The organism is Streptomyces coelicoflavus, from assembly GCF_003112555.1.
Classification (GTDB): Bacteria; Actinomycetota; Actinomycetes; order Streptomycetales; family Streptomycetaceae; genus Streptomyces; species Streptomyces coelicoflavus.
Genome location: NZ_BEWB01000003.1, coordinates 1 through 776,323 on the forward strand (window position 1 = coordinate 1; position 776,323 = coordinate 776,323).

Annotated in this window: 664 protein-coding genes, 21 tRNA genes, 1 other RNA gene, 7 pseudogenes and 1 riboswitch; of the genes and pseudogenes, 384 read left to right on the top strand and 309 right to left on the bottom strand. The window is 72.4% G+C overall.

The features are described from left to right. Positions 1 to 260: 260 nt before the first annotated feature. Positions 261 to 809, bottom strand: coding sequence for a MarR family winged helix-turn-helix transcriptional regulator (locus tag Sco07f_RS05050; RefSeq protein WP_007388835.1), 549 nt, complete (start codon positions 807 to 809; stop codon positions 261 to 263). Positions 810 to 962: 153 nt separating this feature from the next. On the opposite strand from Sco07f_RS05050, the gene Sco07f_RS05055 reads away from it, so the two are divergent. Further along, complete coding sequence (locus Sco07f_RS05055) at positions 963 to 2,240, top strand: MDR family MFS transporter (RefSeq protein WP_108987093.1); 1,278 nt, start codon at positions 963 to 965, stop codon at positions 2,238 to 2,240. 54 nt (positions 2,241 to 2,294) lie between these two features. Here the strand turns inward: Sco07f_RS05055 and Sco07f_RS05060 are convergent, their stop codons facing one another. Further along, the gene (locus tag Sco07f_RS05060) at positions 2,295 to 3,953 is read right to left on the bottom strand and encodes an ATP-binding SpoIIE family protein phosphatase (protein ID WP_007388836.1); all 1,659 of its coding nucleotides are present in this window, start codon (positions 3,951 to 3,953) and stop codon (positions 2,295 to 2,297) included. Between the two features lie 182 nt (positions 3,954 to 4,135). Continuing rightward, complete coding sequence (locus Sco07f_RS05065) at positions 4,136 to 5,515, bottom strand: NAD(P)/FAD-dependent oxidoreductase (protein WP_108987094.1); 1,380 nt, start codon at positions 5,513 to 5,515, stop codon at positions 4,136 to 4,138. 374 nt (positions 5,516 to 5,889) lie between these two features. On the opposite strand from Sco07f_RS05065, the gene Sco07f_RS05070 reads away from it, so the two are divergent. After that, the gene (locus tag Sco07f_RS05070) at positions 5,890 to 6,741 is read left to right on the top strand and encodes a TetR/AcrR family transcriptional regulator (RefSeq protein WP_108987095.1); all 852 of its coding nucleotides are present in this window, start codon (positions 5,890 to 5,892) and stop codon (positions 6,739 to 6,741) included. Between the two features lie 269 nt (positions 6,742 to 7,010). Next, on the top strand, positions 7,011 to 8,999 hold the full coding sequence (locus Sco07f_RS05075) for a sigma-70 family RNA polymerase sigma factor (RefSeq protein WP_108987096.1): 1,989 nt from the start codon (positions 7,011 to 7,013) through the stop codon (positions 8,997 to 8,999). On the opposite strand, the gene Sco07f_RS05080 is transcribed toward Sco07f_RS05075, so the two are convergent. Continuing rightward, complete coding sequence (locus Sco07f_RS05080; RefSeq protein WP_167468026.1) at positions 8,986 to 12,321, bottom strand: ATP-binding protein; 3,336 nt, start codon at positions 12,319 to 12,321, stop codon at positions 8,986 to 8,988. The genes Sco07f_RS05075 and Sco07f_RS05080 overlap by 14 nt on opposite strands. Positions 12,322 to 12,736: 415 nt before the next feature. Next, on the bottom strand, positions 12,737 to 14,878 hold the full coding sequence (locus Sco07f_RS05090; RefSeq protein ID WP_054102881.1) for an asparagine synthase-related protein: 2,142 nt from the start codon (positions 14,876 to 14,878) through the stop codon (positions 12,737 to 12,739). Between the two features lie 712 nt (positions 14,879 to 15,590). On the opposite strand from Sco07f_RS05090, the gene Sco07f_RS05095 reads away from it, so the two are divergent. Next, entirely contained in the window at positions 15,591 to 17,012 is a 1,422-nt protein-coding gene (locus tag Sco07f_RS05095) for an NsdA family TPR-like regulatory protein (RefSeq protein ID WP_007451250.1), read from the top strand. Between the two features lie 76 nt (positions 17,013 to 17,088). Beyond that, positions 17,089 to 18,297, top strand: a complete 1,209-nt coding sequence (lhgD, locus tag Sco07f_RS05100) for an L-2-hydroxyglutarate dehydrogenase (RefSeq protein WP_054102882.1) — start codon at positions 17,089 to 17,091, stop codon at positions 18,295 to 18,297. On the opposite strand, the gene Sco07f_RS05105 is transcribed toward lhgD, so the two are convergent. Beyond that, positions 18,294 to 18,710, bottom strand: a complete 417-nt coding sequence (locus Sco07f_RS05105; protein WP_108987098.1) for a Dabb family protein — start codon at positions 18,708 to 18,710, stop codon at positions 18,294 to 18,296. The genes lhgD and Sco07f_RS05105 overlap by 4 nt on opposite strands. A 127-nt stretch (positions 18,711 to 18,837) precedes the next feature. On the opposite strand from Sco07f_RS05105, the gene trmB reads away from it, so the two are divergent. Together trmB and Sco07f_RS05115 are read left to right on the top strand one after the other, a co-directional pair. Then, on the top strand, positions 18,838 to 19,674 hold the full coding sequence (gene trmB / locus Sco07f_RS05110) for a tRNA (guanosine(46)-N7)-methyltransferase TrmB (RefSeq protein WP_087790405.1): 837 nt from the start codon (positions 18,838 to 18,840) through the stop codon (positions 19,672 to 19,674). A gap of 10 nt (positions 19,675 to 19,684) precedes the next feature. Beyond that, on the top strand, positions 19,685 to 21,112 hold the full coding sequence (locus tag Sco07f_RS05115; RefSeq protein WP_108987099.1) for a PrsW family intramembrane metalloprotease: 1,428 nt from the start codon (positions 19,685 to 19,687) through the stop codon (positions 21,110 to 21,112). Between the two features lie 22 nt (positions 21,113 to 21,134). Here the strand turns inward: Sco07f_RS05115 and Sco07f_RS05120 are convergent, their stop codons facing one another. The 5 genes from Sco07f_RS05120 to Sco07f_RS05140 form a co-directional block, all read right to left on the bottom strand. Next, positions 21,135 to 22,079, bottom strand: coding sequence for an aldo/keto reductase (locus tag Sco07f_RS05120; protein WP_007451220.1), 945 nt, complete (start codon positions 22,077 to 22,079; stop codon positions 21,135 to 21,137). 136 nt (positions 22,080 to 22,215) lie between these two features. Continuing rightward, positions 22,216 to 23,265 carry a M23 family metallopeptidase gene (locus tag Sco07f_RS05125; RefSeq protein ID WP_087790402.1) on the bottom strand — a complete coding sequence of 350 codons (1,050 nt, stop codon included), beginning with the start codon at positions 23,263 to 23,265 and terminating at the stop codon, positions 22,216 to 22,218. Between the two features lie 10 nt (positions 23,266 to 23,275). After that, a riboswitch (cyclic di-AMP (ydaO/yuaA leader) is annotated at positions 23,276 to 23,433 on the bottom strand. Positions 23,434 to 23,657: 224 nt separating this feature from the next. Next, on the bottom strand, positions 23,658 to 24,887 hold the full coding sequence (locus tag Sco07f_RS05130; protein WP_439959683.1) for a PP2C family protein-serine/threonine phosphatase: 1,230 nt from the start codon (positions 24,885 to 24,887) through the stop codon (positions 23,658 to 23,660). Positions 24,888 to 25,058: 171 nt separating this feature from the next. Then, positions 25,059 to 25,132: transfer RNA gene (locus Sco07f_RS05135), tRNA-Met, on the bottom strand. 67 nt (positions 25,133 to 25,199) lie between these two features. Next, entirely contained in the window at positions 25,200 to 26,330 is a 1,131-nt protein-coding gene (locus tag Sco07f_RS05140) for a dihydrofolate reductase family protein (protein WP_108987100.1), read from the bottom strand. Between the two features lie 107 nt (positions 26,331 to 26,437). Between Sco07f_RS05140 and Sco07f_RS05145 the strand changes: the two genes are divergently transcribed. The 4 genes from Sco07f_RS05145 (at position 26,438) to Sco07f_RS05155 (ending at position 29,180) form a co-directional block, all read left to right on the top strand. Next, positions 26,438 to 26,632, top strand: coding sequence for a hypothetical protein (locus Sco07f_RS05145; protein WP_108987101.1), 195 nt, complete (start codon positions 26,438 to 26,440; stop codon positions 26,630 to 26,632). After that, positions 26,629 to 26,781 carry a hypothetical protein gene (locus Sco07f_RS39715; protein ID WP_159106925.1) on the top strand — a complete coding sequence of 51 codons (153 nt, stop codon included), beginning with the start codon at positions 26,629 to 26,631 and terminating at the stop codon, positions 26,779 to 26,781. The genes Sco07f_RS05145 and Sco07f_RS39715 overlap by 4 nt, the downstream gene beginning before the upstream one ends. A 140-nt stretch (positions 26,782 to 26,921) precedes the next feature. Then, positions 26,922 to 27,365 carry a hypothetical protein gene (locus Sco07f_RS05150; protein WP_108987102.1) on the top strand — a complete coding sequence of 148 codons (444 nt, stop codon included), beginning with the start codon at positions 26,922 to 26,924 and terminating at the stop codon, positions 27,363 to 27,365. A 9-nt stretch (positions 27,366 to 27,374) separates the two neighbouring features. Further along, the gene (locus Sco07f_RS05155) at positions 27,375 to 29,180 is read left to right on the top strand and encodes an alpha/beta hydrolase (RefSeq protein ID WP_108987103.1); all 1,806 of its coding nucleotides are present in this window, start codon (positions 27,375 to 27,377) and stop codon (positions 29,178 to 29,180) included. A gap of 518 nt (positions 29,181 to 29,698) precedes the next feature. Here Sco07f_RS05155 and Sco07f_RS05165 read toward each other — a convergent pair. Beyond that, positions 29,699 to 30,004: pseudogene (locus Sco07f_RS05165) on the bottom strand (dihydrofolate reductase family protein); the annotation flags it as partial. 573 nt (positions 30,005 to 30,577) lie between these two features. Here Sco07f_RS05165 and Sco07f_RS05180 point away from each other — a divergent pair. The 4 genes from Sco07f_RS05180 to Sco07f_RS05195 are packed head-to-tail and all read left to right on the top strand — an operon-like array spanning position 30,578 to position 33,824. Further along, positions 30,578 to 30,829, top strand: a complete 252-nt coding sequence (locus tag Sco07f_RS05180) for a winged helix-turn-helix domain-containing protein (RefSeq protein ID WP_387920736.1) — start codon at positions 30,578 to 30,580, stop codon at positions 30,827 to 30,829. Between the two features lie 30 nt (positions 30,830 to 30,859). Then, a complete protein-coding gene (locus Sco07f_RS05185) occupies positions 30,860 to 31,516 on the top strand; it encodes a trimeric intracellular cation channel family protein (RefSeq protein ID WP_108987104.1) in 657 nt (218 codons plus the stop codon). 24 nt (positions 31,517 to 31,540) lie between these two features. Further along, positions 31,541 to 32,809 carry a M20 family metallopeptidase gene (locus tag Sco07f_RS05190; RefSeq protein ID WP_108987105.1) on the top strand — a complete coding sequence of 423 codons (1,269 nt, stop codon included), beginning with the start codon at positions 31,541 to 31,543 and terminating at the stop codon, positions 32,807 to 32,809. A 55-nt stretch (positions 32,810 to 32,864) separates the two neighbouring features. Beyond that, a complete protein-coding gene (locus tag Sco07f_RS05195) occupies positions 32,865 to 33,824 on the top strand; it encodes a MerR family transcriptional regulator (protein ID WP_108987106.1) in 960 nt (319 codons plus the stop codon). Here Sco07f_RS05195 and Sco07f_RS05200 read toward each other — a convergent pair. The 5 genes from Sco07f_RS05200 to Sco07f_RS05220 all read right to left on the bottom strand — a co-directional run bounded on the left by Sco07f_RS05200 (position 33,805) and on the right by Sco07f_RS05220 (position 36,848). After that, complete coding sequence (locus Sco07f_RS05200; protein ID WP_108987107.1) at positions 33,805 to 34,197, bottom strand: hypothetical protein; 393 nt, start codon at positions 34,195 to 34,197, stop codon at positions 33,805 to 33,807. The two genes, Sco07f_RS05195 and Sco07f_RS05200, sit on opposite strands and share 20 nt — an antisense overlap. 6 nt (positions 34,198 to 34,203) lie before the next feature. Further along, a complete protein-coding gene (locus tag Sco07f_RS05205) occupies positions 34,204 to 34,581 on the bottom strand; it encodes a hypothetical protein (RefSeq protein ID WP_108987108.1) in 378 nt (125 codons plus the stop codon). A gap of 75 nt (positions 34,582 to 34,656) precedes the next feature. Further along, positions 34,657 to 35,511: an SCO2400 family protein gene (locus Sco07f_RS05210; protein ID WP_108987109.1), complete on the bottom strand. Its 855-nt coding sequence runs from the start codon at positions 35,509 to 35,511 to the stop codon at positions 34,657 to 34,659. A gap of 241 nt (positions 35,512 to 35,752) precedes the next feature. After that, on the bottom strand, positions 35,753 to 36,106 hold the full coding sequence (locus tag Sco07f_RS05215) for a hypothetical protein (protein ID WP_108987110.1): 354 nt from the start codon (positions 36,104 to 36,106) through the stop codon (positions 35,753 to 35,755). Between the two features lie 406 nt (positions 36,107 to 36,512). Then, positions 36,513 to 36,848 carry an EthD domain-containing protein gene (locus Sco07f_RS05220; RefSeq protein ID WP_108987111.1) on the bottom strand — a complete coding sequence of 112 codons (336 nt, stop codon included), beginning with the start codon at positions 36,846 to 36,848 and terminating at the stop codon, positions 36,513 to 36,515. Between the two features lie 67 nt (positions 36,849 to 36,915). On the opposite strand from Sco07f_RS05220, the gene Sco07f_RS05225 reads away from it, so the two are divergent. Next, positions 36,916 to 37,290: a MerR family transcriptional regulator gene (locus Sco07f_RS05225; RefSeq protein WP_007451284.1), complete on the top strand. Its 375-nt coding sequence runs from the start codon at positions 36,916 to 36,918 to the stop codon at positions 37,288 to 37,290. Positions 37,291 to 37,393: 103 nt separating this feature from the next. On the opposite strand, the gene Sco07f_RS05230 is transcribed toward Sco07f_RS05225, so the two are convergent. From Sco07f_RS05230 to Sco07f_RS05250, 5 genes are all read right to left on the bottom strand, one after another. Beyond that, positions 37,394 to 37,466: transfer RNA gene (locus tag Sco07f_RS05230), tRNA-Lys, on the bottom strand. A gap of 121 nt (positions 37,467 to 37,587) precedes the next feature. Continuing rightward, entirely contained in the window at positions 37,588 to 39,123 is a 1,536-nt protein-coding gene (locus Sco07f_RS05235) for an amino acid permease (RefSeq protein WP_087790392.1), read from the bottom strand. 141 nt (positions 39,124 to 39,264) lie between these two features. Continuing rightward, complete coding sequence (locus Sco07f_RS05240; RefSeq protein ID WP_167468027.1) at positions 39,265 to 41,469, bottom strand: DEAD/DEAH box helicase; 2,205 nt, start codon at positions 41,467 to 41,469, stop codon at positions 39,265 to 39,267. A 253-nt stretch (positions 41,470 to 41,722) separates the two neighbouring features. Then, the gene (locus Sco07f_RS05245) at positions 41,723 to 42,292 is read right to left on the bottom strand and encodes a hypothetical protein (RefSeq protein WP_108987113.1); all 570 of its coding nucleotides are present in this window, start codon (positions 42,290 to 42,292) and stop codon (positions 41,723 to 41,725) included. 161 nt (positions 42,293 to 42,453) lie between these two features. Continuing rightward, positions 42,454 to 42,804, bottom strand: a complete 351-nt coding sequence (locus tag Sco07f_RS05250; protein WP_030404836.1) for a metallopeptidase family protein — start codon at positions 42,802 to 42,804, stop codon at positions 42,454 to 42,456. Between the two features lie 71 nt (positions 42,805 to 42,875). Between Sco07f_RS05250 and Sco07f_RS05255 the strand changes: the two genes are divergently transcribed. The 7 genes from Sco07f_RS05255 to Sco07f_RS40480 all read left to right on the top strand — a co-directional run bounded on the left by Sco07f_RS05255 (position 42,876) and on the right by Sco07f_RS40480 (position 49,621). Beyond that, positions 42,876 to 44,549: a metallophosphoesterase family protein gene (locus Sco07f_RS05255; RefSeq protein ID WP_167468028.1), complete on the top strand. Its 1,674-nt coding sequence runs from the start codon at positions 42,876 to 42,878 to the stop codon at positions 44,547 to 44,549. Between the two features lie 80 nt (positions 44,550 to 44,629). Next, positions 44,630 to 44,702 (top strand) — tRNA-Glu (locus Sco07f_RS05260). Between the two features lie 34 nt (positions 44,703 to 44,736). Next, positions 44,737 to 44,811: transfer RNA gene (locus Sco07f_RS05265), tRNA-Asp, on the top strand. Between the two features lie 24 nt (positions 44,812 to 44,835). Continuing rightward, positions 44,836 to 44,909, top strand: a tRNA-Phe gene (locus Sco07f_RS05270). A 118-nt stretch (positions 44,910 to 45,027) separates the two neighbouring features. Beyond that, the gene (gene hrpA, locus Sco07f_RS05275; protein ID WP_108987114.1) at positions 45,028 to 49,011 is read left to right on the top strand and encodes an ATP-dependent RNA helicase HrpA; all 3,984 of its coding nucleotides are present in this window, start codon (positions 45,028 to 45,030) and stop codon (positions 49,009 to 49,011) included. A 115-nt stretch (positions 49,012 to 49,126) separates the two neighbouring features. Beyond that, positions 49,127 to 49,201, top strand: a tRNA-Asp gene (locus Sco07f_RS05280). A 225-nt stretch (positions 49,202 to 49,426) separates the two neighbouring features. Then, on the top strand, positions 49,427 to 49,621 hold the full coding sequence (locus Sco07f_RS40480; RefSeq protein ID WP_042826498.1) for a DUF6274 family protein: 195 nt from the start codon (positions 49,427 to 49,429) through the stop codon (positions 49,619 to 49,621). A gap of 478 nt (positions 49,622 to 50,099) precedes the next feature. On the opposite strand, the gene bldC is transcribed toward Sco07f_RS40480, so the two are convergent. Both bldC and Sco07f_RS05295 read right to left on the bottom strand, forming a co-directional pair. Beyond that, positions 50,100 to 50,306, bottom strand: coding sequence for a developmental transcriptional regulator BldC (gene bldC / locus Sco07f_RS05290; RefSeq protein ID WP_003949541.1), 207 nt, complete (start codon positions 50,304 to 50,306; stop codon positions 50,100 to 50,102). A 569-nt stretch (positions 50,307 to 50,875) separates the two neighbouring features. Beyond that, positions 50,876 to 51,727, bottom strand: coding sequence for a DUF8083 family protein (locus tag Sco07f_RS05295; RefSeq protein WP_108987115.1), 852 nt, complete (start codon positions 51,725 to 51,727; stop codon positions 50,876 to 50,878). 229 nt (positions 51,728 to 51,956) lie between these two features. On the opposite strand from Sco07f_RS05295, the gene Sco07f_RS05300 reads away from it, so the two are divergent. After that, positions 51,957 to 53,051, top strand: coding sequence for a Leu/Phe/Val dehydrogenase (locus Sco07f_RS05300; RefSeq protein ID WP_007451330.1), 1,095 nt, complete (start codon positions 51,957 to 51,959; stop codon positions 53,049 to 53,051). 332 nt (positions 53,052 to 53,383) lie between these two features. Next, positions 53,384 to 53,638 (top strand): DUF3073 domain-containing protein, encoded by a 255-nt coding sequence (locus Sco07f_RS05305; RefSeq protein WP_007451332.1) that lies wholly within the window; start codon positions 53,384 to 53,386, stop codon positions 53,636 to 53,638. Positions 53,639 to 53,725: 87 nt separating this feature from the next. On the opposite strand, the gene purM is transcribed toward Sco07f_RS05305, so the two are convergent. The 6 genes from purM to Sco07f_RS05335 form a co-directional block, all read right to left on the bottom strand. Then, positions 53,726 to 54,793 carry a phosphoribosylformylglycinamidine cyclo-ligase gene (purM, locus tag Sco07f_RS05310; protein WP_108987116.1) on the bottom strand — a complete coding sequence of 356 codons (1,068 nt, stop codon included), beginning with the start codon at positions 54,791 to 54,793 and terminating at the stop codon, positions 53,726 to 53,728. 76 nt (positions 54,794 to 54,869) lie between these two features. After that, positions 54,870 to 56,396 (bottom strand): amidophosphoribosyltransferase, encoded by a 1,527-nt coding sequence (gene purF, locus Sco07f_RS05315; protein WP_007451306.1) that lies wholly within the window; start codon positions 56,394 to 56,396, stop codon positions 54,870 to 54,872. A 62-nt stretch (positions 56,397 to 56,458) separates the two neighbouring features. After that, entirely contained in the window at positions 56,459 to 57,277 is an 819-nt protein-coding gene (locus tag Sco07f_RS05320; protein ID WP_054102902.1) for an META domain-containing protein, read from the bottom strand. Between the two features lie 84 nt (positions 57,278 to 57,361). Then, entirely contained in the window at positions 57,362 to 58,159 is a 798-nt protein-coding gene (locus tag Sco07f_RS05325; protein WP_108987117.1) for a sterol carrier family protein, read from the bottom strand. Between the two features lie 10 nt (positions 58,160 to 58,169). Next, positions 58,170 to 59,015: a M23 family metallopeptidase gene (locus Sco07f_RS05330; RefSeq protein WP_108987118.1), complete on the bottom strand. Its 846-nt coding sequence runs from the start codon at positions 59,013 to 59,015 to the stop codon at positions 58,170 to 58,172. A 28-nt stretch (positions 59,016 to 59,043) separates the two neighbouring features. Beyond that, positions 59,044 to 59,526 (bottom strand): ArsR/SmtB family transcription factor, encoded by a 483-nt coding sequence (locus Sco07f_RS05335; protein WP_108987119.1) that lies wholly within the window; start codon positions 59,524 to 59,526, stop codon positions 59,044 to 59,046. A 152-nt stretch (positions 59,527 to 59,678) separates the two neighbouring features. Here Sco07f_RS05335 and Sco07f_RS05340 point away from each other — a divergent pair, with 152 nt between their 5' ends. Further along, the gene (locus tag Sco07f_RS05340) at positions 59,679 to 60,263 is read left to right on the top strand and encodes a Uma2 family endonuclease (protein ID WP_108987120.1); all 585 of its coding nucleotides are present in this window, start codon (positions 59,679 to 59,681) and stop codon (positions 60,261 to 60,263) included. A gap of 61 nt (positions 60,264 to 60,324) precedes the next feature. Here Sco07f_RS05340 and purL read toward each other — a convergent pair whose 3' ends face one another. The 3 genes from purL to purS are packed head-to-tail and all read right to left on the bottom strand — an operon-like array spanning position 60,325 to position 63,529. Next, complete coding sequence (gene purL / locus Sco07f_RS05345; RefSeq protein WP_108987121.1) at positions 60,325 to 62,583, bottom strand: phosphoribosylformylglycinamidine synthase subunit PurL; 2,259 nt, start codon at positions 62,581 to 62,583, stop codon at positions 60,325 to 60,327. Beyond that, positions 62,580 to 63,260, bottom strand: coding sequence for a phosphoribosylformylglycinamidine synthase subunit PurQ (purQ, locus tag Sco07f_RS05350; protein ID WP_108987122.1), 681 nt, complete (start codon positions 63,258 to 63,260; stop codon positions 62,580 to 62,582). Before purQ ends, purL begins: the two co-directional genes overlap by 4 nt. Next, a complete protein-coding gene (gene purS / locus Sco07f_RS05355; RefSeq protein WP_003974895.1) occupies positions 63,257 to 63,529 on the bottom strand; it encodes a phosphoribosylformylglycinamidine synthase subunit PurS in 273 nt (90 codons plus the stop codon). The genes purQ and purS overlap by 4 nt, the downstream gene beginning before the upstream one ends. 350 nt (positions 63,530 to 63,879) lie before the next feature. Here purS and Sco07f_RS05360 point away from each other — a divergent pair, with 350 nt between their 5' ends. The 8 genes from Sco07f_RS05360 (at position 63,880) to Sco07f_RS05395 (ending at position 68,534) form a co-directional block, all read left to right on the top strand. Then, positions 63,880 to 64,197, top strand: a complete 318-nt coding sequence (locus Sco07f_RS05360) for a histone-like nucleoid-structuring protein Lsr2 (RefSeq protein WP_003974896.1) — start codon at positions 63,880 to 63,882, stop codon at positions 64,195 to 64,197. A gap of 152 nt (positions 64,198 to 64,349) precedes the next feature. Further along, positions 64,350 to 64,421, top strand: a tRNA-Gly gene (locus Sco07f_RS05365). A gap of 80 nt (positions 64,422 to 64,501) precedes the next feature. Further along, positions 64,502 to 64,574 (top strand) — tRNA-Gly (locus tag Sco07f_RS05370). Between the two features lie 140 nt (positions 64,575 to 64,714). Next, on the top strand, positions 64,715 to 65,686 hold the full coding sequence (locus Sco07f_RS05375; RefSeq protein ID WP_007451337.1) for an ABC transporter ATP-binding protein: 972 nt from the start codon (positions 64,715 to 64,717) through the stop codon (positions 65,684 to 65,686). Then, on the top strand, positions 65,683 to 66,498 hold the full coding sequence (locus Sco07f_RS05380) for an ABC transporter permease (protein ID WP_054102904.1): 816 nt from the start codon (positions 65,683 to 65,685) through the stop codon (positions 66,496 to 66,498). Before Sco07f_RS05375 ends, Sco07f_RS05380 begins: the two co-directional genes overlap by 4 nt. A gap of 47 nt (positions 66,499 to 66,545) precedes the next feature. After that, positions 66,546 to 67,790: a sensor histidine kinase gene (locus Sco07f_RS05385; protein ID WP_087790379.1), complete on the top strand. Its 1,245-nt coding sequence runs from the start codon at positions 66,546 to 66,548 to the stop codon at positions 67,788 to 67,790. Continuing rightward, positions 67,787 to 68,401: a response regulator transcription factor gene (locus Sco07f_RS05390; RefSeq protein WP_007451343.1), complete on the top strand. Its 615-nt coding sequence runs from the start codon at positions 67,787 to 67,789 to the stop codon at positions 68,399 to 68,401. Before Sco07f_RS05385 ends, Sco07f_RS05390 begins: the two co-directional genes overlap by 4 nt. A 57-nt stretch (positions 68,402 to 68,458) precedes the next feature. After that, positions 68,459 to 68,534, top strand: a tRNA-Gly gene (locus Sco07f_RS05395). A gap of 55 nt (positions 68,535 to 68,589) precedes the next feature. Here the strand turns inward: Sco07f_RS05395 and Sco07f_RS05400 are convergent. From Sco07f_RS05400 to ffs, 6 genes are all read right to left on the bottom strand, one after another. After that, entirely contained in the window at positions 68,590 to 69,489 is a 900-nt protein-coding gene (locus Sco07f_RS05400) for a phosphoribosylaminoimidazolesuccinocarboxamide synthase (protein ID WP_007451318.1), read from the bottom strand. A gap of 119 nt (positions 69,490 to 69,608) precedes the next feature. After that, positions 69,609 to 71,096 (bottom strand): N,N-dimethylformamidase beta subunit family domain-containing protein, encoded by a 1,488-nt coding sequence (locus Sco07f_RS05405; RefSeq protein WP_087790377.1) that lies wholly within the window; start codon positions 71,094 to 71,096, stop codon positions 69,609 to 69,611. Positions 71,097 to 71,347: 251 nt separating this feature from the next. Then, positions 71,348 to 73,303 (bottom strand): M48 family metalloprotease, encoded by a 1,956-nt coding sequence (locus Sco07f_RS05410; RefSeq protein ID WP_108987123.1) that lies wholly within the window; start codon positions 73,301 to 73,303, stop codon positions 71,348 to 71,350. A 336-nt stretch (positions 73,304 to 73,639) separates the two neighbouring features. Next, on the bottom strand, positions 73,640 to 74,890 hold the full coding sequence (gene purD, locus Sco07f_RS05415; RefSeq protein ID WP_108987124.1) for a phosphoribosylamine--glycine ligase: 1,251 nt from the start codon (positions 74,888 to 74,890) through the stop codon (positions 73,640 to 73,642). A 166-nt stretch (positions 74,891 to 75,056) separates the two neighbouring features. Continuing rightward, positions 75,057 to 77,483 (bottom strand): DNA polymerase III subunit gamma and tau, encoded by a 2,427-nt coding sequence (locus Sco07f_RS05420; protein WP_108987125.1) that lies wholly within the window; start codon positions 77,481 to 77,483, stop codon positions 75,057 to 75,059. Between the two features lie 46 nt (positions 77,484 to 77,529). Beyond that, positions 77,530 to 77,624: signal recognition particle sRNA small type (gene ffs / locus Sco07f_RS05425), an RNA gene on the bottom strand. A 74-nt stretch (positions 77,625 to 77,698) separates the two neighbouring features. Here ffs and Sco07f_RS05430 point away from each other — a divergent pair. After that, positions 77,699 to 77,786 (top strand) — tRNA-Ser (locus Sco07f_RS05430). A gap of 62 nt (positions 77,787 to 77,848) precedes the next feature. On the opposite strand, the gene Sco07f_RS05435 is transcribed toward Sco07f_RS05430, so the two are convergent. The 12 genes and pseudogenes from Sco07f_RS05435 to Sco07f_RS05480 all read right to left on the bottom strand — a co-directional run bounded on the left by Sco07f_RS05435 (position 77,849) and on the right by Sco07f_RS05480 (position 87,836). Continuing rightward, positions 77,849 to 79,129: a tyrosine-type recombinase/integrase gene (locus Sco07f_RS05435; protein WP_108987126.1), complete on the bottom strand. Its 1,281-nt coding sequence runs from the start codon at positions 79,127 to 79,129 to the stop codon at positions 77,849 to 77,851. A gap of 79 nt (positions 79,130 to 79,208) precedes the next feature. Next, positions 79,209 to 79,442: a helix-turn-helix domain-containing protein gene (locus Sco07f_RS05440; protein ID WP_108987127.1), complete on the bottom strand. Its 234-nt coding sequence runs from the start codon at positions 79,440 to 79,442 to the stop codon at positions 79,209 to 79,211. Positions 79,443 to 79,883: 441 nt separating this feature from the next. Further along, a complete protein-coding gene (locus Sco07f_RS05445; RefSeq protein ID WP_108987128.1) occupies positions 79,884 to 81,356 on the bottom strand; it encodes an AICE element replication initiation protein in 1,473 nt (490 codons plus the stop codon). 1 nt (position 81,357) lies between these two features. Continuing rightward, complete coding sequence (locus Sco07f_RS05450) at positions 81,358 to 82,209, bottom strand: bifunctional DNA primase/polymerase (protein ID WP_108987129.1); 852 nt, start codon at positions 82,207 to 82,209, stop codon at positions 81,358 to 81,360. Between the two features lie 86 nt (positions 82,210 to 82,295). After that, positions 82,296 to 82,763 (bottom strand): hypothetical protein, encoded by a 468-nt coding sequence (locus Sco07f_RS05455; protein ID WP_108987130.1) that lies wholly within the window; start codon positions 82,761 to 82,763, stop codon positions 82,296 to 82,298. Positions 82,764 to 82,970: 207 nt separating this feature from the next. Further along, a complete protein-coding gene (locus Sco07f_RS05460; RefSeq protein ID WP_108987131.1) occupies positions 82,971 to 85,091 on the bottom strand; it encodes an FtsK/SpoIIIE domain-containing protein in 2,121 nt (706 codons plus the stop codon). A 105-nt stretch (positions 85,092 to 85,196) separates the two neighbouring features. Next, positions 85,197 to 85,514: a hypothetical protein gene (locus Sco07f_RS05465; RefSeq protein WP_108987132.1), complete on the bottom strand. Its 318-nt coding sequence runs from the start codon at positions 85,512 to 85,514 to the stop codon at positions 85,197 to 85,199. A gap of 29 nt (positions 85,515 to 85,543) precedes the next feature. Further along, the gene (locus Sco07f_RS40485) at positions 85,544 to 85,732 is read right to left on the bottom strand and encodes a hypothetical protein (RefSeq protein ID WP_237546503.1); all 189 of its coding nucleotides are present in this window, start codon (positions 85,730 to 85,732) and stop codon (positions 85,544 to 85,546) included. After that, positions 85,720 to 86,286 carry a hypothetical protein gene (locus Sco07f_RS40490; protein WP_244942009.1) on the bottom strand — a complete coding sequence of 189 codons (567 nt, stop codon included), beginning with the start codon at positions 86,284 to 86,286 and terminating at the stop codon, positions 85,720 to 85,722. The genes Sco07f_RS40485 and Sco07f_RS40490 overlap by 13 nt, the downstream gene beginning before the upstream one ends. Then, positions 86,261 to 86,689 (bottom strand): annotated as a pseudogene (locus Sco07f_RS40495) (DNA cytosine methyltransferase); the annotation flags it as partial. The pseudogene Sco07f_RS40495 and the gene Sco07f_RS40490, both read right to left, overlap by 26 nt. After that, positions 86,686 to 87,570 (bottom strand): DUF2637 domain-containing protein, encoded by an 885-nt coding sequence (locus tag Sco07f_RS05475; protein WP_108987134.1) that lies wholly within the window; start codon positions 87,568 to 87,570, stop codon positions 86,686 to 86,688. The pseudogene Sco07f_RS40495 and the gene Sco07f_RS05475, both read right to left, overlap by 4 nt. Next, the gene (locus Sco07f_RS05480) at positions 87,567 to 87,836 is read right to left on the bottom strand and encodes a DUF6284 family protein (protein ID WP_108987135.1); all 270 of its coding nucleotides are present in this window, start codon (positions 87,834 to 87,836) and stop codon (positions 87,567 to 87,569) included. The genes Sco07f_RS05475 and Sco07f_RS05480 overlap by 4 nt, the downstream gene beginning before the upstream one ends. Before the next feature lie 571 nt (positions 87,837 to 88,407). Here Sco07f_RS05480 and Sco07f_RS05485 point away from each other — a divergent pair. Then, positions 88,408 to 89,181: a GntR family transcriptional regulator gene (locus tag Sco07f_RS05485; protein WP_108987136.1), complete on the top strand. Its 774-nt coding sequence runs from the start codon at positions 88,408 to 88,410 to the stop codon at positions 89,179 to 89,181. Next, positions 89,178 to 89,747: a GNAT family N-acetyltransferase gene (locus tag Sco07f_RS05490; protein WP_108987137.1), complete on the top strand. Its 570-nt coding sequence runs from the start codon at positions 89,178 to 89,180 to the stop codon at positions 89,745 to 89,747. The genes Sco07f_RS05485 and Sco07f_RS05490 overlap by 4 nt, the downstream gene beginning before the upstream one ends. Before the next feature lie 859 nt (positions 89,748 to 90,606). On the opposite strand, the gene Sco07f_RS05495 is transcribed toward Sco07f_RS05490, so the two are convergent. After that, positions 90,607 to 91,953 (bottom strand): AAA family ATPase, encoded by a 1,347-nt coding sequence (locus Sco07f_RS05495; RefSeq protein ID WP_108987138.1) that lies wholly within the window; start codon positions 91,951 to 91,953, stop codon positions 90,607 to 90,609. Between the two features lie 780 nt (positions 91,954 to 92,733). Here Sco07f_RS05495 and Sco07f_RS05500 point away from each other — a divergent pair. The 4 genes from Sco07f_RS05500 (at position 92,734) to Sco07f_RS05515 (ending at position 96,233) form a co-directional block, all read left to right on the top strand. Next, positions 92,734 to 93,474, top strand: a complete 741-nt coding sequence (locus Sco07f_RS05500; protein ID WP_244941990.1) for a hypothetical protein — start codon at positions 92,734 to 92,736, stop codon at positions 93,472 to 93,474. A 19-nt stretch (positions 93,475 to 93,493) separates the two neighbouring features. Then, positions 93,494 to 93,892 carry a hypothetical protein gene (locus Sco07f_RS05505; RefSeq protein WP_108987140.1) on the top strand — a complete coding sequence of 133 codons (399 nt, stop codon included), beginning with the start codon at positions 93,494 to 93,496 and terminating at the stop codon, positions 93,890 to 93,892. A gap of 287 nt (positions 93,893 to 94,179) precedes the next feature. Beyond that, positions 94,180 to 95,013 carry an MIP/aquaporin family protein gene (locus Sco07f_RS05510; RefSeq protein ID WP_174855323.1) on the top strand — a complete coding sequence of 278 codons (834 nt, stop codon included), beginning with the start codon at positions 94,180 to 94,182 and terminating at the stop codon, positions 95,011 to 95,013. A gap of 86 nt (positions 95,014 to 95,099) precedes the next feature. Next, positions 95,100 to 96,233: a glutathione-independent formaldehyde dehydrogenase gene (locus Sco07f_RS05515; RefSeq protein ID WP_087790352.1), complete on the top strand. Its 1,134-nt coding sequence runs from the start codon at positions 95,100 to 95,102 to the stop codon at positions 96,231 to 96,233. Here Sco07f_RS05515 and Sco07f_RS05520 read toward each other — a convergent pair. From Sco07f_RS05520 to Sco07f_RS05550, 6 genes are all read right to left on the bottom strand, one after another. Then, complete coding sequence (locus tag Sco07f_RS05520; protein ID WP_167468029.1) at positions 96,224 to 97,036, bottom strand: hypothetical protein; 813 nt, start codon at positions 97,034 to 97,036, stop codon at positions 96,224 to 96,226. The genes Sco07f_RS05515 and Sco07f_RS05520 overlap by 10 nt on opposite strands. Before the next feature lie 137 nt (positions 97,037 to 97,173). Next, positions 97,174 to 98,985, bottom strand: a complete 1,812-nt coding sequence (locus Sco07f_RS05525; protein ID WP_108987141.1) for a copper resistance CopC/CopD family protein — start codon at positions 98,983 to 98,985, stop codon at positions 97,174 to 97,176. A gap of 216 nt (positions 98,986 to 99,201) precedes the next feature. Continuing rightward, complete coding sequence (locus Sco07f_RS05535; protein WP_108987142.1) at positions 99,202 to 100,002, bottom strand: SDR family NAD(P)-dependent oxidoreductase; 801 nt, start codon at positions 100,000 to 100,002, stop codon at positions 99,202 to 99,204. Continuing rightward, complete coding sequence (locus Sco07f_RS05540) at positions 99,999 to 100,490, bottom strand: cupin domain-containing protein (RefSeq protein ID WP_108987143.1); 492 nt, start codon at positions 100,488 to 100,490, stop codon at positions 99,999 to 100,001. Before Sco07f_RS05540 ends, Sco07f_RS05535 begins: the two co-directional genes overlap by 4 nt. After that, positions 100,487 to 101,095 carry a GNAT family N-acetyltransferase gene (locus tag Sco07f_RS05545; RefSeq protein ID WP_108987144.1) on the bottom strand — a complete coding sequence of 203 codons (609 nt, stop codon included), beginning with the start codon at positions 101,093 to 101,095 and terminating at the stop codon, positions 100,487 to 100,489. Before Sco07f_RS05545 ends, Sco07f_RS05540 begins: the two co-directional genes overlap by 4 nt. Beyond that, positions 101,088 to 103,211 carry a penicillin acylase family protein gene (locus Sco07f_RS05550; RefSeq protein ID WP_108987145.1) on the bottom strand — a complete coding sequence of 708 codons (2,124 nt, stop codon included), beginning with the start codon at positions 103,209 to 103,211 and terminating at the stop codon, positions 101,088 to 101,090. The genes Sco07f_RS05545 and Sco07f_RS05550 overlap by 8 nt, the downstream gene beginning before the upstream one ends. A 92-nt stretch (positions 103,212 to 103,303) precedes the next feature. On the opposite strand from Sco07f_RS05550, the gene Sco07f_RS05555 reads away from it, so the two are divergent. The 7 genes from Sco07f_RS05555 to Sco07f_RS05580 all read left to right on the top strand — a co-directional run bounded on the left by Sco07f_RS05555 (position 103,304) and on the right by Sco07f_RS05580 (position 107,473). Continuing rightward, positions 103,304 to 104,029, top strand: a complete 726-nt coding sequence (locus Sco07f_RS05555) for a siderophore-interacting protein (protein ID WP_007451116.1) — start codon at positions 103,304 to 103,306, stop codon at positions 104,027 to 104,029. A gap of 25 nt (positions 104,030 to 104,054) precedes the next feature. Further along, positions 104,055 to 104,639 carry an HhH-GPD-type base excision DNA repair protein gene (locus tag Sco07f_RS05560; protein WP_007451117.1) on the top strand — a complete coding sequence of 195 codons (585 nt, stop codon included), beginning with the start codon at positions 104,055 to 104,057 and terminating at the stop codon, positions 104,637 to 104,639. A 222-nt stretch (positions 104,640 to 104,861) separates the two neighbouring features. Beyond that, positions 104,862 to 105,554, top strand: coding sequence for an HdeD family acid-resistance protein (locus Sco07f_RS05565; RefSeq protein ID WP_108987146.1), 693 nt, complete (start codon positions 104,862 to 104,864; stop codon positions 105,552 to 105,554). Between the two features lie 99 nt (positions 105,555 to 105,653). Beyond that, positions 105,654 to 106,013: a hypothetical protein gene (locus tag Sco07f_RS05570; protein ID WP_108987147.1), complete on the top strand. Its 360-nt coding sequence runs from the start codon at positions 105,654 to 105,656 to the stop codon at positions 106,011 to 106,013. 77 nt (positions 106,014 to 106,090) lie between these two features. Then, a complete protein-coding gene (locus Sco07f_RS41070) occupies positions 106,091 to 106,225 on the top strand; it encodes a hypothetical protein (RefSeq protein WP_007451182.1) in 135 nt (44 codons plus the stop codon). A gap of 189 nt (positions 106,226 to 106,414) precedes the next feature. Next, complete coding sequence (locus Sco07f_RS05575; RefSeq protein ID WP_003955420.1) at positions 106,415 to 106,711, top strand: type II toxin-antitoxin system VapB family antitoxin; 297 nt, start codon at positions 106,415 to 106,417, stop codon at positions 106,709 to 106,711. Between the two features lie 147 nt (positions 106,712 to 106,858). Then, positions 106,859 to 107,473, top strand: coding sequence for a LytR C-terminal domain-containing protein (locus Sco07f_RS05580; RefSeq protein ID WP_087790344.1), 615 nt, complete (start codon positions 106,859 to 106,861; stop codon positions 107,471 to 107,473). A gap of 16 nt (positions 107,474 to 107,489) precedes the next feature. Here the strand turns inward: Sco07f_RS05580 and upp are convergent, their stop codons facing one another. Then, the gene (gene upp, locus Sco07f_RS05585) at positions 107,490 to 108,125 is read right to left on the bottom strand and encodes a uracil phosphoribosyltransferase (RefSeq protein ID WP_007451175.1); all 636 of its coding nucleotides are present in this window, start codon (positions 108,123 to 108,125) and stop codon (positions 107,490 to 107,492) included. Positions 108,126 to 108,264: 139 nt separating this feature from the next. Between upp and Sco07f_RS40045 the strand changes: the two genes are divergently transcribed. The 4 genes from Sco07f_RS40045 (at position 108,265) to Sco07f_RS05605 (ending at position 110,145) form a co-directional block, all read left to right on the top strand. Next, positions 108,265 to 108,537, top strand: coding sequence for a hypothetical protein (locus Sco07f_RS40045; RefSeq protein ID WP_161337081.1), 273 nt, complete (start codon positions 108,265 to 108,267; stop codon positions 108,535 to 108,537). Positions 108,538 to 108,891: 354 nt separating this feature from the next. Beyond that, entirely contained in the window at positions 108,892 to 109,437 is a 546-nt protein-coding gene (locus tag Sco07f_RS05595; RefSeq protein WP_007451186.1) for a tRNA adenosine deaminase-associated protein, read from the top strand. A gap of 68 nt (positions 109,438 to 109,505) precedes the next feature. Next, positions 109,506 to 109,937, top strand: coding sequence for a tRNA adenosine(34) deaminase TadA (gene tadA, locus Sco07f_RS05600; RefSeq protein ID WP_063789706.1), 432 nt, complete (start codon positions 109,506 to 109,508; stop codon positions 109,935 to 109,937). Positions 109,938 to 110,060: 123 nt separating this feature from the next. Beyond that, a tRNA-Ser gene (locus Sco07f_RS05605) sits at positions 110,061 to 110,145 on the top strand. 40 nt (positions 110,146 to 110,185) lie between these two features. Here the strand turns inward: Sco07f_RS05605 and Sco07f_RS05610 are convergent. Continuing rightward, positions 110,186 to 110,650 carry a hypothetical protein gene (locus Sco07f_RS05610; protein WP_007451178.1) on the bottom strand — a complete coding sequence of 155 codons (465 nt, stop codon included), beginning with the start codon at positions 110,648 to 110,650 and terminating at the stop codon, positions 110,186 to 110,188. Positions 110,651 to 110,989: 339 nt separating this feature from the next. Between Sco07f_RS05610 and Sco07f_RS05615 the strand changes: the two genes are divergently transcribed. From Sco07f_RS05615 to Sco07f_RS05640, 6 genes are all read left to right on the top strand, one after another. Continuing rightward, positions 110,990 to 111,787: a peptidoglycan-binding protein gene (locus Sco07f_RS05615; RefSeq protein ID WP_167468030.1), complete on the top strand. Its 798-nt coding sequence runs from the start codon at positions 110,990 to 110,992 to the stop codon at positions 111,785 to 111,787. Next, positions 111,784 to 112,683, top strand: a complete 900-nt coding sequence (locus tag Sco07f_RS05620; protein ID WP_108987149.1) for a helix-turn-helix domain-containing protein — start codon at positions 111,784 to 111,786, stop codon at positions 112,681 to 112,683. The genes Sco07f_RS05615 and Sco07f_RS05620 overlap by 4 nt, the downstream gene beginning before the upstream one ends. Positions 112,684 to 112,876: 193 nt before the next feature. Continuing rightward, positions 112,877 to 113,098, top strand: coding sequence for a hypothetical protein (locus tag Sco07f_RS05625; protein ID WP_164142732.1), 222 nt, complete (start codon positions 112,877 to 112,879; stop codon positions 113,096 to 113,098). Then, a complete protein-coding gene (locus Sco07f_RS05630; protein WP_007451196.1) occupies positions 113,098 to 113,391 on the top strand; it encodes a Dabb family protein in 294 nt (97 codons plus the stop codon). The genes Sco07f_RS05625 and Sco07f_RS05630 overlap by 1 nt, the downstream gene beginning before the upstream one ends. Before the next feature lie 193 nt (positions 113,392 to 113,584). Beyond that, positions 113,585 to 114,424 carry an RNA polymerase sigma factor SigF gene (locus tag Sco07f_RS05635; RefSeq protein WP_007451197.1) on the top strand — a complete coding sequence of 280 codons (840 nt, stop codon included), beginning with the start codon at positions 113,585 to 113,587 and terminating at the stop codon, positions 114,422 to 114,424. Between the two features lie 292 nt (positions 114,425 to 114,716). Further along, positions 114,717 to 115,691, top strand: coding sequence for an RNA polymerase sigma factor SigF (locus Sco07f_RS05640; protein ID WP_054102921.1), 975 nt, complete (start codon positions 114,717 to 114,719; stop codon positions 115,689 to 115,691). 131 nt (positions 115,692 to 115,822) lie between these two features. On the opposite strand, the gene Sco07f_RS05645 is transcribed toward Sco07f_RS05640, so the two are convergent. Beyond that, positions 115,823 to 116,023: a hypothetical protein gene (locus Sco07f_RS05645; RefSeq protein ID WP_007451180.1), complete on the bottom strand. Its 201-nt coding sequence runs from the start codon at positions 116,021 to 116,023 to the stop codon at positions 115,823 to 115,825. A 205-nt stretch (positions 116,024 to 116,228) separates the two neighbouring features. Between Sco07f_RS05645 and Sco07f_RS05650 the strand changes: the two genes are divergently transcribed. The 3 genes from Sco07f_RS05650 to Sco07f_RS05660 all read left to right on the top strand — a co-directional run bounded on the left by Sco07f_RS05650 (position 116,229) and on the right by Sco07f_RS05660 (position 120,273). Next, on the top strand, positions 116,229 to 116,732 hold the full coding sequence (locus Sco07f_RS05650; protein ID WP_007451201.1) for a MarR family winged helix-turn-helix transcriptional regulator: 504 nt from the start codon (positions 116,229 to 116,231) through the stop codon (positions 116,730 to 116,732). A gap of 81 nt (positions 116,733 to 116,813) precedes the next feature. Continuing rightward, positions 116,814 to 119,342 carry an MFS transporter gene (locus tag Sco07f_RS05655; protein ID WP_501207501.1) on the top strand — a complete coding sequence of 843 codons (2,529 nt, stop codon included), beginning with the start codon at positions 116,814 to 116,816 and terminating at the stop codon, positions 119,340 to 119,342. Between the two features lie 109 nt (positions 119,343 to 119,451). Next, the gene (locus Sco07f_RS05660) at positions 119,452 to 120,273 is read left to right on the top strand and encodes a YceI family protein (RefSeq protein WP_108987151.1); all 822 of its coding nucleotides are present in this window, start codon (positions 119,452 to 119,454) and stop codon (positions 120,271 to 120,273) included. Here Sco07f_RS05660 and Sco07f_RS05665 read toward each other — a convergent pair. Both Sco07f_RS05665 and Sco07f_RS05670 read right to left on the bottom strand, forming a co-directional pair. Continuing rightward, positions 120,256 to 121,017, bottom strand: a complete 762-nt coding sequence (locus Sco07f_RS05665) for a GAF and ANTAR domain-containing protein (protein ID WP_108987152.1) — start codon at positions 121,015 to 121,017, stop codon at positions 120,256 to 120,258. The two genes, Sco07f_RS05660 and Sco07f_RS05665, sit on opposite strands and share 18 nt — an antisense overlap. A gap of 18 nt (positions 121,018 to 121,035) precedes the next feature. Next, a complete protein-coding gene (locus Sco07f_RS05670; protein WP_167468031.1) occupies positions 121,036 to 121,821 on the bottom strand; it encodes an ANTAR domain-containing protein in 786 nt (261 codons plus the stop codon). Positions 121,822 to 122,049: 228 nt separating this feature from the next. Here Sco07f_RS05670 and Sco07f_RS05675 point away from each other — a divergent pair, with 228 nt between their 5' ends. Next, positions 122,050 to 122,427: an STAS domain-containing protein gene (locus Sco07f_RS05675; protein ID WP_108987154.1), complete on the top strand. Its 378-nt coding sequence runs from the start codon at positions 122,050 to 122,052 to the stop codon at positions 122,425 to 122,427. A gap of 124 nt (positions 122,428 to 122,551) precedes the next feature. Next, on the top strand, positions 122,552 to 123,022 hold the full coding sequence (locus Sco07f_RS05680; RefSeq protein WP_007451368.1) for a PPOX class F420-dependent oxidoreductase: 471 nt from the start codon (positions 122,552 to 122,554) through the stop codon (positions 123,020 to 123,022). A gap of 60 nt (positions 123,023 to 123,082) precedes the next feature. Here Sco07f_RS05680 and Sco07f_RS05685 read toward each other — a convergent pair whose 3' ends face one another. From Sco07f_RS05685 to Sco07f_RS05715, 7 genes and pseudogenes are all read right to left on the bottom strand, one after another. After that, positions 123,083 to 123,841, bottom strand: a complete 759-nt coding sequence (locus tag Sco07f_RS05685) for a TetR/AcrR family transcriptional regulator (RefSeq protein WP_007451354.1) — start codon at positions 123,839 to 123,841, stop codon at positions 123,083 to 123,085. Between the two features lie 144 nt (positions 123,842 to 123,985). After that, a pseudogene (locus tag Sco07f_RS05690) lies at positions 123,986 to 125,525 on the bottom strand (MFS transporter). A gap of 61 nt (positions 125,526 to 125,586) precedes the next feature. Beyond that, complete coding sequence (locus tag Sco07f_RS05695; RefSeq protein ID WP_108987155.1) at positions 125,587 to 127,827, bottom strand: ArnT family glycosyltransferase; 2,241 nt, start codon at positions 127,825 to 127,827, stop codon at positions 125,587 to 125,589. Next, positions 127,824 to 129,218 carry a bifunctional glycosyltransferase family 2/GtrA family protein gene (locus tag Sco07f_RS05700; protein WP_108987156.1) on the bottom strand — a complete coding sequence of 465 codons (1,395 nt, stop codon included), beginning with the start codon at positions 129,216 to 129,218 and terminating at the stop codon, positions 127,824 to 127,826. The genes Sco07f_RS05695 and Sco07f_RS05700 overlap by 4 nt, the downstream gene beginning before the upstream one ends. Before the next feature lie 14 nt (positions 129,219 to 129,232). Beyond that, positions 129,233 to 130,783, bottom strand: coding sequence for a sensor histidine kinase (locus Sco07f_RS05705; RefSeq protein WP_108987157.1), 1,551 nt, complete (start codon positions 130,781 to 130,783; stop codon positions 129,233 to 129,235). Then, the gene (locus tag Sco07f_RS05710) at positions 130,780 to 131,517 is read right to left on the bottom strand and encodes a response regulator transcription factor (protein WP_167468032.1); all 738 of its coding nucleotides are present in this window, start codon (positions 131,515 to 131,517) and stop codon (positions 130,780 to 130,782) included. Before Sco07f_RS05710 ends, Sco07f_RS05705 begins: the two co-directional genes overlap by 4 nt. A 145-nt stretch (positions 131,518 to 131,662) precedes the next feature. Further along, complete coding sequence (locus Sco07f_RS05715) at positions 131,663 to 132,346, bottom strand: GntR family transcriptional regulator (RefSeq protein ID WP_007451392.1); 684 nt, start codon at positions 132,344 to 132,346, stop codon at positions 131,663 to 131,665. 134 nt (positions 132,347 to 132,480) lie between these two features. On the opposite strand from Sco07f_RS05715, the gene Sco07f_RS05720 reads away from it, so the two are divergent. Together Sco07f_RS05720 and Sco07f_RS05725 are read left to right on the top strand one after the other, a co-directional pair. Continuing rightward, complete coding sequence (locus Sco07f_RS05720) at positions 132,481 to 133,014, top strand: YbhB/YbcL family Raf kinase inhibitor-like protein (protein WP_108987159.1); 534 nt, start codon at positions 132,481 to 132,483, stop codon at positions 133,012 to 133,014. Positions 133,015 to 133,022: 8 nt separating this feature from the next. Further along, positions 133,023 to 133,721, top strand: a complete 699-nt coding sequence (locus tag Sco07f_RS05725; protein WP_108987160.1) for an iron-dependent transcriptional repressor DtxR — start codon at positions 133,023 to 133,025, stop codon at positions 133,719 to 133,721. Positions 133,722 to 133,788: 67 nt separating this feature from the next. Here Sco07f_RS05725 and Sco07f_RS05730 read toward each other — a convergent pair whose 3' ends face one another. After that, a complete protein-coding gene (locus Sco07f_RS05730) occupies positions 133,789 to 134,688 on the bottom strand; it encodes an amidohydrolase family protein (RefSeq protein ID WP_108987161.1) in 900 nt (299 codons plus the stop codon). A gap of 82 nt (positions 134,689 to 134,770) precedes the next feature. Continuing rightward, positions 134,771 to 135,670, bottom strand: coding sequence for a DUF2797 domain-containing protein (locus tag Sco07f_RS05735; protein WP_108987162.1), 900 nt, complete (start codon positions 135,668 to 135,670; stop codon positions 134,771 to 134,773). Between the two features lie 103 nt (positions 135,671 to 135,773). Between Sco07f_RS05735 and Sco07f_RS05740 the strand changes: the two genes are divergently transcribed. Then, positions 135,774 to 136,133: a winged helix-turn-helix transcriptional regulator gene (locus tag Sco07f_RS05740; RefSeq protein WP_007451378.1), complete on the top strand. Its 360-nt coding sequence runs from the start codon at positions 135,774 to 135,776 to the stop codon at positions 136,131 to 136,133. 52 nt (positions 136,134 to 136,185) lie between these two features. Here the strand turns inward: Sco07f_RS05740 and Sco07f_RS05745 are convergent, their stop codons facing one another. Continuing rightward, on the bottom strand, positions 136,186 to 137,673 hold the full coding sequence (locus Sco07f_RS05745) for a peptidoglycan D,D-transpeptidase FtsI family protein (protein ID WP_108987163.1): 1,488 nt from the start codon (positions 137,671 to 137,673) through the stop codon (positions 136,186 to 136,188). A 226-nt stretch (positions 137,674 to 137,899) separates the two neighbouring features. Here Sco07f_RS05745 and Sco07f_RS05750 point away from each other — a divergent pair, with 226 nt between their 5' ends. Next, entirely contained in the window at positions 137,900 to 138,322 is a 423-nt protein-coding gene (locus Sco07f_RS05750) for a DUF6010 family protein (RefSeq protein ID WP_108987164.1), read from the top strand. A 76-nt stretch (positions 138,323 to 138,398) separates the two neighbouring features. On the opposite strand, the gene Sco07f_RS05755 is transcribed toward Sco07f_RS05750, so the two are convergent. After that, positions 138,399 to 138,471: transfer RNA gene (locus Sco07f_RS05755), tRNA-Arg, on the bottom strand. A gap of 191 nt (positions 138,472 to 138,662) precedes the next feature. Continuing rightward, positions 138,663 to 138,753 (bottom strand) — tRNA-Ser (locus tag Sco07f_RS05760). 211 nt (positions 138,754 to 138,964) lie between these two features. Between Sco07f_RS05760 and Sco07f_RS05765 the strand changes: the two genes are divergently transcribed. Both Sco07f_RS05765 and Sco07f_RS05770 read left to right on the top strand, forming a co-directional pair. Continuing rightward, a complete protein-coding gene (locus Sco07f_RS05765; RefSeq protein WP_087790326.1) occupies positions 138,965 to 139,426 on the top strand; it encodes an SSI family serine proteinase inhibitor in 462 nt (153 codons plus the stop codon). Positions 139,427 to 139,609: 183 nt separating this feature from the next. Then, entirely contained in the window at positions 139,610 to 143,983 is a 4,374-nt protein-coding gene (locus Sco07f_RS05770) for a hybrid sensor histidine kinase/response regulator (RefSeq protein WP_108987165.1), read from the top strand. Positions 143,984 to 143,999: 16 nt separating this feature from the next. Here Sco07f_RS05770 and Sco07f_RS05775 read toward each other — a convergent pair whose 3' ends face one another. Then, positions 144,000 to 144,578 (bottom strand): TetR/AcrR family transcriptional regulator, encoded by a 579-nt coding sequence (locus Sco07f_RS05775; RefSeq protein WP_087790324.1) that lies wholly within the window; start codon positions 144,576 to 144,578, stop codon positions 144,000 to 144,002. Positions 144,579 to 144,713: 135 nt separating this feature from the next. Here Sco07f_RS05775 and Sco07f_RS05780 point away from each other — a divergent pair, with 135 nt between their 5' ends. Then, the gene (locus tag Sco07f_RS05780) at positions 144,714 to 145,952 is read left to right on the top strand and encodes an MFS transporter (RefSeq protein WP_108987166.1); all 1,239 of its coding nucleotides are present in this window, start codon (positions 144,714 to 144,716) and stop codon (positions 145,950 to 145,952) included. A 75-nt stretch (positions 145,953 to 146,027) separates the two neighbouring features. On the opposite strand, the gene Sco07f_RS05785 is transcribed toward Sco07f_RS05780, so the two are convergent. The 3 genes from Sco07f_RS05785 to Sco07f_RS05800 all read right to left on the bottom strand — a co-directional run bounded on the left by Sco07f_RS05785 (position 146,028) and on the right by Sco07f_RS05800 (position 149,061). Beyond that, on the bottom strand, positions 146,028 to 147,704 hold the full coding sequence (locus tag Sco07f_RS05785) for a long-chain fatty acid--CoA ligase (protein ID WP_108987167.1): 1,677 nt from the start codon (positions 147,702 to 147,704) through the stop codon (positions 146,028 to 146,030). A 125-nt stretch (positions 147,705 to 147,829) separates the two neighbouring features. Beyond that, on the bottom strand, positions 147,830 to 148,450 hold the full coding sequence (locus tag Sco07f_RS05790) for a SigE family RNA polymerase sigma factor (protein ID WP_007451408.1): 621 nt from the start codon (positions 148,448 to 148,450) through the stop codon (positions 147,830 to 147,832). Between the two features lie 284 nt (positions 148,451 to 148,734). Beyond that, positions 148,735 to 149,061: a hypothetical protein gene (locus Sco07f_RS05800; protein ID WP_007451409.1), complete on the bottom strand. Its 327-nt coding sequence runs from the start codon at positions 149,059 to 149,061 to the stop codon at positions 148,735 to 148,737. A gap of 361 nt (positions 149,062 to 149,422) precedes the next feature. On the opposite strand from Sco07f_RS05800, the gene Sco07f_RS05805 reads away from it, so the two are divergent. Both Sco07f_RS05805 and Sco07f_RS05810 read left to right on the top strand, forming a co-directional pair. After that, entirely contained in the window at positions 149,423 to 150,301 is an 879-nt protein-coding gene (locus tag Sco07f_RS05805; protein WP_108987168.1) for a bifunctional DNA primase/polymerase, read from the top strand. Between the two features lie 115 nt (positions 150,302 to 150,416). Continuing rightward, positions 150,417 to 150,896, top strand: coding sequence for a hypothetical protein (locus tag Sco07f_RS05810; RefSeq protein WP_007387697.1), 480 nt, complete (start codon positions 150,417 to 150,419; stop codon positions 150,894 to 150,896). Here Sco07f_RS05810 and Sco07f_RS05815 read toward each other — a convergent pair. From Sco07f_RS05815 to Sco07f_RS05825, 3 genes are all read right to left on the bottom strand, one after another. Then, positions 150,863 to 151,606: a DUF4232 domain-containing protein gene (locus tag Sco07f_RS05815; RefSeq protein ID WP_369695754.1), complete on the bottom strand. Its 744-nt coding sequence runs from the start codon at positions 151,604 to 151,606 to the stop codon at positions 150,863 to 150,865. The genes Sco07f_RS05810 and Sco07f_RS05815 overlap by 34 nt on opposite strands. Positions 151,607 to 152,115: 509 nt before the next feature. Beyond that, positions 152,116 to 152,200, bottom strand: a tRNA-Ser gene (locus Sco07f_RS05820). A gap of 63 nt (positions 152,201 to 152,263) precedes the next feature. Next, positions 152,264 to 152,854, bottom strand: coding sequence for a TetR/AcrR family transcriptional regulator (locus Sco07f_RS05825; RefSeq protein WP_054102958.1), 591 nt, complete (start codon positions 152,852 to 152,854; stop codon positions 152,264 to 152,266). A gap of 70 nt (positions 152,855 to 152,924) precedes the next feature. On the opposite strand from Sco07f_RS05825, the gene Sco07f_RS05830 reads away from it, so the two are divergent. Further along, positions 152,925 to 153,818, top strand: coding sequence for an NADP-dependent oxidoreductase (locus Sco07f_RS05830; RefSeq protein WP_108987169.1), 894 nt, complete (start codon positions 152,925 to 152,927; stop codon positions 153,816 to 153,818). Between the two features lie 105 nt (positions 153,819 to 153,923). On the opposite strand, the gene Sco07f_RS05835 is transcribed toward Sco07f_RS05830, so the two are convergent. Continuing rightward, positions 153,924 to 155,480: a S1C family serine protease gene (locus Sco07f_RS05835; RefSeq protein WP_108987170.1), complete on the bottom strand. Its 1,557-nt coding sequence runs from the start codon at positions 155,478 to 155,480 to the stop codon at positions 153,924 to 153,926. A gap of 262 nt (positions 155,481 to 155,742) precedes the next feature. Here Sco07f_RS05835 and Sco07f_RS05840 point away from each other — a divergent pair, with 262 nt between their 5' ends. From Sco07f_RS05840 to Sco07f_RS05850, 3 genes are all read left to right on the top strand, one after another. Beyond that, positions 155,743 to 156,570 carry a glycerophosphodiester phosphodiesterase gene (locus Sco07f_RS05840; protein WP_087790303.1) on the top strand — a complete coding sequence of 276 codons (828 nt, stop codon included), beginning with the start codon at positions 155,743 to 155,745 and terminating at the stop codon, positions 156,568 to 156,570. 267 nt (positions 156,571 to 156,837) lie between these two features. Further along, the gene (locus Sco07f_RS05845) at positions 156,838 to 157,476 is read left to right on the top strand and encodes an ATP-binding protein (protein WP_042826522.1); all 639 of its coding nucleotides are present in this window, start codon (positions 156,838 to 156,840) and stop codon (positions 157,474 to 157,476) included. 452 nt (positions 157,477 to 157,928) lie between these two features. After that, the gene (locus tag Sco07f_RS05850) at positions 157,929 to 158,894 is read left to right on the top strand and encodes a DUF5926 family protein (RefSeq protein ID WP_108987171.1); all 966 of its coding nucleotides are present in this window, start codon (positions 157,929 to 157,931) and stop codon (positions 158,892 to 158,894) included. Between the two features lie 243 nt (positions 158,895 to 159,137). Here the strand turns inward: Sco07f_RS05850 and Sco07f_RS05855 are convergent, their stop codons facing one another. Further along, positions 159,138 to 159,959, bottom strand: a complete 822-nt coding sequence (locus Sco07f_RS05855) for a hypothetical protein (RefSeq protein ID WP_108987172.1) — start codon at positions 159,957 to 159,959, stop codon at positions 159,138 to 159,140. A 55-nt stretch (positions 159,960 to 160,014) separates the two neighbouring features. Continuing rightward, the gene (locus tag Sco07f_RS05860) at positions 160,015 to 160,680 is read right to left on the bottom strand and encodes a bifunctional DNA primase/polymerase (protein ID WP_054102961.1); all 666 of its coding nucleotides are present in this window, start codon (positions 160,678 to 160,680) and stop codon (positions 160,015 to 160,017) included. 659 nt (positions 160,681 to 161,339) lie between these two features. Between Sco07f_RS05860 and Sco07f_RS05865 the strand changes: the two genes are divergently transcribed. After that, a complete protein-coding gene (locus Sco07f_RS05865; protein WP_108987173.1) occupies positions 161,340 to 162,773 on the top strand; it encodes a PP2C family protein-serine/threonine phosphatase in 1,434 nt (477 codons plus the stop codon). Positions 162,774 to 162,916: 143 nt separating this feature from the next. Next, the gene (locus Sco07f_RS05870) at positions 162,917 to 164,383 is read left to right on the top strand and encodes an aminopeptidase P family protein (protein WP_108987414.1); all 1,467 of its coding nucleotides are present in this window, start codon (positions 162,917 to 162,919) and stop codon (positions 164,381 to 164,383) included. Between the two features lie 67 nt (positions 164,384 to 164,450). Here Sco07f_RS05870 and Sco07f_RS05875 read toward each other — a convergent pair whose 3' ends face one another. Further along, a complete protein-coding gene (locus tag Sco07f_RS05875) occupies positions 164,451 to 164,915 on the bottom strand; it encodes an ATP-binding protein (RefSeq protein ID WP_108987174.1) in 465 nt (154 codons plus the stop codon). 242 nt (positions 164,916 to 165,157) lie between these two features. Between Sco07f_RS05875 and Sco07f_RS05885 the strand changes: the two genes are divergently transcribed. The 9 genes from Sco07f_RS05885 (at position 165,158) to Sco07f_RS05925 (ending at position 175,352) form a co-directional block, all read left to right on the top strand. Beyond that, a complete protein-coding gene (locus Sco07f_RS05885; protein WP_108987175.1) occupies positions 165,158 to 165,997 on the top strand; it encodes a hypothetical protein in 840 nt (279 codons plus the stop codon). Between the two features lie 131 nt (positions 165,998 to 166,128). Then, positions 166,129 to 166,887: a YcnI family copper-binding membrane protein gene (locus Sco07f_RS05890; RefSeq protein WP_007388878.1), complete on the top strand. Its 759-nt coding sequence runs from the start codon at positions 166,129 to 166,131 to the stop codon at positions 166,885 to 166,887. Between the two features lie 133 nt (positions 166,888 to 167,020). Then, positions 167,021 to 167,671, top strand: a complete 651-nt coding sequence (locus Sco07f_RS05895) for an SCO family protein (RefSeq protein WP_087790297.1) — start codon at positions 167,021 to 167,023, stop codon at positions 167,669 to 167,671. Further along, the gene (locus Sco07f_RS05900) at positions 167,668 to 168,183 is read left to right on the top strand and encodes a copper chaperone PCu(A)C (protein WP_054102963.1); all 516 of its coding nucleotides are present in this window, start codon (positions 167,668 to 167,670) and stop codon (positions 168,181 to 168,183) included. Before Sco07f_RS05895 ends, Sco07f_RS05900 begins: the two co-directional genes overlap by 4 nt. A gap of 13 nt (positions 168,184 to 168,196) precedes the next feature. Beyond that, positions 168,197 to 170,413: a copper resistance CopC/CopD family protein gene (locus Sco07f_RS05905; RefSeq protein WP_108987176.1), complete on the top strand. Its 2,217-nt coding sequence runs from the start codon at positions 168,197 to 168,199 to the stop codon at positions 170,411 to 170,413. 8 nt (positions 170,414 to 170,421) lie between these two features. Further along, positions 170,422 to 171,714 carry an iron uptake transporter deferrochelatase/peroxidase subunit gene (efeB, locus tag Sco07f_RS05910; protein WP_108987177.1) on the top strand — a complete coding sequence of 431 codons (1,293 nt, stop codon included), beginning with the start codon at positions 170,422 to 170,424 and terminating at the stop codon, positions 171,712 to 171,714. 79 nt (positions 171,715 to 171,793) lie between these two features. Next, on the top strand, positions 171,794 to 172,726 hold the full coding sequence (gene pheA, locus Sco07f_RS05915; RefSeq protein WP_054102966.1) for a prephenate dehydratase: 933 nt from the start codon (positions 171,794 to 171,796) through the stop codon (positions 172,724 to 172,726). Between the two features lie 509 nt (positions 172,727 to 173,235). Next, on the top strand, positions 173,236 to 174,513 hold the full coding sequence (serS, locus tag Sco07f_RS05920; RefSeq protein WP_042822506.1) for a serine--tRNA ligase: 1,278 nt from the start codon (positions 173,236 to 173,238) through the stop codon (positions 174,511 to 174,513). Beyond that, positions 174,510 to 175,352, top strand: a complete 843-nt coding sequence (locus tag Sco07f_RS05925) for an HAD family hydrolase (RefSeq protein ID WP_054102967.1) — start codon at positions 174,510 to 174,512, stop codon at positions 175,350 to 175,352. Before serS ends, Sco07f_RS05925 begins: the two co-directional genes overlap by 4 nt. Positions 175,353 to 175,672: 320 nt before the next feature. Here the strand turns inward: Sco07f_RS05925 and Sco07f_RS05930 are convergent, their stop codons facing one another. From Sco07f_RS05930 to Sco07f_RS05945, 4 genes are read right to left on the bottom strand one after another with little or no spacing between them, the layout of a single operon-like run. After that, positions 175,673 to 176,392, bottom strand: coding sequence for an ABC transporter permease subunit (locus Sco07f_RS05930; RefSeq protein ID WP_007388893.1), 720 nt, complete (start codon positions 176,390 to 176,392; stop codon positions 175,673 to 175,675). A gap of 11 nt (positions 176,393 to 176,403) precedes the next feature. Beyond that, a complete protein-coding gene (locus Sco07f_RS05935) occupies positions 176,404 to 177,315 on the bottom strand; it encodes an ABC transporter ATP-binding protein (RefSeq protein WP_007388892.1) in 912 nt (303 codons plus the stop codon). Continuing rightward, a complete protein-coding gene (locus Sco07f_RS05940; protein ID WP_108987178.1) occupies positions 177,312 to 178,223 on the bottom strand; it encodes an ABC transporter permease in 912 nt (303 codons plus the stop codon). The genes Sco07f_RS05935 and Sco07f_RS05940 overlap by 4 nt, the downstream gene beginning before the upstream one ends. Beyond that, on the bottom strand, positions 178,213 to 179,175 hold the full coding sequence (locus tag Sco07f_RS05945) for an ABC transporter ATP-binding protein (RefSeq protein WP_007388890.1): 963 nt from the start codon (positions 179,173 to 179,175) through the stop codon (positions 178,213 to 178,215). The genes Sco07f_RS05940 and Sco07f_RS05945 overlap by 11 nt, the downstream gene beginning before the upstream one ends. A gap of 274 nt (positions 179,176 to 179,449) precedes the next feature. Between Sco07f_RS05945 and Sco07f_RS05950 the strand changes: the two genes are divergently transcribed. From Sco07f_RS05950 to Sco07f_RS05970, 5 genes are all read left to right on the top strand, one after another. Continuing rightward, positions 179,450 to 181,207 (top strand): SDR family oxidoreductase, encoded by a 1,758-nt coding sequence (locus Sco07f_RS05950; protein ID WP_108987179.1) that lies wholly within the window; start codon positions 179,450 to 179,452, stop codon positions 181,205 to 181,207. Between the two features lie 110 nt (positions 181,208 to 181,317). After that, positions 181,318 to 181,905 (top strand): RNA 2'-phosphotransferase, encoded by a 588-nt coding sequence (locus Sco07f_RS05955; RefSeq protein WP_087790292.1) that lies wholly within the window; start codon positions 181,318 to 181,320, stop codon positions 181,903 to 181,905. Positions 181,906 to 181,911: 6 nt separating this feature from the next. After that, complete coding sequence (locus Sco07f_RS05960) at positions 181,912 to 182,370, top strand: hypothetical protein (protein ID WP_007388868.1); 459 nt, start codon at positions 181,912 to 181,914, stop codon at positions 182,368 to 182,370. A gap of 52 nt (positions 182,371 to 182,422) precedes the next feature. Beyond that, entirely contained in the window at positions 182,423 to 183,328 is a 906-nt protein-coding gene (locus Sco07f_RS05965) for an LLM class flavin-dependent oxidoreductase (protein WP_007388867.1), read from the top strand. Between the two features lie 75 nt (positions 183,329 to 183,403). Next, the gene (locus Sco07f_RS05970) at positions 183,404 to 184,291 is read left to right on the top strand and encodes an HAD family hydrolase (RefSeq protein ID WP_007388866.1); all 888 of its coding nucleotides are present in this window, start codon (positions 183,404 to 183,406) and stop codon (positions 184,289 to 184,291) included. Between the two features lie 29 nt (positions 184,292 to 184,320). Here Sco07f_RS05970 and Sco07f_RS05975 read toward each other — a convergent pair whose 3' ends face one another. The 6 genes from Sco07f_RS05975 to hisC form a co-directional block, all read right to left on the bottom strand. After that, complete coding sequence (locus Sco07f_RS05975; RefSeq protein WP_108987181.1) at positions 184,321 to 185,373, bottom strand: M23 family metallopeptidase; 1,053 nt, start codon at positions 185,371 to 185,373, stop codon at positions 184,321 to 184,323. Between the two features lie 121 nt (positions 185,374 to 185,494). After that, the gene (locus Sco07f_RS05980) at positions 185,495 to 187,183 is read right to left on the bottom strand and encodes a sensor histidine kinase (protein ID WP_108987182.1); all 1,689 of its coding nucleotides are present in this window, start codon (positions 187,181 to 187,183) and stop codon (positions 185,495 to 185,497) included. A gap of 78 nt (positions 187,184 to 187,261) precedes the next feature. Continuing rightward, complete coding sequence (cydD, locus tag Sco07f_RS05985) at positions 187,262 to 190,780, bottom strand: thiol reductant ABC exporter subunit CydD (protein WP_108987183.1); 3,519 nt, start codon at positions 190,778 to 190,780, stop codon at positions 187,262 to 187,264. A gap of 89 nt (positions 190,781 to 190,869) precedes the next feature. Further along, positions 190,870 to 191,874 carry a cytochrome d ubiquinol oxidase subunit II gene (gene cydB, locus Sco07f_RS05990; RefSeq protein WP_108987184.1) on the bottom strand — a complete coding sequence of 335 codons (1,005 nt, stop codon included), beginning with the start codon at positions 191,872 to 191,874 and terminating at the stop codon, positions 190,870 to 190,872. A gap of 20 nt (positions 191,875 to 191,894) precedes the next feature. Continuing rightward, positions 191,895 to 193,400 carry a cytochrome ubiquinol oxidase subunit I gene (locus Sco07f_RS05995; RefSeq protein ID WP_007388885.1) on the bottom strand — a complete coding sequence of 502 codons (1,506 nt, stop codon included), beginning with the start codon at positions 193,398 to 193,400 and terminating at the stop codon, positions 191,895 to 191,897. 303 nt (positions 193,401 to 193,703) lie between these two features. Continuing rightward, the gene (gene hisC, locus Sco07f_RS06000; protein WP_054102973.1) at positions 193,704 to 194,783 is read right to left on the bottom strand and encodes a histidinol-phosphate transaminase; all 1,080 of its coding nucleotides are present in this window, start codon (positions 194,781 to 194,783) and stop codon (positions 193,704 to 193,706) included. Between the two features lie 421 nt (positions 194,784 to 195,204). On the opposite strand from hisC, the gene Sco07f_RS06005 reads away from it, so the two are divergent. From Sco07f_RS06005 to Sco07f_RS06015, 3 genes are all read left to right on the top strand, one after another. Further along, on the top strand, positions 195,205 to 196,317 hold the full coding sequence (locus Sco07f_RS06005; RefSeq protein WP_003975000.1) for a LacI family DNA-binding transcriptional regulator: 1,113 nt from the start codon (positions 195,205 to 195,207) through the stop codon (positions 196,315 to 196,317). A gap of 476 nt (positions 196,318 to 196,793) precedes the next feature. Beyond that, positions 196,794 to 197,900: a Ser/Thr/Tyr protein phosphatase SppA gene (gene sppA, locus Sco07f_RS06010; RefSeq protein WP_087790285.1), complete on the top strand. Its 1,107-nt coding sequence runs from the start codon at positions 196,794 to 196,796 to the stop codon at positions 197,898 to 197,900. A gap of 182 nt (positions 197,901 to 198,082) precedes the next feature. Beyond that, on the top strand, positions 198,083 to 198,955 hold the full coding sequence (locus tag Sco07f_RS06015; protein ID WP_108987185.1) for a hypothetical protein: 873 nt from the start codon (positions 198,083 to 198,085) through the stop codon (positions 198,953 to 198,955). A 24-nt stretch (positions 198,956 to 198,979) separates the two neighbouring features. On the opposite strand, the gene Sco07f_RS06020 is transcribed toward Sco07f_RS06015, so the two are convergent. Continuing rightward, a complete protein-coding gene (locus tag Sco07f_RS06020) occupies positions 198,980 to 200,464 on the bottom strand; it encodes a VWA domain-containing protein (protein WP_108987186.1) in 1,485 nt (494 codons plus the stop codon). A gap of 161 nt (positions 200,465 to 200,625) precedes the next feature. Between Sco07f_RS06020 and Sco07f_RS06025 the strand changes: the two genes are divergently transcribed. Beyond that, the gene (locus tag Sco07f_RS06025) at positions 200,626 to 201,363 is read left to right on the top strand and encodes a hypothetical protein (RefSeq protein WP_108987187.1); all 738 of its coding nucleotides are present in this window, start codon (positions 200,626 to 200,628) and stop codon (positions 201,361 to 201,363) included. Positions 201,364 to 201,422: 59 nt separating this feature from the next. Here the strand turns inward: Sco07f_RS06025 and thiC are convergent, their stop codons facing one another. Beyond that, positions 201,423 to 203,246, bottom strand: a complete 1,824-nt coding sequence (gene thiC / locus Sco07f_RS06030) for a phosphomethylpyrimidine synthase ThiC (RefSeq protein WP_108987188.1) — start codon at positions 203,244 to 203,246, stop codon at positions 201,423 to 201,425. Between the two features lie 253 nt (positions 203,247 to 203,499). On the opposite strand from thiC, the gene Sco07f_RS06035 reads away from it, so the two are divergent. Further along, on the top strand, positions 203,500 to 205,029 hold the full coding sequence (locus Sco07f_RS06035) for a YibE/F family protein (protein WP_108987189.1): 1,530 nt from the start codon (positions 203,500 to 203,502) through the stop codon (positions 205,027 to 205,029). A gap of 48 nt (positions 205,030 to 205,077) precedes the next feature. On the opposite strand, the gene Sco07f_RS06040 is transcribed toward Sco07f_RS06035, so the two are convergent. The 4 genes from Sco07f_RS06040 to Sco07f_RS06055 form a co-directional block, all read right to left on the bottom strand. Continuing rightward, positions 205,078 to 205,515, bottom strand: coding sequence for an SsgA family sporulation/cell division regulator (locus tag Sco07f_RS06040; protein ID WP_007388906.1), 438 nt, complete (start codon positions 205,513 to 205,515; stop codon positions 205,078 to 205,080). A 100-nt stretch (positions 205,516 to 205,615) separates the two neighbouring features. After that, a complete protein-coding gene (locus Sco07f_RS06045; RefSeq protein ID WP_087790280.1) occupies positions 205,616 to 206,341 on the bottom strand; it encodes an IclR family transcriptional regulator in 726 nt (241 codons plus the stop codon). Positions 206,342 to 206,659: 318 nt separating this feature from the next. Beyond that, entirely contained in the window at positions 206,660 to 206,872 is a 213-nt protein-coding gene (locus Sco07f_RS06050) for a DUF5326 family protein (RefSeq protein WP_007388908.1), read from the bottom strand. A gap of 151 nt (positions 206,873 to 207,023) precedes the next feature. Beyond that, on the bottom strand, positions 207,024 to 207,341 hold the full coding sequence (locus Sco07f_RS06055; protein ID WP_003975009.1) for a cupin domain-containing protein: 318 nt from the start codon (positions 207,339 to 207,341) through the stop codon (positions 207,024 to 207,026). 59 nt (positions 207,342 to 207,400) lie between these two features. On the opposite strand from Sco07f_RS06055, the gene Sco07f_RS06060 reads away from it, so the two are divergent. From Sco07f_RS06060 to Sco07f_RS06085, 6 genes are all read left to right on the top strand, one after another. Beyond that, on the top strand, positions 207,401 to 207,778 hold the full coding sequence (locus Sco07f_RS06060) for a phage holin family protein (RefSeq protein ID WP_007388925.1): 378 nt from the start codon (positions 207,401 to 207,403) through the stop codon (positions 207,776 to 207,778). 5 nt (positions 207,779 to 207,783) lie between these two features. Then, positions 207,784 to 208,278, top strand: a complete 495-nt coding sequence (locus Sco07f_RS06065) for a low molecular weight protein-tyrosine-phosphatase (RefSeq protein WP_007388926.1) — start codon at positions 207,784 to 207,786, stop codon at positions 208,276 to 208,278. Beyond that, positions 208,275 to 209,453 carry a cystathionine gamma-lyase gene (locus tag Sco07f_RS06070; protein WP_108987190.1) on the top strand — a complete coding sequence of 393 codons (1,179 nt, stop codon included), beginning with the start codon at positions 208,275 to 208,277 and terminating at the stop codon, positions 209,451 to 209,453. Before Sco07f_RS06065 ends, Sco07f_RS06070 begins: the two co-directional genes overlap by 4 nt. A 229-nt stretch (positions 209,454 to 209,682) precedes the next feature. Continuing rightward, positions 209,683 to 210,588 carry a LysR family transcriptional regulator gene (locus Sco07f_RS06075; RefSeq protein ID WP_108987415.1) on the top strand — a complete coding sequence of 302 codons (906 nt, stop codon included), beginning with the start codon at positions 209,683 to 209,685 and terminating at the stop codon, positions 210,586 to 210,588. Positions 210,589 to 210,658: 70 nt separating this feature from the next. Further along, on the top strand, positions 210,659 to 211,141 hold the full coding sequence (locus Sco07f_RS06080; protein ID WP_007388929.1) for an NUDIX hydrolase: 483 nt from the start codon (positions 210,659 to 210,661) through the stop codon (positions 211,139 to 211,141). 77 nt (positions 211,142 to 211,218) lie between these two features. Next, the gene (locus Sco07f_RS06085; protein WP_108987191.1) at positions 211,219 to 212,085 is read left to right on the top strand and encodes a GNAT family N-acetyltransferase; all 867 of its coding nucleotides are present in this window, start codon (positions 211,219 to 211,221) and stop codon (positions 212,083 to 212,085) included. A 94-nt stretch (positions 212,086 to 212,179) separates the two neighbouring features. On the opposite strand, the gene Sco07f_RS06090 is transcribed toward Sco07f_RS06085, so the two are convergent. Both Sco07f_RS06090 and Sco07f_RS06095 read right to left on the bottom strand, forming a co-directional pair. Continuing rightward, on the bottom strand, positions 212,180 to 212,599 hold the full coding sequence (locus Sco07f_RS06090) for a GlcG/HbpS family heme-binding protein (RefSeq protein ID WP_087790276.1): 420 nt from the start codon (positions 212,597 to 212,599) through the stop codon (positions 212,180 to 212,182). 123 nt (positions 212,600 to 212,722) lie between these two features. Continuing rightward, positions 212,723 to 213,934, bottom strand: a complete 1,212-nt coding sequence (locus tag Sco07f_RS06095; RefSeq protein WP_087790275.1) for an MFS transporter — start codon at positions 213,932 to 213,934, stop codon at positions 212,723 to 212,725. A gap of 140 nt (positions 213,935 to 214,074) precedes the next feature. On the opposite strand from Sco07f_RS06095, the gene Sco07f_RS06100 reads away from it, so the two are divergent. Together Sco07f_RS06100 and Sco07f_RS06105 are read left to right on the top strand one after the other, a co-directional pair. Further along, entirely contained in the window at positions 214,075 to 214,539 is a 465-nt protein-coding gene (locus Sco07f_RS06100) for a MarR family winged helix-turn-helix transcriptional regulator (protein ID WP_108987192.1), read from the top strand. A gap of 21 nt (positions 214,540 to 214,560) precedes the next feature. Beyond that, the gene (locus Sco07f_RS06105; RefSeq protein WP_087790273.1) at positions 214,561 to 215,013 is read left to right on the top strand and encodes a GNAT family N-acetyltransferase; all 453 of its coding nucleotides are present in this window, start codon (positions 214,561 to 214,563) and stop codon (positions 215,011 to 215,013) included. Positions 215,014 to 215,093: 80 nt separating this feature from the next. On the opposite strand, the gene Sco07f_RS06110 is transcribed toward Sco07f_RS06105, so the two are convergent. Next, complete coding sequence (locus tag Sco07f_RS06110) at positions 215,094 to 216,485, bottom strand: serine hydrolase domain-containing protein (protein WP_108987193.1); 1,392 nt, start codon at positions 216,483 to 216,485, stop codon at positions 215,094 to 215,096. Positions 216,486 to 216,579: 94 nt separating this feature from the next. Beyond that, positions 216,580 to 218,058, bottom strand: a complete 1,479-nt coding sequence (gene dnaB, locus Sco07f_RS06115; RefSeq protein WP_087790271.1) for a replicative DNA helicase — start codon at positions 218,056 to 218,058, stop codon at positions 216,580 to 216,582. Positions 218,059 to 218,517: 459 nt separating this feature from the next. On the opposite strand from dnaB, the gene Sco07f_RS06120 reads away from it, so the two are divergent. Further along, complete coding sequence (locus Sco07f_RS06120) at positions 218,518 to 219,855, top strand: MATE family efflux transporter (RefSeq protein ID WP_108987194.1); 1,338 nt, start codon at positions 218,518 to 218,520, stop codon at positions 219,853 to 219,855. A 101-nt stretch (positions 219,856 to 219,956) separates the two neighbouring features. On the opposite strand, the gene rplI is transcribed toward Sco07f_RS06120, so the two are convergent. The 4 genes from rplI to rpsF form a co-directional block, all read right to left on the bottom strand. Continuing rightward, positions 219,957 to 220,403: a 50S ribosomal protein L9 gene (gene rplI / locus Sco07f_RS06125; protein WP_007388913.1), complete on the bottom strand. Its 447-nt coding sequence runs from the start codon at positions 220,401 to 220,403 to the stop codon at positions 219,957 to 219,959. An 18-nt stretch (positions 220,404 to 220,421) separates the two neighbouring features. Further along, a complete protein-coding gene (gene rpsR / locus Sco07f_RS06130; RefSeq protein ID WP_003949403.1) occupies positions 220,422 to 220,658 on the bottom strand; it encodes a 30S ribosomal protein S18 in 237 nt (78 codons plus the stop codon). A gap of 46 nt (positions 220,659 to 220,704) precedes the next feature. Then, complete coding sequence (locus Sco07f_RS06135) at positions 220,705 to 221,295, bottom strand: single-stranded DNA-binding protein (RefSeq protein WP_108987195.1); 591 nt, start codon at positions 221,293 to 221,295, stop codon at positions 220,705 to 220,707. 79 nt (positions 221,296 to 221,374) lie between these two features. Then, positions 221,375 to 221,665: a 30S ribosomal protein S6 gene (gene rpsF, locus Sco07f_RS06140; protein ID WP_003975025.1), complete on the bottom strand. Its 291-nt coding sequence runs from the start codon at positions 221,663 to 221,665 to the stop codon at positions 221,375 to 221,377. Positions 221,666 to 221,939: 274 nt separating this feature from the next. Here rpsF and Sco07f_RS06145 point away from each other — a divergent pair, with 274 nt between their 5' ends. The 3 genes from Sco07f_RS06145 (at position 221,940) to Sco07f_RS06155 (ending at position 224,598) form a co-directional block, all read left to right on the top strand. Next, complete coding sequence (locus Sco07f_RS06145; protein ID WP_007388934.1) at positions 221,940 to 222,245, top strand: hypothetical protein; 306 nt, start codon at positions 221,940 to 221,942, stop codon at positions 222,243 to 222,245. A gap of 138 nt (positions 222,246 to 222,383) precedes the next feature. Continuing rightward, positions 222,384 to 223,505, top strand: a complete 1,122-nt coding sequence (femX, locus tag Sco07f_RS06150; RefSeq protein ID WP_007388935.1) for a peptidoglycan bridge formation glycyltransferase FemX — start codon at positions 222,384 to 222,386, stop codon at positions 223,503 to 223,505. Between the two features lie 61 nt (positions 223,506 to 223,566). Further along, positions 223,567 to 224,598, top strand: a complete 1,032-nt coding sequence (locus tag Sco07f_RS06155) for an alanine racemase (protein ID WP_007388936.1) — start codon at positions 223,567 to 223,569, stop codon at positions 224,596 to 224,598. An 85-nt stretch (positions 224,599 to 224,683) separates the two neighbouring features. Here the strand turns inward: Sco07f_RS06155 and Sco07f_RS06160 are convergent, their stop codons facing one another. Further along, the gene (locus tag Sco07f_RS06160; RefSeq protein WP_108987196.1) at positions 224,684 to 226,192 is read right to left on the bottom strand and encodes a glycosyltransferase family 87 protein; all 1,509 of its coding nucleotides are present in this window, start codon (positions 226,190 to 226,192) and stop codon (positions 224,684 to 224,686) included. A gap of 120 nt (positions 226,193 to 226,312) precedes the next feature. Continuing rightward, complete coding sequence (locus Sco07f_RS06165) at positions 226,313 to 228,703, bottom strand: transglycosylase domain-containing protein (RefSeq protein WP_108987197.1); 2,391 nt, start codon at positions 228,701 to 228,703, stop codon at positions 226,313 to 226,315. 664 nt (positions 228,704 to 229,367) lie between these two features. Between Sco07f_RS06165 and Sco07f_RS06175 the strand changes: the two genes are divergently transcribed. The 4 genes from Sco07f_RS06175 to Sco07f_RS06190 all read left to right on the top strand — a co-directional run bounded on the left by Sco07f_RS06175 (position 229,368) and on the right by Sco07f_RS06190 (position 233,124). Next, the gene (locus Sco07f_RS06175) at positions 229,368 to 230,045 is read left to right on the top strand and encodes a PadR family transcriptional regulator (RefSeq protein ID WP_007388937.1); all 678 of its coding nucleotides are present in this window, start codon (positions 229,368 to 229,370) and stop codon (positions 230,043 to 230,045) included. Between the two features lie 44 nt (positions 230,046 to 230,089). Then, a complete protein-coding gene (locus tag Sco07f_RS06180) occupies positions 230,090 to 231,172 on the top strand; it encodes an inositol-3-phosphate synthase (protein WP_007388938.1) in 1,083 nt (360 codons plus the stop codon). Positions 231,173 to 231,251: 79 nt separating this feature from the next. Beyond that, complete coding sequence (locus Sco07f_RS06185; RefSeq protein ID WP_108987199.1) at positions 231,252 to 232,514, top strand: MFS transporter; 1,263 nt, start codon at positions 231,252 to 231,254, stop codon at positions 232,512 to 232,514. 121 nt (positions 232,515 to 232,635) lie between these two features. Then, positions 232,636 to 233,124 carry an LppU/SCO3897 family protein gene (locus tag Sco07f_RS06190; RefSeq protein ID WP_007388940.1) on the top strand — a complete coding sequence of 163 codons (489 nt, stop codon included), beginning with the start codon at positions 232,636 to 232,638 and terminating at the stop codon, positions 233,122 to 233,124. A 92-nt stretch (positions 233,125 to 233,216) separates the two neighbouring features. Here Sco07f_RS06190 and Sco07f_RS06195 read toward each other — a convergent pair whose 3' ends face one another. Next, positions 233,217 to 234,668, bottom strand: a complete 1,452-nt coding sequence (locus Sco07f_RS06195; RefSeq protein ID WP_108987200.1) for a CCA tRNA nucleotidyltransferase — start codon at positions 234,666 to 234,668, stop codon at positions 233,217 to 233,219. A 225-nt stretch (positions 234,669 to 234,893) separates the two neighbouring features. On the opposite strand from Sco07f_RS06195, the gene Sco07f_RS06200 reads away from it, so the two are divergent. The 7 genes from Sco07f_RS06200 (at position 234,894) to trxA (ending at position 244,752) form a co-directional block, all read left to right on the top strand. Then, positions 234,894 to 237,326: a DUF6049 family protein gene (locus tag Sco07f_RS06200; protein WP_108987201.1), complete on the top strand. Its 2,433-nt coding sequence runs from the start codon at positions 234,894 to 234,896 to the stop codon at positions 237,324 to 237,326. Positions 237,327 to 237,370: 44 nt separating this feature from the next. Further along, a complete protein-coding gene (gene murJ, locus Sco07f_RS06205) occupies positions 237,371 to 239,773 on the top strand; it encodes a murein biosynthesis integral membrane protein MurJ (protein WP_108987202.1) in 2,403 nt (800 codons plus the stop codon). Positions 239,774 to 239,912: 139 nt separating this feature from the next. Beyond that, positions 239,913 to 241,631, top strand: a complete 1,719-nt coding sequence (locus Sco07f_RS06210; RefSeq protein WP_108987203.1) for a protein kinase family protein — start codon at positions 239,913 to 239,915, stop codon at positions 241,629 to 241,631. A 29-nt stretch (positions 241,632 to 241,660) separates the two neighbouring features. Then, positions 241,661 to 242,386, top strand: coding sequence for an RNA polymerase sigma factor SigM (sigM, locus tag Sco07f_RS06215; RefSeq protein ID WP_087790263.1), 726 nt, complete (start codon positions 241,661 to 241,663; stop codon positions 242,384 to 242,386). Then, positions 242,383 to 243,252, top strand: coding sequence for an RsmA family anti-sigma factor (locus Sco07f_RS06220; protein ID WP_167468035.1), 870 nt, complete (start codon positions 242,383 to 242,385; stop codon positions 243,250 to 243,252). The genes sigM and Sco07f_RS06220 overlap by 4 nt, the downstream gene beginning before the upstream one ends. A gap of 159 nt (positions 243,253 to 243,411) precedes the next feature. After that, positions 243,412 to 244,380 carry a thioredoxin-disulfide reductase gene (trxB, locus tag Sco07f_RS06225; protein WP_087790261.1) on the top strand — a complete coding sequence of 323 codons (969 nt, stop codon included), beginning with the start codon at positions 243,412 to 243,414 and terminating at the stop codon, positions 244,378 to 244,380. 39 nt (positions 244,381 to 244,419) lie between these two features. After that, a complete protein-coding gene (trxA, locus tag Sco07f_RS06230; RefSeq protein ID WP_007388947.1) occupies positions 244,420 to 244,752 on the top strand; it encodes a thioredoxin in 333 nt (110 codons plus the stop codon). An 89-nt stretch (positions 244,753 to 244,841) separates the two neighbouring features. On the opposite strand, the gene Sco07f_RS06235 is transcribed toward trxA, so the two are convergent. From Sco07f_RS06235 to rpmH, 9 genes are all read right to left on the bottom strand, one after another. Next, positions 244,842 to 245,459: a GNAT family N-acetyltransferase gene (locus Sco07f_RS06235; RefSeq protein ID WP_087790260.1), complete on the bottom strand. Its 618-nt coding sequence runs from the start codon at positions 245,457 to 245,459 to the stop codon at positions 244,842 to 244,844. A gap of 328 nt (positions 245,460 to 245,787) precedes the next feature. Continuing rightward, on the bottom strand, positions 245,788 to 246,888 hold the full coding sequence (locus Sco07f_RS06240) for a ParB/RepB/Spo0J family partition protein (RefSeq protein ID WP_007388919.1): 1,101 nt from the start codon (positions 246,886 to 246,888) through the stop codon (positions 245,788 to 245,790). Continuing rightward, the gene (locus tag Sco07f_RS06245) at positions 246,885 to 247,958 is read right to left on the bottom strand and encodes a ParA family protein (protein WP_161337117.1); all 1,074 of its coding nucleotides are present in this window, start codon (positions 247,956 to 247,958) and stop codon (positions 246,885 to 246,887) included. The genes Sco07f_RS06240 and Sco07f_RS06245 overlap by 4 nt, the downstream gene beginning before the upstream one ends. 269 nt (positions 247,959 to 248,227) lie before the next feature. After that, positions 248,228 to 248,947 carry a 16S rRNA (guanine(527)-N(7))-methyltransferase RsmG gene (gene rsmG, locus Sco07f_RS06250; RefSeq protein ID WP_007388921.1) on the bottom strand — a complete coding sequence of 240 codons (720 nt, stop codon included), beginning with the start codon at positions 248,945 to 248,947 and terminating at the stop codon, positions 248,228 to 248,230. 127 nt (positions 248,948 to 249,074) lie between these two features. Beyond that, a complete protein-coding gene (locus Sco07f_RS06255) occupies positions 249,075 to 249,587 on the bottom strand; it encodes a Jag family protein (protein WP_007388922.1) in 513 nt (170 codons plus the stop codon). Between the two features lie 15 nt (positions 249,588 to 249,602). Further along, entirely contained in the window at positions 249,603 to 250,898 is a 1,296-nt protein-coding gene (yidC, locus tag Sco07f_RS06260; RefSeq protein ID WP_007388923.1) for a membrane protein insertase YidC, read from the bottom strand. Between the two features lie 3 nt (positions 250,899 to 250,901). Next, on the bottom strand, positions 250,902 to 251,276 hold the full coding sequence (gene yidD, locus Sco07f_RS06265) for a membrane protein insertion efficiency factor YidD (protein ID WP_007388924.1): 375 nt from the start codon (positions 251,274 to 251,276) through the stop codon (positions 250,902 to 250,904). Further along, positions 251,273 to 251,644, bottom strand: a complete 372-nt coding sequence (rnpA, locus tag Sco07f_RS06270; RefSeq protein ID WP_042822545.1) for a ribonuclease P protein component — start codon at positions 251,642 to 251,644, stop codon at positions 251,273 to 251,275. The genes yidD and rnpA overlap by 4 nt, the downstream gene beginning before the upstream one ends. A 21-nt stretch (positions 251,645 to 251,665) precedes the next feature. Beyond that, a complete protein-coding gene (rpmH, locus tag Sco07f_RS06275; protein ID WP_003975051.1) occupies positions 251,666 to 251,803 on the bottom strand; it encodes a 50S ribosomal protein L34 in 138 nt (45 codons plus the stop codon). A 377-nt stretch (positions 251,804 to 252,180) separates the two neighbouring features. Between rpmH and dnaA the strand changes: the two genes are divergently transcribed. The 9 genes from dnaA to Sco07f_RS06325 all read left to right on the top strand — a co-directional run bounded on the left by dnaA (position 252,181) and on the right by Sco07f_RS06325 (position 265,167). After that, complete coding sequence (dnaA, locus tag Sco07f_RS06280; RefSeq protein ID WP_087790259.1) at positions 252,181 to 254,190, top strand: chromosomal replication initiator protein DnaA; 2,010 nt, start codon at positions 252,181 to 252,183, stop codon at positions 254,188 to 254,190. A gap of 943 nt (positions 254,191 to 255,133) precedes the next feature. After that, the gene (gene dnaN / locus Sco07f_RS06290; RefSeq protein ID WP_007388949.1) at positions 255,134 to 256,264 is read left to right on the top strand and encodes a DNA polymerase III subunit beta; all 1,131 of its coding nucleotides are present in this window, start codon (positions 255,134 to 255,136) and stop codon (positions 256,262 to 256,264) included. A 208-nt stretch (positions 256,265 to 256,472) separates the two neighbouring features. Beyond that, a complete protein-coding gene (gene gnd, locus Sco07f_RS06295; RefSeq protein ID WP_108987205.1) occupies positions 256,473 to 257,348 on the top strand; it encodes a phosphogluconate dehydrogenase (NAD(+)-dependent, decarboxylating) in 876 nt (291 codons plus the stop codon). A 64-nt stretch (positions 257,349 to 257,412) separates the two neighbouring features. Then, the gene (recF, locus tag Sco07f_RS06300; protein ID WP_007388951.1) at positions 257,413 to 258,534 is read left to right on the top strand and encodes a DNA replication/repair protein RecF; all 1,122 of its coding nucleotides are present in this window, start codon (positions 257,413 to 257,415) and stop codon (positions 258,532 to 258,534) included. Beyond that, a complete protein-coding gene (locus Sco07f_RS06305) occupies positions 258,531 to 259,103 on the top strand; it encodes a DciA family protein (RefSeq protein WP_054102981.1) in 573 nt (190 codons plus the stop codon). Before recF ends, Sco07f_RS06305 begins: the two co-directional genes overlap by 4 nt. Positions 259,104 to 259,537: 434 nt before the next feature. Beyond that, complete coding sequence (gyrB, locus tag Sco07f_RS06310; protein WP_174855311.1) at positions 259,538 to 261,598, top strand: DNA topoisomerase (ATP-hydrolyzing) subunit B; 2,061 nt, start codon at positions 259,538 to 259,540, stop codon at positions 261,596 to 261,598. Between the two features lie 42 nt (positions 261,599 to 261,640). Then, positions 261,641 to 264,235 (top strand): DNA gyrase subunit A, encoded by a 2,595-nt coding sequence (gyrA, locus tag Sco07f_RS06315; protein WP_007453397.1) that lies wholly within the window; start codon positions 261,641 to 261,643, stop codon positions 264,233 to 264,235. An 18-nt stretch (positions 264,236 to 264,253) separates the two neighbouring features. Then, positions 264,254 to 264,979 (top strand): DUF3566 domain-containing protein, encoded by a 726-nt coding sequence (locus Sco07f_RS06320; RefSeq protein ID WP_007453395.1) that lies wholly within the window; start codon positions 264,254 to 264,256, stop codon positions 264,977 to 264,979. 111 nt (positions 264,980 to 265,090) lie between these two features. Continuing rightward, positions 265,091 to 265,167: transfer RNA gene (locus tag Sco07f_RS06325), tRNA-Ile, on the top strand. Between the two features lie 282 nt (positions 265,168 to 265,449). Here Sco07f_RS06325 and Sco07f_RS06330 read toward each other — a convergent pair. The 12 genes from Sco07f_RS06330 to Sco07f_RS06385 all read right to left on the bottom strand — a co-directional run bounded on the left by Sco07f_RS06330 (position 265,450) and on the right by Sco07f_RS06385 (position 272,810). Continuing rightward, positions 265,450 to 266,607, bottom strand: a complete 1,158-nt coding sequence (locus tag Sco07f_RS06330; protein ID WP_108987206.1) for a tyrosine-type recombinase/integrase — start codon at positions 266,605 to 266,607, stop codon at positions 265,450 to 265,452. Further along, on the bottom strand, positions 266,607 to 266,795 hold the full coding sequence (locus Sco07f_RS06335) for a helix-turn-helix domain-containing protein (RefSeq protein ID WP_007453452.1): 189 nt from the start codon (positions 266,793 to 266,795) through the stop codon (positions 266,607 to 266,609). The genes Sco07f_RS06330 and Sco07f_RS06335 overlap by 1 nt, the downstream gene beginning before the upstream one ends. Further along, positions 266,792 to 268,183: a replication initiator protein RepSA gene (gene repSA, locus Sco07f_RS06340; protein ID WP_108987207.1), complete on the bottom strand. Its 1,392-nt coding sequence runs from the start codon at positions 268,181 to 268,183 to the stop codon at positions 266,792 to 266,794. The genes Sco07f_RS06335 and repSA overlap by 4 nt, the downstream gene beginning before the upstream one ends. Continuing rightward, positions 268,180 to 269,274: a DNA cytosine methyltransferase gene (locus Sco07f_RS06345; protein ID WP_108987208.1), complete on the bottom strand. Its 1,095-nt coding sequence runs from the start codon at positions 269,272 to 269,274 to the stop codon at positions 268,180 to 268,182. Before Sco07f_RS06345 ends, repSA begins: the two co-directional genes overlap by 4 nt. Continuing rightward, positions 269,271 to 269,441 carry a hypothetical protein gene (locus tag Sco07f_RS40055; RefSeq protein WP_167468036.1) on the bottom strand — a complete coding sequence of 57 codons (171 nt, stop codon included), beginning with the start codon at positions 269,439 to 269,441 and terminating at the stop codon, positions 269,271 to 269,273. Before Sco07f_RS40055 ends, Sco07f_RS06345 begins: the two co-directional genes overlap by 4 nt. A gap of 5 nt (positions 269,442 to 269,446) precedes the next feature. Further along, positions 269,447 to 269,626: a hypothetical protein gene (locus Sco07f_RS06355; protein ID WP_108987210.1), complete on the bottom strand. Its 180-nt coding sequence runs from the start codon at positions 269,624 to 269,626 to the stop codon at positions 269,447 to 269,449. A gap of 91 nt (positions 269,627 to 269,717) precedes the next feature. After that, positions 269,718 to 269,954 carry a hypothetical protein gene (locus tag Sco07f_RS06360; protein WP_108987211.1) on the bottom strand — a complete coding sequence of 79 codons (237 nt, stop codon included), beginning with the start codon at positions 269,952 to 269,954 and terminating at the stop codon, positions 269,718 to 269,720. Position 269,955: 1 nt separating this feature from the next. Beyond that, positions 269,956 to 270,246 (bottom strand): hypothetical protein, encoded by a 291-nt coding sequence (locus tag Sco07f_RS06365; RefSeq protein ID WP_108987212.1) that lies wholly within the window; start codon positions 270,244 to 270,246, stop codon positions 269,956 to 269,958. A 13-nt stretch (positions 270,247 to 270,259) separates the two neighbouring features. Further along, positions 270,260 to 270,442 carry a mobile element transfer protein gene (locus Sco07f_RS06370; protein WP_108987213.1) on the bottom strand — a complete coding sequence of 61 codons (183 nt, stop codon included), beginning with the start codon at positions 270,440 to 270,442 and terminating at the stop codon, positions 270,260 to 270,262. Between the two features lie 15 nt (positions 270,443 to 270,457). Next, positions 270,458 to 271,123 carry a DUF2637 domain-containing protein gene (locus Sco07f_RS06375; RefSeq protein ID WP_108987214.1) on the bottom strand — a complete coding sequence of 222 codons (666 nt, stop codon included), beginning with the start codon at positions 271,121 to 271,123 and terminating at the stop codon, positions 270,458 to 270,460. Positions 271,124 to 271,143: 20 nt separating this feature from the next. Continuing rightward, entirely contained in the window at positions 271,144 to 272,478 is a 1,335-nt protein-coding gene (locus Sco07f_RS06380; protein ID WP_108987215.1) for an FtsK/SpoIIIE domain-containing protein, read from the bottom strand. Positions 272,479 to 272,480: 2 nt separating this feature from the next. Next, positions 272,481 to 272,810 (bottom strand): SCO3933 family regulatory protein, encoded by a 330-nt coding sequence (locus Sco07f_RS06385; RefSeq protein WP_108987216.1) that lies wholly within the window; start codon positions 272,808 to 272,810, stop codon positions 272,481 to 272,483. A gap of 159 nt (positions 272,811 to 272,969) precedes the next feature. On the opposite strand from Sco07f_RS06385, the gene Sco07f_RS06390 reads away from it, so the two are divergent. The 4 genes from Sco07f_RS06390 (at position 272,970) to Sco07f_RS06405 (ending at position 275,937) form a co-directional block, all read left to right on the top strand. Next, positions 272,970 to 273,764 (top strand): GntR family transcriptional regulator, encoded by a 795-nt coding sequence (locus tag Sco07f_RS06390; protein WP_108987416.1) that lies wholly within the window; start codon positions 272,970 to 272,972, stop codon positions 273,762 to 273,764. Continuing rightward, positions 273,761 to 274,426: a YdcF family protein gene (locus Sco07f_RS06395; RefSeq protein ID WP_108987217.1), complete on the top strand. Its 666-nt coding sequence runs from the start codon at positions 273,761 to 273,763 to the stop codon at positions 274,424 to 274,426. Before Sco07f_RS06390 ends, Sco07f_RS06395 begins: the two co-directional genes overlap by 4 nt. 516 nt (positions 274,427 to 274,942) lie before the next feature. Next, positions 274,943 to 275,611: a hypothetical protein gene (locus Sco07f_RS06400; protein WP_108987218.1), complete on the top strand. Its 669-nt coding sequence runs from the start codon at positions 274,943 to 274,945 to the stop codon at positions 275,609 to 275,611. A gap of 251 nt (positions 275,612 to 275,862) precedes the next feature. Next, positions 275,863 to 275,937: transfer RNA gene (locus tag Sco07f_RS06405), tRNA-Trp, on the top strand. A 207-nt stretch (positions 275,938 to 276,144) separates the two neighbouring features. Here Sco07f_RS06405 and Sco07f_RS06410 read toward each other — a convergent pair. Continuing rightward, positions 276,145 to 280,452: a WD40 repeat domain-containing protein gene (locus Sco07f_RS06410; protein WP_108987219.1), complete on the bottom strand. Its 4,308-nt coding sequence runs from the start codon at positions 280,450 to 280,452 to the stop codon at positions 276,145 to 276,147. A gap of 414 nt (positions 280,453 to 280,866) precedes the next feature. Between Sco07f_RS06410 and Sco07f_RS06415 the strand changes: the two genes are divergently transcribed. Together Sco07f_RS06415 and Sco07f_RS06420 are read left to right on the top strand one after the other, a co-directional pair. Further along, positions 280,867 to 281,079, top strand: coding sequence for a ferredoxin (locus Sco07f_RS06415; protein ID WP_087790255.1), 213 nt, complete (start codon positions 280,867 to 280,869; stop codon positions 281,077 to 281,079). Positions 281,080 to 281,138: 59 nt separating this feature from the next. Next, on the top strand, positions 281,139 to 282,038 hold the full coding sequence (locus Sco07f_RS06420; protein ID WP_244941991.1) for an FkbM family methyltransferase: 900 nt from the start codon (positions 281,139 to 281,141) through the stop codon (positions 282,036 to 282,038). Between the two features lie 10 nt (positions 282,039 to 282,048). Here Sco07f_RS06420 and Sco07f_RS06425 read toward each other — a convergent pair whose 3' ends face one another. Next, positions 282,049 to 282,822 (bottom strand): glycosyltransferase family 2 protein, encoded by a 774-nt coding sequence (locus tag Sco07f_RS06425; protein WP_087792911.1) that lies wholly within the window; start codon positions 282,820 to 282,822, stop codon positions 282,049 to 282,051. Positions 282,823 to 283,051: 229 nt separating this feature from the next. Next, positions 283,052 to 283,435, bottom strand: coding sequence for a DUF6344 domain-containing protein (locus tag Sco07f_RS06430; protein ID WP_087790254.1), 384 nt, complete (start codon positions 283,433 to 283,435; stop codon positions 283,052 to 283,054). Between the two features lie 339 nt (positions 283,436 to 283,774). Between Sco07f_RS06430 and Sco07f_RS40350 the strand changes: the two genes are divergently transcribed. Continuing rightward, the gene (locus Sco07f_RS40350; protein WP_003999697.1) at positions 283,775 to 283,903 is read left to right on the top strand and encodes a DLW-39 family protein; all 129 of its coding nucleotides are present in this window, start codon (positions 283,775 to 283,777) and stop codon (positions 283,901 to 283,903) included. 136 nt (positions 283,904 to 284,039) lie between these two features. Further along, a complete protein-coding gene (locus Sco07f_RS06440; protein ID WP_439959684.1) occupies positions 284,040 to 285,440 on the top strand; it encodes a hypothetical protein in 1,401 nt (466 codons plus the stop codon). 23 nt (positions 285,441 to 285,463) lie between these two features. Here the strand turns inward: Sco07f_RS06440 and Sco07f_RS06445 are convergent, their stop codons facing one another. Then, positions 285,464 to 287,047, bottom strand: coding sequence for a serine/threonine-protein kinase (locus Sco07f_RS06445; RefSeq protein WP_108987220.1), 1,584 nt, complete (start codon positions 287,045 to 287,047; stop codon positions 285,464 to 285,466). A gap of 84 nt (positions 287,048 to 287,131) precedes the next feature. After that, the gene (locus tag Sco07f_RS06450; protein WP_007453419.1) at positions 287,132 to 287,680 is read right to left on the bottom strand and encodes a helix-turn-helix domain-containing protein; all 549 of its coding nucleotides are present in this window, start codon (positions 287,678 to 287,680) and stop codon (positions 287,132 to 287,134) included. A gap of 180 nt (positions 287,681 to 287,860) precedes the next feature. Between Sco07f_RS06450 and Sco07f_RS06455 the strand changes: the two genes are divergently transcribed. Both Sco07f_RS06455 and Sco07f_RS06460 read left to right on the top strand, forming a co-directional pair. Next, a tRNA-Ala gene (locus Sco07f_RS06455) sits at positions 287,861 to 287,933 on the top strand. A gap of 407 nt (positions 287,934 to 288,340) precedes the next feature. Next, positions 288,341 to 289,117, top strand: coding sequence for an isoprenyl transferase (locus Sco07f_RS06460; protein WP_007453386.1), 777 nt, complete (start codon positions 288,341 to 288,343; stop codon positions 289,115 to 289,117). Positions 289,118 to 289,235: 118 nt separating this feature from the next. Here the strand turns inward: Sco07f_RS06460 and Sco07f_RS06465 are convergent, their stop codons facing one another. Next, positions 289,236 to 289,937, bottom strand: a complete 702-nt coding sequence (locus Sco07f_RS06465; RefSeq protein WP_007453417.1) for a DUF5324 family protein — start codon at positions 289,935 to 289,937, stop codon at positions 289,236 to 289,238. 320 nt (positions 289,938 to 290,257) lie between these two features. Between Sco07f_RS06465 and Sco07f_RS06470 the strand changes: the two genes are divergently transcribed. Beyond that, the gene (locus Sco07f_RS06470; RefSeq protein WP_087790250.1) at positions 290,258 to 290,791 is read left to right on the top strand and encodes a peptidylprolyl isomerase; all 534 of its coding nucleotides are present in this window, start codon (positions 290,258 to 290,260) and stop codon (positions 290,789 to 290,791) included. Positions 290,792 to 290,894: 103 nt separating this feature from the next. Then, on the top strand, positions 290,895 to 291,788 hold the full coding sequence (locus tag Sco07f_RS06475; protein WP_108987221.1) for a rhomboid family intramembrane serine protease: 894 nt from the start codon (positions 290,895 to 290,897) through the stop codon (positions 291,786 to 291,788). Positions 291,789 to 292,054: 266 nt separating this feature from the next. Here Sco07f_RS06475 and crgA read toward each other — a convergent pair whose 3' ends face one another. Further along, entirely contained in the window at positions 292,055 to 292,309 is a 255-nt protein-coding gene (crgA, locus tag Sco07f_RS06480) for a cell division protein CrgA (RefSeq protein WP_007453415.1), read from the bottom strand. A gap of 153 nt (positions 292,310 to 292,462) precedes the next feature. Between crgA and Sco07f_RS06485 the strand changes: the two genes are divergently transcribed. From Sco07f_RS06485 to Sco07f_RS06505, 5 genes are read left to right on the top strand one after another with little or no spacing between them, the layout of a single operon-like run. Beyond that, positions 292,463 to 293,242 (top strand): DUF881 domain-containing protein, encoded by a 780-nt coding sequence (locus tag Sco07f_RS06485; RefSeq protein WP_167468038.1) that lies wholly within the window; start codon positions 292,463 to 292,465, stop codon positions 293,240 to 293,242. Positions 293,243 to 293,287: 45 nt separating this feature from the next. After that, entirely contained in the window at positions 293,288 to 293,485 is a 198-nt protein-coding gene (locus tag Sco07f_RS06490) for a hypothetical protein (protein ID WP_167468025.1), read from the top strand. Further along, a complete protein-coding gene (locus Sco07f_RS06495) occupies positions 293,482 to 294,120 on the top strand; it encodes an aminodeoxychorismate/anthranilate synthase component II (protein ID WP_087790246.1) in 639 nt (212 codons plus the stop codon). The genes Sco07f_RS06490 and Sco07f_RS06495 overlap by 4 nt, the downstream gene beginning before the upstream one ends. After that, a complete protein-coding gene (locus Sco07f_RS06500; protein WP_108987223.1) occupies positions 294,117 to 295,202 on the top strand; it encodes a class E sortase in 1,086 nt (361 codons plus the stop codon). The genes Sco07f_RS06495 and Sco07f_RS06500 overlap by 4 nt, the downstream gene beginning before the upstream one ends. A gap of 13 nt (positions 295,203 to 295,215) precedes the next feature. Further along, the gene (locus tag Sco07f_RS06505) at positions 295,216 to 295,974 is read left to right on the top strand and encodes a class E sortase (protein WP_108987224.1); all 759 of its coding nucleotides are present in this window, start codon (positions 295,216 to 295,218) and stop codon (positions 295,972 to 295,974) included. Positions 295,975 to 296,063: 89 nt separating this feature from the next. Here Sco07f_RS06505 and Sco07f_RS06510 read toward each other — a convergent pair whose 3' ends face one another. From Sco07f_RS06510 to fhaA, 7 genes are all read right to left on the bottom strand, one after another. Then, positions 296,064 to 297,113: a restriction endonuclease gene (locus Sco07f_RS06510; RefSeq protein ID WP_087790243.1), complete on the bottom strand. Its 1,050-nt coding sequence runs from the start codon at positions 297,111 to 297,113 to the stop codon at positions 296,064 to 296,066. A 150-nt stretch (positions 297,114 to 297,263) separates the two neighbouring features. Then, positions 297,264 to 299,285, bottom strand: coding sequence for a Stk1 family PASTA domain-containing Ser/Thr kinase (gene pknB, locus Sco07f_RS06515; protein ID WP_087790242.1), 2,022 nt, complete (start codon positions 299,283 to 299,285; stop codon positions 297,264 to 297,266). 190 nt (positions 299,286 to 299,475) lie between these two features. Beyond that, a complete protein-coding gene (locus Sco07f_RS06525; protein WP_007453409.1) occupies positions 299,476 to 300,948 on the bottom strand; it encodes a peptidoglycan D,D-transpeptidase FtsI family protein in 1,473 nt (490 codons plus the stop codon). Then, entirely contained in the window at positions 300,945 to 302,381 is a 1,437-nt protein-coding gene (locus Sco07f_RS06530; protein WP_108987225.1) for an FtsW/RodA/SpoVE family cell cycle protein, read from the bottom strand. The genes Sco07f_RS06525 and Sco07f_RS06530 overlap by 4 nt, the downstream gene beginning before the upstream one ends. Positions 302,382 to 302,408: 27 nt before the next feature. Next, the gene (locus Sco07f_RS06535; protein ID WP_007453405.1) at positions 302,409 to 303,947 is read right to left on the bottom strand and encodes a Stp1/IreP family PP2C-type Ser/Thr phosphatase; all 1,539 of its coding nucleotides are present in this window, start codon (positions 303,945 to 303,947) and stop codon (positions 302,409 to 302,411) included. Positions 303,948 to 304,088: 141 nt separating this feature from the next. Next, positions 304,089 to 304,607 carry an antibiotic biosynthesis regulator FhaB gene (gene fhaB, locus Sco07f_RS06540; RefSeq protein ID WP_007453402.1) on the bottom strand — a complete coding sequence of 173 codons (519 nt, stop codon included), beginning with the start codon at positions 304,605 to 304,607 and terminating at the stop codon, positions 304,089 to 304,091. 10 nt (positions 304,608 to 304,617) lie between these two features. After that, positions 304,618 to 305,490, bottom strand: a complete 873-nt coding sequence (gene fhaA, locus Sco07f_RS06545) for an antibiotic biosynthesis regulator FhaA (protein ID WP_087790239.1) — start codon at positions 305,488 to 305,490, stop codon at positions 304,618 to 304,620. 562 nt (positions 305,491 to 306,052) lie between these two features. Between fhaA and Sco07f_RS06550 the strand changes: the two genes are divergently transcribed. After that, a tRNA-Leu gene (locus tag Sco07f_RS06550) sits at positions 306,053 to 306,139 on the top strand. A 98-nt stretch (positions 306,140 to 306,237) separates the two neighbouring features. Here Sco07f_RS06550 and Sco07f_RS06555 read toward each other — a convergent pair. Continuing rightward, positions 306,238 to 307,134 carry a carbohydrate-binding protein gene (locus Sco07f_RS06555; RefSeq protein ID WP_108987226.1) on the bottom strand — a complete coding sequence of 299 codons (897 nt, stop codon included), beginning with the start codon at positions 307,132 to 307,134 and terminating at the stop codon, positions 306,238 to 306,240. A 427-nt stretch (positions 307,135 to 307,561) separates the two neighbouring features. Between Sco07f_RS06555 and Sco07f_RS06560 the strand changes: the two genes are divergently transcribed. The 6 genes from Sco07f_RS06560 (at position 307,562) to Sco07f_RS06585 (ending at position 313,682) form a co-directional block, all read left to right on the top strand. Then, entirely contained in the window at positions 307,562 to 309,064 is a 1,503-nt protein-coding gene (locus Sco07f_RS06560) for a DUF2252 domain-containing protein (RefSeq protein WP_108987227.1), read from the top strand. A gap of 59 nt (positions 309,065 to 309,123) precedes the next feature. Continuing rightward, positions 309,124 to 309,936: a hypothetical protein gene (locus Sco07f_RS06565; RefSeq protein ID WP_007451457.1), complete on the top strand. Its 813-nt coding sequence runs from the start codon at positions 309,124 to 309,126 to the stop codon at positions 309,934 to 309,936. 49 nt (positions 309,937 to 309,985) lie between these two features. Then, the gene (locus Sco07f_RS06570; protein ID WP_007451459.1) at positions 309,986 to 310,315 is read left to right on the top strand and encodes a rhodanese-like domain-containing protein; all 330 of its coding nucleotides are present in this window, start codon (positions 309,986 to 309,988) and stop codon (positions 310,313 to 310,315) included. A gap of 195 nt (positions 310,316 to 310,510) precedes the next feature. Further along, positions 310,511 to 311,581, top strand: a complete 1,071-nt coding sequence (locus Sco07f_RS06575) for a DUF5819 family protein (protein ID WP_108987228.1) — start codon at positions 310,511 to 310,513, stop codon at positions 311,579 to 311,581. Continuing rightward, the gene (locus tag Sco07f_RS06580; RefSeq protein WP_108987229.1) at positions 311,578 to 312,915 is read left to right on the top strand and encodes an HTTM domain-containing protein; all 1,338 of its coding nucleotides are present in this window, start codon (positions 311,578 to 311,580) and stop codon (positions 312,913 to 312,915) included. Before Sco07f_RS06575 ends, Sco07f_RS06580 begins: the two co-directional genes overlap by 4 nt. Next, on the top strand, positions 312,912 to 313,682 hold the full coding sequence (locus Sco07f_RS06585) for a TrmH family RNA methyltransferase (RefSeq protein WP_108987230.1): 771 nt from the start codon (positions 312,912 to 312,914) through the stop codon (positions 313,680 to 313,682). The genes Sco07f_RS06580 and Sco07f_RS06585 overlap by 4 nt, the downstream gene beginning before the upstream one ends. Before the next feature lie 11 nt (positions 313,683 to 313,693). Here the strand turns inward: Sco07f_RS06585 and paaN are convergent, their stop codons facing one another. Continuing rightward, entirely contained in the window at positions 313,694 to 315,385 is a 1,692-nt protein-coding gene (gene paaN, locus Sco07f_RS06590; RefSeq protein ID WP_108987231.1) for a phenylacetic acid degradation protein PaaN, read from the bottom strand. A gap of 192 nt (positions 315,386 to 315,577) precedes the next feature. Here paaN and Sco07f_RS06595 point away from each other — a divergent pair, with 192 nt between their 5' ends. Then, on the top strand, positions 315,578 to 317,095 hold the full coding sequence (locus Sco07f_RS06595) for a 3-hydroxyacyl-CoA dehydrogenase (RefSeq protein ID WP_108987232.1): 1,518 nt from the start codon (positions 315,578 to 315,580) through the stop codon (positions 317,093 to 317,095). Continuing rightward, the gene (locus tag Sco07f_RS06600) at positions 317,092 to 317,694 is read left to right on the top strand and encodes a TetR/AcrR family transcriptional regulator (RefSeq protein ID WP_007451469.1); all 603 of its coding nucleotides are present in this window, start codon (positions 317,092 to 317,094) and stop codon (positions 317,692 to 317,694) included. The genes Sco07f_RS06595 and Sco07f_RS06600 overlap by 4 nt, the downstream gene beginning before the upstream one ends. 36 nt (positions 317,695 to 317,730) lie before the next feature. Here the strand turns inward: Sco07f_RS06600 and Sco07f_RS06605 are convergent, their stop codons facing one another. Continuing rightward, a complete protein-coding gene (locus Sco07f_RS06605; protein ID WP_108987233.1) occupies positions 317,731 to 318,234 on the bottom strand; it encodes an Lrp/AsnC family transcriptional regulator in 504 nt (167 codons plus the stop codon). Between the two features lie 190 nt (positions 318,235 to 318,424). On the opposite strand from Sco07f_RS06605, the gene pdhA (Sco07f_RS06610) reads away from it, so the two are divergent. From pdhA (Sco07f_RS06610) to Sco07f_RS06635, 6 genes are all read left to right on the top strand, one after another. Beyond that, entirely contained in the window at positions 318,425 to 319,570 is a 1,146-nt protein-coding gene (pdhA, locus tag Sco07f_RS06610; RefSeq protein ID WP_108987234.1) for a pyruvate dehydrogenase (acetyl-transferring) E1 component subunit alpha, read from the top strand. Next, on the top strand, positions 319,567 to 320,571 hold the full coding sequence (locus tag Sco07f_RS06615) for an alpha-ketoacid dehydrogenase subunit beta (RefSeq protein WP_108987235.1): 1,005 nt from the start codon (positions 319,567 to 319,569) through the stop codon (positions 320,569 to 320,571). The genes pdhA (Sco07f_RS06610) and Sco07f_RS06615 overlap by 4 nt, the downstream gene beginning before the upstream one ends. Next, positions 320,571 to 322,025 carry a dihydrolipoamide acetyltransferase family protein gene (locus Sco07f_RS06620; protein WP_108987236.1) on the top strand — a complete coding sequence of 485 codons (1,455 nt, stop codon included), beginning with the start codon at positions 320,571 to 320,573 and terminating at the stop codon, positions 322,023 to 322,025. The genes Sco07f_RS06615 and Sco07f_RS06620 overlap by 1 nt, the downstream gene beginning before the upstream one ends. A gap of 116 nt (positions 322,026 to 322,141) precedes the next feature. Beyond that, complete coding sequence (locus tag Sco07f_RS06625; RefSeq protein ID WP_174855312.1) at positions 322,142 to 323,173, top strand: NTP transferase domain-containing protein; 1,032 nt, start codon at positions 322,142 to 322,144, stop codon at positions 323,171 to 323,173. Beyond that, entirely contained in the window at positions 323,173 to 324,543 is a 1,371-nt protein-coding gene (locus Sco07f_RS06630; protein WP_087790226.1) for a molybdopterin molybdotransferase MoeA, read from the top strand. Before Sco07f_RS06625 ends, Sco07f_RS06630 begins: the two co-directional genes overlap by 1 nt. Next, on the top strand, positions 324,540 to 325,637 hold the full coding sequence (locus tag Sco07f_RS06635) for a potassium channel family protein (RefSeq protein WP_108987237.1): 1,098 nt from the start codon (positions 324,540 to 324,542) through the stop codon (positions 325,635 to 325,637). Before Sco07f_RS06630 ends, Sco07f_RS06635 begins: the two co-directional genes overlap by 4 nt. A gap of 46 nt (positions 325,638 to 325,683) precedes the next feature. Here the strand turns inward: Sco07f_RS06635 and Sco07f_RS06640 are convergent, their stop codons facing one another. Both Sco07f_RS06640 and Sco07f_RS06645 read right to left on the bottom strand, forming a co-directional pair. Further along, the gene (locus tag Sco07f_RS06640; protein ID WP_087790225.1) at positions 325,684 to 326,532 is read right to left on the bottom strand and encodes an ABC transporter permease; all 849 of its coding nucleotides are present in this window, start codon (positions 326,530 to 326,532) and stop codon (positions 325,684 to 325,686) included. Next, positions 326,529 to 327,551, bottom strand: a complete 1,023-nt coding sequence (locus Sco07f_RS06645; RefSeq protein WP_087790224.1) for an ATP-binding cassette domain-containing protein — start codon at positions 327,549 to 327,551, stop codon at positions 326,529 to 326,531. The genes Sco07f_RS06640 and Sco07f_RS06645 overlap by 4 nt, the downstream gene beginning before the upstream one ends. A 141-nt stretch (positions 327,552 to 327,692) precedes the next feature. On the opposite strand from Sco07f_RS06645, the gene Sco07f_RS06650 reads away from it, so the two are divergent. Continuing rightward, a complete protein-coding gene (locus Sco07f_RS06650) occupies positions 327,693 to 328,673 on the top strand; it encodes an NAD(P)H-quinone oxidoreductase (RefSeq protein WP_108987238.1) in 981 nt (326 codons plus the stop codon). 86 nt (positions 328,674 to 328,759) lie between these two features. On the opposite strand, the gene Sco07f_RS06655 is transcribed toward Sco07f_RS06650, so the two are convergent. Further along, positions 328,760 to 329,518: a hypothetical protein gene (locus Sco07f_RS06655; protein WP_159106926.1), complete on the bottom strand. Its 759-nt coding sequence runs from the start codon at positions 329,516 to 329,518 to the stop codon at positions 328,760 to 328,762. Positions 329,519 to 329,700: 182 nt separating this feature from the next. Here Sco07f_RS06655 and Sco07f_RS06660 point away from each other — a divergent pair, with 182 nt between their 5' ends. Next, a complete protein-coding gene (locus tag Sco07f_RS06660) occupies positions 329,701 to 330,240 on the top strand; it encodes a bacterial proteasome activator family protein (RefSeq protein WP_007451667.1) in 540 nt (179 codons plus the stop codon). 77 nt (positions 330,241 to 330,317) lie between these two features. Here the strand turns inward: Sco07f_RS06660 and Sco07f_RS06665 are convergent, their stop codons facing one another. After that, the gene (locus tag Sco07f_RS06665; RefSeq protein ID WP_108987240.1) at positions 330,318 to 331,973 is read right to left on the bottom strand and encodes a protein kinase domain-containing protein; all 1,656 of its coding nucleotides are present in this window, start codon (positions 331,971 to 331,973) and stop codon (positions 330,318 to 330,320) included. A 346-nt stretch (positions 331,974 to 332,319) separates the two neighbouring features. Here Sco07f_RS06665 and Sco07f_RS06670 point away from each other — a divergent pair, with 346 nt between their 5' ends. Further along, on the top strand, positions 332,320 to 333,963 hold the full coding sequence (locus tag Sco07f_RS06670) for a protein kinase domain-containing protein (protein WP_167468039.1): 1,644 nt from the start codon (positions 332,320 to 332,322) through the stop codon (positions 333,961 to 333,963). Positions 333,964 to 334,033: 70 nt separating this feature from the next. On the opposite strand, the gene Sco07f_RS06675 is transcribed toward Sco07f_RS06670, so the two are convergent. Both Sco07f_RS06675 and Sco07f_RS06680 read right to left on the bottom strand, forming a co-directional pair. After that, complete coding sequence (locus Sco07f_RS06675; protein ID WP_054103005.1) at positions 334,034 to 334,441, bottom strand: hypothetical protein; 408 nt, start codon at positions 334,439 to 334,441, stop codon at positions 334,034 to 334,036. A 106-nt stretch (positions 334,442 to 334,547) separates the two neighbouring features. After that, positions 334,548 to 335,204 (bottom strand): response regulator, encoded by a 657-nt coding sequence (locus tag Sco07f_RS06680; RefSeq protein ID WP_042826572.1) that lies wholly within the window; start codon positions 335,202 to 335,204, stop codon positions 334,548 to 334,550. A gap of 323 nt (positions 335,205 to 335,527) precedes the next feature. On the opposite strand from Sco07f_RS06680, the gene pdhA (Sco07f_RS06685) reads away from it, so the two are divergent. The 3 genes from pdhA (Sco07f_RS06685) to Sco07f_RS06695 are packed head-to-tail and all read left to right on the top strand — an operon-like array spanning position 335,528 to position 339,210. Next, a complete protein-coding gene (gene pdhA, locus Sco07f_RS06685; protein WP_007451671.1) occupies positions 335,528 to 336,781 on the top strand; it encodes a pyruvate dehydrogenase (acetyl-transferring) E1 component subunit alpha in 1,254 nt (417 codons plus the stop codon). 1 nt (position 336,782) lies between these two features. Then, entirely contained in the window at positions 336,783 to 337,763 is a 981-nt protein-coding gene (locus Sco07f_RS06690; protein WP_007451673.1) for an alpha-ketoacid dehydrogenase subunit beta, read from the top strand. A gap of 10 nt (positions 337,764 to 337,773) precedes the next feature. Beyond that, positions 337,774 to 339,210 (top strand): dihydrolipoamide acetyltransferase family protein, encoded by a 1,437-nt coding sequence (locus Sco07f_RS06695; RefSeq protein WP_167468040.1) that lies wholly within the window; start codon positions 337,774 to 337,776, stop codon positions 339,208 to 339,210. Positions 339,211 to 339,293: 83 nt separating this feature from the next. Here Sco07f_RS06695 and Sco07f_RS06700 read toward each other — a convergent pair whose 3' ends face one another. The 4 genes from Sco07f_RS06700 to Sco07f_RS06715 all read right to left on the bottom strand — a co-directional run bounded on the left by Sco07f_RS06700 (position 339,294) and on the right by Sco07f_RS06715 (position 342,896). Beyond that, positions 339,294 to 340,271, bottom strand: coding sequence for a BRO-N domain-containing protein (locus tag Sco07f_RS06700; protein ID WP_108987242.1), 978 nt, complete (start codon positions 340,269 to 340,271; stop codon positions 339,294 to 339,296). A 167-nt stretch (positions 340,272 to 340,438) separates the two neighbouring features. Then, positions 340,439 to 341,428 (bottom strand): DUF1648 domain-containing protein, encoded by a 990-nt coding sequence (locus tag Sco07f_RS06705; RefSeq protein WP_108987243.1) that lies wholly within the window; start codon positions 341,426 to 341,428, stop codon positions 340,439 to 340,441. After that, entirely contained in the window at positions 341,425 to 341,772 is a 348-nt protein-coding gene (locus Sco07f_RS06710; protein WP_007451644.1) for a GntR family transcriptional regulator, read from the bottom strand. Before Sco07f_RS06710 ends, Sco07f_RS06705 begins: the two co-directional genes overlap by 4 nt. Before the next feature lie 188 nt (positions 341,773 to 341,960). Beyond that, positions 341,961 to 342,896: a D-alanyl-D-alanine carboxypeptidase family protein gene (locus Sco07f_RS06715; protein ID WP_108987244.1), complete on the bottom strand. Its 936-nt coding sequence runs from the start codon at positions 342,894 to 342,896 to the stop codon at positions 341,961 to 341,963. Between the two features lie 289 nt (positions 342,897 to 343,185). Between Sco07f_RS06715 and Sco07f_RS06720 the strand changes: the two genes are divergently transcribed. Beyond that, a complete protein-coding gene (locus Sco07f_RS06720; protein WP_007451677.1) occupies positions 343,186 to 343,836 on the top strand; it encodes a GntR family transcriptional regulator in 651 nt (216 codons plus the stop codon). Next, the gene (locus tag Sco07f_RS06725; protein ID WP_087790216.1) at positions 343,833 to 345,143 is read left to right on the top strand and encodes an MFS transporter; all 1,311 of its coding nucleotides are present in this window, start codon (positions 343,833 to 343,835) and stop codon (positions 345,141 to 345,143) included. Before Sco07f_RS06720 ends, Sco07f_RS06725 begins: the two co-directional genes overlap by 4 nt. Before the next feature lie 102 nt (positions 345,144 to 345,245). Here the strand turns inward: Sco07f_RS06725 and Sco07f_RS06730 are convergent, their stop codons facing one another. After that, positions 345,246 to 346,070 carry a maleylpyruvate isomerase family mycothiol-dependent enzyme gene (locus Sco07f_RS06730; protein ID WP_007451648.1) on the bottom strand — a complete coding sequence of 275 codons (825 nt, stop codon included), beginning with the start codon at positions 346,068 to 346,070 and terminating at the stop codon, positions 345,246 to 345,248. Positions 346,071 to 346,251: 181 nt separating this feature from the next. Between Sco07f_RS06730 and Sco07f_RS06735 the strand changes: the two genes are divergently transcribed. Continuing rightward, on the top strand, positions 346,252 to 347,061 hold the full coding sequence (locus tag Sco07f_RS06735; protein ID WP_108987245.1) for a carbon-nitrogen family hydrolase: 810 nt from the start codon (positions 346,252 to 346,254) through the stop codon (positions 347,059 to 347,061). 79 nt (positions 347,062 to 347,140) lie between these two features. Continuing rightward, positions 347,141 to 347,599, top strand: a complete 459-nt coding sequence (locus Sco07f_RS06740) for a DUF2867 domain-containing protein (protein ID WP_108987246.1) — start codon at positions 347,141 to 347,143, stop codon at positions 347,597 to 347,599. A 34-nt stretch (positions 347,600 to 347,633) separates the two neighbouring features. Here Sco07f_RS06740 and Sco07f_RS06745 read toward each other — a convergent pair whose 3' ends face one another. From Sco07f_RS06745 to Sco07f_RS06760, 4 genes are all read right to left on the bottom strand, one after another. Next, a complete protein-coding gene (locus Sco07f_RS06745; RefSeq protein WP_007451650.1) occupies positions 347,634 to 348,128 on the bottom strand; it encodes an LURP-one-related/scramblase family protein in 495 nt (164 codons plus the stop codon). Between the two features lie 85 nt (positions 348,129 to 348,213). Continuing rightward, positions 348,214 to 348,465 carry a DUF6458 family protein gene (locus tag Sco07f_RS06750; protein WP_007451652.1) on the bottom strand — a complete coding sequence of 84 codons (252 nt, stop codon included), beginning with the start codon at positions 348,463 to 348,465 and terminating at the stop codon, positions 348,214 to 348,216. A gap of 114 nt (positions 348,466 to 348,579) precedes the next feature. Continuing rightward, on the bottom strand, positions 348,580 to 349,878 hold the full coding sequence (locus Sco07f_RS06755) for a M18 family aminopeptidase (protein WP_087790214.1): 1,299 nt from the start codon (positions 349,876 to 349,878) through the stop codon (positions 348,580 to 348,582). A 96-nt stretch (positions 349,879 to 349,974) separates the two neighbouring features. Further along, positions 349,975 to 351,801, bottom strand: a complete 1,827-nt coding sequence (locus Sco07f_RS06760; protein WP_007451657.1) for an acyl-CoA dehydrogenase — start codon at positions 351,799 to 351,801, stop codon at positions 349,975 to 349,977. Positions 351,802 to 351,950: 149 nt separating this feature from the next. On the opposite strand from Sco07f_RS06760, the gene Sco07f_RS06765 reads away from it, so the two are divergent. The 3 genes from Sco07f_RS06765 (at position 351,951) to Sco07f_RS06775 (ending at position 354,665) form a co-directional block, all read left to right on the top strand. Continuing rightward, positions 351,951 to 352,421, top strand: a complete 471-nt coding sequence (locus Sco07f_RS06765) for an SseB family protein (protein ID WP_003975142.1) — start codon at positions 351,951 to 351,953, stop codon at positions 352,419 to 352,421. A 115-nt stretch (positions 352,422 to 352,536) separates the two neighbouring features. Further along, a complete protein-coding gene (locus Sco07f_RS06770; RefSeq protein ID WP_007451687.1) occupies positions 352,537 to 353,514 on the top strand; it encodes a pirin family protein in 978 nt (325 codons plus the stop codon). A 65-nt stretch (positions 353,515 to 353,579) separates the two neighbouring features. Next, positions 353,580 to 354,665 carry an AI-2E family transporter gene (locus tag Sco07f_RS06775; protein ID WP_108987247.1) on the top strand — a complete coding sequence of 362 codons (1,086 nt, stop codon included), beginning with the start codon at positions 353,580 to 353,582 and terminating at the stop codon, positions 354,663 to 354,665. Here Sco07f_RS06775 and Sco07f_RS06780 read toward each other — a convergent pair. Beyond that, positions 354,596 to 356,761, bottom strand: coding sequence for a SpoIIE family protein phosphatase (locus Sco07f_RS06780; RefSeq protein ID WP_087790210.1), 2,166 nt, complete (start codon positions 356,759 to 356,761; stop codon positions 354,596 to 354,598). The genes Sco07f_RS06775 and Sco07f_RS06780 overlap by 70 nt on opposite strands. Positions 356,762 to 356,989: 228 nt before the next feature. Here Sco07f_RS06780 and aspS point away from each other — a divergent pair, with 228 nt between their 5' ends. Continuing rightward, positions 356,990 to 358,753, top strand: a complete 1,764-nt coding sequence (gene aspS / locus Sco07f_RS06785; RefSeq protein WP_054103017.1) for an aspartate--tRNA ligase — start codon at positions 356,990 to 356,992, stop codon at positions 358,751 to 358,753. Positions 358,754 to 358,880: 127 nt separating this feature from the next. On the opposite strand, the gene Sco07f_RS06790 is transcribed toward aspS, so the two are convergent. The 3 genes from Sco07f_RS06790 to Sco07f_RS06800 form a co-directional block, all read right to left on the bottom strand. Beyond that, complete coding sequence (locus tag Sco07f_RS06790; protein ID WP_007451662.1) at positions 358,881 to 359,246, bottom strand: PH domain-containing protein; 366 nt, start codon at positions 359,244 to 359,246, stop codon at positions 358,881 to 358,883. Positions 359,247 to 359,348: 102 nt separating this feature from the next. Beyond that, a complete protein-coding gene (metG, locus tag Sco07f_RS06795) occupies positions 359,349 to 360,965 on the bottom strand; it encodes a methionine--tRNA ligase (protein WP_087790208.1) in 1,617 nt (538 codons plus the stop codon). Positions 360,966 to 361,079: 114 nt separating this feature from the next. Beyond that, positions 361,080 to 362,549, bottom strand: coding sequence for a VWA domain-containing protein (locus tag Sco07f_RS06800; RefSeq protein WP_108987248.1), 1,470 nt, complete (start codon positions 362,547 to 362,549; stop codon positions 361,080 to 361,082). A gap of 263 nt (positions 362,550 to 362,812) precedes the next feature. On the opposite strand from Sco07f_RS06800, the gene Sco07f_RS06805 reads away from it, so the two are divergent. Beyond that, entirely contained in the window at positions 362,813 to 364,894 is a 2,082-nt protein-coding gene (locus Sco07f_RS06805; RefSeq protein ID WP_108987249.1) for a PhoX family protein, read from the top strand. A gap of 41 nt (positions 364,895 to 364,935) precedes the next feature. On the opposite strand, the gene Sco07f_RS06810 is transcribed toward Sco07f_RS06805, so the two are convergent. The 3 genes from Sco07f_RS06810 to Sco07f_RS06820 form a co-directional block, all read right to left on the bottom strand. Continuing rightward, on the bottom strand, positions 364,936 to 365,337 hold the full coding sequence (locus Sco07f_RS06810) for an ADP-ribosylation/crystallin J1 (RefSeq protein ID WP_108987250.1): 402 nt from the start codon (positions 365,335 to 365,337) through the stop codon (positions 364,936 to 364,938). A 44-nt stretch (positions 365,338 to 365,381) separates the two neighbouring features. Continuing rightward, positions 365,382 to 366,299, bottom strand: a complete 918-nt coding sequence (locus Sco07f_RS06815) for a hypothetical protein (RefSeq protein ID WP_108987251.1) — start codon at positions 366,297 to 366,299, stop codon at positions 365,382 to 365,384. Positions 366,300 to 366,371: 72 nt separating this feature from the next. Continuing rightward, positions 366,372 to 366,878: a hypothetical protein gene (locus tag Sco07f_RS06820; protein WP_108987252.1), complete on the bottom strand. Its 507-nt coding sequence runs from the start codon at positions 366,876 to 366,878 to the stop codon at positions 366,372 to 366,374. 111 nt (positions 366,879 to 366,989) lie between these two features. Between Sco07f_RS06820 and Sco07f_RS06825 the strand changes: the two genes are divergently transcribed. Both Sco07f_RS06825 and Sco07f_RS06830 read left to right on the top strand, forming a co-directional pair. Further along, the gene (locus Sco07f_RS06825) at positions 366,990 to 368,246 is read left to right on the top strand and encodes a PP2C family protein-serine/threonine phosphatase (protein ID WP_108987253.1); all 1,257 of its coding nucleotides are present in this window, start codon (positions 366,990 to 366,992) and stop codon (positions 368,244 to 368,246) included. Positions 368,247 to 368,369: 123 nt separating this feature from the next. Then, complete coding sequence (locus Sco07f_RS06830; protein WP_108987254.1) at positions 368,370 to 369,449, top strand: hypothetical protein; 1,080 nt, start codon at positions 368,370 to 368,372, stop codon at positions 369,447 to 369,449. A 107-nt stretch (positions 369,450 to 369,556) separates the two neighbouring features. On the opposite strand, the gene Sco07f_RS06835 is transcribed toward Sco07f_RS06830, so the two are convergent. Next, positions 369,557 to 369,748, bottom strand: a complete 192-nt coding sequence (locus Sco07f_RS06835; protein WP_108987255.1) for a hypothetical protein — start codon at positions 369,746 to 369,748, stop codon at positions 369,557 to 369,559. Positions 369,749 to 369,860: 112 nt separating this feature from the next. Here Sco07f_RS06835 and Sco07f_RS06840 point away from each other — a divergent pair, with 112 nt between their 5' ends. After that, positions 369,861 to 371,210 (top strand): helix-turn-helix domain-containing protein, encoded by a 1,350-nt coding sequence (locus Sco07f_RS06840; protein ID WP_007445674.1) that lies wholly within the window; start codon positions 369,861 to 369,863, stop codon positions 371,208 to 371,210. 27 nt (positions 371,211 to 371,237) lie between these two features. On the opposite strand, the gene Sco07f_RS06845 is transcribed toward Sco07f_RS06840, so the two are convergent. From Sco07f_RS06845 to Sco07f_RS06875, 7 genes are all read right to left on the bottom strand, one after another. Next, the gene (locus Sco07f_RS06845) at positions 371,238 to 372,059 is read right to left on the bottom strand and encodes a hypothetical protein (RefSeq protein ID WP_108987256.1); all 822 of its coding nucleotides are present in this window, start codon (positions 372,057 to 372,059) and stop codon (positions 371,238 to 371,240) included. A 176-nt stretch (positions 372,060 to 372,235) separates the two neighbouring features. Further along, positions 372,236 to 373,915 carry a glycoside hydrolase family 13 protein gene (locus Sco07f_RS06850; protein ID WP_108987257.1) on the bottom strand — a complete coding sequence of 560 codons (1,680 nt, stop codon included), beginning with the start codon at positions 373,913 to 373,915 and terminating at the stop codon, positions 372,236 to 372,238. Positions 373,916 to 374,026: 111 nt separating this feature from the next. Continuing rightward, a complete protein-coding gene (locus Sco07f_RS06855) occupies positions 374,027 to 375,007 on the bottom strand; it encodes a nucleoside hydrolase (protein WP_007451480.1) in 981 nt (326 codons plus the stop codon). A gap of 99 nt (positions 375,008 to 375,106) precedes the next feature. Continuing rightward, entirely contained in the window at positions 375,107 to 376,183 is a 1,077-nt protein-coding gene (locus Sco07f_RS06860) for an aminopeptidase P family protein (protein WP_108987420.1), read from the bottom strand. Positions 376,184 to 376,506: 323 nt separating this feature from the next. Beyond that, positions 376,507 to 376,878, bottom strand: coding sequence for a DUF6479 family protein (locus Sco07f_RS06865; protein WP_007451484.1), 372 nt, complete (start codon positions 376,876 to 376,878; stop codon positions 376,507 to 376,509). 94 nt (positions 376,879 to 376,972) lie between these two features. After that, positions 376,973 to 377,851 carry a serine hydrolase gene (locus Sco07f_RS06870; protein WP_108987258.1) on the bottom strand — a complete coding sequence of 293 codons (879 nt, stop codon included), beginning with the start codon at positions 377,849 to 377,851 and terminating at the stop codon, positions 376,973 to 376,975. Between the two features lie 259 nt (positions 377,852 to 378,110). Beyond that, positions 378,111 to 379,043 carry a LysR family transcriptional regulator gene (locus Sco07f_RS06875; protein ID WP_280524558.1) on the bottom strand — a complete coding sequence of 311 codons (933 nt, stop codon included), beginning with the start codon at positions 379,041 to 379,043 and terminating at the stop codon, positions 378,111 to 378,113. 115 nt (positions 379,044 to 379,158) lie between these two features. Here Sco07f_RS06875 and Sco07f_RS06880 point away from each other — a divergent pair, with 115 nt between their 5' ends. Together Sco07f_RS06880 and Sco07f_RS06885 are read left to right on the top strand one after the other, a co-directional pair. After that, positions 379,159 to 380,229, top strand: coding sequence for a CE1 family esterase (locus Sco07f_RS06880; RefSeq protein ID WP_108987260.1), 1,071 nt, complete (start codon positions 379,159 to 379,161; stop codon positions 380,227 to 380,229). Positions 380,230 to 380,247: 18 nt separating this feature from the next. Beyond that, positions 380,248 to 381,891, top strand: coding sequence for a penicillin-binding transpeptidase domain-containing protein (locus Sco07f_RS06885; RefSeq protein WP_108987261.1), 1,644 nt, complete (start codon positions 380,248 to 380,250; stop codon positions 381,889 to 381,891). A gap of 20 nt (positions 381,892 to 381,911) precedes the next feature. On the opposite strand, the gene Sco07f_RS06890 is transcribed toward Sco07f_RS06885, so the two are convergent. From Sco07f_RS06890 to Sco07f_RS06900, 3 genes are all read right to left on the bottom strand, one after another. Beyond that, on the bottom strand, positions 381,912 to 382,166 hold the full coding sequence (locus Sco07f_RS06890; RefSeq protein ID WP_087790192.1) for a twin-arginine translocase TatA/TatE family subunit: 255 nt from the start codon (positions 382,164 to 382,166) through the stop codon (positions 381,912 to 381,914). A gap of 187 nt (positions 382,167 to 382,353) precedes the next feature. Beyond that, a complete protein-coding gene (locus Sco07f_RS06895) occupies positions 382,354 to 382,809 on the bottom strand; it encodes a tellurite resistance TerB family protein (RefSeq protein ID WP_007451613.1) in 456 nt (151 codons plus the stop codon). A gap of 108 nt (positions 382,810 to 382,917) precedes the next feature. Next, on the bottom strand, positions 382,918 to 383,871 hold the full coding sequence (locus Sco07f_RS06900) for a sporulation protein (protein WP_007451615.1): 954 nt from the start codon (positions 383,869 to 383,871) through the stop codon (positions 382,918 to 382,920). A 293-nt stretch (positions 383,872 to 384,164) separates the two neighbouring features. Here Sco07f_RS06900 and Sco07f_RS06905 point away from each other — a divergent pair, with 293 nt between their 5' ends. From Sco07f_RS06905 to Sco07f_RS06935, 7 genes are all read left to right on the top strand, one after another. Continuing rightward, a complete protein-coding gene (locus Sco07f_RS06905; protein WP_087790191.1) occupies positions 384,165 to 385,544 on the top strand; it encodes a hemolysin family protein in 1,380 nt (459 codons plus the stop codon). Then, positions 385,541 to 386,563 carry a hemolysin family protein gene (locus Sco07f_RS06910; RefSeq protein WP_087790190.1) on the top strand — a complete coding sequence of 341 codons (1,023 nt, stop codon included), beginning with the start codon at positions 385,541 to 385,543 and terminating at the stop codon, positions 386,561 to 386,563. The genes Sco07f_RS06905 and Sco07f_RS06910 overlap by 4 nt, the downstream gene beginning before the upstream one ends. Before the next feature lie 74 nt (positions 386,564 to 386,637). Then, the gene (locus tag Sco07f_RS06915; protein WP_108987262.1) at positions 386,638 to 387,153 is read left to right on the top strand and encodes a hypothetical protein; all 516 of its coding nucleotides are present in this window, start codon (positions 386,638 to 386,640) and stop codon (positions 387,151 to 387,153) included. 110 nt (positions 387,154 to 387,263) lie between these two features. Further along, entirely contained in the window at positions 387,264 to 388,535 is a 1,272-nt protein-coding gene (locus tag Sco07f_RS06920) for a sensor histidine kinase (RefSeq protein ID WP_174855313.1), read from the top strand. Next, positions 388,532 to 389,239 (top strand): response regulator, encoded by a 708-nt coding sequence (locus tag Sco07f_RS06925; RefSeq protein ID WP_087790187.1) that lies wholly within the window; start codon positions 388,532 to 388,534, stop codon positions 389,237 to 389,239. The genes Sco07f_RS06920 and Sco07f_RS06925 overlap by 4 nt, the downstream gene beginning before the upstream one ends. Before the next feature lie 178 nt (positions 389,240 to 389,417). Further along, complete coding sequence (locus Sco07f_RS06930) at positions 389,418 to 390,278, top strand: ABC transporter ATP-binding protein (protein WP_054103034.1); 861 nt, start codon at positions 389,418 to 389,420, stop codon at positions 390,276 to 390,278. Further along, positions 390,275 to 392,791 carry an ABC transporter permease gene (locus Sco07f_RS06935; RefSeq protein ID WP_108987263.1) on the top strand — a complete coding sequence of 839 codons (2,517 nt, stop codon included), beginning with the start codon at positions 390,275 to 390,277 and terminating at the stop codon, positions 392,789 to 392,791. The genes Sco07f_RS06930 and Sco07f_RS06935 overlap by 4 nt, the downstream gene beginning before the upstream one ends. A 44-nt stretch (positions 392,792 to 392,835) precedes the next feature. Here Sco07f_RS06935 and Sco07f_RS06940 read toward each other — a convergent pair whose 3' ends face one another. From Sco07f_RS06940 to Sco07f_RS06950, 3 genes are read right to left on the bottom strand one after another with little or no spacing between them, the layout of a single operon-like run. Further along, complete coding sequence (locus tag Sco07f_RS06940) at positions 392,836 to 395,370, bottom strand: FtsX-like permease family protein (RefSeq protein WP_108987264.1); 2,535 nt, start codon at positions 395,368 to 395,370, stop codon at positions 392,836 to 392,838. A 2-nt stretch (positions 395,371 to 395,372) separates the two neighbouring features. Further along, entirely contained in the window at positions 395,373 to 396,131 is a 759-nt protein-coding gene (locus Sco07f_RS06945; RefSeq protein ID WP_108987265.1) for an ABC transporter ATP-binding protein, read from the bottom strand. Continuing rightward, a complete protein-coding gene (locus Sco07f_RS06950; protein WP_007452475.1) occupies positions 396,128 to 396,427 on the bottom strand; it encodes a hypothetical protein in 300 nt (99 codons plus the stop codon). The genes Sco07f_RS06945 and Sco07f_RS06950 overlap by 4 nt, the downstream gene beginning before the upstream one ends. A 205-nt stretch (positions 396,428 to 396,632) precedes the next feature. On the opposite strand from Sco07f_RS06950, the gene Sco07f_RS06955 reads away from it, so the two are divergent. Further along, positions 396,633 to 397,883 carry a sensor histidine kinase gene (locus tag Sco07f_RS06955; protein ID WP_054103038.1) on the top strand — a complete coding sequence of 417 codons (1,251 nt, stop codon included), beginning with the start codon at positions 396,633 to 396,635 and terminating at the stop codon, positions 397,881 to 397,883. Positions 397,884 to 397,912: 29 nt separating this feature from the next. Here Sco07f_RS06955 and Sco07f_RS06960 read toward each other — a convergent pair whose 3' ends face one another. Then, entirely contained in the window at positions 397,913 to 399,304 is a 1,392-nt protein-coding gene (locus Sco07f_RS06960; RefSeq protein ID WP_167468041.1) for a hypothetical protein, read from the bottom strand. Positions 399,305 to 399,417: 113 nt separating this feature from the next. On the opposite strand from Sco07f_RS06960, the gene Sco07f_RS06965 reads away from it, so the two are divergent. Then, positions 399,418 to 400,656, top strand: a complete 1,239-nt coding sequence (locus Sco07f_RS06965) for a molybdopterin-dependent oxidoreductase (RefSeq protein WP_167468042.1) — start codon at positions 399,418 to 399,420, stop codon at positions 400,654 to 400,656. Between the two features lie 334 nt (positions 400,657 to 400,990). Here Sco07f_RS06965 and Sco07f_RS06975 read toward each other — a convergent pair whose 3' ends face one another. Genes Sco07f_RS06975 through Sco07f_RS06985 form a run of 3 tightly spaced genes read right to left on the bottom strand, consistent with a single transcriptional unit; the run spans position 400,991 to position 403,133 of the window. Further along, the gene (locus tag Sco07f_RS06975) at positions 400,991 to 401,785 is read right to left on the bottom strand and encodes a class I SAM-dependent methyltransferase (RefSeq protein ID WP_054103041.1); all 795 of its coding nucleotides are present in this window, start codon (positions 401,783 to 401,785) and stop codon (positions 400,991 to 400,993) included. After that, positions 401,782 to 402,420, bottom strand: a complete 639-nt coding sequence (locus Sco07f_RS06980; RefSeq protein WP_108987267.1) for a TIGR04282 family arsenosugar biosynthesis glycosyltransferase — start codon at positions 402,418 to 402,420, stop codon at positions 401,782 to 401,784. Before Sco07f_RS06980 ends, Sco07f_RS06975 begins: the two co-directional genes overlap by 4 nt. Next, positions 402,417 to 403,133, bottom strand: coding sequence for a glycosyltransferase family 2 protein (locus Sco07f_RS06985; RefSeq protein ID WP_108987268.1), 717 nt, complete (start codon positions 403,131 to 403,133; stop codon positions 402,417 to 402,419). Before Sco07f_RS06985 ends, Sco07f_RS06980 begins: the two co-directional genes overlap by 4 nt. 114 nt (positions 403,134 to 403,247) lie before the next feature. Here Sco07f_RS06985 and Sco07f_RS06990 point away from each other — a divergent pair, with 114 nt between their 5' ends. Next, entirely contained in the window at positions 403,248 to 404,051 is an 804-nt protein-coding gene (locus tag Sco07f_RS06990; protein ID WP_108987269.1) for a response regulator transcription factor, read from the top strand. A 1-nt stretch (position 404,052) separates the two neighbouring features. Next, positions 404,053 to 405,165 (top strand): sensor histidine kinase, encoded by a 1,113-nt coding sequence (locus tag Sco07f_RS06995; protein WP_007451600.1) that lies wholly within the window; start codon positions 404,053 to 404,055, stop codon positions 405,163 to 405,165. A 31-nt stretch (positions 405,166 to 405,196) separates the two neighbouring features. Here Sco07f_RS06995 and Sco07f_RS07000 read toward each other — a convergent pair whose 3' ends face one another. Further along, positions 405,197 to 406,201, bottom strand: coding sequence for an NAD-dependent epimerase/dehydratase family protein (locus tag Sco07f_RS07000; RefSeq protein ID WP_108987270.1), 1,005 nt, complete (start codon positions 406,199 to 406,201; stop codon positions 405,197 to 405,199). 239 nt (positions 406,202 to 406,440) lie between these two features. Here Sco07f_RS07000 and Sco07f_RS07005 point away from each other — a divergent pair, with 239 nt between their 5' ends. From Sco07f_RS07005 to Sco07f_RS07025, 5 genes are read left to right on the top strand one after another with little or no spacing between them, the layout of a single operon-like run. Continuing rightward, positions 406,441 to 406,836, top strand: coding sequence for a Tat pathway signal sequence domain protein (locus Sco07f_RS07005; protein WP_167468043.1), 396 nt, complete (start codon positions 406,441 to 406,443; stop codon positions 406,834 to 406,836). Continuing rightward, entirely contained in the window at positions 406,833 to 407,465 is a 633-nt protein-coding gene (locus tag Sco07f_RS07010; RefSeq protein WP_108987272.1) for a class F sortase, read from the top strand. The genes Sco07f_RS07005 and Sco07f_RS07010 overlap by 4 nt, the downstream gene beginning before the upstream one ends. A 40-nt stretch (positions 407,466 to 407,505) precedes the next feature. Next, complete coding sequence (locus Sco07f_RS07015; RefSeq protein ID WP_003975205.1) at positions 407,506 to 407,997, top strand: RNA polymerase sigma factor; 492 nt, start codon at positions 407,506 to 407,508, stop codon at positions 407,995 to 407,997. Continuing rightward, entirely contained in the window at positions 407,981 to 408,580 is a 600-nt protein-coding gene (locus tag Sco07f_RS07020) for a hypothetical protein (RefSeq protein WP_174855314.1), read from the top strand. The genes Sco07f_RS07015 and Sco07f_RS07020 overlap by 17 nt, the downstream gene beginning before the upstream one ends. Next, positions 408,577 to 408,930: a DUF952 domain-containing protein gene (locus Sco07f_RS07025; RefSeq protein ID WP_108987273.1), complete on the top strand. Its 354-nt coding sequence runs from the start codon at positions 408,577 to 408,579 to the stop codon at positions 408,928 to 408,930. Before Sco07f_RS07020 ends, Sco07f_RS07025 begins: the two co-directional genes overlap by 4 nt. Positions 408,931 to 408,952: 22 nt before the next feature. Here Sco07f_RS07025 and Sco07f_RS07030 read toward each other — a convergent pair whose 3' ends face one another. From Sco07f_RS07030 to Sco07f_RS07040, 3 genes are all read right to left on the bottom strand, one after another. Then, positions 408,953 to 409,282, bottom strand: a complete 330-nt coding sequence (locus Sco07f_RS07030; RefSeq protein ID WP_108987274.1) for an SCO5918 family protein — start codon at positions 409,280 to 409,282, stop codon at positions 408,953 to 408,955. 33 nt (positions 409,283 to 409,315) lie between these two features. Continuing rightward, on the bottom strand, positions 409,316 to 410,917 hold the full coding sequence (locus tag Sco07f_RS07035) for a DEAD/DEAH box helicase (protein WP_108987275.1): 1,602 nt from the start codon (positions 410,915 to 410,917) through the stop codon (positions 409,316 to 409,318). Positions 410,918 to 411,151: 234 nt separating this feature from the next. Next, positions 411,152 to 411,355, bottom strand: a complete 204-nt coding sequence (locus Sco07f_RS07040; protein WP_003975209.1) for a cold-shock protein — start codon at positions 411,353 to 411,355, stop codon at positions 411,152 to 411,154. 418 nt (positions 411,356 to 411,773) lie between these two features. Between Sco07f_RS07040 and Sco07f_RS07045 the strand changes: the two genes are divergently transcribed. Both Sco07f_RS07045 and Sco07f_RS07050 read left to right on the top strand, forming a co-directional pair. Continuing rightward, positions 411,774 to 412,511 (top strand): hypothetical protein, encoded by a 738-nt coding sequence (locus tag Sco07f_RS07045; protein WP_054103051.1) that lies wholly within the window; start codon positions 411,774 to 411,776, stop codon positions 412,509 to 412,511. Between the two features lie 226 nt (positions 412,512 to 412,737). After that, positions 412,738 to 415,008, top strand: a complete 2,271-nt coding sequence (locus Sco07f_RS07050; protein WP_108987276.1) for an FG-GAP-like repeat-containing protein — start codon at positions 412,738 to 412,740, stop codon at positions 415,006 to 415,008. A 76-nt stretch (positions 415,009 to 415,084) separates the two neighbouring features. On the opposite strand, the gene Sco07f_RS07055 is transcribed toward Sco07f_RS07050, so the two are convergent. Beyond that, complete coding sequence (locus Sco07f_RS07055; protein ID WP_007451743.1) at positions 415,085 to 415,669, bottom strand: TerD family protein; 585 nt, start codon at positions 415,667 to 415,669, stop codon at positions 415,085 to 415,087. Positions 415,670 to 415,799: 130 nt separating this feature from the next. Between Sco07f_RS07055 and Sco07f_RS07060 the strand changes: the two genes are divergently transcribed. The 3 genes from Sco07f_RS07060 (at position 415,800) to Sco07f_RS07070 (ending at position 418,369) form a co-directional block, all read left to right on the top strand. Then, complete coding sequence (locus tag Sco07f_RS07060; protein ID WP_087790171.1) at positions 415,800 to 416,420, top strand: VOC family protein; 621 nt, start codon at positions 415,800 to 415,802, stop codon at positions 416,418 to 416,420. 78 nt (positions 416,421 to 416,498) lie between these two features. Beyond that, positions 416,499 to 417,788 (top strand): phosphatase PAP2 family protein, encoded by a 1,290-nt coding sequence (locus Sco07f_RS07065; protein WP_108987277.1) that lies wholly within the window; start codon positions 416,499 to 416,501, stop codon positions 417,786 to 417,788. A 152-nt stretch (positions 417,789 to 417,940) separates the two neighbouring features. After that, complete coding sequence (locus tag Sco07f_RS07070; RefSeq protein WP_054103054.1) at positions 417,941 to 418,369, top strand: ATP-binding protein; 429 nt, start codon at positions 417,941 to 417,943, stop codon at positions 418,367 to 418,369. Positions 418,370 to 418,398: 29 nt separating this feature from the next. Here the strand turns inward: Sco07f_RS07070 and Sco07f_RS07075 are convergent, their stop codons facing one another. Further along, complete coding sequence (locus Sco07f_RS07075) at positions 418,399 to 419,859, bottom strand: GAF domain-containing SpoIIE family protein phosphatase (protein ID WP_174855315.1); 1,461 nt, start codon at positions 419,857 to 419,859, stop codon at positions 418,399 to 418,401. 258 nt (positions 419,860 to 420,117) lie between these two features. Between Sco07f_RS07075 and Sco07f_RS07080 the strand changes: the two genes are divergently transcribed. Continuing rightward, entirely contained in the window at positions 420,118 to 420,471 is a 354-nt protein-coding gene (locus tag Sco07f_RS07080) for an ArsR/SmtB family transcription factor (protein ID WP_007451762.1), read from the top strand. Between the two features lie 19 nt (positions 420,472 to 420,490). On the opposite strand, the gene Sco07f_RS07085 is transcribed toward Sco07f_RS07080, so the two are convergent. Next, complete coding sequence (locus Sco07f_RS07085) at positions 420,491 to 420,679, bottom strand: DUF6126 family protein (protein WP_087790168.1); 189 nt, start codon at positions 420,677 to 420,679, stop codon at positions 420,491 to 420,493. A 125-nt stretch (positions 420,680 to 420,804) separates the two neighbouring features. Here Sco07f_RS07085 and Sco07f_RS07090 point away from each other — a divergent pair, with 125 nt between their 5' ends. The 7 genes from Sco07f_RS07090 (at position 420,805) to Sco07f_RS07120 (ending at position 428,538) form a co-directional block, all read left to right on the top strand. Continuing rightward, positions 420,805 to 421,428: a carbonic anhydrase gene (locus Sco07f_RS07090; RefSeq protein WP_007451763.1), complete on the top strand. Its 624-nt coding sequence runs from the start codon at positions 420,805 to 420,807 to the stop codon at positions 421,426 to 421,428. A gap of 255 nt (positions 421,429 to 421,683) precedes the next feature. After that, positions 421,684 to 421,773, top strand: a complete 90-nt coding sequence (kdpF, locus tag Sco07f_RS07095; protein ID WP_007451765.1) for a K(+)-transporting ATPase subunit F — start codon at positions 421,684 to 421,686, stop codon at positions 421,771 to 421,773. Positions 421,774 to 421,780: 7 nt separating this feature from the next. Continuing rightward, positions 421,781 to 423,445 (top strand): potassium-transporting ATPase subunit KdpA, encoded by a 1,665-nt coding sequence (gene kdpA / locus Sco07f_RS07100; RefSeq protein ID WP_108987278.1) that lies wholly within the window; start codon positions 421,781 to 421,783, stop codon positions 423,443 to 423,445. After that, positions 423,442 to 425,580 (top strand): potassium-transporting ATPase subunit KdpB, encoded by a 2,139-nt coding sequence (gene kdpB / locus Sco07f_RS07105; RefSeq protein WP_108987279.1) that lies wholly within the window; start codon positions 423,442 to 423,444, stop codon positions 425,578 to 425,580. Before kdpA ends, kdpB begins: the two co-directional genes overlap by 4 nt. A gap of 5 nt (positions 425,581 to 425,585) precedes the next feature. Continuing rightward, positions 425,586 to 426,263, top strand: a complete 678-nt coding sequence (locus Sco07f_RS07110; RefSeq protein ID WP_108987280.1) for a potassium-transporting ATPase subunit C — start codon at positions 425,586 to 425,588, stop codon at positions 426,261 to 426,263. A gap of 21 nt (positions 426,264 to 426,284) precedes the next feature. Continuing rightward, the gene (gene sigJ, locus Sco07f_RS07115; protein WP_108987281.1) at positions 426,285 to 427,229 is read left to right on the top strand and encodes an RNA polymerase sigma factor SigJ; all 945 of its coding nucleotides are present in this window, start codon (positions 426,285 to 426,287) and stop codon (positions 427,227 to 427,229) included. A gap of 112 nt (positions 427,230 to 427,341) precedes the next feature. Continuing rightward, positions 427,342 to 428,538: an NAD(P)/FAD-dependent oxidoreductase gene (locus Sco07f_RS07120; RefSeq protein WP_108987282.1), complete on the top strand. Its 1,197-nt coding sequence runs from the start codon at positions 427,342 to 427,344 to the stop codon at positions 428,536 to 428,538. A 13-nt stretch (positions 428,539 to 428,551) separates the two neighbouring features. Here the strand turns inward: Sco07f_RS07120 and Sco07f_RS07125 are convergent, their stop codons facing one another. Both Sco07f_RS07125 and Sco07f_RS07130 read right to left on the bottom strand, forming a co-directional pair. Beyond that, positions 428,552 to 429,328 carry a polysaccharide deacetylase family protein gene (locus Sco07f_RS07125; protein WP_007451749.1) on the bottom strand — a complete coding sequence of 259 codons (777 nt, stop codon included), beginning with the start codon at positions 429,326 to 429,328 and terminating at the stop codon, positions 428,552 to 428,554. A gap of 146 nt (positions 429,329 to 429,474) precedes the next feature. Next, positions 429,475 to 431,028, bottom strand: coding sequence for a PH domain-containing protein (locus Sco07f_RS07130; RefSeq protein WP_108987284.1), 1,554 nt, complete (start codon positions 431,026 to 431,028; stop codon positions 429,475 to 429,477). Between the two features lie 167 nt (positions 431,029 to 431,195). Between Sco07f_RS07130 and Sco07f_RS07135 the strand changes: the two genes are divergently transcribed. The 4 genes from Sco07f_RS07135 to Sco07f_RS07150 all read left to right on the top strand — a co-directional run bounded on the left by Sco07f_RS07135 (position 431,196) and on the right by Sco07f_RS07150 (position 435,262). After that, positions 431,196 to 431,750, top strand: a complete 555-nt coding sequence (locus Sco07f_RS07135) for a SigE family RNA polymerase sigma factor (RefSeq protein ID WP_108987285.1) — start codon at positions 431,196 to 431,198, stop codon at positions 431,748 to 431,750. Further along, on the top strand, positions 431,743 to 432,321 hold the full coding sequence (locus Sco07f_RS07140; RefSeq protein ID WP_054103060.1) for a hypothetical protein: 579 nt from the start codon (positions 431,743 to 431,745) through the stop codon (positions 432,319 to 432,321). Before Sco07f_RS07135 ends, Sco07f_RS07140 begins: the two co-directional genes overlap by 8 nt. A 152-nt stretch (positions 432,322 to 432,473) precedes the next feature. Next, entirely contained in the window at positions 432,474 to 433,040 is a 567-nt protein-coding gene (locus Sco07f_RS07145; RefSeq protein ID WP_108987286.1) for a hypothetical protein, read from the top strand. 161 nt (positions 433,041 to 433,201) lie between these two features. Continuing rightward, positions 433,202 to 435,262, top strand: a complete 2,061-nt coding sequence (locus Sco07f_RS07150) for a flavin monoamine oxidase family protein (protein WP_108987287.1) — start codon at positions 433,202 to 433,204, stop codon at positions 435,260 to 435,262. 48 nt (positions 435,263 to 435,310) lie between these two features. On the opposite strand, the gene Sco07f_RS07155 is transcribed toward Sco07f_RS07150, so the two are convergent. Continuing rightward, on the bottom strand, positions 435,311 to 435,958 hold the full coding sequence (locus Sco07f_RS07155) for a dihydrofolate reductase family protein (protein WP_007451701.1): 648 nt from the start codon (positions 435,956 to 435,958) through the stop codon (positions 435,311 to 435,313). A gap of 455 nt (positions 435,959 to 436,413) precedes the next feature. Here Sco07f_RS07155 and Sco07f_RS07160 point away from each other — a divergent pair. Continuing rightward, a pseudogene (locus Sco07f_RS07160) lies at positions 436,414 to 437,175 on the top strand (MFS transporter); the annotation flags it as partial. Positions 437,176 to 437,323: 148 nt separating this feature from the next. Here the strand turns inward: Sco07f_RS07160 and Sco07f_RS07165 are convergent. Then, positions 437,324 to 438,295: an SDR family NAD(P)-dependent oxidoreductase gene (locus Sco07f_RS07165; RefSeq protein ID WP_108987288.1), complete on the bottom strand. Its 972-nt coding sequence runs from the start codon at positions 438,293 to 438,295 to the stop codon at positions 437,324 to 437,326. Between the two features lie 55 nt (positions 438,296 to 438,350). Between Sco07f_RS07165 and Sco07f_RS07170 the strand changes: the two genes are divergently transcribed. From Sco07f_RS07170 to Sco07f_RS41435, 3 genes and pseudogenes are all read left to right on the top strand, one after another. Beyond that, a complete protein-coding gene (locus Sco07f_RS07170; protein WP_007453342.1) occupies positions 438,351 to 438,773 on the top strand; it encodes a MerR family transcriptional regulator in 423 nt (140 codons plus the stop codon). Between the two features lie 77 nt (positions 438,774 to 438,850). Continuing rightward, positions 438,851 to 439,201, top strand: coding sequence for a putative quinol monooxygenase (locus Sco07f_RS07175; protein ID WP_108987424.1), 351 nt, complete (start codon positions 438,851 to 438,853; stop codon positions 439,199 to 439,201). 72 nt (positions 439,202 to 439,273) lie between these two features. After that, a pseudogene (locus Sco07f_RS41435) lies at positions 439,274 to 439,447 on the top strand (tyrosine-type recombinase/integrase); the annotation flags it as partial. Between the two features lie 107 nt (positions 439,448 to 439,554). On the opposite strand, the gene Sco07f_RS07185 reads toward Sco07f_RS41435, so the two are convergent. The 3 genes from Sco07f_RS07185 to Sco07f_RS07195 all read right to left on the bottom strand — a co-directional run bounded on the left by Sco07f_RS07185 (position 439,555) and on the right by Sco07f_RS07195 (position 441,097). Continuing rightward, complete coding sequence (locus Sco07f_RS07185; protein ID WP_108987289.1) at positions 439,555 to 440,247, bottom strand: maleylpyruvate isomerase family mycothiol-dependent enzyme; 693 nt, start codon at positions 440,245 to 440,247, stop codon at positions 439,555 to 439,557. A 110-nt stretch (positions 440,248 to 440,357) separates the two neighbouring features. Continuing rightward, complete coding sequence (locus tag Sco07f_RS07190; RefSeq protein ID WP_108987290.1) at positions 440,358 to 440,900, bottom strand: DUF1707 SHOCT-like domain-containing protein; 543 nt, start codon at positions 440,898 to 440,900, stop codon at positions 440,358 to 440,360. 123 nt (positions 440,901 to 441,023) lie between these two features. Further along, a tRNA-Gly gene (locus Sco07f_RS07195) sits at positions 441,024 to 441,097 on the bottom strand. Positions 441,098 to 441,659: 562 nt separating this feature from the next. Between Sco07f_RS07195 and dcd the strand changes: the two genes are divergently transcribed. Continuing rightward, positions 441,660 to 442,235 carry a dCTP deaminase gene (gene dcd, locus Sco07f_RS07200; RefSeq protein WP_007453365.1) on the top strand — a complete coding sequence of 192 codons (576 nt, stop codon included), beginning with the start codon at positions 441,660 to 441,662 and terminating at the stop codon, positions 442,233 to 442,235. A gap of 40 nt (positions 442,236 to 442,275) precedes the next feature. Beyond that, on the top strand, positions 442,276 to 442,773 hold the full coding sequence (locus tag Sco07f_RS07205; protein ID WP_007453367.1) for a phosphoribosyltransferase: 498 nt from the start codon (positions 442,276 to 442,278) through the stop codon (positions 442,771 to 442,773). Between the two features lie 85 nt (positions 442,774 to 442,858). On the opposite strand, the gene Sco07f_RS41075 is transcribed toward Sco07f_RS07205, so the two are convergent. The 3 genes from Sco07f_RS41075 to Sco07f_RS07220 all read right to left on the bottom strand — a co-directional run bounded on the left by Sco07f_RS41075 (position 442,859) and on the right by Sco07f_RS07220 (position 447,715). Further along, positions 442,859 to 443,818, bottom strand: a complete 960-nt coding sequence (locus tag Sco07f_RS41075; RefSeq protein ID WP_108987291.1) for a Yip1 family protein — start codon at positions 443,816 to 443,818, stop codon at positions 442,859 to 442,861. Between the two features lie 150 nt (positions 443,819 to 443,968). After that, complete coding sequence (locus Sco07f_RS07215) at positions 443,969 to 445,273, bottom strand: FG-GAP repeat domain-containing protein (protein WP_244941994.1); 1,305 nt, start codon at positions 445,271 to 445,273, stop codon at positions 443,969 to 443,971. A 159-nt stretch (positions 445,274 to 445,432) separates the two neighbouring features. Beyond that, complete coding sequence (locus Sco07f_RS07220; RefSeq protein ID WP_054103074.1) at positions 445,433 to 447,715, bottom strand: heterodisulfide reductase-related iron-sulfur binding cluster; 2,283 nt, start codon at positions 447,713 to 447,715, stop codon at positions 445,433 to 445,435. 409 nt (positions 447,716 to 448,124) lie between these two features. On the opposite strand from Sco07f_RS07220, the gene dnaK reads away from it, so the two are divergent. From dnaK to Sco07f_RS07260, 8 genes are all read left to right on the top strand, one after another. Next, positions 448,125 to 449,984, top strand: a complete 1,860-nt coding sequence (dnaK, locus tag Sco07f_RS07225; protein WP_007451798.1) for a molecular chaperone DnaK — start codon at positions 448,125 to 448,127, stop codon at positions 449,982 to 449,984. Beyond that, positions 449,981 to 450,658, top strand: a complete 678-nt coding sequence (gene grpE, locus Sco07f_RS07230; RefSeq protein WP_007451800.1) for a nucleotide exchange factor GrpE — start codon at positions 449,981 to 449,983, stop codon at positions 450,656 to 450,658. The genes dnaK and grpE overlap by 4 nt, the downstream gene beginning before the upstream one ends. 42 nt (positions 450,659 to 450,700) lie before the next feature. Beyond that, positions 450,701 to 451,897 carry a molecular chaperone DnaJ gene (gene dnaJ / locus Sco07f_RS07235; protein ID WP_007451802.1) on the top strand — a complete coding sequence of 399 codons (1,197 nt, stop codon included), beginning with the start codon at positions 450,701 to 450,703 and terminating at the stop codon, positions 451,895 to 451,897. Between the two features lie 5 nt (positions 451,898 to 451,902). Further along, positions 451,903 to 452,358 (top strand): heat shock protein transcriptional repressor HspR, encoded by a 456-nt coding sequence (locus Sco07f_RS07240; RefSeq protein WP_007451804.1) that lies wholly within the window; start codon positions 451,903 to 451,905, stop codon positions 452,356 to 452,358. A gap of 242 nt (positions 452,359 to 452,600) precedes the next feature. Then, positions 452,601 to 453,719, top strand: coding sequence for a sugar ABC transporter substrate-binding protein (locus tag Sco07f_RS07245; RefSeq protein ID WP_108987293.1), 1,119 nt, complete (start codon positions 452,601 to 452,603; stop codon positions 453,717 to 453,719). A 180-nt stretch (positions 453,720 to 453,899) separates the two neighbouring features. Next, positions 453,900 to 454,280 (top strand): hypothetical protein, encoded by a 381-nt coding sequence (locus tag Sco07f_RS07250; protein ID WP_007451809.1) that lies wholly within the window; start codon positions 453,900 to 453,902, stop codon positions 454,278 to 454,280. A 120-nt stretch (positions 454,281 to 454,400) separates the two neighbouring features. Next, positions 454,401 to 455,087 carry an ABC transporter ATP-binding protein gene (locus Sco07f_RS07255; protein ID WP_108987294.1) on the top strand — a complete coding sequence of 229 codons (687 nt, stop codon included), beginning with the start codon at positions 454,401 to 454,403 and terminating at the stop codon, positions 455,085 to 455,087. Beyond that, positions 455,084 to 457,249 (top strand): hypothetical protein, encoded by a 2,166-nt coding sequence (locus Sco07f_RS07260; protein WP_108987295.1) that lies wholly within the window; start codon positions 455,084 to 455,086, stop codon positions 457,247 to 457,249. Before Sco07f_RS07255 ends, Sco07f_RS07260 begins: the two co-directional genes overlap by 4 nt. Positions 457,250 to 457,272: 23 nt before the next feature. Here Sco07f_RS07260 and Sco07f_RS07265 read toward each other — a convergent pair whose 3' ends face one another. After that, positions 457,273 to 458,007 carry a response regulator transcription factor gene (locus tag Sco07f_RS07265; RefSeq protein ID WP_108987296.1) on the bottom strand — a complete coding sequence of 245 codons (735 nt, stop codon included), beginning with the start codon at positions 458,005 to 458,007 and terminating at the stop codon, positions 457,273 to 457,275. Between the two features lie 259 nt (positions 458,008 to 458,266). Between Sco07f_RS07265 and Sco07f_RS07270 the strand changes: the two genes are divergently transcribed. Next, positions 458,267 to 459,304 carry a helix-turn-helix transcriptional regulator gene (locus Sco07f_RS07270; RefSeq protein ID WP_108987297.1) on the top strand — a complete coding sequence of 346 codons (1,038 nt, stop codon included), beginning with the start codon at positions 458,267 to 458,269 and terminating at the stop codon, positions 459,302 to 459,304. Here the strand turns inward: Sco07f_RS07270 and Sco07f_RS07275 are convergent. Both Sco07f_RS07275 and Sco07f_RS07280 read right to left on the bottom strand, forming a co-directional pair. Further along, positions 459,267 to 460,250 carry a helix-turn-helix transcriptional regulator gene (locus Sco07f_RS07275; RefSeq protein WP_108987298.1) on the bottom strand — a complete coding sequence of 328 codons (984 nt, stop codon included), beginning with the start codon at positions 460,248 to 460,250 and terminating at the stop codon, positions 459,267 to 459,269. The two genes, Sco07f_RS07270 and Sco07f_RS07275, sit on opposite strands and share 38 nt — an antisense overlap. Positions 460,251 to 460,275: 25 nt before the next feature. Continuing rightward, positions 460,276 to 461,259, bottom strand: a complete 984-nt coding sequence (locus Sco07f_RS07280) for a helix-turn-helix transcriptional regulator (RefSeq protein ID WP_108987299.1) — start codon at positions 461,257 to 461,259, stop codon at positions 460,276 to 460,278. A gap of 304 nt (positions 461,260 to 461,563) precedes the next feature. Between Sco07f_RS07280 and Sco07f_RS07290 the strand changes: the two genes are divergently transcribed. The 3 genes from Sco07f_RS07290 to Sco07f_RS07300 all read left to right on the top strand — a co-directional run bounded on the left by Sco07f_RS07290 (position 461,564) and on the right by Sco07f_RS07300 (position 465,488). Next, on the top strand, positions 461,564 to 461,899 hold the full coding sequence (locus tag Sco07f_RS07290) for a Rieske (2Fe-2S) protein (protein ID WP_007451819.1): 336 nt from the start codon (positions 461,564 to 461,566) through the stop codon (positions 461,897 to 461,899). A 281-nt stretch (positions 461,900 to 462,180) separates the two neighbouring features. Then, on the top strand, positions 462,181 to 464,778 hold the full coding sequence (gene clpB, locus Sco07f_RS07295; protein WP_007451820.1) for an ATP-dependent chaperone ClpB: 2,598 nt from the start codon (positions 462,181 to 462,183) through the stop codon (positions 464,776 to 464,778). A gap of 173 nt (positions 464,779 to 464,951) precedes the next feature. Beyond that, the gene (locus tag Sco07f_RS07300; protein WP_007451821.1) at positions 464,952 to 465,488 is read left to right on the top strand and encodes a YbjN domain-containing protein; all 537 of its coding nucleotides are present in this window, start codon (positions 464,952 to 464,954) and stop codon (positions 465,486 to 465,488) included. Between the two features lie 81 nt (positions 465,489 to 465,569). Here Sco07f_RS07300 and Sco07f_RS07305 read toward each other — a convergent pair whose 3' ends face one another. Further along, a complete protein-coding gene (locus tag Sco07f_RS07305) occupies positions 465,570 to 466,760 on the bottom strand; it encodes a pyridoxal phosphate-dependent aminotransferase (RefSeq protein WP_108987425.1) in 1,191 nt (396 codons plus the stop codon). Between the two features lie 930 nt (positions 466,761 to 467,690). Between Sco07f_RS07305 and Sco07f_RS07315 the strand changes: the two genes are divergently transcribed. Continuing rightward, positions 467,691 to 468,101, top strand: a complete 411-nt coding sequence (locus Sco07f_RS07315) for a carboxymuconolactone decarboxylase family protein (RefSeq protein ID WP_003975062.1) — start codon at positions 467,691 to 467,693, stop codon at positions 468,099 to 468,101. 42 nt (positions 468,102 to 468,143) lie between these two features. Here Sco07f_RS07315 and Sco07f_RS40510 read toward each other — a convergent pair. Continuing rightward, positions 468,144 to 468,341, bottom strand: a pseudogene (locus Sco07f_RS40510) (GNAT family N-acetyltransferase); the annotation flags it as partial. Positions 468,342 to 468,365: 24 nt separating this feature from the next. Here Sco07f_RS40510 and Sco07f_RS07325 point away from each other — a divergent pair. The 21 genes and pseudogenes from Sco07f_RS07325 to Sco07f_RS07430 form a co-directional block, all read left to right on the top strand. Further along, positions 468,366 to 468,587: pseudogene (locus Sco07f_RS07325) on the top strand (tyrosine-type recombinase/integrase); the annotation flags it as partial. Between the two features lie 323 nt (positions 468,588 to 468,910). Next, entirely contained in the window at positions 468,911 to 469,204 is a 294-nt protein-coding gene (locus Sco07f_RS41080) for a hypothetical protein (RefSeq protein WP_054103078.1), read from the top strand. A 400-nt stretch (positions 469,205 to 469,604) separates the two neighbouring features. Beyond that, a complete protein-coding gene (locus tag Sco07f_RS07335) occupies positions 469,605 to 470,141 on the top strand; it encodes a DUF2617 family protein (RefSeq protein WP_164140546.1) in 537 nt (178 codons plus the stop codon). Between the two features lie 98 nt (positions 470,142 to 470,239). After that, positions 470,240 to 472,021, top strand: coding sequence for a polyamine aminopropyltransferase (locus tag Sco07f_RS07340; protein ID WP_108987302.1), 1,782 nt, complete (start codon positions 470,240 to 470,242; stop codon positions 472,019 to 472,021). Between the two features lie 371 nt (positions 472,022 to 472,392). Next, the gene (locus Sco07f_RS07350) at positions 472,393 to 473,553 is read left to right on the top strand and encodes a sensor histidine kinase (RefSeq protein ID WP_167468044.1); all 1,161 of its coding nucleotides are present in this window, start codon (positions 472,393 to 472,395) and stop codon (positions 473,551 to 473,553) included. Then, positions 473,550 to 474,293 carry a response regulator gene (locus Sco07f_RS07355; RefSeq protein WP_007453209.1) on the top strand — a complete coding sequence of 248 codons (744 nt, stop codon included), beginning with the start codon at positions 473,550 to 473,552 and terminating at the stop codon, positions 474,291 to 474,293. Before Sco07f_RS07350 ends, Sco07f_RS07355 begins: the two co-directional genes overlap by 4 nt. Positions 474,294 to 474,345: 52 nt before the next feature. Continuing rightward, a complete protein-coding gene (locus tag Sco07f_RS07360; RefSeq protein WP_167468045.1) occupies positions 474,346 to 475,248 on the top strand; it encodes an SRPBCC domain-containing protein in 903 nt (300 codons plus the stop codon). A gap of 124 nt (positions 475,249 to 475,372) precedes the next feature. Continuing rightward, the gene (locus tag Sco07f_RS07365; protein ID WP_108987306.1) at positions 475,373 to 476,179 is read left to right on the top strand and encodes an aldose epimerase family protein; all 807 of its coding nucleotides are present in this window, start codon (positions 475,373 to 475,375) and stop codon (positions 476,177 to 476,179) included. 10 nt (positions 476,180 to 476,189) lie between these two features. Further along, positions 476,190 to 476,738 carry an orotate phosphoribosyltransferase gene (pyrE, locus tag Sco07f_RS07370; RefSeq protein ID WP_007451719.1) on the top strand — a complete coding sequence of 183 codons (549 nt, stop codon included), beginning with the start codon at positions 476,190 to 476,192 and terminating at the stop codon, positions 476,736 to 476,738. Between the two features lie 154 nt (positions 476,739 to 476,892). After that, positions 476,893 to 477,924: a class II fructose-bisphosphate aldolase gene (gene fbaA, locus Sco07f_RS07375; protein WP_007451722.1), complete on the top strand. Its 1,032-nt coding sequence runs from the start codon at positions 476,893 to 476,895 to the stop codon at positions 477,922 to 477,924. 90 nt (positions 477,925 to 478,014) lie between these two features. After that, positions 478,015 to 479,484 carry an MFS transporter gene (locus Sco07f_RS07380; RefSeq protein WP_108987307.1) on the top strand — a complete coding sequence of 490 codons (1,470 nt, stop codon included), beginning with the start codon at positions 478,015 to 478,017 and terminating at the stop codon, positions 479,482 to 479,484. A 226-nt stretch (positions 479,485 to 479,710) separates the two neighbouring features. Next, positions 479,711 to 480,124, top strand: coding sequence for a DUF3151 domain-containing protein (locus Sco07f_RS07385; protein WP_054103084.1), 414 nt, complete (start codon positions 479,711 to 479,713; stop codon positions 480,122 to 480,124). A gap of 146 nt (positions 480,125 to 480,270) precedes the next feature. Continuing rightward, entirely contained in the window at positions 480,271 to 481,086 is an 816-nt protein-coding gene (locus tag Sco07f_RS07390) for a tryptophan 2,3-dioxygenase (RefSeq protein ID WP_007451728.1), read from the top strand. Continuing rightward, positions 481,079 to 482,290, top strand: a complete 1,212-nt coding sequence (gene kynU, locus Sco07f_RS07395; RefSeq protein ID WP_108987308.1) for a kynureninase — start codon at positions 481,079 to 481,081, stop codon at positions 482,288 to 482,290. Before Sco07f_RS07390 ends, kynU begins: the two co-directional genes overlap by 8 nt. 238 nt (positions 482,291 to 482,528) lie before the next feature. Beyond that, positions 482,529 to 483,431, top strand: coding sequence for an alpha/beta hydrolase (locus Sco07f_RS07400; RefSeq protein ID WP_108987309.1), 903 nt, complete (start codon positions 482,529 to 482,531; stop codon positions 483,429 to 483,431). 142 nt (positions 483,432 to 483,573) lie between these two features. After that, positions 483,574 to 484,563, top strand: coding sequence for an alpha/beta hydrolase (locus Sco07f_RS07405; RefSeq protein WP_108987310.1), 990 nt, complete (start codon positions 483,574 to 483,576; stop codon positions 484,561 to 484,563). Further along, positions 484,556 to 485,782: an acyltransferase family protein gene (locus tag Sco07f_RS07410; RefSeq protein ID WP_244941995.1), complete on the top strand. Its 1,227-nt coding sequence runs from the start codon at positions 484,556 to 484,558 to the stop codon at positions 485,780 to 485,782. Before Sco07f_RS07405 ends, Sco07f_RS07410 begins: the two co-directional genes overlap by 8 nt. Continuing rightward, on the top strand, positions 485,775 to 487,160 hold the full coding sequence (locus tag Sco07f_RS07415; RefSeq protein WP_108987311.1) for a sensor histidine kinase: 1,386 nt from the start codon (positions 485,775 to 485,777) through the stop codon (positions 487,158 to 487,160). Before Sco07f_RS07410 ends, Sco07f_RS07415 begins: the two co-directional genes overlap by 8 nt. Then, a complete protein-coding gene (locus Sco07f_RS07420; RefSeq protein ID WP_108987312.1) occupies positions 487,157 to 487,843 on the top strand; it encodes a response regulator in 687 nt (228 codons plus the stop codon). Before Sco07f_RS07415 ends, Sco07f_RS07420 begins: the two co-directional genes overlap by 4 nt. A 13-nt stretch (positions 487,844 to 487,856) precedes the next feature. Continuing rightward, complete coding sequence (locus Sco07f_RS07425; RefSeq protein WP_108987313.1) at positions 487,857 to 489,281, top strand: sensor histidine kinase; 1,425 nt, start codon at positions 487,857 to 487,859, stop codon at positions 489,279 to 489,281. Further along, positions 489,278 to 489,943, top strand: coding sequence for a response regulator (locus Sco07f_RS07430; RefSeq protein WP_108987314.1), 666 nt, complete (start codon positions 489,278 to 489,280; stop codon positions 489,941 to 489,943). Before Sco07f_RS07425 ends, Sco07f_RS07430 begins: the two co-directional genes overlap by 4 nt. Before the next feature lie 22 nt (positions 489,944 to 489,965). On the opposite strand, the gene Sco07f_RS07435 is transcribed toward Sco07f_RS07430, so the two are convergent. Continuing rightward, positions 489,966 to 490,472 carry a hypothetical protein gene (locus Sco07f_RS07435; RefSeq protein ID WP_244941996.1) on the bottom strand — a complete coding sequence of 169 codons (507 nt, stop codon included), beginning with the start codon at positions 490,470 to 490,472 and terminating at the stop codon, positions 489,966 to 489,968. Positions 490,473 to 490,518: 46 nt separating this feature from the next. Here Sco07f_RS07435 and Sco07f_RS07440 point away from each other — a divergent pair, with 46 nt between their 5' ends. Beyond that, positions 490,519 to 491,757, top strand: coding sequence for a cytochrome P450 (locus Sco07f_RS07440; protein WP_108987315.1), 1,239 nt, complete (start codon positions 490,519 to 490,521; stop codon positions 491,755 to 491,757). On the opposite strand, the gene Sco07f_RS07445 is transcribed toward Sco07f_RS07440, so the two are convergent. The 4 genes from Sco07f_RS07445 to Sco07f_RS07460 all read right to left on the bottom strand — a co-directional run bounded on the left by Sco07f_RS07445 (position 491,740) and on the right by Sco07f_RS07460 (position 495,352). Beyond that, the gene (locus Sco07f_RS07445) at positions 491,740 to 492,069 is read right to left on the bottom strand and encodes a hypothetical protein (RefSeq protein ID WP_108987428.1); all 330 of its coding nucleotides are present in this window, start codon (positions 492,067 to 492,069) and stop codon (positions 491,740 to 491,742) included. The genes Sco07f_RS07440 and Sco07f_RS07445 overlap by 18 nt on opposite strands. A gap of 34 nt (positions 492,070 to 492,103) precedes the next feature. Next, positions 492,104 to 492,592 (bottom strand): cupin domain-containing protein, encoded by a 489-nt coding sequence (locus tag Sco07f_RS07450; protein ID WP_108987316.1) that lies wholly within the window; start codon positions 492,590 to 492,592, stop codon positions 492,104 to 492,106. Between the two features lie 190 nt (positions 492,593 to 492,782). After that, on the bottom strand, positions 492,783 to 494,402 hold the full coding sequence (locus Sco07f_RS07455) for an ABC transporter permease (RefSeq protein WP_108987317.1): 1,620 nt from the start codon (positions 494,400 to 494,402) through the stop codon (positions 492,783 to 492,785). Next, positions 494,399 to 495,352, bottom strand: a complete 954-nt coding sequence (locus Sco07f_RS07460; protein ID WP_108987318.1) for an ABC transporter ATP-binding protein — start codon at positions 495,350 to 495,352, stop codon at positions 494,399 to 494,401. The genes Sco07f_RS07455 and Sco07f_RS07460 overlap by 4 nt, the downstream gene beginning before the upstream one ends. 74 nt (positions 495,353 to 495,426) lie before the next feature. On the opposite strand from Sco07f_RS07460, the gene Sco07f_RS07465 reads away from it, so the two are divergent. Next, the gene (locus Sco07f_RS07465; protein WP_174855316.1) at positions 495,427 to 495,942 is read left to right on the top strand and encodes a GbsR/MarR family transcriptional regulator; all 516 of its coding nucleotides are present in this window, start codon (positions 495,427 to 495,429) and stop codon (positions 495,940 to 495,942) included. 82 nt (positions 495,943 to 496,024) lie between these two features. Here the strand turns inward: Sco07f_RS07465 and Sco07f_RS07470 are convergent, their stop codons facing one another. Next, positions 496,025 to 496,921 carry a diacylglycerol kinase family protein gene (locus tag Sco07f_RS07470; protein WP_054102625.1) on the bottom strand — a complete coding sequence of 299 codons (897 nt, stop codon included), beginning with the start codon at positions 496,919 to 496,921 and terminating at the stop codon, positions 496,025 to 496,027. A gap of 185 nt (positions 496,922 to 497,106) precedes the next feature. On the opposite strand from Sco07f_RS07470, the gene Sco07f_RS07475 reads away from it, so the two are divergent. The 4 genes from Sco07f_RS07475 to Sco07f_RS07490 all read left to right on the top strand — a co-directional run bounded on the left by Sco07f_RS07475 (position 497,107) and on the right by Sco07f_RS07490 (position 500,549). Further along, positions 497,107 to 498,390 (top strand): adenylosuccinate synthase, encoded by a 1,284-nt coding sequence (locus tag Sco07f_RS07475; protein WP_003975310.1) that lies wholly within the window; start codon positions 497,107 to 497,109, stop codon positions 498,388 to 498,390. Between the two features lie 152 nt (positions 498,391 to 498,542). Continuing rightward, a complete protein-coding gene (locus Sco07f_RS07480) occupies positions 498,543 to 499,034 on the top strand; it encodes a DUF3515 family protein (RefSeq protein WP_108987319.1) in 492 nt (163 codons plus the stop codon). Between the two features lie 307 nt (positions 499,035 to 499,341). Further along, positions 499,342 to 500,220, top strand: a complete 879-nt coding sequence (locus tag Sco07f_RS07485; protein ID WP_108987320.1) for a sigma-70 family RNA polymerase sigma factor — start codon at positions 499,342 to 499,344, stop codon at positions 500,218 to 500,220. Between the two features lie 38 nt (positions 500,221 to 500,258). Continuing rightward, positions 500,259 to 500,549, top strand: a complete 291-nt coding sequence (locus tag Sco07f_RS07490) for a hypothetical protein (RefSeq protein ID WP_007451870.1) — start codon at positions 500,259 to 500,261, stop codon at positions 500,547 to 500,549. Positions 500,550 to 500,570: 21 nt separating this feature from the next. Here Sco07f_RS07490 and Sco07f_RS07495 read toward each other — a convergent pair whose 3' ends face one another. From Sco07f_RS07495 to Sco07f_RS07505, 3 genes are all read right to left on the bottom strand, one after another. Then, positions 500,571 to 501,221 carry a putative DNA-mimic protein gene (locus tag Sco07f_RS07495; protein WP_007451864.1) on the bottom strand — a complete coding sequence of 217 codons (651 nt, stop codon included), beginning with the start codon at positions 501,219 to 501,221 and terminating at the stop codon, positions 500,571 to 500,573. 128 nt (positions 501,222 to 501,349) lie between these two features. Then, a complete protein-coding gene (locus Sco07f_RS07500) occupies positions 501,350 to 502,066 on the bottom strand; it encodes a GntR family transcriptional regulator (protein ID WP_007451866.1) in 717 nt (238 codons plus the stop codon). A gap of 125 nt (positions 502,067 to 502,191) precedes the next feature. Continuing rightward, positions 502,192 to 503,547, bottom strand: a complete 1,356-nt coding sequence (locus Sco07f_RS07505) for an aspartate aminotransferase family protein (RefSeq protein WP_108987321.1) — start codon at positions 503,545 to 503,547, stop codon at positions 502,192 to 502,194. Between the two features lie 226 nt (positions 503,548 to 503,773). On the opposite strand from Sco07f_RS07505, the gene Sco07f_RS07510 reads away from it, so the two are divergent. Beyond that, positions 503,774 to 505,972, top strand: coding sequence for a serine/threonine-protein kinase (locus Sco07f_RS07510; RefSeq protein ID WP_108987322.1), 2,199 nt, complete (start codon positions 503,774 to 503,776; stop codon positions 505,970 to 505,972). Positions 505,973 to 505,997: 25 nt separating this feature from the next. On the opposite strand, the gene Sco07f_RS07515 is transcribed toward Sco07f_RS07510, so the two are convergent. Then, positions 505,998 to 506,765, bottom strand: a complete 768-nt coding sequence (locus tag Sco07f_RS07515) for an SLATT domain-containing protein (RefSeq protein WP_087790127.1) — start codon at positions 506,763 to 506,765, stop codon at positions 505,998 to 506,000. 283 nt (positions 506,766 to 507,048) lie between these two features. On the opposite strand from Sco07f_RS07515, the gene Sco07f_RS07520 reads away from it, so the two are divergent. The 3 genes from Sco07f_RS07520 (at position 507,049) to Sco07f_RS07530 (ending at position 508,733) form a co-directional block, all read left to right on the top strand. Then, positions 507,049 to 507,396 (top strand): YbaB/EbfC family nucleoid-associated protein, encoded by a 348-nt coding sequence (locus Sco07f_RS07520; protein ID WP_007451876.1) that lies wholly within the window; start codon positions 507,049 to 507,051, stop codon positions 507,394 to 507,396. Positions 507,397 to 507,481: 85 nt separating this feature from the next. Then, complete coding sequence (gene recR / locus Sco07f_RS07525) at positions 507,482 to 508,081, top strand: recombination mediator RecR (RefSeq protein ID WP_007451877.1); 600 nt, start codon at positions 507,482 to 507,484, stop codon at positions 508,079 to 508,081. Beyond that, positions 508,074 to 508,733: a DUF5063 domain-containing protein gene (locus tag Sco07f_RS07530; protein WP_007451878.1), complete on the top strand. Its 660-nt coding sequence runs from the start codon at positions 508,074 to 508,076 to the stop codon at positions 508,731 to 508,733. The genes recR and Sco07f_RS07530 overlap by 8 nt, the downstream gene beginning before the upstream one ends. Positions 508,734 to 508,748: 15 nt before the next feature. On the opposite strand, the gene Sco07f_RS07535 is transcribed toward Sco07f_RS07530, so the two are convergent. Then, a complete protein-coding gene (locus Sco07f_RS07535; protein WP_108987323.1) occupies positions 508,749 to 509,636 on the bottom strand; it encodes a LysR family transcriptional regulator in 888 nt (295 codons plus the stop codon). A gap of 82 nt (positions 509,637 to 509,718) precedes the next feature. Here Sco07f_RS07535 and Sco07f_RS07540 point away from each other — a divergent pair, with 82 nt between their 5' ends. Together Sco07f_RS07540 and Sco07f_RS07545 are read left to right on the top strand one after the other, a co-directional pair. Continuing rightward, complete coding sequence (locus Sco07f_RS07540) at positions 509,719 to 510,945, top strand: MFS transporter (RefSeq protein ID WP_108987324.1); 1,227 nt, start codon at positions 509,719 to 509,721, stop codon at positions 510,943 to 510,945. A 35-nt stretch (positions 510,946 to 510,980) separates the two neighbouring features. Further along, positions 510,981 to 511,424 (top strand): GNAT family N-acetyltransferase, encoded by a 444-nt coding sequence (locus Sco07f_RS07545; RefSeq protein WP_087790125.1) that lies wholly within the window; start codon positions 510,981 to 510,983, stop codon positions 511,422 to 511,424. 104 nt (positions 511,425 to 511,528) lie between these two features. Here Sco07f_RS07545 and Sco07f_RS07555 read toward each other — a convergent pair whose 3' ends face one another. Further along, positions 511,529 to 513,712, bottom strand: coding sequence for an FG-GAP-like repeat-containing protein (locus tag Sco07f_RS07555; RefSeq protein WP_159106927.1), 2,184 nt, complete (start codon positions 513,710 to 513,712; stop codon positions 511,529 to 511,531). Positions 513,713 to 513,987: 275 nt separating this feature from the next. Here Sco07f_RS07555 and Sco07f_RS07560 point away from each other — a divergent pair, with 275 nt between their 5' ends. The 4 genes from Sco07f_RS07560 to Sco07f_RS07575 all read left to right on the top strand — a co-directional run bounded on the left by Sco07f_RS07560 (position 513,988) and on the right by Sco07f_RS07575 (position 518,691). Continuing rightward, entirely contained in the window at positions 513,988 to 515,265 is a 1,278-nt protein-coding gene (locus Sco07f_RS07560; RefSeq protein WP_007451879.1) for an aspartate kinase, read from the top strand. Then, entirely contained in the window at positions 515,265 to 516,350 is a 1,086-nt protein-coding gene (locus tag Sco07f_RS07565) for an aspartate-semialdehyde dehydrogenase (protein ID WP_007451880.1), read from the top strand. Before Sco07f_RS07560 ends, Sco07f_RS07565 begins: the two co-directional genes overlap by 1 nt. 554 nt (positions 516,351 to 516,904) lie before the next feature. Beyond that, on the top strand, positions 516,905 to 517,477 hold the full coding sequence (locus Sco07f_RS07570; protein WP_007451881.1) for a SigE family RNA polymerase sigma factor: 573 nt from the start codon (positions 516,905 to 516,907) through the stop codon (positions 517,475 to 517,477). Next, positions 517,474 to 518,691 (top strand): hypothetical protein, encoded by a 1,218-nt coding sequence (locus tag Sco07f_RS07575; protein WP_244941997.1) that lies wholly within the window; start codon positions 517,474 to 517,476, stop codon positions 518,689 to 518,691. The genes Sco07f_RS07570 and Sco07f_RS07575 overlap by 4 nt, the downstream gene beginning before the upstream one ends. 14 nt (positions 518,692 to 518,705) lie before the next feature. On the opposite strand, the gene Sco07f_RS07580 is transcribed toward Sco07f_RS07575, so the two are convergent. Beyond that, entirely contained in the window at positions 518,706 to 519,578 is an 873-nt protein-coding gene (locus Sco07f_RS07580; protein WP_174855317.1) for an SURF1 family protein, read from the bottom strand. 144 nt (positions 519,579 to 519,722) lie between these two features. On the opposite strand from Sco07f_RS07580, the gene Sco07f_RS07585 reads away from it, so the two are divergent. Then, positions 519,723 to 521,600: a S9 family peptidase gene (locus tag Sco07f_RS07585; RefSeq protein WP_244941998.1), complete on the top strand. Its 1,878-nt coding sequence runs from the start codon at positions 519,723 to 519,725 to the stop codon at positions 521,598 to 521,600. 369 nt (positions 521,601 to 521,969) lie between these two features. On the opposite strand, the gene Sco07f_RS07590 is transcribed toward Sco07f_RS07585, so the two are convergent. The 3 genes from Sco07f_RS07590 to Sco07f_RS07600 all read right to left on the bottom strand — a co-directional run bounded on the left by Sco07f_RS07590 (position 521,970) and on the right by Sco07f_RS07600 (position 525,756). Continuing rightward, on the bottom strand, positions 521,970 to 523,841 hold the full coding sequence (locus Sco07f_RS07590; RefSeq protein ID WP_007452058.1) for an NAD-binding protein: 1,872 nt from the start codon (positions 523,839 to 523,841) through the stop codon (positions 521,970 to 521,972). A gap of 348 nt (positions 523,842 to 524,189) precedes the next feature. After that, positions 524,190 to 525,272, bottom strand: coding sequence for a PucR family transcriptional regulator (locus tag Sco07f_RS07595; protein ID WP_087790122.1), 1,083 nt, complete (start codon positions 525,270 to 525,272; stop codon positions 524,190 to 524,192). A gap of 172 nt (positions 525,273 to 525,444) precedes the next feature. After that, positions 525,445 to 525,756, bottom strand: a complete 312-nt coding sequence (locus Sco07f_RS07600; protein ID WP_108987327.1) for a zinc-ribbon domain-containing protein — start codon at positions 525,754 to 525,756, stop codon at positions 525,445 to 525,447. A 309-nt stretch (positions 525,757 to 526,065) separates the two neighbouring features. Here Sco07f_RS07600 and Sco07f_RS07605 point away from each other — a divergent pair, with 309 nt between their 5' ends. From Sco07f_RS07605 to Sco07f_RS07620, 3 genes are all read left to right on the top strand, one after another. After that, on the top strand, positions 526,066 to 526,356 hold the full coding sequence (locus Sco07f_RS07605) for a DUF3040 domain-containing protein (RefSeq protein WP_007452099.1): 291 nt from the start codon (positions 526,066 to 526,068) through the stop codon (positions 526,354 to 526,356). Positions 526,357 to 526,386: 30 nt separating this feature from the next. After that, positions 526,387 to 527,931 (top strand): potassium/proton antiporter, encoded by a 1,545-nt coding sequence (locus Sco07f_RS07610; protein ID WP_108987328.1) that lies wholly within the window; start codon positions 526,387 to 526,389, stop codon positions 527,929 to 527,931. 448 nt (positions 527,932 to 528,379) lie between these two features. Then, positions 528,380 to 529,618: a cation:proton antiporter gene (locus Sco07f_RS07620; protein WP_007452103.1), complete on the top strand. Its 1,239-nt coding sequence runs from the start codon at positions 528,380 to 528,382 to the stop codon at positions 529,616 to 529,618. Between the two features lie 46 nt (positions 529,619 to 529,664). Here the strand turns inward: Sco07f_RS07620 and Sco07f_RS07625 are convergent, their stop codons facing one another. Next, positions 529,665 to 530,153: a cation:proton antiporter regulatory subunit gene (locus Sco07f_RS07625; RefSeq protein ID WP_108987330.1), complete on the bottom strand. Its 489-nt coding sequence runs from the start codon at positions 530,151 to 530,153 to the stop codon at positions 529,665 to 529,667. Between the two features lie 119 nt (positions 530,154 to 530,272). Between Sco07f_RS07625 and Sco07f_RS07630 the strand changes: the two genes are divergently transcribed. After that, positions 530,273 to 531,052 (top strand): MBL fold metallo-hydrolase, encoded by a 780-nt coding sequence (locus tag Sco07f_RS07630; RefSeq protein WP_087790120.1) that lies wholly within the window; start codon positions 530,273 to 530,275, stop codon positions 531,050 to 531,052. 60 nt (positions 531,053 to 531,112) lie between these two features. Here the strand turns inward: Sco07f_RS07630 and Sco07f_RS07635 are convergent, their stop codons facing one another. Continuing rightward, positions 531,113 to 532,210, bottom strand: coding sequence for an endonuclease/exonuclease/phosphatase family protein (locus Sco07f_RS07635; protein WP_244941999.1), 1,098 nt, complete (start codon positions 532,208 to 532,210; stop codon positions 531,113 to 531,115). 87 nt (positions 532,211 to 532,297) lie between these two features. Between Sco07f_RS07635 and Sco07f_RS07640 the strand changes: the two genes are divergently transcribed. Together Sco07f_RS07640 and Sco07f_RS07645 are read left to right on the top strand one after the other, a co-directional pair. Further along, complete coding sequence (locus tag Sco07f_RS07640; RefSeq protein ID WP_244942000.1) at positions 532,298 to 533,053, top strand: response regulator transcription factor; 756 nt, start codon at positions 532,298 to 532,300, stop codon at positions 533,051 to 533,053. Next, positions 533,046 to 534,119, top strand: a complete 1,074-nt coding sequence (locus Sco07f_RS07645; RefSeq protein ID WP_108987431.1) for a sensor histidine kinase — start codon at positions 533,046 to 533,048, stop codon at positions 534,117 to 534,119. Before Sco07f_RS07640 ends, Sco07f_RS07645 begins: the two co-directional genes overlap by 8 nt. Positions 534,120 to 534,139: 20 nt before the next feature. On the opposite strand, the gene Sco07f_RS07650 is transcribed toward Sco07f_RS07645, so the two are convergent. The 3 genes from Sco07f_RS07650 to Sco07f_RS07660 form a co-directional block, all read right to left on the bottom strand. Further along, positions 534,140 to 534,715, bottom strand: a complete 576-nt coding sequence (locus tag Sco07f_RS07650; protein WP_054102391.1) for an SLATT domain-containing protein — start codon at positions 534,713 to 534,715, stop codon at positions 534,140 to 534,142. A gap of 153 nt (positions 534,716 to 534,868) precedes the next feature. Next, complete coding sequence (locus Sco07f_RS07655; RefSeq protein WP_218030729.1) at positions 534,869 to 535,648, bottom strand: SDR family oxidoreductase; 780 nt, start codon at positions 535,646 to 535,648, stop codon at positions 534,869 to 534,871. A 78-nt stretch (positions 535,649 to 535,726) separates the two neighbouring features. Next, the gene (locus Sco07f_RS07660) at positions 535,727 to 536,305 is read right to left on the bottom strand and encodes a TetR/AcrR family transcriptional regulator (RefSeq protein WP_108987333.1); all 579 of its coding nucleotides are present in this window, start codon (positions 536,303 to 536,305) and stop codon (positions 535,727 to 535,729) included. Between the two features lie 88 nt (positions 536,306 to 536,393). On the opposite strand from Sco07f_RS07660, the gene Sco07f_RS07665 reads away from it, so the two are divergent. Continuing rightward, positions 536,394 to 536,627 (top strand): type I restriction enzyme endonuclease domain-containing protein, encoded by a 234-nt coding sequence (locus tag Sco07f_RS07665; RefSeq protein ID WP_239110024.1) that lies wholly within the window; start codon positions 536,394 to 536,396, stop codon positions 536,625 to 536,627. Here the strand turns inward: Sco07f_RS07665 and Sco07f_RS07670 are convergent. From Sco07f_RS07670 to Sco07f_RS07680, 3 genes are all read right to left on the bottom strand, one after another. After that, positions 536,582 to 536,971, bottom strand: coding sequence for a PIN-like domain-containing protein (locus Sco07f_RS07670; RefSeq protein WP_108987334.1), 390 nt, complete (start codon positions 536,969 to 536,971; stop codon positions 536,582 to 536,584). The two genes, Sco07f_RS07665 and Sco07f_RS07670, sit on opposite strands and share 46 nt — an antisense overlap. Continuing rightward, complete coding sequence (locus Sco07f_RS07675; protein ID WP_007452070.1) at positions 536,961 to 537,617, bottom strand: DUF433 domain-containing protein; 657 nt, start codon at positions 537,615 to 537,617, stop codon at positions 536,961 to 536,963. The genes Sco07f_RS07670 and Sco07f_RS07675 overlap by 11 nt, the downstream gene beginning before the upstream one ends. A gap of 94 nt (positions 537,618 to 537,711) precedes the next feature. Further along, positions 537,712 to 538,653 carry a hypothetical protein gene (locus tag Sco07f_RS07680; RefSeq protein WP_108987335.1) on the bottom strand — a complete coding sequence of 314 codons (942 nt, stop codon included), beginning with the start codon at positions 538,651 to 538,653 and terminating at the stop codon, positions 537,712 to 537,714. Positions 538,654 to 539,088: 435 nt separating this feature from the next. Here Sco07f_RS07680 and Sco07f_RS07685 point away from each other — a divergent pair, with 435 nt between their 5' ends. Beyond that, the gene (locus Sco07f_RS07685; protein ID WP_174855318.1) at positions 539,089 to 539,910 is read left to right on the top strand and encodes a hypothetical protein; all 822 of its coding nucleotides are present in this window, start codon (positions 539,089 to 539,091) and stop codon (positions 539,908 to 539,910) included. A 32-nt stretch (positions 539,911 to 539,942) separates the two neighbouring features. Here Sco07f_RS07685 and Sco07f_RS40070 read toward each other — a convergent pair whose 3' ends face one another. From Sco07f_RS40070 to Sco07f_RS07710, 5 genes are all read right to left on the bottom strand, one after another. After that, the gene (locus Sco07f_RS40070) at positions 539,943 to 540,647 is read right to left on the bottom strand and encodes a nucleotidyltransferase domain-containing protein (protein WP_167468046.1); all 705 of its coding nucleotides are present in this window, start codon (positions 540,645 to 540,647) and stop codon (positions 539,943 to 539,945) included. A 55-nt stretch (positions 540,648 to 540,702) separates the two neighbouring features. Further along, positions 540,703 to 541,068 (bottom strand): hypothetical protein, encoded by a 366-nt coding sequence (locus tag Sco07f_RS40075; protein WP_164143013.1) that lies wholly within the window; start codon positions 541,066 to 541,068, stop codon positions 540,703 to 540,705. 117 nt (positions 541,069 to 541,185) lie between these two features. After that, positions 541,186 to 541,259: transfer RNA gene (locus tag Sco07f_RS07700), tRNA-Pro, on the bottom strand. 67 nt (positions 541,260 to 541,326) lie between these two features. Beyond that, positions 541,327 to 542,073 (bottom strand): Pr6Pr family membrane protein, encoded by a 747-nt coding sequence (locus tag Sco07f_RS07705; protein WP_108987336.1) that lies wholly within the window; start codon positions 542,071 to 542,073, stop codon positions 541,327 to 541,329. A gap of 213 nt (positions 542,074 to 542,286) precedes the next feature. Continuing rightward, on the bottom strand, positions 542,287 to 543,216 hold the full coding sequence (locus tag Sco07f_RS07710) for a metallophosphoesterase (protein WP_007452085.1): 930 nt from the start codon (positions 543,214 to 543,216) through the stop codon (positions 542,287 to 542,289). A gap of 119 nt (positions 543,217 to 543,335) precedes the next feature. Here Sco07f_RS07710 and Sco07f_RS07715 point away from each other — a divergent pair, with 119 nt between their 5' ends. Continuing rightward, entirely contained in the window at positions 543,336 to 543,800 is a 465-nt protein-coding gene (locus tag Sco07f_RS07715; protein WP_007452125.1) for a GatB/YqeY domain-containing protein, read from the top strand. 171 nt (positions 543,801 to 543,971) lie between these two features. On the opposite strand, the gene Sco07f_RS07720 is transcribed toward Sco07f_RS07715, so the two are convergent. The 3 genes from Sco07f_RS07720 to Sco07f_RS07730 form a co-directional block, all read right to left on the bottom strand. Further along, positions 543,972 to 544,262, bottom strand: a complete 291-nt coding sequence (locus tag Sco07f_RS07720; RefSeq protein ID WP_256975056.1) for a response regulator transcription factor — start codon at positions 544,260 to 544,262, stop codon at positions 543,972 to 543,974. A 169-nt stretch (positions 544,263 to 544,431) separates the two neighbouring features. Beyond that, positions 544,432 to 544,938, bottom strand: a complete 507-nt coding sequence (locus Sco07f_RS07725; RefSeq protein ID WP_054102401.1) for a hypothetical protein — start codon at positions 544,936 to 544,938, stop codon at positions 544,432 to 544,434. A 206-nt stretch (positions 544,939 to 545,144) separates the two neighbouring features. Then, complete coding sequence (locus tag Sco07f_RS07730; protein WP_108987337.1) at positions 545,145 to 547,421, bottom strand: transglycosylase domain-containing protein; 2,277 nt, start codon at positions 547,419 to 547,421, stop codon at positions 545,145 to 545,147. 459 nt (positions 547,422 to 547,880) lie between these two features. On the opposite strand from Sco07f_RS07730, the gene wblA reads away from it, so the two are divergent. Further along, positions 547,881 to 548,219, top strand: a complete 339-nt coding sequence (gene wblA, locus Sco07f_RS07740; RefSeq protein ID WP_042826659.1) for a transcriptional regulator WblA — start codon at positions 547,881 to 547,883, stop codon at positions 548,217 to 548,219. Between the two features lie 30 nt (positions 548,220 to 548,249). Here wblA and bagB read toward each other — a convergent pair whose 3' ends face one another. Together bagB and bagA are read right to left on the bottom strand one after the other, a co-directional pair. After that, positions 548,250 to 549,680 carry an ATPase BagB gene (gene bagB, locus Sco07f_RS07745; protein WP_054102403.1) on the bottom strand — a complete coding sequence of 477 codons (1,431 nt, stop codon included), beginning with the start codon at positions 549,678 to 549,680 and terminating at the stop codon, positions 548,250 to 548,252. Next, positions 549,677 to 550,654 (bottom strand): ATPase BagA, encoded by a 978-nt coding sequence (gene bagA / locus Sco07f_RS07750; protein ID WP_042826662.1) that lies wholly within the window; start codon positions 550,652 to 550,654, stop codon positions 549,677 to 549,679. The genes bagB and bagA overlap by 4 nt, the downstream gene beginning before the upstream one ends. 153 nt (positions 550,655 to 550,807) lie before the next feature. Between bagA and sp36 the strand changes: the two genes are divergently transcribed. The 5 genes from sp36 to Sco07f_RS07775 all read left to right on the top strand — a co-directional run bounded on the left by sp36 (position 550,808) and on the right by Sco07f_RS07775 (position 554,496). Continuing rightward, the gene (sp36, locus tag Sco07f_RS07755) at positions 550,808 to 550,969 is read left to right on the top strand and encodes a Sp36 family protein (RefSeq protein WP_003975360.1); all 162 of its coding nucleotides are present in this window, start codon (positions 550,808 to 550,810) and stop codon (positions 550,967 to 550,969) included. Continuing rightward, a complete protein-coding gene (locus Sco07f_RS07760; RefSeq protein WP_007452132.1) occupies positions 550,966 to 551,433 on the top strand; it encodes a RidA family protein in 468 nt (155 codons plus the stop codon). The genes sp36 and Sco07f_RS07760 overlap by 4 nt, the downstream gene beginning before the upstream one ends. A 185-nt stretch (positions 551,434 to 551,618) precedes the next feature. Continuing rightward, positions 551,619 to 552,659 (top strand): alpha/beta fold hydrolase, encoded by a 1,041-nt coding sequence (locus Sco07f_RS07765; RefSeq protein ID WP_108987338.1) that lies wholly within the window; start codon positions 551,619 to 551,621, stop codon positions 552,657 to 552,659. Between the two features lie 59 nt (positions 552,660 to 552,718). Then, positions 552,719 to 553,657, top strand: a complete 939-nt coding sequence (locus Sco07f_RS07770) for an NUDIX hydrolase (RefSeq protein WP_087790084.1) — start codon at positions 552,719 to 552,721, stop codon at positions 553,655 to 553,657. After that, entirely contained in the window at positions 553,654 to 554,496 is an 843-nt protein-coding gene (locus Sco07f_RS07775) for an MBL fold metallo-hydrolase (protein WP_108987339.1), read from the top strand. The genes Sco07f_RS07770 and Sco07f_RS07775 overlap by 4 nt, the downstream gene beginning before the upstream one ends. Before the next feature lie 49 nt (positions 554,497 to 554,545). Here the strand turns inward: Sco07f_RS07775 and Sco07f_RS07780 are convergent, their stop codons facing one another. After that, positions 554,546 to 555,220, bottom strand: coding sequence for a Crp/Fnr family transcriptional regulator (locus Sco07f_RS07780; protein ID WP_003975365.1), 675 nt, complete (start codon positions 555,218 to 555,220; stop codon positions 554,546 to 554,548). 369 nt (positions 555,221 to 555,589) lie between these two features. On the opposite strand from Sco07f_RS07780, the gene nth reads away from it, so the two are divergent. The 3 genes from nth to Sco07f_RS07800 are packed head-to-tail and all read left to right on the top strand — an operon-like array spanning position 555,590 to position 558,677. After that, entirely contained in the window at positions 555,590 to 556,618 is a 1,029-nt protein-coding gene (gene nth / locus Sco07f_RS07790; protein WP_167468047.1) for an endonuclease III, read from the top strand. Between the two features lie 52 nt (positions 556,619 to 556,670). After that, the gene (locus tag Sco07f_RS07795; protein ID WP_007452138.1) at positions 556,671 to 557,426 is read left to right on the top strand and encodes an NUDIX hydrolase; all 756 of its coding nucleotides are present in this window, start codon (positions 556,671 to 556,673) and stop codon (positions 557,424 to 557,426) included. A gap of 45 nt (positions 557,427 to 557,471) precedes the next feature. After that, on the top strand, positions 557,472 to 558,677 hold the full coding sequence (locus Sco07f_RS07800; protein WP_007452139.1) for a MarP family serine protease: 1,206 nt from the start codon (positions 557,472 to 557,474) through the stop codon (positions 558,675 to 558,677). Between the two features lie 33 nt (positions 558,678 to 558,710). Here Sco07f_RS07800 and Sco07f_RS40520 read toward each other — a convergent pair whose 3' ends face one another. From Sco07f_RS40520 to Sco07f_RS07830, 6 genes are all read right to left on the bottom strand, one after another. Next, the gene (locus tag Sco07f_RS40520; protein WP_108987340.1) at positions 558,711 to 558,896 is read right to left on the bottom strand and encodes a hypothetical protein; all 186 of its coding nucleotides are present in this window, start codon (positions 558,894 to 558,896) and stop codon (positions 558,711 to 558,713) included. A gap of 149 nt (positions 558,897 to 559,045) precedes the next feature. Continuing rightward, a complete protein-coding gene (locus tag Sco07f_RS07810; RefSeq protein ID WP_108987341.1) occupies positions 559,046 to 560,020 on the bottom strand; it encodes an alpha/beta fold hydrolase in 975 nt (324 codons plus the stop codon). Further along, positions 560,017 to 560,505, bottom strand: a complete 489-nt coding sequence (locus tag Sco07f_RS07815) for a phage holin family protein (RefSeq protein ID WP_007452089.1) — start codon at positions 560,503 to 560,505, stop codon at positions 560,017 to 560,019. The genes Sco07f_RS07810 and Sco07f_RS07815 overlap by 4 nt, the downstream gene beginning before the upstream one ends. A gap of 64 nt (positions 560,506 to 560,569) precedes the next feature. Continuing rightward, positions 560,570 to 561,994, bottom strand: coding sequence for a Na+/H+ antiporter NhaA (gene nhaA / locus Sco07f_RS07820; protein ID WP_087792893.1), 1,425 nt, complete (start codon positions 561,992 to 561,994; stop codon positions 560,570 to 560,572). Between the two features lie 189 nt (positions 561,995 to 562,183). After that, positions 562,184 to 564,139 carry an acetate--CoA ligase gene (acs, locus tag Sco07f_RS07825; protein ID WP_108987342.1) on the bottom strand — a complete coding sequence of 652 codons (1,956 nt, stop codon included), beginning with the start codon at positions 564,137 to 564,139 and terminating at the stop codon, positions 562,184 to 562,186. A gap of 309 nt (positions 564,140 to 564,448) precedes the next feature. Further along, positions 564,449 to 566,959, bottom strand: a complete 2,511-nt coding sequence (locus Sco07f_RS07830; protein WP_108987343.1) for a SulP family inorganic anion transporter — start codon at positions 566,957 to 566,959, stop codon at positions 564,449 to 564,451. A 259-nt stretch (positions 566,960 to 567,218) separates the two neighbouring features. Here Sco07f_RS07830 and Sco07f_RS07835 point away from each other — a divergent pair, with 259 nt between their 5' ends. Beyond that, positions 567,219 to 568,514, top strand: coding sequence for a polysaccharide deacetylase family protein (locus Sco07f_RS07835; protein WP_108987344.1), 1,296 nt, complete (start codon positions 567,219 to 567,221; stop codon positions 568,512 to 568,514). A gap of 32 nt (positions 568,515 to 568,546) precedes the next feature. Here Sco07f_RS07835 and Sco07f_RS07840 read toward each other — a convergent pair whose 3' ends face one another. Further along, the gene (locus tag Sco07f_RS07840) at positions 568,547 to 569,527 is read right to left on the bottom strand and encodes an ATP-binding protein (protein WP_167468048.1); all 981 of its coding nucleotides are present in this window, start codon (positions 569,525 to 569,527) and stop codon (positions 568,547 to 568,549) included. A 111-nt stretch (positions 569,528 to 569,638) separates the two neighbouring features. Here Sco07f_RS07840 and Sco07f_RS07845 point away from each other — a divergent pair, with 111 nt between their 5' ends. After that, positions 569,639 to 570,463, top strand: a complete 825-nt coding sequence (locus tag Sco07f_RS07845; RefSeq protein WP_108987346.1) for a Fic family protein — start codon at positions 569,639 to 569,641, stop codon at positions 570,461 to 570,463. A gap of 410 nt (positions 570,464 to 570,873) precedes the next feature. Here the strand turns inward: Sco07f_RS07845 and Sco07f_RS07850 are convergent, their stop codons facing one another. Continuing rightward, positions 570,874 to 571,731: an HAD family hydrolase gene (locus Sco07f_RS07850; RefSeq protein WP_007452098.1), complete on the bottom strand. Its 858-nt coding sequence runs from the start codon at positions 571,729 to 571,731 to the stop codon at positions 570,874 to 570,876. 781 nt (positions 571,732 to 572,512) lie between these two features. Here Sco07f_RS07850 and ssd point away from each other — a divergent pair. The 7 genes from ssd to Sco07f_RS41335 all read left to right on the top strand — a co-directional run bounded on the left by ssd (position 572,513) and on the right by Sco07f_RS41335 (position 578,641). After that, positions 572,513 to 573,742, top strand: coding sequence for a septum site-determining protein Ssd (gene ssd, locus Sco07f_RS07855; protein WP_108987347.1), 1,230 nt, complete (start codon positions 572,513 to 572,515; stop codon positions 573,740 to 573,742). Positions 573,743 to 574,158: 416 nt separating this feature from the next. Then, positions 574,159 to 575,382 carry a TadA family conjugal transfer-associated ATPase gene (locus tag Sco07f_RS07860; protein ID WP_244942001.1) on the top strand — a complete coding sequence of 408 codons (1,224 nt, stop codon included), beginning with the start codon at positions 574,159 to 574,161 and terminating at the stop codon, positions 575,380 to 575,382. Between the two features lie 44 nt (positions 575,383 to 575,426). Further along, the gene (locus tag Sco07f_RS07865) at positions 575,427 to 576,398 is read left to right on the top strand and encodes a type II secretion system F family protein (protein WP_244942002.1); all 972 of its coding nucleotides are present in this window, start codon (positions 575,427 to 575,429) and stop codon (positions 576,396 to 576,398) included. Then, a complete protein-coding gene (locus Sco07f_RS07870) occupies positions 576,395 to 577,192 on the top strand; it encodes a type II secretion system F family protein (protein WP_108987349.1) in 798 nt (265 codons plus the stop codon). The genes Sco07f_RS07865 and Sco07f_RS07870 overlap by 4 nt, the downstream gene beginning before the upstream one ends. A 120-nt stretch (positions 577,193 to 577,312) precedes the next feature. Beyond that, the gene (locus Sco07f_RS07875) at positions 577,313 to 577,552 is read left to right on the top strand and encodes a DUF4244 domain-containing protein (RefSeq protein ID WP_087792891.1); all 240 of its coding nucleotides are present in this window, start codon (positions 577,313 to 577,315) and stop codon (positions 577,550 to 577,552) included. A gap of 181 nt (positions 577,553 to 577,733) precedes the next feature. Continuing rightward, positions 577,734 to 578,078: a TadE family type IV pilus minor pilin gene (locus Sco07f_RS07880; protein ID WP_108987438.1), complete on the top strand. Its 345-nt coding sequence runs from the start codon at positions 577,734 to 577,736 to the stop codon at positions 578,076 to 578,078. A gap of 23 nt (positions 578,079 to 578,101) precedes the next feature. Beyond that, the gene (locus Sco07f_RS41335; RefSeq protein WP_439959685.1) at positions 578,102 to 578,641 is read left to right on the top strand and encodes an Rv3654c family TadE-like protein; all 540 of its coding nucleotides are present in this window, start codon (positions 578,102 to 578,104) and stop codon (positions 578,639 to 578,641) included. Here Sco07f_RS41335 and Sco07f_RS07890 read toward each other — a convergent pair. After that, positions 578,601 to 581,060 carry a DEAD/DEAH box helicase gene (locus tag Sco07f_RS07890; RefSeq protein ID WP_042826607.1) on the bottom strand — a complete coding sequence of 820 codons (2,460 nt, stop codon included), beginning with the start codon at positions 581,058 to 581,060 and terminating at the stop codon, positions 578,601 to 578,603. The genes Sco07f_RS41335 and Sco07f_RS07890 overlap by 41 nt on opposite strands. Positions 581,061 to 581,142: 82 nt before the next feature. Here Sco07f_RS07890 and bldG point away from each other — a divergent pair, with 82 nt between their 5' ends. The 18 genes from bldG (at position 581,143) to Sco07f_RS07980 (ending at position 647,155) form a co-directional block, all read left to right on the top strand. Next, on the top strand, positions 581,143 to 581,484 hold the full coding sequence (gene bldG / locus Sco07f_RS07895; protein WP_003975386.1) for an anti-sigma factor antagonist BldG: 342 nt from the start codon (positions 581,143 to 581,145) through the stop codon (positions 581,482 to 581,484). 106 nt (positions 581,485 to 581,590) lie between these two features. Further along, positions 581,591 to 582,022, top strand: coding sequence for an ATP-binding protein (locus Sco07f_RS07900; RefSeq protein WP_007451896.1), 432 nt, complete (start codon positions 581,591 to 581,593; stop codon positions 582,020 to 582,022). Between the two features lie 346 nt (positions 582,023 to 582,368). Further along, the gene (locus Sco07f_RS07905; protein WP_007451897.1) at positions 582,369 to 584,753 is read left to right on the top strand and encodes a sodium-translocating pyrophosphatase; all 2,385 of its coding nucleotides are present in this window, start codon (positions 582,369 to 582,371) and stop codon (positions 584,751 to 584,753) included. A 229-nt stretch (positions 584,754 to 584,982) separates the two neighbouring features. Then, positions 584,983 to 585,573: a hypothetical protein gene (locus tag Sco07f_RS07910; RefSeq protein ID WP_007451898.1), complete on the top strand. Its 591-nt coding sequence runs from the start codon at positions 584,983 to 584,985 to the stop codon at positions 585,571 to 585,573. Positions 585,574 to 585,682: 109 nt separating this feature from the next. Then, positions 585,683 to 587,200: a DUF7059 domain-containing protein gene (locus Sco07f_RS07915; RefSeq protein WP_108987350.1), complete on the top strand. Its 1,518-nt coding sequence runs from the start codon at positions 585,683 to 585,685 to the stop codon at positions 587,198 to 587,200. 234 nt (positions 587,201 to 587,434) lie between these two features. Beyond that, positions 587,435 to 587,632, top strand: coding sequence for a hypothetical protein (locus Sco07f_RS40080; protein ID WP_167468049.1), 198 nt, complete (start codon positions 587,435 to 587,437; stop codon positions 587,630 to 587,632). A 268-nt stretch (positions 587,633 to 587,900) separates the two neighbouring features. Next, positions 587,901 to 590,759 (top strand): type I DNA topoisomerase, encoded by a 2,859-nt coding sequence (gene topA, locus Sco07f_RS07925; RefSeq protein ID WP_108987352.1) that lies wholly within the window; start codon positions 587,901 to 587,903, stop codon positions 590,757 to 590,759. Between the two features lie 106 nt (positions 590,760 to 590,865). Then, entirely contained in the window at positions 590,866 to 594,183 is a 3,318-nt protein-coding gene (gene tmk / locus Sco07f_RS07930) for a dTMP kinase (protein ID WP_108987353.1), read from the top strand. Positions 594,184 to 594,311: 128 nt separating this feature from the next. Further along, a complete protein-coding gene (locus tag Sco07f_RS07935; protein ID WP_007451890.1) occupies positions 594,312 to 595,517 on the top strand; it encodes a DNA polymerase III subunit delta' in 1,206 nt (401 codons plus the stop codon). A gap of 127 nt (positions 595,518 to 595,644) precedes the next feature. Continuing rightward, positions 595,645 to 597,264: an alpha/beta hydrolase gene (locus Sco07f_RS07940; RefSeq protein ID WP_054102418.1), complete on the top strand. Its 1,620-nt coding sequence runs from the start codon at positions 595,645 to 595,647 to the stop codon at positions 597,262 to 597,264. A 117-nt stretch (positions 597,265 to 597,381) separates the two neighbouring features. Beyond that, positions 597,382 to 597,455, top strand: a tRNA-Thr gene (locus Sco07f_RS07945). Between the two features lie 230 nt (positions 597,456 to 597,685). Further along, a complete protein-coding gene (locus Sco07f_RS07950) occupies positions 597,686 to 598,429 on the top strand; it encodes an SDR family oxidoreductase (protein WP_108987354.1) in 744 nt (247 codons plus the stop codon). Positions 598,430 to 598,674: 245 nt separating this feature from the next. After that, a complete protein-coding gene (locus Sco07f_RS07955; RefSeq protein ID WP_108987355.1) occupies positions 598,675 to 619,542 on the top strand; it encodes a non-ribosomal peptide synthetase in 20,868 nt (6,955 codons plus the stop codon). A 1-nt stretch (position 619,543) separates the two neighbouring features. Then, a complete protein-coding gene (locus Sco07f_RS07960; protein ID WP_159106929.1) occupies positions 619,544 to 632,185 on the top strand; it encodes a non-ribosomal peptide synthetase in 12,642 nt (4,213 codons plus the stop codon). After that, positions 632,182 to 643,779 (top strand): non-ribosomal peptide synthetase, encoded by an 11,598-nt coding sequence (locus Sco07f_RS07965; protein WP_108987357.1) that lies wholly within the window; start codon positions 632,182 to 632,184, stop codon positions 643,777 to 643,779. The genes Sco07f_RS07960 and Sco07f_RS07965 overlap by 4 nt, the downstream gene beginning before the upstream one ends. Continuing rightward, entirely contained in the window at positions 643,776 to 645,059 is a 1,284-nt protein-coding gene (locus tag Sco07f_RS07970) for an MFS transporter (RefSeq protein ID WP_108987358.1), read from the top strand. Before Sco07f_RS07965 ends, Sco07f_RS07970 begins: the two co-directional genes overlap by 4 nt. A gap of 96 nt (positions 645,060 to 645,155) precedes the next feature. Next, positions 645,156 to 646,196: a MupA/Atu3671 family FMN-dependent luciferase-like monooxygenase gene (locus Sco07f_RS07975; protein WP_007451947.1), complete on the top strand. Its 1,041-nt coding sequence runs from the start codon at positions 645,156 to 645,158 to the stop codon at positions 646,194 to 646,196. A gap of 14 nt (positions 646,197 to 646,210) precedes the next feature. Further along, positions 646,211 to 647,155, top strand: coding sequence for a TauD/TfdA family dioxygenase (locus Sco07f_RS07980; RefSeq protein WP_087790061.1), 945 nt, complete (start codon positions 646,211 to 646,213; stop codon positions 647,153 to 647,155). A 56-nt stretch (positions 647,156 to 647,211) separates the two neighbouring features. Here Sco07f_RS07980 and Sco07f_RS07985 read toward each other — a convergent pair whose 3' ends face one another. Both Sco07f_RS07985 and Sco07f_RS07990 read right to left on the bottom strand, forming a co-directional pair. Beyond that, a complete protein-coding gene (locus Sco07f_RS07985; protein ID WP_007451941.1) occupies positions 647,212 to 647,859 on the bottom strand; it encodes a response regulator in 648 nt (215 codons plus the stop codon). Further along, positions 647,844 to 649,061 (bottom strand): sensor histidine kinase, encoded by a 1,218-nt coding sequence (locus tag Sco07f_RS07990; protein ID WP_042826613.1) that lies wholly within the window; start codon positions 649,059 to 649,061, stop codon positions 647,844 to 647,846. The genes Sco07f_RS07985 and Sco07f_RS07990 overlap by 16 nt, the downstream gene beginning before the upstream one ends. Before the next feature lie 126 nt (positions 649,062 to 649,187). On the opposite strand from Sco07f_RS07990, the gene Sco07f_RS07995 reads away from it, so the two are divergent. From Sco07f_RS07995 to Sco07f_RS08025, 7 genes are all read left to right on the top strand, one after another. Beyond that, complete coding sequence (locus Sco07f_RS07995; protein ID WP_007451950.1) at positions 649,188 to 649,958, top strand: ABC transporter ATP-binding protein; 771 nt, start codon at positions 649,188 to 649,190, stop codon at positions 649,956 to 649,958. Positions 649,959 to 649,963: 5 nt separating this feature from the next. After that, positions 649,964 to 652,366, top strand: a complete 2,403-nt coding sequence (locus Sco07f_RS08000) for an ABC transporter permease (protein ID WP_108987359.1) — start codon at positions 649,964 to 649,966, stop codon at positions 652,364 to 652,366. A 253-nt stretch (positions 652,367 to 652,619) separates the two neighbouring features. Next, positions 652,620 to 653,303: a thioesterase II family protein gene (locus tag Sco07f_RS08005; protein ID WP_244942003.1), complete on the top strand. Its 684-nt coding sequence runs from the start codon at positions 652,620 to 652,622 to the stop codon at positions 653,301 to 653,303. Between the two features lie 60 nt (positions 653,304 to 653,363). After that, positions 653,364 to 655,145 (top strand): fatty acyl-AMP ligase, encoded by a 1,782-nt coding sequence (locus Sco07f_RS08010; protein WP_108987360.1) that lies wholly within the window; start codon positions 653,364 to 653,366, stop codon positions 655,143 to 655,145. Further along, on the top strand, positions 655,142 to 657,010 hold the full coding sequence (locus tag Sco07f_RS08015) for an acyl-CoA dehydrogenase family protein (RefSeq protein WP_159106930.1): 1,869 nt from the start codon (positions 655,142 to 655,144) through the stop codon (positions 657,008 to 657,010). The genes Sco07f_RS08010 and Sco07f_RS08015 overlap by 4 nt, the downstream gene beginning before the upstream one ends. Further along, complete coding sequence (locus Sco07f_RS08020) at positions 657,007 to 658,689, top strand: acyl-CoA dehydrogenase family protein (RefSeq protein WP_108987362.1); 1,683 nt, start codon at positions 657,007 to 657,009, stop codon at positions 658,687 to 658,689. Before Sco07f_RS08015 ends, Sco07f_RS08020 begins: the two co-directional genes overlap by 4 nt. A 58-nt stretch (positions 658,690 to 658,747) precedes the next feature. Continuing rightward, positions 658,748 to 659,029, top strand: coding sequence for an acyl carrier protein (locus Sco07f_RS08025; protein WP_108987363.1), 282 nt, complete (start codon positions 658,748 to 658,750; stop codon positions 659,027 to 659,029). Positions 659,030 to 659,114: 85 nt separating this feature from the next. Here Sco07f_RS08025 and Sco07f_RS08030 read toward each other — a convergent pair whose 3' ends face one another. After that, positions 659,115 to 659,333 (bottom strand): MbtH family protein, encoded by a 219-nt coding sequence (locus Sco07f_RS08030; RefSeq protein ID WP_007389846.1) that lies wholly within the window; start codon positions 659,331 to 659,333, stop codon positions 659,115 to 659,117. A 419-nt stretch (positions 659,334 to 659,752) separates the two neighbouring features. Here Sco07f_RS08030 and Sco07f_RS08035 point away from each other — a divergent pair, with 419 nt between their 5' ends. Further along, the gene (locus Sco07f_RS08035; RefSeq protein WP_007389844.1) at positions 659,753 to 659,977 is read left to right on the top strand and encodes a hypothetical protein; all 225 of its coding nucleotides are present in this window, start codon (positions 659,753 to 659,755) and stop codon (positions 659,975 to 659,977) included. 170 nt (positions 659,978 to 660,147) lie between these two features. Continuing rightward, a complete protein-coding gene (locus Sco07f_RS08040; protein ID WP_244942004.1) occupies positions 660,148 to 661,233 on the top strand; it encodes a LuxR C-terminal-related transcriptional regulator in 1,086 nt (361 codons plus the stop codon). Between the two features lie 73 nt (positions 661,234 to 661,306). Here the strand turns inward: Sco07f_RS08040 and Sco07f_RS08045 are convergent, their stop codons facing one another. Beyond that, entirely contained in the window at positions 661,307 to 661,762 is a 456-nt protein-coding gene (locus Sco07f_RS08045; RefSeq protein ID WP_244942005.1) for a flavin reductase family protein, read from the bottom strand. A gap of 422 nt (positions 661,763 to 662,184) precedes the next feature. Here Sco07f_RS08045 and Sco07f_RS08050 point away from each other — a divergent pair, with 422 nt between their 5' ends. Both Sco07f_RS08050 and Sco07f_RS08055 read left to right on the top strand, forming a co-directional pair. Beyond that, entirely contained in the window at positions 662,185 to 663,111 is a 927-nt protein-coding gene (locus Sco07f_RS08050; RefSeq protein WP_108987364.1) for a TauD/TfdA family dioxygenase, read from the top strand. 47 nt (positions 663,112 to 663,158) lie between these two features. Further along, positions 663,159 to 663,947: a 4'-phosphopantetheinyl transferase family protein gene (locus Sco07f_RS08055; RefSeq protein ID WP_108987365.1), complete on the top strand. Its 789-nt coding sequence runs from the start codon at positions 663,159 to 663,161 to the stop codon at positions 663,945 to 663,947. 27 nt (positions 663,948 to 663,974) lie between these two features. Here Sco07f_RS08055 and Sco07f_RS08060 read toward each other — a convergent pair whose 3' ends face one another. The 8 genes from Sco07f_RS08060 to Sco07f_RS08095 form a co-directional block, all read right to left on the bottom strand. Beyond that, complete coding sequence (locus Sco07f_RS08060; protein ID WP_108987366.1) at positions 663,975 to 665,768, bottom strand: AfsR/SARP family transcriptional regulator; 1,794 nt, start codon at positions 665,766 to 665,768, stop codon at positions 663,975 to 663,977. 244 nt (positions 665,769 to 666,012) lie between these two features. After that, positions 666,013 to 666,231 (bottom strand): MbtH family protein, encoded by a 219-nt coding sequence (locus tag Sco07f_RS08065; protein WP_007451931.1) that lies wholly within the window; start codon positions 666,229 to 666,231, stop codon positions 666,013 to 666,015. Between the two features lie 179 nt (positions 666,232 to 666,410). Then, positions 666,411 to 667,385: a dTDP-glucose 4,6-dehydratase gene (rfbB, locus tag Sco07f_RS08070; RefSeq protein WP_007451933.1), complete on the bottom strand. Its 975-nt coding sequence runs from the start codon at positions 667,383 to 667,385 to the stop codon at positions 666,411 to 666,413. Then, positions 667,382 to 668,449, bottom strand: coding sequence for a glucose-1-phosphate thymidylyltransferase (locus Sco07f_RS08075; protein ID WP_007451935.1), 1,068 nt, complete (start codon positions 668,447 to 668,449; stop codon positions 667,382 to 667,384). The genes rfbB and Sco07f_RS08075 overlap by 4 nt, the downstream gene beginning before the upstream one ends. A gap of 70 nt (positions 668,450 to 668,519) precedes the next feature. After that, positions 668,520 to 669,557 (bottom strand): glycosyltransferase family 2 protein, encoded by a 1,038-nt coding sequence (locus Sco07f_RS08080; protein WP_108987367.1) that lies wholly within the window; start codon positions 669,555 to 669,557, stop codon positions 668,520 to 668,522. Between the two features lie 114 nt (positions 669,558 to 669,671). Continuing rightward, positions 669,672 to 670,526, bottom strand: a complete 855-nt coding sequence (gene purU / locus Sco07f_RS08085) for a formyltetrahydrofolate deformylase (RefSeq protein WP_007451937.1) — start codon at positions 670,524 to 670,526, stop codon at positions 669,672 to 669,674. 117 nt (positions 670,527 to 670,643) lie between these two features. Further along, positions 670,644 to 672,335: a bifunctional 3'-5' exonuclease/DNA polymerase gene (locus Sco07f_RS08090; RefSeq protein ID WP_108987368.1), complete on the bottom strand. Its 1,692-nt coding sequence runs from the start codon at positions 672,333 to 672,335 to the stop codon at positions 670,644 to 670,646. 238 nt (positions 672,336 to 672,573) lie between these two features. Next, a complete protein-coding gene (locus Sco07f_RS08095; protein ID WP_087790052.1) occupies positions 672,574 to 673,335 on the bottom strand; it encodes a Clp protease N-terminal domain-containing protein in 762 nt (253 codons plus the stop codon). 91 nt (positions 673,336 to 673,426) lie between these two features. Between Sco07f_RS08095 and Sco07f_RS08100 the strand changes: the two genes are divergently transcribed. Further along, a complete protein-coding gene (locus Sco07f_RS08100) occupies positions 673,427 to 674,590 on the top strand; it encodes a DUF2786 domain-containing protein (protein ID WP_108987369.1) in 1,164 nt (387 codons plus the stop codon). Positions 674,591 to 674,634: 44 nt separating this feature from the next. On the opposite strand, the gene Sco07f_RS08105 is transcribed toward Sco07f_RS08100, so the two are convergent. From Sco07f_RS08105 to rpmB, 3 genes are all read right to left on the bottom strand, one after another. Continuing rightward, complete coding sequence (locus tag Sco07f_RS08105) at positions 674,635 to 675,132, bottom strand: hypothetical protein (protein WP_108987370.1); 498 nt, start codon at positions 675,130 to 675,132, stop codon at positions 674,635 to 674,637. A gap of 176 nt (positions 675,133 to 675,308) precedes the next feature. Continuing rightward, positions 675,309 to 675,614, bottom strand: coding sequence for a 30S ribosomal protein S14 (rpsN, locus tag Sco07f_RS08110; protein ID WP_054100947.1), 306 nt, complete (start codon positions 675,612 to 675,614; stop codon positions 675,309 to 675,311). After that, positions 675,614 to 675,850, bottom strand: a complete 237-nt coding sequence (rpmB, locus tag Sco07f_RS08115) for a 50S ribosomal protein L28 (RefSeq protein ID WP_108987439.1) — start codon at positions 675,848 to 675,850, stop codon at positions 675,614 to 675,616. The genes rpsN and rpmB overlap by 1 nt, the downstream gene beginning before the upstream one ends. Before the next feature lie 71 nt (positions 675,851 to 675,921). On the opposite strand from rpmB, the gene rpmG reads away from it, so the two are divergent. The 5 genes from rpmG (at position 675,922) to Sco07f_RS08140 (ending at position 678,353) form a co-directional block, all read left to right on the top strand. Further along, on the top strand, positions 675,922 to 676,086 hold the full coding sequence (rpmG, locus tag Sco07f_RS08120; protein ID WP_108987371.1) for a 50S ribosomal protein L33: 165 nt from the start codon (positions 675,922 to 675,924) through the stop codon (positions 676,084 to 676,086). A 6-nt stretch (positions 676,087 to 676,092) separates the two neighbouring features. After that, positions 676,093 to 676,347 (top strand): type B 50S ribosomal protein L31, encoded by a 255-nt coding sequence (locus tag Sco07f_RS08125; protein WP_054100946.1) that lies wholly within the window; start codon positions 676,093 to 676,095, stop codon positions 676,345 to 676,347. After that, positions 676,344 to 677,552, top strand: coding sequence for a CobW family GTP-binding protein (locus Sco07f_RS08130; protein ID WP_108987372.1), 1,209 nt, complete (start codon positions 676,344 to 676,346; stop codon positions 677,550 to 677,552). Before Sco07f_RS08125 ends, Sco07f_RS08130 begins: the two co-directional genes overlap by 4 nt. Positions 677,553 to 677,556: 4 nt before the next feature. Beyond that, on the top strand, positions 677,557 to 677,796 hold the full coding sequence (rpsR, locus tag Sco07f_RS08135) for a 30S ribosomal protein S18 (RefSeq protein WP_054100944.1): 240 nt from the start codon (positions 677,557 to 677,559) through the stop codon (positions 677,794 to 677,796). Between the two features lie 338 nt (positions 677,797 to 678,134). Beyond that, positions 678,135 to 678,353: a DUF397 domain-containing protein gene (locus Sco07f_RS08140; RefSeq protein WP_174855328.1), complete on the top strand. Its 219-nt coding sequence runs from the start codon at positions 678,135 to 678,137 to the stop codon at positions 678,351 to 678,353. Between the two features lie 41 nt (positions 678,354 to 678,394). Here the strand turns inward: Sco07f_RS08140 and Sco07f_RS08145 are convergent, their stop codons facing one another. Further along, the gene (locus Sco07f_RS08145; RefSeq protein WP_007452012.1) at positions 678,395 to 678,880 is read right to left on the bottom strand and encodes an ATP-binding protein; all 486 of its coding nucleotides are present in this window, start codon (positions 678,878 to 678,880) and stop codon (positions 678,395 to 678,397) included. 345 nt (positions 678,881 to 679,225) lie between these two features. Here Sco07f_RS08145 and Sco07f_RS08155 point away from each other — a divergent pair, with 345 nt between their 5' ends. From Sco07f_RS08155 to Sco07f_RS08175, 5 genes are all read left to right on the top strand, one after another. Beyond that, the gene (locus Sco07f_RS08155; protein ID WP_042826638.1) at positions 679,226 to 680,062 is read left to right on the top strand and encodes a Sco1979 family transcriptional regulator; all 837 of its coding nucleotides are present in this window, start codon (positions 679,226 to 679,228) and stop codon (positions 680,060 to 680,062) included. Positions 680,063 to 680,137: 75 nt separating this feature from the next. After that, positions 680,138 to 681,598, top strand: a complete 1,461-nt coding sequence (locus tag Sco07f_RS08160) for an aldehyde dehydrogenase family protein (RefSeq protein WP_108987373.1) — start codon at positions 680,138 to 680,140, stop codon at positions 681,596 to 681,598. A gap of 45 nt (positions 681,599 to 681,643) precedes the next feature. Next, positions 681,644 to 682,285, top strand: coding sequence for a PadR family transcriptional regulator (locus Sco07f_RS08165; protein ID WP_007452033.1), 642 nt, complete (start codon positions 681,644 to 681,646; stop codon positions 682,283 to 682,285). A 108-nt stretch (positions 682,286 to 682,393) separates the two neighbouring features. Beyond that, positions 682,394 to 683,335, top strand: coding sequence for an ATP-binding cassette domain-containing protein (locus Sco07f_RS08170; protein WP_087790045.1), 942 nt, complete (start codon positions 682,394 to 682,396; stop codon positions 683,333 to 683,335). Between the two features lie 26 nt (positions 683,336 to 683,361). After that, the gene (locus Sco07f_RS08175) at positions 683,362 to 684,120 is read left to right on the top strand and encodes an ABC transporter permease (protein WP_042826639.1); all 759 of its coding nucleotides are present in this window, start codon (positions 683,362 to 683,364) and stop codon (positions 684,118 to 684,120) included. 218 nt (positions 684,121 to 684,338) lie between these two features. On the opposite strand, the gene gad is transcribed toward Sco07f_RS08175, so the two are convergent. Together gad and Sco07f_RS08185 are read right to left on the bottom strand one after the other, a co-directional pair. After that, entirely contained in the window at positions 684,339 to 685,766 is a 1,428-nt protein-coding gene (gad, locus tag Sco07f_RS08180) for a glutamate decarboxylase (RefSeq protein ID WP_108987375.1), read from the bottom strand. 60 nt (positions 685,767 to 685,826) lie between these two features. Then, positions 685,827 to 686,756: an alpha/beta hydrolase gene (locus tag Sco07f_RS08185; protein ID WP_054100970.1), complete on the bottom strand. Its 930-nt coding sequence runs from the start codon at positions 686,754 to 686,756 to the stop codon at positions 685,827 to 685,829. 106 nt (positions 686,757 to 686,862) lie between these two features. Here Sco07f_RS08185 and Sco07f_RS08190 point away from each other — a divergent pair, with 106 nt between their 5' ends. Both Sco07f_RS08190 and Sco07f_RS08195 read left to right on the top strand, forming a co-directional pair. Continuing rightward, the gene (locus Sco07f_RS08190; protein WP_108987376.1) at positions 686,863 to 687,309 is read left to right on the top strand and encodes a MarR family winged helix-turn-helix transcriptional regulator; all 447 of its coding nucleotides are present in this window, start codon (positions 686,863 to 686,865) and stop codon (positions 687,307 to 687,309) included. Between the two features lie 109 nt (positions 687,310 to 687,418). Continuing rightward, complete coding sequence (locus Sco07f_RS08195; RefSeq protein ID WP_108987377.1) at positions 687,419 to 688,180, top strand: MerR family transcriptional regulator; 762 nt, start codon at positions 687,419 to 687,421, stop codon at positions 688,178 to 688,180. 46 nt (positions 688,181 to 688,226) lie between these two features. Here Sco07f_RS08195 and Sco07f_RS08200 read toward each other — a convergent pair whose 3' ends face one another. Next, positions 688,227 to 688,592, bottom strand: a complete 366-nt coding sequence (locus Sco07f_RS08200; protein ID WP_007452019.1) for a YbjQ family protein — start codon at positions 688,590 to 688,592, stop codon at positions 688,227 to 688,229. Positions 688,593 to 688,727: 135 nt separating this feature from the next. On the opposite strand from Sco07f_RS08200, the gene Sco07f_RS08205 reads away from it, so the two are divergent. Then, a complete protein-coding gene (locus tag Sco07f_RS08205; protein ID WP_007452043.1) occupies positions 688,728 to 689,612 on the top strand; it encodes a DedA family protein in 885 nt (294 codons plus the stop codon). An 8-nt stretch (positions 689,613 to 689,620) separates the two neighbouring features. Here Sco07f_RS08205 and Sco07f_RS08210 read toward each other — a convergent pair whose 3' ends face one another. Both Sco07f_RS08210 and Sco07f_RS08215 read right to left on the bottom strand, forming a co-directional pair. After that, positions 689,621 to 691,330, bottom strand: a complete 1,710-nt coding sequence (locus Sco07f_RS08210) for a threonine/serine exporter family protein (RefSeq protein WP_167468050.1) — start codon at positions 691,328 to 691,330, stop codon at positions 689,621 to 689,623. 113 nt (positions 691,331 to 691,443) lie between these two features. Continuing rightward, entirely contained in the window at positions 691,444 to 691,935 is a 492-nt protein-coding gene (locus Sco07f_RS08215) for an inorganic diphosphatase (protein WP_007452023.1), read from the bottom strand. Positions 691,936 to 692,059: 124 nt separating this feature from the next. Here Sco07f_RS08215 and dacB point away from each other — a divergent pair, with 124 nt between their 5' ends. The 6 genes from dacB to folE all read left to right on the top strand — a co-directional run bounded on the left by dacB (position 692,060) and on the right by folE (position 699,864). Further along, positions 692,060 to 693,682 carry a D-alanyl-D-alanine carboxypeptidase/D-alanyl-D-alanine endopeptidase gene (gene dacB, locus Sco07f_RS08220; protein ID WP_174855319.1) on the top strand — a complete coding sequence of 541 codons (1,623 nt, stop codon included), beginning with the start codon at positions 692,060 to 692,062 and terminating at the stop codon, positions 693,680 to 693,682. Between the two features lie 207 nt (positions 693,683 to 693,889). Then, complete coding sequence (locus Sco07f_RS08225; RefSeq protein WP_007452047.1) at positions 693,890 to 695,017, top strand: zinc-dependent metalloprotease; 1,128 nt, start codon at positions 693,890 to 693,892, stop codon at positions 695,015 to 695,017. A gap of 192 nt (positions 695,018 to 695,209) precedes the next feature. Continuing rightward, the gene (tilS, locus tag Sco07f_RS08230) at positions 695,210 to 696,268 is read left to right on the top strand and encodes a tRNA lysidine(34) synthetase TilS (protein WP_054100939.1); all 1,059 of its coding nucleotides are present in this window, start codon (positions 695,210 to 695,212) and stop codon (positions 696,266 to 696,268) included. Between the two features lie 94 nt (positions 696,269 to 696,362). Beyond that, positions 696,363 to 696,902, top strand: coding sequence for a hypoxanthine phosphoribosyltransferase (gene hpt, locus Sco07f_RS08235; RefSeq protein ID WP_226027733.1), 540 nt, complete (start codon positions 696,363 to 696,365; stop codon positions 696,900 to 696,902). A gap of 195 nt (positions 696,903 to 697,097) precedes the next feature. Next, a complete protein-coding gene (ftsH, locus tag Sco07f_RS08240) occupies positions 697,098 to 699,137 on the top strand; it encodes an ATP-dependent zinc metalloprotease FtsH (protein ID WP_108987379.1) in 2,040 nt (679 codons plus the stop codon). A 121-nt stretch (positions 699,138 to 699,258) separates the two neighbouring features. Then, positions 699,259 to 699,864 carry a GTP cyclohydrolase I FolE gene (gene folE / locus Sco07f_RS08245; RefSeq protein ID WP_087790042.1) on the top strand — a complete coding sequence of 202 codons (606 nt, stop codon included), beginning with the start codon at positions 699,259 to 699,261 and terminating at the stop codon, positions 699,862 to 699,864. 33 nt (positions 699,865 to 699,897) lie between these two features. On the opposite strand, the gene Sco07f_RS08250 is transcribed toward folE, so the two are convergent. From Sco07f_RS08250 to Sco07f_RS08275, 6 genes are all read right to left on the bottom strand, one after another. Continuing rightward, positions 699,898 to 700,386 carry a DUF3180 domain-containing protein gene (locus Sco07f_RS08250; RefSeq protein WP_007451996.1) on the bottom strand — a complete coding sequence of 163 codons (489 nt, stop codon included), beginning with the start codon at positions 700,384 to 700,386 and terminating at the stop codon, positions 699,898 to 699,900. Between the two features lie 70 nt (positions 700,387 to 700,456). Beyond that, on the bottom strand, positions 700,457 to 701,068 hold the full coding sequence (folK, locus tag Sco07f_RS08255) for a 2-amino-4-hydroxy-6-hydroxymethyldihydropteridine diphosphokinase (protein ID WP_007451998.1): 612 nt from the start codon (positions 701,066 to 701,068) through the stop codon (positions 700,457 to 700,459). Then, positions 701,065 to 701,424 (bottom strand): dihydroneopterin aldolase, encoded by a 360-nt coding sequence (folB, locus tag Sco07f_RS08260; protein ID WP_087790041.1) that lies wholly within the window; start codon positions 701,422 to 701,424, stop codon positions 701,065 to 701,067. Before folB ends, folK begins: the two co-directional genes overlap by 4 nt. A 244-nt stretch (positions 701,425 to 701,668) precedes the next feature. Next, a complete protein-coding gene (locus tag Sco07f_RS08265) occupies positions 701,669 to 702,172 on the bottom strand; it encodes a nuclear transport factor 2 family protein (protein WP_007452002.1) in 504 nt (167 codons plus the stop codon). Beyond that, positions 702,169 to 703,032, bottom strand: coding sequence for a dihydropteroate synthase (gene folP, locus Sco07f_RS08270; protein ID WP_108987380.1), 864 nt, complete (start codon positions 703,030 to 703,032; stop codon positions 702,169 to 702,171). Before folP ends, Sco07f_RS08265 begins: the two co-directional genes overlap by 4 nt. 152 nt (positions 703,033 to 703,184) lie before the next feature. Beyond that, on the bottom strand, positions 703,185 to 704,981 hold the full coding sequence (locus Sco07f_RS08275) for a phosphatidylglycerol lysyltransferase domain-containing protein (protein WP_087790038.1): 1,797 nt from the start codon (positions 704,979 to 704,981) through the stop codon (positions 703,185 to 703,187). A 229-nt stretch (positions 704,982 to 705,210) separates the two neighbouring features. Between Sco07f_RS08275 and Sco07f_RS08280 the strand changes: the two genes are divergently transcribed. Both Sco07f_RS08280 and Sco07f_RS08285 read left to right on the top strand, forming a co-directional pair. Continuing rightward, on the top strand, positions 705,211 to 706,344 hold the full coding sequence (locus tag Sco07f_RS08280; RefSeq protein WP_108987381.1) for an alpha/beta hydrolase: 1,134 nt from the start codon (positions 705,211 to 705,213) through the stop codon (positions 706,342 to 706,344). 136 nt (positions 706,345 to 706,480) lie between these two features. Next, the gene (locus tag Sco07f_RS08285) at positions 706,481 to 707,815 is read left to right on the top strand and encodes a hypothetical protein (RefSeq protein ID WP_167468051.1); all 1,335 of its coding nucleotides are present in this window, start codon (positions 706,481 to 706,483) and stop codon (positions 707,813 to 707,815) included. Between the two features lie 34 nt (positions 707,816 to 707,849). Here the strand turns inward: Sco07f_RS08285 and Sco07f_RS08290 are convergent, their stop codons facing one another. Both Sco07f_RS08290 and Sco07f_RS08295 read right to left on the bottom strand, forming a co-directional pair. After that, complete coding sequence (locus Sco07f_RS08290) at positions 707,850 to 709,124, bottom strand: PH domain-containing protein (RefSeq protein ID WP_108987442.1); 1,275 nt, start codon at positions 709,122 to 709,124, stop codon at positions 707,850 to 707,852. 623 nt (positions 709,125 to 709,747) lie between these two features. After that, positions 709,748 to 710,305, bottom strand: a complete 558-nt coding sequence (locus Sco07f_RS08295; RefSeq protein WP_042825550.1) for a PH domain-containing protein — start codon at positions 710,303 to 710,305, stop codon at positions 709,748 to 709,750. A gap of 31 nt (positions 710,306 to 710,336) precedes the next feature. On the opposite strand from Sco07f_RS08295, the gene Sco07f_RS08300 reads away from it, so the two are divergent. After that, the gene (locus Sco07f_RS08300; protein ID WP_108987382.1) at positions 710,337 to 711,488 is read left to right on the top strand and encodes an NADH-quinone oxidoreductase subunit D; all 1,152 of its coding nucleotides are present in this window, start codon (positions 710,337 to 710,339) and stop codon (positions 711,486 to 711,488) included. On the opposite strand, the gene Sco07f_RS08305 is transcribed toward Sco07f_RS08300, so the two are convergent. Further along, a complete protein-coding gene (locus tag Sco07f_RS08305) occupies positions 711,453 to 712,550 on the bottom strand; it encodes an SAM-dependent methyltransferase (protein WP_108987383.1) in 1,098 nt (365 codons plus the stop codon). The genes Sco07f_RS08300 and Sco07f_RS08305 overlap by 36 nt on opposite strands. Before the next feature lie 128 nt (positions 712,551 to 712,678). Here Sco07f_RS08305 and Sco07f_RS08310 point away from each other — a divergent pair, with 128 nt between their 5' ends. From Sco07f_RS08310 to Sco07f_RS08320, 3 genes are all read left to right on the top strand, one after another. After that, positions 712,679 to 713,884, top strand: a complete 1,206-nt coding sequence (locus tag Sco07f_RS08310; protein ID WP_054100933.1) for a sensor histidine kinase — start codon at positions 712,679 to 712,681, stop codon at positions 713,882 to 713,884. Between the two features lie 91 nt (positions 713,885 to 713,975). Continuing rightward, a complete protein-coding gene (locus tag Sco07f_RS08315) occupies positions 713,976 to 714,650 on the top strand; it encodes a response regulator (RefSeq protein ID WP_007452161.1) in 675 nt (224 codons plus the stop codon). A 39-nt stretch (positions 714,651 to 714,689) separates the two neighbouring features. Then, complete coding sequence (locus tag Sco07f_RS08320) at positions 714,690 to 715,349, top strand: AAA family ATPase (RefSeq protein WP_007452163.1); 660 nt, start codon at positions 714,690 to 714,692, stop codon at positions 715,347 to 715,349. Positions 715,350 to 715,370: 21 nt separating this feature from the next. On the opposite strand, the gene Sco07f_RS08325 is transcribed toward Sco07f_RS08320, so the two are convergent. Both Sco07f_RS08325 and Sco07f_RS08330 read right to left on the bottom strand, forming a co-directional pair. Beyond that, positions 715,371 to 716,477 (bottom strand): DUF5937 family protein, encoded by a 1,107-nt coding sequence (locus Sco07f_RS08325; RefSeq protein WP_087790034.1) that lies wholly within the window; start codon positions 716,475 to 716,477, stop codon positions 715,371 to 715,373. 224 nt (positions 716,478 to 716,701) lie between these two features. After that, positions 716,702 to 717,880 (bottom strand): threonine aldolase family protein, encoded by a 1,179-nt coding sequence (locus Sco07f_RS08330; protein ID WP_054100930.1) that lies wholly within the window; start codon positions 717,878 to 717,880, stop codon positions 716,702 to 716,704. A 201-nt stretch (positions 717,881 to 718,081) separates the two neighbouring features. On the opposite strand from Sco07f_RS08330, the gene Sco07f_RS08335 reads away from it, so the two are divergent. From Sco07f_RS08335 to Sco07f_RS08380, 10 genes are all read left to right on the top strand, one after another. Then, positions 718,082 to 719,185 (top strand): Rossmann-like and DUF2520 domain-containing protein, encoded by a 1,104-nt coding sequence (locus Sco07f_RS08335; protein ID WP_108987384.1) that lies wholly within the window; start codon positions 718,082 to 718,084, stop codon positions 719,183 to 719,185. Beyond that, positions 719,182 to 720,192 carry a pantoate--beta-alanine ligase gene (gene panC, locus Sco07f_RS08340; protein ID WP_108987385.1) on the top strand — a complete coding sequence of 337 codons (1,011 nt, stop codon included), beginning with the start codon at positions 719,182 to 719,184 and terminating at the stop codon, positions 720,190 to 720,192. Before Sco07f_RS08335 ends, panC begins: the two co-directional genes overlap by 4 nt. Then, complete coding sequence (locus Sco07f_RS08345) at positions 720,189 to 721,922, top strand: L-aspartate oxidase (RefSeq protein ID WP_108987386.1); 1,734 nt, start codon at positions 720,189 to 720,191, stop codon at positions 721,920 to 721,922. Before panC ends, Sco07f_RS08345 begins: the two co-directional genes overlap by 4 nt. 5 nt (positions 721,923 to 721,927) lie before the next feature. After that, positions 721,928 to 722,917, top strand: coding sequence for a carboxylating nicotinate-nucleotide diphosphorylase (nadC, locus tag Sco07f_RS08350; protein WP_108987387.1), 990 nt, complete (start codon positions 721,928 to 721,930; stop codon positions 722,915 to 722,917). Between the two features lie 5 nt (positions 722,918 to 722,922). Then, positions 722,923 to 723,720 carry a type III pantothenate kinase gene (locus tag Sco07f_RS08355; protein WP_007452180.1) on the top strand — a complete coding sequence of 266 codons (798 nt, stop codon included), beginning with the start codon at positions 722,923 to 722,925 and terminating at the stop codon, positions 723,718 to 723,720. 248 nt (positions 723,721 to 723,968) lie between these two features. After that, positions 723,969 to 724,634: a hypothetical protein gene (locus Sco07f_RS08360; RefSeq protein ID WP_108987388.1), complete on the top strand. Its 666-nt coding sequence runs from the start codon at positions 723,969 to 723,971 to the stop codon at positions 724,632 to 724,634. 23 nt (positions 724,635 to 724,657) lie between these two features. Then, on the top strand, positions 724,658 to 724,837 hold the full coding sequence (locus tag Sco07f_RS08365) for a hypothetical protein (protein ID WP_042826696.1): 180 nt from the start codon (positions 724,658 to 724,660) through the stop codon (positions 724,835 to 724,837). 149 nt (positions 724,838 to 724,986) lie between these two features. After that, positions 724,987 to 725,385: a BlaI/MecI/CopY family transcriptional regulator gene (locus tag Sco07f_RS08370; protein ID WP_078582032.1), complete on the top strand. Its 399-nt coding sequence runs from the start codon at positions 724,987 to 724,989 to the stop codon at positions 725,383 to 725,385. Positions 725,386 to 725,394: 9 nt separating this feature from the next. After that, positions 725,395 to 725,904 (top strand): amino-acid N-acetyltransferase, encoded by a 510-nt coding sequence (locus Sco07f_RS08375; protein WP_087790029.1) that lies wholly within the window; start codon positions 725,395 to 725,397, stop codon positions 725,902 to 725,904. A gap of 254 nt (positions 725,905 to 726,158) precedes the next feature. Further along, positions 726,159 to 726,494, top strand: a complete 336-nt coding sequence (locus Sco07f_RS08380; RefSeq protein WP_003975458.1) for a histone-like nucleoid-structuring protein Lsr2 — start codon at positions 726,159 to 726,161, stop codon at positions 726,492 to 726,494. On the opposite strand, the gene Sco07f_RS08385 is transcribed toward Sco07f_RS08380, so the two are convergent. Then, positions 726,495 to 727,262, bottom strand: a complete 768-nt coding sequence (locus Sco07f_RS08385) for an SCO3374 family protein (protein WP_108987389.1) — start codon at positions 727,260 to 727,262, stop codon at positions 726,495 to 726,497. Positions 727,263 to 727,703: 441 nt separating this feature from the next. On the opposite strand from Sco07f_RS08385, the gene Sco07f_RS08395 reads away from it, so the two are divergent. Next, positions 727,704 to 730,229: an ATP-dependent Clp protease ATP-binding subunit gene (locus Sco07f_RS08395; protein ID WP_007452285.1), complete on the top strand. Its 2,526-nt coding sequence runs from the start codon at positions 727,704 to 727,706 to the stop codon at positions 730,227 to 730,229. A gap of 73 nt (positions 730,230 to 730,302) precedes the next feature. Here the strand turns inward: Sco07f_RS08395 and Sco07f_RS08400 are convergent, their stop codons facing one another. The 4 genes from Sco07f_RS08400 to Sco07f_RS08415 form a co-directional block, all read right to left on the bottom strand. Beyond that, entirely contained in the window at positions 730,303 to 733,353 is a 3,051-nt protein-coding gene (locus Sco07f_RS08400) for an NACHT domain-containing protein (protein WP_108987390.1), read from the bottom strand. A gap of 43 nt (positions 733,354 to 733,396) precedes the next feature. Then, entirely contained in the window at positions 733,397 to 734,059 is a 663-nt protein-coding gene (locus tag Sco07f_RS08405) for an HAD family acid phosphatase (protein ID WP_108987391.1), read from the bottom strand. Between the two features lie 131 nt (positions 734,060 to 734,190). After that, entirely contained in the window at positions 734,191 to 736,782 is a 2,592-nt protein-coding gene (locus Sco07f_RS08410) for an NACHT domain-containing protein (protein WP_108987392.1), read from the bottom strand. Positions 736,783 to 736,790: 8 nt separating this feature from the next. Further along, a complete protein-coding gene (locus Sco07f_RS08415; protein ID WP_108987393.1) occupies positions 736,791 to 739,376 on the bottom strand; it encodes an NACHT domain-containing protein in 2,586 nt (861 codons plus the stop codon). A 398-nt stretch (positions 739,377 to 739,774) separates the two neighbouring features. Between Sco07f_RS08415 and Sco07f_RS08420 the strand changes: the two genes are divergently transcribed. Continuing rightward, a complete protein-coding gene (locus tag Sco07f_RS08420) occupies positions 739,775 to 740,443 on the top strand; it encodes a M23 family metallopeptidase (RefSeq protein WP_087790023.1) in 669 nt (222 codons plus the stop codon). Positions 740,444 to 740,452: 9 nt separating this feature from the next. Here Sco07f_RS08420 and Sco07f_RS08425 read toward each other — a convergent pair whose 3' ends face one another. Beyond that, positions 740,453 to 741,052: a TetR/AcrR family transcriptional regulator gene (locus Sco07f_RS08425; protein WP_007452260.1), complete on the bottom strand. Its 600-nt coding sequence runs from the start codon at positions 741,050 to 741,052 to the stop codon at positions 740,453 to 740,455. 146 nt (positions 741,053 to 741,198) lie between these two features. Here Sco07f_RS08425 and Sco07f_RS08430 point away from each other — a divergent pair, with 146 nt between their 5' ends. Continuing rightward, on the top strand, positions 741,199 to 742,791 hold the full coding sequence (locus tag Sco07f_RS08430; RefSeq protein WP_108987394.1) for an MDR family MFS transporter: 1,593 nt from the start codon (positions 741,199 to 741,201) through the stop codon (positions 742,789 to 742,791). Positions 742,792 to 742,952: 161 nt separating this feature from the next. After that, complete coding sequence (locus Sco07f_RS08435; RefSeq protein WP_174855320.1) at positions 742,953 to 743,471, top strand: hypothetical protein; 519 nt, start codon at positions 742,953 to 742,955, stop codon at positions 743,469 to 743,471. An 80-nt stretch (positions 743,472 to 743,551) separates the two neighbouring features. Here Sco07f_RS08435 and Sco07f_RS08440 read toward each other — a convergent pair whose 3' ends face one another. Continuing rightward, positions 743,552 to 744,004, bottom strand: a complete 453-nt coding sequence (locus tag Sco07f_RS08440; RefSeq protein WP_007452269.1) for a hypothetical protein — start codon at positions 744,002 to 744,004, stop codon at positions 743,552 to 743,554. Positions 744,005 to 744,073: 69 nt separating this feature from the next. Between Sco07f_RS08440 and Sco07f_RS08445 the strand changes: the two genes are divergently transcribed. Then, the gene (locus tag Sco07f_RS08445; protein ID WP_108987395.1) at positions 744,074 to 744,640 is read left to right on the top strand and encodes a YrhB domain-containing protein; all 567 of its coding nucleotides are present in this window, start codon (positions 744,074 to 744,076) and stop codon (positions 744,638 to 744,640) included. Here the strand turns inward: Sco07f_RS08445 and Sco07f_RS08450 are convergent. The 6 genes from Sco07f_RS08450 to Sco07f_RS08475 form a co-directional block, all read right to left on the bottom strand. Beyond that, positions 744,594 to 745,442, bottom strand: a complete 849-nt coding sequence (locus Sco07f_RS08450) for an aminoglycoside phosphotransferase/kinase family protein (RefSeq protein WP_108987396.1) — start codon at positions 745,440 to 745,442, stop codon at positions 744,594 to 744,596. The genes Sco07f_RS08445 and Sco07f_RS08450 overlap by 47 nt on opposite strands. 117 nt (positions 745,443 to 745,559) lie before the next feature. Further along, positions 745,560 to 747,173 (bottom strand): two-component system sensor histidine kinase CseC, encoded by a 1,614-nt coding sequence (cseC, locus tag Sco07f_RS08455; protein ID WP_108987397.1) that lies wholly within the window; start codon positions 747,171 to 747,173, stop codon positions 745,560 to 745,562. A gap of 16 nt (positions 747,174 to 747,189) precedes the next feature. Beyond that, complete coding sequence (gene cseB, locus Sco07f_RS08460) at positions 747,190 to 747,894, bottom strand: two-component system response regulator CseB (RefSeq protein ID WP_007452276.1); 705 nt, start codon at positions 747,892 to 747,894, stop codon at positions 747,190 to 747,192. A 127-nt stretch (positions 747,895 to 748,021) separates the two neighbouring features. After that, complete coding sequence (locus Sco07f_RS08465; RefSeq protein ID WP_203604382.1) at positions 748,022 to 748,720, bottom strand: hypothetical protein; 699 nt, start codon at positions 748,718 to 748,720, stop codon at positions 748,022 to 748,024. Then, the gene (locus Sco07f_RS08470) at positions 748,708 to 749,241 is read right to left on the bottom strand and encodes a SigE family RNA polymerase sigma factor (protein ID WP_007452279.1); all 534 of its coding nucleotides are present in this window, start codon (positions 749,239 to 749,241) and stop codon (positions 748,708 to 748,710) included. Before Sco07f_RS08470 ends, Sco07f_RS08465 begins: the two co-directional genes overlap by 13 nt. Before the next feature lie 282 nt (positions 749,242 to 749,523). Then, positions 749,524 to 750,450 (bottom strand): HhH-GPD family protein, encoded by a 927-nt coding sequence (locus Sco07f_RS08475; protein WP_108987398.1) that lies wholly within the window; start codon positions 750,448 to 750,450, stop codon positions 749,524 to 749,526. 119 nt (positions 750,451 to 750,569) lie between these two features. Between Sco07f_RS08475 and Sco07f_RS08480 the strand changes: the two genes are divergently transcribed. Further along, positions 750,570 to 752,477 carry a sensor histidine kinase gene (locus Sco07f_RS08480; RefSeq protein WP_280524560.1) on the top strand — a complete coding sequence of 636 codons (1,908 nt, stop codon included), beginning with the start codon at positions 750,570 to 750,572 and terminating at the stop codon, positions 752,475 to 752,477. Further along, on the top strand, positions 752,474 to 753,145 hold the full coding sequence (locus tag Sco07f_RS08485) for a response regulator transcription factor (RefSeq protein ID WP_007442373.1): 672 nt from the start codon (positions 752,474 to 752,476) through the stop codon (positions 753,143 to 753,145). The genes Sco07f_RS08480 and Sco07f_RS08485 overlap by 4 nt, the downstream gene beginning before the upstream one ends. A gap of 18 nt (positions 753,146 to 753,163) precedes the next feature. Here the strand turns inward: Sco07f_RS08485 and Sco07f_RS08490 are convergent, their stop codons facing one another. Next, positions 753,164 to 753,817, bottom strand: a complete 654-nt coding sequence (locus tag Sco07f_RS08490; RefSeq protein WP_174855321.1) for a phosphatase PAP2 family protein — start codon at positions 753,815 to 753,817, stop codon at positions 753,164 to 753,166. Positions 753,818 to 753,991: 174 nt separating this feature from the next. Here Sco07f_RS08490 and Sco07f_RS40085 point away from each other — a divergent pair, with 174 nt between their 5' ends. After that, positions 753,992 to 754,843 (top strand): hypothetical protein, encoded by an 852-nt coding sequence (locus Sco07f_RS40085; RefSeq protein WP_167468052.1) that lies wholly within the window; start codon positions 753,992 to 753,994, stop codon positions 754,841 to 754,843. A 95-nt stretch (positions 754,844 to 754,938) separates the two neighbouring features. Here the strand turns inward: Sco07f_RS40085 and disA are convergent, their stop codons facing one another. Next, positions 754,939 to 756,063, bottom strand: coding sequence for a DNA integrity scanning diadenylate cyclase DisA (disA, locus tag Sco07f_RS08505; protein ID WP_007452217.1), 1,125 nt, complete (start codon positions 756,061 to 756,063; stop codon positions 754,939 to 754,941). Positions 756,064 to 756,144: 81 nt separating this feature from the next. Next, positions 756,145 to 757,554: a DNA repair protein RadA gene (radA, locus tag Sco07f_RS08510; protein WP_054100914.1), complete on the bottom strand. Its 1,410-nt coding sequence runs from the start codon at positions 757,552 to 757,554 to the stop codon at positions 756,145 to 756,147. A 300-nt stretch (positions 757,555 to 757,854) separates the two neighbouring features. Here radA and Sco07f_RS08515 point away from each other — a divergent pair, with 300 nt between their 5' ends. Continuing rightward, positions 757,855 to 759,645 (top strand): BACON domain-containing protein, encoded by a 1,791-nt coding sequence (locus Sco07f_RS08515; protein WP_054100913.1) that lies wholly within the window; start codon positions 757,855 to 757,857, stop codon positions 759,643 to 759,645. Positions 759,646 to 759,665: 20 nt separating this feature from the next. On the opposite strand, the gene Sco07f_RS08520 is transcribed toward Sco07f_RS08515, so the two are convergent. Further along, on the bottom strand, positions 759,666 to 760,478 hold the full coding sequence (locus Sco07f_RS08520; RefSeq protein ID WP_007453317.1) for a DUF3109 family protein: 813 nt from the start codon (positions 760,476 to 760,478) through the stop codon (positions 759,666 to 759,668). A gap of 71 nt (positions 760,479 to 760,549) precedes the next feature. Here Sco07f_RS08520 and Sco07f_RS08525 point away from each other — a divergent pair, with 71 nt between their 5' ends. The 4 genes from Sco07f_RS08525 (at position 760,550) to ilvD (ending at position 765,074) form a co-directional block, all read left to right on the top strand. After that, on the top strand, positions 760,550 to 761,482 hold the full coding sequence (locus Sco07f_RS08525; RefSeq protein WP_007453310.1) for a Ppx/GppA family phosphatase: 933 nt from the start codon (positions 760,550 to 760,552) through the stop codon (positions 761,480 to 761,482). Between the two features lie 131 nt (positions 761,483 to 761,613). Beyond that, entirely contained in the window at positions 761,614 to 762,471 is an 858-nt protein-coding gene (locus tag Sco07f_RS08530; protein ID WP_174855322.1) for a sugar phosphate isomerase/epimerase family protein, read from the top strand. Next, a complete protein-coding gene (locus Sco07f_RS08535) occupies positions 762,468 to 763,079 on the top strand; it encodes a TetR/AcrR family transcriptional regulator (protein WP_054100910.1) in 612 nt (203 codons plus the stop codon). The genes Sco07f_RS08530 and Sco07f_RS08535 overlap by 4 nt, the downstream gene beginning before the upstream one ends. Before the next feature lie 141 nt (positions 763,080 to 763,220). Continuing rightward, entirely contained in the window at positions 763,221 to 765,074 is a 1,854-nt protein-coding gene (gene ilvD, locus Sco07f_RS08540) for a dihydroxy-acid dehydratase (RefSeq protein WP_007453305.1), read from the top strand. Positions 765,075 to 765,102: 28 nt separating this feature from the next. Here ilvD and Sco07f_RS08545 read toward each other — a convergent pair whose 3' ends face one another. Next, positions 765,103 to 767,280, bottom strand: coding sequence for a serine/threonine-protein kinase (locus tag Sco07f_RS08545; RefSeq protein WP_108987401.1), 2,178 nt, complete (start codon positions 767,278 to 767,280; stop codon positions 765,103 to 765,105). Positions 767,281 to 767,462: 182 nt separating this feature from the next. On the opposite strand from Sco07f_RS08545, the gene Sco07f_RS08550 reads away from it, so the two are divergent. The 7 genes from Sco07f_RS08550 (at position 767,463) to proC (ending at position 773,198) form a co-directional block, all read left to right on the top strand. After that, positions 767,463 to 767,795, top strand: coding sequence for an SH3 domain-containing protein (locus Sco07f_RS08550; protein ID WP_108987402.1), 333 nt, complete (start codon positions 767,463 to 767,465; stop codon positions 767,793 to 767,795). Positions 767,796 to 767,961: 166 nt separating this feature from the next. After that, the gene (locus tag Sco07f_RS08555; protein WP_108987403.1) at positions 767,962 to 768,627 is read left to right on the top strand and encodes a DUF4232 domain-containing protein; all 666 of its coding nucleotides are present in this window, start codon (positions 767,962 to 767,964) and stop codon (positions 768,625 to 768,627) included. A gap of 41 nt (positions 768,628 to 768,668) precedes the next feature. Further along, a complete protein-coding gene (locus tag Sco07f_RS08560; RefSeq protein ID WP_007453298.1) occupies positions 768,669 to 769,172 on the top strand; it encodes a DMT family transporter in 504 nt (167 codons plus the stop codon). A gap of 304 nt (positions 769,173 to 769,476) precedes the next feature. Continuing rightward, entirely contained in the window at positions 769,477 to 770,361 is an 885-nt protein-coding gene (locus tag Sco07f_RS08565) for a class I SAM-dependent methyltransferase (protein ID WP_244942006.1), read from the top strand. Positions 770,362 to 770,528: 167 nt separating this feature from the next. Then, the gene (locus tag Sco07f_RS08570; RefSeq protein WP_108987405.1) at positions 770,529 to 771,356 is read left to right on the top strand and encodes an ABC transporter ATP-binding protein; all 828 of its coding nucleotides are present in this window, start codon (positions 770,529 to 770,531) and stop codon (positions 771,354 to 771,356) included. Then, the gene (locus Sco07f_RS08575) at positions 771,353 to 772,153 is read left to right on the top strand and encodes an ABC transporter permease (RefSeq protein ID WP_054100905.1); all 801 of its coding nucleotides are present in this window, start codon (positions 771,353 to 771,355) and stop codon (positions 772,151 to 772,153) included. The genes Sco07f_RS08570 and Sco07f_RS08575 overlap by 4 nt, the downstream gene beginning before the upstream one ends. Before the next feature lie 232 nt (positions 772,154 to 772,385). Further along, positions 772,386 to 773,198 (top strand): pyrroline-5-carboxylate reductase, encoded by an 813-nt coding sequence (gene proC, locus Sco07f_RS08580; RefSeq protein ID WP_108987406.1) that lies wholly within the window; start codon positions 772,386 to 772,388, stop codon positions 773,196 to 773,198. 55 nt (positions 773,199 to 773,253) lie between these two features. Here the strand turns inward: proC and Sco07f_RS08585 are convergent, their stop codons facing one another. Beyond that, on the bottom strand, positions 773,254 to 773,838 hold the full coding sequence (locus Sco07f_RS08585; RefSeq protein WP_108987444.1) for a cysteine hydrolase family protein: 585 nt from the start codon (positions 773,836 to 773,838) through the stop codon (positions 773,254 to 773,256). Positions 773,839 to 773,913: 75 nt separating this feature from the next. Between Sco07f_RS08585 and Sco07f_RS08590 the strand changes: the two genes are divergently transcribed. Next, positions 773,914 to 774,903 (top strand): GlxA family transcriptional regulator, encoded by a 990-nt coding sequence (locus Sco07f_RS08590; protein WP_108987407.1) that lies wholly within the window; start codon positions 773,914 to 773,916, stop codon positions 774,901 to 774,903. On the opposite strand, the gene trpS is transcribed toward Sco07f_RS08590, so the two are convergent. After that, positions 774,858 to 775,868, bottom strand: coding sequence for a tryptophan--tRNA ligase (trpS, locus tag Sco07f_RS08595; protein ID WP_007453312.1), 1,011 nt, complete (start codon positions 775,866 to 775,868; stop codon positions 774,858 to 774,860). The two genes, Sco07f_RS08590 and trpS, sit on opposite strands and share 46 nt — an antisense overlap. Between the last annotated feature and the right edge of the window lie 455 nt (positions 775,869 to 776,323).

The following is a 776,323-nucleotide window of genomic DNA, read 5'->3' on the forward strand; positions in this document are numbered from 1 at the left end:
TTGCGGCTGTTGGGCCGTTCCGACGTTTCAAACCTTAGCGGACTCTCCCGGTGTTTCCCAATCGGGGTCGATCGGGCCGGCGAGTACCCCTCGGAATTGAATTCGGGCGTGCCGAAGTCATTCCCGCTGGGGATCGTGCTGGTGGTTTGAGTGCCGCTGCTGCGGCGGGAGGTGCTACCGCAGAACCGTTACGGTCCCGTGGCAACCCGGAGAACACTACGGATCCCACAGGGGGCTGTCAAGCACGCCTGTCAAGATCTTTAATCGAGGTCGCTGAGCCGGCCGCCGGCGTCGGGCTGCGCGTGCTCCACCCGGCGCAGGAGGCGGGTGAGCACCTCGCCGAGCGCGGTGCGCTCGTCGGCGGAGAGGTCCTGGAGGAGGTCCTCCTCGAAGACCGTGGCCAGGCGCATGGCCGCCAGCCACTTCTCGCGCCCCTCCGCGGTGATGGCCACGATGACGCGGACCCGGTTGGTCTCGTCGCGTTCCCGGGTGACGAGGCCCTCCGTGACCATGCGGTCGATCCGGTGGGTCATCGCGGCCGGGGTCAGGCCGAGGCGCTTGGCGAGGTCACCGGGGCCGAGGCAGTAGGGGGCGCCGGAGAGCACGAGTGCCTTCAGCACCTCCCAGTCCGTGTTGCCGATGCCCAGCTCGGCGGTCTGCCGGCCGTACGCGACGTTCATACGGCGGTTGAGGCGGGAGAGCGCGGAGACGATCTTCTCGACCTGGGGGTCGAGGTCCTGGAACTCGCGCTGGTAGGCGGCGATCTGCTCTTCGAGTGTCGGCTCGCCGGCGCCGGAGGTGTCGCCCATGGCCGCAGTATGGCACGGGCCTCCTTTGCTTTGAAGTCCTTCGCTATGTACTCTTTACCTTCGAACTTTAGCTTCTAAGTCTTCAGTCCTCAGCTCTGACGGCTTCAGCGATCGATCCCGAGAGATCAAGAGAGGGTGAACGTGACCAGGGCAATGGGCGCAGCGATGCGCCGGATCCACGTGGGCAACGCACTCAGCGCGTTCGGACTCGGCTTCACAGTCCCCTACCTGTACGTCTATGTGGCGCAGGTACGGGGACTGGGTTCTGTCACGGCGGGCCTCGTGCTCGCCGTCTTCGCCGTGGCCGCGCTGATCGTGCTGCCGTTCGCCGGACGGGCCATCGTCCGGCGCGGTCCGCTGCCGGTACTGCTGGTCGCCCTGGTCACCGCCGCCCTGGGGGCCATGAGCCTCGGGCTGTCCGCGTCGGCGGGCGCGGTGCTGGTCTCCGCCGCCGCGCTCGGTGCCGGGCAGGCCGTGATGCAGCCGACGCTCGCGACGATGATCGTGGACTGCTCCACGACGGAGACCCGGTCACGGGCGTTCGCCATGCAGTTCTTCCTGCAGAACCTGGGGCTCGGCGTCGGCGGGCTCATCGGTGGCCATCTGGTCGACACCTCGAGCGCCGCGTCCTTCACGCTGCTGTTCGCCATCGAGGCGGCGATGTTCCTGGTGCTGGTCGCCGTCATGGCGACGGTGCGGGCGCCGCGCGCGCCGCGGATCGAGGGGGCGCCGGGGCAGGGCGCCGGCGGAAGCTGGAAGCAGCTGCTCGGCAACCGGGCCATGGTGCAGCTGTGCGTGCTGGGCTTCGTGCTGTTCTTCGCCTGCTACGGGCAGTTCGAGTCGGGGCTGAGCGCGTACGGCGTCGAGGCGGCCGGGATCTCCACGTCCGCGCTGGGGACCGCGCTGGCGGCGAACACGCTGATGATCGTGGTCGCGCAGTTCGCGGTGCTGAAGTTCGTGGAGCGGCGCAAGCGGTCCCGCGTGATCGCCTCCGTGGGGCTGATCTGGGCCGTGGCGTGGGCCGTGGCCGGGTATGCCGGGCTCGGGCACGGCAGCCAGGCGATGGCGACGGCCGCGTTCATCTCGACGTACGCGCTGTTCGGGCTGGGTGAGGCGTTGCTGTCGCCGACGCTGGCTCCGCTGGTGGCGGATCTGGCGCCGACCGGTCTGGCCGGGCAGTACAACTCCGCCTTCGCCCTGGTGAAGCAGCTCGCGCTGGCGATCGGCCCCGCGGTGGGCGGACCGCTGGGGGCCTCGATGCACGGGCCGTACATCGTGGCGTTCCTGTTGATCTCGCTGGGCATCACGGTGCTGGCGGTGCGGCTGGGGCGGCAGCTCACGGACGTACAGAACCAGCCGTCGCTCGCGCGGAGCCGGGTGGTCACGCAGGGCCGGGCGCCGGCCGACGCGGTGGTCGTCGCGGAGGCGTGAGGCGGGCCGGGTTGTGGGCCGGGGTGTGGGCGGGTTGGTGCCGCCCGCCCCGGCTCACTGCTTCTGGAGGACGAACTCGCACCAGACCGCCTTGCCGCCGCCCGGCGTCCGTCGGGATCCCCAGTTGGAGGCGATCGTCGCGACGATGGCGATGCCCCGGCCGGACTCGTCGCCGGGCTCCGCGCGGCGGCGTCTGGGCAGGTGGTCGTCGCCGTCGGTCACCTCGATGATCAGGCGGCGGTCGGTGCGGCGCAGCCTCAGCCGCATCGGCGGGGTGCCGTGCTGGAGGGAGTTGGCGACGAGTTCGCTGGTCGCCAGGACGCCGAGGTCGTGCAGGTCGGCGGGGAAGCGCCAGCTGGTGAGGACGCCGGAGGCGAAGGCACGCGCGCGTGGGGCCGCTTCGACGCCGCCGAGCAGTTCCAGGGCGGCGTTGCGGAACAGCTCGGCCTCGGCGCCCTTGCGGGCGGGGTGCTGGAGGACGAGGACGGCGACGTCGTCGTCGTGGTCCGGGGTGACGCCCGCCGAGCGGATCAGCCGGTCGCAGACCACCTGGGGCGTGCCGGTGGCGCCGGACAGGGCGTGCTCCAGGGCGGCGATGCCCTCGTCGAGGTCCTCGTCCCGGCGTTCCACCAGGCCGTCGGTGTAGAGGACGGCGGTGGAGCCGGGGGGCAGGGCGATCGAGCCGGAGGCGTGGATCCAGCCGCCGGTGCCGAGCGGGGGGCCGGTGGGTTCGTCGGCGCGCTGCACGGTGCCGTCCTCGTCGCGGACCAGGATGGGCAGGTGGCCGGCGGACGCGTAGACGAGGCGGCCCTCGTTCGGGTCGTGGATGGCGTAGACGCAGGTGGCGATCTGGTTGGCGTCGATCTCGGCGGCGAGGCCGTCGAGGAGCTGGAGCACCTCGTGCGGGGGCAGGTCCAGGCGGGCGTAGGCCCGGACCGCCGTACGGAGCTGGCCCATGACGGCGGCCGCGCGGACGCCCCGGCCCATGACGTCGCCGATGACGAGGGCGGTACGGCCGCCGCCGAGGGTGATCACGTCGTACCAGTCGCCGCCGACCGCGGCCTCGGTGCCGCCGGGGTGGTAGGTGGCGGCGACGCGCAGGTCGTCGGGCTCCTCCAGTTCCTGCGGGAGGAGGGAGCGCTGGAGGGTGACGGCGGTTTCGCGCTGGCTGCGTTCGCTCGCGCGCAGGCGGCCCGCGGCCTCGGCGTGGTCGGTGACGTCGGTGGCGAAGACGAGGACGCCCCGGCCGCCGTCGTCGTGGCCCTCGGCGACCGGGGTGCAGGTGAAGGTGTAGGAGCGGCCGTCGGGGGCCTTGCGGGACTTGAGGGTGCGGGTCCTGCCGCTGCGCTGGACCTGGTCCAGGAGCGGGAAGAGGCCGGGCTCGTCCAGCTCGGGGAGCGCCTCGCGGGCGCGGGCGCCGAGGTCGCGGGTGCCGAAGGCGGCGACGTAGGCGTCGTTGACGTAGGCGAGGCGGTGTTCGGGGCCGTGGACGAGGGCGACGAGGGCCGGGACGCGGTCGAGGACGTCACGGACGGGCAGTTCGTCGACGCTGGGAGCGTCGGGGGCGGGTGGGGCTTCGTCGGTCAGCTGTTCGGCACGGGCGGCGGGTACGGAGCCGTCTCCCCGCCGGTCCGGGGGGACCGGCGTGTCCGGGCGCGACGCGGCGCGGCGCTGTGTCAGGGGGAGTCGGGCGCTCCAGCGCGTGAAGTTCACGAATCCTTGCCTCGTGTAGTGGTCGGCGGCCGGGGACCGGGACGGGCCGGGTCGACCCGGGCCCCGGGGGCCGCGCTGGGGCGAGCGGCGGCGCGCCCGCGGTGGTGGACCAGTCTGGCAGGGCGCCCGCCCGGCCGACATCCGTCAGACGCCCCAGTGGCCGGGGGAGTTCCTGAGTCCGGTCAGGACGACCCCTTCGGGTTGTGCGGGGGCTCCTGAGAAGGCTTTCCACCGGCCGCGAGTTCGAACTCCGCCCGCGGATGTTCGAGTGAGCCGAGGGAGACGATCTCCCGTTTGAAGAGGCCGGCGATCACCCATTCGGCGAGTACGCGCGCCTTGCGGTTGACGGTGGGGACCCGGCTGAGGTGGTAGGCGCGGTGCATGAACCACGCGGGGTAGCCCTTGAGTTTACGGCCGTAGACCTGGGCGACGCCCTGGTGGAAGCCGAGGGAGGCGACGGAGCCGGCGTACTTGTGCGCGTAGGTGTCGAGGGGCTCGCCGCGCAGGGCGTGGGCGACGTTGTCACCGAGGACCTTGGCCTGGCGGACGGCGTGCTGGGCGTTGGGGGCGCATTCCCGGCCGGGTTCGGGCGCGGTGACGTCGGGGACGGCGGCGGCGTCCCCGGCCGCCCACGCGTGCGGGGCGCCGTCGACCGACAGGTGGGCGGTGCAGGTGAGCCGGCCCCGGTCGTCGAGGGGCAGGTCGGTGGCGGTGAGGACCGGGTGCGGTTTGACGCCGGCGGTCCAGACGACCGTGCGGGTGGGGAAGCGGGAGCCGTCGCCGAGGACGGCGACGCGGTCGGCGCAGGACTCGAGGCGGGTGTCCAGGCGTACGTCGATGTTGCGGCGGCGCAGTTCGGTGACCGTGTAGCGGCCCAGCTCCTCGCCGACCTCGGGCAGGATGCGGCCCGACGCCTCGACGAGCATCCACTTCATGTCCTCGGGGGTGACGTTGTGGTAGTACCGCGCGGCGTAGCGGGCCATGTCCTCCAGCTCGCCGAGGGCCTCCACGCCCGCGTAGCCGCCGCCGACGAAGACGAAGGTGAGGGCGGCGTCGCGGAGGGCGGGGTCGCGGGTGGAGGAGGCGATGTCCAGCTGTTCGAGGACGTGGTTGCGCAGGCCGATGGCCTCCTCGACGGTCTTGAAGCCGACGCCGTGGTCGGCGAGGCCGGGGACGGGCAGGGTGCGCGAGACGGACCCTGGCGCGAGGACCAGTTCGTCGTACGTCACCCGGCGGGCGCCGGTCCTCTCCTCGTCGGTGGCGAGGGTGGTGAGGGTGGCGGTGCGGGTCGTGTGGTCGATGCACTGCACCTCGCCGATGACGACGTCGCACTGGCCGAGGACGCGGCGCAGGGGCACGACGACGTGCCGCGGGGAGATGGAACCGGCCGCCGCTTCGGGGAGGAACGGCTGGTACGTCATGTAGGGGTCCGGGGTGACGAGCATGATCTCGGCATCGCCCCGCCGCAGTTCGGCCTTGAGATTCCGTTGCAACCGCAGGGCCGTGTACATCCCGACGTAGCCACCGCCGACAACGAGAATGCGCGCACGTTCCTTCACCACCCCATGACGCACCCGGCGCTTGCGTTTGTCCACAGGCTCGTCAAATTGTGTGACCGGAGATCGCGAGCGCGCACAGGGGTGCGCGGCACCGTGTCGGGAAGTGATCGCGCAGGTCAGCGGCAGTGGGAGTGGGGGTCGGGGACGGCACATTCGGGGCGTATGAGATCGGTGCTCCGATCGGGGGGCGCTCCGTGCGGAACGTGCCCCTTCTGAATTGACCCTCGCTCAACTATGTTCTTTCCGACGGTGTGCAGGGCGATGTGCTCATGGGGTCCGCGACGGGCGGACCACGGAACCGGGCCCGTTCCACGCACTCCGGCTTTCGATGGCGGGGAGAGTCTCCGGGGGGAGACGTCATTACCGGGGGATTGTCTATGCATGTTCAGGATTCTCATTGGTCGTCCGCGTCGGCCGTCGCGCCCGGAGGCGCGATGAGTACGAGTGCGGCGGCGGGCGGCACTCGCGGTGACGCGGCACGCAGTGCGCCCTTGCGCGTGGACGCCCAGCGCAATCTGGAGCACGTGCTGCGCGCGGCGCGCGAGGTGTTCGGTGAGCTGGGGTACGGCGCGCCCATGGAGGACGTGGCACGGCGCGCACGGGTCGGCGTCGGCACGGTGTACCGGCGCTTTCCCAGCAAGGACGTGCTGGTACGGCGAATAGCCGAGGAGGAGACGGCACGGCTGACCGACCAGGCACGCGCGGCGCTCGGGCAGGAGGACGAGCCGTGGTCGGCACTGTCCCGCTTTCTGCGGACGTCGGTTGCCTCGGGCGCCGGACGGCTGCTGCCGCCGCAGGTGCTGCGGGTCGGGGTGGCGGAGGACGGTGATGACGGTGCCGGGGCGGCCGGAGTCGCGGCGGCCGGTGATCCGCGGGTGCCGCAGCAGCGGATACAGCCGGGCACCGGCGAGTTGCGGCTGGTGTCCGAAGGGGCCCCCGAGGCCGGAGCGCCCGCCGGCCCGGTGGGTTCCGCCGCCGACTCCGGCACCGGCTCCGTCACGGGTTCCGTGGCCGTCGGCGACGGTGCCGCGGCACTGCTGGAGGTCGTGGGCCGGCTCGTGGAGCGGGCCCGGACGGCGGGTGAGCTGCGGCCGGACGTGTCGGTGTCGGACGTACTGCTGGTGATAGCCACGGCGGCGCCCTCGCTGCCGGACCCGGCCCAGCAGGCGGCGGCCTCCGCCCGGCTGCTGGACATCCTGCTCGAGGGGCTGCGGTCGCGGCCGGTGTGAGGGGACCGACGGGGACCGACGGGAGACGGGCCGGTGTCTGACGCCGCACGACGCACGCCGGACGACGGACGGGGAGCGGGGGACCGCGACACCGTCGGACGACGGACGGCCCGTTACTCCTTCCCCGAACGGCTGAGCGTTGACACTGCGGCGCGGCAAGTTCCCGCAGACGAGTGATGGTCGGCACAAGGGGGTCCTGAACAAAAGCCAATATGGCACGCTGACCCGGTGTTCGGACTGGCTGGGCAGGTTGGCGGGGGCTTTCCGCGATGAGTGTTGACGGGCGGGACGGATCGGTCGGTGACGGCGGCAGCGGTCCGGACGATGTCGGGACCGGCGACGACGGCGCGCCGCAGGTGCCGGGTCAGGGCGGGCCGGCCCACGTCCGGCGGAACGATTCCGTGGCGGACGGCGGCCGCGAGGCTCCCGCACCGGGCGAAGACCGGGCGGGGACCGGGGTCCCGGCGCAGCGTGAGCTGCACGAGGACAGCGTTCTGCCGCCGCCCCGGGAGCCGGACGACGGTGGCGTCCTGCCGCCGCCGCGCGAGCTCCCGGCGTCCGACGCGGAGTTGATCGAGCGGATGCGCTCGGGCGACGACACCGCCTACGAGGAGCTGTACCTGCGCCACGCCGACGCGGTCCGCAGGTACGCGCGCACCTGCTGCCGTGACGCCCACACCGCGGACGACCTCACCGCCGAGGTGTTCGCCCGCATGCTCCAGGCGGTGCGCGGCGGTTCGGGTCCCGAGTACGCCGTGCGCGCCTACCTGCTCACCGCGGTCCGGCGCGTCGCCGCCGGCTGGACCCGGTCGGCGGGGCGGGAACAACTCGTGGAGGACTTCGCGGTGTTCGCCGCGCAGGCCGCGCACACCGCAAAGGCGGCGGACGACGACACCCTGGAGCTGGGCGCCGACGTCCGCGCCATGCACGAGGCCGAGCAGTCGATGGCCATGCGGGCCTTCCGGTCGCTGCCGGAGCGGTGGCAGGCCGTGCTGTGGCACACCGAGGTCGAGGACGAGTCGCCGAGCGAGGTGGCCACGCTCTTCGGGCTGGACGCCAACGGCACCCGCGTCCTCGCCAGCCGGGCCCGCGAAGGGCTGAAGCAGGCCTATCTCCAGGCCCATGTCAGCGACGCCCTCGCCACCGACGAGGAGTGCGCCCGTTACGCCGACCAGCTCGGCACGTACGCGCGCGGCAGGCTGCGCATCCGGGCCGAACGCGGGCTGCGCAAGCACCTGGAGGAGTGCGCCAGGTGCCGGCTGGCGGCGACCCAGATCGAGGAGGTCGCGAGCGGCATCCCCGCCGTGGTGCCCGTCGCGGTCATCGGCTGGTTCGGTGTCGCCGGGTACGCGAAGGCGGCGGGGCTCGTCGCCGGGGGCGCGGGCGCCGGTGCGGCGGGAGTCGCGGGCGCGGCGGCCGCGGCGGGCGGCGGTACGTCCGGCGGAGCGGGCGCCGGGGGCGGGGCGGCAGCCGCGGAAGGGCTCGGCGCGCCGGTGAAGGCCGGTATCGCGGCCGGTGTGGTCGCGGTGGCCGCAGCGGCGGCGCTGGCCCTGGCCCTGACCGGCGACGAGACCCCGGACAAGGAACCGCCGAAGGCCGCCCCGCCCGCGTCCTCACCGGTGGCGCAGCCCGCCCCGGACACGCCCACCCCCTCGACGCGCCCGCCCCGCCCACCGGCACCGGTGGCCGCCCCCGAGCCGACTCCGACCCCCACCCCGGAGCCGACCCCGCCCCCGAAACCCACGCCCACCCCCACACCCACACCCACCCCGAAGCCGACCCCGACGCCCACCCCGACCCCGACGCCTCCCCCGCCGCCCGCGCCCACCGTCTACCGGTGGAGCGAGCTGGCGTACGACGTGAGCGGTGACGGCACCGGTCCCGAGATGCGGCTGGCCGACAGCAGCTGGGTGTGGCAGCGCTCGTCCCTGTCCGTCGCCGACGTGCGGTATGCGCACGGCGTCACCGTCCACGGACGTTCCTCGGTCACCATCGACCTGAACCGCGACTGCTCGTCCTACGACGCCCTGGCCGGCGTCGACGACCTGACGATGAAGCTGGGCAAGGTCCACTTCTCGGTGTACGCCGACGACGTGCGGCTGTGGAACTCGGGGATGGTCAAGGGCGGGGACCCGGCGCTGCCCGTCCATGTGGACATCACGGGGCGCGAGACGATGCGGCTGGTGACCGAGCCGCACAGCCCCGTCGACACGGTGGCGCTCGCGGACTGGGCCCAGTCCCGCTTCACCTGCGCGTAGGAGTCCGCCCGGCCGGCTGCTCCACCGCCACCGCCACCGTCAGCTCGGCGACGACGTCCCGCGGGGTGAGGGCGGCACCCCGGGCCAGTTCGGCGGCGTACCGCTCGCCGCCGAGGGCACTGCGGGCGGCGGCCTCGGCCCGTTCGGCGTGCGCGCGGTCCGGCATGGGGCGCGGACGGTCGCCGCGCCAGTGCCCGGCCGCCCCGAGCAGCCGCACCGCGCGCGCCTGGTCGCCGCAGTCGCTCAGCAGGCCGGCCGCGCTGTCCACGAGGGTCGCCAGCACCAGGTCGGCGCACTGCTCCTCGACGGCCGACCGGAGGGTGCCCGCCAGCAGCCGCAGGGCCGCCCGCGGGCCCGACTCGCCCGCCGTCACGAGCGCGTCCACCAGTCCCAGCATCGCCAGGAACTGCGGCGGCGGCGTGCCGCGCAGGCACTCCTCGCGGGCCGCCTCCCACAGCACGCGGGCCCGCGCGAAGTCCTCGTCCACCACCGCGAGCCCGGCCCGCAGCATCAGGACGAAGGCCTTGGAGTCCACGACGCCGTGCCGGTCCGCCGCGGCGCCGGCTTCGTCGAGTACGCCGAGTGCCGTGCTGCGGTCCCCCTCGCGGTAGGCGATCTCGGCGAGCCGGGCGATGAGGAACGGCGCCTCCGCGAAGGCGCCCACCTCCTCGGCGAGCCGCAGGGCCTCCGCGTACTCGGCCCTGGCCTCCTCGTAGTCGCCGCGCACCATGGCGGCCTCGCCGAAGGCGCTGCACACCTGGGCCTGCACCAGGCGGTCGCCGACGCGGCGGCTGAGCACGCGCATTTCCGCCAGGTCGTCGTCGATGCCGGCCGGGGTGCCCGAGAGGTCGACCACGGCGTGGGTGCGGAACATGAGGCTGGCGGCGATCTCCCACTCGCCGCCGTGGGCACGGCAGTTGGCGACGGAGGCGTCCATGGAGCCGCGGACGTCGCCCGAGTCGTCGACGAAGAACTCCGTCAGCGGCCAGATGAGGCCGGGAACCCGGGCCGCCTCGGGGCCGCCGGCGGCGAAGTGGTCCCGCACCCGCCGGACGTAGCGCCGCATGCGGTCGTCCAGCAGCCCTTCCCTCGGCGCGGTCTCGAAGGTGAGGAGGATGTGCATCATCCGCACCCGCATGCGCAGGGAGTGCAGCGGCTGCGGCGGGTCGCCGTCCCGTACCGCGAGCAGCGCGTCGATGTGGTCGGCGGCGGACGGACGAAGGTCAGGACCGGACGTACGACGGTCGGGCACGGACGCACCACGGTCGTCGACGCCCGTCGCCGCGGCACCGCCGGCGTCCAGGGCGGCGCCGAGGCGCAGCACCCGGTCCAGCCAGCCGACGCCCTCGTAGCGGTAGTTGCGCAGCCACCAGAACCAGCCCATGGCGAGGGCGAGGGCGGCGGCCTCCGGCTCGTCGCCCGCGGCGAGGGAACGGCCGAGGGCCGCGCGGATGTTGTCGTGCTCGGTCTCCAGACGGGCTATGTACGGCAGTTGCCCGGCCGAGCGCAGCTGCGGATCGGCCTCCTCGGCGAGGAGGCGGGCCCATGCGCGGTGGGCCCGCTCGGCGGCGGCGCGCAGCCCGGGGACCTCGGCGGCGCGTTCCTCGGCGTACTCGTGGATGGTCTCCAGCATGCGGTAGCGCATGTCGGCGCCGTCGGTACCGAGATCGGCGACGACGAGGGACTTGTCGACGAGCGCCCCGACGAGGTCCGCGGCAGGCCCGGAACACACGGCCTCCGCCGCCGCCAGGTCCCAGCCGCCCGCGAAGACGGACAGCTCGCGCAGCATCGTGCGTTCCGCCTCGTCGAGGAGGTCCCAGGACCAGTCGACGACCGCGCGCAGCGTCTGCTGGCGGGGCAGGACGGTGCGGCTGCCGGAGGTGAGCAGGCGGAAGCGGTCGTCGAGCCGGTCGGCGATCTCCCGTGGGGTGAGCAGCCGCAGCCGGGCGGCGGCCAGTTCGATGGCGAGCGGCAGTCCGTCGAGGCGCCGGCAGATCTCGGCGACCGCCCCCTCGTCGCGCAGCACGGCGTCGGCGTCGGGACGGACGGCGCTCGCGCGCGCGGCGAAGAGGCGACGTGCCTGTCCGGGGGTGAGCGGCTCGACCGGGCGTACCGACTCGCCGGGTACGCCCAGCGGTTCACGGCTGGTGGCGAGGACGGTCAGGCCGGGGCAGCGGGTCAGCAGGGTCTCGGCGAGCCGGGCCACCGCGCCGATGACGTGTTCGCAGTTGTCGAGGACCAGGAGCCGGCTGCGCGGGGCGCAGTACTCGACGAGCAGGGCGACGGGGTCGTCCTGGACGGCCGGCCGGTCGCCGGTCAGCAGCACGGTCTCGCGCAGTCCGAGGGCGTTGACGACCGCGCCCGGTACCGCCTCGGGCCGGTCCAGCGGGGCGAGTTCGACCAGCCAGGCCTGGTCGAGCCCGGCGGCGGCCTCCTCGGCGAGGCGGGTCTTCCCGGATCCGCCCGGTCCGGTGAGGGTGACGAGGCGGGACGCGTGCAGTTCGGAACGGATGGCGTCGAGTTCCGGTTCCCGTCCCACGAAGGTGGTCAGCCGGGGCCGGATGTTGCCCCGGCGCTCCTCGGCCGCCGGAACGGCGGTCCGTTCCGCGCCCCCGGCGCCGAGCAGTTCGGCGTGCAGGGCGCGCAGCCGGGGTCCGGGTTCGGTGCCGAGTCCTTCGGCGAGGGTGCGGCGGGCGCTCTCGTAGGCGGCCAGCGCGTCGGCGTCGCGGCCGGTGGCGCGCAGGGCGCCGATGAGGAGGGCGTGCAGCGGTTCGTCGTACGGGTGGGCGGCGGTCAGTTCGCGCAGCCGCGGTACGGCGTCGGGGGCGTCGCCGAGGCGCAGACCGGCCTCGATACGGGCCCGGGTGGCCTCCAGGCGCAGCGCCTCGGGGCCGGCCGCGTGGCCGGGCAGGTCGGCCAGTGCCGGGCCCCGCCAGAGGGCCAGTGCCTCGTCCAGGTGCCGGGCGGCCGACGCGGCGTCGCCGTGCCCGAGGGCGGTGGTGCCCTGCCGTACGAGGTGTTCGAAGACGTACAGGTCCACGTCGTCGCGGGTCGCGGCGAGCCGGTAGCCGCCGGGGGCCGAGACGACGGTTTCCCTGCCGACGGTACGGCGGAGGCGGCCGACCAGGGCCTGGAGGGCGGCGGGGGCGTCCTGGGGCGGATCGTCCTCCGCCCAGACCTCGTCGATCAGGGTGGCGGGCGTGACGACGTCGCCGGGACGCAGGGCGAGGGCGGCGAGCAGCGCGCGCAGGCGGGGACCGCCGGGGCTCGCGACGGTGCCGTGGTCCTCCGTCTGGGTGACGCCCAGGATTCTGTACCGCACGGGGTCATTGTCGCCGAGTGGGTGAGCACGGGCACCCGGCATGGCGTTGGCACGCGGCGCGGAGGTGGGGAGCGCGGCCCGGCGCTGCGGGGTGCGGCTGCGCCCACCCGTGCCGCTGTTCGCGGCGACGGCGGGCAGCCGCGAGCGGCGAGGAGGGGCAGCGGGGCGTAGGCGGCCGGCAGCCGCGTACGGCGGGAAGGGGTCGGGTCGGGGGGTGTCCGCCCGCAGCGGTTGGCGCGTCAACGGAGTTCGCTTCTGTGGCCGACCGATTCCGCGCCGTTCCGAGGACGGACACCCCCCGGCGCGGCCCCGACCCACAACGCACCCCAACGCGCTACGCGCACCCCCACACCCCGCACAGGCGCCGCAGGCACCCGCACCCGCACCCGCACCGCCTCAGCCCCGCCGCACCACCTCAGCCCCGCCGCACCACCGCCCCCGCACCGCCCAGCGCGCCCCGTTGCGGTGCGATGCCGGCCGGTACCGCGCGTTGGCGGGCCGGGGTGCCGGTCCAGCAGGTGCCGCGGCGGGCGAGGAGGCGGCCGAGCCACAGCTCCAGGGAGACGAGGTCGGCCAGGCCGTCCAGCGGCAGCGGCTCGCCCGCGGCCGCCGCCCGCACCGCCTTGCGCACGACCCGCGCCTCCACGAGCCCCGCCTCCGCGAGCAGCGGCCGGTCGAAGAGTCCGAGCAGGGAGTCCGCGGAGACCCGCAGCCCCGTGCGCGCGGCGGAGGCCGCCAGTGCCTGGGTGGGCGCCCCCCACCCGGGCGGCAGCTCGCTCACCCCCGCCCCCTCCAGCACCGTCCGCAGGATCGCCGCCCGCGCCCCCGGCCGCACCCGCAGCGCCTCCGGCAGGGCCCGGCACGCCCGGACGACCTGGTTGTCGAGGAACGGCGTGTGCAGCCGCTGGAAGCGGATCTCGGCGGCCTGCTCGAGCACCCGCACCTCCGCCGCCTGCCGCGCCAGCGCCGACCGCGCCCGGAAGTCCCCGGGACGCTGCCCCGGACCCACTCCCGACCGCTGCGAGGACGTCTGGAGGCGAACCGATACTTCAGCCAGCGCCTCTCCGGTCAGCCACCGCGCCGCCGGCCCCGCCCCGGCCCAGGTCAGCGCGGCCAGGGACGCGTCCATCGCCCCGTCGCCCGGCGTGTCGAAGCGTCTGCGCAGCAACCGCTCGGCGAGCACCTCGAGGCCGCTCCGGTACGGCGTGCGGGCCAGCCGTCGCGCCGCCGCGTACACGCGCCCGGGGACGAGTACCGACCCGTCGGCCTTGGCGAGTGCGGCGACCGGCCGGACCAGATGGCGCCGTTTGCGGTCCATGAGCAGGTCGGCCAGGCGCGCCGGATGGGCGTCGAGGACCTGTCGCGCCCCGTACCCGGTGAAGTGGTCCGCGCTGCCCGCGGCCAGCCGGGCCCGGTGCCGTGCGGCGGCGACCAGGGAGGAGCCCGGCTCGTCGGTCAGCGGCCCGTCGAGGGCGGCGTACGGCAGCATCTCCTCGCCGCCGGTGACCACCACGTGGTGCAGCCGCGGGTTGGCCGCGAGCGCGCCCGCCCGCGCCAGCTCGGGTTCCTGCCCGCCGACGGCGAGGTCGTTGAAGGTGACGGCCAGCAGCCGCTCCCCCGCTCCCGTGCCGTGTCCCAGCACGGTCCCCGGCATCCCCGGCAGCCCGGCCGCCAGCAGCGCCAGCGTGCCCGAGGCGGGGCCGCCGGACAGGTCGGCCCCGATCCCGGGCACCGGCATCCCGCGCGCGGCCCGGCGTTCGGCGGGCCCCATGCCCGGGACGGGGCCGGGGTCGATGCCGTCCCCGGGGACGTGCCGGGGCGCGGCGAGCCGGGTGCGCACCGCTTCGAGCAGGGCGTCCCGCACGCCGTCCACGGCACGGTCCGGGTCGGCCGAGGGCGCCGCGACGGCGAGCGAGGCCACCGGTTCGTACCCGGCGATCTCGCGCGCCCCGGCGCGCAGGATCAGCGCGTGCCCCGGCGGAACACGCTTCACGCCGTCGTACGGGGTGGAGTCGTCCAGCGCGGCCGGCACGTCGGGCGTGGCGAGCAGCGCGGCGAGGTGGCCGAAGTCCAGGTTGGCCTCGACGAGGTCGGCCAGTGGCAGCGCGGCGGTCGCGTAGGCGGTGCCGCCCGCCCAGGGGGTGTGGAAGACCGGCCGGGCGCCCGCGAGGTCGCCGCAGACGGTGATCCGCCGGCCCACCTGGACGACGGCCGTGTAACTGCCGGGCCAGGCCGTCAGATGCCGGAGTGCGCCCCCGCGCGCGGCGAACAGCGCGACCCGCAGTTGCTCGTCGCTCGCGCCGCAGATGCCGAGGACGGCGATCCGGGTCTGGGGGTCGGCCGTGACGACACGCACCTCGTCGGGGCGCCAGTCGCCGACCGCCCACAGGGGGTCGGGGTCGCCCCACAACGCCTGGGCCCCCACGGGCTGGACGGTCTCGCCGTCGTAACCGGTGACTCCGGCGGATCCGTTGGCGCCCGCGGAGCCGGCCGCCCCGGCGATCCCCGCTGCTCCTGCTCCCACGGCGGCGCTGCTCCACCCCACCAACCACCGCATCGACGCCTCCACAGGCTGGGGACAACCAGTGCACCGTACGAACTGGTTCCCCATGCTGCCATGAAGGGCGCGCCACAGAGCGTCGGCGGAGCCGCGTGTGCTCCCTGAGTGCGCCCTCGCGGAGACTCACGCGAGACCGCCGACTCCCTCTCCGCCGCCCCGGACACCGTTCCGGAGGGAGCGAAGACGACGCGAATGCGCCCCCTGAACGCGCCCTTTGGCTACCCAACGCGCCCTCAACTCCCGTGGTGAGGGCGGTAGTGCTCGAAAATCACCAACGGTGATTTTCAGCCAAATCGACGCGACGCGGCCACATTCGAACACGCTCCGTACAAACTCTGCGCACCGCCCGGCCACTCGCCGGCGGCGCGCAGCCCGGGAGGCGGGACTCGCCCCCCGGGCCGGTCCGCCGCCCGCGGGGATGTAGGCGGCGGCGTCCCCCAGCCCACTGGATCCAGTACAGCGGGCCGACCCACGCACCGACCATGGAATCGCTCCCGCCGTGGCCGGAGAAGAGCGCACGGGCGGGCGCACGGCCACACATCGGGAGCACGCGGCAACAGACCGTACATGCACCGCACTTGAGTACGGACCACAATCCCGCCATCCGGAAGAATGCCTCTTAACGCATGGGATGCGGCGAACTACGCTGGGTTTACGAATGCCGCGTGGTTATGCCAGCGCGGCAGCCGTCTGTGTCGAGGGGTGACGCATGTCCAGGGAGCAACGCGGGCCGAACGAGAAACTCGGCGCCGTTCTCGCCCTCGCGGGAATCAGCAACGCAGGTCTCGCCCGGCGCGTCAACGACCTCGGCGCCCAGCGCGGGTTGACCCTCCGCTACGACAAGACGTCGGTGGCGCGCTGGGTTTCGAAGGGCATGGTGCCGCAGGGTGCGGCGCCGCACCTCATCGCCGCCGCCATCGGCCAGAAGCTGGGCCGCCCGGTGCCGCTCCACGAGATCGGCCTGGCGGACGCGGACCCCGCCCCGGAGGTGGGCCTCGCCTTCCCGAGGGACGTGGGACAGGCGGTCAGGTCCGCCACCGAGCTGTACCGTCTCGACCTCGCCGGCCGCCGGGCCGGCGGCGGCATCTGGCAGTCGCTCGCCGGATCGTTCGCGGTGAGCGCATATGCAACGCCCGCCTCGCGATGGCTGATAACCCCGGCCGACAGCTCGGTGGCGCGCGAGGCGAGCCCGGCCGAGGGCTCCGGCGCACCGCTCAAAGTCGGCCACAGTGATGTGCAGAAGCTCCGCGAGGCCGCCGAGGACGCCCGCCGCTGGGACTCCAAGTACGGCGGCGGCGACTGGCGTTCGTCGATGGTCCCCGAGTGCTTACGGGTCGAGGCGGCACCGCTCCTGCTCGGCTCCTACTCCGACGAGGTCGGCCGCGCCCTGTTCGGCGCCTCGGCCGAGCTGACCCGCCTGGCCGGCTGGATGGCCTTCGACACCGGCCAGCAGGAGGCCGCCCAGCGGTACTACATCCAGGCCCTGCGCCTGGCCCGCGCGGCGGCCGACGTGCCGCTCGGCGGCTACGTCCTGGCCTCGATGTCGCTCCAGGCCACCTACCGCGGCTTCGGCGACGAGGGCGTCGACCTCGCCCAGGCCGCCCTGGAGCGCAACCGCGGCCTGGCCACGGCCCGCACCATGAGCTTCTTCCGCCTGGTCGAGGCCCGTGCCCACGCGCGCGCGAACGACGCGGTGGCGGCCGGGGCCGCCCTGAAGGCCGCCGAGAGCTGGCTGGAGCGCGCCCGGCCCGGCGACAGCGACCCCTCGTGGCTGGGTTTCTACTCCTACGACCGGTTCGCCGCCGACGCGGCCGAGTGCTATCGCGACCTGAAGGCACCGCGCCAGGTCCGCCGCTTCACCGAGCAGGCACTGTCGAAACCGACGGAGGAGTTCGTACGCTCGCACGGGCTCAGACTGGTCGTCTCGGCGGTGGCCGAGCTGGAGTCGGGCAATCTGGACGCGGCCTGCGAGCAGGGCGTGCGGGCGGTCGAGGTGGCCGGCCGCATCTCCTCGGCCCGCACCACCGAGTACGTGAAGGACCTCCTGCACCGCCTGGAACCCTACGGCGACGAGCCGCGCGTGGTGGAGCTGCGCGAGCGCGCCCGCCCGCTGCTGGTGACTCCGGCCTGACGGACCGCCCTCTTCCGGGTTTGAAGGCATTGTCAGTGGCGCAGTGCACTATCGAAGCCGGGAGGTGAACCGGGAGATGGAACGAGTGTTCGACTGTGATGTGCTGGTGATCGGCGGCGGCATCGTCGGCCTGTCCACGGCGTACGCGATCACGCGCGCCGCACCGGGCACCCGGGTCACGGTCCTGGAGAAGGAGCCCGGCCCCGCCCGCCACCAGACGGGCCGCAACAGCGGCGTCATCCACAGCGGTGTCTACTACCGCCCGGGCTCGCTGAAGGCGCGGTACGCGGTCCGGGGCGCCGCCGAGATGGTCAAGTTCTGCGCCGAGTACGGCATCGACCACGCCGTCACCGGCAAGCTGATCGTCGCGACCGACCGCGCCGAGCTGCCCCGCCTGCACGCCCTGGTGCAGCGCGGCCGGGAGAACGGCATACCGGTGCGCGAGCTGGGCGGCGGCCAGATACAGGAGTACGAGCCCGAGGTGCGCGGCCTGGCCGCCATCCACGTCGGCACCACCGGCATCTGCGACTACGGCGCCGTGGCCCGCAGGCTCGCCCAGGCGTCGGGAGCGGAGGTCCGCTACGGCGCCGAGGTGCACCGCGTCGACCGGCGCCCCGGCCTCGGCGTCGCCGTCCGCACCCGCGCAGGGGACGTGCTCCGCGCCCGGGTCATGGTCAACTGCGGCGGGCTGCACTGCGACGGGATCGCCCGCCTGACCGGCGACGACCCCGGCATGCGGATCGTGCCCTTCCGGGGCGAGTACTACGAGCTGGCGCGGCCCGAGCTGGTGCGGGGACTGGTGTATCCGGTGCCGGACCCGGCGTTCCCGTTCCTCGGGGTGCACCTGACCCGCGGCATCGACGGCGGCGTGCACGTCGGACCGAACGCGGTGCCGGCGCTGGCCCGCGAGGGGTACGGCTGGGGCGTGGTGCGCCCCCGCGAGCTGGGCGCCACCCTGGCCTGGCCGGGGTCGTGGCACATGGCCCGGCGGCACTGGAGATACGGGGCGGGCGAGCTGCGCCGGTCCCTGTCCAGGAGCGCCTTCACGACGGCGGTCCGCAGACTGCTGCCGGCGGTGACGGAGGACGACCTGGTCGCCGCCCCGGCCGGGGTGCGGGCGCAGGCGGTGCTGGCGGACGGCACCCTGGTGGACGACTTCCTGATCAAGGAGGGCGCCCACGCGGTGCACGTCCTGAACGCGCCGTCGCCCGCGGCGACCGCGTCCCTGCCCATCGGCCGCGAGGTGGGCCGCAGGGCGCTGGCGATGCTGGCCGCCGCGGACTAGGACCCGTCCCGCCCCGGCGCGCTGCTGCCGTCGTACGAGCCGAGGCCCTCGATCAGCGCCACCAGGGCCGGGTCGCCCGCGAAGCGTTCGGCGTGGATCTGCCGGATGAGGTCGCCCGTGGCCGGGTCCTCGTCGTCGGTCAGGTCGTGCGAGACCATGTGCCGCACCAGCGGCAGACCGATCTCGTCCACCTGCCGGTGCAGCGGAGCGTGCATGTACGCCCGGTAGGCCTCGATGTCCTCGACCGCGAACATCGCCCCGTAGTCGAAGTCACCGCCCACGTCCCGCCCGACCGCCCAGTACGCGACGGCGTCGATCTCGCGCCCCATCCTGCGGAGCATCTCGAGCGCCTCGTCGACCTTCTCCCGGGGCGCGTCGGGGCGCATGGCGAGGCGGATCTGGTGATGGATCACGGCGTCTCTCCTCCACGTGGCGACGGGAACTTCTACCTATCGCTTGAGTTATAGACTGTAACTATCTCGACAGGGCATCGCAACCGCGTGCGCGGACCAACCGTGCGCGGACTAAAATCGACGCATTGTGTCTGACTCCCACCACGCCCCCGAAGCCGAAGCCGCTCCCCCGTCCACGGCCGGGTCCTCCCTGCGGCACGCCCGCGCCAAGGGCGAGCCCCGGTTCCCCGACGGGCCGAAGGCCGATCCCGCCGGGTCGCACTTCGAGCGGCGGATCCGCAGTTTCCAGCCGCGACGCAGCCGGGTGACCGCCGGGCAGGCGGACGCGTTGCAGCGGCTGTGGTCCCGGTGGGGGCTGGACATCGACGGACAGCGCGTCGTCGACCTCGCCGAGCTGTTCGGCAACGCCCGCCCCGTCGTCCTGGAGATCGGCTTCGGCATGGGCGAGGCCACCGCCCGGATGGCCGCCGCCGACCCGGACACCAACATCCTCGCCGTCGACGTCCACACCCCGGGCCAGGGCAACCTCCTCGCGCGCGCGGAGCGCGAGGAACTGCCCAACATCCGGGTGGGCAACGGCGACGCGATCATCCTGCTGCGCGAGATGCTCGCCCCCGGCTCCCTCGCCGGGCTGCGCGTCTACTTCCCCGACCCGTGGCCGAAGAAGCGCCACCACAAGCGCCGACTGATCCAGCCGGAGTTCCTGACGCTGGCCGCGACCCGGCTCGCACCGGGGGCCGTCGTGCACTGCGCCACCGACTGGGAGCCGTACGCCGAGCAGATGCTCGAGGTGCTCACCGCGCACCCCGACTTCGAGAACACCGTGCCCGGCGGCGGGTTCGCGCCACGCCCCGAACACCGGCCGCTGACCCGTTTCGAGGGCCAGGGACTGGACAAGGGACATGTGGTGAACGACCTGCTGTTTCGTCGCGTACAGCACAAGGAGCTGCCCCCCACCGGTTAGGGTCCATGCCGTGGCCACCTGTCCCCCGTACCCGACCCATGTGCACCGGCATACGCACTGGTGGCAGCGCACCTGGGTCCGTTACGGCGCGCTGATCACCCTGCTCGCGCTCTCCGGCCTGGTGATCCTCGCCCTGGTGCGCGAACAGACCGGCACACAGGGCTTCCTGGTGGGGCTCGGGCTCGCCGTCCTGCCCGTACCGCTGCTCGTGGCGGCGTTCCGCTGGCTGGACCGGGTCGATCCCGGACCCTGGCGGAACCTGCTGTTCTGCTTCGCGTGGGGCGCCTGCGCGGCGGCGCTGATAGCGATCGTCGCCAACAGCTTCGCCACCCGGTGGATAGCCACCGCGACCGCCGACCCGGCCGGCGCGGACACCTGGGGCGCCACGGTGATAGCCCCGGTCGTCGAGGAGTCCGCCAAGGCCGCCGCCGTCCTGCTGGTCTTCCTGTTCCGCAGACGGGACTTCACCGGCATCGTCGACGGCGTGGTCGTCGCCGGGGTCACCGCCACCGGCTTCGCCTTCACCGAGAACATCCTCTACCTGGGCACCGCCTTCGGCACCGACCAGCTGACCGGCGACAGCGGCATCGCCTCCGTCACCGCGGCGACCTTCTTCGTCCGCGTCGTGATGTCGCCCTTCGCGCACCCGCTGTTCACGGTCCTCACCGGCATCGGCTTCGGTATCGCCGCGCTCTCCGCGGGCCGGCACCGCCTGCGCCGGGCCCTGCTCCCGCTGGCCGGACTGCTCCTCGCGATGGGCATGCACGCCCTGTGGAACGGCTCGGCCGCGTTCGGCGAGTACGGCTTCTTCGCCGTGTACGCGGCGTTCATGGTGCCGTCGTTCGGCCTGCTGACCTGGCTGGTGATCTGGACCCGGCAGCGTGAACTGGGCACCGTCCGGGCCGAGCTGCCCGCCTACGTGGCCGCCGGCTGGCTGACGCCCGCGGAGCCGTACGCGCTCGGCTCGATGCGGGCCCGCCGCGTCGCCCGGCAGTACGCCCGCAAGCACGCCGGGAAGGAGGGTGCGCGGGCGGTGGCGCGGTACGAGGCCTGTGCGACCTCGGTGGCGTTCCTGCGGCAGCGCGGGCGCCGGGGCAGGGCGGGCGCCGACTTCACCGTACGGGAGCGCCAACTCCTTGACGCCCTGTGGCACCTGCGGGGCGTGGCCCGTCCGGCACTGGACTACGCCGCCCGAACCACCGCACCCCCGGCGCCCGTGCCGCGGCCGGTGCCCCCGTGGGCGTACGGCTACGGCTACGGGGCGCAGGGCGCGTACGGGCACGCGACGGCGCACCCCCCGTACGGCCCGAACCCGCCGCACCACCCGCAGGCGTCCCACGCGCCGTACCCGCAGGCGCCGCACGCCCCGTACCCGCAGTACGCGCCGCCCTCTCCGCAGCACGCGCCGTACACGCCGCCCGGCCCCTACCGGCCGTAGGTCCGCGTCGTCCGGCCGGCCCTCAGGCGGACGCCCGTGTGAGCCGCTCGGCCTCGTCCTCCGTCAGGTGCAGCTCGGCCACGCCCAGCAGTGCCGGCAGTTGCTCCACCGTGCGCGCGGAGGCGATCGGGGCCGCCACCGTCGGCCGGCCGGCCAGCCAGGCGAGGGCGACCGTGGCGACGGGAGCGTCGTGGGCCTCGGCGATCTCGTCCAGGGCGGCGAGCACCCGGCGACCGCGCTCGGTCTCCAGGTGCTTGGCCGCACCGCCGGCCCGCGGGCTGTCCACGGCCGTGCCGGGCCGGTACTTGCCGGTGAGGAAGCCGGCCGCGAGGGCGTAGTACGGGACGGCGGCGAGACCGGACCGCTCGGCGAGGTCGCCGAGTCCGCCCTCGTAGGTGTCGCGGGAGACCAGGTTGTAGTGCGGCTGGAGGGCGACGTACCGGGCCAGGCCCTCGCGGTCGGAGAACTCCAGGGACTCCGCGAGCCGCTCGGCGGAGATGTTGGAGGCGGCGATGTGCCGCACCTTGCCGGCCTTCACCAGTTCGTCGAGGGCGCCGATGATCTCCTCGACCGGCACCTCGGGCTTGTCGAAGTGGGTGTAGTAGAGGTCGATGTGGTCGGTGCCCAGGCGGCGCAGCGAGGCGTCGGCGGCGGCCCTGATGTTCGCGGCGGACAGGCCGGGGTACTCGGGGTGCTGGCTGACCTTGGTGGCGAGGACGACGTCGTCTCGGTTGCCGCGGGCCGCGAGCCACTTGCCGAGGACGGTCTCGGACTCGCCGCCGCTGTTGCCGTCGACCCAGGCGGAGTAGGAGTCGGCGGTGTCGACGAAGTTGCCGCCCGCCGCCGTGTAGGCGTCGAGGACGGCGAAGGACGTGTCCTGGTCGGCGGTCCAGCCGAAGACGTTGCCGCCGAGGGCGAGGGGGAAGACCTCGAGGTCGGAGGAGCCGAGCTTGCGCAGAGAAGTCATGTAGAGATCAACGACCGCGGCGGAGCAGAGCATTCCGGAACCCGCGCAAAAACGCCGCAAACCGGCAGCCCTGACGTCGGGGGGTTGCCGTCAGGACCGCCGGGGTTCGGCGGGGCGGGTCAAGGGGCGAGGTGCCTCAGGGGGTGAGGCCCTTGCTCTGCAGCCAGGCCATCGGGTCGATGCCCGAGCCGTCGCCGGTGTGGACCTCGAGGTGCAGGTGGGCGCCGGTGACGTTGCCGGTGGCGCCGACGCGGCCGATGACGTCTCCGGTGGTGACCTTCTGACCGACGCTGACGTTGATGGACGACTGGTGCGCGTACCAGAGTTCGGTGCCGTCGTCGAGGGTGAGCACGGTCTTGTAGCCGTACGAACCGTCCCAGCCGGCCGACGTGATCGTGCCGCTGTGCACCGCCTTGAGCAGGGTGCCCGTGGGGGCGGCGAAGTCGAGGCCGGTGTGGTGGCCGGAGGCCCACAGGGAGCCGGCCTGGTTGAAGGTCGAGGAGATCGTGTACGAGGAGGTCGGCAGCGTGAACTGCTTGGCCAGCTTCGCGAGCCGCTCGGCCTCGGCCTTCTTCGCGGCCTCCTCCTCCGCCTTCTTCTTGGCGGCGGCGGCCTTGGCCTCGGCCTCCTTCGCGGCCTTGGCGGCGGCTTCCTGGGCCTTCTTCTCGGCCGCGGCCTGCGCCTCGGCGGCGGCCTTGGTCTCGACCTGGGCCTGCTGCTGCTCGGCCTGCGCCATGATCCGGGCCCGCAGCGACTCACCGGCGCCGGCGCCGGTGGAGTCCGCGCCCTGGGCGGTGTCCGCGACGACGGCCTGGGTGATGCCGCTGAGCGGGGTGGCGGAACCCTCGGGCTCCGGCTCCTCGTCGCCGCCGGGCACGAGCGAGCCCACGTTCGGCAGGTCCGGCATGGAGATGGACACCGGCGGCTTGCCGGTCTGCGCGCTGGCCATGCCGCCCGCGCCGACGGCGGCTATGACACCTACGCCGAGGACGGTGGAGCTGCGGGCGAGTCCGCCGCGCTGCTTGGCGACGCGGTGCCGGCCGCGCACGGGGCGGATGGACTCCGCGGTGGGGTTCCACTCCTCCCAGGGGCCCTCTTCGGCGCGGGGGGCGTCGTAGCCGAAGGTGTCGGTGCCGTGCCCGGTGGGCACGTACGGGGCCTCGGGGGCAGGCCGGTTGGACGCCACGTGGGCGTACTCCTTTCCTTCCTTTCGCCTACCGGGTTAGCTGACGGGTTCGGAGCAGGAAGGTCTCCTACGGGTGCCTGCCGACCGTGTTTCCACGACGTCATACGCCCGATTCACCCCAATGTGGTGGTTCCCCGGTTCCCTCGCGGGATTCGGCGCGTGCGCACGGAGCCGCCTTCTGTGACGGCTGGGACGACCGCGCTGCGTTATCGAACGTTAATAGACGCGAGGCTCGGATTCCAAGCCGTTCCGCTTGATCATTAACGAAAACGGCCGGGACGCACCCCTCACGACCGGTGAAAACCGGACGAGTTGACCCACCCTCAGTATTCCTCTTCACGCCACTTTCTTCTGACGGTGTATCAGTTGTTATGCGGAGGGAGGTCGGACTGTCACGTCTCGTAACAATGATCATGGTCACCGCGCCGGGGCCGCCGTACGGCGAGCAGCGCCATGTCGTCCGCCATGCCGCCTCCGGAGTGCCGGCGCACGTCCTCGGCGAGGGTGTTGAGCAGCATCACCGGATGCCGGAAGACATGGCCGGCCAGCCGCGTCTGCGGATCGTAGAACTCGCCCCTGGCGTCCCGGGCTTCGGTCAGGCCGTCGGTGTAGAGCAGCAGTGTGGCCCCACCGGGGAAGTCGGCCTCCTCCGCCCGGTCGGGCCACACTCCCAGGTCGCCCATGCCGAGCGGCAGCGCCGACTCGCGGGCGGGCAGCGTGTCCAGGGTCCCGTCGGGGTACAGCAGCAGGGGTGGCGGATGGCCGCGGTTGACGATGCGTACGGTCCCGTCGCCGTGCGGGAGTTCGGCGAGGAGGGCGGTGGTGAAGCCCTCGAAGGCGTCCAGTCCGTCGCGCCGGGTGCCCTCGCGTGCCAGCGCCCGCTCCAGGCGCTGCGCCACCGCCTCCAGCGTCGCCTCCTGCTCGGCGGCCTCCCGGAAGGCGCCGATCACCACGGCGACGGCGGCGACCGCGCCCATGCCCTTGCCGCGCACGTCGCCGACGATGAGCCGGACGCCGCGGGCGCTGTCCTGCACGGCGTACAGGTCACCGCCGATGAAGGCGTCGGCCTGCGCGGCCTCGTAGCAGACGGCGATCTCGAAACCCCCGATGCGCTCGGCGGGTTCGGGCAGCACGGCGCGCTGGGCGGCCTCGGCGATCTCGCGGACGGAGACGAGGCGCTCGCTGCTGCGCCGGACCATGCCGTTCACGATGACGGCGAGCACGGCGACCGTCGCGATGGTGATCAGCTCGGTGAGGGAGTCGACGTAGTGGATGACGCCCTTGCCGAGTTGCAGCCCGATGACCGACACGACCACGGCGACGCCGGTGAGCGCGGTGCCGCGCCTCGAGTAGAGCGGGGCGGCGACCAGGGGCGCGGCCGTGTAGAGGGGGCCGGCGGTGAAGTACCTCGGCGTGAAGATGTCGTACAGGATGGCGACGGCGATCAGCAGCACGGGGAGCGCGTGCACGAAGGCGCGCCCGTAGCCGGTCCGGCGGCGCGGCGGCGGGCCGGAGGGCGGCTCCTCGTCTCCGAGGCCCGGGTCGGGCACGGGATCACCGGGGAGCCGGCCGCCGGCTCTGGCGGCCACTCCCTCGTCGCCCACGTCACCTGGCCGCACCACTCGTCTCCCGCCACCCCGCACGTCCGCGCGCCGCTTGCCGTCCAGGACTCCAGGTTTCCGGGGACGGGGGCGGGCGGCGAGCGGTGAGGGGCCGACCGGATGACGGGCAGGTGCGGGACGGGAAAACGCCGAGGGCCGGAACCCTTTCGGATTCCGGCCCTCGACCTTCAGTAGCGGGGACAGGATTTGAACCTGCGACCTCTGGGTTATGAGCCCAGCGAGCTACCGAGCTGCTCCACCCCGCGCCGTTGTGTTCACCACTGTACGTCATCCCGGGGGTGGAATGCACATCGGTGCCTCCCCGACGGTGCCCTACCCCTCCAGATGGCGGTTCGGCGCCTTGGCCCGCTCCTCGTACCCGGCCGGTACGACGACGACGGCACCGTGCGCTGTGAGCACCCCGCTCCCGTCCGCACCCGCCACGAAGGTGTCCGGCTCCCGCCAGGCCGTGACGACGCGGCGCACCCCGGCGTCGAGGATCAGCCGGGCGCAGGGCGCGGGCCGGGAGGCGCGGCGGGCGCAGGGCTCGAGACTGCTGTACACGGTGGCGCGGGCGAGCCGGGGGTCCTCCGGGTCGACCTTCGCGAGCGCGGCCTCCTCGGCGTGCACGACGGGATCACCGCCCTCCCGCGAGAACCCGCGCGCCAGCTCGCTCCCGTCGGCGGCGACCACGACCGCCCCCACGCTGAACGCGGTGTCCGACGGCGGACACAGCTCGGCCAGCTCGCAGGCGAGCCCGAGCCAGTGCCGGTCGGCGGCGGCGACGCGCTCACCGGCGCCGGGTGCGGTCGGCAGGTACCGCATCAGCACCACGTCCTCGATCCGCCGCGTCTCGATCAACCGCAGCCGCCCGCCCTGGTAGGCACCGGGCCCGAACAGCCGGGGCGCGGCCGGGTCCCCGACGAGGAGGGGCGCGAGGACGAGCTGCAGCTCGTCGGCGAGCTCCCGCTGAAGCAGCTGGCTGTGGACGGTCCCGCCCCCTTCCACCATCAGCCGCCGCACGCCCCGCCGGTCGTGGAGGTACTCCAGCACGGTCCGCCAGTCGAGCACCTCCCCCAGGGACACCACATCGGCCGCGATCCCCAGCCCGCGGGCCCGCCGGGCACCGTCGTCCGTGGTCAGCAGCACCTTCTCCCCGCCCGTGTGCCAGAACCGCGCCGCCGGATCCAGCTCGCCGCTGCCGCTGACGGTGACCTTGAGCGGGTACTCCGCCTCCCCGGCCGCGACCCGCGCCGCCCGCCGCTCGGCCGAGTTCACCAGCAGCCGCGGATTGTCGGCCCGGATCGTCCCGGCCCCGACCAGGATCGCGTCCACGGAGGCCCGCACCTCGTCGACCCGGTCGAAGTCGGCGGGGCCGGACAGCAGCAGGCGCTCGGGGCCGGTGTCGTCCAGGTAGCCGTCGAGGGAGACGGCTGCGGAGAGGAGGACGTGCGGGAGGGGCATGGGCGGCACTCCGGTGGGTCGGGCGGTCGGGCTAGGGGGGCGGCCGGGGCCTTCTACGTTCCCGTGAGACGGACGAACCGCACCGGCTCCGCCAAGACCTCGCCGGCATGGGGAACGTCCGCGGTACGGGCGGCGAGCGTCGCCATCGCGATCAAAAGTTGCGCATGGTCGCCTCCATGGTGCCGGACTCCGTGCACTACCCGATGGACGACTACCTGAAGGAATTCCGCAAGCGGGCGTTTGAGTGCTTCGAGGTGCTGTACGACACCGTCGAGCCGATCGATGTGACGGGGGCGACATGATCGCCGCAGTGACGGCGCAGCAGCAGGCTTTTCAGCACGCACTCCACCGCGAAGCCGAAGTGGTAGTCCGCGTTTGGCAGTCGGCCGTCCCTCTGGAGGCACACCGCATCGTCGAAGTGCCGCTCGGCAGCGCAGGCATAGCGGCCTGAGTACGCGTACTCAGACGGGATGGTGGGCGACACGGATGATGCGCGTGGTGACAGGACGCTACCGTCCGTATCGATCACCGCGGCGTGGCGGTCGTACATTCCGACCTGCTTGGCGGCGCGGGACAGGGGAGGGGGCAATCATGGCGTGGGACGAATGGGAACAGCTCAAGGCCGCGGCGGCCGAGCGGCACGGCACACACATGCAGCTGAACCAGTTACCAGGAGACCGCGGAGCCAGTGAGGGCGACCTCATCTCCAACAAACCGGCTTGGACGAGGGCCGGTACGGACATCGGCTCGCTGCGTGAGGACATCAGCAAGGCAACCGCGAAGCTCCAGAACGGCCAGACGGGCCTCGGCAGCGACTCCGACTGCCTGACCGCTGCTGCCCAGAAGGACGTCCACGATTCCTGGGCGACCTACGTGGAACGCCTCAGCGGTCGCTGCGGAAAGCTCTCCGGCCTTCTGGTGAAGGCCGGCACCGACCAGGTGAGGACTGACGAGTCGGTCGAGGCGGAGGTCACCAAACTGAACGTGGCGTACGCGGATACGCCGGCTGTCGGCGGTCAGGGCCAGGGGCGGTAACCGGACGTCATGGATCTCGCGACTCTCAAGGCTCTCAAGCCCACCGAGTACTCCGAAGCGGCCGACGGTTACCGCAGCACCTCCGACATGGCGAGCGCGGCCAAGGACCGCATCGACAACCAGATAGCAGTGGCATTGAGGAACCAGCTGAAGGGAAAGGCCGCCACAGCGGCAGGCGAGCAGCTGAGAGAACTGAGCCAGAACTTCCACTACGTCCAAGTGCAGTGCGGCCTCGTCAGCACCGCCCTTGAGGCGTTCTCGTACGAGACGGAAGCGGCCAAGCGGAAACTCGACACGGCCCTCGAGAACGCCAAGGCGGCGAACCTCACCGTGAACTCCGACGGGTCGGTCACCTACCCGCCCGGCGGCAAGAAGGGCGGGGACGGCAAGACCCCCGACGGTGGCACGGTGGGCGGCCTGACGGACGGTACGGCCTCGGCCATCGGCAGGCAGGCCGCCAACTTCGACCCCAACCCGCACCACCGCCTCGCCCAGGACTGCGCCGACCTGATCGCCACTGCCCTCAAGGAGGCGACAGAGGCCGACGAGAAATGGGCACCGAAGCTGCGGGCCCTGAAGGCGGACGACGACCTCACCGTCTCCAGCGGAGACTGGGTCGATGTGAAGGAAGACACCGCTGGCGTCCTCAAGGGAGCAGACGACTACCTGGAGTCGTTCAGGGAGCCGCCCAAGCAGGGAACACCCGAGGAGAATGCCGAGTGGTGGCACGGACTTACCGAAGAGCAGCGAGCTGCCTATATCTCGGTGCATCCCGACTCGATCGGGTGGATGGACGGGCTCCCTGCCACTGTGCGCGACGAGGCCAATCGGACCGTGTTGGCCGAGGCCCGTGGCGTTGCGCAGACCAAGATGGACTCCTGGATGGCGAAAGAGCCCGTACCGTCCTACGTCGAACGCGAGATCATCAACGCCCAGACTGGCGAGCGATGGACGGCAAAGGTTCCCACCGAGGAATGGCGTGAGTGGGAGAAGAAGCGGAAGGAACTGCAGAGCCCTCTCGACGGCATGGACGCGATCCAGGACCGCTTCGACGCGACCGGTACGAGAGGCTTGCCTGACGCGTATCTCCTGGGATTCAGCGCCAAGGACGACGGCCGCGCGATCATCGCTAACGGAGACCCGGACACGGCGGATCACACAGCGGTCTACGTTCCCGGCACGGAGGCTGACTTGAAGAGTATTGGGGGGAACGTCGACCGTATGGTGAACGTCTGGCACGCCGCTCATAAGGAAGCCGACGGAGGGTCCGTTTCCACGATCACCTGGCTTGGTTACGACGCACCGGACAGCGTCTACCGTGATGCACCATTTGAGCACTACGCGTACGACGGAGCGCCCGCGCTCCGTGGCTTCATGGATGGCCTCGACGCATCGCGTTCCGTCGATTCACCGTCCCACACCACCGTGATCGCCCACTCATACGGAACGACTCTTGTCGGAGCGGCGGCCGAGACTGGGCGTCTCAACGCCGATGAGGTCATCTTGGCGGGGAGCCCCGGCGTCAAGGTGTCCAACGCCCGTGACATGGACGTCCCCGAGGGACATGTGTGGAACCAGGAAGCAGACGGAGACGTGGTTCCGGACATCGGCCGCTGGGGTCACGGCGGAGACGGCTTCGTCATCCCTAGCGACCCGGAGTTCGGCGCAAACCAGATGACCACGGACACCGAAGGACACAGCGACTACTGGGACGCTGATACCGAGAGTCTGCACAATCAAGCCCTGGTGGTCGTCGGAGCGGGCGACAACGTGGCTCTGCAGCCACCGCCCGACCCGTGGGCACACGTCAAGTAGGAGCTGGTGTGAAATCCCGAGTAAGCGTCCTTGCGCTCGCCGTATCCGTTACCCTCACTGCCCTAACTGGATGCAGCATGACCAAAAACGACTCCCACGACGTCCCAACCGCCGGTACTAGCACCTCGAGCGATGCGGCCGATGCACTGGAGAGGGTTTCCAGTGGAATCTACGATCTGATCGGCGTGCGAGGGAAGGCCTCTAACGATCAGTCAACGGTCATGAGCTGCTCGGACGAAAGCAGGGAGACGCATTTCAGGATTCTTCATCCCTGGAATTTTTATCCTGCGACGGCAAGCGACCTCCATGTGGCAATGGAGCAACTGAAGACAGAACTACCGAAAAACGGCTGGAAAATTGTCGATTATGGACCCGACACCAGCAAGAACAAGAACATCAGAATGACTGCCGACAACGACGACAACAAGGCCAGTATCAGAGTGATCGAGATGGCAAAGAATGATCCGCCAAAATTGAGTATGGACGTAGTGTCCGGCTGTTTCCGGATCCCAGACGGCCAGGAGATCGAACGTTTCTAAGCCACGCCCTCGAACCAGGAGTCGATCACTTCGGTCGTGCAGGTACTCCAGCGCGGCGCGCCAGTCCAGCACCGGTCCCAGGGACACCACATCGGCGCCGATCCCGAGCCCGCGGGCCCGCCGGGCACCGTCGTCCGTGGTCAGCAGCACCTTCTCCCCGCCCGTGTGCCAGAACCGCGCCGCCGGATCCAGCTCGCCGCTGCCGCTGACGGTGACCTTGAGCGGGTACTCCGCCTGCCCGGCCGCGACCCGCGCCGCCCGCCGCTCGGCCGAGTTCACCAGCAGCAGGCGCTCGAACTCTCCGTCCGCCTCCGGCAGGCGCCGCCCCCTCGACTCCGCGACCCTCAGTACGTCCGCGAGGCACTCGGTCAGACGGATCGCCGTGTACCGGACCTCGGCGTTCGGGGACACCGGGTCGCTCAGGACTCCGTGCGCCGAGCGGAGGACGTCCAGCCCCTCGGCGAGCTGCCGGGCCTCCGTCTCGTCGGCGAGCCGGGACACCAACCCGGTGCCGTCGCCGGGGGCGAGGAAGCAGGGCTTCCCCTCCGCCGACAGCCAGGGCAGTAGCCGCAGCGCGGTAGGCGGTGTCATCACGCGGCCACCTTCCGCGCGCCGACGACGTGCTGGTCCAGCTCGATACCGAAGTCGGCGGCGAGCACGAGGGCGAGGCGGCGGTGCCGCTGGCGGTCCCGTTCCTGGTCGTGGGCGGCGAGGTAGGGGCGGACCAGACGGCTCTCGGCGCCGTCCAGGGGGAGGTGACGGCAGTACGGGGAGTGGTGGAGGGGAAGGCGGGCGGGGGCCGTGGGGCCAGGCGTGCTCCGGGCCCGGTGACGCGGGGCGCCCGCGCGGTGCAGTCACGTGTACGTGTACCTGCAGGTCGTCCACCGCCTCACTGAACAGATCCGGGCGGGGCGGCTCCCGGTCGGCGCACGCCTCCCGGGCGAGCGTGACCTCGCGGACGAGTACGGCGTGGCCGTCAACACCGTCCGCCGTGCCATCCGAGAACTCCGCGACCAAGGGCTGCTCATCACCGTCCCCGTAAAGGGAACCTTCGTGTGCGCGAAGGAGCCCTCCTCGAACTCCGGGGACGACGACAAGCCCACCGGCTGACGAACCCGGCGGCGGGGTACCCGGCGCCCCATGAGCACCGAACCCGCCCCGCTGGTCGCCCTGGACCTGACCGGCACGTTCGCGTTCGGGCTGAACGGGGCGCTGACGGCGGTGCGGGCCGCGCGGCTCGACGTGGTCGGGGTGGTGGTGCTCGGGATGATCACCGCGTTGGGCGGCGGGGTCATCCGGGACGTGCTCATCGACTCGCTGCCGTCCGCCACGTTCCTGGACTGGCGCTACTACACGCTCGCCGCGGCCGGCGGGCTGATCGCCTTCGCCGTCAGCAGGCACCTGCGCCGGCTGGAGCCCGCGATCACCGTGCTCGACGCGGTCGGGCTGTCCACCTTCGCGGTGATCGGCGCGAGCAAGGCGCTGGACGCCGGGCTGGCCGTCGTACCGGCGATGCTGCTGGGCGTGATCACGGCGGTGGGCGGAGGGACGATCCGCGACACCCTGGTCGGCCAGATCCCGACGGTGCTGCGCACCGGCCTGTACGCCATCCCCGCCCTGGTGGGCGCGGCGGTGACGGTCGCGACCACCGAGACGGGGCTGTACGGCCTGCCGGCGACGCTCGGAGCGGCGGCGGTCTGCTTCCTGATCCGCATGCTCGGACTGCACTTCGGCCTCAACGCCCCGGAACCGCCCGAGACGCGTCCGCCCGGTGGCGGAACACGGCGCCGCAAGTAGCCTCGAAGGAATGGAGCACCCCGGATGAGTGACACCGCCCGGACCGTCCTGGCCGGCCTCGGCTCCGTCCGCTCCGACCTCGAGGACCTCTACCGGGACCTGCACCGGCATCCCGAACTCGGCCTGCGGGAGCACCGTACGGCGAAGAGGGCGGCGGACGCCTTGCGGCAGAGCGGCTACGACGTCACCGAGGGCGTCGGCGGCACCGGCGTGGTCGGGGTCCTCGCCAACGGGGACGGCCCGGTCGTCATGGCCCGCGCCGACATGGACGCCCTCCCGGTGCGCGAGCGGACCGGCCTGCCGTACGCCTCCACCGCGACGGTGACCGACGAGGACGGCCGGGAGCAGCCGGTGATGCACGCCTGCGGCCACGACGTGCACGTGACCTGCCTGACCGGATGCGCGCGCCTGCTGGCCGAGCACCGGGACGCCTGGCGCGGCACCTTCGTCGCGCTGTTCCAGCCCTCGGAGGAGAACGGGGACGGCGCCGACGCCATGATCGAGGACGGTCTGACCGACAGGTCGCCCCGCCCCGACGTCGTCCTCGCCCAGCACGTCCTGCCGTACCCGGCCGGTTACGTCGGCACCCGGGCGGGCTCCTTCCTGTCCGCCGCCGACAGCCTCCGGGTCACCGTGCACGGCCGGGGCGCGCACGGTTCGGCACCCCAGGCGTCGGTCGACCCGGTGGTGATCGCCGCATCGGTCGTCGTACGGCTTCAGACCGTCGTCTCCCGCGAGCTGGCCGCCACCACGCCCGCCGTGGTGACCGTGGGCAGCGTCCACGCCGGCAGCGGCCCCAACGTCATCCCCGACCGGGCCGTCCTGGAGCTCAACGTCCGCACGTACGACGACGCCACCCGCACCCAGGTCCTGGACGCGATCAAGCGCATCGTCCGCGCCGAGTGCGAGGCGTCCCGCTCCCCCCGGGAACCGGAGTTCGAGCGGCTCTCGTCCTTCCCGCCCACCGTCAACGACGAGGAGCCCACCCGGCGCGTCGCGGAGGCGTTCGGCGCGTACTTCGGCGACGACGCGCACACCGTCGAGCTGCAGACCGCCAGCGAGGACATGAGCGAGATCCCGGGGGCCTTCGGGGTGCCGTTCACGTACTGGGCGATCGGCGGCATCGACCCGGACCGCTACGCCGAGGCCGCCCGCAAAGGGACCGTCGCCCAGGACATCCCGGTCAACCACAGTGCCGCCTTCGCGCCCGTCGTCCAGCCCACCCTGGACACGGGCGTGAGCGCGCTGACGGTGGCCGCACTGGCCTGGATCGGCGACGACCGCTCCGCGTAGCACCCCGCGCGGTCGGCTTGACTCTCCAGTGACTGGAGACCGGAGAGTGGGCTCCATGAACGGCGCGACGCCCCCGCACTCGATCGGTGAACTGTCGGCCCGTACCGGAGTGCCCGTACGGACGATCCGGTTCTACTCGGACACCGGACTGCTGCCGCCCACGGACCGCACCCCTGCCGGATACCGCCGCTACGACGACGCGGCCCTCGACCGGCTCCGCCTCATCGGCGTCCTGCGGGAGCTGGACGTCGACCTGGCCACGGTCCGCCGCGTCCTGGACGGCGACCTCTCCGTCGCCGAGGTCGCCGCCGCGCACGCCGACGCCACCGCCCTCCAGATCCGCGCCCTGCGGCTGCGCCACAGCATGCTGCGGCTCGTCGCCCGGCGCGGCCCCAGTCCCGAGGAGACCGTTCTCATGCACCGGCTGACCCGCCTCACCGCCGACGAACGACGGCGCATGGTCGCCGACTTCATCGCCGGCCTCGGCGCCGGCACGCCACAGGCCCGCAGCGCTGCCGCCGTCCTGCGCACGGCCCTGCCCGACCTCCCCGACGAACCGTCCGACGCCCAACTCGCCGCGTGGGTGGAGCTGGCCGAACTCATCGCCGACGACGACTTCCGCACGCGCATGGCGGACGCGGCGTTCCCGCCCGCCGACGAGGACGCGCTGCCGGGCGTGGCCTCCGAGCAGGCGGCCGAGCTCGTCCCGTTCGTCAGGGGGGCCGTCGCCGACGCGAGGGCGGCGGGCATCGCGCCGGACGGTTCCGGTGCCGATCCGGTGGTCGAGGCCGTCGCGGAGCGCTTCGCCGCCGTACTCGGCCGTCCCGACGGGCCCGAGTTGCGGGAGTGGATGGCGTCGCGGTTCGAAGCGGGGCACGATCCGCTCGTCGAGCGGTACTGGCGTCTGGTGTGGACCGTCAACGACTGGCAGGTGATCCCCGGGCATCTGCCCTTCCAGCCCTGGATGGCCCGGGCACTTCGCCGGTCCGGCCGGGTCAGTCCCAGTCGCCGTTGACCCAGGCGAGCAGGCGGGCACGCTTCGTGTAGGAGCAGAAGCCGTGGTCCGGGCCGGACGTGGCGTACGTGCCGTCCCCGTACCGCAGCTCGTAGCCGTGGTCGCCGGGACCGTACTCGCCGTCGCGGCGGCCGTCCATGTCGTCGGCCCAGTCGAGGAGACCGAAGTCCGGGAACCCGAGACCGAGGTTGTCCAGGTAGCGGCCGGGGTCGGCCGGTTCCACCGGTACGGCGCGGCCGTCGCCCCCGGCCGCGTGCCGGTCCTCGTGGCAGCCGTCGGAGCGCACGGGCTGGCCCAGCCACCACCCGGCCAGGAACACGGCGTACAGCGTGGTGACGACCCCGAGGCGGCGCAGGGTGATCCAGGCGGGCATCCTGTGCTACCCCCGGACGCCGTCGAACCAGGCCGCGAGCCTGGGGAGTTCGCCCGTGTCGTTGCCGCAGGGGACGGCGTAGACAGTGGCCGTGAGGATGTGGACGGTGTCGGTGGCCTCGACCGGGTCGTGCCGAGCGATCGCCGACGGTTCCCCGGCCGGACCGGCCACGGGGGTGGGCGTGGAGACCGGTACGTGCCCGTACTTTTCGGTGGCCCGGTCGAGAGCGGCCCGGTCGGGGCGGCACTCGGGGGTCACCGGCTGCCCCAGGTACCAGCCCGCGACGAACACGCCGTAGACCACGGCGGCGGCGCCGAGGCGGTGCGGGGTGACCCGGCGGGGACGCAGGTCAACTCGGCCCGGGCCGCGGGGTGTTGCGCTCATGGCGACAGACCCTACCCGGCGCCGTCACAGCGGGGCCGCCTGCGCGTGCGACCCCTTCGCCCGGCGTCCTTTCGGTCAGCCGAGGCACAGCCCCAACAGGCAGACCTCCGTCGGCGAGGTCGAGATCAGCGCGGGGGACGTCGGGGACGTGTCCGACGCCCCGCCGTCGGCGGTCGAGGGGGCCGGCGTCCGCCCGGCCGTCGAGTCGGAACGGCCGGAGCCCGAATCGGCGGAGCCCGAACCGGCGGTGGACGTGTCGGCGGGGGGCGTGTCGGCGGGGGACGTGTCGGTGCTCGGCGGCTGCGGGAGCGTCGGTGTCGCGGGTGGCGGGGAGGACGCGGTGGTCCGCGGCGGGGTGGCGGGCGCCGTGCGGGACGCTTCTGCGACGGACTGATGGCGCGGGGCGCCGACCGCCGACGACTGCGACTGCGACTGCTCGTGCCGCTGCTCGTACGGCTGGGCAGGGGTGCGGGACGACCTGTGGGTGTCCTCGGGGGTGGTCGGCGCGGGCACCGGGCGGTCCCGCTCGGTTATCTCCTCGTCCGCGACGCCCATGCTCCGGTGGTCCGGAGCCGTGGTCGCCTGCGCCCGGTCGCCGGACTGCCGGTCCATCGTGGCGAGGGACAGCCCGCCACCGACGAGCGCCACGGCACTCGCGACCACCGCCCGGCGCTTGTTCTTCTTCCAGCGGGTCAACTGGCGCCGGCGCGCCGCCCGCCCCTGCTGCCGCGCGGGCGGCAGCTCCGCGACATCGGCTGCCGGGGTGTCCGTCGGCACCGGGGCCGGGCCCGGTGCCGGGAGTGCCGGGACGGTGTCCGCGTCACGGTCACCGACGGTGACGTGCGGGGCGATGTCCGGGGCGTAGGCGCCGCACCCGGGGCACACCAGGGCACCGTTGAGATGCCGACGGCACGAGGAGCAGTAATCCATCTGCTGGCTTCCGGTCTTCCTGGTTCGACTGTGCCGTTGGCCCGCCCGGGCCGCGGCCTGATCACATCCGCGCAGGGGATCGAACGGCCAGTCAGGCTAACGGGGCCCAGGACAGGCAGTGCGCAGCCCGTGTGACGTTCCTGCGTGGATTTCATGGGCAGGGCGGGACGGGCGAAAACCGCGCACCGAACCCGCCCACAACGACACGCCGCGCTCGCCGGTGAAAAGGGGAGATCCGCTGTCAGGCCCGGTTGAGCCGGGCGGATATCCCGTGACCGATCACCAAATATATGACCGCCGGGAGGCCGTAATTGAGGAGGACGCGAAGACCCTCCGTGTCCATCGTGAAAATGTCCTGCGACCACCAGGCCAGCCAGTCCGCCGTTCCCCGCACGAACTCGACGAACACGTTCGCCCGGTTCGCGTCCAGCAGGAACAGAAGGATCCACAGGCCCAGCAGGCCCGCCGCGATGTCGGCGACCGTGCAGACGGCGAGGGCCGTGCGCCGGGTGGCGGCCTGCCGTCGCACGGCCGGGCCGGGGCCCGTCGGCCGGTCGTACGTCTGATGTCCGGGAGCGGGGTCGAAGTTGCTCACAGGGAATCCGATCTGACGTGATGCCGTGTCGGAGCGCCGAATCCAGGTCAGGAATGGAAACCCGGGCCGCCGCCCACCTCTTCCTACGTACGCCTGCTTCAGCGCCCTGCGGACCCTTTCGCGTTACACCACCGCCGGATCGGCACAAAAAATGGCAGTTGTTACGGACGCTTTCCCACCTGGACCGGCTCGCCCCGGCCGCCGGAATTTTTTGTGCGCGACGTGTAAGCGATTCGAGAAGACGGCGAGCAGGCACCGCCATGACCACTGACCCGCGGGATCCGCGCCCGCCGGCGACGTCAGTGGGGGTGGGCCGGCTCCAGGACCCGGTGCTGCCGGACAGCCCCTTCCCGCTGGTCACGGTCAGTAGCGACGGCGCCCTTCGACAACCCGCATGCCGGTCCGGTCAGATGACCTCCTTCTCCTCGGTGACCATCACGGCCACTGAGCCCATGTCGATGAAGCGTGCTTCGTCGGGGTTGACCAGCGTCCGGTAGTTGTCGGAGGCGAAGAAGGCGTCGTGGCCCTCCCAGTCCTCGAACCAGATCTCCGTCAGGCCGTCATAGGCCCGGGGCGGGTAGTTCTCGGCGGGGACCGGGTGCGACACGACGTATTTGCGCACGTGGCGCTCCGCCTCCGGGATGGAGGTGAACAGCGGCGCGTGCCGATTCCGGTGGTGGTCGACGAAACGCTCGTACGACATTCCCTCGGCGCGGTTGATCATGAAGATGAGCTTCAGCATGGCGTTAACCTAAACGCTCACATCGATGTCAGGGTCAAGCGAAGCAGGAGCACGGGAGGGGTTCGGCATGCGGATCGGCGAATTGTCCGCCCGGACGGGAGCCAGCCGCCGGTCGCTGCGCTACTACGAGGAGCAGGGCCTGCTCGTCAGCTCCCGCTCGCCCGGCGGACAGCGTCACTACGAAGACGAGCACGTCCAACGGGTGCGCCTGGTCCAGGCGTTCCTGGCGGCGGGCGTGCCCAGCGGCACCCTCGTCGAGATGGTGCCCTGCATGGCCGAGCCGAGCGAGGGCAGGGCGCGGCAGGCACTGGAGATCATGGACCGCGAGCGAGCCCGGCTGTCCGAGGACATCGACGGCCTCGTCGCCGCCAGGGACGCGCTGGACCGGCTCATCGAGGACAACCGCGCATACCTGACACGGTCGGCGGACCGCGAGGTGTGAACTGGTCTGAACGCCGCACGAAAAGCGACAGCGCCCGACTCGACCGAAGCCGAATCAGGCGCTGCACGGCAGATCAGAGGGATCGTCCTCCGTCTGCGACGGGTAGGCCCTGTGGGACTCGAACCCACAACCAATGGATTAAAAGTCCACTGCTCTGCCAATTGAGCTAAGGGCCCAGGCGGTGTGTCGCGCGGTGCTGCGTGATGTTGCCACACCGAGCATAGCCCGCCGCGGCCGGGACGCCGATCGGGTATCGGGGTCACGGCCGCGTCGGAGGGCGGCGGGAACAGGACCGGACTACGGGTCCACCGGCTCGGGCGCGTTCGCCCGGGAGGCCGCGCGGGCGCGGGTGCGTTCATGGTCGGGGTTGAGGAACCAGTGCCGGGCCGAGGCGAGCCACCAGGTGGCGGCGAAGCCCAGGACGACCAGGACGGCGATCGGCGCGTAGTTGAAGGTCTCCCAGGTGACCGGGGAGACCTGGGGCAGCATGAACAGGACCGTGATGACGCCGACCCACGTCACCGCGATCACGCCGATCACCTGCGACCAGCGGCCCAGGTGCCACGGCCCGCGTTCGAAGGCGGCGCCCTTGCGGACACGGAGGAGGGTCGGGATGACGTACGCGATGTAGAGGCCGATGACCGCGATGGACGTCACGGCGGCGTACGCGGTGACGTTGATGAGGTACGGGAGGCCGAGGACCAGCGCGGCCAGTGCCGCCAGCCAGACCGCCGCCACCGGCGTGCGGGTGCGCGGGTTCACCGAGTGCCAGATGTGGGAGTACGGGAGGGCGCCGTCCCGTGAGAAGGCGTAGATCATGCGGCTGTTGGCCGTCACCGACGCCATGCCGCAGAAGAGCTGGGCCCCGATGACGACGAGGAGCAGCAGCTTGCCCGCCGTCGCGCCGAGGGCGTCGAGGAGGATCTGCGCGGGCGGCGCACCGGTCGGGGACGTCAGGGCGCCTTCGTAGGACTGGATGGCGAAGGTGAAGCCGAGCAGGAGGACGAAGCCGGCGATCCAGGAGGTCCAGATGGAACGGACGATGCCCTTCGGGCCGGCCGTGGACGCGTCGTGGGTCTCCTCCGTCATGTGGGCGGAGGCGTCGTAGCCGGTGAAGGTGTACTGGGCCATCAGGAGACCGATGAGGACGACGTACACCCCGCTGCCCCAGCCCGTGTTGTTCACGAACTCGCCGAAGACGAAGGACGCCGACTGGTGCCGGTCCGGCGCGAAGGTCAGCGCGCCGACGATCACCGCGACGCCCAGGACGTGCCACCACACGCTCACGCTGTTCAGCAGGCCGACGATGCGGACGCCGAAGGTGTTGAGGAGGCCGTGGAGGATCAGGATCGCGGCGAAGAGGAGGATCGTGCGGCCCGGGGTCACCTCGAAGTCGAACTGGAGGTTCAGGTAGGCGCCCAGGAAGGACGCGGCGCCGAAGTCGATGCCGGCGGTGACCGCGACCTGGCCCAGCACGTTGAACCAGCCCGTGAACCAGGCCCAGGCCGCCGCCGTGCGCGGGGGAGCCAGGCGGTGCGCCCAGAAGTAGAGGCCCGCCGAGGTCGGGTACGCCGAGCAGATCTCGGCCATCGCCAGGCCGACGAAGAGCGTCATCAGGCCGACGGCGACCCAGCCCCAGGTGATGACGGCGGGGCCGCCCGTGTTCATGCCGAAGAGGTAGAGCGTCAGGCAGCCCGACAGGACCGAGATGATCGTGAAGGAGACCGCGTAGTTGGAGAACGCCGACATGCGGCGGGCCAGAACCTGGGTGTAGCCGAGCTGGGCCAGCCGTTCCTCGTCCGACAGCCCACTCGCCTTGGCGTCATCTGTCATGCCCCCAGCAATTCCCTTGCGGTGAGCGTGACATGCGTCACTCCGTGGACTTCGTGGCCGAAACCGGACCGCAACGCGAAGCGCCGTGGCCTCCACCCGGTCGTCGGGTGGAGGCCACGGCGCTTCTCAGACGTTCAGGCGTCAGCCGTTGCGCTTCCAGCGCGGCTTGTCGTCACGGCGGCCGAAGGACGAACCTCGGTGGTCGCCCCGGTGGTCGTCGCGGCGGCCGTACGGGCGGTCGTGGCCGCCGGAGCGGAAGCCGGGACGGTCGCCCTGGCGGTCGCGGTTGAACGGACGGTCGCTGCCACGGTGTCCACCGCGGTCGTCACGGCGGTCGAACGAGCGGCCACCCCGGTCGTCACGGCGCTCGAAGGAACGGCCACCGCGGTCACCGCGGTCGTCGCGACGCTCGAAGGAACGGCCGCCACGGTCGTCACGGCGGTCGTCGCGGCGGAAGCCACCGCGGTCACCCCGGTCGTCACGGCGCTCGAAGGAACGCCCACCGCGGTCACCCCGGTCGTCACGGCGGAAGCCACCGCGGTCACCCCGGTCGTCACGGCGCTCGAAGGAACGGCCACCGCGGTCACCGCGGTCGTCGCGACGCTCGAAGGAACGGCCGCCACGGTCGTCACGGCGGAAGCCACCGCGGTCACCCCGGTCGTCACGACGCTCGAAGGAACGCCCACCACGGTCACCCCGGTCGCCGCGGTCGTACGAGCGCTCGCCCCGGTCACCCCGGTCGGCGAAGCGGTCGCGGCCGTGGCCGCCGGTGCGCTCCGCGCGCTCCGTCTTCTCGACGTCCCGGGCGCCGGACTGCTGGGGCAGCGAGACCTCGGCCTCGGTCGCGGCGGCGGCCACCTCGGCCAGGACCGTCTCCGGGTCCTCGCCGCGCTCCCGCGCGACCCTGGCGACCAGGCGGTCGGCCTCCTCGCGCAGCTCGGTGGCACGGCGCTGGGCCCGCTCCAGCTCCTTGGTGAGCTGGCCGACCTCGCGCTCGGCCTGCTGCGCCGCGTTGCCCGCGGACTCGGCCTGGACCTCGGTCATCGACCGGGCGCCGGTGATCTCGGCGACCTCCGGGTCGAAGGCGGCGCCGCCCTGGATGATGTGGCGCGTGGCGTCGACGCCCGCGTCCTCCATCAGCCGGAAGATCTGGCGGCGCTGGTGCGGCAGGGAGAGGGAGACGACGGTGCCGGTGCGGCCCGCGCGCGCCGTACGGCCGGCGCGGTGCAGGTAGTCCTTGTGGTCGCCGGCCGGGTCCACGTTCAGGACCAGGTCGATGCCGTCGACGTGGATGCCGCGGGCGGCGACGTCGGTGGCGACCAGGACGTTGACGTAGCCGTCCTTGAAGTCGGCCAGCGTGCGGGTGCGCGCGCCCTGGGTCATGCCGCCGTGCAGCGCGTCCGCCTTGGCACCGGCGTCGCGCAGCTGCTCGGCGACGCGGTCGGCGCCCAGCTGGGTGCGGACGAAGATGATGGTGCGGCCCTTGCGGGAGGCGATGGCCGCGGTGACCGGCGCCTTGTCCTTGGGCTTCACGACCAGGATGTGGTGCGACATGGTCGTCACCGCGCCCTGGGCCGCGTCCACCTCGTGCAGGGCCGGGTCCTTGAGGTACCGGTCGACGAGGGTCTTGATCTCGTTCTCCATCGTGGCGGAGAAGAGCATCCGCTGGCCGCCGGCCGGGACCTGGTCGAGCAGCTCGGTGACCTCGGGCAGGAAGCCCAGGTCGGACATCTGGTCGGCCTCGTCGAGGACCGCGATCTGCACGTTCTCCAGGGAGCAGGCGCCGCGGTTGATGATGTCGCGCAGCCGGCCCGGGGTGGCGACCAGGATGTCGACGCCGCGCTCCAGGGCGTAGATCTGGTTGCCCATCGAGGTACCGCCGCAGACGACCTTCATCTTCAGGCCCATGACGTCGCCGTACGGCTGGAGCGCGTCGGCCACCTGCATGGCCAGCTCGCGGGTCGGGGTGAGGATGACGGCGCGGGGCTTGTGCTTCTCGGTGCGGCCGCCGGCCAGCGTGGCCAGGGTCGGCAGACCGAAGGAGAGGGTCTTGCCGGAGCCGGTGCGGCCCCGGCCGAGGATGTCCTTGCCCGCCAGCGCGTCCGGGATGGTCGCGGCCTGGATCGGGAAGGGGGTGGTCACGCCGTTCTGCGCGAGCTTGCGCACGACGCCCTCGGGCAGACCGAGGTCGGCGAACGTGGGCTCGGGAGCCGCCTCGGGAGCCTCGACGGCCTCCGGGGACTCGGCGGTCGCGGAGGCGTCTACGGCCTCGACGGCCTCCGGCGCGCCCTCGGCGCCCTCGGCGTTTCCGGGCACGACGACGTGGTCAGTACTGGTCATGGACATGCGAATGCGAAACCTTCCGGAGTCTCTCGTCGGCACGCGCCCGTCAACTCCGTGAATCGCGATTCGCAATACGACCGCCTCGATGCGGTCCACCACGGCAAGGGGAGAGTACGCGCCACACGGCGCGCTCTGCGGTGGCGCCGGGCAAATGGGATCAAACGATCTACCACCATACGCACCCCCCACCCCCGAAGGCAAACCGGCAGCACATGCCCAGGTCAGCGGCCTGTCACCGCCCGGCTCGCCTCCCGTCCTACACCGGAGCGCCCGCCGCCGGCGCCGGTTCCCGTTGCTCGAGCTGGGTTCCCGGCGGCTCGTGCGCCGACGAGGACGGCTCGGCCACCGTCGGTTCCGGCGTCGGCGAGGCGGGCGGCTCCTCGGGAGGCGTCGGCTCCGGCTCGGCCGGCCGGGTGGGCTCCGCCGGGGGCGTCCGGGTCGGCCCGGGGTCCTGGTCCCCGCCGTTCGGCGGCTGGTCCCCGGTCGGGCGTGCGGCCGGTGGCTCCGGGGCGGACGTGTCCTTCCCCTCGCCCTCCTCGCCGTCCTTCCCGTCGCCGTCCCCCTCGTCCGCGCCCTTCTCCTTGCCCCTGTCCTTGGCCTTCTTGCCCTTGCCGTGCTTCCCGTCGGCGGCCGCCGCGTCGTACCCGGCGTTCCCGCCGGAGACCTCGGGGCCGCCGTCCGGCACCTCGCCGCCCCGCTCCCCGGCGGAGTGCGACGGCCCGACGCTCCCGCCGGGCTCGTCGTCGCCGACGCTCATGCAGCCGGCGGCGGCGACGACGGCCATGGCCGTGGCGGCCAGACGGACGGGTACGAACAAGGGGCGCACGGGCGGCCACCTCCGGGGGTCAAGGAGTCGCCGTGCCCAACTCCCGTCACCCACAAGAGGACACGCGTCCGGCGAGGCGTACTTGACCCGAGCGCGTCACCCGTACCCGAGGACGGGTCCCATCCCGCGTCAGCCGCCCGCGAGGACGGGCACCGCCCGCGTCACCCGTACCCGAGGGAGTGCAGCCGCGCGTCGTCGATCCCGAAGTGGTGGGCGATCTCGTGAACGACCGTCACCTCCGTCTCCGCGACGACGTCTTCACGGGTCTCGCAGTACCGCAGGGTCGGACCCCGGTAGATCGTGATCCGGTCCGGCAGCACGCCCGCGTACCACTCCCCGCGTTCCGTCAGCGGTGTCCCCTCGTACAGCCCGAGCAGCTCCGGGTCGTCCGCCGGTGGTTCGTCCTCGACGAACACCGCGACGTTGTCCATCAGCCGCGTCAGCTCCGGCGGGATCCGGTCCAGGGCCTCGGCGACCAGTTCCTCGAACTCCTCGCGCGTCATCTCCAGCACAGGCCCATTGTCGGGTACGACCGTGGGGTACGACCCGCATATCCGCGACGGGCCACGGGCATACGGGACCAATGGTCCGCGTCCCCGTCGCAGCCCTGCACGCCCTGGCCGAGGTGATGAACCCCATCCGCACCGTCCCGCGCGCCCTCACCCGCCGCTACCGCGACCACCGCGATCGCCGCGACCACCCCGGCCGCCGCATGTCCGCGACCCCGGAACTGGCCGCCCGCCCCCGCCCCTGGGCCCGCGCCGCCGGCCTCGTCGCCGTCGTCCTGCTCGGCGCCTGGCTGGGACTGCTGGTCGTCGGCAACGTCCGGGTCCCGGTCGGGCCCATGGACACGACGATGACCCTGCGCCCGTCGCTCGCCGGCGGCACGAAGATCAACGTCTCGCCGCTGGGCGCCCTCCAGCTCGACAGCCACGTCGCCCCCGTCCGCCTCGACGTCAACGTCGACCAGCTCGACCCCGCCCGCGCCCAGGCCCTCGTCGACCACCCCGAACGCCTCTCCGGCCTCCAGGACGAGGTCGCCCAGGACGTCGAGCACGGCACCCTCGACCTCGCCGTCCGCTCCTGCGTCGCCGTCGTCACCGGCGCCACCGCCCTCGGCCTCGCGGTCTACCGCCGCCCCCGGCGCGCGCTCACCGCGGGCGGGCTGGCACTCACCCTCCTGGTCGCCTCCGGCGGCACCGCGTACGCGACCTGGAACCCGGACTCGGTCCTGGAGCCGAAGTTCTCCGGCCTGCTCTCCTCCGCGCCCTCCCTGGTCGGCAACGCGCGCAGCATCGTCACCGAGTTCGACGTCTACCAGAAGGAACTGGCCCGCCTGGTCACCAACGTGACCAAGCTCTACGACGTCACCTCGACGCTCCCCGCCTACCAGCCCGACCCGACCACGATCCGGGTCCTGCACGTGTCGGACATCCACCTGAACCCGGCGAGCTGGAAGATCATCGGCTCGCTGGTGGAGCAGTACAAGGTGAACGTGATCGTCGACTCCGGCGACACGATGGATCACGGCACCGCCGCGGAGAACGGCTTCCTGGACCCGATCGAGGACCTCGGCGCGCCCTACGTCTGGGTCCGCGGCAACCACGACTCGCGCGGCACCCAGGAGTACCTGAAGCACCTGAAGAACGTGCACGTCCTGGACGACGGCCACGCCCGGACCGTCGCGGGCCTGCGCTTCGCCGGGATGGGCGACCCGCAGTACACCCCCGACCGCTCCAAGGCGGACGGTGCCGAGGCCTCCCAGGAACTGGCCGGCGCCCGGCTCGCCTCCGCCCTGCGCGACCAGAGCGCGGCCGGCACCCCGGTGGACGTCGCCATCGCCCACGAGCCGTCGGCCGCCCGCGAGGTCGACGGCGACGTGCCGCTGGTGCTCGCCGGGCACCTCCACCACGAGGACATGGAGGTCATGAAGTACGGCACCCGGCTGCGCATCGAGGGCTCCACCGGCGGCAGCGGCCTGCGCGCGGTCGAGGGGAAGTACCCCGACCCGATCCAGGCGTCGATCCTCTACTTCGACCGGGACTCCCGGCGCCTCCAGGCGTGGGACGAGATCAAGCTCGGCGGTCTGGGCCTGACGACGGCCGAGGTCAGCCGTCACCTGCCGAAGGAGAACCAGCCGGGCGCGACCCCGTCGCCCTCCCCCACCGGCCCGTCCCCCTCCACCCCTGGCTCCTCCCCCTCTGCCGGCGGCCGCTCTCCCGCCACCCCGGGCAGCCCCGCCCCCAGCACTCCGTAAACCGTTTTGGCGATACCTCCCGCCATCCCATATGCTTCTCACGTCCCCGACGCGCTGAGAAGCGCCCAGGCGGGCCGATAGCCCTCATCGTCTAGCGGCCTAGGACGCCGCCCTTTCAAGGCGGTAGCACGGGTTCGAATCCCGTTGGGGGCACGCGGTACATGTGCGACACTGTCGTACGAAGCTTGGTCCTGTGGAGCAGTTTGGAGTGCTCGCCACCCTGTCAAGGTGGAGGCCGCGGGTTCAAATCCCGTCAGGACCGCTGAGGTTTCACGTGAAACCTCGCGGCTGGGTAGCTCAGTTGGTACGAGCGATCGCCTGAAAAGCGATAGGTCGCCGGTTCGACCCCGGCCCCAGCCACAGCAAAGGCCCCGATCCTCGGATCGGGGCCTTGTTGTAGTTGCCTGCGTTGCCCGTGCGGACGCCGCGGCAAAAGCGTTCGCCAGGTTTTTCCCGAGGATGAGATCCTGGAACCCGTATGTCTACGCATCCTGCCCCCGCCCTCGGCACCCTCGCCCCCCGGCTGACCGAGCTGTCGCTGCGCGACGCGCACCGGCTCGGCCGCAGGCTGGAGGGTGCGCGGAAGATCCGTAAACCGGAGGCCCGCGCCGCCGTTCTCGCCGAGATCGAGACGGAGGTGGCCAAGGCCGAGCAGCGCATCGGTGAACGCCGGGCGCGGGTGCCGGCCGTCAGCTACCCCGAGCAGCTCCCGGTCAGCCAGAAGAAGGACGAGATCGCGGCGGCCATCCGTGATCACCAGGTCGTGATCGTCGCGGGTGAGACGGGGTCCGGGAAGACCACGCAGATCCCGAAGATCTGCGTCGAGCTGGGCCGCGGTGTCCGCGGCATGATCGGGCACACCCAGCCCCGCCGGATCGCCGCGCGCACCGTCGCGGAGCGGGTCGCGGACGAGCTGGACACCCCGCTCGGGGAGACGGTCGGCTGGAAGGTGCGGTTCACCGACCAGGTGAACCCGGAGTCCACCTTCATCAAGCTGATGACGGACGGCATCCTGCTCGCCGAGATCCAGACCGACCGCGAGCTGCGCGCCTACGACACGATCATCATCGACGAGGCGCACGAGCGGTCCCTCAACATCGACTTCCTGCTGGGCTACCTCGCCCAGCTGCTGCCGAAGCGCCCCGACCTCAAGGTCGTCATCACCTCGGCGACCATCGACCCCGAGCGCTTCTCCCGGCACTTCGGGGACGCCCCGATCGTCGAGGTCAGCGGGCGGACGTATCCGGTGGAGGTGCGCTACCGGCCACTCCTCGAGGAGGACGGCGACGACGCCGACCGGGACCAGATCACGGCGATCACCGACGCCGTCGAGGAGCTGATGGGCGAGGGCAAGGGCGACATCCTCGTCTTCCTCTCCGGCGAGCGGGAGATCCGGGACACGGCGGACGCGCTGGAGAAGAAGAAGTACAGATTCACGGAGGTGCTGCCGCTGTACGCGCGGCTGTCGCACGCCGAGCAGCACCGCGTCTTCCAGCAGCACACCGGGCGCCGGATCGTGCTGGCGACCAACGTCGCCGAGACCTCCCTCACCGTGCCGGGCATCAAGTACGTCATCGACCCCGGCTTCGCCCGCATCTCCCGCTACAGCCACCGCACCAAGGTCCAGCGGCTGCCGATCGAAGCGATCTCGCAGGCCAGCGCCAACCAGCGCAAGGGCCGCTGCGGCCGTACGTCCGACGGCATCTGCATCCGGCTGTACTCCGAGGACGACTTCGAGGCCCGCCCGGAGTTCACGGACGCGGAGATCCTGCGGACCAACCTCGCCTCCGTCATCCTTCAGATGACCGCGGCCGGCCTCGGCGACATCGAGAAGTTCCCCTTCATCGACCCGCCGGACCACCGCAACATCCGCGACGGTGTGCAGCTCCTCCAGGAGCTGGGCGCGCTCGACCCGGCGCAGAAGGACGTGCGCAAGCGGCTGACCGACACCGGCCGCAAGCTCGCCCAGCTGCCCGTCGACCCGCGGCTGGCCCGGATGGTGCTGGAGGCGGACAAGAACGGCTGTGTCCGCGAGGTCATGGTCATAGCGGCGGCGCTGTCCATCCAGGACCCGCGTGAGCGGCCCGCGGAGAAGCAGGCCCAGGCCGACCAGCAGCACGCCCGGTTCAAGGACGAGACCAGTGACTTCCTCGCGTTCCTGAACCTCTGGCGCTATGTGCGCGAGCAGCAGAAGGAGCGCGGCTCGTCGTCCTTCCGCCGGATGTGCAAGCAGGAGTACCTGAACTTCCTGCGCATCCGCGAGTGGCAGGACATCTACACGCAGTTGCGCACGGTCGCCAAGCAGATGGGCATCCACCTCAACGACGCCGACGACGCCGCGCCCGACGACCGGGTGCACGTGTCCCTGCTGGCCGGGCTGCTCTCCCACGTCGGCATGAAGGACGTCAAGGAGGCCGGAGGGGACGGCGGGAGGAGCACGGCGAAGAACGAGTACGTGGGCGCGCGCAACGCCAAGTTCGCGATCTTCCCCGGCTCGGCGCTGTTCAAGAAGCCACCGCGGTTCGTGATGTCGGCGGAGCTGGTGGAGACCTCCCGGCTCTGGGCCCGCGTCAACGCGAAGATCGAGCCCGAGTGGGTGGAGCCGCTCGCCGGGCACCTCCTCAAGCGCACCTACAGCGAACCGCACTGGGAGAAGGACCAGGCGGCCGTGATGGCGTACGAGAAGGTCACGCTGTACGGCGTGCCGATCGTGGCGCAGCGGAAGGTGAACTACGGGCGGATCGATCCGGAGATCAGCCGCGAGCTGTTCATCCGCAACGCCCTGGTGGAGGGCGACTGGCGCACCCACCACAAGTTCTTCGCCGACAACCGCAGGCTCCTGACCGAGGTCGAGGAGCTGGAGCACCGGGCGCGGCGCCGGGACATCCTGGTCGACGACGAGACGCTGTACGACTTCTACGACCAGCGGGTGCCCGAACACGTCGTCTCCGGTGCGCACTTCGACTCGTGGTGGAAGCACAAGCGGCACGAGCAGCCCGACTTCCTCGACTTCGAGCGCGAGATGCTCATCAACGAGCGGGCCGGGGCGGTCACCAAGGACGACTACCCGGACTCCTGGCGGCAGGGGCCGCTGAAGTTCCGGGTGACGTACCAGTTCGAGCCGGGCGCGGACGCCGACGGCGTCACCGTGCACGTGCCGCTCCAGGTGCTCAACCAGGTCACGGACGAGGGCTTCGACTGGCAGATCCCGGGCCTGCGCGAGCAGGTCGTCACGGAGCTGATCCGCTCCCTGCCCAAGCCGGTCCGCCGCAACTACGTGCCCGCGCCGAACTACGCCCAGGCGTTCCTCGACCGTGCCGTGCCTCTCCAGGAGCCGCTGACGGTGACCATGGCGCGCGAGCTGAAGCGCATGGTGGGGGTGCCGTTCGACGCGGAGGACTTCGACTGGGCGAAGGTCCCCGACCACCTGAAGATCACCTTCCGGATCGTCGACGAGCGCCGCCGCAAACTCGCCGAGGACAAGGACCTGGAGGCGCTGAAGCTCCGGCTGCGCCCGAAGGCGCGCAAGGCGCTGTCGCAGGCCGCGGCGGCCACCGCGGAACGCAGCGGCGGCGAGTCCCTGGAGCGCTCCGGGCTGACGGACTGGACGATCGGCACGCTGACCCGGGTCTTCGAGACCCGCCGGGCCGGCCAGCCGGTGAAGGCGTATCCGGCGCTGGTGGACGACGGTCCGAAGGCCGGCACCGTCTCCGTCCGTCTCTTCGACACCGAGGCCGAGCAGGCGCAGGCGATGTGGAAGGGCACGCGGCGGCTGATCCTGCGCAACATCCCGGTCAACCCGGCGAAGTTCGCGTCCGAAAAGCTGACCAACCAGCAGAAGCTGGGCCTGTCCGCGAACCCGCACGGTTCGATCCAGGCGCTGTTCGACGACTGCGCCATGGCGGCGGCGGACAAGCTGATCGCGGACTTCGGCGGTCCGGCGTGGGACGAGGAGTCGTACCGCAAGCTCTACGACAAGGTGCGCGCGGAGATCGTCGACACGACCGTCCGCACGGTGGGACAGGTGCAGCAGGTGCTGGCGGCCTGGCAGGCGTGCGAGCGCCGCCTGAAGGCGGTGCGCAGCCCGGCGCTGCTGGCGAACCTCCAGGACGTCCGGACACAGCTGGACGCGCTGGTGAAGCCGGGCTTCGTCACGGCGGCGGGGATCGGGCGGCTGCCGGACCTGATGCGCTACCTGGTCGCGGCGGACCGGCGGCTCCAGCAGATGCCGACCGGGGTCCAGCGCGACACCTCCCGCATGGAGAAGGTCCACGAGATGCGGGACGAGTACGCGTGGCTGCTCGAGCAGATGCCGCAGGGCCGGCCGGTGCCGCAGCAGGTCCTCGACGTCCGCTGGATGATCGAGGAGCTGCGGGTCAGCTACTTCGCGCACGCGCTGGGCACGGCGTACCCCGTCTCCGACAAGCGGATCGTGAAGGCCATCGACGCCCTGGCGCCCTGACGAAGCCCTCACGAAGCCGTGTCGGAGCCTGCACGGAGGGTGAGTTCGACCCCGGGCCCACCCTCCTGTACAGTCTCTTCTCGCAGCGCAACGCAGAAGAAGCGCCGCGAAACCTGGTCCTGTGGAGCAGTTTGGAGTGCTCGCCACCCTGTCAAGGTGGAGGCCGCGGGTTCAAATCCCGTCAGGACCGCAGTTGAGCCCCGCACCGAGCAATCGGTGCGGGGCTTCTTCGTGTTGCCCGGCAGGAGTCGTCGGTGCGGGTCTTCCACGTTGCTCTCCGGTTGCCCGGTGCCAACCGGAACCGCCGAACCCGCTCAGCGGCTCTCAGAGCCCCTCTCGCGGCCTTGACGGCGTCACATTCGCTCGGTACTCCAAAGACAGGGCACATCCCCCGTGCAGCCCCTGGAGGTGGCGTATGACGGCAGCGGTCAGGCACGAGACGCGGGCCCTGCTCCGCGCGCATCTGTCGGCCGCGTCGTCCTACGGTCACGTGACACGCCACTGCCCGATCTGCCACCGGCTGTTGCGGCTGGCGCTGGACTCGCCGGCGCCACAGTCTCCTACGGGCCGTCAAGAGGGCGTCGACGACGGGAGCGCGCCCACCGCCTGATGCGCGCGGGCCCCAACACCCTTGCGTCGCAGACCTCCTGGAGGCCGGACCTCCATTAGCGCACGGGTGCCGCACCCAACAACCGCCGCGCCGTGTGACGGGTGTCACCGTACGAGTTTTTGAAACGGTGGCACTTACGACTCCCCTACAACTGGTCAATTTAATATGTGCAATTGCACCACCTCCGCAGTGCCCGCACAGCCGATCCGACACCCCTCCCCAGACTCCGACAAGCCCGCTCACGGAACCGGCCCCCGGCCCGCCGTCCGGCACAGGACCGGACACGGACGCGGACACGGACGGCGACCCGGACACAGGCACGGGCACGCGGGCACAAAAAAATCGCGCTGGACCCGGCGGAGTCCAGCGCGATCAACGACGCACCTCTGTTGGGGCAGGGACGGCGTCGCTTGGAGCTGTGGTTCCAGGCGCCTCGACAGGTTGGGGGACCTGCCGTTCTGCCCGGTTATTCGGTTGTTCAGGCCTCGCTGCGCTGCTGCGGAATGCCCGCGAGCAGGGCGCGGACCTCGGCTTCGCGGTAGCGGCGATGCCCGCCGAGCGTGCGGATCGACGTGAGCTTGCCGGCCTTCGCCCAGCGCGTGACCGTCTTCGGGTCGACGCGGAACATGGTGGCGACCTCAGCCGGGGTCAGCAGCGGCTCGGCATCAGGGGTGCGAGCGGTCATGAGCGGCCTCCTCGGGAGAACCGAACCTTCTCGGTTCATTCCTCTAAATTCTGCACCTTGACCCGCGTTGCCCGAAATGGCGGACGCGAGTCGAGTCGGTTATAGGACGAACGGCTTGTCCTCGGCACTACAACTACACCATCTGTCCAGCCGCGTCGGCCAAACCGATGGAATTGCCCTCCCAGGTGTTCATCAGCGACGGAAGCCGATGGACCATGCCATAGCGGACAGTCACGCCTCTGTGACGATCAGTCACAGGACGTTCAGGGGTCACCAGACCTGACATCAGACCCCCCAAAGCGTGCAATGCTGAGATTCCGCCCACAGTGCATCACAGCAGGACGGAAGGAGCCCTCCCCGGGCTCCTTGTCCTATTTTGGCATGAGGAGGGGGAAGCGGCGCAAGAGTGATGTACGTGCGGTCCGTCACGCTTGACGCATACGCCCGGATCGGGACCTACGTCCTTTGTCGGCAAGGGATCAGTCCACACCGAACGGGTGTCGGAGCGGAAGACGAAACCCCACATCGGGCGGTACGTCAAACGTCAGTTCGCGGACCGGCCCGCCCCGTCAGTTCGCCGACCGCCGGTCCCGGACCGCCCGCCAGCGCTGCACCAGCCGCCCGTACGCGGCGCCCGCGGCGGCCCCGTCGCCGTGCCGCAGCGCCTCGATCCCCTCGGCCACGTCCGCCGCGGAGCGGTCCGCCGCCAACTCGCCCGCCGGCAGGGCGTGCACGAGCCCGCCGTAGTCCAGCTCGACCAGGGAACGCGGGTGGAACTCCTCCAGCCAGCGCCCCACGTCCACCAGGCCGTCGATGAGCGGCCCCTCGTCCACGGCCTCCCGCAGGGCCCGCAGCCCCCGGGCCACCCGCCGCCGGGCCTGCACCATCGGCGTGCGGTAGCGCAGCACCGGTGCGGCGGCGCCCTCCGCTCCGCCGCCCTCCTCGTACTCCCGCTCCGCGTCGGAGACCAGCACGAACCAGTTGATCGGCACCTGCCAGGTGGCGGTGCGGATCCAGGGCCGGGCGTCCGGGTTGCGCTCCAGCCAGCGCTCGTAGTCCTGCGCGCTCTGACGGCGTACGACCGGGGGGATCAGGGCGTCCAGGACCGGCTCCGGGAAGTCCTCGTCGAGGTCGCCCAGCGCCTGCCAGCCGCGCAGCCGGGTCCGCCAGGGGCAGACGCAGACCACGCCGTCCACCTCGGTCACGAAGGCGTCGGCGCTCTCGTGCACCGGCACCGCCACGGGCGGGGTGGGCAGCAGGTCGGCCAGGGAGCGGCGCAGCTCGTCCTGGTAGGAGGGCCGCTCGGCGCGGCGGGCGTAGCGGGTCCAGTGCGCGCGTTCCTCGTCGGGGAAGGCCGCCAGCGGCTCGTACACGCGCAGGTACGCCGCGTAGGGCACGATCACCGAGGACACCTTGGGCACGCCTGCTCCCTCCCCCGCGCACCGGCGCGAAAACCTGCGGAAAGCCGTGGAAACGGATCACAAACGCGCGAGAATCTCTGCAAATCGTCGCACGCCCGTACTCCGTGCGGAGGTGATCCTGAGCACTGTGCGGCGGGCGGGGACCGCCAGGCTCTAATCTCGTGCCACAGTCCCCGCCACCTTCACGGGGCCTGCCGCCCATCGCCGCACCTACACAGGAGTCACCACCGTGACCGACGTAACCGGCGCACCTGCTGATGTACTGCACACCCTGTTCCACTCGGACCAGGGGGGTCATGAGCAAGTCGTGCTCTGCCAGGACCGGGCCAGCGGTCTCAAGGCCGTCATCGCCCTCCACTCCACCGACCTGGGCCCCGCGCTCGGCGGCACCCGCTTCTACCCCTACGCGAGCGAGGCGGAGGCCGTCGCCGACGCCCTGAACCTCGCGCGCGGGATGTCGTACAAGAACGCCATGGCCGGTCTCGACCACGGCGGCGGCAAGGCCGTGATCATCGGCGACCCGGAGCAGATCAAGAGCGAGGAACTGCTCCTCGCCTACGGCCGGTTCGTCGCCTCGCTCGGCGGCCGTTACGTCACCGCCTGCGACGTCGGCACCTACGTCGCCGACATGGACGTCGTGGCCCGCGAGTGCCGCTGGACCACCGGGCGCTCCCCCGAGAACGGCGGCGCGGGCGACTCCTCGGTCCTCACCTCCTACGGCGTCTACCAGGGCATGCGGGCCGCCGCCCAGCACCTGTGGGGCGACCCGACGCTGCGCGACCGCACCGTCGGCATCGCGGGCGTCGGCAAGGTCGGCCACCACCTGGTCGAGCACCTGCTCGCCGAGGGTGCGCACGTGGTCGTCACGGACGTGCGCAAGGACGTGGTGCGGGCCCTCACCGAGCGGCACCCGTCGGTGGTCGCCGTCGCCGACACCGACGCGCTGATCCGGGTGGAGAACCTGGACATCTACGCGCCCTGCGCGCTCGGCGGCGCGCTGAACGACGAGACCGTGCCGGTGCTGACCGCCAAGGTGGTGTGCGGCGCGGCCAACAACCAGCTCGCCCACCCGGGCGTCGAGAAGGACCTCGCCGACCGCGGGATCCTCTACGCCCCGGACTACGTGGTGAACGCCGGCGGTGTCATCCAGGTCGCCGACGAGCTGCACGGGTTCGACTTCGACCGGTGCAAGGCGAAGGCCTCGAAGATCTACGACACCACGCTGGCCATATTCGCACGTGCGAAGGAAGACGGTATTCCGCCGGCCGCCGCGGCCGACCGGATCGCCGAGCAGCGGATGGCGGAGGCGCGCACCCGGCGGTGATCCGGGGGTGAGCAGGCCGTCGTACGGCGGTGACCCGGCAGGGCCACCGCAGGTTTGACGGGTACCCGTCGGGGGGCAGTTGGAGAGAACTCTCACTTATCCCGGCGGGTCGACCGCCGAAAGGTGGTTAAAATCGCGGTTGACCAGCGAGGACGGGGCGCCTCGACGGTCCTGGGCAGGGCCACGTGCTGCGGGCGACGTACCGTATGGGCGTGGGCTCAGGTACCGTGGAAGCCCTACGGACCGGTCTCTCTGCGGAGAGCCCGTTCCGGACCATGAACGCGTGTCAAGACTCTGGGGCCGTCGAGCCCCGTCGTTGAGGGGGTCGAGCCATGGGGCGCGGCCGGGCCAAGGCCAAGCAGACGAAGGTCGCCCGCCAGCTGAAGTACAACAGCGGTGGGACTGATCTCTCCCGCCTGGCCGAGGAGCTGGGCGCATCGCCGTCGAATGCACAACCGCCGAATGGCGAGCATTTCGACGACGATGAGCAGGACGATGACGTGTACGCGAAGTACGCCGACCTCTATGAGGACGACGACGAGGACGAGGACGGCCAGTCCCCGTCCCAACAGCGACGCGGCGCTTGACCTTGCACTGAACACCTTCCCGGTCGGTGACCTCTGTCACCGACCGGGTTCTGTGCTACCCACGTCATCCGCCGCATCCGCGGTGCCTCAGGCGGCGTAGTCGCCGACGAGCTCGGCGCCCGTCGTGTGCTCGCCGCGGTCGGTGATCTCGCCGGCCACCCAGGCGTCCACGCCGCGGTCGGCGAGGGTCGTCAGGGCCACGTCCGCCGACTCCTCGGGCACGATCGCGATCATGCCCACGCCCATGTTCAGGGTCTTCTCCAGCTCCAGGCGCTCGACGTCGCCGGTCCGGCCGACGAGGTCGAAGACCGCGCCCGGGGTCCAGGTGGACCGGTCGACCACGGCGTGCAGACCGTCGGGGATCACGCGGGCCAGGTTGGCCGCGAGCCCGCCGCCGGTGATGTGGCTGAAGGCGTGGACCTCGGCGGTGCGCATGAGGGCCAGGCAGTCCAGGGAGTAGATCTTGGTCGGCTCGAGCAGCTCCTCGCCGAGGGTGCGGCCGAGACCGTCCAGGTGGGCGTCGAGCGCCAGGCCGCCCTCGTTCAGCAGGACGTGGCGGACCAGCGAGTACCCGTTCGAGTGAAGCCCGGAGGACGCCATGGCGATCACCGCGTCACCCGTACGGATGCGATCCGGGCCGAGCAGCCGGTCGGCCTCCACGACGCCCGTACCGGCGCCGGCGACGTCGAAGTCGTCCTCGCCCAGCAGGCCGGGGTGTTCGGCCGTCTCGCCGCCCACCAGGGCGCACCCGGCCAGCACGCAGCCTTCGGCGATGCCCTTGACGATGGCGGCGACCCGCTCGGGGTGGACCTTGCCGACGCAGATGTAGTCGGTCATGAAGAGCGGCTCGGCGCCGCACACCACGATGTCGTCCATGACCATCGCGACCAGGTCGTGGCCGATGCTGTCGTACACGCCGAGCCGGCGGGCGATGTCGACCTTGGTGCCGACGCCGTCGGTGGCGGAGGCGAGCAGCGGGCGCTCGTAGTTCTTGAGGGCGGAGGCGTCGAAGAGGCCGGCGAAGCCGCCGAGGCCGCCGAGAACCTCGGGGCGCCGCGTCTTCTTGACCCATTCCTTCATGAGCTCGACGGCGCGGTCGCCCGCCTCGATGTCGACGCCGGCGGCTGCGTAGCTGGCACCAGTTGTGTCAGGCATGACGATGAGAACCTTCGTGTCGTTCGGCGGGGAGGCCAGGGAAACCGGGAGGCCGGGGAACCGGGGACTCGGACGGCTACGGGCGACGGATGGCGTCGGCGGCGGCCGTACCGGCAGGCCCGGCGGCCAGCTCGGTCTCCAGGAGCTGCTTGCCGAGCAGCTCGGGGTCGGGGAGCTCCATCGGGTACTCGCCGTCGAAGCAGGCGCGGCACAGGTTCGGCTTGGCGATGGTGGTCGCCTCGATCATGCCGTCGATGGAGATGTACGCCAGGGAGTCGGCTCCCATCGAGGTGCCGATCTCCTCGACGCTCATGCCGTTGGCGATGAGCTCGGCGCGGGTGGCGAAGTCGATGCCGAAGAAGCAGGGCCACTTCACGGGCGGGGACGAGATCCGGATGTGGATCTCGGCGGCGCCGGCCTCGCGGAGCATGCGGACCAGGGCCCGCTGCGTGTTGCCGCGGACGATGGAGTCGTCGACGACGACCAGCCGCTTGCCCTTGATGACTTCCTTCAAGGGGTTCAGCTTGAGGCGGATGCCCAGCTGTCGGATGGTCTGCGAGGGCTGGATGAAGGTCCGGCCGACGTAGGCGTTCTTCACCAGACCGTTGCCGAAGGGGATACCGGAGGCCTCGGCGTACCCGATCGCGGCGGGGGTGCCGGATTCCGGGGTCGCTATGACGAGGTCGGCCTCGGCGGGGGCCTCCTTCGCCAGCCTGCGGCCCATCTCGACGCGCGAGAGGTAGACGTTCCGGCCGGCGATGTCGGTGTCCGGGCGGGCCAGGTAGACGTACTCGAAGACACAGCCCTTGGGCTTCGCTTCCGCGAATCGCGACGTTCGCAGGCCGTTCTCGTCGATGGCGACGAACTCGCCCGGCTCGATCTCCCGGACGTAGGAGGCGCCGCAGATGTCCAGGGCGGCGGACTCGGAGGCGACCACCCAGCCGCGCTCCAGGCGGCCGAGGACCAGCGGGCGGATGCCCTGCGGGTCACGGGCGGCGTACAGGGTGTGCTCGTCCATGAAGACGAGGGAGAAGGCGCCGCGCACCTGGGGCAGCACCTGGCCGGCCGCCTCCTCGACGGTCAGCGGCTTGCCGTCCTCGTCGACCTGACCCGCGAGCAGGGCCGTGATCAGGTCGGTGTCGTTGGTCGCCGCGACGCGGGTGGAGCGGCCGTCCTGCTTGGGCAGGCCGGCGACCAGCTCCGCGAGCTGGGCGGTGTTGACCAGGTTGCCGTTGTGCCCGAGCGCGAGGGAACCCTGCGCGGTGGCACGGAACGTCGGCTGGGCGTTCTCCCACACGGAGGCACCGGTGGTCGAGTAGCGGGCGTGACCGACCGCGATGTGACCCTGGAGCGAACCGAGCGAGGTCTCGTCGAAGACCTGGGACACCAGGCCCATGTCCTTGAAGACGAGGATCTGGGAGCCGTTGCTGACCGCGATTCCCGCGGATTCCTGGCCCCGATGCTGGAGGGCGTACAGCCCGAAGTACGTGAGCTTTGCGACCTCTTCGCCCGGAGCCCAGACACCGAAGACGCCGCAAGCGTCCTGGGGGCCCTTCTCGCCGGGAAGCAGATCGTGATTGAGTCGACCGTCACCACGTGGCACGCCTCCGAGTGTAGGCGAGGTCGACCACTGGTCCGAATTGGGGACGAGGGCTCACCCATGGATCACTGCTCGGCGACGGCCCGGACCGTGACGCCGTCTTCGCTGGTCAGCGTGAGGGTTTGCTGATCGATCCGATAGGTGACCTTGCTGTCGAAGAGGGCGAGGAGCCGCTTCTCGGCGTCCATGAGTGAGCCTTCGCACATCATTCGGGTGGTGGACGGGGCGCCGAGAGTGATACGTCCGTCGCTGACGGTGGCCGCCGCGTTGACCCGGTTGCAGGGGAGCCGCCCGGATACGGTCTCGGCGTCCCGGTCGAAGGTGAGGACGGCGCGGCCCTTCTCGCCCTTCTGTCCCGGGGCGTCCACGGCCCACCTCGTCCCGTGGAGGGAGGCGTCCTCGGCCCTGCTGAGCCGCACGGTGTCGCCGTCGGCGGTGGTGAGGGTGAGGCGTTCCCCCTCGCCCTTCGTGGTGAGCGGGCCGGCGGTGAGGGCTCGGCCGAGGGACTTCTCGAAGCCGGCGGGGGTCTTGGCGCAGGCCTTCTCGGTGAACATGGCGTCGCTGAGCCGTACGCGTCGGCCGTCGCCCTCGTCCTCGACGTCGGCGCGGGCGCTGAAGCTGTTGCAGCCGGTGCTGCCCGCGGCCCGGCCGCCGTCGTCGTCGATGCGTACGTGTGCCGTGTCCGGCGCCCGGTGGGTGGTGCCGTCGACGGTGACGCTGTCGATGCTCCACCGGACGCCGGCGACGCGCTGTCCGCCCGCGCCCACACGGTCGCTGCCGGCGTCGTCGGCCTGCTCACTGCCGCAGGCCGCGGCGAGCGGAACAAGCGCGGCGACGGCCGCCACGGTCAGGGTCATGCTGCGCTGCTTCGTCTGCCTGTACATGCCGATTCGACGGGGACGGGGAAAATCCGGTTCCGTCCGGTCCCCACTCGGCTCGGCTTCGCCTCCGCGGCTCGGCCCTCGCCCTCAGCGCAGCAGCGGCAGCAGGGCGTCGAGGTCGGCCCGCTCCCCGCTCGCGCTCACCTTCGCCCCGTCCAGGGCGTCCTTCCAGGCCAGCCGTCCGGTGGCCAGCCGGACCCAGGTCAGCGGGTCGGTCTCGACGACGTTGGGCGGGGTGCCGCGCGTGTGCCTGGGCCCCTCCACGCACTGCACGACGGCGTACGGCGGAATCCGCACCTCCGTCGAACCGCCCGGCGCCTTCACGGCGAGCGCGTCGGCCAGCAGCCGGGTCGCGGCGGCCAGCGCCTGCCGGTCGTACGGCACGTCGAGGCCGGGGACGGCGGCGTTCAGGTCGTCGGTGTGCACCACCAGCTCGACGGTGCGGGTGACGACGTAGTCGGCCAGCGGCAGGGCGCCCGCGCTGGTGGGGAGCAGCCTGGCGCCGGGCCGGGTGTCGAGCCGCTCGGTGAAGCGCCGCTCGGCCTCGGCGAGGTGGGCGTCGAGGTCGGGGTGCTCGGCGGCGAGCCGGCGGGCCGTCCCGGCGATGGCGTCCGCGTCGGCGCCGATGGCGAACGGCCAGTCGAGCAGCCGCCCGTCCTGCCGCGCCGGTTCGGGCTCGCCGAGCAGCCGGTCCACGGCGGTGAGCGCCGTCCCGACGTGCGCGACCAGCTCCCGCACGGTCCAGTCCCCGAGCCGCGTGGGCAGCGCCAGCTGCTCGGGCGTGAGGGTGCGGACGGCCGCCCGTACGTTGCCGAACTGGGCGAGGACGGCGGTGCGGGTGCGGGCGGGGTCGTAGGCGCGGGGGCGTTTCCTGGCGGGCGGCATGGCGGTGAGCCTATGCGGGCGAGGTGGTCGGCGAGGGCGTCTCGAAGATCTCGCCGTTGCGCGGTACGCCGATGCCTCGCCAGGTGAAGGGGACGCCCCGCGCGGTGTCCGGGTCGGGCCCGTCCATCAGCTGGAAGTGGACGTGCGGCTCGGTGGAGTTGCCGGAGTTGCCGCACCGGGCGAGGACCTCGCCGGCGCGGACACGGTCGCCCTCGCGGACGGTGAAGGAGCCTCGCCGCACGTGGGCGTACAGGGCGTGGGTGCCGTCACCGAGGTCGAGGATCAGGTGGTTGCCGACGATGCGCCGGACGCCGGCCATCTCGCGCACCGAGCCCTCGACGACCATCAGGTACAGCAACGCGGGCAGCGAGGTGCGGCTCAGGTGGTCGCGCTGGCCGTCGTCGGCCCGTACGACCGTGCCGTCGGCCACCGCGAGGAGCGGGGCGCCGAACGCGGGGAAGTCGCGTGGGCGCCGGGCGACCGGCCACAGGGCGCGGAAGCCGGGGCGGGCGCCGGGCTCCGGTTCGGCGACGAGGTCGATGGCGAAGGTCTGCCCGTAGGCGTGGAGGCCGTGGCTCGGGGTGCGGTCGGCCGGGCTGTTCAGCGCGGACCAGCGGCCGGTGACGGGCGGGGCGACCTCGACGGGCTCGCGGGACCTGCCGGGCGCGTCCGGGGCGCCGCCGTTCCAGCGGTTGACCACGGTGATCAGGGCGTAGGCGAGGACCAGCGGCAGGAAGACGCACCACCACGGAACGCCCGGGTCGAAGAGGACGCCGACGGCCACCAGGGCCAGGAAGGCGAGTTGCAGCACCCGGAAGGCGATCATGGCGAGCTTGCGTGCGGACGGTACGGACATGGTTCCCCCTTGCTCGTGACGGCCCCGGTCAGTTCCGCGCGGTCGACAGCGCCACCAGCAGCGGTACGACCCGCCCCGGCGGCACCTCGTGGCGGCCCCGACCGGTGGTGTGCAGCCAGCCGGCGCCGGTGAGCTGGCGCAGGTGGTGGTAGATCTGCCCGGTCGTGCCCATCCCGTCCAGCTCGGCCAGCTCGGCGGCGGTGCGCCGCCCGCCCAGCACCTCCCGCAGCAGCCGCAGCCGCACGGGATGCCCGAGGGCCGCGAACACCTCGGCGGACTCGGCCCAGTCGGCGTCCAGCAGCCCTTCGGTCAGCGCGCCGTGCTGCCAGGCGTACTGCTCCCCGGTCGGCAGGCGTACGGAGCCGGTGAACAGGACGCCGCCGACATCCGCTCCCAGCTCGGCGAGCTGCGTCTTCAGCCCTTCCAGGGCCCAGAGGTCGCCCTCCTGGACGCGAGGTACGGGGCGGTCGGCGGCTTCCAGCGCGGTGAGACGCCGTTCGAGGTCGGCCACGCGTTGTTCCAGTTGCTCCACGCTTACGAGATTACGTAACTATGTAATCTCGCGCAAGAGTCACTCGTACGTGTGTCTGACCGCGAAAGGCGGCCCCGGGGGGGGGGCCGCAGCCCCGGAAACGCTGGTCCGCGCCTGGAAGGAGGTGCAACATGACGGTTATGGCCGAGCACACGTCTCAGATGTCGGGGGACGAGTTCGAAACGATCGCTTCCGCCGCTCCCGAGACCGTCACGTTGGAGTTCATTGACGGACGGATCGGGGTCAAACAAGTGACCGACGGGGATCACGACACCATCGTGTCCTGGCTGGCCAAGCGCTGTATTCAGGCCCGACCGGACCTGGACGTGTACCACGCGCGAGGCCTCCGCGTCGACGGGTATCGCCAGAGCAGGGCCAGGCCGGACGCCGTGCTCGTACCCGAGGCCCACTTCGCGGGATACGGCGAATGGGCCGACCCGGCCGGAGCGCTCATGGTCGTCGAAGTCACCTCGTACGACTCGGACACGGACCGGCGGGACCGGCACGAGAAGCCGGCCGTGTACGGGCAGGCCGGAATCCCGCTGTACCTGCTGATCGACCGGGACATCTGCACCATCACGGTGCACAGCGGACCGGACCGGCAGGTCGGCGGCTACCGGGACGCCCGCGTCACGAAGTTCGGCGAGACGCTGGTCCTGCCGGACCCCGTCGGCATCGAACTCGACACGGAGATCCTCAAGAACTACGTGCGCTGAGACGACGAGGTCCCGTCCGGACGTGTCCGGACGGGACCTCTGCCGCGCAGCGAGCGTGCGACTACGCCAGCAGCCCCGGGATCGTCTCCTCGTGGGCCTCGCGCAGGTCGGTCAGGGGGAGGGTGAACTCGCCCTGGACCTCGACCGCGTCGCCGTCGACCACGCCGATGCGGGTGACCGGCAGGCCGCGGGCGCCGCACATGTCGTTGAAGCGGACCTCCTCCGAGCGCGGGACGGCGACGACCGCACGGCCCGCCGACTCCGAGAACAGGAAGGTGAAGGCGTCCAGCCCGTCCGGCACGACCAGCCGCGCGCCCTTGCCGCCCAGCAGCGCCGACTCGACGACCGCCTGGACCAGACCGCCGTCGGACAGGTCGTGCGCGGAGTCGATCATGCCGTCGCGGGAGGCGGAGATCAGGATCTCGCCCAGCAGGCGCTCGCGCTCCAGGTCGACCTTCGGGGGCAGGCCGCCGAGGTGGTCGTGGATCACCTGGGACCAGGCCGAGCCGCCGAACTCCTCACGCGTGTCGCCCAGCAGGTACAGCAGCTGGCCGTCCTCCTGGAAGGCGACCGGCGTGCGGCGGGCCACGTCGTCGATGACGCCGAGGACCGCGACCACCGGGGTGGGGTGGATGGCGGCCTCGCCGGTCTGGTTGTAGAGCGAGACGTTTCCGCCGGTCACCGGGGTGCCGAGCTGGAGGCAGCCGTCGGCCAGGCCGCGCACGGCCTCCGCGAACTGCCACATGACCGCCGGGTCCTCCGGCGAGCCGAAGTTCAGGCAGTCGGAGACGGCGAGCGGCTTCGCGCCGGTCGTGGCCACGTTGCGGTAAGCCTCCGCCAGCGCCAGCTGCGCGCCCGTGTACGGGTCGAGCTTGGCGTACCGGCCGTTGCCGTCCGTGGCGATGGCGACGCCGAGGCCGCTCTCCTCGTCCACGCGGATCATGCCCGAGTCCTCGGGCTGGGCGAGGACGGTGTTGCCCTGCACGAAGTGGTCGTACTGCTGGGTGATCCACTGCTTGGACGCCTGGTTGGGCGAGCCGACCAGCTTGAGGACCTGGTCCTTCAGCTCGTCGGATGTGCCCGGCCGGGGCAGCTTGTTCGCGTCGTCGGCCTGGAGGGCGTCCTGCCAGTCCGGGCGGGCGTAGGGGCGCTCGTAGACCGGGCCGTCGTGGGCGACGGTGCGCGGGTCGACGTCGACGATCTTGCCGCCGTGCCAGAAGATCTCGAGGCGGTCGCCGTCGGTGACCTCACCGATCACCGTGGCGATGACGTCCCACTTGTCGCAGATCTCCAGGAAGCGGTCGACCTTCTCGGGCTCGACCACCGCGCACATGCGTTCCTGCGACTCGCTCATGAGGATTTCCTCGGGCGAGAGGGTCGAGTCGCGCAGCGGGACGTCGTCCAGGGTGACGCGCATGCCGCCGGAGCCGTTCGACGCCAGCTCGGACGTGGCGCAGGACAGGCCCGCCGCACCGAGGTCCTGGATGCCGACGACCAGCTTCTCGGCGAACGCCTCCAGGGTGCACTCGATGAGGAGCTTCTCCTGGAAGGGGTCGCCGACCTGGACGGCGGGACGCTTGGACGGCTTGGCGTCGTCGAAGGTCTCGGAGGCCAGGATCGACGCGCCGCCGATGCCGTCGCCGCCGGTGCGGGCGCCGTACAGGATGACCTTGTTGCCCGCGCCGGACGCCTTCGCGAGGTGGATGTCCTCGTGCCGCATGACGCCGATGGCACCGGCGTTGACCAGCGGGTTGCCCTGGTAGCAGGCGTCGAAGACGACCTCGCCGCCGATGTTGGGCAGGCCCAGGCAGTTGCCGTAGCCGCCGATGCCGGCGACGACGCCCGGGAGGACGCGCTTGGTGTCCGGGTGGTCCGCCGCACCGAAACGGAGCGGGTCCACGACAGCCACCGGCCGCGCGCCCATCGCGATGATGTCGCGGACGATGCCGCCGACGCCCGTGGCCGCGCCCTGGTAGGGCTCGACGTAGGACGGGTGGTTGTGCGACTCGACCTTGAAGGTGACCGCGTAGCCCTGGCCGACGTCGACCACACCGGCGTTCTCGCCGATGCCGACGAGCATCGCGTCGGACTGGGGGGCCTTCTCGCCGAACTGGCGCAGGTGGACCTTGCTGCTCTTGTACGAGCAGTGCTCGGACCACATGACGGAGTACATGGCCAGCTCCGCCCCGGTGGGGCGGCGGCCGAGGATCTCGACGACCCTCTCGTACTCGTCCTTCTTCAGGCCCAGCTCGGCCCAGGGCAGCTCGACGTCGGGGGTCGCGGTCGCGTGCTCGACCGTGTCCAGAGGCGTCCGGCTCATGCGTTGACCAGCTTCTTGAGGATCGAGGTGAAGAACGGCAGGCCGTCGGTACGGCCCGTACCGATCAGCGACTCGACGGCGTGCTCGGGGTGCGGCATGAGGCCGACGACGTTCCCGGCGGCGTTGGTGATGCCGGCGATGTCGTTGAGCGAGCCGTTGGGGTTCACGTCCAGGTAGCGGAAGGCGACGCGGCCCTCGGCCTCCAGCTCGTCCAGCGTGCGCCGGTCGGCGACGTAGCGGCCGTCCATGTTCTTCAGCGGGATGTGGATCTCCTGGCCGGCGGTGTAGTCGCTGGTCCAGGAGGTGTCCGCGTTCTCCACCCGCAGCTTCTGGTCGCGGCAGATGAAGTGCAGGTGGTCGTTGCCCAGCATGCCGCCGGGCAGCAGGTGCGCCTCGGTGAGGATCTGGAAGCCGTTGCAGATGCCCAGCACCGGCAGGCCGGCCTTCGCCTGCTCGATGACGGTGTCCATCACCGGCGAGAAGCGGGCGATGGCACCGGCGCGCAGATAATCGCCGTACGAGAAACCGCCGCACAGCACCACGGCGTCGACCTGCTTGAGGTCCTTGTCCTTGTGCCAGAGAGCGACGGGCTCGGCGCCGGCCACGCGGATGGCGCGCTGCGTGTCCCGGTCGTCGAGGCTGCCGGGGAAAGTGACGACGCCAATACGAGCGGTCACTTCGCGGCCCCCGCGACTACGTCTTCGGACTCGACCTTGACGGTGAAGTCCTCGATCACGGTGTTGGCGAGGAAGGATTCCGCAAGATCATGGATGCGGGCGAGGGCGGCGTCGTCGACCGGCCCGTCCACTTCCAGTTCGAATCGCTTTCCCTGACGGACGTCCGAGATCCCTTCGAAACCCAGTCGCGGCAGTGCGCGCTGCACCGCCTGGCCCTGGGGGTCGAGGATCTCCGGCTTGAGCATGACGTCGACTACGACGCGTGCCACTGGCACTCCCGGTGTGTGGTGCTGAGCAGGTTCCTTCAGACTACCCGTACAAAATTTCTACGCGCGTAGCCTTGGAGGAAACTACGTGACCCCAGTCACGATTCGGCATCGGGAGGGGGCGGTCACGAAAAGCTTCGGGAAAGATCCCGGATCGGGCGCGGACACCTATTGCGCGAGGGACACGCGGGCAGATTTAGTCGGTCTTCCCATTGCAATGCCGGGCACTGTACAAATGAAATGTCATTAGCCGATACTTTGCCCAATTACAGGCGAACAGTCGGCATCATCGCGGCGTCTTGGCACGTTCGGGCACGTCATCGCGGAGATGCCGCACGAAGGGACCGATATTCGTGGCGCAGCGTGTCGTGGTCACTCTCTTTGACGACATCGACGGCTCGGAAGCGGCGGAGACGATCGCCTTCGGAGTCGACGGCCGGATGTACGAGATCGACCTGAACGAAGCCAATGCCCGGAAACTGCGCAAGGCACTCGAGCCGTACGTCTCGGCCGGCCGCAAGCGCTCCCGGTCCGGCAAGGCCTACCGGCAGACGGAGGTCGCCCCCGACCCGGCGGCGGTCCGCGCCTGGGCCCAGGCGAACAAGATGGACGTCCCCGCGCGGGGCCGGATCCCGAAGAAGGTGTACGAGGCGTTCGCCGAGGCGCGGTGAGCCGCGCGTCCCGTGAGCCGGCGTCCGGCGGGAGCGGCCGACGGCCGCTCAGCCGCCCCTCGCGGCAACCGACTTGCGCGGCACCCCGGGTGATCAGCTAAAGTCTGGAGCACGCCGAGGGGCGAGGCCGAAAGGCCCAGCTCACGGAACATGCGGGTGTAGTTCAGTAGTAGAACATCCCCCTTCCAGGGGGAAGGCGCAGTGTGCAATTCCTGTCACCCGCTCTGCATCGTCGTACCGGCCACTCGATTGGATCAGGTAGGCTGGTGCTCGCACCGATCGGTGAAGGCCGGTCGGGGGCAATGCGGACGTAGCTCAGTTGGTAGAGCGCAACCTTGCCAAGGTTGAGGTCGCGAGTTCGAGCCTCGTCGTCCGCTCGGGAATCAGACCCCGGTCCTCCAGGACCGGGGTCTTTTCGTGCGCCCGGAGCCGGTGCCGGCCCGCCCCTGACATTTGTCATGCCGGGCGATGACGGGCCGCACTGTCGTCGGGCCCCGCGCGCCGGAATGCTCGAAGCATGCAAACCAACGGACACGAACACGTGATTGAGGTCACCGGCCTCCGGCGTGTGTACGGGGGCGGGTTCGAGGCCGTGCGCGGGATCGACTTCTCCGTGCGCCGCGGTGAGGTCTTCGCCCTGCTCGGCACCAACGGCGCCGGCAAGACGTCGACGGTCGAGCTGCTCGAAGGGCTCGCCGCCCCGGCCGGCGGACGCGTCCGCGTCCTCGGGCACGACCCGTACACCGAGCGGGCCGCCGTACGCCCCCGCACCGGAGTCATGCTCCAGGAGGGCGGTTTCCCCTCCGAGCTGACCGTCGCCGAGACGGCGCGGATGTGGGCGGGATGCGTGAGCGGCGCCCGGCCGCCCGCCGAGGTGCTGGCACTGGTCGGGCTCGGGGCCAAGACGGGCACCCGCGTCAAGCAGCTGTCCGGGGGCCAGCGGCGCCGCCTGGACCTGGCGCTCGCGCTGCTCGGCGACCCCGAGGTGCTCTTCCTCGACGAGCCCAGCACCGGACTGGACGCCGAAGGCCGCCGGGACACCTGGGAGTTGGTCGGCGCCCTGCGCGACCAGGGCACGACCGTGCTGCTGACCACGCACTACCTGGAGGAGGCCGAGCACCTCGCCGACCGGCTCGCGATCATGCACGAGGGCCGGATCGCCGCCACCGGCACCCCGGCCGAGGTGACCGCCGCACAGCCGTCCCGCATCTCCTTCGAACTGCCCGACGGCTACTTCGTGGGCGACCTGCCGCCGCTGGCCGGACTGGGCGTGGACGACCACGAGACCGACGGCCGGATCGTGAAGCTGCGCACCCGGGAGCTCCAACGGGCGGCCACCGGCCTGCTGGTGTGGGCCGGACAGGCCGGGGTGGAACTGCGCCGCCTCGACGTGCGCTCGGCGTCCCTGGAGGAGGCCTTCCTGAGCATCGCCAAGGAGGTGTCCGCGCAGGCGGCCGGCACCACGACCGAGAAGGAGTACGCGGCATGAGCGCCACGGACACACCGGCCCGCGCCAAGCGCACCGCCGGGACCGCGACCACCACGCCGATGAGCCGCATGACCGCGCTCGCCCGCGCCGAGATGACCCTGCTGGGGCGGAACAAGGGCACCGTCTTCGCCTCGCTGTTCGTCCCGTTCGTGCTGCCGTTCAGCGTGCGGGCGGGGGCCGAGGAGATGGACCTCGCCGGGGCCGGACTGACCGTCGGCACCCTCGTGCTGCCCGCCGCGATCGGCTTCTCGCTGCTGTTCGCCGTCTACTCGGCCCTCGTCGGCGTCTTCGTCGTCCGGCGCGAGGAACTGGTCCTCAAGCGGCTGCGCACCGGCGAACTGCGGGACGTGGAGATCCTCGGCGGCTCCGCCCTGCCGGCCGTACTCAGCGGGCTCGTGCAGTCCCTGCTGCTCGCGGTGGGCTGCGCCGTCCTGCTCGACCTGTCCGCGCCGTCGGCGCCCCACCTGGCCGTCGTCGGCCTGCTGCTGGGCCTGGTGCTGTGCGCCGCGCTCGCGGCGGTCACCGCGAGCTTCACCAGGACCGGTGAGAGCGCGCAGGTCACGCCGCTGCCGATCATGTTCGTCTCGATGGCCGGCTCCGGCCTGTTCTTCCCGCTGGACCTGCTGCCCGACCGGCTGGCCTCCGTGTGCGAATTGCTTCCGCTGACGCCCGTGATCACCCTGGTGCGCGGCGGCTGGACCGGCGACCTGTCGGCGGCCGAGGCGCTGGGCGCGGTGGCGACGGCGGTGGCCTGGACCGTGCTCGCGGTGTTTGCTGTACGGCGATGGTTCCGCTGGGAGCCACGGCACTGACGTACGAGACGCAAGAGGCGTACGAGGCGAGCGGGAGTGGCGGACGGATGCGCAGGCCGGGCGGATGGTGGCGGGTCAAGAGCACGCCGGAGAAGGTCGAGACGTACACGCGGTGGTCGTTCCACTTGTTCGGGGTCATCGAGGTCTTCGCGCTGGGAGTGACCGCCTACGGCCGGACCGGCGCCGGACTCGCGACCGCGCTGTTCCTGCTGGTCACCGCGCACGCCGCCGTCTCCATGCTGGTCTCGTCCCGGGCGCTGGACTGGACGCTCGGCCGGCGCCCGCAGCCGGTGCGGCTGATGTGGACGCTCGTCGTCGTCAGCGCCGTGGTCTCGGCCACCGCGGTCGTGATCGCGGAGCGCGGTCCGGCCGGCGAGGTGGAGACGGCGGCGGGCTCGGTCTACGGCGGCGTCCTGTGCTTCGCCGCCGGTGTGATCACGCTCGGGGTGAGCGGCAGGCGGCGGATGGTCGCCGTCGTCGGCGGCTTCGCGGTGGGCGCGGGGCTGCTGACGTTCCCGCTGGAGATGCCTCTGCTCGCGTCGTTCGTGCTGGCCGGCCTGGTGATGGTGACCGGCGGGTTCCTCGCCATCACCTCGATCTTCTCCCTCTGGCTGCTCAACGCGGTCTACGCGCTCGACGAGGCCAGGGAGACCCGGGCCAGGCTCGCGGTCGCCGAGGAGCGGCTGCGGTTCGGCCGGGACCTGCACGACGTGATGGGGCGGAACCTCGCGGTGATCGCGCTCAAGAGCGAGCTGGCCGTCCAGCTCTCCCGGCGCGGCAGGCCCGAGGCGGTGGAGCAGATGATCGAGGTGCAGCGCATCGCCCAGGAGTCGCAGCGCGAGGTCCGGGACGTCGTGCGCGGCTACCGGGAGGCCGCCCTGGAGGTGGAACTGGCCGGCGCCCGGGGTGTGCTCTCGGCGGCGGGCATCGTCGCGGAGATCGACGGCGAGACGGCCGGGCTGCCCCCCGAGGTGCAGTCGGCGCTCGGCTGGGTGGTGCGGGAGGCGACCACGAACGTGCTGCGGCACGGGGACGCGAAGAAGGTCGCGGTGACGGTGCGGATGTCGGAAGGGCGTGTAGTGCTGACGGTGGAGAACGACGGCGTGGCGGAGACGACGGGGGACGGCCCCCCGACGGGTTCGGGCGGCTCCGGGCTCTCGGGGCTGCGCGAGCGGCTCTCCGCGGTGGCCGGGACCCTGGAGGCGGGGCCCGTCGGCAGGGGTGTCTTCCGGCTGACGGCCGAGGTGCCGCTGCCGGCCGCCGCCGGGTCCGCGCTGGAGGCCGCGTCGTGACGACCACCGTCCGCGTCCTGCTCGCCGACGACGAGCACCTCATCCGCGGGGCCCTGGCGGCCCTGCTGGCCCTCGAGGACGACCTGGTCGTCGTCGCCGAGGCGGCCACCGGACCGGAGGCGCTGGCGATGGCGCGGGCGCACGCCCCGGACGTCGCCGTGCTGGACCTCCAGATGCCCGGCGCCGACGGTGTGAAGGTCGCCACATCGCTGCGGGCCGAGCTGCCCGGCTGCAAGGTGCTGATCGTGACCAGTCACGGGCGGCCCGGACATCTGAAGCGGGCACTCGCGGCGGGGGTGCGGGGGTTCGTCCCCAAGACGGTCAGCGCCCAGCGGCTCGCCGAGCTGATCCGCACGGTGCACGCCGGAAACCGTTACGTCGACCCCGAGTTGGCCGCCGACGCGATCTCCGCCGGGGACTCACCGCTGACCGTGCGCGAGGCCGAGGTCCTGGAGCACGCCGCCGACGGGGCGCCGGTCGCGGAGATCGCCGAGCGCGCCGCGCTCGCCGAGGGAACCGTGCGGAACTACCTGTCGTCGGCCGCGAGCAAGCTCGGGGCGGAGAACCGGCACGCGGCGGTGCGTCTCGCGAGGGAGCGCGGTTGGGTATAGTGGCTCTCGCGCCACGGCGAAGTCCGCGACGAAAGTCCACGACGAAGCCCGCACAGTGCGAACGTAGCTCAGTTGGTAGAGCGCAACCTTGCCAAGGTTGAGGTCGCGAGTTCGAACCTCGTCGTTCGCTCCAGACGAGAAGCCCCCGGTTTTCGGCCGGGGGCTTCTTCGTGTGCGGCCTTCCGCCGCTACGACCAGCTCTGGCCGGTCAGCAGCTCGTACGCCTCCACGTACTTGGCGCGGGTGGCGTCCACGACCTGCCGCGGCAGCGGCGGCGGGGGCTGCTCGCTCTTGCGGTCCCAGCCGGACTCGGCCGAGGTCAGCCAGTCCCGCACGAACTGCTTGTCGTACGACGGCTGCGCGCGGCCCGGCTGCCAACGGTCGGCCGGCCAGAAGCGGGAGGAGTCCGGGGTGAGGACCTCGTCGGCGAGGACCAGGTCGTCCCCGTCGAAGCCGAACTCGAACTTGGTGTCCGCGAGGACGATGCCGCGCTCGCGGGCGATGTCCCGGGCGCGGGAGTAGACGGCGAGGGTGGCCTGGCGCAGGGCGGCGGCGGTGTCGGCGCCGACCTGGCGGGCGACCTCCTCGTAGGAGACGTTCTCGTCGTGCTCGCCGACCTCGGCCTTGGTGGCCGGGGTGAAGATCGGGGCGGGCAGCTCCGAGCCGTCGACCAGGCCCTCGGGGAGGGCGAGGCCGCAGACGGTGCGGGTCTGGTCGTACTCCACCAGGCCGGAGCCGGTGAGGTAGCCGCGGGCCACGCACTCCACGGGGACCATTCGCAGCGACTTGCAGACCAGGGCGCGGCCCTCCCAGTCGGCGGGGGCGCCGGGGGGCAGCTCGGTGCTCAGGACGTGGTTGGGGGCCAGGTCGGCGAGCTGCTCGAACCACCACAGGGAGAGCTGGGTGAGGACCCGGCCCTTGTCGGGGATCTCGGTCGGCAGCACCCAGTCGTAGGCGGAGATGCGGTCACTGGCGACCATCACGAGGTCGCCCGCCTCGTTCCGGTACAGCTCGCGCACCTTGCCGGTGTGCAGATGCACCAGGCCCGGAACCTGGATCGGCTCGGGCTTTTCAACGAATCCGGACACGGTTCCTCCCCGTGGTTCTGAACAATACGTCGATTGTCCCGTACGTCGCGGGGAGGGCGAGCGGCGGGGCGGTGGGGGCGCGCGGAGGGGCGGTGAGGGCGCGGGGCGGCCTGCGGGGCTCAGTCCCGTTTGCAGATGCGGTCCAGGAGGTTGGCGGTGGCGCGCTGGACGCGCGGGTCGACGTGGCCGGGGCGGTCCAGGGCCGGGGACCAGGCGAAGGTGCCGGACGCGAAGACCCAGGCGCCCGACGGAGCCCGGTACAGCGAGGTCTCCTGATGGCGCCGGACGCCGTCCACGTCGGCGTACGGGGAGTGGGCGAGCAGGACCCGTTCGTCGTGCTCGGGGAGGGCCGTGCGCGGGAAGTAGCGGTCGGCCTCGCCCGCCACCAGGTCCTCGATCTCGTCGCCCTCGTGCGCCCCGGTGGCCTCCCAGAGCCAGTGCCCGGCGTTGCGGACGATCATCGGGTGGGGTTCGGGGACGCGGCCGGCGTACTGGATGCCGAGCAGCTGCTGCTCGGGGCGGTCGATCTCCCGCCACAGCGCGGGCCGGCCGGGACCCTTGCGTTTACGGCAGGTCAGCAGGCGGTCGGGGGCACCGGAGGGGGAGGGGGCCAGCTCCACCTGCCAGTACATGGTGTTGGCGGACAGGAAGACCAGGGACGTGCCCTGCTCCCGGGCGAGTTCGGTGGTGCGGCGCATGGCGCTGGACCAGTACTCGTCGTGGCCCGGGAAGACCAGGCCCCGGTAGCGGGCCGGGTCGACGCGGCCGGAGTGCAGATCACGGGCGCCGGCGTAGGCGACGTCGTAGCCGTAGCGCTCGGCGAAGCGGATGAAGTCGTAGGCGTGGCCCACGTGGAGGGGGAGGCCGGCCCCGGCGAACGGGCGGTCGAAGGAGACGGTCGTCGCGGCGTCCGCCTCGCCGAGGAGCCGGCCCTCCTCGTCCCAGGCGTGGTAGAGGCTGGCGCCGGTGCGGCCGTCCTCGGGGTAGAGGTTGTACGCCTGCCAGGTGACGTCCGGCAGGAGGAGCAGCAGGTCGGCCGGGTGGTTGTCGCGGACCGTGAAGGGCACGTGGGAGCGGTAGCCGTCGGCGGTGGTGAGGACGGCCACGTACGCGCCGATGTTCCAGTACGAGGGGATCTGCAACCGCCAGGACAGCCACCAGTGGTGGCAGGAGACCGTGCGGTCGGCGGTGAGCGGCGGGGGCTGGACGATGCCGGACAGGCGGGGGCTGGTGGTGATCTTGGCGGCGCCGTCACCGCCGTAGTGGCCGATGCGGTAGACGTCGACGCCGAACTCCTGCGGCGGGTCGACGGTGATGTGGAAGTCGATGGCCTCGCCGGGCGCAGCCGCTCCCGTCGCCGTGAAGCCCTTGATCTGGCGGCGGACGTCGTCGGCGGCGCGGGGGCCGCCACCGGTGCCGGCTCCGGTGCGGGTACCGGTGCCGGAGCCGGTGCGTTCCTGGTCCGCGTACCAGGCGACCACCTGGCCGGTGTCGCCGAAGTACGTCTCACCACCGCGCAGCCAGGGGACGGGTCCCTGTCCGAAAGGGTCCGTCACGGCGTGCGCGAGTGCTCCCGACTCCCAGCGGCGGATCTGCTCGGGCCCCATGGGACAGCCCCCCTCCCGTCGTGCCCCCGCGGTCGTGCGTATGACGAACGCCTTTGCCATGTGCGCGATCGGTCCCAGCACATCACATTTCGCACGCGGGCTGTCACTGTTCGTCGCGAAGTGGCCGAAAGTGGAATGGAAGAGTCCGATTCCTCCGGGCCTGCGGCTTGCGGTCAGTGGTCTGCGGTCAGCGGTCAGCGGTCCGTGGCCTGCGGTCTGCGGTGTGCGGGGCCAGGGGGACGGTGCGGGCGTCAGACCAGACGCACTGGCTTCTCCGGGCGTATCCCGAGGTCGGCCATCCAGGCGCGCAGCGGGCCCGGGTCGCCCGTCTCGACGAGGCTGAGCACGCTGGGCGCCAGGTCCGCGGTGCGGGCACCGTCGACCAGGAGCGACGGCCCGTCGAGCCAGTCGAGGCCGGGGGCCGCACCGGCGGTGTCCATCGCCGCGCAGCACACCATCGCGGTGATGTGCGCGGTGAGGATCTCGCGCCCGGTGCGCGGGGGCTGCAACGGCAGGAGGGGAAGCGCGCGGCCGTCCCAGAGCGCGGCGTCCGGACCGGCTCCGGCCCCCGGGCCCGGGGACGAGGACGGGACCCCGGCTCCGCCGGGCCGGGCCTGCGCCTCCTCGCGGGCCAGCTGCGCACTGAGTCCGGCGGCGAGAGCGGCACCCCGGGCCGTGGTCCCGGCCAGGTCGTCCTCGTCCTCGTGGTCGGGGGCGTCGTGGTCGGGGGCGTCGTGGTCGGGGGCGTCGTGGTCGGGGGCCTCGTGGTCGGGGGCCTCGTGGTCGCCGTACCGGGGAGGCGGGGCGCCCCGGTCGTCGTACCCCGCCTGCGCGCCGGCGCCGGGGTCCGGGGCGCCCGGGTCGCCGTATCCGGTGTGCGGGTCGGTGGGAGAGGGGACGGGGGTCTCGGCGTCCGGGGTCGTGAGGTGGTCCAGGACGCGGGCCAGGGTCGGGCCGTCCGTGCCCGGCGCGGTGCCCCCGGCGGCGCGGCGGACGCCCAGGGTGTCGAGCACCCGGTGCAGGCGGGCCGCGTCCGTGCGCCAGGTCCGGTCGACGACCTCCTCGGGATACTCGCCCCACCCGACCGGCGACCAGTCGGGCCCGGTCTCGGCGGGCCCTCCGTGGAAGAGGCGCGCGGCGAGGAGCGAGACCGCCTCGTCCATCGTGCCGGGCTCCTCCAGCAGGTCGCAGGCGGGACGCTCACCCAGGCGGGAGGCGAAGCCCTCGGCCAGGCGGTCGCGCCGGGACAGCTCCGTGAGGGCGGCGACGACGCCCACGTCCAGCCGGGAGGGCCAGCGGCCCATCCGCCAGGCGGGCAGCGCCACCCTGGTCAGCAGCCGGTCCCAGCCCGCGTAGGCGAGCCCCACCTGCTCCTGCGCGACGATCCGCAGACCGTAGTCCACAGCCTGTGCACGCTCGGCGGCCGCGGCCGCGACCCCGCGCTCCATCCCGGTCGCGTGCTCCCGGCAACCGCGCAGCAGCAGCCGCGACACCCAGCCGAGGCCCGCGCACGCCACGCGGGACAGCGGGTCGCGCCGGTCCGCCGAGGCCACCGCCACGGCGGCGTCCAGGCCCCGTATGAAGCGCCGGGCCGCGGCTATGTCGGGGTGCGCCGACGGGCCCGTACCGGCGACGACCGGGGCGAGGACGGCGCGCAGCTCGCCCACGCGCATCCACCACAGGAACGGTGAGCCGATGACCAGGACGGGCGCCGCGGCGGCACCCCGGCGGCGGGCGGGCTCGCCCAGGCCGGACAGGTCGTCGTCGTGCCGGTCCACGGGCGGCGGGCCGGGGTGGGGATGGGCGCGCTCCTCCAGCCAGCTGTCGCAGTCCGGGGTGAGCGCTATCGCCGAGGGGGCGGGGACGTCGAGCCGGTCGGCCAGGTCACGCACCATGCGGTAGAGGTCGGGCGCCGACTCCTCGGCGACCGTGACCGTGGGGGTCACGGCGGGCCTGGAGCGGGCCACGACCAGGGCGACTCCGGCAGCCGCCAGCAGGACGCACAGCGCGAGGACGGACACGACCCGGCGCAGGACGTCCCAGCCGCCGCCCACGAGGTGCCCGGTGGATCCGCCGACGAGCAGGATCACGGCCGCGGCGGCGGGCAGCAGGGCCACGGCCACCGCGCGGCTGCGGACCCGCAGCACCGCCAGCGCCCGGGTCCGCGCGGCCAGCGCGCCCATCTCCACACCACCGATACCGGTCACGGCCGGACCTCACCCCCTCATCGCTGTCCTGTCTGCCCTGTCTGTACTGGACCGTCCTGCTGCACTACCGCTCTTCCCGCTCTTCCGGCTTTGCTCACTCCACCCACTGTGGCACCCGGCACTGACATCGCAATGCCGGTGGGCCAAGTGCCGGAACGCTTGCGCGGCACCATAGTTGGGGCCCTCGCGCCCGTCAGCCGTATGGCCCATCGGTCACTCGATGGAATGGCTTTGGGGAAAGGTGGAGACGGACGGCAAAGGTCAGGCCCCGGTTCCTGGGAGGGAGCCGGGGCCTGTCGGGTTCGGTGCGGAACGGATGCTCCGGTCGGTCGGGAGCTACGCGCCCGCCGCCTTCAACGCGATGTCGGTGCGGTGCTGCGAGCCGTCGAGGCCGATGCGGGCGACGGCCCGGTAGGCACGGTCGCGGGCCTCCGTGAGGTCGGTGCCGGTGGCGGTGACGGACAGGACGCGGCCACCGGCGCTGACGACGGCGTCGCCCTCGGCACGGGTGCCGGCGTGCAGGACGTAGGCGTGCGGGGCGTCCTGGGCGGCCACCGCGTCGAGGCCGGTGATCGGGTCGCCGGTGCGCGGGGTGCCGGGGTAGTTGTGGGAGGCGACGACCACGGTGACGGCCGCCTCGTCGCTCCAGCGCAGGGGCTCGAGGTCGGCGAGGTTGCCGGTGGCGGCGGCCATCAGCAGACCGGCGAGCGGGGTCTTCAGGCGGGCCAGCACGACCTGGGTCTCCGGGTCGCCGAATCGGGCGTTGAACTCGATCACGCGCACGCCGCGCGAGGTGATCGCGAGCCCGGCGTAGAGGAGCCCGGAGAACGGGGTGCCGCGCCGGCGCATCTCGTCGACGGTCGGCTGGAGGACGCTCTCCACGACCTCGTCGACCAGCTTCGGGTCGGCCCAGGGCAGCGGCGAGTAGGCGCCCATGCCGCCGGTGTTCGGGCCCTCGTCGCCGTCGAGGGCACGCTTGAAGTCCTGGGCGGGCTGGAGGGGGCGGACGTTCTCGCCGTCGGTGACGGCGAAGAGGGAGACCTCGGGGCCGTCCAGGAACTCCTCGACGACCACGCGGTCGCAGGCGTTCGCGTGGGCGCGGGCCGCCTCGACGTCGTCCGTGACGACGACGCCCTTGCCCGCGGCCAGCCCGTCGTCCTTGACGACGTAGGGGGCGCCGAAGGCGGCGAGGGCCGCGTCGACCTCGTCGGGGTTCGTGCACACGTAGGAGCGGGCCGTGGGCACGCCGGCGCCGGCCATCACGTCCTTGGCGAAGGCCTTGGAGCCCTCCAGCCGGGCCGCCTCCCCCGAGGGCCCGAAGACCGGGATGCCCGCCTCGCGCACGGCGTCGGCGACCCCGGCGACGAGCGGCGCCTCGGGCCCTACGACGACCAGCCCGGCGCCGAGCCGGGTGGCGAGCGCGGTGACGGCCGCGCCGTCGAGGGCGTCGACCTGGTGCAGTTCGGCGACCTCGGCGATACCGGCGTTGCCGGGTGCGCAGTGCAGCGCGGTGACGTCGGGGTCGAGGGACAGGGAACGGCACAGGGCGTGTTCGCGGGCGCCGCCGCCGATGACAAGGACCTTCACGGGGTGAAGCCTAATGGGCACGGGCCGGTGCGGTTTGTGCGGGCTTCCGAAGGCGCGGGGCGGGGACCCTTGTGGCTTCCTCCAGGAACGCCGCCGTCCCGCTCGTCCCCCTGGACCTCACGCGCGAACCGCGCACGCCCGGCCCGTCCTGCCCGTCCTGCCCGTCCTACTCGTTGGCGATCTCCTCGACCACGGTGGCGCCCAGTTCACGCACCAGCAGCTCCTTGCCGGACAGCGCGGACTCGTCGAGGTCCGGGTCGTCGTCCTCGGGGATGTCGTCCTCGGGCGAGACCGGGGGCGGCTCGGGCGCCGGGGGCCGAGACGCGGGTGCGGGAGCGGACGCCGCTTCCGGAGCCGGGGCCGCGGGGGGCGTGGCCGCGGGCGCCGACGGCCGCTGCGCGGGCGCACCCCCACCGAAGCCGCCCCCACCGGAGCCGCCTCCGCCACCGGCACCGAAGCCGCCGCCACCGCCGTACCCACCGGAGGAACCCGAGGGACCGGACGGGCCGGACGGACCGGCGGGCGGGGGCGCCGAGCCGCCGGACGGGTCGACGACCGCGTCGATCTTCCACTGCACGTTGAACTGCTCGGCGAGGGCCTGCCGCAGCACGTCCTCACTGCCGCTGCTGACGAAGTTGTCCCGGGCGCCGGCGTTGACGAAGCCGAGCTGGAGTGAGGTGCCGTCGAAGCCGGTGACCTGGGCGTTCTGGCTGAGCAGGATCCAGGTGAACCGGCGGCGGTTCTTGACCGCTTCCAGGATGTTGGGCCAGAGCGAACGGGGGTCGACCCCCGGAGCACCCGACGGCGCGGCGACGGGCGCGGGGGCGGCCGCAGCGGGAGCCGAGGCACCGGAGGCCGGGGTCGCGGCGGGAGCCGAGCCGGAACCGGGACCGGGAGCGGCCGGTGTCCGGGACTGTCCGCCGCCCGCCGGAGCCGCCGTGGGCCACCCGCCGGGGCGGCGCCCACCACCCGCGGGAGCCGCGGTCGGCCAGGCACCGGGCGCCGAAGCGGGAGCAGGGGCGGGATCTTCGGCGGGCGCGGGTGCGGGTGCGGGTGCGGGAGGAGTCGCAGGGCCGTCGGCGGCGGAAGAGGGCGCGGCCTGCGGACGCCCGCCCCCACCGGCGGGACCACTCGCGTCGAAGGAGGACCCGGCACCGGCACCCGCACCCGCACCCGCACCCGCACCCGCACCGGAATCCGAGCCGGCGGACGGACCACCCGCCGAACCACCCCCTGGCGCACCGACGGGCGCACCGGTCGGCGCGCCGGCCCCCTGCCCCCGTACCGCCGCACGGGCCGCGGCGGGGCCGCCGCCCGGCGGAACCGGAGCCGCAGCCGGAGCCGCGGCAGGAGCCGCGCTCCCCGCACCGCCGGCGTGCGCCTCGGGTCCGGGCACGTACCCCATGGCGGGCGCGCCCGCACCGGCCGAGAACTGCACCCCGCGCTCGATCCGGTCCAGGCGGGCCATCACCGAACGCTCGTCGCCGTACGCGGCGGGCAGCATCACGCGCGCGCAGATCAGCTCCAGCTGGAGGCGGGGCGAGTGGGCCCCGCGCATCTCGGTGAGCCCCTCGTTGACGATGTCGGCCGCACGGCTCAGCTCGGCGGCGCCGAAGGACCGGGCCTGGGCCTGCATCCGCTCGACGACGTCGGCGGGGGCGTCGATGAGCCCCTTCTCCGCGGCGTCGGGCACGGCGGCGAGGATCACCAGGTCCCGCAGACGCTCCAGCAGGTCGGTGACGAAGCGCCGCGGGTCGTTGCCCCCCTCGATCACCCGGTCGACGACCCCGAAGGCGGCGGAGCCGTCCCCGGAGACGAACGCCTCGACGACCGAGTCGAGCAGCGAACCGTCCGTGTAGCCGAGCAGGGCGGTGGTCATGTCGTACGTCACACCGTCGGCACCGGCGCCCGCAAGCAGCTGGTCCATGACGGACATGGAGTCACGCACGGACCCCGCGCCGGCCCGCACGACGAGCGGGAGCACGCCCTCGTCGATCGCGATGCCCTCCCGGCCGCACACCTCGGCGAGGTAGTCGCGCAGGGTGCCGGGCGGCACGAGCCGGAACGGGTAGTGGTGGGTCCGCGACCGGATGGTCCCGATGACCTTCTCGGGCTCGGTGGTGGCGAAGATGAACTTGAGGTGCTCCGGGGGCTCCTCGACGACCTTCAGCAGGGCGTTGAAGCCCTGCGGGGAGACCATGTGGGCCTCGTCGATGATGTAGATCTTGTACCGGCTGGAGGCGGGCCCGAAGAAGGCCTTCTCCCGCAGGTCACGGGCGTCGTCCACACCACCGTGGGAGGCGGCGTCGATCTCGATGACGTCGATCGAACCCGGCCCGTTCCTGGCCAGGTCGCGGCAGGACTGGCACTCGCCGCACGGCGTCGGCGTCGGGCCCTGCTCGCAGTTCAGGCAGCGCGCCAGGATCCGGGCGCTGGTCGTCTTGCCGCAGCCGCGCGGACCGCTGAACAGGTACGCGTGGTTGACCCGGTTGTTCCGCAGCGCCTGCTGCAACGGGTCGGTGACATGCCCCTGCCCGATGACCTCGGCGAAGGACTCCGGGCGGTAACGGCGGTAGAGCGCGAGAGACGACACGCATACGAGGTTATAGGCGCCCACCGACAACCGGACCGCCCGCAAAGGAGACGCCCCCCACGCACCCGCCAGAGCCGACCTACCCTTGCTGCCTTCCGGCCCTGGGGGAGTTCAGTCAGATAGCGCCGCGTGAGGGGCTGGGCCACACGTTACCCGATGTCGGGCCCCCAGAACGAGTTCGCAAGCACTCCTCCGAGTCATGTAATGTTCTCCGCGGAGGATTCGCCTAGTGGCCTAGGGCGCACGCTTGGAAAGCGTGTTGGGGGCAACCCCTCACGAGTTCGAATCTCGTATCCTCCGCCAGTGCCTCACCGGGCACGATGTCGAAGGGCCCCCTGGAAACAGGGGGCCCTTCGTCGTTATCCTTACGCCTCGTTGTCCTGGTCTTTGTCCACAGCGAGGTTTTCCGGTGCTCCCCAGATGGCGTGCGAGATCTTCCGCGCCGCTTCCTTGAGCATGGGATCGGTCACGTGCAGGTACCGCGCTCGCATCCGAGCGGCGCCGCCCGGCTCCCAACCCATGATCTGGTCAATGACCCGGTCCGGGACCCCGAGCAGCATCAGCACGGTCCCCGCGGTGTGCCGTGCGTCGTGCAGACGCCCGTCCCGGACGCCGGCGTCTTCGAGCAGCCGCTTCCAGTCGTGGTAGTCCGTGTTCGGGCTGAGGGGACCGCCCAACGGCTTGGTGAACACGTACTCGGACTCGGTCCACAGGTTCCTGGCCGTCGCCCGCTCCTGGGCCTGTGCCTCCCGGTGGGAGCGGAGCATCACGACCAGCGGGCCCGGGAGGGGCACGGCGCGTCGGCCCGCGCGTGACTTCGTGTTCTTCGTCTCGCGCCGCACCTGCACCCGCGCCGGGCAGTAGCCAGCCTTCCGGCCGCACGGTGCCGCCTCGCCACATCCGTGCTCGTACTTGGGCCGCAACCGGTTCCGGCGAAGCTTCAGGTACTCGTTGTCCAGGTCTACGTCGGACCACCGCAGGCCGAGCGTCTCCCCCTGCCGCAACCCCAGCGCGAGTGCCAGCATCCAGCGGGCACTGTTCCGGCGCTTGTTCACTTCGAGTAGGAGACTCTGCACCTCATCGACCGAGTAGGGCTCTACCTCGTTCTCGTCCTCTTCCATCCGGGGAGGCTTCGCGAGCGCGGCCGCGTTCTTCGCCGCGTGACCGCGCCGCACGGCTTCCCCCAGAGCCGTACGGGCGGTCCGGTGAGCCTGGTGCGCGGTGCCCGCCTTGCTGCCGGCGCTCTGCATCCGGCGGTACAGGCTCTCCAGGTGTTCAGGCTCCAGGCGGTCGATGCGGTGCCGACCGATGCCCGGTACGAGGTGCACTCGTACTGCGACCTCATATCCGGCGTAGGTGTTCTCGCTCACGACCGGTTTGGCGATGTTCTCGACCCAGTGCTCAAGCCATTTCGCGACCGTCCACGGCTTGCCGGGCTGGCGCGCGGATCCTTCGTCGCGCTGCTTCTCAAGGCGCCGGACCTCGTCGACCAGTTCCTTGCGCGTGGGGCGCGTCAGGTGCCGGCGGTAAGGCGTTCCGTCGTCCTTGTAGCCCATGGGCACACGGGCGTGCCAGCGTTCGTCTTTGCCCAGGTAGATGGCCGATTCGCCGTTGGCGCGGCGAGTGCGCTTCTTCTCCTCTGCCACTGGCAGTTCCTCCGGTCGGTACGAGGCAGACAGACTGGAGCGCCGCCCGCATGTGGGGCGGCGCTCCGGGATGGTCAGATCATGCGGCGCGCTGTTCCGCGCGGCGCCGGGCGAGGTAGGCGGCCGGGGCGTCGGCGGGGACGCGTCGGAGTCCGCCGATGGTCAGGGACTCCAGCTCTCCGGCGCGGATCAGGGCGTAGCAGGTGGTGCGACCGACGCGGAGGCAACGGGCAGCCTCTTCGACGGTCAGCAGCACGGGTGCCGGTTCGCCAGCCTCAGCGAGAGGTGCGATGCCCACGGTGGCGAGGCTCATGGAACGGTCTCCTCTAGGCGGAAGTCTGTGTCGGGAGGGCGCGTGTGTCCTAAGCGCGGGTTTCTGCGTCACCGCGTCACGTGCGTCACCCATGCCGTCTGAGCTGTGGGTATCGGGTGACGCAGTGAGCCGGATGTGCGTCACCTGTGACGCAGGCTGTTCGTCCCGCGTGACGCAGGTGACGCGGTGTGACGCAGAGAGAGGCCGTCTGCGTCACGCCCGTCTGTGCAGCTCACCGGGCGGTTTTCTTGATCGTGTGACGCTGTGACGCAGCGTCCCCCTACTTAGGAAAAAGGAGGGGGGTGTCTGTTGTGCGGCTCAGGGCTTGAAGAGGGAGCCGCTTCGCGGCACGTCCAGTGCAGGGCGGCGGCGCCGCCGAACAGCAAGAGGAGCACGCTCCGGCGGTGGTGCTCCTCTTGCTTGTGCGGTCGTGCAGTGCGGTCAGAGCGCCTGCTGTTCGTGCGGGGGCGTGTCCGGGGAGTGGGTCATTTCGATGTAGCGGCCCTCTCGGGTGCGGCCGGAGTCGATGAGGACGCCCCGGGCGGCCAGGGTGGGCTGGAGGCGCTTGAGGCGGTCGGAGAGGACTTTGCCGGTGGTCGGCCACCCCTTGGGCAGGGGGCGGAAGTCCTCGCCGGTGTAGAGCTGGCTGAGGCAGTGCAGCCACTCGGTGGAGGTCATCCGCTGCTGTGCGCCCGGTTCGAGGTCGGCGGCGTGCCTCAGGACGGTCTGTGCCAACAGGTCGCCCTCGATCACGTCGTCGTTGAGGTCGTCGAGGCTGGCCCGGTAGGCGGCCAGGGCCCCGAGGCCGGTGGCGGCGTCGAGCTGTGCGCACAGGTGCGCGAAGTCCGCCATGCGCAGGTCGGTCGGGGTGTCTGCCTCAGCGGCCCGCACCTTCACGGTCAGGTCCAGGAGCGAGCCGAGGACCACGGGCAGTACTTCGGCGTATTCGGTCCACAGCTCATCCTCGGTGCGCCGGACCTTCGGCCGTTCCAGGCGGAGCGGCAGGAGGCGTTCGGCGAGGTCGGGCCGGATGACGCCGACGTCGATACCGGTCAGGAGCAGGGGGCGGCGGTAGCGGGCGCGGAACACGTCCCCGTCGGTGAACAGAGCGCGCTTGACGCTTTCCGCGCCGGTGACGATGCAGCACATGGCGTCGGACAGGTCCGGGGTCATGTGGGAGAGGTTGTCCAGTGCGGTGACCCATCCTGCGGCCACGGCCGCGATCAGGTTCTCCTCGTCCTTCGGTGCCCGGCGCAGGTCCCCGGTCATGCCCTCGACGATCCGTACGAGCATTCGGCCGCCGGTGGACTTGCCGGCGCCCTGCGGACCGGTGAGGAACGGGGCCGGGACGGGCACGGACGGCCCGAGACAGCCGACCAGCCACGCGATGGCCAGGCACTCGGTCTCGGCGTTGGCGAAGTTGCACAGCCTGAGCAGGAGATCGATGCCCTTGCCGTCGGTGTCCTTGACCGGCAACGGCAGCTCCCCCGTGAGCTGCGTGCGCCGCCAGCACACCTCCCGCGGGTCCGGGATCGCGGTGTCCCACCCGGTGGGGTGGATACGGACCGACCGGCCATCGGCCCGCCCCAGGTCCAACCACGTCGCCCCGTCGAACCCGGGCGCGACGCGGATGTGCACGGGCTGTACGTCCTCGGTCAGCGCCAGGGCCTCGATCAGGTCCAGCGCTTCCTTGAGCGCGGTGCCGTTGAACACGCCCTGCCCGTCGCGGAAGAGACCGACCATGAGTTCCTGGCGGTGGCTTCCGGTGGTGCCCTGGGAGCGGATCGGGCGGGCCACGGGGTGGCCGTTACGCTGCGCGTAGACGGTGCCGTCGGCGGTGCGGAAATACCGGAAGTGCGCTTGCGCGTAGTCGGTGATGATCTCGCGTGCGGGAGTCTTCTCGTCCTCGGACATGTCACAGTCCCAACGTGGTGCGGGCGTTGGTCCACGCGTCCGTGCAGTGCCGGGCCGTCTCGCCCTTGGCCTGCGCGGCGGTGAACAGCCGGGCGACGTGGGTGTCGGTGAGGCAGCCGCACCGGCCGTGCCGGGACAGCACCGCGAGGAACGTGCGGTACACGGTCGCGTGGACCGCGCTGGACGCCTCGGTGATGCGCTGCTCTGCCATGGCGACGCCCCGTTCCAGGAACACGGGCGTGCGGTGCGGGCACTCCCCCTGCCCGCCCCTCAGAAGCCCTGAGAGCGCCTGTGGCGCCCTGGGGGCGGGGGACGGCTCCTTTACCGCCAGGGCGCGGACAGCGTCCGGCAGAACAGCCGTGGTGCCGGTGCCGGGTCCGAGCCAACGGGCGTAGGCCATGGTCGACTTGATGTCCACGCCGGGCCGGACCGCGTTCACGGAGCGCATAGCGCCCCGGTAGATCCAGTGTTCGCCGCGCGTCGTCGATACGGTGCGGGTGGCGGGCAGGGCGGTGCGGGCCCAGGCGATGGCGTCCGCGTCGTCGAGGTCGAGGACGGTCAGTCCGGCGCCCCCGGGGTGGTAGGCGACGCACACCGCCTGCCGCCATGCCGCCGCCCACGACCGGGAGACGATGACGGCGGGGTCGGTGGTGGCGGCGGCCCATCCGTGGCAGACGCCGGGGCACCGGCACGGACCGGGCACCTTCATGTTCGGCCGGCCGCCGCACGCGTTGTCCGCGCACGCCGTGCAGTTGCCGAACGGGACCTTGCCCCGGCGCAGGGGCAGCACGGGGACGCCGCACGTCGCGAGACTCAGCGCCGCGTGCTGCGGGTAGGGCGTGGGTTGCGTCATGCTGGGTATCTCCAGTTCCTTGACGGGTTCTGGCGAGCAAGGGCGGCCCCGGTTCTTGGCGGAATGGGGGGCCGCCCTTGGCGTCGCTAGCCGTGGAAGTGGTTGCGCTTGATCACGGCCTTGCGGATGTTCACCGTGGTCCCGCCGCCCTGGTGGCCGCGCGTGCTGAAGAGCTGTACGGCGATCCATCCGCCGAAGACGACGGCGGCCAGGATGATGAGCTGGGTGATGAACGCGGTGAGTGCGGCGATGAACGAGGTGAGCAGGACCAGCCCGCCGCACACCGCGAGGAATCCGGCGCCGCCGAGGGCGACGTTCACGGCTGTGCGGGACACGGCCGGTTTGGCGGCGACCGGCTCGGGGCGGGTCGGTTCGATGGCGTAGCCGGTGACGACGCGGCCGTCCGGCAGGACGATGCTCGCCACCGCCGGAACGGCGTTCGGCTGCACCGGCACGACCGGCGCCGCGACGGGCACGGCGGGCGGGTACGGGGTGGGCTGGTGGACCTCTACGGCCCGCTGTGCGGGCACGTGCGGGGTGCGCTCGGGCTGCATGCGGAATCCCTTCCGGCTGACGGCCAGGGAGGCAGAGACACCCCCTTCGGGGTGCCCTGTGGAGGGGTGTTCGGGGGGTGTGACCTGCGCGCCTCCCTGACTCCCTGCACGATCATTAGCGCAGGTCAGAGCCAGGGAGGCGGGTCAGGGAGGCGGTCAGGGAGTTCTCCCTGCCTCCCTGCCCCGCCGGGAGTCGGCTCCCTGCCGTCAGTCGGCGGAAGCGGAACCCTCGTCGTCGCGGTTGGCGAGGGCGCGCGCCACCCGGTCGCGGGAGACGACCATCACGCCGTCGGACTTGTACGGACTGGCGTCGGCGTCGTCGAGGACGCGCTTGAGGTCGAGGAACGACCAGTCGCCGTAGGCGTCGCCGTTGCGCGCGGCGAGCCGTGCGAGCACGTCCTTGGTGCGCACCCGCGGGGCGTCGCCGATGACGGCGGCGATGTCGGCGAGCGGGTCGTGCTCCGCGCTGTGGTCGATGGCGTGCAGAGTGGTGACGCCGTCGCGCAGGGCCTTGGCCCGGTCGGTGATCGCGGTGGCGGCGTCGTCGTCGATGTAGTGCGTGCGCACCGTGATGGACGACTGTCCCGCCGGGATGCTGATCCCATCGGAGGCGACGACCAGGGTTCCCCGGTCCAGCCCCGGACGCAGCAGGTTCGGCGCCGCGCCGCCGTCGACCGCCTTGTCTCCGAGGGCCATGCGGGCCTGGGATTCGGTGCCCAGGGCGAGGGAGGCGCGGGTGTGGGCACCCTCGCGGACCAGCTTGGGCAGGTTCTCGTTCGTCGGGTCCTGCGTGCCCTGCCACATCAACACGTTGACCGCACGTCCCTGGTTGTGAATCTTCCGCACGGCCATGAAGTACCGGGAATCGGCCTTCGCGCCGCCGTAGGGCCGCTTGTCCTTGCCGGTGCCCTTGGCGGGGCACATGAACGCGACCTGCGCTTCGTCGACCAGCACGATCAGCGGCGGGAACACCGTGCCGGGCGGCGCCTGGAGACGCCGGTTCATCTCGCTCACGGCGCCCTCGACCATCTCGGTCACCTGGATGACGTGCTCATCCGTCGGCCCCTGGATCAGCGTGGTGGCGAGGCCGTCGAACATGTTCCAGTCGCCCGCGCCCTTGAGGTCGCCCATGAGGAACTGCACGGACTTGTCCAGGGACAGCCACAACGCGAGGGAGCGCAGGGCCACGGTCTTGCCCTGGTTCGACAGGCCCGTGATGAGCAGGTGGCGCTGATACAGGCTCAGGGCGGCGGCGTCGCCGCGCAGGTCCTGACCCCAGGGCGCCTTGCCCTTGGTGTAGTCGGCGGTCATCGTGTCGTCGGTGACCAGCGGCGACGGGCCGATCGGCTCATCGAGGGCGCCGGAGTCGGCGACCCACAGCCGCACCGTCCGCGCGGCCTGGGGGATGGTGATGAACACCTCGTGTTCGTGCCGGGTCAGGTTCTCCGCGAGCTTGCGCCGCTTGGCCTGCACCTCGTTCGTGGCCACCCCGGACGGAAGCGTCACGTCGACCTCGACACCGCATCCAGCGATCCGGATCGGGCCGAGCATCGAGGCGCCGGCGTCGCCCATCTCCTTGATGGCCCGCGCCAGGGCGGGCACGCCGAGGTCGCGCAGGGCCTTGACCACGATCGACGGGGTGATCGGCTCCCCCTCAGTGTTACGGACGTTGGCGGGCAGCGCCCAGGCGGGAGCGGCGTGCTGCTTGCGGCCCACCGACCACAGCGCGAGCAGGGCGAGGAACGGGCCAATCGACAGGGCCGGACCCCACACCACCTGCACGATGCGGATCAGCAGGGCGATGAAGTCGACCGTTGCCGACAGCGGCGTGACCACGTCGCCGACGTGGCCCGTGCTGATGGCCATGACGACTCCGAGTGCGACCAGGACACCGATGCTCATCCCCGCGCCGACGGCGACACCCTTGGCGGCGTCGACCGGAGAGTGGAGCAGGTCCATGCGGCGGTGGTGGCGGGCGGCACGGAAGCGCTGCAACCGCTCCTCCCACTCCTCCGCCGCTTCCAGGTTCCCCGCGGCTTCCGCCGCACGGATCATCCGCTCGTACCGGGAGCCGGTACGGCCGTCCCACGCCCGGCGAGCGACGATCCGGCCGCCGTTGAAGGTGTAGAGGCCGTGCCGGACCGCCGCCCGGACCGTGGCCCGGGTCGTTTCGTGCGTGGCCACGGTCTTCATGACGCGGCCGGAGCGGACCCACAGCGGCACCGGGCGGGCCGGGGGCGCGTCGGGCACGACCGTGAGCACCGTCGGTGCGGTGTCGGCGGTCGGCGGGTCGGTGGCCTTGTGGAGGTGAACGACGTTCTCAGACATGCTGGAACTGCTCCTGACTGCCCCTTCGGGGCGGGAGTAAGGGAGAGCGCCGGGGTGGCCGGGCCCGTGGAAGGAGCGGCCACCCCGGCGCGGGAAACGGGCTGGTCAGAACCAGCCGGACGACTTCTTGGCGGCCTTGGCGCGGGCGGCCTCGGTGAGGAGGCGCTGACGCTCGCCGTGCAGGGCGGTCAGTTCCGCGTTCAGCCGCACCTCCGCCGAACTGGCGGTGGAGTCCATGCGCTGTTCCTCGCGGCCCGCGCTGCGGCCCCGGGCGACCTTGTAGCCGCCGGCGGCCAGCGAGCGGGCCATGGCCCGGCGCTCACTGCCGTTCAGCGGCCACCACTCGCCCCGGCGGACCGCGTCGAGCTTCTTCTGTGTCGCCTGGATCGCGCGTTCCAGGCGGCGGATGTCGGCGTTGCGCATGCTCGGCTACTCCTCTGGGTTCGGAAGGTTCATGCAGCCGTGCGGGAGGGGAGGGCGGCGGGGGCGAGGAAGTGCAGCGCGGCCGTGGCCTGTTGCGGGACCACGCCGTTGCCCAGCGCCTTGAGCTGGGCGGAGCGGGACAGGCCGGGGACGGCGGTGACGTGCCCGGCGGGCAGGCCCATGAGCCATTCGACGAAGGCGGGGCTCAGCCGTCCCACAGCGTCAACTGGCCCGGGGGCGGGGCGCTGGAGGACCGCCTCCCACCGCGCGACCGCTTCGGCGTACTCACCCCACCCGGCGGGACCGTCGGGAACGCGCTCACCGCCACCTCGGGCAGGTTCGCCGTTCCGGACTGCACCCGCCGGTCCGTCGCTTCCGTGCGGGAGACCGCGCCGTTCGATCCGTCCGTGGCCCGCGGGGTCGGCAGGAGCGATCCCATCTCGGCGGCCAGGCTCTTGCCGTGCGTGCCCGCTTCCTGTGAGGGGCTGCGCCGGGTCTGCCGGTTCTCGTTCTCCGACGCGCGCGGGGTGGGCAGCAGTGAGACGACGTGGCGCAGGTTCATTCCGCCCTGGGCCGCGTGTCCGGCTCCGGTGTTCTCCGAGGTCGACGGGGTCGGCAGGAGCGAGGTGACGGCGGTCGGAAGCTGCCCGCGCTGGCCGCCGCCCTTCCAGTCCCGTGCTGCCGGAGTCGGCAGGCCAGGCGAGGACGAAGAGGCGTTTGCGCTGGTGAGCCGCTCCCACGTCAGATGCGCGAAGAGTGCACCACCGCGCATCGAACCCGAGGGCGGCAAGGTCACAGAGGACGGTGTCGAATCCGAGAGAAAGGTGCCCTGCGACGTTCTCAAACACCGCGAGTCGGGGTCGTAGAACCCCAAGGGCACGGGCGATGTCGGGCCAGATGTGCCGCTCATCAGCGGTTCCCTTCCTCTTGCCGGCGGAGCTGAACGGCTGGCACGGGTAGCCGCCCGTGACGATGTCGACCGGTTCCACCTCGGCCCAGGGGGCGGTGGTGATGTCGCCGAGGTTCGGTACGTGCGGGTGGTGGTGGGCGAGGATGCGACAGGCTCCGGCGTCGTTGTCCGCCACCCAGGCCAGCGAGCCGCCGAAGACTGCCTGGGCGGCCATGTCCAGGCCGCCGTAACCCGAGCAGAGCGAACCGATGCGCAGCCCGGTCATGCCGCCGCCCGCTCGGCGAGGATCGTGTCCCGCAGCGACCGGGCGTTCGCGGGCGAGGTGCGGATGGCGCGGCGGATGCCCTCACCGGTCACCTTCGCGTCCGGCCAATCGGCCGTCGCCTCCCGCGCCTCGGCGAGCAACTGGTCCGGTGTCCGCTTGGGCCGACTCGACTTCGCCACCGCCGGGACACGGCCCGTGGCACGGCGCGGGCGGGTCGACTCCGCCGCCACCGCACGCCGCTCGATCGGGGCGACCGGGGCCGGGGCGATTGAGGGGGGCGGCTTGGCCGGCAGGGTCGACTTGAGGAAGCCGACGGCCACCGGACGGGGCAGCACCGCCGCGTTCGGGGTGATCGGCGCGGGGCTCGATACCGGCAGGTCAGCCGTAGACCGTTTCATCTCGGTCTCGGTAGATTCCTCCGCATTCGTGCTCGCGGTCGGAATCGGGGCGGGGCGGTGGTGAAGCACCTTGGCCACGAGGTCGGAACCGAAGTAGATCGACCCGACCGGCAACGAGGTAGCGAGCAGGACCAGGGCCCAGTTCGCCGGGTCCCAGTCCGCGAGTCGACCCCAGTCGACGGTGCGGCCGTGCAGCTCGGGCACGAGACCGTGCACGTAGTTGAGGACCAGCGACGCGACCGTGTACGCCCCCAGCACCCGCAGCGCGAACGTGCGGTCGCGGTCGGCCAGTACCAGGGTGGCGATCAGGGCGAGCGCCATGAGGCCGTCGACCACGAACGGGTACAGCGTCGCGGCGGTGGCGTCCGCGCCGACCGCGCCGGCGATGTCCCGCAGCGCGTTCCACGACACCCGGAACGCCATACCGACCACGGCGACCAGGGCGAGCACGAGGGCGGCGCGGCCCTTGCGGTGAAGGTTCATGCCGCACCGCCCGGCACGCTCGCACCGGTCGTGCGGTTGACCAGCGCGACGCGGGCGGCGAGCGCGCGCCGGCGGGCCCGGCGGATGCGCCGCTCGTCCACCTCGGTCGGCGTGCGGTCGAGGGTGACGATGTGCGCGTCCAGCAGGTCAACGTCCGCGAGGATGACGGGCATCTCCTGCTCGATCGCGTCCAGCTCCGCCTTCGTGGGTTCCATGAAGTCGGCGAACGCGGTAACAGCGTCCTGAACAGTGACGATGTGGTTCATGGGTCGCGGTTCCTTTCAGGGAGGAACGGCCCGAACGCGGCTCCCGGGTGGCACCCCGGGGGCCGCTCGCCGTTGAAGTCGATTCCGACTCCCCGCGCCCTCGCCCGTACGTCCCACCAGCGGTGCGCGGAGCGGACGGGCGAGAGAGGCAGTCGACGCAGCAACCGGGCTGCGAGCCGTGATGGACCGAGCTGTTCAGGCGCCGCCGACCGGTCCGTAACGGGCGGCGTTCAGGGTCTTCGTCGTCGCACTGGGAGTCCTTTCGGTGAGGTCAATAGGAGGTTGGAGCACTGCAAGGGGGACCGCGTCCCCACTCTCCGGCCGTTGCTCGCGGTCGCCGGGCCACCTCGCCAGTACGGGCAGAAACCCTGTTTCACCTGGCCTTTAGCGGGATTGCAGCGTCCCCGCCCTGTGCACCAGTGCAGGCGCGAGCAACTCAAGGGAATTGCTCCGCTTGCTCAACTTGTTGGTACAAGCTGATGCAGTGATGCTGCACCCACGGACAGTGAGTCGTCAAGGGATTGGGGCCCACATGTACCAACAAGTTGAGCGAGTGAGTCATGATGGGGGCATGAGCAAGCAGCCGAAATACCGGCAGGTGGCCGATGCCCTGCGCCGAGAGATCGACAGCGGCAAGTACGCGTCGGACCCTCGGCTGCCGTCGGAGAGCGAACTGATGAAGCGCTTTGACGCTTCGAGGAACACCGTGCGGAACGGACTAAGTCTCCTGGTCAGCCAGGGTCTTGTGTCCTCCAGCCAAGGGTTGGGCTACGAGGTCCGATCACACGAGGTGTTCAAGCTCAACGCGTCTCGGTTCGAGAACCTGGACTTCCCGCAGAACGGCGACGCGTACCGCACGGACGTGACGAACGCAGGCCGCCGACCGCACCAGACGTTCCGAGTCGAGATGACCCCGGCATCTGCAGATGTCGCGGAACGGTTGAAGGTCGATGCGGGCTCCACCACGGTTCTGCGGTTCTGCCACCGGTTCGTCGATGACGTGCCGTGGTCGACACAAGCCACGTGGTACCCGGGGTGGCTCGCAGAGCGGTCACCACGGCTCGCAGAGCCGGGCGACATCGAAGAGGGGACTACGCGGTATCTCGCGTCGCACGGCATCGAGCAAGTGGGCTACTTCGACGAGATCGCGGCCCGCATGCCGACCCCCGAAGAGGCGCGCCTCTTGGAGATCGGCGCTGGGGTGCCCGTGCTGCTCTGGACGCGAACCGGCTACTCGGAGGATAGGCCGATCCGCTGCACGGTCACCACCTTCCGGGGCGACCTCAACCAGATGAACTACGAGATCGGCACCCTGTCCGGCCGGAAAGAGAACGAGCCTCGGTGAGAATCTGCCCAGCGCAACCGCACGACCTGGCCAAGCTGCTCGCCTTCCGGCAGGAGGCAGCAGCTTGGCTGTCTCGTCTCGGTACCGACCAGTGGCAGCGCCCCTACCCTGCTGACAAGCTGCTCGCCACCATCAAGGCGGGGGAAGTTTTCATGGTGCGCGACGAAGACGCCACGGCGGCCACGATCACGTTGACCTCGGAAGCAGAAGAGGGCCTGTGGACCGCTGACGAGCTGAGGGAACCTTCCCTGTTCATCAACAAGCTGACCGTGGGGCGAACGCACGCCGGCCAGAACCTTGGTGGTCGACTGCTCGATTGGGCCGTGGACCGTGGTCATCGTGCGGGTGCCGAGTGGCTGCGTCTGGACGCTTGGACGACAAACACCGGCTTGCAGGCTTACTACCTGCGCCACGGTTTCCGGCATGTCCGAACGGTTCACGAAGGGACCGCTGTAAACGGTGGACCAAGGGTGTCAGGGTGGCTTGCACAGCGGGCGACGGGCCTCGCTGCGCACGGCTTTACAGACGAAACCCCCGCTCCGGCGCGAGTGATCTGCCGTAGATGAAACGATCACCAAACCCCACTAAACCCCGAGTACATACCTTCTATTGGCGACTTGCCAAGCCCTAATTCGTCGAATCACATCCCACGTCTCCAGCGTTTCCGACGTTAGTGCGGACCGCATCATTCTAGCGAGGGACTCGGTAGTTACTTCTACTCGATAGTTTGCCCTTAGCAGGAAGGAAAGTGCGCGCACTAGGTCTTTCCCGTGACACATCCCCGAATCTCCTGGCGTTTGCTCCACCAGCTTCACCCAATCTGATACGCCAATCACATCCGCGACCTTGGTATGCATGGCACGTATCAGCTTTTCAAGGTCCATGGTCCTAGTGTTGGTGTTCCAGTAGCGAGCAAGCCTTAGGTCTTCAAGATGAAGTGGAACGCCTAGAGGTTGTGCGGCCATACGCACACGCCCCAGAGGAAGCGCTACCGTCTCGGCGTCACTGCGCAACCTGCTGACGATCTGCCGACAGGCTGCTCGCGATTCCAGCGCTCGGGGGACCAAATCGAGCACAAGCGCTTCAAGTAGTCCGAGTGTAAGTAGATCGCTTTCCATATCCGTTAGCGTTGTGATAATTAGGTCAGGTGCGCCTGCGAGTGCCCCCCTGCGGACCTCATAGTCGCAGTCAGTAACGAAAACAATTTTCCCTCGCTGCTCCGCATTCGCCTTCTGATGAGCACTGATAAGGAGCTTACGTCCGCCTGCTGGCAAGATCTGTGCGTGATCACACACATGGCGAGCGAATATTCGTTTATCGTCGGGACCTTCAACTACTAGAATACCCCTGGATTCGCCCAGCCCGTCCGCGCGGAGTTCAGCATCCATAAGCAACTCGAAGGCGTTTGTGTACTCAGGCACGAAGTCACCCGTCCAGCGATCGTCGCAAATCGGTCCGCCCAGCGATCAAAGTAGGAGAATGGGTAGCCAACAGAAAATATGTGCCCGACGCGGTAGAGATTTCCGTCAAGTCATCCACGAATGTTGATTGCCAAAGAACATGCAACGAGAGCTCCGGCTCGTCGATCATCACCAAAGTTCCCGGCGGCGCCTCAAAGAGAAGCTTATGAGCCAGGATGAACATTTGCTGCTCACCGCTTGATAGATGGACAGGACTGATATCTTCCCCTGTACGGGTCGATGCGATCTTAAATCCGTCTTTGTCATCGATACGGATTTCCTTGTCCCTGTAGTGCCTGCGCAGAAATTCGATAAAAGGCTCCAATCTCTGGCGTAGCGGCTCAAAAGTGGAAAGCTTTTCCTTCGTGTCGGATAGATAGGTGGCAATCAGTGCAACCGAGTCGGGGTTATTGAGAGGAAGATCTGCGATGGAGTCTTCGATCTCAGTGGGGCTAATAAGCCCCGTCGTCGCTAGTGAAGATCGAATAGACTGAACCTTTTGAAACTCTCGCAACACATCCTTGCTGCCACCAAACTCTCTCTGCGAGCTAATCGCCGAGAAAACCCTGCGCGGGAAATTTTGATCCAGATTCTGCGACGCTGTGCCGTATAGCGATTTGTACCTTTGCACTTCGTCATTGATATGCAGTACGGCGGCTTCAATGGCCGCAACTACGCCGATCGTTTCGCCATCCCCTCGCTTCTTCGGGCGACGCCTACGCTCAGGAGCCAAACGCTGATCTGTAACGAAAAGAGCTGGGAAAGATTGCGGAATGTTCTCGACCCATCCCGGCTTATCCGATTGCGGATTGACAGCATAGCGGTGAATTAGCCGATTGCGCGCCTCAGGTGTCAGGTCATCCCACTCCTCCACTCCAAATGCATCTCGAAGATTAAAAAGGCTCCTCTCCATACTTGGAGTTAGCCTAGACTCCGAATCCAATGTATAGCGCCAGTGCTTTGGCCTTCCTGTCCTGCGCCTCAATTGAAGCTCCAGACGGTCGTTGGAGATTTTTTGAATACGAAGCATCGCGTCTTCAAAGACGAGAGCCATGGCATCGAAATCAGTCCGAATGAGAGCACTAAAGTGACCACGACTGATCCAGTTAATGGAGCGAAGGACTGTAGACTTCCCCGTCCCGTTCGCCCCCGTCAGGATGGTCGGCTCGTCGACGTCAAGAGCGAACTCGTGATCGTAGTAGCCAAATAGCCCGGATACCGAGTAGTGCACGAGCCGCCCGAAGTGGGCGAACTTGACGTCTTCGTTGTTAGGCCCTTCGTTGCCGGGCTGTTCAAGGAAAGTGTCATCCATGGCTGTCCTCGAAGTCGTTCAGACGGGGCTCGACAGTACCCCAGACATGCCGCAATAGGAGTCTCGTTGACGCATATTGGACCTGGTGCTCAGGGCCGTCGAAGAAGCCCTCGCAATGGTCCGCAGCGGACAGCCCGGCGGCGCCCTGTGGACCCAACCTCGGACGCCATCGACCAGGAACGCATGCGTCATCACCGGTAAGGCTGGCGCAGTGGCCCACGACGGCTGACGTCCGTACTCCCTCCCATCGCTCCCGAGGACGCCGTTCGTTGTCCTCATCCTTGTCCAGTTCACTGACGGCTGTTGTCGTCCACCGCCGTACGCCCGCCCCACCTGACCTGCACCGTGATCCTTTGTGAACGACGCCGGACGGCCACGCGGACAGTTGGAAAGCGTGTTGGGGGCAACCCCTCACGAGTTCGAATCTCGTATCCTCCGCCAGTGCCTCACCGGGCACGATGTCGAAGGGCCCCACCGTTCGCGGTGGGGCCCTTCGACGTGTCTCAGCCACAGGCTCACGGATCGGCCAGTGACCTCCCTGCCCGTGGACGCCGGGCGCCGGATGCCGGGTGCCGTCGTGGGCTCTCGCGACGTTTTTGGGCACATGCGCCCTTGAGGAAGACATGAGGCGGATTCGTGTCTTTCGTCATAGTCGTGATGATCTTGATGTGGTGGGGTGATCGCCGACCACCCGGGTACGCGCATCCCTTCCCGCTCATACGAGAACCGGGCGTGCTGCGCCGTACCCGAAATCAGCCCAGAATGGGGAACTTCGGGCACATGTCCAACAGAACGATCAACCGCACCATGTTCACGCGCGCCGCCGTACTCGTCTCCGCGCTCACGGCCGGCGCGGTCTTCGCCACCAGCACCGGAGCGCAGGCGGCCGGGGTCACTCCCGGCACTTCCGCCGCTCCCGGCACTTTCGCCACTGCTGGCACCACCACCGTCGTCGGCGACTTCACCGCCGATGAACTGGAGCAGGGCAGGATCCTGGCCGAGGGCATAGCCGAACTCGGCATCAGCGAGAGCCAGTTTGCCGACGCGTTGGAGATCTCGCTCACCCGCACCATCGACTTCCAGGGCCTGCGCGACCGGCTCGCGGCGCTGCCCGCGTCGCCCACCGCTCAGCAGACGGCCGAGGCCGCCCACTCCGGCGACGCCGACGCCCAAGCCGCCTTGCTGCCCGTCCTGGCGAACGAGAAGGTCCGCCACGCCACTCTCGAGAGCCTTGCCGCCGAGAGCGGCGAAAAGGCCCCCGTCGTTGCTTTCGGCTGGTGGGACCAGACCAAGTTCGTTGTCGGCTGCTCCGCGGCCGTGGCGGGGGTGCTGATCTCCTTCGTCCCCGCCGGCTCGGGCGTCCGGGTGGCCCGCGCCGTCAAACTGTTCAAGAGTTACGGCGCCAAGAAGACGGCCACGATCCTCTGGCGCTTCATGAAGGGCAAGCACGTGGGTTCGAAGGAGCGGGAAGCCGTCAAGGCGTTCATCGGCATCAGCGCCATTCAGAAGGCCTGCACGTGACCCTGGCGGAGGTGAACAAGTGACTCTGGAGCATGTCTCCGTTGCCGTTCTGGCTGCGGAAATCGTCCTCATGCTGCTTGCCCGTCTGGGCACCGAGCGGCGGCACTGGCGCCACCGCAGGAAGGGAGGAGTGGCACCCCGGAAGCGTGACGACATCAGGCTCGGACCCGGCCTGGTGTACTCCGTCGCGGCGCTGGCTCTGGTAGCGGTAGCCGTGTTCAGCGGTAGTGACTTCGAGTGGAGTATCGGCACGCTGAGCCTGCTCGGCGTGCTCGGCGTGCTGGTTCCGGGCTACGCCGCCCATTCCGTCATGCTGCTCGGCACACACGGCGACCACAAGCCGCTCAAGGGGCGGCACGAGACGCTGGCATACGTGCTGGCCGCGCTCGGTGGGGCCGCCGCGGTCGCGTTCGTCTGACCACCCGTACCACCCGTACCACCCGCACCACCGGTGCTGGGCGCACGCATGCCGGGTGTGCCCAGCACCGTCTTCGTCCGGGTCATTTCATTCCTTCTTCCCGGGCCCGGCACTGCTCCGTCGAGGGGAATTCTCGCGCGCCAACCGGTGCATTCTCCCGGTCGAGCGACCGGGCGGCGTTTTCTGCGGGTATGGAGCGGACTGGTCTGTTCCGTTCCAGTGAAGGAGGGCCGGTGGCCGAACGGGTGGTTCATCGACGCGGTTATCGAAAGGGTCTCGGCGGAGAGATGTGCGCCGAGTTCCTGGGGACGTTCGTCCTGATTCTGTTCGGCGTCGGTTCGGTGGCCGTCGCCGTCGCCGGGCTGCCGGGGTCCGGTCGGCAGACCGCGGACTTCGGCCCCGCCAACTGGCTCATCATCTCGTGGGGCTGGGGTCTCGCCGTCGTGTTCGGCGTCTACGTGGCCGGCGGCATCAGCGGGGCGCACCTCAATCCCGCGGTGACCCTCGGGTTCGCGGTGCGGCGGGACTTCCCGTGGCGGAAGGTCCTGCCCTACTGGCTCGCGCAGGTCGTGGGCGCCTTCGTCGCCGCCGCTCTCGTGTACGCCTGCTACCGGTGGGCGATCGACGCGGCCATCGCCAAGGCCGGCGAGACCCGGGAGACGTCGCTGACGACGTACTCGATCTTCGCCACGTTCCCCGCCGAGTACTTCGGCGACTCCTGGTGGGGCCCCCTGCTCGACCAGATCGTGGGGACGGGCATGCTGCTGCTGCTGATCTGCGCGCTGATCGACACCCGCAACACGGCGCCGAAGGCCAATCTCCACCCGTACCTCATCGGACTCGTCGTCGTCGCGATCGGCCTCACCTTCGGCACCAACGCGGGGTACGCGATCAATCCGGCCCGCGACTTCGGCCCCCGCCTGTTCACCTTCTTCGAGGGCTGGGGCGACATCGCGCTGCCCGGCACCTTCGAGTGGTTCAGCGGCTACTGGTGGATCCCCATCGTCGGCCCGCTCATCGGCGGGGTCGTCGGGGTCCTGGTGTACGACCTGCTCATCAGCCCGGTGATCAAGGCCAGGTTGAGCGAGCGCGAGGAAGGGCCGGCCACCGAGGAGCCCTGACGCGACCGATTTGCCCCCTCTCGTCCACCGGAGAACCATGAGAAGTGGGTCACGGGGGAATCGACGGGCGTACGGAGGTCGCGATCATGAAGGCTGTCGTCTACAAGGGGCCGTTCTCTGTCGCGGTCGAAGAGGTGGACAGGCCGGACATCCAGCACCCGAACGACGTGGTCGTGCGCGTCACCTCGACCGCCATCTGCGGGTCCGACCTGCACATGTACGAGGGGCGCACCGCCGCCGAGCCGGGCATCGTCTTCGGGCACGAGAACATGGGGATCGTCGACCGGGTCGGTGAGGGCGTCACCGGGCTGAAGGAGGGCGACCGCGTGGTCATGCCCTTCAACGTCGCGTGCGGCTTCTGCACCAACTGCGCCGCCGGTTACACGGGTTACTGCACGACCGTCAATCCCGGCTTCGCGGGCGGCGCGTACGGCTATGTGTCCATGGGCCCCTGGCAGGGCGGCCAGGCCGAGTACCTCCGGGTTCCGTACGCCGACTTCAACTGCCTGAAGCTGCCCGAGGGCGACGCGCACGAGACCGACTTCATCCTGCTCGCCGACATCTTCCCGACCGGCTACCACGGTTGCGAACTCGCCGACGTCCGTCCCGGCGAGAGCGTCGCGGTGTACGGGGCCGGTCCGGTCGGGCTCATGGCCGCCTACTCGGCGCTGCTGCGCGGCGCGAAGAAGGTGTTCGTGGTCGACCGCGTCCCGGAGCGGCTGCACAAGGCCGAGGAGATCGGCGCGGTGCCGGTCGACTTCTCCGCGGGCGACCCGGTCGAGCAGATCAAGGAGCAGACCGGAGGCGCCGGCACCGACAAGGGTGTGGACGCCGTCGGCTACCAGGCGACGGCCGGCGGGACGGACAAGGAGGAACCGGCGACCGTCCTGAACTCGCTGGTCAACACGGTCCGGCCGACCGGGGCCCTGGGCGTTCCCGGGCTCTACGTCCCGGCCGACCCGGGCGGTCCGGACGAGCAGGCCAAGCAGGGCATGCTCCTCGTCGCGATCGGCAGGCTCTTCGAGAAGGGGCTGCGGGTGGGGACGGGGCAGTGCAACGTCAAGCGGTACAACCGCCAGCTGCGCGACATGATCGTCGAGGGCCGGGCCCGGCCGAGCTTCGTCGTCTCCCACGAGCTGCCGCTGGACCAGGCGCCGTCCGGCTACGACAAGTTCGACAAGCGGATCGAGGGCTACACGAAGGTGGTCCTTCACCCCTGACGGCGCGGGTGCCGGCGGAGCCGGAGGCAAAACCACAGCGCCGCGCACCCTGCCAGGGGCACGGCGGCCAGGGGCACCGTCCACCACGGGACACGGGTCCACACCGCCGCGAAGCCCACCGCGAAACACACGCCGAACAGGCTGAAGAGCACCCACCTGCCGTACGGCTCCCAGGTCAGGGGCCCGTGGTCCCGGGGCCCGGCCAGGCGTACGGCGCCGAACACGAGGCACTGGACCGCGACGAGGCCGGCGAGCGTGCCGACGGCGGCGTTCATCTGGAGCTCGTCGCGGGGCGCCTCCAGGGTGTCCTGCCGTACGCCGTCCCCGGCGAGCACCATGATCTCGCCGCGCCAGGCGGTGGCGGTGACCCGGTCGCCGGGTTCGAGCCGTTCCAGGAGCGGTCCCGAACCGTTGAAGTGCACGGTCCCCCGCCAGGAGTCCCGGTACGTCAGGGTGGCGTCGTGGACGGACTCCTTGCCGGCGGTCCGGTTCACCGTCTTCTCCACGGTGAGGCGCCAGGTGCTCAGGCAGTCCGTGTCCCCCATGGTCAACGCGCTCGAGGGGCACGGTTCGGCCGCGCGGTAGTCCTGGTAGCGCTCGCCGTCGGCGGGGAGCCACCAGGTGAACACGAGACAGCAGGCCACCGCCGAGGCCAGGGACAGCAGGACCAGCAGCAGGCCCGTGCGCCGCGCCCGGCCCGGCGGCCCGTCCCCGTCCGCCCGCCGTGCCGTGGCCCGGGCCCGTGCTGCCGTCGCTGCCCGTGGTGCCGTCGTCTCCTGTGGTGTCGTCGCCCTCGGTCTCATCGCCCGCCCCCTCTCCCGGTAGCTTCCGTCGGCCGGAGACCGGAAAACAATGAGGCGGGACGGCAGTCGGGCAGGGGCTGCAGCTTCCGTACCCCGGCAAACCCGGCCGGAGCTCGCCGGAGCTCGCCGGTCGAGATCTACCGTTCCACCGGTATCCGCCGGGTCTCGCTCACCTGGTCGATCTCCGACACCCGGACCGTCGCCTTCATCGTCCAGGTGCCCGGGAGGGGCAGGGTGACGGTGTTGGCGCTCCAGTACCCGCCCCGGTCGCGCAGGTCCGCCTCGATGGGGCCGACCTGCTTGTCGGGGAGGGTGAAGGAGAGGCGCAGTTCGGGTACGGCGGCCAGGCTGCCGTCGGGGCCGAAGACGACGGCCTGCACCGCGTTGTCACCGGTGCGGCCCGGATCCAGGGTGATCTGGACCGTGCCGCTGCCCGAGTCGCCGATCTCGAACGGAATCGTGGTGACGGACGCGGGCAGCACCCCGCCCGCCGGTACGGCCGCCCGCGCCGCCTCCTCCGCGGAGCGGCCGGGCGGGGTGGCGGTGAGCACGGTGGTGACCCCCAGGACCACGGCGGCGACGACGGCCTCGACGAGGACGGACCGGTACAGGCCGCGCCGGAGAACGGACCCGGTCCCCGTCCCGGTGCCGGCCCGCGACGGGTGCGTCGGACGCGGTGCCTCCGGACGCGGTGCCTCCGGCGGTGGGCCGACCGCCGGCTGCGGCACCCGCTCGGGGAGGCGGGCGGGCTCGCGTACGGCGGCCGGCTCCGTCACCAGTGCCGCGGTCCACCGCCGGGACACCGCCGCCGCGGCCAGCAGGACGGCCACCAGGATCACCTTCGCGAGCAGCAGCCTGCCGTACGCCGTCCCGGTGAGCGCCTGCCAGGAGCCGAGGCCGCGCCAGGACTGGTAGACGCCGGTGACGACCAGGACGGTCACGGCGGTGAAGGCGGTCCGGGAGAAGCGGGCGACCGTGGTCGCGTCCGGGGCGGGACGCGCGGAGCGCAGGGTGGTGAGCAGGGCCGCGAGGCCGCCCAGCCAGACCGCGGTTGCCAGCAGATGCAGCACCGAGGACGTCATCGCGACCGGCACCTGTGTGCCCGCCGAGGCGTGCTCGGCGGCGGCCCAGGTCAGGGCGAGGCCGACGGCCAGGACGACGCCCACCGCGCCGGTCAGCGCGGTGCGGCGCCCCCCACGCCGGTCCGCCCGCGCCGTGCGGGCCGCGTGGACGAGGTACAGCGCGGCCGGCACCAGCAGGCCCAGCCTGACCAGGAGCAGGACGCCGGGGCGGGTCGTGAGGGTGTCGCCCAGCGCGGCCGGGTCCAGGGCCGCCGACGGGCCCGTACCCGCCTCGTACGGGGCGCGCAGCGCCAGCAGGGCGACGGTGGCCGCCAGCAGGGTCCACCAGGCCGCCACCAGGGTGCGGCGCAGCGGGGCCGGGTCCGGCGGGCGGCACAGGGCGACGAAGGCGGCGGTGCCGACGAGCAGGGCCACGGCGAGGTAGGAGAGGTAGCGGGCGGTCTTGTGGAGGCCCGCGGTCAGCGGATCCTCGGTGGGGCCGGTGTCCACGGGCGCAGTCGCCTGAGAGGGCCTGCCGACCGAGAAGGTGAAGGCGCCGGAGACGGGGTGGCTGTCGGCGGACACCACCCGCCAGGCCACGGTGTACGTCCCCTCCCCCAGCTCGCCCGGCAGCGCGACCCGGGCCGTGTCGGCACGCCCGCCCGCGCGTCCAGCCTCCCCCGTGTGCACCCGGTGCCCGCCCGGGTCCAGGACGCGGAAGGAGTCGTCGCGCAGGCCGACGGACTCGCTGAAGGTCAGGGTGACGTGGGCGGGGGCCCGGCGGAGGACGGTTCCGTCCGCGGGATCGGTGGAGGCGAGGGCGGCGTGGGCGGACGCCGGTCCCGCACCGCCGAGGAGGAGCAGGACCAGCACGGGGCCCAGCAGCACCAGCCGCCGAAGTCCCCGAGGCCCCCGAGGCCCCCGTGGCCCCCGAAGCCCCCGAAGCCCCCGAAGCCCCCGAAGCCCCCCAGGGGCGCGTCCCCGGTCACCAGCGCACGCACCGCCGCCACACCTCACGTCGCATCTCCGTCGTCGGGGCCCACTGCCTCGCCGATACGTACGGACGCGGAGGCCGCCCCGCTCACCGGTCGGCCCGGCGGCTCCTCACCAGGACGGGCGTGCCGTCACCCCGCCGTCCACCACGAGGTCGTGGCCGCTCACCCAGGACGCCAGGCGCGAGGCGAGGAAGACGCACGCGTCCCCCACGTCCTCCGGGCGCCCGAGCCGGCCCGTCGGCGTGGCCCGCCGCCACCGCCGTACGCCCTCCGGCCAGGCCTCGGCCAGTCCCTCGCGGTCGACGAGGCCGGGTGACACGGAGTTGACCCTGATCCCCCAGGGGCCGTACTCCAGGGCCGCCGAACGGGCGTGCATCACGACCGCCGCCTTGGAGGCGCTGTAGTGCGCGTGGGCGGGAGCGGGGGCGCCCGCCTCGATGGAGGCGATGTGCGTGACCGTGCCGCCGTCCTCCTGGTCCCGCATGATCCGGGCCGCGGCCTGCGTGCAGGCGAAGACGCCGGTGAGGTTGGTGTCCACCACCTCCCGCCACTCGGCCGCCGTCATGCCGGGCAGCTCCCGCAGCGGCTGCACGCCCGCGTTGTTGACCAGCGCGTCGAGCCGTCCGCCGCCCCAGTCGGCGGCCTCCTCGGCCAGGCGCCGGCAGTCGTCCTCGTCGGTGAGGTCGGCGCGCAGGACGGTGGCGCGTCCGCCCCGGTCCCGAACGCGTGCCGCCACGTCCCGCGCCGCCGCCACCGACGTACGGCAGTGCACCGCCACCGCCGCGCCCTCCTCGGCGAAGCGCAGCGCGATCCCCCGGCCGATGCCGCCGCCCGCGCCGGTGACCAGGGCGACCCGACCGGCGAGGAGCTGTGCGGAGGGCGTCGTGGGCGGAGTTGTGGGCGGCGTCATGGGCGGCACAGTGCCACGATCCGCCCGGCCTCGGCCGGGTAGCGCGCCGTGAGACGGGCGGCGTCGCCGTGCTCGTAGTCCCCGTAGGTGAAGCCGGGGGCCATCGTGCAGCCGAAGAGCGACCACGCGCCGCCGTCGGCCACCCGGCCGCCCATCCACGTACCGGCGGGGACCGTGAACTGCACGTGCTGCCCGCCCAGGATGTCCGGTCCCAGCACGGCCGTGCGCGCGCCGCCGTCGGGGGCGAGGAGCAGCAGCTCCAGCGGGTCGCCCAGGTAGAAGTGCCAGACCTCGTCGGAGGGCAGGCGGTGCAGGGCGGAGAAGTCACCCGGACGGGCGGTGAGCAGGGCGACGACGGCGGACCCGGCCGGTCGTCCGTCCGGGCGCTCCGGTCCCGCCCAGGTGCGTCTGAACAGGCCGCCCTCGCGGGGGATGGGCTCCAGTGCGTAGTGCGCGATCAGGTCCTCGGCGGTCGGCGCGTCAGTCACCCGGCGAACGCTACCTCCCGGCGGAGGAAGGCCAGTTGCGCCTTCTTCTCGGGCAGGTACACGTCCGGCAGGTCGACCTCGGGCAGGACGACCGCGGGACCTGCGGTGAAGCCCTGCTTGAGGAAGCGGGCGATCGCCTTCTCGTTGGCCACGTCCGGGTCGACCACGATCCGCGTCCGGTCCAGACCCAGCAGGACGTACGCCATGAGGACGGCCGACAGGGCGGCGGTCCAGCCGGGGCGCGCGCCGTCGCTTCCGGCGGGCGCGAGGAGCAGGTGGACGCCGATGTCGCCCGGCTCGGCGTCGTAGCACTCGCCGACCCGGTCGGCGGCGGGGTCGTAGGTCTGGAGCAGGGCGGCCGGCTCGCCGTCCTTGACGACCAGGAAGGCGTGATGGGTGCCGAGGGTGTCCATGTGCGCGTAGACGGCGGCGACCTGGTCGGCCGTCAGGCCGTTCATCCCCCAGAAGGCGGCCCGTTCCCCGCTCACCCAGCCGTGGATCACCGGGGCGTCCGCGGCGGGGTCCAGGGGAAGGACACGGACGGTGCCGAAGCCGTCCAGGTGCTGTTCGTGGACGGGGGTGCGGGAGGCGTACGGGTCAGTCATCGGATTCCTTCGTGAGCCGGGTGAAATCGGTGATCACCGGGGTGAGTCCACCGTCGAGCCAGAGGGGCTGCTGGTCGCGGTGGTGGGGCGTGCCGGGTACGCCCGAGGCTCCGTGAGGTACCACCCAGCGGCTGTTGTCACGGTCGGCCAGGTCCCAGACGTACCGGGCGGCCGGGCCGCGTGCGGCGCGGTCGGTGAGGCCGGGCACGGCGGAGGTGCACAGCACGCAGTCGTGGTCGCCGGAGAGGCCGGGCTCGCCCGGTCCGGCGGCGGTGTCCGGCAGGGCCCGCCAGGGCGCCAGGCGGTGGGTGTCGCCCCAGGTGCCGGACGGCGGCGCCGCGGCGACCTCCTCCAGCGCGGCGCGGACGGCCCCGGCGCGGTCGATGCCGTACAGGTCCTCCGCCCGCAGCAGGTGCTCCAGGGCGTGGCCGACGCGCGGCACGAGCGCGAGCCACGGCAGGAGCACCTCGGGGTACGCGGGCGGCGCGGACGCCGGGGCGAGCGCCGGGTGCGCCGCCAGTCGCCGTACGACCGCCGTGCGCAGGGCCGCGTACGCCGCCGCGTCGGTGCTGTCGGCGTCCATGCGGCGGTCCCAGGCGAGGAAGCGGGCGCGGAGGGCGGCGGCCTCGGGGGTGAGGGCGACGGGGGCCGGCGGGGCGGTCAGGGCGGCGAGGTGGTCCAGGAGGGGGCCGGCCGACGCCAGGTGGGTGTCCGTGTGGATCGCGGGGAGGTCCGCCGCCGACCAGCGTTCCCTGCCCGCGAGCAGGGCGGCGATGCGGTCGGCCCGGTGCGGCGGGGCGAACTCGACGCCGAGGGGGGTGGAGAGGCCGCGCTGGTTGGCCATCACGGCGACGCCGTCGGTGAGCCCGGCGCGGGGCGGGGTGTGCCAGCCGGTCCACTCGTGGCCGGGTTCCCAGGCCGGTACGGGGCGCAGACGGTTCGCCTCCGGCCGCAGCGGCACCCGGCCCGCGACCCGGTGCAGCAGGCCGCCCTCCGTGTCGGCGGCCTGCACCACGTTGACCGGCTCAGTCCACGCGTCCAGGGCGCGGTCCACGTCGGCGACCGTGCGGGCCCGCAGCAGCGGCAGCAGGGCGCCGAAGCCGAGGTCGGCGGTGACGCGGGGCGGGTGGCGCAGGCTGAGGGCGGCCGGGGTGCCGTCGTCCAGGCCCTCGGGGCCGCCGGCGATCACCGGGCCCCGGTCGGTCTCGATGACCTCGACCTCCACGACCTCCGCGGAATCCCGCTCGCCGGGCTCCCCGGCGACCTCGACCGTCTCCGTGTGGCGGGCGGCGCGGTGCCAGGTGCCGTCCGGGCCGAGCGCCTCGACGCCGGCGCCGGTGCGGCGCAGGCGCTCGCGGTACAGGTCCTGGTAGTCGGCCATGGCGTTGGTGATGGCCCAGGCGACCGTGCCGGTGTGGCCGAAGTGGGCGATGCCGGGGACGCCGGGCACGGCGAGGCCGACGACGTCGAACTCCGGGCAGGACAGGTGGATCTGCTGGTAGACGCCGGGGTCCTCGATGTAGCGGTGCGGGTCGCCCGCGATCAGCGCGTGCCCGGTGGTGGTCCGCTCGCCGCCGACCAGCCAGCCGTTGCTGCCCGCGGTGCCGGGGCCGTCGGCGGCGAACAGGGCGACGGCTTCCGGGCCGAGGTGCGCGGTGATGTGCTCGCGCCAGAGCTTGGCGGGGAAGCCCGCGAAGAGGAGGTGCGTGGCGAGCCACACGCCGAGCGGGGTCCAGGGCTCCCAGCGGCCGGGGACCAGACCGGTGCGGGCGAACTCGGGGGCGGGACCGTCCTCCGGGGTTTCGGCCAGCCCCTCGTTCACTCCGTCGACGTACGCCCGCACCCAGGCGGCCGTCTCCGGGTCCTTCGCCTCCAGGGCGGTGAAGCAGCGGCGTGCGGTGTCCGCGAGCCGGGCGCGGCGGGCGAGGCGGTCCCAGGACAGGGCCCCGGGGCCGAGGAAGGACGCGGAGGTGCCCTGGGCGCGGTGCCGCTCGACCTCCAGCTGCCAGGCGCGGTCACGGGCGGTCACCCGGCCCTGGGCGCGGGCGAGTCCGGCCGCGGTGTCCGCGCGCAGGTGCGGAATTCCCCAGGCGTCGCGGTAGGTCTCGGCGCTCACCCCTGTGCCTCTACTTTCCCTCGGACCTTTAGGTTAGGCTCACCTAAGTTTTTGACGTCGTGGCCGAATAGTACGTGAAGGGTGAAGGATCCATGGGGCAGGGGCGGGGTTGGGAGGGCGCGGTCCTCAAGCTGATGCGCGCGAAGGACTTCGAGTTCACCGTGACGGACGCCGAGGACGTGACCCCGCACTACCGGCGGCTGCGCCTGAGCGACGGCGGCATGCTGGCGGCGACCGGGGTCCACCCGACGATGTGGGTGCGGCTGTGGTTCGACAACGCGGGCCGGCCGCACCAGCGCGGGTACACGCTGGTCGACCCGGATCCGGCGGCCGGCACCTTCGCCATGGAGTTCGCCCTGCACGAGGGGTGCGCGAGCGACTGGGCGCGGGCGGCGAAGCCGGGTGACACGATCGAGGCGACGGTCCAGGGCACCGGCTTCGAGGTGCCGCGGCCCCTCCCCTCGCGTGTCTTCGCGGTCGCGGACCCGGCCTCCCTGCCCGCCCTCAACTCCCTGCTCGACGCGCTGGGCCCGGTGCCGGCGACCGTCTGGTTCGAGGGCGGCACCGACGACGGCCTGCCCTTCCGCACCGACCCGGAACGGCACGAGGTCCGCGCGGTCCCGCGCCGTGACGCGGGTGCGGGTCTGGTGGCCCGGGTGAAGGAGGAGCTGCCGGAACTGCTGGCGGCGGCCCCGGAGCCGTACGTCTGGATCGCCTGCGACACGGCGACCACGCGGGCGCTGGCCTCGTACGCGCGCAAGGAGCTGGGCGTGCCCAAGCAGCGGGTGAACGCGCTGGGGTACTGGCGCGCGACCTGAGCCCGTACGCGCGATCATCGTGACCATGGACGTCACACTTCACCTCGCCCAGGACCCCGAGGCCGACGAACTCCTCGGGCGCAGTCCGCTCGCCGCGCTGGTCGGCATGCTGCTGGACCAGCAGGTGCCGATGGAGTGGGCGTTCAAGGGCCCGTCGACCATCGCCCGGCGCATGGGGGCGGAGGACCTGGACGCGCACGACATCGCCGCGTACGACCCCGAGGCGTTCGCCGCGCTGCTCTCCGACAAGCCCGCCGTGCACCGCTACCCCGGTTCGATGGCGGGGCGGGTGCAGCAGCTGTGCCGGTACCTCGTCGAGACGTACGACGGTGACGCCGAGGGCGTCTGGCGCGGCGTGTCCACCGGCGGGGAGCTGCTGAGGCGGCTCCAGGAACTGCCGGGCTTCGGCAAGCAGAAGGCCCAGATCTTCCTCGCGCTGCTCGGCAAGCAGCTCGGCGTCCGTCCCGAGGGCTGGCGCGAGGCCGCGGGCGCGTACGGGGAGCCCGACTCCTTCCGCTCCGTCGCGGACATCAGGGGCCCGGAGTCCCTGACCAAGGTCCGCGCCCACAAACAGGAGATGAAGGCAGCGGCAAAGGCGGCGAAGCAGTAGCTGCGGGCACTCGTGCCTCCCCCAGTGCCCGAACGCCCTGGGAGGTACCCCCGGGGCGAAGGGGGTCCCCCCGCTCGGGCGAAGCCGAGAGCGGGGGAGGGTGGGCGCAGGCGGCACCCCGCAACGCCGGGCCACGCTCCCTGCCTGCACGCGCGCCGGTGGTCGTCAGCCCCGTGGCCTTCCCCGGTGGCGAAAACGCCCCCCGCGTCCCCAGCATGGGTCATGACCGAACCACCGACCGGCGCGCCCGGAGGGACCCCGTACGACGACCGCGGCGTACACGCCCGGCACGGGTCCGGAACCCACACCGCCCCCGGCTCCGCACGGCAGGAGCACGAGCCCGAACCGCCGTTCGAGGGCCCCCTGCACCTGCTCTCCCGCGCCGCCTGGCAGACCGTGCTGTTCACCGGCATCGCCTCGCTCGTCCTGGGCGTACTGGTCCTGGTCTGGCCCGGCGCCTCGCTGCTCGCCGCCGGCGTGCTCTTCGGCCTCTACCTCGTCATCAGCGGCATCCTGCAACTGGCCGCCGCCTTCGGCACCCACCGCAGGACGTCGCTGCGGGTGCTGGCCTTCATCAGCGGCGCGGTGTCGATCCTGCTGGGCCTGTTCTGCTTCCGCGGCCCGTTGCAGTCGGTGCTGCTGCTCGCGCTGTGGATCGGCATCGGCTGGCTGTTCCGCGGGGTCACACAGATCGTGGCCGCCGTGCACGACCCGGCGATGCCCGCGCGCGGCTGGCACGTCTTCCTCGGCGTCGTCACCGTCGTGGCCGGCATCGTCCTGATCGACTCGCCGGTCGAGTCGGCCACGGTCCTCATGCTGGTCGGCGGCTGGTGGCTGGTCGTCGTCGGCGTCGTCGAGATCGTCACGTCGGTGCGGCTGCGCGGCCGGGCCGGACAGGTTCCCCACAGCGTATGAGGCCCGTGAACGACGCCCGTCCGCCCGTGCCTACGCCGAGCGAGCGGTTCTCGCCCCCGGTGCGATGACCTGCGCACACCGGACGGGAACACCGGTGGGGTGAGACCCGCCCCGCACGCCGCCGCCCCCGTCCGTTCCGGACGCCCCGGCGCCCTGCTGCGGATCCTGGTCCTGCTGCTCGTCCTCGTCGTGCCCTGCACCCACCTGACGGTCCGGGCGGCGCCGGTCACGCCGGTGGCCGGTGCGGCCGGGGGAGCGGGCGGCACCGCGGGGGAGTACGACCACCTCGACACCGCGCTGCGCGGCCCCGGCCGCAGCGGCCGGCGTGCGGCCGCGGCCCGGCCCGCGCCGCCGTCCTTCACGCAGGGCCGCCACCGGGTGCCCCGGCGATTCGACGCCCGTACCGAGCGGGCCGCCGACCTCCCCCGCGGCCCGCGTTCCGTGGTCCTGCGCTGCTGACCGTGCCGGGCCGGCCCGACCGCCGGCCCTCCGCGAACACGGACCCGCACGCGAAGCACCAGGAACGAGGAACCGTCATGCCCCACGACCCCTACGCCGTCCTGCGCGCCCTCCTGCGCGCCGAGGCCGCCCGCCGCACCCCCAGGCCCGGCACCGCGCCGCAGGCACCCGGCGAACAGCGGCTCCCCGCGCGGGACCGGAGGCGCGGCTGACACACCGCACCCGGGGAGGGGAGGGGTGGCGCGGACGGGTCGCGTACGTCCGCGCCACCCCGGACCGGGATCCCACCGGCGTCGATCTCGCGAGGCTCCGGCGATTGGTCCCGTTTACGGCGTCTTTTCCAGCGCCGTACTCCGGCGCCATGGCTGCGCCCGCGACGCCCGGGCCGGTAGGCTTTCCGTGTGATCTTCAAGCGCATCGGAAACGGCCGGCCGTACCCCGACCACGGCCGGGAAAGCACCCGGCAGTGGGCGGACGTCGCTCCGCGCCCGGTCCGCCTCGATCAGCTCGTGACGACCAAGGGCCAGCTCGACCTGGAAACGCTCCTGGCCGAGGACTCCACCTTCTACGGCGACCTCTTCGCACACGTCGTGAAGTGGCAGGGCGACCTCTACCTGGAGGACGGACTGCACCGGGCGGTGCGGGCCGCGCTGCAACAGCGCCAGGTGCTGCACGCCCGCGTTCTCGAACTCGGCTGAGCGGGCCCCGGCCGCCTGCCGGTGAGGCCCGCTTGACCCTTTCGGGTTGCCTTTCCACCCGACTGCGGAACGTCGACTGATCATCTAATAGGCATCGCCGCTCCGGCGCACTACGCTGCGCCCATGAGCATGCTGACTCCTCCCGGCATGGGTGGCCAGTACAAGATCACGGGGGACAAGTACCCGCGGATGCGCCCGGCGCGGCGACGCGGCCGTGTGGTGGTCGCCGCCGTCGCCTCCGTCACCGTTCTCGGGGTGCTCGGCTGGGGCACGCTTCAGCTCATCGACGTCTTCACCGGCGGCGACAAGGCCTCGGCCGCCGGTGCCGCCGGCTGTGCCACCACCGCGAGGGCGAGCGCCTCGCCCGCCGCCGCGGTGCTGCCGAAGCCCGGCCGGGTCACCGTCAACGTGCTCAACGCGACCACCCGCAGCGGCCTCGCGCAGAAGACCGCCGACGAGCTGAAGAAACGCGGCTTCCGCGTGGGCGACGTGAGCAACGCACCCAAGGAGTACGACAAGAAGGTCGCCGGCGCGGGTGTCCTGCTCGGCCCGGCCGCCTCCGCGAAGACGTCGCTCACCGTGCTCGGGACCCAGCTCCCCGGCGCCGAGCACCGCACCGACCCGGCCCGCAAGGGCGCCGCCGTCGACCTGATCATCGGCAACGGCTTCAAGGGCCTGGCGAAGCCCGCGGACGCCGACGCGGCGCTGGCCAGGCTGACCGCGCCGCGGCCGACGCCCGCCGAGGAGAAGAAGAGCTGCTGAGCGGCGCGCCGGGGTCCTACTCGGCCGCCCCGTACATGCGGTCGCCCGCGTCGCCGAGGCCCGGGACGATGTAGCCCTGCTCGTTCAGCCGCTCGTCGACCGAGGCCGTCACGACCGTCACCGGGGTACCGGCCAGCTCGCGCTCCATGAGCTCCACGCCCTCGGGCGCGGCGAGCAGCACCACCGCCGTCACGTCGTCGGCGCCGCGCTTGATCAGCTCCCGGATGGACGCGACCAGGGTGCCGCCGGTGGCCAGCATGGGGTCCAGGACGTACACCTGGCGGCCGGACAGGTCGTCCGGCATGCGGGTGGCGTAGGTGGACGCCTCGAGCGTCTCCTCGTTGCGCACCATGCCGAGGAAGCCCACCTCGGCGGTCGGCAGCAGCCGGACCATGCCGTCGAGCATGCCGAGACCGGCCCGCAGGATCGGCACCACCAGCGGGCGCGGGTGGGAGAGCTTGACGCCGGTGGTCTGCGTGACCGGTGTCTGGATGTCGACCTGTTCGGTGCGCACGTCGCGCGTGGCCTCGTAGGCGAGGAGGGTGACCAGCTCGTCGGCGAGGCGGCGGAAGGTCGCGGAGTCGGTGCGCTGGTCGCGCAACGTGGTGAGCTTGTGGGCGACCAGGGGGTGGTCGACGACGTGGAGACGCATGCCCACCACAGTAACCGGGCCCCGTGGGCGCGGCGTCCCCGCGGCGGGGGCACGTCCCGCGACGGGCCTCCACCCGTTCGCGGGCGTCAAACCGCCCGACCGGGGGAAGGTGGGAGGGACGACACTGGGTGGTGAGGCTGTGCGCGACCGGGACTTCCACGACACGCCGTCCCCCGGCGCGGGCCGGGGAACCGGACGCGGGGCGAAGCCGGGCGCGGTGCCGGAGCGGCGGCCGGACGGCGTCGCACCGCGGGATCCCGAGGCGGAGCGCGAGGCCGAACGGCGGCGGCGCCGGGCCCAGTTCCTGCGCGACCTGGCGGAGGCCCGCCAGTTGCGGGACCGCGTGCAGCCGCGCCGCGCCAAGACCGCCCGGCTGCGGCACGCGATGCGCATGCGCACCTTCCGCTGGTAGCCCCGCCCCGGGGCCGGGAGCCCGCGCCCGGCAGACGGAGAACTTTCTGCGCCGGCCGGGGAAGATCGTGCGCCGCGCCGGGGTTGGTGGTGACGGACGTACCCGGGGACCGCGAGAATCCGCGTACGATCCGCACGTGGCGGCGACGAGAACGCTGCTGGGCGGCGGCCCGGAACACGAACCATCCGGGACGCCGGCCGGAACAGCCGGACACAGGGCGCCGAAGACGTCCCCTGAGTGCCTTGTTTCTGCCACGATTCCGAGTGGGTGGGGCTCGGAGCACCGCTCCCCCGCCCGTAACCTCCGCCGGGGGGATCCCCAACCGGCACCCCTAGGACCAGTGGGAGAGTCACGGTGTACTTCGCCGCACTGCTCGCGCGCACCGAAGACGGGTGGGAAGCGAGCGACACAGAGCTCGACGATGTGGAAACCCTGTCGGATCTCGCCGACCTGGCCCGGGAGGCCTCTCCCGACGAGGACACGGTGCTCGTGCTCATCGAGCAGGAGGACGCGTGGTTCGGAGTCGTCCGGGTGGACGGCGAGGAGGACCCCCGTATCTACGTCTCGGACGCGGCCGCGGCCGCCCGCAGCAGCTACGGCGAGATCCTCCTCACCGACGAACTGCTCGGCCGGGACCCCGGTGACGACGGCGACGACCTCGACGCCCTCGACCTCGACGGAACGGAGGACGGCGAGTCCGACGACGACGAGGACGGCGGCGACGGCTCCGACGCGTCCGCCGGCTCGGGCGAGGCCGTGCCGCACGGACCGGTCGGCGACGCCGAGGTCCTCGACGACCTCGGCGTGAGCGAGAAGGAGCTGCGCTCGATGTCCGGGGACGCGGTCGGGGAGATCGCCGAGGCCCTGGGCGCCCTCGATGTGCTGGAGACCGTCCGCTGACCGCGCCGGCCGAGGAGAATCCCGAGGACGCGCCGCCCGACCCGGTGCGCGACCGGTGGCGGGACGCGATGCGGCTCGCCCTGGCCGAGGCCGGGCGGGCCGCGGACGGCGGGGACGTGCCCGTCGGCGCCGTCGTGCTGGCGCCGGACGGCCGCACCGTGCTGTCCACGGGGCACAACGAACGCGAGGCCACCGGGGATCCGACGGCCCACGCCGAGGTCCTGGCCGTGCGGCGGGCCGCCGTGGAACTCGGCGAGTGGCGGCTGGCCGGCTGCACGCTCGTCGTCACCCTGGAGCCGTGCACGATGTGCGCGGGCGCGCTCGTGCAGTCCCGCGTGGACCGCGTGGTCTACGGCGCCCGCGACGACAAGGCGGGCGCGGCCGGGTCCCTGTGGGACCTGGTGCGCGACCGGCGGCTCAACCACCGTCCCGAGGTGATCGAGGGCGTGCTCGCGGACGACTGCGCCCGGCTGCTCACGGACTTCTTCCGCGACCGCTGACCCGCCCCGGGCGAAGACCCGGGCGACCGTCCGGACGGCTGCCCCGTCGGCCGTCCGGACGGCTGTTCGTCGGCCGCGATACCGATTTCTGAGCAGGCCGCCCCGTGCTGTAAGGTCTGTCTCGGTAGCGTGTCCGAGCGGCCGAAGGAGCTCGCCTCGAAAGCGAGTGTGGCGCAAGTCACCGAGGGTTCAAATCCCTCCGCTACCGCTTGGGAAGGGCCCCGTCGAAAGACGGGGCCCTTCGTGCGTCAGGGACGCCAGCCGTCCTTGACCCGCCCCTGCCTGACCTGGAAGGTGCCGCTGCACTTCCCGTCGTCGGGGTCGCCCCAGATCTTGATGGTGTCGACGTCGTTCGCCCAGGTGCCGCCGTTCGGGTGCGCGTAGTTGCCGAGGTTCACGGCGGTGTTCCGCGGGATGCAGATGTACGCGTCCGGAGAGGCGCCGGTGTCGAGCAGCCAGACGGAGTCGTCGTTGCGGGTGTTGACGACCGAGTCCGCCCGGTTCTGTCCGCCGCTCGGGATGTTCTGGTAGTAGGTGTCCTGGAAATAGCCGAACAGGTTGCGGGCGGAGTAGGCGCCGTCGTACAGACACACGCGGGGGTACGAGCAGTCGTACATGCTGCTGGCGGAGGCGGACGGGGCCGTCAGCAGGCCCGAGGTCGCGGCCAGTCCGGCGGTGAGCAGGGTCGCCGCCAGCTTTCTCTTCAGCGTCATGGGAACACTCCTGTGAGGTGGCACGAGCGGAGCCGGCCGCGGCGGCCGGCTCCGCAACGAGACTGCGGGACCGGCGGGACGGGCGGCCACAGCTGAGGCGGAAGTGACCTCGTCCCGGGACGTCCCACGTGCTGACCTATACAGATGTCACCCGCCGAGTCCGTGCGGCGGGACCGTGACGAGAGGGACGGCCGGTTCCTCGCCGGGGCGGAGCCCGCCGGTGCGCGGTCGCCTCAGGGCGGTCGCATGCTCTGGGCCACTCCTTGACGGCTGATGCAGAATGAGGCCGATCGATGCACGGGGGCCGGGCCGGCGGTCCGGAACGCGGTGGGGGGAAGCGTGTCGCGCTGGAAGGAACTGCCCGCGGGATTACCCGCACCGGTCCACCAACTGATCGTGCGACTGCGCGGGCTGAAGGACCGCAGCGAACTCGGCACGCGGCAGCTGTCGGCGAGGACCGGGTACAGCGCGAAGTCGTGGCAGAGATATCTGAACGGCAGGACCCTGCCGCCGCGGGAGGCCGTCGAGGCGCTGTGCCGCGTCGGCGGTGACGACCCGACCCGGCTGCTGGCCCTGCACGAGATCGCGGCGCAACACTGGGCGGAGGGGCGGCCGGACGCCACCGAGCCGCCCGGGAGCCCGACCGCCGCACCGGAGCCCACTCGGGGGGAGCGGCAGCCGCACGGGCGGCTCCTGCGCACCGCGGTCATCGCGGGGGCCGTCGTGACGGTGCTGTCCGTCTCCGTGGCGCTCCTGCTCGCCGTGCGGCTCACCGAGGCCCGTGCCCAGCTCGCCCGCGAGCGCGGCGACACCGTCACGACCGCCCCGGCCACCGTGACGGAGTCCCTGGTGCCGGTCATCTACACCTGCCGGCTGGAGAGGACCGACGGCCGCTGGTACGCGGGGCTGAGCCGGACGACGGACGTCCTCCTGTCCAACACCCAGGTGGGACTCGAAGTGGCCGAGGCACAGTGCCTGCTGCGCCGGGCGGGCACCGCGCCGGGGGACATCGACGGCGTCTTCGGCCCGAAGACGCGGCGGGCGGTCGAGCGCATGCAGAAGCGGAGCGGGCTGATCGTGAACGGCGTCATCGACCCGCCCACCTGGAAGGCGCTGCGGAAGGCGGATCCGAAGTGACCCCGGAACACACCCGCCTGGTCGCGGCACTGCGGGAACTGCGGGCCGGTGCGGGGCTGAGCCTGGCAGCACTGGCGGAGCGGACGGCGTACAGCAAGTCCTCGTGGGAGCGCTACCTCAACGGGAAGAGCCTGCCCCCACGCCACGCCGTACGGGAACTGTGCCGGCTCGCGGACGAACCGGAGGGGCGGCCCCTGGCGCTGTGGGAGCTCGCCGAGTCGCACTGGGGCGGGCGCGCGACGACCGCCTCCGCACCCGTGTCCGCCCCCCACTCTCCGGCGGACGGGCCGCCGCCTCCGCGTCCGGAGGCACCACCGCCCGCGGGGACCGGGCGGCACCTGCGCAGGAGCAGGCTTCTGCTGCTGCTGGCATCGGCGTACACCGTGGTCGTCGGTGGGGTCGCGGCCCTGCTGTTCCTCCTGCTGCCGGACTCGGAGGCACCGGAGGACGAACCGCTGCCGGCCTCCGTCCCCTTCTCCCTCGCTCCCCTGTGCCACGGGGCAGCCTGCGAGGGCCGGGACCCGATGCGCCTGATCTGTGGCATCGGCCCCGACACCCTCGCGGCGTACCGCACGGCCACCGGCGCCCACGTCGAGCTGCGGCACAGCGAGAAGTGCGGTGCGAGCTGGGCCCGGACCTGGCGGACCGAGATCGGCGACCGGCTGGAGGTCACGGCAGGTGGCCCGACCCACAGCCTGCGCATCGGGAACGCGGACGAGGCGGCGACCTTCATGTACACCGAGATGACCGAGGCCACCCCCGGCGGCACCGTGCGGGCCTGCTTCCGGCCGGCGTCGGCCGACGGCGAACGGGAGTGCTTCGAGGCCCGTGTGGGCCCGGCCGCCGCCGCGAGCAGGACCCCTTCACCTGCCGCGTCGCCGGACTCCCACGGGTAACGCCCGAACCTCGCGGGTGTCGGCACCGGCGTCGGGGGTTTCGCGGGGTGACGACCTGCGCTTCGACGGCGGGGCGGGCCGCCGGGGCGCCGTGGCCGTACGCCCTGACCGCGCGGGCCGGGACCTCGTCGCCGCGGTGGGAGGTTCCGTTCCGGCGAACGGACCGTCGAAAGACGGGGCCCTTCGTGCGATCATGAGCGACCGAAAGACGTGGGTCGAAGGGACAGGGGAGGCCGCGGTGGCGGTGAACTCGAAGAAGATCGCCGTCTATGTGGTCGTGGTCTTCGTGCTGTACGTGATCATCACTGATCCGGCCAAGGCAGCCGACTACGTGCAGATAGGTTTCCAGGGCATATCCGACGCGGCGGGCGCCGTGGGCGACTTCATGACCTGGGCCGCCAACGGAGGAGAGTGATGATCCGCCATCTCGTGCTGTTCAGGCTGAACGACGGCGTCGAGCGCGACGACCCGCGCGTCGTGGAGGGCGTCGAGGCCTTCCGGGCGCTCGGCGGCCAGATCGAGGACCTCCGCTTCTGGGAGTGCGCCTGGAACATCAGCGACCGCCCCATCGCCTACGACTTCGCCATCAACTCGGCCGTGGACGACGCCGACGCCCTCAAGCGCTACCTCGAACACCCGGCGCACCAGGCGGGCGTCGCCCTGTGGCGGGAGTTCGCCACCTGGGTGATCGCCGACTACGAGTTCTAGTACGACCACAGGCCCGCAGGGCGCTCCGCCCCGTGCCCCCGGCCCCGCACCAGCCCGGTGCGGGGCCTTTCCGCGTTCACTCAACACGACGTTATGCGGTGCTTGCACACAGTGGACATGTCTTGTGATGCTATGACCGCTTTTGACGGATGAGTTGACGGAAGAGTTGACAGATCACGAGGTGGAGTTGACCGTGCCGGCCAGTACTGCGCCTCAAGCACCGCCCGCGCCGCCCGCCCAGGCCCAGGAGGCACCGGCGCCGCAGCGCAGCCGGGGCGCCGACACCCGGGCCCTGACCCAGGTGCTCTTCGGCCAGCTGAAGGACCTGACCCCGGGTACGCCGGAGCACGACCGGGTGCGCGCGGCGCTCATCGAGGCCAACCTCCCGCTGGTGCGCTACGCCGCCGCGCGCTTCCGCTCCCGCAACGAACCGATGGAGGACGTCGTCCAGGTCGGCACCATCGGGCTCATCAACGCCATCGACCGCTTCGACCCGGAACGGGGCGTGCAGTTCCCGACGTTCGCCATGCCGACCGTCGTCGGCGAGATCAAGCGGTACTTCCGCGACAACGTCCGCACGGTGCACGTGCCGCGCCGGCTGCACGAGCTGTGGGTGCAGGTCAACAGCGCCACCGAGGACCTGACCACCGCCTTCGGCCGTTCCCCGACCACCGCCGAGATCGCCGAGCGGCTGCGGATCACCGAGGAGGAGGTGCTGTCCTGCATCGAGGCGGGACGGTCGTACCACGCCACCTCGCTGGAGGCCGCCCAGGAGGGCGACGGGCTGCCCGGACTGCTCGACCGGCTCGGCTACGAGGACCCGGCGCTCGACGGGGTCGAGCACCGCGACCTGGTGCGCCACCTGCTCGTCCAGCTCCCCGAGCGGGAGCAGCGGATCCTGCTGCTGCGCTACTACAGCAACCTGACCCAGTCCCAGATCAGTGCGGAACTCGGCGTCTCCCAGATGCACGTCTCGCGGCTACTGGCGCGTAGTTTCCAGCGGTTGAGGTCCGCGAACCGGATCGACGCGTAAGCTCGGCGGGGACTCCGAGAGGGGTCGAAAGCGCGAGCGAGACGTCACCGGGGAGAGCGAATCGCTCACCAGGGCCGTTGCGGACGGAATCGGGCTGAAAGCCCATCAGACCCCCTGTTTCCAGGGGGTATTCGCATCTCGGATGTCGACATGTCACTACAGCGCGTTGCCGACATGTGACATTCTGCCGGAGACGCGTTTGCCGGGGCTTCGGCTCCGGTATTCAGGTGAAGGCTGCGTTCCCGGCGTGGGAGCGTGTGCCGCGACCGTCCCGCGACCCAAAGGGGGTGGCATGTCCGCAGAACAGGGCAGCTCGAAGGTGCTCGCGCTCGCGGAGAGCGAGACCGCGCCCGACTCGATCGAGGCGCTCGGCGCCGTCGAGCCCGTCGGCCCCGTCGGCTCCATCGACTCCGTCGGCACCGTCGACGGCGCTCAGGCCGGCGATGCCGTGCCGGACCTCGACGCCGTGCCGGCCCAGACCCTTCCGGCCACAGAGGCCACGGGGGCCATCGACACCCGCACCCTGTCCCGCTCCCTGTTCCTGCGGCTCGCCGCCCTCGACGCGGACAGCCCCGAGCGCGCCTACGTCCGGGACACCCTGATCGAGCTCAACCTCCCGCTGGTGCGCTACGCCGCCGCGCGCTTCCGCTCCCGCAACGAGCCGATGGAGGACATCGTCCAGGTCGGCACCATCGGCCTGATCAAGGCGATCGACCGCTTCGACTGCGAACGGGGCGTCGAGTTCCCCACGTTCGCCATGCCGACCGTCGTCGGCGAGATCAAGCGGTTCTTCCGCGACACCTCGTGGTCGGTGCGCGTCCCGCGCCGCCTCCAGGAGCTGCGCCTGGCCCTGACGAAGGCCAGCGACGAGCTCTCCCAGAAGCTGGACCGCTCCCCGACCGTCGGCGAGCTGGCCGCCGTGCTCGGCGTGTCCGAGGAGGACGTCGTCGACGGCCTCGCGGTGGGCAACGCCTACACCGCCTCCTCGCTGGACTCCCCGGCCCCGGAGGACGACGGCGGCGAGGGCTCGCTGGCGGACCGTCTGGGCTACGAGGACACCGCGCTGGAGGGCGTGGAGTACCGGGAGTCCCTCAAGCCGCTGCTGGCCAAGCTGCCGCCCCGGGAGCGGCGGATCATCATGCTGCGGTTCTTCGCCAACATGACCCAGTCGCAGATCGGCGAGGAGGTCGGCATCTCGCAGATGCACGTCTCCCGGCTGCTCACCCGGACCCTGTCCCAGCTGCGCGAGGGCCTCATCTCCGACTGAGCCCGCGCCGCGGGAGAGCCCGTACGACAGCACGGCGACCGCCGTGGCACCTCGGGGGTGCCGCGGCGGCCGCCTTCGTATGCGCCGGTACCGGCCGGAGGGCCCGGTGCCGGTTCTGTCCGCTGCCGGTTCTAGCCGAGCGCCAGCCAGGCCACGGCCGCGACGACGATCACGGCGGCCACGATGCCGACGATCAGGCCGACGCGGGGACCGGAGGAGGCGGCGGGGGCCGCCGCCTGCCGGCTCTGCGGGGCGTCGTCGACGAACGCGCGGAACATCTGGGTGCTGCCTGCGGGGTCGTTGGTGCCCTGGGGGCCCTGGGTGTTAGCCATGGGCCGAGACACTAGCGAATCCGCGGGTGCGGCCCAAGTGCGGGGCCGCCGAGTGCTCTTGACCCCGCTCACCCCCTATCACCTGCGCATTTACTTTCGCAATACTTGCCTTTGCCAACTTTTTATTCCGCACCGGCCGCTTTTGTTTGCCTGTAGCAACTAACGGAACTTATGGTTGCCCTAAGCAACGAATCGGGAGGTGCGTATGGCCGGGAAGGCGCAGTACGAGGAGCTGATCCGTCAGTTCAGCGCCTTCGGCGCCGTGAAGCGGGAGATGGGACGGATGCTGCCGTCCGACTGTCCCGGGGGAGCCGTCGCCGTACTGACCCTGCTCGGCCGGCACGGGGACATGCGCATGAGCAAGCTCGCGGAGCTGCTCGCGGTGGACATGTCCGTGACCAGCCGCCACGTCGCCCACGTCGCCGAGCGGGGCTGGATCGACCGCTCTCCCGACCCCGCGGACAAGCGCTCGCGCATCCTGCGCCTGACGCCCGCGGGGCAGGAGCAGCTCGACGAGATCGCCGAGCGGACCACTCAGCTGCTCGCCCACCGCCTGAGCGACTGGACCGACGACGAGGTCGGCCAGCTCTCCCGGCTCATGGCCCGCCTCAGGGCCAGCTTCGACGACTGCCGGGCCCCCGCGGCCCGGCCTCCCGCACTGTCCGGGGACGAACAGTCCACCCGTACACCCGCGATCACCATTCAGTAAAGGAAGTTCATGGCAACGACCACACCAGCCGGTGTGCGGGCTCATGCCAAGCACGGGGGAGGCTCCTCCGGAGACGCTCCGATGACGCACCGGCAGATCATGGAGGCACTGTCCGGGCTGCTGCTCGGCATGTTCTGCGCGATCCTGTCCTCGACCATCGTCACCAACGCGCTGCCCGAGATCATCGGGGACCTCGGCGGCGGCCAGAGCGCCTACACCTGGGTCGTCACGGCCTCGCTGCTCACGATGACCGCCTCGACCCCGCTGTGGGGCAAGCTCGCGGACCAGTTCAGCAAGAAGGCCCTGGTCCAGATAGCCCTGGTCGTCTTCGTCATCGGCTCCGTCGTGGCCGGTCTGGCGCAGAACCCCGCGATGCTGATCACCGCTCGGGCCATCCAGGGCCTGGGCGCCGGCGGTCTGTCCGCCCTGGCCCAGATCATCATGGCCGCGATGATCGCCCCGCGTGAGCGCGGACGCTACTCCGGCTACCTGGGCGCCACCTTCGCCGTCGCCACCGTCGGCGGCCCGCTGCTCGGCGGCGTCATCACCGACACCAGCTGGCTCGGCTGGCGCTGGTGCCTCTACGTCGGCGTGCCCTTCGCGATCCTCGCGCTGATCGTGCTCCAGAAGACGCTGCACCTGCCCGTGGTCAAGCGGAAGGTCAAGGTCGACTGGGCCGGCGCCTTCTTCGTCACCGCGGCCGTCTGCCTGCTGCTCGTCTGGGTCACCTTCGCCGACGACAAGTACTCCTGGATGTCCTGGCAGACCGGCGTCATGGTCGGCGGCGCGATCGTGCTGACGCTGATCTTCCTGCTCGTCGAGAGCAAGGCCAGCGAGCCGATCATCCCCCTGCGGCTGTTCAGGAACCGCACCATCACCCTGGCCTCGCTGGCCTCGCTGTTCGTCGGTATCGCGATGTTCGCGGGCACCGTCTACTTCAGCCAGTACTTCCAGCTGGCCCGGGACAAGTCCCCGACCATGTCGGGCGTCATGACCATCCCGATGATCGGCGGCCTGTTCGTCTCGTCCACGGTCTCCGGCATCGTCATCACCAAGACCGGCAAGTGGAAGCGCTGGCTGCTGGCCGGCGGCGTGCTGCTGACGGCGGGCCTGGGCCTGCTCAGCACCATGCGCTACGACACCCCGTACTGGCACATCGGCATCTTCATGGCGCTGATGGGTCTCGGCGTCGGCATGATGATGCAGAACCTGGTGCTCTGCACGCAGAACCAGGTGGACCCGGGCGACCTGGGCTCCGCGTCCTCCACGGTCACCTTCTTCCGGTCCCTCGGCGGCGCGGTGGGCGTCTCGGTGCTCGGCTCCATCATGTCGTCCCGGATCAGCCACTACGCCGCGGACACCATCGGGCAGCTCAGCCCGCAGGAGCAGGCGGCGGCCGCCAAGACCGCCGGCAGTGGCGCCATCCCCGACATGGACCTGCTGCCCCCCGGCATCCGCGAGTGGCTGGAGAGCGCCTACGGGCACGGCATCGCCGACATCTTCCTGTACGTCGCGCCGATCGCCCTGCTCGGCTTCCTGGTGACGCTGTTCATCAAGGAGGTCCCGCTGCGCACCAAGGGCGCCCTCGCCCAGGCGGCGGAGTCCTCGGCCGAGGCCGCCCCGCCGGTGGCGGGCACCCCCGCGGAGGCCGTCCGCGTCGCCGACGAGCCGGTTCCGGCCGGTGCGACGGCGGCCGTTTTGGCCACGCCGTCCGGCGACCCGCTCACCCCGGTCACCTCGGCCGTCTCGGACACCGCGGCCTCCCCGGCCGCCGGACCGGCCACCACCCAGCGGCTCGCCGCCGTCGCCACGGCGACCGGCTCCGGCGAACCGCAGGCGCCCGTCTCCGGCGGCATCGCGGTCCGCGGCTTCGTCCGCGGCGCCGAGTCCGCCCCGGTCCCGCAGGCGGCGGTCACGCTGATCTCGCTGGCCGGCCGCCAGCTCGGCCGGTCCGTCGCCCAGGCCGACGGCTCCTACGGCATCGACGCGCCGAGCGCCGGGTCGTACGTGCTGATCGCCTCCGCCGACGGCTTCCAGCCGCAGGCCTCCACCATCGTCGTCAACGACGAGCCGGTCGCCTACGACATCCTGCTCAGCGGCACCAGCGGGCTCACCGGCCTGGTGAAGGCCGTGGAGAGCGGGCTGCCGGTCAAGGACGCCATGGTGATCGTGACCGACGTGCGCGGCGACCTGCTGGCCAGCGCCACCACCGGTGAGGCGGGCGAGTTCGCCTTCACCGAGCTGGTGCCGGGCACGGTGACCGTCGCGGTCAACGCCGCCGGCTACCGGCCCCGCGCCCTGCCCCTGGAGGTCGGTGGCACCGGCGTCACCCGCGTCGAGGTCGACCTGCAGGCCGGGGCCCGGGTCCAGGGCGTCGTGCGGGCCCCGCACGGTCCGCTGGCCGACGCCCGGGTCACCCTGGTCGACGCGGCGGGCAACGTGGTCGGCACGGCCACCACCGGCTCGGACGGGGCGTACGCCTTCACCGACCTGGACGCCGGTGAGTACACCGTCATCGCGACCGGCTACCCGCCGGTGGCGACGGCCCTGACGGTCGCCGGCCCGGGTGCCGACGGCCACGACATCGAGCTCGCCCACCCCGGCGAGTAGCAGAACCCCGGCCCGTGGTGGCGTGCGCGCTCTGAGCGGAGGTGCGCCCGCCCACCACGGGCCGGTTTCTTTACGACCACTTTCTGAGCCTTTGCAGGGAGAAAACGGGATGGGACTGACCGCGAGGATCCGAACGCGGGACGGATGGGCCGTGTCGCACGCGGTCGTCACGGTGACCGACATGACCGGCGTCCAGGTACTGCGCGCCGAGGCGGACACCGAGGGGGCCGTGCGGGACACCACCCCGTTGACGCCGGGGGCGTACACCGTGATCGTCACCGCGGTCGGTTACGCGCCGGCCGCCTCCAGCGCGATCGTCACCGCGAGCGGCCGGGCCGAGGTCGGCACCGTGACGCTGGCCCGCCAGGGCGGCACGGAGCTGCCGCCGCCGGGGCCGTGGACGGTCGACCCGGCACACTCCAGCGTGGCCGCCGTCGCCCAGCACCTCGGCATCTCCAGCGTGCGCGGCCGGTTCACCGACTTCGCCGCCACCGTCGAGATCGCGCCGGACGACGTCACCAAGTCCCGGGTGGAGGCGGTGATCAAGGCGGCCTCCATCGACACGGGCAACGGCATGCGCGACACCCACCTGCGCTCGCCGGACTTCCTGGACGTCGAGCGGTTCCCGGAGATCACCTACCGCTCCACCGGCGTGAGCGAGGCCGGCCCGGACCGCTGGACCGTCCGCGGCGAGCTGGCTCTGCACGGGGTCGTCCGCGAGGTCGGCCTGGACCTGGCCTACCTCGGCACCGGCGCCGACCCCTGGGGCGGCACCCGGGCGGCCTTCCGCGCGACGACGGAGCTGCACCGCGAGGACTTCGCCATGAACTACAACCAGATCGTCCAGGCAGGCATCGCCGCCATCGGCACCACCCTCAGGGTCGAGCTGGACGTCCAGGCGGTCCAGGGGGAGTCACTTCCGGCCGTGTGAGGCACCGCCGGACGCCCGGGCCACCACCTGGGCGCACAGGTCCCGGAGCTTGACGTTCCGGTCCTGTGAGACGCGGCGCAGCCGCTCCATGGCCCGGTGGGCGTCGATGCGCTCCCGGGCCATGAGCATGCCGACCGCCTGGTCTATGACGCTGCGGGAGAGCAGGGCGGTGCGCACGTCGGCCGCGGAGGCCCGCTTCCGCTCGACGCGCAGGGCCTCGTTCACCGCGTCGGCGGCCCGCTCCGCGAAGGCGCGGGCCGCGTCCAGCCCATGGGCCAGCGAATCGGGCTCGAGGCCGTAGAGGTTGAGCGCGGCGCCCGTCTCCCCCTCGACGGCCAGCGGCAGCGCCAGCACGCAGCGCACGCCGGTGGCCAGCGCGTACTCGGTGTACGGGGGCCAGCGGTCCTCGGCGGCCAGGTCCGCGGAGTACTGCGCGTCGCCCGACTCGGCGGCGTCCACGCAGGGCCCCGAGCCGTTCTCGTACTGGCGCAGGTCCAGGCCGCGGGGCAGGCCGGTACTGCCCGCCAGCGTCATCAGCCGGTCGGCCCGGCGCACGGTGACCGAGCAGGCGTCGGCGCCCGGCACCTGCTGGACCGCCCGGTCGGTCAGGTCGCGCAGCAGGGTGTCCAGGCCCTGGGCGCGCGCGATGGCGTGATCAAGGGTCTTCGCGGCCGCGTCCGTGGCCGGGGCCGTGTCCGCGGCTGTGTCGACGGCCGTGGCCGTGTCGGGGGTCCGAGGGGTCATGACCGTACGGATGTCCCGTCAGCGCTCGGTCACGCCTCGGCCGCCCGGGGCGGAATGGGCGTCGACGATGCGGCGGGCCAGGTCGCGCAGTTTCACGTTCTCCCGCTGGGAGGCCTTCACCAGCGACTCGAAGGCCCCGGCCGCGTCGATGTCCAGACGCTCCATCAGGATGCCGGTGGCCTGGCCGATCAGGTCCCGGGTCCGCATCGCCTCGGTGAGCTGCTCGCGCACGGTCGCCGAGTCCAGGGCGAGGGAGACGTGCGCGGTGAACAGCCGCCCGATGCGGGCGGCGTCCTCGTCGAAGGCCTGCGGCTTGCGGGCGTACGCCGTCAGTACGGTCAGCCGGCGCCGGTCGGCGCGCAGCCGCAGGGACAGCGCCGAGCGCAGGCCGATCCCGGACAGGGCGTTGCCGCCGCCGTCGGCCTCGCTGTCGTCCGTGTGCACCACGGGCGTCGTCCACAGGCGCTCCCAGTCCGGGTGCGGGGTGTGGCCGCCCTGAACGCCCTGAACGCCCTGGCCGCCCTGGCCGCCCTGCCGGGGCTCGGCGGCGAACCGTACGGTCTCGTCGGTCCAGGCGAGGGTGCGCAGCCGGCCGCCCCGCTGGATCTCCGCGATGCCCGCGTGCTCGGCGTCGGGCAGCAGGCGTACGGCCAGGTGGACGGCGGTGTGCAGGGTGTCGCCGGGGCTGTTCGTCCCGTGCAGGTCCCGGGCCGCCGCCGTCAGGGCGTCGGCCAGCTCGAAGCCCACCGGAAAACGCGGCAAATCAGTAAATTCGGACGCAGCCACCACGAACCTCTTCGGCATGCGCGGCCTCACGGCCGTGCGCAGGAGAGCTCCGCAGCACATTCCCGACTGCGAGCACAGGACGAACAGCACTTTAGCTGCTTGGTTGCGTGCCGGTGACGCTCGGCCGACGGACCGGGCCGGCGGGCGACCGGGAACCTTTCGCGCCGCGGCCCGGCGTGGTGGAATGGGACCGGGTCAGGAAGCGGCCCGGCCGGAAGCCCGACGGACGTCTGTCAGGTGAGTGCTGTGACCTTCCATCCTCAGTCCCGTGAGCCGTACGAGCCCTGTGAGCCACCGGGCTGTGCCGTGCTCGCGATGCCCAGCGAGATCGACTTCTGCAACGCCTCGGGACTGCTGCCCCTGATCATGACCGCCGTGGAGCAGCGCTCCGACGCACTGCGCCTGCTCGTCCTGGACCTGTCCGGCACCCGTTTCATGGACTCCCAGGGCGTCCGCCTGATCGCCGCCGTACGCTGCCGCCTGCCCGACCGCACCCTGCTGCGCGTGGTGGCCGCCCCGGGCGTGGCGAGCCGCGTCCTGGAACTCTCCGGCCTGCGCCGCGACGTGCCGGTGCACGACAACCTCGCGGAGGCACTGCACGCGGAGAGCGGGACGGCGGCCTAGGGGGTGCCGTCCCGATCGGGCCGGCTCCAGGCAACGGCGCCTTGCGGCTGAGCCGAGCGGGGGCGACGGCGTGCCAGGCCCCGCGACCGCGGCAGGATCCAGACGGCAGCCCTAGGCTGGCGGCATGGCACCGAGCATCGCGACGAACACCCGCGTTTCCCTGGACGAGTTGCTGGACTTCGTACGCCCCCGGCACCGGGCGATCCTGCTGACCCGGCGGGCCGACGGCAGCCCCCAGGGGTCACCGCTGACCTGCGGGGTCGACGACTCCGGCCGGATCGTCGTCTCGACGTACCCCGAACGGGCCAAGACCCGCAACGCGCGCCGCGACGCCCGGGTCAGCCTCATCGTGCTCAGCGACGAGTGGAACGGCCCGTGGGTCCAGATCGACGGCACCGCCGAGGTCGTCGACTCCCCGGAGTCCGTGGAGCCGCTCGTGGAGTACTTCCGCAACATCTCCGGCGAGCACCCCGACTGGGACGAGTACCGGCAGGCCATGGTCAAGCAGGGCAAGTCCATCATCCGGGTGACCCCGCAGAAGTGGGGACCGGTGGCGACGGGCGGCTTCCCGGCCCGGCTGGCGGCGGACGACTGAGGGCGGCCCCGGCCCGGGGGTGGCCGGGAATCGCCGGCCCCGTGGGCGGCCGGCTCCGGGTCAGCCCCGTTCCACCATCGCGTCGATGCCCGCGACGAGCAGGTCGAGGGCAAACTCGAAGTCCCGGTCCAGCATCTCCGCGACGGTGTCGCCGCCCCGGGCCGCCATGATGTCCCGGGCGTCCTCGATGACGCCCCCGGTGTCCGGCATCTCGGTCACCGCGCTCATGGAGTCCTGGAAGTACTCGTCCGGGCTCAGCCCGGTGTCCGCCACCCGCGCGAGGAAGCGGCCCTCGATGGTGCCGTAGCCGTAGACGAACTGGAAGACGGCGGCGATGGCGCCGGTCAGGCGGTACGCGGGCAGTCCGCTGCGGCGCACGACGTTCTGCACCGACCGGGAGAAGGCCAGCGAGTGCGGCCCGATGTTGAGGTAGGTGCCGACCAGCGGGGACGACCAGGGGTGGCGCCCCAGCAGCGCCCGGTTCTCCCGGGCCAGGGCGCGCAGCTCCTCGCGCCAGTCGAGACCGGCGTCCGGGTCGGGGTGGCGCAGCTCGCCGAACACGGCGTCCAGGGCGAGTTCGAGCAGCTCGTCCTTGGTGTCGACGTACCAGTAGACGGACATCGCGGTGACGTTCAGCTCGGCGGCCAGGCGGCGCATGGAGAACCCCGCCAGTCCCTCGGCGTCCAGCAGCCGGACGGTGACCCGGATGATCCGGTCCCGGTCGAGCCCGGAGGGCTGTGCCGCGCGCCGCCCGCTGCGCCGTCCCTCCCCGTTCAGCCACACACTGGCCCGTGGCCCCTGCCGCCCTGCCTTCGCCATGCGCACCTACCTCGCTCTCACCCTCACGGGTCATGCTAGGCGCCCGCTCAGGGGCACGGGGCGTGACCGCAAGCGGCTCCGCCGCGCGGGCGCGACCAGCCACAACGGCGCCGCAGCCGCACGTCTTCGCCGCCGTCCGGGCTCTCAGGCGCCGACTCGCTCCGCCCTCCGCAGCAACACCGCCGCCACCGCACCGCCCAGCAACACCGCCACCGCCCCCACCAACTGGCTGCTCTCCACGCCGGAGGAGAACGCGTCGAGGACCCGCCCCCGCTCCCCCTCCCCCCGTGCCGAGGCCAGCGCCGCAGGGAGCGACGCCGCCGCGACGGGCGTCAGCGCCGCGAACCGAGAGGTCAGCACCGCGCCCAGCACGGCCACGCCCAGGCCGTTGCCGAACTCCGCCAGCGTGCCGTTGACCCCGGCGCCGACCCCTGCTTTGGCCGGCGGGATCGCGCTCATCAGCGCGTGGGCCATCGCCGGGTTGCCGAGCGCGCACCCCACACCGATCAGCAGCAGCCCCAGCAGGGTGCCCGCGTATCCCTGCCCGGTCAGCGTCGCGACGGCCACCAGGCCCGCCGACATCAGCACCATGCTGAGCAGCACCGCCACCGGCGTGCCGAGCCTGGCCAGCCACTTCGCCGCCACGCCGGAGAAGTTCAGCAGCACCACCGTCAGCGCCAGCGGCGCGGTCCGCAGCCCGGCCTCCAGCGGGCCGTACCCGAGGACGAACTGGAGGTGCTGGGTGAGCAGGAACAGCGCCCCGCCCATCCCGAAGGTGATCAGCACGAGACCGGCCACCGCGCCGGTGAACCGCTGGTCGCGGAAGAAGGTGAGGTCGAGCATCGGGTACGGGACGCGGCTCTCCCAGTGGGCGAAGAGGGCGAGTACTCCGACGGCTACGGCGGCCGTGGCCAGGACCCGGCCCGACGTCCAGCCGTACTCGGGGCCGGAGATGATCGCGTAGACCAGTGCGGCCATGCCGATCGTGGACAGGACGGCGCCGAGCAGGTCGGGGCGGTCGCCCTGCCGGTTCTTCGACTCCGGGACCAGGGTCACGACGGCGACCAGCCCGAGGGCCACCACCGGCAGGTTGATCAGGAAGATCGCTCCCCACCAGAAGTGGTCGAGGACGAAGTCGCCGATCAGCGGCCCGCAGGCGAAGCCGAGCGCGCTGACCGCGCTCCAGACACCGATCGCCTTCGCGTGCTCGGCGGGCGCGAAGATCTGCATGACCACGGCGAGCGTGGTGGTCAGCAGCAGGGCACCGCCGACGCCCATGCCGGCCCGCGCCGCGATCAACTGGCCGGTGGTGTCCGCGAGTCCGGCCGCCAGTGAGCCGACGCCGAACAGGGCGAGGCCGGTGGCCAGCATCTTCCTGCGGCCGATGGGGGTCCCCCCGCGCCCTTAAGGCGTGGGGGAGGTCGGCCGCGCTGCCGGCGGTGAGCAGCAGGCCGGACTGGACGAGCGAGTAGGCGTTGATCATCCACTGGATGTCCGAGGTGGCCGCGCCCAGCTCGTCGGTGAGCGAGGGGATGGCCACGTTCAGCACGGTGTTGTCCAGGACCACCGTCAGCTGGGCGAGGCTGATGACACCGAGGATCAGCCAGCGCTGCGGGTGGCCCTGGACCGGGGGCGCGGGTTCCCGTTCCCGGTCCTTGGCGGATTCCTGGGGCGACGTCGTCATGCTGTACAGCGTATAGGAGACTCCTATACGCTGTACAACGGTTTCGCGTCCGGGACGGCGGTCAGGCCGTCGGCGACGTCAGGTCGTAGAAGGTGGCCGAGCCGACCGTCACCTCCTTGAAATTGGCCTCGACCCACGAGGTGATCCGGGACGCGGTACCGGAGTCGCCGCCCATGCCACCCCCCGCGCCGCCACCGATGAAGTAGTGGATCCGGCCGTCAGCCACGTACTTCTTGAACTGGGCCGGCGTCGGCGACGGGTCGGTGCCGTTGAAGCCGCCGATCGCCATCACCGGGTCGCCGGTGCCGAGCTGGTAGCTCGCGGCGTTCTGGGAGCCGACCGAGGCGGCAACCCAGGTGTAGGCGTCGGCGTCGGTCTCCAGCAGCTTCTTCGCCTCGTCGCCGACCTCGGCGCCGTTGAGCAGGCCGCCCATGCCGCCGCCGCCCGCGCCCATGCGGCCGCCTTCGCCGGACGGGCCGCCGGCCGGACCGCCGTTCTGGCGGTTCTGGCCGTTGGGCGTCTGACCGTTGGGCGTCTGGCCGTTCTGGCCGGTGCCTCCGGCGCCCGGGGCGGTGCCGCCACCGGGGAAGCCGCCGGGGCCGCCCTGCCCCTGGTTCTGCCCCTGGCCCTGACCGGGCGCGTTCCCGCCGCCCGGGAAGCCGCCGCCCCCGGGGCCGCCGTCCCCACCGCCGCCGCCGGGACCGCCGCCCCGCATGCTCGCGCCGGACGGGCCGGCCGTGACGATGGAGCCGCTGTGCCCCTCCCGCAGGGTGCTCAGCGTGTACGCGGTGGGCGCGGCCAGCGACGCCACGAGGCCGAGGCCCGCCGCCGCGAGGGCGGTCCGCCGGCCCAGCCGGCCGGCGAAGACCAGCCCGAGCGCGGCGACCAGGCCGCCGGCCAGGACCGGCACCTTCAGCCAGGGCAGGTAGTCGGGCGTGCGGTCGAGCAGGACGTAGCCCCAGGCCGCGCTCGCCGTGACGGCGGCGGCGAGGGCGAGCGACGCCCAGATACGTTCCCGCCGCTCCCACAGCGTCGCCGCGCCCATGCCGACGACCGCCGCCAGGTACGGCGCGAGGGCCACCGTGTAGTACTGGTGGAAGATGCCGGCCATGTAGCTGAAGACGGCCGCGGTCATCAGCAGCGACCCGCCCCAGACCAGGAAGGACCCGCGCACCGTGTCCGTGCGGCCGGCGAGGCGCGTGGCGACCAGGCCCGCGACGAGGAGGATCAGGGCGGCCGGGAGCAGCCAGGAGATCTGGCCGCCGATCTCGGAGTTGAACATCCGGTCCCAGCCGGTCTCGCCCCACTGCCCGCCGCTCCCGCCGCCGGGACCGCCCCCGCCGCCGACGCTGCCGGTCTCCTCGCCGTTGAGGCGGCCGAGGCCGTTGTAGCCGAAGGTCAGCTCCAGGAAGCTGTTGTGCTGCGAGCCGCCGATGTACGGCCGGGACGACGCCGGCCACAGCTCCACGACCGCGACCCACCAGCCACCGGAGACGACGATCGCGGCGGTCGCCAGCGCGAGCTGCCCGAGGCGTTTTCCGAGCCGGACCGGGGCGCAGACGCCGTAGACGAGGGCGAGCGCGGGCAGGATCAGGAAGGCCTGGAGGGTCTTCGCCAGGAACGCGAGGCCGATCGCGGCGCCCGCCCACACCAGCCACCTGGTCCGGCCGTCCTCCAGCGCCCGTACGACGAGGTAGCAGGCGACGGACATCAGCAGGGCGAGGAGCGCGTCCGGGTTGTTGAAGCGGAACATCAGCGCGGCGACGGGCGTGAGCGCGAGGACGGCACCCGCGATCAGCCCGGCCGCGGGGCCGAACCGGCGGCGCACGGCCGCGTACACGACGGCGACGGTGGCCACCCCCATCAGCACCTCGGGGACGAGGACCGACCAGGAGGAGAGGCCGAACATCCGCACCGCCATCGCCATCGGCCACAGCGCGGCCGGGGGTTTGTCGACGGTGATGGCGTTGCCCGCGTCCAGCGAGCCGAAGAAGAACGCCTTCCAGGACTGGCTGCCCGCCTGCACGGCCGCCGAGTAGAAGGAGTTGGCGTAGCCGGAGGCGCTCAGGTTGTAGAGGTAGAGGACGGCGGTGGCCAGCAGGAGGCCGAGGAAGGCGGGGCGCACCCAGCGAGGGTCCTCGGGGCGGCCGCGCCACAGCCGGCCGAACCCGGGCCGCCGGCTCCGGCGGTGGGCGGACGGCACCCCGGACGGCGGCCCGGACGGCGGCCCTCCGTCCTCGTCGGCGGGCGTGGGCGTGCGGTCGGTGCGCATGCGCGCGAGCGGGTCGTGGTGCGTCGTCATCGGGCGTTCCTCGGGTCGGTGCCGGCGGGGCGTACGGGCACGGGGGCCGTGGAGTCTGTAGGAGCCGTGGCGGCCGTAGGAGCCGTGGAGTCCGTAGGAGCCGCAGGGGCCGTAGGAGCCGCGGGGGCCGTAGGAACCGCGGGGGCCGTAGGGGCCGTGTCCGGGAAGACCCAGGCGCGGAAGAGCAGGAAGCGCAGCACGGTGGCGGCGAGGTTGGCGGCGATCAGCACCGCCAGCTCGGTGGAGTGGTCCGGGTCGGCCGTCGCCGCGCTCAGGGCGGCGAGCGAACCGCTGGTCAGCGCGAGGCCGATGCCGAAGACCACCAGGCCCTGCGCCTGGTGCCGCACGGCGCCGCCCCGGCCCCGTACCCCGAAGGTGAGCCTCCGGTTGGCGGCGGTGTTGGCGACCGCCGAGACCAGCAGGGCGAGCGCGTTGGCGGACTGGGAGCCGGCGAAGTGGCGGAAGCCGCTGTAGAGGACGAGGTAGAACAGGGTGGACAGGGCGCCGACGACGCAGAAGCCGACGAGCTGCCGGGCCAGCCCCTGCGGCACGCCGGTCAGGTCGCGGTCGCGCGGGTCGTCGCCGAAGGGGCGGACCAGCCGGTCCAGCGGCAGCGAACCGGTGGCGAGTGCCCTGCCGACCCGCCACACGCCCTTGAGGTCGTCGGTCGCCGTCCGCACGAGTTGCACGGTCGAGTCCGGGTCGTCGACCCAGTCGACCGGCACCTCGTGGATCCGGCACCCGGCGCGCTCGGCGAGCACCAGCATCTCGGTGTCGAAGAACCAGCCGGTGTCCTCCACCAGCGGCAGCAGCACCCGGGCCACGTCCCTGCGGATCGCCTTGAAACCGCACTGGGCGTCGGAGAAGCGGGCCTGGAGGGAGCCGCGCAGGATGAGGTTGTAGCCGCGGGAGATGAACTCCCGCTTGGCGCCGCGCACCACCCGCGAACTGCGGGCGAGCCGGGAGCCGATCGCGAGGTCCGAGTGGCCCGAGATCAGCGGCGCCACCAGCGGCAGCAGCGCGTTCAGGTCGGTGGAGAGGTCGACGTCCATGTAGGCCAGGACCGGGGCGTCCGAGGCCGACCAGACGGCCCCGAGGGCCCGGCCGCGCCCCTTCTGCTCCAGCCGGACCGACCGGACCGCCGCGAGGTCGGCCGCCAGCCGGGCCGCGGCCTGCGGGGTGCCGTCCGTGGAGGCGTTGTCGGCGACCGTGATGCGGAAGGCGTAGGGGAACGTACGGGAGAGGTGCTCGTGCAGTCTCAGGACGCACGGTCCCAGGTCCTTCTCCTCGTTGTAGACGGGGATCACCACGTCCAGGACAGGCGTCCCGGCTGCCGCGGCCGGGAGGTGCTCCCGCGCCGGCAGGGAGCCGGGAGAAGAGTCGGTTCGCATGGGACCGACACTTCTCAACTCCCCTGTCGTACCCGTGTGCTGGGACTGTGCCGTGCCTGTGAGTGCACCGGCGCGTCCGGCCGGTCGTGAACCGCGGGCAGGTACACGGTGAAGACCGTCCGCCCCGGGGCGCTGTCGACGGTCACGCCGCCGCCGTGCGCGGCCGTCACGGCCTGCACGATGGCGAGCCCCAGGCCCGTCGAACCGGTCGCGCGGGAGCGCGCGGAGTCGCCGCGGGCGAACCGTTCGAAGACGTGCGGCAGCAACCCGGCCGGGATGCCGGGCCCGTCGTCCTCGACGTCCACGCACAGCCACTCCCCGCCGCGCCGCACGCGTGCGGTGACGGTGGTGCCCGGCGGGGTGTGGTTGCGGGCGTTGCCGAGCAGGTTGACCAGCACCTGCTGGAGCCGGGCGGGGTCCGCCGCCACCGGGGCCGGCTCGTCGGGCAGGTCGAGCCGCCAGGTGTGGTCGAGGCCGGCCGCGCGGGCGTCGCTGACGCTGTCCACGACGAGCGGTACGAGGTCGGTCCGGCCGAACTCCAGCGGCCGCCCGGCGTCCAGGCGGGCGAGCAGCAGCAGGTCCTCGACCAGCAGGGTCATGCGGCCGGCCTCGGACTCGATGCGGCCCAGCGCGTGCCGGGTGTCGGGGCCGACCCGTTCGCCTCCCCGGCGGGTGAGTTCGGCGTAGCCGCGGATGGAGGCGAGGGGGGTGCGCAGTTCGTGGCTGGCGTCGGCGACGAACTGCCGGACCCGCGTCTCGCTCCGCTGGCGGGCGTGCAGTGCCCCGTGGACGTGGTCCAGCATGCGGTTGAGCGCGGAGCCGACCCGGCCGACCTCGGTGTGCGGGTCGCACTCGGACTCCGGGACCCGTTCGTCGAGGTTCACCTCGCCCGCGTGCAGGGGCAGTTCGGAGACCCGGCCGGCGGTGGCGGCGACCCGGCGCAGGGGGCGGGTGGCGACGCCGACGATGACGGTCCCGGCGAGGGAGGCGGCGACCAGACCGGCGGCGGTGACGCTGGCCTCCACGAGGACCAGGGTGCCGATGGTGTCGTCGACGTCGGAGGTGGGCAGGGCGGCGTAGTAGCCGTCGTGGTACTCGACGCGGTAGTCACCGAGGTTGGGGATCTCGACGGTGTGCGGTTCGCCGTCCCGGGGGACGGAGGCGAGCGCGGTGCGCTGGGTCCCGTCGAGGGAGACCGGCGTCGTCCTGCTCGGGTACGTGCTCTCGTCGTCCTTCAGGCCGTACTTGGCCTCGACGACCTCGCCGCCCTGTGTCTCGGCGACGATCGTGTCGCGCGGCTGGGGGCCGCCGTGCGTGACGAACCCGTCGAGGTCCGTTCGCTGCGGGCCCACGCCGCCGGGCCCCGGATCGCCGGGCGGCCCGATTCCGGACACCCGCCGCGCGACCTCGCCCACCTGCCGGTCCAGCTGCTCGTACAGGTGGGAGCGCAGCGCCAGGGTCGTCACCGTGCCGATCACCGCGCACACCACCGCGATCAGCGCCACGGAGGCGACGACGAGCCGCGTCCGCAGGGTCCGCGGCCGCGGTCGTCGCCACCGGGTCATGCCGCGGGCTTGATGAGGTACCCGGCGCCGCGCCGGGTGTGGATCATCGGTTCGCGCCCGGCGTCGATCTTCCGCCGCAGGTAGGAGATGTACAGCTCCACGACGTTGGCCTGCCCGCCGAAGTCGTACGACCACACGCGGTCCAGGATCTGCGCCTTGCTCAGCACCCGCCGCGGATTGCGCATCAGGAAGCGCAGCAGTTCGAACTCGGTGGCGGTGAGGTGGATGCCGTCGCCGCCCCGGGTGACCTCGTGGCTGTCCTCGTCGAGGGTGAGGTCGCCGACGACCAGGACGGAGTCGGAGCGCCGGTCGGCGGCGCCGGAACGCCGGATCAGTCCGCGCAGCCGGGCGACGACCTCCTCCAGGCTGAACGGCTTGGTGACGTAGTCGTCCCCGCCCGCGGTCAGTCCGGCGATCCGGTCCTCGACCGCGTCCTTGGCGGTCAGGAACAGCACCGGCACGTCCGGCAGGTCGCGGCGCAGCCGCCCCAGCACGCTCAGGCCGTCCATGTCGGGCAGCATCATGTCCAGTACGACGGCGTCGGGCCGGAAGTCGCGCGCGGTCCGCACGGCGCCGAGGCCGTCGCCCGCGCTGCGGATCTGCCAGCCCTCGTAGCGCAGGGCCATGGACAGCAGCTCGGTGATGGACTGCTCGTCGTCCACTACAAGCACCCGGACGGGGCTCCCGTCCGGCCTGAGCAGTTCGGTGTGCCCCTGGGGCGAGGTCGTGGTCATGGCGGACAGCCTGTCGGGGCGCTCTGAGAGGGTCCTTTCCCCAACCTGTGATTTCTCTGAGAAACCCTCGGGGCCGCCCCTCAGGTGCCGCGCCCTCCGGTGCCGCCCCCCAGTGCCCCCGGTGCCGCGCCTCCGGTGCCGCCCCTCAGGCGTCCGCGGTCAGCCCCTCCGCCGTGAGGGTGAGGTGCCGGACCAGTACCTCGGCCGCGGTGTCGGCGTCGCGGGCCAGCGCCGCCTCCTCCAGCCTGCGGTGCTCCTCGACGCCGTCCCGGCCGGGATTGCGGTGCGTCGACCAGCGGCGGGCCAGTTCGCTCGCCGTCCACAGCCGGTCGAAGGTCTCCAGCAGCACGGGGTTGCCGCAGCCCTCCATCAGGGCGCGGTGGAAGAGCCGGTGCGCCTCGGACCACGCCTCGCTGTAGTACTCGCCCTCCTCGGGCACGTACACGGGCGTGCGGGACAGCCGGTGGTGGGCGGCGCGCACCCGGGCCTCCCAGTCGACGTCGCCCCGCTCGACGGACATGCGCAGCAGCACCGGTTCGACGGTGCGGCGGGCCTCCGCGATCTCCTGCCAGCGGCGGTCCGAGTGGGCGGGGACGGCGAAGCCGCGGTTGGGCAGCCGTTCGGCGAGCCCGTCGCCGACCACCCGTACGAGCGCCTCGCGCACCACGGCCAGGCTCACGCCCCGCTCCTTGGCGAGGTCCTGCGGCTTGAGGGCGGCGCCGGGGGCGTGCTCGCCGCGCATGATCGCGTCCCGCAGCTGGGCGTAGACCTGCTCGGAGAGCATCCGCTTTCCCGGCGGCGGGGACGGGGTGGGGCCGGTCTGAGTCATGGAGGCAGCATAGACGATCCCTTGAATAATCGATTATCGGTGTTATGGTCGATTGCAGCGGCCGGTAGCGAACGGCCGCCCACGACACGGCACGGCCCGCCCCCAGGGCCGTCCCGCTCGAAAGGAACGACGCGATGAGCGCCAACGACCCGTTCGCCCGCCTCCCCGAGGTGCCCTCCTTCACCCTCACCAGCACCACCGTCACCGACGGCGCCGCCTGGGCACCCGAGCAGTGCTCGTCCGGCGTCCCCGGCGGCAAGGACCTCTCCCCCCAGCTGTCGTGGAGCGGCGCGCCGGAGGGCACCCGGAGCTACGCCGTCACCGTCTACGACCCCGACGCCCCCACCGGGTCCGGGTTCTGGCACTGGGCGGTCGCCGACATCCCCGCCGCCGTCACGGAGCTGCCCGAGGGCGCCGGCGACGACACCGGAGCGGGTCTGCCCGAGGGCGCCTTCCAGCTCCCCAACGACGCCCGAGTAGCCCGCTACATCGGCGCCGCCCCGCCGGCCGGGCACGGCCCGCACCGCTACTTCGTGGTGGTGCACGCCCTGGACGTCGAATCCATCGGCGTCCCGGCCGACGCCACCCCGGCCGTCCTCGGCTTCACCATGGCCGGGCACGTCCTCGGCCGCGCGGTCCTGACCGCCACCGCCGAGACCCCCGCCTGACGCACCGCGTGTCCAGACTCATCGACACCACGGAGATGTACCTCCGCACCGTCCTGGAGCTCGAGGAGGCGGGCGTGGTCCCGCTGCGCGCCCGCCTCGCCGAGCACCTGGACCAGAGCGGCCCCACCGTGAGCCAGACCGTCGCCCGCATGGAACGCGACGGACTGCTGCGCCTCGCCGCCGACCGGCACCTGGAACTGACCGACGCGGGCAGGCGGCTCGCGACACGCGTGATGCGCAAGCACCGGCTCGCGGAGTGCCTGCTCGTCGACGTGATCGGCCTGGAGTGGGAGCAGGTCCACGCGGAGGCGTGCCGCTGGGAGCACGTGATGAGCGAGGCCGTCGAACGCCGCCTGCTGCGCCTGCTGCGGCACCCGACCGAGTCCCCCTACGGCAACCCGATCCCGGGCCTGGAGGAGCTGGACGAAAGGCGCGCCGCGGTCCCCGGCCCGGCCCCCGCCGGGAGCACGGTCCGCCTCCTGGACCTGGCCCCCGGGCCGGACGGCGCGAGCGCGGTCGTGCGGCGCATCGGGGAGCCGGTCCAGGCCGACCGGGCACTGCTGTCCGGCCTGCGGCGGGCCGGGGTGCGGCCCGGCGCCGTCGTGAGCGTCACACCGTGGCCGGGCGGCGTGACGGTCGGCAGCGACGGGCGGACCGTCCGGCTCCCCGCCCGGACCGCCGCGCACGTCTTCGTCGCCCCGCGCTGAACCCGGCGGCCGGACACCGGTGGGCGCCGGCCCCTCCCCCCCTGCCGGTGCCCGCCGGTCCCGCACCTCAGCTCCCGGCACCTCCCGGCAGCCCGAACAGCCGGACGGCGTTGTCGTGGCACACCCCGCGCAGCCACGCGTCCCCCAGCTCCAGGCGCTCCAGGGCCTGCAGTTGGTGCAGATAGGGATACGGGATGTTGGGGAAGTCGGTGCCGAGCAGGACGCGGTCGCCGAGGTCCGCCAGCCGGGGCAGCGCCCGGCGCGGGAAGGGCGCGAGCCGCTCACTGAAGTCGGTGAACGCCATGGTCGTGTCCAGCCGCACCTCCCCGTACCGCTCGGCGAGGTCCAGGAAGTCCTCGTACTCGGGCATGCCCATGTGCGCGACGACCAGCCGCAGCCGGGGGTGGCGGGCCAGGACGCGGGCGATCGGCTCGGGCCCGGTGTGCTTGCCGGGCGCCGGTCCCGAACCGCAGTGCACGACGACCGGAACCCCCGCCTCGGCGAACACGCCCCACGCCGGGTCGAGCAGCTCGTCGGCCGGGTCGTACGCGCCCACCTGCACGTGCGCCTTGAAGACCCGCGCCCCCTCCTCGACGGCCCGGCGGACGTACGTCTCGACGCCCGGCTCGGGGAAGAGGGTGGAGGTGTGCAGGCAGTCGGGGGTGCGGCGGGCGAAGTCCACCGCCCAGTCGTTCAGCCACCGGGCCATGCCCGCCTTGTGCGGGTAGAGCATGGCGGTGAAGGCCCGCACCCCGAACGCGCGCAGCAGGTCCGCGCGTTCGTCCTCCTCGTGCCGGTAGGTGATCGGCCACTCGACGCCGCCGGTCAGCGGTCCGAGCGCGTCGAAGTAGGTCCAGACCTTGCGCAGCACCCGCTCGGGCATGAAGTGCGTGTGCACGTCGACCAGCCCGGGCAGTCCGAGCCCCTCCCAGAACCGGCGGACCTGCCCGGCCTCGTGATCATTCATGCGGCCACGATCGCCCTCCGCGCTCCCCCGGACAAGGGGCGGCGGGAGAGGAGGACGGAGTGGAAGGGGACGGAGAGGGAGGTCAGAACAGCCCGTCCTGCACTCCGGCCGCCCGTTTGAGCTCCCGCAGGGGCACGGTGCACGGCGCACCCTCGGCGGCCACCAGCTCCCACCCCGGCATCAGCCGGGTGTCCAGCACTACGACCCCGCGCTCCGTCGCCAGATGCAGATCCGGCCCGGCGGCCGCCACCAGCTCGCCCCCGATCGCGCCGCCCGCCACCAGCTCGGCCACCTCCGCCACGGCGGCCGGCCCGCGCTCCGCCCCCTCGAGCCCGAAGACACCCGCGTGGTCGACCGCGTCGAACGGCGCCGGCGTCAGCGACTGCGGCCAGCCGCCGAGCGCAACCGCCCGCGCGTGCAGACCGGCGATCTCGGCCGCCCGCTCCGCCGCCGACCCGGGCAACGCGTCCCGCACCGCGCGCTTGTGGGCGTACGGGACGCGGTCGGGCACGCCCAGCGCGGCCCGCAGCAGCTCCTCGGTCCGGCGCGCGGCCATCAGCGGCCCGCAGCCCAGCCAGCTGAAGCACACCGCCCCCTGCTCGAGGAGCCGGGCGGCCCCCCGCTCGTACGCGGTGATCCCCACCTTGACCAGGCCCGGCCCGAACCACGCCAGATAGACGCGGTACGGCCGCGGGTCGTCCGCCATGGTGTCGGCGGCCACGGAGTGCGCCCGGTCGAGGCGCGCGCACTCCTCGCACCGCGCCCCCGTGCTCCGCCCCGGCACACCGGCCCGCACGGGACACGCGTGGCCCCGTGCTCCCACACAGATCCGCACACCCCCCTCGGGCCCCTCGGCCCCCTCGGCGACCCCGAAGGCCACCCGCTTCCCCCGGACCAGCGCACTGCGCCGGCCCCCGACCCACGACAGCACGGGACCGTCCGCCGCCCACCGCAGCCCCGCGCACTTCCACGCCTGTGCCATCCCCACCGACAGTAGAGGGCACCACTGACAACGGCCGGTGCCCCGGACCGACGACGACCGGGCGGGCACTCACCCATGGTGAGCGCCCGCCCGGTCGTACCGTATGGCCATGGCAGAAAGTGAAGCGATGTGCCCCGAGCGCCTGGTCATGGAGCACGTCACCAGCCGCTGGGGCACCCTGGCCCTGATCGCCCTGCTGGACCGCCCCCACCGCTTCAGCGAACTGCGCCGGGAGATCGGCCGGGTCAGCGAGAAGATGCTGGCCCAGACCCTGCGGACCCTGGAGCGCGACGGCCTGGTGCACCGGGACGCCCGGCCCGTGATCCCGCCCCGCGTGGACTACTCCCTCACCGACCTCGGCCGCGAGGCCGCCGAGCAGGTCCGGGACCTCGCGCGCTGGACGGAGCGGCGGCTGGCGGCGGTCGAGCGGGCCCGCGAGGCCTACGACGCGACGAGGCCCTGACCCGCCGCCACCCGCCACGCCACCCGCACCGCCCGCGCCACCCGCACCGGCGTCAGCGCTTCAGCACGGCCTCCATGACGCGCTTGGCGATGGGCGCGCCGAGCCCGCCACCGGAGATGTCCTGGCGGGAGATGTCCATGTCGGTCGGGTCGATGAACACGGCCACCGCGACGGAGGACCCGTCGTCCTTCTTGCCGTAGGACACGAACCAGCCGTACGGCACCTTCTCGTTGACGTCGACACCGCGCTGCGCGGTACCGGTCTTGCCGCCGACCGTGATGCCGTCGATCTGGGCGCGCCGGGCGCTGCCCTCCTTGGCGGTGAACTCCATCATCTCCTGGACCTTCTGCGCGGTCTCGGCGGAGACCGCCTCGCTCATCACCGCGGGCTCGGTCTTCTCCAGGGTGTCCAGGTCCGGTCCCTTGACCTCGTCGACGACGTAGGGCTGCATCACCTTGCCGTCGTTGGCGATGCCGGCGGTGACCATGGCCATCTGCATCGGCGTACTGGTGAGGCTGCCCTGGCCCATGCCGGTGAGGGCGGTGCCGGGCTTGTCGAGGTTCTCGGGGTAGAGGCTCTTGGTGGCGAGCAGGTCGCCGAACTCGTCGGAGTACACGTCCTCGTTGAAGCCGAACTTCTCGGCCGTCTCGCGCATCTGGTCCTGCCCCAGCTTGGAGGCGGCGTCGAGGAAGACGTTGTTGCAGGAGTACTGCATGGCGGTCTTCATCGAGGCCTTGTTGCAGACCGCGTCACCGGCCTCGCTGCCGATTTTGTTGGTGGACTGCGGCAGCGGGTACGGGGAGACGGCGTCCGTGCGGGCGTCGACATCGGTGACGATGCCGTGCTCCAGCGCGGCGGCCGCGGTGAGGATCTTGAAGGTGGAGCCCGGCGGGTAGGTCTCCCGCAGCGCGCGGTTGGCCAGCGGCTTGTTCTTCTTCTTGTCCAGCGCGACGAAGCGGTCCGACTCCTTGAAGGTGTTGCCCGCGAACACTGACGGGTCGTAGGAGGGCGCCGAGACCATCGCCAGCACCTTCCCCGTCTGCGGGTCGAGGGCGACCACGGCGCCCCGTGCGCCCTTGAGGTCGGTCAGCCCGTCCCAGGCGGCCTTCTGCGCCTTCGGGTCGATGGTGGTGACCACCGAACCGGGCCGCCGGCCCTCACCGCTGACCACGTCGGCGAACCGCTGGAAGGCCAGCCGGTCGTCCTTCCCGGTGAGGATGGAGTCGTAGGTCTTCTCCAGCAGCGTCATGCCCTGGGCCTGCGACGCGTAGCCGGTCACCGGCGCGTACATCGGCCCGTCGACGTAGGTGCGCTTGTACTTGAGGTCGGTGCTCTCGGTCTCCTTGGAGCCGGTGATCGCCCGGCCCCCGACGACGATGTCGCCGCGCGGGGTGGCGAACTGCTCGATCTGCACCCGCCGGTTCTTGGTGTCGGAGGCCAGCTCGGGGGCCCGGACGTACTGAAGCCAGTTCGCGCGGATCAGCAGGCCGAGCACCAGCAGCCCGCAGAAGATCGCCACGGCCCTCAGCGGCTTGTTCACCGTCGGCCTCCGTCGGGGCTCGGCCGGTCGGCGGATATGAAGACGGGTCCTCTCAACATGGGCACACCCTAGACACAGTTGAGTGCGGTACTCACGCCGGTCCGCCGTCGTCGCCGTGCCGTCCGGCCCCGGACCGGCGGCACCGGAACGCCCGTCGGCGACAATCCGTCGGAACCTGTCACTCACGCCACTGGGGCACGCCCCGGGCCCTGCATAGCGTGCCCGCATGAACCCCGCCGGTCTCCTCCCCTACGTCATGCCGATCGCCATCGGCCTCCTCGTCGTCCTGCTGCTGTCCCTCGTTCCCGCACGGCACCGCCGCCCCCTGAACGCCCTCGGGATCGCCGGCGCCGGGGGCGTCTACTTCTCGGGCGGCGGTTTCGGCGTCTGGGAGCTCCCGTTCGGCGCGCTCATGCTGTACGTCGCCTACCGGGGCCTCACGTCCTGGACGTACATCGGCATCGGCTGGCTGCTGCACACCGCCTGGGACATCGCGCACCACTTGAAGGGCAACCCGATCCTCCCCTTCGCCCACGACTCGTCCCTGGGCTGCGCGATCTGCGACCCGGTCATCGCCCTGTGGTGCCTGAGCGGCGGCCGGCCCCTGCGGGAACTCGTCCCGGCCCTCGCGCCCAGGGCGAAGGCATAGAGGCATAGGCACGGCACAACAGGCCCAGGTACGGCGAAAGCCCCGTGGAGAGATCCACGGGGCTTTCGCCTCACTGTGCACTCGGCAGGATTCGAACCTGCAACCTTCTGATCCGTAGTCAGATGCTCTATCCGTTAAGCTACGAGTGCTTGTGTTTTTCAGTTTTACCGCCGCTCCCGGCCCTTCCGGCCCGCTCGCGGCGACAGGAAGAACATTACATGACTGCCGCCGCCATGTGAAATCCATTGGCCACACCCCTTGCGACCTGCGCAAACGCCCATTCGAGGCCGACCGGCAACACAGAAGCCCCGGCCGTCGGGCCGGGGCTTCGGTGATCGTGCGGAGGCGGAGGGATTTGAACCCTCGATGGGGTGTAAGCCCCAAACCGCATTAGCAGTGCGGCGCCATAGACCGGACTAGGCGACGCCTCCAGACAACATCACCACTTCGCGTGCGAGCGCGAGTGGCGCGTGCCGATGATGACACAGTTGAGCGCGCTGTCACCAATCGGCCCCCACGGTACTAGGCGGGCAGGCCACAGGGCAAAGCCTTACGGCCCGGCCGCCCGCACGGCGTGCCTCCGCCCGGCCCACCCCACGTCCGGACGCGCAACGTCCCGGCCTCCGGCGCGTTGGTCAGGTCATGTTCCAGGTCTCCCGCACCCCCGCCGCCCGCCTCCTCGGCGCCGCCGCCCTGTCCGCCGCCGCCCTCGCCTCCGTCTGCGCCGCGCACCCGGCCGCGGCCGCCGGCCCCGGCACTCCGGACGGCGACCACCTGACGGTCACCGTCCGCGACGCCGGCCCCGGCATGGACGGCACGTACGAGCTGTCCTGCCACCCCGCCGCCGGCGACCACCCCGACCCCGAGGGCGCCTGCGCCGTCGTCGAGGGCGACACCCGGTGGGGCCGGGACACCTTCGCGCCGGTGCCCGAGGGCAGCGTCTGCACCATGCAGTACGGCGGCCCGGCCACAGCGCACGTCACCGGCGTCTGGGCCGGCCGCCCCGTCGACGCGACGTACGACCGCCGCGACGGCTGCGAGATCTCCCGCTGGGACCGCATGGTGCCGCTGCTGCCCGACCTCGGGGGCGCGGCCCGGTCCTAGGGACGGAGGGCGGCCGACGGGCATCGGTCACACGTTCTGCGTCACTTCCTCGTGCGACCTACGTCCCGTCCCACGCCGCCCGCCGGGCCCCAACCCTTAGACTCCCTCGCGTGACACGCTGCGGGCCGATTGGCAAGATGGACCGGGCGGTCGGCAAGTGCGGTAACAGGAGGGAAGCGTCTCGTGAGCAGCAGGCCATCCCGAGGCGCTGCTCGCCTCGCAGCCATACTGGACGCGCTGCCTGACGCGTTGGTCCTGGTCAACGCGAACGGCACCGTGGTCAACGCGAACACCATCGCGCTGGAGGCGTTCGAGACGCCGGGCACCGCGCTGGTCGGGCGGGGGCTGCTGGATCTGCTGCCGCAGTTCGACTCCCGGCTCATCCCCGGTTCCATGCGGCGGCCGGACCACATCGACCCCAGGGCACGCACCAAGCCGACCCGGATGGTCGCGCGGCGCACCGACGGCTCCGAGTTCCCGGTCGAGGTCACCAGCGCCAACCTGGAGACCGGCCAGCAGGCCTACGACACCTACGGCTACACCGGCGACGAGCTGCTGATGCTCGTCGTCCGCGACCTCTCGGGCACCGTCGACACCGAGGCCGAGCTGGCCCGTTCGCAGCGGCAGACCGAGATGATCCTGCGGGCCGCCTCCGAGGGCGTCGTGGGCACCGACACCGACGGGCGGATCGTCCTCGTCAACCCGGCCGCCGCCCAGATCCTGGGCTACCGCGCCGGTGAACTCGGCGGCCGCGAGCTGCACACCCTCGTCCTGCACTCGCGCGCCGACGGCTCGCCCTTCCCGTACGACGAGTCGCCGCTCGCCGACACCCTGCGCTCAGGGCGCAAGCACCGGGTGCGCGGGCAGGTGGTGTTCGCCAAGAGCGGCGACCAGCTGCCGGTCGACCTGACGACCGCGCCCGTGCGCGACGGCGACCAGCTCGTCGGCGCCGTGATGACCTTCACCGACCGGCGCCCCTACGACGCCCTCGTCAAGGAGCACGAGGAGGCGGAGCAGCGGCACGCCGAGGAACTGGAGCGGCTCGCCGAGGAGCACGCCGCCGAGCTGACCGAGCTGCGGCAGCGGCACGAGGCCGAGCTGGAGGAGCTCAGGGAGCAGCACGCGGAGGAGATCGCCGCGGACGCCGACCGCTACGCCGCCCTCGGCGAGCGGGAGAAGGACCGGTACGAGGCGATCGCCGGCCGGCACGAGCAGCTGCTCACCCTCCTCGGCGACTCGCTGCGCGGGCCGCTGGACGAACTGCGCCGGGAGCTGGCCGCGCTGGCGTCGGACGACGCCGGGCAGTTGTGGCCCGAGGCCAACCAGGTGCTGCACCACCTGTCGGCGGGCTACTCCCGCATCACCACCCTCATCGACAACGTCCTCGGCTACCAGCGCCTCGACATCGGCAACGAACAGGTCGCCCGTACGAAGGTGATGCTCGACGCCGTCGTCGCCGCGGGTGTCGACGGGGCCGTGGAGCTGATCGGGCCGGGGCGGGTCCAGTTCGCCGTGCACGCGCCGCCCATCGAGGCGGAGGTCGACGCCCGGCTGCTGGCCACCGCGCTCGCCCATCTCGTCGCGGACGTCGCGGGCGTCGACGCGACCGGCAACTCGCCCGTGTCGGCGACGGGCGGGTACCTGGACAACACCGTCGTGGTCGCGGCGGCGCAGCGCGGTGAGGTCGTGCGCATCGAGGTGCGCGGGCCGTACGCCGGGGGAGACCCGGTGCACGAGCCGATCGTCCGCGGGATCGTGCGGGCGCACGGCGGCGTGCTCCAGACCCACGAGGTGCCGGGCATGAGCGGCAGCGCGTACGTGCTGGAGGTGCCGATCGGGGGCGGGGCCGGTGCCGTCGCGGGCACCGAGGCCGCCGAGGTGGCTCCTGTCGTGCCCGACGCCCGGGCCGACGCGGCCGGTGCCGCGGGCGCCGGGAACGCCGTGGCCGTCCGGGAGCCGGCTCCCGGAGGCGGGCGGCGTCGGGCGCGCCGGGCCTCCGTCGACGCGTTCCTGGAGAGCGAGGTCGCGGGGGCGCCGGGCGAGGCGGGGCCCGGGGCGGAGAACGCCGCACCGACCGGACGGCGCAGGCGGCGCGCGGCCCAGGCGGAGGCCGAACCCCAGGCCGCCCCGGCTCAGGGGCCGGGCCAGGGTCAGGGTCAGGTCCAGGCTCAGGGACAGACGCAGGGACAGGCGGCCGGCGCATCGGCTCCGCTTCCCGTGCCCGCGCAGGCGGTGCCCGGTGAGGGAGCCGGAACCGGTGGTACCGGGCGCCGGCGCGGGCGGCCCGCGGAGGCCCCGGGTACCGAGGCCGCCGGAGTGCCGCAGGGAGCACCGGCCGGGGTGTCCGAGGGCGCCGTCGTCATGGCCGGCGAGCACGGCGGCGGGTCCGCGGCGTCCAACACCGGGCTCGGCGGGACCGTACCGCCGCAGGGCGTGCCCGCGCCCACCGGGCGACGGGGCGGGCAGGACGGCGGTGAGCAGCACGCGCTGCCCCCGGCCCTGCCCGCGCAGGCCGGTGAGTCGGACCCGGCGAACACAGCACACACAGCGGACGCGGACCGGCCGACGGGGCGCCGACGGCGTGCCCTCGCCTCCGCGAACGAGCGCGCCGCGGCGCAGGAGGCCGCCCCGCGCCAGGTGTTCGCCCTGCCGCCCGCCGACGCGGACCGTCCGTCCGACGGGACGGCGGAGGCGGAGGCCCGGTCCCGGACTCAGACGCAGGCGCACGTACCGGGACAGGCGCAGGTACCGGGACAGGCACACGCACCCGGACAGGCGCAGGTACCGGGACAGGGGCAGGCCGGCCGGGTTCCGGTGCCCGGGCCCGCCGTTCCGGGTGACGCCCTGCCCGACGACGGCCGTCACGACGCCGTACCGCACGGCCAGGACGACGACCACACGCCGCCGCAGCCGCACCCCGCCGAGGCGCCCACGGGACGCCGCCGCCGGGCCGGGGCCGCACGGCCGGCCGAAGAACCGGCGCCGGTCCCGGCGCAGAACTCCCCCGCGCGAGGCGTGCCGGTGCAAGGGGCGTCGACGCCGGTGCACGGAGCCCCCCTGCCCGCCCCCGCCGAGGGACAGGTGCCCCAGCCGGCCGAGACCGGCGCCGGCACCGTGCCGCCCGCTGCCCCGGCCCGGCCGGCCCCCGCGCCGCAGCCGTGGCCCGCGGCCGGGGACACCCAGGGCGCCGGCCTCCCCGTACCGCCCGGCGCGGCCGCCGGACCCGCGAGCCCGGCACCCCCCGCCGCGCCCACCGCCCCCGCGGCCCCTCAGGGCGTCCCCGCCACCACGCCGAGCCGGGGCACCCCGCTGCCGCCCGAGACCCCGCCCGCCCCGCGCGTGGCGCAGCCGTTGCCCGCCGAGGCGTCCGCGCCCGTCGACCCGGACTCGACGCAGGGACGCGCGATCAGCGTGCGCACCCTGGGCCAGGGCGTGCCGTTCAACCGGCAGGCGCTCCAGGTGCAGCAGCCGTCGGCCACACCCGCCCCGCACCAGCCGGGCGGTGGCGGTCGGCGCCGCAAGCTGGGCACGCCGCCCGACCCGGCAGCCACCGGGGCGGCGCAGTCGGCCCGGCCGCACCCGTCCGCCGAGCAGCCGCCGGGTGCGCAGCAGAAGAAGCAGTCCCCGTCCCAGCCGCAGCCCCAGGAGCAGCCGTCCCTGGCCGGCGGTCAGGGACGGCCGGCGCCGGTCACCGAGGGCGCCGGACGGTCGTACGCCATAGGGGCGCCGGACCGGGACGCGGCCGAGGGGCCCGAGCCGCTGGACGGTCCCGGCGGGGCCGTCGAGGTGGCCGATCCGCCGCGTCCGCAGCCGATGGACGACGAGCTGCCGCCGGAGCCGCTGGACAACCCGCGCCGGCTGCTGGTGTGGCCCGCGCCGGACGTCTCCACGCAGCAGGCGCTCAGTGACCGCGGCTACCGGCCGGTGATCGTGAACTCGCGCGAGGAGGTGGACGCGCAGATCGCGGCGTTCCCGGCCGCGCTGTTCGTGGACCCGCTGACCGGGCCGATCACGCGTACGGCGCTCCAGTCGCTGCGGCAGGCGGCGGTGGCGGCCGAGGTGCCGGTGCTGGTCACGGCGGGGCTCGGACAGGCCTCGCGGGACGCGGCCTACGGTGCCGATCCGGCCGTGCTGCTGAAGGCGCTCGCGCCGCGGGACAGCGAGCAGCACCCGCCGCGCGTGCTGCTGATCGAGGAGCACGCGGAGATCGCGCTGGCGCTGACCGCGACGCTGGAGCGGCGCGGCATGCAGGTGGCGCGGGCGGCGAGCGACGCCGACGCGGTGACGCTGGCGGGGCAGTTCCGGCCGAACCTGGTCGTGATGGACCTGATGCGGGTGCAGCGGCGTCAGGAGGGGTCCGCCGGGATCGTCGACTGGCTGCGCGCCAACGGGCAGCTCAACCGGACCCCGCTGGTCGTCTACACCGCCGCCGTCGACCAGGACGACCTGCCGCGCCTCGCCTCCGGCGAGACGGTGCTGTTCCTGGCGGAGCGTTCCACCAGCGGTGAGGTGCAGGCCCGGATCGTCGAGCTGCTCTCGCGGATCGGGACCAACTGACGCCCTTCCCGCCGGGTCACCCCTCGACGATGCGGCGGGCCGCCTTCTTGATCGAGTCGCGCAGACGGTCGGTGTCCTCGTCCCCGCCGCCGACCAGGATGCGCTTCATCTGGGGCACGACGACCGCCCAGTTGGCCATCGCGACCAGCAGGAACAGGAGGTCGGGCGCCGGAATGGCGGCGGTGACCACGCCACGCTCCTGGGCGTCCCGCACGGCGGCGACCTTGCGGGCGTAGTGGGCCTGGCGTTCGGCCTCGTGGGGCAGCTCGGCGGTGCCGTACTCCATGCCCTCCCAGAAGAGGAGGCGCAGCAGTTCGGGGTGGGCGGCGTGGTAGTCCAGCAGACGGTCGATCCAGCCCTCGACGTCGTCCGGGTCGACGGGGACGGAGATCGCGAGGTCGAGCATCTTCGTCTCGAGGACCGACGCGAACAGCTCGCCCTTGTTGCCGTAGTAGGCGTAGATCAGCTGCTTGTTGGCCTTGGCCTCGGCCGCGATGCGGTCGATGCGCGCGCCGGCGATGCCGTGGCGGGCGAATTCCGCCACCGCCGCCTCGAAGATCCGGGCCTTGGTGGCCTCGGGGTCCCTTGCTGCCATGGGGCCAGGGTAGCCGGGCGGGCGAGCTAACCAACTATTTGGTTGACACGCTTCGGGAATGCGGGCGAGACTCCCCGGGTTAATTCCAACCAACCAGTTAGTTGTTAGTGCGCGCTCGAAGGAGTCGCCCCGCCCATGCCGTCATCGCCGTCCTCCACCACTCCCGCTCCCACGTCCACACCGGCCGTTGGGAGGGTGCCCTCCGGGAAGGGGCCGTCCGGCACCGCCGCCCGGCTCTTCCTCCCGCTGATCGCCCTGTGCACCGCCGTGACGGCCGCCAACATCTACCTCGCGGCGCCGCTGCTCCCCCTCATCGCCCACGACATGGGTTCCACCCCGTCGGCGGTCGCCTGGCTCGCCTCGGTCGCGCAGCTGGGCTACGCGGCCGGCCTGCTCTTCTTCGCCCCGCTCGGGGACAGCGTCAACCGGCGCCGCCTGGTCGCCGTCCTCTCGCTGGTCGCCGCGGCGGCCCTGCTCGCCGCCGCCGCGTCGGCCGGGACCGGCGCGCTCGCGGGCGCCGTCCTGGTCGCCTCGGCCGCGACCGTCGTACCGCAGCTGCTCGTCCCGCTGGTCGCCGAGCGGGCCCCGGCCGACCGCCGGGCCCGGCACGTCGCGGCGGTCATCGCGGGCCTGTTCACCGGCGTCGTCGCGGCCCGGGTGCTCGGCGGCCTCGCCGGGCAGGCCTTCGGCTGGCGGGCGGTGTTCGTGGGCGCCGCCGTGCTGACCGCCGTACTGGGGCTGGCGACCGCGTACATCCTGCCCGTGGAGCGGCGACAGCGACGCGGACCGCTGTTCGCGGGGCTCGTCGCGATACCGGGCGTGGTGCGCCGCTCGCCCGACCTGTGGCGTGCCTGCGTGCGGCAGGCGGGGATGTACGGCGCCTGGAGCGCCCTGTGGACCTCGCTCGCCCTGCTGCTCACGGAGGACGAGGGGTACGGCATGACCACCGCCGCGGCCGGGCTGTTCGGGCTCTTCGGGCTGGCGGCGAGTGTCGTCGCGCCGCTCGCCGGAGGTCTGGTCGACCGGTTCGGCGCCGCCAAGGTCGTCCGGTCCGCGTACGTACTGGCCGCCCTCTCGGTGCCGCTGTTCTGGCTGGGCGGTCAGGCGATGGCGGCGCTGTGCGCGGCGGCCGTGCTGGTGCACGCCGCCCTGGTCGCCTCCCACGTCGCCAACCAGACCCTCGCCCTGACCACCACCTCCGCCCCGGCCACCGCCAACACGGCCTACGTCGTCGCCGGCTTCGCGGGCGGCGCGCTGGCCTCGGCGCTCGCGGGGCCCGCGTTCGGCCACTGGGGCTGGGGCGGCGTGTGCGCGGTGGCGGGGGCGTGGCTGGTGCTGGGGTGGACGGCCACGGCCGTACGCCCGGGGCGGTGAGGGCGGGAGGGATGCCGGGCGGAAGGCCGTGAGGTCGGCCGCCCGGCACCGTCGCCACCGTCGCGCGCCTGCCGGTCAGAGCCGGGTGACGTCCAGGCCGCCGTCGGCGTACTGCCTGCGCAGCACCTTCTTGTCGAACTTGCCGACGCTCGTCTTCGGCACCGTCTCGATGACCGTCCAGCGTTCCGGCAGCTGCCACTTGGCGATCTTGCCGTCCTCGGCGAGGAAGGTGCGCAGGGCGGCGAAGTCGGTGCTCGCGCCCTCCCGGAGGACGACGGTGGCCAGGGGGCGCTCGCCCCACTTGTCGTCCGGTACGGCGACGACGGCGGCCTCGGCGACGTCCGGGTGGGCCATCAGCGCGTTCTCCAGCTCGACGGAGGAGATCCACTCGCCGCCGGACTTGATGACGTCCTTGGCCCGGTCGGTGAGCGTGAGGAATCCGTCCGGGGAGATGGTGCCGACGTCGCCCGTCTTCAGCCAGCCGTCCTCGCTGAACTTGTCGTCGGGACGCAGCGGCTCTGCGCCGGGGCCGTTGTAGTAGGCACCCGCGATCCAGTTGCCGCGCACCTCCAGCTCACCGGCGGACTCGCCGTCCCAGGGCAGACGCTCGCCGCCGGGACCGGTGAGCCGGGCCTCGACGCCGGCCGGGAAACGGCCCTGGGTGAGGCGGTAGGCGAACTCCTCCGGCGTCCCGACCACGTGGGCCGGCGGCCGGGCGATGGTGCCGAGCGGCGAGGTCTCCGTCATGCCCCAGGCGTGGCAGACCCGCATGCCCAGCGCGTCGAACGCCTCCATCAGGGAGGGCGGACAGGCCGAGCCGCCGATGGTGACCTGGGTGAGGGAGGAGACGTCGCGGGGACGGGCCGTCAGCTCGGCGAGCAGGCCCTGCCAGATGGTGGGGACGGCGGCGGCGTGCGTGGGCCGCTCGCCCTCGATCATCGCGGCGAGGGGCGCAGGCTGCAGGAAGCGGTCCGGCATCAGCATGTTGACGCCGGTCATGAAGGTGGCGTGCGGCAGCCCCCAGGCGTTGACGTGGAACTGCGGGACCACGACCAGCGAGGTGTCCTGGTCGGTCAGACCCATCGACTGGGCCATGTTGACCTGCATGGAGTGCAGGTAGATGGAGCGGTGGCTGTAGACCACGCCCTTCGGGTCGCCGGTGGTGCCGGAGGTGTAGCACATGGCGGCCGCGGCCCGCTCGTCCAGCTCCGGCCAGGCGTAGGCGGTCGGCTTCCCGGCGATCAGGTCCTCGTACTCGTGCACCCGGACGGCGGCGCCGTCCAGCAGGGAGCGGTCGCCCGGCCCGCTGACGACGACGTGCTCGACGGTCTTCAGGTGCGGCAGCAGCGGGGCGAGCAGCGGCAGCAGCGAACCGTTGGCGATGACGACCCGGTCGGCGGCGTGGTTCACGATCCAGGCCAGCTGCTCGGGCGGGAGGCGGAGATTGAGGGTGTGGAGGACCGCGCCCATGGAGGGGATCGCGAAGTAGGCCTCGACGTGCTCGGCGTTGTTCCACATGAGGGTCGCCACGCGTTCGTCGCCGTCGACGGCGAGGTCCTCGCGCAGCGCGTGAGCCAGCTGGGCGGCGCGTTCGCCGACCTCGGCGAAGGAGCGGCGGTGCGGCTCGTCCTCACCGGTCCAGGTGGTCACCTGCGAGCTGCCGTGGATGGCCGACCCGTGGGCCAGGATCCTCGAAATCAGCAGCGGTACGTCCTGCATCGTGCTCAGCACGGTGTCCTCCCGGGGCGACATTGCCTACGCGGCGGTAAGGGTTGCGCTGATTCTGCGCACATACCGCGCGGTATGTCACTACTCCCGGGTGATCGATCAGTGGGCGCGTTCGAATACGTGACCCCACCGGGGCTTCACATACCGGTTCACGACCGGACAAACCCCAGCTCAGGATCTTCGCGGAGCTTGCCGAGGGCACGGGAGACCGCCGACTTCACGGTGCCCACGGAGACGCCCAGCACTTCGGCCGTCCGGGCCTCGCTGAGATCCTCGTAGTACCTGAGGACGACCATCGCACGCTGCCGCGCGGGCAGCTTCATGATCGCCCGCCACATCGCGTCGTGCAGGGCCTGCCGCTCCGCCGGGTCGTCGCCGCCGGACACGGGCTCCGGCTCGGGCAGCTCGTCGCAGGCGAACTCGTCGACCTTGCGCTTGCGCCACTGCGAGGTCCGGGTGTTCAGCAGCGCCCGGCGCACATAGCCGTCCAGGGCGCGATGGTCCTCGATGCGCTCCCAGGCCACGTACGTCTTGGTGAGCGCGGTCTGCAGCAGGTCCTCCGCGTCGCTCGGATTCGCGGTGAGCGACCGGGCGGTACGCAGCAGCACCGGCTGGCGGGCCTTCACGTACGAGGAGAACGACGGGTACGGGAAGGTCTGCGTCCGTGCCGTGGCCGTGGCCAGGGCCGCGGACGGGCCTGGGCCCGGGGCCCGCGCCGGGGCCGGCGCCGTGGCGGCGTTCGAAGCGCTGGTGCAGACAGGTGCGGTCATGGCTCAACGCTATGAGCGAGGGGGCACCCCGCGGATCGCCCGCAGGTCCCGAAGCAGAGTCCCCCTCAGGTTGTAGGGGTGGTGGTGGCCCCACCTCCTGTAGGTGGAGTGGGGGAGGAGGGCCCCTGCGGGTTCACCCCTGGGTGCCCTTGCCGCAGGACACGAAAACGTCCGGGCGACGGTACCTGAGTACCGTCGCCCGGACGCACTGCGACCCCATGAAGCACACCCGCACAAGGAACCGAGGGGCCGGCGCGGCAGCGCACCCGCGCCGGCCCCTCAGCTCACCACCACAGCGGGGAGAAGCTGACGGCCACGTTCTCGTTGCCCTGATTGATCGCCGTGAACGCGGAGCCGTCGACCTGCGCGGTGTTGCTCTGGTTCGACGCCCCCGAGCCGACCGCCTGCTGCTGCGTGGTGGACGAGTTGCCGTTGTTGTCGTCGCCGACGCCGCTGCCGAGGATGCCGGCGTTGGCACTGGCGGCGGTCGCGCTCGATCCGTCGTCCGCGAAGGCGCCGTTGTCCGCCGTCGCCACCCCGCCGAGGAGGGCGACGGCGAGCGGGAGGGCGGCGACGGCGGCTACGACACGGGCGGTACGGATGCTTGCCATGTTGTTCCTCCAGAACAAGTGCGCACCGGCTTCAGCCGACAACGCGAGAAGTACGTAACCAGGACTTGTGCCAAGGCAGTTGGCCGACCGCCTCGACGCTGTGCACGACGTCGCGTGATCAGAGTTGCCCACCGAATCCCCGGCGAACCACCCCGGAAGCACTGATTCGCCCTCAAGCGTGAGGACAAGTCGATAAACCCCTTTGCTTCCCTTCCGTACCACCACGGGACAGCACGGACAGCTCCACGCCAAGCGCCACAAGAGGTGAAGCGTTCCGCCACTTCCCTTCCCCGGCCACACCCTCCCCGGCGTGTCGCACCCCGCCCTTCCCTTTCTCGAACGTACGTACGAACATAGACCCATGGCCACCACCGACCGGCAGGCCACGACGCTGGCCCTCGCACACGCCCTGTCAGCCGCGGAACGCGGACTGGCCGTCATCCCGCTGGCCCGGACGAAGCTCCCGGCGCTGCGCTCCCCGCACCGCCACGCCCCGGCCCCCGGGCCCTTCGCCGCCTGCCACGGCGAGTGCGGCCGCTTCGGCCACGGTGTCCACGACGCCTCGACCGACCCGGCCCGCATCCGCGCCCTGTTCGCCGCCGCCCCCTGGGCCACGGGCTACGGCATCGCCTGCGGCCTGCCCCCGCACCACCTGATCGGCATCGACCTCGACACGAGGCCCGGCGACGCGGAGCCGGACTCCTCGGCCGCCCTGCGCGAACTGGCCCTGCGCCACCTGTTCACGATCCCGCCCACGGTCGTCGTCCTGACCCCCGGCGGAGGCCGTCACCTCTGGCTCACCGGCCCGCCCGACCACGTCGTCCCCAACTCGGCCGGCCGCCTCGCCCCCGGCATCGACGTCCGGGGCGCCGGCGGCTATCTGGTCGGCCCCGGCTCCCGCACCCGCCACGGCGCCTACACCGTCGCCCCCGGCACGTCCCACCTGCCCCCGGCCCCCTGCCCGCCGGCGCTGCTGCGGCTGCTGCTCCCGGCCCCCGTGCGGCGGGCCGGCGGCGCATCGGCGGGCGACGGGCGCGGCCTCGTCCAGTTCGTCCTGGCCGCCCACGAGGGCCAGCGCAACACCCGCCTCTTCTGGGCGGCCTGCCGCGCCTACGAGAACGGCGTCGGCACGGCCCTCCTCGCCCCCTTGCTGGACGCCGCGCGGGCCACCGGTCTGACCGAACGCGAGGCCCGCGCGACGATCGCGTCGGCGGCCCGCATGACGGGCCGCCACCCCTGACGGGACCCGAACCCCGCAGCCCGCCCCTCGGGGACGGCTGAGCCACCCCCACCACTCACGCCCTCCCCCGCCCCCTGGGCACCTGTCCCGCCCGGCACACAACCGAAAGACCCCGATGCACGACCGTCCCAGAGTGCCGAACCTGTCGCTGACCCGGATCGTCCTGTCCTGCGGCCGCAGCGTCGAACTGACCGAACTGCGCCTGACCCCGACCTACGGCGACATGCCGGCGGGCTACCCCTGCCGCCCCGTGAACGACCTGTGCATCCGGGCACTCCTGCGCACCGCCGCCGGGTTGTCCCCCACCGTGCCGGTGCACCTGATCCCGCCGCCGCGCGAGTACCCGGACCAGTACGCGGGCGCTCTAGGCCCCGTCGAGACACTCCCACGCGTGGCCTGCGTCGGCCGCTTCTCCTCCACGCCCCTGACCGCCGCCCGCGACCCGCTCGCCCACCGCTCCGGCCTGACCGTGATCTGGTTCCAGCCGACGACCCGAATCCCTGACCCGTACGACACTGACCCCGCCCTGCGGGAGGTCGACTGGACGTCCCTGGCGCAGGACTACGAGCTGGAAGGCCTGCCGTACGGATCTTGAGCCCCCGGCCGTCCGCTGCCGCTCTCCCCCGTGCCCCCGTCCGGCGCCGTCTCGTCCTTCTGCCACGGCCGGACCCCCAGCTCGCCGGTGGTGCCGAGGTCGAGGTGCGGGGCGACCATCACGGGGGCGGACCCGTCCTCGGCCCGGACCCTGACGTAGGGCACGTTCACCGCTTCCCCGAGCTCGGTGGTGTTGCGCCACGCCAGCCCCGACACGGCGGACTCACCGGGCCGCAGCGTCACCGGCCGCGGCGGCCCGCCGTCCCCGCCCGCCATGGGGATGCCGTCGGTACCGCGCAGGATCTCCACCCCGTCCACCGGCTGGTGCTCCGCATCGAGCAACTGCACCACCGGATACCCCTCCAGTGCGTACGCCCGGCTCCCGCAGTTCTCCAGGTGGAGCCCCACGACCCGCAGCCCCATGGCCGCGTCGCCCTGGTCGGCGGTCAGCCGCAGCCCGGACGCCGGGCAGGAACCCGCGGGCGCCGGCGCCTCGTCGGAGGGCACCCGATCGACACCGAGGATCCGCACCCGCCCGGCGTCGAGCATCCCGTCGGCCGGGTACCCACCGGGTTCGAGCGTCCGCCGCACGGTCTTCCCCGCCCCCACGGACACCACCGTCTCCTCGATGTCCGACATCGCCCTGCCCCGGTCGTCCAGCAGGGCGAACCTGACGGTGTACGTGAGGGACTCGGCCTCCTGATTGGTCACCTCGTACGCGACGACACACGGATCCGAGGCCGACACCCCGCCCCCCGGCAGACCCTCCGCCGTACCCCTCTCCACCATCCCGACAATCCGAACCCCGTCCCGCTCGCCACCGGCTGTGGGACTGCTTCCGGCGACGGGACCACCTCCGACAGCGGCAACGCCCTCGCACGGCCCCTTCGACTCCCCGCCGCCTCCCGCTTCCGAGCCGGCGGTCCGGGCACCGCAGGCACCCAGCAGGAGACTGGCCGCAAGAGCACCGGAAACCGCAAACGACGTGCGGAGAAGGGGGGTTCGCATCGCCCCACCCCACCAGCCCCGCCCCACCCCGACCGTGGCGGAAGCCACACCTCCGGTCACAGCCCTGTCACAGCCGAACCCACCCAGCCACGGGCGCTCTCCCGGGCCGTCCCAGGGTCTCCGATCAACGGGGCGAACGCCGGTGTCCGGCGGGCAGCGGGCACAGCGACGGCCCCCGACCGTAACGCCTGGTCAGGGGCCGTCAAATACCGCGGTGGGTGTGGGATTTGAACCCACGGTGACTTGCGCCACGACGGTTTTCAAGACCGTTCCCTTAGGCCGCTCGGGCAACCCACCCGTGCGCCGTCCCGCCCGGGACGGAGCGGGTACAGCCTACCGGCACCGTTCGTCGCGCGGGGCTCACGTGTGGCGGGGGGCGCCGGCGGCCTCCCAGGCGGCGTCGATCATCGGGAAGATCTCGTCCAGGGCGGCCTCCGGATCGGGTGCCTCGCGGGCCAGCGAGTACGCGTCGATCACGAACCGGGCGATGGTGCGGGCGGCGGTCTCGCTGCGGCCGAGGGCGGGGTCGGCGGCGATGGCCTGCGCCAGGGCGTCCGCGTGGCGCAGGCGGATCGAGTCGTCGTACTTCCGCAGGGCGGGCGACGCGTCGATCATGTGCCAGATCGGGGCGGCGCTGTCCGCGGTGCAGTGCCGCACCAGGGCCAGGATCTCGCGGCGCAGCGCCGGGACGAGCGGCTCCTGCGGCGCGCGGTCGGTGACCGCCTGCGTGAGGCGGCGCTCGAAGTCCTCGTCCTGCTCGAACACCAGGGCCTCTTTCGAGGCGAAGTGGGAGAAGAGCGTGGTGACGGCCACGTCGGCCTCGGCGGCCACGTCACGGATTCCCACCGCGTCGTATCCGCGCTCCAGGAAGAGCCGCAGCGCGGTGTCGGCGATCTTCTGGCGGGTCGCGGCCTTCTTGCGCTCACGACGGCCCGACTGCTGCACGCTCATGCCCGCAGGCTAGCAGGTACGAAACAATAACCGTTATTTAAAGCTATCCGTTAGTGTTACGGTCGGCCGCATGAAGAAAGTGAGCTTCGCCGAGTTCGGCGGTCCCGAGGTTCTGCAACTCATCGATGCCGAGGAGCCCCATGCGGGTCCCGGCCAGATACGCGTCGCCGTGCGGGCGGCAGGTGTGAACCCCGTCGACTGGAGGGTCAGGGAGGGGCAGGTCCTGGGTGCCCATCCGATCGAGTTGCCCTCGGGGGTCGGGCTGGACGCCGCCGGGATCGTGGACGAGGTCGGGGAGGGTGTAGCGGGGGTCGAGGTCGGCGACCGGGTGTTCGGGGAGGGCTCCAGCACCTACGCCGAGTTCGCCGTGCTCGGGGCCTGGGCGCGGATGCCCGAGGGGCTGACGTTCGAAGAAGCGGCCGGGTACCCCTCCGTGGTGGAGACCGCGCTGCGCGTCATCCGCGAGGTCGGTGTGCGGCCCGGGCAGACGCTCCTGGTCAGCGGGGCGTCGGGGGGAGTCGGGTCGGCGGTGCTCCAGATCGCCCGGGACCGTGGCATCGGCGTGATCGGCACGGCCGGTGCCGCGAACCAGGAGTACCTGCGCGGACTTGGCGCCCTCGCCACGACGTACGGCGAGGGCTGGGTCGAGCGGGTGCGCGGGCTCGGCCGGGTCGACGCGGCCCTCGATCTGGCCGGCTCGGGCGTGATCCAAGAGCTCGTCGAGCTGACCGGGAGCCCGGAGAAGGTCGTCACCATCGCCGATCTCGGCGCGCCCGAGTTCGGCGTGCGGTTCTCCGGCGTGGCCGGAAGCGTGCCGGCGGCGCTCGCCACGGCGGTCGACCTGATCTCGAGGGGCAGGCTCCACATCCCGGTGGAGAAGTCGTACTCACTCGCCGATGCCGCGGCGGCGCACGCCGACAGCCAGGCCGGTCACACGCGCGGACGCCGGGTCCTCGTCGTCTGAGTCGGTCGAGTCGCCTCACCACGGCTCTTGCCGGTACGACGCACTTCGCCACCGGGGCGGTCCCGGTGGCGAAGGGGGCGGGTCGTGCGGGGGCGGGACGCGGGGTCAGTCGTCGCCGATCTTCGAGCCCAGGGTGACCTCGGTGGTGTGCTGCTTGCCGCCGCGCTCGTAGGTGACCGTGACCTCGTCGCCCGGCTTGTGGGTCCAGATCTCGCCGATCAGGGTCGGACCGCTGTCGATCACCCGGTCGTCGAGCTTGGTGATGACGTCGCCGGGCTTGAGGCCCGCGTCGTCGGCGGGGCCGCCCTTCTCGACCGGGTCGGAGCCGCCCACGCCCTGCTCGGTGAGCTTGGCGCCGTTCGTCGTCTCCTCCAGGGAGACGGAGGCGCCGATCTTCGCGTACACCGGCTTGCCGTTCTTGATCAGCTGCTGGGCGACGAACTCGGCCTGGTTGATGGGGATCGCGAAGCCCAGGCCGATGGAGCCGGCCTGGCCGGTGCCGAAGCCGCCGTTGCTGGTCGACTGGATCGCGGAGTTGATCCCGATGACGTTGCCCTGCGCGTCCAGCAGCGGGCCGCCCGAGTTGCCGGGGTTGATCGACGCGTCCGTCTGCAGGGCGCTCATGTACGACGCCTTGCTGTCGGCGCTGCCGTCGCTGGAGGCGACGGGGCGGTTCTTGGCGCTGATGATGCCGGTGGTCACCGTGTTGGACAGGCCGAACGGGGCGCCGATGGCGATCGTCGAGTCGCCCACCGCGACCTTGTCGGAGTCGCCGAGGGGGAGCGGGTTGAGGTCCGAGGGGGCGTTCTCGAGTTTGACGACCGCGACGTCGTAGCCCTGGGCGTGGCCGACCACCTCGGCCTCGTACTTCTTGCCGTTGGGGAAGGTCGCGCTGAGCTTGCCGCCGTCGACCGCCTCCGCCACCACGTGGTTGTTGGTGACGATGTGGCCTTCCTTGTCGAAGACGAACCCGGTGCCGGTGCCGCCCTCGCCGTTGCTCCCCTCGGCCTGGATGGTCACCGTGCTGGGCAGCGCCTTGGCGGCCACCCCGGCCACGGTGCCCGCGTCGCGCTTCACGGAGCCGCCGGTGTCGGAGGCGGAGACCGTGGTGGAGCCGTTCCCGTCGTTGTTCTTGGCCAGGGTGTAGCCGAGACCGCCGCCCAGGCCGCCCGCGACCAGCGCGGCGATCAGGGCGCCGGCGACGAGACCGCCCCGTCCGCGGCCCGGCTTCGGGGCCGGCTGCTGGTACGAGGCTCCCCAGCCGCCCGCTCCACCGCCGGAGCCGTTGTCGAAGCCGCCCCCGTAGCCGTTGTCGCCGCCTGCGCCGTACGCCGGGGTGTGGGCCGGAGTGCCCGGCGGCGGGGGCGGGGGCCACGCGGCGTCGGGAGCCGTGGATCCCTGGGGCCCCTCACCGCCCTGGGGAGCCGGGTGCGTCTGGAGGGCCGGGTGCGTCTGGGGAGCCGGCTGTCCCTGGGGCGCCTGCCGGTCCGGGGACACCGGGGCCGGGGCGGGGGGAGCCGCCGGGGCCTCGGGAGGGGACGCGGGGGCCCGGTCGGGGGCGTGCGGCGCGGGAGGCTGGGCGGAGGCAGCGGGAGCATCCACCGGCACGGGAGGTGCGGACGGGGCCGGGGGTACCGCGGTGCCCTCGTTCTCGGTGCTCACAGCTTCTCTCCTCGTTCCACGGCTGGTTGTCGCCCATCCCGGTCGCGCTCAGCCACGCTCACGCGCTGCTCCACGGTCCGGCGCGACACGGACGGGCCGGTGATTTTGTATGCCATCAGCTTTTCCCACGGGCCGTCAGGGCACCATAAACGGTTGCTGTGGGTCCCCGACCGCCCTTTACATCGGTCATCCAAGACTAAACGGACGCCTTGGCGATTCCACCGATGGCACGTCTACCCGCCCGCGATGGCACCATGACGCGGTGACCCACGCACGACAGCACCGGATTCAGGTCGTCGCCCACCGCGGCGCCTCCGAGGAGGCCCCGGAACACACCCTGGCCGCGTACCGGAAGGCGATCGAGGACGGGGCGGACGCCCTCGAGTGCGATGTCCGCCTGACCGCCGACGGCCACCTCGTCTGCGTCCACGACTGGCGCGTCAACCGTACGTCGAACGGCCGCGGCGCGGTGTCCGCGCTGGAGCTCGCCGACCTCGCCGCCCTGGACTTCGGTGCCCGCCGGACCCGGGAGTTCTGGCGCACGCGCGACGAACAGCCCGACTGGGAGCACCGGCCCGAGGACCGGGAGGAGACCTCCGTACTCACCCTGGAACGGCTGCTCCAGCTGGTCTCCGACGCGGGACGGCGCGTGGAACTGGCCATCGAGACCAAGCACCCCACCCGCTGGGCGGGGCAGGTGGAGGAGCGGTTGCTGCTGCTCCTGAAGCGGTTCGGACTCGACGCCCCGGCCTCGGCCGAGGAGTCCCCGGTCCGGGTGATGAGCTTCTCGGCCCGGTCGCTGCACCGGGTGCGGGCCGCGTCGCCGACGCTGCCGACGGTCTACCTGATGCAGTTCGTCTCTCCCCGGCTGCGCGACGGGCGACTGCCCGCCGGTGTCCGGATCGCGGGCCCCTCGATCCGGATCGTGCGCAACCACCCCGCGTACATCGAGCGCCTGAAGCGAACCGGTCATCAGGTGCACGTGTGGACCGTGAACGAGACCGCCGACGTGGATCTCTGCGCCGGCCTGGGCGTCGACGCCATCATCACCAACCGGCCACGCGCGGTCCTGGACCACCTGGGCCGCTGATTCGCCCGCGGCTCTTGGCTACCGCTGATTCGTCCGCGGCTCATGGCTGCCGCTGATTCGTCCGCGGCTCATGGCTGCCGCTGATTCGTCCGCGGCTCTCGACTGCCGCTGATTCGTCCGCGGCTCTCGACTGCCGCTGATTCGTCCGCGGCTCTTGACCCGGCGGCCCGGCTGCTCCATTCTCCGGTCTCGGCCACACCGACCAAATCCAGCCATGTGATTACGGGGAGTGCTCCGGCGCGTTCGGTGCGTGTTCGACCGTGTCGAATGCGTCACCGTGCGGGGTTCGGCCGGTTTCCGGCTCTGGGCGATGGGGCATCCACACCGTGGCGTGGGGCGAAGGAGGTCTCGGGGGTGGCGTTGGTGGTGGCACAGGAGGTGCCCACGTCGTCGAGCATGGCCGTGCCCCATGGCCCTGCGGGCGTGGGGGAAGCAAGACACCGCATGCGTGATCAGTTGCGCAGGGGCGGCGTCGCGGAATCGGTCATCGACGACGCTGTACTGGTCCTTTCCGAACTGTTGAGCAATGCGTGCAAGCACGGGCGGCCGCTGGGCGACGCCCTGGCCGGGGACGGCGACGTCCGCGCCGCGTGGCAGGTGGACGCGGGCGGCCGGCTGCTCGTGGAGGTCACGGACGGCGGCGGCCCGACCCGCCCGGCTCCCGCGACCCCCTCGGTCACCGCGCACGGCGGCCGCGGGCTGAACATCATCACGGCGCTCGCCGACGACTGGGGCGTACGGGACGACGCCCGCGGAGAGGTCACGGTCTGGGTCGTCGTCCACGCCGACGTGCACGACCCGGACGCCGGGCACCGACGGGACGACTTCGCCGCCCGGATCTCGGCACCGGCGGTCTCGGAGATTCCCGGTCTGGACTTCGCGGACGCCTTCGACGACCTGGGCTGAGCGGCCGCAGCCCGGCCCGCCGCTGCCCGGCACGCCGTTGCCCGGCACGCGCGGGTGCCTCGCGTTCGGCGAGGCTCTTGACCCGCACCTCGTGGCGCGGCAGTGGAGACGCCGGCCTGCGCTTCCTGACCTCGGGTCGAATCTTGACCCCGGGTCGAATCCTGGCCCGGGGCGAATCCGGGCCCGGGGCGAATCCGGGCCCGGGGCGAATCCCGTGCCGGGGTCCGGACAGCTCCGGTGCACGGCTTGGGCCGACTTGGGCCGGTGCCTTCGACGGGCGTGGGCCGACCCGGTCCGTTCGACGCACCGGGCCGGTCCGTCGGCCGCGTGCACGGCATCGGCCGGGGCGAGTTGCCACGGACCGCCCGTTGTCCACAGCGTCCCGTCGGCCGGGGCCGGAACGGCTAGGCTCGCGCCCGTACGAGTAGAGCCGTAACCGGGAGACACCCACGATGGCCAAGAAGCGACCCCAGACGAAGGCCAAGCGGCCCCAACTCGACGATGCCGAGGTCCCGGTCGTCGGCGCCCGCGAGCCCTGCCCCTGCGGCAGCGGCCGCCGGTACAAGGCCTGTCACGGCCGGACCGCCGCACAGGCCACGACCGCGCTGGTGCAGCGCCCGTTCGAGGGGCTGCCCGGCGAGTGCGACTGGGTGGCGCTGCGGGAGCTGGTGCCGGCGGCCACGGTCGGGCTGACCCTGCGGGACGGCCTGCCCGAGGGCGTCCCCTCCGTCACGCTCGCCACGGTGCTGCCGATGGCCTGGCCCGCGCTGCGCCGCGACGACGGCTCGGTCCTGCTCGGCCTCCAGAACGACACGGCGTCGGGCGACATCAGCCGCGACCTCGCCGACACCCTCGCGCGGGCGCTGACCGCCGAGCCGGGCACCCCGGTGCAGGGGCGCCGCGCCCCGGCCGACGGTCCCCGGCTTCAGGACCTGCTCGCCCCCGAGGGCGCGTTCGAGCCGGAGGTGCACTCCGGCTTCGAGTTCTGGGTGCCGGACCCGGACAACGCCACGCCGGACGTCACCGCCTCCCTGGAGCGGGCCAACGCCGCGGCCATCCCCACCGTCCGGCTCCAGGGCGTGGACGCCGCCTACTGGTGCGAGACGCCGGACAAGAACCACCTGCGCTGGGTCATGCCGCACGAGGAGGAGCGGCTTCTGGACGCCCTTGCCCGGCTGCACGCCGCGGGCCGGTCGTCCCTCGGTGAGGGCACCCGCCTCGTCGGCTCCTTCCGAGCCCACGGGCTCACCGTGCCGGTGTGGGACCTGCCGAGCGAGATCACCGCGCAGGACATCGAGAAGCCGGCCGCGGAGTTCGCCGAGCGGCTCGCCGAGGCGCTGGCGGCGGACGCTCCGCTCACGCACGACGAGCGCCGGGCGCGCGGTGGTCTGACCAACCGGCAGGTCACGCTCAGCTGAGCCCCGGCCGTCGAGGACGCTCCGGCTGACCGACCGGTCAGCCGGAGCGGGCCCTTCGAACGCGTGACTCCGGTCACAACTCCCGGTAAAGACAAGCCAGTCGGTGACCGGAAAACAGGAGATCGAATTTGCTAACCGCCGATCTCTTGTTACCGTTTCAGTAGCCCGGTTGCTGGTGCATCCCCCGTCGCCAGCAACCGGGTCTTTGCGTGTGCCGAGTCGCACACGCACCGCAGTCGCCCGTCAACTGGGCGTTTCCGCAGACGAGTTGCCGTCTCCGTCGTCTCTGCCATCTCCGCCGTCGCCGCCACTTCCGGCGCTTCCGACGCTTCCGGCACGCAGCAGCAGCGGCCCGTACCCGGCCCGGCGCGCGAACTCCGCGATCGCGGTGTACCCCGACAGCCCGCCCCGGGCCGTGCTCCCGGTGTCCGGTGGCGTCTCACAGGTGCCCGGCGCGTCCTCGGCGCTCACCGCACAGCGCGTGCGCACACTGCGCCCGTCGGGCCCCATGAGGCTCAGGACGGACTCGAGCGGACCGCCGGTGACATTGCGGTAGTAGGTCCGCGCCCAGGTCTCCGCACCCCTGGCCAGGACGCAGGTCTGCGCCTCGACGCCCGCGGGAGAGGTGAGTTCGGGACCGCAGCGCGCGGCCAGCGCAGGGCCGGGCGGCAGCGGCGAACGGTCGGGCTCGGTCTCCGGCGCGACACGGTCGTCTCCCCCGGACCCGGACCCGGACTCGGACTCGGAGCCGTAGCCGACAACCCCGGAGTCCGATGCGGTTCCGGCCCCGGCCCATGCCTCGGCCCCGGGCCAGGCGCCCGGCTCCGCCCCGGACGCGGGCGCCTTTCCGTCACCGCCCCGCGCGAGGAGCGGCACGGTCACGGGCGCCCCCTCGCTCCCGTCGCCAGAAGGCCCCGCGGACGCCACGGCGAACGGCAGTACGACCGCGCACACCACGACACCCACCAGGCCGTAGAGACGGAGCCGCCGGCGGTCCGGCCCGCAACGGCGTGGCCCGGCGCGGCGCGGGCCGACGGCGCGGTGCTCCCCAGCATGAAGCGGCATGGGGCGGACGATAACGACCGGGAGCGGGCGCGGACCCGGCGCGCGCCGGACACCCCTACAACTCGGGCGCGCTCACACCCGTACGAGTGAGGGCGTCGACCACCGCGTCCACCACGGCCTCCACGTCCGGCACCCAGGGCGCGGCGGAGCCGGGCAGCGGCGCCCGCTCCCAGCGGACGGTGCCGGCGCCGGTCTCGGACGGGGGCAGCGCGAGATAGCCGCCCTCGCCGTGGAAACGCAGGGAGCCGGGGACGAAGTCCTTGGCGTAGAGCAGCTCGCCCAACTGCTCCATGGAGTACGGCCTGACCAGCAGTGACCAGCGGGTCGGCGACGCGACGACCGGGCCGATCCGCAGCCCGGCGCGGTCGAGCGCGGCGAGGGCGTGGGCGGCCGGCAGGGCGGGCAGGGAGACGGCGCACGGCGCGCCGCCCCCGGTGGCCAGGACGATCGGGGCGGTCGGCCGGTTGGTCCACCACCAGCGCACCATGCGGGCGTCGGTGGTCGCGGCGAGGAGGCCGGGGTCGAAGGGGTGCGCGCCCGGCACCGTGCACTCGGGGTCGGGGCAGGAGCAGCGAGAGCGCGCCCGCGGGTCCGCCGCCGCGCCCGGGAGCACGGGCCACCGCCATTGCGCCGCGTAGGTCAGGGCCGCGCCGATCAGCTCAGGCCGCCCGTCGTCGTGCTGGGACAGGAGCCTGCGTCGCCTTCCGAGGATCTCGCGCATGAGCGCTCGTTCCTTTCCGTTGCACGCCTGGCAACACCGTGGTCTCTTCACACCATGTGTCGATCACTTCGCTGTGCGTTGCTGGTGGCGCATCACACCCCTGCCGGGGGACGCCCCCACGGGGATTCCCCGGGGAACACCTCCGCCAAGGGCAAGGGAAACCCCTGTGGGTCGAGCACTGACTGCGTCCGTGACGGTCCGGCCACTGCGTCTGTCAAAAGCATGGGCGTGGCGCGGGGGTGGCGAAGTCTGGCGTTTTGCCGTCGCGCGTATTTCTCTCCGCCTCCGCCACGGGAGGATGGGGCACGGTCGTCGGTGGATAGGACGCCCGGGTCCGTCACCAGGTTCCAGGTGGCCCCCAACCACCCCTGGTCTTCTCCGAGTACGTACCCATCACGACCGTTGTGACGCTCCGTGAAGCACCCCCAGTCGACCGCAACAAGGCGTCCTCTGGGGCAGTTTCAAGCCAATCTCGCTTTTCCGCAAGGGGTCGGGAAGGAGGCCGCTCGCACCCCATGGACACCACGAATCCCGGCAGGACAATGCTGGACATCCCCTTACGAGTGCGTGTACATGTGGAGACACTGCTAGCGGCGCAGAATGACATGGGGGTTTGCGATGCTTTTGAGCAGTAAGCGCCGGTCGAAAGGCCGGACGCCATGAACGCCCCGCACCCAGCGAAAGTGGCCGGAATCGATTCAACGGTTCCGTCCCCCGCACACACTGTCGCGTCCGCCGCCGCGGGCACCTCCCCGGCGACCGAAGCCCCCACGACGGACACCGCGGCCGTCACGGACGCCTCAGGCACCCCGTGCGCCCCCGGCGCCCTGCTCCAGGACCGGCTCGCCGGCTGGGTCTCGGACCTCACGACCCTGCACGAACTGACCGAACGCCTCGTCCGCACGGGCACCCTCGCCGACGGCCTCCAGGAACTGCTGCGCGCCGGCGCCGCCCTGGTCGGCGCCCGGCGCGGCCTCGTCGTACTGGAACCGGCCGACGGACTCGGCCCCGACACCACCGTCGGCCTCGGCCTCGCCCGCGCCGACCTCGGCCACCTCGAGACCGTGCCCCGCAGCGCCCTGTCCTACGGACGGATCCTGGACGGACTGCCGGTCGACGAGGGCGGCGTCGCCGAACCCGACCTGCTCGCCGAGAAGACCCTCGACCCCCGCCACCGCGAGGTCGCCGCCCGCCTCGGCTACGCCGCCAGCTACGCGCTGCCCCTGTCCGCCGAGGGCACCGCGCGCCTCGGCGCCGCCGTCTGGCTCTACGACGAGCCCGCCGAACCGGCAAAACGGCAGCGCCACCTCGCCGGCCTGTACGTCCGGTACGCCGCGCAGCACCTGACCCGCCTCCTGGAGGTCGAGCGCACCCGCTCCGCCATGGCGACGATGGCCGAGGAACTGCTGCCCTCCCGCCTGCCCCGGGTGCCCGGCGTCCAGCTCGCCGTCCGGCACCGCACCGGCCCGCGCGGCGGCGGCGACTGGTACGACGCGCTGCCGCTGCCGGACGCCGCCCTCGGCCTCGCCGTCGGCTCCGTCACCGGGTCGGGGCCCAGCGCCGTCGCCGCGATGGGACGGCTGCGCGCCTCGCTGCGGGCGTACGCCGTGATGGAGGGCGAGGACCCGGTCGCCGTCCTGTCCGATCTGGAGCTGCTGCTGCGGCTCACCGAGCCGGCCCGCTCGGCCACCGCGCTCTTCGGCTACTGCGAGCCCGCCCTGCGCCGGATCACCCTCGCCGGCGCCGGGCACAGCCCGCCCCTGCTCATCGGGGAGCGGCGCACGGAGTTCGTCGAGACGTCCGTCTCCGCACCGCTCGGCATGCTCGCCTGCTGGGAGGCGCCCAGCGTGGAACTCCAGGCCGAACCCGGAGAGACGGTTCTGCTCTACTCCGACGGGCTCCTGCACCGCACCGGCGACCCGGCCGACCGGGCCTTCGCCCGGCTGCACGCGGCGGCGGCGGGCGTGCCCCGGGCCGCGCGCCACGACCCGGACGCGGTCGTCGAACACGTCCTGCGCACGGTGCTGCCCGGCGGCAGGGCGGAGGCGGACTCCGAGGAGGACGTCGTCCTGCTGGCGGTCAGGTTCGAATAACGGGCACCCGAAACGCACTGACGCCCCGCACGTCACGCATAACGGACGGTTACGCCTCCCTGTAACAGGCCCTTCGGCCCTGGGCCCCCTTCCGTACGACCGTACGATGGGGGTGGTCCAGTGCCGTATCGAGGAGGATGACCGTGGCGGAGGAGCTCACCCCGGAGAACCCGGAGACCCCGGACGAGACCGAGGAGCCGATCAAGCAGCGCAAGAACGGCCTGTACCCGGGCGTGTCCGACGAGCTGGCCGAGAACATGAAGTCCGGCTGGGCCGACACGGAACTGCACGACCTGGAGCCGATCTCCCAGGCCGCCGAGACCGCCGCCCGCCGTGCCGCACTGTCCGCCCGCTTCCCCGGCGAGCGCCTGGTGATCCCCGCGGGCAACCTGAAGACCCGCTCCAACGACACGGAGTACGCGTTCCGCGCCTCGGTCGAGTACGCGTACCTGACCGGCAACCAGACCGACGACGGCGTCCTGGTCCTGGAGCCCGAGGGCGACGGCCACACCGCGACGCTCTACCTCCTGCCGCGCTCGGACCGGGAGAACGGCGAGTTCTGGCTGAACGGCATGGGCGAGCTGTGGGTCGGCCGCCGCCACTCCCTCACCGAGGCCGGGAAGCTGTACGGCATCCCCGCCTCCGACGTCCGCGAGCTGGCCGACAGCCTGCGCGAGGCCACCGGACCGGTGCGCGTCGTACGCGGCTACGACGCCGGCATCGAGGCCGCCCTGACCGACAAGGTCACCGCCGAGCGCGACGAGGAACTGCGCGTCTTCCTCTCCGAGGCCCGCCTGGTCAAGGACGAGTTCGAGATCGGCGAGCTGCAGAAGGCCGTCGACTCCACCGTGCGCGGTTTCGAGGACGTCGTGAAGGTCCTCGACAAGGCGGAGGCGACCAGCGAGCGCTACATCGAGGGCACCTTCTTCCTCCGCGCGCGCGTCGAGGGCAACGACGTCGGCTACGGCTCCATCTGCGCCGCCGGCCCGCACGCCTGCACCCTGCACTGGGTCCGCAACGACGGCCCGGTCCGCTCCGGCGACCTGCTGCTGCTCGACGCCGGCGTGGAGACGCACACGTACTACACCGCCGACGTGACGCGCACCCTGCCGATCAACGGCCGCTACAGCGAGCTCCAGAAGAAGATCTACGACGCCGTGTACGACTCCCAGGAGGCCGGCATCGCGGCGGTGCAGCCGGGGGCCAAGTTCCGGGACTTCCACGACGCCTCCCAGCGGGTGCTGGCCGAGCGGCTCGTCGAGTGGGGTCTGGTCGAGGGTCCCGTCGCGCGGGTCCTCGAGCTGGGCCTGCAGCGCCGCTGGACGCTGCACGGCACCGGTCACATGCTCGGCATGGACGTCCACGACTGCGCCGCGGCGCGCGTCGACGCCTACGTCGACGGCACGCTGGAGCCCGGCATGGTGCTCACCGTCGAGCCGGGCCTGTACTTCCAGGCCGACGACCTGACCGTGCCCGAGGAGTACCGGGGCATCGGCGTCCGCATCGAGGACGACATCCTCGTCACCGCCGACGGCAACCGGAACCTGTCCGCCGGTCTGCCGCGCCGGTCGGACGAGGTCGAGGAGTGGATGGCCGCGCTCAAGGGCTGACACACCGTCCGACGGCCGGGCACCCCGCGCGGGGTGCCCGGCCGTCGCCGTTCTTCGGGGCGTTCCCTCAGACCGCCACCAGCGGGGCGTTCTCGCGCCACTTGAGGATCTTGTCGAAGCTCACCACGGCACCGGCGCACCCCGGCGTACCGCCGATGTGGACGTGGTCGGCGAGCTCCCTGATGAGACACAGGCCGCGGCCGCTCTCGGCCTCCGGGTGCGCCGGACGGGCCACGCCCTGCGGTCCGCCCGCGGCGGCGGCGGGGAAACCGGGGCCGGTGTCGGCGACCTCGATACGGCACCGCTCGCCGTCCAGGTAGGCCGTGACCCGATACGCCTCACCGGGGCCGCCGGGCCCGTCGTCCCCACCGTGCTCGACGGCGTTGGCGCAGGCCTCGCTCAGCGCGACGGAGAGGTCGAAGGAGATGTCGGGGTCGACGCCCGCGGTCTCCATGGTGCCGATCAGCAGCCGGCGGGCCAGGGGCACGCTCGCAGCCTCGCGCCGCAAATGGAGTGACCACCAGATGCTCATGCTCCAGCCTCCCGGCCGCGGCTCGACATACCGATACGTATTGCCCCTCATGCCCGGGCGTAAGCACGCTGTGCCCGTGACACCGCTCGTCTGGCGGATGCGTCACCGCCGCCGATCGGTGTATGCCGGGCGACTCGTGGACAGAAGGTGACCTTCGGTACCGTTCCCCGCCTTCCGGCCGTACGGCATCTTGTGGACCTGCCGTACGGAGTGTGGGCCGTGAGTGCGATGATGAGCCCGCCATGACTGCCCCCCACCCGCCAACGGCGCGCTCCGGGAACGACCTCCGGATCCTGCGGGCCGCGGTGTTCGCCGCGGTCTGCGTCGTGCTGGCCGCGGCGGGACACACCCTCGCCTCCTGCGCCACCGTTCCGCTGTGGTCGCTGGGCGCGGGATTCCTCGGGGCGGTCCTGGTCGCCGTGCCGCTCGCCGGGCGCCTGCGCTCGCTGGCCGGCATCGTGACGCTGCTCACCCTCGGACAGACCGCCCTGCACGCCCTGTTCGGTCTCGGCCAGCACGGCACCACCGTCGCCGCCCCGGCCACGGCCTCCGGCGGCGGGGCGGGCGCGCTGTCCGACGCCTCACTGGTCCAGCAGGCCGCACGGCTGGTCTGCGGGACCACCGCGGCGGCGATCAGCCCCACCCAGGCCCAGCGCATCCTCACCGACGCGCGCGTCGCCCCCGACGTCACCACCGGCGCGGCGCACCACCCGGCCGACGCCCTGTCCACCGCCGGTACCTCCGCCCCGCTGCTGCCATCCCTGCCGATGCTGCTCGGTCACGTCCTCGCGGCCCTGGCCACCGGCTGGCTGCTGCGGCGCGGGGACCTGGCACTGGCCCGGCTCGTCGAACTGTCGGCGCACTCGGCCCACTCCGTGGCCGAAGCGGCGTTCGTCCGCGCCCTGCGTGCCGCGCTCTCCCTGGTGCGCACCCTGCACGCAGGGCTCGCCGGTGCCCCCGGTACGGGCCCCCGGCTGCCGCGTCCCGCCCTGTGGGTGCCGCCCGGGCCCCGTACCACCGCGCTCCAGCACACGGTCGTCAGGCGCGGTCCGCCGAGTGGCGCGTTCGCCCTCGCCGCCTGACACGACGCGACCGCCGTCCCGCTTCCCCCGGGAGGGGCCGCCGTCGTGCGGCTCGCGCGCGTGCGCGCATTCCTCCCGTCACCCGGCACCGGCTCACCACCGGTGCCCCCACGAAGCGGAGTACTCCGTCCATGAAGGCTTCCCGTATCGCCGCCGCCGGCGCCGTGTCCGGCATCGCCGTCCTCGCCCTGTCCGCTCCCGCCTTCGCGCACGTCAGCGTGCAGCCGGAGGGCGCCGCCGCCAAGGGCGGCTACGCGGTCGTCGACTTCAAGGTCCCCAACGAGCGCGACAACGCCTCCACCACCAAGCTGGAGGTCAACTTCCCGACCGACCACCCGCTGGCGTCCGTGATGCCGCAGCCGGTCCCGGGCTGGAAGGCCGAGGTCACCAAGGCCAAGCCGGCCAAGCCGCTGGAGTCGCACGGCAAGCAGATCACCGAGGTCGTCACCAAGGTGACCTGGACCGCCGACGGCAAGGGCGTCGAGCCCGGCTACTTCCAGAAGTTCCCGGTGTCCATCGGCGCGCTGCCCGAGGACGCCGACCAGCTGGTGTTCAAGGCGATCCAGACGTACTCCAACAAGGAGGTCGTGCGCTGGATCGAGGTGCCGCAGGAGGGCCAGGAAGAGCCCGACACCCCGGCGCCCGTGCTCAAGCTGTCCGCGGCCGAGGACGACGCCCACGGCGCCTCGGGCTCGGACGCGAAGGCCGACGACACCGAGGCGGCCGCTCAGAACACCGCCGCCGACACCTCCGCGTCGGACTCCGGCTCCGGAGACGGCAGTGACACCACCGCCCGCGTCCTCGGCATTGCCGGCATCGTCGTCGGTGCGGCGGGCGTCGCGTACGGCGTGCTGGCCGGCCGTCGGCGCAACTCCGGCACGGCGGCGTAACAGCTCCCGTGCCGGTGCGTCGGCGTCCCTCGCCGGCGCATCCTCTCGTCCGGTGCGCGCCGGACACCGTCCGTCGGTCCGTCCGACGGACCCCGGCGCGCACCGGAGCACTTCACATCTGGGACATTTTTCTATGCGCAAGAAGACGTTCGCCATGGCCGCCCTGCTCGCCGCCGCCACTCTGACGCTGTCCGCCTGCGGCAGCGGCGCCGACAGCGACAAGCCCGTGACCGTGGTCTCCGAGGACAACAGCCAGCAGGCCGCCACCGTCCTCGACAAGCCCTTCGAGAAGCCCGACCTGGTCCTCACCGACACCCAGGGCAAGAAGTACGACCTGCGCGAGCAGACCGCCGGCAAGCCCACCCTCATCTACTTCGGCTACACCCACTGCCCCGACGTCTGCCCGCTGACCATGAACAACATCGCCGTGGCCAAGAAGCAGCTCTCCCAGGCGGAGCAGGACAAGCTCCGCGTCGTGTTCGTCAGCACCGACCCGGAGCGCGACACCCCGGCCGCGCTCGGCAAGTGGCTCAAGGGCATCGACCCGCAGATCGTCGGCCTCACCGGCGAGTTCGACACCATCCAGGCGGGCGCCCGCACCCTCGGCATCTCGATCGACCCGCCGACCAAGGACAAGGACGGCGAGATCGTCTCGACCCACGGCACCCAGGTCGTCGCCTTCTCCCCGAAGTCCGACGCGGGCTACGTCCTCTACGGCGAGGACGCCACGGTCGACGACTACACCAAGGACCTCCCCAAGCTCATCAAGGGGGAGAACCCGTGAGGCGGCCCGCGGGAGGGCCCCCGAAGCGCCGCCCCGCCCTCGCCGCCGTCGCGGTGATCGGCGCCCTGGCCCTCGCGGGCTGCGGCGGCTCGGACTCCGACTCCGCGGCCTCCGGCGCCGAACTCTCCGTCGACGCCGCCTACATACCGCAGCCCGTCTCCGACTCGATGGCGGCCGGATTCCTCACGATCACCAACGAGGGCGGCACCGCGGACGAACTGACCTCCGTCACCAGCGAGGCCGGCGAGGTCACCGTGCACGAGACCGTCGGCGGGACCATGAAGCAGGCCGACCGCCTCGAGGTCCCCGCCCACGGTCAACTCGTGTTCAAGAGCGGCGGGAACCACCTGATGTTCGAGAAGCTGAAGCAACAGCCGAAGCAGGGCCAGTCGGTCGCCGTCGAACTGCACTTCGCCCACTCCGGCCCCGTCACGGTCGAGCTGCCCGTGAAGGCGGCCACCTACCAGCCCACCACCGGACACTCCGGGCACACCGAAGACTCCGGACACTGAGGGAGGGACCACCTTGACGCAGACCATCGCCCCGCGCGTCCGGACCCTGGTGCTGCTGCTCCTGGCCGCGGCCTGCGCGCTGCTGGCCGGCGCCGCACCGGCCTCCGCGCACGCCGCGCTGACCGGCAGCGACCCCCGGCAGGGGGCGGTGGTCGACAAGGCCCCGGCCCAGGTGTCGCTCACCTTCTCCGAGTCGGTCTCCATGGACGACGACTCACTGCGCGTCCTGGACCCCAAGGGCAAACGCGTCGACGACGGCAGACCGTCCGGCACCGGCGGCACGACGTACTCCGTGAAACTGCACGCCGGGCTGCCCGACGGCACCTACACCGTGGCCTACCAGGTCGTCTCCGCCGACAGCCACCCGGTGGCCGGCGCCTACACCTTCTCCGTCGGCGCCCCCTCCGAGACCTCGGTCTCCGTCTCCGGGCAGGCGGCGGGCGGCGGGTTCGTCGGCGGGCTGTACGGCGTCGGGCGGTACGTGTCCTACGCGGCCTTCGCCGTCCTGGTGGGCGGTGCCGCCTTCGTGCTCGCCTGCTGGCCGCGCGGCTCGGGAGTGCGCGTCGTGCAGCGGTTCGTCGTCTCCGGCTGGCTCGCGCTGACCGCCGCCACCCTCCTGCTCCTCCTGCTGCGCGGCTCCTACACCGGCTCCGGGAAGGCCGCCGACATCTTCGACCTGAGCCTGCTCGGAGAGGTGCTGCAGACCAAGGCCGGCGCCGCGCTGGTCTCCCGGCTGCTGCTGCTCGCGGCGGCCGCGCTGTTCATCGCCGTGCTCTTCGGCGCGTACGACAAGAGGGAGGACGAGGAGAAGCGGGACCTCACCTTCGGGCTCGCGGTCGGCGGCAGCGTCGTGGCGGCCGGTCTCGCGGCGACCTGGGCCATGTCCGAGCACGCCTCCGTCGGCCTCCAGGCCGGTCTCGCCATGCCGGTCGACGTCGTCCACCTGATCGCCGTCGCCACCTGGCTCGGCGGGCTCACCGCACTGCTCGTCGCCCTGTACCGCGGCCCGGCGGACACACCGGTGCCCGCCCTCGCCGTACGCCGGTTCTCGCGCGTCGCCTTCGGCAGCGTGGTCGCGCTGGTGGCGACCGGCACCTACCAGTCCTGGCGCCAGCTCGGCTCCTGGACGGCCTTCACCGACACCCGGTACGGGCAGCTGCTCCTCGTCAAGATCGGGCTCGTGGCGGTGCTCGTCGGCGTCGCGTACTTCTCCCGGCGCTGGACGGCACAGCTGGCGGAGGCGGTGCCCGCCGTCGCCGGGCAGCGGAAGAAGGAACGCGTGGCAGCGTCGGGCGGCCGTGGGAACGACGAGGCGAAAGCCTCGGAGAAGACCCGAACGTCAGGAAAGACCGGAACCTCGGAGAAGACCGCGGCGGCGGCCAAGACCGCAACCGCGGAGAAATCCGGAACGGCGGCCAAGACCGACAGCGTGGAGAGGACCGCGGCGGCGACCAAGACCGCTACCGCGGAGAAGGGCGAGGCTGCCGGGAAGACGTCCGGCGCGGGGAAGGCGTCCGGTGCCGGGAAGGGTTCCGGTGCCGGGAAGGGTTCCGGTGCCGGGAAGGGTTCCGGTGCCGGGAAGGGTTCCGGTGCCGGGAAGGGTTCCGGTGCCGGGAAGGGTTCCGGTGCCGGGAAGGGGTCCGGCGGCTCCAAGCGTGCCGCGCAGCTCGCCCGGCAGCGCGCGGCCGTGGACGCCGCCCGGCAGAAGCGGCAACGGGACTCCGACCCGCACCGCTTCGGACTGCGCCGCTCCGTGCTCGCCGAGGCGGGCGTCGCCGTCGTCCTGCTCGCCGTCACCACCCTCCTGACCCAGACCGAGCCGGGCCGCACCGAGGAGGAGGCCAAGGCCGCCGGGGCGGCCTCCGCCGCCACCGCCGCCCCCTCCACCGGCGCGGTGACACTGGACATGCCCTTCGACACCGGCGGCCAGAACGGCAAGGGCGTCGTACGAGTCGAACTCGACCCCGCACGGGTCGGCTCCAACGATCTGCACCTCTACGTCGAACGCCCGGACGGGACCGCCTTCGACATCCCCGAGGTGAAGGTGGCCCTCACCCAGAAGGCCAAGGACATCGGGCCCCTGCCCGTCGCGCCCGACCACATCACCACCGGCCACTGGTCGGCGAGCCAAGTACAGATCCCGATGGCCGGAGACTGGGAAGTCGCCGTCACCGTACGGACCTCCGACATCGACCAGGTCACTCTCTCCAAGAACGCGCAGATCGGCTGAACCGCACCATGGCTGACCAGTCCGTCCCCCAGGCCCGCAGCGCCGAGGACACCACCACCCCGGAGGGCATCTCGCGACGGCGGCTGCTCGGCACCGCCGGCGCCACCGGGCTCGTCCTCGGCGCGGCGGGCGCCGCCGCGGGTTACGCCGCCGCGCCCTCCTCCGCCGCCACACCCCTTGCCTCGCTCGGCAGCGGGCGGGCGATGTTTCACGGGAAACATCAGCCCGGCATCACCACCGCCATGCAGGCCCGCGGCCACCTCGTCGCCTTCGACCTCGCGCCCGGCGCCGGCCGCAAGGAGGCCGCCGCACTCCTGCGCCGCTGGTCCGACACGGCCCGGCGGCTGATGGCGGGCGAACCGGCCGCGACCCGTGACACGGACGTGGCCCGGGACGCCGGGCCGTCCTCGCTGACCGTCACCTTCGGCTTCGGACACAGCTTCTTCGGCCGGACCGGACTGGAGCAGCAGCGCCCGGTCGCGCTCGACCCGCTCCCCGACTTCTCCTCCGACCACCTCGACAAGAAGCGCAGCAACGGCGACCTGTGGGTGCAGATCGGCGCCGACGACGCCCTGGTGGCCTTCCACGCCCTGCGCGCGATCCAGCAGGACGCCGGGACGGCCGCCCGCATCCGCTGGCAGATGAACGGCTTCAACCGTTCTCCGGGTGCCACCGCCCACCCCATGACGGCCCGCAATCTCATGGGCCAGGTCGACGGCACCCGCAACCCCAAGCCCGCCGACGCCGACTTCGACGAGCGGATCTTCGTTCCGGAGGGGGCCGGAACCGGCAAGAGCGGCCCGGCCTGGATGGCGAACGGCTCCTACGTCGTCGTACGCCGTATCCGCATGCTCCTCGACGACTGGGAGAAGCTGTCGCTCAAGGCGCAGGAGGGCGTCATCGGGCGTCGCAAGTCCGACGGGTCGCCGCTGTCCGCAGGCGGCGACGCCACCGAGACGACGGAGATGGACCTGGAGAAGACGGACGCGTCCGGAGAACTGGCCGTTCCGATCGACGCCCACGCCCGGATCACGCGCCCGGACCAGAACGGCGGCGCGGCCATGGTCCGCCGCCCCTTCTCGTACCACGACGGCTTCGACGCCGACGGCGTCCCGGACGCCGGCCTGCTCTTCATCTGCTGGCAGGCCGATCCGCTGCGGGGCTTCGTGCCCGTGCAGCGCAAGCTGGACCGGGGCGACGCGCTGTCGCGGTTCATCCGGCACGAGGCGAGCGGCCTGTTCGCGGTGCCGGGCGGGGCGCCGGAGGGAGAGTACGTGGGGCAGCGGCTGCTGGAAGGGTGAATCCGGAGCGCGTCACCCCGCGGAGGGGCTTGTACGAGACGCGTGAGCCGGGCGCTCCCGGGCCCATTAGGGTGAGGACATGCCAGCCAGTTACGCGTATCTCGGCCCTGAAGGCACCTTCACCGAAGTCGCCCTGCGCACCCTCCCGGAGACGGCGACCCGGGAACTGGTCCCGTACGTCTCCGTCCAGTCCGCGCTCGACGCGGTGCGCACCGGCGAGGCCGAGGCCGCGTTCGTGCCGATCGAGAACTCCGTCGAGGGCGGCATCACCACCACCCTCGACGAGCTGGTCGCCGGCCAGCCGCTGATGATCTACCGCGAGGTGCTGCTCTCCATCACCTTCGCCCTGCTGGTCCGCCCCGGCACCAAGCTGTCGGACATCAAGACGGTCACCGCGCACCCGGCCGCCCAGCCCCAGGTCCGCAACTGGCTCAAGGCACACCTCCCGGACGCCGCCTGGGAATCGGCCGCCTCCAACGCGGACGGCGCCCGCCTGGTGCAGGAGGGGCGGTACGACGCGGCCTTCGCCGGAGAGTTCGCCGCCGAACGCTACGGCCTCGAGGTGCTGGAGGCCGACATCCACGACGCAGAGAACGCCCAGACCCGCTTCGTACTGGTCGGCCGCCCGGCCCGGCCCGCCGCTCCGACCGGCGCGGACAAGACCTCCGTCGTGCTCTGGCAGCGTGACGACCACCCCGGCGGCCTGCGCGATCTGCTGGGCGAGTTCGCCACCCGGGGCGTCAACCTGATGCTGCTGCAGTCCCGGCCCACCGGTGCGGGCATCGGCAACTACTGCTTCTGCATCGACGCCGAGGGGCACATCTCCGACCGGCGGGTGGCCGACGCGTTGATGGGCCTGAAGCGGTCCTGCCTCCAGGTGCGCTACCTCGGGTCGTATCCGCGTGCGGAGGTCGCGCCGGCGGACGTGGCCGCGCTGCGGCCGGGGACCTCGGACGAGGCCTTCGTGGCGGCGGCGGACTGGGTGGCACGCTGCCAGGACGGCCGGTTCTGATCGCCGGGCCTATCTGCTGATTTTCGTTGTCCACAGAAGTTATCCACAGGTCCTCATCTCGACCTGGGGACAAGTCGACAACGAAGTGGCATTCAGTCGACATATCCCCCTACGGCCCACCCATTCACCCACAGGGGGCCAGGTCACCCTTCGTCCACCTGTTTCTTGCACCCCATTCTCCGGAGTGACGCCGAGCGTCCCGTTTTCACTCGAAAGAGGGGGCTCGGAGGGTTTGGTCAGCCCACCTTCCGGATTTTGGAAGGATCAGTTCCGTGAATCCACAGATCTTTCGCACACCCTGTGGATAACTTTTCCCGACTGTGGACCCCTGTGGACAGTGCCGGCCCAAGTCCCGTTCTCCACAAGGGATTCCGGTCAACCTCCCGCCCGTACGGCGCCTCGTTCCGGGGACACCACCTCGCTTCGTTGACCGGTCGAACGGGGCCCGTGTCCCGCGCCCGGCAATAGTGGGTCGAGACCCGACACCGCGCACCGGTAGCCTTGACCACGTGATTGACCTTCGCCTGCTCCGTGAGGACCCCGACCGTGTGCGCGCGTCGCAGCGCGCCCGTGGAGAGGACGTCGCGCTCGTCGACTCCCTCCTGTCCGCCGACGAACGGCGCAGGTCGTCCGGCGTCCGCTTCGACGAGCTGCGCGCCGAGCAGAAGGGCCTCGGCAAGCTGATCGGCAAGGCCGCCGGAGACGAGAAGGCCGAGCTGCTCAAGCGGGCCGAGCAGCTCAAGACGGACGTCAAGGCCGCCGACGCCGAACGCGACGCGGCCGACGCCGAGACCCAGGAGCTGCTCCAGCGGCTCGGCAACCTCGTCCACCCCGACGTGCCCGTCGGCGGCGAGGAGGACTTCGTCACGCTCGAGACGCACGGCACGCACCGCGACTTCGCCGCCGAGGGCTTCGAGCCCAAGGACCACCTGGAGCTGGGCCAGCTGCTCGGCGCCATCGACGTGGAGCGCGGCGCCAAGGTCTCCGGTTCGCGCTTCTACTTCCTGACCGGCGTGGGCGCTCTCCTCGAGCTCGCCCTGGTCAACGCGGCGATCGCGCAGGCCACGGCGGCCGGGTTCACGCCGATGCTGACCCCGGCGCTGGTGCGTCCGCAGTCGATGGCCGGCACCGGCTTCCTGGGCCAGGCCGCGCAGGACGTCTACCACCTCGACAAGGACGACCTGTACCTGGTCGGCACGTCCGAGGTGCCGCTCGCCGCGTACCACATGGACGAGATCCTGGACGCCGAGCGCCTGCCGCTGCGCTACGCCGGCTTCTCGCCCTGCTTCCGCCGGGAGGCGGGTTCGCACGGCAAGGACACCCGGGGCATCTTCCGCGTGCACCAGTTCGACAAGGTCGAGATGTTCTCCTACGTCCTCCCCGAGGACACGCAGGCCGAGCACCAGCGCCTGCTGGAGTGGGAGAAGCAGTGGCTGACGTCGCTGGAACTGCCGTTCCGGGTGATCGACGTGGCCTCGGCCGACCTGGGCTCCTCGGCCGCCCGCAAGTACGACTGCGAGGCGTGGATCCCGACCCAGGGCAAGTACCGCGAGCTGACCTCGACCTCGGACTGCACCGAGTTCCAGTCCCGCCGGCTGTCGATCCGCGTCCGGGAGGGCAAGAAGGTGCGCCCGCTGGCCACGCTCAACGGCACGCTGTGCGCCGTTCCGCGCACGATCGTGGCGATCCTGGAGAACCACCAGCAGGCCGACGGCTCGGTCCGCGTGCCCGAGGTGCTCCGCCCGTACCTGGGCGGCCGGGAGGTCCTGGAGCCGGTGGCCAAGTGACTGACACCGGCACCGCCACGGTCCCCGGCACCGGACCCGCCGGAGGTTTCCCGTACCGGCTGATCGCGACCGACCTCGACGGCACGCTGCTGCGCGGCGACGACACGATCTCGCAGCGCACCCGTGACGCGCTCGCCGCGGCCACCGCGGCGGGCGCGGCCCACATCGTGGTCACCGGGCGGGCGGTGCCGTGGACCCGGCACATCCTGGACGACCTCGGCTACGACGGGCTGGCCGTCTGCGGTCAGGGCGCGCAGGTCTACCACGCCGGCGAGCACCGGCTGCTGACCTCCGTGACCCTGGACCGGCAGCTGGCCGGGGTGGCACTGGCCAAGATCGAGGCGGAGACCGGCCCGCTGTACCTGGCGGCGAGCCGGGACGGCCTGGACGGCGACGTACTGGTCGGCCCGGGGTACGAGGTCGGGGGCGACCTTCCCGCACTGCCGTTCACCGACGCCTCGGACCTGTGGTCGGCGCCGCTGAACAAGATCTACATCCAGCATCCGACCCTGTCGGACGACGAGCTGGCCGAGGTGGCCCGGAACGCGGCCGGTGGCTTCGTCACGGTGACCATGGCCGGCGCGGGCGTCGTCGAACTGCTCCCCCTCGGTCTGTCCAAGGCGACCGGCCTCTCGCTCGCGGCACGCCGGCTCGGCCTGAAGGCCGCGGACACCATCGCGTTCGGCGACATGCCCAACGACGTCCCGATGTTCGGCTGGGCGGCCCGGGGCGTGGCGATGGCCAACGCCCACGAGGAGCTGAAGGCGGTGGCCGACGAGGTGACCTCCTCCAACGACGAGGACGGCATCGCGGTGGTACTGGAGCGTCTGTCGGTCTGACTCCGGGGCCGGGGGCCGTGCCAGGAGGGCCGCCGGGTCCTCGGCGCAGCTCGTAGCCCTGACCCACGGTGCCCCGCCACACGGTCCGGACAGTGTCGGCGTCCCCGTCGGGTCGGCCCACGCGGGACGTTCCGCGTGCTCGAAGCGGCCTCCCGATGCGCCGACACCGTCCGGCCTCGTGCATCCCCCACAGTGCCGCCGCGGAAAGCCGGGCGCCACCGATTAAATGCGGACGTACGTCGCGTTACCGACGGCCGGCGGGCCACGGCGCCCGTCGCCGAGGCCCGTACCGACTCCTCACCAGGTGCTGAGAGACCCGGTCACTCCTCCCCGGCGAGGGTCAGCGACCGCAGCTTCTGGCCGGCGTACCAGGTGGCGAGCACGGTCACCGCGGCGAGCAGCACCGTCGCGGTGGGCAGGCCGACGTCGGACGTCACCAGGTTCCCGTCGGCGACCTTCTGGGCCACCGCCAGCGACCACTGCTGGACGCTCAGCGTGCGGGCCCCGGGCACCAGGGAGCCGAACAGGGCCTCCCAGACCAGGGCGTAGACGAGCCCGAAGACCACCGCGTGCCGGGAGACGGTGCCCAGCAGCAGGAACAGGGCGGCGTAGGCGATGGATGCGACGAGCGCGGCGATCGTGTAGGCGACGGCGACCTGCTGACCGTTGCCGTTGAGGATCAGACCGGCGAGGAGGGTGGGCACGGCGGAGAAGACCATCGTCACGGCTATCGCGACGATCAGCTTGGTGAAGATGATCGTCGGCCGCTTGATGGGCTTGGACAGCAGGTACACCACCGAGCCGTCGTCGATCTCGGGGCCGATGGCGCCGGTGCCGGCGATGACGCCGATGATCGGCACCATGGTGGCGAGGGCGAAGCCGCCCAGCACGTCCGCCGCTGTCTGGTCGTCGGCTCCGGCGAGGGCGCGCACCGCGACGGCGATGACGAGCAGCAGCAGGGGGAGCGCGCCCAGGATGAGGGCCCGGCGGCGGCCGAGCAGAGCCCGGTAGGTGAGCCGGGCGACTGTGGGGTCGTACATTCTTCGGCCTCCTACGCCGCGACGAGATACGAGAAGACGGACTCGAGGGACTCGTCGGACGGCGAGACCGTGAGGAGCCGGATGCCGTGGTCGCGGGCGACCTTCGGCAGCAGGGCCGTGAACCGGCCGAAGTCGACGGCCTGGATGCGCAGGGCGCCCTCGGCGAGGTCGACCTCGATGCCGGACGTCGACGGGTCGGCGATCAGCGCTGCCGCGAGGGCCCGGTCGTCGCTGGAACGCACCAGGTAGCGGTGCGGCCGGTCGGTCATCAGGCGGCGGATCTTGCGGAAGTCGCCGCTGGCCGCGTGGCGTCCTGCGACGATGACCTCGATGTGCCAGGCGAGCTGTTCGACCTCTTCGAGGATGTGCGAGGAGAACAGCACGGTGCGGCCCTCGTCGCCCATGCGCCGCAGCAGGTCCATCAGCTGCATGCGCTGGCGCGGGTCCATGCCGTTGAACGGCTCGTCGAGCAGGAGCAGCGACGGCTGGTGGACCAGGGCGGAGGCCATCTTGACCCGCTGGCGCATGCCCTTGGAGTAGGTGGCGATCTTCCGGTCCTGGGCGTAGGCCATCTCCACGGTGGCCAGCGCCTCGTCGGCCGCCTTGGCGCCCAGGCCGTGCAGCTCGGCGTTGGCGAGGACGAACTCGCGGCCGGTGAGGAAGTCGTACATCGCCTCCCGCTCGGGGACGATGCCGATGTGCTTGTAGATGTCCTCGTTGCGCCAGACCGGCTGGCCGTCGAGGGTGACGCTGCCGGTGGAGGGGGCGAGGAAACCGCCCATCATGTTGATGAGGGTGGACTTTCCCGCGCCGTTGGGGCCGAGCAGTCCGGTGACGCCGGGGCCGATCGTCATGGTGACGTCGTTGACGGCGACCACGTTGCCGAACCAGCGGGAGACGTGGTCGATGTTCAGCGTGGTCACAGTCCCACCTTCTTGTAGCGGCGCATCAGCAGGCCGTAGGCGCCGGCGATCAGGCCGAGGGTGACGAGGGCGTAGACGGCGCCCTCACCGTTGCTCGGGCCGACCCCGCCGGGGAAGGCCGAGGTGGCGCCCAGGAAGGCGGACTGCACTCCGTCGATGAGGGTGATCGGCGAGAACAGGCCTATCCAGGCGACGGCTCCGGAGCTGCCCTGGACGTCCGCGATGGCCTGGAGCGTGGAGACCGCGCCGTAGGTGATGGTCAGGACGGCGATGACGGCCGCGATGCCGAAGCCGCGGCGCGGGGTGACCGATGCCACGACCAGGCCGAGACCGGCGAAGAGCAGGGAGAGCAGTGCCACGGAGACCAGTCCCTGGGCGAACCCCTTGGTCTGGTCCGCGAAGTCGAGTTTGGCGAGCAGCGCACCCACGTAGAGCACCAGCAGGGGTGCGGCGGTGAGGATGAACAGGGCGGAGGCCAGCGAGGCGTACTTGGCGCGCACGTAGTCGGAGGTCTCGATCGGCCGGGAGAAGTACAGCGGGACGGTCCTGAAGCGCAGGTCGCGCGAGACGGACTGCGGGGCCTGGGCCGCGACGTAGAGACTGATGACGGCCTGGAGGACGATCGCGTAGCGCGTGTAGTCCACGGGCAGGTCGTTGGCCTTGGTGGCGACGGCGACGGCGACCATGATGCCCGCCGGGAGGCACATCACCACGAAGAGCAGCATCGGCAGCACCTTGGACTTGGCCGAGCGGCCGAGGCCGTAGGCACCGCGCAGGGACTGCGAGTACAGCGACCGGCGGGCGTAGGCGCGGCCGAGGCGGGGGCCGTCGTAACTGCGGTAGCCGATGTTGTGGATGCGGGTCTGGTCACCCGGTGCCACCGTGGCTGTGGGCTGTTCAGCTGCCATGGCCGACCGCCTCCTTCCGTGCTGCGTCGCTGTCGGTGAAGACCTCCGAGATGTGGTGCCGGCGCTGCTCCATGCGGACCAGGCCGAGGCCGAGGTCGGCTATGACGTCCCGGACGAGGTCGTAGGTCTCCTCGCCCGCCGCGGTGAGCAGCAGGACGTGGCCGGCGCCGGGCAGGCCGCTGCCGTCCTGGACGGTCACCCCGCGCGCGTCGAGCGCGTCGCGCACCGCCCGGGTGCCGTCGGGGTGCTCGTCGGTGTCGGTGACCTCGATCGCGAGGGTCGTGGTGGTCTGGGTGAAGTCCGTGGTGGAGCTGGAGCGCAGCAGCTTGCCGCCGTCCACGACGACGACGTGGTCGCAGGTGCGTTCCAGCTCGCCCAGCAGGTGGGAGGTGACCAGGACGGAGATGCCGAAGTCCGTGTGGATGCGGCGGATGAGGCCGAGCATCTCGTCGCGGCCGACCGGGTCGAGGCCGTTGGTCGGCTCGTCGAGGAAGACCAGCTGGGGATCGTGGACGAGGGCCTGCGCGAGCTTCACGCGCTGCTTCATGCCCGTCGAGTAGCCGCCGATGGGGCGGTAGCGCTCCTCGTACAGGCCGACGTGGCGCAGGGTGTCGGCCGTGCGCTCGCGGGCGGCGGTGGGCGGCAGGCCGGACATGCGTGCCATGTGGACGACGAACTCGGTGGCCGAGACGTCGGGTGGCAGGCAGTCGTGTTCCGGCATGTAGCCGACCCGCTCGCGGATGTCGGCGCCCTTGGTGGCGACATCGAGTCCGAGCACTTCGGCCCGGCCCTCGCTGGCGGGAGACAGACCCAGCAGGATCTTGATCAGAGTGGACTTGCCGGCGCCGTTGGCACCGACGAGTCCGGTCACACCGGGTCCGACGTCCACGGAGAGCCGGTCGAGCGCGGTCACCCGGGGGAACCGCTTGCTCAGGCTTTCGGTCGCGATCACAGTCACATCCACGACAGTAGTGACGGGCGCCACCGCGGTCGTCAGACCGAAGAGCCGTCTTCGCGTCAGTCTCGAGTAGTACGGGCCCGTAGGGGATGCCGTACCTGAGAGCCACGGTGCGGCTCTCCGACTCGCCCACGCCGCCCTGCGCTCCCTATTGACGTTGGGTCTAACAACTGGGAGATTCGGCGGCGTCGTTACGGACGAGTAGCGGGGGAAGCGCCTTCAGGCCGGTGCACGGGCTGCCGCACGAGTGGCGCGGGGCGGAGGAGGAATGACGGTGCTGGACGGTGCGCGGGAGCGCTGGGTTCACACGGGCGGGATCGAGCTGTGCGTGGCGGAGCTGGGCGATCCGCGGCAGCCCACGGTCGTCCTGGTGCACGGCTACCCGGACAGCAAGGAGGTCTGGTCCGAGGTCGCCGCCCGCCTGGCCGGCCGCTTCCACGTGGTCCTGTACGACGTCCGCGGCCACGGCAGGTCCACCGCGCCGAGCCCGCTGCGGGGCGGGTTCACGCTGGAGAAGCTGACGGACGACTTCCTGGCCGTGGCCGACGCGGTCAGCCCGGACCGTCCGGTGCACCTGGTGGGCCACGACTGGGGCTCGGTGCAGTCCTGGGAGTTCGTCACGGTCAAGCGCACCGAGGGCCGCATCGCCTCCTTCACCTCGATGTCCGGCCCCTCCCTCGACCACTTCGGGCACTGGATCAACAAACGCCTCAGGCGGCCCACCCCGCGCCGGGTCGGACAGCTCCTCGGCCAGGGCGCCAAGTCCTGGTACGTCTACCTGCTGCACACCCCCGTCCTCCCGGAGCTGGCCTGGCGCGGCCCCCTCGGCAAGCGCTGGCCGGGCATCCTGGAGCGCGTCGAGAAGGTGCCCGGCGGCGACTACCCGACCGCCTCCCTGCCGTCGGACGCCGCACACGGGGCGTGGCTGTACCGGGACAACGTCCGGCCCCGGCTGCGCAGGCCGCGCGAGGACGCCTACGCGCACGCGCCCGTGCAGCTCATCACGCCCCTCGGCGACGCGTTCCTGTCGGAGCGTCTCTACGACGGGCTCGAGCTGTGGGCGCCGCGACTCACCCGGCGCACACTGCCCGCGAAGCACTGGGTGCCGCGCACCCGGCCGGACCGGCTGGCGGACTGGATCACGGACTTCGTCACCGCCACCGAGGACGGCCGCCCCGGGGCCGCGGCGAAGGGGAAGTACGCCGACCGCTTCGGCGGCCAGCTGGTCCTGGTCACCGGTGCGGGCAACGGCATCGGGCGGGCGACGGCGTTCGCGTTCGCCGAGGCCGGTGCGCGCGTGGTGGCCGTCGACCGGGACGCCGAGGCCGCCACCCGGACCGCGGAGCTGTCCCGGCTGATCGGCGCGCCGGCCGCCTGGGCGGAGACCGTGGACGTCTCCGACGCGCAGGCCATGGAGAAGCTGGCGGCCAGGGTCGCCGCCGAGTACGGCGTGGTGGACGTGCTCGTGAACAACGCCGGGATCGGCCTGTCGGGCTCCTTCTTCGACACCACGCCCCAGGACTGGCAGAAGGTCCTGGACGTCAACCTGTGGGGCGTCATCCACGGCTGCCGTCTGTTCGGCCGGCAGATGGCCGAGCGCGGGCAGGGCGGGCACATCGTCAACACCGCGTCGGCGGCGGCCTTCCAGCCCTCCAGGGCGCTGCCCGCCTACGCCACCTCCAAAGCGGCCGTGCTGATGCTGAGCGAGTGCCTGCGGGCCGAGCTGGCCGGCCGGGGGATCGGGGTCACGGCGATCTGCCCCGGCCTGGTCAACACCAACATCACGGCCACGGCGCACTTCGCGGGTGTCGACGCGACGGAGGAGAAGCGCCGGCAGCAGCGCACTTCCCGGCTGTACGAGATGCGCAACTACCCGCCGGAGAAGGTGGCTGACGCCGTGCTCGAGGCCGTCGTGCACAACAGGGCCGTGGTCCCGGTGACACCGGAGGCACGGGGTGCTCACCTCATGTCCCGCTTCGCCCCACGGGTGTTGCGGCGCCTCGCGCGGGTGAAGCCGCCCCTGTAGTTTCCACAGGAAGCCTCAACAGGCCTGTGGATAACTCGACTTGACTGTGGATCAAACCTCGGCGGCAAAAGCGATCGCGTGACGCGTGTCTCACCAGGCAGGCTGAAGCCATGCAAGAGGAACACAAGGACGACAGACACGAGGGCACATCCGACGACCGACGCACGGTGAAGGTGTCCAAGTACCTGTCGAAGCACCTGCGCCACCAGCCGGAGAAAATCGGGCTCACGCTCGACGAGGGCGGCTGGGTCGAGATCGACACGCTGATCGCCGCGGCGACCGCACACGGCTTCCGCTTCACCCACGCGGAGCTCGACCACGTGGTCGCCACCAACGACAAGCGGCGCTTCGCCGTCGAGGGCACCCGCATCCGCGCCAGCCAGGGCCACAGCATCCACGTGGATCTCGGCCTGCCGTCGGCGACCCCGCCGCCGTACCTCTACCACGGGACGGTGGCCCGGTCCCTGGAAGCCATCCGCGCCGAGGGGCTGCGGCCGATGAACCGGCACGACGTGCATCTCTCTCCCGATCGCGCGACCGCGACCCGGGTCGGAGCCCGCCGCGGCCGGCCCGTCGTGCTCGCGGTGGACTCGGCCGCCATGCACCGCGACGGACATGTCTTCCACGTCAGTGCCAACGGGGTCTGGCTGACGAAATCCGTCCCGTCCCGCTATCTGCGCTTTCCCGCCCCGCACTGACCCCGCATGATCGAAGGCATGGAGCACCTCCCCACCACCCAGTCCGCCGTCACCGCGCTGCGTGCCATCGCGGAGGAGTTCGCGCTGGAGATCGAAGTCGGCGACGACATCGGCGCCGACCAGACCTCCCGCCGCAGCGCCGCGGGCGTGGGGGTGACCACCGACGCCGACGGGTCCCTCCCGCACGAGGCGTTCGTCGAGTTCGGCGGGGTCCCCCGGGTGAGCGTCCGGCTCTTCCCCGAGGACGACGCCCTGATCACCGTCGAGAACGTGGAGTGCCCCGACATCCCGCGCGACGATGTGCCCGCGTTCCTGCGCTCGGTGTTCGGCGACCGTGCCTTCGTCAAGGGGCGCCGCTTCCCGCCCGGCTACCACCTGGTCGTCCCTCTGCCCGGCGACCGCACCCACCGGGAGTACGTGCCGATGATCTTCCTCAGTCCGTGGCTGAGCAGCCGCGTACGGTGACGCCGAAGGCTGTTTCACGTGAAACAGCGAGCGGCCGCATAGGCTCGGATGCATGAGCCTGCGCCTGAGCACCGTGATCCTTCCGTACCGCCGCTGGCACGAGGGCGGCCGTTCGACCTGGACGCGGGCCGAACAGCTCGGCTTCCACACCGCCTACACCTACGACCACCTCTCCTGGCGCAGCTTCCGGGACGGACCGTGGTTCGGCGCCGTCCCGACCCTCACCGCCGCCGCGGCCGTCACGGAGCGGATGCGTCTGGGCACCCTGGTAACCTCGCCGAACTTCCGGCACCCGGTGACGCTCGCCAAGGAACTGATCTCCCTCGACGACATCTCCGGCGGCCGGGTCACCCTCGGCATAGGAGCGGGCGGCACCGGCTTCGACGCCACGGCGCTGGGCCAGGAGCCGTGGACGCCGCGTGAGCGGGCCGACCGGTTCGGCGAGTTCCTGCCGTTGCTCGACCGGCTGCTGACCGAGGACGCCGTGTCGTACGAGGGCGACTTCTACTCGGCACACGAGGCGCGCAACATCCCGGGGTGCGTGCAGCGGCCCCGGCTGCCCTTCGCGGTGGCCGCGACCGGTCCCCGGGGGCTGGCGCTCGCCGCACGGCACGGGCAGGCGTGGGTGACCACCGGCGACCCGAAGCTGTTCGAGAACGGCACCCCCGAGCAGTCGGGACGGGCCCTGCGGCGGCAGGCCGACCGGCTCGCCGACGCCTGTGCCGCGATCGGCCGTGAGGTGGGAGAGCTGGACCGGGTCCTGCTCACCGGCTTCACGCCGGAACGCAACCGGCCGCTGGAGTCCGTGGACGCGTTCGTGGACTTCGCCGGACGGCACCGGGAATTGGGCTTCACCGAGCTCGTCGTGCACTGGCCGATCGCCGAATCGGACTTCGCCGCGGACGAGAAGGTCTTCGAGCGGATCGCGATGGAGGCACCGGCGCAGCTGAAGGGATGAAGGCGGGGAACGGACGGCCGCGCGCGAGAGCCGTAGCTCACATATGTGCGGACCCACGCACGGGCGTGCACGCATATGCGTGACAATGACCGGGTGACCTCAGCGACCCGAAAGCCCGAGCCCCCGGCCGCCGCCACTCGTCCGCGGCTCATCGCCACCGACCTCGACGGCACCCTGCTGCGGGACGACAAGTCGGTCTCCCCGCGCACGGTCGCCGCGCTGGCCGCCGCGGAGAAGGCGGGCATCGAGGTCTTCTTCGTCACCGGCCGCCCCGCCCGCTGGATGGACGTCGTGAGTGCCCACGTCCACGGGCACGGCCTCGCCATCTGCGGGAACGGGGCCGCCGTGGTCGACCTCCACGGCGGCCCCGGCAGGCACAGGTTCGTGAAGGTCCGCGAGCTGCCGCAGGAGAACGCGCTGGACGCCGTACGGCTGCTGCGGGAGGCGGCGCCCGGCACGGTGTACGCGGTCGAGCAGACGTACGGCTTCCACCAGGAGCCGGCCTATCCGAAGCTGCACATGGAGGACCCGGACGACCTCCTGCCCGCCGAGGAGATCCTGGCGCCGGGCGGACGCGCCGCCGCGGAACCCGTCCTCAAGATCCTCGCCTTCCACCCGGAGCTGGACCCCGACGGCTTCCTGACGCTGGCCCGTCTCGCGATCGGCGACCGCGCCAACGTCACCCGGTCCAGCCCCAGCGCCCTGCTGGAGATCAGCGGCCCCGACGTCTCCAAGGCCAGCACGCTCGCCCTGTGCTGCGCCGAGCGCGGCATCTCGCACGAGGAGGTCGTGGCCTTCGGCGACATGCCGAACGACGTCGAGATGCTCACCTGGGCGGGCCGGTCGTACGCGATGGGCAACGCGCACCCGGACGTGGTCGCCGCCGCCTCGGGGCGGACCGTCGCCAACAACGACGACGGGGTGGCGGTCGTGATCGAGCGCATGCTGGCGGACCTGCCCTGACGTGCCGCCCCACCGCACGTCGGGTGCCGTCACAGCAGCGGCACCCCGCGCCGTGAGAGCCACGGCACCGGGTCCAGCGCCGAGCCCGTCTCCGGGGTGACCCGTACCTCGAAGTGCAGGTGGGGACCGGTGGAGTTGCCGGTGGTGCCGGACTGAGCGATCCACTGCCCGGCCTCGACCCGGTCGCCCTGGTCGACGGCGACGGCGGCGAGATGGGCGTACTGCGTGTAGTAGCCGCCCGCGTGCTGGACGACGACCTGGATGCCGAAGGCCCCGCCACAGGACACCTTCAGGACTCGGCCCGCGCCGGCCGAACGAACCGGTGTCCCGATCGGCACCGCGAAGTCCTGGCCTGTGTGCCGGTTCGCCCAGCGCGACCCGCCGCTGCCGAAGGAGGCAGACAGCTCGTAGGTCTCGACGGGGGCCACCCAGGACGCGTCGGCGGGCCGGTCCGGCTGGTCGAGACGGACCGCGCCGGGGCACGAGCCGGCCGCGACGGAGGAGTCCGCCTGGCCCTCCAGCCGTGACCGCGCCGCCTCCAGCTTGCCCTCGATCTTCTTCTTCAGTCGCGCCAGGTCCGCGTTGCGCTTCTCCAGCGCCCGCCAGGCCGCCTGTGCCTTGGTCTCGTCGGCGGCGAGCCGGGCCTCGGCCCGCAGGTTCTCGCCGATGACCCGGTCGACGGCCTGATTGGCTCGGGACACCGCACGCCGGCCGCGCATCAGCTCGTCCGGGTCGTCGGCGAGCAGCATCCGCGCGGTGAGCGGGAGCCCACCACCGCCGCGGTACTGGGCACGGGCGATACGGCCCAGGTCCTCGCGCATGGCGTCGGTCTTCTCCCGCTGACCTTCGAGCAGCCGCTCGTACTCCAGGGCCTTCGCCCGTTGCTCCTCGGCCGCCAGTCGCCCGTCCTCGTACTGACGGGTGGCCGTCGCCGCGTCCTCGTACAGGCGCGCCACCTGGGGGGCGAGGGCGGCACCGGATCCGCCGTCCCCGTCCATGCCGTCGGTGGGGCGGGCCGCGAGCACCGCGAGTGCGCACAGCAGCACCGGAACGAGCAGCGGGTGTCGGCGGGATGAGCGCATGTCAGCGATCCTGGACCGGCACGGGGCCCGGAGTCTCGTTCGGGTCGTACGAGTGGGGGACCCGTTGCTGCACACGGCTCAGTGCGGCTGCTGCACACGGGCCGGACGACCCCGGTCCCGCTCAGTACGGTGCTTCCCACAGCACCGTCGTACCGGCGCCGTCCGCTCCGATGCCCGGCCCGAGCCGGCTGGTGCCGCCCACGCTCTCGGCACGGCGCTCCAGGTTGTGCAGGCCGCTGCGCCGGCCGCCCGCCGGAATGCCGACCCCGTCGTCCGCGACGGTCAGGCGGACGCCCGGCCTGCCGTCCCGCAGGACCGCCGTGGCGTCCACGGCCACCTCGATCCGGCTCGCGTGGGCGTGCCGGAAGGCGTTGGACAGGGTTTCGCGCAGCGCGGCGATGAGGTTCTTGCCGGTCAGGTCGCCGACGGCGGTGTCGACCGGGCCGACGAAGCGGTGGGAGGGCGTGAAGCCCAGCGGTACGGCGGCCATGGTGATCTCGCGCAGCACCCGGGTGCGCAGCCCTGCGGGCTCCTCGGCCGGCTGCTGGAGCGCGAAGATCGCCGAGCGGATCTCCTGGATGGTGACGTCGAGTTCGTCGACGGCCCCACCGACCCCTTCACGCACTTCCGGGACGGCCGACCTGCGCTGGGCGCTCTCCAGCATCATCCCCGTCGCGAACAGCCGCTGGATGACGAGGTCGTGCAGGTCCCGGGCGATCCGGTCGCGGTCCTCGTACACGGCGAGCCGTTCCCGGTCGCGCTGGGCCTCGGCCATCGTGAGCGCCAGCGCCGCCTGCGAGGCGAACCGGTCGCCGAGCGCACGCTCCGTCCGGGTGAACGGGCGCTCCCCACGGGCGCGGGGCATGACGAGGCTCCCGAGGACCTTCCCGTCCCGGCACAGCGGCACCAGCATGACCGGCCCGTAGGAGCGCGCCGGTCCGGCATCCAGACGGGGGTCGGTGGCGGCGTCGTCCACGAACACCGGCCGCCCGGCGAGCAGTTCCGCCACGATGCCGTTCTCCGGCGGGATGATCTCGCCGAGGGCGTTCGAGGGGTGCGGGGCGTCGACGGCCACGATCTCCAGTCCGCCCCCGTCGGCCGGCAGCAGCACGATGCCCGCGGCCGCCCCGGAGAGACGGCGGGCCTGCTCGGCGACGATCTGCAGGGCGTCGTCGGTGTCGCCGCCCGCCAGCAGGGCGGTGGTGACGGCGACCGATCCGTCGATCCAGCGCTCCCGCTGCTGAGCGGCCTCGTGCAGTCGCGCGTTGCCGATGGCGATACCGGCCTCCGTGGCCAGGACCCGGACCATGGCGAGGTCGTAGTCGTTGAAGGGCCGGCCCGCGTGCTTGTCGGTCAGGTAGAGGTTGCCGAAGATCTCGCCCTGCACCCGGATGGGGACGCCCAGGAAGCTGCGCATCGGCGGGTGGTGCTCGGGAAATCCGCACGAGCGCGGGTCCTGGGTCAGGTCGGTCAGCCGGACCGGCCCGGGGTCGCTGATGAGCGCGCCGAGCACACCTTTGCGGCCGTCGGGAAGGTGACCGACGCGCCGGGCGGTCGCCTCGTCGAGGCCGTGGTGCACGAAGTCGGCGAGGCCGTCCCCGTCCTCGTCGACGACGCCGATGGCCGCGTACCGGGCGTGAGCCAGATCGGCGGCCGTCTCGCAGATCCGGTGCAGCGTGGCGTGCAGCTCCAGTCCGCTGCCGACGGACCGCATCGCGTCCAGCAGCTTCGGCACCCGCGCCAGGAGTTCGGCCGACGCCGAGGCCTCCGCAGGGGACGGCAGGGAGCCAGGAGACGGTACTGGGGCCATGCCCCGAGCCTAATGAGACCTCTTTGTCCGGGAAAGTCGGATTGCAGGATTCTTTGAAACCGTGATCTGGACGACCGCTCAGCGCGCTGTGACCAGCAGCTCCGCCGACGCTTCCCGCCCGGCCATCTCCCGCAGCGGTCCCGGCACGGCCACCAGCTCGGCGTACGTGCCCCGCTGTGCGACCCGGCCCCGGTCCAGGACGATCACCTCGTCCACGGCCCGCAGCCCTGCCAGCCGGTGCGTGATCAACAGGGTCGTACGGCCCTCGGTGGCGGCCAGCAGGTCGGCGGTGAGCGCGTCGGCGGTCGGCAGGTCGAGGTGCTCGGCGGGCTCGTCGAGCACCAGGACGGGGAAGTCGGCGAGCAGCGCCCGGGCCAGGGCCAGCCGCTGACGCTGGCCACCGGACAGCCGGGCCCCGTGCTCACCGACCAGCGTGTCCAGGCCGTCGGGCAGGCTGTCGGCCCACTCCAGCAGCCGGGCCCGCGCCAGTGCGTCGCGCAGCTCGCTCTCGGTGGCGTCCTTCCTGGCCAGGAACAGGTTCTCGCGGACCGAGCTGTCGAAGAGGTGGGCGTCCTGGGCACACAGCCCGACGAGCCGCCGTACGTCGTCGCCGGCCAGGGCGTAGGCGTCGACACCGGCCAGCGTGTAGGAGCCCGCGTCCGAGTCGAGGAAGCGCAGCAGCACCTGGGCCAGCGTCGTCTTGCCGGACCCGGACGGTCCGACCACAGCGACGCGGTGTCCCTTCGCCAGCGTCAGGTCCAGCCCCGCCAGCGCGTCCCTGTCCTGGCCGGAGTGGCGCGCGGACAGTCCCTCGAGAACCACCGGGAACGGCGAGGCGGGCGCCTGCCGGGGCTCCGCCGGCTCCCGCACCGGCTCCGGGGCGTCGAGCACCTCGTACACGCGCTCGGCGCTCCGGAGCACGCGCTGCCGGTACTGCACGGCGAGCGGCAGCCCGAGTACGGCCTCGAAGGCGGCCAGCGGCGTAAGGACGACGACCGCCACGGCCACGCCGGCGAGCCGGCCGTCGGCGACCGCCTCGGCCCCGACGAGCGCGGCGCCCGCGACGGTCAGACCGGAGACGAGCGCCGTGAGTCCGTCGCCCAGCGCGGTGGCGGTGGCGGCACGCGAGGCGATCCGGGTGAGGGCGCCGTCGGCGCGCCGCGCCTCGGCGGCACGACCGGGCAGGGCGCCGGCGACGGTCAGCTCGGCGGTGCCGGTGAGCAGGTCCGTCACCCGCGTGGCCAGGACGCCCCTGGCGGGGGCGAGCCTGCGCTCGGCGCGCCGTGCCACGGCGGCGGTGACCAGCGGGACGCCGGCACCGGCCGCGAGCAGACCGACCGCGAGTACGGCCCCCGCCTCCGGCAGCAGCCAGGCCGTGAACCCCACCGACGCGGCGGAGACGAGCAGAGCGCTGCCGGCGGGCAGCATCCAGCGCAGCCAGTAGTCCTGCAAGGCGTCGACGTCGGCGACGAGCCGGGACAGCAGGTCTCCCCGGCGGGTGCGCCGCAGTCCCGCGGGGGCCAGCCGCTCCAGCCTCCGGTACACGGCGACCCGCGTGTCGGCCAGCATCCGCAGCACGGCGTCGTGCGACACGAGCCGCTCCGCGTAGCGGAACACGGCCCGCCCGATGCCGAAGGCGCGCGTCGCCGTCACGGCCACCATCAGATACAGCACCGGCGGCTGCTCCGAGGCCCGCGAGATGAGGTATCCGGAGGTCGCCATCAGGCCGACCGCGCTGCCGAGCGCCAGGCTGCTGAGCAGCAGGGCCAGGGCGAGCCGCCCGCTCCGGGCACCGCACATGGCCCGGACGCGGGCCAGCACGCCTCCCTGCCCCTCCGGAGCGGATCCGGCGGACGCAGTGGGTGCCGCTGCCGGCCCGTCGAGGGAATCCTGGGCGGAGTCGCGCGAGCGCCCGTCCGCCGCAGCCGGCAGCCCGCCGGTGTCCTCGGACGCGGCGACGACGGCCGGCGCCTCCAGCGACACCACCCGGTCGGCCACCTCCAGCAGCGCCGGGCGGTGCACCACCAGCAGGACCGTCCGTCCCCGCGCCAGCCTGCGCACGGCGTCCACGACCTCGGACTCGGTGGCACCGTCCAGGGCCGCCGTCGGCTCGTCGAGCAGCAGCACCGGCCGGTCCGCGAGGAACGCCCTGGCCAGCGCGAGACGCTGCCGCTGCCCGGCGGACAGGCCGGCTCCGTCTTCTCCGAGGGCCGTCGCCGTGCCGTCGGGCAGCGCGTCCACGAACTCCAGGGCACCCGCGTCGCCCAGCGCCCGCCGGACGGCGGCGTCGTCGGCGTCGGGCCGGGCCAGCCGTACGTTCTCCGCGATGGTGCCGGCGTACAGGTGCGGATGCTGCGGCACCCAGGCGACGTGGGCGTGCCAGTCCGCGAGATCGAGGGAGGCGAGGTCGGCTCCCCCGACCCGGACCCGTCCGCCGGCCGGGGGCACGAAGCCGAGGAGGACGTTGAGGAGCGTCGACTTGCCCGCGCCGCTGGGGCCGACGAGCGCGACCGTTTCCCCGGGCTCGACGGTGAGGTTCACGTTCTTGACGGCCGCCGCGGCGCGTCCGGGGTAGCGGACCGTCACGTCCTCGAAGACCAGGGCACCGCCCGCCGGAACCCGGCCGGTCCCCGACGCCGGTACCGGACGCTCCAGTACCGAGAAGATGTCCTCGGCGGCGGCGAGACCCTCGGCCGCCGCGTGGTACTGCGCCCCCACCTGCCGCAACGGCAGATAGGCCTCGGGTGCCAGGACCAGCACGACCAGACCGTCGTACAGGGCCATGTCGCCGTGGACGAGACGCATGCCGATGGTGACGGCGACGAGCGCCACGGACAGTGTGGCGAGCAGTTCCAGCGCGAAGGACGACAGGAAGGCGATCCGCAGGGTCCGCATGGTCGCCTGGCGGTACTCCCCGGTGATGCGCTTGATCGACTCGGCCTGTGCCTTGGCCCGGCCGAAGACCTTCAGCGTCGGCAGCCCCGCGACCACATCCAGGAAGTGGCCGGACAACCGCGACAGCAGCCGCCACTGGCGGTCCATCCGGGACTGGGTGGCCCAGCCGATCAGCATCATGAAGACCGGGATGAGCGGCAGGGTGCCGACGATGATGGCGGCCGAGACCCAGTCCTCGGTGACGATGCGGGCCAGTACCGCCACGGGCACGACCACCGCGAGGCCCAGTTGCGGCAGGTAGCGCGAGAAGTAGTCGTCGAGGGCGTCGACGCCCCGGGTGGCGAGGGCGACCAGTGATCCGGTGCGCTGGCCGCTCAGCCAGCCGGGACCGAGCGCGGTGGCCCGCTCCAGCAGCCGGCCCCGCAGCTCCGACTTCACCGCAGCGCTCGCCCGGTGCGCGGCCAGTTCGGTCAGCCAGCCGACCAGCGCCCGGCCACAGGCGACAGCCACCAACAGCAGCAGCGGGGTGCGGAGTCCGGCGGCCGTCGTGCCCTGCTGGAAGGCGCCGACCACCACCTCGGCGATGAGCATCGCCTGCGCGACGAGCAGCCCGGCCCCGAGGGCGCCCAGGCCGACGACGGCCGCAAGGAAGAACCGGGTGGCGCGGGCGTACCGCAGAAGACGTGGATCGATGGGTTTCACGTGAAACGGCCTTCCTGCCCTGTGGGGTGCGTCTCCCTGCGTCTCCCTGCGTTTCACGTGAAACGCGGGGAGACGCACCCCCGCTGGACTCAGTGCGCGGCGTCGGCGAGGTGCTGGGTGCCGATGCGCTTGCGGAACACCCAGTACGTCCAGCCCTGGTAGAGCAGGACGACCGGCGTGGCGATCACGGCCAGCCAGGTCATGATCTTCAGCGTGTAGGCGCTGGACGAGGCGTTGGTGACGGTGAGGCTCCAGTCCGCGTTCAGCGTCGACGGCATGACGTTCGGGAAGAGCGTCAGGAAGAACATCGCCACGGCGGCCACGATGGTGACGCCGGACAGGGCGAACGACCAGCCCTCACGTCCGGCCTGGTTCGCCACCAGCGCGGCGACCAGGGCGGCGACGGCCACCACGAGGGCGACCAGGCTCTTGGCGTCCCCGCTGTCGGCCTGCGTCCAGAGCAGGAAGGCGAGGGCCAGCACGGCCGTGACCACACCGACCCGCAGGGCCAGGGACCGCGCCCGCTCACGGATCTCGCCGACGGTCTTGAGCGCGGCGAACACCGTCCCGTGGAAGGTGAACAGCGTCAGCGTCACCAGGCCGCCGAGAAGGGCGTACGGGTTGAGCAGGTCCCAGACCGAGCCGACGTACTCCAGGTCCCGGTCGATCTCCACGCCGTGGACGATGTTGCCGAAGGCCACGCCCCACAGGAACGCGGGGATCAGCGAGGTCCAGAAAATCGCCGTCTCCCAGTTGCGCTGCCACTTCTCCTCGGGCCGCTTCACCCGGTACTCGAAGGCGACACCCCGGACGATCAGGCAGACCAGGATGACCAGCAGGGGAAGGTAGAACCCGGAGAAGAGCGTGGCGTACCACTCGGGGAAGGCGGCGAAGGTGGCACCGCCGGCCGTGAGCAGCCAGACCTCGTTGCCGTCCCACACGGGGCCGATGGTGTTGATCAGCACCCGCTTCTCGGCCCGGTTCCGGGCGAGCAGCTTGGTCAGCACACCGATCCCGAAGTCGAAGCCCTCCAGGAAGAAGTAGCCGGTCCACAGGACGGCGATCAGAACGAACCAGACGTCGTGCAGTTCCATGACTGTGCAGCTCCCTCGGCCTAGTACGAGAAGGCCATCGGCTTGTCGGCGTCACGGAGATCGCCGCCGATCTTCGTGGGCGGGTTGAGGTCGGCCTCGGTCAGCTCGGGCGGTCCCGCCTTCACGTACTTGGCCAGGAGCTTGACCTCGATGACGGCCAGGACGGCGTACAGCAGGGTGAAGACGGACATCGAGATGATGACCTCGGCGGTGGAGACACCGGGGGAGACCGCGTCGCGGGTCTGCATCACGCCGTAGACGACCCAGGGCTGGCGGCCCATCTCGGTGAAGATCCATCCCCAGGAGTTGGCGATCAGCGGGAACGCCATCGTCCACAGCGCCAGCAGCCAGTACACCCGGGAGAGCTTCGTCCCGAGCGGCTTCTTCAGCAGCACCAGATGCGGGACCTCCTCCTCCCCGGTGCGCAGGGCCGGTGGCAGCAGGAACCTCTTCCGGGTCAGCCACAGGCCCAGCAGGCCGAGGGAGAAGGACGCCATGCCGAAGCCGATCATCCAGCGGAAGCCCCAGTAGGCCACGGGGACGATGGGCTTGTAGTCACCGGGCCCGAACTGCTCCTGGAGGGCCTTGTTGGTGTCGTTGATGCCGGGCACGTAGGACTCGAAGTCGCTGTGGGCGAGGAAGGAGAGCAGTCCGGGGATCTCCAGGGCGACCTTGTTGTGCCCCTTGTCGACGTCCCCGTAGGCGAAGACGGAGAAGGGCGCCGGCTGTTCGCCGTCCCACAGGGCCTCGGCGGCGGCCATCTTCATCGGCTGCTGCTCGTACATGACCTTGCCGAGGGTGTCGCCGCTGACCGCGGTGAGCAGGCCGCCGACCGCCAGGGTCACCAGGCCGAGCCGGAGCGAGGTCCGCATCACCGGGATGTGCTTCTTGCGCATCAGGTGGAAGGCGGCGATGCCGACCATGAAGGCGCCACCGGTGAGGAAGGCCGCCGCGAAGCTGTGGAAGACCTGGTTGAGGGCGGTGTTCTGGGTGAGGACCTGCCAGAAGTCGGTGAGTTCGGCGCGGCCCTTCTCCTCGTTGATCCGGTAGCCGACGGGGTGCTGCATCCAGGAGTTGGCCGCGAGAATGAAGTACGCCGACAGCAGGGTGCCGATCGAGACCATCCAGATGCAGGCCAGGTGGATCTTCTTGGGCAGCTTGTCCCAGCCGAAGATCCACAGGCCGATGAAGGTGGACTCGAAGAAGAAGGCGATCAGCGCCTCGAAGGCGAGCGGAGCGCCGAAGACATCGCCGACGAAGCGGGAGTAGTCGGACCAGTTCATACCGAACTGGAACTCCTGCACGATGCCGGTGACGACACCCATCGCGATGTTGATCAGGAAGAGCTTGCCCCAGAACTTGGTCGCCCTGAGGTACTTCTCCTTCTCCGTGCGGACCCAGGCGGTCTGCAGCCCGGCCGTCAGGGCGGCCAGCGAGATCGTCAGCGGGACGAACAGGAAGTGGTAGACGGTCGTGATGCCGAACTGCCATCGCGCCAGTGTCTCCGGCGCCAGAGCCAGGTCCACTTCGTCACTCTCCTCACATCGCCACACCGCCGTGGTCAGCGGCGGTTTGAGCGCGTTTGTCACACCCAACGCGGGCGCAATCGGGACACGCTTGTGAACGCGTTCACATTCACAAGCAATTATGACCTACAGCTTTTCGACACCGGAAGGGGGGTCCCCTGTGACGTCAACCCCTTCGCCCGATCTTCAGCGACCCGTCGGATTCGGACGGGAAGGAGCCCCCCGTGGCATGCCGCCCCGTGGCATGCCGAAGCCGCGGGCGGCGCTGACCGTCCCGCGGCTTCGTGTCCCGCCTCGCGGGGTCTACAGCTCCTTGCGGAACTCCTCCGACACCTTCAGGAAGATGTCGTTCGCCTCGCTCTCCCCGACCGTCACGCGCACACCCTCACCCGCGAAGGGCCGGATGACCACACCGGCCTGCTCGCAGGCCTCGGCGAAGGCGACCGTGCGCTCCCCCAGCCGCAGCCAGACGAAGTTGGCCTGGGTCTCCGGCACCGTCCAGCCCTGCGCGCGCAGCGCGTCGACCACGCGGGTGCGCTCGCACACCAGCGAGCCGACCCGGCCGATCAGCTCGTCCTCCGCACGCAGCGAGGCGATCGCCGCCTCCTGGGCGATCTGGCTGACCCCGAAGGGCACCGCCGTCTTGCGCAGCGCGGCCGCCACCGGCTCGTGCGCGATCGCGAACCCGACCCGCAGTCCCGCCAGGCCGTAGGCCTTGGAGAAGGTGCGCAGGACGCAGACGTTGGGCCGCTCACGGTAGAACTCGACACCGTCCGGGACCTCGGCGTCGCGGATGAACTCGCGGTAGGCCTCGTCCAGGACCACCAGCACGTCGTTCGGCACCCGGTCCAGGAACCGCTCCAGCTCGGCCCGCCGTACCACCGTGCCGGTGGGGTTGTTGGGGTTGCAGACGAAGATCAGCCGGGTCCGGTCGGTGATCGCGTCCGCCATCGCGTCGAGGTCGTGCACCTCGCCCGGCGTGAGCGGGACCTGCACGGAGGTCGCCCCGCTGATCTGCGCGATGATCGGGTACGCCTCGAAGGAGCGCCAGGCGTAGATCACCTCGTCGCCGGGGCCCGAGGTCGCCTGGATCAGCTGCTGGGCCACACCGACCGACCCGGTGCCGGTGGCCAGGTGGGAAAGGGGCACGCCGAAGCGGTCCGACAGCTCGGCCATCAGCGACGTGCAGGCCATGTCCGGGTAGCGGTTGAAGGAGGCGGCGGCGGCCGTCACCGTCTCCATCACTCCCGGCAGGGGCGGATAGGGGTTCTCGTTGGAGGACAGCTTGTAGGCCACCGGGCCGCCGGCCGCGGCGGGCTTGCCCGGCTTGTAGGTGGGAATCCCCTCCAGCTCGGCGCGCAGCTTGGGGCTCTTCTCGCTCACCGCAGTCCTCCTCGTGACCACCACCGGCATCGAATACTTCTCACCTTATGAGGATTCACCGCCGCTGCGTATAGGTGCACCGGAGCCGATCCCTGGAGGACCGGACCTCGTCCGTCACAGCGGCATCAGGGGCATCAGCACACGAAGGCGCACGATTCGGGGGGCGCGCCGCACATATATCTACGCGCCGGTGGCTCGCGCCGTGGCGCGCATCCCTCGTGCAGGTGAGTTGAGACCTCTTCGCAACATCCACCCCATGGCAGGCCCTCACTGGTCAACACGTCAGGTAATGGGATGGGCGCGCTCAACTGGCTTGCTTTCAAAGGACGTTCACTGTAAATGATCATGCAGAAACGTGACTGTCAACGCGTGCATATGCGTCCGCACTACCCCACCCCATGAGCCCTACTATCGGCTCGCCATGACAGCAGCAGGGAAGCACCAGGTGAGCCGCGCGGAAACCTCACGTCGAGGCAGCCGGCCGGGTCGGGCGGGTATCAGGGACGTGGCCGCCGCCGCCGGAGTATCCATCACTACCGTCTCCGATGCCCTCAACGGCAAGGGCCGACTCCCGGACGCCACCAGGCGCCACGTGCGCGAGGTCGCCGACCGACTGGGCTACCGGCCCTCGGCCGCCGCCCGCACGCTGCGCACCGGCAAGTCCGGACTGATCGGCCTGACCGTGACGACGTACGGGGATGAACCTTTCACCTTCACCGAGTTCGCGTACTTCGCCGAGATGGCGCGCGCCGCCACGTCCGCCGCGCTCGCCCGCGGATACGCCCTCGTCATCCTCCCGGCGACCTCCCGTCACGACGTGTGGTCCAACGTCGCGCTCGACGGCACGGTCGTCATCGATCCCTCCGACCACGATCCGGTCGTCAGCGAACTGGTCCGCCAGGGTCTGCCCGTCGTGTCCGACGGCCGCCCGGCCGGTTCGCTGCCGGTCACCGCCTGGGTCGACAACGACCACGAGGCGGCCGTACTCGGCATCCTGGACCATCTCGCCGATGCCGGCGCCCGCAGGATCGGCCTGCTCACCGGCACCACGACCGACACGTACACACACCTGTCGACCACCGCCTACCTGCGCTGGTGCGAGCGCGTCGGCCAGGATCCGGTCTACGAGGCCTACCCCGCGCACGACCCGTGCGCCGGCGCGGTCGCCGCGGACCGGCTGCTCGCCCGGCCCGACCGGCCCGACGCCGTCTACGGCCTGTTCGATCCGAACGGCACCGATCTCCTCGCCGCCGCCCGCCGCTACGGCCTGCGCGTCCCCGAGGACCTGCTGCTGGTCTGCTGCAGCGAGTCCACCGTGTACGCCAGCACCGAGCCGCCCATCACCACCCTGTCGCTGAAACCCCGCCGCATCGGCACCGCGGTGATCCAGGTCCTCATCGACGCGATCGAGGGGCTGCACTCCGACCAGCCGGTCGAGCAGGTGATACCGACCGAACTGATCGTGCGTACGTCGTCGCAGCGGCGGCCACCGCGCACGACGGTCAGCCCGCCGCGGTCGCCGGAGGGCGAGTAGGACGCGCCCTCCGTGGGCGGCGCGTCCAGGAGCGGCGTAGCGGCGCACGGTCCTTCGGCGCGTCCGGCCTGAGCGGGACGCGCCGACCGGACGGGACGACCGGACGCGAACGGACGCGAACGGACGACGTACGACGGTGAACGGACGGCGGAGGACGGCGGAGGACGGCAGGGGACGGCGGAGGACGGCAGGGGACGGCAGGGGACGGCGACGAGGGCCGAGCGGGGAACGGCGGCGGGGAACGGCGGCGAAACGGGGCGGCGAACGCCACACCCGGCACATCCGGAACACGACCGTGCCCCGGTTGCGGGCGGGCGAAGCCAGGCCCAATCGGGGCGAAAGCCGCGGTGAACCGGAGTCCTGTCCTGATTCACCACCCCTGGGTCATCACACAGCGCGATCCGCATTCCTATGATGGGCCCACACACCGCGGGCCGCTGCGACCAGGCAGTCCGAAGCGGTGCAGATGCGGCGCGATGGTGGAGGGGTCGATGACTCAGGGGGCCGGTCAGGGACCCGAGGTGGAGCGGACGGCGACGGTGCGCGACTTCCGGGTACCCGCGTACGTCCACGAGGCCGCTCCGTACGCTGCCCCCGGCATGCACACGGGCGAGTCGGCACCGCCCTCCGAGGAGGGGCTCGACGAGGCCCTGCCCGAGGGCTACACGCCCACTCAGCGCGATCTGCCCGTCATCCGTCGGGGTGACACGGTCCAGGTGGCGGTCGACCCCGAGCCGGTCGCGGTGCAGCAGCCGGCCACCGGTCAGGGCCCTCTGTTCGTCGTCGGCGACGTGCACGGCTACCTGGACGAGCTGCTGGCCGCCCTGCGGGAGAAGGGCCTCGTCGACGACGCCGGCCAGTGGTGCGCGGGCACCTCCCGGCTGTGGTTCCTCGGTGACTTCACCGACCGCGGCCCGGACGGCATCGGCGTCATCGACCTGGTGATGCGGCTGTCCGCGGAAGCCGCCGCGGCCGGTGGCTACTGCAAGGCGCTGATGGGCAACCACGAGCTGCTGCTGCTCGGCGCCAAGCGGTTCGGCGACACCCCCGTCAACTCCGGCGCGGGCACCGCCACCTTCCAGGCCGCCTGGCTGCTGAACGGCGGGCAGAAGACCGACATGGACCGCCTCCAGGACCACCACCTGCAGTGGATGGCCCGCCTCGACGCCATGGAGGAGGTCGACGACCACCTCCTGGTCCACTCGGACGCCACCACCTACCTCGACTACGGCCGCTCCATCGAAGAGGTCAACGACACCGTCCGCGAGACGCTCACGCGCAACGACGCGGAGGAGGTGTGGGACCTGTTCCGCAAGTTCACCAAGCGCTTCTCCTTCCGCGACGAGGGCGGCGCCGACGCCGTTCGCTCGCTGCTCGACACGTACGGCGGCACCCGGATCGTTCACGGCCACAGCCCCATCCCCTACCTGCTGGGCGAAGTCGGCTCCGAGGACGGCGAGGACGACACCCGTACCGTGGTCGAGGGCCCGCACGTCTACGCGGACGGACTGGCCATCGCGATGGACGGCGGCGTGACCATGGCCGGAAAGCTGCTGGTCCAGCAACTCCCGCTGGGCGTCTGACCCTTCAGCGGCCGGGGTTTCCGGGATCGCCGTCCGTACCGGGCGGCACCCAATTTCTGGAAACCCCCTGTCACCCTCCACCGTCACCGCTCTACCATCGGCTTATCCGTAGCAGGCTCCCCTCCGTTTCTGCCCGACGGCTCGTTGGCATGCGAGCCCCAAGCCCTACGGAGCATCGGGGGATGCACATGAACAGCGTTCCGCAGTACCTGTCGAACGAGGACCGCCAAGAGTACGAGCGGATCCTCGACGAGGCGCTGCGCTCCGCACCACACCGCCCGGAACTGGCCGCTGTCGGTCAGCGGCTCAACTCCGAACAACTGCGCACCATGGCACTCAACGCCTCCGCCCTCATCACGGCGGCGGCCACGACCGAGTACCAGCACTACGTGAAGGTCCGCGACGAACTGCGCCATCCGGCGCCGTCGGACCCGTCGACCGCCACGCGCGAGTCCGGCTCCCAGGAGCAGGGCACGGGCGCGGGAGGACTCGCCGCCACCATGGGCGAGATGGCCGAGGCGACCGGAGCGGGGGCCGTCGCCGTCATCGCCGTTCTGGCGCCGGTCCTGGCCGGCACCGCCGCGGCGATCTTCCTCCTGGTCGGCTACCTCCTGAAGATGCTCGATCCCGGGCAGGCCTTCGCGCAGACCATGCTCACCACGGGGTGGGTGTTCGGCGCCGTCACGGCGGTGGCGATCCTCGTCGCCGCCGTGGGACTGCTGCTGACCGCGCTGCGCAACGGCCCCTCCGCCGAGTCCGCCTTCTACGCCGCGCGCGACGAGGAGGTGACCCGGGCCAGGGACGCCTGGCACGAGGCCCTGCTGGAACGCGGCATCGTGCCCTTCCTGCGGGACGCGCTCGGCGACCCGGGCGCGGCGGCGCTGCACCGCACGGGGCCGGCCGCCCCGAGCAGCAGTCGCATGCCGCACCTCGGCTACGGCCGTCCCGGGTTCAGCAGCCCCGACGGGGGATCCGACGCCGGTTCGCGTCCGAGCTACTCGAGCCCGGACTACAGCAGCCCGGACTTCGGCGGCCCGGAACACCGGCCCGAGTAGCCACCGGCACGGGCGGGCAGTGACTCAGAGGATGCCCGCCCGGCCGGCGGCGGCGATCCACGACGGGAACTCGGACAGCAGGCGGTCGTACAACTCCGGGTCCGGTACGGTGCCGATGTCGTCGACGGCGAAGAAGCCGACGTTGTCGACGCGCCGGCCCGGCAGGGTGTCGAAACGCTCCAGCACCCCGTAACCGGCGCGCCCGAGCCCGACGAACTGCCAGAAGACGGGTTCCTCCACGGCCTCCCGCAGCTCCCGCTCGATCTCGGCGTTGCGGTAGACACCGCCGTCGGAGAAGAACAGCACCAGGGTCGGAACCGGTGCCGGGGTGTCCCGCACGAACGCGCGGACCTCGGCGATCACCTTCTGCTCCTCGTTCTGGATGCCGACCGCCCGCATGTCGACCTGCTCGGGGTGCAGGCCCTTCTTCCGGCCTCGGCGGAACAGGCTGATCTCCCCCACGCGGACATGCAGCCGCAGCCATTCGGGCAGCTCGCCCAGGCGCAGGTCGGGCAGGCGCGCCGGGTTCGAGGCGAAGGTCCATGCCTGCATCTCCCCGTCGTCGTCCAACTGCGCCGCGACGGCGGCCATCCGCTCCACGACGTCCGCGACGACGCCCTTGGAGTAGAGGGAGGCCATGGATCCGGAGGCGTCCAGGACGAGGACGACGCGCGCGGTGACCCCGGCCGCCCCGTGCTTGCTCAGGCTCACCGCGACCTGCTCCTTGCGCAGGGACAGCCGCTTGCGCATGTCCACCGGAAGGTGTTCCTCGCCCTTGGTCAGGCGGGGCCCGGGGGCGGCCGGAGCCGCGCTCGGCGGAACGGGCGGCGGGGAGGGAACTGGCGGTGACGCTGGCGGCGCGGAGGGAACCGGCGGTGACGCTGGCGCCGCGAGGGGTGCGGACGCCAGGGGAGCCGTGGTGGCCGACGGGCCGGGGGCCGCGGCGGGAGCCGCCGCCGGGGGAGTGTCGTCCACGGTGATACCGAAGTCCGTGGCCAGCCCCGCGAGTCCGGCGGCGTATCCCTGCCCGACCGCGCGGAACTTCCACTTGCCCTGGCGCCGGTACAACTCGCCGCCGACCAGAGCGGTCTCCGGCCCGGCCGTGATGTCGAACCGGGCCAGTTCGGTGCCGGTCCCGGTGTCCAGCAGCCGCAGCGACAGCCCCGGGACCTGGCCGAACGTCCCGCCGTCCGCCGAGGCGCACAGGACGATGCGCTCGACGGCCGGCTCCACCGAACGCAGATCCACCTCGACGGCATCGCTCGTGCCGCCCGCACCGCCACCGGGGGCGCCCCGCTTGCCCAGGTGCCGCACCGCGCCGGACGTGTGGCGAGGCTGGTTGTAGAAGACGAAGTCACCGTCGTCCCGCACCCGTCCGTCCGAGGTGAGCAGCAGCGCCGAGGCGTCGACCTCGGGGACGCCCGGCCCTGCGGACCACACGAGTACGACGCGTACCGCGGGGGAGTCGACGGCGACGTTGGCACCCTTGCTCAGTGAGGTGGCTGTCATGCCTCCAGTCTGCCGAGCAGGACCCCTCGACCGGGAGAGGACGGGCCCCGCGGCCTGTCCCCACCGGACCTCGGCTCCCGAACCGTGACCGGATACCCCCTGGTCACCGACCACCTGCGACACTGGCGTCGACTTCGCATCAACGCCGGTCCGGGGGACTCATGCAGGCGCGCACGACACGGCTGACGACAAGAGCCGCGGCAACCTTCATCGGACTGGCCCTGGCGTCGGGGTGTGCCACGGCTCAGGAGCCGGAGGCCACCGCCGAGGTGTCGCCCACCACCCCTTCGGCCACCACCCCTTCGGCCAGGGCCCGAGCGGAACCTCTGACGACGGCGCAACTGAAGGACCTGGCCTTCAAGGACGGAGAGGTCCCACAGGCCCACGAGCCCCTCTCGGTACAGGCGCCCCCGCCGGAGGGCAGCGAACGCTCCTTCCCGCCCATATCCGTACCTGCCTGCCGGCCACTCATCGACGTCCGCAGCGGCGAGGGGTCGTTCGCCCACGTCTTCCAGGTCTTCAACTGGAAGAAGAACATCATGGGCGGCAGCTCCACACTCGCCTCCTATGAGGGGGACGAGGCCGAACAGCGCTTCGCGGCACTCAGGCAGGCCCTCACCACCTGCCGGTCCTACGAGGGCGAGGGCTACGCCGGGCCGTTCGAGGTGACCGTGCGGACGGAGACGCCGCCACAGGTCGGTGAAGAGGCGTTGGCCTTCCGGGAGATCAGCCCGGTGGAGTCGGACTCGCTGGGGGACAGCAGCGAGCAGTTCATCGTCGTACGCACAGGGAACACCATCGCCACGTTCTCCGAGCTGAGCGTAGGCGCAGACCTGTCGTTCCCCACCGAGCTGATCAGTCGGCAGGTGGAACGGCTGAAAGACGCTCAGCAACCCTGATCACGGGCGCAGCGGCCGGCCGACGTTCCGGGAGACATCGGCCGGCCGTGTCCGCCGGGTCAGTCCGCCAGCGGCAGGTAGACGCGGTTGCCGGCGGCCGCGAACTCCCTGGACTTCTCCAGCATTCCGGCCCGGATCTCCTCCGGGGTGGCACCCTCGTCGCCGCCGAACTGTTCTGTGATGCTCCTGCTGATCTTCATGGAACAGAACTTGGGTCCGCACATGGAGCAGAAGTGCGCCGTCTTGGCGGGCTCGGCCGGCAGTGTCTCGTCGTGGAACTCCCGTGCCGTGTCCGGGTCGAGGGCCAGGTTGAACTGGTCCTCCCACCGGAACTCGAACCGGGCGTCCGACAGCGCGTCGTCCCACTCCTGTGCACCTGGGTGACCCTTGGCGAGGTCGGCGGCATGGGCGGCGATCTTGTAGGTGATGACGCCGGTCTTGACGTCGTCACGGTTGGGCAGGCCCAGGTGTTCCTTGGGCGTGACGTAGCAGAGCATGGCCGTGCCCCACCAGGCGATCATCGCGGCACCGATGCCGGAGGTGATGTGGTCGTACGCCGGCGCGACGTCCGTGGTCAGCGGGCCGAGCGTATAGAACGGAGCTTCATCGCAGATCTCCTGCTGAAGGTCGATGTTCTCCTTGATCTTGTGCATCGGGACATGTCCCGGGCCCTCGATCATGGTCTGTACGTTGCAACGCTTGGCGATCCGGTTGAGTTCCCCGAGAGTGCGCAACTCGGCGAACTGCGCCTCGTCGTTGGCGTCCGCGATCGACCCCGGCCGCAGGCCGTCGCCGAGGGAGTACGTGACGTCGTAGGCGGCGAGGATCTCGCAGAGCTCCTCGAAGTTCTCGTACAGGAACGACTCCTTGTGGTGCGCCAGGCACCACGCCGCCATGATCGACCCGCCGCGCGAGACGATGCCGGTCTTGCGGTTCGCGGTCAGCGGTACGTACGGAAGGCGCACACCCGCGTGGACCGTCATGTAGTCCACGCCCTGCTCGGCCTGTTCGATCACGGTGTCCTTGTAGATCTCCCAGGTCAGTTCCTCGGCCCGGCCGTCGACCTTCTCCAGGGCCTGGTAGAGCGGCACGGTCCCGATCGGAACGGGGGAATTGCGCAGGACCCACTCGCGGGTGGTGTGGATGTTGCGGCCGGTGGAGAGGTCCATGACCGTGTCGGCGCCCCATCGGGTCGCCCAGGTCATCTTGTCGACCTCCTCCTCGATGGAGGACGTCACCGCCGAGTTGCCGATGTTGGCGTTGACCTTCACCAGGAACCGCTTGCCGATGATCATCGGCTCGATCTCGGGGTGGTTGACGTTGGCGGGCAGTACGGCACGTCCCGCGGCGATCTCCTCGCGGACCACCTCCGGGGAGACGTTCTCCCGGACGGCCACGTACTCCATCTCCGGGGTGATCTCCCCCCGTCGTGCGTACGCGAGCTGCGTGACCGCCGCGCCGTTCCGGCCCCGGCGCGGCTGACGCGGCCGGCCGGGGAAGACGGCGTCGAGGTTGCGCAGCCCGCCGCGCGGCGAGGTGTGCTTGATTCCGTCGTCCTCGGGACGGACGGGACGGCCGGCGTACTCCTCGGTGTCGCCGCGGGCGATGATCCAGTTCTCCCGCAGCGGCGCAAGCCCCCTGCGGACATCGGTGTCGACGAGCGGATCGGTGTACGGGCCCGAGGTGTCGTACAGCGTGACCGACTGCCCGTTGGTGAGGTGCACCTGACGGACCGGCACCCGCAGGTCGGGGCGCGAGCCCTCGACGTACGCCTTGTGCCAGCCGACGGACTTCCCGGCCTCCGTGTGCTCCGCGGTGTCCGCGGTCTCCGCCTGGGCGGGGTTCTGCGTGGAGGCAGGCGTGCGTGCGTCCTTGATGGTCATGAGACCTACTCCCTACGCCGGCATTACCCGGTAACAGGTTCGGCGGTCGACGCAGCGGCTTCCGTCCGACGGTGCTTCGTGGGATTCGTCACTCGGCTTCGGTGACGTTTCCCGTGAAACATCGCTGGGACGGAGGTCAGCGCCCTCTCAGCCCGGTGCTCCGAGCTCCCGCGTGTACAAAGGTGCCTCCACGCTAGCGCCCATTCGGGCGCGGTGAACAGAGGGCCCCCCTCGTTCTTGCGATGATCGGGCGGTGACCACACCGCAGCCCCCGTCTTTTCCACCGCACCGGCCCCGCCGCGGACCGAACGCCGAAGAGGGCGACGGTCGTACGACCGGCCATGTCCCCGTCGTCACTCACGGCGCGAGCGAGGGCAGACCCGGGGCTGGTCACGGCCACGCCGGGAGCCACGACAGCGGTGCGGAGGGCGGGCACGGCGGTGCGGAGGGCGGCGGACACGGTTCAGGCGGCGGGGCGGGCGGCGGACACGGGCACTCGCACGGTCACGGACCCGCGGCACCCGTCTCCCGGCACCTGCGGAAGGTCATCGCGGCGGTCCTGATTCCTTTCGCCGCGGCCGTGCTGGTCGGGCTCGCGGTGCTGTGGCCGGGCGGTGCGCCGTCCCACGAGCGCACCGGCGTCGGCTTCGACCGGCAGACACAGCAGGCCACCGTCACCAAGGTGGTCGAGCTGAGCTGCCAGGCGGTCAACGGCTCGGGCGCCACCCCTACCGGCGACACGTCCACCGCCGAGGGTTCCTCCGCGGTGCAGCAGGCGAAGGGCGAGTGCAAGCGGGCCACCATCCGCGTCGACACGGGCGACGACAAGGGCCGTACCTTCGACGAGATCGTGCAGCCGGACCAGTCCCGGCAGTTGCACGAGGGGCAGAAGGTGGTGGTCGCCTACGAACCCTCCGCGCCCGAGGACCTTCAGTACTCGGTGACCGACATCAACCGCCGGCTCCCCCTGGCGCTGCTCGCCGGCATCTTCGCCCTCGCCGTCGTGGTCGTCGGGCGACTGCGCGGCCTCATGGCGTTGATCTCGCTGGCCCTCAGCTTCCTGCTGCTGAACTTCTTCATCCTGCCCGCGATCCTGCAGGGTTCGAACCCACTGGTCGTGGCCGTGGTCGGATCCAGCGCCATCATGCTGATCGCCCTGTACCTGTGCCATGGACTGTCCGCCCGAACCTCCGTGGCAGTGCTCGGAACGTTGATCTCGTTGTTGCTGATCGGCGTGCTGGGGTCGCTGTTCATCGGCTGGGCCGCGCTCACCGGCAACACGGACGACAACACGGGTCTCATCCACGGCCTGTATCCGTCCATCGACATGAGCGGTCTGCTGCTCGCCGGGGTCATCATCGGTTCGCTCGGTGTCCTCGACGACGTCACCGTCACCCAGACGTCGGCGGTCTGGGAACTGCACGAGGCCAACCCGACGATGGGCTGGCGCGGCCTGTACCGCGCGGGCATCCGCATCGGCCGCGACCACATCGCCTCGGTCGTGAACACCCTGGTGCTCGCCTACGCGGGCGCCGCGCTGCCCCTGCTGCTGCTGTTCTCGATCGCGCAGAGCGGGGTGGGGACGGTCGCCAACAGCGAACTGGTCGCTGAGGAGATCGTGCGTACGCTGGTCGGCTCGATCGGCCTGGTGGCCTCCGTGCCGGTCACCACGGCGCTCGCCGCCCTGGTCGTGTCGGCGGACCGGCCGGCCCGGGCCGCAGGGGCGGCAGCCGCCGCGGGGGCGCCCGCACGGGGCGGGCGGGGACGTCGCCGTAAGCGCTGACGCGCGGGGCGAAGCGTTACGGCAGCGCCGCAGGCATGCCGGAACGGTTCAGCCCGCGCTCTGTTCCTCCGCCAGGATGCGGTCCAGGGCTTCGTCGAGGTGACTGTCGAAGTCGGCGAGCGCACCCTCCTGGCCGAGGGGCACCAGCTTGTCGGTGCGGTCGAGAAAGGCCACGAGGGGCGCGGCCGAGGAACGGAACAGTGCCTGATCGCTGCCGACCTGAAGACGGATCAGCACCTCGGCCAGCGGCTCGGGATCGACCGGCGCGATGCGCACGTCGCCGTCGCCGCACGGCCGGCCCACTCCGTCGACCAGCAACTCCCGGCCGAAGGCCCAGGTCACCGGAGCGTCTCCAGGCAGGTGGAAGGTCAGTCGTACGGCGTAGGGATCACGGGTCTCGTACCGCAGCTCCACCGGGATGCGGAACGAGAGCTCCTCGGACACGAGAAAGCTCATCATGACCTCTGCCTGTACGGACTCGCCCATTCGCCTACCCCGTCATTCGCCGTCGACTGTCCGGGAATCAAACCTCTAACACTGGTGGCATCTTGCTCAACGTACACACCAGATCACAAGGAGTGAGTTTTCAGATACTGATAGAGAGCGCGAGCGAACCCAGACGACGCCCCACTTCGTGCTGCAAACGCTGTACCGCGGGCAGCAACCGGCCCGCCTGGTGCAGGGGCAGTGAGATGGCCATCGTCGCGGCCGTGGTGCCGACGGTGATCGGGATCGCCGCGCAGACCGTGCCGAGGGCGTACTCCTGGCGCTCGGTCACCGGCGTCATCCGGCGCATGCGTTCCAGCCGTTTCAGCAGGCTGTGTCCGTCACGCACCGTGTACGGCGTGACCGGCTGCACCGGATAGCGGTCCAGGTGGTCACGGCGGGCGTCCTCGTCCAACTGGGACAGCAGGCACTGCCCGATGGCGTGGGCGTGCCCCGTCTCCCGGAAGTCCGCCCATTCCTCGACCGCCGGATTGCCCGGGGTGTCGGAGACGCACATGACCTCGATCTCGCCGTCCCGGTACATGGCGTAGTACACGGGGACGCCGATGGCGTCCCGCCAGCGCGCCATCGTGTCGACGACCGTGCTGCGACGTTTCTGCTCGGCTCCGCTGCCGCCCAGCCGCTCGGCGGCCTCACCGAGGAAGAACAGTCCCTTGTCCCGGCGCAGGTAGCCCTCGTGCACCAGAGTGCGCAGCAGGTGGTACGCCGTGGGCAGCGCCAGTCCCGTCTCACGGGCCAGTTGTTTGGCGGGGGCCCCGTGCTCGTGCTCGGCGACACACTCGAGCAGGCGCATCGCCCGCTGCACCGAGCCGATCAGGGTGGCGGAGGGCGGGTCGGCGGCGGGTGGCGCGGGGGATGTCCGAGGCGTCGAGCGGGGCTGCACGGGAAGGGCGTGCAGCTGAGCGAATGCGGTGTCAGCCGTGGCCAAGGGTCACTCCCGGAACGCGAGGTGGCAGCCCGTGCGGAGAACACGGGTGGGGGTGTACGCCGTTCGCGAGGTCGCCCCCGCGTGGAGTTCCGGACTCTAACCGCTGGTCACCGCTCACCGACGGCTCGCCCGGGAAACTTCCCCCGGCCGAGGGAACCGGTGGTTCCTGTTACCACCACCGGTGCCCCACCCAGCTCACCAGTCGCTGCGCGAAGACGAGCTCGACATGAACTTGCGTACGACGTAGATCAGTCCGCCGACGAGCGCGACGAAGACCAGCAGCTTGAACAGCAGTCCGATCACGAACCCGACCACGCTGGCGATCAGCCCGCCGAACACGACCAGGGCGATGACCGGCACCGCGATCCACTTCACCCACCACGGCAGTCCCGTGAAGATCTCTCGCATCGCCCTTGCCCTCACCTTCGGGGAGTCCCAGGAGTCCTGGGGAATCCTCTGTATGTCCTGCACTCGATGCTAGAGCCGTGAGCACCACGGCAGGGGCCCCGCATCCCTTGTCTCCCCCTGACCGATCCCCTAGGGAACCCGGAGGCCCCTCTCAGCTCTCCGGCGGAGAGAACACCACCAGAACCCGCAGGTCCTCGCTGATGTGGTGGAACTTGTGGGCGACTCCGGCCGGCACGTAGACCACGCTGCCGCGGGCGACCTGGGTGGTCTCCATGCCCACGGTGATCGCGGCCCGCCCGCTCACCACGAAGTACACCTCGTCCTGTGCGTGCGGTTTCTGCGGGTCGGTCGTCCCCGCGTCGAGGGCGTACAGGCCGACCGACATGTTCCGCTCGCGCAGGAACTGCAGGTAGGCACCGTCGTTGGCGGCGCGCTCCGCCTCCAGTTCGTCCAGCCGGAATGCCTTCATCGCCTCGTCCGTCCCTGCCTCACCGTTCGTTTCCGATCGCGTCTGCCACGATCAGACACATGAAGAATTTCCTAGTCAAGACGATCGCCAACGCCGGCGCCCTCGCCGTCGCCGTGTGGCTGCTCGACAAGATCACCCTGACCGGCGGCAGCACCGGGGAGAAGGCCGTCACCCTGATCGTGGTCGCCCTGGTGTTCGGCCTGGTCAACATGGTGGTGAAGCCCATCGTGCAGGTGCTGACCTTCCCGCTGTTCATCCTGACCCTCGGCCTGTTCACGCTGGTGGTCAATGCCCTGATGCTGTTGCTCACGTCGTGGGTGGCCGACCAGCTCGACGTGAGCTTCCACGTCGACGGGTTCTGGACCGCCGTCCTGGGCGGCCTGATCATCTCGATCGTCTCCTGGGCTCTCAACGCGTTCCTGCCCGACGGGGACTGAGCCCGATGACCTACCGCGTCTGTTTCGTGTGCACGGGCAACATCTGCCGCTCCCCGATGGCCGAGGCCGTCTTCCACGCGCGCGTGGCGGACGCCGGGCTCGACGACCTGGTCGAGGCCGACAGCGCCGGCACCGGCGGCTGGCACGAGGGCGAGGGCGCCGACCCGCGCACCGTGGCCGTCCTGGCGGAGAACGGCTACGGCCTCGACCACACGGCCCGGCAGTTCCAGCAGTCCTGGTTCTCCCGTCTCGACCTGGTCGTCGCCCTCGACGCCGGACATCTGCGGGCCCTGCGGCGCCTCGCCCCCACGGAGCGGGACGCGGCCAAGGTGCGCCTGCTGCGGTCGTACGACCCCGCCGCCGACGGCGGTGACCTGGACGTCCCGGACCCGTACTACGGAGGCCCGGACGGTTTCGGGGAATGCCTTGAGATGGTGGAAGCGGCGAGCACCGGACTGCTCGCCGCCGTACGCGAGCAAGTGGAAGGACGGGCGGCATGAGCGACTCCGCTACGAACGGCAGCACCGGTACGGGCGGGCAAGGACCCGCTTCCGGCCCCGGTGACGGCACGCGCGCGGTGCGCGCCGGGCTGCCCGAACCCGTCAAGCACGAGCCGACCCTGCCCGGCCCGGTGTTCGCCGCCCACTTCCACCTGCCGGGCGACCCGACCGGCCCGTACACCTACGGCCGTGACGAGAACCCGACCTGGACGCACCTCGAGAGCGCCATCGGCGAGCTGGAGGCGCCCGGGCAGGACGGCGTCGAGACGCTCGTCTTCGCCTCGGGCATGGCCGCCATCTCCTCGGTGCTCTTCTCACAGCTGCGCGCCGGCGACACGGCCGTCCTGCCCGACGACGGCTACCAGGCGCTGCCGCTGGTCCGGGCACAGCTGGAGGCGTACGGCATCGAGGTACGCACCGCGCCGACCGGCCAGGACGCCCAGCTCGACGTGCTGGACGGGGCGAAGCTGCTGTGGATCGAGACGCCGTCGAACCCGGGGCTCGACGTGTGCGACGTGCGGCGGCTGGCCGAGGCGGCACACGCGCGGGGCGCCCTGGTCGCCGTCGACAACACCCTCGCCACACCGCTCGGGCAGCGTCCGCTGGACCTCGGCGCCGACTTCTCGGTGGCCAGCGGCACCAAGCAGCTCACCGGCCACGGAGACGTCCTGCTGGGCTACGTGGCCGGCCGCGACGCGGTGGCGATGGCCGCCGTACGGCGCTGGCGAAAGATCGTCGGTGCGATTCCCGGGCCCATGGAGGCCTGGCTCGCGCACCGTTCGATCGCCACCCTCCAGCTGCGCGTGGACCGGCAGGACGCCACCGCGCTCCGGGTGGCCGAGGCGCTCCGGTCCCGGCCCGAGATCACCGGCCTGCGCCATCCCGGGCTGCCCGACGACCCGTCCCACAAGGTCGCCTCGCAGCAGATGCTGCGCTACGGCTGTGTCGTCTCCTTCACGTTGCCCTCGCGCGCGCGTGCCGATCGTTTTCTCGACGCGCTGCACCTCGTCGAGGGCGCGACGAGCTTCGGCGGGGTGCGTTCCACCGCGGAGCGGCGCGGGCGCTGGGGCGGCGACGCGGTACCGGAAGGCTTCATCCGGCTCTCGGTCGGCGCGGAGGACCCCGACGACCTGGTGGCCGATCTGCTGCGCGCGCTGGACGAGACGGCGGACTGACGCCGACCGGTCCGGCCGGGGTACGACGGACGGTCCGAACCTCCCCCCTCGTGGCTCGGACCGTCCTCCGGCCTCGCGCGTCACCGGTTCAACGCGCGAAGAACCGCGCGCTCCAGGCTAGTTGACTCAGTGTCAGTGTCCAATCACAGGAGCGACAGCGCCCTATCGACATATTTATACTTGGGCTCGGGCGGGGGCTGGAGGAGAACAGAAGAGGGGACGGATGTCCGTGGATCTGGCCTTGCTCCGCACCTTCGTCGCCGTGCACCGGGCCGGTTCCTTCACCCGTGCGGCGTCCCTGCTCGGCCTCTCGCAGCCCGCCGTCACCTCGCAAATCCGCACGCTGGAGCGTCAGCTCGGCCGCCCGCTGTTCCTTCGGCAGGCCCGCGGAGTGACCCCGACGACCGTCGGCGACGAACTCGCCCACAAGGCCGCACCGCATCTCGACGCCCTGGTGGAGATCGCCGAGGCCGGGCTGGAGAACGATTCCTCCTCGCGGACCCTGCATCTGGCCGGGCCACCGGAGTTCACCGCAGAGCGAGCGCTGCCCGCGCTCACCGGGATCACCCGCGAGGACGGCCGGCCCTTCGCCCTGCGCACCTCGTTCGGGAACGCCGAGCAGACCTTGGAGGGCCTGGCCGCCGGACATCACGATCTGGCCATCGGCACGGCCCGTCCCCGCGGCTCGTTGCTCACGTCGACTCCGCTCTGCGACGAGGAACACGTCCTGGTCGCCACACCGGACTGGGCGAAGCGTGCCGACGTCGAGAAGCTCCGCGACACCGGCGCCTCCGCCCTGGAACACGTTCCCGTCGTCGAAGTGCACGAGTCGCTGCCCTTCGTCACCCGCTACTGGGCGTCCGTCTTCGACGCCCGTCCGGCCGCCCCGGCCACCGTCGTCGCCCCCGACCTGCGTGCGGTCCTCGCCTGCACGATCGCCGGCGCGGGGCTCGCCGTGCTGCCCCGCTACCTGTGCGCGGAGGCACTGGAGCGCGGTGCCGTCGTCGCCCTGCACGATCCGGCGGTGCCGCCGTTGCGGACGTACTTCCTGGTGGCACGCACCGGCACACTCGCGATGCCGCACATCGCCCAAGCCCACGAGGAATTGCTGCGAGCGGCCACCGCCTGGAACTGAGCCCGAGGGCTCAGCAACCGGGTGTGCCTCACGATGTTTCACGTGGAACCAGCCGGGCCACATTTCTCCCATGACCGTCCGACCCGTGGTCAAGCGCACCGCCCGCGCCGTCCTGCTGGACGGCGACCACCTGATCCTGATCAAGCGGACCAAGCCCGGTGTCGACCCCTACTGGGTCACTCCCGGCGGCGGGGTCGAGCCGGACGACACCACCGTCGTGGACGCCCTGCACCGTGAGGTGTACGAGGAACTCGGCGCCAAGATCAGTGACGTGGTGCCCTGCTTCGTGGACACCGTGGAGCACATCGGCGAGGACGGTGGCGCGACCGGCGTGAAGGTGCAGCACTTCTTCGTCTGCCGGCTGCTGTCCATGGACCCGTCCCTGCGGCACGGACCGGAGATCGACGAGCCCGCCGGTGAGTACGAGATCGTCAGGGTGCCGTTCACCCGGGTCGGGATCGCCTCGGTCCACCTCGTACCGCTGTCCCTGCGGCACTATCTGGACGGCAACATCGAGGGTGTGCGTGCCATGCACGCCCCCGACCTCGGCTGAACGATGTGGCCGAAAGCTCGCGCGTTCCGCCGGAAAGAGGTGGACGCGGACGGCCGCGGTCGGACAGCCTGACCTGCGTGCCGACTCCTTTCCTCGCCTCTGCACCGATCCGCCGTCTGACGCCGCGCGATCTCACCGCCTGCGCCGACCTGTCCGAGGACCGGGGGTGGCCGCGCGAGGAGCACAAGTGGGGATTCCTCCTCACGGCCGGCAGGGGATACGGCATCGACGACCCCGGCGGCGGCCTCGTCGCCGCGTGTACCGTCACCGAGTACGGCCCTCGGGAGCGCCCTTCGCTCGCCGCCATCGGCATGGTCCTGGTCGCCGAGCGGCACGCCCGCCAAGGGGTGGGCCGCCGCCTCATGCGCCACCTCGTCTCCGCCCTGGGCACCGTTCCGCTCACCCTGCACGCGACGCCGTACGGCCGGCCGCTCTACGAGGAGCTCGGCTTCAAGGTGACGGGCGGGGCGGAGATGCTGCGCGGCCGTTTCGTCCCGGGCGGGCCGGGACCGAAGGCCGTCACTCGCGCGGCCACGGCGGAGGACATCACCACGATCCTCCGGCTCGACGAGGAGGTCTTCGGCGCCGACCGCACCCACATCGTCACGCGGCTGCCCGCCTTCGCCGACCAGCTGCGCATCGCCGAGGAGGACGGCCGGATCACCGGGTACGCCGCGGCCTGGCCGAACATGGACACCCACGTCGTGGGTCCGCTGATCGCCCGTGACACCGAGACGGCCAAGGCGCTGATCAGTTCCCTCGCCGCCCGCACCGACCGGCCGCTGCGCACGGACATCGACGTACGGCACGAGGAGCTGCTGACGTGGCTGAAGGAGAGCGGCCTGTCCACGGTCGCCCCCAATGCGGTCATGACCTACGGGATCACGGACCTGCCCGGGGACTGGACCCGGCGGTTCGCGCCGCTGACGGTGGCGGCGGGCTGACTTCCAGGCGGTATGCCCCGCGGCACGGCAACGCCGGTCCCCGGACTGCCCGGGAACCGGCGTCGAATGGACGGCGACTTGCGGACCGTTGCCGTCAGGCGAGGCTCCGCACGGCGGCCGAGGCGAAGCCGTGGTCCTGCTCGGGCGCGCCGCCGCCCACCCCGATCGCACCGATCAGCCGGCCCTCGCGGTGCACGGGCACGCCACCCGCGATGAACAGCAGCGGCCGGTCGAGTGCCGTGGGCAGGGTGTGGAAGAGTCCTCCGGGCTGCACGGCGTCGACGAGGTCGGCGGTCGGAGCGTTCAGCTGGAGCGCGGTGTAGGCCTTGCGAGTGCTGGTCTCTCCGGAGATCAGCACGGCGCGGTCGTCGCGCCGGAAGGCGAGCAGGTGGCCCCCGGCATCGAGGACCGTGACGCTGACGGTGACGTCGGCCGCCGCGGCGGCCGAGTGCGCAGCGGCGACGAGGGCTTCGGCGTCCTGGATGGTCAGCGGGGTGACTGCGGTGGTGGTCATGGGTCGTTCTCCGTGGTTGTGCTGAGTGGTGCGGTGCCTCGGTCGCCGACAAGGCGCTCGGCCGAGGAACGCGGGGGGGGCGGGCCCTGGCCCGGCACCCCGGGCAGGGGCGGGGCGGGTTGTTCAGTGGTGGGCGACGGCGGATCGCCGTTCCGCGGGTACGGAACCCGCGACGACCGCTCCGGGAGCACTCGCGCGCCGTTCCAGGGCGGCCGAGAGGACGGCGAGGAGGAGGGCGGACGCGGCGAGCACGGCGCCGACCCAGTTGGGGGCGGTGTATCCGAAGCCGGCCCCGATGACGACGCCGCCGAGCCATGCGGAGAGCGCGTTGCCCAGGTTGAAGGCACCGATGTTCACCGCGGAGGCCAGTGTCGGCGCACCGTGTGCATGGTCCAGGACGCGCTTCTGCAACGGCGGGACAGTGGCGAAGCCCAGGGCACCGATCAGGAAGACGGTCACGGCCGACGCGATCTTGTCGTGCGCGGTGAGTGTGAAGAGGGCGAGTACGACGGACAGGGCGCCCAGGGCGATGTACAGCATGGGCATCAGAGCACGGTCGGCGAACCGGCCGCCGACGAAGTTGCCGCCGACCATGCCGAGGCCGAAGAGGACGAGCAGCCAGGTGACCGAGCCGTCGGCGAATCCCGCGACATGCGTCATCATCGGCGCGATGTAGGTGATGGCCGCGAAGACCCCGCCGAAGCCGAGAACGGTCATGGCCATCGCGAGCAGGACCTGTGCGTTCTTGAACGCGGCCATCTCGTGGCGCAGCCGCACGCCCTCGGCCCTGGGCACGTCGGGAACCAGCTTGGCGACCCCGGCCAGGCCGACGACTCCGAGCGCGGCGACGACGACGAAGGTGACGCGCCAGCCGACCGACTGTCCGATCAGCGTTCCCAGCGGGACGCCGACGACATTGGCGACCGTCAGACCGGTGAACATCATCGCGATCGCGCCGGCCTTCTTGTCCGGGGCGACCAGACCGGCCGCGACCACCGATCCGATGCCGAAGAAGGCGCCGTGCGCGAGCGAGGCGACCACGCGGCCGATCAGCATGACGGAGAAAGCGGGGGCGAACGCTGACAGCAGGTTGCCGACGATGAACAGGCCCATCAGCAGCATCAGCATTCGCTTGCGCGGGACTCTGGTGCCGAGCACGGTCATCAGCGGGGCGCCCAACATCACGCCGAGCGCGTATCCGGTCACCAGGTATCCGGCGGTGGGGATGGAGACCCCGTAGTCGCTCGCGACCTCGGGCAGCAAGCCCATGATCACGAATTCGGTCGTTCCGATCCCGAAGGCCCCGATCGCGAGGGCCAGGAGCGCGAGAGGCATGGAGGGGTACACCTTCCGAGATGATTGCATGGACGCTTTGCGCTCGCCCACAATAATTGCAGACGCTGGCTATATGCAAGCGCTGGCAATTGCGGTGCTGGTCTACCCTGGTCTCAGTCACTCCTGGACGGAGGAACCACATGACAGCGACGGACCCCGCGCTCACCGCCCTCTCCCAGGGCTGGTGCGCCCTCTCACTGCTGCACGGGAGGATCGAGACCCACATCGAGCGCGCACTGCAGGCCGGGCACGATCTGAGCGTCCGCGAGTACTCACTGCTCGACGTGCTCAGCCGGCAGCACGACGGCGACGGGGGGCATCTGCAGATGAAGCAGGTCGCCGACGCCGTCGTGCTCAGTCAGAGCGCGACCACCCGGCTGGTCACCCGACTCGAGGACCGGGGCCTGCTCGAGCGCTATCTGTGCCCCACCGACCGGCGAGGTATCTACACCAACGTCACCGCGACCGGCTTGCGGCTGCTCAACGAAGCACGGCCCACCAATGACGCCGCCCTGCGTGAGGCTCTCGACGAAGCCGCCACGCACCCCGACCTCGCGCCGCTGGTCCGGGCGGTGGAGACCCTGAAGGCACCGGTGCCCGCCTAGATTCGGTTCTAGAGTGCGGGCATGGGAGATCTTGAAATACGTCCCACCACCGCCGAGGACATCCCGGCCGTCGTCGCGATGCTCGCCGACGACCCGCTGGGCGCACAGCGCGAGTCCCCGGGCGACCTGGGACCGTACATGGCCGCCTTCGAGCGGCTCCGGGCCGATCCGAACCAGCATCTGGTGGTGGCCGTCCGTGAGGGCCGTGTCGTCGGCACCCTCCAGCTGACGATCGTCCCCGGGCTGTCCCGGCGCGGCGCCGTCCGCTCGATCGTCGAAGGCGTACGTGTCCACGGCGACGAGCGCGGCAGCGGGCTGGGGACCCAGCTCATCGAGTGGGCGATCGACGAGTCCCGGCGGCAGGGATGCCACCTGGTGCAGCTCACCTCCGACAAGACCAGGACCGACGCTCACCGCTTTTACGAACGTCTGGGCTTCTCCGCCTCGCACACGGGGTTCAAGCTCCAGCTCTGAGGTACGGCTCCAGTGATACGAACTCAACGGCGCACGGCCCTGTTTCACGTGAAACAGGGCCGTGTCAGGCCGGACGGCCGTCAGCCGATCCCCCGCCACCCCTCCGGGTCCACACCGCCCGGCACGCCGGCGCCCTCTTCGTACGGCTGACGCGTGAAGACGAAGGAACCGAGGTCCAGATGGCTCACGGTTCCGTCCGCACGCCTCACCACTCCCAGCAACTCGCCTGCGTAATAGCCCTCCAGGCCCGTCCAGGTACCGACCCCGTTGGCCCGGAACCGTGAGCGACGGCCCCCGCCCGACAGCGGCCCCAGCGAGACCCCTCCGTCGGCCGTCAGCCGCAGGGCGAAGGCGTGCGTCCCCCAGTACCACTGTCCCGCCAGTTCCAGTACGGAGGAGTCGACGTCGACGTCCCGCAGTGGACGCCACGGTTCGGGGATCCGGGGCTCCGCCTCCGCGACGATGCGCACGAGATCGGCTCCGACCCCGGCGAGCAGCGGACCTGAGGTGCAGTTGGTCAGGACCACCGCGGCCACGTCGTCCTCCACCCCGATGGTGAGATTGGCCAGGAAGCCCGGCAGGGAACCGGAGTGCCCCACGAGCAACCGCCCGTCCCGGTGCTGGAGCTGCAGCCCCAGGCCGTACGCCGCACCGTCCACCACGTCCGCGGCCTCGACCGGCGCGGCGGGCGCCCGCATCTCCCGCACGGTCTCCGCGCTGAGCACCTTGTCGTCTCCCTGCATCAGGAAGACGGCGAACCGCGCCAGGTCCCCGGCGGTCGACCAGAGCTGTCCCGCAGGGGCCATCAGCCCGAGGTCCTCGACCGGCTCGGCCAGCATCACGTCTGCCCATGGATGCACCGCCCAGCCACCCGCATGCGGGGCACTGGGCTGTGCGGCCGTACGCGCCAGCCCCAGCGGGTCCAGCACCTCCCTCTGCAGCACCTCCTCCCAAGGAGCGCCGCGCAGCTTCTCGACCAGCGCTCCGAGCAGGGTGTAGCCGGGGTTGGAGTAGTGGTGGCGACGGCCCACCGGGTGCCGGAGCGGCTGCTCGCCCAGCACGTCGGCCAGCTCGGGCCGCAGGGAACCCGGCGTCCGCTCCCACCAGGGCGCGGGCGACTCGGCGGCCAGCCCGCCCGAGTGCGCGAGCAGCTCGGCGATCGTGGCCTCCCCCGCCCCGGTGCCCGGCAGATGCTTCTCCAGCGGATCCCCGAGGTCGAGCACACCCTCGTCACGCAACCGCAGCACGAGGACCGCGGTGAACGTCTTGGTGATCGAGCCGATCCGGTACTGCACGGTCTCGTCCGGTCCGTGTCCGTCGACCGAGGTGCGCGCCCCGTGCCACACGGTCTGCCCGCCCCGGACCACGGCCGCGACGAGCGACGGCGTACGCCCCTCGGCCTGGGCCACGGCGACGCGGTGCGCCAGCGCACGGCGGGTGGTGGGGAGCAGCTCTTCCTGAGGTGTCGTCATGCGCCCAGTCCAGCGGCCACGGCACCTCACGTCGAGCCGATTTCCCCGTGGCACCGTCCCCGGCGCACAAGGAGAGGATCCACCCGGCCGATGATCAGGTCTGTGCCATGTCCACGAAGCGCGAGTAGTGGCCCTGGAAGGCGACCGTGATCGTGGCCGTCGGGCCGTTACGGTGCTTGGCCACGATCAGGTCCGCCTCGCCCGCGCGCGGCGACTCCTTCTCGTAGGCGTCCTCGCGGTGCAGCAGGATGACCATGTCGGCGTCCTGCTCGATCGAACCGGACTCACGCAGGTCGGAGACCATGGGCTTCTTGTCGGTGCGCTGCTCGGGACCACGGTTCAGCTGAGACAGTGCGATGACCGGAATCTCCAGCTCCTTCGCCAGGAGCTTGAGGTTACGGGACATGTCGGAGACCTCCTGCTGGCGGCTCTCGGCGCGCTTGGAGCCGCCGGACTGCATCAGCTGGAGGTAGTCGATGATGACCAGTTTGAGGTCGTTGCGCTGTTTGAGGCGACGGCACTTGGCGCGGATCTCCATCATCGACAGGTTCGGGGAGTCGTCGATGTAGAGCGGGGCGGCCGACACGTCGGGCATCCGCCGCGCCAGCCGGGTCCAGTCGTCGTCCGTCATCGTGCCCGACCGCATGTGGTGCAGGGCGACGCGGGCCTCGGCGGACAGCAGACGCATGGCGATCTCGTTGCGCCCCATCTCGAGCGAGAAGATGACGCTCGGCAGGTTGTTCTTGATCGACGCGGCCCGCGCGAAGTCCAGCGCGAGGGTCGACTTGCCCATGGCGGGACGGGCGGCGATGACGATCATCTGGCCGGGGTGCAGGCCGTTGGTCAGCGAGTCGAAGTCCGTGAAGCCCGTCGGCACGCCGGTCATCTCGCCGCTGCGCGACCCGATCGCCTCGATCTCGTCGAGTGCGCCTTCCATGATGTCGCCGAGCGGCAGGTAGTCCTCGCTGGTGCGCTGCTCGGTGACGGCGTAGATCTCGGCCTGGGCGCGGTTGACGATCTCGTCGACGTCGTCGTCGGCCGCGTATCCCATCTGGGTGATCCGGGTGCCGGCCTCCACCAGGCGGCGCAGGACCGCCCTCTCGTGCACGATCTCCGCGTAGTACGCGGCGTTCGCGGCCGTCGGCACGGTCTGGACGAGGGTGTGCAGGTACGAGGCGCCGCCGACCTTGTTGATCTCACCGCGCTTGGTGAGTTCGGCGGCGATGGTGATCGGGTCGGCCGGCTCACCCTTGGCATAGATGTCGAGGATGGCCTGGTAGACCGTCTCGTGGGCCGGCTTGTAGAAGTCGTGGCCCTTGAGGATCTCCACGACGTCGGCGATGGCGTCCTTGGACAGGAGCATCCCGCCGAGAACGGACTGCTCGGCATCCAGGTCCTGCGGCGGCACCCGCTCGAACGCCGTACCGCCACCGTCCCACGTGCCGCTGTCCGAACCGCGCTCGTGCTGCTCGTCGCGGTTGCGGCCGCCCTCTTGGCGACGGCGGGAAGCAGGAAGACGATCACTGGGGCCGCTGTCGGCCCACGGGTCGTCCAAGGGCTCGGAAATGCTCACCGAGCCACCTCCTCCCGTCCGCCGAGCGGACCTCGCCGTGCCCCTCATTTCTACGGCACGGCACTGACAAATAAGACGCCCAACTCCGGTTCTGGCGCGTCGGTTTTGTGATGGTTCACCGGCCGACGGACGGAGCAGGCGCCGGATAACCGTAGGCCCGCGGGCACCGTCAGCCAATCTGGTTATCCACAGGCCATGTGGACGACGGGCCAGATGCTGTGGAGAACTCCGCAAAACCTGTGCACGACTCGGTGGACAGCCCTGTGAACAAGCCCGCAACCCAACTCGGGAAGCCGCTCTGAGCTGCACCTTTGCCGTCCACCGCCTGTGCAGAAGAAAAACTTTCCCGGTCGGACCAAGATCGGTTCGACCCGTGCCCAGAAGTACACGGGGCGAGACTGCACGTAAGGGTCGACAGCGCTTTGCATCTCTTACCTGTGGACGATTAGATTAGTGCTCATGACACAGGCCCCCGCGCGCACGCGGACCGCCCGGCGCCGGCACGACCGAGAGATCGTCGCGCTGGCCGTCCCGGCCTTCGGCGCGCTCGTCGCCGAGCCCCTTTTCGTCATGGCCGACAGCGCCATCGTCGGCCATCTGGGAACCGCTCAGCTAGCCGGACTCGGCATCGCCTCGGCCCTGCTCACGACGGCAGTCAGCGTCTTCGTCTTCCTCGCCTACGCCACCACGGCGGCCGTCTCCCGCCGCGTCGGCGCGGGTGACCTGCAAGCGGCGATCCGTCAGGGCATGGACGGCATCTGGCTGGCACTGCTGCTCGGCGCCGCGGTCATAGCGGTGGTTCTGCCCACGGCCCCCTCCCTCGTGGAACTCTTCGGCGCATCCGAGACCGCGGCGCCCTATGCCACCACCTATCTGCGGATCTCCTCGCTCGGCATCCCCGCCATGCTCGTCGTGCTGGCCTCGACCGGTGTTCTCAGAGGACTCCAGAACACCCGGACCCCGCTCTACGTGGCCGTGGCCGGCTTCATCGCCAACGCCGTCCTGAACGTCGTACTCGTCTACGGCGCCGGACTCGGTATCGCCGGCTCCGCCTGGGGCACCGTCATCGCTCAGTTCGGCATGGCCGCGGTCTATCTGTGGGTGGTCATTCGCGGCGCCCGACGACATGGCGCCTCCCTGCGGCCCGACCTCGCCGGTATCAGGTCCTCCGCCCAGGCCGGCGTGCCACTGCTCGTGCGCACGCTCTCCCTGCGGGCGATTCTCATGATCGCGACGGCCGTGGCGGCCCGTCTCGGCGACGCCGACATCGCCGCGCACCAGATCGTCCTGTCCCTGTGGAGCCTGCTCGCATTCGCCCTCGACGCCATCGCCATCGCCGGGCAGGCCATCATCGGGCGGTATCTGGGAGCGGGTGACGCCCAGGGTGCGCGCGACGCCTGTCGCAGGATGGTGGAGTGGGGCGTCGCCGTCGGGGTCGTGCTGGGCCTGCTCGTGGTGCTGTCGCGCCCGGTGTTCCTGCCGCTGTTCACCGGCGACTCCATGGTCAAGGACGCCGCGCTGCCCGCACTGGTGATCGTGGCCGTCGCGCAGCCGGTCTGCGGGGTGGTCTACGTGCTGGACGGTGTCCTCATGGGTGCGGGCGACGGTCCCTACCTCGCCTGGGCGATGCTGCTGACCCTGGCGGTCTTCACCCCGGCGGCGCTGCTCGTCCCCACGCTCGGCGGTGGGCTCACCGCCCTGTGGGCGGCCATGACGCTGATGATGGCGATGCGCCTGGTGACGCTCTGGCTGCGTACACGATCTGGTCGCTGGGTGGTCACGGGCGCCACGCGCTGACCGGTTTCACGTGAAACACCACTGCCGGCGCCATGACGAAGAGGGGCCGCATCCCCTGGCGGGAGATGCGGCCCCTCTCATCGCTTCAGCGAGCGCAGTGCTCAGGCAGCGACGACCTCGACGCTGACCTTGGCGTCAACCTCGGGGTGCAGACGCACGGACGTCTCGTGGGCGCCCAGGGTCTTGATCGGGGAGCCCAGCTCGATGCGGCGCTTGTCGACCTCGGGGCCACCGGCAGCCTTGATCGCGGAAGCGACGTCGGCCGGGGTGACGGAGCCGAAGAGACGACCGGCGTCGCCGGAGCGGACGGCCAGACGGACCTTCACACCCTCGAGCTGGGCCTTCACCTGGTTGGCCTGCTCGATGGTCTGGATCTCGTGGATCTTGCGAGCGCGACGGATCTGCTCGACGTCCTTCTCGCCACCCTTGGTCCAGCGGATCGCGAACTTCCGCGGGATCAGGTAGTTGCGAGCGTAACCGTCCTTGACGTCGACGACGTCGCCCGCGGCACCGAGGCCGGAGACCTCGTGGGTGAGGATGATCTTCATGTTTCGGTCACCCTTCCCTTATCGCGCGGTGGAGGTGTAGGGCAGCAGCGCCATCTCACGGCTGTTCTTCACGGCCGTGGCGACGTCACGCTGGTGCTGGGTGCAGTTGCCGGTCACGCGGCGGGCACGGATCTTGCCGCGGTCGGAAATGAACTTCCGCAGCATGTTCGTGTCCTTGTAGTCCACGTACGTGACCTTGTCCTTGCAGAATGCGCAGACCTTCTTCTTCGGCTTGCGCACAGGCGGCTTAGCCATGATGTTTCTCCTGTGTGATCAAGAAGTGTGGGTAGAGCCCGCCCACCTAGAAGGGGGGCTCGTCCGAGTAGCCGCCACCGCCGCCGGAGCCGCCGCCCCAGCCGCTGCCACCCTGGCCGCCACCGCCCTGCTGGCCACCGGCGGGAGCGCCGGTCGCCCAGGGATCGTCGGCGGGAGCGCCGCCGCCCTGCTGGCCGCCACCGGGGCCGCCGCCCCAGCCGCTGCCACCCTGGCCGCCGCCACCGCCGCCGTAGCCGCCCTGGCCACCGCGGCCCGAGGTCTTGGTGACCTTGGCCGTGGCGTTGCGAAGGCTGGCACCGACCTCGTCGACGTCCAGCTCGTAGACCGTGCGCTTGACGCCCTCACGGTCCTCGTAGGACCGCTGCTTCAGCCGGCCCTGCACGATGACGCGCATGCCTCGCTGGAGCGACTCGGCGACGTTCTCCGCCGCCTGACGCCAGACCGAGCAGGTGAGGAAGAGGCTCTCGCCGTCCTTCCACTCGTTCGTCTGGCGGTCGAAGGTGCGGGGGGTCGACGCGACGCGGAACTTCGCGACGGCCGCACCGGACGGGGTGAAGCGCAGCTCGGGGTCGTCGACAAGATTGCCGACGACCGTGATGACGGTCTCGCCTGCCATGGGGAACCTCTCGGCGGGTTTGCTGCTCTGGCTGCTTGGTTGCTGCTACTCGGATCCCGGGATCAGCTGAGCGGAAGGCTCAGTGCATCTCGGGACGGAGGACCTTGGTCCGGAGGACCGACTCGTTCAGGTTCATCTGGCGGTCGAGCTCCTTGACGACCGCAGGCTCGGCCTGCAGGTCGATGACCGAGTAGATGCCCTCGGGCTTCTTCTTGATCTCGTACGAGAGACGACGACGGCCCCAGGTGTCGACCTTCTCGACCTTTCCGCCGCCGTCACGGACGACAGAGAGGAAGTTCTCGATCAGCGGGGAGACAGAGCGCTCCTCGAGATCGGGGTCGAGGATGACCATCACCTCGTAGTGACGCATGTGGAACCCACCTCCTTTGGACTCAGCGGCCACGGTCGTTCCGTGGCAGGAGGGTTGCGATGCGTTCGCACCGGCATCAACGAGTAAACCAGGACCCACTGACAATCGGGCCTCCTCCGAGGAGGTGGCCCGTCGTGGCCGGCTACAGACACCGGTGCGCAAGGTACAGCGTACCCGGCTGCCGCCCTGCGGTTGAAATCAGGCTCCGCGGGGACACAATCGGTAGTCAGGGATGTGAGGGCGAAAACACACTGCCTTCGGCAGGAGGTTCTCCATGGCACAGATCATGCGACCCGCCAGGCCCCGGACCGGCCTGCTGGCCACCGACGGCAAACCGCACCCTCTCCAGGACGCGCTGCTGGCCGTGACCCTGGTTCTCGGCGTGCTCGCCCTGGCCACCGCGAGCTTCCGCGGGCTGCACGTCCTGACCTCCTGGGCGGGACTGCTCGGTGTCCTGACCGGCGGGTACGGCCAGTACGTCTCCGCGACGACGCGGGAGCGCTTCGGGCTGGTACTGGGGCTGGGCGCCTCCGCCTTCGGTTTGTTCTTCGGCATCTACCACGGCGGGTTCGTCGGCTGATCCGCTGCACCGGCCGCCGACGGCGACCACCCCTTCCAGCCGTACGCCGGACGGGGCGCTCACAGGGCGCAGTAGGCTTCGCGCGAGAGCCGGAGCCCCTGTACCCATGGGGACACACCAGCCCGAGGAGCGCCCCGAATGAGCCTGACCCTGAGGACCATCAGTCGCGAGCAGCATCTGGCCTACATCCAGAGTCTGCCGGCGGCGAGTCACATGCAGGTCCCGGCATGGGCGGACGTCAAGGCGGAATGGCGCTCGGAGAACCTCGGCTGGTTCGACGACCGGACCGGTGAGCTGGTCGGCGCGGGTCTCGTGCTCTACCGGCAGCTGCCCAAGATCAAGCGCTATCTCGCCTACCTGCCCGAGGGCCCGGTCATCAACTGGTTCGCGCCGAACCTCCAGGAGTGGATGGAGCCGATGCTGGCGCACCTCAAGCAGCAGGGCGCCTTCTCCGTGAAGATGGGCCCGCCGGTGATCATCCGGCGCTGGGACGCGACGTCCATCAAGAAGGGCATCCAGGACCCGGACGTCAAGCGCCTGCGGGACATAGAGGCGGACCACATCGAGCCGCGCGCCTTCGAGGTGGCCGACAAGCTGCGCCGCATGGGCTGGCAGCAGGGCGAGGACGGCGGCGCCGGCTTCGGTGACGTACAGCCCCGTTACGTCTTCCAGGTGCCGCTGGCCAACCGCTCCCTGGAAGAGGTCCACAAGAACTTCAACCAGCTGTGGCGCCGCAACATCAAGAAGGCCGAGAAGGCCGGTGTCGAGGTCGTCCAGGGCGGCTACCACGACCTCGAGGAGTGGCAGCGCCTGTACGAGATCACGGCCGTGCGCGACCACTTCCGGCCGCGTCCGCTCTCGTACTTCCAGCGCATGTGGGCGGCCCTCAACAACGAGGACCCCAACCGCATGCGGCTCTACTTCGCCCGGCACAACGGGGTGAACCTGTCGGCGGCGACCATGCTGGTCGTCGGCGGACACGTCTGGTACTCCTACGGCGCCTCCGACAACATCGGCCGCGAGGTCCGGCCGTCGAACGCCATGCAGTGGGCCATGCTCCGCGACTCCTACGCGCTGGGCGCCACCGTCTACGACCTGCGCGGCATCTCCGACTCCCTGGACGAGAGCGACCACCTCTTCGGTCTGATCCAGTTCAAGGTGGGTACGGGCGGTCAGGCGGCCGAGTACCTCGGCGAGTGGGACTTCCCGCTGAACAAGCTGCTCCACAAGGCGCTCGACATCTACATGTCGCGCCGCTGACCGCGCAGCCCATCCCCGATCCGCATCTCTGACAGCCACGAGAAAGGTTCCAGGTCCGGCCATGGCGCTCACGCTCTACGTCGACACCGCGCGCTGGCGGGCGCACCACAAGCACGTGCAGGAGCAGTTCCCCGGGCTGGTCCCGGTCTGCAAGGGCAACGGCTACGGATTCGGTCACGAGCGCCTGGCGGAGGAGGCGACGCGGCTGGGCTCGGACGTGCTGGCCGTCGGCACCACCTACGAGGCCGCCCGCATCAAGGACTTCTTCGGTGGTGACCTGCTGGTCCTGACGCCGTACCGGCGCGGCGAGGAGCCCGTACCGCTGCCCGACCGGGTCGTGCGCTCGGTGTCCTCCATCGACGGCGTGTACGGCCTGGTGGGCGCGCGCGTGGTCATCGAGGTGATGTCCTCGATGAAGCGGCACGGCATCAGCGAGCAGGACCTGCCGCAGCTGCACGCCGCCATAGAGAACGTCCGGCTGGAGGGCTTCGCCATCCACCTGCCGCTGGACCGCACCGACGGCTCGGACGCCGTCGAGGAGGTCATCGGCTGGATGGACCGGCTGCGCGCTGCCCGGCTGCCGCTGCACACCATGTTCGTCAGCCATCTCAAGGCCGACGAGCTGGCCCGCCTCCAGCAGCAGTTCCCGCAGACCCGCTTCCGCGCCCGGATCGGCACCCGGCTCTGGCTGGGCGACCACGAGGCCACCGAGTACCGCGGCGCGGTCCTGGACGTCACACGCGTCGCCAAGGGCGAGCGTTTCGGCTACCGGCAGCAGAAGGCCGCCTCCGACGGCTTCCTGGTGGTCGTGGCGGGCGGTACGTCGCACGGGGTGGGTCTGGAGGCGCCGAAGGCGCTGCACGGCGTCATGCCGCGTGCCAAGGGTGTCGCCCGGGCCGGCCTCGCCACGGTCAACCGGAACCTCTCGCCGTTCGTCTGGAGCGGCAAGCAGCGCTGGTTCGCGGAGCCGCCGCACATGCAGGTGTCGATCCTGTTCGTGCCCACGGACGCGGCCGAGCCCAAGGTGGGTGACGAACTGGTGGCCCATCTGCGGCACACCACCACGCAGTTCGACCGCATCCTCGATCGCTAGCGAGCGGGCCGCACCGGCGAAGAAGGCCGTACACGACGTCTTGGTGATCCCTCTGATCGTCGGGTACGGCCTTTCGCGCGTTCGCTCAGAGTGAACCGTCCGACTGCCGGCTCTTGCCCCAGTGCACGGGTGGCCCCTCGAAGTGGGTCACGGGCTCCTCGGTACGAGCTGCGGGACCCAGGACAAAGACGTCCTCCGCACCGTCCAGCACGCCGCCCGACGGATCGTCGTCGCCCGTCCGCCGCACCGGATCCCGGTCCGGCATCAGGATGTCGCGCACGACCATGGCGCAGAAGAACAGTGTTCCCAGCAGGTGCAGGCCGATGGCCCAGTGGTAGCCGTCCGTCGGCAGTCCCTTGTGGGAGTCGCCGCTGGTCGTGTACGCCAGGTACATCCAGATGCCGAGGAAGTACGCCACCTCACACGCCTGCCAGATGAGGAAGTCCCGCCATTTCGGCCGTGCCAGCGCGGCCAGCGGCACCAGCCAGAGCACGTACTGCGGTGAGTAGACCTTGTTGGTGAGGATGAACACCGCGACGATCAGGAAAGCGAGCTGGGCGAGCCGCGGGCGCCGGGGGGCGGTCAGTGTGAGCACCGCGACGGCGCCGCAGCACAGCAGCATCAGCAGCGTGGCGAGGGTGTTGACGGTCTCGGTGCTGAGCGGGTTGTCGGAGTTCTGGGCCAGGATCAGCCAGAAGGACCCGAAGTCCACGCCCCGTTCCTGGCTGAACGTGTAGAACTTCGACCAGCCGTCGAAGGCGTAGAGCATCACCGGCAGGTTCACCACGAGCCAGGCGACGGTCGCGCCTCCCAGTGCTGTCCCGAACGCCCGCCATTTGCCCGCACGCCAGCACAGGACGAGGAGCGGGCCGAGGATCAGGAAGGGATAGAGCTTGGCGGCCGTGGCCAGGCCCAGCAGCACGCCGAAGGCCAGCGGACGCTCCCGGGACCACATGAGGAGGGCTGCGGCCGTCAGGGCGACCGCCAGCAGGTCCCAGTTGACGGTGGCGGTCAGCGCGAAGGCCGGGGCCAGGGCGACCAGCAGGCCGTCCCAGGGCCGCCGGGTGTGGGTACGGGTCACGCAGACCGCGATGACGGCCGCACAGACCATGAGCATCCCGGCGTTGACCATCCAGTACCACTGCTCCTGGTCCTGGATGGTGCCGCTGCCCGGCGTGAGCCAGGACGCGACCTCCATGAACAGGCCGGTCAGCACGGGGTACTCCAGGTACTCCATGTCGCCGGGGAGCTTGTCGAAGTACGGCACGAGCCCGTCGACGAACCCACGGCCCTGGTACAGGTGCGGGATGTCCGAGTAGCAGGCGTGGGTGTACTGGGAGCTGGCCCCGAAGAACCAGGCGCCGTTGTAGCAGGGGGCTTTCTGGACCAGCCCGAGGGCGAACATGCCGATCGCCACGAGCGCGATCACCCGCACAGGGGTCCACCAGGACCTGCCGAGCAGGGCGCGTCGGCCCATCGGGCCGCCGATCAGCTCGCTGCCGGCCTCGGCGACCGTGTCCTGACTGGTCGGCCGCACCGGGTCCGGCTCGTGCACGCTCGCTGGCGTCGATTCTGCACTGGGCATGGGGCACATCCTGCCGTACGCACCTGGGAACACGCCGGGGCCGCCGCACCCTGGTGGATGCGGCGGCCCCTGTTTCACGTGAAACTTGTGGGTGTTTCACGTGAAACACCCATGCTTGCGGCTCTGCGGCTAGCCGTTCGCGCCCCAGATGGTGTTTCCGCGACTGTTTCCGTTGGTGTCGCCCTCTTCCCCCGTCTCACTGGTCGACGGCGAAGGTGATTCGCTGCCCTCGGAGCCGCCTGGGCCATTGCCCCCGTTGCCGTTGCCGGCGTTGTCTCCGTCGTCGCAGTTCCACTCGAAGACTCCGCACGTATCGGTCGGCGCGGGCGGCGAGGGGCTGTTCTGCGTGTCACTGGGAGACGGAGTCGGAGACGGACTGGTCTCCTCGGTCTCGGACGGGGAGGGAGTGGGAGAGGGAGTCGGGGTCGGCGACGGGGTGTCGTTGACGACCTCTCCGATGGGCTCCGGCTCGGGGAACTTCTCCACCTCCATGCCCTTGACCGCGTCCGACATGTAGTCCTGCCAGATCGTGGACGGGAACGAGGCGCCGTGGATCTTCTTCTCGCCACCCGTTCCGTACATCTCCAGGAACGTACGGTCCTTGATGGTCTCGTCGTCCGGGTAGCGGTACATGCTGATCGCGGTCGACAGCTGCGGGGTGTAGCCCACGAACCAGGCGGACTTGTTGCCGTCCGTGGTACCCGTCTTGCCGGCCACCTCTCGGCCGGGCAGCTGGGCGTTGGTGCCCGTTCCCTTCTCGACGACGGTCTTCAGGACGTCCGTGACGTTGTCCGCGACCTTCGCGGTGAAGGCTTGCTTCTCCTCGACCTTGTGCGTGTAGATCGTGCCGTTCTTACTCGTCACCTTCGTGACGGAGTACGGCTCGCGCTGCTTGCCGCTGTCCGAGAAGGTCGCGTAGGCGCCCGCCATGCGGATGGCACTGGGGTCCGAGATGCCGAGGGAGAAGGACGGGAAGCTAGCGCCCGTCAGGCTGTCCTCCAGAAGCCCCGCGTCGACGGCGGCCTCCTTCACCTTGTCCAGTCCGACGTCCATGCCGAGCTGCACATAGGCGGAGTTCACCGACTCCCGCATCGCCTCACGGAGGTCGATCTTGTAGTCCGGCGGGTCACCGACGTCGTCCTGACCGTCGTTCTCCTGGCGCCACTGCTCGCCGTCCTCGTTCTCCCAGATCGACCCGTCGTAGTTGTTGATCTTCAGTTTGTTCTTGCCGCTGTAGAGACTCTTTGGGGAAGCGATGGTGCGCTCGTCCTGGGCCTGGACCGGGCCGAGGTCCGGGTCGCGCACACCCCACTTCATCGCCGCCGCGAGCACGAACGGCTTGAATGTCGAGCCGACCTGGGCACCGGTCACGTCGGCGTTGTTCGTGAAGTGCTTGGTGGCGTCCTCACCGCCGTAGATGGCCTTGATGGCCCCGGTCTTCGTGTCGATCGACGCCCCGCCGAACTGGACGTACTTGTCCGTCTCGGGTCGTTTCTTGGGGTCGATCTTCTCCTTGTAGACCTTCTGGACCGCCTTCTCCATCTCGTCGACCTTCTTCTTGTCGAAGGTCGTGTAGATCGAGTAGCCGCCCTTCTCCAGCTGCTGCTCCGACACCTTGCCGCTCTTGAGCACGGAGGACTTGGCGAGCCTGACGAGGTAGCCGATCTGGCCGCCCAGCTTCGCGTTCGACTGCGGGTTCTGCGTGGTGGGGAGTTCCTTGTACTTGGCCCGTTCCGTCTGGCTCAGATGCCCGTACTCCACCATCTTGTCGAGGGTGTCCTGCATCTGGAGGCGGGCACGCTTCTGGTTGGCCTCCGGCGTGGCCCCCGTCGGGTCGATCGACACCGAGCCCGCCGGGTCGTAGTAGGTGGCGCCCTTGAGCATCGCCGACAGGAAGGCGCACTGTCCCGGGTTGAGGTCAACGGCGTCGACGTTGAAGTACGCCCGGGACGCCGCCTGGATGCCGTAGGCACCACGGCCGTAGTAGGCGGAGTTCAGGTAGCCCTCGAGGATGTCGTCCTTGGAGACGTCGGTGCCGACCTTGATCGAGACGAAGATCTCTTTGACCTTGCGGGAGATCGTCTGCGACTGGTCGTTCAGCATCGCGTTCTTCACGTACTGCTGGGTGATGGTGGAGCCGCCCTGCGTCTCACCGCCCTTGGCCATGTTGAACACGGCGCGGGCGATGCCCGCGGGGTCGATGCCGCTGTCGGAGTAGAACGTCTTGTTCTCCTGCGAGATGACGGCATTGCGCATCTCCTTGGGGATCTGCGAGAGATCGACGCTCTGACGGTTGCGGTCACCGCCCGTGGCCACCATCTGGGTGTTGTCGGCCCAGTAGTAGACGTTGTTCTGCGCCGTGGCGCTCTCGTCGATGACGGGGACGCTCACCATGGCGTACGCGAGGCCGGCGGCGCCGACCAGGCAGCCGAAGAACGCGATGCACAGCCCGGAGACGAGCCTCCAGGACGGCACCCAGCGATGCCACCCGTCCTTGTCGTGGCGCGGGTAGTCGATCATCCGCTTCTTGCCGGGCGCCGCGGCACGTCCTCGTCCGGCCCCTGCCGAGCCGCCGGGGGCCCCTCGCCGGCCACCGCGGCCCGGCTCGGCCGCTCTGCGGCGGCCACCCCCGCTCCGCTGTGCGGCGCGCCGGGCTTCGGCGCGGCTGCCGTACGCACGCTCCTCGTTCTCCGGACCGTACGAGCCGGACGGAGACCCTGTGGCGCCTCGCGGTGCCGCACGGCGGCCGGAGGACGAGCCGGACTGACCGCGTCGGGCCGCGGCACGTCCGCCTCCCTGCGGCTGCGGCGGTTTGCGACGGTGCTCGCTCATCGAACGACTACTCCTCGGGCAGGCGCACCTTTGCGCGCCTGGTAAAGGCGGCTGGTTTCCGGTCCCCCCGAAGTACGGATGCGGCCCCTTCCGCATTCACCCGTACTGCACCGGGGACAGGGACGCCCCCAGACGTCACTCGGTTCCCGGTGGTTCGCATGGCGCACACACTACGCACCGCCAAAACCCCCGCGACCCGAAGTTCACCTCAAATCAGGCAACTTGCTCGCGATGAAACCGCGATGTGATCCCGTTCACCAGTTCCCCCCTTGTCGCACGCGGATGCTCGTTCTATCGTGCTGATGTATCGAGTCGATACATCAGCGCGGCATAAAGGCGAGAGGAGGCGACGATGAGCCGGAGATCCGGCATCCTCGAGTTCGCCGTACTCGGCCTGCTCCGCGAGTCCCCGATGCACGGCTATGAGCTGCGCAAACGACTCAACACGTCACTGGGTGTGTTCCGGGCGTTCAGCTACGGGACGCTCTATCCCTGCCTCAAGACGCTGGTCGCCAACGGCTGGTTGATCGAGGAACCGGGGAACATCGGCGAGGCCGCCGCCTCCCTCACCGGGCGCCGCGCCAAGATCGTCTACCGGTTGACGGCCGACGGTAAGGAACATTTCGAGCAGCTCCTCTCCCAGACGGGCCCGGACGCGTACGAGGACGAGACCTTCGCCGCCCGCTTCGCGTTCTTCGGGCAGACGTCGCGAGACGTGCGCATGCGCGTGCTCGAGGGCCGGCGCAGCCGGCTGGAGGAGCGCCTGGAGAAGATGCGGGCCTCCCTGGCCCGCACCCGGGAGCGACTCGACGACTACACGCTTGAGCTGCAGCGCCACGGAATGGAGTCCGTGGAGCGCGAAGTGCGCTGGCTGAACGAGCTCATCGAGAGCGAGCGGGCGGGGCGGGACCTGCGAGGTTCCGCCGCCGAGGGGACCGCTCAACAGGACACGACATCTGGAGCGACGGGCGGCCTGCCCCGGCCGGGGGACGACCCCCGGCCGGATACGCCCGGCGACACCGCCACGTGAGCGCCCAGTCAGGGCCTCACTCGTACACACAGGGAGCAACCGGAATGGGTTCGGTTCGCGTAGCCATCGTCGGTGTGGGCAACTGCGCCGCATCGCTGGTGCAGGGCGTCGAGTACTACAAGGACGCCGACCCGGCGGCCAAGGTCCCCGGCCTGATGCACGTCCAGTTCGGCGACTACCACGTCAGTGACATCGAGTTCGTCGCCGCCTTCGACGTGGACGCCAAGAAGGTCGGCCTGGACCTCGCGGACGCCATCGGCGCCTCCGAGAACAACACCATCAAGATCTGCGACGTGCCGAACAGCGGCGTCCAGGTCCAGCGCGGCCACACCCACGACGGTCTCGGCAAGTACTACCGCCAGACCATCGAGGAGTCCGCCGAGGCGCCGGTCGACGTCGTCCAGGTCCTCAAGGACAAGCAGGTCGACGTTCTCGTCTGCTACCTGCCCGTCGGTTCCGAGGCCGCGGCGAAGTACTACGCCCAGTGCGCCATCGACGCCAAGGTCGCCTTCGTCAACGCCCTCCCGGTCTTCATCGCCGGCACCAAGGAGTGGGCGGACAAGTTCACCGAGGCGGGCGTCCCGATCGTCGGCGACGACATCAAGTCGCAGGTCGGCGCCACCATCACGCACCGCGTCATGGCGAAGCTGTTCGAGGACCGGGGCGTCGTCCTGGACCGCACGATGCAGCTGAACGTCGGCGGCAACATGGACTTCAAGAACATGCTCGAGCGCGAGCGCCTGGAGTCCAAGAAGATCTCCAAGACGCAGGCCGTCACCTCCCAGATCCCCGACCGCGACCTGGGTGCGGACAACGTCCACATCGGCCCGTCCGACTACGTCGCGTGGCTGGACGACCGCAAGTGGGCGTACGTCCGCCTCGAGGGCCGTGCCTTCGGCGACGTCCCGCTGAACCTGGAGTACAAGCTCGAGGTCTGGGACTCCCCGAACTCGGCCGGTGTCATCATCGACGCCCTGCGCGCCGCGAAGATCGCCAAGGACCGCGGCATCGGCGGCCCGATCCTGTCGGCGTCGAGCTACTTCATGAAGTCCCCGCCGGTCCAGTACTTCGACGACGAGGCCCGTGCCAACGTCGAGAAGTTCATCGCGGGCGAGGTCGAGCGCTGAGCAGCCGCTGACCCCGGTCTGCCGAGGGTCCCCGGGTCGTGTGACCCGGGGACCTTTCCCGTATGTGAGGCTGTGCCCCATGGCCGTCGTCCGTGACCTGCGCATCCTGCTGCGCCTGAAGGGGTTTCGGCGCCTGCTCGCCGTTCGTCTGCTCTCCCAGGGCGCCGACGGCGTCTACCAGGTCGCGCTCGCCACCTACGTCGTCTTCTCCCCGGAGAAACAGACCTCGCCCGCCGCCATCGCCTCCGCGATGGCGGTCCTGCTGCTCCCCTATTCCCTGGTGGGCCCCTTCGCCGGTGTCCTGCTGGACCGCTGGCGCCGCCGCCAGGTCTTCCTCTACGGCAACCTGCTGCGCGCCGTGCTGGCCTCGGTGACGGCGGTGCTGATGGTCGCCTCCGTCCCCGACTGGCTCTTCTACGTCTCGGCCCTCTGCGTCACCGCCGTCAACCGCTTCGTCCTCGCGGGGCTGTCCGCCGCGCTGCCCCGGGTGGTCGACGCCGAGCGGCTGGTGATCGCCAACTCCCTCTCCCCGACGGCCGGCACCCTGGCCGCGACGGCGGGCGGCGGCCTCGCGTTCGTCGTGCGCCTCGTGTTCTCGGACTCCGACGCCGCCGTGGTGCTGCTCGGGGCGGGTCTCTACCTGTGCGGCGCGCTGGCGTCGCTGCGGATCGCCGTGGAGCTCCTGGGCCCGGACCCGGCACTCGTACCGCCGAGGCTGACCTCGGCTCTCACCGGCACCGCCCGCGACCTGGCCGCGGGCGTCCGGCATCTCGCCGCACCGGCCCGCCGGGAGGCCGCCTGGGCACTGGCGGGCATGACGCTGATGCGGTTCTGCTACGGCGCCCTGCTGGTCATGCTGCTGATGCTGTGCCGGTACGCCCTGACCTCGGAGACGGACGAGGGGCTCGCCCTGCTGGGGCTGGCGCTCGGGGTCTCCGGGGCGGGCTTCTTCGCGGCCGCAGTGGTCACCCCCTGGGCGGCGGGACGGCTGGGCCCCGGCCGCTGGATGGCCGTCTGCGCCGCGGTCGCCACCGTGCTGGTACCCGCGCTGGGCCTGCCGTTCGCCACGGCCCCGCTGCTCGCCGCCGCATTCGTGCTGGGCCTGACGACCCAGGGAGCGAAGATCGCGACCGACACGGTCGTGCAGTCCTCGGTCGACGACACATTCCGCGGCCGGATCTTCTCCGTCTACGACGTGCTGTTCAACGTGGCCTTCGTCGGCGCGGCCGGGGTGGCCGCACTCATGCTGCCGCCGGACGGCCGCTCGGTGCCGCTGGTCGTGACGATCTCCGTGGTCTACGGAGTGGTTGCGGCAGCTATGGCCCGGTTTGAGAGCCGGTAAGTGTCACATCAGTGACACAGAGCCCCACCGGACTACAGAGTTGTCAGTGGGACCCGGTAGCTTACGTGCGTCTTATCTCGCGACATGTTCGCGACACGCACCTATTTCAGGGGGACCCCCAGTGACCACCCAGCCGCCGCCCCAGGGCAACCCGTTCGCGCAGAACCAGCCGCAGCAGCCTCAGGGACAGAACCCCTACGCCCAGGGACAGCAGGGCTTCCCGCAGCAGGCCGGCCAGCCGGGCTTCCCTCCGCCCGGCGCTACCGTTCCGCCGCCCTCCCGCTCCAACCAGTTCAAGAAGAAGCTGCTGAGCATCGTCGGCGTCATCGTGGTGGCCCTGGCGATCGGCGGGGTCAAGTGGTACCTGGGCCAGTCCGACGCCGAGACCACCGCCGTGGGCGACTGCATGCACAACGAGGGCACGCAGGTCAGCCCGGACCTCAAGACGGTCGACTGCTCCTCGAGTGACGCGGAGTTCGAAGTGGTCGAGAAGTTCGACAACACCAGCGACGACAGCAAGTGCGAGGCGGTCAAGGAGGCAACGATCTCCTACTACCAGACAGGCAGCAGCAGCCACAAGGTTGTTCTCTGCCTCAAGGAAGTGAAGTAGGGACCGTCAACCGAACGCGAAAGCGGGGTCGTGTTTCACGTGAAACACGACCAACGGGCGGCACGTTTCACGTGAAACGTGCCGCCCGTTTCTCATGCGTTCTCCGGGTGCTGCGCCCACCACTCCTTCAGGGCAGCCACCGCCGCGTCGTGCTCCATCGGCCCGTTCTCCAGGCGAAGCTCCAGCAGGAACTTGTATCCCTGCCCAACGGCCGGCCCGGGCCGGATACCGAGAATCTCCATGATCTGGTTGCCGTCCAGGTCGGGGCGGATCGCGTCCAGCTCCTCCTGCTCCTGAAGCTGCGCAATCCGCTCCTCCAGGCCGTCGTAGGCACGGGAGAGGGCCGACGCCTTGCGCTTGTTGCGCGTCGTGCAGTCCGACCGCGTCAGTTTGTGCAGCCGGTCGAGCAGCGGCCCGGCGTCCCGGACATAGCGGCGGACCGCGGAGTCCGTCCACTCGCCCGTGCCGTAACCGTGGAAGCGCAGATGCAGCTCGACCAGGCGTGAGACGTCCCTCACCAGGTCGTTGGAGTACTTGAGCGCGGTCATGCGCTTCTTCGTCATCTTGGCGCCGACCACCTCGTGGTGGTGGAACGAGACCCTGCCGTCCTCCTCGAAGCGACGGGTGCGCGGCTTGCCGATGTCGTGCAGCAGGGCGGCCAGGCGGAGGGTCAGGTCCGGACCGTCGCTCTCCAGGGCCATCGCCTGCTCCAGGACGATGAGCGTGTGGTCGTAGACGTCCTTGTGCCGGTGGTGCTCGTCACGCTCCAGCCGCAGTGCCGGCAGCTCGGGCAGGACCCGCTCGGCGAGGCCCGTCTCCACCAGCAGGGAGAGCCCCTTGCGCGGGTGTGCGGAGAGGATGAGCTTGTTCAGCTCGTCCCTGACCCGCTCGGCCGAGACGATGTCGATGCGCCCGGCCATGTCCTCCATGGCCTTGACGACCTCCGGGGCCACCTCGAAGTCGAGCTGCGCGGCGAAACGCGCGGCCCGCATCATCCGGAGCGGGTCGTCCGAGAAGGAATCCTCCGGAGTACCCGGAGTACGCAGCACACCGGCCGCGAGATCGTCGAGTCCGCCGTGGGGGTCGATGAACACCTTCTCCGGAAGCGCGACGGCCATCGCGTTCACCGTGAAGTCACGCCGGACGAGGTCCTCCTCGATGGAGTCGCCGTAGGACACCTCGGGCTTGCGCGAGGTGCGGTCGTACGCCTCGGACCGGTAGGTGGTCACCTCGATCTGCCAGCCGTCCTTCTGACCTCCGACCGTGCCGAACGCGATCCCGACCTCCCAGACCGCGTCCGCCCAGGGACGCATGATCTTCAGTACGTCCTGAGGGCGGGCGTCGGTCGTGAAGTCCAGGTCGTTGCCGAGCCGGCCCAGCAAGGCGTCCCGGACCGAGCCGCCGACCAGGGCGAGCGAGAACCCGGCTTCCTCAAAACGGCGGGCGAGATCGTCGGCGACAGGGGCGATCCGCAGCGGCTCGTTCACCGCGCGCTGCTGCTCCTGACTGAGGGCACTGGGGCTGACTTCGTTGGCGTTCGGCACAACAGAACAGGGTACGTGGCCCGGGCGGAGACAGGCGCCCCCATTCATCGGGCGTGGAATCCCCCACTTTCGTACCGCTCCCTTTATAGGCGCACATACGGGGAAGCCCGGCCCGGCAGCGGATCTTGTGGCGTACTCCGCGGCACTTCCGCTCGGCGCACATCGTTACCATGCGTGGACGCACATTCCGACGACCACTGATCACGACGAGGGACGGGCGAGCGCGTGGCCGAGGCGGCAGACTTCCAGGGGACCAGTGCCTCACCTGCCCGCCGGTGGCTCCGGCGCACCACGGCACTGATCGCCGGGGCGCCGCTGCTGGCCGGCTTCGCCCAGTTGCCCGCCGCCGGCACGGCGCAGGCCCAGACCGCGACCGCCGCCCTGGCCGACTCCGACTCGGGATCGGTGGCCGTCGCCGTCGATTCGCTCACTCCCTCCGCGCCCGCGGACGGAGACACGGTGACCGTGTCGGGCACCGTGACCAACAGGGGCAAGCAGACCGTCACCGACGCCCATGTGGGCCTGCGGGTGGGCCCGGAGATCGACACTCGCTCGTCCGTCGACGCGATCGCCAAGGACAGTGACGACCTTCGAAGCTCCATCTCTCCGGAGATCGACAACAAGTACACCGAGAAGTTCTCCAAGCTCACCCCAGGCGTCGCCGAGCACTTCAACATCTCCGTCCCGGTCGACGATCTGAACCTCGGCGACGACGGCGTGTACGAATTCGCGGTCTCGCTGTCCGGTGAGACCTCGGCACAGCCGTGGCAGCAGACCCTCGGCATCCAGCGGACCTTCCTGCCCTGGCAGCCCGACGGGGCCGACACCAAGACCAAAACCACGGCGCTGTGGCCACTCGTCTCGACGACGCACATGGCCGCCGAAACGGGACCGAACGAGGAGCAGACCCCGGTCTTCCTCAATGACGACCTGGCGAAGGAGATCTCCCCCGGCGGCCGCCTGAACCAGATGGTGACCCTGGGCAAGGACCTCGACGTCACCTGGGTGGTCGACCCGGACCTGCTGGCCTCCGTCGACGCGATGACGGGCAGCTACCGCGTCCGGGACGGGGACAAGACCGTCGCCGGTACCCACCAGACGATCGCCAAGCAGTGGCTCGCCGACCTGCAGGAAGCGGTGGCCGACGAGGAGGTCGTCGCCCTCCCCTTCGCCGACCCCGACCTGGCGTCCCTGGCCCACAACGGCACGGACGTCGCCGGCTCGCTGAGTCAGCTCAAGGAGGCGACGGACGTCGTCGACAACACCGTCGAGCCGATCCTCCACGTGAAGCCGAACACCGACTTCGCCTGGCCCGTGGACGGCGCCGTCGACCGGTCGATCGTCAAGGTCGCCACCTCCGCCGGCGCCGACAAGGTGATCGCGCGCAGCGACAGCCTCCAGGAGAGCAACGGCCTGCCCTACACGCCCTCCGCCGCCCGCCCCATCGGCGGCGGCACCACGGCCGTCGTGGCGGACGCCCGGCTGTCCACGGCCTTCGAGGGCGACCTGACGACGGCGTCCGCCTCCACACTCGCCGTGCAGCGCTTCCTCGCCCAGAGCCTCGGCCTGGGCCAGCAGACCGACAAGCAGCGCAGCGTCGTCATCGCCCCCCAGCGCACGCCCACCGGCAGCCAGGCCCGCGCGATGGCCGAGGCGCTGCGGACCCTCCAGAGCGGCACCTGGTCACAGTCCCAGAAGCTGGCGGCGGCCTCCGAGGCCAAGCCGGACCCGGACGCCGCCACCAAGGTGCCGGGAACCTCCTCCTACCCGTCGGCGCTGCGCAAGAAGGAGCTGCCCCGAGCGGCCTTCGTGGAGAGTGCGCGGACGCAGGACGCCCTGGACAGCTTCAAGGTCGTGCTCTCGGACCCCTCCCGCGTGGTGACCCCCTTCGGGCGCGCCCTGAACCGGGAGATGTCCGTGTCGTGGCGCGGCAGGCCCGCCGAGGCGGAATCATTCCGTGCCGGAGTGAAGAAGTACCTCGACGGTCTGTCCGGCCGGGTCAGACTGATCGACAAGTCGGAGACGAAGCTCTCCGGCCGCAGCGCCACCATCCCGGTGACGGTGCAGAACAACCTGGTCCAGGACGTCGGCCCCCTGGTGCTGCGGCTCACCTCCACGAACCCGACCCGTCTCGAGATCGGCGGCGCCCGGTACAAGGAGCAGCCGATCTCGGTCTCCGGCGGCCACAGCCAGTCGGTGAAGTTCACCACCTCGGCCAACGCCAACGGCCGGGCGACGGTGATCGCCCAGCTGTACACGACGGACGGTCGGCCGTACGGGAAGCCCGTCACCTTCGACGTAAAGGTCACCGAGATCACGGCCACCGTGATGCTCGTCATCGGCGGCGGTGTCCTGCTGCTCGTCCTCGCCGGCTTCCGGATGTACACGCAGCGCAAGCGCGCCGCGGCCCGCGCCGCCGAGAAGGCCGACGAAACCGACGAGAGCGACGAGACCGACGAGACCGACCCCGGAGAGCCGGAGGCGACGGAGAACTCCGACGGCGCCCCGGAGAAACCGGAGGACGCCGAGGCACGTCCCACACAGGAGTCCGAGGCACCGGCCCGGGCCGCCGACCCGGAGCAGCCGAGTGACCCGACACCGGACACCGCAGCGGAAAGCGCCGACCCGTCCGGCACGGGTGAGAGAGTGGACCGTTGAGGATGTCGTGGCCGGTCGGCCCGGGACGATGAGGTGGGGTAACCATGAACGCGCCGTACGACGGTGACCGCGGTCGGGCCGCGGACGGCTCGGGGCACCCCCAGGTCCCGCCGCCGGACCCCGGCCAGGCACCGCAGCCGCCCGCGGACATGTACCTCCAGGACGCCTACGACCAGGACCCGTACCGGGCACAGGACCTCTCCGCCCAGGATCCGGTCTCCGAGGCGCTCTACGACCGCGCCGCCCACCCCCCTCCGCCCCCGGGCACGTACCCGCCGCCGCAGCCGCTGTACTCCCAGCCCGCCCAGTCGCCCCACGCCCCCGACCCCCGCCTCTGGGCCCAGACCCCGGCTCCCGAACCGGAGGGCCCGACGCAGTACCTGCCGTACGGCGACGACCCTCGGACCACGCAGTTCGTCGGCGTGGACGACCTGGTCGGCCAGGCCGGTGACCAGCGCCACGAGCCGGACGCCTTCGCGCACCTGTTCCGCGACCAGCAGCAGGGCAGCGGCCACCCCTCGTACAACGACCAGCCGGCCGTCCCCGCCCCGGCGCCGTACGGCGGCCCGGCCGGACCGGGGCAGTACGGCACCCCCGCTCCGGCGCCGGGACAGTACGGCGGGCACCAGGGGCCCGACCCGTACGGGAACGCTCCGGCCCACGGTCAGTACGGCACCCCCGCTCCGACGCCCGGGCAGCACGCGGCGCCCGCACCCGGCCAGTACGCGGTGGCTCCCACTCCCGAGGCGGCCGAGGCACCCCTCCAGGAGCCCGAGCCCGCCCCTGCGGCAGCACCGGCCGCCGCGCCCAAGAAGAGCGGCCGTGCGGGCGGCCTGCTGAAGTCGAGCGCCGTGATGGCGGCGGGCACGATGGTGTCGCGGCTGACCGGGTTCGTCCGGTCCGCGATGATCGTTTCCGCCCTGGGCCTCGCCCTGCTGGGCGAGTCCTTCCAGATCGCCTACCAGCTGCCGACGATGATCTACATCCTCACCGTCGGCGGCGGCCTCAACTCGGTCTTCGTCCCCCAGCTCGTACGAGCCATGAAGGACGACGACGACGGCGGCGAGGCCTACGCCAACCGCCTCCTGACCCTCGTCATGGTGGCCCTTGGCGCCCTCACCGTGCTCGGCATGCTGGCGGCCCCCCTACTGGTCCGCGCGCTGTCGAACCCCGTCGCCTCATACCCCGCTGCCAACGAGACGGCCGTCACCTTCACCCGGTACTTCCTGCCTTCCATCTTCTTCATGGGCGTCCACGTCGTGATGGGGCAGATCCTCAACGCCCGTGGACGCTTCGGCGCAATGATGTGGACTCCGGTCCTGAACAACATCGTCATCATCGTCACCCTCGGCATGTTCCTCTGGGTCTACGGCACGGCCGCCGACTCGGGGATGACAGTCGCGACCATCCCGCCGGAAGGCAAAAAGCTCCTCGGCATCGGCATCCTGCTCGGCCTCGTCGTGCAGGCCCTGGCGATGATCCCCTATCTCCGCGAGACCGGTTTCAAGCTGCGCCTGCGGTTCGACTGGAAGGGGCACGGCCTCGGCAAGGCGGCGATGCTCGCCAAGTGGACGATCCTGTTCGTCCTCGCCAACCAGGCGGGCGCCCTCGTCGTCATCCAGCTCGCCACGGCGTCGGTCACCGACACCGACCTCGCCGGCACCGGCTACAGCGCCTACGCCAACGCCCAGCTCATCTGGGGCCTTCCGCAGGCCATCATCACCGTTTCCCTGATGGCCGCCCTGCTGCCACGCATCTCCCGCTCGGCTTCCGAGGAGGACGGGGGAGCGGTCCGCGACGACATCTCCCAGGGTCTGCGCACGACGGCCGTCGCCATCGTGCCGGTCTCCTTTGGCTTCGTCGCACTCGGCATTCCGATGTGCACCCTGATCTTCGGCTCCTCCGGTACGGGCGCGGCCACCAACATGGGCTACATGCTGATGGCCTTCGGCCTCGGTCTCATCCCGTACTCCGTGCAGTACGTCGTCCTGCGCGCCTTCTACGCCTACGAGGACACCCGGACGCCCTTCTACAACACCGTCATCGTGGCCGTGGTCAATGCCGCGGCCGCGGGCCTGTGTTACTTCCTGCTGCCCTCCCGCTGGGCCGTCGTCGGCATGGCCGCCTCCTACGGCCTTGCCTACGTGATCGGTGTGGGCGTCGCCTGGCGCAGGCTCCGCAAGCGGCTCGGCGGGGACCTCGACGGTGCCCGCGTGCTGCGGACGTACGCCCGGCTGTGCATCGCGTCCGTACCGGCTGCTCTGATGGGTGGTGCCGCCTGCTACGCGATCAGCCGCGTGCTCGGCCAGGGCGTCGTGGGATCGTTCGCCGCGCTGCTGGCGGGCGGAGTGCTGCTGTTCGGTGTCTTCTTCGTCGCCGCCCGTCGCATGCGCATCGAGGAAGTCAACTCTCTGGTCGGCATGGTGCGCGGACGCCTGGGACGCTGAGACCCGGGGTAGGCGCACAACCATCGCCCTCCGCTGTGTGTCGTGCATAGCGGCGGACTGTGGGCACAATTGGGTTCGGCGTCGGACGCGCGGATCGGGAGTCGGCCGACGCGCACGGAATGGGGAGGCAGGAACGACGGTGGCGGAACGGAGCACAGCTGCCGTCGACGTGGCAGACAACAGCGGTGACGAGCCGCTGACCGCACAGGCGGACCAGTCCACGGCCGACGGGGTGGCCAACAACCGGGAGCGGGACACGGACAGCGACGAGGCACAGGGGAACCCCACGAGCGAGGAGTCCGGCAAGGCCTCGCCTCCCGAACTGCACAGTGGGCACAAGCTGGCCAGACGCTACCGCCTCGAGGAGTGCGTCACCCGTCTGGACGGCTTCAGCAGTTGGCGGGCCGTCGACGAGAAACTGCGCCGCGCCGTCGGCGTCCACCTCCTCCCGGCGGAGCACGCGCGGGCCCGCTCCGTGCTGGCCGCGGCACGCTCCTCCGCCCTGCTCGGCGACCCCCGCTTCGTCCAGGTACTGGACGCCGTCGAGGACAACGACCTCGTCTACGTCGTGCACGAGTGGCTCCCCGATGCCACCGAGCTGACGGCCCTCCTCGCCTCCGGGCCGCTGGAGGCCTACGACTCCTACCAGATGGTCAGTCAGGTCGCGTCGGCCATGGCGGCCGCCCACCGCGAGGGCCTCGCGCACCTTCGCCTGAGCCCCAACGCGGTGCTGCGTACGTCAACCGGCCAGTGGCGGATCCGTGGACTCGCCGTCAACGCCGCACTGCGCGGCATCAGTTCCGACACCCCGCAGCGCACCGACACCGAGGCCATCGGCGCCCTGCTGTACGCCACGCTCACCCAGCGGTGGCCGTACGAGACCGACGCCCACGGTCTGGCGGGGCTGCCCAAGGACATCGGGCTGATTCCGCCGGACCAGGTGCGGGCCGGCATCCACCGCGGCCTGTCCGAACTGGCGATGCGGGCGCTCGCCAACGACGGCGCCACCGCTTCCCGCCACGAGTCGCCGTGCACCACGCCGGAGGAACTGGTGAAGGCGATCGGCGAGATGCCGCGCATCCGCCCGCCGGAGCCGGCGTACACCGCCCCGCCCCAGTACCAGCGCACGGCCTACCAGCAGGGAGCGTACGGCCGCCCGGCGCCGCATCCAGGCGTCACCCCGCCCGTGCCGACGCCGCCGCCCCCGCTGCAGAGCCGTACCGGCAAGGCCCTGAAATGGAGCGTCTCGGCCCTGCTGATCGCCGCGCTCGGCCTCGGCAGCTGGCAGCTCGCGGACGCGCTCATGGAACGGGGCGGCAAGGCCGACAACCAGAACCAGACCCAGACGACGGACGGCAACGACAAGAACGACGAGCGGACCGAGCCGACCAAGCCGATCAGTGTGCAGACGGCCCAGGAGTACGTCGCCAGTGGCAGTGCCCAGGCGCCGCAGGACGTGGCCAAGACCTACGACGGTGACGCCTCCACCTTCTGGCGCACGAAGAAGTACAACGAGGGCCCGAAGCTCGCGCCGTACAAGCCCGGGGTCGGCATCGTCTACGACCTCGGTTCGGAGCAGGACGTCTCGACGGCGTCGATAGGACTCCGGTACACCGGTGATCACACGACCGTGCACCTCTACGCCGCCGATTCCCTGGCGCCCTCGACCGGAGTCGACGGCATGAAGGAGATCGCGAGCGCGACCACGACCGGCACCTCGCTCACGGCCAAGGCGTCGAAGCCCGTCAAGACGCGGTACGTCCTCCTGTGGATGACGGACGTGCCGAACGCTCCGTCCGACGGCTACAGCGGCGCCGGCTACAAGCAGGCGATCACCGACGTGACCTTCAAGGGCTGAGGGCCCGCCGGGGAAGGGGGAGGAGGCTGATGGCAGATGACACCGCGCACGGCGGCATCAGTGATCAGGACCTCCTCGCCCGGCACGTCCAAGGTGATCCGGAGGCCTTCGGTGAGTTGGTGCGCCGTCACCGCGACCGTCTCTGGGCGGTGGCCCTGCGCACGCTGGGGGATCGCGAGGAAGCCGCCGACGCCGTCCAGGACGCACTCGTCTCCGCCTACCGGGCCGCCCACACCTTCCGCGGACAGGCCGCCGTCACCACCTGGCTGCACCGGATCACGGTGAACGCCTGTCTGGACCGTGCCCGTAAGGCAGCATCGCGCAAGACCGCACCCGTCGACGACACCGAGCGCCTGGATCGGCTCCTGGAGCCCCACGAGTCGGCCTCCGCGCCGGCCGAGCGCAACGATGTGCACCGCCAGCTGCTGGAGGCCCTGGACACCCTTCCGGCCGAGCAGCGGGCCGCTCTCGTCCTGGTCGACATGCAGGGCTACCCCGTCGCGGAGGCGGCCCGTGTCCTGGACGTACCGACTGGGACGATCAAGAGCCGGTGCGCCCGGGGCAGAGCCAGGCTCCTGCCGCTGCTCTCCCACCTCCGGCCCGACGGCAGCGGGGAGGGGACGAAACCCGGCGTGGAGCGGAACCGGACGCAGGGGACATCCGTCCCACCCGCAGCGGGACCGCAGCGTGCGGGTCCGCCGGAGGCAGGACCGAGCGATTCAGCCGCAGTGAAGGGCGGAGGTGGACGAGCGTGACGTCGTCGACGACAGACATGACCGGACACCCGGACGTCGCGGAGATCTCCGACCTCGCCGAAGGCATCCTCCCCTCCGCGCGCACCACCGACGTGCGACGGCACCTGGCAAGCTGCGCGCTCTGTGCGGATGTCTACGCCTCGCTGGAAGAGGTCCAGAGCCTGCTCGGCGCCCTGCCGCCCCCGGCCGCCATGCCGGACGACGTGGCCGCCCGTATCGACGCCGCCCTGGCAGCCGAGCCGCAGCCGGGCGTTGCCGACGACGCACATGTTTCACGTGAAACGTCGGCCCCGGTCGGTCGGCCCGCCGGGCACCCTCGCCACTCCTCGACCGGACCCGGCCGCAAGGACCGCCGCCGAGGCGGACGACGACGGATCGCTGTCCTCGGCGCCGTGGCCGCCGCTGCCGCGATCGGGTTCGGCTCGGTCATCGTGTCCTCTCTGACCGGGGGAAGCCAGTCCGAAGACACCGCACAAGGGCAGCAGACAGCGCTCGCGGACACCTTCTCCGAGGGACACCTCAAGGACAAGGTCACCGGCCTCGTCGCGGACGGGAGCGCCCAGAACGGTTCCCGGACACCGCGCAGCTTCGGTCTGGAGTCCGACAACGGTGGCGAGACCGCGGAGAACCATGTGTTCAAGCAGCCGACCGTCCCCGAGTGCGTTCGCAAGGGCATCGGTCGCGACGACGCGGCGATCGCCACGGAGCAGGGCGTCTACAAGGGCAAGGAAGCCCTGCTGGTGGTCATGCCCGACGCGGCCAATGACACCCGGGTCACCGCCTACATTGTCGAGTCGACGTGTGTGGACCAGCCCGCGATCGGCAAGGCCAAGATCCTTCTGAAGCACTCCTACGCGCGTTCGTAGTCGAGCAGGCCTCCCCTTCACCGTGCGGTCCGGCACGCATGCCGTGTGCCCGGACACAGCGGGAATGCGCGCCCCGTAGGATCCGTTAGGTGGGGTGAGAGTTCCGAGTGCAGCTCCACCCGGCCCTGAAGACGCAGTCCAGAGACGAGGAATGAAGCCGTGAGCGACGTCCGAAACGTGATCATCATCGGCTCCGGGCCCGCCGGCTACACGGCGGCGCTCTACACCGCACGAGCGTCGCTGAAGCCGCTGGTGTTCGAGGGTGCCGTCACTGCGGGCGGAGCTCTGATGAACACCACCGAGGTGGAGAACTTCCCCGGCTTCCAGGACGGCATCATGGGCCCCGAGCTCATGGACAACATGCGCGGCCAGGCGGAGCGCTTCGGTGCCGAGCTGATCCCGGACGACATCGTGGCCGTCGACCTCAGCGGTGAGATCAAGACCGTCACCGACACGGCGGGAACGATCCACCGGGCCAAGGCCGTCATCGTCACCACCGGCTCCCAGCACCGCAAGCTCGGTCTGCCGAACGAGGACGCACTGTCCGGCCGCGGTGTCTCCTGGTGCGCGACCTGTGACGGCTTCTTCTTCAAGGACCAGGACATCGCCGTGATCGGTGGCGGTGACACCGCGATGGAGGAGGCCACGTTCCTCTCCCGCTTCGCGAAGTCCGTGACGATCGTCCACCGTCGTGACACCCTGCGCGCCTCCAAGGCGATGCAGGAGCGTGCCTTCGCCGACCCCAAGATCTCGTTCGTCTGGGACAGCGAAGTCGCCGAGGTCCAGGGCGACCAGAAGCTCGCAGGCCTGAAGCTGCGCAACGTCAAGACCGGCGAACTCTCGGATCTGCCGGTGACCGGCCTGTTCATCGCGATCGGCCACGACCCGCGTACCGAGCTCTTCAAGGGCCAGCTCGACCTGGACCCGGAGGGCTACCTGAAGGTCGAAGCGCCTTCGACCCGCACCAACCTGACGGGTGTCTTCGGCGCCGGTGACGTGGTCGACCACACCTACCGCCAGGCGATCACCGCCGCGGGCACCGGCTGCTCCGCCGCTCTCGACGCCGAGCGCTTCCTCGCCGCCCTCAGTGACGAGGACCAGGCCGAGCCCGAGAAGACCGCCGTCTGACCACCCCATCCCCCGCACCACTCAGTTAAGGAGCCCGCCGTGGCCGGCACCCTGAAGCACGTGACCGACGACACCTTCGAGCAGGACGTCCTCAAGAACGACAAGCCCGTCCTGGTCGACTTCTGGGCCGCCTGGTGCGGTCCGTGCCGCCAGATCGCGCCGTCCCTCGAAGCGATCGCAGCCGAGTACGGCGACAAGATCGAGATCGTCAAGCTGAACATCGACGAGAACCCGGGTACGGCCGCCAAGTACGGCGTCATGTCCATCCCGACCCTGAACGTCTACCAGGGCGGCGAGGTCGCCAAGACCATCGTCGGTGCCAAGCCGAAGGCCGCGATCGTCCGCGACCTCGAGGACTTCATCGCCGACTGATGATCGCCGACTGACGTTTCACGTGAAACACGAATGGGCCGACCCGAACGGGTCGGCCCATTCGGCTTGCAGCAGCTTCCCAAGCCTCGCTACAGCGGACGCAGTGCCGGTTCCTTCTGGACGGCACCCAGCAGGCGGTCCAGTGCCATCTCCACGTCTTCCTTCCAGGAAAGTGTGGACCGGAGGTCCAGCCGCAGCCGCGGATGCCGGGGATGCGGCCGGACCGTCTTGAAGCCCACCGCCAGCAGATGCTCCGCCGGCAGCACGCACGCAGGCTCCTTCCAGCGAGCGTCCCCGAAAGCCTCGATCGCCTTGAAACCGCGACGCAGAAGATCTTTGGCGACTGTCTGGACCATCACTCGGCCCAGTCCCTGACCCTGGTACCCCGGGATCACGAACGCGGTCATCAGTTGTACCGCGTCCGGGGCGACCGGGCTGGTGGGGAAGGCCGCCGAGCGCGGTACGTACGCCGGGGGTGCATAGAGAACGAAGCCCACCGGCACGTCATCGACATAGACCACCCGGCCGCACGACCCCCAGTCCAGCAGGACAGCGGAGATCCAGGACTCCTTCTCCAGCGCGGATGTGCCCGCCTTTACCGCGGCCTCGCCGCTGACGGGGTCCAGTTCCCAGAAGACGCACGAGCGACAGCGTTGGGGAAGGTCCTGGAGGTTGTCGAGCGTGAGCGGTACGAGCCGGCGCCCCATGAAGGCTGTTCCTCGCTTCCTTCGCCTGCCGCGTCTCGGGCGGCCGTCAGAGCGCTCCGTTCCCTGAGCAGGCTACCGATGAACCCACCGACCGCGCCCAGCCCCAAGCCCGCGCTCACCAGTTCGGTGCGGCTCATCGTTCGCATGGCCCCTGCCTTCCTCTCAGAGGTACTGCCAGGTGACAACGCCATCCCGATCGCATCGTATCCACGATGCGGTGGCCTCGACACCGACGCAAAGCAAAGGGCGGACCGTGTTTCCGGTATGCACCGGACACGGCCCGCCCTGAGGCTCGCGAAGCACCGCCGGGCGCTCCGCCACCCCGCTATCAGGACTCGACGTCGTCGTCCTCGTCCTCCAGGAGACCCTTCTGCAGAACGGGGCCCTCGCCAGGAGCCAGGCTGCCGAGGATCCGCTCCAGATCGTCCATGGAGGCGAACTCCACGGTGATCTTGCCCTTCTTCTGTCCCAGGTCGACCTTCACCCGGGTCTCGAAGCGGTCCGAGAGCCGTGTCGCCAGGTCCGAGAGCGCCGGAGAGACCAGCGAGCCGGCCCGTGGGCCCTTGGCCCGCTGGGGCTTCTGCGGCCGGGAACCCATCAGGGTCACGATCTCCTCGACCGACCGCACCGACAGGCCTTCGGCCACGATGCGATGGGCCAGCCGGTCCTGCTCCTCCGGGTCGTCGACGGACAGCAAGGCCCGCGCATGCCCCGCGGAGAGCACACCCGCGGCCACCCGGTTCTGCACCTTCGGAGAGAGCTTCAGCAGACGCAGCGTGTTGGAGACCTGCGGGCGGGAACGACCGATGCGGTCAGCCAACTGGTCGTGCGTGCAGTTGAAGTCCTTCAGGAGCTGGTCATAGGCGAATGCCTCCTCCAGCGGATTCAGCTGAGCGCGGTGCAGGTTCTCCAGAAGGGCGTCCAGGAGGAGCTTCTCGTCCTCGGTCGCCCGCACGATCGCCGGGATGGCATCCAGTTCCAGCTCTCGGCAGGCCCGGAAGCGACGCTCGCCCATGATGAGCTCATAGCGCCCGGGCTCCGTCGGCCGCACGACTACCGGCTGAAGCAGACCGACCTCCCTGATGGAGGTGACGAGCTCGGCCAGTGCGTCGTCGTCGAAGTCCTTGCGCGGCTGCTTCGGATTCGGCGTAATGGCGTCGAGAGGCACCTCGGCGAAGTGCGCCCCGAGGGGAGGACGAAGCGCTTCCGTACCGTGGAGAACCGTCGGCTCTTCCGTTTCACGTGAAACGTGCGGCAGTGTGGCCACCTTCGCCGCGGCCACTCCGCGTTCGTTCGGCAGCAGAGGCATCGTCCCTGAAGACGCGGGAGCCGCGGTCCCCAATGCTGCCGAGGCAACCGACTTCTCGGTCGGGGCGTTGGGGATCAGTGCGCCCAGACCACGGCCCAGCCCCCTCCGTCGCTCACTCACTGGATCCCCTCCACCATGTTCGGATCATTCTGAGCGCCGACATGGGCGTGGGTCGCGTCATAGTTGACGCCCACACCCTTCAGCGCGATCTCACGGGCCGCCTCCAGGTAGGAGAGGGCTCCACTTGATCCTGGATCGTAGGTCAGTACCGTCTGCCCGTAACTCGGGGCCTCGGAGATACGGACCGAGCGGGGAATGCTCGTCCGCAGCACCTCCTCGCCGAAGTGGCTGCGCACCTCGTCCGCGACCTGGGACGCAAGCCGCGTCCGGCCGTCGTACATGGTGAGGAGGATCGTCGACACATGCAGCGTGGGATTGAGGTGCCCGCGTACCAGGTCGACGTTGCGCAGTAGCTGCCCCAGCCCTTCCAGCGCGTAGTACTCGCACTGAATCGGGATCAGTACTTCCTGGCCCGCCACAAGCGCGTTGACCGTCAGCAGACCAAGGGAGGGCGGGCAGTCGATGAGGATGTAGTCCAGCGGCTGCTCGTACGCCGTGATGGCCCGCTGGAGTCGGCTCTCGCGGGCGACCAGAGAGACCAGTTCGATCTCCGCACCGGCGAGATCGATCGTGGCGGGCGCGCAGAACAGGCCCTCGACATCGGGGACCGGCTGGACCACTTCCGAGAGCGGTCGACTCTCGACCAGCACGTCGTAAATGGAAGGCACATCGGCGTGATGGTCGATACCCAGCGCGGTGGAGGCGTTGCCCTGCGGGTCGAGGTCGACGACCAGGACTCTCGCGCCGTGCAGGGCCAGTGACGCGGCAAGATTGACGGTCGTCGTCGTCTTGCCCACACCGCCCTTCTGGTTCGCCACGACCATGACCCGGGTCTGCTCGGGCCGCGGCAGTCCCTCGCCGGCACGGCCCAGAGCCTCCACAGCCAGTTGGGCAGCACGACCGATCGGAGTGTCGTCCATCGGAGGCGGTGTTTCACGTGAAACATCCGCCCCCAACGACTCGGTACGGGGACCGGGGACCGGATCGGTCATCGGTCCCGCGATATTGGCGTCGGACCGCAAGGATTCACTCTCCTCGACTTCAGGCTCGCAATGAACAGAGCCTCCCATGCCTTCGGGGTCATGAACCAGTGAGGCCTGGTCTTCTGTGGAGAAATCCACCTCTGTGGACAACTCCGCGCCCTCTCCGAGTGCCCCGAGAGGCTTCCGTTCGCGTGGGTCGGCCGCGGCGCGGCCGCGACTGATGATGCCGTGCAGCAGTGAGCGACGTTTCACGTGAAACACGATGCAGCGCAGCCCATGCCGAACTGTCGCGACACTCCGGCATACGTAGGCAGGGCAGCTTGTGTGGAGTACGCCAGTCGCTACCCGCCGGGACGCTATCCGCGACGCCGACGCGTCCGTCCGGTCCGAGCGGCCTTGGCCCGCTTAGCCGCGAAACGCACCCCGCCGGGGCTCTCGCCGACCTCGACCCGCACCACGGTGGACATGGGATCCACGACGCCCTCACCGACGTGCAGGATGGACGTCTCCTCCGCACCGAGTTTGCTCAGTGCCGCGGTCGCCGCCTTCAGCTCCTCCTCGGCCGTGTCTCCCTTGAGAGCGAGCATCTCGCCGTACGGGCGCAGCAGCGGGATACCCCAGGTGGCGAGCCGATCCAGCGGAGCGACGGCACGGGCCGTGACCACATGCACCGGCGGCATCTTGCCCATGACCTCCTCGGCCCGCCCCCGCACCACGGTGACGTGGTCCAGGCCCAGCAGCTCCACGACCTCGGTGAGGAAGTTCGTGCGCCGCAGCAGCGGCTCCAGAAGGGTGATCTTCAGGTCTTCCCGTACCAGCGCCAAGGGGATCCCGGGCAGGCCGGCACCCGAGCCGACGTCGCACACCGTCACTCCCTCGGGTACGACCTCCGAGAGCACCGCGCAGTTCAGCAGGTGCCGCTCCCAGAGCCGGGGCACTTCACGCGGACCGATCAGCCCGCGCTTCACCCCCGCCTCGGCGAGCAGTTCCGCGTAGCGGACCGCGTCCGCATAGCGATCACCGAACACGTCACGTGCCTGCTCGGGTACAGGGGGGAGCTCCGCTGCCTCCGACACGGGGGACCGTCCTTCCGTACGGCACCGGGGCACAGGGCGCCGGTGCCAGAACCACCAGAACTATCAGGCTGACAAAATTCGGCCCCGCCTGCGCAACAGACGGGGCCGGAGAACGAGAGGGAACCGATCAGGCGGGGAGCACGACGACGAAGCGCTCCGGCTCCTCGCCCTCGGACTCGCTGCGCAGACCCGCGGCCTTGACCGCGTCATGCACGACCTTGCGCTCGAAGGGCGTCATCGGCTCGAGCTGTACGGACTCGCCGCTGCTCCTTGCCTCGGCCGCGGCCTTGGCGCCCAGCTCGGACAGCTCTGCGCGCTTGCCCGCCCGGTAACCCGCGATGTCGAGCATCAGCCGGCTGCGGTCACCGGTCTCCCGGTGCACGGCCAGGCGCGTCAGCTCCTGCAGAGCCTCCAGCACCTCGCCGTCCCGGCCGACCAGCTTCTGCAGGTCTCCGCCCTTGCTGTCGCTGATGATCGAGACGGAGGCACGGTCGGCCTCGACGTCCATGTCGATGTCGCCGTCGAGGTCGGCGATGTCGAGCAGACCTTCCAGGTAGTCCGCGGCAATCTCGCCCTCCTGCTCGAGGCGGGACAGGGTGTCTGCACCCTCGGCAGCGGCGGAGGTGGTGCCTTCCGTCACGGGATGGACTCCTTCTTACTTCTTCGACGGGGACTTGGGCCGCTGCGGGCCCTTGCGCTGTCCGGACTGGGCCTTGCTGCGGCCACCGCCGCCGGACTTCTGGGCCGGCTTCTTGGCACCGGCTGCGGGCTTGGCGTCCTGCTTGCCGGCCGGCTTGGCGTCCTCCGGCTCGTCCGACTTGGTCAGCGACGTCTTCGGCTCGGCCTCGCCGGCGGGCTTGGCCTGGCGCTGGGACTTGCTCTGGCGCTTGGGCTGCTGGCGCTTGGGCTGGCCCGCGGTCGTCACGGTCGAGCCGTCCGCGCTCTGGGCGGCCACGGCGGCGTCGTTCTTCACCACGTTGCCATCGGTCTGAGCAGCCATGCCCGCCTTGTTCAGGCCGTTGATGAACTTGCGCTCGGCCTCGTTGCGGTCCCGGCCCTTGGCGACGATGGCCTTCACGATGGCCTTCTCGCCGCGGCCACGGGTCTTGCCGTGCTCGGTGACGCTCTTGTGCAGCCGCTCCAGGTAGGCGGCCTGCGCCTTGGAGCCCGGCGTCGGGTTGTTGCGGATGACGTACATCTGCTGGCCCATGGTCCACACGTTGGTGGTCAGCCAGTAGACGAGGACACCGACGGGGAAGTTGACACCGAAGACGGCGAACATGACGGGGAAGACGTACATCAGCATCTTCTGCTGCTGCATGAACGGCGTCTTCACCGTGGTGTCGACGTTCTTCGTCATCAGCTGGCGCTGGGTGAAGAACTGCGAGGCCGACATCAGCACGATCATGATCGCGGTGACGACCCGGACGTCGGTCAGGGAGGCGCTGAGGGCCGCGACGTCGCTCTCGCTGCTGAAGAACTTGGAGGCCAGCGGGGCCCCGAAGATGTGCGCCTTCTGCGCGCTCTGAAGCAGGTCCTGGTTGACGGCGCCGATGGTGTCGCCGGAGGCGATGCCGTTGAGCACGTGGTACAGGGCGAAGAAGAACGGGGACTGCGCCAGGATGGGAAGGCACGAGGAAAGCGGGTTGGTACCCGTCTCCTTGTACAGCTTCATCATCTCTTCGGACTGACGCTGCTTGTCGTTCTTGTAGCGCTCCTGGATCTTCTTCATCTCCGGCTGGAGCGTCTGCATCCCGCGCGTCGCCTTGATCTGCTTCACGAAGAGCGGGATCAGGCAGATACGGATGAGGATCACCAGGGACACGATGGACAGGCCCCAGGCCCATCCGGTGTCAGGTCCGAAGATCGCCCCGTACACCGTGTGGAACTGGACGATGACCCAGGAGACGGGCCAGGTGATAAAGCTGAAGAGGCTGGCAATCGTGTCCACTAATCATGCTCCTTGGGCATGGGGCGAGGTCTCTGCGGCCGGGCTCGAAGGATCGGACGGGCTCGAATGAGCGGGCCGTCCTTCGGTGGCCGGTTCGGCGGCGGAGGTCCCGCCCTTGCGTGCCCGCCAGGCGGCACGCAGCATTTCGTGCCACCGCGGACGCTTGCGCGGCGGAACATGGTCCACGCCGCCCAGCGACCACGGATTGCACCGCAGGATGCGCCAGGCGGTGAGTGCCGTGCCCTTGACGGCTCCGTGCCGGTCGATGGCCGTGTAGCCGTAGTGGGAACACGACGGGTAGTACTTGCACACCGGCCCCAGCAGCGGACTGATCGTCCACTGGTAGAGCTTGATCAGAGCCAGTAGCGGGTACTTCATCGCGCGCCCCCTCCCAGTAGCCGCGCCAGGGCGGCGTCCAGGTCTCGGGCCAGCTGTGCATGGTCGGCGTCACCCGCACCGGGCAGCGCTCGTACGACTACCAGGCTACCGGGGGGCAACAGGTCGATCCGGTCGCGCATCAGATGGCGAAGCCTGCGCTTCACCTTGTTGCGCACGACCGCGACACCCACGGCTTTGCTCACGACGAAACCCGCACGTGTCCGGGGAGCGCTCTCCCCAGGCGCGTGCGGGTCCGTGGCACCGCTTCGAAGGTGGACGACGAGAGCCGGGCGTCCGGCCCGGCGGCCCCGTCGTACCGCGGTCGCGAAGTCCTCGCGCCGCCTCAGCCGGTTCTCGGTGGGCAGCACGATGTCATGACCTGACCGGGATCAGGCGGACAGACGGGCGCGACCCTTGCTGCGGCGGGTCGCGAGAATCGCGCGGCCGGCACGGGTACGCATACGCAGCCGGAAACCGTGGGTCTTCGCGCGGCGACGGTTGTTCGGCTGGAAGGTGCGCTTGCTCACTCGGGGGCTCCAGAAAGAATCGGGTGTTGGCGGGGTGCCGTCCTGGCTGTCACCGTGCGCCCACGAGTAGCTCGCGTTACGCCCGAGTGCACCGCTTTTCGATCACCTTGGACGTGACCTGTGCCCATCGGAGGCAGGCGGCAGCAGCCATCGACAACTCGACCTGGTTACGGTACGTGCGACTGCGCCATTCGGTCAAACCAGCGGTGACCGGGAGACACTTGTCCACAGGCTGGGGACAACAACTTGAACCCTACCCGTCGCGCTGACTACCGTGACTGGACTCCGATTCGTTCCCTTATCCCTGCCCCAACCGAGTTTCATCCCGACCCGTCCCCGAATCACACCTTCGAGGGACTCGTGAGAGAGCGTGCCCTGTGGCTGACGTACCTGCCGATCTTGCCGCAGTGTGGCCACGCGTATTGGAGCAACTCCTCGGAGAGGGCCGCGGGCAGGGAGTCGAGTCCAAGGACGAGCACTGGATCCGCCGCTGCCAGCCCCTCGCGCTGGTCGCGGACACCGCCCTGCTCGCCGTACCGAACGAATTTGCGAAAGGCGTACTGGAGGGCCGCCTCGCCCCGATCGTCAGCGAGACCCTGAGCCGCGAATGCGGCCGCCCGATCCGCATCGCGATCACCGTCGACGAGACGGCGGGCGAACCCACCGGTCCGGCTCCGCAGGCGCCCCAGGCACCCCCCTCCCGCCCCCAGCCCCGCTACGAGGAGCCCGAGCTCCCCGCCGGCCAGGGCGGCCGCGAGGACTACCGCGACGAGTACGAGGGCTACGGCCGCGGGCCCGGCAACCGCGCCGACCAGCTCCCCACCGCCCGGCCCGCCTACCCGCAGGAGTACCAGCGCCCCGAGCCCGGCTCGTGGCCCCGCCCCCCGCAGCAGGACGACTACGGCTGGCAGCAGCAGCGCCTCGGCTTCCCCGAACGGGACCCCTACGCGTCCCCGTCCCAGGAGCCCTACGGCCAGGAGCCGCCGCCCTACTCCCACGAGCCCCACGCCCCGTACCAGCAGGACTACCGGCCGCAGCCCCCGGAACGCCCGTCGTACGACTCCCCCCGCGGCGAGTACGAGCAGCCCCGGAACGACTACGACAAACCCCGCGGCGACTACGAGAAGTCCCGGGGCGAGTACGACGGCCCGCGCGGCGACTACGACCAGCAGCGGGGGGACTACGAGCAGCAGCGCGGCGACTACGACCAGCGCGGTCCCCGCCGGGACCTGCCCGAACCCCCGGCCGGCTCCGGACACGTCCACCGCGGCGGCCCCGTCGGCCCCGGACCCGCCACCGGAGCACCCGGACCGCTGGCCGCACAGCCCGCGCCGGCCACCGGCCCGGGCGAGCCGACCGCGCGCCTGAACCCGAAGTACCTCTTCGACACCTTCGTCATCGGCGCCTCCAACCGCTTCGCCCACGCAGCGGCCGTCGCCGTCGCCGAGGCACCCGCCAAGGCGTACAACCCCCTCTTCATCTACGGGGAGTCCGGGCTCGGCAAGACCCACCTGCTGCACGCCATCGGGCACTACGCGCGCAGTCTCTACCCCGGCACGCGCGTGCGCTACGTGAGCTCGGAGGAGTTCACCAACGAGTTCATCAACTCCATCCGCGACGGCAAGGGCGACAGTTTCCGCAAGCGCTACCGCGAGATGGACATCCTGCTCGTCGACGACATCCAGTTCCTCGCGGACAAGGAGTCGACGCAGGAGGAGTTCTTCCACACCTTCAACACCCTGCACAACGCCAACAAGCAGATCGTGCTCTCCAGCGACCGGCCGCCCAAGCAGCTGGTGACGCTGGAGGACCGGCTCCGCAACCGCTTCGAGTGGGGGCTGATCACCGACGTCCAGCCGCCGGAGCTGGAGACCCGCATCGCGATCCTGCGCAAGAAGGCGGTGCAGGAGCAGCTCAACGCCCCGCCCGAGGTACTGGAGTTCATCGCCTCGCGGATCTCGCGCAACATCCGCGAGCTGGAGGGCGCGCTGATCCGGGTGACGGCCTTCGCGTCGCTCAACCGGCAGCCGGTGGACCTGGGCCTCACCGAGATCGTCCTCAAGGACCTGATCCCCGGTGGCGAGGACTCGGCCCCCGAGATCACCTCGACGGCCATCATGGGCGCGACCGCCGACTACTTCGGCCTCACCGTCGAGGACCTGTGCGGCACCTCGCGCGGGCGCGCGCTGGTGACGGCCCGGCAGATCGCCATGTACCTGTGCCGGGAGCTGACGGACCTCTCGCTGCCGAAGATCGGTGCGCTGTTCGGCGGCCGGGACCACACCACGGTGATGCACGCCGACCGCAAGATCCGCAATCTGATGGCCGAGCGGCGCTCGATCTACAACCAGGTCACCGAGCTCACCAACCGCATCAAGAACGGCTGACGACCGCCGGCACCGGCCACGAAGGCGCCTCCGGGACCCCCGGGGGCGCCTTCTCGCGTGTCTCCTGCCCGCCCCCGCCCGTGTCTCCGCCCGCTCATGCCCGCCTCCGCCCGCCCCCGCCCGTCTCCGTGGCTCCACCGGCTCGTACGGCTGTCCTGTCCGTTGTTCGAATACCTGCCGGGTTACGGCCGTCCTCCACAGATTCGGTCAGTTTTTTCCGTCCACACCTTGGGGACTGGGAAGTTGTCCCGATCCTGTCCACAGGCCAGGCTGGTGAGGGATCATCAGGGCAGGTCAGCTCCCTGTGGATTCGTGGACGAGCGATCTCCACAGGCTGTGGACGAAGAAATGATCCACAGGCTGTGCATTCAGTTGTCCACGGGCAACCCACAGGCTGGCGGCAGTTGTCCCCAGCGATCCCCAGCTTCTCCACACGCCTGTCCACTGTTCGGCAACGCGACGCGCCCTGTCACCGCGTCGAGTGAAAGGCGTCACACCAGGCTGCCTGGTTGGGCTGTGGGAAACACGGGTAAAGCTGGGGACGGCGCTGGGGAGAAGTCGCCTCTCCCTGTGCACGGTGTGTGCAGAACTTTCCGTTCTCCACAGACGGGCCCGGTTGTCCACCGGCTCCGCCCACAGGGTCCGTGGACAAAATTCGTGCTCTGACCTGCGCAAACGAGGTTATCCACGGTATCCACAGGCCCTACTACTACTGACGACTAGAGAGAGTGCGGAATCCGTTTCGAAGCGGGTCCTGTGCACAACTCGCCCTCTCGAGCCCGACCGCCCCTCGTCACGACTTGACCCCGAACGGCACCTACTGTCAGTGGGGTGCGTCAGACTGGTCCCCGGTGTTCTGCCCCTCACAGCGGCGGACGACACCGGTCAGACGACGAAGGCGAAGCAGGGCGAACAGCGCCGGCAACAGCAGGAGGCGGCAACAGTGAAGATCCGGGTGGAACGCGACGTACTCGCGGAGGCCGTGGCCTGGGCGGCCCGCAGCCTCCCGGCCCGTCCGCCGGCGCCGGTCCTCGCGGGCCTGCTGCTGAAGGCCGAGGAGGGGCAGCTGAGCCTGTCCGGCTTCGACTACGAGGTCTCGGCGCGGGTGTCCGTGGAGGCGGAGATCGAGGAGGAGGGCACGGTCCTCGTCTCGGGCCGCCTGCTCGCGGACATCTCCCGCGCCCTGCCCAACCGGCCGGTGGAGATTTCCACAGACGGTGTACGGGCGACGGTGGTCTGCGGTTCCTCGCGGTTCACCCTCCACACCCTGCCGGTGGAGGAGTACCCGGCGCTGCCGCAGATGCCGGAGGCGACCGGCACGGTGCCCGGCGAGGTCTTCGCCTCGGCCGTGCAGCAGGTGGCCATCGCCGCGGGCCGCGACGACACGCTGCCCGTCCTGACCGGTGTGCGCATCGAGATCGAGGGCGACTCGGTGACGCTGGCCTCCACCGACCGGTACCGCTTCGCGGTCCGCGAGTTCCTGTGGAAGCCGGAGAACCCGGAGATCTCCGCGGTCGCCCTGGTGCCCGCCAAGACGCTCCAGGACACCGCCAAGGCGCTGACCAGCGGTGACCAGGTGATCCTGGCGCTGTCCGGCTCGGGCGCGGGCGAGGGCCTGATCGGTTTCGAGGGTGCCGGACGCCGGACGACCACGCGTCTGCTGGAGGGCGACCTCCCGAAGTACAAGACGCTGTTCCCGACCGAGTTCAACAGTGTCGCGGTGATCGAGACCGCCCCCTTCGTGGAGGCCGTCAAGCGCGTGGCCCTGGTCGCCGAGCGCAACACCCCGGTGCGGCTCAGCTTCGAGCAGGGCGTGCTCATCCTGGAGGCCGGCTCCAGCGACGACGCACAGGCTGTGGAAAGGGTGGACGCCCAGCTGGAGGGCGACGACATCTCGATCGCCTTCAACCCGACCTTCCTGCTGGACGGCCTGAGCGCGATCGACTCCCCGGTCGCCCAGCTCTCCTTCACGACGTCCACGAAGCCGGCGCTGCTCAGCGGCAAGCCCGCGGTGGACGCGGAGGCGGACGAGGCCTACAAGTACCTGATCATGCCGGTGCGGCTGAGCGGCTGAGCCGCGCATCCGGCCGGTGCACCGTCGGTGACTGTCCACAGGGTGGGGACGAACCCGCAGGTGAGGGCATACGTCTGAGCGCGTATGCCCACAGCTGTGCACGGGCGTCCGGGTTTAGGCTCGACGCGGGTACGAAAGTGCCGCGGCACGCATCCGGCGGGTACGGAGGTGCCGCCTTGCCACCTCGCACACCTAAGGAACGCAACTGATGGAGCTCGGTCTCGTCGGCCTCGGCAAGATGGGCGGCAACATGCGCGAGCGGATCCGCCGCGCGGGCCACACCGTCGTCGGATACGACCGCAATCCGGACCTCGCCGACGTCCACAGCCTGGAAGAGCTTGTGGGCAAGCTCAGCGCACCGCGCGTGGTCTGGGTGATGGTCCCGGCCGGCGAGGCCACCCAGGCCACCGTCGACCGGCTCGGCGAGCTGCTGGAGCCCGGCGACGTCGTCGTGGACGGCGGCAACTCCCGCTGGACGGACGACGAGAAGCACGCCGGGGAGCTGGCGGCCAAGGGCATAGGCTTCGTCGACTGCGGCGTCTCCGGCGGCGTGTGGGGCCTGGAGAACGGCTACGCGCTGATGTACGGCGGCGACGCGGAGAACGTCGCCAAGGTGCAGCCGGTCTTCGACGCGCTCAAGCCGGAGGGCGACTTCGGCGCCGTGCACGCCGGCAAGGTCGGCGCGGGCCACTTCGCGAAGATGGTCCACAACGGCATCGAGTACGCGATGATGCAGGCCTACGCCGAGGGCTGGGAGCTGCTGGAGAAGATCGACTCCGTGGAGAACGTCCGCGAGGTCTTCCGTTCCTGGCAGGAGGGCACGGTGATCCGCTCCTGGCTGCTCGACCTCGCGGTCAACGCGCTCGACGACGACGAGCACCTGGACGGGCTCCGGGGTTATGCACAGGACTCCGGTGAGGGACGCTGGACTGTGGAGGCGGCGATCGACAACGCGGTGCCGCTGCCCGCGATCACGGCGTCGCTCTTCGCGCGGTTCGCGTCCCGGCAGGACGACTCGCCGCAGATGAAGATGATCGCCGCGCTGCGCAATCAGTTCGGCGGCCACGCGGTCGAGAAGAAGTAGGCAGCACCCGAGGGCCTCGCGCCCGAGGGACGAAGACGAACACCCGGGAGGTCGGCGCACGACCATGCACGTCACGCATCTGTCGCTGGCCGACTTCCGTTCGTACGCCCGGGTCGAGGTGCCCCTGGACCCGGGCGTCACCGCCTTCGTGGGGCCCAACGGGCAGGGCAAGACGAATCTCGTCGAGGCGGTCGGCTACCTCGCCACCCTCGGCAGCCACCGGGTCTCCTCCGACGCCCCCCTGGTGCGCATGGGCGCCGAGCGTGCCGTGATCCGGGCCCAGGTCCGGCAGGGCGAACGGCAGCAGCTGATCGAGCTGGAGCTGAACCCGGGCAAGGCCAACCGTGCCCGGATCAACCGGTCCTCGCAGGTCAGACCGCGTGATGTGCTCGGCATCGTACGGACCGTGCTGTTCGCGCCCGAGGACCTGGCGCTGGTGAAGGGCGATCCCGGCGAGCGGCGCCGGTTCCTGGACGAGCTGATCACCGCCCGCTCCCCGCGGATGGCGGGCGTGCGCTCGGACTACGACCGGGTCCTCAAGCAGCGCAACACCCTGCTGAAGTCGGCCGCGCTGGCCCGCCGGCACGGGGGGCGCACGATGGACCTGTCCACGCTCGACGTCTGGGACCAGCACCTCGCGCGCGCGGGCGCCGAGCTGCTCGCCCAGCGCCTGGACCTGATCGCGGCCGTGCAGCCGCTGGCCGACAAGGCGTACGAGCAGCTGGCCCCTGGCGGGGGTCCGGTCGCCCTGGAGTACAAGCCGTCGGCGCCCGGCGAGGCGCACACGCGTGAGGACCTGTACGAGCAGCTGATGGCGGCGCTCGCCGAGGCGCGCAAGCAGGAGATCGAGCGAGGCGTCACGCTGGTCGGTCCGCACCGGGACGACCTGCTGCTCAAGCTCGGTTCGCTGCCCGCCAAGGGGTACGCCTCCCACGGCGAGTCGTGGTCGTACGCGCTGGCGCTGCGGCTGGCCTCCTTCGACCTGCTGCGGGCCGAGGGCAACGAGCCGGTGCTGGTGCTGGACGACGTCTTCGCCGAGCTGGACGCGCGGCGCCGGGAGCGGCTGGCGGAGCTGGTGGCGCCCGGGGAGCAGGTGCTGGTGACGGCCGCGGTCGACGACGACGTACCGGACGTGCTGGCGGGGGCGCGGTGCACGGTGGCGCAGGGCACGGTGGAGCGCGTATGAGCGCGGACGTACCGGAGCCGGGCCCCGGGCAGTCCCCCGGCGAGCGCGGGAGCGGCGGCCCGGAGCCGTCCGGCGTCGACCTCGCGCGCGTGGCGCTCAGGGCGGCGCGGGAGGCGGCACGCGCGCGTGGGGACGCGGCCCAGCAGAAGAAGCAGGCGCGTCGTGGCGGTCTGCGCTCGGGCGCGCGGGCCGACGGCCGTGACCCCATGGCGCTGGGTTCGGCGATCAACCGGCTGATCACCGAACGCGGGTGGGAGACGCCGGCCGCGGTGGGCGGGGTGATGGGCCGCTGGCCGCAGATCGTCGGTGAGGACGTGGCGAAGCACTGTGTCCCGGAGCGGTACGACGAGGACGAGCGGGTGCTGGTGGTGCGCTGCGACTCGACGGCCTGGGCGACGAACCTGCGGCTGCTCGCGCCGACGCTGGTGGCCCGTCTCAACGAGGACCTGGGGCACGGGTCGGTGCGGATGATCAAGGTGCTGGGGCCCGGTGGCGCGGGTGGTCCGGGTCGCCGGTACGGGCCGTTGCGGGCGCCCGGCAGCCAGGGTCCGGGGGACACCTACGGGTGACGTCGGGGCGGTCTGGCACCCCGTCAGGGAGACGTGATGTACCTCACAAAATTGGTCGACGGCGGCCCGTGTGAACCGCCGGCGCGCGCTGAGTCGTACCTCTGTGCGCGGCGCCGGAGCGGGATCTGACTCCCAAGTAGCAAAGGGTTGACGCCCCGAAGCGCTGAGTGCCGTTGTGAGCCTCTTGAGGCCCCCATCCGCATATCGGGAGTCGGACAAGGCTCGTTCAGGGCGGCACATGCGGACTCAGGCACCGGCAAACCCCCATCAGTGTCAGTGGTACCGGTAGAATGGGAGAGAATCCCGCCCCGAACGTGGGGACCGTCCGGGACTAGCTGAGCAACGCTGATCAAGGCTTACCAACGCGACATGCCGCAGCCGCTCCGGCAACCTGCCGACGAGCCCGGCTCGTGCTGTGCCAGAAAGGGCGCTTCGTGGCCGATTCCGGCAACCCCAACGAGAACAACCCGTCCACCGACACCGGCGTGAACGACGTGGTGAGCACCTCGCCCGGCGAGGCTCACGACTCGTACGACGCCAGTGCCATCACCGTCCTCGAGGGTCTGGACGCGGTCCGCAAGCGACCTGGTATGTACATCGGTTCAACCGGTGAACGGGGTCTGCACCACCTGGTGCAGGAGGTCGTGGACAACTCCGTCGACGAGGCGCTGGCCGGTCACGCGGACACGATCGACGTCACGATCCTCGCCGACGGCGGTGTCCGGGTCGTGGACAACGGCCGCGGCATCCCGGTGGGTATCGTCCCGTCCGAGGGGAAGCCCGCCGTGGAGGTCGTGCTGACCGTGCTGCACGCGGGCGGCAAGTTCGGCGGCGGCGGCTACGCGGTCTCCGGCGGTCTGCACGGCGTGGGTGTCTCCGTCGTCAACGCCCTTTCGACGCGGGTCGCGGTGGAGGTCAAGACCGACGGCCACCGCTGGACGCAGGAGTACAAGCTGGGCGTCCCCACGGCGTCGCTGGCCCGGCACGAGGCCACCGAGGAGACCGGCACGTCGGTCACCTTCTGGGCCGACGGCGACATCTTCGAGACCACGGACTACTCCTTCGAGACGCTCTCCCGGCGCTTCCAGGAGATGGCCTTCCTCAACAAGGGTCTGAAGATCAACCTCACCGACGAGCGCGAGTCGGCGAAGGCCACCGCCGGCGCGGACGAGGCGGGCGAGGACGAGAAGCACGAGGACAAGAGCGTCTCGTACCACTACGAGGGCGGCATCGTCGACTTCGTGACGTACCTCAACTCCCGCAAGGGAGAGCTGGTGCACCCGACCGTGATCGACCTCGAGGCCGAGGACAAGGACAAGAGCCTGTCCCTCGAGGTCGCCATGCAGTGGAACGGCGGCTACACCGAGGGCGTGTACTCGTTCGCCAACATCATCCACACGCACGAGGGCGGCACGCACGAGGAGGGCTTCCGCGCGGCGCTCACCTCGTTGATCAACAAGTACGCGCGCGACAAGAAGCTGCTGCGCGAGAAGGACGACAACCTCACGGGTGACGACATCCGCGAGGGTCTGACGGCGATCATCTCGGTCAAGCTGGCGGAGCCGCAGTTCGAGGGCCAGACCAAGACGAAGCTGGGCAACACCGAGGTGAAGACCTTCGTGCAGAAGGTCGTCTACGAGCACCTGACGGACTGGCTCGACCGCAACCCCAACGAGGCCGCGGACATCATCCGCAAGGGCATCCAGGCGGCCCACGCGCGCGTGGCGGCCCGCAAGGCCCGCGACCTGACGCGCCGCAAGGGTCTGCTGGAATCGGCCTCGCTGCCGGGCAAGCTGTCCGACTGCCAGTCGAACGACCCGACCAAGTGCGAGATCTTCATCGTCGAGGGCGACTCGGCCGGCGGCTCCGCCAAGTCCGGCCGGAACCCGCAGTACCAGGCGATCCTCCCGATCCGCGGCAAGATCCTCAACGTGGAGAAGGCGCGCATCGACCGGATCCTGCAGAACCAGGAGATCCAGGCGATGATCTCCGCGTTCGGCACCGGTGTGCACGAGGACTTCGACATCGAGAAGCTCCGCTATCACAAGATCATCCTGATGGCGGACGCCGACGTCGACGGCCAGCACATCAACACCCTGCTGCTGACCTTCCTGTTCCGCTTCATGCGGCCGCTGGTCGAGTCCGGACACGTGTACCTGTCCCGCCCGCCGCTGTACAAGATCAAGTGGGGCCGGGACGACTTCGAGTACGCGTACTCCGACCGCGAGCGCGACGCGCTGATCGAGATGGGCCGCCAGGCCGGCAAGCGCATCCGTGAGGACTCGGTCCAACGCTTCAAGGGTCTCGGCGAGATGAACGCCGAGGAGCTGCGCATCACGACCATGGACCAGGAGCACCGCGTGCTCGGCCAGGTCACGCTCGACGACGCCGCGCAGGCCGACGACCTGTTCTCGGTGCTGATGGGCGAGGACGTCGAGGCCCGGCGCGCGTTCATCCAGCGCAACGCCAAGGACGTCCGCTTCCTCGACATCTGAGTCGGTCTCAGCTGACCGCACCAGGAAGGACCTTCACCAGCAATGACCGACGAGAACACTCCTGTGACCACGCCCGAGGGTGACGCCCTGGCGATGCGTGTCGAGCCCGTCGGGCTCGAGACGGAGATGCAGCGCTCGTACCTCGACTACGCGATGTCCGTCATCGTCTCGCGCGCGCTGCCCGACGTCCGCGACGGCCTCAAGCCCGTGCACCGCCGCGTGCTGTACGCCATGTACGACGGCGGCTACCGCCCCGAGCGGGGTTTCTACAAGTGCGCCCGCGTCGTCGGCGACGTCATGGGCAACTACCACCCCCACGGCGACTCCTCCATCTACGACGCCCTGGTCCGCCTCGCGCAGCCCTGGTCGATGCGGATGCCGCTCGTCGACTCCAACGGCAACTTCGGCTCCCCGGGCAACGACCCGGCCGCGGCCATGCGGTACACCGAGTGCAAGATGGCGCCGCTGTCGATGGAGATGGTCCGCGACATCGACGAGGAGACCGTCGACTTCACGGACAACTACGACGGCCGCTCCCAGGAGCCGACCGTCCTGCCCGCCCGCTTCCCGAACCTGCTGATCAACGGCTCGGCGGGCATCGCGGTCGGCATGGCGACCAACATCCCGCCGCACAACCTGCGCGAGGTCGCGGCCGGCGCCCAGTGGTACCTGGAGAACTACGAGGCCTCGCACGAGGAGCTCCTCGACGCGCTCATCGAGCGCATCAAGGGCCCCGACTTCCCGACCGGCGCCCTGGTGGTGGGCCGCAAGGGCATCGAGGAGGCCTACCGCACCGGGCGCGGCTCGATCACCATGCGCGCGGTCGTCGAGGTCGAGGAGATCCAGAACCGCCAGTGCCTGGTGGTCACCGAGCTGCCCTACCAGGTCAACCCGGACAACCTCGCGCAGAAGATCGCCGACCTGGTGAAGGACGGCAAGATCGGCGGCATCGCCGACGTCCGCGATGAGACGTCGTCCCGCACCGGCCAGCGCCTGGTCATCGTCCTCAAGCGGGACGCGGTCGCCAAGGTCGTCCTGAACAACCTGTACAAGCACACCGACCTGCAGACCAACTTCGGCGCCAACATGCTGGCCCTGGTCGACGGCGTGCCGCGCACCCTGTCCCTGGACGCGTTCATCCGACACTGGGTGAACCACCAGATCGAGGTCATCGTCCGCCGTACGCGCTTCCGGCTGCGCAAGGCGGAGGAGCGGGCGCACATCCTGCGCGGTCTGCTCAAGGCCCTGGACGCCATCGACGAGGTCATCGCGCTGATCCGGCGCAGTGAGACCGTCGAGATCGCGCGCGGGGGCCTGATGGACCTCCTGGAGATCGACGAGATCCAGGCCAACGCGATCCTGGAGATGCAGCTGCGCCGCCTGGCGGCCCTGGAGCGGCAGAAGATCGTCCGGGAGCACGACGAGCTCCAGGCGAAGATCACCGAGTACAACGAGATCCTCGCCTCGCCGGTCCGCCAGCGCGAGATCGTCAGCGGGGAGCTGGCCGCGATCGTCGAGAAGTACGGCGACGACCGCAAGACCAAGCTGATCCCGTACGAGGGCGACATGTCCATCGAGGACCTGATCGCCGAGGAGGACATCGTCGTCACGGTCACCCGTGGCGGCTACATCAAGCGCACCAAGACCGACGACTACCGGGCGCAGAAGCGTGGCGGCAAGGGGGTGCGCGGCACGAAGCTCAAGGAAGACGACATCGTCAACCACTTCTTCGTGTCGACCACGCACCACTGGCTGCTGTTCTTCACGAACAAGGGCCGGGTCTACCGCGCCAAGGCGTACGAGCTGCCGGACGCCGGCCGGGACGCGCGCGGCCAGCACGTGGCGAACCTGCTGGCCTTCCAGCCGGACGAGACGATCGCCCAGATCCGCGCGATCCGCGACTACGAGGCGGTGCCGTACCTGGTCCTGGCCACCAAGGCCGGCCTGGTGAAGAAGACGCCGCTGAAGGACTACGACTCGCCGCGCTCCGGCGGTGTCATCGCGATCAACCTGCGGGAGCAGGCGGACGGCAGCGACGACGAACTGATCGGAGCCGAACTCGTCTCGGCCGAGGACGATCTGCTGCTGATCAGCAAGAAGGCGCAGTCGATCAGGTTCACCGCGTCGGACGACACGCTGCGTCCGATGGGGCGTGCCACCTCGGGCGTCAAGGGCATGAGTTTCCGCGAAGGGGACGAGCTGCTCTCGATGAATGTTGTTCGAGCCGGTACGTTCGTGTTCACTGCCACCGACGGCGGTTACGCGAAGCGCACCTCCGTCGACGAGTACCGCGTCCAGGGTCGCGGTGGCCTCGGCATCAAGGCCGCCAAGATCGTCGAGGACCGCGGGGAGCTCGTGGGCGCGCTGGTGGTCGAGGAGAACGACGAGATCCTCGCCATCACGCTCTCTGGCGGTGTGATTCGTACGCGAGTCAGCGGGGTCAGGGAGACCGGCCGTGACACCATGGGCGTTCAACTGATCAATCTGGGCAAGCGCGATGCCGTCGTCGGCATCGCACGCAACGCCGAGGCGGGACGCGAGGCGGAGGAGGTCGACGGCGATGTGGCCGTCGACGAGACCGCCGAGGGTGCCGCGACCACCGGCACGGACGAGGGTGAGGCGCCCTCGGCCGAGTAGCACGAGGAGAGAGTCATCGTGAGCGGAGCCACGGGCGCCGGATCGGCCGGTACCCCCACGGGTACGGAAACGGGCGGCGGCGGCCGTGGCTCCGCCGCGCGTGCGACGGATTCGCACACGACTCAACTGCGCAAGATCGACGACGGAGCGACCGACTCGCACTCGGGGAGCTCGTCCTCAACGCATGGATCCCAGGGGGGAACTGTGACGGACACCCGAGGCCAGCGGACTCAGCAGGCGGCCTCGCCGCTGCCGGGGGAACGGCAGCCACAGCAGCCCGGCGGGCCCTACCACCCGCCGCAGGCGTACCAGACCCAGGGCGGCAACGCGTCCGCCGTGCGCCGCCCGCGCACCGGCGCACGCACCACGCCCCGCGTCCGCAAGGCGCGCCTGCGCGTGTCGAAGGCCGACCCGTGGTCGGTGATGAAGGTCAGCTTCCTGCTCTCCATCGCCCTCGGCATCTGCACCATCGTCGCGTCGGCCGTGCTGTGGATGGTCATGGACGCCATGGGTGTCTTCTCCACGGTCGGCGGCACCATCGCCGAGGCCACCGGCTCCAACGAGTCCAACGGCTTCGACCTGCAGTCCTTCCTGTCGCTGCCCAACGTGCTGATGTTCACCACGATCATCGCGGTCATCGACGTCGTCCTCGCGACGGCCCTGGCCACCCTCGGCGCGTTCATCTACAACCTCTCCGCCGGCTTCGTCGGCGGGGTGGAGCTGACGCTCGCCGAGGACGAGTGATCCGCGAGCCGTCTCCGGTCTCCGGCCGCGCGACAACCGATTTTGGGACTGCCCGCCTCGTGCGCTAATCTTCAGGAGTCAGCGCGCGGGACATACACCGCAGAGCGCGGCGGGGCTATAGCTCAGTTGGTTAGAGCGCATCCCTGATAAGGATGAGGCCACAGGTTCAAATCCTGTTAGCCCCACCAGCGAAAAGACCCCCAGCCGGCAACGGCTGGGGGTCTTTGACATCCATGGCTGACATCAACGGCGGTCACGGAACCAGCCCCAGTTCCCCGGCGTCGTGCAAGGTACGCACGCTTCGTGGAGGAGGACTGTGGAAGGCGATCCGCCGTGGTGGGCGATCTTCGTGATCTCAACCGGGGTGACAGCGGTTCTCGGGGCGATCTTTCTGTCCGTGGTCGCCGCAGTGGCTCTCAGCGTGATCTGGGTGCGCGGCAGGATCCGCCGCCGCCCATCCAGCGGGCACGTCAGCCGATGAGCGGATCTTCCAGGAGTTCGGCGAGCATGCCCACCGCTTCCCGCTCGCTGTCGCCCACGACGTGCGTATAGACGTCCATGGTCATGCTGATCTGGCTGTGTCGGAGGATCGCCTGAGCGACCTTGGGATGGACCTTCAGGAAGGCCAGCAGGGTCCCGCAGGTGTGCCGGGCGAGGCGGACCGTGATCCGGCGGACGCCGGCGCGCTTGACGAGTCGATCGAAGGTGCGGGAGAAGCCCACCGGGTCGATCATGCCGCCGTGCTCGGAGGAGAAGATCAGGTCATGGTCCGGCTCCTGAGACCAGTGCTCACCGGCGATCTTCCGTTCCAGCGCTTGCAGCTCCCGGCGCTCATCCAGGACCCGGGCGCAGAACTCGGGGAGCGGGAGCACGGCCTGTGAGGACTCCGTCTTGAGGTCCTTGAGGACCAGGCCGACGCCCTTGACGCGCTGCACCTGCTTGACCGGGGTGAAGCGGCCGGCCTCGAAGTCGATGTCCTGCCAGCGCAGCCCCAGCACCTCACTACGGCGGAGCCCGATGACCAGGACGAGGACGCAGGCCGCGTAGAGCCGGTGGGCACGCACGGAGCGCAGGAAGGCGATCGCCTCGCGGGCGTTCCACGCCGTACCCCTGTCCTTGCTGACCTTGGGCATGTCGACCAGGAGAGCGACGTTCCGCGTGATCAGCTCCTCGCGCATGGCCCGATTCAGGGCGTTGCGGAGGACCCGCAGGACCTCGAAGCGGGCCGAGGCGCCGACCTTCTCCCGGGTCAGCGTGGCCATGAACGCCCGGATCTGCGCCGGGGTGAGCTTGACCAGCGGTTTCTTACCGAGGTGAGGCAGCAGGTAGAGCCGCACCTTGGACTCGTACTTAACGTACGTGTTGTGCTCGCGCTCCGGAGCGACGATGTGCTCCAGCCAGTAGGCCAGCCACTCGCCGAGCGTCCAGGACCGGGAGGGCACGGGGACGCCGTTGCGCTCCTGATTCTGGAGCTTGCCCAGCTTCTCGTTCGCCTCGTCCCACGTCCGGCCGTACACATACTTGCGCACCCGGTTGCCGTCCGTGTCGGTGACGTACGCGGCGCCCTGGTACCGACCATCGGACCGCTTGGTGATCGTCCCGCCGCCGTTGGGTCGACGCTTCGCCATCAGGCAGCCTCCCCGATCTGGCCAACGATGAAGTCGCGGACCGCGTGGTCCGGGATGCGACGGCACCCGTCGACCTTGATGGACACGAGGCGATGGGTGCGGATCAGGTCGTAGACCTTGGTCCGGCCCACCTTCAGCCGCGCCATGACCTCGGGCACGGTCAACAGCTCCGGGGCAGCGGTGGTCATGTAGCGGCTCCTTCCAGGTCGAGCAGGGCGGGTAGTTCCTCGCGGGCGGTTTCGCGGTTGAGCTGGATGTCGTGGCGGATGTTGGCGGCGAGCCAGGATTCGCCGGGGGTGTGGCCGTGGCCGGCGTAGGTCCAGTGGGCGAGGGTCAGCGTGGTCGCGTCCTCGTCGTCGGGGTCGGGCAGGCCGAGGGCGGCGCGTTGCTGGGCGGCGCGGTAGTCGGCGCGGGTCTGGCGCAGTTCGCCGAGGGTGGTCGAGTAGCGCCGGGACTTGGTGGAGAAGTGGCCGCGGAAGCCGAGCATGTGGGCCCAGTCGCGGAGCTTGCGGTCCGGGTAGAGCGCGTGGAGGTCGAGGCACGCGGCGATGAGCCGGGCCGGGTGGTCTGGGACGCCGAGCAGGACCAGGGCGTCTTTGCTGCCGATCCGACGGTCCACGGTGCCGGTGGTCTCGGCCGCTTTCGTGGCGTACTTGGCGACGTAGGAGGCGACCGCCTGTTCGGTGATGTCCTCGCCGTCGCCGAAGGCCCGGATGGGGCGTACGTCGAGCTGCGTTCCCCACGTGAGGGTTCGGGCGGGCTGGTCCCCAGAGGGGTCCACGTCGACTTCCACGCGGGCGGCGGCGGCATGGATCGCGTCGGTGAGCAGGTCGAGGGTCGCCCACGCCGGCGGAGGCGAGTCGGGCCCGTCGGGACCGTCGAAGCGGATCACGGCGTGGAAGTGCACGGCCCCGCGCTTCTGGTACTCGGCGACCTTCCCGAACGAGACTCGGGACTGTTCGCGGGCGGCTTTCTGCGTGAGGCCGGCGTGCTTGGCGATCTCGCGGCGCAGATAGATCGTGAAGTAGCGCCACAGCTCGGAGGCGTGGTTGTTCCACAGCACCGCGCCCGCGTAGTCGTAGCTGTCGGAGTCGAGCGGGGTGCCCAGCTCCGGAGCGTTCTCGGCGTGCCGGGTGCCGCAGCGGCAGGGCCGGTTTCCGGGCCGGTTGTGGACCGGACCGAACGAGGGCGCGGTGAGGGTGGCGAACACCCGCGGGTGCTCCCGGATGGTGTGCGGGGTGCCCTTGGCAGGGTCGCCGACGAGGCCCGCGCGGATCAGGTGGTAGGTATCGCCGGCGTACGTCCAGGCGCACGAGGGGCAGCGGGAGGCCCGCCGGTTGCCGCACGCGAGGCGAAGCCGTCCGCCGGGCTCGGTGTCGGTCGAGTACGAGTGCAGCACCTTGCCAGTGGCAGCGTCGCGGGTGACGGTCGAACCTTGCAGGTGGATGGGGTCGGAGCAGCCGCCGGTGCGGCGGATCTGGTCCCGGATGCGGTCGAAGCCGGTGGACCCGGCCAGCCTCAGCACGTCGGCGAGGGTGGCCGGGTCCAGGCCTGCCATGGTGGCGGAGTCGCTCACGCAGCCACCTCCAGGGCGGCGGGGACCAGGTTGCGCAGGGCTGCGGTGGCGAGCAGGGGCGGGACAGCATTGCCGATCTGCTCGAACTGCCGGGTCTTGGTGCCCTGGAAGGGGTAGCCGACCGGGAAGGTCTGGAGAGCGGCAGCTTCCTGGACGCTGATGCGGACGGATTCCGGACCCGCGGGACCGGCCTTCTCCCATGCCACGTCGTTGCTGGCCTTGGCGAACAGCAGGGTTGCGGCGGGTTCGTCGGTGCGGCGGACGGTGGCATTGCGGCGGTTGCTATGACGCAGGACCCACGAGCCGCGCCGTTGGGCGTCCATGAGCGCCTTGCGGCCCGAGGTGGGAAAGGGCTCCGGTCCCCCGTTCTTGCCCCCGCCGGCGGTGACGGTGGGGACGGGGCGGTCGGTTGCGCCCCAGCCAAGGGCAGCGGCCATCGTTACCCACGGCGCCAGGGCGGGGCCGAACAGGGTCTCGGGCCCGGGGTCCTGGGCGTGGGTGGGCTCAGGCGGCGCCACGGCGCGGGTGCAGGAGGCGAGGAGGAAGGCCCTGCGGCGGGTCTGGGGAACGCCGTAGTCGGCGGCGTTGAGAACCCCGGTCCACACCGAGTAGCCGTGCTCGCGCAGGATTCCGGCGGTGTGAGCGAACAGGGGCGCTACCGCGGGGACCTCTTCCAGGGCGATCCAGTCGGGACGCAGGTCGAGGGCGTACCGGAGAGGTTCGACGACCAGCAGGGAACGCGGGTCGGTGCAAGCCGTACGAAGCGCGTCGCGGGTGTCCCTCCCACATGCGAGGTCAACAAGGCCCTGGTGGCACAGGTCGCGGTCGGTGTTCCCGGCGCGCAGGCCAGCGGCGCTGAACGTCTGGCAGGGCGGGGAACCGATCAGCCCCGAGACCTTCCCGCGGAGGGGCGCGGTGGGGTAGGCGGCCACGTCGGCACGGATCGTGGTGTGCCCGGCGGCAGCACGGGTGGCACAGGCCGCCGGGTCGATCTCGATACCGACATCCTGGAGGCCGAGGGCGCGCAGCCCCTCAGACCAGCCGCCCGGGCCGGCGAAGAGGTCGAGGACGTGTGTCCGGGCGGCGCTCACCGGTCGTCCTCCTTGACGGTGTGGGCGTCGATCCACTCTTCAGCGCACACCTTGTGCACGGGCTTGCCCCGGTCGGAGCGCAGCGGGGTCGGCTTGGTGCAGATCACGCACGGCTGGTCGCCGGAGTGGTCGTAGTGCTCGGGAGAGCGCCAGTCGAGGAGAGCCACCGCGATCACCGACCCGTCCGGACGAGCGCGACGGGAACCGTGTGGCCGGTGCCCTTGCAGGCCGGGCAGGTGACGCGGAGGGTGGCGCGGGAGCCGTCGGCGTGGCGGGTGCCGGCGGTGATGGCGACCGTGGCGAAGCCGTCGCAGTCGCGGCAGACGCGCGTGATCTGGGCGTGCTGGGGCATGATGAGGCTTCCCTTTCGGGTCCGTTGGATCTGGATGGGTGGAGCCGTCCGGGGCGGCGGATCTTTGGCGAGAGAGCCGCCCCGGAGGGCGTTAGCGGCGGCGGTTGCGGCGCTTGGAGTAGGCCGGCGGGATCGCGTCGTAGGATCCGCGGCCCTGCTCGAACGAGGTGCGGTCACCGTCGGTCAGGCCGGACTCGCCGATCTGCCGGGTGATGCGCCGGACCGTCTTGCGGTCGCCGTGGCGCTTGGCGATGGCGTACTCACGCCCGAGTTCGGTCATCTCGGGGTTGGCCGGGGTGTCGTTGCTCTTACGGCTGAAGAAGCCCATGTCAGATGCCCTTCCGTGTCTTGGATGTGCGGTTGATCGTGTAGGTGAGGCCGCCGGTGGCCGACAGGACCGCTACGGCGGCGCCGGCGACGACCTGGACGAGGAAGGCGATGACCAGCAGCAGCGCGACCGATCCGGTGAGGACGACGAGCGTCAGGACGATCGGGCCTTTGTAGGAGCGGGGCGCCTGCTGGACGATCACGATGCGTCGCAGGTCGGTGCCGGGCGGGATCTGCCGGTAGAGGTCGGCGGGGATGTGTCCGGCGCGGATCTGGTCTTCGGGCAGCTGCATGGCGTGCCTCCTTTCAGGTGCAGCGGTGGGTGCGGGCGGCGAGTTCGGCGGCCGACCGGTCGCCGTATTCGTTGGAGAAGCCGCACTTCGGGGCGGTGCAGGCGGCGGTATGCCGGGTCTGGCCACGGCCGTTGTTGAACGAAGCCACTTGGACCGGGCCGATGCGGATCACGTCGTAGAAGCGGTTCGGGCGCACGCGGGTCACCTCCTTTCAGGCGAGTTGGGCGACGATCGCGCCGGCGAGGGCTTCCGGGACGCCGAGGCGGACGCGCAGGGTGGCGGTGTCGATGTCGGCTCCGGTGCGCGTGCGGTGCTCGGCCGCGACCTTCCGTGCGTGGTCGACCAGCGCGGGCGGCACCGCGGGAACCGAGGCAGCAGTCGGGGCCTTCGGCAGTGCCGGGGCAGGCTCCGGCGTCGGGATCTCCGGGGCGGGAACTGGCTCCGGGGCCGGTTCAGGGGCCGCGGGGCGGTCGACGACCGGCACGGGCCGAGGCTCGGGAGCTGGGGCCGGTGCGTGGTCGGTGGGGGTGTGGGCGAGGAGGGTGCCGCCGAGGAAGGCCAGCGCGGGCCAGCCGGCGACGAGGATGCGCAGCCAGGCCGGAACGTGGTCGAGGTCGAGGAGCCCGGCGGTCGCGACGTTCGCGCCGAGGGAGGCGACCAGGGCGACCAGGAACCAGAACCAGGCCAGCTTCGAGCGTTCGGTGCGCAGCCGGCGCCACACGGCGACCAGGAGCAGGTCGACGGAGACGGGGTAGGCCCAGGCCTTCCAGCCGGTCTGTCCGGCCGCTTCGGCAAGGTCGTGCAGGTGGGCGAAGGACAGGGCACCGGCGATCACGGCTTGGATGAGTACGGCGTCGATGCGGATCGAGCGGAACACGACTCTTCACCTCCCTCCGGTCAGGGCTGCGGGGACACCAGCGGCGGAACGGTGGGCATCGGCGGCACCTGCCGGGCAGGCGGCCGGAACGGCGCCAGGAACGGCAACTCCGGGGTCAGGTGCGCGAACTGTCGGCACACGGCGGCTGCTTCGGCCGGCGTGGTTTCCGGGGTGCGGATGCGGGACCAGCCACCGGAGGTGTCACCGGCCACCGCGACACCGGGACGGTCGGCCCGGATCGAGGTCGCCGCCGTCACCGCGTCCGGGGCGATGTCGCCCAGGCCCATTTCGGCGGTCTGCTTGTCGTTGACGCGGTGGACGACACGGCCGGTGAGCTGGGCACGGAGAGCGGTGGCGCCCCTGCCGAGGTCGGAGCCGAAGCGCTGCCCGCAGACTTCCAGGTAGATGCCGATCGCGCGGGCCATCTGCCCGAGGCGCACCAGTTGCATGACTGTCCGGTCGCGGGCCGTTTCGTCCTTCTTCGAGGTGACGAAGAACAGCTCTGCCACCTCGTCGATGAGGACGACCAGCGGCACCGGCCGCAGTTTCGCGGGCAGGTCCCACACGTCGGAGACGCCGTGCAGGGCGAGGAGATCGAAGCGTTCGCTCATCTCCAGGACCAGTGCGTCTATCAGCCGTCCGGCCATGTCCGGGTCGGTGGCCAGGGCCGACAGGCGAGGCGCGTAGCGGCTGTGCTCGACACCGCGCTTGCAGTCGATGCCGATCAAACCGACCGGGAGCTTGGCCAGGCCCTTGACCAGGTTGCGCTGGTACACGGACTTGCCGGACTGGTTCGCGCCCAGGGTCAGCGCCATGGGGACCGCGCGGTAGTCCCGCTCGAAGACCGTGCCGTCCTCCCGCAACGCCACCGGAAACCGAAGGCCGGAAGGCTGTGCGGAGCGCGGGAGACGGACCCGGCGCAGCACGTCGTAGCCCGTCATCCGCAGCTCCACGAACCCCGGCTTGGTCTCCGCCACGGTCACCGACTGGACACCGAAGGCGTGGCGCAGCCGCTCCGAGGAGGTGGCCACGTCGGCGGGCTCCAGGCCGGCGGGGAGGCGCAGCGTGATGCGCAGCCCGGTTGATGAGGGCCGGACGCGGCGGACCTTCGGCGGCACCGGCCGCACCTCACGGCGGGCCAGGTTGCGCGTCATGAAGGCGCGGAACCCGGACGGCTGGACCGTGAGTCCGCACACCTCCATCGTCGACGCGTACGAGAAGGTGAACCGGCCCCACGTCAGCGGCAGACCCACGGTCGACCAGTACACGCGCGGCGCTCGCTGCTTCGCGTAGCCGACACCGCCGGCGCCCACTAACGCGCCCGTGGCCTCCAGCCACATCGTCAGGTCGCTCATGGTCAGGCCGCCGAGGTGATCGCGACCGCGCGGAACGAGATCCCGTGGCGCTTCTGGCCGTTGAACTCGTTCTCCCAGTCACGGGCCTTGAGGCCGACCACCCGCACCGGCACGCCCGGGGCGAGACCCTCCGGGTAGCCGGTCTCCGGGATGGTGACCTGGTAGAGGTTGCCCTCCCCCTCGTCCGAGACCAGCAGGCCCACGGTCGACAGCCCCGCACCGGTGTCCCGGTCCACGGCCCGCTCACCGGTCTTCTTGTTCGCCATCTTCGGTTCCGGCGCAGTCGCCACGAACACCACGGCGGTGGAGAGGTCGATCTTGAAGGACGGCATCAGAACTCCCTGCTTGACGATGGAGCAGCCCAAAGAGGGCCGCACATCTCCCGCTGTCCTAGGACTGCGAGCGACAAGAGAGATACTGCACCGCAGTCCTAGGACTGTCAACAGTCCTAGGACTATGTTTCACTGGACCTCGTAGAGAGGGGTCGTGTGATGGCGCCGAAGTGGCGGGAGCTGGCGGACAAGCTGGCTGAGCAGATCAAGAGGGGTGAGTACGCCCCAGGCCAGCAGTTGCCGCACATCAGAGAGCTGGTCGACGCCGGCGAAGGCTCCAAGGCGACCGTTCACGCCGCCTACAAAGCACTAGAGGCCGAGGGCCTGGTCACTTCGTCCCGAGGTCACGGCACGGTTGTTCGGCAACAGGTTCCGCTCAAACGGCTTGGAGTCGCCCGGTACGACAAGGCGAAGTGGCGGGACGGCGACGAGGTGGCGTTTATCGCGGACCGTGTGGCTTCAGGACGGGCGTACCGCCGCAATGAGCAGACCCAAACGGTCAGCCTCATCGAAGCGCCGGCGGAGGTGGCAGCCGCGCACGGCTTGCCAGTGGGCGCCCCGGTCTACGCGCGCGCACGGCTCGTCAAGGAGGGCGACCAGCCGACGCACACTCTGACCAGCTACTACCGGCCCGAGCATGTTGAAGGCACGCGCATCGTTGACCCGACACCAGGCCCCGCCGGCCGGGGCGGTGGCTTTCGCGTGCTGTACGACGCGGGTTACGAGATCGATCACATGCAGGAGAGGATCTTTGCCCGTGCCCCGAAGGCCGACGAAGTGAGTCTCCTGCAACTGCCGCCTGGGGAACCAGTCGTCGAGCTGCACCGCACCACCTACACGGCGGACGGCACTGTGGTGGAGTTCGCCATTGGTGTGCACGCCGCATCACGCTTTGCCTGGGAGTACGACTTTGCGGTGCCGGACTCGGCGAAGGGCAGGGAAGACCAGCAGTGATCTCGACGCAGAATTGGGCTGACACGCGACGTCTGTGGGAGTACCACCAGATGGGCCGTACGCCTCGGCCCTGTTCTGTCGCGATCGGACTCGGCAGTCACGACCTGGGCGTCGCCGACACGGCGGCCGAACTGTACGAGCGCGGCATGGCTCCACTGATCGTGTTCACCGGCGCCACCAGCCCCACGACGCGAGAACGCATGCCGCGAGGTGAGGCGGTCCACTACCGGGAGCGCGCGCTTGAGCTTGGCGTCCCCAGCTCAGCCGTTCTGGTGGAGCCGCGGGCGAGGAACACGGGCGAGAACATCCGCTTCTCGCGAGAGCTGTTGGAGGAGGCCGGGGTTGGAGTGTCCTCGGTCTTGCTGATCAGTAAGCCGTACGAGGAGCGGCGGGCGTACGCCACGGCACGCAAGCTGTGGCCCGGAGTCGAGATCGTCAGCGCGTCGAGCCCGATGACGCTGAACGAGTACGTGGATTCCATCGGTGACGCCCGTACTGTGATCGACATGCTTGTCGGCGCGCTACAGCGTCTGTTGGTTTACCCGGAACAGGGCTTCCTCATCAGCCAATCCGTACCCGCCGACGTGATCGAGGCGTATGAGCGCCTTTGCCAAGCCGGATTCACGAGCCGACTCCTGACCACCGACGCGCCTTCGTCCTGACCAGCAACAGCGTGTGTTGTTACAGGTTTCTCTACCTCATCAAGCCCCGGCTGCGCTCCGCTCCGCCGGGCGCGCTTCCCGGCTCCGCTCCGGGCGCCGCTCCTGCCTTCGGCCCGCTCCGCCCGCGCTGCGCCGACGCGCGCCCACAGGTGGATAGGGCCGGAAGCCATGAGTCGATCACCGCACAGAACGGGGCGCGGTCAAAGACGATGCCTCCGGCGGGGGATCGGCCGGCACCGGGATGGAGGGGGCGCCATTGCCGACCGCGGGCACGTTGGGGCGTGCGTGGGGTGCTTCCATCCCGTACACCGTCGACCCAGGCAGAGCCGAGCAGACGCGGCCCAGGGGCGTCAAGGTCGTTCGTACAGTGGCGCGCTCCACCTTGACGCCCCTGAACCACGCCCGCTCCACGGTGTGTGGGTCGACGGCGTACGGGATGGAAGCGGAGGAGGTATGGGGTTGCTGTGGGTGGGGAAGTACGGTGTGTCCGGTTGGCCAACTAGGTAGGAGTTTCCCGTGATTCCCACTGCTGACGTGGACGTCGACCCAGCGTTCCCCGCCGACTTGAGCATGGGACTGCCTGATGAAGACGACGTAGACGAGGAGGGCTACGGCTACTTCCGCGATGTTTGGACAATCGGGGCGGTAGACCGTGAAGAGGCGGTCAGTATGACCGAAGAGGAAAGGCGCCTCGTCAACCTTGTCGATCAGGCAAGCCGCACCCCCGCCGAGTATGAGGCCATCGCCCGAGCCGTCGAGGTGGGGGAACTCGAATCTTTGCCGCCTGGCTACGCTGACCAGCACCCGGGAAGCGAACTTGTCCGCATCGTGGGGCGCGACCTTGAAGACGGCTCGCCCCTTGATGCCCTGGAACTCGGTGTTGCGGGGCTCTCGTACGCTCTGGCATCGATCGGATGCTTCACGGCAGCAAGCTGCCGTAGCCACCACTCGGACAACTCATGGTCCGACCGGCCAGTGATCTTCTTCGCCGCCGAGCGCCCGACTGTCGAGTGGCTCACTCCTTTGGTACGCGAGAGTGGATGCGGCTACGCAGACGGCAGCGAACGAGCCCCTCGGCTGCTGGTCCTCGAAGCGCCGTCGATCACCAACTTCATGGATCTAGCCGACCGAGTCATTCACCAGGCCAAGCACCACGATCCTGTCAAGGCTCCCGCTGATGTCTGACATCACCAGATGACACCAACAGCGACGAACGAAGCCGGACCTGCGCGGTTCTCAACGGCCGCTCGGCCGCTCTAAGACGGGGGTTCGCCCATTAGCCGTGAGCCCCGTGATCGACCTGATAAGGATGAGGCCACAGGTTCAAATCCTGTTAGCCCCACCAGCACGAAGGCCCCTAGTCGATACCGGCTGGGGGCCTTTGGCATTCGGCTGTTCCTGGGTGGGGTCGTCTGCCGCTACGATCGCGGCACGGGCGGGACGTAGCGCAGTGGTCGACGCGAGCGGTCTCCAGAACCGCGAGGACGCCGGTTCGAATCCGGTCGTCCCGCCCCCTTTGAGCGCACGTCCCGTGAAGCCCGGTCCGGGACGGCTGCGACGGGCAGCGAAAAACCCGACCGCTGGCGACGGGGGATGCGCCAGCGGCCGGGCTGTGGCCAAGGCTAACAAGGCGGGACGGCCGGTGGGTGCCGACTGGTCGGTCGGGTGCCGCCGTTGTGACGGAGATCACTAGGTCGCCGAGGTTGGGCAGTGGGCGGTCAGTGGTCGCACGGTGGCTCGTAGTCCAGGCGCGGCAGGTACTCGTGCCACTTCTCCTCGGTCATCACACCCCGGGTGGCGGAGCAGATGCGGTCGATGGCGTCGTCCACCCCCAGGCTCCACAGCCGGACGGTGTCCGTGCCGCTGGAGACGCCGAGCATGTGGCGTACGGGGCTGAAGGACAGGAAGTTGCCGCTCTTGGCGTTGGGGCTCATCGCCTGGCCGATCGGGGTGGCCCCGGCGGGGTCGGCGACGTTCCAGAGGCGGACCGTGTTGTCGTTGGCGCCGCTGGCCAGGGTGGCGCCGTCCTGGCTGAACGTCAGCGACACCACCGAGTCGGTGTGTCCGGCGAGCGCGGTCCCGGCCCGGGACGCCCCGCCCGGGCCGGTGACGTCCCACAGCCGGACCGTGCCGTCGTCGCTGCCGCTGGCCAGGGTGTGGCCGTCGGGACTGTAGGTGAGGACGTTGACGGGCCCGAGGTGCCCGGTGAGGGGCGCGCCGGCCCGGGTGACGTGCGCGGGGTCGGTGACGTCCCACAGGCGTACGGCGTCGTCCGCGCCGCCGCTGGCGAGCGTGCGGCCGTCCGGGCTGAACGCCAGGGTGTTGACGTACCCCGAGTGACCGGCGAGCGGCTTGCCCAGCCGGCGCGGGCGGGCGGGGTCCTCGGTGTCCCACACCTGGATGGTGCGGTCGTCGTGGGCGGTGGCCAGGGTGTGGCCGTCGGGGCTGAAGGCCAGGGTGTCGGGGCCCGCGTAGCGGGTGCGCAGCGCCACGGGCGGACCGTGGCCCCTGGGCCGGGCCGGGTCCTCGACGTCCCACAGTTGCAGCGTGCGGCCTCCGGCGAGCACCGCGAGCGTGTCGCCGTCCGGGGAGAACACCAGGGACCGGATGTCGCCCTCTCCCGGCCGGAAGGGGGCGCTCAGGGACACGGGCCGGGCGGGGTCCGTGACGTTCCACAGCCGGACCCTGCCGTCGCGGGCCGCCGTGGCCAGGACGTGCCCGTCCGGGCGGAAGGCTCCGATCCGGCCGATCATGTCCGACGTGGGCAGCGACCACAGGCGGACCTTGCTGTCGCCGCTGCCGGTCGCGAGGGTGCTGCCGTCGGGGCTGAAGCCGAGGGCGTACATCTCACCGCTGCCCCCGGCGAGGGGCACTCCGACCTGCGAGGGGTAGGACGGATCGCTGACGTTCCACAGGCTCGCCGTACTGTCCGCGCTGCTCGCGGCGAGCATGGCGCCGTCGGGGCTGAAGGCCACCGCCCAGATGGGGCCGCTGTGGCCGGTGAGCGGTGCGCCGGAGGGCTTGGCGGCGGCGGGGTCGGTGACGTCCCAGAGCCGGACGGTGTCGTCGGCGCTGCCGCTGGCGAGGGTGTGCCCGTCGGGGCTGAAGGCCACGGAGTGCACCAGGCCGCTGTGGCCTGCGAGCGGTTCCCCCACGGGATCGGCGCGGGCCGGATCCGTGACGTCCCAGAGCCGGACCGCGTCGTCGTCGCCGCCGGCCGCGAGGGTGTGCCCGTCGGGGCTGAAGGCCACCGAGCGAACCGCCGCGGTGGGGCCGGTCAGCTTGCCGAGCGCCTCGGGGGCGCGCGGGTCGGCCACGTCCCACAGGCGTACGGCGTGGTCGTCGTGGGCGGAGGCCAGGGTGCGGCCGTCCGGGCTGAAGGCGAGCAGGTAGACGGTGCCGCCGTGGCCGGCCAGCGGGGCGCCCAGCGGACGCGGACGGCTGGGGTCGGTGACGTCCCACAGCCGGATCGTGCCGTCGTCCGAGGCGCTGGCGAGGGTACGGCCGTCGGGGCTGAAGACCGCGGTGCTCACCCAGCTGGTGTGCCCGGTGAGGGGCTTGCCGAGCTGCTCGGGGCGGGCGGGGTCCGAGACGTCCCAGAGGCGGACGGTGCGGTCGTAGCTGGCCGTCGCCAGGATCCGCCCGTCGGGGCTGAACGAGGTGAGGTAGACGGCGCCAGTGTGCCCGAGGAGCGGGGTCGCCAGGGGCGCGTTCACGATCGAGATCAGCCGGTTCCTGACGTCCTCGTCGTCCGGCCGCAGACGGTGCGCCGCCAGGTCCAGCTGGGCCGACAGCGACGGGTCGGTGTCCTGGACCCGGTCCGCCTCGGCGACCACCTGCTCGAACACGGCGTCGTTGCGCTGCTGCCAGGCGAGCACCGCCGATCCGACGGCCACCAGGGCCAGGACGACCACCACTGACACCGCGGCCCGGCTGATCATGACGGTGCGCCTGCGCAGCCTGACCGCGGCGGCCAGGAACTCCACCGCGCTGCGGGTCAGCAAGGTGTCGCCGGCCGACTTCGCCCAGCCGCCGGCCTGCGCCAGCCGGGAACCCCGGTAGAGCAGCGCGGAGTCGCGGCCCGACTCCTCCCAGGCCAGGCCGTCCTCCTCCAGCCGCTGGCGCAGCAGGTTCCCGGCGCGGTCCTCGTCGATCCAGTCACGCAGCCGGGGCCAGGCGTGCAGCAGCGCCTCGTGGGTGATCTCCACGGTGTCCGCGTCGAGCGTCACCAGCCGGGCCCGCACCAGCGCCTCGAGGGACTCCTCGGTCTTGCCGGGGTCCCCCGACTCCTCGGCCAGCCGGCGGCGGGTACTGCGCCTGCGGGTGGCCTGGGTGTCCTCGCTCAGCCGCACCAGCCTCAGCAGCAGCAGCCGCGCGGCCGTACGCGCCGCCGGGTCCAGACCGGACCAGGCCCGCTCCGCGGTCGCGGCCACCGCGCCCTGGATGCCGCCGGCCGCGCGGTAACCGGCCAGCGTCAGCCGGCCCGCCTTGCGCCGCTGCCAGGTGGCGAGCAGGGCGTGGGAGAGGAGCGGCAGGACGCCCGCGTCGTGTGCGCCCTGCGGGCCGTCGGTGCACACCTCGCGGATGATCAGCTCGGCGAGTCCCGGTTCGAGTTCCATCCCGACGGCCCTGGCGGGGGCGGTCACCGCCGCGCGCAGCTCCGCGGTGGTCAGCGGGCCGAGCACCATGTGCCGGTGCTGCAACGCGTCGGCCAGTTCCGGGTAGCGCAGGCACCGGTCGTAGAAGTCGGCGCGTACGCCGAGGGTCACCAGCACCGGCGGCGGGTGCCCGTCGTCGCCGGGCACGCAGGCCGCCTGGAGCAGGCGGATGAAGACGCGCCGGTCCGCCTCGTCGGCGCAGAGCGTGAAGAGCTCCTCGAACTGGTCCACGATGACGACCGGGCGGGCGGTGGAGGGCGGGGTCGTGGTGGTGCGCGGGGCGGCGGCGGTGGTGGTGGGCTGGGCGGCGGGGGCTGCTTGGGCGTTCCGGCCGTCCTCCCGACGGTCCTGGCTGCTTCGGTCGTCTTGGCGGTCTTGGCGGTCTTGGCGGTCCCGGTGCGCGTCTGGGCCGTCCGACCCGTCCGGGTAGTCAGGCCTGTCCGACCTGTCCGGCCCGTCCGGCCCTTCCGACCCCTTCGAGTCGTCCGGTCCCTCCCGGTCGTCGGCCGACGCCGCCCAGGCCGCCCACGCCGCGAAGGCCGCCCTGGCGGCGTCGTCGGCCTGCGGGGCCGCGGTGTTCCCGGCCTCGGAGGTGCCCGGCTCCACGGCCGTCGGCCCGGATGCCGCCGCCTCCCGCACGGTGCCGACGACGGGGGCGAGCTGCGGTACCAGGCGGGTCAGTTCCTTGAGCGGGTCGGCCCCCGGTACGAGCTGGAGCACCCGCCGGGGCGGACCGGCCCCGGCGTCCGGCGCGCCGGACCGCAGGGCGGGTACTAGGCCGGCGTTCAGCAGCGACGACTTCCCCGCCCCCGAGGCGCCGACGAGCATGACCAGGCCGCCCGTGTCCCGCGTGGCGTCCAGCTGGGCCACCAGGGCCCGCGTGCTCCGGTCCCGTCCGAAGAACCAGCCGGCGTCCTGCCTGCGGTAGGCGGCCAGCCCCCGGTAGGGGCAGACCCCGCCGGGAGCACCCGGAACCTCCGCGGCGGGCTGCTCGTCGGCCGCGGGCGGCGCGGGGCGTTCCCCGGTGGTCGGGTCGGCCAGCGCCCGCTCCCACAGGCGCTGCCACTGGACCAGGTCGTACAGACCGGCGGAGACCGGTACCGGCCGTGCGCGGCGGGCCTGGGGTATGAGGACGTGCAGGACGGCCGCGAGGGCGGGGAACTGGGCGGGCACGTTCTTGGCCCGCCGCCAGTCGCTGATCCGCTGGGCGGAGACCCGTACGGGCCGCCCTCGTTCGTCGACCCGCTGGAGCCGGACGACGGCCTCGGACACACGTTTGAGGGGAGGGTTGCCGGCCTCCCTGTACAGCAGTGCGAGGCGTTCTGCGAAGGCCGTGCGTGCCCCTGAGTCGAAACTCAAGGTCTCCACTCCTTACTTCCCCCGCACCTGGACGTCCGGACCGGAAAACTCACTCTATACGGCTGACCTGCGGCTACAGGGGCCCTGCGGCTCCGGAACCTGCCCGGCGGTGAACCCGGATGGCAGGATCGCGTCGCAGTGGCGAGGCGGCTTCGCGGCACCCGGACAGGTCAGCGGCTCAGCGCTCGGAGAGCCACCCCATGGGGCCGCATGTTCTCGGTCAGCTTTCGGTGGCTCCTTACTTCCCGGCACGTTCCGGTTCCGCCACGGCACGCGAAAACGGCGCCGGCTTGGTTTGGCACCGGTCCCCACGAGGGGAGGGACCGGAGCCAAACCATGCCGACGCGCAGGGCGGATTCAGCGCGCCGGTCCGTGGGAAGGCACGTCGTGAAGGCTCCGACACCGACCGCCGCTGGAGTGTGCATGAGGATCTCCCTCGACCCCGAGCAGTGTTACGGCTCCGGCGACTGCGTCCACCGGGCCCCGTCCGTGTTCACCAAGGTGGACGGCCTCGGTGCCGTCATACCCGGCCGGGAGCACGACGTCGACGCCCCGAGGGTGCGGGAGGCCGCCGAGGGCTGCCCTTCCGCCGCGATCACCATCACCCGCGTGGACACGGAAGAGGCCCGGGGCTGAACGGAAGTGGTCCGGGACCGAGCCGCCGGGGCGGACCGGGCGTAGCCGTCACGGAGGTCTTGGCCGGTCTCGCCGCCCGGTACGTGCGGCACGCCCCCGGCACCGTCGGGAAGGCGGCCCTCGCCGAACGCTGGCTGAACGCGCACCTGCGCGACCGTCCCCGCCGGGCCGTCGTGGAAGTGCGTTCCGGTGACCGGTTCGCCGTGGACACGCAGGACCTCATCCAGCGGTACCTGTACCTGTTCGGCGCCTGGGAACCGCATCTGACGGGCTGGCTGCGGCGCAGGCTGCGGCCCGGGGACTGCTTCGTCGACGTCGGGGCCAACATCGGCGTCTTCAGCGTCCTGGCGGCCGGGCTCGTCGGAGAGCGGGGCCGGGTCGTCGCGGTCGAGGCGTCCCCCGACCTCCACCGACGCCTGGAGCACAACGCCCGGCTCAACGGCCTCGGCAACATCCGCGCACTCAACGCCGCCGTCTCGGACCGCACCAGGACGCTGACCTTCACGCTCGCCAGCTCACGGAACACGGGCGCGAACAGCATCGTCCCCTACGACGGACCGGTGGAGTCCAGCTTCGAGGCGGAGGCCAGGACGCTGCCGGAACTCCTCGATCCGGCGGAGATCGCGACCGCCCGCGTCATCAAGATCGATGTCGAGGGCGCGGAGGGAAGTGTCGTGCGCGGTCTCGCACCGATGCTGGGCGCGCTGCGGCCCGACGCGGAGATCACGGTCGAGGTGGCACCCGAGCGCATGGCCCGGCTCGGGGACCGTGTCGAGTCGCTGCTGGGCGTCATGCGCGACGCCGGTTTCCACGCCTACCGGCTCGCCAACGACTACGCGCCCGGAAGCTATCCTCCCGCGCTGCGCGGTGCGCCCCGGGCGCCGGTCCGCCGGCGCGGGCCGGTGACCGGGGAGTGCGACCTGATCTTCTCGCGGGTCGACGCGGAACGGCTGCCCTGAAGGGCCCTGCCTACCGTCCGCCGCCCTCGGACGGTTGCCAGCCGAAGGACGCCAGAGCCCGTGCCCTGGCTTCCACCACCGCCATCCGGGCATCGCGTTCGGCGGGTTCCATGTGGGCCGCCCGGCCGGTCTCCTGGCCCTCCCACTTGCGGTAGAGAAGGCCCGCCTCCGCCGAGAACCACCCCCGGCTCACGGCGTTGAGCGCCAGCAGCAGGCCGGTGTCCTCGGATGCGGGCAGGGCCATCCAGCCACCGAGGGCGAGCAGCAGGTCGCGCCGGACCAGCAGGGTCGCCGGGTGCACCTGGGCGCGGAAGCCGTTGGCCTTCCAGAAGCCCAGCACCTCCCCGCGCTCGACCGGCCCGTGCGCCGGGTCGCCGGGGAAACCGGCCGTCGAACCGTCCGGCAGGAGGTCCAGGGCCCGCGAGGTCGCCCACCCGATCGACGGGTCGGCCTCCAGGACGGCCAGATCACGCGCCAGGGCGCCCGGGGTCAGCCGGTCGTCGGCGTCCAGGATCTTCACGTACGCGCCGTCCGCGTGGGCCAGGGCCATGGTGCGTGTCACCCCGGGCCCGCCCTGCCGGCCGGGGCGCCCCTGGTGGAAAAGGACCCGTGGATCGTCGGGCACGTACGGCCGGACGTCCTGCGTACGGCCGTCCTCCTGGATCACCCAGCGCCACTCCCAGCCGTCCGGCAGTTCCTGGGCGCGCAGCGAGTCGTAGGCCTCGGGGAGGAAGGGGGCGGAGGGGCCGTGGACGGCCGTGACGATGATGACGCGCCGGTTCACGGCGGCATCCACCACCTTTCCGGACGGGTCGTGAGGAGCGGTCGGTGCGAGGGCCCGTGTGGCGCGGGCGGCCGGCGGGCGCTTCGTACGCCTCGGGCACGGTCGCAGGCTACAACTCGTGCACACACGGCGGCGGCCCGGCTGCTCTGTCGAGCGGCCGGGCCGTTTCTCGCGTGTGGTGCGGTACGCAGATCGCCGTTACGTCATGGTCGGGGGTGGCGCGGTCCGCTCAGCGCTGGAGCGGGATGGAGTGCTGGGTCAGGGTCCCGGTGGCGGTGTCGTCGCACGGAACGCCGAGGGCCGTGGCGGCGGCGGTGGTGGCTGCCGCGGAGGCGCCGGCGAGCGGGTGGTTGCGGCAACTGGGCGCCGCGCCGTGTGCCTCGGCGCGGATGCGCTGCTTCATCGTGGGGGGCAGGGACCCGGTTCGGGACCGGGGCTGGGGGGCCGTGGCCTCGGGTGCCGCCTCGGGAGAGGCGCTCTCGGTGTTGCTGTGCGTTCCGGTCTGCGGTACGGCCGCGGCGGCCGTCGTCGTGATGAGTCCGAGCGCCGTGCACAGCGCGAGGAAGGCGGTGACGATGCTGGTCCACAGCGTCAGGACCTTGTTCCGGGCCATGGCCCCTCACTTTCGGGTTGGGCGATTTGCGTACTTTCCTCATGATGTGTATGTGGGCCGCGAAGTGGTGGACCTGCGACCGTGGCGCGTCGATGTTCAGATGAACACCACCCGAATAGCCGCAAGGGGAGAGAAAAGGTGCTCATACGGGAGGGAGGCGGGCAAAAGGTCACCGCGCGTGAGGGTGTGATCACCCTCCGATCAGAACGGCTTCGTCCGCTTCTAAAGGGTTCCGGCGACGGGCAGTTGACCACCGACGCAGGTCACCGATCGGTATCGGCCGGTGTGTATAGTCGGGCGCCAGAGGTCCCCTACGTCAAGGAAAGACGAGGTCGCGCGGTGAAGAAGCTTCTCCTGGTCGCACTGGCCGCCATCGGCGGGCTCCTCGTGTACCGCCAGATCCAGGCGGATCGCGCCGAGCAGGATCTGTGGACGGAGGCGACTGACTCCGTGCCCACGGGTTCGTGAGTACGACCGACATCCGGTCCTGAGCAGACCCCGGCCGTCGAACGGTCGGGGTTTTGTGTTGCCCTGAAGGGGCACGGTCCGCTCGGGTGGGCGGCGACAGGGCGACTGAGCCGGTGGACGCGAGGGGTGGCGGGTCATGGGACGGTGGTGTACGGCTCGGTGGCGCGCCGGAACGGGGCGAGCACGGCCGACGGGCCCCGCGCTGCCGACGAGATCCGCGCTACCGACGGACCGCGCGCTGCCGACGGCGTTCGCGCGGACGGCCGCGGTGACCGCCGTACTGGTCACCGCCGTGGCCACGACCGCCGCCCTGCCCGGTGCCACGGCCCTCGCGGCCGGCCCGGCCGGACCGCGCACCGGGTACGACTTCGCCGACGGCGCCGTACGGATCACGGGCGCGAGTGCCACCGCGGCCGCGGAAGAGCTGACGGCCGGCTCCACCTACCGCAGCTCACTGCCGAGGAACGGCACCCTCTACTACCGCCTCGAACTCGACGCCGCCTCCGACGCCTACGTCTCCGTGACCGCCGTACCCGGCACCGACGGAGAGGTCACCGCCGTCGACGGCATCCGGGTCTCCGTGCGGGACGCCGACGGCGGCTCCTGCTCCGTGCACAGCGCGACCTTCGGCGCCGCCCGCAGCCCCCGCCCGGTCACCGCCTGGGGCACGCGCGAGATCGGCCCCGGCGCCGGCCGGCGGTGCCAGGACGCCGGCACCTACTACGTCAGTGTCCAGCGGACCAGGCCCCAGGACTCCCCGCCGGACGACTGGGACCTGGAACTCACCGCCGCCACCGAACCCCACCCGCGGCAGACCGGCCCCACCGAGGCGCCCGAGACCTGGGACTCCGCCTCGCCCGAACCCCCCGGCGGCGAGCCGGAACACCGGCCGGGCGGCAGCGGGTTCGCCCACGCCACCCTCGTCGGGCAGGGCGTCTGGCGCGACGACATCCGGCCCGGCGAGACCCTCTACTACAGGGTGCCCGTCGACTGGGGACGCCAGGTGTACGCCACCGCCGAACTGGCCGGCTCCGCGGACGCCTCCGGCTATGCCACCGGCGCCCTGCGCCTGGCCCTGCACAACCCCGTGCGCGGCGAGGTCGACGACGCCGCCAAGGGCTACACCGGCCGCCGGACCAGCGTCGGGCTCGCCCCCCTGCCGCCGGTCGCGTACCCCAACCGGTACGCGACCGCCGGACAGGTCGGCGCGCTGCGGTTCGCCGGCGACTACTACGTCGTCGTCCACCTCGCGGCCCAGGTGGCCGACGACTTCGGCGAGGGCCCGTTCGGGCTGACGCTGCGCCTGCGACTCGGCGGAGCGGCACAGAGCGGCCCCGACTACGCGGGGGAGTCCCGGCCGAAGGGCCTCTTCGAGGTGTCCGCACGGGACCGGGTCGCCGTATCCGGCGGGAGCGGCGGCGCCGCCGCGGGCGACGACGCGGCCATGAAGGCGGTCGCCGTCGGCGGGATCGGGACCGGCAGCCTGCTCCTCCTCGGCCTGGCCGTGTGGACGGCGGCCGCCCGGCGCAGGACCTGACCCCGGCGTCCGGTGCACCGGCCTCAGATCCGCGTCAGCGCCCAGAAACCCACGGTGTAGCAGGCCAGCGCGAGCAACAGCAGCGGCAGGGCCACCTTCGCCGGCGGCCCGGAACGGCGCCGCCGCCGTGCCCCACGGTGCTGGGCGGGCGGGGCCGACCGCGGGTTCCGCGCGGTGTACGGGGCGGTGGGAACGTCGGCACGCAGCGGCGGGGGCGGCGGCCGGTACTCCGGGCCGCCCGTGAACGCCGGTTGCCGCACGGGCTGTTGCGCCGTACCCCCTCCCGGATGCGTGGCGGGAGCGACCGTCGGCTGCGGAGGGGGCAGGTGGAAACTCCCGGTCTCCGACATGGCACCCGGCCACTCGGGCCCGGGAGCCACCGCCGGTGTGTGTCCGGTGGTGGGGGCGGACGGCGTGCCGGCCGGGGGCGGCGGGGTCCCGCCGGGCGCGGACGGAGTGCCGGTCGGAGTCGGCGGCAGGCCGGTCGACGAGGTCCCGGGCTGTGACGCAGGGCCCCCCGCGCCCGTCGAGGGCGTGCCGGGGGCACCCGGAGGCGGAGCGGCGGACCGGTCCGGGACGGATGACGAACCGGCCGGCGGCGACGGCGGCGCGCCGGGCGAGGGCGTCGGCGCCCAAGGGGAGGGCGGGGACACGGTGTGGGGGACCGGGCCGGGGTCCGTCGCCCGGCGGGGATCCGTGGCCACGTCGTCCAGGCCGGACGCCCGCTTCAGCGGACCCTCGGAGCCGAACCCCGGCGGCAGCGGGCCCACTTGGTCGAAGATCTCGATCAGCTCGTCGTCGGGCCCGGGCTCCGGCAGCAGCTCCACCGCCGCGGCCAGCGCCTTGCGCGCCCCCGTCGCGGTACGGAACCGCGCCGACGGATCCGGCTGCACCAGCGTCGCCACCACCTGCCACAGCGGCTCGGGCACCCCCCGCGGCGCGGGCGGCGTACCGTGCTCGGCGAAGTGCTGCACCAGAGCCTTGGCGTCCGGCTTCGCCCCCTCCAGCAGGTACAGGGCGACCAGGCCCACCGCGAACAGGTCCGCCGGGAAGTCCGGCTCCGCCCCCATCATCTGCTCCGGCGCCAGATAACCCGGCGTCCCCACCACCAGGTTGGTCTCCGTCAGCCGGGGCTCACCCAGCCGCATCGCGATCCCGAAGTCGGACAGCCTCAGGCGCGGACGGCCCGTCCCCGTCGCCTCCAGGAGCAGGTTGGCCGGCTTGATGTCACGGTGCACCACGCCCTCCCCGTGCACCGCCGCCAGACCCGACAGAAGCTGGTCGAGCAGCGTGCACACGAAGTCCGGCGGCAGGGGGCCGTAGTCCCCGACGAGATGGACCAGCGAACCACCCGTGACCAGGTCCATCGTGAACAGGACCTGGTCGTCGTCGGCGGCCCAGCTCGCGGGCGCGAGCACATGGGGGTGATCGATCCGCAGCGCCTGCTCACGCACGAAGCGCAGCAGCGAGTGCGCGTCCCGCTGCTGGAGCACCTTCGCGGCCACATAACGCCTGCGCCGGTGGTCCCAGGCACGCCAGACGGCACCCACCCCGCCCCGGCCGACCGGATCGACCAGCTCGTACCGGCCCGCGAAGACCTCACCCATGGCTGTGCGCCGCTCCTCCCCTGGAACCTGTCGCGCCACTCCCGCGGGCCCGGCCGCCGACCCCTCGGCGAGCGGGCTCCGGGATCAGTTCTGGTGGGACTGGTAGTGCGCGACCGCGTCCGAGGTACGGCCCGCGCCGTACACCCGCAGGAACTCCGCCAGCTCCGGATGCGAGGAGGAGAGGACGTCCGCCGCGTCGATGATGTCCCCGGCGGCCGCCACCGAGCGCAGCAGCGACTGGATCTCACGGACCACCCGCTTGACCGTGGGCGCACCCGAACTGCTCGTGGTCGTCGTGGTGTTGCTGAGCACCGAGCCCCCCTGCGACTTCTTGATCTCGTCCATCCGCTCCGTCGCCTCGGCCGCGCTCACACTGCCGTCGGCGACCTGCCCCGCCAGGTCCTGCAACAGCTGCACCCGCTGCACCACCGCAGGATTGCCGATCTTCGCCCGCTGGCCGCTCATCAGCTGCGACAGCATCGGGGCGGACAGCCCCAGGACCCCCGCGAGACGAGCCTGGTTGAGACCGAGATCGTCGATAAGCCTGCGGAAGAGCGCCCCCAGCGGCTCCCCGTACCAGTTCCGCTGCAGTTCCCGCGCTCTTGCGGTGGCTTCCTGCTGTGCGGCGTCCATTGCGTCTCCCCATCGCTTCCCCAAAAACCGCAGTTCGCTCCAGCGAACCACGCCGAGCATCTTACGGAGCGTGGTCGTTCGCCGGGAGCCCCAATCATTTGTGAGATACGGGGGGCGACCCGGTACTCTTGTCCGCGGTGACCGACGGTCCGCGACACCGGGACCGGCGACACCTCCCGAGGGGCCTTAGCTCAGTTGGTAGAGCGCTGTCTTTGCATGGCAGATGTCAGGGGTTCGACTCCCCTAGGCTCCACCGTGAAGAGCGCCTTCGACCTGCGGAAACGTAGATCGGAGGCGCTCTGTCCGTTTCGGCGCCACCAGCGGGTGGGCGCGGCGGCCCCGCCGACCCGCCCCAGGCGGGCGGAGACGTTCCTCACCGTCGCCGCCCCCGCACGACGCCCGAGATCGCCCGCCGCACCCGGTGATCAACAACGACCAGAGGAAAAAGGCCAGTTGACCGCGTTGAACAACCCCCCGACGCCCGTGCCGCCACCGGAGCCGACCCACGGACAGACCCCTCTCGTCGCCCGGGCAGGGCTGTCTGCTCTTGATATCGTCACCCCACAGGGCATCAGCGCCACACCCCCGCGGGGCGGTGCCACGTGGCTCATCGCCGTCGGAGCCGTCCGGTCGCTACCGACGAGGTGGAAGGGGTAGACGATGCGGGCGAAGGTACGAGCCGCTCTCGACGCGCTCTATATGAAGCGGCTGGTCAGGGAGCTGGAAGGACGCCCACGCCCCCAGCACATCGGCATCATGCTCGACGGCAACCGCCGGTGGGCCAAGATGTCGGGCATCGACGACCCCCGCGAGGGCTACCGCGCCGGCGCCGCCAAGGTGCTGGACTTCCTGCGCTGGTGCGACTCCGCCAAGATCGAGCACGTCACCCTCTTCATGCTCTCCGACGACAACCTGTCCCGGCCCGAGGAGCAGCTGAACCCGCTCATCGACATCATCGCCGAGGTCGTCGAGCAGCTGGCCGCACCGGGCAACCCCTGGCCCGTCGAAGCCGTCGGCGCCCTGGACCTGCTGCCGGCCGAATCCGCCAGCCGCCTCAAGACCGCCACCGCGGCCACCCAGGGCCGCAAGGGCGGCACCAAGGTCGACGTGGCCGTCGGCTACGGGGGCAGGCGCGAGATCGTCGACGCCGTGCGCTCGGCCCTGACCGAGCACAGCTCACAGGGCGGTGACATCGACGAGTTCATCGAGACCTTCACCATGGAGCACATCTCCAAGCACCTGTACTCCAAGACACGGTCCGAGTCCGACCTCATCATCCGCACCTCCGGCGAGCAGCGGCTCTCCGGATTCCTGCTCTGGCAGTCCGCCTACGCAGAGGTCCACTTCTGCGAGACCTACTGGCCGGACTTCCGCGAGATCGACTTCCTGCGTGCCCTGCGCTCCTACTCCCTGCGGGAACGCCGCTACGGCCGCTGAACGCCGCCGGCGTACTGAGAGCGGTGAGCGCGGTTTCACGTGAAACATCGCCGCGGGGCGGGAGACTCACGGTCTCCCGCCCCGCGGCGATGATGAGGAAACGTACGGCAAGCGAGGGTCAGCGGGGCTCGTCGCCCTCAGCCGCCTCCTCCTGGGCCTGCTTGGCCTGCACCTCGGGATCGAGGATCGCCTCGCCGGTACCGTCCACCGACGTCAGCCGGCCCGACTCGGGAACCTCCGTCGCCTCCGGCGGCTCCACCAGCCAGTCCGGGTTGGCCTGCTTGTCCCACCACTTCCACGCGGCGAAGGCACCGCCCGCGACGACGCCCACCACCGCGAGAACCTTGGCGACACGACCGGCCCTGGCCCGGCGCTGGTGCTTGCGCGTCAGCCTGTGAATCTCCTTCGCCGTCACCTGCCCACGCAGCGCGGCCAGTGCGGCGACACCCCGCGCCGCAGCCTCGTCCCGCACGGGACCGGCCGCGGCCACCGCCTGCTCGATCCTCGGCCGTGAGTAGTCGGCCGCCTGCCGAGCGGCCAGCCGCGCGCGGACCGCGGCCTCCTGAGCGGCCGCGTCCATCTTCGGCGGCACATGCGTACGGGCCTGTTCCAGCCGCGGCGCGACATGCGCGCCGTACTGGTGCCGCGCCTGGCACGTGGCCTGCGACACCTTGGGCGCCAGCCGTACGCGCGCCTCCTGTGCATAGTGAGCGGCCCTGTCCTTGGCCGTGTCGGCGTAGGGCGCCACCACTTCCGCGGCGTGCAGCACGCTGTCCTTCGCCGAACCGGTCGCGGCGCGCACGCTGTCGATGCGGGTCACGGGTTCCTCCTCCTCGGTGGCGTACGGTAATTCGACTTTCCACCCTTTTACGGATCATGCCTGGGGACGCACCGCCAGGCATGTGAGGGCGGGCATCCGGGTCACGGACGATGCCGCCGGGACCTGAGGGGCGAGCGGTGATGAAGTTGCGAAAAAGAGCTGATCAACGTCAATAACCGGTGAATACCGGGCAACACGAGCCTGCCCACGACCATGCCACGGATCGACGACCCACGCTCGTGACCCAGCGGTAGGAACGCCGAACGCGGCCCCGACCGTGCGAGGATCGGTGCGCACCACAGGACGACGGAAGGCACACCGTGGCCGAGCAGCTCTACGCCACCCTGAAGACCAGCCAAGGTGACATCGAGGTCCGGCTGCTGCCGAACCACGCACCCAGGACGGTCAGGAACTTCGTCGAGCTGGCCCGCGGCGAGCGGGAGTGGACCCACCCCGCCACCGGAGAGAAGTCCAAGGCCCGGCTCTACGACGGCACCGTCTTCCACCGGGTCCTCAGCGGCTTCATGATCCAGGGCGGTGACCCGCTGGGCAACGGAACCGGCGACCCCGGCTACCAGTTCCCGGACGAGTTCCACCCCGACCTCTCCTTCGACCGGCCGTACCTGATGGCCATGGCCAACGCGGGGCCCGGCACCAACGGCTCGCAGTTCTTCATCACCGTCTCCCCGACCACCTGGCTCAACCGCAAGCACACGATCTTCGGGGAAGTGACCGACGCGGCCAGCCAGAAGGTCGTCGACGCCATCGCCGCCGCCCGGACCAACCCCCGCACCGAGCGCCCCCTCAACGACGTCGTCATCGAGTCGGTCCTCGTCGAGACCCGCGACGCCTGAGGCCCCCGCACACCGGGCAGGAACCAAACGCCCCGCTCATCCGTAGAGAAGGGCGGGGCGGTGCATCTGCACACACCGCCCGCAGGACGACCGAGGGGATGTCATGGACCACGCGGCCGCCGGCCCACCGGAAGCCCAGAGTCTGCCCGGCTGCTATCGCCACCCCGACCGCGAGACCGGCATCCGCTGCACCCGCTGCGAACGCCCCATCTGCACGGACTGCATGGTCAACGCCTCCGTCGGCTTCCACTGCCCCGACTGCGCCGCCGGCCGCACACCGGGGGGCACCGGGCCGGCACCCGCCGCCTCCCGCCCCCGTACCCTCGCGGGCGGCACGATCGCGGCCGATCCCCACCTCGTGACCAAGATCCTGATCGAGATCAATGTCGCGGTGTTCATCGCCGTCCGGGCGCTGCCCGACTCCTTCCTCGCCGACATGGTGCTCATCGGGCGCTGGCCCCCGGCCCCCTTCGCCCCCACCGAGGGCGTCGCGGAGGGCGAGTGGTACCGCCTGGTGACCACGATGTTCACCCACCAGGAGATCTGGCACATCGGCTTCAACATGATCAGCCTCTGGTTCCTCGGCGCCCCATTGGAAGCAGCTCTCGGCCGAGCCCGCTACCTGGCGCTCTATCTCGCCTCCGGCCTGGCCGGCAGTGTCTTCGCCTACCTCCTGACCTCACCCACCACGCCCGTCCTCGGCGCCTCCGGCGCGATCTTCGGCCTCTTCGGCGCCACCGCCGCACTGGTCCGCCGGCTCAATGCCGACATGCGGCCGGTCGTCATCCTGCTGGTGATCAGCCTGATCTTCACCTTCACCCGGAGCAACATCTCCTGGCAGGCCCACGTCGGCGGCCTGGTCGCGGGGGCCGTGATCGGCTACGCCATGCTCCACGCCCCGCGCGAGCGGCGGACGCTCGTGCAGTACGGCACATGCGCGCTGGTCCTGGTGGCCGTCGTCGGACTGACCCTGTTGAGGACGGCCCAGCTCACCTGAGCGCGCTGTTGTCCACAGAAGGTGGCGGATCTTGTGCACAGCGTGCGGGAACACATGTGCCCCCTGTCACTGACCAGTGTTTCCGCAGGTCAGGCAGGGGGCGAACATGTTTTCGGGACCCGGTTCAGCCGGTACTTCCGTCACACCGGCGTCAATTGCCCGGTGGGTTATCCACAGATCGTCTTTCTTTTCCCCAGCGTGTGGACGGAGCCTGTGGATAACTCGGTGAATACCCCTGGGTAGAGCCTTCGGGGACTACCGCCGGGCTACTTCCACTGCGTCGAGACGCCGAACCCCGCGGCGATGAAACCGAAGCCGACCACGATGTTCCAGTTGCCCAGCGAGTCGATGGGCAGTGAACCGTCGGTGACGTAGAAGAGGACGATCCAGGCCAGGCCGATGATGAACATGGCCAGCATGACCGGCGCGACCCAGCTGCGGTTGGTCAGCTTGATACTGGCCGCCTGCTTCGAGGGCGGCGGCGTGTAATCGGCCTTCTTGCGGATACGTGACTTCGGCACGAGGGTCTCTCCTGTCGATGCGCTGCGTGGCCGCGCAGGGAACGGGGGGTCGGTCTCGGTGGGCGGCGTACTTGGGGACACGGGGACTCTGAGCGCTCCCCCGGGCGTCCGTTAGCGTAGTCCTTCCGTGGCGCCGAAGGAGATAAGGGTACGTTGAGCAATTCTGCCGACTCCCCCGGAACGGGATCCAGTCCTGTCCGCCGGCGCCGTTTCCGGCCCGTGCGGATCCTCACGGCGGCCGTCTTCGCGCTCGCGGGACTTATTTTCTTCACCAGCTTCAATACCGCGAAGGGCACCAATATCCGTACGGACGCCTCTTTGCTCAAGTTGTCCGATCTCATCCATGAGCGCAGCCGGGAGAACGGCGATCTCGAGGAGTCCAACCGGGCCCTGCGCGAGGACGTCGAGTCGCTCGCCGAGCGCGACGACGGCCGGACGCAGTCGGAGGACGACAAGCTCGCGGCGCTGGAGGAGAAGGCGGGCACGCAGAAGCTGAAGGGCGAGGCGATCACCGTCACGCTCGACGACGCCCCGCCGGACGCCACCGCGAAGCTCCCCGGCTACCCGGAGCCGCAGCCGGACTACCTGGTGATCCACCAGCAGGACCTCCAGGCGGTGGTGAACGCGCTGTGGCAGGGCGGCGCCGAGGGCATCAAGGTGATGGACCAGCGGCTGATCTCCACCAGTGCGGTGCGCTGCGTGGGCAACACCCTGATCCTCCAGGGCCGCGTCTACTCACCGCCGTACAAGATCCAGGCGGTCGGCGATCCGGAGCGGCTGAAGAACGCGCTGGCGAAGTCGCCGGCGATCCAGAACTACATGGTGTACGTCAACGTGTACGGGCTCGGCTGGAAGGTCGAGGACGACGGGCGGGTGACGCTGCCGGGCTACTCGGGCACGGCGGATCTGCAGTATGCCCAGCCTGTGGATTAGGGCCGTTCCGAGGACCCCCGCGCCGCTAGTCTGGTGGGGTGCGGCGTGAGTCTGGCGTCGTGGTGCGACGGAAGGGACGGCATGTACGGCTGGATCTGGCGGCATCTGCCGGGGAACGCGTGGGTGAGGGCGCTGCTCTCGCTCGTGCTGGCGATGATCGTGGTCTACGTCCTGTTCCAGTACGTCTTCCCGTGGGCCGAACCGCTGCTGCCCTTCAACGATGTGACGGTGGACAACCAGTGAGCGCGCGCATCCTCGTCGTCGACAACTACGACAGCTTCGTCTTCAACCTGGTCCAGTACCTCTACCAACTCGGCGCCGAGTGCGAGGTGCTGCGCAACGACGAGGTGTCGACGGCGCACGCCCAGGACGGTTTCGACGGCGTCCTGCTCTCGCCCGGTCCCGGTACGCCGGAGCAGGCGGGCGTCTGCGTCGAGATGGTCCGGCACTGCGCGGCGACCGGGGTGCCGGTCTTCGGTGTGTGCCTGGGCATGCAGTCGATGCAGGTGGCGTACGGCGGTGTGGTGGACCGGGCGCCGGAGCTGCTGCACGGCAAGACCTCGCCGGTGGAGCACACCGGCCGGGGCGTCTTCGCGGGGCTGCCCTCGCCGTTCACGGCGACGCGGTACCACTCGCTGGCGGCCGAGCCGGACACGGTGCCCGCGGAGCTCGAGGTGACGGCCCGTACGCCGGACGGGATCGTGATGGGCCTGCGCCACCGGGAACTGCTGGTCGAGGGCGTGCAGTTCCATCCGGAGTCGGTGCTGACCGAGCACGGGCACCGGATGCTGGCCAACTGGCTGGCGGAGTGCGGCGACCGGGACGCGGTGGCGAGGTCGGCGGGGCTCGCCCCGGTGGTGGGCAGGGCCACGGCGTGACCGCGCTGCGCCCCGAGCGCGACTCCGGCACGGCCGGTGACCAGGGATCCTCGTACGGGCAGCCGTACGGGGATTCCGGTGCGTTCGGGGACGGTTGGCACGAGGAGTTCGCCTCCGGGGCGGCCGGCGCGGCCGGTGACGGCGGTGTGCGGTACCGGGCGCCGCTCGGCGACGACGAGACGGTGGCGCTGCGGATCCCGGAGCCGTCGGAGCGGCGGACGGGCACGGGGACGGGATCTGCCGGGGACGGTCCCGTGGGCGGGGGCCGTGCGGCCCGCAGGAAGGCCGCGAAACGGCGTCACGGACGCCGTGGGGCGCCCCGGGGTCAGTCGGCGGAGGTGGAGGCCGAGGAGGAGCCGAAGGCGCCTCTGTCGCGCGTGGAGGCCCGTCGGCAGGCGCGGGCGCGCAAACCCGGTGCCGCGGTGATCGCGAGCCGGGCGATAGGTGAGATCTTCATCACGACCGGTGTGCTGATGCTGCTGTTCGTCACCTACCAGTTGTGGTGGACGAACGTGCGGGCCCACGCGCAGGCGAACCAGGCCGCGAGCAATCTCCAGGACGACTGGGCGAACGGCAAGCGCAACCCGGGGACGTTCGAACCGGGTCAGGGTTTCGCGCTGCTGCACATTCCCAAGCTGGACGTGGTGGTGCCGATCGCGGAGGGCATCGACAGCAAGAAGGTGCTGGACCGGGGCATGGTCGGGCACTACGCGGAGGACGGGCTGAAGACGGCGATGCCGGACGCGAAGACCGGCAACTTCGGGCTCGCGGGGCACCGCAACACGCACGGTGAGCCGTTCCGCTACATCAACAAGCTGGACCCGGGCGACCCGATCGTGGTGGAGACGCAGGACAAGTACTTCGTGTACAAGATGGCGTCGATCCTGCCGGTGACGTCGCCGAGCAACGTCAGCGTGCTGGACCCGGTGCCGAGGCAGTCGGGCTTCAAGGGGCCCGGCCGCTACATCACGCTCACCACGTGCACGCCGGAGTTCACCAGCAAGTACCGCATGATCGTCTGGGGCAAGATGGTCGAGGAACGGCCGCGCAGCAAGGGCAAGCCGGATGCGCTCGTCAGTTAAGGGCGGATGACCAGTGGCATCGACCACCGACACGGAGCAGCAGGAGGACGCCGGGGCCCGCGGTCGCGGGCGGCGTCGTCCCGGACGGATCGTCGCGCAGGCGGTCAGCGTCTTCGGCGAACTGCTCATCACCGCGGGCCTGGTGATGGGCCTGTTCGTCGTCTACTCGCTGTGGTGGACGAACGTGGTCGCCGACCGTGCGGCGGACAAGCAGGCGGAGAAGGTCCGGGACAACTGGGCCCAGGACCGGGTGGGAGACGGCCCGAGCGGTCCGGGGGCGCTGGACACCAAGGCGGGCATCGGCTTCCTGCACGTCCCGGCGATGGGCGAGGGCGACGTCCTGGTGGAGAAGGGCACGTCGATGAAGGTCCTCAACGACGGCGTGGCCGGCTACTACACCGACCCGGTCAAGGCGACGCTGCCCACCTCGGACAAGAAGGGCAACTTCTCGCTCGCCGCGCACCGGGACGGGCACGGGGCGAAGTTCCACAACATCGACAAGATCGAGAAGGGTGACCCGATCGTCTTCGAGACGAAGGACACCTGGTACGTGTACAAGACGTACGCCGTCCTGCCCGAGACCTCGAAGTTCAACGTCGACGTCCTCGACGGCGTCCCCAAGGAGTCCGGCAAGAAGAAGGCCGGCCACTACATCACCCTGACGACCTGCACGCCGGTCTACACGAGCCGGTACCGGTACGTGGTGTGGGGCGAGCTGGTCCGCACGGAGAAGGTGGACGGGGAGCGGACGCCGCCCAAGGAACTGCGCTGACTGATCTCCTGGCGTGAGATCAGTCCCCTAACATGACGAAAGCCCGAAGCCGCAACTTGCTCTTGCGGCTTCGGGCCTCTTCGTTCACGTCAGTGGAGGACGGTCAGCGGTGCACCGGCACTCCATTCCTCCAGGAGCCCGCGGTGTACGGCGGTGATGCCGCTCTCTGCCGCGATGTTTTGAGCGTCGCGCGTGAACGGGCAGGTCGCCACGAACAGGGCGATGTCGGAGCTGTGCAGGACCTTGGCCGCCCCGATGAACTTCTGGATTTCAGGGCTGGTGATGCTGAGGTGGGGTGCGAACCTCTTGCACTGGACGACGATCGTTCGTCCGTCGGCGGTGACTGCGGTGATGTCGACGCCTCGGTCCCTGCCGCCACCGCGCACCGTGACGTGCGTGCATCCGTCGCGGCGGAGCAGCGCGGCCACGTGCTCCTCGAACTCGCGGCCGTTCATGGCGTCCATGGCGGCCATGACGCCGGCGAGTGGGCGGTCCTCCCGCGGGCCTTCGAGTCGTTGCAGCCGGGAGTGGTGCTGACGGAGCCGCCTTTCGATGCGCTGGACGCCTGTGCGGAGGGCGATGAGTTCTCGTCGGTGATCGCTTGAGGTTTCGATCAGGGCGTTGAACATCGGCACGACGGTCTTGCCGAGGATGTGGGTGATGCGTTGGTCGATGCGGGCGTCGAGGGCGGAGGTGTCGGTTGGGACCGCGTTTTCCACAGGCTGTGTGCGGGCCAGGTACTCCATGTCCAGGAGGTAGACACGCACCTGACGTGCGATTTCGCTGTCACGGAGGAGCATGGCGATGTTGAGGACGGCTCGACGCGAGTAGAGAGTGAGGCTCGAGCGGGGCTGTGGATGACCTGCCGGATAGCGTGACAGGATGTCACGCTTGAATTGAGCCAGGTCAGGGCCTTGAAGTGTGAGCATTCCGTTGCTCGACAGTTCCTCACGGTGTCGGGCCTTGAGCTGACGGATGGCCTCATGGGTGACGCCGAAGTACGTCGCCACCATCGCTGTGGTCACATGCATGCCGTCCGGCAGCAGTGACAGCACCTTCACGCGGTCGAGTACGTCCGTGCGCTCGAGGACGCTGTTGCGCAGGGCAGGTGATTCCAGTAGGGCGGTCTCGTTGATCACGGTGGTCCTCTGGGTCGGGTCATGTGGTCACCCGGAGTCAACGAGTCATGACATACGAAGACACGATCGATGGCTGTCGGCGCGTACGACGGAACCCCGGCCCCTCCGCTGAGCTGAGGGGCCGGGGTTCGGGTCGGTCGGGCAGGCGGGTCAGTCGCCGAAGCCGGGGAGGCCGGCGATGGTGCCGCCGTTGCCGTTTCCGCCGTTGCCGTTGCCTCCGTCGCCCGGGACGGTCATCAGCGTGACGGGCGTGGCGGCCGGGTCGTCGACCTCGGTGCCGGGCTGCGGGTTCGAGGCGAACACCTTCGCGTTGTCGTCGCCCGGGGAGCCCTGCGCGACCTGCACGTTGGTGAAGCCGCTCTGCTGCAGGATCTGCCGGGCTTCCGCGAGGGTCTTGCCGCGGACCTCGGGCACCTTCGTCTTCTCCACGGCCTTGCCGACGACGATCGTGACCTTCGAGCCCGGGTCGACCTGCGTGCCGGACTGGGGCGTCGTGGAGATGACCTTGCCGACCTGGTTCGGGTCGTTCGTCGGCTGGTCCGTGCAGACGGCCGTGAGGTCGCCGCCGCTCTCCACCTGGGCCTTGGCCTCGTCGCAGGTACGGCCCACGACGTCCGGCACCGTGGCCTTCTCCTCGGCCTTGGCGACCTCCAGGGTCACCGTGGAGCCCTTCTCCAGCTCCTTGCCCGGGTCCGGGTCCTGGCTGAGGACGGTGCCCTCGTCCTGGGAGGACTCGGTCTTCTTGGTCTCGACGTCGAAGCCCTTGTCCTCGAGCTGCTGCCTGGCCTCGTCGATGTTCTTGTCGATGACGTTCGGGACGGCGACCTTGGGCGCTCCCGTCGAGACCACCAGGTTGACGGTGGAGTCCTTGTCGACCGAGGTGCCCTGCTTGGGGTCCTGGTCGCAGATGCTGCCCTTCTTCTGGTCCTCGCAGGGCTTCTGCTCGACCGTGCCGAGCTTGAGGTCGGAGTTGGTGAGCAGTTGCTCGGCGTCGTCCTGCGTCTGGCCGATCAGGGCGGGCACGTCGACCTTGCCGTCGCCCGGTGCTCCGCCGCCGCTGACGACGTACTTGCCGATCAGGATGGCGCCGACCAGGACGAGGATGCCGGCCAGGACCAGGAGGATCGTGGAGGTGTTCTTCTTGCGGGGCTGCTGGCGGCGCCGGTCGGGGCGGTCGTCGTAGCCGTAGCCGCCGTCGTCCGGGTTCATCGGCGGCAGCATGGTCGTGGCCCCGCCGCCGTCCGAGCGCAGGGCGGTGGTCGGCTGGTCGTCGGGGTAGGCGCCGTAGCCGCCGGCGGCCATGGCGCCCATCGCGGCGGTGGCGCCGACGGGCTGGCCGTCGAGGCAGGCCTCGATGTCGGCGCGCATCTCGTCCGCCGACTGGTAGCGGTAGTCCGGGTCCTTGACCAGGGCCTTCAGCACGATCGCGTCCATCTCGGGCGTGATCTCGGGGTCGAAGACGCTCGGCGCCTGCGGTTCCTCGCGCACGTGCTGGTAGGCGACAGCGACCGGGGAGTCGCCGACGAACGGCGGACGCACCGTGAGCAGCTCGTAGAGCAGGCAGCCCGTGGAGTACAGGTCGGAGCGGGCGTCGACCTGCTCGCCCTTGGCCTGCTCCGGGGAGAGGTACTGGGCGGTGCCGATCACGGCGGCGGTCTGGGTCATCGTCATGCCGGAGTCGCCCATGGCGCGGGCGATGCCGAAGTCCATGACCTTGACCTGGCCGTTGCGCGTGAGCATGACGTTGGCCGGTTTGATGTCGCGGTGGACGATGCCGGCCCGGTGCGAGTACTCCAGCGCCTGGAGGATGCCGATGGTCATCTCCAGCGTCCGCTCCGGCAGCAGTTTGCGGCCGGAGTGGAGCAGCTCACGGAGTGTGGAGCCGTCGACGTACTCCATGACGATGTACGGGATCGACACGTTGTCGATGTAGTCCTCGCCCGTGTCGTAGACCGCCACGATCGCGGGATGGTTGAGCGAGGCGGCCGACTGGGCCTCCCGGCGGAAGCGGGCCTGGAAGGACGGGTCACGCGCGAGGTCCGCGCGGAGTGTCTTCACCGCCACCTGGCGTCCGAGCCGGGTGTCATGAGCGTGGTAAACCTCCGCCATGCCACCACGGCCGAGCACAGGGCCCAGCTCGTACCGGCCGCCGAGGCGACGCGGCTCTTCCATGGTTACCTACCAGCCCTCTCCGTCGGTCCCGACCGGCATGCTTGTACGGTCGGAGGCTGCCGTCCGGCCTACCGTACCCGCCACGCTCCGGGCCCCTTGGCCGAGTCGGGCAGCCGATACAGGACCGGTATCGCAACGTGCGCCGATGTGAAGGGGGCGTGACCGGAGTCACGTCCCGTTCATGACGCGGTCACTTCTTGCTGTCGATGACGGCCTCCATGACGTTCTTCGCGATCGGTGCCGCGAGGCCGCCGCCGGAGATGTCGTCGCGGACCGCGTTCTCGTCCTCGATCACCACGGCCACGGCGACGGGCGAGCTGCCGTCGTCGGTCTTGGCGTACGAGATGAACCAGGCGTAGGGGTTCTTGCTGTTGTTCTCGCCGTGCTGCGCGGTACCGGTCTTGCCACCGACGGTGACGCCGTCGATCTGGGCGTTGGTTCCCGTGCCGTCCTTGACGACGGTCTCCATCATGGACTGGAGGATCTGGGCGTTGTCCGCGGACAGCGGCTTGCTCATCTCCTCCGGGTCCGTCTTCTCGATGGTGTCGAGGTTGGGGGCCTGGAGCGCGTCGACCATGTACGGCTTCATCAGGGTGCCGTTGTTGGCGATGGCGGAGGTGACCATGGCCATCTGGAGCGGGGTGGCGGCGGTGTTGTACTGGCCGATGGAGGAGAGGGCGACCTGCGAGTCGTTCATGTCGTCGGAGAAGACGGAGGCGCTGGAGCGGACCGGGACGAACTGCTCCTCGGTGAAGCCGAACTTCTTGGCGGTCTCCAGCATCTTGTCGTTGCCGAGGTCGTAGCCGACCTTGCCGAAGACGGTGTTGCAGGAGACGCGCAGGGCCTCGCGGAGGGTGGCGTCCTCGCAGGGGAGGTTGCCCTCGTTCTTCAGCTCGGTGGTGGTGCCGGGCATGGTCCAGGGCAGCGGGGAGTCGGTCTTCTCGTCGGCCGAGCCGTACAGGTCGTGCTCCAGGGCGGCTGCCGCGGTGACCACCTTGAAGGTGGAGCCGGGCGGGTAGATCTCGCGCAGGGCGCGGTTGAGCATCGGGTCGTCGGGGTTGTTCTTCTTCTGGAGCTTGTTCCAGGCCTCGCCGGCCGCGTCGTTGCTGCCCGCGATGACGGTGGGGTCGTACGAGGGGTACGAGGCCATGGAGAGGATCTTGCCGGTGGACGGCTCGATCGCGACGACGGCGCCCTTGGCGCCCTGCTTCTTCAGGCCGTCGTAGGCGGCCTTCTGGGCGGCGCTGTTGAGGGTGGTGACGACGTTGCCGCCCTCGCGCTTCTTGCCCGTGATCATGTCGAGGGTGTTGCGGAAGAAGAGCCGGTCGTCGTTGCCGGTGAGGATGCCGTCGTCGATGGCCTCGAGCTGGGTGGCGCCGAAGGCCTGGGAGACGTAGCCGGTGACGGGCGCCCACATGGCGCCGTCCTTGTAGGTGCGCTTGTACTTGAAGTCGCCCTTGGTGGTGGCGTGTCCGGTGATGGCCTTGCCGTCGACGATGATGTCGCCGCGGGGGCTGGCGTACCGCTCGATGGCGACGCGGCGGTTGTGCTCGTCCTCCTTGAGCTCGTCGGCCTGGACGTACTGGAGCCAGTTGTCCCGGATGAGCAGGGTGAGGACGAGGAGGCCGCAGAAGATCGCGATTCGGCGCAGTGGCTTGTTCACGGGCGGACCACCTGGGTCATCTCGGCGTCGGGGCTGGCGGGCGCGGCGGGTGCCGGTCTGCGCGCGGTGTCGCTGATGCGCAGCAGGATGCCGATCAGCGCCCAGTTGGCGATGACGGAGGAGCCGCCGTAGGCCAGGAAGGGCATGGTCATGCCGGTGAGCGGGATGAGGCCCATGACACCGCCGGCGACGACGAAGACCTGGAGGGCGAAGGCGCCGGAGAGGCCGATGGCGAGGAGCTTGCCGAAGGGGTCGCGGGCGGCGAGGGCGGTGCGCACGCCGCGTTCCACGATCAACGCGTAGAGCAGGAGTACGGCCATGAGGCCGGCGAGGCCGAGTTCCTCGCCGAAGGTGGCGAGGATGAAGTCGGAGTTGGCGGCGAAGCGGATCAGTTCGGAGTGGCCCTGGCCCCAGCCGGTGCCGAGGGTGCCGCCGGAGCCGAAGGCCCACAGGGCCTGCATGGCCTGCTCGGAGTGGCCGGTGACGCCGGCGCGGGAGAGCGTGTACTCCTTCATCGGGTCGAGCCAGGCGTCCACGCGCTGCTGGATGTGGGGTTCGAAGCTGGCCACGCCGACGGCGCCGACCGCGGACATCATCAGACCGAAGACGATCCAGCTGGTCCGCTCGGTGGCGACGTACAGCATGATCACGAACATGCCGAAGAAGAGCAGCGAGGTGCCGAGGTCGGTCTCGAAGACGAGGATGAGGATGGAGACGATCCAGACGACCAGGATGGGGCCGAGGTCGCGGCCGCGGGGCAGGTAGAGGCCCATGAAGCGGCGGCTGGCCAGGGCGAGGGCGTCGCGCTTCACCATCAGGTAGCCGGCGAAGAAGATCGCGAGGACGATCTTGGCGAACTCGCCGGGCTGGATGGAGAAGGAGCCGACCTGGATCCAGATCTTGGCGCCGTAGATGTTCTTGCCGAGGCCCGGTACGAGCGGGAGCAGCAGCAGGAACAGGGCGCCGAGCATGGAGATGTAGGTGTAGCGCTGCAGGACGCGGTGGTCCTTGAGGAAGATCATGACGGCGACGAACAGGGCGATGCCCATCGCGGTGTACATCAGCTGGCGGGGCGCGGCGGTGCCGGCCTGCTCGATGTCCTGGAGCAGTTCGGACTGGTCCAGGCGCCAGATGGCGACGAGTCCGAGGCCGTTGAGCAGGGTGGCCAGGGGCAGCATCAGCGGGTCGGCGTAGGGGGCGAACTTGCGCACGACGAGGTGGCCGACGCCGGCCAGCAGGCCGAGGCCGAAGCCGTAGCTCAGCAGCCCTGCGGGCACCTCGTCGTTGATGGCCAGGCCCACGTTGGCGTAGGCGAAGACCGGGATGAGGACGGCGAACACGAGCAGAGCCAGCTCGGTGTTGCGCCGGCTCGGGGCGCCGATGGCGCCGATCGTGGACGTGTGGTGCGTCGACGGGTTGGTAGTACTGCTCATCGTGTGACGGGGCCTCTCACGGCTTGCCTACTGCTTACCGCACAGCGAGACGACCTTCTGTTCTTCCTCCGAGAGGGTCGGTCCTGAGCCTGGAGTGGGTGCGGTCGTGGACGGGGACTCGGACGATTCGGGTGTCGTGGGCGATCCCGAGGGGTTGGGGCTCGGTGAGGCCTTGGACGTGAAGGAGGCGGGGCTGGTTCCCGTGGTGCCTCCGGCCTCGCCCTCGCCCGTCTTCGCGTTCTTCTCGGTCTCCGCGGCACGCCGGTCGGCCTGCTTCTTGCAGGCGGAGGCCTGGACGGCCAGTTCCTCGATCTTGGCCCGGGCGTCGTTGAGGTCGTCCTCGGCGATGGTGGCCTCGACCAGTTTCTGCTGGTAGGGCGGCAGGTACTTGAGTTCGATCTCGGGGTGGTCCTTCTGGACCTTGGAGAGCGAGACCCAGGCGAGGTCCTGGCTGATGCCCCGGTACAGCGCGAGGTGGTCGTTGTTGGTGCCGACGTAGTACTGGGTCTGGGTCCAGCGCCAGCCGCCGTAGGTGCCGCCGCCGATGACGGCGAGGGCGAGGACGGTGTAGAGGGACCGCTTGAGCCACTTGCGGCTCTTGCGGGGTTTGACGAAGTCGTCGGGGCCGTAGTCGTCGAAGCCGTCGGTGGGGATGAAGCCGGTGACGTCGCCGCTGCCGGGCGGGCCGAACTCGCCGCCTCCGCCGCGGGGCCTGCCGAGCCCGGCGGCGCGGCCGGCCGGGGTCTGCATGATGCCGTTGTCGCCGGTCTGGGCCTGGTTCTCGGCGACGGCGCCGACGACCACGGGGGTGTCGGAGAGCTGTGCGGCGAGGGTGTCGCCGGTGTCCAGGTCGAGGACGTCGGCGACGATGACGGTGATGTTGTCGGGGCCGCCGCCGCGCAGGGCGAGCTGGATCAGCTCCTGGACGGTCTCCTGCGGGCCCTGGTAGCTGGCGAGGGCGTCCTCCATCGTCTGGTGGGAGACGACGCCGGAGAGTCCGTCGGAGCAGATGAGGTAGCGGTCGCCGGCCCGCACCTCGCGGATGGACAGGTCGGGTTCGACGTGGTCGCCGCTGCCCAGGGCGCGCATCAGCAGGGAGCGCTGCGGGTGGGTGTCCGCCTCCTCCTCGGTGATGCGTCCCTCGTCGACGAGGCGCTGCACCCAGGTGTGGTCCTGGGTGATCTGGGTGAGGACGCCGTCGCGCAGGAGGTAGGCGCGGGAGTCGCCGACGTGGACCATGCCCAGGCGCTGGCCGGTCCACAGCAGCGCGGTCAGGGTGGTGCCCATGCCCTCGAGGGCGGGGTCCTCCTCGACCATCTGCCGCAGCTGGTCGTTGGCCCGCTGTACGGCGGCGCCGAGGGAGGTGAGGACGTCGGAGCCGGGCACGTCGTCGTCGAGGGCGACGATGGTGGAGATCACCTCGGAGGAGGCGACCTCGCCGGCGGCCTGGCCGCCCATGCCGTCGGCGATGGCGAGCAGGCGGGGGCCGGCGTAGCCGGAGTCCTCGTTGCCCTCCCGGATCATGCCCTTGTGCGATCCGGCGGCGAAGCGCAGTGACAGACTCATGCGCACCTCGCCCGTCGGCTCCGACTGCAGCCGGTCGTGTCGAGCCACACTGCCCACCCTCCGGTCGGGAGCGCGCCGGGGCCCGGGGTGCCGGCCACCGCTGCGTGCTCGCTCCGCTCGCGCTCATTCATTGGTGTAGCACTACTTCCGCAGCTCGATGACGGTCTTGCCGATGCGGATCGGCGCCCCGGGGCCAATCGGGGTGGGGGTCGTCAGCCGGGCCCGGTCCAGGTAGGTGCCGTTGGTGGAGCCCAGGTCCTCGACGATCCACTGGCCGTTCTGGTCCGGGTAGATCCTGGCATGGCGGCTGGAGGCGTAGTCGTCGTCCAGCACGATCGTCGAGTCGTGTGCCCGGCCGAGCGTGATGGTCTGGCCCTGGAGGGCGACGGTGGTGCCGGTGAGGGTGCCCTCCGTCACGACCAGTTTGGTGGGCGCGCCCCGGCGGCCGCGGCCGCCGCTGGGCTGCTGGCGCTGCGGCGGAGGCGCCTGGCCCTGGCGCGTGGCGGTCTGCTGCGGTCGGGCGGCGTCGCGCCGCGCGCCGCGCTGGGTGACTCGCGTACCGAACAGGTCGCTGCGGATGACCTGCACGGCCACGATCACGAACAGCCACAGTACGGCGAGAAAGCCCAGCCGCATGACCGTGAGGGTCAGCTCTGACATTGCCCCCGGATCACCCTTCGGCTTGCCTGTAGATAACGGTGGTGCTGCCCACGACGATGCGGGAGCCGTCGCGGAGCGTAGCGCGGGTGGTGTGCTGTCCGTCCACCACGATGCCGTTGGTGGACCCGAGGTCCTGGATCGTGGTGGGCGTCCCGGGCCGGATCTCGCAGTGCCGGCGGGAGACGCCGGGGTCGTCGATCCGCACGTCGGCCTCGGTGCTGCGGCCCATCACGAGCGTCGCGCGGGAGATCTGGTGGCGGGTGCCGTTGATCTCGACCCAGTGGCGGGTGCGTCCGCCGGGGGCGGGTGTGGGCGGGGGCTGCTGGCCGCCGGCGGGCTGCGGGTAGCCGTAGCCTCCGGGGCGGCCGCCGGGCGGCGGTGCGGCCGGCATGGGCGGGGCGCCCGCGGGGGCGGCCGGCGGGTAGCCGTACCCGCCGCCTGCCGGTCCGGCGGGCCGTGCGGGGGGTGCAGGGGGCGCGGCGGGGGCCGGGCCGCCCTGGTGGCTGCTGGAGGAGGCGAGCGTACGGCTGCGCACCCGGTACAGGCCGGTGTCGAGGTCGTCCGCCTTCTCCAGGTGGACCTTGATCGGTCCCATGAAGGTGTAGCGCTGCTGCTTGGCGTAGTCGCGGACCATGCCGGCCAGCTCGTCGCCGAGCTGTCCGGAGTAGGGGCTGAGGCGCTCGAAGTCGGGCGTGCTCAGTTCCACGATGAAGTCGTTGGGCACCACGGTGCGGTCGCGGTTCCAGATGGTCGCGTTGTTGTCGCATTCACGCTGAAGTGCTCCCGCGATCTCCACGGGCTGCACCTCGGACTTGAAGACCTTTGCGAAGGTGCCGTTGACCAGGCCTTCGAGCCGCTGCTCGAACTTCTTCAGGACTCCCATGGGGCACCTCCTCCGTCGCTGCCGTCCTGTCCGCTTCCACTGTCCTGCGTAGTGCTGTGTCGCGTACTGCTGTGTCGCGTACTGCTGTCGTGCCTGCCGCTGCCTTGCGCGGTGCCGCTCCGCGTCGTGCGGTGCGTGCGCGCACTGCCCACCTGGTACTGCTTACTGATCGTATCCACGCGCCGGTCGATCGGCTGGTTCCCCCTGTCGGCCCGGTCGACGGGTGTCGACGCCTCTCGGAGTTCCCGCCGGCGCTCCCCTTCGAACTCCTGCGGGCACTTCGGGATGTACTCCCTCAGGTACTCATGCCCAGGATCGTAGAGGCGGCCGCAGACCAGTGTCCCGCACCTGACCGCGGTCCCCTACCGGCTCCTGGGGAGACGAGCCGGACCGGTACGAGGTTGATACGTGAACGGCCACGGACCGGTACGAGTGCCCGAAGGAGGTCGGGCGCCCCGGTCCGGACGGGAAAAGGGATGTGAATCGACCCTCTCCAGCGTGCTAATGTTCTCGTGTCGGAAGGCGCCGGACCGCAAGGAAAAGCCCGGAAGACACACCCAATGCGCGGGTGGCGGAATAGGCAGACGCGCTGGATTCAGGTTCCAGTGCCCGCAAGGGCGTGGGGGTTCAACTCCCCCCTCGCGCACCAGCCGGAAGCCCCCCAGGTCTCGGACCTGGGGGGCTTCCGCGTGTCCGGGCGGGGTCGCCCGTGGGCGTGCGCCGGGTGCGTGCGCTGTGAGGAAGGTCTCAGGACTCCGGCTGCCACAGGGCCGGCACGTTCGGCGGCTCCCAGCCGGTCATCGAGGTGTGCGCCTGGAGGCAGCGGTAGGAGCGTCCGCCGTACGTCACCCGGTCGCCGGAGGTGTAGGCGTGGCCGCTCGTCCAGGTGCCGCCCGGCGGGTCCGTGGGCGGGTCGGTGGGCGGGTCCGTGGGGCCGGTGTCGCCGTCCACGTTCAGGACGAAGTCGAAGGTGCCCTCCTTGCCGCCGCCGGCGCCGCGGACGTTCATCAGCAGCGCCGGGTCGAAGATCATGTCCGTGCTGTTGCGGGGCTCGCCGGGGAAGTACAGCTGGGTGGTCAGGATCGGCTCGCCGGGGGCCTGCACCTTGACGTGGATGTGCCGGGTCCGGCCGGGATAGAGGCCGGGGACGATCGTCTTCAGGGCGAAGGCGCCGGTGGCGTCGCTGAACTGGTGGCCGCGGAAGGTGTAGCCGGCCATGTCGTAGTCGCCGTTGTCGTCGGCCTGCCAGAAGTCGAGGAGCACGCCGGACAGCGGGACGCAGTTGCGGCCGAAGACGTAGCCGCTGACGGTCAGCGGGGTGCCCGGGGTGCCGGGCGTGACCAGGCTGGTGCGCAGCGGGGAGTTCGGCTTGAAGTAGGGGCCCTCCATCTGGTCGGGCGTCAGGTCGTCGCCGTCGTCGCAGTAGGGGGTCGGCGTCAGGGTCTGTCCGCCGGAGGAGCGGGCGGCGTCCCGGGCGAGCGCGACGCCGCCGGTGGCGAGCAGCGGGACGGCGGCACCGGCGGCGACGGCCGCCCTGAGCAGCGTCTTGCGGCTGATGCCGCGGTCGCCGCCGGAGCCCGGGCCGGGTCCGGGCCGGGGACCGGGCTTGGGCTCGTCGGGGGTGGTGGGGGTGTCGGAGGTCATGGCGGTTCCTCGGTCTCCTCGGTGAGTGGTCCCTGGGGAAGCTGAACGGGACGTGCGACATCCGGGACGTCGGGGACAGGGAGCGCGCCCGCCGGCGCGGGGCAGGCTGCTGTGGTTGCTTCGGCGGACGCGCTCCGTGGTGATCGCTGGCCACCGTAGGCGCGCCGCGGGGGCCTCCGGCACCTCCTGTTTCACCCCCTGCCCGGCGTTATGCGGGTGGCGGGCCGGGGCCCGTGTACGGGCGGTGCGGCTGGGGGTACGGTCGTGGCGCGCCCGGCCCGGGGGCGGGGCTCGGCGGGCAGGACGCCGACCCGGGCACCGGTGCGGTGCGGGGGCTCGGCGGGCGTACGACGCGCAGATACGACGCGCAGATACATCGCACAGGTACGACGCACAGGTACGGACGAACACGCGGAGGGTGGCCGGGATGAGCGGGGCGACGGCGGGGGCGGGTACGGAGGCGGCGGGCGTGGAGGCGGTGGCCGGGAGGGTGCCGTCGGCGCGCGGGGACGAGGACACGGCCGGGGCCGAGGGTGCGGTGCGGGGCGGGCGGATGCCGGTCGTCCCTGGGTTCGCGGCGTGGCCCGCGGCCGGTTCCCCCAAGGCGGAGGGCAAGGCGCTGCGCACGCGCGTCCCGCGGTCCGCGCACGCCGCCTTCGAGGCGGACGCCGCCCGGCCGGACGCGGTGAGCGCGGTCGAGGAGTCCAGCCGCGGCCGGATACCGGGGCTCGCCCCGATGCGCGCCGGGCGGATGGCGGCCACGCCGTTCGCCTTCCTGCGCGGGTCGGCGGGCCTGATGGCGTACGACCTGGCACGGACGCCGGTGACCGGGGTCGGCGCCCAGATCTGCGGGGACGCGCACGCCGCCAACTTCGGCCTCTACGGCGACGCCCGCGGTGGCCTGGTCATCGACCTGAACGACTTCGACGAGACCGTCCACGGCCCCTGGGAGTGGGACCTCAAGCGGCTCGCCGCCTCGCTCGTGCTCGCGGGCCGGGAGGCCGGCGCCGACGAGGACACCTGCCGCGAGGCCGCCCACGACGCGACCGGCGCCTACCGGCGCACCATGCGGCTGCTGGCGAGGCTCCCCGCGCTGGACGCCTGGAACGCCATCGCCGACGAGGAACTGGTCTCCCACACCGACGCCCACGACCTGCTCGGCACCCTCCAGCGGGTCTCCGAGAAGGCGCGGGCCAACACCAGCGGGCGCTTCGCCGCGAAGTCGACCGAGTCCACCGAGGACGGCGGGCGGCGCTTCGTGGACGCGGCGCCGGTGCTGCGCCGGGTGACGGACGCCGAGGCGGCGACGGTCGCCGGTGCCCTGGAGGCGTACCTGGGCACGCTCTCCGAGGACCGGCTGCCGCTGCTGGCCCGGTACGCGGTGCACGACGTGGCCTTCCGGGTCGTCGGCACCGGCAGTGTCGGCACGCGGTCGTACGTCGTACTGCTCCTCGACCACCGGGGCGAACCGCTCGTGCTCCAGGTCAAGGAGGCCCGGCCCTCCGCGCTGCTGCCCCACCTGGCGGCCGCCGGGTTCGACGCCCCCGGGGCCGCGCACGAGGGGCGCCGGGTGGTGATGGGGCAGAAGCGGATGCAGGTGGTGAGCGACATGCTGCTGGGCTGGACCTCGGTCGACGGGCGGCCCTTCCAGGTGCGGCAGTTCCGCAACCGCAAGGGCAGCGTCGACCCCGCGGCGCTGGCCGCCGACCAGCTCGACGACTACGGCCGCATGACCGGCGCCCTGCTGGCCCGGGCCCACGCGCACAGCGCCGACCCGCGGGTGATCGCCGGCTACTGCGGCAAGAACGGCGAGCTGGACGAGGCCGTCGCCGCCTTCGCCGTCGCCTACGCCGACCGCACCGAGGCGGACCACGCGGAGCTCGTGTCCGCGGTGCGCACGGGGCGGGTCGCGGCGGAGCTGGGGGTGTGACGGGCTCGGCGGGGATCGCGTGGGCGGCTGCCCTTGCCCGCAGGCCCTAGGCTGGTCGGGTGACGACGCCGGAAGCTGAGCCCGAGCAGGAGGGTGCGCCGCGTCCCGAGGAACGGCTGGAACAGGCCGTACGGGCCGCCGAGCAGGCACTCATCGAGTACGAGATCGCCCTGGAGACCTTCCGTGTGGAGGTCGAGAACTTCTCGCGGCTCCACGAGCAGCGGCTCGGCCCGGTGTACGCCCGGCTCGAGGAGCTGGAGGCGCAGATCCTGGAGGCCACGGCGGCCCGTACGGGCGACGAGGGGGACCGGCGCCGGGCCGACGAGGCGCGGGCCCGGCTGATGCCGATTCCCGGGGTCGAGGAGCTGCTGAACGGCTGGATGGACGGGGACGGGCTGTTCCCGGAGGCGACCGCGATGCTCACGGACCAGGCGGTGCGGCCCCCGCAGCGGGTCAGGCCCAGCGAGGAGGCCCGCAAGCTGTACCGCGAGCTGGCCCGCAAGGCCCACCCGGACCTGGCGCAGGAGGAGGCGGAGCGGGTCCGGCGCGAGGAGTTCATCACCCGCGTCAACGCCGCCTACGCCCGCGGTGACGTGACGGAACTGCGCGAGCTGGCCGAGGAGTGGGCCGCGGGCCCGGTGCCCGAGCGGCGACCGAGCCGCGGCGAGGAGCTGTACGTCCGGCTCGAATGGCTCGACCGGCGCAAGGAGATGCTCACCCTGCTCGCCAAGGAGCTGGAGGAGAGCGCGATCGGCGCCATGCTCAGGCTGGCCCCGGACGACCCGGACCGGCTCCTCGACGAGATCGCCGAGCAGCTGGCCACCCAGGTGCGCGAGCGGGAGGCGGAGCTGGCGGGGCTCGCGCAGGACTGAGCCCCGGGGCGGCTCCGGTAGCGTCTGGGGCATGAGTTTCGGAGCTGGTGTGCCCACGATCGGTGTCGGTGACCTCAAGGACGGCGACTTCCTGCTGGACGTCCGCGAGGACGACGAGTGGCAGGCGGGTCATGCCGCCGGGGCGCTGCACATCCCCCTCAGCGAGTTCGTGGCCCGCTACGGCGAGCTGGCCGAGGCCGCGCCCCAGGACGGCCGGGTGCACGTGCTCTGCCGGGTCGGGGGCCGTTCGGCGCAGGTCACCATGTACCTGGTCCAGCAGGGCGTCGACGCGGTGAACGTCGACGGGGGCATGCAGGAGTGGGCCGCGGCCGGGCATCCCGTGGTCGACGACAAGGGTGGGCCCGGGCACGTGCTGTAGTCCGTCCCCGCCGGCTCCGGGCCGCCCCGTTCCGATGTGGTGACGGCCACGGTGCGGCCGGTCCGCCGGGGGCTGTGCGGGCGGCCGGTCCTGAGTACCGTTCCCGTGCGAACGTCGCCGAGCAGCCGCACGGGTGGCGCTGGGCGTCCCGTGACGGGACGGGCGAATGGACGGATCGGGACCGAACGGGGCGGAATGGACGCGCACGACAAGGACTCGGACGCCCGGCCGGGGCAGAACGAGCCGGACGGACCGGACCGGCCGGACGGTGAAGCGGACGCGGAGGAGACCGGCGGGCCGGCCGGGGCCGCCGAGACCGGCGGGTCGGTAGGGGCTGTTGAGGCCGGCGGGTTCGCCGGTGCGGCCGGAGCCGCTGTCACCGCCAGGACCTCCGGCGCCGCCGGGACTGACGGGGCCGCCGAGGCTCCGGAGGAGGCGGCGGGGGCCGTGGAAGAGGCCGGGGCGGCGGCCGCGGGTGCCGTGGGCGCCGGCTCCGGGGGGACCGGCGCCGTACCTTCCGCCCGGCGTCCCGAAGCCCGTACCGGAGTCGCCGCGCTCTCCCCGCGCTACCAGATCGGTGCCGTGGTCGCCCTCGCGGTGGTCGCGGTCGCCGTCTGCGCCCACCTGGGCCTGGTGTTCCTGCACGTGGCCCCGTCCAACACGCTCACCAAGCAGCACGGCGCCGCGGTGGACGAGTGGGTCTTCCCGGAGTTCGAGCAGAACTGGAAGCTCTTCGCGCCCAACCCGCTCCAGCAGAACGTCTCCGTCCAGGTCCGCGCCGAGATCGGTACGGCGGACGGCGGGATACGGACGACCGGCTGGTACGACCTGTCCGCCGAGGACGGCCGGGACATCGACGGCAATCCGCTGCCGAGCCACACCCAGCAGAACGAACTGCGCCGGGCCTGGGACTTCTTCGTGGCGACCCACGACTCCGAGGACCGCCCGGTGGGCCTGCGGGGCTCCCTCTCCGAGACGTATCTGCGGCGCATCGCGCTGCTGCGCCTGGACCGCAACGACGCCGCCGGACCCGGCGGTGTGGTCGAGCGCGTCCAGTACCGTTCCCGGACGACGAACGTGAAGCCGCCCTCGTGGAGCGGCGAGAAGGTCTCCGCCCGGCCGGTCGTCCGCGAGCTGCCCTGGTGGTCCGTGTCCCCGGAAACCGCGGACACGGCGGACACGTCGGCCGGGAAGGCCGGAAGCACCGGAAAGGCCGGAAGGGCCGGGAAGGCCGGAAGCACCGGGAAGGAAGGGGGCGCCGCGTGAACGGCATCGTCCTCTCGGTCTCCCGCTCCATCGCCCGCGTCACGGGCGCCGCGCTCGGCCCGTACCAGACCGCCGTGGTCCGCGTCGGCTTCAGCGCCACCTGGCTGCTCTTCCTGCTGCGTGAACTGCCCCACCGCAACGAGCTGTACGGCCCGGGCAGCCCCTGGGGCCACGACCTCGCCCAGCAGCTGATCGCGGACAACGGCGCCTTCACGGCACTGATGTGGTCGGACGGGCGGACCTGGTTCGAGATCGTCTACGCGCTGGCCGTCCTGAGCAGCGTGCTGCTCCTGCTGGGCTGGCGCACCCGCACCATGTCCGTGCTGTTCATGGTCGGCGTGCTCTCGCTTCAGAACCGCAGCGTGTTCATGGGGGACGGCGGCGACAACGTCGTGCACCTGATGAGCATCTACCTGGTCCTCACCCGGTGCGGCCAGGTGTGGTCGCTGGACGCGCGCCGCGCCCGGCGTGCGGCGGCGGCACGCGCGCGCGGCGTGCGGGTCGTGGACCGGGCCGGGCCGGTGCTGTGGTGCGTCCTCGGGTTCGCGCTGGTGGCGGTGACGGCGGGGGGCCTCCTCGACGGCGACTGGTTCGTGCCGGCGCTGCTGTGGGCGGTGTGGGTCTCGCTGGGCCTGTGGTGGCTCGTGGGGCGGGGCGGGGAGGGCAGCCAACCGCGGATCCTGCTGGACGTGGTCGCCAACATCGTGCACAACGGCGCGCTGGTCGTGATCATGGCCGAGGCGTGTCTGATCTACGCGACGGCCGGCTGGTACAAGATCCAGGGTTCGCGCTGGCAGGACGGCACGGCCGTCCACTACCCGCTGCACCTGGACTACTTCTCGCCGTGGCCCGCGCTGTCCGACGCCCTGGCTGCCAACGGCACGATGGTCATGCTCATCACGTACGGCACGGTCGCCGTGCAGGTCGCCTTCCCGTTCGCGCTGTTCAACCGGCGGGTCAAGAATGCGCTCCTGGCCGTGATGATGCTCGAGCACGCGGTGATCGCCGTGACGCTGGGACTGCCGTTCTTCTCGCTGGCGATGATCGCCGCCGACGCGGTCTTCCTGCCGACCTCCTTCCTGCGCCGGCTGGGCGGTTGGACGGCCCGCCTGCGCGGCCGGTTGCCGGGCCGGAGGTTCCCGGTGGTGTTCGCCGGCGCGGTGGACGCGGACGGGCAAGGGCACGGGGGCGGAGATGGAGGCGGAGACGGGGGCGGTCGTAAGGCGACGGTGCCCGGGCCCCGGGCCCGGGAAGGCGAGGAGGCTGCGGCGGCCGGAGCGGGCGCGGTGGACGGGAAGGACCCCGGTCCCACGCACGTAGGCTTCCGCACATGACCGACCCCGTCGCTCCCGGCCCGCCGGCCGCCTGGCACCTGCACGCCGGCCGGTGCGTGCTGCTGGACGGTTTCCACGCCCTCAAGCACGCGCTGCGCTTCGGGGCCGAGGTGCCGGTGGCCGTCACCAGTGACCGGGCGGGCGCTCTGGCCCTCGCCGACGAGCTGGCGCCGGACGTGCGCGGGGAGCTGGCGGGGCTGCTGACCGAGGTGTCGCGGGAGGCGTACGCGTCGGTCGTGGCGAGGCCGCACCCCACGGCGGTGGCCGCCCTGGCCGTACGGCCCTCGCGGGCGGCCGGGCTGGAGACGCTGGCGCACACGCCCCGACGGGCCCCCGTCGTGGTCCTCGACCAGCCGCGCAACCTCGGCAACGCGGGGGCGGTGATCCGGCTGGCCGCCGGTTTCGGGGCGACCGGCGTGGTCACCACCGGCACGCTCGACCCCTGGCACCCCACGGTGGTGCGCGGCGGGGCGGGGCTGCACTTCGCGACCGTCGTGGAGCGGCTGGAGGTGGCCGGGCTGCCGCCGGGGCCGGTGTTCGCGCTGGACCCGGAGGGCGAGGACATCCGGGGGCTGAAGCTGCCGGACGACGCGCTGCTCGCGTTCGGCTCCGAGCGCAGCGGGCTCTCGCCGGAGCTGCGGGCCCGGGCCGACCACCTGGTGGCGCTGCCGATGCGCCCCCAGGTCTCCAGCTACAACCTCGCGACCAGTGTGGCCATGACGCTGTTCCACTGGAGCGCCACAGGGGGCGCACCGCGGGTGCCTTAGGGCCCCCTGTCTCAGGCCTGGTGGCGGACCTCCACCACCCGGAAGCGGTTGGCCACGAAGGCGCCGTCGCACAGGGCGGCGTTGGCCGCCGGGTTGCCGCCCGAGCCGTGGAAGTCGGAGAAGGCGGCCGTCTGGTTGACGTACACCCCGCCGGTGAGGTTGAGGGAGAGCTGGGCGGCCTCGTCCAGGCAGGCCTCCCGCACGGCCTCCTCGACCTCCGGGTCGGTGGTGTACGCGCCCACCGTCATCGCGCCCTTCTCGCGGACGCTGCGGCGCAGCAGCTCCACCGCGTGGCCGGCGGAGTCGACGGCGACGGCGAAGGAGACCGGGCCGAAGCACTCGCTGGTGTACGCGGCCTCGTCCTCGGGCTTGGCACCGTCCAGCTTGACGATCACCGGGGTGCGCACGACCGCGTCCGGGAAGTCGGGGTTGGCCACCTCGCGGGAGGCGAGGGCGACCTCGCCGAGCCCGGCGGCGGCCTCCAGGCGGGCCTTGACGTCCGGGTTGACGATCGCGCCGAGCAGGGCGTTCGCGCGGGCGTCGTCGCCGAGGAGGCCGTCGACGGCGCGGGCCAGGTCGGCGGTGACCTCGTCGTAGGACTTGTCGCCCTGGTCGGTGCGGATGCCGTCGCGGGGGATCAGCAGGTTCTGCGGGGTGGTGCACATCTGGCCGCTGTACAGGGACAGGGAGAAGGCCAGGTTGCCGAGCATGCCCTTGTAGTCGTCGGTCGACTCCACGATCACCGTGTTGACGCCGGCCTTCTCCGTGTACACCTGGGCCTGGCGGGCGTTGGCCTCCAGCCAGTCGCCGAAGGCGGTGGAGCCGGTGTAGTCGACGATGCGGATCTCGGGGCGGGTCGCCAGGGTCTTGGCGATGCCCTCGCCGGGCCGCTCGGCGGCCAGCGCGACCAGGTTCGGGTCGAAGCCGGCCTCGGTGAGGACCTCGCGGGCGACCTGGACGGTGAGGGCGAGCGGCAGCACCGCGCGGGGGTGGGGCTTGACCAGGACCGCGTTGCCGGTGGCGAGGGAGGCGAACAGGCCCGGGTAGCCGTTCCACGTCGGGAAGGTGTTGCAGCCGATGACCAGGCCGATGCCGCGCGGGACGGGCGTGAAGCGCTTGGTGAGCGCGAGCGGGTCGCGCTTGCCCTGGGGCTTGGTCCACTCCGCCGTGTCGGGGGTGCGGGACTGCTCCACGTACGCGTAGGCCACGGCCTCCATGCCGCGGTCCTGGGCGTGCGGGCCGCCGGCCTGGAAGGCCATCATGAAGGCCTGGCCGGAGGTGTGCATGACCGCCTGCGCGAACTCCATCGTCCGGTCGGCGATCCGCCGCAGGATCTCCAGGCAGACCATCGCGCGCAGCTCCGCGCCCGCGTCCCGCCACGCCTTCTGGCCGGCCTTCATGGCGGGCAGCAGCACGTCGAGGTCCGCGTGCGGGTACTCCACGCCCAGCTCGATCCCGTACGGGGAGACCTCGCCGCCCACCCAGCCGTCGGTGCCGGGCTGGCCGAGGTCGAGGCGGGTGCCGGAGAGGGCGTCGAAGGCGGCCTTGCCCGCTGCCATGTCCAGGCTGCCGTTCTCCCCGTAGGCCTTGGGGTGCTCGGGGTGGGGGGACCAGTACGCGCGCGTGCGGATCGTCTCCAGCGCCAGGTCCAGGGTCGGCCGGTGCTGGGCGATCAGCTGGTGTGCGGTGAGTTCGGCGGCCATGCGGGACCAACTCCTCGTCTCTCACGGACTCCCGACGCGTCGCCGACGCTCCGTCGACGGTCTGTCGAGTCCGTGGACCTGGGGGGAAACCTGGGCAGAAACAGGCGGACACGGCTAGAGTAACCGAACGATCGGTCGGGACAAGGGGGTCCGCCGCATCTGTGGAAAACGCCGTGCGGGAGGATCGCGCACATGACAGCACTCGACCTCAGCAGCCCCGTGGCCGTCGTCGGCACCGGCACCATGGGCCAGGGCATCGCCCAGGTGGCGCTGGTCGCGGGCCATCCCGTGCGGCTGTACGACGCCGCTCCCGGGCGGGCCCGGGAAGCGGCCGACGCGATCGGCGCCCGGCTCGACCGGCTCGTCGAGAAGGACCGCCTCACCGGTGCCGAACGGGACGCCGCCCGGGCCCGGCTCACGCCCGCCGAGAGCCTCGCGGGCCTCGCCGGCTGCGCGCTCGTCGTCGAGGCGGTCGTCGAGCGCCTCGACGTCAAGCAGGAGCTGTTCCGCGCCCTGGAGGACGTCGTCGGCGACGACTGTCTGCTCGCCACCAACACCTCGTCCCTGTCCGTCACCGCCGTCGGCGGCGCGCTGCGCGAGCCCGGTCGCTTCGTCGGACTGCACTTCTTCAACCCCGCGCCGCTGCTCCCCCTGGTGGAGGTGGTCTCCGGGTTCGCCACCGACCCGGCGTCGGCCACGCGCGCGTACGAGACGGCCCGCGCCTGGGGCAAGTCCCCGGTCGCCTGCGCCGACACCCCCGGGTTCGTCGTCAACCGCATCGCCCGGCCCTTCTACGCCGAGGCCCTCGCGGTCTTCGAGAACCAGGGCGCGGATCCGGCCACGATCGACGCCGTGCTGCGCGAGTCCGGCGGTTTCAGGATGGGCGCCTTCGAGCTGACCGACCTCATCGGGCAGGACGTCAACGAGTCCGTCACGCACTCCGTGTGGCAGGCGTTCTTCCAGGACGTCCGCTTCACCCCCTCGCTGGCCCAGCGCCGCCTGGTCGAGTCCGGCAGGCTCGGCCGCAAGAGCGGGCAGGGCTGGTACGACTACCGGGACGGCGCCGAGCGCCCCCGGCCGCACACCGCCGAGCCGGCCGATGCGCCCGCGTACGTCGTCGTCGAGGGCGACCTGGGCCCGGCGGCCGGACTGGTCGGGCTGATCCGTGAGGCGGGCGTGGAGGTGCGTCCGGAGGACGGGTACGGCGACGGGGGAAGGCTCGTACTGCCCGGCGGCGGCACGCTGTGCCTCACCGACGGTGAGCCGCTCGTGTCGAAGGACGTCGTCCACTTCGACCTCGCCCTCGACTACCGCGCGGCCACCCGGATCGCCCTGTCCGCGTCCGAAGAGGTCCGTCCGGGCCTCCTGTCCGAGGCCACCGGCCTGTTCCAGGCGCTCGGCAAGAAGGTCAGCGTCGTCGGCGACGTCCCCGGCATGATCGTGGCCCGGACCGTCGCCCGGATCATCGACCTGGCGTTCGACGCCGTGGCCAGGGGCGTGGCCGCCCCGGAGGACATCGACACGGCGATGCGGCTGGGTGTGAACTACCCCCTCGGCCCGTTCGAATGGAGCCGCCGGCTCGGTGACACCTGGGCCTACTACCTGCTCTTCCAGGCGCACGAGTGGGAACCGTCGGGACGCTGGGCGCCGTCCCTCGCGCTCCGCCGCCACGCCGACGCCGCCGAGGCCCGGGAGGACACCGCCTCATGACCACCGCCAAGCGCGACACGTACACGCCCGAGACGCTGCTGTCGGTCGCCGTGCAGGTCTTCATCGAGCGCGGCTACGACGGCACCTCCATGGAGCATCTGTCCAAGGCGGCGGGGATCTCCAAGTCGTCGATATACCACCACGTCACGGGCAAGGAGGAGCTGCTGCGCCGGGCCGTGAGCCGGGCCCTGGACGAGCTCTTCGGGATCCTCGACGAGGAGCACGCGCGCGAGGGGTCCGCCGCCGAGCGCCTGGAGTACGTCGTGCGGCGCATGGTCGAGGTGCTCATGGCGGAGCTGCCCTACGTGACGCTGCTGCTGCGGGTGCGCGGCAACACCGGCACCGAGCGGTGGGCGCTGGAGCGGCGGCGCGAGTTCGACCACCGGGTCGCCGCCCTGCTCAAGGACGCGGCCGCCGAGGGGGACGTGCGCGCGGACGTGGAGGTGCGGCTCGCGACCCGCCTGGTCTTCGGCATGATCAACTCGATCGTCGAGTGGTACCGCCCCGACGTGCCGGACGGCCGGGCGGGCGCCGGCGAGCGCGAGGTGGTCGACGCGGTGGCGCGGCTGGTGTTCGGCGGGCTGCGCAAGGCGTCCTGAGCGGCCCGGGACGGGTGGGGCCGGCCCCACCGCCGGTCAGCCCTGCGGTTCGAGGTCCTCGGTCTCGAAGACCAGCAGCGTGCGGGTGCTGAGCACCTCCGGGATGGCCTGGAGGCGGCTGAGCACCAGCTCGCGCAGGGCCCGGTTGTCCGGGGTGTGCACCAGCAGCAGCACGTCGAAGTCGCCGCCCACCAGCGCGATGTGCGAGGCCCCGGGCAGCTTCCGCAGCTCGGCCCGGACCGTGCGCCAGGAGTTCTGGACGATCTTCAGGGTGATGTACGCCGAGGTGCCGTGCCCGGCGCGTTCGTGGTCGACGCGGGCGCCGAAGCCGCGGATGACGCCGTCCTCGACGAGCCGGTTGATGCGTGCGTAGGCGTTCGCGCGCGAGACGTGCACCCGCTCCGCGACCGACCGTATGGAGGCGCGGCCGTCCGCCTGGAGCATGCGCAGGATGTCCTGGTCGATGGCGTCCAGCGGGCGCGGGGGCGGCGGGGTGCCCGCCTCGTCCGCGCCGGCGCCCTCCCCGGGGCGATCGGCCATTTGTTCAGATGCCACGTGCCCCCGCCTTCCCCTGATGGACGTCCTGCGTCCATCTCAGGCTGTGGAGAACCGTTTGTCCACAGCCTGGGGCCGCCTGTAGCCAAAATGTGCCGACGACCGAACAATCGGTAGGTGAGGCCCGTCACACCCGTGGCGAGCCCAGAGCCGTCTCCCACGAGGAGGTGCCGTCATGACGGTCATGGAGCAGCGGGGCGCGTACCGGCCCACACCGCCGCCCGCCTGGCAGCCCCGTACCGACCCCGCGCCCCTGCTGCCGGACGCGGAGCCGTACCGCGTTCTCGGCACGAAGGCCGCGGACCGCGCCGACCCCGAGCTGCTGCGCACGCTGTACGCCCGGCTGGTGCGCGGCCGTCGCTACAACGCGCAGGCCACCGCGCTGACCAAGCAGGGCCGGCTGGCCGTCTACCCCTCCAGCACCGGCCAGGAGGCGTGCGAGATCGCCGCCGCGCTGGCCCTCGAGGAGCGGGACTGGCTCTTCCCCAGCTACCGCGACACCCTCGCGGTCGTCGCCCGCGGCGTCGACCCCGTCGAGGCCCTCACCCTGCTGCGCGGCGACTGGCACACCGGCTACGACCCCTACGAGCACCGGGTCGCCCCGCTGTCCACGCCGCTGGCCACCCAGCTGCCGCACGCCGTCGGTCTCGCCCACGCCGCCCGCCTCAAGGGCGACGACGTGGTCGCCCTGGCCATGGTCGGCGACGGCGGCACCAGTGAGGGCGACTTCCACGAGGCGCTGAACTTCGCCGCCGTCTGGCAGGCCCCCGTCGTCTTCCTGGTGCAGAACAACGGCTTCGCGATCTCCGTCCCGCTCGACAAGCAGACCGCCGCCCCGTCGCTGGCCCACAAGGCCGTCGGCTACGGGATGCCCGGCCGCCTGGTCGACGGCAACGACGCCGCCGCGGTGCACGAGGTCCTGTCCGACGCCGTACGCCGCGCGCGCACGGGCGGCGGGCCCACCCTGGTGGAGGCGGTGACGTACCGCGTCGACGCGCACACCAACGCCGACGACGCCACGCGCTACCGGGGCGACGCCGAGGTGGAGACCTGGCGCCGGCACGACCCGGTCGAGCTGCTGGAGCGGGAGCTGACCGAGCGCGGCCTGCTCGACGAGGACGGCATCCGCGCCGCCCGCGAGGACGCCGAGACCATGGCCGCCGACCTGCGCGCCCGCATGAACGAGGACCCGGAGCTGGACCCTCTGGACCTGTTCGCCCACGTCTACGCCGAGCCCACGCCGCAGCTGCTCGAGCAGCGGGACCAGCTGCGCGCGGAGCTGGCGGCCGAGTCCGGCCCCCAGGAAGGCGGACACCGATGACCACCGTCGCCGTCAAGCCGGCCACCATGGCGCAGGCCCTCACCCGCGCGCTGCGCGACGCCATGGCCGCCGACCCGGGCGTGCACGTCCTCGGCGAGGACGTGGGCACCCTCGGCGGCGTGTTCCGCGTCACCGACGGGCTCGCCGCGGAGTTCGGCGAGGACCGCTGCACGGACACCCCGCTCGCCGAGGCGGGCATCCTCGGCACCGCCGTCGGCATGGCGATGTACGGGCTGCGCCCGGTCGTCGAGATGCAGTTCGACGCCTTCGCCTACCCGGCGTTCGAGCAGGTCGTCAGCCATGTCACCAAGATGCGCAACCGCACGCGCGGCAAGATGCCCCTGCCGCTGACCATCCGCATCCCCTACGGCGGCGGCATCGGCGGCGTCGAGCACCACAGCGACTCGTCCGAGGCGTACTACATGGCGACTCCGGGGCTCCACGTCGTCACGCCCGCGACCGTCGCCGACGCCTACGGGCTGCTGCGCGCGTCCATCGCCTCCGACGACCCGGTGGTCTTCCTGGAGCCCAAGCGGCTGTACTGGTCGAAGGACTCCTGGAACCCCGAGGAGCCGGCGCCCGTTGAGCCCATAGGCCGCGCGGTGGTGCGGCGCTCCGGCCGGAGCGCCACGCTCATCACGTACGGGCCGTCGCTGGCCGTCTGCATGGAGGCGGCCGAGGCGGCCCGGGCCGAGGGCTGGGACCTCGAAGTCGTCGATCTGCGCTCCCTGGTGCCGTTCGACGACGAGACGGTGTGCGCCTCGGTGCGGCGGACGGGACGCGCGGTCGTCGTCCACGAGTCGGGTTCCTTCGGGGGCCCGGGCGGGGAGATCGCGGCCCGGGTCACGGAGCGCTGCTTCCACCACCTGGAGGCGCCGGTGCTGCGTGTGGCCGGGTTCGACATCCCGTATCCGCCGCCGATGCTGGAGCGCCACCACCTGCCCGGTGTGGACCGCATCCTGGACGCCGTGGGGCGCCTGCAGTGGGAGGCCGAAAGCTGATGGCACACGCTTCTGACGGTCGCAGCATGGAGTTCAAGCTCCCCGACCTCGGTGAGGGGCTCACCGAGGCGGAGATCGTGCGCTGGCTGGTCGAGGTCGGCGACGTGGTCGCCGTCGACCAGCCGGTCGTCGAGGTCGAGACGGCCAAGGCGATGGTCGAGGTGCCCTGCCCCTACGGCGGTGTGGTCACCGCCCGCTTCGGCGAGGAGGGCACGGAACTGCCCGTCGGGGCGCCGCTCGTCACCGTGGCGGTGGGCGCGACGGCCGCGGACGGACCGGCACGTGCGTCCGGTACCGACGCCGGCTCCGCTACCGGTACCGACGAGGCACCGGCAGCCGGACCGCCCGCCGCGGAGAAGAAGCCGGAGGGCTCCGGCAACGTCCTGGTCGGCTACGGCACCTCCGAGGCGCCCGCGCGGCGGCGCAGGGTGCGGCCCGAGCGCCGGGTCGCCACCGGCGTGTCCGGGCGGGCGAACGGCCGGGTCCGCGACGCCGGGCAGACGACCGGACCGGCGGTCCGGACCGCCGAGCCGGTGGACGGCCCGGTCCCGGTCATCTCCCCGCTGGTGCGCAGGCTGGCCCGGCAGCACGACCTGGACCTGCGCGAGCTGGCCGGTTCCGGCCCGGACGGGCTGATCCTGCGGGCGGACGTGGAGTACGCGCTGCGGGCCGCCGCCGCGCAGGGCGGCCGTACGGCGGACCGGGAGGCCGGGACGGGCGGGGCGCCGGCCGGCTCGGTGGCCCCCTCCCCGGCCGCGCCCTCCGACGGCACCCGCGTCCCCCTCAAGGGCGTGCGCGGAGCCGTCGCCGACAAGCTCTCCCGCAGCCGGCGCGAGATTCCGGACGCCACCTGCTGGGTGGACGCCGACGCGACCGGGCTGATGCGCGCGCGTACCGCGATGAACGCCTCCGGCGGGCCGAAGATCTCCCTGGTCGCCCTGCTGGCCCGGATCTGCACGGCCGCCCTGGCCCGCTTCCCGGAGCTGAACTCGACGGTCGACACGGAGGCCCGGGAGATCGTCCGGCTCGACGGTGTCCACCTCGGCTTCGCCGCGCAGACGGACCGCGGTCTCGTCGTGCCGGTCGTCCGGGACGCGCACGCGCGGGACGCCGAGTCGCTCACCGCGGAGTTCGCCCGGCTGACCGAGGCGGCCCGCGCCGGCCGGCTCACCCCGGGTGAACTGACGGGCGGCACCTTCACGCTGAACAACTACGGCGTGTTCGGCGTCGACGGCTCCACGCCGATCATCAACCACCCCGAGGCGGCCATGCTCGGTGTCGGCCGCATCGTCCCCAAGCCTTGGGTGCACGAGGGCGAGTTGGCGGTGCGTCAGGTCGTGCAGCTGTCGCTCACCTTCGACCACCGGGTGTGCGACGGCGGCACGGCGGGCGGTTTCCTGCGGTACGTGGCGGACTGCGTGGAACAGCCGGCGGTGCTGCTGCGGACCCTGTGACGGGGGGGACGCGCCACCCCGGGTGACGGTGCGTCCGCCCACACTCCGATCGCACACTCCGGCCGCGCGGGCTCCCCTGCGTTCCCTGTGATCGCGCCGGGCCCCATACTCGGGGGGTGACCGCGTACGAGCACGCCGGCGACCCAGGTGCCGGCAGCGACCCCGCGCCGGGTGCCGGTGCCCGGCAGGGCCGGGAACCCGCGCCGGATGCCGGCCCCGCCGGGTACGACGCCGTCGTGCTCGCCGGCGGGGCCGCCCGGCGGCTCGGGGGCGCGGACAAACCCGGTCTGCGGGTGGGCGGCCGCCCCCTCCTCGACCGGGTGCTCGCCGCCTGCGCCGGGGCCCGGACCACCGTCGTCGTCGCCGACGTCCGGCCCACCGCGCGCCCCGTGACCTGGACGCGCGAGGATCCGCCCGGCGGCGGACCCCTCGCCGCCCTCGCCGCCGGACTGCGGCACACCACGGCGGAGCACGTCCTCGTGGTCTCCGCCGACCTGCCGTTCCTGGCCGGACCGACCGTGGGGCGGCTGCTGTCCGCACTCGCCGCGGGCGACGCCGACGGGGTGCTGCTCACCGACGCCGACGGCCGCGACCAGCCGCTCGTCGCCGCCTACCGAGCCTCGGCGCTGCGCCGCGAACTGACCGCCCTCGCACGGGACCGCGCCGACCGCGGTGCACCGGCGGGCGGAGCACACCTGACCGGGCTGCCGCTGCGCCGCCTGACCGGCGCTCTGCGCCTCACTCGCCTCCCGGACGCCGTCGCCTCCTTCGACTGCGACACCTGGGACGACATCGCCACCGCAAGGGCACGCATCAGGGAGCATGGTCACGTGTTGGATGAATGGATTTCCGCAGCCAAGGCCGAGTTGGGCATCGACCTGGACGTCGACACCAAGGTCCTGCTCGACCTCGCACGCGACGCCGCACACGGGGTGGCGAGGCCGGCCGCCCCGCTGACCACCTTCCTCGTCGGATACGCGGCCGGGCGGGCGCAAGGAGGTCCCGAGGCCGTCGCCGAGACCGCCCGCAAGGCCGCGGCCCTCGCCCTGCGCTGGGCGGAGGAGAGCGCCGACGCCGGGCCCGACCCCGAGCGGGGGAAGCCCGACGTGGCCCCGGACGCCACGCCCGACACCCGCCCGGACGCGTGATGGCCTCCCCCGGCACACGGGCCGACGCGGAGCCCGAGGACCTCGACGTCGAGGAGGCGCTCGCCCTCGTGAGGGAGAAGCCCGGCCCCGCCCACCGCGGCCACGACGCCCACGACGCCCACGGCGCGCACGCCTCGCACGGCCCGGCGGGCTCCCACCACCGCGCGACCCCCTGGCCCGAGGCCCGGACGACCGCCGAGCGTGCCGCCCGCGCCGCCGCCCGTGCCGTGGGCCGCACCCCGGTCTCCGTGCCCCTCGACGCGGCGCTCGGCCTCACCCTGGCCGCACCCCTGGCCGCCCTCACCGACCTGCCGTCCTTCGACACCTCCGCGATGGACGGCTGGGCCGTCGCGGGACCGGGCCCCTGGACGGTGCACGACGAGGGCGTCCTGGCCGGACACGCGGAACCCGGGCGCCTCACCGACGGCGAGGCCGTCCGTATCGCCACCGGCGCACGGATCCCCCCGGACACCACCGCCGTACTGCGCACCGAGCACGGCCGCACCGACGAACGCGGCCGGCTGCACCCCACCCGCGAGGTCGTCCACGGCCAGGACATCCGCCCGCGCGGTCAGGAGTGCCGCAGCGGTGACCAGCTGCTGCCCGTCGGCACCCTCGCCACCCCGGCGGTCCTGGGGCTGGCGGCTGCCGCCGGATACGACACGCTCACCGCGGTCCCCCGCCCCCGCGTCGACGTTCTCGTCCTCGGCGACGAACTGCTCACCGAGGGCCTCCCGCACGACGGCCTCATCCGGGACGCGCTCGGTCCGATGCTGCCGCCGTGGCTGCGCGCGCTGGGCGCCGAGGTCCGCACCGTCCGCCGGATCGGCGACGACGCCAAGGCCCTGCACCGCGCCGTCACGACCTCCGACGCCGACCTGATCGTCACGACCGGCGGTACCGCCGCGGGCCCCGTCGACCATGTCCACCCCACCCTGCGCCGGATCGGCGCCGAACTCCTCGTGGACGGCGTCAAGGTACGCCCGGGCCACCCCATGCTGCTGGCCCGCCTCAAGGACGACCAGCACCTCGTCGGGCTGCCCGGCAATCCCCTCGCCGCCGTCTCCGGGCTGCTCACCCTCGCCGAGCCGCTGCTGCGTACCCTCGCCGCCCGCCCGGCGCCCGAGCCGTACACGCTTGCGCTGCGGGACGCGGTGCACGGGCACCCGTACGACACGCGGCTCGTGCCGGTCGTGCTGCGCGGCGAGGGCGCCGTGCCGCTCCGCTACAACGGTCCGGCGATGCTGCGCGGCATCGCGGCAGCCGACGCGCTGGCGGTCGTACCTCCGGGCGGAGCGCGATCGGGCCAGGAGGCCGAGCTGCTCGACCTGCCCTGGGCGAGCGGCGGGATCGGGGTGTGTTTCACGTGAAACTTCCGGGCCAGGACGCGATCGCCCGCCAGGCGGACGAGCACCTGGTGACCCACAAGGTGAAACTCCCCAGGAAGCTGGTGGAGCACCCGTTCCGCCAGGTCGCCAAGCGGCTGTCCGTCGCGCTGGTGGTCCTCGTGGTGACGGCCTTCGTCGTGTATGTCGACCGTGACGGCTACACCGACAACTCGGACAAGTCCGTCGACCTCCTCGACTCCTTCTACTACGCCACCGTCACCCTCTCCACCACCGGATACGGCGACATCACGCCCGTCAGCGACTCGGCCCGGCTGACCAACATCTTCGTCATCACGCCCCTGCGCGTGCTGTTCCTGATCATCCTGGTCGGCACCACGCTGGAAGCCCTCACCGAGCGCACTCGGGAGGAGTGGCGCCTGAACCGCTGGAGGTCCGCCTTGCGCGATCACACCGTCGTCGTCGGCTTCGGAACCAAGGGACGGTCGGCGATCCAGACCGTCTGCGCGACGGGGCTGCGCAAGGACCAGGTGGTCGTGGTCGACCCCAGCGGGAAGGCCATCGAGGCCGCGACGGCCCACGGCTACGCGGGCGTGATCGGTGACGCGACCCGCAGCGACGTCCTCAACCGCGCCGAGCTGTACCGGGCGAAGCAGATCATCATCGCCACCCAGCGCGACGACACGGCGGTGCTGGTCACGCTGACGGCCCGGCAGCTCAACCGGGGCGCGAAGATCGTGGTCGCGGTCCGTGAGGAGGAGAACGCGCCGCTGCTGAAGCAGTCCGGCGCCGATGCCGTGATCACCAGCGCCAGCGCCGCCGGCCGGCTGCTCGGACTCTCCGTGCTCAGCCCCGCAGCGGGCATGGTCATGGAGGACCTGATCAGCCAGGGCAGCGGACTCGACCTCATCGAACGGCCCGTCATAAAGGCAGAGGTGGGCAGGAATCCGCGGGAGGTGGACGACCTGGTGGTGAGCGTGCTGCGCGGTCACCGGGTCCTGGGCTACGACGATCTCGCCGTCGGCGGCCTGGAGCTGACGGACCGCCTGATCACGATCGTCCGGGCGACACCGGCCACCCACGTGACGCCCGACACCCGCCCGCTGCCCCGCGACTGAGCCGCCCGCACGGCGGCCCGGTCGCGGAAACGGCTGTCGGGAGGTGCTACTTGCGGTTGTAGAGCCGCATCGTGACCGGGCCGAAGACCAGCAGGAACAGGCCCGCCCAGCCCAGCGTCCAGGCGATCTCGACGCCGGGCCAGCCGCCCGCCATCAGGCCGCGCACCGCGGACGCCAGGTGGGTGATCGGGCTGTTGTTGACGAAGGCCTGGAGCCAGCCCGGCATGGTCCTCGGGTCGACGAAGACGTTGGACAGGAAGGTGAGCGGGAAGATCACCATCATGCTGACGCTCATCACCGACTTCTCGGTGCGCAGCATCAGCCCGAACATCGTCCAGATCCACGAGAAGGCGAACGAGAACAGCAGCAGCAGGGCGATCCCGGCGACCACACCGACGAACCCGCCGTCGGGCCGGTAGCCGAGCAGCAGTCCGACGGAGAGCATGACGACGGACGCGATCGTGTAGCGCAGCGCGTCGCCGAGCAGATAGCCGACCATCGCCGAGGGCCGCCAGATCGGCAGCGAGCGGATGCGGTCGAAGACGCCCTTCTCGATGTCGATGTTCACGGACACCCCGGTGTACATCGTGATCATCACGACCGACATCACCAGGATGCCCGGCAGCACGAACTGGATGTAGTCACTGGGGGAGCCTGCCAGCGCTCCGCCGAAGAGGTACGTGAACATCAGCAGGTTCATGATGGGGAACGCGGTGACGTCGAAGAGCTGTTCCGGCACGTGCTTGATCTTGAGGATCGCGCGCCATCCGAACGTCAGGGACGTGGACAGGGCGCTGGGCCGCGGCGGCCGCTCCCTGGTCACCAGCAGGGCCGCCAGCGACTCGGTGCTGACCGGGGAGAGGTCCTTGGTCTCGCTGCTCGTGGCCGTGCTCATGCCGCCACCTCGTCCTTCGTGTCGGTGCCGGAGTCGCCGTCCGTGCGCTGGCCGGTGTCGTGGCCGGTGAGCGCCAGGAAGACCTCGTCGAGGCTGGGCTGGCCCAGGGAGAAGCTGTCGACGGTGATGCCGGCCCGGGCCAGCTCACCGAGTGCCTTGGCGGCCTGGTCGGCGGCGGTGTCACTGGCCGCCGCCCCGAGGCGCGCGGTCAGCGCCACTGGGTCCGCCTCCGGCTGCACCTCGGCGACCAGCAGGTTCCGCAGGACCCGCTCGGCCTCGGGCCGCTCCTCCGCGTCCCGCAGCCGCAGATGCACGGAGCCCGCCCCGACGGACGCCTTCAGCTCGCCCTTGGTGCCCTCGGCGATCACCCGCCCCTGGTCGATGACGGCGATCCGGGACGCCAGCTGATCGGCCTCGTCCAGGTACTGCGTGGTCAGCAGCACGGTCGTGCCCTGGGCGACGACCGCCCGCACGATGTCCCACACCTGGTTGCGGCTGCGCGGGTCGAGTCCGGTGGTGGGCTCGTCGAGGAAGAGCAGGTCCGGGGTGTTGAGGATGGAGGCGGCGATGTCGATGCGCCGCCGCATGCCGCCGGAGTAGTGCTTGACCTGCTTCGCCGCGGCGTCCGTCAGCCCGAACGCGGCCAGCAGCTGCTCGCCCCGTTCGCGGGCCGCGGCCTTGCCGTGCCCGAGGAGCCGGCCCAGCAGGACCAGGTTCTCGGTGCCGGTGAGGTCCTCGTCCACGGACGCGTACTGCCCGGTGAGACTCACCCGGCCGCGGACCTCGTCCGCCTCACGCACGACGTCGTGGCCGAAGACGCGGGCCTGACCGTCGTCGGGGCGGAGCAGGGTGGCGAGCATCTTCACCGTGGTGGTCTTGCCGGCGCCGTTCGGACCGAGGACGCCGTAGACCGTGCCGGCGGGCACCGCGAGATCCACCCCGTCCACGGCCCGGGTCTCACCGAACGTCTTCACCAGCCCCGCTGTCTCGATGGCGAGGCCGGACGTGTGCGTGCTCATGCTGTGGATCCTTCCGCGTGCTGGAGTACGCGTTCTTGGGCTACGCATGGGGAGACCTTTACCGTCGCGCAAACTCATCGACGACGCACGGGAATTTTCCGGCGGAGGGCCACGCGGGTGCACAGGAGTAGCGTCGCCCTCATGCATGCGATCACGATTTCCGAACCCGGGGGCCCCGAGGCGCTGGTGTGGTCCGAGGTCCCCGACCCGCAGCCCGGCGAGGGCGAGGTGCTGGTCGAGGTGACGGCCAGCGCCGTCAACCGCGCCGACATCATGCAGCGCCAGGGCTTCTACGACCCGCCGCCCGGCGCCTCCGCCTTCCCCGGCCTGGAGTGCTCGGGGCGGGTCGCCGAGCTCGGTCCCGGAGTGTCCGGCTGGGCCGTCGGCGACGAGGTGTGCGCACTCCTCGCGGGCGGCGGCTACGCCGAGAAGGTGGTCGTACCGGCCGGTCAGCTGCTGCCGCTGCCGGAGGGCGTCGACCTGAAGCGGGCGGCGGCGCTGCCCGAGGTGGTCTGCACCGTCTGGTCCAACGTCTTCATGGTCGCCCACCTGCGCCCCGGCGAGACGCTGCTCGTGCACGGCGGCTCCAGCGGCATCGGCACCATGGCGATCCAGCTCGCCAGGGCCGTCGGAGCCAGGGTCGCGGTGACCGCGGGCACCAAGGAGAAGCTGGAGCGCTGCGCCGAGCTGGGCGCGGACGTCCTGATCAACTACCGGGAGCAGGACTTCGTCGCCGAGGTGAAGGACGCGACGGACGGCGCGGGCGCCGACGTCATCCTCGACAACATGGGCGCGAAGTACCTCGACCGCAACGTTCAGGCCCTCGCCGTGAACGGCCGGCTCGCGATCATCGGCATGCAGGGCGGCCGGAAGGGCGAGCTGAACATTGGCGCGCTCCTCGCCAAGCGCGCCGCCGTCAGCGCGACCTCGCTGCGGGCCCGGCCCCTGGAGGAGAAGGCGGCCATCGTGGCGGCCGTACGGGAACACGTCTGGCCGCTGTTCGACGGGGGTCACGTCCGGCCGGTCGTCGACCGCGAGATGCCGATGAGCGAGGCCGCGGAGGGCCACCGGGTGGTGGAGGAGAGCGGCCACATCGGCAAGGTGCTGCTGGTCACCTCGTAGACGGACGCGTGGACGGACACGTGGGCGGCGTCGCGTGGACGGCCCGCGGGCGGCGGGCACGGTCGGGGCGCGGGTGGGGCGGGCCGCTACGCCCGGCGCAGCCGCAGCCCCACGAGGCCCAGGGCCAGGCCGAGGCCGACGAGGACCAGCCCGGTGCCCAGCGGGAGGACCCGCAGTACGGGCGCGGCGGCCTGCTGGGTCCGGGCGCCGGTCCCCGACCCGGACCGGGACGGGGAGACCGAGGGGGCCAGGGCCGCCCCGGTCTGTCCGGGCGGAACGGCGGTGGCCGCGGTGGGGGTGGCGGCCGGTCCCTCGGGGACACCGTCGGCGGTGCCCTCCTCGCGTCGGCCGGCGTTCTCGTCCGTGCCGTCGTGCTGCTGCCCGCGCTCCTCGGCGCGGCCGGGCCGCAGCCTTCCCTCACCCGGCGGATTCCCGGCCCGGGAGGGCTCGGGGCGCCCCGTGGCGCGGGACGCCGACGGAGCGGGCGAAGAGGGGGAGGGCTTGGCGGAACCGTGCCCCGCGCTCTCCGCGGGGCCGGATTCCGCGGCGGGCCGGGAGGCGGGCCCGGCGTCCGGGTGTTCCGGGCGGTCGGGACCGGCGGGGCGCCGGGGACGTTCGTGGCCGCCCCGCCCGTCGTGGGTGGCCGCACCGTCCGGGACGGCGGCCGCGTCCGGCGCCGCATCGCGCCCCGGCGCCGCCGGGGACGGCGCCGCCACCGCCGTGTACGCGGTACCGGCGCCACCGGCGGCGTGGGCCGGCTCCGCCCCGTACGGTGACACCACCGCGCCGATCCCCAGGGCCCCCACCAGCCCCGTCGCCCGCAGTGTGTGCTGCCATGGAGTCACGTCCGTGACCCCCTCCCGGTGATACCCGTCGTGGAAAGCGTCGGAGAAGTCGCGCAGAACGACGGAACAAGCCTCACACCGGCCGGCGATCCCGGCATTCCGGGCGCCGCCGAACGCGTGGGGGCCGGTTTTCCCGGGGGGCAGCAACCGGTCGCGGCCGGCGGGTGGGAGACAATGGCGGCATGGAAATGCCGAGGAACGACAGGTCGCCGGAGAACCCCCAGATCCTGGTCGTCGGCCAGGACGGAATGGCACTCAGCGGCGGCGGGGACGACGACTCCCGCGAGATCCCGGTGACCGAGCAGGTGGAGCAGCCTGCCAAGGTCATGCGGATCGGCAGCATGATCAAACAGCTGCTGGAAGAGGTGCGGGTCGCGCCCCTGGACGAGGCGAGCCGGGCCCGGCTCAAGGAGATCCACGCCAGCTCGGTGAAGGAGCTGGAGGACGGTCTGGCTCCGGAGCTGGTGGAGGAGCTGGAGCGGCTCTCCCTGCCCTTCACGGACGACGGCACCCCGACCGACGCCGAACTGCGGATCGCCCAGGCACAGCTGGTCGGCTGGCTGGAGGGGCTCTTCCACGGCATCCAGACCACGCTGTTCGCCCAGCAGATGGCCGCGCGGGCCCAGCTGGAGCAGATGCGCCGCGCCCTGCCGCCGGGAGCCGTCCCGGAGGGCGAGGAGCCCCCGCACCCGGGCGGTCGCTCCGGCGGCCCCTACCTCTAGACCCGACAACGCGAAGGGCCCGGCAGCACTCGCTGCCGGGCCCTTCGTCGTCAGCCGTCCGTCACGCCGTCACCGGCTCACTCGCCGGCCGGGTTGCCCGTCGAGACCTTGAGCTGGATGGTCGGCATCTTCTCCGGGTCGACGTCCGTGCCGGCGACGGGGAACTGGTCCCGGATCGACCCCTCGCCGTACGTGTTCTCGTCGACCTCGACGACCTTCATCTGCCAGCCCGCGGCGTTGAAGCACTCCTTGACCGAGCCGATGTACTTGAACGTGAACTCCGGCACCCTGATCTTGTCCGGGTCGTTGTACGACTCCTCCGGCTCGGTGCACTCGTCCGTCTCGATCGTCTTCGTCTTGTCCGGCCCGCGGTAGCCCGCCGCCCTCGAGGGCGAAGCGGACGCGCTCGCGGAGCCGCCCCCGCCGGCCTCCGGGTCCTCGTCCCCGCCGCCGTTCATCAGCAGCGCGGCGATCAGTCCGCCGACGGCCACGAGGGCGACGACGATCGAGCCGAGGATCACCGGCTTGTTGCTCTTGCCCCCGCCGGAGGAACCGGAGCCCTGGGCTGACGGCGACAGGTTGTACGGCGGCGGGGTGGACGCGCCCTGCTGCTGCCCGTACGGCGACGGCGTCTGGTACCCGGCCTGCTGCGGATAGCCGTACGCGGGCGAGTGCGCGGCCGGGGCCGGGGTGCCGTACGGGTTGGGGCCGGGGGCCGGAGTCGGCTGGTACGGCGTCTGGACGGGGCCCGTGGGCGCCGGGGTGCTCTGGTCGACCGGCGGGAAGACCGCGGAGCCGACGCCCGCGCCGCTCGACGTCTGGGCGCCGGGCACGATGCTCGGCGCGGCCGCCTGGAAGGAGGCCGCCACGCGCAGGCACTCGTCGCGCATGGCCTCGGCGCTGGGGAAGCGTTCGTTGGGGTTCTTCTTCAGCGCGCGGGCCACCAGCGCGTCCACCGCCGGCGGCAGGGAGCGGTTGACGGCGGACGGGGCCACCGGCTCCTCCTGCACGTGCGCGTACGCGATCGCCAACGGCGAGTCGGCGTCGAACGGCAGGCGCCCGGTGACCAGTTGGAACAGCATGATGCCGACCGAGTAGAGGTCGGAGCGGGCGTCGACGCCGCGGCCGAGGGCCTGCTCCGGCGAGAGGTACTGCGGGGTGCCGACGACCATGCCGGTCTGCGTCATCGAGGTCACGCCGGACTGCATGGCGCGGGCGATGCCGAAGTCCATGACCTTGACCACGCCGCGCTTGGTCATCATCACGTTGCCCGGCTTGATGTCCCGGTGGACCAGGCCCATCTCGTGGCTGATCTCCAGGGCGGCCAGCACGTCGGCGGTGATCTTCAGTGCCTTGTCGGCGGGCATCGCGCCCTGCTGCCGCACGTCCTCGTCGAGCACGGAGCCGAGCGGCCGGCCCTCGACGTACTCCATGACGATGTACGGAGTCGTCAGGCCGTTCAGATCGTCCTCGCCGGTGTCGAAGACCGAGACGATGTTGGTGTGCGTGAGCTTGGCCACGGCCTGGGCCTCGCGGCGGAAGCGCTCACGGAAGGCCTGCTCGCGGCCCAGCTCGGTGTGCAGCGTCTTGATCGCGACCTGGCGGTCGAGGACCGAGTCGTACGCCAGGTGCACGGAGGCCATGCCGCCCTCGCCGAGCAAGTCGCGCAGCTGGTAACGGCCGCCGGCGAGTGCCCGCCCCGCGTACCGTCCCTGTCCGGCGTCCTGGCTCATGTCTCTGCGTCCCCCATAGGCGGCGGGCGCCGGTGGCAGCGGCACGCGCGCTCGTGATCGAAAGTGCTATTCCCGGCCAAGTCTGCCCCAGGGCACTGACACGTCAAGCGCGGTGCCCGTTCCGTGACCGTACGCGAAAGAAGCGTCGCGGAAGCGTTACAGGCGGCGTACTTCCGCCGCACGGAATTTGCACGAGAGTACGGAACCAGGGTTTCATGACCGGTCCGTCTCATGTCCGGTCCCGACGCCCATCCCGGACCGGAGGCCCCCGTGAAGCCTGTAGCGTGGCCGACGGAGACCGTAACAACACCGCGCGTACCGCGGGCAGAAACGACGGCGAGGACTGATGGCACAGCAGCAGCGCGCCCAGGGCCCGTCCGAACCCGAGGCATCTGGCGGCGGTATGTCTGACGCGCCGGAGAACTGGGGCAACGGCGGCCTGGTCGGCGACGGCCGGTACCGGCTGACCCGCAGGCTCGGGCGGGGCGGCATGGCCGAGGTGTTCGCCGCCGAGGACGTCCGCCTGGGGCGCACCGTGGCGGTCAAGCTGCTGCGTGCCGACCTCGCCGAGGACCCGGTCTCCAAGGCCCGCTTCACGCGCGAGGCACAGTCGGTGGCCGGCCTCAACCACCACGCCATCGTGGCCGTGTACGACTCGGGCGAGGACGTCGTCGGCGGCCAGTCCGTGCCGTACATCGTGATGGAGATCGTCGAGGGGCGCACCATCCGCGACCTCCTCCTCAACGCCGAGGCGCCCGGACCCGAGCAGGCGCTGATCATCGTCTCCGGTGTCCTGGAGGCGCTCGCCTACTCCCACCAGCACGGCATCGTGCACCGCGACATCAAGCCCGCCAACGTCATCATCACCAACGCGGGCGCGGTCAAGGTGATGGACTTCGGCATCGCGCGCGCCCTGCACGGCGCCCAGTCGACGATGACCCAGACCGGCATGGTCATGGGCACCCCCCAGTACCTCTCTCCCGAGCAGGCCCTCGGCAAGGCCGTCGACCACCGCTCCGACCTGTACGCCACGGGCTGCCTGCTCTACGAACTCCTCGCGCTGCGCCCGCCGTTCACGGGGGAGACCCCGCTGTCGGTGGTCTACCAGCACGTGCAGGACATCCCGACGCCTCCGTCCGAGGTCTCCGACGCCACCCCGCCGGAGCTGGACGGCCTGGTGATGCGCTCGCTGGCCAAGGAGCCCGACGACCGCTTCCAGACCGCCGAGGAGATGCGCGGCCTGGTCCAGTACGGCCTGCAGATGCTGTACGAGCAGGGCGGCCACACCGGCACCTGGAACACCGGCCCGGTCGCCGCGCACGACGGCCGGCACACCCCCGCGGCCGGCCTGGCGGGCACGACGGTGCTGCCGCACCCCGACCACCACGGGGCGTCGGGCACCCAGCAGATCCCCCAGCCGATCCTGCCGCACGGCTACGGCGGGGGCGACGACGGCGGTTTCGAGGGCCACGGCAACAAGGGCAGCGGCCGCGGCAAGCTGTGGATACTGGCCGTCTTCGCGGTGATCGCCATCGCGGCCGGCGTCGCGCTGGCCCTGAACAACGGCGGCGGCGACGAGGGCGGCACCAAGACGGACAAGAGCCCGTCGGCGACCACCTCCCAGAGCACCGGCGAGGAGACGCCCAGTTCGTCGCCCAGCGACGAGCAGACCCAGGAGACCACCGACCCGGGCACCGAGCAGGGCTCGGGCGGGTACGGCAACGGTGACGGGGACTGGAACCAGCAGTACACGCCGTCGTACACCCCGTCGGAGACGGCGACGGACGATTCGACCGGTGGCGGCGAGACGCCTGGTGACGGTGAAACGCCCGGTGGCGGTGAGACGCCCGGTGGCGGCGAGAGCCCTGGTGGCGGCGAGACGCCCGGTGGCGGTGAAACGCCTGGTGGCGGTGAGACCCCGCCGGACGGCGGCGGCACCGAGGGCGGCTCCGGAAACACGGGCGGCCCCACCGCCCCGGCGGGCGAGTGACCGCACCCTCCACGACACCTCACGCGCGCGTGCGGCCCCGAAACGGGCTCCACGCGCGCGTTGCGTTCGCCTACGCGGGCCCCGCCGCCCCGTCCGTGAAGTGCACCGTGCCGAACTGCGGGTCGACGCGCAGGTAGGCGGGCTCGAACGGCTGTCCGTCCACCCGGCTCGGCGCGGGACCGAACCGCTCCAGCTCGGCGGCGCTCGGCTCATGGGCCTCGCACCGGCCCACGACCTGTACGGTCCACAGGCTCTCGCCGGGCCGCGCCGAGGTCAGGTTGTCCGCTCCGTACGCGACGACGCTCCCGGCGCACACCTGGTGGTACCCCCAGCTCGCGGGCATGCGCAGCAGGACCCGGCCGTCGGCCACGATGTGCCGCGCGAGGGCGAGGAAGGGCAGGGCGCGCATGGTGGTGGCCGCCCGGCCGTAGGCGGTACGGCCGAGCAGGCCGACGGCGAGCTGTTCGTCGGAGGGCATGGAATCACTGTGCGGGAGCGGCGGACAGCGGAACAGAGTCGCCCGCCCCGGCAGGGCGGGACGTAAGTCCCGAATAAGTCCGGGCGGACCGGGGTGCCGGGGCCCGTCAGCGGTTCTCGGCCTCCAGCCGGGCCACGAAGGCGGCCGCCTGCGAGCGCCGCTGCATGCCGAGCTTGCCCAGCAGGCTCGACACGTAGTTCTTGATCGTCTTTTCGGCCAGGTGCAGCCGTTCACCGATGGCGCGGTTGGTCAGGCCCTCGCCGATCAGGTCCAGGATGCGGCGCTCCTGGTCGGTGAGGCGGGCCAGCCGGTCGTCGGGCTTCGCCCCGCCGCCGCGCAGCCGCTCCAGCACGCGCGCGGTGGCCGCCGGATCGAGCAGCGACTTCCCGGCCGCCACCTCCCGCACGGCGCCGAGCAGCTCGGCGCCGCGGATGTCCTTGAGGACGTAGCCGGAGGCGCCGGCCATGATCGCGTCGAAGAGGGCCTCGTCGTCGGCGAAGGAGGTCAGCATCAGGCAGCGGACGGACTCGTCCCGGGAGCGGATGTCCCGGCAGACCTCGACGCCGCTGCCGTCCGGCAGCCGTACGTCCAGCACCGCGACGTCCGGGCGGACGGCCGCGACCCGGGCCTGTGCCTCGGCGGCCGTACCGGCCTCGCCCACCACCTCGATGTCGGCCTCGCCGGCGAGCAGATTGTGCACCCCGCGCCGGACCACCTCGTGGTCGTCGAGGAGGAATACCCGGATTTTTCCGTCTTCGCGCACGCGGTCAGTGTCACACACCGGCTCTTCCCGTGCCCGGGGTGGCCGGGATAACGTGCCGTTGTTCCGGCCCCCTGCAAGGCTGTGACCAGTAAAACTTCCGCCCTACGCCGATTTACTTGGAAATCCGAGTAAAAACGCAGGTCAGGAGGGGTTTCACAGAAATGTGGAGCACTGGGTAACGTGCTGTTCGCAGGGCGCTCGCCGGGGCACCTGTCACGCCTGTTCCCGATCGGGCCGCACCCACCCTTGTGCGTCCGCCGGGCCGCAGGTGAGCCGCACTGGCTTCCGGCGAACCCGGGGGCCGGACCGACGGAGGAGCACACGTGACCGAGAGCACTGCCGCGCGCAAGCCGCGACGCAGCGCCGGAAGCAAGGCGGCCGGCACCACCGGCACCAAGGCGGCCGGGACCACCGGCAGCAAGGCCGGCACCGGCAAGCGCACCACTCGCACCACCAGCACCACCCGTAACGCTGCCAAGAAGGGCTCCGAGACGGAGCTGGTGCAGCTGCTGACGCCCGAGGGCGAGCGCGTCGAGGACGCCGCTTACGCCGAGTACGCCTCGTACGTCGCCGACATCACCCCGGACGAGCTGCGCGGCCTGTACCGCGACATGGTGCTCACCCGGCGCTTCGACGCCGAGGCCACCGCCCTGCAGCGCCAGGGCGAGCTGGGCCTGTGGGCCTCCCTGCTGGGCCAGGAGGCCGCCCAGATCGGTTCCGGCCGGGCCACTCGCGAGGACGACTACGTCTTCCCGACCTACCGCGAGCACGGCGTCGCCTGGTGCCGCGGGGTGGACCCGACCAACCTGCTCGGCATGTTCCGCGGTGTGAACAACGGCGGCTGGGACCCCAACAGCAACAACTTCCACCTGTACACGATCGTCATCGGCTCGCAGGCGCTGCACGCCACGGGCTACGCCATGGGCGTGGCCAAGGACGGCGCCGACTCGGGCGTGATCGCGTACTTCGGCGACGGCGCCTCCAGCCAGGGCGACGTCAGCGAGGCGTTCAACTTCGCCGCCGTCTACAACGCGCCCGTCGTGTTCTTCTGCCAGAACAACCAGTGGGCGATCTCCGAGTCCAACGAGAAGCAGACCCGGGTGCCGCTCTACCAGCGCGCCCAGGGCTTCGGCTTCCCCGGCGTCCGCGTCGACGGCAACGACGTGCTGGCCTCCCTCGCGGTCACCCGCTGGGCCCTGGACCGGGCCCGGCGCGGCGAGGGACCGGCGCTGATCGAGGCGTACACGTACCGCATGGGCGCCCACACCACCTCGGACGACCCCTCCCGCTACCGGCACGACGACGAGCGTGCCGCCTGGGAGGCGAAGGACCCGATCCTGCGCCTTCGCCGCTTCCTGGAGTCCGCAAACCACGCGGACGAGGGATTCTTCGCGGAACTGGAGGCGGAGAGCGAGACGTTGGGCAAACGAGTGCGCGAAGTGGTCCGTGCCATGCCGGACCCGGACCGGTTCGCCATCTTCGAGAACGTGTACGCGGACGGGCACGCGCTCGTGGACGAGGAGCGGGCGCAGTTCGCCGCGTACCAGGCATCGTTCGCAGACGCAGAGGGGGTCTGACATGGCAGCGGAGAAGATGGCGCTGGCGAAGGCGATCAACGAGTCGCTGCGCCGCGCGCTGGAGTCGGACCCCAAGGTCCTGATCATGGGCGAGGACGTCGGCAAGCTCGGCGGTGTCTTCCGGGTCACCGACGGCCTCCAGAAGGACTTCGGCGAGGACCGGGTCATCGACACCCCGCTCGCCGAGTCCGGCATCGTCGGCACCGCGATCGGCCTGGCCCTGCGCGGGTACCGGCCGGTGGTGGAGATCCAGTTCGACGGCTTCGTCTTCCCGGCCTACGACCAGATCGTCACCCAGCTGGCGAAGATGCACGCCCGCTCGCTGGGCAAGGTCAAGATGCCGGTCGTCATCCGCATCCCCTACGGCGGCGGCATCGGCGCGGTCGAGCACCACTCCGAGTCCCCCGAGGCGCTGTTCGCGCACGTGGCGGGCCTGAAGGTGGTCAGCCCGTCCAACGCGGCGGACGCGTACTGGATGATGCAGCAGGCCATCCAGAGCGACGACCCGGTGATCTACTTCGAGCCCAAGCGCCGCTACTGGGACAAGGCCGAGGTCGACAAGGAGGCCATCCCGGGCCCGCTGCACGCCGCGCGCGTGGTGCGCGAGGGCACCGACCTCACGCTGGCCGCCTACGGCCCGATGGTGAAGCTCTGCCAGGAGGTCGCCGACGCGGCCGCCGAGGAGGGGCGTTCCCTGGAGGTCGTCGACCTGCGCTCGATCTCGCCGGTCGACTTCGACACCGTCCAGGCGTCGGTGGAGAAGACCCGCCGCCTGGTCGTGGTCCACGAGGCGCCGGTGTTCCTGGGCTCGGGCGCGGAGATCGCCGCCCGGATCACGGAGCGCTGCTTCTACCACCTGGAGGCCCCGGTGCTGAGGGTCGGCGGCTACCACGCCCCGTACCCGCCGGCGCGTCTGGAGGAGGAGTACCTGCCCGACCTGGACCGGGTGCTGGATGCCGTCGACCGCTCGCTGGCGTACTGAGGAGGGGAGCGTGACGACGATGACGGACAGCTCCGTGCGTGAGTTCAAGATGCCCGACGTGGGCGAGGGGCTCACCGAGGCCGAGATCCTCAAGTGGTACGTCCAGCCCGGTGACACGGTCACCGACGGGCAGGTGGTGTGCGAGGTCGAGACGGCCAAGGCCGCCGTCGAACTGCCCATCCCCTACGACGGCGTGGTCCGCGAGCTGCACTTCCCCGAGGGCACCACGGTCGACGTCGGTACGTCGATCATCGCGGTGGCCGTCGGCGACGGTGCGGCGGCGGCCGCGGAGCCGGTGCAGGAGGCCGTGGCGGACACGCCGGCCACCGCCGAGGCGGAGGAGCCGAAGCCGGAGGGCCGCCAGCCGGTCCTGGTCGGCTACGGGGTCTCCACCTCCTCGACCAAGCGCCGCCCCCGCAAGGGCGCCCAGGCCCCGGCCGACGCCCAGGGGGCGTCGGCGGCGATCCAGGCCGAGCTGAACGGCCACGGACCGGCCGCACCCGCGGCACCGGCAGCTCCGGCCACCGGGGACCGTCCGCTGGCCAAGCCTCCGGTCCGCAAGCTCGCCAAGGACCTCGGAGTCGACCTGGCGACCGTGGTCCCCACCGGCCCGGACGGCATCATCACGCGTGAGGACGTCCACGCGGCGGTGTCCAACCAGCCCGCGACGCCCGAGTCGCAGGCGGCCCCCGCCGCCGTCGCGCCCGCCCCGTCCCCGACGGCGGCACCGGCGTCGTACGACACCACGCGCGAGACCCGCATCCCCGTCAAGGGCGTGCGCAAGGCGACGGCGGCGGCGATGGTCGGCTCGGCGTTCACGGCGCCGCACGTCACCGAGTTCGTGACGGTCGACGTGACGCGCACGATGAAGCTGGTCGAGGAGCTGAAGCAGGACAAGGAGTACGCGGGCCTGCGCGTGAACCCGCTCCTGCTGATCGCCAAGGCCCTGCTGGTCGCGATCAAGCGCAACCCGGACATCAACGCGTCCTGGGACGAGGCCGCCCAGGAGATCGTGGTCAAGCACTACGTCAACCTGGGCATCGCCGCCGCCACCCCGCGCGGTCTGATCGTCCCGAACATCAAGGACGCCCACGCCCGGACCCTGCCGCAGCTGGCGGGTGCGCTGGGCGAGCTGGTGTCGACGGCCAGGGAGGGCAAGACCTCCCCGGCCGCCATGCAGGGCGGCACGGTGACCATCACCAACGTCGGCGTCTTCGGCGTCGACACCGGTACGCCGATCCTCAACCCGGGCGAGTCCGCGATCCTCGCGGTCGGTGCGATCAAGCTCCAGCCGTGGGTCCACAAGGGCAAGGTGAAGCCGCGTCAGGTGACCACCCTCGCGCTGAGCTTCGACCACCGTCTGGTCGACGGCGAGCTCGGTTCCAAGGTCCTCGCCGACGTGGCGGCGGTCCTGGAACAGCCGAAGAGGTTGATCAGCTGGGCCTGACGGCCACGAATCGACTAGGTTCGTGACGGGAGGGGCGCCGCAAGTTGGAGTTGCGACGCCCCTTCCGCTGTGTCGTACCGGGGTCAGACCTGGTGCAGCACGTACACCGGAGCCCCGTCCTCGGACCCGCCCCGTGAGCGGATGCAGGCGTGGGTGCGCAGCAGCCGCAGGCATGCGTTGACCCGCCGGACGGAGAGCCCCGTACGGGCGGCGACCGACTCCAGCGGCTCCCGCAGCTCACCCTTCTCGACGAGCACCGGTGCGATGGCCCGGGCGACCGTCCACACGTCCTCCGTGACGGACAGGCGCTGCCGCCAGTCGGCCAGCACGGACTCCGTGGTCGGCACCGGGGCGGGACGGCCGCGGGGCACGCCCTGGTGGAGGCCGAGGGTGTCGAACCGGTCCGCGATGCGTTCCAGTGCCCGGACCATGGCCTGCTGCACGGCGAGAGTGGCCTGCTGGGTGGCGAGGGTGGCCTGCTGCGTGGACAGCATCTCCCGCTGCAGTGCGATCGACGTGCGTTGTCCCTCGGCCAGTTGCTCGTCCAGCTGCAAGTTGTGCGCCTCCAGCCGGACGATCGCCTCGGCCACCTGGTCCGGCATGGCGTAGGCGATGGGAGCGCCGGGCTCGGCGGGCTGCACCTCGGCCTCGTCCAGCGTGTAGGAGCCCTCGCGCTGCACGGTCTCGATGACTTCGGCGACCCACTGCTTGAAGGGGGCGCAGGCCGGTTTCGTGCAGGCGTTGACGAGGAGGATGAGACCTTGCAGAGAGATGACGTGCAAGTCTCGACGCCATCCTCTACCTGCGGGAATGCCGAGACTGTAACTTCCAGTTACGGTCTCGAGCAATTCTCGGTGTTCTTCTGGGACGTGGTCTGAGAGTGCCTTTCGAGAGTTGCTGTGTCCGAGTTCCTTGCACACGTCCACCGCCGGAAACCAGTGGCTTCCGTCCGGCATGGTCAGCCTCCGCACCCGTGCCCCGGTGGCCGCGTATACGAAGTCACTGGCGTCGATGGCCTCGTGCCGCGCGCCGGAGTTCTGTCGTTTGCTGGGTTCATTCATGTGAACCACCTCCGCCGCGGAACGTAGGGCGAAGCCAAGGGCATATGCCAGTCAGATCCGCAGATGTTCACGACTGCGAGCGAAGATGATCGAAAGAGCTGCGGCGGTCGCCAAGGGGCGTGTATCAGGCCCCGGGGCCGCGGTGTTCAGCCCCGGGGCCGCCGTGTTCAGCCGCGGGCCCGGTCCGTGCGCAGTGCGTTGAGCAGAGCCGCGCCGCGCTCGGCGTCGTCGACGCTCACCGCGAAGTCGCTCCGGCGGCCCCGGGGGCGTATGACCAGGCACTCGCCGGCGCGCAGCATCACCGTGGTGCCGAGGCCGCTGAGGCGGTAGCCCCAGCCTCCGACCTCGGCGGGACGGCGGACCTCCATCCGCGCCGTGTCGATGTCACCGGGGGCCCAGCGACGTCCCGGCCAGCCGAGCGGGCCGAAGGAGACCTCCAGACCCCGCTCCGACACGCGGGCCTGGACGGAGGAGGACACGGCGCAGGCGAGGGACGCGACGGCGCACCCGGCGAACAGTGCCCACAGGGCACCCGGGGCGGCCAGGCCGCCGAGCAGGGCGACGAGCGCGCCCACGGCCACCAGGCCGGTTGCGGCCGCAAGCAGCTGGAGCCAGGGATTGGCGGTCCGGGAGAACCAGACCAGCCTCCGGCCCTTCGGGATGTCCAGCGTGGGAGCGTCGTCGCCGGACGTCGTGCCGTCGTCCGCAGCGCCGCTCCGCCGGGTGACGAGCAGCCAGCCGGCCACTCCCGCGAGTACGGCCGCGACGAGGATCGCGACGACCCAGCCGGTGGGCTGACGGGCTTCGTGCCAGTCCGCGCGGTCCAGGTTGGAGCGGATGACCGCGGCCTGCACGCCGGCGAGGACGACGCCCAGGGGGAGCAGGGTCACGGCGGTCCAGGGACGCGCCGGCGGGCCCGCCCGCATCAGCGGGACGGTGACCGCGGCCGCCGTGACCAGCCAGATCAGCGCGGGGACGAGGGAGGCCGCCCACAGGGGCATCGAGCCGTCGGGGGACGTGCCGTTCAGGCCCCAGTGGGTCGCCAGCCGGTCGGGCAGCCGGTCCCTCGCCAGGAGCGGCATCCCGGCGAGGACGACCGTGACCCCGGCCGTCCACAGTGCCGTCGTCGTACGCCTCGCGGTCGTCCTGTCCGTCATGGCATCCCCCTGATCATGTCGATGAGATCGGTCCTGCTGTAGCCCAGCCGGGCCGCCTCGGTGAGCAGTTCCCTTACCCGGATCTGAAGTTCGGAGTGCGGCCGGGCGCCCTCGGCCACCGTCACCCCCCGGCCCCGGCGGAACTCCAGCAGGCCCTCGTCGCGCAGGCCGCGCAGTGCGCGCAGCACGGTGTTGACGTTGACGTCCAGGGCCTCGGAGAGGTCGCGGGCCGAGGGAAGGCGGTCCCCCGGCGCGCACTCGCCCTCGGCGATGGCGCGCCGGACGGCGCCGGCCACCTGTTCGTGCAGGGGCCGGGTGTCGGTCTTGTCCAGACTCAGCAGCATGGTGCTAATGAAACTATCACCATGCACTTCATCCGTACAGCGCCGTACAGCGCCGTACAGCGCCGTACAGCTCGGGACAGCCCCGCAGCCCGGCAGTCGTTCGCGAGATCCGTACGGCGAAAGGGGCCCGTCGCCGGTGCGACGGGCCCCTTCGTGGCTGTGCGGTGGTGCGTGGTGCTGTGCGCGGGTTACTTCGTGAAGGCGTAGTCCATGAGCCTGGTGGCGTCCTTGGCGCGCTGTGCCGACGACGAGGACGCCAGCACCGTGCCGATGACGGTCTTGCCCTTCCGGGTCGCGGCGAAGACCAGGCAGTACTTGGCCTCCGGGCCGGACCCCGTCTTCACGCCGATCGCACCGCTGTAGCTGCCCAGCAGCGTGTTGGTGTTGGTCCAGGGCGCCATCGTCCGGGTGCCGCCCTTCTTGGTCTTCGTCTTCGCCGTGTACTTCTTGGTCTTGACGATGGTGCGGAAGGTGGAGTTCTTCATGGCGCTGCTCGCGAGTTTCGTGAGGTCGCGCGGCGTGGAGTAGTTCTTGCCGTTGCCGATGCCGTCGAACGAGTCGAAGTGCGTGTTCTTCAGGCCGAGGCTCTTGGCGGTCGCGTTCATCTTGCCGATGAACGACTTCACGCGTGCCGCCCTGGTCTTGCCCGAGCCGAACTTGTCGGCCAGCGCGTACGCGGCGTCGCAGCCGGAGGGCAGCATCAGCCCGTACAGCAACTGGCGGACCGTCACCTTGTCGCCGACGATCAGGCGGGCGGAGGAGGCGTTCTTCGACACGATGTAGTCGCTGTACGCCATCTGGATCGTGACCTTGGCGTCCAGGTTCAGCTTCGGCTGGGCGAGTACGACCTTCGCGGTCATGATCTTGGTCGTGGAGCCGGTGGAACGCTTGGTGTCGGCGGCCTTGGTGTAGAGCGACCTGCCCGTCGCGTTGTTCATGACGAAGCCGCCCTTGGCGGCGATCGAGGGTGCGGTGGGCGCCCGTACGGCGGCCGCGGGAGCGGTGCGCCCGGGTGCGGCGGCCTGGGCCGGCGCGGTGGCGAGGGCTCCGGTGGCGAGGACGGCGCCGCTGGTCAGGGCGACGGCGAGGGCCTTGCGCAGACGGCTGCCCGGAATGGTGTTCATTGAGTTGGATACCCCGATTGTGGTGAAGTCACCTGAGACGCGGCCGAGTTGTGGTCGGTGGAACGGTGGAGCCGTGGCCGCGTCAGTGCGACACCCGAAGGGGGTCAATGGTTGTGCGGAGGGGTGCGGGGCGGTGCCGGGTTCCCCCTGACGGATGAACGGGGCGGCGGTGGCGGGGGCCGGCCGGTCGGCGTCCGATGTTCGGCGCCCTGCGTCCGGCGCCCGACGTTCGGCGTCCGGATGCTGGAACGGATCCCTCTTGTGTCCCTGTTGTATCTATCCTGTCGGCATGACCACGGCAGTGAAGCAACCCCCCGCGGCGGACCGCGTCTACACCCACGTCAAGCAGGGCGTCCTCGAGCGCCGCTACGAGGGCGGGACGCTGCTCACCGAGGGGGAGCTGGCCGAGGCCGTCGGCGTCTCCCGCACCCCGGTGCGCGAGGCGCTGCTGCGACTGGAGGTCGAGGGGCTGATCCGGCTCTACCCCAAGAAGGGCGCCCTGGTCCTGCCCGTCTCCGCGCAGGAGATCGCGGACGTGGTGGAGACCCGGCTGCTGGTCGAGGAGCACGCGGCCAGGAAGGCCGTACCCGCCCCGCCCGGGCTGGTCGAACGGCTGGAGGAGCTGCTCGCCCGGCAGCAGGAGCAGGCCGCCGCCGGTGACTTCGCCGCCGCCTCCGTCACCGACCGCTGCTTCCACGCCGAGATCGTTCGCAGCGGCGGCAACGAGATCCTCTCCCGCCTCTACGACCAGCTCCGCGACCGCCAGCTGCGCATGGGCGTCGCCGTCATGCACTCCCACCCCGACCGGATCGCCCACACCCTCGCCGAGCACGAGGAGATCCTCGACGCGCTGCGCGCCGGGGACGCGGAGGCGGCCGTGGGTGTGGTGCGCCGGCACGTGGGGTGGTTCTCGCACCTGGCCCGGGGGGAGGTCCGATGAGTACGGCCACCTCGGCCGGCCGCGCCCTGCCCGGTGATCCGCCCGGCGGCCGGCGTGCGATCGCCGTGTGGGGCATCGGCGTGTCCGTCTACTTCGTCGCGGTCATCTTCCGTACGTCCCTCGGGGTCGCCGGTCTCGACGCCGCGGACCGCTTCCACGTCAACGCCTCCGCGCTGTCCACCTTCTCCATCCTCCAGCTGCTGGTCTACGCCGGTATGCAGATACCCGTCGGCCTGCTGGTCGACCGGCTCGGTACGAAGAAGGTGCTGGGCATCGGCGTCGTGCTGTTCACGGCCGGGCAGCTGGGCTTCGCCTTCTCCCCGTCGTACGGCATGGCGCTGGCCTCGCGGGCGCTGCTGGGCTGCGGGGACGCGATGACGTTCATCAGCGTGCTGCGGCTGGGCACCCGGTGGTTCCCGGCCCGGCGCGGGCCGATGGTCGCCCAGCTGGCCGGCCTGGTCGGCATGGCGGGCAACCTGGTCTCCACCCTCGTCCTGGCCCGGCTGCTGCACGGCATCGGCTGGACGGCGGCCTTCGCGGGCAGCGCCCTGGCGGGTGTCGTCGTCTTCGTCCTGCTGCTCCTCTTCCTCAAGGACCACCCCGAGGGCCACGAGCCGGAGCCGCTGCCGCACCAGGGGGCCGCGTACGTACGGCGGCAGATCGCCATGTCCTGGCGGGAGCCGGGGACGCGGCTCGGGCTGTGGGTGCACTTCACCACCCAGTTCCCGGCGATGGTGTTCCTGCTGCTGTGGGGGATGCCGTTCCTGGTCGAGGCGCAGGGGCTGTCCCGGGCCACGGCCGGCACGCTGCTCACCCTCGTCGTGCTGTCCAACATGGTGGTCGGCCTGGTCTACGGCCAGATCATCGCCCGGCACCACGCGGCGCGGCTGCCGCTGGCGCTCGGCACGGTGGGGGCGACCGCGCTGCTCTGGGCGACGACGCTGGCCTACCCGGGCGAGCACGCGCCGATGTGGCTGCTCGTGGTGCTGTGCACGGTGCTGGGGGCGTGCGGGCCGGCGTCGATGATCGGCTTCGACTTCGCGCGGCCGGCGAATCCGGCGGAGCGGCAGGGGACGGCGTCGGGGATCACGAACATGGGCGGCTTCGTGGCGTCGATGACCACGTTGTTCGCGGTGGGGGTGCTGCTGGACGCGACGGGGGACGACTACGCCGTGGCGTTCTCGTCCGTGTTCGTGCTCCAGGCGGTGGGACTGTCGCAGATCCTGCGGTTGCGCAAGCGGGCCGCGCTGCGGGAGCGGGAGCGGTTGGTGGCGAGCCGGGTGGAGACGGTGCACGTGCCGGTGTAGGCCCCCGGCGTGCGGGCGGGGCGGGGGTAGGTCGCGCTGACCGGCGCCGGCCGGGTGCCGCTGCGCCCACCCGTGCCGCCCCAGCGGCACGACTGCCCGCAGCTAGGGCGTCACCGTGAAGTTGCGCAGGATCGCCTCCGCCAGGTCCGGGTCGCCCTCCGTCTTGATGCGGTCCTTCGACGCCTCCGGGGTCACCCGGCCGCAGGCGAGGCGGAAGTAGGTCTCCCAGTCGAGGGTGAGGGTGGCGGCGGGGCCCAGGGCCGGGGACGATTCGAGGGTGCCGCGGCCCTGGATGTCGACGCGGATGGTGCGCAGGAACTCGACCGGGCCGTGGACGTCGAAGACGACGGCCGAGCTGCGCGGGGCGTCCGCCCGGTCGGCGACGACGGCGGGCAGCTCGTCGAGCAGCACGTCACGTGCGACGTGCGCGCCGGGGGAGTCGAGGTTGCCGGGACGGCCGAGGGCCGTGCGCAGGTCCTGCTCGTGCGCCCACACGTCGAAGGCGTGCCGGCGCATCGCGTCCTGGAGGGTCAGCTCGGTGCCGAGCGGGCCGCGCACCTTGGTGCCGGGGTCCCGCGACTCGTTGCGCAGCTGGCGGTTGCGCCGGATGATCATGTACTCCAGCTCGGACGTCATCTCCGGCGCCGTGTGGTGGCGGCGGACGTCGACCTGCATCTCCATGTAGCGCTGGTGGTCGTTGGTGACGTGGTAGAGGTCGCGCGGGAGCGTGTGGATGGGGCGGGGGTCGCCGAGCATCTCGGAGTCCAGGCCCAGGACGTGCGAGACGATGTCGCGCACCGACCATCCCGGGCAGGGGGTCCGGCGGTTCCACTCTGCCTCCACAAGCGGCTGGACCAGCTCCGATATCGCCTCGACGGAGTGAGTCCAGGCGTCGGCGTAGGGCTGGAGGGCGGGATGCAGACTCACGGAACGGGACCCCTCGGCGGTCGGTACACGGGCGGTTGGTGGCGGCGGTGCCAGTGGCGGCGGCGGCAGTCGGCGGGCGTCTTGAGAGGCTAAGTTACGCTGCTGTGCGGCACCCCGGCAGTGCTTTCGTGTGACGATCGTAGGCCCGTGTGGACGGCTCGAATGCCAGGACGGTGGTAGTGTGCGCGCCTCTTTGATCCAAATCGCCGTGAACGAGGACGAAACGGTCGAAGCGCGTCGCCTGCGGGCGGCTGCTCTGGTGAGGGAGCAGGCAGGCGCCGATCTCGTCGTGCTGCCGGAGCTGTGGACCACGGGTGCTTTCGCCTTCGACGCGTTCGACGCGGCGGCCGAGCCGCTGCGGGGACCGACGTACGAGGCGATGGCGAAGGCGGCGGCCGACGCGGGCGTGTGGCTGCACGCGGGGTCGGTTCCCGAGCGCGGTGCGGACGGCCGGCTGTACAACACCTCCCTCGTCCTCTCCCCCTCCGGCGACCTGGCCGCCTCCTACCGCAAGATTCACCGCTTCGGCTTCGACAAGGGCGAGGCCGTGCTGATGGGCGCGGGGCACGAGCCGGTGACGGTCCGGCTGGCGGACACCACCACCCTCGGCGTGGCGACCTGCTACGACCTCCGCTTCCCCGAACTCTTCCGCTCCCTCGTCGACCGAGGCGCCGAGACCCTCGTCGTGCCGGCGGGCTGGCCGGAGCGCCGCCGGTCCCACTGGACGCTGCTGGCCCGGGCGCGGGCGGTGGAGAACCAGGCGTACGTCCTCGCCTGTGGAACGGCCGGTACGCACGCGGGGGTTCCGCAGGCGGGTCACTCGATCGTGGTGGATCCCTGGGGCGAGGTGCTGGCGGAGGCCGGTGCGGACGAGGAGGTCCTCACGGTGGACTTCGACCCGTCGAAGGTGGCGCGGACCCGGGAGCAGTTCCCGGCCCTGAAGGACCGGGTGCTGGGCCTGGAGCCGCCGAGCGCGGAGCCCGCCGTGTGACGCGTGGTGTGGACGTCGTGTGACGTGTCGTGTCGTGCGTCGGGTTTGACCTTCCGGGTGACCGGCCGAGGATTCCGGTATGAGAAACACCGGTTCCTCCACGATTCGCCGCGTCCGGGTGGACCCCGCCGACGCCCACTTCGCGACGGCGTTCGAACTTCCGGCCGCCGGGCTTCCCCCGCTGGCGCCCGAGGAATGGGTGCGCGCCAGCTACGAGGACGTTCCGGTGATCCTGCGCGAACTGATCCGTGCGGGCTGGGCGGGCGTGCTGGGGCTGCGGCTGGGACCGCGCGCCTCGCGGCGGCACGTGGTGGGCTGGCGCGTGCTGGAGACCGGACCGGACCGGGTCGCCCTGGAGGCCCGCGCACCGTCGCTGACCGTGCGCAACGTCGTGACCGTCGACGACGCCCGGCTGCTCTGGGCGACCTACGCGCACTACGAACGCCGGGCCGGCCGGGTGCTGTGGTTCCTGGCCGCACCCGTGCACCACCTGGCCGTGCCCCTGCTCCTCGGCCGCGCCGTCCGCCGGACGGCCTGAGGAGCCCCGGCCGTGCCGGAGACGCGCGGGCCGCTCAGTCGTCCTCCCGTTCCTTCTCCGCCAGGTGGATCACGCACACCGTGAGGGCGATCAGCAGCGCCGGGTCCGCGTCGTCCCGTACGACGTCCACGCCGTAGGTGTCCCGGAGGGTCAGCCAGCGCCGGGAGACGACGGCCAGGAGTTCGCCGTCGTACTCGATGGCGAACTCCCGGTCGAGGATCTTGCCGCTGACGTCCAGTTCGGTGCCGTCGGCCAGGGTGACCCGGTAGTGGTTGCGCAGCAGGGAGAGACGTTTCCGCTTGAGGCGTGCCAGGGGCTCGCCGTCCCGCTCGATCACCATGGTGTCGCGCAGGGCGAACATCTTCTGGTGGATGTCGATGAGGACACGCCCCTGGGCGTCCTTCAGCTCCCAGGTGTCCCGCAGCCGCAGCGCCTTGCCGTCGACGAGGAAGACCTTGTTACCGCGGTCGTCCTCGATCCAGTAGTCGTCGCCGATGCCGAGGAGCCGGTCGTACACGAGGAATCTCATGCTCTGACCGCTTCCCCGCCGGGCGCCGCGGAACGCGGCCGGTAGGCCGACAGGCTGACTGCGCCGCGGTGTGCGTCCGGGCGGCTCAGGCGCCGTAACCGTCGCGGTAGCCGTCCTGCGTGTGGTGGTGGGGCCGGTCCTCGACGACCGGGGTCGCCGGTGGCATCACGACGCGGCGGCGCCGGGCGATGCTGCTGAACGTCGCGACGCCGATCAGGCCGACGACCATGAAGATCACGCCGACCAGGTCGAGGTTGACGCCCTGCATGTCCCAGTCGGTCGCGAACGTGAGGATGGCTCCCACGGCGATGAGGATGATGCACCCGCCGAGGCCCATGAGTGTTGCCTCCCTGTCAGATCCGGTCGGTTCCGGCTTTCCGGCCGATCCGGTTCCGTGCGGGTACCCAGGGCCTCAACCCTCATGCCGTGGGGACCTGTTGCGCGGTGGGGGCTACGGCTGGAGGAACGCCACCAGCGCGTTGGCCAGCAGGTGCGGGTCGTCGGCGCCGCACAACTCTCGGGCGCTGTGCATCGACAGGATGGCCACGCCGATGTCGACGGTGCTGATGCCGTGCCGGGCCGCGGTGATGGGGCCGATGGTGGTGCCGCACGGCATGGAGTTGTTGGAGACGAAGGTCTGGAAGGGGATGTCCGCCTTCTCGCAGGCCGCGGCGAACACGGCGCGGCCCGAACCGTCGGTGGCGTAGCGGTTGTTGACGTTGACCTTGAGGATCGGGCCGCCGTTGACGCGCGGGTGGTGCGTCGGGTCGTGGCGCTCCGCGTAGTTGGGGTGGACGGCGTGGCCCGTGTCGGAGGACAGGCAGACCGTGCCGGCGAAGGCACGCGCGCGGTCCTCGTAGGAGCCGCCGCGGGCGAACACTGATCGCTCCAGCACGCCGCCGAGCAGCGGTCCGTCGGCGCCCGTGTCCGACTGGGAGCCGGTCTCCTCGTGGTCGAAGGCGGCCAGGACGGGGATGTACGGCAGGTCGGCGCCGGACGTGGCGACGGCGGCCAGGGCGGCCGTACCGGCGTGCACGGACAGCAGGTTGTCCATCCGCGGTCCCGCCACCAGCTCCCGGTCGCGGCCCAGGTACGCCGGGGGTTCCACGGAGTGCGTCATCAGGTCCCAGCCGGTGACCTCGCCGCGGGCGAGGCCCGCCTCGTCCTCCAGGAAGGCGATCAGGTCGCCGTCGCGCACGCTGTCGCCCAGGCCCCAGACGGGCTGGAGGTGGCGCTGCTTGTCGAGCTTGAGGCCGTCCGCGGTGACGTTGCGGTCCATGTGGATGGCGAGCTGCGGGACGCGCAGCAGCGGGCGGTCCACGTCGACCAGGCGCGTCGAGCCGTCGCGCAGCGAGAGGCGGCCGGCCAGGCCCAGGTCGCGGTCGAGCCAGGAGTTCATCAGCGGGCCGCCGTAGATCTCCACGGCGACCTGGCGCCAGCCGTGCGCCCCGGTGTCCGGGCGGGGCTTGACGCGCAGGTTGGGGGAGTCGGTGTGGGCGCCGACGATGCGGAAGGGGGTGTGGGCTGCGGCGCCCTCCGGGACGTACCAGGCGACGATCGCGCCGCCGCGCAGCACGTACTTGCCGCCGCTCGTCCCCTCCCACGCGTCGGTCTCCGAGACCTGGCGGAAGCCGGCCTTCTCCAGCCGCTCGGCGGCACTCGCCACGGCGTGGTACGGGGTCGGGCTCGCCGACAGGAAGGTCATCAGGTCGTCGGTGTGGCCGCGGTCGAAGCGGGAGGGTGCGCTCATGGGTTCACCTTAACGACGTACGAGGACCCGCTTCCCGTGGAGCGGGAGCGGGCCCTCGTCGGGGTGTGTGGAATTGGTGGAGGGGCCGGGCCGGTCCTAGAAGGCGGCCTCGTCCAGCTCCATCAGGTCCAGCTCGACGCCCTGGGCGACCTTGCGGGCCAGGGTGAGGCCGGGCAGGACGTTCGCCGCGAAGAACTTCGCCGCGGCGATCTTGCCGGTGTAGAAGGCCTTGTCCTTCGCGGACGCGGTCGGTAGCTTCTCGGCGGCGATCGCGGCGCCCTTGAGGAGCAGGTAGCCGACGATCACGTCGCCGGAGGCCTGGAGCAGGCGGGTGGTGTTCAGGCCCACCTTGTAGATGTTCTTGACGTCCTGCTCGGTGGCGGCGAGGTCGGTGAGCATCAGGCCGACGATGGCCTCCAGCTCGACGGCGGCCTTGGCCAGGTGCTCGCGGGCGCCGGACAGCTCCTCGCCGCCGGTGGCGAGCGCCAGGAACTTCTTGATGTCCTCGGCGAGCGAGTTCAGCGCGGCGCCCTGGTTGCGGACGATCTTCCGGAAGAAGAAGTCCTGGCCCTGGATCGCCGTGGTGCCCTCGTACAGGGTGTCGATCTTGGCGTCGCGGATGTACTGCTCGATCGGGTACTCCTGGAGGAACCCGGAGCCGCCGAAGGTCTGGAGCGACTGCGCGAGCTGCTCGTACGCCTTCTCCGAGCCGTAGCCCTTCACGATCGGCAGGAGCAGGTCGTTGAGGGCGTGCTCGGTCGAGGCGTCCTCGCCGTTCGCCTCCTTGACCTGGATCTCGTCCTGGACGGAGGCGGTGTACATCACCAGCGCGCGCATGCCCTCGGCGTACGCCTTCTGCGTCATGAGGGAGCGGCGCACGTCCGGGTGGTGCGTGATGGTGACCTTGGGGGCCGCCTTGTCCATGAAGTTGGCCAGGTCGGGGCCCTGGACGCGCTCCTTGGCGTACTCCAGGGCGTTGAGGTAGCCCGTGGAGAGGGTGGAGATCGCCTTCGTGCCGACCATCATGCGGGCGAACTCGATGATGCGGAACATCTGGCGGATGCCGTCGTGCTTGTCGCCGATCAGCCAGCCCTTGGCGGGGTGGCGGTCGCCGAAGGTCATCTCGCAGGTGTTGGAGGCCTTCAGGCCCATCTTGTGCTCGACGTTGGTGGCGTAGACGCCGTTGCGCTCGCCCAGCTCGCCGGTCTCGAAGTCGAACTCGTACTTGGGGACCAGGAAGAGCGACAGGCCCTTGGTACCGGGGCCGGCGCCCTCGGGGCGGGCGAGGACGTAGTGGAGGATGTTCTCCGACATGTCGTGCTCGCCGGACGTGATGAAGCGCTTCACGCCCTCGATGTGCCAGGAGCCGTCCTCCTGCTGCACGGCCTTGGTGCGCCCGGCGCCCACGTCCGAACCGGCGTCCGGCTCGGTGAGGACCATGGTGGAGCCCCACTGCTTCTCGACGGCGACCGAGGCGATGTGCTTCTGGACCTCGTTGCCCTCCTCGAAGAGGATGCCGGCGAACGCCGGGCCCGAGGAGTACATCCACACGGCCGGGTTGGCGCCCAGGATCAGCTCCGCGTACGCCCAGATCAGGGAGCGCGGCGAGGTGGTGCCGCCGATCTCCTCGGGCAGGCCGAGCCGCCAGTACTCGGAGTCCATGAAGGCCTGGTAGCTCTTCTTGAAGGACGCCGGGACCGGTGCCGTGTTGGTCTCCGGGTCGAAGACCGGCGGGTTGCGGTCGGCGTCGGCGAAGGACTCGGCCAGCTCGTTCTCGGAGAGGCGGGTCAGCTCCTCGAGGACGCTCTTGGCGGTGTCGGTGTCCATCTCCGCGAACGGGCCCGTGCCGTAGACCTTGTCACGGCCGAGCACCTCGAAGAGGTTGAACTCGATGTCCCGGAGATTCGGCTTGTAGTGCCCCATGGCGACGGCTCCGTTGAGAGATCGGCGAGGCACTCGCTCCTCGCATCCGTACACGTACCAACTAGTAGCTACGATGATGCTACCCGTCGGTAATAAGAAGCAACCCCGGGCCGCCCATCTGTGACTCGTTACTCGTTACTCTGTGCTGCATGTACGGCTACGACCAGACCGCGGGCCAACAGCAGCAGCAGTACGCCCCGCCCCCGCAGCAGCCGATGGGCGGCGGGTACGGGCAGCAGCCGCCGCTGTACCCCGAGCCGTCCCCGCCCTCGCTCGCGGACGCGGTGCGCGCCTTCACCACCGGGCAGATGTCCGCCGAGGACTTCCAGCAGATCTTCGCGACCTCGAAGGTCTACTGCCCGCGCGGCGACAATCCCGGCTTCCTCGCGCTGCACAACACCCAGCAGCCGGTGATCCCGATGTTCACCGGCCTGAAGGAGCTGCGCCGGTACGCGGGCAAGGAGTCGAAGTACTTCGTGATCACCGGCGCGGAGGTGATCGACCTGCTGCCGACCGGCTACGGCTTCGTCCTGGACATGGAGGGCGAGCACCGGATGGTCTTCGACGCGAAAGCCGTCGAACAGATGGTCGATTTTGCCATGCGGCGCATGTACGGCTGACCTGTCGTCGTCGCTGCGAGCCCGGAGGGAATGCCCTCCGGGCTCTCTCTGTTTGAGGTGGCAAGAAGTTCAATGCTCAACTAAAGTGGGGCGCACGCCGCCCGAGGAGGTCGACATGCCTGCCGTGACCGTCGAGAACCCGCTGACGCTGCCCCGCGTATCCGCGTCCGCCGACGCCGTCGCACGCCCCGTGCTCACCGTCACGACCGCGCCCAGCGGTTTCGAGGGTGAGGGGTTCCCGGTGCGCCGCGCGTTCGCCGGGATCAACTACCGCCATCTCGACCCGTTCATCATGATGGACCAGATGGGTGAGGTGGAGTACGCGCCCGGAGAGCCCAAGGGCACCCCCTGGCACCCGCACCGCGGCTTCGAGACCGTCACCTACATCATCGACGGGATCTTCGACCACCAGGACTCCAACGGCGGTGGCGGCACCATCACCAACGGCGACACCCAGTGGATGACGGCCGGCTCCGGCCTGCTGCACATCGAGGCGCCGCCGGAGCAGCTGGTGATGTCCGGCGGGCTGTTCCACGGGCTCCAGCTGTGGGTGAACCTGCCGGCCAAGGACAAGATGATGGCCCCCCGGTACCAGGACATCCGCAGCGGCAGCGTCCAGCTGCTCACCTCCCCGGACGGCGGCGCGCTGCTGCGCGTCATCGCCGGTGAGCTGGACGGGCACGACGGCCCCGGCATCACGCACACGCCGATCACGATGGTCCACGCGACGCTGGCGCCGGGCGCCGAGGTCACCCTGCCCTGGCGCGAGGACTTCAACGGCCTCGCCTACGTCATGGCCGGGCGCGGGTCGGTGGGTGCCGAGCGGCGTCCGATCCACCTCGGGCAGACGGCCGTCTTCGGCGCCGGGGGCTCGCTGACCGTCCGCGCGGACGAGAAGCAGGACGCGCACACCCCGGACCTGGAGGTCGTGCTGCTCGGCGGGCGGCCGATCCGGGAGCCGATGGCCCACTACGGCCCGTTCGTGATGAACACCAAGGACGAGCTGATGCAGGCCTTCGAGGACTTCCAGAAGGGCCGCCTGGGCACCGTCCCGGCCGTGCACGGGATGTCGGACGAGGGCCCCGGCGCCTGACCGCGCGTCACCCGGGCGGGCCGTCCACGCAGGACAGCCCGCCCGGCGCGTGATCGGCTGGGGACGTGCAGCTGCTCCCCGGTCCGGTGCGCCGGTTCGCCGCCTGGTGCGCCGTCGTCCTGCTCGCCAGCGGTGTCGTCTACGTCGCTGTCAGGCTCTGCGTCGAGTTCCGCACCGCGGTGACTCCGGCGCTGCTCGCGCTGCTCGGCACCGCCCTGCTCCGGCCGCTGCACCGGCGGCTGGTGAAGGCCCACGTGCAGCGGTCGCTGGCCGCCGGGCTGACCTGCGTCGCCGTGCTGGCGGTGGTCGGCGGGGCCGTGTACATCGTGGTCTCCGCGCTCATCGAGACCGGCGACCAGATCATCGCCTCGCTCCGGCACGCGGCGAAGGGCGTCGCCGACCACTTCGGCGCGGCGGGGACCTCCCTGGACGACGTCGCCTCCAACGCCCGGGAGCTGATGGGCAAGTTCGGGGGGACGGCCGCCTCGGGCGTGGTGAGCGGGATCAGCGTCGTCGGCGAGATGATGGCCATGGCCGTCCTCGCCCTGCTCCTCGTCTTCTTCTTCCTGCGCGACTCCGACCGGGCCGTCGGCACGGTGCGCGCCGTCGCCCCGCCCGGCGGCGCCGACATGGTCGAGGCCATGGCCCGGCGGGCGTTCGGTGCCGTCGAGGGCTTCATGCGGGGCACCACCCTGATCGCCCTCATCGACGCGGTCTGCATCACGGTCGGGCTGCTCGTCCTGCGCGTGCCCGGCGCGGTCGGGCTCGGGGCGCTGGTCTTCGTCGGCGCCTACATCCCCTACCTCGGCGCGTTCATCTCCGGTGCCGTCGCCGTGCTGGTGGCGCTGGCCGACCGGGGGTTCGTCGTCGCGCTGTGGGCGCTCGGCGTGGTGCTGGCCGTGCAGGTGCTGGAGGGACATGTACTCCAGCCGATGATCCAGAGCCGTACCGTCCAGATGCACCCGGCCGTCGTGCTCCTCGCGCTCACCGCGGGCGCCTCGGTGGCGGGCATCCTCGGGATGCTCCTCGCCGTGCCCCTGACCGCGGCGGCGTTCGGGATCGTGCACGAGCTCCAGGGGCGTTACGAGGCCGCGGCCGCCCCCGGGCCGGGCGCGGGGCCGCAGCCCTCGCCGGGGGCCGCGGACTCGTAGATCTCGTACCAGATGCTCTTGCCCTCGCCGCGCGGTGCGACGCCCCAGGCGTCCGCGAGCAGCTCGATCAGCATCAGCCCGCGTCCGGAGGAGGCCATCTCCCCCGGCCGGCGTTTGTGCGGCAGGTCGTCGCCGTTGTCGGTGACCTCCACCCGGATCCGCCGGTCGCCAGGCTCCCCGACGACCTCGGCGACCAGCAGGGCGTCGGTGTCGGTGTGGACCAGGACGTTCGTCAGCATCTCGGAGAGCAGCAGTACCGCCGCGTCCCGCTGTTCCTCGCCCGGCCAGTCGTGCAGCAGGTCGCGCAGGTGCTGCCGGGCGGTGGCGATCCGCGCCGGCTCGGCCTGGGCGACCGTCAGCATCGTGCGGCGCACCGGCGCCCGGACCGCGGTGCTCTCCCCGCAGCCGCAGCCCTCGCCCTGCCGGCACAGCAGCAACAGCGCGATGTCGTCCTCGCGGCGGTCGGACAGCGGGCCGACGGTGTGGTGCGAGGAGGGCCCGTGCACGGCCTGGACCAGCGCGTCGGCCAGCTCCTCCAGGCCGCCCGCGTGTTCCTCCAGGATCACCCGCAGACGGTGCCAGCCGCTCTGCAGATCGTGGCCGCCGGTCTCGACCAGGCCGTCCGTGCACAGCATCAGGGTGTCCCCGGGCTCCAGGGCGAGGCGCGTCGTCGGGTAGTCGGAGTCCGGGTCGATGCCCAGCGGCAGCCCGCCCGCCGTGGCGAGGATCAGCGCCGTGCCGTCCGCCATGCGCACGACCGGGTCCAGATGCCCCGCGCGGGCGCTCTCCACGGTGCCGGTGGCGGGGTCGACCTCGGCGTAGTAGCAGGTCGCGAAGCGCAGGTCGCCGGGGTCGTCCGCGGAGGCGGCGAGGCCGTGGAAGAAGTGGGAGGCGCGGGCGAGCACCGCGTCGGGGCGGTGGCCCTCGGAGGCGTAGGCGCGCAGGGCGATGCGCAGCTGGCCCATCAGCCCGGCCGCCCGCACGTCGTGCCCCTGGACGTCGCCGATCACCAGCGCGAAACGGCCCCCGGGCAGCGGGATCATGTCGTACCAGTCCCCGCCCACCTGGAGGCCGCCGCCGGTGGGGACGTAGCGGGCGGCGACGTCCATGCCGGGGATCTCCGGGCCGAGCATCGGCAGCATGGAGCGCTGCAACCCCTCGGCCAGCTCCCGCTGGTTCTCGGCGGCGCCCGCCCGGGACAGGGCCTGGGCCAGCATCCGGGCCACCGTGGTCAGCACCGAGCGCTCGTCGGGAGTGAAGGCGACCGGGTAGGTGAAGGCCGCCATCCAGGCACCCATGGTGCGGCCCGCCACCGTCAGGGGGAGGAAGGCCCAGGAATGGCGGCCGAAGCGCTCGGCGAGGGGCCAGGTGAGGGGGTAGCGGTGCCGGTACTGCCCGGGGGAGGAGAGATAGACGGCCCGGCCGGTGCGCACCACCTCGGCGGCCGGGTAGTCCGTCTCCAGCGGCATGTCGACGAACGGGTTCATGTCGTTCTGGGGCTGCCCGTGGTGGCCGATGACGGTCAGCCGGTCCCCCGACACCCCGAACACCGCGAGGCCGTCCGGGGAGAACCCCGGCATCGACAGCCCGGCCGCGACCCGCAGCACCTCCTCGGTGGACCGCGCCTCGGCCAGCGCCCGGCCCGCGTCCAGCAGGAAGGCCTCCCGCGAGCGGCGCCACTCGCCGGTGACCGCGCTGCGCCCGGCGGGGGTGCCCGGCCTCGGCTCGGCGACCTCCTGGAGGGTGCCGGTCAGCACGTATGCCTTGCGCGCGGAGTCGAAGGAGGGCTTGGAGCGGCTGCGTACGACCCGGACGACATGGCCGCGCTCGTCCATGATCCGGATGCGGACCTCGGCGAGGGTCCCCTCGGCGACGGCGAGCTGGACCACCCCGGTGATCTCGTTCCAGTCCACCGGATGCAACCGGGCCCGTACCTGTGCCTCCGTGAGGGTCGCCGGTTCGGCGGGCAGCCCGAGCAGGCGGGCGGCCTCCCCGTCCACCGTGACCTCACCCGTGGCGGTGTCCCAGTGCCACAGTCCGGTCGCGAGGGCGGCGAGGACGTCCCCCACCTCGGGCAGGGGCTCACCAGTACGCATTGCCCCACTTTAAGAAGAGGTGATCGGACGCTGCCACCGCTCGCGGCGGCACCGGAGCGGCACCGGAGCGGCACCGGAGCGGCCCCGGGGCCACCCCGGAGCGGCCGCGAGGCGGGGCCATGGCGAGTCAATGGGGAGGAAGGCAGGCGTGGCTGCCCGGTACGCTGGGGTTGTTTCACGTGAAACGCGAAACGCCATCCCCGATCCGCGAAGGCTGGATGAACGACGATGCATCGGTACAGGTCCCACACCTGCGGCGAGCTCCGCTCCTCTGACGTCGGTACCGACGTCCGACTGAGTGGCTGGCTGCACAATCGGCGCGACCTGGGCGGCATCCTCTTCATCGATCTGCGCGATCACCACGGCATCACGCAGCTCGTCGCCCGTCCGGGCACCGAGGCCTACGAGGCGCTGGACAAGCTGACCAAGGAATCGACCGTTCGGGTCGACGGCAAGGTCGTCTCCCGCGGCGCCGACAACATCAACCCCGACCTGCCCACCGGCGAGGTCGAGGTCGAGGTGGGCGAGGTCGAGCTGCTCGGTGCCGCCCAGCCGCTGCCCTTCACCATCAACACCGAGGACGGGGTCAACGAGGAGCGGCGCCTGGAGTACCGCTTCCTGGACCTGCGCCGCGAGCGCATGCACCGCAACATCATGCTGCGCACCTCGGTCATCTCCGCCATCCGGCACAAGATGGTGACCCTCGGCTTCAACGAGATGGCGACGCCCATCCTCACCGCCACCTCCCCCGAGGGCGCCCGCGACTTCGTGGTCCCCTCCCGCCTGCACGCGGGCCGCTTCTACGCCCTGCCGCAGGCGCCGCAGCAGTTCAAGCAGCTGCTGATGATCTCGGGCTTCGACCGGTACTTCCAGATCGCGCCCTGCTTCCGCGACGAGGACGCCCGCGCCGACCGCTCGCCGGGCGAGTTCTACCAGCTCGACGTCGAGATGAGCTTCGTCGAGCAGGAGGACGTCTTCCAGCCGATCGAGCGGCTCATGACGGAGCTGTTCACGGAGTTCGGCAACGGCCGCGAGGTGACGTCTCCGTTCCCGCGCATCCCGTTCCGCGAGGCGATGCTGAAGTACGGCTCCGACAAGCCGGACCTGCGCGCCCAGCTGGAGCTGGTCGACATCACCGACGTCTTCGAGGGCTCGGAGTTCAAGGCCTTCGCCGGCAAGCACGTGCGCGCGCTGCCCGTCCCGGACGTCTCGGCGCAGCCCCGCAAGTTCTTCGACCAGCTCGGCGACTACGCCGTCTCGCAGGGTGCGAAGGGCCTGGCCTGGGTCCGCGTCGGCGAGGACGGCAAGCTGTCCGGCCCGATCGCCAAGTTCCTCACCGAGGAGAACGTCGCGGAGCTGACCAAGCGGCTCTCGCTGGCCGCCGGCCACGCGGTGTTCTTCGGCGCGGGCGAGTTCGACGAGGTCTCCAAGATCATGGGCGCGGTCCGCGTCGAGGCCGCCAAGCGCGCCGGCCACTTCGAGGAGAACGTCTTCCGCTTCTGCTGGATCGTCGACTTCCCGATGTACGAGAAGGACGAGGAGACGGGGAAGATCGACTTCTCCCACAACCCGTTCTCGATGCCGCAGGGCGGCATGGACGCCCTGGAGAACCAGGACCCGCTGGACGTCCTGGCCTGGCAGTACGACATCGTCTGCAACGGTGTCGAGCTGTCCTCCGGCGCGATCCGGAACCACGAGCCGGAGATCATGCTCAAGGCCTTCGAGATCGCCGGCTACGACGCGGAGACCGTCGAGCGCGAGTTCGCCGGCATGCTGCGCGCCCTCCGCTTCGGCGCCCCGCCCCACGGTGGCATCGCCCCCGGCGTCGACCGCATCGTCATGCTGCTGGCCGACGAGCCCAACATCCGCGAAACCATCGCCTTCCCGCTCAACGGCAACGCCCAGGACCTGATGATGGGCGCCCCGACCGAGCTGGACGAGACCCGGCTGAGGGAACTGCACCTGACGGTGCGCAAGCCGCAGCCGAAGTAGTCCGCCGACGGCAAGGCACGGCGTAGGGCCCGGCACCGGATCGATCTCCGGTGCCGGGCCCTACGCCGTGGACGGACAAGTTGCGCCCAGTGCCTCGAACACGGGCGCGAGCCTCCGGGTGCTCGCGTCAGCGGGCCACGAACTGGGTGAGGATCGCCTGGACCTCGTAGATGTCGACGCCCTTGGTGAAGGTCTTCTGGATGGGGGCCTGGGAGCCGGAGAGCCAGATCTTCAGTTCGGCGTCGAGGTCGAAGTGGCCGGCCGTCTCGACCGCGAAGTGCGTGATGCTGCGGTACGGGATCGAGTGGTACTCGGTCTTCTTGCCGGTGATGCCCTGCTTGTCGATCAGGATGAGGCGCCGGTCGGTGAACAGGATGGTGTCGCGGATCAGCAGGTAGGCCGCGTGGACCTGCTCGCCGTGGCCGAGCAGGCGCGCGTACTCCTGCTGCGCCTGGGCCGGGTCGATGCTGTGCGCGTTGCCGAAGAGTGCCATGGATGTCCCCCCACGTGAGCTGCTTGTTTGTACGATCCTCGCAAACACGGAGGGCCCGGGAGAAGCTGCTGCCTCTCCCGGGCCCCTGCTGTAGCGAGCGTGTTACGCCGTCGGCTTCTCCTCGAGACGGGGGAAGAGGACCGCGCCCTTGGTGACCGTGGCGCCGGCGGGGAGCCGGCCCCAGTCGGCCGCGTGCTGGACCTGCTGGTCCGCGAGGGCGCCCAGGGAGGGCTCGGCGCCGAGGGAGTCCCAGAGCTTCTGGGAGGTGTCCGGCATGATCGGGTTCAGGAGGACCGCCACGGCACGGAGCGCTTCCGCGGCCGTGTAGAGGATCGTCGCCAGGCGGGCCTTGCCCTCCGGGCTGTCGTCCTTCGCGACCTTCCAGGGCTCCTGCTCGGTGATGTAGCCGTTGACCTGCTTGACGAAGTCGAAGACCGCCAGGATGCCGCCCTGGAAGTCCAGCTCCTCGCCGATCTTCCGGTCGGCCTCGGTCACGGCCTTGGTCAGGCCGTCGTGGATGGCCTTCTCGGCGTCGCCGTCGGCCGTCGCCGCCGGCAGCGCGCCGCCGAAGTACTTGTTGACCATGGCCGCCACGCGGGAGGCGAGGTTGCCGTAGTCGTTGGCCAGCTCGCTGGTGTAGCGGGCGGAGAAGTCCTCCCAGGAGAAGCTGCCGTCCTGACCGAAGGCGATCGCGCGCAGGAAGTACCAGCGGTACGCGTCCACACCGAAGTGCGAGGTCAGGTCCTGCGGCTTGATGCCGGTCAGGTTGGACTTCGACATCTTCTCGCCGCCGACCATCAGCCAGCCGTTCGCGGCGATCTTCCCGGGCAGGGGCAGGCCCTGCGCCATCAGCATGGCCGGCCAGATGATCGCGTGGAAGCGGAGGATGTCCTTGCCGACCAGGTGCACGTCGGCCGGGAACGTCGACTCGAACTTCTCCGGGTTCTCGTTGTAGCCGACCGCCGTGGCGTAGTTCAGCAGGGCGTCGACCCACACGTAGATGACGTGCTTGTCGTCCCAGGGCACCGGCACGCCCCAGTCGAAGGTCGAGCGGGAGATGGAGAGGTCCTGGAGGCCCTGGCGGACGAAATTCACGACCTCGTTGCGCGCGGACTCGGGCTGGATGAAGCCCGGGTTGGCCTCGTAGTGCGCGAGCAGCTTCTCGCTGTACTCGCTCAGCTTGAAGAAGTAGTTCTCCTCGCTGAGGATCTCCACCGGCTTCTTGTGGATCGGGCACAGCTTCTGGCCCGCGTACTCGCCCTCGCCGTCGAGCAGCTCGCCGGGGAGCTTGTACTCCTCGCAGCCCACGCAGTACGGGCCCTCGTAGCCGCCCTTGTAGATCTCGTCCTTGTCGTACAGGTCCTGCACGAACTCCTGGACGCGGTCGGTGTGCCGCTTCTGCGTGGTGCGGATGAAGTCGTCGTTCGCGATGTCGAGGTGCTCCCACAGGGGCTTCCAGGCCTCCGTGACGAGCTTGTCGGCCCAGGCCTGCGGGGTGACCCCGTTCGCCTCGGCCGTACGCATGATCTTCTGACCGTGCTCGTCCGTGCCGGTGAGGTACCACACCTTCTCACCGCGCTGGCGGTGCCAGCGGGTGAGCACGTCGCCTGCGACGGTCGTATAGGCGTGGCCCAGGTGAGGAGCGTCGTTGACGTAGTAAATGGGGGTCGAGACGTAGTACGCCTTCGCCCCCTGCTTCTCTGATCCAGTGGCCGCCATGGTCGAAATCCTACTGGCCCGGTGGAGATCGACTCACACGCGTTTCGGGGGGTGGACGGAGGGGTTCCTCTCCGTCCACCCCCCGAGGAGTCTGCGTACGGCCGTGCGGTCCGGCTACGGGCGCCAGGTGGCCAGGACGCCCTCGTACAGTTCCTTGTCGGTGAGCTCCTTCGGGGTCTCGCCGGCCAGGAAGTGGGAGGCGTTGCCCGTCTTGAGCTTGCGGAGGTAGTCGAAGGCCTTGTTCTCCGGGTCACCGAAGGCGACGAAGGAGAAGTGGACGTTCGGGTGGTTCGCCGCCGCGTCGGTGAGGGACTGGGTGGCGGGGGTCTTGGCGTCGGGGGCGCCGTCGGTCTGGAAGATCACCAAGGCGGGGGTGCCGGGGTCCGCTTCCTCGGTGTGGTGGGCGAGGACCGCCTCGACGGCGGCGTGGTAGCTGGTGCGGCCCATGCGGCCGAGCGCTGCGTGGAGCTCGTCGATCTTGTTCTCGTGGTCGGTGAGGGTGAGGTCGCCGGTGCCGTCCACTTCCGTGGAGAAGAACGTGACGTGGACCGTGGCCTCGGGGTCCAGGTGCGCCGCGAGCGCGAGGGTCTGCTCGGCGAGGGCCTGGGCGGAGCCGTCCTTGTAGTACGGGCGCATGGAGGCGGAGCGGTCGAGGACGAGGTGGACCTTGGCGCGGGTGCCGGTGAGGTCGTGCTTCTTGAGGGTGGTGCCGGCGGCCTTGTAGGCGGTGGTGAGGGCGGGGGCGCGGGAGCGGATGCGCGCGGCGGGGGTTGCGGGTTTCGACGCCTCGGCTTCGCCTTCGGCGTCCGTGTTCCCACGCGGTGCCTCCGGCTGGAGGGCCGCTGTGGACGCCTCGGCTTCGCCTTCGGCGTCCGTGTTCCCACCCGCACCGCCCGTGCTGCCTTCGTTGTCGGGTGCGGGTGGCCCCTGTGGGGTGTCCTCGCCGTCGGCGGCTGCGGGTTCCGGCTCGGCCTTCGGCTCCGCCTTGGCTTCGGGTTCCGGTTCCGGTTCCGGCTCGGCCTTCGGTTCCGCCTTGGCTTCCGGCTCCGGTTCCGGATCGGCCTTCGGCTCCGCCTTCGCTTCGGGTTCCGGTTCCGGTGCGGGCTCGGGCTCAGCCTTGGCTTCCGGCTCGGGCTCCGCCTTGGCTTCCGCCTCCGGCTCAGCCTTGGCGTCCAGCTCCGGCTCCGGCTTCGGGTCGGGGGTCGGCTCCGGCTTGGGGGCTGCCTCTGCTTCCGGCTCGGGGGCCGTTGCTTCCGGCTCGGGGGCCGGCTCCGGTTCCGGGGACGGGGTCGGCTCCTCGGACGTCGGGTCCGTCGGCTTCGGGACCGTGATGTTGGTGAAGGCGGCCTTGACGAGGTCGTGTTCGTCGGGGGTGGGTTCCGAGCGGGGCTCGGGGATCTGGGAAACGGCCTCCGGCTGGTCCGGGGTCTCGGCCGGCTCCGCGGGTGCGGTGGGCTGGGACGGGAGCTTCGGCTCCGGCGCGGTGACCGGCGGTGCCGTCTCCTGCGTCGCACCCTCCGCCGGGGCGGCCTGTTCTTTGCGTGACCGGCCGAACGCGTTCCGCAGGAGAGTGAGAATGCCCATGTGCGCAACCCTTCGAGTGAGTTGGTGCCGTCAATCCCTGGCCAGGACGGACACGTAAGGTTAGCGGTCCCGGCTTGTGATCTTGTGCAGGGTCTGGCATGCGGGCGATGCCGCGTCAAGGGCGGATCGAGACGTCGTGCTGAGACCCTCACGGATTCCGTGGGTTCACTCCCCGTTCACCGCGACGCCCGGTCCCCGCACGTATGTGCGCCTACGGTCGCGCTGACACCAGGGCATACAGGGATTCTCAAGGGGAGAACACAGTGCGCAAGCTCCTGCCGTTGATCGGAACGCCGTCCGGTTCGCACCCCGGCGGCCGGTCCGCGATGACCTGCCGTTTCCGGTGTGGTGACGCCTGCTTCCACGAGGTGCCGAACACCAGCGACAACGAGTACGTCGGGGACGTCATCGCCGGGGCGCTCAGCCGCCGTTCCATGATGCGGGCCGCCGCCGTCGTGACCGTCGCCGCGGCGGGCGCCGGGGCCGTGGGCGTGGCGGGGGCGCCGTCGGCGCAGGCCGCGCCGGCGGCGGGAGGGAAGGGGCACGGGAAGCCGTCCCGGGACCGCGGTGCGCGCGGGCTGCGGTTCACGCCCGTCGCGCCCAACACCGACGACGCCGTGACCGTTCCGGAGGGTTACCGGCAGGACGTCGTCATCCGTTGGGGTGAACCCATCCTGCGCGGGGCACCGGCCTTCGACCCGGAGAAGCAGAGCGCCAGGGCGCAGGCCGGGCAGTTCGGGTACAACAACGACTTCCTCGCGCTGCTGCCCCTGCGCGGTGAGCACGACCGTCAGCTCCTCGTCGCGAACCACGAGTACACCGACGAGGTGCTCATGTTCCGCGGTTACGACCCCGAGAACCCGACCCGCGAGCAGGTCGAGATCGCCTGGGCCGCGCACGGGCTGTCCGTCGTCGCCGTGGAGGAGGAGCGCAGGAGCGGGCGGCTGACGCCCGTGGCGCGGCATCGGCTGAACCGGCGGGTCACCGCCACGACCGAGTTCCGGCTGACCGGCCCGGCCGCCGGGTCCGACCTGGTGAGGACCTCCGCCGACCGCAGCGGCCGCAAGGTGCTGGGCACCCTCAACAACTGCTCCGGCGGCACCACCCCGTGGGGCACCACGCTGCACGGCGAGGAGAACTTCAACCAGTACTTCGCCAACGCCTCCAGCGCCACCGACAAGCGGTACGGGATCGGGACCGGCGCCACCGAGCGCAAGTGGGAGCGGTTCGACAAGCGGTTCGACGTCGCCCGGGAGCCGAACGAGGTGCACCGGTTCGGGTACGTCGTCGAACTGGACCCGTACGACCCGGAGTCGACGCCGCGCAAGCACACGCTGCTTGGCCGGTTCAAGCACGAGGCCGCGACCGTGCGGCTGACGCACGACGGGCGGCCGGTCGTCTACACCGGCGACGACGAGCGGTTCGACTACTTCTACAAGTTCGTCGGCAGCAAGCGGATGCGGCACGGCAACTCCCGCTGGGCGCGCGAGCACAACCTCTCGCTGCTCGACGAGGGGACGCTGTACGTCGCCAGGCTCGACGGCGACTCCCCCGCCATCGAGATCGACGGGACGGGGACGCTGCCGCGCGACGGCGAGTTCGACGGCGGCGGCGAGTGGATTCCGCTGGTGACCGCCACCGAGGACGGGGCCGTCTCGCACGTCGAGGGGATGAGCGCCGAAGAGGTGTGCGTCTTCACGCGGCTCGCCGGGGACAAGGTCGGCGCGACCAAGATGGACCGGCCCGAGGACATCGAGCCGTCGCCGACGACCGGCAAGGTGTACGTCGCCCTCACCAACAACTCCAACCGGGGCAAGGCCGGTTACGCCGGTCCCGACGAGGCCAACCCGCGCAACTCCAACAAGCACGGCCACGTGCTGGAGCTGACCGAGCGGTGGAACCGGGCCGACGCCACCCGCTTCGGGTGGTCGCTGTTCCTGGTCGCCGGTGACCCGGAGGACCCGGCGACCTACTTCGCGGGCTTCCCGAAGGACCGGGTCAGCGCGATCTCCTGCCCGGACAACGTCGCCTTCGACGACCACGGCAACCTGTGGATCTCCACCGACGGCAACGCGCTCGGCAGCCACGACGGGCTCTTCGGCGTCGCGACCAGGGGCGACCGGCGCGGTGAGCTGAAGCAGTTCCTGACCGTGCCGACCGGCGCCGAGACCTGCGGCCCGCTCGTTCAGGACCGGCGGGTGCTGGTCGCGGTGCAGCACCCGGGCGAGGTCGACGGCGCCTCCGTGGAGCAGCCGGCCAGCACCTGGCCCGACGGGCCCGGGAAGATCGTGCGCCCGGCGGTCGTGGCGGTCTGGCGCGCGGACGGGCGCGACATCGGCGTCTGAGCCGGTCCGGGCGGCAGCGGGTTACGGGGTCGTCGGGTGTTCTACGCCGGTGCGTGGAACTCCCGTACGACCTCGATGCGGCCCACGATGTGCCGGTTGAACTCCGTCAGCTCCTCCGCCGGCACCCAGAGCTCCAGGATCGTCTCGCCGCCGGCCCGGCGGACCGGGTAGCGCTCCAGGAACCCGGCGTCGACCTCGAAGCGGGTGACGTAGCCCGCGCCGGAGGCGGGGACGTTCCAGTCGCGGGCGATGCGGACGGCGTAGTCCTCGTTGAGGACCGGGTAGAAGATCGGCTGCTCGGGCAGGCGCGGGGGCCAGGCCGTCCAGCCGGAGGCCTCCACGAGCGCGAGCTCCTCGGGGCCCGTGGGGCGCCACAGCGTCGTCGTCCCGGACCGCGGCACCGGCACCGGCACCGTCCCGGTCTCGGGGTTCGTCTTGGTCATGGTCGGCGACGGTAGCCGTGGGGCGCGGGCGCCGTCACGTCGTTTCAGCGGCCGGTGCGGGTCGGGCGGGCCGGTGCGGGATCGGTGCCGGGTTCCGCGCGGGAGCGGCGGCTCGGGAGACGGCCGTACCGTCCGGTGAGCCAGGAGGCCAGGGCGACCGTGAGGCCGAGGCCGACCAGGAGCCAGGCGGCGGTGCGCAGGGTTTCGGTGAGGGCGTCGTAGACGGCGCCCGCGGCGGGGCCGTCCACCGGGCCGGGGAGTTCCGCGACGGTGAGCCGCCGGCCGACCACGACGGCGAGGGCGAGCAGCGCCCCGCCGAGGGCGGTGCCGATCCCGGCGGCCGTGACGGCGCGACGGCGGCGGGCGGCGACGGCGATGCCGGCGACCGCGAAGACGACGGCCGCCAGCGGCAGCCAGAACGCGGCGACGTCGAGCACGCGGTAGCCCTCCCTGAGCCGGTCCGCCTGGTGGGCCGTGAGCACGGTGACCGCGGTGTGCCGGACCGGGATGCGCCGGGCGAAGGGCACGTCCTCGGCGAGCCGGTCCCGTACGCGTTCGGTGACGGGGGCCAGGTCGACGGTGACGGCGCGTCCGGCCGTCGCGTCGTCCCGCAGGGCGCGCAGTACGGTGGCGTGGACGGTGCGGTTGGCCGCGTCCCAGCCCTCGTGGAAGGCCTCGGTGCGGGTGAACGACCGGGCCGCGTCCCGCACGAAGAGCCGCACGGTGCCGTTCACGGGGCCGGCCGTGGCCTCCCCGACGATCCCTGCGAATCCGGAACCCAGGGTGTCGGCGGCCGAGTTCCGTACGTCCGGGTCGTCGGCGAGCGGTGCCACGGTCGCGACGTACCGGCCGGTGTCGGCCGGCCCGTGCATCGCCCAGCCGGCCAGCGTCGCGCACGGTGCGAGCAGGCCGGTGAGGACGATCAGGACGGCCGACAGGGCGCCCCTGAGGCGTGGGAACACCCTCCCAGGGAAGCCCTCGCGCCGCCCCGGAGCGACCGGCGTGACTGCATATGGCCGCCCGGGACGAGCCGGTCAGGTGGTGCGGGCCGCCCGGGCCGCCCGGGCCGCCCGGGCCTCCTGGGCGTCTTGGGCGTCGTGGCGGGTGTAGTAGTGGTAGACGAGCGCGGCCGTCACCGCCCCCGCGAGCAGCAGGGACGCGAGGACGCACGTGAACATGGCGACGCCGCTGCCCGAGTAGATGAACCCCAGCGCGCTGCCCGCGAACGCTCCCCACAGTGCCGCGTGGCCCTCGCGCGGCAGCCGCCGGCCCACCGCCCTGATGGCGAAGTAGAGGATGGCGAACGCGAGCATCGACATGAAGCCGTACAGCAGGTTCGTGGTGGTGATGGGGCCGCCGTGGCGGCGGACGGACGCGACCCAGTAGCCGTAGACCAGGGCCGCCGCGACGGGCATCGCCCACTTCACCAGCAGGTGGGTCTTCTTGCCGAGGACGTCGGGCGTCGTACGCCTCGGCGTGCCCGGGCCCGGGCCGGTGCGGGCGCCGGTGGGTGTTCCGGGTGTGGATACCGCGTGAGCCATGAGCGCACTCCTTAGCCTCGCCCCGTCTTAGCCTCGCCCCGTCTGTCCCGCCCCCGTCTGCCACCCCCCGTCTACCAGGGCACACCTGGCCGCGCCGGGCGGCAAGTCGGGATGCGGGCCGGCCGGGGGCGTGTTTCGCTGGGGCCCGTGAGGGGTCGTGTCCGCAGGCCGGTGCGCGCCCGGTGGCGGCCGCTCGGCCGGCTCGTGCACGCCGCCGGTCAGGGAGACGCCGTGTCCCGGCAGGAGCTTCTCAGTGTGCGCGGCCGCAGTGTCGCCTGGCTGTTCCCGCTGCTCCTGCTCGTCGGCATCACCGCGGGCGACATCACCACCGGCGCGTTCGAGATCATCTCCTGGACGGTGCTGGTGCCGGGGGTGGCCGCCGCGATCTGCGGGGTGTGGGGAACGGCCGTCTTCGTGGTACTCGCGGTCGGCGTCTACGTCATGGCCGACACCGTCTGGCAGCACCGGGACGAGACCGGGCTGCCCGGTCTGGTCCTCGTCGTCCTCGGCGGTCTCGTCGCCGTGGTGGCCGCCGCGTTCCGGGTCGGCGGCGAGCGGCGCATGCTGCACATGCGGGACATCGCCGACACCACCCGCCGTACCGTGCTGCGCCCGCTCCCGGTGGGCTTCGGCGGCCTGGACCACGCCGCCGTCTACCTCGCCGCGGACAGCGAGGCCCGCGTCGGCGGCGACTTCTACGACATCCAGCCCGGTCCGCACGGCACCCGGGTCCTCGTCGGCGACGTGCAGGGCAAGGGGCTGGGCGCGGTGGAGACGGCCGCCGCGCTGCTCGGGACCTTCCGCGAGGCCGCCTACCACGAACCGGACCTCGCGACGGTCGCCGAGCGCCTGGAGGTACGCATGGTGCGCCACCGCGAGCACACCGCGGGCCTCGGGCGGTCGGACGGCGACCGGTTCGCCACCGCCGTGCTGATCGGCTTCTCCCCCGGTCTGCCGGACGCCGTGGACGTCGTCGTCTTCGGGCACGAGCCCCCGATGGCGGTCGGCCCCGGCGGCGTGCGCACCCTGCCGGTCGCGGGCGGGCTGCCGCTGGGCATGGCCGAACTCTCGCCGGGCCGGCCGGGTGCGGCACCACCGGTGCACCGGCTGCGTCTCGCCGTGGACGAGACGCTGCTGCTGGTCACCGACGGGGTGACCGAGGCCCGCGATCCCGCCGGGGTCTTCTACCGGCCGGCCGACGACATCGTGCGCGCCGTCGCCGCCGACGCGCGCGCTGCCGCGCCCGCGCGTCTGGTGTCCCTCGTACGGGAGGGCACGCTGCGCCACTGCCGGGGGCGGCTGGCCGACGACACCACCGTCTTCGCGGTACGGCGGACACCGGGCCCGGGGGAGCCGGCCTACGGGTGAGTGCTCCGCTTCGCAGCCGTAGCGGTTACGGTGCTGCCGTACGTGATCGACGGCGATCGCCGGGAACCGGCGGAGGCCGACGAAGGCCGGCGGAGGCCGGCAGGAACCACAGGGGGAGGGGACATGCCCGGAACCGTGCTGCTGCTCGCGGCGGCGCCCGTGGGCCGTGGGTGCCTGGTGGACGCCGCCTCCGTGCTCCCCGTGCTCGCGGCCGTGCCGCCCGCCGTGCTCTCCGGCACCGACACGGCGAACGTCGTCGAACTCGCCGACCCGCTGGAGCCGCAGGCCGTCCTCACCCGGCTGCGGGCCGCGGCGGCCGCCCCCGGGCCGCTCACCGTCTACGTCGCCGGGCAGCTCCAGCTGGACCGGCGCCAGCGCCTGCCGCACCTGGCGCTGGCCCGCACCACCCCGGCGAACGTCCGCTACACCGCCCTGCCCTGGCACTGGATCCGCGAGGAGCTGCGCCTGCGGCCGAGCGGCGCGACGACGCTGCTGCTCGACCTGCACGCCGACCACGAGACCTGGCAGTGGCTGCGCACCGGCCCGCTGGACTCCGGGCGCAACAACGCCGTCTACGGCCGCGTCGCGCCGCCGCCCGCGCGGCGGACGGTGGCCGTCCCGTCGTACATGCGGGGCGTGGCGACGATCCTGCGCAGCGGGCACCGGCCGCCGCCGGACGAGCTGCACCAGCAGGCACTGGCCCGCGCGGCCGCCGACACCCCGGGCAGCGGTGCGGTGACCGGCGCCGACCTGGTGCTGACGGCGCCGGGACCGATGGCGGGCGACCCGCACGCCGTCATCGCCGCCGCCGTGCAGGCCGGACGGCACGGCGACGCCGACGCGCTCGCCGCCCGGCACGAGCGGGCCGCCGCCCACACGTACGGGCCCGCTTCCGAGGACGCGCTGCACTGGACGGAGGTCCGGGCCGACCTGGCGATGTTCGCCGGGGACCCGGTGCGCAGCTGCCGGGCCTGGCTGACGGTGGCCGAGGCCCGGCTCGGCGCCGGGCAGCCCCCGCAGGCGCCCGCGGTGGAGGCGGCCGTCGACCGGGCCCACCACCAGTGGGGCCGCATCCGCGACGCCGGACCCGCCCGTGAGCTGGGACCGCCGCTGGCGGCGCTGCGCGGCCGCGTACCGGGCCGCCGCGAGGGCGCCCTGGACCACGTCCAACGCGAACTGAGCCGGCTCCAGACCCAGGGCTGAGCACGGCACCCCGGCCGGCACTCACCGGCACTCCGGTCGGCACCCACCGGCACTCCGGTCGGCACCCACCGGTGGCCCGGCCGGTGGTCCGCCTGCGGCCGGGGCGGCTAGGGGGTCACGGCGGCCAGGTCGTCCGGGGCGGGGGCGGGGGCGGTGCCGGACATCGGCGCCGGGGACGAGGTGGGGGGTTCCGTGTCCACCGGGGCCGCGTTCGCGGCCAGCAGCAGCCCGGCCACGGCGGCGACGGCGGCGGCGAGCGCTCTGGCGTAACGTTCGGCGGTGCGGGTACGTACGGGCACGGTGTCCTCTGCGGGATCAGGGATTGTGTCAAGCGCGGTTAAGCGCGCTTAATACGCCGTTTAACCTAGAGCCGTCCGAGTCGAACGGCAAGAGCCTCAGGGGGAGTTGGCAGTGGGTGACCGTGACGACCGAAACGCCGTCGGACGCCGGGTGCAGCGACTGCGCGCCGAGCGCGGCATGACCCAGCGCCAGCTCGCGGAACCGGCCTACACGCCCGCCTACATCTCCACCCTCGAGGCCGGCCGCGTCCGCCCCTCCGACGAGGCCCTGCGGCACCTCGCCGAGCGACTCGGCGTCGGCTACGAGGAGCTGGCCACCGGACGCCCCGCCCACCTCGCCACCGACCTGCGGCTCAGGCTCACCGGAGCGCAGCGCACCCTCGCCACCGAGGGTGCCGAACAGGCGGCCGGCCAGTACACCGAGCTGCTCGCCGAGGCCGAGGCGTACGACCTGGCCGAGGAGCGGGCCGCCGCGCTGCTCGGGCTCGGGGAGTGCGCCGTCGAGACCGGCGAACTGGCCTCCGGCCGGCAGTACTTCGAGCGGGCCGAGCAGTGCCTCGCCGACGCCGGCGCCCCGCTGCCCGCCCGGGTCCCCGCCCTGCGCGGCCGCGCCCTGTCCCACTACCTCGCCGGTGAACTGCGGTACGCCGTCTACCTGCTGGAGTCCACGCTCGACGAGCTGAACCGCGGCGGCCTGCACGACCCCGACGCGCTGCTGCTGCTCTACGCCAGCGCGATCGGCCCGTACATGGACATGGGCGCCCACGCGCGCGCCGCCCAGGCCGCCGAACTCGCCCTCTCCCTCGCGCCCAGCGCCGGCGATCCCGCCCTGGTGGCCCGCATGCACCGCTCCGTCGCCCGCACGCTGCTCGCCGAGGGCCGCCTAGCCGACGCCGACGCCTCGCTCGCCAAGGCGGCCGAGCTGTACCGCACGCTGCAACTCCGCACCGAGCTGGCCAACTGCCACTGGATGCGCGGCTACGTCTGCGCCCAGAACGGCGAACTCCCGCGCGCCGAGGAGGAGATGCGCGAGGCCCTCGGCATGCTGTCGGCCACCCGCGCCGCCCTCTACAGCAGCCAGGTCGCCGTCGAGCTGGCCGACGTACTGCACCGGCGGGGCAAGTCCGAGGAGGCCGCGGAGCTGCTGCACGGAGTCCTGCACGACCTCTCCTCGGAGCGCGGCGCCGTGCACGCGGCGGGTGCGCACCGGCTGCTCGGCATCATCGCCGAGGACGCCCGGGACACCGAGACCGCCGAGGAGCACTACGTCCGCGCGCTGAGCCTGCTGGAGCGGGCCGGCGCGGCCGGTGACCTGGCCGACCTGTGCCGGCTCCTCGGCGACCTGCTGCGCCGCACCGGCCGCGTCGAGGCGGCCCTGGACGCGTACCGCACCGGCCTCGGGCACCGCACCGCGCCCGGCACGACGACCCTGGGACCGGCACCCGCACAACCGCCGCTGTAGCCGCGCGGTGCCGTCGACGTCCTGCCGTCACACCTGGGCCCGGCCCTGCCGCCGGACCTCCGTCAGCCGTCGCGTCCCCACCTCGACGGCCGTCAGGGTGGCGTCGTCGGCCGGTTCGCCGAGGGTGCCGTTGGTGAGGCTGAGCGCGTCGTCGCCGACGCGGACGGCGACGAGGTCCACGGTGAGGACCCCGCCGGGGCGGGTGCCGCCCACCGTCACCCGCAGACCCCGGCGGGCGTCCCCCGCCTCCGGCGGCGTCAGGGCGGTGACCCGGACGTCCCGGCTGTCCCGGCCGGTGTCGTCGGTGCCCGCCTCGAAGCGGCCGCACGTGTCCGGCAGTGTCCCCAGCCACGCCAGCGTCCTGTCGAGGTCGGCGGCGCGGTACGAGGTGATCCGGTAGTGCAGCTGGGCCCCGCCGTCCGGGTCGTCCAGGGCGGCGGTGGCCCGTGGCGCGGTGGTGGCGCCGCCGCCGAAGAGGTCCTCGGTGTAGAGGATGTCGAGCAGCCGCCGGCAGTCGCCGGGCCCGGTCCGTTCCGCGGTGGCCTTGAGCACCTCGTCCCGCCAGGTCGCGGCGCCCCGCGTGGGCTCCCACGCCTCCCCCAGGTCGGCCGCCGTGATCAGGGCCGCCCGCGCCTGCCCCCGGGTGAGCACCGGCGGCAGGGCGGCTGACGGAAGCGCGGCCGGGGACTGCGCGGTCGGCGGCGTGGTCCCGGCCGCCCGGCCCGGGGTCCGCCCGCCGGCGGTGTCGCAGGCGGTCGCCGTCAGCGCCAGCACCGCCGACAGCGCGGCGCCGAGCAGCGGGCGGGCGGCGCGGGTGTGCGACGGACGGGCGGCGGGGGCGAGCTGCATCGGTGCCTCCTGGCGGGCCGGTGCGACCGGCGCCGTTCAGGATCGGTCACCCCTCCACGGCACCACCGTCCCCGCCCCGCCACCAGCGCGCGCGGCCGTCCGGGTGAGCGCGCCGGGCGGGGGGGATCAAGAGCGGCGGGGGAGGGAGAGGGGCAGGGGCGGAGGCGGGGGACGGGTCACAGGGCCAGCCAGACCGTCGTGTCCGGGCCCAGCCGGCCGTCCTCCAGCGGCGCGCTGCTCAGCAGGACCTCTCCTGCGGGCAGGTCGACCGCGGCGCCGGAGAGGTTGGTGACGCAGCGCCAGCCGTCCGAGCGGTCGAACCGCAGGACGTCGGCCGGGACGTCGTCCGACCAGGTCAGCGCCTCGCCGTCGAGCAGCTTGCGGCGCAGGCGCAGGGCGGTGCGGTACAGCTCCAGCGTCGAGCCCGCCACCCCGTCCTGGGCCTGGACGGCGTACGCCGTGTAGTCCGGCGGCTGCGGCAGCCACGCCCCGCCCGCGCCGAAGCCGTACGACGGGCCGTCCGTCGTCCACGGCAGCGGTACCCGGCAGCCGTCGCGGCCCTTGCGGACGTGCCCGGTCTGCTCCCAGATCGGGTCCTGGAGGACCTCGGTGGGCAGGTCGGCCACCTCGGGCAGCCCCAGCTCCTCGCCCTGGTAGAGGTAGGCCGAGCCGGGCAGCGCCAGCATCAGCAGCGTCGCCGCGCGGGCCCGGCGCAGTCCGGCCGCCGGGTCGACGGCGGGCGCGCGGCCGCCGGAGAGCAGCCAGGCGTCGGTGTCCGTGTCCGGCGGCAGCACGAGGCGGGTGGCGTGGCGCACGACGTCGTGGTTGGACAGCACCCAGGTCGCCGAGGCGCCGGCGGCCCGCGCGTCGGCCAGCGAACCGGTGATGACCTCACGCAGTTCGGCCGCGTCCCAGCCGGTCTGGAGGTACTCGAAGTTGAAGGCCTGGCCCAGTTCGTCCGGGCGGGCGTACAGGACGCGCCGGGCGCCCGGGACCCAGGCCTCGGCGACGGCCGTGCGGGGCGGGCTGTAGGCGTCGAGGATCTTGCGCCAGTCGCGGTAGACCTCGTGGACGTCGTCGCGGTCGTAGAAGGGGTGGGTGCCCGGCGCGAACTCCGTCAGGGCCGCCTCGCCGCTCAGTTCGGGGGCGCCGAGGTCGCGCAGCGGCTCGGTCAGGTCCTTGACCAGCGCGTGGGCCACGTCGACGCGGAAGCCGTCGACGCCCCGGTCGCACCAGAACTTCAGCGTGGTGCGGAAGTCGGCGCGGACCTGCTCGTTCTCCCAGTTCAGATCGGGCTGCTGGGGCGCGAAGAGATGCAGGTACCACTGTCCGTCGGGCACCCGCTGCCAGGCGCTGCCGCCGAAGACGGACTGCCAGTCGGTGGGCGGCAGTTCGCCGTGCGCGCCCCGGCCGTCACGGAAGACGTACCGGTCCCGGGCCGCCGATCCGGGGCCGGCGGCCAGCGCCTCCCGGAACCACGCGTGGCGGTGCGAGGTGTGGTTGGGGACCAGGTCGACGATCACCTTCAGGCCCAGCCGGTGGGCCTCGGCGGCCAGCGCGTCGAAGTCGTCCAGCGTGCCCAGACGCGGGTCGACGTCGCGGTAGTCGTCGACGTCGTAGCCGCCGTCGGCGAGTTCGGAGGGGTAGAAGGGGCTCAGCCACAGGGCGTCGACGCCGAGGGCGGCCAGGTGGGTGAGGCGCTGGGTGACACCGCGGAGGTCGCCGAGACCGTCGCCGTCGGCGTCGGCGAAACTGCGGGGATAGACCTGGTAGATGACGGCCTGCCGCCACCAGTTGGGATCCTTGGACGACAGGTCGGGGGTGCTGGGGGTGCTGGGGGTGCTGCGTACGGTCACGCGGCCTCCTTCGAGATGCCGAGCCGGTACGTGCGGGCGACACGAACCGGTCTGGTACGTCTGTCCAGATCACCCGAAAAGGGAACCCGTGCGCCCGCGACGCGCCGGGGGCTACGCCTCCGTGCGCTCGACCGTGCCGAGGTACAGGTCCACGTACCGGGCCACGTCCACGTCCAACGCCACGTCGACCAGGGCCTGTTCGCGCATGCCGTCGTGCAGTTCGGACTCGCCGACGCGCAGCCGGCGGTCGACGAGGGTCTGGCCGCGGGACGGGCCGGGGGCCAGGGACACCTCGACGGGCAGCCGGTGCGTGGTCAGGCCCGCCGGGTCGATCACCGCGCAGACCGCGCCCGCGTCGCCGAGCCCGCCGCCGGGGTCCGTCGCGTCGGTGGCGGGGCCCCGGTGGGCGAGCAGCTCCCCGGCGAGCCGGGTGCCGGGCTCGGCGCTCGCGCGCAGCCGCCGGACGTCCGGGCCGGGCACGATCACCCGCTCGAACACGTCGAGGCCGTACATCGTGATCGGCACCCCGGCGGTGAGCAGGATCGCGGCGGCCTCGGGGTCGTGCCACACGTTGAACTCGGCGACCGGCGTCGCGTTCCCGGTGGCCACCGCGCCGCCCATGAACACGATGCGCTCGATGTTGCCGGTGACCTCCGGGTGGGTGCGCAGCAGCAGCGCGATGTTGGTCAGCGGCGCGGTGGGGATCAGGGTGACCGGGCGCGGGGAGGCGAGGATCTCCCGGCGCAGCAGCGTCACCGCGTCCACGTCGGCGGGGGCGCGGGTCGGCGCGGGCAGCCCGAGGTCGCCCATGCCGTCGGCCCCGTGCACGTGCCGGGCGGTGCGCACGCCCTCGATCAGCGGCCGCTCGGCACCCCGGGCGACGGGGACGTCCGGCGCGCCGGCCCGCTCCAGCACGGTCAGCGTGTTGCGCACGACGCCCGCCACGTCCGTGTTCCCGGCCACGCAGGTGACCGCGCGCAGGTCGAGGCGCGGGTGGCGGACCGCGAGCAGCAGGGCCAGGGCGTCGTCGATGCCGGTGTCGCAGTCGATGATCACCGGGATGGGATGCTGCTGGTCGGAGGCGGTCGTCACGGCGGGCTCCTTACGGTGGCGTGCGGGGCGCCGGTGACCCTACGCCGGGCACGGAGCGGTGCGGCGCGGCACCCGCGGCCGGGGTCGAGCGGGGTCCCGTCAGTGGACGATCACCAGGTCGTGCGGGGCGGTGTTGAGCCGCCGTCCGCCGTCCTCCGTGCAGGTGACGACGTCCTCGATGCGGACGCCGAACCGGTCCGGGAGGTGGATGCCGGGGTCGAGGGAGAAGCACATGCCGGGTTCGAGCGGCTGCTCCTCGCCCTCCGCCAGATAGGGCGGCTCGTGCGTGGTGACACCGACGCCGTGGCCGGTGCGGGCCGCGCCGTGCCCGGCGTGGCCGGCCTCCTCGAGCACCGCGCGGGCCGCCCGGTCGACCTCCTGGCAGGACACCCCGGGCCGTACCGCCCCGAAGGCCGCCCGCTGCGCGGCCCGTACGGTCTCGTGGACCCGGCGCTCCTCGTCCGTCGGCGCCCCGACGTGGACGGTGCGGGCGGTGTCGAAGCCGTAGCCGTCCCGCAGGCCGCCGAACTCCAGGACGACCATGTCGCCGTCCCCGATGACACGGTCGCCGGGCCGGTGGTGCGGGTCGGCCCCGTGGGGTCCGGCGCCGACCACCGTGAAGTCGACCCGGCTGTGGCCGTGCCCGCGCAGCAGTCCGGCCAGGTCGGCGGCCAGCTCGCGCTCGCTGCGCCCGCCGAAGCGCAGGGCGAGGACCTCCTCGTACGCGGCGTCCGCCGCCGCTGCCGCGGCCGTCAGCCGGGCCACCTCGTGCTCGTCCTTGACCGCGCGCCGCATGGGCAGGACGACGGACAGCGGCTGGTAGGTGGCGAGCGGCAGGGACTTCTGGAGGCAGAGCAGGTGCAGCGCCCAAGTCCCGTCGGCGACGGCGTAGCGGCCGTGCGGGCGCAGCAGTCCGGCCGCGGCGGCGTAGGCGTCCTGGCCCTCCCACCAGTCGAAGACGCGTACCGCGCCCGCGCCGGGTGCCGCCTCGGCGGTCGGGCGGTCGATCGCCGGAACCAGCAGCCGGGGCTGGGAGGTGGCGGTGAGGACGAGGAGGGTCAGGCGTTCGGTGGTGGCGGTGGGCCGGTAGCCGCACAGCCACACCAGGTCGGGGCCGGGGGTGACCAGTACCCCGGCGAGCCCGAGGGCGGCGGCCTCGTACGCGGTGCGTTCCATGCGGGCCGCGTAGACCTCGTCCGTGAACGCGGCGGGGGTGCCGTCGCCCGGGCCTGCACCCGTACCGGCACCCGGCAGGGGCGTCCCACCGGTCTCGCCGGTCCGCCCGGTCTCGCCGGTCTCGCCGGTCACGGGTGTCTCACCCGTCCCGCGCGGGCCGTTCACGGCTGACGGCGGCGCGCGGCGCGGGCGGGCCTTCCGGGATCGGCCATGTCGTCGCCTCCAGGGACCTGGTGGGGCATCTCCGCCGCGGTCACGCGGGTCTCCGCAAGTGAAGGCCGGAGGGCACCGCCGCGCCTGTGCCGCACCGCCGGACGGGTGACTCAGACGTGCCCCGGCCCACCGCTGCCGAAGGATCCGCTCGACCCCGGCGACCAGCGGCGCCGCTGCTGGTCGTCGCCCCGCCGGCTGCCCGAGTGGTGCAGCTGGTAGGGCATGAGCCGCGGGCTCCCGTCCTCGTTCAGCGGGATCTCGTCCGGCTCCCGTATCTCCCGCTCCTCGTGGACGGGACCGGTGTCCGGGAGGTGCGGCTGTTCGTCGGCACGGGGGCGGCGGGGCTCCCGGTCCATGACCCGCATGCCCGTGCGTACGGCCCAGACCAGCGCGCCGGCGATCACCAGCCCGATGATGAAGACCACCAACACTTTCAGCCCGCCCGAGGGCGCGGCCAGCACTACATACGTTGCCGTACTCATGCTCTGATTATGTACCCCCAAATGGCATAAAGCGCCCGATGTGTCCTGGTTGGCGTTCTTGCGATGGGTGCCGACTGCGGCGGCGCCCCGGCCGTCAGGGGGCCCGCAGGGCGTCCACCGCGATCCGGGCCGCGGTGCCGATCACCGCGTCCGCCGCCGGGAGTACGGCCGCGGTGTGGGCGGTGCGGGTGAAGACGGCCACGGCGTAGCGGCCGCCGTCGGGGTACTCGACGACGCCGACCTCGTTGCGCAGGGTCGGCAGACTGCCGGTCTTGCCGGCCACGTGGACGTCGTCGAAGGGGAAGCCCGAGGCCAGGCGGTGCGGCCACACCTGGAGGCCCATGATCCGGCGCATCGCGGCGCCGTACTCGGGCGGAGCGGCCTCGTCCCGCCACACCGCGCCGAGCAGCCGGGTCATGTCCCGCGGCGTGCTGCGGTTGGTGCGGGCCGGGTCCAGGGCGCGCAGCCGGGTGATGACGTGCGGGTCGGCCAGCGCCCGGGCACCGCCCGGCCCGGCGTCCTCGCGCATGGTGCCCAGCATCTCGCCGAAGCCGTGCACCGCCCGCGTCCGGGTGAGGCCGAGCCGGGCCGCGGTGCGGTTGACGGCGTCCAGGCCGACCCGGCGCAGCAGCAGATCGGCGGCCGTGTTGTCGCTGACGGACATCATCAGGAACGCCGTGTCGCGCAGCGACAGCCGGACCGGGTCGAGCATGGCCGCCAGTCCGGTGGGCCCCGGGGTGCGTCCGTCGGGAGGGCACTCGACCTGCTCGGTGAGGTCCAGCGCCCCGGCCGCCGCCAGTTCGTGCAGGGTCACGAGCACGCACAGCTTGTGGACACTGGCCGTGCACACCGGCTGGTCCGCCCGGACCCCGACCTGCGTCCCCGAGTCGACGTCGACGGCGTGCAGCCACCCGGTGACCCCGGCGTCGGCGAAGGCGGCGTCCAGCCGGGCGGCGGTGGCGGTGTCGGTCATGGCCGGGGCTCCCCTGCGGGACGGGGGCCCGTCGGCGGGGCGGCTGCCGCGAGGTGTGCGTCGGCCGGGGCCCGTGCTGCCCGGAGGGCGCCGCCGGGGGCGGAGGGCGCCGGTGGGGCGAGGGGCGTCGACGGTGGGTGGTCCGGGCCGGTCACGGGGCGTGCCGGTGAGCGGCCGAGGGCGGCACGGTCGGTCATGGCCCGGGGCTCCCTGCGGTGCGGCGTCCCACCGGCGGGGTGGCCGAGGAGGGCGTGGTCGGTCATAGCCAGTACTCCGATGCCGGGCGAAGGTGCAGGGGTCGGGCCGGTGTCTCGGAGTGGGCGCCGGCCGTGGTGCGCAGGGCGTGGGTGGCCGCGTCCGCGAAGGCGCCGACGGCGGCGTCGCCGCGCCCCTTGGGCCAGGCCGCGGAGTGCCGCCAGGCGGGTGCGGCCCCGGCCAGCGGGCGCCAGACCACATCCTGGTCGCCGGGGGTCACCAGTCGGGAGTCACGGGGGCCGAGGGCGACGGCCCCGGAGGACAGGACCAGCCCGCGGGCGAAGCCGGCGCCCTGCCCGTGCCGTACGGCGGCGGGCGTGTAGCCGCCGCGGGCACAGGCGGTGAGCAGGTCGTCGTAGACCGCGGGGGCGTCGGCGCGCGGGAAGAGGACCAGGTCGTAGCCGGTGAGGGCGGCGAGCGGCACCTCGTCCAGCTCCGTCTGCGGGGCGCCGCGCGGCAGCAGGACGCCGAGGTCGCGGCGGAGCACCGGGCCCAGTTCCAGGCCGGTGACGTCGCACGGGTGGTGGATGAGGCCGACGTCCAGCTCGTGCGCGGCGAACCCGGCGAGCTGCTGGGCGGTGGTCAGCTCGTGCAGCTCCAGCTCGAGGCCCGCGTGCCGGCGCCGGAAGCCGGCCAGCAGCGCGGCGACGGTCTCGCCGGAGATGTCGGGGGACAGCGCGGCGCGCAGCAGACCGCTCTCGCCGTCCCGGATGCGGCGCGCGGCGGTCCGCAGCGCCTCGGCGCGGGCCAGCAGCTCGCGGGCCTCGCCGAGCAGCAGCGTGCCCGCCTCGGTGATCGTCACCTGGCGGCTGGTGCGCTCGAAGAGCCGGACGCCCAGCTCCTTCTCCAGCCGCTGGATGCGCTGCGACAGGGGTGGCTGGGCCATGCCGAGCCGGACGGCGGCACGCCCGAAGTGTGACTCTTCTGCAACAGCCACAAAGCACTCCAGGTGCCGCACCAGGTCCACGACCAGTAATCATATCGGGGATTGATCGATCCGACATCCATATCGGTCTTGGACAGGGACTCGGCGGGGTTGCTCTCCTCGGGCCATGAGCTCCTTTGGTGAACGTTCCCGCCGCTGGCCCGGCGTGCTCGCCCTCGCCCTCGTCCTCCCCCTGGCCGGCTGCGCCACCGACTCCGGCCGTCCGGACGCGGCACCGCCGTCGAGCGGGTCGTCCGCCACCAGTGGCGGCACCGGCGGCGACACCGGCGGCGACACCGGCGGCGGTACGGGTACGGGTACGGCGGCACCCGGAACCCGCGAACAGCTCCGGGTGGACGGCGACGTCCGCCAGTACCTCCTGCACCGGCCCGCCTCCACCCCCGCGTCTTCCGCCGCCGACGGCCCGCGGCCCCTGGTCGTCGCCTTCCACGGCCGCGGTGCCGACGCCGCCGAGCTGCGGGCGAAGACCCGGCTGGAGAAGGCCGCCACCGCGCGCGGCATGCTCGTGGCCTTCCCCGAGGGCCTCGGTCACGGCTGGGGCGCGGGCACGCGGGCGACGAAGCAGCGCCCGGACCCCGAGCGGGACGTGCGGTTCACCGAGGCGCTGGTCGAGCACCTGGTCCGCACCGAGCGGGCCGACCCCGAACGGGTCTACGTCGCCGGGTTCTCCAACGGCGGCTCGATGGCCCTGCGCGTGGCCGCCGAGCGCCCCGGTCTGCTGGCGGGCGCGGCCTCGGTCTCCGGTCAGCTGCCCACGGGCGACGCCGCGGTCGAGCCCACCGGGCCCGTCCCCGTCATGGTCGTCTACGGCGCCGACGACCCCGTACGGCCCCTGGCGGGTCTGCCCTCCCCGCCGCCGGACCCCGAGGAGCCGATCCTGCCGACCCGGTCGGCCCGGGACACCGCGGCGGCGTTCGCGGCGGCCGGGGGCGCGGGCGAGCCGGTCACGCGGGAGGAGGAGGGCTACGACCGGACGGTGTGGCGGTTCGGGACCGGTGCTCCCGGCGGCGCACGGCGGCCGGACGGCACCGTGCGACTCCTCGTCGTCGAGGACGCCGGTCACACCTGGCCGGGCTCGACCGTCCCGCCGCCCGAGGGGTTCGGCCCGGTCAGCAAGGCCCTGGACGCCACCGACACGATCCTCGACTTCTTCGCCGACCCCGGCCCCGGCCGCTGACCGACAAGGACCCGTCCCATGTCCGACTCCCCCTACCTCACCTCTCCCCGCCGCCGCAGGCCCCGCAACGGGGTGCGGGCCGTCGCCGCCGTGGGCGTCGTGCTCGCGATCGCCGCGGGCGGCTCGTACGCCGCCGGGCTCGGCCCCTTCGCGCGCGGCGACGACGGACCCGACCCCGCCGCGATGAAACAGGCGCGCGCCTTCCTCGCCGACTGGGCCGCCGGGCGGCTGCCGAGCGCGGCCGGCCGCACCACCGAGCCCGGCAGGGCTCAGGAGGTGCTGCAGAGTTTCACCGCGGGCCTCGACATCGAGAAGCCGAAGCTGACGGCGGCGGACGACGGGGCGGAGGAGGCGGAGGACGGCACCCTCGGCGTCCCCTTCACCGCCAGGATGCCGGTCACCGGCCTGGGCACCTGGACGTACGAATCGAGGCTGCCGCTGCGCGAGCAGGAGGACGGGGGCTGGAAGGTGGACTGGCGGCTGTCCCTGGTGCATCCGCGGCTGAGCGACACGGAGAAGTTCCGCCTGGAGCGCGAGGAGACCGCGCCGCCGAAGGTCACGGACCGCGAGGGCACCTCCCTCGTGGGCGCCGACTACCCGTCCCTGGCCCCGCTCCTGGGACGGCTCGCGGGTGACGCGGGCGGTGGCGGCGGTCCGCGCGGCGCGGTCGAGCTGGTCGACCGGGCCAGCGGGAAGACCGTGCGCACCGAGGCGTCCTTCGGGAAGAAGCCCGACCCGGGGGCCGCGGACCGGCCCGTGCGCACCACCTTGGACGCCACCTGGCAGTCGGCCGCGGAGAAGGCCCTGGGGGAGGCCGGCGGCAAGAACGCCTCGCTCGTCGCCCTGCGCGTCGACAACGGCGAGGTCCTCGCCCTCGCCAACTCCCCCTCCTCCGGCTTCAACCGCGCCGCCTCCGGCACCTACGCGCCCGGCTCCACGTTCAAGATCGTCACGAGCAGCGCCCTGCTGCTCAAGGGGGCGGTCGCGCCGGACGACGTCGTGGACTGCCCCAAGTACCTGACGGTGGGCAAGGAGTTCCACAACGTGGAGACGTCCGAACACCCCGGCGCCACCTTCCGCAAGGACTTCACCGAGTCCTGCAACACCGCCTTCATCAGCCTGCGCGGCAAGCTCGACGACGGGGAGCTGGGGAAGGTCGCCCGCACCTACTTCGGGATCGGCCAGGTCTGGCACGCCGGCATCCCGACGTACGACGGCTCGGTGCCGGCGCCCAAGGACGAGACGGAGAAGGCGGCGTCGATGATCGGGCAGGGCCGGGTCCAGGCCAACCCGCTGATCATGGCGTCGGTGACGGCCACCGCGGTCTCCGGCGAGTTCCACCAGCCGTCGCTCACCGCGGGCAACGAGGACGAGACGCGCACCGAGCCGCTCCCCGACGAGGTCGTCACCCAGCTGCGCGGGCTGATGCGGGCCACCGTCACCGACGGCACCGCGCGCGTCCTGGCCGACCTGCCAGGTGAGGTGGGCGCCAAGACCGGCACCGCCGAGGTCTCCGACGACCAGGACAACAACGGCTGGCTCGTCGCCCACCGGGGCAACGTGGCCGTCGCCGTCGTGGTCGAGGAGGGCGTCACCGGCGGCGGCTCGGCGGGCCCGGTCGTGCACAGCCTGCTGTCGGCCGTACCGGAGGACCCGTCCTGAGCCGGCCGGCGGTGCGCGGATCAGGCGCGAGGCGGGTCCTGGGTGCCGGCGCCGGTGCTGTTGCCGGTACCGGTGCCGGGGGCCTCGCGGTCGACCGTCTCCCCTTGGATGACACGCGGCGTCCCCGGCTCGTCCGCGTCCTTCGCGGCGCGGGCCTCGGCCTTGAGGATGCGGGCCGACTTGCCCGCCGAGCGGGTCAGCTCGGGGAGCTTCTTGATGGCGAGGACGACGGCGACGACGACGAGAATGATCGCGAGTTCGCTGAGTCCGAACACGGTGCTCCCCTGGTGAACGTACGGTGTGGGCCCGCGGCACGGGCCCACACACGGAATCTACGGCAAGGCCGGCGGGCCGGGCGCCGCGGCCCGGGCCCCGGAGCTCTCGGAGGAGCCAGAGGCTTGAGAGCTATCGGAGCTCTCCGGGGCCTGCGGGGCCTGCGAGGTCTCCGAGGTCGGCGAGGTCTCAGAGGTCGAACTCGTGCGGCGGCAGGTCCAGGGCGTAGCAGGCCTCGCGGACCACGGCGCGCTCGTCCTTGTCGAAGTCCCCGTCGGCGCCGCCGATCACGATGCCGATCTGGATCACGGCCCGTGCCTCGGCGGGCTTCTTCTTCGCCTTGGCGATCTCCTGGAGGATGCCGACCTTGCCGAAGGCGAAGTCGGCGGTGAGCTTGTTCAGGTTGTCCTCGAACCGGCGGCGCAGGTCGTCGGCGGGGAAGTTCTGAAGCACCTCGTTGGTCGAGATCAGCTGGGCGACCCGCTGCCGCTCCGAGGGGTCGACGGTGCCGTCGGCCGCGGCGACCAGCGCGCACATCGCCATGCTCGCGTCGCGGAAGGCGCCGCTCTTGAGGTCGTTCTTCTTCGCCACGAGCTGCGTCTGCATCTGCGACGCGGACTCCTTGAAGCGGTCCCACAGGGCCATGAGAACTCCGTACTCCGTACCGGTCGGACGGGAAGGGGTGATCGGGCTGGTCGGGGCTGGTCGGGGAGACCGGGACCGGCCCGAGTCTCTACAGCACTGTAGAAACTATCAGCCTTCCCCGTCGTCCGAGTCGCCCTCGAAGAAGTCCCCCACCTCGTCGACGACTTCGGCCGCCACCATCCCCCCGGCGATGCCCGCGGCCCCGGCCACGACGGCGGCACCGACCCCGGACTCGTGGCCGTACACCGCGTGGGAGCCGTACGACGCACGGTGTTCGACCAGCTCCTGGATCCAGCCGTCGACGAGGGTGTTCCAGTCCTGCGGGCCGGACGGGCCCTCGTGCGGGACGGTGAAGCGGCTGAGCGCGTCGTGGCCGCCGTGTCCGCCGGGCCCGTCGGCGAAGGGGCCGCCGCGCTTGTCCGCCTCCAGTACCACCTCGAGGGCGCCGGGCACGGCGAGGAAGGTCAGCTCGATCTCGTTGACCTGGTGGGCGTAGCGCGGGGGCGGGGTCAGCTCGACCTCCTGGTAGAAGGGCAGCTGCTGCCCGGTGCCGCCGATGCGGCCGTACTCCAGGTCGGCGGAGCGGAAGCCGAAGCCGAGCTGTCCGAGGGCCTCCAGGACGGCCTCCTGGGCCGGGAGCGGCGCCACGGTCAGCGGGTCCAGGTCGCCCTTGTCCCGGGCGCCGGCGACCGCCAGCTCGGTACGCACGCCGAGCACGATGCCCAGCGGCTGCCCGTGCAGTTCGGTGGCCGGGGTCTCCCAGGGCAGCGGCACCGCGAAGGGCAGGCTGGTCTCCTCGCCCGCCGCGAGCCGGAAGGCGCCGCCGACGACGTGCCGGTCGAAGACGACGACGCCCTCCCCGTCGCCGTGTTCCTCGTGCTCGGTCTCCACGCGGGCCACCAGCTCCAGCGCGACGTGCTCGACGTCGTGGTCGGCGGTGCCGCCGACGAGGCGGACCCGGCCCGACAGCGTGCCCCCCGGCCGGGCGGCGCCCGGGTCGAGGACCGTGTCCACCGTGGGCCCGCCCACGCCGAGGGAACCGAGCAGCCGCTTGAACACCATCGAGGCGTTCACTCCTTCACGTTCGTGCGGGAACTCCTGCGAGAGCACCCGTGGGAACAACCGGAATCCTCCGGCCGTTCTCTACAGGCGAGTAGAAGCATAGGGGTCTCAGGACTCCCGATCTTTTTGCTCGTCCTTTACCATGAGGGAGAACCCTCGGGTGCCCGGCTGGTACCGGCGCCCATCGACCCCGTTAAGGAGTCCCGTTCCGTAATGGAGCCCCCTAGTACCGGCCGTGCCACGGCCGGCCCGCCAGTTCCCCCGTACGTGCGTGAGGGAAGCGGGGTGGCACGGTGACCGAGGTCCTGCTGCTCCTGCTGGCCCTCCTGCTCACCCTCGCCTGCGCGGTCTTCGTCGCGGCCGAGTTCTCCCTCACCACCGTCGAGCGCGGTGACCTGGAGCGGGCCGCCGAGTCCGGTGAGCGCGGCGCCGACGGCGCCCTGAAGGCCGTACGCTCCCTGACCCTCCAGCTGTCCGGCGCCCAGCTCGGCATCACGGTGACCTCGCTGGTCATCGGCATGCTGGCCGAGCCGTCCCTCGCGGTGCTGCTGCGCGGCCCGCTGCGGGCGATCGGCCTGGGCGGCGCCACCTCGACGGTCGCGACCCTGCTCGGCGTGATCGTCTCCACCGTCGTCCTGATGGTCGTCGGCGAGCTGGTCCCCAAGAACTGGGCGATCTCGCGCCCGCTGGCCGTCGCCAAGGTCGTCGCGGGTCCGCAGCGCGGCTTCACCACCGCCTTCGGCCCCTTCATCCGGCACCTGAACAACACGGCGAACCGTTTCGTGCGCCGCTTCGGCCTGGAACCGGCCGAGGAGCTGGCGTCCGCCCGCAGCGCCGAGGAGCTGGTCGCGCTCGCCCAGCACTCGGCCGCGGAGGGCGCCCTGGAGGCGGACTCGGCCGAGCTGTTCGTGCGCACCCTGCACCTGAGCGAGCTGACCGCGGAGAACGTCATGACCCCGCGCGTGGACGTCAAGGCCCTGGAGGCCCACGCCACCGCCACCGACGCCGCGAACCTGTCGCACGCCACCGGCCTGTCCCGCTTCCCGGTCTACCGGGACAGCCTGGACGAGGTCGTCGGCACGGTCCACATCCGCGACGTGCTGGCCCTGGAGCCGGAGAAGCGCCGGACCACCCCCGTCACCGAGCTGGCCACCGCGCCGCTCCTGGTGCCGGACAGCCTGCCCGCCGACCGCCTCCTGGAGCGCATGCGCGCCAGCCGCACCATGGCCGTCGTCATCGACGAGTACGGCGGTACGGCGGGCGTGGCGACCGTCGAGGACATCGTCGAGGAGGTCGTCGGCGAGGTGCGCGACGAGCACGACCCGGTCGAGATACCGGACCTGCTGCCCGCCCCCGCCGACGCGGACGGCCGCGCGGCCTGGGAGGCCGACGGCTCGCTGCGCCTGGACCACCTGGAGCGCATCGGCCTGACCGCGCCGGAGGGCCCGTACGAGACCCTGGCGGGACTGGTCGCCACCCACCTGACGCGCATCCCCGCCAAGGGCGACGTGGTCGCCCTCGACGGCTGGCGCATCGACGTCCTCGACGTCGACCACCACCGCGCCGACCGCCTGCGCGTCACGGCACCCGTGCCGGACGACGCCCGGTCGGCGTACGAGCAGCAGCCGGCCGGCGACCGGTCGGCGCAGGACGAGCGGGAGCCGGCCCGATGACCGTCGTACAGCTCCTCATCGGCGCGCTGACGCTGCTGACCAACGCGTTCTTCGTGGGCGCCGAGTTCGCCATGATCTCGGTGCGCCGCAGCCAGATCGAGCCGCGCGCGAAGACGGGCGACAAGCGCGCCCGGATGACCCTGTGGGGCCTTCAGCACATCTCCCAGATGATGGCCACGGCCCAGCTCGGCATCACCGTCTCCTCCCTGGTGCTCGGCGCGGTCGCGGAACCGGCCATCGCGCACCTGATGGAGCCGGTGTTCGAGGCGGTCCACATGCCGCACGCGCTGGTCCACCCGGTCGCCTTCGCGATCGCCCTGGCCCTGGCGACGTACCTGCACATGCTGATCGGCGAGATGATCCCGAAGAACATCGCGCTGGCCGCCCCGGCGACCACCGCGCTGGTCCTCGGCCCGCCGCTGGTCGCGCTCACCCGCGCCCTGAAGCCGGTCGTCTTCGGCATCAACGCCTTCGCCAACACGCTCCTCAAGCTGCTGCGGGTGGAGCCCAAGGACGAGGTCGAGGCCGTCTTCACCGACGACCAGCTGGCCCGCATGGTGGTCGACGCCAGCGAGGCCGGACTGCTCACCCCGGCCGACGGCGAGCGCCTGCGCGACGCGCTGGAACTGGGCACCCGCCCGGTCGGCGAGATCCTCGTCCCGGCCCAGAAGATGCGCACCGTCCCGCACACGGTCACCCCGGCCCAGCTGGAACGCATGGCCGCCGACGCGGGCTACTCCCGCTTCCCGGTCACCGGCCCCGGCGGCACCGTCCTCGGCTACCTGCACATCAAGGACACCCTGGGCCTGACCGACCGCGAGAGCCCCTTCCCGCGCACGGGCCTGCACCGCGTCACCCGCGTCCGCATCGACACCCCCCTGGACGACACCCTCACCGCCCTGCGCACCGAGGACAGCCACCTCGCCGCGGTCACCGGCGAGACGGGCGCGGTCCTGGGCTTCGTGACGATGGAGGACGTCCTGACGGAACTGGTGGGCCCGACGACGCCGGTGGCCTGACGCCGGGAACCTTCCACCGGCCGGGCTCGTCTCCTCCGGCGACAACGGCATCCGTACCGTCGGAGGAGAAGTCCATGGCCATGGTCGGCCTGTTCTGGATCACTGAGGGCTGTGTGTATCTGGGGGCGAAGCCCGCCGGTACGGCGCCCGGTGTGCGGCTGACCGAGGGCGGGGTGGAGATCCTCGGGGGCGAGCAGGGCGGCCGGTCGTGGGAGTGGGACGAGGTGCGGGGGCTGGACGTGCGGGACGTGGCCGTGCGGTCCGCCGGGCGGCGGCTGGCGTCCATGGCGTTCGACTCGGTCGTCGTGCTGTTCACGGGGGACGGCGAGCAGCCGCCGCTGTTCACGGTGTGCGTGGAGACGGAGGGGGACGGCACGGTCGAGGCGAGCGTTCTGGCTGCCGTCACCGGCGGTATCCACACCCCGGACGAGTACGAGCTCTCCCGTACCCTCCTCGCCCGCCTCGCCGACGGCACCGCCACCGTCGGGGAGCTGGTCGGCTGGCGCCGGGACGAGCCCGAGGACGTCGCCCCCACCAAGGAGCAGCGGTTGGCGCTGCTGCGGGAGTGGACGGCGGCGGCGCCCGTCTGAGCGGCTGCCCCCGCCGCGCTTTCCGGCCTCGTACCCCCTACCGGGGTATCACTCCGGCTTGGCTCTCCAGGGGGACGGCGCGGCAACGCCGGGCACCTAGGCTGGTGGTCATGACCTCAGTGGAGGAGGAGCGCCCGCGTGCGCTGCTCGCGGGGGCTTCGCGGCGGTGGGTGCGGATGCTGCCGTGGGCCGTGGCGTTCGTGCTGTGCGTCGCGCTGATGCCCACGACGATCGTGGTCCTCACCGCCGACTACGGGCTGAACGGCGGCCTCGCGAGCGGACTGGCCATCGCCCAGGCCGCCCCGCTGCTGCTCGCCGTCGTACGGCCGCTGCACGCCTGGTACGTGGTCTTCGCCGCGGACGTGGCCGGTGCGCTCGCCCTGCTCACCGTCGACTTCCAGGAGCGGCTGCTGTGGCCGTTCCCGCCCATGGAGCTCGTCGGGTACGTCGGCCTCTGCCTCGCCCTCGGGCTCCGCGAGCGGCGCCGGACACTGGTGCTGGTGTGGCTGGCGACGGCGGCGGCCAACGTCGGCCTGGTCTTCGTTCCACCCCACGGCACCGGCGCCAAGGACCTGTTGCTCACCATCCTCGGGGGCGTCGCGCTCCTGCTGGGCGGCGCGCTGCGCGAGCGGTACGAGGTGCAGCGCAGGCTGGTCGAGCAGGAGACGATCAGCGAGGCCGAGCGGGGCCGGCGGACGCTGCTGGAGGAACGCGCCCGCATCGCGCGCGAGCTGCACGACGTGGTGGCGCACCACATGTCCGTCATCACGGTGCAGGCGGACACCGCCGAGTACCGGCTCGCGGCGCTGCCGCCGGACGTGCGGCAGGAGTTCACGTCCATCGCGGCCACCGCGCGGGAGTCGCTCGGCGAGATGCGACGCCTCCTCGGAGTGCTGCGCAACGAGGAGGCGCACGGCGAACTCGTGCCCCAGCCGGGCCTCGCGCAGATCGGGCAGCTGGTGGAGGCGACGGCGAGGACGGGCGCGCCGGTGGACTTCACCCCCTGCGCCGCCTCCGGCGGCGTGGAGGTGCCCGAGGCGGTGGGCCTCTCGGCGTACCGGATCGTCCAGGAGGCCCTCGCGAACGTCGTACGGCACGCGCCGGGGGCCCGGACGCAGGTGTCGCTGTCGGTGTCGGACCCCGCGGGCGACGGGGGCGACGGGGGCGACGGGGGCGGGGCCCGGCTCGCCGTTCTGGTCGTCAACGAGCCGCCGCCCGAGCCGCCCGCCGGGCCGCTCGAAGTGGGCGGCACCGGGCACGGCCTGGTCGGCATGCGCGAGCGGGTACGGCTCGTCGGCGGCACCCTCGACGTGGGGCCGCTGCCGGACGGCGGCTTCCGGGTCGCCGCACATCTCCCCCTGACGGAAGAGGACATCACGTGACGACGCGCGTCATCATCGTCGACGACCAGGCCATGGTGCGGGCCGGCTTCGCCGCGCTGCTGGCCGCGCAGAGCGACATCGACGTGGTGGGCGAGGCCCCCGACGGCGCGCGGGGCGTCGAGCTGAGCCGGCGTACGCATCCGGACGTCGTCCTCATGGACGTGCGGATGCCCGAGATGGACGGGCTGGAGGCCGCGCGCCGGCTGCTCTCGCCGCCGCCGGGGGATGGGGGCACCTCCCACGCCCTTCAGGCAGTGGGGGACCACCGGCCGCGGGTGCTGATGCTCACCACGTTCGACGTCGACGATTACGTCTACGAGGCGCTGCGCGCGGGCGCGAGCGGTTTCCTGCTGAAGGACGCGCCGCCCGCCGACCTCATCGCCGCCGTACGGGTCGTGGCCTCGGGCGACGCGCTGCTCGCCCCGTCCGTCACGCGCCGCCTCATCGCGGACTTCGCCAAACAGCGGCCCGTGGCGCGGGGCAAGCCCGCCCTGCGGCTCAAGGGGCTGACGGAACGCGAGACCGAGGTCCTCACCCTGGTCGCCCGAGGCCAGTCGAACACGGAGATCGCCCGGACCCTGGTGCTGGCCGAGCAGACGGTCAAGACACACGTCAGCCGCGTCCTCACCAAGCTCGACCTGCGCGACCGCGCCCAGGCGGTGGTCTTCGCGTACGAGTCGGGGCTCGTGGCCCCGGGGGAGTAGCCCGGCCGGCCCGGCCACCTCCACCTCCACCTCCACCACCGGCCCGGCCCGGCCCGGCCCCCTACCCGGGTATCACTCCCACTTTGGCTCCCGGGTATGACGCCCGGCGACCGGCCGCCCCCGCACTCTTCACCTCGTCACCGACACGCACGAACGCACGGACGAGGGAGACGGCACCATGAGGCTACGCAAGGGCAAGCGGCAGAAGGCGGACGACCGACCCGGGGCGGAGCACCGCCCCGAGGTTCCGGCCGCCACGCCCGGTCTCGCCGTCGAACTGCGCGGAGTGCGGCGGCAGTACGGCCGCGGCGCGGGCGCCGTGCACGCGCTCGCGGGCATCGACCTCGCCCTCCCGCGCGGCACCTTCACCGCGGTCATGGGACCGTCCGGATCGGGCAAGTCCACCTTCCTCCAGTGCGCCGCCGGGCTCGACCGGCCGTCGGCGGGGTCGGTGCGGCTCGGCGGTACAGAGATCACCGGCATGAGCGAGAACGAGCTCACCGAGCTGCGCCGCAGCCGCCTCGGCTTCGTCTTCCAGGCGTTCAACCTGCTGCCCTCGCTGACCGTGGAGCAGAACGTCCTGCTGCCCATGCGCCTGGCCGGGCAGCGTCAGGACCGGGGCCGGGCGGCGACCGTGCTCGCGCAGGTCGGGCTCGCCGACAAGGCGCGGCGCCGGCCCGGCGAGCTGTCCGGCGGGCAGCAGCAGCGGGTGGCCGTCGCCCGCGCCCTGGTCACCGCGCCCGACGTGATCTTCGCCGACGAGCCCACCGGCGCCCTCGACACCGGCACCGCCGCCGAGGTCCTCGGGCTGCTCCGGCACGCCGTGGACACCCTCGGCGCCACCGTCGTCATGGTCACCCACGACCCGGCCGCCGCCGCCTGGGCCGACCGCGTGCTGTTCCTCGCCGACGGCGCCTTCGCCGACCACCTGGAGCGGGGCTCGGCGGAGCGGATCGCGGCACGGATGACCGCGCTCACCGGCCGGGCCCGGACGATGGCCGGGGCGGGCGCCGGTGCCGGTGCGGGGGTGGCGGCATGAGCCTCAAGCCGAACGGTCTCGCCCGCGCGGCCGTGCGTTTCAAGCCCGCCTCGTTCGTGGGCACGTTCGTCGCGCTGATGATGTCGGCGCTGGTCGTCGCGGCCTGCGGTGTGCTGCTGGAGACGAGCATCCGCGCCTCGGTGCCGGCCGAGCGGTACGCGAACGCGTCGGTCGTCGCGGCGGCCGACCAGTCCGCGCGCGTCGTCGCCGACACCGTCGACGGCCCCGAGGAGACCGAGTACCCGCTGCCCGACACCGCCCGCGTGGACACGGGGCTCGCGGCGAAGGCCGCCCAGGTGCCCGGCGCGGCCACCGCCGTACCGGACTTCACCTTCCCGGTGCGCGGCGGCGGCGCCCCGTCGGGCGCGCTCACCGGTCACGGCTGGGGCTCGCACGCCTTCACCGGCACCGAACTGACCCGGGGCACCGCACCGCACGCGGGCGAGGTCGTCCTCGGCGCGGACGCGGCCCGTACCGTCGAGGCGGGCGTGGGCGACACCGTCGTGCTGGAGACGGCCGACGGCCGCGCCGGATTCCGCGTGTCCGGTCTGGCCGAGGCCGGTGCCGGTGACCTCGCGAAGGAAGGGGCGGGCGGCGCGGCAACGGCCTGGTTCGCCGACGCCGAGGCGCCCGTACTGGCCGGGCACCCCGGCAAGGCCGACGCCATCGCCGTCATGGCGCAGGACGGGGTCGGCACGGACGCCCTCGCCGCCGCCGTCGAGAAGGCCCTCACCGGCACCGGCGCGCAGACGCTCACCGGGGACGACCGCGGCGAGGTCGAGGACCACGGGCTGGCGTACGCCAAGGAGACGCTCTTCGCGGTCGGCGGCTCCTTCGGCGGCATCGCCACGCTGGTCGCGGTCTTCACCGCGGCCGGCACGGTTGCCCTCTCCGTCGGCCAGCGCACCCGCGAGTTCGCGCTGCTGCGCGCCGTCGGCGCCACCCCGCGGCAGGTCCGGCGCGCGGTCGCCTCCGAGGCGCTCCTGGTCGCCCCGCTCGCCGGGCTGCTCGGCTGCCTGCCGGGCATCGGGCTCGCGCACTGGTGGTTTGGGCAGATGCAGGACCGCGGGGCGGTTCCCGAGGCGGTCGAACTGCACGTCTCGGGGTTCCCGTTGCTGGCTGCCGTGGGGGTGGGGCTGCTCACGGCGCTCGGTGCGGGCTGGGCGGCCGGGCGCAGGCCCGCGAGGATCAAGCCGGGCCAGGCGCTCGCCGAGGCCTCGGTGGAGCGGCTGCGGCCGGGTGTCGTCCGTACCGTCCTCGGTCTCGCCGCGGTCGGCGGCGGCTCGGTGCTCGCCGGTGTGGCGGCCTCCGCCGCCGGTTCCGACGCGGCCAACGCCTCCCTCGGCGTGGTCATGCTCTTCATGCTGGCCGTCGCCCTGCTCGGCCCGATCCTGGCCAGGGCGTGCGCGGCCCTCTTCGGCCTGCTGCTGCGCGGCGGTGACGCCTCCGCGTCGCTGGCCGCCGCCAACTCCCGTACCAACGCCCGCCGGCTGGCCTCCGCGATCACCCCGATCGTGCTGGCCATGGCCTTCGCCTCGACGCTGGTCTTCATGCACACCAGCGAGAGCCACGTCGCCTCGGAGCAGCTCCGCGACGGCGTCACGGCGGACCACGTCGTCACGAACCCGGCGGGCCTGCCCGCCGGCGCCGCCGACCGGGCCGCCCGCGCGCCCGGCGTCGACGCGGCCGTGAGCCTGCTGGACACCCAGGTGCTGGTGCCCGTCCGGGGCGGCGGCGAGACGTCGCTCCAGGGGACGGCCACCCAGGGCATCTCGGGCTCCGGCGCGCAGCTCGCGAAGGTGCAGGACCTGGACGTGCGCGAGGGCAGCCTGGACCGCGTGGGCGAGGGCCGCATCGCCATCGACAGGACCCTCGCCACCGCCACGGACACCGGCCTCGGCGACAGGCTGTCGCTCTACCTCCCCGACGGCACGAAGGCCGCCCCGGAAGTCGTCGCCGTCTACGGCCGCGGCCTGGGCCTGCCGGCCGTGACCATGGACCGCGCCTCCCTGGACGGGCACGTCACCTCCGCCTTCGCCGACACGCTGCTGGTCAGCGGCGGCGACGCCGGGCCGCTCGCCCCGCTCGGCGAGGTCACCGACGCCTCCGGCTACGCCCTCGCGCAGAACGTGGACCGGGAGTTCGGCGCCTGGGCCAACTACATGATGGCCGCCGTCCTGGGCGGCTTCGCCGCCGTCGCCGCGGTCAACACCCTGGTGATGACGGTCCTGGACCGCCGCCGCGAACTGCACACCCTCCGCCTCGTCGGCTCCACGCGGCGACAGGTGCTGCGCATGCTGGGCTGGGAGAGCCTGCTGGTGTCGGCGGCGGGCGTGGCCCTGGGCACCGCCATCGCCATGATCACGCTGACCCCGATGATGCGCGGCCTGACCGGCGAGTTCCCGCACGTACCCCCGCTGCTGTACGCCGCCTTCGCCGCGACGGCGGCGGCCCTCGCCCTCGCCGCCGCGGTCCTCCCGGCCCGTACGGCACTGCGCGACCGGGGGGCGTGAGACCCGCCGGTCGCGCGGTGCCTGCGGGCCGGGCCGGGGCCGGGTCAGCCCGTGCGCAGGCCCTCCGCCGGAGGGGTGCGCAGGGCGTGGCGGGTGGGGAGTTCGGTGGTGAGGTACGACGTCAGCACCACCGTCGCCGCCACCGCCGGGAGGAGCCAGGCGGGGCCCGCCGGCCACGGGTGGCCGAGGAAGCCCTGACCGAGGAGGGCCAGCGGCACGGCGGACAGCAGGAGCCCGCAGGCCAGGGCCGCGGCGGCGACGACGGCGGCCTCGCGGCGCATCATCGCGCGGATCTGCCGCGGCGTCGTACCGACCAGGCGCAGCGCGGCGATCTCGGTGCGGCGCTGGGCGGTGGCGGCGACCAGCTTGTTGGCGATGCTCAGCAGCAGATAGCCGAGGAGCACCACGACCAGCGCCAGGTTGATCCACACCTCGGGCGGCGTGTCCGCGCCGGTGGTGTCCGGGGCGGTGCTCGCGAGGGCGAGGCCGGGACGGCCGGCGGCCAGGGCGGTGAGTTCGCGCCCCGCCTCCTGCGTGCCGTCGGTGCGGACCAGCACCCGTTGGTCGAGGCCGGTCGTGGTGTGCCCGGCGGCCAGGTCGCGGGAGAGGACGACCGGGCCGAAGCCGAGCCCCCGGTCGTAGACGGCGACGACCCGGGCTTCGACGCGCGCCCCGTCGCCGAGCACCAGGCGCACCCGCTTCCCCAGTCCGGCGTCGCGGGTGCGGGCGGCCTCACCGCTCACGGCGACCGTCGCCCCGGTCAGCCGGTCCAGGCCGCCGTCCGTCACACCGAGGTCCACGACGCCCCGGGCGTCCGGCGCCAGGATCATCGCCGGGGCCGACTCGGCCGTGGGTTCGCCCAGCTCGTCGTACTCCCACACCACGGTGGTCGTCCCGGCCGGCGCGGCGGCCCGCACGCCGGGCACGTCCCGTACGGCGGCCAGGGTGCCGTCGGGCAGCCCGCCCAGCGCCGGGGCGGTCAGCTCGTACTGGGCGAGCGTGCCGGTGCGGGTGTCGTCGGAGGTGGCGGCCAGCACCGTGGTCTGGGTGAGGGTGTAGGTCAGGACGAAGACGATGCCCATGGCCAGCGGGCTGACCACCCCGGACAGGCGCAGGGCGTAGGCCCGTACGTTGGACAGCGCCAGCCACGTCGGGGCGGCGACCCCGGGGCGCAGTCGCCGTACGGCGGCCTCGCCCGCGCTCCTGACCAGCGCCGGGCCGGCCAGCGCCAGGCCGATCGCGGCGAGGATGCCCGCCATGGAGGTGACCGACGCCCCGAGGACCGTCCGGGACAGCAGCGGCACCACCGACAGCGCGCCTGCCCCGACGATCAGCAGCAGCCCGGCCAGGGTCCGCCCCCGCGACGGGGTGCGCGGCTCGCTGCGCGACTCGGCGACCGCCTCGGTGGCCGGCATCCGCGAGGTGCGCCAGGCCGCGCACCGGGCGGAGAGCCGTACGGCCGCCACCATCAGGAGCAGCGTGGCGAGCGCGGGCAAGGGGCTGACGGTGAGGGGCAGTTCGGAGGGGAGCACGTCCCGGTCGGTCAGCAGCTCCCGGAAGCTGCCCGCCAGCAGGTAGCCGGCCGCGATACCCGGGACCAGGGCGAGGGCCGCGACGACCGTCGACTGCGCGGCGGCCAGGCGGCGGATCTGCTTCGGCGTCGCGCCGACGGCCCGCATCAGGGCCAGGTCGCGGCGCTGCCCGGCGATCGTCACGCCCAGCGCGCCCGCGACGACGAACCCGGTGATCAGCAGCACGATTCCGCCCAGCGAACCGGCGAGCAGGATCAGCAGCGAGCGTGCCGACCCCACGCCGGGCGACACCGCCGCGCCCCGGTCCGCGCCGGTGCTCACCTCGAGCCCCGTGCCCGCCACCGCGTCCCGCACGGCGGCGGCGACCCGTTGCCCGGCACCGCCGTCGGCCCGCACTCCGATCAGGTCCACCGTCCCGGCACGCGGGCCCCCGCTGCCCGCGTCCCGCGCGGCCAGCCCGGCGGCCGTTCCGTCGGCGAAGTAGACGCCCGCGCCGGGGGCGTGCACCAGCGCGGAGACCCGGTAGGCCGCCGGGGCACGCCCGTTGGCCACCACCTCCACCCGCTGGCCGACCGCCAGACCCGTACCGGCGTCCACGGCGACCTCGTGCGCGCCGGACGGCGCCCGGCCCTCCACCCGCGGGTCCGCCAGGAGCACCGTCGAGGACCAGCCGTGCCCCGCCGTCCTCGGGTCCTCCGCGACCGGGGTGATCCCACCGCGGGCGTCGGCCAGTGCGGCCGGGAAGCCGATGTCGCCGACGGCGGCGGTGACGCCGGGCAGGGCGGCCAGCCGGTCGACCAGCCGGGCCGGGACCGTCGCCCGCTCGGGCAGCGCGAGGGGCAGGTCCCCGCTCGGACGGAACTCCTGGTCGGCGGCGACCACGACGTCCGCACCGCCGAGCCGTCCGGGCGGCAGCTGCGAACGCAGCCCGGACTCGGCGAGCACGCCGGTGGTGGTGATCAGGGCCGCGCCGCCCAGGACCGCGCACGCCACGGCGATCAGTGCGGTGATGCGGTGCGCGGCCATGCGCAGGGCCAGGTGCAGCATGTCTAGCGCTCCCCCAACGTCACGAGGCGGTCGGCCAGTTGCGGGGCCGACGGCCGTTCCAGGGCCTCGACCACCCGGCCGTCGGCCATCACCAGCACGCGGTGGGCGCGGGCCGCGGCGGCCGGGTCGTGGGTGACCATGACCACCGTCTGACCGAGGTCGTCGACGAGCGCGCGCAGCAGGTCGAGCACCTGGTGGGCGCTGCGCAGGTCCAGTGCGCCGGTCGGCTCGTCCGCGAAGACGACGGCGGGCTTCGCCGCCAGCGCCCGGACGACGGCGGCCCGTTGCTGCTGGCCGCCGGAGAGTTCGGCCGGGCGGTGCGCCAGCCGGTCGGCCAGCCCCACCCGCTCGGTCAGCGTGCGCAGCCAGTCCCGGTCCGGACGGCGTCCGGCCAGGCGCAGCGGCAGCGTGATGTTGTCCTCGACGCTGAGCGAGGGGATCAGGTTGTACGCCTGGAACACGAACCCGACGCGTTCGCGGCGCAGTTCGGTGCGGCGGGTCTCGTTCAGGCCGGAGATCTCGTGCCCGTCGATGCGGACACTGCCCGCCGTGGGGGAGTCCAGCCCGGCCGCGCAGTGCATCAGGGTGCTCTTGCCGGAGCCCGAGGGCCCCATCACCGCGAGGAACGTGCCGTGCTCGACGGTCAGCGACACGTCGTCGAGGGCGCGGACACCGCCCGGGTAGGACTTGGCGACGCGGTCCAGCGCGATGGCGGGCGCCCGGCGCGCGGTGACGGCCGCAGGGAAGGCGGCGGTGCTCATCGCCGACCCCGCAGGGCGCGCACGACGAGGGCACCGACGGCGAGCACGGTGACCACACCGCTGGCCAGGTGGAGCGCGACGGCGGCACCGGTGAAGGAGAGGACCATGTTGGCGGCCGCACTGAGCACGACGACCGTCCACAGCAGCATCCGCAGGACGTCCCCGCGGGGGACGGCGTCCGGACCGCCGCCGGGGGCGGGCGCGGGGGTGGCCCGGGCCGGGCCCAGCCGGTAGGGGTCCTCGCGGTCCCGGCCGTCCTGCTGGTTCCGGTGGTACCGGTGGTCCTGGTGCGTCATGGCTGCGGCCTCCGTCGCGTCGCTCTCGGTCGTCTCCGACGCTATGGAGCGAGGCCCCCCGCGGCCGATCCCGTGGGCCGCCCGGTCCGGGGTACAGCAGGCTGTACTGTCCGGCTCCGCACCCGTCGCCGGCCCGTCCGGCGGCATAGGGTCGGGCACGCCGAGCCCGTCCGGGCCGGGCGTACGGGCGGAGGGAGCCAGGCGGATGACGGTCCCGGTCACGTCCGTGCGGGAGACCGCCGTACGGACCCTGCGCGCGGCCGGTGCGGCGACGGGGCAGCTCGTCGGCGGGCTCGGTACGGCCTTCCTGGGCCTCGGGGTGCTGCTGCTGGCCGCCGTGGCCGCCGTGACCGCGCCGGCCGGCGCGGGGCTGCTGCTCGCGCCGCCCGTACTGCGCGCCCTGCACGCGCTGGCCCGCCGGGAACGCGAACGCCTCGCCCGCCGGGGCATCGACATCGTGCCGCCCGACCCGCCGCCCCACCGGCTCCGGACCGCCCTGGCCGACCCCACCACCCGGCGGGAGCTGGGCTGGCTGGTGCGGCACAGCACCCTGGGGTTCCTGCTGGGCCTGCTCGGGGCGCTGCTGCCGCTCTGCGCCGTCCGGGACACCAGTTTCCCGCTGTGGTGGTGGCTCGTGCCCGAGGAGGCGACGACCACGTCCATCGGCATCGGCACCGCCCACACCTGGCCGGACGCGCTCGCGGCGGTGCTGCTGGGCGTGGGCTGGACCGCGATCCTCCTGGGCCTGGGCCCGGGCATGGCGCGGCTCCAGGCCGCCCCGGCCCGGCGGCTGCTCGCGGCGGGCCCGGACACCGACCTGTCGCTGCGGGTGGCGGAACTGACCGCGACCCGGGCCGCGGCACTGGACGCGCACGCGACCGAACTGCGCCGTATCGAACGCTCCCTGCACGACGGCGCCCAGAACCGGCTCGTGTCGGTCACCGTGCTGCTGGGCGCCGCGCGGCGGATGGCGGGACGGGACCCGGCCGGTGCGGACGAGCTGCTGGAGCGGGCCCAGTCGGCGGCGGAGCAGGCGCTGGCGGAGCTGCGTGCGGTGGCGCGGGGCATCCTGCCGCCGGTGCTGGCCGACCGCGGCCTCGCGGGCGCGCTGTCGGGCCTCGCGGCGGACTGCGGGGTGCCGTGCGCGGTCGAGACGGACGTGCCGGAGCGGTGCGCGGCCTCCGTCGAGGCGACGGCGTACTTCGTGGCCGCCGAGGCGCTCACCAACATCGCCCGGCACAGCGGCGCCGCACGGGCCTCGGTCACGGTCCGGGCCCGGGGCGGGCGGCTGCGGCTGCTGGTCGAGGACGACGGCCGGGGCGGCGCCGACGAGGACGGCGGCTCCGGCCTGACCGGCATCCGCCGCCGCGTGGCGGCCCTGGACGGCACCCTCCGCCTGACCAGCCCGCCCGGCGGCCCCACCGTCCTGGAGGTGGACCTGCCCTGCGGGGGCTGACCTGCGGGCCGCTCACGCCGTCCGTGTGCTCACCAGCCCGTCGCCAGCAGGTGGTTGAGGAGGAGTGCCAGGAGCGCCTGTGCGGTCAGCCAGCCGCGCGGACGTGTGAGGAACGCGCAGGCAGGCAGCAGCCACAGGGCGAAGGGCAGCCAGATGCGTTCCGTCTCCGCCTTGCTCATCCCGGACAGGTCGGCCACCAGCAGGGCGAGCAGCCCGGCGGCCACGAGGAACGCCAGACGGACCTCCGACGCCCGCGACTTTTCGGCCGGCCCGTCCGCCGTCCCCGCGCTCCCGGCCCGTCCGCCGCCCGCGCGCCGCCGGAGCAGCACGCCCCCGGTGCGCCGCAGTCCCGCCGCCGTCGCCAGGCCCGTGATGAGCACCGTGCAGGCGAGGTTGGCCCACACCCAGTAGCCGTAGGGGCGGACACCGGCCGCGCCCTCGTAGTAGCGGGTGACCAGCAGGCGGTACGCCTCCCACCAGTCGAAGCCGGCCGCCGTGAAGGCCGCCGGCACCACCGCCGCCCCCAGCAGCAGCGGCACGAACAGCACCGGCCGCTCCCGCACGCCGCGCCGGCCGAGCAGCAGCACCGCCGCCGCGGGCACCGCGAACAGCGTCAGACCGTAGGAGAGGTAGCAGGTCAGCCCGAACAGCAGGCCCGAGCCCGCCGCCCACCACAGCGAGCGTCCGGTGACCGCGAGGGCCAGCAGCGCCAGCGCCCACGCGGCGACCGCCGCGAAGTAGCCGTCGGCGGACACGCCCATCCACACCGCGGCCGGGGCGAGGACCAGGAAGGGCGCCGCCCGCCGGGCGAGCCGCTCGCCGGTCAGCACCCGCACCGTCACCAGCACGGCCACCCCGGCGGTCGCGCCCACCGTGACGGTCCACGCCCCGGCCCAGCCCCCGCCGCCGAGCCCGATCCGGTCGAGCAGCACGTAGGTGAGGGTGGACGCCGGGGGGTGACCGGCGACGTGCGCGGGCCAGTTGTCGGGGGAGTGGAGCAGGATGTGCCCGGTGAAGCCGCGCAGGGTCGCGGGGATGTCCTGCCAGCGGTCGACGACCGAGAGGTACTCCTGATGCGTGGTGAGCCGGCCCGCGACGCCCCGCCGCCAGCCGTCGACCAGGGCCAGCGACCAGGTCCACGCCATCGTCGCGCCCCACACCGCGGGGAGCAGCGCCCGCCACGGCAGCCGGGCGGCGACGGCGGGGCCGTACGCCACGACCGCCGCCGCGACCACGACGGCAGCCGGGGTGCCGGGGCCCAGGTGCGGGTCCCAGCGGCCCAGCAGGGGCGGCCAGCCGACGATCAGGTCGTCGTAGGTGTACACGTACCGGCCGACCAGGACGGCGGCCGTCACGAGCAGCACGGCGGGCAGGACGGCGTACAGGTCGCGGGGGACGGGGCGCGGGCGGGTCTGGGTCACCCCGGCACCGTAGGACGGGAGATCACGCGGCGGGCGGTGCGCACGGTGGACGTCAGCGTTTCGTCATGGGTCGCGGACCGTCCGGAGGGCGTGTCCCGGCCTACGGTCGGGACATGCGCGACCTCGCCCCACGGCTTCCCTCCTCCCCGGGTTTCTGGCGCAGCCCCCTGCGCGGGCCCTGGTTCACGTCGGTGCTCGGCCTCGTCCTGCTCGTCGGCATCACCGTGCTGTTCGTGACCGGGCTGCTCTCCTACGCCGCCTACAACCCGGATCTGGCGCCGGTCAACGACAAGACCCCGGACAAGGGGGTCCTCGGCTTCTACCTCTTCGCGTGGCCGACCGACCCGCCCTGGCTGTACCGCCTCACGCAGGGCGTCCACGTCACCCTCGGGCTGGTGCTGATCCCGGTGCTGCTGGCCAAACTGTGGTCGGTGGTGCCGAGGCTGTTCACGCTGCCGCCGGCCCGCTCGGTCGCCCACGCGCTGGAGCGGATCTCGCTGCTGCTGCTGGTCGGGGGCGCGCTGTTCGAGTTCGTCACCGGGGTGCTCAACATCCAGCTCGACTACCTGTTCCCCGGCTCCTTCTACCCCCTGCACTTCTACGGCGCGTGGGTCTTCTTCGCCGCGTTCGCCGCGCACGCCGTGCTGAAGACGCCGATCGCGCTGCGCAACCTGCGGGCGATGCGCGAGGAGCGCGACGACCTGGTCTCCCCGCGCCCGGTCGCGCCCACCGTCTCGCGGCGCGGGGCGCTGTGGTTCGTCGGGGGCGGCTCACTCCTGATGTTCGCCACGAACGCGGGGCGCGGCTTCGACGGGCCGCTGCGGGCCACCGCCGTGCTCTCCCCGCACGGCGGACCCGAGCCGGGCAGCGGTCCGAACGGGTTCCAGATCAACAAGACCGCCGCCCACGTGGGCATTGACCCGGCCGAGACCCGGGACGACACCTGGCGGCTCGTCGTCACGGGGCGCTCGGGGACCGTCCGGCTCGGCCGGGCCGAGCTGCTCGCCATGGAGCAGCACAGCGTGGCCCTGCCCATCGCCTGCGTCGAGGGCTGGTCGACGTCGGACCAGTGGTGGCGCGGCGTGCGGCTGCGGGACCTCGCCGCCCGGGTGGGCCACGAGGACGACCCGCCGGACGTGTTCGTCGAGTCCCTCCAGCGGCGCGGCGCCTTCCGGAGCGGGGCCCTGCGCGCCAACCAGGTGGCCGACCCGCGCTCCCTGCTCGCCCTGTACGTCAACGGCGAGACGCTGAGCGCGGACCACGGCCACCCGGCGCGGATCATCGTGCCCGCCGCGCCCGGCGTGCTGAACACCAAGTGGGTGGCCCGGATGACGTTCGGAGACCTGGGATGAAACGTGTGCTCACGTCGCGGTCGTTGCCGCGGCCGGTGATCGGCGGCCCGTTCCGGATCCTGCTGCTCGGCTGCACGTTCGCTCTGGCGGGATACGCCGGGGTGCGGCTGCTCGCCGGTGACTGGCTCGGTGTGGCGCTGTGGTTCGTGGGGTCGGCGCTGCTGCACGACCTGGTGCTGCTGCCGCTGTACGCGGTGGTGGACCGTGCGGTCACGGCCGGCCTCGACGCGGCGCACCACCGTGCGTGGACCGCGTACGTCCGGTTTCCCGCGGCCTTCTCCGGGCTGCTCCTGCTGGTGTGGTTCCCGCTGATCGGGGGCCGGGTCGACGCGAGCTACGCGGGGGTCACCGGGCTGTCGGCGGACGGCTTCCTCACCCGCTGGCTGCTCGTCACGGCCGCGCTGTTCGGCGGCTCGGCGCTGCTGCTGGCACTGCGGCTGCTGCGCAGCGCGACGAAGCGGCGCTCCCCCGACGTCCACTGACCGGCGCCGCGCCAGCCGGCGGCGCCCGCGCGGCGCAGCAGGGCACGGGTGCCGATCCGCGCCCAGGGGAAGGAACCGCCGGCCGCGTGGCCGTCGGTGGCGTCGACGACCTGCACGTGGGCGCGTTCGTCGACCTCGACCGGGGCCGTCTCGGCGATCAGCAGGCCGCCGGGTGCGAGCAGGTCGGCGACGCGGGTGAGCAGGGCGTGCGGGTCGCCGCCGATGCCGACGTTGCCGTCCATGAGGAGGACGGTGTCCCAGCGTCCCTCGCCGGGCAGCGGCTCGAACACGGAGCGCCGCAGGGAATGGCCCCCGAGCCGTACGGTGCGGGTCACGGCGGCCTCGCTGACGTCGATGCCGAGGACGGTCCGGCCCCGGGAGGCGAGTTCCGCGACCAGCCGTCCCGGACCGCAGCCCACGTCGAGCACGGCGCCCTCGCACCGGTCGAGCACCTCCAGGTCGACCGTGTCGGCCCGTGCGCACCAGCGCTCCACGTCCAGCGGCAGGAGCCATCCGTCGGCGCGGCGCAGGAACAGCGGGCCCCGTCCCGACCGGAGGGCGGCGGCGTAGGGGTCGGAGGTCTCCCAGGCGCGGGCGGCGGGGAGCGCCGGTCGTCGGCCGGTGTCGAGACGCGCGGCCCCCGTCACCGGCCTGCCCCCCGTCCGACGGCCGGTGTGCACGCCGCCAGCCGGGCGGCGAACCGGCCCCGCGGGGCCAGGGCGGCCACGGCGCGGGCGTCGGCGGCGGTGTCGACGTCGCGCAGGGCGGGCAGGTCCCGTACCCGCAGCCCCGCCGTCAGGAGCCGCTCGCGCTGCACGGCCCCCGTCACCGGCGTCGACATGGGCACGCCCCGCAGGAGGGCCGGTTCGGGCCGGGCCAGGCCCAGGGCCCAGAAGCCGCCGTCCTCGGCCGGGCCGAAGTACGCGTCGCAGTCGCGGAAGTCCACGTCGAGCAGGTCCGGCGCCACCTGCGGGGTGTCCATGCCGATCAGCAGCGCCGGGCCCGCGCACCCGGCGAACGCGTCCGCGAGCCGCTCGTCGAGGCCGCCCGCGCACTGCGGGACGACGTCGAAGCCGGGCGGCAGCCACGGGCCGGGGGCGCCGTCGAGCACCAGGACCCGGCGCCGCGCGGGCGTCGCGGCCACGGCCGCCAGGGTGTCGGCGAGGGCCGCCTCGGCCAGCGCGGCGGCCTCCACGGGGGTGAAGGGCGGGGTGAGCCGGGTCTTGACCCGGCCGGGGCGCGGCTCCTTGGCGATGACCAGGAGGGTGGTCGTGGCGGTCACCGGACGCCGCTCCCCCGACCCGCGCGGACGGCGGGCGCCTCGGCCAGGACGCGGCGCATGTCCCGCACCGCGTGCCAGGTGCCGCGCCAGGTTCCCGTCACCTTCGAGACGCCGGTACGGGGCAGGTACGGGACGTCGTGCTCGGCGACCCGCCAGCCCGCGTCGGCGGCCCGCACCACCATTTGCAGCGGGTAGCCGCTGCGCCGGTCGGTGAGCCCGAGGGCGAGCAGCCCCTCGCGGCGGGCGGCGCGCAGCGGGCCCAGGTCGTGCAGGCGCAGCCCGGTGCGGCGGCGCAGCATCCGGGCGAGGGCGAGGTTGCCCGCGCGGGCGTGCACCGGCCACGCGCCCCCGGCCGTCGGTCGGCGGCGGCCGAGCACCAGGTCGGAGGTGCCGGCGCGGATCTCGCGCACGAAGGGTGCCAGCAGGGCGGGGTCGAGGGAGGCGTCGCAGTCGCAGAAGCAGACGACGTCGGCGGTGGCGGCGGTCAGGCCGGCGTGGCAGGCGGCGCCGAAACCGCGGCGCGGCTCGGTCACGACCGTGGCGCCGAGGGAGCGGGCGAGGTCCGCCGAGCCGTCGGTGGATCCGTTGTCGACGACGAGCGCACGCCAGCCGGCCGGGACGCGGGCCAGGACCCAGGGGAGGGCCCCGGCCTCGTTCAGGCAGGGGAGTACGACGTCGACGTCCGGAGCGGGCGAGGTGGTCACGGCCTTCACCCTACGAACCGGAACCGGACGAATCGGGCTTTCACTCCTTACGAAACACGGACGTCGCGGGCCCGGACCGGCCGGGGAAGGGCGCCGCCGACGGTGCGGTGCGAGGGTGGGGCCATGCATCAGCAGCCCCACGACCCCGCTCCGGCGGGCCCGCCCCCGACCGCACCCGCGGAGCCATCGGCCGGGTCCGGGGACGGGCCCGCTGCCGAGCCTCCCGCCGTCCCCGCCCGGATCCTCGTCGTGGACGACGACCCCACCGTCGCGGAGGTCGTGGCCGGGTACCTCGACCGGGCCGGTTACCGCGTCGACCGGGCCGGTGACGGCCCGGCCGCGCTCGCCAGGGCGGACGCGCACCGGCCCGACCTGGTGGTGCTCGACCTCATGCTGCCCGGCATGGACGGCCTCGAGGTGTGCCGGCGGCTGCGCGTGCGGGGGCCCGTGCCGGTCGTCATGCTGACCGCCCGCGGCGACGAGGACGACCGTATCCTCGGCCTCGAGGTCGGCGCCGACGACTACGTGACCAAGCCGTTCAGCCCGCGTGAGCTGGTGCTGCGGGTGGAGTCCGTCCTGCGCCGCACCCGCCCGGCCCCGGTCCGGGCGCCCCGCCCGCCGTCCGCGGCCGGTCTCACCGTCGACCCGGCCGCCCGCAGGGCCACCAAGCACGGCACCGAACTCGCCCTGACACTGCGCGAGTTCGACCTCCTCACCTTCTTCCTGCGGCACCCGGGGCGGGCGTTCTCCCGGGAGGAGCTGATGCGCGAGGTGTGGGGCTGGGACTTCGGCGACCTGTCCACGGTGACCGTCCACGTCCGGCGGCTGCGCGGCAAGGTCGAGGACGATCCGGCCCGGCCCCGGCTGATCCGGACGGTGTGGGGCGTGGGCTACCGCTTCGACGCCACCGGCAGGGAGGCGGACTGACGTGCACGCCACCCTCCTCATCGCCCTGTACGCCTTCGCCGGCGCCGCCGTCACCGGCCTGGTGGGCGCGGCCGTGCTGCGGCTGATCCGGCGGCGGTCGCTGACCGCGTCGCTCGCGGTGGTGGCGGCGGTCGCCGTCCTCGCGATGCTCGCGGGCACGCTGGCCGTCGCGTGGGCGATGTTCCTGTCCCCGCACGACCTGTCCGTCGTCACGACCGTCGTGGCGATGGCGGCCGTCGTCTCCCTGGCGACCGCGCTGCTGCTGGGCCGCTGGGTCGTCGCCCGCAGCCGCGAACTGGCGGTCGCGGCGCGGTCGTTCGGCGACGACGGCGGCTACGCGGCCCCCGCCGTCCCGGGGACCGCCGAACTGGACGCGCTCAGCCGCGAACTGGCGGCGACCAGCGCCCGGCTCGCCGCGTCCCGGGAGCGGGAGCGCGCCCTGGAGACCTCCCGGCGCGAGCTGGTCGCCTGGATCTCGCACGACCTGCGCACCCCGCTGGCCGGGCTGCGCGCCATGTCCGAGGCGCTGGAGGACGGCGTCGCCGCCGACCCCGACCGCTACCTGCGGCAGATCCGCGCCGAGGTGGAACGCCTCAACGACATGGTGGGCGACCTCTTCGAACTGTCCCGCATCCACGCCGGCACCCTTGCGCTCGCCCCGGCCCGCATCTCGCTCTACGACCTGGTGGGCGACGCCCTCGCGGGCGCGGACCCGCTGGCGCGCGAGCAGGGTGTACGGCTGGTCGGCGACGCGGTGGCGGCCGTACCGGTCGAGGTGGACGGCAAGGAGATGAGCCGGGTCCTGGGCAACCTGCTGGTCAACGCGATCCGCCGCACCCCCGCCGACGGCACCGTCGCGGTCGCCGCCGAACGCTCGGCCGACGGCGTGGTGCTCTCCGTGACCGACGGCTGCGGCGGCATCCCCGAGGAGGACCTGCCGCGGGTCTTCGACACCGGCTGGCGCGGCACCCACGCCCGTACGCCCCCGGCCGGTGCGGGCCTCGGCCTCGCCATCGTCCGGGGCATCGTCGAGGCCCACCGCGGCCGCGCCACGGTCCGCAACATCCCCGGCGGCTGCCGCTTCGAGGTGACCCTGCCGCTGGCGGAGGCCTGACCGGTGCCGGGACGGCCGGGGCGGGGCCGGGTCACTCCCCCCGCAGGCCCGCCCGGGCGAACTCCCGCATGCCCTCCGCGAACCCCACCCGTGGCCGCCAGCCCAGCTCGGTCCGCAGGCGGGTGGAGTCGGCGGTGATGTGGCGGACGTCGCCGAGGCGGTACTCGCCGGTGACGACGGGCTCGGGTCCGCCGTGGGCGGCGGCCAGGGCGACGGCCATCTCGCCCACCGTGTGCGGCTCACCGCTGCCGGTGTTGTAGGCGCTGAGGGCGCCCTCCGGCAGCCCGGCGGCCTCCAGCGCGGCGACGTTCGCGGCGGCCACGTCCCGCACGTGCACGAAGTCCCGGCGCTGGCGGCCGTCCTCGAAGACGCGCGGCGCCTCACCGCGGGCCAGCGCGGAGCGGAAGAAGGAGGCGACCCCGGCGTACGGGGTGTCGCGGGGCATCCGGGGGCCGTACACGTTGTGGTAGCGCAGCGACACCGCCGTCGCGCCGGTCGTCCGGGCCCAGGCGGCGGCCAGGTGCTCCTGGGCCAGCTTGGTCGTGGCGTACACGTTGCGCGGGTCGGCCGGGGCGTCCTCGCCGACCAGCCCGGGCGACAGCTCCGCGCCGCACTCCGGGCACGCGGGTTCGAACCGGCCCGCGTCCAGGTCGGCGACGGCGCGCGGACCCGGCCGCACCACGCCGTGCCGGGGGCAGAGGTACCGGCCCTCCCCGTACACGACCATCGACCCGGCGAGCACCAGCCGCCGCACGCCCGCACCGGCCGCCGCGGTGAGCAGGACGGCGGTGCCGAGGTCGTTGCGGGAGACGTACTCCGCCGCGTCGGCGAAGCCGTTGCCGAGACCGACCATCGCCGCCTGGTGGCACACGGCGTCCACGCCGTCCAGCGCCCGGGCCACCGCCGCCGGGTCGCGCACGTCGGCGCCGGGGTCCTCGCGGACGTCGTAGCCGACGGGCTCGTGACCGTGCTCCCGCAGGGCGTCGGCGACGTGGGAGCCGATGAAACCGGCGCTGCCGGTGACCAGTACGCGCATGCACCCCACGCTAGGCCCGCGGGGGCGCCGGACCGGGCGCCCCGCCCGGCCCGTCACGGGTCCGTAAGAGCCGGGGGACGACGCCGTGCGTGCCCCGCGACGCGGGCCGAGGCACCGCCCCCCCGCCGCGGCTTTGCCAACGCTTTACAACCCGCCCCGCCCCCGCCTCGTCTCTCCGTCCGATCCGTCCCGCACCCCCGCGGTGCGCCGACGCACAGACCACGAGAGAGAGCGACCCGATGCGCCGTACCATCCTCAGTGCCGTGGCCCTGGCCTGCACCGCCGTACTGGCGGGCACCGCGCCCGCGTTCGCCGACGACCCCACCCCGGTCCCGTCCGCCCCCGCCGAGAGCGCCCCGAGCCCCGGCGCCGAACCGACCGAGGCGACCGAGGCGAGCCCCGTGCCGTCCGTCAGCGTCCCGGCGGAGGAGCCCACCCGGGCACCGGCACCCGCGACCGGCGACGGCCAGGTCTCCGTCGTGCCCGAGGGCGCGGCCGACACCGGGGTGGCGGCGTCCGAGGACCCGGCGGGCAACGGCACCGGGCTGGTCGGCGCGGGCGCCGGCGGGGTGCTCGTCGCGGGCGGCGCGGTCCTGCTCGTCGTACGCCGTCGACGGGCGGCGACGGGCGCGTGATCCCGCGCCCCGGTCGCGTGCTTGCCACCGCCGCACTGGCCGCGCTGCTCGCCGGCTGCGGCTGCGGCGGCGGCCAGGGGGACGGCGACGCCGCTCCCGTCCCCTCGGCGACCGCGACGAGAACGGCACCGCCCGCGCACGCACCGGCGAAGTCGGTGCGGCCCCTGGCGCGTTCGGTGCCGGTGGGGCTGCGCATCCCCGCCATCGGGGTCGACACCCCGGTGACGGACCTGGGGCTGGCGTCGGACGGCACGGTGGAGGTCCCGCCCGTCACGGACGACGACCGCGCCGGCTGGTACCGGCACTCGCCGACCCCGGGCCAGACGGGTCCCTCGGTCCTCCTGGGCCACGTCACGGTGGGCCGGTACGGCGACGGGGTCTTCCGGCACCTGGCGCGGCTGCACCGCGGCGACCGGATCGAGGCCCGGCTGGAGAACGGCACGGAGGCGGCCTTCGCGGTCACCGCCGTACGGACGGTGTCCAAGGCCGACTTCCCTACGGACGACGTCTACGGGGACGTGGCGGGACCGGAGTTGCGGCTCATCACCTGCGGCGGCCCGCGCGACGGTGACGAGTACCGGGACAACGTGATCGTCTTCGCCGAACTGAGCGCGACCAAGGGCGGGTAGCGCCCGCACGCACCGCATACCCTCACGACCATGGAGAGCGTTGAAACGGTCCCGTGACAGGGCGGCGTCCGAGTTGTTCGCCGCCCTGTATCCGCGCCTCGCCGGCTGGTGCCGCCGGCTCGTCGACGACGACGAGACGGCCCACGAGATCGCCTCGGAGGCGTTCACCCGGCTCTGGGCCCGCTGGACGTCCGTGGAGGAGCCGCGGGGCTTCCTCTACGTCACCGCCGCCAACCTGGTCCGGGACCACTGGCGCAAACTGGAGCGCGAGCGCCGGGCGGTGCGCCGGGTCACCGCGGAGGTCGCGGTGCGTCCGCACCCGGAACAGGCCGACCCGTCGGTGCGGCTGCTCGTACAGTCCCTGCCGGAGCGGCTGCGGGTGCCGATCCTGCTGCACTACTACGCCGACATGCCGATCCGGGAGGTGTCCGTGCTGACCGGACGCAAGGAAGGGACCGTCAAGGCCGACCTGCACGCGGCCCGCGAACTGCTCCGCGTCCACCTGAGGAGAAGCCTTGACCACACGCCTTGAGGAGGGCCCGGACGGCTCGGACGACCGGAACCAGCCGGGGTTCGCGGGGGAGGGCGACGATCCGCTGCTGGTGGTGCTGCGTCCGGACGCGGAGTTCCTGGGCCCGCCCCCGGGACGCTACGAGGCGATCCGGCGGGCGGCCTCCCGGCGGCGCCTGCTGCGGGCCGCCGCCGGGGCGGCCGCGACCGCCGCCGCCGCGGCCCTGATCGCGCTGCCGCTGCACTGGGCGGCCCCCGCACCGCCCGCGAGCCCGGCACCACCGCTGGCCCCGGCCCCCGCCGACCCCACGCCGCAGGCCTCACCGAGCCCGGTGCCGCCCCGCGACCCGGCACGCTCGCCCGGTCCGGACCCCGCCCTGCCGACCGAGGCGTCCCCGACGACCGCCGCCACCCCGTCGCCCTCGGCGCCGCCCGCCTCCGAGCCGTCGGCCTCCGTGCCGTCGGTCGAGCCGAGCGACCCGCCCGGCCGGCGGGCCCCGTCGGGCGCGCCCGGCACCGTGGCGCCCACGCCCTCGGCCCACGGCCCCGCGGAGCGGGACGGCACGGCCGCCGCAGCGGACACGGCTGCTACAACGGGGCGATGATCTATCACGTGGTGCCGCTCGCCGAGTGGAACGCCGACCCGGCCCGGCCGTACGCGCCCGCATCCCTCGCCACGGACGGCTTCGTCCACTGCTCGCCCGACGAGGCGACGACGCTCGCCGTCGTGAACGCGTTCTACCGCGAGGCGCCCCGGCCCCTGGTGGCGCTGCTCCTCGACGAGGACCGGCTCACCGCGAGGTGCGTGTGGGAGGCGCCGGAACCGGTCCCGCCGCCCGGCGTCGCCGAGGGCACCCTGTTCCCGCACGTGTTCGGCCCCCTCGACCGCGCGGCCGTCCAGCGCGTGCTGGAGGTCCGCTGGGACGACGGGGGCCGGGCCACGGGACTGTGCTGACCTCGTGAGGTCGGTGCCCGCCTCAGAGGTCCTGGGGCGTGGCGGGGGCGCCGCCGAGCAGCGCGGACGCCGTCTCGACCGGACTGGCGGCGGGCGCCGCCGGCGCGGGCTCGGCGCCCGGGGCGGGGTGGCAGGTGAAGCCGAGGCGGGTCATCGCCCGGGTCACCTCGCCGGCGGAGAAGTCGCGGCGGTCCTGCCGGGTGACGACCTCGCCCACCTGCTTGACGGGGTAGCGGCGGCGGCCGATCGTCACGGACTCACCGGTGACGGCCTCGGGCGTGATGCCCTTCATCGAGTCCAGCACCCCGCCCTTGGTGAGGTCGAACGGGTACCGGGCGATGACACAGCGCATGATGCCTCCACAAGGGGGATGGAGCGGATGGGGTCAGGCCGCCGAGCCGGTCGAGCCACCGGTGGACTGGCGGCGCGGCCGGCGGCGCGGGGCTTCGCCGGCGGGGCGGCCCTGGGCGGTGCGCCCCTGGCCGGTCCGGGGCTGTGCGGCGCCGGTGCGGGACTGAGCGGTGCCGGTGCGGTTCGACGCGCCGCCGGTCCCCTGCCCGCCGCCGCGTCCCGAGGAACGGCCGCGGCGGCCGCGGGACGAGGAGCCCGAGCCGGAGGCGGCCCGTCGGGGTCGCTCCACCACCGGTACGGCGATGACGACGGGGACCCCGGAGGGGGCCTGGGCACCGGTGATGCGGGCCAGTTCGGTCTCGCCCGAGCGGACCGGGGTGACCTGCGGGGTGATACCGGCCAGGGACATCAGGCGGGTCATCTCGCGCCGCTGGTCCGGCGTCACCAGCGTGACGACGCTGCCGGACTCGCCGGCGCGGGCCGTACGTCCGCCCCGGTGCAGGTAGTCCTTGTGGTCGCCGGGCGGGTCGACGTTGACGACCAGGTCGAGGTTGTCGACGTGGATGCCGCGGGCCGCGACGTTGGTCGCCACCAGCGCCGTCACCTGCCCGTCCTTGAACTGGGCGAGGGTCCGGGTGCGCTGCGGCTGGGACTTGCCGCCGTGCAGGCCGGCCGCGCGCACGCCGCTCTTCAGCAGCTGCTTCACCAGCCGGTCCACCCGGTGCTTGGTGTCCAGGAACATGATGACCCGGCCGTCGCGCGCCGCGATCTCGACGGTCGCGCGCTGCTTGTCCTCGTCCTGCACGTGCAGGACGTGGTGCTCCATCGTGGTGACGGCACCGGCCGACGGGTCGACGGAGTGCACCACCGGGTCGCTCAGGTAGCGGCGGACCAGCTTGTCGACGTTGCGGTCCAGGGTGGCGGAGAACAGCATCCGCTGCCCGTCCGGCTGCACCTGGTCGAGCAGGGCGGTGACCTGCGGCATGAAGCCCATGTCGGTCATCTGGTCCGCCTCGTCCAGGACCGTGATGGTGACGTCGCCGAGGGCGCAGTCGCCGCGGTCGATGAGGTCCTTGAGCCGCCCGGGTGTGGCGACGACGACCTCCGCGCCGGAGCGCAGTGCCCCGGCCTGCCGGCCGATGGACATGCCGCCGACCACGGTGGCCGACCTGAGGCCCACGGCGCGGGCGTACGGGGTGAGCGCGTCGGTGACCTGCTGGGCCAGCTCACGGGTGGGGACGAGGACCAGGGCGAGCGGACGCCGCGGCTCGGCACGCCGGCCGGCCGTGCGGGCCAGCAGGGCCAGACCGAAGGCGAGCGTCTTGCCCGAACCGGTGCGGCCGCGGCCGAGCACGTCCCGTCCGGCCAGGGAGTTCGGCAGGGTCGCCGCCTGGATCGGGAACGGCTCGGTCACGCCCTGGTCGCCGAGCGCGGCCAGCATGCGGGCCGGCAGGTCGAGTTCGGCGAAGGTCTCGACGGCGGGCAGCGCCGGGGTGATGGTCTTGGGGAGGGCGAACTCGCCGCCCTGGGGTGCGGCGGCCGGGCGGCGGCCGGAGTTCTGGGGGCGGCCGGTCGAACGGGAGCGGCGGGGGCCGTCACCGGAGCGTCGGCGGTCGTTCGCGCGTGCGCGGTTCATGGGGGACCTTCCTCGATACGGCACGTATCAAGGGAGACCCGCAGCGGACGAGCGGCGCAGGGAATCGCAAGAACGAGCCGGTCCGGTCGATTTCGGCGCATCGGGCCGAAGGACCGGAAGAATTGGTGAAAGCGGACGGCGCGGAACGCGCCGTAAGTGAATGAGCCCGGAAACGCGGCGAGCTGGGACCCGCACCCCAAGGTGCGGGCCCCAGCTGCCGAGTGTGCGAGAGCGTCAGGCCGGGGTGATGTTCTCGGCCGTCGGGCCCTTCTGGCCCTGCGCGATGTCGAAGGTCACCTTCTGGCCCTCGAGCAGCTCACGGAAGCCCTGCGCGTTGATGTTCGAGTAGTGGGCGAAGACGTCGGGACCGCCGCCGTCCTGCTCGATGAAGCCGAAGCCCTTTTCGGCGTTGAACCACTTCACGGTGCCGGAAGCCATGTTTTCTCCTTCGGTACGGTGCTCGGAGTTCACCCTGTGTGCACTCCGGTCGCCGCGATGATCACCCCGTCGGAAAAAACCTTCAGGCAACCACAACTGCAACTTCCCTCGACAGTAGCACGCCGTGATCGGGCGGGTGCCGACGCAAATCCCGGCCCGGTGGGCCGCCCGGGAATATTCCCCGGACGACGGCCGATTTCTTCGGCCGGCCCGCCGGGAATCGGGGGTGCGGGGGTGCCGACGCCCCCGCATCGAGACGAAGGACACGTCGTGCGGGCGGGCGGGTGTGCGGGGGTGCGGGCCCGGTGGGGCCGGCCCGAGCGGCGGAGGGGAAACGGTTCTGGCGGAACGGTTCGGCGTCCGTCGGCGTCGTCCCCTTCCAGGGCGCGGCGGCCGTGTCCGGGAGAGGGGCGGCGCAGTGGACGGGGACGGGTACGCCGGGTGGACACGTCGGTTCGAGGAGGAGTGCGAGCGCAGGCGGGCGCAGGGCGACCCGGACTGGGCGCGGGGCGCCGTGCTGCACCGGGCGGTGTGGGCGGGCGTCCAGCGCTTCCAGGTCGGTGAGGACGGTGACGGCGCGAACCTGGTCGCCAAGGCCGAGGAGGCGGGCGACGCCGACTACGCGCGGGCGGTGCGGCTCTTCGTCGCCGAGGAGCAGAACCACGCCCGGCTCCTCGCCCTGCTGCTGGCCGCGGGCGGGCGGCCGACGCTGAGCGGCCACTGGAGCGACACGGTGTTCGTTCGGCTGCGGCGGCTGCTGGGCCTGCGCACGGAACTGCTGGTGCTGATGATCGCCGAGGTCGTGGCGCTGCGTTACTACCGGGCCCTCAGGGACGGCACCGACGACGCGCTGACCTCGGAGGTGGCCGGCCGGATCCTGGCCGACGAGCGGCGCCACGTCCCCTTCCACTGCGAGCGGCTGCACGACTCACTGGCCGAACTCCCCGCCGTGACCCGCCGCCCCGTGATGGCGCTGTGGCGGCTGCTCCTCCTGGCGGCCACCCTCGTCGTCGCCGCCGACCACGGCGCGGGGCTGCGCCGGCTCGGGGTGGGACGGCGCCGTTTCACGGCCGACGTCATGGCCTCCTCCGCCGAGGTGACCGGCGCCGTCCTCGCCCCGCGGCCGGGCGCGCGGACCGGCACCGGCGGGGAGTGAGCGCCGGACGCCGGGATCGGGAATGGGGCGGAACAACCCGGGGACCTCTGCGGGAGCGCGCTGCTATTCTCCAGCGGATCTTCGCGCGAGGCGACGTACCGGTTGAGGGGGGTCCCATCCGGTCGCCCCGCGCATCCGGCCGCGTGCGTCCGACGTTCGCCGCGGCCTTCTCCTGGGGAGGGACCGTACGTTGCACCGTTCTCGTGTTTCCCGGCTGCGTCTGACCGTGGCGATCGCCGCCGTGCTCGCCACCGTGTCGGCCGGCGGCCAGGCCGTGGCCGCGCCGGCCACCGCGCCCTTGTCCGCGCCCTCGTCCGCGTCCGCTGCGACGGCCGCCTCCGCGACGGCGGTCCAAGACGTCCGGCAGGCGGCGGTGCCGTATCCGGCCGGCCGGAGCCAGTTGGCGGGCGTCGGCTCGACGGGCTTCCTGACCTGGGGCGAGGGCGGTGCCGCGGACGTTCTCTGGACCAGTTTCGCCGACGGTTCGACCACCGACCCGATGGAGGGCCGGTCCGCCTGGGTCGCCTTGGGCGCCGAGGCGTCGGACGCGGTGGTGCTCCTCCTGTCCGACGGCCGCGTCGAACTGCGCGACATGCGGACGAAGAAGTCCGTGACGGTCGTGGACCCGGACGACTTCGGCCCCTCGGGACAGTCCGCCGGTGCGGTCGGCACCACCCTCTTCGTCAGCACCGCGAACGACGCCGGAGGCGAGGACGTCCACCTCGTCGACATGGTGGACGGCGCACCGGCCGCGCGCACGGTGACCGGTCTGCCGCGCGACGCGGACAACCCGCACGTCGTCGCGGGCACTCCCGACCGCGCCGTACTGACCTACAAGACGGCGGGCACCTGGCAGTGGGCGCTGGTCGACCTGGCCGACGGCGCCGTCGTGCGGCGTCACACCACGGACTCCGCCCCCGCCTCGGTCACCCTCTCCGAGACGCACGTGGCCTGGGCCGAGACGGACGCCCAGGGCGGGAGCCACGTGGTCGTCGCCCCGCGCGGCACCGGCACCGACCGGCGCTTCGCGATCGGGCAGGCGTCCGGCGACGTGCTGGTCGGCCTCGTGGGCGACTGGGTGACGTACGGCGTGAGCAGCGAACTGACGGCCCAGTACCCGAACCCCCTGTACGCCCTGACGGCCCGTCACCTCACCACCGGCGCCACCCGCAAGCTCCTCGACCACACGCGGCAGACGGCCACGGCACCCGACGGCACCCTCTACGTCAGCGGCGGCACGGCGGCGGGCGGCGAGGGCCTGTACCGGATCGCCCCCGGCGCCGACGGGACGCCGGTCGCCACCCGCGTGGCGAGCAGCGGCGAGGCGACGAAGGTGACGCTGCTCGGGGACGACATCCCCGACGTGGTCGACCTCGACCGGAACAAGGGCCGGTTCCGCCTGGAGTGGCGCCTGTCCCGGGTCAACGTGGCGATGGACATCACGCTGCGCAACACCCGTACCGGGGAGGTGAAGCGGGCCGACGTGTACCCCCTGTCGACCGGGTACGGCGACCCGCACCGCGTCCACCTCGACTGGTTCGGCGACGTGGAGTGGAACAGCACCCGCGGCATGTACTCCGCCGCCGGAGCCGGCCCGTACACCTGGCGCATCGAGGCCAGGCCGCTCAACGGCATCGGCCCGGAGCTGGTCTCCTCAGGCACCTTCACGGTCGCCCGCGACCCCGGCCTGCACGACTACGACGGCGACGGCTCCCCCGACGTCCTCGCGCGGGACACCGGCGGCCGGCTGTGGCTCAACGACACCTTCGACTCCCGGGAGCAGCACACTTACTCCTACTTCCAGAACCCGGAGCAGCTCGTCGGCGGCGGCTGGAACGCCTACGACCGGATCGAGGGCGCCGGCAACCTCGGCGGCGCCCCGGTGAGCGACCTGGTGGCCAGGGACCGCTCCGGCGTGCTGTGGCTGTACCTCGGCAAGGGCGACGCCGAGTCCCCGTTCACCTCCCGCAGCAGGATCGGCGGGGGCTGGAACGTCTACCGTCAGATCACCGGCGGCAGCGACCTGAACGGCGACGGCCGGGCCGACCTCGTCGCCACCGACACCTCCGGCGCCCTGTGGCTGTACAAGGGCACCGGGAACTGGCGGGCGCCCTTCGCCAAGCGCGTGAAGATCGGTACGGGCGGCTGGGGCGCGTACGACCAGATCACGGCGACCGGCGACATCGCCGGGGCCCCGGCCGGTGACCTGGTGGCCCGCGACCGCTCCGGCGTGCTGTGGCTCTACCTCGGCTACGGCGACGGCCGTTTCGCGCCCCGCACCCGGATCGGCGGCGGCTGGAACACCTACGAGCACCTGGTGGGCATCGGCGACGCCGACCACGACGGCCGGGCCGACCTGTACGCGACCGACGTGCGGCCGCAGAACCAGGACCCCTACCTGTACAAGAGCACGGGCGCCTGGCGGACGCCGTTCGCGGGACGCGCCGAGGTCGCCTGGACCTTCATGGAGCGCCGGGACTACAACCTCTTCGCCTGACCCGGCCGGCCGACGAGGCGCACGCGGAGCCTTTCAGAGGCCCCGCGTGCGCGGTCGCTGCTGCTTGCCGACGGTCCTACTTGCTGACCGCGAAGCGCATCAGGGCGTGCTCGTCGCCCTGCTTGATCTTGCCCGTCTCGTTGACGACCTCCAGCTTCCAGGCGCCGCCGACCCGCACGGCCTTGGCCACGGCGCAGCCGTTGTCCTGGCTGAGCAGGCTGGGCCAGATGTCGGCGACCTGCTCCGAGCTGCCCCCGGTCGCGTCGTAGACCTTGAAGCTGATGTTGCGCGCCTTCTGGAAGGAGCTGCCCTTCTTGTAGGCGGCGGCGACGAACACGATCGACGTGATGACGCTCGGAAGCCGTGCGAACTCGACGGTGACCGTCTCGTCGTCGCCGTCCCCGTGGCCGGTCTGGTTGTCGCCGCTGTGGAGCAGCGACCCGTTGCCCATGGGGTCGAGCGAGTCGAGTCCGGCGAGGCGCACCGGGTCCCCGCCCTGCATCGCGACGGCGATCAGGTCGAGGTCGGTGCCGGTCTTGCGCCGCAGCTTGCCGAGCACTCCGCCACTGCTGCCGGCGGTGGGGTCCCAGGAGACGCCGATGGACAGGTGAGTCACTCCGTCCAGGTCCGCGGGACCGCCTTCCTTGGTGAGCGTGATCATGTGTGGGTCATCCTCCGTGGTCGTGCCTGTGACCCAGAGTCTGCCTGGCGCCCGGACGTTCCGGCAGGGCGGGGCGGCCCGTCAGTTTTCGAGAAGCACCGCGGACCCGGCCGCCCCTACCTTCGAGGACATGAACTCCATCGACGCGGTCACCCTCGAAGTGGCCGACCCCGAGGCCGCCGCCCGCTTCTACTCCGACGCCTTCGGACTCGACGGGTCGCGGGTGCGGGTCCGCGCCTCCGACAGCCCCACGAGCGGCTTCCGCGGCTTCACGCTGTCGCTCGTGGTGGCCCAGCCCGGCAACGTCGACGCGCTGTTCACCGCCGCCGTCGACGCCGGCGCCACCGTCCTCAAGCCCGCCGCGAAGTCGCTGTGGGGCTACGGCGGCGTCGTCCAGGCACCGGACGGCACGGTCTGGCAGATCGCGACCTCGGCGAAGAAGGACACCGCCCCGGTCGGCCGCGACGTGGAGGAGGTCGTCCTCCTCCTCGGTGTCGAGGACGTCAAGGCCACCAAGCGGTTCTACGTCGAGCAGGGCCTCACCGTGGGCAAGAGCTTCGGCGGCAAGTACGTCGAGTTCGCCACCGGGCCGGGCACCGTCAAGCTCTCCCTCTACAAGCGCCGCGCCCTCGCCAAGGTCGCGGGCGTCTCCGCCGAGGGCACCGGCTCCCACCGTCTCGTCCTCTCCGGCGGCACCCGTCCCTTCGCGGACCCGGACGGCTTCGCCTGGCAGCCGGAGCCCAGCCACTGATGGGCTAGTTTCCTGTGCATGTCTTCACGGGAAACTCCGCGAATACCCGGGCGCCGGGCGCGGGCGAGACTCTGGGCCGTGGCGGGTGCGGCGACCCTCGCGTTCCTCATAGCGCTGGAGGTCGCCGCGCGCCGCTACGGCCTGCCGGGGCCGATGACCAACCAGGCCAGGGAGCTGGTGTTCGCTCCCGCCTCGGGGCCCCTGCTCTACGCCGGCCTGGCGCTCACGATGGTGGTCCTGAGCCGGCGGGAGCGGCTCGTCGCGGCGGCCGCCGCGGTCGGCATCGACCTCGCTGTCGCGCTGGTGCGGTGGGCGGCGGACGCCCCCGCGTCCGGCACCCACACCTTCGGCAACGGCGCGCTGTGGGCGGTCCTCGGCTGCGGGGTCCTCGCCGTGACGCGGCGCACCGGCCCGGAGCGGATCCTCCTGCTGAAGGGCGTCGGGCTGGGCCTGCTCCTTGTGGCCGGCCGCAAGACGGGCGACGCCTGGCTGCTGATCACGTCCAAGACCCGCCCCGACGTCCTCGACCCGTACGTGGCGACCGCCGACCACGCGCTGGGGAACCCGTCCTGGCTGATGGGGCGGGCCGTCGAGGCCACCGGCCTGGTCGGTGAGCACCTGCTGGACTGGGTCTACGCCCAGCTCGCGGTGGCCGCGGCCGTCGTCGCCCTGTACCAGCTGCGCAAGGTGGCCGCCGAGCGCCGGTTCCCGCGCCACCACCTGGTCCGCACCTTCCTGCTGATAGGTCTGCTCGGACCGGGCATCTACATGATCTTCCCGGTGGTCGGGCCGGTCTTCGCCTACGGCACCGGGGCCTTCGGCACCGGCGGCGAGGAGTGGGCGATCGCCAACCTGTGGCCGCACACGCTGCCGCCGGTCGGCACGCCGCAACCGTTCACCTACGACGGGGTCACGCCCCGCAACTGCATGCCCAGCCTGCACACGGCCTGGGCCGTCGTGATCTTCATCCACTCCCGGAAGGGGCCGCGCGTCCTGCGCTGGGCCGGGACGTTCTGGCTGGTCGCCACGCTCACCGCCACGCTGGGATTCGGCTACCACTACGCCATCGACCTCGTCGCCGGAGTGGTGTTCGCGGTCACGGTCGAGGCGGGGCTGCGCGCCCTGGACCGCGGCTGGGACCGGTCGGGGGGCCTGCTGGTCGCGCACGGGGCGCTGGTGTTCACCGCGATCCTGACGTCGACGCGCTACCTGGCGCCGGAGATGGCCCGGTACCCGTGGATCTTCGGGCCGCTCCTGCTGCTGTCGATGGCCTCGGTGATCCACGGCTACGTCCGGACCACGAAGGGGTGGGAACCGGTGCCCGCGGCCGCACCGCAGCGTCCGGAGCCGCGACTCGAGGCGGCCTGAGGCGGACCGGGGCGGCCCGGGAACGGCGTGGGGCGGGGGCCGGGGACGGCCCCGAAGCGCAGGTCTGCTGAATTGCGAAAGTTGGCAAGTAGTTGGATGCTGGGGGCCGGGTCCGCAGGAAGCCGCGGACCGGGTTCTGCTGTGGAGACGCGATGAGCACCCTGCTCCAGCCCTTGCCCCACCGGCACGTGCTCACCCTGCCGACGGCGCCCGCGGCGGTCCGGGTGGCCCGGGAGACCGCCGAGCAGGCCCTCGCCGAGTGGGGCGTGAACCCCGGGCACCCCTCGGTGGCACCCGCCCTGCTGATCCTCAGCGAGCTGGTCACCAACAGCGTCCGCCACGCCTCCCCGCCGAGTGAGCAGGTGACCGTCACGTACGCGGCCGGCGCCGACTGCCTGGCGTTCGCCGTGCACGACCGGCACCCCTGCCGTCCCCGGCTGCACGGCGCGGGCACCGGTGGCCGCCGGAGCGGGGGCCTGGCGACCGTCATGGAGCTCATCGGCGCCCTGGGCGGCACCGCCGTGGTCCGGGGCGACGAGGACGGCCGGGGCAAGAGCATCTGGATCACCCTCCCGCTGTGAGGCGCGGGCCGCTGTGACACCGGCCGCCCTCACGAGGAGCCGTAGCCCGTCAGGGGCGGGGTGCGCAGGGCGATGACGGCCTTGTCGTCGTGGCCGTCGCCGGGCCGGTGGGTGATCAGGGCGCGGCACAGGTCGTCGGGCGCGAGTCCGATCAGCCGGGAGGCGGTCACGGCCAGGGCGTCCAGGCCCCGGTCGAGCGGCTGGCCGGGGACCTCCACGAGACCGTCGGTGAACAGGATGACGGTGCTGTCCACCGGCAGGGGCCGGCAGTGGTCGGGCCGCGGCAGTTCGGGCGCCACCCCGAGCGGGAGGCCGGGCTCCACGTCCAGGTACTCCACCCGGCCGTCGGGCAGCAGCACCAGCGGTGGCGGGTGTCCCGCGCTGGACCAGCGCAGCTGCCACGTGCCGTCCGCGGGCTCCAGCCGCGCGAGCAGCGCGGTGGCGACGGGGGCCTCGTCCAGGGCGGCGCCCATGATCCGGTCGAGCCGGGCGAGGGACGTGCTGGGCGGCGCGCTCCGGTCGTAGTACAGGGCGCGCAGCATGTTGCGGATCTGCGACATGTCCGCCGCGGCCCGCAGGTCGTGCCCCACGACGTCACCGATCACCGCCGCGCAGGCCCCGCCGGGCAGCAGCATCGCGTCGTACCAGTCGCCGCCCACGGCCGCGGGCGCGCTCGCCGGGCGGTAGGCCGCGCCCGCGGTGAAGGGCCGCAGGTCGGGCAGGCGGGGCAGCAGCAGGCGCTGGAACTGCTCGCTGCTGTGCTGCACCTGCTGGTAGAGGCGGGCGTTCTCGATCGCCACGCCCGCCGTGCCGGCCAGCGCGCGGATCACGCCCTCGTCGTGCCGGTCGAAGGGCTGCCCGTCCCTGCGTTCGGAGAGGTAGAGGTTGCCGTAGATCCGGCCGCGCACACTGATCGCCACCCCGAGCAGGCTGCGCATCGGCGGGTGTCCGGGCGGGAAGCCCGCCGACTCCGGGTGGCGCGAGATGTCCTTGACCCGCAGCGGCTCGGGATGGTGGATCAGGTGCCCGAGCAGGCCCCTGCCCCGCGGCAGCTCCACCCCGTCCAGACCGGCCAGCTCCGTCGCGGTGAGCCCCAGCGGGATGAACTCCTCCAGGTACCTGCCCTCCGGGTCGAGGACGCCCATGGCCCCGTAGCGGGCGCCCACCAGGTCCATGGCGGTGCGCACGATGCGGCGCAGCACCGCGGGCAGCTCCAGCTCGCCGGTGATGTTCACCACCGCCTGGAGCAGCTCCTGCAAGGTCCGCTGGGCGCGGGCCAGGGCGTGCAGCTGTTCGCCGATCCGGTTCAGGTCGGAGCTGAGCGGCAGGTCGAGGAGCGAGGCGTACGGCTCGTCGGGGTCGCCGGCGGGGCTGTCCGCGGGCCCCTCGCCGTCCGCGGGCCCCTCGCCGGCCGTGGGCCCCTCGCCGTCCGCGGAGCCCTCGCCGGCCGGGGCCGGATCGTCCGGTGGGCGCCGCCAGTCCTCCGCCATCGCGCCTGCCTCGTTTCCCGCCGTGCGGATCGTCCTACGCCCACCCTGGCCCGGCGGGCGGGGACGTGCCGCCCGGCCACAGCCGGTCGGAGTACCTCCGGCGCCGCCCGGACGGGACCGGATACGTCGGGCGGATTCGGCCTGACGGGTGGCTCGCGCGAGGATGGGCGGCATGCTGATGAGGACGGGACGGACGCGACGCGCCCAGGGCGGGTCGGCCGGCGCGCGCCGCCGGGGTGGGAGAAGGGCGAGGGCACGATGAGCACGCCGCTGTACCAGTTGAAGGCGGAGTTCTTCAAGACGCTCGGCCATCCGGCGCGCATCCGCGTCCTGGAACTGCTGAGCGAGCGCGAGCACGCGGTGGCGGAGATGCTGCCCGAGGTGGGGATCGAACCGGCCCACCTGTCCCAGCAGCTCGCGGTGTTGCGCCGGTCGAACCTGGTGGTCTCCCGCAAGGAGGGGTCGACCGTGTACTACTCCCTGACCAGTCCGCAGGTCGCCGAGTTGCTCAGGGTCGCGCGCGGCATCCTCTCCGGCGTGCTCGCGGGGCAGGCCGAACTGCTCGCGGACCTCCGGGCCGGGCAGACCGGGCCGGGACAGCCGCCGGAGTAGCGCCGCGGCGCCGCGCCGGTCACTTGTGGGCGTGCTCGCCCACGTAGAAGAGCAGCCAGATGAAACCGGCGAGGACGTGCGTGCCGAAGATGTAGAAGCCCGCCCGGAGGGCGACACCCCGCTCGAAACGGCGCTCGGAGTTGTCACGGTTGCCGCGTCCGGCCCTGCCGGGGGGTGCGGCCGTACGGTCCTGCCGGCTCACCGGCATTCCGGTCACCTCTCGTCCGTGGAGGAAGTAGGAAGCGAAGCAGTCAACGACTTGCGCAATTACGCAATTCCTCTCCACCGTACCGCCTGCACGCCGCTCCGCGGCCGGGCCAGTACCTTGCACCCATGCCTGATCTGAGCCCTTCCTCCCCCGCCGAGGCCTACGCCGCCCTGTTGCAGGGCAACGCCCGCTTCGTGAGCGGTGACCGCCTGCACCCCAACCAGGACGCCGACCGCCGCTCGGAGCTGGCCCCGCGCCAGCATCCGTTCGCGGTGCTCTTCGGGTGCTCGGACTCGCGGCTGGCGGCCGAGATCATCTTCGACCGGGGGCTGGGCGACCTGTTCGTGGTGCGGACGGCCGGCCATGTGGCGGGCGCGGAGGCGCTGGGCAGCGTCGAGTACGGCGTGAAGGTGCTGGGCGCACCGCTCGTGGTGGTGCTGGGGCACGACTCCTGCGGCGCGGTCACCGCGGCGGCCGAGGCCGTGCAGGGCGGTACGGCGCCGGCCGGCTACATCGGGGACGTGGTGGAACGGGTGATCCCGAGCGTGCTCGCGGCACGCGCCGCCGGCGGCACCGGGATCGACCGGTTCGTGGACGAGCACATCCGCCGCAGCGTGGACGGCCTGGTGGGGCGCTCGGCGCTGCTGGCGGACGAGGTGGCCGCCGGCCGGTGCGCGGTCGTCGGCCTGTCCTACCGCCTGGCCGGGGGAACGGTGAAGCGGGTGGCGGCCCACGGGCTGCCGGAGTAGCCGGCCGGCTCCTGGAGGCACCGGACGCCGGCTGCGGCGACGGTCGTCGTCAGAGAGGTGTCAAGGGCGAGCGCGCCGCCGTATGGAAGCCGTCAACGGCGGACGAATCGGGTCGGAAGAGGGCTCTCATCGTCCCTGTCAGTTGCTCTCTTCCGCACCTCACTAGGAGCTCGCGATGGCCGACGTGGCCTTCGTCGTCACCACGCTCGCGGTGTTCGCGCTCGTGGCCCTCGTCGCCAAGGGGGTGACGAAGCTGTGACCGCGGAGAACGTCGTCGGCCTGATCGTGGCCGTCGCCCTGCTCGGTTACCTCGTCCTCGCCCTGATCCACCCGGAGAGGTTCTGAGCACCGTATGAGCCCCGTCCTCTCCGGCGTGCTCCAGCTGCTCGCGCTCGTCGCCGCGCTGGCCCTCGCCCACATACCCCTCGGCAACCACATGGCCCGGGTCTACTCCTCCGGCACGCACTGGCGCGTGGAGAAGTGGATCTACAAGGGCATCGGCGCCGACCCGGACACGGAGATGCGCTGGCCCGCCTACCTGCGCGGCGTCCTCGCCTTCTCCCTCGCCGGTGTCCTTTTCCTCTACCTGCTCCAGCGGCTCCAGGGCGTCCTGCCCGGCTCGCTCGGCTTCGCCTCCATCGACCCGGACCAGGCGTTCAACACCGCCGCGTCCTTCGTCGCCAACACCAACTGGCAGTCGTACTACGGCGAGCAGGCGATGGGCCACGTCGTGCAGACCGCCGGTCTTGCCGTGCAGAACTTCGTCTCGGCGGCCGTCGGCATCGCCGTCGCCGTCGCCCTCGTGCGCGGCTTCGCGCGGTCCCGCACCGGTGAACTGGGCAACTTCTGGGCCGACCTGGTCCGCGGGGTCGTCCGCGTCCTGGTGCCGATCGCCGCGGTCGGCGCGGTGGTCCTGGTGGCCTGCGGGGTCATCCAGAACTTCTCCGGCATCCACGAGGTCGGCCAGTTCCTGGGCGCTCCGCAGCAGTGGAACGGGGGCGCGGTCGCCTCGCAGGAGGTCATCAAGGAGCTGGGCACCAACGGCGGCGGCTACTTCAATGCCAACTCCGCCCACCCCTTCGAGAACCCGACGCCGTTCACCAACCTGTTCGAGATCTTCCTGATCCTGCTGATCCCGGTCTCCCTGACCCGCACCTTCGGCGTCATGACCGGCTCGGTGCGCCAGGGCTACGCGATCCTCGGCACGATGGCCGCCATCTGGCTCTCCTTCGTCGCCCTGATGATGTGGACCGAGTTCGCCCACCACGGCCCCGCGTTGCAGGCGGCCGGCGGGGCGACGGAGGGCAAGGAGCTGCGTTTCGGGATCGGCGGTTCGTCGCTCTTCGCGGTGACCACGACCCTGACCTCGACCGGCGCCGTGGACTCCTTCCACTCCTCCTACACCGGCCTCGGCGGCGGCATCACCATGCTCGGCATGATGCTGGGCGAGATCGCGCCCGGCGGGGTCGGGTCCGGGCTCTACGGCATGCTGGTCATGGCGGTCGTCGCGGTGTTCGTCGCAGGGCTCATGGTCGGGCGTACGCCGGAGTACCTGGGCAAGAAGATCGGCACCCGCGAGATCAAGTTCGCCGCCTGCTACATCCTGATCACCCCGGCCCTGGTCCTGGTGTTCACGGCCGCGGCGCTGGCCCTGCCCACCCCGGGCGACTCGATGACCAACAGCGGGGCGCACGGCTTCTCCGAGATCCTGTACGCCTACACCTCCGCCTCGAACAACAACGGCTCGGCCTTCGCGGGCCTGAACGCCGACACCCAGTGGTTCAACACCACCCTCGGCCTCGCCATGCTGCTGGGCCGCTTCCTGCCGATGGTGTTCGTCCTGGCCCTCGCGGGCTCGCTGGCCCGGCAGCAGCCGGTTCCCGCCACCGCGGGCACGCTGCGCACCGAGAAGCCGCTCTTCGCCGGCCTCCTGGCCGGCGCCGTCCTGATCATCACCGGCCTGACCTACTTCCCGGCCCTCTCCCTGGGCCCGCTCGCGGAAGGGCTGGCGGCATGAACACCGACACGCAGAAGACCGACCCGCTGAACCAAGAGGACTCCATGTCCACAGCCACTGAGACCCGGGCGCCGCACGGCGACGCACCCTCCGGGCACCAGCCCGGTCAGGGCCGCGTCGGCGCGGGCCTCTTCGACCCGAAGCAGCTGGTCACGTCGCTGCCCGACGCGTTCCGCAAGCTCGACCCACGGGTGATGGTGAAGTCGCCCGTCATGTTCGTCGTCCTCGTCGGCTCCGTGCTGACCACCGCCTTCTCCTTCACGGACCCCGGCGACCGGTTCGGCTGGACGATCAGCGCCTGGCTCTGGCTGACCGTGCTCTTCGCCAACCTGGCGGAGGCGGTCGCCGAGGGCCGCGGCAAGGCCCAGGCCGACACCCTGCGCAAGGCCAGGACCGACACCGTCGCCCGCCGGGTCGACGGCACCACGGTCCCCGGTACCGGGCTCACGGTCGGCGACCTGGTCGTCTGCGAGGCCGGGGACGTCGTCCCCGGCGACGGCGACGTCGTCGAGGGCGTCGCCTCGGTCGACGAGTCGGCCATCACCGGCGAGTCGGCGCCCGTCATCCGCGAGTCCGGCGGCGACCGGTCCGCGGTCACCGGCGGGACCAAGGTCCTCTCCGACCGCATCGTCGTCAGGATCACCACGAAGCCGGGCGAGACCTTCATCGACCGGATGATCAACCTGGTCGAGGGAGCGGCCCGGCAGAAGACGCCGAACGAGATCGCGCTGAACATCCTGCTGGCCTCGCTGACCGTCGTCTTCCTGCTGGCCTGCGCCACCCTCCCGCCGTTCGCCGACTACGCGGGCACCCACCTGGACCTGGTCGTGCTGGTGGCCCTGCTGGTCTGCCTCATCCCCACCACGATCGGCGCCCTGCTCTCCGCCATCGGCATCGCGGGCATGGACCGCCTGGTGCAGCGCAACGTGCTGGCGATGTCGGGCCGCGCCGTCGAGGCCGCCGGCGACGTCTCCACGCTGCTCCTCGACAAGACCGGCACGATCACGCTGGGCAACCGGCAGGCCGCCGAGTTCGTGCCGGTGGGCGGCGTGACGGCGGCCGAGGTCGCCGACGCCGCCCAGCTCTCCTCCCTCGCCGACGAGACCCCCGAAGGCCGCTCGATCGTCGTCCTCGCCAAGGAGAAGTACGGCCTGCGCGAGCGGCAGCAGGGCGAGCTGACGGGCGCCGAGTGGATCGAGTTCACCGCCCAGACCCGCATGTCCGGCGTGGACGCCGACGGCCGCAAGGTCCGCAAGGGCGCGGCGGGTTCCGTCGTCGCCTGGGTCCGGGAGCGCGGCGGCCCGGTGTCCGAGGACGCGGACACGGCGGTCGAGCGCATCTCCGCGGCGGGCGGCACACCGCTGCTCGTCGCCGTCGAGGACGAGCGCGGCGCCCGCGTCCTCGGTGTCGTCCACCTCAAGGACGTCGTCAAGCAGGGCATGCGCGAGCGGTTCGACGAACTGCGCCGCATGGGCATCAAGACCGTCATGATCACGGGCGACAACCCGCTGACGGCCAGGGCGATCGCCGAAGAGGCGGGCGTCGACGACTACCTCGCGGAGGCCACGCCCGAGGACAAGATGGCCCTCATCAAGCGCGAGCAGGCCGGCGGCAAGCTGGTCGCGATGACCGGCGACGGCACCAACGACGCCCCCGCGCTGGCCCAGGCGGACGTCGGCGTGGCGATGAACACCGGCACGTCGGCCGCCAAGGAGGCCGGCAACATGGTCGACCTCGACTCCAACCCCACCAAGCTGATCGAGATCGTCGAGATCGGCAAGCAGTTGCTGATCACGCGCGGGGCGCTCACGACGTTCTCGATCGCCAACGACGTCGCCAAGTACTTCGCGATCATCCCGGCGCTCTTCGCGGCCGTCCACCCGGGCCTGGACAAGCTCAACATCATGGGCCTGTCCTCCCCGGACTCCGCGATCCTGTCCGCGGTGATCTTCAACGCGCTGATCATCGTCGTACTGGTCCCGCTCGCCCTGAAGGGCGTGCGCTACCGGCCGATGAGCGCCGACCGGATGCTGCGCCGCAACCTCGCCGTGTACGGACTGGGCGGTCTCGTCGCCCCGTTCGCCGGCATCAAGCTCATCGACCTGATCGTCTCGCTCGTCCCCGGGATCGGCTGACCGACATGAACACTTCCCTCACCAACGCCGCCCGGCTGTTCACGGCGGGCCTGCGCGCCCTGCTCGTCCTGACCGTGGTCACCGGCATCGTGTATCCGCTCGTCGTCACCGGCATCGCCCAGGGGCTGTTCCCCGGGAAGGCGAACGGCTCCGAGATCGAGGCGGACGGAAAGGTCGTCGGCTCCTCCCTCATCGGCCAGTCCTACAACCTGCCGCTGAAGGACGGCCAGGAGACCCCGGAGCCGGACCTGAAATGGTTCCAGGGCCGCCCGGCCAACGGCCTCGGCACCAACACCGTGAACACCCGGTACGAGCTGATCCTTTCCGGCGCCACCAACCGCTCCGCCGACAACCCGGAACTCCTCCGGTGGGTGAAGGACGCCAAGGCCGCCGTCGTCAAGGACAACTCCGTGCCAGGACACCCCGTGCGGCCCGAGGACGTGCCCGCCGACGCCGTCACCTCCTCCGGCTCCGGCCTGGACCCGGACATCTCCCCCGAGTACGCCGGTCTCCAGGTGCGCCGGGTCGCCGAACGCAACGGCCTGCCCGTCGCCCGGATACGGACGCTCGTCGACGAGCACACCACCCCGCGCACCCTCGGCTTCATCGGCGAGCCGCGGGTGAACGTCCTGGAGCTGAACGTCGCGCTCGGGGAACTGGTGGCGCGGGCGGCCGGGCACTGAGGCGCGGTTACAATCCGGGCCATGGCCCTGACCGTGAGCGACGTGGAACGGTTCGAGGCCTCCAGGCACCGCCTGGAGGCCCTCGCCTACCGCCTGCTCGGCTCGGCGAGCGAGGCGGAGGACGCCGTGCAGGAGACGTTCCTGCGCTGGCAGGCGGCCGACGTCGAGCGGATCGAGGTCCCCGAGGCCTGGCTGACCAAGGTCCTCACCAACCTGTGCCTCAACCAGCTCACCTCGGCCCGCGCACGGCGGGAGACCTACGTGGGCCAGTGGCTGCCCGAACCGCTGCTCGTCGGCGACCCCATGCTCGGCCCGGCGGAGACGGCCGAGCAGCGCGAGTCGGTCTCCCTCGCGGTCCTCGCCCTGCTGGAGCGGCTCTCACCGGGCGAGCGGGCCGTGTACGTCCTGCGCGAGGCGTTCGGATACGCGCACCGGGAGATCGCCGCGATCCTCGACATCACGGAGGACGCCAGCCAGCAGACCCTGCACCGGGCCAGGAAGCACGTCGCCCGGGGCCGGGCCCGTACACAGGTCGACGAGGCCGCCGCCCGGCGGATCGTCGAGGAGTTCCTCACGGCGGCCACCAGCGGCCGGACCGAACCCCTCGTGCGGCTGCTCACCCAGGACGCCGTGTCGATCGGCGACGGCGGCGGAAAGGTCCCCGCCCGCGCCAAGGCGTTCGAGGGCGCCCGCGCCGTGGCGACGTTCCTGCGGGGCCTGTTCAAGCCCGGCAAGGCCAAGCGGGCGCTGACCGGCGGCCCCGCCGAGATCCACGCGACCACCGCCAACGGCGACCCCGCCGTCGTGGCCGTCGTGCACGGCCGGGTCATCGGGATCATGTGCCTGGAGGTCACCGCCGAGGGGCTCGCGGGCTTCCGCAACCAGGTCAACCCCGACAAGCTCGAACGCGCCACCCGCCGGTGGGCGGCCACCGACCACGGGGAACCCCTGGTCCGCGCCTTCTGACCGGACTGTGGCGCGCGTCACTCCCCGCCCCTGTCAGGAATCGGCGAGCTGCCCGGTTCAAGGGGCGAGTCCCGCTGGAGAGCCTCAGCGGCCGCAGACAAGGGAGTACGTCATGCAGCACCCCACGCAGCACCGCATCGTCGTCCTGGGCGCCGGATACGCCGGAGCCGTCGCCGCCGGCCGTCTCGCCAGGCGGCTGCGCCCCCAGGACGCGGCCATCACCCTCGTCAACGCCGAGCCCCACTTCGTCGAACGGGTCAGGATGCACCAGCTCGCGACCGGCCAGGAGCTCAGGGCCCGGCCGCTGGACGAGATGTTCGCGAAGACCGGGGTCGAGGTGCGGATCGCGCAGGTCACCGGCGTGGACACCGACCGCAGGACCGTCTCCGTCACGGACCCGGACGGCACGGGCGAGCTGGCGTACGACACCCTCGTCTACGCCCTCGGCAGTGCCTGGGACCCGCAGGACGTCCCCGGCGCCGCGGAGCACGCCCACGAGATCGCCGGCCGCACCGGAGCGCTCCGGCTGCGCGAACGTCTGGCGGGGCTGGCGGCCGGCCGCACCGTGGTCGTCGTCGGCGGCGGGCTCACCGGCCTGGAGGCCGCGACCGAGATCGCCGAGGCCCGCCCGGACCTCGACGTGACGCTCACCGCCCGCGGCGAACTCGGCGACTGGCTCTCCCCCAAGGGCCGCCGCCACCTGCGGAAGGTCTTCCACACCCTGGGCATCACGGCCCGCGAGAACGCCGCCGTCACGGCCGTGGCCGCCGACCACGTCGTCACCGCCGACGGCACGTCCGTCCCGGCCGACGTCACGGTGTGGACCACCGGCTTCGCCGTCCAACCCCTGGCGAGGGCCACCACGCTGGACGTCACCGACACCGGCCGGATCGTGGTCGACGCGACCATGCGCTCGGTCTCCCACCCGGACGTCTACGCCGTCGGTGACGCGGCCCTGGCGGCGGGCCCCGGCGGCAAGCCGCTGCGGATGTCGTGCGCCTCGGGCGTCCCCACCGCCTGGCAGGCCGCCGACGCCGTCGCGGCCCGCCTGACCGGCGCGAAGCTGCCGAAGGTGACGCCGCGCTACTTCAACCAGTGCATCTCGCTGGGCCGCAGCCAGGGCCTGATCCAGTACGTCACCGCGGACGACCGCGCCGTGGGCGCGGCCCTGACCGGCCGGTTCGCCGCCCTCTACAAGGAACTCGTCTGCAAGTCCGCGGCCTGGGGCGTCGCCAACCCGACCCTCGGCGTCCCGACCCGCCGCCGCCCGGTCGCCCCCCGGACGCCGGAGCCGGCCCGGACGGTCTGAGCGGCCGTCGCGCTCAGCGCACCGGGAAACCGAAGTCGTACCCCTGCTCCTTCAGCCAGGGCAGGACCTGCCGCAGGGCCTCGACGGTCTGGGTGCGGTCGCCGCCGGCGTCGTGGAAGAGGATCGTCGGCCCGTTGGGCAGCTCCCGCCGGACGGTGGCGACGATGGCGTCCGTACCCGGCCGCTCGAAGTCCTTGGTGTCCACGTTCCAGCCCAGCGGGCGCATGCCCCGCGAGGCGGCGAGCTTGCGGCTGTAGGGGGTGAACGCCCCGCCGGGCGCCCGGTAGTACACCGGCCGCACACCCCCGGACGCCTCGGTGATCATGCGCTCGGCGTCGAGGATCTCCTTGGACTGGTACGCCTCGGACTTCTTGTCCATGGCGGTGTCGTGCGACACCGAGTGGTCGCACAGCCGGTGCCCGGCCGCGACGACGTCCTTCACGAGGTCCGGGTGCGCCTGCGCCTGGAGGCCCGTCATGCAGAAGGTGGCCTTCACGCCGTGTTCCTTCAGCAGGTCGAGCACCTGGGGCGTCCAGTTGGGGTCGGGGCCGTCGTCGATGGTGATGTTCACGCCGCGCGGCCCCGCGTCCGAGGCGTGCGCGATGCTGATGTCGACGGGCTTGGCGCCGCCGCCCGGCGTGGCCGACGCGGACGCCCGCGGTGTCGCGCCGCCGCCGACGGAGTCGGCCTGCGCGGTCCACACCGAGGCGCCGACGGCGAGCATCGTCACACCGAGCGCCGCCCCGACCACCTTGCCGTACCAGCCCCGCCCACCACCGTGCCGCGCCATGTCCGCCGCCCCGCCTTCGCCTAGTCCCTCGCCGCCCCCGCTCATGCCGGGGACCACATGACAGGACGGGTGAAAACGACCGGAGGATCCGTTCGTTACGGATCACGGACATTTCCGGGGGAGTTCTCGGACAACCCGACGCGGCGTCAGGCCCCGGAAGGCGTGGCCGCGGCAGACGCCCCGGCGGCGTCCAGTGCGTGCAGGATGCGGGCCAGGTCGGCCGGGGCCGCCGCGAGGCGGACCGGCTCGCCCGCGTCGTCGAGCTCGGCGACGTGCCAGCCGCGGGGCACGTTCTCGCCGTCGCCGCCGCGCAGGCGCCGTACGTCCCCGACGGTGAGCCGCCGCACCGGGATCGGCCTCGCCGCGAACCGCCCCGGGCCGGGGTGGGGGACGACGGCGGGCGGGCCGTCGCCGAGCACGACATGGGTGCCGAAGTGGTTCGGGTTGTAGTCGGTGCTCTCCAGGAAGCGGGCGGCCAGGAACACGTCCTCGCCGGCGGACTTCCCGGGCGGCGCCGCGGCCGGACGGGGCGGGCGGATCCGGGTCGCGCGCCAGGCCGGGACGAGGAGGACCAGCGTGCCGAGCGTCCCCGCGCCCGCCCACGCGAGGGGCCCGGCGGAGGCCGGCAGCCCCATGGGGTGGAGGTAGCAGAGCGGGAGCAGCCATACGGCCGTGACGGCCAGAACGCCCAGGAACGGCAGCACCGACGGCAGCACCTCGTCGTCGGGAAGCCGGCGTCCGCGCCGGTGCACCAGCACCCGGGCCCCCGGCCAGCCCGCGGCCAGGGCGAGCGCGGCCGCGACGACGGCCACCGAGCCGGCACTGGTGAAGTTCTCCCGCCAGACGTGGTGTTCCCCCGCGACGACTCTCACCTGGCCTCGCCACACGGTGAGTTCGACGGGGTCACCGGCCCGGAAGGCCTGGGCGCCGTCCCGGGAGACCGTGAGCCGGTCCAGCGGCCGGCCGTCGGCGAAGTACAGCCGGCTGGGCCGCTTCCCCCGGCCCACCTCGGTGCCCGCGACCACGGCGTCCAGGGTGGTCAGGCACTCACGGCGGTCGGCGGACGGCGTCCCGGCCGCGCACGGTACGGCCGACGTCCACGCCTCCTTCGTCGCCCCGGCCACCGGCACGAACCACGCGGCCAGGCCCGCGCCCGCGAGCAGCAGCACGCACAGGAACACGGGCACGGCGATCCCGCGCCCGGCGACGCGCTTCGAGATGACGACGAGATGGTCCGACTCGGGCCGCCCGTGACGACGGTGCAGCGCCCGCAGCGCGTCCAGCGTCGCGTCGAAGTCCGGCCGGTCGTCCCGGGACCCGGACACCGGCAGGGGCAGCCGCCGCGTCCGCCCGTCGCGCAGCAGTACGCCGACGCGGAAGTACTCCTCCCCGTGCCGCCCGTACTGGATGTGGACGCGCAGGTCGGCGATGTCGTCCCACGGCACGCTCCGGTGACGGCGCAGCAGCGAGCCGTACCGCACGCCGTACGCGCCGGCGCCCACCTCGAGGGTGACCCCGTGGAGGAAGGCGACGCCCACCAGAGCGGCCAGCAGCCCGCCGCCCACCCACCAGTCCACGAACGTGCCCGAGTACACCAGGCGCCCCGCGGCCAGGACGGCCCCGGCCGCGCCCACCCCGACGCACACCCACAGGGGCCGCCTGCGCGGGGAGCGGACGCTCACTTCCTGGCCGACGGTCATGCGCGCATGGTGCCACCGGCCGCGACGCCCCCGCCTGTACGGCATCCGGCAGTGTTCCGGCCCGCCAGGCTGCCGAGGACCGGTGCGAGGGCGGACCGGAGCCGACGACGCCGGCCGCTTGTACCGGAAGGCGGTCGGATGACACCGTGCAGCCCGACGGGGGAGACATGCGACCACCAGACGAACCGAGCACCGGCCGGGGTACGGACACGCACGAGTTCGACGCCTTCTACGCCGAGAGCGTCGGCCGGCTCATCGGTCACCTGTACGCGATGACGGGCGACCTCGCCGAGGCCCAGGACGTGGTCCAGGAGGCCTTCGCCCGGGCCTGGGAACGGCGGACCGAGCTGGACCTGAACGGTGCCCCCGAGGCGTGGGTGCGCACGGTGGCCTGGCGGCTGGCGGTCAGCCGGTGGCGGAAGGTGCGCACGGCGCTCGCCTTCGCCCGGCGCCAGGGCCCGCCGGCCGCCGTGCCGCCCCCGGAACCGCACCACGTGCTGCTGGTCCAGGCGCTGCGGCGGATACCCGAGGCGCAACGACGGGCCGTGGTGCTCCACCACCTGTGCGACCTGACGGTCGAGCAGGTGGCCGCCGAGGTCGGCAGTCCGGTGGGTACGGTCAAGGCGCAGCTGAGCCGGGGCCGGGCGGCGCTGGCCCGGCTGCTGTCCGACACCGAACTGGATCCGCGGACGAGCCGTCCGCCGGAGGTGCGACATGGCTGACAGGCTGGAGGAGTCCCTGGCGGACCTCGCCGAGTCGGGCCGCCGGCACGCGGTGCCGTCGGCCCCGGAGCGGATCCGGGCGCGCGGCGAGCAGCGCCTGCGCCGCAGGCGGGCCGCACTGGCGTCCGGCGGCGCGCTGCTGGCCGCGGCGGTGGCGCTGGGCGGCCTGTCGCTGGTCCGGGCCGCCCGGGACCCCGAGCCGCCCGCCGTCCTCCCGACGTCCGCCGCCTCGCCCTTCGTGCCGCCCACGCCCGCGCCGGGAGCGGAGTACGCCGAGGAACTGGCCTACGTGTACGGCGCGGTGGCGCGGGGCGACACGGTGCGGGTCACCGTCGAGCCGCTGCGTGCCGTGCGGGGCGGGGCGACGCCCACGGGCGAGGTGCACACGCTGACCCTGCCGCGGGGGACGCCGGTCGAGGCACGGCGGCTGTCCGGCGGGAAACCGGCGGACCTGCGGCTGGACGAGCTGCTGGACCGGCTGGCCGCCGGGCGGAAGTGGGCCTTCGCGATCGACTACGACGGCGAGGGCCGCGTGCACTCGCTGCGGGAGGCGTACTGGCTCGGCGACTGATCCCGCGGCAGCCGGACGGGTGCCGTGGAGGTGCCGGACGGGTCGCCGACGGCGGCGGACGAACAATTCGCCTCGGGATGCAACCCCCCGGGTGGGCCGGCGCGTAGAGAGTGCGTATCCAGAACGCACCACGTCCTTGGGGGGACTTCACCATGCGCGTCGCACACCGCCGGACCACCACCGTCCGCTGCCTCACCGCCCTCACCCTCGGCCTGCTGGCCCTCACCGGGTGCGGCGGACCGGACGACGGACCGGACGACGGGCAGGCCGCCACCGCCACTGCCACCGCCACCGCGTCCGTGACGTCGGCGCCGCCCGCCCCGTCGCCGGACGGGACGGCCCCGAGCAGCGGGCCGAGCGCCACCGCGGCCCGCTGGGCCGGCACCAAGCAGTTCGTGCAGATCGACGACGCCCGGACCGCCGACGGCCGGACCTACCTGTCGGTGCGGCCCGCCGAGAAGAAGCCCCACCCCCGGTTCGAGGCATGGGTGATCGTCCCGGGCGAGGGGCCGTACACCGAGGTGAGCATGACCGAGGACGCCCAGGTGCTCCTGTCGGTCCCGCTCGGCGACGCGAAGCACCCCGCCGCGTACACCCAGGACGAGTTCGTCGGCCGCCTGACGGCCCGGTCCTCCTCGGACCGCGCGCTGCTCGGCTTCGACCTGAGCTTCGACGGCCAGGGGCGGGTCACCAGGGTGCAGTCGCTGTACACGCCCTGATCCGCGGGTGCGGGCGCGGGCGCGGTCAGGTGCGGGAAGGGCAGGTCAGGTGAACCCCGGTACACCCTGTGGACCGGTTCGAGTGGTTTACCCGTCCCGTCCGTGTGAGCGCCCCGCCACGGTGCCGTTCCCGCGCCGAGGGGCATCAAGGGTGGGACGCGATGAACACTCAGAACGCGTACACCTCAGGCGCGAGCGCGTCGTCCGGCGGGTCTTCCCGCGCGACCGGCGAGGAGCAGCCCGCTTCCGGCGCTCACGGCACCCCGGCCCGGCCGCCCGCCCCCCGCCGGACCACGCCCTCGCGGCGTTCCGTGGTCACGGCGACCGGTGCCTCGGCGATCGCCGTCGGGCTCACCGCCGCCTCAGCCACCGCCGCGACCGCGCTCAGTCCCGCCACCGCGCCGGCGATCACGCCGGCCGCGGCGCCGCCCGGCACCGACCCCGAGGCGTACCGGACGGTCGCCCGCGCGGTCGTCGTCCACGACGCACACGACAAGCCCCTGGTCCCGTCCTACGTGAAGGCGGTCAACGACGGTCTGCCGGCCAGCCGGGGCAAGGGCACCAAGCGGGTCCTGGTCGTCGGGGCCGGTCCGGCGGGACTGCTCGCCGCCGACCTGCTCAACCGCGCGGGCCACGACGTCGTCGTGATCGAGGCCAACGGCAACCGGGTCGGCGGCCGTATCAAGACCTTCCGCAAGGGCGGTCACGAGAAGGGCCGGCAGCCTTTCGCCGACCCCCGGCAGTACGCCGAGGCCGGCGCCATGCGGCTGCCGGAGAGCCACCCGCTCCTCATGGCCCTGCTCGAGAAGTTCGACCTGCCCCGCCAGGAGTTCTACCTGGTCGACGTCGACCCCGACGACCCGGCGAAGAAGACCAACCGCACCTGGATCCACGTCAACGGCGTCCACGAGCGGCGCGCCGACTACGACAGGAACCCGGAACGGGTCAACGACACCTTCGGCGTCACCGGCGCCAACCGCGGGAAGACCGCCGCCGCCATCCTCGCGGACGCCCTCGCCCCCGTGCACCGGCTCATCCGCGGCAAGGAGGGCACGGCACTCGTCGACGGCTGGACCGAGGTGCTCGAGAAGTACGGGCACTGGTCCATGTACCGCTACCTCACCGAAGCCGCCGGTCTCGACACGAGGACCATCGACCTCGTCGGGACCATCCAGAACCTGACCTCGCGACTGCACCTCTCCTTCCTGCACAGCTTCCTGTCCAGCGCGCTGATCGACCCCAAGACCAGGTTCTGGGAGATCAAGGGCGGCACCGCGCTGCTCGCCGACGCCATGTACGCGCCGGTGAAGGGGAAGGTACGGCTGGACCGGCGGGCCGTACGCATCGAACGCACCGGCGGCAAGGTACGGGTGCACACCGTCTCCGAGGACTGCCAGACGGGCAAGGGGGGCACCACGGAGGTCTTCGAGGGGGACGAGGCGATCGTCACCGTTCCCTTCTCCGGACTGCGGCACGTCGCCTTCGACCCCCCGCTGTCGTACGGCAAGCGCCGGGCCGTCACGGAGCTGCACTACGACGCCGCGACCAAGGTGCTGCTGGAGTTCTCCCGCCGCTGGTGGGAGATGACCGAGGAGCAGTGGAAGGAGGCCCTCGACGGCATCGAGGACGGCCTCTACGACAAGTACCGGGCGGGCAAGGTCACGGACGCCCGGCACCTCGGCGCACACAAGTCCGTGCGGGCCCTGGGGGTGACGGTCCCCGACGCCTACAAGCACTGCTTCGCCGCGTTCCGGCCCGCCGGGGAGGGCGAGGTCGAGGCCGCGCACGTCCGAGGCGGCGGGTCCGTCAGCGACAACGCCAACCGCTTCATGTACTTCGAGCACGCCCACCCCATGGAGGGCAGCGACGGCGGCATCGTGCTGGCCTCCTACAGCTGGTCCGACGACGCCCTCAAGTGGGACGCCTACGCCGACGAGGAGCGCTGTCTGCGCGCCCTCGCCGGAGTGCAGGCCGTCTTCGGCCGCCGGTGCGAGGTCTTCTTCACCACCAAGTGCCGGACCCAGTCGTGGATGCGCGACCACTACGCCTACGGCGAGGCGTCCGTGCTCTTCCCCGGCCAGCACACGGAGCTGTTCCCGGACATCCCCACGTCGGAAGGACCCCTGCACTTCGCGGGCGACCACACCTCGATCAAACCCGCCTGGATCGAGGGCGCCCTCGAATCAGCCGTCCGGACCGCCCTGAAGGTGCACACGGGCTGACGTCCCCCTGCCGGCACGGCGCTCGCGGAACTCCGCAGCGCCGTGCCGTCATCGACGCCAGAAGAGGTGGTGCGTCACGCCGCTCGGGCTGGGCACGACCTCCATGTGGTACCGGTCCAGCAGCTGCTCGGGCGAGTCCCACAGGCGCAGCCCGGACCCGAGCGTCACCGGCGCGACGGCCACGTGCAGGGTGTCGACGAGGCCGGCGTCGAGGAACTCCCGGACGGTGCTCACACCGCCGCCGAGCCGGACGTCCTTGCCCTGCGCGGCCTCCCGCGCCTGCGCGAGCACGGTGGCGGGTTCGCCGTCCACGAAGTGGAACGTGGTGTCGGAGAGCGTGAACGACGGACGCGCGTGGTGGGTCAGAACGAACACCGGCGTGTGGAACGGCGGCTCGTCACCCCACCAGCCCTGCCACTCGTGGTCCTGCCACGGGCCGCGCTGGGGCCCGAACTTGTTGCGGCCCATGATCTCGGCGCCGATGTTGTGGCTGAAGTCCCGCGTGAAGTAGTCGTCGAGGCCCCGGCTCCCGCCGGGCTCGGTGCGGCCCGGCCAGCCCGCCGTGGCGACGGCCCAGCCGTGCAGCTGCCCCGGATCGACGTCGCGGCCGAAGGGCCGCTCCAGGCTCTGGTCCTCTCCGGCGGCGACGCCGTCGCGCGAGACGGCGAAATTCTGTACGCGCAGTAGCTGGTCCATGCGTTCCCTCGTCCGGTCCTGTTGGTTCCTGGCGATGCGTCCTGCATCAAGATGTCGAACGGGACCCGACGGGATCGACACCGACGCGCGAGTTCTTCCGGGATGGTTCGGCCTGTTGTTCAACGGGGTGAACAACCAGGTCAACCGCTCACCGAATCCGCCCCGCGGGCCGCCTGCCGGTGGCCGTCCGGGATCCGCGACGCCCGCGCCCGCGCGTGTGCCGCCTCCGGCGACAGCGCCGCCCCCTTCGTGAAGGCGTCCGCGAAGGCCGCCGCCCCCAGCGCGGCGGTCGCCGCGGCGGTGGTGCGGCCGACGTCCAGTCGCTCCGCGGGCGGGAGCGGCGCGCCCGTGGCGGCGCGCGCGGCGGACGCGGCGCCGAGGAGGAGCGCCGCGGTCCCGGGGCCGTCCGCGAGGGCGTGAGCGGCGGCGAGGCCCTCCAGGGCCAGGGCGACCGCCCGGTGTCGTTCATGCTCTCCGCACTGCTCGTCCGCACGCTGCCCGCCATGCCCCGGCCCGCGCCGGAGGTCCGCGAGTCGCTGATCCGGCAGGCGCAGGCCGGGGCCTCGTACGTCTTCCGGGACCGGCTGCTGCTCGGCCTGGCGCTCCGCCCCGCGGTCGGGAACATCGCCTTCGCCGTGGAGACCGTCCTCGCCCTCTTCGCCCACGACCGCCTCGGCATCGACACCTACGGCTTCGGCCTGCTCCTCACAGCGGAGGCCACCGGCGGCCTGCTCGGGGCAGGCATCGCCTCCCACCTCGGCCGACGACTCGGCACCGGCACCGCACTGACCTGCACAGCAGCCCTCGAAGGGCTTGCCGTCCTGGCCCTGGCCGCTGCCCCGAACCCGTACGTGGCCGGGCTGGCGCTCGCCGCCTGCGGAGCCGGCATGGGCGCCACGATGGTGCTCGGCCCCTCCCTCCGGCAGGCAATCGTCCCGGCCCACCTCATGGGCCGGGCCGCCTCCACCTCCCGCATGCTGGCCATGTGCGCCGCCCCCATCGGGGCCTTCCTCGGCGGCTGGCTCGCCACCACCCACGACATCCGCACCCCGCTCTACGCCGCCGCCGGCCTCCTCCTGGCGATGACGGCCGTCACGGCATCCATGACCAGCAACCGCCGCGTCGAAGCGGCGCTGCGGGCCGCCGCCCCGGCTGACGGTCCGGATCGCCCGGCATCCAGGAACCCCGCCGAGGAGAGTGCACCCGACGTGTTGTGACGCCTGCCGCGATGGCGCCACAACGACATCACGAGGTCAAGCAGTTCGATTCCCGGGCTCGCCCGGGTGGCTCCCCAAGTGGTGACCATCCGTACCGCCCTGCCCCTCCCCCCCTGGGCGGGCAGTGCGGCATCTGCAGAGCGTGGGTTCATCGGGTGATCGGCTTGGCGCCGGTCACGGCGACAGACAGGTCCCAGAACCGGGCGGCTTCCTCGGAGTCGACGGCGTACGTGCGTACGCCGCCGTCGTCCATGGCGGTGCCGGGGGCTGAAAGGCGGGCGACGTCGCAGTCCTCCAGGTAGAGCCCGCCGCGGCCGTCGAGGAGCGGGGACGTGGCGGCCCACAGGCCGGTGGCTGCCCCCTGGGAGGGAGTCTTGAAGTCCGCGCCGATCACGTTGCCGTGCGCGTCCACCCACCCGCGGTCGATCTGCTCCTGGAGTGTCATCTCCCGCTGGAGCCCGGTGATGATCTTGCCGGGGTGGAGGCTGAACGCCCGGACGTCGTCGCCTTGCCCGAGGGCGTCGAGGTGCACGGCGAACAGGGCGTTGGCGGTCTTGGCCTGGCCGTAGGCCAGCCACTGGTCGTAGCCGGTGCGGAAGTGCGGATCGTGCCAGCGGATGCCGGTCAAGGTGTGTCCGGCGGAGCTGTTCACCACGACGCGCGCGCCGCCTGCGGCGGCCAGGAGCGGGTAGAGCTCGCAGGCGAGGGTGAAGTGTCCGAAGTGGTTGGCGGTGAGCTGGCCCTCCCAGCCGGGCCCAACGCGCCGTTCCGGGGTGGCCATGACGCCGGCCACGGCCATCAGGAGGTCGAGCCGGTCGATACGGTTGCCGATGTGCGCGGCGGCTGAGTGGACGCTGTCGAGGTCGGTCAGGTCCATGGGGATGACCTCGCTGCCCTTCACCTCCTGGAGAGCGGCACGGGCGACGTGGGGGCGGCGGGCGGGAACGATGACCCGGGCCCCGGCGGTTGCCAGCGCCCGGGCGGTCTCCAGGCCGAGCCCGGAGTAGCCCCCGGTCACTACAGCGGTCATGCCGGAAAGGTCATGGCCGGCCACGACGTCCTCGGCGGTGGTGGCAGCGGAGAAGGGCGAGCCGAGCGGCTGCTGATCCGTAAGTGGCATGCCGCCGACGCTACGATCTGGAGCGAGGTCTAGATCAAGTCCCGGAGTGAGCGGCATGACAACCACCGAAGCCGCCGAGCAGCCGCTGAGCATCGGTGAGGTGGCCGAGCGGACCGGACTGAGCGTGCACGCTCTGCGCTTCTACGAGCGCGAGGGCCTGCTCGTCGGGCCCGTCCGGCGCACGTCGGGCGGCAGACGGCGCTACACCTCTTTCGACGTCGACTGGCTGCTGATCTGCGTCAAGCTCCGCGAATCCGGCATGCCGCTCGCCGACCTCAAGCACTTCGCCGAGCTGGTACGTCACGGGCCGGGCAACGAGGCAGAACGCCTGCGTCTGCTCGACGCCCATCGACAGCGCGTCGATGCACAGATCCAGGCACTGGAGGAGTGCCGATCCGTCATCACTTGGAAGGTCGGCGTCTACGCCGAGCACCTTGCGCGCGGCGAAGCCGGCGGGCTCTGGGACCCGACAGCCTGAGGCAAGCGTGGACAGCCGCCTCGTGTCTCCCGTTCCCGTGCGGCAGGGTGCCGGTTGCGTCGTCCGAAGGGGTGGCCATGATGGTGCCGCGTACCAGCGGCTCCGACGAAGGCGGCATGGACATGGCCTATGGCTACATCGGTTCGATGAGGACCCAGCCCGGCAAGCGCGACGACGTGGTTGCGATCCTGCTCTCCGGGGCCGACAGTCTCCGCGAGCTTGGCTGCAGAAGCTACGTGGTGGGCCTGGCCAACGATGAGCCGGACACGATCGTGGTCACGGAGGTTTTCGAATCGAAGGACCACCACGACGCGTCTCTGCGGCTGCCCGAAGCCAAGGAAGCGATCGCTGCCGCGATGCCCATGCTCACAGGCGAGTTCACCAGTCGCGAACTGGTTGTCGCCGGCGGCCTGGGCACTGGTGGCTGATGCATCACGGTGTGAGCCGGAGGGAGACGGCTGCGACATGGAGTGCGGCCCGATAGTTCGTGGCGAGCTTGTGAGGAACTGGCCGAGCTGCGCCGTCGCAGTGCTGATCCCGACGAATGCTCCCTGCGGATCACGCCTGCGCCACCAGAGCCGACCAACGGCAGGAGGGCCACCGGGGATCCCGAGCCGCGAGCGGGCAAGCGCACCGTATACCTGCCCGACTTCCTCCTCCCCGAGCGCAGGCGAGCGGTCTCACGATGGAGAATCCTGTCTGTTTCGATGAGCCGGTGCAGGGGCCGAGACCGATCGTTTCGCGAGTCGTGCGAGGAGGTTCGGCTCGCTCCTGCACGGTGTCAGGGCGTCAACGGGCCGGCCAGGATGCGCAGCCCGGCCTCCCGGTCGCCGGTCCAGTGGAAGGCGGCGTCCGAACTGCTCATCCGCCCCCACAGGAGCAGCACTATTCGTTCTGCTGTCGCGGTGAGCGTGGCCACGGCAGTGCCGGGGCCGTACACCCAGGATGCCCCGGTGTCCGCCGCGTGCAGACGCAGGGCGCTCTGCGGGTGCTGTGCCCGTCCCCGGGCTATCTGCCTTGGTGCCATCGCGTCGAAGACTTCGGCCACGCCTTCGCCGGCCAGGATCGGGTCCAGCGATCGGCAGATGCCCAGCGCGTTCTCGGCATCCCAGCGGTGAACCAGTGCCTCCAGCGCACGGCGTCGCTGCCAGAAGCCCACTGTGTGGGGCGGGTGGAACGTCCAGGCGCGCGTATTCGGGTCAGTGCGGAGGACCTTGAGCAAGGTCGCTGAACTCTCCTCGAACCACCGCAGAAACTCTTCGGGATCGCGCGGAGCCGAGGTGGCCTCGTGCTTGCCGTGTTGTTCGGTAACAGCGGCTGCCGCCCACAGGTTCGAACTGCCCAGGTGCTCGGCCAGATCACGGAGTGTCCACTCGCCGCAGTGCTCGACGGGCACAGACAGATCACCATCGAGGCATGCGCGGAAGGCGTCGAGTTCGTCGCTCAGGTGCTGCAGCAGAGATTCCGAGTCCATGACCGGCGAACGTAACCCAGCCCACTGACACCGTGCCAGGGACCCGACCCGTCGGACAGGCGCCGGTGCTGCGCCTGCGGCAGGCCCGGGACCTGAGCACCGGATGGGCCCTAACGCAGGGCGTGGCGGACTTTCAGGCGTCCGTATCCCATGGCTCCGGAGATTCGAATCGTCGGCCCCCCTCGCCGGGTACGCCGCGGGGCCTTGTAGCGCAGGTCCTTCCATCCCGTGCTCAAGCCTTCGACGTCGACCACCGCGTCACGAGGCACGGTGATTCTGGCCCCGCCGGTTCCCAGTTGCAGCTCGATGTCGACGACCGGGTGCTCGATGATCGCCCGGGACAGGTCCAGGCGCACCTTTCCATAGGCCGACTCGACCTCGAGGAAGCGGGGCACCCGCCACGCGCCACGTCGCTTGATCCGTCCACCGGCGGCGGCGATGGTGGCCGTGCTTGCCGGTTGCTCCTCCGGAAGCGAGACCAGAACGGACGCGATTTCGCTTCGCGTCCTGGCGCTGAGCACCTGGTGAAGGCGCTCGTCCAACACCTCGTGTGCGATGAGTCCTTCCGCGTACGCCTCCTGCAGGCGTCGCACGGCTGCCTCGCGGTCGTCTTCACCGATCAGCGACGGCGATTCTTCCGGTAAGGAGGTCACGGGTTCACCGTACTGCCGAGTCGGCGAGGTGAACCCGTCGAGGGAGGCCCGGAGGCTGACGGTCCGAGGCCGAGCGGGGCCTACCGAGCAAGGAACCCCAGGCCGTCGGCCTGGGGTTTCATATGGAGCGGGTGACGAGAATCGAACTCGCGCTCTCAGCTTGGGAAGCTGATGTTCTACCATTAAACTACACCCGCGTAAGACGCCGACCACGGCCGGTGTCTGGACGCTCGCTCACTCTACCCCATGCCCGGTCCCCGGTGTTCGCGCCCGTGGGGCCGTTGGTCGTTCCGGGGGGTGGATGCGGCTGCGGGGGCTCGGGGTTGGGGCGTACCGTGGGGGCCCTGAAGAGGGTGTGTGCGAGGGCGGAGTGCCGCCTGGAGAGTCGTCTCTTTCATCCCGTACTGTGGCTTTTGTCGTCAGGGTAGTAAGCCAGACGCGGCTCTTGGGGAAGGGACTTGAAGGACTTGATGGAGCGCACCGTCGTCCGCTGTGCCGATGGGCACGTATTCACCGCCACCTCGTTCCCGATGCAGCAGGCCGAGCGACTCGGCCCCGGTCGGCTCGTCCGATGTCCGCGGTGTGCGCGGCTGCGGAGTGCCGTGCCCGTGGGTGCTGCTCAGAAGCGGTAGCGGAGAGGCGGTAGCACAGACGCGGCCGCGGAGATGCGGTAGCGCGGTAGCACAGACGCAGAGTGGTTCGGGCGCGTGGCGTGGCGGCGGTTGTCGTTGCTCCGCGCGCCTTGCGTATCCTCGGTGCGTGCTTCTCTCAGATAAGGACATCCGGGCCGAGATCGACGCCGGTCGGGTGCGGATCGATCCGTTCGACGACTCCATGGTGCAGCCGTCGAGCATCGACGTGCGCCTCGACCGCTACTTCCGGGTGTTCGAGAATCACCGGTACCCGCACATCGACCCCTCCGTCGAGCAGGTGGATCTGACCCGGCTCGTGGAGCCGGAGGGCGACGAGCCGTTCATCCTGCACCCCGGTGAGTTCGTGCTGGCCAGTACGTACGAGGTCGTCAGCCTTCCGGACGACCTCGCCTCGCGGCTCGAGGGCAAGAGTTCGCTCGGTCGGCTCGGCCTCGTCACGCACTCCACCGCCGGGTTCATCGACCCGGGCTTCTCGGGGCACGTGACGCTGGAGCTGAGCAATCTCGCGACCCTGCCCATCAAGCTGTGGCCGGGGATGAAGATCGGGCAGCTGTGCATGTTCCGGCTCACCTCGCCGGCCGAGCACCCGTACGGGAGCGAGCGCTACGGGTCCCGTTACCAGGGACAGCGGGGGCCGACGGCCTCCCGGTCCTACCTCAATTTCCATCGGACCCAGGTATGAGCTGCGGTATGAGCGGCGAGAACGCAGGCGGGACGCACGCATGAGTGATGTTCGGGAGAATCTGACCTACGAGCAGTTCGGCGTCGCCGTGCGCGAGCTGGCGCAGGCCGTCGCCGACGACGGCTACGAGCCGGACATAGTGCTGTCCATCGCGCGCGGCGGTGTCTTCGTCGCGGGCGGGCTCGCGTACGCGCTCGACTGCAAGAACATCCACCTCGTGAACGTCGAGTTCTACACGGGCGTCGGCACCACCCTCGACATGCCCGTCATGCTCGCGCCGGTCCCGAACGTCATCGACTTCTCCGACAAGAAGGTCCTGATCACCGACGACGTCGCCGACACCGGCAAGACGCTCAAGCTGGTGCGGGACTTCTGCCTCGACACGGTCGCCGAGGTCCGCAGCGCGGTGATCTATGAGAAGTCGCACTCTCTCGTCCAGTGCGAGTACGTGTGGAAGCGGACCGATGAGTGGATCAACTTCCCGTGGTCCGTGCTGCCTCCCGTCGTGCGGCGGGAGGGGCAGGTGCTCGACGCCTGACCGGGCGGACCGACGGACAGCGACGACGTGACGCGAAGGGCCCCGGCGTGACCTGCACGCCGGGGCCCTTCCACATGTCCGGGGACTAGAAGGTGCCCAGCTTCACGATCGACAGCAGGGCGATCAGCTGGATCGCGGACGCGCCCAGCGCCTTCGGCCAGGGCAGGTCGTGGGAGCGGCCGACCATCAGGGTGAGGAGGGCGCCGGCCGCGACCCAGGTGGCCCAGCCGAGGATCTGGACGAAGGGCGCGTCGCCGCCGGCGAACATCGCGACGACCAGGCGCGGGGCGTCCGTGAGGGACATGATCAGCATGGAGAGGCCGACCGTCGGCTGCCAGGCGCCGTCGCCGCCGAGCTGGCGGGCCAGGGTGTGGGTGACCACGCCCAGGACGAAGGCGCTCAGCACCAGCGCCACCGCCGTGGTCAGGACGATCGGGATGGCGTTGGAGAGGGTGGCGTTGATCGCTTCCTCGCGGGCGCCGTCGAAGCCGAAGACCGCCAGCAGGCCGTAGAGGAACGTCACGATGAGGGCGGGGACCCACATCGCGTAGTCCCGCATCTGGAGGAAGGTCTGGTTGGGCGCGAGGACGATGCCCTTCAGCAGGTCCTTCCAGTGCAGGCGGGGGCCGACCGGGCCGGGCGCGGGGGCGGAACCGGCGCGGTAGGTGTCGCCCTGGTTGTAGGGGTCGTCGACCGTGAACGCCTGGGTGTGGCCCGGGTTGTTGGCCGCGTACGGGTCGTACGGGGCCTGCTGGGGCTGCCCGTGCCCGCCGGGTCCGTAGCCGCCGTCGCCGAAGTACTCCGGCTCGCCGTGGGCACCGGCGTGGCCGCCTGGGCCGCCGCCGTGGGCCTGCGGCCACGGGGATCCGCCGGGGGCCGGGCCGGGGGCGCCACCTCCGTACGGCGGCTGCGGGTACGGCTGCCGAGGCGCCGCGGGTCCGCCGTACGACGGTCCCTGGGGCGCCTGCTGTCCGTACGGAGGGCGTTGCGGTCGCGCGTTTGGAGCGCCGTTGTCCCGGCCGCGTCCGATCCTGAATCCAGCCACGCCTTCGAACGTACCTGGTCCCGGAGAGTGACGTGCGGGGCCCGGCCGTTCGGGGGTCCTTTGCTGCCGAGCTGTGACATCCCTTACGGGGGGTCCCCGAGGCCTCCCCGAGGCCCGGCCGGCGGGAACCGCACGTCCGCCCGCCGTCCCCTACGGGGTCAGGAACTGCGACGTCGAGAACGTCACCGCGGCCCGTGCCGTCACGACGCCCTTCGCCGTGCCCCGGTGGACCTCGACGGTGTCCTCGGTGTCGCCGTGGTACGTCCGCAGCACCAGGTCCGCCAGGCCGTCGCCGTCGAAGTCGCCTGCCGTCAGCACCCGTGTCGTGCCCGACGACGAGGGCCGGACCGTGACCGCGTCCCGCGTCGTGGGGCCCGTCCCGCGGCCGGGATACACACGTACTCCGGAGCCGCTGGAGACCAGCTCGCTCAGGCCGTCGCCGTCGAAGTCGGCGGCGTCCAGCATCGTGCCGGGGGTGTCGAGGGTGGCTCGCTCACTGCTCGACGCGCGGGCGGTACCCCCGTCGCCGGTGGGCAGGTCGTAGCGCAGCGCGGTGCCGTCCAGGGTGCCCACGGCCGCGTCCAGTGCCTTGCCCCCGCCGAAGGCGCCGAGGGCGACGTCGACGCCGGTGGGCAGGGTGGTCCCGGTGCGGTTCGGGCCGTCGGGGCCGCCGAGGACGACGGCGGCCTTGCCGGGGCCCGCCGAGGCGCGGACGACCAGGTCGTCGTAACCGTCGCGGTTCACGTCGGCGGCGGGGCCGGTGGGTGCCTCGCCGGGGGAGGGGAGGGGCGTGGCGGCCGCGTGCGGGTCGCCCTCGCGGGTGAAGGGGCCGCGCAGGTGGCTGAGGCGGCCGGTCGAGGCGTGGAGGACGAGGTCCTCGGCGCCGTCGCCGTCGAAGTCGCCGCACACCGGGCGCTCGGGCCAGTCGTTGCCGTACCGGGCCCGGTCGGGCACGGTCAGCGGGACGGCGCGGCCGGCCAGTCCGGCCGGGGAGCCGAAGAGGAGCTGGAGGGGGACCGGGGGGCGGCCCTGGCCGTCGTAGGGCGGGTCGGTGGTGACCACCAGGTCGGTGAAGCCGTCGCCGTCCAGGTCGCAGGCGGCCTCCGCCTCGAAGACGGCCGGCGACCGGCCGTCCACCGGCGCCGCGTGCTTGGCGGGGGTGAGTAACTGCCGGGCTTCCGGCACCAGTCCGCGGGGCGAGCCGTAGACGATGCCGATGCCGGCGTCGTCCGCGTGGCTCTCCGCCGTGACCAGGGTGTCGAGGACCAGGTCGCGGTGGCCGTCCCCGTTGAAGTCGTCGGGGACCTCGCTGCCCCGGCCGCGCGGGACGGGGAGCGGGGCGGGGGCCTGGGCGGCGCGTACGGGGGTCGCGGAGGCGTCCTTGGTGGCGTGTGCCGGGCCGTGGCCGCAGGCGGCGAGCAGCAGCACCGCACAGCAGGCGGCTGCGCCGGTCACAGTGTGTCTTCGCAGGCGCACCGTTCACCTCGTCCGTATCGACCCGTATCACCCTCACCGACAACGACCGGGTAATGATGCACGTGTTCGACACGCGACGACACCCCCGGGTTCGTACGGAACCCGGGGGTGTCGGTCGAGAACGCGGCCGGAGGGCGGCTACTTCACCGGCTCCGGCGTCGGCTCGTTCTCCGGCTCCGGCTCGCCGGTCGGGTCGGCCGGGGTCTTGACGGAGTCCAGCAGGAGCTGGGCGACGTCGACGACCTGGATGGACTCCTTGGCCTTGCCGTCGTTCTTCTTGCCGTTGACCGAGTCGGTGAGCATGACGAGGCAGAAGGGGCAGGCGGTCGAGACGATGTCGGGGTTGACCGACAGGGCCTCGTCGACGCGCTCGTTGTTGATGCGCTTGCCGATCCGCTCCTCCATCCACATCCGCGCGCCGCCGGCGCCGCAGCAGAAGCCGCGCTCCTTGTGGCGGTGCATCTCCTCGTTCCGGACGCCCGGGACGGCGGCGATGATCTCGCGCGGCGGGGTGTAGATCTTGTTGTGGCGGCCCAGGTAGCAGGGGTCGTGGTAGGTGATGATGCCCTCGACCGGGGTGACCGGGAGCAGCTTGCCCTCGTCGACCAGGTGCTGGAGCAGCTGGGTGTGGTGGATGACCTCGTAGTCGCCGCCGAGCTGGGGGTACTCGTTGCCGAGGGTGTTGAGGCAGTGCGGGCAGGTGGCGACGATCTTCTTCGCCGACTTCGGCTTCTTCGACTCCTCGGTGACCTTGCCGTCGTCGTCCATCTCCTCGCCGAAGGCGGCGTTGAGGGACATGACGTTCTCCATGCCGAGTTCCTGGAACAGGGGCTCGTTGCCGAGGCGGCGGGCGGAGTCGCCGGTGCACTTCTCGTCGCCGCCCATGATCGCGAACTTGACGCCCGCGATGTGGAGCAGCTCGGCGAAGGCCTTGGTGGTCTTCTTGGCGCGGTCCTCCAGGGCGCCGGCGCAGCCGACCCAGTACAGGTACTCGACCTCGGTGAGGTCCTCGATGTCCTTGCCGACGACCGGGACCTCGAAGTCCAGCTCCTTGAGCCACTCCAGGCGCTGCTTCTTGGCCAGGCCCCAGGGGTTGCCCTTCTTCTCCAGGTTCTTGAGCATCGTGCCCGCCTCGGACGGGAACGCCGACTCGATCATGACCTGGTAGCGGCGCATGTCGACGATGTGGTCGACGTGCTCGATGTCGACCGGGCACTGCTCGACGCAGGCACCGCAGGTGGTGCAGGACCACAGGACGTCCGGGTCGATGACGCCCTGCTCCTCGAGGGTGCCGATCAGCGGGCGCTCGGCCTCGGCCAGCGCCGCCGCGGGCACACCCGCCAGCTGCTCCTCGGACGCCTTCTCCTCGCCCTCCATCGTCTTGCCGCCGCCGGCCAGCAGGTAGGGGGCCTTGGCGTGCGCGTGGTCGCGCAGGGACATGATCAGGAGCTTGGGGGAGAGCGGCTTGCCGGTGTTCCAGGCGGGGCACTGCGACTGGCAGCGGCCGCACTCGGTGCAGGTGGAGAAGTCGAGCAGGCCCTTCCAGGAGAACTGCTCGACCTGGGAGACGCCGAAGACGTCGTCGTCGCCCGGGTCGGTGAAGTCGATCGGCTTGCCGCCCGAGGTCATCGGCAGCAGGGCGCCGAGCGCGGTGCCGCCCTTGGCGTCGCGCTTGAACCAGATGTTCGGGAAGGCCAGGAAGCGGTGCCAGGCGACGCCCATGTCGGTCTTCAGCGCGACCGTGATCATCCAGATGAAGGAGGTCGCGATCTTCAGCGCGGCGAAGAAGTAGACGAGGTTTTGGAGCGTGCCGAGGTCCGCGTCCCGCAGCGCCGAGACGACCGGGTACGAGATGAAGAACGAGGCCTCGTAGCCGTCGACGTGGTGGAGGGCGCCCTCCAGCGCGTGCAGCATGAAGATGCAGACGCCGACGATGAGGATGACGGCCTCGACGAAGTACGCCTGGCCGAAGTTGGAGCCGGCGAAGCGGGACTTGCGGCCCGGCTTGCGCGGGTGGGACAGCTGCCGGATGCCGATGAGCACCAGGATGCCGAGCACCGTCATCGTGCCGATGAACTCGACGAAGACGTTGTACGGCGCCCAGTCGCCGATGACCGGCAGGATCCAGTCGGCCTGGAAGAGCTGGCCGATGGCGTTGACGATGGTCAGCAGCAGGGAGAAGAAGCCCACCGCGACGAACCAGTGCGCCACACCGACGATGCCCCAGCGGTTCATCCGGGTGTGGCCGAGGAACTCCCTGACCACGGTGACGGTGCGGTCCACGGGGTCGTTGGTCCGCGTTCCGGCCGGCACCGGCTGTCCCAGCCGCATGTAGGTGACGATCTGCAGGACGGCGCGGCCGAACAGTGCGACGCCGACCACGATCAGGACCAGCGACACGATGATCGCGGCGAGTTGCATTTGGGGCTCCTCGGGCCTGCGAGGTTACGAGGGGGGCGGTGGGATTCGGTGGTACTCGGTATTACTAAGCGGTAACTTATGCAGTCCGTCCGAGACTACCCCCATCCTCCGCCGCACTGTAGTCGGACGTGCGGTGATCTGCGTCGCTGAGGCAACCCTGACCCCGCCGGCGGCGCGAGGAGTCACCGGCGCCGCTCCGGGCAACCGGAGTCCCGGGCGGCGCGTCCTTCCGTGGGGCGATTTTTCCGCTTCGTCGGACCGGCCGGGGCGAGAACATGCAGGTCAGCGCGTCATTGCGCGTAAGGAACGGATAAGAGTTGAGTCTGCTCCGCTCACCTCTGTTGACCCAGTGCCGGGCGTCATGCACACTTGAGCCTGTTCCACTCAAGTCAGCTGGAGGTTATTCACCATGGCACGTGCGGTCGGCATCGACCTGGGCACGACTAACTCCGTCGTCAGCGTTCTGGAGGGCGGCGAGCCCACCGTCATCACCAACGCCGAGGGCGCCAGGACCACGCCGTCCGTCGTCGCCTTCGCCAAGAACGGTGAGGTGCTCGTCGGCGAGGTCGCCAAGCGCCAGGCGGTCACGAACGTCGACAGGACCATCCGCTCGGTCAAGCGCCACATGGGCACCGACTGGAAGGTCAACCTGGACGGCAAGGACTTCAACCCGCAGCAGATCAGCGCCTTCGTGCTGCAGAAGCTGAAGCGGGACGCCGAGTCCTACCTGGGCGAGAAGGTGACCGACGCGGTCATCACCGTCCCGGCGTACTTCAACGACGCCGAGCGCCAGGCCACCAAGGAGGCCGGTGAGATCGCGGGCCTCAACGTCCTGCGCATTGTCAACGAGCCCACCGCCGCCGCGCTGGCGTACGGCCTCGACAAGGACGAGCAGGTCATCCTGGTCTTCGACCTCGGTGGCGGTACGTTCGACGTCTCGCTGCTCGAGATCGGCGACGGCGTCGTCGAGGTGAAGGCCACCAACGGTGACAACAACCTCGGTGGCGACGACTGGGACCAGCGCGTCGTCGACTACCTGGTCAAGCAGTTCCAGTCCGGCCACGGCGTGGACCTCGGCAAGGACAAGATGGCCCTCCAGCGCCTGCGCGAGGCCGCCGAGAAGGCCAAGATCGAGCTGTCCTCGTCCACCGAGACCTCGATCAACCTCCCCTACATCACGGCGTCCGCCGAGGGCCCGCTGCACCTGGACGAGAAGCTCACCCGCGCCCAGTTCCAGCAGCTGACCTCCGACCTGCTGGAGCGCTGCAAGACGCCGTTCCACAACGTCATCAAGGACGCCGGCATCCAGCTGTCCGAGATCGACCACGTCGTTCTCGTCGGCGGCTCCACCCGTATGCCCGCCGTCGCCGAGCTCGTCAAGGAGCTGACCGGCGGCAAGGACGCCAACAAGGGTGTCAACCCGGACGAGGTCGTCGCCATCGGCGCCGCCCTTCAGGCCGGTGTCCTCAAGGGCGAGGTCAAGGACGTCCTGCTGCTCGACGTCACCCCGCTGTCCCTCGGCATCGAGACCAAGGGCGGCATCATGACCAAGCTGATCGAGCGGAACACGACGATCCCGACCAAGCGCTCGGAGATCTTCACCACCGCCGAGGACAACCAGCCCTCCGTGCAGATCCAGGTCTACCAGGGCGAGCGCGAGATCGCGGCGTACAACAAGAAGCTCGGGATGTTCGAGCTGACCGGTCTGCCGCCGGCGCCCCGCGGCGTCCCGCAGATCGAGGTCGCCTTCGACATCGACGCCAACGGCATCATGCACGTGACCGCGAAGGACCTGGGCACGGGCAAGGAGCAGAAGATGACCGTCACCGGCGGCTCCTCGCTGCCGAAGGACGAGGTCGACCGGATGCGCCAGGAGGCCGAGAAGTACGCGGAGGAGGACCACGCCCGCCGCGAGGCCGCCGAGTCCCGCAACCAGGGCGAGCAGCTCGTCTACCAGACGGAGAAGTTCCTCAAGGACAACGAGGACAAGGTCCCCGGCGAGGTGAAGACCGAGGTCGAGGGTGCCGTCGCCGAGCTGAAGGAGAAGCTCAAGGGCGAGGACACGGCCGAGATCCGCACCGCCACCGAGAAGGTCGCCGCCGTCTCGCAGAAGCTGGGCCAGGCCATGTACGCCGACGCCCAGGGCGCGCAGGCCGCCGGCGGCGAGGCCCCGGGCGCCGACGCGGGTGCCGCTTCCGGTGACAAGGCCGACGACGACGTCGTCGACGCCGAGATCGTGGACGACGAGCGCAAGGACGGTGCGGCGTGACCGAGGAGACCCCGGGCTTCGACGAGAAGCCCGACGTCCCCTCTGGCGCCACCCCTGACGCCGCCGAGCCGCAGGCCGCCTCCGAAGAGGGGGCGGCCCCGGCCGGGGACGCAAGTGAGAACGCGGGCCTGCTGGCCCAGCTGGACCAGGCACGCACGGCGCTCGGCGAGCGTACGGCGGACCTCCAGCGCCTCCAGGCCGAGTACCAGAACTACCGTCGCCGGGTCGAGCGGGACCGCGTCGCGGTCAAGGAGATCGCCGTGGCGAACCTCCTGTCCGAGCTGCTTCCCGTACTCGACGACATCGGCCGCGCCAAGGAGCACGGCGAACTGGTCGGCGGCTTCAAGTCGGTCGCGGACTCGCTGGAGACGGTCATCGCCAAGATGGGCCTCCAGCAGTTCGGCAAGGAGGGCGAGCCCTTCGACCCGACGATCCACGAGGCCCTGATGCACTCCTACGCACCGGACGTCACCGAGACGACCTGCGTGGCGATCCTGCAGCCCGGGTACCGGATCGGCGAACGCACCATCCGCCCCGCGCGGGTGGCGGTCGCCGAGCCGCAGCCGGGCGCCCAGACGGTCAAGCCGGCGGAGTCCGGCTCCGAGGGGCAGGACGGCTCCGACGCGGAGGACGGCGCCGGGACCAAGGAGAGCGGTGGCCCGGACGAGGGCTGAGCTCGAAGTGACACGCAGGGCGCGAGAGGAGGGACGTCGGGGATGAGCACGAAGGACTTCATCGAGAAGGACTACTACAAGGTTCTCGGCGTCCCCAAGGACGCCACCGAGGCCGAGATCAAGAAGGCGTACCGGAAACTCGCCCGCGAGAACCACCCGGACGCCAACAAGGGGAACGTCAAGGCGGAGGAGCGCTTCAAGGAGATCTCCGAGGCCAACGACATCCTCGGTGACCCCAAGAAGCGCAAGGAGTACGACGAGGCCCGCAGCCTCTTCGGCAACGGCGGTTTCCGTCCGGGGCCGGGCGCGGGCGGCGGCGGCACCTTCAACTTCGACCTGGGCGACCTCTTCGGAGGCGGCGCCCAGGGCGGCGGCCAGGGTGGCGCCGGCGGCTTCGGCGGCGGCCTCGGGGACGTCTTCGGCGGCCTGTTCAACCGCACCGGAGGCTCACCGGGCGCCGGCACGCGCACGCAGCCGCGGCGCGGGCAGGACATTGAGTCCGAGGTCACCCTGAGCTTCATCGAGGCCATCGAGGGCGCGACCGTGCCCCTCAGGATGTCCTCGCAGGCACCCTGCAAGGCCTGTTCCGGCACCGGCGACAAGAACGGCACGCCCCGCGTGTGCCCGACCTGCGTCGGCACCGGGCAGGTCGCCCGCGGCTCGGGCGGTGGCTTCTCGCTGACCGACCCGTGCCCCGACTGCAAGGGCCGCGGCCTGATCGCCGAGGACCCCTGCGACGTCTGCAAGGGCTCCGGACGCGCCAAGTCCTCGCGGACGATGCAGGTCCGTATCCCCGCCGGGGTCTCGGACGGGCAGCGCATCCGGCTGCGCGGCAAGGGCACGCCCGGCGAGCGGGGCGGCCCGGCGGGCGACCTGTACGTGGTCGTGCACGTCAAGGAACACCCCGTCTTCGGCCGCCGGGGCGACAACCTCACCGTCACCGTCCCGGTCACCTACGCCGAGGCGGCCCTCGGCGGCGAGGTCCGGGTCCCGACCCTGGGCGGTCCGCCGGTCACGCTGAAGCTGCCGGCCGGCACGCCGGGCGGCCGCACCATGCGGGCCCGCGGCAAGGGCGCGGTCCGCAAGGACGGCACCCGCGGCGACCTCCTGGTCACCGTGGAGGTGAGTGTTCCGAAGGACCTGACGGGGAAGGCTCGTGACGCGCTCGAGGCGTATCGCGAGGCGACCGCGGACGAGGATCCGCGGGCGGAGTTGTTCCAGGCCGCGAAGGGAGCTTGACGGGAATGGACGGTCGTCGACGCAACCCGTACGAACTGACCGAGGACACCCCGGTCTACGTCATCTCGGTGGCGGCCCAGCTCTCCGGACTGCACCCGCAGACCCTGCGGCAGTACGACCGTCTCGGCCTGGTCTCCCCCGACCGCACGGCGGGCCGCGGCCGGCGCTACTCGGCCCGCGACATCGAACTGCTCCGGCAGGTCCAGCAGTTGTCGCAGGACGAGGGCATCAACCTGGCCGGAATCAAGCGCATCATCGAGCTGGAGAACCAGGTCGCCGCGCTCCAGGCGCGGGCGGCGGAGCTGGCCGCCGCGCTCGACGGCGCGGCCACGGCGATGCGCCAGCGCGAGGCCGCCGTGCACGCCTCCTACCGCCGTGACCTGGTCCCCTACCAAGAGGTACAGCAGACCAGCGCGTTGGTGGTCTGGCGTCCCAAGCGCCACGGACAGTCCCCGGACTGACCCGGGCCGCCGTACGGCACAAGGGAAGAAGGCATCGTCAGCCCCGGAGGACCGCCGCGTCCCCCGGGGCTGGTTCACAACGGTGCTGTCTCATTGGTCTAGTACTTCTTGACGATTTGGTGAAGACAGCGTTGGCTTCCTTCACCGGGCGAAACCGGGGCCCCGGGGGGCACTGGAGTCACCCGGTTCACCCGGGTCCACCCGGTTCGTCCACCACACCCGTGTGTCGGAAGGCAAGCGCAGTGAGTAGCCGTGCCCGTCGTATCGCCATATCCGTGGCCGCGTCCCTGATGACCCTCTCGCTGGCCTCCTGCGGTGTGCTGGGCGCATCGGAGAGCAGCGACGACGCGAGCCCGACCCAGGGCAACGACATCACCATCGGGTTGCTGCTGCCGGAGAAGGAGAACACCCGCTACGAGCAGTTCGACTACCCCTTCTTCAAGGCCAAGGTCGGCGAGCTCACGCGCGACGAGGGCAACGTCAAGTACGCCAACGCCGAGGCCAGCGCCACCAAGCAGGCCGATCAGATGCAGCAGATGATCAACGACAAGGTCGACGTCATCGTGCTGGACGCGGTCGACGCGCACGCCATCGCGGACGGCGTGCAGAAGGCGAAGGACGCCGGCATCCCCGTCATCGCCTACGACCGGCTGGCCGAGGGCCCGATCGACGCCTACATCTCCTTCGACAACGAGCTGGTCGGCGAGGTCCAGGGCCGCTCCCTCATCGAGGCGCTCGGCGGCGACCCGTCCGGCTCCGACAAGATCGTCATGATGAACGGCTCGTCGACCGACCCGAACGCCAAGCAGTTCAAGGCGGGCGCGCTGTCCGAGCTGAACGGCAAGGTGACGATCGCCCAGTCCTTCGACACCAAGGACTGGAAGCCGGAGAACGCCGAGGCGAACATGACCGAGGCGATCGAGAAGATCGGCAAGAAGAACATTGCGGGCGTCTACTCCGCCAACGACGGCATGGCCGGCGGCATCATCAAGGCCCTCGAGGACGCGGGCGTAACGGACCTCCCCCCGATCACCGGTCAGGACGCCGAACTCTCCGCCGTCCAGCGGATCGTCACCGGCGAGCAGTACATGAGCGTGTACAAGTCCTACCCGCAGGAGGCCGCGAACGCCGCGGAGATGGCCGTCGCCCGGGTCCAGGGCCGCGACATCCAGTTCGAGGCGCTCGCCCGCGACAAGGTCGACAGCCCCACCCACAAGGGCATCCCCGCCCAGCTCGTCCCCGTCGTCGCCCTCACCAAGGACAACATCGAGGACACGGTCATCGCGGACGAGTTCTACAAGGTCAGCGACATCTGCACCGCCAAGTACGCGGACGCGTGCGCGGAGGCGGGGCTGAAGTAAGCCGGAGCCCCCCCCGGTGGTGCGGGGGGCGTGGACATACCCCCCAACAGGTGGATTCTCCGGTCGGTCGCCCCGGAGCAGGCTGGGAGTCACAGGAACCGCACAGCCAACTCCCGTGCGGTTCCGTCCCGGCCGCTCGTCGCGGTCGGGGAACTCCGCCGGACGAGGGGACGCATTCCAGTGAACGTCAGAGTTGCACGGCGGCTGGGGGTCGGGGCCATCGCCGCCCTGGCCCTGAGCACGGCCACGCCCGCCTTCGCGTACGAGATCGGCCCGCACTCCTACAGCGGCGAGCTCCGGTTCTGGACCGAGGGCAACCGCTCGATCATGAACCTCAAGGACACGGGTTCCAGCCACTGGGTGAAGGCGGAGTACTACCGCGTGGCCCACTCGGGTACGAAGCTGACGCTGTGGAACAAGAACGGCCCGAACGGTCCGTCCGACAACGACGGCAACAGGGGAACCGTCGAAAGCGGTCGGCACTCCGAGATCTACAAGGCCCGCGGCACGGTTTCGCGCAACAACCTGCCGGACTGGCACACCAGTTGGTACTCGGGCTAACGAGAGTCCGCCCGCACCGCCCGACCACAGTCTGACCGAGGGGCCGGCCGGCCCCTCGGTCAGGCGTGCGTTGTCGCAGTCGTCCACATCGAGTGATCCCCTCGACCAAGGGAGCTCCGCGTGACCTCAACCCCCGTACCGCCTGTCCTGCGGCTGAGCGAGGTGGTCTACGGCGTATCCGGCCGAAGTCTGCTCGCCGGTGCCGATCTCACCGTCCCCGCAGGGAGTTCCGTCTCCGTGATGGGCCCCTCCGGAAGCGGCAAGTCCACCTTGCTGATGTGCGTCATGGGGCTGATCCGACCGCAGTCGGGGCGCGTCGAGATCGTGGGACAGGACGTGACCCGGCTGTCCGCGCGTGCCCTCGCCGCGCACCGGCGACGGCACGTCGGCATGGTCTTCCAGTTCGGCGAGCTGCTCCCCGAACTCACCCCGGTGGAGAACGTGATGATCGCGAGCCTGCTGGCCGGCGACGCGGTCACCGAGGCCCGCTCCCGTGCCGAGTCGCTGCTCACCCGCCTTGGAGTCCCCGAGGCCACGGCCACGCAGGACCTGTCGGGCGGGGAGAGGCAGCGTGTCGCCGTGGCCCGCGCCCTGGTCAACACGCCGGAACTGCTGCTGGCGGACGAGCCGACCGGCGCGTTGGACGGCGAACAGCGGGAAGCCGTGGCCGACCTGCTGTTCAGTACTCCGAGGGAACACGGGTGCGCCCTCGTGGTGGTGACGCACGACCCGATGGTGGCCGGGCGTGCCGACCTGCGGCTGCACCTGCACGAGGGGCGCCTGGTCCAGGCCCAGGAGGCGCGGTGAACGGCGGCGGTCTGCGACGCACGCTCCTGCGCACGGGACGGGCAGCGTCCCGGTCGGCCGAGGCGGGCCGCATCCGCTACTTCGCGTTGTTCGCCGCCACCGCAGTGGCGGTCCTCGCGGCCTGCGGGTTCCTGCTCGCCGCGTCCTCCTTCGACGGTCGCACCGAGCGCAGCCAGGCCCGCTGGCCGCAAGAGGCCGACACCGGCTCCGCCACGCTGCTGTGGCGGGCGACCCTGGCGAGTGTCGACGACCGCCAGTACGACGTGGTGTACATCGAGCCCCTCACGCCCGACGCACCGCTGCCTCCCGGCCTGAGCCGGTGGCCGAGGCCCGGTGAGGCAGTGCTCTCCCCGGCGCTGAAGGCGGTCGGCCCTCAGGTGCGCGAGGAGTACGGGCGGGCCGAGGGCACCATCGCTCCGGACGGCCTGGAGTCGCCGAGCGAGTATTTCGCGTATGTACGGCCGACGGCTGAGCGGCTGGACCCGGAGGAGATGACCGGGGCTTCGGGATTCGGCGTCTCCTGGACGCCGTCGCTCGGCGAGCACATGTACAACTTCGGTTCCAAGGAGTTCCACTGGGCCTATCTGGCGTTGGTGGGCCTCCCCGCCGGTCTGTTCGTCGTGATCGCCGCCCGGGTCGGCGCCGCCGCCCGGGACCGCAGGACCGCCGTCCTGACCGCGCTGGGCGCCTCCGCCGGTGCCCGGGCCTGGTTCACGGTGGGCGAGGCGGTGCTGCCCGTGGCCCTCGGCGCGTCGGCGGCGGCCGTGGCCGTCGCTCCCGTACTCCTCACGGACACGCCGCTGCCCGTCGTCGACTTCGTGCTGTACGTCGCCGACGCCCGCGCAGCGCTCCCCGGTCTCGTGGGCGCCGTGGTGGGCGTCCCCCTCGCCGTGCTCGCCGCCGTGGTGCTGCTCCAGCCGCGCTACCGACCCGGCGCCTCGACCCGGCCCGTGGCTGCCGGACGGCGCCGTGAGTGGATGCTGTGGCTGTTTCCCGTGGCGCTCTTCGGCACGGTGCGGGGTACCGATCTGGCACCGTACGACCTGCGCCTGCCCGTTCTGGCGGCCGGCAGCGTGGTCACGATCGCGCTGCTGCCCGGGGTGGCCGGTGCGGTGGTGTCGGCGTCGGGACCCGCACTGGCCAGGCTCGGTGCCGCGCGGGGCAGGGTGGGCATGCTGGTCGCCGGTCGTCGCCTGGCGGTGGGCGCGCGTCCGGTCGCGCGACTGGTGGCCGCGGTGGTCGTCGCGGTGGGTCTCGCGGCGCAGGGGCAAATCGCGATCAGCCTGTTCACGGACATGAGCGACCGGGTCGAGGCGGTGGAGGAACACCTCGGCACCAGCGTGGTGCAGGTGTCGACGACGCTGTCCACGACCACGGCCGACGTGGCGTCCTTCGAAAGTGACCTGGGGCCGGGAGTGCATGCGCTGGCCGTGACGAGGGACCCCCGGTCGGGGCGGACCGACCTCGTCGCGGACTGCCCGGTATGGCGGGACCTCGGCGTCGAGTGCCCGACGGCGGCCCCTGCCGAACTCCGTACCCGGCATGCCGGTCTGGCCCGGGCCGCGGAGTTGGAGCGGTCGGTCGGGGTGCGTCTCCACGCCCGTACCGGAGACGTGAGCAAGACGATGCGTACGTCCGAGGAACCGTCCCTGGTGGCCCTCGCGCAGGACGGACGGCAGCTGTCCCTGTCGCGGGTGCACCGTGCCGCCAACACGCATGTGGCCATGGCGACGGACGTCCAGGTGTTCGCGATGGCCGGCACCTTCGGTGGCAGCGGCGAGGGCATCGCGGCCGGGCGGTGGCTGGAGTTGCTCTCCGTCGCGGGCGTGCTGGTGATCGTGGTCGTGGCCGGGGTCGGCGCGGTGGCCCAGTTCGTCCGGACGGGCCGCGAACTGGGCCCGGTCTCGGTGCTGAGCGGCAACGGCCGCGTGTACTACGCGGTGTCCGTCTGGTCACTGCTGGTACCGACCGCGTTCGCCGTGTGCGCGGCCGTCGCCGTGACCTGGTACGTGACGACACCGCTGATGGCGGACTCCGCCGACCGGCTGTCCGCCCTGTCGGCGGTGGGAGCGGCCGGTCTGGCGTGCGCGGCGGTGATGGCCTGGTGGGGTGCGCGTACGGCATCCGCGGCGGGACTGGTGTGGCGCCCGCGCAACGACTGACGCGCTCGCTCGAAGGCCGGGCTTCACGGCGCCCGGAGACCACCGCAGGCACCCGAACCGGGTGCCTGCGGGCTCGTAGGCTGTGGCTGTGCGTGCACGTGTGCCTGCCACACGACGCGGGATGCCTGCACGCGGTTGTCCACACCAAGCTTGGTGTAGACCCCGCGGATGTGGTCCTTGACCGTGTGGGTACTGATACCCAACGTTTCGGCCATGTCGGGGTTCGACACCCCGTCCGCCAGTAGGTGCACGATCTCCCGCTCCCTGGAGCTGAGCTTCTCCAGCAAACCGAGCGCGGCGGCCACCGCATCGGCCGTGCGGCCGGGCCGGACGTACTGGTCGACCAGGAACTGTGCGGCAACGGGCCCGAGCGCGACTGTGCCCGCCGCCGCCGCGCGTACGGCCCACGGGAGGTGCCGTACGGAGTTGTCACGCAGCAGGACCCCGCGGGCGCCCTGATGCAGCAGCACGCGCGTGATGTGTTCCGACAAGTGGTCGACCAGTACGACGTGCGCCGGACTGGAGGCCGGGACGTTCGTGGCTCTCGGCCCGGCCGCCTTCGGTAACCGGAGGTTGTCGAGCGCCTCCTCCGTACCGGTGTGGCTGCTGACCAGGACGTCCAGGCGCGCTGTTCGTATCGTGCGCGACTCGGCCTCCGACGCCTCGCCGACGACCCGAATCCCGCCGTCTGACTCCAGGACGCGCCTGACGCCGGCCCGTTCCAGCGGCTCCCGGCCGACAATTCCTACACGTATCACGCTCTCTGTCCCCCCGCTTTGCCCACCAAGTCGCCCTACGGCCGACGGAGTTGGTCAGGCCCCGCCGTTACCCAGCATGCACGCTGCGTACATCTCTCCGGCACCTTCAGCTTGTTGCAACGAGGGGAAGTGGAGGGGCGCGTAAGGGGTGATTCACTTACACATCCGATGTCGGCGGAGACGGAGCCTTGTTGCGGAGCCGGTCCCGGCCGCGCATAGTTGCGCTGCGGAAGAGCCGGAACCGGGGGTGGGATGGGCGATGGCCGGGCACGGGGCTCAGGAGCACCCGCACGGGGCCGACCGGCTGTGCGCGGCCGGGGACCGCGTGTACTCCCGGGCCGTCCGGCGCGGCCGGATACCGCGGCGTGACGCCGATCCGGTCCCCTGCCTCCTCGAACTGGCCCTGCTGCACCCCGACCCCGACGACATGGACTGGCTGGTGCCGACCTCCCCGCAGGAGGTCATGACGCGGCTGTTGCGCGGCGTCCACGAGGAGGTCAGCGCCAGTCAGCGGCGGGTGGGTTCGGCCGTGGAGGCGTTCGAGTGGTACGCGGACCTGGGCCGGCTGCTCCAGTCCCCGGCCGGCCCCGAGGGAACTGCGATCCGCGTCCTGGACGGCCTCTCCCGCATCCAGGCCGCGATGGACGAGGCGACCCAGGCCTGTACGACGGAGGTGCTCACCGTCCAGCCCGGCGGCATCCGGCGCGAGCACGAGCTTTCGGAGGGCCTGCACCGGGCGCTGGCGCTGCGGGGGCGCGGGGTGCGGATGCGGGACCTGTACACGCACGTGGCCCGGCACGGGCAGGGTCTGCTCAACTACCTGGAGCTGATGGGCGACGCGGTGGAGGCCCGCACGTTGGACGAGGTCATCGACCGCCTCATCCTCTTCGACCGCACCGTCGCCTTCATCCCCGCCAACACCGACCGCACGATGGCCCTGGAACTGCGCCACCCCGCACTGATCGCCTACCTGGTCACGGTCTTCGAACGCCTGTGGCGCCTGGGGATCCCCCTGACCGCCGCGCTCCCCGACACCGGCATCGAGGGCATCTCCCACCGCGAGCAGTCCATCGCGGCGCTCCTCGCGGAGGGCCACCAGGACGCGGTGATCGCGGAGCGCCTCGGCATCAGCGTCCGCACGGCCCGCGCGCACATCGCCCGGCTCTCGGAGACCCTGGGCGCGGCCAGCCGCACGCAGTTGGGCGTCCGCATAGCCCAGGCCGGCCTGGACGGTTCCCCGCGGACCGCCCCCGCCCCCGTCATTCTTCCCGGTCGAGAATCCCCGACTGCCCGATGAGGTAGCCGAGTTGGGCCCGGCTTTCGCTGCCGAGGGTGGCGGCGAGTTTGGCGATGTGGACGCGGGCGGTGCGGACGTTCATGCCGAGGCGGTCGGCGATGTCGGAGTCGGTGTGACCTTCGACGAGGAGGGCGGCGATGGCGCGTTGGCGGGGGGTGATGCCGTTGAGGGTGGGCTGGTGGACGGCTTGGGGGTGCATGGGGGTGGCGAGGTGCCAGAGGCGGTCGAAGGTGTTGACGAAGTAGGCGATGAGGGCGGGGTGGCGTACTTCGAGGGCGAGTGAGCGGTCGGCGCTGGCGGGGATGAAGGCGACGGTGCGGTCGATGATGATGAGGCGTTCGGTGACTTCGTCGAGGGTGCGAGCCTCCACATCGCCCGTCAGATGTTCGTAGCGGGCGCGCGCGTAGGGGGCGTGGCGCATGGTGTGCTGGTACAACGCGCGGATACGGGCGCCGCGACCGAGGAAGTCCTGGTCTCGCTTTATGGCCCCTTCGAGTATGTCGGGGCGTCTGGAGACGTGTGTGTCGTGCGGTTGGATCGCGAGGAGCTCTCTTCTGCCCTCAGCCATGGCTTCCTCGATGGCCTGGCCCGTCCGTCTTTTGCTGCTGAGGATTCTGAGTGCTGGGGTGTCCTCGGTGGCGACACTCCGCGTGCCCAGACGCATGAGGGGCTCGAAGACGTCGGCCAGGTGTTGCCCGCGACGCCGCTCGTTGGCGATGCGGTCCTCCGATGACCGGAGCAGGCGTTGCAGCGCGACGGTCGGCGGTACGGGCTCCAGCCGGTCCAAGTTCTCGACGGCGGGGTGGAGCATGCCGTTGTCGATCAGGCAGGGTGCCATGACCGCCGATTCGCTGGACACATGTCCTTCGCGCAGCGCGCGGGCATACAGCTCAAGGCCCGCGCCACACAGCTCCTCCGCTCCGTGGCTGTGCACCTCTGGGGTCACGTGCGGCTCTCTTCGTCTATCGGGATCAGTGATCCTTCTCCAGGATTCCGGACCGGGCTATGAGGTAGCCGAGCTGGGCACGACTGCCGCTTCCGAGGGCCATGGCCAGTTTGGCGATGTGAGCGCGGCAAGTGCGCACATTCATGCCGAGACGTCGGGCGATGGCCTCGTCTACATGGCCTTCCACAAGGAGCTTGGCGATGGAGTGCTGGATGTCGGTGATGCCGTCGGGGGCGGTCTCGTACGGCGTTCCCACGTTCAGGGGTACTGCGCGCGCCCACATGAACTCGAAGACCTTGGTCAGGTATCGAACCAGGCCGGGATGGCGCAGCTCAAGGGCGACTTGACGGTCTTCCCGTATCGGTATGAAGGCGACGGTCTCGTCGCAGATGATGAGCCGCTCGACCAGTTCGTCGATGGTGCGGACCTCGACCTTGCCGCTGGCGATCTGATCCACGTAGGCAAGGGTCTCGGGGCTGTGCCGGGCGGTGTGCTGGTACAGAGTCCGCAGCCGCACCCCGCGCTCGATAAGGGGCCTGTCGCGTTCCAGGCCCTTCAGGAGGTTGCTCTCCATCCGTCGTTTACCGGGCTGAACGGTAAGCACCTCGGTGTGGCATTCGGAGGTGGCGAGGTTGAGTGCCCCGTTGATCCGGTCTCTGCCTTCCAGCACGGTGATGGAGTGCGTAGAGGTTGTGCTCTGGGCACTCGCGGCCATGTACGGCTCGAAGGCGTCGGCCAACTGGACCGACAGGCGCCTGCGTTCTGTGATTTCCCGTTCGATGGGATGGAGGCGCTGCGCCAGGGCTACCGTCGGAGGGACGGGACGAAGCCAGTGGGCGTCATCGGGGTCCGGGTGGAGCAGGGCGAATTCCATCAGGCAAGGGGCCGATTCGACATCCGATCGGGCGATGCGTCCTGCACGCAAGGCGCTGACGTACAGCCGACTGCCTTCGTCACACAGTTCGGTGACGGCATGGGGATGTGCCGCTTGTGTCTCATGTGTCCCCATTTATCCACCCCCCAGGGTCCTGAACGTGCAGGAACATGATGCACCGATTGTGTGGCCATGACGTGCCTGAATGAGCCATCGTCTTATCCGACGGGGGAAGAGGAGACCATCGAGTGAGGACGAAGCCGACTATGAGTAAGAGAATGCTTCGCTCGGTACTTGCCGCTGCTCTTTCCGCCGTCGTGGTGCTTGGGGTCGCGAGCGGCCTGGCCGGCAAGTCCAGTGAGGTTCATGCGAAGGTGACGTCGACCGCGGTGGTTGCAGGAGTCGACCGTGCCGACGACACGTCCTGGGACTGAGCGCGATGACCACACCACCCGACGACCGCTCCTTCCGTCGAGAAATGGCCACCGCCTACCGCTCCGGCTGGCACTTCATCGACCTGGTCACCGCGATCCCGCACGCCGGTGACTCCCTGATGGTGACCGTCTTCGGCGAGCCGGTCGTCGTCACGCTGGACGAGGACGGCGACGTGCGGGCGTACCGGTGCCTGCGGCGGCCTCGGGGGGCGCCGCAGCCCGTGCGGTGCGCCATCCGGTACGGAATGATCTTTGTGAACCTGGACCAGCGGGACCACCGGCTCGAGCAGCCGGACGTCCCCGAAGTGAGGACCATCTCGGCCACCCCCCGCAGTGCCTGACGCGATTCCCCCGTCGTAACAGATCGCTCAGGTGCTTCCCCCCGGCAGCGGCGTCACCGTGACCTGAACACGGTGACGCCGCTGTCGCATGTGCGGACATCTCGCGAAACCCGGCGGTTCTGCGGCTGGCCGAAAAAGCACTCGTGCGGCACGTTCCGTCTCCCGCTCCATCGCCCTGGCGTCCCGATCGGCGGGCACGTGGGGGCTCCGCCTTGAGTGGTACCGACTCAACTTTGTGTACGCTGGACGAGTCAGCACTACGCGAGGAGGAGAGCCAGACCGTGGACGCCGAGCTGACCAACCGGAGCCGGGACGCGATCAACGCGGCCAGCAACCGGGCCGTGACCGAGGGAAACGCCGACCTCACCCCCGCCCACCTGCTCCTCGCCCTGCTCCAGGGGCAGGACAACGAGAACATCACCGACCTGCTCGTCGCCGTCGAGGCCGACCTGGCCGCCGTGCGCTCCGGCGCCGAGCGCATCGTCGGCGGGCTGCCCAGCGTCACCGGGTCCACCGTCGCGCCCCCGCAGCCGAGCCGTGAGATGCTCGCCGTGGTCGCCGACGCCCAGGCCCGCGCCAAGGAACTCGGGGACGAGTACCTCTCCACCGAGCACCTGCTCCTCGGCATCGCCGCGAAGGGCGGCGCGGCCGGTGAGGTACTGGAGGGGCAGGGAGCGAGTGCGAAGAAACTGCAGGAGGCCTTCCGCAAGGCGAGGGGAGGGCGCCGCGTGACCACTCCCGACCCCGAGGGCCAGTACAAGGCGCTGGAGAAGTTCGGGACCGACCTCACCGCCGCCGCCCGGGACGGAAAGCTCGACCCCGTCATCGGCCGCGACCAGGAGATCCGGCGGGTCGTGCAGGTGCTGAGCCGGCGGACCAAGAACAACCCCGTGCTCATCGGCGAGCCCGGCGTCGGCAAGACCGCCGTCGTCGAGGGACTCGCCCAGCGCATCGTGAAGGGGGACGTGCCCGAGTCGCTGAAGGACAAGCGGCTGGTGGCGCTGGACCTCGGGGCGATGGTCGCCGGGGCGAAGTACCGCGGTGAGTTCGAGGAGCGGCTCAAGACCGTGCTCGCCGAGATCAAGGACTCCGACGGGCAGGTCGTCACCTTCATCGACGAATTGCACACCGTCGTCGGCGCCGGTGCCGGCGGGGACTCCGCCATGGACGCCGGGAACATGCTCAAGCCCATGCTGGCCCGTGGCGAGCTGCGCATGGTCGGCGCGACCACGCTGGACGAGTACCGGGAGCGGATCGAGAAGGACCCGGCCCTGGAGCGGCGCTTCCAGCAGGTGCTGGTCGCCGAGCCCACCGTCGAGGACTCCATCGCCATCCTGCGCGGGCTCAAGGGACGTTACGAGGCGCACCACAAGGTGCAGATCGCGGACAGCGCGCTGGTGGCCGCCGCCACGCTCTCCGACCGGTACATCACCTCCCGCTTCCTGCCCGACAAGGCCATCGACCTCGTCGACGAGGCCGCCTCCCGGCTGCGCATGGAGATCGACTCCTCGCCCGTCGAGATCGACGAACTCCAGCGCGCCGTCGACCGGCTGAAGATGGAGGAGCTCGCGATCGGCAAGGAGACCGACGCCGCCTCCCTCGAACGCCTGGAGCGGCTGCGGCGCGACCTCGCCGACAAGGAGGAGGAGCTGCGCGGCCTCAACGCCCGCTGGGAGAAGGAGAAGCAGTCCCTCAACCGGGTCGGCGAGCTGAAGGAGAAGCTCGACGAGCTGCGCGGGCAGGCCGAACGTGCCCAGCGCGACGGCGACTTCGACACCGCCAGCAAGCTGCTCTACGGCGAGATCCCCACCCTGGAGCGCGACCTGGAGGCCGCCTCCGAGGCCGAGGAAGAGGTCGCCCGCGACACCATGGTCAAGGAGGAGGTCGGCGCCGACGACATCGCCGACGTCGTCGCCTCCTGGACCGGCATCCCCGCAGGCCGCCTCCTGGAGGGCGAGACGCAGAAGCTGCTGCGCATGGAGGACGAGCTCGGCAAGCGGCTCATCGGCCAGACCGAGGCCGTACGGGCCGTCTCCGACGCCGTACGCCGCAGCCGGGCCGGGATCGCCGACCCGGACCGGCCGACCGGGTCGTTCCTCTTCCTCGGCCCGACCGGTGTCGGCAAGACCGAGCTGGCCAAGGCGCTCGCCGACTTCCTCTTCGACGACGAGCGGGCCATGGTCCGCATCGACATGTCGGAGTACAGCGAGAAGCACAGCGTCGCCCGGCTCGTCGGCGCCCCGCCCGGATACGTGGGCTACGAGGAGGGCGGCCAGCTCACCGAGGCCGTGCGGCGGCGGCCGTACACCGTCGTGCTGCTCGACGAGGTGGAGAAGGCGCACCCCGAGGTCTTCGACATCCTGCTCCAGGTGCTGGACGACGGCCGCCTCACCGACGGCCAGGGCCGCACCGTCGACTTCCGCAACACCATCCTGGTGCTCACCTCCAACCTGGGCAGCCAGTACCTGGTCGACCCGACGACCGGCGAGGCGGAGAAGAAGCAGCAGGTCCTGGAGGTGGTCCGGGCTTCGTTCAAGCCGGAGTTCCTCAACCGGCTCGACGACCTGGTGGTGTTCTCGGCCCTCAGCAAGGAGGAGCTGAGCCGGATCGCCCGGCTCCAGATCAACGGCCTGGCCCGGCGGCTCGCCGAACGCCGCCTCACCCTGGAGGTCACCGACGAGGCCCTGGCCTGGCTGGCCGAGGAGGGCAACGACCCGGCGTACGGCGCCCGCCCGCTGCGCCGCCTCGTCCAGACCGCCATCGGCGACCGGCTCGCCCGGGAGATCCTCTCCGGGGAGATCAAGGACGGCGACACGGTCCGCGTGGACCGCTTCGGCGACGACCTGATCGTGGGCCCGGCAAGCGGCAAGACGCTGTAGCCGATCGCTCCCGTCCCCGCCCCGGCGACCCGTCCCCCGGGTTGCCGGGGCCCCGAAGGGGTACCCGACCGGCCGGATCAAGTCAGCCTAGGGCTGACAGGCCCACGGCGGGCTTGCCACGCCCCTCCCCGCATGGGGGAGGATGGCCAGATCCGTACGAAGGGAAATTCACGGTGAGCATCGACCCGTCCTCGATTCCGAACTTCGGGGGCAAGCAGCCCGAGCCGCAGCCCCAAGGACCGGCGGGCCCCGTCGTCCCGGATCAGGATCTTGTGAAGCAGCTCCTCGAACAGATGGAGCTGAAGTACGTCGTCGACGACGAGGGCGACCTCGCGGCGCCGTGGGAGCAGTTCCGTACGTACTTCATGTTCCGCGGCGAGGGTGACCAGCAGGTCTTCTCGGTGCGGACGTTCTACGACCGGCCCCACCAGATCGACGAGAAGCAGCAGCTGCTCGAGTCGGTCGACGACTGGAACCGGCGCACCCTGTGGCCCAAGGTGTACTCCCACACGCACGACGACGGCACGGTCCGCCTGATCGGCGAGGCGCAGATGCTGATCGGCATGGGCGTCAGCCTGGAGCACTTCGTCTCCTCGACGGTCAGCTGGGTGCGGGCCGCCATCGAGTTCGACCGGTGGCTCGTGGAGCAGCTCGGTCTGGAGCAGGACGTCAACGAGTCGGAGAAGCCGACCGACGAGGACGGCGAGTAGTCCGCCCCCGCGGCTGAATCCAGGAGAGCCCGGCACCCGCGGCAGTGGGGGCCGGGTTTTCTGCTTCCCTCGCGGCTCGGCTCACCCCGCCAGCGTCTTCAGCCGCCGCACGGCTTCCTCCAGCACCGGGGTCCGCTTGCAGAACGCGAAACGGACGAACGGCGCGCCCGCCTCGCGGTGGTCGTAGAAGACCGCGTTGGGGACGGCGACGACCCCCGCCCGCTCGGGCAGGGAGCGGCAGAAGGCGATGCCGTCGCGCTCGCCGAGCGGGCGGATGTCGGTGGTGACGAAGTACGTTCCGGTGGGGCGGTGGACGCCGAAGCCCGCCTCGGCCAGCCCCGCGGCCAGCAGGTCCCGCTTGGCCTCCATGTCCGCCCGGTAGGCGGTGAAGTACGACTCCGGCAGCGCGAGCGCCTCGGCGACCGCGTACTGGAAGGGTCCCGAGGCCACGTACGTCAGGTACTGCTTGGCCGAGCGGACCGCCGTGAGCAGGGCGGGCGCGGCGGTGACCCAGCCGACCTTCCAGCCGGTGAACGAGAAGGTCTTGCCGGCGCTGGAGATGCTCACCGTGCGCTCCCGCATGCCCGGGAAGGTGGCCAGGGGGATGTGCTCGGCGCCGTCGAAGACGAGGTGCTCGTAGACCTCGTCGGTCACCACCAGCAGGTCCCGCTCCACGGCCAGCTCGGCGATCGCGGCCAGCTCCTCGCGGGTCAGGACCGTGCCCGTCGGGTTGTGCGGGGTGTTCAGCAGCAGGAGGCGGGTGCGGTCGGTGACCGCGTCGCGCAGTTCGTCCAGGTCCAGGCGGAACGCGCCCTCGTGCGGCCGCAGGGTCACCGGCACGCGCGTGCCGCCCGCCATCGCGATGCAGGCCGCGTACGAGTCGTAGTACGGCTCCAGCGCCACGACCTCGTCACCGGGCTCGAGCAGGCCCAGCAGGGCGGCGGCGATGGCCTCCGTGGCGCCGGCGGTGACCAGGACCTCGGTGTCCGGGTCGTAGGACAGGCCGTAGCGGCGGAACTGGTGTTCGGCGACGGCGGCGCGTAGTTCGGGGACCCCGGGGCCCGGCGGGTACTGGTTGCCGCGCCCGTCGCGCAGCGCCCGTACGGCGGCCTCGCGGACCTCCTCGGGACCGTCGGTGTCGGGGAAGCCCTGACCGAGGTTGATCGCCCCGGTCGTCACCGCCAGGGCGGACATCTCGGCGAAGATCGTCGTCCCGAACTCCGCCAGCCGGCGGTTCAGGAGGGGACGGGTGCTGGAGCTCATCGAGGTCATGGCGGTCATCCTGCGCCGAAGCTCCGGACTTCCTCAACTCACCTTCGGCGGCGGCCACCTGCGGCGATCTCCAGGCGTCCACGCTGACCTGCGGGTGGTCGGTCGACGTCTGTCATCGTCGGTCGACGTCGACCCCCCCCTCGCACGGCCCAGGGACGGCCCGGGACTCACCCACGGGGGAGGGGCTCGTCCTCGGGAAACCCGTGGTCAGGTAGGCCACCTACGGCTACTGCTCATGGCACCGCGGCTACAGTGCCGGCATCCGCGTCATCGAGGTGGTGGAGCAGGGGACCGGGCCGGGGCGAGTGCAGTCGGCCTGTGGCCCGTGCCGTGAGGAGCACGCCCTGGTCCCGTACGCCGACCGGCCATGACCGGGATCGGACGGCCGAAGCCGCCACCCGTCAAGGAACTCAACGGCTGGCAGTACCTCGGCTGGCACTGCTGCTGGTGCGACAAGGCTCTCCGGGTAGGGGCCAGATCCGTCGGCCGAGCCGAGGGGCGCTCCGGTGAACACGACTTGTCCATCGAGGTGTACGAGTGCGCCCCACCCTGCTCGGAGCGTCCGGCGGAGATCGAACCTGAGTAGCCAGTCTTGACGACAGGTGCGGCAGCGATGCCACGGCGGTTTCGGTCTCACCGTTTCCGCTTGCTGAGCAGTGAGAACGGCCCCTGGCCATGCGGATCGGTCAGGGGCCGTCCTCTTGCATCCTCATCAGGTCGATCATGGCGCCCCTGAACGTCGGCCAACTCGTCTCCCGCCTCGACTAGCTGTCCGTCGAGGTTCGGCGGTGTCTGTTGCTGTCCGGCCTTGTTGGTGTCAGGTACTGGTGTCAGCGAGAAGGGGCGCTCTTGACGAACCCGACATAGTGGAATAATTCGAGCGTCGTGCTGGTCCCATGCCCTTGGGTCGGCAGCGCGCAGAATGGCGCCATGACGGAACACGACGCTGACTACACGCGCGCTCTGAACAACGCCGAGAAGATCCTTGGTTTCAGCCTGGCGCCGTATGTCGATCCTAGGCCGACGGAACCTGACAACGCCTACGACTTCACACGGATCGCGACCGAACACGCCTTCAATGACGCTTGGACTCGCAGCGAGCATCTCGACCTCCGCACCCGCGCACTCATCTCGGTCACCATTACGGCGAGCCTGGGCATCCTCGAGCCGCTCCGGGGCCAGCTGCGTATCGCTCTGCACAATGGCGTGACCAAAGAGGAGATCGTCGAAGCCTTCATCCAGATGGCCGTCTACGCGGGTGTCGCTCGCGCGTTTGACAGCTACGCCGTGGCACGCGAGGTCTTTGCCGAACACGCCGAAGCAGACTCGTCTGAGAACTGAAGCGCCGACGTCAGCCGCGTCCGCTGAACCACAACCCTCCCCGGCCGCTGCCCGGTAGACCCGGTCTCCCGCCCAGTCGAGAAGGGCGCCTCCGACGTTCTGCCCGGAGTAATCCCGTGCCACCGCCAGTTTGTTGACGAACATTGACGGCTCGGACAGCTCCTTGCCCGACCACAACCCTTCCTCAGCCTCCGGGGTGAGTGTGATCGTGGCGGCGGTCTGGTCACCGTCCCTCAGCATGAAGACGGTGCCCGCCGCGATCGTCCGGCGCGCGAGCAGGGCATGCACGCACTGCGGCACTTCCACGCCTCGGCGCTGCTCGACGCGGGCGAGAACATCAAGGCCGTGAGCGAGTACATGGGGCATGCCGATCCGGGTATGACCCTGCGGGTGTACGCCCACCTGATGCCCGACAGCCGCGAGCGGGCCCGGCGGGCGATCGACTCCGTGTTCCGGTACGGCCCGGAAGGCGCTGACGGCCCATAGGCGGCCCAGCAAGGCGCCAACGGCGCCTGACTCGCACTCCGGTGCAGGTCAGGGGCTGTTCCCGTTCAGGAACCCTCAGAACTTCCTCAACTCTGCTTTGGGGCATGGCGGCGAGGGGCATCTCCCGTTCACGCCGGTGAGCTTCACGGCGCGATCCACAGGCAATCGGCAAGCGATCCACAGGCGATCGACGGCGGTCGGCAGGCAGCCGACGGCGGTCGGCAGGCGATCGGCTGGCGATCGACAGACAGCGAGGCGTCCGACGGGGGATTGCTTCGGGGGACTTCCGGGCGTGTCCCGGAAACGGGAAGGAGGGTGGAGCCGTGGTCACAGGCATCATCCTGTTCGTGGTCGCAGCCCTGGTGATCAGGGTGTTCGTGCGGGGACGGCGCACCTCCCGCACCGTCCGGACCACGGGCGGCAGGAGCTCGCGCTGGACCGGCACCGGCGGGGGCGGCGGCAGCGGCGGCGGCACCAACAGTTGGTGGGCCGGCGACGGGGGCGGTTCGTCCTCGGGCGGACACCACTCGGGCCACTCCTGCGGTGGCGGCTCGTCCTGCGGAGGCGGGTCGTCCTGCGGGGGAGGGGGCGGCGGATGCGGCGGAGGCGGCGGCTGACACGGGGCAGCCGAGCCTCTCGTCCGGGGGAACCGCATCCCCTGCACGGGGCCCGCTCCTGGGGCCGGGTCCCGCGTCCCCATCACGAGCGCCCGCCGGGGCACACTCCCGGTGGGCGCTCCCACGCACCGGCGCACTCCGTGCGGGCGGGGTGTGCGCCACGGTTGAACAGTTGAGCTGTGGAGCCCCCTGAGGGATGGAAACGTCACGAAGTTGGGTAAAAACGCTGTGGCGGCGCCACCGTTCATGATTCGCTCTCCCTCATCAACGCAGCTCCTCGGACGACCTGTTGACCCCCCTCCTGACCGGCCGACTGGGCTGAGCGGGCCGCATCCCCGGCAGTGCCCCGGATGCGCAGGCCCCACACCTTCCGTTCCTTGTGTGCTTGCGGAGCCGTTCCATGCTCACGACCCTGACAACCGCCTACACCGACACGCGCGCATCCGACCTGGCCTGGGCCCTGGGGCGCGAGCCTCTGCCCGCGCTCGCCTGTCTGGACATCGAACTGACCGACGCGAAACTGCAGTTGAGACTCCTGGGGGCCTCTCATCAAGTCCTGCTCGAGGAGGAGGGTGGCAGCTGTTCGGAGACGGTGGCGTGCATCCCGGGCAGCAGCACCCCCCTTCCGCTGGGCGTCGCCAAGCGGAAGGGCGACTGGGAGTACGAGTTCGCCGCCCGCGTGGAGGTGCTGACACCGGGCTCCTTCGCCGGCCGCGCGCAGGAACTGATCGCCCTGGTCTCCGACCACCCGCACGGCCTGGCCGGGGTCTTCCCGGGCAGTCCGCACGCCTTCACCGCGCTGCTGGCCCAGCGGCGCGAGGGGCAGGTGCACTGGCGGACCTGGCACGCCTATCCGCAGGACGGCCAGTTGGTGGCGACCCGGACCCGGGTGGGCGTGCGGGTGCCGACGTCGCAGCTCAGACCGTCCGCGGTGTGAGCGAGTAAGAGCCGGATAAACCTGTGGCGCCCCACAGTGCCCAAGTTTCACACGTGTGGGTGACGAAGCGCAGTGGCCGCGTGACGTAACGTCACTTCGTGATCGAACCGCACGCGCCCGCCCCGCCCGGCTCTCCGCCGTCCTGGGGCGATGCCTGCGGTCCCAGCGACGCCTGCGACGCCTGCGACGCCTGCGACGCCTGCGACGCCTGCGACGCCTGCGACGCCTGCGGTCCCAGCGAGGCCGGCGGCCCCGGCGGTCCCGAAGCGACCGCGCGGCTGCCGGTCCGGCCGGCCGTCGGGCGGTTCCTGGTGCTGGCGGGCGTGTTCGTGTGCGCGGCCTGCGGGCTCGTGTACGAACTCGAACTCGTCGCGCTGGCCTCGTACCTGATCGGCGACTCGGTCACCCAGGCGTCCGTCGTCCTGTCCGTCATGGTCTTCGCCATGGGCCTCGGCTCGCTCGCCGCCAAACGGCTGCGCGGCCTCGCGGCGGCCGGCTTCGGCGCGCTGGAGGCCGTCCTCGCCCTCGTCGGCGGCTCCAGCGCGATGGTGCTGTACGCCGTCTTCGCCTGGACCGGCGGCTGGGGCGGCCTGTGGGCCGACGGCCCGCGCGTCCTGCTGGTCGCCTTCTCCCTGGCCATCGGCGTGCTGATCGGCGCCGAGGTGCCGCTGCTCATGGAGCTGATCCAGCGTGTCCGCAGACAGGACCCGGGCGGTGCCGTCGCCGACCTCTTCGCCGCGGACTACGTCGGCGCGCTCGTCGGCGGCCTCGCCTTCCCGTTCGTGCTGCTGCCCTTCCTCGGCCAGCTCACCGGCGCGCTGCTCACCGGCACCGTCAACGCGGTCGTCGGTGCCGCCCTGGTCCTCGGCCTGTTCCGGCGCGACCTGACCCGCCGGGCGCGCTGGCTGCTGCTGGCCGCCAACGTGGTCGTCCTCGCGCTCCTCGCCACGGCGACCGTCCTCGCCGACGACTTCGAACGCGCCGCCCGGCAGGCCGTGTACGGCCAGGACGTCCGCGTGGCGGTGCGGACCGACGTGCAGGAGGTCGTCCTGACCGGCGACACCGACGGCCGGCCCCTCGACCTGTTCCTGGACGGCCGGCTGCGGGTGCGCGGCAGCGACGAGCGGCGCTACCACGAGGCGCTGGTGCACCCCGCCATGAGCGGCCCCCACGCGCGCGTGCTGGTTCTCGGCGGCGGCGACGGCCTCGCCGTCCGGGAGGTCCTGCGCCACCCCGGCGTACGCCGTGTCGACGTCGTCGAACTCGACCCCCAGCTCGCCCGGCTGGCCCGGCACGACCCCGGCCTGTCCGCCCTCAACGAGCACGCCTACGGCGACGCGCGCGTCCACACCGGCACGGGCGACGCCTTCCGCCGGCTGCGCTCGACGCCCTCCGGGACGTACGACGTGGTGATCTCGGACCTGCCCGACCCGGCCGTCACGGCCAGTACGAAGCTGTACTCGCAGGAGTTCTACGGCCTGCTGCGGCGGGTGCTCGCGCCCGACGGGCGGCTGGTGGTCCACGCGGGCCCGGTCTCCGCACACCCGCGGGCCTTCTGGACGGTGGACGCCACCCTCCGCGCTGCCGGCCTGCCGACCGTCGCCTACCGCGTCGGCGCACGCGACCCGGGCTCCGGCCCCGACGCCGCCTCCGAGCCCGGCCCCACGCCCGGCCCCGACCGCACCGGCGCGGCCCCGCGCGCGCCCCGCGGCTGGGGTTTCCTCCTGGCCGCCCGGACGCCCCCCGTGCTGCGCCTCGACCCGGCGGCGCCCCGCCCGCACACCCTCACACCGGACTCCCTGACCCGGGACGCCCGCGACGCGGCCCGCACCCGGATGCCGGGGCTGCCGCCCTCCACGCTGGTGCATCCCCGCTACTGAGCCCGGCGCGCGGGCGCCGCGACCGCGAGCGTCCACGGCCCCCGTGGTCCCCACGTCCCCCACGTCCATCCGTGGCCCCCGTGGCCCCCGTGATCCCCGTGATCCCCGTGATCCCCGTGATCCCCGTGATCCCCGTGATCCCCGTGATCCCCGTGCGGCGGCCCGGCCCTTCCCCCCCGGGTACGGGACGAACCGCCACACCCCCTGTGGATCGCTCGCACCGAGAACCTATGGCCGCCCCGCGTGCCGCGGAATCCGGCGGTGGGTGGAGACCGGAGCCAACCCGGCGCGGTAGCCGGCCGGTTCCTGCAACTTCCGCGGTACGGCAGAAGGATGACGCCGACGCCGGGCGGCGGACCTACGCTGCGGGAATGCGCCTGCACCCCCTGGCGGCCGACGGCCTGATCGCCGCGGCGCTGACGACCGTGGCCGTCCTGCTCGGCACCGAGGCCGTCGCCCAGGGGTGGCCCGCGCTCGACCCGCTCGCCTGGACCCTCGTCGCCCTGCTGACCCTCCCTCTCGTCCTGCGCACCCGCGCCCCCGTCACGGTCTGCCTCGCCGTCCACGCCTGCTGGGCGGTGTACGTCACCCTCGACTACTGGCCCGTCGTGGGCTCTTTCGGCCCGATGCTCGCCGTCTACACCGTCGCCTCCCTGCGCCCCACCCGCACCGCCGCCGCCTGCGCCGCGCTGCTCGCCGGGGTCTGGATCTACGCCGGTCTGCGCAGCGACGCCGGGGCGATGGCCTCGGTGGTGGGGCAGGCCGTGGGCTTCCCGCTGGTGCTGTGGCGGTTCGGGTATGTGGCCCGCCGGACCGGCGAGCTGACGCTGCGGCTGCGGGCCGAGCAGGCCGACCGCGCCCGGCGCGAGGTCGCCGAGGAACGGGTGCGGATCGCCCGCGAACTGCACGACGTGGTCGCCCACCACATCGCCGTCATCAACGTCCAGGCGGGCCTCGCCCGCTTCGTCTTCCACTCCGACGCGCGCACCGCGCGCGACGCCCTGGACACCATCGAGGGCGCCAGTGGCGAGGCCCTGGCCGAACTGCGCCGCATACTCGGCCTGCTGCGGGCCGACGGCGTGCAGGGCGCGGACGGCGCACCCGCCCCCGGCCTCGACCAGCTCGACGAGATGGTCACCCGGGTGCGCACCGGCGGCGTCGGCGTCGAGCTGCGCGTCACGGGCACCCCGCGCCCCCTGCCGCCCGGCGTCCAGCTGTGCGTCTACCGGGTCGTGCAGGAGGCGCTCACCAACGTGCTCAAGTACGCGCCCGGCGCGGACGCCGCCGTGGAACTCGCCTACCGGGCGGGCGAGGTGACGGTGTCGGTGACCGACGGCGGGCCGGTGGAGGGGCTGGATCCGGTCACACCTGCCGAGCGGGGCGGACACGGCTTGATCGGGATGCGGGAGAGGGCCAAGCTCTACGGCGGGACGATCCTCGTCGGCCCGCGCAGCGAGGGTGGATTCGGCGTGCGCCTTACCCTGCCGACGCCGGTACAGGCCGCACGCAGGGGAGACACCGTCAGGGAATGACCGACGCAGACCGCCCGCCGGACGGGCCGCACCACGACGCCGCCGGGCCGATACGCCTGCTCGTCGTCGACGACCAGTTCCTCGTCCGCAGCGGCCTCGCCACGCTGCTGCGCGCCGCGCCCGGCATGGAGGTCGTCGGCGAGGCGGCCGACGGCGCCGAGGCGGTGGCGCTGGCCGCGCGGACCCGGCCGGACGTCGTCCTGATGGACATCCGCATGCCCGGCCTCACCGGCATCCAGGCCACCGAGCGGATCCTCGCCGAGGCGGTGGACCCCGCGCCCCGCGTCCTCGTCCTGACCACCTTCGATCTCGACGAGTACGTGTACGGCGCCCTGCGGGCCGGCGCCTCCGGGTTCCTGCTCAAGGACGCGGGGCCGGAACGGCTGCTGGCCGCGATCACCGCGGTGCACGGCGGCGACGCGCTCTTCGCCCCCGCGGTCACCCGGCGTCTGGTGGAGGCGTTCACGCGGATGACGGACACGGGGCGCGCCGAATCCCCGGACGCCGCTCCGCCGCCCGAGCTGACGGCGCTGACCGGCCGCGAGGCCGAGGTGCTGAAGCTGGTGGCCGGCGGGCTGAGTAACGCCGAGGCGGCCGACCGCCTGTTCATCAGCGAGGCCACGGTGAAGACCCACCTCAACCGCACGATGAGCAAGCTGGGCCTGACCAGCCGGGCCCAGGCGGTGGTCGTGGCGTACGAGACGGGGCTGGTGACGCCGGGCGGCGCGGGCGGCGGGTGACTTTGTGCCGACGGGGGGTGCACCGGGCGCCCGCTGGGTAGGCTGCGCTGACATGGAGCATGAGGTGTTCGTTCCGGTTCCGGCCGAGCGGCTCAGGGACGTGCTGGCCGACCCCGTCCGGGTCGCCCGGGCGGTCCCGGGGCTCCAGCAGGACGCCGGTGCCGAGCCCGTCGCGGGCCGGCTCAAGGTGCGCATCGGCAGTCACTCCATCACCTACCGCGGCTCCCTGCGCCTGTCCGCGCGGGAGGACGGCACGTACGCCGTCGAGGGCGAGGCCACCGAGTCGCGCGGCACCGGCACGGTCAAGCTCGCGCTCACGCTCCGCGCGGACGACGCCGACGGCGGCGCCACCGTCACCTTCACCGGGAAGGCCACCGCGGACGGCCGCGTCACCGAGCTGCCCGGCGAGTCGGTCACGTCGGCGGCGGCCCGGCTGCTGACCCGGTTCGCGGCGAACCTGGGCGCGGCGGCGCAGGTCTCCCCGCAGCCGGACCCGGAAGCACAGCCGGACGAGACGAAGCCCCAGCCGGACCCGGACCCCGCCCCGGACCCCGCCTCGGACCCGGATCCCGCCCCGGACCCTGAGGCGCACCCCGATCCGCACTCCACCTCCGTCTTCGACACCGAGATCCCCCCGCCCTCCCTCATGGACACGGACGAGGACGATGAAGGAGCGGACGGCGACCCGCCCGGGGACGAGGTAGCGGACACGGCGCCGCACGCCGCCGGGGAACCGGCCGTCCAGCCTCCCGCCGAGGCCGCGCACGCCCGCCGCACGATGATCGGCCGCAGCGCCGAGGAGGTGGACCACGCCCCGCCGCGCGGCAGGTACGCCCCCGTGCCCGCACCCCAGGCGAGCGCGGTCGGCGCCCCCCTGCGCTGGGCCGCCCCCGCGGCCGCGCTGGTCGTGGCGTCGGCGATCGTAGTGGGCCGTGCTCTGCGCAAACGCCGCTGAACCGCGGCCCGGCGTGACCCGCCCCGGCACCCGGCACCCAGGCACCCGCCACCCGCCACCCGTCACCCGGCACCGCCCCGTCGGCCGAGTGGGCCGCCCTTGATCGCCCAAGTAGGGTCGTGGCGTGAGTAACGAACCCATCACGCTGACCGCGGGTGACGCGGAGGCGACCGTGCTGCCGGGCAACGGCGGCCGGATCGGCGGGCTCCGCGTCGGCGGCACGGAACTGCTCCGCCAGGGTGAGCGCTACGGCTGCTTCCCGATGGTCCCCTGGTGCGGACGCATCCGCGAGGGCCGCTTCAGCGACGGCGCCGTGGTCCACCAGATGCCCCTGAACTCCCCGCCGCACGCCATCCACGGCACCGCCCGCGACGCCGCCTGGCGCACCGCCCGCGTCGGCGGGAGCGAGGCCGTCCTCACGTACGATCTCGTCGACCCCTGGCCGTACACCGGCCGCGTCACCCAGGTCGTCGCCCTCGCCGAGGACGCGCTGACGCTGACGATGGCCGTGGAGACGTACGAGTCGTCCTTCCCGGCGCAGGTCGGCTGGCACCCCTGGTTCAACCGGACCCTGGACGGCGCGGACGGCGCGGACGGCCCCGGAGTGGAGATCGCCTTCGACCCCGCCTGGCAGGAGGAGCGCGGCGACGACCACCTCCCCACCGGCAACCGCGTCGACCCGAAGCCGGGCCCCTGGGACGACTGCTTCGGCATGCCCGACGGCGTCGACGTCACCCTCACCTGGCCGGGACGGCTGGAGCTGAAGGTGACCAGCCGGGAGCAGTGGGCCGTGGTGTACGACGAGCAGGAGGCCGCCGTCTGCGTGGAGCCGCAGACCGGCCCGCCCAACGGCCTGAACACCCTCCCGCGCCTGGTCACACCCCTGGAGCCGCTGGAGGCCACGACCACCTGGTCCTGGCGCCGCCTTTAAGCTGGCGTACATGACGGATGTACGCGGCGAGCTGCTGCAGCAGATCAAGGACAAGGCCGTGGTGCACGGCAAGGTGACCCTCTCCTCGGGTCTGGAGGCCGACTACTACGTCGACCTGCGCCGCATCACCCTCGACGGCGAGGCCGCGCCCCTGGTCGGGCAGGTGCTGCTCGACCTCACCGCCGACCTGGAGTTCGACGCGGTGGGCGGGCTCACCATGGGCGCCGACCCGGTCGCCGCGAGCATGCTGCACGCCGCCGCCGCACGCGGCCGCAGGCTCGACGCGTTCGTCGTCCGCAAGGCCGCCAAGGCGCACGGGTTGCAGCGCCGCGTCGAGGGCCCGGAGATCAAGGGCCGCCGTGTCGTGGTCGTCGAGGACACCTCCACCACCGGCGGCTCCCCGCTCACCGCCGTCGAGGCCGTGCGCGAGGCCGGCGCCGAGGTGGTCGCCGTCGTGACGATCGTCGACCGGGCGACGGGCGCCGCGGAGAAGATCCAGGACGGCGCGGGAGTGCCGTACCTGTACGCGTACGACAAGGACGAGCTGGGCCTGGACTGACACCAGGGGTACCAGGGGCCGAGACGGGACCGGGGTCCACTCGGGTATTCCCGTTCCGTCTGGAAGGATGGGGCCGACGATGACGTCGCCCCCCAGTCCTAGGTCAGGGCCATAAGCAACAACACGCCCACCCGCACATACAAGGAGCGGACAGATGCCCATCGCAACTCCCGAGGTCTACAACGAGATGCTGGACCGGGCGAAGGCAGGAAAGTTCGCCTACCCGGCCATCAACGTGACCTCTTCCCAGACGCTGCACGCCGCCCTGCGCGGTTTCGCGGAGGCGGAGAGCGACGGCATCGTCCAGATCTCCACCGGCGGCGCCGAGTTCCTGGGCGGCCAGCACAACAAGGACATGGTGACCGGCGCCGTCGCCCTCGCCGAGTTCGCGCACATCGTCGCCGAGAAGTACGACGTCACCGTCGCCCTGCACACGGACCACTGCCCCAAGGACAAGCTCGACGGGTACGTACGCCCGCTGCTGGCGGTCTCCGAGGAGCGCGTGAAGGCCGGCCGCAACCCGCTCTTCCAGTCGCACATGTGGGACGGTTCCGCCGAGACCCTGTCCGACAACCTCTCCATCGCCCAGGAGCTCCTGGAGCGCGCCCGCGCCGCCAGGATCATCCTCGAGGTCGAGATCACCCCGACCGGCGGCGAGGAGGACGGCGTCTCGCACGAGATCAACGACTCCCTGTACACGACGGTCGACGACGCGGTCCGCACCGTCGAGGCCCTGGGCCTGGGCGAGAAGGGCCGCTACCTGCTCGCCGCGTCCTTCGGCAACGTGCACGGTGTGTACAAGCCGGGCAACGTCGTGCTCCGCCCCGAGCTGCTCAAGGAGCTGAACGAGGGCATCGCGTCGAAGTACGGCCGGCCGGCCGGCAGCAAGCCGTTCGACTTCGTCTTCCACGGCGGCTCCGGTTCCTCCGCCGAGGAGATCGCGACCGCGCTGGAGAACGGCGTGGTCAAGATGAACATCGACACGGACACCCAGTACGCCTTCACGCGTCCGGTCGCCGACCACATGTTCAGCAACTACGACGGTGTCCTGAAGGTCGACGGCGAGGTCGGCAACAAGAAGACCTACGACCCGCGCACCTGGGGCAAGCTGGCCGAGGCCGGCATGGCCGCGCGCGTCGTCGAGGCCTGTGGCCACCTGCGTTCGGCGGGCCAGAAGATCAAGTAACACCCGGTCGACACGACCGTACGCACGAGCCCGGCGCCCGACGCGCCGGGCTCGCCGCATGCCGGGGGTATACGGGTGTATATCTGGGGCATGCCCGATGTCCGGCTGTCCTCACCGCAGGGCAAGTGGATCCTGCTGACCACCGTCCTCGGCTCCAGCATGGCGCTGCTGGACTCCACCGTCGTCAACGTCGCGCTCCCCCACATCGGCCGCGACCTCGGCGCGGACCTGGCCGCCCTCCAGTGGACCGTCAACGCGTACATGGTCACGCTGGCCGGCCTGATCCTCCTCGGCGGCGCCCTCGGGGACCGCTTCGGCCGCCGCCGGATCTTCGTCCTCGGCGTGCTGTGGTTCGCCGCCGCCTCCCTGCTGTGCGGCCTCGCGCCGAACGCCGGGGTCCTGGTCGCCGCCCGTGCCCTCCAGGGCGTCGGCGGTGCGCTGCTCACGCCCGGCTCCCTCGCCCTCATCCAGGCCTCGTTCCACGCCGACGACCGGGGCCGCGCGGTGGGCCTGTGGTCGGGGTTCGGCGGCGTCGGCGCGGCGGTCGGGCCGTTCCTCGGCGGCTGGCTGGTCGACGGGGCCGGCTGGCGCTGGGTCTTCCTCCTCAACGTCCCGCTGGCGCTGCTGTGCGCCCCGATCGCGCTGCGGCACGTCCCCGAGTCCTCGGACGAGCGCGCCCACACCCGCTTCGACGTCCTCGGCGCCGCCCTGTGCGCGGCGGCCCTCGCGCTGCTCACCTACGCGCTGATCGAGGCCCGTACGGCGTCCTGGGCGGTGGCGCTCAGCGCGGTGGCCGGGGCGGTGGCCGCCGTGGCCTTCGTCCTCGTCGAGCGGCGCGGCAAGGACCCGATGATGCCGCTCGACGTCTTCTCCTCCCGCCAGTTCACGGCGGTCAACCTGGTCACCCTGTGCGTGTACGCGGCCTTCGGCGGCTTCTTCTTCCTCGCCGCGCTCCAGCTCCAGGTCGTCGTCGGCTGGTCCGCGCTGGCCGCCGGTACGGCCCTGCTGCCGACCACCGTCCTGATGCTGCTGCTCTCGGCCCGCTCCGGCGAACTCGCCGAGCGCCTCGGCCCGCGCCTCCAGCTCACCGTCGGCCCCCTGCTCTGCGCCGCCGGGATGGTGCTGATGCTGCGGGTCGGCCCCGGCGCCTCGTACCTCGCCGACGTGCTGCCCGCGCTGCTGGTGCTCGGCCTCGGCATGGTCACGCTGGTCGCCCCGCTGACGGCGAGCGTGCTGGCCGCCGTGGACACCGCGCGCGCCGGTCTGGCCAGCGGCATCAACAACGCGGCGGCCCGGGCTGCGGGCCTCGTCGCGGTCGCCGCGCTGCCGCTGCTCACCGGCATGGGCGAGGAGGCCTACCGGTCGGCCGACGCGTTCGACGACGCGTTCGGACCGGCCATGCTGATCTGCGCGGGCGTCCTGGTGGCGGGCTCCCTGATCGCCTTCACCACGGTGCGCCGCCCGGCCCCGGACTGCCCCCACCCCGAGTGCCGCACCCACGGTTCGGTCCTGACACCCCCGCTGGAGCAAGGGGCGGGGGGAACCGCGCACGAGAGGTGACGCAGGGCACCGCCTAGGACCGACGCCCGGGTCACGCCCTCAAGGGGCGCGGGGAACTGCGCGCTCAACCACAACGCACCCGCACCCGACAACGCACCCGCACCCGCACCCGACAGCGCACCCGCACCCGCACCCGACAACGCACCCCACCTCACCCCACCCCACCCCACCCCATCGCACCCACAGCCCCGTCCAGCCGCCGCCGGCGATGCCGCAGACTTGTCCCATGGCCATTCACGAGAACCTCCTCGGGGGACCGCCCCCGACCCACCTCCCCGACGACCCCGGGCCGCGCGAACTGCTGGCGGGCGGCACCTCCGCCACCGACGTCGCCGCGAAGTACCCGACCTCCTCGCTCGCCTGGGCCCGCCTGGCCGACGAGGCGTTCGAGCGGGGCAGCGTCGTGGAGTCGTACGCGTACGCCCGTACGGGCTACCACCGCGGCCTCGACTCCCTGCGCCGCAGCGGCTGGAAGGGGCACGGCCCGGTGCCCTGGGAGCACGAGCCGAACCGCGGCTTCCTGCGCGCCCTGCACGCCCTCGCCCGCGCCGCCCAGGCGATCGGCGAGAAGGAGGAGTACGAGCGCTGCAGCCAGTTCCTGAAGGACTCCTCGCCGAGCGCGGCCGAGGTACTGGGCTGACCCCGGTGTCACGCCCCGGCCCGTCCGCCGTGCGCGGGCGGGCCTTGCGGTTTCCTGCGACGATTGCGGAGGATGCCGTTGGGGACCGGGGCCCCGTGCCGGTAACGGCAGGGCGGACCGCTACCCGTGCACATCAGGAGACAGCGATGTCCCACGACGCCCCGAATCTCGACTTCGAGGGCAGCACGCCCTACGAGGACTACGTCAAGGCGGACGTGCTCACCCACCTCCAGCACACCCTCTCCGACGATCCCGGAGAGATGGTCTTCCTGGTCACGACCCAGGTCATGGAGCTGTGGTTCACCGTCATCGTCCACGAATGGGAGACCGCCGCCCGCGCCCTGCGCGAGGACCGGATCCCGGTGGCGACCGACGCGCTCAAGCGTTCGGTGCGGGAGCTGGAGGCGCTCAACGCCTCCTGGACCCCCCTGGGGCAGCTCACCCCGGCCCAGTTCAACTCCTACCGGTCCGCCCTCGGCGAGGGCTCCGGCTTCCAGTCGGCGATGTACCGCCGCCTGGAGTTCCTGCTCGGCGACAAGTCCGCCTCCATGCTCGTCCCGCACCGCGGCGCGCCGCGCGTCCACGCGGAACTGGAGAAGGCGCTGCACGAGCCGAGCCTGTACGACGAGGTGGTCCGGCTGCTCGCCCGGCGCGGGTACGACATCCCGGACGCCGTGCTCCAGCGCGACGTCACCCGGAAGTACGAGGCCGCCCCCGAGGTGGAGGCCGCCTGGACGGCCGTCTACTCCGGCGACCAGAACGGCGAGCTGGCCCGCCTCGGCGAGGCCCTCACCGACGTCGCCGAGCTGGTGTGGCGCTGGCGCAACGACCACCTGGTCGCCACCCGCCGCGCGATGGGCTCCAAGACCGGCACGGGCGGCTCCGCCGGGGTGGCCTGGCTGGAGAAGCGGGCCCGGGGCAACGTGTTCCCCGAGCTGTGGACGGCGCGGTCGTATGTCTGAGCCGACGAGCCTCGCGGGCGAGGCGGAGAAACTGGACGCCGCCGACGGGCTGGCGGCGCTGCGCGAGCGGTTCGTCCTCGACGACGTCACCTACCTCGACGGCAACTCCCTCGGTGCCCTCCCCGCGCACGTCCCCGCGCGCGTAGAGGATGTCGTACGGCGCCAGTGGGGCGAGCTGCGCATCCGGTCCTGGGACGAGAGCGGCTGGTGGACCGCGCCCGAGCGGGTCGGCGACCGGATCGCCCCGCTGGTCGGCGCGGCCGCCGGGCAGGTCGTGGTCGGCGACTCGACCAGCGTCAACGTCTTCAAGGCGCTCGTCGCGGCGGTGCGCATGGCGCAGGAGGACGGCCCCGGGCGGAACGAGATCCTCGTGGACGCCACCACCTTCCCCACGGACGGGTACATCGCCGAGTCGGCGGCCCGGATGACAGGCTGCGCCCTGCGGCCCGTGACCCCGGCCGAGGTCCCCGGTGCCCTGGGCGAGCGCACCGCCGCCGTGCTGCTCAACCACGTCGACTACCGCACGGGCCGGCTGCACGACCTGCCCGGACTCACGGCCGCGGTGCACGCGGCGGGGGCGTACGCCGTCTGGGACCTGTGCCACAGCGCGGGCGCGCTGCCGGTCGGGCTCGACGAGCACGGCGTCGACCTGGCGGTCGGCTGCACCTACAAGTACCTCAACGGCGGCCCCGGCTCGCCCGCGTACCTGTACGTGCGCCGTGGCCTCCAGGCCCGCTTCGACTCCCCGCTGCCCGGCTGGAACTCGCACGCCGAGCCGTTCGGCATGCGGTCCGACTACGCCCCGGCCTCTGGTGCGGTGCGCGGGCGGGTCGGCACGCCGGACATCCTCTCCCTGCTCGCCCTGGAGGCGGCGCTGGACGTGTGGGACGAGGCCGGGGTGTCCGTGGCGGCGGTGCGGGAGAAGTCGCTGGCGCTGACGGACTTCTTCCTGCGCTGCGTCGGGGCGTACGTCCCGGACGGCCGCGTGGAGTCCGTGACCCCGGCGGCGCACGCCGAGCGCGGCAGCCAGGTCGCGCTGCGCTGTGACGACGCGGGCGAGGTGATGAAGCGGCTGATCGAGCGCGGGGTGGTCGGCGACTACCGCGCGCCCGACGTGCTGCGTTTCGGCTTCACCCCGCTGTACGTCGGCTTCGCGGACGTGGAGCGGGCGGCGCGGGTGCTGGCCCGGACGCTCAGCGGCTGAGCCGCAGACCGGGTCCCGGGTCGAACCGCAGGTGAGCCGCAGGTGATCCGCAGACCGGGTCCCGGGTCGAGCCGCAGGTGATCCGTGGCCCGGTCGCGGGGTGAGGGCCGGGCGCGTCGGCCCTCACCCAGCGTCACATCCCCATGTCCGCGCACGTCACCGGCCTGATAACGTCCCGCCAACGGCCGATTTCACACCCCCGGTCCGCCAACACCGTTCCTTCGCCGAGAGGTTGAGCATGCCGGACGCCGCAGCAGAACCGGGCACCGCTGCCGCGAGGAACGCGGCGGAGGAGGAATCGGCCTTCTCCCACCCGGCGGTCGCCCCCGACTCCACCGCCGGTTACGGCGACGACCCCGACCAGGTGGTCGACTTCTACGCGCCGCACGACGGTGCGGGGCCGGGCGGGGCAGCCCCCGTCGTGGTGGTCCTGCACGGCGGTTCGTGGCGCGCCCCGTACGACCGGCGGCACATCAGTCCGTTCGCCGGCTTCCTGGCCGGGCGGGGCTTCGCGGTGGCCAGTGTGGAGTACCGGCGCGGTGCGGAGGGGACCGGTGTCGACGGTTCCGGGGACCCCGTCGCGGGGCGCTGGCCCGACACGTTCGACGACGTGGCCGCCGCGCTGGACGCGCTGCCGGAGCTGGTCCGGCGGCACCTGCCGCAGGCGGACGTCCGCCGTACGGTGCTCACCGGCCACTCCGCCGGCGGCCACCTCGCCCTGTGGGCGGCCGCCCGGCACCTGCTGCCCGCGGACGCCCCGTGGCGGACCGACCGCCCGGCGCCCCTGCGGGGCGTGGTCGCGCTCGCGCCGATCGCCGACTTCGAGGTCGCCGACAAGCTCGACGTGTGCGGCGGCGCGGCGCGGCAACTGCTGGGGGAGGGCGGACTGTTCGCCGAGCGGCGGCCGTACGCCGATCCCGCGCTGCTGCTGCCCACGGGGATCGCGACGACCCTGGTGCAGGGCCGCGCCGACGTGGACGTCCCGCAGGCCGTCGCCGAGGCGTACGCGGACGCGGCGGCCAAGGCCGGGGAGGTGGTGGGGGTGACGCTGCTGGAGGATGTCGGCCACTACCCGCTGATCGACCCGGCGGCGGACGCGTGCGCGGTGGTGACGGAGGAGATTGCGCAACTGGCTTGGTGAGCCGGGGGAGAAGTGTCGTACCCGTAATACCTGAGAGCTACCCGCCAGGTGAGTTCCCTGGCGGGACGCGGGTTACCCGGCCCGATTCATAACTTCCCCTTCAGACACGCCCGATGGACGGGCGGTCCGGAGGGGAGAGGCCATGGGGCCGGGGACGACGGTACGTTGGCGGCGGCGGGTGCGCGGATGGCGCCGCGCCGGTTGCGCCGCCCTCATCACCGGCGCCGTGGTGCTGCCCCTCTCCGGGGCCGCGCGGCCCACGATTCCCGCCCCCGCGCCTGCCGTCGTGGCCGCCCCGACGGCCGCCACGCTCGACGACACCTACGCCGCCCACCGGGCCAACGCGGCTCGGGCGTCCCGCATGGCCGCCGACCACGGCGACCGGCACCGCGCGGCGGCGGACCGTGCGATGGCCGACCCGTCCCGGCACCTCCTCGCCTTCGACGGCCGGGGTGCGGGACTGGTCACCGAGGTCTTCGGCGACCTGGCGCACGCCGACCGTGTCGCCGTGCTGGTCCCGGGCTCCGACACCGGCATCGACACCTACGGCCGGTTTCGCGCCGCCGCCCTCGCCCTGCACCGGCAGCTCGTCGCCTCGGCTCCCGCGGGGACGCGCACCGCCGTCGTGGCCTGGCTGGGCTACGAGACACCGGGCACCTTCAGCACCACCGTCGCCAGGACCGACCGCGCCGACAGGGCCGCCCCCGGGCTGCGCCACCTGGTCGACGACCTGCGCCGGATCACCGGCTCCGGCGCCCGCATCGCCCTCCTCTGCCACTCCTACGGCTCGGTGGTGTGCGCCCGCGCGGCCGACGGCCTGGACGTCGCCGACATCGCCCTGGTCGGCAGCCCCGGCACCGGTGCCGACACCGCCGCCGGCCTGGGCTCCGACGCCCGGATATGGGCGGGCCGGGGCGCCGACGACTGGGTGGAGCACGTGCCGCACGTCAGCGCCGACCTGTTCGGCACCACCGTCGGCTTCGGCACCGACCCGGTCTCCCCGGACTTCGGCGCCCGGGTCTTCGACACCGGCGACGCCGGCCACAGCGACTACTTCGACACCGGCTCCCGCTCCCTAGCGAACCTGACCCGGATCGCCCTGGGCGAGACCACGGAGGTGACCCATGCCTGACCTTGCCCCGACCCCGACCGTCATACCGTCGTTCGCACGCGGCACCCTGCGCGAGGCCGCCCACCGTATCGACGCGGCCACTCCCAAGGACCGGGACCGGGCCGTGGACGCTCTGCGCGCCCTTGCCATCCTCGGGGTGGTCCTCGGGCACTGGCTGGTGACGGCCCTGGTCGCCGACGGCGGCAGCCTGCACTCGGCCAGCCCGCTGGGGGACATGCCCTGGCTGGCCCCGGTCTCCTGGGCCTTCCAGACCCTCGCCGTGTTCTTCCTGGTCGGCGGTCACGTCGCCACGCGCGGGTACGTGTCGGCCCGTGCCCGCGGCGAGTCCTACGGCCGCTGGCTGAGCGCCCGGCTGTCCCGGCTCTTCCGCCCTGTCCTGGCCGTCCTCGCCCTGTGGACGGTGACGGCGGCGCTGCTCCTGCTCACGGGCGCGGACTTCGTGACCGTCCACACCCTGGTGAAGCTGGCGCTGTCCCCGATGTGGTTCCTGCTGGTCTTCGCCGCGCTGACCGCCGCGACGCCGTTGCTGACCCGGCTGCATCCGCTGTGGCCGCTGGTCGTCGTCCTCCACATGGACCTGCTGCGCTTCGGGCTCGGCGCCCCGTCCTGGCTGGGCTGGGTCAACCTCGCGGCCGGCTGGCTCGTCCCCTACGCCCTCGGCGCCGCCTGGACCCGGGGCGAACTGGACCGACCTCGCGCGGGCTGGATCCTGCTGACCGGCGGCACGGCGGCCACCGCGGCACTCGTCGCCTGGGCGGGCTACCCGGCGTCGATGGTCGGGGTCCCCGGCGCGTCGGTGTCGAACCTCAACCCGCCGACCCTGGCCGCCGTCACCTTCGGCCTGGCCCAGTGCGGGCTCGCCCTGCTGCTGCGGGACCGGCTGCGCCGTGCGATGCGGCGTCCCGTGGCCTGGGCGGCGGTCGCGCTGGTCAACCTCTCCGCGATGACGATCTTCCTCTGGCACCAGACGGCGTTGATGGCGACCACGGCCACCGGGCTCCTCGCGGGCCGTCTGCCCGGCCTGCACACGCGTCCCGACGGCCTGGACTGGGTCGCGGCCCGGCTCGCCTGGCTCCCCGTGTTCGCGCTGGTCCTGGCCGGCTGCTGGGCCACGTTCCGCTCCTGCGAGCAGCACGGCCGGGGACGGCGGCGCTCGCGGGTCGTGCGCACCCACCGCCCGCAGCGCCGGGCGGCCGGGGCGGGGGCACGTCATGTCTAAGGTGGGGCCTGTGACGCGATGGGGGAAACGGCAGGTGGCCCGGTCACGGGTCCGGGCCGGACGCGGGCTGCGCGTGCTCCACGACGACCTGTGGACCTGGCGGGCCGATCCGCTGCCGCCGTCGGTGTGGCTGCGCTGGTTCCCGCACGGAGTGGTGTGCCTGGCGGCGCTCGGGGTGCTGCTGGGGAACACCGCCCAGCTCAACGACCACAGCAAGCTGACGCCGGAGTTCGCGTTCCTGATCGCCCTCGCGTCGGCTTCCGCGATGCTGCTCGCGCTGTGGCGGCCTGTCCCGGCGTGGTGGCTGTCGACGGCGGCCACCGTGGTCGGAGCCTTCGCGGTGCTGATGAACGCCGAGGACTACAGGTTCACCTGGCCCTGGACGGCCGCCGGACTGATCGCTCACATGTTCGTAATGCTGCTGCTCGCTCTACGCGTTCGTACGCGGGTGGCCGTTGAGGCGTTCGCCCTGAGCGCACTGATCACCTATGTGTTCGAGGGCCTGATCGGTGCGCGGAACTACCAGCCCACCGGCTGGCTGGCGGTCGCGTTGTTCGCGGTCGTCGTCCTTCTCGGCATCGCCCTGCGAGGCCGACGCGAAGCCCGGGACCAGTTGGCGGAGCAGACCACGCTCACCGCCGAGGAGCGGGCCCGGCGCACCCTGCTCGAGGAGCGCGGCCGTATCGCGCGCGAGCTGCACGACGTGGTCGCCCACCACATGTCGGTGATCTCCATCCAGGCCCAGGTCGCGCCCCTCCTCGTCGAGAACCCGCCGGACGAGCTGAAGGAGAACCTCGCCGGCATCCGGCAGAACGCCCTGGAGGCGCTCACCGAGCTGCGCCGGGTGCTGGGCGTGCTGCGCGCCGAGCATCCGGACGTGCCGGAGGTGCCCGAGGCGGGCGACGGTGCCGCGCCGCACACCCCGCAGCCGACCCTCGACCGGCTCGACGCGCTGGTGGACAACATCAGAGCCGCCGGCCTGATCGTGACCACCGGCAGCAGTGGCACGCGCCGACCGCTGCCGCCCGGCGTCGAGCTGTCGGCGTACCGGATCGTGCAGGAGGCGCTCAGCAACGTGCTGCGGCACGCGCCGGGCGCGACCGCCCGGGTCCACCTCACCCACCTGCCGATCGGACTGCGTGTGGAAGTCTCCAACACCCGGCCGAAGCGCGCCCCCGCGCCGTCGCAGGGGGCCGGGCACGGGCTGCTCGGCATGCGGGAGCGGGTGGCGATGCTCGACGGCACGCTGACGGCCCACCCGATGCCGGACGGCGGCTACCAGGTGGCGGCGTTCCTGCCGGCCGACGGCCCCGACCTGCCCGCCGCCTCCTTCAGCGACCCGCCCACCGCCCCTTTCACCAAGGACGACACCCCATGACGACCAGCAGCAACGGCCGCGTGATCCGCGTGCTGATCGCCGACGACCAGCAGATGGTCCGGCAGGGTTTCACCGTGCTGCTCAACACCCAGCCCGACATCGAGGTGATCGGGCAGGCGGTGGACGGCCTGGACGCGGTGGCCAAGGTCGCCGAGCTGGCCCCGGAGGTCGTCCTGATGGACATCCGCATGCCGGAGCTGGGCGGTATCGAGGCCACCCGGCGCATCACCGGGGCCACTCCGGAGATCCGGGTGCTGGTGCTGACCACCTTCGACCTCGACGAGTACGTGTACGAGGCGCTGCGGGCCGGGGCCTCCGGCTTCCTGCTGAAGGACGCCTCCGCCGACCAGCTCGCCGAGGCGGTCCGGGTCGTGGCCGCCGGTGACGCCTTGCTCGCGCCGGGGATCACGCGGCGGCTGATCGCCGAGTTCTCCCGGCTGGACGACCGCCCGCGGGCCCCGCTGAAGGCCCGCGTCGGCGAGCTGACCGAGCGGGAGACGGAGGTGCTCGCCCTGATCGCGCAGGGCCTGTCGAACGCGGAGATCGCCCAGCGTCTGGTGGTCGCCGAGCAGACGGTGAAGACCCATGTCGGCAGGATCCTGGTGAAGCTGGGCCTCAGGGACCGCACGCAGGCGGCGGTGTTCGCGTACGAGTCGGGCCTGGTGCGCCCGTCGGGGTACTGAGGAGCGACGCGCAGTGGCCCCCGTAGTACTTGAGACGGACGCCGGAGAACCCCTCTGCACGGGGACGACCGGCCACTCCCGGTCGGCCTACCGTGTGAGCGTGACCGAGACGACTCACCAGCAGCACGAGGACGGGACCCGCAGCCAGGAGTACCGGCTGGTCCGGACCTCCCTGCGAGGACTGCGCCAGGACCTGTTCCACGACCCCTTCGCCTACCGCGTCCTGCCGCCCCGCCACACGGACGGCCCGTTCGTCCGCCGGCTGCCCGGCCGGCTGCGCTCGGACGCCCAGTACCTCCCGCACGCGGTGGTCGGGACGATCGCGTTCTTCACCTTCGTTCTCGGCGCGGTCTCGGGCGACCTGCCCGGCGGCGACGTGCCGGCCCTGCTGACCGGCATCCTGTGCGCCCTCCCGGTGCTCACCACACTGGTGCGGCCGATCGGCGCGTTCTGGCTGTCCCTCGCCGTGACACCGCTGGTCGCGCTCATCAATGGCGCCGGGTGGGACTGGCCCTGGATGCCGGGCGCGTTCCTCTGCCACCTCGCGGTGCTGATCATCGTGGCGCTGCGCACCCGGCCCCGCACCGCTGTGTGGATGTGGGTCCTGACCTGCGTGTACGCCTTCGTGTCGGACGTCTTTTTCGGCGGGTCGTACTACTACACGAACAGCGGGCCGATGATGGTGACGTCGGCGTTCGCCCTGCTCGTGGTCTGTCTCTGGCACATACGGCAGACCGCCCGCAAGGAGGTGACCGCCCAGCAGACGGTCACCGCGCACGAGCGCTCCCGCCGCACCCTGCTCGAGGAACGCACCACCATCGCCCGCGAGCTGCACGACGTGGTCGCGCACCACATGTCGGTGGTCGCCATCCAGGCCGAGGCCGCGCCCTACCGGGTGGAGAATCCGCCGGAGGAGCTGGAGCGCGCCTTCGCCACCATCCGGGAGAACGCGGTGGCGGCCCTCACCGAGCTGCGCCGCGTCCTGGGCGTCGTCCGCGCCGAGGACTACGAGGCCCCGGACGCCCCGCAGCCGACGCTCGCCGACCTGGACGCCCTGCTCGCCAACGTGCGCGACGCCGGTCTGACGGTCGACAAGGCGGTGACCGGCGCGGTGCGCGAGCTGCCGCCCGGTGTGGAGCTGTCGGCGTACCGCATCGTGCAGGAGGCGCTGAGCAACAGCCTGCGGCACGCGCCGGGCGCGACGGCCCGCGTCGAGGTCTCCTACGTCCTGGGCGGCCTGGGCCTGCGCGTCGTCAACACCGCCGTCCCACCGAACACCCTGGTCAAACCGTCGCCCGGCGCCGGCCACGGCATCACGGGCATGCGCGAGCGCGTCTCGATGCTGAACGGCGAGATGACGGCGGGCCCGACGGACGACGGAGGGTACGAGGTGGCGGTGTTCCTGCCGGTCACCGTGCAGACCGAGGACGAATCATGACGATCCGCGTACTGATCGCCGACGACCAGATGATGGTGCGCGAGGGCTTCTCGGTCCTGTTGAACGCGATGCCGGACATCGAGGTCGCCGGCGAGGCGGTCAACGGCCGGGAGGCGGTGACGAAGGTCCGCGAGCTTGCCCCGGACGTCGTCCTGATGGACATCCGCATGCCCGAGCTGAACGGCATCGAGGCGACCCGGGAGATCGTCGCGGCGGACAGCACGTCCAAGGTGCTGGTCCTCACCACCTTCGACCTCGACGAGTACGTGTACCAGGCACTGCGCGCGGGTGCTTCCGGCTTCCTCCTCAAGGACGCCTCGGCCCGCCAGCTCGCGGACGGCGTCCGGGTGGTGGCGGCGGGCGAGGCCCTCCTGGCGCCTTCCATCACCAAGCGCCTGATCACCGAGTTCTCCAAGCTGTCCGAGACCCCGCGCCCGATGTCCGGGGCGCATGCGGCATACGGCGATCTGACGGAGCGCGAAACGGAGGTCCTGGTCCTGATAGCGCAGGGCCTGTCCAACTCGGAGATCGCCGAGCGTCTCGTCGTCGCCGAGTCGACGATCAAGACCCACGTCAGCCGCATCCTGGTGAAGCTCGGCCTGCGCGACCGCACCCAGGCGGCGGTCTTCGCCTACGAGGCGCGGCTGGTGACCCCGGGCTGACCTCAGGGGCGACCGCCACCGGTCACCGTCCGCTGTCCTGTCGCTGCCGCAACTCCCTCTGGCGTTGGCGCCGTTCGCGTCGCCGTTGGCTCCTACGGGCCCGTGCCTGTGCCGTCCGTTCCTCACGCTGCCGCTGTGCGCGCTCCCGCTGCCTCGCTTCGCGCACCGCGTCGCTGTTCCACCATGTGCACCACGGGACGAGAACCGCGGACGACACGAGGACGAGCGCCACGATCCAGTGACCGAGAGAGGCCCCCATGGCCAGGGCGACCACGGCACCCGCGACCGCGCCGGCCGAGTAGCCCAGAGCCGGACGCCAGTCCCTGCGGTGGAAGCCGGTCTTGAACGGGAGAACGAGCGGGACGGGCGCGATCATCACCGCGGCGAAGTACTTGCCGCCGCCCTCCGGGACACCGCACCCTCCCTTCGGATGCGGCGCGCATCCCAGCGTCACCGACCCCGCCAGTCCCCACCCGAACCACAGTGCCAGTCCCGCCGCCAAGGCGGCCCCCACCCATTTGGCATGCATCAGCGGAGTGTATGCACCGGCCGGGTCGAGGATCTATCGTCCGTCCATGACGGCTGCATCCGATGATTTCCGCGTGTCCGGCCCCGCATTCGACCCGTGGGACCCTGCCTTCGTCGCCGATCCCTACCCCGCCTTCGCCGAGCTGCGGGCCCGGGGGCGGGTGCTCTACTACGAGCCGAGCGACCAGTGGCTGGTCCCGCACCACGCGGACGTGTCGGCGCTGCTGCGCGACCGCCGGCTCGGCCGGACCTACCAGCACCGTTTCAGCCACGAGGACTTCGGCCGCACCCCGCCCCCGCCGGAGCAGGAACCCTTCCACACGCTCAACGACCACGGCATGCTCGACCTGGAGCCGCCGGACCACACCCGTATCCGGCGCCTGGTGTCGAAGGCGTTCACGCCGCGCACGGTGGAGCGGCTGAAGCCGTACGTGCACGGGCTGGCGGACGACCTGGTGGCCCGGCTGGTCGCGGCGGGCGGCGGCGACCTGCTCACCGACGTGGCCGAGCCGCTGCCGGTCGCCGTGATCGCCGAGATGCTGGGCATCCCGGAGTCCGACCGCGCCCCGCTGCGCCCCTGGTCGGCGGACATCTGCGGGATGTACGAGCTGAACCCGTCCGAGGAGACGGCGGCGAAGGCGGTCCGGGCGTCCGTCGACTTCTCCGAGTACCTGCGCACACTCATCGCGGCCCGCCGCAAGGATCCCGGCGACGACCTGATCTCCGGTCTGATCGCGGCGCACGACGAGGACGACGACCGCCTCACCGAGCAGGAGATGATCTCGACCTGCGTCCTGCTCCTGAACGCCGGTCACGAGGCCACGGTGAACGCGACGACCAACGGCTGGCTGGCGCTCTTCCGCCACCCCGACCAGCTGGCCGCCCTGCGCGCGGACCACTCCCTCGTCCCGTCCGCCGTGGAGGAGCTGATGCGCTACGACACCCCGCTCCAGCTCTTCGAGCGCTGGGTCCTGGACGAGATCGAGATCGACGGGACGACCCTTCCGCGCGGCGCGGAGGTGGCGATGCTGTTCGGCTCGGCCAACCACGACCCCGCGGTCTTCACCGACCCGGAACGCCTCGACCTCACCCGCCGGGACAACCCCCACATCTCCTTCAGCGCCGGCATCCACTACTGCATCGGCGCCCCGCTGGCCCGCATCGAACTGGCGGCGTCCATGACGTCCCTGCTGGAGCGGGCCCCGGGGCTGCGCCTGGCGGCGGAGCCGGAACGCCGGCCGAACTTCGTGATGCGCGGTCTGACGGGGCTACGCGTGGAACTCTGAGACCCCCGGGGACTCCGAGACGCCCGAGGGCTCCGAGACGCCCGAGGGCTCCGAGACGCTCGGGGACCCAGTGCGCCGGCGCCGCCCCAGCAGCCAGGCCCCGAGCCCCCACACCACGGCGGGCACGACGGCTCCGGCGAGGAAGACGAACGGCAACTCGGTGAGAGCGGCGCCGAAGTCCTGCCCGTTGTTCTCGAACTCGTTGCCCAGGTGGCGCTGCGTGCGGTCCGAGGACCCCCACAGCCATACGGCGCCCACGACGCCCGCCGCCGACACCAGGCACCCGCCACCGGTCACCGCGTCTCGCTTCATGCCCACGAGGACGCCGTCGCCCCCCGCGCCGGTTTCACCGCGACGGGCAGGGGACGCCCTCCGCGTGGGGCGGGCCGTCCAGGAGCGTCACTCCGTACCGGGCGAGCCCGTCCACGTGGTCCAGGTCCTGCCGCGCCTCGGTGTGCCCGACCGAGCGGAAGTAGCCCTCGATCGCCCCGGGATTGTTGATGACCAGCACCTCCGCCGTGGTGGTGAGCGGCTGGAGCGTGTGGGGGACCGACCGGGGGCCGAAGACGTAGGCGCCCGGTCCGGCGTCGTGGACCTCGCACGCGGCGAGTGAGTCCGCCCCGACCCAGAAGCGGACGCGGCCGGACAGTACGACCCAGCTCTCGTCCTCGTGGCTGTGCACGTGCAGGGGCGGGGCGTCCGCGCGGCGCATGGTCAGCCGCGCGACGCTGACGACTCCCCGGGTCTCGGTGTGCGAGACGACCTGTTCCTGGACGCTGTCGTAGTAGCGGTAGTGGGTTCCTTCGCCGGGGTTGCGTACGAGCGCGACGCTCATGTGGGTGCTCCCCTCGTCTGTGGTTTACCGTTCAACTATTTCGGTCGCGTCGCCTCCGCGCAAGAGGCCGCCGCGAACCGCCGCGATCCGGCCGGATTCCGCCGTCCGGACCGGCCCCGCGGGACCTCGGGTCAGGTCCCGCGGACCTCAGGTCACGTCCCGTGGACCTCATGTCACGTCCGGCGGATCCTCACGTCAGGTCCCGCCGCCGCAACCCGGCGAGCCCGGCCGCCACCAGTGCCCCCGCGATCAGGAGCAGCACCAGCACCGGTGTCCAGCTCATCTCCCCGCCCGGCAGCTTCGGCAGGTGCCCGAACGGGGACACGTCCAGGACGCTCCGCGGCACGTCCAGTGCCGGCCCGACCCAGCCGAGCAGCAGCACCGCGCCCGCGACGGCCCACGCGGCCACGGCCGCCCGGGGCAGCAGTCCGTGCAGCAGCACCGCCGTCCCGCCGATCACCCACACCGCCGGGAGCTGGACCAGGCACGCGCCCAGGATCGCCCCGAAGTCCTGCCCGTACCCGGCGGCGAAGCCGAGCCCGGCGAGCAGCATGATGAGCGCCGCGCCGCCGAAGGCGATCACCAGGTGGCCCGCCGCCCACCGCAGCCGGCCCACCGCGCCCGCCAGCACCGGTTCCGCGCGCCCGGAGGTCTCCTCGCCGCTGAGCCGCAGCACCGACGCGACCACGTACAGCGCGGCGACCAGCCCCAGCATGCCGACCATCGCCGACACGAAGGCGTCGGTGAGCCCGGCCTGTCCGCCCATCCGCTCGATGATCTCGCGGGCCTGCTCGTTGTCCCCGACCAGGTCGGCCGCACCCTCCGTCATCCCGCCGTAGACCACCCCGGCGAGGAGGAAGCCGATGCTCCAGCCGAGGACGCTGCCCCGTTGCAGGCGCCAGGCCAGCGCCCCTGCCGTACCCAGGCGCCCGGCGGCCGGTCCCGGTCGGGTCGGCAGGAAACTCATGCCGAGGTCCCGGCGCCCGGCCAGGGCGTAGGCCACCACCCCCTGGGCCACCGCCGCGCCGGCGACGAGCAGCAGCACCCACCACCGCTCACCGGCGAAGGCCCGCAGGTTCTCCAGCCAGCCCAGCGGCGACACCCACGTCAGCACCGACGAGCCGTCGTCCGTCGCGGAATCTCCCGCCGCGCGCAGGACGAAGGCCCCGCCGAGCACGGCCGCCGTCAGCCCCCGGGCCAGCCGGGCGCTCTCGGTCAGCTGGGCGACGATCGCCGCCGTGGTCGCGAAGAGCATCCCGACGCCCGCGACCCCGAGCCCGAGGGCCAGCGCGCCGACCGCCCCCTGCCCGGCCAGTCCGACGGCGACCAGCAGGGCCAGGACGGCGTTGGCGACCGCCGCCGCCAGCAGTGCCGCCGTCAGCGGGGCGCGGCGGCCGACCATCCCGGAGGCGACGACCTCCTGCCGTCCGGTCTCCTCCTCGTCGCGGGTGTGCCGTACGACGATCAGCAGGCTCATCACCGCGGCGAGCGCACCCGCGTACAGGCCGACGCGCCAGGCGGTGAGCGCGCCGAGGCTGTCGTCGAAGACCGGGCCGACCAGGGCGCGCAGCGAGGCGTTGGTCTCCATCTGCCGCATCAGGTCGGCGCGTTCGGCGGCGGTGCCGTACAGGCCCTTGATGGTGCCCGGCATGGACAGCACCATGAGCGCGTTCACCGCGACCCAGACGGGGATCAGCACGCGGTCGCGGCGCAGGGCGAAGCGCAGCAGCGTGCCGGTGCCGGCGAGTCGGCGCGCGCCCCCGGTCCGGGCGGCGAAGGCCGCGGTGGTGGCGTCGGCGGTGGCGGTCATCGCGCCGTCACCTCCGCACCGGACTCCGCGTCCCCGGCGTCCTCGGCGTCGTCGGCGTCCTCGGCGTCCTCGGCCTGGTAGTGCCGCAGGAACAGCTCCTCCAGCGTCGGCGGCGTCGACGTCAGCGACCGCACGCCCGTCTCGCTCAGCGACCTGAGGACGGCGTCCAGCTTGTCCGTGTCGACCTGGAGCCGGACCCGGTGGCCCCGGACGTCGAGGTCGTGCACGCCGGGCAGGCGGGTGAGGCCGTTCGGGGCGCCCGCGAGTTCGGCGGTGACGCTGGTCCGGGTCAGGTGGCGCAGGTCGGCGAGCGAACCGCTCTCGACGGTCCGCCCCTTGCGGATGATGCTGACCCGGTCGCACAGCTCCTCGACCTCGCTGAGGATGTGGGAGGAGAGCAGCACCGTCCGGCCGCGCTCGCGCTCCTCCTCGACGCACCTCTGGAAGACCTCCTCCATCAGCGGGTCGAGCCCGGAGGTGGGTTCGTCGAGGATCAGCAGGTCGACGTCGGAGGCGAAGGCGGCGACCAGGGCCACCTTCTGCCGGTTGCCCTTGGAGTAGGTGCGGCCCTTCTTGGTCGGGTCGAGTTCGAAGCGCTCGACCAGTTCCGCGCGCCGCCGGGTGTCGAGTCCGCCGCGCAGCCGGCCGTAGAGGTCGATGACCTCGCCGCCGGAGAGGTTGCGCCACAGCGTCACGTCGCCGGGGACGTACGCGATCCGGCGGTGTGCCTCCACCGCGTCGGCCCACGGGTCGCGGCCGAGCACCTGCGCGGCGCCGGAGTCGGCGCGCAGCAGGCCGAGCAGGACCCGGATGGTGGTGGACTTCCCGGCTCCGTTGGGTCCGAGGAACCCGTGGACCTCCCCGGTCCCGACCTCCAGGTCGAGCCCGTCCAGAGCATGCGTGCGTCCGAACGACTTGTGGAGTCCGGAGACGCTGATTGCCTTCGTCATGATTCGGAACGTACGCTACTTTCAGAAACTTGTGAAGTTAAGGAAGCGTCAAGACGGTGAGAGATGATCGTGGGATGAGACAACCAGGGGATCAGGCGGATCAGGCGGCGGCGGGGCGCGACCCCGAGGCGGTGTCGAAGTTCGTGGAGGGCTTCGCGGCCCAGCTCGTCGAGGCCGGGATGCAGCGCATGCCGTCCCGGGTCTTCGCCGCGCTGCTGGCCTCCGACTCGGGTTCGCTGACCTCCGCCGAACTCGGCGAGCAGCTCCGGGTCAGCCCGGCCGCCGTCTCCGGCGCCGTGCGCTACCTCTCGCAGCAGCACATGGTCTCGCGCGAGCGGGAGCCCGGCTCGCGCCGGGAGCGCTACCGGGTGCACAGCAACCAGTGGTACGAGGCGCTGACCAACCGCGAGGCCGTCCTCAAGCGCTGGGAGAGCGCCCTCAGCGACGGCGTCACCAGCCTCGGCGCCGACACCCCGGCGGGCCGCCGCATGGCCGAGACCCTCGCCTTCTTCGAGTTCGTCGACGAGGAGATCGCCGCGATGATGGAACGCTGGCGCGTGCACCGGGAGGAGCGGTTCGGGCAGGGGTGAAACCGGCCCCCGGAACGCGGATCCCGGAACCCGGACCGGAACCCGGACCGAACCGGACCCCTGAACCCCGCCCCTCCCGCCCCTACCCCGCCGGCAGCGTCAGCCCCCACGCCCCCTCCCGCGCCACCCACGTCCGCGTCCCCACCGGACCGCACACCACCGCGTCCGCCCGGTACCGGAAGTGCGCCCCCGACACGGTCACCGTCCGCCCGCTCGCCGTCAGCGGTGCCGCCTGAGCGCCCACGGACAGCGGCCGCACCTCCACCGCGGCCAGCCCGCCGCCCTCCGGCGTCACCGTCAGCGCCTCCACCGGCTGGTCCAGGTCGACCAGCGTCACCCCGTCGACCTCCACCCGCAGCCGGGCCGGACCGGCGGTCCCCGGCGACACGGCGGTCCGCGCCGGACGTGCGGAGGCCAGCGTCCGTACGAGCGACTGGCAGGTCCGCAGCCAGGGGCGGAGCGACCCCGGGCCGGGCGCCGGGTCCTCCCGCCCCGGGACGGGGAACGGGGCCGGCGGAATGCCCACCGCCCCCAGCACCACCCCGTCGCTGTCGTCCACGAGCAGGTCCAGGCGCCGTTCCGCGCCGTCCAGCACGGCCCGCGCCGCCGCCACCGCCCCGGTCGGCAGCCCCAGGGACCGGGCGAGACCGAGCGCCGGACCCACCGGCACCACCGACAGCGCACACCCCGCGAGCTCCCGCTGCCGGTGCAGCAGTGCCACGGCCCGCAGCAGCGCACCGTCGTCCCCGACCACCACCGGGCGCCGCGAGCCGCGCCGCCGCAGCGCCCGCGCGAACTCCTCCGGGCCGTCCGGAAGACACACCTTCGTATGCGACGCACCGGCGCTGAGCACGTCTTTCGCGATCCGGACGGACTCCCCGTCCATGCGCCGGGCGGCCGGATCCACCACCACCAGAAGCTGGTCGGACCTCGCGGAAGAGTTCGCGGAAGAGCTCGCGGAAGTCGCCACCTCGGCCATGCCTCGCTTCCTCGGGTAGCATCTTGGTGCAAGAGCCCCTTGCGCTGTTGCGCCAGGGGCTTCGTCTATTCCGGGGCACCCGGTCCGACGGTTGGCGGCCAACGACGGTCGCGGTGTACGTGGCGGAAACCCGTCGCATACGCCCTCGACCATGGACATGCCCCGCCCGGAAGGGGTGTACGCGCGTGCCCGCACTTGTGCTGCTCGGTGCTCAGTGGGGTGACGAAGGCAAGGGAAAGGCGACGGACCTGCTCGGTGGCTCCGTCGACTATGTGGTGCGCTACCAGGGCGGCAACAACGCCGGCCACACGGTAGTCGTGGGCGACCAGAAGTACGCCCTGCACCTGCTCCCTTCCGGAATTCTCTCCCCCGGCTGCACGCCGGTCATCGGCAACGGCGTCGTCGTCGACCCGTCGGTCCTGTTCTCCGAGCTGAGCGGGCTGAACGAGCGCGGCGTCGACACGTCCAAGCTCCTGATCAGCGGCAACGCTCACATCATCACGCCGTACAACGTCACCGTCGACAAGGTGACGGAACGCTTCCTCGGCAAGCGCAAGATCGGCACCACCGGGCGCGGCATCGGCCCGACCTACGCCGACAAGATCAACCGCGTGGGCATCCGGGTCCAGGACCTCTACGACGAGTCGATCCTCACCCAGAAGGTCGAGGCGGCGCTCGACGTCAAGAACCAGATGCTCACCAAGCTCTACAACCGCCGCGCCATCGCCACCGGCCAGGTCGTCGAGGAGCTGCTGGGCTACGCGGACAAGCTCGCCCCGTACGTCGCCGACACCGTCCTGGTCCTCAACCAGGCCCTCGACGACGACAAGGTGGTCCTCTTCGAGGGCGGCCAGGGCACGCTCCTGGACATCGACCACGGCACGTACCCCTTCGTCACCTCGTCGAACCCGACCGCGGGCGGCGCCTGCACCGGCGCCGGCGTGGGCCCGACGAAGATCAGCCGGGTCATCGGCATCCTCAAGGCGTACACGACCCGCGTCGGCGCCGGACCGTTCCCGACCGAGCTGTTCGACGAGGACGGCGAGGCCCTGCGCCGCATCGGCGGCGAGCGCGGCGTCACCACCGGCCGCGACCGGCGCTGCGGCTGGTTCGACGCGGTGATCGCCCGCTACGCCACCCGCGTCAACGGCCTCACCGACTTCTTCCTCACCAAGCTCGACGTCCTCACCGGCTGGGAGCAGATCCCGGTCTGCGTGGCCTACGAGATCGACGGCAAGCGCGTCGAGGAGCTGCCGTACTCGCAGTCCGACTTCCACCACGCGAAGCCGGTCTACGAGACGCTGCCCGGCTGGAGCGAGGACATCACCAAGGCGAAGTCCTTCTCCGACCTGCCGAAGAACGCCCAGGCGTACGTCAAGGCCCTGGAGGAGATGTCCGGCGCCCCGATCTCCGCGATCGGCGTCGGCCCGGGCCGGGACGAGACGATCGAGATCAACTCGTTCCTGTAGGCACGGCGCACGCACCACGACGGCCGGGACCCCGCACGGGGCCCCGGCCGTCGGCGTCGGGCGGGCGGATACGCTGGCCGAAACAGCAGGGGCCGGGACATCACGGTCACCACGGACAGCGCGGTCACCACGGACAGACGGAGCGAGCGGACATGCGGAAGCCCACCACCCGGACGTGGATCTGGCTGACCGCGGCGGTCGTCGTCGTGACCGGCGGGGCCTTCTACGTCGACGGCCACCGCGTCTCCGCCGCACCGCACGCCGGCGACGCCAAGTGCGACACGGTGATCTCCCGCCTGCCCGAGGACATACCCGGCGCCTCGCGCGACTGGGCCCTGGGCGACTCGGTGGCGTCCTGGGGAGGCCAGAAGGCCGTGTTCCGCTGCGGTGCCGAGGAGCTCCAGCCCAACATCAACCTCTGCGTCACCGCGGACGGCGTCGACTGGGTCCTGGACGAGGCACGGCTCAAGCGCGACGGCGTGAGCGTCCTGCGCACCTACGGCCGCTCACCGGCCGTGGAGTTCACGTACTCCGGTCCGCGCGAGGAGGTGGGCGGCATCCTCGCCGCCCTGGATCCCGCCGTGAAGTGGATCCCGCAGGAGCGCAAGTGCATCGGCCTCGACGAGGCCGCCACCGCTCTGTAGTCCTCCCTTCGGTCCCCAGGCGAAAGACGTACTCATCCGCTGCCGTCGGCTTGTAGAATCGTCCAGGCTGGTCGAGAACCAAGACAGCGTCCTGCGTTGCGAGAACCAAGCGCGCACCTGCACCACCAGACTTGATCGAAGATCCCGGGCTGGTTTCAACCCGGCTGGTGTCGAGGGAGTAAGACCTTGCCGGTCGCTGACCGGTGGGGCTTCCTGAGCCAGGAATCCCCCTGCTTCAGCCGGGGGAGGATTCAATGGGGTCCCGCCCTCCGAGGGCCCGTGCACGGACGCGGAAGGAAGCCGTACGGTGCCCGGACGACCCGATGACGTGGCCCGGCAGTTCGAGCTGGACCGGCCCCGGCTGCGGGCGGTCGCGTACCGGATCCTCGGTTCGCTCGGTGAGGCGGACGACGCGCTTCAGGAGGCCTGGCTGCGGGCCGACCGGACGGACACCTCCGAGGTGGCCAATCCCTCGGGCTGGCTCACCACGGTCGTGGCCCGGGTCTGCCTCAACCTGCTCCGTACCCGGGACACCCGCCGCGAGGAGCCGCTGGACGACGGGGCCCGTACACAAGTGGCCGGCACCGGCGCCGATCCGGCCGAGGAGGCGCAGCTCGCCGACGAGGTCGGGATCGCGCTGCTGATCGTCCTGGACACCCTCGGACCCGCCGAGCGGCTCGCGTTCGTCCTGCACGACATGTTCGACGTGCCCTTCGACGACATCGCCGCGATGCTCGACAAGGCCCCCGCCGCCACCCGCCAGCTTGCGAGCCGGGCCCGCCGCCGGGTCCGGGGCGTCCCCGCACCCGAGGCCGACCTGCCGCGCCGGCGCCGCGCGGTCGACGCCTACCTGGCGGCCACCCGCGGCGGCGACTTCGACGCGCTGGTGGCCCTGCTCCACCCGGACGTCGTGCTGCGCGCCGACGCGGCGGTCGTCCCGACGCCCGAACCCTTCACCGTCAGTGGTGTGGAGCCGGTGGCCAGGGGCGCGATGGCCTCGATGGGCCGGGCCAGGGCCGCCGCCGTCGTCCTCGTCGACGGCCGGGTGGGCATGGCGATGGCCGAGCACGGCAGGCTGCGCGTCGTCCTGCGCTTCGACTTCGCCGTCGACGGCCGCATGACCGGCATCGACGTGATCGCCGAGCCCGCTCGCCTGAACGAACTGGACATCACGGGCATAGGCTGAACCCGTACACGTCGCGTCGGCAGAAGAAGGTGAGTGCGATGCGCGTGCTGCTCAAGGCGACGCTGGACACGGAGAAGGCGAACGAGGCCATCCGCAGCGGGAAACTGCCCGAGGTGATCAGCCGGACGCTCGACCAGCTCAAGCCGGAGGCCGCCTACTTCGGCCCCGTCGGCGGCCGGCGGACGGCCCTGCTGGTCTTCGACATGCAGGACAGCTCGGAGCTGCCGCCGACCGGCGAGCCGTTCTTCACCGAGCTGAACGCCGAGGTCGAGGTCTCCCCGATCATGAACGCGGACGATCTGCGCAAGGGCCTGTCCCAGCTCGGCTGACCGACCCCGACCGGTCCCCGGTCAGCTGAAGACGATCATCGACCCCTGTGCCAGGCTCCGCGTCGCCGCCGTGTGCAGGCCCAGCCACACGTGGCGCTCCCGGGCGAACGGGCTGGAGTCGTACGGCGCGGGCACGGCCGGTTCCTCCAGCTCCGTAGGGGCGAGCGGCGGCTGCGGCGGAGCAGGGGGGTTGGCCGGGTCGATGCCGAGGGCCGGGGCGACGGCCTCCAGTTCCCGCAGCAGGGTGTGCGAGGAACCCAAGGGGCCGCCGCCTGCCAGGAGTTCGTCGTTGGCGAGCGGGTGCGGGAAGTCGACCGGGACGTAGGCGCCCGCGTGGTCGTAGTGCCAGACGAGGTGGGACTGCTGGGCCGTCGACTCGAACATCTCCAGCAACTGCTCGTAGTCCCCGCCCAGTTCGTCCACCGGGGTGACCGGCAGTCCGCACACCTGGAGGAGGTACGACCGGCGCAGGAAATGCAGCGCGTCGTAGTCGAAACCGGCCACGGGCGCGACCTCGCCGGAGAGTCCCGGCATGTACTGGTACACCGGCACCGGCGGCAGCCCGGCCTCGGCCAGCACCTTGTCGTATTGCGCGAGTTCCTCGGCGAACGGGTTGTCCGGCGTGTGGCACAAGACGTCGACGAGCGGTACCAGCCACAGGTCACAGGCCAAAAGAGGGCTCCTCACACAGCACGGTGGTCAGGGCAGCGTAGTCGGTGTGTGTCGGTGGTGCGTCGGGCGTGCTTCGCGTGCAGGTCCCATACCCATCTGGGGCCGGACCACGACACGTCCGCCGTTGGTCATCCCCCGGCGATGCCGCCGTCGCCGCCACCGGTGAGCCCCTCGATGAGGGCGAGCGAGTGGGCGTTGTACGCGTCGACGAGCGCGCGTGCGCCCGGGACGTCGCGGTGGGCGAGGGCGTCGACCAGTTCGGTGTGCCCGGCCCACAGCGCGCCGCGCAGGTCGCTGAGCCGGCGCAGGTGCTGCACCGTGCACACCCAGCTCTGCACGCGCAGCCGGTGCAGGAAGTCGCAGAGGTAGGGGTTGCCGAAGAGGGCGGCCAGTTCGCGCCAGTAGCGCAGGTCGTAGCCGATCAGGACGGTCAGTTCCCCGGCCGCGGCGGCGCGCTGGGCCTCCTCGCCGCGCCGCCGGACCCCGGAGAGGGCGGCGGCGATACGCGGATCGGCCGGGTCCGGCAGGTCCGCCGCGAGGGCGAGGAACATCCCGTCGGTGACGAGACTGCGGGCCTCGATCATGCCGCGGAAGTCGTCGACCGAGTACTCGTGGACGCGGAAGCCCCGGTGGTGGTCGGCGTCGAGGAGCCCCTGCGCGGACAGGTCGACCAGGGCCTCGCGCACCGGCGTCGCGGACACCCCGTACTGCTCGGCTATTTCCTTGACCGTGAACTCCTGCCCCGGCTGGAGCCGCCCGGCCAGTACCTCGTCGCGGAGCGCGTCGGCGATCTGCTGCCGCAGGGTGCTGCGCGTGACGGCACCGGTACCGCTGGGGCCGGGCATGGTCGGGCGTCTCCTCGTCGGGTCCGGGGCGCCGGTCGGGCGTCGTTCGGGGGGTGTGCTCGTACATATGTCTACCGCGTACGAGCACGCAACCCTACGCGCTCGGATCCGGCGCCCGGCCCCGCCTACCGTGTGTACTCGTCCGCCACGGACAGTGCCGTGTCCAGGGCCGCGAGGCCCTCCTTCAGCTCCGCCTCGGTGATGTTGCACGGCGGCACCACGTGGGTGCGGTTCATGTTCACGAACGGCCACAGGCCGTGGGCCTTGGCGGAGGCGGCGAACGCGGACATCGGCGCGGCCGCCTGCCCGGTCGCGTTGTACGGCACCAGCGGCTCCCGGGTCTCCCGGTCCTTCACCAGCTCCAGCGCCCAGAACATGCTGGTGCCGCGCACCTCGCCGACGCTCGGGTGGCGCTCGGCCAGCTCCCGCAGCGCCGGTTCGACGACCTCTGCGCCGAGCCGCGCGGCGTGCTCGACGACGCCCTCCTCCGCCATGACGTTGATCGTGGCGACGGCGGCGGCGCAGGCCAGCGGGTGCCCGGAGTAGGTCAGTCCGCCGGGGTAGGGCCGCTCGGCGAAGGTCGCGGCGATCTCGGCGGAGATCGCGACGCCGCCGAGGGGCACGTAACCCGAGTTCACGCCCTTGGCGAAGGTCATCAGGTCGGGCACGACGTCGTACAGGCCGGCCGCGAACCAGGTGCCGGTGCGCCCGAATCCGGCCATGACCTCGTCGAGGACGAACACGATGCCGTGCTTGTCGCAGATCTCGCGCACCCCGGCCAGATAGCCGGCCGGCGGCATCATGATCCCCGCGGTGCCCGGGATCGTCTCCAGGACGATCGCGGCGATCGTCCCCGGACCCTCGAAGGCGATCGTCGTCTCCAGGTGCTCCAGCGCCCGCGCGCACTCCTGCTCCTCGGTCTCGGCGTAGAAGCGCGAGCGGTACAGGAACGGCGCCCAGAAGTGCACGACCCCGGCCGTGCCGCTGTCGGAGGCCCAGCGGCGCGGGTCACCGGTGACGTTGACCGCCTGCTGGGTGCCGCCGTGGTACGAGCGGTAGGCGGAGAGCACCTTGGGGCGGCCGGTGTGCAGCCGGGCCATGCGCAGGGCGTGCTCGACGGCGTCGGCGCCGCCGTTGGTGAAGAAGATCTTGTCCAGGTCGCCGGGCGTCCGCTCGGCGATCAGCCGGGCCGCCTCCGAGCGCGCCTCGACGGCGAACGCGGGCGCGAACGTCGTCATCCGCGCCGCCTGCTCCTGGATCGCGGCGACGACCTTGGGGTGCTGGTAGCCGATGTTCGTGTAGACGAGCCCGCTGGAGAAGTCGAGGTAGCGCTTCCCTTCGTAGTCCCAGAAGTACGACCCCTCGGCGCCGGCGACGGCGAGCGGGTCGATGAGCTCCTGCGCTGACCAGGAGTGGAAGACGTGCGCGCGGTCCGCGGCCTTCACGGCGGCGCCGGCCTGGGGATTGGGCTGAGGGGTCATGCGGCCGAGGGTAGATGTCCGCGATGCGGAAACGGAATCGGCGTCCTGTCTGCGGTCGGGAGCTTTCCACGACAGGTTGTCGACGCGTCGCCGGCGCCTCGTCGGTGCGTCGCCGGCGCGGGCGGGCCGCTCCGTTACGGAACCGTGGACAACGCCCGCCCTTCGTGCGACCGCCTCCGCACTATCCTCGCCCTGTTGCTCACGTGCGGGGGGAAGGCGGCGCGGCATGCGGAAACTGGGGGACGGGGACCCACTGGGGGACCCCCCGGGCGTTCAGCACTGGGGGAACATCGGGACCTACCGGCTGCTGGGGCGGCTGGGGGCGGGCGGCATGGGCCACGTCTACCTGGCCCGCTCGGAGCGCGGGCGCACCGTCGCCGTCAAGGTGGTGCGCGAGGAACTGGCCGCGCTCGATGAGTTCCGCGAGCGGTTCCGGCAGGAGGTCGAGTCCGCGCGCCGGGTCGGCGGGTACTGGACGGCGCCCGTACTGGACGCCGACACCGAGGCCGCGGTGCCGTGGGTCGCCACCGGGTACGTCGCGGGGCCGAGCCTCCAGCGGGTCGTCGGGCACGACCACGGCGCGCTGCCGGAGCGGTCGGTACGCACGCTGGCGGCCGGTCTCGCCCACGCGCTCCAGGACATCCACGCCGCCGGGATCATCCACCGCGACCTCAAGCCGTCCAACGTCCTGGTCACCATCGACGGCCCCCGCGTCATCGACTTCGGCATCGCCCGCGCCCTGGAGACGGTGACCGACGGCGGCCTCACCCGCACCGGCGCGCTCGTCGGCTCGCCCGGCTTCATGGCGCCCGAGCAGGTGCGCGGCGACCGCGTCACGCCCGCGTGCGACGTCTTCTGCCTCGGCTCGGTCCTCGTCTACGCGGCCACGGGCAGGCTGCCGTTCGGCGCCGCGAACAGCGGCGTGCACGCCCTGATGTTCCGCATCGCGCAGGAGGAGCCCGACCTGGAGGGCGTGCCCGAGGGCGTCGCCGACCTCGTACGCGACTGCCTGAGGAAGGACCCCGCCGCGCGGCCGGGCCTCGCCGAGATCCTGGAGCGCACGGGCGCGCAGGACACGGTCACCGGCGGCCGCTCCCGCGACCCGTGGCTGCCCAGCGCCCTGGTGGCCCAGCTCGGCCGGCACGCGGTACGGCTGCTGGACACGGAGAACCCCGAAGACGCGGGGGCCGCGGGGCAGGCGAGGTCTGCCGGGCAGGCCGGGCAGGCCGGAAGCCGCGGGGCACCGGCCGCGCTTGGCGGGGGCACGGCAGCCGGGTCCGGCGGTGCGGGGGCAGATGGTGCGGATTCCGGTGGTGCGGCGGGGTCCGGCGGTGCGGATTCCGGCGGTGCCGAGCCCGGCGGCGCGGGTTCCAGCGGTGTGGGGCCCGGCGGTACAGGGCCCGGCAGCGCCGGGGCCGCCGGAGCGGCGCCGGGCGGTGTGGGCGCGGGTGCGGAGCCGGTGCCGGACGGTGCGACGCCGGTGGGTCCGCCGCCCCCGCGTGAGCCGGGCAGCGGCGGCACCCCGCTGGACCACCTCCCGACCCTGGTCGCCGGCCAGGTCCCGCCCACGCCTCCGCCCGCCGCCGACGGCCATGCCCAGCCGCCCGCGCCGGGACACGCCCAGGCCCCCGACGAGGGATGGCACACGGCGCAGCCGGGCCACCACCAGCCCGGCCATCAGCAGCAGCCGGGGTACCAGCAGCAGGGCCATCCGCAGCCGGGCTACCCGTCGCCGGGCTACCCGCACTCCGGTTACCAGCACCCGTACGGCGGGGGCGGCCTCGGCCCGACCCCGCCCCAGGGGCCGCCACCGTACGGACCCCCGCACGAGCCGCCCCGCAGCGCCCGCTCCACCGCGCTGCTGATCGTCGTGGCCCTGATCGTCGCGCTGGGCGCGGGCGGCACGGTCTACGCCCTGATGCGCGGCGACGGCGCCGACACGGCGGGCGGCGACCCCACCCCCACGCGGTCCACCGGCGCGCCGCAGGACCCGGGGTCGGGCTCGCCCGGCACGTCGGACCCGGCGGCGGGCCAGTCGCCGTCGACCGGTTCGCCCACTCCGTCCGCCGACGAGGGCACGGTCCCGGCCGGGTACCTGGGCGGCTGGGCGACCGCGATCGACAACGCCTCCGGCACGCACCCCCGGCGGCTGACCATCGCGCAGGGCGAGGTCGGCGAGACGGTGCTGACCCTCGTGGCGGACGGCCCGACGGACACCGGCACCTACCACTGCGTGTTCGCCGCCGCCCTCACCGCCGAGCCGGGCGCCGACGGGCCGCTGCGGCTCGGCCCGTCCCGGGTCACCACCGGACCGTCCACCAGTTGCGCCCCGGGCGGCTCCAGCACGGTCACCCTGCTGCCCGACGGCAGCCTGGAACGCACCAACGACGACACCGGCGAGTCCCTGGTCTACACCCGGGGATGAGCGGACGCGACCCCGCCACCGGTCGTCACCGGGGCTCCGGCGGGCGCTGGCGGGGCATGTTCGGGCGGGAGCCGTTCTGCGGGGGGAGCGGGAAGCGGCCGGTGGCGCCGGTGCCCGCGCCCTCGGGGCGCGGCCCGTCGGCCGCCGCCGCGGCGTGCGGTCCCAGGGGTGCCGGTCCCGGACGGAAGCTCACCATCCAGTCCGTCGTCTCCGCCCGCACCAGCTCCGTCACGTCCTCCGAGAACCGCCGCAGCACCAGCAGGCACCGTTCGGCGGCCTCACTCGCCGTGCCCTCCGCCGGTCCCAGCACCTCCCGCACACTCTCCGACGCCCAGTCGAACTGGAGCGTCTGGAGCCGGCGCTGCACCGCCTGCGCCGTGGCCACGTCCCGCATCCACCCGGCCGTGACACCGAAGCACCGGTCGACCGCCACGCACGCCACCGCCCACAGCAGCGCCAGATACCCCCAGGGCGCGACCCCGCCCACCGCCCCGGACAGGTCGAGCAGCGGCAGCGCCGCCCCGGCGACCGCGCCCACCGCGGCCCCGCCGCGCAGCAGCACCGCGCCGCGCCGCTTCCACACCCGGTCCGCGAGGTACCAGGCGGCCGTGTCCAGCGCGCCCCGCTCCACCCACCGGTACAGCTCGTCAAGGCGCTCGGCGGGCAGGGCCCAGTCCCCGAGGGGAAACGCCCGCCCGGTCAGGTCGCCCGGCCGCGTCCCGGCCGCCCCCTCACCGCCACCGCCCGCTCCGTTCCGCGGCGGCCCCTCGGGCTGCATCTCCGGCTGACCCACCCGGCACTCCCTACTGCTCGCCACTGCTCGCCGTACCGCTCGCCGTCCGCGAGGACTCGTGCGCCGGAATCATGCGCCGGAACACTGCGCCGGAACCCTTCCTACCGCCCAATGGGTGGCGAAGAGCCGGGTTCCGGCGGTTTTCCGCCCGGAAGAGGGCGTTGATCAGGTATAGGGCTCCCACCGCATCACTCGAAAGAGTGCTGGGGCGGGGGCCGCCCGGACCACGTAGGCTCGTGCCGAACGGCAAAAACGTCGTGACCGGACTTGATGGGAGCTGAACGTGATCCCCGGTGGTGGCCAGCCCAACATGCAGCAGCTGCTCCAGCAGGCCCAGAAGATGCAGGAGGACCTGGCGAAGGCGCAGGAGGAACTGGCGCGGACCGAGGTCGACGGCCAGGCGGGCGGCGGCCTGGTGAAGGCCACGGTCACCGGCTCCGGCGAGCTGCGCGGTCTGAGGATCGACCCGAAGGCGGTGGACCCCGAGGACACCGAGACCCTCGCCGACCTGATCGTCGCGGCCGTCCAGGCGGCCAACGAGAACGCGCAGAACCTCCAGCAGCAGAAGCTCGGCCCGCTCGCCCAGGGTCTTGGCGGTGGCGGCAGCGGCATCCCCGGCCTGCCGTTCTGAACCGTCTCCCCGGTTCGCCTTTCTCAGACCGGCCGAAGCCATCTACCGTACGTAGTGCACGAACCTCAGGAAGGACGGCAGTCCGTTGTACGAAGGCGTGGTCCAGGACCTCATCGACGAACTCGGGCGGCTGCCCGGCGTCGGTCCCAAGAGCGCGCAGCGGATCGCCTTCCACATCCTCCAGGCCGAGCCGACCGACGTACGGCGGCTCGCCCAGGCCCTCATGGAAGTGAAGGCCAAGGTCCGCTTCTGTGCGACCTGCGGAAACGTCGCGCAGGAGGAGCAGTGCAACATCTGCCGGGACACCCGGCGCGACCCTTCCGTCATCTGCGTGGTGGAGGAGCCGAAGGACGTCGTCGCCATCGAGCGCACCCGTGAGTTCCGCGGGCGCTACCACGTGCTCGGCGGCGCGATCAGCCCGATCGACGGGGTCGGCCCCGACGACCTCCGCATCCGTGAGCTGCTGGCCCGCCTGGCGGACGGCACGGTCACGGAGCTGATCCTGGCCACGGACCCGAATCTGGAGGGCGAGGCCACGGCCACGTACCTCGCCCGCATGATCAAGCCCATGGGCCTCAAGGTCACCCGCCTGGCCAGCGGCCTCCCGGTGGGCGGCGACCTGGAGTACGCGGACGAGGTGACCCTCGGCCGCGCCTTCGAGGGGAGACGACTCCTAGATGTCTGACGCCACGCTGCACGCGACCGACCAGAATCCGGACGACTTCGCGGTCCAGATCGCCGACCAGATCGAGAGCTTCCTGGTGGCCGTCACCGAGGTCGCCAAGGGCGACGAGCCGGACTCGGCCGTCCCCTTCCTCCTCCTGGAGGTCTCCCAGCTGATGCTGGCCGGCGGCCGCCTGGGCGCCCACGAGGACATCGTCCCCGACGAGCGCTACGAGCCCGACCCGGGCCCGGAGCAGGACGTGGACCTGCTCCGCGAGAACCTGGCCCGCATCCTCGACCCGATCGACGTCTACTCCGAGGTCTTCGACCCCTACGAGCCGCGCAAGGCCCCGGTCCCGGCCCGTATCTCCGACGACCTCACCGACGTCATCACCGACCTGCGCCACGGCATGGTCCACTACAAGGCCGGCCGCACCACGGAGGCCCTGTGGTGGTGGCAGTTCTCCTACTTCTCCAACTGGGGCTCCACCGCCTCCGCGACCCTGCGCGCCCTCCAGTCGGTCGTCGCCCACGTCCGCCTGAACCAGCCCCTGGAGGAGCTGGACGGCCTCGACACCGACCAGGACCTCGGCGACGACGCCCTGGAGTCGGAGGCCGGCCGCGTCATGGTCCAGGAGATCGCGGGACCCCTGGGGCTGCGCCCGGTCAAGTAGCGGCACCCCCGGGACTCAGCTCTCCTCGCGGACGTCCGGCACGCCGAGCAGGCGGAGGAACGCGGTCGCCGCGGGCGTGCGGCTGCCGGGCGGCCAGATGACGTACTCGACGCGGGCCGGTGCGTCGGTGACCTGGACCGTGGTCACCCCGCTGAGCTGGGGCACGTAGGCGGAGGGCAGCATCGCCACGCCGAGGCCCTGGCCGACCAGCCGGGCCAGGAAGTGCGTGTTCGTCACCTCGAAGGCGACGTCACGGGTGAGGCCCGCGGCGGAGAAGGCCAGGTCGGACTGGGCGCGGCCGGCGGTCTTCGCCGGCAGGTCCACGAACTCCTCCTCGGCCAGCCGGCGCAGATCGACCGGCCCGCCGCCGGCGAGCGGGTGATCGGGGGAGACCACGGCGACGAGCCGGTCACGGCCGATCACATGGGCCTCGACCCCCTGGGGGCGCGCGGTGGTCGGCAGCCCGAGGAAGGCGACCTGGACGTCCCCTTCCTTGACCCGCTCGACGAGCTCCTCACTGGGGCTCACGCGCAGGCTGACCCGCACCTTCGGATACCGCCCGCGGAAGTCGCGCAGGGCGCGCGGGACGTCGACGGCGGCGACGGACGAGATCACGCCGATACGGAGCTGCCCACGGACCTCGCCGACGGCGGCGGCCACCTCGTCGGCCGCGCGTTCGGCGGCGGCCAGGCACTGGCGGGCGGCCGGGAGGAACGCCTCCCCGGCCGGGGTCAGCCGCACCCGGCGGGTGGTGCGCTCGAAGAGCCTGGCGCCCAGTTCCTGCTCGAGCCGAGCGACCTGGTGGCTGAGGGCGGACTGGACGACGAGACAGCGCTCGGCGGCACGGGTGAAGCTCATGGTCTCGGCGACCGCGAGCACGTAGCGCATCTGCTGGAGCTCCATGACTACTTATCTTGGAACAAGATAAATGAGGTGACAAGCATGTGTTGGACTCATGGATGGGCCGCGAGCAGACTTCGTTGACATGTCCGCACACGTACCAGAGACCTCGACCTCGTCCCTGAAGGGATGGCTGGGCGTCGCCGCCATCACGGCCAGTCTCTTCGTCTTCCTGACCACCGAGCTGATGCCCGTGGGCCTGCTCACCCCGCTGAGCGAGAGCCTGGACATATCCGTCGGCGTCGCCGGCCTCATGGTCACCGCACAGGGTGTCGCGGCCGGCCTCGGCGTACCGTTCATCGTCGCCTGGACCAGACGCGTCGACCGGCGCCCGCTGCTCACCACGCTGCTCGCGGTGCTCACGCTGGGCAACCTCGTCACCGCCGTCGCACCGAACTACCCGCTGATCCTCGGCACCCGGCTCCTCATGGGCTTCGCCAGCGGGGTCTTCTGGGCCATCGGCGTCAGCATGGCCATGCGGATCGTGCCCGGACGGCACGCGAACCGGGCCGCCGCGGTGGTGATGTCCGGCATCTCCGTGGCCACGGTCGTCGGCATCCCTCTCGGCACCGTCATCGAGGCACGGACCGACTGGCGGACCACCTTCGGCATCTGGGCGGGCCTCAGCGTGCTGGTCCTCGTCGCGGTCGCGTCCCTCGTCCCGTCGATGCCGTCGCGGAACGCGGTGTCCGTCCGCGAGGTCTTCGGCCTGCCGGTCAGGAACGGGCAACTGCGCACGGTGCTGTTCGTGGTCGTCTTCTTCGTGCTCGGACACTTCGGCGCCTACACCTTCGTCCGCCCCTACCTGGAGGACACCGCGGACGCCTCCTCCGGCTTCATCACCACCGTCCTGATCATCTTCGGCGTCGGCGGCGCGGTCGGGAACTTCGTCGCCGGCCACACGGTGAACAAGAACCTGCGCGGCACCTTCGTCACCGGTCTGGTGGGGCTCCTGGTGGCCCTGTTGCTGCTGCGCTTCGTCGGGAACGGGGAACTCGGCGCCGTCGTCGCGCTGGTCCTGTGGGGACTCTCCTTCGGTGTCGTGCAGCTCTCCCAGATCAACATGACGCTCGCCTCCGCGCCCGACACCTTCGAAGCCGCCATGTCGCTCAACACCATGGCGTACAACACCTGCATCGCCCTCGGGGCCCTCTTCGGCGGTCTGCTCGTCGACCACGTCGGCGTCACGAGCGTCCTGTGGTTCGGCATGGCCCTGGCGGCGGCGTCGCTGCTGCTCCGGCTCGCCACCGGCCGGGCGGCGAAGACCCGGGCCGACGCGCCCGAGGACGACCTCGCGCCCACCGTCGGCTAGAGGAGGAAGGCCAGGAGAAGGAAGGCAAGGAAGACATGACGTCGGAGAACCACACCTGGACCCATCGCCTCGACGAGGTGGACCTCGACGAGCTGTCCCGGCTGTACCTGCTGGCCCCCTTGGGCAACAAGCCTCCCGAGGTGCTCGCCACCGTGTTCGGCAACAGCCGCTACATGTGCTTCGTCCACGCCGGTGACGTCCTCGTCGGCGCGGGGCGCGCACTGGCCGACGGCGTCGACTGCGCCTGCATCGCCGACGTGGCCGTCCATCCCGAGCACCAGGGGCGGGGCCTCGGTTCGGACATCGTCCGCCGGCTCGTGGAGCTGGCGGAGGGCCACAAGAAGATCATCCTCTACGCCGCCCCCGGAACCGAGCCCTTCTACCGCGGGCTCGGCTTCCTCCACATGAACACGGCGATGGGGATCTGGTCCGACCCCCAACGGGCCGTCGGCATGGGACTGCTCCGCCCGGCGGACTGACCAGGCCGCCTCACCGGAGGGCCGTCGGGTCCGCGGCCGGTGGGGCGGCCGCCGCCCGGGGCACGTGCGGGACGCAGCGCCCCGGGCCGGTTGCCCGCCGCCGGTCAGAGCACCGCCGTGTGGTCCGGGTACGTGTTGAGGACGGTGTCGCCCTTCCGGCTGCCGAAGGGCGCGCGCCAGTTGCCGGTGCCGGGGTAGTAGTACGTGTACTCGGGACCGTAGGCGTACAGGTCGGGGTGTCCGTCGTGGTCGGCGTCGCCGATGCCGACGAGGTGCTGGTAGGTGTTCCAGCCGCCGCCGATCCGGGTGCGGGGCGCGAAGGTGCCGTCGCCCTTGCCGAGGTAGAGCCACAGGACGCCGGCCCGGTCGCGGGCGATCAGATCGCCCGTCGCGGCGCCGCCGATGTCGCCCGTGGCGATCAGGTCGTTGTAGACGCCCCAGCCGCCGCCGACCCGGGTGCGCTTGGCGAAGGGGGCCCGCCAGTCGCCGGTGCCCTTGTACAGCCACAGGACGCCGCTCTTGTCGGTGGCGAGGAGGTCGGCCCTGCCGTCGTTGGTGAGGTCGCTGCCCGCGGCGATCTTGTCGTAGGCGCCCCAGCCGCCGCCGATGCGGCTGCGGGTGGCGAAGGTGCCGTCGCCCTTGCTCAGGTAGAGCCAGAGGACGCCCGCCTTGTCGCGCGCGACCAGGTCTCCGTGCGCGGCGCCGCCCAGGTTGCCGCCCGCTTCGATCCGGTCGTAGGTGTTCCAGCCGCCGCCGACGAGCTTCTCCTCCGCCGTCCGGGTCAGTTGCCGGTCCAGCGGGGCGAAGTAGGAGTCGGTGCGCCACAGGCGGCCCGACGTGTCGCGGGCCAGGAGGTCAGGGCTGCCGTTGTCCGTGTAGTCGTGCGGCGCGGAGGCGCGTACCACCTTGAAGGTGCCGGACGCGGTCAGGGTCGGGCCGATGCCGTTGCGCGGACGGGCCGAGATGTCCCACGCGTAGTCGCCGTTGGGCGCGTCGGCCGTCGCGTGGTCGACGTCGCCCAGCCAGTCGAAGGTGAAGCCGGTCGACTCGGGCCCGTAGAAGACCGCCTGGGTGAGCTTCCTGGTGCGCTTGTGACGCAGTGTCACCCACAGTTCCGCGTTGTCCCGCGACAGCGTCCAGCGCAGCTTGGCCCGGCCGCCGTCGCGGTCGAGGTGGATCACCTCGGGGACGTTGTGGCCGACGAGGGCGAGGCTGGTCGGTTCGCCGGTGCTCGCGACCATGGCCGCGGTCGGGGTGTCGTCGGCGTCGACGGTGATGCGGTAGACGCCCTCGCCCTCGGCGACGGTGCCGCCGCGTGCGTAGAGGACACCGTCGGGGGCGACGGCGGCGGACGTGAGGTGGTCCAGCAGCTTGGTGGCGACCCCGGTCTTCAGGTCGCGGGCGGTCAGGTCGTGCAGGGTGCTCTCGTAGGCGTCGGTCAGGCCGCCGGGGTCGCCGTGCACCACGTGGTCGCCCTGGAGACCGACCTGGATGTCACGGGCCGGCGAGGCGGGCAGTTTGATCCGCTGCGTCCCGCCCGTGGCGCGCGTGCGGACCATGATGCTGGTCCGCTCCGAGCCGTACTCGACCCAGGCGACGTAGTCCGCAGAGACGGCGATGTCGCCGTTGCCGGTCGGTTCGTCCCGCAGGCCGGTCTCCGTCACGGCGCCGGTGGCGAGGTCGATCAGGCCCCAGTACTTCTTGCCGCCGCTGGTGTAGGTGATCAGGCCGTGAGCGGCGGTGCCGGACGAGATCCTGCGGTTGGTGGCGTCGGCCGGAAGGCCGGTCACCGGGGACCTTCCGGCGCCCTTGGTGTGCATGAACAGGTCGGCGCCCGCGGGTGAGCTGCTGTCCGTGCTGAAAAGTGCCTGACCCGCCGCACCCGCGTAGTCGAGACCGGCGGCCGGCTGGACGAAGACGTCGAAGACCGTGCGGCCGGTGGCCACGTCCCGCAGCTCCGCCGTGTCGCGGCGCGGCTGTACGGCCACCAGGTCGCCGTATCCGGTGGCCTGCATGGGCAGGCTGTCGGCCAGGTCGGTCACCGCGCCGTCCGAGGCCCGCACCCAGGCCCGGTCGCTCTTGGTGCTGTCCCAGGTCAGGTAGCCCGATGCGGTGACTGCCACGATCTTGTGGCCGACCGGGAAGGCGGTCGCGGCGATCGCGGCCGCCTGCTGGGCCGGTGGGGCGGCCACGGCCGGAAGTGCCGGAAGGCCGGCGGCGCCGACGGCGGCGGCGAGAACGGCGGCGGCGACGGCGAGTCGTCCGCGCACCGGGCGTGCGTGTGACAAGGCGGTGATCCTCCCCAGGTGCGGCGCACCACGCGCCGGCGGAGGATCAGACTCCCCGCCGACCGGCGAGGTTGTGGCCCGATGGCCTTGTGAACGTGTGACACACCGCACTTTCCCGAGTGACCCGCGTCCCCCTGGGCATGAGCCAGCCTGAGCGAGTACCCGGGTCTCACCATGCGATACCGCAGGGGCGAACCCCGGACGCTCGGTAAAATGAGCCGACCGCAGTACATACACGTACGTGCGGAAAGAGACGGATTGAGCGAGGAGCGCACGTGGGCCTTGTCGTGCAGAAGTACGGAGGCTCCTCCGTAGCCGATGCCGAAGGCATCAAGCGCGTCGCCAAGCGGATCGTGGAAGCGAAGAAGAACGGCAACCAGGTGGTCGCCGTCGTTTCCGCGATGGGCGACACGACGGACGAGCTGATCGATCTCGCCGAGCAGGTTTCCCCGATCCCTGCCGGGCGCGAACTCGACATGCTGCTGACCGCCGGAGAGCGTATCTCCATGGCGCTGCTGGCCATGGCGATCAAAAACCTGGGACACGAGGCCCAGTCGTTCACCGGCAGCCAGGCCGGAGTCATCACCGACTCGGTCCACAACAAGGCCCGGATCATCGACGTGACGCCGGGGCGCATCAAGACCTCGGTGGACGAGGGCAACGTCGCCATCGTGGCCGGCTTCCAGGGCGTCAGCCAGGACAGCAAGGACATCACCACGCTGGGCCGCGGCGGTTCCGACACCACGGCCGTCGCCCTCGCCGCCGCGCTCGACGCGGACGTCTGCGAGATCTACACGGACGTCGACGGCGTGTTCACCGCCGACCCGCGCGTGGTGCCGAAGGCGAAGAAGATCGACTGGATCTCCTTCGAGGACATGCTGGAGCTCGCTGCCTCCGGCTCCAAGGTGCTGCTCCACCGTTGCGTGGAGTACGCCCGCCGGTACAACATCCCGATCCACGTGCGGTCCAGCTTCAGCGGACTGCAGGGCACGTGGGTCAGCAGCGAGCCGATCAAGCAAGGGGAAAAGCACGTGGAGCAGGCCCTCATCTCCGGAGTCGCGCACGACACCTCCGAGGCCAAGGTCACGGTCGTCGGGGTGCCCGACAAGCCGGGCGAGGCGGCCGCGATCTTCCGCGCCATCGCCGACGCCCAGGTCAACATCGACATGGTCGTGCAGAACGTGTCCGCCGCCTCCACGGGCCTGACGGACATCTCGTTCACGCTGCCCAAGACCGAGGGCCGCAAGGCCATCGACGCGCTGGAGAGGAACCGGCCGGGCATCGGCTTCGACTCGCTGCGCTACGACGACCAGATCGGCAAGATCTCCCTGGTCGGCGCCGGTATGAAGAGCAACCCGGGCGTCACCGCCGACTTCTTCACCGCGCTCTCCGACGCCGGCGTGAACATCGAGCTGATCTCGACCTCCGAGATCCGCATCTCGGTCGTCACCCGCAAGGACGACGTGAACGAGGCCGTGCGCGCCGTGCACACCGCCTTCGGGCTGGACTCCGACAGCGACGAGGCCGTCGTCTACGGGGGCACCGGACGCTGATGTCCGGCATGCAGGACGGCGGCCGGGACGGCCGTACCGGCAGGCCCACGCTCGCCGTCGTGGGTGCGACCGGTGCCGTCGGCTCGGTCATGCTCCAGATCCTGTCCCAGCACGCGGACGTCTGGGGCGACATCCGCCTGATCGCCTCCCCGCGCTCGGCCGGCCGCAAGCTGGCCGTACGGGGGGAGGAGGTCGAGGTGGTGGCGCTCGCCGAGGAGGCCTTCGACGGGGTCGACGTCGCCATGTTCGACGTGCCCGACGAGGTCTCCGCGCAGTGGGCGCCGGTCGCCGCCGCCAAGGGCGTGGTGGTGGTCGACAACTCCGGCGCGTTCCGGATGGACCCGGACGTGCCGCTCGTCGTGCCCGAGGTCAACCCGCACGCGGTGCGGATGCGGCCGCGCGGGATCGTCGCCAACCCGAACTGCACGACGCTGTCCATGATCGTGGCGCTGGGCGCGCTGCACGCCGAGTTCGGGCTGCGCGAGCTGGTCGTCTCCTCGTACCAGGCGGTCAGCGGGGCCGGGCGGGACGGCGTGGACACGCTGCGCCGGCAGCTGTCGCTGGTGGCCGGCACCGAGTTGGGGACCCACCCCGGTGACGTGCGGCGGGCCGTCGGCGACGACACCGGCCCGTTCCCGGAGCCGGTCGCGCTGAACGTCGTACCGTGGGCCGGATCGCTGCGGGAGGACGGCTGGTCGTCGGAGGAGATGAAGGTGCGGGACGAGTCCCGCAAGATCCTCGGGCTGCCTCGGCTGCCGGTCGCCGTGACCTGCGTGCGGGTCCCGGTGGTGACCACGCACTCACTGACTGTGCACGCCCGTTTCGAGGGCGAGGTCAGTGTCGAGGGGGCCCGGGAGATCCTGGCCACCGCGCCCGGCGTCGTCCTGTTCGACAACCCGGCCGCCGGGGAGTTTCCGACGCCCGCCGACGCGGTCGGCACCGACCCGACCTGGGTCGGCCGGGTGCGCCGGGCCCTCGACGACCCGACCGCGCTCGAACTCTTCGTGTGCGGCGACAACCTCCGCAAGGGCGCCGCGCTGAACACCGCGCAGATCGCGGAACTGGTGGCGGCCGAGTTCGGCTGACCCACGGTCAGAGACGGATCGGTGGGGCAAAAGCCCTGGCTGCCATGGATTTCATTTGTAGGATCCATGGACGAGATGTGATCCGGAAGTTGGTCCGGACTACTTGTACCGGGCACCCGTGCCGTCAGAGGATTTCCTCCCCGCCCTCCGCAACCGTGCGAGCGGCGGGGAGCGTCTTTGCGGTCACCCATTCGGGGCGCGGGGACGCGTGGGTCGGCGTGGGGACGCCGAGGACGGGCGTGGGGACGCCCGTGCACACGGGACATAGGGGAAGAGCGGACGATGAGGGCCTATGACGCACCGTCAGGCGGCTGGCTGCCCGGGAGACGGTCCGGACCGTACGGACTTTCCGGACTCTCCGGATTCTCCGGACGGTTGCCCGGCGGACGCCGGAACGTGACGTCCGGCACGTACAACCCTCACGGGGGTGGACGTGTCCAACTGGCGTGGCAGAGGTCCTCGAATTCACCGCAGGAGCACGGGGGGCGGCACTGCGCCCGCCCGTCCCGCCCGCCCGGTCCGTCCGTCCCCGCGTGGCCGGTCCGGCCGGTGGCATGCCGGTGATCGCGCCCATGCCCGCAGCGCGGCCGGCCCGCATATCGAACCAGCGCGACGGCGCCGAGGAAGTGGCGGCGGGAACCACCGTCGACCACCTCACCGAGACCTACCGGGCGCACTACCGCTCGCTGCTCGGCCTCGCCGCCCTCCTCCTCGACGACACGGCCTCCTGCGAGGACGTGGTCCAGGAGGCCTTCATCCGGGTCCACTCGGCGCGCAAACGCGTCCGCGACCCGGAGAAGACCCTGGCGTACCTGCGTCAGACCGTCGTGAACCTCTCGCGCTCGGCGCTGCGCCGCCGCATCCTCGGCCTCAAGCTCCTCTCCAAGCCCATGCCCGACATGGCGAGCGCGGAGGAGGGCGCCTACGACCAGCTGGAGCGGGACTCCCTGATCAAGGCGATGAAGGGCTTGCAGCGCAGGCAGCGCGAGGTGCTGGTCCTGCGCTACTTCGCCGACATGACGGAGTCGCAGGTCGCCGAGACGCTCGGCATATCCCTGGGCTCGGTCAAGGCGTACGGTTCACGCGGGATCGCGGCGCTCAGGGTGGCCATGGAGGCTCCGGCATGAGCGACGGCAACGACGCGCGACCGGACGCCCGTGAGGGGCGCGAGGAGCATGACGCGCGACCGGACGCCCGCGAGGGGCACGACGCGCCCGCCGCACCGGACGGCGGGCGAGAGCAGCACACGCACACGCACGCTGGGAACGGAACTGTGAACCACGGCCCCGCCGAGCAGGGCCCCGACGCTCCGGGGACCGACGGTCCGGCCACCGACGAGGCCGCGCTGCGCGCGATGATGCAGCGGGCGGTCGGGGAGATGGAGCCGAGCGACGGCACCCTGGAGCACCTGCGGCGGGCCGTGCCCGCGCGGCGGGCCCGCAAGCGCCAGGCCTTCGTCGGCGCGGCGGCCGCCGCCCTCTTCCTCGGCACGGCGGTCCCCGCCCTCGTGCACGTCTCCAACTCCACCGGAGCGGGTGCCGACCCGTCCGTCGCGGGCAACGCCTCACAGGCCCAGGGCGGCGCCTCCCAGGGCAAGGACCCGGCCGGCGGCCAGAGCGGCGTCGCCGGTTCCGGGGACACCGCCAAGGGCAAGGACAAGGCCGACCCCGAGGAGACGCCCGGCAGCAAGGAGTCCGGCGCCGCGACGGGCTCGGCCCCCTCGGGCGTGCCCAGCGCCAGCAGCCCCGCCGACGTCCCCGCCTGCGCACCCGGGTCGCTCGGCCCGGCCGTCGCCAGCAGCGCGGCCCCCGACTCCACGGGCGTGGTCTACGGCTCCTTCCGGGTCACCAACGTCTCCCCGGGCGGCTGCACCGTCACCGGTCCCGGCAGTGTGGTCACCACCTCGCTGGGCGCCGCGGACGCCGGCCGGGTCGGCACCGCCCGGCACGCCGCCGGGGACGCCGCGGCCGGACTGCCCGACCCGTCGCTGGAGGCGCCTTCGCTGACCCTGGCGCCGGGGGCGGCGTACGAGGTGCGGTTCGCCTGGGTGCCCTCGGAGACCTGTCCCACCACCGGCGGCCCCACGGGGGGCGGCACGGGCGGGCCCTCGCCCGATCCCTCGCCCTCCGGGGACACGACCGCCTCGGGCGGCAACTCCGCGGCCGGCGGCGGCGAGGCGGGCCCCACGGCCCAGCTGGTCACCGAGGACGGCCCGGCCGAGGGAAGCGTGTCGGTGACGTACAGCCCCGAGGGCGGCTCCGGCTCGGCGACGGCCACCGTGACCAACGCGTGCGTGGGGACCGTGTACTGGACGGGGCTGCTGGCGGACCCGGGGGCGTAAGGCCCCCGCGGGGCTCAGGAGATGAGCCCCGCCTCGGTCTCCTCGGCCTTGTTCTCCCCGGTCTTGTCCCCGGCCGTGCCGGCCTCTCTGTTCTCGCTGCCGCCGCCGCTACCGCTGCCCTCGTCGTCCTCCGTGGTCAGGCCCAGCTCCGCGTCCCGGGCGAGCTCGACCTCGCGGCGCAGCAGCCGGAACCACATGAAGATCACGAAGCCGACGAAGGCGAACCACTCGGCGGTGTAGCCCAGGTTCTGGAAGGCCTTCAGGTCGAGACCCGTGCCCTGCGGCGCGCTCACGGGCACGGCACGCATCCCGGAGTCGCCCTCGTTCAGCGTGACCCACGCGTCGTACACGTCGTACGGAACGAGGTTGAGCAGCGTCGCCGCGCTGATCGCGCCGGTCTGCCCCTCGGGCCACCCGGAGCGGCCGCTGACGCCGTTCGCGCCGGGGGACTCGGCGGCCTGGAGCGCCCCGGTGACGGTGACCTCGCCGGTGGGCGGTGCCGGGGCCCTGGCCGGGTCGGGCTCGCCGGGCAGCCAGCCGCGCACGACGGGCAGGGCCTCGCCGCCGTCGGTGCGCAGGAGGGTGAGGACGTAGAAGCCCTCCCGGTCGTCCAGCTCCCGCTCCGGGACCAGCAGCTGGTCCTCGTACCGGCCGGTGACGGTGGTCTGCTTGCCGACCGTCGCCTTGTCCACGGGCAGCAGCTCGCTCAGCGGGCGCGCCGCCTCCCGGCGGGCCGACTCGTGCTGCGTGGAGGCGGTCTCGTGATCCTGCACCCGGTCCTCGAACCGGCCGAGCTGCCAGGAACCCATGAAGATGCAGAAGGGGATGGCCAGGACGACGAAGACGTTGATCCCCCACCATCGGGGCGTCAGCAGAAACCGGTACACGCCCTCCACGGTACGGTGCGCGCCCGCAGGACCCCGCCGCGGGGCTGTGGAAAACGTGGGGGAGGGGGAACGGCCCGGGGGAGGTTGTCCACAGGCTGGGGATCCCTTCTGCGCGTGGTCGCCCGGTCGGGGCAGTATGGGGCCATGACTGAGAGCAACGGGTCCGTTCCGCCGGACAGGGAAGCGGCCGTGGACGTGGACAGGGACGGGCGGGCCGTGAACGGGCGGCCGACGCAGGGCGAGCAGGTGCCCGACTGGGAGAAGCGGTTCCGGGCGCCGCGGGTGTCGCTGCCCGACTGGGCCGAGGACGCCCCGGACCGCTCACTGTTCGTGTCGAACGCGACGGGGACGTACGAGCTGTACGCCTGGGACCGCTCGAGCGGGCAGCAGCGCCAGGTCACGGACCGGCCCAACGGCACGACGGACGGGGTGCTTGCGCCCGACGGCGACTGGATCTGGTGGTTCGACGACAAGGACGGCGACGAGTTCGGCGTCTGGCGCCGCCAGCCCTTCGAGGGCGGCGCGGACGAGCCCGCCGTGCCGGGCCTGGACCCCTCCTACCCGGCCGGCCTGGCCCTCGGCCGGGACGGGCGCACGGCGGTGGTCGGCCGCTCGACGGACGAGGACGGTACGACGATCCACCTCGCGTACGCGGGCGGACCCCCGTCGGAGATCTACCGGCACCGCGAGTCCGCGGGCGTCGGCGATCTCTCCCACGACGGCTCCCTCATCGCGATCGAGCACACCGAGCACGGCGACGCCATGCACTCGGCGCTGCGCGTCCTGCGCCCCGACGGCAGCAAGGTCGCCGAGCTGGACGACACCGAGGGCGGAGAGAAGGAGCTGGGCCTGGAGGTCCTGGGCTTCGCGCCGGTCGACGGCGACACCCGCCTGCTCATCGGCCACCAGCGCCGCGGCCGCTGGGAGCCCCTGGTGTGGGACGTGGCGACGGGCGAGCAGACCGACCTCGCCCTGGAGCTGCCCGGTGACGTCAGCGCGGAGTGGTATCCGGACGGCTCCGCCCTGCTGATCGTGCACGGCTTCGAGGCCCGCAGCGAGCTGTTCCGCTACGACTTCGCCGAGCGCGGGCTGACGGAGATCGACACCCCCGCGGGCACCGTCTCCGGGGCGACGGCACGCCCCGACGGCAGCGTGGAGTACCTGTGGTCCTCGGCCGCCGAGCCGTCGGCCGTCCGCTCCACCACCGGCCGCGTCGTCCTGGACCCGCCCGGCCCGAAGTCGCCCCGCTCGGTCCCGGTGGAGGACGTGTGGGTGGAGGGCCCCGGTGGCCGCATCCACGCCCTGGTCCAGAAGCCCGCCGGCGCCACCGGCCCGCTCCCGACGGTCTTCGACATCCACGGCGGCCCGACCTGGCACGACAGCGACGCCTTCGCCGCGGGCCCGGCCGCCTGGGTCGACCACGGGTACGCGGTGGTCCGCGTCAACTACCGGGGCTCCACCGGGTACGGCCGCGCGTGGACCGACGCCCTCAAGCACCGGGTGGGCCTCATCGAGCTGGAGGACATCGCGGCGGTGCGGGAATGGGCGGTGACCTCGGGCCTCGCGGACCCCGAGCGCCTGATCCTCACCGGCGGCTCCTGGGGCGGCTACCTCACCCTCCTCGGCATCGGCACCCAGCCCGAGGCCTGGACACTGGGCATCGCTGCCGTGCCGGTGGCCGACTACGTCACGGCGTACCACGACGAGATGGAGGGCTTGAAGGCCCTCGACCGCACACTGCTGGGCGGCACCCCCGAGGAGGTCCCCGAGCGCTTCGAGGCGTCCTCCCCGCTGACCTACGTCGACGACGTCAAGGCCCCGGTGTACATCTCGGCGGGCGTCAACGACCCGCGCTGCCCGATCCGCCAGGTCGAGAACTACGTCGAGCGCCTGGAGTCCAGAGGCGCCGTCCACGAGGTCTACCGCTACGACGCGGGCCACGGCTCCCTGGTCGTCGACGAACGCATCAAGCAGGTGGCCCTGGAACTGGACTTCGCAGAAAGGCACTTGCCCAAGCGCTAACCTCCCCGCCCACCCACCCCGCCCCCGACGCGACTCCCCACCCACCCGACCGAACCTCCAGACAGGCTCCCCGGCCGACCGAGCACGTCTCCCCGGCGGCTTCTCGGCCGGGCCGAGCGGATCTCCTGGGCGGCTCCCTGGCCGACCGAGTCCCGGCCGGGCCGAGCCGGTCTCCGGGGCGGCTTCCCGGCCGACCGAGTCCCGGCCGGGCGAGCCCCGGCCGGGCGACTACGTCTCCGCGGTGGTTTCCTGCCCGGCCGAGCCGGTCTCCGTGGGGGCCCTCTTGTCCGACCGAGTCGGGTGGTGGGTGGGCATAGGCCGGGGGTCCAGGGGGCGGCGCCCCCTGGCGGGGTCGTAGGGGCGGCGCCCCTACACGTCCGCCCCCCGCCGGGCCCGCCGCCCCAGCAACTCCGCCAGCCCCCTCCGCGTCGCCGCCAACACCACCCGGTCCGAGCCCCGCAGGACATACGTGTCGGGCAGCTCCCACACCAACCGAGATTCCCGCGCCCCCTGCTGGGCAGCGCCCTCCCCCCGCTCACCGTCGGAGACCTCGAGCGCCAGCACCCGCCACGCCCCCGCCCGGAACGCCTCCCCCACCGTCTTCCCCTCCAACTGCGGATACCCCGCGACCTCCACCGCCGCGAACAACAGCACCCGCCGCTCGACGGGGATCGCCCCCAGGATCTGCCGCCCCATCATCGCCCCGGCGAAGGACGGCGCCGCCAGATGCGTCACGCTCCGGCTCCGGGTGAGCGCGGAGGGGTGCGCCGCACGCAGGGTGCGGTACGCGGCGGTCGCGAAGTCGTCGTCGTACAGCCGCAGCACCACCCGCACCCGCGACCGTACGGACCGGGCGTACAGCACCGCCTCCAGGTTCGTCGTGTCCACGCTGGTGAGGGCGAGCAGCGAGTGCGCCCGGTGGATCTTGGCGGCCTCCAGGACGCCCTCCTGGGTGACGTCCCCGAGCACCACCGGCACCCGCAGCCGGCGCGCCGTCGCCATGCCGCGCGCCTCGGGGTCGGCCTCGACGCACACCACGGGGATGTCCATCTCCCGCAACCGGGTCAGCACGCGCGTGCCGATCTTGCCGAGACCCAGCAGGACGACGTGCCCGCCGAGCCCGCGCGGCGGCTTCCGCAGGGACGACGCGGTGCGGAAGGTGCCGAGGGCCTCCAGTACGGCCGCCAGCAGGACGGGCAGCAGCAGCAGTCCGACGAACCCGGAGAGGAGTTGCAGGATCTGGCGCCCGATGTCGTCGTTGTGCGCGGGTTCGTTGATGGAGAACAGATCGAGCAGGGTCACGTACGTGGCGTGCAGTGGATGGTCGCCGGTGACCACCATCAGCGCCACGGCGAGCGCGACCACGCACGCCGCCAGCCCGGCCAGCGACCACCGCAGCCGGCGTGAGAACAGCTCGCCGAAGGCGGGCACACCGGCCCGTCCGGCGGGCAGCGGCGGCCCGGAGTAGGACACCTGCTCCAGCGCCACGGTCCCGCGTCCGGTGGCCGCCTCCACCGCCGCCGCGTCGGGCAGCAGTTGCGGCCCGTGCTCGCCGCTGTCCTCCGAACCGTCCGCGCCGGCGGGGTCGTTGCTCGTCGCGGAGAGCAGCGCGAGGGTGCACAGTCCCGGGTCGGCCACCTCGCCGGGGCGGGGCGGGTTCCGTTCGACGGCGCGCAGCAGGATGCCGTCCGCCTCGACGATCTTGCTGGTGCCGACGAGGGCGGTGGCCGCCAGCGCGGGCGCGGCGGTGTCGGCGTCGGACAGCACGGTCGTGGACCCGGATCCGGAGCCGGGGCCGCCGCCGGTCGCCAGCGCGGCGCTCTGGTCGAGGAGTTCCTCGATGTGCTGGCCCAGGCGCCGGTTGTACAGGCGCAGGACCAGGCGCAGACGCGGGTTGAGCCGGCGCGCGGTCAGGGCGGCGCGGATGTTGGTCTCGTCGTCGTCGTACACGAGGGCCAGCGCGGTGGCCCGTTCGACGCCGGCGTCCGCGAGCACGTCCTCGGTCGGCTCGGTGGCCTCCAGTTCGCGGCCGGTGCCGCTCTGGTCGCCGTTGCCCGACCGGTTGACGGCCGCGTTGACCATGTCGAGCAGCGCCGCCGAGGCCGCGCGGGCCCGTCCGACCACCGGCTGGCGCACCCGGTGCCCGGAGGGCGGGACGACCAGTGTGACCTGTTCGCGGTAGACGCCGCGCAGTTCGGCGGCCAGCCGGTGCGCCAGCCCGTCGTCGCCGCACACCACCATGTGCGCGTATCCGTCGCCCTGCGGAACCTGGTTCGGAACGCTCCCCGTATGAGTTCCCATTTGGGGAAGGACAGTACAGGCACCGGGTGCGGTTCCAGGGGTGCCGGAACTGATCGAGGGCGGCACCGAAGACGCGGGAAGGTTGCCGGAGCCCGGCAATGACAGCCTGTCGCGCCACGTGTGACGATGCGTCTCACCGAAGCTCAGCGACGGGCGGGACGGGGGACGTCACGCACGGCCCGGTCTTCCCGACCGGGTGTCATGGGGGTGACATGGGGGGCGTGCTGCCCGCCCTGTCGCTGGTCTTCGGGCGGGAGCGGGGCGGATTCCCGGATTCGGGAGGCGCCCCTAGACCTCCTGCGCGGGCCACCCCAGCAGCCGGGCCCCGATGACCGCGGTCTGCAACGTGTAGCGGTGCACCGGTTCGGAGGCGTCCGCCCCCGTCAGCTGGTGGATGCGGTCCAGCCGGTAGGTGAGCGCCCGCACGCTGAGCGCGAGCCGCCGGGCGGCCTCGGCCGCGGTGCAGCCCGCGTCGAAGTACACCTCCAGGGTGCGCAGCAGCGGCTCGGCACCGCCGCGGGCCTCGCGCAGCGGGCCCAGCACGCTCAGCACCAGGTCGGCCATCGCCTGCCGGTCCCGGGCGAGGACCGGGTAGACCAGCATGTCGGCGGCGCGGACCACGGGCTCCTCGATGCCCAGCCGGTCGGCGAGTTCGAGGGTGCTGAGCGCTTCCTCGTAGCTGTGCACCACGCCGCCCGCGCCGCTCTGGGGGCGCCCGATGGCGACCCGGCTGCCGTCCGTGGCGGCGTAGGCCTGCTTGGCGAAGAAGGCCAGGACGTCGTCCTGGTCGCCGGGGGCGATGCAGATCAACTGTCCGTTCTTGGTGGTGATCAGGACGCGCCGGTCGCCGAAGCGGGCGATGAGCGCGGTCTCCACGATCCGGGTGACCGGCGCGGTGTCGTCGTACGCGTCCGGGCCCTCGGCCACCGCGACGGCGTGGGCGCGGGAGAGGACGAGCCCGAACCGTTCGGCGCGTTCGGCGAGGCGGCCCAGGTCGCTGCGCCCGTAGAGCAGGTCGTCGATGAACTCCCGGCGCGCGGCCTCCTCCTGGCGCACCGCGAGCCGCTGTGCGCGTTCGTATCCCTCGGCGAAGGCGTCCACGGCCTGCGCGACGGCGGCGAGCACGCTGCCGGTGACATCGGAACCCGCCCCCGCCGATCCGCCGCCGGGCCAGGACGTCCGCGTGGCGTCCAGGTGCAGCCGCACGAGGCTGCGCAGGCTGTGCCCCGCCTCGGCGGCCTGCTCACCGAAGAGCCGCCGTCCCTCCAGTTCGTCGCGGGTCAGCCTGCGCCCGGTGTCGGCGGCCCCCGCCAGGATCTCGGCATACCCGGTCAGGTACGTCTCCAGCTGGTCCGTCCCCAGGTCCGTCACCCCGTGCCTCCCCTGCCGGCCACGCCCGTTGCGCGGTGTCCGGCAATGTGAGGGTAGTCAACACTGCCGGAAACCGGCAACGCGGAGGGCAGGGGGCAGCCGCTAACCTCCGCCGCCCCCGTCGGTGCGGTGCCTCGACGGGGGCGGCGGAGGCGCCGGAGGCGTCAGGCCCTCACGGGCGCCCGTACGGCTGCTGCCCCGCCGGCCCGTGGGTCTGACCGCCAGGCCCCTGGTATCCGCCCTGGCCAGCGGCCTCCTGCGCCTGGAGCTCCTCCGCCTGCTCCCTGGTCACCTGCTGCTCGGCGCCGCAGAAGGTGCACTGCGTCGCGTACTTCGTGGAGAAGGGGAACAGCGGCACGAAGAACAGCGTGAACTTCGTGACGCGCTTCCTGAGCGTGTGCGCGGAGGGGTTGCCGCACCGGCCGCACACCAGTGTCAGTATCGCGAGCTGGTAGAGGTATCCCTTGGTGCCAAAAATGATCATGAGCTGGGTCCTTCCCGGTCGGCCCCCCGCGAGCGCGCAGGACAGGCAGATCCTCTCCCAGGTTGCGCCGCGACCGCTCCCGGCGGCCACCCGCGGGGTTCCCGCGTCCCTACAGGTTGCACGCCCCGGGATCTGGGTGCCGTCCCGTATGGACCGGACGGCCCTGCCCGGGCGAGTCTGGAGACCACTCCCCTTACCCGGCGGCCTCGTTCTGGTGTGATCGGGACGACCCGCACCGCAAGGAGAGCACATGGCCCGCCCCGCTGACCGCGTCGCCCCCGCAGGGCCCCGCGGCGGGAGGAGGACCTCATGCCCCTGTCCGACGACCGCAGACTCACCGAGATCGAGTCCCGGCTGCACCGCGAGGACCCCGGGTTCGTCCGGGCCTTCGCCGACGGCCGCCCCCGCCGCCCGCGCGAGTACCGGTACCGCCGGGCCTGGCTGCTGCTCGCCGTCGCGCTCGGCGCGCTGGCCACCGGCGTCTTCCTCGCCCACGGGCTGCTCATCGCCGCCGGGCTGGTCTTCGCCGGCGTCGCCGGTGAACTCTTCGACCCGCACCGGCGCGAACGCCCGGCCCGGTGCCCGCCCTCCGGGTCCTGATCCCGGCGGACGCGGTCCGGAGTCCGCCCGATGACCCTGTCCGAGCTGTACGTGATGCTGCTGATCGGCGGCACGGTGCTGCTGGCGAGCATCGCCGCCGCCCGCGCCGCCCACCGCATCGGTCTGCCCAGCCTGCTGCTGTTCCTGTGCGTCGGCCTCGTCGCGGGCGAGGACGGTCTCGGCCTGCGCTTCGACGACGCGCAGCTGGCCCAGGCGCTGGGCGCCGCCGCCCTCGCGCTCATCCTGGTCGAGGGCGGCCTGACCACCCGGTGGAGCGACGTACGGCGCCTGCTCGCCCCGGCCGGCGTCCTGGCCACCGTGGGCGTGGCGATCTCCGTCGTGGTGACCGCGGCGGGCGCGCACTGGCTGCTGGGGATCGACTGGCGCCTGGCCCTGCTGATCGGCGCGATCGTCTCCTCCACCGACGCCGCCGCCGTCTTCTCCGTACTGCGCGCCCTGCCGCTGCCGCGCAAAGTGAGCGTGCTGGTGGAGGCCGAGTCCGGCTTCAACGACGCGCCGACCATCATCCTGGTCCTGCTCTTCTCCACCACCGCCGACCTGCCGGGACCGCTCCCGGTCGTGGGCAATCTGCTCTTCCAGCTCGTGGTCGGCGGAGTCCTGGGCGTGGTGATCGGCCGTCTCGGCGTCGCGGCGCTGCGGCACATCGCCCTGCCCGCGACCGGCCTGTACCCGCTGGCGACGGTCGGCTTCGGCGTCATCGCCTTCGCCGCCGCCGGGGCGCTCGGCGCCAGCGGCATCATCGCCGCCTACCTCTCCGGGCTCGTCCTCGGCAACGCCAAGCTGCCCCACCGCGCGGCCACCCGCTCCTTCGCCGAGGGCGTCGGCTGGCTGGCCCAGATCGGCCTGTTCGTCATGCTCGGCCTGCTCGTCGACCCGTCCGAGCTGCCCTCGGCGATCCTCCCGGCCCTGGTCGTCGGCCTGGTCCTGCTCCTGGTCGCCCGGCCCGTCTCCGTCCTGCTCTGCCTGCTGCCCTTCCGCGTGCCCTGGCGGGAGCAGGCCTTCATCTCCTGGGCCGGGCTGCGCGGCGCGGTCCCCATCGTGCTCACGACGTTCCCGGTCGTGGCCGGGGTGAGCGGCGCGCGCGACGCCCTGAACATCGTGTTCGTCCTCGTCGTCCTGTTCACCCTGCTCCAGGGGCCCACGCTGCCCGCCGTCGCCCGGTGGACGGGCGTGACCCGTCCGGACGCGCTGCGCGAGATCCAGGTCGAGACGGCGCCGCTGGACCTGCTGGACGCCGACCTGCTCACCGTGTCCGTCCCGCCGGGCTCGCGGCTGCACGGCGTCACCGTCTTCGAACTGCGCCTGCCGCACCCGACGGCGGTGACCCTGGTCGTCCGCGACGGCACCAGCCTCGTACCCGACCGCGACACCGTGCTGCGCGCGGGCGACGAACTGCTGCTCATCACCACGCCCCGGGTCCGCGAGACCGCCGAACGCCGGCTGCGCGCGGTCGGCCGCCGCGGCAAACTGGCCCGCTGGCTGGGGGAGTACGGCACTCCGGAGTCGGAGCCATTGCTCCCCGTTCACCCCGAAAAACATCACAATGCGCAATAAGTGATGCGGTAAACTTCTTTACCGAGCCGTGACCGTGCGGCAGTTCGAAAAAGCGGATTCGAAAAGACGGATTCGAGAAGACGGTTCGAGAAGACAGGGGTACGCCAGATGCACCGAGCGACCCCGACCGTCAGCGCCGTCCACACCGCACGCATCGACAACACGGCCCGAGACAGCGTCCCCGAATCCTGACGCGTTCCTCCACCGCAACAGGCTGCCCCGGAGCTGCGGGCAGCAGCCACGCCGCAGCCGCTGCGGGCAGTCGTGCCGCTGGGGCGGCACGGGTGGGCGGTGGGGGTACCGCCCAGGCCGTTCAGGCACTGGGGGAGGCACCCCAACGCCGGCAGCGCACCCACCCCGGCTCGCACCCAGCAGGCACCCGCGCCCCCCCCGCATCCGCGCCCCCGCACGCCCCCCGCCACCGACCACCCCGGAGGGACAGCCGCCCGTGCACAACACGACCGCCGTGCTCATCGAACTCGGAGCGATCATTCTCGCTCTCGGACTCCTCGGCCGCATCGCCGGCCGCGTGGGCTTCTCGCCCATCCCCCTCTACCTGCTGGCCGGGCTCGCCTTCGGCCACGGCGGCATCCTGCCCCTGCAGGCCAGCGAGGAGTTCACGGCGACGGGCGCGGAGATCGGCGTCATCCTGCTGCTGCTCCTGCTCGGCCTGGAGTACAGCGCCTCCGAACTGGTCACCAACCTCAAGACCCAATACCCCTCCGGCGCCGTCGACTTCGTACTGAACGCCGTCCCCGGCGCCGTGGCGGCACTGATCCTCGGCTGGGGCCCGGTGGCCGCCGTCGCGCTCGCGGGCGTCACCTGGATCTCCTCCTCCGGAGTGATCGCCAAGGTCCTCGGCGACCTGGGCCGGCTCGGCAACCGCGAGACGCCGGTGATCCTCGGTGTCCTCGTCATCGAGGATCTCGCGATGGCCGTCTACCTGCCGATCCTCACCGCCCTGCTGGCCGGGGTGAGCCTGGCCGGCGGCGCCGTCACCCTGCTGATCTCCCTGGGCACCGTCGGCGCCGTCCTCTACCTCGCGCTGCGCCACGGGCGGCTGATCAGCCGCGCGGTCTCCTCCGACAGCGCGGAAACGCTCCTGCTGGTGGTCCTCGGCCTCACCCTCGTCGTGGCCGGCCTCGCCCAGGAACTCCAGGTCTCCGCGGCGGTCGGCGCGTTCCTCGTCGGCATCGCCCTGTCCGGCGAGGTCGCCGAGGGCGCCAGCAGCCTCCTGACCCCGCTGCGCGACCTGTTCGCGGCCGTCTTCTTCGTCTTCTTCGGCCTGTCCACCAACCCCGCCGACATTCCGCCGGTCCTCGTCCCGGCCCTGATCCTCGCCGTGGTCACCGCCCTGACCAAGGTCGCCACCGGCTGGTACGCCGCGCACCGCGCCGGGCTGCGGGGCTCGGGCCGCTGGCGGGCGGGCGGCACGCTGGTGGCGCGGGGCGAGTTCTCGATCGTCATCGCCGGACTCGCGGTGGGCGTCGAGCCCCGCCTCGGCCCGCTGGCGACGGCCTACGTGCTCATTCTCGTCGTACTCGGCCCGCTCACCGCCCGCTTCACCGAGCCCCTCGCCCGCCGCCTCACCCGGGGCCCCGGCAAGGCGGCCGGGGCAGGGGGCGACGCCGCGACCGCACCCGGGACCACCACGGAGCCGACGGGGTCGACGCACGCCAACGCGTGAACCGGCGGACGCCCCGCGCCCACCCCCGCCCCGGACCCCGGGGGGCTCACTCCCGCCCGAGGATCTCCGCGGCCGCGTCGACGCCCTCGCGCGTGCCGATCACGATCAGCGTGTCGCCGCCGGCCAGCCGGAAGTCCGGACCCGGCGACGGGAGCGCCTCGGTCCGCCGCAGCACCGCGACGATGGACACACCGGTCTCGGTACGCGTACGGGTGTCGCCCAGCAGGCGCCCGTTCCAGTGCGACGACGCCGACAGCCCGACGCGCTCCGCGACCAGCCCCAGCTCGGTCGTCGACAGCAGGCTGGGACTGTGATGGGCGGGCCTGAGCGCGTCGACGACCAGGGCCGCCTCCTGCCCGTCGAGCCGCACCGACAGCTCGGGGTCCTCGTCCGGACCCTTCCCGCGGTAGGAGCTCAGCGTCCGCGCCCCGTCCTTCTCCGCCACCACCGACAGCCGACGCCGCTCGCGGGTGACCAGGTCGTAGCGCACCCCTATCCCCGGCAACGGCGTCCTGCTCGTACGCGCAGCACCCACGGCCGCCTCCCTGTCTGCCCAGGCCAGTCCTTCCGGCAACCCGGGACACCTTAGGCCCTGCCCGCGCGTTTGGCCCTCCGCCCCGTCACCCCCCACCGTCCGCCATAGACTCCGTGATCATGACGGACGTCCTGCGCCTCACGGTCCTCGGCAGCGCGAGCCCGTACCCCCGGGCGGGGAACCCCTGCTCCGGGTACCTGGTCGAGGGCGGCGGCGCCCGGCTGTGGATGGACGCCGGGAGCGGCACGCTCGGCGCGCTGGGCGAGCACGTACGCCTGGACCGGCTCGACGGCATCTGGATCTCCCACCTGCACGCGGACCACTGCGCCGACCTGCTGACGGCGTACTACGGCCTGCTGTACGCGGACGTCGAACTCGCCGCCCCCGTACCGCTGCTGGGGCCGCCGGGCATCGCCGACCGGCTCGCCGGGTTCCTCACCAACGGGCCGCGGCGCAGCCTCGTCGAGGACGCCTTCCGCATCGTCGAACTGCACGACCGGCACCGCGCCCGCGTCGGTGGCCTCACGCTCACCAGCCGCGCCGTGGCGCACGGGATGCCCGCCTTCGGGCTCCGCGTCGAGACCGAGGCCGGCGCCTCCCTCGTCTACTCCGGCGACAGCGCCCCCTGCGACGCCCTCACGGCGCTCGCCGACGGCTGTACGACGCTGCTGTGCGAGGCGGACCTCGCACAACCGGCGCCGGCCGGCACCGAGGCCGTGCACCACACGCCGGAGGACGCGGGCGCGACCGCTGCCGCCGCCGCAGCGAAACGCCTGGTCGTCACCCACCTGGGCCCGTTCCTGGAACCGTCGGAAGCGGTGCGCCGTGCGGCGGCGCACTACACCGGCCCGGTGGAGTACGCGGCACCCGGCCGCACCTTCGAGCTCGCGAAGCCCTGAGACCCCGCCCGGCCCGGCCTGTCGCGTGCCCGGCCTCTCGCGTGCCCGGCCCGGCGACGCTCACCAGCTGATACGCGCCGCCACCGGCAGGTGGTCGCTGCCGGTGGCGGGCAGCACCCAGGAACTGTCCGGCTCCACGCCCCGCACCAGGATGTGGTCGATCCGCGCCACCGGGAACCGCGCCGGCCAGCTGAACCCGAAGCCGTCCCCGGCCGCTTCCTGGACCGAGTGCACCTGCGAGGTGACGCCGTCGAAGGCGCGGTCGTCCAGGGAGCCGTTCAGGTCGCCGAGCAGCACCACCCGCTCACTGCGGTCGGCGGCGAGGACGTCGCCGAGCGCCCGGATGTTCCGGTCGCGCGAGTCCGTCCAGAAACCGGTCCGGGGGTTCAGCCGTACGGAGCCCAGGTGGACCACGTACACCGTCAGCGGGCCCTGGTCGGTGGCCACCGTGGTGCGCAGGGCCCGGTTGCCGGCCGTCCGCACGTCGGCCGGCTTGGTGGCCGCCAGCGGCCCGACGTCCGTCGCGATGTCGACCGGCCGCGTGTCCGACAACGGCAGCCTGCTCCACACCCCGACCGTGCCCACGACCGCGTGGTACGGGTACGCCTCGGCCAGCTCCTCCTCGTACACGTCCCGGTCCTGGTCGGTGATCTCCTCCAGGGCCAGCACGTCCGCACCCGAGGCGGCCAGGCCGCGGGCGGTGCCGGCCGGGTCCGGGTTGTCGGCGCCGACGTTGTGGGTGGCCAGGGCGAGGTCGCCGCCCGGGTGCGACTTGTCGGCGAGCAGCCCGCCGAAGAGGCTCAGCCACACGGTGACCGGCAGCACCAGCGCGGTCACCGCGGCGGGGGAGCGGCGCCACAGGGCCCCGGCCGCCAGCACGGGGACGAACAGCCCGAACCACGGCAGGAACGTCTCGACCAGGCTGCCGACGGTCCCGACCCGGTTCGGGACGTACGCGTGCAGCAGCATGACCAGGCCCAGCAGCAGCGCCGCCCCGGTGAGCACCGGGGCGCGCTTCCAGACCTCCGGCCGGACGGCGCGGCGCAACGCCTCCCGCGAAAGCCGGCGCGGGGCGGGGGCGGGTGCGGGGGCTGCGGCTGTGACCGGTTCCGGGGCTGTGACCGGTTCCGGGGCTGACGGTGATGAGGTCCGATACATGCCGCCAGTGAAGGAAACGCGCCGTTGCGAGGGCGTATGCGGTTTTGGATACGCGGACGATACGTGCCGGCTCGTAACCTCGACGGCATGCGTGTGCTGATCGTCGAGGACGAGCCCTACCTGGCGGAAGCGATCCGCGACGGCCTGCGCCTGGAAGCGATCGCGGCCGACATCGCCGGAGACGGCGACACCGCGCTGCGACTCCTGGACGCCAACGCCTACGACATCGCCGTCCTCGACCGCGACATCCCCGGCCCGTCCGGTGACGAGGTCGCCGCACACATCGTCGCCTCCGGCAGCGGCATGCCGATCCTCATGCTCACGGCGGCCGACCGCCTCGACGACAAGGCCTCCGGCTTCGGACTCGGCGCCGACGACTACCTCACCAAGCCGTTCGACCTGCGGGAGCTCGCGCTCAGGCTCCGGGCCCTGGACCGCAGGCGCGCCCACAGCAGGCCGCCGGTGCGGGAGATCGCCGGTCTGCGCCTCGACCCGTTCCGCAGGGAGGTCTACCGGGACGGCCGCTACGTCGCGCTGACCAGGAAGCAGTTCGCGGTGCTCGACGTGCTGGTCGCCGCCGAGGGCGGTGTCGTCAGCGCCGAGGAACTCCTGGAACGCGCGTGGGACGAGAACGCCGACCCGTTCACCAACGCCGTCCGCATCACCGTCTCGGCCCTGCGCAAGCGCCTCGGCGAGCCCTGGATCATCGCCACCGTGCCGGGCGTCGGCTACCGCATCGACACGGGACCCGACGCGGGACCCGACGCGGGACCCGGCACCGGACCGGACACCGGACCTGCGGCAGGCCCCGGCACCGGATACGGCGGCGGTGACCGTGGGTAGGCGGCCCGGCCTGAGCGTCCGCCTCAAACTCACCCTCAGCTACGCCGGTTTCCTCATGCTCGCCGGTGCCCTGCTCCTCGCCGCCGTGGGCGTGTTCCTCGTGCAGCAGGGCTGGTTGCGCACCAACGAACGGGGGGCGGTGCGAGCGACCCCGGGCACGATCTTCCTCCGCGACTTCGCCCCGACGGCAGCCGCGGTCATGGTGTTCCTCCTGCTCTTCGGTCTCCTGGGCGGATGGATCCTCGCCGGACGCATGCTCGCCCCCCTGGACCGCATCACCCAGGCCACCCGCACGGCCGAGGCCGGCTCGCTGTCCCACCGGATCCGGTTGCCGGGCCGCAGGGACGAGTTCCGCGAACTCGCCGACGCCTTCGACACGATGCTCGCCCGCCTCGAAGCCCGCGTCGCCGAACAGCAGCGCTTCGCGGCCAACGCCTCGCACGAGCTGCGCACCCCGCTCGCCGTCTCGAAGGCCCTCCTCGACGTGGCCCGCACTGACCCGGACCAGGACACCGGCGAGATCATCGACCGCCTCCACACCGTGAACACCCGGGCGATCGACCTCACCGAGGCCCTGCTTCTGCTCAGCCGGGCCGGTCAGCGTTCCTTCACCCGGGAACACGTCGACCTGTCCCTCCTGGCGGAAGAGGCCACCGAGACCCTCCTGCCGCTCGCCGAGAAGCACGGCATCGCGCTCGAGACCGGCGGCGAGGTGGCCCCCGCCTCCGGATCGCCGACGCTCCTCCTGCAACTGACCACGAACCTCGTCCACAACGCGATCGTCCACAACCTCCCCGGACGAGGCAGGGTCCGCGTCCACACCACCTCCGGCCCGCACACCGCGCTGCTCACCGTCGAGAACACCGGCGAACGGATCAGCCCCCAGCAGGCCGCGACCCTCACCGAACCGTTCCAGCGCGGCACCGAACGCGTCCACACCGACCATGCGGGCACCGGCCTGGGCCTGGCCATCGTCGCCACCATCACCGAGGCCCACGACGGCATCCTCACCGTCACGCCCCGCGGCGAGGGCGGCCTCCGCGTCACGGTGCAACTGCCCGGGTGAGGGTCGACCGGGCCGTGCCGTCACTCCTGTGGGCGTTCGGCGGGCGCCTGGAGGGGCTGGTACGGGACTGCCGCGGTGAGGGGAGTCCGGCTCAGGCTGCCCCAGTTGCTGGCGTCCTGGCTCAGCGTCGCGTCGAGCAGTTCCATCGCTTCCCGCGCGATGAGCTGCCGGTCGTCGCCCGAGGCCTCCCGGCGCTCGACGTTCCGTATGATCCGCTGGAGTTCGGCGAGTATCAGGCTCCGCTGCTGCCACAGCTCGTGGTGGCGCATGAGGCCGCTCCACGCCGAGATCACCCCGACGACGCCGGCCACGGCGGTGCTGGCCAACCCGAGCCATGCGGCGTAGTCCCGCCAGGCCGCGACCGCCACACCGAGCACGGCGATGAGTCCGTTGAGGGCGGCGATCCCCACGGTGGACCGCCGGGCCTTCTTCTTCATCAGCTCGCGGGTGCGCGTGTATTCCTTGCGGAAGTGACTCAGGTAGTGGGTGGTCACTCCGAGCGCGTCCGAGTCCGCCGGGGGCGGTTCCATCGGCCGCATGCCGGTGAACTTCTGCTGCCCGTCCGTCTGTTGCCCCGCACCGGTCCGCCGCCTCATGCCCCGGATCCTAGCCGCGACGCTTCCGGCACGGCGCGGGCCGGGACCGGGCTGAGTCCGCCCGCCGGACCGGGCCACGAGGAGCCGCAGGCCCAGCTCCGCCACGGGCGCTCCCGTTCCGTGCTGGGGGCGCCCGTGGGGATGGGGTGCGGATCAGAGCTGGGAGCCGCCGCCGTCCACGGGGAGCTCCGCGCCCGTGGTGAAGGTGGCCTCGAAGGCGAGGAAGGCCATCGTCCGGGCCACCTCCTCCGGGGTGCCCATCCGCCGCATCGGGTTTTCGGCGGCCATCTGTGCCTTGGTCTGCTCGGCGGCCTCCTTCGGCATCGACTTCTCCAGGATCCCGGAATCGATCGGGCCGGGGCTGACCGCGTTGACGCGGATCCCGCGCGGCAGCAGTTCCCTGGCCAGGCTGCGGGTCATCGAGCGCAGTGCGGCCTTGCTCGCCCCGTAGGCGCTCAGCGCGGGGATGCCCAGCACGTTGGCGACCGACGTGGTGAGTACGACTCCTGCCCCGTCGGCCAGCAGCGGAACGAGCTTCTGCACCGTGAAGTAGGGGCCCTTGGCGTTGATCGTCAGCAACTGGTCGAAGAGCTCCTCGCCCGTCTCCTCGAACGGCGCGAAGCCGTTGACGCCCGCGTTGGCGAAGAGCGCGTGGACGGTGCCGAACTCGGCCTTGACCCGGTCGGCCAGCGCCTCGATGTCGTCCAGTGAGGAGGCGTCGCTGCGCACCGTGAGGTGCCCGGCACCGAGTTGCTCGCCGGCGGCGTCCAGTGCGGCCCGGTCCCGGCCGGTGATCAGCACCCGGGCGCCCTCGTGCGCCAGGAGCTTCGCGACGGCCAGGCCGAAGCCGCTGCTGCCGCCGGTGACGACGACGTTCTTGCCCGTGTACTTGCCGGTGTACGTGCCCGTGTACGTGCCCATGTGCTGGCTCATGTTCTGCTCCAGTTCTTTAACTCAAGGTACAGAATTTCGGTATGACAACCCCCGGCGGTGCCGGGGGGAGGTGGTGGGTCAGAGGGAGTCGACCGTCGCGTCGATCACCCGGGTGAGCCGGTCCGGCCCTTGGGCGATGCGGGCCACCAGGCGCATCCCGACGACGGTGTTCATCAGCATGCTGCCGAGGGCGGCGGGGTCGCGCCCCGGGTCGATCTCTCCCGCCCGTTGCCCCTCCGCCGCCAGTGCCTGGAAGGCCTCTTCGGTGCGGTCGAGCATCCGGCGGAGCACCTCCGCCGCCTCCTGGTCGACGCCGGCCCGCTCGGCCGTGGTGTTCACCGCCAGGCAGCCTCGGTGATCCGGGTCGGCCAGGTCCATCTCGGCCAGCGCCGTGAGTGCCCCGCGCAGTCGCTGCTTCACCGGGCCCGGCTGCTCCAGCACCTCGATCAGTGCCTCGGTCTGGCTGTCCCGGTACCGACGCAGCGCTCGCAGGAAGAGTGCCTGCTTGCTGCCGAACGCGTTGTACAGACTCCCCTTTCCGATGCCGAGCGCGTCCACCAGGTCCTGGGGGGTGGTGGCGGCGTACCCCTTTCGCCAGAACACCTCCATCGCCTGGTCGACGGCGATCTCCGGGTCGAACTCCTTCGGTCTGGCCATGTCCCGACTGTAAGCAATTCTGGACCTGCGAGTCAAGAACGTAGGCCGCCGCGGTGAGCAGTTCGACCCACCGCTCAACCACGCGGAGTTGGCGTTCTACGACGCGGTCGCCCTCCGCGACATGGCCAAGGCGATGGAGGGCGGCGACAACACCCTCGCCAAGATCGCCCGTGCCCTCGTCAAGGACATCCAGAAGAACCTCTCCGTCGACTGGCTCTCCCGTGAGCCCCGTCCGCGCCAAGCTCCGTACCCGCATCCACCGCGTGCTGGCGCCGGTCAGGGCGGCCAGGTGCGCTCGATACGCTCGCGCCGTACCGCGTAGGCCGCTGGGCCGCCTCGTGCCACGGCACGATGGATCGCCTCCCGGTGGGCGTCGAGCCGCTCGACCATCTCCACACTGCGCAGTTGCTGGTTGTCGAGATAGAAGAGCACTGCTTCCCGCTCAAGCACTGGCCGGATCTCCAGGTCTCGGCTCTTGATCCGGCCGTCCTTCGAGAGCGGCGCCCATGACTGGTCGAGACCGTGCGCGATCCAGTCCTCGTCGGCAACGTCCTGTCCGTCGTCGGCGAAGACGTCCCCGATACGGTGTACGGTCCAGCCGCACGCCCTCAGTCCCTCTGCGACACGACGTCCGAGATTGCGGTCGAGGAAGAACTCAGGCGGCAAGGCGCACCACTGCCCTGCACAGCTCGTCGACCTGCTCGGGCGTCATGTCGAAGTCGTACGCGATGTCCTCGACGCTCTCCCCGGCCTCCCAAAGGTCGGTGATCGCGTTGACCGCGACACGGTTGGCGGCCACGACGGGCCTCCCGCGCCCGAACCTCGGGTCGATCACGACGGGTACGGAGTCCGGGTACTGCCTGAGCCGCAGGCTGGACGGGAAGTCTTCGTCGGGTTCCCAGTTCAGGTAGCGGAGGTAGTCGGAGACGACCTCGTGGATGGGCGCCTGACTGTCGCGGGCTCTGCGGAGGTCGCCGAGGCCGTGCTCGATGAAGATGTCCACGCCGTCCGTCGCGATCCGCTTCGACACAAGGCCGTACGGGGTGGCAAAGGCATCCCGTACGGCGGCGGCAGCTTCTCTGATCTCGCTCATCCGGAGCCCCAGAGAGCGCAAGGAATGGAGAACATGCGCCTCGGCCACCGCGATGAACGGTACGGAGGGCTGTCCCTTGCGCATCGGCTCGACCTGGTGGACCAGCGGCGCTCCGGCGGCTCTGCCCTTCAGCCACGAATGGAGTGTCGACTGTGGAATCTCCAGGTAGGAGGCTGTTTCCGCGGGAGTCAGAAGTCCGTCCTCGAACCTGTCGACCATGTCCCACCTCCTCCTGCCGTGCCCGGTACCGGGTCTCGCATCGTCGCACATCAAGGCTGCCACCCGGGGCCGCACGGCACACCTGCCCACCGGCTCAGCCGGCCGCACGCAGGCTCTCCCCGACCACGTGGTCCCGGCAGCTCCGGCAGCGTCCCGGTTCCTGGGCGCGGAAGGCGCGCTCGCAGCCGTCGCAGGTCTGGAACGGCAGCACGGCCGGGCGCTCGACGGTCGGTGGGAGAGGCAGCAGGGGTGGCACGGGCAGCGGCGTCTCCCGCAGGCGGAACGCGAGGAAGCTCGCCGGGCGGGCCCGGAAGCGGTCGGGAAGCCGTACGGTCAGCAGCTCGGTGATCTCGTGCGCTCCCACTCCGGCCGCCAGCCACTCGGTCACGGCCGGCGCCAAGCGGGCGGCCTCCCGCGCGGACAGGACGAGCCGGGGGTCGACCCGACGCAGGGCGCTCAGCACGGCAACCGCCTTCGGATCGGCGTCGCCCAGTGCGGGCACCGGGCTCTCGGTCTCCTCAGGGGCGGGCGCGGGACCGGGAGCAGGCGCCACCTCACGCAGAGGAGAAGCGGACTCTCGCACGACGGACCGCTCCCGGGGCCGCTCCGGGGGCCGTGCCTGGGACCGGGGCGGCGTCGGCGGCTCGGGCGGGCCGGGCGGGCCGTCGGGACCGTCCGGACCATCGCCACCGGGGACGTCGTAGAAGTACGTCCGGGTACGGATCTGCCCGGAGACCAGCCGCTCCCGGCGACGCTCCAGGTAACCGGCGGCTTCCAGCTCCCGGAGAGCACGCGAAATCAGGATCTCGCCCTCGCTGAAGTGCTCGCACAGGGCGGCGATGGTCACAGGGGCGCCGGTGGGCAACGACAGGATGTACACGGCCACGCCGACCGTGACCGCGCTGCCGCGCCGCTGGGCGAGGGCGTTGGAGACCACCGTGAAGTCGGCGGTGAGCCGGGTGCGTACGTGGATCACACCGGACGTCGGTGCTCCGGCGTCGGCGCGCAGGCGCGCGTTAGACTGCGAGTCAGCCATCGGGAAGCGTCTTCTTCCTTGATCGGTCAGGCCCGCGTCCGGGAGTGCGAATCCTGGGCGTGGGCCGCTCTGTTGTAGGTCGTTGGTGCGCTCTTGCGGTGAACGTAACGGCCCGAATCCCGCACCCGCAAGCCAGTCACTCGCACGGGTGACACGCGCGCACCGGCGCGGGGAGGGTGGGCGGGCGGGTAGTTCTTTCCCCGGTTCTTTGGGGAGGTCAGTGGCCCACCGGCACCTCGCGAACGAGGCACCGGCGGACCCGGGCAACCGCGGTCGACCGGCACCCGGTTGACTCGGCGGCGGCGGCGACCGCCCTTGACCCCGCTTATGAACCCGGACGTGAGCGCCACCCGGCGAACCGGATGCCGAACGTGTGATGTGTACGCGTCGCTCTATAGTCAGCCGGGGGGAACGCAATCGTCGGGGGCGGAATACATGCGACGTACAAGATCGCTGCTCACGGTCGTTCTGCTGAGTGCGGTCGGCGTGCTGCTGCTCGGCGCGTGCGGGACGCTTCGCGCCGGTTCCGACGGTGCGGCGACCGCGCCGGAGCCGCCGGAGCCGCCGGAGTCGACGCGCTGGCAGACGTACGCGCCGATCGGGGTGACCGCCGCCCGGCTCGCCGACGACCGCCGCACGCTCGACGTCGACGTCGAGGTGCCCGGCCCCGGGAAGACGTGCGCGCGCGACCTGAAGGCGGTCGTCACCGACACGTCGGACCGCACCGTGTGGGTGCAGGTGACGTACTCCGCCCCGGCGGGCGGCCCCCCGCGCGCCGACTGCCGTACGACCGCCACGGTGACCGCGGAGGTGCGGCTGCCGTCCCCGCTAGGCCACCGGGCCCTGTCCGTGGACAACTTCACGACGTTCACGGCGGACGGCGCCGACCCGCCCCACCTGCGCCTGTGCGGCGAACTCGGCTGCCACCCCGCGCCCACCGGCTGCACCCCCGCCTCCTACGACCAGGCCGTGATGGCTCTCGACGTGCCGAACCACACCTCCCGCGGCGACGAGCGCTGCGACGGGAAGTGGCTGGTGTTTGACGTCTCCTCGCGCATGGGCCCGGCCTGCCCCGAGGGCGCCGGTCCCGGCTGCGGGGCGAGCCTCGACGACCGCTGGTTCTTCCGGGCCGAGAAGTCGGGCTGGAAACCGATCGCCCGCAGTACGAAGGCCGGATGCACAGATGTGCACGCCATCGAGCCCGCCTTCCCGTCCGCCCTGTGCGCTGGCCTCCCCCCGCTCAAGCGGTCGAACTAGGCCCCGCCCCGGGCCCCTTCGGTGAACGCCCGTCAGGGAGTTCCGGGACGTTTGTAGCCGACCCACAACCGGCCGCCGACCCGCTCGAGCACCTCGTCGACGACGGTCACGAGGGGGTCCGCCCTCCCGTCCAGCGCCTCCCGCAGGCCGTGGTGGAGGCGTGTGCTGAGCCCTGGCGCGGTCGTCTCGAGCCGGCGTGCCAGCCACTTCCCACCGCCACCCCAGGATCCGGCGACCGCCAGCCCCAGCTCACCGGTCCGACGGACCAACTCGGTCGCGATGAACAGCCGCTCGCTCGGGTCGTCGCTTCCCTCGAGGTCGTCCAGGAGGTCGGTGATCGCGTAGCGGCGGTCGTCGATCTCTTCCGCCGACACCGGGGGTGGTCCTGCGGCGGTCAGCTTCCGGGCGTGTGCGGCGAGGCGCGATCCGAGTCCGTCGGTGTCGAAGAGCAGCACCCCGGCGGCACACATCCACAGCAGCGGCGACCGGCGCGTGGGCAGTTCCCGTTCGATGTAGGCGTGCCACGTCGCTTCGGTGTGCACGAACATCTCCACCGGCCAGTCGGCGTACTGGAGGCTCTCGCGGTAGGGGGCCGGGGCTCCGTGGAGCAGCACCACGACGTCGAGGTCCGACGTCGCCGTGCGGCGGCCCGTCGCGACGCTGCCGCCCAGGAAGGCGGTACGTGCTTCGGGGTGCTGTTCCTCTACGACGGCGCGTGCGGCTTCGATCGCATCCATGCGCCAACTATCCGCACTGGGCCCGCCGCGCGCACGCTCTTTCTCGGTCCGCCGGTCAGCGGACGATCTTCCGTCCCGCTTCGGTGAGGGTGAGCGTGAGGCACCCCAGCCACGTGCCGGAGCGTGGGTACTCCCAGTTCTCGGCGTCCGCCAGGACAGCGGCAAGGTCCCGCTCCGGAACGGGCGGACCGGGCTGCTCCCCGAGCGTGCCGTCCGGCGCGGTCCAGGGCACGAGCGGGCACACCTCGATCCACCCTCGCTCGACGAGGGAAAGGAGGACCGGGACGAGAGCCGAGGAGGGCCCTGAGACCAGCGGCTCGTCGAGGTCACCGCGGACACCCGGGAGGATGTCGATCTCGGCGGCGTTGATCATGAACGCGCGTTCGGCGGAGGACAGCTGCTCTGTCGCGGGACACGGCACGTACGGAGTGTCGCAGCTCTGGAGAACGACTTCCTCGGCGCGGGTACTCCTGCCTCCGCAACCACTCAGGGGCCCGACCCGCTAAGCGGATCAGGCCCCTGAACTGGTACTTCACTGTCGGGGTGGCGGGATTTGAACCCACGACCTCTTCGTCCCGAACGAAGCGCGCTACCAAGCTGCGCCACACCCCGATCGTCGCTGCTCGTCGCGGCGACGTCGTTTACTTTAGCCCACCGCTGGCCGGAGACGAAATCCGGTTTACCGCGGGCGGTGGAGCGGGTTCGGGCGGGCGTGGTCCAGGGCGACCAGGAGTACGGCCAGGGCGTACAGGGCGAGGCCCACGAGGAGGGCGTTGCCGAGGACGATCTTGTAACCGTGCCGGCCCACGTCGAGGAAGGGATAGAGGTAGCGGTTCTGGGCGCCGGACGGGAGCAGCTCGCCGCGGGTGAGGGAGAAGGCCAGGTAGGCCAGGGGGTAGATGAGCCATACGGGGGCCTGGCGCAGGTGCAGTCGGCCGGGGGCGGTGAAGAGGAGCCAGTCCAGGGCCGCGGCCACCGGCACCACGATGTGGAGGATCTGGGTCGCGGCGGTCTGCCAGGTCGTGGCGTCCGGCGCCGTGAACAGGGGCGACTCGCCCGCCGGGACGAGGTGCTGGACCAGGCCCGCGGCGACGACGTAGAACAGCGCCCCTCCCGTGAGGGCGCCCGGCAGGGGGTGGTGGGCGGACCAGGAGCACCGGGCGGAGGCGAGCATGACCAGTGCCAGCAGGATGCCGCTCTGGACCGTGAAGTGGCTCAGGGGGGTCGTGGGCGGACCGCCGGCGGTGAGCAGCTCGATCGTCACGCCGGTCAGGGCCAGCAGCGCGATCACGCCGCGGTAGACGGCGACCAGGCGACGGCGTGCCGGGATCAGCACGGCGCGGGCCGGTACGACGGTGGGCGGCAGGACGACGTGGCCCGGGATCGGGGGGAGGTCCGGGAGGTCCCTGGGTATCGGGGCTGTCATGGCCTCAACGTAGACAGACCGGACATCGCGGGCTATGTGGGTGGGCCGTGTGGGTTACCCACCCGTCCCAGGCCCGCCCGGGGTTGTGTGTCCTCCGCTCCGGGTTCCCCCCCTGCTTCCCGGCCCCCCCGTGAGCCCAGCCCCAGCCTCGGCCCCGTGAGCCCAGCCCCGGCCCCGGCCCCGCCCCAGTCCCGGGACTGGGCCGGGGGCTGGTCAGTCCTCCCGGCCCACCAGCGTGAGCAGCGTCGCCTCCGGCGGGCAGGCGAAGCGGAACGGGGTGTAGCGGTTGGCGCCGCAGCCGGCCGAGACGTGGAGGTAGGACGTGTGGTCCCCGGAGGTGTGCGTGGACAGGCCCTTCACGCGGTCCGTGTCCAGGTCGCAGTTGGTGACCAGGGCGCCGTAGAAGGGGATGCACAGCTGGCCGCCGTGGGTGTGGCCGGCGACGATCAGGGGGTAGCCGTCCGCCGTGTAGGCGTCCAGGACGCGCAGGTACGGGGCGTGGACGACGCCCATCGAGAAGTCGGCCGTGTCGGACGGGCCGCCGGCCACCTCCGGGTACCGGTCCCGCTTGATGTGCGGGTCGTCCAGTCCCGTCAGCTCGACCGACACGCCCTCGATCTTGAGCGAGCCGCGGGTGTTCGTCAGGTTCTGCCAGCCCGCGGCGTCGAAACCGTCGCGCAGGTCCTCCCACGGGTTGTGGACGGCGCCCACGACGGGCGGGTTGCCGTTGAGACCGTGGCGGCCCTGGACCTTCTCGAGGAGGTAGCGGGCGGGGTTGCGGGGCCGGGGGCCGTAGTAGTCGTTGGAGCCGAAGACATAGGCGCCCGGGAACTCCATCAGGGGGCCCAGGGCGTCCAGGACCTCGGGGACGCCCTCCGGGTCGGACAGGTTGTCGCCGGTGTTGAGCACGAAGTCGGGGCGCAGCCCGGCCAGCGAGCGCAGCCAGCGCTGCTTCCCCCGCTGACCGCCGACCATGTGGATGTCGGAGACCTGGAGCACCCGCAGGGGACGCATTCCGGACGGGAGGACGGGGACGGTCACCCGCCGGAGGCGGAAGGCACGGGGCTCGATCCCCGCCGCGTAGACCAGGCCGGCGGCGCCAACCGCCGTGACTGCCAGGGGTACTCCGTATCGCGCGCGCATATGTCCATCGTGTCAGAAGCGGGAGGGAAGCGGCGTTGGGAGGCCTCCGCGCGGAGGCTTCGCCGAGCGCGCGTAAATCAGCGGGCGCCGGTCCTCACGCACCTGCGACAATCAGGTCCATGACCACGCTCAAGGCGAAGCTGCACGACGACCTCAACTCCTCGATCAAGGAGCGCGACGAGCTGCGCTCCTCGACGCTCCGGCTGACGCTCGCCGCGATCACCAAGGAGGAGGTCGCCGGAAAGGAGAAGCGGGAGCTCTCCGACGACGAGGTGCAGAAGGTGATCACCCGCGAGGCGAAGAAGCGCCGTGAGGCCGCCGAGGCCTTCGCCCAGGGCGGCCGCGCCGAGCAGGCCGAGCGGGAGAAGGCGGAGGGCGAGGTGCTTGCCGCCTACCTGCCCAAGCAGCTGTCCGACGACGAGCTGAACGCGATCGTCGCGCAGGCCGTGCAGGAGGCGAAGGCGGCCGGCGCCGAGGGGCCGCGGGCCATGGGCGCCGTCATGAAGATCGTGAACCCGAAGGTGGCCGGGCAGGCCGAGGGCGGCCGGGTCGCCGCCGCGGTCAAGAAGCTCCTGGCCGGCTGAGCACGCACCGACGGCCGGAACGCGTCGCCGCGAAGATCCGCTCCTGGAGCGAGGCTCCGGGAGCGGGAGCGGGAGCGGGAGCGGGGGCGGGGGGCGGGTGTGGTTTCCGATGTGACGGAGCCCCCCGCCGACGCCGGGCCGACCGCTGCCGCTGGCCGGCCGGTCGGCTCTTCACACATTGCGAGAGGGTGTCCGCTGCGACGGGCGCCCTCTCGGCTCGTTCGGCGGACGCGTGGGGCGCAGCAGGCCGAGCTCCTGGGCCCGCGCTCCCAGCGCCACCCGCCCATTGGCCCCCAACTGCTCCATGAGCCGCTGGACCCTGCGCTGTACGGTGCGGTGCCCTACGCCGAGTCGCCGGGCGATCGACGCATCGCTGAAACCGGCGTACAAAAGGTTCAGAATCCTTTGCTCATCGTCATCGACGGTGTAAAGGTCGGCACAAGGGTCCGGTCTGGCGGTCAAAGAAACCCCGATGTCATGCGCGGCTGTTAGGCGTACCTCATTTTAAATGAGCTTTGACGTTCCGGGAAGCTGAATAAATGCGAGAAGGGTGACAAAAGGGCGGAACGATGGTATTCCATCCTTCCGCCCGAGGCCGGCTCGGCCGTCACGGCGACGGCCGTCGGCCCGGTCAGTACCAGGGAGTGCAGCTCTGGTCGCCGGACGGGTCCTCGACGCAGGCCCGCATCATGTGGGTCGAGGGGTTGTGGTACATCGGCGTACGGGTCCAGTAGTAGTTCGTGCCGCTCGGAATCTTGGCGGTCCAGCCCGAGGCGCCGCCCTTCGTCAGCCCGAGCCGCCAGTAGCACGTGGACTGGTCCTTGGTGCACCGCTGGACGTACACGTTCCAGTCGCTCGCACCAGATCCGCTGATGTAGTGCAGCCGGGCCCAGCTGTACTGGTCACCGTCGGTCTTGCCCCACCGCAGCTCGTACAGGAAGGAGTTGCCGAGCTGGTAGGGGCCGTACGGGCTGACCGGTCCGCTCTGCCACGACTGGATGTTCGGATCGTGGCCGTCGCAGCCGAAGCCGTAGCACGCCTGGGCTCTCGCCTGGGCCGAGCCGGGGATCATGAGGACCAGGGCGAGCGCGCTGAGCAGGGCGCCGAACAACACACGGATTCGTGGGCGGGTTTTCATTTTCCCCTCCATGGGCGGACAGCAACGGAAAGGCACCCCGGGAGGGCGCCAGGCGTGACTATGTCACGCCGTCACGCAAACGGAATGCCTCTTTCGAGGGCTGGCGTAATCACGTCGAATGCGTTTGCCGTCCAAGAAAATGGTCCCTCCCCCGCCGTGGGGAAGGGACCCTCTCGTGCTGCCTGCGCGCCTGCCGGCCGGTCGGCTCAGCGGCGTCCGCCCGGCCCGTTACCGGGGCCCTGGATCAGGTTGCCGCCGGGGAAGCCGCCCGGCCCGCCGTCGCCGCCGTCACCGGTGCCGCCGTTGGTCAGGCCGGCGATGAAGCCCTCGTCGCCGTTGTTCCCGTCGTCGGGCTTGTCCCTGTCGCGGTCCTTGTCCTTGTCTTTGTCCTTGTCCTTCTTCTTGTCCTTGTCCTCGTCCGGGATGTCGATGACGTTGAACGAGGGGGAGCCCTTGCCCGCGAGGGCGCCGGTCATCGCGTCCTTCCAGATGGGGCCGGGAACCGCGCCACCGAAGACGAGGGGGTGGTAGACGCCGCCGATCGTGATGTTCTTCATCTGGACCTGCTGCGAGGCGCTGCCCACCCAGACGGCGCCCGACAGGTTCGGCGTGTAACCGACGAACCAGGCGTTCTTGCGCTCGTCGGTCGTACCCGTCTTGCCGGCGTTGTCGCGGTCCGTGAGACCGGCCGCCTTGCCCGTACCGGAGTCGATCACGCCGCTCAGCAGGGTGCTCACCGTGTCCGCGGTCTTCTCACTCATCGCGCGGGAGCAGGTGGACTTCGGCACGTCGAGCGCCTTCTGCTTGTTGCCGATCTTCTGGGTGATCGACTCGATTACGATCGGCGTGCAGTACATGCCCCGGGAGGCGAAGGCGGCGTACGCGCTCGCCATCGTCAGGGGGGCCACGCCCTTGGAGCCGAGGGAGACGGCGGGGACCTCGGGGAGCTTCTCACCGTTGCCCTGCACCACGTGCAGGGCGTCCGCCATCTTCATCACCGGACACAGGCCGATGTCGGCCACCATCTGGACGAAGTAGGTGTTGACCGAGAGGGCCATCGCCTCCTTCAGCCGGTACGGGCCGACCTCCGACTCGCTCTCGTTGGGGACGGTCGCGCCCTCCGTGTTGAGCCAGGGCTTCCCGCTGCACGTCTGCACGGGCTCGGGATACGGCATCTCGTACGGGGACGAGTACTCCTGGGTGGCCGGGCGCCCCTCCTCGAGCGCGGCCGCGGCGACGAAGGGCTTGAACGTCGACCCCGTCGGGAAGCCGTAGTTGGAGCCGCCCATGCTGTGGTCGACCGAGTAGTTGATCTCGGTCTCGTTCTTGCCGTAGCCGTACGGCTTCGTCTGGCCCATTGCGAGGACCTTGCCGGTGCCGGGCTCGACCAGCGTGCTCGCGGCGGCGACCGAGTCCGACTGGTTCACGTGGTCCTTGAGCGACTGCTGGACCGACTTCTGGGCCTGCGGGTCGAGCGTCGTGCGGATGGTCAGGCCGCCCTGGTTCCACACCTTGGCCCGGTCCTTGCGGGTCTTGCCGAAGACCTTGTCGCTCAGGAAGACCTCGCGCACGTAGTCGCAGAAGAAGCTCGCGTTCTTCACGGCCGTGATGCAGCCGTTCTTCGGCTTGCTGACCTTCAGCCCGAGCGGTGCCTTCTTCGCCTTCTCGGCCTCGGCCGTGGAGATGTCGCCGACCTGGGCCATGCGGTTCAGGACGATGTTGCGCCGCTTGGTGGCCTCCGCCTCGTCGTTGACCGGGTCGTACCGGCTGGGCGACTGGACGATGCCGGCCAGGAGGGCGGCCTCCTGGACGTTGAGGTCCTTGGCGTGCTTGGAGAAGTAGCGCTGGGAGGCGGCCTCGACGCCGTAGGCCTGCTGGCCGAAGAACGTGATGTTCAGGTAGTTCTCGAGGATCTTCTTCTTGCCCAGCTCCTCCTCGACCTGGATCGCGAGCTTCAGCTCCTGGATCTTGCGGCCGATGGTCTGCTGGGTGGCCTGGGCGACCTTCGTCGCGTCGTCGCCCGCCTCCTCCACGAAGACGTTCTTGACGTACTGCTGGGTGAGTGTGGAGGCACCCTCGGAGACCTCACCGCTGCGCGCGTTCTTGTTGAGGGCGCGCAGGACGCCCTTGAGGTCGATCGCGCCGTGCTCGTAGAAGCGCGAGTCCTCGATCGCGACGATCGCCTTCTGCATGTACGGCGAGATGTCCTTGAGGTCGACCACCGTCCGGTCGCGCGAGTAGACCGTGGCGATGGTGCCGCCCTCGGCATCGAGGATGGTGGTGCGCTGACTCAGCGGGGGAGTCTTCAGGTTGGCCGGGAGGGCGTCGAAGCCCTCCACCGACCCCTTGGCGGCCAGCCCCAGCGCGCCCACAGCGGGCAACGCGATGCCGGCCAGCACTGCTCCCGCGAGCACACTGACACCGAGGAACTTGGCGGCCTGCTGCGTTGGCGACAGACCACCGCCCGAGCGCTTCTTTGGCATGAAGGCAGCCTACGTTCTCATTCGCCGGACACACGTATATGCCTTGGCCTAAGCTGCACTCAACTGTCACAGCAGTGAGGCCACGTATCAATACGTCCGGCGACCCCGAATCGTTCCGGATCCGCTCGAATCTTTTCCGAGAGGCCCCGCTGGGGGCGCGTTGGTGTGTACCGGCGCGTGCCGCGGCGTGTGGGGTGCGTGTCCGAATCCGCCTCGTGTGTCAATCGGTGTCCGTTGTGGCGTGCCAGAGATGACCTGAATGTCGGGATCGTCGTATATGTCGCCAGCTCACTCCCCCGGGTGATCTGCCGCTTACCCATAGTCCGTTCGGGCCATTCAAGATTGGGCCCGAAGGGGGTGTTGCGCTGTGTCCACCTTCCGTAACGTCCTCAACTGGCGGCGGTGAATATGCCGCTGCCGCCGTGGGGGAGCCTCGATTCGGGAGAGGACGGCGCCGGTATGGGCTGGGTAACCGACTGGAGTGCGCAGGCCGCCTGCCGCACTACCGATCCGGACGAACTGTTCGTTCAGGGAGCAGCGCAGAACAGGGCCAAGGCGGTGTGCACCGGATGTCCGGTGCGGACCGAGTGCCTGGCCGACGCGCTCGACAACCGCGTCGAGTTCGGCGTGTGGGGAGGCATGACGGAGCGGGAGCGCCGCGCGCTGCTGCGCAGGCGGCCCACCGTGACCTCTTGGCGCCGGCTCCTCGAGACGGCGCGGACGGAGTACGAGCGAGGGGCCGGCATCCTGCCCCTCGAGGACGACGAGGTGTACGAGAACTACGCGGCCGTGGGCTGAGCGCCCGGGCCCCGGGGGGCCGAGGCCGGATCAGGCGCCCGGCCCGGGCAGCTCGGGCCGGCCGGTCGCCAGGCGTTCCCCGATGTCCCGCAGCCCCGCGAGGTCGTGCACGTCGCCGGGCAGCGCGGCCACCTCGGTGACCGCCACCTCGGGATGACGTGCGGTGAAGCGGTCACGCGTGCGCTGCTCCCGGGCGAGCAGGTGCATGCGTTCCGCGTGCAGTCGCAGCAGTCCGGCGGTGAGCGCGTCGACGGACCGCTCCGTCGTCTCGGGAGCCGCTGTGCCGGCGGCTGCTGTGCTGTCGGCCGTCGTCTCGGCAGCCGGTCGTTCGGTGGCCTTTGGTGCGGAAGCCTCCGGAGAGGTGTCGGGGGCCTGCTCGGCGGGAGCGGAATCGGCCGTTCCTGAACTGCCTTGTGTGTCGGGGGAGTTGCCGGGGTCGGTACGAACTCCAGCTTTCCCGCCGTCCTGATCCACAATGCGGGGATCCTCAAGATTTTCCGCGGCGGCGAGCGCCCGCTCGGCCGACAGCCCGTCGGCGCCGCTGCCGTGGACCCGGTTGAGCACCAGACCGGCGAGCGGCATGTCCTCGGCCGCCAGCCGCTGCACGAAGTACGCGGCCTCGCGCAGGGCGTCCCGCTCCGGGGCCGCGACCACCAGGAACGCGGTCCCGGGCGCCTGGAGCAGCTTGTACGTCGCGTCCGCGCGGGTACGGAAGCCCCCGAACATCGAGTCCATCGCGGCCACGAACGTCTGCACGTCCTTGAGGAACTGCCCGCCCAGCACCTTCCCCAGGACGCCGGTCATCATCGACATGCCGACGTTCAGGAACTTCATGCCCGCCCGGCCGCCGACCTTCGCGGGGGCCAGCAGGACGCGGATCAGCTTGCCGTCCAGGAAGGAACCGAGGCGCTTGGGCGCGTCGAGGAAGTCCAGCGCCGAGCGGGACGGCGGCGTGTCGACGACGATGAGGTCCCACTCGTCCTTCGCCCGCAGCTGCCCCAGCTTCTCCATCGCCATGTACTCCTGCGTGCCCGCGAAGCCCGCCGAGAGCGACTGGTAGAAGGGGTTGCCCAGGATCGCCGCGGCCCGCTCGCGGTCCGCGTGGGACTCGACGATCTCGTCGAAGGTCCGCTTCATGTCGAGCATCATGGCGTGCAGCTCGCCGCCCGCGGCGTCGTCGACGCCCTTCACCCGGCGCGGGGTGTTGTCGAGCGAGTCGATGCCCATGGACTGCGCGAGCCGCCGGGCCGGGTCGATGGTGAGGACGACCACCTTGCGGCCGCGCTCGGCCGCACGCAGGCCCAGGGCCGCCGCCGTGGTCGTCTTGCCGACCCCGCCGGAGCCGCAGCACACCACGATGCGGGTCTGCGGGTCCTCCAGCAGCAGGTCGACGTCGAGCACGGGCGCGGCCGCCAGCCGCCGCGCCCCCTCCCGGTGACGGGCCGGCTCCTCCGGACTCATGCGATCCCCTGCTTCCGCAGCTCGGTGGCCAGTTCGTACAGGCCCGCCAGGTCCATGCCCTCCGCGAGGAGCGGCAGTTCGTGCGTCGGCAGACCCACCTCGCCGAGGACCGCCCGCTGCTCCTGCTCCAGGGTGTACCGCTCGGCGTACTCCCCGGCCTGCGCGAGGAGCGGGTCCACCAGCCGCTCGGCGTGCCCGCCCCGCCGCGCCCCGCCGAGCCCGGCCCCGGACAGCGACCGGGCCAGCGCCGTACGCGGCGTCTCCCGTACGCGTTCCAGGTCGGTGGCGTCCAGCACCTGGGGCCGGACCATGTTGACGACGACCCGGCCCACCGGGAGCCGTGCCGTGCGCAGCTCGGCGATGCCGTCCACGGTCTCCTGGACCGGCATCTCCTCCAGCAGCGTCACCAGGTGCACCGCGGTCTCCCGCGACTTCAGCACCCGCATCACGGCCTGCGCCTGATTGTGTATGGGGCCGACCTTCGCGAGCCCCGCCACCTCGTCGTTCACATTGAGGAAGCGCGTGATGCGGCCGGTCGGCGGGGCGTCCATGACGACGTAGTCGTACACGAACCGCCCCCGCTTGTCCTTGCGCCGGACCGCCTCGCACGCCTTGCCGGTCAGCAGGACGTCTCTGACGCCCGGCGCGATGGTGGTCGCGAAGTCGATCGCGCCGAGCTTCTTCAGGGCCCGTCCGGCGCTGCCCAGCTTGTAGAACATCTGGAGGTAGTCCAGAAGGGCCAGTTCGGCGTCGATGGCGAGGGCGTACACCTCCCCGCCCCCGGGAGCGACGGCGATCTTCCGCTCCTCATAAGGCAGCGCCTCCGTTTCGAAGAGCTGCGCGATGCCCTGGCGACCCTCGACCTCGACGAGAAGCGCGCGCTTCCCCTCGGTGGCCAGGGCCAGCGCGAGGGCCGCGGCCACCGTGGTCTTGCCGGTTCCGCCCTTGCCGCTGACGACCTGGAGCCTGCTCACGTATTCGAGCGTAACCAGTCCGCGCGCCGAGTACGCCGGTGGCTGTGGACAACGTGGTCGCGACCGGCCCGCGGAGGGGCCCGGACCACGGCTGCGGACGGGCCCCGGACAGCGGTCGCGGAGGCGTCCCGGCCAACGGCTAGAGTCGGCCGCATGACCAAGTGGGAATACGCAACCGTGCCGCTGCTCGTCCATGCCACGAAGCAGATTCTGGACACCTGGGGCGAGGACGGCTGGGAGCTCGTCCAGGTCGTGCCCGGGCCGAACAACCCCGAGCAGCTCGTCGCCTACCTGAAGCGGGAGAAGCAGGCATGAGCGCCGTCGAGGCGAGGCTCGCCGAGCTGGGCCTGACGCTGCCCGAGGTCGTCCCGCCGCTGGCCGCCTACCAGCCGGCCGTGCAGTCCGGTCCGTACGTCTACACGTCCGGCCAGCTGCCGATGCTCGGGGGCAAGCTCCCGGTCACCGGCAAGGTGGGCGCCGAGGTGACGGCCGACGAGGCCAAGGAACTGGCCCGCACTTGCGCGCTGAACGCCCTGGCCGCCGTGAAGTCCGTCGCCGGTGACCTGGACCGCGTCGCGCGCGTCGTCAAGGTCGTCGGCTTCGTCGCGTCCGCGACCGACTTCACCGGCCAGCCCGGCGTGGTCAACGGCGCCAGCGAACTCCTCGCCGAGGTCCTCGGCGACAAGGGCGTGCACGCCCGCAGCGCGGTGGGCGTGGCGGTCCTTCCGCTGGACGCGCCGGTCGAGGTCGAGATCCAGGTGGAGCTCGTCCAGCCGTAACCTCCTCGAGCCGCGACGGGGCCCGGTGTGTTGCCGGACCGGCAACAAACCTCGCCCCGGCGGTCCCTGCCCCGCAGGATCGGTGACAGGTGGCCCCGTACGGCGCGGGAGCCGGCTCCGGCCGGCGGTCCCGGCCCGCCGCGGGGCCGTACCGACCGTATGGACCGTTTGCGCCAGGAGGAGCCGTGCCGCAGCCGCCCGAGACCGTCCCGCAGCCCCACCGCCCCGGAGGGAGCGCCGACCGGCCCGTGCACCGGCTGGTGCCCTCACCCGCCGGCCGGATCCACCTGGTGGAGCAGGGCAGCGGGCCGCTGGTCCTGCTCGTGCACGGTTTCCCCGAGTCCTGGTACTCCTGGCGCCACCAGCTGCCCGCGCTGGCCGCCGCCGGGTTCCGCGCCGTCGCCGTCGACGTGCGCGGCTACGGGCGCTCCTCGCGGCCCGACGCCGTCGAGGCGTACCGGATGCTCGACCTGGTGGCGGACAACGTGGCCGTGGTGGAGGCCCTGGGGGAGCGCTCCGTGGTGATCGTCGGGCACGACTGGGGTGCGAACATCGCCTCGCACTCCGCGCTGCTGCGGCCGGACGTGTTCCGCGCGGTGGGCCTGCTGAGCGTGCCGTACACGCCGCCGGGCGGCCCGAGGCCCAGCGAGGTCTTCGCCGGGATGAGCGACCCGGCCGGGCCCTTCGCCGGGCAGGAGTTCTACGTCTCCTACTTCCAGGAGCCCGGCCGCGCCGAGGCGGAGATCGAGCCGGACGTACGCGGCTGGCTCGGCGGCCTCTACGCCGCGCTGTCCGCCGACACCATGCCCGGCCCCCAGGAGCCCGACCCGCACTTCGTCGCCCCCGGCGGCCGGATGCGCGACCGGTTCCCGGCCGCCGGGCGGCTGCCCTCCTGGCTGACCGAGCAGGACCTGGACGTCTACGCCGGGGAGTTCGAGCGCACCGGCCTGACCGGCGCCCTGAACCGCTACCGCAACATGGACCGCGACTGGGCCGACCTGGCCGCCCACGCGGGTGCCCCGGTCACTCAGCCGTCCCTGTTCCTCGGCGGCGGCATGGACGCCTCCACGACCTGGCTGTCCGACGCCATCGAGGCGTACCCGGTCACTCTGCCCGGCCTGAGCGCCTCGCACGTCCTCGACGGCTGCGGCCACTGGCTCCAGCAGGAGCGCCCCGAGGAGGCCAACCGGCTGCTCACCGAGTGGCTGGCCGGCCTGCCCTCCTGACGCCCGCCGGGCCCCGGGGGCCACTCGAACATCCGCCCGTCACCGGATAGCCTCCGGCCATGGCGAATGGTCAGGCGAATGGTCAGTGGTACCCACCGGAGTGGCCGGACCGCATCCGCGCGCTGGCGGACGGCACCCTCACCCCGGTCACCCCGAAGCGCGCGGCCACCGTCATGCTCCTCAGGGACACCGGCGCCACGGATTCCGGGTCCGGCCCCGTCGTGCACATGCTGCGCCGCCGCACCTCCATGGCCTTCGCCGGCGGCGCGTACGCCTATCCGGGCGGCGGGGTCGACCCCCGCGACGACGACCGCGCCGTCGGCTGGGCGGGCCCCACGCGCGCGTGGTGGGCGGACCGGCTGGGCGTCGACGAGGCGGGCGCCCAGGCGATCGTCTGCGCGGCCGTACGGGAGACCTACGAGGAGGCCGGCGTCCTGCTCGCGGGTCCGACCGCCGACTCGGTGGTCGGCGACACGACGGGCGCGGACTGGGAGGCCGACCGGGCCGCCCTGGTCGACCGCGAGCTGTCCTTCGCGGAGTTCCTGGACCGCAGGGGCCTCGTCCTGCGTTCCGACCTGCTGGGCGCCTGGGCGCGCTGGATCACCCCGGAGTTCGAGTCCCGGCGCTACGACACCTGGTTCTTCGTGGCGGCGCTCCCCGAGGGGCAGCGCACCCGCAACGCCTCCACGGAGGCCGACCGCACGGTGTGGATCACGCCGGCGGACGCGGCCGCCGGGTACGACAAGGGCGAGCTGCTGATGATGCCGCCCACCGTCGCCACCCTGCGCGGCCTGGCGGAGTGCGCCACGGCGGCCGAGGCGCTGGCGTCGGCCCCCGGCCGCGACATGACGCCCGTGCTGGCCCGCGCCCGGCTGTCCGGCGACGAGGTCGTCCTCTCCTGGCCGGGGCACGACGAGTTCACGAAGCACGTACCGAGTACGCGTACGGCCACGGCGCCGGCGACGCCTTCCGACCCGACCGGGGGAGCCCCCTCATGACGGACGCAGCAGCACTGCCCGGACAGCCGCGCGGCGGCGTCCTGTCGGGACCGGCCACCGCGCGCGCGGTGAACGTCCTCGCGCCCAACGCCTCCGCGATGACCCTGGACGGCACCAACACCTGGATCCTCGCCGAACCCGACTCCGACCTGGCCGTCGTCGTCGACCCGGGCCCCCTGGACGACGCCCATCTGCGGCACGTCGTCGACACGGCCGAGCGGGCCGGCAAGCGGGTGGCGCTGACGCTCCTGACGCACGGTCACCCGGACCACGCGGAGGGCGCCGCGCGCTTCGCCGAGCTGACGCGCACGAACGTACGGGCACTGGACCCGGCCCTGCGGCTGGGCGACGAAGGGCTGGCCGCCGGGGACGTGATCGCGGTCGGCGGTCTGGAACTGAGGGTCGTACCGACGCCGGGGCACACGGCCGACTCGCTGTGCTTCCATCTCCCGGCCGACGGGGCCGTCCTGACGGGTGACACGGTCCTGGGCCGCGGTACGACGGTCGTGGCCCACCCCGACGGCCGTCTCGGCGACTACCTGGACTCGCTGCGCAGGCTCAGGTCGCTCACCACCGACGACGGGGTGCACACGGTGCTTCCGGGCCACGGGCCCGTCCTGGAGGACGCCCAGGGCGTCGTGGAGTACTACCTGGCCCACCGCGCCCACCGCCTCGCCCAGGTCGAGACGGCGGTGGAGGACGGCCACCGCACACCGGGCGAGGTCGTCGCCCACGTGTACGCGGACGTCGACCGTTCCCTGTGGCCGGCGGCGGAACTGTCCGTGCGGGCGCAGCTGGAGTACCTGGGCGAGCACGGGATCGTCCGGCTGCCCGACTAGCACCCGGAGGCCGAGGCCGGGGGGCCGGGGCCGGGGGAGGGCGGCGGGCTCAGCGGGAGCGCTTGGCCAGCCGCTCCACGTCCAGCAGGATCACCGCGCGGGCCTCCAGGCGGAGCCAGCCGCGCTGGGCGAAGTCCGCCAGTGCCTTGTTGACCGTCTCGCGGGACGCGCCGACCAGCTGGGCCAGCTCCTCCTGCGTGAGGTCGTGCACCACGTGGATGCCCTCCTCGGACTGCACGCCGAAACGGCGGGAGAGGTCCAGCAGGGCGCGGGCCACGCGGCCGGGGACGTCCGAGAAGACCAGGTCCGACATGGCGTCGTTGGTCTTGCGCAGGCGGCGGGCGACGGCGCGCAGCAGCGCGGTGGCCACCTCCGGGCGGACGTTCAGCCAGGGCTGGAGGTCGCCGTGGCCGAGGGCGAGCAGCTTGACCTCGGTCAGCGCGGTGCCGGTCGCCGTGCGCGGGCCCGGGTCGAAGAGCGACAGCTCGCCGATCAGCTCGCTGGGACCGACCACGGCCAGCATGTTCTCGCGCCCGTCGGGGGACGTGCGGTGGAGCTTGACCTTGCCTTCCGTGACCACGTAGAGGCGGTCTCCGGGGTCCCCCTCGTGGAAGAGGGTGTCGCCGCGGGCGAGGGTCACCTCACTCATGGAGGCGCGGAGCTCCGCGGATTGCTCGTCGTCGAGCGCCGCGAAGAGCGGGTTGCGCCGCAGAACGTCGTCCACGAGTTCTCTCCTTGTCGACCGGCTCAGAGGATCTTGTTCCCCCGGTGTACCAGGGGTCCGTGGTGCCCATTTTGCCGGACAGTCCAAACAGTGTGATCTGTCACAAGGATGCCGCACCGATGTCCCGGGGTACGCGGCAGGGGTCCAATTGGGCGCCGATCTTCGAGGTCCGGGGCGGATGTCGGTGCCGGGCCGTAGGCTGGCCGGGTGTCCAAATCGCCGGTGAGAGCACAGGCCTGGGGTGCTGCGCGAGTGAGTGCACGGCGCGATTCCGCTGTGGGCGAACAGGGTCCCGATGGCGGTAGGAAAACGGCGAAAGCGACGAAGAAGGCAGTGCCTGCCAAGAGGGTGACTGCGGAGAAGGGTGCCGTGAAGAAGTCCTCCGCGAGCAAGGAGACCGCCGCGAGCAGGAAGGCGGTCGCGGGCAAGAAGACCCCGGCGACGAAGGCCCCGGCGAAGAAGGCCGCCGCCGGCAAGACGGCCGCCCAGAAGGCTGCCGCCAAGAAGGCCGCGCCCCTCAAGCGGCAGGCGCCGGCCAAGAAGCCCGCCGTCGCCCCGAAGAAGGCCGCCGCGGCCGTCAAGGGCGTCGCCCCGGCGAAGACCGTCGCCCCGACCTCGCCGCGCGGCGAGTCGCGCACCGCGCTGGTCCGCCGCGCCCGCCGTATCGACCGCGAGCTCGCCGAGGTCTACCCGTACGCCCACCCGGAGCTGGACTTCGAGAACCCGTTCCAGCTGGTCGTGGCCACGGTGCTGTCCGCGCAGACCACCGACCTGAGGGTCAACCAGACGACGCCCGCCCTCTTCGCCAAGTACCCCACCCCCGAGGACCTGGCCGCCGCCGTCCCCGAGGAGGTCGAGGAGATCCTGCGCCCGACCGGCTTCTTCCGGGCCAAGACCAAGTCGGTCATAGGGCTGTCCAAGGCGCTCACGGAGGACTTCGGCGGCGAGGTCCCCGGACGCCTCGAAGACCTGGTCAAGCTGCCCGGTGTCGGCCGCAAGACCGCCTTCGTCGTGCTCGGCAACGCCTTCGGCCGCCCCGGCATCACCGTGGACACGCACTTCCAGCGCCTGGTGCGCCGCTGGCGGTGGACCGAGGAGACCGACCCGGACAAGATCGAGGCCGCCGTCGGCGCGCTCTTCCCGAAGAGTGACTGGACCGACCTCTCCCACCACGTGATCTGGCACGGCCGCCGCATCTGCCACGCCCGCAAGCCCGCCTGCGGCGCCTGTCCCATCGCCCCGCTGTGCCCGGCGTACGGCGAGGGCGAGACGGACCCGGAGAAGGCGAAGAAGCTGCTCAAGTACGAGAAGGGCGGCTTCCCGGGCCAGCGGCTGAAGCCCCCGCAGTCGTACCTGGACGCGGGCGGGAAGCCGGCGCCGCCGCTGGGGGCCGGGTGACGGAACGATCTCGGGGGCGTCGGGCGTTGGATTCTGCGGGACGGGGGTGGAGATGACACGGGTGAGTGACACGCACGGCCCCGCGCGGGACCACGTTCGGGAGGCGCTGCTCAGCAAGGAGGGTCTGCCCGGCTGGCTGGACCCGGTGGTGAGAGCGGCCGAGACGGTCCGGCCCACCCAGCTGAGCCGCTTCCTGCCGCCCGCGGACGGCGCCGGCCGTCAGTCCGCCGTCCTGATCCTCTTCGGCGACGGCACGCTTCCAGGGGGAGAGGGTCGGAGCGGCGGGGCGGAGGCCGGTCGCGGTCCCGAGCTGCTGCTCATGGAGCGGGCGGGCTCCCTGCGCTCGCACCCGGGCCAGCCCGCCTTCCCGGGCGGCGCGCTCGACCCGGAGGACGGGGATCCGCGTGGTGACGGGCCGCTGCGGGCCGCCCTGCGCGAGGCCGAGGAGGAGACCGGGTTGGACCCGGCCGGCGTCCAGCTCTTCGGGGTCCTGCCGAAGCTCTACATCCCGGTGAGCGGCTTCGTCGTCACGCCGGTGCTGGCGTGGTGGCGCGAGCCCACCCCGGTCGGTGTCGTCGATCCGGCCGAGACCGCGCGCGTCTTCAAGGTGCCCGTGGCGGATCTCACGGACCCCGCCAACCGGGTGACGACCATTCACCCCAGCGGTCACCGGGGCCCGGCATTCCTGGTCGAATCGGCGCTCGTCTGGGGCTTCACCGCCGGCATCATCGACCGGTTGCTGCACTTCGCGGGCTGGGAGCGGCCCTGGGACCGGGAGAAGCAGGTCCCGCTGGACTGGCGCGCATGACAGGGTGGCCTGCGTACCGCAGACGACAAGACGAGGCCTGAATCGGTGAACGTGCTGGACATCCTGTTGCTGCTGGCCGCCGTCTGGTTCGCCATCGTCGGCTTCCGGCAGGGCTTCGTCGTCGGCATCCTGTCGGTCATAGGCTTCCTCGGCGGCGGTCTCGTCGCCGTCTACCTGCTGCCGGTGATCTGGGACGCGCTGACGGACGACGCGGAGGTGAGCACGACCGCCGCCGTCGTCGCGATCGTCGTCGTCATCGTGTGCGCCTCGGTCGGCCAGGCCCTGACGACCCATCTGGGCAACAAGCTGCGCCGCTACATCACGTGGTCCCCGGCCCGCGCCCTGGACGCCACCGGGGGCGCCCTGGTCAACGTCGTCGCCATGCTCCTGGTCGCCTGGCTGCTCGGCTCCGCCCTCGCGCGGACCACGATGCCGACGGTCGGCAAGGAGGTGCGGCAGTCCACGGTGCTGGCGGGAGTGCAGGAAGTTCTGCCGGCGGGCGCCGACAACTGGTTCGACAACTTCACCTCGGTCCTCGACAAGAACGGCTTCCCGCAGGTCTTCAGCCCGTTCTCCAACGAGCCGGTCCTGGACACGCCGCCGCCCGACCCGGCGCTGGTGAACAGCCCGGTCGCCGTCAACGCCAAGCGCTCCATCGTCAAGGTCATGGGCACCGCCCCCGACTGCGGCAAGGTCCTCGAGGGCACCGGTTTCGTCTTCGCCGACCGCCGCGTCATGACCAACGCCCATGTCGTGGGCGGCGTCGACGAGCCCACGGTGCAGATAGGCGGCGAGGGCCGGAAGTACGACGCGACGGTCGTCCTCTACGACTGGCGGCGCGACATCGCCGTACTGGACGTGCCGGATCTGGACGCGCCCGCACTGCGGTTCACGGACGAGGACGAGGATGCGGAGCGCAACGACGGCGCGATCGTCGCCGGCTTCCCGGAGAACGGGGCGTACGACGTCCGCGCCGCCCGGGTGCGCGGGCGCATCACCGCCAACGGCCCGGACATCTACCACCGCGACACCGTCCGCCGGGACGTCTACTCCCTGTTCGCGACCGTCCGTCAGGGCAACTCGGGCGGCCCGCTGCTGACGCCGGAGGGCGAGGTGTACGGCGTGGTCTTCGCCAAGTCCCTCGACGACCCGGACACCGGTTACGCGCTCACCGCGGACGAGATCCGCGACGACATCAGCGAGGGACGCACCGCGAGTCAGCAGGTGGACAGCGACAGCTGCGCCCTCTAGCCGCGCGTCCGCGCGGTGTCGGGGCGAGTTGTCTCAGGTCCGTGGATGGCGCAGGCGTACGGAGACCCAGCGGGCCCGGCGGCGCAGAATGCGCGGAATGCCCACCCGTAGGTCCGCACCCGCGAGTTGCGGGGTGCCGTCGCGTCGGTGGGTACTGCTCACGCCGCTCGTGGAGCGGCCGTCGCGTGCTACGTCACTGTAGTCGTGCGTCCAGCCCATACCCGGACGTGTGCCCCCGCCCCAAGGTCGATAACCGTTCCCGGGGCCCTCAATTGGCCTATGCGCCGGGCAAGTGGCCGTTCATAGGACGAGCGGTCCGGTTCGGATACCGGGCGCGTTCGTTCGGTGACTGATCGCCTACGTTTCGGTCATCGGTCGGGTTCGGGATCCTTCAGCCAGTTGATCAGTTCGGTCGAGAAGGCGACCGGATCCTCTTCGTGCGGGAAGTGCCCGAGCCCGTCGAACAGCCTCCAGCGGTACGGCGCTTCGACGTACTGCCCCGACCCGGCGGCGCTCCGCGTCCGCATCACGGGGTCGAGCGAACCGTGCAGATGCAGGGTCGGCACCCGCACCGGCCGCTTCATCCGGCGGTAGAACTGGATGCCGTCCGGACGGGCCAGGGAACGCACCAGCCAGCGGTACGGCTCGACCGAGCAGTGCGCCGTGGAGGGGATGCACATGGCACGCCGGTACGCCGTCACAGCCTCGTCGTCGAGGAGGCGCGGTCCGGACCAGTCGTGGAGCAGCCGGCCCACCAGCGCGCCGTCGTCCGCGGTCAGCTGACGCTCCGGCACCCAGGGGCGCTGGAAGCCCCAGATGTAGGAACCCGCCCGGCTCTGGCGGACGTCGCCGAGCATGGCCGAGCGCCAGCGGCGGGGATGCGGCATCGAGGACACCGCGAGCCGGCGTACGAGCTTGGGCCGCATCGCGGCGGCCGTCCAGGCCAGGTAGCCGCCGAGGTCGTGACCGACCAGTGCGGCGTCCGGCTCGCCCAGGGAGCGGACCACGCCGGTGATGTCGAGCGCGAGGCCGGCGGGATCGTAGCCGCGCGGGGTGCGGTCGCTGCCGCCGACGCCGCGCAGGTCCATGGCGACGGCGCGGAAACCGGCGTCGGCGAGCGCCGTCAGCTGGTGCCGCCAGGTCCACCAGAACTGCGGGAAGCCGTGCAGCAGCAGCACCAGCGGGCCGTCGCCCAGCTCGGCGATGTGGAAGCGGGCGCCGTTGGCCGCGACATCCCGGTGGGTCGGCTCGGGTCCGCCCGGGATGCCGAGCCGTACGACCGAGGTGGGGTTGGGGTGCTGCGGCGAGGGGGATTGCCCCGAAGGGGTGGTGGAGCCCGTCATGAGGACGAGCGTGCCACAGCCTCGATCGCTTCGGGGGACCGGTCCGCGGGCAGTTCCGGGCGCGGGTGCGGCTTGGCGTTCTGGAGCACACCGGCCGACTGCTTCACCGAGGCGGCGACCTTCTGGGGGCCGCGGCCCTTCTTGGCCTTCTTCGCGAAGACGATGCCGATCAGCGCGAGGAGGCCGGCGATCAGGACGTTGGCCGCGAAGGAGAGCAGGAAGCAGACCGCCAGGTTCCAGTGGCTCCAGGTCCGGATGCCGTAGGCCAGCGCGAAGCTCAGCATCGGCAGCGAGAACACCAGGAGCAGGCCCGCGGCGGAGAACGCGCCGCCCGCCGTCGCCCCCCGCTTGACGTCCTGCTTCAGCTGCGCCTTCGCCAGTGCGATCTCGTCGTGCACGAGCGCCGACATGTCGGTGGTCGCCGAGGCGAACAGCTGGCCGATGCTGCGTTCGGTGCCGACCGGGCTGCCGTCGGGTGCGCTCATCGCGGTCTCCCTCTTCTGCTGGCTCGTCTGAGTACGGTTCCGTCTTTTGTACCGTCTCGTCAGATCATGCCGGACGGTCGTCCTCATCGCCTGCCCCGCCCGTCACTTCGGCAAGCCGCGCCGACTGCATCTCCTCGGCGATCCGGCGGTGCTCGGCGGCCTTCTTCTCGTGGAGGGCGGCCATGCGCAGGTGGTACGCGGGGTCGTCCTCCTCGTAGATGTCCGGGACGCCGCTGAGGTCGTCGTCGCGCTCCTCCTCCGCGACCAACCCCCGGTACTTCGCGTTGCGTACCTTCAGCAGCACCGTCGCCAGCGCCGCCGCGATCAGCGATCCGGACAGGACGGCGGCCTTGACCTCGTCGGTCATCGCCGCGTCGCCGTCGAAGGCCAGCTCGCCGATGAGCAGCGAGACGGTGAACCCGATGCCGGCCAGGGTCGCCACCGCGAACACGTCGGCCCACTGGAGGTCGTCGCTGAGCGATGCCCTGGTGAAACGCGAGGTCAGCCAGGTGCCGCCGAAGATGCCCAGCGTCTTGCCGACGACGAGCCCGAGCACGACGCCGAGCGTCTCCGGCTTGGTGAACACATCGGCCAGCGCCCCGCCCGAGATGGCCACCCCCGCGCTGAACAGCGCGAACAGGGGCACGGCCAGGCCCGCCGACAGCGGGCGCACGAGGTGCTCGACGTGCTCGCCGGGGGAGTGCTCCTCGCCCTCGCGCGTGTGGCAGCGCAGCATCAGGCCCATGGCGACACCGGCGATGGTGGCGTGGATGCCGCTGTTGTACATCAGGCCCCAGATCACCAGGCCGAGCGGAACGTACACGTACCAGCCGCGTACGCCCTTGCGCAGCAGCAGCCAGAACACGGCCAGGCCCACGGCCGCGCCGCCCAGCGCGGCGAAGTTCAGGGTGTCGGTGAAGAAGACGGCGATGATCAGGATGGCGAACAGGTCGTCGACGACGGCGAGCGTCAGCAGGAACGCGCGCAGGGCGCTCGGCAGCGACGTGCCGATGACGGCGAGCACGGCGAGCGCGAAGGCGATGTCGGTGGCGGTCGGCACGGCCCAGCCGGACAGCGAACCGCCGCCCGCGGTGGCGGTGACCGTGTAGACGATCGCCGGTACGGCCATGCCGCACAGCGCCGCCACCACCGGGAGCGCGGCGGCCTTGGGGTCCTTGAGGTCACCGGCGACCAGTTCGCGTTTGAGCTCGATGCCGGCGACGAAGAAGAAGACCGCGAGGAGTCCGTCGGCGGCCCAGTGCGCCACCGACAGGTTCAGACCGAGGGCCTCGGGGCCGAAGTGGAAGTGGCTGACGCTCTCGTAGCTGTCGTGGAGCGCCGGTATGTTCGCCCACACCAGGGCGGTGACCGCGGCGACCAGCAGCAGAACGCCGCCGACGGTCTCGGTACGCAGCGCGTCCGCGATGTAGGTGCGCTCCGGGAGGGACAGCCGTCCGAAGGCCTTGCGGGGGGTGCGGGGCGCGGTCACGAGGGAGAACCTCCGGTGGGTGGGCAGCACTAAACACATGCCGACCAGACTTCCCGGCGCACCATGAGGATCTTGAACTAGATCTTGATGAGTCTCCTACTTCTCCCCAGCTTACCCGGGCCCCGGTTCTCCCACCGGGCGAGGGCACCCGGCACGTGCGCGACGCCGGGTGCCCTCGGTGTCCGTGGCTCAGTCCTCGCCGGGCGCGGACGGGAGCTTCGACTGGATGAGGTCCATGACCGTGGAGTCCGCCAGCGTCGTGACGTCGCCGACCTGACGGTTCTCCGCGACGTCGCGGAGCAGACGCCGCATGATCTTGCCGGAGCGGGTCTTCGGCAGCTCCGAGACCGGGAGGATCCGCTTGGGCTTGGCGATGGGGCCGAGCGTGGCGCCGACGTGGTTGCGCAGCTCGGCGACCAGGTCCTCGCTCTCCGCGGTGGTGCCGCGCAGGATCACGAAGGCGACGATGGCCTGCCCGGTGGTCTCGTCCGCCGCGCCGACCACGGCCGCCTCGGCGACCGACGGGTGGGAGACGAGGGCCGACTCGACCTCGGTGGTGGAGATGTTGTGGCCGGAGACGAGCATCACGTCGTCGACGCGGCCGAGCAGCCAGATGTCGCCGTCGTCGTCCTTCTTGGCGCCGTCGCCCGCGAAGTACTTGCCCTCGAAGCGCGACCAGTAGGTGTCGATGAACCGCTGGTCGTCGCCCCAGATGGTGCGCAGCATCGACGGCCACGGCTCGGTGAGGACCAGGTAACCGCCGCCGCCGTTCGGCACCTCGTTGGCCTCGTCGTCGACGACGGTGGCGGAGATGCCGGGCAGGGGGCGCTGGGCGGAGCCCGGCTTGGCGTCCGTGACGCCCGGCAGCGGTGTGATCATCATCGCGCCGGTCTCGGTCTGCCACCAGGTGTCGACGACCGGGGTGGCGTCCGCGCCGATGTTCTTGCGGTACCAGATCCACGCCTCGGGGTTGATCGGCTCGCCGACCGAGCCGAGGACGCGCAGGGACGACAGGTCGAACTTCGCGGGGATGTCGTCGCCCCACTTCATGAACGTCCGGATCGCGGTGGGCGCGGTGTACAGGATCGTCACGCCGTACTTCTGCACGATCTCCCAGAACCGGCCCTGGTGCGGGGTGCCCGGGGTGCCCTCGTACATGACCTGCGTCGCGCCGTTGGCGAGCGGGCCGTAGACGATGTACGAGTGTCCGGTGACCCAGCCGACGTCGGCGGTGCACCAGAAGACGTCCGTCTCCGGCTTGAGGTCGAAGACCGCCCAGTGCGTGTACGCCGTCTGGGTGAGGTAGCCGCCGGAGGTGTGCAGGATGCCCTTGGGCTTACCCGTCGTGCCGGACGTGTACAGGATGAACAGCGGGTGCTCCGCGTCGAACGCCTCGGGCGTGTGCTCGGCGGACTGCCCGTCGACGGTCTCGTGCCACCACTTGTCCCGGGAGTCGTCCCAGGCGACCTCCTGGCCGGTGCGGCGGACGACGAGCACGTGCTCGACGATCCCGGCGCGCTCGACGGCCTCGTCGACGGCCGGCTTGAGCGCGGACGGCTTGCCGCGCCGGTAGCCGCCGTCGGCGGTGATGACGACGCGGGCGTCGGCGTCCTGGATGCGGGTGGCCAGCGCGTCCGAGGAGAAGCCGCCGAAGACGACCGAGTGCGCGGCGCCGATGCGGGCACAGGCCAGCATCGCGACCGCGGTCTCGGGGATCATCGGCATGTAGATCGCGACCCGGTCGCCCTTCTGTACGCCCAGCTCCAGCAGGGCGTTGGCGGCTTTGGAGACCTCGTCCTTGAGCTGCGTGTAGGTGATGGCGCGGCTGTCGCCGGACTCGCCCTCGAAGTGGATGGCGACGCGGTCGCCGTTGCCGGCCTCCACGTGGCGGTCCACGCAGTTGTAGGCGACGTTCAGCGTGCCGTCCTTGAACCACTTGGCGAACGGCGGGTTCGACCAGTCGAGCGTCTCGGTCGGCTCCTTCGCCCAGGTCAGCCGGCGGGCCTGCTCGGCCCAGAAGCCGAGCCTGTCAGCCTTGGCCTGTTCGTACGCCTCCGCCGTGACGTTGGCGTTCGCGGCCAGGTCGGCGGGGGGTGCGAACCTGCGTTCTTCCTTGAGCAGGTTGGCCAAGGATTCGTTGCTCACGACATCTCCCTTTCTCAGGGTTGTCCGTTGTGTCCCAGGCCACAGCTCATCAGACCCGGGGGGCCGATGACAAGGGTCGACGGGCAAATGGTTTAGACCTGTTGTGGTCGCCGTCCGCCCGCGGTGTCTCCTTCGTGGCTTCGTGGTCCGTGGTCACTCGTACCCACGGACCACGAAGGCGCGGGGTTCAGCGTGTGTAACGCCGCTCACACCGGCCCGCGCCTCGGCGCTCCCGGGACCGCCGCTCGGACGGTCGGGTGGCCAGACAGCCAGACAGCCAGACAGCCAGGCAGTCGGGCAGTCAGGCGGTCAGGCGGTCAGGTCAGTGGTCGGCACCAGCGCGAACACGCCGCCCTCGGCGTCCTCGGACAGCAGGTACGACTGGGCCTCGCCGACGTGGAAGTACATGCCGTGCAGCTCCAGGTCGCCGGCGCGCAGTGACCGGGCCACCGAATCGTGGGCACGCAGGTGCTCCAGCTGCTGGACGACGTTGGCCAGGCACAGCCGCTCCACCGCGTCGACGGGTCCGCGTCCGGCCAGCAGGGGGCGGGAGCGACCGGCCTCGTGCCCCTGCTCCGGCTCCGGCTCGTTCGCGTGCGCGTCCAGGTCCGGCAGGGCGCGCTCCAGGCTGGGCAGCCCGTGCCGCAGCCACCGCTGGAGGGGCGTGCGCGCGCCCCCGTGTTCGGCGCCGAGCAGCGCTTGCATCGCCCCGCACCCGGAGTGCCCGCACACCGTGATGGACCGCACCTTCAGTACGTCCACGGCGTACTCGATCGCCGCGGCCACCGAGTCGTCGCCGCTCTCCTCGCCGGGCAGCGGCACGAAGTTGCCGACGTTGCGCACCACGAAGAGGTCGCCGGGACCACTGGAGGTGATCATCGACGTGACCACCCGTGAGTCGGCGCAGGTCAGGAAGAGCTGGGAGGGCTGCTGCCCCTCCCGGGCCAGCCGCGCCAGCTCACGGCGCATCAGCGGGCCGGTGTTGCGGTGGAAGGCACTGATGCCACGGGCGAGCTCGTGTCCGGTGGGTCCGTCCGCGGCACCGGACGCACCTGGTGGATGTGGTGCACCCGGTGCACCCGCCGTGTCTCTTGTCTCTCTTGTGCCGGGCGCGTTCGGGCCGGTCGCGGTGCCGAGGGTCCCGTCGGCGGATCCGTCGGTGGTTGCCTGCCCGCGCGCGCCGGGTGGTGGGGTCTTCGGCGGGCGTTCGCACTGGTGGTTGCGCCAGGGCGTCCAGGGACGGCAGCGGCAGCCGTCCTCCTCGGCCGGTTCGGAGATCCGGGTGCCGGGCCGGCGGCCGGTGATGTCGACGGCGCCGCCTTGCGCGGTGTGTGTCTTCTGCCAGTCCTGCAGCGTCTCGTACGCCGCGTGGTCCATGAACGACCCGTCCAGCTCCACGGCGGCGTCCGCCCCCGGGGGAACCTGGTGCAGGACCCGGCTGAGACGCGGCACGGCGAGGAACGTCAACTGGCCGCGTACGTGTACGTAGTGGACTCCTTCCACGTGGTCGTGGGTGATCCGGGTGCGGGTGAGGCGGTGCAGGGCGACGCCCACGGCGACGGCGATGCCCAGCGCGACGCCCTCCAGGACGCCGAGGAACACCACACCGAAGGTGGTGACCGCGTAGACCAGCACCTCACGGTGGCGGGTCACCGTGCGAATGTGGTTCAGCGAGACCATCTTGAGGCCGACGGCCATGACCAGGGCGGCGAGCGAGGCGAGCGGGATGAGCTCCAGGGCCGGGACCATCAGCAGCGCGGCGATCACTACGAGAACGCCGTGCAGCATCGTGGAGTTCCGGCTGACGGCACCCGCCGCCACATTCGCGGAACTGCGCACGGCCACACCGGCGATGGGCAGCCCGCCCAGCGACCCGGAGACGATGTTGGCGGCACCCTGACCGAGCAGTTCGCGGTCGAGGTTGGAGCGCTTGACGTGGCCGGCCGGTGCGGGCCGGGCGGTGACCAGCTTGTCCACGGCGACCGCGCCGAGAAGGGACTGCACGCTGCACACCAGCGTGGTGGTCAGGACGGCGGCGAGCAGGCCGAGTACCGGCCCGTCGGGCAGCGTGGCCAGGGCGTGGCTGCTCCAGGACGGCAGGTCGACCTTGGGCAGGAGAAGCCCGGTGAAGGAGGCGACCGCGGTGGCACCGGCGACGGCGATCAGGGCGGCGGGCAGCTTGCCCAGCAGCGCACCGGCCCGGCCGGGGACGCGGGGCCAGAGCAGCAGCAGGGTCAGGGTCAGCACGCTCACGGCGAGGTCGGCGGGGTGGAGATTCGCCAACTGGGCGGGAAGCGCGACCAGGTTGTCGGGCACGGAGCTCTGGGGGGTGCCGCCGAGGACGATGTGCAGCTGCGCGACGGCGATGGTGACACCGATGCCGGCGAGCATGCCGTGCACGATGGCGGGGCTCACGGCGAGCGCCGAGCGCGCCACGCGCAGGCAGCCGAGGCCCAGTTGGGCGAGCCCGGCCAGGATGGTGATGGCGCAGGTCGTGCGCCATCCGTAGCGCTGGATCAGGTCGGCGGTGACCACGGTGAGACCGGCGGCGGGGCCGCTGACCTGGAGCGGGCAGCCGCCGATCCGTCCGGCGACGATCCCGCCCACCGCGGCGGCGACGAGGCCGGCCTGCAGGGGGGCGCCGGTGGCGAGGGCGATGCCCAGGGAGAGGGGCAGGGCGATCAGGAAGACCGCGATCGCGGCCGAGACGTCGGCGCCCGCGAGGCGGAAGCGCCGGGGGCCGCCGGGCGGCGGGCTGTGGGGTGGATGGATGTGCTTGGTCCGGGCCGAGTCGGCGCGGGCGGGGACGCAGGCTGACATGTTCCCGACTCCTGAGATCCGTTCGATTCGATTACAGCGAGTAAATAGAGAGTAATTCAGAGTAAAGAAGAGGCATAGGTTTTTAGCGCGAATGGAGTAACGGCCCGGGTATTGGAGTGAATCAGTTATTTCATCGGCTTGTCGTACTAATTCCTTCTCATTTCCGTGTCACCTTGACGGCGCTGACGGCACGGCCCGGCTCAGCACCCGACATCGCCTCGTCGGCGTTGACCCGAGAGAAGGAAGAAGGTGGGCGGACATGGCCGCCACCCGCAGGATGGCCTCCCACAGGATGGCCGCGCGCGCCGTGGTCGCCGCGGTCTGCGCCGCGTCGCTCGCCGGTTGCGCGATCGACAACGGCAGCGGTTCCGGGGAAGGACCGCAAGGCTCGGAGAAGGAGAAGGGGAAAGCGGCGCCGGCGCCGAAGAACGCGGTCCGGCTGATCGGTGACGGTTCCACCGCGTACACCGGGGCCCAGCCGCACCTGCCCCGGCCCGAACGGCTCAAGCCCGGCCAGAAGCCCCCGCAGTTCGTGGTGTTCTCGTGGGACGGCGCGGGTGAGGACAGCCAGAAGCTGTTCTCCCACTTCCGCGAAGTGGCCAAGGACAACAACGCCACGATGACGTTCTTCCTGAGCGGCGTGTACATGCTGCCGACCGAGAAGCGGGACCTGTACAACCCGCCCCAGCACTCTCCGGGCCGCTCCGACATCGGCTTCAACGACGAGCAGGGCATCGCCGACACCGTCAAGCAGCTGCGGCTGGCGTGGCAGGAGGGCAACGAGATCGGCACCCACTTCAACGGTCACTTCTGTGGTGCGAACGGCGGGGTCGGCGAGTGGTCCGTCGAGGAGTGGAAGGAGGAGATCAAGCAGGCCAAGCAGTTCGTGAAGACCTGGAAGACCAACACCGGCATGAAGAACGCGGCGCCCCTGCCCTTCGACTACGACAAGGAGCTGATCGGCGCCCGCACCCCGTGCCTCGAGGGCCAGAAGAACTTCGTGAAGGCCGCGAGCCAGATGGGCTTCCGCTACGACAGCAGCGGGGTGAACAACCAGGTCTGGCCGGCGAAGAAGGAGGGCCTGTGGGACCTGTCGATGCAGCTCGTGCCGTTCCCCGGCCACTCCTACGAGCAGCTCACCATGGACTACAACTACATGGTCAACCAGTCGGGCAGCGCCACCCAGGGTGACCCCGCCAAGCGCGAGTTCTGGGGCGACCAGATGCGTGACAGCCTGCTCAAGGGCTTCGAGCGGGCCTACGACGGGAACCGTGCGCCCCTGATCATCGGCAACCACTTCGAGTCCTGGAACGGCGGCACCTACATGCGCGCCGTCGAGGAGGTCGTCGAGACCGTGTGCAACAAGGAGGAGGTGCGCTGCGTCTCCTTCCGCCAACTCGCGGACTGGCTGGACGCCCAGGACCCGAAGGTCCTGAAGAAGCTGCGCACCCTCGGCGTCGGGGAGGCCCCCGAGAAGGGATGGGCGTCCTTCCTGTCGGCGGCGCCCGCACCGGCGCCGAAGGGGGTGCCCGGGGCGCCGGCCGCCAAGCCGTAGCGCCGCCCGCCCCGACGGGGACGCGTGGAGGGTCACGCGGGGGCGGTGACCTCCTCGCCGAGCACGAAACCGGGGTCGACCTGCGCAGCCAGGTCGGCACCGGTTCGCTCGTTGCCCCAACTGTGCGCGTTCTTCAGGTGGAAGTGGACCATCTGCCGCGTGTACCGCGCCCAGTCCCGCAGCTCGTACGTCGCGTCGACGGCCGTGTGCAGCGTGCGCAGCGCCCGGCCGTTGACCTCCTCCAGGAGCTCGAACCGGGGCGGCCGGCCCTTCTCCATGGCGCGCACCCAGTCCGAGTGCCCGACGGTGACCAACAGGTCGTCCCCGACCTGGTCGCGCAGGAAGTCGAGGTCGTCCTGGCCCTGCACCTTGTTGCCGACGACCTTCAGGGTGACGCCGAAGTCGCGGGCGTACTCCTTGTACTGGCGGTAGACGGAGACCCCCTTCCGGGTCGGCTCGGCGACGAGGAACGTGACGTCGAAACGGGTGAACATGCCGGAGGCGAACGAGTCCGAGCCGGCCGTCATGTCCACCACCACGTACTCGTCACGGCCGTCGACCAGGTGGTTCAGACACAACTCCACCGCGCCCGTCTTGGAGTGGTAGCAGGCCACTCCCAGGTCGGCGTCGGTGAAGGGCCCGGTGACCATCAAACGGACGGTCCCGCCGTCGAGTTCCACCGGCCGGGCGCAGGCGTCGTAGACCGGGTTGTCCTCCCGAACGCGCAGCAGGCGCGACCCTTCGCCGGGCGGCGTCGTCTTGATCATCGTCTCGGCGGAGGCGATGCGCGGGTTGCCGCCGCGCAGATGCTCCTTGATCAGCGGAAGGTGCTCGCCGAGCGCGGGCAGTCCGGCGGCCTCCGCGTCGTCGAGGCCCAGCGCGGCCCCGAGGTGCTGGTTGATGTCCGCGTCGATCGCGACGACGGGCGCGCCGGTGGCGGCGAGATGGCGGACGAACAGGGAGGACAGGGTCGTCTTGCCGCTGCCGCCCTTCCCGACGAAAGCAATTTTCATGTTCACCAACGGTAGTGGCTCGATAGCTGTACGTGGCACGCGAGGCCGGGCGGGAGTGAAGAAGACCACTCATTCGTGGGGTGCGGCGCGGGTTTGCGTAGGGTCTTACCCATGAGTACGACAGGCGCGAACGCCGATCCGCTCGCGGCCCTGGGCGCCCTGCCCGGGGTGGCCGAGTCAGTGGAGTCCGTACGCAAAGCCGTGGACCGCGTCTACGGCCACCGGATCATGCGGCGCCGCAGCAACGAGATCACCTCCGAGGCGGCACTGCGCGGCGCCCGGGGCTCGGCGGCGCTGTCCGGGGCGGACTGGGCGCTGGAAGAGGTGCGCCGGCGCAGCGACTTCGGCGGCGACGGCGAGGCGCGCGCGGTGGGCGCGGCGCTCCGGCTCACCGCCGAGGCGGGACAGTTGCTGTCCATCTGGCGCCAGTCGCCGCTGCGGGTGCTGGCCCGGCTGCACCTGGTGGCGGCCGCGACCAACGCCGACGAGGTGGGGCGGCCCCGCCGGCAGGGCGAGCCGGTGGACGAACCGCTCGTCGGACTTCCGCTGCCCGACGCCCAGGAGGCGCACGGCCGTCTGGACGGCCTGGCGGCGCTGGTGACCGCCGGCGGTTCCGCGCCGGCGTTGGTGACGGCCGCCGTGGTGCACGGGGAAATCCTGGCGCTGCGCCCGTTCACCTCCCACAACGGACTCGTCGCGCGCGCGGCCGAGCGCATCGTCCTGGTCGGCAGCGGCCTGGATCCGAAGTCGGTCTGCCCGGCCGAGGTCGGCCACGCCGAACTGGGGCGCGCGGCCTATCTGGCGGCCCTCGACGGCTACGTCTCCGGAACCGCGGAAGGCATGGCCGCCTGGATCGCCCACTGCGGCAAGGCGGTCGCGCTGGGCGCCCGCGAGTCGACGGCGGTGTGCGAGGCACTCCAGCGCGGGGCGGCGTAGCGCTCGCGGGACGGGTCCCTGGGGAGGCTCCCGGCGCGAACGGCACAGAAATGCGGCGGTACGAGTGCTCGTACCGCCGCTGGCACGACCACCGGGTTACCAAGCGTCCTCGGTATGTGCCCATCAGGTCGGGAACTTCGCCCGTCGCCTGGTGCGGCTGGCCCGTAATCGACGGGTCGACGTCGCGTGGGTGCCCAGTGTCCGTGCTCGGTCCGTGGGGCCAAATGCGTGTTTAAGGTGATCCTTTCGGATGTCCTTGGTCTCGCGGGCCGTTGAGTCCTTTGTACTCCTGGGCCCGAGTAAGCGGAAGTGCTCGTCGCACTTCTTTACCTTTGCGCTCATACACGGGTGAAAGGGTGATCCGGCAGGTGTGGCCGGGCAGCCCGAGCCGCCCAGGCCGGTGAGCCCGTTCAGGCCGCCGTGGACCGGCGTCGGCTCGCGTACCAGACGAGGCCCGCGGTGGCTGCCGCGGCGCCTATCGCGGCGGCGGCGACGAGCGCGGGCCGCGGCGGCACGGACAGTCCCCCGAGCCGCTGCTTCAGCCGCACCGGACGGTGGAAATCGAGAATCGGCCACTCGCGCGCGAGCGCCTCCCGGCGCAGCGCCCGGTCCGGATTGACCGCGTGCGGGTGGCCCACGGCCTCCAGCATCGGCAGGTCGGTCGCCGAGTCGCTGTAGGCGTAGCAGCGGGACAGGTCGTACCCCTCGGACGCGGCCAGCTCCCGGATCGCCTCCGCCTTGGTCGGGCCGTACGCGTAGTACTCCACCTCCCCGGTGAAGCAGCCGTCGTCACCCACGATCATGCGGGTCGCCACCACCCTGTCCGCGCCGAGCAGCTCACCGATCGGTTCGACGACCTCGGCGCCGGACGTGGACACGATCACGACGTCGCGGCCGGCGGTGTGGTGTTCCTCGATCAGGGAGGCCGCCTCGTCGTAGATGATCGGGTCGATGAGATCGTGCAGGGTTTCGGCGACCAGTTCCTTGACCAACTGGACGTTCCATCCGCGGCACAGTGCGGAGAGGTACTCGCGCATCCGCTCCATCTGGTCGTGGTCGGCTCCCCCGGCGAGGAAGACGAACTGGGCATATGCGGTACGCAACACGGCCCTGCGGTTGATCAGCCCGCCTTGGTAGAACGACTTGCTGAACGTGAGCGTGCTCGACTTCGCAATGACCGTCTTGTCCAGGTCGAAGAAGGCCGCAGTGCGGGGCATCGAGTGGGCCGCGGAGTGGGCCAAGGAGTGGTTTTCCACAAGCTTGAGCATAGGCGCAGCCCATTCGGCGTAAGGTGGGGCGCGTGGGTTTGCCTGAGAAGGCTCTCGGGTACACCATGGAAGTCACGGATCGTTCGCGACCGTGCTAACCCGGTCCGACTCCTCCCCCCCCGAGTCGGCCGTGGAGACGACCCCCGCTCTCCCCCCCGGCGGGGGTCGTCGCATGTCCGGGTGGGTTTCTTCACTCTTCCCATGGTCTGGGCCCCGCGCCGTCACGGCGCGGGGCCCAGACCATGTCGTGGGCACTTTTGGCTACGCAGCGTAGTGGACGCACTGCTCTGCGGGGGTCGTACGCGGGATGGAGCGGGGCCGGGCCCGGCTCACCGGTTCGAGTGAGTCGATATTCACAACCGTCGAGTTGTCCACAGCTTTTGACCAAGATCCACACGATTTCCGGGATCGCTGCACCGTGATTGCCATGCGTTCGGGCCGCGCCGAGTTCTCCGGCCGGATCTGTTTGCCGGGACGCGTGATGTCGGCCGCTCGTGCGGGATCGGATTCCGGTTCTTCACGCGGTCGTGAATCGCGGGGCCGCAGGGCCTCGCGCTGACCGGGGCGCGCCCCGGCAGACGCCCGGACACGCCCGGACACGCCCGGATGCGACCGGACACGACCGGACGCAGCCGGACTGATCGGACTGAGCCGGCTGGTCCGGCTGGTCCGGCTGATCGGGCTGATCGGGCTGGTCGGGCTGATCGAACACGACGAGGACCACGAGACACCGCGAACACGGGCGCGACCGCGGGAGCCGCGCCGAAGGGGGAATCGGACCATGACCGGAACCATCACGTACGACCCACCGCCCGCCGCCGGAGGGCGGCAGGGCGGGCCTCTGATCGTCACCGAGGACCCGGATCTCCTCGACGACCTGCTGCGCCTGTGCGCCGCTGCGGGCGCCATGCCGGAGGTGCACCACTCGCTGCCCGAGAAGCCGTCTTCGACACCTACGGCACTCCCCACGGCGGCGACATCCTCAATGTCCCCAACGGTCTCAACGTCCTTGACTCCGTCGGCGTCCGCGTGGCCGACCGGTTGGGAGGCCGCGCCGCTGGTGCTCGTCGGGGACGACGCGGCGCGACGTGTTCGCGGAGCCGTTCGCAGACGCGGAGTGGTCCTCGTGGGTCGTGACCAGGACGACTCGGGGGTCTGGCAGCGGGCGGTCGAGATCGGCGCCGACCATGTCCTGATGCTGCCCGACGGCGAGCAGTGGCTGGTCGACCGCATCGCCGATGTCGCGGAGGGCGTCGGCCGTCCGGCCCTCACCGTCGGCGTCATCGGTGGCCGGGGCGGCGCCGGAGCGTCCACGCTGGCCTGCGCGCTCGCCGTCACCTCCGCGCGGGAGGGGCTGCGCAGTCTGCTGGTGGACGCCGATCCGATGGGCGGCGGCCTCGACGTCCTCCTCGGCGGCGAGACGGCCGACGGGCTGAGATGGCCGGCGTTCGCGGCCTCCCGCGGCCGGGTCGGCGGCGGCGCCCTGGAGGAGTCACTGCCCGAGCTGCATTCGCTGCGGGTGCTCAGTTGGGACCGGGGTGACTGTGTCGCGGTACCGCCGCAGGCCGTACGTGCGGTGCTCGCCGCGGCCCGGCGAAGGGGCGGCACCGTCGTCGTGGACCTGCCACGCCGGATCGACGAGGGCGTCGCCGAGGTCCTCGCGCAGCTCGACGTCGGGATCCTCGTCGTCCCCGCCGAACTGCGGGCCGTCGCGGCGGCGGGACGGGTGGCGGCCGTGGTCGGCATGGTCCTGCGCGACCTCCGGGTGGCGGTACGAGGGCCGTACGCCTCCGGGCTCGACGACCGCGAGGTGGCCCGGCTGCTCGGCCTGCCCCTGGCGGGTGAGGTGCCGGTCGAGTCCGGGCTGCTGCGTGCCACGGAGAGCAGACGCCCTCCGGGTACGCCTCGCCGCGGCCCGCTGGCGCGCTTCTGCCGGGAGTTCTGGGAACGGGCGCTGGCGGAGTCGGAAGGACGGGGCGGGGGTGCCGGGGGTGCCGGGGGTGCCCCATGAAGGACATGGCTGGAGCAGGGCGGTGGTGAGCGGTGGCGAGCGGAGGAAGGCGGGTCGAGGTGGACATGATGGTCGCGAGGGAGCCGGGCGGGACGGCGGAGATTCCCGCGGCGGCGGCTCTGGGGAGGCGGACGGGCGGCAGCGCTCAGGAGACGCCCGAAGGGCTGACGGACCGGGTGGTGAGCGAGGGGCTGACGGTCCCGGTGGCGTCCGAGGGACCGGCGGCCGGGGCGGCGCCGGGCTGGGCCCGCCGGCAATCCGGAGGATCGCCGGTGGGAGGGCCTGCGCGCCGCGTCCCTGGGCCGTCGGCGGGACCGGCACCCGCTGGATTTCGGGACACGGTTTCCGGACAGCCGCAGCCGCACGGGCATGGGCATGGGCGTGAGCATGAGCGAGGTTCCGCGCGGCGCTTCGCGATGGCGTCGCCGAGAGGTCCGGGCGCCGCGTCGGGGATGCTCGCCGCGCCCGGGATGCTCGACGGTGTGCGGCGCCGGCTTGCCGAGAGCGGAGCCGAGCCGACGCCCGCGCGTGTGGCGCAGGCCCTGCGGGAGCAGGGACGGGTGCTCGGGGACGCCGAGATCCTCGGTGCCGCCGAACAGCTCAGGTCGGAACTGGTCGGCAGCGGGCCCCTCGAACCCCTGCTCGCCGACCCGTCGGTGACGGACGTACTGGTGTCCGCCCCGGACCGGGTGTGGGTGGACCGTGGAGGCGGCCTGGAGCTGGCGCCGGTCGCCTTCCCGGACGCGGGGGCCGTACGGAGACTCGCGCAGCGCCTCGCCACCGTCGCCGGGCGTCGGCTCGACGACGCCCGGCCCTGGGTGGACGCCAGGCTCCCCGACGGCACCCGGCTGCACGCGGTGCTGCCACCGGTCGCTGTCGACTGCACCTGCCTGTCGCTGCGGGTGGTTCGGCCGCGTGCCTTCACGCTCGACGAGCTGGCGGCGGCGGGCACCGTACCGCCCGGCGGCGACCGCGTGCTGCGCGCTCTGGTGCGGGCCCGGCTGTCCTTCCTGGTCAGCGGCGGGACAGGCAGCGGCAAGACGACGCTGCTCAGCGCGTTGCTCGGGCTCGTCGGACCGGACGAGCGCATCGTGCTGGCCGAGGACTCGGCGGAGCTGCGACCCGATCATCCGCACGTCGTCCGGCTGGAGACCAGACCGGCGAACCAGGAGGGCGCGGGCCTGGTCACCCTTGAGGACCTGGTTCGGCAGGCCCTGCGCATGCGCCCGGACCTGCTGGTGGTGGGCGAGGTGCGCGGCCCCGAAGCGGCCCATCTGCTCGCCGCGTTGAACACGGGTCACAGCGGGTGCGGAACCGTGCACGCCAACGCCGCCGCCGACGTCCCGGCCCGGCTGGAGGCGCTCGGCACGGCCGCCGGCCTGGACCGTGCGGCCCTGCACAGTCAGCTCGCGGCAGCCCTCTCGGTGGTCCTCCACCTGATCCGTGACCGCGCGGGCCGACGCCGGATCGCCGAGGTGCACGTCCTGGAGCGGGACTCTTCGGGGCTGGTGCGGACGGTACCGGCACTGCGATGGGGAGCGGACGCCTTCGTGGCCGAACGCGGCTGGCAACGGCTGCGGGAGCTGTTGCGCGGTGCAGGGCCCCAAGAGCGGTCCGTCAGGCGGGAGACGCAGCGGTGACGAGCACGACGGTGACGAGCACGACGGTGACGAGCACGACAGCCATGAGCACAACGGTGATGAGCGCGGCGGGGACGGGCGTGACGGCGACGGGCGCGGTGGGTGCGGGAGAGCTGTGGACGGGCGTGGCACTGGTCTGCCTGGGCGCAGCCGCGTGGCTGGGCGGCGGGTGGCACTCCGGCGTACGGCGGGCTCGACGGGTGCTGGCCGAAGCCCGGGTCGGACGGACCGCCGGCACCGGCGAGACGGCCGGTACGGGCGGGGCCGGCGGTACGGGGCCGCCGTCTCCCGCGGACCGGGTGACCGACGGGCTGCGGCGGATCCGTGGCCGGCTGAGGCCCGAATGGGGGTCACTGGCCGCCGGTCTGGTGCTGGCGCTCCTGGGCGACTCGGTGCTGCCGGTCGTCGCGGGAGCGGCGGGGGTGCCGCTGCTGCGGCGGACGCGCCTGGCCGGCCGGGAGCGGCGGGCCCGGGAGCACCGGCAGGACGCGGTGATCGCGCTGTGCGGGACGCTTGCGGGGGAGGTCAGATCGGGGCGACAGCCGGGCGAGGCCCTGCTGGGTGCCGCGCACGACTGCGACGGGCTCGGCGACGGGCAGGCGGCGGTGCTGGCGGCGGCCAGGTTCGGCGGGGACGTCCCCGGGGCGCTCGCGGCGGCGGCAGGGCAACCCGGGGCCGAGGGGCTGCGCGGTCTCGCGGCGTGCTGGCGGGTCGCGGTCGACCAGGGGGCGGGGCTCGCGGCCGGCCTCGACCGGCTGGAGGGCGCGCTGCGTGCCGAGCGGGACCAGCGCTCCGACCTGCGTGCCCAACTGGCGGGCGCCCGGGCCACGGCCGTGATGCTGGCCGGTCTGCCGGTCCTCGGCCTCCTGCTCGGCGTCGCCCTCGGGTCCGATCCCCTGCGTGTGCTGCTGCACACCGGAGCCGGACTGGGTTGTCTGCTGGCCGGTGGGGTGCTGGAGAGTCTGGGCGTCTGGTGGGTGACGCGGATCGTGCGCGGGGCGGAGGCGGCCTCGTGAACGGCGACCTTGTCCACAGGCTGGGGGCAGTGGTGGGGACAGCGTTGGTCGTCGGATGGCTGACGCGCGGTCTCGCGGCCACGCGGCGGCAGCGGGCGCTGCGCAGACGACTCGCCGGCCTGCTGGCACCGGAACCGGCTCGTTCCGCCCCGCGGCACACCGAGGTGCTGAACACCGTCCGCCCGTGGCTGCCGCTGCTCGGCACGGTGGGCGCGGGCTGGGCCCTGATCGGCGGTGCGGCCGGGATCCTGGGCGGACTGGTGGGCGCCGCCGCACTGTGGCGTTGGAGTGCCCGTCGCTCGGCCGCCGGAACGGCGGCGGCGCAGGCCGCCACCGCGGCCGCCGTCCGCCAGCTTCCCCTGGCGGCCGACCTGCTGGCGGCCTGTGTCGCGGCGGGCGCGAGTCCGGTCACGGCCGCACGGGCGGTCGGCGACGCCCTGGGCGGACCGGTCGGGGACGCGCTGGGGCACGGCGCCGCGGAGGTCCGTCTCGGCGGTGAACCGGACGGCGCCTGGCGAGGGCTCGCCACTGTGCCGGGGGCGGCGCCCCTTGCCCGGCTGCTGGAACGGGCCGAAGTGTCCGGCCTGCCCGCGGCGGGCCCGGTGGCCCGGCTGGCCGCCCAAGCCCGTGCCGACTGGGCTCGCACCACGACGGCTCGGGCCCGTCGGGCGGCGGTCATGGTCACCGCGCCGGTGGGCCTGTGCTTCCTGCCCGCGTTCATCGCGGTGGGCGTGCTGCCGGTGGTCATCGGACTGGCAGGCGGGGTCGTGGGGCCCGGAGGAGGCGGTGGCTGACGGTCCGGAACGCACCGGCGACAGGGCCGGAAGGCGAAGGTCCGACGCACGGGCGACGGACGAGCAAGTGAGCAACAGACGAGCAAGTGAGCAACAAAGGCGAACCTCACGGGGGTTGTGATGAATCAGGTGGTACGGGCGCGGCTGCGTGCCCTGGTGTGCGGAGCGGGTACGGCGTTGAGGCGGCGGGCCGCGCGGCAGGGCCTGCGGCGGGACGCGGGCATGGTCACGTCCGAGTACGCGATGGGAATCGTCGCGGCGGTGGCCTTCGCCGTGGTCCTCTACAAGGTCGTGACGAGCGGCGCGGTCAGCGCGGAGCTTCAGGGCATCGTGAAGCGAGCACTCGATGCGCGGATGTGACCGGGTGGCGAGGACGCAAGCCCGGGCCGCGGGTGCCCGGGCCGCCCGCGGCCACCATCCCATCGGCGGATCGGACGACGGGCCACTCGACAGGCCGCTCGACGGGCCACTCGACGGGCCGGAGGAAGGGCCGGAGGAAGGGCCGGAGGACAGGACAGGGGGCAGGCCGGACGGCGGCTTCGTGACGGCGGAGACGGCTGTGGTGCTTCCGGTGCTGGTGGTGTTCGCGATGGCGCTGGTGTGGGGTCTGCTCGTGGTGGCCGCCCAGATCCAGTGCGTGGACGCCGCCCGGACGGGCGCCCGCGCGGCGGCACGACAGGACCCGGTCGGCGCGGTCGTGGAGGTCGCCCGTGAGGCGGCACCGCGCGGGGCGAGGGTCACGGTCAGCCGGGAGGCGGGCCTGGTCCGTGTGGTCGTGGTGGCCGACCCGCCGGCTCTGCACGGGTTGCCCTTCGAGGTACGGGAGGAGGCCGTGGCCTCGGTGGAGCAGACAGTGGGGGCGGTGCCGGCGGGGGTGGAGTCGTGAGGCGGCGCAACGCGGTGAGGGCCGTGCCCGACCGGGGTTCGGCGACCGTATGGAGCGTGGCCGCCGTCGCCGTTCTGTGCCTGGTGTTCGGCGTCGTGCTCGCCCTAGGGCAGGCAGTTGTCGCCCGTCATCGCGCGGCCGGCGGCGCCGATCTGGCGGCGCTTGCGGCGGCGGACCACTGGGCCGAGGGAGGCACGGCGGCGTGCGACCGGGCGGACCGGGTCGCGCGGGCCCAGGGAGTGCGGTTGGTGCGGTGCGTCCTCACCGGACAGGTCTCGGACGTGACGGCGGCGTCGGGCAGGGAGCCGTTCACGGCGGAGATCCGGGCGAGGGCGGGCCCGGCCACGCCCGCATCCCCCGCACGGCCCCCGCTCGCCCCGGCACGGTCGCCGCTCACCACCCCCGCACTGCCCCCGCGCGCGTCCCCCGAAACGCCCCCGCTCGCCCCGGCACGGCCGCCGCTCACCACCCCCGCACTGCCGCCGCTCGCGTCCCCCGCACCGCGTCCGCCGTCCGCTCTCCCTACTCCGGCGGCTGTGGCGCTCCCCGCAGCAGCACCGTGAGGAGCCGTACCGCCCCCCGTTTGTGCAGCGGATCGTTGCCGTTGCCGCACTTGGGGGACTGGATGCAGGAGGGGCAGCCGGCGTCGCACTCGCAGGAGGCGATGGCCTCCCGGGTGGCGGTGAGCCAGTCGCGGGCCGTGTGGAAGGCGCGCTCGGCGAACCCCGCGCCGCCGGGATGGCCGTCGTACACGAAGACCGTCGGCAGCAGCGTGTCCGGGTGCAGGGGGACCGACACGCCGCCGATGTCCCAGCGGTCGCAGGTGGCGAACAGGGGGAGCATGCCGATCGAGGCGTGCTCGGCGGCGTGCAGGGCCCCGCCGAGGATCTCCGGGTTGATCCGGGCCTCATCCAGTTGGTCCTCGGTGACCGTCCACCACACCGCGCGCGTGCGCAGCGTCCGGGGAGGCAGGTCGAGCTTCGTCTCGCCCAGGACCTCGCCGGTGATCAGGCGCCGGCGCAGGAAGGAGACCACTTGGTTGGTGACCTCGACGGAGCCGTAGCAGAGGCGCCCGCCGCCCCAGGGGACCTCGACGTCGGTCTCCAGGACCGAGATCGCCGTCGTGTCGCGGGCCACCGTCGAGTAGGCGGGCGTGGCCTGTTCGACCAGCGCGACGGAGTCCTCCAGGTCCAGGGAGCGGACGAGGTAGGTGCGCCCCTGGTGGAGGTGGACGGCGCCCTCGTGGACGGTCGTGTGGGCGGCACCGGCGTCCACCGTGCCCAGCAGTCTGCCCGTGCCCTCCTCGACGACCTGGACCGGGCGTCCGCCCTCCCCGCGGATGTCCGTCAGGTCGGCGGCGCGCTCGCGGCGGGTCCAGTGCCAGGCCCGGGTGCGCCGGCGCAGCAGCTTCGCCGCCTCCAGCTGGGGCAGCAGTTCCTCGCAGGCGGGGCCGAAGAGCTTCAGGTCCTCCTCCGTCAGGGGGAGTTCGGCAGCCGCCGCGCACAGGTGGGGGGCGAGGACGTACGGGTTGTCCGGGTCGAGGACCGTGGACTCCACCGGCTGGTCGAACAGGGCCTCCGGGTGGTGGACGAGGAAGGTGTCCAGCGGGTCGTCACGGGCGACCAGCACGGCCAGCGCCCCCTGTCCGGCCCGGCCCGCCCGGCCCGCCTGCTGCCACAGCGAGGCGCGCGTGCCCGGGTACCCGGCGATCACCACCGCGTCCAGGCCGGAGATGTCGAGGCCGAGTTCGAGGGCGTTCGTCGCCGCGAGGCCGAGGAGGTCGCCGGAGTGCAGGGCGCGTTCCAGGGCGCGGCGCTCCTCGGGGAGGTAGCCGCCGCGGTAGGCCGCCACCCGCCCGGCCAGGGAGCGGTCGACCTCGGCCAGACGTTCCTGGGCGATCACCGAGATCAGCTCGGCGCCGCGCCGGGAGCGCACGAAGGTGATCGACCGCATGCCCTGCACGGTGAGGTCGGTGAGCAGGTCGGCGGCCTCGGCGGTGGCCGTGCGGCGCACCGGCGCGCCCTTCTCGCCCTCCAGTTCGGTCAGCGGAGGTTCCCAGAGGGCGAACACCAGTTCACCACGGGGTGACGCGTCGTCGGCGACCTCGACCACCGGCAGTCCGGTGAGCCGGCGGGCGGCCACCGCGGGCTCGGCGGCGGTGGCCGAGGCGAGCAGGAAGACGGGCGACGCGCCGTAGCGGGCGCACAGTCTGCGCAGTCTGCGCAGCACCTGGGCGACGTGGGAGCCGAAGACGCCCCGGTAGGTGTGGCACTCGTCGATGACGACGTACTTCAGTGCCTTCAGGAACGACGACCAGCGGGGGTGGGAGGGCAGGATGCCGCGGTGCAGCATGTCGGGGTTGGTCAGGACGTACGTGCCGTACTGCCGGATCCACTCGCGTTCCTCGAACGGCGTGTCGCCGTCGTAGACCGCCGCCCGGACGGATGTGCCCAGCGGATGTGAAAGTTCCTTCACGGACCGGCACTGGTCGGCCGCCAGCGCCTTGGTGGGGGCCAGGTAGAGGGTGGTGGCGCCACGCCCGTTCGGAGCCTCGGAGCCGTCCACGAGGGCCGACAGGACCGGCACCAGGTAGGCCAGGGACTTGCCCGACGCGGTGCCCGTGGCGACGACCACCGAGTCGCCGTCCAGGGCGTGCTCGGCCACGCGTGCCTGGTGGGCCCAGGGGTGTTCGATGCCCGCGGCCCGCACCGCGCCGAGGACCTCCGGCCGAATCCGGTCCGGCCAGACGGCATGACGGCCCGCACGCGGGGGCAAGTGCTCCGTATGAGTGATGCGCGCAGCCCGGCTCGGTCCCGCGGCGAGCCGGTCCAGGAGCATGCCCGGTTCCGGCCGGGAGCCGGGCTCCGCCGGGGATCGATCGGGTCGGTGATTCTTGGCCATCGGCACCGAGTCTGTCACTGGCGTGACGGACAATGGGACCAAGGCGTCGTGCACGCCTGCCGGTAAGTGATTGAATGCCATCGCGGCTGGCGAACCGTCCTGGGGGCTTCAAGCCGAGGTGTCCCGAGGGACGACCGCTCGATAGCAAGGTGCTGGAGGATCCGTGGACCTGTCCCTGTCGACCCGTACCGTCGGCGATCGTACGGTCGTCGAGGTCGGTGGCGAAATTGACGTATACACCGCGCCCAAGCTGCGTGAGCAGCTGGTCGAGCTCGTGAACGACGGGAGTTTCCACCTCGTCGTCGACATGGAGGGCGTGGACTTCCTCGACTCCACAGGGCTCGGCGTGCTGGTGGGTGGACTGAAGCGGGTGCGTGCCCATGAGGGCTCGCTGCGGCTGGTCTGCAACCAGGAGCGCATTCTCAAGATCTTCCGTATCACCGGCCTCACCAAGGTGTTCCCCATTCACACCTCGGTCGAGGAAGCGGTGGCGGCCACCGACTGACGACCGGTTCCGGGCCTTGGCCCGGAACGACAAGCAGAACGAGGGGGGTCCGGGCTGTCGGCGGCCCGGACCCTCGAAAGCACGCCCGTAGTTCCGAGGGGGATGCATGGCCACCGTCGAACTCCGCTTCAGCGCGCTGCCCGAGCACGTCCGGACCGCCCGTCTGGTGGCGGCCGCGGTGGCGCGCAGGGCCGGAGTGGACGAGGCCGTCCTCGACGAGGTCAGGCTCGCCGTCGGCGAGGCCTGCACCCGGGCTGTGGGCCTGCATCAGCACGTCGGCATCACGGCGCCGGTCAAGGTGTCGCTGATCGAGGAGGAGAAGCAGTTCTCCATCGAGGTCGGTGACGAGGCGCCGCACGCCGTCCCCGGGGGCAAGACCTCGGGGGACGGCGTCGACGAGCCGGAGGCCGAGGAGGACGAGATGGGCCTCGCGGTCATCAGTGGCCTCGTCGACGACGTGGAGGTCTCGGCGGGCGAGGACGGCGGACTGATCCGCATGACCTGGCCCACCGCGCCGGCGGTGCTGCCGCCGATCTGATCCCCCGCGTCACCCCTGCACCATCCTGCACCACCCCTGCGTCACCCGGAGGGCCCCACCTGGTGGGGCCCTTTGCCATGCGCGGACTTACATTGATCCCGTGGCGCGCTTGAGTGAATTCATTCACGATCAATCGCACGGAAAAGTGATCACCAAGCCGTTCGTGGAACGGATCATCAAACGGCCGTCAAATGGATCACGGCATTAATGCCGGAGGGGCATTACTACTTCCGGCCGCCTTGTGGTTGACAGAGCAATTCCTTTTGTCGTGCACTGTTTTGATCGGCTTCCGGTACCTACAATCCCGTCCACATCTTGAGCTCAGCCCAAGCGTCAAGGAGGACGAATGGCGGAGCTTCCTGCCTCTCATCTCGCAGCTGCCGTGCTGACCGACGGAAACCGCGCCCTGGTCGCGGTCATCGCGGTCGTCGCGCTGGCCGCGCTGGTGCTCGCCGGCGTCCTGGTGCGCCAGGTGCTCGCGGCGGGCGAGGGAACCGACAGCATGAAGAAGATCGCGGCGGCCGTCCAGGAAGGCGCCAACGCCTATCTGGCCCGGCAGTTGCGCACGCTCGGCGTATTCGCCGTCGTCGTGTTCTTCCTGCTCATGCTGCTGCCCGCGGACGACTGGAATCAACGTGCCGGGCGTTCGATCTTCTTTCTGATCGGCGCGGCGTTCTCGGCGGCCACCGGCTATATCGGCATGTGGCTCGCCGTACGCAGCAATGTGCGCGTCGCCGCGGCGGCGCGGGAAGCGACACCGGCACCCGGCGAACCGGAAAAGGATCTCACTCTCGTCTCGCACAAAGCGACGAAGATCGCGTTCCGCACGGGCGGCGTCGTCGGCATGTTCACGGTGGGACTGGGCCTGCTGGGCGCCTGCTGCGTGGTGCTGGTGTACGCGGCCGACGCGCCGAAGGTCCTGGAGGGATTCGGCCTCGGCGCCGCGCTGATCGCGATGTTCATGCGCGTCGGCGGCGGCATCTTCACCAAGGCCGCCGACGTCGGCGCCGACCTGGTCGGCAAGGTCGAGCAGGGCATCCCGGAGGACGATCCGCGCAATGCCGCGACCATCGCCGACAACGTGGGCGACAACGTCGGCGACTGCGCGGGCATGGCCGCGGACCTCTTCGAGTCGTACGCCGTCACCCTGGTGGCCGCGCTGATCCTCGGCAAGGTCGCCTTCGGCGACTCCGGGCTGGCGTTCCCGCTGCTGGTCCCGGCGATCGGCGTGCTCACCGCCATGATCGGAATCTTCGCGGTGGCGCCCCGGCGGTCCGACCGCAGCGGCATGAGCGCGATCAACCGGGGCTTCTTCATCTCCGCGGTGATCTCGCTGGTGCTGGTGGCGGTCGCCGTCTTCGTCTACCTCCCCGGCAGCTACGCCGACCTGGACGGCGTCACCGACGCCGCGATCGCCGGCAAGAGCGGCGACCCGCGGATCCTCGCACTGGTCGCCGTCGCGATCGGCATCGTGCTCGCCGCACTGATCCAGCAGCTCACCGGCTACTTCACCGAGACCACCAGGCGCCCGGTCAAGGACATCGGCAAGAGCTCGCTCACCGGCCCCGCCACCGTCGTCCTCGCCGGGATCTCGCTCGGCCTCGAATCCGCGGTCTACACCGCCCTGTTGATCGGCCTCGGCGTCTACGGGGCCTTCCTGCTCGGCGGTACGTCGATCATGCTGGCGCTGTTCGCGGTGGCGCTGGCCGGCACCGGCCTGCTCACCACGGTCGGTGTGATCGTCGCCATGGACACCTTCGGGCCGGTCTCCGACAACGCGCAGGGCATCGCCGAGATGTCCGGCGACGTCGAGGGCGCCGGCGCCCAAGTGCTCACCGACCTCGACGCCGTCGGCAACACCACCAAGGCCATCACCAAGGGCATCGCCATCGCCACCGCCGTACTGGCCGCCGCGGCCCTCTTCGGGTCGTACCGCGACGCCATCACCACCGGCGCGGCGGACGTGGGCGAGAAACTCAGCGGCGAGGGCGCGCCGATGAGCCTGATGATGGACATCTCGCAGCCCAACAACCTCGTCGGTCTCATCGCCGGCGCGGCGGTCGTCTTCCTCTTCTCGGGGCTGGCGATCAACGCGGTGTCGCGGTCGGCGGGCGCGGTGGTCTACGAGGTGCGGCGGCAGTTCCGGGAACGGCCCGGAATCATGGACTACAGCGAGAAACCCGAGTACGGCAAGGTCGTCGACATCTGCACACGGGACGCCCTGCGGGAACTCGCCACGCCCGGACTGCTCGCCGTGATGGCACCCATCTTCATCGGCTTCACCCTGGGCGTGGGCGCGCTCGGCGCCTTCCTGGCGGGCGCGATCGGCGCCGGGACGCTGATGGCGGTGTTCCTCGCCAACTCCGGCGGTTCCTGGGACAACGCCAAGAAACTCGTCGAGGACGGCCACCACGGCGGCAAGGGCAGCGAGGCCCACGCCGCCACCGTCATCGGCGACACGGTCGGCGACCCCTTCAAGGACACCGCCGGCCCGGCCATCAACCCGCTGCTGAAGGTCATGAACCTGGTGGCGCTGCTCATCGCGCCGGCGGTCATCAAGTTCTCCTACGGCGCCGACGAGAACATCGGCGTACGGGTACTGATCGCCGTCGTCGCGTTCCTCGTCATCGCGGCGGCGGTCTACGTCTCCAAGCGGCGCGGAATCGCCATGGGCGACGAGGACGACACCGACGAGCGGCCCAAGTCGGCCGATCCGGCGGTGGTTTCGTAGCCACCCGGCCACGAGACCGCCGTACGGCCTGGCCGGAGGCGGGGTGCAAGGGACGGGCGGAGGGCGCGTGTTGACGTGTCGTCCGCCCGTTTCGCGCGTGTGCGCCCCTCACGCCGTGAGCCTTCTCTCCCTTGCTGTCTCTTGGTGCAAATGGCTTCAATACCGTCATAACGGATGGTCGTCCGGTGGATGTCCCCCATCCGGCGTGTATGTTCCGGGGCCGAGAGCCATGGAAGGGACCAATCCGGTGAACAAGAAGCTCGCGGTCGCACTGTCCGGCGGTGCGGTACTGGTACTGGCGCTGACGGGATGCGGCGGCAGCGACGACAACGAGAAGCTGGACTCCTGGGCCAAGGAGGTCTGCGAGGGCGTGCAGCCGCAGGCCAAGAAGATCGCGGCGGCCAACGCGGCGATCCAGAAGGAGACCTCGGACAGCAGCACGCCGGCCGAGGTCCAGAAGACCGACGCGAAGGCGTTCCAGGACATGTCCGACGCCTACAAGGCGATGGGCGCCACCGTCCAGAAGGCGGGCCCCCCGGACGTCGACGACGGCGAGAAGAAGCAGAAGGACGCGGTCACCGAGCTGAACGGCCTCTCCTCCTCGTACGCCTCCCTGCGCCAGCAGGTGGAGAAGCTCAACACCAAGGACCAGGCCGAGTTCGCCGACGGCCTCAAGGACATCGCCACCGAGCTGAACAAGCTCAGCAAGAGCGGCAGCGACGCGCTGAAGACCCTCGAGGAGGGCGACGTCGGCAAGGCGATGGCCAAGCAGCCCAGCTGCAAGTCGGCCTCGGCGACGCCGTCCGCCGCCAAGGGCTGACAGGGGCGGCGCCCCCCCCGGTTCCCACCCCGCACCCCGTCTCGCGCCCCGCCCCGCGTCCCCACGCGGACGCGGGGCGGGGCGCGGACCGCCGGGCCACAATGGGGGTGTGAGTAACGCCAGCCTGTCCCCCCTGCCCTCCGCCGACCGCCCCGACGTCACCGCCCGGCTGCGGGACGCCCTGCTCGGGGCGTCCTTCACCGCCGACGGACTGCTGGAGCTGCTGGGCGCCCCCGCCTACGCGGCCCTGTCGCGCAGCGAGACCGTGCCCGCGCTCCGGGCGACCCGCGGCGACACGGCGCTCGAACTGCTCGTCCGGCTCTTCCTGCTCCAGCAACCCGTCCCCCGCGCGCGCGTGGCGGACGTCCTGCCCGTCGACGGCTGCCTGGAGAGCGGCTGGCTCGACCGCGCGGGCGACGACGAGGTGACGGCCACCGTGGACGTACGGCCCTACGGCGGGCCCGGTGGCGAGGACTGGTTCATCGTCTCCGACCTGGGCTGCGCGGTCGGCGGCGCCGGAGGCATCGGCAGCCACGCCGAGGGCGTCGTCCTCGGCGTCGGCGGCGCCTCCACGACCCTGGCGGGCCTCACCGTCCGTACACCCGTCGCCGCCGCCCTCGACCTCGGCACCGGATCCGGCATCCAGGCGCTGCACGCCGCCGCGCACGCCACGCGCGTGACCGCCACCGACGTCAACCCGCGCGCGCTGCACATCGCCGCGCTCACCCTCGCCCTGTCCGGAGCCCCGGCCGCCGACCTGCGCGAGGGGTCGCTCTACGAACCGGTCGACGACGACGCGACGTACGACCTCGTCGTCTCCAACCCGCCGTTCGTGATCTCACCGGCCGCCCGGCTCACCTACCGCGACGGCGGGATGGGCGGGGACGATCTGTGCCGCTCGCTCGTTCAGCAGACGGGGGAGCGCCTGAACGAGGGCGGGTTCGCGCACTTCCTCGCCAACTGGCAGCACGTGGAGGGGGAGGAGTGGACGGACCGGCTGCGTTCCTGGGTGCCGCGCGGCTGCGACGCCTGGATCGTGCAGCGCGAGGTGCAGGACGTCACCCAGTACGCCGAGCTGTGGCTGCGCGACGCGGGGGACCACCGCGGTGACCCGGCCGAGTACCAGGCACGGTACGACGCGTGGCTGGACGAGTTCGAGGCCCGCAAGGTCAGGGCCGTCGGCTTCGGCTGGATCACCCTGCGCCGGACCTCGGCCGCCGAGCCCTCGGTCGTCGTGGAGGAGTGGCCGCACCCGGTCGAGCAGCCGCTCGGCGAGACCGTGCGCGCCCACTTCGACCGCGTCGACTACCTGCGCTCCCACGACGACGCGGCCCTCCTGGAGGCGCACTTCACGCTGGCCGGCGAGGTCGTCCAGGAGCAGGTCGGGCTGCCCGGCGCCGAGGACCCGGAGCACGTCGTGCTGCGCCAGAACCGCGGCATGCGCCGGGCCACCCGGGTCGACACGGTCGGCGCCGGTTTCGCGGGCGTCTGCGACGGCACGATGAGCGCGGGCCGCATCCTGGACGCCATCGCCCAGCTGGTGGGCGAGGACCCGGTCGCCCTGCGCGACCGCACGCCCGCGCAGATCCGCCTGCTGGTGGAGCAGGGCTTCCTCGAACCGGCGTAGCGGGGGCCCGGACCACCGGGCGTGGGTGCGCACACCCATTTCTTTCTCCGGGCCGCCCGGGAAGCCCGCCCGAGCAGCCCGCCCCACCCGAATACGGCGAACCGGCCACGTCCGACCGCCCCCGGCGGACCCGTCGGCTCCCCGTTCACCTCGGGTTCGCCTGCCCGCCGCCCGTGCGTGACAGCCTCCCGGAGGCTGGACACGCGCGGGCTGGAGAAAAGGGGCACGGGGACCATGGAGAGCGGGCCGGCGATCTTCGCGGGAGTGGTGTTCGCCCTGTTCGGGGCCGGTCTGCTGGCGTGGACCACGACGCGGCTGCGGCACGGCCGCCCCGTCGCGCTCGGTGTGAGCCCCGTCGCATCGGCGACCGTCGCGAGCGTCGCCTCGGTGATCGCGCTGGGCCTCGGGGCGTGGTGCCTGACGCGGGTGTGAGGAGCAGGTCGCAGGGCCGTGCCGCGGCGCGGCCCGGGTAACCGGGGGATCGCGCTCCGGATACCCGGGTCGGGGCAGGTGAGCACTCCGGGCGGCAGGAACAGGGTTCGTCGGGTTACCGTTCGAGTGGCCGTTGCGGGCTTTTCCCGTTTGACACGGGGGCGGGAGGTACCGTCACACTCCGCAGCGTCACGATCGAAACACAGAACGACCCGACCCGGGACCACGCCCTGGGAAGGCCCAGCGTCGACCGGAGAGAAGAGCGAAGTTGTCCCCGACCAGCGAGACCGCGAACGGCGGCCGCCGACTCGTCATCGTCGAGTCGCCTGCCAAGGCGAAGACGATCAAGGGCTATCTCGGCCCTGGCTACGTCGTCGAGGCGAGCGTCGGGCACATTCGCGACCTCCCCAGCGGCGCGGCGGAGGTGCCGGAGAAGTACACCGGCGAGGTCCGCCGCCTCGGTGTGGACGTCGAGCACGACTTCCAGCCGATCTATGTGGTCAACGCGGACAAGAAGTCGCAGGTCAAGAAGCTCAAGGACCTGCTGAAGGAGTCCGACGAACTCTTCCTCGCCACCGATGAGGACCGCGAGGGCGAGGCCATCGCCTGGCACCTCCAGGAAGTCCTCAAGCCGAAGATCCCGGTCAAGCGCATGGTGTTCCACGAGATCACCAAGGACGCGATCCGCGCCGCCGTCGCCAACCCGCGCGAGCTGAACCAGAAGCTCGTCGACGCCCAGGAGACCCGCCGCATCCTCGACCGCCTCTACGGCTACGAGGTCTCGCCGGTCCTGTGGAAGAAGGTCATGCCGCGCCTGTCGGCCGGCCGCGTCCAGTCCGTCGCCACCCGGCTCGTCGTCGAGCGGGAACGCGAGCGCATGGCGTTCCGCTCCGCCGAGTACTGGGACCTCACCGGCACCTTCGCGACCGGCCGCGCGGGAGACGCCTCCGACCCGTCGTCGCTGGTCGCCCGCCTCCAGACGGTGGACGGACGGCGTGTCGCCCAGGGCCGCGACTTCGACTCCCTGGGGCAGATCAAGAGCGCGAACACCCTCCACCTCGACGAGGCGAACGCCCGCGCGCTCGCCGCCGCCCTGGAGAACACGCGCTTCGCCGTCCGCTCCGTCGAGTCCAAGCCGTACCGCCGCTCGCCGTATGCCCCGTTCCGTACGACGACGCTCCAGCAGGAGGCCTCGCGCAAGCTCGGCTTCGGCGCGAAGTCGACCATGCAGGTCGCCCAGAAGCTGTACGAGAACGGCTACATCACCTACATGCGTACGGACTCCACGACCCTGAGCGACACGGCGGTCTCCGCCGCCCGCGCCCAGGTGACGCAGCTGTACGGCGCCGACTACCTGCCGCCCCAGCCGCGCACGTACGCCGGCAAGGTCAAGAACGCGCAGGAGGCGCACGAGGCGATCCGCCCCTCCGGCGACCGCTTCCGCACGCCCGCCGAGACCGGCCTGACCGGCGACCAGTTCAAGCTGTACGAGCTGATCTGGAAGCGGACCGTCGCCTCCCAGATGAAGGACGCGACCGGCAACAGCGTCACCGTGAAGATCGGCGGCGCCGCCTCCGACGGCCGGGACGTCGAGTTCAGCGCCTCCGGCAAGACCATCACCTTCCACGGCTTCCTCAAGGCCTACGTCGAGGGCGCCGACGACCCGAACGCCGAGCTGGACGACCGCGAGCGCCGGCTGCCGCAGGTCGCCGAGGGCGACGCGCTGACGGCCGAGGAGATCACGGTCGACGGCCACGCCACCAAGCCCCCGGCCCGCTACACCGAGGCGTCGCTGGTCAAGGAGCTGGAAGAGCGCGAGATCGGCCGTCCGTCGACGTACGCGTCGATCATCGGCACCATCCTGGACCGCGGCTACGTCTTCAAGAAGGGCACGGCACTCGTCCCGTCCTTCCTCTCCTTCGCCGTGGTCAACCTCCTGGAGAAGCACTTCGGGCGGCTCGTCGACTACGACTTCACCGCCAAGATGGAGGACGACCTCGACGCCATCGCCCGCGGCGAGGCCCAGTCGGTGCCGTGGCTGCGCCGCTTCTACTTCGGCGAGGGCGACGGCACGGGCGGCGGCGGCGCCGCCGACGCGGGCAACGGTGACGGGGACCACCTCGGCGGCCTCAAGGAGCTGGTGACCGACCTCGGCGCGATCGACGCGCGCGAGGTGTCCTCCTTCCCCGTCGGCAACGACATCAAGCTGCGCGTCGGCCGCTACGGCCCCTACGTCGAGCGCGGCGAGAAGGACGCCGAGAACCACCAGCGCGCCGACGTCCCCGAGGATCTGGCGCCGGACGAGCTGTCCGTGGAGCTGGCGGAGGAACTGCTCGCCAAGCCGAGCGGCGACTTCGAGCTGGGCACCGACCCGGCCACCGGCCACGCCATCGTCGCCAAGGACGGCCGCTACGGCCCGTACGTCACCGAGGTGCTCCCCGAGGGCACCCCGAAGACCGGCAAGAACGCCGTGAAGCCGCGCACCGCCTCGCTGTTCAAGTCGATGTCGCTGGACACGGTGACCCTCGACGACGCCCTGCGGCTCATGTCGCTGCCCCGTGTCGTCGGCGCCGACGCGGAGGGCGTGGAGATCACCGCGCAGAACGGCCGCTACGGCCCGTACCTGAAGAAGGGCACGGACTCGCGCTCCCTCCAGACCGAGGAGCAGCTCTTCGACATCACGCTGGAGGAGGCGCTGGCGATCTACGCCCAGCCCAAGCAGCGTGGCCGGGCCGCGGCCAAGCCGCCGCTGAAGGAGCTGGGCACCGACCCGGTCAGCGAGAAGCCGGTCGTGGTCAAGGACGGCCGCTTCGGCCCGTACGTCACCGACGGCGAGACCAACGCGACCCTGCGCTCCGGCGACAGCGTCGAGGAGATCACGCCCGAGCGGGGCTACGAGCTGCTCGCCGAGAAGCGCGCCAAGGGGCCCGCCAAGAAGACGGCGAAGAAGGCCGTGAAGAAGACGGCCGCCAAGAAGGCCCCGGCCAAGAAGGCGGCGGCGACCAAGAAGACGGCCGCCGCGAAGACCACGGCGGCCAAGAAGACCGCGGCCAAGAGCACGGCGAAGAAGACGACCGCCAAGACGACCGCCAAGAAGGCGACCGCGTCGAAGGCGTCGGAGGACTGAGCGCGCTCTTCGCGAAACGAACGCCCCGGCATCGATTCGGTGTCGGGGCGGACGTACGTCCGGCCGGGCACGCCGGACTGTCGGCGGCGACCTATAGGCTGAACGCATGACGCGAGCCGAGCAGCCAACGGCCCCTCACCCCGCCCCGGACGACGCCCTGGTCGCGGACTCCCGCGAGCGCGCCGTCCGCGCCCTGCTGCGCCGTCCGCAGCTGAGGCGTTTGTGGAGCGCACAGCTCGTGGGGGGTGTCGGCGACATCCTCGCCCTCCTGGTGCTGGTCCTCCTCGCCGTCCAGGCCGCGATCGGCGTGGGCTCCTTCGGCGGGGGCTACCGGGGTGTGGCGTTCGCAGTGGCGACCGTTTTCGGCGTCCGGATCCTGGCGACGCTGCTCTTCGGCGCCGTCCTGCTCGGGCCCCTGACCTCCCTCACCTCGCAGGACGGTCCGCTCGACCGGCGCTGGACCCTGGTCGGCGCCGACGGGCTGCGGGCCGCACTGCTGATCGTCGCGCCGCTGTGGATCGACTGGACGCCCGACAACGCGCTGGCCGTCCTCCTGGTGACCGTCTTCGTCACCGGCGTCGCCGAGCGCTTCTGGACGGTGTGCCGGGAGAGCGCGGCCCCCGCGCTGCTGCCCGCCCCGCCCCTGGAGGGCGCCACGGTACGGCCGCTGCCGGACCACATGGACGCGCTGCGCCGCCTGTCGCTGCGCACGAGCTTCGTCGCGATCCCGTTCGCGGCGGTCGTGCTGGTCGTCGCCGGGCTCCTGAACAACCTCCTGGGCGCCGGCATCGCCTGGTTCGCCGAGCACCAGGCGGCGCTGGGCTCGTACGTGGCGGCCGGACTGTTCGCCGCGTCCCTGTCCGTGGTGGCCTTCCTGGAGCTGCCCGCCGTGCGCACCCCGCGCGCGCGGTCGCCGCTGGAGGGCATGCGCCGCCCCAAGAGCGGCAGCGGCGTCGACAAGGGCCGCACCGGCGTGCTGCCCCTGCTGGTGGTCGCCTGCGCCGCGGTCGCCGCCGTGGTGGCCGCCGCGGTCGCCGTCGCCGTGCTGCACGCCAAGGACCTGGGCGGCGGCCCCGTGCTGTACGGGCTGATGGTGGGCGCGCTGACCGGCGGCGTCGTCGTCGGCATCCGCACCGCCCCCGCCCTGCTGCCGTCGCTGTCCCGGCGGCGGCTGCTGGCCCTGGCGATCGCCTTCGCCGGCATCGCCCTGCTGGCCGCCGGACTCGTCCCGGACGACACCACCGTGCTGCTGCTCCTCGCGCTGGCCGGTGTCGGCGCGGGCGTGGCCGCGAACACCGGGCACGCGCTGCTCGACCAGGAAACCGAGGACCACCGCCGGGCACGGACCACCGAGCACCTGCACGCCGTCGTCCGGGTCTGCGTGGCGCTCGGCGCCGTCGTCGGACCCGTGCTGGCCGCGGCGATCGGACCGCACCGGCTGGAGAGCGGCAGGTTCGTCTTCGCCCACGGCGGCGCCGCGTTCCTCCTGATGCTGCTCGGCGCCCTGCTGCTGCCGCTGGCCGCGCTGGTCCTGGCCAAGGTCGACGACCGCTCCGGCGTGCCACTGCGGCACGACCTGCGCGACGCGCTGCTCGGCGGCGACGACCCGGTGCCCGCGCCCACGGCCAACGGTTTCTTCATCGCCCTGGAGGGCGGCGACGGCGCCGGCAAGTCCACCCAGGCCGAGGCCCTCGCCGAGTGGATCCGCGGCAAGGGCCACGAGGTCGTGCTCACCCGGGAGCCGGGCGCCACGCCGGTCGGCAAGCGCCTGCGCTCCATCCTGCTGGACGTCTCCAGCGCCGGACTGTCGCACCGCGCGGAGGCCCTGCTGTACGCCGCCGACCGCGCGGAGCACGTCGACACCGTGGTCCGGCCCGCCCTGGAGCGCGGCGCCGTGGTCGTCTCGGACCGCTACATCGACTCCTCGGTCGCCTACCAGGGCGCCGGGCGCGACCTGTCGCCGACCGAGATCGCCCGTATCAACCGCTGGGCCACCGACGGTCTCGTACCGCACCTGACCGTCCTGCTCGACGTGGCGCCGGAGGCCGCCCGAGAGCGGTTCACCGAGGCGCCCGACCGGCTCGAGTCGGAGCCCGCCGAGTTCCACGCGCGCGTGCGCTCCGGATTCCTCACCCTCGCCGCCGCCGACCCCGGGCGCTACCTGGTGGTGGACGCCGGCCAGGAGCCCGAGGCCGTCACCACCGCCGTACGCCACCGGATCGACCAGGTGCTGCCGCTGTCCGAGGCCGAGATCAAGGCTCAGGAGGAGGCGCGCCGCAAGGCCGAGGAGGAGGCCCGCCGCAAGGCCGAGGAAGAGGCCGCGCGCAAGGCCGAGGAGGAGCGCCTGGAGCGCGAGCGCCTCGAGGAGGAGGCGCGGGTGCGCGCCGAGGAGGAGGAGCGCAAGCGGCGCGAGCTGGAGGAGGCGCAGCGGCGCGAGGCCGAGCGGCAGGCCGAGGAGGCCAGGCAGCGGGCCGAGGAAGCACGCCGCAAGGCCGAGGAGGAGCGGGTCCGGCTCCTCGCGGAGGAGAAGGCGCGCGCCGAGGAGGAGGAGCGGCTGCGGGCCGAGGAGGAGCGGCGCCGCAAGCAGGCCGAGGAGGAGGAGCGGCTGCGCGCCGAGGCCGAGGCCCGGCGCCTGGAGAAGCAGCGCAAGGCCGAGGAGGCCCTGCTGCGGGCCGAAGAGGCACGCCGGGCGGCGGAGCAGGCGGCGGCCGCGGCCGCCGCCGGCCCCAAGTCGTCGGCCCCCGCGGCGGCCGAGGCGCCCCGCCCGAAGCCGGCCCCCTCCGCGCCCTCCGACGCGGCGACCGTGCCGACCCCGGTCGTGACCCCGTCCAACGCCTCCGGCGGTCCGGTGGAGGACACGGCGGTCCTGCGGCCGGTGCGGGACACGGAGGACGACGGCCGGGCCGACCGGGCCGACGGGACCGAGGACGGTGCCCGGCGCGGGCGCGACGGCGGCCGGGCGTCCGGCGAGTCCGAGTCCGAGGTGACGACCGAGCTGCCCAAGCCGCCGGTGCCGTCCGGCGCGGCGGACGAGACGGCGGTGCTGCCGGCGGTGGAACCGCGGGACGCCGACGAGACCGCGGTCCTGCCGCCCGTGACGCCGCCGGGGGCCGCCGACGAGACGGCCGTACTGCCGCCCGTACGCGGGGACGACCCCGCCGACCGGGTCCCGCCGGGCTACTTCCGCGAGGAGGGACCGGACGCCGGTGCCGGGGACGCCCAGGACCGCACGCGTGAGCTGCCCCGGATCGACCCCGACCAGGCACCGCCGTCCCGCAGGCGCCGCTCCGACTGGGCCGAGGAGACCCCGCTGGACGACCTGCCGACGCTGGCGGACGAGCTGCTCGGGCCGCACGACGAGGACGAGGGCGGCCGGGACGACGAGAGCCGCGGCGGCCGGGGCAGGGGCCGGGGACGACGCTGAGCACCGGGGCCGCCGCGTTGTCGGTGCCGCCCCGCACAATGGAGGGCGCGGCGCGGATCGGCGCGGCGGCCAGTGCTCGTGTCGGCCCGATGCGGCTGGCTCGGTGTGACGGAAGGACGGCGTGACCCATGACCGTGTGGGACGACCTCGTCGGGCAGGAGAAGGTGTGCGAGCCGCTCGTCGCCGCTGCCCGGGACGCCGACGCCTTCGTCACCGCCGCCGCGGCCGACGGCCCGCTCCCGCAGGCGACGAGCATGACGCACGCCTGGCTGTTCACGGGCCCGCCCGGCTCGGGAGTGGCACAGACGGCGCGGGCCTTCGCCGCCGCGTTGCAGTGCGTGAGCCCCGACCGCGCCCTCGGCGGCGTCCCCGGCTGCGGCTTCTGCGACGGCTGCCACACGGCGCTGGTCGGCACCCACGCGGACGTCAGCACGGTGGTCGCCATGGGCGCCGAGATCCGCGCCCGGGACATGCGGGACACCGTCCGCAAGTCGTTCACCTCTCCCGCGAACGGCCGCTGGCAGGTCATCCTTGTCGAGGAGGCCGAGCGGCTGAACGAGAAGTCGGCCAACGCCGTCCTGAAGGCCGTGGAGGAGCCGGCCCCGCGCACCGTCTGGCTGCTGTGCGCCCCCTCCGTCGAGGACGTCCTGCCCACGATCCGCTCCCGCTGCCGCCACCTGAACCTGCGCACGCCGTCGGTCGGAGCCGTCGCCGACATGCTCGTACGGCGCGAGGGCATCGAACCGGACGTCGCCGCGGCGGCGGCCCGCGCCACCCAGGGCCACATCGACCGCGCCCGCCGCCTGGCCACGGACCAGGCCGCCCGGGCGCGCCGGGAGGCCGTGCTGAAGCTTCCGCTGCGGGTCGAGGACGTCGGCGGGGCACTCAAGGCGGCCCAGGAGCTGGTCGACGCCGCGGCGGCGGACGCCAAGCAGCTCGCCGAGGAGATGGACGCCAAGGAGACCGAGGAACTGAAGGCGGCACTGGGCGCGGCCCAGGGCGGCCGGCTCCCGCGCGGCACGGCGGGCGTGATGAAGGACCTGGAGGCCGACCAGAAACGCCGCAAGGCGCGCACCCAGCGCAACAGCCTCGATCTCGCCCTGAGCGAGCTGACCGGTTTCTACCGCGACGTTCTCGCCCTCCAGCTCGGCTCCCGCGTGGCCATAGCCAACGCCGACGCGGAGGACGCCCTGGAGCGGCTCGCCCGCGGCAGCACACCCGAGTCCACGCTGCGCCGCATCGAGGCGATCGCGGCCTGCGGCAAGGCCCTCGACCGCAATGTGCCGCCGCTGCTCGCGGTGGAGGCGATGACGATGGCCCTCAGAGCGGGCTGAGCCGGCGCCCGGCGCGCACAGCGCACCGGGGGACGCACCGGGGGCGGGACGGTTGACGCCGTAACCCGTACGAGGCACGCGAACCACGCACCGCGATGGCGCCGTCGCGGAGCGTTACGCTCGCTCAATGCACACAAGGCGCACTCACCGCAGGACCCGCACCGGCAGCACCCGCCTCCGAGCCACGGTGCTCGTCGCCGCGCTGCTCGCCACCGCCTGCTCGGCCGGGGGCGCGTCGACGTCCGCCGGATCCCCCGCGGCGGAGGCGGCCGGCTCGACGGAGGCGGCGACGGCGGCCCTGACCCCGCTGCCGAAGGCCACGCCCGCCGGGCTGTCGCCGTACTACGGGCAGAAGCTCGCCTGGCGCGACTGCGGCGTCCCCGGCTTCCAGTGCGCCACCATGAAGGCCCCGCTCGACTACGCCAAGCCCGGCGAGGGCGACGTCCGGCTCGCGGTGGCCCGCAAGAAGGCCACGGGGCCGGGCAAGCGCCTGGGCTCCCTGCTGGTCAACCCGGGCGGCCCGGGCGGCTCGGCGATCGGCTACCTCCAGCAGTACGCGGGGATCGGCTACCCGGCGAAGGTCCGGGCCCAGTACGACATGGTCGCGGTCGACCCCCGGGGCGTGGCGCGCAGCGAGCCGGTCGAGTGCCTCGACGGCCGCGAGATGGACGCGTACACGCAGACCGACGTCACGCCCGACGACGCGGGCGAGACGGACGAGCTGGTCGACGCCTACAAGGAGTTCGCGGAGGGCTGCGGGGCGGACGCGCCGAAGCTCCTGCGCCACGTCTCCACGGTCGAGGCGGCGCGCGACATGGACGTCCTGCGCGCGGTGCTGGGCGACGAGAAGCTGACCTACGTCGGAGCCTCGTACGGCACGTTCCTGGGCGCGACCTACGCCGGTCTGTTCCCCGACCGGACGGGCCGCCTGGTCCTGGACGGCGCGATGGACCCCTCCCTGCCCGCGCGCCGCCTGAACCTGGAGCAGACGGCGGGCTTCGAGACGGCGTTCCAGTCCTTCGCGAAGGACTGCGTACGGCAGTCCGACTGCCCCCTCGGCGACAAGGACACCACCCCCGACCAGGTCGGCAAGAACCTGAAGTCCTTCTTCGACGACCTGGACGCGAAACCCCTCCCCGCCGGGGACGCCGACGGCCGCAAGCTCACCGAGTCCCTCGCCACCACCGGCGTGATCGCGGCCATGTACGACGAGGGCGCCTGGCAGCAGCTGCGCGAGTCCCTGACCTCGGCGATCAAGGAGAAGGACGGCGCGGGCCTGCTGATCCTCTCCGACAGCTACTACGAGCGCGAGGCCGACGGCGGCTACAGCAACCTGATGTTCGCCAACGCCGCCGTGAACTGCCTGGACCTCCCCGCCGCCTTCTCCTCCCCGGACGAGGTGCGCGCCGCCCTCCCCGACTTCGAGAAGGCGTCCCCGGTCTTCGGCGAGGGCCTCGCCTGGTCCTCCCTGAACTGCGCGTACTGGCCGGTGAAGCCCACGGGTGAGCCGCACCGCATCGAGGCGGCCGGCGCCACCCCGATCGTCGTGGTCGGTACCACCCGCGACCCGGCCACCCCCTACCGCTGGGCCGAGGCCCTTTCCGGCCAGCTCTCCTCCGGCCGCCTCCTCACCTACGAGGGTGACGGCCACACCGCCTACGGCCGCGGCAGCTCCTGCATCGACTCGGCGATCAACACCTACCTGCTGACCGGAACCGCCCCGAAGGACGGCACCCGCTGCTCGTAGCCCCACCCCGCCGGCCCCACCCGCCCCGGAGCCTTCCGCTCCGGGGCGGGTTCGGAGCACCCCGGGAAACTGTGTAGACTTACCGACGTTGCTGATCGCACCATGGGTGCACGGCGCGCCGCCTTAGCTCAGATGGCCAGAGCAACGCACTCGTAATGCGTAGGTCTCGGGTTCGAATCCCGAAGGCGGCTCTGAGAAGGCCCAGGACAGATGGAATCTGACCTGGGCCTTTGTGGTTCTCCCGAATGATCCGGGCACGCCTGTAGATGACGGGTGGCCGATCCTCGCCGCCGGATGCGCGCCTGTGGCCGCGTACACCGCCCCCGGCTCCCCGCTCATGGATCGCGGGGTTCGCTCTTTCGGTGCCGCTCGGTGGGTATGGGTGCTCCCAGCGGGTGGGTCGTCGAGGCGGGGAGGGATCATGGCGGTGCTCACGGGCAAGGCGGCGGTCGTTACCGGTGGCTCGCGGGGGATCGGCCGGGCTGTCGTGCTGCGGCTCGCGCGGGACGGGGCGGCGGTGGTCTTCAACTACGCGCGGAACCGGGATGCCGCCGATGAGGTCGTGCGGGAGGCCGGGAAGGCGGGCGGGAAGGTCGTTGCGGTCCGGCTGGATCTGGCGGAGCCCCGCGCGGCCGAGGAGTTGCTGGCCACTGCCGAACGTCGGCTCGGCGGTCTGGACATCCTGGTGAACAACGCGGCTGTGCATACCGACGTCGTGCCCATCGCGCAGACGGAGGAGGCTGTCTTCGACAGCGTGATGGCCGTGAACGCAAAGTCGGTCTTCCTCACGGTGCGCTATGCGGCGCGGCACATGCGCGACGGTGGGCGGATCGTGAACATCTCCACGCTCAACACCGTTTTCCCCGCCCCCGGCAATGCTCCGTACGCGGCCAGCAAGGGTGCCGTCGAACAGCTGACCCTGGTGGCTTCACGCGAGCTGGGCGCACGGGGCATCACGGTCAACACCGTCTCGCCTGGCGCCACGGACACCGATCTTCTGAACGCGGCCAACGAGCCGGAGAAGGTGGCGATGGCCGTGGCAATGACCTCGCTCGGACGTCTCGGCCGGCCCGAGGACGTGGCGGACGTCGTCGCCTTCCTCGCGGGGCCGGACGGGCGGTGGCTGACGGGCCAGAACGTCCGTGCCAACGGAGGCGTCCTCTGACCGAGAGGGGCGCGGCTCCCTTTGAAACCCCGGGTCGGGAATCCGACCCGGGGTTTCCGCTGTCGTGGGGCCTTGAACTCCGGACGCTTCCGGTGCGCTTCCCGGGCGCAGCCGGTGGACGGCTGTGCGTGACGAGGTCGTGCGCGGCGCCGGACCGGGGCGGACGTCACCTCCGTGTGGCGTCCCTATAGGGCCGAGATAGGCCGCGAGGAGAGCCTCCGCTCGGAGCGTCGCGCCGTCGTGCGGTGTGCGCGCCCTTGAGGTCCGCATCGGTACACCGTTCTGGGAGCGTGAGTCGGTTGGCACTTTCCGAGGTTCGCAACGAGGTCCGCCTGCCGGTCACGGCCGCCCAACTCGGCGTGTGGGTGGCTCAGCGGCTGACACCGGAAAGCCCCCTCTACCAGTGCGCCGTCCACTTCGACTCCGCCCCGCTCGACATCGAGGTGCTGCGCGACTCCGTCGCCCTGGCCGTGGCCGAGACCGAGGCGCTGCGTGCCCGGTTCGGTGACGACGGTGAGGTTCACCAGGTCGTCGCCGGCGCGGTGGACGCCCCGGTGGACGTCGTCGATCTCAGGGCCGCGGACGATCCGGAGGCCGCCGCCCGCGCCTGGATGGACCAGGACCTGGCCACCGTGCCCGATCTGGAGGCGGGGCCGCTGTTCCGGCACGCGCTGCTGGTTCTCTCCGACGAGCGGCACTTCTTCTACCTGCGCTACCACCACATCGTCCTGGACGGCTTCGGCCAGACCCGCTACCTGGGCCGCCTGGCCAGGATCTACACGGCGCTGCTCGGCGGCGAGCAGCCCGACCCGGCCCGCCCCCGCGGGCTCGACGTGCTCGTGGCCGAGGAGCGCGCCTACCAGGACTCGACGCACCACGCGAACGACCGTGCCCTCGTGCTGGAGCGGCTGGCCGGCGTCGAGGAGCGCCAGAGCCTGACCGAGGGCGTGGCCGGCGCCTCGCCGCGCGCCCTGCGTCTGAGCACCGTCCTGCCGTCCGAGCTGACCGGCGCGCTCACCGCCGTCGGCCACTGGCCGGCCGTCATCGCCGCGGCCACCGCCGTCTACCACCACCGGATGCTCTCCGTCGACGACGTGGTCCTCGGCATCCCGGTGGCCGCGCGCCGCACCCCGGCCGCGCTCGCCACCCCGTCCATGCTCGCCAACGACCTGCCGCTGCGGCTCACCGTCGGACCCGGCGCCACCTTCACCGAGCTGGTCCGCACCGTCCGCACCGAACTCGGTGTCCTGCTGCGCGCCCAGCGTCTGCGCCGCGAGGAACTGCACGGGGCCCGCGAGCTCACCGGCACGGACGCCGCCCTGTTCGGTACGGCCGTCAACGCCATGTCGTTCGACGCCCGGGTCCGTTTCGGCGAGGCGCTCCTGACCCCCCGCCAGCTGTCCAACGGCCCGGTGGCCGACCTGGCGATGGCCACGTACGGCGATCCCGCCGACGGCGAGGTCGTCCTCGAGATCGCGGCCAATCCCGCGCTGTACACCGAGGACGGACTCCGCGCCCACCAGGAGCGGTTCCTGCGGCTGCTCGGCTCGCTCGCCGACGCCCCCGACGCCCTCGTCGGCCGCGCCGCGCTCCTCGACACCGCGACCGCCGAGCTCCTGCTGCACGCCCCCAACGACACGGCGGGCGAGGTGCCGGGCGCGCTGGTCGACCTCTTCGAGCGGCAGGCCGCCGCGACGCCCGACGCCGTCGCCCTGTGCGCCGACGAGACGCTCACCTACGCGGAGCTCGACGCCCGGGCCAACCGGCTCGCCCGCCTGCTCGCCGAGCGGGGCACGGGCCCCGAGACCCTGGTCGGGGTGGCGCTGCCGCGCACCGCCGGCCTGGTCGTGACGCTGCTCGCCGTCCTGAAGACCGGCGGCGCCTACCTGCCCGTCGACCCCGAACACCCCGCCGACCGGCGCGCGATGGTGCTGGAGGACGCCGCGCCCGGCCTGCTGGTCACCACGACCGGTACCGAGATCCCCGACGGGGTGCCCGCGCTGCTGCTGGACACGGTGGACCTGCGTGCCGGTGACGCGAGTCCGCTCGGCCGTCCGCAGGACCCGCGCTCCACCGCGTACGTGATCTACACCTCCGGCTCCACGGGGCGCCCCAAGGGCGTGGTCCTGGAGCGGTCCGCCATGGACAACTTCCTCCAGGCGATGGCCCTCGCCGTGCCCGTCGACGCCACGGACCGGCTGCTCGCCGTGACCACGGTGAGCTTCGACATCGCCGTACTGGAGATCTTCCAGCCGCTCCTCGCCGGCGCCCGCGTGGTGCTCGCGAGCCGCGACGAGGTGCTCGACCCGGATGCGCTGCGGGCGGTCGTCGAGCGCGAGGGCATCACCGTCATGCAGGCCACCCCCAGCCTGTGGCAGCCGCTGATCGAGACGCGGCCGGAGGTCTTCGCCGGTGTGCGCGTGCTCACCGGCGGCGAGGCGCTGCCCCAGTCACTGGCGGACCCGCTGGCCGAGCACGCCGCGAACGTCACCAACATGTACGGCCCCACCGAGACCACCGTCTGGTCGATGACCGCGCCCGTCGCCCCCGACGGCGGCCCCGTCACCCTCGGCGCGCCGATCCTCAACACCCAGGTGTACGTGCTCGACGGGGCTCTGCGGCCGGTGCCCGCCGGATACAGCGGCGAGCTGTACATCGCCGGTCACGGCGTGGCCCGCGGCTACCGCGGCCGGCCGGGCCTGACCGCCGAGCGCTTCGTCGCCAACCCCTACGGCCCCGGGCGCATCTACCGCACCGGTGACCTGGTGCGCCGTGAGCACGACGGCTCCTTCACCTACCTGTCCCGCCTCGACCACCAGGTCAAGGTGCGCGGCTTCCGCATCGAACTCGGCGACATCGAGGCCGCGCTGCTCGCCCACCCGCCGGTCGAGCGGGCCGCCGTGCTGATGCGCGAGGACCGGCCGGGCGACAAGCGTCTGGTGGCGTACGTCGTCTCGCCTCAGGGCGACTCGCCGGCGCTGCGCGAGCACCTCGCCGGCACGCTGCCCGAGTACATGGTGCCCGGTGCCGTCGTGGTCCTCGACGCGCTGCCGCTGACCCCCAACGGCAAGCTGGACCGCCGGGCGCTGCCCGCCCCCGTACGTGTCGCGCTGTCCGACGGCCGCGCCCCGCGCACCGACCTGGAAGCACGTCTGTGCGCCCTGTACGCCACCGTGCTCGGCGTCGAGTCCGTCACCGTCGACGACGACTTCTTCACCATCGGCGGCACCTCCCTGTCCGCCACCCGCGTCGTCAGCCGGGCCGCCCTCGAAGGCCTCACCGTGTCCGTCCGCGACCTGTTCCGGGCCCGCACCGTCGCCCGGCTCGCGCCGGCCTGCACGGTGGGCGGACCGGCCTCCGGCACGGCCGTCGCCACCGAGCTGCCCGCCGCGCTGCCGCAGGCGGAACTGGCCGGGCTGCTCACCGGCCCCGGCGTGGTGGAGGTGCTGCCCCTGACGCCGTTGCAGGACGGGATCGTCGTGCACAGCCTCACCACGGACGAGGACCGCCACGTCTACAGCGTGCGCGTCAGCCTCGACCTGGACGGCGACGTGGACGCCGAGCGGCTGCGCGCCGCGGTCGGCACCGTCGTCGCCCGGCACCCGGTGCTGCGCTCCGCGATCGCCCACGAGAACGTGAGCCGTCCCGTGCTCGTGGTGCACGCGGAAGCCACCGTGCCCTGGCGCGTCCACGATCTGCGCGGCCGGGCCGACCGGCTCGACGCGGTGCTGCGCGCCGAGAGCGCGGAGCCCTTCGACCTCGCCGCCGCGCCGCTGCTGCGCGCCGCCCTGCTGCGGCTCGACGAGGGCTGGCGGCTCGTGGTCACCGGGCACCACGCCGTCCTGGACGGCTGGTCGGTACCCGTGCTCCTCGGCGAGGTGCTGCGCGCCTACGCCGGCGGCGACCCGGGCGCCGAGCCCCGCCCCTACCGCGATCACCTCGCCTGGCTGGCCGCACAGGACCACGAGGAGTCCGCCGCCGCATGGGGCGAGGCCCTCACCGGGGTCCGGCCGACCCTGGTGGGTGCGGCGCACGGGCCCGCCGAAGAGGCGGTACGGCTGGAAGGCGCGCTGGACGCCGCGACCACCGCGGGTGTGACGCGGGCCGCCCGTGACCTGGGCGTCACCGTCAACTCCCTGGTGCAGGCCGCCTGGTCCGTCGCCCTGCGCGAGCTGACCGGCCGGGACGACGTGGTGTTCGGCATCACCGCGGCCGGCCGGTCCGCCGAGGTACCGGGCTCGGCCGGGATGATCGGCCTGTTCGTCAACACCGTCCCGCTGCGCGCCCGTCCGGGCTCCGGCCGCACCCTGGCCGAGCTGGCCCGGTCCGTCCAGGACGACCAGGCCGACCTGCTCGCGCACCAGTACCTGCCGCTGGTCGACGTGCAGCGGGCGGCCGGTGTCTCCTCGCTCTTCGACACCGTCGTCGCCTTCCAGAACTACCCGGTGGACCGGGCCGCGCTGGACGCGACGGCCCGCGAGGGCGGCCTGGTGGCGGGCGACGCCGACGTCACCGACGTCAACCACTACCCGCTCACGCTCACCGCCGTACCCGGCGAGCGGCTCACGGCCCGCCTCGTGTGCCGGCCGCACCTGTTCGACCCGGCCGCCGCACAGACGCTCCTCGACCGGTTCACCGGCACCCTCGCGACGCTCGCCGACGCCCCCGCCACGCTCGTCGGCGAGCTGGTCCCGGACCGCGGTCCCGCGGCCGCCGAGGACGTGCGCGACCTGGCCGAGCTGCGCGGCTTCCGCTTCGACCCGGCCGAGGTGGAGGCCGTCCTCGCGGCGCACCCGGACGTGGTGCGCGCCGCCGCCGTGGTCCGCGAGGACGCCCCCGGCGAGCGCCGGCTCGTCGGCTACGTGGTGCCCCGCCACGGCGTCACGGTCGACGTCCCGGCCCTGCGCGACGCGGTCGCCGCCGAACTGCCGGACTACATGGTCCCCTCGGTCCTGGTCACCCTGGACACCCTGCCGCCCGCGCCCGGCGGCGGCGTCGACCGGCGTGCGCTGCCCGTTCCGGTGATCGCCGGAACGGCGCCCCGCGCCCCGCAGACCCCCGCGCAGGAACTGCTGTGCGAGCTGTACGCGGAGGTGCTCGGCCTCGACGACGTCGGCATCGACGACGACTTCTTCGCGCTCGGCGGCGACAGCATCCTCGGCTTCCGGCTGCTGAGCCGCGCCCGCGCCCGCGGGGTCTCGTTCGGCTTCCGCGACATGTTCGAGCTGCGCACGGTGGCCGCGCTCGCCGAGGTCTGCTCGGCGTACGAACCGGTCGCCGCGCCCGCCGCGATCACCCTGCCCGTGTCCGCGGACGAGGCCGCGCGGCTGGCCGCCGAGCCCGGCGTCGAGGCCGTGCTCCCGCTCTCGCCCAACCAGCAGGGCCTGCTGTTCCACCACGCCTTCGACGACGCCGACGCCGACCCGTACACCCTTCAGGTCGTCCTCGACTTCGCCGCGCCCCTGGACCCCGCACGGCTGTCCGCCGCCCTCGACCGGGTGCTGCTGCGCCACGAGGCGCTGCGCGTCTCCTTCCGCAGCACCGAGGAACAGGGGTCGGTGCAGCTCGTGCACGAGGCACCGGCCGTGCCGGTGCGCGAGGCCGACGCGGCCGACGACGCCGCGTTCGCCGCCCTGCTCGACGAGGACCGTGCCACCCGGTTCGACCTGAGCCGCCCGCCGCTGGTGCGGGCGGCCGCCGTGCGCCGCGCCGACGGCACGGGCTCCCTCGTCCTGACGATGCACCACATCGTGGTGGACGGCTGGTCGCTGCCGATCGTCGCCCAGGACCTGTTCGCCGCGTACGCGGATCCGGACGCCGTACCCGGGACGGCCGGCCCGGCCCGCTACCGCGACCACCTCGCGTGGCTCGACGGCACCGACCGCGCCGCGTCGCTCGACGTGTGGCGGACGGCGCTCGCCGAGGTCACCGAGCCGTCGCGGGTCGCCACCGGTCACGGCGACCGGGTCCTGGAGCCGGTGCGCCAGGAGCACCTGCTCAGCGCCGCGGACACCACCGCGCTGGCCGTGGCCGCCCGCCGGCACGGTGTCACCGTCAACACCCTGGTGCAGGCCGCCTGGGCCGTCGTGCTGCGCGGCCTGACCGGCCGGGACGAGGCCCTGTTCGGCGTCACCGTGGCCGGCCGCCCGGCCGAACTGGAGGGCGCAGGCGACCTGGTGGGCCTGTTCATCAACACCGTGCCGCTGTCGGTGCGTCTGGACGCGGGCGAAGCCCTCGGCGATCTCGCCGTACGGCTCGGCCGCGAGCAGTCCGCGCTGCTCGACCACCACCATGTGGCGCTCGGCGACATCCAGCGCGCCCTGGGCATGGGCGAGCTCTTCGACACCCTGCTGAGTTTCGAGAACTACCCGCTGGACCCGGCCGGGATCACCGCTCGCGCCCGGGCCGCCGGCCTCGACCTGGCCGACGCCCGCGTCCGCGACGGCAGCCACTTCGCCATCAGCGTCGTCGTCGAGCCCGGGGAGCGGATGCGGCTGCGGGTACGCCATCAGCCGCAGCTGGTGGACGAGGTCACCGCGCAGGCCGCCGGCGCGGAACTGCTCGCGACGCTGCGGGCCTTCGCCTCCGCGCCCGGGCTGCCGCTCGGCCGGCTCGCGAGGCTGGAGGAGGACAGGCACGTGGCGGCGGCCGCGACGCCGGCCGCGAACGCGACGCCTGCCACGAACGCGACGCCTGGCACGCAGGCGACGCCGGCCGCGAACGCGACGCCTGCCACGAACGCGACGCTGCCCGCGCTGTTCGCCGCGCAGGTGGCCCGCACCCCGGACGCGCCCGCCGTCCTCGCCGGCGGCGAGAGCCTCACCTACCGGCAGCTCGACCGGCGCTCCAACGCCCTGGCCGCCGAACTCGTCGCGCACGGCGCCGGTCCCGGCAGCCTGGTCGCGGTGCTGCTGCCCCGCTCGGTGGACCTGATGGTCGCACTGCTCGGCGTACTGAAGTCCGGTGCCGCCTACGTGCCGGTGGACCCGGCCTATCCGGCCGACCGCATCGCCGTGATCCTGGAGGACAGCGCCCCCGCGCTCGCCGTCACCGCCGACCCGGCGCTCGTGCCCGCGGGCCTCGCCACCGTGCGGCCCACCGCCGCCGAGGCGGACGGGACCGGCCGCGCGCCACGGCCGGAGGACGCCGCGTACGTCATCTTCACCTCCGGCTCCACCGGCCGCCCCAAGGGCGTCGTCGTCGAGCACCGTGCGCTGGGGGCCTATGCGGCGCGCGCGGCCACGGCCTATCCGGACGCGGCGGGAACCGCCCTCGCGCACACCTCGGTCTCCTTCGACCTCACCATCACCTGCCTCTACACCCCGCTGGTCGCGGGCGGCCAGGTGCACATCGCCGAGCTGCCGGACGCGATCGGCGCCGCACGGCCCACCTTCCTGAAGGGCACGCCCAGCCATCTGCGGCTGCTCGGCACGCTGCCCGACGAGGTGTCGCCGACCGGCACGCTGGTGCTCGGCGGCGAGGCGCTGCGCGGCGAGATGCTGGCCGACTGGCGTGCCGCGCACCCCGACGCGACCGTCGTCAACGCCTACGGGCCGACCGAGGCGACCGTCAACGCCATGGAGTTCCGCATCGCCCCGGGTGAGCCGCTGGCCGACGGCCCGGTGCCGATCGGCCGCGCGTTCCCGTACGCCCGTGTGCACCTGCTCGACAGCGGACTGCGGCCCGTACGCCCCGGTGCGCGCGGTGAGCTCTACCTCGCGGGCGAGGGGCTGGCCCGAGGCTACCTGGGGCTGCCCGGCCAGACCTCGCACCGCTTCGTGGCCGATCCGTTCGGCCCGGCGGGCAGCCGGATGTACCGGACGGGAGACCTGGCCCGGCTGCGGCCCGACGGCATGATCGAGTACCTCGGCCGGGTCGACGACCAGGTCAAGGTGCGGGGCTTCCGCATCGAACTCGGCGAGGTGGAGGCCGCGGCCGAGGCCGTGCCCGGCGTCCGCCGTGCCGCCGCCGCCGTCCGCGGCACCGCCGGTGAACCCCGCCTGGTCGGCTACCTGGTCGCCTCCGGCGAGGTGCGGACCGCCGACGTCGAGGCACGGATGCGCGCGGTGCTGCCCGCCTACATGGTGCCCGCCGCGTTCGTCGTCCTGGACGAGCTGCCGCTCACCCCCAACGGCAAGGTGGACCGGGCGGCCCTGCCCGAGCCCGCCGCCACCGCGGGCACGGCTGCCGGCCGCACCGCCTCGGGGCACCTGGAAGAGCCGCTGCTGGCCCTGTTCCGGGATGTGCTGGGGCGTGAGGACGTGGGGGTCGACGACGATTTCTTCGCGTTGGGCGGGGATTCGATCATGTCGATCCAGTTGGTGGGTCGTGCGCGTGCGGCGGGGGTGCGGTTCTCGGCGCGGCATGTTTTCGAGCACCGCACCCCGGCCGGTCTCGCGGCCGCCCTGGGGGGTGGCGAGAGGCCGTTGGTGCGGCGGCTCGTGGGGTTGTTCCGGGATGTGCTGGGGCGTGAGGACGTGGGGGTCGACGACGATTTCTTCGCGTTGGGCGGGGATTCGATCATGTCGATCCAGCTGGTGGGTCGTGCGCGTGCGGCGGGCGTGCGGTTCTCGGCGCGGCACGTCTTCGAGCACCGCACCCCGGCCGGTCTCGCCGCCGCACTCGGGGAGCAGGGACCGCGGGAGGCCGGCGCCGCAGCAGTGCCGGGGCCGCGGGAGGCCGGCGCGGCAGCCGTGCCGGGTCCGCGGAACGCGCCGTTGCTGCCGCTGATGAGTCGGCTCGTCACCCGGGGCCGGTTCGACCAGTACCACCAGTCCGTCACCCTGACCCTGCCCCCGACGACCCGCGAACACCTGGCCGCCGCGCTCGGCGCGCTCGTCGAGCGGCACGAGGCGCTGCGGATGCGCGTCGCGAACGGCGAGGGATTCACGGTCGAGCCGGTGGACGACGGGTCCGCGTTCGCGGACGCCCTCCTCACCCGGGTCGACGCCGCCCCGGACACGACCGACGAGGAGGCCACCGCCCTCGCCGCCGCGCACACCGCCGCGGCCCGCGACGGCCTCGACCCGGCCGCCGGCCGGATGCTGCGGGCCGTGTGGATCGACCGCGGCCCCCGGCGCCCCGGCCGGCTGCTGCTCGTCGTGCACCACCTGGCCGTCGACGGTGTGTCCTGGCGCATCCTCGCGCCCGACCTCGCCGAGGCCTGGACGGCGGTCACCGAGGGCCGCCGTCCCGAACTCGGCCCGGTCGGCACCTCGCTCGCCCAGTGGGCGGGCGCCGTCACCGCGCTGCCCGCCGACGACGCCGCACACTGGCGCGAACTCCTCGCCACGGAGGACCCGCTGCTCGGCGACCGGCCCCTCGACCCTGCCCGCGACCTGCGCGGCGACGCCGGACGGCGCACCGTGCGGGTGCCCGCCGACGTGACCGGCGCGCTGCTCGGCTCCCTGCCCGCCGCCTTCCACGCCGGGCCGGACGACGTCCTGCTGACGGCGCTCGCCGCCGCCGTACCGCTGTGGCGCGGCGACCGTGCCGGACTCCTCGTGGACGTGGAGAGCCACGGCCGCCACGAGGAACTGGTGCCGGACGCCGACCTCTCCCGTACCGTCGGCTGGTTCACCGTCACCCACCCCGTGCGCCTGGACACCGCGACGGCCGGTCCTGACGCCGTCCTGGCGGGCACGGACGCGGCGGGCGACGCCCTGCGCGCCGTGAAGGAGCAGCTGCGCACCACCCCGCGCCACGGCGTCGGCCACGGCCTCGCCCGGTACTCCGACCCCGCCACCGCGGCGGAGTTCGCGGCACTGCCCGAGGCGCAGATCGGCTTCAACTACCTGGGCCGCGTCAGCCTCGCCGGCGCGCTCGCACCCGGCTGGGAGCTGGCCGCCGTCGGCGCCGACGACGCCCCCGACGTACCCCTCTCGCACACGGTCGAGGTCAACGTCGCCGCCCACGAAGGCCCCGGGGGAACCGAACTCGTCGCCACCTGGACCTGGGCCCGTGCCCTGGTCGCGGACGCCGACGCCGCCCGCCTCGCCGACCTGTGGGACAGCGCGCTGCGCGGCCTCGCCGCACACGGGCAGCGGCCGGACGCCGGCGGCCGCACCCCGTCCGACCTGCTCGTCACCCTCACCCAGGAGGAGATACGCGAGCTGGAGGCCGACCCGGACGTCGCCGACCTGCTGCCGCTCGCCCCCCTCCAGGAAGGCCTGCTCTTCCACCACCAGTACGGCGACGGCGCCGACGACCCGTACATCTCCCAGCTCCGCGTGGAACTCACCGGCGCACTCGACCGGACCCGGCTGCGCGCCGCCGCCGCCGAGGTGCAGCGCCGCCACCCCGCGCTGCGGGCCGCCTTCCGCCGCACCGCACAGGGCACGCCCGTCCAGGTCGTCCTCGCGCACCCCCCGCTCGACTTCACCGAGGTCGCGCTGACCGACCGCGGCGAGCTGGACGCGGTCTGCGCCGCCGACCGCCACCGCGGCTTCGACATCACCGCCGCGCCCCTGATCCGCTGGACGCTCGCCTCGCTCGGCGAGCACCACACCCTCGTGGCCACCGCCCACCACAGTGTCCGCGACGGCTGGTCCATGCCCATCGTGATGCGCGATCTGATGGCCCACTACCTGGGCGACCCCCTGCCGCAGGCCCGCCCGCACCGCGCCCACCTGGACTGGCTGGCCCGCCAGGACCGCACGGCCGCCGAGGCCGCGTGGGGCGAGGCGCTCGCCGGACTCGACGGCGGCACCCTGCTGTCCACCGGACCGGCCCCGGCCGGACAGGAGCCCGGACGGCTCGACCTGACCGTCGACGGTCTCGACGTCAGGGCCGCGGCCCGCCGCCTCGGCGTCACCGTCAACACCCTCGTCCAGAGCGCCTGGCTGCTGCTCGTGGCCCGGCTCACCGGACGCGACGACGTCGTCACCGGCACCACCGTCAGCGGCCGGCCCGCCGACCTGCCCGGCGCCACCGACATGGTCGGGCTGTTCGCCAACACCGTGCCGCTGCGGGCGACGCTGCGCGCCGACGAGTCCGTCGGCGACTTCGCCCGCCGCCTCCAGCTGGAGCAGGCCCGCCTGACCGACCACCACCACCTCGGCCTGGTGGAGATCCGCCGCCTGGCCGGACACGGCGAACTCTTCGACACCTCGATGGTGTTCGAGAACTATCCGCTGGACGTCGACGCCCTGACCGCCGTGGCCCGCCGCGCCGGACTGGAGGCGGGCGAGGTCGCCCACCACGCCGTCACCCACTACGCCCTCGCCATGGAGGCCGGCCCGAGCGCCGACGGGCTGCGGCTCCGCATCCACCACCGCACCGACGTGCTGGGCCCCGAACAGGCGGCTCAGATCGCCGAGTTGCTGCCGAGACTGCTGCGCACCGTCGTCAGCGACCCCGCGACCCCGGTCGGCCGGATCCCCGGGTACGCCCCCGACGCCCTCCTCGCGCTCGGCGAGGGACCCGAGGACAGCGGCGACCCGCGCACCTGGCCCGAGCTCTTCCTCGACCGGGTCCGCCGCACACCCGACGCGCCGGCCGTCGTCTCCGGCACCCAGACCCTCACCTTCGGCGAACTCGCCGCCCGCGCCGGCGCCCTGGCCCGGCTGCTGGCCGAGGCCGGCGTCGACACCGAGAAGCGGGTGGGCCTCGTCCTGCCGCGCTCCGTCGACCTGGTCGTCGCCCTGCACGCGGTCGCCCTCGCGGGCGGTGCCTTCGTGCCCGTCGACCCGGCCCACCCGGCCGAGCGCATCGCGCAGACCCTCACCGACGCGGCGCCCGTCCTCGTCCTCACCACCACCGGTACCGCCGTGCCCGCCACCGGTGCGCCCCGCCTCGACGTCGACACGCTCGACCTGACCGGCGAGACGCTGGTGCGGCCGGTGCGCGCCGGGCAGGCCGCCTACGTCATCTACACCTCCGGCTCCACCGGCCGCCCCAAGGGCGTCGTCGTCACCCACGCCGGCATCCCCGGCCTGGCCCGCGCCCAGAAGGCCGGCTTCGACGTCGACGAGAGCGCCCGCGTCCTGCAGTTCGCCTCGCCCGGCTTCGACGCGTCCGTCTCCGAGGTGGCCGTCACCCTGCTGGCGGGGGCCTGCCTGGTCGTGGCCCCCCGGGAGGAGCTGCTGCCCGGCGCCCCGCTGGCCCGCACCGTCGCCGCGCACGGCGTCACCCACGCCACGCTGCCGCCGGCCGCGCTGCGTGAACTGCGCCCCGACGACCTGCCGACCCTGCGCAGCCTCGCCGTCGCCGGTGAACAGTGCCCGCCGCAGGTCGCCGAGGTGTGGTCGGCCGGACGGCGCGTGATCAACGCGTACGGGCCGACCGAGACGACCGTGTGCGCCACCATGAGCGCCCCGCTGGCCGGCTTCGGCGTCCCGCCGATCGGCACCGCCCTGCCGGGCCTCGCCGTCCGCGTCCTCGACGCCCACCTCCAGCCCGTGCCGACCGGCGTGGTGGGGGAGCTGTACGTGTCCGGCGCGGGACTCGCCCGGGGCTACCTGGACCGGCCGGGCCTGTCCGCCGAACGTTTCGTCGCCGACCCCTTCGGCGCCCCGGGCACCCGCATGTACCGCACCGGCGACCAGGTCGCCCGGCGCGAGGACGGGCAACTGGTCTACGTAGGCCGCGCCGACCGCCAGATCAAACTGCGCGGCTTCCGCATCGAGCCCGGCGAGATCGAGGCGGCCGTCACCCGGGCCCCCGAGGTCGCCGCGAGCGCCGTCGTCGTCCGCGAGGACCGGCCCGGCGACCGCCGCGTGGTCGCCTACGCGGTGCCCGCCCCCGGCGCCACCGTCGTCCCCGGGACGCTGCGCGCCCGGCTGCGCGAGGTGCTGCCCGACCACATGGTCCCGGCCGCCGTCGTCGTCCTCGACCGGATCCCGGTCACCGTCAACGGCAAGCTGGACCAGGCAGCCCTGCCCGCCCCCCGCTACGACTCCGCCTCGGGCCGAGCCGGCGGCGACCCGGTCGAGGAACTGCTCGCCGGTGTCTTCGCCGAGGTGCTCGGCGTGGACCGGGTCGGCCCGGACGACTCCTTCTTCGACCTGGGCGGCCACTCCCTGCTCGCCATGCGCCTGGTCGCCCGGGTGGGCGCCGTGCTCGGCACGGAACTCACCGTGCGCGAGGTCTTCGAGACACCCACCGTGCGCGCCCTCGCCCGGACCGCCGCGGGCGGCCCGCGGACCACCGGCCCCGCCCCCGGCGACCTGCCGCGCCCCGAGCGGCTGCCCCTGTCGTACGCCCAGCAGCGGCAGTGGTTCCTCGACCGCTTCGACGGCACGCACTCCGCCTACCACATCCCCATGGCGCTCCGGCTGACCGGCGCACTCGACGAGTCGGCGCTCGCCGGCGCCCTCGACTCCCTGGTCGCCCGGCACGAGAGCCTGCGCACCCTGATCGCCGAGGACGAGGACGGCCCGTACCAGCGGATCGTGACCACCACGCCGCGCTGCGAGCGGACCCCGGTCACCGAGGACGGCCTGGACGCGGCGCTGCGCGAGGCCGTCGCCCGGCCCTTCGACCTGACCACCGAGACACCGGTGCGCGTCCACCTGTTCGCGGTCGGGCCCGACGAGCACGTCCTGCTCGTCGTGGTCCACCACATCGCCGGCGACGGCGCGTCCGTGCAGGTGCTCGCCCGCGACCTCGTCGCCGGCTACCGCTCCCTCCTCGACGGCGACACGCCCGAACAGGCGGACGCGGCACCGCAGTACGCCGACTTCGCGCTGTGGCAGCGCTCGGCGCTCGGCACCGAGGACGACCCCGACTCCCTGCTGAGCCGCCAGCTCGACCACTGGACGGCCGCGCTCGACGGACTGCCCGAGGAACTGGCGCTGCCCGCCGACCGGCCCCGCCCGGCCGCCGGACCGCACCGGGCGGGCCGCCACCGCCTGGAGATCCCGGCCGCCCTGCACGCCGACCTCGCCCGCAGCGCCAAGGAGCTGAGGGCCACGCCGTTCATGGTGGTGCAGGCCGCGCTCGCGGCCCTGCTCTCCCGGCTCGGCGCGGGCACCGACATCCCGCTCGGCTCCCCCGTCGCCGGACGCTCCCACGCGTCGCTGACGGACGTGGTGGGCCTGTTCGCCAACACGCTGGTGCTGCGCACCGACGTGTCCGGCGCCCCGAGCTTCACCGCCCTCGTGGAGCGGGTGCGGGAGAGCGACCTGGCCGCGTTCGCGCACCAGGACGTGCCGTTCGAGCGGCTCGTCGAGGCGCTGCGGCCCGAGCGCTCCGCCGCCCGCCACCCGCTGTTCCAGGTGGTCCTGGAATGGGGTGACGACGACACCCGCGCCCTGGACTCCCTGCGCGAACTGCCCTCGCTCGACGTCGCACCCCTGCACCTGACCGTGGACACGGCCAAGTTCGACCTGGTCTGGCACCTGCGCCCGCGCCACACCGCCGAGGACGCCCCGGCCGGTATCGCGGTGGACCTGGAGTACAGCGCCGACCTGTTCGACGCCGCCACCGTCGCGACCCTCGGCGACCGGCTGGTCCGGCTGCTGGGCGCCGCGCTCGCCGAGCCCGAGCGCCCGGTCACCGACCTGGACGTCCTCTTCGCCGACGAGCGGGAGCTGCTGCGCACCGACTGGGCGCACACCCCCGCCGCGCCGGGCGAGCCCCTGCGCGCCGACGACACGATCGTCGCCCGCTTCGAGGCGGCCGCCGCCGCCCGGCCCGACGCCGTCGCCGTCACGGGTGAGGACGAACAGGGCCGGCCCGTTTCCCTGACGTACGGCCAGCTCAACGCCCGGGTCAACCGGCTCGCCGCTCTCCTGCGGGAACGGGGCGCCGCGCCCGAGCGGATCGTCGCCCTCGCCCTGCCCCGGGTGAGCGACCTGGTGACGGCCGTGCTCGCGGTCCTCAAGACCGGCGCCGGCTACCTGCCGGTCGACCCGGCCTACCCCGCCGAGCGCGTGGCCCTGCTCCTCGGCGACAGCCGGCCCGTGGTCACCGTCGGTACCCGCGCCACCGCGGCCGCCCTCGGCGGCGACGACACCTGGCTCGCCCTCGACGACGAGGACGTGGTCGCGGACCTCGCCGCACGGGACGCGGCCGACCCGCCGCCCGCCGCCGGCGCCGACCACGCCGCGTACGTCATCTACACCTCCGGCTCCACCGGCACCCCCAAGGGCGTGGTGGTCACCCACCGCAACGTGCTGCGCCTCTTCGACGCCACCGACCACTGGTTCGGCTTCGGCGCCGACGACGTGTGGACGCTCTTCCACTCCTACGCCTTCGATTTCTCGGTCTGGGAGCTGTGGGGCCCGCTGCTGCACGGCGGCCGGCTCGTGGTGGTGCCGCACGCCGTCAGCCGCGAGCCGAGCGCCTTCCTCGCCCTCCTGGAGCGCGAACGCGTCACGGTTCTCAACCAGACCCCGTCCGCCTTCCACGAGCTGATCCGCGCCGACGAGGCCGTGGACGGCGCCGACCTCGCGCTGCGCTACGTCGTCTTCGGCGGCGAGGCCCTCGACCCGGCCCGGCTCCTGCCCTGGTACGAGCGGCACGCCGACGACGGCCCGCTGCTGGTCAACATGTACGGCATCACCGAGACCACCGTGCACGTCACCCACCGGGCGCTCGGCGCCGACGAGGTGCGGGCCGGAGGGGCGGCCGGCGCCATCGGCGTCGGCATCCCCGACCTCGGGGTGCACGTCCTCGACGAACGGCTGCGGCCCGTGCCGCCCGGCGTCGTGGGCGAGATGTACGTCTCCGGCGCGGGCGTCGCCCGCGGTTACGCCCACCGCCCGGGCCTGACCTCGGGCCGCTTCGTCGCCGACCCGTTCGGCGCGCCCGGCACCCGCATGTACCGCTCCGGCGACCTGGCCCGGCGGCGCCCCGACGGCTCGCTCGACTACCTCGGCCGGTCCGACGCCCAGGTGAAGGTGCGCGGCTTCCGCATGGAACTCGGCGAGATCGAGGCGGCACTGCTCGCCCAGGACCCGGTGGCCCAGGCCGCCGTCGTGGTCCGCGAGGACACCCCCGGCGACCAGCGCCTGGTGGCCTACGTGGTCACCGGGGACGGCACGGCACCGACGTCGGCGACCGCGTTGCGCGACGCGGTGGCCGGGACCCTGCCCGCCCACATGGTGCCCTCCGCCGTGGTCGTGCTCGACCGGCTCCCGCTGACCGTCAACGGCAAGCTCGACCGCAAGGCGCTGCCCGCCCCGCAGGCCCCCGCCCGCACGGCGGGCCGCGCCCCCGCGAACCCGGCCGAGCACCTCGTCGCGGACGCCTTCGCCGAGGCGCTCGGCGTGGACCGGGTCGGCGTGGACGACTCCTTCTTCGACCTGGGCGGCCACTCGCTGCTCGCGATGCGCCTGGTCGCCCGGGTACGGGCGGCGCTGGGCGCCGACCTCGGCGTGCGCGACCTGTTCGAGTCGCCGACCCCCGCCGCCCTCGCCCGCCGCGCCGCGGACGCCACGGGCGCGGGACGGCCCGCACCGACCGCGCGCCCGCGCACCGCCCAGGTTCCGCTCTCGTACGCCCAGCAGCGCCTGTGGGTGCTCGAGCGGCTCGGCGGACACGACGGGGCGTACAACATCCCGATCGCGCTGCGCCTGACCGGCACCGTCGACGCGGACCGGCTGCGCGAGGCGCTCGGCGACGTGGTGGCACGGCACGAGAGCCTGCGCACCCTCGTCGACGACCGGGGCGGCGACGGTGCCGACGCCTGGCTGCGGGTGCTGCCCGAGGCCCGGGTCGACCTGCCGGTCGTACCGGTGCGGCCCGAGGACCTGGACGAGCGCGTCGAGGCGGGCGCCGCGGCCGGCTTCGACCTGACCGGCGAAGTGCCGATCCGGGCCCGGCTGTTCGCGGTCGGACCCGACGAGCACGTGCTGCTCGTCGTGGTCCACCACATCGCGGGCGACGGCACCTCCATGCCGGTCCTCGCCAGGGACCTCGCGACCGCCTACGCGGCCCGCCTCGACGGCGCGGCCCCCGCCTGGGAGCCGCTGCCGGTGCAGTACGCCGACTACGCGCGGTGGCAGCGCGAGTTCCTCGGCGACGAGGCGGCCGACGGCGCCGCCGGGAGCGCAGGCGGGAGCGGGACCGGCGGCGACGGCACCGAGATGTCGCGTCAACTCGGCTACTGGAGCGACGCGCTGAGCGGGCTGCCCGAGGAGCTGACGCTGCCCGCCGACCGGCCCCGCCCGGCCGTCGGACCGCACCGCGCGGGCCGGGAGACCTTCGAGGTGCCCGAGGAGCTGTACCGGCGGGTGGGCCGCGTGGCCCGCGAGCTGCGGGCCACGCCGTTCATGGTGGTGCAGGCCGCGCTCGCGGCGCTGCTCTCCCGGCTCGGCGCGGGCACCGACATCCCGCTCGGCTCCCCGGTGGTCTCGCGCTCCGACGCGTCGCTGGCCGACGTGGTCGGCTTCTTCGTCAACACGCTGGTGCTGCGCACCGACGTGTCCGGCGACCCGAGCTTCACCGCACTGGTGGACCGGGTGCGGGAGAGCGACCTGGCCGCGTTCGCGCACCAGGACGTGCCGTTCGAGCGGCTCGTCGAGGCGCTGCGCCCCGAGCGGTCCGCCGCCCGCCACCCGCTGTTCCAGGTGGCGCTCAGCCTCGACAGCGCGGGCGGCACTGCGCTCGCCGAGGCCGGGCGGATGCCCGGACTGACCGTCGAGCCCCGGCCGGTCGCGCCGTCCGTCGCCAAGTTCGACCTCACCTTCACCCTCACCGAGCGGCTCGGCGCCGACGGCACACCGGTCGACTGGAGCGGCGGCGTCGAGTACAGCGCCGACATGTTCGACGCGCCGACGGTGGGACGCCTCGCCCGCCGTCTGGTGCGGTTCCTGGACGTCCTCACCGCGCGGCCGGAGGCACCCGTCTCGGCCCACGACGTCCTGGTGGACGGCGAACGCGAGCGGATCCTCGGCAGCTGGCTGGAGACCCCCGCGCCGGTCGCCCCGGCGAACCTGCCCGACGCCGTCGCCCGCCACGCGGCCGAGCGGCCGGACGCCCCCGCCGTCACCTTCCGGGACACCACGCTCTCGTACGCCGAACTGGACGCGCGAGCCAACCGCTTCGCGCACGCCCTGCTGGCCCGAGGGGTCACCCCCGAGGCACGCGTCGGCGTTCTGATGGAGCGCTCGGACACGCTGGCCGTCACCCTGCTCGGCATCGTCAAGGCGGGCTGCGGCTACGTCCCGCTCGCCCCCGCCAACCCGGACGAGCGCCTGGAGTGGCTGCTCGACCAGGTGCAGGCACCGCTGCTCGTCGTGGACGAGGCGTGCCGCGAGCGGGCCGAAGGGCTGGACCTGCGGGCCGAGCTGATGGACGCCGGGGCCGACGTCTCGCACCTGCCGGCCACCGCGCCCGCCACCCGGGTGGACCCGCGCGGGCTCGCCTACCTGATGTTCACTTCCGGCTCCAGCGGGCTGCCCAAGGGCGTGGCCATCTGCCACGGCGACATCGTCCAGCTCGCCGCCGACCGCTGCTGGGACGGCGTCACCGACCGGGTGCCGCTGCACTCCCCGCACGCCTGGGACGCCTCGATCCTGGAGTTCTGGGTGCCGCTCGTGCGCGGCGGCGAGGTGCTGATCGTGCCGCCCGGCGACCTGGACGTGAGCGACCTGCGCACGCTGATCGCGGACTCCGGCATCACCTCGCTGTTCCTGACCGCCGGCCTGTTCCGGGTGCTCGGCCAGGAGATCCCCGAGGCGTTCGCCGCCCTGCGTCAGGTCGCCACCGGCGGCGACGTGGTCTCCGGCACGGCCGTGCGCCGCATCCTCGAGCACGCACCGCACCTCAGGGTCGTCAACGCCTACGGTCCGACCGAGGTGACCGTGATGGCGCTGTCCCACCGCGTCGACCCGGACGCGCTCGACCCGCGCTCGCACAGCGTGCCCATCGGCCGCTCCCTGGACGCCATGCGGCACTACGTCCTCGACGACGCGCTGCGACCCGTGCCGCCCGGCGTCACCGGCGAGCTGTACGCGGCGGGGGCGGGACTGGCCCGCTGCTACTGGAACCGGCCCGACCTCACCTCCGACCGGTTCGTCGCCGACCCGTACGGCCCGCCCGGCACCCGGATGTACCGCACCGGCGACCTCGCGCGCTGGACGGCAGCGGGGACCGTCGAGTTCGCCGGCCGCGCCGACGAGCAGGTCAAACTGCGCGGCTTCCGGATCGAACTCGGCGAGATCGAGTCCGCGCTGGCCGCCGGCCCCGGCGTCACCGCCTGCGCGGTGATCGTCCGCGAGGACCGGCCCGGCGACAAGCGCCTGGTCGCCTACACGGTGGCCGGGCCCGGCTACGACCGGGTGGAACTCGGCGCCCGCCTGGGCCGCACCCTGCCCGACTACATGGTGCCCGCGGCGATCGTCGAACTGACCGAGCTGCCGCTCACCGCGATCGGCAAGCTGGACCGCAAGGCGCTGCCCGCGCCCGAGTTCGGCAGCGCGGGCGGCCGGACGGCCCGGAACACCGAGGAGGAGATCCTCGTCCGGCTCTTCGCCCAGGTGCTCGGCCTGCCCCCGGAGTCCGTCGACGCCGACAGCGCCTTCTTCGACCTCGGCGGCGACTCCATCATGGCCATCCAGCTGGTCAGTGCCGCCCGCCGGGAGGGCCTCGCCATCACCGGCGCGGACGTCTTCACCCACCGCACCGTCGCCGAACTGGCCCGCGCCGCCGCCGCGGCCGGGGCCCCGGAGCAGGGCGAGCCCGACGAGCCCGTCGGCGCACTGCCCGCCTGGCCGATGCTGCACTGGCTGGCCGAACGGCAGGTCCCGGTGGACCGGTTCAACCAGACCACCGTGCTCAACGCCCCGGCCGCACTCGACCTGGACCGGCTGCACGCCCTGGTCGGCGCGCTGCTCACCCGCCACGACAGCCTCCGGCTCAAGGTGGCCGTCGACGATCCCGCCGACGCCGCCGGCTGGCACGTGGAGATCCCCGCCCCGGACGCCGTACGCGCCGCGGACCGGGTGCTGCGGGTGGACGCGGCGGCGCTGACGCGGAGCGAACTCGACGACGCCGTGCGGGAACACGGCGCGGCGGCCGTCGGGCGGCTCGACCCCGCCGCGGGCGCCATGGTGGAGATCGTCTGGTTCGACCGGGCCGAGCGGCCGGGCCTGCTCCTGGTCGCCGTCAACCACCTGGCGATCGACGGAGTGTCCTGGCGCATCCTGCTGCCGGACCTGTTCCGGGCCTGGGACGACCTCCTGGCCGGCCGGGAGCCGTCGCTCGACGCCGGCGGCACCTCACTGCGCCGCTGGGCGCAGCGGGCCGCCGAACGCGCCCGGTCACCTCGCACCCTGGCCGAACTCGACCACTGGACCGGCACACTGCGCGGCGGCCCCGTTCTCGGCGCCCGCCCGCTGGACGCGGCCGTGGACGTGCTCGCCACCGCGGGACGGCTGCGCCGCACCCTGCCGGCCGAGGTCACCGGGCACCTGCTCACCACCGCCCCGGCCGTGGTCGGCGCGGGCGTGGACGACGTGCTGCTCGCCGGCCTCGCGCTGGCCGAGGCCCGCAGGCGCCGCGACCCGCACACCGCCGTCCTGATCGACGTGGAGAGCCACGGCCGCGAACGCGACGGAGCCATGGACCTGTCCCGCACCACGGGCTGGTTCACCGCCCTGTACCCGGTGCTCCTGGACACCGCCGGCGTCGACCTCGACGAGGCGCTCGCGGGCGGCCATGCCGCCGGAACCGTCCTCAAGCACGTCAAGGAGCAACTGCGGGCGGTGCCGGCACAGGGCCTGGGCTACGGCCTGCTGCGCCACCTCAACCCGGAGACCGCCGCCGCCTTCGACGGGCTGCGCACCGCCGGGATCGGCTTCAACTACCTGGGCCGGTTCGTGGCCGGCGAGACCGGCGACTGGTCGGTCGCCGCGGGGGCGCCGCGCCCCGAGGGCGAGGACCCGGCGACCCCGCTGGCCCACGCCGTCGAGATCAACGCCTACGTCGAGGAGAGCGCCGAGGGACCGCGCCTCGGCGCGACGTGGACGTACGCCCCCGGTGTCCTCACCGAGGACGAGGTCGCCGCGCTCGCCGACGGCTGGTTCGAGGCGCTGACCGCCCTCACGGAGCACGCCCAGCGGCCCGACGCCGGCGGTCTGACCCCGACCGACGTGGGGCTTATAGAGATCACACAGAGCGAGATTGAAGAGTTCGAGGACGAACTGGCCTCGGACTGGGAGATATGAAGTGGCGAGAAGCACCCGCACAGTCGATGACATTCTGCCGCTCTCCCCGCTCCAGAGCGGCCTGTTGTTCCACAGCGTGTTCGACAGCTCCGGCGGTTCCGACGCCTCCGGCGGCTCCGACGGGGCGAGCCCGGACATCTACACCGTCCAGTCGACCTTCCACCTGGCCGGCCCGCTCGACGCGGGCCGCGCCCGGGCGGCCGCCGAGGCGCTGCTGCGCCGGCACGCGAGCCTGCGGGTCGCCTTCCGCCAGCGCAAGGACGGGGAGTGGGTGCAGATCGTCGCGGCCCGGTACAAGCTGCCGTGGACCGAGACCGACCTGTCCCACCTCCCCGCGGAGCAGGCGGACAGCGAGGCGCGGGCGGCCACGCTCGCCGACCGCGAGCGGCGCTTCGACACCGGCCGGCCGCCGCTGATCCGCTTCATGCTGATCCGGACCGGCGCCGAGAGCCACCGCCTCGTGCTTACCATCCACCACACGGTGCTCGACGGCTGGTCCCTGCCGACGCTCCTGAAGGAGTACCACGCGCTGTACCTGTCGGGCGGCGACGCCCGCGACCTGCCCGCGGTGGCCCCCTACCGGGACTACCTGACCTGGCTGTCCCGCCAGGACGCCGACGCGTCGCGGGCCGCCTGGGACACCATGCTCGACGGCCTGACGGCGCCCAGCCTGGTGGCCGGCACCGCCGAGCACACCCCGCGGGACCCCGGACGCCACGAGTTCGGGCTCACCGAGGAGCAGACCCGGGCCCTGACGGCCCGGGCCCGCTCGGCGGGCGTCACCGTCAACACCGTGGTGCAGGCCGCCTGGTCGCTGGTGCTGGCCGGCCTGACCGGCGGCGACGACGTGGTCTTCGGCGTCACCGTCAACGGCCGCCCGGCCGAGCTGCCCGGCATCGAGTCCATGGTCGGCCTGTTCATCAACACCCTGCCGCTGCGCGTCCGGCTGCGCCCGGAGCAGACCGCGGGCGAACTCCTCGGCGCGGTGCACCACGCGCAGGCCGAGCTGATCGCCCACCAGTACCTGGGCCTGTCCGAGGTGCAGCACCGCACCGGACTCGGCCCGCTCTTCGACACGTCCGTCGTCTTCGAGAACTTCCCGTTCGACTCCGCCCCGGCCGTCTCCGACGACGGCGACCCGCTGCGGGTGGTGGGCGCCGAGAGCCACTCCGCCAACCACTTCCCGCTCAGCCTCGTCGGCATGCCGCAGGACGCCCTGCGCTTCAAGCTCTTCCACCAGCGCGACCTGTTCGACGACACCGCCGCCGCGGCCGTCGCCGACCGCTTCCTCGGCCTGCTCGACACCCTGGTGCGCGACCCCGGGCAGCCCCTCGGCCGCATCGACGTGATCGGCGCGGACGCGACCGCCCGCGCGCTCACCGACGCGGCCGGGCCCGCCGGCCCCGCGGCCGGCGACACCCGGCCGCCCGCACTGCCCGAGCTGTTCACCGCCCAGGCCGCCGCCACCCCCGACGCCCCCGCCGTGCGCGCCGGCGACCAGGTGCTCACGTACCGCGAACTCGACGCGCGCGCCAGCCACGTCGCCCGCACGCTCGTCGAACGCGGGGTGCGCGCCGGCAGCACGGTCGCCGTGCTGCTGCCGCGCGGCATCGACCTCGTGGTGGCGCTGCTCGGCGTCGCCAAGTCCGGCGGGGCGTACGTACCGCTGGACCCCGGGCACCCGGCCGAGCGCATCGCCGCGGTGCTCGCCGACGCCGACCCGGTGCTCGCGCTGACCGCACCGGGCCTCGACCTGCCGGGCACCCGGACGCTCGAGGTCACCGGCGAGGAGGCCGCCTCCTTCACCGCGGCCCCGCACCCGCACGACCCGGCCTACCTGATCTTCACCTCCGGCTCCACCGGCCGCCCCAAGGGCGTGGTCGTCGAGCACGGCTCCGTGGCCGCCTACCTCGCGCGGGCCCGCGGCGCCTACCCGGACGCCGCGGGACTCACCCTCGTGCACTCGTCGGTCACCTTCGACCTCACCGTCACCGGCCTGTACACGCCGCTGGTCTCGGGCGGCTGCGCCCATCTCGCCGAACTCGAGGACGCCGTGGGCGGCCCGCGCCCCACGTTCCTCAAGGGCACGCCCAGCCACCTGGAGCTGCTCGACACCCTGCCCGGCGAGGTCTCGCCGTCCGGCACCCTCGTCCTCGGCGGCGAGGCCCTGCGCGGCGAGGCCGTGCGCGGCTGGCGCGCCGCTCACCCCGACGCCACCGTGATCAACGCGTACGGGCCCACCGAGGCGACCGTCAACTGCCTCGAGTTCCGGATCGAGCCCGGCACCGAACTCGCCGACGGCGCCGTCCCGATCGGCCGCCCCTTCGCCGGTACCCGCGCCTACGTCCTGGACGCCGCCCTGCGCCCGGTCGCCCCCGGCGTCGCCGGTGAGCTGTACATATCCGGCGTGGTCCTGGCCCGCGGCTACCTCAACCGGCCCGACCTCACCGCCGAGCGCTTCGTCGCCGACCCCTACGGCCCGCCCGGCACCCGGATGTACCGCACCGGCGACCTCGCCCGGCGCCTGGCCGACGGCACCTTCGTGCACGCCGGCCGCGCCGACGACCAGATCAAACTGCGCGGCTTCCGCATCGAACCCGGCGAGATCGAGGCGGCGGCCGCCGCCCACGCCGACGTCACCCGCGCCGTGGTGCTCGCCCGCGAGGAGACCGCGGGCGACGCCCGCCTGATCGCCTGGGTGACCCCCGAGACCGTGGACACCGACGCGCTGCGCGCCCACCTCGCCGCCGCCCTGCCGCCCTACATGGTCCCGGCCGCGATCGTCGCCCTGCCCGCGATGCCGCTGACCCCCAACGGCAAGATCGACCGCAAGGCGCTGCCCGCCCCCGAGGAGCCCGCGACCGCGCTGCCCGTCCAGCGCGCCGGGCGCGATCCGCGCGAGGAGCTCGTGGCCGAGCTGTTCGCCGGAGTGCTGAAGCTCGCCTCCGTCGGGCCCGACGACGACTTCTTCGAGCTGGGCGGCCACTCCCTGCTCGCCATCCGCCTGGTGAGCCGCCTGCGCGCGAACCTGGGCGTCGAACTCTCCGTCAAGCACCTGTTTCAGAACCCCACCCCGGCCGCCCTGGTCCGCTCCCTCGGCCAGAGCGAGGAAGCCCGCCCCGCGCTCGTGCGCGGCGAGCGCCCCGAGCGGCTGCCGCTCTCCTACGGTCAGCAGCGCCTCTGGTTCCTGCACCGCATGGAGGGCCCGAACCCCGTCTACAACCTGGCCTCCGCGCTGCGTCTGACCGGCCCGCTCGACCACGCCGCGCTGCGCGCCGCCCACGCCGACGTCGTGGCCCGCCACGAGAGCCTGCGCACCGTCGTCGCGGAGGACGAGCAGGGCGCCCACCAGGTCGTCCTCGCGGACGTCCACCCCGAGCCGGTCCACGTGCGCTGCACGGAGGCGGAACTGCCGGAACTGCTCGCCGAGCACGCCCGCCACCCCTTCGACCTCGCCGCCGACCTGCCGCTCAAGCTGTTCCTGTACGAACTCGCCGAGGACCGGCACGAACTGCTCGTCCTGCTGCACCACGTGGCCGGCGACGGCTGGTCCACCCCGCTGCTCACCCGCGACCTGACCCGTGCCTACGCCGCACGGGCCCGGGGCGGCGCACCGCAGTGGCGGGAACTGCCCGTGCAGTACGCGGACTTCGCGCTGTGGCAGCACCGCCTGATGGGTTCCGAGGACGACCCGGACAGCCGTGCCTCCCGCCAGCTCGCGTTCTGGCGCGAGGCCCTCGCGGACCTGCCCGAGGAAATCGCCCTGCCCACCGACCGGCCGCGCCCGGCCGTCGCCTCCTACCGCGGCGACAACGTCGAGATCAGCCTGCCCGCCGACCTGCACCGGGCCGTCGCCGAGCGCGCCCGCGCCGCCGACGCCACCGTCTTCATGGTCGTCCAGGCCGCGCTCGCCGTGACCCTGTCGCGGCTCGGCGCCGGGGACGACATCCCGCTCGGTTCCCCGGTCGCCGGCCGCCTCGACGAGGCGCTCGACGACCTCGTCGGCGACTTCATCAACACCCTGGTGCTGCGCACCGACGTCAGCGGCGACCCCACCTTCACCGAGCTCCTCGCCCGCGTGCGGGAGACGGACCTCGCGGCCTGGTCGCACCAGGACCTGCCGTTCGAGCGGCTGGTCGAGGTGCTCAACCCGACCCGCTCGCTGGCCCGCTCACCGCTGTTCCAGACCCTGCTCGCCTTCAACAACACCGGCGGACCGGCCGGATCGGGCCCGGCCGAGGCCCGGCTCGGCGCGCTCGCGGTGACCGCGCACGGCGGCGTCGGCAGCGGCGTCGCCAAGTTCGACCTCGCCTTCAACCTGCGCGAGCGGCACACCCCGGACGGCGCCGCCGACGGCATGACCGGCATCCTCGAGTACGCCGGCGACCTGTTCGACCGCGGCACCGCCGAACGCCTCGTGGAGCGGTTCACGGCCGTCCTGGCCCGCCTCGTCGCGGAGCCCGACGAACGCATCGGCGCCGTGGACGTGCTCCTCGAGGGGGAGCGCGCGGCCGCGCTCGCCGGCCCGCGCGACACCGCACGCGCGGCCGAGGACCGCTGGTTCCTTGACCGCTTCGAGCAGCAGGCCGCCCGGCGCCCGGACGCCCCGGCCGTCACCGCGGGCGACGTCACCCTCTCGTACGGGGAACTGAACCGCCGCGCCAACGCGATGGCCCGCCTGCTCGTCGAGCGGGGCGCCGCCCCGGAGCGCTTCGTCGCCGTCGCCCTGCCCCGCACCACCGCGCTGCTCGTCACCCTGCTCGCCGTGCAGAAGTCGGGCGCCGCCTACCTGCCGCTCGACACCGGCTTCCCCTCCGACCGCATCCACCGCATGATCGCGGACGCGGACCCGGCGGTGCTCGTCACCACCGGCGACCTGCTGCCCGGCCTGCCCGACGTGGCCGTGCCCACCGTCCTGGCCGACGAGGCGGACCTGTCCGGGTACCCCGACGGCGACCTCGGCGTGCGCGCCGCGCCCACCCACGCCGCGTACGTGCTGCACACCTCCGGCTCCACCGGCGTCCCCAAGGGCGTCGTGGTGCCGCGCGGCGCGCTCGACAACTTCCTGCGGGCCATGGCCGACCGCTGCGCGGTCACCGCCGACGACCGGCTCCTGGCCGTCACCACCATCGGCTTCGACATCGCCGGCCTGGAGCTGTACCTGCCGCTCGCCCGCGGCGCCGCCGTCGTCGTCGCCGGGCCCGACACCGTGCGCGACCCCGAGGCGCTGCGCGCCGCCGTCACCGCGCACGGCATCACCCTCATGCAGGCCACCCCCACCCTGTGGCGGGCCGCGACCGGACGGGACGCCTCGTTCCTGGCCGGCGTGCGCGTCCTGGTGGGCGGCGAGGCACTGCCCGCCGACCTGGCCGCGACGCTCACCGCCGGCGCGCGCTCGGTGCTCAACGTGTACGGGCCCACCGAGACCACCATCTGGTCCACCGCGGCCACGGTCACCGACCCCGCCGCCGTCCACCTCGGCGAGCCGGTCGACAACACCGGCCGGTACGTCCTGGACGCCCGGCTGCGCCCGGTCGCCCCCGGCGTCCCCGGCGAGCTGTACCTGTCCGGCGCCGGACTCGCCCGCGGCTACCTCGGGCAGCCCGGCCGCACCGCCGAGCGGTTCGTCGCCGACCCGTTCGGTGCCGCCGGCACCCTGATGTACCGGACCGGGGACGTCGTGCGCCGCACGGCCGCCGGACGCCTGGAGTACGTGGGCCGCGGCGACCAGCAGGTCAAGCTGCGCGGCTTCCGCATCGAGACCGGCGAGATCGAGGCCGTGCTCACCGCCCACGCGGACGTCGGCGCCGCCGCCGTCGGCGTGCGCCCCGACGCGGCGGGCGAGCCCCGCCTGGTCGCCTGGGTCGTCACCGACCTCGACGTGCCGGCCCTGCGCGCCCACGTCGCCGCGGCCCTCCCCGAGTACATGGTCCCCGGCGCCTTCGTGGCCCTGCCCGAGCTGCCGCTGACCGCCAACGGCAAGCTGAACCGGGCCGCGCTGCCCGACCCCGCCGAGACGCAGGACACCACGGGCCGCCCGCCGCGCTCGCCGCAGGAGGAGATCCTGTGCGGGCTCTTCGCGGAGATCCTCAGCCGCCCCCAGGTCTCCATCGACGACGACTTCTTCGCCGTCGGCGGCCACTCGCTCGCCGCGATGCGCCTGGCCGGCCGGATCCGCTCGGTGCTCGACGTCGACCTGCCGATCAGCGTCCTGTTCGAAGCGCCCACCGTGGCCGCGCTCGCCGCCCGGCTCACCGGCACCGGCACCGGCCGCACCCCGCTGACCGCGCGCGAGCGTCCCGAGCGGCTGCCCGCCTCGCCGGCCCAGCAACGCCTCTGGTTCCTCGGCAGGTTCGAGGAGCCCGGCAGCCCCACGTACAACGTGCCGGTGGTGCTGCGCCTCAGCGGCACCCTCGACGAGCAGGCCCTGGGCGACGCGCTCACCGACGTCATCACCCGCCACGAGACGCTGCGCACCGTCTTCGCCGAGGACGCCGAAGGCCCGTACCAGATCGTCCTCGCGCCGCGCCCCGTCCCGGCCCCCGTCCGCCCCGCCACCGAGGAGGAACTGCCCGCGCTGCTCACCGAGGCCGCCCGGACCGGCTTCGACCTCGCCGCGGACATCCCGCTGCGCGCCCACCTGTTCGCCCTCGCGCAGGACGAGCACGCCCTGCTGCTCGTCATGCACCACATCGCCGGTGACGGCGGCTGGTCGGTACCGCTGCTCGTCAAGGACCTCGCCACCGCCTACGCGGCCCGGCGCGGCGGCCGGGAGCCCGGCTGGCCGCCGCTGGCCGTGCAGTACGCCGACTACACGCTGTGGCAGCGCGAGGTGCTCGGCTCCGCCGACGACCCGGACAGCGAACTCGGCCGGCAGCTCGCCCACTGGCGGGAGGCGCTCGCCGACCTGCCCGAGGAACTCACCCTGCCCACCGACCGGCCGCGGCCCCTCACCGGCACCGGCCGCGGCGCGGACCTGCGCCACCACATACCGGCCGAGCTGCATGCCGGCCTCGAGGCCCTCGCCCAGAAGCACCGGGCGAGCCTGTTCATGGTGGTCCAGGCCGCCGTCGCGGTCACCCTCTCCCGCCTCGGCGCGGGCGAGGACGTCCCGCTCGGCACGCCCAGCGCGGGCCGGGTCAACGAGGCGCTCGACGGGCTCATCGGCTTCTTCGTGAACACGCTGGTGCTGCGCACCGACCTGTCCGGCGACCCCACGTTCGCCGAGGTCCTCGACCGGGTCCGCGCCAACTCCCTGAGCGCCTACGCCCACCAGGACGTGCCGTTCGAGCGCCTCGTCGAGACCCTCAACCCGGACCGCTCCCTCGGCCGCCACCCGCTGTTCCAGACCATGGTCACCTGGAACAACACGGCCCAGGACGCCACCGGCAGGCTCGCCGAGGACCTTCCCGACCTGCGGATGCGGGTCGGCGAGGTCGACGCGCAGGTGGCCACCTTCGACCTGCTGTTCGCCTTCTCCGACCTGCGCACCGAGCGCGGCGCCCCGGACGGCCTCGCCGTCCGCCTCGAATACGCCACCGACCTGTACGACCCGGCCACGGCGGAGCTGTTCGTGTCCACCCTGACGGCGGTGCTCGGCGCGGTCACCGCCGACGCCGACCGCCCCGTGCACCGCATCGACGTCCTGCCCGCGGCCACCCGCGCCCGGCTGCTCGACGCGTCGGCCGGCCCCGCACCGCGCCCCGGCGCGCCCCTGGCCCGGCGGCTCGCCGCGCAGGCCGGACGGACCCCGGACGTCGTCGCCGTCACCGACGCGCACGGCAGCCTCACCTACCGCGAACTGCGCGAGCGGGCCCGCGCCCTGGCCGTCGAACTGCGCGGCCTCGGGATCGGCCCCGAGGACCGGGTCGCCGTCGCCCTGCCGCGCGGCACCGACCTCGCCGTCGCCCTCGTCGCGACCCTCACCGCGGGCGCGGCCTACGTGCCCCTCGACCCGGAACTGCCGGCCGAGCGGCTCGCGCTGATGCTCGCCGACACCACGCCCGGCGCGCTGATCACCACGGCCTCCGCCGCCACCGCCCTGCCCGCCGCCGACGTGCCGCGAATCCTGGTGGAGGCGCCCCGGCCGGCCGCCGGCCCGGCGCAGGTCTTCCCCGAGGCGCTGCCCGAGCACCCGGCGTACGTGATCTACACCTCCGGGTCGACCGGCCGCCCCAAGGGCATCGTCATGCCGAACGGCGCGCTGGCCAACCTGCTCGACTGGCACGAGCGGACGCTGCCCGCGGCGCCCGGCACCGTGGTGTGCCAGTTCACCGCCGTCGGCTTCGACGTGTCCGTGCAGGAGATCCTGTCGGCCCTGCTGGCCGGCAAGACCCTCGCCGTGGTCCCCGAGGACACCCGGCGGGACCCGCGCGAACTGGCCCTCTGGCTCGCGCGGCAGCGCGTCGCCGAGCTGTACGCGCCGAACCTGGTGATCGACGGCGTACTGGAGGCGGCCCGCGAGTGCGGCGCCGACCTGTCGGGCCTGCGCCACGTCGTCCAGGCCGGCGAGGCGCTGACCCTGCGCGAGCCGGTGCGCGCCCACCACACCGCCGCGCGGACCCGCCTGCACAACCACTACGGGCCCGCCGAGACCCACGTGGTGACCGCGTGGACGCTGCCCGCCGACGTCGCGTCCTGGCCCGGCACCCCGCCGATCGGCCGTCCGGTCGACGGCGTCGGCGTGCGGCTCCTGGACGCCGGCCTGCTGCCCGTGCCGCCCGGCGTCGTCGGCGAACTGCACCTGTCCGGCACGGCGCTGGCCCGCGGCTACCTCAACCGGCCCGACCTCACCGCGGAACGCTTCGTCGCCGACCCGTACGGTCCGCCCGGCGCCCGGATGTACCGCACCGGGGACCTGGCCCGCACGACCGCGGACGGCACCCTCGTCCACGTGGGCCGCGCCGACGACCAGGTCAAGATCCGCGGCTTCCGCATCGAGCCCGGCGAGATCGAGGCCGCGCTCACCGCGCACGAGGACGTGGTGCGCTGCGCCGTCGTGGTCCGCGAGGACATCCCCGGGGACAAGCGGCTGGTCGCCTACGCGGTGGCCCGTCCGGGCGCCGCGCCCGCCGAGTCCGCGCTCCGCGCCCACCTCGGGAGCCTCCTGCCGGCCCACATGGTGCCCGCCGCCTGTGTGCTGCTCGACGAGCTGCCGCTGACCCGCACGGGCAAGCTGGACCGGGCCGCGCTGCCCGCCCCCGCCCAGGACGTGACGGCGGTGCGCGCACCGCGCACCGCCCGCGAGGAAGCCCTGTGCGGCCTGTTCGCCGAGGTGCTGGGCCGCCCCGTGGTCGGTGTCGACCAGGACTTCTTCGACCTGGGCGGACACTCGCTGCTCGCCACCCGCCTGGTGGCCCGCGTCCGCACGGTCCTCGGCGCCGAACTCGCCGTCCGGGGCCTGTTCGAGCAGCGCACGCCCGCCGGACTCGCGGCCCTGCTCGACGGGGCCGACGGCGCCCGACCGGCGGTGACCCGCCGCGAGCGGCCCGAGCGGATCCCGCTCTCGCCCGCCCAGCGCCGGCTGTGGTTCCTGCACCGCATGGAGGGGCCGAGCGCGACCTGGAACATGCCCACCGCCCTGAAGCTGTCCGGCGCCCTCGACGAGAACGCGCTCGGCGCGGCCCTCGCCGACGTCGTCACCCGGCACGAGTCGCTGCGCACGGTCTTCGCCGAGGAGGCCGGCAGCGGATACCAGGTGATCCGCACGCCCGAGGAGGCCCTCGCCGCGCTCGGCACCCCCCGTGCCGCCGACGTGGCACCCGAGGCCCTCGCCGGGCGGCTGGCCGAGGCGGCGGCCCGCCCGTTCGACCTCGCCGCCGAGCCGCCGCTGCGGGTCACCCTGCTGCGCACCGGCCCGCACGAGCACGTCCTGCTGCTCGTCCTGCACCACATCGCCACCGACGGCTGGTCGGCGCCGGTGCTCGCCCGCGACCTGATCGAGGCGTACGCGGCACGCCGCACCGGCGGCGGTCCCGGCTGGGCCGAACTCCCGGTCCAGTACGCCGACTACACCTTGTGGCAGGCCGACGTGCTCGGCTCCGAGGACGACCCGGACAGCCCGGCCGCCCGGCAACTCGCGTACTGGAAGCAGGCGCTGGCCGAGCTGCCCGAGGAGCTGGCGCTGCCCGCCGACCGGCCGCGGCCCGCGGTCGCCTCGCACCGCGGCGACGCCGTGCCCTTCCACCTTCCCGCCGACCTGCACGCGGGCCTGGCACGGCTCGCGGGCGAGCACCGGGCCAGCCTCTTCATGGTGGTCCAGGCCGCCTGGGCGACGCTGCTGTCCCGGCTCGGCGCGGGCGAGGACATCCCGGTCGGCACCCCGGTCGCGGGCCGCACCGACGAGGCCCTGGACGACCTGGTCGGCTTCTTCGTCAACACCCTCGTGCTGCGGGCCGACCTGTCCGGCAACCCCTCCTTCACCCAGCTCGTGGACCGGGTGCGCGAGACGTCGCTCGGCGCCTACGCCCACCAGGACGTGCCGTTCGAGCGGCTGGTGGAGGTGCTCAACCCGACGCGTTCCCTGGCCCGCCACCCGCTGTTCCAGACCATGCTGATGTGGAACAACAACGACGACCGCCTCGCGTCCGGCGCGGCCGGCGACCTGGGCGGCCTGACCGCCGAGACGCTGCCGCTGGGCACCAGGGTCGCCAAGTACGACCTGACGCTGGCCCTGAAGGAGGCCTACACCGCCGACGGCGGCGCCGACGGGCTCCACGGCCACCTCGAGTTCGCGACCGACCTGTACGACCGGTCCACCGCCGAGAACCTGGTGGAGCGGTTCACGCGCGTGCTGCGCACGGTCGTGGAACGGCCGGAGACCTCCGTGGCGGAGGTGGACGTGATGGCCCCGGGAGAACGGGAGAGAGTACTCAGTGAGTGGAACGACAGCGGCCGTGAGGTCCCGGACGTCACCCTCACGCGGCTCCTCGCGGACCGTGTGGCGGTGTCGCCTGAGGCGTGCGCTCTGGTCTTCGGTGACCTGGCCCTTTCGTACGGGGAGTTGAACGCGCGGGCCAATCGGCTTGCGCACTGGCTGGTCGAGCGGGGTGCGGGGCCGGAGCGGTTGGTGGCGGTGGCGTTGCCGCGTTCGGTGGATCTGGTGGTGGCGCTGCTGGCCGTGCTGAAGTCCGGTGCGGGGTATGTGCCGGTGGATCCGGAGTTCCCCGAGGAGCGCATCGCGTACATCCTCCAGGACGCGGCGCCGGTCCTGACCCTGACCGACGACCTGCTCGCCGGGACGGACCTGTCGTCGTACGGCGTGCAGGACCCGGTGGTCCCCGGGCTCTCGGGTGGGAACACCGCGTATGTCATCTACACGTCGGGGTCGACGGGCCGGCCGAAGGGTGTGGCGGTTCCGCACGGGGCGCTGGTGAACTTCCTGACGGCGATGCAGGACCGGTTCGTGCTGGGTGAGGGTGACCGGTTGGCGGCGGTGACGACGGTCGGGTTCGACATCGCGGGTCTGGAGTTGTTCCTGCCGTTGCTGCACGGTGCGCGGGTGGTGCTGGCGCCGCGTGAGGTGGTGCGGGACCCGGTTGCGCTGGGGGCTCTCGTGCGGGAGTCGGGTGCCACGTTGATGCAGGCGACGCCGAGTCTGTGGCAGGCGTTGTGCGAGGCGGGGGGTCTTCCTGCCGGGCTGCGTGTGCTGGTGGGTGGTGAGGCGTTGCCGGTGTCGCTGGCGCGTTCGCTCGCGGAGGGCGGCCGTGCGGTGACGAATCTGTACGGGCCGACGGAGACGACGGTCTGGTCGTCGGCGGCCGAGATCACCTCGGGTGCGGTCTCGATCGGTCGTCCGGTGGCGAACACGCGTCTGTACGTGCTTGATGCGGGTCTGCGTCCGGTGCCGGTCGGGGTGGCCGGTGAGCTGTACATCGCGGGTGCGGGTCTGGCTCGTGGTTATCAGGGGCGTCCGGGGTTGTCGGCTGAGCGGTTCGTGGCCGATCCGTTCGGTGCGGCGGGTACGCGGATGTACCGGACCGGTGACCTGGTGCGGCGCTCGGCGTCCGGCGAGCTGGAGTACCTCGGACGCAGCGACTTCCAGGTGAAGGTGCGCGGTTTCCGTATCGAGCTGGGTGAGATCGAGAGTGTGGTCGCCGGTCATCCGGACGTCGGCCGTGCCGCGGTCGTCGTCCGTGAGGACGCCCCGGGCGACAAACGCATCGTCGCCTACGTCGTGCCCGGCCCGGACGGCTCGCCCGACGGCGACGTCCTGCGCAAGCACGTCGCCGTGACCCTTCCCGACTACATGGTCCCGTCGACGTTCGTCGTCCTCGACGCCCTGCCGCTGACACCCAACGGCAAGCTCGACCGCGCCGCCCTCCCCGCCCCCGCGCTCGGCGCACTCGGCGAGGGACGTCCGCCGCGCACCCCGCAGGAGGAGACCCTGTGCGGCCTGTTCGCCGAGATCCTCGGCGTGCCCAAGGTCTCGGTGGACGACGACTTCTTCGCTCTCGGCGGCCACTCCCTGCTCGCCAACCGTCTCGCCGCCCGCGTCCGTTCGACGCTCGGCAAGGAGATGAGCATCCGCGCCTTCTTCGAGCGGCCCACCGTCGCCGCCCTGGCCGAGAACCTCGCGCAGGCCTCCGCCGCCACCACCCGTCCCGCCCTGCGCCGCCGCACCGGTACCAAGGAGAACTCGTGACCACGCTGTCCTTCTCGCAGCGCCGCCTGTGGTTCCTCAACCAGCTGGACGGCCCGAGCGCGATCTACAACATCCCCACCGCCCTGCGTCTGACCGGATCCCTCGACCGCGCGGCGCTCACCGCCGCCCTGGCCGATGTGATCACCCGACACGAGACCCTGCGCACCGTCCTCGCCGACGGGCCCGAAGGCCCGCGCCAGGTGGTGCTCGACGCCGGCGACGACGCCGCCACACCCGTGCTCACGGTGGCACCGTGCGACGAGGCCGGTCTCGACGACGCCCTCCAGGCGGCGGCCCGGCACGAGTTCGACCTGCTCGGCGAGACCCCGATCCGCTGCACCCTGTTCGCCCTCGCCCCCGACGAGCACGTCCTGCTCGTGCTGCTGCACCACGTCGCGGGCGACGGCTGGTCCGTGCCCGTCCTCGTCCGCGACCTGCTCGGCGCCTACGCCGCCCGGCAGAGCGGCCACGCGCCCGACTGGCCCGAACTGCCCGTCCAGTACTCGGACTTCACCGTCTGGCAGCAGGAGCTGCTCGGCTCCGAGGACGACCCGGACAGCGTGATCTCCCGGCAGCTCGGCTACTGGCGCGAGACGCTGGCCGGCCTGCCGGACGAGCTGGGCCTGCCGGCCGACCGGCCCCGCCCGGCGACGGCCACCCACCGGGGCGACACCGTGCCCCTGACCGTGCCGGCCGATGTGCACGCGCGTCTGCTCACCCTGGCGCGGGAGAACCGGGCCAGCCTCTTCATGGTCGTCCAGGCCGCCTTGGCGACCCTGCTGTCCAAGCTGAGCGGGTCCACCGACGTGCCCCTCGGCACCCCGATCGCGGGCCGCACCGACGAGGCCCTGGACGACCTCGTCGGCTTCTTCGTCAACACCCTCGTGCTGCGCGCCGACCTGTCCGGCACTCCCACCTTCCGGGAGCTCCTGGCCCGGGTGCGGGACGCCGACCTGCACGCCTACGAGCACCAGGACGTGCCGTTCGAACGGCTGGTGGAGGTGCTCAACCCACCGCGCGCGATGGCCCGCCACCCGCTCTTCCAGACCCTGCTCACCTGGAACGACAACGACCAGCGCCAGGCCCGCACGGCCGCCGCCGAACTGCCGGGCCTGACCGTGGCCGGGCACCACGCCGAGACCCGCACCGCCCGCTTCGACCTCTCCTTCACGGTGGAGGAGCGGCAGAGCGGATCGGAAGTGCCCGAGGGGCTCAGCGGCGCCCTGAACTACAGCACCGACCTGTTCGACCGCGCCACCGCCGAGCGCATCGCCGAGCGGTTCACCCGGGTGCTCGCGGCGGTGGCCACCGCCCCGGACGCGCCGGTGGCCCGCGTCGACCTGCTCACCGCGGACGAGAGGCACGAGGCCCTGGAAGCGGCCAACGCGACCGCACGGGACGTGACGCCCGCCACCGTCCCCGAACTCTTCGCCGCCCGCGCCGCCCTCGTGCCCGGGGCGCCCGCCCTCTCCTTCGACGACCAGGTGCTGTCCTACGGGGAGTTGAACGCGCGGGCCAATCGGCTTGCGCACTGGCTGGTCGAGCGGGGTGCGGGGCCGGAGCGGTTGGTGGCGGTGGCGTTGCCGCGTTCGGTGGATCTGGTGGTGGCGCTGCTGGCCGTGCTGAAGTCCGGTGCGGGGTACGTGCCGGTGGATCCGGAGTTCCCCGAGGAGCGCATCGCGTACGTCCTGGAGGATGCGGCGCCGGTACTGACGTTGTCGGAGGACGTGCTCGCGGGACTGGACCTGTCGTCGTACGGGGCTGAGGATCCGCCTGTGGCGGGGCTCTCGGGTGGGAACACCGCGTACGTCATCTACACGTCGGGGTCGACGGGCCGGCCGAAGGGTGTGGCGGTTCCGCACGGGGCGCTGGTGAACTTCCTGGCGGCGATGCAGGACCGGTTCGTGCTGGGTGAGGGTGACCGGTTGGCGGCGGTGACGACGGTCGGCTTCGACATCGCTGGTCTGGAGTTGTTCCTGCCGTTGCTGCACGGTGCGCGGGTGGTGCTGGCGCCGCGTGAGGTGGTGCGGGATCCGGTCGCGCTGGGGGCTCTCGTGCGGGAGTCGGGTGCCACGCTGATGCAGGCGACGCCGAGTCTGTGGCAGGCGTTGTGCGAGGCGGGGGGTCTTCCTGCCGGGCTGCGTGTGCTGGTGGGTGGTGAGGCGTTGCCCGTGTCGCTGGCGCGTTCGCTCGCGGAGGGCGGCCGTGCGGTGACGAATCTGTACGGGCCGACGGAGACGACGGTCTGGTCGTCGGCGGCGGAGGTCACGGAGTCCGGTGCGGTCTCGATCGGTGGTCCGGTGGCGAACACGCGTCTGTATGTGCTTGATGCGGGTCTGCGTCCGGTGCCGGTCGGGGTGGCCGGTGAGCTGTACATCGCGGGTGCGGGTCTGGCTCGTGGCTACCACGGTCGTCCGGGGTTGTCGGCTGAGCGGTTCGTGGCCGATCCGTTCGGTGCGGCGGGTACGCGGATGTACCGGACCGGCGACCTGGTGCGGCGTTCGGCGTCCGGCGAGCTGAAGTACCTCGGCCGCAGCGACTTCCAGGTGAAGGTGCGCGGTTTCCGTATCGAGCTGGGTGAGATCGAGAGTGTCGTCGCCGGTCATCCGGACGTCGGCCGTGCCGCGGTCGTCGTCCGTGAGGACACCCCGGGCGACAAACGCATCGTCGCCTACGTCGTGCCCGTCGGCGCACACAGCGGCCCGCACCACGCGCTCCTGCGCAAGTTCGCGGCGGCCTCGCTGCCCGAGTACATGGTCCCGTCGGCCTTCGTCGTCCTCGACGCCCTGCCGCTGACGCCCAACGGCAAGCTCGACCGCGCCGCCCTCCCCGCCCCCGCTTACGGCCTGGAGAGCACCGGCCGCGCCCCGCGCACCCCGCAGGAGGAGATCCTGTGCGGCCTGTTCGCCGAGGTCCTCGGGGTGCCCAAGGTCTCGGTGGACGAGGACTTCTTCTCCCGCGGCGGCCACTCGCTGCTCGCCCTGCGCCTGATGACCCGGGTCCGCGCGACCCTCGGCGTGGAGCTGCCCGTGCGCCAGCTCTTCGAGACCCCGACGGTCGCCGGCCTCGCCGCGCTGCTCCTCACCGGCGAAACGGCCCGCCCCGCCCTGGAGGCCCGCCCACGCCCCGGGCGGATACCGGTCTCCTTCGCCCAGCGCCGCCTGTGGTTCCTCAGCCGGCTCGAAGGGCCGAGCGCCGCCCACAACATACCCACGACGCTGCGCCTGTCCGGCTCCCTCGACCGTGAGGCGCTGGCCGCTGCGCTGGCCGACGTCGTCACCCGGCACGAAAGCCTGCGCACCGTCTTCGCCGAGGACGAGCAGGGCCCGCACCAGATCGTCCTGGACCCAGAGCGGGCGCGACCCGAACCCCGGATCACCCCCACCGACGCGGCGGGCCTGGCCGAGGAGCTGCGCCGGGCCGCGCGCCAGGGCTTCGACCTGGCGGCCGAACCACCGCTGCGTGCCCATCTGTTCGAGCTCGGCGCGGACGAGCACGTCCTGATGCTGCTGGTCCACCACATCGCGAGCGACGGCGGCTGGTCCACCCCGGTCCTGGTCCGCGACCTCACCACCGCCTACACCGCGCGCTGCGCCGGCGAGGCACCGGCCTGGACCCCGCTGCCCGTGCAGTACGCCGACTACACCCTGTGGCAGCACGAGGTGCTCGGCTCCGAGGACGACCCCGACAGCCTCGTCAGCCGCCAGGTCGCCCACTGGAGCGAGACCCTGCGCGATCTGCCCGAGGAACTGCCGCTGCCCACCGACCGGCCCCGGCCCGCCGAGAGCAGCTACCGCGGTGCCACGGTGCCCGTCGCCCTCTCTGCACAGCTGCACCGGCGCCTGGAACACCTCGCCCGCGAGAACCGGGCCAGCCTCTTCATGGTCGTCCAGGCCGGTCTCGCCGCCCTGCTGTCCAAGCTGAGCGGCTCCACGGACATCCCCCTCGGCACCCCGATCGCGGGCCGCACCGACGAGGCCCTGGAGGACCTCGTCGGGTTCTTCGTCAACACCCTGGTGCTGCGCACCGACGTCTCCGGCGACCCGACCTTCACCGACCTGGTGGCGCGCGCCCGGCAGACCGACCTCGCGGCCTACGCCCACCAGGACGTGCCCTTCGAACGGCTGGTGGAAGTGCTCAACCCGTCCCGCGCGATGGGCCGCCACCCGCTGTTCCAGACGATGCTCGCCTTCAACAACGTCGACCAGAAGGCCGCCCTCGGCGAGGGCCGGCTGCCCGGCCTGACCGTCTCCGGCGACAAGGTCGGCACCGGCGTCGCCCAGTTCGACCTGCTGCTCGCCGTGGCCGACAGCCGCGCCGACGACGGCACCCCCGCGGGTATCACCGGGCACCTCGAGTACAGCGAGGACCTCTTCGACCGGTCCACCGCCGAGACCCTCGTCCGCCGCCTCACGCTGCTGCTCGACGCCCTGACCGAACAGCCCGGCCTGCCCCTGAGCCGGATCGGTGTCCTGGAGGACGACGAGCGCGGGCGCATCCTCGGCAGCTGGCTCGACACCGCCGCCGAGGTGCCCCGGGCGACGCTGCCCGCCCTGTTCGCCGCCCAGGTCGCCCGCACGCCGGAGGCACCCGCCGTACGGCACCGGGAGCGGACCCTGACGTACGCCGAACTCGACGCCCGGTCGAGCCGGCTGGCGCGGCTGCTGATCGAGCGCGGCGCCGGCCCCGAGAGCTTCGTGGGCATCGCCCTGCCGCGCACCGAGCTGACCCTCGTCGCGGTCCTCGGCGTCCTCAAGTCCGGTGCGGCGTACGTGCCCGTCGACCCGAACTACCCCGCCGACCGCCAGGCCCACCTGCTGCGCGACGCCGCACCCGGCCTGCTGCTCACCTCACGGGACGTGGCCGGCAAGCTGCCCGCCGAGGGCGCCGAGCCCGTCGTGCTCGACGACCCGGCCACCGAGGCCGCGCTCGCCGCCCTGCCCGCGGGCGAGGTGAGCGACGCCGAGCGTGCGGCGCCGCTGCTGCCCGCGCACGCCGCCTACGCGATCTACACCTCCGGCTCCACCGGCCTGCCCAAGGGCGTCGTGGTGCCGCACGAGAACGTCGCCGACCTGGCGGCCTGGGCCGTGGACGAGTTCGGCGCCGCGGGCATGGCGCACGTGGTGGCCTCCACCTCGCTCAACTTCGACGTCTCCGTCTTCGAGATGTTCGGCCCGCTGCTCAGCGGCGGCGCCGTCGAGGTGATGCGCGACGTCCTGGAACTGGGCGACACCGCCCACACGGGCCGCTCGGTCTCCCTGATCAGCGGCGTGCCCTCGGCCGTCGCCCAGCTCGTCGGCGACGGCGGACCGCTGGTCGCCGCCCGGGAGGTCGTACTCGCCGGCGAAGCCGTCTCCGCCCGTGACGCGGGCGACGTCGTACGCGCCGTCGGAGCCGAACGGTTCGCCAACATCTACGGCCCCACCGAGGCCACCGTCTACGCCGCCGCCTGGTACAGCCGCGACGAGATCACCGGTGTGCCGCCGATCGGCGCCCCGATCCGCAACACCCGGCTCTACGTCCTCGACCGGGCGCTGCAACCCGTCCCGGTCGGCGTCGCGGGCGAGCTGTACATCGCCGGCCCCGGCCTGGCCCGCGGCTACCACCGTCGCGCCGGCCTGTCGGCGGAGCGCTTCGTCGCCGACCCGCACGGCGCCGCCGGCACCCGCATGTACCGCACCGGCGACCTGGTCCGCTGGAACGCCGACGGGAACCTCGACTACCTCGGCCGCACCGACTTCCAGGTCAAGGTGCGCGGCTTCCGCATCGAGCCCGGCGAGATCGAGGCGGTCGTACTCGGCCACGCCGGCGTGGCCCGCACCGCCGTCCTCGTCCGCGAGGACCGGCCGGGCGACCGGCGCCTGGTGGCCTACGTCGTCCCGGCCGCGGGTCACACCGTCGACCGGGCCCGGCTGCGCGCGCACGTCGCCGCCGCCCTGCCCGAGTACATGGTGCCCTCCGCGTTCGTCGCCCTGGACGCCCTGCCGCTCAACCCCAGCGGCAAACTCGACCGTGCCGCGCTCCCCGCGCCGGAGCACGGCCCCGCCCGGCCGGGCCGCGCCCCGCGCACCCCGCACGAGGTGATCCTGTGCGGCCTGTTCGCCGAAGTGCTCGGCCTGCCCGAGGTGTTCATCGACGACGACTTCTTCGTCCTCGGCGGCCACTCGCTGCTCGCCACCCGCCTGGCGGGCCGGATCCGCGCCACACTCGGCGAGGAACTCACCATCCGCCAGTTCTTCGAGACGCCGACCGTCGCCGGACTCGCCGCCGCCCTCGGCTCCGGCGGGCCCGCCCGGCCGCCGCTGCGCGCCACCGGGCGCCGGGCGCGCGTCCCGCTCTCCTCCGCCCAGCAACGCCTGTGGTTCCTCAACCGGTTCGAGGGCCGCAGCCACACGTACAACGTGCCGACGGCCCTCAGGCTCTCCGGCGCCGTCGACCGGGCGGCGCTCACCGAGGCCCTCGCCGACCTCGCCGTGCGGCACGAGACGCTGCGCACGGTGTTCGCGGAGGACGCCGACGGCCCGTACCAGACCGTCCTCGCGCCCGAGCGGGCCCGCCCCGAGCTGGCCCTGCGCGAGACGACGGAGGAGCAACTGGTCGCGGACCTGGAGCGGGAGGCGCGCCACGCCTTCGACATCGGCGTCGAACCGCCGCTGCGGGCCACGCTGTTCACCGTCGGACCCGACGAGCACGTCCTGCTCGTCCTGGTCCACCACATCGCCACCGACGGCTGGTCGATGCCGCTGCTCGTGCGCGACCTCACGGCCGCCTACGCCGCGCGCTGCCGGGGCGAGGCGCCCGGCACGCCGCCGCTGCCGGTGCAGTACGCCGACTACACCCTGTGGCAGCGGGAGCTGCTCGGCGACGAGGACGACCCGGAAAGCGCCGGGGCGCGGCAACTCGCCTATTGGCGGCAGGCGTTGGCCGGGCTGCCCGAGGAACTCGACCTGCCCACCGACCGGCCCCGCCCGGCCGTCTCCTCCTACCGCGGCGACCTGCTCGACGTGGAGATCCCGGCCGCGACACACGCCCGGCTCACCGAACTGGCCCGGGACCACCACGCGAGCCTCTTCATGGTCGTGCAGGCCGCCCTCGCCGCCCTCCTGTCCAAGCTCAGCGGCTCCACCGACGTCCCGATCGGCACCCCGATCGCCGGCCGCACCGACGAGGCCCTGGAGGACCTGGTCGGCTTCTTCGCCAACACCCTGGTCCTGCGCACCGAGGTGGCGGCCGACGAGCCGTTCACCGCGCTGGTGGCCAAGGTCCGCGAGACCGACCTGTGCGCGTACGCCCACCAGGACGTGCCCTTCGAGCGGCTCGTCGACGCGCTCAACCCGGTCCGCTCCATGGCCCGCCACCCGCTGTTCCAGACCATGCTGACCTTCGACAACGTCACCGCACGCGGCACCACCGACGCGGCCCCCGCGGGCCCGATGCCCGACGTGGCCGCCTCCGGCCAGGACGTCGGCACCGGCGTCGCCCGCTTCGACCTGATGTTCCGGCTCGGCGAACGGCACACCGCGGACGGCACGCCCGGCGGCATCGCCGGCGTCCTGGAGTACGCCGCCGACCTGTTCGACCGGTCCACCGCCCGCGGGCTCGCCGACCGGCTCGTCGCCGTCCTCACGGCGGCCGCGGCGCGCCCCGAAGCCCCGGTGGGCGCCCTCGACACGCTGCCCGAGAGCGACCGCGGCCGCCTCCTCGTCGACTGGAACGACACCGGCCGCGACCTGCCCGGCGACCGGCTGCCGGCCCTGTTCCGCGCCCGGGCCGCCCGCACGCCGCACGCACCCGCGCTCGACTTCGGGGACCTGACCCTCGACTACCGCGAACTCGACCTGCGCTCCGACCGGCTCGCCCACGTGCTCGCCGCCCGCGGCGTCGGCGCCGAGGACCTCGTCGCGGTGGCCCTGCCGCGCACCGACGCGATGGTCGTGGCGCTGCTCGCCGTCCTCAAGTCCGGAGCGGCGTACGTCCCGATCGACCCGGAGTACCCGGCCGACCGCGTCGCCTACATGCTGGCCGACGCGTCCCCGGTCCTGCTGCTCACCGACCGCGAGACCGCGCCGGGCCTGCCCGGCGAGGACGGGGTGGCCCGCCTGGTCCTGGACGCCCCCGAGACGGTGGACGCCCTGGACGCCGTCACCGCACCCGAACTCGACCGGGTCCGCAGGATCCCCGCCCCGCACCCGGACCACCCGGCGTACGTCATCTACACCTCCGGCTCGACCGGCCGCCCCAAGGGCGTCGTCGTCGGCCACGAGAACCTGCTCAACCTGCTCCACGCCATCCAGGGACGGCTGGGCCTGACCGCCGACGACCGGCTGCTCGCCGTCACCACCATCGGCTTCGACATCTCCAACCTGGAGCTGTGGACACCGCTCGCGCACGGCGCCCGCCTGGTGCTCGCGCCCCGCGAGACCGTCAAGGACCCGGTGGCGCTGGCCCGGCTCGTCGAGGAGTCCGGGGCGACCGTCCTCCAGGCCACCCCGACCGCCTGGCAGGGCCTGGTCGCCACCCGGCCCGAGGCGCTGCGCGGACTCGTCAAGCTCGTCGGCGGCGAGGCGCTGCCCGGGCCGCTCGGCCGAGCCCTGCACGACCTGGGCGGCCCCCTCACCAACGTCTACGGGCCGACCGAGACCACCATCTGGTCGACCGCCGCGCTCCTCGACGACGCCACCTGCGAGCGCCCGCCGATCGGCCGCCCGCTCGACAACACCCGGGTGTACGTCCTGGACGGCGGGCTGCGCCCGGTCGCGCCCGGCGAGGCCGGCGAGCTGTACATCGCCGGCACCGGCGTCGCACGCGGCTACCTGAACCGGCCCGGCCTGACCGCCGAGCGCTTCGCCGCCGACCCCTTCGGACCGGCGGGCGGCCGGATGTACCGCACCGGCGACCTGGTCCGCTGGAGCGCCGACGGCGACCTGGAGTACATCGGCCGCACCGACCACCAGGTCAAGGTGCGCGGCTTCCGCATCGAACTCGGCGAGATCGAGGCCGCGCTCACCTCCCGCGGCGACCTCGCCCAGGCGGTCGTCGTCGCCCGCGAGGACACCCCGGGCGACAAGCGTCTGGTCGCCTACGCGGTGCCCGACCGCGGCGACGGCAGCCGGGACACCGAGGCGGAGGAGAGCCAGGTCCGCGAGTGGGAGGAGGCCTACGACGCCCTCTACGGCGACCCGGGCTCCGACACCTTCGGCGAGGACTTCGGCATCTGGCGCTCCACGTACACCGGCGACCCGATCCCCCTGGAGGAGATGCGCGAGTGGCGCGCGGCCACCGTCGAGCGCATCCTCGCCGACCGGCCGCGCCGCGTCCTGGAGATCGGCGCCGGCACCGGCCTGATCCTCGCCCACGTCGCCCCGCACTGCGAAAGCTACTGGGGCACCGACCTCTCCGCCTCCGCCGTCGAGCGGCTGCGCGCCCAGGTCGCCGGAGAGCCCGGCCTGGCCGACCGGGTGACCCTGACCGTCCAGCCCGCCCACGACACCGGTGGCCTGCCCGCCGGCACCTTCGACACCGTCGTGCTCAACTCGGTCGTCCAGTACTTCCCGAGCGCCGACTACCTCGCCGAGGTCCTCGACAAGGTCACGGGGCTCCTCGCCCCCGGCGGCACCGTCTTCGTCGGCGACGTCCGCAACCTGCGCACGCTGCGCACCCTGCGCGGCGGCGTCGCCCTCACCGGGCGGGACACCGTGCCCGGCGGGACCGAACGGGAGCTGCTGCGCGCCGGGGTCGAGCGGGCCGTGGCCCGCGAGAAGGAGCTTCTGCTCGCCCCCGAGTGGTTCACGGAGCGGGCCGGCCCGCTCGGCGTCGACGTGCGGGTACGGCGCGGCGCGCATCACAACGAACTCACCCGGCACCGCTACGACGTGGTGCTGCGCACCGCCCCCGGACCCGGAACGCCCGACGCACCCGCCCTGCCCTGGGGCGAGCGGGTGCCCGGACTCGCCGCGCTGGCCGGCGAACTGGCCGCGGACCGTCCCGCCCTGCGGGTCACCGGCATCCCCAACCTCCGGCTGGCCGACGAGGCGGCCGGGGTGCGCGCCCTGTTCGCCGACGACGAGGCCCGGGACACCGCGGCCGTGGACCCCGAGGAGCTGTACGCGCTGGCGGAGCGCACCGGTCACCGGGTGGCCGTCACCTGGGCGGCCGAGGACGCGGCGGACGGCGCGCTGGACGCCCTGTTCGTCCGCGGGGACGGCCCCGTGGACCTGGCGCTCGCCGGCGTCCACCGGCCGGCGTCCGGGCCCGACCCCCTGCCCCGGGCCAACGACCCGGTGAGGCACCGGGACGACGCCGGACTCGGCCCCGTCCTGCGCGACCGGCTGGGGGAGACCCTGCCCGCGCACATGGTGCCCGCGGCCGTGGTCGTCCTCGACACCCTGCCGCTCACCCCGAACGGCAAGGTCGACCGGGCCGCGCTGCCCGCGCCCGACTACGGCGCGCGCGGCAAGGGACGCACGCCCGTCACCCCGCGCGAGGAACTCATGTGCGCCCTGTTCGCCGAGGTGCTCGGCCTCGCGAGCTTCGGGCTCGACGACAACTTCTTCGAGAGCGGCGGGCACTCCCTGCTCGCGACCCGGCTCGTCGGCCGCGTCGGGTCCGTCCTCGGCGTCGACGTGCCGCTGCGCCGCCTCTTCCAGGCCCCCACGCCCGACGCACTGCTGCGGGAGCTGCGGCCGCAGGGCGCGGACGGTGCGGACGGCGGGCGCGACGGGCACGGCGTGCTGGTGCCGCTGCGGGCCTCCGGTTCGGCGTCCCCGCTGTTCTGCGTGCACCCCGCCGCCGGCCTCAGCTGGGTCTACCTCGGTCTGCTCGCCCACCTGGGCCCGCAGTACCCGCTGTACGGACTCCAGGCGCGCGGCACCGACGGCGCGGAGCCGCTGCCCGCCTCCCTCGAGGAGATGGCCGCCGACTACGCCGACCGGATCACCGCCACCGCACCCGAAGGACCGTACCGGCTGCTCGGCTGGTCGGTGGGCGGGACGATCGCGCACGCCGTGGCGGCCGAACTGGAGCGCCGGGGAGAGCGGGTGGAGCTCCTCGCCGTGCTCGACGCCTACCCGGTCGCCGACGCGGCCGGCACCGAACCGCCCTCCGAGGCGACGATCGTCGCGCACAACCTGCGGGCGATCGGCTTCGACTTCCAGGAGGGCGAACTGACCCCGGAGACCTTCCCGATCGAGCGCTACCGGGCGTTCCTGGCCCGCGAGAACAAGGTGATGGCGCGGTTCGACGAGCACGAGATCCTCGCCATGAAGGACGTCTACGTCAACAACACCCGGCTCATGTGGGCGCACACCCCGCCCCGGTTCGGCGGCGACATGCTCTTCGTCACCGCCGAACGCGGCCGGGGAGCACTGGTCCGCGAGCGCGGCCACCGGGCCTGGGCGCCGCACGTCGGCGGCGAGATCGTCAACCACGACGTGGACAGCGACCACGAGGGCCTCATGACGCGGCCGGGACCGGTCGCCCACGTCGGCCGCGTCCTCGCCGAGCGGCTCGCGGCGCTGGACGGGGCGGCCCGGGACGGGGCTCCCACCGGCGCTCGTAGAACCGCCGTAGAAGCAGCGCGCAGGCTCGGCGCATGACAGCGCTGGACGACACCACGGTCGCGGCACCGCCCCCGCTGCGCCGCAACCGCGACTTCCTGCTGCTGTGGACCGGCAACTGGCTTCAGTTCTTCGGATCCCGGATGAGCAGCGTCTGCTATCCGCTGCTCGCGCTCCAGATCTCCGGCGGTTCGGCCGAGGCGGTCGGCCTGGCGGCGACCGCGGCCGTACTGCCGCAGGCCGTCGTCCAGTTGCCGGCGGGTGTGCTGGTGGACCGGTGGGACCGGCGCGCGGTCATGCGCTGGTGCGCCGTCGGCCGGATCCTGGCGCTCGGCGCGGTGGGGGTCTCCCTGACCCTCGGCGCGCTCGGCATGGAGCTGCTGCTGGCGCTGATCGCCGTCGAGGTCTCGCTGGCGATCATCTCCTCGCTCGCCGAGCGGGTCGCCGTGCGCACGGTCGTCCCGGGCGAGCAACTGCCCGCCGCGCTGTCGCAGAACGAGGCGCGCGGACGGATCGCCGGCCTGCTGGGCGGGCCGGCCGGCACCGTGCTGTTCACCTGGGTCCGCTGGAGCCCGTTCCTCGCCGCCACGCTCGGGGCGCTGGTCGCGGCCGTCAACCTGCGGTTCATCCGGGCCGACCTGCGGACCGGGCCCCGGAAGCCGGGGCGGGCGCTGCACCGCGACCTGGCCGACGCCCTGCGCTGGCTGCTGGGACAGCGGGCGCTGCGCGCCATGCTGCCCGTGGTCACCGTGTCCACGGCCCTGCTGCAAGTGGTGATGCAGGGGCTGGTCGTGATCCTGGTCAAGGAACAGGGGCTGCCGGAGGCGACCCTGGGCCTGGTGCTCGGGATCAGCGGATGCGGCGGGCTGCTCGGCGCGCTCGGCGCCCGCTGGTTCATGGCACGGCTGCCGCTGTCCGTCCTGTTGATCGGCGGCCTGACCCTGTGGGCCGCGCTGATGAACGCCATGGCCTGGGCGCGGGGGCCGGTGCAGCTCGGAGTGCTGTTCGCGCTGATGAACATCATCGGCGCCGTGTTCGGAGTGGCCACCGCCGTCTACCAGGTCACCGTCACACCGCAGGAGTTGCAGGGGCGGGTCGCCGCCCTGTCCGGCCTGGTCGTCGCGCTCGGCACCACCGCGGGCGCCTTCTGCGCCGGGAAGCTCCTGGAGGCCTACCGCGGACTGCTCTCCCTGCTGGTGGCGGCCGGCCTGATGGCCGTCACCGCCGCGGTGGCCGCGCTGATCCCGGCCGTCCGCAGGGCCCGCATCCCGGACGCGGCCCGCCCCGCGGCACCACCGGCGCCCTCGCCCGACACCTGACCGGCCGGTTCACCGGCCTTCCCCGTCCGCAAGCCGTGTGGACGTGCGCACCCACCGACCCCGCACCCGAATCCCGGACCACCCGAAGGACCGTCCATGGACCTGAGCCTGTTCTATTTCGCGCACGACTCGACCGCGCCGGGGGAGGCCGGCCGCTACGAGCTGCTGATCGAGGGGGCGAAGCTCGCCGACCGGTCGGGCCTCGCCGCCGTATGGACCCCCGAGCGGCACTTCGACCCCTTCGGCGGGGCCTACCCCAACCCGTCCGTGCTCGGCGCCGCCGTGGCGATGTGCACCCAGCGGGTGGGCATCCGGGCCGGCAGCGTCGTCGCCCCGCTGCACCACCCGGCGCGGATCGCCGAGGAGTGGTCGGTGGTCGACAACCTGTCCGGCGGCCGCGCGGGCGTCGCCTTCGCCTCCGGCTGGAACACCGTGGACTTCGCGCTGCGCCCGGAGAACCACGCCGACCGCCGCGCCCTGGTCCGCGACACCGCCGAGGAGGTGCGCCGGCTGTGGCGCGGCGAGGCACTGTCCACCACGGACGGGCTCGGCCGGCCGGTCGACATCCGCGCCTACCCGCCCGCCGTCCAGCCCGAGCTGCCGGTGTGGCTGACCTCGGCCGGCGGCGTCGACACCTTCCGGGCCGCCGCCCGGATGAAGGCCGGCATCCTGACCCATCTGCTCGGCCAGTCCCTGGAGGAGGTCGCCGGGAAGATCGCCGAGTACCGGCGGGTCGCCGCCGAGGAGCACGACGGCTGGTCCGGTCACGTCGTGCTGATGCTGCACACCCTGCTCGGTGACGACCTGGACCAGGTCCGCGAGCAGGTGCGGGAGCCCTTCACCCACTACCTGAAGAGTTCCGCCAACCTCACCGCCAAGTCGTTCACCGGCAAGGACACGGACCTGTCCCAGCTCAACGCCGACGACATGGACTACCTCGCCGCCCGGGCCTTCGACCGCTACTTCGAGAGCGGCGGCCTCTTCGGCAGCGTCGAACGGGCCGCCGAACTGGTGCCGCGTGTACAGGCGCTGGGCGTCGACGAGATCGGCTGCCTGGTGGACTTCGGCGTGGAGCCGAGGGCCGTACTCGAAGGCATCGAGAAGCTCGGCAAGCTGAACGAGACCATCTCCCGATAGGAGCAGGAGACGTCATGAGCACCACCCTGAGCGAGAACCCCACCTGGGCCCCGCACGAGATCACCGAGGACGGGGCCGGCGGCCGTGACCTGGCCGCGCACCTGACCGGCCTGGGCGCCGAGGGCCTGACCGATCTGCTGACCGAGCACAAGGCGCTCGTCTTCCGCGGCTTCGGGGTCACACCGGAGTCCATCGACCCGGTCCTCGACCGGCTGCTGCCGACCCGGCTGCCGTACGTGCACGGCAACTCGCCGCGCACCCGGGTCAAGGGCAACCTGTACACCTCGACCGAGTACCCGCAGCGCTTCACCATCTCGATGCACAACGAGCTGAACTACGCCCGCCGCTGGCCGTCGCGGCTCGCCTTCTACTGCGAGAAGGCCGCCGAGTCGGGCGGCGCGACCCCCGTCGTGGACGGTGAGCTGTGGCTCGCCTCCCTGCGTCCCGAGGTCCGGGAGGCGTTCGCGGGCGGGATCCGCTACGTGCAGAACCTGCACGACGGCTACGGCCTCGGCAAGAGCTGGCAGGACACCTTCGAGACCGACGACCGCGCCGAGGTGGAGCGCTACCTGAAGGCCGCGGAGGCCGAGTGGGAGTGGGGCCCGGACGGCATCCGCGTCGTCCAGCACCGCAAGGCCACCACCACGCACCCGGTGACGGGCGTCGAGGTCTGGTTCAACCAGGCCGACCAGTGGCACCCGGCCGGCCTCGGCGACGAGACCTCCAAGGAGCTGTACGACATCCTGGCGCCCGAGGAGTTCCCGCAGTACGTCACGTTCGCGGACGGCGGCCTCATCCCCGACGAGTACGTCACGCACATCCGTGACGTCGGCCTGGAGCTGGCCGTGGACGTGGACTGGCGCGAGGGCGACGTCCTCGTCATCGACAACGTCCTCACGGGCCACGGCCGCCGCCCCTTCGAGGGCACCCGCCGCATCCTGGTCGCCATGTGCGACTGAGCGGCCCCCGGCACGGCGGCCCCCGGGGACGGAAGACTCCCCGGCGGGCCGCCTTGTCACGCCCGCAGGTACGCCAGTACCGCCAGCACCCGGCGGTGCCCCTCGGTGTCCACCGGGAGGTCCAGCTTGGTGAAGATGTTGCCGATGTGCTTGTTCACGGCCGCCTCGCTGATGAACAGCTGCTTGGCCAGCGTCGCGTTGGTGCGGCCCTGCGCGATCAGTGAGAGCACCTCGCGTTCCCTGGCGCTGAGCCGCTCCAGCGGGTCCTGGCGCAGTTGGACCAGCTGGTGGATGACCTCGGGGTCCACCACCGTCCCGCCGGCCGCGACCCGCTCGATCGCGGCCGTGAAGTCCGCCACCGCGCTCACCCGCTCCTTGAGCAGATAGCCCACCCCGGCACCGCCGCCCGAGTCCAACAGCCGCAGGGCGTACGAGCGTTCCACGTACTGGCTGAGCACGAGCACGGGCAGCCCGGGGAACTCCGCCCGCAGCTCGACCGACGCCCGCAGCCCGTCGTCGCCGAGCGACGGCGGCATCCGCACGTCCGTGACGATCAGGTCCGGGCGGTCGGCGCGGACCGCCGCGAGCAGGGCGTCGGCGTCGCCGACCGCCGTCACCACCTCGTGTCCGACGCGTTCGAGCAGCCCGACCAGCCCTTCGCGCAACAGGACGGCGTCCTCGGCCACGATCAGGCGAAGCGACACGGAACCTCCACGTGCAACAGGGTCGGACCACCGGACGGACTCGACACCCGCATCCGGCCGTCGAGGGCGGTGACCCGGTCCGCGAGACCCGTCACACCACTGCCCGCGGGGTCGAGCCCGCCCCGGCCGTCGTCCTTGATGTCGAGAACCAACAGATCGGAATGATAGCGACCGCGTACCGCGGCGGTCCTGGCACCGCTGTGTTTGGCGATGTTCGTCATGGCCTCGTTGATCAGGTAGTACATCGTCGTCTCCAGCTTCCTGGGCAGCCGCTCGGGCAGGTTCAGATCGACCGTCACCGGGATCGGGAAGCGGCCCGCGTAGTCCTCGATGGCGGCGACGAGCCCGTGATCGGCGAGCACCGGGGGGTTGAGCCCCCGGATCAGGGCCCGCAGCTCCTGGTGGGCCGTCGACAGCTGACGTTCGGCCCGGGTGAGCAGCTCGTCCTGCGGCGATCCCGGCTCGACGTCCAGGCGCATCAGGCCCAGCGTCATGCCCAGCGACACCAGATGCTGCTGGGCCCCGTCGTGCAGGTCGCGCTCGATGCGGATCCGCTCGGCGTCGAAGGAGTCCAGCAGCCGGGACTGGGAGGCGCGCACCTCGCGCAGCTCCTCGCCCAGCTCCCGGTCGCGCGGGGCGAGGAAGGAGCGGGCCATGGCGGCGCGCGCGCCCGCCCACGACGTCACCGTGTACGGCGTCGAGAGCAGCACCAGCACGCCGAACACCGTCCACGGCCAGGTCTCGCCGTCGGTCGAGGCGATCGTCGTGGCCGGCAGACCGAACGAGAAGCCGAGCACCATCAGGTCGAGCCACCACAGGGCGACCGCCGACAGCAGCGTGAACATCAGCTCCCGCCACGTCGCCTGCTCCTTGAGCCGGGTGGCGACCCAGCCGCGCAGCCCCGGGGCCTCCGGGGCGCGGTGCGGGTCGCTGACCCGGTCGAGGTCGACCAGACGCAGCCGGCGGCGCTCCACCGTGGCGACCACGGTGGAGGTGAAGACCAGGCCGACCAGGGGCGCGACACCGATCAGCACGACCAGGAGGACCAGGCCCGCGGCCAGGCCGAGGGCGAAGAAGAGCACCGCCGCGGCCCCGACCAGGACACCGCCGCTCAGGTACGCGAGGGACCGCCAGGGCCAGCTGGAGGTCAGGAAGCTCAGCGGGCGCTGGGCCATGGCCTGCCAGGCCGTTGTGGGTTGCATACGGCCAACGTAACCACGGCGTCTCTCGCGGATCTCCGAGAACGCGGGAGAGGTAGAGCTGCCTCTACCCCAGGAGTAGAGAGCGGGTCAGTGCCCGGACCCCCTGCGGTGCAGTGGAATCTGAGCATGACGACGACGAGCCACATCACCCCCACGCAGGACGCGGTCGAACTCCACGCGGTGCGCAAGGTCCACGGCACCGGCGGACGGCAGGTCACCGCCCTGGACGGCGTGTCGCTCTCCTTCCGCCGCGGCACCTTCACCGCGATCATGGGCCCCTCCGGATCCGGCAAGTCGACCCTGCTCCAGTGCGCGGCCGGCCTCGAGCAGCCGTCGGACGGGCAGATCGTCCTGGCCGGCGTGGACATCGGCCGGCAGAACGAGATGCAGCGCACCGAACTGCGCCGCAAGCACGTCGGCTTCGTGTTCCAGGCCTTCAACCTGGTGGAGTCCCTGACGGCGGCGCAGAACGTCGAGCTGCCCTCCCGGTTCGCCGGCCGCAAGGTCAGCCGCGAGCAGGTCTCCGCGGCGCTCGCCTCCGTGGGACTGGCCGACCGCGCCGGGCACCGCCCCAGCGAGATGTCCGGTGGCCAGCAGCAGCGCGTCGCCCTCGCCCGCGCCCTCGTCACCCGGCCCGACGTCCTCTTCGCGGACGAGCCGACCGGCGCCCTGGACACCGCCACCTCCCGCGAAGTGCTGCGGATGATGCGGATGCTGGTCGACCAGGAGGGCCAGACCACCCTGATGGTCACCCACGACCCGGTGGCCGCCGCCCACGCCGACGTCGTCGTCTTCCTCAAGGACGGCCGGATCGCCGACCGGATCCACCTCGACCAACAGGCCGGCGCCGACCACGCCGCCGCGATCGCCACCCACATGGCCCGGCTGGAGGCCTGACCGTCATGCTGATCCTCGCTAACGTCCGTGAACGCTGGTCCGGATTCCTCGGCGCCTTCGTCGCCGTCCTGGTCGGCGTGGCCCTGATCACCACCACCCTGGTCATCTACGACTCCGCCCGTGCCAAGGTGCAGCCCCGCTACGAGGGCACCACGGCCCTCGCCCTGCCGCCGCAGGCCGTCGACGCCGACGGCAGCCCCGAGGACCGGATGCCGTGGAGCGCCTCCGAGGCCGAGCCGCTCGTCTCCGGCCTGGAGAAGATCCCCGGTGTCGCCGACGCCGTGGTCGACCGCTCCTTCTACGCCCAGGCGATCAGGAACGGCGAGCCCGTCACCGACGAGGGCGCCGACGAGTCCGGGCACGGCTTCGGCAGCGCGCAGATGGCGCCGTACAAGCTGGTCTCCGGCCGTGCCCCCGCCGCCGCGAACGAGGTCGTCGTCGACCGCGACCTCGGCGCCGCCGTGGGCAGCGAGCTGACCGTCAACATCACCGAGGGCCGCGAGCAGTTCCGGGTCGTCGGCACGGTGGACGGCCCCGGCTACTACTTCAGCGAGCAGTTCGCGGCCGGGCAGCAGCCGGGCGTGGCCGCCATCGCCCTGATCCCCGACAAGGACGCCGACACCGGCGCGATCGTCTCCGGCGCGAAGAAGGTCGTCGGCGACAGCGGCAGCGTGGTCTCCGGCGACGGCCGGTCCGAACTCCAGCCGGAGTACATCGAGCACAAGCGCTTCCTGGGCGTCCAGCTGATCAGCGCCATGGCCCTCCTCGGCCTGTTCACCACGGTGTTCGTGGTCGCCTCCATGCTGGTCCTGTCCACCGGGATGCGCCGTCGCGAGATCGGTCTGCTGCGCACCATCGGCGCCTCGCCGAAGCAGATCCGGCGCATGATCCTCGGTGAGGCCGCCGTGGTCGGGCTGGCCGGCTCGGTCGCCGGCTGCCTCGTGGGCGTCGCCGCCACGCCGCAGCTGCTCTCCATCCTCAAGGGCCTGGACGTCACACCGCCCGGCATGGAGATCGACGTCGCCGCCTGGCCGCTGCTCACCGGCGCCCTCGTCGGTGTCGGGGTCAGCGTGATCGGCGCCTGGAGCGCGGGCCGCAAGGCCGCCAAGGTCGCCCCCATCGAGGCGCTGCTCGACAGCCGCTCGGCCAACATGGGCATGGGGCGCGGTCGTTGGATCGCCGGTCTCACCGTGCTCGGCCTGGGTGTCCTGCTCGCGATCGGCACCGCCACCTCCACCGCGGACAACCGCATCAACATGGCGATCGCCGCCACCATGACGCTGATCGTCGCGGCGGCCCTGCTCACCCCGGTGTTCGTCGGGCCGGTCGGCCGGTTCCTGACCGCGCCGTTCCAGCGCGGCGGCAAGGCCGCCCCGGTCCTCGTCCGGGCCGAGCTGGTCGCCAACCCGCGCCGCGCCGCCTCGCTGGTCGCCCCGGTGATCGCCGCCGTCGGCTTCGCCGTCCTGCTCAGCGGCATGGTGTCGACCATGCGGGTCGCCTACCCGGCCGGTGAGGCGCTGAAGGTCGCCGGCCAGACGATCGTCACGCCGGACGGAACGCCCGGAAACACCGACGAGGTCGTCGCCGACAACCCCGTGGGCAAGGCGGCGCTGCCGACCCGGGCCTTCGTCGACACGACGCCCGGCAAGAACGGCGAGGAGGCCGGTTCGTACACCGTCCTCGACGTCCTCGGCAGCCGGAACGCGAAGTGGAACAAGCCCGGCGAGGCGGTGCTCGGCGAGAAGACGGCCGGTGCGCTCGGTCTGAAGGAGGGCCAGGAGGTCCCGGTCCGGTTCGCGGACGGCGCGACCGTCACGCTCCGCGTCTCCCAGGTGCTGCCCGACGACCCGGCCCGCGGAGACTTCGTGGTCGCCCGTGACCTGGTCCGCGCCCACGACCCGGCCGCGCTCACCGACGACATCTTCGTCCCCGGCGACGCCAAGGCCTCGGCCGCGGTCCCCGGAGTCGCCCTGCACGACGCCGCCGAGTACGCCCTGGCCGACTACAACACCGACGCCAAGCTCACCGAGTCCCTCGCCATGATGCTGATCGTCATCGCCGTCGGCTACAGCGTCATCGCCGTCGCCAACTCCATGGCCATGGCCGCGCACGGCCGGCGCCGCGACTTCGGCGTGATGAAGTCGGCCGGCGGCACCGTCCGCCAGCTCCTGTTCACCTCGGCCGGCGAGACCACCCTGGTCATCGTCATCGGCGCCGCCCTCGGCGTGCTGGTGACCCTGCCCCCGCTGGCCGGCATGGCGGCCGGACTCTCCGAGTCCACCTCGTCGGACGTCGGCCTGCACCTGAACTCGGGCGTCGTGGTCCTCGCCATCATCGGCACCCTGGTGGCGGCCCTGTGCGCGGGAGTCGCGGTCACCTCGAAGACGCTGAAGCGGCAGGCGGTCTGAGACCGTACGAGCACCCGGCACGACGACGAAGCGGCGGCCCCCGGAACTTCCGGGGGCCGCCGCTTCGTCGTCGTGCCGTGCCCACGCCCGCGCAACGCCTCCACACGTGCTTATAGAGGCCGGATAGCGCCGGTGGTTTCGCTGGTGGGCGCAAGCGCGACGGGAGGCCAAGACAGTGACCATTGAGGACCTGAACACGCGATCGCGGTGGCTCAAGACGTTCCGCCGGGTGACGCGGCCCAGGTGCCGCCTCGTGTGTGCCCCGCACGCCGGCGGCACCGCACAGGCGTACCGCACCTGGCCCGGGGGCCTGCCGGCCGACGTCGAGGTGCACGGCGTGCAGTACCCCGGCCGGCAGGACCGGCTCGGGGAGGCCCCGCCGGCCGCCATGGACGACCTGGTCGGACCGGTCGCCGACTCCCTCGAACCCTTCCTGGGCGAACCCCTCGCCCTGTTCGGGCACAGCATGGGCGCGATCGTCGCCTACGAGGTCACCCTCGAACTGGAACGCCGGCACGGACGGGTCGTGGACCTGCTCGCCGTCTCCGGGTCGCGGGCCCCGCACGAGCGCGAGAACCACGATCGGCACACCCTGGACGACGCGGGCCTCATCGACGAACTGAGCCGCCTCAACGACGACTTCGCCGACCTGCTCGACTCCCCGGAGCTGCTGGAACTGGTGCTGCCCGCCATCCGCGCCGACTTCGGCGTCGTGGCCGGATACCTGCGCACCCCGCCACTCCCGGTGCGCGCGCCCGTGCTGGTGCTCGGCGGCAGCGACGACCCGGACGTCTCGCCCGAGCAGCTGACCCACTGGCGGGCCTGCGCGGGCAACGCCTTCGGCACCCGTGTCCTGCCCGGCGGCCACTTCTACCTCGACGACGAGCAGCCGGTGCTCGACCAGATCACCCCCTGGCTCCCGGGCCGCCGTTCCTGACCCGCACGCCCGGTGCCGAGCGCGCCGCGGCGACCCCACGACCACAGGAGTACGCGCAGCATGGCTGACCTGTCCGGTGCCTCGAACGTCGTCCAGATCCTCACCGAGCACGCGCGCACACGCGGCGACTTCCGCGCCGTCGCGATCGTGCCCGACCCCTCCGATCCCGCCACCGCCCAATGGGTGACCTACGACCAGCTCGACCGCGCCGCCCGCGGCTGCGCCGTGACCCTGCTGCGCAGCTGCCGGCCCGGCGACCGCGCCCTGCTCCTGCTGCCGAACTCCGCCGAGTTCGTCGTCGCCATCCTCGGCTGCTTCTACGCGGGCCTGGTACCGGTGCCCTCGTCGATGCCCGGCCGCTACAAGCAGGACCGGCGCCGGGTGCGCGCGATCGCGCGGGACGCCGGAATCGGGGCGGTGCTCACCGGCCCCGACGAACTGGACGACGTACTGACCTGGGCCGCGGCCGAGGAGCTCGACGTCCCGGTGCTGATCCCGGACGTCGACCCGGAGCCCCTCACCGAGCCGTTCACCCCGCACGCCGCTGCCCCGCACGACCTGGCGCTGCTCCAGTACACCTCGGGCTCCACCAGCGATCCCAAGGGCGCCCGGGTCACCCAGCGCAACCTGCTGCTGAACGCGCTCGCCATCGACACCCACCTGTCGGTCCGCGAGGGCCAGCGCTACGGCGGCTGGATCCCCAACTACCACGACATGGGCCTGATGGGGCACATCCTGACCCCGCTGCTGGCCGGGCGCGGCATCGCCCTGATGACCCCGGCGGCCTTCCTGCGCCGCCCGCGCGCCTGGCTGGAACTCGTCGACCACTTCGACATCGGCCTGTCCGCCGCCCCCAACTTCGCCTACGAGCTGTGCCTGACCCGCGTCCCCGAGGACTCCATCGCCGGCCTCGACCTGTCCCGCTGGACCCGGACCATCAGCGGCTCGGAGCCCGTCAAGGCGAGCGTCCTGGAGGAGTTCGCGCAGCGGTTCGCGCCCGCGGGCCTGCGACCGGAACAGCTCACGCCCTGCTACGGCATGGCCGAGACCACCCTGATGATCTCGACGACGTCGGGCCGCGTCCCGCGGGTGCTCACCGCCGACAGCGACGCGCTCGAAGCGGGCCGCGTGGTGGCCGCCGCCGACGGCACCGGCCGCACACTCGTCAGCTGCGGCGAGCCGCGCCACCTGGAGGCGTGCGTCGTCGACCCGGCCACCGGCGACGCCCTGCCGGAGGGCTCGGTCGGCGAGATCTGGCTGCGCGGAGAGCTCGTGGTGGAGGGCTACTGGCGCAGACCCGACGCCACCGCGGCCACGTTCGGCAACCGGGTGGCGAACGACCCCGCCGACGCCGGGGGCTGGCTGCGCACCGGCGATCTCGGCGCCCTGGTCGACGGCGAGATCCACGTCACCGGCCGGATCAAGGAGATGCTGATCGTCCGGGGCCGGAACATCTATCCGCACGACATCGAGCACGAACTGCGCCGCCAGCACGAGGAGCTGCGGGACACCGTCGGCTCGGTCGTCTCCGTCGCGGCGGGCGGCGCCGACGACACCGACGGCCGGCTCGTGGTCATCCACGAGGTCCGGCGCCGTGGCCAGGACGAGGAACTGGCCCGTCTCGCGGCGGGCATCCGCCTCACCGTGGCCCGCGAGTTCGGCCTGCGCGCCGACTCCGTCCTGCTGATGCGCCGCGGCGCGGTGCGGCGCACCACCAGCGGGAAGGTCCAGCGCGGCGCCATGCGCGCCCTGTACGCCAACGGTGAGCTGGAGCCGCTGTGGGCCGACGGCTACCCGGCGGCCGCGCAGGCCGTCCCCGTCGCGGCGGGGGAGCCCCGGTGACCGCGCCCGCGGTGCCGCAGGCCGTGCTTCGGGACACCGCGGCGGACGCGGGGCCCACCGTCGCGGGCCTCGACGCGGCCCTGGCCGAATGGGCGCGGCCCGGAGGCCCCTTCGACCCCGCGCTGCTCGCCGCGCACGAGGAGCGGGAGAGCTTCCCGGCCGAGGCGTGTGCCGCGCTCGACGCGTGGGGACTCCCGGAGTTCTACGTCCCCGCCCGCCACGGCGGACGCCAGGAGCGCCTCGACGTGTTCGTCGCGCTGCTGCGCCGGATCGCCGCCCGCGACCTGACCGTGGCCGTGGCCCACGGCAAGACCTTCCTCGGCGGCGTCTGCGTCTGGGCCGCCGACGAGGACGGTCCCGCCCACCTGCTGGCCCGGCAGGTCCTCGCGGGCGAACCGGTGGCGTGGGGACTGACCGAACCGGGCGGCGGCAGCGACCTGCTCGCCGGTGCGCTCACCGCCACCCGGCACGGCTCCGGCTGGCGCCTCAGCGGCCGGAAATGGCCGGTGAACAACGCCACCCGGGGCAACCTCATGTGCGTCCTCGCCCGCACCGAACCGGGCGGCGGCGCCCGCGGGTTCACCGTCTTCCTGCTCGACCGGCGCGCCACCCCGGCGGGCACGGTCCGTCCGCTGCCCAAGATGCCCACGCACGGCATCCGGGGGGCCGACATCAGCGGCCTGGAGTTCGACGACGCGCGGCTGCCCGCCCACGCCGTGGTCGGCCCGGTCGGCGGCGGCCTCGAACTCGTCCTCAAGTCACTGCAACTGACCCGCATCGTGTGCGTGTCGCTGTCCCTGGGCGCGGGCGACCACGCGCTGGGGCTGCTGCGCCGCTTCCTCGGCCAACGGCGCCTGTACGGCCGGGGCCTGGCCGACCTGCCGCACGCCCGCGACGTCGCGGGCCGGGCCGTGGCCCGGCAGTTCCTGGCCGAGTCCGTGGCCCACACCGCCGCCCTCGCCGCCCACCACGTCCCGGAGCAGCTGAGCGTCGTCTCCGCCGTCACCAAGGCGTTCGTCCCGAGCCTGATCGCCGGGCAACTGCGCCTGGTCGGCGACCTGCTGGGCGCGCGCGGCTTCCTCACGGACGTCGAGGGATACGGCGGCTTCGCCAAGCTGGAGCGCGACCACCAGGTCGTCCCCCTCTTCGACGGCAGTACGTGGGTCAACCGCGCCGGACTCGCCGCCGTACTGCCCCTGCTGCGCCCTGGACGGCGGCCGGCCCCGGTCGGCGCCGACTCCCCGGCGCGCTGGCTGCGCGAGGACTCCGAGCCGGACCCGCTGGACACGCGGCGCCTGCGGCTGATGGCCCCGCGCGACGCCGTACTGGGCGCCCTGCCGGGCCTGGTGGCCGAACTGGCCGCGGAGGAGGGCGAGTCGGCCACGACCGGCCTGGCCCGCGCGCTGCTCGCGGCGTGCGAGCGGCTGGGCGCCGACATCGGATCGCTGCGTCCCGCCGCGGGGCCGCCGAGCACCGCCGCCATGAGGCTCGCCGAGCGCTACGAGTGGTGCTTCGCGGGCGCGGCCGCACTCGCCCTGCACCGTGCGCGGCCCCGGCTGCGCGACGGCGTGTGGGGCGTGGACGGGCTGTGGCTGCGCGGCGTTCTCGCGCTGGTCCTCGAAGCCCTGGACGCCGCCCCGGCCGACGCCACGCAGGTGTACGGCGAGCTCGGCACGCTCCTGACCACCGTCCCGGACGCTCCGGCGACGCTGCTGGGCGGCGACCTCGGCGACCTCGGCGACCTGCGCGGCGACCTCGACGACCTGCGCGGCGGCGGGGAGACCGGCGGGCAAGGAGCCCCGGCGCCCCGGTCCGGCGCTCCCGCGACGGACGACCGACGCTCCGACGAGGTGGAGGCCGCATGATCGGCATCGGATCCCGTACCGACCATCTGGAGAAACTGCTGGGCGACCCCTGGGACGCCGGCAACCCGGCCGGTTTCGGGGCGGCCGTGGCCGCCGACGAGCGGGAGGAGACGGCCGCCGCGGCCGAGGCCGCCCTGGACGACTTCGGCCTGCACGCGGAGTTCGTCCCCACGGCGCTGGGCGGCCGCCTCGACCGTGTCGACCACATGGTCGAGCTGATGCGCTCGGTCTACCGGCGCGACCCGGCCCTCGGCCTGGGCCGGTCCGGCCAGCTCCTCGCCGCCGTCAACGTGTGGACCGCCGGCTCGCCCGAGCAGCGCGCCGCCGCGGCCGCCCTGCTCCTGGACAACCGCAGGATCGCCTGCGCCTTCCACGAGCTCGCGCACGGCAATGACATCGCCGCCAACACCTTCGCCGCCCGGCACGTCGAAGGCGGGCTGCGACTGAGCGGGCGCAAGGAGTCCATCGCCAACCTGGACCGGGCCGACGCCCTGGTCGTCCTCGCCCGCACCGGCGAGCACGACGGGCCGCGCTCGCGCTCGCAGCTGTTCCTGACCGCCGACCGGCTGGACCCGGCGCGGGTACGGCACCTGCCGCGGTTCCGCTCCGTCGGCATGCGCGGCGTCCGGCTCGGCGGCATGGAGGTGGACGGCCTCGACGTGCCCGCGGGCGCCCTGCTCGGCACCGAGGGATCGGGCGTCGACACGGCCGCCCGCGCCTTCCAGGTGACCCGGATGGCCCTGCCGGCGATGACCACCGCCCTGCTCGACACGGCCCTGCGCGTCACCCTGCACCACACGCGGCGGCGCATGCTCTACGGCCGGGAGGCGGTGGCCATCCCCGTCGTGCGCACCGTCCTTGCCGAGACCTTCGCCGACCTGCTGGTCTGCGAGGCGCTCTCCCAGGCCGCGACCCGTGCCCTGCAGCTTCGTCCCGAGTCCGGCAGCGTGCACGCGCCCGCGGTGAAGTACCTGGTCGCAGGCGTCCTCACGGAGGCCCTGGAGCGGCTGTCCACGGTGATGGGCTCGGAGTTCTACCGGCGCGACGGCGAGCACGCCGTGTTCCAGAAACTCGCCCGGGACGTCAAGCCGGTCGCTTTCGGCCACATCGCCCGGGCGGCCTGCCTGTCCGCCCTGCTGCCCCAGCTGCCGGGGCTCCTCCGGCGCTCGGCGCGCGAGCCGGCACCGGCCCCGGACTCCCTGTTCGGCGCGGAGGCCGTACTGCCCGCACTCGATCTGCCCGCCCTGCGGCTGGCCTCCGGCGGCCGGGACTGCCTCGCCGCCTCCCTCGGCACCGTGCTCGACGACGAGCTGCCCGCCGCCGTCCGCCCGCTCGCCGAGGAACACGTACGCGCCTTCGCCGCCCTCGCCGGGGCCGGTGCGTCCCTGCGGCCGCGGCAGCTGGCCATCGACGCCGAGGTGCCGGTGCGCCGGCTCGCGGCGCGCTACACCGTGGCGCTCGCCGCCGCCGCCTGCCTCGGCGTCCACCGGATGGCCGCGGACGGCGACTTCCTCGCCGGCCCGCACTGGCTGGCCGCCGCGCTGACCCGGCTGGCCGCCCTGGAGCGGCCGTCGGGCGCGCAGCTGCCGGCCGGGGCCGAGGACGCGCTGATCGCCGAGCTGACGGACCGCGACGACCGCGGGCTGTCCTTCGGGCTCGACGCGCGCCCGTACCTGTGAGCCCGTCGTCCGGCCCCACGACCGCCCCCCACACACACCGCACCTTCGAGGAGACCCGATGACCACGTTCGCCTTCGACCCCACCGTCCCCGCCCAGCTCCAGAGCTGGCTGACCGACCGCGTCGCGGAGTACCTGCCGGACGTCACGGAGCCCGTCGACCCGCACCGCCAGCTGGGCGAGTACGGGCTCGACTCCATCGCCGTGGTGGCCTTCGCCGCCGACGTGGAGGACCAGCTCGGCACCGTCGTGGACCCCACCGCGATATGGGACTACCCGACCATCGCCCAGCTCGCCGAGTTCCTGGCCGCCGAGCTGGGCGAGCGCTCGCCGGCCGCCTGACGGTCCCGCCGGCCCCGGCGCACGCGAGGGGGCCGCGGTGGTTCTCCCACCGCGGCCCCCTTCGCGTCCCTTCGCGTCCCTCGGCTCAGGCGGCGTCGCCCGCCATCGCCCGGACCAGGCTGAGGGGACGCATGTCGGTCCAGTTCTCCTCCACGTAGGCGAGGCAGGCCGCGCGGGTGTCCTCGCCGTGCGCCTTCTGCCAGCCCTCCGGGATCTCGGCGAATGCCGGCCACAGCGAGTGCTGGCCCTCGTCGTTGACGAGCACGAAGTACGACGCCTCGTCATTCTCGAACGGATTGGCCACGATGCCACCTCACAGATCGCGTGCGGAAATGGGGTCGGCACGAGCCTGGGGCGCGGATCTACACCATTCCTACGACGCCCGCCGCACACCCTTCCCCTGGCCACAAACTGCCACGGGGGAACGGAAAGAGACCGGAGACCTCCGGATATCCGGACCGAGTCGATCCGGATATCCGGTAGATGAGGTTCCGTATTCCGCCGACACCCGTGGTGAACGGCGTCGGAGAGCTCCGGACGGGGGAGAGCGGCCGCTGTCAGTTCACTGCCAACGCAGCAGGCTGACAGGCCGAACGCTGGAGAAGGCCGGGCCGCCGGAGCAAGAATCCTCGTATGCCGAGCGTCGCTCCGAAGCGGGTGCGAACGCCGGGAGCAAACAGAAGGTCCAGGTGTTCCACCCACTCGAGAAAGAGGAGTTCATCGATGAGGTCCGCGGCATTCCAGAAGATTTCCGCCGTAGCCGTCGCCGTGATCGCACTCGGGCTCGGACCCGTCACCTGCGCCGACGCGTTCGCCGCGGACCCCGGCTGGCAGACCCCGCCGGCAAAGGGCGTGGAGATCACCTTCGAACTCGCCGACGAGCCGGGCTGGCAGAGAGTTCCCGGAGAGCCCGGCTGGCAGCTCGTCGTTGCCGACTCCGCCGGATGATCTCCCTTTGCCCCTGACGGGCCCGTTCTCCCGGCCCAGGAGGTCCGTTCCGGCATAACCCGCCCGTTTGTGGGGCGTGTTAGTCTGCCGCCGTCGCGACAGGCTTGGATCAGGACTTTCGTTCGACGGGGGAGTGGGACGTTGTGCTTGAGCCCATAGGATTGAGTGCGGTGGCTACCGAGGTCTACAGGGCTTCTTTACTGGGCTCCGGGGGATCGGTCGAGGAATTGGCCGCGTTGGTCGGCCGTCCGGCGGAGATGGTAAGGGAAGCGCTGGACGAGTGTGTGCGCCTCGGCCTGATCCGGCCCTCCTGGGAGAATCCCGGCCGGGTGCGGGCGATCAGCCCCGACGTCGGACTCCAGGCCCTGCTCGCCCGGCAGGAGGCCGACCTGCGCACCCGGCAGCGTCAGATAGCCGATACACGAGTCGAAGTGGCCCGGCTGACCGAGGAGTTCGCGGCGCAGCGCAGCCGCAGTGAGCGCTACGAGGTCGAGCAGTTGCAGGGCCTCGACCGGATTCGCGACCGCATACAGGAACTGAGCGCCGACTGCAGCCGCAGTCTCGTGGCCTTCGCGCCCGGCGGGCACCAGACCCGGGACAACCGGGAGGCGAGCCGTCCCCTCACGGAGGCGCTGCGGAGCCGGGGCGTCGTGATGCGCACCGTCTACCTGGACAGCATCTACAACGATCCCGCGACGGTGGAGCACGCGCGCTGGCTGGTGGGCCTCGGCAACAACGTCCGGACCGTGGCCTCGCTGCCCGCCCGCATGATCATCTTCGACGGGGAGGCGGCCATCGTGCCGATGGACCCGGACAACAGCAGCGAGGGCGCCCTGCTGTTCCGGGGCCGGGGGACACTGGCCACCCTCTCCGAGCTCTTCCGGATGGTGTGGGAGCGGGCGGCGCCCGTCACCACCGCCCGCAAGCAGCGCACGAGCACCGACGCCAGAGGCCTCACCGGCCAGGAGCGAGCCGTTCTGCGGCTGCTCAGCGAAGGGCTCACCGACGAGGGAGTGGCGCGCAAACTCGGGGTGTCGGTACGCACCGGCCGCCGGATCACCGCGGAACTGATGGCCCGGCTCGGCGCCAGGAGCCGTTTCCAGGCGGGCCTGCGTGCGGCCCACCTGGGCTGGCTCGGCGAGCACCCGGACGAGGACGGGACACCCGAGGGCGGCCTCGCCGACCTCCTCGACCTGGCACCGCCCGGCGGCGCGGACGCGGACGCCCCGACCGGGAGCCGGCTGGCCGGCCGCTGACCCCGGGCGGCACCGCCGCCCGCCCGGACGGGGCGCGTCCGGGTCCGGCGGCCGGCCCGCCCGCGCCGAGCGGTCAGGCCGCCGCGGGGCCGGGCACGGCCTGCGGGCCGAGGAACGCGCCCCGGTAGTACAGCAGCGGAAGGGCGTCGTCGGCGTTCTCCGGTGTACTGAGGTCCACCACCCGGCCCACCACGATCCTGTGGTCCCCGGCGGGGATCACGGTCTCGATCCGGCAGTCCACCCAGGCGAGACCGCCGGCGATCCGCGGGGACCCGGTGCCGTCGGCCGGCCGCCAGTCCACACCGGCGAACTTGTCCGCGCCGGAACGGCCGAATCCGCGGCACAGGTCGCCCTGGTCGGCTTTGAGCACCGTCGCGCAGAAGGCCCCCGACTGTTCGATGCGGGGGCCGGTCGTCGACGTCTCGGCCACCGCGTAGGACACCAGCGGCGGATCGAGGGAGAGCGAGGCGAAGGACTGGCAGGCGAAGCCGGCCGGTCTGCCGTCGTGGACGGCGGAGATGATCGTCACCCCCGTACAGAAGCGGCCGAGCACATCGCGAAAACGGCTCCGGTCGAAGCGGAGGGCGGTGGCGGTCGTGTACACGCGAACCTCACAGGGCAGGGGACGGCGGTCGACGCGCCGCGGGGCGCACGCCGGGTGCTCACGCTCCCCGCGCCCCCTACATCGGGTCTACACGCGGCGGTTCGGCCCGGCCGCGCAACCTGTGGGACCCTCGGTGCCTGAACGCGTCCAACTGCTGCCGCACTGGGCGGTGTTCGCCCCCGTGCCCCGGCACTTCCGTGTCCTGCGGGCGCCGTTCGTCCGGACTCCGCCGTCGCCATAGGAATGCCGTAGGCGGGCGTTCTTTGATGAGCGGCGTGCCGTGGGCCGCCGGCGTACCCTCCTGTCCCCCCACCGGCCTTCCTGTTGCGATGTCGGAGAAAGGCCGTGTGGTGAGGTTGGAGAACTGGACGCCGCTGGAGATGGACCCGGGGGGCGTCGGCGGTCCCGAGGAACTCGTGCAACGCCTCACGGAGCTGGGGCCGCAGGAGCTCACCGGTCTGCTCGCAGAGGAGAAGGCCCTGGTCTTCAGGGGTTTCGACATCACGGCCGAGACACTCCCCGACGTCCTCGCTCCGCTGCTCGCGACCGGGTCCGGACCGGACGCGGGATCGCGCGCCCCGGCCGTCCACGCCGTGTGGCACACCCGGACCGGCCGGCCGGACACCACCGTCTGGCCGTTCCACAAGATGAGCGCCGCGCACGCCTGGCCCACGCGCCTCGCCCTGTACTGCGACACCGCCCCGCTCACCGGCGGCGCCAGTGTGGTGGTGGACTCGGCGGGATGGCTCGCCGCCCTCGATCCCGCACTGCTCGAGCGCCTGGCGCCCGGAGTCCGCTACGTGCGCTACTTCCACGACGGCTCCGGCATCGGTGAGAGCTGGCAGAGTGCCTTCGGCACCGACCGCCGGGAGCAGGTCGAGCTGTTCCTCGACGCGACCGGGTACGAGTGGTCCTGGAGGGCGGACGGCGGGATCCAGGTGTCGCGGGTCCTGCCCGCCACCGTCAGGCACCCGGTCACCGGCACCGAGATGTGGTTCAACCAGATCCACCGCTGGCACCCGGCCGGCTCCGGGCACCGCGAGGCGCTGGCGCGGGTCCTGCCCGAGGGCCGGCTGCCGTGGAACGTCACCTTCGCGGACGGTTCCTCCATCCCCGGCCGCACGGTGACCGAGATCTGCTGCCGCGGTTTCGCCATGGCCGTCGACATCCCCTGGAACCGCGGCGACCTGCTGTTGCTCGACAACGTGTCACTCGCCCACGGCCGCCGCCCCTTCACCGGGACGCGCCGCGTCTGCGTCGCCATGTCGGACTGACGGCGCGTGGGCCGGACCGCCCCTCCCCACCCGCCAGGAGCCTGTTCATGCACGGAGCCTCGTACCGGACCCTGCACGAGACGGATGCCGTCCACGTGTGGCAGGGCAAGGTGACCGATCACTACGATCCCGTGGTCCTCGCCCTGCTGTCGCCCGACGAGCGGGCCGTCGCGGCCCGCCGGCCCGCGCCGGTCGGCACGCGCTACGCGAAGGTGCACGCCGAGGTCCGGCGCATCCTCGCGGGCTACCTCGACGCCGACCCCGGCGAACTGCGCATGGGCCGCATGCCCTGCCCGCGCTGCCCGGACCCGGCGCACGGCAGGCCCCGACTGGTGGTTCCCGGCACGGACCTCGACTTCAACCTGTCGCGCTCCGGGCCGCACTGGCTGCTCGCGGTGTCCGCGCGGGGGCCGGTGGGGGTGGACCTGGAGACCGCACGGCCGGTCGCCGACCTCTGGACGACCGCGGCCGCCGTCATGTCACCGTCCGAACTGCGTCATCTCAGGAGCCTGCCGGACGAGGCGGCGCGCACCGCCGCGTACTACCGGGCCTGGACCCGCAAGGAGGCCGTGGTCAAGGCGAGCGGCGTGGGTGTCGTGGCCGACCTGCGGGCCGTGGACGTACGCCCCCACGCGTCCGCGCCCGTGTCGGTGCGGCACGCCGAGCCCCGCGGCCCCCAGGTGTGGCTGGTGCGCGACCTGCCACTGGGCCCCGACCGGTACGGTGCGCTGGCCGGAGAACCCGAGGCGCACGGCCCGGTCCTGCTGGTCGGTCCGGCCGGGCCCGGCACGGCCGTGGTGCCCGTGCCGGACGGCGGGCCGGTGCCGCGCCCGTGACGCCCCCGCCGGCCGGCGCGGTGCCGCTCAGGCCGCGGACCGCTCGACCTCCCGTGCGTAGCGGCTGGTCTCCGCGACCAGCCGCACCAGGCTGTTGAGCCGGTAGACCGGTTCGTCGCGCTCGTCCGAGAAGCCCAGCAGACCCTGGTCCACCAGGGATTCCAGCGCCGCCTCCAGGGGCGCCGCCCCGAGCCCGAGCGACCGGGCCGCCGACCGTACCGAGAACTCCTCCCGGCCGAGCCGGGGCAGCAGCAGGAGCAGCCTGCGCTGGTCGCCGTCCAGGCGGCCCAACGCCGCTTCCAGGCTGCGCGGCACGGACAGGCCGCGCGCCTCCAGCTCCCGCAGCCGGCCGTGCGGCTGGGCGAGGCGGTCCGCGAACCGCCGCAGGGAGGAGCTCGGCCGGGCCGCGAGCCGCGTCGCGACGATCCGCACGGCCAGCGGCAGTCCCGCGCAGTACCGGGCGATGTCCAGCGCGGCCTGCGGCTCCGCGGCCACGCGCGCCGGGTCCGCGGAGGCCGTCAGCATCCGGAGGCTCTCCTGCGTGCTGAGCGGCCCCAGGACCCGGGTGTGCAGGCCGCCGATCGGCCCGAGCAGCGTCTGGCTGGTGATCAGCACGCCGGGCTCGGGCGCCCCGGGCAGCAGCGGGGAGAGCTGGAGTTCGCTGACCGCGTTGTCCAGCAGGATGAGGATGCGCCGCCCGGTGGTGCGGGTCCGGTACAGCCTGACCAGCTCGTCGAGGTCCGACTCGCCGGTGCCCATCGGCTCCCCGAGGGAGCGCAGCATCCCGACCAGGAGGTCGCGCGGGTCGGCCGGCCGGCCGTCCGGGCGGCTCAGGTTCACGTACAGCCGGCCGTCGGGGAAGGCGTCGAGGGATTCGTTGGCCGCCCGTACGGCGAGAGCGGTCTTGCCGATGCCCGGCATGCCCGCCACCAGGAACCGGCGGGTGTGCCACGAGCGGCCCCCGGAGGGCGGGAGCAGCCGGCCCAGCTCGGCCAGCTCGGCCCGGCGGCCGGTGAACTCCGGGACGTCCGCGGGCAGGGTGCTGGGCGGGGCCGTGCGCGCCACCGCGGCACGGGCCGGCGGGGCGACGGCCGGGTCACCGGTCAGCACGGCCTGGTACACGGAGGCCAGCTCGGCGCCCGGATCGACGCCCAGTTCGTCCGCGAGCACCCGGCGGCCCGCGTGGTACGCGGTGAGCGCGTCGGCCTGCCGCCCGCACTGGTAGAGCGCCTTCATGAGCTGCGCCCGCATCCGCTCCCGGACCGGGAACTCGGACACCAGGGACGTCAGTTCGGGGATCAGCCCGCGGTGCCGGCCCAGCTCCAGGTCCGCCTCGATGCGGTTCTCCAGGGTCACGGCGCGGGCTTCCTCCAGGCGGGGCAGCTCGGTGTCGGCCAGGAACTCCGTGACGTTCGACAGGGCGGGGCCCCGCCACAGCTCCAGCGCGTCCCGGAGGAGCGCGCCGGCCCGCTCCACGTCGCCCGCCTCCTGCGCCTCGGTGCCGAGCCGGCTGAGCCGTTCGAACTCCAGGAAGTCGATCCGGGCGTCTCCGGCGTCGAGCGCGTAGCCCGGCAGCTGGCGCGCGATCCGCACGCCGTCGCCCAGACGCATCCGCAGCCGCGAGATGTAGGTGTAGATCTGCGCGCTCACGGTGACCGGCGGGTTCCAGCCCCACAGCAGCCGGCTCAGTTGCGCGTCGGAGACGACCCGCCCCCTGGCCAACAGGAGAGCGGCGAGCACCGTCTTGACCTTGGTTCCTGACAGAACGATGGATTCGCCGTCTCTGCGGACTTCCACCGGACCGAGCACTCGGAACTCCATGACACCCCCTGGTTCGACGCCTTTCCGCCAACCAGTCTGTGAGTGTCGTGGCCGGTTGGGAGGGCTCCGGACCTGTCAGGAGGCTGCACTGACAGCTCCTTGCGAGCCACGGGCCGTGTGCTGCCGGCACCGCGAATCGTTGGGCGGGCCCGGCCCGAGGAGCACGTGGGGGCGGCCGGGCCCGACGTGCGCGTGGGGGGCCGCGACGCCGGCTGACGTCGCGGCCCCCCACGGGGCGGCCGGGTCAGGAGGCCGTGCCGGCCATGGCCCGCACCAGGCTGAGCGGACGCATGTCGGTCCAGTTCCGCTCCACGTACTCCAGGCAGGCGGCGCGCGTGTCCTCGCCGTGCACCCGCTGCCAGCCCTCCGGGACCTCGGCGAACGCCGGCCACAGCGAGTGCTGTCCCTCATCGTTGACGAGCACGAAGTACGACGCCTCGTCGTTCTCGAACGGATTCGCCACGGTTCCACCTCATACGTCGGCAACTGCGGTCCGTAATACCTTCGGGGCCCGCCCTATACGAATCCTGCGCCCGCCCGTATAGGCCGGCCGGTGCCGTGGCACCTGCCGTCCGGGCACGCGAAGAGGCCCTCCGCCGGACGGCGAAGGGCGTTGCGCAACGCTGCGGAGCGGTGGGGCGGCTACCGGGCCAGCGGCTCCCACCAGGCACGGTTGTCCCGGTACCACCGCACGGTCTCGGCGAGGCCCTCACGGAAGTCCTTGCGGGGCGCGTAACCGAGTTCCCGGCGGATCTTGGCGCAGTCCACCGCGTACCGCCGGTCGTGGCCCTTGCGGTCGGCCACGTACTCGACGCTGCCCTCCCAGTCGGCGCCGCAGGCGTCGAGGAGCAGGCCGGTGAGCTCCTTGTTGGACAGCTCGGTGCCGCCGCCGATGTTGTAGACCTCGCCGGCCCGGCCCCGGGTGCGGACGAGTTCGATGCCCTGCACGTGGTCGTCGATGTGCAGCCAGTCGCGCACGTTGCCGCCGTCCCCGTACAGCGGGACCTTCCTGCCGTCCAGGAGATTCGTCACGAACAGCGGGATGAGCTTCTCGGGGTAGTGGTGGTGACCGTAGTTGTTGGAGCAGCGGGTGACCCGGACGTCCAGGCCGTGGGTGCGGTGGTAGGCCAGGGCGAGCAGGTCGCTGGAGGCCTTGGCCGCGGAGTAGGGCGAGTTGGGGGACAGCGGGTGGGTCTCCGGCCAGGAGCCGGAGTCGATCGAGCCGTAGACCTCGTCCGTGGAGACGTGCACGAACCGGCGGCCGCCCGCCCGATGGGCGGCCTCCACCAAGGTGTGCGTGCCGAGCACGTTGGTCCGCACGAACGCGGCGCCGCCCTCGATCGACCGGTCGACGTGCGACTCGGCCGCGAAGTGCACCACCTCGTCGTGCTCGGCCATCAGCCCGGCGACGAGGCCGGCGTCGCAGATGTCGCCCTCGACGAACGCGAAGCCGGGGTGGTCGCGGACCTCGTCGAGGTTGGCCGGATTGCCGGCGTAGGTGAGCAGGTCGAGCACGGTGACGCGGACGTCTCCCGGGCCGTCCGGACCGAGCAGGGTGCGCACGTAGTGGGAGCCGATGAAGCCGGCGCCGCCGGTGACGAGGATTCTGCTGCTCATGACGAGATCTGCACCTTACTGTGATCACCGAGCACGAGCCGGTGGGCGGAGGGGACGCGGGGGGCCGGTGTCACCTCGACGTCGCGGCCGATGAGGGAGGCCTCGATGCGGCGGACACCGCGGACGGAGGAACCGCGCAGGACGATGGAGTACTCGATCTCGCTCTGCTCTATGCGGCAGTTGGCGGACACCGACGTGTACGGGCCGATGTAGGCGTCGCGCACCACCGTGTCCTCGCCGATCACCACGGGACCGACGATCCGGCTGCCGCTGACCTCGGCGCCCTCCTCGATCACGACCCGCCCGATGAGTTCCGAGCACGCGTCGACCCGGCCGTGGACCGCCGGTTCCAGGGTGTCGAGGACCGAGCGGTTGACCTCCAGCATGTCGGCCGTGTTCCCGGTGTCCTTCCAGTAGCCGGAGATCGCGGTGGACCGTACCGTCCGGTCCCCGTCGATCAGCCACTGGATGGCGTCGGTGATCTCCAGTTCTCCCCGCCAGGACGGTTCGATGGAGCGCACCGCCTGGTGTATCGCCGGGGTGAAGAGATAGATCCCGACCAGCGCCAGATCGCTCTTGGGCCGCAGGGGCTTCTCCTCCAGGCCGACGACCCGGCCGCGCTCGTCGAGCTCCGCGACGCCGAAGGCGGTGGGGTCGGCGACCCGGGTGAGCAGGATCTGGGCGTCGGGCCGCTCGGTGCGGAAGGCGTCGACCAGCCCCGTGATCCCGCCGACGACGAAGTTGTCGCCGAGATACATCACGAAGTCGTCGTCGCCGAGGAACTCCTCGGCGATGCGCACCGCGTGGGCGAGGCCGAGCGGGGACGCCTGCGGAATGTAGGTGACCTTCAGCCCGAACCGGGCACCGTCGCCCACCGCTTCGCGGATCTCCTCGGCCGTGTCGCCGACGATGATCCCCACCTCGACGATGTCGGCCTCGGCGATCGCCTCCAGACCGTAGAAGAGCACCGGCTTGTTGGCCACCGGCACCAGCTGCTTGGCCGAGGTGTGCGTGATCGGACGCAGCCGGGTGCCCGCGCCGCCGGCCAGGACCAAAGCTTTCATGGAGCTTTCCCTACCTTGCTGTCGAGTCGCTCGGGAGCGGTGCATCGGTTCGGGGCCGGGCCGCATGCCGTCAGGCGCCGACGGCCTCGATGAGCCGGCGCACGATCGCGTGCCGGCCGGCGTCGTGGCGGCGCAGGAACTCCCGGAGCCGCTCGGCGTGCCGGTCGCTGCTGCACTGAAGGGGGTGGACGACCGCGTAGCCGCCCTCCTCGGCCACGTACGCGAGTTCGCGCAGCATGGGCACGGTGGGGTCGGTGACGAACTTCTCCAGGCCGGTCAGGGCCTCGTCGGTGCTCATGCCGCGCGGTGTCACCAGCTCGCCGGCGTCGGTGATCGCGCGGTAGAAGCGCAGCATCTCGTCGGCGAAGCACGCCCGCAGTTCGTCCTGCACCGCCGGCGTCCCGATCGCCTCGGTGAGCTTGGTGCAGGCCGCCTCGTCGGGCAGTGAGCCCAGGGTGAGGCGGTGGCTGACGGTCATGGTGCGCCGCCGCGAGGTGTCGCGCAGCAGCATCCGGACGGTACGGTCCAGCACCGTGGTGAAGCGCTCACCGGCGTCGGCGAGCCGCAGCCACAGGTCCCAGTCCTCCATCCCGATGTGGTCGGTGGTCCAGCCCCCGACGCTCTCGGGCAGTCCGCGCACGTGGCCGACGCGGGACGGCTCGTACAGCGGCCACAGGAGTTGCAGCTGCGGGTGCCACAGGCCGTTGAGCGGGTGCGAGCGGTACTCCTCCCCGCCCTGCTCGTTCATGCCGATGCTCGCCGTCGCCACCAGGCGCGCCCCGGCGTCGAACTCGCGCTGAAGCACGGCCAGGTGGTCGGGGAGCCACTCGTCGTCGTAGTCGAGGTAGGCGATGGCCGGTGCCGTGGACGCGGCCAGGCCGATGTTGCGGGGGCCGCCGGGGTGGCCGTGCCGCTGCGTGCGGATCAGCTGGACGCGCTCGTCCTCGTAGGAGAGCACCACGTCGTCGGTGTCGTCGGTGCAGCCGTCGGACACCACGATCAGGCGCCAGTCCTCGAAGGTCTGGGCGAGCACACTGTCGATGGTCGTGCGGATGGCCTCGGACCGGTTCCAGGCCGGACAGATCACATCTATCGCTGCCGTGCTCAAGGGCTTCCTCGCAGACTCCTCAAGACGGCCGTCGTGCCGTCCCCGGTACCTTCGGAGCCCTGCCTACACGGCGCCTATACGCAGGGCGCCGGGCGGCCGGGCGCGGTGGCGCCGTCAGGCGAAGACGACGGTGCGGTGCCCGTTGGGCAGGACACGCCGCGCGCTGTGCCACTCGACGGCCCTGGCCAGCGCCTGGGCCTCCACGTCGCGCCCGATGGCCACCAGCTGCTCCGGGGTGACCGCGTGACTGACCCGGCGGACCTCCTGCTCGATGATCGGCCCCTCGTCGAGGTCGCCGGTCACGTAGTGCGCGGTGGCGCCGATCAGCTTCACCCCGCGGGCGTGCGCCTGGTGGTAGGGCTTGGCGCCCTTGAAGCTCGGCAGGAAGGAGTGGTGGATGTTGATGATCCGGTCGCTGAGCCGTTTGCAGAAGTGGTCCGAGAGGATCTGCATGTAGCGGGCCAGCACCACCAGTTCGACCTCTTCCGCCTCGACCAGGTCGAGCACCTGCTGCTCCGCGAGGGCTTTGGTGTCCTTCGTCACCGGGATGTGGTGGAAGGGGATCCCGTGCGCGGCGACGAGGCCGCCGAGGTCCGGGTGGTTGGAGACGACGGCGGCGATGTCCACCGGCAGCGCGCCGGTGCTCGAGCGGAACAGCAGGTCGTTCAGGCAGTGCCCGAACTTGCTGACCATCAGCACGACCCGCATGCGCTCCTTCGCCCCGTGGATCTGCCAGTCCATTCGGAACGAGTCGCCGACGGCGCCGAAGCTGGCTCGCAGCTTGTCCACCGACACGGGCGGCTCGGCGCTGAACGCGACCCGCATGAAGAACCGCTCCGTGTCGTGGTCGCTGAACTGCTGGCTGTCCTCGATGTTGCATCCCGTCATGAACAGGTAGCTGGACACGGCGTGCACGATGCCCTGCCCCTCGGGGCAGGAGAGCGTGAGGACGTACTGCTCGGCGGGCATGGGCGTCTCCGATACGTGGGGGCCGTCGCGTGATGAGGCGAGGCCACCCAAGCGGTGGTGTCCATTTTTTTCATACGTGCGCCGGGGCGGGCGGGGAGCAGGTGCGGGGTCCGTCCCTCACTTCGCCTCCGCGTAGCACTCGACCACCGCGGTGGTGAACGGGAACCGCACCGGCGTGGGCCCGAACGTCAGCCGTCCCGCCAGCTCCGCCGCGTCCCGGATCGCCGCGACGACGGTGCCGGCCTCCTCCTCGGGACAGTGCACGATCACCTCGTCGTGCTGGAAGAAGACCAGCTCGGCCGCCATGTCCGCGCAGGTCCGGCGCAGCGCGGCGAGCAGGAGCAGGGCCCAGTCGGCGGCGCTGCCCTGGACGACGAAGTTGCGGGCGAAGCGGCCGCGCGCACGGGGGTTGGTGGACGCGTAGCCCGGCACCCACTCCTGCGGGCGGCCCGCGGCGTCGGAGGGGTCGTCCTGCGGCAGGCCCGCCTCCTCGGCGCCGTCGGCCGCGCCGGCCGCGGGCGGGCAGGTGCGGCCCAGCCAGGTGCGCACCAGCCGGCCCTCCTCGCCGGCGCGGGCCGCGTCGTCGACGTAGGCCACCGCGCGGGGGAAACGGCGTCTGAGCGCGGCCAGGTTCTTCAGGCCGTCGCCGGAGGTCTGGCCGTAGACCGCACCGAGCACGGCGAGCTTGGCCTGGGCGCGGTCGCCGGAGAAGGCGTGGTCGGAGACCGACTGGTAGAGGTCGGTCTCCCGGCCGGCCACCTCCATCAGACCGGGGTCGCGGGAGATCGCCGCCAGGACGCGCGGCTCCATCTGGTCGGCGTCGGCGACGACCAGCCGCCAGCCCGGGTCGGCGACGACGGCGCGGCGGATCACCTTGGGGATCTGGAGCCCGCCCCCGCCGTTGGTGACCCAGCGGCCGGTGACGGTGCCGCCGGCCAGGAGCTCGGGGCGGAACCGTCCGTCGCGCACCCAGTCCTGGAGCCAGGACCAGCCGTGGGCCACCCAGATCCGGTACAGCTTCTTGTACTCGATCAGCGGCTTCACCGCCGGGTGGTCCAGCGCCTCCAGCTCCCAGCGGCGGGTGGAGCCGACCTTCACGCCCGCCTGCCCGAACGCCTTGACCACGTCCGCGGGCAGGTCGGGCCGCACCCGGCGGCCGAAGGCGGCGGACACCTCGTCCGTCAGCTCGGCCAGGCGGCGCGGCTCGCCCCCGCCCGCATACCGCTCGCCCAGCAGGTCGTGCAGCACCTCGCGGTGCACGTCGGCCCGCCAGGGCAGTCCCGCGCGGTTCATCTCGGCGGCCACCAGCATCCCCGCCGACTCGGCCGCCGTCAGCAGCCGCATCCGGTCGGGGTGTGCCGAGCGGTCGTGCCGGTGCTGCTGCTCGGCGTAGACGGTGAGCAGGTCGGGGAGGGGGAGGTGGACGGCCTGGGGCTCGAAGAGCGGGGACTGGGCGCCGGGCTCGGCGGAGCGCTGCGGCGGGTCGGGCGGCACGGGGCCGCCGCGCAGCCGGGCCAGGGCGGCCGCGGCCGAGTGCGGCTCCCCGTACCGCCCCTCGTGGCCGAGCAGGAGGGTCTCGGCGGCCTCCACGTCGTAGCACCGCTCCACCCGCACCCCCGCGGCGAGCAGGTGCGGCGCGATCTCGGCGGTGGACCGCCACACCCAGCGGGCGACGTCCGGCCTGCTCCGCACGGCCCCGGCGAGGTCGGGCTCCCGCCGCACCGGTCCGGCGGGCAGCCCGTCGTGGCCGAGGGGCGCGATGTCCACGCCACCGCCCTCGGCCACCGCGAGCGCCCACCTCTCGGCCATGCCGCGAGTCTCGCAGGCGGGTCTGACATCGGCCCCGCGACGGCGGGCCCCGGTCCGCGTCGCCTTGCCGGCAGCGCGGGAGCGGGCCTCGGCCCGCGCCGCCCAGCCGGCTTGGCGGTGGTGGCCTCGGTCCGCGGCGCCCTGCCGGCTTGGCGGTGGTGGCCTAGGCCCTCCTTGCCTTGCCGGCCTGGTGGTGGTGGCCTCGGCCCGCGTCGCCCTGTCGACCCGGCGGCGGGTCTCAGCCTTCCCCGTCCTCCGGCCCGCCCTCCCCGCCGTTCTCGGTCACCTTGATGAACTGCGCCAGCGCCTCCGTGACGTAGCCCTCGGTGGCCTCCTTGCCGAGGCCGAGCCCGCTGAGCACGCCCTCGCCGTCCTCGTGCTCCAGCAGGGCCAGCAGGATGTGCTCGGTGCCGATGTAGTTGTGACCGAGGCGCAGGGCCTCGCGGAAGGTGAGTTCGAGGACCTTCTTGGCGGCGGGGCCGTAGGGCACCAGCTCCGGGACCTCGGAGGCGGCGGGCGGGAGGGCGGCGAGTGCCGCCTCGCGGACCGCGTCGAAGGTGACGCCCTGCGCGGCGATCGCCTTGGCGGACAGGCTCTCGTTCTGCGTGAGCAGGCCCAGGACCAGGTGCTCGGGCAGTCCCTCGGTGTTGCCCGCGGTCTTGGCCGCGTTGTGGGCGGCCATCACGGCTTCGCGCGCGCGGGTCGTGTAACGGCTGAAGCCCTGGCTCGCGTCCAGGTCGGCGGACTCCTTGGGCACGAAGCGCTTCTGCGCCGCCTGCCGGGTGACGCCCATGCTCTTGCCGATGTCCGTCCAGGACGCGCCCGAACGCCGGGCCTGGTCCACGAAGTGACCGATGAGGTGGTCGGCCACCTCACCGAGGTGCTCGCCCGCGATGACGGCGTCCTGGAGCTGTGCCAGGGGTTCCTGGTGCACCTTCTTGATGGCGGTGATGAGTTCGTCGAGGCGTACGGATGACGTGATGCTCGGGTCGGTCGTCATGTGTCAACCGTAGGTTGCGCCCCCCTTACTGTCAACCGAAGGTTGACACCGGAAAAGGGGGACTCATCGGCACTCGTGGCACCATCACCGGGTGAGTACGCCCCGCACCGTCGACCGTGCCTTCGAGACCGCCCTGTACGACACCGCCGACGACGCCCTCGACACGGCGGCCTCGCTGCTCGCGGCCGACCCGGCGGCGGACGCGGAACTGGCCCGGCGCGGCGAGGAGTTCGTGGCCACGGCCTGGCGGCGCGGCTGGCAGCCCGCCGACCTGGTGCGCATCGTGCGGCGCGAACTGGGCGACGTGCACGTACGGCTGGCGGCGGCACTGATCCGCGCCCAGGCCGCGGACGACCGCCCGCGCGGACCCCGCTGGGCCGCACAGCTCGACGCCGTGACCGACCGGGCGCCGTCCCCCGCCGACCGCTTCTCGCACGCCACCGCCGTACTCGAGCTGTACCGCCTGCTGCTGCGGCTGCCCGCGCTCGAACCGCTGGACGAAGCGCCGGGCGCGGCACGTCGCGAGGCCCGGCCCGAGTCGCGCGCCCTCGCCCGCATCCGCGCGCTGCTCGCCAAGGCGGAGGCGACCGGGTATCCCGAGGAGGCGGAGGCGCTGAGCGCCAAGGCGCAGGAGCTGATGGCCCGGCACAGCGTCGACGAGGCGCTGCTGGCCGCGCAGGCGCAGGGGCTCGCCTCCTCGCCCGACACCCCGGGCGCGTGCCGGATCGGGGTGGAGCCGCCCTACGAGCAGGCCAGGGCGGTGCTGCTGGACGCGGTGGCCGACGCCAACCACTGCCGGGCCGTGTGGAACGAGGCCTTCGGTTTCTCCACGGTCGTCGGTTTCGAGGCCGACCTGGACGCGGTCGAACTCCTCTACACCTCCCTGCTGGTGCAGGCCGAGGCCGCGATGGCGAAGGCGGAGGCCGGGCAGCGGGCCGGCGGACGCAAGCGCACCAAGACCTTCCGGCAGTCGTTCCTCGCCGCCTACGCCCACCGCGCGGGCACCAGGCTCCGGGCCGCGGCCGAGGCGGCCACCGCCGAATCCGCGGCCACCGGTGCGGCGGCGGACGCGGACCTCCTGCCGGTGCTCGCCTCCCGCGAGGTGGCGGTCACCGAGCGGCTGGAGCGGCTGTTCCCGGAGACGACCACGACCCGCCTGCGCGGTGTCTCGGACGCGGCGGGCTGGACGGAGGGCACCCGTGCGGCCGACGACGCCCGGGTCGAAGGCCGGCGGCCGTTGCGGCCGGGGCGGTAGCCCGCCCCCGGACGCGAGCCCCGTTCACCGGAGAAGGACCCCGTTCAGGAGCCGAGGCCCTCGGTCGGCAGTCCGGGCGGCAGCGAACCGCCTTCGGACCGGGTGTACGTCTCCTCGCCGACACCGCCCTCCCACGTCACCCTGAGCGAGGTGGCGTCGACCGACTCGACCGTGCCGGTCGACCGGTCGTCACCTCCCGCGGTGCACTTCAGACGGATGGTCCGGGTGCCGGAGGCCTCCCCGGCGGTGCCGCTGCACACGGTCCCGCCGGTGGCGAAGAGGGCGGCCTTGCCACCGTTGACCATCAGGGCGACGGCCTGGCCGTCGGCGGTGGCCAGCCAGCTGCCCTCCAGGCCCTCGTCGGCGGACGGCGCCCCGCCGCCGGAGCCGCCGGAACCGCCGGTCTCCGCGCTCGTCGAGGCGCTGGGCGCCGCCGACGCCTCGTCACCCCCGCCGTCGGAACCGTCGTCGGAGCCGCCGTCGGTGCAGGCGGTCAGCGCCAGCGCGCCCACCAGTGCGACGGCCGCGGCCGCGGCCCGCACGGGGCGTCGCCCCGAACGCGCGCGAGGGTCCGGGGCAGCGTTGGCCGTACGCGCGGCCCCGCCCCCGGCCGCACCACTCGTACTCGCCGTACTCGCCGTTCTCTCCGCAGTCACCCACGTCACCGGAAGCTCCAAGCTGTAGCCGGACGGCCGGTTCGGCCCCGAACAGCCGCAAGCTACCAGGAGGACTTGCGCACCCCGGGCAGATGCCCGGCGTGCGCCTGCTCACGCAGATTCACCCGGGAGAGCCCGAAGACCCGGAAGTATCCGCGCGGGCGCCCGTCCACCTGGTCGCGGTTGCGCACCCGCGTGGGGCTCGCGTCGCGCGGCTGCCGGCGCAGTTCCCGCTGGGCGGCGAGCCGTTCGGCCTCCGTCGAGGAGGGGCGGCGGACGATCTCCTTCAACTCGGCCCGGCGCGCCGCGTACCGCGCGACGGTCGCCTGCCGCTGCTCGTTCTTCGCGATCTTGCTCTTCTTCGCCATCAGATCCTCACTCCCCGGGCACGGATGCGTGCCACCGCCGCCTCGACGCCGATCGAGTCGACCGTCCTGATCCCCTTCGTGCTCAGCCGCAGCCGTACGTGCCGGCTCTCGCTCGCCAGCCAGTAGCGCTTGGTCTGGATGTTGGGGTCGAAGCGGCGCGAGGTGCGCCGGTGGGAGTGCGAGATGCGGTTGCCGAATCCGGGCTGTGCCCCGGTCAGCATGCAGTGGGCGGACACGGTGACGTACCTCTCCTCCGGGCCGGACGGGCCCAACTGTTAATGGAATTCATTTTCAGTAAGATAGCAGCATGGCACGCAACGAACTCCGACCGGTCATCAAGCTCCGGTCCACCGCCGGGACCGGCTACACCTACGTCACCCGCAAGAACCGCCGCAACGACCCGGACCGGCTGGTCCTGTGCAAGTACGACCCCATGGCGGGCCGTCACGTCGACTTCCGAGAGGAGCGCTGAACCGCCGTGCGCAAGGGAATCCACCCCGAGTACCGCCCCGTCGTCTTCCGCGACCGGGCCGCGGACTACGCCTTCCTCACCCGCTCGACCATGACCAGTGAGCGCACGGTCGAGTGGGAGGACGGCCGCACCTACCCGGTCGTCGACGTCGAGATCTCCCACGTCAGCCACCCCTTCTACACCGGCACCGCCCGCGTCCTGGACACCGCCGGACGTGTGGAGCGCTTCGAGCGCCGGTACGGGAAGGAGGGCGGGGCGTGAGCGGGCCGGGCCCCCGCCACGACCTGCCGGTGGTGATCGTCGGCGGGCTGCACACCGACGCGCGCCGGGCGGCCGTGGCGCGGCTGCTGGCCGACGTATCCGGCAGCGTCGTCCTCCACCACGACCTGGCGACGGCCGCCGCGGGCACGGTCGTGCGGACCGTGCGGGACGCCACGGGCATCCTCGGCGCGGGCGAGGCCCCCCTGGTCAACGACTGCGCGTGCTGCGCCCTGCGCGAGGACCTCGTTCCCGAGCTGGTCCGGCTCGATCGGGCCGGCGGCACCCCGCTGGCGGTGGTCGAGCTGTGGGACTCCGTCGAACCCAAGGCGATGGCGGAGGTGGTCACGGCCGGCGGCTTCACCGTCACCGGCGTGATCACCGCCGTCGACCCGGCCCTCGTCCTGCCGTACCTCGGCAACGGCGACGACCTCGCCGAGGGCGGCCTCGCCGCCGCGGCCACCGATCAGCGCACCGTCGCGGACACCTTCGCGCGGCAGCTGGAGTACGCCTCCGTCCTCGCCCTCGCCGAGTCCCTCCCCGGCTCGCCCGAGGCCGACGACGAGGACCGCGAGCTGCTCTCCCAGCTCCATCCGACCGCCCGCCGGGTCCCGATCGGCCACGGTGACCCGGCGGGCACCCCGGTCCCGCCCGCATCCGCGTCCGCCTCCTCGGAGCTGGCGCGGGCCGCCCTCGCCGGGTTCGACGTGGAGGCCGCGGCCGCCGCGCAGCACCCGGCCTGCGCCCTGCTGCCCGCCGAGGCCGACGCGCACGGCGTCGCCACCCTGGTCTGGCACCGCCGCCGCCCCTTCCACCCGGAGCGGCTGTACGCGGCGCTCGAGGACCTGACCTGCGCCGCGGCCCGCAGCCGGGGGCGGTTCTGGCTCGCGGACAAGGGGGACACGCTGCTGCACTGGGACGCCGCGGGCGGTGCCCTGTGCGTGGAGAGCGCGGGGCCGTGGCTCGCCTCGCTCCCCGACGCGGCCTGGGACCTGGTGCCGCCCGTGCGCCGCGCCGCCGCCGCGCTGGACTGGCACCCCGAGCACGGAGACCGCTGCCAGCACCTGGTCTTCACGTCCCCCGGCCTCGACCGCGACGGCCTGGAACGGCTGCTGGAGTCCTGCCTGCTGACCGACGCCGAGTACGCCGCGGGACAGGCCGCCTGGGAACGGCTGCCGCCCGCCTTCGACACCCTCCTGGAGGTCTGACCCGATGCCCCGACCCCGCAAGGCCGACCGCACACCCGCCCGGCAGCGCCCCAACCCGCTGGACCGGGACGGAGTGACGTACGTCGACTACAAGGACACCGAGCTGCTGCGGAAGTTCCTCTCCGACCGCGGCAAGATCCGCAGCCGCCGCGTCACCCGGGTGACGTCCCAGCAGCAGCGGCAGCTGGCCAGGGCGATCAAGAACGCGCGCGAGATGGCGCTGCTGCCGTACGGCTCCCGCTGATCCGCCCGCCGTACCTCACGCACCAGCGACAACACCGGGGCACGCCCGTACCGGTCGGGCCCCGGTGTTGTCGCATGTTGTTGCATATTCTTCGAATCCGGGGGCACATGCGGGAACGACTTCCCGGGGCCCGGCGTCGTAGAGGGCAGGGCTCGGTAAAGCGGTCGTCCAAAGCTGTAACCGCGGGAGCACCGCGCGTGCACGTGCATTTGCTCATGCATCTGCACGTGAACAGGGTTATGATCCGGATCAGTTGACCACTGCATCAATGGCCACATCAGCCAGTGCACACCGGGGAGCGACCTGTGAACCACGACGTGTACGACGTGTACAACGGCATGGCCGCCACGCAGTTGCACGACGCGGCCTGGCAGAAGAGCCGGCGCAGCAACTCGCAGGGATCGTGCGTGGAGTTCGCGCGCCTGCCCGACGGCGCGGTGGCGGTGCGCAACTCCCGCTTCCCCGACGGTCCGGCGCTCGTCTACACGCGCGCCGAGATCGAGGCCATGCTGCTGGGCATCAAGGACGGCGAGTTCGACCACCTGATCGCGAGCTGACCGGGCCCGGTGCGGGCTAGGGCCTGTCCGGCGGACAGACCCTAGAGCCGGAACAGTGCCCAGACCACCTTGCCGTTGAGCGTCCCGGCCAGCGGGTGCCAGCCCCAGCTGTCGCTGAAGGAGTCGACGAGGAACAGGCCCCGGCCCGACTCCGCCGAGAAGTCGTCCGTCTCACGGGCCACCGGGCTGTCGTGACTGGGGTCGCGCACCGCGCACACCAGCCGCTCGGTCCAGCGCATCAGGTGCAGCCGTACGGGACCGTGCTGCTCGTCGTGGCGCGGGGTGTCCGCGGGCAGCGCGTGGCGCAGGGCGTTGGTGACGAGTTCCGAGACCACCAGGCAGACGTCGTCGAAGCGGTCGCCCGTGTCCCAGCCGTCGAGTGTCCTGCGGGTGAATCTCCGGGCCTCGCGCACCGCCTCGTAACGGGGCGGCAGGGCGCAGGAGGCGGCGTTGGAGACGGCCGCGGGGTCGAGTGGTGGAAGGCCCTGCCGTAACGGCTCGAGCATGGTCGATCCATTCGTCCCCATGCGAGGCACTCCCGGGAGTTCGCGGTCGTAGCGATGCGGCGCGGTGGTGCGGGGACCATGGTTTCGGATGCGTACCGCAGATGCAAGGGCAGATGCACGTGCACGTGACCGAAATGGACCTGCCCGTACCGCTTGTTGGTCAATTTTTCCGCCATCTTCGCCCCTTCTTCATGTCCCTCGACGGCCGGTTCCGGCCCACCGCGTGCATGAGCCTGCACGTTTCCGTTGACTCAATTCCGTTTCCGTAACCGGACGAGTACTGCTCGGAGTGTTTTAGTGGCAGACTTCGGCCCCTGAACACGGTTGGGGAGGCTGGCGAACGTGAGCGCGGGAGAGCCCGGATCGGTGGTGCGGCGCATGCTGCTCGGATCACAACTCAGGCGACTGCGTGAGACGCGGGGGATCACGCGCGAGGCGGCGGGCTACTCGATCCGCGCCTCCGAATCGAAGATCAGCCGGATGGAGCTGGGCCGGGTGAGCTTCAAGACCAGGGACGTCGAGGACCTGCTGACGCTGTACGGCATCACGGACGAGCAGGAGCGCAACTCGTTGCTCTCCCTCGCCAAGGAGGCCAACGTCGCGGGCTGGTGGCACAGCTACTCCGACGTGCTGCCCAGCTGGTTCCCCACCTACGTGGGCCTGGAGGGTGCCGCCTCGCTGATCCGGGTCTACGAGGTGCAGTTCGTGCACGGGCTGCTCCAGACCGAGGAGTACGCTCGCGCGGTCGTCCGGCGCGGCATGAAGGGCGCCGGCGAGGCGGACGTCGAGCGGCGGGTGGCCCTGCGCCTGGAGCGCCAGAAGCACCTGGTCGCGGAGAACGCCCCCGAGTTCCACATCGTGCTCGACGAGGCCGCCCTGCGCCGGCCCTACGGCGACCGCGAGGTGATGCGCGGCCAGCTCCAGCACCTGATCGAGATGTCCGAGCGGCCCAATGTTCGGCTCCAGATCATGCCGTTCGGCTTCGGCGGGCACTCCGGCGAGAGTGGCGCGTTCACGCTCCTCAGCTTCCCCGAGTCCGACCTTTCGGACGTCGTCTACCTGGAGCAGCTGACCAGCGCGCTGTATCTGGACAAGCAGGAGGACGTCACCCAGTACGAGACGGCGCTGAAGGAACTCCAGCAGGACAGTCCGGGCCCGGACGAGAGCCGGGACCTTTTGCGAGGTCTCCTCCAACTCTCCTGAAACATAAGTACGATGACGCCCAATCAGGCGGCTCGCTCGCGGCGGCTGCGGCAGTTGAGGGGATTGAGGGTTCTCATGTCGTCGTACTTCACCGACCTCGCCCAGCAGTACATCGACGGCGAGTGGCGCCCGGGCACCGGCTCCTGGGACATCATCGACTTCAACCCGTACGACAACGAGAAGCTCGCCTCGATCACGATAGCCACCGTCGACGAGGTCGACGCCGCCTACCGGGCCGCCGAGCGCGCGCAGAAGCAGTGGGCCGCGACGAACCCGTACGCGCGCCGCGCGGTCTTCGAGAAGGCGCTGCGCCTGGTGGAGGAGCGCGAGGAGGAGATCAGCGAGGCGATCGTCGCCGAGCTGGGCGGCACCCGCCTGAAGGCCGCCTTCGAGCTGCACCTCGCCAAGGAGTTCCTGCGGGAGGCGGTCCACCTGGCGCTGGCGCCCGAGGGCCGGATCATCCCGTCCCCGGTCGACGGCAAGGAGAACCGCGTCTACCGGGTGCCGGTCGGCGTCGTGGGCGTCATCAGCCCCTTCAACTTCCCCTTCCTGCTCTCCCTGAAGTCGGTCGCCCCGGCCCTCGCCCTGGGCAACGGCGTCGTCCTCAAGCCGCACCAGAACACGCCGATCGTGGGCGGCACGCTGGTCGCGAAGCTCCTCGAGGACGCCGGACTGCCGGGCGGCCTGCTCAACGTGGTGGTCACCGACATCGCGGAGATCGGCGACGCCTTCATCGAGCACCCGGTGCCCAAGGTGATCTCCTTCACCGGCTCCGACAAGGTCGGCCGGCACGTGGCCACCGTCTGCGCCGCGAACTTCAAGCGCTCGGTCCTCGAACTGGGCGGCAACAGCGCGCTGGTGGTCCTCGACGACGCCGACGTCGACTACGCGGTCGACGCCGCGGTCTTCAGCCGGTACGTCCACCAGGGCCAGGTCTGCATGGCCGCCAACCGCGTGCTGGTCGACCGCGCGGTGGCCGACGAGTTCACCGAGAAGTTCGTCGCCAAGGTGAAGTCCCTCAAGGCCGGCGACCCGCGCGACCCGTCGACGGTCATCGGTCCGGTGATCAACTCCTCGCAGGCCGACGCGCTCTCCGGCGTGGTCGAGCAGGCGCTCGCCGAGGGCGCCACCGCCCTGGTGCGCGGCTCGGTCACCGACAACCTGGTCGAGCCCTCCGTCCTCACCGGCCTGCCCGCCGACTCCGCGCTGCTCCAGCAGGAGGTCTTCGGCCCGGTCGCCTTCCTCATCCCCTTCGACGGCGAGGAGGAGGCCGTACGCCTCGTCAACGACACGCCGTACGGGCTGAGCGGCGCCGTGCACACCGGGGACGTCGAGCGCGGCGTCAACTTCGCCAAGCAGATCGACACCGGCATGTTCCACGTGAACGACGGCACCGTGCACGACGAGCCGATCGTCCCCTTCGGCGGCGAGAAGCACTCCGGCCTCGGCCGCCTCAACGGCGAGACCATGCTGGACGCGTTCACCACGCAGAAGTGGATCTCGGTGCAGCACGGGCGCAGCGGCTTCCCGTTCTGAGGGCCCCGGCGGGCGGAGCCCGGCGCCGGATCTAGTCTGGACCCCATGTCAGCGATCCGTCTCCTCGTGCTCGGTGCCGTCCGCCAGCACGGGCGGGCCCACGGCTACCAGGTGCGCAACGACCTGGAGTACTGGGGCGCGCACGAGTGGTCCAACGCCAAGCCCGGCTCGATCTACCACGCGCTGAAGCAGATGGCGAAACAGGGACTGCTCCTCGCGCACGAGATCGCGCCGTCCACGGCGGGCGGCCCGCCGCGGGTGGAGTACGAGATCACGGAGCAGGGCACCGAGGAGTACCTCGCCCTGCTCCGCGACTACCTCACCGCCTACGACCAGCGGCCGGACGTGCTCACGGCGGCGCTCGGCTTCATGGTCGACCTGCCGCGCGAGGAGGCCCTGGCGCTGCTGGAGGAGCGGGTGCGGAAGATCGAGGAGTGGCGTGCCTCCGTCACCGAGTACTACATGCCGGCCGAGGGGCCCGGCCAGTACGGGCACATCGGCGAGATCATGAACTACTGGGTCCACTCGGCCGACTCCGGCGCCGAGTGGACCCGTGGCCTGATCGAACGCGTCCGGGGCGGCGCCTACACCTTCGCCGGTGAGGGCGAGCCGTTCGTCGGCGTGCTCGCCGAGGGCGAGGAGAACCCCTTCGCGGCGGGGCGGCCGCACTACGGGGACGCCCGCTAATCAAGTTTGACTAAGGCTGGGTGAGGGCATACCTTCGTGGGCCGGTAGTCAAATTTGGCTAGCTCTCTCTCGACGAGAGAGCGAAGAGAGAGCGAAGGGGGAGTGACAGTGGCCGACACGGCGATCACCGTCGAAGGCGCACGCAAGAGGTACGGCAGCAAGAACGCGCTGGACGGGCTCGACCTGACCGTCACGCGCGGCACGGTGCACGGCGTACTGGGCCCGAACGGAGCCGGCAAGACGACCCTGGTCCGCATCCTGTCCACGCTGCTGCGGCCGGACGCGGGCCGCGTCGAGGTGGCCGGACACGACGTCGTCGCCGAGGCGTACGCGGTACGGCTGCGCATCGGCCTGCTCGGCCAGCACGCGGCGCTCGACGAGGAGCTGGGCGGCCGGCAGAACCTGGAGATGTTCGGCCGCCTGCATCACCTGGGCGCCCGGCGGGCACGCGTGCGTGCCGACGAACTGCTCGCCCGCTTCGGCCTCGCCGACACCGGACGCAAACCGGTCACCGCCTACAGCGGCGGCATGCGGCGCCGCCTCGACCTGGCCGCGTCCCTCATCACCGAACCGGAGGTGCTCTTCCTGGACGAGCCGACCACCGGCCTCGACCCGCGCGGCCGCGCCGAGGTGTGGGACTCGGTCCGCTCCCTGGTCGGCGCCGGCACGACGGTCCTGCTCACCACCCAGTACCTGGAGGAGGCCGACCAGCTCGCCGACCGCATCTCGGTCGTCGACGCCGGCCGCGTCGTCGCCGACGGCACGGCGGACGAACTCAAGGCCGCCACCGGCGGCGACCGCGTCGACGTCGTCCTGCGCGACGCCGGTCACCTGGGCGCCGCGGTGGCCCTGCTGCCGCTCACCGGCGTCCGCGTGGACCCCGACCGCCGGCTGCTCAGCGCCCCGGTCACCGACCGGATGGCGGCGCTCTCCGGCGTCGTACGGGCGCTGGAGGAGGCCGGTATCGAGGCCGAGGACGTGGCGCTGCGCCGGCCGACCCTGGACGAGGTGTTCCTGCACCTCACCGACCGCACGAAGGAGGCCGCGTGAGTACGAGCACCCTCACCCCCACCCCCATGACCCACGCCCTGTCCGACTCCTGGACCATGACCCGCCGCGAGCTGGCCCGCTGGGGACGGCAGCCGGTGGCGGTCGTCGTCAACCTGGTCTTCCCGGTGATGCTGCTGCTGATGTTCGGCTACCTGGTCGGCGGCGGCCGTGGCCTGAGCGGCGACTACGTCGACTACCTGGTCCCCGGGATGCTCGCCCTCACCATGGCCTTCGGCCTGGAGGGCACGATGATCGCCGTCACCCGGGACCTCGACAAGGGCGTCGTCGACCGCTTCCGCTCCCTCCCGATGGCGAACGGCGCGGTCCTGGTCGGCCGCTCCGCCGCCGACATGCTCCAGTCGGTGCTCGGCCTGACCGTACTGATCGGCGTCGGGTACGCGCTCGGCTGGCGCACCCACGGCGGTCCCGGCGCCTTCCTGGGCGCGGTCGGCCTGCTCCTGCTCTTCCGCTTCGCCATGCTCTGGATCGGCATCTTCCTGGCCCTGGTGGCCGGGAAGCCGGAGCTGGTGCAGGCGGTGCAGATCCTGGTCTGGCCGGTCGGCTTCCTCTCCAACGCCTTCGCCGCCCCCGACTCCATGCCCGGCTGGCTGGGCACGGTCGTCGAGTGGAACCCGATGTCCCAGACCGCCACGGCCGTCCGCGACCTCTTCGGCGGCCCCGGCGGCGAGTCCGGCCACCTCTGGGCGGCCGTCGCCTGGCCGCTGGCGCTGCTCGCGGTGTTCTTCCCGCTGGCGGTGGCGAGGTTCGGGCGGCTGAGCCGCTAGGGGGTGTCGTTTGGATCTTGCCGGGGTCGCGGGGTCTGGCACGCACATCTGCGGCGTTGTCGTCGGTTGTCAACTCCCCCACGCTCGACTGCGCTCGCGCGGGGGGACCCCCATCGCGTTGCCGCCCTCCTCCGCCTTGCAGCTGCACGCACCAGACCCCGCTCGGGCCGGCCACAAGACACCGTTGCCTGGAGCCGCCCTGATCCAAACGACACCCCCTAGTGGTGGAACCCGGTGGCCGCGCCCTTGTCCCGGGTCAGCGGGTGCGGCTGCCGGCGCAGCTCCGGCAGCAGCCGTTCCAGGTCGTCGAGGAGCAGGTCCGCCATGTCGGCCGAGAAGCCGTTGCGGCACACCACCCGCAGCACGGAGAGGTCCTCGCGGTGCGGCGGGAAGGTGTACGCCGGCACCAGCCAGCCGCCCTCCCGCAGCCGCCGGGACACGTCGAAGACGTCGTACGCCGTCACGCCGTCGGCCGTCGTGAAGGCGAACACCGGCAACTGGTCGCCGTGCGTCAGCAGCCGGAAGTCGCCGAGTGCCGCCACCCGCCGCGCGAGCGAGCCCGCGATGTCCCGGGCGTTCTGCTGCACGGCCCGGTAGCCGTCACGGCCAAGCCGCAGAAAGTTGTAGTACTGCGCGACGACTTGCGCGCCGGGCCGGGAGAAGTTCAGCGCGAAGGTCGGCATGTGGCCGCCCAGGTAGTTCACGCGGAACACCAGCTCCTCGGGCAGCGCCTCCGCGTCCCGCCACAGTGCCCAGCCCACACCCGGGTAGACCAGCCCGTACTTGTGCCCCGAGGTGTTGATCGAGGCGACCCGGGGCAGCCGGAAGTCCCACACCAGGTCCTCGTCCAGGAACGGCGCGACCATGCCGCCGGAGGCCCCGTCGACGTGCACCGGGACGTCCAGGCCGGTCCGCTCATGGAGGGCGTCCAGAGCCGCGCACAGGTCGGCGACCGGCTCGTAGGACCCGTCGAAGGTGGAGCCCAGGATGCCGACGACCCCGATGGTGTTCTCGTCGCACAGCTCGGCGGCGGCCTGCGGGTCGAGGTGGAAGCGGTCGCCCTCCATCGGGACCTGGCGGGCCTCCACCTCCCAGAAGTTGCAGAACTTCTCCCAGCAGACCTGGACGTTCACGCCCATCACGAGATTGGGCCGCACGTCCTTCGCCGGATAGCGGTCGGCGTTGCGCAGCGCCCAGCGCCGCTTCAGCGCCATCCCGGCCAGCATGCACGCCTCGCTGGACCCGGTCGTCGAGCAGCCCACGGCCGCCGACGGGTCGGGCGCGTGCCACAGGTCGGCGAGCATCGCCACGCAGCGCCGCTCCAGCTCGGCGGTGCGCGGGTACTCGTCCTTGTCGATCATGTTCTTGTCGCGGCACTCGCTCATCAGCACCCCGGCCTGCGGCTCCATCCAGGTGGTGACGAAGGTGGCCAGGTTCAGCCGCGCGTTGCCGTCCAGCATCAGCTCGTCGTGGACCAGCCGGTACGCGGTCTCCGGCGGCAGCGGGGAGTCGGGCAGCCGGTGGGAGGGCGGTGCCTCGGTCATGCCGCCGAGCGGGTTCGCCGCCGCGTGGAAGGGGTTCACGGCGAGCCGGCGCCGCTCACGATCGCTGTCGCGGGACGGGCGCGGGCCCTGGTGCAGTGACATGCGACCGACGGTAGGCCGGGGACCCGGACCCCGCATCCGGGACGGGACCGCGCCGGACCTTCAGCGGACCGGTGCGAGACGGCCGGCGTCCGGGTGCCCGGCGCCGAGGCGGGCGGTGAGGAAGCGGGCGGCGCGGTCGAGTGCGGCGTCCGCCTCGTCGAGGCGGCCGTAGTGGAGTTGGTAGACGTGGGGGAGGCCGGGGCCGACTTCGAGTGTGACCTCGACGTCGGCGGCGCCCGCGCGGCCGGCCAGCCGGACCGCGTCGTCGAGCAGCACCTCGTTCGCACCGGCCTGCACGAGCAGTGGGGGCAGTCCGGCGAGGTCGGCGAAGACCGGGCTGGCCAGGGGGGCCGCCCGGTCGCCCGCGCCGACGTAGAGATCGGCGTAGGCGCGCACGTCGGCCTCGGTGAATATGGGATCGGCGCCCTCCTTGGAACGGATGCTTTCTCCGGCGAGGGTGAGATCGGCCCAGGGGGAGAAGAGGACCGCGGCGGCCGGCTGCGGCAGCCCGGCCTCCCTGGCCGCGAGCAGGGTGGCGACGCTCAGTCCGCCACCGGCGGAGTCACCGGCCAGGACGAGGTCCCGTGGGTCGGTACCCGTCGACAGCAGCTCGCGATAGGCGGCGAGCCCGTCGTCGACGGCCGCGGGGAAGGGGTGCTCGGGCGCCAGTCGGTAGTCCAGCGACAGGGCGCGCAGCCCGGCGCGGCGGGCCAGTTCACCGGCCAGCCCCGCGTGGGTGTCCGGTGAGCCGACGAGGTAGCCGCCGCCGTGCAGGTAGAGCAGTCGGCCGGGGCCGGAGGCCGTGTCCGGCTCCAGCTCCAGGGCCGGCCGTCCGCCCAGGACGGTCCTGCGGGTGGCCACTCCTTCCGGCGCGGGGCGGGTGAGGGCCGAGGCGAAGGCGTCCCGCTGCTCTTCCGGAGTGGGCGGTGTCTCGGTGCGAGGGGCGGAACGGAGCAAGGCGTCCAGGGCGTCGCGCTGCTGTCGGGACATGTGGGCCTCCATGGGTCGGCGTGCGAGAATAGATTCCTGGGAATCCATCCGTTCGGGCCAACCGTATTCCGGGGAATATGATTCCTGGGAATCTACTGGAGGTTCTGTGAGCCACATCACCCCGGCTTTCGTCGACCTGGTCCGCGTCGAGACCCGGCTCTACAACGCGGTGAGCGCCCGGCTGCGGGACGAACAGGGGGTGAGCATCGGACAGTTCGAGTTTCTGGAGATCATCGACCGCTTGCCGGGGTGCCGCGTGCTCGACATCGTCGGCGAACTGGCGATCACCGTGGGGGCCGTCAGCAAGGCGGTCGACCGGCTGGTGGCCGCGGGCTGGTGCCGGCGGGTGGCACACCCCCAGGACCGCCGCTCGTCCGTGCTCCGCCTCACCGATGAGGGGGCCCGGCGGCTGGCGGCTTCCCGCCCGGTGGTCGAGAGTGCGCTCGTCTCGCTGACCGCGGGGGTCTCGCCCGAGGAGCTGAGCCGTGTCGCCTCGACCCTGGCCACGCTCCGCGCGGCCCTCGAGGCCGGCTCCCACGGCAGCCCGGGCTGAGGGAGCCGACGCCTCGTGGCGGCTCGCGGCGTGGCCCGCGGAACGTTCGGGCTTGCACCTCACGTCACGTGAGGGGGCAGCGTGGAGGGCGTCAGAGAAGGGAGCGGAAGTGAGCTACTCCGTGGGACAGGTGGCCGGCTTCGCCGGAGTGACGGTGCGCACGCTGCACCACTACGACGACATCGGCCTGCTCGTACCGAGCGAGCGCAGCCACGCGGGCCACCGGCGCTACAGCGACGCCGACCTCGACCGGTTGCAGCAGATCCTGTTCTACCGGGAGCTGGGCTTCCCGCTCGACGAGGTCGCCGCCCTGCTCGACGACCCGGCCGCGGACCCGCGCGCGCACCTGCGCCGCCAGCACGAGCTGCTGTCCGCCCGGATCGAGAAGCTGAAGAAGATGGCGGCGGCCGTGGAGCAGGCCATGGAGGCACGCAGCATGGGAATCAACCTCACCCCGGAGGAGAAGTTCGAGGTCTTCGGCGACTTCGACCCCGACCAGTACGAGGAGGAGGTCCAGGAACGCTGGGGCGACACCGACGCCTACCGCCAGTCCAAGGAGAAGACCGCCTCGTACACCAAGGAGGACTGGCAGCGCATCCAGGACGAGGCCGACGAGCTCACCCGGCGCTTCGTGGCCCTGATGGAGGCCGGTGAGCCCGCCGACTCCGAGGGGGCCATGGACGCCGCCGAGGACCACCGGCAGGGCATCGCCCGCAACCACTACGACTGCGGGTACGAGATGCACACCTGCCTGGGCGACATGTACGTCTCGGACGAACGTTTCACGCGGAACATCGACGCCGCCAAGCCGGGCCTCGCCGCCTACATGCGCGACGCGATCCTCGGCAACGCCGTCCGGCACACCCCCTGAGCGGTGGTCGTGGCCCGGGCCTCCCGCCCGGTCTCACCCCCGCGGCTCACTCCCGGGTCACGACCACCGCCGTCCCGTAGGCGCACACCTCGGTGCCCACGTCGGCCGCCTCCGTCACGTCGAAGCGGAAGGACAGCACCGCGTTCGCACCCCGGGCGCTCGCCTGCTCGACCAGCCGCTCCATCGCCTGGTTGCGGGTCTCGACCAGTGTCTTGGTGAGACCGCGCAGCTCACCGCCGACCAGCGACTTCAGCCCGGCACCGATCTGGCTCCCCAGGTGCCGGGAGCGCACGGTCAGCCCGAAGACCTCTCCGAGCACCTCCTGCACCCGGTGGCCCGGCAGATCGTTGGTCGTCACGACGAGCACGTCGGGCTGCGGGCCCTGGCCGCCGCCGTATTCTTCAATACCCATGGTTCTCAGGTTTCCCCGGGAAACGTCACGGCGCACCCCAAGACGCCCCGTGGAACCTGGGGCACCGCGGCTGCGTTGTACGTTTGGGCAGCCAGGTCCAGCCCGCCTCCCCCCAGCAGCAGGAGCCACAATCCCGTGACCACCCTTGCGCTCGGTCCCGAGTGGATCAGCCCGGACTATCTGATCGAGACGTTCAGTCTGCCCGGCATCCTGCTCATCGTCTTCGCCGAGTCAGGACTCTTCGCGTTCCTGCCCGGCGACTCGCTGCTGTTCACCGCGGGTCTCTTCGTCGCCCAGGGCGAGTACATCAGCCAGCCGCTGTGGCTGGTGTGCACCCTGATCGTGGCCGCCGCCGTCCTCGGCGACCAAGTCGGCTACATGATCGGCAAGTTCTTCGGTCCCAAGCTCTTCAGCCGGCCCAACTCCAAGCTCTTCAAACAGGAGAACCTGGAGAAGGCGCACGAGTTCATGGAGAAGTACGGCCCCAAGGCGATCGTCCTGGCCCGCTTCGTGCCCATCGTGCGCACCTTCGCCCCGATCGTGGCGGGCGCCGGCCGCATGAAGTACCGCACCTTCCTCACGTACAACGTCGTCGGCGGCGTCGCCTGGGGCACCGGTGTCACCCTCGCGGGCTACTGGCTCGGCCAGATCGAGTTCATCCGGGCCCACGTCGAGGGCATCCTCGTCCTGATCATCGTGATCTCCGTCGTCCCGATCGCCATCGAGTACCTGCGGGAACGCAAGAAGAAGCAGCGCGCCGCCGAGGCCGCCCCGACCCCGCCGGCCGCCCAGCAGCACCGGCCCCAGCCCTCGTACCCGGTCATGGACGACGCGACGACCCAGCTCCGCCGGGTCGACCCGTACGACCAGCCGCAGCAGCAGTACGACCAGGGCTACGGCAACCAGCCCTACGGCGGTCAGCAGCCCCCGCAGCAGCCGTACGCCCAGCAGTACCCGCAGGGCTACGGCGATCAGCCGCAGCAGTACGGCGACCAGTACCCGTACAACCAGGGCCGCTAGGACAGGCCCTAGAACCCCCGCGTCCGCTTGGCCGCCCGGCGTCCCGCCGCACTCGCGGCGCCGGGCACCTTCAGGAAGAGCCGGGAGATCTCGCCACCGAGGTTCACCCCGATCGCGATGGCCATCGCCAGGGCCACCGCGTTGGACAGCGAGAGCAGCCCCGAGTCGACCTCGCCCTGCGCGATGCCCAGCAGACCGAAGTAGGTCGCCGAACCGGGCAGCAGCGGCCCGATCGCCGCGGTCGTGTACGGCAGCGCCGACGCGAACCGGTAGCGGGACATCAGCTGCCCGAACAGGCCCACGAGCCCCGCCGCGGCGGCCGTGGAGGCCACCGGCGAGATGTCGCCGGCGTAGTGCATGGCGCCGTACACGCACCAGGCGATGCCGCCGTTCAGGGTCACCGCGAGGACGGTGGCCCGTTCCTGCTGGAGCAGGATCGCGAAGGCCAGCGACAGCAGCATCGAGGCGAAGATCTGCACGAACGGTTCGTCACCGGTGCCGAGCTTGGCGTCCGGATTCAGCTCGGCACCCAGCTGGACCCCGAAGTACAGCACCACCAGCACCCCGGCGACGATGCTGACGAAGAAGTACATGACCTCCAGCAGACGCGCCGCGGCGGTGATGTAGAACCCGGTCAGACCGTCCTGCACCCCCGCGACCAGCGCCCGCCCGGGCAGCAGGGCGAACAGCCCACCGGTGATGACCGCGGACGCCTTCACGTCGACGTGCGTCACCGTCAGCACGACGCCCATCGCGGCCGGCGGCATCGCGGCCACCGCGAACTGGTAGAACTCCGGCAGCCCGCGCCCGGCGCACAGCCACGCCAGCCGGTCGCCGAGCATCGAGCCGAACATCGCGGCGAAGAACACGGTCGCCCCGCCGCCGACGAGCAGCGAGGCCCCGCCCGCGAGCAGGCCGCTGGCCACCGTCAGCACCCAGGTGGGGTACGGGTGCCGGTTGCGGCGGATCTCCGCGAGGCGCCGGTAGGCCTCCTCCAGCGAGATGTTCGTGTCGGGGTCGCTGAGGTCGTCCACCAGGTGGAAGACGGCCGCGAGCCGCGTGTAGTCGGTGCCCCGGCGGCGCACCGTCCGCGAAGCCGTCACCGGGTCGTCGACGAGGGACGGCTGGTGGGAGATCGACAGCAGGGTGAAGGTGACGTTGGGCTCGCAGCGGTCCAGGCCGTAGGAGCGGCAGACGGCGAACATGGCCGCCTCCACGTCCTCGGCGCCCTCACCGCCCGCCAGCAGCAGCTCCCCGATGCGCAGCGTCAGGTCGAGCACGCGCGGCACGGCGGGGCCGGTCTCGTCGTCGTGCTTCTGCGAGGGCTCGGGCGCGGGCCGCTCGGCCACCGGCATCCGGAGCATGGCGCGCATCCGGTCCTGCCACGGCACGTCCGCCAGGCTCACTGCCGGGAAGCCGCTCGCCGGGGTGAAGGCGGTCGGGGCGGTCCACGCGCTGTGGGTGCTCGGCATGGTGAACGCCGAGCCCTCGGTGTCCGCGGGCGTGGCCTGCGGCACCTCGAAGCCGTCGGGGAGCGAGAACTCCGAGGTCGTCTCGGCCTCGGTCCCGGCGTGTCGCGGGACGGCGAGCCCCTGCGGGATCTCGAACTCGGACGTCGTCGACGACTCGCCGTCGAGCGACGCCGCGATCCCACTGGGCTGCCGGAAGGCACTGCGGGCCTCGTCCGACTGCGGCTTGGGCTCCTCCGCCTCCGTCACCTGCGCAACGCTCCCTGGTACCGACACACCCTCCTGTTGACCTCAGTATGGTCACTCAAACACGAACGGGCCGCACGCGTGTGCGTGCGACCCGTTACGAGAGACCGGACTGCTCAGTGGCCGCCCTGGTCCTTGAAGCGCTTGTAGGACCGCTCGATCTCGGCCTCGGCGTCGGTGCGGCCGACCCAGTCGGCGCCCTCGACGGACTTGCCGGGCTCCAGGTCCTTGTAGACCTCGAAGAAGTGCTGGATCTCCAGGCGGTCGAACTCCGACACGTGGTGGATGTCACGCAGGTGCTCCACGCGCGGGTCGGTCGACGGCACGCACAGCAGCTTGTCGTCGCCGCCGGCCTCGTCCGTCATCCGGAACATGCCGATCGCGCGGCAGCGGATGAGGCAGCCCGGGAAGGTCGGCTCGTCCAGGATGACCAGCGCGTCCAGCGGGTCGCCGTCCTCGCCGAGGGTGTTCTCGACGAAGCCGTAGTCGGTCGGGTAGGCGGTCGAGGTGAACAGGCGGCGGTCCAGGCGGATACGACCGGTCTCGTGGTCCACCTCGTACTTGTTCCGCGAACCCTTCGGGATCTCGATCGTGACGTCGAACTCCACCGGACGCTCCTCCATGATCAGCACATAGTTCTGGTGGTTAAGTGTCCCTCACGCAGGTGTGTGATCGCGAAAGGGGCTGGTGACAGTGCCAGAGCTGAGGCCTTGGCGGACCGCGAGACCGCGTGTGGCGCGGGCCGCGGATGCCGTACGTCCCCGTCTGGCCCGCTTTGCCCGGGCCACCGGACCGCGGGTCACACGGTTCGCACGGGCCACGGCGCCACGGCTCACCCGGATCACGAGGCCGAAGACCTGGCAGTACACCGCCGGTGCCGCCACGGCCGGGCTGGCACTGGCCGCCGGTGTGGTGACCGCCGCCGGCCCCTGGGACTCCACGGGTCAGCGTACGGCCGAGCGGGACCGGGCCGTCGCGCTGGACCACACGGGTGGCGCAGATCACGGCCACGGAGCCGAGGCTTCCGGTACGGCGCCCGGTTCGCCCCGTCCCGCGCCCAGCGCCGGGGCCGTACTGACCGGCCTGGGCGGCACCACCACGCCGGGCGGCGTCAAGGCCGCACCCGGCACCGGGAACCTCGCGGACCTCCTCGACCCGCTGCTCAAGGACGACCCCGCGCTCGGCGGGCACCGCGCGGCCGCCGTCGTCGACCTCACCACCGGCAAGCGCCTGTACGGCCTCGACTCCGACGCCGCCCTCACCCCCGCGTCCACCACCAAGATCGCCACCGCCGTCGCCGCCCTCACCGCCATGGGCCCCGACCACCGCCTCACCACCCGCACCGCCCTGGAGCCCGACACCGGCGAACTCGTCCTGGTCGGCGGCGGCGACCCCACCCTCACCGCCCGCGAGGACGACGGGGGCACCTCCCGCTCATGGGGGTCCCCCCGCGCGAGCGAAGCCGGGAGCGGGGGAGGAGCCGGGAGCGGGGGAGGCCCCGCCAGCCTGCGCACCCTCGCCGAGAAGACCGCCGCCGCCCTGAAGAAGCGCGACGTGCGCAAGGTGACCCTGTCGTACGACACGACGCTCTACGCCGGCCCGGACCTGCACCCGATCGGCGTCAACGAGAACCTGGCCCGCGTCACCGCGCTGATGGCCGACGAGGGCCGCACCGACGACTCCACCAGCGGCCCCGCCCCGCGCGTCCCCGACCCGGCGGCGGCCGCCGCCCGCACCTTCGCGGACCTCCTGAAGCAGCACGGCATCACCGCCTCGCCCCCCGGCCCCTCCAAGGCCACGGGCCGCGCCACCACCCTCGCCACCGTCTCTTCGCCCCCGCTGTCGGCCCTCGTCGAGCGGATGCTGACCAACAGCGACAACGACCTCGCCGAGGCCCTGGCCCGCCACACCGCCGTGGCGACCGGCAAACGCGCCGACTTCGCCGGGGCGGGAGCCGCCGTCACGGCCCGCCTGAAGCAGCTCGGCCTGCCGGTGGACGGAGCGCGGTTCCACGACGGAAGCGGCCTCGACCGCACCGACCTGATCACCCCCGACCTGCTCACCGCCCTGCTGACCGAGGCGGCCGACCCCGCCCGCCCCCAGCTCCGCGCGGTGCTCACCGGCCTCCCCGTCGCCCACTTCACCGGCACACTGGCCGGCCGTTACACGGACGGCGCAGCGGGCCTCGTCCGCGCCAAGACCGGCACCCTCACCGGCGTGAACACCCTCGCCGGCACGATCACCACCCCGGACGGCCACCTCCTCGGCTTCGCCTTCCTGGCCAACGGCACGACGGACCCGTACACGGCCCAGGCGACCCTGGACAGAGCGGCGACGGCGCTGGCGTCCCCGTAACTGCGGGCAGTCGTGCCTCCCCCAGTGCCTGAACGGCCTGGGTGGTACCCCCAGGGCGGCACGGGTGGGCGGTGGGGGCACCTCCCGCTCGAGCGAAGCCGAGAGTGGGGGAGGCACCCCGCAACGCCGGGCCGCGATCTCACCCCCGCCCGTACAGCGCCCCCGCACGACTGCCCCCCAGCGGCAGCGCTCCCGTACCGTTGACCCATGACGAGCATCGGCGCAAATTCCGGCATGGTCGACTGGAACCTCGCGGTGGCGACCGCGACCCGGCTCGTACGGCCGGGCCCCGAGGTGAGCCGCGACGAGGCCCGGGCCGTCGTCGCCGAACTCCGCCGCCATGCCAAGTCCTCGGAGGAGCACGTCCGCGGCTTCACCCGGATGGGCACCGAGGAGACCCACGACACCCCCCTCCTGGTGGTCGACCGTCCCGGCTGGGTCCGGGCGAACGTCGCCGGGTTCCGGGAACTGCTCAAACCCCTGCTGGAGAAGATGCAGGAGCGGCGCGGCGGCGGCGCGGGCAACGCGGTCCTCGGCGCCGTCGGCGGCAAGGTCACCGGCGTCGAGCTGGGCATGCTGCTGTCGTTCCTGTCCTCCCGCGTGCTCGGCCAGTACGAGACGTTCGCCCCCGCCACCCGGGAACTCCCCGCCGGCGCGAACGGCGGCGGCCGGCTGCTCCTCGTCGCGCCGAACATCGTGCACGTGGAGCGCGAACTCGACGTCGAGCCGCACGACTTCCGCCTGTGGGTGACCCTGCACGAGGAGACGCACCGCACGCAGTTCACCGCCGTGCCCTGGCTGCGCGACCACCTCGAGGGCGAAATCCAGTCGTTCCTGGCCGAGACCGACGTGGACCCGATGACCGTGCTCGAACGGGTCCGCGAGGCCGCCCAGTCGCTGGCCGGGGGCCGTCCCGAGGCGGAGGAGGACGACGGCGGCCGCTCGCTCGTGGAGCTGGTGCAGACCCCCGCCCAGCGGGAGGTGCTCGGCCGCCTGACCGCCGTGATGTCCCTGCTGGAGGGGCACGCCGACTTCGTGATGGACGGCGTCGGGCCGGCGGTCGTGCCGAGCGTCGGGGAGATCCGCGAGAAGTTCCAGCAGCGTCGCGCCAAGGGCGCCTCCCGCCTCGACATGGCGCTGCGCAAGCTGCTCGGCCTGGACGCCAAGCTCCGCCAGTACCGGGACGGCGAACGCTTCGTCCGGGCCGTCGTCGACGAGTGCGGCATGGACGGCTTCAACCGCGTCTGGACCTCGCCCAACACGCTCCCCACCAAGGCGGAGATCGCCAAACCGGCGGACTGGATCGCGCGGGTGCACCGCAAGCCGGAGGCGTGAGCCGCGCGGGCGGGGCGTGAAACGATTCCGGCCGACGGCAGTCGAACGACCCTCCAATCACCCGTCCGAGGGACCGTGAGGCTTCGGCAGGCGTGCGATGCTCGGGGAACGGCCCGTTTCTGTCACCATCTACACACTCTGCGTGACCGAACCTCGGGTTCACCCCCGACAACTTCATGAAGGGCACCGGACATGGGTCCCCATCCTGCGGTCGCGGCGATACGCCTGGCGGTCCGCCGCGTCCTCCACGACATCCTCACCGAACTGAACACTCCGGCCGGCGTCCCCGCCGCGACGGCCGCCGGACGCACGCCCGAGGGCGCGTCCGGACTCCCCGACTCCCCGCTCGTCCTCGTGGCGTGCTCCGGCGGCGCCGACTCCATGGCGCTCGCCTCGGCCCTCGCCTTCGAGGCGCCCCGGCTCGGCATCCGCGCCGGCGGCGTCACCGTCGACCACGGCCTCCAGCACGGCTCCGACCTGCGCGCCGAAGAGGTCGTCCTGCGCCTGCGCGAACTCGGCCTCGGTCCGGTGGAGGCCACCGCCGTGACCGTCGGCCGCGAGGGCGGCCCGGAAGCGGCCGCCCGCGACGCCCGCTACGCCGCACTGGACGACGCCGCCGCCCGCCACGGCGCCGCCGCGGTCCTGCTCGGCCACACCCGCGACGACCAGGCCGAGACCGTCCTGCTGGGCCTCGCCCGCGGCTCCGGCATCCGCTCCCTGTCGGGCATGGCCGCGGTCTCGGGGGCCGACGGCCGTTACCGGCGCCCCTTCCTCCAGGTCGACCGGCAGACCGCCCGCAAGGCCTGCATGGTCCAGTCCCTCCCCGTCTGGGACGACCCCCACAACGCCGACCCCGCCTACACCCGCTCCCGGCTGCGCCACGAGGGCCTGCCCGCCCTGGAGAAGGCGCTCGGCAAGGGAGTCGTCGAGGCCCTCGCCCGTACGGCCCAACTCTCCCGGGACGACGCCGACGCCCTCGACACCTGGGCCCGCCAGGCCGAGGCCGGCGTCCGCGACTCCACCGGCGGACTGGAGTGCGCGGGGCTCTACGCCCTGCCGCCCGCCGTACGCCGCCGGATCCTGCGCCGCGCCGCCCTCGATGCGGGCGCCCCTGGCGGCGCGCTGTTCGCCCGTCACATCGAGGAAGTCGACCGGCTGATCACCGGCTGGCGCGGTCAGGGGGCCATCAACCTCCCCGGCAAAGTCGTCGCCCGGCGGCAGGGTGGCAGACTGGTGATTCGGCAAGGCTGAATCCGGACCTCCCACCGATCCGCGCACGGATCGCCGGGACGCTCCGGAGTGGCCGGTGGGACGACCGAAAGTGATGCGGGTGGACGCGAACGACATGGGTGCCGACCTCGAGAAGGTGCTCATCACCAAGGAAGAGATCGACGCGAAGCTGGCCGAGCTGGCCGCGAAGATCGACGCGGAGTACGCGGGCAAGGACCTGCTCATCGTCGGCGTGCTCAAGGGCGCCGTGATGGTCATGGCCGACCTGGCGCGCACGCTGTCCACCCCCGTCACGATGGACTGGATGGCGGTGTCCTCGTACGGCGCGGGCACCCAGTCCTCCGGCGTGGTGCGGATCCTCAAGGACCTCGACACCGACATCAAGGGCCGCCACGTCCTGATCGTCGAGGACATCATCGACTCCGGCCTGACCCTGTCCTGGCTGATCTCCAACCTCGGCTCGCGCGAGCCCGCCTCCCTCAAGGTGTGCACGCTGCTGCGCAAGCCCGACGCCGCGAAGGTCGCCATCGACGTGGAGTGGGTCGGCTTCGACATCCCCAACGAGTTCGTCGTCGGCTACGGCCTCGACTACGCCGAGAAGTACCGCAACCTTCCGTTCGTCGGTACGCTCGCGCCCCACGTGTACGGCGGCTGACGCGGCCCCGCAGCCGGTTCCACGGCGTTCGGGCGGGCCACCGGGAACCCCTGGGGCCCCCGCGCCGTTGGAGCATGCAGACGGGACGTCGGCCCGCCCGTGCGGCTCAGGGCCGCCACGCTGGGGTACCGTCAGAAGAACTGTCTTATCAAACTCACTATGGCAGGAGGGACGGGGCGACACCGCTCCGTGTGGATGGACGTGAAGCGATACTTCCGTGGGCCAATCATGTGGATCGTGCTGGCCGTCCTTGCCGTGGTCGTGTTGATGCAGGTCGTGGGCTCGTCCGGCGGCTACAAGACGGTGGACACGGGCCAGGTCGTCCAGGCGATCAACGACAACAGGGTCGAGTCGGCCAAGCTGACCACCGGCGACGAGCAGAACATCAAGGTTCAGCTCAAGGACGGCCAGAAGGTCGAAGGCAGCTCGAAGATCCAGGCGAGCTACATCGGCGACCAGGGCGTGACCCTCGCCAACACACTTCAGAACAAGTACCAGGACAAGCAGATCCCCGACGGCTACACCGTTTCGCCGTCGAAGCAGAACCCGTTCGTCGGACTGCTGATCACCCTGCTTCCCTTCGTCCTCATCGTGGTCATCTTCCTGTTCCTGATGAACCAGATGCAGGGCGGCGGCTCCCGCGTCATGAACTTCGGCAAGTCCAAGGCGAAGCTCATCACCAAGGACACCCCGAAGACGACGTTCTCCGACGTCGCCGGGTCCGACGAGGCCGTCGAGGAACTCCACGAGATCAAGGAGTTCCTCCAGGAGCCGGCCAAGTTCCAGGCCGTCGGCGCCAAGATCCCCAAGGGCGTGCTGCTGTACGGCCCGCCCGGCACCGGCAAGACGCTGCTCGCGCGAGCCGTCGCGGGCGAGGCCGGCGTGCCGTTCTACTCGATCTCCGGTTCCGACTTCGTCGAGATGTTCGTCGGTGTCGGTGCCTCCCGGGTGCGCGACCTGTTCGAGCAGGCCAAGGCGAACGCCCCGGCCATCGTCTTCGTCGACGAGATCGACGCGGTCGGCCGCCACCGCGGCGCCGGCCTCGGCGGCGGTCACGACGAGCGCGAGCAGACGCTGAACCAGCTGCTCGTCGAGATGGACGGCTTCGACGTCAAGGGCGGCGTGATCCTCATCGCCGCGACGAACCGGCCCGACATCCTCGACCCGGCGCTGCTGCGCCCCGGCCGCTTCGACCGGCAGATCGCCGTCGACCGCCCGGACATGCAGGGCCGTCTGGAGATCCTCAAGGTCCACCAGAAGGGCAAGCCGGTCGCGCCCGACGTCGACCTGTCGGCCGTCGCCCGCCGTACGCCCGGCATGACCGGCGCCGACCTGGCCAACGTGCTGAACGAGGCCGCGCTGCTGACGGCCCGCAGCGACAAGAAGCTGGTCGACAACCACATGCTGGACGAGGCGATCGACCGTGTGGTCGCGGGCCCGCAGAAGCGGACCCGGATCATGTCGGACAAGGAGAAGAAGATCACCGCGTACCACGAGGGCGGTCACGCCCTGGTCGCGGCGGCCTCACCGAACTCCGACCCGGTCCACAAGATCACGATCCTGTCCAGAGGCCGGGCCCTCGGCTACACGATGGTGCTCCCGGACGAGGACAAGTACTCGACCACGCGCAACGAGATGCTCGACCAGCTCGCCTACATGCTGGGCGGCCGCGCGGCCGAGGAGCTCGTCTTCCACGACCCGACGACGGGCGCGGCCAACGACATCGAGAAGGCCACCGGCCTGGCCCGCGCGATGGTCACCCAGTACGGCATGACCGAGCGTCTCGGCGCGATCAAGTTCGGCGGCGACAACAGCGAGCCGTTCCTCGGCCGTGAGATGGCTCACCAGCGCGACTACTCGGAAGAGATCGCCGCGCTGGTGGACGAAGAGGTCAAGAAGCTCATCGAGACGGCGCACAACGAGGCCTGGGAGATCCTGGTCGAGAACCGCGACGTCCTCGACAACCTCGTCCTCGCGCTGCTGGAGAAGGAGACGCTGGGCAAGGAGGAGATCGCCGAGGTCTTCGCCCAGATCGTCAAGCGCCCGGCCCGGCCCGCCTGGACCGGCTCCTCCCGCCGCACGCCCTCGACCCGTCCGCCGGTGCTCTCCCCGAAGGAGCTCGCCCTGACGAACGGTGCGAACGGCGCGACGGCGGCGATCTCCACCACCAAGAGCACCACGGCGGAGCCCGCCCCGGCACCCGAGCGGGCCCCGGAGGACCGCCCGGAGAGCTGACCTCCGCACGCTCCCGGCCCCACCGGGCCCGGAATGTATGCCGCACCCCCCAGGTTCTAGCCTTGGGGGGTGCGGCATTTCGGTATGCCGTTCGCAGGACGTATCAGGAACGAGGCATCAGATGACCGACCCCGTGACGCTGGACGGCGAGGGCCAGATCGGCGAGTTCGACGAGAAGCGGGCCGAGAACGCCGTACGCGAACTGCTCATCGCGGTCGGTGAGGACCCGGACCGCGAGGGCCTGAGGGAGACTCCGGGGCGTGTGGCGCGGGCGTACAAGGAGATATTCGCCGGCCTGTGGCAGGAGCCGGAGGACGTGCTGACGACGACGTTCGACCTCGGACACGACGAGATGGTCCTCGTGAAGGACATCGAGGTGTTCTCGACCTGTGAGCATCATCTGGTGCCGTTCCGCGGAGTGGCGCACGTCGGTTACATCCCGTCCACCAGCGGGAAGATCACCGGCCTGTCCAAGCTGGCCCGGCTCGTCGACGTCTACGCCCGCCGCCCCCAGGTGCAGGAACGTCTCACCACGCAGATCGCGGACTCCCTGATGGAGATCCTCGAGCCGCGCGGAGTGATCGTCGTGGTCGAGTGCGAGCACATGTGCATGTCGATGCGGGGCATCCGCAAGCCCGGCGCGAAGACCCTCACCTCGGCCGTGCGGGGTCAGCTGCGGGACGTCGCCACGCGCAACGAGGCGATGAGCCTGATCATGGCGCGCTGAGAGGGCGTGCCGCCGCGGGGCGGGGCGGGCGCGTCACGCCGCCGACGCCGCGCCCGGGTGGTCGTCGTCCTCGTCGTCCGGGAGTTTGCAGACCCGTTCCATGAAGAGGGCGGCCGCTATGACGGCGATGCCCGCCACGACCGAGGAACCGGCGTAGATCGCCTGGTCGCGGCGGGCCGGGACGTCGAGGTACTCCAGCAGGAAGACGCCGGTGCCGCCGTACATGCCGGCGACGAGGGCGGCCACCAGGGCGCTGGCCTGGCCGAAGACGACCGCGCGGGCCGCCATCATCGGGTCGACGCCCTTGGCGCCGGGCACCCGCTCCCGCTGGGCCTTCAGGCGGGCCCGGATCGAGAGCGCCGTGGCCAGCAGGATCACCGCGATCAGGGCGAGGACGACGGGGGCGGCGAGGGGGACGCTCGGAAGGCTCCCGACCGAGTTCCACAGGCGGGCGCCGGCCCAGGCCAGCACCCCCGCGACGACGAACACGCCGGCCAGCACCCTGATGCGCAGCTCTTTCACGGTGTTCCGGTGTCCCTTCGGTTCCCCGGCGCGGTCGTCCTGACCTCGTCGTCCTCGTCGACCTTAACGACTACTCGGGCAGCCGGAGTTCCAGGTCGGCGCGGGGCGCCACGCCGTCGCGGGTGACGGCGCCCAGGAGGTCGGCGACCGAGCCCCGTCCGGGCAGTGCGGCCTCGGGGTCCACGTCGAGCCAGGGGGCCAGGACGAAGGCGCGTTCGTGGGCGCGCGGGTGGGGGAGGGTGAGCCGCGGGTCGTCGGAGACGACCTCGGCGTAGGCGACGATGTCGACGTCCAGGGTGCGCGGACCCCAGCGCTCGTCGCGGACCCGGTGGAAGGCCTCCTCGACCGCGTGCGCCCGTTCCAGGAGGGAGTCCGGGGGCAGGGTCGTCTTCACGATCACGACCGCGTTGAAGTACGAGGGCTGGCTGTCGGGCGCGACGCCCCACGGCTCCGTCTCGTAGACGGGGGAGACCCCTTTGACGCGCACGCCCGGGGTGTCCTCCAGGGCGTCGATGGCGCCCTGGAGGGTCTCCAGGCGGTTGCCCAGGTTGGCGCCGAGGGCGATCACCGCGCGCTTGGGGTTGGACAGGGTGGTGTCCGCGGCGTCGACCTGCTCGATGACGGAGGCGGGCACGGGCTGTACGGTCGGGTCGCTCGGACCCTTGGCGAAGGGGGCGCTCATACACGGCTCCGGATGATGGTGACGGTCACGTCGTCGAAGGGGACGGTGATCGGCGCGTCCGGCTTGTGGACGCAGACCTCGACCTCCTCGACCCCCGCGTGCTTCAGACAGACCTGGGCGATGCGCTCGGCGAGGGTCTCGACGAGGTCGACCGGATCGCCCTCGACGACGGCCACGACCTCCTCGGCCACGATGCCGTAGTGCACGGTCTTCGCCAGGTCGTCGTCGGCCGCGGCCGGACGGGTGTCCAGGCCAAGGACGATGTCCACGAGGAAGGTCTGGCCGTCCTCGCGTTCCTTGGGGAACACACCGTGGTGCCCGCGGGCCTTGAGGCCGCGCAGCGCGACACGATCCACGCGAATCACTCCTGCAGTCGTCGGTTCGGCCGGTCGTACCACGTGCGGGCGGTACGTCGGCCCCAGTCGAATCTACCCGCGTGCACCGACAGTGCCGGGCCGCGGGGTGCGGGGGAGGGGCGGGCGCAGGCACTCTTCACCGTGCGTTTTCCCTGGCGGTCCCGGTCGATCACGGATTGACAGCCGCCCCTGCCCCGTGGTCCGTGATCCCGACCACGTCGCTGCCGCGCCGTGCTCCGCCGGGTCAGGGAGGGGTCTCGTCGCCCTCCTCGGCCTCGCTCTCGGCGAGTACCGGGGAGGCGTGGTGGGACCAGAGCTTCCAGCCGTCGGGGGTGCGGCGGAACGTGTTGGTGGCCACCACGAGCTGCCCGACGAGCGGGCCGAGCTCCTCGCCGCCGTCGGGGGCTGGGCCGCCGCTGAGGATGTTCTCGGTGCAGGTGACCAGGGCGGTGTCGCCGGTGACGGAGACGTGCACGTCGGTGAGGAAGAACTGGATGTAGTCCGTGTTGGCCATGATCAGGGCGTAGGAGCGGAGGACCTCGCCGCGGCCGGTGAGGACCGGCCAGCCCGGGTGCACGCAGGAGACCACACCGGCGTCGGCGGGGTCGTGGTACGACTCGTCGACGCCCAGGTCGGAGGGGGTGAGCCAGAACTCGGAGACCTTCTCGAAGTCGCCCTCCTCCAGTGCCTCGTAGAAGGCGGTGTTGGCGGCCTCGACCTGTTCGACGTCGAGGTGCGGCGCGTTCACCGGGCGCCTTCGACGGCGCGGGCGACGCGTACGGCGTCGGCGGTGGCGCGGACCTCGTGGACGCGGACCGCCCACGCGCCGGCGTGCGCCGCGAGGGCGGAGACCGCGGCGGTGGCCGCGTCGCGCTCGCGCGCGGGGGGCGGGGTCGCCTCCGGCCCGGCGAGGACCCGGCCGAGGAACCGCTTGCGTGAGGCGGCGACGAGGACGGGGTGGCCGAGCGCCAGGAGGCGGTCGAGGTGGGCGAGGAGGACGAGGTCGTGCTCGGCGTCCTTGGAGAAGCCGAGGCCGGGGTCGACGACGACGTGCTCGGGGGCGATGCCGCCGTCGAGAACGGCCTCCACGCGCGCGTGCAGTTCGTCGACGACCTCGGTGACGACGTCGTCGTAGGTGCCCCTGACGTTGCCGCCCTCCAGGAGGCCGCGCCAGTGCATGACGACGAAGGGGGCGCCCGCGTCGGCGACGACCGGGATCATCCGGGGGTCGGCGAGGCCGCCGCTCACGTCGTTGACCAGGGCGGCGCCGGCGGCGAGGGCCTGCTCGGCGACGGAGGCGCGCATGGTGTCGACGGAGACCGTGACGCCCTCGGAGGCGAGGCCGCGCACGACCGGGACCACGCGCCTGAGTTCCTCGTCCTCGTCGACGCGGGTCGCGCCCGGGCGGGTGGACTCGCCGCCGACGTCCACCAGGTCGGCCCCCTCTGCGACCAGGTCGAGGCCGTGCTTGATGGCGGCCGTGGTGTCGAAGAAGCGGCCGCCGTCGGAGAAGGAGTCGGGGGTCACGTTGACGACGCCCATGACCGCGCAGCGGTCCCAGGCGGTCAGTCCCGCGAGAGGGTGGCGGCGGCCGGTCTGCTTGCTCATGTGTTCAGCGTAGGTGGTGGCCCGGGGTGGCTGCCGCCGCCTCCGACGGCGGTGCGGGCGGGGTGCCGCTGCCTCCGACGGCGGTGCGGGCGGGTGCCCGGGCCGGCCCGGGCACCCACCGTCGCGTCCGCGGCCCCGGACCGGCGGCCGTCCTACGCCGCCCGCGCCGGCGTCTGGTGCGCGCAGGGGCGCCGCGCGGGCGTCCGGCGGCGCAGGAACCGCGGCAGCGGCAGCGTGACGAACCCTTCCGCCTGCATCGCGGCGAAGCCGATGCGCGGGAGGTCGGCGGAGCGGCGGTAGACGACGAAGCGCGGCTCCCACCGGGGCCGGAACTTCGCGTTGAACTTGTACAGGGACTCGATCTGGAACCAGCGGGAGAGGAAGACCAGCAGCCCGCGCCACGCGCGCAGGACCGGGCCCGCGCCGATCTTCTCGCCGCGCGCGAGCGCCGCGCGGAACATGGCGAAGTTCAGCGACACCCGCGCGACGCCCAGTTTCGGGGCGGCCTGGAGCGCCGCCACGATCAGGAGTTCGTTCATGCCGGGGTCGGCCGCGCGGTCGCGGCGCATGAGGTCCAGGGACGCCCCGTCCGTGCCCCACGGCACGAAGTGCAGGACCGCCTTCAGGTCGCCGTACTCGCCCGGCTCGGCGTCCTGCTTGTGCGCCGTCGCGATCAGGCAGTCGCCGTCGGCCGGGTCGCCGACGCGGCCCAGGGCCATGGAGAAGCCGCGTTCGGTGTCGGTGCCGCGCCAGGCGTCGGCGGCGCGGCGGACGCGGTCCAGTTCGGCGTCGGAGAGATCAGCCACGCGCCGTACCCGGGTCTCGTAACCGGCCCGCTCGATGCGCTTGACCATCTGTCGCACGTTGCGCATCGCGCGGCCGGCGAGGGAGAAATCCGCCACGTCCACCACCGCCTCGTCGCCGAGTTCGAGGGCGTCGAGGCCGGTCTCGCGGGTCCAGACCTCGCCGCCGGTCTCGGAGCAGCCCATCACGGCGGGCGTCCAGGAGTGGGCGCGGGCCTCGTCCATGAAGCGTTCGATGGCGCCCGGCCAGGCCTCGACGTCGCCGATCGGGTCGCCGCTGGCCAGCATCACACCGGAGACGACGCGGTAGGTGACGGCGGCCTTGCCGCTGGGGGAGAAGACGACGGCCTTGTCGCGGCGCAGCGCGAAGTGGCCGAGGGAGTCGCGCCCGCCGTGCCGGGCGAGGAGGGCGCGCAGGCGCGTCTCGTCGTCCTCGGTGAGGCGGGCCGCCGGGTGTTCGGGCCGGAAGGCCAGGTAGATCGTGGTGACGGCGGTCAGCAGGCCGAGGGCGCCCAGGGAGAAGGCGACCGTCCACGAGGTGGTGCCCCGGTAGTCGACCGGGCCCTCGACGCCGAACAGGCCGTACAGGACGTGGGTGATGCGGTCGGCCAGGCTGGGGTCGCCGAGCATGCGGTGCGGGTGGGCGTTGACCACGAGGAGGCCGAGCAGGACGGAACCGGCGCTCATGAGGACGAAGTTGGCCAGGGCCCGCCAGCGGCTGCGCGGGTCGGGGAGGGCGGCGAACTCGGTGCGGTGGCGCAGGAGGAGGGCCAGCAGGACCAGGGAGATCAGTACGCCGATCAGGGAGTGGCGGTACGTGAACTGCGCGACGGCGCCGACCGGGAGCAGCGCCACGGCCGCCCGCCAGGCCCGGCGTTTGCGGCGCTTGAGGCCGTGGGCCAGCAGGAGCAGCAGGACGCCGGCGCAGAGGGAGAGGGCGGCGGCGAAGGGGCCGAAGGCGCCGGGCAGCACCTCGGCCAGGGCGTGCATACGACTGTGCCGGAAGCGGGGGAAGGAGCCCGCCGCGACGTCCAGCAGGCCGACGAGCACACAGGCGCGGCCGACGAGGAGCGGGACGCTCTCCGGACGGGGGCCGCGTGGTATGCGCCGTATGCGGGCGGACCTCGCCGGAACCGCGCCCGACATTTCCTCATCTGTCCTGACAGACATCGCACCTGTTAGTTCTGCGAGAGACCGTGGATCCGGGCCCGTTTCGGGCATCCGGCGACATTGCGCCCTCTAGGACGGTGTCTCGGAGGGAGAGGTTCACTCCCCTCTGATCACAAAGCCCGGACGAACGGATGACTGGACGATCGGACGATCGGACCGGCGGACGGATCGGCGGGCGCACGGAAGGCGTGGGCGGTAGCGGGGCATGGGTTTGACGAGCGACAAGGTGCTGGCGCTGGCCGTGGCGGCCGGGGTGCTGTTGTTCGCCGGGACGGTGTGGCTGTGGCCGCGGCTGGCGCGCCGGAGCGTGCGGGCCGTACTCGGCAGGGTCGGTCTGCTGCTCGCCACCCAGGTGGCGGTCTTCGCGGCGGTGGGGCTGGTCGCCAACCAGTCCTTCGGCTTCTACGGCAGCTGGGCCGACCTGTTCGGGCGGGAGGACGGACAGGGCGTGGTCGTGGACCACTCCGCCGGTGCGGACGGCGGGCCGGTGCAGGTCGTCGGGAAGCGGCGGGTGACGCCCGCGGGCGGGTCGCGGCCCGAGGTCTCGGGGCGGGTCGAGGAGATACGCGTCGTCGGGCGCACGTCGCGGATCGCGTCACCCGCGTTCGTGTACCTGCCGCCGGAGTACTTCCAGGCGCGCCACCGTGGCCGTACGTTTCCCGCGGCCGTCGTCCTGACCGGTTACCCGGGGACCGCGGAGGCGCTGGTGGAGAAACTGCACTACCCGCGCACGGCGCTGGAGCTGGCGAAGGCCGGCCGGATGCGGCCGATGATCCTGGTGATGCTGCGGCCCACGGTGGCGCCGCCGCGCGACACGGAGTGCGTGGACGTACCCGGCGGGCCGCAGACGGAGACGTTCTTCGCGAAGGACCTGCCCGAGGCGGTGAGGGCCCACTACCGGGTGGACAAGGGGCCGCGGAGCTGGGGCGTCGTCGGCAACTCGACCGGCGGCTACTGCGCCCTGAAGCTCGCCGCCCACCACCCGGAGGTGTACGCCGCCGGGGCCGGGCTCTCCCCGTACTACGACGCGCCGAGCGACCCCACCACGGGCGATCTCTTCCAGGGCGACAAGGACCGGGAGAACCGGGCCAGTCTGTGGTGGTATCTCAAGAACAGGCCGGCGCCGGACACTTCACTGCTCGTCACCAGCAGCAGGACCGGCGAGACGAACTACAAGGACACGCTGAAGTTCATCGGGCTGGTGAAGGAGAAGAGGCCGACGCGGATCTCGTCGATCATCCTGGAAAGCGGCGGACACAACTTCAATACCTGGCGGCGTGAGATTCCCGCGACGCTGCGGTGGCTGGACGAGCGGCTGGCCGGCGTTCGGGAGTCCTGAATGATCTTGAAGTCGGGGAGTAATTCCCCGGCCGCCGGGGATGTGGATTACCCGCGCCCTGTGAACACGTCGGAGACGGCCGAGTTTTTACGGGGCGGGGCGCCAAGATTCGCCTACGCGCGGTAAGTTTCTGGCCATGCCACGTGGACGTCACCGCCATTCCCCGCCTTTGCACAGGCTGCTTCCTCCCTCGGCGATCGCAGGTGTTTCGGTCGTCTGCGCCCTCGGGCCCTGGTTGTTCGGCGAGATGCCGATCCTGCGCGTACTGGCCGCCGCCGCCGCGGTGACGGCTGTGGCCGGCGCGGTCGTCATGCGGCACTGGGACGCCCAGGCGGGCCGGCGGGTCGCCGACCTCACGCGCGCGCGGGCCAGTGACGAGTGGCGGTTCGAGGAGCGGGTCGCCGAACTGGAGTCCGACCTGGAGGAGTCGCGCGAGCTGCGGCAGAAGCTGGAGCACCGGCTGCGGGCCAAGCGCACCGAGCTGGCGGGGCTGCGCAACGAGCACGCCTCGCTGCTGCGGCGCTACGCCACGGCGGAGACCGAGCGCGCCAGTGCGCTGGAGGGCCGCCGCCTGCTCGAGATCGAGGCCGCTCCGCAGGCACCCGCGCTGCCCGCCGCACGCCCCGCCCCGGTCCAGGAGACGCCGGTCCAGGAGACGCCGGAGACGCTGAAGACGGTGGCCGAGAAGGCGGAGGAAGCCGAGGAGGCGTCGGCCGGGAAGAGCGGGGGCGACGCGGAGGCCGCCGTCCCCGCGGTGTTCTCGCCCGAGGGCTCCCGGCTGTTCCTGCGCGCGAACGCGGCACTGGCCCGCCTGGACGACGGCGCGCCCGCCGACCCGGACGGTGACGACCGGGCCGAGGCCGTCGAGGGGGCCGCCGAGGAGGCCGCCGAGGACGGTGACGCCGACGGCTCGGACGGTGACGGTGGCGCCGACGGGTCCGACGGTGACGGCGACGGCGACGGCGGCGGTGGCGGCGAGAGCGCGGCACCGGCCGAGACCGGTCAGGAGGACGAGGCGCAGGGGCAGCCCGAGGCGGCCGACGGCCACGAGCGCACCACCGCCTCCTCCCCGACGACGTCCGACGCGGGACCCGCGCAGCCCACCCAGTCCGCGCAGCCCACCCGGCGGGCCGACGGGCACTTCACGGTGCCGACCGCGGTGGCCGTCGTACCGGCGGCTCCGGCCCGGCGTCCGGTGGTCGAGGGCGGCTTCGACTTCTTCGGCACCAAGGCCCCCGAGGACGCGGCGGCCGCGGCGACCGCCTCCGACGCCGCCCTGGAGACCGTGCAGAACGAGGACCTGGCCGACGTGGTCGGCCAGGAGGCGCTCGCCCTGCACAAGGCCGAGGGCGAGATCTCCTTCAAGCCGGCCGGCGAGGAGTCCCGTGACGTGAGCCAGGTGATCGACCTGACCGCCCACGACGAGACCGAGCAGATCGACGTCCAGGGGCTGCGCAGCGCGGTCTCCTGACCGCCCGGCACCCGCCGGGGCGGGCGGCGCCGGCTCACGCCATCCAGCGGTCCGGCGGGGCGTCCCGGCGGCCGGTCCTGGAGCGTTCCGCCTGGCTCCGCAGCAGCCGTGCCGCCTCGTCGGCGTCGCGCAGCCGTGCGCTCACGGTCTTGTTCGCCCCCGTGTCCACCGTGACGTCGGCCAGCCGCAGGGCGCGCCGCCAGGGCCCCTGCGTCAGGCGGACGCTCTGGACCTTGGCGTGCGGCACGAGCGCCAGACTGCGGCGCAGCAGGCCGTGCCGGACGGCGAAGACCGCGTCGGTGACGGCGAGCCCGTGTCCGCGCCACCACACCGGCCTGCACCGCGCCGCCCGCCGGGGCGGGCGTGACAGTTCCGGTCCCGTCGGCACGGTCACCCCGGGCAGCACCCGCGCGACGACCGACTCGGCGATCTCGCGCGGCGCGACCGGCAGCAGGACGGAGTTCGACGACCCGGCCACGTCCAGCTCCACCCGCACCCAGCGCCGGCGCCGCCACAGCAGCGGCTCCACGATCCGCACGGTCTGCACCCGGCCCGGCGGCACCGTCTCGTGGACGCGGTCCAGCAGGCCGCGGTCGATGCGGAGCCCGTCCGGGGACTCGGCCACCGTCCAGTCGTACTCCGCGACGAACCGGCCCGCGCTGTTCGCGCCCGCGGCGCCGACCAGCGGCAGGGCGGTCGCCAGCACCGTCCACAGGTTGTGGGTGGCCAGCCACAGCAGCGTCGGTACGACGGCGGCGGCGAGCAGCGTGCCCCAGGTCGCGCCGGTCAGCAGGAGGGAGACGGCGAGGACGCCGGGCGGCACCCGCAGCAGCTGCCGCGCGGGGGCCTCGCCGACCTCGTGCGCGGTCTCCGGCGCGAAGCCCGCCGCGCGCGCGAGCAGCTCCGCCCGCAGGGCACGCGCCTCGTCGGCGCCCAGGAAGGCCAGCTCGTCCTTCTTGCCGGTGCCTATGACGTCGAGTTTCAGCTTGGCGACCCCCGCGACCCGGGCCAGCAGGGGCTGGGTGACGTCGATGGCCTGGATGCGTTCGAGGCGGATGTGGGCGGTGCGGCGGAACAGCAGTCCGGTACGGATGCGCAGCTCGGTGTCGGTCACCGAGTAGTGGGTGAACCACCAGGTGAGGAAGCCGTAGAGGGCGGCGGCCGGGATCAGGACGGCCACGCCGATCACCAGGTGGGTCGTGGTGAGCCGGGTCAGCTGGCGCTGCGCCTGGTCGGGGTCGTGCACGGCCCACCCGACGAGCACGGCGATCGGCGCCCACGCCCGCCGCAGCGGCGTGACGGGGTGCAGGCGGCGCTCGGCGACTCCGTCGGCGGGCGGAGGCGCGTCGGCGCCGCTGCCGGGTGGGGAGCCGAACGCTTCGGTGCCGTCGCCGGGCGGGGGGCCGGCCACCTCGGTGCCGCTGCCGGGCGCGGGTTGGGCCGCTGCGGTGCCGCTGCCGGGCGCGGGTTCGGCCGCTGCGGTGTCGCCGCCGGGTACGGGGCGGGCCGCGTCGGTGCCCGTGGCACCGCCGGTGTTTTCCGCCGGTTCCGGTCCCGCGCCGAGGGGGCCGTCCGGGCGCTCGGCCGCGCCGTCTCCCGATCCCTCACCGACGGCGCCACGGGCACCGGGCCCGGCATCCGGGGCGCCGGGCGCGTCGGGGGAGCCAGGGACGCGGGGTCCGGCGCCCGGAACGTCGGGGGAGCCGGTGGTACGTGCGGCCGCCCCCGGCGCGCGACCGGGGGCCGCTCCCGCGCCGGGGCCCGGCTCCTTCAGGACGCCGTCGGGGTCTGCCGCGTTCGCCCGGCGTGCCGGGGCGGGCTCCTGGGAGCCGTCCGCCGGGGCGTCGGCGCCGCTCCCGACTCCCGTCGTGCCGCCCGTCGTGCCGCCCGCCGTACCGCCCTCTGCCCGGCCCTTCTCCGCCCCGGGCCCGCTCACAGTCCCGCCGATCGGGCCTCGCCCAGCTCGGTGAGGCGGTCGCGGAGGCGTTCCGCCTCGGCCGGGTCGAGGCCGGGGATGGTCGCGTCGGTCGCGGCGGCCGCCGTGTGCAGCTGCACGCTGGCCAGGCCGAAGTGCCGCTCCACCGGCCCGGAGGTGACCTCGACCAGCTGCATGCGCCCGTACGGGACGACGGTCTCCTCCCGCCACAGCACGCCCCGGCTGATCAGCAGGTCGTCGGCGCGCTCGGCGTACCGCCACGAGCGCCAGTTGCGCTCCAGCATCACCCAGCCCCAGGCCATCAGGGCCAGCGGCAGGAGCGCCAGACCGGCCCAGTAGGGGTCCAGGAACAGCACGGGCAGCAGACCCCCGGCGAGCGTCAGCAGGCCCAGCCACACCACCAGCAACAGCCGCCGCATGTGCAGCAGCCCTGGGGGCAGGCCGGTCCACACCGGCTCCTCCCGCGGTGGACCCGCCGGGCCCGCCGCGCCTGCCGGAGCCGTCGCCCCGGTCGCCCCCGCCTTGCCCGTGTCGTCCGGGCTCCCCGTCTCCATGGGGCCAGCGTACGTAGGGGAGACTGTGTTCATGACTCCTACGACGGAGACCACGGTCGGTATCGGCGGTGCCGCGGAGAGCACCGACATGGTGCTCAACATCGGCCCCCAGCACCCGTCCACCCACGGCGTGCTGCGGCTCAGGCTGGTTCTGGACGGCGAGCGCATCACGAGCGCGGAGCCGGTGATCGGCTACATGCACCGCGGCGCGGAGAAGCTGTTCGAGGCCCGTGACTACCGTCAGATCATCATGCTCGCCAATCGCCACGACTGGCTGTCGGCGTTCTCCAACGAGCTGGGTGTCGTCCTCGCCGTCGAGCGGATGCTCGGCATGGAGGTCCCCACGCGCGCGGTGTGGACGCGGACGCTGCTCGCCGAGCTGAACCGGGTGCTCAACCACCTGATGTTCCTGGGGTCGTACCCGCTGGAGCTGGGCGGCATCACCCCGGTGTTCTACGCCTTCCGGGAGCGGGAGGTCCTCCAGAACGTGATGGAGGAGGTCTCCGGCGGGCGCATGCACTACATGTTCAACCGCGTCGGCGGTCTCAAGGAGGACCTTCCGGCGGGCTGGACCACCCGCGCGCGTGCCGCCGTCGCCGCCGTGCGCTCGCGCATGGACGTCTTCGACGACCTGGTGCTCGGCAACGAGATCTTCCGGGGGCGCACGCGGGGCGTGGGCGCCCTGTCCCCGGAGGCGGTGCACGGTTACGGCGTCAGCGGCCCGATCGCGCGTGCCTCCGGCGTCGACTTCGACCTGCGCCGCGACGAGCCCTACCTGGCCTACGGCGAGCTCCAGGACACGCTCCGGGTCGTCACCCGCACCGAGGGCGACTGCCTGGCCCGCTTCGAGTGCCTGCTGGCGCAGACGCACAACGCCCTGGACCTCGCCGACGGCTGCCTGGACCGGCTGGCCGAGCTGGCGCCGGGGCCGGTCAACCAGCGGCTCCCGAAGGTGCTCAAGGCGCCCGAGGGCCACACCTACGCCTGGACCGAGAACCCGCTCGGCATCAACGGGTACTACCTGGTCAGCAAGGGCGAGAAGACCCCCTACCGGCTGAAGCTGCGCTCGGCGTCGTACAACAACATCCAGGCGCTGGCGGAGCTGCTGCCCGGGACGCTGGTCGCGGACATGGTGGCGATCCTGGGGTCACTGTTCTTCGTCGTCGGCGACATCGACAAGTAGCCCCTCGGCGTCGACCGGCCCCACCGGCTGGAGCAGCCACCAGAAGTCGCCCAGGCCGCCGCGCGCGGTCAGCTCGGCGGCCCCGGAGGCGCCCGCGAGGGCGCGTACGTACGCCGCCGGGTCGGTGGAGGCCAGCGCGAGCGGGGGGCGCGCGCCGGTGACACCGAGCGCGCGCAGGACCTCGCGCTGGGGGCGCAGAAGCGCATCCGAGGGCGCGCACTCCGGAGTGCACCTCGCGGTGCGGGCGGTCGCGCACGCGTCCAGCGCGACGTGCGCGGTGATGTCGCACGACCCGTCGGGCACCGGTTCCGTCTCCCGTCCCTCCCGGAAGCCCGTGAGCGTTCCGAAAGGGGGCCGGGCGGCCGCGGTGTGCGCGTAGTCGACGGCCACCGCGAGCCCGCCGCCCCCGCCGTCCAGCGCCGCCACGGCGGACGCCCAGGCCTCGTCGCGGGGGAGCCCGATCTCCGCCCGCAGGCCCTCCTCGCCGGTCAGCGGCCACCACCGGGCCAGCCACTCGGCCTCCGCCCCGGCCACCGGCTCCCCGAGCCGCTCGGCCCCGTCGCCGCGCACGAGCACGCGGCGCGCCACACCCGCGGCGTCCACCTCCGCCACCTCCACCGGCACGTTGTCCAGCCACTCGTTGGCGAACAGCAGCCCGGTGACGCCGTCCGGCGGCTCCGCGAGCCACCGCACCCGCCGGTCGAGTTCCTCGGGGCGGGCGGCGACCTCGACGGCGTACGCGCGCGTGCGGGCCGCCACCTCGGCGGGCAGCGCCGCCAGCACCCCGGCGGCCAGCTCGCCCCGTCCGGCCGCCATGTCCACGAAGTCCAGCGGGTCGGGCCGGCCCAGCGCCTCGTCGACCCGGCACAGCAGCCGTGCCACGGCCCCCGCGAACAGCGGCGACGCGTGCACGGACGTGCGGAAGTGCCCGGCGGGCCCCTCGGGAGCGGTGCGGTAGAACCCCACGGGCCCGTAGAGCGCGTCCTGGGCGGCCTCCCGCCAGCCCCGCCACTCCCCACCCGTCTCCACAGCCCCGTTGAACCCTGCCGTCCCTGTCGTCACGGGCTCAGGTTAGGGTCACGCAGGCGTACAGAAGACCGGAGCCTCCACCTTGCGGAGTATGCGGGGGGAGTACGGATCGGCCCTTCGGTTGACCCCTGCACCTATTCCTCTTCCCTACGCTGGGTCACGTGCAGCGCCTCTACGATTTCCTCCGCAGACACCCGACCGGGGTCGACTCCTTCTGGGCCCTCGTCGTGCTCGGAATCTCCCTGGTCTCTGCGGCGAACCCCGGCACGCGTGCGGACGGGACGGACAGCCTGGCGCTGATCATCCCCGTCGTCGTGCTGCTCGGTGTCGTGATCGCGCTGCGCCAGCGGATGCCGGAGCGGATGCTGCTGCTCGCCGTCGCGATCGGCGTGGGGCAGCTGACGCTCGACGTCTCGACGATGCCCGCCGACTTCGCCTTCCTGGTGATCATCTACACCGTGGCCGCGACCGGCGCCCGCTGGGCCTCCCGGACCGCGCTGGCCACCGGCCTGTGCGCGGCGCCCCTCGCCACGCTGCGCTGGTCCGACAGCGAACTGGGCATGGGCACCACCATCGCCGTGACGGTCTTCCAGGCGGTCCCCTTCGCCCTCGCCTGGGTGCTCGGCGACTCCGTCCGCACCCGTCGCGCCTACTTCGCGCAGTTGGAGGAGCGCGCGACCCGGCTGGAGAAGGAGCGCGAGGCCCAGGCCAAGGTCGCGGTCGCCGCCGAACGCGCCCGGATCGCGCGCGAGCTGCACGACGTCGTCGCGCACAACGTCTCCGTCATGGTGGTGCAGGCCGACGGCGCGGCCTACGTCCTGGACGCGGCGCCCGACCAGGCGAAGAAGGCCCTGGAGACCATCTCCTCCACCGGGCGGCAGGCGCTCGCGGAGATGCGCCGCCTGCTGGGCGTGCTGCGCACCGGCGAGCACAAGGAGGCCGGGGAGTACGTCCCGCAGCCCGACGTCCAGCAGATCGAGGATCTCGTCGAGCAGTGCCGCACCTCCGGGCTGCCCGTCGACTTCAAGGTCGAGGGCACCCCCAGGCAGCTGCCCAGCGGCGTGGAGCTGACCGCGTACCGCATCGTGCAGGAGGCGCTCACCAACACCCGCAAGCACGGCGGGGAGAACGCGGGCGCGAGCGTGCGCCTGGTCTACTTCGACGACGGCCTCGGACTGCTGATCGAGGACGACGGCAAGGGCGCCCCGCACGAGCTGTACGAGGAGGGCGGCTTCGACGGCCAGGGCCACGGCCTGATCGGCATGCGCGAGCGGATCGGCATGGTCGGCGGAACCCTGGACGCGGGCCCGCGTCCGGGCGGAGGATTCCGCATCAGCGCACTGCTGCCGCTGAAGCCCGCGCACTGACCACCGCACCCGTACGCATGTGCGGCGTTGACACCTGTAAGGCACGACACTGCGGGCACGACACCTGCAAGGCGAAGGAAGAAGAGGCCCGATGGCGATCCGCGTGATGCTCGTCGACGACCAGGTGCTGCTGCGCACCGGGTTCCGGATGGTGCTGGCGGCCCAGCCGGACATGGAGGTCGTCGCGGAGGCGGGCGACGGCGTCGAGGCACTCCAGGTGCTGCGCTCCACCGCCGTGGACGTGGTCCTGATGGACGTCCGCATGCCCAAGCTCGACGGCGTGGAGACCACCAGCCGGATCTGCGTGGACCCGAACGCGCCGAAGGTGCTGATCCTGACCACCTTCGACCTCGACGAGTACGCGTTCTCGGCGCTGAAGGCGGGCGCCTCCGGGTTCATGCTCAAGGACGTGCCGCCCGGCGAGCTGCTCGCCGCGATCCGCTCCGTGCACAGCGGCGACGCCGTGGTCGCCCCCTCCACCACCCGGCGGCTCCTGGACCGCTTCGCGCCGATGCTGCCGGCCACCGGCCAGGAGCCCCGGCAGAAGGAGCTCCAGCGGCTCACCGAGCGGGAGCGCGAGGTGATGGTGCTCGTGGCGCAGGGCCTGTCCAACGGTGAGATCGCGGCGCGGCTGGTGCTGTCGGAGGCGACCGTGAAGACGCACGTCGGCCGCATCCTGACCAAGCTGGGCCTGCGCGACCGCGTGCAGGTGGTGGTCCTGGCCTACGAGACCGGGCTGGTGCGGGCCGGCGGCGGACACGGCTGACGGCCTGTGCGGAGGGCCCCGCGTCGGTAGGGTCTGCGCATGCTCCTGTGGATCAACGGCCCCTTCGGGGGCGGAAAAACACAGACCGCGCACGAGATACGGCGCCGGCTCCCCGGCAGCGTCGTCTGCGACCCCGAGCACGCCGGCTTCGGCCTGCGCCGCATGCTGCCGCCCGGGCTGCGGGACGCCCGCGGCCGGAGGCCGCTGATCGACAACTTCCAGGACCTGGTCTCCTGGCGGCAGGGGGTCGTGGAGGTGCTGGACCTGGCCCTCACCGAGCACGACGGCGTCGTCATCGCGCCCATGACCGTCACCGACTCCGGGTACTTCGCCGAGACCGTCGGCCGGCTGCGCGAACTCGGCCACGACGTCCACCACTTCACCCTCCTCGCCGAACGCGAGACCGTCCTGCGGCGGCTGCGCGAGCGCGGACTCGGGCAGGTCCTGCGGTACGTGTCCGGGAAGGGCGCCGGGCCGCGCCGGGAGAGCTGGGCCGTACGGCAGCTCGACCACTGTCTCGAGCGGCTGGCCGAGCCGGAGTTCGCCGAGCACCTGTGGACGGACCACACGACCGTCCCGAAGACCGCCGACCGCATCGCCGTCCTCGCGGGGCTCACCCTGAGGCCCAACAACGAGGGAGCGCTGCGCACCCGGATGCGGCAGGCGGGCGTCGGGATCCGGCACATCCGGGTCGACTGAGGCCGGCCCCGGGGACCGGCGTCAGCGCAGGATCCCCTCCAGGAAGTCGCTGCCCAGCCGGGCCACCACCGTGACGTCGAGCTGGTGCAGGACGTACCGGCCGCGTCGCCGGGTGGTGATCAGGCCCGCCTTCTTCAGCACGCCCAGGTGCCGGGATATCTCGGGGGCGGTCATGCCGTGCACCTGCGCCAGCTCGCCCGTGGTGTACTCGCTGCGGGCCAGATACCGGCAGAGCCGCATCCGCACGGGGTGGGACAGCGCGGTCATCCGCATCGTGAGCTGCCCGACCGAGGGCGGGGCGGCCGGCTCGGGGGAGCCGACCGGGTAGTGCAGCACCGGCTGCCAGCCGTGCCGGTGCAGGACCATCAGGTGCGGCCGGCCCAGGCTCGTCGGGACCAGCAGCAGACCGCCGTCCGCCGTCGCCGAACGGCCGTCGCCCAGCTTGTCGACGGTGATCCGGGCGGCGTCCTCGTCCAGCGTCAGCGCCGGGGACACGGCGGACAGCGCCTCCGCGAGGCCCTTGTGGCGCAACAGGTCCGTCTTGTGACGGGCGTCCGCGGCGAGCTGGTGACGCACCCGGGACCAGATCTCGGCGAAGAACGCCTCGTCGCAGTCCCGCGCGAACTGCCGCAGCCAGCTCCGGATGCGCGGCGGGTCGGCCAGCAGCCGCTCACTGAAGCGCAGCTGCTGCGGGCCCCGCGCGGCGGCCAGATCCAGCGCGCGCCGGCGCACCTCGGGGTCGTCGAGCGCCGAGACCCCGGCGGTGCTGTACGGCAGCGCGCAGGTGAACTCCAGGGCCGCGTCGACGAACTGCTCGTCGGCCAGCTTGTCGAGCAGGTCCAGGTCCTCGTCGAGGGTGGCACCGGGCAGGGTGCTGCGGCCCGGCACCCCGGCGAACGGCATGAACAGGTCCGAGAAGGTCGTCCGCCACAGGAAGTCGGCCTCGCACATCCGGTCCGCCAGGTGCGAGTCGAGCCGGGCGGTCACCCCCGTCGCCCAGCCCTGCAACCCCGGGTGGTGCCCCGGCTCGGACAGCGCGTGCAGCGCCATGCCCAGCTCGGCCAGCGGGGAGGGCACGACGGCGATCCTCTCCGGCCGCAGCCCCGTGATGTCGATGCGCACGCTCATGCCCCCATGGTGCACGCCGCCACCGACAACGCCGCCGTCGATTGACCGCCGCCGTCAATCGACGCGGCCGCGGGGAGCGGCCCGGAGCGGTCTCGGTCGCGGCCCGGCGAGCCCCCGCCGCCCGCGCCCACGACCGACCGCCGCCGGTTCAGGGCCGTGCTCGCCGACCGCCCGCGCGCGGCCGGGTAGGGCGGGCCCTACGCCGGTGGCGGGTCAGCGGGCCGTCAGGACTTCAGCCGGGCCGCGAAGTCGGCGACCGCCGCCCGCACGTCGTCGGCCGTCCACTCGAGGCCCGACTCGCCCACCGAGACCTCGGTGAGGGCGAGCCCGGGGCCGCCCGCGTCCCAGGGGCTGGAGAAGAGCATCGTCCCCGTCTCCTCGGCCTGCCGGAGCGCGGCCTCACCGGCGGTGTCGGGGTCGTGGGGCAGCCAGACCTGGAACTCGTGCGTGTGCGGCACCTCGGGGTGCACCCGCGCCCACGGCAGCCCGGCCGCCGCGAGGCCCTCGCGCAGCGCGGCGGCCACCACGCGCGCGTGGGCCACGTACGCGGGCAGCCGGGGCAGCTCGCGCGCCAGGCCCGCCAGGGCGGACAGCGCCGTGGGGAACTGCTGGAACACCTGACCGCCGTACCGGTGCCGCCAGGCCTTCGCCTCCTCGACCAGCGTGCGGGGGCCGGCCAGGGCGGCGCCGCCGTAGCCGTTGAGGGACTTGTAGAACGAGACGTACACGCTGTCCGCCAGGCCCGCGATCTCGGCCAGGGGGCGGCCGAAGTGGGTGGCGCACTCCCACAGGCGGGCCCCGTCGAAGTGCACGACCGCGTCGCGCTCCCGGGCGGCCTCGACGACCTCGGTGAGCTCCTCCCAGGTGGGCAGCAGGTAACCGGCCTCCCTGAGCGGCAGTTCCAGCATCAGTGCCCCGAACGGCTCGTCGAAGCCGCGCACCTCGTCGGCGGTCGGCTGCCGGGGCGCGTCGGTCAGCCGTACCGGGCGCAGCCCGCTCACCCGGCCGAAGGCGTTGCGCTCGTGCTGCTCGGGGTGGCCGAGCCCGTGCAGGGCGACGACCGGGTTGCCGGTGCGGCCCGCCCAGCAGCGCAGGGCCACCTGCTGGGCCATGGTGCCGGTCGGGAAGAAGGCGGCGGCCTCGGTGCCGAGCAGGGCGGCGGTCTTCTCCTCCAGGGCCGCCACGACGCCGTTGCCGTACATGTCGGAGGGCTCGTCGAGGCCGTACAGTTCCTCGGCCCCGTCCAGCAGGGCGATGCGCTCCCGCAGGGTCGAGACGAAGCCCGGGCGGGCGAGTACGCGCCGCGCGCCGCGAAGGGCGGCCACGCGCCGCTCCCGCTGGTGCCGCTGTTCCTCGGGTTCCGTCGGTTCGGCCGCTTCCGGCCGCTCTGCCGTATCACTCATACGGTGATCATGGCGCGCGGTCGGTGCGTCCGGCACCCGGGTTTCTCCACAGGTTCCGACACACGCGCGCGGTGTGTGCTCCACCGTCGCACGGAAACCCACAGGCTGTGGACAACCGGACGCCGCCCGGACCGATCGCGTTAACATGACGAGAAATCGTCCGGTACCCCGAGCGGACTGGAACGGGAAGGCCGCCGTCGCGTGAACACAGCCCCACAACCAGACCCCAAGGACCGCCCCGCGCGGCTCACCGTAGGCGTGGTCGGCGCCGGGCGGGTGGGCCCCGCGCTGGCCGCGTCCCTCCAGCGCGCAGGGCACCGCCCGGTGGCCGTCTCGGGGGTCTCCGAGGCCTCCAGGAGGCGCGCCGCCGCCCTTCTGCCCGACGTGCCGCTCAGGACGCCCGCCGAGGTCCTCCAGCACGCCGAGCTGGTGCTGCTGACCGTCCCGGACGACGCGCTGCCCGGCCTGGTGACCGGGCTCGCCGAGACCGGGGCGGTGCGTCCGGGCCAGCTCCTCGTGCACACCTCCGGGCGGTACGGCGCACGGGTCCTGGACCCCGCGCTGCGCGCGGGCGCCCTGCCGCTGGCCCTGCACCCGGCGATGACCTTCACCGGCACCCCGGTGGACGTCCAGCGGCTGGCCGGCTGCTCCTTCGGCGTCACCGCGCCCGAGGAGCTGCGGCTGGCCGCCGAGGCCCTGGTCATCGAGATGGGCGGCGAGCCGGAGTGGATCGCCGAGGACCGCCGCCCGCTGTACCACGCGGCGCTCGCCCTGGGCTCCAACCACCTGATCACCCTGGTCGCCCAGTCCATGGAGCTGCTGCGCACGGCCGGTGTGACGGCCCCCGACCGGATGCTCGGCCCGCTGCTGGGCGCCTCCCTCGACAACGCCCTGCGCTCCGGCGACGCGGCCCTCACCGGCCCCGTGGCGCGCGGGGACGCGGGCACGGTCGCCGCGCACATCGAGGAGCTGCGCGCCCACGCCCCCCAGGCCGTCGCCGGCTACCTGGCGATGGCCCGCGCGACCGCCGACCGCGCCCTGGACCACGGCCTGCTGAAGGCCGAACTCGCCGAGGACCTGCTCGGGGTACTCGCCGACGGAGCCACGACAGCCACCGGACGCACCGGAGCCGGCGGACGCACCGGAGCCCCCGGCCCCGACGGTGCCACCGGCCCCGACGGTGTCACCGGCCCCGACCGGGCGCCCGGCCCCGACGGAGCCCCCGGCACCGAGGGCACCGACGGCCCCGAAGGCACTGACGACCCCGAAGGCACCGACGAAGGCACCGACGGAGGCGCCCGATGACCCGCACCCCGCCCGCCCTCCTGCGCACCGCCGACGAGCTGCACGCGCGCGTGCGCCGCGGCCGCCGGGCCGTCGTGATGACCATGGGCGCCCTGCACGAGGGCCACGCCACCCTGATCCGCACGGCGCGCGACCTCGCCGGACCGGACGGCGAGGTCGTCGTCACCGTCTTCGTGAACCCGCTCCAGTTCGGTGCCGGCGAGGACCTCGACCGCTACCCGCGCACCCTGGACGCCGACCTGGAGATCGCCGGCCGGGCGGGCGCCGACGCCGTCTTCGCCCCCTTCGCCGACGAGGTCTACCCCGGCGGCGAGCCCCAGGTGCGCGTCACCGCCGGCCCCATGGGCGAGCGCCTGGAGGGCGCCTCCCGCCCCGGCCACTTCGACGGCATGCTCACCGTCGTCGCCAAGCTGCTCCACCTCACCCGGCCCGACCTCGCCCTCTACGGCCAGAAGGACGCCCAGCAGCTCGCGCTGATCCGCCGCATGGTCCGCGACCTGAACTTCGGCGTGGAGATCGTCGGCGTCCCCACCGTGCGCGAGGAGGACGGCCTGGCCCTGTCCAGCCGCAACCGCTACCTCTCGACGGCGGAACGCCGCACGGCCCTCGCCCTCTCCCAGGCGCTCTTCGCCGGCCAGGACCGGCACGCCGCCCAGGAGGCGCTCTGCGCGCGGGCCCGCGAAGTGCCCGCCACCCGGGCGCGCGCCGAGGCGCTGGGCGCCCTGGGCGAGTCCCGCGCGGCGGCCGACGCCCACGCCGTCGCCACCTCCGCCCCCGGCAGCGCCGCGGCCGTCCGGGACGCCGCCCGCCTGGTGCTGGACGACGCGTCCCGCGCCACCCCGCCCCTGGAGCTGGACTACCTCGCCCTGGTCGACCCGTCCGACTTCACCGAGATCGGCGACGACCACACCGGTGAGGCCGTCCTCGCCGTCGCCGCCCGGGTCGGCGCGACCCGCCTGATCGACAACGTCCACCTCACCTTCGGATCCCTCGGAGCCGCCTCGTGACCAGCACAGGCATACGACTGCACGCCCCCGCGCCCGGCTGGGCCGTCGCCGCGGACGTGGTGGTCGTCGGCTCGGGCGTAGCGGGCCTCACCGCCGCCCTGCGCTGCGAGGCCGCCGGCCTGACGACGGTCGTCGTCACCAAGGCCCGCCTCGACGACGGCTCCACCCGCTGGGCGCAGGGCGGCATCGCCGCGGCCCTCGGCGAGGGCGACACCCCCCAGCAGCACCTCGACGACACCCTGGTGGCCGGCGTCGGCCTGTGCGACGAGGAAGCGGTCCGCACCCTGGTCACCGAGGGCCCCGACGCCGTACGCCGCCTCATCGAGACCGGCGCGCACTTCGACGAGTCCACCGAGGGCGGCCTGGCCCTCACCCGCGAGGGCGGCCACCACCGCCGCCGCATCGCCCACGCGGGCGGCGACGCCACGGGCGCCGAGATCTCCCGCGCCCTGGTCGAGGCGGTACGCGCGCGAGGGCTGCGCACGGTGGAGAACGCGCTCGTCCTGGACCTCCTCACGGACGCCGAGGGCCGCACGGCGGGCGTCACCCTGCACGTCATGGGCGAGGGCCAGCACGACGGCGTCGGGGCGGTCCACGCCCCCGCGGTCGTCCTCGCCACCGGCGGCATGGGCCAGGTCTTCTCGGCGACGACGAACCCCTCGGTCTCCACGGGCGACGGAGTGGCCCTGGCCCTCCGCGCGGGCGCCGAGGTCAGCGACCTCGAATTCGTCCAGTTCCACCCCACCGTCCTCTTCCTGGGCCCGGACGCCGAGGGCCAGCAGCCCCTGGTCTCCGAGGCGGTACGCGGCGAGGGCGCCCACCTGGTGGACGCGGACGGCGTGCGCTTCATGCTCGGGCAGCACGAACTCGCGGAACTGGCCCCGCGCGACATCGTCGCCAAGGCCATCACGCGCCGCATGCAGGAGCAGGGCGCCGAGCACATGTACCTGGACGCCCGCCACTTCGGTGCCGACATGTGGGAGCGCCGCTTCCCCACGATCCTCGCCGCCTGCCGCGCCCACGGCATCGACCCGGTCACCGAGCCGGTCCCCGTCGCCCCGGCCGCCCACTACGCCTCGGGCGGCGTCCGCACCGACCCGCACGGCCGCACGACGGTCCCCGGCCTGTACGCGTGCGGCGAGGTCGCCTGCACCGGCGTGCACGGCGCCAACCGGCTGGCCTCCAACTCGCTCCTCGAGGGCCTGGTCTACGCCGAACGCATCGCCGCCGACGTGGCGGCGGGCCACGCGGCCGGCGCCCTCCACGCGCGCGTGCCGGCCCCCCTGCCGCACCCGGACCACCCGGAGCACCCCCTCCTCCCGCCCGAGACCCGCCTCACGATCCAGCGGATCATGACGGACGGCGCCGGCGTCCTGCGCTCGGCCGACTCCCTCACGCGCGCGGCGGACCGGCTGCACGCCCTGCACACCGAGGCCCGCGAGGCCCTGCACGACAACGGCAAGACGGCCGAGCCGGGCGTCGACACCTGGGAGGCCACCAACCTCCTGTGCGTGGCCCGCGTCCTGGTCGCGGCGGCGACCCTGCGCGAGGAGACCCGCGGCTGCCACTGGCGCGAGGACCACGCCGAGCGCGACGACACGGCCTGGCGCCGCCACGTCGTCGTACGCCTGAACCCGGACCGTTCCCTCGCCGTGCACACCACGGACACGCCAGAATTCCCCCCGACCGTCCACGGCGCCCAGCCGACGCACCGTCCCCAGGAGCAGTGACAGCAGTGAACCCCTCCGACCCCACCGAACTCCCCCTCGCCTCCACCGGAGGCTGCGGCGACGGCTGCGCCTGCGGCGCGGACAACGAAGAAGACACCTACATGGAGTGCGGTCTCGACCCGGCGCTCGCGGCACTCCTGCTGGACTCCGGCCTCGACCCCGTCGAGGTCGAGGACATCGCGAACGTCGCCATCCAGGAGGACCTGGCGGGCGGCGTGGACGTGACGACCGTGGCGACCATCCCCGAGGACGCCGTGGCCACGGCCGACTTCACCGCGCGCGAGGCGGGCGTCGTGGCGGGCCTCAGGGTCGCCGAGGCGGTGCTGTCGATCGTCTGCACGGACGAGTTCGAGGTGGAGCGCCACGTCGAGGACGGCGACCGCGTGGAGGCGGGCCACAAGCTCCTCTCCGTGACCACCCGCACCCGCGACATCCTCACCGCCGAGCGCAGCGCGCTGAACCTCCTGTGCCGCATGTCGGGCATCGCGACGGCCACGCGCGCGTGGGCGGACGTCCTGGACGGCACGAAGGCCAAGGTCCGCGACACCCGCAAGACGACGCCGGGCCTGCGCAGCCTGGAGAAGTTCGCGGTGCGCTGCGGCAGCGGCGTCAACCACCGCATGTCCCTCTCGGACGCGGCCCTCGTCAAGGACAACCACGTGGTCGCCGCGGGCGGCGTCGCCGAGGCCTTCAACGCCGTGCGCGAGAGCTTCCCGGACGTGCCCATCGAGGTCGAGGTCGACACCCTGCACCAGCTGCGCGAGGTCGTGGACGCGGGCGCCGACCTGATCCTGCTGGACAACTTCACGCCCGACGAGTGCGAGGAGGCGGTGGCCCTGGTCGCCGGCCGCGCCGCCCTGGAGGCCTCGGGCCGCCTCACCCTCGCGAACGCCAAGGCGTACGCGGACACGGGCGTCGACTACCTGGCCGTGGGCGCGCTCACCCACAGCTCCCCGATCCTGGACATCGGCCTGGACCTGCGAGCGGCGGAGTAGACGCCATGCTGCTGACGATCGACGTAGGCAACACGCACACCGTCCTGGGCCTCTTCGACGGCGAGGACATCGTCGAGCACTGGCGCATCTCCACGGACTCGCGCCGCACGGCGGACGAGCTGGCGGTCCTCCTCCAGGGCCTGATGGGCATGCACCCGCTGCTCGGTGAGGAACTGGGCGACGGCATCGACGGCATCGCCATCTGCGCGACCGTCCCCTCGGTCCTCCACGAGCTCCGCGAGGTCACCCGCCGCTACTACGGCGACGTCCCCGCGGTCCTGGTCGAACCGGGCGTCAAGACCGGCGTCCCGATCCTCACCGACCACCCCAAGGAGGTCGGCGCCGACCGCATCATCAACGCGGTCGCCGCGGTGGAGCTGTACGGCGGTCCGGCGATCGTCGTGGACTTCGGCACGGCGACGACGTTCGACGCGGTCAGCGCGCGCGGGGAGTACATCGGCGGCGTCATCGCGCCCGGCATCGAGATCTCGGTCGAGGCGCTGGGCGTCAAGGGCGCCCAGCTCCGCAAGATCGAGGTGGCCCGGCCGCGCAGCGTGATCGGCAAGAACACCGTCGAGGCGATGCAGTCCGGCATCGTGTACGGCTTCGCCGGCCAGGTCGACGGCGTCGTCAACCGCATGGCGCGGGAGCTGGCCGACGACCCGGACGACGTGACGGTCATCGCGACGGGCGGACTGGCGCCGATGGTGCTGGGCGAGTCCTCCGTCATCGACGAGCACGAGCCGTGGCTGACGCTCATGGGACTGCGGCTGGTGTACGAACGGAACGTGTCCCGCATGTAGGACGCGGCACGGGTGCGGGCGCGGGGGTGGGGTGTGCGGCCCGGCGTTGCGCGGTGCCTCCCCCACTCTCGGCTTCGCTCGAGCGGGGGACGAACCCCGTCGCCCACCCGTGCCGCCCCCGGGGGTATCTCCCAGGCCGCCGCAGGCACCCCGCGCCCCCGCCGGAGGCACCGGCATCCGGGTGGGGGAGCGCGCCACACCCGCGCCCCCTATGCCGAGTTTGTCTGATTAGCGCGTATCGTCGCCGCATGCCCACGCCCTACGGACCCCGCGGCGGCATGGCGTTCGGTGCTCAGGAGCTGCGTGTGCTCCGGCGAGCCCTCGCCCTCGCCCTGAACCCCAGCCCGGTCTCGGCCCGGGAGGCCCAGGACTGCCTTCACCTCGCAGAGTCGCTGGACGAGGCGATGCGGGAGGGAGCCAGGCTGCGCGCCTTCCTGGTGGCCGACCTCGCCCGGTACCGCGCCGCCCTCCCCGGCACCGCCACCGGCTACCTCGCGCTCCTCGACGAGGCGCTGGACGCGGGCCACCGCCCCGGCGCGGACGACCTCGCCGCCCTGGGAGCCCTGCGCGGCAACCCCGCCGCGGCCGCCCTGCTGGCCCGCTGCGGCGCCGCCACGGCCACGACGCCCGTCCCGGCGGCCGCGACGTCCACGGCCGCCACGGTCACCGCCGCCACGGTCACCGCCGCCACGGTCACGCTCCCCGCCGCGCGCACCCGCCTCCACGCCGTCGCCGGCGGCCGCCGCCCCGACGGCGACCCCGCGCAGAAGCCCGCTCCGAAACCGGCCCCGCGCCCCGCCCCGGCCGCCCCCAAGCGCCCCGTCCCCACCCCCGGCGAGGTCTTCCCGCGCCGCAAGCCCGCCCCGCCGGCCCCGCCCGCCCCGGACACCCGGCACCACCTCGCCGCCGGCTGACGGCGCCTGGCTACCCTGGTCCCATGGACTACGTCTCCGCGCTCCTGCCCCCGGCCGTGATGGCCGTCTTCTTCATCGGCTTGATCCGGGTGATCGTGAAGACCCAGGGCGGCGCCAACAAGGCCAAGGAGGACGCGGTCGTCGACGCCGCCCTCGCGCGGGCGGAGGGCGCCCGGCAGGCGTCCCCGCACCCCGAAGCCTGACCCGCACCGAAGCACCGACAGGCGTACGGCTGCCGCACTCTCCACCGCGGAGCCGTACGCCCCCTTTTGTGCACGTTCGCGCCCGGACGCGCACGTCCGGCACGCGATCGTCCCCATCTCCCACTATCGTTCGAAGCGTGCCTCGCCCATTGGGAGAACTCGAAGACGCGGTCATGACGAGGGTGTGGAAGTGGAACCGCCCCGTGACCGTTCGAGAAGTCCTGGAAGACCTGCAACAGGAACGGTCCATCGCGTACACCACCGTGATGACCGTTCTGGACAATCTCCATCAGAAGGGCTGGGTGCGCCGCGAGTCCGAAGGCCGCGCCTATCGATATGAGGCGGTCTCCACTCGCGCCGCCTACGCCGCCGCCCTCATGAACGACGCCTGGTCCCAGAGCGACAACCCCGCGGCGGCCCTCGTCGCGTTCTTCGGCATGATGAGCGAGGAACAGCGCCAGGCCCTCCAAGACGCCATCCGCATCGTGCAGGGACCGGAAACCCCCGCGCCGGGACCCGGCGCGGTACCGGACGGCGGCGGGCGATAGCGTCCCCCCATGCCAAATGCCATCAGCGTCCGGCGGGCCCGCACCAGCGATGTCCCGGACGTGCGCCGGCTGCTCGACGCGTACGTCCGTGACCGCATCCTGCTCGACAAAGCGATGGTGACGCTTTACGAGAGCATCCAGGAGTTCTGGGTCGCGGAACGGGACGACAACGCCGAGGTGGTCGGCTGCGGCGCCCTGCACGTGATGTGGGAAGACCTCGCGGAAGTGCGGACTCTCGCGGTGAAGCCCGGTCTGAAGGGCGCCGGCGTCGGCCACAAGGTGCTGGAGAAGTTGCTGGACACGGCGCGCTGGCTAGGCGTTCGCCGCGTTTTCTGTCTCACCTTCGAAGTGGACTTCTTCGGCAAGCACGGCTTCGTGGAGATCGGTGAGACACCGGTCGACACCGATGTGTACGCGGAGCTGCTCCGTTCCTATGACGAGGGCGTTGCGGAGTTCCTGGGTCTCGAACGAGTGAAACCGAACACCTTGGGCAACAGCCGGATGCTTCTGCATCTGTGATCGCCCGGGAGCGCCGGGCGACCACGCTCGTTCGAGGTTTATTCCAGCGGGGTGCCCTTCACGGGTTCCCTATGTCCGATACGCGCATGTTTCCGGCCCGGAGTCGGGCTACCGGTTCCCGCCGGGGGTTTGTGTTTTTCCGGCAAAAGCGGTTTGCTTTCCGGCGTACTGCAGTACTGCATATATCAAGGGACGGCGATACGGCGGACGCCGGCGGACCCCCGGCCCTCAAGTTATCGATGAAAGGAAATCCGGTGGCACAGAAGGTTCAGGTCCTTCTTGTCGACGACCTCGACGGTGGCGAGGCAGACGAGACCGTGACGTTCGCACTGGACGGCAAGACCTACGAGATCGATCTCACCACCGCCAACGCGGACAAGCTCCGCGGTCTTCTCGACCCGTACTTGAAGGGTGGCCGTCGTACCGGGGGCCGTGCCTCGGGCGGTCGCGGCAAGGCGCGCGCCGCTTCCGGCGGCAGCCAGGACACCGCGGCGATCCGCGCCTGGGCCAAGGAGAACGGCTGGGACGTCAACGACCGCGGCCGTGTCCCCGCGAAGGTCCGCGAGGCGTACGAGCAGGCCAACGGCTGATCAGCCGACTCGCGCCACGGGCCGTGCCCGCGGTGGGCCGCCCGCGGTGAGCCGCACCCGGTGGCACTGCGTGGCCAGGGTGCGGACCAGTCGGGCGAGATCGGGCGGGGTCCCGGTACCCCCGAGTGCCGACAGTGCCGGCAGCGAGGATTCGACCTCGCACTCCGGCTCCGGGGGTCGCAGCCAGACGGCGGCCCCCCGCAGGCCGTCGCGATCCGGGGGACGCGGCGGCAGGCCGCTCACGCCGAACCCGTCCGTGCCGTTCGTACGCGTCGGGCCGTTCCGGCCTTCCGGGCCGGAGTCGCGAGGGCCGGGTCCAGGGGCAAGGGGCGCGTCCACGAGACCCCCCGCTCCGACTGCCGTCAGGCCGAGCGGCAGTGAGCCCCAGTCCAGCCACTCCAGGAGACCGGGCAGCTCCTCCGCGCCACCCGCCGCCACGAGCAGCAGCATCCGCTCGCCCCGGACGGCCACCGGGAACCCCGGCACCGGCGCGCACGCGCCGAGCCCTCCGGCCCGCCCGAGCCGCTGCAACGTCGCGTACCCGGCGTCGGCCGGTACGTCGAGGACGTCGAAGCGGACGCCCGTGCGCAGCCGCACCGGCTCCCCCGGTGCCGTCGGCCACCCGAGCGCGTTCTCGTACCACTGCCGCGCCCGCTCCCACACCGGGCCGCCGTCCTCGGTGGTCCGGCGCGGCGAGGGCACCACGGGGGACGCGAGGAACGTGGGGGACGTGAGAGCGACGGGGACCGAGTGCGAGGCGCCGACCATGCCAAGTGCAACAGTCGAAAGAGCGCTCGGGTTACGCTGGGTGGTGTTGTGAATGCGCAGAGTGCTGGAACGGAGTGGCAAGAGGGGGCTTGCGGGGGTGCGGGGAGGCGCAAGGTTGTTCGCCCGTAGCGGAGGGAACCGGTGCGCGCGGCATGGAGTGTCAGTCCCCGCGGGTAAGACATCCCTAGTGGGAGGGGGCGACATGCAGATCGGGCCGTCTCGCGTTCGCCATCGGCGTACTGGCGAGTGGGGTAAGTGCCTGGCCTGCGGGAACATCGTCTCGCACCATCGGGTTGTGGCAGATGTCGGCGTCAGGGGTCAGGAGGCCATCGACGGTGTCGGCAGTTGGAATGAGCGGTCCCCGCTTGCGGGACTAAGCTGCGGAAGGACAGGGAGGGGAAGTTCCCCCCACTGCCTGACCGCTCTGAGGAGCGATTAACGATGTTCGAGAGGTTCACCGACCGCGCGCGGCGGGTTGTCGTCCTGGCTCAGGAAGAAGCCCGGATGCTCAACCACAACTACATCGGCACCGAGCACATCCTCCTGGGCCTGATCCACGAGGGTGAGGGTGTCGCCGCCAAGGCCCTTGAGAGCCTCGGGATTTCGCTCGAGGCGGTCCGCCAGCAGGTGGAGGAGATCATCGGCCAGGGCCAGCAGGCCCCGTCCGGGCACATCCCCTTCACCCCCCGTGCCAAGAAGGTTCTGGAGCTGTCGCTCCGCGAGGCCCTCCAGCTGGGCCACAACTACATCGGCACGGAGCACATCCTGCTCGGCCTGATCCGCGAGGGCGAGGGCGTCGCCGCCCAGGTCCTGGTCAAGCTGGGCGCAGATCTGAACCGGGTGCGGCAGCAGGTCATCCAGCTGCTCTCCGGTTACCAGGGCAAGGAGACCGCCACCGCCGGCGGTCCTGCGGAGGGCACCCCCTCCACGTCCCTGGTCCTCGACCAGTTCGGCCGGAACCTCACCCAGGCCGCTCGTGAGTCCAAGCTCGACCCGGTCATCGGGCGCGAGAAGGAGATCGAGCGGGTCATGCAGGTGCTGTCCCGCCGTACCAAGAACAACCCGGTGCTCATCGGTGAGCCCGGCGTCGGCAAGACCGCCGTCGTCGAGGGCCTCGCGCAGGCCATCGTCAAGGGCGAGGTGCCCGAGACCCTCAAGGACAAGCACCTCTACACCCTGGACCTCGGCGCCCTGGTCGCCGGCTCCCGCTACCGCGGTGATTTCGAGGAGCGCCTGAAGAAGGTCCTCAAGGAGATCCGCACCCGCGGCGACATCATCCTGTTCATCGACGAGCTGCACACGCTGGTCGGTGCGGGTGCCGCCGAGGGCGCCATCGACGCCGCGTCGATCCTCAAGCCGATGCTGGCCCGCGGTGAGCTGCAGACCATCGGTGCGACCACGCTGGACGAGTACCGCAAGCACCTGGAGAAGGACGCGGCCCTCGAGCGCCGCTTCCAGCCGATCCAGGTCGCGGAGCCGTCGCTGCCGCACACGATCGAGATCCTCAAGGGCCTGCGCGACCGCTACGAGGCCCACCACCGGGTCTCCATCACGGACGAGGCCCTCGTCCAGGCGGCGACGCTCGCCGACCGCTACATCTCGGACCGCTTCCTGCCGGACAAGGCGATCGACCTGATCGACGAGGCCGGTTCCCGGATGCGCATCCGCCGGATGACCGCGCCGCCGGACCTCCGCGAGTTCGACGAGAAGATCGCCGGCGTCCGCCGCGACAAGGAGTCCGCGATCGACTCGCAGGACTTCGAGAAGGCCGCCTCCCTCCGCGACAAGGAGAAGCAGCTCCTGGCCGCCAAGGCCAAGCGCGAGAAGGAGTGGAAGGCCGGCGACATGGACGTCGTCGCCGAGGTCGACGGCGAGCTGATCGCCGAGGTCCTCGCCACGGCGACGGGTATCCCGGTCTTCAAGCTCACGGAGGAGGAGTCGTCCCGCCTGCTGCGCATGGAGGACGAGCTCCACAAGCGGGTCATCGGCCAGAAGGACGCCGTCAAGGCGCTCTCCAAGGCGATCCGCCGTACCCGTGCCGGCCTGAAGGACCCGAAGCGTCCCGGTGGCTCGTTCATCTTCGCCGGCCCGTCCGGTGTCGGTAAGACCGAGCTGTCCAAGGCGCTCGCCGAGTTCCTCTTCGGTGACGAGGACGCGCTGATCTCCCTCGACATGTCGGAGTTCAGCGAGAAGCACACCGTCTCGCGCCTCTTCGGTTCGCCCCCCGGCTACGTGGGCTACGAGGAGGGCGGCCAGCTGACGGAGAAGGTCCGCCGCAAGCCGTTCTCGGTCGTCCTCTTCGACGAGGTCGAGAAGGCCCACCCGGACATCTTCAACAGCCTGCTGCAGATCCTGGAGGACGGTCGCCTGACCGACTCCCAGGGCCGGGTCGTGGACTTCAAGAACACGGTCATCATCATGACGACCAACCTCGGCACCCGGGACATCTCCAAGGGCTTCAACCTGGGCTTCGCCGCCGCGGGTGACACGAAGTCCAACTACGAGCGCATGAAGAACAAGGTCCAGGACGAGCTGAAGCAGCACTTCCGGCCCGAGTTCCTCAACCGTGTCGACGACGTGGTCGTCTTCCCGCAGCTCAGCCAGGACGACATCCTTCAGATCGTCGACCTGATGATCCAGAAGGTGGACGAGCGCCTCAAGGACCGGGACATGGGCATCGAGCTCTCCCAGTCCGCCAAGGAGCTGCTGTCCAAGCGGGGCTACGACCCGGTGCTGGGTGCGCGTCCGCTGCGCCGCACGATCCAGCGCGAGGTCGAGGACTCGCTGTCGGAGAAGATCCTCTTCGGCGAGCTGCGTCCCGGTCACATCGTGGTCGTGGACACCGAGGGCGAGGGCGACACGGCGACCTTCACCTTCCGGGGCGAGGAGAAGTCGACCCTCCCCGACGTCCCGCCGATCGAGCAGGCGGCGGGCGGCGCGGGGCCCAACCTGAGCAAGGAGGCGTAGCCCTCCGGGGGTGAGCCTGGAAAGGGGCTGGCCCGGGACTTCGGTCCCGGACCAGCCCCTTCGCCGTGCCGCGTCAGCGTTCGACCACGGTCACTTCGGCGTCGGGGAAGAGGGCGGCGAACCGGTCTGTGGCGAACCGCCTGCCCGGACAGGTCTGGAGGATCACCCGGCGCAGGCCCCGCAGGCGCGAGGCGAGCGCGGCAAGGTCCTCCGCCCCGTGCAGGGCGGTGACGCGCAGAAACGTGACGCCCGGAAGCTCGGGCATGGCCTCGACGGACTCCGGGAAGTCCGCGAGGACCGCACGGTTGACATGCAGATGGGTCAACCGGGGCAGCGCGACCACGGAGCTCCAGTCGGCAGCCGTCAACGGGGATGCCAGCGGGCCGAGGCTGAGCTCGGAGAGCCCGGCCCAGTGCTCCAGCCCCCTCAGGCCCGTCCGGTCCGTGGTGTGCCTGCCCAGAAAGAGAAACTCCAGCTCGGCAGCGGTCGGCAGCACATCGGTGAGGCGGTCGCCGGGCAGCTCCTGATCGAGGGAGACGCGCCGCAGCGCACCCAGTGCGCTCAGGCCGGTGAGGTCCGAGATCCGGCCGCAGGCGAGATCGACGAGCGGCAGTCCCGCCAGTTGCCCCAGACCCCGGGCGGCGTCGCATCCCTGGACCCACAGACCGCCGAGCGAGCTGAACGGCAGCAGGTCCCCGAGATCGTCCAGGGCTGGATTGTCCCGCACGTCGATCAGGGTCACGGCCTCGGGCGACGGCACGGCGGCCAGGACGTCCGCGACGGCGTGGCCGCCCCGCAGGGACAGCCCGTGCCAGGGACGCATGGTCGCCAGGGCGGCGCGCTGCTCGGCCGTTTCGCAGGCGACCAGCAGGTCGTGCCGGTGCAGGTGGTCCAGCACCTCGGCGGCGTACCCCGCGGTGTCGAAGCGACTCCAGGTACCGGCCAGTTGTCGCCGTACATCCAGGGAGCGATGGTCCCTGAACCGGCGCAGCACCGCCAGCGCTCCGCTCGGTTCCTGCCCCGCCAGCAGCGACGCCGTCACCGTCACCCCGTGCGCCTGCGCGTCCGTCAGCCCCTCGGGCCCCGGCAGCAGCTCCAGCACCAGCGGTCCCGCCTCCGCCAGGGCCTTCGCTTCCTCCGTCGACCCCGGCGGAATCAGCGCCCCCGCCCGCGCCTCCACCTCCGCCCGCACCGCCGGGTCCAGGGCCGTTGCGTGTTCCAGGCACGCCAGGGCCAGCAACGTCAGCCGGGGTGTGTCCTCCGCCAGCAGACGGCGCAGCAGCACCGCCCGCTCACCGGGCCGGGCGTGGGCGACGGCCATGCGGACGACGTCCTCCCACTGGCTGTCGTCCGCGCGCCCCGCGATGACGTCGAGGTGGCCCTCCTCGACCGCGTACCGCGCGCCCAGATAGTCCTGGAAGGTGCGGTGGACGAAATCCAGTGAACCCTGGCCGGGCTGCCGGAGGAGCCCGCTGCGCAGGACCAGCGCCCGCAGGACCGTCGCCGCGTCGCCCTGCCCCGCCGCCGAGGCCACCGACGGCAGGGCGCGCTCCACGATGCCCTCGGCGGTCTCCACCGACATCTCCGTGCGTCCGCTCAGCACCAGCGCGTACGCCAGCCGCTGGAGCAGCTCCAGCTGCGCCTCCTCGCTCAGCTCCACCGCCTCCATGCCCCGCTCCCGGTCCCGGCGGGCCAGCAGCATCGTCAGGGCGGCGTCGTACAACTCCTTGCGGCCCGTGGGGAGGTAGCCCCGCCGCTCCCGGTGCAGGGCGCAGATCAGGCCGCACATCAGGGGGTTGGTGGCGAGCCGGGCCAGGTCGCGCTTGGTGCGCAGGGAGTCCAGCAGCCGGGTCTCGAACTCGGGTGCCTCCGCGGCGGCGTGCCAGCGCCGCACGAAGGTCGTCACGTCGTCCTGGCGCATCGGAGTGAGGGCAAGCTCCCGGAAACCCTCGGCCGCCAGCCAGTCGGCGCGTACGGCGGTGGGGCGCGAGGTTAGCAGCCAGCGGTTGCCGGGGAAGGCGCGGATCAGGGCGAGGAGCCAGTCGCGCGTGCGGTGCCGTTCCGCGGCCGGGATCTCGTCCAGGCCGTCGACGAGGACCAGGCCCCGGCCGGCGCCCAGCACCCGTTCCGCCCAGCCCTCCGGAGGGGTGAGCGGGCAGCCCACGGCGGTGAGGAAGGCGGCGGGGGAGGGCAGCGCGCCCGCACGGGTCAGTGTGCGCAGCGGCAGCACGTAAGCGACCCGGTCCCCGTCCCGCGCGGCGGTCACCGCCAGCCACTGCACCAGCGTCGTCTTGCCGGAGCCCGCGTCGCCGCGCAGCAGTACGCGGTCGTGGGTGGTCAGCGCCGCCTCGGCGGGAAGGCGGACGGTGCGTTCCGGCTCGGCGTCCTCCCCGGGGAGCGCGGTGTGCTCCTCCTCCGCGGCCGCCTCCAGGCTCAGGTAGGCGACCTCCAGCGGCCACCGGTCCGACGAGTCGCGCAGGTCGATGCCGTAGATGGTGATGCGGTCGTGCTGCGCGGCCACGTACGGCAGGTACCGGCGCTCGAACGCCGTGTCCCGGGCGTCCGGACGCGGGATCCGGGTGATCAGCTCGTCGACCTTCGCGATCAGCTCGGACTGGCCCCGGGTCTGGGCCACCAGCGTGCGGGCGACGAACGTCGACCGCCGGGTGAAGAACTCCAGGACGTGCAGGCAGGCCCACTCGGTCGCCGAGTCGAGGAAGTAGCGGGCGTCGGTGGAGAGTCCGTCTCCGGAACCGGCCGCCTGCCGCCGCAGCCGGGCGGCCAGCTCACCGTGTCCGAGGCGCATCGCTTGCACGTCGTCCATGTCCAGGTCGCCGAGGGCGAGGAGCCGCGCCGTCAGGGCGTCGGACACGGCCCCGGCCTCGTCGCGCGGGAAGGGCTGCTCGCCGGGAGAGTCCAGGGCGGCCCCGACCAGCTTCCCGGCGAGCAGCCGCACCTCCCTCTCGCCCAGCGTGCGCCGCTCGCCCCGGAAGGACACCAGACGGTCCAGCCGGACCGGCCGGTCGACCAGTCCGGCGCCGGGGCCGCCCGTCACGAACAGCTTCTTCACCAGCGGGGCGACCAGACTGGACGCCAACTTCCCGCCGAGCACCGCCGGTTCCATGCGCCACCCCCGTGGTCGGTCGACGAGGGGAGCATAACGACCGTCAGGACAACTGGCCGTCGTAGTCCGGCAGCTTGAACGTGCGCTCCGCGTGGCCGCCCGACAGGTCGGTGGCGCTGTTGCCGATGTTCGCGATGATCGTGTAGCCGTTCGACTCGATCTCGGCGCGCTGTTCGGTCTTGTACTCGGCGACGTCCTTGAACAGGTCCAGGAAGCCGCGGACGTACAGCCCCGAGGACTCGTACCCGGCGTGGGCGAGGTTCCACTCGGTGGGTGCCTCGATGATGCCGGGGCGGGCGGTCACGAAGAACAGGGCGACGCCGTGCTCCTGGGCGTACCGCGCGGCCTCCAGGACCGGCCGGTTGGCGGGCTGGGGGTAGCTGAAGCCGAAGTCGGTCTCCAGGGAGGTGTTGTCGATGTCGAGGACGATTGCCTGCTTCTCGCCCGGGGCGGAGTCGGCGATCCGCTCCTTCAGGTAGGGCAGCGCCGCGTCCATCACGGCGCGGCAGTCCCGCTGCCAGGTGTCGTAGTCGACGTCGTCCGCGGCGGCGGCGACCGCCGTCACCGACGCGGACGGCTTCTCGGCCGGGGCGGCGACGGACGGCGTGACCGTCGCGGTGAGCGCCGCCGCGACCACGGCGGCCGTGCCCGTGGCACGCCACCAGGTGCGCCGGGTCTGTCTGGTCTGGCCGGTCTGGTCGGTCATGGGGGGTGGGGTCCTCTCATGCCTGCGCGGATGCCTGACGGCACAAAGTTGTCGCGTGCATGCTTGCCCCAGCAAGTGGCCGGACGGCAACGATTGGGTTACTGAGCAGTAGTCAGTCTCCCGGCCTGCGGCTACGCCGTGATCTCCACCCCGTTCGGCACGCTCCGTACCCGCGGCAGCCGGGGATTGACCCGCAGCACCCGCAGCCGGGGGAAGCCGGACAGCCACGAGAGGTCGGTGTCGGGCAGCTCCGCGTTGAGCCACAGGTGGGTCAGCCGGTCGGGGAGCAGCCCCGCCAGCAGTTCCTCGGCCCGCATCACCCCGGCCACCTGGATGCGCGCACGCCCGCCGAGTTCGCGCAGCGCCGCCAGCTCGGCGGTGTCGGAGACCGGGAAGTAGAGGCCGTCCGGGTCCAGGTGGGCGATGATCTCCTGGGCGTACCGCTCGGTGTCGAAGTGCCGCCAGCCCCGGGCCAGTTCCGCACGCACCGGCAGCGCGGCGCGGGAGCGCAGCCGGGCCAGGTAGTCGATGGCCGCGTCGTCCGCGACCCGGGTCGCGGTGCAGGCCAGCAGCAGGGCCTGCCGGTCGTCGGGAACCTGGCCCGGGTCGGGCAGCAGCTCCAGGACGATGGGGCCGACCCAGCCGAGGCCCCGCGCGGCCAGCTCGGTGGTCGGGCGCACCAGGTTCTTCGTGCGGTCGTGGACCAGGCGCTGGACGGCCGGGTCGAGTTCGGCGACATGGTCGAGGCAGGCCGCGGCCATCAGCCGGCGGTGGTTGATCTGCGGGCGGCGCAGTCCGGGCGCGGGCGCCAGCAGCCGTTCCAGGAAATCGCCGCACTCCTCGGGCCGGGCGTGGGCGGCGGCCATGCGGATGACCTCCTCCCACTCGGACTGGTGGGCGTGGTCCACCAGCGTCGGGAACCGGCCCCGGGCCACGATCTCCTTGGCGGCCAGGTAGTCCTGGAAGGTGCGGTGGACGAAGTCGACCGACTCGCCCGACCGTTCGCGCAGCAGACCCGTACGGTGCAGCAGGTGCCGGAAGATCGTCGCGCCGTCCCCCTGCGCGCGGGCGGCGGGCATCGCGGGCAGCGCGGCGTCCAGGATGGCGACCGCCCGTTCGCCGGTCAGCTCGGAGGCGTCCTCCTCCAGCATGGCGTGGGCCAGCTTCTGCAACAGCCGTTCCCTGGTGCTCTGCTGGAGCCGCACGTCGTCGGCGTACAGCACGTCCCGTTCGGGGTCGCGGCGCTGGAGCAGCATCTCCAGGGCGGCGTCGTACAGCTCCTTGCGGCCGCTGGGCAGGGAGCCCGCCCGGTCCCGGTTGAGGGCGCATATCAGGCCGCACATCAGGGGGTTGGTGGCGAGCTGGCGCAGCTCGCGGTAGATGCGTACGGAGTGCAGCAGCCGCTGCTCGTACTCGTCCAGCGTTCTTCGCTCCCGCTCCCGCTCGCGCCCCTGGGGCCCCGGGGAGCGGCTCTGCTCGTCCAGGCGGGCCGCCGAGTGCCAGTCCCGGATGAACCGCGTCACCCGGTCCCGCGACATGGGTGCCAGGGACAGCTCGACGAAGTCCTCCTCGGCCAGCCCGCCCCCCGACAGCCAGCCGTCGGAGACGGCGGAGGGCCGGGAGGTGACCAGGCAGCCGTTGCCGGAGAAGACGCGCAGCAGCCGGCGCAGCCGGTCGCGCAGCTCGCCGCGCGTCTTCTCGGGCGCCTCGTCGATGCCGTCGACCAGCAGCAGCGCCCGGCCCGCGAGCAGGGTGCGCACCACCCACCCCTCCGGCGCGCGGTCGGCGAGCGGGTGCCGGACCGCGTGCAGGAAGTCGTCCGGCGCGGGGAAGCCCTCGCGGGCGAAGCGGCGTACGGGCAGCACGAAGGGGATCCGGGAGCCCTCGCGGGCGGCGGCCACGGCCAGCCACTGCACCAGGGTCGTCTTGCCCGACCCGGCGCCCCCGCGCAGCAGCACCCGGTCGTGGTCCTCCAGGGCACGGTCGGCGAGCAGCACGGTGCGCTGGTCGTCCTCGGTGCCGCCCACGCCGCCGCTGCGCTCCTCCGCCTCCAGGCTCAGGTAGGTCTCCTCCAGCGGCCAACGGTCGGGCGCGTTGGGGAAGTCCACGCCGACGATGGTCAGCCAGCCGTGCCGCCGGGCCACCCACTCGGCGTACTCGGCCTCGAACGCCACGTCCTCCTCCGACCGTTCGGCGTGCCGGGCCGCCGCCTCGGCGTCGCCCAGGTCGACCAGCTGCGCGATCCGGCTCGCCCGCCCCGGCAGTTGCCGCTGGAGATAGGCGGAGCGCCGCACCAGGTGGTGCAGGACGTGCAGGCACACCGACACGAGGAGCGCGTCGTGGAACCAGGCCGCGTCCGGCGACAGTTCCCGGTCGGCGCCCTGCACCGCGCCCCGCAGCCGCCGCGCGTAGTCCTGCGGCCCCAGGCGTACGGCGTCGGCGTCGGTGACGTCGACCTCGGCGATCGCGAGCAGCGTGCGGGCCAGGACGTCGACGACCGGGGCCAGTTCGGCGTTGGGCGCGGCGTGCCGCTCGGCGGCGAGGTGCACCAGGTCGGCGGCGGTGCGGTGGACGTCGTCCGGGGTGGCCGTGGCCCCGGCGCCGCGCCAGGTGACGAGGCCGGGGACCGGTTCGGAGAACACGGGTGGGCGGGCGGGGTCGCGGAACAGGCGGTGGACGAGGGGGGCGGCGAGACGGGAGGGGGTGCGGACGACGGCATCCATGGACGTGGTTACCCCTGGCGGTCGGCGGACGGGGGGGCGGTTTCGTTCCGGACCCTCACTCCGGGCGGCGCCTGGCGTGCCACGGCCGGGTCCAGGTCCGTGTACACGGTGACCGACCGCAGGGCGGGGAACGCGCCGAGCCAGGACAGCCCCTCCACGGGGTGCGGGGCGTCCAGGGCCAGGAGGTGCAGCCGCTCGGGAACGATCAGTGAGGTCAGGTCCTCGACGCGGTACGGGCCCCGCACGTGGATGTGCTCCCAGCCGCCCAGCGAGCGCAGCGTACGCAGGTCCTCGGCCGAGTACGCGTCGACGGCGTACTGGGTGGGGAGGTGGGCGAGGATCTCGCGGGCGTACTGGTCCCGGTCGAAGCCGTGCCACGCGGCGGCCAGCTGCGTGCCGACGAACGCGTCCGTGTGGTCCCGGAACCGGGACAGGAACTGGAGCGCGGCCTCGCTGTGCAGGTGTGCCGCAGTCTGCACCACCCGGAACGCGGTGTCGTCGTCGAGGCCGTCCGGCCCCGGCAGCAGGCTCAGCACCAGATCGCCGCCGGCCTGCGCCACGTCCCGCGCCGCCGCTTTGCTGGCCGGCGGGACATGCGTCGCCAGCCCCTCCTCCACCCGCCTGCGCGTTTCCGGCTCCACCTCGGCCGCGTACCGCAGCCCGGCCGCCGCCAGCAGCGTCCCGCGCGGGGTGCCCAGCTCGGTCAGCCGGCGCAGCATGTGCTCCGCCTCCTTCGGCCGGGCATGGGCGAGGGCGAGCAGGATCACGTCCTCCCACTGGTCCCGGTCGGCGTGGTCGACCAGCAGGCCGAAGTCCATTTCCTGCACGGCGAGCCGGGCGCCCAGATAGTCCTGGAAGGTGCGGTGCAGGAAGTCCACCCGGCCCTCGGCGGGCTCGCGCAGCAGCCCGGAGCGCAGCAGCAGGGCCCGGTAGACGTCCTCGCCACCGGCGCTGTCCAGGTCCAGCGCGGGCAGTGACCGCTCCACGATGCCGAGCGCCTCGTCCCGGTCCAGTTCGGCCCGGCTGTTGCGGATCAGCCACCACGCCAGCTTCTGGAGCAGCTGCACCTGCGTGGCGTAGGCGAGGCGCACCCCGTCGAAGCCGTGCAGCTCCCGTTCCCGGTCCCGGCGCTCCAGGAGCATCGTCAGGGCGGCCTCGTAGAGCGACCTGCGGTCCTGCGGCAGGAAACCGCGCCGGTCGCGGTGCAGGGCGCACAGCATGCCGCACATCAACGGGTTGGTGGCCAGCCCGGTCAGTTCCGGGGTGCCGCGCACGGACGCCAGCAGGGACTCGCCGACCGACGCGTCCACCTCGGCCGCCCGGTGCCAGCGCCGTACGAAGGTGGCGACGCCCTCGCGGCCCATCGGGGCGAGGACGAGTTCGCTGAAGCCCTCGGCGGCCAGCCACTCCTCCGGTACGGCGGAGGGACGCGAGGTGACCAGCCACAGGTTCCCGGGAAAGGCCCGCACCAGCTCGCGCAGCCAGCGCCGCGCGGCGGCACGGCGGTTCCCGGCGACCTCGTCGATGCCGTCGACCAGCAGCACCCCGCGCCGGGCCCGCAGCACGCGCTCCACCCACCCCGGGGGCTGCTCCCCGGCGACGGGGCAGCCGACCGCGCGCAGGAAGTCGCCGGGAAAGGGCAGCTCGGCGCCCGGCCGGACGATCCGGCGCATCGGCAGCACGAACGGCACCTGCCCGATGAGGTGGGGCAGCCCGTGGTCGTAGACCCGGCTCGCCGCCGTGACCGCGAGCCACTGCACGAGGGTGGTCTTGCCGGACCCGGCGACGCCGCGCAGGAACACCTGGTCGTGACCGGCGAGGACCTGCTCGGCGGCCACGGTCGGGTACTCCGGGCCCCGGCTCCCGCCCCGTCCCGCCTGCGGCCGGGTCGCCTCCAGGCTCAGATAGGCCGTGTCCAGCGGCCACTCCCGGGTCCCGGCGTCCAGCCCGTAGATGGTGAGGGTGCCGTACCGGGCGGCGATGTGGTCCGCGTAGCGCTCCTCGAACCCGGCGTCCTCGGCCGACCGGGACGGCAGCCGTTCCAGCAGTACGTCGACGGCCCGGACCAGCCGGGCCAGCTGCTGCGCCTGGACGGTCTGCCGGCGGGCGACGTAGGTGGAGCGCTGGGTGAGGAAGTTCAGGATGTGCAGCGAGGCGGTGTGCAGCAGCCGCTCGTACAGCAGCGTGCCGCCCTCGCCGAGCCCGTACGGGGCCAGCGGCACGCCCGCGCTCAGCTCGCGGGCGAAGCGCTCGGGGCCGAGCCCGACGGCCTCGTAGTCCTCGACGGTGATCTCGCCGAGCCGGGCGAGCGTACGGGCCAGGGCGTCCTTGACGACCGCGGCCTCGGCGGCGCCGACGGGCTCCTCGCCGGGGCCTGCGGCGGCCAGCGCCCTGCGGACCAGCTCTCCGGCGATCTTCTCGACGTCCTTGGGCGTGACGGTCCGCTTCTCGCCCCGGAAGGACACCAGCGCCGATATCCGCACCGGGCGGTCCACCAGACCCGCTCCCGGCCCGTCCCGGACGAAGAGCCGGCGGACGAGCGGAGTGACCGCGCTGGACGCGACACGGGCCCCGAGTGCTGTGACGTCGACCATGTTCCGAGCCTAGGTGAACGCCCTTGTACGGGGGGCGGGTTAGCCGGGACGGGAGTAGCCCCCGTCACATTCGGGGGCCTTTCGATCATGGCCGCCGGTGACGTGCCGCACAGGCCGATTGCCCTGTACTACGGGGAATAGTGGCAGCCGCAAGAACTACGAAAACGGACATACCGGGGTGGTGTGAGGGGGGATTTCCGGGTTTCTGACCTGGTTCTGTCCAGAATGACGGCTCTGGCACGGGTCGGGAGGTTTCCCTCTGAATTACTAAATAGGGTCGTAGGTCACACCTTTGTGCGGTTCGGGGTCGCCGGGTTACCAAGGTTGAGCCCGCCCGGTGAGCGCCTTGTGCGTCCCGCCGGTGGGCATTCCTCTGCACCCGTCCCCATGAGGTTCGAATGTTCCCGCGTGTCACGTCCCGTTCTTCCCGTACGACCATCCGCACCCGCGCCGCGGTGATGGCCGCCGGCCTCGGAGCCTCGGTCGCACTGGGAGCCGGGGTCGCGGCCGCCACCGGCACCACGGCGGCCTCCAGCACGACCTCCGCCGCGAGCGCGGTGGAGGCCCAGGCCGCCGCGCAGGCCAAGGCGGCGAAGGCCGAGAAGGCCTCCGCGAGCACGAAGAAGACCGCCACCAAGAAGAAGGCCGCCTCCTGGGTGGACCCGGTCAAGAAGTACGCGCTGAGCGCCAGCTTCGCCCAGAACGGTGGCATGTGGGCGCACAAGCACAGCGGCCAGGACTTCGCCGTGCCGGTCGGCACCAACGTCGTCGCCGCCCACGGCGGCACCGTGGTCAAGGCCGGCGGCAACGGCGCCGGTGACGGCCCCGCCTACGGCAACGCGATCGTGATCAAGCACGGCAACGGCACGTACTCCCAGTACGCGCACCTGTCCAAGGTCAACGTGAAGATCGGCCAGGTCGTGAAGACCGGCCAGTCGATCGCCAAGTCCGGCAACACCGGCAACTCCAGCGGCCCGCACCTGCACTTCGAGATCCGCACGACCGCGAACTACGGCTCGGCCGTCGACCCGGTCGCCTTCCTGAAGTCCAAGGGTGTGACCGTCTGAGGAGCGTGACTACGCTCCCGCGGCTCCCCGATGGGCCTGGGTGATCAGATCGGTGGCGACCTCGAGAACAGCGGCACGCTGTTCCTCGGGGTCGCCTTCGAGGTCCCGGAGCACGAACATCCCGGCGTGCAGGGTGAACAGCGCGCTGATGCAGCGGACCTGGTCGACCAGGTCCGCCTCGGGGTCCATGAGGATGTCGCGCAGGCCGAACATCCTGGTCTTGAACAGCTCGCCGATGCGCAGGTCCCGCACCGTCGCCTGGTTCTCCTGCATGAAGCGGAACAGCGGCGCCGCGCCGGCCAGCGCCTCGCTGTAGCCGCGGATGATCTCCTGCTTCGTCTCCAGGGTGTGCGGCTGCTCCCGCCCCCACTCGATCAGGTGCTCCAGCGGCCGTGAGAGGTCCTCGAAGATGCTGACGAGGATCTCTTCCTTGGTCTTGAAGTGGTAGTAGAGCGCGGCCTTGGTCACGTCCAGACGCTCGGCGATCTCGCGCAGGGAGGTCTTCTCGTACCCCTGCTCCGCGAAGAGCTCGAGCGCGACGTCCTGGATGCGCTGGCGGGTGTCCCCGCGGCGTCGCTGCTGCTTGGTGCCGTTCATTGTGCCGCCCATCCTCCTACGCACCTCCTGCCCCGCGCACTTTCCGAAAAACTTACTTGACGCCCGGCTAGTTACGCGCCTACCTTTCCCAGTGTAGACAACTTGCCGGGCGGCAAGTAAGTGAGAGTGGCGCAGCGGTAGCTGGGGGAGTAGGAGAGATGGCGGACAAGACGGAGGCGGCGACCGGCGGAGCCGGCACCGTGAAGCAACCGAGGAGCGTACGGGTCGTCCTGCTCGCCCTCATGATCGCGATGATGCTCGCGATGCTCGACAACATGATCATCGGCACCGCGATGCCCACGATCGTCGGCGAGCTGGGCGGCCTGGAGCACCTCTCCTGGGTCGTCACCGCCTACACCCTGGCCACCGCGGCCTCCACCCCGCTGTGGGGCAAGCTCGGCGACATGTACGGGCGCAAGGGCGTCTTCATGACGTCGATCGTGATCTTCCTGGCCGGCTCGGCGCTCAGCGGCATGGCCCAGGACATGGGCCAGCTCATCGGCTTCCGCGCGATCCAGGGCCTGGGCGCCGGCGGTCTGATGGTCGGCGTCATGGCGATCATCGGCGACCTGATACCGCCCCGCGAGCGCGGCAAGTACCAGGGCATGATCGCCGGTGTCATGGCGCTCTCGATGATCGGCGGACCGCTGGTCGGCGGCACCATCACCGACAACTGGGGCTGGCGCTGGTCCTTCTACATCAACATCCCGCTCGGCGTGATCGCGCTGATCGCCATCAGCGCCGTACTGCACCTGCCGAAGAAGCGCAGCAAGGCGCGGATCGACTATCCGGGCGCCGTGCTGCTGACCGTCGGCATCACCGCCATCGTGCTCGTCACCACCTGGGGCGGCACCGAGTACGCCTGGACCTCGGCGCGGATCATGGAGCTGATCGGCATCGGCGTCGCCGCGCTGGTCGGGTTCGTGTTCTGGCAGACCAGGGCCGCGGAGCCGATCCTGCCGCTGCACATCTTCCGCAGCCGCAACTTCACGCTGATGTCGGTCATCGGCTTCATCGTCGGCTTCGTGATGTTTGGCGCCACCCTCTTCCTGCCGCTGTACCAGCAGTCGGTGCAGGGTGCGTCCGCCACCAACTCGGGCCTGCTGCTCCTGCCCATGCTGGGCGCGATGCTCGTCACGTCGATGGTCGCGGGCCGGGTCACCACCAACACCGGCCGCTACAAGATCTTCCCCGTCGCGGGCGGCGCACTGATGACGGTCGGCCTGTTCCTCCTGTCCACCATGGACACCGACACCACCCGCTTCACCTCCGGCCTGTACATGGCCGTCGTCGGCCTCGGCATGGGCTGCCTGATGCAGATCACGATGCTGGTGGCGCAGAACAGCGTGGAGATGAAGGACATGGGCGTCGCGTCCTCCTCCACCACCCTCTTCCGCACCCTCGGCTCCTCCTTCGGCGTCGCGATCATGGGCGCCCTGTTCAACAGCCGGGTCCAGGACGCCATGGCCGAGCGGGCTCCGGAGGGCGCCAGGGCGACGGAGCAGTCGGCGACGCTGACCGCGGACGCGCTGAACGCCCTGCCGGCGGCGGTCCGCGACGCCTACCAGCACGCGGTGTCCTCCGGCACCCACGGCGCGTTCCTGCTGGGCTCCGCGGTGGCGGTCCTCGCGCTGGTCGCGGCGTTCTTCGTCAAGGAGGTCCCGCTGAAGGGCGCGGGCCCGAAGCCGGCCGAGTCCCCGGCCGACGACGACCCCGCCACGGCGAAGGCGCCGGTGACCGAGGCGGTCTGACCGCGCGGCGAGCTGTCGCCCGCCCCCCCCTCGACAGGCCCCCGGGTGGATCGTTCACCCGGGGGCCTCGTCGTGCGCCGCATAGGCTGAGCCGCAGGCCTCCGGGGGTGATCACCGGGCCGGAGCCGGGGCCGGGGCCGACACAGGGACGGGGCAGGTGCATGGACACGGACGTGAACGGCAGGACCGGACCCCGTCGGCGCTCGGAGTGGGCCACCGCCGCCGGAACGGCTCTCCTCCCGGTCGCCGCGGTCGTCCTGGCGGGCGTGGAGGCCGCGTTGCCGTGGTGGGCGGTGACCGGACCGGCCGTGCTGACCGCCGGGCTCGCCGGCTGGGCCGGAGTACGGATCGGCCGCCGCCGAGCTGTACGGCGTGAAGCGCTGGAGCCGGGGGAGAAGGTCCTCGGCACCTACACCGTCCGGCCCCCGTACCGCGAGCACACGCCGCCCGCGGCGCACGAGGGGCCGCAGTACCAGTTGGTGGTGACCAGTCGCGGCCTTCAGATGTGGGAGCGCTCCGCGCTGCTGTGGCGCCACCCGTGGCCGGAGCTGCGCGTCCTCGCCGACGGCCCGCGCCTGCGCGTCCACCACGAGGGGCGCGAGGCCGCCCACCTGCTCCTCGAACCGCCGGGCGCCGCACGAGAGGTACGTCTCGTCGCCACCCGGCACGCGGCCGGTTGACGGAGTCGGTCACGGACGCGGCGACGACTCGTTCGCCTGGCCGACGCACTTGAACCGCACCGTCTCGCCCCGCCCGCCCGCTACCGCTCACCCCGCTCCGCCTGCCGGGCGAGGAACTCCTCGAACGCCGCCTTCTGCTTCGGGTCCATGAAGCCCTGGCGGACGTCGCGGGCCTTCTCCTCCAGCCAGTGCGCCTCGGCGGGGTCGATCAGCTCCGCGACCACCACGCCGTCGCGGACGACCGCCGTACGCCCACCGACGCGACGCCGGAAGAGCGTGAACGGCCCGAACTGCTCGGGGTGAGCCGGCTCAGGCCCCTCCGCCCGGTCTCCCGCCGGGTAGGCGGTGGGCGCCCAGTGCTCCCAGAGCGCCAGCGTCGCCGCAGGCACCAGCACCCCGTGCAGCAGGGGCCGGCCCCTGTCCCGCACGACCGTGACCATGACGGGCGCACCGGCGGCCGCGGCCAGCCCCAGCACCCGCTCCACCTCGTCGTTGACCGGATGGTTGACCTCTGCTTCGATCCGTATGCTCACGGCGGCTCAGGCTACGGGCATCCCGGTCCTGCCCCTGTGACACCCGCGTACAAGGGAGGTGCCGCACGCATGACCGAGCGGGATGCCGCGATCCGGATCGTCGAAGCAGAGCTGGAGCGCACCTACCGGAGGGAGTCGGCGGCGGGCCTCGCCCCCCTGCGCATGGCTGTGGCAGGCGTGGAGGCGCACGAGCTGGCGTGGATCGTCGACTGGACGTCCGAGGAGTACCTGCGGACCGGGGACGATCGGTTCCTGCTGGCCGGGAACGGGCCCTACCTGGTCGACCGCGTGGACGGAAGCCTCCACTCGATCGGCGTCCTCTCCGCCATGAGCGGGGCGTGGGAGGCGGACTACCGGGCCCGCATCCGGGGACAGACCGTGCGGAGCGCGGTGGACGATCTGCACGACGAGGTGCGGGCGGCGACGGTCGAACGGGGACGGGTCCACGCCATGCGCGTTCTTCGGCGGAGGGTGCCCGAACTGTCTCCCGCCCAGGCCGTCGCCTACGTGGCCGCCCTGAACACGGGCGCCGCACCGGCACGGCTCGTGGCGGTCGCCGCCGCGAGGCTGGTGCCGCCCGTGGATCCGGTCATGTCGGTGCGGACCATCCGCGGAGGGCGGCCCGCACCCGGTTGAGCCCCTCCGCCCTCCAGTGGTCCCGGTCGGGCATCTGGTCGTCCCGGCGCCAGCGCCAGGCCGAGAACAGCGCCCAGTTCAGGGCGCGGCACCGGTCGATAAGACCCTGGTCGGCCCCCGCGTAGTGCCGTCCCACCTCTTCGGGGGCGTGGGCGAGGTCGAACTCGACCGGCCCGCGGCAGCAGGTGGCGAGGTCGATGAAGAGCGGGCCCCGTTTCGTGTTGAGGAGGTTGCCCGGATGCGGTTCGCCGTGCAGCAGCTGGTCGCCGGTCCGGTCGGTGCCGATCGCGGCGCCCAGGCCGCCGAGGGTGTCGCCGAGGAATGCCCGGTCGGCGTCGGGCAGCTCGGGGGAGCGCTGCCGGTCGCCCACCTCCCTGAGGGCCGCGGCGACCCGCTCGGTGAAGTGCGGTGCAGTGGCCAGGTCGATCCGGCGCAGGGCGGCATGATGGCGTCGGAAGGCGTCCGCGTAGGCGGCCGGCGCGATCTCCGCGGGCAACGGTTCGTAGTAGGTCCAGAGCGAGACGGCGAAACCGTCCCGCACGTGGACCCGGGGGGCGACCCCGGGTGCGAGTTCACCCACCGGAGCGTCGGTCTCGGCGAGACGACGGGCGACCTCCACCTCGAACGCGGAGTCGGCCAGATGACCCACGGGCGCGACCCGCGCCAGTACGTCGCACGGGAGCAGGCGCAGCGCGACCCGGTCCGAGTCGTGGACGACGGCCACCTCGGTGACCCGAAGGTCCAGCTCCGCAGCGGTCGCCCGGGCCGCCTCGATCGCGCGGCGGAGCTCCGACGGCTCCATGTGGTCCCCCTCGATGTCGGCGCGGCACTCCTGACCCGGCGGGAAGCATGTCACGACGGGGCGGCACCGGCCTCGGGTTTTCCGGCCGCCGCAGGCGTCCAGCCGCCCCCCGGCACGTCAGCGTTTCGGGGACGCCTCCCGCGACGCCGACGGCGAAGCCGCCGCCCCGCCGTTCGACCGGTCCGGCAGCATCGGGTAGCTCCCCGTGTTCGTCGGCGCGTGTTCCGGGAGCCACAGGACGGCGACCGCGCCCTCGGCCGGTACGTGGGCGGGGGCGCCCGCCGGGCGGACGTTGCGGAAGGTGAGGCGGGCGCCCAGGACCCGGGCCTGACCGGCGGCGATGGTCAGGCCGAGGCCGTGTCCGCGGCCCGCCCGGTCCGTGCTGCCGGTGCGGAACCGGCTCGGTCCCTCGGCCAGCAGGTCCTCGGGGAAGCCCGGGCCGTGGTCCCGGACCCGGATCACCCGGCCCTCGACGCTCACCTCGACGGGCGAGCGGCCGTGCCGGGCGGCGTTGGCGAGCAGGTTGAACAGCACGCGCTCCAGGCGGCGCGGGTCGGTGGTGACCTCCGACTCGTGGATCACCCGCACCTCGACGGCCGGGTCCTTGGCGGCGACCCGCCGGGACACGAAGTGGCCGAGCATGATGTCCTGCAGCTCCGCCCGCTCCGAGGCCCCGTCGAGGCGGGCCACCTCCAGGACGTCCTCGACCAGCGTGCGCATCGCCTTCGCCCGGTCCAGGACCAGCTCGGTCGGCCGGCCCGGCGGCAGCAGTTCGGCGGCCGTGAGCAGGCCGGTCACCGGGGTGCGCAGCTCGTGCGCGATGTCCGCGGTGACCCGGCGCTCGGCCTCGATCCGCTGCTGCAACGCGTCCGCCATCGCGTCCACGGCACGCGCGACGTCGTCCGTCTCGTCCCGGACCACGCCGCCGATGGCGTCCCGCACCCGGACGTCCGCCTCGCCGCCCGCTACCCGGTTCGCGGCGGCGGCGGCCTTGCGCAGCCGGCGCGACAGCTGGCCGCCGATGAGCACGCCGAGCGCGCTGCCGCCGAGGACCACCGCGATCGAGCCGATGACCAGGGCCTGGTCCAGGTCGCTGAGGATGTCCGCGCTGCGGTCGGTGAAGCCGGAGTGCAGCGACATCACGTGCCCGTCCTTGAGCGGCACGGCGGCCCAGATGTCCGTCACGCCGTTCGCCCGCTCCGAGACGAACGTGGCGCGCCGCCCCGCCTCGACCTTGCGGCGCAGCTCCGGCGGCAGGGCGGGGTCGTCGATCTGGGCGTTGGGGAAGTTCTGCCGCCCGGACAGCTCGTAGTTGCGCTGCGCTATCAGGACCCGGTCGTCCGCGAGGTCACGGGCGTTGTCGAGCATCGAGACCCGGGCGGCGTTGTGCACGACCAGGCTCAGCGCGATCGCCACGAGCGCGCCGACCAGCGCGATGGCCGCGCTCAGCTTCCAGCGCAGCCCGGTGCGCACCCTGCGGGCGGCGAGACCGCGGGCGACGAGACCGCGCGCACGGGCGGCCGGGCCCGTACGCCCGCCCGGACGCGCTTGTCCACCCGGATCCGCGTACTCGTCCGGTCCCGCGTGCTCGTTCGGTCGCGCGCGTCCGCCCGGACCCGTGCGCCCGCCCGGTCCCACGTAGTCGCCCGGTCCCGCGTGCTCGCCCGGCCCCGTGTGGTCGTACGGGCGCCCCGGAGGCGAGGCGGTCCGGCGTCGGAAGAACCCCCGCATATCCCTGTATCCCCGCTCAGGCCTTCAACTTGTAGCCGAAGCCGCGGACCGTCTCGATCCGGTCCTGGCCGATCTTGGTGCGCAGCCGCTGCACATGCACGTCGACGACCCGGGTGTCCCCGCCCCAGCCGTAGTCCCACACGCGTTCCAGCAGCTTGTCGCGCGAGAGCACGGTGCCCGGCGCGGAGGAGAACTCCAGCAGCAGCCGCATCTCGGTCGGGGTGAGCCCCACCGGCCGCCCCGCCCGGCGCACCTCCATGCCGTCGGTGTCCACCTCTAGGTCGCCGAAGCTGAGCACGCCCCCCGTCTCCGCGGCGCCGCCCGCCTCCGCCCGTCCGCCGCCCCCGGCGTGGCCGAAGCGGCGCAGCACCGCCCGGATCCGGGCGACCAGCACGGCCCCGTCGAACGGCTTGGTCACGTAGTCGTCGGCGCCGGCCTCCAGGCCGAGCACGACGTCGATGGAGTCCGCCCGCGCCGACAGCATGATCACCGGCACTGTGGACTCGTCCCGGATACGGCGGCACAGGCTGACGCCGTCGAGGCCCGGGAGCATGACGTCGAGGAGGGCGATGTCGGGCCGGTCGGCCCGGAAGGACTCCAGGCCGGAGAGCCCGTCGGGCATCGCGGTGACCGCGAAACCGTCCCGCTCCAGGGCGAGCTGGGTGGCCTCGCGGATGACGTCGTCGTCCTCGACGAACAGGACGTGGGTCTGGTCTGCCATCCCGGTGCTCTCAGTCCTCATGGTGTGGTCGGGTCGAACGGGGTGCCGGACCGGCCGCGCACCGCCTCCACCCGGTCATCGGTGCGAGCGGGCCGATCGGTTCACGCCGGCCGGCGGGACGGGCGGGTCAGCCGTCCGGCTCGGGGGCCGGGGTGGGCGCGCTCCCCGCGGCCTTGCTGTAGTCGTTGTGGGTGCGGTACTCCTCGGTGAACCGGCCCGACGCCCAGCGGTACGTGATCACGTTGTCGCTGGACGGACTCGACACCGGGTCCTCCTTGTCGTACACCTGCTTGGTCACCACCAGGTCGCCGCGGTCGATCTCCGCGTAGACCGGCGGCGCCTCGGCCTTGAACACATTCTGGTATCCGCCGTCCTCCTCGCGGTACACGTAGCTGCCCACCCCCACCGTGTCACCGCAGGTCAGCACATTGACCACGACGTCGTCCACCGAGCCGCCGGTCAGCCTGCCGTAGGACACGTCGACGGGGTACTCGTCGGCGACGCACGGCTTCAGCTCGCGCTTGACCTCCGCGGAGACCTTGGGATCGGCCTTGACGAGCCGCACCGGGTCCACGCGGTCGGGGACCTTCGAAGGGGACGCCTTCGCCGCCGGCTCGGGGGACGGGGAGGCGGCGCCCCCCACCGTGTCCGCGTGGGCCGGGCCCTCGTCCCGGGCGCCGGTGCCGCCGGTCCCGCAGCCGGACAGGGAAACGCCGAGGGCGACGAACACGGCCACCGCCGCACTCGCCGCCTGCGTGGTTCTCCGGGGTTCCCCGGACGTGATCCGGGTCCCCCCGGACTTCCGACCGTCGGTCAGGCCGCGCAACGCTCCCGCTCCTCACGCTCCATCGCCCGTGCGTCCAGGTCGCGGGCGACCAGCTCCTCGCGGAGCCGGGCGAGCGCGCGGTGCAGCGTGCTCTTGACCGTTCCCGCCGACATGCCGAGGGCGGCGGCGGTCTCCTCCGTGGACATCTGCTCCCAGTGTCGCAGCACCACGACGCTGCGCTGCTTCGGGGCGAGCACCTTCAGGACGTCCATGAGCAGGGCGCGGTCCGCGTGCTGCTCGGTGGCGTCGTCCATGGGGGACTCGGGGAGCTGCTCGGTCGGCACCTCCTCCAGCTTCCGCGCCCGCCACCACTCGGTCCGCGTGTTGATCATGACCCGGCGCAGGTAGGCGTCCGCGAGCCGCTTGTCCTCGATGGTCTCCCAGCGCCCGTACGTCCGCGCCAGTGCGGTCTGGAGGAGGTCCTGGGCGTCGACGGGGTCGGGGACCAGGCGCCGGGCGCTGCGCAGCAGCGCGTCCTGCCGGGTGCGGACGTACTCCTCGAACTCGAGCACCTCGCCCATGTCAACCGCCTTCCGATCCCCGTTTGCCGACGGTGGTCATCCGCCGGCCCACTGACTGTGGTCCGTAGTCGTGCCGTGCCCTCTGGGCACGCAAACGAAGGTAGGGAAGCGTTGTCACGGCGCTGTGCGATGCAGCCTGCGGCGAACCCTCGGCTGTCCGTCGGTTGTGTAACGGAAGTAGGAACCGGGTAAATCGATGGCCCACTTGATGGCGACATCGGGCGATTTGCCCGGCGGTGCGGCTGTCACAGAGACACCCGAAGTCTCCGTGCCGACGGCGCGTCAGCTCAGCGGCAGCCGGTACAGCCCGTCCGCCAGCGGCTCCACCAGGCCGTCGGCCACGAGGCCGTCCAGGGCGCGGGCCCGCTGGACCGGCTCCTGCCACACCTGGTCCAGGGCCGCCTGCGGCACCGGTCCGGTCGCCTCGCGGAGCACCGCGAGCAGCCGCCCGCGCACCTGCCGGTCGGTGCCCGCGTACGTCTGGCCGCGCCGCGGCGGGCCGTCGTGCGCGGGCTTGCCGGCCAGCCGCCAGGCGCACCGGGCCGCGATCGGGCAGCGGTGGCACGACTCGTTCTTCGCCGTGCAGACCAGGGCACCCAGCTCCATCGAGGCGGCGGCCCAGCGGGCGGCGCTCGCCTCCTCGTCGGGCAGCAGCGCCCTCGCCAGCTTCCGCTCGGCGGCGGTGGTGGCGTTCGGCGGGTACTGCACGCCGGTGACCGCGCGGGCGAAGACCCGGCGGACGTTGGTGTCCAGTACGGCGTGCCGCTGGCCGTAGGCGAAGGAGGCGACCGCGGCGGCCGTGTACTCGCCGATGCCGGGCAGCGCGAGGAGCTGGGCGTGGTCGGCGGGCACGTCGCCGCCGTGCCGTTCCGTCATGGCCACGGCGGCGCCGTGCAGGCGCAGGGCACGGCGCGGGTAGCCGAGCCGGCCCCAGGCCCGCACGGCCTCACCGGGTGCCTCGGCGGCGAGGTCGGCGGGGCGCGGCCAGCGGGCCAGCCACTGCTCGTACACGGGCTGGACGCGGCTGACCGGGGTCTGCTGGAGCATGAACTCGCTGACCATCACGCCCCAGGCGCCGGCCTCCGGGCGCCGCCACGGCAGATCGCGGGCGTGATCGTCGAACCAGTCGATGACGGGGGCGTGCAGCGGCACGCCGGACGGGGCGGGGTCGGAGGGTCCGCCTGGCGAGGGCTTCGTGGGCGCAGTCATGACCCTCCGATCCTGCCACGGGAGGGCCTCCGCACGGGAACACCGCCACCCGGTGGCGGGCGGGGCACCTGACGATCGGCAGGGGCGCGCGGGGCGCTTCCGCTTGTAGCGTCGAGGCCATGCGCCCTGCCCGGCCGACCGACGACCCCGACTCCGACTCCGCCCCCGCTCCCGCTGCGAACGCGCTCGACGGCCGCAGGCCCCGGGCAGCCCGGACCGTGCCCGCCGGGACTGTGCCCGCCCGGACCGTGCCCGCCGACCGGGACGCGGCGCCCCGCGCGGCCACCTCTCCGGATGCCGCGGTGGCGCCGGACGGATGCGCTCCGCCCGGCGGGGAGGCCGGCCCCCGTGGGGGTGCGTCCCCGGGCCGGATCGGCGCGCGGGTGGGGAAAGGGGTCCTGTTCTGGGGCGCGCTCGCGCTGCCCGCGCTCGCCGCGGACCGGCTCGGCATGAACGAACCGCGTGCTCCGTGGCAGCAGCTGGCCGGGCTGGCGGTGCTCGCCGCCGCCGTCGCCACCTCCCGGCGGCAGCCGCTCGCCGCGTACGTCCTGGCCGCCGCGCTGGGGCTGGCCACCGCGCCCGCCCTGTTCAGCGTCTCCTACGGCCCCGCCCTCGGCGTCCTCGCCCTGCTGCTCGGCCTGCGCGCGCCGCGACCGCACCCGGCGGTCGCCGGGTTCCTGGGCGTCGGTGCCGCGGGCGCCGTGCGCATCGCCCTGGCCGGTGCCGACCCGGCGCCCGAGGCCTTCGTCCTGACAGGCACCCTGCTGTTCGGCAGCGTCTTCCCCTGGCTGGCCGGACGCTACTGGCGGCAGAGCCGGGCGCTGGCCGAGGCCGGCTGGCTCAGGGCGGCCCGGCTGGAGGAGCGGCAACGGCACGCCGAGGAACGGGCCACGCTGCGCGAACGGTCCCGCATCGCCCAGGACATGCACGACTGCCTGGGCCACGAGCTGAGCCTGCTCGCCCTGCGCGCGGGTGCCCTCCAGGTCGCCCCCGGCCTCGCCGCCGAGCACCGGGCCGCCGCGGCGGACCTGCGGGCCGCGGCCGCCGACGCCACCGACCACCTGCACCGCATCATCGGTGTCCTGCGCGAGGACGACGAACCCGTCCCGCTCGCCCCGCCGGGCGAGAGCGTCGAGGAACTCGTCGCCCGCGCCGCCGAGTCGGGGCTCCCCGTGCGGTGGGAGACCTCGCACCCCGCACCCCGGGTTCCGGAACCCGGCTCCCTCACCGAGCGGCTGCTGCACCGGATCGTGCGCGAGGCGCTGACCAACGCGGCCCGGCACGCGCCGGGCGCCCCCGTCGTCGTGGAGGTCGCCGGGCAGCCGTCCGGCACGACGGTCACCGTCACCAACGACCGTCCGACCGGGACCGGTTCCCGTTCGACGGGCGGCGGCACGGGCCTGCTGGGGCTGCGCGCCGCCGTGGCCTCGGTCGGCGGCGACTTCCGGGCGGGCCCGCACGGAGCGGGCTTCCGCGTCCGGGCACATGTCCCGGCCGGGCGGCCGGACCCCGGGTCCGTCCCCGACGGGGCCCCCGCTGCCCCGGCCGCTGCCGCTGCCGCTGCCCCGAGTCATCCGTCCCCTCCGTCCCCTCCCTCCCCTCCGTCCGCTCCCGCCGCCCCGTTCGCGCCCGCCGCCCCGTTGGCCCGCGCCCGCCGCCGGGTCGTCCTCGGTCTGGGCGCCGCGGCCGGTGCGGGACTGGTCCTGGTCGGCGTCGCGTTCGCCTGGTACGCCTACACCGAGACGCGCTCGGTGCTCCCCCCGAGCGCGTACGCGAAACTGCGCCCGGGCACGCCGTACGCCGAGGTCGCCGCCGTCCTGCCGGACCGGGAGGCCCACGACCCGCCGAGCGACCGTGCTCCGGCGCCGCCGGAGGGCGCCGACTGCCGCTACTACCGCGCCGGCGGCGAACTCCTCGTCTCCGTCGACCACTTCCGCCTCTGCTTCGACGCACGGGGGAACCTGGTCGCCAAGGACGTCGTGCCCGGCGCGGGACGACCCGACAACGACGAGGAGACCGCACGGTGATCCGGGTACTGCTGGCCGACGACGAGGCGATGGTGCGGGCCGGGGTGCGCGCCATCCTGGCGAGCGGAGACGAGAGCGAGGTCGTCGCCGAGGCGGGCGACGGCCGCGAGGCGGTCGAACTGGCCCTCGCGCACCGCCCGGACGTGGCCCTGCTGGACATCCGCATGCCCCGCCTGGACGGCATCGCGGCCGCGGCCGAGATCCTGCGGTCCGCCCCCGGCACCGCGGTCGCCATGCTCACCACCTTCTCCGAACAGGCCTACGTCAACCGCGCCCTGTCCGCCGGTGCCACGGGCTTCCTGCTCAAGTCCGGCGACCCCTACGAACTCATGGCCGGGGTACGGGCCGTCGCGGAGGGCGCCGCCTTCCTCTCGCCGAAGGTCGCCCGCTACGTCGTCGAGGACCTCGGCAGGAGCGCCGGCGGCGGCCGCCTCGCCCGCGAGGAGCGTGCCCGCCTGCGCGCGGGACGGCTGAGCCCCCGGGAACGCGAGGTCCTCGGCCTGGTGGGGGCGGGCCTGTCCAACCCGGAGATCGCCGCCCGGCTGCACCTGGTCGAGGGCACCGTGAAGGCGTACGTGAGCGCGGTCCTGGACCGGCTGGAGGTGCGCAACCGGGTCCAGGCGGCGATCGTCGCGTACGAGGCGGGCCTGGTCGAGACGGAGGTCTGAGCGAGGACCACCGGCAGGTCAACGCCGCCGGTGCGAGGGGGCGAAGCGGGCCGCCGGCGCGACGGCGGCCGGACCCGGCCCGGTCAGCCACCGTGCCACGGCCGCGTCGGATCCCCGCATCGTCCCGGCCAGCCGCGTCACCGCGCCCGTGCCCAGCCGCACGGCCACCACGGCGACGACGGCGCCCAGCAGCAGACCGGCGGCGACGTCGTGCGGGTAGTGGACGCCGACGAACACCCGGGAGAAGGCCATCAGCAGGGCGAGCGGCGCCGTCAGCAGGACGAGCGCACGCCGGACCAGCAGCAGGGCGACGGCCGAAGCTCCCGCGATCGTCGCGTGATTGCTGGGGAAGGACCAGTCGCCGGTCGCCGGGCACTCCACCAGGGACGCCGCCGCCCCGGAGACCGCCCGGCACGGACGTTCCTCCGTGAAACCGGACTTGAGCAGCTCACTGCACACATAGGCCAAAGCCGTGGCCAGAGGTGCAAGGACCGCGATGGCGAACGCCCGGCTGTCACCGCGTCGCGCGCGCCACCACACCAGGACGAAGAGCGCGCCGAAGACCAGGAGCCCCGCCTCCGTCCACAACTCCATCGTCCCCCGCACCCACCCAGGGGTGTCCCGGGCGAAATCGGTGATGTCGCGGTACAACTCGTCGTCTGAGAAGGTCATGCTCACGGACGGTAGGCGGGTGCCCGATACGGTCACACCCTGCGATCGACACGTGGGTCTCCTGTCGATCGACAGGGGTGGAGGCAGGTCTCCGGGATGATGATCCGTAAAAGTTGCGGGTCTCAACGGCGGGTGGGACAAGGGAACGCGCCGATCTCTCGTACAGTTTGCGCCGTGGGATCTCTGCGCAATCCGGTCGGGCCGCTTCCCTCCACCATCTACTGGCGACGGAGGGCCGTACTGCTGTCTCTTCTCGCCCTGTTGGCGCTACTGATCACCTGGATCGTGGTCGCCGGCGGCGGGGACGGCGGCAAGGGCGCCAAGGACGGGGCCGACGGCAAGAACCCGGCGCCGTCCATCACCCCGGGGCCCTCGGGCTCCGGCCCGGCGATCAGCCAGGCCCCGGGTGGACGCGACGAGTCGGGGGGCGGGGACTCCAACGGCTCGGGCTCCGGCTCGGGTTCGGGATCGGCCTCCGGCGGCGGCGACGGATCGGACGCCGGATCCGGGTCCGGCGGCGGAGAGTCCGGCGACGGATCGGGCGGCGGGGCCGGCGGGGGATCCGCGGGCGGTGCCGCGACGGGCGTCGGCGCGGGCGACGCGCTGCCGGCCGGGTCGGGACTGCCCAACTGCACGCCGGGAGCGGTGAAGTTGAGCCTGCGCAGCGTCCGCAACAACTACGCGCCGGGACAGACCCCGGCCTTCGAACTGACCGCGCGGAACACCTCGGGCAGCGACTGCAAGGTCGATCTCGGCCCGGAGCACGCGGTGTTCACCATCACCCCGGCCGGCGCGGACGACGCGTACTGGTCCTCCGACGACTGCGTCGAGGGCAAGGGCAGCCTGCGGTATCGGGTGGCCGCGGGCAGCGGCATCGCCTACACCGTGAAGTGGGACCGCAAGCCGAGCGCCCCCGAGTGCGGGACGCCTCCGGCGGGTTCCGCCAAGGCGGGCACCTACCTGGTGGAGGCCAAGGCGCCCGGCTTCGAGAAGGTACGGACGTCGTTCGTGCTCAAGAGCGACTGACCGTACGCGCCCCGGGGGCTCAGACGTAACGCTCGGGCTCAGACGTAACGCTCGGGCTCAGACGTAACGCTCGGGCTCAGACGTAACGCTCGGGCTCAGACGTAACGCTCGAGGATCGACGACTCCGCCAGCCGCGACAGCCCCTCGCGCACGCTGCGTGCCCGCGCCTCGCCGACGCCGTCCACCGTCTGGAGGTCGTCGACGCTGGCGGCGAGCAGCTTCTGGAGACCGCCGAAGTGCTCCACCAGCCGGTCGATGATCGCGCCGGGCAGCCGCGGCACCTTGGCCAGCAGCCGGAAACCGCGCGGCGACACCGCCGAGTCCAGCGTCTCGGGCGAGCCGGTGTAACCCAATGCCCGGGCCACCATGGGCAGTTCCAGCAGCTCGGCGTGGCTGAGCTTGTCCAGCTCGACGAGCGCCTCCGCGACCGTACGGGACCGCTTCGCGGTCGGCTCGGGCACGTAGTCCCGCACGACCAGCTCGCGCTCGGGCTCCACACCAGCGATCAGCTCGTCCAGCTGCAGGGCAAGGAGCCGTCCGTCCGTCCCCAGCTCCACCACGTACTCGGCGATCTCGGTGGCGATCGTGCGGACCATCTCCAGGCGCTGCGAGACCGCCGAGACGTCCCGGACCGTCACCAGGTCCTCGATCTCCAGCGCCGAGAGCGTGCCCGCGACCTCGTCGAGCCGCAGCTTGTACCGCTCCAGGGTGGCCAGGGCCTGGTTGGCCCGGGACAGGATGGCGGCGGAGTCCTCGAGGACCCGACGCTGCCCGTCCACGTACAGCGCGATCAGCCGCATGGACTGCGAGACCGACACGACGGGGAACCCGACCTGCTTGCTGACCCGGTCCGCCGTGCGGTGCCGGGTGCCGGTCTCCTCCGTGGGGATGGTCGGGTCCGGGAGGAGCTGCACCCCCGCCCGCAGGATCTTCGACAGGTCCGAGGACAGCACGATGCCGCCGTCCAGCTTGCACAGCTCGCGCAGCCGGGTCGCGGTGAACTCGACGTCCAGCACGAATCCGCCCGTGCACATCTGCTCGACGGTCTTGTCGGAACCCAGCACGATCAGACCGCCGGTGTTCCCGCGCAGGACCCGCTCCAGGCCGTCGCGCAGGGACGTGCCGGGCGCCACGGCGCTCAGTGAGGCGCGCATCAGGCCATCGGCACCGGCACTCCCACCGGACTTTCCGGGAGCTGCTGCCCGGTCGTTGGCTGCCACTGCACTCCTCCGGTCGCAGGTTCTTCTGGCACTCCCGTGTCGCACATTCGGTCGTACGGACGGGCGAGACCAGGGCAAAGTCTACCGGCGGTCCCCCTCGTCCCGTGGGGCCTCTCGGCGACGCGAGCGCGGAAGCACCCGCAGGGCGTCTCCCATGTCCGCGACTTCCAGGACCTTCATGCCGTCAGGGACCCTGCCCGGATCGGCCGGCACCAGGGCGTGCGTGAAGCCCAGCCGGTGCGCCTCGGAGAGCCTGCGCTGCACCCCCGTGACCCGTCTCACCTCTCCGGCGAGGCCGACCTCGCCGATCGCGACGAGGTTCTTGGGCAGCGGGGTGTCACTGGCCGCACTCGCCAGCGCCAGCGCGACGGCGAGGTCGGCGGCCGGCTCGGAGAGCTTCACGCCGCCGACCGTCGCACTGTAGATGTCCCTCTTGCCCAGGGCGCTGATGCGGCCGCGCTGCTCGAGGACGGCCAGCATCATCGACACCCGCGAGGTCTCGAGTCCGGAGGTCGTGCGCCTGGGGGAGGGGATCTGCGAGTCGACGGTCAGCGCCTGCACCTCGGCGACCAGCGGCCGGCGCCCCTCCAGGGTGACGGTCAGACAGGTGCCGGGCACCGGCTCGGCCCGCCGGGTGAGGAACAGCCCGCTGGGGTCGGCGAGCCCGGTGATCCCCTCGTCGTGCAGCTCGAAGCAGCCGACCTCGTCCGTCGTCCCGTACCGGTTCTTGACGCCCCGCACCAGCCGCAGCCGCGCGTGCCGGTCGCCCTCGAAGTGCAGCACGACGTCCACCAGGTGCTCGAGCAGCCGGGGCCCGGCGATGGCCCCGTCCTTGGTGACGTGGCCCACGAGGAGCGTGGACATGCCGCGCTCCTTGGAGGCCCGGATCAGCGCGCCCGCGACCTCCCGCACCTGCGCCATGCCGCCCGGGGCACCGTCGATCTCGGGGGAGGCCACCGTCTGCACGGAGTCCAGGATCAGCAGCGACGGCTTCACGGCGTCCAGGTGCCCGAGCACCGCGGCGAGGTCGGTCTCGGCGGCGAGGTACAGATGGTCGTCGATGGCGTGGATCCGGTCGGCCCGCAGCCGCACCTGGCTCGCCGACTCCTCACCGGTGACGTAGAGCGTCCGGTGCTCGTCGCTCGCGGACTTGGCCGCCACGTCGAGGAGCAGCGTGGACTTGCCGACGCCCGGCTCACCCGCGACCAGCACCACGGCCCCGGGCACCAGACCCCCGCCGAGCACCCGGTCCAGCTCGGGCACGCCGGTGGAGCGGGCGGTCGCCTGCCGTCCGTCGACCTGTCCGATCGGCACCGCGGACGTGGTCACGCGCCCCGGCGTGGTTGTGCGCACGGCGGGCGCGCCGTACTCCTCGACCGTGCCCCACGCCTGGCATTCGGGGCAGCGGCCGAGCCACTTGGCCGTCTGCCAGCCGCACTCGGTGCAGCGGTAGGACGGCCGTTCCTTGGCGGACTTCGTACGGGCAGCCATGCACGAACCGTAACCGCCGCCACTGACAGCGGACCCCGCGGTCCGCCTCCCGCCCGGTCCGCCCGGTCCGCCAGGCCTGCCCGGCCCGCCCGGTCCGCCAGGCCCGCCCGGTCCGCCGTGGGCGCCCCCGCGGGTGGGCACGAACGCCCCTCGACGGCCACGAACGGACGACCGCGACCCTGCCCCGGCCACGGAAGCGCAGCTTCCTGTCCCCTTATGAGGGATCGTTTCACCCGTACGGATTAAAAGTGCCCAACGCGCCAGTTCGCGCCACCCATAGCCCCCTACGGTCGCCGAGTGATGAGGAGCAGTCCGGAAACCACGACCCGCACGACCGGCGCACACCGGGCGCACCGGGAAGCGCGTGACCGCACCGCGGCGAGGGTGCCGGCCCAGCCGCCGGCGCAGCGTCCGCCCGCGCGGTACGCCGCGTACGACGCGTATCTGGACGGCCTGTTCACGTACTGCCTGTCCGTGCTCTGCGACCACGGCGCCGCGACCGCCGCCCTGGGCGACGTCCTCGCGCTCGCCGAGCGCCGCGGCCACCGCGGCCCCGCCGCCGCGGCCGACCGCAGGGCCTGGCTGTACGCGCTGGCCCGCTGGGCCTGTCTGCGCAAGCTGGCCGAGGCCAAGCAGAAACGTCCGAGCAGCCACGCGGCGGGCCGCCCCGCCCCCGCGCCCGGCACCGCCCCCACGGCACCCGCGGCCCCCGCGCCCCCCGTCCACGACGAGGCCCACGCGCGGCACCGCAGCGAGCTCGCCCTCCTCGCCTGGCCCGAGGCCGCCGGCACCACCCCCGAGCAGCGCGAGGCCCTCGAACTGGCCGTGCGCCACCACCTCGCCCCGCAGGAGGTGGCCGCCGTCCTCGGCATGGACCTGGCCGCCGCCCGCGAACTGCTCGCCTCCGCCGCCTGCGAGGTGGAGCGCACCCGCGCCGCCCTCGCCGTGGTCGAGACCGGCACCTGCGCGGGCGTCGCCCGCCTCACCGGCGACAACCGCTACGTCCTCAGCAGCGCCCTGCGCCGTGAGCTGGTCCGGCACGTGGACGACTGCCCGCGCTGCCGCCGTACCGCCGAGCGCGCGATCCCCGGCCGCTGGCCCGGCACCAGCGTCACCCCCGCCGAGCTGCCCGTCCTGGAGGCGCCCCGCACCGCCCTGCACGGAGCCCCGGCCCACGCTTCGCGCGCGCGGGGCAACGCCCCCCGCTTCGACCGGCGCGGCTTCCCGATGGACCCCAAGGACCGCGCCGCCCGGCGGGACCGCCTGCGCGCGCGTGCCGTCACCACCACCGTCGTCGCCACCGTCGTGGCGGCCCCGGTGCTCGCCCTGTGGGCGGCCTACCGGGGCACCCCCGTCGTCGAGGGCGAGGAAGGCCGCTCGGCCAGCGCCAGCGAGGCACAGGACCCGGACGGTCTGAGTGGCGAGTCGGCGGGCGGCGGCTACGGCTACGAGAACGCGGGCAACGCGAGCACCACCCCGGGCACCGGCTTCGGCAAGAACGGCGGGGCCGACGTCTCCGTGGAGGTCGTCGGCGTCTCCGGCGCAGGCGAGAAGGGGACCGGCCACCTGAAGGTGACGGCCGGCCACGACGGCGACACCACGCTGGTCACCCTGACCGCGAACGGCGACGCCCCGGTGCGCTGGTCCGCGTCCGTCGGCGCCTCCTGGCTCTACCTGAGCCAGTCCTCGGGCACCCTGCGCCCCGGCGAGTCCGTGACGGTCCGGGTGTACGTCGACCACCTGCGCGAGCCGTCCGGCCACTGGAGCGCGCGGGTGTCCGTCTCGCCCGCGGGCGCCGTCGTGACCATCGAGGGCTACGGCCCCGCGCCCACCCCGCCCCGGGCGGGCCCGCGTCCCAGCACGCCCGGCGACACCACGTCCCCGTCCCACCCGGGCCAGAGCCCGGACCCGGACCCGTCCACCCCGCCGCCGACCGGCCCGGACCCGACGCCCACCGACGACCCGTCGCCGACCTCGCCCGACCCGGACCCGACGACCGGCGAGCCGTCCCCGACCGGCGGTCCGGACGGCTCCTCACCACCGCCGGGCGACGGCGACAGCGGCGCCCCGAGCCCGTCCGGCACCCCGTAGGGACTCCCGGACCGGGGGTGTCAGCGGGCCGGATCCGCCGGATGCGGTGCCAGCAGCGGCAGCTGCGAGGCCAGCCGCTCCTCGCACAGCTCGACCAGCCGGTCGTACCCCGCCTTGCCCATCAGCTCGATCAGCTCCGGCCGGTAGGACACGTACACCGGGTCCCCCGCGCCGTGCGCCGAGGTCGCCGAGGTGCACCACCAGTGCAGGTCGTGCCCGCCGGGCCCCCAGCCCCGTCGGTCGTACTCACCGATCGACACCTGGAGCACGCGCGTGTCGTCGGGCCGGTCGATCCACTCGTACGTCCGCCGCACCGGCAGCTGCCAGCACACGTCCGGCTTGGTCTCCAGCGGCTCCCGGCCCTCCTTCAGCGCCAGGATGTGCAGCGAGCAGCCCGCACCCCCGGAGAATCCCGGCCGGTTCTGGAAGATGCAGGAGCCCTGGAAGGGCCGGGTCTGCCGGGAGCCCTCGTCGTCCTCGGAGGTCCAGCCGTTCCGCGTGCCCTCGGCGTGGTGCTGCCAGATGTCCGGGGTGAGCCTCGCCACATGCCCGGCGACCCGCTTCTCGTCGTCCTCGTCGGAGAAGTGCGCGCCCAGCGAGCAGCACCCGTCGTCCGCGCGGCCCGCCTGGATGCCCTGGCAGCCGCTGCCGAAGATGCAGTTCCAGCGGGAGGTCAGCCATGTCAGATCGCAGCGGAAGACCTGCTCGTCGTCCGCCGGATCCGGGAACTCCACCCACGCGCGCGCGAAGTCGAGCCCCTTCTCGTCGCCCGCGATGTGCTTCTTGTCCTTCTTGGCCGACTTTTCGTCCTTCGCCTTTTTCGTCTTTGGCACGGCTCCAGGGTAAGTCGCCGGACCGGAAGGACGGGACCACGGCGGGCGCCGTCGGCAGTAGCGTTCCGTACATGAGACTCGGTGTCCTCGACGTGGGTTCGAACACGGTGCATCTGCTGGTGGTGGACGCGCACCCCGGCGCCCGCCCGCTGCCCGCCCACTCGTACAAGGTGGAACTGCGCCTCGCCCAGCTCCTCGACGAGGACGGGGCGATCGGCCCCGACGGCGTCGACCGGCTGGTCGCGGTCGTCAGGGAGGCGCTCCAGGCCGCCGAGGACAAGGGTGTGGAGGACCTGCTGCCGTTCGCCACCTCGGCCGTGCGCGAGGCGAGCAACGCCGACGACGTCCTCGAACGCGTGCGGGACGACACCGGCGTCGAGCTGACCGTCCTCACCGGCGCCGAGGAGGCCCGGCTCACCTTCCTCGCCGCGCGCCGCTGGTTCGGCTGGTCCGCGGGCAGGCTGCTGGTCCTCGACATCGGCGGCGGCTCCCTGGAGATCGCCTACGGCATCGACGAGGAACCGGACGCCGCCGTGTCGCTGCCGCTCGGCGCGGGCCGGCTGACCGCGGCCCGGCTGCCCGACGACCCGCCCCACCCGGACGACGTCAGGGCGCTGCGCCGCCACGTCCGTACGGAGATCGCCCGGACGGTCGGCGAGTTCAGCCGCCTCGGCGCCCCCGACCACGTGGTCGCCACGTCGAAGACCTTCCGGCAGCTGGCCCGGATCGCCGGCGCCGCCCGTTCCGCCGAGGGCCTCTACGTCCAGCGCGAGCTGAAGCGCGCCTCCCTGGAGGCCTGGGTGCCCCGCCTGGCCGCCATGACCGGCGCCGAACGCGCCGAACTCCCCGGCGTCTCCGAGGGCCGGGCGAACCAGCTCCTGGCCGGCGCCCTGGTGGCCGAGGCCGCGATGGACCTCTTCCACGTGGAGAGCCTGGACATCTGCCCGTGGGCGCTGAGGGAGGGCGTGATCCTGCGGCGCCTGGATCACATGGGCCAGGGATAGACGCGCCCCTGAAAGGGGCGCGGGGAACGGCGCGAGCAACCACAACACAGCCGCACTTGTCCTATGGCACTCACCACAACGGCGATCAGGCACCCCGCGCCCCCCGGAGGGCACCCCGTACCCTGACCCCCGTGGCAAACCCCAGGGACGTGATCCGAACCCCGGACGCGAAGGTCGCTCTGTCGACGGCTTCCGTCTACCCGGAGTCGACGGCGACGGCCTTCGAGATCGCCGCGCGCCTCGGTTACGACGGCGTCGAGGTGATGGTCTGGACGGACCCGGTCAGCCAGGACATCGACGCGCTGCGCAGACTCAGCGACTACCACCGCATGCCGATACTCGCCGTGCACGCACCGTGTCTGCTCATCACCCAGCGCGTCTGGTCCACCGACCCCTGGGTCAAGCTCCAGCGCGCCCGCGCCGCCGCCGAGAAGCTCGGCGCGTCCGCCGTCGTCGTGCACCCCCCGTTCCGCTGGCAGCGCCAGTACGCGCGGGACTTCGTCGAGGGCGTCTGGCGGATGGCGAACGAGACGGACGTCCGCTTCGCCGTCGAGAACATGTACCCGTGGCGCTACCGCGACCGCGAGATGCAGGCGTACGCCCCCGACTGGGACGTCACGAAGGACGACTACCGGCACTTCACGATCGACCTCAGCCACGCCGCGACCTCCCGCACCGACGCCCTCGACATGATCGACCGCATGAGCGACCGCCTCGGCCACGTCCACCTGGCCGACGGCAAGGGCTCCGCCAAGGACGAGCACCTCGTCCCCGGCCGCGGCAACCAGCCCTGCGCCGAGGTCCTCGAACACCTCACGCGCACCGGCTTCGACGGCCACGTCGTCATCGAGGTCAACACCAGGCGCGCGATGTCCGGCGCCGAACGTGAGGCCGATCTCGCCGAGGCGCTGGCCTTCACCCGCAAGCACCTGGCACAGCCGGCGTCCCCGCTCGCGGAAGGCCAGGCGGCCCGGACGGAACGCCGGTGAGCGACGCCGGCGGAGCCACCCGCCGCCGCGGCCGCCCGCGCCGTACGGAGTCCGGGGACACTCGCGACCGCATCCTCGTCACCGCCCGCGAGGAGTTCTCCGAGCGCGGCTACGAGAAGACGTCCGTGCGCGGCATCGCCAAGGCGGCGGGCGTGGACCCGGCACTGGTCCACCACTACTTCGGCACCAAGGAGCAGGTCTTCGAGGCGGCCATCGAGGTCGCGTTCGCACCGGCCCTCAGGGCCCCCGAGGCGATCGGGGAGGGCCCCCTCGACGGGATCGGGGAGCAGCTCACGCGGTTCATCATGGGCGTGTGGGAGAACCCGACGACCCGCAAGCCGGTGCTGGCCATCGTCCGTTCCGCGGTCAACAACGACACCGCCGCCGCGGTCTTCCGCCGCCTGATCGCCGCCCAGGTGATGCGGCGCGTGGCGGCCCGGCTGGAGAGCCCGGACGCGGAGCTGCGCGTCGAACTGGCGGCGGCGCAGCTGGTGGGCTGCGCGATGCTCCGCTACGTGATCAAGGTGGAGCCGCTGGCCTCCGCCGACCCGGAGCAGATCGTCGCCCGCCTGGCGCCGGTCGTCCAGGGCCACCTGACCGGACCGTGAGGCCCTCCACCGGCCCCCGAGGACGCCCGCGGACGGCGTACGACGAGACGTGCGTCCCGCATTCCGGACACCCCGTCCCGACCCCTGGATGAGCGGCGTACGCTCGACGGCAGTCATAACTCTCCGAAGGAGCGAGCGACGATGCCCGAACTGAGGTCCCGCACAGTCACCCACGGCCGCAACATGGCGGGCGCCCGCGCCCTTATGCGTGCCTCCGGTGTACCCGGCGCGGACATCGGGCGGAAGCCGATCATCGCCGTCGCCAACAGCTTCACGGAGTTCGTGCCGGGCCACACGCACCTGGCGCCGGTCGGCCGCATCGTCAGCGAGGCGGTCACCGCGGCCGGCGGCATCCCGCGCGAGTTCAACACGATCGCCGTCGACGACGGCATCGCGATGGGCCACGGCGGCATGCTCTACTCCCTCCCGTCCCGCGACCTGATCGCGGACAGCGTGGAGTACATGGTCGAGGCGCACTGCGCCGACGCCCTGATCTGCATCTCCAACTGCGACAAGATCACCCCGGGCATGCTCAACGCGGCGCTCCGCCTGAACATCCCCACGGTCTTCGTCTCCGGCGGCCCCATGGAGTCCGGCCGCGCCACCCTGGTCGACGGCACGGTCCGCACCCTCGACCTGGTCGACGCGATGTCGGAGGCGGTCAACGACAAGATCTCCGACGCGGACATCCTCCGCATCGAGGAGAACGCCTGCCCGACCTGCGGCTCCTGCTCCGGCATGTTCACCGCCAACTCGATGAACTGCCTGACCGAGGCGATCGGCCTCTCCCTGCCCGGCAACGGCTCGGTCCTGGCCACCCACACCGCCCGCAAGGCGCTCTACGAGAACGCCGCCCGCACGGTCCTCGACCTGACCCGGCGCTACTACGAGCAGGACGACGACTCGGTCCTGCCCCGCAACATCGCCACCCCCGCCGCCTTCGGGAACGCCATGGCGCTGGACATCGCGATGGGCGGCTCCACCAACACGATCCTGCACCTGCTGGCCGCCGCCCAGGAGGCCGAGGTCTCCTACGGCCTCGCCGAGATGGACGCCCTCTCGCGCAGCGTCCCCTGCCTGGCCAAGGTCGCGCCGAACGTCGCCAAGGACCGCACGTACTACATGGAGGACGTGCACCGCGCCGGCGGCATCCCCGCCCTCCTCGGCGAACTGCACCGCGGGGGCCTGCTCAACGAGGACGTGCACTCCGTCCACAGCCCGTCCCTGGCCGACTGGCTGAAGACCTGGGACGTGCGCGGCGGCTCCCCCTCCCAGGAGGCGGTCGAGCTGTGGCACGCGGCCCCCGGCTGCGTCCGCTCCGCCGAGGCCTTCTCCCAGTCCGAGCGCTGGGACTCCCTGGACGAGGACGCCGAGGGCGGCTGCATCCGCTCCGTCGAGCACGCCTACTCCAAGGACGGCGGCCTCGCCGTCCTGCGCGGCAACCTCGCCGAGGACGGCTGCGTCGTCAAGACGGCCGGCGTCGACGAGTCGATCTGGACCTTCGAGGGCCCGGCCGTCGTCTGCGAGTCGCAGGAGGAGGCCGTCCAGAAGATCCTCACCCAGCAGGTCGAGGAGGGCGACGTCGTCGTCATCCGCTACGAGGGCCCCAAGGGCGGCCCCGGCATGCAGGAGATGCTCTACCCGACCTCGTACCTGAAGGGCCGGGGCCTCGGAAAGGCCTGCGCCCTGGTCACCGACGGCCGCTTCTCCGGCGGCACGTCCGGGCTCTCCATCGGTCACGCCTCCCCGGAGGCCGCGGCCGGCGGCACCATCGCCCTGGTCGAGGACGGCGACCGCATCCGCATCGACATCCCGAACCGCTCCATCGAGCTGCTCGTGGATGACGCCGAACTGACCCGCCGCGAGCAGGCCCTGAACGGCGTGTACGCCCCGAAGAACCGCGAGCGCAAGGTCTCCGCGGCCCTGAAGGCGTACGCCGCGATGGCCACCAGCGCCGACAAGGGCGCGGTGCGCGACATCAGCAAGCTGGGCTGACGCCGCCGCGAGGGACCCGGGCCCGGCCCTACCAGGCCCCCGGGTCCCGCCCCGACACCCCGAACACGGTCCCGTCGGGCGCCCCGGCGTACACGTGCCCGCCCGCGAGCAGCGGCGCCGGCAGCGACGCGGGCACCTTGTCGGACTCGGCGCCGAGCCGGGGCCGGGTCTGCCCGAGGAGCCGGCCCTTGCGGGCGTCGACCCCGAGGAGCCGCCCGTCGGGCGCGGTGACGTACACGTGCCGCCCGTCGGAGACCGGCGCCGAACCGCGGCTCACCCCCGTCTCCAGCCGCCAGGCCTGCTTCCCCGCCGCCATGTCGACGGCGACCAGCGAACCGCCCGCGCCCATGAGGTACACGGTGTCCCCGCGCACGCCCGCCGACGCCTGCTCGACCGGGATCGGCAGCTCCACCCGGCGGGTCGCGCCGGTGGCGGGCGTGTAGCGGACCACGGCCTCGACGTCGCTGTAGGTCGCCCCCTCGGCGACGAGGAACAGGGACCCGTCCGCGGTCCCCACGGGCGTCAGCGTCCCGGCCAGCTCCGCGTCCCAGCGCACGTCCCCGCTCGCCGGGTCCACCGCGGTGACCCGGGTCCGCCGCCCGTCCCCGCTCTGGCTCGTCGCGTACGCGGCCGGCTTCCGCTCCCCGGCGAACGAGGTGAAGTACGGCACGGACTGCCCGGGGATCCGGCGCGCCCACCGCGTCTTCCCCGAGGCGCTGTCCACGCCGGTGACCATGCCGTCGGCGCGGGTGAGCAGCAGCATGTCGCCGACGGTGCGCAGCCCGTCGTACGCGGGCATGTCCTCCTGCCACTCCGGCTCGCCCGTCGCGGGGTCGAGCGCCTCCAGCGGGCCCAGCAGGCCGACCTCGGGCTGCACGAGCCCGCCCGACACGACCGGCGGTTCGCTCCGCACGGCCTCCGCGACGGGGTGCCGCCACAGCGTGCTCCCGTCGGCCGGATCGAGGGCGAAGACCAGACCGGGCCGCGCGCACAGCAGCCGCCGCGCCGCGTACGAGCACTGCGGCATCCCGCCGTCCTCGGCCGCGGGCACCGCCTCCCACGTCCCGAACCCGCCCGGCGCGCTCTGTGCGGTGGGCGTGCCCGCGGGCTCGGTACCGCCGAACGCCTGCACGGCCACCAGGCTCCCGATCACGGCGAGGGCCACCGCCCCGGCGACGAGCACCGACCGCTTTCCCAGCCGCCGTACGACCCGCCCGGACCGCAGTGCGGACGGCCCGGACCCTCGCACCGACGGCTCGGCCGCCCGCACCGACGACCCGGCGGGAGCCCCCGGCCCGGGTTCCGCGCCGGCCCCGGGCGGCGGGGTCCGGTCCCCGTCCGTCCGCGGAGCCGGTATGAACACCTGCGTGTCGTAGGCCGCCGCCACCGACCGCAGCTCCCGCATCAGCTCGTCCGGCGTGGGCCGGTCCTCGGGCTCCTTGGCGAGACAGCGCAGCACCAGCGGAGCGAGCGAGTCCGGAACGCCGGTCAGGTCGGGCTCGTCGTGCACGACCTGGTAGGCGACGACGTACGGGCTGTCGGAGTCGAAGGGCCCGCGTCCGGTCGCCGCGTGCACCAGGAGCGATCCGAGGGTGAAGAGGTCGGCCGCAGGACCCACCTCCCGGGGCCGCCGGAACTGCTCGGGTGCCATGTACGGCGGCGTGCCGATCAGCTTTCCGGTCTCGGTCCGCAGCTCGCTGTCCTTCGGCCGGGAAATGCCGAAGTCGATGACCTTCGGCCCGTCCTCGGCGAGCAGGACGTTGCTCGGTTTGAGGTCCCGGTGCACCACGCCCACCCGGTGGATGTCACGCAGCGCCTCGGCCAGCCCGGCCATCAGCCGGCGCAACTGGGGCTCGTCCATCGGCCCGTTCCGCTTCACGTGCTCCGAGAGCGTCGGGCCGGGGATGAACAGCGTGGCCATCCACGGCCGTCCGGCCTCCGGATCGGCGTCCACGACCGGCGCCGTGAAGGCCCCGCTCACCCGCCGGGCCGCGGCCACCTCCTGCCGGAAACGCCCTCTGAACTCGGGGTCCCTGGCGTACGTGGCGTGCACGACCTTGACCGCGACGCGCATCCCGGAGGTGCTGCGGGCCAGGTGCACGACGCCCATGCCGCCCGAGCCCAGGCGGGACTCCAGACGGTAGTGACCGGCGTACTCCGGAAGTTCCGCTTCCGCGTCCGCTCCGGCATCCCGCTGCGGCGCCATGGAACCACCCCCGTGCTGTTCGTTCGCGCGAGCGATGCTCGGAGCCTAGTCGATGGGGCGCACGGCACAGAGGCGGCCTGCCGACGTCCGCGTGCGAGTTGCGAACTGGTGTTTCATGGCTTGTTCTTGGGGTATCAACGGTCCCCGCGAACGTCGCGGGGTGCAACGGGGGGAGTTTCATCATGTCGGTCGACCAGGTCCGGAACATCGGTGACGGGGAAGAGGAAGCGGCCGGGGCGGACGGGGGAGCCGTCGCGGCGACCGCGGCCCTGCTCTCGTACCCGGTCGCTCCGGGCTACCGTCTGAACGTCCGCAGCGGCCCGGGCACCAACTACCGCCTGGTGCGGGTCCTGTCCGAGGGTTCCAGGGTCTCGATCCACTGCCAGCGCCCGGGGGAGTGGGTCTCGGGCCCCTACGGCACCTCGAACATCTGGGACAACATCGGCAGCGGCCAGTACGTCTCCGACGCGTACATCCGCACCGGCAGCGACGGCTACGTGGCTCCGCGCTGCTGACCGTGGCGTGCCGCTGACCTTGTAACAGCGGTGTCCCAGCGGCGTATTAGGAGGTCTCCGGGAGGAACGGCGTGCCGGGCCGAGTGGCTCTTGATGCTCGGAAACGCCGCCCGCACCGATGGGTGCGGGCGGACCGGCACGCCAACCGACTCTGAGGTAGACAACGATGCGCGTTCGCAAGCTGACCCTCGCCGCCATGGCCCTCGCCGCCGGTCTCTCGCTCACGGCCTGCCAGAACGACGACGGCACGGACCAGAGCGCCACCCCGCCGGCCGCCTCCGCCCCGTCCTCCTCGGACGGCGGCTCGGGATCGGCCGGCTCGGACCAGGAGGGCGGGACGGGCTCCGGGGGGAAGACCCCCAACGGTTCCGACGCGACGGGCGGGTCCGGCGGGTCCGGCGAGGACGGCAAGACCGCCAAGTGCCGCACCGACGAGCTGGAGATCACGGCGATCGACGCCACGGTCGGCGGCGACGACAGGGGCACCGTCGCGGTGGACCTGAAGAACGGCGGCGGCCGGGACTGCACCCTCGAGGGCTACGCGGGCGTCGACCTGAAGACGAACGCGGGCACCCTGTCGGCCGAGCGCACGGGCGAGCAGGCCCCGACGATCGTCCTCGCGGACGGGGACACGGTGACCTTCGGCATCACCTACCCGGTCAACGACACGGGCGGCTCCGGCGTCCGCATCACGGGCCTGGTGGTGACCCCGCCGAACGAGACCAAGTCGGTCACCCTCGACTGGCCGGGCGCTGCCGGCCTGCCCGTCACCGACGGCTCGGGCACCCCGGTGCAGGTCGGCCCGATGGGCAGCGCGGGCCAGGGCGGCTGACCGCACCGCACGCCCCGGGAGGCGCGCGCCATAATCGACCCGTGAGCGCAGAGAACGGCAAGAACGGCACCCCGGACACCCAGGCGGGCCCCCGCCCCGAACCCCTCCGGTTCTACGGCACGACCTGGGTGCACCACGACGACGGCTACACGGCCCGCCGGGCGGGCCTCGCCGTCGGTTCGCTCGCCGTGGCCGCGGCCGCCTGCTTCGTGCTGCGCCTCGCCTACCAGGGCCTCCAGATCGCCGACATCGGCAGCTTCGTCTCGTTGCTGATGATCGTCATGTTCGCGGTGTGCAGCGCCCTGGCCTTCCGCCACACCTGGTCCGCCTTCACCCGCCGCCCCGATCCCGACCGCCAGGCCTCCCTGCGAGGTCTCCTCGCCATCGGCTTCGTCGGCTCCCTCCTCGCCTACTTCCTCCGCACCTTCACCGAGGCCCCGGGCGAGAAGCTGCACCGCGCGGAGTACGAGAAGGCCCGCGAGGAGTACGAGCGGCGCACGACCCGCCGCACGGGCAACCCGTCGAAGAAGCGCCGCCGGAAGTAGCGGGCAGGAGGCCGGGCCGGCCCCCTCTCCCGCGGCGCGTGTCGCCCGCGACAAGCCGGCAGCCCGTGATCCGGCGCCCGGCACGACCCGCACCGCGATCCGCCCCGGAAACCGCTACTGCGGCCCCGCCCCACCCGGCCACCATGGCCGTATGACGACACCGCCGACCCCGAACGCCCCGACCTCGGACGCCCCTGTCCCGGACGCCCCTGTCCCGGACGCCCCTGCCCCGGGCGCCCCTGCCTCGGGCGCCCCGACCTTGGACGCCCCTGTCCCGGGCGCCCCGGCCTCGGGCGCCCCGACCTTGGACGCCCCTGTCCCGGATGCCCCCACCCCGGGCGCCCCGGCCGCACCGACTACTTCCACACCGCCTGCGGCCACCGCGACAGCGGCCGCCCGCGCACAAGGCTCCCCCGCACAAGGCTCCCCCGCGCAGGCCGCCCACCGCGCCCGCGCCCACTCCTTCAACGCCGCCGCGGCCCAGTACGCCGCCAACCGCCCCTCCTACCCGCCGGCCCTCTTCGACGCCCTGGAGGAGCTGACCGGCCGCCCCCTCGAAGGCGCCCGCGTCGTGGACGTCGGCGCCGGTACGGGTCTCGCCACCGCCCGCCTGCACGAGCGCGGCGCCGACGTGATCGCCGTGGAACCCGGCGCCGGCATGGCCGCCGAGTTCCGCCGCACCCTCCCCGGCGTGCCCGTGGTCCGCGGCAACGGCAACGCTCTCCCCCTCGCCGGCCTCCTCACCTACGCCCAGTCCTGGCACTGGACCGACCCCGCCCTGGCAGTCCCGGAGGCGCTGCGCGTGCTGCGTCCGGGCGGCGCGCTGGCGCTGTGGTGGAACACCGAGGCCCTCGACGTGCCGTGGATCGCGGAGTCGGCCCGGCGCGTCGACCGGCACTTCGCGGGCCTGAACCTCTCCGCCGAGAAGCGGAACTTCGACGCCCGCTTCGCCGACCCCACCGGCACCCTCGACTTCGTCCACCGCGAGATCCGCTGGAGCCGACGCGTCCCCCTCGACATCCACCTGGCCAACCTCGGCAGCCACTCGGTCTTCCTGACCGACGCCGAGGAGCGCGCCGCGGCCTTCTTCGCCGAGGAGCGCCGCCACCTGCTGGCGGTCTTCCCGGACGGCCTCGTCGAGGAGACGTACGACGTCCACCTCCTCCTCGGAACGACCCCGACGGCCTGACACGGCGGACCAACGCGACGGATCAACGCGACGGATCAACGCAGCGAATCGACGGGGCGGATCAACGCGACGGATCAACGGGGCGGCGCGAGCCGGCGGCGCGGCGCGACGCGGCGGACCGGCGCGACGCCTTGACGCCCCGGGCGCCCGGGAGGAGTATTCATCACATGATGAATTACTCGCCGGAACACTCCTCCCGGCCACCCGACGGTGGCGGCACCCCCGCCCCACCCGCCGTCCACGCCGAAGACCTCACCGTCGTCCGCGGGACCCGCACCGTCCTGCACGGCCTCGGCTTCACCGTCCCGCGCGGCCGGATCACCGGCCTCCTCGGCCCCTCCGGCTGCGGCAAGTCGACCCTGATGCGGGCGATCGTCGGCACCCAGGACAAGGTCGCCGGCACCCTCGACGTCCTAGGCCGCCCGGCCGGCCACCCGGCCCTGCGCACCCGCATCGGCTACGTCACCCAGGCCCCGTCCGTCTTCGACGACCTCACCGTCCGCCAGAACCTGGACTACTTCGCCGAGATCCTCCACCCCGGCCGGACGGCCTCCGCCCACCGCCGCGAGGAGGTCACCCGCGTCATCACCGACGTGGACCTCGCCACCCACGCCGGCTCCTTGGCCGGCAACCTCTCCGGCGGCCAGCGCAGCCGGGTCTCCCTCGCCGTGGCCCTCCTGGGCGCCCCCGAACTCCTCGTCCTCGACGAGCCGACCGTCGGCCTCGACCCCGTACTCCGCCGGGACCTGTGGGCCCTGTTCCACTCCCTGGCCACCGACCGCGGTGCCACCCTCCTCGTCTCCTCCCACGTCATGGACGAGGCCGAGCGCTGCCACCGCCTGCTCCTGATGCGCGAGGGCGAGGTCCTCGCCGACGACACCCCCGACGCCCTGCGCGCCCGCACCGGCTCCGAGACGGTCGAGGAAGCCTTCCTCCACCTGGTCGACGCGGCGAAGGCCCGGGCGGCGGCCCGCACGAAGGAGACCACCCGATGACCACCCCCACGGCCCCCGCACCCGCCCGGGCGGCGACGCCCCCGGCCCCCGCGCGCCCCCTGAGCCTCCCGCGCACCACGGCCACCGCGGCCCGCGTCCTGCGCCAGCTGAGCCACGACCCCCGCACCATCGCGCTCCTGATGCTGATCCCGTGCGTGATGCTCTTCCTGCTGCGCTACGTCTTCGACGGCAGCCCGCGCACCTTCGACAACATCGGCGCCTCGCTCCTCGGCATCTTTCCGCTGATCACGATGTTCCTGGTCACGTCCATCGCGACCCTGCGCGAGCGCACCTCCGGCACCCTCGAACGCCTCCTCGCCATGCCCCTCGGCAAAGGCGACCTCATCGCGGGATACGCCCTCGCCTTCGGCGCCCTCGCCATCGTCCAGTCCGCCCTCGCGACCGGCCTCGCGGTCTGGTTCCTGGACCTGGACGTCACCGGCAGCCCCTGGCTGCTCCTCCTGGTCGCGCTGCTCGACGCCCTCCTGGGCACCGCGCTCGGCCTCTTCGTCTCGGCCTTCGCGGCCTCCGAATTCCAGGCGGTGCAGTTCATGCCGGCGGTGATCTTCCCCCAGCTCCTCCTCTGCGGCCTCTTCACCCCGCGCGACGACATGCACCCGGCCCTGGAGGCCGTCTCCGACGTCCTGCCCATGTCGTACGCGGTCGACGGCATGAACGAGGTCCTCCGCCACACCGACATGACCGCCGCCTTCGTCCGCGACGCCCTGATCGTCGCCGGTTGCGCCCTCCTGGTCCTGGCCCTGGGCGCGGCAACCCTGAAACGCCGAACGGCATAACCGACCAGCCCGTCCGGCGCTTGAGGACAAGGCCGTCCAGGCCCAAAGGCGGGGTCTGGGGGCGCAGCCCCCAGGGACGGGAACGGGAAGGGGCGGCGGGGGCGAAAACCTTCAGCGGCACCCACCACCACCGTCCCGCGGACTGGACGCAACGACCGACCCACCCCCCTGAATGCGAGGATGACGACGACGCACGCAAGAACGGACAGCGCACCGAAGGGGCACCGAACCCATGACCCAGAAAGTCGCCGTCCTCGGCACCGGCAAGATCGGCGAAGCCCTCCTCAGCGGCATGATCGGAGCCGGCTGGGCCCCCGCCGACCTCCTGGTCAACGCCCGCCGCCGGGAACGGGCCGACGAACTCCGCGCCCGCCACGGAGTCACCCCGGTCACCAACGCCGAGGCCGCCAAGAACGCCGACACCCTGATCCTCACGGTCAAGCCGCAGGACATGGGCACGCTCCTCGACGAACTCGCCCCGCACGTCCCCGCCGACCGCCTGATCATCAGCGGCGCGGCAGGCATCCCGACAGCCTTCTTCGAGGAACGCCTCGCCCCCGGCACCCCGGTCGTCCGCGTCATGACGAACACCCCGGCCCTCGTCGACGAGGCCATGTCCGTCATCTCGGCCGGCACCCACGCGACGGCCGCCCACCTGACCCACACCGAGGAGATCTTCGGCGCCGTCGGCAAGACCCTCCGCGTCCCCGAGTCCCAGCAGGACGCCTGCACCGCCCTCTCCGGCTCCGGCCCGGCGTACTTCTTCTACCTGGTCGAGGCCATGACCGACGCCGGCATCCTGCTCGGCCTGCCCCGCGACAAGGCCCACGACCTGATCGTCCAGTCCGCGATCGGCGCCGCGAAGATGCTCCGCGACAGCGGCGAACACCCGGTCAGGCTCCGCGAGAACGTCACGTCCCCGGCCGGCACCACGATCAACGCCATCCGCGAACTGGAGAACCACGGCGTCCGCGCCGCCCTCATCGCCGCCCTCGAGGCCGCCCGCGACCGCAGCCGCGAACTGGCCTCCGGCACCAAGGACTGACGACCGGTGCGGGCCCGCCGCGCGAGCCCTCCGCGCGGGGGCTCCGCGCGGGGGTTCACTTCGCCGCGCTCAGGACGTCCTCCGTGGTCACCACGTCCGCGAACCCGCCCCCGTGCAGCGACACCGCCGACGCCCGAGCCAGCTCGTCCGCGCCCTGCCGCCAGCCGAAGGGTCCCTCCAGGCCGAAGGTGTACGTCGCGTCGAACGCGACCACGACCTCGAACCCGAGGTTCCCGCCCATCCGTGCGGTCGTCTCGACGCACATGTTGGTCTGGATCCCGGCCAGCACGAGCTGCGAGATCCCCGCCGCCCGCAGCCAGGCCCCCAGATCGGGCGTGCCGAGGAACGCCGAGTTCACGCTCTTGGTGACCAGCAGCTCGGCCCCGCCCCCCTTCCCGCGCCGCCGCTCCACGTACTCCTTGAACCCGTTCCCGTCGTAGCCCGTCCGCAACGGCGACCCGGGCTTCACCGAGTCGTGCCGCACGAAGACGACCGGCCGCCCCGTGGACTGCCACACGTCGATGAGGGCGGCGATGTTGTCGTCGGCCGCCGGATTGTTGCGGGTCCCCCAGAAGCCGAGCTCCTCGAAGCCCTTCTGCACGTCCACGACCACCAGTGCTGCGTTCTCCGCGATGTCCATGCCTGCGATCGTGCCGCCGGGCAGCACCGAACCCCAGAGGCCCACAAGTCAGCGATCGATGGTTTACTGCCATGCATGGCAGCCCCGGCAGACCCCTACCGCGTCGCCCTCGTCGCCTTCCCCGGCATCCGGGCCTTCGACGTCGCGGTCATCACCGAGGTCTGGGGCACCGACCGCACCGACCGCGGCGCCCCCGCCTTCGACCTGCGCCGCGTCGCCGCCGACACCACCGCGGTCATGATGCGCGGCGGTCTGGCCCTCCACCCCGACCGTCCCCTCGACTGGCTGGCGGAAGCCGACCTCGTCGTCGTCCCCGGCCTCGACGACCACCTCACCCCGGCACCCGCCCCGGTCCTCAGGGCCCTGCGCCGCGCCCACGAGCGCGGCACGACCGTCGCCGCCCTGTGCGGAGGCGCCTTCACCCTCGCCCAGGCCGGCCTGCTCGACGGCCGCCGCGCCATCACCCACTGGCGGCTCCTGGACCTCCTGCGGACCCACCACCCCCGGGTCAGGGTCGTCCCCGACGCCCTCTTCCTAGAGGACGACAACATCTGGACCGCCGCCGGCACCGCGGCAGGCATCGACCTCTGCCTCCACCTGGTCCGCCTCGCCCACGGCGCCGAGGCCGCCGCCACCATCGCCCGCTCTATGGTCACCGCGCCCTTCCGAACCGGCACCCAGGCCCAGTTCATCGAACACCCCACCCCCCAGGCGGACCGGGACGCCGACGCCCTCGCCGGCGTCCGCGAACACGCCCTGCGCCACCTCGACGAGCCCCTCACGGTCGCCGACCTGGCCGCCCGCGCCGGCATGTCCCCGCGCTCCTTCGCCCGGCACTTCACGGCGGCCACCGGCACCACGCCGCTGCGCTGGCTCCTGGACCAGCGCGTCGCCGCGGCCCAGAAGCTCCTCGAACGCACCGACCTGCCCATGCCCGAGGTCGCACGCAGGGCGGGCTTCGGCAGCGAGGTCACGATGCGCCAGCACTTCGCGGCCCGCCTCGCCACCAGCCCCCGCGCCTACCGCGCCGCGTTCACCGGGGGCAGCAACCCGATCGCCCGGTAGGCGGCGTCCACGGTCGGCCGCGCCATCGCCCGCGCCTTCTCCGCCCCGTCCCGGAGCACGCCCTCCACGTACCCGGGATCGGCGCACAGTTCCTGGTGCCGCTCGCGTACCGGCCGCAGCACCTCGACGACCGCCTCCGCGGTGTCCTTCTTCAACGCGCCGTACGAGTCGTACCCACCCGCCAGCTCCGCCGGGTCCCCACCCGTACAGGCGGCGAGGATCTCCAGCAGATTCGCGAGCCCGGCCCGCTCCTCCCGGTCGTAGACGACGTCCCGCCCGCTGTCCGTCACGGCCCGCCCGACCTTCTTACGCACCACGTCCGGCTCGTCCAGCAGATAGACGATCCCGGGCCCGGTGTCGTCGCTCTTCCCCATCTTCGAAGCGGGCTCCTGCAGATTCATCACCCGGGCCGCCACCGCCGGACCGGTCGCCCGCGGCACGACGAACGTGTGCCCGTACCGCTGGTTGAACCGCACCGCGAGATCCCGCGCCAGCTCCACGTGCTGCGTCTGGTCCTCCCCGACCGGCACCTCGTCCGTCCCGTAGGCCAGGATGTCCGCGGCCATCAGCACGGGATACGTCAGCAGCGACAACCGCACGCTCCCGCCCCGCCCCCGCTCCCGCACGGCCTTCTCCTTGTACTGGATCATCCGCCGCATCTCGCCGTCGGTCGCGACGCACTCCAGCACGTACGACAGCCGGGCGTGCTCGTCCACGTGACTCTGCACGAACACGGTGCACGACTCGGGATCCAGCCCCGCCGCCAGCAGCAGCGACGCCGCCTGCCGGCTCAGTCTGCGCACCCGCGCCGGATCGTGGTCGACGGTCAGTGCGTGCAGGTCGACGACACAGAACAAGGCGTCCGACCGGTGCTGGTCCTCCGCGGCCCACCGCCGCATCGCTCCCAGGTAGTTCCCCAGGGTCAGGTGCCCCGTCGGCTTGACCCCACTGAAGACCCGCGTCATCTCTCCACCTCCTGGTCAGGACCGCCGCCCCCGGCCGGCCGCCCCTCCTGGAGGGAGATACGAGAACGGCCGCCGAAGCGGCGGCCGTCGAGTGCATACGTGTGGGCGGCCGCCGTCAGGCGGCCCACCAGAGCTGGCTACACGTACGCGTCGTCACGAGCGCCACCATACGCCCGCGGGGCCCCCGCCACCCGGGATTTGACACGCCTGCCCCGCACTCCTAGAGTTCTCCGAGTTGTCCGAAGTGAGCGCCGACCCCGGTCGGTCCCCGGACAGCGATTCCGCGAGTACCAACCACTCTTCGACGAACCGTCGCACTGTCGGCGTCGTCTTCCTGTCGGTGCGTGTATTCACGGAATGAGGAATCCACGTTCGAAAGAACGCGGCCCCCGATTAGCTCGGGAGCCGGGAGTCCGCTAGAGTCTCACCTCGTTGAAACGGCCCAAGGGCCGGGA

What these genes read in the sequence shown, in the direction of transcription:
- Sco07f_RS05055 (WP_108987093.1), top strand. Translation starts at nt 963, where the DNA reads ATGGGCGCAGCGATGCGCCGGATCCACGTGGGCAACGCACTCAGCGCG.
- pknB (WP_087790242.1), bottom strand. Translation starts at nt 299,285, where the DNA reads ATGGAAGAGCCGCGTCGCCTCGGCGGCCGGTACGAGCTGGGCCCTGTG.
- gnd (WP_108987205.1), top strand. Translation starts at nt 256,473, where the DNA reads ATGGAGCTCGGTCTCGTCGGCCTCGGCAAGATGGGCGGCAACATGCGC.
- Sco07f_RS07355 (WP_007453209.1), top strand. Translation starts at nt 473,550, where the DNA reads ATGACCGACGCAGACCGCCCGCCGGACGGGCCGCACCACGACGCCGCC.
- Sco07f_RS07005 (WP_167468043.1), top strand. Translation starts at nt 406,441, where the DNA reads ATGCGCCGTACCATCCTCAGTGCCGTGGCCCTGGCCTGCACCGCCGTA.
- Sco07f_RS06585 (WP_108987230.1), top strand. Translation starts at nt 312,912, where the DNA reads ATGACCGACCCCGTCGCTCCCGGCCCGCCGGCCGCCTGGCACCTGCAC.
- Sco07f_RS07090 (WP_007451763.1), top strand. Translation starts at nt 420,805, where the DNA reads ATGCCTGATCTGAGCCCTTCCTCCCCCGCCGAGGCCTACGCCGCCCTG.
- folE (WP_087790042.1), top strand. Translation starts at nt 699,259, where the DNA reads ATGACCGACCCCGTGACGCTGGACGGCGAGGGCCAGATCGGCGAGTTC.
- Sco07f_RS07385 (WP_054103084.1), top strand. Translation starts at nt 479,711, where the DNA reads ATGGCCATTCACGAGAACCTCCTCGGGGGACCGCCCCCGACCCACCTC.
- Sco07f_RS06915 (WP_108987262.1), top strand. Translation starts at nt 386,638, where the DNA reads ATGGCCATGGTCGGCCTGTTCTGGATCACTGAGGGCTGTGTGTATCTG.
- Sco07f_RS40080 (WP_167468049.1), top strand. Translation starts at nt 587,435, where the DNA reads ATGGAGAGCGGGCCGGCGATCTTCGCGGGAGTGGTGTTCGCCCTGTTC.
- Sco07f_RS06700 (WP_108987242.1), bottom strand. Translation starts at nt 340,271, where the DNA reads ATGAATGAACCCAGCAAACGACAGAACTCCGGCGCGCGGCACGAGGCC.
- Sco07f_RS07910 (WP_007451898.1), top strand. Translation starts at nt 584,983, where the DNA reads ATGGAAGGGACCAATCCGGTGAACAAGAAGCTCGCGGTCGCACTGTCC.
- Sco07f_RS08020 (WP_108987362.1), top strand. Translation starts at nt 657,007, where the DNA reads ATGATCGGCATCGGATCCCGTACCGACCATCTGGAGAAACTGCTGGGC.
- Sco07f_RS07505 (WP_108987321.1), bottom strand. Translation starts at nt 503,547, where the DNA reads ATGACCCCTCAGCCCAATCCCCAGGCCGGCGCCGCCGTGAAGGCCGCG.
- paaN (WP_108987231.1), bottom strand. Translation starts at nt 315,385, where the DNA reads ATGGCCGCCGAACTCACCGCACACCAGCTGATCGCCCAGCACCGGCCG.
- Sco07f_RS07025 (WP_108987273.1), top strand. Translation starts at nt 408,577, where the DNA reads ATGATCTATCACGTGGTGCCGCTCGCCGAGTGGAACGCCGACCCGGCC.
- Sco07f_RS08320 (WP_007452163.1), top strand. Translation starts at nt 714,690, where the DNA reads ATGCTCCTGTGGATCAACGGCCCCTTCGGGGGCGGAAAAACACAGACC.
- Sco07f_RS07435 (WP_244941996.1), bottom strand. Translation starts at nt 490,472, where the DNA reads ATGCATGCCAAATGGGTGGGGGCCGCCTTGGCGGCGGGACTGGCACTG.
- Sco07f_RS05730 (WP_108987161.1), bottom strand. Translation starts at nt 134,688, where the DNA reads ATGAATGATCACGAGGCCGGGCAGGTCCGCCGGTTCTGGGAGGGGCTC.
- Sco07f_RS08550 (WP_108987402.1), top strand. Translation starts at nt 767,463, where the DNA reads ATGTCGGTCGACCAGGTCCGGAACATCGGTGACGGGGAAGAGGAAGCG.
- Sco07f_RS06820 (WP_108987252.1), bottom strand. Translation starts at nt 366,878, where the DNA reads ATGGCTCACGCGGTATCCACACCCGGAACACCCACCGGCGCCCGCACC.
- sigJ (WP_108987281.1), top strand. Translation starts at nt 426,285, where the DNA reads ATGGCCCTGACCGTGAGCGACGTGGAACGGTTCGAGGCCTCCAGGCAC.
- Sco07f_RS05195 (WP_108987106.1), top strand. Translation starts at nt 32,865, where the DNA reads ATGAACGGCGCGACGCCCCCGCACTCGATCGGTGAACTGTCGGCCCGT.
- Sco07f_RS06950 (WP_007452475.1), bottom strand. Translation starts at nt 396,427, where the DNA reads ATGACGCACCAGGACCACCGGTACCACCGGAACCAGCAGGACGGCCGG.
- dnaJ (WP_007451802.1), top strand. Translation starts at nt 450,701, where the DNA reads ATGAGCACGAAGGACTTCATCGAGAAGGACTACTACAAGGTTCTCGGC.
- lhgD (WP_054102882.1), top strand. Translation starts at nt 17,089, where the DNA reads ATGGAACGAGTGTTCGACTGTGATGTGCTGGTGATCGGCGGCGGCATC.
- Sco07f_RS08185 (WP_054100970.1), bottom strand. Translation starts at nt 686,756, where the DNA reads ATGTCCCGACAGCAGCGCGACGCCCTGGACGCCTTGCTCCGTTCCGCC.
- Sco07f_RS05520 (WP_167468029.1), bottom strand. Translation starts at nt 97,036, where the DNA reads ATGAGACCGAGGGCGACGACACCACAGGAGACGACGGCACCACGGGCA.
- ssd (WP_108987347.1), top strand. Translation starts at nt 572,513, where the DNA reads ATGACCGGAACCATCACGTACGACCCACCGCCCGCCGCCGGAGGGCGG.
- Sco07f_RS07935 (WP_007451890.1), top strand. Translation starts at nt 594,312, where the DNA reads ATGACCGTGTGGGACGACCTCGTCGGGCAGGAGAAGGTGTGCGAGCCG.
- Sco07f_RS06920 (WP_174855313.1), top strand. Translation starts at nt 387,264, where the DNA reads ATGACCTCAGTGGAGGAGGAGCGCCCGCGTGCGCTGCTCGCGGGGGCT.
- Sco07f_RS06885 (WP_108987261.1), top strand. Translation starts at nt 380,248, where the DNA reads ATGTCCGACTCCCCCTACCTCACCTCTCCCCGCCGCCGCAGGCCCCGC.
- cseB (WP_007452276.1), bottom strand. Translation starts at nt 747,894, where the DNA reads ATGGCAGACCAGACCCACGTCCTGTTCGTCGAGGACGACGACGTCATC.
- Sco07f_RS07130 (WP_108987284.1), bottom strand. Translation starts at nt 431,028, where the DNA reads ATGACCGTCGGCCAGGAAGTGAGCGTCCGCTCCCCGCGCAGGCGGCCC.
- Sco07f_RS05185 (WP_108987104.1), top strand. Translation starts at nt 30,860, where the DNA reads ATGAGCACCGAACCCGCCCCGCTGGTCGCCCTGGACCTGACCGGCACG.
- Sco07f_RS06185 (WP_108987199.1), top strand. Translation starts at nt 231,252, where the DNA reads ATGGCCGTCGTCCGTGACCTGCGCATCCTGCTGCGCCTGAAGGGGTTT.
- Sco07f_RS07280 (WP_108987299.1), bottom strand. Translation starts at nt 461,259, where the DNA reads ATGGGGACACATGAGACACAAGCGGCACATCCCCATGCCGTCACCGAA.
- Sco07f_RS08570 (WP_108987405.1), top strand. Translation starts at nt 770,529, where the DNA reads ATGATGAATTACTCGCCGGAACACTCCTCCCGGCCACCCGACGGTGGC.
- Sco07f_RS05645 (WP_007451180.1), bottom strand. Translation starts at nt 116,023, where the DNA reads ATGGCTAACACCCAGGGCCCCCAGGGCACCAACGACCCCGCAGGCAGC.
- Sco07f_RS08430 (WP_108987394.1), top strand. Translation starts at nt 741,199, where the DNA reads ATGGCGGACAAGACGGAGGCGGCGACCGGCGGAGCCGGCACCGTGAAG.
- Sco07f_RS07725 (WP_054102401.1), bottom strand. Translation starts at nt 544,938, where the DNA reads ATGAAAACCCGCCCACGAATCCGTGTGTTGTTCGGCGCCCTGCTCAGC.
- Sco07f_RS07360 (WP_167468045.1), top strand. Translation starts at nt 474,346, where the DNA reads ATGGAGCATGAGGTGTTCGTTCCGGTTCCGGCCGAGCGGCTCAGGGAC.
- pheA (WP_054102966.1), top strand. Translation starts at nt 171,794, where the DNA reads ATGCCAGCCAGTTACGCGTATCTCGGCCCTGAAGGCACCTTCACCGAA.
- Sco07f_RS06575 (WP_108987228.1), top strand. Translation starts at nt 310,511, where the DNA reads ATGGACGCGCACGACAAGGACTCGGACGCCCGGCCGGGGCAGAACGAG.
- Sco07f_RS06460 (WP_007453386.1), top strand. Translation starts at nt 288,341, where the DNA reads ATGCGGGCGAAGGTACGAGCCGCTCTCGACGCGCTCTATATGAAGCGG.
- Sco07f_RS05875 (WP_108987174.1), bottom strand. Translation starts at nt 164,915, where the DNA reads ATGAGCATCTGGTGGTCACTCCATTTGCGGCGCGAGGCTGCGAGCGTG.
- Sco07f_RS07400 (WP_108987309.1), top strand. Translation starts at nt 482,529, where the DNA reads ATGCCGGACGCCGCAGCAGAACCGGGCACCGCTGCCGCGAGGAACGCG.
- Sco07f_RS07835 (WP_108987344.1), top strand. Translation starts at nt 567,219, where the DNA reads ATGGCCGCCACCCGCAGGATGGCCTCCCACAGGATGGCCGCGCGCGCC.
- Sco07f_RS08490 (WP_174855321.1), bottom strand. Translation starts at nt 753,817, where the DNA reads ATGACCTTCTCAGACGACGAGTTGTACCGCGACATCACCGATTTCGCC.
- Sco07f_RS06430 (WP_087790254.1), bottom strand. Translation starts at nt 283,435, where the DNA reads ATGGCCCGGAACAAGGTCCTGACGCTGTGGACCAGCATCGTCACCGCC.
- Sco07f_RS05545 (WP_108987144.1), bottom strand. Translation starts at nt 101,095, where the DNA reads ATGACTGACCCGTACGCCTCCCGCACCCCCGTCCACGAACAGCACCTG.
- Sco07f_RS06365 (WP_108987212.1), bottom strand. Translation starts at nt 270,246, where the DNA reads ATGCAGCTGCCCGAAGACCAGATCCGCGCCGGACACATCCCCGCCGAC.
- Sco07f_RS05580 (WP_087790344.1), top strand. Translation starts at nt 106,859, where the DNA reads ATGGGTGGCCAGTACAAGATCACGGGGGACAAGTACCCGCGGATGCGC.
- Sco07f_RS05455 (WP_108987130.1), bottom strand. Translation starts at nt 82,763, where the DNA reads ATGCAGCCCGAGCGCACCCCGCACGTGCCCGCACAGCGGGCCGTAGAG.
- Sco07f_RS07715 (WP_007452125.1), top strand. Translation starts at nt 543,336, where the DNA reads ATGACCACGCTCAAGGCGAAGCTGCACGACGACCTCAACTCCTCGATC.
- purL (WP_108987121.1), bottom strand. Translation starts at nt 62,583, where the DNA reads ATGAGCCGGACGCCTCTGGACACGGTCGAGCACGCGACCGCGACCCCC.
- Sco07f_RS08405 (WP_108987391.1), bottom strand. Translation starts at nt 734,059, where the DNA reads ATGACCGACCAGACCGGCCAGACCAGACAGACCCGGCGCACCTGGTGG.
- Sco07f_RS07905 (WP_007451897.1), top strand. Translation starts at nt 582,369, where the DNA reads ATGGCGGAGCTTCCTGCCTCTCATCTCGCAGCTGCCGTGCTGACCGAC.
- Sco07f_RS08285 (WP_167468051.1), top strand. Translation starts at nt 706,481, where the DNA reads ATGCCACGTGGACGTCACCGCCATTCCCCGCCTTTGCACAGGCTGCTT.
- Sco07f_RS05865 (WP_108987173.1), top strand. Translation starts at nt 161,340, where the DNA reads ATGAACGCCCCGCACCCAGCGAAAGTGGCCGGAATCGATTCAACGGTT.
- Sco07f_RS05500 (WP_244941990.1), top strand. Translation starts at nt 92,734, where the DNA reads ATGTCCAACAGAACGATCAACCGCACCATGTTCACGCGCGCCGCCGTA.
- Sco07f_RS06780 (WP_087790210.1), bottom strand. Translation starts at nt 356,761, where the DNA reads ATGCGTACTGGTGAGCCCCTGCCCGAGGTGGGGGACGTCCTCGCCGCC.
- Sco07f_RS06095 (WP_087790275.1), bottom strand. Translation starts at nt 213,934, where the DNA reads ATGCCTCTCGCGCTCCTGGCCCTCGCGATCGGGGCCTTCGGGATCGGA.
- Sco07f_RS05150 (WP_108987102.1), top strand. Translation starts at nt 26,922, where the DNA reads ATGGCGTGGGACGAATGGGAACAGCTCAAGGCCGCGGCGGCCGAGCGG.
- Sco07f_RS05705 (WP_108987157.1), bottom strand. Translation starts at nt 130,783, where the DNA reads ATGACCCGGTGGCGACGACCGCGGCCGCGGACCCTGCGGACGCGGCTC.
- Sco07f_RS05715 (WP_007451392.1), bottom strand. Translation starts at nt 132,346, where the DNA reads ATGACTCAGACCGGCCCCACCCCGTCCCCGCCGCCGGGAAAGCGGATG.
- Sco07f_RS05750 (WP_108987164.1), top strand. Translation starts at nt 137,900, where the DNA reads ATGAACCCCGCCGGTCTCCTCCCCTACGTCATGCCGATCGCCATCGGC.
- Sco07f_RS07480 (WP_108987319.1), top strand. Translation starts at nt 498,543, where the DNA reads ATGCGGAAGCCCACCACCCGGACGTGGATCTGGCTGACCGCGGCGGTC.
- Sco07f_RS06745 (WP_007451650.1), bottom strand. Translation starts at nt 348,128, where the DNA reads ATGAGATTCCTCGTGTACGACCGGCTCCTCGGCATCGGCGACGACTAC.
- Sco07f_RS05665 (WP_108987152.1), bottom strand. Translation starts at nt 121,017, where the DNA reads ATGACCCCTCGGACCCCCGACACGGCCACGGCCGTCGACACAGCCGCG.
- Sco07f_RS05440 (WP_108987127.1), bottom strand. Translation starts at nt 79,442, where the DNA reads ATGAGCCTCGCCACCGTGGGCATCGCACCTCTCGCTGAGGCTGGCGAA.
- kdpB (WP_108987279.1), top strand. Translation starts at nt 423,442, where the DNA reads ATGAACACCGACACGCAGAAGACCGACCCGCTGAACCAAGAGGACTCC.
- Sco07f_RS05485 (WP_108987136.1), top strand. Translation starts at nt 88,408, where the DNA reads ATGAGCAAGCAGCCGAAATACCGGCAGGTGGCCGATGCCCTGCGCCGA.
- Sco07f_RS06070 (WP_108987190.1), top strand. Translation starts at nt 208,275, where the DNA reads ATGAGCGACTCCGCTACGAACGGCAGCACCGGTACGGGCGGGCAAGGA.
- pdhA (WP_108987234.1), top strand. Translation starts at nt 318,425, where the DNA reads ATGACGGTCATGGAGCAGCGGGGCGCGTACCGGCCCACACCGCCGCCC.
- Sco07f_RS07170 (WP_007453342.1), top strand. Translation starts at nt 438,351, where the DNA reads ATGACAACCACCGAAGCCGCCGAGCAGCCGCTGAGCATCGGTGAGGTG.
- Sco07f_RS07075 (WP_174855315.1), bottom strand. Translation starts at nt 419,859, where the DNA reads ATGGCGGAGGACTGGCGGCGCCCACCGGACGATCCGGCCCCGGCCGGC.
- rpmG (WP_108987371.1), top strand. Translation starts at nt 675,922, where the DNA reads ATGGCACGCAACGAACTCCGACCGGTCATCAAGCTCCGGTCCACCGCC.
- rfbB (WP_007451933.1), bottom strand. Translation starts at nt 667,385, where the DNA reads ATGAGCAGCAGAATCCTCGTCACCGGCGGCGCCGGCTTCATCGGCTCC.
- Sco07f_RS05535 (WP_108987142.1), bottom strand. Translation starts at nt 100,002, where the DNA reads ATGACGCCGCCCACAACTCCGCCCACGACGCCCTCCGCACAGCTCCTC.
- Sco07f_RS05710 (WP_167468032.1), bottom strand. Translation starts at nt 131,517, where the DNA reads ATGACCACGACCTCGCCCCAGGGGCACACCGAACTGCTCAGGCCGGAC.
- Sco07f_RS05810 (WP_007387697.1), top strand. Translation starts at nt 150,417, where the DNA reads ATGCACGACCGTCCCAGAGTGCCGAACCTGTCGCTGACCCGGATCGTC.
- gad (WP_108987375.1), bottom strand. Translation starts at nt 685,766, where the DNA reads ATGTCACTGCACCAGGGCCCGCGCCCGTCCCGCGACAGCGATCGTGAG.
- Sco07f_RS06790 (WP_007451662.1), bottom strand. Translation starts at nt 359,246, where the DNA reads ATGGCACTCTTCGGCAACGCGCACAGCATCGACCCGGCCCAGGCGCAG.
- Sco07f_RS06870 (WP_108987258.1), bottom strand. Translation starts at nt 377,851, where the DNA reads ATGACCGACACCGCCACCGCCGCCCGGCTGGACGCCGCCTTCGCCGAC.
- Sco07f_RS07845 (WP_108987346.1), top strand. Translation starts at nt 569,639, where the DNA reads ATGAGTACGACAGGCGCGAACGCCGATCCGCTCGCGGCCCTGGGCGCC.
- Sco07f_RS05320 (WP_054102902.1), bottom strand. Translation starts at nt 57,277, where the DNA reads ATGTACAGGCAGACGAAGCAGCGCAGCATGACCCTGACCGTGGCGGCC.
- Sco07f_RS07710 (WP_007452085.1), bottom strand. Translation starts at nt 543,216, where the DNA reads ATGCGCGCGCGATACGGAGTACCCCTGGCAGTCACGGCGGTTGGCGCC.
- Sco07f_RS08575 (WP_054100905.1), top strand. Translation starts at nt 771,353, where the DNA reads ATGACCACCCCCACGGCCCCCGCACCCGCCCGGGCGGCGACGCCCCCG.
- Sco07f_RS08450 (WP_108987396.1), bottom strand. Translation starts at nt 745,442, where the DNA reads ATGGAGCCGTCGGAGCTCCGCCGCGCGATCGAGGCGGCCCGGGCGACC.
- Sco07f_RS07570 (WP_007451881.1), top strand. Translation starts at nt 516,905, where the DNA reads ATGCCGGTGATCGCGCCCATGCCCGCAGCGCGGCCGGCCCGCATATCG.
- Sco07f_RS07440 (WP_108987315.1), top strand. Translation starts at nt 490,519, where the DNA reads ATGACGGCTGCATCCGATGATTTCCGCGTGTCCGGCCCCGCATTCGAC.
- Sco07f_RS07165 (WP_108987288.1), bottom strand. Translation starts at nt 438,295, where the DNA reads ATGCCACTTACGGATCAGCAGCCGCTCGGCTCGCCCTTCTCCGCTGCC.
- Sco07f_RS05740 (WP_007451378.1), top strand. Translation starts at nt 135,774, where the DNA reads ATGGCCATGGCAGAAAGTGAAGCGATGTGCCCCGAGCGCCTGGTCATG.
- Sco07f_RS06355 (WP_108987210.1), bottom strand. Translation starts at nt 269,626, where the DNA reads ATGCCCCAGCACGCCCAGATCACGCGCGTCTGCCGCGACTGCGACGGC.
- Sco07f_RS07530 (WP_007451878.1), top strand. Translation starts at nt 508,074, where the DNA reads ATGTCTGACGCCACGCTGCACGCGACCGACCAGAATCCGGACGACTTC.
- Sco07f_RS05765 (WP_087790326.1), top strand. Translation starts at nt 138,965, where the DNA reads ATGTTCCAGGTCTCCCGCACCCCCGCCGCCCGCCTCCTCGGCGCCGCC.
- Sco07f_RS06475 (WP_108987221.1), top strand. Translation starts at nt 290,895, where the DNA reads ATGGACCACGCGGCCGCCGGCCCACCGGAAGCCCAGAGTCTGCCCGGC.
- Sco07f_RS07040 (WP_003975209.1), bottom strand. Translation starts at nt 411,355, where the DNA reads ATGGCTTCCGGCACCGTGAAGTGGTTCAACGCCGAAAAGGGCTTCGGC.
- Sco07f_RS06900 (WP_007451615.1), bottom strand. Translation starts at nt 383,871, where the DNA reads ATGGTGTTCAAGCGGCTGCTCGGTTCCCTCGGCGTGGGCGGGCCCACG.
- folP (WP_108987380.1), bottom strand. Translation starts at nt 703,032, where the DNA reads ATGAGCAAGCAGACCGGCCGCCGCCACCCTCTCGCGGGACTGACCGCC.
- Sco07f_RS07850 (WP_007452098.1), bottom strand. Translation starts at nt 571,731, where the DNA reads ATGCTCAAGCTTGTGGAAAACCACTCCTTGGCCCACTCCGCGGCCCAC.
- Sco07f_RS07730 (WP_108987337.1), bottom strand. Translation starts at nt 547,421, where the DNA reads ATGCCAAAGAAGCGCTCGGGCGGTGGTCTGTCGCCAACGCAGCAGGCC.
- Sco07f_RS06360 (WP_108987211.1), bottom strand. Translation starts at nt 269,954, where the DNA reads ATGGGCTTCTTCAGCCGTAAGAGCAACGACACCCCGGCCAACCCCGAG.
- Sco07f_RS05655 (WP_501207501.1), top strand. Translation starts at nt 116,814, where the DNA reads ATGACGCACCGGCAGATCATGGAGGCACTGTCCGGGCTGCTGCTCGGC.
- Sco07f_RS05205 (WP_108987108.1), bottom strand. Translation starts at nt 34,581, where the DNA reads ATGAGCGCAACACCCCGCGGCCCGGGCCGAGTTGACCTGCGTCCCCGC.
- aspS (WP_054103017.1), top strand. Translation starts at nt 356,990, where the DNA reads ATGCATCGGTACAGGTCCCACACCTGCGGCGAGCTCCGCTCCTCTGAC.
- Sco07f_RS05225 (WP_007451284.1), top strand. Translation starts at nt 36,916, where the DNA reads ATGCGGATCGGCGAATTGTCCGCCCGGACGGGAGCCAGCCGCCGGTCG.
- Sco07f_RS06110 (WP_108987193.1), bottom strand. Translation starts at nt 216,485, where the DNA reads ATGACGACACCTCAGGAAGAGCTGCTCCCCACCACCCGCCGTGCGCTG.
- Sco07f_RS05850 (WP_108987171.1), top strand. Translation starts at nt 157,929, where the DNA reads ATGGCCAAGAAGCGACCCCAGACGAAGGCCAAGCGGCCCCAACTCGAC.
- Sco07f_RS05380 (WP_054102904.1), top strand. Translation starts at nt 65,683, where the DNA reads ATGAGCGCCACGGACACACCGGCCCGCGCCAAGCGCACCGCCGGGACC.
- Sco07f_RS08075 (WP_007451935.1), bottom strand. Translation starts at nt 668,449, where the DNA reads ATGAAAGCTTTGGTCCTGGCCGGCGGCGCGGGCACCCGGCTGCGTCCG.
- Sco07f_RS05155 (WP_108987103.1), top strand. Translation starts at nt 27,375, where the DNA reads ATGGATCTCGCGACTCTCAAGGCTCTCAAGCCCACCGAGTACTCCGAA.
- Sco07f_RS07610 (WP_108987328.1), top strand. Translation starts at nt 526,387, where the DNA reads ATGACCCTGTCCGAGCTGTACGTGATGCTGCTGATCGGCGGCACGGTG.
- hrpA (WP_108987114.1), top strand. Translation starts at nt 45,028, where the DNA reads ATGTCTACGCATCCTGCCCCCGCCCTCGGCACCCTCGCCCCCCGGCTG.
- Sco07f_RS08400 (WP_108987390.1), bottom strand. Translation starts at nt 733,353, where the DNA reads ATGGAACCGGCGGTGCTCGGCGGGAAGTTGGCGTCCAGTCTGGTCGCC.
- rpsF (WP_003975025.1), bottom strand. Translation starts at nt 221,665, where the DNA reads ATGCGTCACTACGAGGTGATGGTCATCCTCGACCCCGATCTCGAGGAG.
- Sco07f_RS05325 (WP_108987117.1), bottom strand. Translation starts at nt 58,159, where the DNA reads ATGCCGCCCGCCAGGAAACGCCCCCGCGCCTACGACCCCGCCCGCACC.
- Sco07f_RS07080 (WP_007451762.1), top strand. Translation starts at nt 420,118, where the DNA reads ATGAGCACGCCGCTGTACCAGTTGAAGGCGGAGTTCTTCAAGACGCTC.
- Sco07f_RS05070 (WP_108987095.1), top strand. Translation starts at nt 5,890, where the DNA reads ATGCATGTTCAGGATTCTCATTGGTCGTCCGCGTCGGCCGTCGCGCCC.
- Sco07f_RS06175 (WP_007388937.1), top strand. Translation starts at nt 229,368, where the DNA reads ATGAGCCGGAGATCCGGCATCCTCGAGTTCGCCGTACTCGGCCTGCTC.
- Sco07f_RS06050 (WP_007388908.1), bottom strand. Translation starts at nt 206,872, where the DNA reads ATGCGAGAGATCTTCACGGGACTGCCGTGGTGGGTGAAGTGGATCGCG.
- Sco07f_RS06615 (WP_108987235.1), top strand. Translation starts at nt 319,567, where the DNA reads ATGACCACCGTCGCCGTCAAGCCGGCCACCATGGCGCAGGCCCTCACC.
- Sco07f_RS07155 (WP_007451701.1), bottom strand. Translation starts at nt 435,958, where the DNA reads ATGGACCAGCTACTGCGCGTACAGAATTTCGCCGTCTCGCGCGACGGC.
- Sco07f_RS06705 (WP_108987243.1), bottom strand. Translation starts at nt 341,428, where the DNA reads ATGACGGACAGGACGACCGCGAGGCGTACGACGACGGCACTGTGGACG.
- Sco07f_RS05790 (WP_007451408.1), bottom strand. Translation starts at nt 148,450, where the DNA reads ATGACCGCACCTGTCTGCACCAGCGCTTCGAACGCCGCCACGGCGCCG.
- Sco07f_RS07875 (WP_087792891.1), top strand. Translation starts at nt 577,313, where the DNA reads ATGAATCAGGTGGTACGGGCGCGGCTGCGTGCCCTGGTGTGCGGAGCG.
- Sco07f_RS07890 (WP_042826607.1), bottom strand. Translation starts at nt 581,060, where the DNA reads ATGGCATTCAATCACTTACCGGCAGGCGTGCACGACGCCTTGGTCCCA.
- Sco07f_RS06090 (WP_087790276.1), bottom strand. Translation starts at nt 212,599, where the DNA reads ATGACCACCACCGCAGTCACCCCGCTGACCATCCAGGACGCCGAAGCC.
- Sco07f_RS06800 (WP_108987248.1), bottom strand. Translation starts at nt 362,549, where the DNA reads ATGGGCATTCTCACTCTCCTGCGGAACGCGTTCGGCCGGTCACGCAAA.
- ilvD (WP_007453305.1), top strand. Translation starts at nt 763,221, where the DNA reads ATGCCCGAACTGAGGTCCCGCACAGTCACCCACGGCCGCAACATGGCG.
- Sco07f_RS06055 (WP_003975009.1), bottom strand. Translation starts at nt 207,341, where the DNA reads ATGAAGGCATTCCGGCTGGACGAACTGGAGGCGGAGCGCGCCGCCAAC.
- Sco07f_RS07315 (WP_003975062.1), top strand. Translation starts at nt 467,691, where the DNA reads ATGACGGAACACGACGCTGACTACACGCGCGCTCTGAACAACGCCGAG.
- Sco07f_RS07380 (WP_108987307.1), top strand. Translation starts at nt 478,015, where the DNA reads ATGCCCGATGTCCGGCTGTCCTCACCGCAGGGCAAGTGGATCCTGCTG.
- Sco07f_RS06535 (WP_007453405.1), bottom strand. Translation starts at nt 303,947, where the DNA reads ATGAGTCTGTCACTGCGCTTCGCCGCCGGATCGCACAAGGGCATGATC.
- Sco07f_RS07650 (WP_054102391.1), bottom strand. Translation starts at nt 534,715, where the DNA reads ATGAGGCGGCGGACCGGTGCGGGGCAACAGACGGACGGGCAGCAGAAG.
- Sco07f_RS07575 (WP_244941997.1), top strand. Translation starts at nt 517,474, where the DNA reads ATGAGCGACGGCAACGACGCGCGACCGGACGCCCGTGAGGGGCGCGAG.
- Sco07f_RS06810 (WP_108987250.1), bottom strand. Translation starts at nt 365,337, where the DNA reads ATGACCAAGACGAACCCCGAGACCGGGACGGTGCCGGTGCCGGTGCCG.
- Sco07f_RS05515 (WP_087790352.1), top strand. Translation starts at nt 95,100, where the DNA reads ATGAAGGCTGTCGTCTACAAGGGGCCGTTCTCTGTCGCGGTCGAAGAG.
- Sco07f_RS07420 (WP_108987312.1), top strand. Translation starts at nt 487,157, where the DNA reads ATGACGACCAGCAGCAACGGCCGCGTGATCCGCGTGCTGATCGCCGAC.
- Sco07f_RS05075 (WP_108987096.1), top strand. Translation starts at nt 7,011, where the DNA reads ATGAGTGTTGACGGGCGGGACGGATCGGTCGGTGACGGCGGCAGCGGT.
- Sco07f_RS07655 (WP_218030729.1), bottom strand. Translation starts at nt 535,648, where the DNA reads ATGAGCCAGCACATGGGCACGTACACGGGCACGTACACCGGCAAGTAC.
- Sco07f_RS07565 (WP_007451880.1), top strand. Translation starts at nt 515,265, where the DNA reads ATGTCCGGCATGCAGGACGGCGGCCGGGACGGCCGTACCGGCAGGCCC.
- Sco07f_RS06930 (WP_054103034.1), top strand. Translation starts at nt 389,418, where the DNA reads ATGAGGCTACGCAAGGGCAAGCGGCAGAAGGCGGACGACCGACCCGGG.
- Sco07f_RS07900 (WP_007451896.1), top strand. Translation starts at nt 581,591, where the DNA reads ATGGCCACCGTCGAACTCCGCTTCAGCGCGCTGCCCGAGCACGTCCGG.
- Sco07f_RS07490 (WP_007451870.1), top strand. Translation starts at nt 500,259, where the DNA reads ATGCGCGTGCTGCTCAAGGCGACGCTGGACACGGAGAAGGCGAACGAG.
- Sco07f_RS06825 (WP_108987253.1), top strand. Translation starts at nt 366,990, where the DNA reads ATGCGGGCCGGCCGGGGGCGTGTTTCGCTGGGGCCCGTGAGGGGTCGT.
- Sco07f_RS06865 (WP_007451484.1), bottom strand. Translation starts at nt 376,878, where the DNA reads ATGAGTACGGCAACGTATGTAGTGCTGGCCGCGCCCTCGGGCGGGCTG.
- Sco07f_RS05625 (WP_164142732.1), top strand. Translation starts at nt 112,877, where the DNA reads ATGAGCGACCGAAAGACGTGGGTCGAAGGGACAGGGGAGGCCGCGGTG.
- Sco07f_RS07760 (WP_007452132.1), top strand. Translation starts at nt 550,966, where the DNA reads ATGAGCGCCGTCGAGGCGAGGCTCGCCGAGCTGGGCCTGACGCTGCCC.
- Sco07f_RS06665 (WP_108987240.1), bottom strand. Translation starts at nt 331,973, where the DNA reads ATGAGCCAGGACGCCGGACAGGGACGGTACGCGGGGCGGGCACTCGCC.
- Sco07f_RS06860 (WP_108987420.1), bottom strand. Translation starts at nt 376,183, where the DNA reads ATGGAACGCACCGCGTACGAGGCCGCCGCCCTCGGGCTCGCCGGGGTA.
- Sco07f_RS05830 (WP_108987169.1), top strand. Translation starts at nt 152,925, where the DNA reads ATGAAGAAAGTGAGCTTCGCCGAGTTCGGCGGTCCCGAGGTTCTGCAA.
- Sco07f_RS05475 (WP_108987134.1), bottom strand. Translation starts at nt 87,570, where the DNA reads ATGAACCTTCACCGCAAGGGCCGCGCCGCCCTCGTGCTCGCCCTGGTC.
- Sco07f_RS06600 (WP_007451469.1), top strand. Translation starts at nt 317,092, where the DNA reads ATGACCACCGCCAAGCGCGACACGTACACGCCCGAGACGCTGCTGTCG.
- Sco07f_RS06670 (WP_167468039.1), top strand. Translation starts at nt 332,320, where the DNA reads ATGGCACAGCAGCAGCGCGCCCAGGGCCCGTCCGAACCCGAGGCATCT.
- Sco07f_RS07830 (WP_108987343.1), bottom strand. Translation starts at nt 566,959, where the DNA reads ATGTCAGCCTGCGTCCCCGCCCGCGCCGACTCGGCCCGGACCAAGCAC.
- Sco07f_RS08060 (WP_108987366.1), bottom strand. Translation starts at nt 665,768, where the DNA reads ATGGAGTTCCGAGTGCTCGGTCCGGTGGAAGTCCGCAGAGACGGCGAA.
- Sco07f_RS06100 (WP_108987192.1), top strand. Translation starts at nt 214,075, where the DNA reads ATGACAGCGACGGACCCCGCGCTCACCGCCCTCTCCCAGGGCTGGTGC.
- Sco07f_RS06620 (WP_108987236.1), top strand. Translation starts at nt 320,571, where the DNA reads ATGGCACACGCTTCTGACGGTCGCAGCATGGAGTTCAAGCTCCCCGAC.
- Sco07f_RS05930 (WP_007388893.1), bottom strand. Translation starts at nt 176,392, where the DNA reads ATGTACGACCCCACAGTCGCCCGGCTCACCTACCGGGCTCTGCTCGGC.
- Sco07f_RS07705 (WP_108987336.1), bottom strand. Translation starts at nt 542,073, where the DNA reads ATGACAGCCCCGATACCCAGGGACCTCCCGGACCTCCCCCCGATCCCG.
- Sco07f_RS05495 (WP_108987138.1), bottom strand. Translation starts at nt 91,953, where the DNA reads ATGGATGACACTTTCCTTGAACAGCCCGGCAACGAAGGGCCTAACAAC.
- Sco07f_RS07270 (WP_108987297.1), top strand. Translation starts at nt 458,267, where the DNA reads ATGGCCGGGCACGGGGCTCAGGAGCACCCGCACGGGGCCGACCGGCTG.
- yidD (WP_007388924.1), bottom strand. Translation starts at nt 251,276, where the DNA reads ATGAAGTACCCGCTACTGGCTCTGATCAAGCTCTACCAGTGGACGATC.
- Sco07f_RS05140 (WP_108987100.1), bottom strand. Translation starts at nt 26,330, where the DNA reads ATGCCCCTCCCGCACGTCCTCCTCTCCGCAGCCGTCTCCCTCGACGGC.
- Sco07f_RS06740 (WP_108987246.1), top strand. Translation starts at nt 347,141, where the DNA reads ATGAGAAACACCGGTTCCTCCACGATTCGCCGCGTCCGGGTGGACCCC.
- Sco07f_RS08055 (WP_108987365.1), top strand. Translation starts at nt 663,159, where the DNA reads ATGCACGGAGCCTCGTACCGGACCCTGCACGAGACGGATGCCGTCCAC.
- Sco07f_RS07975 (WP_007451947.1), top strand. Translation starts at nt 645,156, where the DNA reads ATGGACCTGAGCCTGTTCTATTTCGCGCACGACTCGACCGCGCCGGGG.
- Sco07f_RS05210 (WP_108987109.1), bottom strand. Translation starts at nt 35,511, where the DNA reads ATGGATTACTGCTCCTCGTGCCGTCGGCATCTCAACGGTGCCCTGGTG.
- Sco07f_RS07390 (WP_007451728.1), top strand. Translation starts at nt 480,271, where the DNA reads ATGTCCCACGACGCCCCGAATCTCGACTTCGAGGGCAGCACGCCCTAC.
- proC (WP_108987406.1), top strand. Translation starts at nt 772,386, where the DNA reads ATGACCCAGAAAGTCGCCGTCCTCGGCACCGGCAAGATCGGCGAAGCC.
- Sco07f_RS08300 (WP_108987382.1), top strand. Translation starts at nt 710,337, where the DNA reads ATGACTCCTACGACGGAGACCACGGTCGGTATCGGCGGTGCCGCGGAG.
- Sco07f_RS07290 (WP_007451819.1), top strand. Translation starts at nt 461,564, where the DNA reads ATGACCACACCACCCGACGACCGCTCCTTCCGTCGAGAAATGGCCACC.
- Sco07f_RS05090 (WP_054102881.1), bottom strand. Translation starts at nt 14,878, where the DNA reads ATGCGGTGGTTGGTGGGGTGGAGCAGCGCCGCCGTGGGAGCAGGAGCA.
- Sco07f_RS39715 (WP_159106925.1), top strand. Translation starts at nt 26,629, where the DNA reads ATGATCGCCGCAGTGACGGCGCAGCAGCAGGCTTTTCAGCACGCACTC.
- Sco07f_RS08275 (WP_087790038.1), bottom strand. Translation starts at nt 704,981, where the DNA reads ATGTCGGGCGCGGTTCCGGCGAGGTCCGCCCGCATACGGCGCATACCA.
- Sco07f_RS08420 (WP_087790023.1), top strand. Translation starts at nt 739,775, where the DNA reads ATGTTCCCGCGTGTCACGTCCCGTTCTTCCCGTACGACCATCCGCACC.
- Sco07f_RS05950 (WP_108987179.1), top strand. Translation starts at nt 179,450, where the DNA reads ATGACGGTGCTGGACGGTGCGCGGGAGCGCTGGGTTCACACGGGCGGG.
- Sco07f_RS08000 (WP_108987359.1), top strand. Translation starts at nt 649,964, where the DNA reads ATGCTGATCCTCGCTAACGTCCGTGAACGCTGGTCCGGATTCCTCGGC.
- sigM (WP_087790263.1), top strand. Translation starts at nt 241,661, where the DNA reads ATGGCAGATGACACCGCGCACGGCGGCATCAGTGATCAGGACCTCCTC.
- Sco07f_RS08445 (WP_108987395.1), top strand. Translation starts at nt 744,074, where the DNA reads ATGACCGAGCGGGATGCCGCGATCCGGATCGTCGAAGCAGAGCTGGAG.
- Sco07f_RS07660 (WP_108987333.1), bottom strand. Translation starts at nt 536,305, where the DNA reads ATGGCCAGACCGAAGGAGTTCGACCCGGAGATCGCCGTCGACCAGGCG.
- Sco07f_RS08555 (WP_108987403.1), top strand. Translation starts at nt 767,962, where the DNA reads ATGCGCGTTCGCAAGCTGACCCTCGCCGCCATGGCCCTCGCCGCCGGT.
- Sco07f_RS07995 (WP_007451950.1), top strand. Translation starts at nt 649,188, where the DNA reads ATGACGACGACGAGCCACATCACCCCCACGCAGGACGCGGTCGAACTC.
- efeB (WP_108987177.1), top strand. Translation starts at nt 170,422, where the DNA reads ATGGCTGACCAGTCCGTCCCCCAGGCCCGCAGCGCCGAGGACACCACC.
- Sco07f_RS06710 (WP_007451644.1), bottom strand. Translation starts at nt 341,772, where the DNA reads ATGCTGCTGAGTCTGGACAAGACCGACACCCGGCCCCTGCACGAACAG.
- Sco07f_RS07445 (WP_108987428.1), bottom strand. Translation starts at nt 492,069, where the DNA reads ATGAAGCGAGACGCGGTGACCGGTGGCGGGTGCCTGGTGTCGGCGGCG.
- Sco07f_RS05510 (WP_174855323.1), top strand. Translation starts at nt 94,180, where the DNA reads ATGTGCGCCGAGTTCCTGGGGACGTTCGTCCTGATTCTGTTCGGCGTC.
- Sco07f_RS05955 (WP_087790292.1), top strand. Translation starts at nt 181,318, where the DNA reads ATGCAAGAGGAACACAAGGACGACAGACACGAGGGCACATCCGACGAC.
- Sco07f_RS06755 (WP_087790214.1), bottom strand. Translation starts at nt 349,878, where the DNA reads ATGAGCGCACCCTCCCGCTTCGACCGCGGCCACACCGACGACCTGATG.
- Sco07f_RS06940 (WP_108987264.1), bottom strand. Translation starts at nt 395,370, where the DNA reads ATGCTGCACCTGGCCCTGCGCATGGCCGCGCACCGCATCACCGCACTG.
- Sco07f_RS40520 (WP_108987340.1), bottom strand. Translation starts at nt 558,896, where the DNA reads ATGGGCTGGACGCACGACTACAGTGACGTAGCACGCGACGGCCGCTCC.
- folK (WP_007451998.1), bottom strand. Translation starts at nt 701,068, where the DNA reads ATGAGCGCCCCCTTCGCCAAGGGTCCGAGCGACCCGACCGTACAGCCC.
- Sco07f_RS07860 (WP_244942001.1), top strand. Translation starts at nt 574,159, where the DNA reads ATGGCGTCGCCGAGAGGTCCGGGCGCCGCGTCGGGGATGCTCGCCGCG.
- Sco07f_RS05480 (WP_108987135.1), bottom strand. Translation starts at nt 87,836, where the DNA reads ATGAACCACATCGTCACTGTTCAGGACGCTGTTACCGCGTTCGCCGAC.
- Sco07f_RS05890 (WP_007388878.1), top strand. Translation starts at nt 166,129, where the DNA reads ATGAAGGCTTCCCGTATCGCCGCCGCCGGCGCCGTGTCCGGCATCGCC.
- Sco07f_RS08295 (WP_042825550.1), bottom strand. Translation starts at nt 710,305, where the DNA reads ATGGAGACGGGGAGCCCGGACGACACGGGCAAGGCGGGGGCGACCGGG.
- Sco07f_RS07810 (WP_108987341.1), bottom strand. Translation starts at nt 560,020, where the DNA reads ATGACGGGCTCCACCACCCCTTCGGGGCAATCCCCCTCGCCGCAGCAC.
- Sco07f_RS07060 (WP_087790171.1), top strand. Translation starts at nt 415,800, where the DNA reads ATGAACTCCATCGACGCGGTCACCCTCGAAGTGGCCGACCCCGAGGCC.
- Sco07f_RS06025 (WP_108987187.1), top strand. Translation starts at nt 200,626, where the DNA reads ATGCAGGCGCGCACGACACGGCTGACGACAAGAGCCGCGGCAACCTTC.
- Sco07f_RS06630 (WP_087790226.1), top strand. Translation starts at nt 323,173, where the DNA reads ATGGCCTCCCCCGGCACACGGGCCGACGCGGAGCCCGAGGACCTCGAC.
- Sco07f_RS08330 (WP_054100930.1), bottom strand. Translation starts at nt 717,880, where the DNA reads ATGAGTGATACGGCAGAGCGGCCGGAAGCGGCCGAACCGACGGAACCC.
- Sco07f_RS06005 (WP_003975000.1), top strand. Translation starts at nt 195,205, where the DNA reads ATGACAGCAGCAGGGAAGCACCAGGTGAGCCGCGCGGAAACCTCACGT.
- Sco07f_RS08010 (WP_108987360.1), top strand. Translation starts at nt 653,364, where the DNA reads ATGGCTGACCTGTCCGGTGCCTCGAACGTCGTCCAGATCCTCACCGAG.
- Sco07f_RS07535 (WP_108987323.1), bottom strand. Translation starts at nt 509,636, where the DNA reads ATGGAGCTCCAGCAGATGCGCTACGTGCTCGCGGTCGCCGAGACCATG.
- Sco07f_RS06910 (WP_087790190.1), top strand. Translation starts at nt 385,541, where the DNA reads ATGACCGTCGTACAGCTCCTCATCGGCGCGCTGACGCTGCTGACCAAC.
- upp (WP_007451175.1), bottom strand. Translation starts at nt 108,125, where the DNA reads ATGCGTCTCCACGTCGTCGACCACCCCCTGGTCGCCCACAAGCTCACC.
- rpsR (WP_003949403.1), bottom strand. Translation starts at nt 220,658, where the DNA reads ATGGCTAAGCCGCCTGTGCGCAAGCCGAAGAAGAAGGTCTGCGCATTC.
- Sco07f_RS07775 (WP_108987339.1), top strand. Translation starts at nt 553,654, where the DNA reads ATGACGGACGCAGCAGCACTGCCCGGACAGCCGCGCGGCGGCGTCCTG.
- Sco07f_RS07000 (WP_108987270.1), bottom strand. Translation starts at nt 406,201, where the DNA reads ATGCGCGTACTGGTCACCGGCAGCGCCGGTTTCATCGGCTCCCACGTC.
- Sco07f_RS07135 (WP_108987285.1), top strand. Translation starts at nt 431,196, where the DNA reads ATGCGACCACCAGACGAACCGAGCACCGGCCGGGGTACGGACACGCAC.
- sp36 (WP_003975360.1), top strand. Translation starts at nt 550,808, where the DNA reads ATGACCAAGTGGGAATACGCAACCGTGCCGCTGCTCGTCCATGCCACG.
- Sco07f_RS08140 (WP_174855328.1), top strand. Translation starts at nt 678,135, where the DNA reads ATGGCCGCCACGCAGTTGCACGACGCGGCCTGGCAGAAGAGCCGGCGC.
- Sco07f_RS05190 (WP_108987105.1), top strand. Translation starts at nt 31,541, where the DNA reads ATGAGTGACACCGCCCGGACCGTCCTGGCCGGCCTCGGCTCCGTCCGC.
- Sco07f_RS06555 (WP_108987226.1), bottom strand. Translation starts at nt 307,134, where the DNA reads ATGACCTCCGACACCCCCACCACCCCCGACGAGCCCAAGCCCGGTCCC.
- Sco07f_RS05565 (WP_108987146.1), top strand. Translation starts at nt 104,862, where the DNA reads ATGACCGAACCACCGACCGGCGCGCCCGGAGGGACCCCGTACGACGAC.
- Sco07f_RS05560 (WP_007451117.1), top strand. Translation starts at nt 104,055, where the DNA reads ATGGACGTCACACTTCACCTCGCCCAGGACCCCGAGGCCGACGAACTC.
- Sco07f_RS05120 (WP_007451220.1), bottom strand. Translation starts at nt 22,079, where the DNA reads ATGACTTCTCTGCGCAAGCTCGGCTCCTCCGACCTCGAGGTCTTCCCC.
- Sco07f_RS07125 (WP_007451749.1), bottom strand. Translation starts at nt 429,328, where the DNA reads ATGGCGCGGCACGGTGGTGGGCGGGGCTGGTACGGCAAGGTGGTCGGG.
- Sco07f_RS05095 (WP_007451250.1), top strand. Translation starts at nt 15,591, where the DNA reads ATGTCCAGGGAGCAACGCGGGCCGAACGAGAAACTCGGCGCCGTTCTC.
- Sco07f_RS07175 (WP_108987424.1), top strand. Translation starts at nt 438,851, where the DNA reads ATGATGGTGCCGCGTACCAGCGGCTCCGACGAAGGCGGCATGGACATG.
- Sco07f_RS07510 (WP_108987322.1), top strand. Translation starts at nt 503,774, where the DNA reads ATGCGGAAACTGGGGGACGGGGACCCACTGGGGGACCCCCCGGGCGTT.
- Sco07f_RS05465 (WP_108987132.1), bottom strand. Translation starts at nt 85,514, where the DNA reads ATGCGCAACGCCGACATCCGCCGCCTGGAACGCGCGATCCAGGCGACA.
- Sco07f_RS07185 (WP_108987289.1), bottom strand. Translation starts at nt 440,247, where the DNA reads ATGGACTCGGAATCTCTGCTGCAGCACCTGAGCGACGAACTCGACGCC.
- Sco07f_RS05825 (WP_054102958.1), bottom strand. Translation starts at nt 152,854, where the DNA reads ATGAGCGTGCAGCAGTCGGGCCGTCGTGAGCGCAAGAAGGCCGCGACC.
- Sco07f_RS05785 (WP_108987167.1), bottom strand. Translation starts at nt 147,704, where the DNA reads ATGTCGCCCCGGGAGGACACCGTGCTGAGCACGATGCAGGACGTACCG.
- Sco07f_RS06385 (WP_108987216.1), bottom strand. Translation starts at nt 272,810, where the DNA reads ATGCCGTCCTTCAAGATCGACCTCTCCACCGCCGTGGTGTTCGTGGCG.
- Sco07f_RS08355 (WP_007452180.1), top strand. Translation starts at nt 722,923, where the DNA reads ATGCTGCTGACGATCGACGTAGGCAACACGCACACCGTCCTGGGCCTC.
- Sco07f_RS06765 (WP_003975142.1), top strand. Translation starts at nt 351,951, where the DNA reads ATGTACGGCTACGACCAGACCGCGGGCCAACAGCAGCAGCAGTACGCC.
- Sco07f_RS07815 (WP_007452089.1), bottom strand. Translation starts at nt 560,505, where the DNA reads ATGAGCGCACCCGACGGCAGCCCGGTCGGCACCGAACGCAGCATCGGC.
- Sco07f_RS06445 (WP_108987220.1), bottom strand. Translation starts at nt 287,047, where the DNA reads ATGGGTGAGGTCTTCGCGGGCCGGTACGAGCTGGTCGATCCGGTCGGC.
- Sco07f_RS06040 (WP_007388906.1), bottom strand. Translation starts at nt 205,515, where the DNA reads ATGGGCGAGTCCGTACAGGCAGAGGTCATGATGAGCTTTCTCGTGTCC.
- Sco07f_RS07055 (WP_007451743.1), bottom strand. Translation starts at nt 415,669, where the DNA reads ATGATCACGCTCACCAAGGAAGGCGGTCCCGCGGACCTGGACGGAGTG.
- Sco07f_RS06945 (WP_108987265.1), bottom strand. Translation starts at nt 396,131, where the DNA reads ATGAGCACCGCCGCCTTCCCTGCGGCCGTCACCGCGCGCCGGGCGCCC.
- rplI (WP_007388913.1), bottom strand. Translation starts at nt 220,403, where the DNA reads ATGAAGATCATCCTCACCCACGAGGTCTCCGGCCTCGGTGCCGCGGGC.
- Sco07f_RS06650 (WP_108987238.1), top strand. Translation starts at nt 327,693, where the DNA reads ATGCATGCGATCACGATTTCCGAACCCGGGGGCCCCGAGGCGCTGGTG.
- Sco07f_RS06895 (WP_007451613.1), bottom strand. Translation starts at nt 382,809, where the DNA reads ATGGCCCTGTGGGACCGCTTCAAGGAGTCCGCGTCGCAGATGCAGACG.
- Sco07f_RS06770 (WP_007451687.1), top strand. Translation starts at nt 352,537, where the DNA reads ATGCCTGCCGTGACCGTCGAGAACCCGCTGACGCTGCCCCGCGTATCC.
- Sco07f_RS06690 (WP_007451673.1), top strand. Translation starts at nt 336,783, where the DNA reads ATGGCAGCGGAGAAGATGGCGCTGGCGAAGGCGATCAACGAGTCGCTG.
- Sco07f_RS05330 (WP_108987118.1), bottom strand. Translation starts at nt 59,015, where the DNA reads ATGTCCGTACCGTCCGCACGCAAGCTCGCCATGATCGCCTTCCGGGTG.
- Sco07f_RS07980 (WP_087790061.1), top strand. Translation starts at nt 646,211, where the DNA reads ATGAGCACCACCCTGAGCGAGAACCCCACCTGGGCCCCGCACGAGATC.
- Sco07f_RS07120 (WP_108987282.1), top strand. Translation starts at nt 427,342, where the DNA reads ATGCAGCACCCCACGCAGCACCGCATCGTCGTCCTGGGCGCCGGATAC.
- Sco07f_RS06720 (WP_007451677.1), top strand. Translation starts at nt 343,186, where the DNA reads ATGACCACGGCAGTGAAGCAACCCCCCGCGGCGGACCGCGTCTACACC.
- kynU (WP_108987308.1), top strand. Translation starts at nt 481,079, where the DNA reads ATGTCTGAGCCGACGAGCCTCGCGGGCGAGGCGGAGAAACTGGACGCC.
- tmk (WP_108987353.1), top strand. Translation starts at nt 590,866, where the DNA reads ATGACGCGAGCCGAGCAGCCAACGGCCCCTCACCCCGCCCCGGACGAC.
- recF (WP_007388951.1), top strand. Translation starts at nt 257,413, where the DNA reads ATGCACGTCACGCATCTGTCGCTGGCCGACTTCCGTTCGTACGCCCGG.
- Sco07f_RS07795 (WP_007452138.1), top strand. Translation starts at nt 556,671, where the DNA reads ATGACACGGGTGAGTGACACGCACGGCCCCGCGCGGGACCACGTTCGG.
- cseC (WP_108987397.1), bottom strand. Translation starts at nt 747,173, where the DNA reads ATGCGGGGGTTCTTCCGACGCCGGACCGCCTCGCCTCCGGGGCGCCCG.
- Sco07f_RS07350 (WP_167468044.1), top strand. Translation starts at nt 472,393, where the DNA reads ATGCGCCTGCACCCCCTGGCGGCCGACGGCCTGATCGCCGCGGCGCTG.
- Sco07f_RS08175 (WP_042826639.1), top strand. Translation starts at nt 683,362, where the DNA reads ATGACCCACGCCCTGTCCGACTCCTGGACCATGACCCGCCGCGAGCTG.
- Sco07f_RS07240 (WP_007451804.1), top strand. Translation starts at nt 451,903, where the DNA reads ATGGACGGTCGTCGACGCAACCCGTACGAACTGACCGAGGACACCCCG.
- Sco07f_RS07150 (WP_108987287.1), top strand. Translation starts at nt 433,202, where the DNA reads ATGAACACTCAGAACGCGTACACCTCAGGCGCGAGCGCGTCGTCCGGC.
- Sco07f_RS07405 (WP_108987310.1), top strand. Translation starts at nt 483,574, where the DNA reads ATGGGGCCGGGGACGACGGTACGTTGGCGGCGGCGGGTGCGCGGATGG.
- tilS (WP_054100939.1), top strand. Translation starts at nt 695,210, where the DNA reads ATGGGTCCCCATCCTGCGGTCGCGGCGATACGCCTGGCGGTCCGCCGC.
- Sco07f_RS08360 (WP_108987388.1), top strand. Translation starts at nt 723,969, where the DNA reads ATGCCCACGCCCTACGGACCCCGCGGCGGCATGGCGTTCGGTGCTCAG.
- Sco07f_RS07450 (WP_108987316.1), bottom strand. Translation starts at nt 492,592, where the DNA reads ATGAGCGTCGCGCTCGTACGCAACCCCGGCGAAGGAACCCACTACCGC.
- Sco07f_RS08385 (WP_108987389.1), bottom strand. Translation starts at nt 727,262, where the DNA reads ATGGTCGGCGCCTCGCACTCGGTCCCCGTCGCTCTCACGTCCCCCACG.
- Sco07f_RS07205 (WP_007453367.1), top strand. Translation starts at nt 442,276, where the DNA reads ATGAGTGATGTTCGGGAGAATCTGACCTACGAGCAGTTCGGCGTCGCC.
- Sco07f_RS05630 (WP_007451196.1), top strand. Translation starts at nt 113,098, where the DNA reads ATGATCCGCCATCTCGTGCTGTTCAGGCTGAACGACGGCGTCGAGCGC.
- Sco07f_RS07085 (WP_087790168.1), bottom strand. Translation starts at nt 420,679, where the DNA reads ATGCCGGTGAGCCGGCAGGACCGTACGGCCGCACCCCCCGGCAGGGCC.
- Sco07f_RS05050 (WP_007388835.1), bottom strand. Translation starts at nt 809, where the DNA reads ATGGGCGACACCTCCGGCGCCGGCGAGCCGACACTCGAAGAGCAGATC.
- Sco07f_RS07545 (WP_087790125.1), top strand. Translation starts at nt 510,981, where the DNA reads ATGACGTCGGAGAACCACACCTGGACCCATCGCCTCGACGAGGTGGAC.
- Sco07f_RS08585 (WP_108987444.1), bottom strand. Translation starts at nt 773,838, where the DNA reads ATGGACATCGCGGAGAACGCAGCACTGGTGGTCGTGGACGTGCAGAAG.
- purM (WP_108987116.1), bottom strand. Translation starts at nt 54,793, where the DNA reads ATGCCTGACACAACTGGTGCCAGCTACGCAGCCGCCGGCGTCGACATC.
- Sco07f_RS08035 (WP_007389844.1), top strand. Translation starts at nt 659,753, where the DNA reads ATGAGGTCCGCGGCATTCCAGAAGATTTCCGCCGTAGCCGTCGCCGTG.
- Sco07f_RS07640 (WP_244942000.1), top strand. Translation starts at nt 532,298, where the DNA reads ATGCGTGTGCTGATCGTCGAGGACGAGCCCTACCTGGCGGAAGCGATC.
- Sco07f_RS05305 (WP_007451332.1), top strand. Translation starts at nt 53,384, where the DNA reads ATGGGGCGCGGCCGGGCCAAGGCCAAGCAGACGAAGGTCGCCCGCCAG.
- Sco07f_RS05450 (WP_108987129.1), bottom strand. Translation starts at nt 82,209, where the DNA reads ATGACGCAACCCACGCCCTACCCGCAGCACGCGGCGCTGAGTCTCGCG.
- Sco07f_RS06015 (WP_108987185.1), top strand. Translation starts at nt 198,083, where the DNA reads ATGCACATGAACAGCGTTCCGCAGTACCTGTCGAACGAGGACCGCCAA.
- kdpA (WP_108987278.1), top strand. Translation starts at nt 421,781, where the DNA reads ATGAGCCCCGTCCTCTCCGGCGTGCTCCAGCTGCTCGCGCTCGTCGCC.
- Sco07f_RS06530 (WP_108987225.1), bottom strand. Translation starts at nt 302,381, where the DNA reads ATGAGCAGTACTACCAACCCGTCGACGCACCACACGTCCACGATCGGC.
- Sco07f_RS08470 (WP_007452279.1), bottom strand. Translation starts at nt 749,241, where the DNA reads ATGGGCGAGGTGCTCGAGTTCGAGGAGTACGTCCGCACCCGGCAGGAC.
- rpsR (WP_054100944.1), top strand. Translation starts at nt 677,557, where the DNA reads ATGCCCCGACCCCGCAAGGCCGACCGCACACCCGCCCGGCAGCGCCCC.
- Sco07f_RS06335 (WP_007453452.1), bottom strand. Translation starts at nt 266,795, where the DNA reads ATGACCACCGCTGCCCCGGAGCTGTTGACCGTGCCCGAGGTCATGGCG.
- Sco07f_RS06715 (WP_108987244.1), bottom strand. Translation starts at nt 342,896, where the DNA reads ATGAACACCATTCCGGGCAGCCGTCTGCGCAAGGCCCTCGCCGTCGCC.
- Sco07f_RS08435 (WP_174855320.1), top strand. Translation starts at nt 742,953, where the DNA reads ATGGACACGGACGTGAACGGCAGGACCGGACCCCGTCGGCGCTCGGAG.
- pyrE (WP_007451719.1), top strand. Translation starts at nt 476,190, where the DNA reads ATGACGGATGTACGCGGCGAGCTGCTGCAGCAGATCAAGGACAAGGCC.
- Sco07f_RS08590 (WP_108987407.1), top strand. Translation starts at nt 773,914, where the DNA reads ATGGCAGCCCCGGCAGACCCCTACCGCGTCGCCCTCGTCGCCTTCCCC.
- Sco07f_RS06845 (WP_108987256.1), bottom strand. Translation starts at nt 372,059, where the DNA reads ATGCAGCTCGCCCCCGCCGCCCGTCCGTCGCACACCCGCGCCGCCCGC.
- Sco07f_RS05610 (WP_007451178.1), bottom strand. Translation starts at nt 110,650, where the DNA reads ATGACGCTGAAGAGAAAGCTGGCGGCGACCCTGCTCACCGCCGGACTG.
- Sco07f_RS07940 (WP_054102418.1), top strand. Translation starts at nt 595,645, where the DNA reads ATGCACACAAGGCGCACTCACCGCAGGACCCGCACCGGCAGCACCCGC.
- Sco07f_RS07840 (WP_167468048.1), bottom strand. Translation starts at nt 569,527, where the DNA reads ATGAAAATTGCTTTCGTCGGGAAGGGCGGCAGCGGCAAGACGACCCTG.
- Sco07f_RS05775 (WP_087790324.1), bottom strand. Translation starts at nt 144,578, where the DNA reads ATGGCAGCAAGGGACCCCGAGGCCACCAAGGCCCGGATCTTCGAGGCG.
- Sco07f_RS07410 (WP_244941995.1), top strand. Translation starts at nt 484,556, where the DNA reads ATGCCTGACCTTGCCCCGACCCCGACCGTCATACCGTCGTTCGCACGC.
- Sco07f_RS07470 (WP_054102625.1), bottom strand. Translation starts at nt 496,921, where the DNA reads ATGGCCGAGGTGGCGACTTCCGCGAGCTCTTCCGCGAACTCTTCCGCG.
- Sco07f_RS05255 (WP_167468028.1), top strand. Translation starts at nt 42,876, where the DNA reads ATGGTCCGCGTCCCCGTCGCAGCCCTGCACGCCCTGGCCGAGGTGATG.
- Sco07f_RS08395 (WP_007452285.1), top strand. Translation starts at nt 727,704, where the DNA reads ATGTTCGAGAGGTTCACCGACCGCGCGCGGCGGGTTGTCGTCCTGGCT.
- Sco07f_RS07950 (WP_108987354.1), top strand. Translation starts at nt 597,686, where the DNA reads ATGGCGGTGCTCACGGGCAAGGCGGCGGTCGTTACCGGTGGCTCGCGG.
- Sco07f_RS08090 (WP_108987368.1), bottom strand. Translation starts at nt 672,335, where the DNA reads ATGGCCGAGAGGTGGGCGCTCGCGGTGGCCGAGGGCGGTGGCGTGGAC.
- Sco07f_RS06330 (WP_108987206.1), bottom strand. Translation starts at nt 266,607, where the DNA reads ATGGCGAAGCGTCGACCCAACGGCGGCGGGACGATCACCAAGCGGTCC.
- Sco07f_RS05385 (WP_087790379.1), top strand. Translation starts at nt 66,546, where the DNA reads ATGCGCAGGCCGGGCGGATGGTGGCGGGTCAAGAGCACGCCGGAGAAG.
- dnaK (WP_007451798.1), top strand. Translation starts at nt 448,125, where the DNA reads ATGGCACGTGCGGTCGGCATCGACCTGGGCACGACTAACTCCGTCGTC.
- Sco07f_RS07770 (WP_087790084.1), top strand. Translation starts at nt 552,719, where the DNA reads ATGGCGAATGGTCAGGCGAATGGTCAGTGGTACCCACCGGAGTGGCCG.
- Sco07f_RS06305 (WP_054102981.1), top strand. Translation starts at nt 258,531, where the DNA reads ATGAGCGCGGACGTACCGGAGCCGGGCCCCGGGCAGTCCCCCGGCGAG.
- Sco07f_RS07970 (WP_108987358.1), top strand. Translation starts at nt 643,776, where the DNA reads ATGACAGCGCTGGACGACACCACGGTCGCGGCACCGCCCCCGCTGCGC.
- Sco07f_RS08160 (WP_108987373.1), top strand. Translation starts at nt 680,138, where the DNA reads ATGTCGTCGTACTTCACCGACCTCGCCCAGCAGTACATCGACGGCGAG.
- Sco07f_RS08475 (WP_108987398.1), bottom strand. Translation starts at nt 750,450, where the DNA reads ATGACTGCGCCCACGAAGCCCTCGCCAGGCGGACCCTCCGACCCCGCC.
- Sco07f_RS40480 (WP_042826498.1), top strand. Translation starts at nt 49,427, where the DNA reads ATGACGGCAGCGGTCAGGCACGAGACGCGGGCCCTGCTCCGCGCGCAT.
- cydB (WP_108987184.1), bottom strand. Translation starts at nt 191,874, where the DNA reads ATGGAACTGCACGACGTCTGGTTCGTTCTGATCGCCGTCCTGTGGACC.
- Sco07f_RS05885 (WP_108987175.1), top strand. Translation starts at nt 165,158, where the DNA reads ATGACTGCCCCCCACCCGCCAACGGCGCGCTCCGGGAACGACCTCCGG.
- rpsN (WP_054100947.1), bottom strand. Translation starts at nt 675,614, where the DNA reads ATGGCGAAGAAGAGCAAGATCGCGAAGAACGAGCAGCGGCAGGCGACC.
- Sco07f_RS06155 (WP_007388936.1), top strand. Translation starts at nt 223,567, where the DNA reads ATGGCGCTCACGCTCTACGTCGACACCGCGCGCTGGCGGGCGCACCAC.
- Sco07f_RS05720 (WP_108987159.1), top strand. Translation starts at nt 132,481, where the DNA reads ATGAGCGCCAACGACCCGTTCGCCCGCCTCCCCGAGGTGCCCTCCTTC.
- Sco07f_RS05240 (WP_167468027.1), bottom strand. Translation starts at nt 41,469, where the DNA reads ATGTCCATGACCAGTACTGACCACGTCGTCGTGCCCGGAAACGCCGAG.
- Sco07f_RS05805 (WP_108987168.1), top strand. Translation starts at nt 149,423, where the DNA reads ATGGCCACCACCGACCGGCAGGCCACGACGCTGGCCCTCGCACACGCC.
- Sco07f_RS05220 (WP_108987111.1), bottom strand. Translation starts at nt 36,848, where the DNA reads ATGCTGAAGCTCATCTTCATGATCAACCGCGCCGAGGGAATGTCGTAC.
- Sco07f_RS06060 (WP_007388925.1), top strand. Translation starts at nt 207,401, where the DNA reads ATGAAGAATTTCCTAGTCAAGACGATCGCCAACGCCGGCGCCCTCGCC.
- bldC (WP_003949541.1), bottom strand. Translation starts at nt 50,306, where the DNA reads ATGACCGCTCGCACCCCTGATGCCGAGCCGCTGCTGACCCCGGCTGAG.
- Sco07f_RS07220 (WP_054103074.1), bottom strand. Translation starts at nt 447,715, where the DNA reads ATGCAACTCGCCGCGATCATCGTGTCGCTGGTCCTGATCGTGGTCGGC.
- Sco07f_RS07685 (WP_174855318.1), top strand. Translation starts at nt 539,089, where the DNA reads ATGCGACGTACAAGATCGCTGCTCACGGTCGTTCTGCTGAGTGCGGTC.
- Sco07f_RS40490 (WP_244942009.1), bottom strand. Translation starts at nt 86,286, where the DNA reads ATGCGCGGTGGTGCACTCTTCGCGCATCTGACGTGGGAGCGGCTCACC.
- Sco07f_RS06750 (WP_007451652.1), bottom strand. Translation starts at nt 348,465, where the DNA reads ATGGGCCTCGGCGGGTGCATCATCCTCATCGCCGTGGGAGCCATCCTC.
- Sco07f_RS08200 (WP_007452019.1), bottom strand. Translation starts at nt 688,592, where the DNA reads ATGGGTATTGAAGAATACGGCGGCGGCCAGGGCCCGCAGCCCGACGTG.
- Sco07f_RS05445 (WP_108987128.1), bottom strand. Translation starts at nt 81,356, where the DNA reads ATGTCCGAGGACGAGAAGACTCCCGCACGCGAGATCATCACCGACTAC.
- Sco07f_RS06935 (WP_108987263.1), top strand. Translation starts at nt 390,275, where the DNA reads ATGAGCCTCAAGCCGAACGGTCTCGCCCGCGCGGCCGTGCGTTTCAAG.
- Sco07f_RS08025 (WP_108987363.1), top strand. Translation starts at nt 658,748, where the DNA reads ATGACCACGTTCGCCTTCGACCCCACCGTCCCCGCCCAGCTCCAGAGC.
- Sco07f_RS05375 (WP_007451337.1), top strand. Translation starts at nt 64,715, where the DNA reads ATGCAAACCAACGGACACGAACACGTGATTGAGGTCACCGGCCTCCGG.
- Sco07f_RS08280 (WP_108987381.1), top strand. Translation starts at nt 705,211, where the DNA reads ATGGGTTTGACGAGCGACAAGGTGCTGGCGCTGGCCGTGGCGGCCGGG.
- Sco07f_RS06020 (WP_108987186.1), bottom strand. Translation starts at nt 200,464, where the DNA reads ATGACAGCCACCTCACTGAGCAAGGGTGCCAACGTCGCCGTCGACTCC.
- Sco07f_RS07600 (WP_108987327.1), bottom strand. Translation starts at nt 525,756, where the DNA reads ATGATCATTTTTGGCACCAAGGGATACCTCTACCAGCTCGCGATACTG.
- Sco07f_RS08365 (WP_042826696.1), top strand. Translation starts at nt 724,658, where the DNA reads ATGGACTACGTCTCCGCGCTCCTGCCCCCGGCCGTGATGGCCGTCTTC.
- Sco07f_RS07335 (WP_164140546.1), top strand. Translation starts at nt 469,605, where the DNA reads ATGCTCACGACCCTGACAACCGCCTACACCGACACGCGCGCATCCGAC.
- Sco07f_RS05660 (WP_108987151.1), top strand. Translation starts at nt 119,452, where the DNA reads ATGGGACTGACCGCGAGGATCCGAACGCGGGACGGATGGGCCGTGTCG.
- metG (WP_087790208.1), bottom strand. Translation starts at nt 360,965, where the DNA reads ATGGCGGCCACTGGATCAGAGAAGCAGGGGGCGAAGGCGTACTACGTC.
- Sco07f_RS05780 (WP_108987166.1), top strand. Translation starts at nt 144,714, where the DNA reads ATGCCGTCATCGCCGTCCTCCACCACTCCCGCTCCCACGTCCACACCG.
- Sco07f_RS08545 (WP_108987401.1), bottom strand. Translation starts at nt 767,280, where the DNA reads ATGGCGCCGCAGCGGGATGCCGGAGCGGACGCGGAAGCGGAACTTCCG.
- Sco07f_RS07585 (WP_244941998.1), top strand. Translation starts at nt 519,723, where the DNA reads ATGACTGAGAGCAACGGGTCCGTTCCGCCGGACAGGGAAGCGGCCGTG.
- Sco07f_RS40070 (WP_167468046.1), bottom strand. Translation starts at nt 540,647, where the DNA reads ATGGATGCGATCGAAGCCGCACGCGCCGTCGTAGAGGAACAGCACCCC.
- Sco07f_RS06560 (WP_108987227.1), top strand. Translation starts at nt 307,562, where the DNA reads ATGAGCGGGGCGACGGCGGGGGCGGGTACGGAGGCGGCGGGCGTGGAG.
- Sco07f_RS07415 (WP_108987311.1), top strand. Translation starts at nt 485,775, where the DNA reads ATGTCTAAGGTGGGGCCTGTGACGCGATGGGGGAAACGGCAGGTGGCC.
- ftsH (WP_108987379.1), top strand. Translation starts at nt 697,098, where the DNA reads ATGGACGTGAAGCGATACTTCCGTGGGCCAATCATGTGGATCGTGCTG.
- Sco07f_RS06640 (WP_087790225.1), bottom strand. Translation starts at nt 326,532, where the DNA reads ATGAGCACGGCCACGAGCAGCGAGACCAAGGACCTCTCCCCGGTCAGC.
- Sco07f_RS06440 (WP_439959684.1), top strand. Translation starts at nt 284,040, where the DNA reads ATGGGACGGTGGTGTACGGCTCGGTGGCGCGCCGGAACGGGGCGAGCA.
- Sco07f_RS06415 (WP_087790255.1), top strand. Translation starts at nt 280,867, where the DNA reads ATGAGGATCTCCCTCGACCCCGAGCAGTGTTACGGCTCCGGCGACTGC.
- fhaB (WP_007453402.1), bottom strand. Translation starts at nt 304,607, where the DNA reads ATGTCAGAGCTGACCCTCACGGTCATGCGGCTGGGCTTTCTCGCCGTA.
- Sco07f_RS07140 (WP_054103060.1), top strand. Translation starts at nt 431,743, where the DNA reads ATGGCTGACAGGCTGGAGGAGTCCCTGGCGGACCTCGCCGAGTCGGGC.
- Sco07f_RS05965 (WP_007388867.1), top strand. Translation starts at nt 182,423, where the DNA reads ATGAGCCTGCGCCTGAGCACCGTGATCCTTCCGTACCGCCGCTGGCAC.
- Sco07f_RS05640 (WP_054102921.1), top strand. Translation starts at nt 114,717, where the DNA reads ATGTCCGCAGAACAGGGCAGCTCGAAGGTGCTCGCGCTCGCGGAGAGC.
- Sco07f_RS07990 (WP_042826613.1), bottom strand. Translation starts at nt 649,061, where the DNA reads ATGCAACCCACAACGGCCTGGCAGGCCATGGCCCAGCGCCCGCTGAGC.
- Sco07f_RS05940 (WP_108987178.1), bottom strand. Translation starts at nt 178,223, where the DNA reads ATGGCAGCTGAACAGCCCACAGCCACGGTGGCACCGGGTGACCAGACC.
- Sco07f_RS05970 (WP_007388866.1), top strand. Translation starts at nt 183,404, where the DNA reads ATGCGTGACAATGACCGGGTGACCTCAGCGACCCGAAAGCCCGAGCCC.
- Sco07f_RS05855 (WP_108987172.1), bottom strand. Translation starts at nt 159,959, where the DNA reads ATGCCGCTTCATGCTGGGGAGCACCGCGCCGTCGGCCCGCGCCGCGCC.
- sppA (WP_087790285.1), top strand. Translation starts at nt 196,794, where the DNA reads ATGGTGGAGGGGTCGATGACTCAGGGGGCCGGTCAGGGACCCGAGGTG.
- Sco07f_RS05200 (WP_108987107.1), bottom strand. Translation starts at nt 34,197, where the DNA reads ATGCCCGCCTGGATCACCCTGCGCCGCCTCGGGGTCGTCACCACGCTG.
- Sco07f_RS06105 (WP_087790273.1), top strand. Translation starts at nt 214,561, where the DNA reads ATGGGAGATCTTGAAATACGTCCCACCACCGCCGAGGACATCCCGGCC.
- Sco07f_RS06145 (WP_007388934.1), top strand. Translation starts at nt 221,940, where the DNA reads ATGGCACAGATCATGCGACCCGCCAGGCCCCGGACCGGCCTGCTGGCC.
- panC (WP_108987385.1), top strand. Translation starts at nt 719,182, where the DNA reads ATGACCCGCACCCCGCCCGCCCTCCTGCGCACCGCCGACGAGCTGCAC.
- Sco07f_RS06880 (WP_108987260.1), top strand. Translation starts at nt 379,159, where the DNA reads ATGAGCTCCTTTGGTGAACGTTCCCGCCGCTGGCCCGGCGTGCTCGCC.
- Sco07f_RS06380 (WP_108987215.1), bottom strand. Translation starts at nt 272,478, where the DNA reads ATGAGCGACCTGACGATGTGGCTGGAGGCCACGGGCGCGTTAGTGGGC.
- Sco07f_RS05685 (WP_007451354.1), bottom strand. Translation starts at nt 123,841, where the DNA reads ATGGCGAAGGCAGGGCGGCAGGGGCCACGGGCCAGTGTGTGGCTGAAC.
- Sco07f_RS08415 (WP_108987393.1), bottom strand. Translation starts at nt 739,376, where the DNA reads ATGGTCGACGTCACAGCACTCGGGGCCCGTGTCGCGTCCAGCGCGGTC.
- Sco07f_RS08375 (WP_087790029.1), top strand. Translation starts at nt 725,395, where the DNA reads ATGCCAAATGCCATCAGCGTCCGGCGGGCCCGCACCAGCGATGTCCCG.
- Sco07f_RS06450 (WP_007453419.1), bottom strand. Translation starts at nt 287,680, where the DNA reads ATGGACGCCGCACAGCAGGAAGCCACCGCAAGAGCGCGGGAACTGCAG.
- bagB (WP_054102403.1), bottom strand. Translation starts at nt 549,680, where the DNA reads ATGAGTCCGGAGGAGCCGGCCCGTCACCGGGAGGGGGCGCGGCGGCTG.
- Sco07f_RS05800 (WP_007451409.1), bottom strand. Translation starts at nt 149,061, where the DNA reads ATGGCAAGCATCCGTACCGCCCGTGTCGTAGCCGCCGTCGCCGCCCTC.
- Sco07f_RS08515 (WP_054100913.1), top strand. Translation starts at nt 757,855, where the DNA reads ATGAGGAGCAGTCCGGAAACCACGACCCGCACGACCGGCGCACACCGG.
- Sco07f_RS07680 (WP_108987335.1), bottom strand. Translation starts at nt 538,653, where the DNA reads ATGGCTGACTCGCAGTCTAACGCGCGCCTGCGCGCCGACGCCGGAGCA.
- Sco07f_RS06955 (WP_054103038.1), top strand. Translation starts at nt 396,633, where the DNA reads ATGACGGTCCCGGTCACGTCCGTGCGGGAGACCGCCGTACGGACCCTG.
- radA (WP_054100914.1), bottom strand. Translation starts at nt 757,554, where the DNA reads ATGGCTGCCCGTACGAAGTCCGCCAAGGAACGGCCGTCCTACCGCTGC.
- Sco07f_RS06120 (WP_108987194.1), top strand. Translation starts at nt 218,518, where the DNA reads ATGACACAGGCCCCCGCGCGCACGCGGACCGCCCGGCGCCGGCACGAC.
- Sco07f_RS07035 (WP_108987275.1), bottom strand. Translation starts at nt 410,917, where the DNA reads ATGAACCGCGCACGCGCGAACGACCGCCGACGCTCCGGTGACGGCCCC.
- Sco07f_RS08325 (WP_087790034.1), bottom strand. Translation starts at nt 716,477, where the DNA reads ATGAGCGTGCGCATCGACATCACGGGGCTGCGGCCGGAGAGGATCGCC.
- Sco07f_RS05460 (WP_108987131.1), bottom strand. Translation starts at nt 85,091, where the DNA reads ATGTCTGAGAACGTCGTTCACCTCCACAAGGCCACCGACCCGCCGACC.
- Sco07f_RS08425 (WP_007452260.1), bottom strand. Translation starts at nt 741,052, where the DNA reads ATGGGCGGCACAATGAACGGCACCAAGCAGCAGCGACGCCGCGGGGAC.
- purU (WP_007451937.1), bottom strand. Translation starts at nt 670,526, where the DNA reads ATGCCCGCCGAGCAGTACGTCCTCACGCTCTCCTGCCCCGAGGGGCAG.
- Sco07f_RS07030 (WP_108987274.1), bottom strand. Translation starts at nt 409,282, where the DNA reads ATGCGCTGTGTCATCGCCCGGTACCCGTTCGACCTCACCAAGGGCGGG.
- Sco07f_RS07635 (WP_244941999.1), bottom strand. Translation starts at nt 532,210, where the DNA reads ATGTATCGGACCTCATCACCGTCAGCCCCGGAACCGGTCACAGCCCCG.
- Sco07f_RS05650 (WP_007451201.1), top strand. Translation starts at nt 116,229, where the DNA reads ATGGCCGGGAAGGCGCAGTACGAGGAGCTGATCCGTCAGTTCAGCGCC.
- hpt (WP_226027733.1), top strand. Translation starts at nt 696,363, where the DNA reads ATGGGTGCCGACCTCGAGAAGGTGCTCATCACCAAGGAAGAGATCGAC.
- Sco07f_RS05975 (WP_108987181.1), bottom strand. Translation starts at nt 185,373, where the DNA reads ATGCGCTCATCCCGCCGACACCCGCTGCTCGTTCCGGTGCTGCTGTGC.
- trpS (WP_007453312.1), bottom strand. Translation starts at nt 775,868, where the DNA reads ATGACGCGGGTCTTCAGTGGGGTCAAGCCGACGGGGCACCTGACCCTG.
- fhaA (WP_087790239.1), bottom strand. Translation starts at nt 305,490, where the DNA reads ATGGGAGTCCTGAAGAAGTTCGAGCAGCGGCTCGAAGGCCTGGTCAAC.
- Sco07f_RS07430 (WP_108987314.1), top strand. Translation starts at nt 489,278, where the DNA reads ATGACGATCCGCGTACTGATCGCCGACGACCAGATGATGGTGCGCGAG.
- Sco07f_RS07540 (WP_108987324.1), top strand. Translation starts at nt 509,719, where the DNA reads ATGTCCGCACACGTACCAGAGACCTCGACCTCGTCCCTGAAGGGATGG.
- Sco07f_RS05670 (WP_167468031.1), bottom strand. Translation starts at nt 121,821, where the DNA reads ATGCCGAAGAGGTTCGTGGTGGCTGCGTCCGAATTTACTGATTTGCCG.
- Sco07f_RS05960 (WP_007388868.1), top strand. Translation starts at nt 181,912, where the DNA reads ATGATCGAAGGCATGGAGCACCTCCCCACCACCCAGTCCGCCGTCACC.
- Sco07f_RS05145 (WP_108987101.1), top strand. Translation starts at nt 26,438, where the DNA reads ATGGGGAACGTCCGCGGTACGGGCGGCGAGCGTCGCCATCGCGATCAA.
- Sco07f_RS06180 (WP_007388938.1), top strand. Translation starts at nt 230,090, where the DNA reads ATGGGTTCGGTTCGCGTAGCCATCGTCGGTGTGGGCAACTGCGCCGCA.
- murJ (WP_108987202.1), top strand. Translation starts at nt 237,371, where the DNA reads ATGAACGCGCCGTACGACGGTGACCGCGGTCGGGCCGCGGACGGCTCG.
- Sco07f_RS07675 (WP_007452070.1), bottom strand. Translation starts at nt 537,617, where the DNA reads ATGGTCGACAGGTTCGAGGACGGACTTCTGACTCCCGCGGAAACAGCC.
- Sco07f_RS08315 (WP_007452161.1), top strand. Translation starts at nt 713,976, where the DNA reads ATGGCGATCCGCGTGATGCTCGTCGACGACCAGGTGCTGCTGCGCACC.
- Sco07f_RS06245 (WP_161337117.1), bottom strand. Translation starts at nt 247,958, where the DNA reads ATGGGAGGCTCTGTTCATTGCGAGCCTGAAGTCGAGGAGAGTGAATCC.
- femX (WP_007388935.1), top strand. Translation starts at nt 222,384, where the DNA reads ATGAGCCTGACCCTGAGGACCATCAGTCGCGAGCAGCATCTGGCCTAC.
- Sco07f_RS05695 (WP_108987155.1), bottom strand. Translation starts at nt 127,827, where the DNA reads ATGACGACGCACCACGACCCGCTCGCGCGCATGCGCACCGACCGCACG.
- Sco07f_RS07465 (WP_174855316.1), top strand. Translation starts at nt 495,427, where the DNA reads ATGAGACAACCAGGGGATCAGGCGGATCAGGCGGCGGCGGGGCGCGAC.
- Sco07f_RS06660 (WP_007451667.1), top strand. Translation starts at nt 329,701, where the DNA reads ATGGAAATGCCGAGGAACGACAGGTCGCCGGAGAACCCCCAGATCCTG.
- Sco07f_RS07865 (WP_244942002.1), top strand. Translation starts at nt 575,427, where the DNA reads ATGAGCACAACGGTGATGAGCGCGGCGGGGACGGGCGTGACGGCGACG.
- Sco07f_RS08480 (WP_280524560.1), top strand. Translation starts at nt 750,570, where the DNA reads ATGCGCCCTGCCCGGCCGACCGACGACCCCGACTCCGACTCCGCCCCC.
- Sco07f_RS06675 (WP_054103005.1), bottom strand. Translation starts at nt 334,441, where the DNA reads ATGCCCTCCGACGAACAGCTCGCCGTCGGCCTGCTCGGCCGTACCGCC.
- Sco07f_RS06645 (WP_087790224.1), bottom strand. Translation starts at nt 327,551, where the DNA reads ATGAGCACGCACACGTCCGGCCTCGCCATCGAGACAGCGGGGCTGGTG.
- Sco07f_RS07605 (WP_007452099.1), top strand. Translation starts at nt 526,066, where the DNA reads ATGCCCCTGTCCGACGACCGCAGACTCACCGAGATCGAGTCCCGGCTG.
- Sco07f_RS05735 (WP_108987162.1), bottom strand. Translation starts at nt 135,670, where the DNA reads ATGGCACAGGCGTGGAAGTGCGCGGGGCTGCGGTGGGCGGCGGACGGT.
- Sco07f_RS06830 (WP_108987254.1), top strand. Translation starts at nt 368,370, where the DNA reads ATGCCCGGAACCGTGCTGCTGCTCGCGGCGGCGCCCGTGGGCCGTGGG.
- Sco07f_RS07590 (WP_007452058.1), bottom strand. Translation starts at nt 523,841, where the DNA reads ATGGTGGTGTGCGGCGACGACGGGCTGGCGCACCGGCTGGCCGCCGAA.
- Sco07f_RS05680 (WP_007451368.1), top strand. Translation starts at nt 122,552, where the DNA reads ATGGCACCGAGCATCGCGACGAACACCCGCGTTTCCCTGGACGAGTTG.
- Sco07f_RS08145 (WP_007452012.1), bottom strand. Translation starts at nt 678,880, where the DNA reads ATGGGGACGAATGGATCGACCATGCTCGAGCCGTTACGGCAGGGCCTT.
- Sco07f_RS08165 (WP_007452033.1), top strand. Translation starts at nt 681,644, where the DNA reads ATGTCAGCGATCCGTCTCCTCGTGCTCGGTGCCGTCCGCCAGCACGGG.
- Sco07f_RS06390 (WP_108987416.1), top strand. Translation starts at nt 272,970, where the DNA reads ATGGCGCCGAAGTGGCGGGAGCTGGCGGACAAGCTGGCTGAGCAGATC.
- Sco07f_RS05845 (WP_042826522.1), top strand. Translation starts at nt 156,838, where the DNA reads ATGCGTCACCGTGCGGGGTTCGGCCGGTTTCCGGCTCTGGGCGATGGG.
- Sco07f_RS05340 (WP_108987120.1), top strand. Translation starts at nt 59,679, where the DNA reads ATGACGGTTATGGCCGAGCACACGTCTCAGATGTCGGGGGACGAGTTC.
- Sco07f_RS06065 (WP_007388926.1), top strand. Translation starts at nt 207,784, where the DNA reads ATGACCTACCGCGTCTGTTTCGTGTGCACGGGCAACATCTGCCGCTCC.
- Sco07f_RS08095 (WP_087790052.1), bottom strand. Translation starts at nt 673,335, where the DNA reads ATGACGACCGACCCGAGCATCACGTCATCCGTACGCCTCGACGAACTC.
- gyrA (WP_007453397.1), top strand. Translation starts at nt 261,641, where the DNA reads ATGACCGACGAGAACACTCCTGTGACCACGCCCGAGGGTGACGCCCTG.
- Sco07f_RS06165 (WP_108987197.1), bottom strand. Translation starts at nt 228,703, where the DNA reads ATGATCGACTACCCGCGCCACGACAAGGACGGGTGGCATCGCTGGGTG.
- Sco07f_RS08525 (WP_007453310.1), top strand. Translation starts at nt 760,550, where the DNA reads ATGAGACTCGGTGTCCTCGACGTGGGTTCGAACACGGTGCATCTGCTG.
- Sco07f_RS05980 (WP_108987182.1), bottom strand. Translation starts at nt 187,183, where the DNA reads ATGGCCCCAGTACCGTCTCCTGGCTCCCTGCCGTCCCCTGCGGAGGCC.
- Sco07f_RS06160 (WP_108987196.1), bottom strand. Translation starts at nt 226,192, where the DNA reads ATGTGCCCCATGCCCAGTGCAGAATCGACGCCAGCGAGCGTGCACGAG.
- Sco07f_RS06080 (WP_007388929.1), top strand. Translation starts at nt 210,659, where the DNA reads ATGACCGTCCGACCCGTGGTCAAGCGCACCGCCCGCGCCGTCCTGCTG.
- Sco07f_RS07460 (WP_108987318.1), bottom strand. Translation starts at nt 495,352, where the DNA reads ATGACGAAGGCAATCAGCGTCTCCGGACTCCACAAGTCGTTCGGACGC.
- Sco07f_RS05895 (WP_087790297.1), top strand. Translation starts at nt 167,021, where the DNA reads ATGCGCAAGAAGACGTTCGCCATGGCCGCCCTGCTCGCCGCCGCCACT.
- Sco07f_RS08410 (WP_108987392.1), bottom strand. Translation starts at nt 736,782, where the DNA reads ATGGATGCCGTCGTCCGCACCCCCTCCCGTCTCGCCGCCCCCCTCGTC.
- Sco07f_RS07145 (WP_108987286.1), top strand. Translation starts at nt 432,474, where the DNA reads ATGCGCGTCGCACACCGCCGGACCACCACCGTCCGCTGCCTCACCGCC.
- Sco07f_RS05555 (WP_007451116.1), top strand. Translation starts at nt 103,304, where the DNA reads ATGGGGCAGGGGCGGGGTTGGGAGGGCGCGGTCCTCAAGCTGATGCGC.
- Sco07f_RS07500 (WP_007451866.1), bottom strand. Translation starts at nt 502,066, where the DNA reads ATGCCCGGCCCCAGCGGTACCGGTGCCGTCACGCGCAGCACCCTGCGG.
- Sco07f_RS05405 (WP_087790377.1), bottom strand. Translation starts at nt 71,096, where the DNA reads ATGGGGCCCGAGCAGATCCGCCGCTGGGAGTCGGGAGCACTCGCGCAC.
- Sco07f_RS07110 (WP_108987280.1), top strand. Translation starts at nt 425,586, where the DNA reads ATGAACACTTCCCTCACCAACGCCGCCCGGCTGTTCACGGCGGGCCTG.
- Sco07f_RS41070 (WP_007451182.1), top strand. Translation starts at nt 106,091, where the DNA reads ATGCCCCACGACCCCTACGCCGTCCTGCGCGCCCTCCTGCGCGCCGAG.
- Sco07f_RS07455 (WP_108987317.1), bottom strand. Translation starts at nt 494,402, where the DNA reads ATGACCGCCACCGCCGACGCCACCACCGCGGCCTTCGCCGCCCGGACC.
- Sco07f_RS07305 (WP_108987425.1), bottom strand. Translation starts at nt 466,760, where the DNA reads ATGACCTCGATGAGCTCCAGCACCCGTCCCCTCCTGAACCGCCGGCTG.
- Sco07f_RS06725 (WP_087790216.1), top strand. Translation starts at nt 343,833, where the DNA reads ATGAGTACGGCCACCTCGGCCGGCCGCGCCCTGCCCGGTGATCCGCCC.
- Sco07f_RS06595 (WP_108987232.1), top strand. Translation starts at nt 315,578, where the DNA reads ATGACAGCACTCGACCTCAGCAGCCCCGTGGCCGTCGTCGGCACCGGC.
- Sco07f_RS05235 (WP_087790392.1), bottom strand. Translation starts at nt 39,123, where the DNA reads ATGACAGATGACGCCAAGGCGAGTGGGCTGTCGGACGAGGAACGGCTG.
- Sco07f_RS08225 (WP_007452047.1), top strand. Translation starts at nt 693,890, where the DNA reads ATGACGAGCATCGGCGCAAATTCCGGCATGGTCGACTGGAACCTCGCG.
- Sco07f_RS06965 (WP_167468042.1), top strand. Translation starts at nt 399,418, where the DNA reads ATGCGCGACCTCGCCCCACGGCTTCCCTCCTCCCCGGGTTTCTGGCGC.
- thiC (WP_108987188.1), bottom strand. Translation starts at nt 203,246, where the DNA reads ATGACCATCAAGGACGCACGCACGCCTGCCTCCACGCAGAACCCCGCC.
- Sco07f_RS06135 (WP_108987195.1), bottom strand. Translation starts at nt 221,295, where the DNA reads ATGGCAGGCGAGACCGTCATCACGGTCGTCGGCAATCTTGTCGACGAC.
- wblA (WP_042826659.1), top strand. Translation starts at nt 547,881, where the DNA reads ATGGGCTGGGTAACCGACTGGAGTGCGCAGGCCGCCTGCCGCACTACC.
- Sco07f_RS06605 (WP_108987233.1), bottom strand. Translation starts at nt 318,234, where the DNA reads ATGGCCGATCGCCCCGGGGAGGGCGCCGGCGCGGACGAGGCGGGCACC.
- tadA (WP_063789706.1), top strand. Translation starts at nt 109,506, where the DNA reads ATGCGGCTCGCCCTGGCCGAGGCCGGGCGGGCCGCGGACGGCGGGGAC.
- Sco07f_RS06235 (WP_087790260.1), bottom strand. Translation starts at nt 245,459, where the DNA reads ATGGGGCGCCGGCTCGTACCGCTCACGCTCGACAACCTCCAGGACCTT.
- fbaA (WP_007451722.1), top strand. Translation starts at nt 476,893, where the DNA reads ATGCCCATCGCAACTCCCGAGGTCTACAACGAGATGCTGGACCGGGCG.
- Sco07f_RS07630 (WP_087790120.1), top strand. Translation starts at nt 530,273, where the DNA reads ATGACGGACGTCCTGCGCCTCACGGTCCTCGGCAGCGCGAGCCCGTAC.
- Sco07f_RS06990 (WP_108987269.1), top strand. Translation starts at nt 403,248, where the DNA reads ATGCATCAGCAGCCCCACGACCCCGCTCCGGCGGGCCCGCCCCCGACC.
- Sco07f_RS07070 (WP_054103054.1), top strand. Translation starts at nt 417,941, where the DNA reads ATGAGCACCCTGCTCCAGCCCTTGCCCCACCGGCACGTGCTCACCCTG.
- Sco07f_RS05860 (WP_054102961.1), bottom strand. Translation starts at nt 160,680, where the DNA reads ATGCGCGAGATCCTCGGAAGGCGACGCAGGCTCCTGTCCCAGCACGAC.
- Sco07f_RS06760 (WP_007451657.1), bottom strand. Translation starts at nt 351,801, where the DNA reads ATGGGGCACTACAAGCCGAATCTCCGGGACATCGAGTTCAACCTCTTC.
- Sco07f_RS05700 (WP_108987156.1), bottom strand. Translation starts at nt 129,218, where the DNA reads ATGCGAACCGACTCTTCTCCCGGCTCCCTGCCGGCGCGGGAGCACCTC.